The 907,697-nt window shown below is 69.9% G+C and carries 846 protein-coding genes, 8 tRNA genes, 1 pseudogene and 3 riboswitches (2 of these 858 only partly in view); of the genes and pseudogenes, 423 read left to right on the top strand and 432 right to left on the bottom strand.

Going from position 1 to position 907,697, the window contains the following annotated elements:
• The 3 genes from HDA39_RS11655 to HDA39_RS11645 all read right to left on the bottom strand — a co-directional run.
• A protein-coding gene (locus tag HDA39_RS11655) for a cryptochrome/photolyase family protein (protein ID WP_184795240.1) crosses the window boundary here: on the bottom strand, nt 1-1,304 show its 5' portion. 175 nt of this gene lie to the left of the window's left edge; the window shows 1,304 of its 1,479 coding nt (coding positions 1-1,304); the start codon lies at nt 1,302-1,304; its stop codon lies beyond the left edge, outside the window.
• A gap of 43 nt (nt 1,305-1,347) precedes the next feature.
• Nucleotides 1,348-2,001, bottom strand: coding sequence for a fasciclin domain-containing protein (locus HDA39_RS11650; protein ID WP_184795239.1), 654 nt, complete (start codon nt 1,999-2,001; stop codon nt 1,348-1,350).
• A 181-nt stretch (nt 2,002-2,182) separates the two neighbouring features.
• The gene (locus HDA39_RS11645) at nt 2,183-2,605 is read right to left on the bottom strand and encodes a MarR family transcriptional regulator (protein WP_184795238.1); all 423 of its coding nucleotides are present in this window, start codon (nt 2,603-2,605) and stop codon (nt 2,183-2,185) included.
• 61 nt (nt 2,606-2,666) lie between these two features.
• Here HDA39_RS11645 and HDA39_RS11640 point away from each other — a divergent pair, with 61 nt between their 5' ends.
• Nucleotides 2,667-3,593 carry an NAD-dependent epimerase/dehydratase family protein gene (locus HDA39_RS11640; RefSeq protein ID WP_184795237.1) on the top strand — a complete coding sequence of 309 codons (927 nt, stop codon included), beginning with the start codon at nt 2,667-2,669 and terminating at the stop codon, nt 3,591-3,593.
• Between the two features lie 83 nt (nt 3,594-3,676).
• Here HDA39_RS11640 and HDA39_RS11635 read toward each other — a convergent pair whose 3' ends face one another.
• The 4 genes from HDA39_RS11635 to HDA39_RS11625 all read right to left on the bottom strand — a co-directional run bounded on the left by HDA39_RS11635 (nt 3,677) and on the right by HDA39_RS11625 (nt 6,668).
• Nucleotides 3,677-3,988, bottom strand: coding sequence for a transcriptional regulator (locus HDA39_RS11635; protein WP_184795236.1), 312 nt, complete (start codon nt 3,986-3,988; stop codon nt 3,677-3,679).
• Nucleotides 3,981-4,421 carry a hypothetical protein gene (locus HDA39_RS11630; RefSeq protein WP_184795235.1) on the bottom strand — a complete coding sequence of 147 codons (441 nt, stop codon included), beginning with the start codon at nt 4,419-4,421 and terminating at the stop codon, nt 3,981-3,983. Before HDA39_RS11630 ends, HDA39_RS11635 begins: the two co-directional genes overlap by 8 nt.
• Nucleotides 4,422-4,597: 176 nt before the next feature.
• Nucleotides 4,598-4,720: a hypothetical protein gene (locus tag HDA39_RS43170; protein ID WP_273481723.1), complete on the bottom strand. Its 123-nt coding sequence runs from the start codon at nt 4,718-4,720 to the stop codon at nt 4,598-4,600.
• 1,102 nt (nt 4,721-5,822) lie between these two features.
• On the bottom strand, nt 5,823-6,668 hold the full coding sequence (locus HDA39_RS11625; protein ID WP_184795234.1) for a phytanoyl-CoA dioxygenase family protein: 846 nt from the start codon (nt 6,666-6,668) through the stop codon (nt 5,823-5,825).
• A 119-nt stretch (nt 6,669-6,787) separates the two neighbouring features.
• Between HDA39_RS11625 and HDA39_RS11620 the strand changes: the two genes are divergently transcribed.
• Both HDA39_RS11620 and HDA39_RS11615 read left to right on the top strand, forming a co-directional pair.
• Nucleotides 6,788-7,648, top strand: a complete 861-nt coding sequence (locus HDA39_RS11620; protein WP_184795233.1) for a helix-turn-helix domain-containing protein — start codon at nt 6,788-6,790, stop codon at nt 7,646-7,648.
• Nucleotides 7,649-7,704: 56 nt separating this feature from the next.
• Nucleotides 7,705-8,469, top strand: coding sequence for a class I SAM-dependent methyltransferase (locus tag HDA39_RS11615; RefSeq protein WP_184795232.1), 765 nt, complete (start codon nt 7,705-7,707; stop codon nt 8,467-8,469).
• Between the two features lie 13 nt (nt 8,470-8,482).
• On the opposite strand, the gene HDA39_RS11610 is transcribed toward HDA39_RS11615, so the two are convergent.
• The 3 genes from HDA39_RS11610 to HDA39_RS11600 all read right to left on the bottom strand — a co-directional run bounded on the left by HDA39_RS11610 (nt 8,483) and on the right by HDA39_RS11600 (nt 10,515).
• Nucleotides 8,483-9,214, bottom strand: a complete 732-nt coding sequence (locus HDA39_RS11610; RefSeq protein ID WP_184795231.1) for a lipoate--protein ligase family protein — start codon at nt 9,212-9,214, stop codon at nt 8,483-8,485.
• Between the two features lie 72 nt (nt 9,215-9,286).
• The gene (locus HDA39_RS11605; protein WP_184795230.1) at nt 9,287-9,844 is read right to left on the bottom strand and encodes a sigma-70 family RNA polymerase sigma factor; all 558 of its coding nucleotides are present in this window, start codon (nt 9,842-9,844) and stop codon (nt 9,287-9,289) included.
• Between the two features lie 119 nt (nt 9,845-9,963).
• Nucleotides 9,964-10,515, bottom strand: coding sequence for a hypothetical protein (locus tag HDA39_RS11600; RefSeq protein ID WP_202892958.1), 552 nt, complete (start codon nt 10,513-10,515; stop codon nt 9,964-9,966).
• A gap of 154 nt (nt 10,516-10,669) precedes the next feature.
• Here HDA39_RS11600 and HDA39_RS11595 point away from each other — a divergent pair, with 154 nt between their 5' ends.
• From HDA39_RS11595 to HDA39_RS11580, 4 genes are read left to right on the top strand one after another with little or no spacing between them, the layout of a single operon-like run.
• Nucleotides 10,670-12,076 (top strand): PepSY domain-containing protein, encoded by a 1,407-nt coding sequence (locus tag HDA39_RS11595; RefSeq protein WP_184795229.1) that lies wholly within the window; start codon nt 10,670-10,672, stop codon nt 12,074-12,076.
• Between the two features lie 57 nt (nt 12,077-12,133).
• The gene (locus HDA39_RS11590) at nt 12,134-13,351 is read left to right on the top strand and encodes a GNAT family N-acetyltransferase (protein WP_184795228.1); all 1,218 of its coding nucleotides are present in this window, start codon (nt 12,134-12,136) and stop codon (nt 13,349-13,351) included.
• A gap of 57 nt (nt 13,352-13,408) precedes the next feature.
• The gene (locus tag HDA39_RS43675) at nt 13,409-14,005 is read left to right on the top strand and encodes a WHG domain-containing protein (RefSeq protein WP_184795227.1); all 597 of its coding nucleotides are present in this window, start codon (nt 13,409-13,411) and stop codon (nt 14,003-14,005) included.
• Nucleotides 14,002-15,165, top strand: coding sequence for an SGNH/GDSL hydrolase family protein (locus HDA39_RS11580; protein ID WP_184795226.1), 1,164 nt, complete (start codon nt 14,002-14,004; stop codon nt 15,163-15,165). Before HDA39_RS43675 ends, HDA39_RS11580 begins: the two co-directional genes overlap by 4 nt.
• Nucleotides 15,166-15,695: 530 nt before the next feature.
• Here the strand turns inward: HDA39_RS11580 and HDA39_RS11575 are convergent.
• Nucleotides 15,696-17,198, bottom strand: coding sequence for an alpha/beta hydrolase (locus HDA39_RS11575; RefSeq protein WP_184795225.1), 1,503 nt, complete (start codon nt 17,196-17,198; stop codon nt 15,696-15,698).
• Between the two features lie 118 nt (nt 17,199-17,316).
• Nucleotides 17,317-18,813: an alpha/beta hydrolase gene (locus HDA39_RS11570; RefSeq protein ID WP_184795224.1), complete on the bottom strand. Its 1,497-nt coding sequence runs from the start codon at nt 18,811-18,813 to the stop codon at nt 17,317-17,319.
• Nucleotides 18,814-19,007: 194 nt separating this feature from the next.
• Between HDA39_RS11570 and HDA39_RS11565 the strand changes: the two genes are divergently transcribed.
• On the top strand, nt 19,008-20,864 hold the full coding sequence (locus HDA39_RS11565; protein WP_184795223.1) for a carboxylesterase/lipase family protein: 1,857 nt from the start codon (nt 19,008-19,010) through the stop codon (nt 20,862-20,864).
• Between the two features lie 41 nt (nt 20,865-20,905).
• On the top strand, nt 20,906-21,259 hold the full coding sequence (locus tag HDA39_RS11560; RefSeq protein WP_184795222.1) for a PRC-barrel domain-containing protein: 354 nt from the start codon (nt 20,906-20,908) through the stop codon (nt 21,257-21,259).
• 15 nt (nt 21,260-21,274) lie between these two features.
• On the opposite strand, the gene HDA39_RS11555 is transcribed toward HDA39_RS11560, so the two are convergent.
• Nucleotides 21,275-22,336 carry an aldo/keto reductase gene (locus tag HDA39_RS11555; RefSeq protein ID WP_184795221.1) on the bottom strand — a complete coding sequence of 354 codons (1,062 nt, stop codon included), beginning with the start codon at nt 22,334-22,336 and terminating at the stop codon, nt 21,275-21,277.
• A gap of 118 nt (nt 22,337-22,454) precedes the next feature.
• Between HDA39_RS11555 and HDA39_RS11550 the strand changes: the two genes are divergently transcribed.
• The 5 genes from HDA39_RS11550 to HDA39_RS11535 all read left to right on the top strand — a co-directional run bounded on the left by HDA39_RS11550 (nt 22,455) and on the right by HDA39_RS11535 (nt 25,495).
• Nucleotides 22,455-23,273 carry an MmyB family transcriptional regulator gene (locus HDA39_RS11550; RefSeq protein ID WP_202892957.1) on the top strand — a complete coding sequence of 273 codons (819 nt, stop codon included), beginning with the start codon at nt 22,455-22,457 and terminating at the stop codon, nt 23,271-23,273.
• A 73-nt stretch (nt 23,274-23,346) separates the two neighbouring features.
• On the top strand, nt 23,347-23,577 hold the full coding sequence (locus HDA39_RS41825) for a hypothetical protein (protein WP_202892956.1): 231 nt from the start codon (nt 23,347-23,349) through the stop codon (nt 23,575-23,577).
• Entirely contained in the window at nt 23,574-24,008 is a 435-nt protein-coding gene (locus HDA39_RS11545) for an MFS transporter (RefSeq protein WP_202892955.1), read from the top strand. Before HDA39_RS41825 ends, HDA39_RS11545 begins: the two co-directional genes overlap by 4 nt.
• A gap of 44 nt (nt 24,009-24,052) precedes the next feature.
• The gene (locus tag HDA39_RS11540) at nt 24,053-24,853 is read left to right on the top strand and encodes an inositol monophosphatase family protein (RefSeq protein WP_184795219.1); all 801 of its coding nucleotides are present in this window, start codon (nt 24,053-24,055) and stop codon (nt 24,851-24,853) included.
• Nucleotides 24,854-24,865: 12 nt separating this feature from the next.
• Nucleotides 24,866-25,495, top strand: coding sequence for a DUF2461 family protein (locus HDA39_RS11535; RefSeq protein ID WP_337925713.1), 630 nt, complete (start codon nt 24,866-24,868; stop codon nt 25,493-25,495).
• Nucleotides 25,496-25,510: 15 nt separating this feature from the next.
• Here HDA39_RS11535 and HDA39_RS11530 read toward each other — a convergent pair whose 3' ends face one another.
• From HDA39_RS11530 to HDA39_RS11515, 4 genes are all read right to left on the bottom strand, one after another.
• Nucleotides 25,511-26,062 carry an AAA family ATPase gene (locus tag HDA39_RS11530; RefSeq protein ID WP_184795218.1) on the bottom strand — a complete coding sequence of 184 codons (552 nt, stop codon included), beginning with the start codon at nt 26,060-26,062 and terminating at the stop codon, nt 25,511-25,513.
• Between the two features lie 34 nt (nt 26,063-26,096).
• The gene (locus tag HDA39_RS11525) at nt 26,097-26,699 is read right to left on the bottom strand and encodes a vitamin K epoxide reductase family protein (protein WP_184795217.1); all 603 of its coding nucleotides are present in this window, start codon (nt 26,697-26,699) and stop codon (nt 26,097-26,099) included.
• Nucleotides 26,683-27,342 (bottom strand): DsbA family protein, encoded by a 660-nt coding sequence (locus tag HDA39_RS11520; RefSeq protein WP_184795216.1) that lies wholly within the window; start codon nt 27,340-27,342, stop codon nt 26,683-26,685. The genes HDA39_RS11525 and HDA39_RS11520 overlap by 17 nt, the downstream gene beginning before the upstream one ends.
• 80 nt (nt 27,343-27,422) lie before the next feature.
• Nucleotides 27,423-27,788, bottom strand: coding sequence for a hypothetical protein (locus HDA39_RS11515; protein ID WP_184795215.1), 366 nt, complete (start codon nt 27,786-27,788; stop codon nt 27,423-27,425).
• Between the two features lie 258 nt (nt 27,789-28,046).
• Here HDA39_RS11515 and kdpF point away from each other — a divergent pair, with 258 nt between their 5' ends.
• The 9 genes from kdpF (at nt 28,047) to HDA39_RS43155 (ending at nt 37,346) form a co-directional block, all read left to right on the top strand.
• The gene (gene kdpF / locus HDA39_RS43160; protein WP_184795214.1) at nt 28,047-28,136 is read left to right on the top strand and encodes a K(+)-transporting ATPase subunit F; all 90 of its coding nucleotides are present in this window, start codon (nt 28,047-28,049) and stop codon (nt 28,134-28,136) included.
• The gene (gene kdpA, locus HDA39_RS11505; RefSeq protein ID WP_184795213.1) at nt 28,136-29,797 is read left to right on the top strand and encodes a potassium-transporting ATPase subunit KdpA; all 1,662 of its coding nucleotides are present in this window, start codon (nt 28,136-28,138) and stop codon (nt 29,795-29,797) included. The genes kdpF and kdpA overlap by 1 nt, the downstream gene beginning before the upstream one ends.
• An 11-nt stretch (nt 29,798-29,808) precedes the next feature.
• Complete coding sequence (gene kdpB, locus HDA39_RS11500) at nt 29,809-31,878, top strand: potassium-transporting ATPase subunit KdpB (RefSeq protein WP_184805891.1); 2,070 nt, start codon at nt 29,809-29,811, stop codon at nt 31,876-31,878.
• Nucleotides 31,879-31,908: 30 nt separating this feature from the next.
• Nucleotides 31,909-32,541 (top strand): potassium-transporting ATPase subunit C, encoded by a 633-nt coding sequence (locus HDA39_RS11495; RefSeq protein ID WP_184795212.1) that lies wholly within the window; start codon nt 31,909-31,911, stop codon nt 32,539-32,541.
• 16 nt (nt 32,542-32,557) lie between these two features.
• The gene (locus tag HDA39_RS11490; RefSeq protein ID WP_184795211.1) at nt 32,558-35,122 is read left to right on the top strand and encodes a sensor histidine kinase; all 2,565 of its coding nucleotides are present in this window, start codon (nt 32,558-32,560) and stop codon (nt 35,120-35,122) included.
• Nucleotides 35,119-35,796, top strand: a complete 678-nt coding sequence (locus HDA39_RS11485; RefSeq protein WP_184795210.1) for a response regulator — start codon at nt 35,119-35,121, stop codon at nt 35,794-35,796. The genes HDA39_RS11490 and HDA39_RS11485 overlap by 4 nt, the downstream gene beginning before the upstream one ends.
• A 22-nt stretch (nt 35,797-35,818) precedes the next feature.
• Entirely contained in the window at nt 35,819-36,835 is a 1,017-nt protein-coding gene (locus HDA39_RS11480) for a magnesium and cobalt transport protein CorA (RefSeq protein ID WP_184795209.1), read from the top strand.
• A 120-nt stretch (nt 36,836-36,955) separates the two neighbouring features.
• Nucleotides 36,956-37,225, top strand: coding sequence for an SAV_915 family protein (locus tag HDA39_RS11475; RefSeq protein WP_184795208.1), 270 nt, complete (start codon nt 36,956-36,958; stop codon nt 37,223-37,225).
• Nucleotides 37,215-37,346 (top strand): hypothetical protein, encoded by a 132-nt coding sequence (locus tag HDA39_RS43155; RefSeq protein WP_273481722.1) that lies wholly within the window; start codon nt 37,215-37,217, stop codon nt 37,344-37,346. Before HDA39_RS11475 ends, HDA39_RS43155 begins: the two co-directional genes overlap by 11 nt.
• 5 nt (nt 37,347-37,351) lie before the next feature.
• On the opposite strand, the gene HDA39_RS11470 is transcribed toward HDA39_RS43155, so the two are convergent.
• Nucleotides 37,352-38,206, bottom strand: coding sequence for a LysR family transcriptional regulator (locus HDA39_RS11470; protein WP_184795207.1), 855 nt, complete (start codon nt 38,204-38,206; stop codon nt 37,352-37,354).
• An 82-nt stretch (nt 38,207-38,288) separates the two neighbouring features.
• Here HDA39_RS11470 and HDA39_RS11465 point away from each other — a divergent pair, with 82 nt between their 5' ends.
• Nucleotides 38,289-39,197 carry an MBL fold metallo-hydrolase gene (locus HDA39_RS11465; RefSeq protein ID WP_184795206.1) on the top strand — a complete coding sequence of 303 codons (909 nt, stop codon included), beginning with the start codon at nt 38,289-38,291 and terminating at the stop codon, nt 39,195-39,197.
• 2 nt (nt 39,198-39,199) lie between these two features.
• Here HDA39_RS11465 and HDA39_RS11460 read toward each other — a convergent pair whose 3' ends face one another.
• Complete coding sequence (locus tag HDA39_RS11460) at nt 39,200-39,787, bottom strand: M15 family metallopeptidase (protein WP_184795205.1); 588 nt, start codon at nt 39,785-39,787, stop codon at nt 39,200-39,202.
• Between the two features lie 86 nt (nt 39,788-39,873).
• Here HDA39_RS11460 and HDA39_RS11455 point away from each other — a divergent pair, with 86 nt between their 5' ends.
• Together HDA39_RS11455 and HDA39_RS11450 are read left to right on the top strand one after the other, a co-directional pair.
• Complete coding sequence (locus HDA39_RS11455) at nt 39,874-40,548, top strand: response regulator transcription factor (protein ID WP_184795204.1); 675 nt, start codon at nt 39,874-39,876, stop codon at nt 40,546-40,548.
• A gap of 55 nt (nt 40,549-40,603) precedes the next feature.
• Nucleotides 40,604-41,659 carry a sensor histidine kinase gene (locus tag HDA39_RS11450; RefSeq protein WP_202892954.1) on the top strand — a complete coding sequence of 352 codons (1,056 nt, stop codon included), beginning with the start codon at nt 40,604-40,606 and terminating at the stop codon, nt 41,657-41,659.
• A 39-nt stretch (nt 41,660-41,698) separates the two neighbouring features.
• On the opposite strand, the gene HDA39_RS11445 is transcribed toward HDA39_RS11450, so the two are convergent.
• Complete coding sequence (locus HDA39_RS11445) at nt 41,699-42,109, bottom strand: winged helix-turn-helix transcriptional regulator (RefSeq protein ID WP_184795202.1); 411 nt, start codon at nt 42,107-42,109, stop codon at nt 41,699-41,701.
• A 59-nt stretch (nt 42,110-42,168) separates the two neighbouring features.
• On the opposite strand from HDA39_RS11445, the gene HDA39_RS11440 reads away from it, so the two are divergent.
• Entirely contained in the window at nt 42,169-42,921 is a 753-nt protein-coding gene (locus tag HDA39_RS11440) for an alpha/beta fold hydrolase (protein ID WP_337925712.1), read from the top strand.
• Between the two features lie 21 nt (nt 42,922-42,942).
• Here HDA39_RS11440 and HDA39_RS11435 read toward each other — a convergent pair whose 3' ends face one another.
• On the bottom strand, nt 42,943-43,803 hold the full coding sequence (locus tag HDA39_RS11435) for a LysR family transcriptional regulator (protein ID WP_184795201.1): 861 nt from the start codon (nt 43,801-43,803) through the stop codon (nt 42,943-42,945).
• A gap of 89 nt (nt 43,804-43,892) precedes the next feature.
• Here HDA39_RS11435 and HDA39_RS11430 point away from each other — a divergent pair, with 89 nt between their 5' ends.
• Complete coding sequence (locus tag HDA39_RS11430; protein ID WP_184795200.1) at nt 43,893-44,792, top strand: TIGR03564 family F420-dependent LLM class oxidoreductase; 900 nt, start codon at nt 43,893-43,895, stop codon at nt 44,790-44,792.
• Nucleotides 44,793-44,797: 5 nt separating this feature from the next.
• Here the strand turns inward: HDA39_RS11430 and qcrB are convergent, their stop codons facing one another.
• On the bottom strand, nt 44,798-46,180 hold the full coding sequence (gene qcrB, locus HDA39_RS11425) for a cytochrome bc1 complex cytochrome b subunit (protein WP_184795199.1): 1,383 nt from the start codon (nt 46,178-46,180) through the stop codon (nt 44,798-44,800).
• A gap of 200 nt (nt 46,181-46,380) precedes the next feature.
• On the opposite strand from qcrB, the gene HDA39_RS11420 reads away from it, so the two are divergent.
• Entirely contained in the window at nt 46,381-46,875 is a 495-nt protein-coding gene (locus tag HDA39_RS11420; protein WP_184795198.1) for a SigE family RNA polymerase sigma factor, read from the top strand.
• The gene (locus HDA39_RS11415) at nt 46,865-47,887 is read left to right on the top strand and encodes a hypothetical protein (protein ID WP_184795197.1); all 1,023 of its coding nucleotides are present in this window, start codon (nt 46,865-46,867) and stop codon (nt 47,885-47,887) included. Before HDA39_RS11420 ends, HDA39_RS11415 begins: the two co-directional genes overlap by 11 nt.
• 122 nt (nt 47,888-48,009) lie before the next feature.
• Here HDA39_RS11415 and HDA39_RS11410 read toward each other — a convergent pair whose 3' ends face one another.
• On the bottom strand, nt 48,010-49,377 hold the full coding sequence (locus tag HDA39_RS11410; RefSeq protein ID WP_337925711.1) for an MFS transporter: 1,368 nt from the start codon (nt 49,375-49,377) through the stop codon (nt 48,010-48,012).
• 84 nt (nt 49,378-49,461) lie between these two features.
• Here HDA39_RS11410 and HDA39_RS11405 point away from each other — a divergent pair, with 84 nt between their 5' ends.
• Nucleotides 49,462-50,037, top strand: a complete 576-nt coding sequence (locus HDA39_RS11405; protein ID WP_184795196.1) for a TetR family transcriptional regulator — start codon at nt 49,462-49,464, stop codon at nt 50,035-50,037.
• A gap of 34 nt (nt 50,038-50,071) precedes the next feature.
• Here the strand turns inward: HDA39_RS11405 and HDA39_RS11400 are convergent, their stop codons facing one another.
• Complete coding sequence (locus HDA39_RS11400; RefSeq protein WP_184795195.1) at nt 50,072-53,494, bottom strand: sugar-binding protein; 3,423 nt, start codon at nt 53,492-53,494, stop codon at nt 50,072-50,074.
• A gap of 11 nt (nt 53,495-53,505) precedes the next feature.
• The gene (locus HDA39_RS11395; RefSeq protein WP_184795194.1) at nt 53,506-54,585 is read right to left on the bottom strand and encodes a LacI family DNA-binding transcriptional regulator; all 1,080 of its coding nucleotides are present in this window, start codon (nt 54,583-54,585) and stop codon (nt 53,506-53,508) included.
• Between the two features lie 129 nt (nt 54,586-54,714).
• Here HDA39_RS11395 and HDA39_RS11390 point away from each other — a divergent pair, with 129 nt between their 5' ends.
• Entirely contained in the window at nt 54,715-55,287 is a 573-nt protein-coding gene (locus HDA39_RS11390) for a GNAT family N-acetyltransferase (protein WP_184795193.1), read from the top strand.
• A 3-nt stretch (nt 55,288-55,290) separates the two neighbouring features.
• Here the strand turns inward: HDA39_RS11390 and HDA39_RS11385 are convergent, their stop codons facing one another.
• The 7 genes from HDA39_RS11385 to HDA39_RS11355 all read right to left on the bottom strand — a co-directional run bounded on the left by HDA39_RS11385 (nt 55,291) and on the right by HDA39_RS11355 (nt 64,359).
• Nucleotides 55,291-57,450 (bottom strand): glycoside hydrolase family 31 protein, encoded by a 2,160-nt coding sequence (locus HDA39_RS11385; RefSeq protein ID WP_184795192.1) that lies wholly within the window; start codon nt 57,448-57,450, stop codon nt 55,291-55,293.
• Nucleotides 57,450-58,556: a glycoside hydrolase family 15 protein gene (locus HDA39_RS11380; protein ID WP_184795191.1), complete on the bottom strand. Its 1,107-nt coding sequence runs from the start codon at nt 58,554-58,556 to the stop codon at nt 57,450-57,452. The genes HDA39_RS11385 and HDA39_RS11380 overlap by 1 nt, the downstream gene beginning before the upstream one ends.
• A gap of 8 nt (nt 58,557-58,564) precedes the next feature.
• A complete protein-coding gene (locus HDA39_RS11375; RefSeq protein WP_184795190.1) occupies nt 58,565-59,815 on the bottom strand; it encodes an ABC transporter substrate-binding protein in 1,251 nt (416 codons plus the stop codon).
• A gap of 14 nt (nt 59,816-59,829) precedes the next feature.
• On the bottom strand, nt 59,830-60,654 hold the full coding sequence (locus HDA39_RS11370) for a carbohydrate ABC transporter permease (protein ID WP_184795189.1): 825 nt from the start codon (nt 60,652-60,654) through the stop codon (nt 59,830-59,832).
• Nucleotides 60,647-61,564: an ABC transporter permease subunit gene (locus HDA39_RS11365; protein WP_184795188.1), complete on the bottom strand. Its 918-nt coding sequence runs from the start codon at nt 61,562-61,564 to the stop codon at nt 60,647-60,649. The genes HDA39_RS11370 and HDA39_RS11365 overlap by 8 nt, the downstream gene beginning before the upstream one ends.
• On the bottom strand, nt 61,561-62,766 hold the full coding sequence (locus HDA39_RS11360; protein ID WP_184795187.1) for an ROK family protein: 1,206 nt from the start codon (nt 62,764-62,766) through the stop codon (nt 61,561-61,563). The genes HDA39_RS11365 and HDA39_RS11360 overlap by 4 nt, the downstream gene beginning before the upstream one ends.
• A 150-nt stretch (nt 62,767-62,916) precedes the next feature.
• On the bottom strand, nt 62,917-64,359 hold the full coding sequence (locus HDA39_RS11355) for a S8/S53 family peptidase (protein ID WP_184795186.1): 1,443 nt from the start codon (nt 64,357-64,359) through the stop codon (nt 62,917-62,919).
• A gap of 79 nt (nt 64,360-64,438) precedes the next feature.
• On the opposite strand from HDA39_RS11355, the gene HDA39_RS43670 reads away from it, so the two are divergent.
• Nucleotides 64,439-67,027 carry a CHAT domain-containing protein gene (locus HDA39_RS43670; protein ID WP_184795185.1) on the top strand — a complete coding sequence of 863 codons (2,589 nt, stop codon included), beginning with the start codon at nt 64,439-64,441 and terminating at the stop codon, nt 67,025-67,027.
• Between the two features lie 13 nt (nt 67,028-67,040).
• Here HDA39_RS43670 and HDA39_RS11345 read toward each other — a convergent pair whose 3' ends face one another.
• Both HDA39_RS11345 and HDA39_RS11340 read right to left on the bottom strand, forming a co-directional pair.
• Nucleotides 67,041-67,505, bottom strand: coding sequence for a hypothetical protein (locus HDA39_RS11345; protein ID WP_184795184.1), 465 nt, complete (start codon nt 67,503-67,505; stop codon nt 67,041-67,043).
• The gene (locus tag HDA39_RS11340; RefSeq protein WP_184795183.1) at nt 67,498-68,106 is read right to left on the bottom strand and encodes an RNA polymerase sigma factor; all 609 of its coding nucleotides are present in this window, start codon (nt 68,104-68,106) and stop codon (nt 67,498-67,500) included. Before HDA39_RS11340 ends, HDA39_RS11345 begins: the two co-directional genes overlap by 8 nt.
• A gap of 304 nt (nt 68,107-68,410) precedes the next feature.
• Here HDA39_RS11340 and HDA39_RS11335 point away from each other — a divergent pair, with 304 nt between their 5' ends.
• The 4 genes from HDA39_RS11335 (at nt 68,411) to HDA39_RS11320 (ending at nt 70,874) form a co-directional block, all read left to right on the top strand.
• A complete protein-coding gene (locus HDA39_RS11335; RefSeq protein WP_184795182.1) occupies nt 68,411-68,665 on the top strand; it encodes a GlsB/YeaQ/YmgE family stress response membrane protein in 255 nt (84 codons plus the stop codon).
• 147 nt (nt 68,666-68,812) lie between these two features.
• Nucleotides 68,813-69,688, top strand: coding sequence for a DUF4394 domain-containing protein (locus tag HDA39_RS11330; RefSeq protein ID WP_184795181.1), 876 nt, complete (start codon nt 68,813-68,815; stop codon nt 69,686-69,688).
• Entirely contained in the window at nt 69,685-70,218 is a 534-nt protein-coding gene (locus HDA39_RS11325) for a sigma-70 family RNA polymerase sigma factor (RefSeq protein WP_184795180.1), read from the top strand. The genes HDA39_RS11330 and HDA39_RS11325 overlap by 4 nt, the downstream gene beginning before the upstream one ends.
• Entirely contained in the window at nt 70,215-70,874 is a 660-nt protein-coding gene (locus HDA39_RS11320; RefSeq protein ID WP_184795179.1) for a zf-HC2 domain-containing protein, read from the top strand. The genes HDA39_RS11325 and HDA39_RS11320 overlap by 4 nt, the downstream gene beginning before the upstream one ends.
• 50 nt (nt 70,875-70,924) lie before the next feature.
• On the opposite strand, the gene HDA39_RS11315 is transcribed toward HDA39_RS11320, so the two are convergent.
• The 6 genes from HDA39_RS11315 to HDA39_RS11290 form a co-directional block, all read right to left on the bottom strand.
• On the bottom strand, nt 70,925-71,605 hold the full coding sequence (locus tag HDA39_RS11315; protein ID WP_184795178.1) for a GOLPH3/VPS74 family protein: 681 nt from the start codon (nt 71,603-71,605) through the stop codon (nt 70,925-70,927).
• Between the two features lie 18 nt (nt 71,606-71,623).
• Entirely contained in the window at nt 71,624-72,340 is a 717-nt protein-coding gene (locus HDA39_RS11310) for an ABC transporter permease (protein ID WP_184795177.1), read from the bottom strand.
• A gap of 26 nt (nt 72,341-72,366) precedes the next feature.
• Complete coding sequence (locus HDA39_RS11305) at nt 72,367-73,251, bottom strand: ABC transporter ATP-binding protein (protein ID WP_184795176.1); 885 nt, start codon at nt 73,249-73,251, stop codon at nt 72,367-72,369.
• A gap of 97 nt (nt 73,252-73,348) precedes the next feature.
• Nucleotides 73,349-73,951, bottom strand: coding sequence for a response regulator transcription factor (locus HDA39_RS11300; RefSeq protein WP_184795175.1), 603 nt, complete (start codon nt 73,949-73,951; stop codon nt 73,349-73,351).
• Nucleotides 73,948-75,063: a sensor histidine kinase gene (locus HDA39_RS11295; RefSeq protein ID WP_184795174.1), complete on the bottom strand. Its 1,116-nt coding sequence runs from the start codon at nt 75,061-75,063 to the stop codon at nt 73,948-73,950. Before HDA39_RS11295 ends, HDA39_RS11300 begins: the two co-directional genes overlap by 4 nt.
• Before the next feature lie 125 nt (nt 75,064-75,188).
• A complete protein-coding gene (locus tag HDA39_RS11290) occupies nt 75,189-77,888 on the bottom strand; it encodes an ATP-binding protein (RefSeq protein ID WP_184795173.1) in 2,700 nt (899 codons plus the stop codon).
• Between the two features lie 66 nt (nt 77,889-77,954).
• Between HDA39_RS11290 and HDA39_RS11285 the strand changes: the two genes are divergently transcribed.
• Entirely contained in the window at nt 77,955-78,410 is a 456-nt protein-coding gene (locus tag HDA39_RS11285; protein WP_184795172.1) for a pyridoxamine 5'-phosphate oxidase family protein, read from the top strand.
• On the opposite strand, the gene HDA39_RS11280 is transcribed toward HDA39_RS11285, so the two are convergent.
• Nucleotides 78,394-79,263, bottom strand: a complete 870-nt coding sequence (locus HDA39_RS11280; protein ID WP_184795171.1) for an NAD(P)H-binding protein — start codon at nt 79,261-79,263, stop codon at nt 78,394-78,396. The two genes, HDA39_RS11285 and HDA39_RS11280, sit on opposite strands and share 17 nt — an antisense overlap.
• 90 nt (nt 79,264-79,353) lie before the next feature.
• Here HDA39_RS11280 and HDA39_RS11275 point away from each other — a divergent pair, with 90 nt between their 5' ends.
• Both HDA39_RS11275 and HDA39_RS11270 read left to right on the top strand, forming a co-directional pair.
• Nucleotides 79,354-80,172 carry a LysR family transcriptional regulator gene (locus HDA39_RS11275; RefSeq protein ID WP_184795170.1) on the top strand — a complete coding sequence of 273 codons (819 nt, stop codon included), beginning with the start codon at nt 79,354-79,356 and terminating at the stop codon, nt 80,170-80,172.
• A complete protein-coding gene (locus HDA39_RS11270; RefSeq protein ID WP_184795169.1) occupies nt 80,169-81,017 on the top strand; it encodes an aldo/keto reductase in 849 nt (282 codons plus the stop codon). Before HDA39_RS11275 ends, HDA39_RS11270 begins: the two co-directional genes overlap by 4 nt.
• A gap of 13 nt (nt 81,018-81,030) precedes the next feature.
• Here HDA39_RS11270 and HDA39_RS11265 read toward each other — a convergent pair whose 3' ends face one another.
• Complete coding sequence (locus HDA39_RS11265) at nt 81,031-81,480, bottom strand: winged helix-turn-helix transcriptional regulator (protein WP_184795168.1); 450 nt, start codon at nt 81,478-81,480, stop codon at nt 81,031-81,033.
• A 130-nt stretch (nt 81,481-81,610) separates the two neighbouring features.
• Here HDA39_RS11265 and HDA39_RS11260 point away from each other — a divergent pair, with 130 nt between their 5' ends.
• Complete coding sequence (locus HDA39_RS11260) at nt 81,611-82,510, top strand: nitrilase family protein (RefSeq protein WP_184795167.1); 900 nt, start codon at nt 81,611-81,613, stop codon at nt 82,508-82,510.
• On the opposite strand, the gene HDA39_RS11255 is transcribed toward HDA39_RS11260, so the two are convergent.
• The 7 genes from HDA39_RS11255 to HDA39_RS11225 form a co-directional block, all read right to left on the bottom strand.
• Complete coding sequence (locus HDA39_RS11255; RefSeq protein ID WP_184795166.1) at nt 82,480-83,565, bottom strand: LacI family DNA-binding transcriptional regulator; 1,086 nt, start codon at nt 83,563-83,565, stop codon at nt 82,480-82,482. The two genes, HDA39_RS11260 and HDA39_RS11255, sit on opposite strands and share 31 nt — an antisense overlap.
• Before the next feature lie 9 nt (nt 83,566-83,574).
• Nucleotides 83,575-85,551 (bottom strand): DUF2264 domain-containing protein, encoded by a 1,977-nt coding sequence (locus HDA39_RS11250; RefSeq protein WP_202892952.1) that lies wholly within the window; start codon nt 85,549-85,551, stop codon nt 83,575-83,577.
• On the bottom strand, nt 85,548-86,429 hold the full coding sequence (locus HDA39_RS11245; RefSeq protein ID WP_337925710.1) for a carbohydrate ABC transporter permease: 882 nt from the start codon (nt 86,427-86,429) through the stop codon (nt 85,548-85,550). The genes HDA39_RS11250 and HDA39_RS11245 overlap by 4 nt, the downstream gene beginning before the upstream one ends.
• Nucleotides 86,426-87,367, bottom strand: a complete 942-nt coding sequence (locus HDA39_RS11240) for a carbohydrate ABC transporter permease (RefSeq protein WP_184795165.1) — start codon at nt 87,365-87,367, stop codon at nt 86,426-86,428. The genes HDA39_RS11245 and HDA39_RS11240 overlap by 4 nt, the downstream gene beginning before the upstream one ends.
• On the bottom strand, nt 87,364-88,656 hold the full coding sequence (locus tag HDA39_RS11235) for an extracellular solute-binding protein (RefSeq protein WP_184795164.1): 1,293 nt from the start codon (nt 88,654-88,656) through the stop codon (nt 87,364-87,366). Before HDA39_RS11235 ends, HDA39_RS11240 begins: the two co-directional genes overlap by 4 nt.
• A 117-nt stretch (nt 88,657-88,773) precedes the next feature.
• The gene (locus tag HDA39_RS11230) at nt 88,774-89,736 is read right to left on the bottom strand and encodes a hydroxyacid dehydrogenase (RefSeq protein WP_184795163.1); all 963 of its coding nucleotides are present in this window, start codon (nt 89,734-89,736) and stop codon (nt 88,774-88,776) included.
• Between the two features lie 102 nt (nt 89,737-89,838).
• Complete coding sequence (locus HDA39_RS11225) at nt 89,839-90,573, bottom strand: FadR/GntR family transcriptional regulator (RefSeq protein WP_184795162.1); 735 nt, start codon at nt 90,571-90,573, stop codon at nt 89,839-89,841.
• Between the two features lie 156 nt (nt 90,574-90,729).
• Between HDA39_RS11225 and HDA39_RS11220 the strand changes: the two genes are divergently transcribed.
• Nucleotides 90,730-92,415 carry a type 2 periplasmic-binding domain-containing protein gene (locus HDA39_RS11220; RefSeq protein ID WP_184795161.1) on the top strand — a complete coding sequence of 562 codons (1,686 nt, stop codon included), beginning with the start codon at nt 90,730-90,732 and terminating at the stop codon, nt 92,413-92,415.
• Nucleotides 92,412-93,857 (top strand): alpha-L-fucosidase, encoded by a 1,446-nt coding sequence (locus HDA39_RS11215; RefSeq protein ID WP_184795160.1) that lies wholly within the window; start codon nt 92,412-92,414, stop codon nt 93,855-93,857. The genes HDA39_RS11220 and HDA39_RS11215 overlap by 4 nt, the downstream gene beginning before the upstream one ends.
• Before the next feature lie 4 nt (nt 93,858-93,861).
• Here HDA39_RS11215 and HDA39_RS44100 read toward each other — a convergent pair whose 3' ends face one another.
• A complete protein-coding gene (locus HDA39_RS44100; protein WP_184795159.1) occupies nt 93,862-94,587 on the bottom strand; it encodes a helix-turn-helix domain-containing protein in 726 nt (241 codons plus the stop codon).
• Nucleotides 94,588-94,719: 132 nt separating this feature from the next.
• Between HDA39_RS44100 and HDA39_RS11205 the strand changes: the two genes are divergently transcribed.
• Nucleotides 94,720-94,872 (top strand): hypothetical protein, encoded by a 153-nt coding sequence (locus HDA39_RS11205; protein ID WP_184795158.1) that lies wholly within the window; start codon nt 94,720-94,722, stop codon nt 94,870-94,872.
• A gap of 19 nt (nt 94,873-94,891) precedes the next feature.
• Here HDA39_RS11205 and HDA39_RS11200 read toward each other — a convergent pair whose 3' ends face one another.
• The gene (locus HDA39_RS11200; RefSeq protein WP_184795157.1) at nt 94,892-97,003 is read right to left on the bottom strand and encodes a hypothetical protein; all 2,112 of its coding nucleotides are present in this window, start codon (nt 97,001-97,003) and stop codon (nt 94,892-94,894) included.
• Between the two features lie 172 nt (nt 97,004-97,175).
• Here HDA39_RS11200 and HDA39_RS11195 point away from each other — a divergent pair, with 172 nt between their 5' ends.
• Nucleotides 97,176-97,376: a three-helix bundle dimerization domain-containing protein gene (locus tag HDA39_RS11195; RefSeq protein WP_184795156.1), complete on the top strand. Its 201-nt coding sequence runs from the start codon at nt 97,176-97,178 to the stop codon at nt 97,374-97,376.
• Between the two features lie 276 nt (nt 97,377-97,652).
• Here HDA39_RS11195 and ligA read toward each other — a convergent pair whose 3' ends face one another.
• Together ligA and HDA39_RS11185 are read right to left on the bottom strand one after the other, a co-directional pair.
• Nucleotides 97,653-99,647 (bottom strand): NAD-dependent DNA ligase LigA, encoded by a 1,995-nt coding sequence (ligA, locus tag HDA39_RS11190; protein WP_184795155.1) that lies wholly within the window; start codon nt 99,645-99,647, stop codon nt 97,653-97,655.
• Between the two features lie 145 nt (nt 99,648-99,792).
• Nucleotides 99,793-103,425, bottom strand: coding sequence for a BTAD domain-containing putative transcriptional regulator (locus tag HDA39_RS11185; protein ID WP_184795154.1), 3,633 nt, complete (start codon nt 103,423-103,425; stop codon nt 99,793-99,795).
• A gap of 173 nt (nt 103,426-103,598) precedes the next feature.
• On the opposite strand from HDA39_RS11185, the gene HDA39_RS11180 reads away from it, so the two are divergent.
• Entirely contained in the window at nt 103,599-104,111 is a 513-nt protein-coding gene (locus HDA39_RS11180; protein ID WP_184795153.1) for an RDD family protein, read from the top strand.
• A 611-nt stretch (nt 104,112-104,722) separates the two neighbouring features.
• On the opposite strand, the gene HDA39_RS11175 is transcribed toward HDA39_RS11180, so the two are convergent.
• A complete protein-coding gene (locus HDA39_RS11175) occupies nt 104,723-105,505 on the bottom strand; it encodes an SDR family NAD(P)-dependent oxidoreductase (RefSeq protein WP_184795152.1) in 783 nt (260 codons plus the stop codon).
• Nucleotides 105,506-105,591: 86 nt separating this feature from the next.
• Here HDA39_RS11175 and HDA39_RS11170 point away from each other — a divergent pair, with 86 nt between their 5' ends.
• Nucleotides 105,592-106,431: a helix-turn-helix transcriptional regulator gene (locus HDA39_RS11170; RefSeq protein ID WP_184795151.1), complete on the top strand. Its 840-nt coding sequence runs from the start codon at nt 105,592-105,594 to the stop codon at nt 106,429-106,431.
• Nucleotides 106,428-106,565 carry a hypothetical protein gene (locus HDA39_RS11165; RefSeq protein ID WP_184795150.1) on the top strand — a complete coding sequence of 46 codons (138 nt, stop codon included), beginning with the start codon at nt 106,428-106,430 and terminating at the stop codon, nt 106,563-106,565. Before HDA39_RS11170 ends, HDA39_RS11165 begins: the two co-directional genes overlap by 4 nt.
• Nucleotides 106,566-106,586: 21 nt before the next feature.
• On the opposite strand, the gene HDA39_RS11160 is transcribed toward HDA39_RS11165, so the two are convergent.
• Nucleotides 106,587-107,135: a TetR/AcrR family transcriptional regulator gene (locus HDA39_RS11160; protein WP_184795149.1), complete on the bottom strand. Its 549-nt coding sequence runs from the start codon at nt 107,133-107,135 to the stop codon at nt 106,587-106,589.
• A gap of 45 nt (nt 107,136-107,180) precedes the next feature.
• Here HDA39_RS11160 and HDA39_RS11155 point away from each other — a divergent pair, with 45 nt between their 5' ends.
• The 4 genes from HDA39_RS11155 to HDA39_RS11140 all read left to right on the top strand — a co-directional run bounded on the left by HDA39_RS11155 (nt 107,181) and on the right by HDA39_RS11140 (nt 113,426).
• A complete protein-coding gene (locus HDA39_RS11155; protein ID WP_184795148.1) occupies nt 107,181-108,110 on the top strand; it encodes an SDR family NAD(P)-dependent oxidoreductase in 930 nt (309 codons plus the stop codon).
• Nucleotides 108,111-108,119: 9 nt separating this feature from the next.
• Nucleotides 108,120-110,201 carry a phosphate acetyltransferase gene (gene pta / locus HDA39_RS11150; protein WP_184795147.1) on the top strand — a complete coding sequence of 694 codons (2,082 nt, stop codon included), beginning with the start codon at nt 108,120-108,122 and terminating at the stop codon, nt 110,199-110,201.
• Entirely contained in the window at nt 110,198-111,388 is a 1,191-nt protein-coding gene (locus HDA39_RS11145) for an acetate/propionate family kinase (RefSeq protein WP_184795146.1), read from the top strand. Before pta ends, HDA39_RS11145 begins: the two co-directional genes overlap by 4 nt.
• Nucleotides 111,389-111,539: 151 nt before the next feature.
• Nucleotides 111,540-113,426, top strand: a complete 1,887-nt coding sequence (locus HDA39_RS11140) for a glycoside hydrolase family 127 protein (RefSeq protein WP_184795145.1) — start codon at nt 111,540-111,542, stop codon at nt 113,424-113,426.
• On the opposite strand, the gene HDA39_RS11135 is transcribed toward HDA39_RS11140, so the two are convergent.
• Nucleotides 113,423-114,436: a LacI family DNA-binding transcriptional regulator gene (locus tag HDA39_RS11135; RefSeq protein ID WP_184795144.1), complete on the bottom strand. Its 1,014-nt coding sequence runs from the start codon at nt 114,434-114,436 to the stop codon at nt 113,423-113,425. The two genes, HDA39_RS11140 and HDA39_RS11135, sit on opposite strands and share 4 nt — an antisense overlap.
• A 157-nt stretch (nt 114,437-114,593) precedes the next feature.
• Here HDA39_RS11135 and HDA39_RS11130 point away from each other — a divergent pair, with 157 nt between their 5' ends.
• From HDA39_RS11130 to HDA39_RS11120, 3 genes are read left to right on the top strand one after another with little or no spacing between them, the layout of a single operon-like run.
• Nucleotides 114,594-115,973 carry an ABC transporter substrate-binding protein gene (locus HDA39_RS11130; RefSeq protein WP_184795143.1) on the top strand — a complete coding sequence of 460 codons (1,380 nt, stop codon included), beginning with the start codon at nt 114,594-114,596 and terminating at the stop codon, nt 115,971-115,973.
• Complete coding sequence (locus HDA39_RS11125) at nt 115,970-116,893, top strand: carbohydrate ABC transporter permease (protein ID WP_184795142.1); 924 nt, start codon at nt 115,970-115,972, stop codon at nt 116,891-116,893. Before HDA39_RS11130 ends, HDA39_RS11125 begins: the two co-directional genes overlap by 4 nt.
• Entirely contained in the window at nt 116,890-117,756 is an 867-nt protein-coding gene (locus HDA39_RS11120; RefSeq protein ID WP_184795141.1) for a carbohydrate ABC transporter permease, read from the top strand. Before HDA39_RS11125 ends, HDA39_RS11120 begins: the two co-directional genes overlap by 4 nt.
• Here HDA39_RS11120 and HDA39_RS11115 read toward each other — a convergent pair.
• The gene (locus tag HDA39_RS11115) at nt 117,731-118,717 is read right to left on the bottom strand and encodes a Gfo/Idh/MocA family protein (RefSeq protein ID WP_184795140.1); all 987 of its coding nucleotides are present in this window, start codon (nt 118,715-118,717) and stop codon (nt 117,731-117,733) included. The two genes, HDA39_RS11120 and HDA39_RS11115, sit on opposite strands and share 26 nt — an antisense overlap.
• A gap of 90 nt (nt 118,718-118,807) precedes the next feature.
• Here HDA39_RS11115 and HDA39_RS11110 point away from each other — a divergent pair, with 90 nt between their 5' ends.
• The 7 genes from HDA39_RS11110 to recD are packed head-to-tail and all read left to right on the top strand — an operon-like array spanning nt 118,808 to nt 131,174.
• The gene (locus HDA39_RS11110; protein ID WP_184795139.1) at nt 118,808-119,608 is read left to right on the top strand and encodes a FadR/GntR family transcriptional regulator; all 801 of its coding nucleotides are present in this window, start codon (nt 118,808-118,810) and stop codon (nt 119,606-119,608) included.
• The gene (locus HDA39_RS11105; protein ID WP_184795138.1) at nt 119,608-120,405 is read left to right on the top strand and encodes an SDR family oxidoreductase; all 798 of its coding nucleotides are present in this window, start codon (nt 119,608-119,610) and stop codon (nt 120,403-120,405) included. Before HDA39_RS11110 ends, HDA39_RS11105 begins: the two co-directional genes overlap by 1 nt.
• Nucleotides 120,406-121,512 carry an alcohol dehydrogenase catalytic domain-containing protein gene (locus HDA39_RS11100; protein WP_202892950.1) on the top strand — a complete coding sequence of 369 codons (1,107 nt, stop codon included), beginning with the start codon at nt 120,406-120,408 and terminating at the stop codon, nt 121,510-121,512.
• Between the two features lie 40 nt (nt 121,513-121,552).
• Nucleotides 121,553-122,776, top strand: coding sequence for a D-mannonate dehydratase ManD (manD, locus tag HDA39_RS11095; RefSeq protein ID WP_184795137.1), 1,224 nt, complete (start codon nt 121,553-121,555; stop codon nt 122,774-122,776).
• A gap of 48 nt (nt 122,777-122,824) precedes the next feature.
• A complete protein-coding gene (gene recC, locus HDA39_RS11090) occupies nt 122,825-126,136 on the top strand; it encodes an exodeoxyribonuclease V subunit gamma (protein ID WP_184795136.1) in 3,312 nt (1,103 codons plus the stop codon).
• On the top strand, nt 126,136-129,411 hold the full coding sequence (locus HDA39_RS11085) for a UvrD-helicase domain-containing protein (RefSeq protein ID WP_184795135.1): 3,276 nt from the start codon (nt 126,136-126,138) through the stop codon (nt 129,409-129,411). The genes recC and HDA39_RS11085 overlap by 1 nt, the downstream gene beginning before the upstream one ends.
• Nucleotides 129,411-131,174 carry an exodeoxyribonuclease V subunit alpha gene (gene recD, locus HDA39_RS11080; RefSeq protein ID WP_184795134.1) on the top strand — a complete coding sequence of 588 codons (1,764 nt, stop codon included), beginning with the start codon at nt 129,411-129,413 and terminating at the stop codon, nt 131,172-131,174. Before HDA39_RS11085 ends, recD begins: the two co-directional genes overlap by 1 nt.
• Nucleotides 131,175-131,253: 79 nt before the next feature.
• Here recD and HDA39_RS11075 read toward each other — a convergent pair whose 3' ends face one another.
• A complete protein-coding gene (locus HDA39_RS11075; RefSeq protein ID WP_202892948.1) occupies nt 131,254-132,150 on the bottom strand; it encodes a sigma-70 family RNA polymerase sigma factor in 897 nt (298 codons plus the stop codon).
• A 179-nt stretch (nt 132,151-132,329) separates the two neighbouring features.
• On the opposite strand from HDA39_RS11075, the gene HDA39_RS11070 reads away from it, so the two are divergent.
• A complete protein-coding gene (locus HDA39_RS11070) occupies nt 132,330-132,698 on the top strand; it encodes a DoxX family protein (RefSeq protein WP_184795133.1) in 369 nt (122 codons plus the stop codon).
• Between the two features lie 175 nt (nt 132,699-132,873).
• On the opposite strand, the gene HDA39_RS11065 is transcribed toward HDA39_RS11070, so the two are convergent.
• The 5 genes from HDA39_RS11065 to HDA39_RS11045 all read right to left on the bottom strand — a co-directional run bounded on the left by HDA39_RS11065 (nt 132,874) and on the right by HDA39_RS11045 (nt 137,314).
• On the bottom strand, nt 132,874-133,782 hold the full coding sequence (locus HDA39_RS11065; protein ID WP_184795132.1) for an NADP-dependent oxidoreductase: 909 nt from the start codon (nt 133,780-133,782) through the stop codon (nt 132,874-132,876).
• 44 nt (nt 133,783-133,826) lie between these two features.
• Nucleotides 133,827-134,141 carry a transcriptional regulator gene (locus HDA39_RS11060; protein WP_184795131.1) on the bottom strand — a complete coding sequence of 105 codons (315 nt, stop codon included), beginning with the start codon at nt 134,139-134,141 and terminating at the stop codon, nt 133,827-133,829.
• The gene (locus HDA39_RS11055) at nt 134,138-134,602 is read right to left on the bottom strand and encodes a hypothetical protein (protein ID WP_184795130.1); all 465 of its coding nucleotides are present in this window, start codon (nt 134,600-134,602) and stop codon (nt 134,138-134,140) included. The genes HDA39_RS11060 and HDA39_RS11055 overlap by 4 nt, the downstream gene beginning before the upstream one ends.
• Before the next feature lie 84 nt (nt 134,603-134,686).
• Nucleotides 134,687-136,402 carry a cation:proton antiporter domain-containing protein gene (locus tag HDA39_RS11050; protein ID WP_184795129.1) on the bottom strand — a complete coding sequence of 572 codons (1,716 nt, stop codon included), beginning with the start codon at nt 136,400-136,402 and terminating at the stop codon, nt 134,687-134,689.
• A gap of 72 nt (nt 136,403-136,474) precedes the next feature.
• Nucleotides 136,475-137,314, bottom strand: coding sequence for an SDR family NAD(P)-dependent oxidoreductase (locus tag HDA39_RS11045; protein ID WP_184795128.1), 840 nt, complete (start codon nt 137,312-137,314; stop codon nt 136,475-136,477).
• 52 nt (nt 137,315-137,366) lie between these two features.
• Here HDA39_RS11045 and HDA39_RS11040 point away from each other — a divergent pair, with 52 nt between their 5' ends.
• On the top strand, nt 137,367-137,939 hold the full coding sequence (locus HDA39_RS11040; RefSeq protein WP_184795127.1) for a TetR/AcrR family transcriptional regulator: 573 nt from the start codon (nt 137,367-137,369) through the stop codon (nt 137,937-137,939).
• A gap of 89 nt (nt 137,940-138,028) precedes the next feature.
• Here HDA39_RS11040 and HDA39_RS11035 read toward each other — a convergent pair whose 3' ends face one another.
• From HDA39_RS11035 to HDA39_RS41815, 8 genes are all read right to left on the bottom strand, one after another.
• Nucleotides 138,029-138,658, bottom strand: coding sequence for a ferritin-like domain-containing protein (locus HDA39_RS11035; RefSeq protein WP_184795126.1), 630 nt, complete (start codon nt 138,656-138,658; stop codon nt 138,029-138,031).
• A gap of 12 nt (nt 138,659-138,670) precedes the next feature.
• Nucleotides 138,671-139,330: a ferritin-like domain-containing protein gene (locus tag HDA39_RS11030; RefSeq protein ID WP_184795125.1), complete on the bottom strand. Its 660-nt coding sequence runs from the start codon at nt 139,328-139,330 to the stop codon at nt 138,671-138,673.
• An 81-nt stretch (nt 139,331-139,411) separates the two neighbouring features.
• Complete coding sequence (locus HDA39_RS11025; protein ID WP_184795124.1) at nt 139,412-140,122, bottom strand: sortase; 711 nt, start codon at nt 140,120-140,122, stop codon at nt 139,412-139,414.
• Nucleotides 140,123-140,242: 120 nt separating this feature from the next.
• On the bottom strand, nt 140,243-141,400 hold the full coding sequence (locus HDA39_RS11020) for a PrsW family intramembrane metalloprotease (protein ID WP_184795123.1): 1,158 nt from the start codon (nt 141,398-141,400) through the stop codon (nt 140,243-140,245).
• The gene (locus tag HDA39_RS11015; RefSeq protein WP_202892947.1) at nt 141,397-141,876 is read right to left on the bottom strand and encodes a hypothetical protein; all 480 of its coding nucleotides are present in this window, start codon (nt 141,874-141,876) and stop codon (nt 141,397-141,399) included. Before HDA39_RS11015 ends, HDA39_RS11020 begins: the two co-directional genes overlap by 4 nt.
• Entirely contained in the window at nt 141,780-142,019 is a 240-nt protein-coding gene (locus HDA39_RS41820) for a hypothetical protein (RefSeq protein ID WP_202892946.1), read from the bottom strand. The genes HDA39_RS11015 and HDA39_RS41820 overlap by 97 nt, the downstream gene beginning before the upstream one ends.
• Nucleotides 142,020-142,067: 48 nt before the next feature.
• Entirely contained in the window at nt 142,068-143,048 is a 981-nt protein-coding gene (locus HDA39_RS11010; RefSeq protein ID WP_202892945.1) for a zinc-binding dehydrogenase, read from the bottom strand.
• A 2-nt stretch (nt 143,049-143,050) separates the two neighbouring features.
• Nucleotides 143,051-143,470, bottom strand: coding sequence for a cupin domain-containing protein (locus HDA39_RS41815; RefSeq protein WP_202892944.1), 420 nt, complete (start codon nt 143,468-143,470; stop codon nt 143,051-143,053).
• 117 nt (nt 143,471-143,587) lie between these two features.
• On the opposite strand from HDA39_RS41815, the gene HDA39_RS11005 reads away from it, so the two are divergent.
• The 6 genes from HDA39_RS11005 (at nt 143,588) to HDA39_RS10980 (ending at nt 149,180) form a co-directional block, all read left to right on the top strand.
• On the top strand, nt 143,588-146,128 hold the full coding sequence (locus tag HDA39_RS11005) for a winged helix-turn-helix domain-containing protein (RefSeq protein WP_184795121.1): 2,541 nt from the start codon (nt 143,588-143,590) through the stop codon (nt 146,126-146,128).
• A gap of 97 nt (nt 146,129-146,225) precedes the next feature.
• Nucleotides 146,226-146,900, top strand: coding sequence for a hypothetical protein (locus tag HDA39_RS11000; protein ID WP_184795120.1), 675 nt, complete (start codon nt 146,226-146,228; stop codon nt 146,898-146,900).
• The gene (locus HDA39_RS10995) at nt 146,897-147,118 is read left to right on the top strand and encodes a hypothetical protein (protein ID WP_184795119.1); all 222 of its coding nucleotides are present in this window, start codon (nt 146,897-146,899) and stop codon (nt 147,116-147,118) included. Before HDA39_RS11000 ends, HDA39_RS10995 begins: the two co-directional genes overlap by 4 nt.
• Nucleotides 147,119-147,310: 192 nt before the next feature.
• Nucleotides 147,311-147,892, top strand: coding sequence for a hypothetical protein (locus tag HDA39_RS10990; protein WP_202892943.1), 582 nt, complete (start codon nt 147,311-147,313; stop codon nt 147,890-147,892).
• 12 nt (nt 147,893-147,904) lie between these two features.
• Nucleotides 147,905-148,405 carry a histidine phosphatase family protein gene (locus HDA39_RS10985; protein ID WP_184795118.1) on the top strand — a complete coding sequence of 167 codons (501 nt, stop codon included), beginning with the start codon at nt 147,905-147,907 and terminating at the stop codon, nt 148,403-148,405.
• 61 nt (nt 148,406-148,466) lie between these two features.
• A complete protein-coding gene (locus tag HDA39_RS10980; RefSeq protein WP_337925709.1) occupies nt 148,467-149,180 on the top strand; it encodes an HNH endonuclease family protein in 714 nt (237 codons plus the stop codon).
• Between the two features lie 6 nt (nt 149,181-149,186).
• Here the strand turns inward: HDA39_RS10980 and HDA39_RS10975 are convergent, their stop codons facing one another.
• Both HDA39_RS10975 and HDA39_RS10970 read right to left on the bottom strand, forming a co-directional pair.
• The gene (locus HDA39_RS10975; RefSeq protein ID WP_337925708.1) at nt 149,187-150,143 is read right to left on the bottom strand and encodes an alkaline phosphatase PhoX; all 957 of its coding nucleotides are present in this window, start codon (nt 150,141-150,143) and stop codon (nt 149,187-149,189) included.
• Between the two features lie 98 nt (nt 150,144-150,241).
• Nucleotides 150,242-151,072 (bottom strand): oxidoreductase, encoded by an 831-nt coding sequence (locus HDA39_RS10970; RefSeq protein ID WP_184795117.1) that lies wholly within the window; start codon nt 151,070-151,072, stop codon nt 150,242-150,244.
• A 106-nt stretch (nt 151,073-151,178) separates the two neighbouring features.
• Here HDA39_RS10970 and HDA39_RS10965 point away from each other — a divergent pair, with 106 nt between their 5' ends.
• The 5 genes from HDA39_RS10965 to HDA39_RS10945 all read left to right on the top strand — a co-directional run bounded on the left by HDA39_RS10965 (nt 151,179) and on the right by HDA39_RS10945 (nt 155,276).
• Nucleotides 151,179-151,535 (top strand): VOC family protein, encoded by a 357-nt coding sequence (locus HDA39_RS10965; protein WP_184795116.1) that lies wholly within the window; start codon nt 151,179-151,181, stop codon nt 151,533-151,535.
• Nucleotides 151,536-151,735: 200 nt separating this feature from the next.
• The gene (locus HDA39_RS10960) at nt 151,736-152,362 is read left to right on the top strand and encodes an acyl-CoA dehydrogenase family protein (RefSeq protein WP_184795115.1); all 627 of its coding nucleotides are present in this window, start codon (nt 151,736-151,738) and stop codon (nt 152,360-152,362) included.
• 25 nt (nt 152,363-152,387) lie between these two features.
• Complete coding sequence (locus HDA39_RS10955; RefSeq protein WP_184795114.1) at nt 152,388-152,600, top strand: hypothetical protein; 213 nt, start codon at nt 152,388-152,390, stop codon at nt 152,598-152,600.
• A gap of 252 nt (nt 152,601-152,852) precedes the next feature.
• Nucleotides 152,853-153,053, top strand: a complete 201-nt coding sequence (locus HDA39_RS10950) for a hypothetical protein (RefSeq protein WP_184795113.1) — start codon at nt 152,853-152,855, stop codon at nt 153,051-153,053.
• 69 nt (nt 153,054-153,122) lie between these two features.
• Nucleotides 153,123-155,276: a catalase gene (locus HDA39_RS10945; RefSeq protein WP_184795112.1), complete on the top strand. Its 2,154-nt coding sequence runs from the start codon at nt 153,123-153,125 to the stop codon at nt 155,274-155,276.
• Nucleotides 155,277-155,306: 30 nt separating this feature from the next.
• Here HDA39_RS10945 and rocD read toward each other — a convergent pair whose 3' ends face one another.
• Both rocD and metE read right to left on the bottom strand, forming a co-directional pair.
• Nucleotides 155,307-156,509 (bottom strand): ornithine--oxo-acid transaminase, encoded by a 1,203-nt coding sequence (gene rocD, locus HDA39_RS10940; protein WP_337925707.1) that lies wholly within the window; start codon nt 156,507-156,509, stop codon nt 155,307-155,309.
• Between the two features lie 68 nt (nt 156,510-156,577).
• Nucleotides 156,578-158,881 (bottom strand): 5-methyltetrahydropteroyltriglutamate--homocysteine S-methyltransferase, encoded by a 2,304-nt coding sequence (metE, locus tag HDA39_RS10935; RefSeq protein ID WP_238356029.1) that lies wholly within the window; start codon nt 158,879-158,881, stop codon nt 156,578-156,580.
• Between the two features lie 118 nt (nt 158,882-158,999).
• A riboswitch (cobalamin riboswitch) is annotated at nt 159,000-159,215 on the bottom strand.
• 87 nt (nt 159,216-159,302) lie between these two features.
• On the opposite strand from metE, the pseudogene HDA39_RS44095 reads away from it, so the two are divergent.
• The 4 genes and pseudogenes from HDA39_RS44095 to HDA39_RS10920 form a co-directional block, all read left to right on the top strand.
• Nucleotides 159,303-160,109, top strand: a pseudogene (locus HDA39_RS44095) (KUP/HAK/KT family potassium transporter); the annotation flags it as partial.
• Between the two features lie 45 nt (nt 160,110-160,154).
• The gene (locus HDA39_RS44090; RefSeq protein WP_420488799.1) at nt 160,155-160,625 is read left to right on the top strand and encodes a KUP/HAK/KT family potassium transporter; all 471 of its coding nucleotides are present in this window, start codon (nt 160,155-160,157) and stop codon (nt 160,623-160,625) included.
• Between the two features lie 113 nt (nt 160,626-160,738).
• Nucleotides 160,739-161,704 (top strand): NmrA/HSCARG family protein, encoded by a 966-nt coding sequence (locus HDA39_RS10925; RefSeq protein ID WP_184795110.1) that lies wholly within the window; start codon nt 160,739-160,741, stop codon nt 161,702-161,704.
• On the top strand, nt 161,701-162,411 hold the full coding sequence (locus tag HDA39_RS10920) for an alcohol dehydrogenase catalytic domain-containing protein (RefSeq protein ID WP_184795109.1): 711 nt from the start codon (nt 161,701-161,703) through the stop codon (nt 162,409-162,411). Before HDA39_RS10925 ends, HDA39_RS10920 begins: the two co-directional genes overlap by 4 nt.
• Here HDA39_RS10920 and HDA39_RS10915 read toward each other — a convergent pair.
• Complete coding sequence (locus tag HDA39_RS10915) at nt 162,408-163,169, bottom strand: IclR family transcriptional regulator domain-containing protein (RefSeq protein WP_184795108.1); 762 nt, start codon at nt 163,167-163,169, stop codon at nt 162,408-162,410. The genes HDA39_RS10920 and HDA39_RS10915 overlap by 4 nt on opposite strands.
• A 122-nt stretch (nt 163,170-163,291) precedes the next feature.
• Here HDA39_RS10915 and HDA39_RS10910 point away from each other — a divergent pair, with 122 nt between their 5' ends.
• From HDA39_RS10910 to HDA39_RS10890, 5 genes are all read left to right on the top strand, one after another.
• Nucleotides 163,292-164,548, top strand: a complete 1,257-nt coding sequence (locus HDA39_RS10910) for a DUF6986 family protein (protein WP_184795107.1) — start codon at nt 163,292-163,294, stop codon at nt 164,546-164,548.
• A gap of 218 nt (nt 164,549-164,766) precedes the next feature.
• Entirely contained in the window at nt 164,767-166,884 is a 2,118-nt protein-coding gene (locus tag HDA39_RS10905; protein ID WP_184795106.1) for a RecQ family ATP-dependent DNA helicase, read from the top strand.
• A gap of 619 nt (nt 166,885-167,503) precedes the next feature.
• The gene (locus HDA39_RS10900) at nt 167,504-167,830 is read left to right on the top strand and encodes a PadR family transcriptional regulator (protein WP_184795105.1); all 327 of its coding nucleotides are present in this window, start codon (nt 167,504-167,506) and stop codon (nt 167,828-167,830) included.
• Nucleotides 167,827-168,183 (top strand): DUF1048 domain-containing protein, encoded by a 357-nt coding sequence (locus tag HDA39_RS10895; protein WP_184795104.1) that lies wholly within the window; start codon nt 167,827-167,829, stop codon nt 168,181-168,183. The genes HDA39_RS10900 and HDA39_RS10895 overlap by 4 nt, the downstream gene beginning before the upstream one ends.
• A 1-nt stretch (nt 168,184) precedes the next feature.
• The gene (locus tag HDA39_RS10890) at nt 168,185-168,511 is read left to right on the top strand and encodes a DUF1048 domain-containing protein (RefSeq protein WP_184795103.1); all 327 of its coding nucleotides are present in this window, start codon (nt 168,185-168,187) and stop codon (nt 168,509-168,511) included.
• Between the two features lie 44 nt (nt 168,512-168,555).
• Here HDA39_RS10890 and HDA39_RS10885 read toward each other — a convergent pair whose 3' ends face one another.
• Nucleotides 168,556-169,341: an ArsR/SmtB family transcription factor gene (locus HDA39_RS10885; RefSeq protein WP_184805862.1), complete on the bottom strand. Its 786-nt coding sequence runs from the start codon at nt 169,339-169,341 to the stop codon at nt 168,556-168,558.
• A 123-nt stretch (nt 169,342-169,464) separates the two neighbouring features.
• On the opposite strand from HDA39_RS10885, the gene HDA39_RS10880 reads away from it, so the two are divergent.
• From HDA39_RS10880 to HDA39_RS10870, 3 genes are all read left to right on the top strand, one after another.
• A complete protein-coding gene (locus HDA39_RS10880) occupies nt 169,465-170,955 on the top strand; it encodes a DUF2867 domain-containing protein (RefSeq protein ID WP_184795102.1) in 1,491 nt (496 codons plus the stop codon).
• Between the two features lie 1,097 nt (nt 170,956-172,052).
• The gene (locus HDA39_RS42240) at nt 172,053-172,535 is read left to right on the top strand and encodes a GNAT family N-acetyltransferase (RefSeq protein WP_238356028.1); all 483 of its coding nucleotides are present in this window, start codon (nt 172,053-172,055) and stop codon (nt 172,533-172,535) included.
• Nucleotides 172,536-172,565: 30 nt separating this feature from the next.
• Nucleotides 172,566-173,309 carry an SDR family oxidoreductase gene (locus HDA39_RS10870; RefSeq protein ID WP_184795100.1) on the top strand — a complete coding sequence of 248 codons (744 nt, stop codon included), beginning with the start codon at nt 172,566-172,568 and terminating at the stop codon, nt 173,307-173,309.
• On the opposite strand, the gene HDA39_RS10865 is transcribed toward HDA39_RS10870, so the two are convergent.
• Nucleotides 173,306-174,868 carry an adenylate/guanylate cyclase domain-containing protein gene (locus HDA39_RS10865; RefSeq protein ID WP_184795099.1) on the bottom strand — a complete coding sequence of 521 codons (1,563 nt, stop codon included), beginning with the start codon at nt 174,866-174,868 and terminating at the stop codon, nt 173,306-173,308. The two genes, HDA39_RS10870 and HDA39_RS10865, sit on opposite strands and share 4 nt — an antisense overlap.
• Before the next feature lie 245 nt (nt 174,869-175,113).
• On the opposite strand from HDA39_RS10865, the gene HDA39_RS10860 reads away from it, so the two are divergent.
• Nucleotides 175,114-176,289 carry a CapA family protein gene (locus HDA39_RS10860; RefSeq protein ID WP_184795098.1) on the top strand — a complete coding sequence of 392 codons (1,176 nt, stop codon included), beginning with the start codon at nt 175,114-175,116 and terminating at the stop codon, nt 176,287-176,289.
• Here the strand turns inward: HDA39_RS10860 and HDA39_RS10855 are convergent.
• On the bottom strand, nt 176,286-177,119 hold the full coding sequence (locus HDA39_RS10855; protein ID WP_202892940.1) for a M28 family metallopeptidase: 834 nt from the start codon (nt 177,117-177,119) through the stop codon (nt 176,286-176,288). The genes HDA39_RS10860 and HDA39_RS10855 overlap by 4 nt on opposite strands.
• A gap of 324 nt (nt 177,120-177,443) precedes the next feature.
• Here HDA39_RS10855 and HDA39_RS10850 point away from each other — a divergent pair, with 324 nt between their 5' ends.
• The 4 genes from HDA39_RS10850 to HDA39_RS10835 all read left to right on the top strand — a co-directional run bounded on the left by HDA39_RS10850 (nt 177,444) and on the right by HDA39_RS10835 (nt 181,774).
• On the top strand, nt 177,444-179,222 hold the full coding sequence (locus HDA39_RS10850) for a leukotriene A4 hydrolase C-terminal domain-containing protein (RefSeq protein ID WP_184795096.1): 1,779 nt from the start codon (nt 177,444-177,446) through the stop codon (nt 179,220-179,222).
• Nucleotides 179,223-179,233: 11 nt separating this feature from the next.
• Nucleotides 179,234-180,454 (top strand): sensor histidine kinase, encoded by a 1,221-nt coding sequence (locus HDA39_RS10845; protein WP_184795095.1) that lies wholly within the window; start codon nt 179,234-179,236, stop codon nt 180,452-180,454.
• Nucleotides 180,455-180,487: 33 nt separating this feature from the next.
• Complete coding sequence (locus tag HDA39_RS10840; protein WP_184795094.1) at nt 180,488-181,141, top strand: response regulator; 654 nt, start codon at nt 180,488-180,490, stop codon at nt 181,139-181,141.
• A 105-nt stretch (nt 181,142-181,246) separates the two neighbouring features.
• The gene (locus tag HDA39_RS10835; protein WP_184795093.1) at nt 181,247-181,774 is read left to right on the top strand and encodes a TrmH family RNA methyltransferase; all 528 of its coding nucleotides are present in this window, start codon (nt 181,247-181,249) and stop codon (nt 181,772-181,774) included.
• Here the strand turns inward: HDA39_RS10835 and HDA39_RS10830 are convergent.
• Entirely contained in the window at nt 181,767-182,627 is an 861-nt protein-coding gene (locus tag HDA39_RS10830; RefSeq protein WP_184795092.1) for a GNAT family N-acetyltransferase, read from the bottom strand. The two genes, HDA39_RS10835 and HDA39_RS10830, sit on opposite strands and share 8 nt — an antisense overlap.
• 119 nt (nt 182,628-182,746) lie before the next feature.
• Here HDA39_RS10830 and HDA39_RS10825 point away from each other — a divergent pair, with 119 nt between their 5' ends.
• Entirely contained in the window at nt 182,747-183,412 is a 666-nt protein-coding gene (locus HDA39_RS10825; RefSeq protein WP_184795091.1) for an FCD domain-containing protein, read from the top strand.
• Here the strand turns inward: HDA39_RS10825 and HDA39_RS10820 are convergent.
• The 10 genes from HDA39_RS10820 to HDA39_RS10775 all read right to left on the bottom strand — a co-directional run bounded on the left by HDA39_RS10820 (nt 183,409) and on the right by HDA39_RS10775 (nt 197,588).
• Nucleotides 183,409-185,181 (bottom strand): gamma-glutamyltransferase family protein, encoded by a 1,773-nt coding sequence (locus HDA39_RS10820; RefSeq protein WP_184795090.1) that lies wholly within the window; start codon nt 185,179-185,181, stop codon nt 183,409-183,411. The two genes, HDA39_RS10825 and HDA39_RS10820, sit on opposite strands and share 4 nt — an antisense overlap.
• Nucleotides 185,178-186,170, bottom strand: a complete 993-nt coding sequence (locus HDA39_RS10815) for an ABC transporter ATP-binding protein (protein WP_184795089.1) — start codon at nt 186,168-186,170, stop codon at nt 185,178-185,180. Before HDA39_RS10815 ends, HDA39_RS10820 begins: the two co-directional genes overlap by 4 nt.
• Complete coding sequence (locus HDA39_RS10810) at nt 186,167-187,150, bottom strand: ABC transporter ATP-binding protein (protein ID WP_184795088.1); 984 nt, start codon at nt 187,148-187,150, stop codon at nt 186,167-186,169. The genes HDA39_RS10815 and HDA39_RS10810 overlap by 4 nt, the downstream gene beginning before the upstream one ends.
• Nucleotides 187,147-188,031, bottom strand: a complete 885-nt coding sequence (locus HDA39_RS10805; protein ID WP_184795087.1) for an ABC transporter permease — start codon at nt 188,029-188,031, stop codon at nt 187,147-187,149. The genes HDA39_RS10810 and HDA39_RS10805 overlap by 4 nt, the downstream gene beginning before the upstream one ends.
• Nucleotides 188,031-188,984 carry an ABC transporter permease gene (locus HDA39_RS10800; protein WP_184795086.1) on the bottom strand — a complete coding sequence of 318 codons (954 nt, stop codon included), beginning with the start codon at nt 188,982-188,984 and terminating at the stop codon, nt 188,031-188,033. The genes HDA39_RS10805 and HDA39_RS10800 overlap by 1 nt, the downstream gene beginning before the upstream one ends.
• 9 nt (nt 188,985-188,993) lie before the next feature.
• A complete protein-coding gene (locus tag HDA39_RS10795; protein WP_184795085.1) occupies nt 188,994-190,667 on the bottom strand; it encodes an ABC transporter substrate-binding protein in 1,674 nt (557 codons plus the stop codon).
• Nucleotides 190,668-190,839: 172 nt separating this feature from the next.
• Entirely contained in the window at nt 190,840-191,340 is a 501-nt protein-coding gene (locus HDA39_RS10790) for a GNAT family N-acetyltransferase (RefSeq protein ID WP_184795084.1), read from the bottom strand.
• A gap of 112 nt (nt 191,341-191,452) precedes the next feature.
• Nucleotides 191,453-192,682, bottom strand: coding sequence for an SWIM zinc finger family protein (locus tag HDA39_RS10785; protein WP_184795083.1), 1,230 nt, complete (start codon nt 192,680-192,682; stop codon nt 191,453-191,455).
• A 43-nt stretch (nt 192,683-192,725) separates the two neighbouring features.
• A complete protein-coding gene (locus HDA39_RS10780) occupies nt 192,726-195,581 on the bottom strand; it encodes a DEAD/DEAH box helicase (RefSeq protein ID WP_337925706.1) in 2,856 nt (951 codons plus the stop codon).
• A 114-nt stretch (nt 195,582-195,695) separates the two neighbouring features.
• Nucleotides 195,696-197,588 (bottom strand): ABC transporter ATP-binding protein, encoded by a 1,893-nt coding sequence (locus HDA39_RS10775; RefSeq protein ID WP_420488798.1) that lies wholly within the window; start codon nt 197,586-197,588, stop codon nt 195,696-195,698.
• 180 nt (nt 197,589-197,768) lie between these two features.
• Between HDA39_RS10775 and HDA39_RS10770 the strand changes: the two genes are divergently transcribed.
• From HDA39_RS10770 to HDA39_RS10745, 6 genes are all read left to right on the top strand, one after another.
• On the top strand, nt 197,769-198,524 hold the full coding sequence (locus tag HDA39_RS10770; protein WP_184795081.1) for a TetR/AcrR family transcriptional regulator: 756 nt from the start codon (nt 197,769-197,771) through the stop codon (nt 198,522-198,524).
• Nucleotides 198,525-198,580: 56 nt separating this feature from the next.
• Nucleotides 198,581-199,183, top strand: a complete 603-nt coding sequence (locus tag HDA39_RS10765; protein ID WP_337925705.1) for a TetR/AcrR family transcriptional regulator — start codon at nt 198,581-198,583, stop codon at nt 199,181-199,183.
• Nucleotides 199,183-200,916 carry an ABC transporter ATP-binding protein gene (locus tag HDA39_RS10760; protein ID WP_184795080.1) on the top strand — a complete coding sequence of 578 codons (1,734 nt, stop codon included), beginning with the start codon at nt 199,183-199,185 and terminating at the stop codon, nt 200,914-200,916. The genes HDA39_RS10765 and HDA39_RS10760 overlap by 1 nt, the downstream gene beginning before the upstream one ends.
• Nucleotides 200,917-200,992: 76 nt before the next feature.
• A complete protein-coding gene (locus HDA39_RS10755) occupies nt 200,993-203,086 on the top strand; it encodes an ABC transporter ATP-binding protein (protein WP_184795079.1) in 2,094 nt (697 codons plus the stop codon).
• 94 nt (nt 203,087-203,180) lie between these two features.
• Nucleotides 203,181-204,524: an ABC transporter permease gene (locus HDA39_RS10750; RefSeq protein WP_184795078.1), complete on the top strand. Its 1,344-nt coding sequence runs from the start codon at nt 203,181-203,183 to the stop codon at nt 204,522-204,524.
• The gene (locus HDA39_RS10745; RefSeq protein ID WP_184795077.1) at nt 204,427-205,431 is read left to right on the top strand and encodes a nucleoside hydrolase; all 1,005 of its coding nucleotides are present in this window, start codon (nt 204,427-204,429) and stop codon (nt 205,429-205,431) included. Before HDA39_RS10750 ends, HDA39_RS10745 begins: the two co-directional genes overlap by 98 nt.
• A 32-nt stretch (nt 205,432-205,463) precedes the next feature.
• Here HDA39_RS10745 and HDA39_RS10740 read toward each other — a convergent pair whose 3' ends face one another.
• Both HDA39_RS10740 and HDA39_RS10735 read right to left on the bottom strand, forming a co-directional pair.
• On the bottom strand, nt 205,464-206,228 hold the full coding sequence (locus tag HDA39_RS10740; protein ID WP_184795076.1) for a class I SAM-dependent methyltransferase: 765 nt from the start codon (nt 206,226-206,228) through the stop codon (nt 205,464-205,466).
• An 84-nt stretch (nt 206,229-206,312) separates the two neighbouring features.
• Nucleotides 206,313-207,311 carry a zinc-binding dehydrogenase gene (locus HDA39_RS10735; RefSeq protein WP_202892938.1) on the bottom strand — a complete coding sequence of 333 codons (999 nt, stop codon included), beginning with the start codon at nt 207,309-207,311 and terminating at the stop codon, nt 206,313-206,315.
• Between the two features lie 64 nt (nt 207,312-207,375).
• Between HDA39_RS10735 and HDA39_RS10730 the strand changes: the two genes are divergently transcribed.
• The gene (locus tag HDA39_RS10730) at nt 207,376-207,741 is read left to right on the top strand and encodes an ArsR family transcriptional regulator (RefSeq protein ID WP_184795075.1); all 366 of its coding nucleotides are present in this window, start codon (nt 207,376-207,378) and stop codon (nt 207,739-207,741) included.
• Between the two features lie 33 nt (nt 207,742-207,774).
• Here the strand turns inward: HDA39_RS10730 and HDA39_RS10725 are convergent, their stop codons facing one another.
• The gene (locus HDA39_RS10725) at nt 207,775-209,082 is read right to left on the bottom strand and encodes a M20 metallopeptidase family protein (RefSeq protein ID WP_337925704.1); all 1,308 of its coding nucleotides are present in this window, start codon (nt 209,080-209,082) and stop codon (nt 207,775-207,777) included.
• The gene (locus tag HDA39_RS10720; protein ID WP_184805847.1) at nt 209,079-210,005 is read right to left on the bottom strand and encodes a 5'-3' exonuclease; all 927 of its coding nucleotides are present in this window, start codon (nt 210,003-210,005) and stop codon (nt 209,079-209,081) included. The genes HDA39_RS10725 and HDA39_RS10720 overlap by 4 nt, the downstream gene beginning before the upstream one ends.
• 83 nt (nt 210,006-210,088) lie before the next feature.
• Here HDA39_RS10720 and HDA39_RS10715 point away from each other — a divergent pair, with 83 nt between their 5' ends.
• Nucleotides 210,089-210,529, top strand: coding sequence for an Lrp/AsnC family transcriptional regulator (locus HDA39_RS10715; protein ID WP_337925703.1), 441 nt, complete (start codon nt 210,089-210,091; stop codon nt 210,527-210,529).
• 3 nt (nt 210,530-210,532) lie between these two features.
• On the opposite strand, the gene HDA39_RS10710 is transcribed toward HDA39_RS10715, so the two are convergent.
• Nucleotides 210,533-211,159: a methyltransferase domain-containing protein gene (locus HDA39_RS10710; protein ID WP_184795073.1), complete on the bottom strand. Its 627-nt coding sequence runs from the start codon at nt 211,157-211,159 to the stop codon at nt 210,533-210,535.
• Between the two features lie 92 nt (nt 211,160-211,251).
• On the bottom strand, nt 211,252-212,706 hold the full coding sequence (locus tag HDA39_RS10705; protein WP_184795072.1) for a lysine 2,3-aminomutase: 1,455 nt from the start codon (nt 212,704-212,706) through the stop codon (nt 211,252-211,254).
• A gap of 159 nt (nt 212,707-212,865) precedes the next feature.
• On the opposite strand from HDA39_RS10705, the gene kdd reads away from it, so the two are divergent.
• The 7 genes from kdd to HDA39_RS10670 all read left to right on the top strand — a co-directional run bounded on the left by kdd (nt 212,866) and on the right by HDA39_RS10670 (nt 220,970).
• The gene (gene kdd, locus HDA39_RS10700; RefSeq protein ID WP_184795071.1) at nt 212,866-213,918 is read left to right on the top strand and encodes an L-erythro-3,5-diaminohexanoate dehydrogenase; all 1,053 of its coding nucleotides are present in this window, start codon (nt 212,866-212,868) and stop codon (nt 213,916-213,918) included.
• Nucleotides 213,919-213,921: 3 nt separating this feature from the next.
• The gene (locus HDA39_RS10695) at nt 213,922-215,523 is read left to right on the top strand and encodes an amidohydrolase family protein (RefSeq protein ID WP_184795070.1); all 1,602 of its coding nucleotides are present in this window, start codon (nt 213,922-213,924) and stop codon (nt 215,521-215,523) included.
• The gene (gene kamD / locus HDA39_RS10690; RefSeq protein WP_337925702.1) at nt 215,520-217,088 is read left to right on the top strand and encodes a lysine 5,6-aminomutase subunit alpha; all 1,569 of its coding nucleotides are present in this window, start codon (nt 215,520-215,522) and stop codon (nt 217,086-217,088) included. Before HDA39_RS10695 ends, kamD begins: the two co-directional genes overlap by 4 nt.
• Nucleotides 217,085-217,843 (top strand): lysine 5,6-aminomutase subunit beta, encoded by a 759-nt coding sequence (gene kamE, locus HDA39_RS43665; protein WP_184795068.1) that lies wholly within the window; start codon nt 217,085-217,087, stop codon nt 217,841-217,843. The genes kamD and kamE overlap by 4 nt, the downstream gene beginning before the upstream one ends.
• Nucleotides 217,840-218,229 (top strand): 3-aminobutyryl-CoA ammonia lyase, encoded by a 390-nt coding sequence (gene kal / locus HDA39_RS10680; protein ID WP_184795067.1) that lies wholly within the window; start codon nt 217,840-217,842, stop codon nt 218,227-218,229. The genes kamE and kal overlap by 4 nt, the downstream gene beginning before the upstream one ends.
• A 530-nt stretch (nt 218,230-218,759) precedes the next feature.
• Nucleotides 218,760-220,370, top strand: a complete 1,611-nt coding sequence (gene lnt, locus HDA39_RS10675) for an apolipoprotein N-acyltransferase (protein ID WP_202892936.1) — start codon at nt 218,760-218,762, stop codon at nt 220,368-220,370.
• Nucleotides 220,371-220,403: 33 nt separating this feature from the next.
• Nucleotides 220,404-220,970: an FxsA family protein gene (locus HDA39_RS10670; RefSeq protein WP_184795066.1), complete on the top strand. Its 567-nt coding sequence runs from the start codon at nt 220,404-220,406 to the stop codon at nt 220,968-220,970.
• A gap of 272 nt (nt 220,971-221,242) precedes the next feature.
• Here the strand turns inward: HDA39_RS10670 and HDA39_RS10665 are convergent, their stop codons facing one another.
• Nucleotides 221,243-221,626: an RNA polymerase-binding protein RbpA gene (locus HDA39_RS10665; RefSeq protein WP_184795065.1), complete on the bottom strand. Its 384-nt coding sequence runs from the start codon at nt 221,624-221,626 to the stop codon at nt 221,243-221,245.
• Between the two features lie 238 nt (nt 221,627-221,864).
• Here HDA39_RS10665 and HDA39_RS10660 point away from each other — a divergent pair, with 238 nt between their 5' ends.
• The 4 genes from HDA39_RS10660 to HDA39_RS10645 are packed head-to-tail and all read left to right on the top strand — an operon-like array spanning nt 221,865 to nt 225,672.
• The gene (locus HDA39_RS10660) at nt 221,865-223,211 is read left to right on the top strand and encodes an efflux RND transporter periplasmic adaptor subunit (RefSeq protein ID WP_184795064.1); all 1,347 of its coding nucleotides are present in this window, start codon (nt 221,865-221,867) and stop codon (nt 223,209-223,211) included.
• A complete protein-coding gene (locus HDA39_RS10655; RefSeq protein WP_337925701.1) occupies nt 223,201-223,893 on the top strand; it encodes an ABC transporter ATP-binding protein in 693 nt (230 codons plus the stop codon). The genes HDA39_RS10660 and HDA39_RS10655 overlap by 11 nt, the downstream gene beginning before the upstream one ends.
• A complete protein-coding gene (locus HDA39_RS10650) occupies nt 223,893-225,122 on the top strand; it encodes an ABC transporter permease (RefSeq protein ID WP_184795063.1) in 1,230 nt (409 codons plus the stop codon). Before HDA39_RS10655 ends, HDA39_RS10650 begins: the two co-directional genes overlap by 1 nt.
• A gap of 13 nt (nt 225,123-225,135) precedes the next feature.
• Nucleotides 225,136-225,672, top strand: coding sequence for a DUF5666 domain-containing protein (locus HDA39_RS10645; RefSeq protein WP_184795062.1), 537 nt, complete (start codon nt 225,136-225,138; stop codon nt 225,670-225,672).
• On the opposite strand, the gene HDA39_RS10640 is transcribed toward HDA39_RS10645, so the two are convergent.
• The gene (locus HDA39_RS10640) at nt 225,669-227,042 is read right to left on the bottom strand and encodes an MFS transporter (protein ID WP_184795061.1); all 1,374 of its coding nucleotides are present in this window, start codon (nt 227,040-227,042) and stop codon (nt 225,669-225,671) included. The genes HDA39_RS10645 and HDA39_RS10640 overlap by 4 nt on opposite strands.
• A gap of 64 nt (nt 227,043-227,106) precedes the next feature.
• Nucleotides 227,107-227,859 carry a glycerophosphodiester phosphodiesterase gene (locus tag HDA39_RS10635; protein ID WP_184795060.1) on the bottom strand — a complete coding sequence of 251 codons (753 nt, stop codon included), beginning with the start codon at nt 227,857-227,859 and terminating at the stop codon, nt 227,107-227,109.
• A 26-nt stretch (nt 227,860-227,885) separates the two neighbouring features.
• On the opposite strand from HDA39_RS10635, the gene HDA39_RS10630 reads away from it, so the two are divergent.
• Nucleotides 227,886-229,019, top strand: coding sequence for an aminotransferase class V-fold PLP-dependent enzyme (locus tag HDA39_RS10630; protein WP_184795059.1), 1,134 nt, complete (start codon nt 227,886-227,888; stop codon nt 229,017-229,019).
• On the opposite strand, the gene HDA39_RS10625 is transcribed toward HDA39_RS10630, so the two are convergent.
• Nucleotides 228,980-229,666 (bottom strand): GntR family transcriptional regulator, encoded by a 687-nt coding sequence (locus HDA39_RS10625; protein ID WP_184795058.1) that lies wholly within the window; start codon nt 229,664-229,666, stop codon nt 228,980-228,982. The two genes, HDA39_RS10630 and HDA39_RS10625, sit on opposite strands and share 40 nt — an antisense overlap.
• Nucleotides 229,667-229,759: 93 nt before the next feature.
• On the opposite strand from HDA39_RS10625, the gene HDA39_RS43660 reads away from it, so the two are divergent.
• From HDA39_RS43660 to HDA39_RS10580, 9 genes are all read left to right on the top strand, one after another.
• A complete protein-coding gene (locus HDA39_RS43660; RefSeq protein ID WP_184795057.1) occupies nt 229,760-230,668 on the top strand; it encodes an NAD(P)-binding domain-containing protein in 909 nt (302 codons plus the stop codon).
• Nucleotides 230,665-231,561, top strand: coding sequence for a carbohydrate ABC transporter permease (locus HDA39_RS10615; protein WP_202892935.1), 897 nt, complete (start codon nt 230,665-230,667; stop codon nt 231,559-231,561). Before HDA39_RS43660 ends, HDA39_RS10615 begins: the two co-directional genes overlap by 4 nt.
• Complete coding sequence (locus HDA39_RS10610) at nt 231,558-232,439, top strand: carbohydrate ABC transporter permease (protein ID WP_184795056.1); 882 nt, start codon at nt 231,558-231,560, stop codon at nt 232,437-232,439. Before HDA39_RS10615 ends, HDA39_RS10610 begins: the two co-directional genes overlap by 4 nt.
• A gap of 13 nt (nt 232,440-232,452) precedes the next feature.
• Nucleotides 232,453-233,787: an ABC transporter substrate-binding protein gene (locus HDA39_RS10605; RefSeq protein WP_184795055.1), complete on the top strand. Its 1,335-nt coding sequence runs from the start codon at nt 232,453-232,455 to the stop codon at nt 233,785-233,787.
• Nucleotides 233,787-234,980, top strand: coding sequence for a CaiB/BaiF CoA transferase family protein (locus tag HDA39_RS10600; protein ID WP_184795054.1), 1,194 nt, complete (start codon nt 233,787-233,789; stop codon nt 234,978-234,980). The genes HDA39_RS10605 and HDA39_RS10600 overlap by 1 nt, the downstream gene beginning before the upstream one ends.
• Nucleotides 234,977-235,750 carry an enoyl-CoA hydratase gene (locus HDA39_RS10595; RefSeq protein WP_184795053.1) on the top strand — a complete coding sequence of 258 codons (774 nt, stop codon included), beginning with the start codon at nt 234,977-234,979 and terminating at the stop codon, nt 235,748-235,750. The genes HDA39_RS10600 and HDA39_RS10595 overlap by 4 nt, the downstream gene beginning before the upstream one ends.
• The gene (locus tag HDA39_RS10590) at nt 235,747-236,574 is read left to right on the top strand and encodes an amidohydrolase family protein (RefSeq protein WP_184795052.1); all 828 of its coding nucleotides are present in this window, start codon (nt 235,747-235,749) and stop codon (nt 236,572-236,574) included. The genes HDA39_RS10595 and HDA39_RS10590 overlap by 4 nt, the downstream gene beginning before the upstream one ends.
• 11 nt (nt 236,575-236,585) lie before the next feature.
• The gene (locus HDA39_RS10585; protein ID WP_184795051.1) at nt 236,586-237,323 is read left to right on the top strand and encodes an RraA family protein; all 738 of its coding nucleotides are present in this window, start codon (nt 236,586-236,588) and stop codon (nt 237,321-237,323) included.
• 143 nt (nt 237,324-237,466) lie between these two features.
• The gene (locus tag HDA39_RS10580; protein WP_184795050.1) at nt 237,467-238,105 is read left to right on the top strand and encodes a class I SAM-dependent methyltransferase; all 639 of its coding nucleotides are present in this window, start codon (nt 237,467-237,469) and stop codon (nt 238,103-238,105) included.
• On the opposite strand, the gene HDA39_RS10575 is transcribed toward HDA39_RS10580, so the two are convergent.
• From HDA39_RS10575 to HDA39_RS10560, 4 genes are read right to left on the bottom strand one after another with little or no spacing between them, the layout of a single operon-like run.
• Entirely contained in the window at nt 238,102-238,953 is an 852-nt protein-coding gene (locus HDA39_RS10575) for an ABC transporter permease subunit (RefSeq protein ID WP_184795049.1), read from the bottom strand. The two genes, HDA39_RS10580 and HDA39_RS10575, sit on opposite strands and share 4 nt — an antisense overlap.
• Nucleotides 238,950-239,876 carry an ABC transporter permease subunit gene (locus tag HDA39_RS10570; protein WP_184795048.1) on the bottom strand — a complete coding sequence of 309 codons (927 nt, stop codon included), beginning with the start codon at nt 239,874-239,876 and terminating at the stop codon, nt 238,950-238,952. Before HDA39_RS10570 ends, HDA39_RS10575 begins: the two co-directional genes overlap by 4 nt.
• 6 nt (nt 239,877-239,882) lie before the next feature.
• Nucleotides 239,883-241,208, bottom strand: a complete 1,326-nt coding sequence (locus HDA39_RS10565; RefSeq protein WP_184795047.1) for an ABC transporter substrate-binding protein — start codon at nt 241,206-241,208, stop codon at nt 239,883-239,885.
• A gap of 23 nt (nt 241,209-241,231) precedes the next feature.
• The gene (locus HDA39_RS10560; RefSeq protein WP_184795046.1) at nt 241,232-244,021 is read right to left on the bottom strand and encodes a family 78 glycoside hydrolase catalytic domain; all 2,790 of its coding nucleotides are present in this window, start codon (nt 244,019-244,021) and stop codon (nt 241,232-241,234) included.
• 124 nt (nt 244,022-244,145) lie between these two features.
• Between HDA39_RS10560 and HDA39_RS10555 the strand changes: the two genes are divergently transcribed.
• Complete coding sequence (locus HDA39_RS10555) at nt 244,146-245,081, top strand: helix-turn-helix transcriptional regulator (protein ID WP_184795045.1); 936 nt, start codon at nt 244,146-244,148, stop codon at nt 245,079-245,081.
• On the opposite strand, the gene HDA39_RS10550 is transcribed toward HDA39_RS10555, so the two are convergent.
• On the bottom strand, nt 245,000-245,623 hold the full coding sequence (locus tag HDA39_RS10550; RefSeq protein WP_184795044.1) for a DUF2867 domain-containing protein: 624 nt from the start codon (nt 245,621-245,623) through the stop codon (nt 245,000-245,002). The two genes, HDA39_RS10555 and HDA39_RS10550, sit on opposite strands and share 82 nt — an antisense overlap.
• A 97-nt stretch (nt 245,624-245,720) precedes the next feature.
• On the opposite strand from HDA39_RS10550, the gene HDA39_RS10545 reads away from it, so the two are divergent.
• Nucleotides 245,721-246,278 (top strand): TetR/AcrR family transcriptional regulator, encoded by a 558-nt coding sequence (locus HDA39_RS10545; protein WP_184795043.1) that lies wholly within the window; start codon nt 245,721-245,723, stop codon nt 246,276-246,278.
• 4 nt (nt 246,279-246,282) lie between these two features.
• Here HDA39_RS10545 and HDA39_RS10540 read toward each other — a convergent pair whose 3' ends face one another.
• Both HDA39_RS10540 and HDA39_RS10535 read right to left on the bottom strand, forming a co-directional pair.
• Nucleotides 246,283-246,741, bottom strand: coding sequence for a PGPGW domain-containing protein (locus HDA39_RS10540; protein WP_337925700.1), 459 nt, complete (start codon nt 246,739-246,741; stop codon nt 246,283-246,285).
• A gap of 387 nt (nt 246,742-247,128) precedes the next feature.
• Nucleotides 247,129-249,255, bottom strand: coding sequence for a peptidoglycan DD-metalloendopeptidase family protein (locus HDA39_RS10535; protein ID WP_184795042.1), 2,127 nt, complete (start codon nt 249,253-249,255; stop codon nt 247,129-247,131).
• Nucleotides 249,256-249,424: 169 nt separating this feature from the next.
• Here HDA39_RS10535 and lpdA point away from each other — a divergent pair, with 169 nt between their 5' ends.
• The 3 genes from lpdA to HDA39_RS10520 all read left to right on the top strand — a co-directional run bounded on the left by lpdA (nt 249,425) and on the right by HDA39_RS10520 (nt 251,895).
• Nucleotides 249,425-250,822, top strand: coding sequence for a dihydrolipoyl dehydrogenase (gene lpdA, locus HDA39_RS10530; protein WP_184795041.1), 1,398 nt, complete (start codon nt 249,425-249,427; stop codon nt 250,820-250,822).
• Between the two features lie 62 nt (nt 250,823-250,884).
• Nucleotides 250,885-251,418: a P-loop nucleotide/nucleoside kinase family protein gene (locus HDA39_RS10525; protein ID WP_184795040.1), complete on the top strand. Its 534-nt coding sequence runs from the start codon at nt 250,885-250,887 to the stop codon at nt 251,416-251,418.
• Between the two features lie 24 nt (nt 251,419-251,442).
• The gene (locus HDA39_RS10520; RefSeq protein WP_184795039.1) at nt 251,443-251,895 is read left to right on the top strand and encodes a group II truncated hemoglobin; all 453 of its coding nucleotides are present in this window, start codon (nt 251,443-251,445) and stop codon (nt 251,893-251,895) included.
• On the opposite strand, the gene HDA39_RS10515 is transcribed toward HDA39_RS10520, so the two are convergent.
• From HDA39_RS10515 to HDA39_RS10505, 3 genes are all read right to left on the bottom strand, one after another.
• Nucleotides 251,885-252,160: a YggT family protein gene (locus HDA39_RS10515; RefSeq protein WP_184795038.1), complete on the bottom strand. Its 276-nt coding sequence runs from the start codon at nt 252,158-252,160 to the stop codon at nt 251,885-251,887. The two genes, HDA39_RS10520 and HDA39_RS10515, sit on opposite strands and share 11 nt — an antisense overlap.
• A gap of 96 nt (nt 252,161-252,256) precedes the next feature.
• Nucleotides 252,257-253,015 carry a metallophosphoesterase gene (locus tag HDA39_RS10510; RefSeq protein ID WP_184795037.1) on the bottom strand — a complete coding sequence of 253 codons (759 nt, stop codon included), beginning with the start codon at nt 253,013-253,015 and terminating at the stop codon, nt 252,257-252,259.
• A gap of 96 nt (nt 253,016-253,111) precedes the next feature.
• On the bottom strand, nt 253,112-254,617 hold the full coding sequence (locus tag HDA39_RS10505; RefSeq protein ID WP_184795036.1) for a PstS family phosphate ABC transporter substrate-binding protein: 1,506 nt from the start codon (nt 254,615-254,617) through the stop codon (nt 253,112-253,114).
• 120 nt (nt 254,618-254,737) lie between these two features.
• On the opposite strand from HDA39_RS10505, the gene HDA39_RS10500 reads away from it, so the two are divergent.
• The 5 genes from HDA39_RS10500 to HDA39_RS10480 all read left to right on the top strand — a co-directional run bounded on the left by HDA39_RS10500 (nt 254,738) and on the right by HDA39_RS10480 (nt 259,658).
• Complete coding sequence (locus tag HDA39_RS10500; RefSeq protein WP_184795035.1) at nt 254,738-256,093, top strand: dihydrolipoyl dehydrogenase family protein; 1,356 nt, start codon at nt 254,738-254,740, stop codon at nt 256,091-256,093.
• Between the two features lie 56 nt (nt 256,094-256,149).
• Entirely contained in the window at nt 256,150-257,187 is a 1,038-nt protein-coding gene (locus tag HDA39_RS10495) for an energy-coupling factor ABC transporter permease (RefSeq protein WP_184795034.1), read from the top strand.
• Nucleotides 257,184-257,942, top strand: a complete 759-nt coding sequence (cbiQ, locus tag HDA39_RS10490; RefSeq protein WP_184795033.1) for a cobalt ECF transporter T component CbiQ — start codon at nt 257,184-257,186, stop codon at nt 257,940-257,942. The genes HDA39_RS10495 and cbiQ overlap by 4 nt, the downstream gene beginning before the upstream one ends.
• Nucleotides 257,939-258,709 carry an ATP-binding cassette domain-containing protein gene (locus tag HDA39_RS10485; protein ID WP_184795032.1) on the top strand — a complete coding sequence of 257 codons (771 nt, stop codon included), beginning with the start codon at nt 257,939-257,941 and terminating at the stop codon, nt 258,707-258,709. Before cbiQ ends, HDA39_RS10485 begins: the two co-directional genes overlap by 4 nt.
• A 67-nt stretch (nt 258,710-258,776) precedes the next feature.
• Complete coding sequence (locus HDA39_RS10480) at nt 258,777-259,658, top strand: DUF998 domain-containing protein (protein ID WP_184795031.1); 882 nt, start codon at nt 258,777-258,779, stop codon at nt 259,656-259,658.
• On the opposite strand, the gene HDA39_RS10475 is transcribed toward HDA39_RS10480, so the two are convergent.
• The 4 genes from HDA39_RS10475 to HDA39_RS10460 are packed head-to-tail and all read right to left on the bottom strand — an operon-like array spanning nt 259,645 to nt 263,931.
• Nucleotides 259,645-260,496: a MaoC/PaaZ C-terminal domain-containing protein gene (locus tag HDA39_RS10475; RefSeq protein ID WP_184795030.1), complete on the bottom strand. Its 852-nt coding sequence runs from the start codon at nt 260,494-260,496 to the stop codon at nt 259,645-259,647. The genes HDA39_RS10480 and HDA39_RS10475 overlap by 14 nt on opposite strands.
• A 1-nt stretch (nt 260,497) precedes the next feature.
• Complete coding sequence (locus HDA39_RS10470) at nt 260,498-261,844, bottom strand: 3-oxoacyl-ACP reductase (RefSeq protein WP_184795029.1); 1,347 nt, start codon at nt 261,842-261,844, stop codon at nt 260,498-260,500.
• Between the two features lie 12 nt (nt 261,845-261,856).
• Nucleotides 261,857-263,134: an acetyl-CoA C-acetyltransferase gene (locus tag HDA39_RS10465; protein WP_184795028.1), complete on the bottom strand. Its 1,278-nt coding sequence runs from the start codon at nt 263,132-263,134 to the stop codon at nt 261,857-261,859.
• On the bottom strand, nt 263,131-263,931 hold the full coding sequence (locus HDA39_RS10460; RefSeq protein ID WP_184795027.1) for a TetR/AcrR family transcriptional regulator: 801 nt from the start codon (nt 263,929-263,931) through the stop codon (nt 263,131-263,133). Before HDA39_RS10460 ends, HDA39_RS10465 begins: the two co-directional genes overlap by 4 nt.
• A 167-nt stretch (nt 263,932-264,098) precedes the next feature.
• Between HDA39_RS10460 and HDA39_RS10455 the strand changes: the two genes are divergently transcribed.
• Together HDA39_RS10455 and HDA39_RS10450 are read left to right on the top strand one after the other, a co-directional pair.
• A complete protein-coding gene (locus HDA39_RS10455; RefSeq protein ID WP_238356027.1) occupies nt 264,099-265,427 on the top strand; it encodes an acyl-CoA dehydrogenase family protein in 1,329 nt (442 codons plus the stop codon).
• Between the two features lie 188 nt (nt 265,428-265,615).
• On the top strand, nt 265,616-266,674 hold the full coding sequence (locus tag HDA39_RS10450; protein ID WP_184795026.1) for an EcsC family protein: 1,059 nt from the start codon (nt 265,616-265,618) through the stop codon (nt 266,672-266,674).
• On the opposite strand, the gene HDA39_RS10445 is transcribed toward HDA39_RS10450, so the two are convergent.
• From HDA39_RS10445 to HDA39_RS10420, 6 genes are all read right to left on the bottom strand, one after another.
• Complete coding sequence (locus tag HDA39_RS10445; RefSeq protein ID WP_184795025.1) at nt 266,671-267,051, bottom strand: RidA family protein; 381 nt, start codon at nt 267,049-267,051, stop codon at nt 266,671-266,673. The genes HDA39_RS10450 and HDA39_RS10445 overlap by 4 nt on opposite strands.
• 86 nt (nt 267,052-267,137) lie before the next feature.
• Entirely contained in the window at nt 267,138-268,250 is a 1,113-nt protein-coding gene (locus HDA39_RS10440) for a nitric oxide synthase oxygenase (protein WP_184805829.1), read from the bottom strand.
• 378 nt (nt 268,251-268,628) lie between these two features.
• Entirely contained in the window at nt 268,629-269,147 is a 519-nt protein-coding gene (locus HDA39_RS10435; RefSeq protein WP_337926125.1) for a DivIVA domain-containing protein, read from the bottom strand.
• Nucleotides 269,095-270,396 (bottom strand): globin domain-containing protein, encoded by a 1,302-nt coding sequence (locus tag HDA39_RS42235; protein WP_184795024.1) that lies wholly within the window; start codon nt 270,394-270,396, stop codon nt 269,095-269,097. The genes HDA39_RS10435 and HDA39_RS42235 overlap by 53 nt, the downstream gene beginning before the upstream one ends.
• Before the next feature lie 519 nt (nt 270,397-270,915).
• Nucleotides 270,916-273,420: a DEAD/DEAH box helicase gene (locus HDA39_RS10425; protein WP_238356026.1), complete on the bottom strand. Its 2,505-nt coding sequence runs from the start codon at nt 273,418-273,420 to the stop codon at nt 270,916-270,918.
• 481 nt (nt 273,421-273,901) lie between these two features.
• Nucleotides 273,902-274,471: a hypothetical protein gene (locus tag HDA39_RS10420; RefSeq protein ID WP_184795023.1), complete on the bottom strand. Its 570-nt coding sequence runs from the start codon at nt 274,469-274,471 to the stop codon at nt 273,902-273,904.
• A 218-nt stretch (nt 274,472-274,689) separates the two neighbouring features.
• On the opposite strand from HDA39_RS10420, the gene HDA39_RS10415 reads away from it, so the two are divergent.
• From HDA39_RS10415 to HDA39_RS10405, 3 genes are all read left to right on the top strand, one after another.
• Nucleotides 274,690-275,019: a YciI family protein gene (locus HDA39_RS10415; RefSeq protein WP_184795022.1), complete on the top strand. Its 330-nt coding sequence runs from the start codon at nt 274,690-274,692 to the stop codon at nt 275,017-275,019.
• Nucleotides 275,020-275,182: 163 nt separating this feature from the next.
• Nucleotides 275,183-276,193, top strand: coding sequence for a Gfo/Idh/MocA family protein (locus HDA39_RS10410; RefSeq protein ID WP_184795021.1), 1,011 nt, complete (start codon nt 275,183-275,185; stop codon nt 276,191-276,193).
• A gap of 1 nt (nt 276,194) precedes the next feature.
• A complete protein-coding gene (locus HDA39_RS10405; RefSeq protein ID WP_184795020.1) occupies nt 276,195-277,190 on the top strand; it encodes a Gfo/Idh/MocA family protein in 996 nt (331 codons plus the stop codon).
• Here the strand turns inward: HDA39_RS10405 and HDA39_RS10400 are convergent.
• Nucleotides 277,187-278,089 (bottom strand): SDR family oxidoreductase, encoded by a 903-nt coding sequence (locus tag HDA39_RS10400; protein ID WP_184795019.1) that lies wholly within the window; start codon nt 278,087-278,089, stop codon nt 277,187-277,189. The two genes, HDA39_RS10405 and HDA39_RS10400, sit on opposite strands and share 4 nt — an antisense overlap.
• Before the next feature lie 88 nt (nt 278,090-278,177).
• Here HDA39_RS10400 and HDA39_RS10395 point away from each other — a divergent pair, with 88 nt between their 5' ends.
• Entirely contained in the window at nt 278,178-278,735 is a 558-nt protein-coding gene (locus HDA39_RS10395) for a TetR/AcrR family transcriptional regulator (RefSeq protein ID WP_184795018.1), read from the top strand.
• A gap of 97 nt (nt 278,736-278,832) precedes the next feature.
• Here HDA39_RS10395 and HDA39_RS10390 read toward each other — a convergent pair whose 3' ends face one another.
• From HDA39_RS10390 to HDA39_RS10360, 8 genes are all read right to left on the bottom strand, one after another.
• Nucleotides 278,833-279,720, bottom strand: a complete 888-nt coding sequence (locus tag HDA39_RS10390) for a helix-turn-helix domain-containing protein (RefSeq protein WP_184795017.1) — start codon at nt 279,718-279,720, stop codon at nt 278,833-278,835.
• Between the two features lie 73 nt (nt 279,721-279,793).
• Nucleotides 279,794-280,120 (bottom strand): GNAT family N-acetyltransferase, encoded by a 327-nt coding sequence (locus HDA39_RS42230; protein ID WP_337925699.1) that lies wholly within the window; start codon nt 280,118-280,120, stop codon nt 279,794-279,796.
• On the bottom strand, nt 280,117-280,293 hold the full coding sequence (locus HDA39_RS42225; protein ID WP_238356025.1) for a hypothetical protein: 177 nt from the start codon (nt 280,291-280,293) through the stop codon (nt 280,117-280,119). Before HDA39_RS42225 ends, HDA39_RS42230 begins: the two co-directional genes overlap by 4 nt.
• A 714-nt stretch (nt 280,294-281,007) precedes the next feature.
• Nucleotides 281,008-282,012, bottom strand: coding sequence for a methyltransferase domain-containing protein (locus tag HDA39_RS10380; protein WP_184795015.1), 1,005 nt, complete (start codon nt 282,010-282,012; stop codon nt 281,008-281,010).
• Nucleotides 282,009-283,544, bottom strand: a complete 1,536-nt coding sequence (locus HDA39_RS10375) for an ATP-dependent DNA ligase (protein WP_184795014.1) — start codon at nt 283,542-283,544, stop codon at nt 282,009-282,011. The genes HDA39_RS10380 and HDA39_RS10375 overlap by 4 nt, the downstream gene beginning before the upstream one ends.
• Nucleotides 283,545-283,593: 49 nt before the next feature.
• Nucleotides 283,594-284,550 carry a Dyp-type peroxidase gene (locus HDA39_RS10370; RefSeq protein ID WP_184795013.1) on the bottom strand — a complete coding sequence of 319 codons (957 nt, stop codon included), beginning with the start codon at nt 284,548-284,550 and terminating at the stop codon, nt 283,594-283,596.
• Nucleotides 284,551-284,991: 441 nt separating this feature from the next.
• Nucleotides 284,992-286,404: a pyridoxal phosphate-dependent decarboxylase family protein gene (locus HDA39_RS10365; RefSeq protein WP_184795012.1), complete on the bottom strand. Its 1,413-nt coding sequence runs from the start codon at nt 286,402-286,404 to the stop codon at nt 284,992-284,994.
• Nucleotides 286,401-287,723 (bottom strand): MFS transporter, encoded by a 1,323-nt coding sequence (locus HDA39_RS10360; RefSeq protein WP_184795011.1) that lies wholly within the window; start codon nt 287,721-287,723, stop codon nt 286,401-286,403. The genes HDA39_RS10365 and HDA39_RS10360 overlap by 4 nt, the downstream gene beginning before the upstream one ends.
• Before the next feature lie 85 nt (nt 287,724-287,808).
• On the opposite strand from HDA39_RS10360, the gene HDA39_RS10355 reads away from it, so the two are divergent.
• Both HDA39_RS10355 and HDA39_RS10350 read left to right on the top strand, forming a co-directional pair.
• A complete protein-coding gene (locus HDA39_RS10355; RefSeq protein WP_184795010.1) occupies nt 287,809-289,062 on the top strand; it encodes a CPBP family intramembrane glutamic endopeptidase in 1,254 nt (417 codons plus the stop codon).
• A gap of 54 nt (nt 289,063-289,116) precedes the next feature.
• The gene (locus tag HDA39_RS10350; RefSeq protein ID WP_337925698.1) at nt 289,117-289,818 is read left to right on the top strand and encodes an HAD family hydrolase; all 702 of its coding nucleotides are present in this window, start codon (nt 289,117-289,119) and stop codon (nt 289,816-289,818) included.
• 78 nt (nt 289,819-289,896) lie between these two features.
• Here the strand turns inward: HDA39_RS10350 and HDA39_RS10345 are convergent, their stop codons facing one another.
• From HDA39_RS10345 to HDA39_RS10330, 4 genes are all read right to left on the bottom strand, one after another.
• Nucleotides 289,897-290,856, bottom strand: a complete 960-nt coding sequence (locus HDA39_RS10345; protein ID WP_184795009.1) for a sigma-70 family RNA polymerase sigma factor — start codon at nt 290,854-290,856, stop codon at nt 289,897-289,899.
• Nucleotides 290,857-291,126: 270 nt separating this feature from the next.
• Nucleotides 291,127-293,202, bottom strand: coding sequence for a S9 family peptidase (locus HDA39_RS10340; protein ID WP_184795008.1), 2,076 nt, complete (start codon nt 293,200-293,202; stop codon nt 291,127-291,129).
• A 24-nt stretch (nt 293,203-293,226) separates the two neighbouring features.
• A complete protein-coding gene (gene xth, locus HDA39_RS10335; RefSeq protein WP_184795007.1) occupies nt 293,227-294,030 on the bottom strand; it encodes an exodeoxyribonuclease III in 804 nt (267 codons plus the stop codon).
• Nucleotides 294,031-294,078: 48 nt separating this feature from the next.
• Nucleotides 294,079-294,672, bottom strand: a complete 594-nt coding sequence (locus tag HDA39_RS10330) for a TetR/AcrR family transcriptional regulator (protein ID WP_184795006.1) — start codon at nt 294,670-294,672, stop codon at nt 294,079-294,081.
• A gap of 73 nt (nt 294,673-294,745) precedes the next feature.
• On the opposite strand from HDA39_RS10330, the gene HDA39_RS10325 reads away from it, so the two are divergent.
• From HDA39_RS10325 to HDA39_RS10305, 5 genes are read left to right on the top strand one after another with little or no spacing between them, the layout of a single operon-like run.
• Nucleotides 294,746-295,636, top strand: a complete 891-nt coding sequence (locus tag HDA39_RS10325) for an SDR family oxidoreductase (protein ID WP_184795005.1) — start codon at nt 294,746-294,748, stop codon at nt 295,634-295,636.
• The gene (locus HDA39_RS10320; protein ID WP_184795004.1) at nt 295,633-296,793 is read left to right on the top strand and encodes a saccharopine dehydrogenase family protein; all 1,161 of its coding nucleotides are present in this window, start codon (nt 295,633-295,635) and stop codon (nt 296,791-296,793) included. Before HDA39_RS10325 ends, HDA39_RS10320 begins: the two co-directional genes overlap by 4 nt.
• 2 nt (nt 296,794-296,795) lie before the next feature.
• Entirely contained in the window at nt 296,796-297,659 is an 864-nt protein-coding gene (locus HDA39_RS10315; RefSeq protein ID WP_184795003.1) for an alpha/beta fold hydrolase, read from the top strand.
• Complete coding sequence (locus HDA39_RS10310) at nt 297,656-298,048, top strand: YccF domain-containing protein (protein WP_184795002.1); 393 nt, start codon at nt 297,656-297,658, stop codon at nt 298,046-298,048. The genes HDA39_RS10315 and HDA39_RS10310 overlap by 4 nt, the downstream gene beginning before the upstream one ends.
• Nucleotides 298,045-298,776: an MBL fold metallo-hydrolase gene (locus HDA39_RS10305; protein ID WP_184795001.1), complete on the top strand. Its 732-nt coding sequence runs from the start codon at nt 298,045-298,047 to the stop codon at nt 298,774-298,776. Before HDA39_RS10310 ends, HDA39_RS10305 begins: the two co-directional genes overlap by 4 nt.
• Here HDA39_RS10305 and HDA39_RS10300 read toward each other — a convergent pair.
• Both HDA39_RS10300 and HDA39_RS10295 read right to left on the bottom strand, forming a co-directional pair.
• The gene (locus HDA39_RS10300; RefSeq protein WP_184795000.1) at nt 298,773-300,008 is read right to left on the bottom strand and encodes an MFS transporter; all 1,236 of its coding nucleotides are present in this window, start codon (nt 300,006-300,008) and stop codon (nt 298,773-298,775) included. The two genes, HDA39_RS10305 and HDA39_RS10300, sit on opposite strands and share 4 nt — an antisense overlap.
• A gap of 129 nt (nt 300,009-300,137) precedes the next feature.
• Nucleotides 300,138-300,662: a hemerythrin domain-containing protein gene (locus HDA39_RS10295; protein ID WP_184794999.1), complete on the bottom strand. Its 525-nt coding sequence runs from the start codon at nt 300,660-300,662 to the stop codon at nt 300,138-300,140.
• A 151-nt stretch (nt 300,663-300,813) separates the two neighbouring features.
• Between HDA39_RS10295 and ddaH the strand changes: the two genes are divergently transcribed.
• Nucleotides 300,814-301,581, top strand: coding sequence for a dimethylargininase (gene ddaH / locus HDA39_RS10290; protein WP_184794998.1), 768 nt, complete (start codon nt 300,814-300,816; stop codon nt 301,579-301,581).
• 16 nt (nt 301,582-301,597) lie between these two features.
• On the opposite strand, the gene HDA39_RS10285 is transcribed toward ddaH, so the two are convergent.
• Complete coding sequence (locus tag HDA39_RS10285) at nt 301,598-302,941, bottom strand: DNA polymerase IV (RefSeq protein WP_184794997.1); 1,344 nt, start codon at nt 302,939-302,941, stop codon at nt 301,598-301,600.
• A gap of 71 nt (nt 302,942-303,012) precedes the next feature.
• Here HDA39_RS10285 and HDA39_RS10280 point away from each other — a divergent pair, with 71 nt between their 5' ends.
• The 7 genes from HDA39_RS10280 (at nt 303,013) to HDA39_RS10250 (ending at nt 309,355) form a co-directional block, all read left to right on the top strand.
• On the top strand, nt 303,013-303,783 hold the full coding sequence (locus tag HDA39_RS10280) for an MBL fold metallo-hydrolase (RefSeq protein WP_184794996.1): 771 nt from the start codon (nt 303,013-303,015) through the stop codon (nt 303,781-303,783).
• Between the two features lie 120 nt (nt 303,784-303,903).
• Nucleotides 303,904-305,382, top strand: coding sequence for a glutamate-cysteine ligase family protein (locus tag HDA39_RS10275; protein ID WP_184794995.1), 1,479 nt, complete (start codon nt 303,904-303,906; stop codon nt 305,380-305,382).
• 342 nt (nt 305,383-305,724) lie between these two features.
• A complete protein-coding gene (locus tag HDA39_RS10270) occupies nt 305,725-306,153 on the top strand; it encodes a universal stress protein (RefSeq protein WP_184794994.1) in 429 nt (142 codons plus the stop codon).
• Between the two features lies 1 nt (nt 306,154).
• Complete coding sequence (locus HDA39_RS10265) at nt 306,155-306,775, top strand: HhH-GPD-type base excision DNA repair protein (RefSeq protein WP_184794993.1); 621 nt, start codon at nt 306,155-306,157, stop codon at nt 306,773-306,775.
• 270 nt (nt 306,776-307,045) lie between these two features.
• Nucleotides 307,046-308,371, top strand: coding sequence for an RNA polymerase sigma factor (locus HDA39_RS10260; RefSeq protein WP_184794992.1), 1,326 nt, complete (start codon nt 307,046-307,048; stop codon nt 308,369-308,371).
• Complete coding sequence (locus HDA39_RS10255; protein ID WP_238356024.1) at nt 308,371-308,625, top strand: DUF6412 domain-containing protein; 255 nt, start codon at nt 308,371-308,373, stop codon at nt 308,623-308,625. Before HDA39_RS10260 ends, HDA39_RS10255 begins: the two co-directional genes overlap by 1 nt.
• Nucleotides 308,626-308,677: 52 nt before the next feature.
• Entirely contained in the window at nt 308,678-309,355 is a 678-nt protein-coding gene (locus HDA39_RS10250; RefSeq protein WP_184794991.1) for a YidC/Oxa1 family membrane protein insertase, read from the top strand.
• Nucleotides 309,356-309,414: 59 nt separating this feature from the next.
• Here HDA39_RS10250 and HDA39_RS10245 read toward each other — a convergent pair whose 3' ends face one another.
• Together HDA39_RS10245 and HDA39_RS10240 are read right to left on the bottom strand one after the other, a co-directional pair.
• Entirely contained in the window at nt 309,415-309,897 is a 483-nt protein-coding gene (locus HDA39_RS10245; protein ID WP_184794990.1) for a hypothetical protein, read from the bottom strand.
• 22 nt (nt 309,898-309,919) lie between these two features.
• A complete protein-coding gene (locus HDA39_RS10240; RefSeq protein WP_184794989.1) occupies nt 309,920-310,654 on the bottom strand; it encodes a TetR/AcrR family transcriptional regulator in 735 nt (244 codons plus the stop codon).
• Nucleotides 310,655-310,790: 136 nt separating this feature from the next.
• On the opposite strand from HDA39_RS10240, the gene HDA39_RS10235 reads away from it, so the two are divergent.
• The 4 genes from HDA39_RS10235 (at nt 310,791) to ppk2 (ending at nt 316,085) form a co-directional block, all read left to right on the top strand.
• Complete coding sequence (locus HDA39_RS10235; RefSeq protein WP_184794988.1) at nt 310,791-312,281, top strand: MFS transporter; 1,491 nt, start codon at nt 310,791-310,793, stop codon at nt 312,279-312,281.
• Between the two features lie 9 nt (nt 312,282-312,290).
• On the top strand, nt 312,291-314,372 hold the full coding sequence (locus HDA39_RS10230) for a S9 family peptidase (protein ID WP_184794987.1): 2,082 nt from the start codon (nt 312,291-312,293) through the stop codon (nt 314,370-314,372).
• A 101-nt stretch (nt 314,373-314,473) separates the two neighbouring features.
• Nucleotides 314,474-315,121 carry an SAM-dependent methyltransferase gene (locus tag HDA39_RS10225; RefSeq protein WP_184794986.1) on the top strand — a complete coding sequence of 216 codons (648 nt, stop codon included), beginning with the start codon at nt 314,474-314,476 and terminating at the stop codon, nt 315,119-315,121.
• 55 nt (nt 315,122-315,176) lie between these two features.
• On the top strand, nt 315,177-316,085 hold the full coding sequence (ppk2, locus tag HDA39_RS10220; protein WP_184794985.1) for a polyphosphate kinase 2: 909 nt from the start codon (nt 315,177-315,179) through the stop codon (nt 316,083-316,085).
• A 15-nt stretch (nt 316,086-316,100) separates the two neighbouring features.
• Here ppk2 and HDA39_RS10215 read toward each other — a convergent pair whose 3' ends face one another.
• The 4 genes from HDA39_RS10215 to HDA39_RS10200 all read right to left on the bottom strand — a co-directional run bounded on the left by HDA39_RS10215 (nt 316,101) and on the right by HDA39_RS10200 (nt 319,630).
• Nucleotides 316,101-317,696: a sensor histidine kinase gene (locus HDA39_RS10215; RefSeq protein ID WP_184794984.1), complete on the bottom strand. Its 1,596-nt coding sequence runs from the start codon at nt 317,694-317,696 to the stop codon at nt 316,101-316,103.
• Entirely contained in the window at nt 317,696-318,397 is a 702-nt protein-coding gene (locus HDA39_RS10210; protein WP_184794983.1) for a response regulator transcription factor, read from the bottom strand. The genes HDA39_RS10215 and HDA39_RS10210 overlap by 1 nt, the downstream gene beginning before the upstream one ends.
• An 81-nt stretch (nt 318,398-318,478) precedes the next feature.
• The gene (locus HDA39_RS10205; protein WP_184794982.1) at nt 318,479-319,033 is read right to left on the bottom strand and encodes a hypothetical protein; all 555 of its coding nucleotides are present in this window, start codon (nt 319,031-319,033) and stop codon (nt 318,479-318,481) included.
• A gap of 111 nt (nt 319,034-319,144) precedes the next feature.
• A complete protein-coding gene (locus tag HDA39_RS10200; RefSeq protein WP_184794981.1) occupies nt 319,145-319,630 on the bottom strand; it encodes a DUF456 family protein in 486 nt (161 codons plus the stop codon).
• 42 nt (nt 319,631-319,672) lie between these two features.
• Between HDA39_RS10200 and HDA39_RS10195 the strand changes: the two genes are divergently transcribed.
• Nucleotides 319,673-321,658, top strand: a complete 1,986-nt coding sequence (locus tag HDA39_RS10195) for an amylo-alpha-1,6-glucosidase (protein ID WP_184794980.1) — start codon at nt 319,673-319,675, stop codon at nt 321,656-321,658.
• Here HDA39_RS10195 and HDA39_RS10190 read toward each other — a convergent pair.
• Nucleotides 321,655-322,299 (bottom strand): LysE family translocator, encoded by a 645-nt coding sequence (locus HDA39_RS10190; RefSeq protein WP_337926124.1) that lies wholly within the window; start codon nt 322,297-322,299, stop codon nt 321,655-321,657. The two genes, HDA39_RS10195 and HDA39_RS10190, sit on opposite strands and share 4 nt — an antisense overlap.
• A gap of 75 nt (nt 322,300-322,374) precedes the next feature.
• Here HDA39_RS10190 and HDA39_RS10185 point away from each other — a divergent pair, with 75 nt between their 5' ends.
• Nucleotides 322,375-323,850, top strand: a complete 1,476-nt coding sequence (locus HDA39_RS10185; protein WP_184794979.1) for an aminotransferase class I/II-fold pyridoxal phosphate-dependent enzyme — start codon at nt 322,375-322,377, stop codon at nt 323,848-323,850.
• Between the two features lie 123 nt (nt 323,851-323,973).
• Here HDA39_RS10185 and HDA39_RS10180 read toward each other — a convergent pair whose 3' ends face one another.
• On the bottom strand, nt 323,974-324,219 hold the full coding sequence (locus HDA39_RS10180) for a DUF7455 domain-containing protein (protein ID WP_202892927.1): 246 nt from the start codon (nt 324,217-324,219) through the stop codon (nt 323,974-323,976).
• Between the two features lie 455 nt (nt 324,220-324,674).
• Between HDA39_RS10180 and HDA39_RS10175 the strand changes: the two genes are divergently transcribed.
• Both HDA39_RS10175 and HDA39_RS42220 read left to right on the top strand, forming a co-directional pair.
• Nucleotides 324,675-326,759, top strand: coding sequence for a DNA gyrase subunit B (locus HDA39_RS10175; RefSeq protein ID WP_184794977.1), 2,085 nt, complete (start codon nt 324,675-324,677; stop codon nt 326,757-326,759).
• 372 nt (nt 326,760-327,131) lie between these two features.
• On the top strand, nt 327,132-328,325 hold the full coding sequence (locus tag HDA39_RS42220; RefSeq protein WP_238356022.1) for a GNAT family N-acetyltransferase: 1,194 nt from the start codon (nt 327,132-327,134) through the stop codon (nt 328,323-328,325).
• On the opposite strand, the gene HDA39_RS10165 is transcribed toward HDA39_RS42220, so the two are convergent.
• Nucleotides 328,318-329,631, bottom strand: a complete 1,314-nt coding sequence (locus HDA39_RS10165; protein WP_184794976.1) for a pyroglutamyl-peptidase I — start codon at nt 329,629-329,631, stop codon at nt 328,318-328,320. The two genes, HDA39_RS42220 and HDA39_RS10165, sit on opposite strands and share 8 nt — an antisense overlap.
• Nucleotides 329,632-329,763: 132 nt before the next feature.
• Here HDA39_RS10165 and HDA39_RS10160 point away from each other — a divergent pair, with 132 nt between their 5' ends.
• Nucleotides 329,764-330,516, top strand: a complete 753-nt coding sequence (locus HDA39_RS10160; RefSeq protein ID WP_337925697.1) for a carbonic anhydrase — start codon at nt 329,764-329,766, stop codon at nt 330,514-330,516.
• Here HDA39_RS10160 and HDA39_RS10155 read toward each other — a convergent pair.
• From HDA39_RS10155 to HDA39_RS10125, 7 genes are all read right to left on the bottom strand, one after another.
• A complete protein-coding gene (locus tag HDA39_RS10155; RefSeq protein ID WP_184794974.1) occupies nt 330,513-331,025 on the bottom strand; it encodes a beta-class carbonic anhydrase in 513 nt (170 codons plus the stop codon). The genes HDA39_RS10160 and HDA39_RS10155 overlap by 4 nt on opposite strands.
• Nucleotides 331,022-331,957 (bottom strand): sucrase ferredoxin, encoded by a 936-nt coding sequence (locus HDA39_RS10150; RefSeq protein WP_184794973.1) that lies wholly within the window; start codon nt 331,955-331,957, stop codon nt 331,022-331,024. The genes HDA39_RS10155 and HDA39_RS10150 overlap by 4 nt, the downstream gene beginning before the upstream one ends.
• A gap of 46 nt (nt 331,958-332,003) precedes the next feature.
• Nucleotides 332,004-333,614 carry an MFS transporter gene (locus HDA39_RS10145; RefSeq protein ID WP_337925696.1) on the bottom strand — a complete coding sequence of 537 codons (1,611 nt, stop codon included), beginning with the start codon at nt 333,612-333,614 and terminating at the stop codon, nt 332,004-332,006.
• A 56-nt stretch (nt 333,615-333,670) separates the two neighbouring features.
• Nucleotides 333,671-334,372, bottom strand: coding sequence for an LppX_LprAFG lipoprotein (locus HDA39_RS10140; protein WP_184794971.1), 702 nt, complete (start codon nt 334,370-334,372; stop codon nt 333,671-333,673).
• A gap of 4 nt (nt 334,373-334,376) precedes the next feature.
• Complete coding sequence (locus HDA39_RS10135) at nt 334,377-336,827, bottom strand: DNA gyrase/topoisomerase IV subunit A (RefSeq protein ID WP_184794970.1); 2,451 nt, start codon at nt 336,825-336,827, stop codon at nt 334,377-334,379.
• A 192-nt stretch (nt 336,828-337,019) separates the two neighbouring features.
• Nucleotides 337,020-338,987, bottom strand: a complete 1,968-nt coding sequence (locus HDA39_RS10130; RefSeq protein ID WP_184794969.1) for an FtsX-like permease family protein — start codon at nt 338,985-338,987, stop codon at nt 337,020-337,022.
• On the bottom strand, nt 338,987-339,829 hold the full coding sequence (locus tag HDA39_RS10125) for an ABC transporter ATP-binding protein (protein WP_238356021.1): 843 nt from the start codon (nt 339,827-339,829) through the stop codon (nt 338,987-338,989). Before HDA39_RS10125 ends, HDA39_RS10130 begins: the two co-directional genes overlap by 1 nt.
• A gap of 108 nt (nt 339,830-339,937) precedes the next feature.
• Here HDA39_RS10125 and HDA39_RS10120 point away from each other — a divergent pair, with 108 nt between their 5' ends.
• Genes HDA39_RS10120 through HDA39_RS10105 form a run of 4 tightly spaced genes read left to right on the top strand, consistent with a single transcriptional unit; the run spans nt 339,938 to nt 342,744 of the window.
• A complete protein-coding gene (locus HDA39_RS10120) occupies nt 339,938-341,212 on the top strand; it encodes a sensor domain-containing protein (protein ID WP_184794968.1) in 1,275 nt (424 codons plus the stop codon).
• Nucleotides 341,194-341,853 (top strand): response regulator, encoded by a 660-nt coding sequence (locus tag HDA39_RS10115; protein WP_184794967.1) that lies wholly within the window; start codon nt 341,194-341,196, stop codon nt 341,851-341,853. The genes HDA39_RS10120 and HDA39_RS10115 overlap by 19 nt, the downstream gene beginning before the upstream one ends.
• A gap of 27 nt (nt 341,854-341,880) precedes the next feature.
• Complete coding sequence (locus tag HDA39_RS10110; RefSeq protein WP_184794966.1) at nt 341,881-342,297, top strand: CoA-binding protein; 417 nt, start codon at nt 341,881-341,883, stop codon at nt 342,295-342,297.
• A gap of 24 nt (nt 342,298-342,321) precedes the next feature.
• The gene (locus HDA39_RS10105) at nt 342,322-342,744 is read left to right on the top strand and encodes a TIGR03667 family PPOX class F420-dependent oxidoreductase (RefSeq protein WP_184794965.1); all 423 of its coding nucleotides are present in this window, start codon (nt 342,322-342,324) and stop codon (nt 342,742-342,744) included.
• Nucleotides 342,745-342,819: 75 nt separating this feature from the next.
• On the opposite strand, the gene HDA39_RS10100 is transcribed toward HDA39_RS10105, so the two are convergent.
• The 5 genes from HDA39_RS10100 to HDA39_RS10080 form a co-directional block, all read right to left on the bottom strand.
• Nucleotides 342,820-343,068: a DUF2630 family protein gene (locus HDA39_RS10100; RefSeq protein ID WP_184794964.1), complete on the bottom strand. Its 249-nt coding sequence runs from the start codon at nt 343,066-343,068 to the stop codon at nt 342,820-342,822.
• Entirely contained in the window at nt 343,065-343,832 is a 768-nt protein-coding gene (locus tag HDA39_RS10095) for an ABC transporter permease (RefSeq protein ID WP_184794963.1), read from the bottom strand. Before HDA39_RS10095 ends, HDA39_RS10100 begins: the two co-directional genes overlap by 4 nt.
• A gap of 118 nt (nt 343,833-343,950) precedes the next feature.
• The gene (locus HDA39_RS10090; protein WP_184794962.1) at nt 343,951-345,660 is read right to left on the bottom strand and encodes an AMP-binding protein; all 1,710 of its coding nucleotides are present in this window, start codon (nt 345,658-345,660) and stop codon (nt 343,951-343,953) included.
• A complete protein-coding gene (locus HDA39_RS10085; RefSeq protein ID WP_184794961.1) occupies nt 345,657-346,901 on the bottom strand; it encodes an MFS transporter in 1,245 nt (414 codons plus the stop codon). The genes HDA39_RS10090 and HDA39_RS10085 overlap by 4 nt, the downstream gene beginning before the upstream one ends.
• Nucleotides 346,898-347,761 carry an MBL fold metallo-hydrolase gene (locus HDA39_RS10080; protein WP_184794960.1) on the bottom strand — a complete coding sequence of 288 codons (864 nt, stop codon included), beginning with the start codon at nt 347,759-347,761 and terminating at the stop codon, nt 346,898-346,900. Before HDA39_RS10080 ends, HDA39_RS10085 begins: the two co-directional genes overlap by 4 nt.
• 86 nt (nt 347,762-347,847) lie before the next feature.
• Between HDA39_RS10080 and HDA39_RS10075 the strand changes: the two genes are divergently transcribed.
• On the top strand, nt 347,848-348,423 hold the full coding sequence (locus HDA39_RS10075; protein WP_202892926.1) for an ABATE domain-containing protein: 576 nt from the start codon (nt 347,848-347,850) through the stop codon (nt 348,421-348,423).
• Here HDA39_RS10075 and HDA39_RS10070 read toward each other — a convergent pair.
• On the bottom strand, nt 348,420-349,565 hold the full coding sequence (locus tag HDA39_RS10070; protein WP_184794958.1) for an ArsB/NhaD family transporter: 1,146 nt from the start codon (nt 349,563-349,565) through the stop codon (nt 348,420-348,422). The two genes, HDA39_RS10075 and HDA39_RS10070, sit on opposite strands and share 4 nt — an antisense overlap.
• An 88-nt stretch (nt 349,566-349,653) precedes the next feature.
• On the opposite strand from HDA39_RS10070, the gene HDA39_RS10065 reads away from it, so the two are divergent.
• The gene (locus tag HDA39_RS10065) at nt 349,654-352,404 is read left to right on the top strand and encodes a bifunctional acetate--CoA ligase family protein/GNAT family N-acetyltransferase (protein WP_337925695.1); all 2,751 of its coding nucleotides are present in this window, start codon (nt 349,654-349,656) and stop codon (nt 352,402-352,404) included.
• 56 nt (nt 352,405-352,460) lie between these two features.
• Nucleotides 352,461-353,351, top strand: coding sequence for a phosphotransferase enzyme family protein (locus HDA39_RS10060; RefSeq protein ID WP_184794957.1), 891 nt, complete (start codon nt 352,461-352,463; stop codon nt 353,349-353,351).
• On the opposite strand, the gene HDA39_RS10055 is transcribed toward HDA39_RS10060, so the two are convergent.
• Together HDA39_RS10055 and HDA39_RS10050 are read right to left on the bottom strand one after the other, a co-directional pair.
• Nucleotides 353,333-353,845 carry a DUF2087 domain-containing protein gene (locus HDA39_RS10055; RefSeq protein ID WP_184794956.1) on the bottom strand — a complete coding sequence of 171 codons (513 nt, stop codon included), beginning with the start codon at nt 353,843-353,845 and terminating at the stop codon, nt 353,333-353,335. The genes HDA39_RS10060 and HDA39_RS10055 overlap by 19 nt on opposite strands.
• A gap of 33 nt (nt 353,846-353,878) precedes the next feature.
• The gene (locus HDA39_RS10050) at nt 353,879-354,898 is read right to left on the bottom strand and encodes an aldo/keto reductase (RefSeq protein ID WP_184794955.1); all 1,020 of its coding nucleotides are present in this window, start codon (nt 354,896-354,898) and stop codon (nt 353,879-353,881) included.
• 103 nt (nt 354,899-355,001) lie between these two features.
• On the opposite strand from HDA39_RS10050, the gene HDA39_RS10045 reads away from it, so the two are divergent.
• The 6 genes from HDA39_RS10045 to HDA39_RS10020 all read left to right on the top strand — a co-directional run bounded on the left by HDA39_RS10045 (nt 355,002) and on the right by HDA39_RS10020 (nt 361,101).
• Nucleotides 355,002-355,541: a TetR family transcriptional regulator gene (locus HDA39_RS10045; protein WP_202892925.1), complete on the top strand. Its 540-nt coding sequence runs from the start codon at nt 355,002-355,004 to the stop codon at nt 355,539-355,541.
• 17 nt (nt 355,542-355,558) lie between these two features.
• Nucleotides 355,559-356,593, top strand: coding sequence for a P1 family peptidase (locus HDA39_RS10040; RefSeq protein WP_184794953.1), 1,035 nt, complete (start codon nt 355,559-355,561; stop codon nt 356,591-356,593).
• Nucleotides 356,594-356,707: 114 nt separating this feature from the next.
• Nucleotides 356,708-357,418, top strand: a complete 711-nt coding sequence (locus HDA39_RS10035; RefSeq protein WP_238356020.1) for an ABC transporter ATP-binding protein — start codon at nt 356,708-356,710, stop codon at nt 357,416-357,418.
• Nucleotides 357,415-359,322 (top strand): FtsX-like permease family protein, encoded by a 1,908-nt coding sequence (locus tag HDA39_RS10030; RefSeq protein WP_184794952.1) that lies wholly within the window; start codon nt 357,415-357,417, stop codon nt 359,320-359,322. Before HDA39_RS10035 ends, HDA39_RS10030 begins: the two co-directional genes overlap by 4 nt.
• A 37-nt stretch (nt 359,323-359,359) precedes the next feature.
• Nucleotides 359,360-359,974 carry a DUF5998 family protein gene (locus HDA39_RS10025; protein ID WP_184794951.1) on the top strand — a complete coding sequence of 205 codons (615 nt, stop codon included), beginning with the start codon at nt 359,360-359,362 and terminating at the stop codon, nt 359,972-359,974.
• Nucleotides 359,975-359,979: 5 nt separating this feature from the next.
• Nucleotides 359,980-361,101 (top strand): alkaline phosphatase family protein, encoded by a 1,122-nt coding sequence (locus tag HDA39_RS10020; RefSeq protein ID WP_184794950.1) that lies wholly within the window; start codon nt 359,980-359,982, stop codon nt 361,099-361,101.
• Between the two features lie 55 nt (nt 361,102-361,156).
• Here the strand turns inward: HDA39_RS10020 and HDA39_RS10015 are convergent, their stop codons facing one another.
• On the bottom strand, nt 361,157-362,806 hold the full coding sequence (locus HDA39_RS10015) for a S8 family peptidase (protein WP_337925694.1): 1,650 nt from the start codon (nt 362,804-362,806) through the stop codon (nt 361,157-361,159).
• Between the two features lie 90 nt (nt 362,807-362,896).
• Between HDA39_RS10015 and HDA39_RS10010 the strand changes: the two genes are divergently transcribed.
• The 3 genes from HDA39_RS10010 to HDA39_RS10000 all read left to right on the top strand — a co-directional run bounded on the left by HDA39_RS10010 (nt 362,897) and on the right by HDA39_RS10000 (nt 365,543).
• Complete coding sequence (locus tag HDA39_RS10010) at nt 362,897-363,550, top strand: thymidine kinase (protein ID WP_184794948.1); 654 nt, start codon at nt 362,897-362,899, stop codon at nt 363,548-363,550.
• Nucleotides 363,547-364,365, top strand: a complete 819-nt coding sequence (locus tag HDA39_RS10005; RefSeq protein ID WP_184794947.1) for a sulfurtransferase — start codon at nt 363,547-363,549, stop codon at nt 364,363-364,365. The genes HDA39_RS10010 and HDA39_RS10005 overlap by 4 nt, the downstream gene beginning before the upstream one ends.
• A 107-nt stretch (nt 364,366-364,472) precedes the next feature.
• A complete protein-coding gene (locus tag HDA39_RS10000; RefSeq protein ID WP_184794946.1) occupies nt 364,473-365,543 on the top strand; it encodes a DUF4185 domain-containing protein in 1,071 nt (356 codons plus the stop codon).
• Here the strand turns inward: HDA39_RS10000 and HDA39_RS09995 are convergent.
• Both HDA39_RS09995 and HDA39_RS09990 read right to left on the bottom strand, forming a co-directional pair.
• Nucleotides 365,540-366,370 (bottom strand): phytanoyl-CoA dioxygenase family protein, encoded by an 831-nt coding sequence (locus HDA39_RS09995; RefSeq protein WP_184794945.1) that lies wholly within the window; start codon nt 366,368-366,370, stop codon nt 365,540-365,542. The two genes, HDA39_RS10000 and HDA39_RS09995, sit on opposite strands and share 4 nt — an antisense overlap.
• A 95-nt stretch (nt 366,371-366,465) precedes the next feature.
• Nucleotides 366,466-367,326 carry a LysR family transcriptional regulator gene (locus tag HDA39_RS09990; RefSeq protein WP_184794944.1) on the bottom strand — a complete coding sequence of 287 codons (861 nt, stop codon included), beginning with the start codon at nt 367,324-367,326 and terminating at the stop codon, nt 366,466-366,468.
• A gap of 72 nt (nt 367,327-367,398) precedes the next feature.
• Between HDA39_RS09990 and HDA39_RS09985 the strand changes: the two genes are divergently transcribed.
• From HDA39_RS09985 to HDA39_RS09940, 10 genes are all read left to right on the top strand, one after another.
• Complete coding sequence (locus HDA39_RS09985; protein WP_184794943.1) at nt 367,399-368,205, top strand: dihydrodipicolinate synthase family protein; 807 nt, start codon at nt 367,399-367,401, stop codon at nt 368,203-368,205.
• 12 nt (nt 368,206-368,217) lie between these two features.
• Nucleotides 368,218-369,000 (top strand): alpha/beta fold hydrolase, encoded by a 783-nt coding sequence (locus HDA39_RS09980; RefSeq protein WP_184794942.1) that lies wholly within the window; start codon nt 368,218-368,220, stop codon nt 368,998-369,000.
• Between the two features lie 116 nt (nt 369,001-369,116).
• A complete protein-coding gene (locus tag HDA39_RS09975; protein WP_184794941.1) occupies nt 369,117-370,496 on the top strand; it encodes an ABC transporter substrate-binding protein in 1,380 nt (459 codons plus the stop codon).
• A gap of 6 nt (nt 370,497-370,502) precedes the next feature.
• Nucleotides 370,503-371,423 (top strand): carbohydrate ABC transporter permease, encoded by a 921-nt coding sequence (locus HDA39_RS09970; RefSeq protein ID WP_184794940.1) that lies wholly within the window; start codon nt 370,503-370,505, stop codon nt 371,421-371,423.
• A complete protein-coding gene (locus tag HDA39_RS09965; protein ID WP_184794939.1) occupies nt 371,420-372,385 on the top strand; it encodes a carbohydrate ABC transporter permease in 966 nt (321 codons plus the stop codon). Before HDA39_RS09970 ends, HDA39_RS09965 begins: the two co-directional genes overlap by 4 nt.
• Nucleotides 372,382-373,260 carry an NAD-dependent epimerase/dehydratase family protein gene (locus HDA39_RS09960; RefSeq protein ID WP_184794938.1) on the top strand — a complete coding sequence of 293 codons (879 nt, stop codon included), beginning with the start codon at nt 372,382-372,384 and terminating at the stop codon, nt 373,258-373,260. Before HDA39_RS09965 ends, HDA39_RS09960 begins: the two co-directional genes overlap by 4 nt.
• A complete protein-coding gene (locus HDA39_RS09955) occupies nt 373,261-374,526 on the top strand; it encodes an enolase C-terminal domain-like protein (RefSeq protein WP_184794937.1) in 1,266 nt (421 codons plus the stop codon). It abuts the gene before it with no gap.
• Nucleotides 374,523-375,377, top strand: a complete 855-nt coding sequence (locus HDA39_RS09950; protein WP_184794936.1) for a TIM barrel protein — start codon at nt 374,523-374,525, stop codon at nt 375,375-375,377. The genes HDA39_RS09955 and HDA39_RS09950 overlap by 4 nt, the downstream gene beginning before the upstream one ends.
• Nucleotides 375,378-375,442: 65 nt before the next feature.
• The gene (locus HDA39_RS09945; RefSeq protein ID WP_184794935.1) at nt 375,443-376,717 is read left to right on the top strand and encodes an ROK family transcriptional regulator; all 1,275 of its coding nucleotides are present in this window, start codon (nt 375,443-375,445) and stop codon (nt 376,715-376,717) included.
• A 26-nt stretch (nt 376,718-376,743) separates the two neighbouring features.
• Entirely contained in the window at nt 376,744-377,310 is a 567-nt protein-coding gene (locus HDA39_RS09940; RefSeq protein ID WP_184794934.1) for a GNAT family N-acetyltransferase, read from the top strand.
• A gap of 16 nt (nt 377,311-377,326) precedes the next feature.
• On the opposite strand, the gene HDA39_RS09935 is transcribed toward HDA39_RS09940, so the two are convergent.
• Entirely contained in the window at nt 377,327-378,451 is a 1,125-nt protein-coding gene (locus HDA39_RS09935; protein WP_184794933.1) for a Gfo/Idh/MocA family protein, read from the bottom strand.
• 14 nt (nt 378,452-378,465) lie between these two features.
• Nucleotides 378,466-382,308, bottom strand: a complete 3,843-nt coding sequence (locus HDA39_RS09930) for a discoidin domain-containing protein (RefSeq protein WP_184794932.1) — start codon at nt 382,306-382,308, stop codon at nt 378,466-378,468.
• 117 nt (nt 382,309-382,425) lie between these two features.
• Here HDA39_RS09930 and HDA39_RS09925 point away from each other — a divergent pair, with 117 nt between their 5' ends.
• Nucleotides 382,426-383,655 carry an erythromycin esterase family protein gene (locus HDA39_RS09925; protein WP_184794931.1) on the top strand — a complete coding sequence of 410 codons (1,230 nt, stop codon included), beginning with the start codon at nt 382,426-382,428 and terminating at the stop codon, nt 383,653-383,655.
• On the opposite strand, the gene HDA39_RS09920 is transcribed toward HDA39_RS09925, so the two are convergent.
• On the bottom strand, nt 383,652-384,188 hold the full coding sequence (locus tag HDA39_RS09920) for a TetR/AcrR family transcriptional regulator (RefSeq protein ID WP_184794930.1): 537 nt from the start codon (nt 384,186-384,188) through the stop codon (nt 383,652-383,654). The genes HDA39_RS09925 and HDA39_RS09920 overlap by 4 nt on opposite strands.
• A gap of 66 nt (nt 384,189-384,254) precedes the next feature.
• On the opposite strand from HDA39_RS09920, the gene HDA39_RS09915 reads away from it, so the two are divergent.
• Together HDA39_RS09915 and HDA39_RS09910 are read left to right on the top strand one after the other, a co-directional pair.
• Nucleotides 384,255-385,067 (top strand): NAD(P)H-binding protein, encoded by an 813-nt coding sequence (locus HDA39_RS09915; protein ID WP_184794929.1) that lies wholly within the window; start codon nt 384,255-384,257, stop codon nt 385,065-385,067.
• The gene (locus HDA39_RS09910; RefSeq protein ID WP_184794928.1) at nt 385,064-385,969 is read left to right on the top strand and encodes an SDR family NAD(P)-dependent oxidoreductase; all 906 of its coding nucleotides are present in this window, start codon (nt 385,064-385,066) and stop codon (nt 385,967-385,969) included. Before HDA39_RS09915 ends, HDA39_RS09910 begins: the two co-directional genes overlap by 4 nt.
• Nucleotides 385,970-385,997: 28 nt before the next feature.
• On the opposite strand, the gene HDA39_RS09905 is transcribed toward HDA39_RS09910, so the two are convergent.
• The 3 genes from HDA39_RS09905 to pepN all read right to left on the bottom strand — a co-directional run bounded on the left by HDA39_RS09905 (nt 385,998) and on the right by pepN (nt 391,171).
• Nucleotides 385,998-386,411 (bottom strand): hypothetical protein, encoded by a 414-nt coding sequence (locus tag HDA39_RS09905; protein ID WP_184794927.1) that lies wholly within the window; start codon nt 386,409-386,411, stop codon nt 385,998-386,000.
• A 278-nt stretch (nt 386,412-386,689) separates the two neighbouring features.
• Nucleotides 386,690-388,531: a septation protein SepH gene (gene sepH / locus HDA39_RS09900; protein WP_184794926.1), complete on the bottom strand. Its 1,842-nt coding sequence runs from the start codon at nt 388,529-388,531 to the stop codon at nt 386,690-386,692.
• A 174-nt stretch (nt 388,532-388,705) separates the two neighbouring features.
• Nucleotides 388,706-391,171, bottom strand: a complete 2,466-nt coding sequence (pepN, locus tag HDA39_RS09895) for an aminopeptidase N (RefSeq protein WP_184794925.1) — start codon at nt 391,169-391,171, stop codon at nt 388,706-388,708.
• 66 nt (nt 391,172-391,237) lie between these two features.
• Between pepN and HDA39_RS09890 the strand changes: the two genes are divergently transcribed.
• The 3 genes from HDA39_RS09890 to HDA39_RS09880 all read left to right on the top strand — a co-directional run bounded on the left by HDA39_RS09890 (nt 391,238) and on the right by HDA39_RS09880 (nt 393,684).
• Nucleotides 391,238-392,194 carry an aldo/keto reductase gene (locus tag HDA39_RS09890; RefSeq protein WP_238356018.1) on the top strand — a complete coding sequence of 319 codons (957 nt, stop codon included), beginning with the start codon at nt 391,238-391,240 and terminating at the stop codon, nt 392,192-392,194.
• Entirely contained in the window at nt 392,191-392,958 is a 768-nt protein-coding gene (locus HDA39_RS09885; RefSeq protein WP_184794924.1) for a peroxide stress protein YaaA, read from the top strand. The genes HDA39_RS09890 and HDA39_RS09885 overlap by 4 nt, the downstream gene beginning before the upstream one ends.
• Nucleotides 392,959-393,063: 105 nt before the next feature.
• The gene (locus HDA39_RS09880) at nt 393,064-393,684 is read left to right on the top strand and encodes an HNH endonuclease family protein (protein WP_184794923.1); all 621 of its coding nucleotides are present in this window, start codon (nt 393,064-393,066) and stop codon (nt 393,682-393,684) included.
• On the opposite strand, the gene HDA39_RS09875 is transcribed toward HDA39_RS09880, so the two are convergent.
• On the bottom strand, nt 393,681-394,628 hold the full coding sequence (locus HDA39_RS09875) for a LuxR C-terminal-related transcriptional regulator (protein WP_184794922.1): 948 nt from the start codon (nt 394,626-394,628) through the stop codon (nt 393,681-393,683). The genes HDA39_RS09880 and HDA39_RS09875 overlap by 4 nt on opposite strands.
• Nucleotides 394,629-394,715: 87 nt before the next feature.
• Here HDA39_RS09875 and HDA39_RS09870 point away from each other — a divergent pair, with 87 nt between their 5' ends.
• Nucleotides 394,716-397,949: a S8 family serine peptidase gene (locus HDA39_RS09870; RefSeq protein WP_184794921.1), complete on the top strand. Its 3,234-nt coding sequence runs from the start codon at nt 394,716-394,718 to the stop codon at nt 397,947-397,949.
• A 36-nt stretch (nt 397,950-397,985) separates the two neighbouring features.
• Here the strand turns inward: HDA39_RS09870 and HDA39_RS09865 are convergent, their stop codons facing one another.
• On the bottom strand, nt 397,986-398,936 hold the full coding sequence (locus tag HDA39_RS09865) for a DUF389 domain-containing protein (protein ID WP_184805796.1): 951 nt from the start codon (nt 398,934-398,936) through the stop codon (nt 397,986-397,988).
• Nucleotides 398,937-398,969: 33 nt separating this feature from the next.
• Here HDA39_RS09865 and HDA39_RS09860 point away from each other — a divergent pair, with 33 nt between their 5' ends.
• On the top strand, nt 398,970-400,388 hold the full coding sequence (locus tag HDA39_RS09860; protein WP_184794920.1) for an APC family permease: 1,419 nt from the start codon (nt 398,970-398,972) through the stop codon (nt 400,386-400,388).
• Between the two features lie 81 nt (nt 400,389-400,469).
• On the opposite strand, the gene HDA39_RS09855 is transcribed toward HDA39_RS09860, so the two are convergent.
• Nucleotides 400,470-401,663, bottom strand: a complete 1,194-nt coding sequence (locus tag HDA39_RS09855; RefSeq protein WP_184794919.1) for a Cmx/CmrA family chloramphenicol efflux MFS transporter — start codon at nt 401,661-401,663, stop codon at nt 400,470-400,472.
• A gap of 291 nt (nt 401,664-401,954) precedes the next feature.
• Here HDA39_RS09855 and HDA39_RS09850 point away from each other — a divergent pair, with 291 nt between their 5' ends.
• Nucleotides 401,955-402,560, top strand: coding sequence for a rhomboid family intramembrane serine protease (locus HDA39_RS09850; protein ID WP_184794918.1), 606 nt, complete (start codon nt 401,955-401,957; stop codon nt 402,558-402,560).
• On the opposite strand, the gene HDA39_RS09845 is transcribed toward HDA39_RS09850, so the two are convergent.
• Entirely contained in the window at nt 402,553-403,473 is a 921-nt protein-coding gene (locus tag HDA39_RS09845) for a serine/threonine dehydratase (protein WP_184794917.1), read from the bottom strand. The two genes, HDA39_RS09850 and HDA39_RS09845, sit on opposite strands and share 8 nt — an antisense overlap.
• A gap of 76 nt (nt 403,474-403,549) precedes the next feature.
• On the opposite strand from HDA39_RS09845, the gene HDA39_RS09840 reads away from it, so the two are divergent.
• A complete protein-coding gene (locus HDA39_RS09840; protein WP_184794916.1) occupies nt 403,550-405,430 on the top strand; it encodes a propionyl-CoA synthetase in 1,881 nt (626 codons plus the stop codon).
• Here HDA39_RS09840 and HDA39_RS09835 read toward each other — a convergent pair.
• Entirely contained in the window at nt 405,417-406,220 is an 804-nt protein-coding gene (locus HDA39_RS09835) for an aminotransferase class IV family protein (protein WP_184794915.1), read from the bottom strand. The two genes, HDA39_RS09840 and HDA39_RS09835, sit on opposite strands and share 14 nt — an antisense overlap.
• 52 nt (nt 406,221-406,272) lie before the next feature.
• Here HDA39_RS09835 and HDA39_RS09830 point away from each other — a divergent pair, with 52 nt between their 5' ends.
• The gene (locus HDA39_RS09830) at nt 406,273-406,626 is read left to right on the top strand and encodes a MerR family transcriptional regulator (protein WP_184794914.1); all 354 of its coding nucleotides are present in this window, start codon (nt 406,273-406,275) and stop codon (nt 406,624-406,626) included.
• 43 nt (nt 406,627-406,669) lie between these two features.
• Nucleotides 406,670-407,785, top strand: coding sequence for a MerR family transcriptional regulator (locus HDA39_RS09825; protein WP_184794913.1), 1,116 nt, complete (start codon nt 406,670-406,672; stop codon nt 407,783-407,785).
• Here the strand turns inward: HDA39_RS09825 and HDA39_RS09820 are convergent.
• Nucleotides 407,782-408,564: an alpha/beta fold hydrolase gene (locus tag HDA39_RS09820; protein WP_184794912.1), complete on the bottom strand. Its 783-nt coding sequence runs from the start codon at nt 408,562-408,564 to the stop codon at nt 407,782-407,784. The two genes, HDA39_RS09825 and HDA39_RS09820, sit on opposite strands and share 4 nt — an antisense overlap.
• 43 nt (nt 408,565-408,607) lie before the next feature.
• Between HDA39_RS09820 and HDA39_RS09815 the strand changes: the two genes are divergently transcribed.
• Complete coding sequence (locus HDA39_RS09815; protein WP_184794911.1) at nt 408,608-409,258, top strand: NAD(P)H-binding protein; 651 nt, start codon at nt 408,608-408,610, stop codon at nt 409,256-409,258.
• 74 nt (nt 409,259-409,332) lie between these two features.
• Entirely contained in the window at nt 409,333-409,818 is a 486-nt protein-coding gene (locus tag HDA39_RS09810) for an OsmC family protein (RefSeq protein WP_184794910.1), read from the top strand.
• On the opposite strand, the gene HDA39_RS09805 is transcribed toward HDA39_RS09810, so the two are convergent.
• From HDA39_RS09805 to HDA39_RS09795, 3 genes are read right to left on the bottom strand one after another with little or no spacing between them, the layout of a single operon-like run.
• On the bottom strand, nt 409,778-410,089 hold the full coding sequence (locus HDA39_RS09805) for a MazG nucleotide pyrophosphohydrolase domain-containing protein (protein WP_184794909.1): 312 nt from the start codon (nt 410,087-410,089) through the stop codon (nt 409,778-409,780). The genes HDA39_RS09810 and HDA39_RS09805 overlap by 41 nt on opposite strands.
• Nucleotides 410,090-410,109: 20 nt before the next feature.
• Nucleotides 410,110-410,961 carry a hypothetical protein gene (locus tag HDA39_RS09800; protein WP_184794908.1) on the bottom strand — a complete coding sequence of 284 codons (852 nt, stop codon included), beginning with the start codon at nt 410,959-410,961 and terminating at the stop codon, nt 410,110-410,112.
• On the bottom strand, nt 410,958-411,416 hold the full coding sequence (locus HDA39_RS09795) for an Lrp/AsnC family transcriptional regulator (protein WP_184794907.1): 459 nt from the start codon (nt 411,414-411,416) through the stop codon (nt 410,958-410,960). Before HDA39_RS09795 ends, HDA39_RS09800 begins: the two co-directional genes overlap by 4 nt.
• Nucleotides 411,417-411,510: 94 nt before the next feature.
• Between HDA39_RS09795 and HDA39_RS09790 the strand changes: the two genes are divergently transcribed.
• The gene (locus HDA39_RS09790) at nt 411,511-412,353 is read left to right on the top strand and encodes an LLM class flavin-dependent oxidoreductase (RefSeq protein ID WP_184794906.1); all 843 of its coding nucleotides are present in this window, start codon (nt 411,511-411,513) and stop codon (nt 412,351-412,353) included.
• Complete coding sequence (locus HDA39_RS09785) at nt 412,350-412,772, top strand: deaminase (protein ID WP_184794905.1); 423 nt, start codon at nt 412,350-412,352, stop codon at nt 412,770-412,772. Before HDA39_RS09790 ends, HDA39_RS09785 begins: the two co-directional genes overlap by 4 nt.
• Nucleotides 412,773-412,811: 39 nt before the next feature.
• Here the strand turns inward: HDA39_RS09785 and HDA39_RS09780 are convergent, their stop codons facing one another.
• The 3 genes from HDA39_RS09780 to HDA39_RS09770 form a co-directional block, all read right to left on the bottom strand.
• A complete protein-coding gene (locus tag HDA39_RS09780) occupies nt 412,812-413,687 on the bottom strand; it encodes an LppU/SCO3897 family protein (protein ID WP_184794904.1) in 876 nt (291 codons plus the stop codon).
• 151 nt (nt 413,688-413,838) lie between these two features.
• Complete coding sequence (locus HDA39_RS09775; RefSeq protein ID WP_184794903.1) at nt 413,839-414,786, bottom strand: helix-turn-helix transcriptional regulator; 948 nt, start codon at nt 414,784-414,786, stop codon at nt 413,839-413,841.
• A gap of 57 nt (nt 414,787-414,843) precedes the next feature.
• Nucleotides 414,844-415,962 carry a winged helix DNA-binding domain-containing protein gene (locus HDA39_RS09770; protein WP_184794902.1) on the bottom strand — a complete coding sequence of 373 codons (1,119 nt, stop codon included), beginning with the start codon at nt 415,960-415,962 and terminating at the stop codon, nt 414,844-414,846.
• A gap of 83 nt (nt 415,963-416,045) precedes the next feature.
• On the opposite strand from HDA39_RS09770, the gene HDA39_RS09765 reads away from it, so the two are divergent.
• From HDA39_RS09765 to HDA39_RS09755, 3 genes are all read left to right on the top strand, one after another.
• Nucleotides 416,046-416,525, top strand: coding sequence for a VOC family protein (locus tag HDA39_RS09765; protein ID WP_184794901.1), 480 nt, complete (start codon nt 416,046-416,048; stop codon nt 416,523-416,525).
• A gap of 4 nt (nt 416,526-416,529) precedes the next feature.
• Nucleotides 416,530-417,294: a MerR family transcriptional regulator gene (locus HDA39_RS09760; RefSeq protein WP_202892924.1), complete on the top strand. Its 765-nt coding sequence runs from the start codon at nt 416,530-416,532 to the stop codon at nt 417,292-417,294.
• A gap of 73 nt (nt 417,295-417,367) precedes the next feature.
• Entirely contained in the window at nt 417,368-418,201 is an 834-nt protein-coding gene (locus HDA39_RS09755; protein ID WP_184794900.1) for a phosphotransferase, read from the top strand.
• On the opposite strand, the gene HDA39_RS09750 is transcribed toward HDA39_RS09755, so the two are convergent.
• Nucleotides 418,185-418,559, bottom strand: coding sequence for a hypothetical protein (locus HDA39_RS09750; protein WP_184794899.1), 375 nt, complete (start codon nt 418,557-418,559; stop codon nt 418,185-418,187). The two genes, HDA39_RS09755 and HDA39_RS09750, sit on opposite strands and share 17 nt — an antisense overlap.
• Nucleotides 418,560-418,611: 52 nt before the next feature.
• Between HDA39_RS09750 and HDA39_RS09745 the strand changes: the two genes are divergently transcribed.
• Complete coding sequence (locus tag HDA39_RS09745; protein WP_184794898.1) at nt 418,612-419,229, top strand: TetR/AcrR family transcriptional regulator; 618 nt, start codon at nt 418,612-418,614, stop codon at nt 419,227-419,229.
• A gap of 6 nt (nt 419,230-419,235) precedes the next feature.
• Here HDA39_RS09745 and HDA39_RS09740 read toward each other — a convergent pair whose 3' ends face one another.
• The 6 genes from HDA39_RS09740 to HDA39_RS09715 are packed head-to-tail and all read right to left on the bottom strand — an operon-like array spanning nt 419,236 to nt 425,449.
• Nucleotides 419,236-421,302 (bottom strand): GMC family oxidoreductase, encoded by a 2,067-nt coding sequence (locus HDA39_RS09740; RefSeq protein ID WP_184794897.1) that lies wholly within the window; start codon nt 421,300-421,302, stop codon nt 419,236-419,238.
• Between the two features lie 7 nt (nt 421,303-421,309).
• Nucleotides 421,310-422,020, bottom strand: a complete 711-nt coding sequence (locus HDA39_RS09735) for a VOC family protein (RefSeq protein WP_184794896.1) — start codon at nt 422,018-422,020, stop codon at nt 421,310-421,312.
• Nucleotides 422,021-422,061: 41 nt separating this feature from the next.
• Nucleotides 422,062-423,192, bottom strand: a complete 1,131-nt coding sequence (locus HDA39_RS09730; RefSeq protein ID WP_184794895.1) for a glycosyltransferase — start codon at nt 423,190-423,192, stop codon at nt 422,062-422,064.
• Nucleotide 423,193: 1 nt separating this feature from the next.
• Nucleotides 423,194-423,877, bottom strand: coding sequence for a Type 1 glutamine amidotransferase-like domain-containing protein (locus HDA39_RS09725; RefSeq protein WP_184794894.1), 684 nt, complete (start codon nt 423,875-423,877; stop codon nt 423,194-423,196).
• A 44-nt stretch (nt 423,878-423,921) separates the two neighbouring features.
• A complete protein-coding gene (locus tag HDA39_RS09720) occupies nt 423,922-424,464 on the bottom strand; it encodes a GNAT family N-acetyltransferase (protein ID WP_184794893.1) in 543 nt (180 codons plus the stop codon).
• 49 nt (nt 424,465-424,513) lie between these two features.
• Nucleotides 424,514-425,449 (bottom strand): phosphotransferase family protein, encoded by a 936-nt coding sequence (locus tag HDA39_RS09715; RefSeq protein ID WP_337925693.1) that lies wholly within the window; start codon nt 425,447-425,449, stop codon nt 424,514-424,516.
• A 97-nt stretch (nt 425,450-425,546) separates the two neighbouring features.
• Here HDA39_RS09715 and HDA39_RS09710 point away from each other — a divergent pair, with 97 nt between their 5' ends.
• The 3 genes from HDA39_RS09710 to HDA39_RS09700 are packed head-to-tail and all read left to right on the top strand — an operon-like array spanning nt 425,547 to nt 427,579.
• Entirely contained in the window at nt 425,547-426,266 is a 720-nt protein-coding gene (locus HDA39_RS09710) for a class I SAM-dependent methyltransferase (protein WP_184794892.1), read from the top strand.
• Nucleotides 426,267-426,277: 11 nt separating this feature from the next.
• A complete protein-coding gene (locus tag HDA39_RS09705; RefSeq protein WP_184794891.1) occupies nt 426,278-426,979 on the top strand; it encodes a 4a-hydroxytetrahydrobiopterin dehydratase in 702 nt (233 codons plus the stop codon).
• Nucleotides 426,980-427,579: a GNAT family protein gene (locus HDA39_RS09700; protein ID WP_184794890.1), complete on the top strand. Its 600-nt coding sequence runs from the start codon at nt 426,980-426,982 to the stop codon at nt 427,577-427,579.
• Here the strand turns inward: HDA39_RS09700 and HDA39_RS09695 are convergent.
• Nucleotides 427,559-428,542 carry a phosphotransferase family protein gene (locus HDA39_RS09695; protein ID WP_184794889.1) on the bottom strand — a complete coding sequence of 328 codons (984 nt, stop codon included), beginning with the start codon at nt 428,540-428,542 and terminating at the stop codon, nt 427,559-427,561. The two genes, HDA39_RS09700 and HDA39_RS09695, sit on opposite strands and share 21 nt — an antisense overlap.
• A 137-nt stretch (nt 428,543-428,679) precedes the next feature.
• On the opposite strand from HDA39_RS09695, the gene HDA39_RS09690 reads away from it, so the two are divergent.
• Complete coding sequence (locus HDA39_RS09690; RefSeq protein ID WP_337925692.1) at nt 428,680-429,462, top strand: class I SAM-dependent methyltransferase; 783 nt, start codon at nt 428,680-428,682, stop codon at nt 429,460-429,462.
• A gap of 67 nt (nt 429,463-429,529) precedes the next feature.
• Here the strand turns inward: HDA39_RS09690 and HDA39_RS09685 are convergent, their stop codons facing one another.
• Nucleotides 429,530-430,504: a methyltransferase domain-containing protein gene (locus HDA39_RS09685; RefSeq protein ID WP_184794888.1), complete on the bottom strand. Its 975-nt coding sequence runs from the start codon at nt 430,502-430,504 to the stop codon at nt 429,530-429,532.
• A gap of 472 nt (nt 430,505-430,976) precedes the next feature.
• Here HDA39_RS09685 and HDA39_RS09680 point away from each other — a divergent pair, with 472 nt between their 5' ends.
• The 3 genes from HDA39_RS09680 (at nt 430,977) to pyrH (ending at nt 433,556) form a co-directional block, all read left to right on the top strand.
• Nucleotides 430,977-431,759 (top strand): maleylpyruvate isomerase family mycothiol-dependent enzyme, encoded by a 783-nt coding sequence (locus HDA39_RS09680; protein ID WP_184794887.1) that lies wholly within the window; start codon nt 430,977-430,979, stop codon nt 431,757-431,759.
• Nucleotides 431,760-431,816: 57 nt separating this feature from the next.
• Nucleotides 431,817-432,773, top strand: a complete 957-nt coding sequence (locus HDA39_RS09675) for a tyrosine-type recombinase/integrase (protein WP_184794886.1) — start codon at nt 431,817-431,819, stop codon at nt 432,771-432,773.
• 75 nt (nt 432,774-432,848) lie between these two features.
• On the top strand, nt 432,849-433,556 hold the full coding sequence (pyrH, locus tag HDA39_RS09670; RefSeq protein ID WP_337925691.1) for a UMP kinase: 708 nt from the start codon (nt 432,849-432,851) through the stop codon (nt 433,554-433,556).
• On the opposite strand, the gene HDA39_RS09665 is transcribed toward pyrH, so the two are convergent.
• A complete protein-coding gene (locus tag HDA39_RS09665; RefSeq protein ID WP_184794884.1) occupies nt 433,549-434,349 on the bottom strand; it encodes an aminoglycoside phosphotransferase family protein in 801 nt (266 codons plus the stop codon). The genes pyrH and HDA39_RS09665 overlap by 8 nt on opposite strands.
• 175 nt (nt 434,350-434,524) lie before the next feature.
• Here HDA39_RS09665 and HDA39_RS09660 point away from each other — a divergent pair, with 175 nt between their 5' ends.
• On the top strand, nt 434,525-436,525 hold the full coding sequence (locus HDA39_RS09660) for a GTP-binding protein (RefSeq protein ID WP_184794883.1): 2,001 nt from the start codon (nt 434,525-434,527) through the stop codon (nt 436,523-436,525).
• On the opposite strand, the gene HDA39_RS09655 is transcribed toward HDA39_RS09660, so the two are convergent.
• The 4 genes from HDA39_RS09655 to HDA39_RS09640 are packed head-to-tail and all read right to left on the bottom strand — an operon-like array spanning nt 436,522 to nt 439,124.
• The gene (locus HDA39_RS09655; RefSeq protein ID WP_184794882.1) at nt 436,522-436,926 is read right to left on the bottom strand and encodes a VOC family protein; all 405 of its coding nucleotides are present in this window, start codon (nt 436,924-436,926) and stop codon (nt 436,522-436,524) included. The two genes, HDA39_RS09660 and HDA39_RS09655, sit on opposite strands and share 4 nt — an antisense overlap.
• A 43-nt stretch (nt 436,927-436,969) precedes the next feature.
• Nucleotides 436,970-437,434 carry a GNAT family N-acetyltransferase gene (locus HDA39_RS09650; protein ID WP_184794881.1) on the bottom strand — a complete coding sequence of 155 codons (465 nt, stop codon included), beginning with the start codon at nt 437,432-437,434 and terminating at the stop codon, nt 436,970-436,972.
• The gene (locus HDA39_RS09645; protein ID WP_202892922.1) at nt 437,431-438,240 is read right to left on the bottom strand and encodes a putative protein N(5)-glutamine methyltransferase; all 810 of its coding nucleotides are present in this window, start codon (nt 438,238-438,240) and stop codon (nt 437,431-437,433) included. Before HDA39_RS09645 ends, HDA39_RS09650 begins: the two co-directional genes overlap by 4 nt.
• Complete coding sequence (locus tag HDA39_RS09640; RefSeq protein WP_184794880.1) at nt 438,237-439,124, bottom strand: LysR family transcriptional regulator; 888 nt, start codon at nt 439,122-439,124, stop codon at nt 438,237-438,239. Before HDA39_RS09640 ends, HDA39_RS09645 begins: the two co-directional genes overlap by 4 nt.
• A 106-nt stretch (nt 439,125-439,230) precedes the next feature.
• On the opposite strand from HDA39_RS09640, the gene HDA39_RS09635 reads away from it, so the two are divergent.
• From HDA39_RS09635 to HDA39_RS09605, 7 genes are all read left to right on the top strand, one after another.
• Nucleotides 439,231-440,214, top strand: coding sequence for a hydroxyacid dehydrogenase (locus tag HDA39_RS09635; RefSeq protein WP_184794879.1), 984 nt, complete (start codon nt 439,231-439,233; stop codon nt 440,212-440,214).
• Between the two features lie 14 nt (nt 440,215-440,228).
• Complete coding sequence (locus HDA39_RS09630; RefSeq protein WP_184794878.1) at nt 440,229-441,371, top strand: mandelate racemase/muconate lactonizing enzyme family protein; 1,143 nt, start codon at nt 440,229-440,231, stop codon at nt 441,369-441,371.
• Between the two features lie 11 nt (nt 441,372-441,382).
• Nucleotides 441,383-442,684, top strand: coding sequence for an ABC transporter substrate-binding protein (locus HDA39_RS09625; protein WP_184794877.1), 1,302 nt, complete (start codon nt 441,383-441,385; stop codon nt 442,682-442,684).
• A 5-nt stretch (nt 442,685-442,689) separates the two neighbouring features.
• Nucleotides 442,690-443,628, top strand: a complete 939-nt coding sequence (locus HDA39_RS09620) for a carbohydrate ABC transporter permease (protein WP_184794876.1) — start codon at nt 442,690-442,692, stop codon at nt 443,626-443,628.
• Nucleotides 443,618-444,472, top strand: a complete 855-nt coding sequence (locus HDA39_RS09615) for a carbohydrate ABC transporter permease (protein WP_184794875.1) — start codon at nt 443,618-443,620, stop codon at nt 444,470-444,472. The genes HDA39_RS09620 and HDA39_RS09615 overlap by 11 nt, the downstream gene beginning before the upstream one ends.
• Before the next feature lie 4 nt (nt 444,473-444,476).
• Nucleotides 444,477-445,259 carry a sugar phosphate isomerase/epimerase family protein gene (locus HDA39_RS09610; protein ID WP_184794874.1) on the top strand — a complete coding sequence of 261 codons (783 nt, stop codon included), beginning with the start codon at nt 444,477-444,479 and terminating at the stop codon, nt 445,257-445,259.
• Between the two features lie 66 nt (nt 445,260-445,325).
• Nucleotides 445,326-445,667, top strand: coding sequence for a YciI family protein (locus tag HDA39_RS09605; protein WP_202893616.1), 342 nt, complete (start codon nt 445,326-445,328; stop codon nt 445,665-445,667).
• 75 nt (nt 445,668-445,742) lie between these two features.
• Here HDA39_RS09605 and HDA39_RS09600 read toward each other — a convergent pair whose 3' ends face one another.
• The 6 genes from HDA39_RS09600 to HDA39_RS09575 all read right to left on the bottom strand — a co-directional run bounded on the left by HDA39_RS09600 (nt 445,743) and on the right by HDA39_RS09575 (nt 451,200).
• A complete protein-coding gene (locus HDA39_RS09600; protein WP_184794872.1) occupies nt 445,743-446,054 on the bottom strand; it encodes a hypothetical protein in 312 nt (103 codons plus the stop codon).
• Nucleotides 446,055-446,185: 131 nt separating this feature from the next.
• On the bottom strand, nt 446,186-447,088 hold the full coding sequence (locus HDA39_RS09595; RefSeq protein WP_184794871.1) for a carbohydrate ABC transporter permease: 903 nt from the start codon (nt 447,086-447,088) through the stop codon (nt 446,186-446,188).
• Complete coding sequence (locus HDA39_RS09590) at nt 447,085-448,026, bottom strand: carbohydrate ABC transporter permease (RefSeq protein ID WP_184794870.1); 942 nt, start codon at nt 448,024-448,026, stop codon at nt 447,085-447,087. The genes HDA39_RS09595 and HDA39_RS09590 overlap by 4 nt, the downstream gene beginning before the upstream one ends.
• Nucleotides 448,027-448,044: 18 nt before the next feature.
• On the bottom strand, nt 448,045-449,346 hold the full coding sequence (locus tag HDA39_RS09585; protein ID WP_184794869.1) for an extracellular solute-binding protein: 1,302 nt from the start codon (nt 449,344-449,346) through the stop codon (nt 448,045-448,047).
• Between the two features lie 93 nt (nt 449,347-449,439).
• On the bottom strand, nt 449,440-450,477 hold the full coding sequence (locus HDA39_RS09580) for a LacI family DNA-binding transcriptional regulator (RefSeq protein WP_184794868.1): 1,038 nt from the start codon (nt 450,475-450,477) through the stop codon (nt 449,440-449,442).
• 24 nt (nt 450,478-450,501) lie between these two features.
• On the bottom strand, nt 450,502-451,200 hold the full coding sequence (locus tag HDA39_RS09575) for an SDR family oxidoreductase (RefSeq protein ID WP_184794867.1): 699 nt from the start codon (nt 451,198-451,200) through the stop codon (nt 450,502-450,504).
• Nucleotides 451,201-451,254: 54 nt separating this feature from the next.
• Here HDA39_RS09575 and HDA39_RS09570 point away from each other — a divergent pair, with 54 nt between their 5' ends.
• Together HDA39_RS09570 and HDA39_RS09565 are read left to right on the top strand one after the other, a co-directional pair.
• The gene (locus tag HDA39_RS09570; protein WP_337925690.1) at nt 451,255-451,821 is read left to right on the top strand and encodes a MarR family winged helix-turn-helix transcriptional regulator; all 567 of its coding nucleotides are present in this window, start codon (nt 451,255-451,257) and stop codon (nt 451,819-451,821) included.
• Between the two features lie 48 nt (nt 451,822-451,869).
• Nucleotides 451,870-454,134, top strand: a complete 2,265-nt coding sequence (locus HDA39_RS09565; protein ID WP_184794865.1) for an ATP-binding cassette domain-containing protein — start codon at nt 451,870-451,872, stop codon at nt 454,132-454,134.
• A gap of 26 nt (nt 454,135-454,160) precedes the next feature.
• Here the strand turns inward: HDA39_RS09565 and HDA39_RS09560 are convergent, their stop codons facing one another.
• From HDA39_RS09560 to HDA39_RS09540, 5 genes are all read right to left on the bottom strand, one after another.
• Nucleotides 454,161-454,892, bottom strand: a complete 732-nt coding sequence (locus tag HDA39_RS09560) for an SRPBCC family protein (protein WP_184794864.1) — start codon at nt 454,890-454,892, stop codon at nt 454,161-454,163.
• A gap of 83 nt (nt 454,893-454,975) precedes the next feature.
• The gene (locus HDA39_RS09555) at nt 454,976-457,297 is read right to left on the bottom strand and encodes a M4 family metallopeptidase (protein ID WP_184794863.1); all 2,322 of its coding nucleotides are present in this window, start codon (nt 457,295-457,297) and stop codon (nt 454,976-454,978) included.
• Nucleotides 457,298-457,704: 407 nt separating this feature from the next.
• The gene (locus tag HDA39_RS09550; RefSeq protein ID WP_184794862.1) at nt 457,705-458,490 is read right to left on the bottom strand and encodes an SGNH/GDSL hydrolase family protein; all 786 of its coding nucleotides are present in this window, start codon (nt 458,488-458,490) and stop codon (nt 457,705-457,707) included.
• Nucleotides 458,491-458,546: 56 nt separating this feature from the next.
• Nucleotides 458,547-459,830: a threonine--tRNA ligase gene (gene thrS / locus HDA39_RS09545; protein ID WP_337925689.1), complete on the bottom strand. Its 1,284-nt coding sequence runs from the start codon at nt 459,828-459,830 to the stop codon at nt 458,547-458,549.
• 132 nt (nt 459,831-459,962) lie between these two features.
• A complete protein-coding gene (locus HDA39_RS09540) occupies nt 459,963-460,805 on the bottom strand; it encodes an acyl-CoA thioesterase (protein ID WP_184794860.1) in 843 nt (280 codons plus the stop codon).
• 143 nt (nt 460,806-460,948) lie between these two features.
• On the opposite strand from HDA39_RS09540, the gene HDA39_RS09535 reads away from it, so the two are divergent.
• Nucleotides 460,949-461,401 carry a DoxX family membrane protein gene (locus HDA39_RS09535; protein ID WP_184794859.1) on the top strand — a complete coding sequence of 151 codons (453 nt, stop codon included), beginning with the start codon at nt 460,949-460,951 and terminating at the stop codon, nt 461,399-461,401.
• 54 nt (nt 461,402-461,455) lie between these two features.
• Here the strand turns inward: HDA39_RS09535 and HDA39_RS09530 are convergent, their stop codons facing one another.
• On the bottom strand, nt 461,456-462,373 hold the full coding sequence (locus HDA39_RS09530) for a proteasome assembly chaperone family protein (RefSeq protein ID WP_184794858.1): 918 nt from the start codon (nt 462,371-462,373) through the stop codon (nt 461,456-461,458).
• 172 nt (nt 462,374-462,545) lie between these two features.
• Here HDA39_RS09530 and HDA39_RS09525 point away from each other — a divergent pair, with 172 nt between their 5' ends.
• The 4 genes from HDA39_RS09525 to HDA39_RS09505 all read left to right on the top strand — a co-directional run bounded on the left by HDA39_RS09525 (nt 462,546) and on the right by HDA39_RS09505 (nt 466,830).
• Nucleotides 462,546-463,664, top strand: a complete 1,119-nt coding sequence (locus tag HDA39_RS09525) for a hydroxyacid dehydrogenase (protein ID WP_184794857.1) — start codon at nt 462,546-462,548, stop codon at nt 463,662-463,664.
• Complete coding sequence (locus HDA39_RS09520; protein WP_238356017.1) at nt 463,661-465,808, top strand: DUF2264 domain-containing protein; 2,148 nt, start codon at nt 463,661-463,663, stop codon at nt 465,806-465,808. The genes HDA39_RS09525 and HDA39_RS09520 overlap by 4 nt, the downstream gene beginning before the upstream one ends.
• A gap of 17 nt (nt 465,809-465,825) precedes the next feature.
• Nucleotides 465,826-466,239, top strand: coding sequence for a hypothetical protein (locus HDA39_RS09510; RefSeq protein ID WP_184794856.1), 414 nt, complete (start codon nt 465,826-465,828; stop codon nt 466,237-466,239).
• Nucleotides 466,240-466,302: 63 nt separating this feature from the next.
• The gene (locus HDA39_RS09505; RefSeq protein ID WP_184794855.1) at nt 466,303-466,830 is read left to right on the top strand and encodes a ferritin; all 528 of its coding nucleotides are present in this window, start codon (nt 466,303-466,305) and stop codon (nt 466,828-466,830) included.
• Between the two features lie 65 nt (nt 466,831-466,895).
• Here the strand turns inward: HDA39_RS09505 and HDA39_RS09500 are convergent, their stop codons facing one another.
• The 3 genes from HDA39_RS09500 to HDA39_RS09490 form a co-directional block, all read right to left on the bottom strand.
• The gene (locus HDA39_RS09500) at nt 466,896-468,788 is read right to left on the bottom strand and encodes a DUF2207 domain-containing protein (RefSeq protein WP_184794854.1); all 1,893 of its coding nucleotides are present in this window, start codon (nt 468,786-468,788) and stop codon (nt 466,896-466,898) included.
• 543 nt (nt 468,789-469,331) lie between these two features.
• Nucleotides 469,332-470,348: an FAD-dependent oxidoreductase gene (locus tag HDA39_RS09495; protein ID WP_184794853.1), complete on the bottom strand. Its 1,017-nt coding sequence runs from the start codon at nt 470,346-470,348 to the stop codon at nt 469,332-469,334.
• 5 nt (nt 470,349-470,353) lie between these two features.
• A complete protein-coding gene (locus tag HDA39_RS09490) occupies nt 470,354-471,607 on the bottom strand; it encodes a tyrosine-type recombinase/integrase (RefSeq protein ID WP_238356016.1) in 1,254 nt (417 codons plus the stop codon).
• A 159-nt stretch (nt 471,608-471,766) separates the two neighbouring features.
• Between HDA39_RS09490 and HDA39_RS09485 the strand changes: the two genes are divergently transcribed.
• Nucleotides 471,767-472,882, top strand: a complete 1,116-nt coding sequence (locus HDA39_RS09485) for a coiled-coil domain-containing protein (protein ID WP_184794852.1) — start codon at nt 471,767-471,769, stop codon at nt 472,880-472,882.
• A 166-nt stretch (nt 472,883-473,048) separates the two neighbouring features.
• Here HDA39_RS09485 and HDA39_RS09480 read toward each other — a convergent pair whose 3' ends face one another.
• The gene (locus HDA39_RS09480) at nt 473,049-473,822 is read right to left on the bottom strand and encodes an oxidoreductase (protein WP_184794851.1); all 774 of its coding nucleotides are present in this window, start codon (nt 473,820-473,822) and stop codon (nt 473,049-473,051) included.
• A gap of 83 nt (nt 473,823-473,905) precedes the next feature.
• On the opposite strand from HDA39_RS09480, the gene HDA39_RS09475 reads away from it, so the two are divergent.
• The gene (locus HDA39_RS09475) at nt 473,906-474,475 is read left to right on the top strand and encodes an SbtR family transcriptional regulator (protein WP_184794850.1); all 570 of its coding nucleotides are present in this window, start codon (nt 473,906-473,908) and stop codon (nt 474,473-474,475) included.
• A gap of 129 nt (nt 474,476-474,604) precedes the next feature.
• Here the strand turns inward: HDA39_RS09475 and HDA39_RS09470 are convergent, their stop codons facing one another.
• Entirely contained in the window at nt 474,605-476,047 is a 1,443-nt protein-coding gene (locus tag HDA39_RS09470) for an aminotransferase-like domain-containing protein (protein WP_184794849.1), read from the bottom strand.
• Between HDA39_RS09470 and HDA39_RS09465 the strand changes: the two genes are divergently transcribed.
• Complete coding sequence (locus HDA39_RS09465) at nt 476,046-476,942, top strand: DMT family transporter (RefSeq protein WP_184794848.1); 897 nt, start codon at nt 476,046-476,048, stop codon at nt 476,940-476,942. The two genes, HDA39_RS09470 and HDA39_RS09465, sit on opposite strands and share 2 nt — an antisense overlap.
• A 64-nt stretch (nt 476,943-477,006) precedes the next feature.
• Nucleotides 477,007-479,127 carry an elongation factor G-like protein EF-G2 gene (locus tag HDA39_RS09460; protein WP_184794847.1) on the top strand — a complete coding sequence of 707 codons (2,121 nt, stop codon included), beginning with the start codon at nt 477,007-477,009 and terminating at the stop codon, nt 479,125-479,127.
• On the opposite strand, the gene HDA39_RS09455 is transcribed toward HDA39_RS09460, so the two are convergent.
• From HDA39_RS09455 to HDA39_RS09445, 3 genes are read right to left on the bottom strand one after another with little or no spacing between them, the layout of a single operon-like run.
• On the bottom strand, nt 479,124-480,371 hold the full coding sequence (locus HDA39_RS09455; protein ID WP_184794846.1) for a tetratricopeptide repeat protein: 1,248 nt from the start codon (nt 480,369-480,371) through the stop codon (nt 479,124-479,126). The two genes, HDA39_RS09460 and HDA39_RS09455, sit on opposite strands and share 4 nt — an antisense overlap.
• The gene (locus HDA39_RS09450) at nt 480,368-481,243 is read right to left on the bottom strand and encodes a tetratricopeptide repeat protein (protein WP_184794845.1); all 876 of its coding nucleotides are present in this window, start codon (nt 481,241-481,243) and stop codon (nt 480,368-480,370) included. Before HDA39_RS09450 ends, HDA39_RS09455 begins: the two co-directional genes overlap by 4 nt.
• Nucleotides 481,240-481,686 (bottom strand): hypothetical protein, encoded by a 447-nt coding sequence (locus HDA39_RS09445; protein WP_184794844.1) that lies wholly within the window; start codon nt 481,684-481,686, stop codon nt 481,240-481,242. The genes HDA39_RS09450 and HDA39_RS09445 overlap by 4 nt, the downstream gene beginning before the upstream one ends.
• A gap of 96 nt (nt 481,687-481,782) precedes the next feature.
• On the opposite strand from HDA39_RS09445, the gene HDA39_RS09440 reads away from it, so the two are divergent.
• The 5 genes from HDA39_RS09440 to HDA39_RS09420 all read left to right on the top strand — a co-directional run bounded on the left by HDA39_RS09440 (nt 481,783) and on the right by HDA39_RS09420 (nt 484,864).
• On the top strand, nt 481,783-482,190 hold the full coding sequence (locus tag HDA39_RS09440; RefSeq protein ID WP_184794843.1) for an HIT family protein: 408 nt from the start codon (nt 481,783-481,785) through the stop codon (nt 482,188-482,190).
• Between the two features lie 56 nt (nt 482,191-482,246).
• On the top strand, nt 482,247-483,461 hold the full coding sequence (locus tag HDA39_RS09435; RefSeq protein WP_184794842.1) for an MFS transporter: 1,215 nt from the start codon (nt 482,247-482,249) through the stop codon (nt 483,459-483,461).
• Between the two features lie 4 nt (nt 483,462-483,465).
• Nucleotides 483,466-484,089 (top strand): RNA polymerase sigma factor, encoded by a 624-nt coding sequence (locus HDA39_RS09430; RefSeq protein ID WP_184794841.1) that lies wholly within the window; start codon nt 483,466-483,468, stop codon nt 484,087-484,089.
• Nucleotides 484,086-484,322 (top strand): zf-HC2 domain-containing protein, encoded by a 237-nt coding sequence (locus HDA39_RS09425; RefSeq protein WP_184794840.1) that lies wholly within the window; start codon nt 484,086-484,088, stop codon nt 484,320-484,322. The genes HDA39_RS09430 and HDA39_RS09425 overlap by 4 nt, the downstream gene beginning before the upstream one ends.
• Nucleotides 484,323-484,414: 92 nt before the next feature.
• A complete protein-coding gene (locus tag HDA39_RS09420) occupies nt 484,415-484,864 on the top strand; it encodes a VOC family protein (protein WP_184794839.1) in 450 nt (149 codons plus the stop codon).
• Nucleotides 484,865-484,918: 54 nt separating this feature from the next.
• Here the strand turns inward: HDA39_RS09420 and HDA39_RS09415 are convergent, their stop codons facing one another.
• The 3 genes from HDA39_RS09415 to pgsA form a co-directional block, all read right to left on the bottom strand.
• On the bottom strand, nt 484,919-486,013 hold the full coding sequence (locus HDA39_RS09415; protein WP_184794838.1) for a glycosyltransferase: 1,095 nt from the start codon (nt 486,011-486,013) through the stop codon (nt 484,919-484,921).
• 141 nt (nt 486,014-486,154) lie between these two features.
• Nucleotides 486,155-487,012 (bottom strand): phosphatidylinositol mannoside acyltransferase, encoded by an 858-nt coding sequence (locus tag HDA39_RS09410; RefSeq protein ID WP_337926123.1) that lies wholly within the window; start codon nt 487,010-487,012, stop codon nt 486,155-486,157.
• A gap of 12 nt (nt 487,013-487,024) precedes the next feature.
• Entirely contained in the window at nt 487,025-488,239 is a 1,215-nt protein-coding gene (pgsA, locus tag HDA39_RS43655) for a phosphatidylinositol phosphate synthase (protein ID WP_337925688.1), read from the bottom strand.
• A gap of 149 nt (nt 488,240-488,388) precedes the next feature.
• Between pgsA and HDA39_RS09400 the strand changes: the two genes are divergently transcribed.
• Nucleotides 488,389-489,345: a hypothetical protein gene (locus HDA39_RS09400; RefSeq protein ID WP_184794836.1), complete on the top strand. Its 957-nt coding sequence runs from the start codon at nt 488,389-488,391 to the stop codon at nt 489,343-489,345.
• A 22-nt stretch (nt 489,346-489,367) separates the two neighbouring features.
• On the opposite strand, the gene HDA39_RS09395 is transcribed toward HDA39_RS09400, so the two are convergent.
• Nucleotides 489,368-489,943 carry an HIT family protein gene (locus HDA39_RS09395; RefSeq protein ID WP_184794835.1) on the bottom strand — a complete coding sequence of 192 codons (576 nt, stop codon included), beginning with the start codon at nt 489,941-489,943 and terminating at the stop codon, nt 489,368-489,370.
• Nucleotides 489,940-491,961, bottom strand: a complete 2,022-nt coding sequence (gene thrS / locus HDA39_RS09390) for a threonine--tRNA ligase (RefSeq protein ID WP_184794834.1) — start codon at nt 491,959-491,961, stop codon at nt 489,940-489,942. Before thrS (HDA39_RS09390) ends, HDA39_RS09395 begins: the two co-directional genes overlap by 4 nt.
• Before the next feature lie 224 nt (nt 491,962-492,185).
• On the opposite strand from thrS (HDA39_RS09390), the gene HDA39_RS09385 reads away from it, so the two are divergent.
• The 3 genes from HDA39_RS09385 to HDA39_RS09375 are packed head-to-tail and all read left to right on the top strand — an operon-like array spanning nt 492,186 to nt 494,568.
• The gene (locus HDA39_RS09385) at nt 492,186-493,106 is read left to right on the top strand and encodes an ATP-binding cassette domain-containing protein (RefSeq protein ID WP_184794833.1); all 921 of its coding nucleotides are present in this window, start codon (nt 492,186-492,188) and stop codon (nt 493,104-493,106) included.
• Nucleotides 493,106-493,768 (top strand): DedA family protein, encoded by a 663-nt coding sequence (locus HDA39_RS09380; RefSeq protein ID WP_184794832.1) that lies wholly within the window; start codon nt 493,106-493,108, stop codon nt 493,766-493,768. The genes HDA39_RS09385 and HDA39_RS09380 overlap by 1 nt, the downstream gene beginning before the upstream one ends.
• Entirely contained in the window at nt 493,765-494,568 is an 804-nt protein-coding gene (locus tag HDA39_RS09375; RefSeq protein ID WP_184794831.1) for an ABC transporter permease, read from the top strand. Before HDA39_RS09380 ends, HDA39_RS09375 begins: the two co-directional genes overlap by 4 nt.
• Nucleotides 494,569-494,619: 51 nt before the next feature.
• On the opposite strand, the gene HDA39_RS43650 is transcribed toward HDA39_RS09375, so the two are convergent.
• The 4 genes from HDA39_RS43650 to HDA39_RS09355 all read right to left on the bottom strand — a co-directional run bounded on the left by HDA39_RS43650 (nt 494,620) and on the right by HDA39_RS09355 (nt 499,848).
• Nucleotides 494,620-496,167, bottom strand: a complete 1,548-nt coding sequence (locus tag HDA39_RS43650) for an AAA family ATPase (RefSeq protein WP_184794830.1) — start codon at nt 496,165-496,167, stop codon at nt 494,620-494,622.
• A 195-nt stretch (nt 496,168-496,362) separates the two neighbouring features.
• Nucleotides 496,363-497,025: a response regulator gene (locus tag HDA39_RS09365; RefSeq protein ID WP_184794829.1), complete on the bottom strand. Its 663-nt coding sequence runs from the start codon at nt 497,023-497,025 to the stop codon at nt 496,363-496,365.
• Nucleotides 497,022-498,632, bottom strand: a complete 1,611-nt coding sequence (locus HDA39_RS09360) for a histidine kinase (RefSeq protein ID WP_184794828.1) — start codon at nt 498,630-498,632, stop codon at nt 497,022-497,024. The genes HDA39_RS09365 and HDA39_RS09360 overlap by 4 nt, the downstream gene beginning before the upstream one ends.
• A gap of 46 nt (nt 498,633-498,678) precedes the next feature.
• Nucleotides 498,679-499,848 (bottom strand): substrate-binding domain-containing protein, encoded by a 1,170-nt coding sequence (locus HDA39_RS09355; protein WP_184794827.1) that lies wholly within the window; start codon nt 499,846-499,848, stop codon nt 498,679-498,681.
• Nucleotides 499,849-500,001: 153 nt separating this feature from the next.
• Between HDA39_RS09355 and HDA39_RS09350 the strand changes: the two genes are divergently transcribed.
• Nucleotides 500,002-501,486, top strand: coding sequence for an ArnT family glycosyltransferase (locus tag HDA39_RS09350; protein ID WP_184794826.1), 1,485 nt, complete (start codon nt 500,002-500,004; stop codon nt 501,484-501,486).
• Here HDA39_RS09350 and HDA39_RS09345 read toward each other — a convergent pair.
• From HDA39_RS09345 to HDA39_RS09325, 5 genes are all read right to left on the bottom strand, one after another.
• Nucleotides 501,480-502,613: an ABC transporter substrate-binding protein gene (locus tag HDA39_RS09345; protein ID WP_184794825.1), complete on the bottom strand. Its 1,134-nt coding sequence runs from the start codon at nt 502,611-502,613 to the stop codon at nt 501,480-501,482. The two genes, HDA39_RS09350 and HDA39_RS09345, sit on opposite strands and share 7 nt — an antisense overlap.
• On the bottom strand, nt 502,610-504,220 hold the full coding sequence (locus HDA39_RS09340) for a hypothetical protein (RefSeq protein ID WP_184794824.1): 1,611 nt from the start codon (nt 504,218-504,220) through the stop codon (nt 502,610-502,612). Before HDA39_RS09340 ends, HDA39_RS09345 begins: the two co-directional genes overlap by 4 nt.
• Before the next feature lie 439 nt (nt 504,221-504,659).
• Nucleotides 504,660-504,731: transfer RNA gene (locus tag HDA39_RS09335), tRNA-Val, on the bottom strand.
• A gap of 32 nt (nt 504,732-504,763) precedes the next feature.
• A tRNA-Cys gene (locus tag HDA39_RS09330) sits at nt 504,764-504,834 on the bottom strand.
• Nucleotides 504,835-504,868: 34 nt separating this feature from the next.
• Nucleotides 504,869-504,941: transfer RNA gene (locus HDA39_RS09325), tRNA-Gly, on the bottom strand.
• A 191-nt stretch (nt 504,942-505,132) separates the two neighbouring features.
• Between HDA39_RS09325 and HDA39_RS09320 the strand changes: the two genes are divergently transcribed.
• Nucleotides 505,133-505,957, top strand: a complete 825-nt coding sequence (locus HDA39_RS09320) for an aminotransferase class IV (RefSeq protein ID WP_184794823.1) — start codon at nt 505,133-505,135, stop codon at nt 505,955-505,957.
• A 127-nt stretch (nt 505,958-506,084) separates the two neighbouring features.
• On the opposite strand, the gene HDA39_RS09315 is transcribed toward HDA39_RS09320, so the two are convergent.
• Entirely contained in the window at nt 506,085-506,651 is a 567-nt protein-coding gene (locus tag HDA39_RS09315) for a CGNR zinc finger domain-containing protein (RefSeq protein ID WP_337925687.1), read from the bottom strand.
• Between the two features lie 114 nt (nt 506,652-506,765).
• Between HDA39_RS09315 and HDA39_RS09310 the strand changes: the two genes are divergently transcribed.
• Nucleotides 506,766-506,837 (top strand) — tRNA-Val (locus HDA39_RS09310).
• A 253-nt stretch (nt 506,838-507,090) separates the two neighbouring features.
• On the opposite strand, the gene HDA39_RS09305 is transcribed toward HDA39_RS09310, so the two are convergent.
• Together HDA39_RS09305 and HDA39_RS09300 are read right to left on the bottom strand one after the other, a co-directional pair.
• Nucleotides 507,091-507,711 (bottom strand): response regulator, encoded by a 621-nt coding sequence (locus tag HDA39_RS09305; RefSeq protein WP_184794822.1) that lies wholly within the window; start codon nt 507,709-507,711, stop codon nt 507,091-507,093.
• Nucleotides 507,708-508,922, bottom strand: a complete 1,215-nt coding sequence (locus HDA39_RS09300; RefSeq protein ID WP_238356014.1) for a sensor histidine kinase — start codon at nt 508,920-508,922, stop codon at nt 507,708-507,710. Before HDA39_RS09300 ends, HDA39_RS09305 begins: the two co-directional genes overlap by 4 nt.
• Before the next feature lie 139 nt (nt 508,923-509,061).
• Between HDA39_RS09300 and HDA39_RS09295 the strand changes: the two genes are divergently transcribed.
• Nucleotides 509,062-510,018 (top strand): SMP-30/gluconolactonase/LRE family protein, encoded by a 957-nt coding sequence (locus tag HDA39_RS09295; RefSeq protein ID WP_184794820.1) that lies wholly within the window; start codon nt 509,062-509,064, stop codon nt 510,016-510,018.
• Nucleotides 510,015-511,241, top strand: coding sequence for an ankyrin repeat domain-containing protein (locus HDA39_RS09290; RefSeq protein WP_238356013.1), 1,227 nt, complete (start codon nt 510,015-510,017; stop codon nt 511,239-511,241). Before HDA39_RS09295 ends, HDA39_RS09290 begins: the two co-directional genes overlap by 4 nt.
• Nucleotide 511,242: 1 nt before the next feature.
• Here HDA39_RS09290 and HDA39_RS09285 read toward each other — a convergent pair whose 3' ends face one another.
• Entirely contained in the window at nt 511,243-511,701 is a 459-nt protein-coding gene (locus tag HDA39_RS09285; RefSeq protein ID WP_337925686.1) for a pyridoxamine 5'-phosphate oxidase family protein, read from the bottom strand.
• A 114-nt stretch (nt 511,702-511,815) separates the two neighbouring features.
• Here HDA39_RS09285 and HDA39_RS09280 point away from each other — a divergent pair.
• From HDA39_RS09280 to HDA39_RS09265, 4 genes are all read left to right on the top strand, one after another.
• A tRNA-Gly gene (locus HDA39_RS09280) sits at nt 511,816-511,888 on the top strand.
• Between the two features lie 29 nt (nt 511,889-511,917).
• Nucleotides 511,918-511,988, top strand: a tRNA-Cys gene (locus HDA39_RS09275).
• A gap of 24 nt (nt 511,989-512,012) precedes the next feature.
• A tRNA-Val gene (locus tag HDA39_RS09270) sits at nt 512,013-512,084 on the top strand.
• Nucleotides 512,085-512,300: 216 nt separating this feature from the next.
• Entirely contained in the window at nt 512,301-512,858 is a 558-nt protein-coding gene (locus HDA39_RS09265; protein ID WP_184794819.1) for a GNAT family N-acetyltransferase, read from the top strand.
• Here HDA39_RS09265 and HDA39_RS09260 read toward each other — a convergent pair.
• From HDA39_RS09260 to HDA39_RS09250, 3 genes are all read right to left on the bottom strand, one after another.
• Nucleotides 512,843-513,586 carry an SDR family NAD(P)-dependent oxidoreductase gene (locus tag HDA39_RS09260; RefSeq protein ID WP_184794818.1) on the bottom strand — a complete coding sequence of 248 codons (744 nt, stop codon included), beginning with the start codon at nt 513,584-513,586 and terminating at the stop codon, nt 512,843-512,845. The genes HDA39_RS09265 and HDA39_RS09260 overlap by 16 nt on opposite strands.
• A 48-nt stretch (nt 513,587-513,634) precedes the next feature.
• Nucleotides 513,635-514,699 (bottom strand): ribosome small subunit-dependent GTPase A, encoded by a 1,065-nt coding sequence (rsgA, locus tag HDA39_RS09255; RefSeq protein WP_184794817.1) that lies wholly within the window; start codon nt 514,697-514,699, stop codon nt 513,635-513,637.
• Nucleotides 514,700-514,911: 212 nt separating this feature from the next.
• Nucleotides 514,912-516,165 (bottom strand): YhjD/YihY/BrkB family envelope integrity protein, encoded by a 1,254-nt coding sequence (locus HDA39_RS09250; RefSeq protein WP_337925685.1) that lies wholly within the window; start codon nt 516,163-516,165, stop codon nt 514,912-514,914.
• A gap of 72 nt (nt 516,166-516,237) precedes the next feature.
• On the opposite strand from HDA39_RS09250, the gene HDA39_RS09245 reads away from it, so the two are divergent.
• Nucleotides 516,238-517,863 (top strand): acyl-CoA dehydrogenase family protein, encoded by a 1,626-nt coding sequence (locus HDA39_RS09245; protein ID WP_184794815.1) that lies wholly within the window; start codon nt 516,238-516,240, stop codon nt 517,861-517,863.
• A gap of 43 nt (nt 517,864-517,906) precedes the next feature.
• Nucleotides 517,907-517,988, top strand: a riboswitch (ZMP/ZTP riboswitch).
• Nucleotides 517,989-518,015: 27 nt separating this feature from the next.
• Nucleotides 518,016-519,464, top strand: coding sequence for a glycine hydroxymethyltransferase (locus HDA39_RS09240; protein ID WP_184794814.1), 1,449 nt, complete (start codon nt 518,016-518,018; stop codon nt 519,462-519,464).
• Nucleotides 519,465-519,514: 50 nt separating this feature from the next.
• Here the strand turns inward: HDA39_RS09240 and HDA39_RS09235 are convergent, their stop codons facing one another.
• The 3 genes from HDA39_RS09235 to HDA39_RS09225 all read right to left on the bottom strand — a co-directional run bounded on the left by HDA39_RS09235 (nt 519,515) and on the right by HDA39_RS09225 (nt 523,271).
• On the bottom strand, nt 519,515-521,434 hold the full coding sequence (locus HDA39_RS09235; protein WP_184794813.1) for a glycoside hydrolase family 9 protein: 1,920 nt from the start codon (nt 521,432-521,434) through the stop codon (nt 519,515-519,517).
• Between the two features lie 71 nt (nt 521,435-521,505).
• The gene (locus tag HDA39_RS09230) at nt 521,506-522,708 is read right to left on the bottom strand and encodes an MFS transporter (RefSeq protein WP_238356012.1); all 1,203 of its coding nucleotides are present in this window, start codon (nt 522,706-522,708) and stop codon (nt 521,506-521,508) included.
• Nucleotides 522,705-523,271, bottom strand: a complete 567-nt coding sequence (locus HDA39_RS09225; RefSeq protein ID WP_184794810.1) for an ArsR/SmtB family transcription factor — start codon at nt 523,269-523,271, stop codon at nt 522,705-522,707. The genes HDA39_RS09230 and HDA39_RS09225 overlap by 4 nt, the downstream gene beginning before the upstream one ends.
• A 408-nt stretch (nt 523,272-523,679) precedes the next feature.
• Between HDA39_RS09225 and HDA39_RS09220 the strand changes: the two genes are divergently transcribed.
• Genes HDA39_RS09220 through HDA39_RS09195 form a run of 6 tightly spaced genes read left to right on the top strand, consistent with a single transcriptional unit; the run spans nt 523,680 to nt 529,227 of the window.
• Nucleotides 523,680-525,368 (top strand): nitrite/sulfite reductase, encoded by a 1,689-nt coding sequence (locus tag HDA39_RS09220; RefSeq protein WP_184794809.1) that lies wholly within the window; start codon nt 523,680-523,682, stop codon nt 525,366-525,368.
• Nucleotides 525,365-525,514, top strand: coding sequence for a hypothetical protein (locus tag HDA39_RS09215; protein ID WP_166665480.1), 150 nt, complete (start codon nt 525,365-525,367; stop codon nt 525,512-525,514). The genes HDA39_RS09220 and HDA39_RS09215 overlap by 4 nt, the downstream gene beginning before the upstream one ends.
• Nucleotides 525,511-526,197 carry a phosphoadenylyl-sulfate reductase gene (locus HDA39_RS09210; protein ID WP_184794808.1) on the top strand — a complete coding sequence of 229 codons (687 nt, stop codon included), beginning with the start codon at nt 525,511-525,513 and terminating at the stop codon, nt 526,195-526,197. The genes HDA39_RS09215 and HDA39_RS09210 overlap by 4 nt, the downstream gene beginning before the upstream one ends.
• The gene (gene cysD, locus HDA39_RS09205; protein ID WP_184794807.1) at nt 526,179-527,111 is read left to right on the top strand and encodes a sulfate adenylyltransferase subunit CysD; all 933 of its coding nucleotides are present in this window, start codon (nt 526,179-526,181) and stop codon (nt 527,109-527,111) included. The genes HDA39_RS09210 and cysD overlap by 19 nt, the downstream gene beginning before the upstream one ends.
• Entirely contained in the window at nt 527,111-528,448 is a 1,338-nt protein-coding gene (locus HDA39_RS09200; RefSeq protein ID WP_184794806.1) for a sulfate adenylyltransferase subunit 1, read from the top strand. Before cysD ends, HDA39_RS09200 begins: the two co-directional genes overlap by 1 nt.
• Nucleotides 528,445-529,227: a sirohydrochlorin chelatase gene (locus tag HDA39_RS09195; RefSeq protein WP_184794805.1), complete on the top strand. Its 783-nt coding sequence runs from the start codon at nt 528,445-528,447 to the stop codon at nt 529,225-529,227. Before HDA39_RS09200 ends, HDA39_RS09195 begins: the two co-directional genes overlap by 4 nt.
• A gap of 192 nt (nt 529,228-529,419) precedes the next feature.
• On the opposite strand, the gene solA is transcribed toward HDA39_RS09195, so the two are convergent.
• The 6 genes from solA to zapE form a co-directional block, all read right to left on the bottom strand.
• Nucleotides 529,420-530,589: an N-methyl-L-tryptophan oxidase gene (gene solA, locus HDA39_RS09190; protein WP_184794804.1), complete on the bottom strand. Its 1,170-nt coding sequence runs from the start codon at nt 530,587-530,589 to the stop codon at nt 529,420-529,422.
• A 16-nt stretch (nt 530,590-530,605) separates the two neighbouring features.
• Entirely contained in the window at nt 530,606-531,355 is a 750-nt protein-coding gene (locus tag HDA39_RS09185; RefSeq protein WP_184794803.1) for an aminoglycoside 3'-phosphotransferase, read from the bottom strand.
• Complete coding sequence (locus tag HDA39_RS09180) at nt 531,355-532,218, bottom strand: PPK2 family polyphosphate kinase (protein WP_184794802.1); 864 nt, start codon at nt 532,216-532,218, stop codon at nt 531,355-531,357. Before HDA39_RS09180 ends, HDA39_RS09185 begins: the two co-directional genes overlap by 1 nt.
• Before the next feature lie 62 nt (nt 532,219-532,280).
• Nucleotides 532,281-533,012 (bottom strand): hypothetical protein, encoded by a 732-nt coding sequence (locus HDA39_RS09175; protein WP_184794801.1) that lies wholly within the window; start codon nt 533,010-533,012, stop codon nt 532,281-532,283.
• Between the two features lie 153 nt (nt 533,013-533,165).
• Nucleotides 533,166-533,897: a hypothetical protein gene (locus HDA39_RS09170; protein ID WP_184794800.1), complete on the bottom strand. Its 732-nt coding sequence runs from the start codon at nt 533,895-533,897 to the stop codon at nt 533,166-533,168.
• 119 nt (nt 533,898-534,016) lie between these two features.
• Nucleotides 534,017-535,027 carry a cell division protein ZapE gene (zapE, locus tag HDA39_RS09165; protein ID WP_184794799.1) on the bottom strand — a complete coding sequence of 337 codons (1,011 nt, stop codon included), beginning with the start codon at nt 535,025-535,027 and terminating at the stop codon, nt 534,017-534,019.
• A 387-nt stretch (nt 535,028-535,414) separates the two neighbouring features.
• On the opposite strand from zapE, the gene HDA39_RS09160 reads away from it, so the two are divergent.
• The 6 genes from HDA39_RS09160 to HDA39_RS09135 all read left to right on the top strand — a co-directional run bounded on the left by HDA39_RS09160 (nt 535,415) and on the right by HDA39_RS09135 (nt 541,823).
• The gene (locus HDA39_RS09160) at nt 535,415-536,737 is read left to right on the top strand and encodes an ABC transporter substrate-binding protein (protein ID WP_184794798.1); all 1,323 of its coding nucleotides are present in this window, start codon (nt 535,415-535,417) and stop codon (nt 536,735-536,737) included.
• Nucleotides 536,738-536,741: 4 nt separating this feature from the next.
• Nucleotides 536,742-537,704 carry an ABC transporter permease subunit gene (locus HDA39_RS09155; RefSeq protein ID WP_184794797.1) on the top strand — a complete coding sequence of 321 codons (963 nt, stop codon included), beginning with the start codon at nt 536,742-536,744 and terminating at the stop codon, nt 537,702-537,704.
• On the top strand, nt 537,701-538,555 hold the full coding sequence (locus tag HDA39_RS09150; RefSeq protein WP_184794796.1) for an ABC transporter permease subunit: 855 nt from the start codon (nt 537,701-537,703) through the stop codon (nt 538,553-538,555). The genes HDA39_RS09155 and HDA39_RS09150 overlap by 4 nt, the downstream gene beginning before the upstream one ends.
• A gap of 19 nt (nt 538,556-538,574) precedes the next feature.
• A complete protein-coding gene (locus tag HDA39_RS09145) occupies nt 538,575-539,345 on the top strand; it encodes a VOC family protein (protein ID WP_184794795.1) in 771 nt (256 codons plus the stop codon).
• 169 nt (nt 539,346-539,514) lie between these two features.
• On the top strand, nt 539,515-540,468 hold the full coding sequence (locus HDA39_RS09140) for an aldo/keto reductase (RefSeq protein ID WP_184794794.1): 954 nt from the start codon (nt 539,515-539,517) through the stop codon (nt 540,466-540,468).
• Nucleotides 540,465-541,823, top strand: coding sequence for a GH1 family beta-glucosidase (locus tag HDA39_RS09135; RefSeq protein ID WP_184794793.1), 1,359 nt, complete (start codon nt 540,465-540,467; stop codon nt 541,821-541,823). Before HDA39_RS09140 ends, HDA39_RS09135 begins: the two co-directional genes overlap by 4 nt.
• Here HDA39_RS09135 and HDA39_RS09130 read toward each other — a convergent pair.
• Nucleotides 541,812-543,041 carry an ROK family protein gene (locus HDA39_RS09130; RefSeq protein ID WP_184794792.1) on the bottom strand — a complete coding sequence of 410 codons (1,230 nt, stop codon included), beginning with the start codon at nt 543,039-543,041 and terminating at the stop codon, nt 541,812-541,814. The genes HDA39_RS09135 and HDA39_RS09130 overlap by 12 nt on opposite strands.
• A 116-nt stretch (nt 543,042-543,157) precedes the next feature.
• On the opposite strand from HDA39_RS09130, the gene HDA39_RS09125 reads away from it, so the two are divergent.
• Nucleotides 543,158-544,117, top strand: a complete 960-nt coding sequence (locus HDA39_RS09125; protein WP_184794791.1) for a zinc-binding dehydrogenase — start codon at nt 543,158-543,160, stop codon at nt 544,115-544,117.
• A 113-nt stretch (nt 544,118-544,230) separates the two neighbouring features.
• On the opposite strand, the gene HDA39_RS09120 is transcribed toward HDA39_RS09125, so the two are convergent.
• The gene (locus tag HDA39_RS09120) at nt 544,231-547,542 is read right to left on the bottom strand and encodes a M28 family peptidase (RefSeq protein WP_184794790.1); all 3,312 of its coding nucleotides are present in this window, start codon (nt 547,540-547,542) and stop codon (nt 544,231-544,233) included.
• Between the two features lie 209 nt (nt 547,543-547,751).
• Here HDA39_RS09120 and HDA39_RS09115 point away from each other — a divergent pair, with 209 nt between their 5' ends.
• The 4 genes from HDA39_RS09115 to HDA39_RS09100 all read left to right on the top strand — a co-directional run bounded on the left by HDA39_RS09115 (nt 547,752) and on the right by HDA39_RS09100 (nt 551,011).
• On the top strand, nt 547,752-548,735 hold the full coding sequence (locus HDA39_RS09115) for a LysR family transcriptional regulator (RefSeq protein ID WP_238356011.1): 984 nt from the start codon (nt 547,752-547,754) through the stop codon (nt 548,733-548,735).
• 62 nt (nt 548,736-548,797) lie between these two features.
• Nucleotides 548,798-549,205: a hypothetical protein gene (locus HDA39_RS09110; protein ID WP_184794789.1), complete on the top strand. Its 408-nt coding sequence runs from the start codon at nt 548,798-548,800 to the stop codon at nt 549,203-549,205.
• A 36-nt stretch (nt 549,206-549,241) separates the two neighbouring features.
• Nucleotides 549,242-549,805: a hypothetical protein gene (locus HDA39_RS09105; RefSeq protein ID WP_184794788.1), complete on the top strand. Its 564-nt coding sequence runs from the start codon at nt 549,242-549,244 to the stop codon at nt 549,803-549,805.
• Between the two features lie 3 nt (nt 549,806-549,808).
• Nucleotides 549,809-551,011 (top strand): VapC50 family PIN domain-containing toxin, encoded by a 1,203-nt coding sequence (locus HDA39_RS09100; protein WP_184794787.1) that lies wholly within the window; start codon nt 549,809-549,811, stop codon nt 551,009-551,011.
• A gap of 772 nt (nt 551,012-551,783) precedes the next feature.
• Here the strand turns inward: HDA39_RS09100 and HDA39_RS09095 are convergent.
• A complete protein-coding gene (locus HDA39_RS09095; protein WP_184794786.1) occupies nt 551,784-552,326 on the bottom strand; it encodes a DUF1707 and FHA domain-containing protein in 543 nt (180 codons plus the stop codon).
• A gap of 1,024 nt (nt 552,327-553,350) precedes the next feature.
• On the opposite strand from HDA39_RS09095, the gene HDA39_RS09090 reads away from it, so the two are divergent.
• On the top strand, nt 553,351-555,762 hold the full coding sequence (locus HDA39_RS09090) for a glycoside hydrolase family 3 C-terminal domain-containing protein (protein ID WP_184794785.1): 2,412 nt from the start codon (nt 553,351-553,353) through the stop codon (nt 555,760-555,762).
• On the opposite strand, the gene HDA39_RS09085 is transcribed toward HDA39_RS09090, so the two are convergent.
• Nucleotides 555,763-556,827 carry an ATP-dependent DNA ligase gene (locus HDA39_RS09085; RefSeq protein WP_184794784.1) on the bottom strand — a complete coding sequence of 355 codons (1,065 nt, stop codon included), beginning with the start codon at nt 556,825-556,827 and terminating at the stop codon, nt 555,763-555,765.
• A gap of 67 nt (nt 556,828-556,894) precedes the next feature.
• On the opposite strand from HDA39_RS09085, the gene HDA39_RS09080 reads away from it, so the two are divergent.
• A complete protein-coding gene (locus HDA39_RS09080; RefSeq protein WP_184794783.1) occupies nt 556,895-557,395 on the top strand; it encodes a hypothetical protein in 501 nt (166 codons plus the stop codon).
• Between the two features lie 7 nt (nt 557,396-557,402).
• Complete coding sequence (locus HDA39_RS09075; protein ID WP_202892918.1) at nt 557,403-557,876, top strand: hypothetical protein; 474 nt, start codon at nt 557,403-557,405, stop codon at nt 557,874-557,876.
• Between the two features lie 9 nt (nt 557,877-557,885).
• Here the strand turns inward: HDA39_RS09075 and HDA39_RS09070 are convergent, their stop codons facing one another.
• The 4 genes from HDA39_RS09070 to abc-f form a co-directional block, all read right to left on the bottom strand.
• Entirely contained in the window at nt 557,886-558,062 is a 177-nt protein-coding gene (locus HDA39_RS09070; protein WP_184794782.1) for a hypothetical protein, read from the bottom strand.
• Between the two features lie 98 nt (nt 558,063-558,160).
• The gene (locus HDA39_RS09065; protein ID WP_202892917.1) at nt 558,161-560,047 is read right to left on the bottom strand and encodes an ABC transporter ATP-binding protein; all 1,887 of its coding nucleotides are present in this window, start codon (nt 560,045-560,047) and stop codon (nt 558,161-558,163) included.
• Between the two features lie 70 nt (nt 560,048-560,117).
• The gene (locus HDA39_RS09060; protein WP_202892916.1) at nt 560,118-560,888 is read right to left on the bottom strand and encodes an enoyl-CoA hydratase/isomerase family protein; all 771 of its coding nucleotides are present in this window, start codon (nt 560,886-560,888) and stop codon (nt 560,118-560,120) included.
• A 64-nt stretch (nt 560,889-560,952) separates the two neighbouring features.
• Nucleotides 560,953-562,551, bottom strand: coding sequence for a ribosomal protection-like ABC-F family protein (abc-f, locus tag HDA39_RS09055; RefSeq protein WP_184794780.1), 1,599 nt, complete (start codon nt 562,549-562,551; stop codon nt 560,953-560,955).
• Between the two features lie 106 nt (nt 562,552-562,657).
• On the opposite strand from abc-f, the gene ypfJ reads away from it, so the two are divergent.
• On the top strand, nt 562,658-563,566 hold the full coding sequence (gene ypfJ / locus HDA39_RS09050) for a KPN_02809 family neutral zinc metallopeptidase (protein WP_184794779.1): 909 nt from the start codon (nt 562,658-562,660) through the stop codon (nt 563,564-563,566).
• 68 nt (nt 563,567-563,634) lie between these two features.
• Here the strand turns inward: ypfJ and HDA39_RS09045 are convergent, their stop codons facing one another.
• From HDA39_RS09045 to HDA39_RS08980, 14 genes are all read right to left on the bottom strand, one after another.
• Nucleotides 563,635-564,810, bottom strand: a complete 1,176-nt coding sequence (locus HDA39_RS09045) for an IS30 family transposase (protein WP_184805761.1) — start codon at nt 564,808-564,810, stop codon at nt 563,635-563,637.
• 294 nt (nt 564,811-565,104) lie between these two features.
• Nucleotides 565,105-568,089, bottom strand: coding sequence for an AfsR/SARP family transcriptional regulator (locus tag HDA39_RS09040; RefSeq protein WP_184794778.1), 2,985 nt, complete (start codon nt 568,087-568,089; stop codon nt 565,105-565,107).
• A 13-nt stretch (nt 568,090-568,102) separates the two neighbouring features.
• Nucleotides 568,103-569,056 (bottom strand): hypothetical protein, encoded by a 954-nt coding sequence (locus HDA39_RS09035; RefSeq protein WP_184794777.1) that lies wholly within the window; start codon nt 569,054-569,056, stop codon nt 568,103-568,105.
• A gap of 99 nt (nt 569,057-569,155) precedes the next feature.
• Nucleotides 569,156-569,815, bottom strand: a complete 660-nt coding sequence (locus HDA39_RS09030) for a hypothetical protein (protein ID WP_337925682.1) — start codon at nt 569,813-569,815, stop codon at nt 569,156-569,158.
• A gap of 26 nt (nt 569,816-569,841) precedes the next feature.
• Nucleotides 569,842-570,660: a TadE/TadG family type IV pilus assembly protein gene (locus tag HDA39_RS09025; RefSeq protein ID WP_184794775.1), complete on the bottom strand. Its 819-nt coding sequence runs from the start codon at nt 570,658-570,660 to the stop codon at nt 569,842-569,844.
• Nucleotides 570,644-571,078 (bottom strand): TadE/TadG family type IV pilus assembly protein, encoded by a 435-nt coding sequence (locus HDA39_RS09020; protein WP_184794774.1) that lies wholly within the window; start codon nt 571,076-571,078, stop codon nt 570,644-570,646. Before HDA39_RS09020 ends, HDA39_RS09025 begins: the two co-directional genes overlap by 17 nt.
• On the bottom strand, nt 571,075-571,584 hold the full coding sequence (locus HDA39_RS09015; RefSeq protein ID WP_238356010.1) for a TadE family protein: 510 nt from the start codon (nt 571,582-571,584) through the stop codon (nt 571,075-571,077). The genes HDA39_RS09020 and HDA39_RS09015 overlap by 4 nt, the downstream gene beginning before the upstream one ends.
• A 4-nt stretch (nt 571,585-571,588) precedes the next feature.
• Entirely contained in the window at nt 571,589-571,807 is a 219-nt protein-coding gene (locus HDA39_RS09010; RefSeq protein WP_184794773.1) for a hypothetical protein, read from the bottom strand.
• 124 nt (nt 571,808-571,931) lie between these two features.
• Nucleotides 571,932-572,852 (bottom strand): type II secretion system F family protein, encoded by a 921-nt coding sequence (locus tag HDA39_RS09005; RefSeq protein ID WP_184794772.1) that lies wholly within the window; start codon nt 572,850-572,852, stop codon nt 571,932-571,934.
• Nucleotides 572,849-573,754 (bottom strand): type II secretion system F family protein, encoded by a 906-nt coding sequence (locus tag HDA39_RS09000; protein WP_184794771.1) that lies wholly within the window; start codon nt 573,752-573,754, stop codon nt 572,849-572,851. Before HDA39_RS09000 ends, HDA39_RS09005 begins: the two co-directional genes overlap by 4 nt.
• 9 nt (nt 573,755-573,763) lie before the next feature.
• Entirely contained in the window at nt 573,764-575,074 is a 1,311-nt protein-coding gene (locus HDA39_RS08995; protein WP_184794770.1) for an ATPase, T2SS/T4P/T4SS family, read from the bottom strand.
• Entirely contained in the window at nt 575,071-575,874 is an 804-nt protein-coding gene (locus tag HDA39_RS08990; protein WP_184794769.1) for a CpaE/TadZ family protein, read from the bottom strand. Before HDA39_RS08990 ends, HDA39_RS08995 begins: the two co-directional genes overlap by 4 nt.
• Nucleotides 575,874-576,596 carry a hypothetical protein gene (locus tag HDA39_RS08985; RefSeq protein ID WP_184794768.1) on the bottom strand — a complete coding sequence of 241 codons (723 nt, stop codon included), beginning with the start codon at nt 576,594-576,596 and terminating at the stop codon, nt 575,874-575,876. Before HDA39_RS08985 ends, HDA39_RS08990 begins: the two co-directional genes overlap by 1 nt.
• Nucleotides 576,597-576,659: 63 nt before the next feature.
• Nucleotides 576,660-577,133 (bottom strand): hypothetical protein, encoded by a 474-nt coding sequence (locus HDA39_RS08980; RefSeq protein WP_337925681.1) that lies wholly within the window; start codon nt 577,131-577,133, stop codon nt 576,660-576,662.
• 176 nt (nt 577,134-577,309) lie between these two features.
• On the opposite strand from HDA39_RS08980, the gene HDA39_RS08975 reads away from it, so the two are divergent.
• Genes HDA39_RS08975 through HDA39_RS08965 form a run of 3 tightly spaced genes read left to right on the top strand, consistent with a single transcriptional unit; the run spans nt 577,310 to nt 585,601 of the window.
• Entirely contained in the window at nt 577,310-584,485 is a 7,176-nt protein-coding gene (locus tag HDA39_RS08975) for a hypothetical protein (protein ID WP_184794766.1), read from the top strand.
• A gap of 28 nt (nt 584,486-584,513) precedes the next feature.
• Entirely contained in the window at nt 584,514-585,056 is a 543-nt protein-coding gene (locus HDA39_RS08970; protein ID WP_184794765.1) for a hypothetical protein, read from the top strand.
• Nucleotides 585,056-585,601, top strand: a complete 546-nt coding sequence (locus tag HDA39_RS08965; protein ID WP_184794764.1) for a hypothetical protein — start codon at nt 585,056-585,058, stop codon at nt 585,599-585,601. The genes HDA39_RS08970 and HDA39_RS08965 overlap by 1 nt, the downstream gene beginning before the upstream one ends.
• Here the strand turns inward: HDA39_RS08965 and HDA39_RS08960 are convergent.
• The 10 genes from HDA39_RS08960 to HDA39_RS08915 all read right to left on the bottom strand — a co-directional run bounded on the left by HDA39_RS08960 (nt 585,586) and on the right by HDA39_RS08915 (nt 593,164).
• A complete protein-coding gene (locus HDA39_RS08960) occupies nt 585,586-586,215 on the bottom strand; it encodes an acVLRF1 family peptidyl-tRNA hydrolase (RefSeq protein ID WP_184794763.1) in 630 nt (209 codons plus the stop codon). The two genes, HDA39_RS08965 and HDA39_RS08960, sit on opposite strands and share 16 nt — an antisense overlap.
• Nucleotides 586,212-586,583 (bottom strand): cupin domain-containing protein, encoded by a 372-nt coding sequence (locus HDA39_RS08955; RefSeq protein WP_184794762.1) that lies wholly within the window; start codon nt 586,581-586,583, stop codon nt 586,212-586,214. The genes HDA39_RS08960 and HDA39_RS08955 overlap by 4 nt, the downstream gene beginning before the upstream one ends.
• 67 nt (nt 586,584-586,650) lie before the next feature.
• Nucleotides 586,651-587,034 carry a metal-sulfur cluster assembly factor gene (locus HDA39_RS08950; protein ID WP_184794761.1) on the bottom strand — a complete coding sequence of 128 codons (384 nt, stop codon included), beginning with the start codon at nt 587,032-587,034 and terminating at the stop codon, nt 586,651-586,653.
• Nucleotides 587,027-587,485, bottom strand: coding sequence for a Fe-S cluster assembly sulfur transfer protein SufU (gene sufU / locus HDA39_RS08945; RefSeq protein ID WP_184794760.1), 459 nt, complete (start codon nt 587,483-587,485; stop codon nt 587,027-587,029). The genes HDA39_RS08950 and sufU overlap by 8 nt, the downstream gene beginning before the upstream one ends.
• 1 nt (nt 587,486) lies before the next feature.
• A complete protein-coding gene (locus HDA39_RS08940; RefSeq protein ID WP_184794759.1) occupies nt 587,487-588,743 on the bottom strand; it encodes a cysteine desulfurase in 1,257 nt (418 codons plus the stop codon).
• Nucleotides 588,740-589,504 carry a Fe-S cluster assembly ATPase SufC gene (gene sufC / locus HDA39_RS08935; protein ID WP_184794758.1) on the bottom strand — a complete coding sequence of 255 codons (765 nt, stop codon included), beginning with the start codon at nt 589,502-589,504 and terminating at the stop codon, nt 588,740-588,742. The genes HDA39_RS08940 and sufC overlap by 4 nt, the downstream gene beginning before the upstream one ends.
• Nucleotides 589,505-589,528: 24 nt before the next feature.
• Entirely contained in the window at nt 589,529-589,864 is a 336-nt protein-coding gene (locus HDA39_RS08930; RefSeq protein ID WP_184794757.1) for a non-heme iron oxygenase ferredoxin subunit, read from the bottom strand.
• Nucleotides 589,865-589,866: 2 nt separating this feature from the next.
• A complete protein-coding gene (sufD, locus tag HDA39_RS08925) occupies nt 589,867-591,057 on the bottom strand; it encodes a Fe-S cluster assembly protein SufD (RefSeq protein ID WP_184794756.1) in 1,191 nt (396 codons plus the stop codon).
• Nucleotides 591,057-592,469, bottom strand: coding sequence for a Fe-S cluster assembly protein SufB (gene sufB, locus HDA39_RS08920; protein ID WP_184794755.1), 1,413 nt, complete (start codon nt 592,467-592,469; stop codon nt 591,057-591,059). The genes sufD and sufB overlap by 1 nt, the downstream gene beginning before the upstream one ends.
• Nucleotides 592,466-593,164 (bottom strand): helix-turn-helix domain-containing protein, encoded by a 699-nt coding sequence (locus tag HDA39_RS08915; protein ID WP_184805755.1) that lies wholly within the window; start codon nt 593,162-593,164, stop codon nt 592,466-592,468. Before HDA39_RS08915 ends, sufB begins: the two co-directional genes overlap by 4 nt.
• Before the next feature lie 154 nt (nt 593,165-593,318).
• Here HDA39_RS08915 and HDA39_RS43125 point away from each other — a divergent pair, with 154 nt between their 5' ends.
• Together HDA39_RS43125 and HDA39_RS08905 are read left to right on the top strand one after the other, a co-directional pair.
• The gene (locus tag HDA39_RS43125) at nt 593,319-594,035 is read left to right on the top strand and encodes an ABC transporter ATP-binding protein (protein ID WP_337925680.1); all 717 of its coding nucleotides are present in this window, start codon (nt 593,319-593,321) and stop codon (nt 594,033-594,035) included.
• Between the two features lie 8 nt (nt 594,036-594,043).
• The gene (locus tag HDA39_RS08905) at nt 594,044-594,835 is read left to right on the top strand and encodes an ABC transporter permease (protein WP_184794754.1); all 792 of its coding nucleotides are present in this window, start codon (nt 594,044-594,046) and stop codon (nt 594,833-594,835) included.
• Here HDA39_RS08905 and HDA39_RS08900 read toward each other — a convergent pair.
• Both HDA39_RS08900 and HDA39_RS08895 read right to left on the bottom strand, forming a co-directional pair.
• Nucleotides 594,802-595,452, bottom strand: coding sequence for a response regulator (locus tag HDA39_RS08900; RefSeq protein ID WP_184794753.1), 651 nt, complete (start codon nt 595,450-595,452; stop codon nt 594,802-594,804). The genes HDA39_RS08905 and HDA39_RS08900 overlap by 34 nt on opposite strands.
• Nucleotides 595,445-596,575: a sensor histidine kinase gene (locus HDA39_RS08895; RefSeq protein WP_184794752.1), complete on the bottom strand. Its 1,131-nt coding sequence runs from the start codon at nt 596,573-596,575 to the stop codon at nt 595,445-595,447. The genes HDA39_RS08900 and HDA39_RS08895 overlap by 8 nt, the downstream gene beginning before the upstream one ends.
• 97 nt (nt 596,576-596,672) lie before the next feature.
• Here HDA39_RS08895 and HDA39_RS08890 point away from each other — a divergent pair, with 97 nt between their 5' ends.
• Both HDA39_RS08890 and HDA39_RS08885 read left to right on the top strand, forming a co-directional pair.
• Nucleotides 596,673-598,253 carry a carboxylesterase/lipase family protein gene (locus tag HDA39_RS08890; RefSeq protein ID WP_184794751.1) on the top strand — a complete coding sequence of 527 codons (1,581 nt, stop codon included), beginning with the start codon at nt 596,673-596,675 and terminating at the stop codon, nt 598,251-598,253.
• 12 nt (nt 598,254-598,265) lie between these two features.
• Nucleotides 598,266-599,195 carry a COX15/CtaA family protein gene (locus HDA39_RS08885; RefSeq protein WP_184805749.1) on the top strand — a complete coding sequence of 310 codons (930 nt, stop codon included), beginning with the start codon at nt 598,266-598,268 and terminating at the stop codon, nt 599,193-599,195.
• A 63-nt stretch (nt 599,196-599,258) separates the two neighbouring features.
• On the opposite strand, the gene HDA39_RS08880 is transcribed toward HDA39_RS08885, so the two are convergent.
• Nucleotides 599,259-600,362 carry a ScyD/ScyE family protein gene (locus tag HDA39_RS08880; RefSeq protein WP_184794750.1) on the bottom strand — a complete coding sequence of 368 codons (1,104 nt, stop codon included), beginning with the start codon at nt 600,360-600,362 and terminating at the stop codon, nt 599,259-599,261.
• Between the two features lie 133 nt (nt 600,363-600,495).
• Entirely contained in the window at nt 600,496-601,476 is a 981-nt protein-coding gene (locus HDA39_RS08875) for a heme o synthase (protein WP_420488714.1), read from the bottom strand.
• Nucleotides 601,477-601,730: 254 nt separating this feature from the next.
• Here HDA39_RS08875 and tkt point away from each other — a divergent pair, with 254 nt between their 5' ends.
• Genes tkt through HDA39_RS08840 form a run of 7 tightly spaced genes read left to right on the top strand, consistent with a single transcriptional unit; the run spans nt 601,731 to nt 611,020 of the window.
• Nucleotides 601,731-603,908, top strand: coding sequence for a transketolase (gene tkt, locus HDA39_RS08870; protein ID WP_184794749.1), 2,178 nt, complete (start codon nt 601,731-601,733; stop codon nt 603,906-603,908).
• Between the two features lie 29 nt (nt 603,909-603,937).
• Complete coding sequence (gene tal / locus HDA39_RS08865) at nt 603,938-605,047, top strand: transaldolase (protein ID WP_184794748.1); 1,110 nt, start codon at nt 603,938-603,940, stop codon at nt 605,045-605,047.
• Nucleotides 605,044-606,657, top strand: a complete 1,614-nt coding sequence (locus HDA39_RS08860) for a glucose-6-phosphate isomerase (RefSeq protein ID WP_184794747.1) — start codon at nt 605,044-605,046, stop codon at nt 606,655-606,657. Before tal ends, HDA39_RS08860 begins: the two co-directional genes overlap by 4 nt.
• Nucleotides 606,654-608,204: a glucose-6-phosphate dehydrogenase gene (gene zwf / locus HDA39_RS08855; RefSeq protein ID WP_184794746.1), complete on the top strand. Its 1,551-nt coding sequence runs from the start codon at nt 606,654-606,656 to the stop codon at nt 608,202-608,204. Before HDA39_RS08860 ends, zwf begins: the two co-directional genes overlap by 4 nt.
• Nucleotides 608,201-609,358: a glucose-6-phosphate dehydrogenase assembly protein OpcA gene (locus tag HDA39_RS08850; RefSeq protein WP_184794745.1), complete on the top strand. Its 1,158-nt coding sequence runs from the start codon at nt 608,201-608,203 to the stop codon at nt 609,356-609,358. Before zwf ends, HDA39_RS08850 begins: the two co-directional genes overlap by 4 nt.
• A complete protein-coding gene (pgl, locus tag HDA39_RS08845) occupies nt 609,355-610,110 on the top strand; it encodes a 6-phosphogluconolactonase (RefSeq protein ID WP_184794744.1) in 756 nt (251 codons plus the stop codon). The genes HDA39_RS08850 and pgl overlap by 4 nt, the downstream gene beginning before the upstream one ends.
• Nucleotides 610,111-610,132: 22 nt before the next feature.
• Nucleotides 610,133-611,020, top strand: a complete 888-nt coding sequence (locus HDA39_RS08840; protein ID WP_184794743.1) for a hypothetical protein — start codon at nt 610,133-610,135, stop codon at nt 611,018-611,020.
• On the opposite strand, the gene HDA39_RS08835 is transcribed toward HDA39_RS08840, so the two are convergent.
• Both HDA39_RS08835 and HDA39_RS08830 read right to left on the bottom strand, forming a co-directional pair.
• Nucleotides 611,017-612,216 carry a CopD family protein gene (locus HDA39_RS08835; RefSeq protein WP_238356521.1) on the bottom strand — a complete coding sequence of 400 codons (1,200 nt, stop codon included), beginning with the start codon at nt 612,214-612,216 and terminating at the stop codon, nt 611,017-611,019. The genes HDA39_RS08840 and HDA39_RS08835 overlap by 4 nt on opposite strands.
• A gap of 120 nt (nt 612,217-612,336) precedes the next feature.
• Nucleotides 612,337-612,783, bottom strand: a complete 447-nt coding sequence (locus HDA39_RS08830; protein ID WP_184794741.1) for a VOC family protein — start codon at nt 612,781-612,783, stop codon at nt 612,337-612,339.
• A 112-nt stretch (nt 612,784-612,895) separates the two neighbouring features.
• Here HDA39_RS08830 and HDA39_RS08825 point away from each other — a divergent pair, with 112 nt between their 5' ends.
• Nucleotides 612,896-613,726, top strand: coding sequence for an isocitrate lyase/PEP mutase family protein (locus tag HDA39_RS08825; protein WP_184794740.1), 831 nt, complete (start codon nt 612,896-612,898; stop codon nt 613,724-613,726).
• A 27-nt stretch (nt 613,727-613,753) separates the two neighbouring features.
• On the opposite strand, the gene HDA39_RS08820 is transcribed toward HDA39_RS08825, so the two are convergent.
• The 7 genes from HDA39_RS08820 to whiA form a co-directional block, all read right to left on the bottom strand.
• Nucleotides 613,754-614,113: an RNA polymerase-binding protein RbpA gene (locus HDA39_RS08820; protein ID WP_077013973.1), complete on the bottom strand. Its 360-nt coding sequence runs from the start codon at nt 614,111-614,113 to the stop codon at nt 613,754-613,756.
• Between the two features lie 11 nt (nt 614,114-614,124).
• Nucleotides 614,125-614,358, bottom strand: coding sequence for a preprotein translocase subunit SecG (gene secG / locus HDA39_RS08815; protein ID WP_184794739.1), 234 nt, complete (start codon nt 614,356-614,358; stop codon nt 614,125-614,127).
• Nucleotides 614,355-615,173, bottom strand: a complete 819-nt coding sequence (gene tpiA, locus HDA39_RS08810) for a triose-phosphate isomerase (protein ID WP_184794738.1) — start codon at nt 615,171-615,173, stop codon at nt 614,355-614,357. The genes secG and tpiA overlap by 4 nt, the downstream gene beginning before the upstream one ends.
• Before the next feature lie 7 nt (nt 615,174-615,180).
• Nucleotides 615,181-616,383: a phosphoglycerate kinase gene (locus HDA39_RS08805; RefSeq protein WP_184794737.1), complete on the bottom strand. Its 1,203-nt coding sequence runs from the start codon at nt 616,381-616,383 to the stop codon at nt 615,181-615,183.
• 80 nt (nt 616,384-616,463) lie between these two features.
• Nucleotides 616,464-617,468: a type I glyceraldehyde-3-phosphate dehydrogenase gene (gene gap, locus HDA39_RS08800; RefSeq protein ID WP_184794736.1), complete on the bottom strand. Its 1,005-nt coding sequence runs from the start codon at nt 617,466-617,468 to the stop codon at nt 616,464-616,466.
• Nucleotides 617,469-617,673: 205 nt separating this feature from the next.
• Nucleotides 617,674-618,033: a hypothetical protein gene (locus tag HDA39_RS08795; protein ID WP_184794735.1), complete on the bottom strand. Its 360-nt coding sequence runs from the start codon at nt 618,031-618,033 to the stop codon at nt 617,674-617,676.
• Nucleotides 618,034-618,131: 98 nt separating this feature from the next.
• Nucleotides 618,132-619,115 (bottom strand): DNA-binding protein WhiA, encoded by a 984-nt coding sequence (whiA, locus tag HDA39_RS08790; RefSeq protein ID WP_184794734.1) that lies wholly within the window; start codon nt 619,113-619,115, stop codon nt 618,132-618,134.
• Nucleotides 619,116-619,295: 180 nt separating this feature from the next.
• On the opposite strand from whiA, the gene HDA39_RS08785 reads away from it, so the two are divergent.
• On the top strand, nt 619,296-619,850 hold the full coding sequence (locus tag HDA39_RS08785) for a SigE family RNA polymerase sigma factor (protein ID WP_184794733.1): 555 nt from the start codon (nt 619,296-619,298) through the stop codon (nt 619,848-619,850).
• Nucleotides 619,847-620,692 (top strand): hypothetical protein, encoded by an 846-nt coding sequence (locus HDA39_RS08780; RefSeq protein WP_184794732.1) that lies wholly within the window; start codon nt 619,847-619,849, stop codon nt 620,690-620,692. Before HDA39_RS08785 ends, HDA39_RS08780 begins: the two co-directional genes overlap by 4 nt.
• A gap of 43 nt (nt 620,693-620,735) precedes the next feature.
• Here the strand turns inward: HDA39_RS08780 and HDA39_RS08775 are convergent, their stop codons facing one another.
• Genes HDA39_RS08775 through uvrC form a run of 3 tightly spaced genes read right to left on the bottom strand, consistent with a single transcriptional unit; the run spans nt 620,736 to nt 624,561 of the window.
• Nucleotides 620,736-621,677, bottom strand: coding sequence for a uridine diphosphate-N-acetylglucosamine-binding protein YvcK (locus HDA39_RS08775; RefSeq protein WP_184794731.1), 942 nt, complete (start codon nt 621,675-621,677; stop codon nt 620,736-620,738).
• On the bottom strand, nt 621,674-622,540 hold the full coding sequence (gene rapZ / locus HDA39_RS08770) for an RNase adapter RapZ (RefSeq protein ID WP_184794730.1): 867 nt from the start codon (nt 622,538-622,540) through the stop codon (nt 621,674-621,676). Before rapZ ends, HDA39_RS08775 begins: the two co-directional genes overlap by 4 nt.
• Nucleotides 622,540-624,561, bottom strand: a complete 2,022-nt coding sequence (uvrC, locus tag HDA39_RS08765) for an excinuclease ABC subunit UvrC (protein ID WP_184794729.1) — start codon at nt 624,559-624,561, stop codon at nt 622,540-622,542. Before uvrC ends, rapZ begins: the two co-directional genes overlap by 1 nt.
• Nucleotides 624,562-624,656: 95 nt before the next feature.
• Here uvrC and HDA39_RS08760 point away from each other — a divergent pair, with 95 nt between their 5' ends.
• The 3 genes from HDA39_RS08760 to HDA39_RS08750 all read left to right on the top strand — a co-directional run bounded on the left by HDA39_RS08760 (nt 624,657) and on the right by HDA39_RS08750 (nt 627,895).
• Nucleotides 624,657-625,067, top strand: coding sequence for a DUF6194 family protein (locus tag HDA39_RS08760; RefSeq protein WP_184794728.1), 411 nt, complete (start codon nt 624,657-624,659; stop codon nt 625,065-625,067).
• A gap of 122 nt (nt 625,068-625,189) precedes the next feature.
• Nucleotides 625,190-626,560 (top strand): S8 family peptidase, encoded by a 1,371-nt coding sequence (locus HDA39_RS08755; protein WP_184794727.1) that lies wholly within the window; start codon nt 625,190-625,192, stop codon nt 626,558-626,560.
• A 105-nt stretch (nt 626,561-626,665) separates the two neighbouring features.
• Nucleotides 626,666-627,895, top strand: a complete 1,230-nt coding sequence (locus tag HDA39_RS08750) for a S8 family peptidase (RefSeq protein ID WP_184794726.1) — start codon at nt 626,666-626,668, stop codon at nt 627,893-627,895.
• A 106-nt stretch (nt 627,896-628,001) separates the two neighbouring features.
• Here the strand turns inward: HDA39_RS08750 and HDA39_RS08745 are convergent, their stop codons facing one another.
• From HDA39_RS08745 to eccCa, 6 genes are all read right to left on the bottom strand, one after another.
• Complete coding sequence (locus tag HDA39_RS08745) at nt 628,002-628,535, bottom strand: Rieske (2Fe-2S) protein (RefSeq protein WP_184794725.1); 534 nt, start codon at nt 628,533-628,535, stop codon at nt 628,002-628,004.
• 134 nt (nt 628,536-628,669) lie between these two features.
• On the bottom strand, nt 628,670-630,088 hold the full coding sequence (locus HDA39_RS08740) for a MinD/ParA family ATP-binding protein (protein ID WP_184794724.1): 1,419 nt from the start codon (nt 630,086-630,088) through the stop codon (nt 628,670-628,672).
• A gap of 9 nt (nt 630,089-630,097) precedes the next feature.
• A complete protein-coding gene (gene eccD, locus HDA39_RS08735; RefSeq protein WP_184794723.1) occupies nt 630,098-631,423 on the bottom strand; it encodes a type VII secretion integral membrane protein EccD in 1,326 nt (441 codons plus the stop codon).
• A 53-nt stretch (nt 631,424-631,476) separates the two neighbouring features.
• On the bottom strand, nt 631,477-632,523 hold the full coding sequence (locus tag HDA39_RS08730; RefSeq protein ID WP_184794722.1) for a DUF6177 family protein: 1,047 nt from the start codon (nt 632,521-632,523) through the stop codon (nt 631,477-631,479).
• Nucleotides 632,516-632,932, bottom strand: coding sequence for a hypothetical protein (locus HDA39_RS08725; protein WP_184794721.1), 417 nt, complete (start codon nt 632,930-632,932; stop codon nt 632,516-632,518). The genes HDA39_RS08730 and HDA39_RS08725 overlap by 8 nt, the downstream gene beginning before the upstream one ends.
• Nucleotide 632,933: 1 nt before the next feature.
• The gene (eccCa, locus tag HDA39_RS08720; RefSeq protein ID WP_184794720.1) at nt 632,934-636,953 is read right to left on the bottom strand and encodes a type VII secretion protein EccCa; all 4,020 of its coding nucleotides are present in this window, start codon (nt 636,951-636,953) and stop codon (nt 632,934-632,936) included.
• Between the two features lie 102 nt (nt 636,954-637,055).
• On the opposite strand from eccCa, the gene HDA39_RS08715 reads away from it, so the two are divergent.
• The gene (locus HDA39_RS08715; RefSeq protein ID WP_184794719.1) at nt 637,056-637,946 is read left to right on the top strand and encodes a hypothetical protein; all 891 of its coding nucleotides are present in this window, start codon (nt 637,056-637,058) and stop codon (nt 637,944-637,946) included.
• Between the two features lie 8 nt (nt 637,947-637,954).
• Here the strand turns inward: HDA39_RS08715 and HDA39_RS08710 are convergent, their stop codons facing one another.
• From HDA39_RS08710 to uvrA, 9 genes are all read right to left on the bottom strand, one after another.
• On the bottom strand, nt 637,955-638,284 hold the full coding sequence (locus HDA39_RS08710; RefSeq protein WP_184794718.1) for a hypothetical protein: 330 nt from the start codon (nt 638,282-638,284) through the stop codon (nt 637,955-637,957).
• On the bottom strand, nt 638,277-638,900 hold the full coding sequence (locus HDA39_RS08705) for an HD domain-containing protein (RefSeq protein WP_184794717.1): 624 nt from the start codon (nt 638,898-638,900) through the stop codon (nt 638,277-638,279). The genes HDA39_RS08710 and HDA39_RS08705 overlap by 8 nt, the downstream gene beginning before the upstream one ends.
• Nucleotides 638,897-639,163: a hypothetical protein gene (locus HDA39_RS08700; RefSeq protein WP_184794716.1), complete on the bottom strand. Its 267-nt coding sequence runs from the start codon at nt 639,161-639,163 to the stop codon at nt 638,897-638,899. Before HDA39_RS08700 ends, HDA39_RS08705 begins: the two co-directional genes overlap by 4 nt.
• Nucleotides 639,156-646,961, bottom strand: a complete 7,806-nt coding sequence (locus tag HDA39_RS43120; RefSeq protein WP_184794715.1) for a DNA/RNA non-specific endonuclease — start codon at nt 646,959-646,961, stop codon at nt 639,156-639,158. The genes HDA39_RS08700 and HDA39_RS43120 overlap by 8 nt, the downstream gene beginning before the upstream one ends.
• Before the next feature lie 19 nt (nt 646,962-646,980).
• Nucleotides 646,981-647,388, bottom strand: a complete 408-nt coding sequence (locus tag HDA39_RS08690; RefSeq protein WP_184794714.1) for a DUF6507 family protein — start codon at nt 647,386-647,388, stop codon at nt 646,981-646,983.
• Between the two features lie 158 nt (nt 647,389-647,546).
• A complete protein-coding gene (locus tag HDA39_RS08685; protein WP_184794713.1) occupies nt 647,547-647,855 on the bottom strand; it encodes a hypothetical protein in 309 nt (102 codons plus the stop codon).
• 19 nt (nt 647,856-647,874) lie between these two features.
• Nucleotides 647,875-648,195, bottom strand: a complete 321-nt coding sequence (locus HDA39_RS08680; protein WP_184794712.1) for a hypothetical protein — start codon at nt 648,193-648,195, stop codon at nt 647,875-647,877.
• A 131-nt stretch (nt 648,196-648,326) separates the two neighbouring features.
• Nucleotides 648,327-648,671, bottom strand: a complete 345-nt coding sequence (locus HDA39_RS08675) for a hypothetical protein (RefSeq protein ID WP_202892914.1) — start codon at nt 648,669-648,671, stop codon at nt 648,327-648,329.
• Nucleotides 648,672-648,813: 142 nt separating this feature from the next.
• The gene (gene uvrA / locus HDA39_RS08670; RefSeq protein WP_184794711.1) at nt 648,814-651,852 is read right to left on the bottom strand and encodes an excinuclease ABC subunit UvrA; all 3,039 of its coding nucleotides are present in this window, start codon (nt 651,850-651,852) and stop codon (nt 648,814-648,816) included.
• Between the two features lie 212 nt (nt 651,853-652,064).
• On the opposite strand from uvrA, the gene HDA39_RS08665 reads away from it, so the two are divergent.
• From HDA39_RS08665 to HDA39_RS08650, 4 genes are read left to right on the top strand one after another with little or no spacing between them, the layout of a single operon-like run.
• Nucleotides 652,065-652,724 carry an MBL fold metallo-hydrolase gene (locus tag HDA39_RS08665; RefSeq protein ID WP_184794710.1) on the top strand — a complete coding sequence of 220 codons (660 nt, stop codon included), beginning with the start codon at nt 652,065-652,067 and terminating at the stop codon, nt 652,722-652,724.
• 57 nt (nt 652,725-652,781) lie between these two features.
• A complete protein-coding gene (locus HDA39_RS08660; RefSeq protein WP_184794709.1) occupies nt 652,782-655,874 on the top strand; it encodes an AfsR/SARP family transcriptional regulator in 3,093 nt (1,030 codons plus the stop codon).
• A gap of 31 nt (nt 655,875-655,905) precedes the next feature.
• Complete coding sequence (locus HDA39_RS08655) at nt 655,906-656,787, top strand: alpha/beta fold hydrolase (RefSeq protein WP_184794708.1); 882 nt, start codon at nt 655,906-655,908, stop codon at nt 656,785-656,787.
• A complete protein-coding gene (locus tag HDA39_RS08650) occupies nt 656,787-657,359 on the top strand; it encodes a TetR/AcrR family transcriptional regulator (protein ID WP_184794707.1) in 573 nt (190 codons plus the stop codon). Before HDA39_RS08655 ends, HDA39_RS08650 begins: the two co-directional genes overlap by 1 nt.
• Before the next feature lie 46 nt (nt 657,360-657,405).
• On the opposite strand, the gene HDA39_RS08645 is transcribed toward HDA39_RS08650, so the two are convergent.
• From HDA39_RS08645 to HDA39_RS08565, 17 genes are all read right to left on the bottom strand, one after another.
• Nucleotides 657,406-657,478: transfer RNA gene (locus HDA39_RS08645), tRNA-Pro, on the bottom strand.
• 70 nt (nt 657,479-657,548) lie between these two features.
• Entirely contained in the window at nt 657,549-658,928 is a 1,380-nt protein-coding gene (gene der / locus HDA39_RS08640) for a ribosome biogenesis GTPase Der (RefSeq protein WP_184794706.1), read from the bottom strand.
• Nucleotides 658,921-659,649, bottom strand: coding sequence for a lysophospholipid acyltransferase family protein (locus HDA39_RS08635; RefSeq protein WP_184794705.1), 729 nt, complete (start codon nt 659,647-659,649; stop codon nt 658,921-658,923). The genes der and HDA39_RS08635 overlap by 8 nt, the downstream gene beginning before the upstream one ends.
• Entirely contained in the window at nt 659,646-660,338 is a 693-nt protein-coding gene (gene cmk, locus HDA39_RS08630) for a (d)CMP kinase (RefSeq protein WP_184794704.1), read from the bottom strand. The genes HDA39_RS08635 and cmk overlap by 4 nt, the downstream gene beginning before the upstream one ends.
• A 10-nt stretch (nt 660,339-660,348) precedes the next feature.
• The gene (locus HDA39_RS08625; protein ID WP_337925679.1) at nt 660,349-661,440 is read right to left on the bottom strand and encodes a prephenate dehydrogenase; all 1,092 of its coding nucleotides are present in this window, start codon (nt 661,438-661,440) and stop codon (nt 660,349-660,351) included.
• Nucleotides 661,437-661,805 carry a chorismate mutase gene (aroH, locus tag HDA39_RS08620; protein ID WP_184794703.1) on the bottom strand — a complete coding sequence of 123 codons (369 nt, stop codon included), beginning with the start codon at nt 661,803-661,805 and terminating at the stop codon, nt 661,437-661,439. The genes HDA39_RS08625 and aroH overlap by 4 nt, the downstream gene beginning before the upstream one ends.
• A 210-nt stretch (nt 661,806-662,015) precedes the next feature.
• Nucleotides 662,016-662,879 carry a bifunctional 5,10-methylenetetrahydrofolate dehydrogenase/5,10-methenyltetrahydrofolate cyclohydrolase gene (locus tag HDA39_RS08615; protein ID WP_184794702.1) on the bottom strand — a complete coding sequence of 288 codons (864 nt, stop codon included), beginning with the start codon at nt 662,877-662,879 and terminating at the stop codon, nt 662,016-662,018.
• 32 nt (nt 662,880-662,911) lie between these two features.
• Nucleotides 662,912-663,001: riboswitch (ZMP/ZTP riboswitch) on the bottom strand.
• A 5-nt stretch (nt 663,002-663,006) separates the two neighbouring features.
• Nucleotides 663,007-665,814, bottom strand: coding sequence for a glycoside hydrolase family 84 protein (locus HDA39_RS08610; protein ID WP_184794701.1), 2,808 nt, complete (start codon nt 665,812-665,814; stop codon nt 663,007-663,009).
• Nucleotides 665,815-665,918: 104 nt separating this feature from the next.
• Nucleotides 665,919-668,495, bottom strand: coding sequence for an FtsX-like permease family protein (locus HDA39_RS42185; RefSeq protein WP_184794700.1), 2,577 nt, complete (start codon nt 668,493-668,495; stop codon nt 665,919-665,921).
• Nucleotides 668,492-669,202, bottom strand: a complete 711-nt coding sequence (locus tag HDA39_RS08600) for an ABC transporter ATP-binding protein (RefSeq protein ID WP_184805741.1) — start codon at nt 669,200-669,202, stop codon at nt 668,492-668,494. Before HDA39_RS08600 ends, HDA39_RS42185 begins: the two co-directional genes overlap by 4 nt.
• A 401-nt stretch (nt 669,203-669,603) precedes the next feature.
• Complete coding sequence (locus HDA39_RS08595; protein WP_184794699.1) at nt 669,604-670,248, bottom strand: GNAT family N-acetyltransferase; 645 nt, start codon at nt 670,246-670,248, stop codon at nt 669,604-669,606.
• Nucleotides 670,249-670,400: 152 nt separating this feature from the next.
• Entirely contained in the window at nt 670,401-671,015 is a 615-nt protein-coding gene (locus HDA39_RS08590; RefSeq protein ID WP_184794698.1) for an NUDIX domain-containing protein, read from the bottom strand.
• Complete coding sequence (gene prcA / locus HDA39_RS08585) at nt 671,012-671,863, bottom strand: proteasome subunit alpha (RefSeq protein WP_184794697.1); 852 nt, start codon at nt 671,861-671,863, stop codon at nt 671,012-671,014. The genes HDA39_RS08590 and prcA overlap by 4 nt, the downstream gene beginning before the upstream one ends.
• Nucleotides 671,864-671,890: 27 nt before the next feature.
• Nucleotides 671,891-672,730: a proteasome subunit beta gene (gene prcB / locus HDA39_RS08580; protein WP_184794696.1), complete on the bottom strand. Its 840-nt coding sequence runs from the start codon at nt 672,728-672,730 to the stop codon at nt 671,891-671,893.
• 8 nt (nt 672,731-672,738) lie between these two features.
• Nucleotides 672,739-672,951: a ubiquitin-like protein Pup gene (locus tag HDA39_RS08575; protein ID WP_184794695.1), complete on the bottom strand. Its 213-nt coding sequence runs from the start codon at nt 672,949-672,951 to the stop codon at nt 672,739-672,741.
• Between the two features lie 74 nt (nt 672,952-673,025).
• The gene (gene dop, locus HDA39_RS08570) at nt 673,026-674,546 is read right to left on the bottom strand and encodes a depupylase/deamidase Dop (RefSeq protein ID WP_184794694.1); all 1,521 of its coding nucleotides are present in this window, start codon (nt 674,544-674,546) and stop codon (nt 673,026-673,028) included.
• Between the two features lie 57 nt (nt 674,547-674,603).
• Complete coding sequence (locus HDA39_RS08565) at nt 674,604-674,969, bottom strand: MerR family transcriptional regulator (RefSeq protein ID WP_184794693.1); 366 nt, start codon at nt 674,967-674,969, stop codon at nt 674,604-674,606.
• Nucleotides 674,970-675,021: 52 nt separating this feature from the next.
• Here HDA39_RS08565 and HDA39_RS08560 point away from each other — a divergent pair, with 52 nt between their 5' ends.
• Genes HDA39_RS08560 through HDA39_RS08545 form a run of 4 tightly spaced genes read left to right on the top strand, consistent with a single transcriptional unit; the run spans nt 675,022 to nt 677,711 of the window.
• Entirely contained in the window at nt 675,022-675,678 is a 657-nt protein-coding gene (locus tag HDA39_RS08560) for an SDR family NAD(P)-dependent oxidoreductase (RefSeq protein ID WP_238356009.1), read from the top strand.
• Between the two features lie 10 nt (nt 675,679-675,688).
• Entirely contained in the window at nt 675,689-676,186 is a 498-nt protein-coding gene (locus HDA39_RS08555; RefSeq protein ID WP_184794692.1) for an NUDIX hydrolase, read from the top strand.
• 35 nt (nt 676,187-676,221) lie between these two features.
• Nucleotides 676,222-676,842, top strand: coding sequence for an RNA polymerase sigma factor (locus tag HDA39_RS08550; protein ID WP_337925678.1), 621 nt, complete (start codon nt 676,222-676,224; stop codon nt 676,840-676,842).
• Nucleotides 676,842-677,711: a hypothetical protein gene (locus tag HDA39_RS08545; protein WP_184794691.1), complete on the top strand. Its 870-nt coding sequence runs from the start codon at nt 676,842-676,844 to the stop codon at nt 677,709-677,711. Before HDA39_RS08550 ends, HDA39_RS08545 begins: the two co-directional genes overlap by 1 nt.
• Nucleotides 677,712-677,857: 146 nt before the next feature.
• Here the strand turns inward: HDA39_RS08545 and HDA39_RS08540 are convergent, their stop codons facing one another.
• The 6 genes from HDA39_RS08540 to HDA39_RS08515 form a co-directional block, all read right to left on the bottom strand.
• On the bottom strand, nt 677,858-678,205 hold the full coding sequence (locus HDA39_RS08540) for a hypothetical protein (RefSeq protein ID WP_184794690.1): 348 nt from the start codon (nt 678,203-678,205) through the stop codon (nt 677,858-677,860).
• 150 nt (nt 678,206-678,355) lie between these two features.
• On the bottom strand, nt 678,356-678,703 hold the full coding sequence (locus HDA39_RS08535; protein WP_184794689.1) for a hypothetical protein: 348 nt from the start codon (nt 678,701-678,703) through the stop codon (nt 678,356-678,358).
• A 103-nt stretch (nt 678,704-678,806) separates the two neighbouring features.
• Nucleotides 678,807-680,549, bottom strand: a complete 1,743-nt coding sequence (gene arc / locus HDA39_RS08530) for a proteasome ATPase (protein WP_184794688.1) — start codon at nt 680,547-680,549, stop codon at nt 678,807-678,809.
• A gap of 154 nt (nt 680,550-680,703) precedes the next feature.
• Nucleotides 680,704-681,630 carry a tRNA (adenine-N1)-methyltransferase gene (locus HDA39_RS08525; RefSeq protein ID WP_184794687.1) on the bottom strand — a complete coding sequence of 309 codons (927 nt, stop codon included), beginning with the start codon at nt 681,628-681,630 and terminating at the stop codon, nt 680,704-680,706.
• A 37-nt stretch (nt 681,631-681,667) separates the two neighbouring features.
• Entirely contained in the window at nt 681,668-682,822 is a 1,155-nt protein-coding gene (locus HDA39_RS08520; RefSeq protein WP_238356008.1) for a site-2 protease family protein, read from the bottom strand.
• A 35-nt stretch (nt 682,823-682,857) separates the two neighbouring features.
• Nucleotides 682,858-683,691 (bottom strand): intradiol ring-cleavage dioxygenase, encoded by an 834-nt coding sequence (locus HDA39_RS08515; protein ID WP_184794686.1) that lies wholly within the window; start codon nt 683,689-683,691, stop codon nt 682,858-682,860.
• Between the two features lie 152 nt (nt 683,692-683,843).
• Here HDA39_RS08515 and HDA39_RS08510 point away from each other — a divergent pair, with 152 nt between their 5' ends.
• Nucleotides 683,844-684,731 carry a RecB family exonuclease gene (locus HDA39_RS08510; protein WP_184794685.1) on the top strand — a complete coding sequence of 296 codons (888 nt, stop codon included), beginning with the start codon at nt 683,844-683,846 and terminating at the stop codon, nt 684,729-684,731.
• Between the two features lie 278 nt (nt 684,732-685,009).
• Here the strand turns inward: HDA39_RS08510 and HDA39_RS08505 are convergent, their stop codons facing one another.
• Nucleotides 685,010-685,147, bottom strand: a complete 138-nt coding sequence (locus HDA39_RS08505; protein ID WP_184794684.1) for a hypothetical protein — start codon at nt 685,145-685,147, stop codon at nt 685,010-685,012.
• A 114-nt stretch (nt 685,148-685,261) separates the two neighbouring features.
• Between HDA39_RS08505 and HDA39_RS08500 the strand changes: the two genes are divergently transcribed.
• From HDA39_RS08500 to glpK (HDA39_RS08470), 7 genes are all read left to right on the top strand, one after another.
• Nucleotides 685,262-686,101: a helix-turn-helix domain-containing protein gene (locus tag HDA39_RS08500; RefSeq protein WP_184794683.1), complete on the top strand. Its 840-nt coding sequence runs from the start codon at nt 685,262-685,264 to the stop codon at nt 686,099-686,101.
• A gap of 67 nt (nt 686,102-686,168) precedes the next feature.
• Nucleotides 686,169-686,747, top strand: a complete 579-nt coding sequence (locus HDA39_RS08495) for a dihydrofolate reductase family protein (protein ID WP_184794682.1) — start codon at nt 686,169-686,171, stop codon at nt 686,745-686,747.
• 148 nt (nt 686,748-686,895) lie between these two features.
• Complete coding sequence (locus HDA39_RS08490; protein ID WP_184794681.1) at nt 686,896-688,581, top strand: ribonuclease J; 1,686 nt, start codon at nt 686,896-686,898, stop codon at nt 688,579-688,581.
• Nucleotides 688,582-688,749: 168 nt separating this feature from the next.
• Complete coding sequence (locus HDA39_RS08485; RefSeq protein ID WP_184794680.1) at nt 688,750-689,583, top strand: ABC transporter ATP-binding protein; 834 nt, start codon at nt 688,750-688,752, stop codon at nt 689,581-689,583.
• On the top strand, nt 689,583-692,087 hold the full coding sequence (locus HDA39_RS08480) for an ABC transporter permease (protein WP_184794679.1): 2,505 nt from the start codon (nt 689,583-689,585) through the stop codon (nt 692,085-692,087). Before HDA39_RS08485 ends, HDA39_RS08480 begins: the two co-directional genes overlap by 1 nt.
• Nucleotides 692,088-692,133: 46 nt before the next feature.
• Nucleotides 692,134-692,892 carry an IclR family transcriptional regulator domain-containing protein gene (locus HDA39_RS43645; RefSeq protein WP_184794678.1) on the top strand — a complete coding sequence of 253 codons (759 nt, stop codon included), beginning with the start codon at nt 692,134-692,136 and terminating at the stop codon, nt 692,890-692,892.
• Nucleotides 692,892-694,412 (top strand): glycerol kinase GlpK, encoded by a 1,521-nt coding sequence (gene glpK / locus HDA39_RS08470; protein WP_184794677.1) that lies wholly within the window; start codon nt 692,892-692,894, stop codon nt 694,410-694,412. Before HDA39_RS43645 ends, glpK (HDA39_RS08470) begins: the two co-directional genes overlap by 1 nt.
• Here the strand turns inward: glpK (HDA39_RS08470) and HDA39_RS08465 are convergent.
• The 3 genes from HDA39_RS08465 to HDA39_RS08455 all read right to left on the bottom strand — a co-directional run bounded on the left by HDA39_RS08465 (nt 694,409) and on the right by HDA39_RS08455 (nt 696,381).
• On the bottom strand, nt 694,409-695,224 hold the full coding sequence (locus HDA39_RS08465) for a GNAT family N-acetyltransferase (RefSeq protein ID WP_184794676.1): 816 nt from the start codon (nt 695,222-695,224) through the stop codon (nt 694,409-694,411). The genes glpK (HDA39_RS08470) and HDA39_RS08465 overlap by 4 nt on opposite strands.
• Before the next feature lie 87 nt (nt 695,225-695,311).
• On the bottom strand, nt 695,312-695,782 hold the full coding sequence (locus tag HDA39_RS08460; RefSeq protein ID WP_184794675.1) for a nuclear transport factor 2 family protein: 471 nt from the start codon (nt 695,780-695,782) through the stop codon (nt 695,312-695,314).
• A 56-nt stretch (nt 695,783-695,838) separates the two neighbouring features.
• Nucleotides 695,839-696,381: a TetR/AcrR family transcriptional regulator gene (locus HDA39_RS08455; protein ID WP_184794674.1), complete on the bottom strand. Its 543-nt coding sequence runs from the start codon at nt 696,379-696,381 to the stop codon at nt 695,839-695,841.
• Between the two features lie 48 nt (nt 696,382-696,429).
• Here HDA39_RS08455 and HDA39_RS08450 point away from each other — a divergent pair, with 48 nt between their 5' ends.
• The gene (locus HDA39_RS08450) at nt 696,430-697,407 is read left to right on the top strand and encodes a saccharopine dehydrogenase (RefSeq protein WP_184794673.1); all 978 of its coding nucleotides are present in this window, start codon (nt 696,430-696,432) and stop codon (nt 697,405-697,407) included.
• Between the two features lie 51 nt (nt 697,408-697,458).
• Here HDA39_RS08450 and HDA39_RS08445 read toward each other — a convergent pair whose 3' ends face one another.
• The 3 genes from HDA39_RS08445 to HDA39_RS08435 are packed head-to-tail and all read right to left on the bottom strand — an operon-like array spanning nt 697,459 to nt 701,614.
• The gene (locus HDA39_RS08445; RefSeq protein WP_337925677.1) at nt 697,459-699,171 is read right to left on the bottom strand and encodes a glycerol-3-phosphate dehydrogenase/oxidase; all 1,713 of its coding nucleotides are present in this window, start codon (nt 699,169-699,171) and stop codon (nt 697,459-697,461) included.
• A 55-nt stretch (nt 699,172-699,226) separates the two neighbouring features.
• A complete protein-coding gene (glpK, locus tag HDA39_RS08440; RefSeq protein WP_184794672.1) occupies nt 699,227-700,744 on the bottom strand; it encodes a glycerol kinase GlpK in 1,518 nt (505 codons plus the stop codon).
• Nucleotides 700,745-700,777: 33 nt separating this feature from the next.
• Nucleotides 700,778-701,614 (bottom strand): MIP/aquaporin family protein, encoded by an 837-nt coding sequence (locus HDA39_RS08435; RefSeq protein WP_184794671.1) that lies wholly within the window; start codon nt 701,612-701,614, stop codon nt 700,778-700,780.
• Between the two features lie 21 nt (nt 701,615-701,635).
• Here HDA39_RS08435 and HDA39_RS08430 point away from each other — a divergent pair, with 21 nt between their 5' ends.
• Both HDA39_RS08430 and HDA39_RS08425 read left to right on the top strand, forming a co-directional pair.
• A complete protein-coding gene (locus HDA39_RS08430; RefSeq protein WP_184794670.1) occupies nt 701,636-704,068 on the top strand; it encodes a tetratricopeptide repeat protein in 2,433 nt (810 codons plus the stop codon).
• 109 nt (nt 704,069-704,177) lie between these two features.
• The gene (locus HDA39_RS08425) at nt 704,178-704,438 is read left to right on the top strand and encodes a sigma factor-like helix-turn-helix DNA-binding protein (protein WP_202892912.1); all 261 of its coding nucleotides are present in this window, start codon (nt 704,178-704,180) and stop codon (nt 704,436-704,438) included.
• An 84-nt stretch (nt 704,439-704,522) separates the two neighbouring features.
• Here the strand turns inward: HDA39_RS08425 and HDA39_RS08420 are convergent, their stop codons facing one another.
• The 7 genes from HDA39_RS08420 to HDA39_RS08390 form a co-directional block, all read right to left on the bottom strand.
• Entirely contained in the window at nt 704,523-705,602 is a 1,080-nt protein-coding gene (locus HDA39_RS08420; RefSeq protein WP_337925676.1) for an ABC transporter ATP-binding protein, read from the bottom strand.
• 26 nt (nt 705,603-705,628) lie between these two features.
• Nucleotides 705,629-706,687: an ABC transporter ATP-binding protein gene (locus HDA39_RS08415; RefSeq protein ID WP_337925675.1), complete on the bottom strand. Its 1,059-nt coding sequence runs from the start codon at nt 706,685-706,687 to the stop codon at nt 705,629-705,631.
• A complete protein-coding gene (locus HDA39_RS08410; RefSeq protein ID WP_184794668.1) occupies nt 706,684-707,697 on the bottom strand; it encodes an ABC transporter permease subunit in 1,014 nt (337 codons plus the stop codon). Before HDA39_RS08410 ends, HDA39_RS08415 begins: the two co-directional genes overlap by 4 nt.
• 99 nt (nt 707,698-707,796) lie before the next feature.
• Nucleotides 707,797-709,578 carry an ABC transporter substrate-binding protein gene (locus HDA39_RS08405; protein WP_184794667.1) on the bottom strand — a complete coding sequence of 594 codons (1,782 nt, stop codon included), beginning with the start codon at nt 709,576-709,578 and terminating at the stop codon, nt 707,797-707,799.
• A gap of 58 nt (nt 709,579-709,636) precedes the next feature.
• Complete coding sequence (locus HDA39_RS08400) at nt 709,637-710,629, bottom strand: ABC transporter permease subunit (RefSeq protein WP_184794666.1); 993 nt, start codon at nt 710,627-710,629, stop codon at nt 709,637-709,639.
• A 181-nt stretch (nt 710,630-710,810) separates the two neighbouring features.
• Nucleotides 710,811-712,382: an ABC transporter substrate-binding protein gene (locus HDA39_RS08395; RefSeq protein ID WP_184794665.1), complete on the bottom strand. Its 1,572-nt coding sequence runs from the start codon at nt 712,380-712,382 to the stop codon at nt 710,811-710,813.
• 57 nt (nt 712,383-712,439) lie between these two features.
• A complete protein-coding gene (locus HDA39_RS08390; RefSeq protein ID WP_184794664.1) occupies nt 712,440-713,090 on the bottom strand; it encodes an HAD family hydrolase in 651 nt (216 codons plus the stop codon).
• Nucleotides 713,091-713,263: 173 nt separating this feature from the next.
• Here HDA39_RS08390 and HDA39_RS08385 point away from each other — a divergent pair, with 173 nt between their 5' ends.
• Entirely contained in the window at nt 713,264-714,109 is an 846-nt protein-coding gene (locus HDA39_RS08385; RefSeq protein WP_184794663.1) for a PAC2 family protein, read from the top strand.
• A 10-nt stretch (nt 714,110-714,119) separates the two neighbouring features.
• On the opposite strand, the gene HDA39_RS08380 is transcribed toward HDA39_RS08385, so the two are convergent.
• Nucleotides 714,120-714,482: a MerR family transcriptional regulator gene (locus tag HDA39_RS08380; protein WP_184794662.1), complete on the bottom strand. Its 363-nt coding sequence runs from the start codon at nt 714,480-714,482 to the stop codon at nt 714,120-714,122.
• A gap of 58 nt (nt 714,483-714,540) precedes the next feature.
• Here HDA39_RS08380 and HDA39_RS08375 point away from each other — a divergent pair, with 58 nt between their 5' ends.
• The 3 genes from HDA39_RS08375 to HDA39_RS08365 are packed head-to-tail and all read left to right on the top strand — an operon-like array spanning nt 714,541 to nt 717,154.
• Nucleotides 714,541-715,404 carry a polysaccharide deacetylase family protein gene (locus tag HDA39_RS08375; protein ID WP_184794661.1) on the top strand — a complete coding sequence of 288 codons (864 nt, stop codon included), beginning with the start codon at nt 714,541-714,543 and terminating at the stop codon, nt 715,402-715,404.
• Between the two features lie 56 nt (nt 715,405-715,460).
• Nucleotides 715,461-716,237, top strand: a complete 777-nt coding sequence (locus tag HDA39_RS08370) for a L,D-transpeptidase (protein WP_184794660.1) — start codon at nt 715,461-715,463, stop codon at nt 716,235-716,237.
• Between the two features lie 17 nt (nt 716,238-716,254).
• Nucleotides 716,255-717,154: a hypothetical protein gene (locus HDA39_RS08365; RefSeq protein ID WP_184794659.1), complete on the top strand. Its 900-nt coding sequence runs from the start codon at nt 716,255-716,257 to the stop codon at nt 717,152-717,154.
• 278 nt (nt 717,155-717,432) lie between these two features.
• On the opposite strand, the gene HDA39_RS08360 is transcribed toward HDA39_RS08365, so the two are convergent.
• Entirely contained in the window at nt 717,433-718,134 is a 702-nt protein-coding gene (locus HDA39_RS08360) for an SDR family oxidoreductase (RefSeq protein WP_184794658.1), read from the bottom strand.
• A gap of 114 nt (nt 718,135-718,248) precedes the next feature.
• Between HDA39_RS08360 and HDA39_RS08355 the strand changes: the two genes are divergently transcribed.
• Nucleotides 718,249-719,199 (top strand): AraC family transcriptional regulator, encoded by a 951-nt coding sequence (locus HDA39_RS08355; RefSeq protein ID WP_184794657.1) that lies wholly within the window; start codon nt 718,249-718,251, stop codon nt 719,197-719,199.
• A 151-nt stretch (nt 719,200-719,350) separates the two neighbouring features.
• On the opposite strand, the gene mshC is transcribed toward HDA39_RS08355, so the two are convergent.
• Together mshC and HDA39_RS08345 are read right to left on the bottom strand one after the other, a co-directional pair.
• Nucleotides 719,351-720,571, bottom strand: coding sequence for a cysteine--1-D-myo-inosityl 2-amino-2-deoxy-alpha-D-glucopyranoside ligase (gene mshC, locus HDA39_RS08350; protein ID WP_184794656.1), 1,221 nt, complete (start codon nt 720,569-720,571; stop codon nt 719,351-719,353).
• A gap of 83 nt (nt 720,572-720,654) precedes the next feature.
• Entirely contained in the window at nt 720,655-721,494 is an 840-nt protein-coding gene (locus HDA39_RS08345; protein ID WP_238356007.1) for an NAD(P)H-binding protein, read from the bottom strand.
• Between the two features lie 224 nt (nt 721,495-721,718).
• Between HDA39_RS08345 and HDA39_RS08340 the strand changes: the two genes are divergently transcribed.
• The gene (locus tag HDA39_RS08340) at nt 721,719-722,672 is read left to right on the top strand and encodes a cupin domain-containing protein (RefSeq protein WP_184794654.1); all 954 of its coding nucleotides are present in this window, start codon (nt 721,719-721,721) and stop codon (nt 722,670-722,672) included.
• Here the strand turns inward: HDA39_RS08340 and HDA39_RS08335 are convergent.
• The 3 genes from HDA39_RS08335 to HDA39_RS08325 are packed head-to-tail and all read right to left on the bottom strand — an operon-like array spanning nt 722,581 to nt 724,678.
• Nucleotides 722,581-723,372, bottom strand: coding sequence for an SCO1664 family protein (locus HDA39_RS08335; RefSeq protein WP_184794653.1), 792 nt, complete (start codon nt 723,370-723,372; stop codon nt 722,581-722,583). The two genes, HDA39_RS08340 and HDA39_RS08335, sit on opposite strands and share 92 nt — an antisense overlap.
• On the bottom strand, nt 723,369-723,944 hold the full coding sequence (locus HDA39_RS08330) for a DUF3090 domain-containing protein (protein ID WP_184794652.1): 576 nt from the start codon (nt 723,942-723,944) through the stop codon (nt 723,369-723,371). Before HDA39_RS08330 ends, HDA39_RS08335 begins: the two co-directional genes overlap by 4 nt.
• 14 nt (nt 723,945-723,958) lie before the next feature.
• On the bottom strand, nt 723,959-724,678 hold the full coding sequence (locus HDA39_RS08325) for a histidine phosphatase family protein (protein WP_184794651.1): 720 nt from the start codon (nt 724,676-724,678) through the stop codon (nt 723,959-723,961).
• 48 nt (nt 724,679-724,726) lie between these two features.
• Between HDA39_RS08325 and corA the strand changes: the two genes are divergently transcribed.
• The gene (corA, locus tag HDA39_RS08320; protein ID WP_184794650.1) at nt 724,727-725,701 is read left to right on the top strand and encodes a magnesium/cobalt transporter CorA; all 975 of its coding nucleotides are present in this window, start codon (nt 724,727-724,729) and stop codon (nt 725,699-725,701) included.
• Between the two features lie 25 nt (nt 725,702-725,726).
• On the opposite strand, the gene HDA39_RS08315 is transcribed toward corA, so the two are convergent.
• Nucleotides 725,727-726,554: an undecaprenyl-diphosphate phosphatase gene (locus HDA39_RS08315; protein ID WP_184794649.1), complete on the bottom strand. Its 828-nt coding sequence runs from the start codon at nt 726,552-726,554 to the stop codon at nt 725,727-725,729.
• Nucleotides 726,555-726,561: 7 nt separating this feature from the next.
• Complete coding sequence (locus HDA39_RS08310) at nt 726,562-727,620, bottom strand: LLM class F420-dependent oxidoreductase (protein ID WP_184794648.1); 1,059 nt, start codon at nt 727,618-727,620, stop codon at nt 726,562-726,564.
• Between the two features lie 51 nt (nt 727,621-727,671).
• Here HDA39_RS08310 and HDA39_RS08305 point away from each other — a divergent pair, with 51 nt between their 5' ends.
• The 4 genes from HDA39_RS08305 (at nt 727,672) to HDA39_RS08290 (ending at nt 736,328) form a co-directional block, all read left to right on the top strand.
• Nucleotides 727,672-728,613: an aldo/keto reductase gene (locus tag HDA39_RS08305; protein WP_184794647.1), complete on the top strand. Its 942-nt coding sequence runs from the start codon at nt 727,672-727,674 to the stop codon at nt 728,611-728,613.
• Nucleotides 728,614-728,641: 28 nt separating this feature from the next.
• Nucleotides 728,642-728,827, top strand: a complete 186-nt coding sequence (locus tag HDA39_RS08300) for a DUF5703 family protein (protein WP_184794646.1) — start codon at nt 728,642-728,644, stop codon at nt 728,825-728,827.
• A 738-nt stretch (nt 728,828-729,565) separates the two neighbouring features.
• Nucleotides 729,566-735,676: a hypothetical protein gene (locus HDA39_RS08295; protein WP_184794645.1), complete on the top strand. Its 6,111-nt coding sequence runs from the start codon at nt 729,566-729,568 to the stop codon at nt 735,674-735,676.
• The gene (locus HDA39_RS08290; RefSeq protein ID WP_184794644.1) at nt 735,603-736,328 is read left to right on the top strand and encodes a hypothetical protein; all 726 of its coding nucleotides are present in this window, start codon (nt 735,603-735,605) and stop codon (nt 736,326-736,328) included. The genes HDA39_RS08295 and HDA39_RS08290 overlap by 74 nt, the downstream gene beginning before the upstream one ends.
• Before the next feature lie 266 nt (nt 736,329-736,594).
• Here HDA39_RS08290 and HDA39_RS08285 read toward each other — a convergent pair whose 3' ends face one another.
• Nucleotides 736,595-736,864 (bottom strand): hypothetical protein, encoded by a 270-nt coding sequence (locus HDA39_RS08285; RefSeq protein ID WP_184794643.1) that lies wholly within the window; start codon nt 736,862-736,864, stop codon nt 736,595-736,597.
• The gene (locus tag HDA39_RS08280) at nt 736,824-738,188 is read right to left on the bottom strand and encodes an MFS transporter (protein ID WP_184794642.1); all 1,365 of its coding nucleotides are present in this window, start codon (nt 738,186-738,188) and stop codon (nt 736,824-736,826) included. Before HDA39_RS08280 ends, HDA39_RS08285 begins: the two co-directional genes overlap by 41 nt.
• A gap of 73 nt (nt 738,189-738,261) precedes the next feature.
• Here HDA39_RS08280 and HDA39_RS08275 point away from each other — a divergent pair, with 73 nt between their 5' ends.
• Complete coding sequence (locus HDA39_RS08275; RefSeq protein WP_184794641.1) at nt 738,262-739,131, top strand: LysR family transcriptional regulator; 870 nt, start codon at nt 738,262-738,264, stop codon at nt 739,129-739,131.
• Nucleotides 739,132-739,958: 827 nt separating this feature from the next.
• Here HDA39_RS08275 and HDA39_RS08265 read toward each other — a convergent pair.
• Nucleotides 739,959-741,290, bottom strand: a complete 1,332-nt coding sequence (locus HDA39_RS08265) for a M20/M25/M40 family metallo-hydrolase (protein ID WP_184794639.1) — start codon at nt 741,288-741,290, stop codon at nt 739,959-739,961.
• Between the two features lie 189 nt (nt 741,291-741,479).
• Between HDA39_RS08265 and HDA39_RS08260 the strand changes: the two genes are divergently transcribed.
• Complete coding sequence (locus HDA39_RS08260; protein ID WP_184794638.1) at nt 741,480-742,241, top strand: carbonic anhydrase family protein; 762 nt, start codon at nt 741,480-741,482, stop codon at nt 742,239-742,241.
• Between the two features lie 51 nt (nt 742,242-742,292).
• Here the strand turns inward: HDA39_RS08260 and HDA39_RS08255 are convergent, their stop codons facing one another.
• Complete coding sequence (locus HDA39_RS08255) at nt 742,293-742,679, bottom strand: DUF5997 family protein (protein ID WP_184794637.1); 387 nt, start codon at nt 742,677-742,679, stop codon at nt 742,293-742,295.
• 58 nt (nt 742,680-742,737) lie between these two features.
• On the opposite strand from HDA39_RS08255, the gene HDA39_RS08250 reads away from it, so the two are divergent.
• The gene (locus HDA39_RS08250; RefSeq protein WP_184794636.1) at nt 742,738-743,457 is read left to right on the top strand and encodes a LysR substrate-binding domain-containing protein; all 720 of its coding nucleotides are present in this window, start codon (nt 742,738-742,740) and stop codon (nt 743,455-743,457) included.
• Here HDA39_RS08250 and HDA39_RS08245 read toward each other — a convergent pair.
• Both HDA39_RS08245 and HDA39_RS08240 read right to left on the bottom strand, forming a co-directional pair.
• Nucleotides 743,454-744,473 carry an iron-siderophore ABC transporter substrate-binding protein gene (locus HDA39_RS08245; protein WP_184794635.1) on the bottom strand — a complete coding sequence of 340 codons (1,020 nt, stop codon included), beginning with the start codon at nt 744,471-744,473 and terminating at the stop codon, nt 743,454-743,456. The two genes, HDA39_RS08250 and HDA39_RS08245, sit on opposite strands and share 4 nt — an antisense overlap.
• A 96-nt stretch (nt 744,474-744,569) precedes the next feature.
• Nucleotides 744,570-745,766 carry an ROK family protein gene (locus HDA39_RS08240; RefSeq protein WP_184794634.1) on the bottom strand — a complete coding sequence of 399 codons (1,197 nt, stop codon included), beginning with the start codon at nt 745,764-745,766 and terminating at the stop codon, nt 744,570-744,572.
• Between the two features lie 115 nt (nt 745,767-745,881).
• Between HDA39_RS08240 and HDA39_RS08235 the strand changes: the two genes are divergently transcribed.
• The 7 genes from HDA39_RS08235 to HDA39_RS08205 are packed head-to-tail and all read left to right on the top strand — an operon-like array spanning nt 745,882 to nt 752,524.
• Nucleotides 745,882-747,267, top strand: coding sequence for an ABC transporter substrate-binding protein (locus tag HDA39_RS08235; protein WP_184794633.1), 1,386 nt, complete (start codon nt 745,882-745,884; stop codon nt 747,265-747,267).
• A 1-nt stretch (nt 747,268) separates the two neighbouring features.
• Nucleotides 747,269-748,180, top strand: a complete 912-nt coding sequence (locus tag HDA39_RS08230) for a carbohydrate ABC transporter permease (RefSeq protein ID WP_337925674.1) — start codon at nt 747,269-747,271, stop codon at nt 748,178-748,180.
• A complete protein-coding gene (locus tag HDA39_RS08225) occupies nt 748,177-749,070 on the top strand; it encodes a carbohydrate ABC transporter permease (protein ID WP_184794632.1) in 894 nt (297 codons plus the stop codon). The genes HDA39_RS08230 and HDA39_RS08225 overlap by 4 nt, the downstream gene beginning before the upstream one ends.
• A gap of 1 nt (nt 749,071) precedes the next feature.
• Nucleotides 749,072-749,389 (top strand): EthD family reductase, encoded by a 318-nt coding sequence (locus HDA39_RS08220; RefSeq protein ID WP_184794631.1) that lies wholly within the window; start codon nt 749,072-749,074, stop codon nt 749,387-749,389.
• Nucleotides 749,386-750,468 carry a Gfo/Idh/MocA family protein gene (locus tag HDA39_RS08215; RefSeq protein WP_184794630.1) on the top strand — a complete coding sequence of 361 codons (1,083 nt, stop codon included), beginning with the start codon at nt 749,386-749,388 and terminating at the stop codon, nt 750,466-750,468. The genes HDA39_RS08220 and HDA39_RS08215 overlap by 4 nt, the downstream gene beginning before the upstream one ends.
• The gene (locus tag HDA39_RS08210) at nt 750,468-751,697 is read left to right on the top strand and encodes a Tm-1-like ATP-binding domain-containing protein (protein WP_184794629.1); all 1,230 of its coding nucleotides are present in this window, start codon (nt 750,468-750,470) and stop codon (nt 751,695-751,697) included. The genes HDA39_RS08215 and HDA39_RS08210 overlap by 1 nt, the downstream gene beginning before the upstream one ends.
• Complete coding sequence (locus tag HDA39_RS08205) at nt 751,694-752,524, top strand: phosphoenolpyruvate hydrolase family protein (protein WP_184794628.1); 831 nt, start codon at nt 751,694-751,696, stop codon at nt 752,522-752,524. The genes HDA39_RS08210 and HDA39_RS08205 overlap by 4 nt, the downstream gene beginning before the upstream one ends.
• A gap of 155 nt (nt 752,525-752,679) precedes the next feature.
• Here the strand turns inward: HDA39_RS08205 and HDA39_RS08200 are convergent, their stop codons facing one another.
• The 4 genes from HDA39_RS08200 to HDA39_RS08185 all read right to left on the bottom strand — a co-directional run bounded on the left by HDA39_RS08200 (nt 752,680) and on the right by HDA39_RS08185 (nt 754,305).
• Entirely contained in the window at nt 752,680-752,973 is a 294-nt protein-coding gene (locus HDA39_RS08200; protein WP_184794627.1) for a DUF4287 domain-containing protein, read from the bottom strand.
• Nucleotides 752,974-753,037: 64 nt separating this feature from the next.
• Nucleotides 753,038-753,244: a helix-turn-helix domain-containing protein gene (locus HDA39_RS08195; protein ID WP_184794626.1), complete on the bottom strand. Its 207-nt coding sequence runs from the start codon at nt 753,242-753,244 to the stop codon at nt 753,038-753,040.
• Nucleotides 753,244-753,708, bottom strand: a complete 465-nt coding sequence (locus HDA39_RS08190) for a DUF2975 domain-containing protein (RefSeq protein WP_184805718.1) — start codon at nt 753,706-753,708, stop codon at nt 753,244-753,246. The genes HDA39_RS08195 and HDA39_RS08190 overlap by 1 nt, the downstream gene beginning before the upstream one ends.
• A gap of 51 nt (nt 753,709-753,759) precedes the next feature.
• Nucleotides 753,760-754,305 (bottom strand): dihydrofolate reductase family protein, encoded by a 546-nt coding sequence (locus HDA39_RS08185; RefSeq protein ID WP_184794625.1) that lies wholly within the window; start codon nt 754,303-754,305, stop codon nt 753,760-753,762.
• Nucleotides 754,306-754,409: 104 nt separating this feature from the next.
• On the opposite strand from HDA39_RS08185, the gene HDA39_RS08180 reads away from it, so the two are divergent.
• Both HDA39_RS08180 and HDA39_RS08175 read left to right on the top strand, forming a co-directional pair.
• Nucleotides 754,410-754,847, top strand: coding sequence for a DUF4440 domain-containing protein (locus HDA39_RS08180; RefSeq protein WP_337925673.1), 438 nt, complete (start codon nt 754,410-754,412; stop codon nt 754,845-754,847).
• A gap of 65 nt (nt 754,848-754,912) precedes the next feature.
• Nucleotides 754,913-755,623, top strand: coding sequence for a DinB family protein (locus HDA39_RS08175; RefSeq protein WP_184794624.1), 711 nt, complete (start codon nt 754,913-754,915; stop codon nt 755,621-755,623).
• A 60-nt stretch (nt 755,624-755,683) separates the two neighbouring features.
• Here the strand turns inward: HDA39_RS08175 and HDA39_RS08170 are convergent, their stop codons facing one another.
• The 3 genes from HDA39_RS08170 to HDA39_RS08160 are packed head-to-tail and all read right to left on the bottom strand — an operon-like array spanning nt 755,684 to nt 756,888.
• Entirely contained in the window at nt 755,684-756,196 is a 513-nt protein-coding gene (locus tag HDA39_RS08170) for a VOC family protein (protein ID WP_184794623.1), read from the bottom strand.
• Between the two features lie 46 nt (nt 756,197-756,242).
• Entirely contained in the window at nt 756,243-756,761 is a 519-nt protein-coding gene (locus HDA39_RS08165) for a serine hydrolase domain-containing protein (RefSeq protein WP_238356006.1), read from the bottom strand.
• Nucleotides 756,739-756,888 (bottom strand): hypothetical protein, encoded by a 150-nt coding sequence (locus HDA39_RS08160; protein ID WP_184794621.1) that lies wholly within the window; start codon nt 756,886-756,888, stop codon nt 756,739-756,741. Before HDA39_RS08160 ends, HDA39_RS08165 begins: the two co-directional genes overlap by 23 nt.
• A gap of 87 nt (nt 756,889-756,975) precedes the next feature.
• Here HDA39_RS08160 and HDA39_RS08155 point away from each other — a divergent pair, with 87 nt between their 5' ends.
• From HDA39_RS08155 to HDA39_RS08135, 5 genes are all read left to right on the top strand, one after another.
• Nucleotides 756,976-757,719 (top strand): GAF and ANTAR domain-containing protein, encoded by a 744-nt coding sequence (locus HDA39_RS08155; RefSeq protein ID WP_420488713.1) that lies wholly within the window; start codon nt 756,976-756,978, stop codon nt 757,717-757,719.
• Between the two features lie 22 nt (nt 757,720-757,741).
• Nucleotides 757,742-758,080: an anti-sigma factor antagonist gene (locus HDA39_RS08150; protein ID WP_184794619.1), complete on the top strand. Its 339-nt coding sequence runs from the start codon at nt 757,742-757,744 to the stop codon at nt 758,078-758,080.
• A gap of 87 nt (nt 758,081-758,167) precedes the next feature.
• Nucleotides 758,168-758,488: a hypothetical protein gene (locus tag HDA39_RS08145; RefSeq protein WP_184794618.1), complete on the top strand. Its 321-nt coding sequence runs from the start codon at nt 758,168-758,170 to the stop codon at nt 758,486-758,488.
• Nucleotides 758,489-758,529: 41 nt separating this feature from the next.
• Complete coding sequence (locus tag HDA39_RS08140; RefSeq protein WP_184794617.1) at nt 758,530-759,333, top strand: alpha/beta fold hydrolase; 804 nt, start codon at nt 758,530-758,532, stop codon at nt 759,331-759,333.
• Nucleotides 759,330-760,589 carry a PP2C family protein-serine/threonine phosphatase gene (locus tag HDA39_RS08135; RefSeq protein ID WP_337925672.1) on the top strand — a complete coding sequence of 420 codons (1,260 nt, stop codon included), beginning with the start codon at nt 759,330-759,332 and terminating at the stop codon, nt 760,587-760,589. Before HDA39_RS08140 ends, HDA39_RS08135 begins: the two co-directional genes overlap by 4 nt.
• An 18-nt stretch (nt 760,590-760,607) precedes the next feature.
• On the opposite strand, the gene HDA39_RS08130 is transcribed toward HDA39_RS08135, so the two are convergent.
• The 4 genes from HDA39_RS08130 to HDA39_RS08115 are packed head-to-tail and all read right to left on the bottom strand — an operon-like array spanning nt 760,608 to nt 764,196.
• Entirely contained in the window at nt 760,608-760,934 is a 327-nt protein-coding gene (locus tag HDA39_RS08130) for a hypothetical protein (RefSeq protein ID WP_184794616.1), read from the bottom strand.
• Between the two features lie 44 nt (nt 760,935-760,978).
• Complete coding sequence (locus tag HDA39_RS08125) at nt 760,979-761,797, bottom strand: nitroreductase family protein (protein ID WP_202892910.1); 819 nt, start codon at nt 761,795-761,797, stop codon at nt 760,979-760,981.
• Nucleotides 761,798-761,811: 14 nt separating this feature from the next.
• Nucleotides 761,812-762,831 (bottom strand): aldo/keto reductase, encoded by a 1,020-nt coding sequence (locus tag HDA39_RS08120; RefSeq protein WP_184794615.1) that lies wholly within the window; start codon nt 762,829-762,831, stop codon nt 761,812-761,814.
• A 45-nt stretch (nt 762,832-762,876) separates the two neighbouring features.
• Complete coding sequence (locus tag HDA39_RS08115; RefSeq protein ID WP_184794614.1) at nt 762,877-764,196, bottom strand: winged helix-turn-helix domain-containing protein; 1,320 nt, start codon at nt 764,194-764,196, stop codon at nt 762,877-762,879.
• A 146-nt stretch (nt 764,197-764,342) separates the two neighbouring features.
• Between HDA39_RS08115 and HDA39_RS08110 the strand changes: the two genes are divergently transcribed.
• From HDA39_RS08110 to HDA39_RS08095, 4 genes are all read left to right on the top strand, one after another.
• Complete coding sequence (locus tag HDA39_RS08110; RefSeq protein WP_184794613.1) at nt 764,343-765,401, top strand: Atu2307/SP_0267 family LLM class monooxygenase; 1,059 nt, start codon at nt 764,343-764,345, stop codon at nt 765,399-765,401.
• Nucleotides 765,398-766,084, top strand: a complete 687-nt coding sequence (locus HDA39_RS08105; RefSeq protein WP_184794612.1) for an NADPH-dependent F420 reductase — start codon at nt 765,398-765,400, stop codon at nt 766,082-766,084. The genes HDA39_RS08110 and HDA39_RS08105 overlap by 4 nt, the downstream gene beginning before the upstream one ends.
• 49 nt (nt 766,085-766,133) lie before the next feature.
• The gene (locus tag HDA39_RS08100) at nt 766,134-766,592 is read left to right on the top strand and encodes a nitroreductase family deazaflavin-dependent oxidoreductase (protein WP_184794611.1); all 459 of its coding nucleotides are present in this window, start codon (nt 766,134-766,136) and stop codon (nt 766,590-766,592) included.
• 300 nt (nt 766,593-766,892) lie between these two features.
• Nucleotides 766,893-767,918: a heavy-metal-associated domain-containing protein gene (locus tag HDA39_RS08095; protein ID WP_184794610.1), complete on the top strand. Its 1,026-nt coding sequence runs from the start codon at nt 766,893-766,895 to the stop codon at nt 767,916-767,918.
• Here HDA39_RS08095 and HDA39_RS08090 read toward each other — a convergent pair.
• A complete protein-coding gene (locus tag HDA39_RS08090; protein WP_184794609.1) occupies nt 767,907-768,581 on the bottom strand; it encodes a FadR/GntR family transcriptional regulator in 675 nt (224 codons plus the stop codon). The genes HDA39_RS08095 and HDA39_RS08090 overlap by 12 nt on opposite strands.
• 195 nt (nt 768,582-768,776) lie before the next feature.
• On the opposite strand from HDA39_RS08090, the gene HDA39_RS08085 reads away from it, so the two are divergent.
• From HDA39_RS08085 to HDA39_RS08060, 6 genes are read left to right on the top strand one after another with little or no spacing between them, the layout of a single operon-like run.
• Nucleotides 768,777-770,357, top strand: coding sequence for an ABC transporter substrate-binding protein (locus tag HDA39_RS08085; RefSeq protein WP_337925671.1), 1,581 nt, complete (start codon nt 768,777-768,779; stop codon nt 770,355-770,357).
• Nucleotides 770,345-771,397 (top strand): ABC transporter permease, encoded by a 1,053-nt coding sequence (locus HDA39_RS08080; RefSeq protein WP_184794608.1) that lies wholly within the window; start codon nt 770,345-770,347, stop codon nt 771,395-771,397. Before HDA39_RS08085 ends, HDA39_RS08080 begins: the two co-directional genes overlap by 13 nt.
• Entirely contained in the window at nt 771,394-772,227 is an 834-nt protein-coding gene (locus HDA39_RS08075; RefSeq protein ID WP_184794607.1) for an ABC transporter permease, read from the top strand. Before HDA39_RS08080 ends, HDA39_RS08075 begins: the two co-directional genes overlap by 4 nt.
• Complete coding sequence (locus tag HDA39_RS08070) at nt 772,224-773,045, top strand: ATP-binding cassette domain-containing protein (protein WP_184794606.1); 822 nt, start codon at nt 772,224-772,226, stop codon at nt 773,043-773,045. The genes HDA39_RS08075 and HDA39_RS08070 overlap by 4 nt, the downstream gene beginning before the upstream one ends.
• A complete protein-coding gene (locus HDA39_RS08065; RefSeq protein WP_184794605.1) occupies nt 773,039-773,620 on the top strand; it encodes an ATP-binding cassette domain-containing protein in 582 nt (193 codons plus the stop codon). The genes HDA39_RS08070 and HDA39_RS08065 overlap by 7 nt, the downstream gene beginning before the upstream one ends.
• A gap of 46 nt (nt 773,621-773,666) precedes the next feature.
• Nucleotides 773,667-775,067 (top strand): MFS transporter, encoded by a 1,401-nt coding sequence (locus HDA39_RS08060; protein ID WP_184794604.1) that lies wholly within the window; start codon nt 773,667-773,669, stop codon nt 775,065-775,067.
• Here the strand turns inward: HDA39_RS08060 and HDA39_RS08055 are convergent.
• From HDA39_RS08055 to HDA39_RS08045, 3 genes are read right to left on the bottom strand one after another with little or no spacing between them, the layout of a single operon-like run.
• Nucleotides 775,043-775,624, bottom strand: coding sequence for a GerMN domain-containing protein (locus HDA39_RS08055; protein WP_337925670.1), 582 nt, complete (start codon nt 775,622-775,624; stop codon nt 775,043-775,045). The two genes, HDA39_RS08060 and HDA39_RS08055, sit on opposite strands and share 25 nt — an antisense overlap.
• Nucleotides 775,621-776,985: an ATP-binding protein gene (locus tag HDA39_RS08050; RefSeq protein ID WP_184794603.1), complete on the bottom strand. Its 1,365-nt coding sequence runs from the start codon at nt 776,983-776,985 to the stop codon at nt 775,621-775,623. The genes HDA39_RS08055 and HDA39_RS08050 overlap by 4 nt, the downstream gene beginning before the upstream one ends.
• Nucleotides 776,982-777,683 carry a response regulator transcription factor gene (locus tag HDA39_RS08045; protein ID WP_184794602.1) on the bottom strand — a complete coding sequence of 234 codons (702 nt, stop codon included), beginning with the start codon at nt 777,681-777,683 and terminating at the stop codon, nt 776,982-776,984. Before HDA39_RS08045 ends, HDA39_RS08050 begins: the two co-directional genes overlap by 4 nt.
• Nucleotides 777,684-777,823: 140 nt before the next feature.
• On the opposite strand from HDA39_RS08045, the gene HDA39_RS08040 reads away from it, so the two are divergent.
• The 3 genes from HDA39_RS08040 (at nt 777,824) to HDA39_RS08030 (ending at nt 779,469) form a co-directional block, all read left to right on the top strand.
• Nucleotides 777,824-778,138, top strand: a complete 315-nt coding sequence (locus tag HDA39_RS08040) for an STAS domain-containing protein (protein WP_184794601.1) — start codon at nt 777,824-777,826, stop codon at nt 778,136-778,138.
• Complete coding sequence (locus tag HDA39_RS08035) at nt 778,135-778,617, top strand: hypothetical protein (RefSeq protein ID WP_184794600.1); 483 nt, start codon at nt 778,135-778,137, stop codon at nt 778,615-778,617. The genes HDA39_RS08040 and HDA39_RS08035 overlap by 4 nt, the downstream gene beginning before the upstream one ends.
• Nucleotides 778,618-778,773: 156 nt before the next feature.
• Complete coding sequence (locus HDA39_RS08030) at nt 778,774-779,469, top strand: GAF and ANTAR domain-containing protein (RefSeq protein WP_184794599.1); 696 nt, start codon at nt 778,774-778,776, stop codon at nt 779,467-779,469.
• Between the two features lie 81 nt (nt 779,470-779,550).
• Here HDA39_RS08030 and HDA39_RS08025 read toward each other — a convergent pair whose 3' ends face one another.
• The gene (locus HDA39_RS08025) at nt 779,551-780,129 is read right to left on the bottom strand and encodes a SecDF P1 head subdomain-containing protein (protein ID WP_184794598.1); all 579 of its coding nucleotides are present in this window, start codon (nt 780,127-780,129) and stop codon (nt 779,551-779,553) included.
• 210 nt (nt 780,130-780,339) lie between these two features.
• On the opposite strand from HDA39_RS08025, the gene HDA39_RS43105 reads away from it, so the two are divergent.
• The 4 genes from HDA39_RS43105 to HDA39_RS08005 all read left to right on the top strand — a co-directional run bounded on the left by HDA39_RS43105 (nt 780,340) and on the right by HDA39_RS08005 (nt 783,762).
• Nucleotides 780,340-781,020 carry a TetR family transcriptional regulator gene (locus HDA39_RS43105; RefSeq protein WP_184794597.1) on the top strand — a complete coding sequence of 227 codons (681 nt, stop codon included), beginning with the start codon at nt 780,340-780,342 and terminating at the stop codon, nt 781,018-781,020.
• Nucleotides 781,021-781,194: 174 nt separating this feature from the next.
• Nucleotides 781,195-781,623 (top strand): hypothetical protein, encoded by a 429-nt coding sequence (locus tag HDA39_RS08015; RefSeq protein ID WP_184794596.1) that lies wholly within the window; start codon nt 781,195-781,197, stop codon nt 781,621-781,623.
• Nucleotides 781,624-781,774: 151 nt separating this feature from the next.
• A complete protein-coding gene (locus HDA39_RS44085; RefSeq protein WP_420488797.1) occupies nt 781,775-782,212 on the top strand; it encodes a sigma factor-like helix-turn-helix DNA-binding protein in 438 nt (145 codons plus the stop codon).
• Nucleotides 782,107-783,762 carry an amylo-alpha-1,6-glucosidase gene (locus tag HDA39_RS08005; protein WP_184794595.1) on the top strand — a complete coding sequence of 552 codons (1,656 nt, stop codon included), beginning with the start codon at nt 782,107-782,109 and terminating at the stop codon, nt 783,760-783,762. Before HDA39_RS44085 ends, HDA39_RS08005 begins: the two co-directional genes overlap by 106 nt.
• 22 nt (nt 783,763-783,784) lie before the next feature.
• Here the strand turns inward: HDA39_RS08005 and HDA39_RS08000 are convergent, their stop codons facing one another.
• Nucleotides 783,785-784,264, bottom strand: coding sequence for a carboxymuconolactone decarboxylase family protein (locus tag HDA39_RS08000; RefSeq protein WP_184794594.1), 480 nt, complete (start codon nt 784,262-784,264; stop codon nt 783,785-783,787).
• Between the two features lie 268 nt (nt 784,265-784,532).
• Here HDA39_RS08000 and HDA39_RS07995 point away from each other — a divergent pair, with 268 nt between their 5' ends.
• The 3 genes from HDA39_RS07995 to HDA39_RS07985 all read left to right on the top strand — a co-directional run bounded on the left by HDA39_RS07995 (nt 784,533) and on the right by HDA39_RS07985 (nt 788,293).
• Complete coding sequence (locus HDA39_RS07995; protein WP_184794593.1) at nt 784,533-786,572, top strand: HelD family protein; 2,040 nt, start codon at nt 784,533-784,535, stop codon at nt 786,570-786,572.
• A gap of 75 nt (nt 786,573-786,647) precedes the next feature.
• Complete coding sequence (locus HDA39_RS07990; protein WP_184794592.1) at nt 786,648-787,700, top strand: serine hydrolase domain-containing protein; 1,053 nt, start codon at nt 786,648-786,650, stop codon at nt 787,698-787,700.
• 86 nt (nt 787,701-787,786) lie between these two features.
• A complete protein-coding gene (locus HDA39_RS07985; RefSeq protein WP_202892908.1) occupies nt 787,787-788,293 on the top strand; it encodes a DoxX family protein in 507 nt (168 codons plus the stop codon).
• On the opposite strand, the gene HDA39_RS07980 is transcribed toward HDA39_RS07985, so the two are convergent.
• Nucleotides 788,265-788,882 carry a dihydrofolate reductase family protein gene (locus HDA39_RS07980; protein ID WP_184794591.1) on the bottom strand — a complete coding sequence of 206 codons (618 nt, stop codon included), beginning with the start codon at nt 788,880-788,882 and terminating at the stop codon, nt 788,265-788,267. The two genes, HDA39_RS07985 and HDA39_RS07980, sit on opposite strands and share 29 nt — an antisense overlap.
• Nucleotides 788,883-788,963: 81 nt before the next feature.
• Between HDA39_RS07980 and HDA39_RS07975 the strand changes: the two genes are divergently transcribed.
• Together HDA39_RS07975 and HDA39_RS07970 are read left to right on the top strand one after the other, a co-directional pair.
• Nucleotides 788,964-789,380 (top strand): MmcQ/YjbR family DNA-binding protein, encoded by a 417-nt coding sequence (locus HDA39_RS07975; RefSeq protein WP_184794590.1) that lies wholly within the window; start codon nt 788,964-788,966, stop codon nt 789,378-789,380.
• A 46-nt stretch (nt 789,381-789,426) separates the two neighbouring features.
• Nucleotides 789,427-790,710 (top strand): hypothetical protein, encoded by a 1,284-nt coding sequence (locus HDA39_RS07970; protein WP_184794589.1) that lies wholly within the window; start codon nt 789,427-789,429, stop codon nt 790,708-790,710.
• A gap of 4 nt (nt 790,711-790,714) precedes the next feature.
• Here HDA39_RS07970 and HDA39_RS07965 read toward each other — a convergent pair whose 3' ends face one another.
• Complete coding sequence (locus tag HDA39_RS07965) at nt 790,715-791,467, bottom strand: hypothetical protein (RefSeq protein ID WP_184794588.1); 753 nt, start codon at nt 791,465-791,467, stop codon at nt 790,715-790,717.
• Nucleotides 791,468-791,623: 156 nt separating this feature from the next.
• Here HDA39_RS07965 and HDA39_RS07960 point away from each other — a divergent pair, with 156 nt between their 5' ends.
• Together HDA39_RS07960 and HDA39_RS07955 are read left to right on the top strand one after the other, a co-directional pair.
• Complete coding sequence (locus HDA39_RS07960; protein ID WP_184794587.1) at nt 791,624-793,354, top strand: FAD-binding protein; 1,731 nt, start codon at nt 791,624-791,626, stop codon at nt 793,352-793,354.
• A gap of 102 nt (nt 793,355-793,456) precedes the next feature.
• Nucleotides 793,457-794,269 carry a SigB/SigF/SigG family RNA polymerase sigma factor gene (locus HDA39_RS07955; protein ID WP_184794586.1) on the top strand — a complete coding sequence of 271 codons (813 nt, stop codon included), beginning with the start codon at nt 793,457-793,459 and terminating at the stop codon, nt 794,267-794,269.
• Here HDA39_RS07955 and HDA39_RS07950 read toward each other — a convergent pair.
• Nucleotides 794,266-794,982, bottom strand: a complete 717-nt coding sequence (locus tag HDA39_RS07950) for a VOC family protein (protein WP_184794585.1) — start codon at nt 794,980-794,982, stop codon at nt 794,266-794,268. The genes HDA39_RS07955 and HDA39_RS07950 overlap by 4 nt on opposite strands.
• A gap of 153 nt (nt 794,983-795,135) precedes the next feature.
• Here HDA39_RS07950 and HDA39_RS07945 point away from each other — a divergent pair, with 153 nt between their 5' ends.
• Entirely contained in the window at nt 795,136-797,349 is a 2,214-nt protein-coding gene (locus HDA39_RS07945) for a carbohydrate-binding protein (protein ID WP_202892906.1), read from the top strand.
• 36 nt (nt 797,350-797,385) lie between these two features.
• On the top strand, nt 797,386-798,363 hold the full coding sequence (locus HDA39_RS07940) for a glutathione S-transferase C-terminal domain-containing protein (RefSeq protein WP_184794583.1): 978 nt from the start codon (nt 797,386-797,388) through the stop codon (nt 798,361-798,363).
• On the opposite strand, the gene HDA39_RS43640 is transcribed toward HDA39_RS07940, so the two are convergent.
• Entirely contained in the window at nt 798,360-800,399 is a 2,040-nt protein-coding gene (locus HDA39_RS43640) for an AAA family ATPase (protein WP_184794582.1), read from the bottom strand. The genes HDA39_RS07940 and HDA39_RS43640 overlap by 4 nt on opposite strands.
• Nucleotides 800,400-800,496: 97 nt before the next feature.
• Between HDA39_RS43640 and HDA39_RS07930 the strand changes: the two genes are divergently transcribed.
• Nucleotides 800,497-801,168 (top strand): DUF6624 domain-containing protein, encoded by a 672-nt coding sequence (locus HDA39_RS07930; RefSeq protein WP_184794581.1) that lies wholly within the window; start codon nt 800,497-800,499, stop codon nt 801,166-801,168.
• Between the two features lie 12 nt (nt 801,169-801,180).
• Here the strand turns inward: HDA39_RS07930 and HDA39_RS07925 are convergent, their stop codons facing one another.
• The 6 genes from HDA39_RS07925 to HDA39_RS07900 are packed head-to-tail and all read right to left on the bottom strand — an operon-like array spanning nt 801,181 to nt 807,915.
• The gene (locus HDA39_RS07925) at nt 801,181-802,011 is read right to left on the bottom strand and encodes a bifunctional allantoicase/(S)-ureidoglycine aminohydrolase (RefSeq protein WP_184794580.1); all 831 of its coding nucleotides are present in this window, start codon (nt 802,009-802,011) and stop codon (nt 801,181-801,183) included.
• The gene (allB, locus tag HDA39_RS07920) at nt 802,008-803,342 is read right to left on the bottom strand and encodes an allantoinase AllB (protein WP_184794579.1); all 1,335 of its coding nucleotides are present in this window, start codon (nt 803,340-803,342) and stop codon (nt 802,008-802,010) included. Before allB ends, HDA39_RS07925 begins: the two co-directional genes overlap by 4 nt.
• A 22-nt stretch (nt 803,343-803,364) precedes the next feature.
• Nucleotides 803,365-804,462 carry a glycerate kinase gene (locus HDA39_RS07915; RefSeq protein WP_184794578.1) on the bottom strand — a complete coding sequence of 366 codons (1,098 nt, stop codon included), beginning with the start codon at nt 804,460-804,462 and terminating at the stop codon, nt 803,365-803,367.
• A complete protein-coding gene (gcl, locus tag HDA39_RS07910; protein ID WP_184794577.1) occupies nt 804,462-806,237 on the bottom strand; it encodes a glyoxylate carboligase in 1,776 nt (591 codons plus the stop codon). Before gcl ends, HDA39_RS07915 begins: the two co-directional genes overlap by 1 nt.
• Nucleotides 806,237-807,121 (bottom strand): 2-hydroxy-3-oxopropionate reductase, encoded by an 885-nt coding sequence (locus HDA39_RS07905; protein WP_184794576.1) that lies wholly within the window; start codon nt 807,119-807,121, stop codon nt 806,237-806,239. Before HDA39_RS07905 ends, gcl begins: the two co-directional genes overlap by 1 nt.
• Entirely contained in the window at nt 807,121-807,915 is a 795-nt protein-coding gene (locus HDA39_RS07900; protein WP_184794575.1) for a hydroxypyruvate isomerase family protein, read from the bottom strand. Before HDA39_RS07900 ends, HDA39_RS07905 begins: the two co-directional genes overlap by 1 nt.
• A 126-nt stretch (nt 807,916-808,041) precedes the next feature.
• Here HDA39_RS07900 and HDA39_RS07895 point away from each other — a divergent pair, with 126 nt between their 5' ends.
• The 10 genes from HDA39_RS07895 to HDA39_RS07850 all read left to right on the top strand — a co-directional run bounded on the left by HDA39_RS07895 (nt 808,042) and on the right by HDA39_RS07850 (nt 820,837).
• Nucleotides 808,042-809,598 carry a PucR family transcriptional regulator gene (locus HDA39_RS07895; protein ID WP_184794574.1) on the top strand — a complete coding sequence of 519 codons (1,557 nt, stop codon included), beginning with the start codon at nt 808,042-808,044 and terminating at the stop codon, nt 809,596-809,598.
• Nucleotides 809,599-809,742: 144 nt separating this feature from the next.
• On the top strand, nt 809,743-811,671 hold the full coding sequence (uraD, locus tag HDA39_RS07890; RefSeq protein WP_184794573.1) for a 2-oxo-4-hydroxy-4-carboxy-5-ureidoimidazoline decarboxylase: 1,929 nt from the start codon (nt 809,743-809,745) through the stop codon (nt 811,669-811,671).
• On the top strand, nt 811,668-813,110 hold the full coding sequence (locus tag HDA39_RS07885; protein WP_184794572.1) for a xanthine dehydrogenase small subunit: 1,443 nt from the start codon (nt 811,668-811,670) through the stop codon (nt 813,108-813,110). The genes uraD (HDA39_RS07890) and HDA39_RS07885 overlap by 4 nt, the downstream gene beginning before the upstream one ends.
• Nucleotides 813,107-815,551 (top strand): xanthine dehydrogenase molybdopterin binding subunit, encoded by a 2,445-nt coding sequence (gene xdhB / locus HDA39_RS07880; RefSeq protein ID WP_184794571.1) that lies wholly within the window; start codon nt 813,107-813,109, stop codon nt 815,549-815,551. Before HDA39_RS07885 ends, xdhB begins: the two co-directional genes overlap by 4 nt.
• A gap of 8 nt (nt 815,552-815,559) precedes the next feature.
• Nucleotides 815,560-816,396, top strand: coding sequence for a xanthine dehydrogenase accessory protein XdhC (gene xdhC, locus HDA39_RS07875; RefSeq protein WP_184794570.1), 837 nt, complete (start codon nt 815,560-815,562; stop codon nt 816,394-816,396).
• On the top strand, nt 816,393-817,682 hold the full coding sequence (gene guaD / locus HDA39_RS07870) for a guanine deaminase (RefSeq protein WP_184794569.1): 1,290 nt from the start codon (nt 816,393-816,395) through the stop codon (nt 817,680-817,682). Before xdhC ends, guaD begins: the two co-directional genes overlap by 4 nt.
• A complete protein-coding gene (uraD, locus tag HDA39_RS07865; protein ID WP_184794568.1) occupies nt 817,682-818,182 on the top strand; it encodes a 2-oxo-4-hydroxy-4-carboxy-5-ureidoimidazoline decarboxylase in 501 nt (166 codons plus the stop codon). Before guaD ends, uraD (HDA39_RS07865) begins: the two co-directional genes overlap by 1 nt.
• A complete protein-coding gene (uraH, locus tag HDA39_RS07860; protein WP_184794567.1) occupies nt 818,179-818,535 on the top strand; it encodes a hydroxyisourate hydrolase in 357 nt (118 codons plus the stop codon). Before uraD (HDA39_RS07865) ends, uraH begins: the two co-directional genes overlap by 4 nt.
• Nucleotides 818,536-818,539: 4 nt before the next feature.
• Complete coding sequence (gene pucL / locus HDA39_RS07855) at nt 818,540-819,445, top strand: factor-independent urate hydroxylase (protein WP_184794566.1); 906 nt, start codon at nt 818,540-818,542, stop codon at nt 819,443-819,445.
• Between the two features lie 9 nt (nt 819,446-819,454).
• Nucleotides 819,455-820,837 carry an 8-oxoguanine deaminase gene (locus HDA39_RS07850; protein WP_184794565.1) on the top strand — a complete coding sequence of 461 codons (1,383 nt, stop codon included), beginning with the start codon at nt 819,455-819,457 and terminating at the stop codon, nt 820,835-820,837.
• 105 nt (nt 820,838-820,942) lie between these two features.
• Here the strand turns inward: HDA39_RS07850 and soxR are convergent, their stop codons facing one another.
• A complete protein-coding gene (gene soxR / locus HDA39_RS07845) occupies nt 820,943-821,449 on the bottom strand; it encodes a redox-sensitive transcriptional activator SoxR (protein WP_184794564.1) in 507 nt (168 codons plus the stop codon).
• Nucleotides 821,450-821,497: 48 nt separating this feature from the next.
• A complete protein-coding gene (locus tag HDA39_RS07840; protein WP_337925669.1) occupies nt 821,498-822,772 on the bottom strand; it encodes an MFS transporter in 1,275 nt (424 codons plus the stop codon).
• A 72-nt stretch (nt 822,773-822,844) separates the two neighbouring features.
• On the opposite strand from HDA39_RS07840, the gene HDA39_RS07835 reads away from it, so the two are divergent.
• Nucleotides 822,845-823,810: a GlxA family transcriptional regulator gene (locus tag HDA39_RS07835; protein WP_337925668.1), complete on the top strand. Its 966-nt coding sequence runs from the start codon at nt 822,845-822,847 to the stop codon at nt 823,808-823,810.
• On the opposite strand, the gene HDA39_RS07830 is transcribed toward HDA39_RS07835, so the two are convergent.
• Nucleotides 823,807-824,934 (bottom strand): M24 family metallopeptidase, encoded by a 1,128-nt coding sequence (locus HDA39_RS07830; protein WP_184794562.1) that lies wholly within the window; start codon nt 824,932-824,934, stop codon nt 823,807-823,809. The genes HDA39_RS07835 and HDA39_RS07830 overlap by 4 nt on opposite strands.
• 88 nt (nt 824,935-825,022) lie before the next feature.
• Here HDA39_RS07830 and HDA39_RS07825 point away from each other — a divergent pair, with 88 nt between their 5' ends.
• The gene (locus tag HDA39_RS07825) at nt 825,023-825,898 is read left to right on the top strand and encodes an SDR family NAD(P)-dependent oxidoreductase (protein WP_184794561.1); all 876 of its coding nucleotides are present in this window, start codon (nt 825,023-825,025) and stop codon (nt 825,896-825,898) included.
• A gap of 170 nt (nt 825,899-826,068) precedes the next feature.
• Nucleotides 826,069-827,526 carry an AMP-binding protein gene (locus HDA39_RS07820; protein WP_238356004.1) on the top strand — a complete coding sequence of 486 codons (1,458 nt, stop codon included), beginning with the start codon at nt 826,069-826,071 and terminating at the stop codon, nt 827,524-827,526.
• On the opposite strand, the gene HDA39_RS07815 is transcribed toward HDA39_RS07820, so the two are convergent.
• The 3 genes from HDA39_RS07815 to HDA39_RS07805 are packed head-to-tail and all read right to left on the bottom strand — an operon-like array spanning nt 827,495 to nt 830,359.
• Nucleotides 827,495-828,295, bottom strand: coding sequence for a citryl-CoA lyase (locus HDA39_RS07815; RefSeq protein ID WP_184794559.1), 801 nt, complete (start codon nt 828,293-828,295; stop codon nt 827,495-827,497). The two genes, HDA39_RS07820 and HDA39_RS07815, sit on opposite strands and share 32 nt — an antisense overlap.
• Nucleotides 828,292-829,512 carry a CoA transferase gene (locus HDA39_RS07810; RefSeq protein WP_184794558.1) on the bottom strand — a complete coding sequence of 407 codons (1,221 nt, stop codon included), beginning with the start codon at nt 829,510-829,512 and terminating at the stop codon, nt 828,292-828,294. The genes HDA39_RS07815 and HDA39_RS07810 overlap by 4 nt, the downstream gene beginning before the upstream one ends.
• On the bottom strand, nt 829,502-830,359 hold the full coding sequence (locus tag HDA39_RS07805) for an IclR family transcriptional regulator (protein ID WP_238356003.1): 858 nt from the start codon (nt 830,357-830,359) through the stop codon (nt 829,502-829,504). The genes HDA39_RS07810 and HDA39_RS07805 overlap by 11 nt, the downstream gene beginning before the upstream one ends.
• 143 nt (nt 830,360-830,502) lie before the next feature.
• On the opposite strand from HDA39_RS07805, the gene HDA39_RS07800 reads away from it, so the two are divergent.
• The 5 genes from HDA39_RS07800 to hrpA all read left to right on the top strand — a co-directional run bounded on the left by HDA39_RS07800 (nt 830,503) and on the right by hrpA (nt 838,270).
• On the top strand, nt 830,503-831,513 hold the full coding sequence (locus tag HDA39_RS07800) for a Bug family tripartite tricarboxylate transporter substrate binding protein (RefSeq protein WP_184794557.1): 1,011 nt from the start codon (nt 830,503-830,505) through the stop codon (nt 831,511-831,513).
• A complete protein-coding gene (locus tag HDA39_RS07795) occupies nt 831,510-832,037 on the top strand; it encodes a tripartite tricarboxylate transporter TctB family protein (RefSeq protein ID WP_184794556.1) in 528 nt (175 codons plus the stop codon). Before HDA39_RS07800 ends, HDA39_RS07795 begins: the two co-directional genes overlap by 4 nt.
• Nucleotides 832,034-833,605, top strand: a complete 1,572-nt coding sequence (locus HDA39_RS07790) for a tripartite tricarboxylate transporter permease (RefSeq protein WP_184794555.1) — start codon at nt 832,034-832,036, stop codon at nt 833,603-833,605. The genes HDA39_RS07795 and HDA39_RS07790 overlap by 4 nt, the downstream gene beginning before the upstream one ends.
• A gap of 127 nt (nt 833,606-833,732) precedes the next feature.
• Entirely contained in the window at nt 833,733-834,137 is a 405-nt protein-coding gene (locus HDA39_RS07785; RefSeq protein WP_184794554.1) for a universal stress protein, read from the top strand.
• A gap of 200 nt (nt 834,138-834,337) precedes the next feature.
• Nucleotides 834,338-838,270, top strand: a complete 3,933-nt coding sequence (gene hrpA, locus HDA39_RS07780) for an ATP-dependent RNA helicase HrpA (RefSeq protein WP_184794553.1) — start codon at nt 834,338-834,340, stop codon at nt 838,268-838,270.
• On the opposite strand, the gene HDA39_RS07775 is transcribed toward hrpA, so the two are convergent.
• The 3 genes from HDA39_RS07775 to HDA39_RS07765 form a co-directional block, all read right to left on the bottom strand.
• Nucleotides 838,267-839,076, bottom strand: a complete 810-nt coding sequence (locus HDA39_RS07775) for an alpha/beta fold hydrolase (RefSeq protein ID WP_337925667.1) — start codon at nt 839,074-839,076, stop codon at nt 838,267-838,269. The genes hrpA and HDA39_RS07775 overlap by 4 nt on opposite strands.
• A 62-nt stretch (nt 839,077-839,138) precedes the next feature.
• Nucleotides 839,139-841,403 carry a discoidin domain-containing protein gene (locus HDA39_RS07770; RefSeq protein WP_184794552.1) on the bottom strand — a complete coding sequence of 755 codons (2,265 nt, stop codon included), beginning with the start codon at nt 841,401-841,403 and terminating at the stop codon, nt 839,139-839,141.
• Between the two features lie 140 nt (nt 841,404-841,543).
• Nucleotides 841,544-842,395: a helix-turn-helix transcriptional regulator gene (locus HDA39_RS07765; protein ID WP_337925666.1), complete on the bottom strand. Its 852-nt coding sequence runs from the start codon at nt 842,393-842,395 to the stop codon at nt 841,544-841,546.
• Nucleotides 842,396-842,489: 94 nt separating this feature from the next.
• Here HDA39_RS07765 and HDA39_RS07760 point away from each other — a divergent pair, with 94 nt between their 5' ends.
• A complete protein-coding gene (locus HDA39_RS07760) occupies nt 842,490-843,263 on the top strand; it encodes a phytanoyl-CoA dioxygenase family protein (protein WP_184794551.1) in 774 nt (257 codons plus the stop codon).
• A 61-nt stretch (nt 843,264-843,324) separates the two neighbouring features.
• Here HDA39_RS07760 and HDA39_RS07755 read toward each other — a convergent pair whose 3' ends face one another.
• Entirely contained in the window at nt 843,325-843,741 is a 417-nt protein-coding gene (locus HDA39_RS07755; protein WP_184794550.1) for a VOC family protein, read from the bottom strand.
• 152 nt (nt 843,742-843,893) lie between these two features.
• Here HDA39_RS07755 and HDA39_RS07750 point away from each other — a divergent pair, with 152 nt between their 5' ends.
• Together HDA39_RS07750 and HDA39_RS07745 are read left to right on the top strand one after the other, a co-directional pair.
• Complete coding sequence (locus HDA39_RS07750) at nt 843,894-844,664, top strand: fructosamine kinase family protein (protein ID WP_184794549.1); 771 nt, start codon at nt 843,894-843,896, stop codon at nt 844,662-844,664.
• A 59-nt stretch (nt 844,665-844,723) separates the two neighbouring features.
• Nucleotides 844,724-846,349, top strand: coding sequence for a beta-N-acetylhexosaminidase (locus HDA39_RS07745; protein ID WP_184794548.1), 1,626 nt, complete (start codon nt 844,724-844,726; stop codon nt 846,347-846,349).
• 34 nt (nt 846,350-846,383) lie between these two features.
• On the opposite strand, the gene HDA39_RS07740 is transcribed toward HDA39_RS07745, so the two are convergent.
• Nucleotides 846,384-846,656 (bottom strand): protealysin inhibitor emfourin, encoded by a 273-nt coding sequence (locus HDA39_RS07740; protein WP_184794547.1) that lies wholly within the window; start codon nt 846,654-846,656, stop codon nt 846,384-846,386.
• A gap of 484 nt (nt 846,657-847,140) precedes the next feature.
• On the opposite strand from HDA39_RS07740, the gene HDA39_RS07735 reads away from it, so the two are divergent.
• On the top strand, nt 847,141-847,344 hold the full coding sequence (locus HDA39_RS07735) for a cold-shock protein (RefSeq protein WP_012921273.1): 204 nt from the start codon (nt 847,141-847,143) through the stop codon (nt 847,342-847,344).
• Between the two features lie 143 nt (nt 847,345-847,487).
• Nucleotides 847,488-848,003 carry a DUF6328 family protein gene (locus HDA39_RS07730; protein WP_184794546.1) on the top strand — a complete coding sequence of 172 codons (516 nt, stop codon included), beginning with the start codon at nt 847,488-847,490 and terminating at the stop codon, nt 848,001-848,003.
• On the opposite strand, the gene HDA39_RS07725 is transcribed toward HDA39_RS07730, so the two are convergent.
• Nucleotides 848,000-848,854 carry an LLM class flavin-dependent oxidoreductase gene (locus HDA39_RS07725; protein WP_184794545.1) on the bottom strand — a complete coding sequence of 285 codons (855 nt, stop codon included), beginning with the start codon at nt 848,852-848,854 and terminating at the stop codon, nt 848,000-848,002. The two genes, HDA39_RS07730 and HDA39_RS07725, sit on opposite strands and share 4 nt — an antisense overlap.
• Nucleotides 848,855-848,996: 142 nt before the next feature.
• Here HDA39_RS07725 and HDA39_RS07720 point away from each other — a divergent pair, with 142 nt between their 5' ends.
• Nucleotides 848,997-850,763 (top strand): BCCT family transporter, encoded by a 1,767-nt coding sequence (locus tag HDA39_RS07720; protein WP_184794544.1) that lies wholly within the window; start codon nt 848,997-848,999, stop codon nt 850,761-850,763.
• A 45-nt stretch (nt 850,764-850,808) separates the two neighbouring features.
• Here the strand turns inward: HDA39_RS07720 and HDA39_RS07715 are convergent, their stop codons facing one another.
• Genes HDA39_RS07715 through HDA39_RS07705 form a run of 3 tightly spaced genes read right to left on the bottom strand, consistent with a single transcriptional unit; the run spans nt 850,809 to nt 853,718 of the window.
• Nucleotides 850,809-851,789: an SMP-30/gluconolactonase/LRE family protein gene (locus HDA39_RS07715; protein ID WP_184794543.1), complete on the bottom strand. Its 981-nt coding sequence runs from the start codon at nt 851,787-851,789 to the stop codon at nt 850,809-850,811.
• Between the two features lie 39 nt (nt 851,790-851,828).
• Complete coding sequence (locus HDA39_RS07710; RefSeq protein WP_184794542.1) at nt 851,829-852,332, bottom strand: DinB family protein; 504 nt, start codon at nt 852,330-852,332, stop codon at nt 851,829-851,831.
• 9 nt (nt 852,333-852,341) lie between these two features.
• Entirely contained in the window at nt 852,342-853,718 is a 1,377-nt protein-coding gene (locus HDA39_RS07705) for an AAA family ATPase (RefSeq protein WP_184794541.1), read from the bottom strand.
• 67 nt (nt 853,719-853,785) lie between these two features.
• Here HDA39_RS07705 and HDA39_RS07700 point away from each other — a divergent pair, with 67 nt between their 5' ends.
• The 4 genes from HDA39_RS07700 to HDA39_RS07685 all read left to right on the top strand — a co-directional run bounded on the left by HDA39_RS07700 (nt 853,786) and on the right by HDA39_RS07685 (nt 856,525).
• The gene (locus HDA39_RS07700; RefSeq protein WP_184794540.1) at nt 853,786-854,604 is read left to right on the top strand and encodes an LLM class F420-dependent oxidoreductase; all 819 of its coding nucleotides are present in this window, start codon (nt 853,786-853,788) and stop codon (nt 854,602-854,604) included.
• A gap of 91 nt (nt 854,605-854,695) precedes the next feature.
• Entirely contained in the window at nt 854,696-855,301 is a 606-nt protein-coding gene (def, locus tag HDA39_RS07695) for a peptide deformylase (protein ID WP_184794539.1), read from the top strand.
• Nucleotides 855,302-855,494: 193 nt separating this feature from the next.
• Nucleotides 855,495-856,025: a hypothetical protein gene (locus HDA39_RS07690; RefSeq protein ID WP_184794538.1), complete on the top strand. Its 531-nt coding sequence runs from the start codon at nt 855,495-855,497 to the stop codon at nt 856,023-856,025.
• Nucleotides 856,022-856,525 (top strand): hypothetical protein, encoded by a 504-nt coding sequence (locus HDA39_RS07685; protein ID WP_184794537.1) that lies wholly within the window; start codon nt 856,022-856,024, stop codon nt 856,523-856,525. The genes HDA39_RS07690 and HDA39_RS07685 overlap by 4 nt, the downstream gene beginning before the upstream one ends.
• 3 nt (nt 856,526-856,528) lie before the next feature.
• Here HDA39_RS07685 and HDA39_RS07680 read toward each other — a convergent pair whose 3' ends face one another.
• Complete coding sequence (locus tag HDA39_RS07680) at nt 856,529-857,083, bottom strand: P-loop nucleotide/nucleoside kinase family protein (protein WP_184794536.1); 555 nt, start codon at nt 857,081-857,083, stop codon at nt 856,529-856,531.
• A gap of 60 nt (nt 857,084-857,143) precedes the next feature.
• Here HDA39_RS07680 and HDA39_RS07675 point away from each other — a divergent pair, with 60 nt between their 5' ends.
• Nucleotides 857,144-858,181 (top strand): LacI family DNA-binding transcriptional regulator, encoded by a 1,038-nt coding sequence (locus HDA39_RS07675; RefSeq protein ID WP_184805690.1) that lies wholly within the window; start codon nt 857,144-857,146, stop codon nt 858,179-858,181.
• Here HDA39_RS07675 and HDA39_RS07670 read toward each other — a convergent pair.
• Nucleotides 858,171-858,953: a GNAT family N-acetyltransferase gene (locus HDA39_RS07670; RefSeq protein ID WP_184794535.1), complete on the bottom strand. Its 783-nt coding sequence runs from the start codon at nt 858,951-858,953 to the stop codon at nt 858,171-858,173. The two genes, HDA39_RS07675 and HDA39_RS07670, sit on opposite strands and share 11 nt — an antisense overlap.
• 122 nt (nt 858,954-859,075) lie before the next feature.
• Here HDA39_RS07670 and HDA39_RS07665 point away from each other — a divergent pair, with 122 nt between their 5' ends.
• Together HDA39_RS07665 and HDA39_RS07660 are read left to right on the top strand one after the other, a co-directional pair.
• Nucleotides 859,076-860,134 (top strand): erythromycin esterase family protein, encoded by a 1,059-nt coding sequence (locus HDA39_RS07665; RefSeq protein ID WP_184794534.1) that lies wholly within the window; start codon nt 859,076-859,078, stop codon nt 860,132-860,134.
• 4 nt (nt 860,135-860,138) lie between these two features.
• The gene (locus tag HDA39_RS07660) at nt 860,139-860,291 is read left to right on the top strand and encodes an ACT domain-containing protein (RefSeq protein WP_184794533.1); all 153 of its coding nucleotides are present in this window, start codon (nt 860,139-860,141) and stop codon (nt 860,289-860,291) included.
• A 42-nt stretch (nt 860,292-860,333) separates the two neighbouring features.
• Here the strand turns inward: HDA39_RS07660 and HDA39_RS07655 are convergent, their stop codons facing one another.
• From HDA39_RS07655 to cobT, 3 genes are all read right to left on the bottom strand, one after another.
• On the bottom strand, nt 860,334-861,140 hold the full coding sequence (locus tag HDA39_RS07655) for an RNA methyltransferase (RefSeq protein ID WP_184794532.1): 807 nt from the start codon (nt 861,138-861,140) through the stop codon (nt 860,334-860,336).
• 133 nt (nt 861,141-861,273) lie between these two features.
• Entirely contained in the window at nt 861,274-862,494 is a 1,221-nt protein-coding gene (cobA, locus tag HDA39_RS07650; RefSeq protein ID WP_184794531.1) for a uroporphyrinogen-III C-methyltransferase, read from the bottom strand.
• Nucleotides 862,491-863,735, bottom strand: coding sequence for a nicotinate-nucleotide--dimethylbenzimidazole phosphoribosyltransferase (cobT, locus tag HDA39_RS07645; protein ID WP_337925665.1), 1,245 nt, complete (start codon nt 863,733-863,735; stop codon nt 862,491-862,493). Before cobT ends, cobA begins: the two co-directional genes overlap by 4 nt.
• Before the next feature lie 147 nt (nt 863,736-863,882).
• On the opposite strand from cobT, the gene HDA39_RS07640 reads away from it, so the two are divergent.
• Nucleotides 863,883-864,413 (top strand): YbhB/YbcL family Raf kinase inhibitor-like protein, encoded by a 531-nt coding sequence (locus HDA39_RS07640; protein WP_184794530.1) that lies wholly within the window; start codon nt 863,883-863,885, stop codon nt 864,411-864,413.
• Between the two features lie 118 nt (nt 864,414-864,531).
• Here the strand turns inward: HDA39_RS07640 and HDA39_RS07635 are convergent, their stop codons facing one another.
• The 5 genes from HDA39_RS07635 to HDA39_RS07615 all read right to left on the bottom strand — a co-directional run bounded on the left by HDA39_RS07635 (nt 864,532) and on the right by HDA39_RS07615 (nt 871,071).
• Nucleotides 864,532-865,416: a carbohydrate ABC transporter permease gene (locus HDA39_RS07635; protein WP_184794529.1), complete on the bottom strand. Its 885-nt coding sequence runs from the start codon at nt 865,414-865,416 to the stop codon at nt 864,532-864,534.
• A complete protein-coding gene (locus HDA39_RS07630; protein ID WP_184794528.1) occupies nt 865,416-866,324 on the bottom strand; it encodes a carbohydrate ABC transporter permease in 909 nt (302 codons plus the stop codon). Before HDA39_RS07630 ends, HDA39_RS07635 begins: the two co-directional genes overlap by 1 nt.
• Nucleotides 866,321-867,598: an ABC transporter substrate-binding protein gene (locus tag HDA39_RS07625; protein ID WP_184794527.1), complete on the bottom strand. Its 1,278-nt coding sequence runs from the start codon at nt 867,596-867,598 to the stop codon at nt 866,321-866,323. Before HDA39_RS07625 ends, HDA39_RS07630 begins: the two co-directional genes overlap by 4 nt.
• 117 nt (nt 867,599-867,715) lie before the next feature.
• Nucleotides 867,716-869,857, bottom strand: a complete 2,142-nt coding sequence (locus HDA39_RS07620; RefSeq protein WP_184794526.1) for a 3-hydroxyacyl-CoA dehydrogenase NAD-binding domain-containing protein — start codon at nt 869,855-869,857, stop codon at nt 867,716-867,718.
• Nucleotides 869,854-871,071, bottom strand: a complete 1,218-nt coding sequence (locus HDA39_RS07615; protein WP_184794525.1) for an acetyl-CoA C-acetyltransferase — start codon at nt 871,069-871,071, stop codon at nt 869,854-869,856. Before HDA39_RS07615 ends, HDA39_RS07620 begins: the two co-directional genes overlap by 4 nt.
• Before the next feature lie 87 nt (nt 871,072-871,158).
• Between HDA39_RS07615 and HDA39_RS07610 the strand changes: the two genes are divergently transcribed.
• Nucleotides 871,159-871,899 (top strand): MerR family transcriptional regulator, encoded by a 741-nt coding sequence (locus tag HDA39_RS07610; protein WP_238356001.1) that lies wholly within the window; start codon nt 871,159-871,161, stop codon nt 871,897-871,899.
• Here the strand turns inward: HDA39_RS07610 and HDA39_RS07605 are convergent.
• The 9 genes from HDA39_RS07605 to HDA39_RS07565 all read right to left on the bottom strand — a co-directional run bounded on the left by HDA39_RS07605 (nt 871,896) and on the right by HDA39_RS07565 (nt 879,610).
• Entirely contained in the window at nt 871,896-872,168 is a 273-nt protein-coding gene (locus tag HDA39_RS07605; protein ID WP_184794523.1) for a DUF6510 family protein, read from the bottom strand. The two genes, HDA39_RS07610 and HDA39_RS07605, sit on opposite strands and share 4 nt — an antisense overlap.
• Nucleotides 872,165-872,917, bottom strand: coding sequence for a ferredoxin reductase (locus HDA39_RS07600; RefSeq protein ID WP_184794522.1), 753 nt, complete (start codon nt 872,915-872,917; stop codon nt 872,165-872,167). The genes HDA39_RS07605 and HDA39_RS07600 overlap by 4 nt, the downstream gene beginning before the upstream one ends.
• A complete protein-coding gene (locus HDA39_RS07595; protein WP_184794521.1) occupies nt 872,887-873,483 on the bottom strand; it encodes a sulfite oxidase-like oxidoreductase in 597 nt (198 codons plus the stop codon). Before HDA39_RS07595 ends, HDA39_RS07600 begins: the two co-directional genes overlap by 31 nt.
• A 53-nt stretch (nt 873,484-873,536) precedes the next feature.
• On the bottom strand, nt 873,537-874,679 hold the full coding sequence (locus HDA39_RS07590) for an acyl-CoA dehydrogenase family protein (RefSeq protein ID WP_184794520.1): 1,143 nt from the start codon (nt 874,677-874,679) through the stop codon (nt 873,537-873,539).
• 16 nt (nt 874,680-874,695) lie between these two features.
• Nucleotides 874,696-875,817: a CaiB/BaiF CoA transferase family protein gene (locus HDA39_RS07585; RefSeq protein ID WP_184794519.1), complete on the bottom strand. Its 1,122-nt coding sequence runs from the start codon at nt 875,815-875,817 to the stop codon at nt 874,696-874,698.
• Between the two features lie 65 nt (nt 875,818-875,882).
• Entirely contained in the window at nt 875,883-876,767 is an 885-nt protein-coding gene (locus HDA39_RS07580; RefSeq protein WP_184794518.1) for an RNA polymerase sigma-70 factor, read from the bottom strand.
• Nucleotides 876,768-876,789: 22 nt separating this feature from the next.
• Nucleotides 876,790-877,353, bottom strand: coding sequence for a DinB family protein (locus HDA39_RS07575; protein WP_184794517.1), 564 nt, complete (start codon nt 877,351-877,353; stop codon nt 876,790-876,792).
• 30 nt (nt 877,354-877,383) lie between these two features.
• Entirely contained in the window at nt 877,384-878,841 is a 1,458-nt protein-coding gene (locus HDA39_RS07570; protein WP_184794516.1) for a cobyric acid synthase, read from the bottom strand.
• Nucleotides 878,842-878,857: 16 nt separating this feature from the next.
• Nucleotides 878,858-879,610: an SDR family NAD(P)-dependent oxidoreductase gene (locus tag HDA39_RS07565; RefSeq protein WP_184794515.1), complete on the bottom strand. Its 753-nt coding sequence runs from the start codon at nt 879,608-879,610 to the stop codon at nt 878,858-878,860.
• A gap of 123 nt (nt 879,611-879,733) precedes the next feature.
• Between HDA39_RS07565 and HDA39_RS07560 the strand changes: the two genes are divergently transcribed.
• Nucleotides 879,734-880,657, top strand: coding sequence for an AraC family transcriptional regulator (locus tag HDA39_RS07560; protein ID WP_184794514.1), 924 nt, complete (start codon nt 879,734-879,736; stop codon nt 880,655-880,657).
• Here the strand turns inward: HDA39_RS07560 and HDA39_RS07555 are convergent.
• Nucleotides 880,654-882,234 carry an MFS transporter gene (locus HDA39_RS07555; protein ID WP_184794513.1) on the bottom strand — a complete coding sequence of 527 codons (1,581 nt, stop codon included), beginning with the start codon at nt 882,232-882,234 and terminating at the stop codon, nt 880,654-880,656. The two genes, HDA39_RS07560 and HDA39_RS07555, sit on opposite strands and share 4 nt — an antisense overlap.
• Before the next feature lie 141 nt (nt 882,235-882,375).
• Here HDA39_RS07555 and HDA39_RS07550 point away from each other — a divergent pair, with 141 nt between their 5' ends.
• From HDA39_RS07550 to HDA39_RS07540, 3 genes are all read left to right on the top strand, one after another.
• Nucleotides 882,376-882,678, top strand: coding sequence for a GNAT family N-acetyltransferase (locus tag HDA39_RS07550; RefSeq protein ID WP_184794512.1), 303 nt, complete (start codon nt 882,376-882,378; stop codon nt 882,676-882,678).
• On the top strand, nt 882,678-883,214 hold the full coding sequence (locus HDA39_RS07545) for a YbaK/EbsC family protein (RefSeq protein WP_184794511.1): 537 nt from the start codon (nt 882,678-882,680) through the stop codon (nt 883,212-883,214). The genes HDA39_RS07550 and HDA39_RS07545 overlap by 1 nt, the downstream gene beginning before the upstream one ends.
• 200 nt (nt 883,215-883,414) lie before the next feature.
• Nucleotides 883,415-884,239, top strand: a complete 825-nt coding sequence (locus HDA39_RS07540) for a helix-turn-helix domain-containing protein (RefSeq protein ID WP_184805686.1) — start codon at nt 883,415-883,417, stop codon at nt 884,237-884,239.
• A 93-nt stretch (nt 884,240-884,332) separates the two neighbouring features.
• Here the strand turns inward: HDA39_RS07540 and HDA39_RS07535 are convergent, their stop codons facing one another.
• The gene (locus HDA39_RS07535; protein ID WP_184794510.1) at nt 884,333-884,764 is read right to left on the bottom strand and encodes an organic hydroperoxide resistance protein; all 432 of its coding nucleotides are present in this window, start codon (nt 884,762-884,764) and stop codon (nt 884,333-884,335) included.
• Nucleotides 884,765-884,802: 38 nt separating this feature from the next.
• Nucleotides 884,803-885,756 (bottom strand): zinc-binding dehydrogenase, encoded by a 954-nt coding sequence (locus HDA39_RS07530; protein ID WP_184794509.1) that lies wholly within the window; start codon nt 885,754-885,756, stop codon nt 884,803-884,805.
• 50 nt (nt 885,757-885,806) lie between these two features.
• Here HDA39_RS07530 and HDA39_RS07525 point away from each other — a divergent pair, with 50 nt between their 5' ends.
• Nucleotides 885,807-886,454, top strand: a complete 648-nt coding sequence (locus HDA39_RS07525; RefSeq protein WP_184794508.1) for a TetR/AcrR family transcriptional regulator — start codon at nt 885,807-885,809, stop codon at nt 886,452-886,454.
• Here the strand turns inward: HDA39_RS07525 and HDA39_RS07520 are convergent.
• From HDA39_RS07520 to HDA39_RS07505, 4 genes are all read right to left on the bottom strand, one after another.
• On the bottom strand, nt 886,438-887,184 hold the full coding sequence (locus tag HDA39_RS07520; RefSeq protein WP_184794507.1) for a sulfite exporter TauE/SafE family protein: 747 nt from the start codon (nt 887,182-887,184) through the stop codon (nt 886,438-886,440). The genes HDA39_RS07525 and HDA39_RS07520 overlap by 17 nt on opposite strands.
• Nucleotides 887,185-887,351: 167 nt before the next feature.
• Nucleotides 887,352-888,503, bottom strand: coding sequence for an SPFH domain-containing protein (locus HDA39_RS07515; RefSeq protein ID WP_184794506.1), 1,152 nt, complete (start codon nt 888,501-888,503; stop codon nt 887,352-887,354).
• 110 nt (nt 888,504-888,613) lie between these two features.
• The gene (locus HDA39_RS07510; protein WP_184794505.1) at nt 888,614-889,153 is read right to left on the bottom strand and encodes an NfeD family protein; all 540 of its coding nucleotides are present in this window, start codon (nt 889,151-889,153) and stop codon (nt 888,614-888,616) included.
• 249 nt (nt 889,154-889,402) lie between these two features.
• Nucleotides 889,403-890,185: an ABC transporter ATP-binding protein gene (locus HDA39_RS07505; protein WP_184794504.1), complete on the bottom strand. Its 783-nt coding sequence runs from the start codon at nt 890,183-890,185 to the stop codon at nt 889,403-889,405.
• A gap of 502 nt (nt 890,186-890,687) precedes the next feature.
• Between HDA39_RS07505 and HDA39_RS07500 the strand changes: the two genes are divergently transcribed.
• Together HDA39_RS07500 and serB are read left to right on the top strand one after the other, a co-directional pair.
• Complete coding sequence (locus tag HDA39_RS07500) at nt 890,688-891,422, top strand: hypothetical protein (RefSeq protein ID WP_184794503.1); 735 nt, start codon at nt 890,688-890,690, stop codon at nt 891,420-891,422.
• A gap of 204 nt (nt 891,423-891,626) precedes the next feature.
• Nucleotides 891,627-892,838 carry a phosphoserine phosphatase SerB gene (gene serB, locus HDA39_RS07495; RefSeq protein ID WP_184794502.1) on the top strand — a complete coding sequence of 404 codons (1,212 nt, stop codon included), beginning with the start codon at nt 891,627-891,629 and terminating at the stop codon, nt 892,836-892,838.
• 13 nt (nt 892,839-892,851) lie between these two features.
• Here serB and HDA39_RS07490 read toward each other — a convergent pair whose 3' ends face one another.
• Nucleotides 892,852-893,664, bottom strand: a complete 813-nt coding sequence (locus tag HDA39_RS07490) for a hypothetical protein (RefSeq protein ID WP_184794501.1) — start codon at nt 893,662-893,664, stop codon at nt 892,852-892,854.
• Nucleotides 893,665-893,816: 152 nt separating this feature from the next.
• Here HDA39_RS07490 and HDA39_RS07485 point away from each other — a divergent pair, with 152 nt between their 5' ends.
• Together HDA39_RS07485 and HDA39_RS07480 are read left to right on the top strand one after the other, a co-directional pair.
• Entirely contained in the window at nt 893,817-894,713 is an 897-nt protein-coding gene (locus tag HDA39_RS07485; protein ID WP_184794500.1) for a GNAT family N-acetyltransferase, read from the top strand.
• 80 nt (nt 894,714-894,793) lie between these two features.
• On the top strand, nt 894,794-896,200 hold the full coding sequence (locus HDA39_RS07480) for a glycoside hydrolase family 16 protein (RefSeq protein WP_184794499.1): 1,407 nt from the start codon (nt 894,794-894,796) through the stop codon (nt 896,198-896,200).
• Nucleotides 896,201-896,253: 53 nt separating this feature from the next.
• On the opposite strand, the gene HDA39_RS07475 is transcribed toward HDA39_RS07480, so the two are convergent.
• On the bottom strand, nt 896,254-897,027 hold the full coding sequence (locus HDA39_RS07475; protein ID WP_184794498.1) for an SCO4651 family lipoprotein: 774 nt from the start codon (nt 897,025-897,027) through the stop codon (nt 896,254-896,256).
• Between the two features lie 129 nt (nt 897,028-897,156).
• A complete protein-coding gene (locus tag HDA39_RS07470) occupies nt 897,157-897,921 on the bottom strand; it encodes an alpha/beta fold hydrolase (RefSeq protein WP_184794497.1) in 765 nt (254 codons plus the stop codon).
• A gap of 77 nt (nt 897,922-897,998) precedes the next feature.
• On the opposite strand from HDA39_RS07470, the gene HDA39_RS07465 reads away from it, so the two are divergent.
• The 8 genes from HDA39_RS07465 to HDA39_RS07430 all read left to right on the top strand — a co-directional run bounded on the left by HDA39_RS07465 (nt 897,999) and on the right by HDA39_RS07430 (nt 903,109).
• Nucleotides 897,999-898,862: a Scr1 family TA system antitoxin-like transcriptional regulator gene (locus tag HDA39_RS07465; protein ID WP_184794496.1), complete on the top strand. Its 864-nt coding sequence runs from the start codon at nt 897,999-898,001 to the stop codon at nt 898,860-898,862.
• Between the two features lie 30 nt (nt 898,863-898,892).
• Entirely contained in the window at nt 898,893-899,111 is a 219-nt protein-coding gene (locus tag HDA39_RS07460; RefSeq protein ID WP_238355999.1) for a DUF397 domain-containing protein, read from the top strand.
• A gap of 9 nt (nt 899,112-899,120) precedes the next feature.
• Nucleotides 899,121-900,359, top strand: coding sequence for an MFS transporter (locus tag HDA39_RS07455; RefSeq protein WP_184794495.1), 1,239 nt, complete (start codon nt 899,121-899,123; stop codon nt 900,357-900,359).
• A gap of 203 nt (nt 900,360-900,562) precedes the next feature.
• A complete protein-coding gene (locus tag HDA39_RS07450) occupies nt 900,563-900,757 on the top strand; it encodes a hypothetical protein (RefSeq protein ID WP_184794494.1) in 195 nt (64 codons plus the stop codon).
• Nucleotides 900,741-901,190 (top strand): hypothetical protein, encoded by a 450-nt coding sequence (locus HDA39_RS07445; protein ID WP_184794493.1) that lies wholly within the window; start codon nt 900,741-900,743, stop codon nt 901,188-901,190. The genes HDA39_RS07450 and HDA39_RS07445 overlap by 17 nt, the downstream gene beginning before the upstream one ends.
• A gap of 318 nt (nt 901,191-901,508) precedes the next feature.
• Nucleotides 901,509-901,769, top strand: coding sequence for a hypothetical protein (locus HDA39_RS07440; RefSeq protein ID WP_184794492.1), 261 nt, complete (start codon nt 901,509-901,511; stop codon nt 901,767-901,769).
• A gap of 9 nt (nt 901,770-901,778) precedes the next feature.
• Nucleotides 901,779-902,666 (top strand): DddA-like double-stranded DNA deaminase toxin, encoded by an 888-nt coding sequence (locus HDA39_RS07435; protein ID WP_184794491.1) that lies wholly within the window; start codon nt 901,779-901,781, stop codon nt 902,664-902,666.
• Nucleotides 902,663-903,109, top strand: coding sequence for an Imm1 family immunity protein (locus HDA39_RS07430; protein WP_184794490.1), 447 nt, complete (start codon nt 902,663-902,665; stop codon nt 903,107-903,109). Before HDA39_RS07435 ends, HDA39_RS07430 begins: the two co-directional genes overlap by 4 nt.
• A gap of 218 nt (nt 903,110-903,327) precedes the next feature.
• Here the strand turns inward: HDA39_RS07430 and HDA39_RS07425 are convergent, their stop codons facing one another.
• Complete coding sequence (locus HDA39_RS07425) at nt 903,328-903,612, bottom strand: hypothetical protein (RefSeq protein WP_184794489.1); 285 nt, start codon at nt 903,610-903,612, stop codon at nt 903,328-903,330.
• On the opposite strand from HDA39_RS07425, the gene HDA39_RS07420 reads away from it, so the two are divergent.
• The 3 genes in view from HDA39_RS07420 to HDA39_RS07410 are tightly spaced (at most 19 nt apart) and all read left to right on the top strand, a layout consistent with a single transcriptional unit that may run on beyond the window.
• Nucleotides 903,604-904,674 (top strand): cyanophycinase, encoded by a 1,071-nt coding sequence (locus HDA39_RS07420; protein WP_184794488.1) that lies wholly within the window; start codon nt 903,604-903,606, stop codon nt 904,672-904,674. The genes HDA39_RS07425 and HDA39_RS07420 overlap by 9 nt on opposite strands.
• Nucleotides 904,671-907,493, top strand: a complete 2,823-nt coding sequence (gene cphA, locus HDA39_RS07415) for a cyanophycin synthetase (RefSeq protein WP_184794487.1) — start codon at nt 904,671-904,673, stop codon at nt 907,491-907,493. The genes HDA39_RS07420 and cphA overlap by 4 nt, the downstream gene beginning before the upstream one ends.
• 19 nt (nt 907,494-907,512) lie before the next feature.
• Nucleotides 907,513-907,697, top strand: the start of a protein-coding gene (locus HDA39_RS07410) for a copper chaperone PCu(A)C (RefSeq protein WP_337925664.1). The gene runs 373 nt beyond the window's last position; only the first 185 of its 558 coding nucleotides appear in the window; the start codon lies at nt 907,513-907,515; its stop codon lies beyond the right edge, outside the window.

Here is a 907,697-nt window from a genome sequence, read left to right as displayed (position 1 = left end):
CGGAGGCGGGGGTTGTAGCGGCAGTCGCCGCAGTAGTCGCTCATCTTGTCGATGTAGGCGCCGCCGGCGGCGTACGGCTTGGTGGCGAGCAGGCCGCCGTCGGCGTACTGGGACATGCCGACGACGTTGGCGACCATCACCCAGTCGTAGCCGTCGACGAAGCAGCGGTGGAACCAGTCGGTGACCTGGTCGGGGCGCCAGCCGCGTTGCATGGCGTAGTTGCCGAGCACCATGAGCCGGGGGATGTGGTGGACCCAGCCGTGTTCGCGGACGCCACGCAGGACCTCGGACAGGCAGCGGGCCTCGACGGCGCCGCCGGCGTCGAGGTCGGTGAACCAGTCGGGGAGTTGCCGGCGGGCCTGCAGCTTGTTGCTGCGGCGGTAGTCGTCGCCGAAGTGCCAGTACAGGTGCCACATGTAGTCGCGCCAGCCGATCAGCTGGCGGACGAACCCCTCGACCGAGGCCAGTGGCGCGTCGCCGGTGCGGTAGGCGTCCTCGGCGCGCTCGACGACCTCCACCGGGTCGAGCAGGCCGAGGTTGATCGGTGCCGACAGCAACGAGTGGGCCATCCAGTCGTCCGCGGTGAGCATCGCGTCCTCGTGCGGACCGAAGCCCGGCAGGCGGTGCTCGACGAAGTCGCGCAGGGCGTGCAACGCCTCGCGGCGGGTCACCGCGAACCGACGAGGACCGTCGTCGCCGACGAAGCTGACGTCACCGTCGCGCTGCCAGCGGTCGAGATCGGCGCGGACCTCCTCGTCGATCTCGTCCTCGGTGGGCCACCACGGTTCCGCCGTACCGAGCCTCGGTTGCTTCGGAGGTGCTTCGCGGTTGTCGTGATCGAAGTTCCAGCGGCCGCCGGCCGGGTTCGAACCGTCCATCAGGACGTCGAGCCGGACGCGGGCCTCGCGGTAGAAGTCCTCCATCAGCAGCCGCTTCGCGCCGCGCCGGCCGGCCCAGTCCTCGAAGTCCTCGCGGCTGGTGGAGAACCCCCGCGCCGCGAGGACCTCGACGCGCTCGAGGCCACGGACGAACCGGTCCGCGGCGTACGTCGTCGGCGCGCAGACGCTGAGCTCGCCGCGGACCCGTTCGAGCGCCTCCCGGTAGGTGTCCGCGCGTTCGAACCGGACCTGGTCGCCGAGCTCGGCCGCGCGGTGCCGTAACGCGGACAGCACCAGATGCGCCTTCTGACGATGGAACGTCTTCCGGGCGAAGACCGCTCTGGACTCGATCAGCAGGGCCGGCTGGTCCCTGTGGTCGAGGAAGTGGGGACCGAGCTGATCCGCGAACAGCCACCGTCGTTTCATGACGACGCAGTACCCACCCAACGCTCCGCCTATCTGATCGCGGTCAGATGTCCAGGGGGCGCAGGACCAGCCAGATGCCGTGGGCGATCTGCTTGTTGCCCTTGTTGATGTCCAGGGCCCACGGATTGAGCAGCGGGTCGGCGTCGTTGCGGTCGGCATCGATCAGCCGGATCAGACGGAAGCGCTTGCTGAGGACGTCGACCTTGAGGGTCCCGCCGGGCAGTGCCGTGGTCAGCTTCGCACCATCGGACTTGAGCGCCGTGCGGCTGTCGATCGTGGCGCCGGGGACGACGTGGTAGAGCAGGACGGCCTCGATGGTGTCGACGCCGAGCAGACCGGCCAGACCGGAGAACAGCTGGCTCTCCGACTTGTACCACTTGCCGGTGAGGTCCTTGGCGAGCAGCTGGAAGGCCCGGTCGCTGGGCAGGAACGCGGTGAGCGCGACCTTGCCGTCGGCCAGGACCTTGACCGGGCTGTTCGGCTTGGCCGCGAGGACCGCACCGACCGCTTGGGTCAGGACGTCGTAGTCGTTCCAGTTGCGGTCGAAGGTGTCACCGTCGGAGGCCAGCACGGTGGCCAGGCTGCGAGTTCCGGGCTTGTGCGTCGCTTCGGCCTGGGTCGTGGTGACGACGGCGCTGGTGAGGAGTACTCCGAACGCGGCAGCTCCGGCGGTGAGCCGTCGTGAGATCTTGCGCATGGGGACAACCTTTCGGCCAGGACGGCGGCGCCGATGCCACCGCTCTCACCGCCTCTTCCGCCCGGCGGGCCTCGCCGGATGCACTCCGGGGAAACTTGTCCACGCACCCGTTGCGGTCGGCGATGCCTGCCACGCGGCGGCGTCGACGGTCCTGCCGATCACCGCGCCGGACCGCGCGGGGTCAGATGAGTCGGCGCAGGAGGGTTCGCAGTTGCTCGAGTTCGGTGGGCGAGAGCCGCTGGGTGAACTCTTCGTCGCAGGTCGTCAGTATCTTGGCTGTGCGGGCGCGCAGTCGCTCGCCGTCCTCGGTCAGGCTCAGGCGGTAGGAGCGACGGTCGGTCGGATCGGCGACGCGGTCGACCAGTCCGCGGGCCTGGAGGCCGGCCATCAGTTTCATCGTGGTCGTGCGGTCGAAGCCGAGGGTGAGGCCGAGCTGGCGCTGAGTGGTCGCCGGGCCGTTCTGCAGCATCGCGAGGACGCCGTACTGGCGACCGGTCAGTCCCAGCGGCTCGATCGCTTGCTCGCCCATCGCCTCGGCGCGGTTGAGGGCGAGTCGCAGCAGAAAGGCTGTGCGGTCGGCCAGCGCCTCGGGAAGATCGGTCACGGTGGCCTCCTAGGCTATTGTCAGCAGTGCTGACGAAATTTGATCTACTGAGGAGATCATCATGCGTGTCCTGGTGACCGGAGCGACGGGGTTCGTGGGTTCGGCGGTGGTGCGTCGGCTGCGCGCCGCCGACCACGACGTGATCGGCCTGGTGCGCGACCCCGCCCGGGCTTCGGCGGTGGCCGCGACCGGCGCGATCCTGCGGCAGGGGGACATGCGCGAACCGGCGACGTATGTGCCGGTGGTGCATGAGGTCGACGCCGTCGTGCATGCCGCCATGCTGGCCGTGCCCGGCCGGCTCAACCGGCGCCGCGCGGACGAGCTGTTCGACGCCGACGCCGTGATGACCCGAGCGCTGGCCGACGCCTGCGCCGAGCACGGACGGCGTCTGGTCTACACCGGCGGCTGCTTCGACTGGGGCGACCACGGCGAGGAGTGGATCGACGAGTCGACGCCGCTCACGCCGTCCCCGCTGGGAGTTGGGCATGCCCGGATGGCCGCCGAACTCGAACGACGTCACCGCGACGACGGCCTTGACGTGGTACGGCTCTCGCCGGGCTTCGTCTACGGGCCGGGCGGGCTGTTCGCGTCGGCGTTCGTCGAGCAGGCGGAGAAGGGCCGGTTGCGCTGTATCGGCGGTGGTCAGAACTGGTGGAGCTGCATTCACGTCGACGATCTCGCCGACGCCTTCGTGGCGGCGCTCGAGCGCGCGCGGCCAGGAACGGCCTACGCCGTCGTCGACGACGAGCCGCTGCGGCTGCGCGAGCTCACCGACCTCGTCACCGACGCCATGGGCGGCAAGCGGGTCGGCACGGTGTCGCCTCGGCTGATCGGTCTGCTGATCGGCGGCACTCTCGTCGCGAGCCTCACCACGTCGTTCCGGATCCGCGGCACCCGGATCCGTGAGGAGCTCGGGTGGGCGCCGCGGCGACTGCGATTCCGCGACCACGTCGCCGAGACAGTGGAAGCGATGACGGTTCGTTCCTGATCGGCCGGGCTTCCAGCGCGACGGCACGACCGGGCTGGAAGGCTGGCGGCCAAGGAACCGGTTCACCTTCAAGGCCCCGGCCCCTAGGTAGCCTCTTCGTTGCCTCCGGCCACGATTGCCTGGAGGGCTTCGATGTGGCCGTCGTAGGCCGTGCGGCCCACCGTGGTCAGGGACAGCCACAACCGGTTCCGTGAATCGCGCAGGGTCCGCTCCTGACGGATGTAGCCGGCGCTGGTGAGGTGGGTCAGGTGCTTGCTGAGCGCGGACTTGGACAGGTCGAGACGTTCTTGCAGGAAGCCGAACTCCAGCTGGTGTGCCGCGCTGAGCATCGCGCAGATCCGGAGGCGTTGCGGTGCGTGGATCACCTCGTCGAAGGCGGCGATCCGTTCAGGCATCGCCGAATTCCTTGCGGTAGGCGCGACCGTTACGCCAGACCATGCCGGCCGCGACGGCAGCTCCCACGATCCACACCCAGGACAGCGAGGTGGTCTCTGAGATCACCGTGCAGACAACGAAGATCACGCCCAGGGAGGCGACGAAGGGCACCATGTCGCGGAACTTCATCGACGCCCAGCTGACCCCGGGACGGTTGAGCCAGTGGAACGCGGCGATGACGGCCACCACGACGCCCAGGGCGAACGTCGCGTTCCTGGCATCGGACGGAGACAGCAGCTGGGCAAGATAAAGGGCGGCCGTTGCCGTGGTCGTCACGCCGAAGAACCACCGTGGCAACGGCGGATAACGGACAGCCTCCTCGTCCTTGCCGAGCTGTTCGAGCTGCTCTCGGGCATCACGCGGTTGCGGCCGGCCTTGCGATCCAGTTTCCATAGCGGAAACCTTAGCGCCTAGTTTCCGACCAGGCAACCAGCCGTACCTGCTGAGTCACTTCGGTAGTGCAGATCGCGCCGTGCTCACTCGCTGGCCGGGATGGTGCGGTCCTGGCGTCGCGCGTTCACCGGGCCTGCCGAGGTGCGATTCCGGTGGTAGCGCGCCTAGCGCGCCGGTCAGGGAGTTGCTGCCTGGTGCCGCAGTCCTGAGGCCAGCAGAACCGCTGCGGCCGGTACCGACAGACCGAGGAGGTCGGCGACGTCGTTGACCGTGTGATCGCCGAACTGCACCAGCGCCACGGCTGTTCGCTGCCGACGGGGAAGGTCCGGGACCTCGGTGCGGGGCTCCCGGCCCGACCCGGGATCGGGTGAATCCGCTGGAGCCTGCGAGTGAGAGGCGCGAAGGTAGGTCAGCCGGGCGAGTTCCCGTCGAAGGCTGCCGTCCCCGGCAGACGTAGCCACACCGGTCTCGACGCAAGCCCGGACGATGACGTCGACCACAACCGTCTCCGCCTGGCCCGGGTCGCCGACGATCGCGTGCGCCAGACCGAACAGCGCGCCGCCGTGGTGGTCACAGATTTGACCGACCGCGGTGGCGTCGCCGGTGCCCGCGGCGTCCAGGAGTGTCCCGCGAGCCGCGGGACGGGATGCAACTGCTACCGGACGCCGCGAACGACGGTGCCGGGGGTTGCGCGTTCGAGAAATAGCTGCCCCCTTCGCAGGCACTCCACGCAGAGCCGCCGAGGTCTGGGCAGCAAGAGTCCGCGTGAGACGACCGTACCCGGATCGACCAACTCCCGGTACCGAACCCCGCGCACTTCAAACAGTCGTCGTGCCGGTGCGACCGCCGACCGCCGACCGGCGACCGCCGACCGCCGACCGGCGACCGCCGACCGCCGACCGGTGACCGGTGACCGGTGACCAAGCCTTCGGTCGACTGCCGCGGTTCCGCATGACTGCCGCGATACATCGGATCAGTCGTCGCAATTGGCGTCAGTCGTCGTACAAGGCGTCAGTCCTCGGGCTGGACAAGCCGCGAACAGCGGTACCGGGCCCACCGTCCTCACCCCTGGCCGCGGCAAGGTCCCCACCTCCTTGAACACCGCAGCTTCCGCCCCTCGCACCGGGGCCAGGGCCCGGGCCGAGCCGCGATCTCGACTTTGGGCACCGCTCAGTCACGAAAACGGCGTTCTCATGACTGGCCTGTGCACAAAGTGCCGTCAAGAGGAACGGGGCGGCGCAGGCAGGTCCACGGGATCCACGGATTCAGGCTTCAGGTAACAGTCCGGGAGGCGGCGAGTTGTCGCTGGTCGACACGGTCGAGGACAAACTGATCAACGGCGACACCGCGTTCACGACAAGGACCGCCAGCTCCGCGGGATCGAGACGATCGGTGAGGGCGTCATGCGCTGCCGGCCGCCCTGCGGGCGTCGTACAGGACGGGGTTGCGCGGGGTGTCCGGGACCTGGCCGATGGTGGCCCCGGGCATCCATCCGAGGTCACTGGTCTGGTTGTCGTTGGTGGGGTCGGTGATGCGGATGTCGGCGTCCAGGTAGATGACGGTCATCACCCGGCGCGGGAGAGTGCTGTGGTTCGGGCCGGCGTGGTGGAACGTCCAGCCGCGGTGGAAGCTGGCGTCGCCCAGGGCGAAGGGCTCGACGACGTGCTCGAACCGCTGCTCGGCGACGGCACGGTCGAGCGCGGCCTCCGACTCGTCGCTGATCGGGAGTTCGCGGCCGGAGGAGAAGTTGTGACTGCCGCGCGCGAAGGCGAGCGGGCCCATCTCCAACGGTGTCTCCTGTAACGGGAGCCAGATCGTGCAGACCCGGTCGCTGGACAGCGGCCAGTAGTACTGGTCCGCGTGCCAGGGGGTGATGCCGCCGCTGGGCTCCTTGTAGAGCGCCTGGTCGTGGTACAGGCGGACCGCGTGGACTCCCAGCAACCCTGCGGCGATGCCGGCGAGCCGCTTGGAGAACACCAGGTCGCGGACAGTCTCGTTGTGCTCCCAGAGGTTGGGCACCTGAAGGAACGCCTTGCCGTAGGTACCGCGTTCCTCGAGCGGGAGGTGCTGGGTGTTCAGGCGGATGACCTCGCTGGTGACCGTCGGCTCGAAGTGCGCGATGGCCTCCGGGGACAGCACGTTCGACAGGTGGGCGAAGCCGTCGTGCGCGAAGTCGGCGGTCGCGGTGGCGGACAGCGGGTAGGTCCGGTCGAGTTCTGAGGTGACGCTCGCGGCGAGGGCGCTCATACGGCTTCGCTCCTTGAACAGAGGTGGCGGCTACGCCCCAACCCTTCCACCTCCGGCGATCGGTCACCACGCGATCGTTGCCCAGAACTGGTACTCAGATGTCCCTGTAGGGTAACGCCGTGAAACCACGGCACGAGTCGCCGGGCCTGCTCGACGGTACGACGTTCCGGTGCTTCGTACGCCGCGAGGCCGCCTTCGGCTTCTCCTGGCACTTTCACCAGGAGTACGAGCTGACCCTGATCACGAGCGGGATCGGCACGCGCTACGTGGGTACCGACGTGCAGCCGTACCGGCCGGGCGACCTCGTCCTGCTCGGACCGGATCTGCCGCACACCTTCGCGTCCGAGCCGGACCAGGACGGTCCGGCCGAGGCCGTCGTCGCGCAGTTCCGGGAGGACTTCCTCGGGCCGGGGTTCTTCGGACTGCCGCAGTTTCACGAGCTCGCCGTACTGCTGGCCTCGTCCTCGCGCGGGGTGTTGTTCAGCGGGGCTCCTGAGGCGGTGCTGGAGATTCTTCGCGAGCTGCCGGCGCTCGATTCACCCGCAGCCCAGACGATTCGTGCGCTGGAGGCTCTTCGCCTGCTGGCGTGCTCCGGGGAAGGTGTGGAGATCAGTGGCCCCGGCTACACGGCTGCCCCCGACACGGCGCTGCGCGACCGGATCGACAAGGTCTGCGGGTATCTGCGGCAGGAGCACACGCGCCGGCTCGACCTGGCGGAGATCGCGGCGGTGGTCCACATGGCGCCGACGTCGTTCAGCCGCTTCTTCCGTCGCGCCATGGGCCTGACTCTGACGGAGTACCTCAACCGGCTGCGGGTGGAGACGGCGTGCCGGCTGCTGACGTCGACCGAACTGCCGATCACCGAGGTTGCATCGCGCAGTGGCTACGCGAACCTGTCGAACTTCAACCGCCGCTTCCACGAGCTGAAACGGATGACCCCGCGGGCCTATCGCACCGCGCACCGGCCGCGGTCGGACTGAGTCGGGCGGGTGAAAAGGAGGAGCGCGGAGGGCAGGGAAGGTGCCAGGATGGCGGGATGGTTGCGCGGGCGTTGAGCTTTGGTGTGGTGGCGGAGGCGTACGAACGGTTCCGGCCGGGGTACCCGGCGGAGCTCCTGGAGCTGGTGACGGCGTACGCCGGTGGTCCGATCCGGACCGCCCTCGAGTTCGGCGCCGGGACGGGCAAGGCGACGCGCGTGTTCGCGCGGCCAGGGATCGCGGTCACGGCGACCGAGCCGGACGCGGCCATGCTCGCGGAGCTGCGCAAGCACGTACCGGCGAACGTGACCGCCGTGCAAGCCGCCTTCGAGGATCTGCCGGCGGATACGGCGTACGACCTGGTGTACTCGGCTGCCGCGCTGCACTGGACCAAGCCTGACGGCCGGTGGGCTCGCATGGCCGCGCTCGTCCGGCCGGGTGGCGTGTTCGCCTCGTTCGCTGTGCCGATCGCGCTGGCCGACCCCGACCTCAAGGAGGCCGCGCGGGCGGCCCGAGCGCCGTACCTGGAGACGGACGGCGTCCCGTCGCCCGACGAGACGCCCGCCGAGGACCGCCCGATGGAATGGCCCGGCACGGAGCTTCAGCAGTCCGAGTGGTTCACCGAGGTCCGGCAGGCGGGGATCGAACGCCGCCTGACGGTGAGCGCCCACGAGTACGTCGGACACCTCTCGACGCTCTCGGCGTACGTGATGCTTCCGCCCGCCGACCGGGACCAGGCCTTCCGCCGAATCCTCGAAGTCCTGCCCGAGACCGTGGAGCTGAACGGTCAGATCACCGCTCACCTCGCCCGCCGTCGCCAGTAGTACGGCGGCCGCCTCAGACGCGATGGTCGGGCGCGTACGTGGCGGCCAGTTCGAGAGTGGGCCGGTCCAGGGCGGACGGCGTCGTACCGGCGGCGAAGGCAGCGTGGAAGTGTTGCTCGACGGCCGCCGCTGTCAGGTCCGGGCGTTCGGTGGTCAGCGAGCCAACGGTCGTGGGATCGAGGGGGAGCTCCAGGTGGGCGTAGACCTCGGTCAGGAGTGAGCGGATCCGGTCGTCGTCGCCGACGACGGTGAGGGTGCTGAAGAGCCAGGCGTGCTGAACGACGCGTTGGGCGGTGCCGACGAGTTTGACGGCACCGCGCGCGTTGATGCTTTGGGCGCCCGGGCAGTACTCGCCGGGGACCTCGCCGACGCGGGCGTCGACGCCGAGGTCTCGCAGTACGCCGGCGTACTGGTCGCCGAAGGTGCCGAAGCGGCGTTGGTGGTCCGCGGTCGCCCGCAGGTCGTGGCGGACGTGGTCGACGACCACGGCTTCGGAGGTGTAGGCGACCGGTCGCCCACCGACGGCGCGGATCAGAGGCTGGAACCCGGAGTCACACCCAGCCTGTACGGCGGCCCGGAACCCGGGATGACGCGTGTCCCGGCGCCCGAAGACCAGCACGGGCTCGGCCGGCCGGCAGATCCGGATCGCGTCGGTCACCTCACCACGAGACGCCCGCCGCACCAGCGCCGTGGCCACGGCCAGGTCCGTCGCCGCGTCGTCCACCGGCCCCGAGAACAGCTGCATGCCCACATCGTGTCACCCAGGACCACGTCCGTACGGCGTACCGGGTGATACGCCGTACGGATCATCGATGGGTCAGGCAACCATCAGGTCGGCCAGCGTGGTGCGGGCGCGGGCCACGCGGGAGCGGATCGTGCCGATCGGGCAGCCCAGGTGGGCGGCCGCCTCGGCGTAGGGGACACCGGCCAGCTGCGTCAGGACGAAGACCTCGCGGCGGTCGCGGGGGAGTTGGTCGAGGAGCTCAGCGAGCGCGATGCCGTCGTCGAAGCCGGGGAGATCGCGCGGCTGGCTCTGGTCGGCGGCGAGCTGCCAGTCCCGGTCGGCGATCCGTGGTCGCGACGCACGACGACGCAGGTCGTCCACGACGGTACGGCGGGCGATGGCCAGCAGCCAGGTCCGCGCCGACGATCGTCCCTCGAACCGGTGCAGGCTGGTCAGTGCGCGGAGGAACGTTTCCTGGGTGAGGTCGTCGGCCGACTGCGGATCGGCGGCGAGGTGGGCGACGTACCGGCGTACGTCGTGCTGGAGGGCCCGGACGAAGTGGTCGAGGGCGAGCAGGTCGCCTTTGCGCGCGGCGATCGCCAGATGGGTGCAGAGGTCGTTGGGTGGATGGTCCACCGGGACAGAGGTCATGGCAGAAGTCCTTCTGGGGTTCAGGATCCGGCGACGCGTCGCCGGCGGGCGGAAGTACGCGGCCTGCCGAAACGGCATGGCTCGGACCCGGGCAGGTCGTGCCCGGGTGGTGCGTGCTGTCAGGCGACAGCGGTTCCGCGCGGTGGACCTCTGGAGGTGATGGCGTCCGCGAGCAGGTACTGCCGGGGCGGTGGTGCCGTTGACACAGCCGGCCGGAGACGCGGCCAGGCCGGAGCGCTCCGCCAGGGGCGGAGCAGGAACAGGATCCGGTCGGCGATGGTCCGCAGTACGGCGAACGCCGCGTTCTCGCCGTACGCGAGCCAGAGGCCGCACAGGAGTGCGGCGATCAGGTGCGCGGCCAGCATCCCCACCGACGACGGACCGGCCATGTGATGGTGATGCATCGCGGTCGGCTGCAGGGACTGCGCGAGCGTGAACACGGTGTGCAGCTCGGCCTGCGCGACGATCGTGCCCACGACGACGAACGGCACCGAGCGTTCCCGGTCGGCCAGGATCCAGGCCGCGGCGGCGATCGACGCGGACGCCGGGACGATCGCCCACCACGGGACGGCCGCCGCGGACATCACGACGTGGCCGAGGACGGCGAGCAGCACACAGACGCCCGTGAACATCACGGTACGGGCGGCTCGGAATCCCCACTGCTGCTGCATGGCCGGACCATCGTCGCATCCCGCCGCGCGCGGCCCCAGAGCCCGGCGCACCGGAACCTGCCGCTCGGTGTGACCCAGGTCATAACGACTCGCGGGAACTGAGCGGCCTCGTGATCCGACTCCTGCTGCGGACGATGAACAGAAGGAGTGAGGCGTGAGCGCAGTACAAAGCCCTCCGGACCAGGTCGCGGGCCCGGCCACCCGCGGCCGGGGGAGCGGGTTGTTCCGGGCCTTCTGGCGATGGCACTTCTACGCGAGCTTCCTGGTGATCCCGGTCCTGCTGGTCCTGGCCACGACCGGGCTGATCTACCTGTTCCGCTTCCAGCTCGAACCGGTCCTGCACGCCGACCTGATGAAGGTCGACCATCAGGCGGGCCTGGTCGCCCAGCCGTACTCGGCGCAGCTCGACGCCGTACGACGGGCGCTGCCGGACGCGACCGTGGTCTCGATGACCGAGCCGCCCGGGCCGGACCGTTCGACGGTCTTCTCGGTCGACACCGCCGCGGGCCCGCGCGACGTCTTCGTGGATCCCTACGAGGGCACGGTTCTGGGCTCGCTGAACCCGGACACGACGTTGTCGGGCGGCGCGATCCTGCTGCACGGGGAACTGATGGCCGGCCGCGCGGGCGACTTCGTCATCGAGGTCGCCGCCTGCTGGGCGATCGTGATGGCGCTGACCGGCTACTACTTGTTCGTCCGAGGGCGAGTCGCGCGGGCGCGCCGGAGAGCCGCAGGTGCGGCGGGCGCCGTCCTGCGCTCTCGGCACGGGCGGACCGGGGCGATCCTCGGCGTCGGGTTGCTGTTCCTGATCGTGTCCGGCCTGCCGTGGACCGGGTTCTGGGGAGCCAAGACGCAGGAGTTCGCGACCAGCCACGGGACGTCGTTCTGGGGCGCCGATCCGGGCGCGTTGTCGAAGCCGACGTCGACGCTCGACGAGTCGCTCCCGCACAGCCACACCGTTCCGTGGGGGCTCGGCAAGACGGAGGTGCCGCGGTCGAACCCCGAGGACGGGCGCCGCTCGGTCGCGACCATCGACACCGCGGTCGAGGTGGGCCGGCGCAACGGGCTGCAACGCCCGATGACGGTCGCGCTGCCGGGCGACAGCGAGGGCGTGTACTCCGCGATCGGGTACGCCTTCAACGACCCCGGCAAGGAACGCACCCTGCACGTCGACCAGTACGGCGGCCGCGTGGTCTCGACGTACGGGTACGCCGACTACCCGGTGCTGGCCAAGGTCGTTGCCCAGGGCATCGCTCTGCACGAGGGGCGGCGCCTGGGCACGCTGAACTTCTGGCTGACCACGGTCTTCTGCCTCGCCGTGGTGTTCATGTGCGTCAGCGGTCCGCTGATGTGGTGGCGCCGGCGCCCGAAGACGAAGGCGCTCGGTGCGCCCCGCGGCCGCCTTCCGCTGCGTGCGACCCCGGCGCTGGCGGTGCTGGTCGTCGCGCTGGCGCTGTTCCTGCCGCTGTTCGGGATCACCCTGGTTGCTGTCCTGCTGCTCGACCAGTTCGTCTTGCGGCGGGTCGGTGCTCTGCGGGCCTGGTTCAACGTCGCCCGGTAGGAGTCGCCCGGGAGAAAGCTGTGGAGAATTGTCGGAGGGGCGTGTGACGATGCGGTGATGGTGGACTCCGAGTACGTACTGCGGGCGGCGACGGCGGACGAGCACGACCGGTTCATCGGTCTGTTCGCGACGGCCATGATGTTCGAGAGCTCTCCGAGCGACCTGGACCGGGAGCTGTTCGAGCCCGAGCGGGCGCTGGTGGCGGTGGACGGCGACGACTTCGTCGGGACGGCGAAGGCGATGAGCCGTGACCTGTCGGTGCCGGGAGCCGTGGTCGACGCGGCGCACGTCACTGCGGTGGGCGTCCGGGCCACCCATCGGCGGCGGGGGATCCTGTCCGCGCTGATGAGTCGGCAGCTGCGCGAGGTGCCGGAGGCGCTGGCGATCCTGTGGGCGAGCGAGTCCGGCATCTATGGCCGGTTCGGTTACGCCCCTGCGGCCTGGGGCGTGTCGTACGAGGTCGACCTGCACCGGGTGCGGCCGCGTCCCGTGGACGGCGACGCGGGCCGGATCGAAGCGTTGTCGGCCGAGGAGGCACCCGCTCAGCTGGGTGGTCTGCTGCGGGAGTTCCAGGCGAGGCGTCCGGGGGTGTCGGGCCGGTCCGAGCAGGTCTGGCGCGGGCAGCTTCAGGACAAGCCGGAGCATCGAGGCGGGAGGATGGCGCGGCAGATCCTGGTGCATCGCGATGCGGCCGGTGCGGTCGACGGGTACGCGCTGTGGCGCGGCAAGATGAATTGGGGACCCACCGGTCCGGCCAACGAGGTGGCGGTCGAGGAGCTGGTCGCTCTCGCGCCGACGGCGTACCGGGCGTTGTGGCATTACCTGCTGACGCTCGATCTGGCCGCCAAGCTGGACTACGGCAACGCCGCCGTGGACGAACCGCTGCTGCAGCTGGTGAGCAACCCGGTCGCGCTCAACCGCCGGCTGAGCGAGTCGCTGTGGGTGCGGCTCACCGACGTACCGCGCGCGCTCGCCCAGCGGCGGTACGCCACGGCGGTGGACGTGGTGATCGAGGTGACCGACGAACTCATCGAGGCCAACAACGGGCGCTTCCGGTTGACCGGCGACACCGAGCACGCCACCTGCGAACGGACCGATGCCACGGCCGATCTCTCCGCGTCGGTGACCGAGCTCTCCGCGGCCTACCTGGGCGGGCGGCAGTTGGCAGAGTTCGCCGCCACCGGGCGGGTGGTGGAACACACTCCCGGTGCTCTGTCCGCGGCCACCGCCGCTTTCGGCTGGCCCGTCGCGCCGGTCAGCTTGGAGATCTTCTAGCACCGGCGACGAACCTATGGGCATTAGGTAAATGCCTAGGTGTGTTAGATTGGGGTCGTGGAGAGAGCCCAACTCAGTCCGGCGGTGGTGATCGCGCGCGCTGCCGATCTCGCTGACGCGACCGGCTTCGACGCGGTGACCCTGGCGGCGATCGCCCGGTCGTTCAGCGTGCAGACGCCCAGCCTGTACGCGCACGTCCGCGATCTCGCGGCGCTCCGGGACGGGATCACGGCGCTGGCGCTCGGCGAGCTGACCGACCGGATCGCGGACGCCATCGCCGGGCGCTCGCAGTACGACGCCCTGGTGGGGTTCGCCGGCGCGCATCGGGCGTACCTGGAAGAGCACCCCGGCCGGTGGGAATCGTTGCAGCGGCGGGCCGGGAGCGACGCGGTGAACGCGCCGGCCGCCCGCCGGATCGTGCGGGTCACCGACGCGGTCCTGCTCGGCTACGGCATCGCCGGCGACGACCGCACGCACGCCACCCGCATCGTCGGCAGCGCGCTCGGCGGGTTCCTCAACCTCGAACGCATCGGCAGCTTCGCGCACAGCGCGCCGCCGGCCGACCAGTCGTGGACCGAGCTGCTCGACGCCCTCCACCTCGTCCTGACCCACTGGCACCACCGCGGAGAACTCCGCGAGAAAGAGACCTCATGATCACCACACCACTGACCGCGGACCTCCTGCACGGCGCGACCGAGCTCGAGTCGACCGACCGCGGGGTGCGTCCGCACCGCCTCCCGCGACTCGTCCGCGAGCGGTACGCCGACCAGCAGCTCGCGCTGATGGAAGCGCAGCCCTCGGGAGTGCGGGTCGCCGTGGTCACGACCGCTCGAAGCGTCACCCTCGAGGTCCACGCCACCCGCGTCGCCTACCGCGGGCTGAAGCGTGCCCGCGGCGCCCTCGACGTGGTCGTCGACGGCACGGTGCTCGATTCGCACACCCTGATCCACGGGGACTTCATCGAGCTGGACCTCCAGACCGGTGCGAGTACCTTCGTCCAGGGCGCGTCCGACCACGTCGCCGTCACCGACCTGCCCCCCGGTGAGAAGACGCTCGAGATCTGGCTTCCGCACAACGAGCAGGTCGATCTGATCGCCTTGCACTCCGACGCTCCGGTGCATCCGGCGCCGCAGTTCGGTCCCGTGTGGCTGCACCACGGCAGTTCCATCAGCCAAGGCTCGAACGCGACCAGCCCCACCCGCATCTGGCCGGTCGTCGCCGCGCGGACCGCCGGTGCCCGGCTGCACAACCTCGGCTTCGGCGGCAGCGCTCTGGTGGACCCGTTCGTGGCCCGCGTCATGCGGGACACCCCGGCCGACCTGATCAGCGCGAAGTTCGGGATCAACGTCGTGAATCTCGACGCGATGCGGCTGCGCAGCTTCGTCCCCGCTGTGCACGGCTTCCTCGACCTCATCCGCGACGGTCACCCGACGACCCCGCTGCTCCTGGTCTCGCCGGTCTTCTGCGCGATCCACGAGGACACCCCCGGCCCGGGTGCGGTCGACCCGGCCACGTTCGGCACCGACACGGTCAAGTTCGTTGCCTCAGGCACGCAAGGGGACACCGCCAACGGCCGCCTGACACTCCAGGTCGTCCGGCAAGCGCTCGAGGAGATCGTCGACCGCCGGTCCGACGACCCCAACCTCCACTACCTGGACGGCCGCACCCTGTACGGCGAGACCGACGCGCAGACCCACCCACTCCCCGACGCGCTGCACCCGGACACCACCACCCACGCGTTCATGGGCGAACGCTTCGCCGAGGTCGCCTTCGGCAAGGCAGGAGCCTTCGACCGCTCCGGAGCACCCGCCTAGCGCAAACGTCGGGATCGCGGCCTCGTTGGTCCGGCCCGCGGCGAAGCATGCGCTGGACCTTGCCGCCACGGGCACGACGACATAAGGCGAGGTCCACTGCCCAGACGACGATCTCCGTGAGGTTACGGGCGGCGGTCTTCCATGGGCTTGAAGTGCGCTCTGCCTGTCTGGACGGCATCTTTGAGCACCGGCCAGTCACGTTCACGCCGGAAGTTCGGCTGGGCGGTGCTCAAGGTCGAGGTCGCGGTCGGCTGGTGTGGGAAGCGCACTCGGAGGCTCGGCCGACTGCTCCCGTTCCCCATGACTGCTGCGGTACATCGGACCAGTCGCCAGAATCGGCACCAGTCGTCACGAGAGGCGCCAGTCGACGCGGGGGACCGGCCCGTGACAACTCGCCCCTATCCGGAAGATCAGGGCGAGTGTCGCTTTGAGACCGGCCAGGACGCTGACCTCGATGGTTGTCAGCCCGCGACCCAGTGACTTCCTGGAGCTGAGCATCACCGGGTCAGCGTCCTTCCTGCGGCTTCGGACTAGCGGGGTGCGGCGTCGGCCGTGCAGTGGTAGTCGCGCGCCGGACGCTCGCCGGTGGTCAGAAAGGTCGTCACGGCGTGGTTCGCGCAGCGGTTCTTACCGTTCGGGTAGACGCCGTGGCCGCTCTGGTCGGCGGTCACCATCGTGGCGCGCTGGCCGAGTGCCTTCCGCATCGCCTGGGCACCGGCCAGCGGTGTGGAGGGATCGCGGAGGTTTTGCACGAGCAGCACGTTGGACGGGCCACGGTCGGTGATTTGAACCTGCGGCTCGGTCGGGTTCGGCCAGTACGCGCAGGGCGTGATGTTGGCTCCGGCGGCGCCGAACTGCGGGTACCGGATCCGGTCGGCGGCGACGTTGCGCTGGTAGGTCTTGACCGACGTCGGCCAGCGCGAGTCGTTGCAGATGATGGCGTAGCGACCGGAGATGAGGTTGTCCGCGTCGGTCGCTGCGCCGCCCCCGGGCAGCGGTGGCAGCGGCTGGTTCTTGTCGACCGCCTGCCAGATCCCGGCCAGGATCGTGTACTGGATCGGGTTGTAGAGGAATCCCCAGTTGGCCAGCCGGAACGAGGCCTGGTCGAGGCCGTGCAGCGTCCCGGTCGGCTTCTTCTCCAGCCGCTTGGTGAGCTCGAAGAACTTGGCCCGGACCTGCGTCGGCGTTCGGCCCAGTCCGTACTCGCGGTGGTTGGCCGCGACGAATTTCGCGAACGCCGGGAAGGTGTCCTCGACGCCCTGCGACCACAAGCGGTTGCTCGGGTAGTCCCAGCCGCCCGGGCCCATGACGCTGTCGAGCACGATCCGGTCGCCGCGCTGCGGGAACAGCATGGTGTACACCGCGCCCAGGTGGGTTCCCCAGGAGGCGCCGGCGTACGAGATCTTCGACTCGCCCAGCGCGGCGCGGATCCGGTCCATGTCGCGTGCGACGTTGGGCGGGCTGAGGTGCGGCAGCAGCCAGGCGGTCTTCGACGTCGCGCACTGCTTGGCGATCTGCTTGCTCTCGGCCGCCCGCTTGGTCACGTCGGCGGCGTTCAGCGCGTACGGCGGGATGTTGCCGGTCTGCTGCGCAGGGGTGAGGTCGCAGGTCACCGGTGTACTGCGGCCGATGCCGCGGGGGTCGAACCCGATCACGTCGTAGGCGTCGCGCACGCTCTGTGGCAGGCCGCTCCCGGCGAGAAAGGCGGGGTAGCTCTGTCCCGCGGACGGGCCGCCGGGGTTGGTCAGCAGGATGCCGCGCCGCGCCTCGGGCTTCTTGCTCGGCAGCCGCGAGACGGCGAGGTCGATCGTGCGGCCGTCGGGCTTGCGGTAGTCCAGCGGCACCTTCAGCGTGCCGCACTGCATCCCGTCCGGAATCGGTGTGGTGAAGATCTCCGCGGGGCACTTCTCCCACTTGATGCCGCCCGGTGGCTGGGCCTGCGTCGCGGCCGAGCCGCTCAGCGCCACGCCTGGGACCAACGCGGCCGCCAGCGAGGCGACCGCGACGGTCAACGGAACTGCGGTGCGTTTCATGCTTCCTCCGAGGATTTGGGAACCAGGACAGTCTTCGCTGATCGGCCATCCGGAACATCCCACCAGCGGACATTCCGGATGGCCGAAAGGACTACGGGCTGCCTCGGAGGGCCTGGCCTCAGGCCGGCGGTGCCGGGCAGAACTTGTCGTGCGCGGGCCGGCGGCCGGTGACGAGGAAGTCGGTCACTGTGTTGTTGCCGCACTTGCTCGGGGTGAAGACGTAGGCGCCGTGGCCGCCCTGGTCGATGGTCACCAGGCGGGCGCGGTCACCGAACGCCTTGCGCAGCTTCAGCGCCAGCGGCATCGGGGTCGCCGGGTCGCGGAGGTTCTGGACCATCAGGACGTTGGCCGGGCCCCGGTCGGAGATCTTGACCTGTGGCTCGATCGGGTCCGGCCAGAACGCGCACGGGCGGATGTTGGCCGCGAAGGCGCCGTACAGCGGGTAGCGGATGCGGTCGATCGCGACATTGGCCTGGTAGGTGTGCACCGAGGTCGGCCACCGGGAGTCGCCGCAGATCACGCCGAAGTAGCCGGCCTGGAAGTTGTCGCCGGCCGGCGCCGCGGCGCGCTCGGTGACGGCCGGTGCGGTCTTGCCGGTGTCGAGCGCTGTCTCGAGCTGGCGCCAGAGAGTGGCGAGTTCGAGCATCAGCGGGTCGGAGCGCAGGTACGTCGCGGTGATGACGCGGAACAACGTGCCGTCGTACCCGAGGGCTGGTGTCTTCTCCAGGCGCTTCGCCAGCTCGTAGTACTTCGCGGTCACCGCGGCCGGCGTCTTGCCGAGGCCGTACTTGTCCGGGTCGGCCGACACGAGCTTCGCGAAGTCGGGGAACCGGAGCTGGACGCCCAGCGCCTGCTGGCGCAGCGCGTGGCTGTCGTAGCCGTTCGGGCCGAGGTTGCTGTCGAGGACGACGCGGTCGCTGCGGTGCGGGAACATCGTCGCGTACACGGCGCCCAGGTAGGTGCCGTACGACGCGCCGTAGTACGAGAGCTTCGGTTCACCGAGCGCCTCGCGGATCCGGTCCATGTCGCGCGCGGTGTTCTTCGTGGTGATGTACGGCAGCAGAGAGCCGGTGGCCGACGCGGCGCACTGGTCGGCGACGGTCTTCGCGAACACGGCCGACTTCTTCACGTCCGCCAGCGTCTTCGGGGCGGGCGGGTTCGAGGCAGGCCCTTGCTGCTCGGGCGTCAGGTCGCAGGTCAGCGGCGTACTGTGTCCGATGCCGCGCGGGTCGAACCCGATCAGGTCGTAGCTGTCCCGCACCTGCTGCGGCAGTCCGCTCTTCACCAGGGTGTCGGCGAAGTTCAGTCCGCCCAGGCCCGGGCCGCCCTGGTTGAGCAGGAGGACGCCGCGGCGCTGCTCCGGCTTGGCGCTCGCCAGGCGGGAGAACGCGACGGAGATCTTCTGCCCGTCCGGACGGCGGTAGTCGAGCGGTACGTCGAGCGTCGCGCACTGCAGGCCGGGGCCGGTGGCGTCGGCCGGGCACGGTCCCCACTGCACGGCCGGGCGCGAGGCCGTCTGCGCGACGGAGGCCGTCGAGACCGAAGCCGTCGAGACTCCTCCGGCCGTCGCGGCCACCGCCACGGCAACGATTGCTGCGGGCAACGTTTTTCGCATCACAGAGCTTCTCTCCTCGGATGGACTCCCACGCGTCGTCGCGACGATGGGTGGTGCAACGGGTCGAAGGATCGTAGTCCTCAGTCTGTCGTCGTTGCGGCAGGCGAACCAGTGACGTGGTGTCACGCGTTGTCTGCGCAGTCAGTCATGCCGAAAGGCGCTGATCGACGCTCGCCGTTGGGTACGGTGCTCACATGGTGGAATCGACAGCCGGTCCGCGCCGGGGGCGCCCGTTCGGGAAGGTGGCCCGGCGCTGGTGGCCGCTGCTTCCGGTGACGGTGATCGCGGTGGTGCTTGCCTGGCTCAACCGAAGTCCGTGGTGGGGCTGGGCGCTCGTGGCCGCGTTGCTCATCGTGCTCGGGGCGACCGCACGGTGGTGGTTGCGGGGACCTGTTGTGCTCAAGGCCGGCGCGTGGTTGCTGGCCGGCGTGCTCGTGGCCGCCGTGGCTGTCGTCGCGTACCCGTCGCCGCAGCGTCGTGTCGCGGGAGGTGACGATCCGCGACCTTCCGCGGTCGTTCCCACTCGGGAAGGGCCGGTGCAGGGAGTCTCGAACGACGCCGGCACCGTCGACATCTTCGCCGGCATTCCGTACGCGCAGCCGCCGGTGGGCGACCTGCGCTGGCGCCCGCCCAAGCCGCCCGCGCCCCGGCCGGACGTGTTCGTCGCCGACCGCTTCTCCGACGTACCGGTTCAGGGGTCGTCGAACTTCTTCATCCGGGCGCTCACGCGGGTCGTCGAGATTCCGCTCGAGAAGACGTTCGTCAACTCCTACCCGGCCGGCGAGGACAGTCTGTCGCTGAACATCTGGCGCGGTACGAAGCCCGCGGCGGCGAAGCGACCGGTGCTCGTCTACATCCCCGGCGGTGGCTTCACCGGCGGCTCCGGCGCCCTGCCTCTGTACGACGGCGAGGCGCTCGCCTCTCGAGGTGAGATCGTCACGGTCACCCTGAACTACCGGCTGGGGGTCCTCGGGTTCCTCTCCCATCCCGAGCTCGCCGCGGAGTCGGCTGAAGGTGCCTCGGGCAACTACGGGATCCTGGACCAGATCGCCGCCCTGCGGTGGATACGGCAGAACATCGCGGCGTTCGGCGGCGACCCGGAGCGGGTGACGGTCGCGGGGGAGTCCGCCGGGGGCGAGAGCGTCTGCATCCTGGGCGCGACCCCGCTCGCCGAAGGGCTCGTCGACGGGATCATCGGCGGCAGCGGGGCGTGCATGGGCACCACCGGCGACACCGAACGCGACGACCAGGCCGACACCAAGGAGACGGCCACGGCCGCGGGCCGGCGCCTGGCGGAGAATCTCGGCGGCGCCACGGTGGAGGAGATGCGTGCGATGCCGGTCGACCGGATCGTCGACGCGGCCAAGCCGCTCAAGGCGCACTGGCGTCCCTCGGTCGACGGGCATGTACTCGACCGGTCGCCCGTGGAGATCTACGCCTCCGGTGATCAGCTGGACGTGCCGATCCTTGCCGGGAGCAACGCGGACGAGTCGTCGCTGGCCCTCGCGGACCCGCCGGACGCGAACGTGGACAAGTACCAGACGCAGGTGCGCTCGACGCACGGCGCCAACGCCGAGCGGTTCCTGAGTCTCTACCCCGGCCGTACCGAGGAGGAGGTGCTCGATTCCCTGCTGCAGGCCGAGACCGACAAGATCATGACCCGGGCGATGTACCGCTGGGCACGCCTGCAGACGCGGACGGGCTCCGCGCCGGCGTACCTCTACTTTTTCTCACACACCCCACCGGATGCGGGTCTGACCAAGTTCGGCGCTTATCACGGGGCTGAGGTGATGTATGCCTACGACAACCTCGGCAAGGACGGCGACGCCGACTACACCGAGGCCGACTACCGACTGCGCGACCAGATGAGCGCGTACTGGGTCAACTTCGTCCGCACCGGCAACCCGAACGCCCCCGGCCTCCCTGCCTGGCCGACCGTCGCCCAGGCACCCGACCAGGTGATGGAGTTCGGCGCCACCAGCGCGCCGGCTCCACGCCCACGGCGTACGGCGATCGACTTCTGGATGAGCTACACCGGACCGGTCGCCTAGTCATCAGATTGACGCGCTGCTCGGCTGGGTACCGGGCGTCCATGTTTCCTGCAGAGAACTTGCGTGACTGGAGCGGCCAGAAGGTCATCGATCCCGACGGTGACAAGGTCGGCGAGCTGGAGGCGGTCTACGTCGACACCTCCACCGACGAGCCGGCCTTCGTGACGGTGAAGGTCGGTCTGCTCGGGAAGCGGCTGGTGTTCGTGCCGGTCGACGGTGCGACCGTCACTCCGAACGCGGTGCGGGTGCGGTACCCGAAGAAGCTCGTCCACGAAGCGCCGTCCATCGATCCCGACGGCGAGCTCACCGGGGCCGAGGAGCCCAAGGTCTTCGCGCACTACGACCTGCCCTACACCGCGACCACGGTCGGCGAACGCCGCTTGGGTCGTCGCTGACCCTCCCGAGCGAGGTCACTGCCTCCGGGGTTCGGTTTTCAGGGTGCCTTTGGTGACGGTGCGGATGTGGTCGCCGGCGAGGAGATCGTGGGGGTAGCCGAGGTCGATGCCGGCGGCCTCGTCGAGGTGGGTCAGGTGGGTGGGGGTGAGGTCGACCTCCAGGGCTTCCAGGTTGCTTTCGAGTTGCTCGACGGTGCGGGCGCCGATGATCGGTGCGGTGACGGCCGGGTTCTGGAGGGTCCAGGCCAGGGCTACCTGGGCGGGGGTGTGGCCCAGTTCCCTGGCGACCTGCTGGACGGCGTCGGCGATGGCCAGGTTTCGTTCGGTGATCAGGCCCACGCCGGCGTTGAAGGTCTTGCGGGTGCTTTCGGCGGTTCCGGCCGAGGTCAGGTCGGCGCGGGTGTACTTGCCGGTGAGCAGGCCGCCGGCCAGTGGTGAGTACGGCGTCACGCCCAAGCCCATGGCCCGGGCCATCGGGATCAGGTCGCGTTCGGCGGCCCGGTTGATCAGGTTGTACTCGATCTGCAGGCCGACGAGCGGGGACCAGCCGCGGAGGTCGGCGATGGCCTGCAGGTGGGAGATCTCCCAGGCGGGGGCGTTGGACATGGCGACGTACAGGACCTTGCCCTGGCGCACGAGGTCGTCCAGGCCGCGGAGGATCTCGTCGGCGGGCGTCGTGAAGTCCCAGACGTGCAGGTAGAGCAGATCGAGGTAGTCCGTGTTCAGTTGCCTCAGGCTCGCTTCGACCGACGCGAACATGCTCTTGCGGTGCGAGCCGCCGGAGTTCGGGTCGCCGGGCCGGCGCAAGGTCGAGTACTTCGTGGCCAGGACGAGGCCCTCGCGGTTGTCGCGGGTGAACTCGCCCAGCAGCCGCTCGGAGCTGCCGTCGGTGTACGTGGTGGCGGTGTCGATGAAGTTTCCGCCGCGCTCGACGTAGGTGTCGAACAGCTTGCGGGCTTCGGCCTTCTCGGCGCCCCAGCCCCACTCGGTGCCGAAGGTGGCCGTGCCCAGCGCCAGTGGCGAGACCCACAGGCCGGACCGGCCCAGCAGCCGGTAGGTGTCGAGGGTGAGCGACATGCGTGTTCTCCTTGCTCGCGATTCGGTGTCGCGAACCAGCCTGCGTCCGTCCCGAGCCGGGGATAAGGGAGAGCAGTGCCTGGGAACACGAGTCCTACCCTGGCTGTTGGGGACGGGTGTGAAGACGACCCAGGAGTTGGCCGCGTTCCTCCGGACCCGGCGCGAGCGCCTCGACCCGAGCGACTTCGGCCTGCCGTCGCGTCGGCAGTGGCGGCGGACCCCGGGACTGCGCCGCGAAGAGGTTGCCGAGCTGGCCGGAGTGAGCATCGACTACGTCGTACGGCTGGAGCAGGCTCGAGGGTTGAACCCCTCGGCGGAGGTGGTGGAGGCGCTGGCCGGGGCGCTGCGCCTGGCGCCCGACGAGCGCGCGTACCTCTTCGACCTCGCGCAGCAGCGCCCTCGCAGCGTGGACAAGCCGGCGACGACCGCGGCGCCGGCGCTCGTCCAGTTGATCGCTGACCTGGCGCCGCTGCCCGCGATGGTGCTGAACCACCGCTTCGACATCCTGAGCTGGAACGGCGAGATGGCGCGATTGCTGCTCGATTTCGACCAGTTGCCGCCCGCGCAGCGCAACGCGATCTGGTTGTGCCTGCTGCATCCGGGAATGCGTGACTTCTACGTCGACCGCGACAGCGTCGTACGGGACGGGATCGCCTACTTGCGGACGGCGTGGGCCGCGCATCCGGAGGACGAGGTGTTGGCCGCCATCGTCGACGAAGTGGCCGGCGGTGAGGGGGAGCTCGCGCGGCTGTGGGCCGGGCAGGACGTCAAGGTCAACGGCCGTGGACGCAAGACGATGCGGCACCCGGAGGTCGGGTCGGTCGCGGTGGACTTCGAGACGCTGGCGCCGGTGCAGGATCCGGCGCAGCTGGTCGTGATTTACCGCGCGGCGGACGAGCAGAGTCAGGCGGCGTTGAGGCAGTTGTCGAGCGGATAACTGCCGTCAGGTCGAGAGGGTGGGAGCGGCTCCGACGTAGCAGGTGACCTGACCTGTGGTGAAGGAGTTCGCGATGAGGGCCGAGCAGCTGTTCCGGACGTACGTCGTACTGACGGTGGTGTCCACCGGTGCCTCGTCGCTGATCTGGGGGATCAACACGTTGTTCCTGCTGGACGCCGGGCTGAGCGTCGGTGCGGCGTTCGCGGCGTGGGCGGGGGTGTCGACGCTGCTCGGGCTGGGCTTCACGTTCTTCAGCGGTGCCACGCGGGCGCGCAGATCATCGGCGGTGCGTCCGCGCCGGTGATCGGGAAGCTCTTCCGGCGGCGTACGTCGTTGCTGCTCCTCGCCGCGATCGGCGCGGTGATCGTCCTGCTGCTGATGGGGTTGGCCTCCGGCTTCTGGGCGGTGCTGATCTTGCTGACCGTCTGGGCCGTTCTCTCCGCGGCGACCGGGCCGATCCGGCAGGCGTACCTCAACGAGCGCATTCCCTCGGCGCAGCGGGCCACCGTCCTGTCGTCGGACAACGTGCTGGCCTCCGGCGGCGGCGTGGTCTTCCAGCCGACTCTCGGCAAGGCCGCCGACGTGTGGGGCTATGGGCCGTCGTACTTGGTCGGTGCCGTTGTCCAGCTGCTGGCGCTTCCCTTCTTCCTCCTGGCCGGGCGCGCTTCGAGCGAGGTGCAGGACGACGAGCAGGTGATTGCCGAGCACAACGAGACGCTCGTGGTCAGCCGCTAGTGTGGTGGGCCGTGGGTAGTTCTGAGGCAGGGGAGAGGACCCAGGTGACCACCGATACGGCTGTGATGGCCCTGTTGCAGGAGGCCGGCGAACGGTTCGTCCGGCCGCGGTTCCGTGCGCTCGCCGACGGGGACATCGCGGAGAAGTCGCCGGGCGACTGGGTGACGATCGCCGATCGCGAGGCCGAGACGTTCCTCGAGTCCGCCTTGCGTGGCGTCCGGCCGGATCTGCCCGTGGTCGGCGAGGAGGCCGTGGCGGCTGATGCGTCCGTGCTCGACGTGTTGTACCCCGGCGGTTCCTGCTGGCTGGTGGACCCGGTCGACGGCACCGCCAACTTCGTGCGCGGCGATCCGGCGTACGGGATGGCGGTCGCGCTGGTCGAGCGCGGTGAGGCGGTGGCGAGCTGGATCTGGCAGCCGGAGTTCGGTGTCGCCTGGCAGGCCCAGGCCGGCGCCGGGACGTACCGCAACGGTGAGCGGGTGCGCGTCGGTACGACGGCGCCGACGGTCGCGGAGTTGCGCGGTGTCTTCCACACCCGGTTCTTCCCGGCCGAGCAGCACGCCGTGATGGAGTCGCTTCCGGTCCCGTACCGGCGGACGCTGGGGAATCTCAACTCGGCGTGCGACTACCCGGCCCTGATCGAGGGATCCATCGACTTCATCTGCTGGGGCCGCATCCTGCCGTGGGACCACGCGCCGGGTTCGCTGCTGCTGGCCGAGGCCGGCGGGGTGAGCCGGCGTCTGGACGGGACGGACTACCAGGCCGACGCCACCGGGCTCGGGACGCTCGCGGCGACGACGCACGAGGCGTGGGAGCTTGCCCGTGGTACCTGGCCGTTCGACTAGCGAGGCAGATTCGTGGTGATCAACGGGTTCGAGGGGTGGCCGCGCGGGGCGTTCGACGTGTTGCTGCGGCTGGAGGGGGATCCCTCGGCCGAGGTGCGGCGGGAGTGCCGGCGGGATCGGGAGGACCTGGTTCGGCAGCCGATGATCGATCTGCTCAACGTCGTGGCCGACCACGATCCGGCGTACGAGGACTTCGCGGTCTGGAGGTACGGCGAAGTGCTGATGCAGGCCTGGCAGCGGCAGAGCGCGATCGTTCGGATGGCGCGCAACGTCGAGTTCAGCGTCCGGTTCGACCTCGACGGTCTGGAGGTCGCGTTGGCGTGGTGGTACGCGCCGTCGGCGCAGATCGAGCGGTACCGGGCCGCGGTGGCCGACAGCGGGTCGGGGCGGCGGTTGGCGGCCATCGTCGGGAAGCTCGAGCGCGAGGGGCTCGAGATCTCGGGCGACATGCTGAAGCGGCCTCTGCGCGGGTATCCGGCCGACCATCCCCGGGCCGAGCTGCTGCGGCACAAGTCCCTCATCGCGACCCGACCGCTCGGCTGTGACGACTGGATCCACACCTCCGCGGCGGCCGACCGCGTGCTCGCCGCCTTCTCCGAGCTGCAGCCGCTGACCCGGTGGCTGGTCAAGAACGTCGCCTGACCACCGGGCACCGGGTCAGGTCACGACGGCCCGGCGGCCGGCCTCGCGGACGATGAGCTCGGCGGTCTGGTCAGGACTGAGCGGCGCCGTGTCCAGCCACCAGCCGGCGTCGCCGAACTCCCGTCTCATCGCGGCCTCGAGGGCTTCGTAGCCATCGAAGTCGAAGCGGTCGGCGGGATCCCTGATGCTGTTGCGGTAGCGGCAGGCCTCGATACCCGGCGCGAGCACGACGAACAACAGCCGGCGCGGCGCGAGCAGCGCGCGGAAGTTGTCCAGCGTCGAGCGGTTCGGCACCATCGCGTCGATCAACGGCGTGAACCCGGCGTCGGAGAAGTTGTTCGCCAGGGCGCACAGGTTGCGGTGCAGCAGTTCCACCTGCCGCGCCGCTTCGTCGGCCGGCTCACCCAGGGCCCACACAAAGCCGTTGACGATCATCGCGTTCACCTCGTCGCCGCCGAGCCGCGCCGAACGCTCCAGCCGCTGTGCGACCAGCCTGGTCACCGTGGATTTCCCGGCCCCGGGCATCCCGGTCACCAGCAGACAGTCCGGTCCTCCGCCGTTCCTCATGCCCAGATCTTCCCAGGGTGCACCGTATGGTCCGTCACGGCAGGGTTCTCCAGTACGGCCAGAACTGCTCGCCGATCAGGGTGAGCAGCACGACCGCCCAGATCGTCAGTGCCACCGTGTGGTAGCGCGTGGCGGCGATGACGACGCGGTTGCGGCGGTTGAGGTTGTGCAGGGTGACGTACCAGAAGATCGGGACCGTGACGGCCCAGACAGCCATGCAGTACGGGCACAGCGCCTGGATCCGGTACAGGCTCTGGAAGATCAGCCAGTGGACGAACACGACCCCGAATGTCACGCCCGCCTGCAGACCGAGCCAGAACCAGCGCCGGAAGGTCGCACCGGCCAGCAGCGCCGCGCCGATCGTGGTGACGACGGCGAACCCGGCGATGCCGAGCAGCGGGTTGGGGAACCCGAAGGCCTCGGCCTGCGGCTTGGTCATCACCGACCCGCACGACAGGATCGGGTTGATGCTGCACGACGGGACGTAGGCCGGGTCGCGCAGCAGGGCGATCTTCTCGACGGTCAGTACGACGGCCGCCACCAGGCCGATGGCTCCGCCGACCAGCAGCAGCCAGGGCAACAGCTTCGGGTACGGCGTACGGGCAGTCGTGTCGACGCCGCTACCTGAGCGCGGCATCGATGCTCGCGGTGAGGTCCTGGGCCGACTCGGGCTGCAGCTTCTCGCCGTTCAGGAAGAACGTCGGGGTGCCGGTCACGCCGAGCGCCTCGCCGTCGGCGACGTCGCGCTTGATCCGCTCGAGCGTGGCCGGGGCGGCGTACGCCTTGTCCCAGGCGGCGAGGTCGAGCCCGAGGTCCTTGGCGAAGCCGCGGAACCGGTCGTCGGCGGGGACCTGCTGCTCGCCCCACTCGGCCTGGGTCTCGTACATCTTCTGGTACATCGGCTCGAACTTGTCCTGCTGGGCGGCGGCCTCGACGGCGCGGGCGGCGCGTTCGCCGTTGAAGTGGCCGGGCAGCGGGAAGTACCGCACGACGAAGGTCACCTTGCCGGCGTAGTCCTTGCGCAGCTGCTCGACGACCGGGAAGGCGGCGCGGCACGACTCGCACTCGAAGTCGAGGAACTCGACGAAGGTCGCCTTGCCGTCGGCGGCGGTGCCGAGCTTGTGGCTGTCGGAGCGGACCAGTTGCTCGTGGCGATCGGTGTCGGTGGTGGTGGCGGACGTGGTGTCGGAGCCGTTGCCGGCGTTGACGGCCAGCAGGATGCCGGCCACCAGAACGAAGGCAGCGGCGATACCGATGGAAATACGGGCATTGGTGTTCATGGCAGTTCACTCCCTGGATGAAGACACGACAGGACGACGGGCGCACGGGGGTGCGACCGGTTCGGCGTACGGCGAACGGCCTACGTGCGGGAGATGCGGAGCTGGACCAGCGACGGTGTCGCCGGCGGGGGTGGATCGAAGGCGGGGACGATGCGCGCGAGATGCGGGCGCACCGCCACCGTGCGGCGGGCGCGGGTGACCAGTCCGAGCAGAACGAGGGACAGCGAGAGTCCGAGCAGCCAGGCCACGGCCAGGTGCGCGTGCTCGTCGGCCGACGGTGAGGTCGAGGGCACCTCGGTCAGATCGAGGTGCAACGGCCCGACCAGGTCCACGGTCGCCGCGATCGCGGCCGTCGGCTGGTCGACCGGTTCCGAGGAGCTGTGGAACGCGCACACGGCCATCAGTGCCGCGACCAGCATCAGGCCACGCGCCACGAGTCGTCGCATCGATCCGGAACCGTTCATGTCGGGGCCCAGCCTAGCCAGACGGTCCCACCTCCCTGTCGTGAGAGTCCCGTGAGAAGTGGGTGGGCCGGTGTGAGAGGTCTGCGAGAAGACTCCTGACAGCGCAGGCGGCGGTGTGCAGTAGTCGCATGAGCTCTTTAGTCGAGGGGTGGGGCAGGTCATGAAGGACGTTCTGTTCTTGGCCGTCTGCGTAGCAACGTTCGCAGCCGTCTGGTTCGCGCTGCGGGGGGTGGAGAAGCTGTGAGCACCGAAAACATCGCGGGTCTCGTGGTCGCCGCGGCGCTGGTCCTCTACCTGGTCGCCGCCCTGATCTTTCCCGAGAGGTTCTGATGTCCGACACCGCCGCCGGCCTGTTCCAGGTCGGCCTGCTGGTCCTGCTCCTGGCGGCCGCCTACCGGCCACTGGGTGGCTACATGGCCCACGTCTTCAGCACGGAGAAGGACTCCCGGGTCGAGCGTGGGACGTACAAGCTGCTGGGCGTCGACGCGAAGGCCGACCAGACCTGGGCGACCTACGCCCGGTCGCTGCTCGCCTTCTCCGCCGTCAGCCTGATCTTCCTCTACCTGTTGCAGCGGGTGCAGGGGCACCTGCCGTTCTCCAACGGCCTGCCCGGCGTCGAGCAGGGACTGTCGTTCAACACCGCCGCGTCGTTCGTGGCGAACACCAACTGGCAGTCGTACTCGCCCGAGGTGACGATGGGCCACCTGGTCCAGTTCGCCGGCCTCGCGGTGCAGAACTTCGTCTCCGCCGCGGTCGGGATCAGCGTCGCGGTCGCCGTGATGCGCGGGTTCGCCCGCTCCAAGACCGACCGCTTGGGCAACTTCTGGGTCGACCTGACCCGCACGCTGATCCGGATCCTGCTGCCGATCGCCGTCCTGGGTGGCCTGGTGCTGGTCGCGATGGGCGTCGCGCAGAACCTGTCCTCGGGGCACGAGGTCACCAGTGTGGTCGGTCAGGCGCAGACGATCCCGGGCGGCCCGGTGGCGAGCCAGGAAGTCATCAAGGAGCTCGGCACGAACGGTGGCGGCTTCTACAACGCCAACTCCGCGCACCCGTTCGAGAACCCCAACGGGCTGTCGAACCTCTTCGAGATCTTCCTGCTCCTGCTGATCCCGGTCTGCATCACCCGGACCTTCGGCCTGATGGTCAAGGACAAGCGGCAGGGCTACGCGATCCTCGGCGTGATGGGCACCCTGTGGGCGGCCTTCACCTTCGCCGCGACGATCTTCGAGGCCCGCGGTGCCGGTACGGCGACGCAGGCCGCGGGCGCCGCGATGGAAGGCAAGGAGACCCGGTTCGGCGAGTGGGCGTCAGCACTGTTCGCCACCTCCACGACCGGTACGTCGACCGGTGCCGTGAACTCCGCGCACGACTCGTTCACCCCGCTGGGTGGTGGCACCGCACTGTTCCACATGATGCTGGGTGAGGTCAGCCCGGGCGGCACCGGCACCGGCCTGTACGGCATGCTCGTGCTCGCCGTGCTGGCGGTGTTCGTCGCCGGCCTGATGGTCGGCCGGACGCCGGAGTACCTGCGCAAGAAGATCAGCGCGCGGGAGATGAAACTGGTCTCGCTCTACATCCTGGCCACCCCGAGCCTGGTGCTGGTCGGTACGGCGATCGCGATGGGCCTGGAATCGGCCCGGGCGTCGATCTTCAACACCGACAGCCCGCACGGCTTCTCCGAGGTGCTGTACGCGTTCACCTCGGCGGGCAACAACAACGGCAGCGCGTTCGGTGGTATCAGCGCGAACACGCCGTTCTACAACACCGCCCTCGGGCTGGTGATGCTGCTCGGCCGGTTCGTCCCGATCGTGATCGTGCTCGCGCTGGCCGGATCGTTCGCCCGGCAGCAGCCGGTCCCGGTGAACGAGGGCACGTTGCCCACCCACAAGGCCCTGTTCGTGACGATGCTCGTCGGCGTCGTCCTGATCGTGACCGGCCTGACCTACTTCCCCGCACTCACCCTCGGACCCCTCGCGGAGGGACTGTGACCACCCAGACCATGACCCCTTCTCCGGCCCCGGAGAAGACGGTCGAGAAGAAAGCGCCGTCGGGTCTGTTCGACCCGAAGATGCTGCTGACGTCGCTGCCGGACGCGGTGCGCAAGCTGGACCCACGGGTGATGGTGAAGAACCCGGTGATGTTCGTCGTCGAGGTGGGCGCGGTCGCGTCCACGGTGCTGGCCTTCACCGATTCGAGTGTTTTCGTCTGGTGGATCGTCGTCTGGCTCTGGCTGACGGTGATCTTCGCCAACCTGGCCGAGGCCGTGGCGGAAGGCCGGGGCAAGGCCCAGGCCGACACGCTCCGGCGCGCGAAGACGGAGACGACGGCCCGCCGGCTGACGGCCGACGGGTCCGAGGAAGACGTCCCGGCCACGGCGCTGCAGCTGGGCGACCGGGTGGTGGTCGAGGCCGGCCAGGTGATCCCGGGCGACGGCGACGTCGTCGAGGGAGTGGCCAGTGTCGACGAGTCGGCGATCACGGGTGAGTCCGCGCCGGTGATCCGCGAGTCCGGCGGTGACCGCAGCGCGGTGACCGGTGGCACGCGGGTGCTGTCGGACCGGATCGTCGTGAAGATCACGACCAGGCCGGGGGAGAGCTTCATCGACCGGATGATCGCGCTGGTCGAGGGTGCCTCGCGGCAGAAGACGCCGAACGAGATCGCGCTGAACATCCTGCTGGCCAGCCTGACCATCGTGTTCCTGATGGCCACGGTGACGCTGAAGCCGTTCGCGGCGTACGCCGGGACGGATCTGGGCATCGTCGTCCTGGTCGCGCTGCTGGTCTGCCTGATCCCGACCACGATCGGCGCGCTGCTGTCGGCGATCGGTATCGCGGGGATGGACCGGCTGGTGCAGCGCAACGTCCTCGCGATGTCGGGCCGTGCGGTCGAGGCGGCCGGTGACGTGAACACGTTGCTGCTGGACAAGACCGGCACGATCACCCTGGGCAACCGGCAGGCCTCGGAGTTCATCGCGCTGCCGGGAGTCGGCGAGACCGAGCTGGCCGACGCGGCGCAGCTGTCGAGCCTGGCCGACGAGACGCCGGAGGGCCGGTCGATCGTCGTCCTGGCCAAGAGCCGGTACGGGCTGCGCGAGCGGCACACCGGCGAGTTGCCGCACGCAACGTTCGTCGAGTTCACCGCGCAGACGCGGATGAGCGGCGTGGACGTCGACGGCCGGCAGGTGCGCAAGGGAGCCGCCGGCGCGGTGAACGCCTGGATCACGGAGCAGGGCGGTCGCTCCGACGCGGCGCTCGGTGAACTCGTGGACGGCATCTCGGCCTCCGGCGGTACGCCGCTGGTGGTTGCCGAGAGCAACGCCGACGGCGCACGGGCCCTGGGCGTCATCCACCTGAAGGACGTCGTCAAGGCGGGCATGCGGGAGCGGTTCGACCAGATGCGCGCGATGGGCATCCGGACCGTGATGATCACCGGCGACAACCAGCTGACCGCGAAGGCGATCGCCGAGGAGGCCGGGGTCGACGACTTCCTGGCCGAGGCGACGCCCGAGGACAAGATGGCGCTGATCAAGAAGGAGCAGGAGGGTGGACGGCTGGTCGCGATGACCGGTGACGGCACCAACGACGCGCCCGCGCTGGCCCAGGCCGACGTCGGCGTCGCGATGAACTCCGGGACGTCCGCGGCCAAGGAGGCCGGCAACATGGTCGACCTGGACTCCAACCCGACCAAGCTGATCGAGATCGTCGAGATCGGCAAGCAGCTGCTGATCACCCGGGGTTCGCTGACCACGTTCTCGATCGCGAACGACGTGGCCAAGTACTTCGCGATCCTGCCGGCGCTGTTCGCCGCGGCGTACCCGGGGCTGGACAAGCTGAACATCATGCAGCTGTCCTCGCCGGAGTCGGCGATCGTGTCGGCCATCGTGTTCAACGCGCTGGTGATCGTGGCGCTGGTCCCGCTGGCGCTGCGCGGCGTCCAGTACAAGCCGTCGTCGGCGTCCTCGATGCTGCGCCGCAACCTGCTGATCTACGGGCTCGGCGGCCTCGTCACCCCGTTCGTCGGGATCAAGCTCATCGACCTGCTGGTCTCGCTGATCCCCGGGATCGGCTGACCGTCATGACAATCAGAGAGGTCTACTGCAATGGCTAGCAATCTCCCCGGCTCCGTACGGCAGTTCGGGGTGGCGATCCGGGCGGTGGTGGTGTTCACCATCGGTCTCGGCATCGTGTACCCGCTGGCGATGACGGGTGCCGCGCAGGCCCTGTTCCACGGCAACGCGAACGGCTCGATCGTTCAGGTGGACGGCAAGGACGTCGGCTCGGACCTGATCGGTCAGGCCTACACCCGCGACACCGGCCAGAAGGACGAGGACGGCGAGCCGGTGATGGAGGCGGACCCGAAGTGGTTCCAGACCCGGCCGTCCGCGGTCGACTACGACGCGATGGGCAGCGCGGCCTCGCAGTACGGGCCGAACAACGCCGACCTGGTCAAGCTGATCGAGCAGCGCCGGGCCGATGTGGCCAAGCTGGAGGGCGTCAACCCGGCGCAGGTGCCGCCGGACGCCGTCACGGCCAGCGGCAGCGGGCTCGACCCGAGCATCAGCCCGGCGTACGCCGCGCTGCAGGTGCAGCGGGTCGCGCGGGAGCGTGGGCTCGACGTCGGCAAGGTCGAGCAGCTGGTGAAGGACAACACCAAGGGCCGCACGCTCGGGTTCCTGGGGGAGACCGCGGTGAACGTCGTGACGCTGAACCGCGATCTCGCCGGGCTGAGCTGACCGGGCTGTCCGATTCATGAGCAGGAGCGGCCGCGGGCGACTGCGGATCTATCTCGGGGCTGCCCCGGGCGTCGGGAAGACGTACAAGATGCTCGGCGAGGGGCAGCGCCGGGCGGCCCGTGACACCGATGTGGTGGTCGGCTTCGTGGAGACCCACGGCCGGCCCCACACCGACGCGATGCTCGACGGACTGGAGGTGGTACCGCGGCGGATCGTCGATCACCGCGGTGCCAGCTTCACCGAGTTCGACCTGGACGCCGTCCTGGCTCGCCGGCCGGACGTCGCCCTGGTCGACGAGCTGGCGCACACCAACATTCCGGGCAGCCGGAACAAGTTGCGCTGGCAGGACATCGACGAGTTGCTGAACGCCGGGATCGACGTGATCTCCACGGTCAACATCCAGCACCTGGAGTCGATCAACGACGTGGTCGAGAAGATCACCGGCGTCCCGCAGCGCGAGACGGTCCCGGATCGCGTGGTCCGGGCCGCGGACCAGATCGAGCTGGTCGACATGACACCCGAGGCGTTGCGGCGGCGGATGGCGCACGGCAACGTGTACGCCGCCGACAAGGTGGACGCTGCCCTGGGCAACTACTTCCGGGTGGGCAACCTGTCCGCCCTGCGCGAGCTGGCCCTGCTGTGGCTGGCGGACCGGGTCGACGCGGGGCTTCAGCAGTACCGCGAGCAGCACGACATCGAGACGACCTGGGAGGCGCGCGAGCGCGTCGTGGTCGCAGTCACCGGTGGGCCCGAGGGCGAGACGCTGATCCGGCGAGCAGCCCGGATCGCCGCCCGGTCGTCCGGCGGGGATCTGCTGGCTGTTCACGTCACGCGTTCTGATGGGTTGACCGGCGCGAGTCCGGCACGGCTGGCGCAGCAGCGTGAGCTGGTCGAGAGCCTCGGCGGCAGCTACCACCAGGTCGTGGGGGACGACATTCCGGAGGCCCTGCTCTCGTTCGCCCGGGCGGAGAACGCGACGCAGCTGGTGCTCGGCGGCAGCCGGAGGTCGCGGCTGCTCACGTCGCTGAGCGGTCCCGGCATCGGCGCCTCGACGATCCGGGACTCGGGCGACATCGACGTCCACATCGTCACGCACGCCGAGATCGGCCGCGGCCGGCTGCCGAGGCGCCAGGGGAGCCTGTCCCGGCGCCGCAAGATCTACGGGTTCGTCCTGGCCTGCGCGCTCCCGCTCCTGCTGGCGCTGCTGCTCGGTATCGGTGCGGACACCCTGAACCTGACCAGCGACGTGCTGGTCTTCCTGTTCGCCGTGGTCGTCGTGGCGCTGGTCGGCGGTCTGTGGCCGGCGATGCTGACCGCGATCGGCGGATCGCTGGTGCTGAACTACTTCTTCACGCCACCGACGCGCTCCTTCACCGTCGGCGAGCCGAACAACGTCCTCGCCCTGGCGATCTTCGTGCTGGTCGCCGCGATGGTCTCGTCGGTCGTCGACCGGGCGGCACGTCGTACCCGGCAGGCCGCGCGGTCCACCGCGGAGTCCGAGACGCTGGCCACATTGGCCGGGTCGGTCCTGCGCGGTGAGACCGCGTTGCCGGCGTTGCTCGAACGCGTTCGGGAGGCCTTCGGAATGACCAGCGCGTGCCTGATGGAACGGGTGGACGACGACGAGATGACCGAGATCTGGCGACCGATCGCCTCCGCCGGTACGCCGACCTGCCGCCGCCCCGAGGACGGTGACGCGGAGATCCCCGGGCGCGAAGATCTCGTGCTGGTGCTGCAGGGCCGGTCGCTGGCCGCCGACGAGCGCCGGCTGGTGGGAGCGTTCGCAGCGCACGCCGCCGCGCTGGTCGATCGGGCGCGGCTCAGCGAGGCCGCCGCCGAGGCGAAGCCGTTGGCCGAGGCCGACAAGGTCCGTACGGCGTTGTTGCGGGCCGTCGGCCACGATCTGCGGACTCCGTTGGCATCGGCGAAGGCCTCCGTGACGAGCCTGCGCAGTTCCGACGTCGACTGGAGCCCGGCCGAGCGGGACGAGTTGCTGGAGACGGCCGACGAATCCCTCGACCGGCTGAACCGCCTGGTCGACAACCTGCTCGACCTGAGCCGGCTGCAGGCCGGCGTACTGCCGGTCTTCCATCGACCGACGGCCCTCGACGAGATCGTGCCCGGCGTACTGGCCGAGCTCGGCGACGGTGGTCAGGTGCGGGTCGACATCCCGCAGAGTCTGCCGCTGATCGACGCCGATCCGGCCCTGCTGGAGCGGGTGATGGCGAACCTGCTCGCCAACGCGGTGCGGTACTCGCCGCCGGGCCGGCCGCCGTTGCTGTCGGCAAGTTCTTTGGGTGAGGTAGTGGAGATCCGCGTCGTCGATCGCGGGCCCGGTATCCCGCCGGCCGATCGCGGCCGGGTGTTCGCGCCGTTCCAGCGGCTCGGCGACACCGACAACTCGACCGGCGTCGGACTCGGCCTCGCGCTGGCGCGCGGGCTGACCGAGACGATGCACGGCACGGTCCAGCCCGAGGACACTCCCGGTGGCGGCCTGACGATGGTCGTGTCGATCCCGACGGCGAAGGCCGAGGGCGCGCCGGTGCCGGGCAGCAGAGAACGTTCGGAGGACAGCCTGTGACCAGGATTCTCGTGGTCGACGACGAACCGCAGATCATCAGAACCCTGCAGATCAACCTGAAAGCCCGCGGGTACGACGTCTACACCGCCGACCGCGGCGCGTCGGCGCTGTCGACGGCCGGCCAGCATCCGCCGGACCTCGTCGTCCTCGACCTGGGCCTGCCGGACTTCGACGGGGTCGACGTGATCCGCGGGCTGCGCGGCTGGACTTCGGCGCCGATCCTGGTGCTGTCCGGCCGGACCGACAGCAGCGACAAGGTGGAGGCGCTCGACGCTGGCGCGGACGACTACATGACCAAGCCGTTCGGCATCGACGAGCTGTTCGCGCGGTTGCGCGCCGTCCTGCGCCGCAGCAGCCTGACCCCGGACGAGCCGCAGTTCACGATCGGCACGCTGGAGGTCGACCTGGCGACCAAGAAGGTGCGCAAGGCAACGGGTGGGCTGATCCACCTGACGCCGACCGAGTGGCACCTGCTGGAGGTGCTGGCCCGCCATCCCGGCAAGCTGCTGTCCCAGCGCCAGCTGCTCACCGAGGTGTGGGGTCCGGGCTACGAGACCGCCAGCGGCAACCTGCGGTTCTACATGACGCAGCTGCGCCGCAAGCTCGAGCCGGACCCGGCCCGCCCGAAGTACCTGCTGAACGAACCCGGTATGGGTTACCGGTTCGAACCCTGAGCACCAGTGAGGAGCCGCCCGCATGGGTGTGGTGGACAACGCCGTGTACGTCGACGGGTGTCGCGACTGCGAACCCGACTCCCTGGAGGACACCTACGAGCTGCTGCGCGACCGGCACGGGATGGGCTGGATCGGCCTGTACCGGCCGGATCCGGGCGAGATCGCGTCGGTGGCCGAGGAGTTCGGGATCCACCGGCTGGCCGTCAACGACACGATCTCGGCGCATCAGCGCCCGAAGCTGGAGCGCTACGGCGACGTACTGTTCACCGTGCTCCGGCCGGCCCGCTACCTGGACGCGCTGGAGCAGGTGGAGTACGGCGAGCTGCACGTCTTCACCGGCAAGGATTTCGTCGTCACGATCCGGCACGCCGAGTCGCCCGACCTGGGCGCCGTACGGCAGCGGCTCGAGGCCTCGCCCGAGCTGCTGAAGCTCGGGCCGGAAGCGGTTCTCTACGCGATCCTCGACCAGGTGGTCGACGAGTACCAGCCGGTGGTCGACGGGCTGCAGAACGACGTCGACGAGATCGAGGACCAGGTCTTCAGCGGCGACCCGGACGTGTCGCGGCGGATCTACCAGCTGCTGCGGGAGGTGGTGAAGTTCGAGCGGGCCACCCAGCCGCTGCCGGCGATGATCGAGTCGCTGCGCGCCGGGTTCGACAAGTACGCCGTCGACGCCGAGCTGCGGCGGTACCTGCGGGACGTGGCCGACCACGTCGAGCGCGTCGTCGACCGGGTGGCCGGCTTCCGGGTGCTGCTGGTCAACATCATCGGGATCAACGCGACCGTGGTCGGGCAGCGGCAGAACGAGGAGACCCAGCGGCTGTCGGAGCTCAGCCTGCGGCAGAACGAGGAGGTCAAGCGGATCTCGTCGTGGGCCGCGATCCTGTTCGCCCCGACGTTCGTCGGCACCGTCTACGGGATGAACTTCACCCACATGCCCGAACTGAGCTGGCGGCTCGGCTACCCGCTCGCGGTGGCGTTGATGCTGCTGACCGGCGTTGTCCTGTACGTCGCGTTCAAGAAGCGGGGCTGGCTGTGAGAGAGCTGTACGAGGTCGGCCGGTCGGTGTGGGAGTGCTGTGAGAGCACGCCGTTCCGGGCGCCGCGCGGCCTAGCGTGAAGGGGTGAGTACATCCAAGGACGATCAGGTTCCGTTATTCGTGCCTACCCGGACCGCCGGAGCCCCCGACGTGGTGGCGCTCCAGCTCGGGCGGCGGCCCGACGGGGTCCGGGTAGGCATCGCGTTCAGCAGCCTGGCGCGGTTGCGGGCGGCGTCGGGTCCGCGGCAGGACTGGCTGCGGATCGGCGAGCCCGAGCTGCGCGGGCTGCTGGCGCAGCACGGCATCCACGTGATCCAGTTCGACGCCGTACTGGTCGGACCCGACGGAGGAGCAACTGCTCCGGAACTGGTGGGCTCCCATGGCCGTTGACCGTCACCACCCCAAGCCGCTGCCCGAACCCGCCAACCCCGAGCTGGTGGCGATCGTGCGGATCATCCTCGTCGTCGGCTTCCTGGCGCTGCTGCTCGGCGTACTGAACCACTTCGTCTGATCGGGTCAGTTCGCGTACGCCGTACGGGCGATCCGGACGAGGGACGGGATCAGCGGGTTGCTGCCGGAGTCCTTCCACGCGACGACGACCCGGCTGGCGGCGATGTCGTGCAACGGGACGATCGTGAGGCCGGGGGAGGGCGGCTCGTGCCGGAGCGGGGCCAGGCCGATCGTCCCGTTCCAGAGGACGGCTTGCAGGCATTCCTGGACGGTGCGGACGACCGGCCCCTGGCGGGGTGACCCGCCGGACCAGTAGCTCTGCCAGGTCGCGTCGGTGCCGTCGGGGAAGCGGAACCACTGGCGATCGGCGAGATCGGCCAGGGCGAGTTGGGCTCGTTGGGCCAGCGGGTCGTCGCTGCGCAGGACCACGCCCAGCGGGTCGGCGCGCAGGTCGTACGTCGTCAAGCCCGCGCGCTCGAAGGGCGCGCGGGTCAGGGCGACGTCGACCAGGCCGGCGCGGAGCCCGCAGGTCGGATCGGTCAGGTCGGTGTCGCGGATGCGGACCTCGACGTCCGGGTGCTTCCGGCTGAACTCCGCGGCGAGCCGGTTCGCGCCCTCGTCGGTGCTGTCGCCGAGGATGCCGATCGTGAGGCTCGCCGGCCCGGCTGCCGCGGCGACTCGGACGCGGACCTGGTCGGCTTGCTCGAGCAGCCGGCGCGCGTCGTCGAGCAGGACGGCACCGGCCGGGGTCAGTACGACGCCGGTGGACGACCGCTGCAGCAGCGTGGCACCGACCTCGGTCTCCAGCTGTTTGATCGCCCGGCTCAGCGGCGGCTGGCTCATGTGGAGCCGGCTCGCGGCCCGGCCGAAATGGAGCTCCTCGGCGACGGCCACGAAGTACCGCAGCTGACGAAGCTCCATGACCAGCGACGATACCCGGCCGGTATCGAGGCGACAGGATCGGTCTTGGACGCCGGTGGCCGCGGCCGGGTGGAATCGGCTCATGACCGAACTGAACCTGACCGACCCCGACCTGCCCGATCCCGAGGTGCGGGTGTCCGGCGCCCGCGAGGTCGCGCCCGACCTGGTGGTGATTCCGAACGACGGTGTCGAACTGGTGCCGAACATCGGGATCGTCGGCGGGAAGGACGCCGTACTGGTCGTCGAGACCGGGATCGGGGTGGCCAACGGGGAGGAGGTGCTCGCGTTCGCGGCCGAGGTCGCGAAGGGGCGTCGGCTGTACCTGACCACGACACACTTCCATCCGGAGCACGCGTTCGGCGCGCAGGTGTTCGCCGGGCGGGCGACGTACCTGGTCAACGACGCGCAGGCTGCTGACCTGGCGACGAAGGGGGCGGGCTACCTCGAGATGTTTCGCGGGTTCGGCGGACCGGTAGCGGATCGCCTCGACGGAGTGCAAGTGCCGACGCCGGACGTCGTGTACGGCGACCAGTACGAGCTGGATCTCGGTGGCCGGACCGTCCGGCTGCGGTCGACGGGTCGCGGACACACGAAGGGCGATCAGGTGGTCGAGGTGCCGGACGCCGGGGTGCTGTTCACCGGGGATCTGGCCGAGACCGGCCAGTTCGCGATCTTTCCCTGGTTCCCGCCGTACGACGTCGACGTGTCCGGCGTGGAGTGGCTTGCGGTGATGGATCGGCTGGCCGGGTCCGCGCCCGAGCTGGTGGTCCCAGGGCACGGCGATGTCGGGGGTCCGCGGATCCTCGCCGAGGTGCGGGACCACCTGCGCGAGCTCCGCGACGAGACGTGGCATCGTCGCGACTCCGCGGTCGAGCAGATCGTCGCCGAGGTGCGGGCGGTGCTGATCGACCGGCACCCCGATTGGAGCGGGCGGGAGTGGATCGCTCCCGGCGTGAGTTGCCTGTGCGCGGAGGTCGACCGGCTCGCCTGAGGTCACCGCGTCCGGGGATCGCGGGTGGGGTCGGCGTACCGGCGTGGGCAGCCGTCGTCGACCGCGTCGGGGCGTAGTTCGTAGTGCCACGGCTCGTTGCGGTAGATCTGGCACAGCCCGTACGCGGCGCCGTGCTTGGCGAGCCACGCCCTGGCATCGGACTTGCCGAGGTCGACGGCGTCCCCGGAGACGTGAGCGGACTTGTCGGGAGTCGCCACCCAGCGGGAGGCCTCCCGCAGCGAGCCGTACTTGTCGACCGCTTCGCGCAGCAGTCGCTCCTGGTACTCCGGAGAGCGCCAGCCGCTGTTGACGAAGAACTCGATGTCGTTGTCAGCGGCATCTTTCGCCGCCGCGCGCAGTGCCCGGAGCAGCTCGGGGTCGAGGTTGGTGACGCCGGGATGCTCCTCGTCGAACACGGTCACGCCGGCCGGGACAGTGCCGTCGGACGCGGCACTGTCGTGGCCCTGGACGACCTCGACGGAGGAGGACACCTGCCGGTAGGTGACGGTTCCGACGATCGCGGCGAGGACGAGCAGCGCGACGGCGTACCGTTTGACGGTCCTGGGAGTCGTTGGTGCGGTGTGGCCCATGCTGCCAGTCAAGGCAGTGCGGCGTTGCCGGCCCGTACGCCGTTTTCCATACGCCGACGACATGCACCGGCCCGTAGCATCGGGGCATGCGCGTGCTGGTGGTCGAGGACGAGCCCCTGATGGCGGAGGCGATTCGCACCGGGCTCCGGCTGGAAGCGATCGCGGCCGACATCGCCGGGGACGGCGACACCGCGCTGGAGCTGCTGAGCGTCAACGCCTACGACATCGCCGTGCTCGACCGCGACATCCCCGGGCCGTCCGGTGACGAGATCGCCGAGCGGATCGTTGCCTCGGGCAGCGGTCTGCCGATCCTGATGCTGACCGCCGCGAGCCGGCTCGACGACAAGGCCTCGGGGTTCGAGCTCGGCGCCGACGACTACCTCACCAAGCCGTTCGCGCTGCGGGAACTCGTACTCCGGCTGAGAGCTCTGGACCGGCGGCGGGCGCACAACCGGCCGCCGGTGCGGGAGATCGCGGGGCTGCGGGTGGATCCGTTCCGGCGTGAGGTCTACCGCGACGGCCGGTACGTCGCGCTGACGCGCAAGCAGTTCGCCGTACTGGAGGTGCTGGTGAACGCCGACGGAGGGGTGATCAGCGCCGAGGAGTTGCTGGAGCGGGCGTGGGACGAGAACGCCGATCCGGTCACCAACGCGGTGCGGATCACCGTGTCGGCGCTGCGCAAACGGCTCGGTGAGCCATGGATCATCGCGACCGAGCAGGGCGTCGGGTACCGCATCGACACCGGGGCCGATCGTGGCTAGGGAGCCCGGGTGGAGCGTTCGGCTCAGACTCACACTCAGCTACGCGGGGTTCCTGATGGTGGCGGGGTTCCTGCTGCTCGCGGTCGTGTGGTTGTTCCTGCTGCGGTACGTGCCCGAAGTGAGCGTCCGGGACCTGGAGAGAGCGGGGGTGTTCCGGCCGGCGTTGCCCAATCCGGATCGCTCCGACCTGCTGGCCGCGTTCGTGCCCAAGGCCGGGGTGATGATGACGGTGCTGCTGATCTTCGGGCTGGCCGGTGGGTGGATCCTGTCCGGCAGCATGCTCGGGCCGCTGACGCGGATCACCAACGCCACTCGCCTGGCCACGCACGGCTCGCTGTCGCACCGGATCCAGCTGGAAGGACGCGCGGACGAGTTCCGCGAGCTGGCCGACGCGTTCGACGCGATGCTCGAGCGGCTGGAGGCGCACGACGCCGAGCAGCGGCGCTTCGCGGCCAACGCGTCGCACGAGCTGCGGACGCCGTTGGCGATCACGCAGACGCTGCTCGAGGTCGCCCGCGAGGATCCGGACCACGACAGCGGCGAACTCGTCGAGCGCCTCCACCACGTCAACGCGCGGGCGATCGAGCTCACCGAAGCGCTGCTCCTGCTCAGCCGCGCCAACCAGGGGACCGTCGCCCGCCAACAGGTCGACCTTTCGCTGGCGGCCGAGGAGGCCGCGGAGACGCTGCTCCCGCTCGCCGAGGAACGCGGTGTCACCGTCGAGACCTCTGGCGACCTGGCGCCCACGCTCGGATCCCACGCGCTGCTGCTGCAGCTGACCACGAACCTGGTGCACAACGCGATCGTCCACAACCTGCCGGACGACGGCCTGGTGTGGGTCAGGACGCGCGTCAGCCCGAAGACCGTCGTACTCAGCGTCGAGAACACGGGCGAGCTGCTCACCCGTCAGCTGGTGTCGACTCTCACCGAGCCCTTCCAGCGCGGCACCCAACGCATCCGCACCGACCACGCGGGCGTCGGCCTCGGCCTGGCGATCGTCAAGAGCATCGCCCACGCCCACGCCGGAAACCTCACCCTCACCCCGCGCCCCGACGGCGGCCTGTGCGTGACGGTCTACCTCCCGGTCGCACCGCCCCCGCCCAGCAGCTGATCGGCGCTCCCGCCACGGGCGCCGCGCTCGCGGTTGGTACTACGCCTGGCGGGCGGTCTCTTGCCGGTGCTGGTCGATTTCGGACATGTGGGTCTCGGCCCAGTCGCGGAGGGCGGCCAGGGGTTCGTCGAGGGATCGGCCGAGCGGCGTCAGGGAGTAGTGCACGGCGGGTGGGACGGTCGGTTCGACCCGCCGTACGACGAGATGGTCGTCCTCGAGGCCGCGCAGGGTCTGGGTGAGCATCTTGGCGGAGACGCCGGGCGTGCGGCGCTTGAGGTCGGCGTAGCGCAACTCGCCCGCTTCCGCGAGGGTCTTGACGATCATCGCGACCCACTTGCTGCCGACCCGGTCGAGCAGGCGGCGGGTGGGGCACTCGGGGCTGAACAGGTCGCCGCGCGGGGAGGAGGTCACCTCGGGGTGACCAGGTGTCGTGGAAGTGCGATCTTCCATGCTGCCTCCAGGGTTTCTACCGTTGACCAGGTCACCAACGGTAACCGAGGAGGCGTCGAGTGATCGACACTGGGACTGGACCCGCGATCGTGCTGCTGCACGGATTCCCGCACACCCACCGGCTGTGGGAACGCGCCGCGCCGCGCCTTGCGGAGACGCACCGGGTGGTCGCCCCGGACCTCGTCGAGGGTGGGTCGGCGCTGGAACTCGCGGACCGGCTGGCGGACGTGCTCGACGGTCTCGGGATCGACCGGGCGACGGCGGTTGGGATCGACGCCGGAGTCCCGGCGGCGGTGGGGCTGGCGCTGAGGGGCCGGGTCGACAGGCTGGTCGTGATGGAGGCGGTCCTGCCGGGGGTTGCCGGAGCGGAAGACTTCCTGCGGGGCGGTCCGCCGTGGTGGTTCGGGTTCCATCAGGTGCCGGGGCTGGCGGAGGGCGTACTGGTTGGCCACGAGCGCGAGTACGTCGAGTGGTTCCTGCGGGCGGGAACCGCCGATGGCGAGGGCATCGGGGCCGAGCTGACCGACGCGTTCGCAACGGCGTACACAGGACGTACGGCGCTGGCGGGTGGGTTCGAGCACTATCGAGCAATGCCCCGTACGGCGAAGGAACTGGCGCAGCTGGACCGGCTGGAGTTGCCGGTGCTCGCCATCGGCGCGCATCCGGTCGGTCCGGCGCTGGGCGCCCAACTCGTTGCCCTCGCCAACGATCTCACCACGGTCCAGCTCGAGGACTGCGGCCACCTGATCCCGTTGGACGCTCCCGACCGGCTGCTCGACGTCCTGATCCCTTGGCTCGCCGAAGGGCTCTGAACCCCCGGCAGGACCCGCCCTTCAGCTGAAGGCGTTGATCAACGTGTCCAGGCAGGTCGGCGGACGGTCGGCGGACACGACGAGGTGACCGGGAACGGTGAGAGCAGGCGTGACGGGACCCATCCACAGCGCGTCCTCGGGACTCTCGCAGGCGGTCCCGTAGACGACGGTCCAGGCGGGCGTGCCGTTGGTCATCTCGACGACCGCGTCCTCGAAGCTGTCGATCGGGCGGCCGGGCAGCGGCTCGAATCCGGCCGTACGGCAGGCCTGGTGGATCGCGTCGTGGAGGGCGGGGTCGTCGGTCCTGGCCGGGAGGCGGAGGGGAAGCGCGGTGAGGTCGACGAGCTTCACCTGGTCGTCGGTGCGGTGGGTCGACGGAAGCAGCACGGACAGCGGCTCCTCCCACAACGGGACCGCGCGGAGTCCGCGGGAGGAGACGGGCCCGCGGACGAAGGCGACATCGAGCTCGCCGGTCCGGACGGCGTCGAGCTGCTGGGCCGGCGGGCGCGAGGTGAGCTGGATCTCGATGCCGGGGGAAGCGGATCGCAGGGTGGCGAGCCCGCGTTCGAGCCGGTCGCGCAGGCCGGGGCTGGTGCCGATGCGGAAGACGCCGGCCTGTCCGGCGGCGAGTTCGGCCGCGACGGTGCCGGCGTGGTCCGCGGCAGCGAGCACGGCGCGGGCCTCGCGGAGCATGCGTACGCCGTCGCCGGTCAGGGTGACCCGGCGCGAGGACCGGTCGAACAGGCGCAGCCCGAGCTCGCGTTCGAGCCGGGCGACCTGCTGACTGACGGCCGGCTGGACGATCGCGAGGCGCTCGGCGGCCTTGCCGAAGTGCAGTTCCTCGGCGACCGTGACGAAGTACCTCAGCTGCCGCAGTTCCATCGGACCTCCCGCGATCGATCACGAAAGCTTATCGCTGCGCGGGTCGGCCGACCCTTGGTCGGGCGCCACGCCGTGCGTTGACTGGAGACATGAGAATCGGACTGTGGATCCAGGACGAGGCCCGCACGATCGAGGAGATCGCGATCGACGCGCGGGCCGCCGAGGACAGCGGCGTCAGCCGGATCTGGTGCAGTCAGCGGACCGGCTGGGACGCGCTGACCCTGATCGCCGCGCTCGGCCCGCACGCCTCCCGCATCCAGTACGCGGTCGGCGTCGTACCGGTCTATCCGCGGCACCCGTTGGCCCTGGCGGCGCAGGCGCTCAGCGTGCAGGCGGCGACCGGCAACCGGCTCACGCTGGGCATCGGGTCCAGTCATCCGGTGATCGTCGAAGGCCAGTACGGCCTCTCGATGAAGCAGCCGGCCAAGTACATGCGCGAGTACGTCGAAACGCTGGCGCCGCTGGTGCGCGGAGAGCCGGTCGACCACCACGGCGACCTGCTGACGGCGGCGGGACAGGTCAGCGTTGCGGGAGCGGTACCGCCCGAACTCATCCTCGCGGCGCTCGGCCCCCGGATGCTGGCGATCGCGGGTGAGCTGGCCGACGGGACGGTGACGAGCTGGGCCGGGCCGGAGGTGATCGGCGACTACGTGCGGCCGACGATCGACAAGGCGGCGGGGAGCCGGCCGTCGGCGCAGGTGATCGCGTGCGTCTGCGTCGCGGTGACGGATGATCCGGACGGCGCGCGGGGGTGGATCAAGGAGCACTACGGGGTGGCGGGATCGCTTCCGGCGTACCGGGCGATCCTCGATCGCGGCGCGGCGAACGGACCCGAGGACACTGCGGTCGTGGGGGACGAGGACGAGGTCGCGCGGCAGCTGCGGCGGTTCGCCGAGGCCGGTACGACGGAGTTCATGGTGGCGCCGGTCGGTACGGCGCAGGAGCGGGCGCGCACGATCGCGTTCACGCACGCCGTGGCCGCCGGCTGAAGGGCTCAGGGTTTCCTCTCCTGGGGGTGGCTGCCGACGAGTTGGTAGCGGCGGTAGGCGTCGAGGGGGCGGTGCTTCTCGACGTACCCACCGTTCGGAGTGCGCATCATCTGGCCGGTCTCGAGGCCGGTGGTGGCGATCTGGAGGTCCCGGTCCTGCAGGCCGAGGCAGATGCGGCGGGCGATGGCGAAGCCTGCGGGTGGGCCGAGGATCAGGAGGACCTGGAAGGCGTGCAGCAGGGCGTTGACGGAGAGGTGGAACTGGATGGCGATGGTGTCCGCGCTGGCCGCGGCCCAGAGGACGCCGTAGAAGGTCATACCCGCGACGCCGATGCCGGTGCGGATCGGGTTGAAGCGCGGCCGCTCGAGGAGGTGATGGTTCCGGTGGTCGCGGGTGAACCGCTCTTCGATGAAGGGGTAGACGGCAACGAGTGCGAGGAACAACGTGCAGGCGGCGACCGGCAGCAGGACTGCCACGGTGACGGTCCTGCCCCACAGGACGAACTCCCAGCCGGGCGCGAGCCGGAGCGAGCCGTCGAGGAAGGCGAGGTACCAGGCCGGGCCGACTCCGGCGGAGGCGTTCGCCGGGTCGGCGGGGCCGTACAGCCAGATCGGGTTGATGGTGGCCGTCGCAGCCAGCAAGAGCGCGACCGCCGCGACGAAGCAGAACAGCCCGACACTCTTGACCGCGGCGACGGAGCCTCGGTGGCCGACGACGTTGTTCTCCGTGCGTCCAGGGCCGGCGTACTGCGCGGGCCGGTGCTTGAGCGCGAGGACCGCGCCGGCCACGAAGAGGACGACCAGTACGGCGGGCAGGACGTAGACGTGCAACGGGTAGAACCACGCGATCACGTCGCCCGGGAACTGCCCGCCGAACAGCAGCTCCGAGACGGCCGTGCCGACGAACGGCGTCGCTTTCAGGACACCGTCGAGTACGGCGAGGCTCATGCCGGACGCTAGGTCGTCGGGGAGCGAGGTGCCGGTGAGGGCCGCGCCCAGCATGGTGACGAGCAGGCCGAAGACCACGAACCACGCCAGGCGGCGCGGCCGGCGGAACCCACCGGTGAAGAACAGCCGCAGCAGGTGCAGCGTGATCGACGCCACCATCAGCAGCGTGGCCCAGTGATGAACCTGCCTCGCCAGCAACCCACCACGGACCTCGAAGCTGAGCTGGAGTGTGGAGTCCAGGGCCCGCGACATGTGGACACCGCGCAGCGGTGCGTACGGGCCGTCGTACACGACGTGCTCGACGGACGGGTCGTAGTACACCATCAGCACGAGGCCGCTGAGCACGATCACCACGAAGCTGTAGAAGGCGATCTGCCCGAACAACAACGACCACTGGTCGGGAAACACCCTGGCTCGCAGCTTGTCCAACGGACGGTCCATGACTCGCCCTCCCTGTCCTCCTGCTCGGCGCTCTTACCCGTATGACCCCACAGCCGCCCCGACTGTGACGCCCCGTGGCGCACCTCACGCCCGCGTGGCGCTGCATGATGTCTTCCGCCGGTCGCACAACAGATCAGCGGAACGCCGCGTCTTCAGGGGGACAGGCCGCGTTCCGCCGGCCTCTGACCAGGGAGTGCTCCTTGACCTTCGACGAATGGACCCATCGGGGCCTGCCGGCGTTGTTGCGCTTCGCGACCGTGCTGTGCGGCAGCCCGCACCTCGCGGAGGACGTCGTGCAGGAGGCACTCCTGAAGGCTCACCGGAAGTGGGAGCGGGTCGGCCAGGCGGACAGCATCGACGCGTACGTCCGGCGGATGGTGGTGAACGAGTTCTTGTCCTGGCGCCGGAAGTGGTCGCGGATCGTTCCGCGACCGGAGATCCGGGTGGACGAGACGGCGCCGGACCACGCGAACCAGCACGCCGATCGTGACGAACTGATCGCGCGACTGGCCAAGCTGCCTGCTCGGCAGCGGGCGGTCCTGGTCCTGCGGTACTACGGCGGTCAGTCCGACCAGGAGATCGCCGAGACTCTCGGCTGTTCCGCGGGCACCGTGCGTGGCTACGCGTCACGCGCCCTGGCCACCTTGCGAGTCGAACTCACTCCCACTCTCACCGGAGCCCACCATGCGTACTGAACACGATCTGCGCGATGCCTTCGACCACCTCGCGACCTCGGCCCCACACCCCGACGACATCCTGGCGAACCTGCCCAGCACCAGCCGCCGCCCGGTACGACGCGGCCGGACGCCGATGGTCGTCGGGGTCGTCCTCGCCACCGCGGCAGCCGCGGTCGCCATCCCATTGGTAGGGCAGGCCCGGCAGTCCGCGCCACCAGTGGCGGCGGAGCCACCGGCGACGAACCCCTGGTTCACCGGCATCACCGTCGACCTGCTGCCGGGGATGCGCTACAGCACGCAAGGCATCACCAGCACCGGGGATCACTCCGTCCTGATCGACACCGGCCGGCCGGAGCCGCGCTGCGGCGTCACGCGGTACCGTCCTGGCGGTTTCGACGTGAAGCAGATCCCGGCGGGCGCGACTCCGATCACCGTCGGGCAGAGCCGCGGCTTCCAGTACGGATCGGGCAAGAACCCCGACGGCACGCTCCGGCAGGGCGCGGTCGTCTGGTCGTACGCCGAGAACTCCTGGGCCCGCAGTGAGTGCACCAAGCCCACCACCTTCGAGTTCGACGCCGGCCAGTCGCTCGAGATCGCGCGGCGGTCCGTCTTCGGCCGGGCCGTGCTGCCCTCGCCGCTGCGCCTCACCTATCTGCCGGCCGGGTTCCGTCCGACCGGAGTGTCGGTGATCCGCCAGGATCCGCACCTGGCTGGCGTTCCGAAGCGGTTCGGTGTGTACGCGGCGAAGGGCGCGCCGGTGCCAGGGGTCGTCACCGCGGACAAGGACCAGGGGATCCGGATCGAGTACAGCGTGACCTCGCTCGCCGCGCCGTCGGGTACGACGTACCAGGTGGTCCACAGCCGGCCCGAGCTCGTCGTCACCGGCAACGGGTTCAAGCTCGTCATCAGCGTGCCGGCCACCCTGGCCGACGGCCGCGCCGAATTGGACAAGATCGCCGCGAACCTCGATCGCGCTCCGGTGCCGACCGATCCCCGCACCTGGTTCGACGCGGCCACCGCCCTTCCCTGACGCCGTCGCCAGGGCGCCCGGTTCTCCCGGGCGCCCCCTGGCGACGTCAGGGTGGAGGTCAGGTGGTGCGGTGGACTTCGTCCGCAAGCACGACGCTCCGGCCGCCTGAGCCGTCGGCCGGGTCAGGTGGTCGGTTTGGGCGAGGGGACGAGCAGGAGTGCGAGTACGGCGGTGACCGCGGCGGTGATGGCGGCGAAGGTGTAGCCCCTGGTGAAGCCGGTGGTGGTGGCGCCGGTGAGGCTGGCGGCGGCGAGGCTGGAGACGACGGCGACGCCGAGGGCGGCGCCGAACTCGTGGAAGGTGCTGAGGAGGCCGGAGGCGGTGCCGGCCTCGTGGTGGCCGATCTGGGAGAGCGTGGTCACCGACGAGGCGACGAAGGCCGCGCCGATCCCGGCGGCGCCGATGCTGATGCCGGCCACGACGGCGACCGGGCCGTCCCAGAGTGCGGCGACCGCCGTACCGGCCGCGGCGATCAGCAGGCTGGTCACCGCGACCTTGCGGACGCCCGCGCCGCCGATGGCGCGGCCGGCCAACTGGGCGCCGAGGATTGTCGCCACGGCCACCGGGAGGAACAGCAGGCCGGTCCGCAGGGCGCCGTAGCCCTGGTGGTGCTGGAGGTAGAACGAGCCGAGGAAGAAGACCGCGATCATCAACGCCGTCGCGACCAGGATCAGGAGCGTACCCGTGGCCACCGGGCGGCGGGTCAGGATCCGCAGGTCCATCAAGGGCGACTTGCTGGCGCGCTGCACCAGCGCGAACACGGCGTACAGAACGATCGCACCCGCGAGGGTTCCGAGCGTCCGGCCGCTGAGCCAGCCCCGGTCGCCCGCGTTGATCAGCGCGTAGATCGCCGTACCGGTCCCGGCGGTCACCAGAAGCGCACCCGGTACGTCGAGCCGGGCTCGCTGGCCTGTCGGCAGGTCACCGCGCAGCGTCCGGCTCAGTACGACGAACACGGCGATGCCGATCGGGACGTTGATGTAGAACACCCACTGCCAGCCCGGCCCCGCGGTCAGCAGCCCGCCGAGCAGTACGCCGATCGCCGAACCGCCGCCACCCAGGGCGGACCAGATCCCCAGCGCCTTGTTGCGTTCCTCGCCCTCGAACGTCTTGGTCACCACCGACAGCGCGGCCGGCGACAGCATCGCCGCACCGATGCCTTGGGCAACTCGGCCCGCGATCACCGTGGTGGCGTTGTCGGCCAGGCCCGTGACCAGCGACGCCACGGTGAACACGAGCAGCCCGGTGAGCACCACCCGGCGGGCGCCGAACAGGTCCGCCGCCCGGCCACCGAGCAGCATCAGCCCGCCGAACATCAAGGTGTACGCGCTGACGACCCAGGTCAGGGTGTCGCGCGCGAGGCCGAGGTCGGTGCCGATGTGCGGCAGCGCGATCGCGACCACGGTCACGTCCAGGATCAGCATGAACTGGGCGACGCCCAGCACCGCCAGCAGGCGCCAGCGGCGGGGATCGGCGATCTGCTCCGCCACGAGATTCTCCAAATCCGAACAGTGGTGTACGAGTTAGGTGCGCTACAGTAACTCGTACACCGGTGTTCGACAAGAGGAGATGGTGTGACCGCGACTCCGACCAGACGAGCCGACGCGCAGCGCAGTATCGAGGCGATCCTCGAGGCCGCGATCCGTTCGCTGGGCCGGAACCCGGAGGCCAGCGTCAGCGAGATCGCCAAGGCGGCCGGCGTCGGGCGGGTCACCGTCTACGGTCATTTCCCGAACCGCGCCGACCTGATCGAGGCCGCGATGACGCGCGCCATCGCCGACGGTCACGCCGGGCTGGAGGCGGTGGACCTGTCCGGCGATCCGCGCGACGCGCTCGCCCGCCTGATCGACTCGAGCTGGCAGCTGGTGAACCAGTCGCGCTCACTGCTGATCGCGGCTCAGGACGTTCTCCCGCCCCGCAGGATCCGCGAGCTGCACGCCGGTCCGGCCGAGCGGATGGAGCGCTTGGTCGAGCGCGGCCGCGACGAAGGTGTGTTCCGCACCGACCTGGCCACCGCGTGGCTGGTCGCGGTCCTGCACAGCGTCATGCACGGCGCCGCCGACGAGATCGCCGCAGGCCGGTTGACGGCTGACGAGGCGGCCGGTCACATCACAGCCACCGTGCTCGCGGCCTTCACGCCGCCGAGCTGAAGGGCGCCCGGTCTTACCGGACGCCCTTCATCGTCTACAGCGCGCGACGCAAGGTGATCGTCACGTGCCTCGTCCCGGACGGCAGCCGGACCTTGCCGGCCGCCTGATCGACAGTGGCGCCCTTGACCGACACCTGAGCAACGTTGTTCCTCAAACCCGGCAGTTCCACGCTGTACGCCGAAACGTCCCGCACGTCGCCGCTCAGCTGGATCGTCACCCGCTTGCCGGATGTCGTCAGCCGGTAGCCGATCCGGCCGCCGTTCGTGACCGGGTAGCGATCCAGCCCGATCTTCTGCCGGCTGCGGATCCACTCGTTCGGCACCCCACGCCCGATGATCACAGTCCCGTCGGCTTTCTCGGCGATCAGCGAGTCGAACAGCACCTTGGTCGCGGTCGACTGTCCCCACATGTGCTGGTTCGAGCCGCCACCGCCGCGGGCGTGGTCGATGTCCCACGGCGAGCTGGCGCTCGGGTAGTCGACGCCTTCCCACCAGCCGAACGGCCCACTCATCGTCTTGTCGATCATGTACTGGTACGCCTTGATCCCGAGATCGCGGTACTGCTCACCCCGCAGCGCGGCGCTGCCGTACCCGGCGTTGTAGGCACTGGAGTAGTACCCGTGCGGATAACCGCCGAAGTTGTAGATCGACTCCGACACCCCCGCCCGCCGTTCGAACCCGTGCGTGTACGTGTCGTCGATCTTGTCGAACATCGTCCCGGTCTGCCGCGCGCCGAACAGGTACCCGTCCCACGCCCACCGGCCGAACAGGAACATCGACGCCCAGTTCGCGTCCCGGGGATCCTTGCGCGGCCCGGTCTCGTTGGGTTCCACCATCGAGATCGGCAGGTAGTCGAGGTCGTACTGCGCCATCGTCTGCTCGATCCGCGCGGTCGCGACCTTCAGCAAATCGTCGTACTCGGCCTTGGCCCAGGCCGCCTCCTGCGTCTCGCCGAGCGCGTTCGCGAGATACCGGTACGTCGTGAGGCCGGCCAGCGCGGACCAGTTGTCGATCGTCCAGTAGCCGAGCGAGTCGATCGCGACGGTCTGCTTGATGATCCCTGTGCCGCCGTCGATCCGGTCGGTCTCGACCGTGTGGGTGTTCTTCTTGATCGTCTCGAACTGCTGCCGGACGAACGCCTTGTCGCCGGTGCGCTGCAGGTAGAGCGCGTACGGCCAGCTGTACTTCCACTTGGCGTCGTCGTACTGGAGCTGGGCCGGCAGCGTCGCCAGGTAGTCCTTCGCGTAGGTGAAGTCGCCGATCGTGAGCAGCGTGGCGACGATGCCGATCGTGTCGTGGTCGAACATCTCGTCGTAGCCGTTCTCGCCGACGTGCAGCTCCTTCTTTCCCGCGATGTCGTCGCGGATGATCAGCGTGTAGATGTACCCGGCCTTGTACGCGTTGACGAGCCGCTGGTCCGGCAGGTCGGTGATGTTCGCGATGGCCGACAGCCGCGAGTTCCAGTAGCCGCGCATGTGGGCGTAGTGCTGGTCGAACCCACCGAGCTTGCGCAGCTGGGTCGCACTCGGCCACTCGTACGTCGCACCGAACCGATCGGCGGCGACGGCATAGTCCCGGACGACGGTCTTGCGGGCGCCGATGGTCGTCACGGCCGGCTCGGCCGCGGCGTTCAAAGGCGTCAGCAGGCTGGACACGCGGGGGAGTCGAGCCTGCGCCGCGGTCGTGTTGGTGACGGTCATCCGCGAGTAGGCGACCTCGAAGCGGTTGCCTCCGACAACGACCAGGTCGGCGAAGTTCTCCACCGTGACCTTCAGGCCGTCCTTCGCGTACTCGCTGACGAACGCCGGCAGGTAGCCCTCGGCGTTGGTCCACTTGATCTTGCCCGGGATGTTCGCGACGCCGAACGTGATCATCGCGTCGCCCCGGCTGCGCAGCTTGTAGCTGCCGTCGATGAACGCGATCGGCGCGTGGAGGTCGCCCTCCCAGCCGAACGACGAGGTGAGGCCGGGGTTCGTCACGCTGGTGTACTCGGCACCGGCCGCGGAGGCGACGGCGTCGTCGTACGCGGCGCGAAGCAGGACGTAGGCCAGGCGGAGCTGGTCCCGCTGCGCGGAACTGTCGGCGAGCGTCGCCTTCGCGGAGGCGACCTCGTCGGTGAGTTGCCGTTGCGCGGCGTCGCCCGCGTTGACCAGATCGGCGGCCGCGATGCGGCCGAGCAGCGACGTCGTCAGCCTGCGAAACCCGTCGGCGGAGGCATCCGCAACTGTCACACCGGCGAGCGTCACGTTGCCGGACGGGTCGGTCTTCCGGTTCAGCTGCGTGCTGATCCGGGCGGAGTCGCCGGCGCCGAGCGTGAGCTCGAACAGCCGCGTCACCGACGGGCCGTTGCTGACCAGGTCCGAGCTCACGTACGCCGGAGAGCCGTTGACGGACACCGAGACCGTCGCCGACGCCCGCCACACGCCCGACACGAACCGGATCGTTCGCGGGTTCGGGGCCGCCGCGACGGTGAGGTCGTAGCCGTACGGGCCGGTGAGGTCGACGTCCGGATCGGTGCCGTTGGCAAAGAAGATGCCGCCGGCGCGGGTGGCCGGCTGCGTCGTGGCCGGCGTGCCGTTGGTCCACGAGTAGCTGACCGGGTTGTCGTTCTGCGCCCCGATCTCGGCGCCCTGCTGACGGTTCGTCACTGCCAGGCTCGCTGGTCCGCCGGCCTTGCGGTTGATCGTCGCCCCGTTCAGGTGCAGCCAGTCGTCAGGCCCGTCGGCGGTCAGGTCGAGAGCGGCCGGGACCGCGGTCGACGTGAAGGTCTGCTCCGGTGAGAGTGCCACGGCGGACAGCGAGAGGTTCCCGTTCGCCGTGAGCTTCTCGGTGAACTTCGTGGTGATGACGACCCCTTCACCAGGGCGGATCGTCACCGTGTACCGCTTGGCCGCCGCGGTGCCGCTCGCGCCGATCGAGGTCGCGTACGGCGTACCGTCTCCGTCGGCCGCGGCGACGGTGACCGTGCCGCGGGCCTGCCAGATGCCACCGACGACCACGAGGCGGCGGACCGAGTCCGCGGCGGGGACGGTGATCCGGTAGCCGGCGTCGTGCCCGGTCGTCGGGCCGACGGTCGTGTCGTCGTAGTGGAAGACGCCACCGGTGGTGACACCGGCAGTCGACGAGGTGGTCGTTCCGTCGGACCACCGGAACGCCAGCGGGCTGTCGCCGAGCGTGGTCCGGCCGGCGGCGGGGTTCAGGTCGTCCACGGTGATGGAAGGCGTGACGGCGGCCTTGCGCTCGATGGCGTCGCCGGTCACGTGGACCCAGTCCTGCGCGCCGTACGTGGTCAGGTCCATCACGCCCGCGGAGGCGGTGCCGCCGGCGAGGTTCTCGGTGGTCACGACGAACGGGTCGGCGGGCGGGGGCGCGGCTGGTGCTGCTGGCAACGAAACGATTGCGGGCAGCAGCAGCGCTCCCGCGACGACGGCTACGAACAGCCTGGGTCGGGGCCTCATCTTGTGTCCCTTCAGGGTGTTGCTGTGGACGGGCGTGGTCCTGGCAGGCTGGATCCCCGGACGATCAGGTCCGGCTGCAGCAGGACGTGCTGGGGCTCGCGGGGATCGCCCGCGATCAGGTTCTCGACCGCCTGGATCAGCTGGCGGCCGACCACGTCGATCGGCTGGCGCAGCGTGGTCAGGCCGGGGCTGACCAGAGCAGCGGTGGGGGAGTCGTCGAAGCCGGTGACGGCCACCTCGACGCCTGGCCGCAGCCCTCGCTCGTGCAGGGCCCGCAGTACGCCGAGCGCGAGGGTGTCGGACGCGCAGACCAGCGCGGTCGCGGGCTGCGGCGCGTCGAGCATGCGGTGCGCGGCCTGGCGGCCGTCCTCGAGCGTGTCGGCGACCGCTGCCTGCAGGTCGGTCTCCAGTCCTCGCTCACGGCACGCTTCGAGCCAGCCCTCCCGGCGTTCCTGCCCGATCTCCGACTCGGCGAGCCAGCCGACGTGACCGATCCGGCGGTGTCCCTGCGCCGCGACGTGCTCGGTCGCGGCCCGGGTCCCCGCGCGGCCGTCGACGTCCACCCAGGCGAGCGAGTCGTCACCGTCCCAGGACCGGCCGAACGTCGCGAACGGCACGCCCCACGACCGGAGCGCGGCGATCCGGTCGTCGTTGCGATGGGTCTCGGCCAGTACGAACGCGTCGACGGGCGTCTTCTTCAGCAGGTCCCGGTACGCCTTGATCTCCTCGGTCGAGCCTTCGCCCTCGGCGTGGCACAGGATCAGGTGGTACCCGGCCTCGACCGCCGAGCGGTTGAGCGCGTACAGGAACTCGTCCATCAGCAGCGAGGCCTTGTCCGGGCGCGACGGCCGGACCTTGAAGGCGATCAGGTGCGAGCTGCGGTTGCGCAGCGCCCGCGCCGAGAGGTTCGGCTCGTACCCCAGTTCGGCCACGGTCGCGAGGATCCGCTCCAGCGTCGCCGGCGCCAGCCGGTCCGGGTTGTTGAGCGCGTTGGAGACCGACTGCGCCGAGACCCCGGCCCGCTGCGCCACCTGGCTGAGCGTGACGTGCCCGTGCGGCACGGGCCCCCGGCTGACCGGCTGGGATTCCATCGGCGCCTCCACCAGAGCGTATTAACGTTAAAGTTCACCGCACGCTACTGACCACTCCGTACGCCGTCAAGAGCGTAAGTCGAGGCTTTTAACGCTAGAACTGTCAGTCGGTCATGACATCGTGGCGCGATGGTGATCGAGATTCGGCCGGCAGTGGAGTTCGAGGACGTCCGAGCGGTGCTCGGCCCGAAGTCGCCGACGTCGAACGTGTGCTGGTGCCTGAGCTACCGGATCCCGTCGAAGCTCAACAACGAGCTGCAGGGTCCGGCCCGGGGTGAGTACGTCGCCGAGCTGTGCAAGGCCGAGCCGGCCCCCGGCGTCCTGGCGTACGACGGGGAGACGCCGGTCGGCTGGGCGGCGATCGCGCCCCGGTCCGAGACGTCGTTCGCCCGGAACCGGAAGATCCCGCACGTCGACGACCTGCCGGTCTGGTCGCTGTGGTGCGTCCGCGTCCGGCCCGGTCACCGCAAGCAGGGCATCTCGCACAGCCTGATCACCGGCGCCGCCGAGTTCGCCCGGGAGCAGGGCGCGCCGATCGTCGAGGCCTACCCGCTGGACAACGGCGACGTGAAGGTCGACCTGACCATGGCGTACGCCGGCCTCCGCAAGAACTTCGAACGCGCCGGCTTCACCAAGGTCGCCGACACCGACTCGGTCCTGGCCCGCCACCCGCGCGTGCTGATGCGCCTCGACCTGCGCTGACCCCTACGGCTGGAAGACCGCCCGCAGCCGCTCCCACCTGCCGGCCCGGGCATACACCGGTACGACGTCCAGCGGCACCTCACGGACCATGCGCCCGGTGCCGGCCGGCTCACCGGTCCAGACGTCGATCCAGTCGCCGGCAGGGAGGTACGTCGTCCACACCGTCGCGCCGGGCTCGAGGACCGGGTTGATCAGCAGGTCGTCGCCGAGCAGGTACTGGTACGGGTGGTTCCACACCTCCGGGTCGTCGGCGTGGTCGAAGAAGAGCGGGCGCATCAGCGGGCGGTCGGTGCTGATGGTCCGCGCGGCCTGCTCGGTCAGGTAGGGGACGAGGCGCTCGCGCAGTTCGGCGTACGCGCGGAAGAGAGGGACGACCCGGTCGTCGCCGGTGGTCTCGGCGACGTGCCACGGGGTGCGGTCGCGGAGCGGAAGCTGGTGGTGGTTGAACTCCGAGTGGTACTGCATGATCGGCAGGAAGACCGACGCGGCCGCTGCGCGCAGGTAGAGCTCGGAGTCGGGTACCGGGCCGGAGAAGCCGGCCAGATCCCAACCCCAGTAGACGATTCCGCACGAGGCGGCCGTCAGCCCCGCGGTCACGGACGAGCGGAACGCTTCCCAGGTCGAGTCCTCGTCGCCCGCCCAGTAGATGCCGTGCGCCTGCGAGCCGGTGAAGCCCGAGCGCGAGAAGGTGACCGGCGCCTTGCCGGCCGAGCGGAGCAGGTCGCCGAAGGTCCGGGCGTAGTGCACCGGGTACAGATTGTTGCCCTCGTCACCGAGTTTGCCGTCGGCGTAGACGAGGTCGTGCCCCCAGGCGTGCTCGCCGCCGTCGGTCTTGAAGCCGTCGACGTCCAAGTCCTCGACCAGGTAGCGCCGCTTGTCCGTCCACCAGTCGCGGGTGCGCTGCACCGAGAGGTCGGGCATCAGCGCCTGCGGGAACCACCAGCCGCGGTTGTGGTACGCCGTACCGTCCGCCTCCAGGACGGCGTGACCGTCGCGTACCATCGCCTCGGCGTCGGCCGCGACCTGCCCGGTGCTGAACTCGGTCTTCTGCAGCGGGATCTGCCACAGGATCACCTTGATCCCGCGCGCGTGCAGGTCGTCGATCATCGCTTTCGGGTCGGGCCAGGCGCCGTCCGCCCGGTACGCGAAGTCGGCCGCCGGGTGCGCGCTGCCGTCAGCGGTCACGTCGTACCTCGCGTCACGCCAGATCGTGATGCCCTCTTCGTCGCTCCAGGCCTCGATCACCACCGCGCCGACCGGGATCGCCAGGTCCCGGTGCGCGTCCATCCGGGCCGTCACCAGCTCCTGGGTGTTCCACTCGTTGCCCGAGGCCCACAACCGGAACACCCACGACGGCAGCTCCTCGGCCCGGCCGACCTCGTCCAGGAAAGCCTTCAGCACCTCGGTCGCCGAGCCCTCGTAGATGCCCAGGTCAACCACCGGTTCATCGCCCAGAGCAACTTCCACCGTCAGCTGACGGTCGTCCGAGGAGTACCAGGTCCGCCGAGAAGTCCGCACATGGAATCCCCAGCCGCTGCCGGAGCTGTCCACCACGTGCGCGAACGGCATCGGCAGGTACGTCCGCCCGTGCACGCCCTGCGACTTGTACTGCTCGAACACCACGGCATCCAACGACCTCCCGCGCTGATCCAGTCCGTCGTACCGCTCGCCGAACCCGACCAGGTGATCGTCCGGCCCGAGCGCGAAGGAGAACCGGGCCCGGTGCACACCCTCCGCCGAGGTCAGCCACTCGACCCCTTGCACCCGCCCGTCACCCCCACGGATCTCGCCACCGGACGAGACCCATGCAGCAGGCGAGGCCTCGAACCACTCGGTGGTCTCGCCCCCGGCGTGGAAGCGGTACTTCACCGGCTCCGTCACCGGGGGAGTGAGCACCGACCACGCGCCGTCCGCCCCGAGCGACTTGGCCTGCGCCTCGCTCAGGTGCCCTTCGCCGCCGGCCAACGCGGCAGCGTCCGCGGCCGCCGCGGACCCTCGCTCCATCGGGAGTTCCACCGAACCCCACTCGCACACCACCCGCTCCGCGTCGGGCGCGACGACCCCGAGCCGGACGGGCTCGCCGGTCAGCGGAAGCACGGGGACACGCTGGTCGGGCGAGGAGGCGTAGGGGTGCTCGATGCCGTACGGCCGGTGCGTGAGCATCAGACGTCCTTTGCGGTGATGCCGAGTTCGTCGGCGAGGATCAGGTACATGCCGTGGGACCAGAGCAGCGGGCTGGCGACGGATCCCCAGCGGGCGATCCACTCGCTGCGCGAGTCGGGGTGCAGCAGGTGGTGGTCGACCTGCTCGGGCAGGTCGCCGTCGTCGTTGACCTGGTCGGCGATCCAGCGAAGGTGCCGCCACGCACCGACGGTGTCGCCGGCCGCGGCCAGGTTCCAGCCGAGGAGGGCGGACAGCAGGATCCACTGTCCGCCGCCGTAGAACACGTCGGCCGTGAAGCGGTGTACGCCGCCGTCCACGTCGAGATCCCGTACGACGGCCGCGAGCGTCGTACCGGCAACTGAGGAGCCGGGAGCAACCAGTCTGAACGGGACGATGCACGAGGGCAACGATCCGTCGACGGCCGAACTCCCGAGCCACTTGGTCAGATGGCCGTCATGCGTGCCCTCGGCATCGACCAGCGAACGGATGCGCTCGGCAACCTCCAGCACCGGCACCGACGTGTACGGCGCGATGGCAACCAGCCCGCCGTAGATCGCGCCGAGCGTCGACACGTGCCGGTGCTCGACGTGCTCCTCCCACCAGTCGTAACAAGGCCGGTCCCAGAAGGCGACCAGGTAGTCCACCGCGACGTCGATCCCCGCCTGCCACCGGTCCAGCGACAGCCCGTGCCGATCGGCATGGGCGACGACGGACCACAGCCACAGCCCGTACCCGTCGGTCTGGAAGTCCCACCACGGGTCGGAGCCGTCCGACCCGTCGAAGGTGAACCGGGTCGGCAGCATCGCCTCGTTCGACGGCGCGTCGGACGCGCGCAGCGCGTCCACCTGCGCGCGGCGACGACACAGGGCGCCGTGCACCCAGTCGTGGAACCGCCCGGCCGACACGACGTCGCCGTACCGGGAGATGCCCTCGGCGGTGAACGAGCCGTCCCGCAGCCACGCGTACCCGCGGTACGCCGAGAAGGTCGGCGCGGCGGGGTACGCGCCGCCGGGATCCTGATGCCGAGTGATCACGGCGTGGCTGCGCTCGGCCAGCGAGCGCAACCCGGCGAGCTCGTTGAGGTCGGGGGCGGAGGTGGAGATCATCGCGTCCTTCACTTCTTCAGCAGGCCGTTGACCTTGGTCTGGGCGTCGGCGAGCGCCTTCTCGACCGGCTTGCGGCCGGCCGCGGCGGAGGTGAGTTCCTGGGTGACCAGGTCCTGCATCTCCTGCTGGCGCTCGATCACCGGCGGCAGGACGGTGTCCTCCAGCGCGGTGAACACGGCCTTGCGGTTGGCCGGCTTCTTCTGGTCGAGGTACGGCGCGAGCTTGGTCTCGTCACCGACCGGCGGCAGCTCCCACGAGCTCGCGAGGCGGGTCTTCGTGGTCTCGTCGGACGAGGCCAGGAAGGTGACCCACTTCTGCGCGGCCGCGGCGTTCTTCGACGCGGCCGACACGACCAGCCCGTTGACGAACATCGCCGACGCCTTCTTGGTGTTGCCGGGCTCGACCACGACGTCCCAGTCGAACGGCGCGTCGGCCATCGCGGAGAACATCCAGATCCCGGTGTGCCACATCGCCAGCTTGCCCGACTTGAACAGCTTGGAGTCGAAGTCCGGCGTACCAGCGCCGTCCGCCTCGGTCGGCATCGTCGTGCCGACCTTGTCGATCAGGAACTTCGCCGCCTCGACGCCGGCGGGGGAGTTGAACGTCGCCGCTGACCGGTCTGCGTTGAGGAGCTCGCCGCCGTTCTGGGCGAGCACCTTGTAGAACTCGTTGTACGACACCGGCTGGTAGTCGCCCCAGACCTTCGCGCCCTTGTCGGTCAGCTTGGCGGCCGCGGCCTGCTCGTCCTTCCAGGTCCAGTCCGCGGTCGGCTCGGCGACGCCGGCCTTCTTGAACAGGGCCTTGTTGTAGAACAGGACGACGTTCGAGAACGACTCAGGGACGCCGTACTGCTTGCCGTCGGCATTGAACGCGTCGTACAGCGACTTCTTGTAGACCGAACCGTCGACGTCCTTCAGCTCGGCGAGCGAACCGTTCGAGGCATAGGTGACGAAGTTCTCGTAGTTCAGCTCGAACGCGTCGGCCGCGGTGCCACCGGCGACCGAGGTCTGCAGCTTGGTGAAGTAGTCGGCGTACGGGACCGTCTCGACCTGGACGGTGATGTCGGGGTTGGCGGTCTGGAAGGCGTTGACGATCGCCGTCAGGTCCTTCTCGTGGCCGTCGTTGGACGAGAAGTTCAGGTAGCGGACGACGGACTTGCCCGCCGGTGCCGCCGCTTCCTTGGTGGCCGAGCCCTGGCCGCAGGCGGTCAGCGCGAGCGCCGCGGTCACCCCGACCGCCGCGAACTTGAGTAGACGCATGATGGTTGTTCCCCTCACTTGATGCCGGTGTGTGCGACACCGGCGATGATGTGGCGCTGCGCGAGCAGGTAGACGATGGCGATCGGCACGATCGAGACGACGGACCCCGCCATCACGACGTCCCACTGGGTGGTGAACTGGCCCTGCAGGGTGGACAGGCCGAGCGGGAGCGTCATGAACTCCGGCGACCTGATCACCACCAGCGGCCAGAGGAAGCTGTTCCAGCTGCCCATGAACGCGAAGACCGCGACGGTCGCCAGCGCCGGCCGGATCAGCGGCAGCACGATGGTGGTGAAGATGCGCAGGTGCCCCGCGCCGTCGATGGTGGCCGCCTCGTCCAGTTCCAGCGGTACGGCGGTGACGGCCTGCCGGAGCAGGAACACCCCGAACGCCGAGGCGATCGTCGGGGCGAGCAGCGCGAAGTACGTGTCCTGCAGGTTGAGCGTCTTCATCTCGATGAACAGCGGCACGACCAGCACCTGCAGCGGCACCATCAGCGTGGCCAGGTAGAACCCGAACACGACGTTCTTCAACGGGAAGTGCAACCGGGCGAACCCGTACGCCGCCATCGCGCCGGTGACCAGTTGCAGCAGCGTGGAGGCGATCGCGATGCCGAGCGAGTTCAGCATGATCCGCCACATCGGGATCGCGTCGAGCAGCGTGCGGTAGGCGTTCAGGGTCGGGTCGTCGACGACGAGCTTCGGGCCGTCGGCCAGCGAGCCCTCCGGCGTGATCGAGGTGATCACCGTCCACAGGAACGGGAAGAGCATGATCACCGCGCCGGCCAGGACGGCGGCGTACAGGGCGAGCTTGGCCGGGAGTGAGCGGGTGTCACGCATAGTGCACCCACCGGCGCTGGCCGCGGATCTGGACCACGGTGATCACCAGGATCACGGCGAACAGGATCCAGGACAGGGCCGACGCCTCACCGGCGCGCCCGTAGCGGAAGGTCAGGTCGTAGATCTGCCCGACGACCACCTGGCTGGACCCGGCCGGGCCGCCCCCGGTCATCACGTAGACCTGGTCGAACACCTGGAAGCCGTTGATCAGCGAGATCACCACCACGAAGAAGGTCGACGGGGACAGCAGCGGGAGCGTGACCCGCCAGAAGCGTTGCCAGGCACTCGATCCGTCGACCTTCGCCGCCTCGTACAGGTCACTCGGGATGGCCTGCAGGCCGGCGAGCAGGATGACCATCACGAAACCCAGGTCCTTCCAGGCCGACGAGAGGATCACCGCGGGCAGCGCCCACTGCGGATCGGTCCACCAGCCCGGCTCGGGCAGGCCGATCGCGCCGAGCACCTGGTTGACCAGGCCGTTGCTGGGGTTGAGCAGCCACTTCCAGACCAGCGCGACGACGACCCAGCTCGTCACCACCGGCAGGAAGTACGTCGCCCGCAGGAACGAGCGGCCCTTCAGTTTCTGGTTCAGCGCGAGCGCGAGGGCCAGGCCGCCGACGTACACGAGTGGCAGGTAGCCGGCGACGTAGATCAGCGTGTGCAGGAAGACGCGGCGCGTCATCTCGTCGCCGAGCAGGTTGGCGTAGTTGCCGAGGCCGACCCACTCCATCGGGGAGATCAGGTTCCACCGGTGCAGGCTCACCCACAGCGACGAGACCATCGGGATCAGCGTGAAGATCAGCAGCGGGACCGCGCTCGGCAGCAGGAAGAACAGCACCCAGCCGAGCTTCTTCCAGCTGCCCGGCTTGCGGCTGCGCGCCGTCCGGGCCGGCTTCGCGTCGGTCTTCACGGCGTCCCCATCCGGACCCTGACCAGGCGGCTCTGCTCGCCACCGTTGCCGGCCGAGTCGAACGGGGACGTCAGCACCAGCGACGCGGCCCCGCGGGCCCACTGGTCCTCCGTCCACGGTTCCACCACGACCGGGACGTCTTTGCGGGCCGGAAGCAACGATCGCCGGAACGACGGCTCGAACCCGGTCTGCCAGAACTCCCATCCGTCCACCCCCTCACCCATCAGCACTACCACCTCGGGGTCGACGGTGTGGATCACCCCGGCGAGCGCCCGTCCGAGCATCGCGCCGGCCTCCGCGAAGACCTGCCCGGCGGCCGTGTCGCCGGTCGTTGCCGCGCGCACCAAGGTGGAGATGGTGCCGCGCGGTCCGATCGCCTTCCGGGCGCGCGCCGTACGCACGATGCCCGCGGCACCGATGTACGCCTCCAGGCAGCCGGTCGAGCCGCAGGTGCAGGGCGGCAGCTCGCCGTCGCTCCAGACCGGGATGTGGCCGATCTCCCCGGCGCCGCCGTTGGCGCCGCGATAGATGCCGCCGTCGACGACGATGCCGCAGCCGATCCCGCGCCCGATCGTCACCACCAGGTACGACGAATGGTCGCGCCCGATCCCGTACAGCCGCTCGGCCGCGGCCAGCGTGTTCACGTCGTTGTCGACCAGCACCGGAGTGTCGAGCGCCGCGCGCAGCGTCGGCCCGACCGGGGCGGCCCGCCAGCCCAGCGTGGGGGCGTCGACGATGCCGGACGCCTGCGCGTCCACCGACCCCGGTACGCCGACGCCGACGCCGAGCAGGCGGTCGTCGAGCGCGGCGATCTCCTGGGCGAGCACCTGCCCGAGCCGGGTGATCGCGTCGTCGGCGGTAGGGTCGTACTCGTGCTCGGACGACGACCGCACGGTCCCGTCCAGCTCGACCGTCACCACGGCCACGTGGTCCGCGGTCACCTTGGCACCGAGCGCGACACCCGCGTCGGCGACCAGCCCGAGCAGCCGGGCCGGCCGCCCGCCCTTGGACGGCACGGACTCCAGCTCCTCGACCAGCCCGCGGGCGATCAGGTCCTTGGTCACCTGCGTGACGGTCGCCGGGCTCAATCCGAGCGCCCGGGCGATCTCCGCCCGCGACGTCGGCCCCTGCGTCCCGAGCAGCCCGACAACACCCGACGGCACCAGATCGCCACGGGGGATCGGACCTTGGGCGTTGACCACGCGGTGCTCCTTCGGCGACGACGGGAGGGCTTAGTTCGGCACTAAATTTAGTGAGAAACTAAGCCCGGCCCGAGACGCTGTCAAGAGGGCGCGGAAGGGGTGGCGCACAGTACCGTCCGGGTCACCCGCGGTACGGTCCTGGGCGTCGCGTCAGGGGGTGTGGCAGGGGCCGCAGATCTGGTGTGGGTGGAGGACCGGGCCGATGCCCGGAGCTGCTTGGGTGCCCGCGAAAGCGAGGACCGCGGCAGCGGCGGCAGGGGCGTTCTCGCCGGTGCCGGACATGCGGGCGGCGATCATGCCGGCGACCAGGGGAGTGGAGAAGGACGTGCCGCTCCAGTTGGCCAGGCCCGCGAAGTGGCGCTCCTCGTACGGCTCCTCCTCGCAGGTGTACTTGCCGGTCCCGAACGCGTTCACCAGCTCCTCGCCGGGGGCGTAGACGTCGACCCAGTGGCCGTAGTTGGAGAAGTGGGCGCGGGTGTTGCCGTCCGCGGACAGCGCACCGACGCCGATCGTCCAGGTGTACGCCGCGGGGAACGTCGGCAGGTGGGTCTCGTCGTTGCCGGCGGGCGCGAGCACGGTGACGTTCAGGTGCCGCAAACGCCTGCGGTAGAAGGCGTCGAAGGTGTGCAGCGGCAGGTGGTGGCGGGTCGCGCCGTCGAACTCGCAGACGATGATGTCGGCGCCGAGGTCGAGCAGGTCGCTCATCCGCTGGATGATCTCGTGCTCGTAGGCCATCCCGCCGTACAGCCGCCAGTCGATCTCCTTCGCGCGCTTGACGCAGACCTCCGCCTTCGGTGCCGTGGTGCGTACACAGCCGGCGACGAAGGTCCCGTGGCAGGAGTAGGCGCCGATGGGGTTGCCGGGCAGGGCGGCCGGATCGGGGTCGCCGTACACGCCCTCCATCCACGGCCACTGGTGCGTCGTCGCCTCGACCAGACCGCCGTCCACGACTCCGACCAGGACTCCGCGGCCGTCCCATCCGTGCTTGCCGCAACAGATCCCGCTGTTGATCGCCGGCACCGGCGCCGCCGAGCTCGAAGGCACCTCCGCCGGTTCCGACGCCGGGCAGGGGTGGCCGTTGCCGTTCAACGGGAGCGCGGCGCACGGCCGGGCCACGCCCTCACCGATCGACCGGTCGACCCGCGCCAGGACGTTCGGCGTCGACAGGGAGTCGTTGTCGTCGTAGCGGCCGTTCGGTTCGCCGGGGAACTCGCGGCCGCCGTACCCGCCGCCCTTGCCCGCCCCGACCGAGCGGGCGGTCCGGCCGTAGCGCCAGACCAGGCCGGTGACACCGTCGATCACCGGCAACCGGTCGATCGCCACGTTCTCGGGGATGATCGGGCCAGCGGGGTCCTCCTTCTGGCGGTCGGCCGGCTCCTCACGCAGCGCGCCGAGCACCAGTTCGATGTCCTCGGTCCGGACGAGCATCGTGTCGCGGCGGTAGAAGTACTCGGCGTACCCGAGCTCCTCCCAGTTGTACGGGTGCACGGCCGTGGTGCCGAACCACCGCTCGTTGCCCGGACCCGGATCCTTGCCGTCGCGGTCTTCGATGATGAGGCGCAAGGCGTCCTTGAGACGTTGGTCGGCCGGCATGGTGGTTCCTCTCGACGGTGAAAGTTGCGGGGTCGGGCGTACTACGATCTGAGGACGTCCGGGGAGGGGAGGGCGGCCTGTGGCCGTCGACATCGAGGACCTGCAGGCGCTCGCGCTGTCGCGGCCCACCGATGCGCTGAGGATCGCGCGGGACGTGCTCGCGAATGCGCCGTCGGACGCGGAGGCCGCCGCGGCTCACCAGGCGGTGGGCGTGGTGCACCGCGATTTCGGTGACATCAAGGAGGCGGTGGCCGAGCTCAGGTCGGCGTACCGGTACGCGCGCAAGGCCGCCGATCCGGATCGCGAGGCGGACATCCAGGCGAGCCTGGGCGTCGCGCTGGTGATGGCCGGCCGGACCGACCGTGGGGTCGCGATGCTCGACGCGATCGTGCCGGGCCGGACCGGGGTGCAGGCCGGCCGGATCCTGATCCGCCGCGCCTGGGTCAACGGCGCGTTGCTCGGCCGGTTCGACGAAGCCCTCGTCGACGCCGAGCAAGCGGTCGCGTTGCTGAGCGACGCCGGCGACCTGGTGTGGGAGGCCCGGGCGCTGACCCACCGGGCGATGGTGCTGCTCGCGATGGGCGCGATCGAGCGCGCCGACCAGGACTACGCCCGCAGCGAGGAACTGTTCTCGAGCCGCGGGCAGCTGGCCGAGTACGCCGACACCCGGCAGGCCCGCGGCGCTGCGGCCTTCGCACGCGGCGACCTGCCGACGGCCCTGCGGTACCTCGGCGACGCGCAGCGCGTGGTCGAGGAGGAGCTCGGCATCCTGGAGCCGGACCTGTACGCCAACAAGTGCCTGGTGCTGCTGGCAGCCGGCCTGACGCGGGACGCGCTCACCGAGATCGACAGCGCCCTCGACCGGATCGAGCAGCAGCGCGGCTCGGACGCCCGCCGCGCGGAACTCTTGTACTGCGCCGCTCTGGCCGCCAACGCCACCGGCGCGCTGGACGTCGCCGAGAGCCGCGGCCGCGCCGCGTTGATGCTGTTCCGCCGCCAGCAGCGTCCGTGGTGGGCGGCCCGCGCGGAGCTTGCGCTCCTGCAGTCCCGGTACGACGGCGGCGACCGGACGGCACGGCTGCTGAGCACCAGCCGACGCGTCAGCGCCGAGCTCGACCAGCTCGACCCGGACCTCGCCACCGAGGCGCACCTGCTGACCGGCCGGATCGCGATCGCGCGGACCGATCTGCTCACGGCGGGGGAGCACCTGAAGATCGCGGCCGCGGCCCGGAACCGCGGTCTGCGGGCGCGCGGTGCCGGCTGGCTCGCCCAGGCCACGCTCCACCAAGGCGAAGGCCGGTCGCGCGCGATGCTGGCCGCCTGCCGGCAGGGCCTGAGCCTGATCGAGGTCTACCTGCGCACTCTCGGCGCGACCGAGCTGCGCGTCCTGGCCACCGCCCAGGGCTCCGAGCTCGCCGCGATCGCTCTGCGGTACGCCGTACAGCAGCACAACGCGCGGCAGGTCCTCGAGTGGAGCGAACGCTGGCGGGCGACCGTGCTGGCGATTCCGCCGGTCCGGCCGCCGGAGGACGACGATCTGGTCGCCGACCTCGCCACGTTGCGCGGCCTGACCCACCGGCTGGAGGCCAACTACGACCAGCGGCCCGGCGCCGGGCCGCTGCACCGCGAACGCCGCCGCCTCGAATCGTCCGTACGCCGTCGCGCCCTGCTCGCCCCAGGGACCGCCGGCGACCGGCCCGACCAGTTCCGCAGCGCCGAGTTGCTCGATCACCTCGGCGCGCGCAGCCTGATCGAGCTCACCGAGGTCGACGACCAGCTGTACGCGATCGTCGTCGCGGGTGGTCGCGTCCACGTCGACCCGGTCGGCCCGACCGCGCTCGCGACTCATCGCCTGTCCCACGCGTTGTTCGCCCTGCGCCGCGAGGCGTCCGGACGCGGCACGGACCAGCTCGACCTCGACGCGATCGGCGCCAAGCTCGAGACGCTGCTGCTCGGACCGGCGATCAGGCATCTGCGGGACGGCCCGGTGGTCGTCGTACCGACCGGACGGCTGCACGCGGTCCCGTGGAGCCTGCTGCCGTCGTTGCGGCACCGGCCGACGTCGGTGGCTCCGTCGGCCGCGGCCTGGTTGCGCGCCCGCAAGGCTGTGCCGCCGAGCGATCGGGTGGTGCTGATCGGCGGTCCCAAGCTGTCGACCGGACACGAGGAGGTCCGACGGCTCGCCGAGCTGTACCCGGACGCGGTGATGCTGACCGACGGCGCCGCGACGGCCGACGCCGTCCTGAAGGCGATCGACGGCGCCTCGCTGGTCCACGTGGCGGCGCACGGGACGTTCCGCGCCGACAGCCCGCTGTTCTCGGCGCTCCAGCTTGATGACGGGCCGCTGACGGTGTACGACCTCGAACGGTTGCGACGGGCTCCGCATCGCGTGGTGCTGTCGAGCTGTAGCTCGGCGGTCGGCAGTCCCAGCGGTGCGGACGAGCTGCTCGGCCTGGTCAGTGCGCTGGTCGCCCTCGGATCGGCCGGGGTCGTGGCGAGCGTCGTACCGGTGAACGATCCGGGCACCGTGCCACTGATGCTCGATCTGCACGCGCGGCTGCGTGCGGGGGACGAGCTCGCCGAGGCGCTCGCCGGAAGCCGCGCGGCGGCGGGCGGCAGCCGCTTCGCGCGGACGGCCGCGCAGTCGTTCGTCACCCTCGGAGCGTGAGCCTCGGTCACGGTCAGGGGGAGACCAGACCCGTCGTCACCGTCGTACCGGAGTCGGTGCGGCAGGTGATCCGGAACGGGCGGTTCGGAACCGGCCGGACGACGAAGAACCCGAACTCGTCGACGGGCGTGGTGCCGAGATCGTCGGAGCCGGCCGCGAGGCTGACCGTGCCGCCCTGCGGGGGACTGAGCTGGCCCAGCAGCTCGTCCGCCGTCAGCTCCAGCTCGATGCTCACCTGGTCCGAGGCGAACGTGAGGCGGCGCAGGGCCGCGGTCTCCCCGGTCCGGGTGACGTCCACTGCCTCGCTCTCCCAGGCCGAGTCGTAGGTGAGTGCGGCCAGTTCCGCGTCGATCGTTCGCCAGGCGTACACCGCCTTGCCGGCCGCGACGAGACTGGGCGGTACGTCGTTTGCGCTCGCCAGCGCGTCCTGCAGAACCTCGAGCAGCCGGTCGTCGTCGGTCCACCACTGCTCATCCATGCTGCTCACCTCCGTCCTCGATGGGGCGATCGATCCGGAACTCGATCAGTGCGGCCAGTGCGGGGGTCTGACGCAGCCGATCCAGGCAGCGGGCCCGGTTGGGGCCGATGCTGCCGACGCGCATGTGCAACTTGTCGCTGATCTCGCGGTACACCGCGGGCGGGTCCTGCACGAGCATCGAGAGCAGCAACCGGCACCGCGGTGACAGCTGACCGAAGGCCGTCCGCACCGCGGTCCGCCGTTCGTGCAGCAGCAGTTCCTCGTCGAGCGGGACTTCGTCGTACGGCAGTTCGGTGAGCAGCTCGACGGGGTCGGCCGGCTCGGTCCGGCGACCGGTCCGCACCAGCCGGAGACACTCGCGCCGGGTCGTGGTCGCGATCCACCCGGGCAGAGCCGCCGGTTCGCGCAGGTCGGGCAGATGCTCGACCAGCAGCAGCCACACGCTCTGACCGACGTCGTCGACGTCCGCGGGCGCGAGGCCGAAGCGCCGGCTGATCGTCCACACCAGCGGCGCGTACCGCTCCACCAGGTCGTCCCAGGCCCCGCGGTCCCCGTCGCGCGCGCCGTTGACCATGCGGATGACGGCCGGGTCGTCGCGCATGCGCCGTCCTTTCGCTGTGGTGACCGGACAATATCGCCGACGTGGCGCGAAGTCCCTCCCTCCCACAAGACTTCCCGCCACGTCAGCGACCCGGACCCTCCCCCTGTTCGGGTCCCTCGCAGACTCGGAGGCGCGGAGGATACGCTTGATACACCGATCGGCCGACGAAATTCGGTCAGGGACGAATCAGGGGATCCTCGGGGGCCCGATCGGGCCGCGCCTCGATGGCTGTGCTCCCGCGAACTGGTTGAGTTGTGGTCCTGGGGCCGCACTCGGCGCGGCCTGGAACTGTGGAGGACGCAGCATGATCGGATTCATCGTGGCCGGCCTCATCATTGGCGCGCTGGCTCGCCTGTTCACCCCCGGCAAGCAGAAGCTCGGCCTGCTCTGGACGCTGCTGCTCGGCCTGGCCGGCTCGGTCATCGGAGGCGTCATCGCCAACGTGCTCGGCACCGGCGGCATCTTCGAGCTGAACGTGCTCGGCTTCGTCGTGGCGGTCATCGCCTCGGTCCTGCTGGTCGGCACCGCCGAAGGCCTGGCCGCCCGGACCAAGCGCTGACCTGACGCGCGGGTGCGCCGCTCCGGCCCAGCCGGCCGGCGCACCATCCGGAGGGCGACCTGATCCGAACTTCTTGTACCCGCGGTGAACGCCGTCGGCCGGTCCGACGTACTCACCGGCGTTCTGTTGTCGAACAAGGAGCCGGACATGAGGAAGTTTTCCGCGGTACTCGTCGCTCTCGGGCTTGCGGCGACCAGTGGTCTGGTGGCGGTGCAGCCGGCCGCCGCGTCGTCGCCGCGATCGGGTGGGGCGTCGATCTATTTGCTGGAGGCATCGGGTTCGCTGAGCGTCCGCAACGCCAAACTCCCGTTGCTGACCGAGCACCGGGTCAAGGTGCGCGGGCTGAAGCACGGTGACCGCCTGGTCGGGATCGACACCCGCCCGGCCACCAAGGAGCTGTACGCGCTGGGCAAGTCGGGCCAGGTCTACAAGGTGAACGGCCGCACCGGTCAGGCAACAGCGGTCGGTACGCCGGCCGCCGGCGCGGTAGGTACCGCGGTGGGCTTCGACTTCAACCCGACCGTGGACCGGATCCGGGTCGTCACCGAGTCGGGCCGCAACCTGCGGCTGCACCCCGACACCGGCGCTGTCGCGGGCGTCGACACGCCGCTGGCCTATGCGAGCGGCAGCACGCCGCGAGTCGCCGCCTCGGCGTACACGGACAGCTTCGCCGGAGCGACCACCACCGGGCTGTACGGACTGGACGCGAACAAGAACACGCTCGTCACCCAGGGCACGCTGCCGGGCCGGACGCCGGCCGTGTCGCCGAACACCGGCCAGCTCTTCAGCGTCGGCCGCCTCGGCTTCGACTTCACCGCGGTGAACGGCTTCGACATCGACGGCCGGGCCCGCACCACCGGCTCGTACGACGCTCGCGACTACACCGCGATCGCCGCGATCCGGACCAGCGGGCTGCTGTCCGGGACCAAGCTGGTCAAGGTCGACCTGCGGACCGGTCGGGCGACCCCGCTGCTCGCCCTCGGGCTCGGCGACGTCGTCGGTCTGGCCTTCGCCGCTCGATGAACAGGACCGTGCACGACCTGAGTCGTGAGGACGGTATCCGCGCCGCCTACACGGAACACGGAGCCGAGCTGTACCGCTACGCGTTGCGGCAGCTGGACGACGAGGGCGCTGCACGGGACGTGGTGCAGGAGACCTTCCTGCGGGCCTGGCGAGCGGCGGACCGGTACGACCCGTCGCTCGCCAGCCTGCGGGTGTGGTTGTTCGCGATCACCCGGAACGTCGTGATCGACGAGGCACGCCGCCGCTCGCTGCGGCCGGTCAGCCCGCAGCCGCTCGACGTCCTGACCGCGATCGGTCCGTCGACCACCGCCGACGACGACCGGACGGTGACCGGCTGGCTGATCGAGGAGGCGTTGCAGCGGATCCGCCCCGAGGCGCGCAGCGCCCTCGTGGAGACGTACCTTCGAGGACGCCCGTACGCCGAGGTCGCGGCCGAGCAGGGAGTCCCGGTCGGGACCTTGCGCAGCCGGGTCTTCTACGGACTGAAGGCGCTGCGGCTGGCGATGGACGAGATGGGAGTCGAGCTGTGAACCCCGAAGAGCACAGGGCGTTGCGCGAGCTGCTCGGCACGTACGCGCTCGGCCAGCTGACTCCCGCCGAGGTGACCAGGGTGCGGGCGCACCTGGACGGCTGCCCGGAGTGCCGCGCGGAGCTCGCGGCGATCGCTCCACTGGCCGAGCCCCTGCGCATGGTCGATCCGGACCGGCTCGGCGCGGAGCTTCCGGCGCCGCCGGCCTGGCTGGAGGAGTCGATCCTGACCGCGATCGACAACGAGCCGCGTCGCCGTCGCCCGGTCGGGCGCTGGCTGGTGGCCGCCGCGGCCGTCGTCGTGATCGGCGCCGGGGGAGCGGCCCTCGGGTACGGGCTCGCCCCGAAGCCACCGGAGATCCCGCTCGAACCGGTCACCGTCGCCGTGGCCGACCCCGCCGTACGGTCGACGGCCGACGTCGTACCGCACACCTGGGGGATGGAGATCAAGCTGACCGCGACCGGGTTCGCGGACGGTGAGACGTACCGGGTCGTGGTCGTCACGGCCGACGGCCGGACCGCGCCGGCGGGCGAGTTCATCGGCACCGGCGACCGCGAGATGCACTGCAACCTCAACTCGTCGGTCCTGCGTCCGGACGCGACCGCGTTCCGCGTCCTCGACGACCGCGGCCGCAACGTCGCCTCGGGCGGACTGTGACAACAGCCGGTACCCGCCGTCACGGCGGGTACCGGCTGCTGACGTGACTGCTACTGCTGCGGGAGCACGGTCGCGGCGACGATGGCGTTGCTGACGATCGTGGCCGTGACGGTGCGCGTGACGGCCTCGGCGGCCGCGCCCGCACCCCAGTTGCCCTGCTCGAACTCCTTGGCCCGTGAGATGACCGTGGAGTCCCATGGGATCTCGCGATGGAACTGCGGGAGCGTTCCGCTGCCCGAGATCAGCGCGGCCAGCGCGGCCACGCGGGCCGTTGGTTCCACGCCGTCGACGAGCGCTTCCCGGACCGAGGCGAGCAGTGCCGCCCGTCTGCCGTTCGAGCCCTCCTGCAGGGCCTTCGTGGTGAACACGACGAGCGTCTTGCGGTCGACCCGTACGAGGTCGCCGCGGTCGACCAGGCGTTCGAGCAACGGTCCGCGCAGCGCAGGGCCGATCGCCGCGAGCACGGTCTGGACCCGCCGCGGCTTCTCGTCGATGTAGTCCCAGGCCGACCGCAGGCTGGGATCGGCCGGGAAGCGGTCGCTGGTGGTCTCGAGCTTGGTGCCGAACGACTGGGTCACCGTCACGTGGTCGTGCAGGGCGAGGTCGGCGAGCACCGCGCCGCCGAGTGCGTAGTACAGGGTGTTCTCGCCGGCGATGGTGCCGGAGCTCGGCTGGAAGAGCAGGAGCAGCAGGTCCTCGGCCAGGGTGGGTTCTTCTTCGGAGTGAAGCATGAGGGGTCCTTTCAGGACTCAGCGGCGGGGTTCCCACTGGAAGTACTTGAGGGCGAGTGCGGCCGAGACGACCACCCAGGCCAGCGTCGGCGCGACGAGCACCAGGACATCGGCTCCCGGTACGCCGCCGTCCCAGGCGCGGGTGAGCAGCTCGGTGGCCGCACCTCCGGGGAGCGCGCGCTTGAGCACGGTCAGGTCCTCGCTGCCCGAGATCGCGACCCAGTTCACGATCGCGATCACGCCGAGGCTGATCGGCAGGGTCGTCACCTGCGCGTGCTCGGGCGAGCGGGTCACGCCGGCGGTCGCGAGTCCGAGGCCGATCATCATGGCGATCACGAGCAGCGCGCCGACCACCATCAAGACGATGTCGCTGGGCTGCTCGGTCACGACCCCGAGCACGACGAGGACGACGGTGGTCTGGATCGCCGCCAGCACGGTGGCCGGCAGGATCATCCCGACCAGGATCCCGGCGTCGCTGGCCGAGGTGGACCGCAGGCGCTTGAGGAACAGGTTCTGCCGGCGCGCGGCCAGCGAGGTCACGGCGCTGGCGTACAGCCCGAAGGCCGCGATGGTGAAGATCACCAGGGCGGCGATGAAACCCTGGCCGACCGAGGCGAAGATCTCGCGGCGCCAGATGAAGAACACACTGGCCGCGACGGGCATGAAGAAGCTGGTGATGAGTACCGAGCGGTTGCGGAAGGTCTGAGCGAGTTCGCTCAGCGCGATGTCGAACATGGTCGATCCTTGTCTGCGAGAGGTGGTCAGCCGCGGTCGATCGACCGGAAGATGTCGTCGAGCCGGGTGGGGCCTGCGTCGAGCTCGGTGAGCGGCACGGAGGCGCTGTGGGCCCAGTTGAGCAACGTGCGCAGGTCCTGCTCGAGCTCGAAGGTCTCGATGCGGTGGTGGCCCTGGTCGGTGCCGGTGGTCGTCAGCGGGGGCAGCGGAGCCTCGTCGGGCAGCCGGAAGTTGATGACGGCCGGCAGGGTGCTGGTGAGCTCGAGCACGGTGCCCTCGCGGTAGAAGGTGCCCTTGTGCATCAGGCCGATCCGGTCGGCGCGCTGCTGCGCCTCCTCGAGGTAGTGCGTGGTCAGTACGACGGTCGAGCCGTCCTCGCGCAGCCGGTCGACGGCGTCCCACAGCGCGTCGCGGGACTGGATGTCCAGCCCGGTGGTGGGTTCGTCGAGGAAGACGAGCTCCGGAGCGCCGTACACGGCGGTGGCGAAGTCGAGGCGACGCTTCTCGCCGCCCGACAGCTGCCCGACCCGGGTCGTTGCCTTGTGCATCAGATCGACGACGGCCAGCACCCGCTCGACGTCGTCGGTACGCCGGGACAGCCGGCCGATCAGGTGCACGGTCTCGCGGACGGTGAGATCGGGGGAGAAGCCGCTCTCCTGCAGCATGATGCCCATCCGGGGCCGGGTCTCGTTCCGGTTCCGCGGGTTGCTGCCGAAGACCCGGACCTCGCCGGAGGTGGCGACGCGGTGCCCCTCGATCACCTCCAGCGTGGAGGTCTTGCCGGCGCCGTTGGTCCCGAGCAGGGCGTACAGCTCGCCCTGGCGGACGTGGAAGGACAGGTCGCGGACGGCGTGGAAATCGCCGTAGGCGAGGTTGAGGTCTTCGACTTCGATCACTGCGGTGGAGGCCATGCCTCTATCTCAGTCGATCAGCCCGCCCGGCCACAGTGCCGTCACGTCACAGCCTGTTGTGAAGTGTGTCAGGGGATCCATGTGACACCACGTCACACTAGAGCCAGTCGTGCTCGCGGGCGTAGCGGGCTGCCTCGTGGCGGCTCTTGGCCTGGGTCTTGCGCATGGCGTTGGACAGGTAGTTGCGAACGGTGCCTTCGGCAAGGAACAGCCGGGTGGCGATGTCGGCCACGGCGTACCCCTCGCTGGTCAGCCGCAGCGCGTCGAGCTCGCGGTCGGTCAGCGGGTTGTCGTCGACGACGGCACGCGCCGACACCTCCGGATCGATCCAGCGCTTCCCCTCGTGCAGGAGGCCGATCACGGAGGCGATGTGGGCCGGCTCGGCGGACTTGCTGACGAAGCCCTGCACGCCGAGCTTCAGCGCGCGCCGCAGTACACCCGGCTTCGCGTGCCGGGTCAGCATCAGGATCGCCTGCTGCGGCAGGGTCTCCCGAATCGTGGCGACGGCGGCGAGTCCGTCGGTGCCCGGCATCTCGAGATCGATGACGAGGACGTCGGGCCGCTCGCGCAACGTCGCCTCGGCGGCCTGCGCGCCGTCGGTGGCTTCTGCGAGCACCTGGATGTCGCCTTCCATCGGCAGCAGCTTCGCCAGCGCCTTGCGCAGCAGCGCTTCGTCGTCGGCCAGCACGATCGTGATCATCGTGTCCCTCCGCCGCCGAAGACGACGGCCGTCCGGAAGGTCTCGCCGTGCTGCTCGGCGACGAGCGTGCCGCCGCCGTCGACGACCAGCTCTCGCAGACCGGCCAGGCCGCGCAACTCCGGGACGCGCTCGCCGTCGGCGCCGTCGTTGGTGATCACCAGCCCCGTCGTCCCGAGCTCGATCCGGACCTCCTGGGCCCGCGCGTGGCGCAGGATGTTGGTGGTCGTCTCCCGAAGGACCTGGCTCAAGGGGTCGCTCCATCCTGGGTCGGGTTCGCCGTCGCTGTCGATCGTGACCTCGGCGCCGGCCGCTTCGAGCAGGTTCTTCGCGTTCTCCAGCTCGGCCTGCAGGTTCAGCCGCCGCTGACCGTAGGCCAGCGCCTTGGTCTGGTTGATCGTGTCGACGACCAGGGCGTGGATCTCGCGCAGCTCCTGCTCGGCCTGCGTCGCGTCGGACCGGAGGATCTTCTGGGCCAGGGCCACCTTCAGCTTCACCACGTGCAGGGTGTGGCCCTGGATGTCGTGCAGGTCACCGGCGAAGCGGACCCGTTCGCGCATCACGGCCAGCTCGGCCTCGCGCTCGCGGGTCTCCTCGAGGTCCCGTACGACGTCGTAGAAGCCGCGGTTGGGAAACCTCAGCCCGATCACGACGGCGGTGACCGCCGCCGGGACGAGGACGAACCGGATCAGGTCACCGCGAAACCCTTCCGGGTCGACCCACAGCTTGGCCGAGCCCAGGACGGCGACGGCAACCACCAGCGCCACCCCCGCGGCCAGGCGGTGCCGCTTCAGGTCCGGTACGACGAGCGGTCCCACGATCAGCAGCCCGATGAACGACCCGGCGCTGTCGCCGACCGCCGCGCCGAACAGCCAGACGGCCGCCGCGACCACCAGACACGGCACTGCGACCGCCATCAGCTTGCCGCCCGCCCACTGGACGAAGCCGACGACACCCGCCACCACGCCGACGCTCAGAATCACCGCGTGCCACCAGTTCTGGGCGTCGAGCGCGACGTGCAGCACCCCGCCGGCGGCGACCAGCGGCAGAAGCTTGTACAGGTTCAGCCGCCGGAGCGTCGCCTTGGATCCGTTCGCAGCCTGCTCAGACGTCAAGATGCCCGCATTCTCCGTCGCCGTGTCGGTGTGGTTCCTGAACGCCAGTATGTCGCCGTCCCACCGGACGAACCAGTGACGTGGTGTCACTTCCCGCGGTGACTTGCCCAGGGCAACTGGCCGGACTACTGAGATGCCTTCAAGGCCGCGAGCTCCGCGGCGCCCTCGTCCGCACGAAAAGGGATCAGCTGCAACGTGACCGCGCGTTCGAAGCGCGCACCGAGCCGCTCCCACTGTGCCACCGACTCGGCCAGCAGCTCCAAGTCACCCGTACGACGGGCAGCCGCGCGCGCCAGGCACGCCGCCGCCCAATCGTTCTCGGCCGCGGCCGGTCCCGCCTCCGCGAGCCGTTCGGCTGCGTCGGGCAGCCCGGCGACCACCGCCAACTCCGCCCCGGCCGCGTGGGCGTACGGCAGCCACCACTTCTGCGGAAACGCGGCTAGCGCGGCGGCGACCAACCGCGGCGCGTCGTCGTACCGGCCGGTGTGCACGGCGACACGCGCGTCGGCGAACGCCGCGGGCGCCGCCAGCGCGAGGGAATCGGCTGCATCCTCGACGCGCGCCACGCGGAGGGCGCGCGACCGCCACTCCTCGAACTGTGGACCGTCACCGCGTACGCCGTACACCATCGCCACGACCGAGACCGCCGACGACGGCCAGTCACCGCGGAGCGAAGTCAGCTCCGACACCGCTCCGGAGGACAACCAGCCCTCCCACAGCACGTCGGCCTGCGCCAACGCCCTGTCGAAGTCCCCGGACAAACCGTGGAGCCGGATCAACCTGGGCGCGATGATGGCGGGATGGATGCCGACCGAGTCCTGCCGCGAAGCCTGCTCGGCGATCGCGGCGGCGGCCGGCAGATCCCCGGCCGCGAGCGCGGAGGTCGACGCCACATGGAAGAGGTCGATCAGCTCAGCCACGACCGCGGGATCGGAGCGGGAAGCGGTGACAGCCAGCCGGAGTCGTTCGTCGGACAGCCGATGGGCCTGACGCAACTGTCCGGCATTGGCCAAGGCGGTGCCGAGCGCGTCCAACGCACCCAGCACGAGGGCGTCGTCGCCGGTCCGGCGAGCTGCTGCGACCGCGGCGCGCGACAGATCGAGATCCGGGTCGAGTGGTGTTTGGCCCGACACCCAGGCCCGAGCCATCGCCAGTACGGCGGCCGACCGCGGATCCGCCGGGTCGGCCAGGGCGGATGCCTCCGCCAGCAGCTCGACCAGGCGCTCGTGCGACACCACGTCGGTGAACGACATCGAGAACCGGGTCACGGCGACCACCGCCGCCGCGAGCGGTACGGCCCGTGCCGTCTCGGAGCCGGCCGCGTCGGCTGCTTGCAGCAACAGCCTGAAGCCGGTCTCCCCGTCAGCGGTCGCGAGCGCGACGGAGGCGGCCGTGGCAAGGTCCTCGGCGGCGCTCGCCGGATCGAGGTCCGCAGCGGCGCAGTAGAGATCACGAGCGGCGACCACGTGTCCGCGCCAGAAGCTGAGCCGGGCCAGCGACTTGGCCAGCTGGTACGCCGTCGGCGCCTCGCGTAACCGCGGACCGACCTGCGCGAGCGCGTTCCGCAGGTCGTCGGCGACCGCGTCGAACTCGGCGGGTACGAGCTGCTCGATCCGGGCCTCCATCTGTACGGCGGTGTCGGCGGCCCACCGCACGTACCGCGGCCCGATGTCCTCACCACTCGCGGTCAGTTCGTGGACGGCGACCGCGCGGACCGTCTCCAGCAGCGACCATCGCGTCGTCGTACCGACCCTGCGGTGCACGACCAGGCTGCGGTCGGCCAGCCGGCCGACGAGATCGGCGACCGCTCCGACACCCAGCTCGGGACTGAGCGCAGCGACGGCCTCCAGGTCGAACCCGCCGACGAACATCCCCAACCGCCGGAACAGCAGCCGCTCCTCGTCGTCCAGCAGTTCGAGGCTCCAGCCGATCACGTCCTGCAGCGAATGATGCCGCTGATCCGGCCCGCGTCCACCGGAGATCAGCCGCAGCAAATCGTCCAGCGCAGCCTGGGCGCCGTCGACGCCCAGCGACGCCGCTCGGGCAGCCACCAGCTCGATCGCCAAAGGCATCCCGTCGAGTCCGGCGCACAACCGCGTGACCGCGGCCGGTTCGGTGACGAGATCAGGATCGGTCGCGCGAGCCCGGTCGACGAAGAGCCGCTCGGCCTCGGCACCGAGCGGCGGCAGCTGGACCAGGCGTTCGCCTGGAACAGCGAGCCGTTCCCGGCTGGTCGCCAGGATCGTCGCGCGCGGGCACGATCTGAGGATGCGCGCGACCAGCTCACCGACCTCGGCGCTGACCTGCTCGCAATTGTCCAGCACGAGCAGAGAGTGTTGCGTCCGCAGCTGATCGATCACCGCGTCAGCCGGCGTACCGGGCGGTCGTTCGACGACCCCGAGTGCCTGGGCGACGGCCTGGCCGACGCCACCCGCGCGTACCGGTACGAGGTCGACGAACACGGCGTCCCGATCCAGTCCTGCGGCGACCTCGACGGCGAGTCGGGTCTTGCCCATCCCGCCGGCGCCGACCAGGTTCACCAGCCGCGAGCCGTCGAGCGCCCCGACCACCGCGGCCCGCTCGGACTCACGCCCGATGAACGACGTCGGGAACACCGGCAGTCCGGCACCGGCCCGTTCCTCGGCGAGCGCGGCGAGCGTCCGGCGATCGGGCACACCCGCCTTGCGCAGCAGGGACGCGACGTGGCTCTCCACGGTGCGCACCGACAGGTGCAACCGGGCCGCGATCTGCGCGTTCGACTGGTGACCGCGGATCGCGGACAGTACCTCGCCCTCGCGCGCCGAGATCGACTCCCGCCAGTCCATTCCGGCACTCTAATGTCCGTGGTGGCCACGGATGCACCCACTCGGCCGCCGGAGGACGCTGATCGCATGACTCCACAGGACACAGCTCGCCGGATCATCGGGGCCAACAACTACCTGACCCTCGCCACCGCCGACCGCGACGGGCAGCCCTGGGCGTCGCCGGTCTGCTACACGCCCGACGGCGGCATCGACTTCTACTGGGTGTCCCACCCCGACAGCCGCCACTCCCGCAACCTCGCCGAGCGGCCCGAGGTCGGCATCGTCATCTTCGACTCCCAGGTGCCGCTGTTCGGCGCGGAGGCCGTCTACCTGACGGCGTACGCCGAACAGGTCGGCGCGCCGGACCTCGCCCGCTGCGCGGAGATCTACAGCAGCCGGTTCCCCGAGCTGTCGACGTTCGATGCCGCCCGGCTCCAGGCGCCCGAGGCCCTTCGTCTGTACTGCGCCCATGCCCTCGAAGCGTCCGTACTGATCAACGACGGCGGCCCCGACGTTCGCCTGCCGCTCACCGTCCCGGTGTGAAGGCCGCGCCGAACCATTCGCGGAGGCTCGTCGGCAGCAACCTCAACTCCGCGCTGTCGTAGATCGCCTGCTCGTTCTGCGCCTTCGCCATCAAGCTCAGCCCCTCGGCCCACGCCGCACTGACGCCGTAGCCGGTCAGCGCCTCCTCGTACTCCGCATCACCAATCGACCGGAAGCCGACCCGCCGGCCCAGAACCTCCGACATCACCTGCGCCATCTCGTCGAGCGTCAGGTGATCGGGCCCGGCCACCGGGACGTCGCTCTGGCCGGTCCACGATTCGTCGAGCAGCAGATCCGCCGCGACCGCGGCGAGGTCGGCGGTCGCGCAGGTCCGCAGCCGGCGATCGCCGTCCATCGGCAGGGACAGCACGCCCTGCCTGATCGAGTCGGCCTGGTTGAGGAAGTTCTCCAGGAAGTACGGCGCGCAGATGGTGCGCTGGGCCACGCCGGTCGTACCGATCAGCTCGTCCGCGGCGAGCGCGGCCGACAGCAGGCCGGCGTTCTCGGCGACACCGCGGCCCAGGGTGGAAACGCCGACCAGCCGCCGTACGCCGTACTGCTGGATCGCCTTGGCCGCCTCGCGGGCGAAGTCGAGGTAGTACTCGTCGACGTCGGTCGCTTGTGGGTTGGGCGGAACGAGCCAGAACACACTGGTCGCGCCGGCGAACGCCTTCGCCAGGACCTCGGGATCGTCGTGCGATCCCTGGACGACGTCGACGCGTTCACGAACACCCGAGGGCAGCCGGTCCGGATCGCGAACGATCACGCGAAGCCGGTCGCGGAGCGGGCTGTTCAGCAGGTGGTCGAGGACGACGCGACCGATCTGGCCGGTGGGCGTGGTGACGGTGATCATGGGAACGATCCTGCGCGGCGGATCGACCGAACTGAAGGTCCGTCCCGGACCCGGTTGTTACCCTCAGGGCAACACCGCAAGGAGGCCGCCGTGGAGTCCCGGGCACTGCGCTACTTCGTTGCCGTCGGCGAGGAACTCAACTTCGCCCGCGCGGCCGAGCGGCTCGGCATCTCGCCGCCACCCCTGTCCCGCGCGATTCGCAAGCTGGAGGACGAGCTCGCGGTCACGCTGTTCGAGCGGACCACGCGCGCCGTCGTACTGACCGACGCCGGAGTGGTCCTGCTCGACGAAGCGCGCGGTGCGCTGTCGGCGCTGGATGCCGCTGGTCGCCGGGCGCAACGTGCGGCCGAGTCGAAGCTGGTCCTCGCGGTGAAGGCCGACAGCGACGCGGGGATGCTGGAGGTTCTCCTGGCCAACTACGCGGACGATCCGGCCGCGACGCCGGTCGTCGTGCAGTTCTGTGGGTGGGGTGAGCAGGCGCAGCTTCTGCGGGACGGGTACGCCGATGCGGCGTTGATCCCCGAACCGTTCGACCGCACCGGCCTGGACGCCGAGACCATCGCCACCGAACGCCGCGTCGTCGCGCTCGCCGCCCATCACCCACTCGCTGCCCGGACCGAGATCGAGCTGGCCGACCTCGGCTTGTCGCCCGAGCCGTTGGAGCTGCAGGGACAGCTCGACGAACTGGTCGCGCAGTACGGCGTACGAGACCTCCCGCAACTGCTGCAGCAGGTCGAACTGGGCGACCTCGTCACCCTCCTACCCGAGTCAGTGGTCAGCCGCTACCCACGCGATGGCGTGGCCTACCGCGTGGTCCCGGACTCCCCACCCGCCAAGCTGTCCATCGCCTGGCCGCAACTCTCCCGCTCGACCGCCACCGCCGCCCTCGTCCGCGCGGCTTCGCGGTGAGTGGGTCCGGGGAGCCGCTCGGCCCTCATCCGTCGGAGTCGCTCGTCGGCAGGGTCGTGCTCGGGGTTGCGGGCTTCTCGTTCGATCCGCGCGACCGCGCCGCCGACCTGGCCACGCTTCGCGCGGGCCTTGCCGCGGGCGCCGGCATCTTGGACACCGCCCGGGCGTACGCGCGCGTCGATGATCCGCTGTACGGCGAGCAGTTGGCCGCCGACGCGGCCCGTGGCACCGGAGCCATTGTCGGTACGAAGGGCGGCCACTCCCGGACCGGCCCGAGTACGTGGGATGCCGACCTCAGCGCACCCAGGATCCGTGCCGACGTGGAGACGAGTCTGCGCGTGTTCGGCAGGCTCGACCTCTACTACCTGCACCGGGTCGACCTTGCCGAACAGCACGTCGAGGAAGGCGTCGCGGCCCTTGCGGCCCTGCGTGACGAGGGCAAGGTCGCCCGCATCGGCGTTTCGAACGTCACCGTCGCCGACCTCGAGCGCGCGGTGGCCGTCAGCCGCATCGACGCCGTGCAGAACCACCACACCGCGATGGGACGGGAGTCCGCCGACGTCCTCGCCTGGTGCGAGGCCCACGACGTCCCGTTCTTCGCCTACTCACCCCTCCGCAGCCCGGCCCCCGCCCCGCACCTGACAGCCCAGGCCGAGCAGCGTGGACTGTCCCTGCAACGCCTGCAGCTGAAGGCCCTCTTGCAATCGTCCCCGGTCCTGTCCGTCGTCTCGGGCGCCACCAGACCCCGAACGGTCCTGGACTCCCTCGCCGCGGAAAGCGATCCGTGGGACGAAGATCTCGCGTTCGCCTACGCCGCCGACCTGGCGCCGATCGGGACTGCGTAAGCCCACGTGTGGCCTACTCCCCGACCTTCCGGACGACGGCCTCCTCGGAGCCGAGGGCCCGGCCGGAGTGGTCGGTGACCCGGAGCTTGCGCAGTGGCTTGTTCGCCTTCGTGTCGAGCAGGACCGAGTGAGGTTCGGTGCGGTCGAACAGGTGCTCCTCGCCCCACTGCCGCAGGCTCACGAGGATGACGAACAGGTCGCGTCCCTTCGGGGTCAGCGCGTACTCGTGGTAGGCGCTGCCGTCCGCGCCCGGCAGGATCTCGAGGATGTCGTGCGCCACGAGTTCGCGCAGCCGTGAGGACAGGATGTTCTTGGCCAGGCCGAGGTTGCGCTGGAACTCGCTGAACCGCCGGATGCCGTCGAAGGCGTCGCGGACGATGAGCAGCGACCAGCGGTCACCGATGACGTCGACCGCCCGGGCGACCGGGCACTCCGCGCCCTCGTGCGTCACGCGCTGCGGCATTCGCGTCCCCTCCGGCTGACGGTGCCGCGGCGCACCGCGGCTAAGTGGTTGCAAGTATAAACCACCTGTTCTAGGCTCTCGCTCTATCGGTTTCAAGTTGAAACCAGTTTTGGTGAGGCGAGGAGACGTCATGGAGTCACCGGTGGACCAACGGGTGAGCCCGGTCCGGGTCGCGGTCGTGCAGTTCGAGCCACGGGTCGGGGTCGAGAACCTCGAGGCCAACGCGCTGGCGGTGGAGCAGCGGCTGACGGCGGCCGCGGACGCGGGAGCAGGGCTGATCGTTCTCCCCGAGCTGGCGACCACCGGCTACGTGTTCGAGACCCGGGAGGAGGCCTACGCCCACGCCGAGTCCGTGCCGGACGGGCCGACCGTGGAGTCGTTCGCGCGGATCGCCGCGGCCCGGAACGTCTACATCGTCGGCTGCGTGGCCGAGCTCGACGGCGTGACGCTGTACGACACCGCCGTACTGGTCGGCCCCGACGGCTACATCGGCCGGTACCGCAAGACGCACCTGTGGAACACCGAGAAGCTGTGGTTCACCCCCGGCAACGAGGGGTTCCCGGTGTTCGACACCAAGCTCGGCCGGATCGGTCTGCTGGTCTGCTGGGACATCTGGTTCCCCGAGACCGCGCGGATCGTGGCGCAACTGGGCGCGGACATCATCTGCATCCCCACCGGCTGGGTGTGGACCCCACCACCCCTGTACGACGCGAGCGGCGTCTGCATGGCGGCGTACCTGACGATGACCGCGGCGCACGCCAACAACGTCTTCATCGCCACCGCGGACCGGATCGGCCAGGAGCGCGGCGCCGGCTTCATGGGCAACTCGCTGATCGCCGGCACCAACGGCTGGCCGATCGGCCGCATCGCCGGCCCGGACGAGGACACCATCGTGTACGCCGACCTCGACCTGACGGCCGCCCGCACGGCCCCGATCTGGAACCAGCTCAACGACCTGCACCGCGACCGCCGGACCGACCTGTACGACCAACTGCTCGGCTACACCGGCCGCGCCCCGCTGCCGAGGTGACGAAAGGGCTTCACGGACGTCCGGATGACGATGTGCGTGCCGAGGAGCTGGCGTTCGCGGCCCGAGCCGGGGGCCGGGCGTTCTACCGCCAGCCGTACTGCGGCTTTGCCCATCTCTTCGTGGGGCATGTAGACCGTGGTGAGCGGTGGAGACAGCTCCTGGGCGACCGGGATGTTGTCGTAGCCGACCAAGGAGATGTCGTCGGGGACGCTCAGCCCCTGCTCCTTCAGCGCCGCCAACGCTCCCGAAGCCATGACGTCGTTGTGGGCGAAGATCGCGGTGAACTGCAGCTTCTCGCCGAGCACCCGCTGACAGCTTTGGTACGCGCCGCTGCGATCGGCTGAGCTGGCGATGACGAGAGCGGGATCGACGTCGACGCCGAAGTCGGCCAGGGCCTGTTGATAGCCGTGGACACGGCCGATCGTTGTCGTCGAGCGCTCCGGCCCGGTCAGCGTGAGGATCTGCCGGTGCCCCATCGACAACAGATGACTCGTCGCGGCGTACGCACCCCCGCGGTTGTCGTACTCGACCACCAGCGCCGGTACGCCGGCCGGCAGCGGCGGCCGCCCGCACAGCACCAGCTGCGATCCCCGCGCGTGCAGGGCGTGGGCATGAGCCGCCATCCGCTGCTCGTACTCGTCGGTGACCTCGACGCCACCGACGACGATCACCGCCTCGACGTCGTCCTGCTCCTCGAGCCGCGCGAACACCTCGTCCTCGCGCCGCGTGTCCCCGCCGGTGATGTAGACCGAGCTGAGTCGCCCGTAGTCGCCGGCGGCCTCGGCCATGCCGGTCGCCACCAGGCTGCGCAGTGGTGAGATGACGTCCGAGACCACCATCGCGATCAAGGATGTCGCCGGGGTGCGTTTCGGCGCGCGCGTGGTGACGACGTAGTTGAGCTCCTCGACCGCCCGCAGCACCTTCAGCCGCGTCGGTTCGGCGACCGGGTAGTCGCTGGTCAGCGCCCGGGACGCGGTCGCGACCGAGACCTGCGCGTGCCGGGCCACATCGCGCAGCGTCGGTCCGCTCCGCCGCGCCCCCTCGATCTCAGCCATCCGTACTTCTTACCTGATCCCGGCAAAAATTGCGTCGAGGTCGAAGGCCTGTTCCCGATCCGGCCAGCGAACCGTGACCACCGGGCCGTCGACCGACGCCTCCACCGCGGCCTCGACCGGCACAGCGCTGAGGGACGCGGCCGCGACGTACACGGTGTCCTCCGCCGAGGTCGTCGCGAGCAGCTCGGACACAACAGCCCATTCGCCGTACGCCGTCCCGTACGGCGCCGGCGTCGCACCGGCCGATTCCCAGCCGTGCAGCCCGGTCACCGCCGAGCGAAGTCCGCCGACCTCGACGCCAACAGTCAAACCGCTCTGCGAGACCGCGAACTCACCAGGATGCGAACCAGCGACCGCCCAGCCACCCAGCCGCACGGGCAACGCAGGCGGCACCCAGATCAGCCGATGGATCCGCACCTCCAGCGCACCGTGCACCGCCGTCAGACTCTCGATCCGCGCCGACGGCAGCACCGGCCCGCCGTCCGCGGAGTCGCTGCCCTCCCACGGCGAGAACTGCGGGAACCGCGGCGCGTGCCAGGACGCCGCCCAGTTGTCGCCGGTCGCGACGCGATGGATCCGCCGGCGCGCGCTCCACACCCGCCGGATCCGCACCTGCAGCTCGTTGTCGGCCGGATCGTGCAGCGAGGTCGGTCCGGTCCGCGTCGAGTAACCGAGCCGCGAGTACAGCGGATCCGGCGCACCCGCGTCGGCGGCGTCCGGCTTCAGGTGATCGCTGCCGTGGTTGTGCACCCGTACGAGCCCGTCGGCAGCCGTCGTCTGGATCAGCAGCCCGACACCCAGCGACCGAACGTGGTCCTCGGAGTCGGCCGGCAGCGCTTCCTCGGTCGCCGTCCAGACCGGGTGGTCCGCCGGCAGCATCAGGGCAAGGAATCCCTTCGATGCCCAGTACGGCGAACCAGGGCCCGAGTACCGCTGCAGGCTCGGCAGGTGCTCGCCGTGCCAGCCGAGCGACAGTACGCCGTGCTCGGTGATCGAGCCGCGCTCGACGAAGTAGCGCAGCCCCGCCGAGAGGATCCGTCGCGACTGGCCCGGGGTCAGCGGGGTCCGACCCACCGCCTCGCCGAGCGCAACCGCCGCGAGGGTCGCGGTCCGGTACGTCATGCTGCGGCCGTAGTACAGGGGAGAGCCGTCGCGGTCGAAGGTCCGGCCGAAGCTGTCCAGGAACTCGTCGAGCCGCGGGCCGAGCTTGTCCGCCAAGGACGTCAGGCCCCGCAGGTGTGCGTGCAGCACCGGGTAGAGGTGCATCGCCCAGCCGACGTAGTGGTCGTACGCCTCACCGGCGCCGTCGGAGTACCAGCCCTCGCCGCGGTACCAAACCTCGATCAGACCGAGCGCCCGGTCGAGCACGTACCGGGTCTGGTCGTCGGCCCGGCCGACGCCTTCGAGGAAGCTCGCGATCGTCGCGGGGAACAGGTACCAGTTGTTCGGCGACGGTTCCTTCTCGATCGTCGCCCGGAACCACGCCGCCAGCCGGTCCTGCTCGTCCGGCTTGAGCCGGCCCCACGTGTCGTCCTTGGTCAGGTGCAGGCTGAGCGCGATCCCGGCCGCCTCGACGTGCGGTTGCCCGGTCCGGCCGACGTGCCCGACCTCGGGCCAGGACTCGTTGTCATCGGCACCGACCGTACGGGTCCCGGCGACCAGGCCGTCGACGTACCTCTGCAGGTGGTTGTTGCGGTCGGCGCCCCCGGCGTGCAGGAACGCGGCCAGCAGGAACGTCCGGGCGAAACCCTCCAGCCCGTCGGTCGCCGGGCCCTGCTGGGACGGGCGGCCGGGGAAGTTGATCCGGGCACCTTCTGGCGACCGGTACGCGTCGGCCGACGTCAGCAGGTGATCGGCGACCGCGATCCAGTGCTCGCGGGTGACGCCGGTGTAGGGGCTCAGCGCCCGGTCCTCCGGCGGGAGGAGTGCGGCCAGCGGGCCGGTGACGTCCAGCGGAGCGAGCTTCATCGAGTGCCTCTCTGTCATCCCTTGATCCCTGACGTTGCCATCCCGGCGATGAAGTAGCGCTGACCGAAGATGAACAGCAGGATCATCGGCAGCGTAGCGAGCGCGGACATCGCCATCAGGAAAGGCCACTGCACGCTGCCCTGTCCCTGCGCGAAGGTCGCCAGGCCGAACTGCAGCGGCCGCAGGTTCTCCGAGCTGGTCGCCACAAGCGGCCAGATGAACCCGTTCCACGCCGACTCCACGTTGAACAGCGCGATCGTGACGAACGCGGGCGCGGCCAGCGGCGCCATGATCCGGAAGAAGATCCCGATCTCGGACACGCCGTCCACCCGGGCCGCGTCGGCCAGCTCGGCCGGCAGCGAGACGAAGAACTGCCGGGCCAGGAAGGTGAACAGCGGTGCCGACACGAACGGCACGATCAGCGCGGCCCAGGTGTTCAGCCAGCCGGTACCGCCGTTGCCGAGGATGTCGTTGCCCCCGGCCAGCGGAATCCGCCGGACGACGAGGAACAGCGGAACGATCAGCACCTGGAACGGCACGATCAGCAGCAGGATGAAGTAGTTCAGGATGCCCTTGCGGCCGCGGATCGGCAGCTGCGCGAGCGCGTAGCCGGCCGCCGTACAGAACAGCAGGACCGGGATGGTCTGACCGACCACGACGATCACGCTGTTGCGGAAGTACGTCGCGAACGGCGCGGCCTTCAGCGCGTTCACGTAGTTCATCCACTCCACCTGGTTCGGCAGCCAGGCGAAGCCGTTCACCTCGTTCAGCGTCTTGAACGACGTGAGGATCATCCACAGGAACGGCACCACCATCAGGAAGCCGCCGAGCGCGAGGACCACCATCAGAACGGTTCTGCCCGGGGTCAGCCGGGGCGTTTCGGCGAAGCTGCTCACAGGTCCTCCCGGTGGCCGCGCAGGCTGAGGCGGCCGAGGCTGATCAGGATGCCCACGAAGACCAGCATCACGACGGTCTCGGCCGAGGCGTACCCGAGGTGCAGCCGCTCGAAGGCGTTGCTGAAGATGTCGAAGGTGAGCACGTTGGTCGCGTTGGCAGGGCCGCCGCCGGTGGTCACGTAGATCAGGTCGAACACCTGGAACGAGCTGGCGATCGAGGTGACCAGGACGAAGAAGTGCACCGGTGCGAGGCCCGGCCAGGTGACGTTCCAGAAGGTCTGCCACTTCGAGGCGCCGTCGAGTTTGGCGGCCTCGAGCAGGTCAGGGGAGATGCTCTGCAGGGCGGCCAGGTAGATGATCATCTTCGCGCCGAGGCCCTGCCAGATCCCGACCAGCATCAGCGCCGGCAGCGCGACGTCCGGATCGGTCAGCCAGCCGGAGCGGGCGACGCCGAAGAACGCGAGCACCTGGTTGCCCAGCCCGGCGGCCGGGTTGTAGATCCACAGCCAGACCGCGGCGACGGCGACCGTCGAGGTGACCACCGGGATGTAGAACAGCGTCCGGAACAAGGCGCGGCCGGGGATCTTCTGGTTCAGCCCGATCGCGACGGCCAGCGAGACGGCCATCGCGACCGGGACCACGGCGACCGTGTAGAGCAGCGTGTTCTTGAGCGCGTGCAGGAAGTCGGCGTCCTGGAAGAGATCGAGGTAGTTCTTGACCCCGATCCACTCGCCCTGGCCGGCGACCCGCGCGTTGGTGAAGCTCAGGTAGACCGCCATCACGCCGGGGAGCGCGATGAAGAGGATCGAGTGGACCAGCGACGGCGCGAGCAGCAGCCAGCCGGCCCGGGCCTTGGCCCGCTCGACCCCGTTGCGGCGGCGCCGGACCGGTCGCGGCTCAGCGGCGACGACCGGCCGGTCGATGGTCTGGGTACTCATTTGCGGGCCACACCGTCCAGCTCCTTGAGCACGTCCTGCGGCGACTTACGGCCGAGGATGACCTCGTCGAGCGACGGGCCGAACTTGCTGCGGAAGTCGAGGAACGTCGCGCCGCCGTACTCGAAGACGGCCTTGTCCAGGTTCTTCCAGGCGAACGAGCCGGCTGGGTTGGCCTTGACGAACGCGCTGTCCCCGGCGGTGCTGCTGATCGGGACGCCGACGTCGAGCTTGGAGATCGCCTCCTGCGACTTCTGGTCCTGCATCGCCTTGACGAACGCCAGCGCGGCCTGCGGGTACTTGGTGCCCTCGCCGACGGCGGCGACCCGGCCACCGACGTACATGACCTCCTTGCTGTCCTTCAGGTTGAAGTAGACGAGGTCCTTGCACTTGTCACCGATACCCTCGCCGCCCTTGCCGCAGTCGACGTACGGGCTGGCGAAGCCCATCGCGGCCTCGCCGCTGGTGACGAGCGCGGTCTTGGCGCTGTTCTGGTAGCCGTACGTCGAGGACTTGTCGACGCCGACCATGTCGTGGATCAGCTGCAGCGCCTCGGTCCCGGCCGGGCTGTCGAAGCTCGGCTGCCCGTCCTCGGCGAACATCTGACCGCCCTTGGCGCCCATGAAGGCGACGAACTGCTGGCGGTAGTTGCCGGCCGGTGCCCAGAAGTCGAAACCGGTCCGGGTGATCTGGCCCTTGGCGTCGCGCTTGGTCAGCTTCTTCGCGTCCTCACGCAGCTCGGTCAGCGACTGCGGCGGCTTGGCCGGGTCGAGCCCGGCCTCGGTGAACGCGCTCTTGCTGTAGGCCAGCAGCCGCGGGTTGGCGACCACCGGTACGGCGTACAGGTCGTTGTCGAACTTCATCGGCGGGACGAAGGCCGGGTAGACCGTCTTCTCCAGCTCCTCGGTGCTGACGCCGAGCTTGGTCAGCGACTGGATCGCGCCGAGGTCGGCCAGCGGCTGGACCCAGCCGATGCCGGCGCTGACCACGTCGTAGTTGCTGCCGGCCGAGAGCGCGGTGGAGATCTTCTGGTTCAGGTTGTCGTACGGGACGAAGTCGGGCTCGACCTTCATCTGCGGGTAGGTCTTGTGGAAGATGTCGACGATCCCCTGGAAGACCGCCTGGCCCTCGTTGTCGGCCGAGAAGTTCGGCACCACCACGCGCAGGGTGCCGGTCGCGGTCGCCGGGTCCTGCCCCTCGGCCTGGTCGCCGTCGCCTCCGGAGGAACAACCGGCCAGCACTGTCGTCAGCGCGACGGCCAGCGCGGCCGCGGCCTTGAGTCCTCGCTGCATGTCCTTCACCACTTCCTGTCGGCGGCCGCTCAAGGGGCCGGTAAACGCTTCCCGCCACAGTAGGCATTTCTAGTATCGTTTCGCAATACCAAGGTCGGTTCTCTGAAACCCGGGCGCTCAGGCCATCAGGTCGTACGTGTCCGCGCGGACCTCGTGGCGCAGCTCCAGACCGGCCAGGTAGCGGCGGATCTCGTCGACCACGATCGCGCCCTGGGCCCGGCGTGAGTGCCAGGTCTGGGCGCCGAGGTGGGGAGTGAGCAGCACGTTGGGCAGGCGCCACCACTCGGAGTCGGCCGGCAGCGGCTCGGTGTCGAAGACGTCGAGAGCCGCGCTGAGCCGGCCGCTGCGCAGCTCTTCGAGAAGCGCAGCGGTGTCGATCAACGCGGACCGCGCGGTGTTGATCAGGACGCCGCGGTCCGGAATCAGGGCGAGGTGCTTCGCGTCGAGCATCAGGCGGGTCTCGTCGGTCACCGGGGCGTGCAGGGCGACGACGGCCGACGTACTCAGGAGAAGCTCGAGCGGGACCAGCCGGGCGCCGAGCTCCTTGGCTTCGCGCTCGTCGAGGTAGGGGTCGTAGAGCAACGCCTGCGCGCCGGAAGCGACCACCAGCTTGAGATACGCCCGCCCGACGCGGCTCGCGCCGATCACGCCGACCGTCGTACCGGCCAGCGTCCGGCCGAGACCGAAGTCGGCGTTGTGCCAGGCGTGGTCGCGCAGGTTCGTGGTCATCACCCGGTCGACCTGGTCGAGGTTGCGCAGGCGGGAGATGGTCATGAAGAGCGCCAGTTCGGCGACCGATTGCGCCATGCCGGCCGAGGCCTGGCTGACGCGGGCGCCGCCGCCGAGCAGCTCCGGGGGGACCAGGTGCCGGATCGTGCCGGCGCTGTGGACGACCAGCTTCAACCGTGGGCCCGGATCGGCCGGCAGTGGTCGCGAGCCCCATCCGGTGACGAGGATGTCGGCGTCCAAGCGCTCGCCGCTTCGGTGCACCTGACCGAATCCCTCGAGCCGCGCCAGCTCCTCCGGGCCGAACAGTTCCCCTTCCAGCTCGGACGGCAGATCGACGTACAGGGCGACCATGGGACGTCCTTTCGCTGGGCAGTAACAGCTAGATTGTTTCTAGATGTGTTACTGCCCAGAGTAAGCAGACGTCTACGGCTGCTGCAAACGCTTGCCGGTGGGTCAGGGCGTCGGCGGCAGTTCGTCCGGGACGGGCGGCCGCTCGTGCAGGTAGTCCTCGACGGCGAACAGGTGCGCCGCCATCCGGGCTCGGGCCCGGTCCGGGTCGTGCAGGGCCAGGGCCGCGAGGATGGCGCGGTGCTCCGCGTGCGTCGCCTCGTCCGCACCCGTTTGGCTGATCGATCGCCACAGACGGTCGCGGAGTGTGCGTCCGCCCAGCGCGCCGATCAGTGCTTCCAGCACCGGGTTGCCGGAAGCCTCCGCGATCAGCCGGTGGAACGCGATGTCCGCCTCGATCACGGCCTCGTGGTCGAGACCGCCGGCAGCCAGGTGCTCCTCGGCCCGGTGCAGCACTTCGTCGGCCGCCGCGAGCGCTTCGTCGGTGATGTGGACGGCGGCCAGCGCCGCCGCCTCGGTCTCGAGCATCCGCCGTACGGCGTGCAGGTGGTGAGCGCCGCTGTGGTCCTGCAGGTCGACGACGAATCCCATCGGGGCCAGCAGCAACGACGAGTCCAGCGCCGTGACGTAGGTCCCGTCACCCTGCCTGGTCTCCAGAACGCCCATGATCGACAGCGCCCGGACCCCCTCGCGCAGGGGTCCGCGAGACACCCCGAGCGCCTCGCCGAGGTCCTTCTCGACGGGCAGCTTGTCGCCGGCCTTGAGCGTGCCGTCGATGATCAGCTTCTTGATCCCCTGCACGACGACATCGGTCTGGGAACCACCTGGCGCGAGTGTCATCCAGCCATCTTCTCGCGGTCCGTCCAACGAGTTCGGCCGACCGGCGGGCAGTTCTCGATAGATCATATGAATTGGGGTCTCAAGTCTAGATCGAGCGCCAACGGAGCGCTACGATCCTCAAAATTCATACGATGATTCAGTCGAAAAGAGGCTGACATGTCCGTATCCATCAAGAAACACCGCCTCGCGGTGACCAGCGGGCTGTGCCTGCTGTCGCTCGGCCTGGCCGCCTGCACGAGCGGCACGGGAACGCCGACCGGCCAGAGCGCGCCGCTGCCCACCATCACCGGCAACCCGGCCGTCACGATGAACGTCTTCGCGCCGCAGGGCCCGGACTTCGACCTGGCCAAGAACGCCTTCACGCAACAGGTCTCGAAGAAGTTCAACATCACCTTCCAGTGGCAGACCACGACGTACGACGCGGGACCGGCCAAGGAGAAGCGGCAGATCGCGCTGGCCAGCGGCGACTACCCGGACCTGTTCCTGCTGATCCCGTGGGTCGACCAGTTCACCCAGGCCGACCTGCTGAAGCTCGGCACCCAGGGCGTGGTCGTGCCACTGAACCAGCTGATCGACCAGTACGCGCCGAACATCAAGAAGGCGCTCGACGCCAACCCCGACTACAAGGCGATGGCCACCGCGCCCGACGGCAAGATCTACGGGATGCCGCAGTGGGTCGACTGCTACCACTGCTCGTACCAGGGCAAGCTGTGGATGAACTCGACCTGGCTGAAGAAGCTCGGCCTGGAGCAGCCGAAGACGACCGAGGACATGCGCAAGGTCCTGCAGGCGTTCAAGACCCAGGACCCGAACGGCAACGGCAAGGCCGACGAGGTCCCGCTCAGCGCCGATGTCCGTGACGTGCTGATCCCGTACTTCATGAACGCGTTCGTCTACGACCCGCAGGGCACCAGCGGCAACAACAACTCGGCGCTGGTCCTGCGCGACGGCAAGGTCGACCTGCAGGCGAATAAGGACGGCTGGCGCGAGGGCCTGACCTATCTGAACTCGCTGTACAAGGAAGACTTGATCGACAAGGGCGCGTTCACCCAGAACGCCGACGCGCTGCAGCAGCAGGGCGACAACGCCGGCACCGTCATCCTCGGGTCGTCGACCGTGCTGCACCCCGGCATCTTCGTGACGCTGGGGGCCGACGACAAACGAGACACCCAGTACGACGCCGTCGCCCCGCTGACCGGGCCGAACGGCGCGAACTTCTCGGCGTACAACTTCCCGAGCGTGCCGGGGGCAACATTCGTGCTGACCAACAAGGCCAGCGCGGAGGTGCAGATCCAGGCGATCAAGATGCTCGACTACCTCTTCACCACCGAGGGCGAGATCAACGGCCTGTTCGGCGTCGAGGGCAGGACCTGGGCCAAGCCGCAGCCTGGTGAGGTGGCGCTGGACAAGGCGATCAAGCCGCTCTACCGGCAGATCCCGCAGAAGGCCGGAGCGAAACCGCAGAACGCCGCGTGGCAGGCGATGGCCCAGTACAACAACACCGAACAGTTCCGCAACGCCGAGTCGATCAGCACCGACGTGTACGCCCAGGCCGGTTACGAGCGACGGTTGTTCGAGGCCACCAAGCTGTACGACGGCAAGGAGGACAAGGCGCAGGTGTACCCCTACTGGAAGGTCTGGATCGACCCGGCACAGAGCGCCGAGGTGGCCACGCTGCAGACCAACATCGAGAACTACGTGCAGCAGAACGCGCTGCAGTTCATCACCGGATCGAAGGACATCACCAAGGACTGGGACGCCTACGTCAAGGGGCTGGACGGGCTCGGGCTCAAGCGCTACCTGGAGATCCAGCAGACCGCCTACGAGAAGGTGCCCAAGTGAGCGAACCGTTCGAGCCGACGCTGGAATCGCTGCGGACCTTCGCGTGCCCGGACTGGTTCCGGGACGCGAAGTTCGGGATCTGGTCGCACTGGGGCGCGCAGTCGGTGCCCCGGGCCGGTGACTGGTACGCGCGCCGGATGTACTGCGAGGGCACGGAGCAGTACCGCTACCACCTGCGGACCTACGGGCACCCGTCGGAGTTCGGCTACAAGGACCTCGTGCGGCTGTGGAAGGCGGAGCGGTTCGATCCCGAGGCGCTGATGGACCAGTTCGCCGCGGCCGGGGCGAAGTACTTCGTGGCCCAGGCGATGCACCACGACAACTTCTTCAACTACGACTCGGCGATCCACCGGTGGAACTCGGTCCGGATGGGACCGGGCAAGGACATCGTCGGGCTGTGGAAGGCGGCCGCCGATCGTCATCGGCTGCCGTTCGGGATCGCCGAGCATCTCGGGGCGACGTACACGTGGTCGGCGGTCAACAAGGGCAGTGACGAGCACGGCCCGTACGCCGGGGTGCCGTACGACGGCAACGACCCGGCGTACGCCGACCTCTACACGACCAGTCGGCTGGAGGGCCGCGCGGAAGCGGTGAAGGTCGACCCCTGGTACGCCGCGGATCCTGCTTGGCATCGGCACTGGCTGGCGGTGATCAGCGAGGTCATCGATCGGTACCAGCCGGAGCTGCTGTACTCCGACGGCCCGCTGCCGTTCGGCGCGCAGAGCTACGAGGCGGGGCTGCAGGCGGTTGCGCGGCTCTACAACGCCAGCGCTGCGCGGCACGGCGGGGCGAACCAGGCCGTCTACAACCAGAAGGATCGCGACGCATCGATCTACCAGGTGGGTGTGCTCGACATCGAGCGGAGCCAGGAGCCGGACATCAAGGCTGATCCCTGGCAGACCGACACCTCGATCGGCGACTGGTTCTACGACGTGCGCGACGTGTACAAGACGTCCGCGCACGTGATCGAGCTGCTGATCGACATCGTGGCGAAGAACGGGAACCTGCTGCTCAACGTGCCGCAGCGTCCCGACGGGACGATCGACGTCGAGTGCAGCACGCTGCTCGAGGAGGTGGGGCGGTGGCTGGCAATGTGTGGTGAAGGGATCTACGGCACGCGGCCGTTCCGGGTGATGGGGGAGGGGCCGGCCGCCGTACGGATCGACGGTTTCACCGAGGAGGCCGTGCAGTGGACGAGTGCGGACTTCCGGTTCACGCGGAAGGGGTCGACGCTGTACGCGTTCCAGCTGCGGTGGCCGGAGGACGGGCGGGCGGTGATTCGCACGCTGACGCCGGCGGACAAGGTCAGGTCGGTGCGGCTGCTCGGGCACGGGGAGGTCGAGTTCGAGCAGGCGTACGGCGTACTGGTGGCTCGCCTTCCCGATCGTGCAGAGGCTGAGCCGGTGAGCTGTCTCGCGCTGGAGGTGCCGTCGTTGCGCTGAGCAACTACTTGGGGCCGTCCGAGGGCTGGGTGTGGAGGACCTCGCGGACCTGCTCGGCGGCGCGGAGGATGGTTTCGGCGATGAAGTCGCTGAAGCGGGCGATGTTCTCCAGACGGGTCGCGGCCTGGGTGCCGTGGCCGAGGACCGGCACGCCCTGGCGGGCGACCTCGGCGAGCTGGGCGGAGCCGTGCGCGCTGGCGATCGTCGACTGGTACCAGACGTCGTTGTCGGCGAAGTAGCGTTCGCGGCGGCGCTCGTCGCGTTCGCGGCGGATGAGGCCCTGCTCGTCGAGGAACGTGATCGCCTTGGAGATCGACGCGGGACTGACCTGGAGGTGCTGGACGAGCTCGGACGCGGTCAGGCTGCCGGCCTCGGCGATCAGCAGGGACGTCAGCACCCGCGCCGCGATCTTGGGCAGGCCCTGGGCGGTGAGGAGAGACGTGAAGGTTTCCTCGTACTGGCGCACGGCCTCGGGGTCGCCCTGGTGGCCGAGTGTCCGCGCACCCTGGGCGCGCGGCGTGGTCTGCTTGGGCCGGTGCGCGCGGCGTTCGGTCGCGCGGTGGGCGGCGTCGGCGCGGTAGCCGGTCGGGCCGCCGTTGCGCATCACCTCGCGGGTGATGGTCGAGGTCGGCCGGTCGAGGCGGCGGGCGATCTCGGCGTACGCGAGGTCGTCAGCCAGCCCCAGCGCGATCTGCTGGCGCTCCTTCTGACTGAGCCGGCCACCGGTCACTTGTGTCTCCTCTGTCCCGTCGAGCCTCGCCAGCGTAGCGTTTCCTGTTGGAGAAACGCCACGCGGTGAAGTGGCTGTTAGAGAACTGTGAGGACGGGGGATTCGCGGCCTTTCGGTCGGTAGGGTTCCCGGATGCTCATCGCGAACCTGGTCTGGGCCGTCGGCCTCATCGGCGTCCTGCTCGGCCTGGTCGCGACCCTGCGCTACCGCCTGGTCGCCGGCACCTTCCTGATCGTCTTCGGCTTCGCGATCGGTATCACCGGCGTCGAGGTCGTCGCCGGCTGACGCACCTGGAACCGACTGGTCAGAAGTCGATCGTGAGCTGGGTGCCGGCTGGTGTGCCCGGGTGGTGCAGCCAGAGGACGCCGGCCTCGGCGTCGTACCGGGTGGTGGTGAGGGTGGCGCCGTCGGCCTGGATGGTTGTCGGGGCGCTGGCGAGGCGGAGGGCCGTGACGACTTGGACTCCGCGCGGGGCCTCGCAGGCGAAGCGGATCCCGGTCTCGGTTTGCTGCCAGTCGATGACGCGGCCGGCTGAGGCCAAGAGCGGTTCGCTGTCGTAAGTGAGGTCGCGGAGCCAGGTCAGGTCGCCCGGGCCGAGTTCGCGGTGGTGGACGATGCCGAGGTGCGGGTCCAGCAGATCGAGGTAGTTGCCTTCGATCACTTGGGTGCCGCCGGACTCCTCGAGAACGGCGCCGATCAGGTACGGGCCGCGCTGGACCGACAACCAGTTGCTGGGCTTCCAGCGGTGGCCGGCGGCTTCGGCCAGCTCGCGGAGGGCGGCGACGAGCTCGGCAGCGCGCTCTGGAGACGCGGTGAAGTCGGCCGGTCGCGTCGGGAGGAAACGGACGCCGCCCCGGCCGATCGCCTGTACGCCGTCGTGGGCGCGGTCGGCGCTTAAGGCCTCGGCCAGGTGGTCGGCGCAGGTCGCGTAGCGGCCGGTCCACCAGGAGCGGATCTCGTGGTACGGGTCGGCGTCGTCGCCGACGTACAGCAGGCTGCCGCCGCGGGCGACCCAGCCGGCCAGCGCGTAATGGATGCCGGGGGCAAGGGGTTTCTGGAACTCGTAGCTCAGGACGAGGACGTCGACGGCGTCCAGCGCGCCGGGAGTGTCGAGCACGTTCTCGAGCTGGACCGGGACGACCTGCTGGCCGTCGTACAGGGGTGGTAGGGCCAGGCCGTAGAAGTCGGAGAAGTGGAGCTGCTCGCGGCCTTCGAGGGCCAGGGCATCCTGGAGGCCGTCGTAGTGACCGCTCTCGCCACCTGGGGACCAGCGCTGGAACATCGCGGTGTCCGACAGCGCGATCCCGATCCGCGGACCGTCCGCGGACCGGCGGACGTCGGGCTGGTCGAGGTCGCGCAGGCTGTTCATCGCGATCAGGTAGCTGGTCGCCGTCTCCGGCGGGATCGGCTGCCGTCCGGTCGATCCCTCGCGCGGGTAGGGCCGGTTGAAGATCCGGTTCGGCCACGGGGCGACCTCGTACCGCGAGACGCCCGGGTGCAGCAGCGACGCGATGAGCGTGCGCCGGTAGTTGGCGAGGTAGTCCTCCCAGGTGCGGTCCGGGTGGTCCTCGATCGGGTCGTGCAGGAACCACATCCGGCGGTCGGTACCGCGGGTCAGGTCCTGGGCGATGCCGTACTCCAGGTACGCCGTCTCGAACGTGCGCTCGGCGACCTTGCCGGCGTACACGTTCGGCGTGCGGGCGGTGCCGGTCCACACCTGCGCGATGGCGCCGTCGATCGAGGGCAGCGTGCGCAGGCGGGACTCGGGGCTGACGATCTGCCACTGGGTGTAGTTCAGCAGGCTGTGGGTCGGCACGTAGAAGCGGACTTGGCGGCCCTGCTGGAGCGCCTCGTCGCGCAGGACCGAGGTGACGCGATCGAGGCTGCGCGACAGCAGGTGCTGCTTGAGCTGCCCCGACCGGAAGTGCGCCTCGGCGGTGCTGTGCGGCGCTTGCCACGGCTCACCGAAGTACGCCTGCCACTCCCGCTTGAACGACTCCGAGTAGCCGGCGCGGGCCCAGAACTCCGGCTCCTCCAGATGGATGCCTTCGACCCCGAACTCGAGGATCGGGCGGAGCTTCTGCACCAGGTACTCGGTGAAGCCGAAGGTCGGGACCATGTACGGGATGTCGGTGCTGTGCCCGTGCAGGATCGGCGACCCGTCGCCCGCCGTCTGCGTGTCGGCCCAGTGGTCGGAGCCGTCCCACCGGCCGTCGAGGTAGTCCTGGTAGTTGCCCCAGGAGATCCCGGTCATCAGCTGCACCCGGTACCCGGCGTCGCGCCAGCGGGCGATCCGTTGCGCGGTCGAGTCGTTGAGCCCGTAGACCATCACGAAGTCCGTGCGCAGGTCGATCGTCTCGTCGTACGGCGCCTGCTCCTGGAACCCCGTGGCCTCGCGGCCCTTGCTATCGGTCATCCGCCGCTCCCGTTCGGTCGCTTCCCGTCAACCCTCTCCGGTCCGGTCCGCGGATTCCAGGGGAACGTCCGGAATCGGACAGCCGGCAGCCGAGGTGGACAGCAGGTGAACAAATCCGGCCGTGGCGATGATCCGGTTGTGTCGTGCGGTGGCCTGGGGGATGGTTTTCACCATGGACAGGTCAGAGGAAACCCGCGCCATCAACGAGGTCGTCGACCGGCTGGCGAAGCAGTTCCCCAGTGTCCCGAGCGAGAACGTCGCCGAGGTCGTCCACCAGGTCCAGCCGGAGTTCGACGAGGCACCGATCAGGGACTTCGTCCCGCTGTTCGTCGAGCGCGGCGCCAAGCAACGCCTCCGCCAGACGTCGAGCTAGTCCAAGACCCTGCCGCCGTTTCCGCGGCGCTGCGCGCTGGTGGAGTGGAGTGAGGCGCCGGTCGCCCCGGAGCGCCACGCTTCGCGGGCGCGACGGAGGGACCGCGCCGATGTCAGAACGTGATGCCCGCCGTACGGTCGGTCCGGTGCCTGCGGCACGTTCGCCCCGCAGCGCCACGCTTCGCGTGCGACCGGCGGGTCACCATATCCCCACCAGTAAACGCCTGGGAGGTCGGCCGTTGCGCGGATCAGTCGGAGGCTGAGGCAGCGCCTGCCGTCAGAGCGTGATGCCCGCGGCGAACAGCTGGGGCCAGATCTCGGACTGGTCGGCGACCTGTACGCCGAGCTTCTCGGCCTTGGTGAGTTTGGCGGCGCCGACGTCGGCGCCGGTGATCAGCAGGTCGGTGGTGGCCGAGACCGACGAGGCGATGGTCGCGCCCGCTGTTTCGCAGAGGCGCTGGAAGGCCGGCCGTGGGACCTTCTCGCCGGAGCGAGGGTCGCTGATCGAACCGGTGACGACGACGGTCTTGCCGGCCAGGGGAGCGCCCGCGGCGACGACCGGTGGCAGGTCCTCGTCGAGTACGTCGAGGGAGACGCCGGCCGCGCGCAGCCGTTGCAGCTCGGGCTGCAGGCGCGTCAGGTGCTCGATGAGCGACGCGGCGACCTTCGGGCCGATGTCGTCGACGGCGACCAGACCGTCCTCGCCGGCTTCGAGGACCTCCTCCAGCGAGCCGAAGCCCGCGCGGCACAGGCGGGCCGCCGTACCTTCGGAGGCCATCGGGATCGCCAGTCCGATCATGGCGCGGCGCAGGCCGACCTGACGGCTGGTGTCGATCGACTCGATCATCCGCGCGGCCGAGACCTCGCCGATGCGGTCGAACTCGAGCAGCCCTTCCTTGGTCAGCCGGTAGAAGTCCGACGGGTGCTCCAGGATCCCCGCCTCGGCCAGCCGCTCGATCCACACCCCGCCGATCGCGTCGATGTCGGCCGCGGCGCGCGAGGCCCAGTGGATCAGGCGCCGTACGGTCTGGGCCGGGCAGGAGACGTTCGTGCAGAACAGCTCGCGGCTGTTGCCCTGCTCGGTCAGCGGCTGCTCGCACGACGGGCACACGGTCGGCGGCACGATGTCCTGCTCCGCGCCCGTGCGCTTCGAGGCGTCCAGGACGCCGGCCACGAACGGGATCACGTCACCGGCGCGCCGGACCAGGACGGTGTCACCGATCTTGATGCCGCGGGCCCGGATCACCTCCTGGTTGGCCAGCGTCGCGCGGGTGACCGTCGTACCGCCGACGAAGACCGGCTCGAGCCAGGCGACCGGGGCGATCTTGCCGGTTTTGCCGACGTCCCAGACCACGTCGGCCAGCACGGTGGTCTTCTCCTCGGCGGCGAACTTGAACGCCAGCGCGCCGCGCGGCGAGCTCGACCGCGTCCCGGCGGCGGCGAACGCGTCGCGGTCGGCCAGGCGCAGTACGGCGCCGTCGAGGTCGTAGTCCAGGTCGTTGCGCTGCTCCTCGATGGTGGTGATCACCGCCTGCGCCGCGGCCGCGTCGTCGCAGTGCCGCATGTCGGCGGCGGTGAAGCCGAGGGTCCGCAGTGCGCGATCCAGGTCGGAGTCGGTGCTGTCGGGATCGGTGAGCAGGTCGAAGGCGAGGAACTGCAACCGCCGCTCGGAGACCGTCGCCGGGTCCTTGGCGCGCAGCGTTCCGGCGGCGGCGTTGCGCGGGTTGATCAGCGGCTTGTCGGGATGGTTCGCGTTGTACGCGGCGAAGGTCGAGCGCAGCATCACGGCCTCACCGCGAACCTCGACGCGACCCGGTGCATCGACAGACGTCGGTACGCCGTCGGCGAGCGCGCGCACGAGGGGAGTCACGTCGTCACCGGTCGTCCCGTCGCCGCGGGTGATCGCGCGAACCAGCCGGCCGTCCTCGTACACCAGAGCCAGCGACAGCCCGTCCAGCTTCGGCATCACGACCACCGAGCGACCGGGGAACCGGTTGAAGAAGGCCTCGACCTGCTCGGGGCGGGTCGCCTTATCCAGCGACAGCATCGGGCGCGAGTGCCGGACCGGGGCGTGCAGGATCGTCGGCGCACCGACCTGGTCGAGCGGGTTCGGATCCGGGGCCAGTGACGGGTTGGCTGCGATGAGTGTGCGCAGCTCGTCCTCGATCGCGTCGTACTCGGCGTCGGCCACCGAGGGCGAGCCTCGGTAGTAGGCGTCGCGCAGCTGCACGATCTGGTCAGCGAGCTCTTGGATGCGTTCCCCAACGTTCACGACGAGGACGCTACCCAAAGGTGGGGACAAAGGCTCTTTATTGCGGCTGGACGGAAGGGGCGAGTTGGCGGGTCGGTGTTTCTAGGGAAGGAAAGAAGGTGGGGAGGGGGGACGGAGTTGGAAGAGGGGCGGGGGTCGGTATTTGTTAGTGGTGGATGTGGGTGGCCTGGGTGGCTAGGAGGTGGAAGCCTCGGGTGGTGGCTATTGCTTTGGCTTCGGCGTTGAGTTCGGTTGCTGTGTGGAGGTCTCCGGTGAGGTGCAGGGCCTTGGCGAGGGTTAGCAGGGCCTCGGTTTCGATGTACGGGTAGAGGTCGCGGGCGATGGCCAGGCATTCTTCGCTCTGCTTGATGGCCGCTGCGATGTCGCCGAGCGCCAGGTGGGCCTGGGCGACGGTTGCTCCGGTCTGGGCCTGGGCCTTGCGGTCCTGCAGGGCGGTTGCGAGGTCGTGGGCCCGTTGAGCGAGGTCGAGTGCGGTCGCTCCGTTGCCGCGCTGGAGGTGCAGTCGAGCGAGCTCGTCCATTGTCGACAATTCACCGCGCGGATGCGACCGCCGCCGGTACGCGTTCAGGACCTCGTCGAGCAGCTCGGCCGCGCCGTCGACCTCACCCAGCTGCCGCAGAGCGCTGGCCAGGTTGCCGCTGATCGTGAGGACGGACGTCGTGAGGGCGTTCTCGTACTTCTCCAGCGCCGTACTGAGCAGGTCCGCGGACTCGCGCAGCCGGCCCTGGTACAGGCGGGTCATGCCGAGGCCGTTGAGCGCGATGGCCCGGACATGGCTGTGCGGTTCGCCCTCGGTCCAGTCGAGCGCGCGGCTCATCCAGAGAGCGGCCTCGTCGAGCGTGCCTCGCTCCAGGTGGAGCCAGCCGATCTGGTGGGCCATGTAACCGGCGGCTGTGTTCCAGCCGACGGCGACCGCGAGGGCATGGCCGGCCAAGCAGTCCGCCATCGAGTCGTCGTCGTGACCGGCGGCCCACAACGCCTGGCCCCGATTCATCAACATCGCCACGCGTGCGCGGTCGTTGCCTGCTGCCGTGGCGGCCGCCAGCCCGGCCTGTGCCGCCGGCAACCATCCGTCGGCGCCCCGGCGCATCCAGTAGTAGCCCCGGAGCTGGTCTGTGATCTGCCAGGCCAACTGGTGGTCGCCGGAGTCCGCGGTGATCTGCACGACCGCCAGCAATCCGCGAAGTTCGTCGTCCAGCCAGTCGAGGGCCGCGGCTTCGGACGGGAACAGGCGATCCGGTGCGGGATGGCCGCCGAGCCTCACGAGTTGCGGGTAGGTCAGGTGGATCGCGGCCGTCACCGACTCGAGGTACCAGGCGTGGAGGCGGTCGCGCGCGAGGTCCGCCTCGGGATCCTCGGCGAGCAGGCGGCCGGCGTACAGGCCGAGCAGGTCGTGGAAGCGGTAGCGGTTCGTGGTGTGCTGCATCAGCATGTTCGCCTCGAGCAGGTCCTCGAGAATCCGTTCGGCGTCGGGCGCCGGTACGCCGAGCAGGATTCCGGTGCCCTCGGCACTGAAGTCGTCGCCGGGATGCAGACTGCAGAGCCGGAACGCGCGCTGGGCGACGGGAGTCAGGTCGGCGTAGCTGAGCTGGAAGCTGTTGAGCACGCTGGACTCGCCGAGGCTGAGCTCGGACAGCCGGCGGTTGCTGTCGTCCAGGCGGCGGGCCAGATCGGCGACGGTCCACTCACGCCGGGTCGCGAGCCGTGCGCCGGCGATGCGGAGCGCGAGAGGCAGACGGGCGCACGCCTCCGCTAGGGCTGCGACTTCTTCGTCCGTCGCGGTGCCGGCCATCCGCGCGGTGGAGGTGATCAGCCGGACGGCGTCGTCGCGGGGGAGTGGTTCGAGGTTGACGACCTCCGCGGTGTCCAGCTCCGGCAGCCGTCGCCGGCTGGTCACGATGACGTCGCTGCGTCCGGATCCCGGGAGGAGCGGTCGGACCTGGGCCGCGTCCTGCGCGTTGTCGAGCAGGACGAGGATCCGCCGGCCCGCAAGCTCGGTGCGGAACAGCGCGGCCGCCTCGGCCTCGTCGGTCCCGATCCGGCGGCTGGAGACGCCGAGGGCGCGCAGGAACCGGCCGAGGACCTGCAGAGGCGCAGGACTCACGGTGTCGTTGCCGCGCAGGTCGGCGTACAGCTGGCCGTCCGGGTACTCCTCGCGCAACTGATGGGCGGCGGTCAGGGCCAGGGCGGTCTTGCCGACGCCGGCGATGCCGTTGACGAGGACGACCCGTGACGACAGCGCGTCCGGTCGCGCCAGTGCATTGCAGATTGTCGACAACTCGGCGACGCGACCAACGAAGTCCGGTGGCGCCGACGGCGCCTGCTGGGCGACCACCTGCCGCGTCGAGCTCTGCTGGCGCAGCACCGCCAGGTGCGCCGCGCGGAGGTGTTCGCCGGGGTCGATGCCGAGCTGCACGGCGAGCGCCGTACGGATCCGGTCGTACGCCGAGAGCGCCTCGGCCTGCCGCCCGGCCGCGGCAAGGGTGTGGATCAGCTCGGCGTGCAGCGGTTCGTCGAGTTCATGGCGAGACGTCAAGCCCCGCAGGGTTTTCAGAGCCTGCTCCGGTACGCCGACCTCACGGGCGAGCGCGGCGAACGCGTGCACCGCCTCGGCGTACTCGTTCGCGATCGCCAGGGAGAGTGGGTGGGACGTTTCGATGTCGGGTTCGCCACGCCACAGGTCCAGGGCCTCCGCAAGATCGGCCAGGGCTGTCTGCTCCGACAGCGCCGATCCATGCTCAAGGTCGCTAGCGTCCGGCGCGCTGATGGCCGAGGGGCACACCAGGTTGCTCACGCCGCCCGACAGGGCGCCGGGCAACGCATCGATCGCCGCCGCAGCGTTGGCGCGGGCTTCGTCTGTCGCAAGGTGCCGCGCGGGTTCGTCGTGCGGGCTTCGCTCGGTGGGGGCTTCGTCTGCCGCAAGGTGCGACGCGGGGTCGTTGTGTGGGCTGGGCTCGGCGGGGGTTGTGTCTGCGACAAGGTGCCGGGCGGACTCGTCGCGCGCGCTGGGCTCGGCGGGGGGTTCGTCTGTCGCAAGGTCCCGTGCGGATTCGTCGAGTGGGCTGCGCGACGCTGCGGCAGACGTTCGGTGCGGAAGGTCAGCGCGGCCGGCCGGCGGTCGGCGCAGCTCTGCCGCTGGTGCCAGTCTCGGGTTGGTTGCCTTCGCTACCAGCTCGCGGAACGCGAGGAGGTCGAGAGTTTCGGCTGTCGCCTCGAGTCGGTAGCCGGCCTGATTGCCGACAATCGACAGGTCGCTCGACCGTGACCGGTTGGCTGACGGGCTTGTAGCTCGGGAACTGCGACCGGACTCCAGCAGGCGGCGCAGGCGGGCGATTCTGGTCTGGAGGAGGGTCGCCGCGTTGGCTGGGGCATCCCGGGGCCAGAGGAGATCGATGAGCTCGTCCTGGCTGACCGTCGTACCGGCTGCGAGTGCGAGGCGGACGAGCAAAGTGCGCTGTGGGGCTGAGTTGACGGCGATTGGCGTGTCGCCGTACCGGACTTCCAGGGGGCCGAGGACGTTGATCCGCAGGGCTCCGGTGGGAGTGGTGGCGGGGGAGCGGTGGGTCCTGGCGGCTGCGTGCAGTTCGCCGGTGTCGTGGCGGTTGAGCGTGAGGACGGCGGCGAGAGCGTCGATCGAGTCCGGCTTCGGGCTCTTGGTCCGGCCCTGTTCGAGATCCCGGACCGCCGCCGTGCTGAGGCCAGCCTTGTCGGCCAGCTCGCGTTGAGTGATTCCGGACTGGCGGCGGAACAACCGCAGCAGCTCGCCGAAGCCGGACACGGTGCGCAGTCTACTGACATCGACAGGTCACCGAGCCGTTGTCCAGCGTTCAGATGCTTGCGCTGAGCAACAGTCGGTCCCTGGAGAGCACTGTAGGAGGCCGGCCGATCGTCGCTCTGCCCGTACTTCTCCCGTACTTTCTTCCGCATTGTGAACCTGTACGGTCTCGCTGCATGAGCAGACCTGTGGATCTTGTGGACGTCCTCGGGCCGGACGTCGCCAAGCGGGTGGAGCCGCTCGGGAACGGGCAGCGGTACGTCCGCGCGGGGCAGTGGCCGATGGCGGCGGCCTGGTTGGTGGACGTCCTGGTGTGCGCGGTCTGTGTGTTCATCGGAATCGTCGTCCTGGTCTCGGTGTCGACAATCGACGACGCGATGGTCGGGCTGGGTGTGATCGTGCTGATCCCCGCGGTCCCGTTGCTGTACGGCGTGTTCTACGGCAACGGCCGATCGCTGGGCGCCCTGCTGACCGGCACGCGGCTGATCCGGCTGAAGGACGGCGGCCGCCTGGGTTTCAGCGCACCGTGGGCCATGCTGGTGCGCGTCGTGCTCCTGCCGTTCTTGATCGTCATCATGCTGATCGGCGCTCTCGGCGGCGGCACCGGTTCACCACCCGGCTCGCTGCGCCGCCGCAGCCAGGACATCGACGCCACCCACCGCCTCCAAACAGCCGAAGCATCCGCCTGACGCCACCCCTCGGCCGGCACGCCCGCCCGACTCAGGCGCCGGCGCGGCCCGGGACGGCCGGCTGGTCCAGGCACTTGCCGCCCTCGACGGTCAGCTGATTCAGGCACCGCTGCCCTGGACGGCCCGCCGACTCAGGCGCCGGCGCCGCCCGGGACAAGCGGCTGGCTCAGGCACCGGCGCCGCCTTGGACGGCCCGCTGCACCGCCGTCCGGGCCGGCCCGCGCCGCCGCCCAGGGCGGCCCGCAGATTCAGAACCGCCGCCGGGCGGCCGACCGGCTCAAGCGCCGGCGCCGCCCGGGGCGAGCTGCCTGCTCAGGCGCCGGCGCGGCTCGGGACGGCTGGCTGATCCGGGCACTTGCCGCCCTGGACCGCCCGCTGATTCGGGCACCGCTGCCCTGGACGGCCCGCCGACTCAGGCGACGGCGCCGCCCGGGACAAGCGGCTGGCTCAGGCACCGGCGTCGCCCGGGACGGCGCGCTGCCCCGTCGTCCGGGGCGGCGTACTGCCCCGTCGTCCGGGGCGGCGTACTGCCCCGTCGTCCGGGGCGGCGCGCTGCACCGTCGCCCAGGGCGGACGGCAGATTCAGGACCGCCACCGGGCGGCCAACCTGCTCAAGCCCCCGCGCCGCCGTCGGCGGGGATGATGGCGCCGGTGACGATCGAGGCGCGGTCGCTGAGGAGCCAGGCGGCGAGTTCGGCGATTTCGCGTGGTTCGGCCATTCGGCCGAGTGGGGTGGACGCCATGATCCGGTCGACGACGCCGGGTGTGGTCGCCTCCCAGGTGTCGATCATTTCGGTGGCGGTGCCGCCGGGGGTGATGCCGTTGACGCGGATGCCGTGGGGTGCCCAGGTGACGGCGGCGGTCTCGGTGATGCTGTTCAGCGCGCGCTTCATCGCGCCGTACGCCGGAAGCGCCGGATTGGCCCGGCGGCTGCCGATGCTCGACGTGTTGACGATCGCGCCGCCGGAGCCCTGGCGCATGAGTGCCGCCTCGGCGTTCATCGCGGTCCAGTGCGCGCGGAAGTTCACCGCGAACTGCTCCTCGATGTCCTCGTCGGTGGTCGTGTCGAGCGGGCCGGGCGCCGTCTGGATCGCCGCGCCGTTGTTGAACGCGCCGTCGAGGCGCCCGTGCAGCTCCTCGACCCGGGCGACCGCGGCCCGGACGCTCGCGCGGTCCGCGAGGTCGATCTGTACGGCGTCCGCGACACCGCCGTCGGCGCGGATCTCGCCCACGAGCTTCTCCAGAGCCTCGATGCCACGGGACGCGAGCACAACAGCGGCGCCTTCGGCGGCGAAGAGCCGAGCGGCGGCCGCCCCGATGCCCCGGCTGGCGCCGGTGATGAACACGACCTTGCCGGTCAGCAGGCCGATGGGTGCGTTGGTGTTTGTCGTCATGCCAACAACTGTCGTGCGGCCCGCGGACCCCAGACAGGCACAGGCTGTACCAGGCTCCACCGCCGTACGCCGGGCAGACTGGGGACATGGACAAGCAGGAGCTCGGGGCCTTCCTCCGCACCCGCCGCGAACGCCTCCACCCGGAGGACGTCGGCCTCCCGTCGGGTGCGCGCCGCCGGACACCGGGGCTGCGCCGCGAAGAGGTCGCCGTCCTCGCGCACATCTCCACCGAGTACTACGTCCGCCTCGAACAGGGCCGCGCCCCGCGCCCCTCGGGTGAGGTCCTCGCCGGGATCGCCACCGCGTTGCGGCTCACCGACGCCGAGTCCGACCACCTGCACGTCCTCGCCGGTACGGCGCCCAGCCGCAGCGGCCTGCACCGCCGCGATGTCCGCCCGAGCATCCTTGCCCTGATCGAGCGCCTGCCGCAGACCGCCGCTTTCGTCACTTCGGCCGCCTTCGAGGTGCTCGCCTGGAACGACCTTGCGGCCGCGCTGATGGAGGACTTCGCCGAGCTCGCCCCGACCGACCGCAATCTCGCCCGCCGGGCCTTCCTCGGGCCCGCGACCCTCTACGGCGTGTCCGACGCCGCCGAGTTCCGCCACCACGTCGTGATGCACCTCCGCTCGACCGTCGCCCGCTATCCGTCGGACCCCGAGGTCACCGGCCTCGTCGACGAGCTCCGCGACGGCAGTCCCGAGTTCGCCCGCCTCTGGGAACGGCACGACGTCCAGGCCCCGCAGATGCTCACCAAGACGTTCCACCACCCGGCCGTCGGCGACGTCACCGTCGACTGCGACTCGATGGACCTCACCGACCGCGACCAGCACCTCGTCCTCTACAGCGCGCCCGCCGGCTCCCGGGACGCCGAGGCACTCGCCCTGCTGAACGTCCTCGGAGCCGAAGGCGTCAAGGAGAGCCGGTGAGCAGCACGCCCGCCGGCTCCCGGGACGTCGAGGCGCTCGCCCTGCTGAACGTCCTCGGAGCCGAAGGCGTCAGGGAGAGCCGGTGGGCAGCACGCCCGCCGGCTTCCGCGACTCCGAGGCACTCGCTCTGCTGAACGTCCTCGGAGCCGAAGGCGTCAAAGAGAGCCGGTGAGCAGCTCGACCGCGACGGCGAGCCGTTTCCGGTACGCCGATCGCGTCCGCACCTGGTACTTCAGTCCGACCGACGCGCTGATCAGCGTCTGCGCCACCTGGCGGGCCGACTCCGTGCCCGAGACGGCGGCGATCGCGTCCGTGACCAGCTTCTCGAACCGCTTTGGCGCGGTCTCGACGATTGCCCCGAGCAACTCCGGATGCTCGTCGACGACGCCGGCGAGGTCTCGCTTTATCGGCCCGAGGTAGCGCCCGGTCCACTGGTCGAACGCGTCGACCAGCCGCCGCTGCAGGGGCCGGTCGGTCGCGGCCAGGATCTCTTCGGCCGCGGCGAGGTCCAGCTCCAGCGCTCGCGTGACAGCCTCCCGGAACAAGGCTTCCTTCGACGCGAACAGGAAGTACAGACCCGGCCGGGAGATCCGGGCCTGCCGCGCCACCTCCTCCATCGAGGTCTTGCGGTAGCCGAACCGCGTGAACGTGTCCAGCGCCGACTCGAGAACGACGTCGCGCCGTCCGGCCTCCGATTGCTCCATGGAAACCAACTATACAACTTGAGTCTAGTTCGTATAGTGAAATCCATGCTGATCACCACACCGTTCACAGCCTCCAGCACGGCGGACGACGTCCTGGAGGGAGTCGACCTCCGCGGCCTTCGCGCGATCGTGACCGGCGCGTCCTCAGGCATCGGTGCCGAGACGGCCCGCGCGCTGGCCGCCGCGGGCGCCCAGGTGACCCTCGCAGTAAGAACCCCGGCGCCCTCCACGGGAAAGAGGCTCGATCTCGCCGACCGCGCGTCGGTCCGGCGGTTCGTCGAGACCTGGGACGGCCCGCTGCATCTGCTGGTCAACAATGCGGGCCTGGTCACCGGCGGCCTCGAGCGGACGGCGGAAGGCTGGGAGCTGCAGTTCGCGACGAACCACCTCGGGCACTTCGCGCTCGCGACCGGTCTGCACGACGCGCTGGCCCGCGGAGCGGCGGATCGCGGCGAGTCGCGGATCGTCGCGGTCAGCTCCACGGCCCACATGCGCTCGGCAGTCGACTTCGACGACCTGCACTTCGTACGCCGTACCTACGACCCTCAGCTCGCCTACGCGCAGTCGAAGACGGCCAACTCCCTGTTCGCCGTCGAGGCGACCCGCCGGTGGGCGGGCGACGGCATCGTCGCGAACGCCGTGAACCCCGGTGGCGTGGCGACCGGACTGCAGCGGAACTTCACCACCGCGCAGCGGGAGTCGCTGGCGGCGGCCGAGGCGGCCGGCGTCTTCGCGTACAAGACCGTCGCGCAGGGCGCCGCGACGAGCATCGTCGCCGCCGTCGCTCCGGAGTTCGCCCGCACCGGCGGTCACTACCTCGACGACGCCCAGGAGGCGTACACCGTGGGGAACGACGCCGAACTCGCCGACCACCCGCACGGCGTCAAGGAGTGGGCGCTCGACCCGGCCCTGGCCGAGTGCCTCTGGACGGCCTCCGTCGAGCTGACAGGGGACTGTGGTCGGGAGACTGGATAGGGTTCCCCCATGGGGAGCAGCGTGTACGTCGCGTCCGTCGAAGGCTCGACCGGGAAATCGACGGTGGCGCTCGGAGTGTTGCAGCAGCTGTCGCGGCGGGTGGGGCGGGTCGCCGTGTTCCGGCCGATCGTCCGGCCCGACACCGATCGGCACGGTGGGCGCGACTACGTGCTCGACCTGCTGATTTCGCACGACGCCGTCGACCTGGCGTACGAGGACTGCGTCGGCGTCACGTACGACGAGGTGCACGACGATCCCGAGGCCGCGCTGGACGTGATCGTCCGGCGGTACCACGCCGTGGCCGAGCGGGCGGACGCCGTGCTCGTGGTCGGCAGCGACTACACCGATGTCGGTACGCCGACCGAGTTCTCCTACAACGCGAAGATCGCGGCGAACCTCGGTACGCCGGTGCTGCTGGTCCTCAACGGCTTCCGGCGGACGCTCGACGATCTGCAGGCCATCGCGGAACTGTCGGTCGCCGAGCTGACGGCCAACCACGGCGCGCTCGCCGCGGTGGTCGTGAACCGGGCCGACCCGCAGAGCCTCGGCCAGGTCGCCGAGGCGCTCGCCGTCGTCGGCGTACCGGCGTACGCGCTGCCGGAGGAGTCGGTGCTCAGTCAACCGACCCCGGCCGACCTGCTGGCGCCGATCGCGGGCCGGATGGTGAGCGGTGATCCGGAGCTTCTCACGCGAGAGGTCACCGGCCTGCTGGTCGCCGGGATGACGATGCCGAACGTGCTCGACCGCCTGTTCGACGGTGCCGCGGTGATCACGGCGGCGGACCGTCCGGAGGTCGTGCTCGGTGTGTTGATGGCCCACGCGTCCCGGACGTTCCCGCAGATCTCGACGATCGTGCTGAACGGCGGGTTCACGCTGCCCGCCCAGGTGCAGACGCTGATCGAGAGCCTCGGAGTCACGCTGCCGATCCTGGAGACGGATCTCGACACGCAGGCGGCGTCGGCGGCGCTGACCGCCGTCCGGGGCCGGCTCACCAAGGACTCGCCGCGCAAGATCGACCTCGCGCTCGCGTTGTTCGAGCAGCACGTCGACAGCCAGGCGTTGCTCGACCAGCTGGCGGTTGCCCGGAGCAATGCGGTGACGCCGTTGATGTTCGAGCACCAGCTGATCGACGCGGCGGTTGCCGATCGCAAGCACATCGTGCTCCCGGAGGGCGAGGAGGAGCGGATCCTCCGGGCGGCCGACGTCCTGCTGCGGCGCGGGGTGGCCGAGCTGACGCTGCTCGGCGATCCGGTCGCGATCAGCGCGAAGACGGCCGGCCTCGGCCTCGACCTGTCCGCGGCGAAGGTCCTCGATCCCGAGAACGACCCGCTGGCGGAGCAGTTCGCCACCGAGCTGCACCGCCTGCGGCAGCACCGGGGCGTCGATCTCGATCGCGCCCGCGAGCTGGTCAAGGACGTCTCGTACTTCGGCACGATGATGGTCCAGCTCGGCCTCGCCGACGGGATGGTGTCGGGTTCGGTCCACACCACCGCGCACACGATCCGACCGGCGCTGGAGATCGTCAAGACCGTGCCCGGGGTCTCCGTCGTGTCCTCGGTCTTCTTCATGTGCCTGCAGCACCAGGTGCTCGTGTACGGCGACTGCGCGGTCAACCCGGACCCGACCGCCGAGCAGCTGGCCGACATCGGCATCTCGTCGGCCGCGACCGCCGTTGCCTTCGGCATCGAACCGCGGATCGCGATGCTGTCCTACTCCACCGGCAGCTCCGGCACCGGCACCGACGTCGAGAAGGTGTCGAAGGCAACCGCCATCGTGCGCGAGCGCGCGCCCGAGCTGCTCGTCGAGGGCCCGATCCAGTACGACGCGGCGATCGACGCCGCCGTTGCCCGGACGAAACTGCCGGACTCGCCGGTGGCCGGTCGCGCGACGGTCTTCATCTTTCCCGAGCTCAACACCGGAAACAACACGTACAAGGCCGTGCAACGCTCCGCGAATGCGGTCGCGGTCGGCCCGGTCCTGCAGGGACTGCGCAAACCGGTGAACGACCTGTCCCGGGGAGCGACCGTGCGAGACATCATCAACACAGTGGCGATCACCGCACTGCAGGCACAGCAGGGCGGCAGCCGATGAACGACTACGTCCTGGTGATCAACGCGGGCTCGTCCTCGCTCAAGTACAGCCTGATCCACGCCGAGTCCGGCGAGGCGGTCGCCGACGGCCTGATCGAGCGCATCGGCGAGTCCGGGGGCCACCAGACGCACCGCGGCCCGGACGGCGAGACCGAGAACTCCGACGCGATCGCCTCGCACGAGGATGCGTTGCGGGCCGCGATCGACGCCTTCGAGACCCACGGCCCGTCGCTCGACGACCTGGAGCTCGCGGCCGTCGGCCACCGCGTCGTCCACGGCGGGTCGAAGTTCGCCAAGCCGGTCCTGATCGACGACGCACTGGTGGCCGAGGTCACCGAGCTGGTGCCGCTCGCGCCGCTGCACAACCCGGCCAACCTGGAGGGCATCAAGGTCGCGCGCCGGCTCTTCCCGGACCTGCCGCAGGTGGCGGTGTTCGACACGGCGTTCCACCAGACGTTGCCGCCGCACGCGTACACGTACGCCGTACCGTCGGAATGGCTGGAGGAGCACGGCATCCGCCGGTACGGGTTCCACGGGACGTCGTACTCGTTCGTCGCCGGGCAGGCCGCGCAGCGGCTCGGCCGCGACCTCGCCGAGGTGAATCTGATCGTGCTGCACCTCGGCAACGGATGCTCCGCGGCCGCGGTCCAAGGCGGCCGGTCGGTCGAGACCTCAATGGGCATGACCCCGCTCGAAGGCCTCGTGATGGGCACTCGCTCGGGCGATCTCGACCCGGCGGTCCACGGCCACCTGGCGCGCGAGCTCGGCTGGTCGATCGACGAGATCGACAAGGCACTCAACTCCAAGTCGGGGCTGAAAGGCCTGGCCGGCGAGAACGACTTCCGCGAGCTGTCCCGGCTGCGCGGCTCCGGTGACGCGAAGGCGCAGCTGGCCTTCGAGGTCTACTGCCACCGGATCAAGAAGTACGTCGGCGCGTACTACGCCGTGCTCGGCACGGTCGACGCGATCGTCTTCACCGCCGGCGTCGGCCAGCACTCGGCCGAGGTGCGCGCCACGTCCCTCCAGGGGCTCGAGCGGCTCGGGATCCACCTCGACCCGGTCCGCAACGCCGACCCGGCGGACGACGGTCTGGTGTCGACCGACGACGCCGACGTCGCGGTGCTGGTGATCCCGACCAACGAGGAGTGGGAGATCGCCCGGCAGGCCCTGGATCTCGTGCGCGGCTGAGGCCCCGAAAGCCCGGATTTGTTGCTGTTCCGGCCATCGAGCCGGTTCGGCAAGCCGTCATGGGAAACATGCGGAAACATGTTGCCGCAGTCAGGACTCCTCTGCCACGATGGCTGGCACGACCTGTTCGTTTCGTGCGAAGGAGCGTGTGATGACGCAGTCGACGTCGCTAGGTGGGGGACCGGCGGTACCGGTCGCGGGGACAGCGTTGCGGCCGTTGCCGTTGCGCGCGGTCCGGTTGGCGGCCGGGGTCCTCGGTGAGTTGCAGCAGACGAACGCCGCGGTGTCCATCCCGACCGGGGCGGACCATCTCGACCAGCGGCAGGCCTGGGACAACTACCGCAACGTCGCGAAGGGCGTGACCGACGCGGAGTACCACGGCCCGAACTACGAGGACGGCGAGGTCTACAAGTGGCTCGAGGCGGTCGCCTGGGAAGCGGCTCGGACCGATGACGCGCAGCTGGCCGACTGGCTGGAGTCCCGGACGGAACTGATCGCGGCGGCGCAGGACGAGGACGGTTACGTCAACACGTTCGTCCAGTCCGGTCAGCGCGACGTCCGCTACGGGCAGCTGGACTTCGACCACGAGATCTTCAACATGGGCGCGCTGATCCAGTCGGCGGTCGCGCAGTACCGGGCGACCGGCAGGACCGCCCTGCTCGACGTCGCCCGGCGAGCGGCCGACCACCTGGACCGTGAGTTCGGCCTCGGGCCCGGCCGGCGGGAAGGCTTCTGCGGTCATCCGGTCGCGGAGCTGGCGCTGGTCGAGCTGTACCGGACGACGGGGGAGGAGCGGTACCTGGAGCTGGCCCGGTACTTCGTCGACGCCCGCGGTCGCTCATTGCTTGCCCCTGGCAACGCTCATCGCGCCGCCTACCTGTCCGACCGGATTCCCGTCCGGGAGACAAAGGCGCCGGAAGGTCACGCCGTCCGCGCGGTCTACCTCGCCGCGGGAGCGACCGACGTCGCGATCGAGACCGGCGACCACGACCTGCTGGCCCGGCTGGAAGCCCAGTGGGACGCCATGGTGCAGACCAAGATGTACGTGAACGGCGGTCTGGGCAGCCGCTGGGACGGCGAGTCGTTCGGCAACCCGTACGAGCTGCCGTCCGACATCGCGTACGGCGAGACCTGCGCGGCCGTCGCCAGCCTGCAGTGGAGCTGGCGCCTCCTGCTGGCCACCGGCAAGGCGAAGTACGCCGATTTGATCGAGTGGCAGCTCTACAACGCGATCCTGCCCGGAGTGTCGCTCGACCGCACCCGCTACTTCTACGTCAACGCGCTCCAGGTGCGGACCGGTGCCGACGACTCCGACGACCGGGCCCCGAGCAACGGCCGCCAGCCCTGGTTCGGCACCAGTTGCTGCCCGACCAACCTGATGCGGACCTTCGCGTCCCTGCAGCACTACGTCGCGACGACCTCCGGTACGACCCTCCAGATCCACCAGTACGCCGCCGGCACGATCGACGCCGGCGACCTGACGGTCGAGGTCGCGACGGACTACCCGTCGTCCGGCCGGGTGGTCCTCACGATCGTCGACGCGCCGGACAGCGAAGCGGGGTTGGCGTTGCGGATCCCGGCCTGGGCGCACGGGGCCGAGGCAACGATCGGCGACGAGTCCATTCCCGGTGTCGTCGGCAACTATCTCACCGTCGACCGCCGGTGGAGCACAGGTGACCGCGTCGTCCTCACGCTGCCGATGGCGCCACGTTTCCTGCACGGGCACCCTCGCGTGGAAGGAACGCGCGGCGCGGTCGCCGTCGGGCGCGGCCCACTCCTGTACGCCGTGGAGCAGGTCGACCACGAGCACGTCGTCGACGACCTCGTGCTGACCGGACCCGCCCTGACCGAGGCGCCGGTGCCCGACGGACCGCCCGCGATCAACGCGAGCGGCGCCGTCCAGACGATGCCGACTGACCTGTACGCCGACGAGCCCGCGCCGCTCGGCGCCGCCGTACCGGTGCGGGCGTTGCCCTACTACCAGTGGGGCAACCGCGAGCCGGGCGCGATGAAGGTCTGGCTCCCGTACGTCGGTTAGCCCGCTGACTCGTCGGTCGAGGCCCGGACGACGAGTTGGCAGGGCACGAGCTCGAGGCCGGAGTGCGGCCGCCCTTCGATGGCGTCGAGCAGTCGTTGGGCGGCCGTCCGGCCGACGTCGGCCAGGCGCAGGTCGACCGAGGTGAGGGGCGGCCGCGCGCCCTCGGCGATCAGCTCCCAGTTGTCGGTGCCGGTGATCGCCACGTCCTCGGGGATCCGCCGGCCCAGCTCCCGCAGGGCGTCCGCGCCGCCGCGGGCCAGCAGGTCGCTGCCGAAGTGGATCGCGTCGATGCCCGGGTGCTCGCGCAACAGGATGTGGGTCGCCTGCCGGCCCCACGCCTCGGTCCAGACGCCGAACAAGGGTTTCCCGGTGAGCTCGACACCGGCTTCGGCGAGTGCTGCCGCGAACCCCTCGTACCGGCGGTTGCTCGCGTCGAAGTGCTCCGGGCCGGCGATGTGTCCGATGCTGGTCCGCCCGATCCGGAGCAGGTGCTCGGCCGCTAGCCGTCCGGACGCGACGTCGTCGACGACGATCGAGCAGTCCTCCTCGTCGGCCGACGGGGTCAGCGCGTACACAACCGGTACGTCGCCGGCGCCGACCAGCGGGGGCCGCCGGTTCGAGCTGCGGCCGGTCACGATGAAGCCGTCGACCTGCCGGCCGAGCAGCACCTCGACGTAGTGCCGTTCCCGGATCGGGTCGCCGCGGCTGTCGCAGAGGAACACCGAGATCCGGCCGGCGCCGAGCGCATCCTCGGCGCCGAGCATCACCGGCACACTGAACCGCTCGAAGCTGTCGGTGGTGATCATGCCGACGGTGTAGCTGCGCCGCTCGAACACGCTGCGGGCCAGCGCGTTCGGGCGGAAGTCGATCTCCTCGGCGGCCGCGCGGATCCGCTCCCGGGTGGCCGCGCTGATCTGGCCCGTCCCGTTCAGCGCCTTCGACACCGTACCGGGGGACACCCCGGCCCGGGCCGCCACGTCCCGCACCGTCGCTCGCCGTTCGCCGCTCAACCGACCTCCTCGATCGTTTCCGGAAACAACTGTACCTCTCCGGACCCCGGAAATCGTTGGTCAACAGGCCCACGTGGTTGACCACTCCGAAGGTCGCTCCTACAGTGAGGAAACATGTTGCCGTCGTGTTTCGGCGACCTGTTTCCAGGAGGCAACCATGTCCGCACCGCACTCCATCGGCCGCCGCCGGCTGCTCCAGCTCGGCGGACTGGCCGCGCTCGGTGGCGTCGCCGGCTGCAGCGGCAAGTCGCTCGGTGACTCCGGCTCCGCTTCCGGTGCCGCGCAGCTGCAGTTCATGTTCTGGGGATCGACCGCCGAGCAGAAGGCGATCGCCGCCATGCTCAAGGGTTTCGAGCAGGACAAGCCCGGGACGACGGTGAAACCCGTCTTCACCCCCGCCGACTACGACACCAAGCTGAACGCGCTGGTGGCCAGCAACCGGCAGCCCGACCTGTGCTACATGCAGTCCCCGATGGGCTACCGGCTGGCCGAGCAGGGCAAGCTCGTCAACCTCTACCCGTACTTCGACAAGTACCCCGACCTGGCGAACCGCCTGCCCGGCACCTACTTCTGGTGGGACAAGGGCAAGACCTACGGGACGCAGAGCGCCAACGAGATCATGTCCCTGTGGTACAACAAGGCCGCCTTCACCGAGGCGGGCGTCACCGCGCCGCCGGCCGAGGCCGCGAAGGCGTGGACCTGGGACACGTTCGTCGACACGGCGTACAAGCTGACGGTCGACCAGGAAGGCCGGCACCCGGACGAAGCCGGCTTCGACCCGAAGAGGATCCGTCAGTACGGCGCTTCGGCCGGACTCGGCGCGACCGTCTGGCACCCGTTGCTGCTCAGCCGGGGGATCAACTTCACCGACGAGGCCGCGAAGAAGAGCATGCTCGACACCCCCGAGGCGATCGGGGTGTTCCAGGACCTGGCCGACCTGATGTTCAAGCACCGGGTCGCTCCGACCCCGTCGCAGCTGGGCAACAACGCGCCGAGCACCACCGTGCAGCTGAAGACCCGCCGGGTCGCGATGGTCATCGATGGGCAGTGGACGCTGCTCGACCTGAGTCAGGGTGACCTGGACTTCGGGATGGGTGTGCTGCCGCGCTACGACCAGCCGATGACGATCACGCTCGGCGGCGCGACGGCGATCTTCGCCTCCACCAAGCACGAGGAGGAAGCGGTCGAGCTGTACCTGCACCACGACAACCCCGAGAAGGTCGACCTGTTCAGCAGCGGGTTGTGGATGCCGCTGGAGAAGCGGTACTACACCGACCAGAAGGACATCGACGTCTGGACCAAGAACGACGCGCACCCGCCGGAGTACCGGACGGCCGCGATCGACTACACGATGAACCACTCCGCGCCGTACTTCTACCAGAAGCTGCGCAACATCGAGGCGATCGACAAGGTGCTGACGCCGGCGATCCAGGTGATCCAGCAGGGCAAGACGCCGGCCGCCGACGTCCTCAAGCCGCTGGCCGCCAAGCTGAACGGTGGCCTGCTGCAGGGCGCGTACCCGGCCACCGGGGCATGAGCGCGGTCACCGGACGGCAACCCAGCCGTCGAGGGGACCTGCTCGGAGTCGAACGCCGGTGGGGACTGTTGCTGGCGGCACCGGCCATTCTCGGGTTCCTGATCTTCACCATCGGCCCGATGGTCGCGTCGCTGGTGTTCAGCCTGACCGACTGGACCATCGGGGCACCGGCCAAGTTCGTGGGGCTGGGCAACTACGACAAGCTGGCGCACGACCCGCTGTTCTGGAAGTCCCTGAACGTCACCACTTACTACACCCTGGGCGTCGTACCGCTCACGCTGCTGATCGGCTTCGTCGTCGCGCTCCTGGTGAACCAGGGGGTTCGGGGCCGATCGTTCTGGCGCACGGTCTACTACCTGCCGACGCTGGTGCCGGCGGTGGCCAGCTCGGTGCTGTGGATCTGGATCTTCAACCCCGACTTCGGTCTGCTCAACAGCATGTTGCGGCAAGGTGGCCTGCCGACGTCGAACTGGATCTACGGCGAACGGTCCGCCGTACCGTCGCTGATCATCATGAGCACGTGGGGTTTCGGCAACGCGATGGTGATCTTCCTGGCCGGTCTGCAGGGCGTGCCGCGGCATCTGTACGAGGCGGTCGCGATCGACGGCGGCGGGACCTGGGCCCGCTTCCGGCACGTGACACTGCCGTTCATGACGCCGGTGATCTTCTACAACCTGGTGACCGGGGTGATCGGCACGTTCCAGGTCTTCAACCAGGCCTACATCATGACCCAGGGCGGACCGAACAACGCGACCCAGTTCTACATCTACTACCTGTACACCAAGGCCTTCACCGACAGCGAGATCGGGTACGCGAGTGCGCTGGCCTGGGTGCTGTTCGTCGTGGTGCTGGTCATCACGGTGCTGCTGTTCCGCAACGCCCGCCGCTGGGTCCACTACGAGATGGGAGCCGCCCGATGAAGAGGTCGAGGACCGTCGGGTCCGCGCCCCGGGTGTCGCCGCGCCGGACCGCTCTCTGGGTGGTGCTCGGTCTCGGCGGCGCCTTGATGGTGCTGCCGTTCCTCTGGCTGGTCCGCAGCGCGCTGATGACCGACAACCAGATCTTCATCTCGCCGCCGCAGTGGCTGCCCAAGCCGTTCGCCTGGTCCAACTTCTCCGGCGCGATGAGCTCGCAGCCGTTCGCCCGCTACTTCCTGAACACGATGATCATCGAGGTCCTGGTCGTGACCGGGACGGTGCTGACCTGTGCACTGGCGGCGTTCAGCTTCTCCCGCCTGCGCTGGCGCGGCCGCAACCTGGTCTTCGGCCTGTTGCTCACCGGCGTCATGCTCCCGTACGCCGTGACGCTGATCCCCACCTTCGTGATGTGGGGATCGATCGGCGCGCTGGACACCTTCGTGCCGCTCACCCTGCCGGCCTGGTTCGCCGGGGCCGGTGGCGGCGTCTTCAACATCTTCCTGTTCCGCCAGTTCTTCCTGACGATTCCCTACGAGCTGGACGAGGCGGCCTACCTCGACGGCGCGACGCCGTGGAAGGTGTTCTGGTCGGTGATCATGCCGCTGTCGAAACCGGTCGTCGTCGTGGTCGTGATCTTCACCTTCATCGGCGTCTGGAACGACTTCCTCGGTCCGCTGCTCTACCTGACCGACGACAGCAAGTTCACGTTGGCTCTCGGGCTGGCCGGGTTCCAGAGCACCTACACGGCGCAGTGGGGCTTCCTGATGGCGGCGTCGCTGGTCGTCATCCTGCCGATCACCTTGATCTTCTTCGCCCTGCAGCGCTACTTCGTGGAAGGAGTCACGCTGACCGGCGTGAAGGGCTGACCTCGACGAAGGCTCCGTTCTCCTCCAGCGAGTTCGCGGCGGCGAGTACGGCGGCCAGGTCGGCCAGACCCTCGTCGCCGTGGACCAGCGGGTCGCGGTGCTCCTGGATGGCAGTGGCCCAGTCGTTCACGATCGAGGCGTGGCTGGCGTAGTAGTTCTCGGCGCCGCGCTGCTCGTTGCGGTCGGGTGTCCAGAGCGCGCAGCCGCCCAGGTGCTGCTCGTAGTCCACGACGACGTCGAGCCGGCCGGTCTCGCCGAAGACGGTCGCCTCGGTCTGGTCCCAGGTCCCCGGACTCTGCCAGGTGAGCAGCGACTGCGCGGTGATCCCGCTCTCGAGCTGCAGCGTCAAGGCGAGCGTCTCGTGCGAGCCGACGGCCGACACCGCGACGACGGGTCCGGCGAGTTGCCGGATCAGGCTGACCTGGTGGGTGCCCTGGTCGAGCAGGATTCCGCCTGCGGGACCCGTGCCTTCGCGCCAGTCGCGCCGCCAGACCCCGTCGAGCTGATAGGCCCGCGTCGACCGTACGGCGAGCGGGCGGCCGATCGCGTTCTCGGCGAGCAGCGAGCGGGCGTCCTGGACGGCGCGCAGGTGCGGGTAGTTCTCCGCGACCGCGAGAACGACCCCGGCCGCGCGAGCGGCGTCGACAATCCGGCGCGCGTCCTCGACCGTGGTCGCGATCGGCTTCTCGACGAGCACGTGCTTGCCGTGCTCGATCGCGGTCAGCGCGACCTCGGCGTGCACGTGATGCGGCACCCGGACGTCGACCGCGTCGATCTCGTCCAGCACGTCCACCAGCGCCGCGGCCGCCCGGGCGCCGTTGTGCTTCGCCACTCGCGCCGCCCGGTCCAGGTCCGGATCGACGACCGCGGTCAGCGCGACCGTGGTCAGGTCCGGATAGATGTCACGGGCAACGATCTCGCCGATCGCGCCCGCGCCGGCCACCGCCACGCGCACTGTCATCGGTGCTTCCTCTCCGTCGGACCAACCGTGGCCTCGATGTATAGTCTGTTTAATCATACTTTTGCAACCTCGCTGGCTCAGGAGTACTGGATGACCCCTCCCGCAGACCAGGGCCCGCGGTCGCGTGGCCTGCACGGACGCATCGTCGACGCCATCGGCCAACGGATCGCGCACGGTGACCTGCCGGTCGGAGGAGTGGTCTCGCCCGAGCAGGTGGAAGCCGAGTACGCCGTGTCCCGCTCGGTCGTCCGCGAGGCGCTGCGCACGCTGGAGGTGCTCGGCATGGTCCGCCCGCGGCACAAGGTCGGCACGACCGTTCAGCCCGCCACGGCGTGGGCGCTGCTCGATCCGCAGGTGATCGCGTGGCGGTCCGACGGCCCCGACGCCGACCGCCAGCTGTCCGAGCTGCTGGCGTTGCGTGAGGCCGTCGAGCCGGCCGCCGCGGGCCTGGCGGCGCGTGCTGCCGCCGACGACCTGAGCGCCCGGCTCGGCACTCACCTGCAGGCGATGCGCGACGCGTACGACGCCCGCAACCGTAGCGCGTTCGTTGCCGCGGATACCAGTTTTCACCGGACGATGCTCGAAGGCTCCGAGAACGCCGTACTGAGTCAGCTCGTGCAGACCCTGCTCGCGACCCTGCAGGCCAGGTACTCCGATCGCCACCAGTTCTTCACCGCCGACACTCCCGCGTCGTTGCAGCGGCACGAGCAGGTGGTCGACGCGATCGCTGCGCGCGATGCCAAAGCGGCCGAGGCCGCGGCGACAGCGCTGGTCCAGGCGTCGCGGGTCGAGGTCCTCGGGGCGGAAGGACACGACGCTGTGCCGACCGACGCACCTGGATTCGAACAACAACACGGTCGTCACCCAGGGCACGCGGAAGGAGCGCGCTGATGGCGAGCCACGGGGCGACGGGCCCGAACCTGTTCGACCTGTCCGGACGACTGGCGCTCGTCACCGGCTCCAGCCGCGGCATCGGTCTCGGGATCGCTCGCGGGTACTTGGCGGCGGGAGCGCGGGTCGTCCTCAACGGACGCGACCCGGCCCGGCTGGACGAGACCGCGAAGACTCTGCGCGCCGAGCTCGGCGTACCCGAGGAGAACGTGCAGGTCGCCGCGTTCGATGTGGTCGACGAGACGGCGGTCGAGCGGGCGGCCGACGAGATCGTGGCGGCGTACGGCTGCCCGGACGTCCTGGTCAACAATGCGGGCATCCAGGTCCGCGGCGCGCTGACCGAACTGCCTACCGAGGATTGGCGACGGGTCGTCGACGTCAACCTGACCAGTGCGTTCGTCGTCGGCCGGACCTTCGCCCGCTCCATGTTGGCCAGGGGCAGCGGCAAGATCGTGAACATCTGCTCGGTGCAGACCCAGGTGGTGCGGCCGTCCACAGCGCCGTACGCGGCGGCGAAGAGCGGTCTGGGTGGACTGACGCAGAGCATGTGCGCCGAGTGGGCTCCGCACGGGCTGCAGGTCAACGGCCTCGCGCCGGGCTACCTGGACACCGACCTGAACGCTTCGCTCGTGGCCGACCCGGAGTTCAGCGACTGGATCACCCGCCGGACGCCGGCCCGGCGGTGGGGACAGGTGGACGACATCGTCGGACCGGCGATCTGGCTCGCCTCGGCGGCGTCGGACTTCGTCAACGGTCAGGTCATCTACGTCGACGGCGGATTGACGGCGGTGATCTGAGTGCGGACGAAGGCGGTGGTGGTCGCGCGTCCCGGCGTGCTGATTGTCGACGATCGGCAATCGCCGACGGCCGCGCCGGACCACGCCGTCGTACGGGTCGCGTACGGCGGAATCTGCGGCTCCGACCTGCACTACTGGCGCTCCGGCCGGATCGGGGAGTCGGTACTGCGGGCGCCGATGGTGCTGGGCCACGAGATCGTCGGAGTCGTCGAACACGCGGCCGACGACGGATCAGGACCTGCGGCCGGGACCAGGGTCGCCGTACACCCGGCTCAGGTGTGTGGCGAGTGTGAACCGTGCCGGCGCGGTGATCAGCACCTGTGCCCCGAGCTGCGGTACTTCGGGAGCGCGGCCCGCGATCCGCACACCGACGGCGGTTTCGTCGAACGCCTGGTGGTGCCGGCCGCGCGGCTGATCCCGATCCCGGCGACGCTCGACTTCCGGACCGCTGCCCTGGCCGAGCCCGCCTCGGTCGTGCTGCACGGCCTGCGACGGCTCGAACGACTGGGACACGGCGTCGAGGGGCGCGACGTCCTGGTCACCGGGGCCGGGCCGATCGGACTGCTCGCGGTCGCTCTGGCGTACGCCGCCAACGCGCGGACCGTGACGGTGACCGACCTTCACGACCAGCCGCTCGACGTGGCCCGGCGCATCGGTGCGACGCGCACCATCCGCGCCGACCGGGCGTCCGTGCTCCCGGGGCGCCAGCTGAGCGGTGACGATCTGATGACCACGTCGACGTCGATCGCCGAGCAGGTCCCGGACGTCGACGTCGCGGTCGAGTCGTCCGGGGCGCCGCCGGCGGTCGGGATGGCGCTCGAGGCGCTACGCCCCGGTGGCGCGATCGTGCAGATCGGCCATCTGCCGTCCGAAGGTGTCACGGCACCGCTGCACCTCGCGGTGACCAGGGAGCTGACCGTGGCCGGTTCGAGCCGTTTCTCCTCCGAGCTGCCGGAGGCACTCGCGATCATGGACGCGCATCCTCAGCTCTTCGCGCCCGTCGTCACCGCGGTCTTCCCGCTCGGCGAGGTCGAGGCGGCGTTCCACCAGGCGGCCGACCCGAGCCGGTCCAGCAAGGTCCTGCTGGCCTTCGGCGCCGACTCGTGATGGCCTTGAGGCTCACCCCACCGAAGGAGAAGACCGCCGCGTGAACATCGCCACCGCCGCAGTGATCGTGACGAGCCCGGACCGGAACTTCGTCACGCTCAAGCTGACCACCGACGACGGACTGGTCGGTTGGGGTGACGCCACCCTGAACGGCCGCGAGCTGTCGGTCGCGTCGTACCTGACCGACCACGTCGTCCCGCTACTGATCGGCCGCGACGCCCACCGGATCGAGGACACCTGGCAGTTCCTGTACCGGTCGGCGTACTGGCGGCGTGGTCCGGTCACGATGGCCGCGATCGCGGCGGTCGACGTCGCGCTGTGGGACCTGAAGGCGAAGGCCGCGGGGATGCCGCTGTACCAACTGCTCGGTGGTGCCTCGCGCAACGGACTGATGGCGTACGGCCACGCCTCCGGCCGCGACCAGGAGGAGCTGTTCGACTCGATCCGCCTGCGTCTCGACCAGGGGTTCCGGTCGATCCGGGTGCAGACGTCGATCCCGGGCATCGACGCCGTGTACGGCGTCCGCGCGCCGGCCGGCGACGAGCCCACCCGCTACGAGCCGGCCCAGCGGTCGGCCCAGCCGATGGAGGAGGACTGGGACACCCGCGCGTACCTGCGGCACATCCCGACGGTCTTCGAGGCGGTCCGCAACGAGTTCGGGCCCGAGCTGCCGCTGCTGCACGACGTCCATCACCGGCTGACCCCGATCCAGGCCGCTCGGCTGGGCAAGGACCTCGAGCCGTACGACCTGTTCTGGATGGAGGACTGCACCCCGGCCGAGAACCAGGACGCGCTGAGGCTGGTCCGCAGCCACACGACGACGCCGCTGGCGATCGGCGAGGTGTTCAACACGATCTGGGACTACCAGACGCTGATCAAGGACCAGCTGATCGACTACGTGCGGTCCGCGGTCACCCACACCGGCGGCATCACCGCGATGCGCAAACTGCTGGACTACGCCGCGCAATACCAGATCAAGTCGGGCATCCACGGTCCGACCGACATCTCGCCGGTCGGCATGGCGGCCGGGCTGCACCTCGACCTGGCGATCCACAACTTCGGGATCCAGGAGTACATGCAGCACGGCGACCTGACGAACGAGGTGTTCCGCCAGACGTTCACCTTCACCAAGGGCTACCTGCATCCCGGCAACGAGCCGGGTCTCGGTGTCGAGCTGGACGAGGAAGCGGCGACGAAGTACCCGTACAAGCCGGCGTACCTGCCGTACAACCGGCTGAAGGACGGAACGGTCCACGACTGGTAGTCCACACCTTCCCAAAACCGTGCGGCCGAGCGTGGCATGCTTTCCACGGTGACCCTGTACCTGCACCGCGCCGAGCGGACCGACGTGCTGGCCGACGGTCTCGGCGACCTGCTCGCCGTACCGCTCGGCGACCCGTTCGCCGAGGAGCTGGTCGTGGTGCCGGCCAAGGGCGTGGAGCGTTGGCTCTCGCAGCGGCTGTCCCATCGCTTGGGGGCCGGTCCGGCGGGCCGGGACGGCGTGTGCGCGGGAGTGCGGTTCACCTCGCCGCGTTCGCTGGTGTCGACGGTGCTGGGGATCAGCGACGACGACCCGTGGGCCGCGGACGCGATGACGTGGCCGCTGCTCGCCGTACTCGATGACTCGCTCGACCAGCCCTGGTGCGAGCCGGTCGCGCGGCATCTCGGTCACTTCGACACCGGTGCGGAGGGCGAGCTGCGGCGCGGACGCCGGTACGCCGTCGCGTCGCGGCTCGCGCGCTTGTTCGCGGCGTACGCCGTGCAGCGCCCGACGCTCCTCGCGGACTGGAACGAAGGGCGCGACACCGACGGCCTCGGTACGACGATCGACGGCGACCTGTCCTGGCAGCCCGAGCTGTGGCGCCGGCTGGTCGCCCGGATCGACGCGCCTCCGCCCGCTGTTCGGCACGCGCAGACGGTCGCGCGACTCCGTGAGCAGCCGTCGGCCTTCGACCTTCCAAGCCGTCTGTCGCTGTTCGGGCACACCCGACTGCCGTCGACGGAGATCGACCTGATCTCGGCGCTGGCCGAGCACCGCGACGTCCATGTCTGGCTGCCCAATCCGAGCGGCGCACTCTGGGAGCGTCTGCGGGGAGCCACCTCCGGCGTTCGCGCCGACGACACGAGCCACCAGCAGGCGGACCACCCGCTGCTCGCCACGCTCGGTCGGGACAGCCGCGAGCTGGAGCTGGCCATCGCCGCAGTTCCGACGGTCGACAGCCACCTTGGATCACCGTCCGCGCCGGACACGTTGCTCGGCTGGTTGCAGCAGGACCTGCGCGCCAACGCCGTCGCCGCCGAGGGGCGTCGGCTCGCTCCGCACGACCGCAGTGTGCAGGTGCATGCTTGTCACGGCACCGCGCGTCAGGTCGACGTACTGCGGGAGGTGCTGCTCGGGATGCTCCAGGCGGACCCGACGCTCGAGCCGCGGGACATCCTCGTCATGTGCCCGGACATCGAGACCTACGCGCCGCTGATCAGCGCGCGCTTCGGTCTCGCTGACCTCGATCGCAACGGTCACCCGGCGCACAAGCTGCGCGTGCAGCTGGCCGACCGGTCGCTGACCCAGACGAACCCACTGCTCGCCGTCGCGTCCCAGTTGCTTGATGTGGCAGGAAGTCGCGCCACGGCCAGTCAGGTGCTCGACCTGGCCCAGTCCGAGCCGGTCCGACGACGCTTCCGCTTCACCGACGACGACCTCGACACCGTGACGGCCTGGGTCCGTGAGTCCGGCGTCCGGTGGGCGTTCGGCCGCGACGACCGGGACCGGTTCGGCCTGGCCGATTTCCCGCAGAACACCTGGCAGTTCGGCCTCGACCGGGTGCTCGCCGGAGTCACGATGTCCGCCGACGCGCACGCCTGGATCGACACCACGCTGCCGCTCGACGACGTCGGCAGCACCCGGATCGAGCTGGCCGGGCGGTTCGCCGAGTACGTCGATCGGTTGCGTGCGGCAACGGAACTGCTCGACGGCACCCAGCCGCTGGCGGCCTGGCTCGACGCGCTCCGCGGTGGCATCGACCGGCTCACGTCGGTCAGTCACGACGACGGCTGGCAGATCGGTCAGGTCCAGCGCGAGTTCGCGCAGGTCGCCGCCGGCGCGGGGGAGCTCACGGGAATGGCGTTGCGGCTGGCCGACGTACGGTCGTTGCTGTCGGCCCATTTGGCCGGGCGGCCGACCCGCGCGAACTTCCGCAGCGGCACGTTGACGGTCTGCACGATGGTCCCGATGCGCTCGGTGCCGCACCGGGTGATCTGCCTGCTCGGGCTGGACGACGGCGTGTTCCCGCGGTTCGGCCTGGCCGACGGCGACGACGTACTGGCTCGGCGTGCGGTCACCGGCGAGCGCGACGTCCGGAGCGAGGACCGGCAGCTGATGCTCGACGCGATCCTGGCCGCGACCGAGTCGCTGGTGATCACCTACACCGGAGCCAACGAGTACTCCGGTCAGCCGCGGCCGCCCGCCGTACCGCTGGGTGAGTTGGTGGACGCACTCGACCGTACGACGGAGTCGCCGGTCCGCGACGCCGTCGTGGTCAAGCATCCGCTGCAGCCGTTCGACCGCAAGAATCTCGAGCCCGGGCGACTCGGTGCGCCGGGTCCGTTCACGTTCGACCCGACCGCGCTGGTCGCGGCGCGGGTCGGTGGGGGATCGCGGTCGCCGCGCCCGGCGTTCGTCGGGGAGCCGCTGACGCTGGCCAGTGGTGAGGACGTCGGGCTGGCGGAGTTGATCGCGTTCTTCAAGGATCCCGTCAAGGGGTTCTTCCGGGCGCTCGACGTCACGCTGCCGTGGGAGGTCGACGGAGTGTCGGACGCGATGCCGGTCGAGATCGACAACCTGGAGAAGTGGGGAGTCGGCGACCGGATGCTGCGCGACATGCTGGACGGCATCCATCCGGACGCCGCGCTGCAGGCCGAGTGGCGCCGGGGCACGCTGCCGCCGGGGCGTCTTGGCTGGCGGACCGCGACGGAGGTGCGTGACATCGCGCGCAGCCTCGCCGTCGCCGCCCACCCGCACCGCCAGGGCGAGGCCAAGGCGTTCGACGTCGATATCGATCTCGGTGGCCGCCGCCTGACCGGAACCGTGCCGGGCGTCTACGGGCACCGCCTGGTCTCGGTGAGCTACTCGCGGCTCGACGCCAAGCAGTTGCTGACCTCGTGGATCCAGTTGCTGGCGCTGTCGGCCAACGACGAGGACCACAACTGGACAGGACTGGCGATCGGGCGACCCAGCAACAACCGGATGGCCGGGTCGGGCACCCGCGGCTTCGGCCCGGTGGACGCGCAGGCGCGCACCTTCCTCAACGACCTGGTCGCCGTGTACGACGCCGGTCGGCAAGCGCCGCTGCCGTTGCCCTTGAAGACCTCGTTCGCCTGGTGCCAAGCACGGCGTACCGACGACGATCCGATGGTCGCGGCCGGGCGGCGCTGGAAGCCGGCGAACTTCGACGGCGAGAACGCCGACCTCGCGCACGTCCGCGTCTGGGGCCCGAACATGCCGCTCAAGGTCCTGCTCGAACCGACGCGTCCCGGCGAAGAGCGGCAGGGAGAACCGACCCGGCTCGGCGCCTACGCGGCCCGCGTCTGGGAACCGATGCTTCGCTTCGAGCAGGGTGCCCGCTGATGGATTCCTTCGATCTCCTCGGCCCACTGCCGACCGGAACCACCGTGCTCGAAGCGAGCGCGGGCACCGGCAAGACCTACGCTCTCGCGGGACTCGTCACCCGGTACGTCGCGGAAGGCGCGGCCCGGCTCGACGAGATGCTGCTGATCACCTTCGGCCGCGCGGCCAGCCAGGAGCTGCGCGAACGGGTACGCTCGCAGATCTCCGACGCCGAGCAGGCGCTCGCCGATCCCAAGGCGTGGCACGACGATCCGGGTCTGCTCGGGCATCTCGCCCGCGGCAGCGACGACGAGGTCGCCGGACGGCACAGCCGCCTGCGCGACGCGCTGGCCAACTTCGACGCGGCCACCATCGCGACGACGCATCAGTTCTGCCAGCTCGTGCTGCGATCGCTCGGGGTGGCCGGTGACACCGACGCCGGCGTGACCTTGGTCGAGGACCTCACCGACCTGGTCACGGAGGTCGTCGACGACCTGTACCTGGCGCTGTTCGCGCGGTCCGCCGACAAGCCGCCGATTACGCGGGCGGTCGCACTCGAGCTCGCGCTGAAGGTGGTCGGCAACCCGCACACCCGGCTGGTGCCCGAGCAGTCCGACGAGGCGTCGCCGGCGGGTGTGCGGGTCGCGTTCGCGCACGCCGTACTGGCCGAGGTCGAGCGGCGCAAACGCCGGCTCGGCATCCTCGGGTACGACGACCTGCTGACCCGCCTCGCGACCGCGCTGGAGGACCCGGCAGCGCCGGCCCGGCAGCGCATGCAGCGGCGGTGGTCGGTAGTGATGGTCGACGAGTTCCAGGACACCGATCCGGTGCAGTGGAAGGTGATCGACCGGGCCTTCAACGGGCACAGCACGCTGGTGCTGATCGGCGATCCGAAGCAGGCCATCTACGCGTTCCGCGGCGGCGACATCGCGACGTACCTGACGGCGGCGGAGACCGCGGGGCAGCGGCGGACCCTCGGCACCAACTGGCGCAGCGACCAGCCGCTGGTCGACTGCCTGCAGGTCGTGCTCGGCGGCGCCCGGCTGGGCCACGAGGACATCGTGGTGCATCCCGTCGAGGCGCATCACCAGGGCACGCGACTGGCCGGCGCGCCCTCGGACGCGCCGTTCCGGCTGCGCGTCGCGCATCGCGAGCTGTTCGGCTCGCCGCGCCGCAAGAGCGTGCCGATGGACGAGCTGCGCGACCACATCACCCGGGATCTCGCGGCCGACATCGGTCAGCTGCTGGCCGCCGGTGCGACGTACGACGGCCAACCGCTGCGCGCGGGGGACATCGCCGTGATCGTCGAGGCGCACAAGGACGCGCGGGCCTGCCGCGAGGCGCTGGGCAAGGCCGGGATCCCCGCGGTCTACTCGGGCGATCTCGACATCTTCTCGTCCCAGGCCGCGCAGGACTGGCTCTGCCTGCTGGAGGCGTTCGACCAGCCGCATCGCTCGGGGTTGGTCCGGGCCGCCGCGACCACGATGTTTTTCGGCGAGACCGCCGCCAGCCTGTACGCCGGAGGCGAGGACCTGACCGACCGCATCGGCCTGACGCTGCGCGCGTGGGCCGACCTCCTGCGGACCCGTGGTGTCGCCGCGGTCTTCGAGGCCGCGCAACTCCGGGGGATGGCGGATCGCGTGCTTGGCTGGCGCGGCGGCGAGCGGGACATGACCGACCTCGCGCATCTCGCCGAGCTGCTGCACGAGACCGCGCACCGCGAGCGGTTCGGCCTGCCCGCGCTGCTCGACTGGCTGCGTCAGGAGTCCACCGGCAAGGGCCGTACCGCGGAGCGGACGCGCCGGCTGGACAGCGACGCGGCGGCGGTCCAGATCATGACGGTGTGGGTGAGCAAGGGGCTGCAGTACCCGATCGTCTACCTGCCGTTCGTGTTCAACCGGCACATCTTCGACGACGAGGAACTGCTGCTGTTCCACCAGGACGGCGTGCGGAGTCTCGACATCGGCGGGCGGAACCGCCCCGGGTACGCGGCGAACGAGAAGCGCTGGCGGGCCGAGGTCGCCGGGGACGACATCCGGCTCACGTACGTCGCGCTGACCCGGGCGCAGTCGCAGGTTGTCGCGTGGTGGGCGCCGTCCTGGGACGAGATCAACGGGGGAGTCTCGCGGCTGCTGCGCGGGCGCAAGCAGGGCGAGCCGATGGTTCCCGACCAGCTGGACCGGGCGTCGTCGGACGACGAGGTCCTGATCTGGCTGCGGCGCTGGCAGCAGGCCGGTGGGCCGGTCGTCGAGGAGTCCGTGATCGGCGAGCAGGTCGAGCCGGTGGACGCGCGGTCGCCCGGTGGGCTGGGGATCGCGACGTTCTCGCGTGAGGTGGATCTGGCGTGGCGGCGTACGTCGTACTCGGGGTTGATCCGGGCCGCCGATCAGCAGTCCGGTGTGACGAGCGAGCCGGAGGAGAGTCAGCTCGAGGACGAGGCGCTGGACGTGGTGCCGACTGTTGCCTCGGCGGTGGATGCGCTGCCGTCGCCGATGGACGGGCTGCCGGTCGGCGCCGAGTTCGGGTCGTTGGTGCACGGCGTACTGGAGGAGGCCGATCCGCATGCGGCCGACCTGCACGCGGAGTTGACCGAACGGATCCGGGAGCAGCTGCCGCTGTGGCGGGTCGACGTGGCGCCGGACGTGCTGGCGACGGCGATGCTGCCGATGCACACGACGCCGCTCGGACCACTCGTGCCCGGGCTGACGCTGGGCGACCTCGGGCGTGAGGATCGGCTGCGGGAGCTGGACTTCGAGATCCCGTTGGCCGGTGGCGACGACGCGGGCGTCGACGTACGGCTGGAGGAACTGGCACCGTTGCTGCGCACGCATCTGCCGTCGGACGATCCGTTGCTCGCGTACGCCGAACGGCTGGAGCAGCCGTTGCTCGGTGGGCAGAGCTTGCGCGGGTATCTGACGGGGTCGATCGACGTCGTACTGCGGGTGCCCGGCGATCGGTTCGTGGTGGTGGACTACAAGACGAACCGGCTGGGGGATCAGGAACTGCCCTCGACCTCCGGTGAGTACACGCAGGATCAACTGGGTGCGGCGATGCTGCACTCGGACTATCCGCTGCAGGCGTTGCTCTACTCGGTGGTGCTGCACAGGTATCTGCGGTGGCGGATGCCTGGGTACGACCCCGCAAAGCATCTTGGTGGGGTGGTCTACCTGTACGTGCGCGGGATGTGTGGACCGGAGACGCCGGTCGTGGACGGTCATCCGACCGGGGTGTTCAGCTGGCCGTTGCCGTCGGCATTGGTTGTCGTGTTGTCCGAGCTGCTGGACGGGAGGGCCTGATGACCACGACTGTGGACGAGTTCGACTCGACGTTCGCGCTGGGTGCGACGGGGCTGCTGGCGTCGTTCAACCAGGCGGGCGTGATCCTGGCTGCTGACGTACATGTCGCGGCGCGGTTGACGGCGATGCTGGGGGAGGCCGACGAGACGGTCGCGCTGGCGTGTGCGCTGGTGGCGCGCGCCGTACGGGCCGGGTCGATCTGTCTCGACCTGACCGAGGTCCGCGACGAGGTCGGTGAGGAAGGCGCCTTGCTGGACTGGCCCGAGCTCGATGCGTGGCGCGCGGCGTTGGCCGCGAGTCCGTTGCTCGGGGCACCGTTTCCGCTGCGGCTCGAAGGCACGCTGCTGTACTTCGACCGCTACTGGCGGGAGGAGTCGCAGGTCGAGCAGGATCTGCGCGGGCGGACCGCGCGGCTGGCACCGGTGATCGCCAACGAGGCCGTATTGCGAGCCGGACTCGACCGGCTGTTCCCTGGCGACTCGTACGTCGAACAGCGCGGGGCCGCCGAGACCGCGGCCAGGCAGTGGACGACTGTCCTGACCGGTGGACCGGGCACTGGCAAGACGACGACGGTCGCCGGACTGTTGGCGGTGCTGGCTGAACAGGCGGAGATCGCCGGCGAACGCCGTCCGTGGATCGCGCTGACCGCGCCGACGGGCAAGGCCGCGGCGCGGCTCGAGGAGGCTGTCCGGCGGGAGATGTCCGACCGCCTGTCGCCGGAGGACACCGCGCGGCTGGGTGACTTCCATGCGCGGACGCTGCACATGCTGCTCGGGCGTCGCCCGGACTCGTCGAGCCGGTTCCGGCACGACCGGACGAATCGGCTGCCGCACGACATCATCGTGGTCGACGAGACGTCGATGGTCTCGCTGACGATGATGGCCCGGCTGCTGGACGCGGTCCGGCCTGGCGCCCGGCTGATCCTGGTGGGCGATCCCGATCAGCTCGCGTCGATCGAGGCCGGTGCGGTGCTGGCCGACCTCGTCGACGGATTGGTTGCCGGAGGCCACATCGAGGCGGCCGAGCTGCGCACGTCACACCGGTTCGGCAGCGAGATCGGGGAGCTGGCGCTCGCCGTACGGGAGGATCGTGCGGACGACGTACTCACCGTGCTGCGCGGCGGTGACGAGCGGGTGGTGTTCGTCGAGGACGCCGACCCGCGGGAGACGTTGCGGTCGGCGTTGCTGCCCGACGTACTGGCGATTCGCGAGGCCGCCGAGGCCGGAGATGCGGACGCGGCACTGGCCGCGGTCGATCGGCATCGGTTGCTGTGCGCGCACCGGGAGGGTCCGTGGGGTGTGCAGCAGTGGAACCGGACAGTCGAGCGCTGGATCACCGAGGAGACCGAGGACCCGCTCTGGGACACCTGGTACGTCGGCCGGCCGGTGCTGGTCACGGCGAACGACTACGCCTTGGGCATCTACAACGGCGACGTCGGCGTGACGATCCGCCGGCCTGACGGATCGCTTCGCGTGTGCATCGCGGGCGCTCGCGGCAGGCGAGACTTCGCGCCGAGCCGGCTGGGCAACATCGAGACGCTGCACGCGATGACCATCCACAAGTCGCAGGGGAGCCAGGCTGCGGAGGTCACCGTGCTGCTGCCGAACGAGGAGTCCCGGTTGCTGACCCGAGAGCTGTTCTACACGGCGATCACGCGGGCTGTCGATCGGGTGCGGGTGGTGGGTGCGGAAGACTCGGTCCGGCTGGCGCTGGGGCGCCGGGCGCTGCGAGCTACGGGCCTCAGGCAACGACTCGGAAGCTGAGCGTAGCCTGCTCCTCGCCGCGAGCAGCCTCGGTACTTTTGACCAAGTTCTGGGGACCTAGGACAAGTCGCAACGTGTCCTAGGCCCCGGCTTTCGGTCCGCGGTCGGTGGTGCGCCTGGGCTCCACCTGGTCGGTCGGCTTGAGGGAAGCGATCGCGATCCGGGTGATGGTCGTGCCCACGCTGTCGAAGGTGATGACCGCAAGTGGGTGCCCGCCTGGGGCGATGACCGCTGCGGGAGCGCCGTTGACCAGCATCGGGATGCTGGCGTGAACCCGGTCGCCGAAGTACCGGGTCTCTTCCGCGACGGCGCGGTTCCCGATGACCTCGACAGCTCCGCCCTCGGGAAGCAGAGCCCGGTCGGCGACCCGGACGACGTCGGGTGCCATCAGCGTGACCAGCGTGTCGATGCGTCCGCCCCGCGCGGCGGCGAGGAACGCCTCGACGATCGACCAGTGGGCCAGTGTCTGCGGGACCTCTTCGGCAGCGGCCGGATCCACCCCTTCGAGGCGTTGCCGCGCACGGCTGGCCGACTTCTTCGCGTTGGCCGGCGTGGTGTCGAGTACGACGGCGACGTCGCCGAACGGCACTCGGAACAGGTCGTGCAGGACGTAGGCCACCCGCTGGGCCGGGGTGAGCCGGGCGAGCAGGACGAGAAGCGCGCGGGAGACGTCCTCGCGCCGCAGGTACTCCTCGTCGGCGGCGAGCACGTCACCGGGGATCGCGTCCGCGAGGAGCGGCAACTCCCCACGTCGTTCGCGTGACCGCAGCTGATCAAGGCAAAGGCGCGCGGTCACGGTCGTGAACCACCCGGGCGGGTTGTCGATCTGCGGCTGGTCCACGGCGTACACCCGCAGCCAAGCAGCCTGTACGGCGTCCTCGGCGTCTTCGATCGAACCAAGGATCCGGTGGGCCAGTGAGAGCAGCCGAGGGCGCGCGACCTCGAACTCGTCGATCAGTTCCACGGAAGCGGTCACCTTTCGGTCGTACCGAGCGTCATGACGGGCGACCAACCAGACAACGACAGAGCCAGCACGTAGGAGTTCCACATGAGCGTACCGATCGTCCAGTTCCTCGACGGCAAGGGTGACCAGGCAGTCAGGAGGCTGTCCACTGCTGTCATGGAAGCTGCGACGGCAGGTCGTGAGCACGCCGCATGACCGACGCTGCCTCGACGACCCTGCTGGCGATGACGATCGCGTGCGTCGTCGCCAATGCTTTCATCGTTGCCGCAGACCTGGCCCGAGCCAAGTTCGTCCTCGCGAACTCGGCCGAGGTCGGATTGCGCCCCGAGGCCCTACCCTGGCTCGCCGTCTTGAAAGGAGCCGGCGCAGCCGGCCTACTGGCCGGACTCGCGGGCCTCACACCCCTCGGCCTCGCCGCAGCAGTGGGGTTGGTCCTGTTCTACCTGTGCGCCCTCGGAGCACACGTACGGGCGTCGGTCTTCCACACCATCGCGTTCCCACTGCTGTTCCTGACGCTGGCCCTGACCGCGGCAACTTACTTCGCCGTGGTCGCCGAGTGACACGAGCAGCCGGAACGGGGCGCGGCCACGCCGAAGCTGCGCACGCTGATCCCTCCGGCAGCCATCGCCGCCTTGTGAAGGCCGGCGTTGCATCACTCGAGCGACGCCGACCGCGTGGGTTCCGCGGCCCATGATGACCGACGGGAGCCAGGCCGATCGCGATCTCGCTCGCTACCTACTCGGTGACCTTGATGATCGTTCGTCCGCGTTGGGGTTTGAAGGCGGCGACGGCCTCGTCCAGTGGGACGACTGTGCTCACCAACGGTGTGAGGCGTCCGTCGTGGAGGCGAGTGGCCAGTTGGGTCAGCTGATCGCGGTTGGCCTCGACGACGAAGAACACGGCGCGGGCGTTGGTGGGGTGGACGGTCGGTGGATCGGCGATCGTCACCAGCGTCCCGCCGGGCCGCAGCAGCGCGGTCGACCGGTCGCGGACCTCACCACCGATGACATCCAGGACGACATCGACCGGACCGGCCTTGTCGAGGTCCGAGCCTTCCAGGTCGACGAAGGTGTGGGCACCGAGTTCGATGGCACGAGCCTGGTCCGCAGGCCGGCCGGTGCCGATGACGTGTGCGCCGATCTCGTGCGCCAGTTGAGCGGCGACAGATCCGACGGCGCCGGCGATCCCGTGGATGAGGACGGTCTGCCCCGGCTGCAGGTTGGCGTGGTCGAACAGCGCCTGCCACGCGGTCAGCCCGGAGATCGGCAAAGCGGCCGCGGTGACGTGGTCGACGTTGGCGGGAAGCGGCGCCAGGTTGCGGGCCTCCACAGCGACGTACTCCGCAAGCGTGCCGTCGCGTAGCCAATCGGTCAGCCCGAAGACCCGCTGGCCAACGGTGAGGCCAGTGGTCCCGTAGCCGAGATCGGCGACGACGCCCGACACTTCGTGACCGGGGACGCTGGGGGCGCGGTCGTGACCGGCGCGGTCGGTCCACGTACCCGGCCAGTCCAGCTCGCCACGGGTGAAGCCGGCGGCATGGACCTGAACGACGACGTCGTTCTCCGCGGCGTGGGGATAGGGCAGTTCGGTGAGGGACAGTCCGTCGACGCCTGCCTGGCGATCCCGGATGGTGATGGCACGCATGGCCCCGACTCTACGCAGGCACCGACCGCCGTCGATGGGCCATTTCACGCCGATGTCGATGGGCTGCTTTGGAGGTCAGCGTTGACCAGCAGGCGGAGAGCTTGGGCGTGATCCTGGTAGGCGGACCGTCCTGCATCAGTCAAACGCAGCCAGGTTCGGACCCGGCCACGGCCGGTCGGCTTGGAGATCTCCAGGTATCCGGCGGCGGCCAGGATCTTGAGTTGCTTGCTGAGAGTCGCATCGCTCACTTCGAGAAAATCCCGGACGGTGGCGAACTCCCCGGAGTCGACTCCGGACAAGAACGCGCAGATCCGGAGCCGGTGAGGAGAGTGGATCAACTCGTCGAACCGTGCGGTCATGTCGTGGCTCGACCATCCCGAACCTCGTCCCGCAGTGCTTGACCGACCCGGGGGCTGCTCACCGTCACGATGACCGCGACCGCGAGCCCGATCAGCACGACCACCCAGACCAGATCGGTGAAGCGGGCCACTGTCGCCGCGGCGATCGTCCCGATCATCGCCGAGAAGGCGGCAACACCGGCCCAGTGATCGGCTCGGCCGCCGGTCTGGACGGTCACCGCGAGACCGGTCACGCGCTGCCGCCACATCACCAGCAAGATCGCGCCCGCGATGAACACCACCATGGCCGGGATCCGGACCCCCCAGCCGCCCAGTCCGAAGGCCACCGTGAAGGCGCCGGCGGTCAGACCGATCAGGGGGTGGAACCACCCAGGAGTCTTCAGCCGCTCAGCCGCGGCGGACCGGGCCTCGCGCACGACTTCCAGATGGTCGGTGTCGTGGAACTCCTCATGACTTACCATATCGGCAACTCAACCACTTGCACCAAAGGTAAGTCAAGGACCCGGCAGGCCGCGAGGCCGACGCGCGCCCGCCGGGCGCCAGGGTCAGTTGGCCTTGAAGCGTTGCTCGACGCTGTCGAGCAGGGACTCGACCTGGCGGTAGGACTCGGAGCTGTAGGCGCCGATGCTGCGTTCGGTGCTGAGGGCGTCGCGCATCGCGTCGAGGTAGCGGCGTTGGACGATCAGCATCTGCTCGTGGGAGTCCGGTCTGGCTGCGCGGAGTTCGCGGGTTCCGGCGACGAGGCGGGGGACGATGCGTTCCTTCATCGTGCTGACCAGGTCCGGGTCGAGCGGTTCGCCGTCGACGGTTTGTTCCTCCAGTGGACCGAGGGCGTCGATCGCGGACTCGCCGACCTGCCGGAGCAGCGCCTGCACGGAGTCGCGTTTGTCGTCCGCGCTTTCGGGGCGGAAGTTCATCCGTGCGATCACCATCGGCAGGGTCAGGCCGAACAGCACCAGGGTGATCAGCGCGACCAGGAACGCGGCCAGTACGACGGTGTCGACGTGCGGCGTACCGGCCGGGATGGTCTGTACGGCGGCGACGGTGACGACGCCTCGCATGCCGGCCCAGCCGATCACGGCGTACCCGCGGCTGGTGATCGGTTCGCGTTCCTCGAACTCGACGTCGGCCCGGCCGCGGGCGAGCCGGCGGCGGGCCCAGGCGATCCGGTTCTCCTCGCGCTGGTCCGCGGGGGTCATCGCGTCCAGGTGTTCCTCGAACTGGCCGAGCTTGGTGCGGGTCTGCTCGTTGCGAGTGGGCCGGCCGAACCGCTCGCGCAGTGCCGGCCCGGCGAGGCCGACGAACCTCAGGCCGACCAGGAGCGCCACGACGAGCAGGACCAGGCCGGTGATCTCGCCGGTGGTGGTCTCGGTGCGGGCGGCGTCCACGAGCTCGGGTAGTTGGTAGCCCATGGCAAGGAAGACGGCGCTCTCGAGGAGGAAGCTGATGGTCGTCCAGGTCGTTGCCTGGGTCTGCCGGTCGCGGGCACTGAAGCGTTTGCTGCCGAGGGCACCGGTCAGCAGTCCGGCCATGACCACCGCCAGGACACCGGATGTGTAGGCCTCCTCGGCCGGGAAGTACGCCAGGAACGGGACCGCGAAGGAGATCGTGGTGTTGAGGACCGGATCGTCGAGGCGCTGCCGCAGGAGCGCGGTCGCCCAGCCGACCACGCCTCCGATCAGCACCGCGCCGATCACCGCCCAGCCGAACTCGAGGACCGTCTCCCCGAAGTTGAAGCCCGAGGTCGCGGCGATCGCGGCGACTGCCGTTCGGAGTACGACGAGGGCGGAGGCGTCGTTGACCAGGCTCTCGCCTTCGAGCACGGTCATCAGCCGGGGTGGAAGGCCGACCCGGTGCCCGATCGCCGATGCCGCGACCGCGTCGGTCGGGGCGACCACCGCGCCGAGTGCGCAGGCCAGGGCGAACGAGATCCCGGGGAACAGCGCGTGCACCACAGCGCCGATGGCCAGCGCGGAAACGATGACCATGACGACGGACTGCCACGCGATCAGCGCGAAGTTCCGTCGTACGTCGAGCACGGGCAGCTGGACGGCCGAGGCGTACAGCAACGGTGGGAGGACGCCCGCCAGGATGAGGTCCGGCTCGACGTGGATGGTCGGGGTGCTGGGCAGGTAGCTGGCGCCGATCCCGAGTCCGACCAGCAGGAGCGGCGCCGCTACGCCCGTACGCCGTGCGAACACGGACGCCGCGATCATGATCGCGAGCCCGGCGCCGGCCACAAGCAGGAACTGATGGTCCACGTGACGGCAGTCTAGATCCGCACCGGCCGCCACCCCGTGCACCGCAAGATCGCGGTGTGGCGGCCCGCGCGACTAGCTGGGCCAGCTGAAAGCCGGATCCCGTGCGTAGTCGTCCCGCCGCCACTCCAGCGCCGTCCTCACCATCTCGTGCGCGCCGGTGCCGATGATCTTGCGCAGTGGCGGTTCCGGGTCGTCGAGCAGGTCGAGCAGCGCCTGGGCCGCGACGGCCGGTGACTCCTCGGCCGACGGTTCCGCTTCGCTGAGCATCGCCGCCGTCGGATAGCCCGGCATGCCGAGGATGCCCTCGCGCGTTCCGTCGTACGCCGGGTTGGCGGCGGTGAAGCTCATGCTCGACCCGAACCAGTCGGTGGCGAATCCGCCCAGCTGCAGCAGGTGTACGCCGATGCCGAACGGCGCGACCTCCGCGGCGAGCGCGGAGCTGAGACCTTCGAGAGCCCACTTCGACGCGTTGTACGCGCCGAACAGCGGCAGGTGGCCGACCGCGCCGACGGTCGAGACCTGCACGATCTTGCCGGAGCCGCGGGCGCGCAGATGCGGCAGGACCGCCTGCGTGACCCAGACCGCGCCGTACAGGTTGACGTCCAGCTGGGCGCGCAGCTCGTCCTCGGTCAGCTCCTCGACGGCGCCGACCAGGCCGTAGCCGGCGTTGTTCACCACGACGTCCGGCGTGCCGATCATCGCCACCACGTCCGCGACGACGTTCTGCACGTCCGCTCGGGAGGTCACGTCGAGGCGGCGGGGGAGCAGGCGGTCGCCGTACTGCTTGACCAGGTCGTCGAGTACGCCGTCCTGCCGGATCGTCGCGACGACCTGGTCGCCGTGCTCCAGCGCGGCCTCGGTGAAGGCCCGGCCGAGGCCGCGGCCCGCTCCGGTGATCATCCACAACCTCATCGCAGGCTCCTCTCGCTTGAACTTCAACGAGACGGACCGTATCGTCTCGTTCATGAGAAGTCCAGACGAGCGGCGGCGCAGCGACCGCGCCCGGACCGCGATCCTGACCGCGACCGCGGAGGCCGTCGCCGAGCTCGGGTACGCGAAGACCTCGATCGAGGGCATCGCCGCCCGCGCGGGTGTCGGCAAGCAGACGATCTACCGCTGGTGGCCGTCGAAGGGCGCGGTCGTGCTCGACGCTCTGGCCGTCGACCAGGGCGACGTCGAGTGGCCCGACACCGGCGACCTGGCCGCCGATCTTCGCCTCGTACTGCGGGCGACCGTGGCCGAGTTCGCCGACGAGACCACCTCGGCGACGCTGCGCGCGCTGATGATCGACATGCAGCAGGACGCGGCGCTCAGCGACCAGGTCCACACTCGGATGCTCGGCCCGCAGTTGGCCGCCACCAAACGCCGGCTGGAGTCAGCGCAGCGGTCCGGTCAAGTTGCCCCCGGCATCGATCTCGACGTCGCGGTCGAGCTGGTCTTCGGGCCGATCTACCACCGCTGGATCCTCCGCACCCACCCCTTCGACGAGGCGTACGCGGATGCGCTGACCGAGCTGGCGATCCAGGCCCTCAAATGACCAGCCGCTGGAGGCTCGACGAGAACCTCCAGCGGCTGCGGCGTGCCGGTCCCGACGCTCGCGCACCTAGCGCCGGGACCGCCCCCAGGTCAGTAGGTGATGGCGGCTACGACCTTGGCGGGATCGACCAGGAACGGCGAGACCGCGTTCAGGACGTTCGCCTTCGAAGCGCCCTTCTCGAACGAGCTCATGTAGACGCCGCCCTCGGGCTTGAGCCCGAGCAGGTTGCCGACGACGGCGGCGTGGCGGGCTTCGACGCCGAAGATGCCGGCGGCGGCCTGAAGGATCATCTTGTCCTTCACGAAGCCGGCGGCACCGAGGTAGGCACCGACGCCCTTGTTCTCGAAGATGTGCGCGGTGGTGAGGTAGCTCTTGCGCGACTCGAAAGCGCCACCGAAGTCGACGGCGGGGGCGCCGATCGGCGTGCCGCCGAGCTTCTGGATGGTGGCCATCAGGGTCGACACGTGCGAGGCCTCGTCGGCGCCGATCTGCATCAGGTACTGCTTCTCCTTGCCGGAGACCAGGTTCGCGTCGTTGCCCTGGCGGTAGAACTCGGCCTCCAGGTACTCCAGGGCGAGCGCGTAGTTCAGCACCTCGATGTCGTTCTTGAAGTCCTTCGCGCTGGCCAGGTTGAAACCGTTGTTGAGGGCCCCGATCGCGACGCCGGCCGGTACGGCGGAAGCGTTGCCGTGGATCAGGTCCGCGGTGGTGTCAGTCATCTGCTGCTCCTCTCACTTCGCGATGAACGGCATGGCGGCCTTCAGGACCGGGCCCATCGCCAGGTTGGCCTCGATCGGCGCCGGGAACGGGTTCCCGCCGGTGATCTGGGCGATGATCGCGGCGTGCCGCGACTCGACCCCGGCGATGGACGCCGCGGCGGCCAGCAGGTCGGGGTTCTTCACCAGCGTCACCTGGCCGTGGTACGCCTTCACGCCGAGCTCCTCGAAGACGCCTGCGGTCTTGAGGAAGTTGGCGCGGTTGGAGAACGTGCCGGCCGGGAACTTCACCTTCGGCTGGGCGACCGGCTTGCCGCCCAGGTCGGTGATCGTCGTCCGGACGACGTTGACGTGGTCGGCCTCGTGCTGCTGGATCGGGTCGACGAGCGCCAGCTCGCGGCCCTTGAGCAGGTTGGCCTTGAGCCCGGCGGTGTAGAACGCCGCCTCCAGGTACTCCAGCGTCAGCGCGTAGTTCAGGATGTCCAGGTCGGACTTGTCGACCTCCGCACCGAAGCCACGGTCGGCCTGGCCGAACGCGACCGGATCACCCGGGCGGGTGGCGACATACGTGACCCCGACACCGATCAGGGCCGCGTTGCGCAGGAAGCTGCGGCGGCTGTGCTCGTCAGCGAACTCGAGAACCGGACGGCCCCCGAAGAGCTGCTTGATACCCATTGTCTCTCCTCAAGCTGTGATCGACCGCAGGCGGTTCCCGCCTGCGGGCCGTGCTTTCAGACCTCGGGGGATATCGCCTCCTCAGGCGGCGCGGGCCTCGACGACGATGCGCTGATAGTGGGCAGTCAGGGGATTGCAGGCGAACAGGGTGAGTACCTTGTCGCTTGCCTTGGCCGGCTTGCGCAGGATGAAGGCCACGTAGGACTTCTCCGGCACGATCGTGGTCTTGACGACCTTGTACGTCGTGGTCTTCGACCCGGCGGTGACCTTGATCGGGTCGCCGGGACGCAGCCGGTCCAGGTACAGGAAGGGTTTGCCGTTCGTGCTGCGGTGACCGCTGATCACGCTGTTGCCCGCGACACCGGGTAACGGCGTACCCGGCCAGTGGCCGACGCCCTTCACCAGCGCGGGTTCGTCGACACCGTTGTTCAGCACCTGGTCGACCTTCAGCTTGGGGATCTGCAGACGGCCGAGGCGCAGCTGCTCACCGGGTCTGGCCTTGATGGCCTCGATCGGTACGCCGGCCGCCGGGTTGTCGCCGGCCGCGAACTGGGGCTCGACTTGTTTGCCCGCGCGTAACTGGTCGAGCATCCGGTTGACCAGTGCTTCGTCGTCCTCGCCGGGCGCTGCCGTCGTACCGCCCGCGGTGGGCTGGGACTGCCCGCCGGATGGCGGCGGATCCGCGTCAGGTGCCGCGCTCGGCGTGCCGTCGCGGCCGAACAGGACGATGCCGATGGTGATCGCGACGACGAACGCCGTACTTGCGGCGATCCAGCGCCAGAGCGGCCTCACGACGCACCAACTCGCCGGGCGGGCGGGGTGGAGCGGTTACCAACTGTCAGGTGTCGCACCAGCGACCACCTCCTCAGCAAGGCCTTCGGAGGCCTCGCCGGGGTGGATGGGCGCCAAGTTCTACTTATTGCGCAAACGGAGAAGTTCGCTGCGTGCGTGGCTCACGGCCGCGGAGTCGTTGCCGCCCGAATGGGCCAGCTCACGGGACAGATCCGCGGCGGCTTCCTCCAGGTGGCGAGCGGTCCGGCGGCTGCGCAGGTGCTTGCGGTACGCCTTGCGGTCCTTGCGCAGTCCGCTGACGGCGTCGAGCAGCGGCGGGTCGATGGCGCCGGTGCTGAGTTCGGGGGTGAGCAGCGCGCGGGTCCAGACCCGTTCCGTGCGGGCGGCGTGCCGGAGGACGTAGAACAGCGTGACCAGTTCGACGACGGCGATGACGAAGGGCAGGATCGCGGTCGCGATGGTCCCGCCGCCGAGGCCGGCCATGTCGTCCCAGGCGAAGTGGAAGACCATCGCGGTGAGCATCGTCCACACGCCCCGGACGACGTTTCGCTCACCGCGGGCGCGGCCGAGGACCCACATCAGACCGGCACAGAAGATCGCGCTGAACAGCGCGTGCGACACGATCCCGGCGGCCCCGCGGATCACGAACATGTGCAGCGACGCCCCCAGTTGGTCGACGCCGTACTGCTGGGCAGCGCCGTTGTAGGTGTACAGCACGTCCTCGAACACCTGGAAGCCCAGGCCGATGAACGCGCCGATGATGAACCCGTCGTACGCGCTGCGCACCAGCCGCGGCGCGAGGCCGATCAGCAGGACCAGCCCGAGGGCCTTGCCCCACTCCTCGTTGAACGGCGCCGTGAGCCCGGCGCCCCAGTCCGCGGCGAACGTGGGGCCGCCGACCTTCGCCCAGATCTCCAGGAGTGCCGTGTTCGCGGGAAGGGCGATCCAGAACGTCGCGGCGACACCGCCCCAGACGAAACCGGTCGCGAGCAGTCCGGCAGGTTGCGCGGTGAAGCGGTTGTGATGGCGAAGCAGCAGCAGCCACGGGATCAGGTACAGCCCGAACAGGATCACGCCGCCGGCCAGGGCCCGCGAGTAGAAGGTGCCGCCGGCACCGAAGTACCTGATCATCGCCAGGGCTCCGCCGCCCACGCCCAGCAGATAGACCCAGAAGGCGAGGTTGTGCGGCTGCACGAACCGGAACGGTTGCCCCCAGCCCGACTCCTCGATCGCCGCGAGCTGCTCGGTCCGTGCGTCGGAAACCGTCGTGTCGCTCATCGGACCGCTCCCGGGGTGATGCTGCGCAGCAGGGCCGCGACTTCGTCCTGGTAATGCTCGAACTGACCGGACGCCGTCCGGATCCGGACGAGCAGCGCCGGTGCCGACGCGACCGTCTCGGCGCTGCCGATGGCCATCTTGAACGCGGCATCCACCTCGTCGGTACCGCTGGGTGTCGTCCTGGTCTCGACGACTCCGACCAGGCCTGCCCCGGTGGTCACGGTCCCGCGATCGCCGCCCGTCCCCGGGCGGTCCCCGTCGGCCCGCTCGACCTGGTCGAGGAACGCGTCCGCGCTGCCGTCGTACGCCGTGCCGTTGAGCTCGATCGTCGCGCCACCGCTGGCCAGGACGACCTGCAGGCTCGTCGCGCTACCGCCGGTCAGCGTCCCGCTCTCGAGCTGCCACCCGACCGCGGCACGGCCGTCGCGCCGTCCCCCAGTTCCAGCACCTGCCCGGCCTTGATCTCGTTGTGCCACGGGATCGCCGAGTTGAGCGCGGGGAGCCCGTAGATCAGCACCAGCGCGATCACCAGCACGATCAGTCCCGGCTTGAATGTCCGGCGGTCCAGCCCGAACCACCGATGCTCGACCGGCACCCACCCCTGCGGACTCACAGTCATAACGACCACTGTAAGTGCGCAGGATCTCGGCGGGCCATCGAAAGTTGCTCAACTGCAGTTGAGAATTCGCTTGCCGACGGCCGGCTGGGTGGCCAGTTCTTCGTGCGCCCGCGCGGCTTCGTCGAGCGGGTAGACGGTGGCGGGCGTGGCGATCAGCTGGTGGGCGGCGAGGAAATCGCTGACGCCAGACAGGGCGGCGTGTTTCTCGGCGGGCGTCAGGTTCCACAACGCTGTGCCGCGGACGTCGGCTTCGCGCGCCATCAGGGTGCGCGGGGTGAAGGTGAGCGAGCCGCGGCTGCCGACGACGACCACGCGGCCACGTTGGGCCAGGAGAAGAGCGTCGGCTTCGAGGTTCTGGTCGGCCAGCATCTCGACGACGAGGTCGATCCCGCGTCCGCCGGTGAGCTCGGGGACGGTGTCGAGGTAGCCGGGCGTGCGGTGGTTCAGGATGTGGGCTGCGCCGAGTGATCTGACCTGGTCGAGACCTTCTTCGGTGCCGGCCGTCCCGATCACCGTGGCGCCGGCCGCGATCGCCAGCTGGACCGTCGGATGCCCGACCCCGCCGCTGGCTCCGTGGACGAGGACAGTTTCACCAGCCTCGAGCTCTCCGCGCTGGAACAGTGCGCGGTACGCCGTCGTCCAGGGAACTCCGAATCCGGCGCCCTGGTGGAAGGTGAGGTGGCCGGGAAGCGGGTGCACCGCGGCGACGTCGCAGATCAGCTGCTGGGCGTACGTTCCGGACGCCGGTACCCCGAGAGCCGCTACGAACACCCGGTCACCCACGGCGACGGCCGAGACCTCCGCGCCGACGGCTTCGACAACGCCGGCGCCGTCGAAGCCCGGGGTGTAGGGGAGCGGCGGATGGAAGAACGCATAACCGCCGGCGCGGATATAGGTGTCGGCGGGGTTCACCCCGGCCGCGTGGACCCGGACCAGAACCTCACCCGGTCCTGGCTCCCGATCCGGCAGGTCCTCAGCGACCAGTACGCCGGGCGCCCCGAACTCCCGGACGACGATGCCGCGCGGCACGCTCAGGCCTGCCCGGTCAGCTTGTCCCGGACGCCGCGCGCGTACTCGACGAGGTTGTCGCGCGGCGGGCTGAAGAAGTCGATCTGCCGGCAGGTCCCCTCGTACGTCCGGGCCCGGTGCGGCACCCATGGCGGGATCACCGCGACGTCGCCGGGCCGCATGACCCGGAGCTCGTCGCCGATCAGGAACTCCAGCTCGCCGTCGAGGATCACCACGACCTGCTCCTCGACGTGCGAGTGCAGCGGCGCCTCGGTGTGCGGCTCGTAGGTGACGAAGTTGGCCAGCGTCTGCTCACCGAGCACGGGCTGGAACGACAGTCCTTCGACGTACTGCACCGGGGTGATGTCGGCGATCCGGACGAACCGCCCGTCGGCCTCCGGCTGGTGGGAGAAGTCGGTCTTGAAGTGCTCGGACGCGTCCATGGCGAAGCCTCTCGGATCGGTGGTCGGTTCAGTGCGTGGTGAAACGGCGGTCGATCTCCACCAGTTTGCGGTCCACGTGGCACGGATGGGGAGTCCGGCCGGGCCTACGCTGAGGGCATGCCGGTGCTGGGCACGAAGTTGCGCCTGCCGTCGTCGCGGCGGCGGTTGGTGGAGCGTGCTCGGCTCGTTGGGCGGTTGAGTGCTGACGGCGCGCCGCGGCTGGTGCTGGTGGCGGCGCCGGCTGGGTTCGGGAAGACCACGTTGCTGGCGCAGTGGCTGGGGTTGCACGGTCGGGTGGCGTGGCTGGCTCTTGATGCGGGTGATGCTGATCCGCGGCGGTTTCTGATGCAGCTGGTGGCGGCGATTCGAACGGCTGAGCCGGACGTCGGTGGCGAGGCGCTGGAGTTGCTGGACAGCGCGGCGCCGGCCGATGCTGTGCTGGTCAGTCTGATCAACGACCTCGAGGTGCTGGTGGGTCGGACCGTGGTGGCGCTCGACGACTACCACGTCATCGACTCGGCGGCCGTGCACGAGGCGGTGGGGTTCTTGCTGGAGAACCTGCCTCCGCGGGTGACGGTGGCGATGACGACCCGGGCGGATCCGCCGCTGGCTTTGGCGCGATTGCGGGCGCGGGGTGAGCTGGTGGAGGTGCGTGCGGCGGACCTGCGGTTCACGGCTGACGAGGCCGAGGTGTTTCTGAACGACGTGATGGGGTTGCGGTTGGAGCCCGCGCTGGTGTCCGCGCTCGAAGAGCGGACCGAAGGGTGGGCGGCGGGGCTGCAACTGGCCGCGTTGTCCGCGAGGACCCGGGCGGATGTTGCGGGGTTCGTCGAGGACTTCTCCGGGAGCCATCGGTTCGTGCTCGACTACCTGGTCGAGGAAGTCCTGGATCGGCAGCCGGAGGACGTCCGGGCGTTTCTGCTCGCGACATGTGTGCTCGACCAGTTGAGCGGCGGGCTGTGCGACGCGCTCACCGGTCGGTCCGACGGGCAGGCGATGCTGGAGACGCTCGAGCGGGAGAACCTGTTCGTCGTACCGCTGGACGACGGGCGGCGGTGGTACCGCTATCACCATCTGTTCGCCGACGCGTTGCGCGCTCGGCAGGGCGATCGTGGCGCTGAGCTGCATGCGGCGGCCAGTCGGTGGCTTGCGGGACACGGGTTGCTGGTCGACGCCGTACGGCATGCGTTCGCGAGTGGGGACCATGAGCGCACGGCCGATCTGATCGAGCTGGTCGAGGCCTCGCTGCGCCGGGAACGGCAGGACCGGTTGTTGCGCGAGTGGCTGACCGCGCTGCCTGAGGACGTCGTACGGCGTCGGCCGGTGCTGGCGACCTACGTCGGGTGGTGCCGCCTGTCGGAGGGAGACTTCGAAGGGGTCGGCGAGTGGCTGGACGCGGCCGAGGCGGGTCTGAAGGACAGCGCGGGCGAACTGCCGGCGATGATCGCGGTCTACCGGGCGTCGGTCGCGCAGGCTCGTGGCGACATCGACGGAACGGTGGCGCACGCGCGGCGGGCGCTGTCGCTGGCCGGTCCCGAGGACCACTTTCCGCGCGGTGCGGCGTCAGGCTTTCTCGGGCTGGCGGCGTGGGCCGACGGTGAGTTGGTGACGGCGGTCGACACCTTCACCACCGCGGTCGCGAGCCTGCGAGCGGCGGGGATGGTCGCCGACGAACTGGGCGCGACCGTCGTACTGGCGAATATGTGGTTGGCGCGTGGACGTCCGGTCGAGGCGCGTCGGCTGTACGAGCGGGCGGTTGGTGCGGCCGAGCGGCGTCCGGGGCTGTCGACCACGGGGGACCTGCACGTGGGGTTGGCCGACGTACTGCGTGAGCAGGGCGAGCTGGAGGCAGCCGCGGAACACCTGGAGATCGCTCGCGCGCTCGGCGATCGCGCATCCCTGCTGGAGAACCGCCACCGCTGGTACACCGCGTCGGCCGCGCTGCTGCGGGCGCGAGGCGATCTCGACGGCGCGATCGCGATGCTCGACCAGGCCGAGCCGCTCTTCCTGCCGGGCTACTTCCCGGACGTGCGGCCGATTCCCGCGATCAGGGCGCGGGTGTGGATCGCGCAAGGGCGGCTCGACGACGCGCGGAGGTGGGCGCGGGAGCGTGGGGTCGCGGCGGCCGATCCGGCGGTCTATCTGGCGGAGTACGACCAGCTCACGCTTGCTCGGCTGCTGATCGCGGAGGGGCAGGATGCGCTCGGGCTTCTCGACCGGGTGCTGGAGTCGGCGGTGGGCGCGAGCCTGATCGAGGGGCGGCTGGTGCGGGCGCTGGCTCATCAGGCCGCTGGTGACGCCGACGCAGCGGTCGTGGATCTCGAGGCAGCCCTGGCTGACGGTGTGCCCGCGGGGTACCGCCGGCTGTTCCTCGACGAGCCGATCACGGAGTTGCTCGGGCAGTTGGGCGGGCCGTCCGCCCACCAACTGCTGGAGAAACGCCCTCCGGCCGTGCAGGAGGACGGGCTGAGTGAGCGGGAGGTCGAGGTCCTGCGGCTGCTGGCGACCGAGCTGAGTGGGCCGGAGATCGCGCGGCACCTGTTCGTCTCGGTGAACACGTTGCGCACCCACACCAAGCACATCTTCACCAAGCTCGACGTGAACACCCGCCGAGCCGCCGTACGGCGTGCTGCGGAGCTCGGACTGATCACCACCTAGGTCACCACATCGGGTGATGTGGAGTCACCACCTCGATTCCTACCGTCAGGGACATCGCCGGACAGCCCGTCCGGTCCCGAGGACCCAGGAGTCCACCATGAACCTCACCGAGAACCGTCTCGTCGCCGCCACCGGTCTCTGCGCCGCCGCCGCGGGGGCCATCTTCGTCGGCGTCCAGATCAACCACCCGCCGGCCGACGTCGCGCACGTCGTCACCACCGACCTGGCCGTCCGCGAAGCCGCGAAGACGGTGATGGCCGTCCTGGCGCTGGCCGGCATCACCGGGATGTTCCTGCGCCACCGACGCCAGTTCGGCGTTCTCGGGCTCGCCGGGTACGTGCTGCTGAGCATCGGTTACCTCGCGATGTTCGCCGTCCAGTGCATCGTCGCCGTCGTGCTCCCGACGGTGGCTCGCACCAGTCCTGGCTACGTCCAGGACTTCATCGACGGCGCCGTCGGGCGCACCCCGGCCGGCGACATCGGCCGCGCGTCGGAACTGTTCCTCGTCTCCGGGATCGGGTACGCCGTGGGCGGTCTGCTGTTCGGCATCGCGTTGTTCCGGGCCGGTGTCCTGGCCCGCTGGGCGAGCCTGTTGCTTGCCTACGGCACCGTTTCCGTGCTGGCGCTGTCCGCACTGCCCGACTCGTTCAGCCGGCCGTTCGCCGTCCCCACCGGCATCGCGCTGATCGGGCTCGGCATCTCGCTGTACCGCGACCAGCGCCGTCAGGCCGTCGAGGTCCCGACCGACCTGCCCGTCGCAGCGGGCCGATGACGGCGTACGAGATCCGCGTCGAAGGCCACCTCGACGACCACTGGTCGGCCCGGCTGGGCGCACTCACTCGCAACGCCGACGGCACCACCACCATCACGGCCGCCGACCAGACTCAGTTGTACGGCGTACTGACCGTCCTCCGCGACCTCAACGCGGTCCTGGTCGAGGTCCGGACACCCCGAGAAGGGGACTGGGGGCTTCGGGCAAGTACTGGGTGATGACGACGCACACCAGTACGGCGGAGCGAGCCGCCGTGTACTCACGGAGGCTCGCCCCGGTCGATCGCAGGGTCCTGTACCTGTACGTGGTGACCCGGCCCGCCATCTGGATGACGGCGTACTGCGCGCGGTGGCTGTTCCCGGGGACGCCGAGACCCGTGATCCCGGCAGCGTCGGGACGATGTTCCAGCGGTGGGACCGGGACGCCGTGCTGTTCTGTTCCTGGCGGTGGCGATCGTCGTGCAGTTCTTCGTCACCGTCCGCGCGTACCGGAGGTGGTCCGCGCTCCCGTGGCTGGCCGTCCCGGGGCTGCCGGCCGCCGCCTACTTCCTCTACCTGTACTCGCGCACCGGCGATGTGATGGCTTGGAAGCACGCCCAGGAACGAGGCTGGTACCGCGACCTCACCGCGCCGTGGCACACCTGGACCACCACATGGACCGCCGCCTTCGATCACGTCCAGACCACCGGCTACGCGTGGATGTTCCAGGCCGAACTGGTGGCGGTCGTCGTCGGCCTGGTTCTGCTCACGTTCCTGGTGCGGCAGCGACGCTGGGCCGAGGCGACCTACCTCGGGCTGAGCCTGCTGGCGCTCGGTACGTCGTACTGGTTCCTGTCGATGCCCAGGGCAACACTCCTGTGGTGGCCGCTGTGGGTCGGCCTGGGCGTCTGGACCCTGCGCCACCCCTGGGTGAGGACGACCTACCTGTGCGTCGTGGCGCCGCTGTCGACCATCGTCGCCCTCACCTTCTTCACCGGCCGCTGGGCCGGGTAGTAGCTTGTCCGGATGCTCGTCCTCGTTCGTCATGCGATGCCTGTCCACGGGCCGGAGGTTCCCGCGCGGGACTGGGTGCTGAGTGCGGAGGGGCGAACCGCTGCGCGGGAGTTGTGCGCGCGGCTGCCGGCTGGTGCTCGGTTGGTGGCCAGCACCGAGGTGAAGGCGATCGAGACGATCGGTGCGGCGATCACGGATCGGCGGTTCGACGAGATCGAGCGGGTCGAGGCGTACGCGGGGGACTTCCGGACCCGGCGGCGCGCGTACGTCGGCGGTGCGGATCACGAGGACTGGGAACGGCGCGAGGACGTCGTACGGCGGTTCGCCGACGGTGTCGCCGAGCACGTGGCGGCGGCGGGCGGGCGGCCGGTGGTGATCGCTTCGCACGGGATGGCCATGACTTTGTGGCTGACGGCAACTATCGGGCTGGCGGACCCCGCGGCGTTCTGGGAGGACCTGCGATTTCCCGACGCGCTGGTCGTCGGCAGCGGGTCGGTCGTCCGGCTCGGATAGGTCGGGAGGTGTCGGCGCGTGCGGCGGAGGATCGGGAGGTCGCACCGGTAACTTTCCGTCGGTGATCCGCCTGCTGCTTGTTGCTGTCCTGTTCGTGTCCGGGTGCACCGTCGCCGGTGCGGGGCCCGGGCCCAGTTCGCCACCGTCGGTGGCCAAACCTCCGGTCGCCAAACCATCGGTCGCCAAACCGCAGGGCGCGACCGCGAAGGCGATCGCCGCGGAGCTGCGCGGGGCGAAGGTGATCGCGTCCAGGCCTGAGGTCGCCGGGTACCAGCGCGACCAGTTCGGGCAGAGCTGGACCGACGACCACAACGGGCCGGGTGGGCACAACGGCTGCGACACCCGCAACGACGTGCTGGCCGCGCAGCTGACCGCCGTCCACAACCGCACCGCGAAGAGCTGCGTCGTGGTCGAGGGCACGCTGACCGCCGAGCCGTACACCGGGCGCCGCGTCGACTTCCGCAAGGCCGCCGCGTCCAAGGTGCAGATCGACCACATCTACCCGCTGTCGAGGGCGTGGGACATGGGCGCCGCGCGCTGGCCGGCCCAGCGCCGCGTCGACTTCGCGAACGACCAGGCCGCCAACCTGCTTGCTGTTGACGGCCCGGCCAACGCCTCGAAGAACGACTCCGGCCCGGGGGAGTGGATGCCGCTCAACCGGGCCTACCGCTGCGTCTACGTGCTGCGCTACCTCCAGGTCGCCCGCAAGTACACGCTCCCCATCACCGCCGCCGACCAGGACTCCGCCAAGACGATCATGCCGACCTGCCGGTAGCCAGGCTCAACGGAACGAGCCGGTGACCTCGTACGTGATCCCGCCGCTGCTCGACCCGCTCGTTCCGCGCTGGGACGAGAAGTAGAGGCGGTTCCCGGCGGGGTTGAAGGCGACTCCGCACAGCTCCGAGCCGGACTGGCCGGTGACCCGGAGGAACGGCGCGACGATGTCGTTCGGGGTGATGATGCAGATCTCCAGGTTGCCGCCGTCCTCGGCGACGAACAGGTCGCCCGACGAGGTGCCGGTGATGTTGTCGACGCCGGTCAGCGGCGGGTTCGGGGTCAGGTCGTCGTCGTACGCGATCGCGATGGTGTTGTTCGCCGCGTTGTAGGCCCAGACGCGGTTGTCGCCCTTGGTGGTGAAGAAGCAGGTGCCGTTGCGGTAGTAGCAGCCTTCGCCGCCGTTGAACTTCTTCATCCCCGAGACCTGCCGGCGGGTCCGGGTCGGGCTGCCGTCGGGATCGGGGACGGTGACCCACGACAGGGTGCTGCCGGACTCGCGCAGGACCTGCAGCGTGCCGGCCGACAGGTCGCCCCAGGTGGTCGGGACGAAGCGGTAGAACCCGCCGTCGGGGACGTCTTCGGTCAGGTAGATGACGCGGCGGTCAGGGTCCGCCGCGGCGGCCTCGTGGGAGAAGCGGCCAAGGGCCGGACGGCGTACGGCGGCCTTGGTGCCGTACGGGTCGGTCTCCCAGACGTAGCCGAGGTCGGTCTCCTCACACGACAGCCAGGTGCCCCACGGGGTCGCGCCGCCGGAGCAGTTCTGCGTCGTACCGGACAGGATCCGGTACGCGCTGGTGACCGTCCCGCTGCTGTTGAACCGGAGCGCGCTCGCGCCACCGCTGCCGCTGCCGACCTCGGAGTTGGACACGTAGATCCAGCCGCTGCCGTCGACGAAGCACGCGCCGCCGTCCGGGGCGTTGTGCCAGGTGTAGCCGTTGACGGCGCGGGTGGCTAGGGCCACCCGAGGGGGATAGACCCAACGAAAGCACTCCCGGGAGCAAATCGGCGGTAGGCGTCGGGGACCTTGTACTCGACGCCGCCGGGAACCGAGACTGTGGTCTACTGGTCGAAGTCAGTGGCGCGGCTGACCAGTTCCCACTGGTCGACCTCGGTCCGGAGGGCGTCGAGAGCGGTTCGGAACGCCGTCGACGCGTCGTTTCCGAGCAGCAGCATGTACGGCGGCGAGTCGGACTCCACGGCCTCGATCAGTGCGGCGGCGGCCTTGGCCGGATCGCCCGGCTGGGTGCCGTGCACGGTGTCGTTCTCCTTGCGGCGCTTGCCCGCCGTACCGGCGTAGTCGGCGATCGGTTCGGCGGCCTGCCGCAGCGAGCGGCCGGCGAAGTCGGTGCGGAAGCCGCCGGGCTCGACGACGAGCGCGGTGATGCCGAGCGGCGCGACCTCCTTACGCAGCGAGAGGGTCAGCGACTCGACCGCGGACTTGACGGCGGCGTAGTAGCCCGAGCCTTCCGGGCAGATCCGCGCGCCGATCGAGGAGAGGTTGACGATGGTGCCGCTCTTGCGGGCGCGCATGCTAGGCAGGACGGCCTTGACGGTCCGGACCGTACCGAAAACGTGGGTGTCGAAGAGTTGCCGGACGTCCTCGTCGTCGCCCTCCTCGACGGCGGCGCGGTAGCCGTAGCCGGCGTTGTTGACCAGGACGTCGATCTCGCCGAACCGCTTCTCGGCCGCGGCCACGGCGTCGGCCACCTGGGTGTCGCTGGTGACGTCGAGCGGGAGTGCGAGCGCGGTGTCCGGGTAGGCGTCCGCGAGGTCCTGCACCTTCGAGACGTCCCGCGCGGTGACGACGACGTTGTCGCCGCGGGTGAGCAGCGCCTCGGCGAACGCGCGCCCGAGTCCGGTCGAGCAGCCTGTGATGAACCAGGTCGACATGGTGTTCCTTCCGTGAACGGCTTGTTCGTCCATCGAACAGCACGCCTGGTCGCGGGTGGGAGTCCCTGGCGTGCCAGGTATCAGCAGAACCCCTCAGAATGGTCGTATGGACGACCTACCCGAGCTGGCCGCGGTCGCGATCGACTGTCAGGACCCCTGGGCGGTCGGGCGGTTCTGGCAGCGGTTTCTCGGGGGTGAGTTGCGGGCCAACGGGGACGAGGTCGTCGAGTTGCACGGGGCAACTGTCCGCCTGGACTTCTGCCTGGTCGCGGACCCGCCGGACAACCGCAAGAACCCGGTCCACCTCGACCTGCGCGTCCCGGCCGATCGCCGCGACGCCGCGATCGAACGTGCCCTGTCTCTCGGCGCGACCCGGGCCCTCGACCTCTACGACGGCGACGAGTGGGCCTGCCTGCGCGATCCGGCAGGCAACGAGTTCTGTCTGGTCTGGGGTGCCGCCTGACGCTCAGGTGAAGCGGGTGGTTCGCGCGGGTACCCGCGGGGCATGGGTGACGACTTGGCGGACGGAGCGCGGCGGACGGCGCGATCGGTGGCGGAGAGGCTTCGGGAGCTTGCGGAAAGTGGCGACCTGAAGCTGCCCGATCCAGGAGCAGGGACGGACGGCTGGCCGGGACGGTGCGGTTCTGCTCGGGCGCTCATTCGTTGGACCGGGCGCTAGTGGTCGCGTTGTCCGTCGAGGGCGAGAGCAGCCTGTACGACGTACCGCTGGATCAGGCGGGCATCGTTCGGGTGGACGACAGCTGGCAGGCGGTGGGGATGGATGCGTCCGACAGCCCGGACGTGATCTTCGAGGATGTTGCCGTCGGCCCCCGGATCGATGCGCCCGGCTTCTCCACGGGTCGTCGTGGATTCTGGTGGGGCGGTGGAGGAGTCGCCGCCGTCTGGTACGGCGGTTCGCTCGGTCTCGTGGAACGGACGACCGACTACCTGCGCGCCGGTCAGGGTGCGGACGAGCATCAGCTTGCGCACGTCGGGGAGCTTCGGACGTCGCTGGCCGCGACTGAAGGGCTGCTGCGCCGGACCGCGGCGGCGATCGACGCCGATCCGAAGGCCGACGTGATGACGGAGGTCTGGTTGCTTCGGGCAAGCACTGAGCAGACGGCCCGCGCGGTGGCCGACCGGGTGCCGCGGATCGTCGGGCCGACGCCGTTGTCGCGGGACCGCGGGTTCGCGCAGTTGTTCGCCGACCTGCAGGTGTACGTCCGCCAGCACCACGCGGAGCGCGACTACGCCGCTTTGGGCCGACGGTTCCTGGAGGCGACGGCGTGACGCGACCGCTGACCGGCGAGGACGAGTGGCCGCGGCGCCGGTCGAGACGCACCGCTGGTCGTACCCGATCTGGATGTGGCACTGGATGACGCCGTACGACGAACGCCCACCAAGGTCGCGGGCCGTCCGGATGCCGTTGCCGGAGCGGCTGCGGGTGGGGAAGGAGAAGGCCTTGGCTGCGTTCGTCTCCCAGCTCGTGCCGGGACCGAACGGTGAGGACCCGATCTCGACCCGCTGATGCTGACGCACTTCGACCGCGACTTCGAGGTGCAGTTCCGGGAGCCGCGGACCGAGTCGGCGCCGGTCGAGCGGTCTGCCGAGCTCTACCGGGCGGCGGACGATCCTTGGCACACGGCGGACAGCTGGTACGAACGGCGGAAGCGGGCGGTGCTGCTCGCCGCGTTGCCGTTGGAGCGATGTCGACGGGTGCTGGAGCCGGCCTGCGGGGTCGGCGAGCTGACGCGGGAGCTGGTGGGACGGGATCCTGCCGTTGAGCCACGACCACGTGCACGGCGCGAACTTCGGCGTCCGGGGGAGCGCGTTTCTCGCGGTTGGCGGTTACCGGCCGATCGCGACCGGGGAGGATCGGGATCTGTGGTTCCGGCTGCTCGACGCGGGGTTCCGTGGGGTGCAGCCGCTGAACCTGACCGTACGCACGAGTCGTGGGGCGGGCGCGGGGTGGGCTGGCTGATCTGCTGGCCGACCTGATTGCGCCCGGGTACCGGGATGTGTCATATCCAGCCACTTGAGGAGACGCCCCGTGCCCCCGAAACGCAAGGCCGACCAAGCAGCGCCTACGGCGGCCGGTCCCACCGGACGAAAGGCGGCGGCCAAGGCCGGGGGCGGGCGCACAACCCGAGGCGGCAAAACAACGGCTGTGGGGGCAAGGGCAGAAAGCGTCGACGCCGTACAGACCGCACGGGCGCAGGCAGGGGACTACCTGACCACCGCGCAGGGTGTGCGGCTGCCGGACACGGACCACTCGCTGAAGGCGGGGTCGCGGGGGCCGACGCTGCTCGAGGACTTCCACCTGCGCGAGAAGATCACCCACTTCGACCATGAGCGGATCCCGGAGCGTGTCGTGCACGCGCGCGGGGCGGCCGCGCACGGCACCTTCACGGCGTACGGGAACGCGACCGCAGCCAGCAAGGCTGGGTTCCTGCAGCAGGGCCGGGAGACGCCGGTGTTCGTGCGGTTCTCCACGGTGCTCGGCTCACGCGGCTCGGCCGACACTGTGCGCGACGTCCGCGGCTTCGCGGTGAAGTTCTACACCGAGGAGGGCAACTTCGACCTCGTCGGCAACAACATGCCGGTGTTCTTCATCCAGGACGGGATCAAGTTCCCCGACATCATCCACGCCGGCAAACCGCACCCGGACCGGGAGATCCCGCAGGCGCAGTCCGCGCACGACACGTTCTGGGACTTCGTGTCGCTGCACACCGAGGCGACCCACCACGTGATGTGGGCGATGTCGGACCGCGGCATCCCGCGCTCGTACCGGACGATGGAGGGCTTCGGCGTCCACACCTTCCGGCTGGTGAACGGCGACGGTGCGACGGCGCTGGCCAAGTTCCACTGGAAGCCGGTGGCCGGCGTGCACTCGCTGGTCTGGGAGGAGGCGCAGCTCGCGGCCGGGACCGACCCGGACTTCCACCGCCGGGACATGGCCGACGGGATCGAGAACGGCGCGCCGCTGGAGTTCGAGCTGGGGTTGCAGCTGTTCCCGGACTCCGCGGACGAGACCTTCGAGGGGATCGACCTGCTCGACCCGACGAAGCTGGTGCCGGAGGAGCTGGCCGAGGTGCAGCTGGTCGGCAAGCTGACGCTGGACCGCAACCCGACGAACTACTTCGCCGAGACCGAGCAGGTCGCGTTCCACACCGGGAACCTGGTGCCGGGCATCGAGGTGACCAACGATCCGTTGATGCAGGCCCGGCTGTTCTCGTACCTGGACACCCAGCTGACGCGGCTCGGCGGACCCAACTTCACCCAGCTGCCGATCAACTGCCCGCACGCCGCGGTCAACGACAACCTGCGCGACGGGATGCACCAGACCGCCGTGCACCAGGGCGTTTCGCCGTACCTGCCGAACAGCATCGACGCCGCGCCGCGGCCCGCGCGGGAGGACGAGGGCGGGTACGTGCAGGTGCCGCGCGAGATCGAGGGGCGGGCGGTCCGGGAGAACCCGGTGTCGTTCGCGGACCACTTCTCGCAGGCGACGCTGTTCTGGGCGAGCATGAGCGAGGTGGAGAAGGTCCACATCGTCGAGGCGTTCACGTTCGAGCTCGGCAAGTGCTACGAGCAACCGATTCGCGAGCGGATGCTCGGCGTACTGGCGAACGTCGACGCGGACCTGTGCGCGGCGGTGGCCGAAGGGCTCGGGCTGCCCGCGCCCGCCGGAGCGCCGGCCGAGGTCGTTCCGTCGCCGGCGTTGTCGCAGGTCCCGCCGGGTCCGGGTTCGATCACCGGGCGGGTCATCGGCGTCTTCGCGGCTCCGGGCGCTGACCTGGCCGGGATCACGAAGCTGCGTCGCGCCGTGGAGGCGCGCGGCGCCGTACTGCGGCTGATCGCGCCGCTGGGCGGAGTCGTCAAGCGGGCGCGCTCGGAGCAGATCGTCGAGCGGACGCTGCTCACCACCCGATCGATCGAGTACGACGCGGTGGTGGTCGCCGGAGGCATTCCCGACTTCACCGACATCAAGCTGTCGATCCTGCTGGGCGAGCTCTTCCGCCACTGCAAGGTGATCGCCGCCTGGGGCGACGGCGACCAGGTCCTCACCGCCGCTGGGATCGACACGACCGCACCTGGCGTCGTAGTGGGGGAGAGCGTCGCCAAGCCCTTCACTGCCGAGCTCCTCGACACGGTCGGTCTCCACCGGGTCTGGGAGCGGGCAGCGCAGGTCATGGCGAGTTAGCAACGTCAGCGGAGCCGCCGGCGGATCCGCTCAGGCTGCAAGGGATTTCAGGGCGAGCGTCAGGCGCTCGGTCAGCCAGTCGAGTTCGGTCGTGGTGACGGTCAGCGGCGGCGACAGGCGGATGGTCGAGCCGTGGGTGTCCTTCGCCAGTACGCCGTGGTCGGCGAGCTTCTCGCAGAGGTCGCGGCCGGTGCCGAGCGCGGGATCGAGGTCGAGGCCGGCCCATAGGCCGTGCACTCGGAGGCCGACCAGGCCGTGCGCGCGCAACGGCTCGAGTCGCTCGCGGAGCGCCGGCTCGAGGTCGAGCGCGTGCTGCTGGAGATCGCCCGGTGCGAGCAGTTCGACGACCGCGCGGCCGACGGCCGCGGCGAGCGGGTTGCCGCCGAAGGTGCTGCCGTGGGTGCCCGGCGTGATGACGTCCATGATCGCCCGGTCGGTGACCACGGCCGACAGCGCGACGATGCCGCCGCCGAGCGCCTTGCCGAGGATGTACGCGTCCGGTACGACGCCCGCCCGCTGCGAGGCGAACGTCGCGCCGGCCCGGCCGAGCCCGGACTGGATCTCGTCCGCGATCATCAGCACGTCGTTGCGCGTACAGGCCTCCCGAACCGCGGCGAGATAACCCGGAGGCGGCACGATCACCCCGGCCTCACCCTGGACGGGCTCGAGCAGTACGGCGACCGTCGTGTCGTCGATCGCGGCCTCCAGCGCGGCGGCGTCGCCGTACGGGACGGACCGGAAGCCCGGCGTGTACGGCCCGTAGTTGTCGTGTGCGACCGCGTCGCCGGAGAAGCTGATGATGCTGATCGTCCGGCCATGGAAGTTGCCATCAGCAACGATGATCGTGGCCCGGCCGTCCGGCACGCCCTTGACCAGGTAGCCCCAGCGGCGGGCCAGCTTGAGCGCGGTCTCGACGGCTTCGGCGCCGGAGTTCATCGGCAGGACGGCGTCCTTGCCGGACAGCGCGGCGAGCTCGGCGCAGAACGGGCCGAGCTGGTCGTGGTGGAAGGCCCGGCTGGTCAGCGTGACCCGGCCGAGTTGCGCGGTCGCGGCGGCGATCAGCGCCGGGTGCCGGTGACCGAAGTTGAGGGCGGAGTAGCCGGCCAGGCAGTCGAGGTAGCGCTGCCCGCCGGTGTCGGTGACCCAGGCTCCCTCGGCGTGCGCGATGGTGACGGGGAGCGGGTGGTAGTTGTGCGCGCCGTACTGCTCTTCCAGCGTCACCGGATCGATCACGGGGCCGTCCTTTCGAGGGAGTAACAGGTGGTACAGAGAAGCATATCTCTGTACCACCTGCTACGACATCAGCTGAGTTGTTCGCGGACGGTGCGGGCCGCGCCGACCAGGTTGTCGAGCGAGTCGCGGACCTCGGGCCAGCCGCGGGTCTTGAGGCCGCAGTCCGGGTTGACCCACAGGCGCTCGGCCGGGATCGCGGCCAGGCCCTTCTGCAGTAGCGAGACGACCTCGGGCGTGCCGGGGACGCGCGGGGAGTGGATGTCGTAGACACCCGGCCCGACGCCGCGCGGGTAGCCGGCGTCGCCGAGCTCGTGGGCGACCTGCATGTGTGAGCGGGCCGCTTCGAGGCTGGCGACGTCGGCCTCCATCTCGTCCAGCGCGTTCAGGATGTCGCCGAACTCGACGTAGCACATGTGCGTGTGGATCTGGGTGTCCGCGCGCACGCCGCTGGTCGTCAGCCGGAACACCTCGGTGCCCCAGCTCAGGTACGCCGCACGGTCGGCCCGCCGCAGCGGCAGGGTCTCCCGCAAGGCCGGCTCGTCGACCTGGATCACCGCGGCACCGGCCGCCTCCAGGTCGTTCACCTCGTCCCGCAGCGCCAGCGCGACCTGACGCGCGGTCTCGCTGCGCGGCTGGTCGTCACGCACGAACGACCATGCCAGCATCGTCACCGGCCCGGTCAGCATGCCCTTGACCGGACGCTCGGTCTGCAGCTGCGCGTACGCCCACCAGCGCACGGTCATCGGCTCCGGCCGCGAGATGTCGCCGACCAGCACCGGCGGCCGGACGTACCGGGTGCCGTACGACTGGACCCAGCCGTGCTGCGTGGCCAGGTACCCGTCGAGCTGCTCGGCGAAGTACTGGACCATGTCGTTGCGCTCGGGCTCACCGTGCACGAGGACGTCCAGGCCGGCCTTCTCCTGGAACGCGAGCACCTCCTGGATCTCCGTGCCGATGCGCTCGTCGTACTGCGCCGCGTCGATCCGGCCGGCGCGCAGGTCGGCGCGGGCCGTCCGCAGCTCGGTGGTCTGCGGGAACGAGCCGACGGTGGTTGTCGGGAGCAACGGCAGGCCGAGCCGCGCCTGCTGGGCGGCGCTGCGTTCGGCGTACGGCGCGGAGCGGTGGCTGTCCGCCTCGGTGACGGCGGCGACCCGCGCACGGACGTCGGGGTTGTTGGTCAGCGCGGAACCGCTCCGGGAGTCCAGGGCGGCCCGGTTCGCGTTCAGCTGCTCGGCGATCGCCTCGGCGCCCTCGGTGAAGCCGAGGGTCAGCGTGGCGATCTCGGCCGACTTCTGCCGGGCGAACGCCAGCCAGCTCGCGACCTCGGGGGCCACGCCGTCCTCGGCGGCGACGTCGTACGGGACGTGCAGCAGCGAGCAGGACGCGCTGACGTCGACCTGGCCGGCCAGCGAGCGCAGCCGGGTCAGGGTGGCCAGCGACTTGGTCAGGTCGTTGATCCAGATGTTGCGGCCGTTGACCACGCCCGCGACGAGCCGCTTGGAGCGCACCTCGGAGGACGCGACCAGGTCGTCGAGGTTGCCCTCCGCGGGACCGGTGAAGTCGATCGCGAGGCCCTCGACCGGCGACTTGGCGAGCACGGGGAGCGCCTTGCCGAGCCGGTCGAAGTACGACGCGACGAGCAGCCGCGGGCGATCGGTCAGCCCACCCAGTACGGCGTACGCACGGGCGGTCAGGTCGAGCTCGTCGGCCGAGCGGTCCTGGACCAGCGCGGGCTCGTCGAGCTGGACCCACTGAGCGCCGGCGGCGCGCAGGTCGGCGAGCACCTCGGCGTACACGGGGAGGATCTTGTCGAGCAGCGAGAGCGGCTCGAAGTGCTCGTCGACGCCCGGTGCCGGCTTGGCCAGCAGCAGGTAGGTGATCGGGCCGACGACGACCGGTCTGGCGGTCAGGCCGAGGTCGAGTGCTTCGCGAAGCTCGGCGACCTGCTTGCTGGTGTCGGCGGTGAAGGTGGTGTCCGGGCCGAGCTCGGGGACCATGTAGTGGTAGTTGGTGTCGAACCACTTGGTCATCTCGAGCGGCGCGACCTCCTGGGTGCCGCGGGCCATCGCGAAGTAGCCGTCCAGCGGATCGGCCGCCACGGCGGCCCGGTGCCGCTCGGGGATCGCACCGAGCAGGACCGACGTGTCGAGCACGTGGTCGTAGTACGAGAAGTCACCGGTCGGGACCTCGTCGATGCCGTCGGCAGCGAGCTGCTGCCAGTTGGCCTTGCGCAGGCCGGCGGCGGTCTGCCGGAGGGCGTCCGCGCTGACGGTGCCCTTCCAGTAGCCCTCGATGGCCTTCTTCAGCTCGCGGTTCTGGCCCTGGCGGGGATAGCCGTACACGGTGGACCGTGCGGCTGACTGGGTGTTCAAGCGTCTCTCCTTGGCGAGGCAGTCTCGAAGACCACGCATCTCAGGAGTCCGGAAGGCAGGCGCGACGGGTCACGCACGGCCGCCCTTCCCACGAGGAGGCGTGGTCCCGCCGTACGACGACGCACGGCGGGCAGAGGCAGGTCTTCGGACTCGCGGGCGCGCCTGTCGTCCAGACACCTACTGGCCGTCGCTTCCCAGACCGGTCCTCCGGTCCAGTGCTGATGACGGCGGTCGTTCCCACTCACCGCTGCGGGGCAGTCCCGGACTTCCACCGGGTTCCCTCTTACGACGTCCCGACTGGCGATCGGGACGAACCACTGCGCCACCACTTTCTCACAGAATTCTCACAGCACCAGGTGAGTGTGATCGGTCTGGCGGACAACCGGCGGTGGTTCAATGCGGCCGTGAAGAGGCTGACGCGATGAGCGCCGACCCTGTGGACGGCCGGGTACAGTCCCGGACCCTGCTGACCATCGGGGCGCTCGGTGTCGTGTTCGGCGACATCGGGACGAGCCCGATCTACACGATCCAGACCGTGTTCAACCCCGGCGACCCGCACCCGGTGCCGGTCTCGGCCGACAGCGTGTTCGGGATCGTGTCGCTGATCTTCTGGGCGGTCACGATCATCGTGACGATCAAGTACGTACTGCTGATCCTGCGCGCCGACAACCACGGCGAGGGCGGCATCCTCACGCTGATCACGCTGATCCGCAGCCACGGGACCAACGGCAGCCGGCGGACGAAGGTGCTGCTGGCCGGGCTCGGCATCTTCGACGCGTTCTCGGTCGCTCGTCAGGCGGTCCAGCTCGGATACCTGCCGCGGCTACGGATCCTGCACGCCTCCAGCCGGACGATCGGGCAGATCTACGTCCCGTGGATCACTGGGCGCTGATGATCTCGGTACTCACTGGTCTTCGCGTTCCAGACCTCGGCGGCGCTCGCCTTCGCCTTCGGGATGGCGGTGACCGCCACGGTCACGATCACGACCGTGCTGTTCTTCTACCTGGTCCGCCGGCAGTGGCGGAAGCCGCTGTGGGTGGTGTTCGGTGGCGGTGCCGTCTTCCTGTCCTTCGAGCTGCTCTTCCTCGGCGCGAATCTGACCAAGCTCGTGCACGGCGCCTGGCTGCCGCTGCTGATCGGCATCACGGTGTTCACCGTGCTCACCACCTGGCAGCGTGGGCGGGCACTGGTGACCGCGCGCCGCGAGCGTCAGGAAGGCTCACTGACCACGTTCGTCAACGAGCTGCACGAAGCCCAGCCGCCGCTGCGTCGGGTGCCCGGGACCGCGGTCTTCCTCAACCGCGGCAAGGACACCGTGCCGCTGGCGATGCGCGCGAACGTCGAGCACAACCACATCCTGCACGAGAACGTCATCATCCTCTCGATCGAGACCGACCCGGTGCCGTCGGTCCCCGACGAGACCCGGATCACGATCGACGACCTCGGGTTCGACGACGACCGGATCATCCACGTGACGGCCCGGTTCGGGTACGTCCAGACGCCGGACGTCGCCGCCGTACTGCGGCTGGCCGCCGAGCAGAGCTCTGAGGTGGCGTCGCTGGACCTGAGCGACACGTCGTACTTCCTGTCGACGATTGAACTGCGGCTCGGGGACCGGCCGGACATGGCCCGCTGGCGCAGCCGGCTGTTCGTGGCGACGTCCCACATCAGCGCGGACGCGGCCGAGTACTTCGGGCTGCCGCGCGACCGCGTGGTGATCATGGGCTCGCGCATCGACGTCTAGTCCTGCGGGTGGTAGTCAGTTTATATGATCATCACCATATTTGACTAGTTGGATCCGGCGACCTACGCTCCAGAAATAGTCAAGATTGGTGACGATCAAGGAGCGGGACTGCTATGACGAAGACGATCGCCGTCATCGGTGCGACCGGAGCGCAGGGCGGCGGCATGGTGCGGGCGATTCTGGCCGATCCGTCGGGCGAGTTCGGCGTCCGTGCGGTGGCCCGGAACCCGCAGAGCGCGAAGGCGCAGGAGCTCGCGGCGGCCGGCGCCGAGGTGGTCCAGGCCGACCTCGACGACGAGGAGAGTCTGCGGAAGGCCTTCGACGGCGTGTACGGCGCGTTCGTGGTGACCAACTACTTCGCTCAGCGCGACGAAGCCGATGTGGCCGCGCGATCGGCCGCCGACATGGAGCTGGAGCAGGCCGGCAACGCGGCCCGCGCGGCGCGCGACGCGGGGGTCGAGCACGTGATCTGGTCGACGCTCGCCGACACCCGGCCGCACTTCGGTGACACCGACCGCGTCCCGACGCTGGACGACGGCCGGTACAAGGTGCCGCACTTCGACGCCAAGAGCGAGGCGGACGAGCTGTTCCGCCAGTCGGGCGTGCCGACCACCTTCCTGCAGACCACGCTCTTCTACGAGAACCTGACCAGCGACCTGGGTCCCGTCCGCGACGAGAACGAGCAGCTCGTGCTGACGCTGCCGATGGACGACGCCCCGCTGAACGCGATCGCGGTCGGCGACATCGGCAAGACCGCGCTCGGCATCTTCCGCCGCGGCGACGAGTACGTCGGCCGGACGATCGCGATCGGTGGCGACAAGCTCACCGGTGCGCAACTCGTGGCGGTGATGAGCGATGTGCTCGGCGAGCCGGTCACGTACGCGCCGCACGGGTGGGACGACTTCCGGTCCTTCGGCTTCCCGGGTGCTGTCGAGTTCGGCAACATGTTCCAGTACTACGCGGAGAACCACGAGCAGTTCAGCAACGACCGCGACCTCGCGCTCGTGCGGGAGCTGAACCCGGAGCTGCAGACCTTCCGCGAGTGGTTCGCGACGCACCACGCGGAGCTCGCGCGATGAAGGCCGCCTGGTACGACGCGCAGGGCGCGGCCCGCGACGTCCGGCGGGTGGGCGAGCTGCCGGTGCCCGAGCCTGCGCCCGGTGAGGTGCGCGTCCGGGTCGAGGTCTCCGGGATCCACGTCGGGGACATCGGCAAGCGGCAGGGGTACTGGGGGTCGACGATGGCGTTTCCGCGCGTCGTACCGCACGGGGACGGTGTCGGGGTGATCGATGCTGTCGGCAACGATGTGCCGGCTGACCGGATCGGGTCGCGGGTATGGGTGTTCCTGGCCCAGTCGTACCGGCCGGGCGGGACGGCGGCGGAGTGCACCGTCGTGCCGTCGGAGCATGCCGTCGTACTGCCTGATGTCGTGGAGAGTGCCCAGGCGGCGGGGCTGGGGATCCCTGGGATCACCGGGCATCGGGCGGTGACCTCCGGTGGGCTGCGGTACAACGGGTCGATCAACACCTACGCGACCGGCGAGACCCGGCCGGTGGTGCCGTACTGGCAGCTCGCGTTCAAGAACATCGCCGTTCGGTTCATCAGCAACGACGACTTTCCCGAGGAGGCCAACCAGCGCGCGGCGCGCGAGCTGACGGCGGCGTTGGTCGCGGGGGATCTGCGGTACGACGTACGGGCTGAGTACTCCTTGGACGAGATCGTTGCGGCGCATGAGGACGTCGAGCAGGGGGCTGGGACTTCGCGCGTGATCCTTCGGGTGTCCTAGCGCAGGTCGTCGGACAGGGACTGGGCGGCTTGGGTGAGGAGGGGAATCGCCCGGTCGACCAGGGTCTCGGTCATCCGGCCGGCGGGGCCCGAGATCGAGAGTGCGAGGCGGGACGGGACGTCGAACACCGGTACGGCGATGCAGCGGACTCCGAGCTCCTGCTCGCCCTCGTCGGCGGCGTACCCGTCCTGCTGTGCCTTGCGGAGCTGGGCCGCGAATTCCTCGACGTCCGTGATCGTCGTCTCGGTGTGCTTGGGCATGCCGGTGCGCTGCAGCAGCTCGCGGACCTCGGCGTCGCGCAGCTGGGACATGATCGCCTTGCCGACGGCGGTGCAGTGGGGGAGGACCCGGCGGCCGACCTCGGTGAACATGCGCATCGAGTGCCGCGACTGGACCTGCGCGAGGTACACGATCTGGTCGCCGTCGAGCATCGCCAGGTTGGCGGACTCGCCCAGCTCGTCGACCAGGCGGGCCAGGTGCGGCCGGGCCCAGACGCTGAGCATGTGTGACGAGGTCTCGCCGAGGCGGATCAGCTTCGGGCCGAGTACGTACTGGCGGGACGGCTCCTGGCGGACGTAGCCGAGGTCGACGAGCGTGCGGACCAGGCGGTGGATCGTCGGCAGGGGGAGTCCGGAGGCGGTGGCCAGCTGGGACAGGCCGAGCATTCCGCCGGCGTCGGCCATCAGTTCGAGCAGGCCGAACGCGCGCTCGATCGACTGCACGCTGCCCGAGCGGGCGGTTCCGGTGGTTTCTGGCACTGGGTCTCCTTCCGAATGGCGGAAGTCTAGCGTCAGATCCCGGAAGCTCAAGCTCTTGCGGGTTTCGTTTGGTGGATATTAGTCTCCGCTATACGGAAATCTGGGAGATTAAGGTGGTGGGTATGACAGACCTCGACGCTCTCGTCGGCGACCTGGACCGACGGCTGGCCGAGGCCGACGCCGTACTGACCACGCGGTACCCGGGGGATCGAGGGGTGCGGCAGCCTGTGCATACGGTGTACGTGCCGGGCGATCAGTACTCCGTGGGGACTGTTGATGCCTGGGCTGCTGAGGCGAAAGCCGCGCTGGATGCTCATGGCGGGTCGGCTGCTGAGTTTGCGTTGGCGGCGTCGCTGTCCGCGGACGCCCGGCTTCACGAGCAGGTCTACGAGCGGGTCCGCGCGAAGCTGGACGACGAGCCGATCGAGGACCTGCGGATCGACTTCGAGGACGGGTACGGCACGCGCTCCGACGCGGAGGAGGACGCTGCGGTTGTTGGTGCGGCTCGTGCGCTGGCTGAAACCGTGAAGGCCGGGTCGGCGCCGCCGTACCACGGTCTGCGGATCAAGTCCCTGGAGGCGCCGAGCCGCCGGCGCGGGGTCCGCACGCTCGACCTGTTCGTCGGTGAGCTGGCTTCTGCCGGGGCGCTCACCGCTGGTTTCGTGATCACGCTCGCCAAGGTCACTTCGGTCGAGCAGATCGAGGCGATGGTTGTCGTACTGGACGCTGTCGAGCGCGCCCACTCCGTGCCGAAGCTTGGCTTCGAGATCCAGATCGAGACTCCGCAGTCGATCCTCGGTCCTGACGGCATTGCGCTCATCCCACGCATGATCACCGCCGGGGCCGGCCGCGTGACGGGGCTCCACTACGGCACCTACGACTACTCGGCCTCGCTGGGTGTCGCGGCGGCGTACCAGAGCATGGAGCATCCGGTCGCCGATCACGCCAAGGACGTCATGCAGCTGGCCGCGGCAGGCACCGGGATCTTTGTATCGGACGGATCTACCAACGTTCTCCCTGTCGGCGACCGCACCGCTGTCCATGCCGCTTGGCGCCTCCATGCCCGGCTGGTCCGGCGCTCGCTGGAACGCGGCATCTACCAGGGGTGGGACATGCATCCCGCCCAACTTCCGACGCGTTATCTGGCGACTTACACCTTCTATCGCGAAGGCCTGGACACTGCAGCAGCCCGCCTCCGCGCCTACACCGGCCACGGCGAATCCGGCTACCTCGACGAGCCGGCCACTGCTGCGGCACTGGCCGGCTATGTGCTTCGGGCGGTCGACTGCGGTGCGACCACTCAGCCAGAGATCGACCAACTGACCGGCCTGGACGAGGCCGCGTTGGCCAAGCTCGCCAGGCGGCCGCTGCACAGCTGACCAGCGCCGGCCCGGGTCCCAGCCCCGCCGCCCCCAGGTCCCGGCGCCCAGCCCCTGGACCCCAGGCCCCTAGCCCCGGGCACCCGGCCTCGGCCCCTGGGCCCGCGGCGCGGCCCCGGCCCGCTCGGCCCTCCTTCTCTTCTTTCCTTCAGCGGGTTTTCCACAGACGAGGGTCCGGGGCCAACGGGATGGGGGTGCGGGCGTCTAGGGTCTTTGGCATGGGTGATGCGTTGAAGCTGTCCGAGGCTCGCGGGGCGACCGCCGCGGGGGTGATCTCCGCGATCGCGGGGGATGCCGCGCGGTTGCGCGAGGACCAGGAGACCGCGGTCGCGGCGCTGTGCGAGCCCAACGCGCGAGTGCTGGTCGTGCAGGCAACCGGCTGGGGCAAGTCAGCGGTCTACTGGGCAGCCACGGCGATCCGGCGCTCAGAAGGCGCCGGGCCGACGCTCGTGGTCTCGCCGCTCCTGTCGTTGATGCGCGACCAGGTCGCCGCCGCCGGGCGCGCCGGCCTGCGCGCCGCGACCCTCAATTCCTCCAACTTCGACGCCTGGAACGAGATCGAGTCCGACCTCCGCTCCGGCGCAATCGACGTCCTACTGGTCTCACCCGAGCGACTCGCCAACCCCGGCTTCGGCCGCCGCGTGCTCGTCGGACTGGCCGGCCAGATCGGCCTGCTGGTGATCGACGAGGCCCACGCCGTGTCCGACTGGGGACACGACTTCCGCCCCGACTACCGGCGCGTGTCCGACGTACTGCAGAAGCTCAACCCCCAGACCCCCGTGCTCGCAACCACAGCAACCGCCAACACGCGCGTCACCGAAGACGTAGCGCATCAGCTCGGCGCGTCAACCCTCGTACTACGCGGCCCGCTGGCGCGTTCGAGCCTGCAGCTCGCGGTGGTCAACGCGCTCTCACCGCTCGACCGGTTCGCGTGGGTGGTCGACCACCTGCCCAAGCTCCCCGGCTCAGGCATCGTCTACACGCTGACCGTCGCCGACGCGCAGCGCCTGGCGTCCGCGATCCAGGAGGTGCACGGCGCCGCCGTACCGGTCGCGGCGTACACAGGCGGCCTGGAGGCGGGCGAACGAGAGTTCCTCGAAGACGCCCTCCGCGAGAACCGGCTGAAGGCACTCGTCGCGACGTCCGCGCTGGGCATGGGGTACGACAAACCCGACCTCGGCTTCGTCGTCCACGTCGGGTCGCCGCCGTCGCCGGTGTCGTACTACCAGCAGGTCGGACGTGCCGGCCGCGGCATCGACCACGCCGTCGTCGCGCTGCTCCCGTCTGACGCCGACGCAGGCGTCTGGGACTACTTCGCGACCGCGACCATCCCGGTGCCCGAGCACGTGAACCGCTTGCTGGCCGGCCTTTCGGCGTACGGGCCTGATCAGCCGGCGACCGTGCCTTCGCTGGAGGCCGAGACCGGGCTCCGCCGAGGCCGGGTCGAGCTGATGCTGAAGCAGCTCGCCGTCGACGGCGCGGTCGAGCGGGTCGAGAAGGGCTGGGTGCGGACGGACGCCGAGTGGACGTTCGACGCGGCACACTACGACGGCATCGTCGCCGTACGACGCCGCGAGGCCGACATCATGCGCGCCTACACCCGCGGCGAACGTTGCCTGATGCAACTTCTCCAGGAGTCCCTGGACGATCCGACCGCCGAGCCCTGCGGCCGGTGCTCGGTCTGCCTCGGACTGCTCCCCGATCCGCTGACCGCGGCGCCCGACCCGGAAACCGTCCAGGCGATCACGCGCCAGCTTCGGGGTGAGACCCACGTCCTCGAGCCGCGCAAGATGTGGCCCGGGGGAGCGTTCGGTGCCAAGGGCAAGATCCCGCCGGCCCTGCTCGCCGACCCCGGCCGAACGATCGTCTACGCCGACGCTCCCGAGTGGCGCGAGGTGTTGCGCTCGGTCTTCGGCGACACCCCGGACCCGGCGCACGTCGAAGCCCTGAAGGCAGGCTGCGTCGCCGCGCTCTCCCGCTGGCGCGACGCTTGGTCCCGCCGCCCCGAGATCGTCATCCCCCTCCCAGCAGCCGGCCACCGAGGTCTGACCACTGCAGTAGCCGACCACCTCGCCGAGATCGGCCGCCTGGGCCGCACCGAACTGACCCTCCACCCGTCGTCCCTGGACGAAGGCCTCTCCTCAGCCGAGGAAGCCAAAGTCTGGCGAGACTCCATCGAGGTCGACCCCACCACCACCCAAGCCATCACCACCCGCTCGGTACTCCTGGTCGTCGACGCCTCGTCCTCCCAGTGGCCCATCACCGTAGCCGCCGCCAAACTTCGAGAAGCCGGCGCCGCCGCCGTACTACCACTCCTCATCCACCGCCGCCCCTAACAGCCCACAGCACCAGCCGAGCCCCCACAAGCCAGCCCACCCCAGCTAGCCAAGCTGCCAACCCCGCGCCGACCAACCTCCCGTCGCGCCCAACTGCCTTGCGCCCGACCACGTCGTCGCGTCGCACCGGACCGGCTTGCGCCCCGATTGCCCCGCCCCCGACCACGTCGTCGCGTCGCACCGGACCGGCTTGCGCCCCGATTGCCTCGCTCTCGACTGATTCGCGCCTGCCCACCTCGCGCCGCCGCCAGTCCGTCCTTGTCCAGCCGGCTCAGCACCCGCCCGACCGATGGCCTGAGGCGGTGGGCGACGGCGGTGACGTGCCCGGCGGTGGGCGTTGGCGGTGGCGTCAGGTAGCGGGCGAAGGCGGTGGCCTGAGGTGGTGGGCGAGATTGGCCGGGCGAGGTCGGCCCGGACGGTTTGTTCCGGTCGCCGGAGGGACTCGGGTGGTTGGGGGAGTTGGTCTGTGAGGTGACGCTCGTTGTCGGACGGGCGGGTGTGGTCGGCTGACCCGGGTCCACTCGGATCGGTACCTTGCAGGACTTTGGCGGTACTCGGTGGTACTGTGTAGTTGGTACTCGGTGATACCGAGTACCGGAACGGGGTCGAGAGGACTGCGATGGATGACCTGACGGAGATGTTGAAGGGCACGCTGGAAGGGTGTGTGCTCGAGATCATCGGTGGTGAGGAGACCTACGGGTACGCCATCACGCGGCAGTTGAACGAGTTGGGGTTCGGTGACGTCGTGGAAGGGACCGTGTACACGATCCTGTTGCGGCTGGAGCGGAACAAGCTGGTTCAGGTGACGAAGCGGCCGTCCGAGCAGGGGCCGCCGCGGAAGTTCTATGCGCTCAACGCCGCGGGGCGTCGGGAGCTGGCGACGTTCTGGGCGAAGTGGGAGTACGTGACCACGCGGATCGAGAAGCTCAAGGAGGGCGGGAGATGAACATCTGGGAGACCATCACCGGTAGCGATCTCACCAGGGAGTACAAGGCGTTCGACGGTCGGGCACAGGCGTTGCCGGCCGATCACCGGGCGGCGTGGGAGCAGATCAAGGCGGAGCTCCTTCCGTACGGCGACTTCACCGGGCGGAACCTGATGCCGATTCTCGACGGCGCCCTGGGGCTGCTCGAAGAGACCGCGGCGCAGGGGCAGGGCGTCGACGAAGTACTGGGGGACGACGTCGCGGGGTTCTGTGCGGCACTGGCCGGGGGCGAGGGAAGCCGGACCTACCGCGACCGGTGGCGCGAGCAGTTGAACAAGAACGTCGCGAAGAAGCTGGGACGGCTGGGAGGCTGACATGGGCATCCACGACATCATCGAGGGCAAGAAGCAATGGCGGGCGCACCAGGCGCGGGTGAAGGCGCTCCCGCCGGACTACCAGATCGTCTACAAGGAAATGCAGAAGTACTTCTTCAAGGTCGGCCCGGTCGACCTGACCGATGGGGACCTGCTGTCCGGGATCGTCGACTTCTTCGAGGAGGGCGTCGCGGCCGGCAAGGGAGTCCTGGAACTCATCGGCACCGACGTCGCGGCCTTCTGTGACGGCCTGATCAAGGACTCACGGACGTACGCCGACATTTACCAGGAGTCCCTCAGTACGAAGAAGGGGCCGGTCGAGAAGTAGCTTCCCGGCCGGCCCGAGGGGGAGCCAGGTGAGCTGCTAGGGCTTCAGCCCTGGAGGGCCTTGCTGGTTTCGGTGACGGACTTCAGGTCGGCGATCAGTCTGATCCAGCCCTCGCCGACCATCTCGCGGATGCGGCTGCCGGGCTCGAAGCCGGTGTGGACGACGGTGAGCTTCACCTGATCGTCCTCGGGCTCGAGGGTGAACGTGACGGTCGACAGCGGCTCGTCCTTGGTGGCGGCCTCGTCCTCGGCGGACAAGCCGGCGGCCGCCGCGAACTCCGGGGTGATCGCGTGCCACGTGTAGGCCAGTCGCCGGTACGGCTCGTGCTCGACGACCTTCTGGCCGGCGCCGGCCATCGTCACGTCGCCCATCTTCCACTCCATCGGCGAGCCGGGCCGCCAGTCGGTCTCGTGGTGCAGGCCCCAGTACTCCTGGGTGAACTCCGGCTCGGTCAGCGCCCGCCACAACCGCTCGGGCGTGGTCCGGATGTAGGTGGTGTAGACGAAGTCGTTGTCGCTCATGGTCTGCTGCTCCAATGCGGTCTTGAGGTCGGCGAACAGGTGCGCCCGCCGACGGTCGTACCGGGTGATCCAGCGGTCCGCGATGGCGTTGATCGGCTCGGCGTTCAGGTAGTGCAACTTCTCCCGGCCGCGCCGCACGGTGGTGACCAGGTTCGCGGTCTCCAGTACGGCGAGGTGCTTGCTGACCGACTGCCGCGCCATCTCGAGGACTGCGCACAGCTCGCGCAGGGTCTGGCCGTTGCGCGCGTTCAATTCGTCGAGCAGGCGGCGCCGGCTCGGGTCGGCGAGGGCGCGGAACACGTCGTCCATCACGCTGTTCACTCCTAACGGGCAGCTGATTGGCTGCCTTTCGAGGATAGGCAGCCTGATGGCTGCATGTCAACGCGCACAAGTTCGGCTTGGAGGTGGCCGGAGGCGGGCACCTGGGTGGGCGTGACCTCTCAGAAGCTCGTCCTCGTCACCGGTGTGACCGGCTACATCGGCGGCCGCCTGGTTCCCGAACTGCTCAAGGCCGGCTACCGCGTCCGCGCGATGGCCCGGAATCCGCGGCGGCTGGAGAGCCGCGACTGGTACGGCGAGGTGGAGATCGTCGAGGCCGACGCGGGGGAGCGGCACGAGGTCGAGGCTGCGCTCGAGGGCGTGGATGTCGCCTACTACCTGATCCACGCGCTCGGGACCGGGAAGAAGTTCGAGGCTCGGGACCGGCACACTGCGCGCACGTTCGGGGCGGCGGCGCGGGAGGCCGGCGTCGGGCGGATCGTGTACCTCGGCGGGCTCTACCCCGAAGGCGAGGAGCTTTCGCCGCATCTCGGCTCGCGGCGTGAGGTCGGCGAGATCCTGCTGGCGTCCGGCGTACCGACGACGGTGTTGCGGGCGGCGGTGATTCTCGGGTCGGGGTCGGCGTCGTTCGAGATGCTCAGGTACCTGACCGATCGGTTGCCGGTGATGGTGACGCCGCGCTGGTTGGGGACGAGGATCCAGCCGATCGCCGTACGGGATGTGCTGCACTATCTGGTCGGAAGCGCATCGATGCCGGCTGAGGTGAATCGCGGGTTCGACATCGGTGGGCCGGACGTGCTGACGTACCGGGACATGATGCAGCGGTACGCCGACGCGGCGCATCTCAAGCGCCGGCGGATCGTCACGCTGCCGCTGCTCACGCCGTCGCTGTCGAGCCATTGGGTCGGACTCGTCACGCCGGTGCCGAACAGCATCGCTCGACCGTTGGTCGACAGTTTGATCCATGAGGTGGTGCGCAAGGAGCAGGACCTCGCTCGGTATGTGCCTGATCCGGAGCCGGGGCTGATCGGGTTCGACCGGGCGGTCGAACTTGCGCTGCAGCGGATCCACGACCTCGACGTGACGACGAGCTGGGCGTCGGCTGCGACGCCGGGTGTGCCGAGTGATCCGTTGCCGAGCGATCCGGACTGGGCGGGTGGATCGCTGTACGTCGACGAGCGGGAGAGCGCGATCTCCGCGTCTCCCGAGCAGCTCTGGTCGGTGATCGAAGGCATCGGCGGCGGCAACGGGTGGTACTCGTGGCGCCTCGGCTGGTGGGCACGCGGCCTGCTCGACCGGGTCTTCGGCGGCCCGGGCCTGCGCCGCGGTCGCCGCAACCCGAAGGACCTGGAGGTCGGCGACCCACTCGACTGGTGGCGAGTCGAGGACATGGACGAACCGAAGCTGTTGCGCCTACGCGCCGAAATGCGCCTCCCCGGCCTGGCCTGGCTGGAACTGATCGTCGACGAGGACACCGAAGGCCGCACGATCTTCCGCCAGCGGGCGCTCTTCCACCCCCGCGGCTTGCCGGGCCAGCTGTACTGGTGGGCGATCAAACCGTTCCACGGCATCGTTTTCGGCGGCATGCAACGCAACATCGCGAGAGCAGCCGAAGCGACTGCACCGCCCGGCACACGGGAATAGGCGGGGGCGGGAGGGGCCGGCCGCCCCGGAAGCGCCAGTCGCCTCCGGCGACGGCGCGTCCCGTGCTCATCCGCGTCCCGTGCTCATCCGCGTCCCGTGCTCATCCGCGTCCCGTGCTCATCCGCGTCCCGTGCTCATCCGCGTCCCGTGCTCATCCGCGTCCCGTGCTCATCCGCGTCCCGTGCTCATCCGCGTCCCGTGCTCATCCGCGTCCCGTGCTCATCCGCGTCCCGTGCTCGCCCGCGTCCCGCTGGTCCGCGGCATTGTCTTCGGCGGTGTGCAACGCGACATCGCCTGCGCAGGCGACGGGATAGGAGGGGGAGGGAGGGGAGCCGGCCGCCCCGGAAGCGCCAGTCGCCTCCGGCGACGGCGCGCCCGCGGTGGTCCGCGCCCGCGGTGGTCCGCGCCCGCGGTGGTCCGCGCCCGCGGTGGTCCGCGCCCGCGGTGGTCCGCGCCCGCGGTGGTCCGCGCCCGCGGTGGTCCGCGCCCGCGGTGGTCCGCGCCCGCGGTGGTCCGCGCCCGCGGTGGTCCGCGCCCGCGGTGGTCCGCGCCCGCGGTGGTCCGCGCCCGCGGTGCGCCGTCCGCGAAATGCCGCGGCCGCCGTCCGCGCGCGGTACTCGTCCGCGCCGTCCCGCTCGTCTCCGTCCCCGGGGCCTGTCCCGGCGCCCACACTCGTCTCCGTCCCCGCGCTGGTCCCGTCCCCGCGTTCGCCTGGTGCCGGGCTTGTGCGTGCGCTATCCAAGTCGGTGCCGGGTGGACAAATGTGTTGACGGGCGGATGAACATAGAGGCGTGGAGATCACCAGCCTTGGTTATCGGACTGATCTGTTGTTGCTTGGTCTTGGGGGGAGTGAGGTGACGGACGCGGGCGACCATGTTGTTGTGCGGACGCCGGCTAATCCGACGTTCTGGTGGGGGAACTTTTTGTTGCTGCCGTCGGCTATTGGTGTTGGTGAGCTCGACCGGTGGCTGGAGGTTTTCGCGGAGACGTTTCCGGGGGCCAGGCATGTTGCCCTGGGCATTGATTCGGTGGATGGGGCGGCGGGGGACGAAGGTGAGTTGGCGGCCGCCGGGTTTCGGGTTGAGCGGAGTACGGTGATGACGGCGCGGACAGTGGTGCCTCCGGCGCGGCCGAACTTGGCGTCGGCGTACCGGTTTCTGGGGAGTGACGACGACTGGGAGCAGCAGGTCCGGCTGACCTTGGCGGCCAACCCGATGGAGATGGACGGCTACGAGGACTTCGTACGGCGGCGCGAAGCGGCGCACCGGGCGGTCGTCGAGGCGGGGCACGGGCAGTGGTTCGGGGCGTTCGACGGCGATCGGCTGCAGGCTTCGCTCGGGCTGTTGACGGACGGGGCGGGAGTGGCTCGGTTCCAGGACGTGCAGACGCATCCGGACGATCGCGGGCAGGGGATCGCATCGACCTTGGTCCACACCGCATCGACGTACGGGTTCGGGGAGCTGAAGGCGGAGACGCTGGTGATGGTCGCCGACCCGGAGTACCTGGCGATCCGGATCTACCGCGCGCTCGGGTTCGACGGGACCGAGACGCAGGTGCAGGTGACCAAGCCCGCGCCGTAGCGACCGGTACGGCGTGAAAGGCTGGGCCGTATGACGAGTGTGCGCGGAGTCGCGCTGGTGACGGGTGGGAGTCGCGGGATCGGTGCCGCGGCGGCGATCGCGCTGGCCGGCGACGGGTGGGACGTCGGGATCAGCTACCGGACGCGCGAGGACGAGGCCGCGCGCGTCGTCGCTGCCTGTGAGGCGGCCGGACGTCGCGCCGTCGCAGTACAGGCCGACGTGGCTGAGTCCGCGGAGATCGAGCGGCTCTTCGACGAGGTGACCCAGCAGCTCGGGCCGATCAGTGCCGTTGTCAACAATGCGGGGATCGTGTCGCCCGCAGGGCGGGTCGACGAGTACGACGTGGCGCGGCTCGAGGAGGTGTTCCGGGTCAACGCGATCGGGGCTTTCCTGGTCGCCGGGGCCGCCGTACGGCGGATGTCGACGGCGCGCGGTGGTGCCGGCGGCGTGATCGTGAACGTGTCGTCGCGCGGGGCCGTGCTGGGCTCGGCCGGCGAGTACGTCGACTACGCGGCCAGCAAGGCGGCGGTGGACACGCTGACGGTCGGGCTCGCGAACGAGGTCGCCAAGGAGGGGATCCGGGTGCTCGGGATCCGTCCCGGGCTGATCGAGACCGAGATCCACGCCGCGGGGCGGCTGGAGCGGATCGGTTCGACGCCGCCGCTCGGCCGGCCGGGCAAGGTGGAGGAGGTCGCGGAGCTGATCGTGTTCCTGGCGTCCGACCGTGCGTCGTACATGACCGGTTCGATGGTCGACGTCGCCGGAGGTCGCTAGGTCCTGGGGTGCGCCAGACGCGTCGAGGTGAGCCGCCCGCGGACGGTGACCTCGTCGCCGGCGTGCCAGTACGCCGACTCCGAGGGCGCCGACTCCTCGACAGCCGCCATCGACGCGAGCACGTGGTGATCGGTCTGCTTGGCGAGATCGCTCAGGCGGGCCGCCTCGTTCACCGGATCGCCGATCACCGTGTACTCGTAGCGCCGTACGTCGCCGACCGTCCCGGCGACGACGGTCCCGGCCGTGATCCCGACCCCGGCCGTTGCCTCAGGCAACTCTTCGGTCAGCCGGCGGGCCAGCGTGCGGCCGGCCCGGAGCGCGCTCCCCGCCGCGTCCGGCAGCTCGGTCGGCGCCCCGAAGACGGCGAGTACGGCGTCGCCGGCGAACTTGTTGACGAACCCGTCGTTGCGATCCACCTCGTCGACGACGATCGCGAAGAACCGGTTGAGCAGTTGCACCACCTCGGTCGGCGGGCGTCCCGCGGCGAGTTCGGTCGAGCCGACCAGGTCGACGAACAGTACGGCGGCGAACCGCTCCTCGCCGCCGAGCGAGTCACTCGTCAGCGCCTCGCGGACGACGTCCGGCCCGACGTACCGGCCGAAGACGTCGCGGATCCGTTCGCGCTCGCGCAGGCCGGCGGCCATCTGGTTGAAGCCGGACTGGAGTGAGCCGAGTTCGGTGCCGTCGAAGACCGGGATCCGGACGTTCAGTTCACCGTCCCCGATCACCGAGAGCGCGTTCCGCACCGATCGCACCGGGGCGACCACGGACCTTGCCGAGAGCAACGTCAGCAGCCAGCCGCAGACCAGGACGGCCGTGCCTAGCACGAGGATGATGACCGACAAACGCGTCGCCGAGACGTCCTTCTCGATCAGCGCGATCACGGCGGTGAGCATCAGCCCGGCCACCGGTACGGCGGAACCCGCCGCCCAGAAGAACACCGTGCGCGCCTTCAGCCCGGCGGCCAGCAGACGGCGTGGTGGCGCGCCGTCGGCGAGTGCGCGCGCGGCGATCGGGCGCAGGGCGAACTCGGTCAGCAGGTACGACGCGGCGCAGGTGACAATGCCGCCGTCGAGCGTGGTGACCAGAACGCGGAGCACGCTCTCCGGCTCGAGCGCGAGGGTCAGCAGGCTGAAGAAGACGGTGCCGAGCAGCCAGAGGAAGACCTCGATCATCGTCAGCCGCAGCGGAAGCTGGAGCGTGGCGATCTGTTCCTTGCGGGTCGCCGGGCGGTCCTCCAGCACCCAGTTGGTCACCCGCAGCGCGAGCCGGGTGCTCCAGACCGCGCCGACCAGCAGTGCGAACAGGAAGTACGCCGGGAACGCGATCCAGCGGACCAGGCTCAGCTCGTCGCTGCTCGGTGGGCCGGGAAGGACCCAGACGGCGAGCACGAAGACGACTACGGCGCCGATCACGTTGGTGCCGATCGAGAAGAAGGTCAGCAGCACCTGGACGCGGACCCGCAGGACCCGGGCGCTCTGGTCGACCCGCCCCAGCAACCACGACCCGAACGGCTTACGCTGCAGCACCAACTCAGGGCTGCGGCTCTCCGGCATCATGCCTACAGTCTGCAAGCTCCCGGTGTCGCACAGGCACACCGCCCCGCACAGCTGAGTGGTTGGGACGGGGTGGTTACCTTGGCGGAGTGGGTGTGCGCTGGAGCCTTTGGGTGATGACAGCGGTTGTGACCGCTGGCCTGGTGGGGTGCTCGGAGCCCAGTCGTAGTGAGACTCCTGCGGTCACAGTAACGCCGTCGCCGCCTCCCACGACTCCACCTCCCGTTACCCAAGAGCCGCTGGCGCTGGTGGTTCATCCGACGCGGGCCGTGCAGGACGTCGACCTGGCGACGGCTCGCAAAGTGGCCGCCGGTGGGGTGAAAAGTTGGCGTGGGTTCCGGGTCGTGGCGAGGGTTGAGCAGGTCGCACGCGACGTCGGGGCGCTGGCGGTCGTGCCTGCGTCCAAGGTGTCTCCGGTGGTGCGGCCGTGGACGGTGGCCGGTGTTGATCCGCTGGCTGAGCCGGAGCGATATGCGTTGAAGACCGCAGGCCGTACGCCGGAGCAAGTGGTGAACGTGACGGTCGGCGGGGACGTGATGCTGGGCCGGCGGGTCGCGACCGCGGCCGCGCGGACCGGTGATGTCGCGCGACCGCTTCGGGCGATCGGGCCGCGTCTGAAGGCCGCGGACCTGACGGTGGTGAACCTCGAGAGCACGCTCTCCCGCGCCGGGACCGCGCAGCAGGGTGGCGACTCGTTCGCCGCTCCGCCAGGCGTCGTCGCTGGGTTGAAGGACGTCGGGGTGGACGTCGTGTCGCTGGCCAACAATCACACCGGTGATTTCCAGGACCGTGCGCTCGTCGAGACCGTCCGGCAAGTGCGGGCCGGAGGCATCCAACCGGTCGGTGCCGGGAGCAACTACGCGGAGGCGTCGCGTCCCGTGGTGGTCGCGCGGGACGGCGTACGGTTCGGGTTCCTCGCGTTCAACGCGATCGGCGAGACCCCGCGGGCGACCGCGAACTCACCCGGCGCGTTCGAGTTGCGGATGCCGCCGCGCACCGGGCCGCTCAACCAGTCGGACCTGCGTGCGCTGACGAGCAGCATCCAGGCCCTGCGCAAGCAGGTCGACGTCGTCGTGGTCCTGCCGCACTGGGGTCAGCAGTACACGCACGAGCCGGTGCCAGCGCAGCGGACGGTCGCGGACGCGCTGACGAGAGCCGGTGCCGACCTGGTGATCGGCGGGCACCCGCACTGGGTGCAGAGCGCGCAGTTCAGCACCACTAAGGCCGTGGTCCACTCGCTCGGCAACTTGGTGTTCGACATGGACTCCGCCCAGCAGACGCAGGAGGGTGTGCTGCTCGAGCTGACCTACTGGGGCAAGACGCTCAAGGCCGCGCGCCTGACGCCGTACGTGATCGGTGCGGACTTCAGCCCGCGGGTGGTCACCGGTACTCGCGCCGAGCAGATCCTCGCGGACCTGCGTTAGCCGAGCCAGCTGACGACGACCTTGCCCATCCGGTCGAGCTGAGCAGGGTTGAGGACGTTGGGCAGGTCCCGGGCGCTGTGATAGGCCGCGTACGGCGTACTGCCGAGCCTCGCGCCGGGCAAGCCGGCGCGGACGAACGACCAGTGGTCGCTTGACCTGTTGACACAGGAACGCGTCGGTACGCCGACGCGTGCTGCCGCGGCGAGCAGTTCGTTGCGGGTGGTCACCTGGGCATCAGTGGCCGAGCAGACCGGTACGACGTTGCCGACGCCGACCCGGTCGAGCGAGACCATGCCGCGGACCGCCCGGCGGTGTGCCGCAGGCAGGGAGGCGACGTACGCGCGTGAGCCGTAGTGGTGACGGTTGTCGCCGTCACCACGCGGCTCCTCGGCGCCGAACGCGATGAACACGGTCGGCAGGCGGGCGGCCGAGACACCTCCCGCTCCAGCACCGGTCGGTCGCGGGACCATGGTCTCCGTCGGGAGCGGTGCCGGGCGAAGCGCCAGGGTCTGGGCGGTGTGCAGCAGGACGGCGACGCCCGAGGCGTTGTCCTCGGCGCCAGGAGCTTGCGGGACGGTGTCGAGGTGAGCACCGACGACCAGGTGCGGCTTGGCGGCGTCGAAGCCCGGACGGGTGGCGATGAGGTTCCAGGTCGTGCCGGCGCGGACCGGGACTCCCCAGGACTCACCTGCAGGAACCTGCAACTTCTGCCGCCGTACTTGATAGCCCGCGGCGACGAATCGTTGCTCCAGCCAGGTCAGGGCCTGCAGATAGGTGGTGCTGGTCGCCTCTCGCGGTCCGAGCCCGGCCAGGCGGCGGACGGTCGCCATGGGGGAGTCGACGACAACAGGAGATGCTGGAGGAGCAGAAGGCCGCACAGAAGTCGGCGGAGACGCTGGCGCAGAGGTCGGCGGGGAAGGCGGCGGTGTGGTCGGCGCGGGCGTCACAGTGCTGCTGGTGCAGGCGGTTGCCGCCAGCAGGGTCAGCAGGACGGTGATGCGCATGCCTCCATCGTGCCCCTGCCGGGCAACTTGGCACGGTGCTGCCCCTGGCTCTAATCGGCCGCGTCATCGGCCTGTCGGCTGGGTAATGTCCTGCGAACGACGTCTGCGAACGACCGCGGCGAATGACCCCTGAAAGCCTCGGGAGCCCCTGTGACCCACGATCGCCACTCCTACGCCGAACCGGCTCTGGTGCGCACCACCCACCTGGACCTGGAGCTGGACCTCGACTTCGCGAGCAAGGTGCTGGTCGGGACCGCCACGCACACGCTGGCCTGGAGTGGGCCCGGCGACCGCCTCATCCTGGACAGCCGGGACCTGACCGTCCTGCAGGTCGAGGGCTCGACAGCCGACGGCTGGGAGCCGCTGGAGCACAACCTGGCTTTCCCGGACGACGAGCTGGGCTCGGCACTCACCATCCGCACCGCCGGGCACGAGCAGGTCCGCGTGAGCTACCGGACCGCGCCGACGGCGACCGGACTGCAGTGGCTGGAGCCGGAGATGACCGCGGGCGGCGTACTGCCGTTCATGTTCAGCCAGTCGCAGGCGATCCACGCGCGCAGCTGGGTCCCGGTGCAGGACACCCCCGGCGTCCGCTTCAGCTACGCCGCCCACGTGACCGCGCCGCCCGAGCTGATGGTGCTGATGAGTGCCGACAACGGCACTCAGTCCCGCCGCACCGGCTCGTACGACGTGGTGATGCCGGAGCCGATCCCGTCGTACCTGCTGGCGATCGCGGCCGGTGACCTGGTGTTCGAGCCGATCGGTGAGCGGGCCGGCGTCTGGGCCGAGCCGGAGATGGCCAAGCGGGCCGCGACCGAGTTCAGCGACACCGAGGAGATGATGCGGGTCACCGAGGCCTTGTTCGGACCGTACCGCTGGGGCCGGTACGACGTGCTCGTGCTCCCGCCCTCCTTCCCGTACGGCGGCATGGAGAACCCGCGGATGACCTTCGCGACGCCGACCGTGGTGATCGGCGACAAGTCCCTGGTCAGCGTGATCGCGCACGAGCTGGCACACAGCTGGTCGGGCAACCTGGTCACCCAGGACAGCTGGGACGACATCTGGCTCAACGAGGGCTTCACGTCGTACGTGGAGAACCGGATCGTCGAGGCGGTCTACGGCACCGAGCTGGCGGTCATGGAGACCGCCATCAAGCAGCACTCGACCGTGCTCAAGCTGGACCCGCTCACCCCGGCCCAGCTGGCGGTGGAGCTGCCCGGGCTGAACCACGGCACGGAGTACCACGGCACCACGTCGCTGGGCCCGCTGAAGGGCTCGTGGTTCCTGTCCTGGCTGGAGGAGCGGTTCGGGCGCGAGGTGTTCGACCCGTTCCTGCGCGGCTACTTCGACCGGTTCGCGTTCCGCAGCATCAACTCCGAGGACTTCGTGGCGCACCTGCAGGCGCACCTGCTGACGCCCCGGCCCGGTGTGGTCACGGCGGACGAGGTAGCGGCCTGGCTGGACGAGCCCGGCATCCCGCAGTTCGCCGCACGGGCGCAGTCGGACCGCTTCGAGGTCGTGGACCGGCTGCGCGACAGCTGGCTGAGCACCGGTGAGCTGCCGGCCGGTGGCAAGACCTGGACGACGCAGGAGTGGCTGCGCTTCCTGGACGCCGCTCCGGACGTGCTGAGCGCCGAGCAGCTGCAGGAGCTCGACCGCGAGTTCAGCCTGACCGGTACGGCGAACGGCGAGATCGCCCGCCGCTGGTACTCGATCGTTGCCGCCAGCGCCTACACCCCGGCGTACGACGAGCTGGCGACGTTCCTGACCCGGGTCGGCCGGATGAAGCTGGTGCTGCCGGTCTACCGGGCGCTGAGCGGGTCGGAGGCCGGCCGGGAGTTCGCGGCACGAGTATTCGCGACCGCGCAGCCGGGCTACCACCCGATCACCACCGCAGCGGTCCAGAAGATCCTGGCCGCGAGGAGCTAACGTCTGGGGGTATGTCGACGGAACTCGATCGCCCAGGAGTCGTGGCGGCGCTGTTCAGGCCCGGCTCACGCGCCGCGCCGGGACAAGGCCGCCGTACGCCGCGGGACTGGGTGGTCGACACGCTGTTCGTGCTCCTGGCCGCCGGGATCAGCCTGCTGGGGAGCGAACCGGGACCCAACGCCAAGCTGCCGGCAGTCCCGGAGCAGCTGAACTTCTGGTTGGGGCTGGTCGCTGCGCTGACCCTGCTGCTGCGGAGGCGGTGGCCGGTTGAGCTGGTGGTGGTGCTGACGGTGGTCTCGGTGTTCGTTCCGGCGGTCGGAGCGGCCAGCGGCCCGGCGCTGTTCAGCGTTGCCGTGCACCGGCGGCCCGCGGTGAGCGTGGCTTCCCTGGTGCTGGCGGTGGTGTCGGCGGTGGTGCAGTTCTGGTTGTACCCCATCAAGGTTGCGGGCGTTGAGCAGAACTACCTGTTCGGTGCCGGCTTCACGGCACTGTTCTGCATGGCTCTGGTGGCGTGGGGCATCGTCGTACGGACCAGGCGGCAGCTGCTGCTGTCCATGGAGGAGCGGGCGCGGCGGGCCGAGTCGGAGCAGGAACTGCGGGTCGAGCAGGGCCGGCGGCGCGAGCGGGAGCGGATCGCCCGGGAGATGCACGACGCGCTCGGGCACCGGCTGTCGCTGCTGAGCGTGCACGCCGGGGCGCTGGAGTTCCGGCCGGACATGCCGCCGGACGAGCTGGCGGTGACGGCCGGCGTGATCCGGGCGACCGCGCGGGAGTCCATGGACGACCTGCGGGAGATCGTCGGCGTACTGCGTGGGCCGGGGCTGAGCGATCCGGGCGGCCGGCGGCCGCAGCCGGGGATCGGGGAGATCGCCGAGCTGGTGGAGGAGTCGGAGGCGGCGGGGATGACGGTCCGGTTCGAGCCGCTGGCGGGTGAGGCGGACGGGCTGCCGGCAACCACTGGGCGGCACGGGTACCGGATTGTGCAGGAGGCCCTCACCAACGCGCGCAAGCATGCGCCGGGGTCCCTGGTGCGGGTGGAGCTGACTGGTGGGCCGGGCGACGGCCTGACGATCGAGGTGCGGAACAGGCTGACCCCTGGGGTGGCTGTGCCTGGGTCGCAGGTCGGTCTGGTGGGTCTGGCTGAGCGGGCGACGCTTGCTGGAGGGCGGCTGGAGCACCACGTCAGGGCAGGTGAGTTCCAGCTGACCGCCTGGCTGCCTTGGCCTGCCTGACCACTGACGCACTGAACCGCCTAGTCTGTGGGCATGGCTGTTCGGGTGGTGCTGGTCGACGACGATCCGTTGGTGCGTGCCGGGCTGAAGACCATGCTCGGCGGTGCGGCGGAGCTGGAGATCATCGGCGACGCGGCGGACGGCCGGGCGGCGATCGCCACGGTCGGCGAGCTGCGGCCGGACGTCGTCCTGATGGACATCACGATGCCGGTGATGGACGGCCTGACCGCGACCGAGGCCGTACGGCGGCTGCCGGACGCGCCGGAGGTGGTCATCCTGACGACGTTCGGGTCCGAGAAGTACCTGCTGCAGGCGCTGCGGGCCGGCGCGGCCGGGTTCCTGCTGAAGGACTCGGCGCCGCGCGAGATCGTCGAGGCGGTCGTCCGGGTCGCCGAGGGCGAGCCGATCCTGTCCGGCGGCGTCACCCGGCACCTGATGGACTACGTCGCCGGTGACGACGGCGGCCCCCGCCGCGACGAGGCCGTCTCGGCACTGGCCAAGCTCACCGACCGTGAACGCGACGTCGCCGCAGCCGTTGCCGAAGGCAAGAGCAACGCCGAGATCGCCACCGCGCTCGACCTCGGCGTCGCCACCGTCAAGACCCATCTGACGCGCATCCTCACCAAGCTCGATCTCAACAACCGGGTCCAGATCGCCCTGCTGGCCCACGACGCCGATCTCGCCTAACCTGGACCTCGACAGCGCCCGACGGGGCGCTGCGGACGATGGCCCCGGTGCGCCGCGAAGCACCGCTCACATGACGAACTCCGGGAGGGTCGCTCCCACGGCCCGATGAGCGCGCCTCAGGTGCGGACCCGCAGCCGCAAGGACCTGCGCCGCCAGCGCCGCCGCCGCTCGCACGCCTGTTGGGACCACCTGCTGGTCGCGCCGCTCTGGCCGATGCACAACGTCAACCTCGGCACGTTGCTGCGGACCTGCGACGCCGCCGGTGCGTGCCTGGCGGTGCCGAAACTGCCGTGGGTGCCTGACGCCCTGGCACGAGGAAACACTTTGCGCACAAGGAGCTGTGTGCACTGGACCGGGCACAACCCGGTGCAGTGGCTGGCGGATCAGCGGCAGCGTGACGACACCACTGTTCTCGGCGTGGAGCTGGCCGAGGACGCCGTACGGCTGGCGGACCTGCCGCCCGCGCGGAGCAGGACGATCGCCGTACTCGGGCACGAGCAGACAGGGATTCCGCCGGAGGCGCTCGACCAGCTGGACCAGGTGGTGGAGATCCCGATGATCGGGACCGGCGCCAGCCTGAACGTCGCCGTGGCCGGTTCGCTCGTGCTGTACCGGCTGGCTGGGCTCAGCTGAGCTGCAGCTGGTAGCGGTGGAGCTGGTGGGTCTCCCGGTAGCCGAGCGAGTCGTTGGTGCGGCGCATGGCGTCGTTGGTGGCGGCGGTGTCGGTGAGAAGACCGGCCAGCTTCGGGTGGCGGATGATGGTCTGGCGGATCTGCTCGGCTTTGAGCCAGCGGGCCAGGCCGTGGCCGCGGTGGGCGGGGACGACGGCCGTGCCGTAGTGCTGGGCGTCTCCCTGGCCGTCGCCTGGTACGACGAGCTCGGTGTAGGCGACCACCTCGCCGGTGGACTCGTCCAGAGCTGCCACTGTCTCCAGCAGGTCGCCGCGCTGCGCCACGGCCTCGGCGGCCTGCCTGCTGCGTTCCACGTCCCAGGTCTCGTCGCCGTACGCGATGTCGCCGACCGGAGCGTCGCTCATCGCGCCACGCGCATCGGTGAAGGACTCGATCAGGCCCTCCGGCGGTACGCCGGTCCAGGAGGTCAGCCGGTAGCCGGCCACCGGACTGATGGACGGCTTGGCGTCCGCCAGGGTCAGACGGGTGTAGACGAGCTGCAGGGCGACAGCGAAGCCACGAGCTGCGAGGAAGTGATCACCAGCCGACCCGACCGTCGCGTCGGCCAGCACAGTGGTCGCGTCGTTCTCAGAAGCGCCCTGCAACGCTGCGTCGAGCAGGCGCGAGCCGATGCCCTGGCGGCGGTCCGCCGGGTGCACGGAAAGCTCCAGCTCGGCCAGGTGCTCGTGGGTCGGCTTGCTGTTCAGCCGCAGGTACGCCGAACCGACCGGGTGGTCGCCGGACGCCAGCCAGACCAGCCGGCGGCTGAACGGCCGGTAGTCGGGGTCGGTCAACGGCGTGATCGTTATGGACAAGCCGTCAACGTATCCAGCCGCACCGGCAGGCGGCAAACGGGTTCTCCGGCCCGCGGTCCGGTACGGTGCTGGCGGATCGTGCCACGCGACGGCACGGCCGACTGAGAGGGGAGTCCGGGGTGGACCAGCAGTACGGGGGCGGGCAGGTGCGCACGATCGGTGCGGACCACATCGCGCTCAGGGAGCAGGTACTGAGCGAGCTGCGGCGCCGGATCGTCGACGGCGACTACGCCCAGGGCGAGCGACTGACCGAGAACAGGCTGGCCGACGACTTCGGCGTCTCCCGCAACCCGGTCCGCGAGGCGCTGCGCGTGGTGGAGAGCGAGGGGTTCGTCGAGATCCTCCCGCGCCGCGGTGCCGTCGTCGCGACGCTGGACGAGACAGCGATCCGCGATCTGTTCGCCGTACGGAAGCAGCTGGAGACGCTGGCGGCCGGACTGGCTGCCGAGCGGGCCACGGAGGAAGACGTCGCCAGACTGCGTGCCCTGCTGGCCGAGGCCAACGCCGCGACCGACGCGGAGGACTTCGCCCGGGTCGCCGAGCTGAACAGCGAGCTGCACGTCGCAGTGATCGACATCAGTGGCAACCGCTGGCTGGCGTCGCTGTCGTCAGCCATGTACCACCACGTGCACTGGGTGTTCCGGGTCGGCGCAGCGCAGCGCGCGCCGCACTCCTGGGAGGAACACATCCGCCTGGTCGACGCCATCGCAGCCGGCGACGCCGATGCCGCAGTGGCCGCTGCCAGCGCTCACATCGACGCAGCGGCCGCCGCAGCCCTGAGCTAGCGACCCACGGCGTACCCCTGCATGCCGCGGGGGTTCGCACCGGCCGACAGGACGCCACCAGGCTCACGGCCGACCGCGCACAGCCGCCCAAGGCTCCACGCGTCCGACTCGGTGATGACGTGCCCACGGCGTACCAGCTCGTCGCGGACTGCCGTGCCCAAGCGGGACTCGATCACCAGCCCGCCGGGCTCGCTGGCCCGCGGGTAGAACGACGAGGGGAAGCCGGTGGTGTGCCAGGCCGGTGCGTCGATGGCCTCCTGCAGGTCCTGCCCGCCGGCCAGCGTCCGCAGCAGGAACAGCAACTGCCACTGGTCCTGCTGGTCACCACCGGGCGACCCACAAGCCAGCACCGGTACGCCGTCGCGCAGCACGAGCGTCGGTGTCAGCGTGGTGCGCGGCCGCTTGCCCGGAGCCAGCGACGACGCCAGCCCCTCCTCCAGCCAGAACATCTGCGCCCGGCTGCCCAGTGGGAACCCGAGCGACGGGATCACCGGCGACGACTGCAGCCAGCCGCCACTCGGCGTGGCGGAGATGACGTTGCCCCACCGGTCCGCCACGTCGACGTGGCAGGTGTCGCCGCGTGTCCCGCCGTCAGGGGCGACGGTCGGCTCACCAACCGTCGCGTCGACAGCCGCACCGCTGGTCGTCACCGAAGGCAGCCGCGGCTTCCGTCCGTCGGGCTGACCGGGCCGCAGCTCCAGCGAGGCGTCCGGACCAACCAGTGCGGCCCGTGCAGCGGAGTACGCGGGGGAGAGCAGCGTCTTCAGCGGTACGTCGGCGCCGTCGCCGTACCAGGCCTCGCGGTCGGCGTACGACAGCTTCATGACCTCGACGGTCGTGTGGACGGCGTCCGCACTGGTCAGGTCGAGGTCACCAGGGTCACCAAGCTCAGCCAGTACGGCGAGCGACTGCAGCAGCGCAGGGCCCTGGCCCCACGGGCCCGTCTTGGCAACGGTGTGCCCGTGCCAGTCCAGCGTCGCCGCGTCCTCCCACGTCGCAGTGAAGGCAGCCATGTCGGCGCCGGTGATCAGTCCGGCGTGGTCCTCGCCGCTGGAGTCCCGGTGCGGCAGCTTCGAGAAGGCGTCGACGGCCTCGGCCACGAAGCCCTCACGCCAGGCCAGCCGAGCGGCCTCGATCTGCGCGACCAGGTCTGAGCCGGCTGACTCACCGCTGACGACCAGCCGCTCCAGCGTGTCGGCGTACGCGGTGTTCTTGATCAGCTCTTTCGGCGCGGGCGGGCGGCCGTTGGGCAGCCAGACAGCGGCCGAGGTCGGCCAGTGCTCGGTGAACAGCTGCCGCACGGTCTCAACAGTGTCACCGACGCGTGCGACGACCGGGTGCCCGTTACGGGCGTAGTCGATCGCAGGCTCGAGCACAGTGCGCAGCGGCAGCGTGCCGTGGTCTCTGAGCAGCAGGAGCCAGGCGTCGACGGCACCAGGGACTGTCGCCGCGAGGGGACCTGACCCGGGGACCAGATCGAGGCCCAGTGACTTGTAGTGGTCGATGGTCGCGCCGGCCGGTGCCACGCCCTGACCGGCGAGCACTCGCGGCGTCGGGTCACCAGCGGTCGCGACGATCGCCGGCACCTCGCCACCCGGGCCGTTGAGGTGCGGCTCGACCACGTGCAGCACGAACCCGGCGCAGGCGGCCGCGTCGAACGCGTTGCCGCCGAGCTCCAGGATCCGCATCGCCGACTGGGACGCCAGCCAGTGCGTGGACGAGACCATCCCGAACGTGCCGCGCAGCGTGGGCCGGGTGGTGAAGGTCATCGGGCAGCTCCTGTGTCGGTGGTGTCCTGCGTACGTCGTACGTCCGGGCCGGTGCCGTCGTCGTTCACCAGGTGGCACGCGACCCGGTGTCCACCCTCGCCGATCACCCGGGACTCCGGGACGACTGTCCGGCATCTGTCCACTGCCACCGGGCACCGGGTGTGGAACCGGCAGCCGTCGGGCGGGTCGATCGGTGAGGGCAGGTCGTCGCCGAGCAGTACGGGCACTCTGGCCCGCTGGGTCGTCGGGTCGGGCACCGGAGCGGCCGACAGCAACGCCTGCGTGTACGGATGAGCCGGTACGCCGAAGATGCGCTCCCGCGGGCCCTGCTCGACCAGCTGACCCAGGTACATCACTGCGACCTCGTCGGCCAGGTACTCGACAGCGGACAGGTCGTGGGTGATGAACAGGCAGGCGAACCCCAGGTCCCGCTGCAGGTCCGCCAGAAGGTTGAGCACCGACGCCTGCACGGAGACGTCCAGTGCGCTGGTGGGCTCGTCGGCGACCAGCAGACTCGGCTTGGAGATCAGGGCGCGAGCAATGCTCACCCGCTGGCGCTGACCGCCGGACAGCTCGTGCGGTGAACGGTGTGCGACCTCCGGCCGGAGTCCGACCCGGCGGAGCGAGTCGGCAACCGGTCCGGCGGTGTCACGCTGCCGCATGAGCCGGAGTGGTTCGCTGACGATGTCGCCGACCGACAGCCGCGGGTCCAGCGAGCCGGCCGGGTCCTGGAACACGATGGACACGTCCCGGCGGTGCTTGCGGAGCTGGCGGCGGTTGAGGTGAGTGATGTCGGCGTCAGCGAGGCGGACTGTCCCACCGGTTGGTTCCAGCAGCCGGACGATGCAGCGGCCGACCGTGGACTTGCCGGAGCCGCTCTCGCCGACCAGGGCGACCACTGTGCCCTTGCGGATCTGCAGTGAGACCCCGTCGACGGCTCTGACCGGGCCGAAGTGCATGACCAGGTCTTCGATCTCGAGTGCGTTCATCGGGCCTCCACCGGCTCACGGACCGGGTTCCAGCACGCCACCTGGTGAGCACCTGCGGTCAGGAGCGGCTGCTCCGTCGTGCAGGTGTCGAGTGCTCGGGGGCAGCGGTCGGCGAACGTGCACGCGTCGGGCTGCTCAGCGAGGACCGGCACCAGGCCGGGGATCTCGTTGAGGCGGTCGCTGCCCGCGTGGCGTCCGGCCGACGGCGATGCTCCGAGCAGCCCGGCGGTGTAGGGGTGAGTGGGGTGGGCGAACAGGTCGTGAACCTCGGCGGTCTCGACCACGCGGCCGGCGTACATGACGGCGACCCGGTCGGCGAGGTCCGCGACGACACCGAGGTCGTGCGTGATCAGCACGATGCTGGTGCCGAGCCGCTCGCGCAGACCACGCAGTACGTCGAGGATGCCGGCCTGGATGGTGACGTCGAGCGCGGTGGTCGGCTCGTCGGCGATCAGCACCTTCGGGTCGCAGGCGACGGCCATCGCGATCATCACGCGCTGCCGCATGCCGCCGGACAGCTGGTGCGGGTAGTCGTCGACGCGGCGGTCGGCCGACGGGATGCCGACCAGCTTGAGCAGCTCGACGGCGCGCTTGCGGGCGGCCGACCGGGACAGCCCGTTGTGGACGCCGAGCACTTCGCCGATCTGCCGGCCGACGGTGAAGACCGGGTTCAGCGAGGTCATCGGCTCCTGGAAGATGTACGCGATCTCGCGGCCGCGGATCGACCGCAGGGTGCGCTTGTCGGCGCCGATCAGCTCGACGCCGTCGAGCTGGACCGAGCCGTCGACGGTCGCCGAGCGGGGGAGGAGACCGGCCAGGCTCATCGCAGTGACGCTCTTGCCGCAACCGGACTCACCGACCACCGCGAGAACTTCGCCGTCGGCAACCTCGAAGTCGACTTTGTCGACGGCTGAGATTCGTCCGTCCTCAGTACGGAAGCTGACCGACAGGTTGTGCACTTTCAGCACAGGGCCGTTCATCGGCGGCTCGCTTTCGGGTCGAGGGCGTCGCGCAGGCTGTCGCCGACGATGTTGAACGCGAGCACCAGCAACATGATCGCCAGCCCCGGCATCACCGCCGCCCACGGCGCCCGGGTCGCGAACTGCTGCGCGTCAGACAGCATCGTGCCGAGGCTCGGCGCGGGCGGCTGGATGCCGAGCCCGAGGAACGACAGCACCGCCTCGCCGAGGATCGCGGCCGGGATCGCGACGGTGGCCTGCACGATCACCACCGACGCGGCGTTCGGCAGGATGTGCCGCCCGAGCACCCACAGATCGCCCGCACCCTCGACGATCGCGGCCGCGACGAAGTCGAGCGACTTCAGCCGCAGCGTCTCCGACCGGACGATCCGGATCACGCCGGGGATCTGCGCGATCCCGATCGCGATCGCCGCGTTGCCGAGACTCGCACCGCGGATCGCGGCCAGGCCGACCGCCAGGATCAGGAACGGGAAGGCCAGCACGAGATCGGTGAACCGCGAGATCAGCGCGTCGACGGTCCGGAAGTACCCGGCCATCAACCCGAGTGGTACGCCGATCACCAGCGACGTCGCGACCGCCAGCAGCCCGACGTGCAGCGACGCCCGCAGCCCGAACATGATCCTGGCCAGCACGTCACGGCCGAGGTCGTCGGTGCCGAGCAGGTAGCCCGGCGTACCGGGTGGGCCGAAGACCTCGTCGAGGTGGGTGTCGGTTGGTTCGTGCGGCGCGAGCCATGGGGCGAACACCGCGACGACGACCGCGATGACCAGGACGACCAGACCGGCGATCGCCAGCGGGTTGCGCAGCATCCGCTTGACCACTTTGCGGCGGCGCGACGACAACGGCGTACCGGCCGTCACTGTCACATCGGCGACGGCCATCACGCTTCACCCCTCACACGGATCCGCGGATCGATCACCGAGTAGAGCAGGTCGACCAGCAGGTTGATCACGATGTACGCCGTGGCGGTGACCAGCACGACGGCCTGGATCACCGGGTAGTCGCGCTGGAAGACCGAGTCGACGGTCAGCTTGCCGAAACCGGGCAGCGCGAAGATCCGCTCGGTCACGACCGCGCCGGAGATCAGCGCGCCGAGCTGCAGCCCGACGATCGTGACGACCACGATCAGGCTGTTGCGCAGCGCGTGCCGGCCGATCACCGCGCTGGGCTTCAGGCCCTTGGCCTCGGCGGTCCGGATGTAGTCGGCCGAGAGAGCGTCGAGCATCGACGACCGCGTCTGCCGCATGATCACGGCCGCCAGCCCGGTGCCGAGAATGAAGGCGGGCAGCACCAGGTGATGCAGGTTGGCGACCGGGTCGCTGAAGAAGGGCACGAAGCCCGACGCCGGGAACAGTCCCATCGCCACCGACAGGTAGAGGATCGCCATCAGGCCGAGCCAGAAGTTCGGCACCGACAGACCGAGCAGGGCGAGCGCGTTCGCGGCCCACTCGGCCGGGCGGCCGCGCTGTACGGCGGCGACCACGCCCGCGCCGATGCCGATCACGCCGGCGATCAGGATCGCCAGGAACGACAGCTCGAGCGTCACCGGGAGAGCGCTCTTCAGCATCCCGGTCACGCTCTCGCCCGTCCTGATCGACGTCCCGAGATCACCTCGTACGGCGTGACTGACGAACTGCCAGAACTGCACCAGCAGCGAGTCGTCGAGGCCGTACTGCTCGCGGATCGCGCGCAGCGACTCCGGATCGCGGTCCTCCCCGGCCAGCGCCAGCGCCGGGTCGCCGGGCAGCGCCCGGACCCCGAGGAACACCACAATTGTTGCCAGCAGCAACGTCACCGCCGACTGCCAGAGCCGGCCGAGCAGGTAGCGACGCATCGCCCCCGCCTACTTCGCGAAGCCGGCGAAGGCGGTCCGGATCACCCCGTCCGGGTAGGTCTGGACGCCGAGCACCTTCTTGCTGACGCCGGTCAGGTTGCGCTGGCGGTACATGTAGATCAGCGGGTCGTCCTGCTGGAGCTTGGTCACGACGTCGCCGTACAGCTTGATCCGCTCGGCCTGGTCCTTGGCCTGCCGGGCGTCGGTGAGCAGCTTGTCCACGTCCGGACTGTTGTAGCCGGCAACGTTCTGGCTGCCGCCGGTGCCGACGAAGTTGAAGATGTTGGCGTCCGGGTCGACCCGGCCCGACCAGCCGAGCTGCAGCAGCTCGAAGTCTCCACGGTCCTGCTGGTCCAGCAGCGACGCGTACTCGACCGGCTTGATCACCAGCTCGAAACCACCCTCCTTGACCATCGCCTGCAGCGCCTGGGCCAGCCGCAACGAGTCCGGGTTGTTCGAGGTGATCATCTCCACCTTGTACGGCGTGGTGACGCCGGCCTGGCCGAGCAGCTCCTTCGCCTTGGCCGGGTCGTGCGCCGGGCAGGCCTGCGCCGCCTCGCTGGTGAACTCGCTCTTCGGCGAGATCGGCGAGCAGGCGACGGTGTTCAGCCCGTTGAAGATCGTCTTCACCAGCGACTCGCGGTCGATCGACGCCTCCAGCGCCTGCCGGACCCGTGGGTCCTTGGCGATCGGCGTGTCAAGCTGCTTGACCGGGTTGCCGATGCCCTCGGCGTTGCCGACGTTGATGGTCAGGCCCTGGTAGCCCAGCGACTGCGACTGCAGGACCGACATGCTGTCGTCCTTCTGCAGCTCGGGCGCGTCCTGCGTGGACAGTGAGTCGGCGATCTGGGCGTCACCGGAGCGCAGGTTCGCCGAGCGGATGCTGGAGTCGGTGATGATCCGGTACTCGATCGCGTCCAGGTGCACCTTGGCCGCGTCGTAGTACAGCGGGTCCTTGACCACCTTGATCGAGTTCTGCGCGACCCGGCTGGAGAACTTGAACGGGCCGACGCAGGTCGGCGCGGTGGAGAAGTTCGCGCCCAGCTTGGAGACCGCGGCCGGGCTCAGCACCATCCCGGCCCGGTCGGCCAGCGCGGCGGTCAGCGGCGCGAAAGGCTTCGACAGCTTGATCACGACGGTCTTCGGGTCCGGCGTCTCGACGCCGCTGATCGGGCCGAGCTCGCTCTTGCGGCCGGAACCGGCCAGCGTCAGACCGCGCTCGATCGAGCCCTTCACGGCCGCTGAGTCCAGCGTTCCGCCGTCGGCGAACTTCACGCCCTCGCGCAGCGGGATGGTCAGGCTCAGCCCGTCGGCCGCGACGGTCGGCAGCGCGGTCGCCAGCTGCGGCACGATCTTGGCATCCGGGCCGAGGTCGTACAGCTTCTCGCACATGGTGTGGAAGACGTAGCGCGAGTACAGGCTGCGCGACAGCGTCGGGTCGAGCTTGTCGGGATCGGCGGAGAGCGCGACCGTGAGCGTTCCGCCGGGCTTGACCTGGGCGGCGTCCGCGGCGTCGCCGAAGACGTCCTGGGTCGAGCTGGTCTGGTCACCGCCGGTCTGCTCGTCGTTCGACTCGACCGGTGAGCAGGCGGTGGCCGCGAGGACCAGCGCGAGCAGCGCGGCCGGGGGAGCGGTTCTCCGCCAGCTGGAACGGTTCAGTGGCGACGGAGTTCGACGGAACATTTCGTCCTCCAGGGGATGAGCGGTTCCGTTGACTGTTTCATGTATACAAGGCAGGCGCGCAAGGGGTTCGGCGAGTTTGCGGCAACCTTTTACCGATTCGGTGCCGCCGCCGGGTGAAGGATTTCCTGCGCTGTCGCGCCTGGTCCCGGAGGGGAACAGGCGCGACCACGGATCAGGCGTCCCAGCCGGACGGGTAGTGGATCGTCCCACGGGGGAGTGGCCGGCCGGGATCAAGCCCGAGGGCCATTTGGGCGGGGCCGTCGTGCTCGCCGTGAATGCCGAACTCGGTCGCCGGACGGAAACCGAAGCGCGGGTAGTACTCGGGATGCCCCAGGAGAACGACCGCGTGCTCACCTGCGTCCCGGGCAGCGTCCAGAGCGGCACGAATCGTCGCGCTGCCCGCACCGGTGCGCTGGTACGCCGGGAGCACGGCGACCGGGCCGAGCACGAGCGCCGGGGATTCGTCGATGTGGCAACGACTCAGCAAGGCGTGGGCAACGACCTCGTCGTCCCGCGTCGCGACGTACGAGAGCGCGGGGAGCCACGCCGTGGAAGCGCGCAGCCGGATGACGATGTCAGGCTCGTAGCGACGCCCGAACGCGTGGAAGTTGACGGCGTCGATCGCCGCGAGGTCAGCGCCGGTTTCGGCGCGGGTGGTCCAGGTGATGGACAACGGAAAAGCCTTTCGACCAGAGGGAGTTAGGCATGAAGGAGTTGGGCACGCAGAACCGCAGCGTCGCGGTCATACGCCTCAACTCCTCTCCGTCTGGTCGTGGCTCGTCACGTTACTGCTGGTGCGCCCCTTCCGTCGCCTGATTTACCGCGAACGCCGCCGCCGGGTCCCGGTCGGCCGGTCCGGCCGGCTGCCAGTCGTCGCCGACCAGTTGGTACGGGTGCCAGCGGCCCGCGCGGTCGAGGCGCAGTTGAACCGTCTGGGCGCTCAGCCAGTTGCCCGAGATCTCCAGGTCGACAGGATCGTCCGCTGCCGCCTGCAACTCGGTCCGCGCTCGCACGAGCTCGCCGCCCTCAGGCGCCCAGGTGCCGGTGAGCACGTCGAGCCCAGGCGCCCCGCCGTACTCCCAAGCCTGTACGCCGACCGCAAGCCGCTCGGTGTCCGCCAGGCGTTCGCGCAGCTCCGGATACTCGGCGACCAAACGCACCGAGTCCTGCCACTCGTCCAGCACCCAGGGCTCGGAAGCTCCTGCCAGCAAGGCGTTCAGCAACCCGCGAGCCCGCCGGGCGGCGTCGAGGACGAGCAACGGCAGCAGCACCGAATCCAGAGGAGTTGTGGCGGTGATCGGCAGGTCCTCGATCAACACCTTGGCGGGCAGGTCTGGAGCGGGCGGCAGCGGACCTACCTCGACACCGAAAACCGTAGTGGCCTCCACACCGGGCACTTCGGCAACTACTGGCTGGGCCGGGGCGGCACCGGGCTGGGCCGGAGTAGCGCCTGTGGTTGCTCGGCCTTGCAGCTCGTCGAGGAGATCCTCACGCGAGCGACCCCGCAGGAGCAGCAGCACGAACGGATCGTCGTCCAGCAACCAAGCCACCTGGTACGACAGCCCGGCCGCATGCTGGCACGGCAACTCCCACGCGTCGCACGTGCACGACGGGTCGAGATCCCCGATCCCCGGCAGCAACTGCACGCCCGCGTCCTCGGCCGCGCTCACCAGATCGTGCGGCATGTCCCCGTCCAGCAACGCCGCGATATGACCGGCCCGCGACCCCACCTGATCGAGGAACCGGCTCCACTCGTCCTCGGACAGCTGCTCGACCATCACCGCCGACTCGTACCGGTCCTCGGGCGCCTCGACGAGTGCCGCGATCCGCCCGGGGCTGACGGTGATCGTCCCCACCTGCCCCGAGTTCGCGAAGCGGCGGCCCTTCTTCAGCTGGCCGTTGTCGAGCGACGTGTCCTCCATCGCCTGCACCCACGCCCGCGCCCACCACGAACGCCCGCGCGTACTGCGCCCGCGCTGCGCCGGGAACGGCGCGAACCCCTTCGCCGCGCTCATCGCACCCCACCCCGCTCGACGACGCCGGTCTGCAGTCTCGCGCTCATCGGGCACCACCTCGCAGCTCCACCAGATCGGCCAGCTCGGCATCGGACAGCTCGGTCAACGCCGCCTCACCCGCGGTCAGTACGGCGTCCGCCAGCGCCCGCTTGCTGGTCAGCATCGCCGCGATCCGGTCCTCGATGGTGCCCTCGGCAATCAACCGGTGCACTTGCACCGGCCGGGTCTGGCCGATCCGGTACGCCCGGTCCGTCGCCTGGTCCTCGACCGCCGGGTTCCACCACCGGTCGAAGTGCACGACGTGATCCGCGCGCGTCAGGTTCAGCCCTGTGCCCGCGGCCTTGAGCGACAGCAGGAAGACCGGCACCTCGCCGGCCTGGAAGCGCTCGACCATCTCCTCGCGCTTCCGCACCGGCGTACCGCCGTGCAGCAACTGGGTGCCGACACCACGGTCCGCAAGGTGCTGCTCCAGCAGCCGCGCCATCGCGACGTACTGCGTGAAGATCAGCACCGCGCCGTCCTCGGCGAGGATCGTGCCGAGCAGCTCGTCCAGCAGTTCGAGCTTGCCGGAGCGCCCGGCGAGCTTCGCGCCGGCGGGCTCCTTGAGGTACTGCACCGGGTGGTTGCAGATCTGCTTGAGCCCGGTCAGCAGCTTCACGATCAGCCCGCGGCGGGCCATCGCGTTGCTGGACCGGACCTCGTCCATCAGCTCGCGGACCGTTGCCTCGTACAACACGGCCTGCTCGCGGGTCAGCGACACGGCCTGGTCGGTCTCGGTCTTCGGCGGCAGCTCGGGCGCGATCCCGGGGTCGGACTTCTTCCGCCGCAGCAGGAACGGCCGGACCAGCGTCGCCAGGCGGTCCGCGATCTCCTGGTCCTTGTCCGCCTCGATCGGCGTCGCCCAGCGGCTGCGGAACGTGCCGAGCCGGCCGAGCAGGCCCGGCGTCGTCCAGTCGAGGATCGCCCAGAGCTCGGACAGATTGTTCTCGACCGGCGTACCGGTGAGGGCGACGCGGGCCATCGCGGGGACCGTCCGCAGCGCCTTCGCCGTCCCGGAGGAGGGGTTCTTCACGTGCTGCGCCTCGTCGGCGACGAGCAGTCCCCAGCGGTGCCCGCCGAGCTTCTTCGCGTCCCGGCGCAGCGTCCCGTACGTCGTGAGTACGAACCCGGTGTCGGCCTCGTCGAGCGACCGGCTGGTGCCGTGGAAGCGGCGGACCGGCGTACCGGGAGCGAACTTGTTGACCTCGCGCTCCCAGTTCCCCAGCAGGGAGGCCGGGCAGACGACGAGTGTCGGACCGGCGGTCTCGTCGGAGGTCTGGCGGTGCAGGTGCAGCGAGATCAGCGTGATCGTCTTGCCCAGACCCATGTCGTCGGCGAGGCAGCCGCCGAGACCGAGCGACGTCATCCGGGCCAGCCATTGCAGGCCGCGCAGTTGGTAGTCGCGCAGGGTCGCCTGGAGCGCCGCGGGAGCTTCGTGCGGTTCGTCGGAGCGGTCGGGGTCGGCGATCCGGGCGCGCAGGTCGTCCAGCCACTTGGTCGGGGTGACCTCGACGTGCTTGCCGTCGATCTCGGCGGTGCTGGTGAGTGCGGCGCTGAGCGCGTCGATCGGCGTGACCGGCTTGAGGATCCGCTCGCGGGCCTTGCGGGCCACCTCGGGATCGACCAGCATCCACTGGTCCCTCAGCCGGACCACCGGGCGGGTCGCCTCGGCCAGCCGGTCCATCTCCTCGGTGCTGAGCGGGTCGTTGCCGAGAGCAACCTGCCAGCTGAAGTCGAGGGTGCTGTCGCCGCCGAAGAAGCTGGGCAGGTCGGACGGGGGAGTGTCAGGTGTCGTCGTGATCGCGGCCCGCGCGGTGAGGGCACGGCCGAGGCTGCGCGGCCAGTGCAGGTCGATGCCGGCGGCCGCGAGCCGCTGAGCGCCGGTCGCGAGCAGCCCGGCGATCTCGCCGTCGGTCAGCTCCATCTGGTCCGGTACGGCGGCGTCGAGCAACTGCTGCAGGGGATCCCAGACCCGCGCGGCGCGGCGGATCGCCAGCGTCGCGTCGATCCTGGCCCGCGGACCGAACCCCGGGACGTCGCCCGCCCACACGTCGGCCGCGTCGCTGACCAGCGTCGGATCCTGCAGGCTGTGCAGCTGCACGGTGGCGCGGAACCCGAGCTCGTCACCCTCGATGAGGTCGATCCGCAAGGAGATCCGTACGCCGGTGTCCAGGCCCGCCGACACCTCGTCCGCCCACGACCGCAACCGCTCCGCCCGCTGCGGGGCCTTCGCGGTGAACAGATCGGTCCCGTGAGCCTTCGCCGCCGCGGCCGAGCGAGGCATCCCGTCAGCCACCGCGTCGAGGAAAGCCCGCACGAGGTCTTCGGCAACCGGCAAGCGCAAGCCGCCGCTCAGCCCGCCCGCGTCGCCGTTCAGCCTGGCCGCGTCGGCGTCGAGCCCGCGCGCGTCGGCGACGGCCGGTCCGGGCCGGGCTCCGGTGTGCGGAGGGAGCGGGACGCACCTGGCTTCCGGTGGCATCGCCTCGGCGAGTTGCAGGACTCGTTCCACGTCCGGCTGGTCGTACGGGCCGACCCGCCAGGCGTCGTGCCCGGCGGGGGAGACCCCGGGAAGCAACCGCCCGCGGGCGACCAGTTGGAGCGCGACGAGCGAGACCGCTCCCCAGAAACCGACCGACGGATGGGCATCGGGACTCTTGCGGGCTCTTCCCAGCACGGCGACTGCCTCGCCGACGGGTAGCTCGACGGCGCGGACTACGTGTGGTTGCAACTCGTCGGCGACCGGCGTGACGACCTGGAGGTCGACGTGCTCGCCGATGCCCAGGGGCAACGGCTCCGCGTCCGGGGACCAGAACGCGACGGTCCCCAGACGTGGTGGATCGGCCGGCCGGAACACCGCCACCAGACGAGCAATCTCCGCCGAAACGCCAACCGCTACTACCAACCCCGTACCTTCCTCGCTGCCAACCCCGGACCTTCTCGACCTTCAGCCTGGCCGAACCACCAGCTGTCTGTCCTACGACGCCCCGACCACCACCACCTCGTCCTCGGCCGGCGGCTGGTCGAACTGCGTCCGGTACAGCTCTTCGTAACGACCACCCTGGGCCAGCAGTTCCAGGTGGGTCCCGCGCTCGACCACGACCCCGGCCTCGATCACCAGGATCAGATCGGCCGCCCGGATCGTCGACAACCGGTGCGCGATCACCACGGCGGTCCGCCCGGTCAGCGCCTCGGCCAGCGCCGCCTGGACAGCGGCCTCCGACGTCGAGTCCAGCGCGGCGGTCGCCTCGTCGAGGATGACGACCCGCGGCTGCGCGAGCAGTAACCGGGCGATCGTCAGCCGCTGCCGCTCACCACCCGACAGCCGATATCCGCGCTCGCCGACCACGGTGTCCAGCTGGTCCGGCATCGAGTGGATCAGGTCCTTGAGTCGCGCCCGCGTCAACGCGTCCCACAGGTCTTCCTCGGACGCCTCGGGCCGCGCGAGCAGCAGGTTCTCCCGGATCGAGTCGTGGAACAGGTGCCCGTCCTGGGTCACCATCCCGAGCGTCTCGCGCAACGACTCGGCCGTCACGTCCCGTACGTCGACGCCCGCCAGCCGGACCGCGCCGGAGTCCACGTCGTACAGGCGGGGGATCAGCTGCGCGATCGTCGACTTGCCGGCTCCCGACGTACCGACCAGGGCGACCATCTGCCCCGGCTCGGCCCGGAAGGTGATCCCGTGCAGCACCTCGTCGCCGCCGCGGGTGTCGAGCTTGGCGACCTCCTCGAGCGAGGCCAGCGACACCTTGTCGGCCGACGGGTAGGCGAACCGTACGTCGTCGAACTCGACCGCGACCGGACCCTCCGGCACGCGCCCGGCGTCGGGCTTGTCCTGGATCAGCGGCTTCAGGTCGAGCACCTCGAAGACCCGCTCGAAGCTGACCAGCGCGGTCATCACCTCGAGCCGGGCACTCGCGAGCGCGGTCAGCGGCGCGTACAACCGGGTCAGCAGCAGCGCCATCGCCACCACCGTGCCCGCGTCGAGCTGGTCACGCAGCGCGTAGAAGCCGCCGAGCCCGTAGACCACGGCCAGCGCGAGCGCGGAGACCAGGGTCAGCGCGGTCACGAAGACCCACTGGACCATCGCGGTCCGGACGCCGATGTCCCGCACCCGGCTGGCCCGGTCGGCGAACTCCTTGGACTCCCGCACCGGCCGGCCGAACAGCTTCACCAGGGTCGCGCCGGGCGCCGAGAACCGCTCGGTCATCTGGGTGCTCATGGTGGCGTTGTAGTTGGCCGCCTCGCGCTCCAGCGAGGCGAGCTTGGCGCCCCTCCGCCGGGCCGGGATCACGAAGACCGGCAGCAGGATCAGCGCCAGCACGGTGATCTGCCACGACCGGCTGAGCATCACCACGAGCGTGAGGACGAGCATCACCAGGTTGCTCACGACGCCGGACAGGGTGTCGCTGAACGCGCGCTGCGCGCCGATCACGTCGTTGTTCAGCCGGGAGACCAGCGCACCGGTCCGGGTCCGGGTGAAGAACGCGATGGGCATCTTCTGGATGTGGTCGAAGACCGCCGTGCGCAGGTCCAGGATCAGGCCCTCACCGATCCGCGCCGACAGCCAGCGGGTGAACAGGCTGATTCCGGCCTCGGCGACGGCGATCAGCGCGATCAGTCCCGCCAGCCACATCACGGTGCTGACCGTCTTGCCGTCGACGATGGCCTCGACCACCTCGCCGGCCAGCACCGGCGTGGCGACCGCCAGCACGGCAGCCGCCGTGCTGAGGACGAGGAAGGCGATCAGCAACCGCCGGTGGGGCCGCGCGAAGACGAGGATCCGCTTCAGCGTCGCCTTGGAGAAGGGACGTTTCTCTTCCTGCGCGTTCATCGCGTGGTACAGCGAGTTCCACGCGGTCATTTCCATGCTCACGGCGGTGCTCCGGGGTCGCTCGGTCGGCCAGGGTGTGCCGATGGTCTCGTGGACCACCGACACTTTCCGATGACGCTAGAACCTCGACCATGCTTGAGGTCAAGACGGCGTCTTACTGGGTACGCTGTACGGGGTAGTCGATGGAGTGTAGTCCGGTCGGGGAGAATTGCGCACATGAATTCCGAGTACAGCGGTGCCGGCGATCCCGCGAAGAGCCTGGAGCTGCTCTGGGGACTGCAGTCCAGGCCGACCCGCGGGCCGAAACCCGCGCTCACGGTCGACCGGGTCTGCGCGGCCGCCGTACGGATCGCGGACGCGGAGGGCCTGGCCGCGCTGTCGATGCGGCGGGTGGCCGAGGAACTCGGCGTCGGCGCCATGACGCTGTACCGGTATGTGCCTGGCAAGGCCGAGCTGCTCGATGTGATGCTCGACAGTGTGTACGGCGAGTTCCCGCGCCGCCCGGTCGACGGCGACTGGCGGGCCAAGCTGGAAGAGGTCGCGCTGGAGAACCGCGAGCTCTACCTGCAGCACTCGTGGCTCCTGTACGTCGCGAGCAGCCGGCCGCCGCTCGGGCCGGGGCTGATGGCGAAGTACGAGTACGAGCTGGAAGCGGTCGAGGGGATCGGGCTGAGCGATGTGGAGATGGACGCCGCGGTCGCGCTGGTCAACGGGTATGTGCACGGCGCCGTGCGGAGTGCTGTGGACGCCAAGCAGGTGATCCAGTCGTCGGGTATCACTGACAAGGACTGGTGGCTGGCGCACGAGCCGCTGCTCGAGAAGATCGGCGACGCGCAGAAGTTCCCCCTCGCGAGCCGGGTCGGTACGGCGGTCGGCCAGGAGTTCGATGCGGCGTACGACTCCGAGCACGGGTTCGCCTTCGGGCTGGCCCGTGTGCTGGACGGGATCGAGGCGCTGCTCGACGGGCGCTGACGAACCGCCGGCTAATGCAGTTGTGAGTGAGTACTCACTCAGTTAGTCTCGGCCGGGTGAGTCCACGAGCGACCCCGATGCCGCCCGACGAGCGCCGTGCCGCGATCGTCGCCGCTGTGCTGCCCCTGCTGGAGGAGTACGGCACCGATGTCAGCACCCGGCAGATCGCCGAGGCGGCCGGTGTCGCCGAAGGCACGATCTTCCGCGCGTTCGGCAGCAAGGACGCGCTGATCGACGCCGTGATCGGCTCGGCCTTCGAGTCCGGGCCGCTGATCGCGGCGCTCGCGCAGATCGACCGGTCGCTGCCGCTGCGGGAACGGCTGATCGCCTCCGTCGAGGTGAGCCAGTCCCGGCTGCGCAGCGTCTTCCGGCTGCTGCTGACGATGCGGATGCACCGGCCGCCGGACTGGAAGAGCGACCCTGACGAAGAGTTGCGTCGCAAGGCCGAGGCGGAGCGGGCCAGTGCCGTGTTCGTCGACCTGATCCGGCCCGACGCCGAAGCGCTGCGGTTCTCGCCCGAGGACGTCGCGCACCGGATCCGGATGATCACCTTCTCCGCGACCCACCCAATGATTTCGGACGGTCGGCCGATGACCGCCGAGGAGATCGTCGACTTCGCACTCGACGGTGTCCGCCTTCACCACCTTGGGGATCTCTGATGCTACTTCGCCTGTTGCGCACGCACCTGCGTCCGTACGCCGGCAACCTGTCCCTGGTGGTCGTCCTGCAGTTCGTCGGGACGATCGCCTCCCTCTACCTGCCCAGCCTGAACGCCGACATCATCGACAACGGCGTGGCCACCGGAGACACCGGCTACATCGTCCGCACCGGTGGCTGGATGCTCGGGGTCAGCCTGGTGCAGATCGTCTGCACGATCGTCGCGGTGTACTTCGGCGCCAAGACCGCGGCGCTGTTCGGCCGCGACGTCCGGGCGGCCGTCTTCCACCAGGTCGGCAGCTTCTCCGCGCGCGAGGTGAACCAGTTCGGCGCGCCGACGCTGATCTCGCGCAGTACCAACGACGTCACCCAGGTCCAGATGCTCGTGGTGATGTCGACCACGATGCTGGTCGCCGCGCCGATCACCATGGTCGGTGGAATCGTTGCCGCGGTCCGCGAGGACGTCGGGCTGTCCTGGCTGGTCGCTGTCGCCGTACCGCTGCTGGCCGCCTCGATCGGCCTGATCGCCAGCCGGATGGTGCCGCAGTTCCGCAAGATGCAGGTCAACATCGACAGCGTGAACCGGGTGCTGCGCGAGCAGATCACCGGCATCCGCGTGGTCCGGGCCTTCGTCCGCGAGCCGCACGAGACCGAGCGGTTCGGCGAGGCCAACACGAACGTGACCGACACCGCGATCCGGGCCGGCCGCCTGATGGCACTGGTCTTCCCGGTCGTGATGCTGATCCTGAACGCGTCCAGCGTCGCCGTGCTCTGGTTCGGTGCCTCCCGGGTGGAGAGCGGGGCCATGCAGGTCGGCCAGCTGACCGCCTTCATCAGCTACCTGATCCAGATCCTGTTCTCGGTGATGATGGCGACCTTCGTGATGATCATGGTGCCGCGGGCCTCGGTCTGCGCCGACCGGATCACCGAGGTGCTGAACACCGACTCCTCGGTCCGCCCGCCGGTCACGCCGATCGGCACCTTCACCGGGCACGGCGAGCTGGTCTTCGAGAACGCCGGCTTCCAGTACCCAGGTGCGGCCGAGCCGGTCCTCCGGGACGTGACCTTCTCGGCGGCTCCCGGGCAGACGACCGCGATCATCGGTAGTACCGGCGCGGGCAAGACGACGCTGCTGTCGCTGGTGCCGCGGCTGTTCGACGCGACCGACGGCCGCGTGCTGGTCGACGGCGTCGACGTCCGGGAGATCGATCCGGAGCAGCTCTGGAAGCGGATCGGGCTCGTTCCGCAGCGGCCGTACCTGTTCTCCGGCACGGTCGCGAGCAACCTGCGTTACGGCAACCCGGAAGCGACCGACGAGGAGCTCTGGCACGCGCTGGAGATTGCCCAGGGCAAGGACTTCGTCGAGGCGATGCCGGAGCAGCTGAACGCACCGATCGCCCAGGGCGGGACCAACGTCTCGGGTGGTCAGCGGCAACGCCTGGCGATCGCGCGGGCACTGGTCCGCCAACCGGAGATCTACCTGTTCGACGACTCGTTCTCGGCGCTCGACCTGTCCACCGACGCCCGGTTGCGGGCGGCGCTGGCACCGGTCACCGCCGATGCGTGCGTGGTGATCGTCGCCCAGCGGGTGTCCACGATCATCGGCGCCGACCAGATCATCGTGCTCGAGGACGGCGCGATCGTCGGCAAGGGCACCCACGAGGAACTGCTGGACAGCTGTCCGACGTACCTCGAGATCGTCGAGTCCCAGCGGTCCGCGGAGGAGGCAGCATGAGCGAGCGAAGCGAGCGACCAACAAGCACAGCCGACATCTCGCTCATGCCGGATCCGAGCGCCAGCGAGGTGGAGGCATGAGCGACACGAAGACTGCGGCCGCCGACGAGCCCACCGAGGGTGGTGGCGCCGTGACGGTGAAGGCGACCGAGCGGCCGACGGCCAGTCGCGGGTTCGGGCCTCCGGGAGGCATCCCGGGGGACAAGTCGATGAACTTCGGGCCCTCGGCCAAGCGGCTGCTGCGCCGGCTGCGGCCGCACCGGATCCAGGTGGCCGGCGTGATCCTGCTCGCGATCGCGAGTGTCGGGCTGTCCGTGCTCGGGCCGAAGCTGCTCGGCCGGGCGACCGACATCATCTTCGCCGGCGCGATCGGCAAGCCGCTGCCGCAGAACCTGAGCAAGGAGCAGGTGATCGAGGGCCTGCGGGCCCAGGGCAACAACCGGTTCGCCGACCTGCTCGGCGGGATCGACCTGATCCCGGGCGTCGGCATCGATTTCGATGCCCTGCGCAACGTCCTGCTCCTGGTACTCGGTCTGTACGTCGGTGCCTTCTTCCTGTCCTGGATGCAGGGCTACATCCTGAACGGCGTGGTGCAGCGGACGGTCTTCGAGCTGCGCGGCGAGGTCGAGGACAAGCTCAACCGGCTGCCGCTCAGCTACTTCGACGGCGCGCCGCGCGGTGAGCTGCTCAGCCGGGTCACCAACGACATCGACAACGTGTCGACCAGCCTGCAGCAGACGCTGAGCCAGTTGCTCACCTCGCTGCTGACGGTGATCGGCGTGATCACGCTGATGTTCGTGGTCTCGCCGCTGCTGGCGCTGATCGCGCTGGTGACGATCCCGGTCTCGATGATCCTGACCGCGCTGATCGCGAAGCGCTCGCAGGCCCGGTTCGTCGCCCAGTGGCGGCACACCGGCGCACTGAACGCGCAGATCGAGGAGGCCTTCACCGGGCACGAGCTGGTCAAGGTGTTCGGCCGGCAGAAGGAGATCGAGGCGAGCTTCGCGGCCAAGAACGAGGAGCTGTACCAGGCCTCGTTCGGGGCGCAGTTCATCTCCGGCCTGATCATGCCGTCGATGATGTTCATCGGGAACGTGAACTACGTGGTGATCGCCGTGATCGGTGGCCTGCGGGTGGCGTCGGGCACGATGTCGCTGGGCGACGTCCAGGCCTTCATCCAGTACTCGCGGCAGTTCACCCAGCCGCTGACGCAGGTCGCCTCGATGGCGAACCTGCTGCAGTCCGGGGTCGCCTCGGCCGAGCGGGTCTTCGAGGTGCTCGACGCCGAGGAGCAGGTGCCGGAGGACGCGACGCCGGAGAAGGTGACCGACGCGCACGGGCGGGTCGAGTTCGAGCACGTGTCGTTCTCGTACAAGCCCGACGAGCCGCTGATCAGCGACCTGTCGCTGGTCGCCGAACCGGGGATGACGGTCGCGATCGTCGGCCCGACCGGGGCCGGCAAGACGACGCTGGTCAACCTGGTCATGCGGTTCTACGAGCTGAACGGCGGCCGGATCACGCTCGACGGCGTCGACATCACCGAGCTGACCCGGCACGACCTGCGGTCCCGGATCGGGATGGTCCTGCAGGACACCTGGCTGTTCGGCGGGACGATCCGCGACAACATCCTCTACGGCAACCTGAACGCCACCGAGGAGGACATGCTCGCGGCGGCCAAGGCGACGTACGTCGATCGCTTCGTGCACAGCCTGCCCGACGGCTACGACACGGTGATCGACGAGGAAGGCAGCAACGTCAGCGCCGGTGAGAAGCAGCTGCTCACCATCGCGCGGGCGTTCCTGGCCGACCCGCAGCTGCTGATCCTCGACGAGGCCACCAGCTCGGTCGACACCCGCACCGAGGTCCTGGTCCAGCGCGCGATGGCAGCCCTGCGGTCCGATCGCACCAGCTTCGTGATCGCCCACCGCCTGTCCACCATCCGCGACGCCAACCTCATCCTCGTGATGGAGAACGGCTCCATCGTCGAGCAGGGCACCCACACGGAGCTCCTGGCCGTCGACGGCGCCTACGCCCGGCTCTACAACGCCCAGTTCACCGCCGCGGTCGTCGACCACGACGGGGAACAACCGGCCCCGGCGCCGGTCCCCGGCGTACCGACCAGGGCAGATCTCCTGGCCGACGACGAGGACGAGTCAGCCCTCACGCCGTGACCGACCGCAGGCGCCGCCCACCCCGGGCGGCGCCTGCCGGCGTACCTGTGGACAACTTCCGACGGGGCGCGGCCGGATGTGGCGTACTGGATGCATGACGACAGACGAGCCGGACTTCGCCCACCGGCAAGGCATCGCGGCCGCCCGGCGCGTCGGCGCGAAGGTCGGTCTCACCGCCGGCGACGACTACCAGACCCTGTACGACGCCTACCGGACCACCTACGCGTACCAGGCGCCGCTGGTCGTCCGGATCGCCGACGACATGCTCGCCGACCAGCGGGCGGAGGCGGGGACCGACCGGGTCGTGGCGCTGGGGCGCGACGGGCACAGTTTGGCGGTCGCGATGCGCCGGCTCGACCCGGCGTTCTACCGCAGGCACGTCTCGGACGTGGTGGTTTCTCGTGCCCTGACGGAGAACGCACTTCAGGACCTCGAGCGCCAAGGTGCTGACTTCCCGCTGGTCCATGCCTTTCGACGCGTGGCGTCGCGGGTCGACCCCGCCCACACTGTCGGCGGATTCCGGGTCCTGACGGAGTACCTGTTGTCCCGCGGGGTGCCCGTCGGTCGGCCGGGCAGCCGGGTGACGGTGCTCGACACGAGTTTCAAGGGGACCGTGCAGGAGCTTCTCGCGGCGATCTACCCGGAGACGACCTTCAGGGGAAGGTACGCGTTTCTCGGCGAGTCGCCGGACGACCCGCATCCGGGGAGCAAGCAAGGCTACGAGGTGCACCTGCGGGCGGGGGAGACACGGCAGGGGCGGCCGTTCTACGTGTTGCCCGCGGACGAGTCGAAGACTTTCGGGCACGTGCTCGGGATCAACGCTGTCGAGGAGCTGTTGGACGGCCCGCTGACGAGTCCGGTCAGGATCGACAGGTACGGACCCGTGCAGACCGCCCAACGGAAGCAGCCCGACCTGCTGTACGGGCTGAGCCGAGGACGGATCTCGCCACGGCTGCGGCCGTTGCCTGTGCGCGAGGGCGTGAAGCTGGTCAACCTGCGGGCTGTTGCCGACCGCGCCGGGTACGCCGCGGCGGTGCGCGACACGGGCGGGAACTACCGCGCCGGTCTGGAGGCAGGTGTCCAGCGGTTCCGCTCCGAGCTTCGGGCGTGGATCAGGGGAGGGGAGACCGACGCAGGGCTGCAGGAGCAGCTCGATGCCTTCGTGCACCGGTCCGACTTCCGGCACGCCGAGCGGCTCGGCCGGGCGCTGGAGCGAGCCCGGTTGCCGGAGCAGGGCACGGCCGCGATCTGGGCCGGCTACGACCACTGTGCGAGCGATGACGACAAACGGGTGTTCGTACAGAATGTTCTCAACGCGATCCAGACAGGTGGAGGTACGGATGGGCGAGGGCCGCGACCAGGAACGGGATCCGGGTCAGGACGAGGACCCGATCCAGGAGTGGCTCGCGATGGTGGGGACGGACGAGATCCTCTTTGAGGGCGAGGAAGACTCGTTCGGTGGGCCGCCGCCCTCGCTGGGGCCGCACCCGGTCGCGTTCGCGCCGATGATCGTCGACACGGACGCGGGTGGGGATCCGGACGACTCGGTGGCGATTGTGGCGGCGGCTCGCAGTGTGCCGGAGCTGGCGTTGGTGGTGACCAGCGACGAGTACGGCGGGGAGCGGGCGCGGTTCGTGCGGCACCTGCTGGATCTGGCCGGGCGGCCGGAGGTGCCGGTGGTGGCCGGGGCGGAGCTGCAGGACGATCCGTTGTACTTCGTGGACGGGCTGTTCCCGCAGGACGTGCCGAAGCAGAGCGAGGATCTGCTGGGCGCGGTGGAAACGGTGTGTGCGTCCACGCCGGGGCCGGTGCGGTGGGTGGGGATGGGGCCGCTGTCGAACCTGGCCGCACTGCAGGAGGCCCGGCCGGAGCTGGTGGCGAAGATGGTCGTGACGCAGATGGGTGGTGCGGTCAACTACCGGGATCCGTCGCGCGCCGAGCACAACTTCCGGATGGACCCGGCGGCGGTGACCCGGATGCTGCCGGTGCTGGAGCTGTCCGTGCCGACGTTCGTGGTGTCGGAGGTGACCTTCAACCCGGCGATGGAGATCCTGCCGGCGTCGCCGATCTACCGGAAGTGGACGGAGGCGGGCAGCCCGCCGTGGGCGCCAGTACTGCGGGCACACCTCGACCGATGGATGCAGCGGTACCCGGCCTCGATGCAGCACGACTCGCTGACACTGGCCGCCGCGGTGCTCTGGCCGGGGGTCCGCTTCGTGCGGGAGCGGGTCGCGCTGGACCCGCTCGCCCGGATGACAGTCGATGCCGAGGGCATCGAGATCGCGCTGTCGATCGGCGCGGACTACGAGTCCTTCATGGGGTGGCTGGAAGCCCGGGTCACCTGACGGTCCGCGGCCGGCACCTTCGATTCACGCGTTCAGGTCCCGGCTTGGTCCGACTCGCAGACGCAGAGTTGAAGTGCCGCCTCCGAGGTGAGTGGTCCACCGGACCAGTCGCCGAAGCGGTCGGCGAGGCGGAGGCCGCCGAGTGAGAGGAGCAGCGGCAGCTCCTGCGGGAAGATGCTGCGCATCTCGAGGGGTGCGATGACGAAGTCGGGCTCGGAGTCGGTGGAGAGGTACCACGTTCCGCGGGTGACCTGGGCGGGTGCGTCGTAGGTCTCGGCGACGTCGACGCTGATGGTTCCACGATCGGGATCCGTGAACGACAACGACTCCCGGGTACGCCGTACGCCGTCGGCCTCGGCCAGGAGGCGGACGCTCGGGTTGAAGACGTCGAAGACGAACCGTGCTCCAGGAGCCAGGTGCCGTCGCACTGACCGGAAGCAGCTCACCAGGTCCTCGGCCTTCTGCAGGTGCAGCAGGGAGTTGGCCGTGATGAACACGAAGTCGAAGGTGCGGCCCAGATCGAAGGCCCGCATGTCGCCCTGGATCCACTCCACGGCGACGCCGCGCTCGGTCGCCTTGCGCTGCGCCTGCGCAAGCATGTCCGGAGAGAGGTCCACGCCGACGCACGGATGTCCGTCGGATGCGATCGGGATCAGCTTCTGCCCGGTTCCGCAGCCGAGTTCCAGTACGCGCCCGCCTTGCCGGTTGGCATGAGCCCGGTAGAAGTCGACGGCGGGCCCGCCGCCCGGGAACATCAGGTCGTACAGCCTCGCGTGTGAGTAGAACACGTCACTCATGAGGCGCCTCTTTCTTTGTGGACTCGACCATGCTGGCATCCATCCGGGCCCAGCGCTTGTCATTTCTTCCCGAAGGCAACGTGGTCAGTGCGGGACGGTGAGGACGAGTTTGCCGACGTGGGTGCCCTTGTCGAGTTGGGTGTGGGCTTCGGCGGCCTGGTGGAGGGGGAAGGTGCCGGCGATGACCGGGGTGAAGGCGCCGGTGCGGAGGCCGGCGGTGATGAAGGCTCCGGCTCGGGCGAGGCGGATCGGGTCCCGGCTGGTTTCGTGCATGCTGAAGGAGCGGATGGTGAGGGCCGGGAGGCCCAGGTCGACACCGGGGTACGGCGTGGGTTCGCCGCTGAGGGCGCCGCAGACGAGGACCGTTCCTTCGGGGGCGACCAGGCGGGCGAGGTCGGTGAGGCCCGGGCCGGTTACGGCGTCCAGGACCATGCGGACGCCGTGGTTGTTGGTGAGGTCAGTGACCTGGTCGGCGACGTGGCCGGTGATGACGTGGGTGGCGCCGTGGGCTTCGAGTGCGGTTGCTTTGCTCGCCGTACGGGTGTGGGCGATCGTGCGGACGCCCAGGTGGTTGGCGACCTGGATGATCGCCAGGCCGACGCTGCTGGCAGCGGCGTTGAGGAGGACGGTGTCGCCGGGACGGACGTTGCTCTCGACCAAGGCGCCGTACGCCGTGAGGAAGGCCATCCAGGTCGCTGCTCCGGTGATCGCGTCGATCGTGTCGGGGCGACGGACCACGGCCGCGGCGGGGACGACGGCGCGGTCGGCGTACAGCGGGTAGTCGTTCTGGGAGAACGCCGGTACGACGCTGACGCGGTCGCCGGGACGGAGGCCGCTGACGCCGGGGCCGACGAGTTCGATCTCGCCGGCGGCCTCGGAGCCGAGGCCGGCGGGGAAACGGCGGACGGGCTCGATGTAGTGGCCGCCGCGGAAAAGGGCCTCGGCGCGGTTGACGCCGATCGCCTCGACGCGGAGGCGCACCTCGCCGGGGCCGGGCTCGGCGAGCGGATGCTGCTGCATCTGCAGCACTTCCGGGCCGCCCAGCGCGTGGAATCGCACGACTGTTGCCTGCTCGCTGGTCACGCGATCCAGTGAAGCGAGAAGTTTGATGGCTGTCAAACTATGATGGGTGTCGTACTATGGGGGTGTGAACGACGCTCGGATTCCACCGCACCCGGAGCTTGGGGACATCGCGCTGCAGCAGGTGCTGGAGGCGATCGTCGATCCCGTCCGGCGGAGCATCGTGACGCAGCTGGCGCGGTCGACGGACGACATCAAGTGCGGTGGGTTCGACCTCGCAGTGAGTACGTCGACGGCCACGCATCACTTCAAGGTGCTGCGGGAGGCCGGGCTGATTCGTCAGTACTACTTGGGGACGTCGCGGTTGAACACGTTGCGGCGTGAGGAGGTGGACCGGGTGTTCCCGGGGCTGCTGGACTCGGTCGTCGCTGCCGAGTCCAGGCAGGAAACGCGGAAGACGGCGGGCGTCTCGCGAGGCGCCGTACGGCCGTAGTTCGACGGGTATCGCCGCCGCAGGCCGACAGGACTACGCGCCGCGGCTGAGCCGGCGTACGGCGAGCTCGGCTAGTAGGGCCGAGCCGTCGGGGACGACCGTGTCGTCGAAGTTGGCCAAGGGGGAGTGGTTGTCGGCGGCCGCGTCGGGGTCGGGGCCGGCGCAGGCGCTGAGGTTGAGGTAGACGCCGGGGATCTCGTTGAGGACGTAGGAGAAGTCCTCGGCGCCGCAGCGCGGGTTGGGGCGTTCGCGGAAGCGGTCGGGGCCGAAGAGGTCGACGATGGTGTCGCGGGCGAAGCCGTGCTCGTCGGGGTTGTTGACCGTCACCGGGTAGCCGATCTGGTAGTCGACCTCGGCGGTCAGGCCGTGGGCGGCGGCGATCGACTCGACCAGCTGGGTCGAGGTCCGCTGCACCTTCGCGCGGGTCTGTTCGGAGAACGTGCGGACCGTCGCGTCGAAGAACGCGTCGTCCGGGATGATGTTCTCCTTCGTGCCGCCCGCGATCCGCCCGACGGTGAGCACGACCGGGTCGAACACGTCGAACTGCCGGGTGATCATCATCTGCAGTGCGGTGACCAGTTCGCAGGCGACCGGGATCGGGTCCTTGCCGCGGTACGGCGTGGAGCCGTGCGTGCCCGCGCCGACGACGCGGACGTGCAGCTGGTCGGCCGCGGCCATGAACGAGCCGGGCTTGCTGCTCCACATGCCGAACGGCTGGCCGGCGGAGCCGACGTGCAGGCCGTACGCGTAGTCCGCCCGGCGACCGGCGGCGTCGAGCACGCCCTCGCGGATCATGATCGGCGCGCCGCCGGAGGTCTCCTCGCCGGGCTGGAACATGAACACGACGTCGCCGGCCAGTTGGTCGCGCAGCGCGTGCAGGATCTTCGCCGCTCCGAAGAGGCCCGCGACGTGCAGATCGTGGCCGCAGGCATGCATCATGCCGGGGTGCTGGGACTTGAACGGTACGTCGGTCCGCTCGGTGACCGGGAGTGCGTCCATGTCGCCGCGGAGCAGGACGACCGGGCGGACGCCGTCGGTCGGCGCGGTGCCGCGCAGGACGGCGGTGACGGAGGAGAGCTCCTTGCCGAGCGTGATCTCCAGGTCGAGGCCGACGAGCGCTTCGAGGACGAGTGCCTGCGACTTGGGCAGGTCGAGGTCGTACTCCGGGACCTGGTGCAACGCGCGGCGCAGCGCGACGATCTCGGGCCGGAACTGCTCGGCGAGCACCCGGGTCGCGCCCGGCTCGGCGCCTTCGGCGCCCTTGCGCTGGAGAGAAGCGGGGGAGGGAGAGCCGGCCGCGGCTGAAGAGTCGAGCCCGGCCTGTGGGTTCTGGTCGCTCACACGGTGTCCTTCGGGCCTACGTTCAGGGCCTGCATCACCCGCTGGGCGCTGCTGCCGAGCTCTAGGAGTTCCACCAAGTCGAGCCAACGTTGCGGGTCGGCGACCTCGGTGGGCATTTCCGGGTGGTGAACGTTGACCGGGGCATCGGTCGCGACGGCGACCACCTTGGGGGCGACGTCGAGGTAGTCGCTCGCGTCGACGATCTTGCGCTTGACCGACGGGGACATCGGGGTCGACGGATCGAGGGCGGCGGCGCGGATGTCCGCCAGGCCGCCGTACGCCGTGACGAGGGACGCGGCGGTCTTCTCGCCGACGCCCTTCACGCCGGGCAGGCCGTCGGAGGCGTCGCCGCGCAGCGTGGCGAAGTCGGCGTAGCGGTTGGCGGGGATGTCGTACTTGGCCAGCAGCGCCTTCTCGTCGTACACCTCGGCCCGGCCGACGCCCTTGGCGGCGGTGTAGATGACGCGGACGCCGCGCGAGTCGTCGATCAGCTGGAACAGGTCGCGGTCGCCGGTGACCACGTCGACCGGCATCGTCGCCCGGTGCGACAGCGTGCCGATCACGTCGTCGGCCTCGTGGTCGGGCGCGCCGGCGATGGCGATCCCGAGCGAGTCCAGGCAGGCGCGGATGAACGGCACCTGCACCTCCAGCCGGTCCGGCACCTCCTCGACCTGCTCGCCACCGGCCGCGACGTACTCGACCCGCTGGGCCTTGTACGACGGGATCAGCTCGACCCGCCACGACGGACGCCAGTTGTCGTCCCAGCAGGCGACCAGGTGGGTCGGGTGGTGGTTGTCGACCAGCCGCGCGATGAAGTCGAGCAGCCCGCGGATCGCGTTCGTCGGCGTACCGTCGGCGGCCTTCATCGTGTCGGGCACTCCGAAGAAGGCGCGGAAGTACAGTGACGCAGTGTCGAGCAGCATCAGCCGCTGCCCGCTACCAGAACCAGTCTCAGCCATGGGGTGATGCTTTCATGCCGGGGGCCCGGGGCAGTAGGGTCTCCAGCGTGGAGGACCTGGATCGCAAGATCGTCGCGCTGCTGGCGTCGGACGGGCGGATGAGTTTCACCGATCTCGGCAAGGCGACCGGCCTGTCCACGTCGGCCGTGCACCAGCGGGTCAAGCGCCTGGAGCAGCGCGGCATCGTCCTGGGGTACGCGGCAACGATCGACCACACCGCGCTCGACCTTCCGCTGACCGCGCTGATCTCGATCCGCCCGATCGACCCGTCGCAGCCCGACGACTCACCCGAGCGGCTGCGCGAGGTCCGCGAGATCGAGTCCTGCTACTCCGTGGCCGGCGACTCCAGCTACGTGCTCATCGTCCGCGTCGCTTCCCCCGGTGCCCTAGAGGACCTCCTGGCGACCATCCGGGCCCGCGCGAACGTCTCCACGACGACCACGATCGTCCTCAGCACGCCGTACGAACGCCGCCCACCAGCCCTGTAGACGCTAGGTCTTCTGCGCCATGAACGCCGCGTATCCCCGCCCCGGCGTACTGCCCGGCTCGGTCAGCAAAGAAGTGACGGTCAGCCCGGCGCCGGCCAGCAGCTCGGTGATCACCTCAGGCCGGTACAAGTACGCCGTGTAGCTGACGGCAACGCCGTACGCCTTCTCCGGCTGCAGCGTCTCGTCCTGCCCGGAGTGCGTCCCGATCAGCACCCGCCCACCCGGCCGCAGCACCCGCGCGAACTCCGTGAACAGTCCCGGCAGCTCTTCGCGCGGAATGTGGAACGTCGAGTACCACGCGAGCACGCCGCCGAGCTCGCCGTCCTTGAACGGCAGGTCGGTCATCGACCCGACCGCGAACGTCACGCCCGGGTAGTTCTTGCGCGCCAGCTCGACCATCTTCGGTGACAGGTCGAGCCCGGAGATGTCGCAGCCGACGGCCTTCAGGAAGCCGGTGGTCCGGCCGGCGCCGCAGCCGAGGTCGACGATCGGGTCGCCGGTCAGTTCCGCGAACGCCGTCAGCATCGCCCGCTCGATCGGGTTCCCGGCCATCCGGTCCTTCACCAGCTCGTGGTACGCGTCCGCGACGTTGTCGTACGACGACCTCGTGGCGGCAAGGTGTTGGGTCACCGCGACAGATTAGTGGCTCCCCGTAGCGGCCTTGACACGGACTCTTCCACCGGTGCCGCTGACCCCTGTGCGGCGGCACCGGCGGAAGCGGATCAGACGACGGGCAGCAGCTTCTGCGCCTCGGCTGCGGCGCGGGAAGCAGCGGCCTGCTCGGTGGCGGCGGCGATCGAGTCGCCGGCGTGGGTGCGCCACCAGTCCTGGCCCTCGGTGGGCAGCGTGTCGATCGGGTCGTAGTACTCGTAGGTGCGGTTCAGCGCCTCGGGGTCCTGCTGCTCGATCCCGGTCCGGTAGTTCTTCTTCCAGTACGAGATGCCGCGCACCTCGTCGTACTCGGACAGCTGGTGCACCCAGCGCTTGCCGACGTAGGGGACGTCGCAGACGATCCGCGGCGTCGCGAAGCCCGGCAGGTAGCCGAGGATGCCGTGCTGCAGGTGCTGCGCGTCCTTGACTGAGACCCGCCAGTGCTCGGAGAACGGGATCATGTCGCACATGTAGAAGTAGTACGGCGTGATGGTGGCGCCGTCGAGCAGCGCGAAGCACAGGTCGAGCAACTGCGGCACCGAGTCGTTGACGCCGCGCATCAGCACGCCCTGGTTGCGGACGTCGCGCAGGCCGGCCTCGAACATCGCCTTGGTCGCCTCGGCCACCAGCGGCGTCACCGACTGGGCCGCGTTCACATGGGTGTGCATGGCAACCATCACGCCACGCTGCCGGGCGATCGTCGCGACCCGCTCGACGCCGCTCCGCACGTCGTCGGACAGCCAGTGCTGCGGCATCCCCATCAGCGCCTTGGTGGCCAGCCGGATGTCGCGGATGTTCTCGATCTCCAGCAGGCTGGTCAGGAACGCCTCCAGCCGCGGCCAGGGCATGTTCGCCACGTCGCCGCCGGACACGACGACGTCCCGGACGCCGGGGTTGCGGCGCAGGTAGTCGAGCATGTCGTCGAGCCGCTGCTGCGGCTTGATCGTGAACTTCAGCTTGTCGATCACCGGCGTCGAGTTGCCGACCAGGTCCATCCGGGTGCAGTGCCCGCAGTACTGCGGGCAGGTGGGCAGCACCTCGGCCAGGACCTTCGTCGGGTAGCGGTGGGTCAACCCCTCCGTGGCCCACATCTCGTGCTCGTGCAGCGAGTCGCGCGTCGCGTGCGGGTGCGACGCCCAGTCCGTCCGGCGGTCGGTGAACATCGGCAGCATGTAGCGGCGGACCGGGTCCGCGTAGAACGCCGCGGTGTAGTCATCAGCGCCCTGAGGGACGATCGTGTTCAGCATCTGCGGCGGGAGCAGCATCGACATCGTCGCGCGCTCGGCCTGGTCGCGGCTCAGGTCCTCGTAGACGCGCTCCTCGAGCAGGTCGCCCATCACGTCGCGCAGCTGCTTGACGTTCTTGACGCAGTGCGAGCGCTGCCACTGGACCGAGCGCCACTCCTCGGCCGTGACGTCCTTGAAGCCCGGCATCCGGGTCCAGTCGGGCTCGACGAGCTCCGCCCGGGCGTAGGCGTACGGCTGGCCGTCGGCGACGGTCAGCTCCGGGCTGATCAGATCGGTCACAGAAGTCCTCCGGGGGCTCCACGGGCGATGCGGTCTCATGTGAGGATAGCGATAGAACTTCCCTCAGATCCAACAGTATGCCGCAAGAATTCCTTTGCAGACCCGAAATCAGTAGTATTTTGTCCGGCTCACCTCGGAGCCGCGAACTTGGGAGGCAGCGTGTCGTCGAGCCCCGTCGGACTGCACCGCGTGATCGAGCCGGCCGGTGTGCTGCCGCAGGCCGCGGCCCGGCTGGACGCGCATCCCGAGCTGTGGCCGGACGAGATCCGGATCTCGGTCGAGCGGCTCAACCTCGACGCCGCGTCGTACCGGCAGTTGGCCGAGGCGCACGGACACGACGGCGAGGCCGTACGGCGTGCGGTGCTCGAGATCGTGGCGGCCCGCGGCAAGATGCAGAACCCGGTCACCGGGTCGGGCGGCATGCTGGTCGGCGTCGTCGACGAGGTCGGGCCGGAGTCGCCGCTCGGCGTGAAGCCGGGGGACCGGGTCGCGACGCTGGTTTCGCTGACGCTCACTCCGCTGCAGCTCACCGACGGGCTGCGCCGCTGGGACGGCCGCAGCGAGCAGGTCCCGGCCGAGGGACACGCGATTCTGTTCGCCCGGTCGATCGTCGCGAAGCTTCCCGACGACCTGGTTCCGGAGCTTTCGCTGGCCGTGATGGACGTCTGTGGCGCGCCCGCGCTGACCGCGCGCGTGGTGCGTGAGTATGTCGACAAAGGCATAAAGCCTGTCGTGTCAGTAATTGGCGGCGCAGGGAAATCCGGCTCGCTCGCCCTGGCCGCGGCCCGCCGGTCGGGTGCCGCCCGGACGATCGGGATCGTGCCGGTCGAGGTCGAGCGGGAGCGCCTGCAAGAGGCCGGTCTGGCCGATGTCGTCGCTCTGGCCGACGCTCGCGACCCGGTCGCGCTGGCGGCGGCGGTCGAGGAGTCCGGGGGACCGGCGGACATCACCGTGGTCTGCGTGGACGTGCCCGGCTGCGAGCACGGCGCGGTGCTCGCGACGGCGTCCGGCGGCACGGTGATCTTCTTCTCGATGGCGACCTCGTTCTCGGCCGCCGCGCTCGGCGCCGAGGGGCTGGCGGCCGACGTGACGATGCTCGTCGGCAACGGTTACGTGCCCGGTCACGCCGACTACGCGCTCGAGCTGCTGCGCTCCGAGCCGGGTGTCCGGCGACTCTTCGAGGGCCGGCTGAAGGCGGAGGGGCAGGATTAGCCCGTGCGCACACTTCTGACGAACGGTTCCGTCTACTCACCCGCCGACCCCCACGCGACCGCGATCGCGGTCGACGACGGCGTGGTCACCTGGCTCGGCGACGACAGCAGCGCGTCGTCGTACGCCGACGGCGCGGACGAGGTGATCGACCTCCAGGGCAAGCTCGTCACGCCCGCATTCGTCGACGCCCACGTCCACACCGCCCAGACCGGCGCCTTGCTGACCGGCCTCGACCTGATCGGTACGACCAGCCTGACCGAGGCGCTCGACCGCCTCGCCGCCTTCGCAGCCTCCCTGCCGGCGGACGCCGTGATCGACGGCGCCGGCTGGGACGAGACGAAGTGGCCCGAGGGCCGGCCGCCGACGGCCGAGGAGCTGGACCGCGCCGGCGGCGACCGTCGGGTCTACCTGTCCCGCGTCGACGGTCATTCGGGCGTCATCTCCTCGTCCCTGGTGAACGCTGTCGAGGGACTGCAAGGCCAGGCCGGGTACGACGCGAGCGGGCGGGTCGAGCGGGACGCGCACCACGCCGTACGGGATGCGTTGAGCGAGCTGGTCGGGCCTGACCAGCGGCTGGCCGACGCCCGCGCGGCCGTGCAGGCGATGGCGGAGCGGGGGATCGGTGCGTTCCACGAGATGGCGGCGCCGCACATCGGCCCGGTCTGGGAGCTGCCGCTGGTCCGGCAGGCGGCGGACGAATTGGGGCTCTCGGCAACCTTGTACTGGGGTGAGCTCGGCGTCTTCGACAACCTCACGCAGTACGGCCTCGCCGGGCTGGCCGGCGACCTGAACGCCGACGGCGCGCTGGGCTCGCGGACGGCCGCGCTGCGCACGCCGTACGCCGATCGCGAGGACCACCGCGGGCACGCGTACCTGACGGCCGAGCAGATCGCCGAGCACGTGATCGCCTGCACCGAGAAGGGCGTCCAGGCGGGCTTCCACTGCATCGGGGACCTTGCCCTCGACAACATTGCGCGCGGCTTCGAGCTGGCCGCCGAGAAGGTCGGTGTCCCGGCGCTGCTGGCCGCGCGGCACCGGCTGGAGCACGTCGAGATGCCGGACGCGGCCGTCGTGGCGACGCTCGCGAAGTGTGGCGTCGTGGCCAGCGTGCAGCCGATGTTCGACGGCCACTGGGGTGGTCCGGACGGCATGTACGCCGAGCGCGTCGGCGACCGCTGGGAGGGCATGAACCCCTTCGGCACGCTGCAGCGCGCCGGCGTCGTCCTGGCCTTCGGGTCGGACGCGCCGGTGACCTCGCTCGGCGGCTGGGAGGCCGTGCGGGCGGCTGCGTTCCACCGGACCGAGTCGGAGCGGATCACCGTGCGGGCCGCGTTCCAGGCGCACACCCGCGGCGGTTGGCGGGCGGCCGGGATCGACGACGCCGGTGTGCTCGCGCCCGGTACGGCGGCGACGTACGCGGTGTGGGAGATCGACGCCGACCTGGTCGTCCAGACGCCGGATCCGCGGGTCGCGGCCTGGTCGACCGACCCGGGCGCCGGCGTACCGGTGCTGCCGGATCTGAGTGACGAAGCTGTTGTGCCGAGCTGCCTGCGAACTGCTGTCGGTGGCCGGCTGGTGTACGACTCCGAAGGATGGTCCCAGTGACCCGTGCTGTGAAGAAGCTCGACCTCGACCCGGTCACCGTCCGGAAGGCGCGCAGCCTCGCGCGCAAGGCCGGCAAGCCGATCGTGAATATCGCCAAGCAGCACACGACGGTCTCGGTCGAGCGGGCCGTACTGCGGCTGGCGGGCCTGGCCGGCGCGGACTCCGAGGGCATCCCGTGGGTGAACCGGCTGGCCGACACCGTGCGGGCCGACGTCGGCCTGGAACACGGGCTGGGGCTGCCGGTGTGGGACGCGCTGGTCCGCGGCGAGGCCGAGGACCTGGCGGTGCTCGCGCAGAAGGCGGCGTCGGGCTCGGTCACGTTCCGGCTGCCGGAAGGGCGGGACGCCGTACGGGCCCGGGCCGCGGCGCGGAAGGCCGCGGCCGGCGGGATGAAGAAGGTGGACGGGCGGCGCCGCGAGCGGGACCGGCTGATCGCCAAGCACGGCGATCCCGAGCAGCGGCCGTGGATCTACCTGATCGTTGCCACCGGCGACATCTACGAGGACATCCCGCAGGCCCAGGCGGCCGCGCGGGCCGGCGCCGACATCATCGCGGTGATCCGGTCGACCGGGCAGTCGCTGCTCGACTACGTGCCCGAGGGCGCGACCCGCGAGGGCTTCGCCGGCACGTACGCGACGCAGGAGAACTTCCGGCTGATGCGGGCCGCGCTGGACGAGTCGTCGCGCGAGCTCGGCCGCTACATCCGGCTGACCAACTATGCCTCCGGTTTGTGCATGCCGGAGATCGCGACGCTGGCCGGGCTGCAGCGGCTCGACATGATGCTGAACGACTCGATGTACGGGATCCTGTTCCGCGACATCAACCCGATCCGGACCTTCGTCGACCAGCGGTTCAGCCGCCAGATCCACGCTCGCGCCGGGATCATCATCAACACCGGCGAGGACAACTACCTGACCACCGCGGACGCCGTCGAGGCCGCCCACACGGTGACGGTGTCGCAGCTGCTGAACGAGTACTTCGCCAAGGAGGCCGGGCTCGAGGACTGGCAGCTCGGGCTCGGGCACGCCTTCGAGATCACCCCGGAGATCCCGGACTCGTTCCGGATGGAGCTGGCGCACGCGATGCTGGCCCGGCAGCTGTTCCCGGACGCGCCGCTGAAGTGGATGCCGCCGACGCGGCACATGACCGGTGACGTGTTTCGCGGCTACCTGCTGGACGGGTTCTTCAACCTGGTCGGCGCGATGACCGGGCAGGGCATCCTGCTGGTCGGGATGATGACCGAGGCCGTGGTCACGCCGTGGATCTCCGACCGCGACCTGGCCCTGCAGAACGTCCGGTACGTGTTGGGGGCCGCAGGCAAGCTTCACGAGGACTTCCACCCCGCGCCGGACGGCTTCATCGCCAACCGCGCGCGGCAGGTGCTGGCCGAGTCGATCGACCTTCTGGACCGGATCGTCGACGAGGGCCTGCTGAACGCGATCGGTGACGGCACCTTCGGGCTGATGAAGCGTCCGCAGGACGCCGGCCGCGGCCTGGAGGGCGTGGCCCGCCGGTCGGCGGCGTACTACAACCCGGCGATCGAGCTGCTCGAGGAGGCGCAGTGAGCATCATCAGGCCGTACGGCGACACCACCGGCGACGGGATGGTGCAGATGTCGTTCACGCTGCCGGTCCCGCACGACAAGCGGGCCGAGGGCGCCGCGGTGCAGCTGGCCAACAAGATGGGCATGGACCCGGCGCTGGTCGTGCACGCCAAGCCGATGGGCCCGGACTTCACCTTCTTCGTCGTGTACGGGCCGGTGAACCACCTGGTCGACACCAGCAAGGTCGAGGTGATCGAGCGCGACTACCCGCTGCTCGCCCCGAAGGACGCGAACCTCGCCATCCGCAAGGGGTTGCGCCGCCGGCTGACCGTCGTCGGCGCCTGCATCGGGACCGACGCGCACACCGTCGGCATCGACGCGATCATGAACATCAAGGGCTTCGCGGGGGAGAAGGGCCTGGAGTACTACCGGGAGCTGAAGGTGGTCAACCTCGGGGCCCAGGTCGCCGTACCGGAGCTGGTCCGGCGGGCCAAGGCTGAGAAGGCGGACGCGATCCTGGTCTCCCAGGTGGTCACCCAGCGCGAGGCCCACGTGCTGAACACCAGGGAGATGTCGGCCGCGTTCCGCGAGGCCTACCCGGAGGAGACCCGGCCGGTACTGGTTGCCGGGGGCCCCCGTTTCACCGAGCAGATGGCCGGCGACCTCGGCGTGGACCGGGTCTTCGGCCGCGGGACGACGCCGGGTGAGGTGGCCAGCTACCTGGTCGACGTACTGGTCACGAAGCGGGTCCGCACCCCGAACAGGAGAAGTGCATGAGCAAGGCCGAGGTCGGTCTGTCGGTCACCCACCGCCGGTACGTGCCGTACAGCCACGCCCACTACGCCGGGCACCTGGTCGACGGCGCGTACGTGCTCGGCCTGTTCGGCGACGTCGCGACCGAGGTCTGCATCGTCGCCGACGGAGATGAAGGATTGTTCGCTTCCTACTCCGATGTCCAGTTCTTGCAGCCTTTGCGGGCCGGCGACATGGTCGAGGTGACGGCAACGATCACGCGGGTCGGCACCCGCAGCCGGGAGCTCGGCTTCGCCGCGCACGTGGTCTGCCGGGGGCGGCCGGACAGGTCCGAGTCGGCCGCCGAGGTGCTGGCCGAGCCGCTGCTGATCACCCGCGCGACCGGAACGGTGGTTGTCCCGGTCGCGTGACATTTAGTTGCCCAGGGTAACGATCACCTTGCGTGCCGAGACGACTCTGTAACGTGACTTCGCTTTCCGGGAGCCGTTATTCCCTTGAGGACAGCCGAAAGTGTTACAACGCCTTGAAGGAGGCGGCGCAGAGGTTGACACCGCCGCTGCGAGCGAGCATCGTTTTGGGAGTCGTCAACGTTCGTTTCTCCAACGGACACACAAAGTTCGGCCACCGGATGATCCCGCGACGCTGACCAGGCCAGTGCCAGGCCTGAGTCGACGGGGGCTGAGATCGCCGGTGGACAGCCCCCCGCGGGGCAGAGGTGGAAGAGGTTCGGCGCCCAGTAGACAACAGCCGGACGGCTCGCATCCAGCGGGTCCGCCGGTTGGTCCGAAGGGCGGCCGAGCCTCTTTCCTCTCTTCGGTCGAGCGCAGCCTCTCTCTTCACCTGACAGTGGCCCATCGAGCCGCGTCGGTGCCGAAACACCATCACGACACCTCAGCGTCACCGACCGGATCTCTTCCGGGTGCTCCTACGTTGTACCGTCATGCGCACCGGCAGCTGCCGGGACGGTGAGGCGAAGGGGACCCGAGTGGACCGGTTGAAGGCTCTGGCACGGCTGGTGCCGAGGATCGTGGTGGCGGTCGGCGCGGGCGCTCTGCTGGGGCTGGCCTTCGAGCCGCACGACCACCCGTGGCTGGCCGTCGTCGCCGTGCCGCTGTTCCTGGCCGCGCTGAACGGCGTCTCGGTCAAGGGCGGCATCCTGGTCGGCGCCGGCTTCGGCATCACGTACTACGCCGTCCTGGTGCCCTGGCTCAGCGTCATCGGCGGCGACGCCGCGATCGCGCTGGCAATCCTCGAGGGCCTCTTCTACGCCGTGTTCGGCGCGCTGGCCAGTCAGGTCCTGAAGCACAAGCTGTGGATGCTGTGGATCCCGTGCCTGTGGGTCGCGACCGAGTTCGCGACCGCCTCGGTGCCGTTCGGCGGCTTCCCGTGGGGCCGGCTCGCGTGGGCGTTCTCGGACTCGCCGCTCGGCAAGCTCGCCTCGCTGGTCGGCATCGCGGGACTGAGCTTCGTGATCGCGCTGCTCGGCGTCTTCGCGTACGCCGTACTGCGCCGCAAGAGCGCTCTGGGTCTCCGCGTGGTCGCCCTGGTCGCCGGCGTGGCGATCGTCGGGGGCAGCTCGCTGATGACGCTGTCGACCGAGGGCAACGGCAAGACGATCACCGCGGCGATGGTCCAGGGCAACGTGCCGGGCAAGGGGCTGGAGTTCCTCGGCCGGGCCCGGACCGTCACCAAGAACCACCTGAACGCGACCCTCGACCTGCAGCGGCAGGTCGAGGCCGGCAGTCAGCTCAAGCCCGACCTGGTGATCTGGCCGGAGAACTCGACCGACATCGACCCGTACAAGGACGCCGAGACCCGGGCCGACATCGAGGCCGCCGTGAAGGCCGTGAACGTTCCGGTCCTGGTCGGCGCGGTGACCGAAGGGCCGGGGCCGGACGAGCGGCAGACCACCGGCATCGTGTGGGACCCGGTGAGCGGGCCGGGGCAGCGCTACGCGAAGCGGCACCCGGTGCCGTTCGGTGAGTACATCCCGTTCCGCGACCAGCTGCTGCCGTACATCAAGCGGCTGGAGATGGTCGGCCGGCAGACCGCGCCGGGCGTCGGGCCCGGCCTGATGCCGATCAACGGCGTCACGTACGGCGACCTGATCTGCTTCGAGCTCGCCTACGACAACGTGGTCTCCGACCTCGCCAAGGGCGGCGCGCAGGTCCTCGTCGTCCAGACCAACAACGCGACGTACGGCGGGACCGGGCAGCCGGAGCAGCAGTTCGCGATCACCCGGATGCGCGCGATCGAGACCGGGCGGACCGTGCTGATCGCGTCGACGTCGGGCATCTCGGGCGTCGTGCAGCCCGACGGGAAGGTCGAGCACAAGTCGGGACAGTTCGTGCCGGACGTGTACGTCGCGTCGGTGCCGGTCCGCGACGGGCAGACCCTGGCGACCCGGCTCGGCGGCTGGCCGCAGTGGCTCTTGACCGGCCTGGGGATCATGGGAGCGGTGCTGGCGCTGGCCGCGCGGCGGCGGAGCCGTCCGGCCGACCCGGGGACCCCTCCGGCCGCGACCCCCAGCACTGAGAAGGTGCCGGTCTGAGCCGATCGGTGAGGGCAGTAGGAGAGGTGCACGATGAGCAACGTGTCCGGTAGACCCACGCGCAAGACCCGAGGCCTGCCCTGGTTCGTCGCGGCGGCGTTGCTGGTGGTCCCGATCGTGGAGATCTACGTGATCATCCAGGTCGGCCAGGTGATCGGCGGCTGGCCCACGGTCGGGCTGCTGCTGGTGGAGAGCGCGCTCGGCGCGTGGCTGATCAAGCGCGAGGGCCGGCGGGCGTCCGCCGCGCTGAAGACGGCGCTGGACACCGGCCGGATGCCCGGCAAGGAGTTGGCCGACGCGGCGCTGCTGCTGGTCGGCGGCACGCTGCTGCTGACGCCGGGGTTCGTCACGGACATCTTCGGCTTCTTCTTCGTGCTGCCGTTCACCCGCCCGCTCGCGCGCCGGGTGCTGTCGGGCTTCCTCGGCCGCCGCATCGTCTCCCAGCTCGGCGGCAACCCGATCACCGGCTTCATGCCCGGCACCTACCGCCCACCCACCGCCGACCAGGCCGAGGGACAGCGGCAGCGCAACGACGACGACGTCGTCCAGGGCGAGGTCGTCGACCCGGACCGTCCACAGGACCAAGGGCGTGTCTCCTGATTCCCGCCTACTGCGCGGCACTCGGCACGGCACCTCAGCGCACTGGAGCAAAGACCACGATGGAAAAACATCGAGGCCTTCACTCCAGCACGCTGAGCTACCGCACCGAGCACCTGCTCGCTACGGCGGGAATTAGGAGACACGCCCTAGTGACCGACGTCACGGCCCGCGACACGCGCTGAGCCGGCCGGGCGGGCGCTGCGAGGGCTCCGGACACAGCGAACGGGCCGTTCCGCGACACTGCGGAACGGCCCGTTCGAGCGTGCTGTGGGTCAGGCGGTGCGCTTGCCCGTGGTGCGGGCCCGGTGCAGGTGCGCCGGGCCGATCTCGCCGTTGCGGAGCAGCTGGACGCGCTCGGCGAGCAGCTCCTCGAGCTCGGAGATGCTCCGGCGCTCACGCAGCATATCCCAGTGCGTACGAGCGGGCTTCTCCTGCTTCGGCTCCGGCTTCTCACCGGTCGAACGGGCGGCTTCGCTGCCGCAGTGAGGGCACTCCCAGATCGCGGGGACCTCGGCGTCGTGCGCCATCGTCACCTCGACCACGTGACCGCGCGGGCAGTCGTAAGTGATCATCTGGCGCGGCGCGAACTCCACACCACGGTCGTCCTCGAAGCTGACCCCACCCAGCCCCGAACCACGCAGAACGCGATTAGACATGTCAAACCTCCGAGATTTCGTCATCCGTACCAACGGTCGGCCGGTGCGGATCATTCCCATTTTGGCATGCCCGAGGCCAAGGTACGCACCTGACGAGCCCGTCGTGACCCGGTGTCATCGTGTGTTCACAGTTGACTGTGTGTCCCATACCACACTCTGAAACGAGCAGCCGCATTCACAGCCAGTTGCCAGCAAGCCAGGATCCATTCCTCAGCAAGTCTCTCTAGCGTCACGATCCATGGTTCTCCCACGCCACAAACTCCGTGGCCTCAGCCTGCTCAACGTGGCCCTGATCGCGGTGGTGCTGGTCGTTGCCGTCGCCGCCTACCTGCTGTTCTTCCGGGACGAGTCGGAGGCGGCCGGTACGACGCGCCCGAGCGTCGCCGTCGCCCGCGGCGAGGTGGTCGCGAGCGTCAGCTCGAGCGGCACCCTGCAGAGTTCCCAGTCGGCGTCACCGCAGTTCGCGACGTCGGGAACGGTGACGGCGGTGTACGTGAAGGTCGGCCAGGTGGTCGCCAAGAACGCGGCGCTGGCCAGGATCGACCCGGCGCCGGCCGAGCGGCAGGTCCGCATCGCCGAGCAGAACCAGATCGCCGCGGACAACTCCGTCGACGCGGCCTCGGAGTCGCTCGACGACGCCGAACAGGCGGCCGAGGACGCGGAGGAGGCGTCAGCGACGCCGACCACTAGCCCGAGCACGGGGGAGACGGCAGGCGCCGGCCAGGGACAGACCTCGAGCGCCGGGCAGAGCCAGGACCCGGCCATCGCCGTGACCAACGCGAAGGCGAGCCTGGCTCGGGCGAAGGCCGACAAGGAGCAGGCCGACCAGAACCTGGAGGCCGCGCAGGCGGCGGTCGCCGCGACGACGCTGCGGGCGCCGATCGCCAGCACGATCACCGCCGTGAACGGGAGTGTCGGTTCGGTCGCCGGGTCGGGGTCGAGCGGGAGCTCCGGTTCTGCCGGTGGCGGCTCGGGCTCGGGTACGGCTTCAGGCGCCACGACCTCGACCTCTACCTCAGGGTTCGTCGATCTCGCCGACCTGAAGGCCCTGCAGGTGGTCGCCGCGTTCCCGGAGGCGGACGCGATCAAGATCAAGGCGAAGCAGTCGGCGACCGTCACGCTCAACGCCGACCCGGGGACCACGTTGACGGCGACGCTGGTGTCGGTCTCGCCGACGCCGACGACCACCAACGGCGTCGTCTCGTACTCGGCGACGTTCAGCCTCGCCAAGCTCCCGGCCGGCGCGCGGATCGGGCAGACGGCGAACGTCGCCGTCCAGACCGCGAAGGCGGCGAACGCCCTCTACGTGCCGAGTACGGCGGTCGTCACGTCCGGTACGACGCACACCGTGACGCTCGCCGACGGAACGAGCCGCGAAGTGCAGGTCGGCGTACAGGGCGGGAGCTTCACCGAGATCAAGTCGGGCCTGGACGAGGGCGAGCAGGTCGAGCTGCTGCAGGGCGCGGTCGGGGCGACCGGCGCCGGACAGGGGCGGACCGGGCAGTTCCCGGCCGGTCAGGGTGGTCAGCTTCCTGGTGGCTTCGGTCAAGGCGGGCAGGGCGGAGGAGCGAACCGTGGCCGCTGACGCCCTGATCGAGATCCGGGAGGTCTCGAAGACGTACGGCGCGGGCGAGACCGCCGTGCACGCGCTGCGCGGGGTGTCGCTGCGGGTCCACGCCGGCGACTACGTCGCGGTGATGGGCTCGTCCGGCTCCGGCAAGTCGACGTTGATGAACATCCTCGGCTGCCTCGACGTCCCGAGCCGCGGCGAGTACTGGCTGGACGGCACGAACGTCGCGCGGCTGTCCGAGGACCAGCAGGCCCTGGTCCGCGGGCGCAAGATCGGTTTCGTCTTCCAGTCGTTCAACCTGATCCCGCGCACGAGTGCGTTGGCGAACGTCGAGCTGCCGCTCACGTACGCCGAGCTGCGCCGCGCGGAGCGCCGCGCACGAGCGCGCCGGGCACTCGAGCTGGTCGGGCTCGCCGACCGTGAGGACCATCGCCCGAACCAACTCTCGGGCGGTCAGCAGCAACGCGTCGCGATCGCCCGTGCCCTCGCGACCGGCCCGCGGATCCTGCTCGCCGACGAACCGACCGGCAACCTGGACGCGCACTCGACCGACGAGGTGCTCGGCCTGTTCGACGCGCTCAACGCCGAGGGCCGGACGGTCGTCGTGATCACCCACGAGGACGAGGTGGCCCAGCGGGCCCGACGGCTGGTCCAGGTCTCCGACGGCCGGATCGTCGCCGACGAGGTGACCCGCTGATGTCACCCCGCGACCTGTTCGGGGCCGCGCTGCGCGGTCTCGGCGCCAACAAGCTGCGCTCGCTGCTGACCGTGCTCGGCGTCTCGATCGGGGTCGGTGCCGTCATCGTGCTCGTTGCGGTCGGCAACGGCTCGGGCCGGGCCGTGCAGGACCAGTTGGAGGCCATGGGCACCAATCTGCTGACCGTGTCCTCGTCCGGTGGAGGCGGCGGGTTCGCGCGCGGCCAGGCCGGTCCGTCCGCGCAGCAGTACGCGCTGACGACGGACGACGCCGAGGCGCTCGCCGACGACCGCCTCGCGCCCGACATCGCTGCCGTCGCTCCGGTGATGACCAGCACCGGTACGGCGACCAACGGCGACACCAGCTACACCGTCAACCAGGTGATCGGTACGACGCCCGAGTACCTGCCGGCGACCAACACTCCGGTCGGGACCGGCCGCGCGTTCACCCAGCAGGACGTGGACTCCTCGGCCCGCGTGATCCTGCTCGGCCAGACCGCGGCGAGCGAACTGTTCACCCGCCCGGCGGCCGCGGTCGGCCAGACCGTCAAGCTCGGCGCGGTCGACTTCGTCGTCCTCGGAGTGCTGGCGAGCAAGGACAGCACCGGGTTCGCCGACCCGAACGCGGCGGTCGTCGTACCGATCAGCACCTTGCGCTCGACCCAGGCCGGGTACGGCGCCCTGAACCAGATCGTCGTCCAGGCGGCGAGCAAGGACCGGGTCGACGTCGCGCAGGCCGAGGTGACGCAGTTGCTCGCGGCAAGGCACCAGGTGCCGGCGACGCAGACGTCTCCGTTCCGGATCACGAACTCGGCGCAGATCCTGCAGACCAGCCAGGACACCGCGGCGACGTTCACCGCGCTGCTCGCGACGGTGGCGGCGATCAGCCTGGTCGTGGGCGGGATCGGCGTCACCAACATCATGCTCGTCACGGTCACCGAGCGGACCCGGGAGATCGGGATCCGCAAGGCGCTCGGCGCGCGGCGGCGGGCGGTCCTCGGCCAGTTCCTGATCGAGGCGACGCTGCTCAGCCTGATCGGCGGCGCGGTCGGCGTGGCGGCGGCGCTGGTGGTCAGCCGTTTCGAGCTGGCCGGCGTCCAGCCGGTGCTGGTGCCGTCGTCGATCGCGCTCGCGTTCGGCGTGTCCGCGGCCGTCGGGCTCTTCTTCGGCAGCATGCCGGCGCACCGCGCGGCCGGTCTCCGTCCCATCGATGCCTTGCGGCACGAATGAGAAAGGTTCGTCCATGAGCAACCAGACTCCCGACGACTTCGCCCAGATCGGGTCCGACCAGGAGGTCGAGGCGGCGCTGAGGCCGCAGAAGACGTTCAAGTTGCCGGTGGCAACAGCCGTCCTGAGCGGCGTCGTCGTACTGGCCATTGGCCTGGCCGGTGGTGCGGGGCTGCACGCGGCCTTCGCCTCCGACAGCCCGGCGCCCCAGGCCGGCCGAGGGGCCGGCGGCTACGGCGGCTTCCGCGGCCAAGGCGGGGGACAGGGTGGCGGCCCGGGCCCCGGTGCCGCGAACGCGGCGGTCGGCACGGTCGTCTCCGCGGCCGACGGCAAGCTCGTCGTGAAGACCCAGAACGGCGACGTCACCGTGAAGCTGACCGGCGACACGGCGTACGAGATCAGCAGCAAGGGGTCGGCGACGGACCTGAAGGCGGGCGAGCAAGTGGTCGTCAGCGGAGAAACGGCTGACGGGACGCTCACCGCCCGCACCGTCCGGCAGGGCGGGATCGCCGGGTTCGGACGGACCCCGAACCCGACGGCCTCGCCGCGCTAGACCAGCGTGGGCTGGGCGTTGCCGGCTTCCCTGATGCCTCGGCGCATGTCCACACGCGAGAGCAGGACCAGGCCGATCAGGAAGAACAGCCCGAGCGCGACGATCGCCGGCCGGTAGGAACCGGTGATCTGGTGGACCAGGCCGAAGACGAGGGTGCCGAGCCACGAGGTGCCGCGCTCTCCGGCCTGGTACAGGCTGAAGTACTCGGCCTCGCGGCCCTTCGGGATCAGCTGGCTGAACGCCGACCGCGAGAGCGCCTGCGTGCCGCCGAGCACGAGGCCGATCGCGACGCCCATCGCCAGGAACGGCACGATCTGCTTCTCCGGCAGCGTGAAGCCGGCGATCACGATCACCATCCACACGACCAGCCCGCCCATGATCGTGCGGTGCGACCCGTACCGGCGGGCGAACCGGCCGAAGCCGATCGCGCCGAAGAACGCGACGAACTGGACCAGCAGGATGGTCATGATCAGCACCTGGGTCTCGAACCCGAGCTGCTTCTCGCCGTACGTCGAGGAGACCGCGATGACGGTCTGGATCCCGTCGTTGAAGAACAGGTACGCGACCAGGAACAGCAGCGTCATCGGGTACGTGCGAAGGTGTTTCAAGGTCGCGCCGAGCTGGCCGAAGCTCTGCCGGACCATCGACCCGCTGCGCACCTGGACGACGCCGGTCGGCGGCCGGTTGCGCAGCTTGACGAACGGGACGAACGTGAACAGCCCCCACCACAACCCCGCGCTGAGCAGACTCAGCCGGACGGCGGTGCCCTGACTCATCCCGAGCGCGTCGTGCGCGGTCACCACGCCGAGGTTGATCGACAGCAGGATGAACCCGCCGAGGTAGCCGAACGCCCAGGCGCGCGAGGACACGTCGTCGCGGTCGTCCGGTGGCGCGATGTCGATCAGGATCGAGTCGTAGACCACCATCGACGAGCCCAGGCACAGGTTCCCGATGAACAGCAGCAACGCGCCGAGGGCCCACCGCCCGTCGGTCACGAAGACCATCGAACTCGCCGCGATCGCGCCGGCCCACGCGAACCCGCACATCAGCAGCTTCTTGCGCGGCGACCGGTCGGCGATCGCGCCGACGATCGGCAGGAACAGCGCCGAGACCAGCGTCGCGACCGTGACGACGTAGAAGGCCAGCGACCCCGGCGAGACGCCGAGGCCGAGGATCTCCAGGTTGGTGCGGCACGGGTCCTCCGTGGTCCCGACCCGGCCGCAGGCCGCCTGCTCGGCGACCGAGGTCAGGTACGGCGCGAACAGCACCGTGCCGGTGGTCGTCACGTAGCCGGAGTTCGCCCAGTCGTAGAGGCTGAAGCCCCAGTACTCACGTTTGTCGACGGCCGCCGGGGCCGACAGAAGTCCCATGCGCAGGAGTGTCTCAGGTCAAGGAGTCGTTCGGAGGGCCGATCGGTAACACTTCAGGACCTGATCACGGCCACTGCCCACGCTCGATCAGTACGTCGCGCAGCAGGTCGGTCCGGTCGGTGATGAGGCCGTCGACGCCCGCGTCGAGCAGCCGGTGCATCGCGGCCGGGTCGTCGATCGTCCAGACGTGCACCTGCTTGCCCAGGGCATGCGCCCGGCGAAGCAGTCCGGGAGTGAGGACGCGCAGGCGCCCGTACACCTCGGGGATCTGCAGGCACGCGCCCGGCGACGACAGCCGGAACGGCGCGAACCGCAGCCGGGCGATCTCGTTTTGCCCGAAGCCGGTCGCCAGCCGTGGCCCGAGCTCCCGCCGGATCCGCTGCACCCGCGCCTGGGAGAACGACGACACGCAGACCCGGTCGATCGCGCCGGTCTCCCGCAGTACGGCGGCCGCCGGCCCGACGCCGTTGTCGGCCTTGATGTCCAGGTTGAGCCGGACGTCCGGGAACTCCTCCAGCACGTCGGTGAGCAGCGGGATCGGCTCGTGCCCGTTGATCCGCGCCTGGCCGACCTCCGACCAGGGCAGCTCGGCGATCACGCCGGTCCGGTCGGTGACCCGGTCGAGCCGGTGGTCGTGGAAGGCGACGACGACGCCGTCCCTGGTCGCGTGCAGGTCGGTCTCGAGGTAGCGGTACCCGAGTTTCACCGCGTGCGCGAAGGCGCGCAGGGAGTTCTCGTAGCCGAGGTTGTCCGGGTGCAACGCGCCGCCGCGGTGGGCCATCGCGATCGGCCCCTCGTGGTCGAGGTAGGGGTACACAGGCCAGATTATGTACCGTGGTGACGGTGAAGGATCTCAGCCCCCGCCCCGACCTGTGGTCCCTCGACCCCGACGTCCTGCACCTGAACCACGGCTCGTACGGCGCTGTTCCGCGCCGCACCCAGGAGCTGCTGGCCAGGCTGCGGACCGAGACCGAGGCCAATCCCATGCTCTGGTTCCGGTCCGTCGCCGACCGGTTGACCACGAGCCGCCTGGAACTGGCCCGGTTCCTCGGCACCGACCCGGCCGGCTTCGCCCTGCTGCCGAACGCGAGCGCCGGCGTGACCGCCGCGCTCGCCGCGATCCCGATCCGGCCCGGCAGCCGGATCGTGCTCACCGACCACATCTACGGCGCCGTCCGGTACGCCGCCGAGCGGATCGCGCGCGCACGGCAGGCCGAGGTGGTCGTCGTCGAGATTCCGCTGGAGGCCGACGACGACACGGTGGTCGCGGCGATCAGCGCCGCGCTCGACGAGCGGACGGCGGCGTTGATCGTCGACCAGATCAGCTCGGGTACGGCGATGGTGTTCCCGATCAGACGGCTGGCCGAGGCCTGCGGCGGCATCCCGCTGATCGTCGACGGCGCCCACGCGCCGGCCCTGCTGGACTCACCGGCGCAGGACGGCGCCGACTTCTGGACCGGGAACTTCCACAAGTGGCCGGCCGCGCCGCGAGGCACCGCCGGTCTGGTCGTCGCCGAGAAGTGGCGGGAGGCGACCCTCCCGCTGATCGTGTCCTGGTCCGAGTACGACGAACGCCTGCCGGAACGTTTCGACATGCAGGGCACCTACGACTACGCGACCTGGATCGCGGCCGCGGAGTCGCTGCGCGTGCTCGCCGACCTCGACTGGCCGGCCCGCCGTCCGCAACTGACCACGCTGGTAGAGAACGGCGCGCAGCTCCTGGCCAAAGCGGTCGGCACCGACCTGCCCGACGTCGCGCACCCCGCCGCGACGATGCGGCTGGTCGAGATCCCGTTCGACGCGACCCGGTCGCCGGACGCGGGGGAGGCGTTCAAGATCCGGGTGTCGCGGGAGCTGAAGGCCGAGATCACGCTCACCGGGTTCGACGAGCGGATCTTCGTCCGGCTGTCCGCGCACGCCTACAACAGCCTGCGCGACTACGAACTGCTGGCCTCGCGGCTGCCGACGTTGCTCTGAATCTCGCTGAACGAGCGCTCCCCGTGCACCGCGAGCTCGGCCAGGACGGCGGCCGGGTCGCCGGCCTCGACCAGGTCGAGCAGCGTGCGGTGCCGGGCGACGTGCTCGTGCAAGTCCTCGTAGAAGTGCTCGCGGGCGTAGAGGTTGCGGGCCATGCAGAGCAGCAACTGCTGCTGCACCGACGCGTAGGCCTCTTCGAGCCGGCGGTGACCGGCGAGTGCGACCAGCGACGAGTGGAACTTGTAGCCGGCCTGGACCAGGCTGCCGCGATCCTCGGCGGAGGCGCAGCGTTCCATCTCGAGCAGGGCGTCCTGAGCGACCTTGAGCCGCTCGGTCTTCTGCACCGGCACACCTAGCTCGACCGCCAGCCGCTCCAGCGCCGAGCGCAGGGTGAGGATCTCGAAGACGTCCTGATCGGTGAGCGTGGCCACCGTCGAGCCGCGCCGCGGCCGGGTGACGATCAGTCCTTCCTGCTCGAGCACGCGCAGCGCCTCGCGCAGGGGAGGGCGGCTGATCCCGAGCTGCTCGGTGAGCCGCTCCTCGATCAACCGCTCGCCCTCGGCCAGCTCCCCGGCCAGGATCATCCGGCGGATCGCGTTGGCCGCGAGCTGCACGAGGCTGGGCGACTGCAGCTGGTGCTCTGTCATGGCGGTCATTCTTCCCTGAGATCTTGTGGGCGTCGACTATCTATTGTAGACAATAGTTCATAGACGGTGGCGGGACGGACTGGAGGCGCGTTCGTGGCCCAAGACATCAACCGCAGGACGAGCATCGGCTTCGTCGGGCTGGGCAATCTGGGTCGGCCGATGGCCGAGTCCCTGCTCCGCGACGGCTGGTCGCTGAAGCTGCACGACGAGGATCCGCGGCGCGCCGAAGAGCTGGCCGAGAGAGCGGGCGCGGCAGCGGCTGCTCAGGCGGCCGAGGGAGTCGGCACGGCAGGAGCTGCTGAGGTGGTTGCCGGGCCGGCCGAGCTGGCCGGCTGTGCGGCGGTCGCGCTGGCGGTGCCGGACGACGACGCGGTCGCCGAGATCCTCGACGAGCTGGTCCCGCTCCTGGCGGCCGGATCAGTCGTCCTCGTCCACAGCACGATCCTTCCGGCGACTGCCCGCCGGCTGGCGCTGCAGGCGGAGGTGCGCGAGATCGGGCTGCTCGACGTACCGGTCAGCGGGGGAGCGGAGCGGGCGCTCACCGGTTCTCTGACGGTGATGGCCGGAGGCAGGGGCGAGGTGCTCGAACAGGCCCGGCCGGTGCTCGATTCTGTGGCCGAGACCGTGCTGCATGTGGGGCCCTCGGGTGCCGGGGCGGCGGTGAAACTGGCGAACCAGTTGATGATGTTCGCCGCGCTGGCCGGTGTGCAGGAAGCGCTCGAGCTGGCCGGCGCGTACGGCGTACCGGAGCAAACCGTGCTCGACGCGGTGTCCACGAGCACCGGCGATTCGTGGATCACCCGGAACTGGGGCTTCTTCGACCGGGTCGCCAAGGCCTACGACGACGCCGGTACTCCCGTGCGGAACCGGCCGTGGAGCAAGGACCTGTGGGACGTCGTCGCGGCCGCCCGGGAATCCGATGTGCAGGTGCCGTTGGCGGGCCTGCTCGCGCAGCAGCTGGCCGACCAGGTGGAAGCGCACGCCCGGAAGAGCGACTCATGAAGAACACGCGGACCGGACGCGAGGGGCTGACGGCGTACCTGTTCCTGAGCCCGTGGCTGCTGGGCATCGTGCTGCTGACGATCGGGCCGATGCTCTATTCGGCGTACCTCGCCTTCACCAGCTACGACCTGCTCAGCGCGCCGCGGTGGATCGGGCTCGACAACTTCCGCCGGATGTTCACCGCCGACCCGCGGTACCTGTCGTCGGTCAAGGTGACGCTCCTGTACGTCGGGGTGTCGGTCCCGCTGCTGCTGGTCGTCTCGATGATCCTGGCGCTGCTGCTGAACAAAGGGATCAAGTTCCTCTCCGGCTACCGCGCGCTGTTCTACCTGCCGTCGCTGATGGGCGCGAGCGTCGCGATCGCGGTGCTCTGGCGGCAGATCTTCGGCAGCACCGGGCTGGTGAACCAGGTGCTCGCGCTGTTCGGCATCACCCACGGCAGCTGGGTCGGCAGCCCCGGTACGGCGTTGTGGACGATCGTGACGCTGAACCTCTGGGCGTTCGGCGCGACGATGATCATCTTCCTGGCCGGGCTGCGGCAGGTCCCGGCCGAGCTGCACGAGGCGGCCGCGGTCGACGGCGCCGGGCCGATCCGCCGGTTCTTCAGCGTCACGCTGCCGCTGATGACGCCGCTGATCTTCTTCAACCTGCTGCTCGACACGATCCACGCGTTCCAGGCGTTCACGGGGGCGTTCGTGGTCAGCCGCGGATCCGGTGGGCCGGCCGACTCGACGCTGTTCTACACGTTGTACCTGTACCAGCAGGGATTCGCCGAGCTGAAGATGGGCTACGCGTCGGCGATGGCGTGGGCGCTGGTCGTCGTCCTCGGGCTGTTCACCGGGTTCCTGTTCCTGACCGCCAAGCGCTGGGTGTACTACGGGGACGAGCGATGACGACCGTGTCGGTCGGCGCCCGCCCGTTCTTCGGCCGGCGCGCGACGCGGAACCCGCTGGTGATCGGTCTGCTGCGGCACGCGCTGCTGATCGGCGTACTGATCGTGATGCTGTACCCGGTCGTGTGGATGGTCGCGGCGTCGTTCCGGCCGTCGGCCGAGGTGATGAACAGCCTCGGGCTGTTCTCGAAGAACTACACGCTGGACAACTACAAGCACGGCTGGAGCGCGGGCCAGCTGAACTTCTCCCGCTACTTCCTGAACTCGATCGCGATCACCGCGCTGTCGATCGTCGGCAACCTGGTCTCCTGCTCGCTGACGGCGTACGCGTTCGCGCGGCTGGAGTTCCCGTTCAAGCGGATCCTGTTCGGGGTGCTGCTGGCCACGATGCTGCTGCCGTACCACGTCACGCTGGTGCCGCAGTACATCTTGTTCAACGAGCTGGCCTGGATGAACACCTACCTGCCGCTGGTCGTCCCGAAGTGGCTCGGCGTCGAGGCGTTCTTCGTCTTTCTGATGGTCCAGTTCATCCGCACCCTGCCGCGCGAGCTGGACGACGCGGCCCGGATCGACGGCTGCGGGCACTGGCGCACCTTCAGCCGGATCATCATGCCGCTGGCCCTGCCGGCGCTCGGCACCACCGCGCTGTTCACGTTCATCGCGAGCTGGAACGACTTTCTCGGCCCGCTGCTCTACCTGAACCGGCCCGAGCAGTGGACGGTCTCGCTCGGCCTCAACTCGTTCCTGGACGTCACCGGCGAATCGGCGTACGGCTCGCTGTTCGCGATGTCCACGCTCGCCCTGGCTCCGATCGTCGGCTTCTTCCTGGGGGCGCAGAAGCTGCTGATCGAGGGCGTCGCCACCACCGGCCTCAAGTGACTGGAGATCTTCGATGAAACGCACTCGTACGGCGGCGCTCGCCACGGCCGCGCTCCTGGTGGTTGCCGGATGCAACGGTACGTCGGTCGGCGACACCGCCGGCGGGGACACTCCAGGACAGGACGGCAAGGGTGACATCACGGGCAGCCTGCAGCTCACCTTCTGGGGCGGCGCGAACCGGGCGGCCAAGACCAACGCGGTGGCCGACATGTTCATCAAGGCGCATGCGGGCGTGACGATCGACCGGCAGAACGCCGACTTCGGCAACTACTTCAACAAGCTGAACATCCAGGCCTCCAGCAAGACGCTGCCGTGCGTGATGCAGCTCCAGGGCCGCCAGCTGAACGACTACACCAAGCGCAAGGTGCTGCTCCCGCTCGACCCGATGATCGAGTCGGGTGCGATCAAGGTCGACGACATCCCGAAGGAGGTCGTCGACACCGGGCGCGGACCGGACGGCAAGCTCTACTTCCTGCCGTACGGCGCGGCGTACGACGCGGTCGGGGTGAACGAGACGCTCGCCCAGCAGGCCGGGATCGGGCTGCCTCCCGACGGCTACGACTGGAAGAAGTACACCGACTGGATCGCCTCGGCCAAGGGCAAGCTGCCCGGGGGCGTCTTCACCTCGGGGTCGCGTGGCGGCGTACCGAACTACTTCATCGCGTACCAGCTGGCCAACGGCAAGCAGCTCTTCACCGACGACGGCAAGCTCGGCTTCACCAAGGAGTCGCTCGTCGAGTACTGGGAGATGTGGGAGAAGCTGCGCAAGGACGGCGTCACGATGGGCGCCGACGCGCAGGCCGACGAGCCCGAGGGCGCCGAGCAGAACTTCATCGCGCAGGGCCGGGTGATGACCGACAGCATGCCCGGCAACGCGCTGACCCCGGCCTCGGCGACGCTCGCCGGGAAGGCCGGCGGGCAGAAGCTGACGACGCTGCCGATGCCGTCCGGGCCGAGTGGATCGGGCAACGCGATCTTCACCTCGGGCTTCGCGATCCCGACGAACTGCGACAACGTGCCGACCGCGGCGGCGTTCATCGACTTCTTCACCAACGACCTGGAGGCCGGCAAGTCGTTCAAGTCCGACAACGGCGCGGCCACGAACCAGAAGGTGCTGCAGGCCCAGATCGACGACCCGGCGCTGACGGCGCTGAAGAAGCACGAGCTGGAGCTGTACGCCGAGATCGTGGCGAAGAAGCCGCCGACGATCTTGTACCCGCCGGGCTACCAGGCGACGTTCGAGTCGGCGTACACGCGGGCGTACGAGGAGATTGCCTTCGGCAAGAAGACCGTGCAGCAGGCGGCGGACTCGTTCTTCACCGAGGCGAACGCCGGACTGGGCGGCTGATGACGGACACGACGGGGGATGCCGGTCCGGCGGGCGCTGCTGCGCTCGGGCCGCCGGGGGCGCTCCACGGGTTGCGGGTGCTCGATCTCACCCAGGTGATGGCCGGGCCGTTCTGCACGATGCTGCTGGCCGATCTCGGCGCCGACGTGATCAAGATCGAGAACCCCGCGGCGGGTGACCAGACCCGGCGGTCGTGGGGCTACTCGGTGCACGGCGAAGACAGCCGGGCGTTCCTCGCGCTGAACCGGAACAAGCGCAGCGTCGTACTGGATCTGAAGGCGGCCGGCGATCTCGCGTCATTCCGGCGGCTGGTGCTGAGCGCGGATGTGGTGGTGGAGAACTTCCGGCCGGGCGTGACCGAGCGGCTGGGGGTGGACTACCCGACGCTCGCCGCCCTCAACCCGCGACTGATCTACGCCAGCGTCTCCGGCTTCGGCCAGACCGGCCCGTACGCCGACCGGCCGGGCTACGACCTGATCGCGCAGGCGATGTCGGGCGTGATGAGCATCACCGGCGCACCGGGCGGCGAGCCGATGAAGTCGGGGCTACCGGTCGGGGATCTCGGCGCCGGGCTGTTCTGCGCCTTCGGGATCGTCTCGGCCGTGCACGCGCGGGAGCGGACGGGCGTCGGGCAGTACGTCGAGACGTCGCTGTTCGAGGCGGCGCTGGCGATGTCGGTGTGGGAGTCGACGGAGTACTGGGCGACGGGGCAGGTGCCGCAGCCGCTCGGGTCGGCGAACCGGATGTCGGCGCCGTACCAGGCGTTGCGGACGAAGGACGGTCACCTCACGCTGGGGGCGAACAACGAGCGCCTTTGGCAACGACTCTGTACCGCTCTGGAGGTCACCGACTTGCTCACCGACTCACGCTTCCTGACGAACACCGACCGGATGGCTCACCGCGACGAGCTGGCCGGCGTACTGGAGGATCGGCTGGCCGCCGCGACGACCGATGAATGGGTCGCGCTGCTGCTGGCGGCCGGGGTGCCGGCCGGGCCGATCCGGGACTACGCGTATGTGCTCGACGAGGATCCGCACGTGCGGGCTCGGGGGATGGTGCAGGAGATCGATCACCCGGTGGAGGGGAAGGTGCGGGTGCTGGGGTCGCCGGTTCATCTGAGTGGGACGCCGGTGCGGATCCGACGGCATCCACCGTTGCTCGGCGAGCACACGGAGGAGGTGCTGGGCGAGTGAGCGGGCTCGAGATCGAGCGCGACGGCGCGATTCTTCGGCTGACTCTGTCCAATCCTGAACGGCGTAATGCGATCACTTGGCCGATGTACGACGGACTGTCTTCGGTCGAGGCACTGGTGGCTGAGGACCGGGGGATTCGGGTCGTCGTACTGCGGGGCGCCGGCGGGAAGGCGTTCGCGGCGGGGACGGACATCCGGCAGTTCGCGGACTTCACGACGGGGGAGCAGGGGGTCGAGTACGAGCGGCGGATCGCCGCGGTGCTGACGAGCTTGTTGCGGGTCCGCGTGCCGGTGGTTGGGGTGGTCCAGGGGCCGGCCGTCGGTGCCGGCCTGGCACTGGCCGCCTGCTGCGACCTGGTCGTCGCCACCCCGGACGCGGTCTTCGGCGCCCCCGTCGCCCGCACGCTCGGCAACACCCTCCCGCCCCTGGTCATCGCCCGCCTCCAGCAACGCCTTGGTGCTGGCCGGACGATGGCTCTCCTGCTGACCGCGGGCCTGATGCCGTCCTCGGAGGCGGCGATCGCAGGCTTCGTCACGGAGGTGATCGAGCGCGAGGACCTGGACGAGCGGGTCGAGCAGCTCCTCGCGGTGATCTGCGCCAACGCACCGCTGACGCTGGCCTCGATGAAGGAGTTCGACCGCCGCATCCTCCGCGACGGAGCCTTCGTCGACGGCGAGGACGTACTGGCGGAGGTCTACGCCAGCCGAGACTTCCAGGCCGGCGTCAAGGCCTTCCTGGCCCACGAGGACATCGAGTGGGAGGGCCGATGATCGTCGACGCCCACCACCACTTCTGGCGGGTAGCCGCCCAGGAACAACCGTGGCGAGACCACCGCCACGGCGCGATCGCCCGCGACTACACCCCGGAGGACCTGGCCACCGAGCTGGCCCGCACAGGTGTAGACCGCACAGTCCTCATCCAGTCGGTCGACGAACCCACCGAGAACGACAGGCTGCTGCAGTACGCCGAAGCGTCGTACGTAGGCGCGGTCGTCGGCTGGCTGCCGCTGGCCGACCCGAAGGCGGCACGGCGGGAGATCGACCGCATTGGTGGGCTGGAGAAATTCAGTGGTGTGCGGTGTCTTGTCGGGCGGGATCCGTTGGAGTGGTTGCCCGACTCGGTCGGGCTGTTTCGTGAGTTGGCTGCTGCGGGGATTGCGTGGGATGTGGTGCCGGTGACCGCCGCGCAGACCAAGGCGGTGCTCGGGTTGGCGGACGCCGTACCGGAGTTGCGGATTGTGGTGGATCACCTGGCGCGGCCTCCGGTGGACAGCGGGGGATGGGAGCCGTGGGCGGGGCTGGTGCGGGAGTTGGCGGGGTGTCCTCGGGTGGGGATGAAGGTTTCGTTGGGGATCGATCTGCTGACCGAGCTCACCGCGTGGCCGGAGCTCCGGAGATATCTCGCGTGGGTGGTGGAGTGCTTCGGCGCCGAGCGGCTGATGGTGGCGAGCAACTGGCCCGTGGTGTTGCTGCGGGCGTCGTACGGCGAAGCGTGGGGGCACCTGCGGGCGGCGCTCGCGGACGTGCTGGGGGACGGGGACGAACTTGCGGCCGTGCTCGGAGGCACGGCCGCTGACTACTACCGGATCAACTGAAGGGTCTGCGCATGACTGCCACTGCCAACGCCAACGATCTGAGCAGCTTGTACCAGCACCTGCGGGTGGTGGACGTCGCCGACGCGCTCGACGGGATCGGGTACTTCGACATCGGGCTGATGTCGCCCGACGTGCGCCCGCTGTGGCTGGGGATGAAGTTCTGGGGGCCGGCGGCAACGATTCGCGCGGTGCCGTCGAACCGGCCGATGTGGAAGCTCGACAGCACCCAGGACATCGTCGAGGCGCACCGGATCTGGTTCGAGGAGACCGGCAACGTGAAGCTGCCCGGTGATCTCGCGCCGGGGCACGTGGTGGTGATGGACGCCGGCGGCGGCAAGGAGGTCGGCTTCTGGGGCTCGGAGAACGGGATGGGCGCGGTGCAGAACGGCGCGGCCGGGATCGTCACCGACGGGTACTGCCGCGACACCGCCGAGATCGTCGCCCAGCGGACGCCGATCGCCTCCCGCGCTCGGGGCCGGACGATCATCCCGGGCCGGATCAAGGTGGTCGAGACCCAGGCGACGATCGCCTGCGGCGGGACGCAGGTGAGCCCCGGCGACCTGATCGGCTGTGACGACGACGGCATCATCGTCGTACCGGCGGACGTCGCCGAGGAGGTCGCCGTACACGCCCGCGCGATCCTGCTCGCCGACATGCGCGCCCGCCGCAAGAAGTACGAGGCCCTCGGCATGAAGCCTGACAGCTCAGTCGACTACGAGGCGATCGAGCGCTACTACGACGGAGTCTGAACCCGCCGGTGCGCCGCCTGCGGCGGCGCACCGGCGGGGAGGGAAGGCGGGGTCGCGCTCCGCCCTCCCCTCCAATTCCCGCCCGCGCCGCCGCAGGCGGCGCGGGCGGGAATTGTCGGTGGCGATGACTAACCTGCTCGGCTATGACCTCGTACCTGGAGAGCACCCGGAACTCCTACAACACCGTCGCCGCCGACTACCACCAGCTCGTCGCCCCTCGGTTCGACGACCCGTACCACCGCGCGATCCTCGGCCTGTACGGCGACCTGCTGGCCGCCGGTGACGCCGGCCCGGTGGGCGACCTGGGCTGCGGCCCCGGCCACGTCACGGCGTACCTGGCGGAGCTCGGCATGGACGCCTTCGGGATGGATCTGTCCCCGGCGATGGTCGACTTCGCACGCCAGGAGTACGCCGACCTGCGCTTCGAGGTCGGCTCCCTGCTCGACCTCCCGCTCCCGGACAACGGGCTCGCCGGCGCGCTCGCGTTCTACTCGCTCGTGCACACCCCGGCCGAGGACCTGCCGACGGCGTTCGCCGAGATCCACCGCGTCCTCACACCCGGCGGCCTGTTCCTCTACGGCTTCAAGGCAGGCACCGGCACCTACCACCTGACCGAGGGCTACGGCCACCCGATCGAGCTCGACGTCTACGCCTACGAGCCGGCCGCGATCCACGAACTGCTGGTCGCGGCCGGCTTCGAAGAGGTCACCCGGCTGACCCGCCCGGCGATCGCCCCCGAGAAGACGGACCAGGCGTTCCTCATCTACCGCAAGCCCGCCTAGCCCTTCACCGCCCCCGAGGTCATCCCGGCGACGATCTGGCGGTTGAAGAACAGGAACATGATCAGCGGCGGCACGGTGATCAGCAGGATGTTCATGAACAGCAGGTTGTACTGCGTGTTGAACTGACTCTGGAAGTTGAACAGCGTCAGCTGCACGGTGGCGTTCTGGTCGCCGGGCAGGAAGTAGAGCGGGTTCACGAAGTCGTTGAACACGTTCACCGACTGCACGACGACCACCGTCACGATCACCGACCGCAGCAGCGGGAAGATCACCCGGAAGAACAGCCGCAGCGGACCGGCCCCGTCGATCACCGCCGCCTCGTCCAACTCCCGAGGGATGGTCGCGACGAACGCCCGGAACAGCAGGATGCAGAACGACAGCCCGAACGCGATCTCGATCAGGATCAGCCCGGTCATCGTCCGGAACAGCTGCAGCCCCTGCAGCACCCAGATCGTCGGTACGACGGCCGGCGGGATGATCAGTCCCGACAGCACGATGAAGTTGATGAACGGGTTCCACCGCGACCGCCGCCGCTGCAGCACGAACCCGACCATCGCCGCGAGCACCACCATCCCGGTGACGCTGACCGCCGTCAGCACCGTCGAGTTGATGAACGCGATCACCAGCATGTAGTCGCGTGCCTTGACCACCGCGACGAAGTTCTCCACGAACTGGAACTGGTGCGGCCAGGAGAAGTCCAGCAGCGAGGCCTGCTGCCGGTCCTTGACCGCGGTCAGCACGATGAAGACGAACGGGATCACGAACACCACGAACGACGCGACGATCGCGACCGCGCTGAGCAGGTAGTTGCGGCCCGGCTTGTGGTTGACGAGCTCCGCCGTACTCACAGCTCCACCTCCTTCCGGTTGAGGAACCAGAACAGCGGCAGCACCACCGCGGTGACCACGACGAACAGCACGACGTTGCCCGCCGTCGACAGCCCGTAGAACCCGGCCTGGTACTGCTTGTAGATCACCGACGCGATCACGTCCGAGGTGAACCCCGGTCCGCCCCGCGTCATCGCCCAGATCAGGTCGAACGACCGCAGCCCGCCGATCAGCGACAAGATGATCACGGTCACCGTGGCCGGCCGGGACAGCGGCAGCACGATCCGCCGGAAGGTCTCGAACGACCCGGCGCCGTCGACCCGCGCGGCCTCCATGTACTCCCGCGGGATCGACACGATGCCCGCGATGTAGATCAGCGTCGCGAGCCCGACGCCCTTCCAGATGTCGACCAGCGCGACCGACAGCAGCGCCCACTTCGGGTCGGTCAGCCAGCCGGGGCCGTTGATGCCGATCACCTCGAGCGCGCCGTTGATCAGGCCGCGCTCGGGGTTCATCAGGACGGTGAAGGTGAGCCCGACACCGATCGTGCTGACCAGCACCGGGAAGAACACCACCGACCGCAGGTAGCCCCGCCCGATGATGCGCGAGGTCAGCAGGACGGCGAGCAGCAGCCCGAGCACCACCTTCGACCCGGACGTCACGACGGCGAAGATCAGCGTGTTGGTGAAGCCCTTGATCAGCTGCGGCTCCTGGAAGAACAGCTGGAAGTTCTCCAGCCCGATGAACTTCGACTCGAACAGGCTCCAGCGGGTCAGGCTGAAGTAGAGCGACGCGAAGGTCGGGACCACGAACAGCACGCCGTAGATCACGGCCGCCGGCAGGTAGAACCAGTTCGAGTACGGCGAGTAGACCTTCCCCCCGGCCGCCGAAGCGGCCGGGGACGCTGCGCTACGCGAGCGCGGCTTGACCGAGGTGGTTGCCACCGGCAATCACCAGCCAGCCAGTCCGAGCTGCTGGGCCTGCTTCTTGACGTCCTCGTCGTACCGGGCGGCGCCGTCCTGCGCCTTGCGGATGCCCGAGCCGACCTCGACGGTGATCTGCTCCAGCGACGGGCCCTTGACCGGCGACAGGAACTCCAGCGCCAGGCTCGATCCGCCCTCCTTGTCCAGGTACGGCTGCATGTCCTTGATCGACTGCGGTACGTCGGCCGGCAGCGTGCACCCCTTGATCGCGTACGGACCGGTCGGTACGCCGGCCTTGGCCAGCGACGCGCACCCGTCCGGGCTGGCGACGAACGCGAGGAACTTCTTCGCCGCGTCCAGCTTCTCGCCGGTGGTGGTGTTCGGGATGTAGACGCCGTTCGGCGTCCACACCGTCAGGCCGTTGGTGCTCGCGTTGTCACCAGGCAACGCGAACAGTCCGACGTCCTTGGCCCCGGCCGGGTAGGTGTCGACCATGTCGTTCACCACGCCGGTCAGGATCGGGTAGTGCGCGCCCTTGCCCTGGGCCAGCATCCGGAGCCCGTCGGGCAGCTTGGCCGAGGCGAAGTCGGTGTTCTGGTACCCGGCGTCGTGCACCTGCTGGGTGTGCTCGAACCCCTTCTTGGCCGCCGCGGAGCTGGCGTACTTGGCCTGGTTCTGCGTGTACTTGTCGGCGAAGTCGGTCTCGGCGGCCGCGACGTTGTGGAAGTCGCCGAGCACGAACAGTTGCGAGGTCCAGGTCTCGCCGTAGGTCTGGATCACCGGCGCGATCCCGGCGGCCTTGATCTTGGCGTTGTTGGCCATGAACTCGGCCCAGGTCTTCGGCACCTTCAGCCCGAGCCGGGTGTAGATCGGGATGTTGTAGAGCACCGCGCCGCCCATGAACCCGCCGGCCGGTGCGCCGTAGACCTGGCCGTCGGCGGTGACGGTCTTCTTGAAGTTCTCGTCGACGTCACCGATGTAGGGCTGGTCGCTGATCGGGACGAGGTTCTTCTGCGGCGCGATCGCCTGGAACAGCGAGCCGGTGTTGTAGCTGAACACGTCGCTCATGTCGCCGGTGGACAGCCGGGTCTTGACGATGTTGTCGCCCTCGGTGCCGCCCGGGCGGCTCTCCAGCTTGACCGTGACGTCCGGGTTCTTCGCGTTGAAGTCCTTGATCAGCTGCTGGGCCTCCTTGACGTCCTGCTCCTGGTTGCCCGCCAGGTAGGTGATGGAGACCGAGCCCGAGCCGCCCGTGTCGTCGCTGGAGCCGAGGCTGCCCGCGCTGCAGGCGGTCAGGGCGAGTGAGCAGGCCGCGACCAAGGCCAGTCCTGAGGTGCGTCGGCGGAATGTCATCATTGACCTCCAGGGGATGTTCATCAGCGGTTGAGCAGACGATCCAGCTCGGCCTGCAACGCCTCGGCCGAGGGTGAGAAGGCCCGCGCCCCGGCGACGCTCGTCAACTGGGTGGCGGGCTGGTCGAGGTAGCGGGTGAGCCGGGCGGCCAGTACGGCGTCGTCGGTGACGACCTCCTTCTCGATGGCGACGGCCACCAGCGAGTCCCAGCTGGCCTCGTGATCCATCAGCTGCCGGATGGTGGCGTCGGCCGGCAGTGGCGGTGCTTCGGCGTACGGGTCGTCGGCGGTCCACTCGTGCGTGCCGTGCCCGACGCTGACCGCGTCAGTTGCCCCCGGCACCCGAACCGTTGCCGTCGACCCGACCGGCACGGTGACACTGAGCCGGAACTGCCCGTCGGCGCGGTTCCACGCGACCGACGCTTCGCCGTACGGCGTGAGGTGCCGCGCGGACGCCTTGGTGAGCCCTGCCGTCGGCAACGGGTCGACGACGATCGTGCGGTACCCCGGATCGCCCGGCGCGAGCCCGGCCACCCGGCGGTGCATCCAGTCGGCGACCGCGCCGAGGGCGTAGTGGTTGAACGACGTCATCTGGCCCGGGTTGATGCTGCCGTCCGGGAGCATGCTGTCCCAGCGTTCCCACACCGTCGTCGCGCCCATGGTCACTGCGTACAGCCAGGACGGGCAGCCTGTCTGCATCAGGAGCCGGTACGCGAGGTCGGAGTGTCCGGTATCGGCCAGCGCGTCGGCGATCAACGGGGTCCCGACGAAACCGGTGCTGATCCGGAAGCCCGAGGCGCGGACCAGGTCGGCGAGCCGCTCGGCGGCACCTTGACGCTGTTCGCCGGTCGGCAGCAGGGCCCACTGCAGCGCCAGCGCGTACGTCGTCGGGGCGTCGCTCAGCACCCGGCCGCCCTCGGTCGTGTACTCCGCCGCGAACGCTCGCCGGACGCCGGCTGCCAATTCGCCGTACTCGCGAGCGAGGTCCGCGTCGCCGACCACCTCGGCCGCCCGGGCCACGACGTCGGCGGACCGGGCCAGGTGCGCGGTCGCGATCACGTCCGGGTCGGCCTTGGCCGCGGCGGCGTTGTCCGGCGGCGCGGTCGGGTCGAGCCAGTCGCCGAACTGGAACCCACCGGACCACAGCAGGTTCTCGCCGGCCAGATCGACCATCCGGTCGACCCAGGCCTTCATGCTCGGCAGCTGGCGGGCGAGCAGAGCCGAGTCGCCGGTCCGCTCGTACACGACCCAGGGCACGATCGTTGCCGCGTCACCCCAGGCCGCCGTCGCCGGACCCGGATCGCGCAGCACGTCCGGGATGACGTACGGCACCGACCCGTCCTTGTGCTGCTCGGCGGCCAGGTCGGCCAGCCAGTTGGTGAGGAACCCGGCGCTGTCGAACAGGAAGCTCGCCGACGGCGAGAACACTTGGATGTCGCCGGTCCAGCCGAGCCGCTCGTCGCGCTGCGGGCAGTCGGTCGGTACGTCGAGGAAGTTGCCGCGCATGCCCCACACGACGTTCTCGTGGAACCGGTCGAGGGTTTCGTTCGACGACTCGAACCAGCCGGTCCGGGTCAGGTCGGAGCCGAGCACGACTGCTTCGATGTCCTCGGCCGCGAGATTGCCGACGCCGGTCACCTCGGCATACCGGAAGCCGTGGAAGGTCAGCTCCGACTCGAGCGTCACCTCGTCGGGCCCGGCCAGCACGTAGGTGTCGGTCGCCTTCGCCGTCCGCAACGGGCGGACGCCGAGCTCGCCCTCGTCCAGCACCTCGGCGTGGCGCAGCACGATCTCGTCGCCGGCCGCGCCGCCGCGGACCGTGAGCCGGACCCGGCCGACGACGTTCTGCCCGAAGTCCACCAGGAGCTTGCCCGCGGGCGAGGTCGTCAGTTCCTTGGCCGGCAACACATCGGTGATCCGGACCGGCGGACCGTCGGGCGCCACCAGGAGCCCGAGATCGGCGTCGAGCACGTCGACCGGAGTCGCTGCGGGGGACGTCAGACGAAGGTCGGTCGACTGGCCGTCGTAGATGTCGTCGGCGGTGATCGCGCTCTCCCGCGCGGTCCACTCGCCGTCCGACCCGACCACCACGACCTCACCGGAGGCGGTCGTCACCTCGAGCTGCGCGAGGACGGCCAGGCGGTCGCCGTACAGGGCTCGCTGGTCCTTGAAGCCGAGCCGGCCGCGGTACCAGCCGTTGCCGAGCAGGAACTCGAGCTGGTTCGCGCCCGACCGGACGAGGTCGGTGACGTCGTAGGTCTGGTAGCGCAGGCGGAACTGGTACGCCGTCCAGCCCGGCGCCAGCTCGTGATCGCCGACGCGCCGGCCGTTGAGGGTCGGCACGTAGGTGCCGTGGGCCGTGGCGTAGAGCCGCGCCTTGACGATGCCGTCCGGTAGCTCGAACTCGCCGTTCAGCAGGGGAGCGGGGGAGTCCTGGCCGCCGATCTCGCGCGGCGTGACGAAGCGCGCGGACCAGTCGTCGGTGCTGAGCAGTCCGGCCTCGACGACGGCCGGGTCGCTCCACTCGCTCCACTCGACGCCGCGCACCCGGACCCGGACGGTCGCCTGCTCGCGCGACGCGAGCGGATCACCGGGCCACGCGACCAGCACCTGATCGGCCGACTCGACGACATGGGTCTGCGGGGCCGCGTCGCCCCGGACGATCTCCAGCTCGTACGCCGTCTGCGCCCAGCCGGCGTCGGCGGACGGGGTCTGCCAGGACAAGCGGGGGGCGGCGGTCCCGATCCCGAGGACCGGGCTGGTGGCGGTGTGGTGGTCGAAGCGAAGGTGTGTCGGTGCGGCGGATCGCGACATGGCACTCCTAGCGGGATGAAACGATTCATTGGGTAGGTCCGATCTTGGGGCCGTCGCCGCGCGGGCGATAGAACGGAGTGCACCGGACCTAGCACAAAACGCACTTTGCCGCCTAGGTTGAGGCATGGAGGATCCGCCGGTCGGTAACAACCGGACGCTGCTGCACTTCGTCGACGGCGCCGTCGCGTACGCCGGGCCGTACGTGCACGCCACCGGCCACCCGGTCCACACGCACAGCTTCTTCGAGGTCGCGGTGATCACCGGCGGCACGGGGTACCACGAAAGCCTGGCCGGGCGGCAGGAACTCGACGTGGGCGACGTGATCCTGCTGCGGCCCGGCGTCTGGCACGCGTACGACGGCTGCGCGGACCTGGAGCTCTACAACTGCTGCTTCTCGGCCGAACTGATCCAGCGCGAGCTGGCCTGGATGCGCGAGGACCCGCTGCTCGGGTTCCTGCTGTGGACCGGGCCGTTCTCGGCGCAGCGCCGCGGCATCCTGACGACGCATCTGGACGGGGTCACCCTGGCCGAGGCGATCGGGCATCTGCGGGGGCTCGGCGAGCTACGACATGAATCGGTTCACCTGCATCGGGGCGACATCGTCGGGCGGCTGTCGCTGTTCCTGAGCTGCCTGGCGCGGGCGGTGGCGGCGACGGGGGTGGTCGGGCGGGAGACGCAGATCCATCCCGCCGTCCTGACGGCGATGCGGATGCTGGAGGCGGCGCCGGCGCACCAGTGGACGCTGACCGAGCTGGCCGACGAGCTGCATCTGGTGCCCGGGTACCTGGTCCGGCTGTTCAAGTCGTCGACCGGGCTGCCGCCGATGGCCTACCTGTCACGGCACCGCGTCGAGCTGGCCGCGGACCTGCTGCTGCACACCGACCACTCGATCAGCCGGATCGCGGAGTCGGTGGGATGGCCGGACCAGAACTACTTCGCGCGGCGCTTCAAGCTGCACTACGGGCTGACGGCCTCGGGCTACCGCGCGCGGTTCACCCACGCGGCGTTCCCGCGGCCGGCGTCCCAGCCGCGGCCGATGGTGCGGAGCAGGTCGGGGTAGACCCACAGATAGCGGAACGGCTTGATCAGCGCCATGTACGCCGTACCGAGTCTGCCGTTGGGTTTGACCAGGACGGCCATCTGGCCGCGGTAGCCGCCGTCGGCGGTGCTGTCGGCGACCCAGCCGAGGTGCAGGACGGCGTGGACGGTGCCGTTGGCGATCTCGGCCGCCCACTCGTCGTCGGTGAGGAACACCGAGGTGAAGGGGACGCCGTCGAGGTCCGGTCCTCGGGGGCCTTCGAGGAGGTCGCTCGGGAGGCGGTCGCGGAGGGTCTGGACGCGAGTGCCGAGGCCGGCCTTGTCGCGGTCCCAGCCGAAGAGGGTGCCGAGCTTCCAGCGCAGTGCCATCAGGAACCGGCCGATCGTCGAGGACATCAGAGCCGGGGCGTCGGGGTCGGCGGTGGTGAAGCGGCTCATCAGGCGGTCGAAGTCGTCGGGTCCGCCGGGGGTGGGCAGGGCCCAGACGTCCTCGAGCTGGAAGTCGGGCGTGATCTCGTGGATGCGCCAGGGGCGGTCGGTGTGGGCGGTGGCGGGAAGTCTCATGGTCTGCGGTCCCTTCTATACGCTGGCGTATACATGCACGATAGACCGATGTGTACGGTGGCGTATAGATCGGGGTCGAGTGAGAGGAACCACAAGGATGGGTGTGACCCGGACGCCGCGCAGCCGGTGGATCGAGGAAGGGCTGCGGATGCTGTCGGCCGGTGGGCCGGAGGCGGTCCGGATCGAGCCGTTGGCGCAGGTGCTCGGCGTGACGAAGGGCGGGTTCTACGGGTTCTTCAAGAACCGGGACGTGCTGCTCGCGGAGATCCTGGACACCTGGGAACGGGAGACCACCGAGGCGCTGATCGACCAGGTCGAGACCGCCGGTGGTGACGGCCGGGCGAAGCTGGACCGGCTGTTCACACTCGTTGCCTCCGGCGACGGCCTGATGACCGGCGCGGCCGCCGACCTGGCGATCCGCGAGTGGGCGCGGCGCGACCAGCAGGTCGCCGTACAGCTCAAGCGGGTCGACAACCGGCGGATGGACTACCTGCGGGCGTTGTTCGGCGAGTTCTGCGCCGACGAGGAGGATGTCGAGGTGCGCAGCCTGTTGGTCTTCTCGCTGCGGATCGGCAGCCCGCTGATCGCTGCTGAGCATCCCGGGCGCAGCCGCAAGGACGTGCTCGAACTCACCAGGCGGTGGCTGCTGCGCTGAGCGCTTACTTCAGCAGCGGAAGCGTGTGCAGGAAGGACTCCCACGAGTCCGGCAGCCAGCCCGGTACGCCGAGCACGGCCATGTAGAGCCAGATGGCCACGAGCACGCAGACGAAGAGCGCCACTGTGCCGAGTGCCTTCAGCCAGGCCGGCTGCTTCCCGGTCCAGGTCGTGAGCTCCTTGACCCACACCTTCACCCGGTAGAGCAGCCGCTGGGCCCACTCGAACTCGCTGGCCAGCACGGCCAGACCCGCGATGAACAAGGGGATCCCGCCCGGCCCGGGCAACCACCCGGTCAACGGCGCGGCGATGATCAAGATGCCACCCACCACGCCCACGCCGATCCGGTAGATCAGGTGCTTGCGCGGGTTCGCACGGATCTTCCGCCGCCACTCCCACCGATCGTCCTGGGCGTCCAGCGTGATGTTGTCGTCCGTGCGGTCCGGACTGGTCTGCTCGGCCACGTTCCAAATGTACGTCCTGAACAGGCCCTTTCCAGGGATCTGTGACCCCTGACTCTGCCCTGAATTCGCCCCTGGCCAGCGCTGTTCACCCGCTGCTCAGCTCCCCGTCACACAGGGCCAGAATCCCCGGCCGCCCCCACGGACGCCCACCCGCCGCGCTTGCCGTCCGCCGTCGCAGCGTGTCCCGCCCACCCCGTGCAGGCCGTCCCAACCGGCAACGCGATGCCGTCACACGTCCCCGACGCGACTCACCTCGTGCCCGGTGCATCTGGTGAGGTGACCGGCCAAATGCACAACAGTGAGTGGCGGGGTAGGGGCGGGCGGTCCGGTCGTTGGGGTGCCGGTGGTGGTGCTGCGAGCCTCAGGCGATGGTGGTGCTGGCGTTCCTTACGCGTTGGTGGAGTTGCCGTACTCCCAGTGCCAGGGCTCTTCGCGGTTGCGGCCTTGTTTGGCCCAGTCGGGGTGGATCCAGCCGAAGCTAGGGGCGTTCTGGAGCATCCACTGGTGTTGTGTGGTGCCGAAGCGTTCGATGCCGCCGCAGAGGTCGACGGCCAGGCCCCAGCCGTGGTTCGACGTGCCGGGGAGGGCCGCCAGGGACGGTTTGCGGCCGTACAGGGAGACCTGGGAGCTGTACGAGCGGTAGGAGTCGGTGATGCACAGCGTGGTGCCGAAGCGCTTCTGGTACGCCGACGCCAGGCCCAGGTACGCCGTAGCGGCGTCGCAGCGCAGCGAGTGGGCGCTGGTGATGTCGCACAGCTTGCTCGTGGGGATCATGCCGTTGCTGTAGCCGCCCCAGCCGCCGCTGGTCCCGCCGGTGGCCAGGAACGGCATCGGGTTGACGGCGTCGCCGCCGAGGCGGACCTCGAAGTGCAGGTGCGCGCCGGTCGAGTTGCCTTCGGTGCCCACGGCACCGATCCGCTGACCGGCCTGCACCCGCGTGCCGTCCGGTACGTCGATCGAGCTCAGGTGCGCGTACAGCGTCTCGAGCCCGTTGCCGTGGTCGATGCGGACCAGGTTCCCCGCCCAGGCCGGGTGCTCGACGCGGACCGTGCCCGCGGTGACCGCGCGGACCGGCGTACCGATCGTGGCGGGGAAGTCCTGCCCGGTGTGGATCCCGCTGGCCCACAGCGAACCGGGCTGGCCGAACGGCGTACCGATCTCGTACGTGCCGTCCGCCAGCGGCCAGGTCCACGCCCCGGTCCCCACCTCGTACGAGGTCGGCGTGTTCCCGCAGCGGAAGCCGTTGGCCTGCGACGTCGTCGCCGGCGCGGTCTGTGCCTTGGCGGGCTTGCCGAGCGTCGGCCGGAGCGCGGAGAACAGGCTCTCCGGCACGGTCGTGACGACCACCGACCCCTTGGCCTCGTCCGCGGCGATCATCTCGCCGTCGCCCAGCGCGATCCCGATGTGGTAGAGCCCGACCGACCGGCTGCCCATCACCAGCACGTCCCCCGGCTGCGTCGCGGCGGCCGGGACGGTCTGGTAGTCGCGGTAGACGTTGCCGATCGGACTCGGCAGCGTCGCGTACGGCGACCAACTGGCCCGCGCGGCGCCGAGGCAGCCGTACTTGTCCGGGCCGGTGCCGGAGACGCCGTACGGCTTGCCGAGGATCGCGAACGCCTGGTTGACCGCCCGGATCGTCTCGGCGGGCAGGACCTTGACCGTACGACCGGCGGCGGTGTGCGCAGCAGCGCCTGCGACGGCCTTCCCGGCGACGGTGAGCGGCTTGAGACCGGCCGGCAGCTTGGCCGGGTTCCGCAGTACGGCCGCGGCCGGCGGCTTCACGCCGGCAGCGGTCAGCTCGGCGAGGTAGGTCTGCCAGCGGGACTTGGCCTGCTGGTTCCGGCTGATCTGGAGCTGGTCGGACAGCTGAGTCGCGCCGGCCAGATCGGCGAGCTGGCCCTCCATGGTCATGGAGGCGTTCGCGGCCTTCTGCTGCAGCTCCTGGCTGAGCTGCTGGGCCTTGGCCGAGGCGTCGTCGGCCGCCTTGCGCTTGGTCTTTGCGTCGTTGTCCGCCGTACCGGCCGCGTTCTCCGCGGCGCCGGCCGCGTTGTACTGGGCGACCTGGGTGCTGCCGAGCTGCTTGATCGCGGCCTGCCGGTCGGCGATCTCCTGCAGGTTCTCCGCGATCGGGGCCAGCGACCAGAGCATCGACTCGGTGCCGATCACGGTCGGGATGCCGAGCTGGTACGCCTGGGCGGTCAGCAGGCCGAGCTTGCGGCGCTCGACCTCGGAGCTGGAGCGCTTGGTCGCGGCGTACGCCTCGGCGCGCTTCGCGGCGGTCTCGGTGGTCTGAGCGGCCTTCAGCGCGTTCGTGTAGGCGATCGTCGCCTTGGCGACCTCGGCCTGGACGGCGGCCGCCTCGGCCCGGAGCTGCTCCAGCGACCGGTTGACGTCGGTCACCGAGGCCGGCGGCGGGGGAGTCGGGTCGTCGGCGTACGCGGAGTAGGCGGGCACGGCGAAGACGGCCAGCAGCGTTCCGAGCGCGGCGAACCGCAACCCACGCCTCTTGTCCATCAAGCCCCCATCGACCGTCCGCCTCACGCGCGCACGGGAGTAGACGGCCCCCGTGCGCCCACAGCCTAGGCGTGCGGCGGGTTAGGCGAAACCCCAGCTCACCGATCGTGACCACCGCCACCGGGGCCCACGGCGGGATCCGCTGGTGCGAGGCACTAAAGTTCACCGTATGGCCTCGCACTTTGACGTTGTTGTCCTCGGCGCCGGCCCGGGTGGGTACGTCGCGGCGATCCGCGCCGCTCAGCTCGGGCTCAAGACCGCCATCATCGAGAAGAAGTACTGGGGCGGTGTCTGCCTGAACGTCGGCTGCATTCCCTCCAAGGCGCTGCTGCGCAACGCCGAGCTGGCGCACATCTTCCGCAAGGAGGCGAAGACCTTCGGCATCAGCGGCGAGGTGACCTTCGACTTCCCGACGGCGGTCCAGCGCAGCCGCAAGGTGGCCGACGGTCGCGTCAAGGGCGTGCACTTCCTGATGAAGAAGAACGACATCAAGGAGTTCGACGGCTGGGGCTCGTTCGTCGACGCGAACACGCTCGACGTCTCGCTGAACGACGGCAGCTCCGAGACCGTCACCTTCGACCACTGCATCATCGCCACCGGTGCCACCACCAAGCTGCTGCCGGGCACCCAGCTGAGCGAGCGCGTCGTCACGTACGAGGAGCAGATCCTCACCGAGGAGCTGCCGGGCAGCATCGTGATCGCCGGCGCCGGCGCGATCGGCGTCGAGTTCGCCTACGTGCTGGCCAACTACGGCGTGAAGGTGACCATCGTCGAGTTCCTCGACCGGATGGTCCCGCTGGAGGACATCGACGTCTCCAAGGAGCTCGCCAAGGCGTACAAGAAGCTCGGCGTCGACGTACTCACCAGCACCCGGGTCGACTCGATCGACGACTCCGGCGACAAGGTCAAGGTGACCGTCACCGGCAAGGACGGCAACCAGCAGGTGCTGGAGGCCGACAAGGTGATGCAGGCGATCGGCTTCCAGCCGCGCGTCGACGGCTACGGCCTGGACAAGATCGGCGTCGAGCTGACCGAGCGTGGCGCGATCAAGGCCGACGGCGTCCTGCGCACCAACGTGCCGAACATCTTCGCCATCGGTGACGTGAACGCCAAGCTGATGCTGGCCCACGCGGCCGAGGCGCAGGGCGTGATCGCGGCCGAGACGATCGCCGGGGTCGAGACGATGGAGCTCGACCACGTGATGATCCCCCGGGCGACGTTCTGCCAGCCGCAGATCGCCAGCTTCGGCTGGACCGAGGAGCAGGCCCGGCTGGAGGGCTTCGACGTCAAGGTCGCCAAGTTCCCCTTCACCGCCAACGGCAAGGCGCACGGCCTGGGCGACCCGGCCGGGTTCGTCAAGGTGATCAGCGACGCCAAGTACGGCGAACTGCTCGGCGCCCACCTGATCGGCCCCGAGGTCACCGAGCTGCTGCCCGAGCTGACCCTGGCCCAGAAGTGGGACCTGACCACCAAGGAGCTGGCCCGCAACGTGCACGCCCACCCGACGCTGAGCGAGGCGCTGCAGGAGGCCTTCCACGGTCTCGAAGGCCACATGATCAACTTCTGATCCTGCGGTACGCCGAAGGCCCCGGGGCTTCCGCGCTCCGGGGTCTTTCTGTTGGGAGTCGCATGTCCGAACAGCCGATCGTTTACCTGATCGTCGGCTTGCCCGGCGCGGGCAAGACCACGCGCGCGAAGGAGCTGGAGGTCAGCGAGTCGGCGCTGCGGCTGACACCCGACGAGTGGCAGATCGCGCTCTTCGGCGACGAGAACCCGCCGGACCTGCGGGACCTGGTGGAAGGCAAGCTGATCGAGGTCGGCCTGCGCGTTGCGGCGCTGGGCACCGACGTGGTCCTCGACTTCGGGTTCTGGGGCAAGGACGAACGCTCGGCGTTGCGCTGGATCGCCGGGACCGTGGGCGCGCGGAGCCAGGTCGTGTACCTGCCGATCGATCACGAGGAGCAGCGGCGGCGGGTCACCGATCGGTTCGCGACGACGCCCGGTGAGACGTTCCGGATGAGCGACGAGGAGCTCGCCGACTGGCGGGCGCTGTTCGAGGAGCCGGATGAGCCGGAGCTGCGGGGCGCGGAGATCCCGCCCGTCCCGGCCGGGTTCGCGACGTGGTCGGAGTGGGCCTCGAAGCGCTGGCCGTCGTACCGGTGACCTCGCTTGTGGCACGCTCGGGAGATGCAGAGTGTGTACGAGGCGGTGGGCGGGGACGACGGGCTCCGGCGACTGGCGCACGCCTGGCACGAACGGGTGCTGGCGGACGAGGTGGTCAGTCACGCGTTCAGCCACGGTTTTCATCCCGAGCACACCGAACGGCTCGCGGCGTACTGGGCCGAGGCACTCGGCGGTCCGGCGACGTACTCGGAGGTGTACGGGGACGAGAGTCTCGTCGTCCGGATGCACAGCGGGAACGGGCCGCACGAGGAGATGGACCGCCGCGCGATCGCCTGCTTCGACCAGGCGCTGACGGACCTCGGCCTGACCGACGACGACCGGGTCAGGTCGGTCTTGTACGACTACTTCGCCTGGGCCACGACCGTGTCGATGGCCCAGTACACAGGCTCGGCCGACGACGTACCGGCCGGGCTTCCGATTCCCCGCTGGTCCTGGGACGGACTCGTCACAGACTGAAGGCCACCGACCGCAGGATCAGCGCCGCCACGAACACGACGGTGAACGCCAGGTCGATCCCGATCCCGCCGGCCCGCAGCGGCGGCAACTTCCGCCGTACGGGCGCGATCACCGGCTCGGTCCAGGCATGCGTCAACTCGCGGGCCTTCGCGGTCCGCGACGGCCCGGAGGCCAGTTGGCCCGTCCAGTCCAGCACCATGCGCACGATCAGTACCAGGATGAACAGGGTCAGGGCGTACCCCAACAGGGTTCCGATCAGGCTCATGAGGTTCCTCCGTTAGAACGTGGTGCCAGTATCAACGCGCGAACCGTCCCGGAGATGTCCGCGCCGCCAACTTCTTAGCGGACCTTCAGGCTTGGATCACGCGAGGTGGACGAACTTGGTGAGGAGTGGGGTGTCGGGGTGGTGGACGTGGAGCGCCAGGCCGGGTGGGGTGGTGAGGTCGACGAGGCTGCCGGTGGGGGTCGGTGGCTCGAAACTGAGCGGCACGGTGGATCTGATGCCGGGGGCAAGGAGTAGCGGGAGGCCGGCGTACGTCGTACTGATGCCGTTGTGCAGGTGGCCGGCGAGCAGCGCGGTGACCGGGTGGCGGCGGAGGACGGCGGCGAACTGGCCTGGTTCGCGGAGGAGCCACTGGTCCATCGTGGGGTGCTGGAGGCCGACCGGCGGGTGGTGGAAGGCGATGAACACCGGGCCGTCGTAGGGCTCGGCGAGCGCTGCGTCGAGCCAGTCGAGGGAGTCGGCGCTGAGCAGGCCGTGGTCCTCGCCGGGGACGGTCGTGTCGAGCAGCACGAAACGCGCGCTGGCGACGTCGCGCAACTGGTGGACGGGATCCTCGCCACCGCCCACCGGTTCGACGTACGCCGTGAGGCCGGTGCGGAAGGCAGGCCGTACGTCGTGGTTGCCGGGAAGGACGAGGACCGGCAGGTCGCTGAAGGCGGTCAGCTCGGCGGCGACCTCGGCGTACTCGGTGCCGTGGTCGGCGAGATCGCCGGTCACCAGGACGACGTCGACCGGCCGGCTGAAGGCCAGCAGGTACGACGTGACGCGGCGCAGGCGTTCGCGCGCCTCGGTCGTCCCGTCCAGGTGGGGATCACTCAGGTGGGCGATCACGGTCACGGCGGCCTCCTCGGGTAGGCCAGCAGGTTATCCCTGCCGGCCCTCGAGAGGCCGCCGAATCGCCACCTCCGGCGAGGCCGGGCTGCGGCCGCCGCGCTAGCCGCAGAAGTCGCCCGGGAGGTCGCCGCAGGGGACCAGCCCGTCGCGGGCCATCATCGGCTTGGCCTGGTCTGAGGTGAGGTAGTCGAGGAACGCGTCCTGGAGCGAGTCCGGCTTCGGCGGGGCGGCCGTGTAGGCGTGCTCGACCTCCCAGAACCGGTAGGTCCGGTCGGTCACCCTCTCCGTCGCGGGCACCACGCCGTCGATCGCGACCGGCGTCAGCGTCGGGTACTTGCGGGATCCGCCGAGCTCGGCGTACCCGATCGCGCCGTCGATGTCGGCGACCCGGCTGAGCAGCTCCTCCGTCGTACCGACCTCGCAGCGCTGCTGCTTGGCGGTCGCGTCGTCCTTGGTCCGGCAGTCGTCCGACGTGATGCCGAGCTCCTGATCCCCGGCCAGCACCTTCTCGCGGAACGTCCGCCGCGACCCGGAGTCCGGTCCGACCCGGCTCACCATCCGGATCGGCAGATCGCGCCCGCCGAGCTGTTTCCAGTTGGTCAGCCGGCCCGCGTAGATGTCGCGCAGCTGGTTGGTGGTCAGCGCGCTCACGTCGGTCGTCCGGTTCACGACGACCGCGAAGACGACGACCGCGATCGGCCGGCTCTGCAGCTCGGCGGCCTCCTCGGCCGGGCCGTCGGACAGCGCGATCAGCTTCTCCGCCGCGGGCGCGTCCTTCTTGCCGGTGTCGGCGAGCAACCGCGTCCCGCTGCGACTCCCGGTCGCCGCGATCGTGATGTCGGCCTGCGTGCACTCGGCGACGTACGCGCTGCGCACCTCCTTGACCGTCGGCTCCACCGCTGTCGACCCGACGATGCGCAGCTGCCCGGCCGCGCAGTTGTCCGGCGGCTGCAGTACGTCGACCAGGAACAGCGCGACGAGCGCGCCCACGAGCACGAGCGACAGCGCGCCGAAGATCAGCGTCCGCCGGCCCGGTCCGCGCGGCCGCGGCTCGTGGTAGACGCCGCCGCCCGCCGAGCCGCCGGCGAGGTAGCCCGAGTGGGTGACGCCGTCGCCGCGACCGCTCAGCACGAGCAGGAACTTGAAGCTGTCGCCGCGGTTGATCGCCATCCGCGGGATCACCAGCCGGCTCGTGTCGACGAACTTCTCCGAGTCGAGCTGGCGCTGCAGCATCTCGCCGAGCGCCTCGGGCTTGGCCTCGGTCACCTCCAGACCGACGATGGTCCGGTCCGGGAAGGCGAACGACACCTTCTCGTGCATGTGGTGCGGCTCGATGTCCATCCCGCCGGCGTTGTCCACGCGCAGCAGCACGACACTCGGTTCCTCGACCACGTCGCCAAGGTGGCGGACCTCGACGTCGACCATGTGCGAGCTCGGGAACACCCCGATCGGGGCGTCCACCTGGACCCGGTAGACGAGTCGTTTGCGGCGCAGGAAGTACCGGTCCACCGTCCAGGCGGTCGCCGTACTGATCAATGCGATCGCGGCGATCACGGTCTCGAGATTGATGTCCCCGAGACCGGAGAAATCCACTGCCAGTCCCATTCCCCCTCCAGAGCCCGAGGTTACGCAGCGCGGGTGAACGGTTGCTGACGCTGCGGTAACCGTTTGCGCCGTCGGCCCGGACGCTTGGCCGGAAGGCGGGCGTCTGCGAGATTTGGCCGCATGGCTGAACAGGTGGACGTCGTCGTGATCGGGCTCGGCGTGGGTGGCGAGGAGACGGCCGGGCGACTGGCCCAGGCCGGCCTCGATGTGGTCGGGATCGACCCGCGGCTGGTCGGCGGCGAGTGCCCGTACTGGGGGTGCATCCCGAGCAAGATGATGATCCGGGCCGCGAACCTGGTCGCCGAGACGCGACGGGTCGACGGGATGGCCGGCCGGGCGACCGTCGAGCCGGACTGGGCGCCGGTCGCGCGCCGGATCCGCGACGAGGCCACCGACAACTGGAACGACCAGGTCGCGGTCGACCGGCTGGTCGGCAAGGGCGTCACGTTCCTGCGGGAGCGCGCGACCATCACCGCGCCTGGCACAGTGCAGGCCGGCGACCGGACGTTCGAGGCGTCGAAGGGGATCGTGGTCGCGACCGGGACGGTACCGGTGGTGCCGCCGATCGAAGGGCTGGCCGGTACGCCGTTCTGGACCAACCACGAGGCGATCGAGGCCGACACGCTGCCGGCCTCGATCATCGTCCTCGGCGGGGGCGCGATCGGGCTCGAGCTCGCGCAGGTGTTCGCGCGGTTCGGGGTCGCGGTGACCGTGGTCGAGGCGGCCGATCGGGTGCTGGTGCTCGAGGAGCCGGAGTCGAGCGCGCTGGCGCAGGAGGTGCTCGAGCGGGACGGGATCACCTTCCGGACCGGCGTACGGGCTGAGGCGGTGTCGTACGACGACGGCTTCACCGTCCGGCTCGGCGACGGCTCCGCGGTCACCGGCGAGAAGTTGCTGGTGGCAACGGGTCGGCGGACCGACGTCCGCGGGCTCGGGCTGGACGCGGTCGGCGTCGACCCGTCGGCGCGGTTCGTGGCCGTGGACGAACAGCTTCGGGCCGCGAGCAACGTCTGGGCGGTCGGCGACGTCACCGGGATCGGCGCCTTCACGCACAACGCGATGTACCAGGCGAACGTCGCCGTGCTCGACATCCTCGGTGCCGACGGCGCTCCGCGGGCGCGCTACCACGCGATGCCCCGGGTCACCTTCACCGATCCGGAGATCGGCGCGGTCGGGCTGACCGAGCAGCAGGCGCGCGACCAGGGCCTCGACGTCCGGACCGCGATCACGCAGATCCCGGACTCGACCCGGGGGTGGATCCACAAGGCCGGCAACGAGGGGTTCGTGAAGGTCGTGATGGACGCTTCGCGCGGAGTGCTGGTCGGCGCGACCAGCGCCGGGCCGGTCGGGGGCGAGGTGCTGAGCGGGCTCGCGGTCGCCGTGCACGCCGCCGTACCGGTGAAGGAGCTGCAGCAGATGATCTTCGCGTACCCGACCTTCCACCGGGCGTACGGCGAGGCCTTGAAGAACCTCTGACGAACGCCGGGCTCAGCTTGTTGCGATCGGGTCGCAACTGGATCAACAATGCAGGTATGCATGTACCTGACGGATTCTTCGACGCACCGACCTCGATCGCGACCGGACTGATCGCGGCCGGTGCCGTCGGCATCAGCCTCCAGCGCGCCAGCCGCGAGATCCGGGAGACCGGACCGGCGCTGGCCGGGCTGACGGCGGCCTTCGTGTTCGCCGTCCAGATGGTCAACTTCCCGGTCGGCGCGGGGACGAGCGGGCACCTGCTCGGCGGCGCGCTGGCCGCCGCGCTGGTCGGGCCGTGGACCGCGGTGCTGGTGATGTCCACGGTGCTGCTGGTGCAGGGACTGCTGTTCGCCGACGGCGGCCTGACCGCGCTCGGCACGAACATCACGCTGATGGGCCTGATCACGGTCCTCGTCGGGTACTTCGTCACCCGCGCGCTGCTGCAGGTCCTGCCGAAGCGCGTCGGCAGCGTCGTACCGGCGGCCACTGTCGGCGCCTTGGTCTCGGTGCCGGTCGCCGCACTCTGCTTCACCGGCCTGTACGCCGTGGGCGGCGCGGTCGACATCCCGCTCGGCAAGCTCGCGACGGCGATGGTCGGCTGGCACGTTCTCGTCGGGCTCGGGGAGGCGGTGATCACCGCGGCCGTGCTGAGCGCGGTCGTCGCGACCCGGCCGGATCTGGTCTACGCCGCCCGGCACCTGCAGGCCGATCTCGTGCTGGTGGACGCCGACGGGAACTCGTCGACGGTCTCGCCGGACCGGCCGGTCGCGGCGCGTCCGCCCGGGCGTTCGCTGGGCGTCGGGGTCGCGGTGACGCTGCTCGTCGCCGGCGTGGTGAGTTTGTTCGCGAGCGCGCATCCGGACGGGCTGGAGTTCGTCGGGGCCAAGCTCGGGTTCGAGAGCGCGGCGAAGGACTCGGCGGTCGCGGGGAGCCCGCTGGCCGACTACGGGGTGAGCGGGATCGGCAACAGCCACGTCTCGGGGGCGCTGGCCGGCATCATCGGCGTCCTGGTGACGATCGTGGTCGGATTGCTGATCGCGAAGCTCGCCTCGCTGCGCTCGGCGCGCGCCAACGCCGACACGACCGTGTCGTGAGTGCGGACGGCCTCTTGGTGCCGACCGGGAGCCTGGTCCACCGGCTGCCGGCGCAGGTGAAGATCGTCGCGCTGCTGCTGTTCGTGCTCGCGGTGGTGTCGACGCCGGCGGCGATCTTCTGGGCGTTCGGGCTGTACGCCGTACTGATCGTCGGGTGCGTGCTGCTGGCTCAGTTGCCTGCGGCAACGGTGTTGCGGCGGCTGGCGGTGGAGACGCCGTTCATCGTGTTCGCGCTGCTGCTGCCGTTCGTGGCGACCGGGCCGCGGGTCGACGTACTGGGAGTGTCGCTGTCGTCGTCCGGGGTGCTGGGCGCGTGGAACGTGCTGGCGAAGGGGACGCTCGGGGTGATTGCGGCGATCGTGCTCTCGGCGTCGACCGGGCCTCGGGAGCTGCTCGCCGGGCTCGAGCGGCTGCGGTTGCCGTCGACGTTGGTGGCGATCCTGTCGTTCATGGTTCGGTACCTGAGCGTGGTGTCGGACGATCTGCACCGGATGCGGATCGCGCGCGAGTCCCGTGGGTACGCCGGGGGGCGCGTCGGGCATCTGAAGGCGGTCGCCGGGGGAGTGGGGGCGCTGTTCGTCCGCAGCTTCGAGCGGGGCGAGCGGGTGCACCTGGCGATGCAGTCGCGGGGATACACCGGGCGGATGCCGCTGCTGTCGGTGAGCGGTGCCGATCGTGGTCAGTGGCTGACCGGGCTGACGGTGTCCCTGGCGGCGATCGCCGTCGCGGTGACGGCTAGGGTGGTCGGCTTGTGAGCAGTCCTTCGATCCGCGTCGAGCGTCTGGTGTTCGCCTACCCCGACGGCCGGCAGGCGCTGTTCGGCGTCGACTTCACCATCGAACGCGGCGAGCGCGTCGCCCTGCTCGGCCCGAACGGCGCCGGCAAGACCACGCTGGTCCTGCACCTCAACGGCATCCTCGGCTCCGTCGCCGGCGGCACCGGCAGCGGCCGCGTCCAGATCGGCGGCAGCGACCTCCACCGCGAGCACTTGCCCGAAGTACGCCGGAAGGTCGGGCTGGTCTTCCAGGACCCCGACGACCAGCTCTTCATGCCCACCGTCCGCGACGACGTCGCCTTCGGCCCCGCCAACCTGGGCCTCCGCGGCGCCGACCTCGACGAGCGGGTCCAGGAAGCGCTGGTCCAGGTCGGCATGCAGGACCACGCCGACGTCGCTCCCCATCACCTCTCCTACGGCCAGCGCCGCCGGGTCGCGGTCGCCACCGTCCTCGCCATGCGCCCCGAGGTCCTGGTCCTCGACGAGCCGTCCAGCAACCTCGACCCAGCCAGCCGCCGCGAACTCGCCGACATCCTCTCCGCACTGGACGTCACGCTGCTGATGATCACCCACGACCTCCCGTACGCCCTCCAGCTGTGCGAACGCAGCCTCCTGATGGACAACGGCCGCATCGCCGCCGACGGCAAAACCCGCGACCTGCTGGCCGACCCGTCCCTGATGTCAGCCCACCGCCTGGAACTCCCGTACGGCTTCAATCCTTTGTCGGTCCCGGGTCCAGAAAACTGAGTGTCGATCTGGTCGACCTCCATCCGACGCGTTGGTAAGCATCCACCCCGCGTCGAAAGGCAAGACCATGAACACACGCCCGAACAACAGCCCGGCGGCCCTGCGGCCGACACCGTCGCCCGTGGCTGATGCCGCACCGGCCGGAAACAGCAGAGGAGTACCGCCGAGGCACCCGGCTGAGCAGGCGCAGACGCCGGCCCACCCGGTCACGGCCGACCTGGCACCCCCTGCCCACCCGGTCCCGGCCGACCCGGCAACCTCAGCCCACCCTCGCCAGGCAACGAACACTCCACGTAGTTCTTCGGCCGCCGCGGCATCAGCCACAGGCGGCGTCGCCGGCCGCAGGACCACCAAGCTGTTGTTAGGCCTCGGCGTACTCGCAGGCCCGCTCAACCTGGTGGTCGTCTTCACCCAGGCCTTCACCCGCGACGGCTTCGACATCCGCAAGCACGCCGGCAGCATGCTCACCCTGGGGGAGCACGGCTGGATCCAGAGCACCAACTTCGTGCTCACCGGAATCCTCGTGATCCTCGGAGCCGCAGGCCTGAAGCGGGCCATGGGAACGACGGCAGCCGTCCTCCTGACCATCTTCGGCGCAGGAACAGCAGCCGGCGGCCTCTTCCTCCCCGACCCCGCGCTCGGCTTCCCGACCGGCGCGCCCGAGGGACAAGGGAGCTGGCACGGCGCCGCCCACTTCGCCGCGGGCGGGATCGGCTTCATCGCGTTCATCGCCTGCTGCGTCGTCGTCGGCAACCACTTCCGCCGTACGTCGGCACCGCAGTGGGCCGCCGCCTCCTACGTGACCGGCGCGTTCTTCCTCGCAGCCTTCGCCGGCATCGCCTCGGGCTCGGCCAGCGAGACCCTGACGCTCGGTTTCTGGGCGGCGATCGTCATCGCCTGGGTCTGGCTGACCGCCACCCTCAACCGCTTCCGCCTCAGCGCTCGGTGAGCTTCCCCACCAGGTGCGTGAGCTCGTGCTTCTCGTCGTACAGCGCGAAATCGGACCCACCCGGGGAGTACCCGAACTGCACCCGCGAAGGCAGCAGCACCGGCTTCCGGAAATCCACCCGCACCTCGAAAGCATCCGGCAGCCCGACAGCCCGCTCGATCGAGGCCAACGCGGCCGCCTTCGCCCACATCCCATGAGCGATCTGCCGCGGAAACCCGAACGCCTGCGCCGACAACTTGAACAGATGAATCGGATTCCGATCGCCGGACACCCCGGCGTACCGGCGCCCGAGATTCCCCCGCAGATCCCACCACGCCACGGCGTCCAGCGCAGGATCCTTCAGCAACGAGGCATGCGCCGAGGCATCACCGGCAGACCGGCTCAGCAACGTCGTCGAGTCCGTCCACACCAGCTCGCCGAAGACCCGCACCTCACTGAGTACGTCGAACACCGTCCCCTTCGGATGCGCCCGTTCCGGCCCGCTGTGCACCGTGATCGCGAGATCGGCGTGCAGCGGGATCGGCCGGTACTGGGTGATCGTGTTCGACAGATGCACGATCCCCATCGGCTTGTAGGGGAACGACGGATCCGACATCAGATCCAGGTGCAACGGGAACGCCAGCACATGCGGATAAGTGACCGGCAGCGCCGGCCCGGCCGCGAACCCGGTCACTTCCCGGTACGACGCCAGGTGGTCCTGGTCGATCACCACCTCCGGCAGCTCGAGCGTCAGCCCGTCCGCGTCAGGCTCGTACTCGGCCTTCCGCAACGTCGCCTTCACGGTCCGGGCGTACAGCGACCCCAGTCCCGGCGAGTCGTCGTACCGCCGTGTCGGCATCTCAGGCTCCCAACATGCTCTGACCGCACACGCGGACGACGTTCCCGGTCACGCCGGCCGACGCCGGGTCGGCGAACCAGGCGATCGTCTCCGCGACGTCCACCGGCTGCCCGCCCTGCTGCAGCGAGTTGATCCGCCGCCCGACCTCGCGAATCGCGAACGGCACCCGCGCGGTCATCTCGGTCTCGATGAACCCGGGCGCGACCGCGTTGATCCGGATCTGCCGCTCGGCGAGCTTCGGCGCGTACGCCTGCACGAGCCCGATGACACCGGCCTTCGAGGTCGCGTAGTTGGTCTGCCCGTTGTTCCCGGCGATGCCCGCGATCGAGGACACGCCGATCACCGAGCCGCCGTCGCGCAGCGCGCCGGACTCGAGCAGGTACGCGGTGATCCGCTCGGGCGCGCGCAGGTTGACGTCGAGCACGGCCTCCCAGGTGTCGGTCCGCATGTTCGCGAGCCGCTTGTCCCGGGTGATGCCGGCGTTGTGGACGACGATGTCGAGCCCGCCGTGGTGCTCCTCGGCGTGGGCCGCGGTCCGCTGCGGCGCGTCGATCGCGGTCACGTCGAGCAGCAGCTCGCTGCCGCCGACCTTCGTGATCACCTTGCGCAGGTCGTTCGCGTTCTGCGGTACGTCGACGCCGATCACGGTCGCGCCGTCGCGGGCCAGCGTGTCCGCGATCGCGGCACCGATCCCGCGGGCAGCGCCCGTGACGAGCGCGATCTGGCCGGCGAGCGGCTGGGTCGGGTCGGTCGCGACCAGCGGCCCGGTGCCGATCCGGGCGACCTGGCCGTCGACGTACGCCGACTTCGGCGACAGGAAGAACCGCAGCGTCGACTCGAGCTGGTCGTGCGCGTCGGGCGCGGCGTACACGAGGTTGACCGTGGCGCCGCGCTTGACCTCCTTGCCGAGCGACCGGGTGAAGCCCTCGAGCGCGCGCTGCGCGATCTGCTGCTCGGGCGACGCGGCGAGCTCGGGGGTGCGGCCGACGACGATCACGCGGCCGGCCGCGCCGAGCTGGCGGATCACGGGGGAGAAGAAGCGCTGCAGCGAGCTGAGGTCCGCCGTACTGGCTGCGCCGGTCGCGTCGAACACCAGGGCCTTCGGGCGCAGCTCGCTGGAGGCGACGCCTTCGGCCGCCGTACTGAAGTTCGCTCCGACGTCGCGCAGCAGCGCCTGGATGGCCTTGCCGGTGTCGGTCTCGCCGATCGAGCCGAAGACGACCGGCCCGTCGATCACCCGCGCGCCGTCGCGCCAGCGGGGGAGCGGGGTGGGGTCGGGCAGGCCGAGGTTCTTGACCAGGGCCTGGCCGAGCGGCGTCCGCGTGAAGGTCTGGTAGCGATCCGTCATCTCTTCAGGCTCCTACTTCTCGAGGATGGCGACGACGCCCTGGCCACCGGCGGCGCAGATCGAGATCAGGCCGCGACCGCCACCGTTCTCGTCCAGCTGCTTGGCCAGCGCGGCCACGATCCGCCCGCCGGTCGCGGCGAACGGGTGGCCGGCGGCCAGCGAGCTGCCGTTGACGTTCAGCTTGGCGCGGTCGATCTCGCCGAGCGGTGCGTCCAGGCCGAGCCGTTCCTTGCAGAAGATCGGGTCCTCCCACGCCTTCAGCGTCGCCAGCACCTGCGACGCGAACGCCTCGTGGATCTCGTAGTAGTCGAAGTCCTGCAGCGTCAGACCGGCCCGCGCGAGCATCTTCGGTACGGCGTACGCCGGCGCCATCAGCAACCCCTCGGCGCCCTTCACGTAGTCGACCGCGGCGGTCTGCGCGTGGGTCAGGTAGGCCAGCGGGCGCAGGCCGCGCTCGGCGGCCCACTCGTCGGTCGACAGCAGCACGGCCGACGCGCCGTCGGTCAGCGGCGTAGAGTTGCCCGCCGTCATCGTCGCGGTCTCGCCCTTGCCGTACACGGTCTTGAGCTTGGCCAGCTTCTCGAGCGTCGTGTCGGGCCGCAGGTTCTGGTCCTTGTCCAGGCCCAGGTAAGGCGTGATCAGGTCGTCGTGGAAGCCCCGGTCGTACGACGCCGCCAGGTTCACGTGTGAGCGGTACGCGAGCTCGTCCTGCGCCTCGCGGGTGACACCCCACTCGAGCGCGGTCAGCGCGGCGTGCTCACCCATCGACTTGCGGGTCCGCGGTTCGGCGTTGCGCGGGATCTCCGGGACGATGTCCTTGGGACGGACCCGTGCGAGGACCTTGAGCCGGTCCGGTGCCGACCTGGCCCGGTTGAGGTCGAGCAGGATCGAGCGCAGCTTGTCGTTGACCGCGATCGGCGCGTCGGACGCGGTGTCCACGCCGCCCGCGACACCGGCCTCGATCTGGCCGAGCGCGATCTTGTTCCCGACCAGGATCGCCGCCTCGAGCCCGGTCCCGCACGCCTGCTGCAGGTCGTACGCCGGGGTGGTGGCGGCCAGCTTCGAACCGAGCACGACCTCGCGGACCATGTTCCAGTCGCGGGCGTGCTTGAGGACGGCACCGGCGACCACCTCGCCGAGCTCCTGACCGCCCAGACCGGTGCGGTCGACCAGGCCGTTGAGGGCGGCGGTGAGCATGTCCGAGTTCGACGCGTGGCGGTAGTTCTTGTCCTGGCGTGCGAACGGGATGCGGTTGCCTGCGACAACGGCGACCTTGCGGGGTTCGGTCACTGGGATTCTCCTGTGCTGCTGGAAGTGCGGCCGGCGGAAGCCGTGGAGGGCTTGGCGGAAGTCTTGGGGGTTCTTTTGCTGGTCTTGGTGGCTTTGCTTGTGGCGCCCAGGGCCTGACGCCCGACAGCGGTGGCCAGTGTCGCGGTGATCGCTGTTTCGCGGACGGTCGCGATGTCGGCCTGGTGCACGACCGGGTGCCCGGGCTGCGAGGCCGACACGATCAGCCCCATCCGCGCCATGTGCAGCGACCCGAGCGTCTGGGTGTAGAGGTGGTTGGCCAAGTAGTCGGCATCGACGTCGTCGAACACCCCGGTCCGCTGGCCGGCGACGAGGATGGTCGAGATCCGCCGCAGCGCGCTGCCCATCGCCGTACCGAGCTTGAGCATCACCGGCTCGGTGATCTCCCCGAACAGCTCGTCCCCGGTCCGCCGGAGCAGGCTCATCGCGCAATCGGCGAAGGCCGGGTACTCCAGGCAGAAGTCGACGAACACCTCGCTCAGCGCCTTGAGCCGGTTCATCGGTGTACGGCGAGAGCTGTCGACCCCGGCGAGTCGGTCGTCGAGCTCGTTGAGGTAGTCGACCAGGGTGAGCGCGAACAGCTCTTCCTTGCCGGCGAAGTGCCGGTAGATCAGCGCCTTGTTGATGCCGACACGCTTGGCGATGTCGTCGATCTGAGCGTCGATCGAGCCGCGTTCGTCGAACAGCTCGCGGGTGCAGCGGATGATGTCCCGCTCCCGGTCGCGACGACGCTCCGCCGTGGTCCGGCGGCGTCCGATCGCGAGCAACGCGGAGCTCATGCACCGATCTTAGTCGCAGTGGTACCCCCTGGTGCAAACGACGGTTACACTCGTGGGTAACATCGCTGCTGGATGGCGTTGCCGTCCGTTCGCCGTACTGCTGTGTAGTTGTTGCCGGTGCTGAACCCCTGTTTCGCGCTTCCCCTGCGCGCTCCTCGGAGGACTCGATGACCATGACCGACCCCAAGCCGACTGTCTCCGCGGACGTGATGTCCCTGGCCGGCGAGCTCGGCGCCGAGCGGGCCAAGCCGGGCTGGAGCTCGTTCTCCCTGGACCTGAACGACGACCAGGTCGAGATCCGCGACTGGGCGCACACCTTCGCCGCCGACGTGATGCGCCCGGCCGCCGCCGAGTGGGACGAGCGCGAAGAGACACCGTGGCCGGTGATCCAGGAGGCCGCGAAGATCGGGCTGTACTCGCTGGACTCGAACATCAACCTGTTCATCGACCCGTCCGGCCTCCTGATGCCCCTGGTCCACGAGGAACTGTTCTGGGGCGACGCCGGCATCGGCATGTCCCTGATGGGCACCGGCCTCGCGTCATCCGCGATCTTCTCGAACGGTACGCCGGAACAGTGGAGCCAGTGGCTCCCACGCTGCTACGGCACCCCCGACGACGTCCAGGTCGCCGCGTTCTGCTCCTCCGAGCCCGGCGCCGGCTCGGACGTCTCCGCGATCCGCACCCGCGCGACGTACGACGAGAAAACCGACGAGTGGGTCATCAACGGCCAGAAGGCCTGGGCCACCAACGGCGGCATCGCCGACATCCACGTCGTAGTCGCCACCGTCGACCCCTCCCTCGGCACCAAGGGCCAGGCCGCCTTCGTAGTCCCCAAATCCGAAGTATCCGGCCTGGCCCAAGGCACCAAACTCAAAAAACACGGCCTCCGCGCCTCCCACACCGCAGACGTCTTCTTCGACAACGTCCGCATCCCCGCCGCCAACGTCCTAGGCGGCAAGGAAAAACTCGACGCCCGCCTGGCCAAGGCCCGCGAACCCCGCGACTCTTCCGGTCCGGCCCGCAACGCCTCGATGGCCACCTTCGAAATGACCCGCCACATCGTCGGCGCCCAAGCCATCGGCATCGCCCGAGCGGCCTACGAATTCGCCCTCGACTACGCCAAAGGCCGCGAACAGTTCGGCCGCCCCATCATCGACAACCAGGGCATAGCCTTCAAACTCGCCGACATGGCCCTGGAAATCGACGCCGCAAGGCTGTTGGTCTGGCGAGCCGCCAACATGTCCTCAGCCCTCATGCGAGGCGAAACCCCCAACTACCGCCACGGCGAAGGCTCCATGGCCAAACTCAAAGCCGGCGAGGTAGCCGTCAAGGTCACCGAAGAAGCCATCCAAATCCTAGGCGGCAACGGCTACACCCGCGAGTACCCAGTAGAACGAATGCACCGAGACGCCAAGATCTACACCATCTTCGAAGGCACCTCGGAGATTCAGCGCTTGGTCATCTCCCGAGCGATCTCCGGCATGCGGATCAGGTAAGAGAGCAAACAAAACAGAACTGAAATGCAAAGACCAAAGCACAGATAGATTGGTGAGTGCCTGGTTGCTGTCGGCGTTTGGGTGCGGCCAGGCAGTTGGCTGGCAGGCACCTTCGCGCCGAATGGTCCGTGTAGCCTGTTCGGCGGCGCCGGCGAGGGGGGACTCGCGGGGCCTCGAGGGGAGGCCCAGTGGGTTTCGAGGAGATGACGCCGTACGAGCGGGCGGCCTGGCAGCGCTCGCTCGATCTGCTTCACGAGTCGCCGCGCCAAACGGTTGTTTCGAGGAAGGTCCGGGAACGGCTCTCGTCAACCGCGTCCTGGGTTGCTGGCAAGGTCGGCGACCTTCCTGGGGCGGAATCCGCGAGGGAGATCGTGAACAGAGCGTTCGAGGGAACGCTTGCGCTGACCTTCCAGCCCGCGCTTCGCAGCACCCGGCCTGCCTCGGTCGTGAAGCGCTATGCCCAGAAGTACCCCGAGATCGGAACCTATGAGCAGATCCGGGAATTGCCGCTCGAGTCGCGCGACACGATGATGCCGCCGAGGTTTGGCTACACCCTGGGGTCGGCCGGACAAGGCGCGGCGACAGCATTGGCCGTCACCGGAGCGGAGGTGGCCACGACGGTCACTGCTGGTACTACGGCAGCAGTGGCGATCGGAGCAGTGGCCGCCGACGCAGTGGCCTCGATGGCGATGATGGGACGCACCATCGGCGCGGTGGCATCTGGCTACGGATACGACGTCCGGCTCCCGGACGAGGAACTGTTCGCGATGGGCGTTCTCTCGCTCGGGGTAGCAGGCTCGTTGGGTGCGAAGACGCAGGCTCTTGCGGCGCTGTCGCGGTTGACCCAGCAGATGATGCGTCAAGCGACGTGGAAGCAGTTGAACGAGCACCTTCTCGTTCGCGCGATCGGCAAGGTCTACCAGATCCTCGGCCTGCGACTCACTCAGAAGAAGCTTGCGCAGACGGTGCCCTTCGTGGGCGTCGGGTTGAACGCGGCGCTCAGCGCCAGTCTGACCGAGCGGACCTTCCGCCGCGCTCAGGCGGTCTACCGCCTCCGAACGCTGTCGGAGACCTACGGAATCGACCCAGAGGAATGGATGCCCCGCTCCCCCTCCCCGGAGAACGATGATGCTGCCGGAGAGGCCGCAGTGGACGTCATGGCGGTGCTCGACGCCGAGCGGGATGCCTCCGGACAGCTAGTGCCCATCTCGGGCGTGCGGTTCAAATGGAAAGCTTGGGAGGCTTAGTCGACGTAGGCGGTCGTGCGGATCGAGACGCGGAGGCCGGGGAGGTCGACGCCGAGTTTGGTGACGTAGCGGGCTGGTGGGTCGGTGGGGAACCAGCGGGTGTATTCCTCGTTCAGACCGGCGAAGTCGGTGGGGTCGGTGAGTAGGATGCCTACCTCGAGGACGTCGTCCAGGTCGGCCTCGCCGGCTTGGAGGATGGCCTGGCAGTTGCTGAAGGCCTGTCTGGTCTGGGCTTGGATTGAGTCTCCGGCGAGCTTGCCGGTGTGTGGCTCCATCCCGACGATGCCGGAGAGGATCAGATGAGGTCCGGCCTTGACGTCCTGGCTGTAGAGCGGCGACGCGGGTGCGTTCGGAGTCGTGATGACTTGTCGTGGCATGACCGGCCTCCTGGTCTCGCGCTCTCGGGCAGCGTAGCGCCGCCGGCTCGGGTGCTGCGATGTGGTTCACCACGAGCCGGCGGGCTTCAGAGGAAGGCCGGGGGGCTGCCTCGGACAGCTCGGGAGACGGTGTCGTTGTCGGTGAAGAAGTTGGGGACCTGGTCTTCGTTGTCGTAGTGGCGGTGGAAGACCGGGGTCTGGGAGCCGGACATGGGTGGGACGATCCAGGTCCAGTCGGTGGGGCAGTGGCGGCCGGCTCGTTGTTCTCGGTCGAGGTGGACGAGGAAGCGGCGGGATTCTGTGTGGTGGTCGGTGATGCTGATGCCGTTGGAGTGGAAGGAGTGGAGGACGGCTCGGTTGAGTTCGACCAGGGCTCGGTCTCGCCAGAGGGTGGCTTCGGTTGAGGTGTCGAGGCCTAGGCGTTGGGCTACCTCGGGAACCAGGGCGTAGCGGTCTTCGTCGCCCAGGTTGCGGGCTCCGATTTCGGTGCCCATGTACCAGCCGTTGAAGGGGGCGGCGGGGTACGAGATGCCGCCGATGTCCAGGCGGTTGTTGCTGATGACCGGTACGGCGTGCCAGCGGAGGTTCAGGTCGGCGAACCAGGGGAGGTCGGGGTGTTCGAGAGGGACTTCGTGGATTGCGGTTGCGGGGAGTTTGAAGAGTTGGGGGCCCTCGTCGGGGGTTTCTACGACTAGGGGGAGTACGTCGAAGGCTCCTGGGACAGCGGGGGGCTGCCAGCCTCGGCGGATCAGTTCGGTGGTTAGGGCGCGGTAGCGGGGATCGCCTAGGACTCGGCCGTCGGGCTGGTTGTAGCCGGCGTAGCGGATTAGCTGTTCGTTCCAGATTCTGGGGGCGGGCTTCCCAGGGGTTTCGGGGGCGAAGATGGTGATCATCGGGCGGATCTTGCCGCCGTTGTGGGCGGCTTGGAGATGGTCGAAGCAGTGGGCTGCTACGGAGGCGGCGTCGCCGACTGTGCGGAGGTCGCGGACCTGGAGGCTGCGCCAGTAGAGGCGGCCAATGCAGCGGGCGTTGTTGCGCCAGGCGACCCTGGCGCCGAAGGCGAGCTCTTCGGGGGTGTGCCAGTAGGTGCCGGTGAGATCGATCTCCCGCATGGCTGCGGCGATGCGGGGGCCTATGCGGTCGGCTCGGGGATTCTCGGCGGCGAAGAGCTCTAGGAATTCTTGGGCTGCGGCTTTTATGTCGTCGGATTCTGGGGTGCGCAGGGGCGGAGCGGTGATCGGGGCGGGGGCTTGAGCGTGGGCCGGGCAGCGAGGTGCGGGAGGCGGAGGCGCTTCGGCGTCGGGTCGGCGTACGGGATGGACGGGTCTTGCCTGGACTCTGCCGGGGCCCGGCGACGCGCGGCGGCCGGAGCGGGGGGCCTTGTGCCACGGGCGGTCTCCGACTTGGAGCAGGCGTTCGGCACCGACGAGCTGAGGGGTGCAGATGAAGAGGAACAGAACGAGTGCCAGTACGACGAACGCTGAGATGCCAGTCCAATCAAGGGCAGCGGCCAGTCCGGCCACTGCGAGGAGGAGAACCACAAGGGGGCGGTGCTGTGCGGGTCTCACGGCCCGGTCCTAGCCTGGAGTACCCGGACCGCGCCCGTTGCGAAAACGGGTGTGCGAATCCGTGTCGTCGAAGAACGAACCGGGCGTCGGCTCGACGGGCGGCGGCGGTGTCGTCGTGTCGCCGAGGTGCTCGACCTCGGTCGCGAACGAGTTCACGATCGTCTGCATCTGCACCTGGGCCGTTTGCGCGTACGAGCGGACCTGCTGCCCGGCCGTGTCCATCGCCTCGGCGACGATCCTGCGCTCGTGCTCGCGCGCCTGGCCGATCCGCTCGCGCGCGTCCCGGCTGACGTCCTGGACCATCTCCTCGACCACGAGCTGGGCCTGGCTGAACATCTGCACGACCTGCTCGTTCACGCGGTCGCCGGCTTCCTCGTACTGGTCCAGCTCGGCCTGTACGCGCTGCAGCTCGGCCTGGAGGCGTTCGTTCTTGGACCGGCTCTCACCGAGCGCCTGGTCCATCGCCTGCATCTGGTCAGCCAGCCGATCGAGGTACCCGTAGACCTCGCTCGCGTCGAGCCCACGGATCCGCTTCTGGAAGGTCTCGTCCCGGATCGACCGCGGCGTCTGCTGTGGGGAGCCGTGACGGTGTTTGCTGGTCCTCACTGGGTGTCTCCTGCCCTGGTAACGGTGGCCCGGCGGCGTGCTCGCCCGCGGCCGCGTAGTAGAAGTGCTCGTACTTGATGTGCTCGGGCGACATGCCGGCCGCGGCCAGCCGCTCGAGCGTGTGCGCGACCATCTGCGGGCCGCCGCACACCATCGCCGTCCGCCCGTGCAGCAACTGCCGGGCCGCGACCGTGCCGACCTTCCCGCGCGTCCCCGGGTACGACGGGTCGTCCGAGACGACCTCGGTGTACTCGAACCACGACCGCGTCTTGGCGAGCTCGCGCAGCCGGGGCCGGTCGTACAGATGCCAAGGCATCCGTACGCCGTGCAGCAGGTGGACGAGGGGTCCGTTGCCCGACCGGTGCCACTCGCCGTCGATCTGCTCGAGCAGGGCCAGCAGCGGAGCCAGCCCGGTCCCGCCCGCGACCAGCAGCAGTTCCCTCGCCGCGGTGTCGCGCAGCGTCAGTCGCTCGCCGACCGGTGCACCCAGCTTCACGGTGTCACCCGCCTTCAGCGACCGTACGACGGTCGGGCTCACCTGGCCGCCGTCGATCTGCTGGACGTGCAGATCGATCGAGCCGTCCGCGCGGGGTGCGTTGGCGGGGCTGAAGTACCGCCACTGGCGTGGGCGTTGCGGGATCTCCATCGAGATCGACTGGCCGGGGCGGAACGGGAACGGCCGCCGGGGGCGGACCGTCAGCAGCGTGAGGTCCATGGTCCGCCGCTCGGCCGAGAGCACGTCCGCGTCCCACCAGTCCGGGGTGGACTCCGACGCGTCCTCCGCCGCCTCGACCATGATCCGCGCGACCACCTGGTACGCCGCGGTCCAGTGCGCGGCGAGCTCCTCGTCCCACTCCGGCCCCAGGAAGTGCATCAGGGTCGCGCAGAGCGAGGCGCCGACGGCGTTGTAGTGCTCCGCCAGGACGGCGTACTTGCGGTGGTCGCGGCCCAGGTGCTGCAGGAAGGCCGCGTCGTGCTCGATCTGGTCGGCGTGGCTGACGATGCGGCCGAGGGCACCGACGAACTTGTCGCGCTGGTTCGCCATCGACAGCGGGAACATCGGCCGCACTTCGGGGTACGACACGAACAGGTGCGAGTAGAAGTACAACGGGACCTGCTCGCCGTGCTCGGTGACCTGGTCCCAACTGCGTTGCAGAGCCTGTGCATCCATCGGAAATCGCTATCTGTCCCGAATCGGCGGCTCTTCGAGGAAAGCAAACGTTCCGTTCGGGGCCCACACGTGTTCCGGGTTGCCGGCGGCGCATGCCGGCAGGTGTTGCGTTGACAAGGGTTCCCTCCCAATCCAGTTCCCGAGTCTGTTCTGTCCTTCGACTTTCCCGATCTACCCGTGGTCCAGCGGGCTAAACCGTTGAAAGGACTCAAAAGTCTCGAAATTCTGGATCCGCCCAACTCCTTGCGATCCGGGCGGTTTCCTGCTGATCCGGGCAGGACGAAAAGGGGCTAAGGGCAACGACTTGCGTCTGCGCAGGTCAGGTGCCGATTTGCCGTGCGGCGCGGCGGCCGGTGCGAATTGGTCTACACCGGCCGGCTATTACCGGTCTGCCCCGGAATAACTCCACATCGTGGGACAACGGTCATAAAGATGCCGAATAGCCGACGGTGATCCCGGCCGTTGACTTCGGTGCGCGCACCTTGCTACGGGCCAAGGCGTTGCCCCGGCCCGCGGCGTCTACTCGGCTTCGAGCGCGTTCGTGAGGAGCGTCGCCAGCGCCTCGACCTGGATGTCGGTGGTCGCGAGCTCGTCGGCGTCCGCGCCGTCCAGGGCGACGGCCGCCAGCCCGGCCTTCGAGTCGATCAGGTCGGCGATGCGGGTGTCGATGGTCTGGGCGGCGATGACGCGCCAGGCCGTGACGGGCTCCTGCTGGCCGATCCGGTGGACCCGGTCGATCGCCTGGGTCTGCTCGGCGTTGGTCCAGGACAATTCGGCCAGTACGACGTTCGACGCGACCTGGAGGTTCAGGCCGACGCCGGCGGTCAGCAGCGAGCAGACCACGATCGAGACGTCCGGGTCGTTGACGAACGCGTCGATGTTCTTCTGCCGGGCGGTGGGGGACTGGTCGCCCCGGATCGACGCGTACTTGATGCCGCGATCCGCGAACAGCTCCTCGGCCGTGTCCATCGCCTCGATGTGGCGCGCGAAGTACACGACCTTGCCGACGTTGTGCGCCAGCTGGGCGGCGTAGTCGGCGGCCAGGCCGGCTTTGGCCTTTCCGATCCGCCGGACGAGCGTGAAGACGTTCTCGCCCGTCTTCGCCGTCGACATCTCGGTGCGTTCCCACTCGGCGACCTGGTGGACCAGCGCGTGATCGATGCCGTCGACAACGACACCGGAGCTGCGGGTCTCCAGGGCCAGGCGGTACCGCGCGACCAGGCGCCCGGCCAGCTCGCGCTCGGCCTCGCGGATCGAGCGGCCGACCGAACCGTCGAGCTCGACCGGCAGGTTGGCGATCCGGCGGGCGGGGATGTCGGCCGCGACGTCGACCTTGCGACGGCGGACGATGCCCATGTCGATCACGCTCGACCGGGCCGCCGGGTAGAACGCGGGGTCGGCCGGCGTGAGGTCGGTCTCCTCGAGCTTCTCCATCAGGACGGCGCCGGGAGAGCGCTCCTCGATCCAGCCCAGGTACTGCCAGATCGCGGTGAAGTCCTCGATGTCGTTGATCAGCGGCGTACCGGTCAGGGCCATCAGCAGCGGCCGCGCGGTCCGCGACCGGATCCGCTCCGACAGGTGCAGCACGTTGCGCGAGCGGTGCGACTTCTTGTTCTTGATGAAGTGCGCCTCGTCGACGACCATGCCGCGGAAGCCGAAGTCGACCAGCCAGCCGACGTGCCGGTCGAGGACCTCGTAGTTCACCACGACGATGTCGGCGAAGCCGTCGATCGTGTCGCCGTCGCCCTGGATCACGGTCGCCTTGCGCTTCGGCGTCCACAGGTCGGCCTCGCGGGCCCAGTTCGTCTTGACCACGTTCGGTACGACGACAAGCAGCGGATAGGCCTGCGCCGCCTGGGCGGCGAGCAGCGCCTGCGCCGTCTTGCCCAGACCGGGCTCGTCGGCCAGCAGGAAGGTCCGGTGTCCGTCCGAGGCGGAGGCGATCAGCTGCGCCTGGTGCAGCATCAGCTCGCGACCACCTGCGGCGTTCAGCGACGACGGGTCGGGCAGGTGCATGCTGGCGGACGCGCCGGCCTGCTCGAAGGACCGCAGCAGCGGACCGATCAGCTCCCAGCCGGCCAGGCGGCGCGGCTTGGCCTCCTTCTGCGGAGCGGCCGAGAAGTCGGGAGCGAGGAACGGGTTCGCCAGCTGGCGGGAGACGACCGACTGCGGCACGACCTGGCGCGGCGGCGCGGTCTCGATGGGCTGCTCGACCGGCTTGGGCTTTTCCACAGGCGCTTCGAGACCCGCGGCGAGCAGCATCTCGCGCTGCAGCGCGACGGCCGCCTCGGACATCACCGCGTCCTCGGCGAGCAGCGCGAGCAGCGAGGGCTCGCGCGCGGCGGTCTTGGCCAGAATCGTCGCGACCCCGTCGAGCCGCCGCAGCTGCTCGGCGCGGTAGGCGTCGGTGGCCGTGGCGTCGCCGTTGACCTGGGCCCGCTCCTGGCGGACCAGCAGGCCGATGACCTGGAACTTCGTCCGGATCGAGGGCGCGATCGCACCGCGCTCGACGGCCGCCTCGACCTCCCGTACGGCCCGCGCGAGGACCGGGATCAGGCCGTCGGCATCGTCGGTACGGCGCTTGCGCCGCGTCCCGCCGCCCGATCCGCCGCGGGAGGCGCCACCCGACCCGCGGGACGAGCCACCGGCGCTGCCGCGGGAGCCGCCACCGGAACCCCGCGAGGCTCCGCCGCGGCCACCGCCTGAGCGCGATCCTCCGCCGGTCGATCCGCCGCGGGACGCGTTGGCCGATGCGCCGCGGCCTCCGTCCGAGGGACCTCGCGAACCGGCGCCGGATCCTCCCCGAGCTCCGTCCGAGGGACCTCGCGAACCGGCACCAGATCCTCCCCGGGACCCGCCGTTCGAGCTGCCCCGCGCGGCGCCGCCGGAACTGACGGCTCCCTCGCGCGCAGCCGCGGTCGAGCCCCCACGGGACCCACCGCTCGTCGAACCACCACGCGAAGCGCCGGACGAACCGCCGCGCTGCGCGTCGGTTCCGGTCTGGCGACGACCTCGGTTGGCCAAGAATCCTCCTCAGAGCAACCACGGCACGGTGCCGCGGCACAACAGCACCGCCGTACGCCGTCGACGGACTCGAAGAACCGGCGTACGAGCACGGTTCATCGACTCGTCGAGCGGCCGAGGACCCTCCGGCGGAACTGGCTGTCGTGCGGGACGACGGGTAGACGGCCGTGAGTTCCAGCCCCGGGCGAAGTGGTCGCGGCGGGATCAGCGGTGCGGGGGCGTCAAGCCCACGGGCTCAATAGTAGTTCCCCGCCCCCGGTGTGTGTCACCGGTATAGAGAGGTTATCTGCCGAGGCGGTCATCGAGGCCCGATTCGCTGGTTTGTCCACAGGCTCCGGGAGGCTCGATGCACAATCTGTGGATGGTTGTGGACAACCTGTAACGGGCACCGGGCAGCGGCTGAAACATCGGCGGCCTCCGGGCATGCGGCTGCGGCATCCGTCGGGACCCTGCGCCCGGCGGATGCCGCAGATCGGGGCGGTCAGCCGCAGATACTGGTCCTCATCACGTCGGCCGGGCTGTTCCAGTTGGCGCAGCCGGTGCCGGAGTGGCCGTACCAGTCGTGGCCGAACTCGTGGGCCGCGAGCAGGGCGACGTCGCCGACGGCGCTGGCGACCAGGGTGATGCGCTGTCCGGCGCCGTAGTTACAGCCGATGACGGTCCCCGCGCCGCAGTCGGTGATGTAGCCGTCCTGGCAGGAGACGGGTGTGCCGCCGCCTTCGGTCAGGCCGTTCCAGGCGGCCGCGCCCTGGCGGATCGCGCCGGCGTACTGCGAGCAGGAGGCGGTGATCGTGTACGAGCGGGCGCTCGGGACGTCCCAGCCAAGGATCTTGGCCGGCATCGGGGCGGCCTTGCCGGGCACCAGCTGGACGCCGTGGGCGTCGGTGCCGTGCTCGTCGTCGGCGGCTGCGGTCATGAGCTGGGTGCTCTGGGTGCTCTGGGCGGTCGGTGCGGTCTCGGGCTGGTCGTACGCCGACGCCGCGGGAACCGATCCGAGAACGGTGGCCGCCACTGCCGCGAACAGCACCGTGACGCGCTGGAGATTCCTCATAGGTCTTTCCTTCCGATCCTCACTTGCACGGAATTCGCCCATGAGCACACCGGGGGCGGAGCGGGTCGTCGGCCTGGCAGGCGGCTCTGACAACCTTGTCATGGGCGGTGACGTGACACATGGTTGTCAAGCGATCACGAGCTGTCAAGGGGTTGGGGTCGAGCAAGCGTTGTCCGGTTGACTGGTGGCTGCCACTCGCCGCTGCCGGAAGGACCCTCATGCAGTTCGCTCTGCTGTACTACTACGACCCCGCCGTCGCCGGTCCGACGAAGGAGGAACTGCTCGACTGGCTGGCCTTCGACGCCGCCGTCCGCAAGGCCGGGGTATTCGTGCACGAGGCCGGTTTCCACTCGGTCTCGCGGGCCCGGACCGTGCGCGTGCGCGACGGGAAGACCTCGAGCGAGCAGGGTGGAGCGACCGGTACGCCGGTGCTCGCGGGCTACTACCTCGTCGACGTCGCCGACGCCGAGGCGGCCGAGGTGTGGGCGGCGATGATCCCGACCGCGTCGTACGGCGCGGTCGAGGTGCGGCCGATCGTCGAGTACTGAGGGGGTGGGTTGGACACCTGCTCCGGCGAAAACGGAATCGTTTCCAAGATTCCGGGTCGGATGCTGAGACGAACCGCCGGTAGGACCCGCGCCGGGGTGCGGGCCTTGGTTAGGTAGGTCGGAGATCGTTTTCCACTGATCGACCTGGTGCGAGGAGAAGATGGTGTCGAAACCGCTCAAGATCGCGGCCCTGGGATTCTGGCACGTGCATGCGGGGGACTACTCGAGGCAAGCGCAGGAGCATCCGGGGACGGAGCTGGTCGCGGTGTGGGACGACGACCCGGCGCTCGGTCAGGCCGGGGCCGAGAAGTTCGGGGTGCCGTACACCGACGACCTGGACGCGTTGCTGGCCCGCGACGACCTCGACGGCGTCACCGTGACCACGTCGACCGACGTCCACCGCGACCTGATGGTGAAGGTCGCGAACGCCGGGAAGCACATCTTCACCGAGAAGGTGCTCGCGCCGACCGTGGCCGAGGCCGAGGAGATCGTCGCCGCGGCCGACGCGAACGGCGTGAAGCTGGTCGTCTCGCTGCCGCGGCTCGCGCACGGGTACACCCAGGCGATCCGCGAGGTGATCGACAGCGGCGACCTGGGCACGATCACGTACGGCCGGGTCCGGCTGTCCCACGACGGTGCGGTGTCGGACGGCGGCAAGGGCGGTTGGTTGCCCGAGCGCTTCTTCGACCCGAAGACCGCGATCGGGGGAGCGCTCACCGACCTCGGCTGCCACCCGGTCTACCTGACGCAGCTCTTCCTGGGAGCCGAGCCCGAGACCGTCAGCGCGACGTACCGATCGGTTGCAGGACTCGGGTTGGAGGACAACGCGGTGGTGACGGTCGGGTACGGCGACCAGCGGATCGGTGTGATCGAGGCCGGGTTCGCGAGTGGCAATCCGTTCACGATCGAGCTCTTCGGGACCACCGGAAGCCTGACGTACAGCGACGACGGCAACGTACTGCGGGTCTTCGGCCCGGCGTTCGGGGAGGCCCGGCAACTACCGGTGCCCGAGCACAGCCTGGACCCGTTCGGGCAGTGGGTGGACCACATCAACGACGGGACCCGGGCCGACGACAACATCGCGCGGGCGGTCGAGCTGACCCGGATGGTGGTCGCGGCCAACGAAGCCGCGGAGCAGGGCAAGGTCGTCCAGTACGCCGGAGCGAGGAGCTGACATGCCGGAGATCAAGGTCGGACTGATCGGCGCGGGCGGGATCGCGGGCGCGCACATCCGGGGTTACCGCGAGCACGCCGCGCGAATCGGTGTCACCGCGGTGGCCGACGTCGTCCCAGAGGCTGTGGCTGCGCGGGCCGAGGAGCTGGGCGCCACGCCGTACGCGGACTATCGGCAGATGCTCGAAGCCGAGGAGCTCGACGCGGTGGACATCTGTCTGCCGCATCATCTGCACCGCGACGCGATCGTCGCCGCGGCCGAGGCGGGCAAGCACATCCTGTGCGAGAAGCCGTTGTGCTTGACGGCGGCCGAGGCCGCGGACGTCCGGGCGGCGGTTTCGGCGGCCGGCGTGACGCTGATGTGTGCGCACAACCAGTTGTTCCTGCCGGCCGTTGCCAAGGCCAAGGAATTGCTGGACGCCGGCACGATCGGGACCGTGTTCGAGGTGCGTACGACGGACAGCTTCTACAACGACTTCGATCCGTCGACGATGGGATGGCGGGCGAGCGCTGCGACGAGTGGCGGTGGCGAGCTGATCGACACCGGCTACCACCCGACGTACCTGCTGCTGCACCTGGCGGGTGGCAAGCCGGTCGAGGCGACGGCGATGCTGTCGACGCACCGGCTGAAGTTCATGGAGGGTGAGGACTCCGCGCAGGTGCTGGTGCGGTTCGACAACGGCGTCGTCGGTCAGCTGGTGACGAGTTGGGCGTATCAGCCGGCCGCGGTGACCGAGCGGTTCTCGGTCGTCGGGTCGGAGGGTGCGTTGCACAGCGACGGGAACTCGTTGACGATCCGGCCGCGGTCCGGTGAGGTCGAGACGATCGAGCTCGAGCCGGTCGACGGGTTCGTCGCCGAGATCGGGCACTTCGCCGACTCGCTGCTGGGGAAGACGCGGCCGCTGCACACGGAGGAAGAGGGGATCGCCGTGCTCGGGATCCTGCTGGCGGCGTACGAGGGCGCTCGCACGAAGACGATCGCCCCCGTACTGAGCTAGCCCTGCCGGAAGTAGTGGCCTAGGGCAAGGTCTTCGAGCAGGCCGATCTCGGTGGGCTGCCAGTCGAGCAGCTCGCGGGTGCGGGTCGCGGTGGTGGGGTTGTCGATGGCGGCGAAGTGGGCCAGGTACCCGACGTACTCGGGTGCCTGGTCCGCCGTGATCGAGCGGGCCGGGAGATCGAGTCCGCGGCCGATCGCCTCGGCGATCTGGCGGAGCGCGACGCCTCCGTCGTGGACGGCGTGCAGGCGGGAACCGGCCGGGGCCTTCTCCAGAGCGAGGCGGTAGAGGCGAGCCGCGTCGTTCGTGTGGACCGACGACCAGCGGTTGGTGCCGTCGCCGATGTACGCCGAGAAGCCGTTGCGGCGGGCGAACTCGACCAGCGAGGTGAGGAAGCCGGTGTCGAGCGGGCCGTGGACGATCGGCAGGCGGACGACCGACGAGCGGATGCCTTTGGCGGCCAGGTCGACGACGAAGTTCTCCGCGTCGATGCGGTAACCGCCGGCGAGGGTGTCGTCCTCGGTGCCGGGGTGGTCGAGGCCGGCGGCGGCGACCAGGCCGGTGCCCGACGTACCGACGAATGGTTTGCCGGTGCCTTCGAGGGTCTCGGCGATCGCTCGGATGGCGGCGAGGTCGGAGTCGGCGGCGCCGGTCATGTCGCCGACCTGCATGGCGTCGTGGCGGAAGGCCAGGTGGATCACGCCGTCGGCCGCTGCGGCGGTGGAGCTGATCGTGTCGAGGTCGCCCAGCTCGCCGCGGACGACGTCGGCGCCCCACTTGGTGAGGCGGTCGGCGGAGTCGTCGGAGCGGGCCAGGCCGATGACCTCGTGGTCGTGCTGCAGGAGTTCGGGGACCAGGGCGGAGCCGAGGTGGCCGGTCGCTCCGGTGATGAAGACGCGCATCGGTGGTTCCTTTCGGTGATGTCATCGTGTGACATCACCCAGGCTACACCTTTGATGTCACACGATGACATCGCATAGGATCGGGGTCATGGTGCGTTGGGAGCCGGGTGCGGCGGAGCGGCTGCGCGTCGCGGCGATGGCGCTGTACGCCGAGCAGGGGTACGACGGGACGACGGTCGCGCAGATCGCCGACCGGGCCGGCGTGACCGCGCGGACGTTCTTCCGGCATTTCGCGGACAAGCGCGAGGTGCTGTTCGCGGGCTCGGAGTCGTTGGAGCAGGTGATGGTGGAGGCGCTGGTTTCGGCGCCCGCGTCGGCTGGGCCGATGGAGGCGGTCGCGGCGGGGGTGCTGGCCGCGGGGGAGGCGTTTGCCGGGCGGCGGGACTTCTCGCGGCAGCGGTACGAGGTGGTCTCGGCGACGCCGGAGCTTCGGGAGCGCGAGTTCATCAAGATGGCTTCGCTGGTCACGGCGTTCAGCGCGGCGCTGCGGGAGCGCGGCGTCGCGCCGGCTCGGGCGTTGCTGGCGGCCGAGACGGGCATCACGGTTTTCCGGGTGGCCTTTGAGCGCTGGGTGGAGGGCGCGGAGGAGGACCCAGTCGCGGTCATCCGCGAGACACTGACGGAGCTGACTGAGCTGACGAGCTAACCCACGGGCTGATCGCCCCGCTCAAGTCTTCCCCGGATCCCGCTGGCCGGACGCGACCCACCGACCACCTCGAACTGCCTCACCTGACCAGCTCAGCTCAGGTCGGCTTGGTCTGACGGCGGACCTTGCGGAGAAGGGTTCTCAGCAGCGCCGGAGTCTCCTGAGGTGGCGGAATGCTGACCGCCAGCGTGTCGAGGATCTTCGTGTACGCGTCGACGTCGTCGCGCTTCTCCAGGTACAGGGCGCTGGTGAAGTGCTCCAGGTAGACGACGTCCGGCAGGTCGGGCTTCGGGAAGCGCAGCACGCTGAAGGCTCCGCCCGACGCGGCGTGACCGGCGCTCGCTGTCGGGATGATCTGGAGCGTGATGTTCGGGCGTTTGATCGCCTCGAGCAAGGCGTTCAGCTGCGCGCGCTGCACGTCGGGTCCGCCGATCGGGCGCTGGAGAGCGGATTCCTCGACGATCGCCCAGAATCTGAGCGGCGGCTCCCGGTCGAACATCACCTGCCGCGTCCGGCGGAGCGCGACGAGCTGCTCGATCTCCTCGTCGGACCGGTCGGCGGCGGGGGTCAGCTTCGCGACAGCTCGGGTGTACTCCGGGATCTGCAGCAGTCCCGGCACGAACTGGATCTCGTACGTGCGGATCAGTTCCGCCGCGGCCTCCAGTCCGAGATAGGCGTCGAACCAGTCCGGCGTGACGTCGCCGTACTGGTGCCACCAGCCCGGGGAGTTCGCGTCGCGGGCGAGCTGGACAAGGCGATCGCGCTCGGGCTCGTCGCGTACGTCGTACAGCGTGAGCAGGTCGAGCACGTCGCGTTCCTTGAACCCGACGCGGCCGAGCTCGAGCCGGCTGATCTTCGACTCCGAACCGCGGATCGCCCAGCCGGCGTCGGCGCGACTCATCCCGGCGCGCTCCCGCAGTCGTCGCAGGTGCGCGCCCAGCATGATGCGCAGGGCCGTCGGCCCCGGCTCGTTTCGGCCGGCCATGGCACTAGTTTACAGCAAGATCGAACAGATGTTCGAATCGTCTGGTAATCTGTGACAGATGGGACGAATGAGGTCAGAGGAGTGATTTCGTGAACATGAGCACGGCGTCGTCATCGAGCCGGACCAACTCACCGGGCGGTACTTGGCGATGGTCGTAGATGACACCGCGGCCGTCCGGCAGGTAGCCGCGACGGACGTACATGCGCTGCGCGGTGCCGTAGTCCGGGTAGAGCCCGACCCCCAAACCGACGACGTCCGACCGCTCGGCGACGAGCGCCTCCGCGGCGTCCATCAAGCTGCCGCCGATCCCACGCCGTCGGTACGCCGGGAGCACGATGAAGTCCTGGATCTCCGGCATGCCGTCGAACGGTTCGTACGCCGAACTCCAGTTGACCGTCACGCAGCCGGCGATCTGGTCGTCCTGCGTGGCGACGAGGGTACTCCGGCGGCCGGCTGTTCGTCCTCCAGGTAGGTCGCGAAGGTGCTGAGCGGCTTCTCCCAGCCGGCGACGTTGAAGGCCGCGAAGATCGCCGCGGGGTCCGAGGCGGTCAGCGGTCGGATGGTGGACGTCATGGTTGCTCCCCAGCAGCTCGGCGACGCCGCGAGCGTACGTGGGGGAGCCGGAGGAGTCTCGTGATTTGGTGGGGCGAACTCGCGCCGAGGTGTCCGGATCGGTCAGGTCGGCGTCGGCGAACTCGTCGGCCAGCAGGGCGAGCCCGTGCGGAGGGCCAGGCTGGCTGATCGGTGCGGTGCGGCTCGGCACCGCGTTCGACAGGCTGGCTGGCCCCCGCCGTGCGGCGCCGGCCGCGGCTCGGTGCCGTGCTCGACCAGGTGGGCTGAAGGTCGTTCGGCGCCGACTTCAGCTCGTTCCGGTTCGCGAAGTTCGTCCGGGGCGAGCGACGGCGAGGGCGGTGACCAGGCCGGCGACGATGCCGCCGACGACCAGCCGCCCGCATCCCACCCTCGCCCATGACCCGCGCCCGCTGAGGTCCGCCCGCCCGTGCACGAGCCGCGTGCGCACGAGCTGCGTGCGCACGACCCGTACTCGCCGTGAGCCGCCGATGCCTGCGGCCGAGCCCCGCCCGTCGAGGCCCGCCTACGCACGAGCTGCGTGCCCGCCGCGAGCAGCCGGTGCCCGTGCCCGCGCCCGCGCCCCGCCGAGGCTCGCCTGCGCACGAGCCGCCTGCGCGCGACCCCTGTCCGCCGTGAGCTGCCGATGCCCGCGCCCGAGCCCCGCCCGCTTTCGCTGGGCAGCTCGGGTGGGAGCGCTGCTGTTCGCCGTGCTGGTTAGTCGCGGAGGTACTCGGCTCGCCAGCGGTAGGTGTTGGGGTCGGTGGGGCTGGGGGCTCGGTCGAGTTGGATCAGGCGGAGGTCGTCCTTGGCGAAGGCGTCGATGGAGGCTCGGGTGAGGGGCCAGGGTGGGCCTTCGAGAGTTTCGTCGGGGACGTCGTCCTCGCGGGCGAAGGCGATGACGATCATGGTGCCGCCGGCGCGGACCTGTTCGCCGACCTGGTGGGTGGCCGCCGGTTGGATCGCGATCGGGAGGGCCTGGACGGTGAAGATCTCGATGACCAGGTCGAACGCGCGGTGCCAGTCGGCGGGTGGGTCGAGCAGGTCGGCGACTTGGTAGTGCGCCTTGGAATCGGGGTGGGCCTGCTGGGCGGCCTCGACCGCGGTGGGGGAGATGTCGAAGGCGATCGTGTCGTAGCCGAGGTCGGCGATCAGTTCGGCGTCCCAGCCTGTGCCTGCGCCTACGATGAGTGCGCGCTTGCCTGCGCCGTCGGGCTGGGCGGTCGAGATCCAGTCGACGAGGAGGGGGTGCGCCATGCCGCGATCCCATGGAACGACGGCGCGGCCGTCCGCGGCGGCGGAGTACAGCTCCTCGAACCAGCCGGTTGGGTCGTCGGCTTCAAGCGCCTTGTGCGCCAGGTGACGCGAGGCGACGTCAGGGTCCTGGTTGGCGGCGGCTGCGGAGTCCGGCGACGTCGCCGTGTCGGCGTCTGCCGAGTTGGCCGTGCCGGCGTCTGCCGAGTTCGTCGTACCGGCGTCTGGCGAGTCGGCCGTGTCGGCGTTCGCCGAGGTCGCGGTGCCGGCGTTCGCCGAGTTCGTCGTACCGGCGTCCGCCGAGTTGGCCGTGCCGGCGTTGGCCGTGCCGGCGTTCGCTGAGTTCGTCGTGCCGCCGTTCGCCGAGTTGGCCGTGCCGACGTCCGCCGAGTTCGTCGTACGGGCGTCTGCCGTGTTTGCCGTGCTGGGGTCCGTCGCGTCGTGGGAAGCGGCGTCCTTCTGCGTCATGGAGCCTCGTCTGGTTGGTGGATGGCTTGCAGGGTCTGGACAGTGTCGGCTTCGGACGGGGTCTTGTCGTCGCGGTAGCGCAGGACGCGGGCGAAGCGTAGGGCCATGCCGGCTGGATAGCGTGGCGACGACTGGACGCCGTCGAAGGCGATCTCGACGACGATCTCCGGGCGCAGGTACACCGTGTAGTTGTCGCGGCCGGCTTCGATCTCCTGGAAGCGTTCGGTCTGCCAGCGCAGGAGTTCGTCGGTCAGGCCCTTGAAGGTCTTGCCCATCATCACGAACTCGCCGGTGGTCTCGTCGCGGGCGCCGAGGTGGAGGTTCGACAGCCAACCGGTACGGCGGCCGTGGCCCCACTCGGCGGCGAGGACGACCAGGTCGAGGGTGTGGGTTTGCTTGACCTTCACCCAGCCCGAACCGCGCCGGCCCGCCTCGTACGGGACCGTGAGGGACTTGACCATCACACCTTCGTGCCCGCGCTTCACCGCGTCGGCGAAGAACGCCTGTCCCGCGTCGGCGTCGTCGGTGACCAGCCGGGGGATCCGCCGGTGCTCGGGGACGAGTTTGCTCAGCCACTCGTGCCGCTCGGCGCCGCCGAGGCCGAGCAGGTCCTGTCCGTCGAGGTGCAGGATGTCGAAGAAGTACGGCGTGAGCGGCACGGTTTCGGGACCGGTCGCCGCGCGCGTCGCCGTACGGGAGCCGGTCACCTGGAACGCTTCGGGGCGGCCGTCGGCGCGGAGGGCGATCAGTTCGCCGTCGAGCACGAGCTGGTCGGCCTTGAGCTCGAGGGTCGCGGCGACGACCTCGGGGACGCGGGCGGTGATGTCGTCGAGGGTGCGCGTGTAGACGACGACGTCCGCGCCGTTGCGGTGGACCTGGATGCGGATGCCGTCCAGCTTCCACTCGAGCGCCGCGGGCGCGCCGGTCTTCGTCATCGCCTCGGCGACGGAGGTTGCTGATTGGGCGAGCATCGCCTGGACGCCGCGGCCGACTTCGAGGCCGAACTGGGCGAGCCCGGCTTCGCCTTCGGTCAGTACGGCGACCGCCACGGGCGCCGCCGCGCCTCGGAGCATGGTGGCCGCCCGGATCTTGTCCAGAGGGATGCCGGTGGCCTTTGCCACGGCGTCGGCCATCACGCCGTCGAGTGCTCCTTGGCGCAGCTCACCCGCGACCAGGAGTCTGAGGAACTGTTGCTCGGCCTCGGTGGCTCTTGCGAACAGTGCGTCGACGGCTGCTCGCTTGCGGGCCTGGGAACCGGTGCCGGAGATTTCGGAGAGGTCGGCGAAGGCCTGGTCGACCTCCTCGACGGTCAGCGAGGGGTCGGTCGCCGGTGCGGGGACCTCGGTCAGCGTGCGCCAACCGACGCCCGTCCGCCGCTGGCGCAGCTCACCGGACAGGTAGGTGACGACGACCTCGGTCTCCACGGGATCGGTCACAGCCGCCAGCAGCTCGGCGATGAAGCCGGCCTTCGCCAGGCGCGACCTGGTCCCGCTGAGAGCGCTGGAGGTGGCAACCACGTCGGCGAGCAACATGGACCCAGTCTCACTCATGGCACCGACAGATTTTGGGAGTTCCGAGGGGTCAGGGGAGTTTGGGGAGATCGTCGAGGAAATCGGCGGAGGGGGTGAAGAAGAGGGTGCCGGTGACGGCGGTGGAGAAGTCGAGGATACGGTCGTAGTTGCCGTCGGGCTCGCCGAGGAACATGCGGCGGAGCATGAGTTCGGTGACGGCGGGGTCCTTGGCGTAGCCGATGAAGTACGTGCCGAACTCCTGCTCGCCGATCGAGCCGAAGGGCATGTTGTCGCGGAGGATCTTCAGTTCGTTGCCGTCCTCGTCCTCGATGACGTTGAGGGCGATGTGGGCGTTGGACGGTTTGGCGTCGTCGTCGAGTTCGATGTCCTCGAGCTTGGTGCGGCCGATGGCCAGCTCCTGCTGCTCGACGGTGAGGGCGTTCCAGGCCTTCATGTCGTGGAGGTACTTCTGGACGATCACATAGCTGCTGCCAGCGAAGTCCGGGTCCTCGGAGCCGATGACAACGGCGTCCTCGGCGTCGCGGCCGCTGGGGTTCTCGGTGCCGTCGACGAAGCCGAGTAGGTCGCGCATCTCGAAGTACTTGAAGCCGTGGACCTCGTCGACGACCGTGGCGGCGCCGTCGAGCACCTTCATGATCTGCTGTGCCAGCTCGAAGCACTGGTCGAGGTGTGCGGCGCGGATGTGGAAGAGGAGGTCGCCCGGTGTGGACACGGCTTTGTGCTTGCCGCCGTCGAGCTCGATGAACGGGTGCAAGGCGCGGGGCTTCGGTCCGCTGAAGAGGCGGTCCCAGGCGTCGGAGCCGATGCTGGTGACGCAGGACAGGTTGCCGGACGGTACGCGGAAGCCGACCGAACGGGTCAGGCCGGCGACCCGCTCCAGCAGGTCGCGCGCTGTCTCCTCGCCGTTGGGCTCGATGCGGACGACGAGAAAGATCGCCGAACCGGTCAACGGCATCAGCACCGACTGCGGCAGCGCGCTCGTCGAGGCGGTCGGTTCGGTCACCATTTTGGGCTCCTTCAGGTCGTACGACGTACTGGAGTCAGCATGCAGGAAAGGTCTGTCGAGGAGACACATTGGGTCCTCGCGAGCCGGTCGGCCGGGAGGGCGGGGTTACCTCGGGTCGGCAGGCCCCTTGGGTGCTGGTTGGTGGGGATGCGGCCGGGTGGGTTGTCGGGGGTTGAGGTCGCTGCGGCCGAGGAAGGGCGGGTGGAGTTGGCTACTGGGAGTGCGGAGGTGGCCGGCGGTTGGTGGTGGGGCTGGTTGGTGGGGATGCGGCCGGGGAGGTTGTCGGGGGTTGAGGTCGCTGCGGCCGGAAGAGTAAGAGGAGCGAGGCGAGCGGTGAGCGGCGGGCCCTGCTGTGCGCGGTCGGGCCGGTGTCGGTTGGCCGGGATGCTGTTGTGCGGGTCGGATGCGGGGAGTTGGTGTGGGGTGGCTTGGGTCAGTGGGTCACGCCGGGCGCATGAGGTGGTCGAGGAAGGCGGTGAGGAGGGCTTCTCGGAGGGGTGGGGGTGCTACGTCTAGGAGGGCGTTGATGGGGGCCATGCGGGTGGGGAGGGTGCCGGTGGCGGCCGTGTCGGCTAGGCCGGCGATGGTGAGGAGGCCGTCGAAGGCGGCGTCGTCGAGGGTTGTGGGGTCCAGGGTGGTGGCTGCTGCGGCCAGGTCCGGGGAGACGTGGGCGGGGCCGAGTTGTTGGGCGGATCGGGTTGCTGCGGTCAAGGCGTCTACCAGTTCGTCCAGGCGGAGGGCTGTGGCGGCGCTGACGGTGAGGTGGAGGGACGGGGGCTGGTCGCGGAAGCTGAGCTGGGGTTGGACGAACCAGCCTTGGGTGGTCATTTCGTCGGCGAGGGTGAAGACGTCGGAGCGAGCGTCGGTGCGGACGGCTACGAGGGTGGTGGCTGGGGTGGCGACGAGAGTGAGGCCGTCGATGGCATCGATGCGCTTGGCCAGGTCCAGGGTCGCGTCGTGGGCGGTGCGGGCGAGGCGTTGGTAGCCCTGGTCGCCGATGTGGTGAATGACGGCCCAGGCGGCGGCGAGGGGAGCGCCGGACTTGGTGGACTGCATCGTCGAGTTGAGCATCGTGTAGCCGGGCCAGGCGGCGCTGGCGAAGAACTGCGCCTTGCGCAGGGAAGCATCGCGGTGGAGGAGGATGGACGCGCCCTTGGGCGTGTAGGCGTACTTGTGGAGGTCGACCGAGATGCTGGTGACGCCGGGGACGGCGAAGTCGAAGTCCGGCACCTCGATGCCGTCGAGACGCACGTACGGAAGGATCCAGCCGCCGATGCAGGCGTCGACGTGGCAGCGGACGCCGCGGTCGGCGGCGATGGCGGCGATCTCCCGGACGGGGTCGACGACGCCGTGCGCGTACGACGGGGCGCTGGCGACGACGAGGACGGTGTTGTCGTCGATGGCCGCGGCGATGTCGGCGGGGTCAGGGGTGAAGGTGACTGGATCGACGTCGACCACGACGGCAGGGACCTTGAAGTAGTGGGCAGCTTTGTGGAAAGCAGCATGGGCGGTCGAAGGGATCACCATGTTGGGGGTCGGCGAGTTGGCGGCATCGCGAGCTGCCTGGACCGCGAGCAGGACTGACTCGGTGCCGCCGGAGGTGACCGTGCCGACGGCGGTCTCGCCGTTCAGCAGGCGTGCCGCCCAGCCGACCAGGTCGTTCTCCAGCGTGCGCAGGCTCGGGAAGACCGTGGGATCGAGCCCGTTCGTCGCGCCGTACTGTGCGAGCGCGGCGCGGCCGATCTCGTCGGCCTCGGCCAGGCCGGAGTCGTAGACGTAGGCGAGCGTGCTCCCGCCGTGCGTCGGCAGGTCGCCTTCCTGCAACGCGCGCAGCCGGGCGAGGACGTTGGTCATCGGGCCTCCAGGACTTCGTCGGCGGTCAGCCGGTAGCGGGTCAACGAGAAGAAGCTCAGAGCGATCAGTACGGCGGGCACCAGCGACAAACCCACGACGATCGCGGTCACCGCGGAATCTGGCTGGACTGCGGACCGGTCGGTCGACGACACGTACCCACCCAGCGCGAGCACCAGCGCATAGAGCCCAGGCCCGAGCGCCAGCCCAAGAGTTTCGCCGGCCGTCCAGACCCCGGTGAACACACCGGCCCGCCGTACGCCGCTGCGCGCGGAATCGACCGCGGCCACGTCGGGCAGCATCGCCAGCGGGAACACCTGCGCACCCGTGAACCCGATCCCGACGATGCCGGTCGCGACGTACACGCACCACGTCGGCACGTGCTGCGCGCTCGACAACGCCAAAGCGCCCAGCCCGAGTACGCCGGACGCGGCCAGGAACCCGGCGCGCTTGCCGAAGCGTTGACCGAAGGCCAGCCACAACGGACTGACCAGCAACGCCGGACCGACCACGCAGACGAAGCCGATCGTCGCCGCGCCGGGGTCGCGCAGCACGTACCGCGCGAGGTAATCGATCCCGGCCAGCATCGATCCGATCGCCAGCGCCTGCAGCATCAGCGTGATCAGCAGCCAGCGGAAGTCGGCGACGCGGGCGACGAGCCGGAGCTGGTCGCGCAGTGTGCCGGTGGTCTCCTGCGGCCGGCCGATCGGGGCGCGCCGCGTGCCGACGTACGCGCCGATGGTGCCGAGGGCGAGCAGGACGGCGACGGTCAGGCCCATCACCCGGTACCCGTCGCGGCCGCCGATGGCGTCGCGGATCGCGGGAGAGGCGCCGCCGCTGATCAGGATGGCGAGTGTCAGGAACGCGACCCGCCACGACATCAGGCGGGTGCGTTCGGCGTAGTCGTCGGTGATCTCGGCGGGCATCGCGACGTACGGGACCTGGAAGAACGCGTACGACGTCGCGCAGGCGAGGAACCCGAGCAGCACCCAGGTCGCGTTCAGTGTCTTCGAGCCGAGGTCGGGTGCCGCGAAGAGCAGCGCGAAGCAGATCGCCAGCCCGAGGCCGCCGCGCAGCAGGAACGGGCGCCGCGGACCGAGCGGCGACTGGTGGTGGTCGCTGATCCGGCCGGCGACCGGGTTGAGCAGGACGTCGAGCGCCTTCGGCAGCAGCACGATCGCGCCGGCCGCTCCGGCGGCGATGCCGAGGGTGTCGGTCAGGTAGGGGAGCAGCAGCAGACCCGGAACCGTGCCGAAGGACCCGGTCGCGACCGAGCCCAGGGCATAGCCGATCCGCACTCGTCGTGCCTGCTCAACTGACATGGCGGAAGCATGCCAAAAGAAGGCCGAAGCGTGTCGAGCTTCGTCCACAGGGCCTCGACTTGAGCCGATCTCATAGAGTCACGGCATGGCGTCGCAGGGAGGACCACCGCAGAACCAACCGCCGCACGAGCCTGTCCAGGATCAGCCGCGGCAGCCCGGCTACGGTACGCCGCCGGTGCCGAGTGGGCAGCCGCTGCCGGGCGACGGTCCGGGCTTCTGGTCTCCTCAGCAACCGCCTCCGTGGACGGGTCCGCAACAGCCCTACCAACAGCAACCCCCGCCTTACCCGCCGCAGCAACCGCCGTACGGCCAACCCCCGTACGGCCAGCAGCCCTACGGCTCGATGCCCTACAACCTGCGCCCGCCCGAGCAGCGCCAGCTCCCGGCCCCGCCCGGCACGCCGTTCCACCAGCTCGCGCGCAACGCCCACCACAAGTGGTGGCGCCCACTCGTCGGCACCCTGACCCTCGCCGCGTTCGCCTTCTTCGCGACGATCGCCGTCCTCCTGGTCTGGATGATCGCGCACAGCGCGATCACCGGCGACTTCCCCGAGTCGGAAGGCAACAACTTCTTCCCGAACGACCTGGAGAACCTCGCCAGCACGCTCGTGATGCTGGCGATCCTCACCCCGGCCGTCGTCTTCACCGCCTGGGCGATCCAGCGCCGCCCACCCTGGAGCGTCGCGTCGGTCCTCAACAAGATCCGCTGGAAGTGGCTGCTCCTCGCCTGCCTGCCGGCCCTGGGCTACCTCGCGGTGTCCGTCGGCCTCGGTCTGGTGACCGAGTCGCTCTTCCCGAACGCCGACCCGGCGCCCGCTGACGAGGGCACCTGGGTCGGCTTCGCCGCGTTCATCGGTCCGGCCCTGCTGATCCTGTGCCTCGTCCCGTTCCAGTCCGCGGCCGAGGAGTTCGTGTTCCGCGGCTGGCTGATCCAGGCGATCGGCGCCTACGCACCGGGCAGCGACGCGCGCAACGCCGTCACCCGCGTGATCTGGCGAGCACTCCGTACGCCGTGGCCGGCACTCGTCATCAGCAGCGCGCTGTTCGTCTCCGCGCACGGCTACACCGGCTGGGCGATGGCCGACATCTTCCTGTTCGCGATGACGGTCGGCTGGCTGACCGTCCGCACCGGCGGGATCGAGGCCGCGATCGGCCTGCACGTGCTGAACAACCTGTTCGCGTTCATGTTGCCCGCGGCAACTGGTCAGCTCGACAGCTGGGCCGACCAGGGCGGTGCTCCGTGGACGCTGCTGGTCAGTGACATCCCCGCCCTGGCCGTCTACGCGGTGGGCGTGGTCTGGCTGGCCGAACGCCGGAAGGTCGCGACCGTCAGTCAGTAGAGGCCGGATGAAAACCAGCGGCGATTGTCGGTGCGATCTGGCAGCCTGTCGGCCGTGACGAACAACATCGACACCGTCCTGTTCGACTGGGGCGGCACCCTGGCCACCTGGCACGACATCGACCTGTACGCCGTGTGGCGCTCGGTCGCCGTACTGATCGACGAGACCCGCGCCGACGAGCTCGCGGCGAAGCTGGTCGCCGCGGAGGACGCCGCCTGGCTACGGTCCCGCGACGAGCACGTCAGTACGACGCTCGAGGCGGTCTGCCTGGCCGCCGACGTGGTGATGACCCCGGCGGCGCTGGCCGAGTACGAGCGTCAGTGGCACCCGCACACCGAGCTCGACCCGGACGCGATCGGCATGCTGAAGGAGCTCCGCCACCGCGGCTACCGGATCGGCGTCCTGTCGAACACGATCTGGTCCCGGCAGCGGCACGAGGACATCTTTGCGCGCGACGCCGTGCTCGAGCTGATCGACGGCGCGGTCTACACCAGCGAGGTGCCGTGGACGAAGCCGCACCCGGAGACGTTCCTGGCCGCGATGCGGGCAGCGGGCGCCAGTGACCCGAAGAGCTGCGTGTTCGTCGGCGACCGGCTGTTCGACGACGTCTGGGGCGCCCAGAACGTCGGCATGCGCGCGGTGCACATCCCGCACAGCAACATCCCGACCAACCAGGTCGGCCACACGGAAGGCGCACCGGACGCCACCATCCAGCGCCTGTCCGAGCTCCCCGGCGTGCTGGACTCCTGGACATAGACAGAACCCCCGGGCCTCGAAAGGCCCGGGGGTCCTGAATGGGGTTTGGTTGGCTACGGCTGCCTGGGCGGCTCAGACCTAGGCGGCCAGCGTCGGGTCGGCCATCAGGCGGAGGCGCCCCAGTGCCTCGCGCTCGATCTGCCGGACCCGCTCCGCCGAGATGCCGTGCACCGCGCCGATGTCGGCCAGCTTGGCCTGCCGGCCGTCGTGCAGCCCGTAGCGGCGACGGATCACGTCCGCCGACCGCGGGTCGAGCTGGTCGACCAGGCTGAACAGTCCGGACCGGTCGGAGGCGTCCGCGACCAGCTGGTCGGGGCCCGGCGCGGTCTCGGCCGCGATCAGGTCGCCCAGCGAGGTCTCGCCCTCGTCGTCGATCGGGTTGTCCAGGCTGATGTGGTCCCGGCCGATCCGGATCAGCTCCGTCACGCGTTCCGGGTCCAGGTCCAGCTCGGCGGCGATCTCGTCGATCTCCGGCTCACGGCCGAGCTTGCGCTCCAACGTGCGCCGGGCCGAGCCGATCTGGTTCAGCTGCTCGACCACGTGCACCGGCAGCCGGACCACGCGGGCCTGCTGCGCGATCCCGCGGGTGATCGCCTGGCGAACCCACCACGTCGCGTACGTCGAGAACTTGAAGCCCTTGCGGTAGTCGAACTTCTCCACCGCGCGGATCAGTCCCGTGTTGCCCTCCTGGACCAGGTCCAGCAGCGGCATCTGGGATCGTCCGTACCGGCGGGCGATCGACACCACGAGCCGCAGGTTGGCGGTGACGAACCGCTGCTGGGCCTTCTGGCCTTCCGCGGCCAGCCACTCCAGCTCCTCCTGCGTCGCGTACTTCGGCGCGCCGCCCTTCTTGCGTCCAACCCGCCCCTCGGCCAGCAGTTGCTCCGCCAGGAGTCCTGCCTCGACCGTCTCAGCGAGCTCGACTTCCTCTTCTGCCGTCAGCAGAGGAGTGCGCGCGATCTCTTCCAGGTAGAGACCGACGCTGTCCTTGCCGTCGATACCTTCGTCCATTGACCGGACACGAGCCATGCGAGCCACCGAAACTCCCTTCGTCGTTACATGGAGAGCAACGCTCGAGTGAGGTTCAAGATTCCACGACGAGTGTGTAAACAGCCTGAACGTTCCCTGAGAGTTCCCGGCAGTCACGCCTTCAGGAACCGCTGGTCAGCGGGGAACTGCTGAAAATCATTACTGAATGTGTCACACCACACATCGTCCTTCGTTGCCACCCGTAGCAACGCGCCCGGTACCCGCCGGATTCCCGTGAAAACAGGACAACCGGGGGCCGGGCGCGAGCGTCTTAAAGGGTTAGGCCAAACCCAGGGTGTCGAGCTCCCAGGCGAGCGTGAAGGCGACTTCGCGCCACGCGTCGTACCGGCCGCTGCGGCCGCCGTGGCCGGCCTCCATCTCGGTCTTCAGCAGGACGTCGACGTCACCGGCGGCGGTCTCCCGCAACTTGGCGACCCATTTGGCCGGCTCGACGAAGAACACCCGGGTGTCGTTCAGGCTCGTGATCGCGAGAATTCGCGGGTACTGCTGAGCCGTCACGTTCTCGTACGGCGAGTAGGACTTCATGTACCGGTAGACCTCGGGGTCCTCGAGCGGATTGCCCCACTCCTCCCACTCGATCACGGTCAGCGGCAGCGACGGGTCGAGAATCGTCGTCAGCGCGTCCACGAACGGCACCTCCGCGACGATCCCGCCGAACGCCTGCGGCGCCAGGTTCGCGACCGCGCCCATCAGCAGCCCGCCGGCGCTGCCGCCCTGCGCGACGATCCGCTCCGGCCGGCTCCAGCCGTCCTTGGCCAGGTGCTCGGCGACCGCGACGAAGTCGGTGAACGTGTTCCGCTTGGTCAGCGTCTTGCCGTTGTCGTACCAGTGCCGCCCGAGCTCGCCGCCGCCGCGCACGTGCGCGATCGCGAACACCACGCCGCGGTCCAGCAGCGACAGCCGCGGGATCGAGAACCAGGGGTCCATCGAGGACTCGTACGAGCCGTAGCCGTAGAGCACGACCGGCGCGTTGCCGTCCTTGGCGACGTCCTTGCGGGCGACGATCGAGACCGGCACCTGCGTCCCGTCGGAGGCCGTCGCCCACTCCCGGTACTGCGTGTAGGCGCTCAGGTCGACGCCGCCGAGCACGGGCTGCTGCTTGAGCAACCGCCGCTCGCCGGTCGCCACGTCCACGTCGTACGTCGAACCGGGCGTGACCAGCGACGTGTAGCCGAACCGGTACCGGGTGTCTTCCCACTCGTCGTTGCGGCCCGGGCCGACCGTGTAGATCGGCTCGTCGAAGGTGAGGCCCTGCGCGGCGGCGAAGCCGTCGCCGTCGCGGCGCATGATGGCCAGCTCGGTCAGCGCGTCCCGGCGCCGGTACAGCACGACATGCTGGGCGAACGCGTCGACGCCGAGCAGCCGGCTCGACTCGTCGCCCTCGATCAGCGTGGTCCAGTCGCCCGGCTTGTCCAGCGGAGCGGTGGCCAGCGAGAAGTTCTCGGCGTCGGCGTTGTGCGTGATCAGCAGCTGGTCGCCGGCGTGCTCCACGTCGTACTCGACGCCCTCGACGCGCGGCCGGACGACGACCGGCTCGCCGGTCGGGTCCTGCGCGTCGAGCAGCCAGACCTCGCTGGTCAGCTTGCTGCCGAGGGCGATCTGGATGGCCTGCTCGTTACGGGTCAGGTCGACGCCGATCCAGTACCGCTCGTCGGCCTCCTCCTTGACCAGGACGTCGTCGCCGGAGGCGCCGAGCGCGTGCCGCCAGACCTGGAACGGCCGCCACGCGTCGTCGACCTTCGTGTAGAAGATGGTCGAGCCGTCGGCCGACCAGGCCGACCCGTAGTGCACCTCGGGCAGCTCGTCGGGCAGCAGCTCGCCGGTGCGCAGGTCCTTGATCCGCAGCGTGAACCGCTCGTCGCCCTTGAGGTCGACCGAGTACGCCAGCAGGTTGCCGTCGGGGGAGACGTCGACGGTGCCGAGCGAGAAGAACTCCGAGTCGCCGGCCAGCACGTTGCCGTCGAGCATGACCTCCTCGCCGGGGATCTCGCCGTCGGTGGCCGGCGGCTGGTCGCCGTCGGCGGGCACCCGGCAGCTGATCGCGTACTGCTGGCCCTCGACCGTGCGGGTGTAGTACCAGTAGCCGCCCAGCCGTGAGGGCACGCTCAGGTCGGTCTGGAGGGTGCGCGCGGAGATCTCGCCGAAGATTGCCTCACGCAACGATTCCAGGTGCGCGGTGCGGGCCTCTGTGTAGCTGTTCTCGGCGCGCAGGTGGTCGAGAACCTCGTCGTTGGTCTTGTCGCGCAACCACTCGTAGTCGTCGACGAACACGTCGCCGTGGTGGGTACGTTCGACCGGCTTCTTGGCGGCGACAGGGGGAGTCAACTCAGGCATGTGGGGAGACTACCCGCGCCCGTGTCAGAGGCTGTAGGTCGCCACCACCGGCGCGTGGTCGCTCCAGCGCTCGGCGTACGTCGGCGCGCGGTGGATCGCGCAGCCGGTGGCCGCGGCGGCCAGGCCGGGAGAGGCGATCTGGTAGTCGATCCGCCAGCCGGCGTCGTTGTCGAACGCCTTGCCGCGCCACGACCACCACGAGTACGGACCGGGGCCGTCGCCGCCGAACCGGCGGCCGAGGTCGACCCAGCCGGCCTCGAACAAACGATCCATCCAGGCGCGTTCCTCGGGCAGGAAACCGCTCTTCTTGCGGTTCGCCTTCCAGGCCTTCAGGTCCTCCTCCCGGTGCGCGATGTTCAGGTCACCGCACATCAGCACGTGCCGCCCGTCGGCGCGCAGCTCGGTCAGTCGTGCGGTGATCGCATCGAGGAAGGCGTACTTCTCCTCCTGTCGCGGCGGCGTCTCGAACTCGCCGGTGAACACGTAGGTGCTGACCGCCGTCAGCGTCGACCCGTCGTCGAGCACGACGTCCGCCTCGACCCACCGGCCGGACCCGTCGAACCGCTCCGGCCCGAGATCGGTCCGCTCCAGCTTGATCGGCCGCCGGCTCGCGATCGCGACACCGGCGCGGCCCTTGCTGCCCTCGATCGCGGGCTCGGCGTGCGCGAGGTGCCAGTCGCCGCCGAGGTGGTCGCGCAGGACCTCGTCGGTCGCGCGAACCTCCTGCAGCAGCAGGAGATCCGGATCGGTCTGCTCCAGCCACGGAGCCATGCCCCGCCGGTACGCCGCCCGAACCCCGTTCACATTCACCGTGGCAACCTTGAGCACGCCCGTAACCCTAGCGGCGTTCGAGCGGTACGCCGTACCGCCTCACCGTCAGAGGGTGGTGAGAAGGGCGGAGAGCGATCGCTCGCAGAGCTCCTCGACCTCGTCCTCGGCGACGGTCGGGTTGTCGATCCAGGTGAGCAGGAGCTGCTCGATGTATCCCTGCCAGCCCAAGCACGCCAACTCGACCTTGGGCGTGGTCTCGACGCCCTGCTGCGCGAGGGCGTCGATGACCCAGCGGCTGAAGACCTGCCGCAGCTCGGAGTGCAGAGCCCGTACGGCGGGATCGCCCGCGGCCGACATCAGCAGCGTCGCGCGGTAGAGCTGAGGGGCTTCGAGAACGGCGCGGACGAAGGCGCGGATGCCGGAGCGCAGCCGCTGGTCGGGCGGGAGGGAGAGGTCGGGAGCGGTCCGGAGCATCAGCTCGGAGGCGGCCTCCTCGATCACGGCGTACTGGAACTTCTTCTTCGAGCCGAAGTAGTGGAAGAGCAGGGCGGGGGAGACGTGGGCCTCGGCGGCGACGCGTTCGACGCTCAGGTCGCCGTGCGGATCGGCCTCGAGCACCCGGCGCGCGGCGTCGAGGATCTGCGCCCGCCGTTCGTCCGGCCGCAACCGGGGTGCGCGGTGCTCTGAGGCTTGACTCATAGGGACAGTCTATTGAGTATCAGCTCAACAAGCACTTACTGTTGAGTATCGACTCAACAGACGGAGGTCCGCGATGGCCGGCAAGGTCGTACTCGTCACAGGCGCGTCCCGGGGGATCGGTGCGGCGGTGGCTCGCCGGCTGGCGAGCGAGGGCGACACACTGGCGCTGGTCGGGCTGGAACCCGACGAGCTGAAGAAGGTCGCCGAGGACTGCGGCCCGGACGCCGGCTGGTGGGAGGCCGACGTCACCGACCTGGAGTCGCTGCGCGCCGCGGTCGAGGGCGTTCGCGAGCGGTACGGCCGGATCGACGTCGTCGTCGCGAACGCGGGCATCGCGGCGCCGGGCTTCACCCGGAGCATGGACCCGGCCGTCTGGGAGCGCGTTCTCGACGTCGACCTGTACGGCGTCTGGCGGACCGTTCACCTGACGTTGCCGCACCTGATCGAGAGCAAGGGCTACCTGCTGCTCGTCTCGTCGCTCGCGGCCGTCGTGCACATCCCCGGGCTCGCGTCGTACAACACGGCCAAGGCCGGGGTCGAAGCGATGGGCAACAGCCTGCGCGCCGAGCTGCGGCACCTCGGCGTCCGGGTCGGCGTCGCGCACATGACCTTCGTCGACACCGACATGGTGCGCGGCGTCGACGACCACCCGGTGTTCGGCAAGGTCCGGACCGGGATCCCGTTCGCGAGCCGCGTCTACCCGCTGGAACTCGCCGTCGAGAAGTTCACCGCCGGCATCAGGAAGCGCTCTCGCGTGGTGCACGTGCCCGGCTGGATCGGCCCGATGAAGATCTTCCGCGCGCTGATCCCGCACCTCGTCGAGCTGGGCAGCCGGAGGTCGGTCGCCAAGGCCGACCGCGCCGCCCTGGCCGACATCGAGGCCCGCGGTGCCGACGTCTCGTCCCGTGCGTCCGGTGCCGGCGGCCTCGCGGACACGGCCAAGGCCAAAGGTGCCCGCGGATGAGTGAACGCCAGTACGACGTGGTGCTGCTCGGCGCGACCGGCTTCACGGGAGCGCTCACCGCGGCGTACCTCGTGAAGCACGCGCCGCCCGGCCTGAAGCTCGCGCTCGCGGGCCGGAACAACGCGAAGCTGGAGAAGCTCCGCGACGACCTGAAGGCTCCCGAGCTCGACCTCCTGCCTGCAGACGTCGAGGACCCGGAGTCGCTGAGAGCGGTCGCCGAGTCGACCCGCATCGTCGTCACCACCGTCGGCCCGTACATCCGGTACGGCGAACCGCTGGTCGCGGCTTGCGCCGCGGCGGGGACCGACTACCTCGACCTGACCGGCGAGTCGGAGTTCGTCGACAAGATGTACGTCGCCCACCACGCGAAGGCCGTCGAGACCGGCGCGCGGTTGATCCACTGCTGCGGTTTCGACTCGATCCCGTACGACCTGGGCGTGCAGTTCACCGTCGAGCAGCTGCCGCGCCGCGTGCCGATCAAGGTCGACGGCATGATCCGTGCCGGCGGCAAACCGTCGGGCGGAACCTGGGAGACCGCGATCACCGCGTTCTCCCGCGGCAAGCAGAACCTCGACGCGCACAAGGCCCGGCGGCGTGCCGAGGAACGCCTGACCGACCGCTCGGTGAAGCTGTCCGCCGGCCGGATCCACCGCTTGCAGGGCTTCTGGGCGGTCCCGCTGCCGACGGTCGACCCGCAGATCGTCCGTCGTTCGGCGATGCTGCTCGACGCGTACGGACCCGCCTTCACGTACTCGCACTACGCGGCCGTGAAGCGGTTGCCGATGGTTGCCGGGGGCATCGTCGGGATGGGCCTGCTGGTCGCTGCCGCTCAGGTCCCGCCGGCGCGCAAGGCGCTGATCGACCGGATCAAGGCCGGGGACGGGCCGTCGCCGGAACGGCGGGCGAAGTCGTGGTTCAAGGCGCGGTTCATCGGCTCGGGCGGCGGCACGCGCGTCGTCACCGAGGTCGCCGGCGGTGATCCGGGGTACGACGAGACCGCGAAGATGCTCGGCGAGTGCGCGCTCTCACTGGCGCTCGACGACCTCCCGACGACGGCCGGCCAGGTGACGACCGCCTCGGCGATGGGCCCGGCGTTGCGCGACCGGTTGGTTGCCGCAGGCATCAGCTTCCGGGTGATCTCGACCGAGGAGTACTGAGCGTGCGCCGGGTGAGATCGGCCGACGGGACGCAGATCGCGCTCTACGAGTACGGCGACCCGTCCGCGCCCGTGCTCGTCTGCGTGCACGGGTACCCGGACAACGCCCGCCTCTGGGAGCCTGTTGCGCAACGGCTCGCCGAGCACTTCCACGTCGTCACGTACGACGTCCGCGGCGCGGGGAACTCCGACCACCCGCGCGGGCGTACGGCGTACCGGCTCGATCGGCTGGAGGAGGACTTCACCGCCGTGCTCGACGCGGTCGCCGGTGACCAGGCGGTGCAGCTGCTCGCGCACGACTGGGGCTCGATCCAGTCCTGGCACTTCGTGACCAGTGAGCGGTTGCGCGGGCGGATCGAGTCGTTCGTGTCGATCTCGGGGCCGTCGCTCGATCACGCCGGCTACTTCTTCCGCGATCGCCGGCCGCGGCGGGAGAAGCTCTCCCAGCTCGCGCACTCCTGGTACATCCTCTACTTCCAGCTGCCCTGGGTGCCCGAGCTCGGCTGGCGGACGGGGTGGGGGCAGCGCGCCACGGCCAAGATGGAGCTGAGCGCGGGAGGACGTGCGGCGCCGGACGGAGAACGCTCTCTCCCGGACTACGTGAACGGTCTGCAGCTCTACCGCGCCAACGTGCTCCCTCGGCTGCTGCGGCCGCGGGCACGGCGTACCGACGTACCGGTGCTCGCGGTGTCTCCGGACGGCGACGCGTTCGTGACGACACCGCTGCAGACCGACGTCGCGCGCTGGGCCCCCAATCTCAGCGTCCAAGTGGTCAGGGGAGGGCACTGGTTGCCCCGGAACGATCCCGGACTTGTCGCCCGGTTGACCCTCGAGCACACCCGGCGGGTGGCAGGCTGGCAGGTATGAGAACGCTCCTGAACCTGATCTGGCTGATGCTGGCCGGATTCTGGCTGGCGGTCGGCTACGCGATCGCCGGCCTGATCTGCTGCATCCTGATCGTCACCATCCCGTTCGGCATCGCGTCGTTCCGGATCGCCGGGTTCGCGCTCTGGCCGTTCGGCCGGACCGTCGTCGACCGCCGCGGCGCGGGCGCCGGGTCGGTGCTCGGCAACATCATCTGGGTGATCGTCGCCGGCTGGTGGCTGGCGCTGGGCCACCTGGTCACCGGCATCGCGCTGTGCGTCAGCATCATCGGGATCCCGCTCGGCCTGGCCAACTTCAAGCTGATCCCGATCTCGCTGCTGCCGCTGGGCAAGGACATCGTCTCCACGGACGAGGCCTTCGGCATCCGATGAGGTCGCTGACCGTGCTCGGGTCGTGCGGTGCCTGGCCCGAGGCGGGCCGGGCGTGCGCCGGCTTCCTGCTCGAGTACGACGGGTTCAAGGTTGTGCTGGATCTCGGGTACGCGACGCTGCCGCGGTTGCTCGAGCACTGCCCGGACGGCGAGGTCGACGCGGTCGTGGTGACCCACGAGCATCCCGACCACTGCGTCGACGTGAGCGCCCTCGCGCGGGTCCGGCACTACCAGGCGCCCGAGGCCGCGCCGATCCCGCTGTACTGCCCGCCGGGCGTGCTCGCCGTACTGCGGGCGCTGGAACCGAATCCTGATCCGGCGACGGTCTTTGCCGTGCACGACCTGGCGACGGCGACGGAGATCGGGCCGTTCCGGCTGGAGAGCGTTCTCTTGCCGCACTACAAGACGAACTTCGGCGTACGGCTGAGTGCGCCGGGGCTGACGGTTTCCTACACGGGCGACAGTGGGCCGTCGCCTGAGTTGGCTCGGCTGGCTGACAGCGCGGATCTGTTCATCTGCGACGCGACGCATCAGGAACCGCCGGCCGAGGGACCGCGGTTCCTGATGACCGCGCGGGAGGCCGGCACGTTCGCCACCGGGGCGAAGCGGTTGCTGCTGACGCACTTCTGGCCCGGCTCGGATCGCGCTCTCTCGGTGACCCAGGCGCGGGAGAACTTCGCCGGTGACGTGATCGCCGCGGAGGAAGGGCTCGTGCTCGACCTGAGCTAGGCGGCGAGCCTCGCGTGGCGGAAGGCCGAGCGGTGCAGGAGCACGGCCTGCAGGACCATGCCGGCGACGCCGATCCAGAGCGTCTCCCGGCGGCCGAGGTGTTCGGCCAGGACGCCGCCGAGCACCAGGCCCGCGGTGAGCGACGCGCGGTTGACCGAGCGCAAGGTGGCATGCAGCCGGCCGAGCAGCCCGGACGGCGTGATGGACTGGCGGTAGCCCATCTCGATCGGGCTGTCGATGCCGATCGAGAGCCCGAAGACGAACTGGCTCACGCACAGCATGGCGAAGCCGAGCGCGTTGTCGCCGGCCAGCGGGATCAGCAGGTAGCCGAACGGGGTCATCCAGCGGCAGAGGACGATCGCCGGCCCGACGCCCATCCGCCGCCCGAACCAGCCCGACGCCGTCGCGCCGATCACCGAGCCGACGCCGCCGATCGCCAGCGTCACCCCGACCGCGCCGACGCTCAGCCCGAGGGTCTTGTACGCGAAGACCGTGTACGCCGTGACGATGATGCCCTGGAACACGAACCACACGTGCCCGGTCACCGCCAGCGGGCCGGTGGTCCGGTCGCGGTAGACCCAGGCCAGACCGTCGCGGATCTCCTGGCGCAGGTCCCGCGGAATGTCCTTGCCGGGGGCAACTTCCGGGCCGAGCGGCCGGACGGTGAGCAGGAGCAGGCCGGAGATCAGGTAGGAGAGTGCGTCGACCAGGATCGCGATCGGTGCGCTGATCAGCTGGACCAGGAACCCGGCCATGGCCGGTCCGCCGGTCGAGGCGACGGCGTCGGTCTGCATGAGGCGCGACCACGCCGGGGTGAGCAGGGCGGTCGGGACCAGGACGGGCGGGAACGACTGGTGTGCAGCGTCGTACCCGAGGGACAGCGCGCCGAACACGAGCACGATCGCGATCAGCAGCGGCATCGAGAGTACGTCGAGTACGGCGCAGAGCGGGATCAGTGCGAGCACTAAACCACGCGCCAGGTCGGCGGTGACCAGGATCGGCTTGCGGCGGTGCCGGTCGACGAAGACGCCGGCCAGCAGGCCGAGCAGCAGGTAGGGGAACCAGCGCGCGGCGCTGATCAGGCCGACCTCGCTGTCGGAGGCGCCGAGCGTGAAGATCGCGATCGCCGGCAGCGCCACCGTCGTGATCGACGTACCGGCCATCGAGATCGCGTCCGCGGCCCAGAACCGGAGAAACGCCGGGTACCCGAGCAACGGCCACCGGCGATTCATGCCCGGACCCTACCCAGCGCCCGGATTCAGCCGGCGGTCCGTCCCCGGAACCTGGGGCACGGGCCAGTCGCGCTCACGCCGAGTCCGGCGACTGACCCGCGCTCTTGGTCGCGGGGACGGTACGGCGGATCAGGAGGACTTCTTCTTGGCCGCCTCGACCAGCTTGCGCACGTTCTCGATCGAGCCCGCACCGGAGTCGATCAGCCGGGCACGCTCGGCCGCGAACTTCTCCCCGAGGTCGTCACGGACCTCCTGGGAGACTTCGGTCCGCGCCGGGTTGAGCACGTCGCGCTCCTCCTCGTCGAGGTGGTGCGACAGCGCCTCGGACAACTCGTGCGTCTTGTCGCCGAACTCCTCCGACGCGGGGTCCTCGACCTCCATCAGCTCGAGCAGGGCCTCGTTGCCCTCGTCGTGCTCGCGCTCGGAGTGCTCGACCTCGTCGGCGTCGATCGCGTCCTTCTTCCGCAGCTGGGGGTAGACCTTCGACTCCTCGGCCTCCGCGTGCGCGATCAGGACGGTCGCGAGATCGGCCAGTACGGCGGCCCGGTCGCTCCCGACGTCCCGCAGCTCGCGCAGCGCCTCCTCGAACCAGCGGTGATCGGCCAGGATGACCTCGACCACGTCACCACCGGTGTGCTGCAGGATCTTCGGCATCGAACCCTCCAAGTCAGTGCCCGGCAACCACACCGGGATCGACCTGCCGGTACCCGCCGATCGGCGCGCCATGCATACGGTCCTGCCGGGTGAGTTCCAGACCGTTGCACGAGGCCCGGACACGTCCGTTGCCGCCGGTTACGCTCCGGGCATGGCCACTACCCGCGCGCTCGTCCGCCGTCCCAGCCCGCGTCTCGCCGAGGGTCTGCTCACCCACCTCGAACGGGTCCCGGTCGACGCCGACCTCGCCGTACGGCAGTGGCAGCAGTACGTCGACGCGCTGACCGCCGCCGGCTGGACGACCGTCGAGGTCCCGCCGGTCGACGAATGCCCGGATGGCGTGTTCGTCGAGGACACGATGGTCGTGTACGGCGACCTCGCGGTGATCGCCCGCGCCGGCGCCACCGAGCGACGCCCGGAAGCCGCGGCCGCCGCCGAAGCGGTCGAGGCCCAGGGCTACCGCCTGGCCTACGTCGATGCCCCCGGCACCTTCGACGGCGGCGACATCCTGAAGGTCGGCACCACCGTGTACGTCGGCCAGGGCGGTCGCACCAACCGGTCCGGCTTCGACCAGCTCCGCACCCACCTCGAACCGCTCGGCGCGCAGGTCGTCGCCGTACCGGTCCGCAAGGTCCTCCACCTCAAGTCCGCCGTCACCGCCCTCCCCGACGGAACGGTCATCGGCTACGAGCCGCTCGTCGACGACCCGGCAGCCTTCCCCACCTTCCGCGCCGTCCCCGAGGAAGCCGGCTCCCACGTCGTACTGCTCGACGACACCCACCTGCTGATGGCCGCCTCAGCACCCCGCACCGCCGCCCTCTTCACCACCCTCGGCTACACCCCGGTCCCCGTCGACATCACCGAATTCGAAAAGCTCGAAGGCTGCGTCACCTGCCTGTCGGTCCGCCTCCGCCACTGATCAACAGACCTACCGCCTAGTCGGCGGGTTCCTCGGAATCGTCCGCGCTGGGGTGCTTGAGCTTGGTGAGTTCTGGGTCCTCGAGGGCGAACGTGCGGATCGGACCCCGCGTCTCGGGGGTCTCGAAGCGGACGGTGACTCGGCCTCGGCCGGCGCCCCAGACCCAGCCGGCGCCGTACGTCGGGTGGGTGACGTCCTGGCCCGGGTGGTAGCCGGTGTCGCGTTCGCGGGGGCGGACGGGGACTTCGGGGAGGTCGACGGCGGCCTCGGCTGCTTCGTCGGCTTCGGACTCGGTGAACAGGTCGTCCTGGATCCAGTCGGCCAGGGACGAGACGCCGACGCCGAGCAGGCGGATGCCGCCGGAGATGTCACTGTCGTCGAGGAGGCGGCGGGCGACGCGGGCGACCACGCGGGGGTCGTCGGTCGGGCCGGCCAGGGTGGACGAGCGGGTGTGGGTGGTGAAGTCGTGCATCCGCGTCTTCACGGTGACGGTGCGGCCGGAGAGCTGGGCCTTGCGGAGGCGTTCGGCGACGCGGTGGGCCATCCGTTCGCTGATCGCGGTCAGCAGCGAGCGATCGATGATGTCGGTCTCGAAGGTGTCCTCGATGCTGACCGACTTCGTCTCGCGGTCGCTCACCACCGGGCGGTCGTCGGCGGCGACGGCGAGCCGGTGCAGGCTCGTGCCGTGGGCCGATCCGACCTGACGGATCAGCTCGTCCTCGTCGAGCAGCTGCAGGTCCGCGACCGTCCGGACGCCGGCCATGCTGAGTCGTTGCGCGGTCGCCGGGCCGACCCCGGGGATCACGGTGACCTGCATCGGCGCGAGGAACTCCGCCTCCGTCCCGGGCGGTACGACGACGACGCCGTCGGGCTTGTCGAGGTCGCTGGCGATCTTCGCGATCAGCTTCGACGTCCCGGCGCCGACCGAGGCGGTCAGTCCGCCGCTGGCTTCCTTGATCGCGTCCTTCAGGTCGTCGGCGATCGCCTGGACGTCGTCGACGGTCAGGTCGTGCAGGCCCGCCGCGGACAGGTCGACGAACGCCTCGTCCAGCGACAGCGGCTCGACCAGCGGGGACAGCGCCCGCATCTGTGCCATCACCGCCTGGCTGGTCGCCCGGTACACCTCGAACCGCGGCCACAGGTACGCCGCGTGCGGGCAGCGCGAGCGCGCCTCGGCCGTCGACATCGCCGAGCGGACGCCGTACTTGCGCGCCTCGTACGACGCCGTCGAGACCACTCCGCGCAGCCCGATCCCACCCACGACGACGGGTTTGCCGCGCAGGGAGGGCTTGTCCCGCTGCTCGACCGCCGCGAAGAACGCGTCCAGGTCGACATGCAGGATCGATGGATCGGCACGCACGTCGACAGTCTCCCTGGTGCCACCGACAGTTCCGGGGGCGGGAGCGGGGAGCCGGCTGACAGAATCCGGGCATGGCGAGCTTCCCTGACCGGTGGGACGACGGTACGACGGCCGACGGGCCGGATCATCAGGTGCACTGGTACGACGAGCGGACGGTGATCATCCGCCAGGCGCTGCACACCAACTTCGAGGGACCGTTCCTCTACCTGCTGATCGGGTCGGAGCGCGCTCTCCTGCTGGACACCGGGACCGGGCACGCGAATCTGCGCGCGGTCGTCGACGAGCTGCTGGCCGGTCGGGACCTCGAGCTGGCGGTCGCCCACACCCACGGGCACGGCGACCATGTCGGTGGCGACGACCAGTTCGACCGCGTGGTCGGCAGGTCGGTGGAGGAGGTCGCAGCGTTCTTCGGGATCACGTCCTGGCCCGACGAGATCGTCACCTTCGACCTCGGAGAGCGCGTTCTCGACGTGATCCCGATCCCGGGGCACCAGGGGAGCGACGTCGCGGTCTACGACCGGGAGACGCGGCTGCTGCTGACCGGCGACTCGTTGTACCCGGGCCGGTTGTACGTGCCCGACTGGTCGTCGTACCGGAGCAGCATCCGGCGGCTGGCCGGATTCGTTGCCGCGGGCAATCCGGTGGAACGGGTGCTCGGCGCGCACATCGAGCTGACGGACCGGCCGGGGGAGGACTACGTGATGGGCGCCGCCGAACATCCCGGCGAGCACCCGTTGGAGCTCGCCCCGGAGACGCTGACCGAGCTGGACGAAGCGCTGACCGCTGCGGGCCCGGAGCCACGCCGGCTGGTCCACGACCACTTCATCGTGGTCCCGCGCTGAGGACCACCTGATGATCGGCGACGCGATCCACGTCACATCCGGGGCGCGGTTCAGGCAGACTGTCGCCAGGTACTGAGAAGTACGCCGTACCCACGGCGGTACCGCGACAGGGGAGGCCAGATGGGCGAGGAAGTCGACCGGGTCGAGTTCACCCGGGCGGACCGTACGGCGTTCCGCAACCAGGTCCATCGCAACCTGGACGCCTTCGCACGGATGCTGCGGGAGGCACGGTTCGACGCCGAACGGCCGATGACCGGGATCGAGATCGAGCTGAACCTGGTCGACGAGCGCTGCGACCCGGCGTTCAAGAACGCCGAGGTGCTGAGCGCGATCGAGGACGACGCGTTCCAGACCGAGCTCGGCCAGTTCAACATCGAGATCAACGTGCCGCCCGGCCAGATCGACGGCGACGGGCTGGACACGATGGAGGCCTCGATCCGGGCCAGCCTGAACGCGGCCGAGGAGAAGGCGCAGCGGACCGGGTCGTCGATGGTGGTGGTCGGCATCCTGCCGACGCTGCTGACCGAGCACATCCACCGCGAGGCGCTCAGCACCAACCCGCGCTACGCGTTGCTGAACGACCAGATCTTCCAGGCCCGCGGCGAGGACGTGCAGATCTCCATCGACGGCGTCGAACGGCTGGCCGTCACCGCCGACAGCATCGTGCCCGAAGCCGCCTGTACGTCGACGCAGTTCCACCTGCAGGTGACGCCCGAGGCGTTCCCGAAGTACTGGAACGCGGCCCAGGCGATCTCCGGCGTCCAGCTCGCGGTCGGGGCGAACTCGCCGTTCCTGTTCGGCAAGGAGCTGATGCGCGAGACCCGGATCGCGTTGTTCGAGCAGGCCGCCGACACCCGCACCCACGAGCTGAAGACGCAGGGCGTCCGGCCACGGGTCTGGTTCGGTGAACGATGGATCACCTCGATCTTCGACCTGTTCGAGGAGAACTCGCGCTACTACCCGGCGCTGCTGCCGGTGACGTCCAACGAGGACCCGATCGCGGTGCTCGATCGCGGCGACGCCCCAGCTCTTTCGGAGCTTCGCCTGCACAACGGGACGATCTACCGCTGGAACCGTCCCGTGTACGACGTTGTCCGGGACAAGCCGCACCTGCGGGTCGAGAACCGGGTGCTGCCGGCCGGCCCGACCGTCGTCGACACGATGGCCAACGGCGCCTTCTACTTCGGCCTGGTCCGCGCGCTGGCCGACGACGAGCGCCCGATCTGGTCGCAGATGTCGTTCAGCGCGGCGGAGGAGAACTTCCACGAGGCGGCCCGGCAGGGCATCGACGCGGAAGTGTTCTGGCCGGGGATCGGGACGGTGCGGGCGACCGAGCTGGTCCTGCGGCGCCTGTTGCCGTTGGCATCGCAGGGACTGGACGCGTGGGGGGTTGCTCCCGACGTACGGGACCGGCTGCTGGGCATCATCGAGCAACGGTGCCTCACCCACCGCAACGGTGCGTCCTGGCAGGCCGACGAGTTCCACCGCCTGTACACCAAAGGCTCGCACGATCGTCGTGACGCTCTGCGAGGAATGCTGGGCCGCTACCGCGACCACATGCACGACAACACCCCGGTGCACGAGTGGCCGGTCGACTGAACCGGTTAGCCCACCGGCGTGAAGAAAGGGGCCGGACCACAGACAACGTAGGACACCGGCCCGTCCCCTTGCCGAAGGCAACGGCATGGGACTGGCGCGTCGGCCCCGGACCCTGCAAGGGTGTCGGCCAAGGCGGCCCCGGGGGAGGGTTAGAAGCCACGGCTGCGGGTATGCAGGTTCCAACCGAACTGCCTGCCCGGGGTGGACACGGTCTCGTTGCGGACACAACTGCCTAACGGTCACGGTCGCGACACAGATGGTGCTTTTCCACAGATGCCGGTAGCGGTTCAGGGCAGTATCGTTCGGAACGGGTCGACAGACACCCGGAGGTGAGGCAAGTCGATGACGACCATCGTCGTGGGTTATGTGCCGAAGGCCGAAGGGCGTGCTGCTCTTCGAAGGGCGGCGGAGGAGGCGACGCTCCGCGACGCCAAGCTGGTGGTGGTGAACTCCCACCGTGGCGGGCGCAGCTTCGACAGCGACGAGGCCGCGGCCAGTGAGGCCGCGTTGACGGAGGTGCGTGAGCAGCTCGACTCGACCGGAGTGCCGTACGAGGTGCGGCAACTGGTGCGTGGACTCGACCCGGCGGAGGACCTGGTGGCCGTCGCCGAGCAGGTGCACGCGGAGTTCATCGTGATCGGCCTGAGGCGCCGGTCACCGGTCGGCAAGCTCATCCTCGGCAGCAACGCCCAGCGGGTGCTGCTCGACGCTCCGTGTCCGGTACTCGCCGTCAAGGCAGAGGCTGAGTTGATTGATGGGGAGGAGGACTGACGTGACTTCGACACGCAGCAAGAAACTGTGCCTGGCGCAGCAGCCCGACGCCGACGAGATGCTGAGCAGGGACCCTTTCGCGCTGATGGTCGGCATGCTGCTCGACCAGCAGATCCCGATGGAGCGCGCCTTCGCCGGCCCGGTCCTGATCGCCAAGCGGATGGAAGGTTCGTTCGATCCGTGCACGGTCGCCGCCTACGACCCGGACGGTTTCGTCGAGGTGGTGACCGGACCGCCCGCGGTGCACCGGTTCCCGACCGCGATGGCCGCCCGGATCCAGACGCTGGCCAAGCACCTGGACGAGGAGTACGGCGGCAACGCCTCGGGCGTGTGGGCCGACGTGAAGTCCGGTGACGACCTGCTGGCCAGGTTGTCGGCGCTGCCCGGCTTCGGCGCGCAGAAGGCGAAGATCTTCGTCGCGCTGCTCGGCAAGCAGCTGAAGGTCCGGCCGCGCGGCTGGCGCGAGGCGTCCGAGCCGTACGGCGAGGACGGTGCGTACAAGTCGGTCGCGGACGTGATCGACGTGGCGTCGCTGGTGAAGGTGCGGCAGTTCAAGGCCGCCCAGCAGGTCGCCCAGCAACGGGTTGTCGCCCGGCCACTACGGCAGACCAGGAACAGTTGAGGACTCAAGGACAGGACCGGTGCCGGCCCGCGGGGGCGTGCGGGCACCGGGCGTGCCACGCCCGGACGGGGGTCGCGCGTGGGTTCGGGTTGCTCGGCGGATTACAATGTAGTGTTGCTGCCGCCTGACGGGCATCCCGGTGAATAACTGCTGACCAGCGAACACGATCGCAGACGAGCACAGAAGCCGGTGCGCAGCGCAGAATTCGTGTACCACCTGTTCCACCAGTTCCGCCGTACAGAAAACCCTGCGTCAGACGAGAGGTAATTCGTGTCGTCCAGCTCGTCCGAGAATCTCCCCGCCGAGTCAGCCCGGGCTGTGGCCGCCACTGCCCGGAGCACGGCCCCGAGGACCAGCGCCAGAGTGCCTGACCCTGCCGCCAAGAAGGCCACCGTGAAGAAGGCCGTGCCCGCGGCCAAGAAGGCTGCTGCATCCAAGGAGGACGGTATCCCCGCGAAGAAGGCCGCCGCGAAGAAGGCGCCGGCGAAGAAGGCTGTGTCCGAGGCGGGTCTCGCGATCGACCCGAAGACCGGGAAGCCGCGCGCCCTGGACGAGGTCGACGAGTCGGACTTCCAGGCCGACGCCGTCAAGCCGCTGGAGAAGGAGCTCACCGAGGACCAGGGCTTCATCGTCTCCGAGGCCGACGAGACCGACGAGCCCGAGCAGCAGGTGATGGTGGCCGGCGCGACCGCCGACCCGGTCAAGGACTACCTGAAGCAGATCGGCAAGGTCCCCCTGCTGAACGCCGAGCAGGAGGTCGAGCTCGCCAAGCGGATCGAGGCCGGGCTGTTCGCCGAGGAGCAGATCGGCGACGCCGAGACCAAGCTCAAGGAGAAGGTCAAGGACGAGTACGAGTGGATCTCGGAGGACGGCCGGCGCGCCAAGAACCACCTCCTCGAGGCCAACCTGCGACTCGTCGTCTCGCTCGCCAAGCGCTACACCGGCCGCGGCATGCTGTTCCTGGACCTGATCCAGGAGGGCAACCTCGGTCTGATCCGCGCGGTCGAGAAGTTCGACTACACCAAGGGCTACAAGTTCTCGACGTACGCGACCTGGTGGATCCGGCAGGCGATCACCCGTGCGATGGCCGACCAGGCCCGCACCATCCGCATCCCGGTGCACATGGTCGAGGTCATCAACAAGCTGGCCCGCGTCCAGCGGCAGATGCTGCAGGACCTCGGTCGCGAACCCACTCCGGAAGAGCTCGCCAAGGAGCTCGACATGACCCCGGAGAAGGTCATCGAGGTGCAGAAGTACGGTCGCGAGCCGATCTCCCTGCACACCCCGCTCGGTGAGGACGGCGACTCCGAGTTCGGCGACCTGATCGAGGACTCCGAGGCCATCGTCCCGGCCGAGGCGGTCTCGTTCACGCTGCTGCAGGAGCAGCTGCACGCGGTGCTCGACACCCTGTCCGAGCGCGAGGCCGGCGTGGTCTCGATGCGCTTCGGCCTGACCGACGGCCAGCCGAAGACGCTGGACGAGATCGGCAAGGTCTACGGCGTCACGCGGGAGCGGATCCGGCAGATCGAGTCCAAGACGATGTCGAAGCTGCGGCACCCGTCGCGGTCCCAGGTCCTGCGCGACTACCTCGACTGATGCACCAGGTGATCGCCGGCGCGCTGTCGCTGGTGATCCCTGCCCTCGATGCGGCAACTCTGGCCGCCGCCGTGTTCACGGCGGCGGCCCTGCTGTTCGCGGTACTGCTGGCCGGCCGCACCTCGCGCCGTACGCCGGTGGTGACGCCGCTGGTCGCGCTGACCCTGCGCGAGCAGTCGGCGCGGACGGCGTACGTCCCGCTGCGTGATCCGGACACGGCCGGACGGCCACGTCCCAGAGCTCCCGGGCTGTAGTCGCACTTCCTCGCGACCGGTCCGAATCCCTTTGTTCTTGTGGAGCTCAGTCATGCCTTCCTTTCTCGATGCGCCGATCAACGGCGCGTACCAGCTCGTCTCCTGGATCGCCGGAGTGCTCGAACCCGTCGGCGGTCCGTACGCCGCGGCGCTGGCGATCATTGCCTTCACCCTCGCCGTCCGGTTGCTGCTGCTGCCGCTCAGTCTGCGGGCGGTCCGCGGTGAGAAGTCCCGTGCGGTGCTGATGCCGCAGATCCAGGAGATCAGCAAGTTGCACTCGAAGAACCCCGAGCGGGCCCAGAAGGAGATCGCGAAGCTGCAGGCCGATTCCGGCACGACGTTGCTCGCCGGGTGCCTGCCGATGTTCGCGCAGCTGCCGTTCTTCTGGGCGCTCTACAGCCTGTTCTCGCGCGCGGTCGTCGGCGGTGAGCCGAACGAACTGCTCGCGGGGACGTTGTTCGGCGCCCCGATCGGCGTGCACTGGCCGGTCTTCGCGACCACGCCGGCGTACGTCGGACTGGCGGTGCTGCTCGCCGTCGTCGCGTTCTTCTCCGCACGCCGTCAGCTGGCGCGCCTGGACGAGACGGCGACGCCGATGAACCGCAACCTCGCGCGGCTGCTGCCGTTCGGCACGCTGCTCACCGCGGCGTTCATCCCGTTGGCCGCGGGGCTCTACCTGCTGACCACGACCACGTGGACGGTCGTCGAGCGGGCGATTCTCCTGCGCTGACCGCAGGAAGCCGCCGGGCCGCTGAGTGAGCGCGCCCGGCGGTGCTCAGCGCGCGATCGTCAGCGGTTCGGGCCGCGATGACCTGGACCCGAGCGATCGCTCTGCTGGTTGGGCGGCCGCCCCTGGCCGGGCCGGCGACGATGCTCGGGCGCGGCGCCCTGGGAGGACGGCTCGGAGGCCTTCCAGATCTCTTCGGCCGTGTGGGCGTCAGTGGCGGCCCGCACCTTTTCGACCGCCTCTTTGGCCTTCTCCGCGGCCATTCCAATCGGCGGCCCAGCGGCCGCCGCGGCTGCTCCTCCGGCCGCAGCACCGCCACCTCCGGTGGCACCACCTGCGGCCTCCTCGCGGAGACTCCGTTGGTCGTCCAGATGGCGTACGCCGTCGTGCGGCCGGTCGGCGGTCTGGTCGTCGTCCCTCGCCCGCCCGTGGCCGGGGGCCGTGGTGCCGCGCGCAGGTGGCATGCCCAGCTCCATCGCGCGACGGGTGTCCGCGACGCGGGCCGCGTCGTCCTGCTCCGGGGTACGGTCGCCAGGTTCTGCCACGCGCGTGACGATAGCCGCTGGGTCAGGTCAGCTGGGCGAGGCGCAGCTCCAGACCGTCGAGGATTCGTTCCAGGCCGTAGGTGAAGGTGTCGTCGTCGGCCGTGCTCCAGTCGTGGTCCGCGTAGGCGGCGTACAGGGCGCGCATCCGGGGATGGTCCTGTGCGGCGCGTTCGGCGGCGGGCATGGACTTGGCGAGCCACTGCTCGACCGTCTCGCCCGTCCGGGCCAGCTTGGTGAGCGTGGCCGCCTCGTTGCCGGCCACGCCGAGCACGAAGCCGATGACCGTCTTGGACGCCTGGTCGGCCTCGATCGGCGGGAAGCCGGCGGTCTCGTACAGGGCCAGCAGCCGGTCGGAGACCTTCATCAGGTTCGGCCCGATGAAGGTGACGCCGACGTCGGCCAGCGTCGCGGCCAGCCAGGGATGGCGCCGGATGATCCCGCGCAGGCTGCTCGCGGTCGCCGTCGCGCCGTCGCGCCACTGCGACGCCTCGGTGATCACCGGCACCTCGAACTCGCCGTACACCTGGTCGACGACCAGTTCGAGCAGCTCGTCCTTGTTCGCGACGTGCCAGTAGACGGCAGTGGCGACCGCGCCGAGCTCGGCGCCGAGCTTGCGCATGCTGAGCGCGTCCAGTCCGTCGGCATCCAGCAGCTTGATCGCCGCACCGACGATCTGCTCCTGGCTGAGCGCCGGCTGCTCGCGCCGCCGTCCGCGCTTCGGCCGGGTCCAGACCGACTCGATCTCCTCCGCCACCATTCACCTCCGCTGTAGGTCCCGCCATCGTACGCCAAGAATTGAACACCGTGCAGGACTTGACCGCCGTTCAATTCTAATTGCACACTGTTCACGTCAACTGAACACCGTTCAATTCAACTCACCCGAGGGGGTCCCGATGACTGCCGAGCGTCACCCGCGCCGCTGGCTCATCCTGGTCGTGCTGTGCCTCAGCACGTTCGTTCTCGTCCTGGACAACGGCGTGCTGAACGTCGCGATCCCGGCGCTCACGCAGGATCTCGGCGCCACCGCGCAGGACATCCAGTGGATCGTCGCCAGCTACATCCTGGTCTTCGCCGGCCTGCTGCTGACCGCCGGCAGCCTGTCCGACCGGTACGGACGGCGCCGCGTGATGATCGTCGGCCTGGCGATCTTCGGACTCGCCTCACTGGTCGCGACGTACGCCGGCAGCCCGGAGACGCTGATCGCCGGCCGGGTGCTGATGGGCATCGGGGGAGCGCTGGTGATGCCGAGCACGCTCTCGATCATGATCACCGTCTTCGACGACGAAGAACGCCGCAAGGCGATGTCGATCTGGAGCTCGGTGCTGATGGTCGGCCTGATCGGTGGTCCGGTGCTCGGCGGCGCGCTGATCGCGCACTTCTGGTGGGGCTCGGTGTTCCTGATCAACGTCCCGGTCGTCGTCCTGGCGATCGCCGCCGCGGTGATCTGGATGCCGGAGTCGAAGGGTCCGTGGCGCAAGCCCGACCCGCTCGGCGCCGTGCTGTCCACGGCCGGTCTGGTCGCGCTGGTCTGGTTCATCATCGAGCTGCCCGAGCACGGCGTCTCGTGGCCCGCGCTCGTCGTCGCCGTCGGCGGTCTGACCGCGTTCGTCGCCTGGGAGCTCCGGACGCCGGAGCCGATGGTCCCGCTGCAGCTGTTCCGCGACCGCAACTTCAGCGGGGGATCGCTCTCGCTGGTGCTCGTCCAGGTCGGCAACGGCGGTCTCATCCTCGCGCTGATGCAGTACCTGCAGTTCGTGCTCGGCTTCTCCGCCACCAAGGCGGGCCTGGCGATGGTTCCGATGGCGGTCGGCGTGGTCGTGGTCAACGGCCTCGGAGCGACGCTCGGCCAGAAGGTCGGCAACCGGCCGATGACCGTGGTCGGCCTGGTAGTGCTGTCCGGTGGCTTCGCGCTGATGGCGATGCTCGACGCGGACGACAGCTTCGCCAAGGTGATACTGGCCCTGCTGGTCTGCGGCGCGGGCGGCGGGTTCGCCCAGCCGGCCGCGACGGCCGCGCTGATGGGCGCCGTACCGCACGAGCACGCAGGGGTCGGCTCCGCGCTGAACGACACGATGCAGCAGGCCGGCGCCGCGCTCGGTGTCGCGATCCTCGGCAGCGCGATGGCCGAGCGCTTCACCTCCGGCATGCCCGCCGGTACGCCGGAAGCGGCGCGCGGCTCGATCGGCGAGGCACTGGCGGTCGCTTCGGCCACGGGAGACAGCGCTCTCGCCGGCGTCGCCCGGACCACCTTCGCCGACGCGATGTCGAGCACGTTCGTCGCGGGCGCCGTCGCCGTACTGGCCTCCTCCGTCATCGCCTTCTTCCTGCTGCGCGACAAGAAGCCGGTCGCCGAAACCCAGCAGGCCACCCAACTCACGCACTGAAAGGCCATCATGAATCTGCAGGCTGCCGAAGCTCTCCTCCGCACCAACCGCTCCCAGCTGATCGACGCCGACAAGGTGACCCCGCAGTGGACCGATGACGGATTCGCCTACCAGGTCGCCCGCGACGGCGAGAACAAGCTGTACGCCGTCGACCCGCTCGCCCGCACCCGCACGGAGGTGGACGCGCCTCCCGGTCAGCCCGGCACCGGCGACTTCCTCGCGGTCGTCTCGCCCGACGGCAAGTACGAGGTGATCCGCCGCGGCCCGGACCTGTGGCTGCGGACCGTGGCCGACGGCACCGAGCGGCCGCTGACCACCGACGGCGAGACCGACCACGAGTACGGCACGAACTCGTTCTCCGTCGACGTACTGCTCGGCAAGATCGGCATCCCGCACCTGCCGCCGGCGGCGGTATGGTCCCCGGACTCGACCCGCGTCCTGACCCACCAGCTCGATCGCCGCAAGGTTCGCGAGACGCACCTGATCGACGTACTGCCCGACGGTGACGGAGCGCCGCAGTTGCTGACCCAGCGCTACGCCTTCCCCGACGACGAGCACGTGCCGGAGCAGCGGTACGTCGTACTGGACATCGGCGGTGGTTCTCCCGTCCGCGCCCAAGGTGAGCCGCAGCTGGTGGGCGTTCTGTCGCCGATCACGATCAAGTGGGCCTGGTGGTCCGGCGACGCCGTCTACTTCCTCGAGCAGCCTCGCGACCAGCGCAGCCTGACGCTGAGGCGGCTCGACCCCACGACCGGCGCGGTCGAGGAGGTGCTGACCGAGACAGGCAACACCCGGCTCGAGCCGAACCAGTACGGCCAGGAGGCCGCGGTCACTCGCGCTGCCGGCAACGACCTGCTCTGGTACTCGCAGCGCGACGGCCGGCCGCACCTCTACCGGTACGACCTGCGCACCGGCGAGCTGCTCGGCCAGGTGACATCGGGCGAGTGGGGCGTACGCCGGATCCTGCACGTCGACGAGGCCGAGCGGGTCGTCTACTTCCTCGCGGTCGGAATGGTTGCTGATAGCCCCTATCGCCAAACCGTCTGCCGAGTGAACCTGGACGGCACCGGCTTCGCCCGGATCACCGACGACGACTTGCACCACGACGTCTCCGCCGCACCCAACGGCCAGTACTTCGTCGACACTGCGTCGACCGTCGCCCAACCGCCGGTCAGCACGGTCCGCTCCTGGACGGGCGAGGTGCTGGTCGGGCTGGAGCAGGCCGACGTCTCCCGGCTGCTCGCGACGGGGTGGCAGCCGCCCGAGGAGTTCCGCGCGCCCGCGGCCGACGGCGTGACCGAGATCTTCGGCCTCATCCACACGCCGCACGACTTCGACCCGGCTGCGAGCTACCCGGTGCTCAACAGCCCGTACCCCGGTCCGCACATCAACCGGACCACGCCCGGCTTCGATCCCGGGCACTTCGGCCCCGACGCCGAGGCGTTCGCCGCGCTCGGGTTCGTGGTCGTGGCCGTCGAAGGGCGTGGCACGCCGGGCCGGAGCAAGGAGTTCCACGACGCGTCGTACCGGAATCTGCAGACCGCCGGCATCGTCGACCACGTCGCGGCGATCAAGCAGCTGGCCGAGGCGCGGCCGTGGATGGATCTCGACCGGGTCGGCGTGTACGGGATGTCGGGCGGAGCGTTCGCGACGGTCCGGGCGATGGGGGAGTTCCCGGACTTCTTCAAGGCCGGCGTCGCCGAGTCAGGCAACCTCGACAACCGGGTCTACCTGCAGCAGTGGGGTGAGACGTACGCCGGTCCGGCCGGTGAGCAGGACTACGCGGAGGTCTCCGAGCTCGACCTGGCCGAGCGGATCGAGGGCCGGCTGCTACTCGTGCACGGCGGGCTGGACGACAACGTGCAGCCGCATCACACGCTCCGGTTCGTCGAGCGTTTGATTGCCGCCGACAAGGACTTCGACCTGCTGATCGTGCCGCGTGGCGAGCACGTGCTGCTGGGCTACGAGCATCACGTCGTACGGCGTCGCTGGAACCACCTGCTGCAGCACGTGGCCGGTGTCACCCCGCCCGACTACCGGCTGAAGGCGACGCCGATCGACCTGGAGGTCATCGCGAAGATGCTGGGCTGAGCTGCTCGCGCCGCCGGGGTCGACGATCCCGGCGGTGCGGGCTTTTGCCGATCCGGCAAGGATGTTTGCGCGTCCGGCGAAGGCCGTGGACGATCGGTCCCATGACGACTGAACAACTCCCCGACGAGTGGTGGAACACCTTCTACGCCGAGCGCGACCAGATCTGGAGCGGCAAGCCGAACGCCGTCCTGGTCGGCGAGGTCGCCGGCCTGACGCCCGGGCGGGCGCTCGACCTCGGCTGCGGCGAAGGCGCCGACGCGATCTGGCTGGCTCAGCAGGGCTGGGCCGTCACGGGCGTCGACATCTCGTCGGTCGCGCTGGGCCGGGCGGCCGAGCACGCCGAGGACGCCGGGGTCGGCGACCGGATCGAGTGGCAGCTGCACGAGCTGGGCACGTCGTTCCCCGACGGCGAGTTCGACCTGGTGTCCGCGCAGTTCCTGCACTCCAAGACCGAGCTCGACCGCGACGCGATCCTGCGCCGCGCCGCCGGCGCCGTCGCGCGTGGGGGAGTGCTGTTGATCGAAGGGCATATGGCCTTTCCGTCCAGTGAGGCGCAGGGTGAGCACGAGGCGCACAACCCCCATCCGGACGTCCACTTCCCGACTCCTGACGAGGTGGTCGAGGGCCTGGCGTTGACCGACGGCGAGTGGGAGATCCTGGTCAGCGAGGTGCACGACCGCGCGCAGGTGATGCGCGACGGCGTACCGATCACCCGCCGCGACAGCACGGTCAAGGTCCGCCGGCGCTGAGACTGTTCATCATGAGGATCCCTCAGGTTCATCGCTCGCGGTGAACCTAGGGCTCATGAACACCCCTGACCTCGTGCAAGAGCTCGGCTTCCGCGTCCTCGACGAGGAGGACGACGACCCGGTGCTGCTGCGCGCCGACGGCACGCCGGTCGACACCTGGCGCGAGGGCTACCCGTACGGCGAACGCCTCAGCCGCGAGGTCTACGACCGCGACAAGCGGCTGCTGCAGATCGAGCTGCTCAAGCTGCAGTACTGGGTGAAGCGCTCGAAGAAGAAGCTCGTGATCGTCTTCGAGGGCCGGGACGCGGCCGGCAAGGGCGGCACGATCAAGCGGTTCATGGAGCACCTGAACCCGCGCGGCGCCCGGATCGTGGCGCTGGAGAAGCCGACCGAGCGCGAGCAGACCCAGTGGTACTTCCAGCGGTACGTCGAGCACCTGCCGGCCGCCGGCGAGATGGTGCTGTTCGACCGGTCCTGGTACAACCGGGCCTGCGTCGAGCGGGTGATGGGCTACTGCGGCGAGGACGAGTACCTGGAGTTCATGCGGCAGGCGCCGGAGTTCGAGCGGATGCTGGTCCGGTCGGACATCCTGCTGGTCAAGCTGTGGTTCTCGGTGTCGCAGGCCGAGCAGCAGACCCGGTTCACGATCCGCCAGATCGACCCGGTCCGGCAGTGGAAGCTGTCGCCGACCGACCTCGCGTCGCTGGACAAGTGGGCCGCCTACACCGAGGCCAAGGAAGCGATGTTCCACTACACCGACACGCCGTACGCGCCGTGGACGGTGGTGAAGAGCAACGACAAGAAGCGCGCCCGGCTGGAGGCGATGCGGCACGTGCTTTCGCTGTACGACTACTCCGACAAGGACCACGAGCTGGTCGGGACCGTCGACTCGAAGATCCTCGGCCCGGCCGCGCAGGTCCTCGAGCACGGCGAGTCGGCGAACCGGAGCTTCCCGGCGCTCTAGCGCCTTTCCCGTGCTCTAGTTGTCCGTCAACGGCAGGGAGACGGTGAAGGTCGCGCCGCCGCCCGGCGTGTCCGCGACCTTCACCTGGCCGCGGTGTGCGGCGACCAGGGCGGCGACGATCGAGAGCCCGAGCCCGGAGCCGCCGGTGACTCTGGTCCTGGCCGAGTCGGCCCGGTAGAACCGCTCGAAGACGCGGGCCTTCTGCTCCTCACTCAGCCCCTGACCGGTGTCGGCGACCTCCAGTACGGCGTGCCCGTCGCGCGTCCCGACCGAGACCGTCACCGGCGCCTCGATCGGCGTGTGGTGCAACGCGTTGCTGACCAGGTTGCCGAGGACTTGCCGCAGGCGCGCTTCGTCGCCCTGGACCACCGGGGCGCCGGAGTCCGGGAGGATGCGCAGGCTGATCGTGCGTTCCGGCTGCACCGCTTCGACGTCGTGGACGGCGTCGCCCGCGAGCGTGAGCAGGTCGACGGGCTGGTACTGCAGCGGTCGCTGCTGGTCAAGCCGGGCCAGCAGCAGCAGGTCGTCGACGAGCAATCCCATCCGCTTCGCCTCGTCCTCGATCCGCTTCGTCGTGGCCGGCTCCATCGCGCCGCCGCGCTGCCGTGTCAGCTCGGCGAACCCGCGGATCGAGGTCAGCGGCGTCCGCAGCTCGTGACTCGCGTCCGCGACGAACCGCCGCATCCGGTCCTCGGACTGCCGCGCGTGCTCCTCGGAGCGGCGCGCGTCGTCCTCCGACTGCCGGGCGACTTCCTCCGACTGCTTCGCGGCTTCCTCGGACCGGCGCGCGACCTCTTCGGACTGCCGCGCGAGCTCGGCGGAGCGGCGGGCCGACTCCTCCGAGCGCCGGGCCGCGGACTCGCTGGCCGTGCGCTGGGCGAAGGCGGTCTCGATCTGGCCGAGCATCTGGTTCAGCGCGAGCGACAGCCGCCCGACCTCGGTGCGTGGGTCGCGCTGAGGCACACGGCGACTCAGGTCGCCACCGGCGATCGCGACCGCGGTGTGCTCGACGTCCTCGAGCCCGCGCAGACTGCGCCGTACGACGTACGTCGCGACGCCCGCGAGCAGCACGAGCAGGATCACCCCGGCCGCGATCTGCACCCCGACGAGTTGTTCGAGGGTGTGGTCCATGTCGCTCAGGCTCTGGCCGATCATCAGGTAGCCGTCACCCGACTTCAGCGGCACGGCGAGCACCCGCCAGGTGTCACCACCGGTCGTCGCCTTGGTGTCGAACGCTTGGTTGTGCTTGGCAACTACCTCCGCCAGGGTCAGCGTCGGCAGCGCGGGCTGTCCCTCACCCTCACGGAGCGGTTCGCGGATCGGCCCGTCCTTGGTCTCGGTGCCGTCGGCGAGAAACTCCTGGACGACGAACGCGCTGGGCAACCGCGGCGGACCCCCACGGCCTTCGAACGGTCGCGGGGCCGGGCGGTTGACGATCTGCCGCGACGCGTCGGTGAGCTGGGTGTCGACGCGGTCGATCAGGTACCCGCGCATGATCGTCGTGGCAACGACACCGGAGGCGAGCAGCGCGGCGGTCACCAGCGTGAGCAGCACCAGCACGATGGTGATGCGCAGCGGGTACCGCTCGGTGAAGCGCCGGTGGCCCAGCATCAGTTGGGGCCTCTCGGCGTACGGAGGACGTAGCCGACACCGCGGACGGTGTGCAGCAGCTTCTGGTCGCCGGTGTCGACCTTGCGGCGCAGGTAGGACATGTACGACTCGACCACGCCGGCGTCACCGGCGAAGTCGTAGTTCCAGACCGCGGAGAGGATCTGGCCCTTCGACATCACCCGCTCGGCGTTCTCCAGCAGACAGCGCAGGAGCTTGAACTCGGTCAGCGACAGCTGCACCGCCGTACCGGACTTGAACACCTCGTAGCTGTCCTCGTTGAGCTCGAGGTCGGCGTACTTGAGGATCGCCGGTTCGGTCGCGGCCTGCTCGCGATGCCCGGACCTGCGCAGCAGAGCGCGCACCCGCGCGACCAGCTCGTCCAGGCTGAACGGCTTGGTCACGTAGTCGTCGCCGCCGGTGTGCAGGCCGAGCACCTTGTCCTCGACGGCGTCCCGGGCGGTCAGGAAGAGGACCGGGACGTGCCGGTCCTCTCCCCGCAGCCGCCGGACGACCTCGAAACCGTCCAGCCCGGGCATCATCACGTCGAGGACGACGAGGTCGGGCTCGACCTCACGGGCCTTCTTCAGCGCCTCGGCGCCGTGGGTGGCTGTGGTCACGTCGTACCCGGCGAAGCGCAGGCTCGCGGACAGCAGCTCGACGATGTTCGGCTCGTCGTCGACGACCAGGAGGTGCGGGCTCATGCCCACCAGTCTGCACCGGTGAACCGTGCGAACCCTGGCACCTTCCTGGCAGTTGCCTGTGAGTCCTGCCCGTGGGTGTGGTCAGCGTGGACCGCGCTTGAGACCCCACTTCTCGCGGGCCGCGTCGCGCGTGGTCCCGTCGTTGACCGTGGTCGCGGTGGCGACGTTGTTCGCGACGACCGCCGACACGGTGACCTGGTTGCCGGTCTTCACGTCGTCGATGCCGTCGCGGGCGGCGTTCACCAAGGTGTCCTCGGTCAGCGTGTACTCGCGGCTGTAGCCGTCGGCGCTCTTCACCGTGAGCTTGTCCTTGCTGACCGCGGTGACCTCACCGCGCTGGGTCGCCACGGTCTGGTAGCCGCCGCCCTCCTTCTCGACCACGAACTCGCCGTGCAGCGCGCCCATCCCGAGCCCGAACTCGCCGTGCCGTCCCGGGCCGCCGGGTCCGCCGGGGCCCGGCTTGGCCGGATCAGCGGGTGCCGAGGGCGACGCGGACGGGCTGGCCGAGGGTGCGGGGGACGGGTCGGCGTTGGTGGTGGCCCAGGCGACTCCGCCGGCCGCCGTGGTGACGACCACCGCCGCGACGGTGCCGGCGATCCGCCACGGTTTGTCGGTGAGTTTCTCGAACGACGCCATCTGCAACTGCCTCCCGGTACGACGTACCAGGCCGTCACCTGGTACTGGTCGTCCCACCCTGCGACGCCGACCTGAGACGAGCCTCCCGCGAGGCTGGCAAAACCCTGGCAGTCAGACCAGGAACAGGACGGCGACCAGCCAGACGGCGGCCGCGAGCGCCGTACCGATGAACTCGATCAGGATCGACAGGCCGGTCGCCCGCAGCGCGTGCTTGGTCGACGTCCAGGCGTCCGGGTGCGTGCCGAGGCGCTGCCGCTCCGACAGGTAGACACCCAGCGGGAACCCGACGAACATGCCGACCACCGGGATCACGAAGAACCCGACGATCCCGAGCAGCACTCCGACGAACATGGATCGTCGAGGGACGCCGGACTCTCGGAGCCTGCGCTCCGGAACGATGTACTTCACCACCTGGCTCGCACCGATCAGGACCACCGCCGCGGCCAGCACGGCCCAGCCGGTCGGGCTCTGTTCCTCCAGCGCCCAGATCAGGATCGCGGCGAGGCTGAGCAGCGCGCCGGGCAGCACCGGGACCACGATGCCGATGATGCCGACGAAGATCGCCACGCCGACCAGGAACGTCGCAACGGAGTTCACGCCCCCCACTCTGCCGTACAACGCTCGGCTTAGTGTGGGCGCATGGCTGCCCTTCATGAATTGGTCACCACACTCGCCGCGCCCTGGGTGGTGCTGTCGCCCCGCTCGGGGCAACTCACCGGGACCGGAGCCGAGGGTGTCTACGCCCGGGACCGCCGGATCCTGTCCCGGTTGGTGGTGACGGTCGACGGCCGGGAACCGCTGCCGGTCCAGGTGGACGAGTCCGGCGGAGGGGTGACCGTCTTCGGGGCGGTGATCGAGGGGCTGGGCGACGGTGGGCACGATCCGACGGTGCGGTTGCGGCGGACCCGAACGGTGAGTGGTGAGGGTCTCACCGAGAGTCTGACGGTGGTCAACAACTCGCACCAGACTGTCGGCTGCACGGTGAATGTTGCTCTCGGCACCGACCTTGCGGGGACGGCCGAGGTCCGGAGCGAGGCGGCCGTGGAGCTTCCCGCGCTGACTCCCGTGGTCGACGGCGACGCGCTGCGCTGGGAGAAGGCGGGGACGCGGGTGAGCGCTCTCGCCGATCGCGAGCCTGCTCTCGAGGGCGGGGGAATGCGGTGGCAGTTGCAGCTCAAGCCCGGCGACGAGTCGACGATCACGCTGCGGGTGACCGCGGAGTTCCCGGCGGCGACGGGCTTCGAGATCAAGGCGCCGGCCGAGCGTCCGGCGTACGACGAGATCGCGCTGTCCTGCTCGGACACCCGCGTGGAACGCTGGCTGCGCCGCTCGCTGGACGACCTCGCCGCCCTGCAGCTGGGCACTGACAGTGAGCGCTATCTCGGGGCTGGGCCGCCTTGGTATCTCACCCTCTTTGGGCGGGACTCCTTGATCTCTTCGGGGATGCTGATTCCGGTGGATCCGGAGCTTGCCGCCGGCACGCTGCGGGCGCTCGCCCAACGGCAGGGCACGAAGGTCGACGCCGACGCGGCCGAGCAACCCGGCAAGATCCCGCACGAGTTGCGCGCCGAGGTCGCCGATCACGGCGGCGGGCTGGTGCTGCCGGCGGCGTACTACGGAACGCACGACGCGACCCAGCTCTGGATCACGACGCTGCACAAGGCGTGGCGCTGGGGGATGCCCGCCGACGAGGTGCGCGCGCTGCTGCCGAACCTGCAACGGGCGCTCACCTGGATGCGCGACTACGCCGATCCCGACGGGGACGGCTTCTTCGAGTACATCGACGAGTCCGGCCACGGCCTGGCCAACCAGGGCTGGAAGGACTCCAGCGACTCCGTCCAGTGGCCCGACGGCACGATCGCCACCGCGCCGATCGCTCTGTGCGAGGTCCAGGGCTATGCGTACGCCGCCGCATTGGCCGGCGCAGAGCTGTTGGATGCGTTTGAGGAGGAGGGTGGTGATGACTGGCGGGTCTGGGCGGCAGCGCTCAAGACCAGGTTCCGGGAGAAGTTCTGGGTCGACGGGTATCCGGCGATCGCGCTCGACGGCGCCAAGCGTCCGGTCGCGGGGCCGGCGTCCAACATGGGTCATCTGCTCGGCACCGGACTGCTCGACGCCGACGAGGAAGCAACCGTCGCGGCGCTGCTCGGCGACCGGCAACTGGACTCCGGTTTCGGGCTCCGGACGTTGACGACCGAGCTGTCCGGCTTCAACCCGCTCGGCTACCACACCGGCAGTGTCTGGCCGCACGACACCGCGATGACCGTGCAAGGCCTGTACGCCGCCGGCCGATCCGCTGTGGCCACGACGTACACGCGCGGTCTGCTGGAAGCCGCGGAGTCCTTCGGCTATCGGCTGCCCGAGTTGTACGGGGGAGCGGGGTCGGCAGAGGAAAGCAGCCCCACGCCGTACCCCCTGTCCTGCCGTCCTCAGGCCTGGGCAGCCGCGTCAGCAGTTGCGGTGATCGTGGCGGCGCTGGGCATCGAACCCAACGTCCCGGCCGGCACCCTCGACATCACGCCCGCGAGCGACTTCCCCTGGCGGTCACTGCGTCTTGAGGGTGTGCGTGTGGGAGAGCGAACTCTGACGGTCGAGTCCACCGATGGAAGTCTCACCTTGAGCTAGAGCTTCACCGCGGTGAGGGCCGCGACCAAGGAGACGGCGAGATAGCTTCCGCCCGCCAGGTAGCGCTGGATCGTGGTGCTGCGCGGCGAGCGGAAGCGCCGGCCGATCGCGTCCGCGCCGACGGCGTAGCAGAGGTCGAGCGCCAGCCCGATCACGAGCACCGCCAGCCCGAGCAGCAGCATCTCGGTCCGTACCTGACCCGCCCCCGCGTCGCGCGTCGTGAACTGCGGCAGGAAGGCGAGGAAGAACAGGGCCGCCTTCGGATTCAGGAGATTGACCAGCACTCCGGCCCTGAAGACCCGGCCCAGCGGCTCCGCCCGCAGGGTGCCGAGCCCGGACGAACTGCCCGAGGATCGCAGGGTCTTCACCCCGAGGTACGCCAAGTACGCCGCACCGGCCAGCGAGATCACCGTGAACAGCTCCGGCGAAGCCTCCAGCACAGCGACCAGCCCGAGCGCCGTGACCAGGATGTAGACCACCGACCCGGTCTCGATCGCGAACGCCGACACGACACCCGCGCGCCGGCCCTGGGTCAGGCTGCGCAGCGAGATGTAGATGTTGTTCGGCCCCGGCATCCCGACCAGGACGACCGTCGCCCCGACGAACCCGAGCAGCTGCCCGATCCCCATGATCACCCTCACGCTCTTCAACTGGACTGCTTCCGCGACTAGCCTGTCGGCTCGATGCCCAGTCCACCCGAGCCAATCCGAGGAGAAGTGGACCGTTCCGGAGATCCCGCCGTCCTGGCCGACCTGATCGGGCGCCGCCTCACCGGTCGCTCCGGCGGCCTGTACCGGCGCCTGGCCGACGCACTCGCCGCGCTGATGGGCTCGACCGAGCTGCCGGTCGGCGCCAAGCTCCCGGCCGAACGCCGGCTCGCCGAGGCGCTCGCGGTCAGCCGGAGCACCGTCGTCGCGGCGTACGACGAACTGCGCGCCCGCGGCCTCGTCGAGAGCCGCCGCGGCAGCGGTACGACGGTCGCGCGCTCTGCGAGCCGTGGACGGTCGACCGCCGACAAGCGGATGCCGATCGGGTACGGCGAGTCGCTGTTCCACCGGATCACGGTCGGCCCGGGCGACGTGATCTCGATGACGTACGCCGTCGATCCCGGCATCCCCGACCTCGCGGCCGAGGTCGAGGACCTGGCGCGGACCGACCTGCCCACGTTGCTCCAGGACGTCGGCTACCACCCGCGCGGGATCGAACCGCTGCGGCAGCGGATCGCCGAGCACTTCGAGCAGTCCGGCCTGCCGACCAGCCGGGACGAGATCGTCGTCACCAGCGGCGCGCACCAGGCGATCGCGCTGGTCACGCAGATGTACCTGCGGACCGGAGCCGCGGTCGTGATCGAGCAGCCGAGCTGGCCGGGCTGTTTCGACCTGTTCGGCGCGGCGGGCGGGCGCGTGGTCGGCGTACCGCTGGACGACGCCGGGATCCGGCCCGACCTGCTGACGGCGGCGCTCAAGGAGCACCAGCCCGCAATGCTCTTCGTGATGCCGACGTTCCACAATCCGACCGGCCGGCTGATGTCACCGGCGCGACGCCGGCAGGTCGCCGAAATCGCCGGCCGGTACGGCGTGGTCGTTGTCGAGGACAACGCCTATTCCGCCGGCGATCCGGCCGGACCGGACATTCCACCGCCGCTCGCCGCGTTCGCGCAAGGTCCTGCGGAGATACTGACGATCGGCTCGGTGTCGAAAGCGGTCTGGGGCGGATTGCGGATCGGGTGGATTCGCGCGCCGCGACCCTTGGCCGACCGGCTCGCGCGGCACAAAGCGCTGGCCGATCTCGGGAGTCCGGTGATCGATCAGGCACTCACCGCGCGACTGTTGCCTCGACTCGGCGACGTGACCGCCGAACGTGCCCGGCTGGCCACCGGACGCCGCGCGCACATCGGCGAACTGCTGCGCGATCGGCTGCCCGAATGGACGTGGGAGGAACCGGCCGGCGGATCGGCGTTGTGGGTGCGGCTGCCGGACACGGACGCGCGGGTGTTCGCGCAGATCGCGCTGCGGCACGGCGTCGAGGTCGTGGCGGGCCACGCGATGGACCCGACCGGTGACCACGACAACTACCTGCGGCTGCCGTTCGCCTACGCGCCGGAGGTGCTGGTCGACGCGGTGGACCGGCTGGCCGGCGCGTGGCAGGAGTTCCGCCGGCACGGGCCGGCGCCCGGCGTACCGATGGTGTGAGATAGCCAACAGAAAACTGGCCGGTCCCGGACAGGACTGATGGCGGCCACCCTGTCCGGGGTGACCGCCATCGCTCAGTGTGTGTGGGGTCTGCGCCGTCGTTGGCGCCTACGAGGCCTGGGGTTACCGCTCCTCTTCCGCGGCCGGGACCGGGGTGACGGCTTCGAGCCGACCGGTCTCGTCGTGGATGGTGATAGCGATGTCGCGCAGCTTCTCCGAGTGTTCCCGGCCGTGGTGGGCGCAGAAGAGGAGCTCCCCACCGCTGGTCAGGGTGACACGGACGTAGGCCTGCGCGCCGCAGCGGTCACAACGGTCCGCAGCCGACAGGGTCGAACTCGGGGCGAGTGCTGTAGTCACTTGAGGCCTCATCTCATCTAGTTCCGTACTCACCAGATAGCAACATCCTGACATGCGGATCGCTTCCCGGTAGGTGCAGCGTGTCCGAATGTGAGACGAACCACCTGTTCCCTTATGACGCATATTGACGGGGAATCGTTTCGGATTCGGGCGATCTGTTGTTTCCGGCGGGTGTCGGGCGTGTCCTCTTTCACTGTGCGCCACGGGACGCTCACTGCGCGTTCAGATCCGAGTGTCGGAATTCCCGGTGATCGAGTCCGGATCGATATCTTCCGAAACACCTATCTGGCTGGGGATCCCACTGCGTTCAGTTGTGCTGGTTCGGTACCCCGCCATGATGCCGACCAACCCAAATCCACCACGGCCACCTCCTGCCAGGTTTTGGGGGCGGGGCCTCGTAGGCTGTCACTCGTACGGCGGCGGAGTCGTCGTACGGATGTCTGCTTGTGAACCAGTGAAGGAGCCCTGTGGCCGCCCCGACGCCTCGCAGTACCGAGCTCGACCCGACGTACAACGCCCGCAACCTGCTCGTGCTCGAGGGGCTGGAGGCGGTCCGCAAACGCCCGGGGATGTACATCGGCTCGACCGACAGCCGCGGCCTGATGCACTGCCTGTGGGAGATCATCGACAACGCCGTCGACGAGGCCCTGGCCGGTCACGGCGACCGGATCGACGTCGTGCTGCACCAGGACGGCTCGGTCGAGGTGCGCGACAAGGCCCGCGGCATCCCGGTCGACATCGAGCCCAAGACGAAGATGACCGGTGTCGAGGTGGTCTTCACCAAGCTGCACGCCGGCGGCAAGTTCGGCGGCGGGTCGTACAACGCCTCCGGTGGTCTGCACGGCGTCGGCGCCTCGGTCGTGAACGCCCTGTCCGCGCGCCTGGACGTCGAGGTGGACCGCGGTGGCGTGGTCTGGACCACGTCGTTCCGGCGCGGGGTGGCCGGCGAGTTCGACGGCGAGGGCGCCGCGGCGACCTTCACCGCGGCGGTCGGTCTGCGCAAGGCGGGACGCGCGAAGAAGGGTGTCACCGGGACCCGGATCCGGTACTGGGCCGACCGGCAGGTCTTCACCAAGGACGCCGCCTTCAACTACGACGAGCTGGTCACCCGCGCGCGGCAGACCTCGTTCCTGGTCCCCGGCCTGGAGCTGGTGATCCGCGACGAGCGCGGTGACGAGGCGACCGAGGAGTCGTTCAAGCACGACGGCGGGATCTCGGAGTTCTGCGAGTTCCTGGCCACCGACCAGCCGGTCACCGAGGTCGTCCGGCTGACCGGAACCGGCCACTTCACCGAGACCGTGCCGATGCTCGACGACGCCGGGCACATGACCCCGACCGACGTCGAGCGCGACCTGGACGTCGACATCGCGGTCCGCTGGGGCGACGGGTACGAGACCGAGCTCCGGTCGTTCGTGAACATCGTGTCCACGCCGAAGGGCGGGACGCACGTGTCCGGCTTCGAGCGGGCGCTGTCGAAGGCGTTCACCGGCGTACTGACCGGGACGCGGCTGCTGAAGAGCGGCGAGGAGATCATCAAGGACGACGTGCTCGAGGGGCTCACCTCGGTCGTCACGGTCCGGCTGGCCGAACCGCAGTTCGACGGCCAGACCAAGGAGGTGCTCGGGACGCCGGCCGCCTCGCGGATCGTCGCGAAGGTGGTCCAGACCGAGCTGGAGACGTTCCTCACCTCCACCAAGGGCGCGGCGAAGGCGCAGGCGCGCGCCGTCCTGGAGAAGGTCGTCGCCGCGTCGCGGACGCGCGTGGCGGCCCGTCAGCACCGCGAGCTGCAGCGGCGCAAGACCGCGCTGGAGTCGTCGGCGCTGCCCGCGAAGCTGGCCGACTGCCGCAGCAACGACGTGGACCGCTCCGAGCTGTTCATCGTCGAGGGTGATTCGGCCCTCGGGACGGCGAAGCTCGCGCGCAGCTCGGAGTTCCAGGCGCTGCTGCCGATCCGGGGCAAGATCCTGAACGTGCAGAAGGCGTCGGTCGGCGACATGCTGAAGAACGCCGAGTGCGCGTCGATCATCCAGGTGGTCGGCGCCGGCTCCGGCCGCACGTTCGACCTGGAGCAGGCGCGCTACGGCAAGATCATCTTCATGGCCGACGCCGACTCCGACGGCGCCCACATCCGCTGCCTGCTGGCGACGCTGTTCTTCCGGTACATGCGGCCTCTGGTGGACGCGGGACGCGTCTACACCGCCGTACCGCCGCTGCACCGCTTCGAGCTGACGAACCCGAAGAAGGGGCAGGACAAGTACCTGTACACCTACAGCGATGCCGAGTACCAGCGGAAGTCGGCCGAGCTGATGAAGAAGGGCGTCCGCTGGAAGGAGCCCCCGCAGCGCTACAAGGGTCTCGGTGAGATGGACGCCGACCAGCTGGCCGAAACCACGATGGACCCCCGCCACCGAACGCTTCGCCGCATCACTGTCGACGACGGTGAGGCTGCGGCCGGTGTCTTCGATCTGCTGATGGGCAACGATGTGGCGCCGCGGAAAGAATTCATTGTCCAGGGTGCTTACGAGTTGGACGAGACGCGCATCGACGCCTGAGCCAAGCACGCCGACCCCCGCGATCCGCAAGGGATGCGGGGGTCGCTGCTGTCTACGGCAGTTGTCCTCACAAGTACCGGCGACCTGAGCCGTGGCTGGTACTTGAGAGGCCGGTTGCCTGCGGCGCGGTGCCGGTGTGCCGTGCCGGGGCGCTCTCCTCGCAGGTACCGGCCACCTGAGTGGTGGCTGGTACTTGAGAGGCCGGTTGCTTGCGGCGCGGTGCCGGTGCGCCGGGGCGCGGCGTTCTCCTCGCAGGTACCGGCCACCTGAGTGGTGGCTGGTACTTGGTCAGGTCACGGTGCTTCCCACGCAAGTACCGGCCCTCGGGTAATTCGGCTGAGGTTCGGCGGTGGGGAGTGAAAGGATCGGGGCATGGAGCAACCGAGCTTGCGGGCGGGGCGGCTGGAGTTGGTGCCGTTGGGGGATGAGCACCTGGAGCTGGAGGTGCTGCTGGACTCGGATCCGGAGGTGATGCGGTATCTGGGTGGGCGGGCGCGGCCTCGGGAGGAGGTCGTGGTGGCGCACCGGCGGCGGATGGACGATGCGCGGCGGAATCCGGGGCTGGGGTTCTGGGTGGGGTTCGACGACGACGGGTTCGTGGGGTGGTGGATCTTGCGGCCGCCGTACGGGCCGGATCAGCCGAAGGTGGACGGTGAGGCCGAGCTCGGATACCGGCTGCTGCGGGATCGGTGGGGGCGGGGGTACGCGAGTGAGGGCTCGCGGGAGCTGCTGCGGTACGGGTTCGACGAGGTGGGGCTGGAGCGGATCTTCGCGCAGACGCTGACGGTGAACCTGGGGTCCCGGGCGACGATGGCCTCGCTGGGGCTGACCTTCGCGCGGGCTTTCCCGTCATCGCACGACGAGCCGGGCGCGGAGTACGGCGAGGTCGAGTACGAGATCAGGCCCGCGGACTGGCGTGCGTTCGTGCCGGTCAAGCGGCCGCGGTTGGTGGTGTTCGATCTGGACAACACGTTGATCGATCGGGACGGCGCGTTCCGGGCCTGGGCCGAGTGGTGGGTCGAGAAGGAAGGGCTGGGCCCCGACGCCCTCGCCTGGTTGCTGGCTGAGGACGAGGGCGGGTTCAAGCCGCGCGAGGAGCTGTTCGCCGGAGTGAAGGCGTTTGGCGTCGAGCGATCGGTGGAGGAACTGGTCGACGAGTACGACCGGGAGCATCCGCTGTTCACGTCAGTCGAGCCCGAGGTGCTGGAGGGAATCGCTCGGCTGCGCGAGGCCGGCTGGCGGGTTGCGGTGATCACGAATGGCGGGGTCGTGCAGCAGTCGCGGAAGCTCGAGCACACGGGGATCGGGGCCGCGGTGGACTATGCCTGCATCTCCGAGAGCGCCGGCGTCCGCAAGCCCGACCGCCGCATCTTCGCGCTCGCCGCCGAGCAGACCGGCGCGCGCCTCGAAGGCGGCTGGATGGTCGGCGACCACCCGGCGTACGACATCCTCGGCGGCATCAACGCCGGGATGCGCACGATCCAGGTCGGTCACCACCACGAGGGCCCGAAGGCCGACCACCACCTGGACTCGGTGATGGCCGCCTTCGACGTGATCCTCAGCTGAGGGCCTTCCGCAGTACGGCGTGGGCGCCGCGGACGATGGCGTCGCGGTTGGCCTCGTAGGTCGGGTCGGTGATCTCGGTCTTGTTCGCGAGGTCGAACTGGAGGACCGGGACGTGCAGGTGGCCGGCGGGCATCAGCGGGTCGAGGAGGTCGCGTTGGAGGGTGTTGCGGTAGGCGACCTCGTTGGACAGGTAGCCGCCGCCGGCGCCTTCGGAGGCGATGGAGCCGGGCGTCGGGCCTAGCGGCTGACGGACCGGCAGGGTCTGGCCGGCGGGGATCTCGAGGACCGACGTGTTGACCCGGGTGCGGAACGGGGCGACGTCGGCCTGGGCCATCCGGGCGGTCGGGAGGCTGGTGGTCAGCCACTCGGGGCCGGTGGGCATGCTCGGGGAGACGATCGGCGCGTTGATCGTGCCGCCGCTGAGGAGGTTGTTGTTGTCGCCGATCGAGCTGACCGAACGGCGCCGGCCGTTGAAGACCTCGAGGTCGAAGATGCCGACCCGGCCCTGGCTCGCGGTCATCACCAGGTCCGCGTGCTGCGGGCCGCGGCGGTAGTGGGGGGCGAGCGCGTCCTCGACCATGTTCTCGTCGAAGTCGGTGTACCGGACCGGGAACACGACGGTCTGGATCTCGTACGTCGTCCCGCCGGCGCGCCAGCGCCGGCCGTCCAGGGAGAGCGCGTTCGCGCCGGACGGGTTGCCGATCCGGATGTCCGCGTCGAGCGTGAACGGGTCGAAGCCGGTGACCAGGATCTTCTGGACGCCGGGGGAGAACCGGGTGCTCGTGATGCCGCGGGACGAGTACTCCAGGCTGCGGATCAGCTCGGTGCGGTCCGCCGTGCTGAGTCCGAACGAGGGCTTCCACTGGCGTAGCGCGAGGGCCATCGAGATGCGGGCCCAGTACAGGCCGCGGTCGTCGGTGGCCGGTAGAGCCGGCGCGGTCTGGGCGTGCTGGGCTCGGTAGGTCGCCGTACGCCAGAGTGCTTCGGCTTGGGCGCGTACGACGAGGCGGGCGGCCAGCTTGTTCGGCGCGGCGCAGAGCAGGTGGGTGAAGAGCTTCACCTGCTTGTCGAAGCCGGAGCGGACCAGGATCTGCGCGGGCACCGACGGGCCGCCGGCGACGCCGTTGTCGAGGCGTTGCTCCTCGACGGTGCCGGTGATCGCGGCGTCGAAGCACGAGCCGTGCTGGTCGAGCGGCTGGCTGTGCACCGCGATCGCGGCCGGTGCGGGAGTCGCGGTCAGGACGGTGCTGAGGGCCAGGGCGCCGACCATCAGGGATCGGGAAAGAGAGCTTGGGCGGAGTCTCATAAGGAGTTCCTATCAGGTTCTGGCGGCTCCGGCCGGACTTCGTGGGCTGTCGCGGGTATTGCAGACAGTATGCAATGCGCTACTTTCGGGAGACGGGGTCGCCCAGCTCCGCCGCCCGTGAGGAGAACTCCTGTGAGCCTGCCGCCTCCGCCTTCCCGTCGCCGCTTCCTGTCCAACGCGTTGGGGGCCAGTCTTGGCGCCAGTCTGGGGGTGGTGGTGCTGAGCTCTTGTCAGGACGCCGGTACGCCGTCGAGTGGTGCTTCTGGTCAGCTCGCGCCGGTGGTCGAACCGCCTGTCACCACGGGGGATCAGGCGCTGCAGCGGCTGCTGGAGGGGAACGCTCGGTTTGTTGCCAACCGCACCGAAGCGATCGACGAGGGAGTGGACCGAAGAGTTGCCGTGAGCAAGGGTCAGCAGCCGTTCGCGACGGTGATCGGGTGTGTGGACTCGCGGGTGCCGATCGAGCTGGTCTTCGACCGGGGGCTCGGCGATCTGGTCGTCGTACGGAGTGCTGGTGAGGCGCTGGACCACTCGGTGACGGGGAGCTTGGAGTTCGGGGTCGCGGAGCTGAAGACGCCGTTGCTGATGGTGCTCGGGCACCAGCGGTGCGGGGCGATCGACGCGACGATCAAGGCAATGGACAGCCATCGCACCGGCGGGCACTCGGGGGAGATCGGCTACCTGGTCGACACGCTGTCCCCGGCCGTCCGGCAGGTCACCGGAAAGCCGGGGGACAGATTGGAGAACGCCGTCCACGCCAATGTCCAGCACGTCCTCGCCGAGCTGCGAAAGTCCCCGGTCCTGGGACCACTGGAGAAGTCCGGCAAGGTGAAGCTGGTCGGCGCCTACTACGAACTGGACACCGGCAAGGTCGTCGTCCTCTAGACGATCTGGGTCAGGTGGCCGTCGTCTACGTCGTACATGAAGCCGCCGACCAGGACGTCGTCGCCGATCAGGGGGTGTTCGCGGACGGCGGCCACGTCGTGGCGGAGGGCCTCGAGTTGGTCGGGGATGACGTTGAGGGTGAGGTAGGCGGCCGGGAGGCCGGAGGCTCTCTCGACCTTTTCGCGCATCTGGTCCTCGGTCATCGAGGCCATCGCGCAGCGGGTGTGCGGGATGACCATGATGCGGCGGACGCCGAGCAGGTGGACGCCGAGGACCAGGCCGGTCATCGTCAGTTCGGTGACGCGGCCGCCGGCGCTGCGCAGGACCTTGGCGTCGCCGGGCTTGAGGCCGAGCAGCTCGAGCGGCGGGATGCGTGAGTCCATGCAGGTGACGACGCCGACGCCGGCATGGGCGATGCCGTCGAAGCCGCCGTACGAGAAGTTCTTGGCGTAGTCGGCGTTGGCCGCGAGGAGGTCCTCGAAGCCGGGGACCGGCCCCTCGGCGCTCATCGGGGACCACCCGGAACTACGGTGCCGGCACGCAGGATCGACATGGCGAAAGGCTCCTTTCCACAGGATTCCGGGCGGGGAGGGTCGGCGGGATCGCTGGTCACCTGGACCTGCCAGGTCCGGCCGTCGGTGTGGGCGACGGTGACGGTGTCCAGCTCCTCCGTGACGACGCTGAGCGCGTCCAGGACAACCTCGCCAGTGAGGTTGCGGACGGCGATCTCGGCGACTTGGCCGCGCTTGGTCCAGGTGGACCGGCCGCGCAGCGTTTCCACAACGGTTTCACCGCGGTCCGCGGCGTCCAGTACGGCGACCGCGGACTCCACGGTCAACTGGCCGTGCAACGTCCCCGCCGGCAGCACGGCCGCCGTCGGGGAGAACCTGTGTCCACTCAGGTGCGACGACTCCCACACCCGGCCCGGTACCCGCGCGGACAGCCCGGCCACCAGAGGCCGGCCCAGAATCGCGCAGCACTCGTCGCGCTTGCCGTTCGTGCAGACGAGCAGCACCGGCTGAGCGACGGGCGACAATTCCGGGAGCGAGGCCCGTACGGCGGCGAGGTCACCGCGGGCGATCGCGTCGAGGTCGAGCGCGGAGAGCCGCAACGGGTCGTCGACGCAGCCGCCGAGCATCCAGCAGCGACCGGGCGCGGTGCTGGCGACGTACACCTGATGCGAGCGCGGTACGGCATCCGCGTGCTTGCCCGGGCTGCGGATCGTGCCGAAGCGCAGGTCGGCCTTCTTGCACCGCGCGTCGATCCGCGCCCCGAACTCGGCGTCGAGATGACTCTGCGTGGCGACCTTGGCACCCCACGGGCCGGGCTGTTCGACGACGACCCACCCGGCGGCCTCGGCGGCCGTGCCGGGCATCGGCTCGTTGAGGTCCCGGCAGATCGTCGAGCAGAGCGCGGGTCTGCCGGGTAAGGGTGCACTCACAGCCCTCAACGGTACGCGAGGCGGGCCGGGTTCCCCATGACGGTCGTCACCCGTGGACAACCCGCCGCCGCCCGAGCAGGACGACAGCCAGTACGGCGGCCGCGAACGCGCAGACCGCGGCCCCGGCGAAGATGGTGTGCACCTGGGAGATCGCCGCCTCGCGGAGCGCGTCGACGAACGGCCGGCAGGTGCCGGGACTGGCCGGGCACAGCTCGTTCGGCGAGGGGATGTCCTCGGTCAGCGCGTAGTACCGGCGCAGTCCGATCGCGGTCAGCGCGGAGACGCCGACCAGCATGCCGACCATCCGGGCGACGACGACCAGCGCGCTGACCAGTCCGTGGCTGTCCTCCGGGGTGGCGCCGAGCATCGCCGTGTTGACCGGCGAGAGCGCGAGGCCGAAGCCGAATCCGCAGCCGAGCAGCACGAGGGTCGCCGGCACCGTGTCGAGCGCGTCGCGGCCCCAGAACGCCATCAGGACGAACATCAGCCCGGCCAGCGCGAGTCCGGCGGCGGTGATCAGGCCGAGGCCGTAGCGCCGGGTGAGCCAGCCGCCGGCGACGGCGCCGAGCGGGAGGGCGATCAGGAACCGCAGGAGGACGAGTGCGGCGGAGAGCTGGCCGCCGCCTTGCGTCGTACGGGCGAAGACGGGGATGTCGACGAGGGCCGCGATCAGCGCGGCGCCGACGAGAAAGCTGACCAGGAGGGATCCCCAGGCTGCTTTGTCGCGGAGGAGGCCTGCGGGGATGATCGCGCGCGGAGTTCGACGTTGCCAGGCGGCGAAGGCGACGGCGAAGACGGCGGCTCCGATCAGCAGCCACGGGCCGGCGGGGGAGAGGACCTCGCGCTCGGGGTCGGCGGTGGCGAAGGCCAGGACGACGCCGGCCAAGGCGAGGGCGAGAAGGAGGGCGCCGACCAGGTCGATCTGGGCCAGGGCGCGGAGGTCGGTCTTGCGGAGGAGCAGCACCAGCCAGGCGATCAGGAGGACCGCGGTGACGGCGCCGATCGGTGTCAGGAGGCGGGAGTCACCGGTGAAGGGGACGAAGGGGAGTCCCAGCGTGATGCCGCTGGCCAGTCGCTCGGGTGCGGTGAGGGTCAGGCCCAGCGCGATGCAGGCGAGGAGACCGACGGCGGCTGAGATCGGCGGGCGTTGGCGGCCGCGGAGGAGGACGGCGAGCACGACGGCGACGACGAGGTTGAGCCAGAAGATGTAGCGCCAGTCGGCGACGGCCAGGACAGCTGCGCCGAGCAGCGGGCCGAGGACCGAGCCGAGCTCCTGGACCGCGCCGACCACGCCGAGCGGGAGTCCGCGTTTGGCGGGTGGCCAGAGGTCGGCGACGAGCGCCAGGGTCGCGGGGACCAGGCCACCACCGCCGATGCCTTGCAGGAAGCGGCCGGTGACGACGAGGGAGAGGTCGTACGCCGCGGCGGTGATCAGCGAGCCCACGGCGAACAGCAGCAGCGCGCCGACCAGCACCGGCGTCCGGCCGACCACGTCGGTGATCCGGCCGATCAGCGGCAGGACCGCGATGTAGCCGAGCAGGAAGCCGGAGATGATCGGCGCCGCCCGCTGGAGCTGGTCCGCGGACAGGCCGACCCCGGACATCATGTCCGGCAGGGCCAGGACGACCACGTAGGTGTCGGCCGCCGCAAAGGCCACGGCGATGGATGCAAGAGTCAGGCGGGTCCGAGCACTTCCCACTGCCGTGGCCTCGCTCACGGCTTGGCGATCTCCACCTGTTCGCCGTACCGGTCGAGGGTGAGGTCGTAGCTGCTGGTGGCGCCGTCGTAGAACGGGCCGGTGATCGTTGCCGACACCAACTGCTTGGTGTCCTTGTCGATCTTGAAGCTGCTCGGGAAGTCCTCGTCCGCGGGTGCCTTCGGGAAGATGCCCTGCAGCGTCTTGCCCTGGACCGCGCCGGTGATCTCGGTCAGCACCTTCGCGCCGTCCCGCGTCTCACCCTTGATCACCGGGTCCTTCAGGGTCGGCAGCACCGCCGTGACGCCCTTGGCCGGGTCGAGCAGGATCGCCGGGTCGGGCGCGCCGAGACCGGCCAGCTGCGACGGCGGCAGCTCGATGAACTTCGGCGTGAACGGCAGCTTGGCGTAGACCTTGCCGCCGACCGCGACCACGTCGGCGTCGATCGGCGACCCGGCCGCGCGCACGGTCAGCTTGCCCTTGAACGCCGGCGCGTGGGTCGCGACGCCGTCGCCCTTGGCCAGTGTCTGCGCCGTGTCCGGCAGGTCACGCCCGGTCAGTACGACGTGAACGCTCGACGCTTCGTCGATCGTCTTCTTCACGTCGGTCAGCAGCGCCACCGGGTCGTCGCCGGACTTGCCGCCGCCCGCGTCCTTCTTGTCACTGCAGCCGGTCAGCGCGAGCACGAGCACCGCACCGACCGCGACCAGTCTCTTCATGGGGTCAGCCTGCCAGGTCCGGGGCGCAGGCGGCGATCGGCTGGGCCACCGGTACGCCGGAACCGTCGCGCCGCGGGTCGATCGGCGGCAGCTCCACCGGCGCGCCGCTGGTCGCGCTGGCCTTGATCGGCGCCGTACCGATGAAGCCGAACAGCAGTCCGTCCTCGCCCTTGAGCAGGCGCTGGCACCGGACACCGCCGGTCGCGCGGCCCTTGGCCGGGTATTCGCTGAAGGGCGTCACCTTGACCGCGCCGACCTCCGTGCCGGGCAGGGCCGACGAGGAGCCGGCGATCGTGACGACGTGCGCCTCACGGGCGCTGTCGACGGCGCCGAAGTAGACGACCTTCGCGCCGGCCGTCAGGCGGATGCCCGCCATGCCTCCCGCCGTACGGCCTTGTGGGCGGACCGCCGAGGCGCTGAAGTGCAGCAGCTGGGCGTCGCTGGCGATGAAGCAGAGCTCCTCCTCGCCGGTGGTCAGCTCGACCGCGCCGACGACCTGGTCGCCGTCGGCGAGCCGGATGACCTCCCAGGAGTCGCGGTTGCTCAGGTGGTCGGGCACGATCCGCTTGACCACGCCGGTCGCCGTACCGACGGCCAGGCCGATGGACTCGGGGTCCATCGTGGTCAGCGCGAGCGCGCGCTCGCCCGGCTCGAGCTCGACGAACTCGGCGATCGGCGCGCCACCCTGCAGGTTCGGCGCGCTGGCCGTGGTCGGGACGGCCGGGAGGTCGAGCGACTCCAGCCGGATCAGCCGGCCGGCGCTGGTGACCAGGCCGTACTGGCCGCGGGCAGTGCTCTTGATCGCGGACACGATCGCGTCGTGCTTGGCCCGGCCGTCCGCTTCACCGAACGGCTCGACGCCGTTGGTCCGGGCCAGCAGGCCGGCCGAGCTCATCAGCACCCAGCACGGGTCGTCGGTGACCTCGAGCGGTACGGCGGCGGTCTTGGCCGCGCCGGACGACTCCAGCAGGACGGTTCGGCGCGGCGTGCCGTAGGTCTTCGCGATGTCGGCGAGCTCGTCGCCGACGATCTTCTTCAGCAGCTGCTCGTTGTCGAGGATCGCGGCCAGCTTCTCGATCGTCGCCTCGAGCTCGGCCTTCTCGGTGTCCAGCTCGAGCTTGGAGAACTTCGTCAGCCGGCGCAGCGGCATGTCCAGGATGTAGTTGGTCTGCACCTCGGTCAGGTCGTAGATGTCCATCAGCCTGGTCCGCGCGGCGGCCGCGTCGTCGCTGGTCCGGATGATCTGGATGACCTCGTCGATGTCGAGGATCGCGATCAGCAGGCCGTCGACGATGTGCAGCCGGTCCTCGGCCTTCTTCTTGCGGAACTCGCTGCGCCGCCTGGTGACGAGGTAGCGGTGTTCCAGGTACACCTCGAGCAGCGCGCGCAGCCCGAGCGTCTGGGGCTGGCCGTCGACCAGGCAGACCGCGTTGATGGAGAACGAGTCCTCCAGCGGGGTCAGCTTGTACAGCTGCTCCAGCAGCGCCTCGGGGACGAAGCCGTTCTTGACCTCGATCACCAGCTGGGTGCCGTGGGTGCGGTCGGTCAGGTCCTTGACGTCGGCGATGCCCTGCAGCTTCTTGGCCTGGACCAGGGTCTTGATCTTCTCGATCACCTTCTCCGGGCCGACCGTGTACGGCAGCTCGGTGACCACGATGCCCTTGCGGCGCGGGGTGACGTTCTCGATCCGGGCGGTGGCGCGCATCTTGAAGCTGCCGCGACCGGCCGCGTAGGCGTCCTTGATGCCTTCCAGGCCGACGATCTTGCCGCCGGTCGGCAGGTCCGGGCCGGGGATGAACCGCATCAGGTCGTCGAGGTCGGCGTCCGGGGTCTTGATCAGGTGCCGCAGGGCCTGGATCACCTCGATCAGGTTGTGCGGGGCCATGTTGGTGGCCATCCCGACCGCGATGCCGGCGGCGCCGTTGACGAGCAGGTTCGGGAAGGCGGCCGGGAGCACCGACGGCTCTTCCTCGCGGCCGTCGTAGTTCGGCTTGAAGTCGACGACGTCCTCGTCGAGGCCGTTCGTCATCGCCAGCGCGGACGGCGCCATCCGGCACTCCGTGTACCGCATCGCGGCGGGGCCGTCGTCGAGGGAGCCGAAGTTCCCGTGGCCGTCGATCAGCGGGACGCGCATCGACCACGGCTGGGCCGTCCGGACCAGGGCGTCGTAGATCGCGCCGTCGCCGTGCGGGTGGTACTTACCCATCACTTCACCGACGACGCGGGCGCTCTTCACGTGGCCGCGGTCGGGACGGATGTTGTTCTCCGCCATCGAGAACAGGATCCGCCGCTGCACCGGCTTGAGGCCGTCCCGGGCGTCCGGGAGCGCCCGGGAGTAGATCACCGAGTAGGCGTACTCCAGGAAGCTGGTGCGCATCTCGTCGGAGACGTCGACGTCGAGAATGCGCTCCTCGAAGTCCTCGGGTTCGGCGGTGGTGCTGGAACGGCGTGCCATGCGGGTCTGTGTACTCCTCGGTGGTGCCGGCTGTTACGCGGCCGCGGCGGTCGGGCGGCAGCGCCATTGTCCCCGGTCACCCCCGCGATCCACGGCAGCGACCCGGCCCAATCGCGCCAACCCTACGACGCCCCACGGACAACCCGCGCCACCCGCCCGGAACTGCTCCGGACCGCCCGGAATGCGGTGCGGCTACTCCGTGGCGGCCGAGGGGTGGGAGTGACGGAGGATGAAGGCGGTCGGGGCCAGCGCCGAGCCGGCGGTGAGGACCAGGCAGATCACGCCGATGCCGAGCAGGGTGCCCCAGGGGACCGTGGTGGGGACGTCGGTGAGACCCTCGCTCATCGCGTGGCGGATGAGGGCGCCGACGGTGACCGTGATGACGGTGCCCAGGGTAAGAGCGACCGCGCCGACCAGCGTCGACTCCCACAGGACCATCCGGCGGATCTGCGCCGGAGTCGCGCCGAGCAGGCGGGACGTGACGAACTCCCGGCCGCGCTGGAGGCTGCCCATCAGGAGCGTGTTGACGATGGCGATCGCGCTGTAGAGGGCGGCGGGGCCGAGCAGGAGGACCAGCCCGAGCTGGTTGCCGTCGCGGACGCCCTGGCCTTGTTCGGCCTCCCAGGTCGTGGCCGGTACGGCGTGCGCTCCGGGGACGGTGTTGAGCGAATCGATCAGCCGGCTCGTGTCGGCGCCGGGCTCGGGAAGCACGAACCACCGGGTCGGCTGGGCCTTGGGGTCGTGCGCGTGCGCGAACTCCTGCGAGACGAGCATCGACGCGTTGACCTCGAGCGCCGTACGGACGATCGCGACCACCTTCAGCTGCGTAGTGCCGCCGTCGGTGAAGGTGACGGGGATGTCCGAGCCGACCTTGTACCCCTCGAAGCCGGCGAGTTCCTTGCTGATGGCAACGGTATTGGCGCCGGAGAGGCCGGTGAGATCGCCGGAGAGCGCTTCCAGGCGGCGCGCACGGGGTGCGACGGCGGTGTCGATGCCCTCGGCGCTCTCGAGGTCGGCTGAGTCGGCGTCGGTGCGGATGACGGTGAGCGGGATCGCTCCGTCGGCCGACGAAACACCCGGAGTTCCGAGAATGTCCTGGCCGAGGTCGTCCGCGCCGGTGACGACGATCGGGGCGAGCAGCGTGTCGCGGATGCTCGCGGTGGACGCGTCGGCGGCGAAGCTCAGCGTGAGCACCATCGAGCCGGCGATCGCGGAGATGGCCAGGATCGGCGCCGCCAACGACGCCGTACGGCGAGGTGCCGCGACCACGTTGCTCTTGGCGAGCCGGCCCGAGACGTTCGTCCAGGCGACCAGCGGGACGGCGAGCAGGCGCCCGATCGTCGGGACGACCAGCGGCGCGAGCAGCGTGAGCGCGACCACGAGCAGCATCGGCGTGAACATCGCCAGCGGGATCACCCCCTCACCCGTCCCCGGCCGGATCAGCGCCAGCAGCACGATCGAACCGGCCAGGACCAGTACGCCGAACACCACGCGCACCGGACCGATCCGCGGCGGTTCCAGCGCGGCCTCCCGCAGCGCGTCGACCGCGCCGATCCGGCCGGCGCGTCGCGCGGCCGAGCGGGCGCCGAGCATCGCGACGACGATCCCGATGCCCATCGCGATCGCGAGCGCGACCCACGGGCTGGCGGGTTCGAGCTTCACCGGCGCGAGCTCGGTGTAGGACGCCTTCGCGAGCAGCAGTGGCGTCGCGAGCTGGGCGAGGATCGCGCCGGTGACGGATGCGGCGAGCGCGACGACGAGCGCCTCGCCGAGGATCATCCGGCGGATCTGCTTCGGTGTTGCACCGACCAGGCGGAGCAGTCCGATCTCGCGGCGGCGGGACGCGACCGCGAAGGCAAACGTGCTGGCGATGACGAAGATCGTGATGAACCCGCTGATCGTGCCGACCATGCTGAGCACGACCTGCAGGCCGGACACGTCCTCGCCGGTCGGGTTGACGTGCACGGTCTGCGGGACGGTGCCGTCGCCGCCGGGGAGGTGGACGGCGATCGTCGACCCGGGCGGTGCGTCGTACGCGATGGTGGCGGCGGTGGCCGTCGCGGCGAGGCCGAGCAGGAAGACACCGACGGCGAGGGCGACGAAGGAACCGGCGTACAGGGAGCGGTGGCGGCTGACGGTCTGGCGGCTGAGGAAGAACATCAGCGCTCCAGGTCGCTCATCGCGGCGGCGATCTGCTGCGGGGTGCCGCGGTCGAGCGAGCCCGCGACGACGCCGTCGGACAGGAACAGCACGCGATCGGCGTACGCGGCGGCGACCGGGTCGTGGGTGACCATGACGACGGTCTGGCCGCTGCGATCGGTTGCTGTGCGCAACAGTTCGAGGACCTGGCGGCTGGTGGTGCTGTCGAGGGCGCCGGTCGGTTCGTCGGCGAAGAAGACGGCCGGCTGGGTGATCAGCGCGCGGGCGATCGCGACGCGCTGCTGCTGGCCGCCGGAGAGTTCGGCGGGGCGGCGCTTGGCCTTGTCCTCCAGGCCGACCTGCCGGAGGACGTCGTGCACGTCGGTACGCCGCGGCCGCTTGCCGGTGAGACGGAGCGGGAGCGCGACGTTGTCGTAGACGGTGAGCGAGGGGAGCAGGTTGTAGGCCTGGAACACGAAGCCCATCTGCTCGCGGCGGAGCTTGGTGAGCGCTACCTCGTTGAGCCCGTGCAGCGGGATGCCGTTGAGTACGACGGCGCCGGTGCTGGGCTTGTCGAGGCCTGCCGCGCACTGCAGGAGGGTCGACTTGCCCGAGCCGGAGGGGCCCATGACGGCGGTGTAGGAGCCGCGCTGGAAGTGGTAGGTCACACCGCGCAGAGCGTCGACGGCACCGGCCTTGGACTTGTAGGTCTTGGTGATCCCGTCCAGCAACAGAGCAGGGGGATGGTGGGGGTGCGGGTCGCCCTGGAGCCCAGGCGGCTGCGCCGCCGGGCGGTGGGTGCCCGCAGCGGTGGGATGCTGGGCGATCGCCGGTTGGGGGTGCTGAGGCACGGTCCTGGTCATGGTTCTAGCGAACCGTCTGCCATGGCTCGGCGCGCTGGCTTGTGGGGGACTGTCGAGGTAGCGCCTGAGCTACCGTGCGGCGGCCTCGCGGGGACCTAGGGTTGCGGTGTGCAGCGACCGGAGTCGGCTTGGGCGGCGCTGACGATGCGGAGGTACCTCGTGTCGTCATGGCCCTGGCGGAGCTATGCCTACCTGCTCAGCTCGGTGCCGGTCGGCGTACTGACGATCGCGGTGCTGCTGGTCTCCGTCGGGGTGAGTGCGGTGCTGAGCCCGATCGTGGTCGGGGTGCTGCTGCTGACGCTCTTCCCCTTGTACGGCGTCGTCATCGGGAGCGTCGAGCGGTGGCGGGCGCGGCTGGTGCTGCCCAGTGGCATCGCGAGCCCGCACGCGAAGCTGCCACCGACCATGACCCGGCGGGAGCGGCTCAAGTTCCGCCGGCGCGAGCAGGCTTCGCTGCGGTCGCTCGGGTACGGCGTACTGCTTGGCACGTTCGTCTGGATCTTCAGCGCGGCATTCGCCGGGATGAGCGCCGCGGTCCTCGTGCTCACCGTGCTGGCCCCGATGATCGCGACCGACGACGAGATGGGCATGGGGCCGTGGATCCTCGACACGACCGGCGAGGGGTTTCTGTTCCTGTTCGTCTTCGGGCCGTGCTTCTACGTCGTGTCGTCGTACCTGCTCGGCGTACTGGCTGCAGCCGAGGCCTCCCTGGCCAAGGCGCTGCTGGGCCCACGGGAGGAGGAACTGCGTCGCAACGTCGCGGAGTTGCGACGATCCCGCCTGGACCTGGTCGACGCGTTCGAGACCGAGCGGGCCCGGATCGAGCGGCACCTGCACGACGGTGTGCAGCAGCGTCTGGTCGGGCTCACCATGACGCTCGGACTGGCTGAGCTGGACCTGCCGGAGGGTGAGAGCAAGCGGCTGGTCGTCAAGGCGCACGGCGAGGCCGAGGCCGCGCTGGCTGACCTGCGCGAGGCGGTGCGCGGCATCCACCCGCGGGTGCTCGTCGACCTGGGGCTGGAGGCCGCCGTACGGGAGGTGGCGGACCGGATGCCGCTGCCGGTCGCCGTACAGGTGTCGCTGCCGGACCGCCTGCCGGCGCCGATCGAGGCGGCGGCGTACTTCTTCGTCAGCGAGACACTGGGCAACGTCGCCAAGCACGCCGGCGCGACCAACTGCCACGTCCAGGCCTGGGTCAACCGCGACCGCCTGGTCGTGACGGTGACTGACGACGGCCAGGGCGGCGCCGACCCGGCACAGGGGACCGGGCTGACCGGGCTGGTGACCCGGCTGGACGCTCTGGGCGGCACACTCGACCTGTCCAGCCCACCGGGTGGGCCTACGCGACTACGGATGGAGTGCCCGTGCCGGCTCGACGACTGAGCATCGTGCTCGCCGAGGACTCGATGCTGCTGCGTGAGGGGCTGGCCAGCATTCTCGACCGCGCCGGTCACGAGGTCCGCGACGCCGTCGGGGACGGGGACGCGCTGCTGGCCGTCGTACGGAAGTCGCCGCCGGATGTCGTCATCACCGACGTGCGGATGCCGCCCGGGCACAGCGACGAGGGGCTGCGCGCGGCGGCGGCGATCCGGGCCGAGCTGCCGGCGATCGGCATCCTGGTGCTGTCGCAGTACGTCGCCGACGCCTATCTGTCGTCGTTGCTGGAGACAACGACCGGTGGGATCGGGTACTTGCTGAAGGACCGGGTCGGGCACGTGACGGAGTTCCTCGCGTCGCTCGATCGGGTGGCTGAAGGCGGGACGGTGGTCGATCCCGAGGTCGTGCGTCAGCTGCTGGCGCGGCGGCGGGACGACGGGCCACTGGCGGCGCTGACGCCGCGCGAGCTGGAGGTGCTCGCGCTGATGGCCGAGGGGCGGGTGAACGCTTCGATCGCCGCCGAACTGGTGGTCAGTGAGGCGGCGGTGCGGAAGCATGTGGGGAACATCTTCGCGAAGCTGCAGCTCGAGGACGGGCTGGATCGGCGGGTGTCCGCCGTACTGACCTACTTGCGGCGTCAGGCGTGAGGTTGTTCGGCGAGAGAGGATTGCTGCATGGCGAACTGGGCTGACGAGAGCGACATCCGGAAGATCCTGGCCGACTGCCAGACGTGGGCCGTGGTTGGCCTGTCGAACAACACCAGCCGGGCGGCGTACGGCGTCGCGCGGTTCCTGCAGCAGCACGGGAAGCGGATCGTGCCGGTGCATCCGTCCGCGGAGACCGTGCACGGTGAGCAGGGGTACGCGACGCTGGCGGACGTGCCGTTCCCGGTCGACTGCGTGGACGTGTTCGTGCGGTCCGACCTGGCCGGCGCGATCGCGGACGAGGCGGTGGGAATCAACGCGCGCGCGGTCTGGTTCCAGCTGGATGTGGAGGACCCGGACGCCTTCACCCGGACGACGGCCGCGGGACTGACGATGGTGATGAACCGCTGCCCGGCGATCGAGTGGGGACGCCTGGGCCCGAACTGACCGTTTCCGTTCAGAGGGGTTCACATGTTCACGATCGACACGTCCACGCCGTTCGGCGCGCGGATCGAGAAGCAGCTGGCGGGCGAGCAGGTGCTCTGGCTGACGACCGTCGGCAAGTCCGGTACGCCGGCGCCGAATCCGGTGTGGTTCTCCTGGAACGGGCGGGAGCTGCTGGTGTTCTCGCAGCCGGCGAAGGCGAAGGTGCGCAACGTGGAGAGTCAGCCCCGGGTGGCGCTGCACTTCAACGCGACGTTCACGGGTGGGGACGTCGGGGTGATCTCGGGGTCCGCGGTAGTGGATCCTGCCGGGCCTTCGGAGGAGGAGAGGGCGGTGTACGACGCCAAGTACGCCGAGGGGCTGGCGAGTTTGAGCATGTCGCCGGCGGATTTCCACGCAGACTACTCGGTGCTTTTGCGGATCACGCCGGACAAGCTGCGGGGCTTCTGACAGACAGGTTTCTCACCAGCATCTTTCAAGTACCAACCACCTGATGGGTGGTTGGTACTTGAAAGAAGTGTTGGGTCAGTTCAGATAGCCCTCGACGGTGTCGGCGGAGCGGGACTGGGCGTCGTCGGGGTTGTCGCCGAACTCGCGCTTGGCGCGGCGCTGGCGCAGGAGGTCCCAGCACTGGTCCAGCTCGACCTCGAGGGCGCGCAGGCGGGCCTTCTCGTCGGCGTCGTCGACCTGGCCGGCGGCGTGCTTGGTGCGCAGGTCGTGCTCCTCGGCCACGAGGCCGTTGATGCGGTGGAGGATGCTGTTGTCGTCGGTCATGAGGAAACCGTACGCCCGTCCGGCAGCGCGGCGCGGGCCAGCAGTTCGGTGGTGACCAGGATGGCGAGCGCCTCGGCGGCGATCAGGCCGAGCAGGACCACGAGCTGGAGTGCCGCCGCAGCGGTCGGCGACGCTCCGCCGAGGACCATGCCGACGAAGGCGCCGGGCAGGGTGACCAGGCCGACCGTCCGGGTCTGGTCGAGCGCGGGCAGCAGCGCGTCGCCCGCGGTCGGACTGGCGACGAGTTTGAAGGCGTCCGCCGGCAGCAGTCCGATCGACAGGCCGGCCTCGTACTCGCCGAAGCGGGCGCCGTACTCGTGCAGCAGGCGCCGGCCGGCGAGCGTGGTCGCGTTCATCGCGCCGCCGATGATGATGCCGCCCATCGGGAGAATCGTCTCGGGGTTGCGCGGGACGACGCCCGGTAGGATGAGCAGCAGCAGGACGACGCACGCGCTGCCGCCGATCGCGAGCGCGCAGTACGCAAGCTGACGCGGGACGACCGCCGTGGACCGGAGCCGGCGGGTGCTGGTGATCGTGGCGACGGTCAGCATCACGCCGACGAAGGCGAGCGCACCCCAGATCGTCTGCAGCGCGAAGCCGACGACCGCGCCGACCAGGGCGAGCTGGAGGACGGCGCGGATCGCCGCGGTGACGATGCCTTTGTCGTGCCGCAGCTGGGCGAGCCGCGATGCTCCTACGGCAATGGCTACCAGCAACGGCAGGACTACGAAGGCGGCTACTCCCAGGCCGGTGTCCGTCGACATCCCGCCATTTCACCACCTTCTGTGGCGAGGCCGGCGGCGATGCGGCCGATGAGGTCGTCATGGGCTGAGGCCGCACCGGCCGGTAAGAGGAGTAGGAGGGGCCGGCATCAGCCCCGGCTCAGGGCTGCTGGAAGTCGGCTTCGTCGTAGGCGTGTTCCGGGGTGTTGCCTGCGGCGACCTTTTCGGCTTCGTCCGTGCGGAGCTCGACCCGGCGGATCTTGCCGGAGATCGTCTTCGGCAGGTCGGCGAACTCGAGGCGCCGGATGCGTTTGTACGGCGCCAGGTGCTCGCGGCAGAACTGCAGGATCTCCGCCGCCAGCTCCCGCGACGGCTCCCGCCCAGCAGCCAGTACGACGTACGCCTTCGGCACCGACAGCCGGACCGGGTCCGGCGACGGCACGACCGCCGCCTCGGCGACGGCCGGGTGCTCGATCAGGACCGACTCGAGCTCGAACGGCGAGATCCGGTAGTCGCTGGCCTTGAACACGTCGTCCGAGCGGCCGACGTACGTGATGTAGCCGTCCTCGTCGCGGCGCGCGACGTCGCCGGTGTGGTAGAAACCGCCGCGCATCACCTCGTCGGTGAGCGCCTTGGCGTCGCGGTAGCCGCGCATCAGCGGCACCGGCGGGGGAGCGAGCTCGATGCAGATCTCACCGTCGTCGCCGATCGCGTCCGTGCCCGCGTCGACCAAGGCGATCGAGTACCCGGGCAGCGGCCGGCCCATCGAGCCGAGCTTGACCGGCTGGCCGGGCGGGTTCCCGATCTGCGCGGTCGTCTCGGTCTGGCCGTAGCCGTCGCGGATGGTGATGCCCCAGGCGTTGCGGACCTGCTCGATCACCTCGGGGTTGAGCGGCTCACCGGCGGAGATGCACTCGCGGACCGCGACCTCGACCGCGGACAGATCGGCCTGGATCAGCATCCGCCAGACCGTCGGCGGCGCGCAGAAGGTGGTCACGCCGTACGTCTGCAGCACCCGCAGCATCTTCTCGGCGTCGAAGCGCGCGTAGTTGTAGAGGAACACCGTCGCGCCCGCGTTCCACGGCGCGAACACGTTGCTCCACGAGTGCTTGGCCCAGCCGGGCGACGACACGTTCAGGTGCACGTCGCCGGGCTGCAGGCCGATCCAGTACATCGTCGACAGATGACCGACCGGGTAGCTGACCTGGGTGTGCTCGACCAGCTTCGGCTCGCTGGTCGTGCCGGACGTGAAGTAGAGCAGCAGCGAGTCGTCGGCCGCGGTGTCGACCTCGGGCACCGGGCCGTCGTACTGGCGGGTGTCCTCGTAGTCGAGCCAGCCGTCGACCGGCTCGCCGATGGCGACGCGCAGGCAGTGGTCGGCGACGCCGTCGTACCGGGTCGCGTCGGCGCTCGCCGTGACCACAGCCCGTACGCCGCCACGCGTGATGCGGTCGGCCAGGTCGGCGTCGGTGAGCAGGGTCGTCGCCGGGATCATCACCGCGCCGGCGCGGATGCAGCCGAGCATGACCTCCCACAGCGGCACGGTGTTGCCGAGCACGATCAGCACCCGGTCGCCCGGCTGCAGCCCGTGCTGGGTGAGCCAGCCGGCCACCTGACGCGACCGCTCGGCCATCTCGGCGTAGGTCAGCGAGTTGACCTCGCCGTCCTCCTCGACGATGGTCAGCGCCGGGACCTCGGGCTGCTCGACCGCGAGCGCGTCGAACCAGTCCCGCGCCCAGTTGAACCGGTCGAAGGCCGGCCAGCTGAAGTCCCGGTACGCCGTGTCGTAGTCCTCCCGGTACGCGATCAGGAAGTCGCGCGCGTCACGGAAGGCCCGGGTGTTGTCCGAGGTGCTCTGTTCCTCGCTCATGCACCGCACTCTTCCCGACGCCGGTGCTGACGGCAATCTGCCCGCGCGGCGAGCGCCACCACCGGTACGACGCCGAGCGCCAGGACGCCACCTGCAGCAGCGAGGAGCGGGTAGCCGGCTTCGGCGACGACCACGCCGGAGACCAGTCCGCCGAAGGCACCGGCTACGGCGATGCACACGTCGACCAGGCCCTGTGTGCTCGCACGGGTGGCAGGCGGGACAGCTGCGGTGACGATCGCTGTGCCGCTGACCAGGCCGAGGTTCCAGCCCAGGCCTAGCAGGGCGAGTGCGACTGCCAGCCCTGCGACGGAGTAGGTAGTCGCCGCGACGAGCCCGGCCGCCAGCAGGGTCAGGCCGGAGGCGGTGGCGATGAGGACACTGCTGTAGCGGTCGACGAGCCAGCCGGTCAGGGGAGAGGGCAGGTACATGGCCGCGAGGTGGATCGCGATGACCACCCCTGCCGCCACCGTTCCGTGTCCGTGGTGCTGCAGGTGGACGGGCGTCATGGTCATGATGGCGACCATCACCACCTGGGTGATCACCATGACCAGCGTGCCGGCGGTCACTCCCGTACGGCGCTGGTCGGGCTGAGCGCTTGGTTGGTCTGGTGTGGCGTCCTCGACAGTGCGGGCCAGCAGCAACGGGTCAGGGCGCAGCCAGACCGCGAGGACCAGTGCGGCGATCGCGTACGCCGCACCGGCGAGCAGGAACGGCCCGGCCAGGTAGGGGATGCCGAGACCGGCTGAGAGGTCGCCTGTCGGCGCGGCCAGGAGGGGGCCGGCCACGCCGCCCACAGTGGTGGCCACGAGCACGGTCGACACTGCCCGAGCCCGGTGCGCTGGGGAGGCCAGGTCGGCTCCGGCGTACCGGGCTTGCAGGTTGGTCGACGTACCGGCGCCGTAGACGAACAGCCCGGCGAAGAACAGGGCTGGGCTGTCGGCGACCGCGCCTGCGATCACACCGGCACTGCCGATCGCGCCGAGCAGGTAGCCGGTGGCCAGGCCCGGACGGCGGCCGTGGGACTGTGAGATGCGCGCGACGATCGCGGCAGCCAGTACTGAGCCGGCCGTGCCGAGTGCGCTGGGTAGACCGGCGAGGCTGGTGGAGTTGAGCAGCTCCTGCGCGAGCAGCGACCCGACCGTTACGCCGGCAGCTAGTCCTGCGCCGCTGAGGATCTGAGCGGCGACGAGGACGACGAGAGTACGGCGTTGGGTCGCGGCGGTGAGGGCCGCTTCGGTCACTGCGTGAGGCCGAGGTCCAGGCGGTCGGCCAGTCCGGCGGTGGTGAACGCGGCGACGATTTCGTCGCGGCCCTCGGTGAAGTGGGACCAGCTGTCGTAGTGGACGGGGACCACTCGGGTTGCATCGAGCAGGCGGGCCGCTTCGGCAGCCTGCGTGCTGTCGAGGACGAGCGGCGCGCCGTCGAACAGGGCGGGAATGCGGGGAGCCCCGGCGAACAGGATGGCCGTGTCGATCGCCCCGAACTTGTCGGCGACCTCCTGCACCGCGGCGAGCGAGGCGTTGTCGCCGCTGACGTAGACGGTCGGCAGGCCGTCGCCGGTCAGGACGAACCCGACGACCTGGCCGGTGAACGGCTCGACGTCCTCGCGCTCGCCCGGACCGTGGACGGCGGGCACGCCCGTCACGGTGATCGTGGTGCCGGGACCGGTTGGGGTGTCGCTGCGCCCGGTACCAGCCGGGGTGGGGCTGCTGCCGGTACCGGCTGAGGTGTCGCTGCCGTCGGCGTCTGGCCCGGAACCCAGTTGGATCGACTGCCAGTTGGCCAGTCCTTTGGCGTTGCCGCCCAGCCGCTCGGCTCCGGCGGGTGTGGTGAGGGTCAGTGGTACGTCGGCGAGCAGCGCGCGCCCGGTGTGGTCGAGGTTGTCGGGGTGCTCGTCGTGGGAGAGCAGGACGACGTCGATGCGGCCGAGGTCGGCCGGGTGGCCGGATGCCGGCGCGGTCTTGTGCAGGCTCCTCGACCCGCCCCGCGCGTAGTCGCCCGGCTCGTCGAAGGTCGGGTCGGTGAGGAACCGCAGCCCGCCGTACTCGAAGACGGCGGTCGGGCCGCCCAGGACGCGGACCGGGAAGTGCTCGGTGACCATGGTTCTTCCTCACGGATAGACGATGCTGAACCCGTGAGAAGCGTAAGTGGTTCTCACGGATGAACGCAAGCTGTAGCATGAGAACCGTGAGCAACGAGTCCGTCCTGTCGCCCGCGCCTGGCGCCGAGCAGTACCTCGCGCTCGATTTCGTGAACAGCGGCTACGCCCTCCCGAACGGGAACTTCGTGGACCTGCTCGGCACACTCGACGCGACGAACCGCTGGCTGACCGACCACGGCCTCGCGCCCGGCGGCGCCAACCTCCGGGAGATGTGCGCGACGCAACTGCGCTCGCTGCGCGAGAACGTCCGAGCGTTGGTCGCGGCCCGGGTCGAGGGGATCCCGGTGCTGCCCGCGGCACTGAGTGCCGTGAACGACGCGCTGCGCCGGGTGCCCACGGCCCCCTTGCTGCTGTGGGACGAGAAGTCCGGGCCGTACCGCGAGACCGCGTGTCCTCCCAACGAGCTCCTCGACCGCGCGCTCGCGACGATCGCGGCCGACGCCGCCGACCTGCTCGCCGGCCCGGACGCCGAAAGCCTGGCCGCCTGCGACTCGCCGCCCTGCAACCGCTACCTGCTGCGCCACGGCCGACGTCAGTGGTGCTCCACTCGCTGCGGCGATCGTGTGAGGGCGGCGCGCGCCTACGCCCGGCGTACTGCTTAGAGCCGCAGCGCGAGGACTGTCCCGGCGAGCACCAGCGGGGTCAGCACCAGCCCGCGCCAGAGGAACGACCACCAGGAGATATGGACGCCGGCCGCTACGCAGCGGTCGCGCCAGAGCAGTGTGGCCAGCGAGCCCCAGAGGGTCAGCAGGCAGCCGCAGTTCACGCCGATGAGCAGCAGCATCATCCGGTGGCCTTCTGCGGCGGCGACCGGCTCCATCGCCAGGTACGCCGGGAGGTTGTCGAACAGGTTCGCCCCGGCGGCCGCCGTACCGGTGAGCCTGAGGTCGGATGCCACCCCGCTCGAGACCGTCCCGGCGATGTCACCCAGCAGCTGCTCGAGCCCGTGGGCCGTGAGCGCGCCCACCACCAGGAACAGCCCGACGACTGTCACGACCAGGCGCCAGGGGACCAGCGACCACTTCAGTGCGGCCCGGCGCCGTACGGCGAACAGCACGGCCAGGACGACCGCGCCGACGCTCGCCGGGATCGCCACCTCCACACCGGACACGAAGGCCGGTCCCAGGGCGAGGCAGACCCCGGCCGAGCTCCAGAAGAGCACCTTGTCGTCGACAGCCGGGGTGGGCGGTACGGCGTACTCGCGCCTGAGGTCCCGGTGGAAGAGACCGGCCAGGACCGCCACGGTGATGAGCACGGCTGCCAGCGCCGGCCGCCAACTGAGTCCGAGGTAGTCCGACAGGCCCAGACCGAGCTGGTCCAGCCGGTGCAGGGCCAGCAGGTTGGTGAGATTGGACACCGGCAGCAGCAGGGACGCCGTACCGGCCAGCCAGACGGTGGTGAAGGCAAACAGCTTCGGCGGGATCTCCAACTGCCTGGCCATCGCCAGCACGACCGGAGTCAGCAGCACCGCGCAGGTGTCGAGCGAAAGGACGATGGTGAGCGCAGTAGCCAGTACGACGACCAGCAGCCACAGCCGCCAGACCTTGCCGCGGGCCAGGTGAGCCGCCTCCCGCGCTGCGACCTCGAACACCTTGGCGGAGTCCGCCAGGCCCGCGATGACGGTTACAGCGACCAGGAACACCAGAACGGGGGCGATGCGCTCCAGCACCCCTACCGCGTCGTCCAGCCCGAGCAGGCCTGAGACCAGCACGCTCAGTCCGCCGAGCGCGCTCAGCCACCACATGGGCGCAGCCTATGCGGCAGCCTTCCGTGGATCGGAACGGCCCGGAATGTCTTGGTCCCCGCACCGGTCCGGTGAGTAGGCTGATCGCGTGACGCCGCCGGAGGAGCCTGACACCGCCGGGCAGACCCTGGCCGGGCTGCCGCTGGCGGGACGGCCGTTGTCCGGGCGGCCCGACGGGTACCCGGCCGAGCTCGAGGCGGACGTCGTACTGCGGGACGGCGCCACGGCGCACCTGCGGCCGATCACTCCGGACGATGCGGATCTGCTGGTCGAGTTCTACGCGCGGGTGTCGGAGCAGTCGAAGTACTACCGGTTCTTCGCGCCGTACCCGCAGCTGTCGGACCGGGACGTAGCGAGGTTCACCCAGGTCGACTACCACGACCGGCTGGCGCTGATCGTCACCGTCGCGGACGCGATGATCGGGGTCGGCCGCTACGAGCGGACCGGCCGGCGGACCGCCGAGGTGGCCTTCCTGATCGAGGACGCGCACCAGGGTCGTGGACTCGGGCAACTGTTCCTGGAGCACCTGGCGCAGGCGGCCCGGGAGAACGGGATCGCCCGGTTCGTCGCCGAGGTGCTGCCGGACAACCGCAAGATGATCACCGTCTTCACCGAGGCCGGCTACACCGTCGCCCGGGAGTTCGAGGACGGCGTGATCATGGTCGAGTTCGACATCGCGCCGACCGACACGTCGTTCGGGGTGATGCAGGCGCGCGAGCAGCGGTCCGAGGCGCTGTCGATCGCGCGGCTGCTGACGCCGACCAGCGTCGCGGTGATCGGCGCGTCCCGGCGCGAGGGGACGATCGGGAACGCGCTGCTGCGCAACCTGCGCGACGGCGGTTTCCCCGGACGGCTGTACGCCGTGAACACCGACACCAAGGCCGAGGCGATCGACGGCGTCGCGGCGTGCGGGACGATTCGGGACGTCGACGACACAGTCGACCTGGCCGTGGTCGCGGTGCCGGCCGAAGCGGTCGTCGACGTCGTGCTGGACTGCGCGGCCAAGGGCGTTCGCGGGCTGGTCGTGGTCTCCAGCGGCTTTGCCGAAGTGGGCGCCGAGGGCCGTCGCCGGCAGCGGCGGCTGGTCGGGCTGGCACGCTCGTACGGGATGCGCGTGATCGGGCCGAACGCTCTGGGTGTGATCAACACCGCGACCGGGGTCTCGCTCAACGCGACGCTGTCCCCGCTGATGCCGAGCCCTGGGCGGGTGGCCTTCTTCTGCCAGTCGGGCGCCTTGGGCGTCTCGATCCTGGCCGACATGGTCGGCCGCGGGCTGGGGCTGTCGAGTTTCGTGTCGGCGGGCAACCGGGCCGATGTCTCGGGCAACGACCTGATGCAGTACTGGTACTCCGACGAGTCCACCGAGGTCGTGCTGCTGTACCTGGAGTCGCTGGGCAACCCGCGCAAGTTCAGCCGGGTCGCGCGGCGGCTGGCGCGGCGCAAGCCGGTGATCGCGCTGAAGTCCGGGCGAGCCACGCAGGGGGTTCCGCTGGGGCACACGGTCCGCCGCAGTCATTTGCCGGCGGCAACGGTCGACTCGCTGTTCCGGCAGAGTGGGCTGATCGGCGTCGAAACGACCGGTGAGCTGTTCGACGTCGCTCAGCTCGTCGCGCACCAGCCGCTGCCGAAGGGCCGGCGGGTGGCGATCGTGAGCAACTCGGACGCATTGACGCTGCTGGCGCTGGACACGATGGCCAGCTGCGGACTTGACGTCGCGGGGGAGCCGCACACGTTGAGCGCGGACGCATCGGCGGACGACTTCTGCGAGGCGCTGACAGCAGTGATCGCCGACGACGAGGTGCACTCGGTGGTGGTGATCTTCACACCGCCGGTCCAGTCGAACGTCGCCGAGGTCGCGCAGGTGCTTGCTGCAGCGGCCGCGGGATCGGACAAGCCGGTGCTGTCGACGTTCCTGGCCTCGCGCAGCGTGCCTGAGCAGCTCCGGGTCGCCGACGAGCAGGGCGGCGCCGCGCGCGGGTCGATCCCGTCGTTCCTGTCACCGCAGTACGCCGTGGGCGCGCTTGCGAAGGCGACCCAGTACGCCGAGTGGCGGCGGCGGGCGGACGACCAGATCCCCACCGTCCCGGACATCGACTCGGCCGGCGCGGAGGACTTCGTCGCGGAGTTCCTGCAGCGGCACCCGGCCGGGGCGGACCTGGACGACGCGGATCGGCAGCGGTTGCTGAGCTTCTACGACATCAGCGTGCTGCCGGCGTTCCCGGTCCTGTCGGCGGACGAGGCGGTGGCCCGGGCGGCCGATCTCGGCTTCGAGGTGATCCTCAAGGCGACCGCCGAGCAGTGGCGGATGCGGCCGGACCTGGCCGACATCTGGCGGCACATCCACGACGAGGACGACATGCGCGAGGCGTGGGCGGAGATGACGAGCACCTTCGGCGTCGCCTCGGACCCGGCGCGGGCGCAGTTCGTCGTCCAGAAGATGGCGCCGCCCGGCGTACCGGTGGTGATCTCGGCGCAGGAGGATGTCGCCTTCGGCCCGGTCGTGTCCTTCGGTCTCTCGGGGGTGGCGACCGATCTGCTCGGCGACCGCTCGTACCGGATGCCGCCGCTGACGACGTTCGACGCGGCCGAGATGGTGCGTGAGGTGCGAGCGGCGCCGCTGCTGTACGGGTACCGGGGGTCGGATCCGGTGGACATCGCCGCGATCGAGAACCTGTTGCACCGGGTCTCTCGACTGACGCTGGAACTGGAGGAAGTCGTCCGGCTGGACCTTCGCTCGGTGCTGGTCTCCGCGGCCGGCGCGACTGTGCTGGACACGTCGATCCGGATCGCGCCGAACGAGAAGCCCCGGCAGGACATGCCGGCCCGCCGGCTCACGTGAGGCCGGAGGATCCAGCGGCGCCTGCCTCGTCACCTTCGTCGGGCGCGCTGCCGCCGATGGCCGGCGCGCTGGCGACCGCGTTCGGGCTGGGCGAGGCTGCTGCGTTCACCCGCGTCGCGCGGGGTGCGATGGGTGCGGTCTGGCGCCTCGAAACCCTTCACGGTGTGTTCGCCGCCAAGGAAGCGTTTTGGCGTCCACCTCAGGAGGCGGCCGTCCGTCGGGAGGTCGCCTTCCGGGCAGCCTGCGGACTGCCCAGCCCGGAGCCGCTGACGACGCCGTCCGGCTGTTACGTCGCGGACGGCTGGCGCCTGTACGAATGGATCGACGGCGTCGTACCGTCCCGCGACGACCTCGACACCTTGGCCTGGCTGGCGGAGCAGATGGCGACGATCCACCTCGTCGGGTGGACCGACGGGCCGATGGAGACCGATGTCTGGTACCACCGCGTCGACGTCGACTGGCCCGCGCTCGCCGAGCGAGCGCCCGAGCTGACCGCCTCTGTCCCGAGGCTCGTCGAGCTCACCGACCTGGTGAACTCGACAAGCCTCGGCGAACTGGTCCTGTGCCATCGCGACCTGACGCCGTCCAACGTGCTGATCGGTGCCGACGGCCCGTATCTCGTGGACTGGGACAACGTCGGACCGTTGCCCCCGGCCCGGGAGCTCGGGTTCCTGCTGATCAACCACCTGACGGACGAGCACGCCGTACGGCGTTTGGCCTCGGCGTACCGCGCCGCCGGTGGACCAGGCGAGATCACCGGCCCGGAGAGCTTTGCGACCGGGCTGGCGATCATGCTGAACTACCTGCACGGGCAGACGACCGCCGCGCTCGACTCCGACCTCGCCGACGAGCACAGGGCGTTCGCCGCCGGCAACATCGCCGGCCAGATCGAGTCGCTGCCGGCACCCGGCGTACTGGAACGCGCGGCTCAGGCGGCCCGGGTGTAGATCCCGTCCGCCCGATCGAGGTGCCCGTAGTCGACCAACTGCCGCCGCAGCGTCGCGTAGTCGGCGTGCCACCGCTCGAGGATCTTGTTGACCTCGCGCTCGGCGTACTGGCGGCCGGGCTCGAAGGAGCCGGCGAGATACTCCAGCACCACCTTGAACTTCGCCGGCACGGTCGGGAAGTGCGTCAGCCTCCCGTCGCGGATGAACGAGCGCAGCACATTGTCGCGCTCCGGATCGTCCGAGAGCGGCTCCCGCTCCGGCCGGCTCGTCCGTACGGCGTCTTTGAACGCGCCCTCGTCGGCCCGCAGACCGTTGCCCTCCGCAACTACCAGCGCGCTCTTCCCGAGCCGCTGCAGCGCCTTCGCGACCACCCCGGGCCCCAGCCCGGTCCGCTCCGCGACCTGCTCGGGACTTCCCGCCCCGAGCACCACCGCGGAGTACACCCGCAGGCGGGACGGTTCGGCCAGCAATCCACAGAGTTGATCGGCGTTCATGCCAACCACGCTAGTGACGACGGCAACCGAATATCAGCGCCTCCGCGCGGCCGCGGACAACGCCGAGGTGAACGACATGTTGTCCTCGGCGTTGAGCGTGACACCCGGCGGCACGATCTCGTCGATCCGGTCGAGCACCTCCGTGGAGAGCGCGATCCCGGCGGCCGGCAGCTGCGACTCGAGGTGCTCCAGCGTGCGCGGACCGATGATCGCCGAGGTCACCGCCGGATGCCGTACGACGAACGCGATCGCCAGCTCGATCAGCGTCATCCCCGCCTCCTCGGCGAGCTTCGCGAGTGCGTCGGCCGCCGCGAGCTTGCGCTGGTTGACCTCCAGCCCGAGGTCGAACCGCGCGGGGAACCGCCCGGCCCGTCCCGACTCCGGCTTCTCCGCGTCGATCCGGTAGCCGCCGGTGAGCCAGCCCATCGCGAGCGGGCTGTAGGTGAGCACGCCCATCCCGTACCGCAGGGTGGTCGGCAGGACGTCGTTCTCGATCGCCCGGGCGAGGATCGAGTACGGCGGCTGCTCGGTGCGGAAGCGCTCCCGGCCGCGTCGCTCGGCGGCCCACTGCGCCTCGACGATCTCCGACGCGGGCACGGTCGAGGCGCCGAACGCGCGGATCTTGCCCTGCGCCACGAGGTCGGACAGCGCGCCGAGCGTCTCGTCGATGTCGACGGCCGGATCGAGCCGGTGGATCTGGTAGAGGTCGATCCAGTCGGTCCCGAGCCGTCGCAGCGACCGTTCGACCGACTCGACGACCCAGCGCCGGGACGCGCCGCGGTGGTTGGGGTCGTCGTCGAACGGCAGCCCGACCTTGGTCGCCACGACGATGTCGTCGCGCCGGTCGGCCAGGGCCTTGCCGACGATCTCCTCCGACTCACCGGCCGAGTAGACGTCGGCGGTGTCGACGAAGTTGATCCCGGCGTCGAGCGCGCGGTGGATGATCCGGATCGAGGCGTCGTGGTCGGGGTTGCCGGCGCCGCCGAACATCATCGCGCCGAGGCAGAGCTCGCTGACGGTGATGCCGGTGCGTCCGAGCGGGCGGTAGTCCATCTGAAGTCCCTTTCACGGGGGTTGAGGTAGGCTCCGGAGCATGACCGGAGAGGCTATCCACTTAGACAGTAACGGACAGGCTATCCACTTACAAGGAGAGCCGGTGCCGGCCAAGCGCGCCGACGCACAACGCAACCGCGACAAGCTCCTCGCCGCCGCGCGCCAGGCGTTCAGCGAAGGCGGCGAGACCTCGATGGCCGAGATCTCCCGCCGCGCCGGGGTCGGGATGGCGACCCTCTACCGCAACTTCCCCAGCCGCCGCGAACTGCTGGAGGCCGTGTACGCCGACGAGGTCGCCGCGCTGTGCTCCGCCGCGGAGGTCGCCGCAGGGGAGACCGCCGGCGCTGCGCTGCGTACGTGGCTGGTGCGCTTCGCCGCCTTCATCACCGCCAAGCGCGACGTCGCCACCGAGTTGCTCACCCAACTCGGCACCGACGAATCCGTCTTCGGCGAAGGCCGAGCAGCCGGCCTCGCCGCCGGTCGGCCGCTCCTGGAGGCAGCCCAAGCCTCCGGAGAGGTCCGCGACGACCTCACCCTCGAGCAGATCTTCGACATGGTCGTCGCCCTGGCCACCATCCACGCGCCGGCCGACTACGTGGATCCCATCCTGCACACCGCCCTCGACGGCCTGCTCAAGCCATAGGTGCTAAGACAGACCTCATGCAGCCAGGTCCTCACAACGCGATCACCGACGTCCCCGGCGTACTGGTCGGGCAGGTCGAACGCACCGACCCGCCGTACCTGACCGGTACGACGGTCGTCTACTTCCCCGGTACGGCGGTCGCCGGCGTCGACGTCCGCGGCGGCGCCCCCGGCACCCGCGAGACCGACCTGCTCGACCCGGTCAACGCCAACCCCGGCGTCAACGCGATCGTCCTTTCCGGCGGCAGCGCCTACGGCCTCGACACCGCCGCGGGTGTCATGGCCTGGCTCGAGGAACGCGGCGAAGGCGTCCGCGTCGGCGCAGGCGAGCGCGACGTCGTACCGATCGTCCCCACCGCCGTCATCTTCGACCTCGGCCGCGGCGGCGGCTTCACCGCCCGCCCGACGGCCGACTGGGGCCGAGACGCCATCACCGCCGCCACCGACGACCCAGTTGCCCAAGGCAACCATGGCGCCGGCGCGGGCGCGCGCGTAGGCGCCCTCAAAGGCGGCACCGGCACCGCCAGCGTCCGCCTCGACGACGGCACCACAGTCGGAGCCCTGGCCATCGTCAACGCCGCCGGCTCAGCCGTCGGCCCCGCCGGCCGCCTGTACGGCGAATCCACCGCCCTGGCCGACGAGTACGGCGTACTGAACACCCCCACCGAGCCCCAACCCACCGCAACCGGCCCGATCCCCGGCATGAACACAGTCATCGCCGTCATCGCCACCGACGCCTCACTCGACAAGGCCGCAGCCAAACGCCTCGCGATGATCGCCCACGACGGCCTGGCCCGAGCCATCGACCCCGTCCACACCCTGGTCGACGGCGACTCCGTCTTCGCCGCCTCCACCGCCCCCAAGGACACCCCACGCCTGAGCGTCACCGACCCCACCGCGCTACTCCAGCTGGAAACAATCTTCGCCGCCGGCGCCCACTGCCTCACCCGAGCCATCGTCCACGGCGTCCTGGCCGCCGAGTCGGTAGATTCGCCAGCCGGCCACCTCCCCAGCTACCGCGACACCTACCCCTCAGCCTTCACGAACGGCTAGGGCGGCGTACTACCTGGGGACTACGAACAGTGGCTGCCGGGTGACCTAAAGGCGATGGGGAGACAGGTCTCGGGGCCGACGTAGCCGTGGTCCAAAGCCGACAGGGTTTGGGGTATGACTCAGCCCAGTCCTCACATGATGCAGATGTCCCACCAGAACCAGCAGCCGGCGTTGGCTGGGTGGGGGTTGGTGAAGTACTACGGAGAGGTGGTCGGACTCGCCGGCGTGGATGTCGCGGTCAGGCCGGGGGAGGCGTTGGCGGTGATGGGGCCCAGCGGGAACGGGAAGACGACGTTGCTGCACGTGCTGGCGGGGATCCTGACGCCGGATCAGGGGGAGGTGTGGCTGGGCGGCGAGCGGGTGGATCAGCTGAGTGATGCGCAGAGGACCGTACTGCGCAGAAGGCGGCTCGGGTTTGTGTTTCAGGACAATCAGCTGCTGGCGGAGTTGCCGGCGGATGAGAATGTGGCGTTGCCGTTGATGGTCGACGGGGTGTCACGGCGGGAAGCGGTCACCCGGGCGCGGGGGATGCTGGCTCAGGTGGGATTGGCCAACGAGGCGACACGCAGGCCAGGGGAGTTGTCCGGAGGCCAGGCTCAGCGGGTCGCGATCGCGCGGGCGTTGGTGGGGGAGCCGCAGGCGGTGTTCGCGGACGAGCCGACGGGGGCGCTGGATGCGGCGACCGGGGCTCAGGTGATCGATCTGCTGGTCGGCGCCGCGACGCATCGGGGTGCGGCCGTGGTGGTCGTGACGCACGACGACGCGGTCGCCGCGCGCTGCCACCGCGTCGTACGGATTGTCGACGGCCGGGTGAGCGACCGATGAATCCGATGACCTCGCTCGGGCTGCGGTTCGTGCGCAGGCCGGGACCTGGCGGGCGGGCCGCCAACAGCGCGGCGTTCGGCGCGACCGCGATCGTCGCGTTGCTGATCACGTTCCTGATCGCCGGCACGCTCGGGCTGACCGAGCGCAACGACCGGATCGGCTGGCGGGTCAGCGACGACGGCGATGCCCGTACGGCGGTCGGCGTGACCAGGAACGTCGACGACATGGTCGACGGCAAGCCGTTCCAGCGCCTCGACCTCGCCGTCACCGACGACCAGCGCAACGCCGAGCTGCCACCACCGCCAGGACTCGACCACGCGCCGAGACCGGGTGAGGTGTTCGTCTCGCCCGCGCTCGCCAAGCTCTGGGGCCCGGACCTCGCCAAGCGCTACAAGACGGCCCAACCGACCGGCACGATCTCCAGCGCGGGCCTGTCCTCGCCGGACGAGCTGGTCGCGATCCGCGGCCTGCAGCCGAACGCGCCAGGGCTCCAAGCCACCAATCGTCCGAACTACCTCGAGACCTGGCACGGTACGTCGACCGACCAGCGGATCGCGACCCTGCTCGCATTCGTTGCCTTCGGCATCGCGCTGGTCCTGTTCCCGGTGCTCAGCCTCGTGGGCCAGGCCGCCGGTGTCGCCGCCAAGCGTCGCGAACACCGGCTCGCCGCGTTGAGACTCGCCGGTGCGACGCGCGGCCAGGTCCTCCTGCTCAGCGCGGTCGAGCAAGCCGTCCTCGGCTTCTTCGGTGCCGTCGCCGGCCTGATCGGCTACACCGTCCTCAGCCCGTTGATCGCGCGAATCCCGATCGGCGGCGGCCGCTGGTACGTCCAGGACCTCACCGTCAGCTGGTGGCTGGTGCTGCTCGTCCTCATCGTCGTACCGCTGCTGTCGGTCCTGAGCGCGCTGATCGGCCTCGGCCGCGTCAGCATCACGCCGCTCGGCGTCGTCCGCGGCCAGACGCGCAAGGGCATCACGCCGCTCCGGCTCGCGCTGCTCGTCGTCGGCCCGATCATCCTCGCCGTGGTCGGCACCGGTGGCGCGATCCTCGTGCTCGTGATCGGCGTCGGGTTCGGCGCGCTCGCGGTCCGCGTGGTCGGTCCGTTCGCCGTCCAGCTCATCGGCAGGTTCCTGGCCCGTACGGCGAAAGGCCCGGTCGCGCTGCTCGCCGGCCGACGCCTCGTCGACGACCCGAAGGCCGCGTTCCGGCCGGTCGCCGCGCTCGTACTGAGCGGGTTCGTCACCGGTTTCCTGGCGCTGTTCATGCCGTACGGCATCAACGGGGACGGCAAGGACGCCTCGTTCGATTTCTACACGTCCCAGGCCAGCACGTCCCAAGTCGCCCAGGACGCCAAGACCCGGCTCGCCGGCGCCGGTCTGAAGGGCCAGGTCACGACCGGCGACCAGACCGTCGACATCGTCGTCGCGAGCAACGACCGCGAGGGCGTCCGGACCGTGCTCTACGACCTCGTCCCCGGAAGGGTGCCGCTGACCGACGCCGAGAAGGACCAGCACCAGGCCGGTCTGTTCCTCGACATGCGACTGGGCGTCGCGCTGCTGCTCGGACTGGTCTTCGTCACCGGAGCGGCCTCGACCGCCGCCGGAGCGGTCGGTACGGCGCTCGACCAGGCGGGCCCGGCCAAGGCGCTTCGCCGCTCGGGCGTACCACTGAAGGTGATCGAGCGTTCGTCGCGCCTCGCGGCCGTCGTACCGGTGGTCGGAGTCGGGCTGCCGGTGGTCGGTTTCGGAGCGTGCTGCGGGCTGCTGCTGAGCGGCGGGCAGGTGATCACCCAGGGCAACTGGGGAGTGCTGCTGCTGTTCGGTCAGGTCGCGGTCGGACTGATTCTGGTCGCGGTCGCCGGAGCGGCCGGCGCACCGGTACTGCGCAAGGCCAGCGTGGGTTAGCCGGAGTCCCCGGACCGGCGCATGCAAGGATGAGGGCATGCGTGACCTGAATGCGCCGGTCCCGGAGCTCACGGACGCCTCTGCCGCTCTGCGCGAGGCGATCGACCGGTGCGGCTACTACCCCGACGTCGTGACGGACTCGCTGGCGATCGCGATCGCCGGCGAGCCGATCCGGGCCTTCGTGCTCCAGCACGAGCCGACCTTCGACCGTGACGAGGTCCGGCGCCACATCACCATCCTGGCGCTCACCCCGACCCGGCTGATCGTCGGGCACACCGACGAGCACGCCGCGGACGACCTGATCCGGGCGCCGTACGCGTCCACCTCGACCGAGGCGATCCCGCTCGACCGGGTGAACGCCGTCGTGGTGAACCGCGTCGTCCCGAACCCGTCGGCGTACGCCTCGACCAAGGCCGACCCGGCCTCGGCCGGTGGCGAGGTCGTGCTCACGATCGGCTGGGGCATGGTGAATCGGATCGACCTCGAGCCGGCCGTCTGCGCCGACCCGAACTGCGAGGCCGACCACGGCTACACCGGTTCTGTGGCCGCCGACGACATCTCGCTGCGGATCAGCGCGGCCGCCGACGGCCCGGCCGGCATCCAGCAGGTGCTCGACTTCGCCGCGGCGCTGTCCTTCGCGACGACGAAGTAGCCGTCGTGAGCGACCCGACGCCGACACTGCCCGCGTACGGCGGCGGGTCGCTCGCCGACGTCCTGCCCTCGGTCGCCGGTGCGCTCTCGGTGCCGGGTGAGCGGAATCAGCTCGAACTGCCTGAGGCGAGCCGGTACGCCGTACTGCTGCTCGACGGTCTCGGCTGGAACCTGCTGCGTCGCCATCCCGAGCAAGCGCCGTACCTCAGCTCGCTGACCGCTCGCGCGCTGACCGCCGGCGTACCGTCGACGACCGCGGCGAGCCTGACCAGCCTCGGCACCGGGCTGCCGCCGGGCGCGCACGGGATCGTCGGGTACTCGTCGATCGTGCCGGAGACCGGCGCTCTGCTGAACGCCCTGGCCTGGGACGCGCCGGTGGATCCGCGGCGCTGGCAGCCGCACCCGACCGTGTTCGAGCGGGTCGCGGCCGCGGGGGTGGCAACGCGGAACGTGAGCAAGGCCCGCTTCGACAAGTCCGGGCTGACCGCGGCGGCGTTCCGGGGGAGTGCGCATCGTGGCGCGGACACGATCGAGGACCGGCTGGACGCGACCAGGTTCGCCAGCCGCGAGGGGAGCTCGTCGCTGGTTTACGTGTACGACTCCCAGCTCGACTACACCGGGCACATGCAGGGCTGTGAGTCCTGGCAGTGGCGCAAGGAGCTGACCGCCGCCGACTCGTTCGCGCAGCGCGTGCGGTCGGCGCTGCCGCGGGACGCCGTACTGGTCGTCGTCGCCGATCACGGGATGGTCGACGTCGCGCCGGAGGACCGGATCGATCTGGACGCGGACCCGACGCTGACCGAGGGGCTTCGGCTGATCGGCGGGGAGTCGCGGTTCCGGCATCTGTACTGCATCCCGGGCGCCGAGCCGTACGTCGCCGACCGCTACCGCGAGCTGCTGGGCGATCGGGCGCTCGTGCTGTCGCGGTCGGAGGCGGCTGACCGCGGGTGGTTCGGGCCGGTCGAGGAGCGGGTCGGCCCGCGGATCGGCGACATCGTGGTCGCGTCGCTCGGTCAGGTCGCGCTGGTCGCGGGGACGCGCTTCCCGCAGGAGGCCGGGCTGATCGGCATGCACGGCTCGCTGACCGAGGACGAGATGGCGATTCCCCTGCTGATCGACGCGGGGTAGGAGACCTCGGCGGGCGCTGGTACTTGTTGGGCGGCGTGCGGGTGAGCTGGCGGGGTCAGAAGCTCCAGACGTTCCAGAAGAACGTCGAGGTCGCATCGCGGCCGCCGCCGTCCTGGGCTCGGACGCTGACCTTGTACCGTCCGGCGCCCGGGGTCAGGACGCCGGTGATCCAGCCGCGCTCCGGGTCGATCTTCAGGCCGGGCGGCAGGCCGGTCGCGGTGTAGCCGATCTCGCCCTTGCTGCTGAGGCCCTTGATCAGCAGCGGTACGGCGGGCAGCCCGCCGATCCCGAGCTGCTCGCTCGGCTTGGTGATCGTCACCCCGGACGTCGGGGTCTTCGTCGAAGCACCGACCGCCTCGGCCGCGTCGACCAGGCCTTCGCCGTAGTACGAGTTGTTCGCCTCCGAACCCGTGCACTCACCGCCGGACGCGGCCGGGCAGGCGAGGTCGTTGGCCTGGGCGCCGAGCCGGTCGCGGACCTGCTCGGGGTTGAGCTTCGGGTTCGCGCTGCGCAGCAGAGCGACCACGCCGGCGACGTGCGGCGAGGCCATCGACGTACCGTCCAGGCTCTGGTAGCCGCCGCCCGGGATGGTGGAGTACACGTCCTCACCGGGCGCCGCGATCGTGATCTTGCCGCTGCCGTAGTTGGAGAAGCTCGACTTCGCGCTGCCGCCGTCGACCGAGGCGACCACGATCATGTTCGGCAGCTCGGTCGGCAGGCTCAGGCAGTCGTCGTTGATCGTCCGCTGCCCGGGCGTCGAGTCGTTCGGGCTGGTGTCGTCGCTGGACTTCGCGGCCAGGTTGTAGTCCTCGTTGCCCGCCGCGGCGACGTTGACGACGCCCTTGCTGTCGGCGTACGCGACGGAACGGCGGACGGCCTCGGCGATCGCGTCCTGGTCCGGGTCGGTCGGGCAGGTGAACAGCCACGGGTCGGTGTAGTAGCTGTTGTTGGTGACCGAGACGCCCTTGTCGGCGGCGAAGACGAACGCGCAGACCGTGTTCTCCGGGAAGAACAGCTGCTTGCCCGGCTCGGCGACGCGGATCGAGGAGATCCGGACGCCCGGCGCGACACCGACCATGCCCTTGCCGTCCTTGGCCGCGCCGATCGAGCCGGCCACGTGCGTGCCGTGCTCGCCGACCGGCCGCCAGGCACCGGGCCGGGTGTCGGCCTTGCCGTACGCGCACGACGCCGACCGGGACGCGTCGAAGTTCGCCTTCAGGTCCTGGTGCTGGTCGTCGACACCGGTGTCCAGGACGCCGACGGTGATCGCCTTCGATCCCTGGTTGACCGCCCAGGCCTGGTCCGCGCCGATCTGCTGCATGTCGGGGCGCGGGACCTCCGGCGAATCGTCCGGGGACTCGGCCGGGGCCGGCGGGACCGGCGGGTTGGCGACCTCGGCCGGGAGGTCCGACGTCCGGGTCGCTCCGACCTTCTGGACGCCGCTGACGCCGCGCAGCTTGGTGGCGAAGTCGGCGGTCGCCGAGTGCACGACGAGGACGCCGATCCCGTCGTACGCCGCGAAGACGGTGCCGCCGTTCCCGGTGATCGCCGACGTCACCGCGGCGGTCTGCTTCGGGGCGGTGAGGACGAAGTACGCGCGCAACCCCGCCTCGGCCCGGACCGGTACGGCGACGGCCGGGCCCGGCAGGGCGGTCGTCGTCAGGAGGAGGGCGAAGGAAAGGGCGGACAGCAGAGCTTTGCGCACGACCCAGTAGAACCTGACGAGGGTCCAGAACGAAAGCCGACGCCCCCCGGCGTTACTGACCCGCAAGCGACTTTGGCAGGATGGGCGCCCGTGGCTGAGCTCCTCTACTTCACCGGGACCATGGACTGTGGCAAGTCCACCCTCGCGCTGCAGATGGATCACAACCATCGGGCCCGCGGCCGGCTGGGGCGGATCTTCACCAGCCACGACCGGGCCGGCGACAACGTGCTGTCGTCGCGGCTCGGCCTGGCGGCCGAGGCGATCGAGGTCCGCCCGGACTTCGACTTCTGGGACTACGTCGTCGGTGAGCTGACCCACGGCGGCCGGATCGACTACGCGGTCTGCGACGAGGCGCAGTTCTACCAGCCCGAGCAGGTCGAGCAGCTGGCCCGGCTGGTCGACGAGCTGCAGGTCGACGTGTTCTGCTTCGGCATCCTGACCGACTTCCGGGCGCGGATGTTCCCCGGCTCGGCGCGACTGGTCGAGCTGGCCGACCGGATGGAGCTGCTCCAGGTCGAGGCGCTGTGCTGGTGCGGTGAGCGCGCAACCCACAACGCGCGGACGATCGGCGGCGAGATGGTGACCGAGGGCGACCAGTTGGTCGTCGGCGACATCGAGCAGGACGACCACGAGGTCGCGTACGAAGTACTCTGCCGACGGCACCACCGGCGCCGGCTGACCACGGCGCGGGCGCGGGCCACGCTGTCTCCCGAGGTACTCCCGTTCGGAGGTTCTGCATCATGAGCCCGTTGATCACCGCGGCCGAGCTGCGCGCTGCATCAGGTGTGGTCGTGCTGGACGCGACGTGGAACCTGATGGGACCGCCTGGACGGGAGGCGTACGACGCCGGGCATGTGCCTGGGGCGTACTTCGTGGACCTGGACACCGACCTGGCCGGTCCGCCGGGTGAGGGCGGGCGGCATCCGTTGCCTTCCGCAAGCGTGGTGACGGAGTTGGTGCGGCGGACCGGCATCTCCGGCGAGTCGGTGGTCGTCGTGTACGACGCGGCCAACTCAATGGCGGCGGCACGGGCGCGTTTCGTGCTGCGGTACTTCGGGGTGGCGGACGTGCGGGTCCTCGACGGGGGTTTCGAAGCGTGGAAAGCCGCTGGGGGAGAGGTCAGTACGGCGCTGCCGGCGGATGCTCAGGGTGATTTCGAAGCTGTTCCTGGAAGCCTTCGAGTACTTGATGCAGACGGTGCTGCCGGCATCGCCTCGGGAGGTGTCCTGCTGGATGCCCGCGCTCCCGAGCGGTTCGCCGGTGAGGTCGAGCCGATGGACAAGGTGGCCGGGCACATTCCGGGTGCGGTGAACGCGCCGACCACCGGGAACGTCTCCGCCGATGGGCACTTCCTGCCCGCCGAGGAGCTGCGTGAACGGTTTGCGGCGTTGGGTGCTGATGGGTCGCAGCCGGTGGGTGCGTACTGCGGGTCCGGTGTGACCGCGGCGCATGAAGCGCTCGCGCTGGAGATCGCCGGGGTGGACGCGCCGGTGTACGTGGGTTCGTGGTCGGAGTGGATCACCGATCCCTCGAGGCCAGTCGCCACCGGCAAGGACTGACACTCTTCGACCAGGGTGGTAACGCCTGGCTGAGTCCTTGACTTGGCAGTTCTGGGGTACCAGGCTCGGGAGAAATCGATTTCCCATCCGCCCCTGGAGGAGTCGCCATGGACCGCAGGACGTTTTTGAAAGCCGCCGCCGGTGCCGGTGTGCTGGCCGCAGTACCAGGAACCGCGTCCGCCGCCGTGAGCGGCGGGGCCGGCGTCCAGGCGGTGACGACGAACAAGGTCGCCGATCTGACCGGGCCCGGGCTGACCGACCGGTTCCGGATGGCGGCGACCGACCTCGGGATCCCGGTCCGGACGCCGGACGGGCGGATGCTGTTCATGTTCGGCGACACCTTCGAGGAGGCACGCGTCGGCGGTGGGTGGTGGCGTTCGCCGGTCGCGTTGTGGTCGACGACGACCGATCTGAACAGCGGCGTGAAGTGGTCGGGCGCGGTCGGTGGCGCGGCGGCCCAGCAGCTGTGGGACTACCCGCACGACAACCCGACGTTCTCGACCGTGCTGCCGTCGGACGTGATCACGATCGGCGGGTCGATGTACCTGCACGCGATGGTCAACAAGGGCCTGGGCAACGTGGTCTGGACCGAGATCTGGCGCAGCGACAACTCCGGCGCGAGCTGGTACCACACCGGCGCGAAGTTCCAGCCGAACATCGACGGCGGCCTGTTCCAGTGCATCACCTGGGGTGAGGGCAGCGACGGTTACGTGTACGTGTACTCGACCGGCTTCCAGCGCAACAAGCCGATCATCCTGAAGCGGGTCCGCAGCAACCAGATCGCCAACCCCGCGGCGTACGAGCCCTGGGGGTTCCGCGACGGCGTCTGGGCCTGGGGCAACCCGGCCACCCCGATCCTGACCGGCAGTTTCGGCGAGCTCTGCCTGCGCCCGCTCGGCGGCAAGTGGATCCTGACCTGGTTCAACGCCGGCGACTACCGCATCGACGGCATCATCATGGACACCCCGACGTCGAACCTCTACACCGCCAACCGCCAGACCCTCATCTACGGCGGCACCTGGGGCCAGGAGAACGACAACCACGTCGCCCAGCTGTACGGCGGCTACATCATCCCGGGGTCGACGCTGAGCGACCTGCATCTCTCGGTGAGCCAGTGGAAGACCGACGCCGGCTGGCCCTACCGAGCGATGCAGTTCCGCGTCCGCGGCTTCGGCTAGTAAGGCAGGGCCGCGTAGTCGGTGTGCTGGCCGGCGGTCGGGTCGTCGGCGACCTCGCGGGGGACGTCGCGGACGATCAGGCCGGCTTTGCTCGCGGCGGTGAGGGCGGCCTGGTCGTAGCGGGACCTGCCCCAGATCTCGACCATGTACTTGCGGGTCTTCAGGTAGTCGACGTAGCGGCTCATGTGGGCGTCGTCGAGACCGAGGGCGGCGAACAGGGCGATCCGGTCGCCGTCCTTGCTCGCGACCAGCCACTTCGGGAACTTGTCGTGCTGGTGGGGCAGCGGCGCCTTCGACTTCGGGAAGCGCAGCAGGGTGCCGTTGCCGCTGTGGGTGGTGCGCAGACTCCAGACCGCGACGTCGCCGACCCGGGTGCGGACGTAGACGTTGTCGCCGACCTTCAGGTCGGGCGTGTTGTGCGACTGGTGGCGCAGGTTCAGGCCGCCGGTGTGGCGGTAGTGGTCCTGCAGGTAGATGCCGAACCGCAGGATCGTGTACCGACCCTTCCAGTCGGGAGCGTTCGGGTCGACCCGGTCGGCGTTGTCCTTGTGGAAGCCGCGCTGGACGCCGTTGACGGTGAACGCGCTGTCGCCGGTGTAGACGATCTTGTCCTCGCCGAGGATCTGCCGGGCGATCTTCACGAAGGTGCCGTCGGTCAGCACCTCGCGCAGCCGTGGGTTGGCGAGCAGGTCACCACCGAAGTTCTTCCGGGACCAGTGCGCGGCCTCGCGGAGCCGCTGGATGTCGTCGGGGGAGTAGACCCCGCGCACGATCGTCCAGCCGTTCTCCCAGAATCCGTTCACGTCGACGTCGTTCACCGCTGGCATGTCCTACCTCTCGGTCCGCCGGGCCCCATCGCCCGGTCTACCTAGTAAGTTGCCGAGCGGGAGCAAAAGGTTGCGAACCTCTTTCCACCGACCGGTCAGTACGCCGTGGCGGCGTCCCGGACAGCGGCGACGAAGGCGGCGATCGCCGGATGCCTGGCGGCTCCGCCGCGGTAGGCGACGCTGGTCCGGCGGCGGATCGCGAGCGGGACCAGCGTGACGCCGTCCGGCGGTGATCCCGCGGCGAGTTGCGGGACGAGCGAGACGCCCTGACCGGCGGCGACCAGCGCCAGGACGGCGTCGAAGTCGTCCGCGGTGTGGCGGATGCGTGGCGTGTAGCCGGCGGCTCGGCAGACGTGCAGCGTGACCGCGTGGCACGCGGTACCGGGAGTCCCGGCGATCCACGGTGAGCCCTCCGCGTCGGCGACGGACCGTTCAGCTCCGTGGACCGCGAGGTAGACCGTCTCGTCGAGCAGCGGCTGGGTCTCACCGGCTTCGACGGCCGGCATCACGTCGTAATCGTTGACCAAGGCAACATCCAGGCGCCGCTCCCGAAGCTCTCGCGGCGCGCCGGCCGGGTCGAGCTCGGTGACGGTCAGGTCGAGGCGGGGATGATCCCGGGCGAGGCGGACGAGGGTCGACGGCAGAAGGGCCCGTACGGCGGTCGGGAAGGCCCCGATGCGGAGCGGGCCGGTGAGCTCGGTCGTGGCCAGATCGGCCTGGGCCTCCTCGAGCGCGGCGAGGATCTTCTCGGCGTGCTGGACGAGCCGCTCACCCGCGGGTGTCAGGGTGACGCGGCGGCCGGTGCGTTCGAGCAGGCGGGTGCCGGCTTCGCGCTCCAGGACGGTGAGTTGCTGGGAGACCGCGGACGGCGTGTAGGTGTGCGCGTCGGCGACCGCGGTGATCGTGCCGAGCTGGGCGAGATCGCGGAGCAGCCGCAGGCGGCGGACATCGAGCATAAGAACAGCTTAAGCATCAGGCTAGAGATGTGAGCTGGACCTTAGGGTCAGACGCCGAGCAGGCTGGCTTCCATGAACCTCACTGGTGTCTTCGTTCCGCTGATCACTCCGTTCGACGCAGAAGGTGACGTTGCGCTCGATGCGCTGGAGGCACTGGCGGAGCGGGTGCTGAGGGACGGCGCGAGCGGACTGGTCGCGTTGGGGACGACCGGTGAGCCGGGGAGTCTGACGGCGGCCGAGCAGCAAGCGGTGGTGGAGACGGTCGCGCGGGTTTGTCAGGCCAGGGAGGTGACATTGGTTGTTGGAGGCAACGGGGGTGATGCTCGGCTGAGTCTGGTACCGCCGTTCGTCCGGCCGGGAGAGGCGGGCGTGCTGGAGTACTTCCGGCAGCTCGAGAGCCCGGTCCCGCTGGTCGTCTACCACGTCCCGTACCGCACTGGTCAGTCGCTGAGCGCCGAGACGCTGCGGAAGATCGCCGAGCTGCCGAACGTTGCCGGGATCAAGTACGCCGCCGGCGGGATCGACGACGAGACGATGCTGTTCCTGAGCGGGGAGCTGCCGGACGACTTCGCCGTACTGGGTGGAGACGATCCGTTCATCGCGCCGATGCTCGCACTGGGTGCGCACGGCGGGATCCTCGCCTCGGCTCACCTGGAGACCGCGAAGTTCGTCGCGATGACCGACGCCTGGCGCACCGGCGACCTGACGACCGGACGTCGGCTGGGGCGTGAGCTGGTGGGTCTGTCGAAGGCGTTGTTCGCCGAGCCGAACCCGACGGTGATCAAGGCCGTTCTGCACGCGCGAGGCGAGATCCCGACGCCCGGTGTCCGGCTGCCACTGCTGGCGGCGAAGATGGTGGAGCAGATGCCGGTGAGCTGAGAGGTGGTTGTGGTGGGCCAGTACGTCGAGGCCGGGGGAGTGCTGACCTACTTCGAGGTCGAGGGCGAAGGCGAGCCCGTGATCCTCCTGCACGGTGGTGGCGTGAACGGCGAGAGCTGGGTCGCCCAGCTCGCCGCGCTCGCGCAGCACTACACCGTGATCGTTCCCGAGCGCCGCGGCCACGGCCGGACGCCGGACGTCGAGGGCCCGGTCACGATGGACCTGCTGACCGCCGATCTCGTCGCGTTCGTCGAGCGGCTGGAGATCGGGCCGGCGCACGTGATCGGCTGGAGCGACGGCGGCAAGCTCGGCGCCTGGCTCGCGGTGGCCCGGCCGGACCTGGTCCGCAAGCTCGTCCTGATCGGCGCCGAGCTCACGCGGGCCGGTCAGACGCCCGCGGCTGCGCAGCTGATGACCGACGAAGGGCTCGAGCAGCTGGCGACGGCGTTCCGTGCGCAGTACGAGATGCTGGCGCCGGACGGGCCGGGGCACTTCGACGTCGTGTTCGCGAAGTGGGCCGAGATGTGGCGGACGATGCCCGATCTCGACCTGGGCGAGCTGGCGAAGCGGCTGACCATGCCGGTCCTGGTGATGCAGGGCGACGACGACGGCGTACGGATCGAGCACAGCCTGGAGATCGCGAAGGCGCTCCCCGCCGCGCAACTGGCCGTCGTACCAGGGGCCTCGCACGGGCTGCCGCTGGAGAAGCCGGGCCTGGTCAACCAGCTGCTGATCGACTTCCTGGCCGACGAGCAGGCGCGCAAGTTCATGCCGATGGGTGCCCTCGACACCTGATCCACCGCTGTGCCGAACCGTGACCGAACCAGCCGTTGATAAAGTAACACGCATGGTTTAACTTACTCGGAACTTGGACCTACTGTGGCCCAGCCCACACCCCCTGAGGAGTTCCGATGACGAGAACGGCTAGGTGTGCCGCGGCGCTGACGTCCGCGGCCCTGCTGCTGACGGCGGCAGCCTGCGCGGACGGTACGACGCCCGCCGCCGACAGCGGTGGCGCTGTCGACCAGAGCGCGCCGGTGACGATCACGATCGGGGACCGCCCGACCCCCGACAAGCCGAACGACATCGCGGCGTTCGACCGCAACGTCAAGAAGTTCATGACCGAGAACCCGAACATCACGGTCAAGTCGACCGAGACGAAGTGGGACGCGCAGACCTTCCAGGCTCAGGTGGCAGGTGGCTCGCTCCCGACCGTGATGAACATCAGCTTCACCGAGCCGGCCAACATGATCCCGAACAAGCAGCTGCCGGACATCACCGACGAGCTGAAGCTGGTCGACCTGACCAAGGACCTCAACCCGCAGACGCTGAAGATCGTCCAGGACGACGCGGGCCGGATCTACGGCGTACCGATCGACGTGTTCTCGGTCGGGCTGGCCTACAACCGCGCGCTGTTCACGCAGGCCGGGCTCGACCCGGACAAGCCGCCGGCGAACTGGGACGAGGTCCGCCAGTACGCCAAGCAGATCACCGAGAAGACCGGCAAGGCCGGGTACGCGCAGCTGACCAAGGACAACACCGGCGGCTGGATGCTGACCACGATGACCTACAGCCTGGGCGGCACGGTCCAGAGCCAGGACGGCAAGAAGTCGACCTTCAACGACGCGCCGACGAAGAAGGCGCTGCAGCTGCTGAAGGACATGCGCTGGACCGACAACGCGATGGGCAGCAACTTCCTCTACAACCAGGAGGAGATCCGCCAGGACTTCGCGGCCGGCAAGATCGGGATGGTGCTGCAGGCGCCGGACGCCTACGACATGGCGGTGAAGAACTTCGGCATGAAGCCGGCCGACTACGGTCACGGCGCGCTCCCGCAGGACGGCGGCCCGCACGGCACGCTGACCGGTGGCTCGCTGAAGATGATCAACCCGAAGGCGTCCAAGAACGAGATCGTCGCGGCGCTGAAGTGGATCAAGTCGCAGGACTTCGACAAGTACACCAACGAGCAGCTCGCGGTGCAGAACGCCAAGGAGACGATCGCCGACAAGGGCTTCGTCGGCCGTCCGGGCATCACGCCGCTCAGCCAGGCGACGTACGACCAGTACAACAAGTGGCGTGAGCCGTACAGCAACGTCCCGGTCAAGCAGTTCCAGGGCTACATCGACTCCACCACCAGCCTCAAGCTGCTGCCCGAGCCGTCCAACAAGGGCCAGGAGGTCTACGCCCTGCTCGACCCGGTCGTGCAGCAGGTGCTGACCAAGAAGGACGCGGACATCGACAAACTCCTCACCGATGCCGCCTCGAAGATCGACGCCCGCCTGGCGCGGTAGCCCACCATGGCCCTGTCGATCCGCAACGATGCCCAGTCCCGCCGGGGTCTGCTGACCTGGTACCGCTCCGGCGGGCTGAGCGCCATCTTCTTCGCACTGCCCCTGGTGCTGATCTTCCTGTACTTCTCCTGGGGCCCGATCGTGCGCGGGCTGGTGCTCAGCTTCCAGAAGAACAACCTCGTCACCACCCCCGAGTGGGTCGGGTGGTCCAACTTCAGCTACGTGCTGGCCGATCCGCAGTTGCCGCAGGCAACGCTCAACACGCTGTACTTCGCGGTCCTGGCGCTGATCTTCGGCTTCCCGGTGCCGCTGTTCCTCGCGGTCTTCATCAGCGAGCTGCGGACCACCGGCTGGCTCTACAACGTGCTGTCCTACCTGCCGGCGGTCGTCCCACCGGTGGCCGCGATCCTGCTCTGGAAGTTCTTCTACGACCCGAGCGGGACCGGCGTCTTCAACACGATCCTCGGCTGGTTCGGCATCGATCCACTGTCGTGGCTGAACTCGCCGAACCTGGCGATGCCGGCGATCGTGCTCGAGGCGACCTGGGCCGGCGCGGGCGCGACCGCGATCATCTACCTGGCCGCGCTGACCGGCGTCCGGACCGAGCTGTACGAGGCGGCCGAGCTGGACGGCGCGGGAATCTGGTCGCGGGTCTGGCACGTCACGCTGCCGCAGATCCGCGGAATCATCCTGATCATGATGCTGCTGCAGCTGATCGGGACGTTCCAGGTCTTCACCGAGCCGTTCCTGTTCACCGGCGGCGGTCCGGACAACGCCACCACCACGATCCTGCTGCTGATCTACCGCTACGCGTTCATCAACGGCGACTTCGGTGCCGCCACCGCGCTCAGCGTGCTGCTGGCCGGGGTGCTGTGCGTGCTGTCGGTCGTGTACCACTTCCTCACCCGGCGTTGGAGCACGACATGACCAGTCTCCCGATCACCGAACAGGTCGCGGCCGCGCCGGACGACGCGGCCCCGGCCCGACGCACCAGCCGCCGTACGGCGGAAGCCCAGGAACGCGGCATCATCTCGACCGCGGACCGGCGCCGGCCGCTGATCCGCTACGGTCTGCCGACCGTCCAGGTACTGCTGTTCATCGGCGTCCTGGTGGCCGGCGTCGGACCGTTGCTGTGGCTGCTCAAGTCCGGGCTGTCGACCAGCCAGGACATCCTTCAGGGCCCGATGGAGCTGTGGCCGAGCGGGATCCAGTGGGCGAACCTGCCGAACGCGTGGACGAAGGTCCAGATCGGCTCGTACCTGGGCAACACGGCGATCATCGCGATCGGTTCGTTGCTGTCCACGCTGTTCGTCTGTACGACGGGCGCCTTCGTGCTCAGCGTGCTGCGGCCGAAGTGGGGACCGGTCATCACCGGCGCGGTGCTGGCCACGCTGTTCCTGCCCGGCGTGATCTCGCTGGTCCCGCTCTACCTGACGATCCTGAAGATGCCGGTCCTCGGGGTGAACCTGCAGAACACCTTCTGGGCGGTCTGGCTGCCGCAGGCGGCGGGCGCGTTCAACATCCTGGTGATGAAGCGCTACTTCGACGCGATCCCGCGGGAACTGATCGAGGCCGCGCGGATCGACGGCGCGGGCAACGTCCGGCTGTTCACGTCGCTGATCCTGCCGCTGTCCAAGCCGATTCTCGGCGTGGTCGCGCTGCTGACCGTGATCGGGTCGTGGAAGGACTACCTCTGGCCGCTGCTGGTCCTGCCGGACCCGAAGCTGCAGCCGATCTCGGTCGCGCTGCCCCGAGTGGCGGAGAGCACGGAGATCTCGCTGCAGATGAGTGCGTTGTTCCTGGCGGTCCTGGTCCCCGTGGTGCTGTTCTTGGTGTTCCAGAAGCAGTTCCTCAGAGGAGTCGGGATGTCGGGAGGGATCAAGGAGTGAGTTCGTTGTTGAGTGGACGACGGGTGCTGGTGACCGGTGCGGCCGGCCGGATCGGGTCGGTCACCACCGAGCACCTGTCCGGGCTGGGCGCGCTGGTCACGGCGCTCACCATCGTCGAGGACCCAGCACTGAAGGCCGACCGGGTGGTCATCGGTGACACCCGGTCGGAGGAGGACGTCGCGACGGCGCTGGAGGGCGCGGACCTGGTCGTGCACCTGGCCGCGCTGGCCCACCGCGACTCCGGTACGCCGTACGACGTCTACACCGGCAACGTGATCTCGACCTTCAACGTGCTCGCCCAGGCGGGCGCGCTGGGGATCGGGCGCGCGGTGGTGGCCAGCAGCATCAACGCGTACGGCGTACCGATGAACCATCACGACGTGCTGCCGGCGTACTACCCGCTGGACGAGAAGATCCCGTCGGACGTGGACGACTGGTACTCGCTGTCCAAGCAGAACGACGAGAACACCGCCCGGATGGCGTGGCGGCACTGGGGGATCGACGTCGTGTCGCTCCGGTTCCCGCACGTCAACAGCCCCGACGTGCTGCGCCGGCAGTCCGACGGGTTCCGGACGAACCCGGTCGCCGGCGTCCGGGAGGGCTGGAGCTACCTGGACACCCGCGACGCGGCGTACGCGATCGAGCTGAGCCTGACCGCGCAACTGTCCGGGCAGCACACGCTGTTCGTCGCGGCCGGTACGACGAACGCGCCGTTCGCGACCGAGGACCTGCTCGACGCGTTCGCGCCGCGGGTGCCGAGGCTGCGCCGGTTCGCCGGCCGCGAGGTACCGATGGACCTGACCGCCGCCCGGACCGTGCTCGGCTTCCAGGCCCGGCACGAGCTGGACCTGCCGACCGACCGACTGGAGACCTGAATGCCGCAGGAAACGCCCGCCACCTTCGCCCAGCCCTGGCCGGTCCGCGACGACGTCCGGATCCGCGCGGTCAAGGCGATCGTGACGGCACCACAAGGCATCCCGCTGGTGGTGGTCCGGATCGACACCACCGAGCCTGGTCTGTACGGGCTGGGCTGCGCGACCTTCACCCAGCGCTGGAAGGCGGTGCAGACGTTCGTCGACGAGCACCTGGCCCGGCTGCTGGTCGGGCGCTACCCCGGCGACATCGGCGACCTGACCCGGCTGGCCGGCTTCTCCGGCTACTGGCGTGGTGGCCCGGTGACCAACAACGCGATCTCCGGGATCGACCAGGCGCTGTGGGACATCGCCGGCAAGCGGGCCGGGATGCCGGTGTACGAGCTGCTCGGCGGCAAGGTCCGCGCGGCGGCCGACACCTACATCCATGCCAGCGGCATCACCATCGAGCAGTGCCTGGAGCACGCCAAGGAGCTCGTCGCGCAGGGCTGGCGGCACATCCGGCTCCAGGTCTCCACACCGGGTGGCGGCGGGTACGGCGCGCCGCGGCTGGCGACGCTGTATCCGGACTCGCCGTACCACAACGGCTGGTCGGCCCGGGACTATCTGCGGACCACGCCGGATCTGTTCGCCGCGGCCCGGCAGTCGTTGCCGGACAACATCGAGCTGCTGCACGACACGCACTCGCGGCTCACGCCGAAGGAGGCGGTGCTGCTGGCTCGCGCGCTGGAGCCGTATCGGCTGTTCTTCCTCGAGGACGTGCTCGCGCCGGAGCACTGGGACCGGCTGCCCGAGGTCCGGGCGGCGTCGCCGGTGCCGCTGGCCGTCGGCGAGCTGACCACGTCGATGGGCGACGCCGTCCGGCTGGTCCGTGACGGCGGCGTCGACTTCATCCGGTCGCACGTCTCCGACATCGGCGGGTTGACCCCGGCGCGGAAGCTGGCCGACCTGGCCGAGCTGTGCGGTGTGAAGACCGCGTGGCACGGGCCGGGCGACACCTCGCCGATCGGGGCCGCGGCCAACGTTGCCCTCGACGTCAGTTCGGTGGCCTTCGGCATCCAGGAAGGACACCTCTACAACGACGCGACGCACGAGGTGTTCCCCGGCACGCTGCGGATCAAGGACGGGTGGCTGACCCCGAACGAGGCGCCCGGCTGGGGCATCGAGATCGACGAGGCCGCGGCCGCGCGGTACCCGGCGCAGCTGTCCGGGCACGACGAGTGGGCGGCCGGCGTACGGCGGATCGACGGGGCCCTGGAGGCTCCGTGAAGTTCTCCGTGTTCACCGCGTCGACGCCCGGCTGGACCCCGGCCGAGGCGGCCGAGATCCTGGCCGCGCAGGGCTGGCACGGGATCGAGTGGCGGATCACCGACCAGGACCCCGGCGGCTCCGGCTTCTGGTCGGGGAACCGCGCGACCTGGCCGCTGACCGGGCTCGAGGAGAGCCTGGACGAGATCGCGGCGATCACGACCGGCGCGGGTCTGGAGTTCTCAGCGCTCGGCGGCTACGTGCCGCCGACGCGGCGGGCCGACACCGAACGGATGCTCGCGGCAACGGCCGCGCTCGGTGCGGGCCGGGTCCGGATCGCCGGGCTGAAGGTCGAGCCGGGCCAGACCTACCGGGAGGCGTTCGCGGCGTGCCGGGAGCACTGGGAGTGGGTCGAGGACAAGGCGCGTCAGTACGGCGTACAGGCGCTCGTCGAGTTGCACCACGAGACGCTGACGCCGAGCGCGTCGGCGGCCCGGCGGCTGCTCGAAGGGCTCGACCCGGCGTACGTCGGCGTGATCCACGACATCGGCAACCTGGTGATCGAGGGCTATGAGGAGCACGGCCTGGACCTGCTCGGTGAGTACCTGGCTCACGTGCACGTGAAGAACTGCGCGTGGCACTTGTCCGCGGTGGAAAGCGACGGGACGCTGCGCTGGGAGCCGAAATGGGTCCCGCTGCGCGAAGGCCGGGCGTCGTTGCCGGAATTGTTCGGCCGGCTGGCCGCGACCGGTTACGACGGGTGGGTCGCGGTGGAGGATTTCTCCACCGTGCTGCCTTTGCCGGAAAGGACGCTGAACAATCTCGAATACCTCACCGCCGTCGCGCGGGCGGCGGGGTACGATCTGCGCTGATCGTTTCGGCGGGTGCGGAAAGAAATCGACACCAGCGGGGAAGAACGCGACAAGGGAGGTGGGCGATGGTCACGCCAGACAGTGACTCGGCGGTGCTGGACGAACCGACCCGATCGGGGGCGAACCAGTACGACCTGGGCTCCTTCAACGAGGCCGTGATCATCGAGACGATCCGGGTGGCCGGCATCATCAGCCGCACCGAGATCTCCCGGCGGACCGGCCTAACCCAGCAGTCGGTCTCTCGGATCCTGCGAGTGCTGCTGCAGCAGGGACTGCTCGTCGAGGAGGCGCAGGAACGCGCCGAACGCCTGGGCAAACCCCGTACGCCGGTCCGCCTGCGGTCGAACGCGGCGCACGCGGTCGGCATCCACATCGACCCCGAGCTGCTGACGGTCGCGGTCGTCGACCTCGACGGCACGATCGTCCGGCGCGAGACCGTCGACCTCGCCGCCGACCTCGACGCGCACCGTCTGGTCGACCTGGTCGCCGCCACGGTGACGGCCGCGATCAGCATCAGCCAGGTCGACACCGCGTCGCTGCTCGGCGTCGGCGTCGCCGTACCGGGCCCGATCAACGCCGACGGCACGCTGCTCGATCTCCCGTTGCAGCCGGCCTGGCGCGGGCTCGAGATCCGCCAGTTGCTGCAGCAGAAGCTCAACCACCCGGTCCTGGTCGAGAAGGACGGTTCGGCGGCCGCGATCGGCGAGCGCTGGATCGGCCGCTCGGCGCGGGCCCGCGACTTCGCCTACCTCTACCTGGGCACCGGGGTCGGTTCCGGGCTGATCCTCAACGGCTCGATCTACCGCGGCCTGACCGCGAACGCCGGCGAGTTCGGCCAGCTGGCGGCGCTGCGGATGGGGGAGTGGGACGGCGAGGGCGGCCCGCGGATGATGGCCGAGTGCAACCCGACCGCGTCACTGCCGGTGATCGCGGCCGGGTTCGGATATGTCGAGACCGACGCGAGCGCGACCGACGAGGCGAAACGCTACAAAGCGGTCTGCAAAGCCGCAGCCGTTGGCGACGACGCCGCGCGCAAAGCGGTCACCCAGGTGGCCCGGGTGATAGCGCAGGGTGCGGTCGGGATGGTCGACCTGCTGGATATCGACCTGATCGTTGTCGGCGGCCCGGCGTACGAAAAGGAAATCGCGGCGACGCTGCTTTCCGAAATCGACCGGGCGGTGAATTCCTTCCCGATCGCGAAAGGCACCCGGACGGTCGCGGTGGAGGAGTCGATGCTGCAGACCGACGCCGCCGCGGTCGGTGCCGCGTCGACGATCTTCCACGACGCGTTCACGCCGCGGGTGGGAGGTTCGAGCCAGGCCCGGCGGCTGCCGAAGTAGATCGGGCGCCGATCTAGGATGCCGAGGTGGATTCCTCTGCCCTCACTGTGTCCCTGACCGCTACCGTCCAGCTCCGGCTGGTCCGTCCCGAGGACGGCGCGTCGTTCGCCGAGGCGCAAGAGCGCAGCCGCGAGCAGCTGGTGCCGTTCGAGCCGCGGCGGGCGGCTGAGTGGTACAACGCGGACTTCCACGCGGAGCGGTTCGCGGTGTTGCTGGAGAAGGACAACCTGGTGCCGTGGGTGCTCGCCGAGGGGGACCGGGTGATCGGTACGGCGACGCTGTCGAACATCGTGCACGGCGCGTGGCGCAACGGGGACGTCGGGTACTGGGTGGATGTCGCCGAGACCGGGCGCGGGCTGGCGACGGCGGCGCTGGACGCGGTGTGCCGGCTGGCCGACGAGGTGTTGCTGCTGCACCGGATCGCGGCGAGCACGAACCACGACAACGTGCGGTCCCAGCGGGTGCTGGAGAAGTGCGGCTTCGAGCAGTACGGGTTCGCGCGGAACTACCTGCACATCAACGGCGCCTGGCGCGACAGCAACCTGTACCACCGGATCCTGAACGAGCGGGAGCCGGGCGAGCCGTCGGTGTGACGGCTCGCCCGCTCGATCACACCGGCGGGAGGCCGACGCCGCGGGAGACGTCGACGTCGTCGTACTTGCCTTCCAGGACGTCCTCGAACTTCACCGGGCGCTGCAGGGTCGACGCGATGTAGACGGCCCGGACCGCGGCCAGGGCCTCGATGCCATCCTGCACGCTGATGCCCGGCTGTGAACCGTTGCTCACGGCATCCAGGATGTCGGCGTACTGCCTGCTGTGGCCGTTCGTCGACAGCTGCTGGCTCCCGGCCTCCTTGGACGACTGCTCGTCGACCGGGAGGTCCTCTTTGTTGCCGTCGGCATTGAAACGGCGGAGCACGTCGTCCTCGACCTCGGCGCCGCCTTCGGTGCCGTGCACCGAGATCCGGGTCCGGCCGCCGGGGTACGCCGCGGTGGTCGCGTGCAGCGTGGCGACCGCGCCGTTCTCGAAGGTGAACGTGGCGACCAGCGTGTCCTCCACCTCGATCGCGTGGTGCGCCGCGCGGATCGCCTGGGCCTGGATGGTGACCGGCCGGCCCATGAACCACAGCAGCAGGTCGAGGGTGTGCACGCCCTGGTTCATCAGCGCCCCACCGCCGTCCTGCGCCCACGTCCCACGCCAGCCGGCGGACGCGTAGTACTCGTCGCTGCGCCACCAGGCCACCGAGGCGACCGCCGAGGTGAGCGTCCCGAAGCGCCCGGCGCGGATGGCCTCCGCGACGATCGCGCTGCCCGGGTCGAACCGGTGCTGGCTGATCACCGAGCAGACCACGCCGTGACTCGCCGCGCGGGTGGCCGCCGCCGCGAGGCGACGGCCCTTCGCGACGTCGACGTCGAGCGGCTTCTCGATGACGACGTGCAACTTGTGCTCCAGCGCCTGCTCCGCGATCACGGCGTGCGTACCGCTCGGCACGCAGACCGCGACCAGCGAGACGTCCGACCCGGCGACCGCCGCGTCCAGATCGCCGTACACCTTCGGCTCCGGGTGCCCGGCCTCGGTCAGCCGGGCGGCCAGGGCCTTGGCCGCGGCCGGGTCCACGTCCACCAGGGCGGTGACCGTGGCGTCGGGCCGGGCACTGACGGTGTCGGCGTGGGTGCGTCCGATGATGCCGCAGCCCACGATCGCGACCTGGTGCGGCGTCGTCGAGTCAGCCATCTCGCTCCTTGCTGCTATTCGGTGGTGAAGTGCGCGGTCAGTACCTGGTCCGCGGTCACGGTGAAGGTGTACGACGCACTGGTCGAGACCACTTCGCCGTTCACGGTCCAGTTCTGGAAAACGTTATCCGATGCGGGCGCCGCCGTCACGGTCACCTGCGCGCCAACTTCGTACGTGCCCGGCTCGGACTCGTTGCCGAGGACCTTCACCGTGCCGTTGCCGTCGGCCTGGGCCGACACCGCGTGCTGGACGACGTTGATCACCATCACGTTGTGCAGGGTGACCGGACCGGTGCTGGTGGCGCCGTTGTAGCGGGCCAGGTTGGTCGCCTCGACGTCGCCCTTGACCACCTTGACCGTGTAGCCGTCCGTGCCGAGGTTGTCGGTGCCCAGGTTGAAGGCGTCGACCTGCCCGTCGTTCACGACCAGCCCGTCGTGGAACCCGTACGCGAAGACGTTGAACAAGGTCAGCCCGGTGGCGCCGTCGACGGTGACGATCGTGGCCTGCTTGCGCATGTACTTGTCGATCACCAGCTCGAAGATGCTGCCCTCGTTCATCCAGTACGGCTGCTGGTAGCCGATCCGGGTGACCGCGTTGCCGTTGGACAGCACGCCCTCGATCCGGCCGCCGGTGCTCTTGCCGACCGCGATCGCGTGGTCGAAGAACGCCCCGGCGACCTTGCGGACGACGAAGTGGTCGTTGCGGTGGGTGGTGAAGTCGATCCCGTTCCAGGCGTTCGGGAAGCCGGCGTTGATCACGTAGGTGTGGCTGCCCTTGCCGCGGACGGCGTACGGGTAGGCGACGATGCCTTCGGCGACGCCCGGGTTCTGCTCGGGGTAGAAGACCCGCAGCCCCCGTACGCCGGACTTGGCGCCGTTGAGCGTGACGAGCGCGGTGGCCGTGTCGGGTGCGGTGGTGCCGCGGCCCTCGAAGGCGTGCAGGACCGTGCCGCCGCTGGCACCGCCCTGATCCCGGTTCGGTACGGCGGAAGCGCCACGCAGTTCGACGTTGGCCGGGACGCTCAGGTGAGTGCTGATCCGGTACCAGCCCGCGGGCAGGTAGACGATGCCGCCGCCGTTGCGGCCGGCCTTGTCCAGCGCCTTCTGAACGGTCCTGGTCGCGTCCGCCGCCGGAAGGTAGCCGACGCCGTGCGGCGCGTCGACAACCGTCAGGCTCTTGCGCGCCGGAGCGGGCAGCGGCTTCTGCGTGTACGTCGGCGCGACGCCAGACATCTGGTGAATGATCCCGGACTGCGTGCCCTGCAGTTGCGTGCCGGTGACTTTCACATAGCCGCGGGCGTTGTTCTGAATCGCCTGCGTGCCTTCGACACGACCGCCGGCCAGCGTCATGCCCCACCGGTCATCGATCACGTCGACCAGCACGCCGGTGCCGGTACGGCGGATGTCGGGCTCCAGGAAGCTGCCGGTGAACTGCGCCCGCTGTCCGGCGACGACGTGGATGCCGACCTTGTAGTCCGACAGCGTGATCTTGTGGAACTGGTCCCACTCGAGGTCGCCGAGCACGAGCCCGGTCCCGTTGGCACGGGTCCAGGTGTCGAGCGCGGCCCGGCTCGGCGGCTTGAAGGCGGCCGGGGCCTGCGACCAGTACGCGTTGCTGAAGGTCACGTTCTCCCAGGTGCCGACGTCGGCGCCGTTGTAGGCGCGAGCGCCCTCGAAGAGAGCCGTACCCCGGATGTTCCGGATCGTGCTGGACTCGTGCACCTGCCCGGAGCTGGGCGCGTTGCCGCGGTCGTTGGGCATCGTGCTGATGCCGATACCGCGGTAGGAGTTGAGCAGGGTGACGTCCTGGACGGTCGCCATCATGTAGTTCTCGTTGCCGATCCAGGCGCCGCCGGGGATCTCGAAGGTGTAGTTGTACGGGACCGGCTGGGTCGCGCTCTGCCGCGGGTACCAGGTGGTCACGCCGATCACGCCGGCCGAACCGCCGATGCGGAACAGGCTCGGGCCGTCGTCACCGGAGGCCAGGTCGGCGACCACCACGGTTCCGTAGTTCTTGCCCTCGGCCTTCTCGCCGCGCAGCGTGCAGAACGAGTGCACCTCGAGCGTGTCCTTCACCAGGTACTTGCCGCTGGGCAGCCAGACCGTGCCGCCGCCGGCGTCCTGACACGCGTAGAGCGCTCTCTGGATGTCCTTGGTCGAATCCGTGCGGCCGCTGCGGTCGGCGCCGTACCGGGTGGCATCGAAGTCGGCGACCACCCCTTCCTCACCGGCGTTCACGAGCTTGGGCTGCGGGACGACGACCGGCGACTCGCGCAGCTGGAGCTCTTCGACCACGTACGTCGGGGAGCCGGTCATCACCACGCGGACGTAGCGGGCCTTGGTCGTCGCGAAACGCGTCTTGCTGAACTGGTTCGCGCCGGGTGATCCGGTCCGGCCGACGGTGGTGAACTTCCGCCCGTCGTTCGAGACCTGGACGGTGTAGTCGGGGGAGTAGGCCTGCGCCCACTCGACACGGACGTCGTTGACGTTGCGGGGCTTGCGCAGGTCGAGCTGCAGCCAGGCGTCGCCCTCGACGGTCCAGGCGGTGTCGTGGTTTCCGTCGTTGACGTTGGCGGCTCCGGTGCCGCCGCTGGCGGACGCCGTACCGGCCTTCGCGAAGTTGGTGTCGACGATCGACGCGGTGAACGCGTCGAGCTTGCTCTGCAGGCTCTCGAGCGCGGCCTTGACCTGGACGTCGGTGACGTCAGGTGTCGCCGCGACCTCGCGGGCGTCGTCGATCGCGGCGAGCAGCGTCGCGCGGCTGCCGGCTGGGTACTGACCGTCGCGAATGCCTTCCCGGGCGGCCTTGTGCGCGCGGGCTGCTTCGTCGATCAGGTCGTTCAGGCCCTCGGTGACGTCGAGCGCGCCGGCGACCTTCGCGACCCGCACGGCGGCCACCTTGAGGTCGACCGCGCCGTCGCCGATGTGGATCCGGAAGTCGGCGCCGTTCGACCGGTTCGTCATCACCGCGTCCGGCAGTGCGAACGTGTGGGTCTTCCAGGTCAGCGTGTTGCCGTACGTGACGACCTCGGAGTTCTTGAAGCGCTCCGGGATCGTCTCACCAGGGGAGTCGTAGTGCAGGCCGAACTGACCGTTGCCCTCGTCGAAGTAGTCGACACTCACGAGCACCAGGCCCCGGTTGTCGTACAGGTACGTGTCGGACACGTTCAGGTAGAAGAAGTTCGTGCCCGGTGCGGGCGCGGTCCGGTCGGTCTGCCAGTACGGGCGGCCGTCCTGGACGCCGGTCTTCAGGTTCTCCGGCCGGTCGCCGGCGCGCGCCGAGATCCCGCTCTCCAGGGGCGATGCACCGAGGGAGACCGTCGCGCCCGCCGTACTGATCCGCAGCCCGGCGACGGTGATGTCGCTGCTGCCGGACAGGCGCAGGTCCGCGCCGCCGAGGCGGTCGGTGAACTCGATGTCGGCGAGCGCGAACGTGCCGGTCTGCCACTGGCCGGTGTTCTTCAGCGTGACGTCGTCGGCGCTGGTCTCGGGACCGGCCGCGGCGTCGTACTCGAGCTGCAGGGTTCCGGTGCCGGAGTCGAGGTAGGTGACGGTGACGACCACGTCGTCGGTGGTCAGCTCGTCGACGTAGTCGCGGTCGACGTCGAAGGAGAACCAGTCGGTGCCGGCGGCCTGGTTGGTGCGCCAGTACGTGCGGCCCTGCTCGGTCCCGGTCTGCAGACCGGCGGGATCGGCACCGGCGGCGGGTGCGACGCCGAGCGTCGTGGGGGTGGCGCCGAGGTCGGCACCGACGCCGCTCGGGTACATCGTGGCCGCGTCGGCCGGTGCTGTGCTCAGCACTCCGGCCAGCAGCGTCGCGGGCAGCAGACCCGCGAGCAGGCGTGAACGTACGGACATGGGGAGTCCTCCAGGTGGCGGGCCGGAAGCGAGGCCTGAAAGTTAAACCATGCGTGTTACTTATTCAAGAGGTGGTGCTTGCACGGGTTTCGAGGGTCGGCTGGATAGGCTCCCGGAGTGAGTGAGTCTGGGGTGCAGCAGTGGCTGGAGGAGACGGCGTGGGCGCTGTCCGGTGTCGAGGCCGGTACGCCGTACGACGATCTGGAACCGCTGCGGAAGGTGCTCGCCGACGTGCGGGTGGTCGGGCTCGGCGAGGCCACGCACGGGACGCGGGAGTTCTTCCAGCTCAAGCACCGGCTGCTGGAGTTCCTGGTCACCGAGCTCGGGTGCCGGGTGCTGCTGATGGAAGCGAGCGAGTCGGCGGCCGTGGCGGTCGACGCTTATGTGCGCGGCGGGCCGGGGGACGCGCCGACCGTGGTGAGCGATCTGGGCTTCTGGGTCTGGGCGACCGAAGAGGTCGTCGCGATGGTCCAGTGGATGCGGAAGTACAACTCCGGTCGTTCCGCGGACGAGCAGGTCGGGTTCGTCGGGATCGACCCGCAGAAGTGCTCGGCGGCGCTGAACGTCATCCGCGACTACCTGGTCTCCGACGCGCCGGAGCGGCTCGAGCTGTTCGACGAGGGAATCGCGGCGGAGATCGACGCCGGCCCGGGCGCGAAGCCGGATCCGAAGCGGGCGCTGGTGCGGGAGGCCGAGGCGCTGGTCGGCTTCCTGGACAAGCACTCGGCGCCTCCTGAGGTCCTGGTCGCCGGGCGGCAGCTGGTCCGGTCCGCCGAGGTGGTGTGCGCGGAGAAGGAGCACAAGGAAGCGGCGCGGACGGTGTTCGGCGTACGGGATCGCCTGATGGCCGAGGCCGTGGATACCGCGCTCGGTGACGACCTCATGGGCGCGGTGTGGGCGCACAACGGGCATCTCGCCGCGAGCCGGCCGAGCGCTGCGGTGCGGCCGATGGGCCGCGAGCTGCGGGAGCGGTACGGGTCGGCGTACTACGCGATCGCGGTGCTGGGTGGATCGGGTGCGTTCCGGGCCCGGCGGACGTGGCCGGGGCCGTGGGCGGGTTCGCGGAGTGGGCCGGTCGAGGTGAACAAGCTGGATCGCGGCGGGTTCAGCTCGCTGGAGGGTCTGCTCGAGGCGGCGAATCCGCGCGACCACTTCCTGGATCTCCGGACGGTCGCGCAGGCGCCGGGCGAGATCAAGAACTGGCTGGAGGAGCCGCAGATGTTCCGGAGCTTCGGGGCGTTCGTGGCGCGGTGGACGTACAAGTTCCAGTTCGCGCCGACGCTGCTGCCGGAGGAGTTCGACGGGGTCGCGTACGTCGTGTCGACCAGCCCGTCGCGGCCGCTCTAGGTGGTGAGCCGGCCGACGATGCGACGCAGTTGGTCGGCGTACCCGTCGGGGAGATGGCCGTAGAGGAACGGCGCGGCCGTCATGCCCGTGATCGCCAGCATGACCGCCTCCGGATCGAGGTCGGGGGCGAGCTCGCCGCGGGCCTGCCGGCGGCGTAGGTCTTCGAGGTCGGGGTCGTCCTCGGGCTCAGGGCCGGGCGCTTGTGTCTCGTCGGCGTCGAGCATCGCTCGGGCCGTCAGCTTCGCCCAGCGGGGGTCCGCCGTCACGGCCTCAAGGTAGCGGACGGCCAGGTCGGCGAGGGAGACCGACTCGGCGCGGAACGTCTGCTCCTGCTCCTGCCAGCCGCGGATCACCGCGTCGTACAGGCCTTGCTTGCCGCCGAAGTGGTAGCTGATCAGCTGCTTGTTCACCCCGGCCCGCCGGGCGATCTCGATCACGCGCGCGCCGGCCAGGCCGCGGTCGGCGAACTCGGTCAGCGCGGCGTCGAGCAGCGCGGCCTTGCTGCGTTCGGCGTTCAGGGTCCGTCCGTCCATCGGGCTAGATTATCAGCCGAGTGGATGATAATCTCCTTTTCATCCATTCAGATGAAAAGGAGTTCCATGACTGTCCTGGTCACCGGAGTCACCGGAAAGATCGGCCGCGGCGTGGCCGCCGCACTGCACCGCGACGGCGTCGCCGTCCGGGGTGGCTCGTCACGTCCGGAGCAGGCGACCGACCGCCCGTACGACGTGGTCGGCGTCGACCTGACCCGGCCCGAGACGCTGCGCGCGGCGCTGGACGGCGTCCGGTCGGTCTTCCTCTACCCGTCCGTCGAGGCCGCCGACGGTGTGATCGCCGCGCTGCGCGAGGCCGAGGTCGAGCAGGTCGTCCTGCTGTCGTCGTTGTCGGTGCTCGTGCCCGGCGCCGGCGTGATCGCGGAGGCGCCGCGCGCGGCGGAGAAGGTGTACAGCGCCGGGGGACTGCCGCTCACGATCCTGCGGCCCGACGTGTTCGCCACCAACGCCCTCGACTGGGTCGACGCGATCAAGACCGGTGAGGTCGCGCTGCCGTACCCGGGTGCACACGTCGGGGTCGTCCACGACGACGACGTCGTCGATGCCGCGGCCGCGGCGCTGACCGACCCACGGCACGCCGGGCACGACTACACGCTCACCGGTCCGCAGTCGATCACCCAGGCCGAGCAGATCCGGACCATCGCGGACGCCTTGGGGGTGCCGGTCGAGCTCCGTGAACTCACCGCCGACGAGTGGCGGGCGGCGGTCCCGTACATCCCGGCGCCGATCGTCGACGCCCTGCTGGCGATCTGGGCCGAGGCCAACGGGTCGCCGCGCGACGTGAGCCACACGGTCGAGGCGGTGGCCGATCGCGCGCCGCGGACCTTCGCGCAGTGGGCCGCGGAGACGTTCGCGTGAAGGTTCTCGTCACCGGAGCCACGGGCAACATCGGGCGCGAGGTGGTCCGGCTGTTGTCTTCGGCCGGCGTTGACGTCCGCGCGATGAGTCGGACGCCGGATGCTGCGCGTGCGCTGCTCGGTAGCGCAACAGGCGGAGCCGCCCGCGTCGAGGTCGTCCGGGGCGACTTCGGGGAGCCCGAGTCCTGGGCCGCGGCACTCAGTGGGGTCGACCGGGCGTATGTGTTCCCCTTCGCGTACGTCGCCGGCGCGGGTGCGGGTTTCGTCGCCGAGGCGGTGCGCCACGGGGTCAGCCGCTTCGTGGTGCACTCCGCGGCGGCTGCCGGGTTCGCACCGGTCGCGTCGCCGGTCGACGCGCTGCAGGCCCACCTCGAGGAGGAGCGGGCGGCTCATCGGGCGGTCGAGGTGGCCGTCGAGGCGACCGGTGCGGAATGGACCCATGTCAGGCCGGGGCTGCTGGCGGTCAACTCGTTGGGATGGGCGCCTGCGATCAAGGCGAAGGAGGCTGTGCGAGCGCCGTACGGCGAAGCGGGCTATCCGTGGGTTCACGAGGTGGATGTCGCGGAGATCGCGGTCCAGGCGTTGGTGACCGACGAACTGGTCGGGCGGGCTTGCACGATCACCGGGCCGGCGAGGGTGTCGCAGGTCGAGCAGGTGCGGGCGATCGGCGCCGCGCTGGGGAGGGACGTGGCGTTCGAGGAGCTGACGCCTGAGCAGGCGAAGGAGCAGTGGCGGCTCGAAGGGTGCCCGGAGGAGTACCTCGCATGGCGGCTGGCGGTGCTCGCGGACGCCCTCGACGGGTGTGGCGCGTTGCCGCCGACCGAGGACTTCGAGCGGATCACCGGGCGCGTGCCGCGGTCGTTCGCGCAGTGGGCGGTCGATCACCAGGCCGACTTCCGCTGAGCGGATGCGCTGGCCGGGGTAGTCCGCGTCAGGCGACGCCGACGAGGGTGCGCTGGTGCTGGGGGAGTGCGGCGAGCAGGTCGAAGAAGTACGGCGCGGCGTCGGCGAGGCGGAGCAGGCCGGCTTCGTGGGCGGTCCAGCCGAAGACGAGTTCGCCGTCGATGAGGCGCTCGGCGAGTGGTTCGGCGTACGCGCTGAGGGTGACGCGGTTCGGGCCGGTCTGCGGGTGGTGGTCGCCGCAGCCGCACTCGGTGGGGATCGCGATCGTGGTGAGCGCGTCGGCGGCGTACTGGCGCAGGCGCAGGGTCCGGCCGCGGGCGGTGAACCGGACGATCGTTGCGTCAGGCAACTGAACGAGGAGGTCGACCGGGACGGCGTGCGAGCCCGGCAGCAGCCGCAGTCCACGGGACGCGAGCAGGTCGGCGAAAGCGCTGAGGTTCATCGGGAAGGTATCCGGAATCCTGTGAGTGCTGGTGTCGGCGGGCGGGCCTGGAGATGGACAGGGCCTCGCGCGCCTCAGACGGCGCGCGTCAGCGACAACAACAGCGACAACACAGCGAGATACGCATGCGGAAGATCATGGCAGAGCTTGTCGCGGACGCCAAAACACCGACCGCGATCTGAGACGACTGTCCGTGAGGGAACTGTTCGACGGCCTCCAACCAGAACAAGTACCAGCCCTCGATCGGTGGCTGGTACTTGTTGGTGGTTGGTGCGGAGTCAGTCGGCTTTCTTGCCGAACATGATCTCGTCCCAGCTGGGGACGCTGGCGCGCTTGGAGCCTCGACGGGCCGGCTTCTTCTTCGGCTCCGGAGCAGGCTCGGCCGGAGTCTCCGCGGCAGCCGCGGGGGTCTCTGGCTTGGCAGCCGGGGCCTCCGGCTTAGCGGCCGGCGGCGCGTCGGTGGTCGGCTTGGGTGCCGGGGCGGTGGGGAGCGTGGGTTGGGTGACCCGGTTCTCCTGGTTGCCGCGGCGCGGGTCGAACGGCTTGGGGATCGTGGGCCGCGCCGGCTGCTGAAGCTCCGGGTGCCGCGGGTCCGCGGCCTTGACCTCGGCTTCGAGCTCCGGGTGCCGCGGATCGGCCGGAGCAGGCTCAGTACGACGAGCCTCCTCGACCTGCCGCTCCGGCTCTGCCGAGCGGTCGGCCTGGCGCACTTCGGAGCGGCGTGCTTCCGCTTGACGCGGCTCACGCTGCTCGTCGGAGCGGCGTGGGTCCGCCTGACGCGACTCGCGCCGCTCGTCGGAGCGCCCGTTCTGGCGCGCTTCTGCCTGACGATCGGGTTCGGCCGATCGGTCGGCCTGGCGGGCTTCCGCCTCGCGGGGCTCGGGGCGGCGTGCGTCGGCCTGGCGGCGTTCGGGGTCGCGCTCTTCGGCCGGAGCCTCGGGCGGCGGCGTGCGGCGTTCGGTGAAGCGGTTCTCGGGGGCGGCGGCGCGTTCTTCCGGCGGGGTGGTGGCCGGCTGGGTCGGGCGTTCGACGGCGCGCACGGTCGGGCGCAGGGCCGGCGGCGGCTCCAGCGGGACGTTGATGAGGGTGGGCTCTTCGTCGGGGCTCGGCACCGAGTGCACCCGGCGCGGACCGCGCTCCGGATCACGCCCGGTGAAGCTCTCCCGCACCGAGTCGCGCGAGAAGTCCCGCCCGCTGTCGCGGGCCACGTCCCGCCCGCTGTCGCGGGAGAGGTCTCGTCCGCTGTCCCGGGCGACGTCCCGTCCGGTCGCCTCGCGGCCGGGCGCTTCCCGTGGGTACGAGTGGTTCGGTTCGCGCACCGGCGGCTGCGGGTCGCGTCCGAAGTCGCGGTCGATCTCCTGACCGAAGTCCCGCGGGTTGTTGTCGCGCGCGTACTGCTGGCGGGCCCGCGTCAGGTTGACCGTGTCCTCGAACCCAGCGGCCTCGTAGCTGTCCGCCCCGTGGTCCGGCGCCAGCGACAGGTCGATGTCGGCGACCGCGGTCAACCGCCGCTCCGGCTGCTGCGGCGGCAGCACCTGCGCCTGCTCGCCGACCAGCCAGCGCGCCTCGTCGTCGTCCGGTACGGCGTACCGCCCCGGAGCGTCGTAGGCGAACATGGCGACCTTCTCGTCGTCCTCGGCCACCGGGTACGACACGCGAACCGCCCAGCGGCCGTCCTCGCGCCGCCAGGCGTCCCACTCGGCCGCGGCCGGATCCACACCGCGGATCCGCAGCCGCTCGGTCACCCAGGCGCCGAGGTTGCGGGTCGGAGCGTCCCCACCACCGCGACGCCGGACGGAGGCGCGCTGGGCCAGGTTCGCGACGTGGTCGCGCTCGGCCAGGACCGGGCCGGCGAACGCCATCACCCGTTCCATCGGCATCTGGGCGACGGCCGCGACCGCCTCGGGACTTTCGCCGGCGCGGATACGAGCCTGGATGTCTCGTGGGCGCAGCGCGCTCTCCATTTGAATCTCCAGCTGGCCGAGTCGGGCACGGTCGCCGCGCAGGGCCGCACGCAACCGGTCGTCGACCGGGACGGCGAACTCCTCACCCGTCTCGGCCACGGCCAGGACCAGCTTGGTGCCGTCCTGGCTCAGACCGACGAGCCTCGCCTCGCGCATTGCCTATGTTCTCCTGTGCGGTTCTCGACAGTCTCTCCCGTGACGTGCTGCCTGACCAAGACCGGCGCGCCGTGCCGGGCGGTCATTGTGGAGGTTACGTCACGAAATCACATCGTGCCTGCTCAGCGGGGTCCTTCTGGTCACACCAGTCACACTAGTCACAACCCGTAGTGATCAGCCGACCGGGTACGCCGTCCGCACCGCGAGCGCCCGGTCCAGATCGTCCGCACGGTCCCCGACCGAGCGCCGGATCCCGGCCGAAACGGTCTCGTCGGCGACCAGTCCCGCGGCCAGCCGCGCGGTCGATTCGTCGACCGCGTACACCGGGAACGCGAGCTGCGCCGACCGCGCAACGACCCAGCCCGACCGCAGCTTCTCGGTCCCGGCGATCTCGGCGAAGAACCGCTCGACGTACGGCGCCGTCAGGTCGGTCCGCGCCGGGTTCCAGAACCCCTCGGCGGCGGCGTACAGCTCGTAGTTGGACAGGTCGGCATCGGTCGTGAGCTGCGCCCAGGCGCGCTCCTTGGCCTCGGCCGTCGGCAGCGCCGCGCGGCACCGGGTCGCGTGCACGACGCCCTCCGAGGAGGTGTCGCGGGCCAGTTCGGCGTCGATGCCGGCGTCGTCGATCGCGCCGAGCCGCGCGAGCTGCAGCGTGATCAGCCAGCGCAGGTCGGCGTCGACGGTGATCCCGTCCGGTACGTCGGTGCCGGTGAGCCACCCCTGCAGCAGGTCGACGTCGGCCGTCGTACGGATCGTCGACCGCAGGACCTGCAGCTGCACGCTGCTGCCGGCCTCGACCGTGCCCAGCCGCTCGGTCAGTACGGCGGACAACCGCGCCCGCGACTCCTCGTACGGCAGGACGAACCCGGCCAGGTGCGCCAGCACCCAGCTGACCATCGAGCCGACCGCGATGTCGCTGGTCTCGCTCGGCAGCGCCGAGAGCACGGCGTCGAACCCGGTCCGCGGGTCCAGCTCGGCGTCCGCGGTCGCGTCGCGCAGGCTGTTGAACACGACCGCCCGGGTGACCCCGTCCTCGATCTTCGGCAGGACGGCGGCCAGCTGCGCGAGCGTCTGCTCGTCGAGCCGGATCTTCGCCCAGGTGTCGTCGGCGCAGTCCGGCACGATCACGACGGCGCCGGCCAGGTCGAGCTCGACCGGGACCTCGGCGGCGTCGAGCAGCACCGGCGCGGAGGCGACCAGCTGCCCGTCGGCGTCGTACGCGCCGATCGTGAACTTGTGCGGCCGGTCGGCCGGGTACTGCGCCGGAGCGGTCCGCCGCAGCAGTACGCCGGTGGCGGTGCGTTCGGCGCTGATCGTGTCCAGCCCCGGCGTTCGCAGCCAGGCCTGCGCCCACGCCTCGAGCCCGACGGCCCCGGCGTCGGTCCACTTCGCGACCAGGTCGGCAAAGGTCGCGTTGCCGAACTCCGCCGCCTCGATGTGCGCCCGGACGCCGGCCAGGAACACGTCGTCACCGAGGTAGGCGGCCAGCTGCTTCAGGACGGCGGCGCCCTTGGCGTACGAGATGCCGTCGAAGTCGTCCAGCGACGCGGCGGCGTCCTTGCCCGGGTCGGAGGCGACCGGGTGGGTCGACGTGCGCTGGTCGGCCTGCAGTCCCCACCAGCGGCGGATGAAGGCGAAGTCGATCCAGTTGTCGGCGTACTTGGTGGCCTTGGTCGAGACCCGGTGCGCCATGTACTCGGCGAACGACTCGTTCAGCCACAGGTCGTTCCACCACTTCATCGTGACGGTGTCACCGAACCACTGGTGGGCCATCTCGTGCACGATCGTCCGGGCCCGGTTGGACCGCTCGGAGTCGGTCGCGGCGGAGCGGAACACCATCGAGTCGCGGAACGTCACGCAGCCCGGGTTCTCCATCGCGCCGGCGTTGAACTCCGGCACGAACGCCTGGTGGTACTCGCCGAACGGGTAGCGGTAGCCGAACAGCTGGTGGAACTCGTCGAAGGCCTGCTTGGTCACCTCGAAGATGTCCTCGGCCTCGCGGTCGAGCGCGTCCTTCAGCGACTGCCGCGCGACGACGCCGAGCGGGATGCCGTCGTGCTCGTCGAGCAGCTGGTGGTACGGGCCGGCGACCAGCGTGACGAAGTACGTCGACAGCGGCTTGGTCTCGGCGAGCTCCCAGCGACCGGGGGAGACCTGCCGGGCCGCGCCGTTGCCGAGGACGACCCACTCGGTCGGGGCGGTCACCTTCAGCCGGTACGGCGCCTTGAGGTCAGGCTGGTCGAAGCAGGCGAAGATCCGCGGCGCGGCCTCGAGGAACGACATCGCGTACAGGTAGACCAGGCCGTCGGCCGCGTCGACGCTGCGGTGCAGCCCCTCGCCGTCGTTGGAGTAGAGCATCGTCGCGTCCACGACCAGCTCGTTGTCCGCGGCCAGGCCGGTCAGCTCGAGCCGTCCGTCGTTCAGCCCGGCGACGTCGACCGGCGTCCCGTTCAGGGTCACCGTGAGCAGCTCGTCGGGCCGGACGTCCAGCCACGTGCTGTCGCCGGTCGCGGCGAAGGCGATCCGGGTGACGGACCCGAACACGCGGTCGCCGCGGGTCAGGTCGAGATCGACGTCGTAGCTGTGGACGGTGAGTGCGGCGGCCCGGGTGAGGGCGCCGTCGACTGTGAGACTCGGCATGGTCGGCACTCTATGCCGACCACCCCAGCGGCATCGAGAGGGTTTGGGCGTGACAAAGTTTTGTTCATGACCGACCTAGGAGCCGACATGGAGTACCGCCAGCTGGGTGACTCCGGCCTGACCGTCAGTGTGGTCGGACTGGGCTGCAACAACTTCGGTGGACGGATCGACGCCGAGCAGGCGCGGACCGTCGTGACCGCTGCCGTGGACGCCGGCATCACGCTGTTCGACACCGCCGACGTGTACCGCGGCGAGCTGGGGTTCAGCGAGCAGATCCTCGGCGACGCGCTCGGGTCGCGCCGCGACGAGGTGGTGATCGCCACGAAGTTCGGCGGTGACATGAAGGGCGAGAACGGGCCGGACTGGGGCGTGCGCGGTTCGCGGCGCTACCTCCGCAAGGCGGTCGAGGCGAGCCTGCGCCGGCTCGGTACGGACTGGATCGACCTCTACCAGCTGCACGTGCCGGACCCGGTCACGCCGATCGAGGAGACGCTGGCCGCGCTGACCGAGCTCGTTGCCGAGGGCAAGGTTCGCTACGTCGGCAGCTCGCAGTTCGCGGGCTGGCAGGTCGTCGACGCCGACTGGGCCGCGCGGTCCGGTGGCAACGAGCACTTCATCAGCGCGCAGAACAAGTACTCCCTGCTCGACCGGGACGTCGAGGACGAGCTGGTCCCCGCCTGCGAGCACCTCGGGATCGGGATCCTGCCGTACTTCCCGCTCGAGTCTGGCCTGCTGACCGGCAAGTACAAGCGTGGCGCCGACGCTCCCGACGGCACCCGCCTGGCCAAGATGCCCGAGCGGCTGGCCCGCGCCGACTTCGACAAGATCGAGGCGCTGGAGACCTTCGCGGCCGAGCGCGACCTCACGCTGCTCGACGTCGCGATCGGCGGCCTGGCCGCGCAGCCTGCGGTCGCCTCGGTGATCGCCGGCGCGACCCGGCCGGAGCAGATCGCGCAGAACGTCGCAGCCGGCCTGTGGGAGCCGACCCTCGACGACCTGGCCGTGCTGGACGAGCTGACGTGACCCTGATCCTTCTCCCGCCCTCCGAGGGCAAGACCGGTCGCACGCGCGGCCGGTCGATCGAGCTGGAGTCGCTGTCGTTCCCGGAGCTGAACCCGACGCGCGAGCTGGTGCTCGACGCGCTGGCGAAGGTGTCGGCGAGCAGCGACGCGTTCGGCGTACTGGGGGTGGGTCCGTCGCTGGCGCACGAGGTCGAGCGGAACATCCACTGGCGGTCCGAGCCCGCGGTGCCGGCGTCGGAGCTGTACTCGGGTGTCCTGTACGACGCACTCGGCTACGCCAGGTTGTCCCCGGGGTCGAAGCGCCGGGCGAACAGCCGGCTCCTCGTCGTCTCGGGCGCGTGGGGCGCGCTGCGGATGAGCGACCGCGTCCCGCCGTACCGGCTCTCGATGGGGACGACGCTGCCGGGTCTCGGGCCGCTCGCGTCGGTCTGGCGTGATCCGCTGCGCGCGAGTCTCGACGCCGCGGTCGGCAGGAGCGTGATCGTCGACTGCCGCTCGTCGACGTACGCCGCCGCTTGGCGCCCGGCCGACGACCTGGCCGCCAAGTGGGTCGCGGTGTCGGTGGTCCGCGAGCGGGCCGGCGTCCGCTCGGTCGTGTCGCACATGGCGAAGCACACCCGCGGCCTGGTCGCGCGGTACCTGCTGGAGTCCGGCAAGGATCCCGGGACGCCGAAGGCGCTGCAGAAGCTGATCGGTGAGCAGTGGAACGTGGAGCTGGACCGGACCGGTGCCGGCTGGACGCTGACGGTCGTCGAGCACGACTGATTCACCGATCCTTCACCGTCAGGTGGTTTCCGGCGCGCCGGACCCGGGGAAGGCTTGAGGCAGCTCGTCAGGGGGGATCCGCCCAACCCTCGGAGGACCTGACCGATGCGACGCAAGACCATCTTCGCCACCGCCGTGGCCACCACCTGGGTCGTCGGCGCCGGAACCGCCCTGGCCTACCCGCCCGACCCGCCGCCCGCCAGTACGGCGCAGACGCAGCTCGCGTCGCTGACGGTCAAGACCGAGGGCTCGACCTCGGGCTACGGCCGGGACCTGTTCCCGCACTGGATCACCGTCTCCGGCACCTGCGACACCCGCGACGAGGTGATCAAGCGCGACGGCACCGGCGTGAGCGTCGACGCCCAGTGCGAACCGACCGCCGGCCGCTGGTACAGCGTGTACGACGCGACGTACGTCGAGGACGACTCCGCGATCGACATCGACCACATCGTCCCGCTCGCCGAGGCGTGGAAGTCGGGCGCGAACGGCTGGACGACGGCCAAGCGCCAGCAGTTCGCCAACGACCGGAGCATCGCGCAGCTGATCGCGGTGTCGGCGTCGAGCAACCGCTCGAAGAGCGACCGGGACCCGTCGGAGTGGAAGCCCACCAACGCCTCCGTCCACTGCATCTACGCGCGCGAGTGGATCTGGGTGAAGTACACCTACGGCCTGTCCCTGCAGTCGGCCGAGAAGACAGCCCTCCAGGGCATGCTCGCCGCCTGCTAGGAGTCCGGGTCGAGCAGCTGGCGGCGCTGGGCGTGGATGCCGGCCTGGAAGCGGGTCCGGGCGCCCAGCGTCTCCATCAATTCGGCGACCCGGCGGCCGACCGTCCGGCTGCTCAGTGCGAGCTGCCGGGCGATCGCGTCGTCCTTGAAGCCGGCGGCCAGCAGCGTCATCAACCGCGCGTCGAGCGGATCGCGGACCGCCGGAGCCATCGGCGCCGCCTGGTCCCACAGCAACCTGAACATCTCGATCAGCGCGTCCAGCAGCGCACACGGGTGAACGACGAGCGCGCTGTCGACGAGCGCGTCCACCGACAGCGGCAGCAGCGCGGCCGTGGAGTCGAAGATCGCCAGCTTCATCGGCACCTGCGGATGCACCCGCGAGCTCTCGCCGGCGTCGGCCGCGCTGTACGCCTCGTCGACGCCGCCGACCTCCAGGGAGTCGGGGGAGTAGATGCCCCGCACGCTCACGCCCGCGCTCAGCAGCCCACGGACCGTGGTGTCGGACTGCTCGACCCCCGACGCGTACGGCGGCCGGTCGAGCACCAGCAGTTGGTCCTTGGTCTGGTTCAGCAGCTGCGCGAACCGGGCCGCGATCGCCTCCTGCCCGACGATCACCTCGACCAGGTTGTCCGGCCGGTGCTGCTCCTGCGCGCGCAGCTCCGACAGCAGCTCGCGTGCCTCGGCCCGCACCCGGTCCAGTTCAGCACGCCGTACGGCGACCAGGGCGTCGACCGCGACGTCGGGTCTGGTCGGCAGCAGCCGTGACGGCTCGTCGGACGTCCTCGTGAGCAGCCCGAGCTCCTCGAGGCGGTCTACGGTGGGGCGCAGGTCGCCGGGGGAGCGGCCGACGCGCTGGGCGAGGTCGTTCAGGCAGCAGCCGGGCAGGGCCAGGAGCGCCCGGTAGGCGGCTTCGTCCTCGGCGGAAACTCCGACGGACTCGAGCATGTGACCTCCTGACCAGTAGTGGACATGTCCGGCATCCGACACGCTATCTCGTGGCATGGACCACCGTGGATTCGATACCACAGGGGAGTGCCACGCCTCCGCTCCGTCGTCCCGCGTGTTTCCCTGGTCGTCGCCGTGCTCATCACCGGTCTCCCCTGGACCGCGGGCGCGGCGACAGTTCCCCCGGCCGGCGCCGTCCCGCCGGCCGTGGTGGAACCCTCCGCGACGGTCACGCTGCTCACCGGCGACAAGGTGGTGGTCGACGGGTCCGACGTCCGGATCGAGCCGAAAGTTCAGGGCACCGCGTTCTCCGTACGCCGCGACGCCGGCCGCGTGACGGTGATCCCGTCGACGGTCGCCGACCTGGTCCCCTCGGTCCTCGACCCGGCGCTGTTCGACGTCACCGGCCTGGTCGAGATGCGGTACGACGACGCGCACCGGGCCGATCTGCCGGTGATCACGGCGAACGCCGGCCTCGGTCTGCGGTCGGCTCGTCAGTTGACCAGCATCAACGCCACGGCCGGAACGATCGCCAAGAACAGCCAACCCACTCTCGGTCGTTCGACCGGCAAGATCTGGCTCGACCGCAAGCTCGCGGCGACCTCGGTGGCCTCACCCTCTACCTCAACGTCAGATTCGTACCTCGAGCAGGTGCAGGCGCCGGCGGCCTGGGCTCGCGGGCTCGACGGACGGGGGGTGAAGGTCGCCGTACTCGATACCGGTGTCGACTCGGGTCATCCCGCGCTGGCCGGCAAGGTCGCGGCGGCCGAGGACTTCACCGCAAGCGCCCAGGAGGACCACGCCGGCCGCGCGAGCGCCGAGGACGACAACGGCCACGGCACGCACGTTGCCTCGCTCGTCGTCGGCAGCGGCGCGGGCTCCGACGGCGCTCGCCGAGGGATCGCCCCGGCCGCCGAGCTGAGCTCGGGCAAGGTGCTCGCCGCGGACGGTTTCGGGCAGGAGTCGTGGGTGATCGCCGGTATGGAGTGGGCTGCGGCTCAAGGGGCCGATCTGGTCAACCTCAGCCTCAGCTCGACCCCTGGTGACGGCGACGACCTGGTCTCGACGGCGCTGGACCGGCTGACCGCGTCGTACGGCACGCTGTTCGTCGCGGCCGCTGGTAACCGCGGCAACTTCGGTGCGACGCCGTACACGATCGGCAGCCCGGGCATCGCGGCCTCGGCGCTGACCGTGGGAGCCGTCGACGCCGCCGATCGGCAGGCGAACTTCTCCAGCGAGGGTCCCACCAAGGGCACGTACCGGCTGAAGCCCGACCTCGCCGCACCCGGCGTCAACATCCCTGGCGCGAAGGCCGGGGCTCGCGACGGCGAGCTGTACGTGCCGATGTCCGGTACGTCCCAGGCAACGCCGCTGGTCACCGGCGCCGCCGCGCTCCTGCTTCAGGAGCATCCCTCGAAGACCTGGCAGCAGCTCAAGACCGCCGTCGTCGCCTCGACCGCTCCGGCCGGTGCCGGCTGGACCCTCGGCAACGGCCGGCTCGACCTCGCCCGCCAGTCGACGCTGTCGACGGATCTCGCGTCGCTCGACTTCGCCTACCTCCGCCACCCGGACAAGCAGCCGCGCAGCCAGGTCGTCACCGTCACCAACTCCGGCACGGCACCCGTCACGCTCCCCGTCACCGATGTCGAACGCAGCCCCTCGTCGGTTACTGCTCCAGCCGACGCCGTGACGGCCGAGCCGCCGACCCTGACGATCCCTGCCGGCAGTTCCGCCTCGACCCGGATCACGGTCGACCCGGCGCTGCTCCCCGACGACCGCTGGGAAGGCACTGTCTCCCTCGGCGACCTCCGCCTCGCCCTCGGCCTGTACGACGAACCGCCGCGCTACGACCTGACCGTCAAGGTCCTCGACCGCAACGGCACCCCGTACGCCGGCGGCAAGGTCACCGCCTTCGACTACGTCACCGGCAACTCGAACAACCTGACCCTCGACGCCCAAGGAACAGCGAAGGTCCGCCTTGCGCCCGGCCGCTGGAGCCTCCTGTCAGCCGTCACCACCGGCAGCACCTTCTCTTTGGCGGGCACCGCAGAGCTGACGATCACCGGTGACACCTCCTACCTCATCGACGCCCGACGAGCCCAAGGACTGCGCGCGCCGGCCATCGAGGGACAACCGACCCGGCTGACCGAATCCGCGGTGAGCGTCTCTCGCCATGCCGACAGTCGCGGCGTCAGCGACTTCTACTTCTTCACCCCCGAGCAGATCGCCGCCGGCACCGTCTTCATCCAGCCGACCACGAAGCTCACCGGCACCGGCTCGTTCGAAGCCTCCAACCGCTGGCGCCTCGAACCCACCGGTCCCAGCACCACAGCGGCGTACGAACTGCTCCTGGTGAAGGACCACTTCCCCCTCGCCTCGAAACTCACCCGTCAGGACGTCGCCCGGATGGCCCGCGTCGACAACACCTTCGGCTCCGTCTCCGGCACCGGCCGGCAAGTGGTCACGCGCGCCTGGGCCACCAAGGAGTCGCGCGTCGGCTGGGTCAGCCGCCGACCGGTCCAGGTCCCGTCACGCCAGTTCGAGCTCCTGACTGCCGACCCCGGCGCCCTCTGGAATCAGTGCCTGACCGCCGCCACCGGCACCGACCTGTGCGACCGCGAGAACCTCCCGTTCCCCAGCAGGGCTCGCGTCGACCGAAGCTTCGGACTCACGCTGCACCCGACGATGTTCGTCGCCTCGCACTCGCAGACCTCGATGTTCGCCGACGTCGGCCTGGGCGACGCCTTCCACCGCAGCAAGCCCCCGGCGTCGGCGTACAAGGAGCGCCGGATCGCGCTGTCTCGCAACGGCATTCCGGTCGGTGAGGCCGCCGCCGGGTCGGCGTACTTCCCCGTTCCGCGCGCATCAGCACGCTTCCGCCTGGAACAGAGCTGGACCCTCGACCCCGCGATCTTCCCGACCGCGGACAAGGCGTCGACGATCTGGAACTACACGTCCGCGGCCCCCGATCCCACCAAGGCCACCGGCGTACCGCCCGCTCTCCTGCAGGTCGGGTACGACGCGACCGTCGACGGCTTCGGCCGCGCTCCTGCGTGGAGACCGCTCACGATCGACTTGCTCGTCGATCACCTCACCGGCTCGACCGCATCCCGGGTCACCGGCGCGAAGCTCTGGTACTCCGCCGACAACGGTCGCCGCTGGACGCAGGCGCTCGTCGTACCGGTCGCCGGGAAGTACACGGCACTGGTCCCGCCGTGGTCCGTCCTGCCCGGGAAAACGTTGTCGCTTCGAGCTGTTGCGACCGACGCGGCCGGTGGCAGCATCAACCAGACCGTGCTGAACGCGATCCCGGTCACCTGACCGCCGGGCGCGGGGGACCGGGCAGGGGACGCCTGGTCAAGCCTCAACCCCGCGCCCGGCCCCCTTACGCCGCAGGTACTCCCGCCAGATCGTCCGCTGCAGCACGAGCGTCACGACGCCGGCCGCCGTCATCCCCGCCAGGTTGATCCCGAGCTGGGCCGCCGCGCCGCCGATCTGACCCGGCGCCCACAACGCCGTCGACAACGCGAGATCGCCCGCGGCCGGAACGGTCGTCACCGAGATGAACACCCCGACCAGCGCGTTCGACCGGCCGGCGGTCTGCGACAGCACCCCGGCACACCCGGCCAGTACGGCGACCACCGCCGACCAGCGATCCGGTCGCCAGATGAACCCGGTCAGCGGCCGTGCGGCCTCGACGTCGGCGGTGTCGATCCAGCCGGCCGCGCGAGCGAGCAACGCCATCAGCATCGTCAGCACGATCGCCAGCACGAACCCCTGCGCGAGCATCCGCAGCGACCCGAGCGCGAGATTGCCCCGGCCCAGCGCGATCCCGACCGCCAGCGCCGCGACGACGCCGAACTCGGGCCCCACGACCATCGCGCCGACCACCAGGATCGACGAGTCGGTGACGACGGCAACGGCCGCGATCATCGTGGCCAGGGTGAGGAACGCGTAGTAGGCCCACGAGCCGGACGCCTCGTTGTAGGCCTGGTCGACGACCGCGTCCCAGATCACCGCGTCGTCCGGTGCACCCGGTGCGGCCTTCTCGGTGGCCCGCGCGTTGTGGGACGGCGTCGCTCCGACCTCGGTCACGGCGACCGAGCCGTCGTCGTACAGTCCTTGCTTCTTCAACCAGGTCAGGACGTCCGAGGTGGCCTCGCGGGTCACGTCGCACTCGACGACGTCACCGGCCGGCCGGCGCGCGGCGCCGGGCAGGGTGACGATGCTGGTCACCCGTGGGTCGGCGACGAGCGTGTCCAGGACGCGCGTGGTGCGATCCGGTGGGACGATGAGACGAAGATGCATCACCGCCCCATCATGGCTTGCCGAGGAGGCAGGATGAGCGAGAGCACCAGCGCGGCAACGACGGAGGCCGCGCCGGACCGTCCGGAACTGAAGCGGGTGATGGGACCCGGGCTGCTGCTGCTGTTCGTGGTCGGCGACATCCTCGGTACCGGGGTGTACGCGCTGACCGGCAAGGTCGCGGGTGAGGTCGGCGGCGCGGTCTGGCTGCCGTTCCTGTGCGCGTTCATCGTCGCGATGCTGACGGCAACGAGCTATCTGGAGCTGGTGACCAAGTACCCGAAGGCCGGTGGCGCCGCGGTCTACACGCACAAGGCGTTCGGCATCCACTTCCTCACCTTCCTGCTCACCTTCGCGGTGATGTGCTCCGGGCTGACCTCGGCCTCGAGCGCGTCGAAGGCGTTCGCGGCGAACTTCTTCTCCGCGGTCAAGCTCGACCCCGATCGCGGCTCGCTGCTGATGATCACCGCGCTGGCGTTCATGGCGTTGATTGCCCTGGTCAACCTTCGCGGGGTCGGCGAGAGCGTCAAGGCGAACGTCGTCCTGACCTGTGTCGAGCTGACCGGTCTGCTGATCGTGATCGGCGTCGGCGTGTGGGCGATCGCCGGCGGTGACGGCGACACCTCGCGGCTGACCGAGTTCCGCACCCCCGAGGGCGACAACGCGTTCGGCGCGGTGACGGCGGCGACCGCGCTGGCGTTCTTCGCGATGGTCGGCTTCGAGGACTCGGTGAACATGGCCGAGGAGACCAAGGACCCGGTCAAGATCTTCCCGAAGATCATGCTGATCGGCCTGTCGGTGACCGGTGTGATCTACGTGCTGGTCGCGATCTCCGCGGTCACGCTGGTCTCGCCGGAGGACCTGAACAAGGGCTCGACCCCGCTGCTGAAGGTGATCGAGGCCGGCGCGCCGAACTTCCCGCTGCAGTTGTTCGCCTGGATCACGATGTTCGCGGTCGCCAACTCCGCGCTGATCAACATGCTGATGGCCAGCCGCCTGCTGTACGGGATGTCGCACGAGAAGGTCCTGCCCGGACCGCTCGGCCGGGTGCTGCACAAGCGCCGTACGCCGTGGGTGGCGATCCTGTTCACCACGCTGCTCGCGTTCTTCCTGATCGGGTACGCCGACCTGACCGCCCTCGGCGGGACGACGGCCTTGCTGCTGCTGTGCGTGTTCGCGGTCGTCAACGTCGCTGTCCTGGTGCTGCGCCGTGACCCGGTCGAGCACAAGCACTTCAAGGCGCCGACCGCGCTGCCGGTCCTCGGTGTGATCCTGTGCGTCTACCTGGCCAGCCCGCTGTCGGGCCGCGCCGGCAACGACTACAAGATCGCCGGCTGGCTGATGGTCGTCGGCATCGGCCTGTGGGCGCTGACGTGGCTGCTGAACAAGTACGTCTTCCACCGGAAGTCGGACTTCGACCCCAGCCACATCGACCCCAGCGGCCCGGTCAACTGACCCCAGGCCACACCTCGCAAGGCAACGTCTTTCAAGTAGTCCCCACCGAAGCCCCGTCCTCTTCTCCAGAGGGCGGGGCTTTCAGTTCGGCAAGTGAGTCGCCTGCACCCGAGGCTCTGCCCGCAGCGACCGCAAGGGCAGCAGTGCCGCCAGCACAACGGTGCCAAGGGCAACAATCCCGAGCCCGACCGCGATCCACCCCAGCGACGGGTACCCGGCGCCCGCGTCGATCGCCCGCCCACCGAGCCACGGCCCGACGGTGATCCCCACGTTGAACGCCGAGAAGTTCACCGCGGTCGCCAGCGTCGGCGCCTTCTCGGCCAGGCTGAACACCCGCGCGTTGAGCGCCGGGTTGACCGCGAACCCGAAGCCGCCGAGCAAGAAGATCGCCGCGATCGCGACCACCGGCTCACCGGCCCGCAGCGCGAGCACCGCCGACATCGCCACCACGCCGGTGATCCCGACCAGCAGCGTCCGGAACGGCGTCGCGTCGGCGGTCCGCCCGCCCAGGGTGATCCCGATCAGCGAGCCCACGCCGTACAGGGCCAGCACACCGGGGATCGCGCCCGGCGGCAGATCGGTGGCGTCGGTGAGCAGGGGAGCGAGGTAGCTGAACACGACGAGGATCGCGGCCGTGACCAGCGCGGTCGTCGCGTACGACAGCCAGAGTCGCGGGTTGGCCATCGCGCGGAACTCGGCGCCGAGGCGGGGCGTGCTGTCCGGCTCGGGCCGGCCGGCGGGGATGGTGCGGACGACGCCGATCATTGCCAGCGACGACATCAGCGCGACAGTCCAGAACGCCGCGCGCCAGCCAAGGTGCTGACCGATCAGCGTGCCGGCCGGGAGGCCGATGATGGTGGCGATGGTGAGTCCGCCGGTGACCACGCTCATCGCCTTCGCGCGGCTGCCGGACGGAACCAGCCCGACCGCCGCGACGGCGGCGACCGCCCAGAACCCGGCGTACACGAAAGCGCCGACGATGCGGGTCGCGAGCAGGACGCCGTAGTTGGGGGTGAGCGCACCGGCGACGTGCGCGAGCGCGAAGATCGCGAGGAAGACCAGCAGCGTCGTCCGGCGCGGCCAGCGCAGCGTGACGACGGCCAGCACCGGAGCGCCGACGAGCATGCCGACGGCGAACGCCGAGATCAGCAGTCCGGCCTGGGGGATCGAGACCTGGAGGTCGGTGGCCATCTCGGGCAGCAGGCCCGCGAGCATCAGCTCGGACGTGCCCTGGGCGAAGATCGCCAGGCCGATGATGTAGACGGCCAACGGCATCGCGATCCTCCTCCTGGACGTTAGGGCGGACGGGCCCGGCGAACGGTTGGGGGACAGCACTCAGCGGCGCGGTTGACTCAGGCCCCCACCCAATCGCACACAGCGACCTACGAGTTGCACATAGTGACACACATCGGGCCCGGATCGCGCCCCACGGTCCGCGATGTGGCGAACCTAACCCCGGCGCCGTGTTTCGGATCCTCTCGCCCGGGCCCTTGAGATTCTCTCCGGTGCCCGGGGGGAAACGCGGCTCCGGCGGTGAGGTTTGGCCCGATCGGGCATGGTTGGTGCATGAGTTACCCGAGCCCAGCGCGCCGGCCGAAGCCGGCGGTGGACGCCGCCCGGATCGGCGGCGGGATCAAGCTGCTCGTCGCGCTCGTCGGCCTGATGTGGGTCAGCGAGATCGTCGACACCGCGCTGAACGGCGCACTGGACCGCTACGGCATCGTCGCCCGCGACCCCGAGGGTCTGGTCGGGATCGTGACGGCGCCGTTCCTGCATCTCGGCTTCGGCCACCTGATCTCCAACACGCTGCCACTGGTCACGCTGGGCGCGCTGATAGCCATCTCCGGAGCGGTCCGGCTGTTGTCGGTCACCGCGATCGTGACCGTGATCGGCGGCGTCGGCACCTGGCTGATCTCACCGCCGAACACGATCACCATCGGTGCCAGCGGTGTCGTCTTCGGGTACGCCGCGTACCTGGTCGCCCGCGGGGTCTTCAACCGGCGCATCGGCCAGGTGCTGATCGGCGTGGTCGTGGTGCTCGTCTGGGGGAGTGCTCTGCTGGGTGGTCTGCTCCCGCAGGACGGCATCTCCTGGCAGGGTCACCTCTTCGGCGCCGTGGCCGGCGTACTGGCCGCCTGGTTCCTCACCGACGACCGCCGACAAGTCAGCTGAGCGTCCCCAGGTCGGTGTTGGCACCACACACGACGACAACAATGCGCTCATCAGCAGCGGGCTTGTAGGCACCTGACGTCAGCGCGGCGTACGCCGTCGCAGCGCCGTGCTCGGTCGCCAGGCGATACTCCCGCCAGAGCTCTTGCCGCGCCGCGGTGATCGCGGCCTCGTCGACCAGCACCGGCGTGATGTTCTGCCGCACGGCGACCTCGAAGGCAATCTCACCGATCCGCCGGGCCCCCAGCGAGTCCGCGGCCACCCCACCAACCTGTACGTCGATCGGCCCGCCCGCCTCGAGCGCCCGCGCGAGCGTCGGCGCCAGCTCCGGCTCGACGCTGACGACCCGCGCCCGATCACCGATCGCCGTCGCGATCCCCGCGATCAACCCGCCGCCACCGACAGCCACGAGCACCGTGTCGAACCCGTCGATCTGCTCGAGCAGCTCCAGCCCCAGCGTCCCCTGCCCGGCGACGACCTCCGGCTGGTCGTAGGCGTGCGCGAACAACGCCCCCGACTCCTCGCTGGCCACGACCGCCGCCGCGTACGCCTCGGCGTACTCGGACCCGACCTGAACGACGTCCGCGTCGAGCGTCCTCAGCCGCGCGACCTTGGCGGCGGGCGCGTTCTGCGGCACGAAGATCCGTGCGGGCACTCCCAGCTCGCGCGCCGCGTACGCGACTGCGAGCCCGGCGTTGCCGCCCGAGGCGGTGACCGCGCCGACGCCGGTCAGCGACCCGTCCTCCTTGGCCGCGAGCAGCCGGTTGAACATGCCCCGCGGCTTGAACGACCCGACGTGCTGCAGCAGCTCCAGCTTGAACGTCACCGTCTCCGACACCCGCAGCACCGGCGTACGCCGTACCCGGCCGTCGATCCGAACCGCCGCCTGCTCGACCTGCTCACGCGTCACCGTCACGCCTCCACCTAATCACGGCCCCCTGTTGCCGACCGCACCCGATGGGTAAGACTGCGAAGGACTGCTGGGAGGCACGATGGGTGCGTACGACGAGAGCTACCGCCGCAGCCTGACGGATCCGGAAGGGTTCTGGCTGGACGCCGCCACGGCGATCAGCTGGACGCGCCCGCCGACCCGCGCGCTCGACGACTCCGCCGCACCGCTCTACCGCTGGTTCCCCGACGGGGAGCTCAACACGTCGTACAACGCACTCGACCGGCACGTCGAGGCCGGCCACGGCGAGCGCACCGCGCTGGTCTACGACTCCCCGGTCACGGACACCAGACGCACCTACACGTACGCCGAGCTGCGCGACGAGGTCGCCACCTTCGCGGGTGCGTTGCGGGGGCTCGGCGTCGGCAAGGGCGACCGGGTGATCGTCTATCTGCCGATGATCCCCGAGGCCGTCATCACGATGCTCGCCTGCGCGCGGCTCGGCGCGGTCCACTCGGTCGTGTTCGGCGGCTTCGCGCCGCGCGAGCTGGCGGCGCGGATCGACGACGCGACGCCGAAGGTGATCGTCGCCGCGTCCTGCGGGATCGAGCCGAACCGGGTCGTCGAGTACCTGCCGATCATCGCCGAGGCGCTGGCGCTGTCGGCCCACCAGCCCGAGCGGACCGTCGTCGTCCAGCGCGAGATCGCGCCCGGGAAACTCGGAGAGCGCGATCTCGACTGGGCCACGCTGGTCGCCGGCGCCGAGCCGGCCGATCCGGTGCCCGTCGCGGCCACCGATCCGCTGTACGTGCTCTACACCTCCGGCACGACAGGCAAGCCGAAGGGCGTCGTCCGCGACAACGGCGGGCACGCGGTCGCGCTGGCCTGGTCGATGAGCGCCGTGTACGACATCGGGCCGGGCGACGTCTGGTGGACCGCCTCCGACGTCGGCTGGGTGGTCGGCCACTCGTACATCGTCTACGCGCCGCTGCTGATCGGCGCGACGACGATCCTGTACGAGGGCAAGCCCGTCGGTACGCCGGACGCGGGCGCGTTCTGGCGGGTGCTCGCGCAGCACCACGCGAAGGCGCTGTTCACCGCTCCGACCGCGCTCCGGGCGATCAAGAAGGTCGACCCGAACGGCGAGGAGCTGGCCCGGTACGACCTGAGCCGGAGCTTCCGCAGCCTGTACCTGGCCGGGGAGCGGCTCGACCCCGAGACGTACCACTGGGCGCACGACAAACTCGGCGTACCGGTCGTCGATCACTGGTGGCAGACGGAGACCGGCTGGCCGATCGTCGCGAACCCGCGCGGGCTCGAAGCGATGCCTGCCAAGCCCGGATCGGCGACCGTCCCGCTGCCCGGCTGGGACGTGCAGATCCTCGACGCCGACGGAACGCAGTTGCCGGCGGGGGAGGAGGGGTCGATCGCGATCAAGCTGCCGCTGCCGCCGGGTGCTCTGCCGACCCTGTGGGGCGACGACGATCGCTACATCGACAACTACCTGAGCACGTTCGACGGCTTCTACCTGACCGGCGACTCGGGCTCCATCGATGCCGACGGCTACGTGTTCGTGATGGGCCGCACCGACGACGTCATCAACGTCGCCGGGCACCGGTTGTCGACGGGCAGCATGGAGGCGGTCCTCGCCGCGCATCCGTCGGTGGCCGAGTGCGCGGTGATCGGGGTGCACGACGCGCTCAAGGGCCAGCTGCCGCGCGGCCTGGTCGTGCTCAAGTCCGGGGTCGACATCACCGAGGACAGGCTGCGCGAGGAGCTCGTGGCCGCCGTACGGCGGGAGATCGGTCCGGTGGCCGCCTTCCGCGACGTGTCGATCGTCGAGGCCCTGCCGAAGACCCGCTCCGGCAAGATCCTGCGCAAGACGATGCGCAACATCGCCGACGGCCGGCCGGACGCGATCCCGTCGACGATCGAGGACGCCATGGTGATCGAGACTCTCCGGCCGATCCTCAGAACGCCGTGAGGGGTTCGGCCTTGTAGGCCTGATGCAGGAGGTCGAGGAACTCCGGCGCCCCGGGGAACTCGACCGAACCGATCCGGCTGACCGGAATCCCAGGGGACCAGGAGTTCATCACCGCAGCACCGGCGAAAGGCGGCGAGCCCGCCCGCTTGCCCCGAAGGGTGTCGAGCGTGATCTCCGTGGTCCGCTGCGGCACCTCCAAGTGCCGGCGGACGATCCCCATCGTCGTACCGGTCAGGATCTCGGCCCGAGGCCACACGACCTCAGCGCCGTCCCAGAACGCCAGGTTCCAGATCGTGCCCTCCGTCAACCGCCCCCGCCGATCGATGAAGGCAGCATCGTCGTACCCGTCAGCGATCGCCTGGCGCAGCGCGTAGGTCTTCGCCGGCTCACCCACGTGCTTCAGCCGCGGCAGAAACCGCTCGTGCTCGAACGTCGTCAGCGCCAACGGCCCCGCGGGACCGTCTGCCGGCGGGCCGGTGCGAACCAGCAGTTCGAGGGAAGCGCCCCCACCGGTGAACTCGCCGGCGCGGGAGAAGACCGTGGCCATCAGCGACACGTCCTCCGGCCCGGCCTCGACCGCCGTCCGCAGCTGGTCGCGGACGAGCTCGTCGGGGAGCGCGTTCCCGTACAGCTCCAGTGAGGCGGTGCGGAGCCGGTCCAGGTGGAGGTCGAGGCCGCGAGCCTGCCGGCCGCGAACCTGCAGCGCGGTGAAGTGGGCGTACCCGGCGAAGGCGAGCGGCGCGAGATCGTCGGCCGGTCGGCCGTTACGGTGGACGACGTACGAAGTCATACCGCGACGCTAAACGTTGACACTGGTTGCAAGGTCAAGACAGGAGCACGAGGTGCTGATCGGTGAGCTCTCGCAACGCACCGGTGTGAACCCGCGCCTGCTCCGGTACTACGAGGCGCAGGGCCTGCTCACCGCCGGCCGCGGCAGCAACGGCTACCGCCGGTACGCCGACGACTCCGAACTCACCGTCCGCAAGATCCGCATCCTGCTCGACGCCGGCCTGACCACCGAGGTGATCAAGCACGTCCTGCCCTGCACCCGCGAGATCCGCGACAACGAAACCGTCTTCGACTGGTGCCAGAGCCTGCGCGACCTCCTCGACCACGAGCTCGCCACCCTCGACGGCCGCCTCGACAGCCTGCAACGCACCCGCAACACCCTCGCCACCTACCTCGAACAGACCTAGAGGCACTTGACCCTCACGTGACGTCAGGCCGCATAGTCCATGCATGGACGAACAACTGACGGTGGGACGCGTCGCCGAGTTGGCAGGAGTGAGCGTCCGCACGCTGCACCACTACGACGAGATCGGCCTGGTCCAGCCGTCGGCGCGGACCGCGGCCGGCTACCGCGCCTACTCGGCCGGCGACGTCGAGCGGTTGCGGGAGGTGCTCGTCTACCGCCGGCTGGGCATCGGGCTGCGCGAGATCGCGGATCTGGTGAACGACCAGGCCACGGACCCGGTCGCACACCTGCGCCGCCTGCACACGCTGCTGCTGGAACAGCGCGACCGGGCGGCCGCGCTGGTGACGGCCATCGACACCGAACTGAAGGAGCGGGCCATGGGGATCAGGACCACGCCGGAAGCACAACTCAAGGTTTTCGGTGCGCAGCTGTACGAGACCATCGGGTCCGCCTACCCGGCGACCCGGCGGACCGACCCGCGGATCGCCGCGAGCATCTGGGGCGCCCTCGGGGACGCTCGGACCGTCCTGAACGTCGGGGCCGGCGCCGGCTCGTACGAGCCACCCGACCGTGACGTGACCGCGGTCGAACCGTCGGCGGTGATGCGGGCACAGCGTCCGGCGGGCGCGGCGCGCTGTGTCGACGCCAGTGCGGAGAGCCTCCCGTTCGAGGACCAGTCCTTCGACGCCGCGATGGCGGTCAGCACCCTCCACCACTGGCAGGACCCGATCGCCGGGCTGCGCGAGCTGCGCCGGGTGGCTCGCCGCGTCGTGGTGTTCACGTTCGACGCCAGTGACCCGGGGTGGCGGCACCGGTTCTGGCTCACCCGCGACTACCTCCCGGAGGTCGCCGGGCTGACGGCCGGTCGCCCCTCGGTGGACCAGCTGGCCCGTGCGATCGGTGCCCGCATGGAGCCGGTGCTGATCCCGTGGGACTGCGCCGACGGCTTCTTCGAGGCGTACTGGCGCAGGCCCGAGGCCTACCTGGACGAGCCGGTACGCCGCGCCGTGTCGGTCTGGACGAGAGTCGGACCGGAGGCCGAGCAGCGGGCAGTGACCAGCCTCCGCGCGGACCTGTCGTCGGGCCGGTGGGCCGAACGCAACAGTGAACTGGTCGCCCTCGACGCGGCTGAGCTCGGGCTCCGGCTGCTGGTGGCCTAGAGCCCCGCGAGGAAGTCGGTGACCAGTGGGCTCGCCGTCGTACGGAACTCGTGGAAGTACGCGTGCCGCGCGCCCGGGAGCAGCTCGGCCCGGGCGTTCGGGATGCGGTCGGCGAGGACCTCGGCGTTGGCCGCCGGGCTGAAGATGTCGTCGGTACCGTGCAGGATCAGGGTCGGCGCCTGGATCGTGTCGAGGCCGTCCCACGCGTCGTGGTTGTTGCTCGCGACCAGGTGCCGGCCTTTCGCGTACGCCGGCATGGCCGGGTCGCCGAGGACCGGGTACGGCCCGGGGTTCTCCGCGACCCACTCCGGGGTGTACATCAGGTCGATCAGGACCGCGTCCCGCTGCGCCTGATCCCGCACCGAGAGCGCTCTCCGGATCTCCTGGCTCCGTTCGAAGCCATGAGACCGGCCTGGCGACGTACAGCCCAGGACCAGCCCGCGCACGCGCTCCGGATGCAGGATCGCCAGCCACTGCGCGACCCGCCCGCCCATCGACGTCCCGTAGACGTCGACCTGATCGAGCCCGAGCTGATCCAGTACGGCGACGGCGTCCTCCGCGAAACCGGGCGTGCTGTAGATCTCGTCGGGCTTGTCGCTGTCGCCTGTACCGCGGTAGTCCAGCGTGATCGTCGTACGGGCGAAGTCCGCGCGGACCGGGTCCCACCAGTGGTGGGTGTTCGACTGCCCCGCGAGCAGCAGCAGGGCCGGTCCGTTGCCCGAGGCGCCTTCCTGCAGCTGGTACGCGATCCGGGACCCGTCGACAGCGTGCGCGAACATGGTGACAGTCTGCCGTGCTGGTGTGACGGGTTAGGCTCCAGGTATGCGAGTCGTGATAGCGGGTGGACACGGGCAGATCGCGTTGCGCTTGACCAAGCTCCTGGCCGGTGCCGGGCACCAGGTCGTGGGCCTGGTCCGCAACCCGGCGCACGAGGCGGACGTCGCCGCGGCCGGCGGCGAGATCGCGCTGCTGGATCTCGAGCAGGCCGACGTGGACGCCGTCGCGAAGGTGCTCAGCGGCGCGGACGTCGCGATCTTCGCGGCCGGCGCGGGTGCGGGCAGCGGCAACGCGCGCAAGGACACCGTCGACCGCGGGGCGGCGGCGCTGTTCGCCGAGGCCTCCGAGCGGGCCGGCGTACGGCGGCACGTGCAGGTCGGTTCGATGGGCGTCGACAAGATCGCGGAGCTGGATCCCGAGGAGGGATTCACCATCTACCTCAAGGCCAAGCTGGCCGCCGAGGACGACCTGCGGGCGCGCGATCTCGACTGGACCGTGCTGCGCCCCGGCCACCTCACCGACGACGCCGGGACGGATCGCGTGCTGCTCGCGGACCACACCGGGAACGGCCGGGTCACCCGCGACGACGTGGCCGCCGTACTGGCCGGTCTGTGCGAGACCCCGGCCGCGATCGGCCGGACCCTCGAACTGATCGCCGGCGAGACCTCCGTCGCCGACGCACTGCGCGGGCTCTGAACCTGTCGCCGGCGGTACCCCCGCCGCCGGTGCGCCTCTGACGTTGCCACTGGCAACAGATTGCGACTCTCTGGATGGGCGACGACACACTCCGGTCGATCCACTTCGAGCGGACCGGGAACAGCAAGTACGTCGTGCACAACAAGCGCGGCGGCAGCATCACGGTCGGTTCCGGCGGCCCGGACGACACCGACTTCACCCCGGTCGAGCTGCTGCTCGCCGCGATCGGCGCCTGCTCGGCGATCGACGTCGACGTGGTCACCAGCCGCCGCGCCGAGCCGAGCGACTTCCGCGCGGTGGTCAGCGGCGACAAGGTCCGCGACGCCGAGGAAGGCAACCGGATCGAGAACCTCAAGGTCGAGTTCACCATCACCTTCCCCGACGACGAGGACGGCGACAAGGCCCGGGTCGCCCTTCCCCGCGCGGTGAAGATGTCCCACGACCGCCTGTGCACCGTCAGCCGCACCGTCGAGCTCGGCACCCCGATCACCGTCGACCTCAACAACGGCGAACTGACGATCAGCCCAAGTGCTCGTCCAGCTGATCCATCGTCCGACTGAACGCGCTCTCCAGGTCCACGTCGTACGCGTCGGCCAGCACGAGCACCGACCACAGGCAGTCGGCCAGCTCGTGCGCGAACGCCTCGTCCAGGTCATCGCGAGGGCGCACGCCTTCCTTGCCCTGGACGAGCTTCGCGAGATCCCCGACGTCGCCGAGGAACCCGAGCATCAGCTCCTCCCGGCTCCACTCCCGCCCGTAGCGCGCGGTCTCCAAGGCGGCGTACTTGCTCCGCACCTCACGGGCGCGCGTGACCAGCTCCGAGAACTCCATCCTTGAACGCTACCTTCACGTCAACGGCGCATTGTGTGACGCTGCAAGTGCCAACCCGCTGTGCGGGTAGCTCGAAGAACCTCGGCAACTGTTCGGACTTTCCGTGGTGTCATCCACGACTGCGACGGCTTGTGCAGCGCCCACCCTGACCCCAGCGTCACCGCCGCATGCTGCACCGCCCGATCAGCCGATCGCCACACCAGCAGGATCCCCGGTACGTCGTCGCGGCCGCCGCGGGTGGTCGACGCGTCCAGCCACCGGTCGAACGGCTCGCGCTGCATCCACTCCGACTCGGCACCTTCGGCCCCGGCCGCGGCCATCACCGTGCCGAAGCAGTTCGGGCCGCTGCCCTCCGGGAACGTCCCGGCCAGCTCGCGAGCCCGGGGGAGCAGCCCTTCGACTCCGCGCCAAACGCTCGCCGGGACCTCGGCATGCCGGCTCACCCCGATGTCCTCGCTCACCAGCCGCGGCAGCACAGCCACCGGATCCGTGAGCAACGACTTCCACCACACGAACCGATGCCCGTCCGCCTGCCCGCGGATCTCGTCCCCGAGCACTCCACGCCACGCCCGCACCGTCGGCACGGCTCCGCGCTCGTGCACCACCTGCGCCCGGACCAACCCGGCCCGGACCTTCTTCGGGTACGCCGAGAACGCGCTCTCCGACAACCACGAGCACCGCAGCCGACCGTCCACGGCGTACGAGAGGTAGGTGTCGCGCAGCTGCCGATCCGGCTCCTCGTCCGACAGCGGCAGCTTCCACTCGGCCGCCTGCCGCGCGGTCACGTAGAACGGCTGACGCTCAGGCGCCAGCCAGTCCACCCAGCGCAGCAGCAGCGCGTCGGGGAGCGCGATCCCGGCGACGTCGGTCACGACAGCTCCGGCGGCGCGTACGGCCCGCGGTACGGCTGGGTCTCGGTGTAGACCAGGTTCGTCGTCGTCGACCCGAACTCGGTCAGCTCGTTCACCAGCTGCTCGAGATGGGCCATCGACCCGGCCGCGACCTTCAGCAGGTAGCAGTCGTCACCCGTGGTCCGCAGGCACTCCAGGATCTCGCCGCGTTCCTTCAGCAGCTGGTGCAGCGGTGCGTGCTTGTTGCCGGGGTACTTCAGCCGGATCACCGCGAGTACGGCGTACCCGGTCTTCGGCAGGTCGATCCGCGCGCTGTAGCCGCTGATCACGCCGCTCGTCTCCAGCCGCTTGACCCGCTCGGTCGTCGCCGAGGCGCTCAGGCTGACCCGCCGGCCGAGCTCGGTCAGCGGCATCCGCCCGTCCCGTTGCAGCTCGCCGAGGATGGCCCAGTCGGTCAGATCGAGATCCACGGTCATCGCGCCAACATACCGGCGGATCCACGGCGCGGCAGCCCGTTTTCCGCGAGGAATCCGTTCAGAACCACCCTTGCGCCTGGATAGCCTGATGGACATGCAACTCGGTGTGAACGTCCCCAACTTCGGCCCCGGCGCGACCCCGGACCGGCTGCTCGCCTGGGCGCGCACCGTCGAAGGGCTCGGCTACGACCTGCTCCTGACGTCCGACCACGTCGCGATCACCCCGGACGTCGTCGAGCAGTACCCGGCGCCGTTCTACGAGCCGTTCACCCTGCTGTCCTGGCTGGCCGGACAGACTGGCTCGATCAGGCTCGGTACGACGGTGCTGATCGCGCCGTACCGGCATCCGCTCCTGGTCGCGCGGATGGCCGCGAATCTGCACCAGCTCAGCGGCGGCCGCTTCGTGCTCGGGGTCGGCGTCGGCTGGGCGACCCAGGAGTTCGAGGCGCTCGGTCTCGACTACCGGCGCCGCGGCCGGGAGACCGACGAACTGCTCGACGCACTCACTAGCGCGTGGCAGGACACCGACGACTACGGCAGCAACGACCTCCCGATCTGGGTCGGCGGTACGACGGACGCCGGCCTGCGTCGCTCCATCCGGTACGGCGCCTCGTGGCATCCGCTGCGCCAGTCGATGGGCTGGTACCGCGACGGCGCGGCCCGGTTGCGGGCGACGGCCGACGCACTCGGCCAGCCCGACCCCGGCTTCGCGCCGCGGATCCTGCTGCATCTCACCGACCGGCCGCAGGCCGACGGGACCCGGTTGGCCGGGGAGGGCTCGATCGACCAGATCCTCGGTGACCTCGACGAGCTGCGGCTGCTCGGCGCGCACACCGTCGTACTGGACCCTTTCGTCGGCGATCCTGCCGAGACCGAACATCCCGAGATCGCCTGGCGGGCCCTGGCGACCGTGCGGGCAGGAATGGAGAAACAGTGACCCCCGACGAACTGCTGCGCCGCGCGATCGCGCTCTCCGCGGCCGCGATCGAGAGCGGCAACCCGCCGTTCGGATCGTTGCTGGCCGATGCCGAGGGCAACGTCCTGGCCGAGGACCACAACACCTCGGTCACCGACCACGACATCACCGCCCACCCCGAGCTGAAGCTCGCGCTGTGGGCCTCGCGGAACCTCACGCCGGAGGTTGCGGCGGGCACGACGATGTACACGAGCTGCCAGCCGTGCGGGATGTGCGGCGGCGCGCTCGAACGCTCCGGGCTCGGTCGCGTGGTCTACGCGATGAGCGGCGCGCAGGTGAACGCGCTCAAGCCCGGCGGTGGGTTCCTGCCGGTGCCGACGGAGGGGCCGGTGCTGCCGGACGAGGCGAGCGCGGTCGCAGCGGCGTACTACAAGAGCTGAGTGAAGGCCCGGCTTTCGAGCCGGGCCCTCACCGTCAGATCACTTGGGACCGAGGCAGAGCGTGTAGCCGCTCGAGCCGCGCTTCTCGGTGTAGGTCACCGTCGCGTCCTGGTAGAGGTCGCAGGTGCTGGAGACCGAGGAGCTGACCCGGCCGAGCACCTCGTACTCCGCGTCCGCCGAGCTGCAGTCGACGACCTTCACGTCCGGGTCGCTGGCCGTGCCCGCGTTCTGCACGCAGTCGCCGACCTTCGCCTCGGACGACGTCGTGGTGGTCAGGTTGCCGATCACGATCGCGGCGATCACCAGGATCGGCAGCAGCACGCCGAGGATCTCCGGGCGCTTGAACAGCGGCTTGCCCGGGTTCATCGGCCGGCCCGGAGCGCCCGGCATCGGCTCGGGCAGCGCCTGGAACTTCTTCGACGGGCCGATGTTCGACAGCATCGTGAACGGGTTGACGATCATCGACCCGATGCCCCACCAGCCCTGCCACATGCTCTTCGCGGTCATGTCGCGCACGGCCGCGGTCCCGCAGGTCTTGCAGAACGGGCCTTCCAGCTTGAGGAAGCGCATCAGGATGATCAGCCCCATGTGCCCCCGCACGGTCGCCTGCACCGCGGGGACGGACCCACAGAAGCGGCACTGCAGGGCACCCATCGGCGGCATCTGCGGCTGGTGCTGCGGCCCTGCGAACTGCTGATTCTGGTCGAACTGCGGCTGCCCGTACGGCGCCTGCTGCGGCGGCGGGCCCTGGTACTCGTGCTGGCCCGGCATCGGCTGGCCGGGCGGAACCACGCCCGGCTGCGGCTGTCCCGGCTGTCCGGTGTACGTCGGGAACTGCTCCTGCGGCGGGGGCCCGTATCCACCAGGCTGGCCGGCGTACGGGTTCTGGGGCGGTTGCGGGGGAGTCGTGGTCACGAATACTTCCTGTTGCTCGCTCGGGACAGCTCTGGGACAGATGGACCTTACTCACCACTGACGGTCAACACCGCACTCGCGGTTCCATCGGTTACCAAACCTTTTCCCCAGCTCCACCACCGGTCACCGCCCAGCTGCGAACCGTGTCCGCTCAAGCGTCGTACCGGCTCACCAGCTCCGCGCCCAGCCGCGCTAGCTCCGCCTGCACCGACGCGGGCTCCAGCACCTCGATCGACCCACCCCAGCCGGCCAGGTGCTGCGCGATCATCAACGGCGTCGGCGCGGTGATCCGCGTCCGCACCCACCCGTCCTCGGGGGAGCCGAGCACCTCGCAGTGCCGGCCGAGCCGGTCCTGCATGACCCACAGGTGCCGCTCCTGCACGAGCACGGTCGCCGAGAGCAGCGACCGGTTCAGCTCCATCTCCTCGACCACCTTGGCCCACGCCGCCGACAGGTCGAAGTCGTCCGGCCGCTCGGCCGGTTCCTCGGTGACCGTTGCCTCCAGCACCCGATCCACCCGGAACGTCCGCTGGCCCTTGTCCGTCCCCGCGATCAGGTACCAGACGTCGTCCTTGTCGATCAGCCCCAACGGCGACACCAGCCGCTCCGACGGCGCCGCACCCCGGCGTCCGCCGTACACGAGGCGCACTCTCAGCCGCCGTACGACGGCGTGCTGCAGATCGTTGACCACCACCGGCCGGGCCTTGTCGTTCTCACCCCACCCGGCGGGATCGATCACGACGGCCTCGGCGGCGGCCTCCGCGTCGCCGCGGAAGGTCTCCGGGAGAGCGCGCACCAGCTTCCTCAGCGCGGCCTTGGCCTCGGGCGCGATCGCCGCCGCCGGCCCGACCAGCAGGAACAACGCCTGCGCCTCGGTCGCGGTCAGCCCGCTCAGGTCGGTGCGCGACCCGCCCAGCAACGACCAGCCGCCGTTGCGGCCGCGCTCGGGGTAGACCGGGATCCCGGCCGTCGAGAGCGCTTCCAGATCGCGCCGCGCGGTCGCCACGGAGATCTCCAGCTCTGACGCCAGCTCAGCAGCCGTCACCCGGCCCCGGGCCTGCATCAGCAACAGGGTCGCCACCAGCCGATCAGCACGCATACCTGCCAGTGTCGCAGGCTAAGTGCTCAACCGCTGAGCACTTTACGCGGCGTTCTTTCAGTTCGGCGGCAGCACCCGGACGTCGACCGCCGGCAGATGCTTCCACCAGTGGTCGTAGCGCCGGTAGACCCGCGGATCGCGCTCTCCCACCATCGCGAACATGGCGCGCGCCTCACCCTTCAGCGCCTTCCACACCCCGGCCGGGAGTTTGCGGAACGCGGTCGCCTCGATGCCGTCCTCGACCGGCCGCCACACGCCGGCGACGTACCCGTCGACGAGCAGCGTCGGCAGCAGGTCGCCGTTGTTCCGCGTGATCACCTGCTTGTACTCGGCCGGCACGACCCGCGCGCGGTCGTCGTACGCGAGCAGCACGCTGTCCCACATCGCCATCAGCCGCGGCGGCACCGGCAGGTCCTCGTCGGGCCGCGCTCCGCCCGGTACGTCGTACAGGACCTGACCGCCCGGCCCTTCGAGTTCTTCCAGGTCGAGCGCCGCGACGGCCACCTTCACCCGGCCGCGCGGGATCTTGACGAACTGCGCGATGTCGGCGATCGACGCCGGCCCGAAGCCCTCGAGGTAACGCCGGGTGAGTACCTCGAGCCCACGCTCCGGATCAGCCGGTACGCCGGGCGCCGCGACGAACGCGGGCCGGTGCCCGAACGACCACGGCCCACCGGTCGGCGCGTGCAGCAACGGCGCGACCGCCCGCATCGCCCACCACAGCTCCGTCGCACCCATGCCGAGCCGCTGGTCGAGCCACGCCTCGAAGTCCTGGCCGCTGCGCGGCTCCGACGCGTACGCCGCCAGCTCCACCCCGACCGCGTGCGCCTCCGCGCTGGTCAGCCCCCCGGCCTTGAACGCCGCCTCGAACCGGGCCCCGGCCATCATCGGCAGGATCGCGGCCCGGAAGTCCGGGTGCTCGTCGGTGTGCACCGCGTGCAGCGTGCCCCGCATCAGCGTCGCCTTCACCACGATCCCGGCCGCGAACGCCGCGTCCAGCTCGTGCGGGTCGAACCCGGCGACCCGGTTGAACAGCGCGACGTACGGCGACGCCGGGTGCTGCGCCTGGACCGCCACCATCCGCCGTACGGCGTCGGCCACCGCCATCGGCTCCCGCTCCACCAGCATCTGCCGCACCATGGACGCCCTGTTCAGCGCCCGCGCCGTCATCGTCATCCGCAGATTCCACCACGACCTGCGGGCCGTGACGACCGTCTCGGCTTGACCCTGACGCGACGTCAGGCTGGAACGTCTCCGGCATGAACTTCATCAGCCCAGTACCGATGCCCGGACCCGACGCGGTCGCGCCGGAGGTCTACCGCACCATCTACCCGATGCCGATGTTCACCATCGTGCCGACCGAGGACCTGGAGGCGTCGAAGGACTTCTGGATCCGCGGGCTCGGATTCATCGATCTGTTCACCATGCCCGGTCAGGTCACGCACCTGCGCCGGTGGGCGTTCCAGGACGTGCTGCTCGTGCCGGGTTCGGCGCCGGCGGAGGCGCCTGGTTTCGCGACGAGCTTCTCGTGCGTCCTGAGCCAGATCGACGAGATCGCGCAGGCCTGCGAGGCTCTGGCGCCGGGAAGCACGATCGGGCCGGAGATCAAGCTGTGGAACTCGCTCGAGCTGACCGTGATCACGCCGGAGAACTCCCGCGTGGTGATGACCGCCGCCCGGCCACACGACGAGCAGAGCCTGGAAAATCTGCGCGCGATGGGCATCGGCGTACCAGACTGAGCCCATGATGACGATTGGGGGAGCGGCGTCGCTGGTCGGGATCAGCGTGCGCACGCTGCACCACTGGGACGCGATCGGACTGGTCGTGCCGAGCGGGCGGACGACGGCCGGGTACCGGGTCTACTCCGACGCCGACGTCGCCCGCATCCACCGCGTCTTGGTCTACCGCGAGCTCGGGATCGCGCTCTCCGGCATCGCCGCCGTCCTCGACGACCCGACCGCGGATCCCCAGGAGCACCTGCGCCGCCAGCGCGCCGAACTGACCGAGCAGATCGACCGCCTGCAGGGGATGCTGAAGGCGGTCGACCGCATGCTCGATGCCGGCGGCAAGGGAATCCGGCTCACCCCCGAGCAGCAGTCCGAGATCTTCGGCGCCTCCTGGCGCACCGAGTGGGTCGACGAGGCCGAGCAGCGCTGGTCGGGCACGCCACAGTGGAGCCAGTACGCCGAACGCGCCGCCGCCCGCACCCCCGACGACTGGCGCGACCTCACCACGGAGGTCGAGTCGTTCAACACCGACCTCGCCGCCGCCTTCCGCGCCGGCACCACCCCCGGCTCGCTCGACGCCAACACCCTCGCCGAACGCCATAGAGCCACGATCGCCGAGCACTTCGACTGCACCCACGCGATGCAGGTCTGCATGGCCCGCAACTTCACCCCCGAGTACTACGACCACCTCGCCCCCGGCCTCACCATCTGGCTCCGAGCCGCCATCAACGCCAACGCCGCCACCCACGGCCTCGACCCGGAGACCGCCCGATGGGAATGACCCTCCTCACCCAAGCGACCACCGACTACGCCGAGGCCGATCGGTCCAGCCTCCTCGACGCCTACGGCCGCGCATGACCACGGACCACCAGCAGGCGCTGCTAGGGGAGTGGCTCCCAGGAGCCACCCTCGTCAAGGACCTCAGCTGGGGCCTCGTCGGCACCACCGTCCTGCTGCTGAACCACAACGACCAGCTCTACATCGCCAAGGCCGGCGACGACGCCGACACCAACATCGACCGCGAGGTCCGCGCCCACCGCGAGTGGCTGACCCCCTGGACGTCCCGCGGGCGTGCGCCCCGCCTCGCGCACTCCGACGCCGAGGCGAAGCTCCTGGTTACCCACTACCTACCCGGCGACCTGGTGGAAGGCACTCCTGACGAACACGATCCCGGCACCTACCACAAGGCCGGCGTGCTGCTGGCTCAGCTGCACGAGCAGCTCACCGTCGACGACGAAGACTTCGAGGCCGCCGAGAATGCTAAGTCCCTCGCCTGGCTGGACGGTCCTCACCGCATCACGCCCGACGTGGTGAGCCGACTCCGCGACGAGGTCACCTCCTGGCCCACCCCACCCAGCACTCTCGTCCCGACCCACGGCGACTGGCAGCCCCGCAACTGGCTCACCCACGAAGGCGCCGTCAGCGTCATCGACTTCGGCCGGGCCGAACTCAGACCCGCCTGGGGCGACTTCGGTCGCCTGGCCGCCCAGCAGTTCCGCCGGAACCCCGCCCTCGAAGCAGCCTTCCTCAACGGCTACGGCGCCGACCCCCGCGACCCCGTCACCTGGCGCCGCAGCCGCATCCGAGAAGCCATCGGCACCACCTGCTGGGCGTATCGAGTCGGCAGCGAGGACTACGAACAACAAGGCCACCGCATGATCGCGGAGGCTCTCACCGCCGGGACCTGAGCAGCAGTACGACGAACGCAACTGGCGCCACGGCCTGGTACACGATCCACACCTCGCCGCCCGACGTATTACCTTGCCACGCAAGCAGCAGACCGGCGACCGCCGTAAGCGCCCAGCCGAGGTCGTAGGCCACCATCAACCGCAGGTACGTCGTACGCGCCCGCCGGTTCACGTACCTGATCTCAACCCCTCCAGCGACAGCCAGTACGAGCCCCGCGATCGCCGTCAGCCAGGGGGAGACACCGAGCACTCCACCGGCCCAGCCCGCCCCGGCGACGAAGACGACGCCGAGCACCACCTTGAACGCACCGTCGGCGACGATCCCCGCCGACTCCCTCCTCACCGCAACCTCCGCCATCAGCATCCTTCCCATTCGATAGTCCAATTACTATGATAATCAGACTATGCGAATGACCAGAGCCGAGACCAAGGACCGCAACCGCCGTGCCCTGCTGGACGCCGCCTTCGAGGTCGTCTCCCGCGACGGCTACCGGGCCAAGCTCGACGAGATCGCCGAGCGGGCGGGCCTGACGACCGGCGCCGTCTACTCGTTGTTCGGCAGCAAGAGCGGCCTGGTCGTCGCACTGGTCGCGGACTACCTCCGCCCGTACTACGAGGAGATCGAGCAGGCGGTCCCCGCCGACCTGGATCTCCTGGACGCGGTCGACGCCCTTGCCCGGCACTACCGCCGTACGTGCGACGCACCCGGCGCCCGGGCCGCCCAGTCACTGCAGCTGACGCTTCTGGACATGGCCCTGAACGATCCTGAGCTCGGCGCCCAACTGGGGGAGTCGATCCGGTCCCAAGAGACCCACCTGATCGACCTGCTCACCGGCAGACCGTACGACGGCGGCAAGCTCGCGCCGTACCAGGCCGAACGCCTGGTCACCGCACTCCGAGCGCTGTTCGTCGGCCTGAGTCAGGGCGTGATGCTCGGCCTGACCCCGGACGCCGACGAGCGGTACTTCGCCGACGCGGCCCGCGCACTCGCGTCCGGCGCAGCCCTGGTCACCCAAGCCGCAGATTGAGCTCGGTCAGCCGCCGCCGGTCAGGTGGTCGATGACGCGGTAGGCGTTCGCGAACACAGTCAGCACCGGATTGACGCCCCCGTTCGTCACGTGCAGCGACGCATCGCAGATCCGCAGGTTGTCGTGCCCCCACACCCGCCCCCACGGATCGGTGACCGACGTTGCCGGATCGTCGCCCATCCGGCACGTCCCCGCCTGATGCTGCCCACCGCTGGGCCCATGACCATCGCCTCGCGACCCCGGTACGACGATCTCGGCGCCGGCCGCCCGCAGCCAGTCGGCCGCTCGGTCCGTCAGGAAATCCCAGGCCCGCAGATCCTCCGGATGCGCCCCACCCGCGAGCTTCACCACCGGTACGCCGAACCGGTCCCGCACCGCGCGATCGACCGTCACCCGGGAGTCGCGGCTCGTCATCTCCTGGATCGGACCCGCCAGCCGCACCATCCGCCACGGCAGGTCGCGCATCCCCGCCTTCGCCGCGGCGCCGTGCAACGGGATCAACCCGGCCGCGGTCAGATACCCGTACGTGTTGGACGGCGTCGGCACGAACTCGTTCGCGATGATCCCGCCACCCACCACCCCCTCGTTGCCGAACCGGTAGTCCGCCGTAGCGATCGAAGCGCCCGGCCCGATCAGCTCCTCGACCACCTCACCGAAGATCCCCAGCGCCCCGCCGTACCGGTGTCCCTGCAGATGCCGCCCCACCTGATCCGTGTTGTTCCCGATCCCCTGAGGCTCCCGCTCCGAGGTGCTGTTCAGCAGCAACCGCGCCGTCTCGATCGCCCCGGCCGCCAGCACGACCTCAGACGCAGCGACCGAACACCGCCACACCACCCCGTCACGCTCGCCGACCACCGCCACTCCGGTGACGCGGCCGCCCGAGTCGACCAGCAACCGCTCCACCGTCGCGTGCAGCATGATCGAGCAGCGACCGGTCGCGAAGGCCCGCTGCAGCACGGTGTTGTGGCTCCCGTTCTTGGCGTCCACCGGGCACGCGAACGCGATACACATCGCGCACTGCGCACACGCCAGCCGTCCCTGGTACGCCGCGGAGTTCACCAGCAACGGCACGGCCAGCGTCGACACCCCCAACCGGCGAGCGCCGGCGGCCAGCCGATCCGCGGCGATCCCGGCCGGCAACGGCTTCATCGGGTAAGGACGCGACCGGTGCCCGGCATGCCCGCCGTCGTGGTCGTCACCGCTGACGCCGATCTCCCACTCGGCCCGCGCGTAGTACGGCTCCAACTCGTCGTACCCGAACGGCCAGTCGGCGAGCGCACTGCCCTCCGGTACGCCGTACCGGCTCGCCATCCGGAAGTCGTCCGGCGCGAACCGCCACGCCTGCGCGCCGTACACGCGGGTCCCGCCACCGGCCGTCGTCGCGTTGCCGTTCCACCCGGGATCACCAGGGCGCTGCATCGATCTCCGGCCGCCAAGCTCCAGCACCCGCGGCGAACCCGCGGGCGGACCGGTCACCGGGTCGAGCTCGAGGAGAGCGCGGGCGCTGCGCAGATGGTCCGTCGCCAGCGCCTCGACGTCCGGCCAACCGCCGGCCTCGATCACCAGCACGTTGCGACCCGCCGCAGCGAGACCAGCGGCGGCCACCCCGCCACCGGCTCCCGAGCCGACCACGATCGCGTCGTACCTGGTCTCGACCGTGCCGGGGGCGATGACGTTGCGCGGGCCAGGTTGCTCGACGTCGGGCCGCTCACCCGGCCACGGCCGCCAGCCCATCATCGACCACGACACCGCGGCGTCGTTGCCGCCGTTGCCGGGATCCGCGTAGTACCCCGCGTTGACGACCTTGGCGAACCACGCGTACGACGCGTCGCCGGCCAGCGTGTCGAGAACCTCGACCCGGCGCTGACCGGAGAGCTGCTCGAACGGCGACCCGAACAGCGCGATCCCCGCCGCCTCGATCGCGTCCAGCGCGGCCTGCACAGGCGTAACCCAGTCAGGCCGCTCGTCCAGCAACCGGTCCAGATACCGCAGGCCTCCTGCGTCGACTCCGGACGGGAAGTCGTCGGCGGGGATGATCGTGTCGAGCACTGCCTCGAGCAGGGCGGTGTTCATCGGATCGTCAGCCGGCCACAACCCTGAACTCGTTGCCGTCGGGATCGGTCAGCTCGAACCCGCCGTCGACCTCGCCGACCAGCGCCGCCCCGAGCGCCACCAGGCGGTCGGCCTCGGCGCGGACGTCACCACCGGCCGGGGGAGCGAGGTCGAGGTGCAGCCGGTTCCGGCCGAGCTTCTCGTTGTACGGCGGACCGCCCCACGAGATCTTCGAGCCACCCGTCGGAGACTGGATCGCGGTCTCCTCGTCCTGGTCCCAGACCAGCGGCCAGTCCAGCGCCTTGCTCCAGAAGTACCCGACCTCCGGCGTACCGTCGCTCGACAGCGCGCCGATGAACCCGGTGTTGGCCAGGAAGTTGTTGCCCGCCTCGATCACGCAGAACTCGTTGCCCTCCGGATCCTCGAGCACGACGTGAGGCTCGTCGAAGTCCGGGCCGACGTCGTGATGCCGTGCACCGAGCTCCAGCGCGCGGGCCACCGTCTCCTGCTGCTCCTCGGCCGTCGCACTGGTCAGATCGAAGTGCGCCTGGTTGTGCCCCCACTTCTCGTTGGGGACGGGCAGGAAGCGCAGCGGGAAGCCGAGCGCCTCCCTCGGCGGCAGCACCTTGCCACCACTCGGATCGTCGGCGATCTCCAGCCGCAGTACGCCGGCCCAGAACCGCGCGAGCAGTTCGGGATCGTTCGCGTCGAAACACAGCGCCTGCAGCCGAGTCGTCATCCCACCACGCTAGGCCGCCCCAGAACCCACCCGCAACGCGATTACGTCAGCGTCTCGAGCACCTCCGCAGCAGCACCAGCCCCCGGCAAGGCCTCGGCCTCCTCCTGCAACCTCCGCGCAGCCACCCGATAGGCCGCCGTCGTCAGCACGTCCTCGACCGCGGCCCCGACCTCATCAGAGGAGACCGTCAGCGGATCCAGCACCCGCCCGACACCGAGCGCCTCACACCGATCCGCGTTCCGCGGCTGATCAGCCCCAATCGGCAGCAGCACCAGCGGTACGCCGCAAGCGAGCGCGGACACCACTGTCCCCGAACCACCGTGCGACACCACCGCGGCAGCCCGGGGCAGCAGCGCCCGCTGCGGCACGAACCGCTCGACCAGCACGTTGCCGGAGCGCTCACCAAGCTCAGCCGGATCCACCTCCCGGCCGACCGTCACCACGACATTCGCGTCCAGCTTCTCCAGGCCGGCCAGCACCCGGGTGAACAGATCACCCGACTCCTGATGGAACACCGTCCCCAGCGTGAAGTAGACCAGCGGCCGCCCACCCCGATCAGCAAGCCACGCGTCCACACCCGGCTCGTCCGGCAGCTCTTCGAGCACATCCGGCCTGATGCACAACGACCCCGACGGCAACGGCACCCCACGGAACGACGGCATCACCGGCGCGATGGTCAGGAAGTCGTCAGCACCCGGCGCACCACCGAGCTCAGTGCGCAGACGGTCGAGCGGCTCGTCCACAAGCCCCGGAGTGATCATCCCGCCCGCCGCCAGCACCGTCACCGACGCGTGGGGGACGCCGAGGCGCTGCGCGGCCACACCCGCGCCGAAGTCGACCTCGTCGTGCACCACGACCTCGGCGCCGAACTCACGGCCGACGTCCACGATCCTCGGCGCCCGCTCCCGAGCGACCCGCCCCGCGAAGGCGTCGCGGATCACCCTGACCTCGGCCTCACGATTCACCGCGACCAACTGACCGCGGTACGACGCCTTCATCAGCGTCGTACCGCCGCTGTCGACCACGTCGAACCCCGCGGCGCGAACCGTGTCGACCATCGCCGACTGACACGTGAACAACACCTCGTGCCCTCGTACGGCGAGTGCCCGCGCGACCGGGATCAGCGGGAGTGCATGGCCGTTGCCGCCGGTGAACGAGAACAGGGCGCGCATATCAGCCGTTGAACAGCGTCCAGTCGCCCTCGGAGACGACCTCGACGGTCCCGTCGACCACCTTGAGCGCCGTGTCGTCGTCGATCGCGTACGTCGGCGCCGGGATCCCGGACGCCCACTTCTCGATGTTCGCCGGGGTGGTGTCCTCCATGTCCGGGTGGTTCAGGTGCGGGTACAGCGTGAAGTCCACCAGCCCCAGCGACTTGTCGGTCGCCAGCGCCATCTCGTGACCGTCGGGGACGAACTGCTGATTGAACTCCGCGTCGCAGTTGTACGGCGTCAGCGCGATCGCGCCGGCACTCACCCCGACGTACACGGAATCCAGCGACGGCAGGAGATCGGCCAGCCCGGACTGCCGCATCCAGTACGTCAGGTAGGTGACGTTGCCGCCCCAGACGAGCAGTGCGTCGGCCTCCCGGACCGCGGGCAGCCAGTTCTCTTCCCGGATGGTCGGGAGCGCGGTCAGCTCCAGCACTCCCAGGGACTTCCAGCCCAGGCCACACACCCGGTCGGCCCGGCTCCCGGTCATCGCGTCCCACGCGCTTCCGGCCCCACCCGCGAACGGGTAGACCCCGGTCGGAACGAACAGCGCGCTGGACTCCGTGATCGGCTTCCCGAGCAGCTCGACGAGCGCCTCGGAGATGCTCCGATTGGTGACGCCGGAGGACGTGAGAAGAAGTTTCATGCCGGCTCCTCAGACTGACTGGTCGAGCTCGCAGCCTCTCACGTTCAGCCCTTCCACTCGCGCCGGAGCAGCCCGTAGACCCACGAGTCGGAGACGTCGCCGTTCACGATGCAGTCCTCGCGCAGCGTCCCTTCGAGCACGAACCCGAGCTTCTCCAGCACCCGCGCGGACCCGATGTTGCGGGTGTCGGCCTCCGCCTGGACGCGATTCAGGTCCAGGTTGTCGAACGCCCACCCGAGGACGGCCTTGCCGGCCTCCGTCGCATACCCCTGGCCCCAGGACGCCTCGGTGTAGCAGTAACCCATCGACGCACTACGGAAGTCCGGATTCCACTGGCTCACGGTGCACCACCCGATGAACTGGCCGTCCCGATCCACAGCCAGCCGCGCCCCGGTACCGTCGACCGCCATCTGCTTGCACGCAGCAACAAAACGCGCGGCACGGTCAGCCTCGGTCCACGGCGGCGAGTCCCAGTACCGCAGGACGGTCGCGTCACTGTGCAGCGCGTAGAGCGCCTCCGCGTCCGCTTCGTCGAAGGGCCGCAACCGAAGCCGACCGGTGCGCAGCGTGGGGGAGGGGAGCGTCATGGCCCCACCCAACACCGCCACGAAACCACCCGCAACGTACTTTTCCTGGTCACGATCGCTGGTCGGCATACCGAGCGATCACGTCGAGGCACCGCCGGAACTGCGCGGGCGACGCAGGGTTCCGCCACCCGAGCTTCTCGAGCGCCCAGTCGATCGCGAAGGCGGGCCTCCAGCCGTCGTCGGCCGCGCCAGGATCAGCGACCCGCGCATAGCCACGGCGTACCAGGTCCAGGCGGTCGTGGAGAAGATCGCCGGCGTCCACCTCCCACTGAGCGAAGTCGTACGCCGGGGAGGCGCGTCCGGCGAACTCCCAGTCGATGAAGCCGACGACCGTCCCGTCGTGGACCAGGAGATTCTTCGGGCAGAAGTCACCGTGCACCAGCGAGATCAGGGGAGCCGCACGCGTGGAAAGCTGCTGCCGCAGGAAGTCGGCACCACGCTCGACGACCGCAGCCTGCAACGGCCCAAGCGCTTCCCTGACGATTCCGGCAACTCGGGCAACGTCGCGGTCTTCAGGCATCCGCAACTCGTGCCGGACTCCTCGGTCGATGTCCACACTGTGCACCCGCGCCAAGATCTCACCGGACTCGACGACCACCCGTTCGAGATCCGCTGCGGACAGCTCACCGGCAAGCGCGTCCAGCGATCGGCCCGGCAGGAACTCCTGGATGGAGAAGGACAGCAGCTCACCGCCGTACTCGAGATGTTCGAGCCCGATCACCTCGGCCGTCGGTACGCCGGCCGCTCGGGTCGCCATCATGATCTGCGCCTCGTCGACGAACCACGGCTGCCGCTGACGAGCGATCCGCACAACCACAGCCACGCCGTCACCGAGGTCTGCGCGATACGTCTCGTTCATCCCACCGCCGGTCAGCGGAACCAGACGCTCGACACCGCGCCCACAGACCGACCGCACCACCGAGTCGACGACCGGGCGAAGAGTAGTCACCACCGGCCAAGTCTCACCCACGTCGCTCAGCTTCACGCGCCAACCGTAGTGGGGAAGTGGTGGCGAAGACTCCGCCCGTACCGACCTCTGGGTGTTCTAGGGTCCATGACTACCTCACACGACGGGACGGCCGATGAAGTCCGATCACTACGACACGTTCGCCGGGAGCTACGCGCGGGAGAACGAGTCCAGTCTGTTCAACGCCTACTACGAGCGGCCCGCGATGATCGGGCTCGCCGGCGACGTGGTCGGCCGCAACATCCTGGACGCGGGCTGCGGCGCGGGACCACTGTCGGCCGCGCTGCGCGACGGCGGCGCACGGATCACCGCCTTCGACGCCAGCCGGGAGATGGTGGCGTTGGCGCAGGAACGACTCGGACCGGACACCCGAGTGCTGCAGGCCGACCTCGGCGGGACGTTGCCGTTCGAGACGGGGGAGTTCGACGATGTGGTGGTCTCCCTGGTGCTGCACTATTTCGAGGACTGGTCCGGCCCGCTGGCCGAGCTGCGCCGGATCCTGAAGCCTGGTGGCCGGCTGATCCTCTCGGTGAACCATCCGATCATCCGCGAGGTGGCCTACCCGGACGACGACTACTTCGCGACGTCGCCGTACACGGAGGAGTACGACTTCGCCGGCCAGACAGCGTCCCTGACCTACTGGCACCGGCCGCTGCACGCGATGACCGACGCGTTCACCCGCGCGGGCTTCGCCATCTCGGTCATCAGCGAACCGCCGTTCGCACCCGACACACCGCGCGAAGTGCTGCCGCCCGGCCTCGGGGACAGTACGTCGTTCCTCTGCTTCCTCTTCTTCGTCCTCGAAGCGCTCCCTCCCGGACGGGATCAGCGATAGTCTCCCCGTCCATGGACATGCTGAAAGGCGACCAGATCGCCGCGGCGCACCTGGCCGACTGGCGCAAGCTCGCCCAGGGGCTGCATGCCCGCTACGTGATTCCCGACTTCGGCACCGGCGTACGGTTCGTCGCCGCGGTGGGGAGCGCGGGGGACACGCTCGGCCACCACCCGCGCGTGGCGATCGGCAAGGGGTACGTCGACCTCGAGCTGGTCACCGAAGACGCCGTCTACCGCGACGATGACGGCACGGAGCTCATCGTCGAATGGGTGACCCAGCAGGACGTCGACCTCGCGCGACGGATCACCGAGCTCGCCGCCGACCACAAACTCACCGCGGACCCGGCCTCCGTCAGCGAGATCGAGCTCGGTCTCGACACCGCCCACTCCGCGACCATCGCCCCGGTGTGGGCCGCCCTGCTGACCGGGAGCGCCGAGGCCCAGGGCCGGGGGACCCCGAGCGACGAGATCCGCGACGCCACGGTACGAGTACCGAACCTGTGGTTCGGCGACGCCGGCTCACCGGACAGCCCACGGTTCCACCTCGAGGTCTACGTGGCGCCCGAGGTGGCCGCGCAACGGATCGCCGCCGCCCTCGCCGCAGGCGGGACGATCGTCGACGACAGCAACGCACCCGCGCAGACCGTGATCGCCGACCAGGACGGCAACAGGGGAGTCGTGTGCTTCGACGCATCCGCCGCGAAGCAGGACTGAATGACCACCAATTCGTCGTACACCATCGCGCCGCTCAGCCCTGAGACCTGGCCGGCCTTCGATGCGCTGGTGCAGCGGCACAACGGCATCTTCGGCGGCTGCTGGTGCATCTGGTTTCACCCTGACGGCCCTGAGCGCGGCCAGGGCGCCGAGGTCAATCGGGCTCTGAAGAAGGCGTACGTCGAGCAGGGCAAGGCGCACGCCGCACTGGTGATGGACGGCGACGAGGCGATCGCGTGGGCGGAGTACGGTACGCCGGTCGAACTGCCCACCCTCCACCACCGCAAGCAGTACGACGCCACCAAGACCGCGGATCCCGACTACCGCATCACCTGCGTCTTCGTCGACAAGCGGCACCGGCGGCAGGGCGTGACGGAGCTGGCGATCACCGGTGCACTCGACCTGATCGCCCGGGCCGGCGGTGGCCGCGTCGAGAGCTATCCGCACGACCTGACCAATCAGACCAAGAAGATGTCGTCGTCGTTCCTCTACAACGGCACCCGCCGGCTCTACGAGCGCCTCGGCTTCACCTACGACCGCCCCAAAGGCCTGAAGAACTGCGTCATGGTGAAGACGGTCCTACCAGACGAGTCCGTCTAGATGGTTGTGGCCTGACAGCAGGGGAGCGATGCGGTCCCGCGCCACTCGACGGACGTCGGGCTGGGGGTGGTGTGCATACAGCGCGATTTCCATGGTCATGTCGTAGAAGTTCAGCCGCTCGCGCAGGTGCTCGCGCTCGAACAGCTCCGGGTACGCGCCGTACATCCATCCGGGAACTTCTGCGAGTGTGGTCTCGTCGAGCCCGCGTCCGTCGGGTGTCGGTGGGAACTCTCGCGGCCGCGCGCACCAGCGCAGGATCGTGTCGAGCTCGGCATCCGCCGGCTGAGCCAAAGCCTCCGCGAAGTCGATCAGACCGGTGACGCGTCCTTGGTCGACCATCACGTTGGATCCATGGAGATCACCATGGACGAGGACCGGTTCGTCGGAGGCGAACAACGCCAGCCGTTCCTGGACCCAATCGGCGACGTCCGCGAGCAAGCCCGAGTCATTTCCGGGCAGTCGCCGGGCAGCCTCGACCTGCTGGAGCGTCGCGCTCACCACGGGCGGGTGGTACGCATGCCACGGTTTCCCCCCAGCGAGCGCGTCGCTCAGCCAGGGCGGCAACAGGCCGGCCGGGACAGGAACGCGGTGCAGCGCGCGCAAGGCAGCGCCGAGGCTCTCGATGATCGCCTGGCGCGTGGCCGAATCCGCCGACGGCCACGCTTCGTGCAGCGATCGGCCGGGCAGTCGTTCGGAGATGTACCACGGTCCGTCCGGGCCGTCACCGTGCGCAAGACGCCGGGCGTGCGGGACCTCACTACCGACCAGCAGGTCGACGACCTCTGCTTCGTGGCGGTACGCGTCACGGAACAGTCCGTTGTTCAGCCGTACGACGTACTCGTCGCCAACCCACACACGGCTGACCCACCCGGCCTTCGCAAGAAAGCGCCCGCTCGCCGGCAGCCCCGCGGCCGCCAGCGTCCTCAGCAGCGCCGGATCGGTAGCCCAGCCGCCGTCGGTCATGACCGCGAGCCTATGCGTCAGGGGAGTGGGGCGACACCGGTTTCCCACTGACCTCCGCGGACTGGTTGTCCTTGCGAAAACCAGTGGTGTCCGGCTTGCTCCGCTGGTGGACTGACGTCCCACAGTGGGTCTGCCGCGTGACGGAGGTCGTGGTTGTGACGGAATATGACGTGCTGGCCGAGGTGTACGAATGGCTCATCTCGGAGGCGAAGTTGCCGCCGGCCGACTTCGCTGCGTCGTTCGATGACGTCCTCGGTCTCCTGCCGTCGAACGCTCACGTCCTCGACTGTTCGTGCGGAACCGGGCAGTTGGCGGTTGGCCTCGCCGGTCGTGGCCTGCAGGTTGTCGCGACGGACGCCAGCGAAGGGATGGTCCGCCGGACGGCAGAGTTGGCTGAGGAGTACGGGACATCAGTCCGGGCCCTGCAGGCGAACTGGGAAGAGTTGCCTAACCACTTCGACGACGACACATTCGACCTGGTGTTCTGCGTCGGCAACTCGCTCCACCACGCCGCGGGCGCGACAGGCAGGGGAGCTGCTCTGGAGTCGATGTCACGGCTTCTGCGCCCTGGCGGGCGGTTGGTACTCACCTCCCGCACCTGGGAACTCGTGAGGTCCAGAGGTTCCCGGCTCGACATCGGCGACCGACTCGTCCGCCGAAACGATCGCGATGCCGTCGTGGTCTACCGCTGGGAGATCGCGCCACAGTGGGAGGACGAGCACCACATCGAGATCGCGATCGCGCAAGTCGATGCGACTGGGTCGGTCCTTGTCCGCTCGGAACTGCTGTCCTGCTGGCCCTACCGACACGAGGACCTCGAAGCCGAACTGCACCGGGCCGGCCTCCGGACAGAAGTGAGCACGTTCGATCCCGAGTCCGAGAACTACACGGTGGTCGCAAGCAAGGGTGGGCCGGGGTAGGGGCCAAGCCGTAGCCGCCGTGACTCATCTGATGCGATACGCAGACTAGTAGTTGACATAATGTCCATTATCGGCGCAGTACGACGATGGTCGGGTGGAGGCCTGCGAGGCTCAGATTGTGCACTGATCCGGTGTTCCAGGCTGGATGTCCGGTGAGTGTTGCGACCTGGTGCTGGTTGACGATTGCGACGACCGAGTCGGCGTGGTGCCAGCTGTTCAGGTACGGCGTCAGGTTGCCGATGGTCAGCCGGACGTCCCACGGCGGATTCGTCAGGATTCTGTCAGCGGCGATCTGCGGGCTCTGGGCGTCGCCGAGTTGCCACTGGATGCTGGCGGCGTTTCTCTCAGCGGCTCTCAGGGAGGCTTCGGCGTGGTCGGCTCCGACGTATTCAGCGCCAGGTTCGAGTCGCTGGGCTTCGATGAGAATCGTGCCGGCGCCGCAGAATGGATCCAGGACAACTTGGCCTGGTTCGAGGCCGGCCAACTGGGCCATGGCGGCGGCGACCGGCGGGTGCAGGCTGCCTGGGACGGTGTGCTGTCGCCAGTTGCGTCTGTGGAGCGGCGCTGGGAAAGGCCGGACGCCAACGTGTACTGAATCGCCGTCCAGTACGACGCGCCAGTCGGTCCGGTGTTCTGGTGGCGTGCTTGTACGGCGTGAGTGATATCGCGCGCCGGTGCGTTCGGCGATGACGGCGCCGACGAGGTCTTCGACGTCGTACCGGTTGTAGGTGCGTTTGCCGACGTACGACGCGCTGACGGCGAACGGTTCGTCGTGCGGCAACGGGACGACCAACTGTCGGCGGAGTTGTCTGGTGAGAGCTTTGAGCGCGTCTTTCGTGCGGCCTGGATCGTCGACGGAGGCGCCGATCAGGAACAGATCGTCGGCGAGTTTCGGTGGTTCGCTGAGGATTACCTGGGTGGCATCGACGACGAGTTGGCGCTTGGACAGATCGAGCACGCGGTGGCCGGCGCTGGTCAGTTCGGCGGCGGCCAGGTGCTCCAGGCCCGTGACGGTACGCACGAGGACCCTGGTGAAGGGCATGACGATTCTTCCCGGTAGCTGTCGGGAACGATCGAACGACCGATTCCCGCCTCGCTAGCCGCGGGCGACACGCCTCGAACTGGCCAGCGGACAGCTAGCCCAGTCGGAAGAAACTGTACATACGAGCGATCCTGCCACAGCTCGGCCGGAGTTCGCCTGTGAATTTCAGACGGTCCCCCAGGGGGGATGTCACCCCTTCTGGACCTGTTCCGTCATGCATAATCACCATTATGCAGCACTTATAGTTGCTGGTGGCAACTGTTGGCGCAAGCGTACGAGGTCGGTGTCGACAAGCCACGGCGTGCTCCGTTCTCCCAGAGTCCGAAGGCTCGTCGCCTCCCCCGTCCGTTGGCGCCCGGGAGCGCGGGCTCCGTTTGTCAAGGCCCTCCTCCCCTGCCCTGATTCCCGCGGCGCGGCCGCCCGCGTGAAGTACGGTGAGCAGAAATCGCCAAGGCATCCGGAGGACACCGCGATGGACACGTCCGCATTTCTGAGCAGCGTCGTCACCCAGACGAGCACGTTCGCCGAGTGGGTGGACGGCAAGGATGCGACAACGCCGGTGCCGACCTGCCCGGAGTGGACTCTGGCCGACCTCGTCGACCACGTCGGCGGCACGCACCGGATGGTGACGACGCTCGTCGCCGATCAGTTGACCGATCCGAGTGCGGCGTTCGCCGCGTACGTACCGGCGCCGGCGGATTCGAGTCAGTGGGGTGCGTGGCTGAACGGTACGGCGGCCGAGGCCAAGCAGGCGTACGACGCGGCCGGCGACGACCCGACCGTGTGGGATCCGAACGGCGGCGTCGCGGGTGGTCCGTACTGGGCGCGTCGACTGTTCGGTGAGGCCTGCGTGCACCGGGCGGACGCGGCGTCGGCGGTCGGTACGGCGTACGAGCTGCCGCCGGAGCATGCGGTGGAGGCGATCGAGGACTGGCTCGACACGATGACCTCCCCGACGTACTGGGCGAGCAAGTCGCGCTACGCCAAGGCGATGAGCGGGAACGGCCAGACGCTGCACCTCCACACGACCGACGCGCCGGGCGAATGGGTGACGCGGCGGGAGCCGGACAAGGTCGTGCTGGAACACACCCACGCCAAGGCCGACGTCGCCGTCCGCGGTCCGGCGACCGATCTGCTGCTCGTGCTGAGCCGGCGCCGGCCGCTGGAGGAGACTCCCGCGCTGGAGATCCACGGCGATCGGGCGCTGTTCGAGTACTGGATCGAGCAGATGAACTGGACCACCGAGATCGAGTAATGGTTGCTCTGAGCAACGGGTAGGGAAACTGTCGGCGGCGTCCGGTAGGAATGCGGCATGCTGGTGCTCGAAGCTCAGGCCGCGTTCTTCGCCGCGCGGCGGCCGCGCAAGGACTCGCCCCACACGACCGACGCGTACCGCCGCGACCTGGCGGGCATCACCGCGCTGCTGACCGACGCCCCTGAGCGGCTCGAGGTCGACGAGCTGACGGCACCAGCACTGCGTACGGCGTTCGGCGCGTTCGCCGACGACCACGCGAAGAGTTCGGTGCTGCGCGCGTGGTCGACGTGGAACCAGTTCCTCACCTTCTGCGTGTCCGACGGGCTGCTCGCCGGCAACCCGATGGGCGCGGTCGCGCGGCCGAAGACCCCTCCCCTGTCCCCCAAGCCTCTCCGCGGCGAGGACACACCGGAGCGGTTGCTCAAGTCCGCCGCCGACGGCGACCGCCGCGCACGCGATCCCTGGCCCGAGCGCGATCTGCTGGTGATCGCGCTCGGGCTCGTCGCGGGCCTCCGCTCGGCGGAGATGCGCACGCTGACCACCGACTCGCTGGCCGGACGACCGGGTGAGATGCGCCTGCACGTCCACGGCAAGGGCAGCCGCGACCGCTCGATCCCGGTCGAGCCGATCATGGAACGCATCATCGAGGCGTACGCCGACTCCTGCGAACGCCGCTTCCCGAGCCGCCGGACCAGCCGCTCCACCAAACTCCTGCTCAACCGCACCGGCGACCCGATCGGCCGCGGCGGCCTGGAGTACCTGGTGAAGTCCTGCTACCGCTGGGCCGGCCTCCACGACCGGGTCCCCGTCGGCGCCAACCTCCACGCCCTCCGCCACACCTTCGCCACCCGCCTGGCCGAAGACGGCGCCACCGCCTCCGAAATCATGGCCCTCCTGGGCCACGCCAGCCTGGCCACCAGCCAGAACTACATCGAAGCCACCGGCCGGGAACGCCGAGCCGCCACCGCCAGCAACCGCACCTACCAAACCCTCGACAAGGTCCTGGACCCGTGAGCCGGGTAGGCAGGACGGTTGCCCCAAGGAAGATGCAGAATGCGGGCGACCCCGACCCCTGTGCGAGGAGAGATCGTGTTCGAACGCGTGGTGTTGAAGCTGTCAGGAGCGGCGATCGCCGGCGAGGCCGAGTTCGGGTTCAGCAGTGATCGGTTGACGCACCTGGCCACTGAGGTGCTGGCGGCTCGCGCGACCGGCGTACAGGTTGCGGTGGTGGTCGGCGGAGGGAACGTCTTCCGAGGGAACCGGGCCGAGGACTGGGGTATCGACCGCGTCGAGGCGGACAACATCGGGATGCTGGGGACGGTGATCAACGCTGTCCTGCTGCGCGGACGGATTGCCGCGCTCGGGGACGTCGACGTGCGGTTGATGACGGCGATCCCGATCAACAACCTGGCGGAGCCGTACATCCGGCTGCGGGCGATGCGGCATCTGGAGAAGGGGGCGATCGTGCTGCTGGGTTGTGGGAACGGACAGCCGTTCACGACGACCGATTATCCGGCGGTGCAGCGGGCGGTGGAGCTGGGGGCGGATGCGCTGCTGGTGGCGAAGAACGGGGCTGATGGCGTCTACGACGCGGATCCGAATCAGGTGGCGGGAGCGCGGCGGTTCGGGCGGTTGGGGTATCAGGAGGTGATCGATCGGGGGTTGCGGGTGATGGATCAGTCGGCGTTCATTCTGGCGCGGGATCATCGGTTGCCGTTGCATGTGTTCGATATCGACGCACCGGGGGCTGCGACGGCGATTTGTCGTGGGGAGCAGGTGGGGACGCTGGTCAGTTGAGGGTGGTGAGGTCGTGGGCGATGCGGTCCAGGTGGGCTTGGAACCAGTCGCCGCCGGCTTCTAGTTCTACTCGGCAGACCATGGCTGACCAGACGGCTCGGTAGAGGGCGAAGGTGCGCTGCAGTTCGGGGGTGAGGTCGAGGCCGTAGGCGGTGAGGACTGGGGTGGTTGGTTCGGGGCCGGCGATGGAGAAGCGGGCCAGGTCGAAGAGGGGGTCGCCGTACAGGGCGTCGCCCCAGTCGATGATGCCGGTGAGGGTGTTGTTGGATGTGTAGACGTGGCGGGGGTGCAGGTCGCCGTGGAGGAGGACTGGTGAGTCGGGCTCCCGGGTGCTGGTGGCGACCAGGTCTACGAGGCGGGCGCGGTGGGTTTCGGGGAGGAGGCCGGCGTTGACGAGGCTGTGCAGAGAGGTGACCTGGGTGGTCAGCCAGGCTGTCCAGGTGGGATGGCGGTCAGCGCTGAGGAGGCCGAAGCCATCGCCTTGGAGCTGGTGGAGTTTGGCGAGTGCCTGGCCGAGGCTGGTGAGGACCATAAAGTTGGCGGCGTCGACGGGCGCGCCGGGGACCGCGCGTTGGATCAAGTACTCCGGGGTGCCGGCAACTACTTGTGGCGCGGGGACTCCGGCCCTGGTGGCGAGAGCACAGGCCTGGGCTTCGGCGGACATGCCTGGGCCGGACTTGTAGTAGTACGTCTCCCCCGCCGTCGTACGGACGCGGAAGGTCTCGTTGCCGAAGAAGCCCTGGACGGGCTCGACGGATGCGACGGCTCCGAGGTGGGATGGCAGATCGATCAACTGGGCGCCTCCGGGGCACAGGGTCTGGGGGTACCAAGAAACCTGTTGCCCGGGTGCGCGGTCAACTGCTGTACTCCAGAGACCTGTCCCGCAGAGAAGGAGCGCCGAGAGATGCGACCTCGTTTCATGTCCACCTCGGTCCGCCTCCACACCTGCACAAGGGACATGAAGCTGCGTGAAAACACTGAACTTGGGGATTCTGGCGCATGTCGACGCCGGTAAGACCAGCCTGACCGAGCGGCTGCTGTACGCCGCCGGGGTCATCGACGCGGTCGGTAGCGTCGACGACGGCAGTACCCAGACCGACTCGCTCGCGCTCGAACGGCAGCGCGGGATCACGATCAAGTCGGCCGTGGTCTCGTTCGCGCTCGGCGACGTGACCGTGAACCTGATCGACACTCCCGGCCACCCGGATTTCATTGCCGAGGTGGAGCGGGTGCTCGGCGTACTCGACGGCGCCGTGCTGGTGGTGTCGGCGGTCGAGGGCGTCCAGGCGCAGACGCGGATCCTGATGCGGACGCTGCAGCGTCTGCGGATCCCGACGGTGATCTTCGTCAACAAGATCGACCGGGCCGGTGCGCGGTACGAGTCGCTGATGGAGGACCTGGCCGCGAAGCTCTCGCCGGACGTCGTGGCGATGGGGACGACCAGTGAGCTCGGGACGGCGGGTGCGGGCTTCACGCCGTACGGGCCGGGTGATGCGAGGTTCTCGTTGAGCCTGGTGGATCTGCTCGCCGAGCACGACGATCGGTTGCTCGCGACGTACGTCGAGGACGAGAACGCGCTCTCCGGCGAGGCGCTTCGGGCCGGTTTGGCCGAGCAGACGCGGCGTGCAGTGGTGCATCCGGTGTACTTCGGGTCGGCGATCACCGGCGCCGGGACCGAGCCGTTGATCGCGGGGATCCGGGAGTTGCTGCCGGCACCGGTCGGCGACAGGTCGGCGCCGGTCAACGGGTCGGTGTTCAAGGTCGAGCGGGGCCCGGCGGGCGAGAAGGTCGCGTACGTGCGGATGTTCAGCGGTGAGCTGCGCACGCGCGACCGGCTGCGGTTCCGGGGCGATCAGGAGGCCAAGGTGACCGCGATCAGCGTATTCGACGCCGGTACGACGGCCACCCGCGCGAGCGTCGCGGCGGGTCAGATCGGCAAGCTCTGGGGCCTGAGCGAGGTGCGGGTCGGTGACGAGGTGACCACCGATCACTGCCCTGGCCACGAGAGCCGGAAAGAGAGCGCGTTCTTCGCTCCCCCGACGCTCGAGACCGTCGTGCTCCCGGCGCGGGCGTCCGACCGCGGGAACTTGCAGAGCGCGCTCTCCCAGCTCGCCGAGCAGGATCCGTTGATCAATCTTCGGCAGGACGACGTACGGCAGGAGACCTCGGTCTCGCTGTACGGCGAGGTGCAGAAGGAGGTCATCCAGACCACCCTGGCCACGGAGTACGGCCTGGATGTCACCTTCCGGGAGACCACGACGATCCACATCGAGCGGATCGACGGGATCGGGGCGGCGGTCGAGTTCAACAAGGTCGACCCGAACCCGTTCCTGGCGACCATCGGCCTGCGCGTCGAGCCGGCTCCGACCGGTGCGGGCGTCTCGTTCGCGCTCGAGGTCGAGCTCGGGTCGATGCCGTACGCATTCATCAAGGCCGTCGAGGAGACCGTGCATGAAACGCTGCAGCAGGGGCTGTGCGGCTGGGAGATTCCGGACGCGCGGGTGGTGATGACGCACTCGGGCTACTCGGCGCGGCAGAGCCACGCGCACGCGGTGTTCGACAAGAGCATGTCGAGCACGGCCGGGGACTTCCGGTTGCTGACGCCCCTCGTACTGACGACCGCGCTACGCCAAGCGGGGACGATTGTGCACGAGCCGATGCACCGGTTCCAGCTGGAGATCCCGACCGACACCGTCCGTGGGGTGCTGGCCGCCCTCGCCAAGCTGCGCGCGATCCCGCGCGTGCCGGCGCTGGACACCGGTACGTCGGTGCTGGAGGGCGAGATCCCCGCGGCCGCGGTCTACCAGTTGGAGCAGCAGCTTCCCGCGCTCACCCGCGGCGAAGGCGTGCTGGAGTCGGCGTTCGAGAGGTACCAGCCCGTGACCGGTGCGGTCCCGCGCAGGGAGCGCACCGATCACGATCCGCTGAATCGGCGGGAGTACCTCTTGCACGTGCTCAGGCGGGTCTAGACGAACAGGCAGAACGGGTGACCGGCCGGGTCGAGCAGCACGCGGACCGACTCCTGCGGCTGGTACTCCGGGAGAACGGCGCCCTGGGCGATGGCGTGCTGCGTCGCCTTGTCCAGGTCGTCGACCGCGATGTCGAGGTGCTGGCTCGCGTTCTGCGCTCCGGCCTCGGCCGGCCAGCGCGGGCGCTTCCACTGCTCCTCGTACTCGAAGTTCAGCGTCACCTCGCCGGTGCCCTCGGCCGCGCGGATCTGCGCCCAGCCGTCGGCCGCCGGGTGTCCTTCGCGCGGTCCCTCGCTGGTCGTCACCGGTCGCCCGAGCAGCCGCGCGTAGAACTCCGCCAGCGCCCGCGGGTCGGGCGCCATGATGGTCACCGAGGTGACCTGAAGAGTCAGTCCGTCCATTGCCCTGACGCTACCAACGCCGACGGACAGTTCCCGACGCCTCTCAATCGGTGGTCAGCAGGACCGAGTGAGGCCGGAATCCGTGCCGCTGGTAGACGCGTAGTGCCGTTTCGTTGGCGGCGTACGCACTGACCTCGAGCCGGGCCGCGCCGCGCTCCTGAGCCCAGGCGACGAAGCCGTCGATGAGTCGGCCCGCGACTCCCCCGCCCCGCGCTTCTGGGCGGACGTACATGCTGACCAGCTCGGCGCGCGGCGCGGTCCACATCTCGGACGCCGGCAGGAACTTTCCGATCAGATGGCCGACCACCCCGCCGGTCGTTGCCACGAGCACCAGAGACTGCGGGTCCGCGACCAGCCCGCTCGCCCACTCGCCGCCGTACGTCGCGGGCCAGTTCTTGTTCCGCAACGGATCACGCGTTCCCGCGTCCTCGGCGAACAGCGCGCTACAGGACGCGACAACGCCGTCGAGGTCACCTGCGGTCGCAGTCCGGACAGTCAGTTCGCTCATCGGTGAAGCGTACGACGGACCGTACCGATGACCGTCGTACCGAAGTCGTCCTCGTCGGTGCTGATGGTCGGTTCGAGGCCTGCGTCGGACAGGATCTGCGCTGCGAGGGGGGCCTGTTCGGCGCTGGATTCGGTGAAGAGGTGGCCGCCTGGGGTGAGCCAGCTCGCGGCTTCGGCGGCGACTCGGCGGAGGAGGGTCAGGCCGTCGGGGCCGCCGTCGAGGGTTAGGCGGGGTTCGTGGAGGCGGGCTTCGGCGGGGAGGTACTGGACGTCGTCGGTCGGTACGTAAGGGACGTTCGCGAGGAGGATGTCGACGTGGCCGCGGAGGGTGGTGGGGAGGGCGTCGTACAGGTCGCCTTCGAAGACCTGGGCGGTGGGGAGGTTGCGGCGGGCGTTGCGTACGGCGGCTGGGTGCAGGTCGGCGGCGGACAGACGCACGCTTGGTACGGCGGTTGAGACCGCGAGGCCGAGGGCGCCGGAGCCGCAGCAGAGGTCGACCACGACCGCGTCGGCAGGGCAGCGGGCGATTGCTTCGTCGACCAGGTGCTCGGTGCGGCGGCGGGGGACGAAGACGTCGGGGTCGATCAGGACGCGGACGCCGTGGAAGGAGGCCCAGCCGAGGACCTGTTCGAGGGGAAGGCCGGAGGTGCGTTCGGCGACCATGCGTGAGACTTCGCCGGGATCGTTGGCGGTGGAGAGGATGAGGTCGGCTTCTTCCTCGGCGAACACGCAACCGGCGGCCCGGAGCGCGAGGACTAACGCGCTCGCGTCGCTGGCCGGTACTTGGGAGGCGGCCGGATCGATCAAGGGTTCTGTTCCTCCAGTCGGAGTGACTCTGCCAGACGTTGCAGGGCAGGGTTCGGGCTGTCGGGGCTCCAGCAGGCGTGCAGGGTGACCGAGTGGGCGTCGGCGGCGTCGAGTTCGCGGTAGCGGACGCCTTCGACGCCCATCGCCATGATCGACCGTGGGACCAGTGCGCACCCCAGACCGGCTCGCACCAGCGCGAGCATGGTCGGGACCTGCGAGGCGAGCTGGCTCACGGCGTACCGGTTCATGCCGATCATCGCCGCGCAGATGTCGTGCAGGTAGCGCGATCCCTCGGGGCTGTAGCCGATGTACTCGTCGGTGACGTCCGCCAGGGACACGGCCGTCGACCCACTGGCGAGCTTGTGATCAGCCGGTACGGCGAGCACGAGGTCCTCGGTGTGCACGAGCAGCGACTCGAACCCGTCCGGGATCGGCGGCCGGACCAGGCCGATGTCGATCTCCAGGTTCGCGAGCGCCTCGTACTGGTCGGGACTGACCAGCTCGGTCAGCTCGACGCTGACGGCCGGGATCCGCCGGTTCACCATCGCCAGGAAATCAGCCAGTACGGCGTACGCGCCGATCGCCGTGAACGCGAGCCGCAGCGTCCCCGTCTGCCCGTCGGCCGCACGCCGCGTCGCTTCGGGCGCGACCTCCAGCAGCGCGAGCACCCGGTGGCTGTGCTCGAGGAAGACGCCGCCGGCCGCGGTGAGCCGCACTCCCCTGCCGGTCCGGTCGAACAGGTTCACGCCGAGAGCGCGCTCCAAGGCCTGGATCTGGCGGGTCAGCGGCGGCTGGGTCATGTTCAGCTTCTGGGCGGCGCGGCCGAAGTGCTGCTCCTCGGCGACCGCGACGAAGCCGCGGAGTTGCTGCAGTGACAGGTCCATGCGCCCTCGGTATCGATCGATGCGGAATCGGGCTTGGACGAGCATAACGGAAAGCCCTTACCTTCGGACCAGGTCGACAGCCCGCGTCGACCGGTGAGGAGCCGAAGTGACCAAGCTGGCCGTGCTGATGACCCCGGAACGCGCCGAGGACGTGATCGCCCCGCACACCCGGGAGCTGATCGAGCAGCGGTTCGCGGTGACCTGGGCGCCGGACACCAGCCCGGAGACGGTGGTCGCGCTCTCCCGCGACGCCGACGTCGTACTCACCAGCTGGGGTACGCCCCACCTGGACAAGGCGATCTGGACGGACGGCACCGGCCCCAAGGCCGTCGCGCACGCGGCCGGCTCGGTGAAGAAGCTGGTCGACCCGGTGATCCTCGACCAGGGCGTCGCGGTCTTCACCGCCGGCGGCCGGATCGCGTGGTCGGTCGGCGAGTACTGCCTGGCCGCGATGCTCACACTGGCCCGCCGGCTCCCCCGCTTCGACGGCGCGATCCGCGAAGGCGGCTGGAAGCAGACGGCGTACCGCGGGCACGAGGTGGCCGGCGCGAAGGTCGGGATCCTCGGCGCGAGCTCGACGGCGCGGGCGCTGATCACGTTGCTGAAGCCGTTCGGTTGCGACGTCGTCGTCTACGACCCGTACCTGAGCGACGAGCGCGCGGCCGGGCTCGGCGTACGACGGGCAGAGCTGGAGGAGACGCTGCAGTCCCGATTCGTCAGCCTGCACGTGCCCGACGTACCGGAGACCAAAGGCCTGGTGACGCGGAAGCTGATCGAGCAACTGCCGGACGGCGCGGTCGTCATCAACTCGTCGCGCGGCCCAGCGATCGATCAGCAGGCGTTGCTCGAGCACGCACTCGACGGGCGGATCTACGCCGCGCTCGACGTGTACGACCCCGAGCCGCCGACGCTGGAGCAGAAGGTGCTCGAGGCACCGAACCTGCTGCTCACGCCACACGTGGCCGGCGACACCGAAGAGGGTCACCTCGCACTGGCCGGCTACGTGATCGGCGACGTCCTCGACTATCTCGAGCACGGCACCAAGGGCCCGAGCCACGTCGACCCGGCGTCCTGGTCGATCCAAGCCTGAGACGGGAGCCAGAGATGTCACGAATCAAACAGGTCGAGGTCTTCGCCGTCGCCGTGCCGTTCGCCCGGCAGTTCGTGATCGGCAGCGGCGCGGTCGGAAGTCCCGAGCAGCGGCCCGACCAGGCCGGCGCGGTCGTGTTCGTGAAGCTGACGACCGAGGACGGCGTGGTCGGCTGGGGAGAGCAGAGAGCGCTCCCGACCTGGAGCTACGAGACCGCCGAGACGATCGCAGTCGTGATCAACCGGCACCTGACCCCGATCCTGCTGGAGCTGACGCCGTTCGACGTCGAGCTGTTCCACCAGCAGGCGGCCAAGCGGCTGAGCCCGGCGGTGTCGAACGGCTTCCCGTTCGCCCGGGCCGCGGTCGATCTCGCGATGCACGACGCGGCGGGCAAGCTGGCCGGCGTACCGGTGCACGCGTTGCTCGGTGGGAAGGTGCACGACGAGATCCCGCTCTGCTCGGCGATCGGGGTCGGCGCTCCGGAGACCGTGCGTGAGCACGCCCAGCAGTCGTCGGACTATGCGGCGTACAAGGTGAAGATCGGTGGCGATCCCGACCAGGACGCCGCGATCATCGAGGCGGTCGCCGAGGTCGCGGGCTCCAAGCCGCTGTGGCTCGACGCGAACCAGTCCTACCGCCCGAGCGCGCTCAAGCAGTTGCTCGACCGCACCCGGCACATCCGGACGATCCACTGCGTCGAGCAGCCCGTGCCGAGCACCGACCTGCTGGCGATGCGCCGGCTGCGCGGTCTGATCGACCTGCCGGTCGCGATCGACGAGGGCAGCTTCACCGCGCAGGACCTGGCCCGGGCGATCCAGCTCGACGCCGCCGACCTGGTCGTGGTGAAGATCTGCAAGTCCGGCGGTCTGCGCAGCGCGCTGAAGACCGCCCAGGTCGCGCTCGCCGGCGGTCTCGAGATTCTGTCCAGCGGCCTGACCGACTGCGGGATCGGCTTCGCGGCCGCGCTGCACGTGTTCAGCCAGCTGGAACTGGCACTGCCCGCCGAGCTGAACGGGCCGGAGCTGTTGTCCGACCTGTACGTCGAGGGCTTGACGATCACCAAGGCCGTCGCGACGGTCCCCACCGCCCCTGGCCTGGGCGTCGAGGTCGACGAGGAGCGGATCCGCGCCGAGTCGATCGACCTGCTCTTCACCTGAGGAGTCCCCTGATGCAGACACAGCTGTCCCGCCGCAGCTTGCTCAAGCTGACCGGCCTGGCCGGACTGGGAGCCGCAGCCGCCGGCTGCTCCTCCGGTCCATCGAGCGGCGCCGCCTGGGCGATGTGGTCCAGCAGCCCGGCCGAACGCAAGGTGTGGGAGGACTTCAGCGCGTACGTCGAACGCGAGCTGAAGGTCGAGTCCCTCCCCACCCTCACCCCGTCGGGTGGCTACCCGACCAAACTCGACCTCCAACTGGTCAGCGGCACCGCGGGCCTGGTGACCGCGCTGAACGGCTGGCTGATCCCGACGTACGCCGCGCGCGGCGCGCACCGGCCGCTCGACGACCTGATCGCCGGCGATCCGGACTTCGACCTCGACGACTTCTACCGGCCGATCCGCGACATCAGCTCGTTCAACGGCCAGACCTACGCGATCGGGTTCGACGTCGCGCCGACGGTGATCTACTACAACAAGACGCTGCTGGCCGCGAAGGGCATCCCGGCGCCGTCGCCGACCGTGCCGATGTCGTGGGCAACGTTCCGCGACCTGGCCAAGGAGCTGACCGGGCCGGACCAGTACGGCTTCACCTGCGCGCCGTCGGTCGACGACCTGGTGTCGTGGATCTACTGCGCCGGTGGCAACGTGATGAACGAGGCCTGGGACAAGAGCGCGCTCAACGCCCCCGAGGCGATGGAGGCCGTCCAGTACGTCGTCGACCTGTTCGTGAAGGACAAGGTGACGCCGCCGATCGCCAACCTGGTCACCGAGAGCTCGTTGGCCAACTTCATGGAGGGCAACGTCGCCTTCATGCACAACGGGCCGTGGCAGGTGGTGAACGTGCGCAAGGCGAAGTTCGACTGGGACATCATGCCGTTCCCGGCCGGCGCGGCCGGCAGTACGCCGCGGGTGTCCGGTTCGAGCTTCGCGATCCCGGCGAAGGTCCGTGGTGAGGACCTGGACCTGGCCTGGAAGCTGCTGAAGACGCTGACCAGTGAAGGGGCCCTGGACATCTATGCCGAGGCCGGCCGCAACAACCCGGCCCGGCTGTCCGCGGGTAGCGCGTTCAAGCCGCCGCCGGACAACCTCGGCATCGTGCAGGACATCCTGGCCGGCAAGATCGCGGGCGGTCATCCGTTCGACGTGACGACGAACTGGAACCAGGTCAAGCAGCTGCTCGGCCAGGACCTTCCGCGGACGTTCCTCGGGCAGGTCTCGGTCCAGGAGGCGATCGACGGGATCACGCCGCGGCTCGACGTCCTGATGGAGCAGCACCAGGACAACGTCCGCCAGGCCTCGGCCAGGAAGGGGTGACCGGCATGGCCGTCGACACACTCCCTGCTGCGGCAACGACTCCCCGGCAGCACCAGCGGGCCGCCAAGAAGCCGCGGAACAAGGAGGCCCTGACCGCCTGGCTGTTCATCCTGCCCAGCCTGATCGGCTTCCTGATCTTCACGGCGGGCCCGGTCCTCGCGGCCGGCGTGATCAGCCTGCTCAACTGGAACCTGTTCAGCTCTCCCACCTGGGCCGGCCTCAAGAACTTCGCCCGGCTCGGTCCCGACCCGACGTTCTGGTCGGCGCTCGGCAACACGGCGTACTTCACCTTCGTCAGCGTGCCGGTGACGATCGTGGTCAGCCTCGCGCTCGCGCTGCTGCTGAACGAGGGCGTCCGGCGGATCGCGGTCTTCCGGTCGCTGCTGCTCTTGCCGTACGCAACGATCACGGTGGCGGTCGCGTTCGTCTGGATCTGGCTCTACATCCCGCGCGACGGCCTGGTGAACGCCGTGCTCGGCCTGGTCGGGATCGACGGTCCGCAGTGGCTGATCTCGGACAACTGGGCGATGCCCGCGCTGATCGCGATGAGCGTGTGGAAGAGCTTCGGGTTCGGCATGGTGGTCTTCCTGGCCGGCCTGCAGGCGATCCCGCAGCAGCTGTACGAGGCGGCGAAGGTGGACGGCAGCAACGCCTGGCAGACGTTCCGCAGCGTGACGCTGCCGATGCTGTCGCCGGCGCTGTTCTTCGTCGTCGTGACGTCGGTCATCGGGTCGTTCCAGGTCTTCGACCAGGCGCTGATCATGACGAACGGCGGTCCGGGATCGAGAACGACCACGCTGGTCATGTACATCTACCGGACCGGCTTCGAGAACTACGACCAGGGGTACGCCGCGGCGCAGTCGCTGGTCCTGTTCGGCTTCATCGTGGTGATCACCGCGGCCCAGTTCCTGCTCCAGCGGAGGCTCGTCCACTATGACAACTGACGTACTCGCACCCTTGCGGAAGAACCCGGTCGCGACCCGCAAGCTGATCGTCTTCGCGTGCTTCGTGGTCACGGCGGTGACGCTGGTCCCGGTCGTGATGATGGTGCTGGTGGCGTTCCAGTCCGACGCCGAGTCGATGGCCGTGCGGCCGTCGTTCTGGCCGAGCAGCTGGCACCCGGAGAACCTGACCCGCGCTTTCGACCTGGTGCCGCTCGGCCGGTACCTGGTGAACACGGTGATCTTCGCGGCCGGTACGACGTTGCTGGAGGTCGTCACGGCGGCGCTCGCGGCGTACGCGTTCGCCCGGCTGCAGTTCCCCGGCCGGACCTGGCTGTTCGGCATCTACCTGGCGACGCTGATGATCCCGTCGCAGGTGACGCTGATCCCGCAGTTCGTGCTGGTCGCGAAGCTGCAGGGGATCGACACCTGGCCGGGGATGATCCTGCCGCACGCGTTCACCGCGCTCGGGGTGTTCCTGCTGCGGCAGTTCTTCCTCGGCATCCCGCGCGACTACGAGGAGGCCGCGCGGCTGGACGGCGCCAACCGGTGGCAGGCGTTCATCCGCGTGATCGTGCCGCTGGCCGTGCCGGCGATCGCGACGCTGGCGGTGTTCAAGTTCATCGGCCAGTGGAACAACCTGCTCTGGCCGCTGGTCATCTCCAACAGCGACGCGACCCGGACGGCGGCGGTCGGTCTGCAGGTGTTCCAGGACACCAACGGCACCCAGTGGAACCTGTTGCTGATGGCAGCGACCATCACGACCGTGCCGCTGATCGTGTTGTTCTTCCTCACCCAACGCTGGTTCGTCAAGGGCATCACCATGAGTGGACTCGGAGGCCGCTGAACTCATGAACTCCATCTGGTCCGTCTTCACCAAACCGTGGGCCGAGCTGCCCGGCGACGAGCTGGGCAAGCTCGTCGCCGGGCTCGGCTTCACCGGCGCGGAGATCCCCGTCCGGGACACGGCGTACGTGACTGCGTCAACAGCCGAGAAGGTGCTGCCGCGGTTCACCGAGCAGCTGCGGGACGCGGGCGTCGAGCCGATCAGCATCGCCAGCGGGCTCGACGAGTCCACTTTCGCGGCGGCGGCCGCGGCCGGCGTACCGATGATCCGGATCATGGCCGAGCTCGGGCCCGACGGGTATGCGGCATCGGTACGGCGCAACCGCGAGCAGCTCGAAGCGGCGGCCGGGTTCGTGGCGCAGTACGGCGTACAGGTCGGGGTGCAGCCGCACCACGGCAAGTTCGTTGCCTCGACGCTCGGAGTCGTGCAGCTGCTCGACGGGTTGCCGGAGCAGTTCAAGGTGGTGTGGGACGCCGCGCACGACGTACTGGCCGGTGGCGATCCGGGGGTCACGCTGGAGCTGGCCAAGGAACGGCTCGGGATCGTCAACCTGAAGAACGTCACCTACGTGCGGACCGAACCCACCGGGGACGTCGGTGGAGCGTGGAAACCGTGGTTCGTCCAAGGAACTGAGGGCCTGGCGAACTGGTCGAAGGTGTTCGCGACGCTGCGGACGATGGGGTGGGACGGTCCGATCTGCCTGACGGGTCAGTACTCGGATGCATCGGTGAGTGTGGCCGACCGGTTGACGATCGATCTAAGGGCGGCCAGAGCTGCTGCTGGATGATGTCGAGCAGGTGGCACCGGCTCCGACGTACCCTCGAAAACCCATCGAGGAGGCCACGTGAAGTACATGCTGCTGATCTACGGCAACGACGAGACCTGGAAGGCGCTGGAGGCCGAGGGCATGGAGTCGGTCCTCGACGTGCACCGCGCCGTGATGGCCGAGACCCGGGCCAGCGGCGAGCTGATCGCGTGCGACGGCCTGGCCACCGCCCAGGCGCGCGTCGTACAGATCCGGGACAACGCACCGGCCGTGACCGACGGCCCGTTCACGGAGGCCAAGGAGGTCCTGGCCGGCTACTACCTGTTCGAGTGCGATCTCGAGCGCGCGACCGAACTGGCCGGCCGGCTGGTCGAGGCGAAGTACTCGCCGATCGAGGTGCGAGCACTCACCCAGCCGTTCGAGCAGTGACGGCTTTCCAGCGACTTGCCGGGCTCAGCTCGGCGTTGACCTGAGACCGGCGAGTCACTGATGCAGCCGGGTGTTCTAGCTGGGGTACGCCGGCGCGAGAGTGACCCCACCTGTGGCGGGTTGATCACCCATCCCGCGGCCACCCTGGACGAACACCGTCGCGCCCGGCTCCGGTGCCTGCGCACCGTCGTCAAGCCGCAGCGTGGTGGTCAGACCGTTGCTCAAGGTCAGAACCGCCACACGTCGCGGCCGCCCGGCGTGGATCGACGAGCTCACCTCGTGGATGCCGGTGCAGACCGCTGGTTGGATCGAAGCCCTGCCGAGCGTTGTCGTGCCGTGACTCCTCACATCACGGCGCTGCTCGGCGAGCCGCCTCATGGCTGACACAGATCCCCCTCCTCATCGGGTCCCCCGAGGGACTAGTTGGATAACGCAACAGGTCCCATCACTCCTCACAGTGACAGAGCCATCGCAGCAGCCTTGCTGACTGTGAGGAGCTTTTCAAGGGGATGTGAGGATTACTGGCCGCCGAAGCCGGTGGTCGCGATTCCCTTGATGATCTGGCGCTGGAAGAAGAGGAACACCAGGACCAGGGGCAGTGCGGCGAGGATCGCCGAGGCCATGTTCTGCGCGTACTGCAGGCCGTACGCGCTCTTCACCGTCTGCAGGCCGACCGGCAGTGTCATCAGGTCGGCGTCGGTGGTGACGATGAACGGCCAGAGGAAGTTGTTCCACGCACCGATGAAGACGAAGATCGCGACCGCGGCGAGAATCGGCCGCGACAGCGGCAGCACGATCGACCAGAACACCCGCAGCCGGTTCGCGCCGTCGACCCGGGCGGCGTCCTCGAGCTCGACCGGGATCTGGTCGAAGAACCGCTTCAGGATCAGCACCATCGCGGGCGCAAACGCTTGCGGGAGAATGATTCCCCAGTAGGTGTCGACCAGGTCGAAAGCCAGCATCTGGCGGAACAGCGGAACGATCAGCAACTGCGGCGGAATGATGATCGCCGCGATGATCGCGGCGTACAGCCCCCGCCGGCCGCGGAAGTTGATCCGGGAGAACGCGTAACCGGCCAGTGCCGAGGTGGCCACGGTCACGAAGGTGATCACCACCGAGGTGAGCAGGCTGTTCCACGCCCACAGCGGGATGTCCCCGGCCGACAGCACCTTGCGGTACGCCTCGAAGCTGAACCCGTCCGGCGGCGAGAGGCTCACCGTCGACGCGGCGGCGTCGGCCTCGCTCTTCAGTGACGTCAGGATCGCCCACGCGAACGGGACCAGCCAGGTCGCGGCCAGGAACGCCAGGATCAGCAGCGCGACCATCCGCGACACGCTCCAGGGGTTCTCCCCCGGCTTGTGCCCCTGCTTGTACGCCGCCTTGCCGCGCTGGAGGCCCCGGGACAACGTGTAGGTGCTCATGAGGCGCTCCTGCGGTTGATCAGCTTGTACTGCGCGATCGAGATCAGCACGATGATCGCGAAGAACAGGTACGAGATCGCGGACGAGTAGCCGAACCGGTAGCCGGTGAAGCCGGCCTCGTAGATGTACTGCACGATCGAGCGGGTGGAGCCGGCCGGACCGCCGTTGGTGAGCATGTAGATCTGGTCGAACACCTTCAGCGACGCCAGGACCTGCAGCGTCAGGATCAGCGCGGTGGTCGGCGCGAGCTGCGGGATCACGATCGAGAACAGTTGCCGCCACTTGCCGGCGCCGTCGATCGCGGCCGCCTCGAACTGCTGCTCGGGGATGTTCTGCAGCGCGGCCAGGTAGAGCAGGAAGTTGAACCCGATCGTCCACCACAGCGTGGTGATCACGACCGAGATCATCGCCACGTTCGGGTCCTGCAGCCAGGCCACCGGCGCGATCCCGAACTCGGCCAGCACGCCGTTGATCAGGCCGAGCTTCGGGTTGTACATCCAGGTCCAGAACAGCACGACCACCGTCGAGGCGAGCAGGTACGGCAGGAAGAACGACAGCCGCCACAGCCACCGGCCGGGCAGCCCGAGGTTCACCAGCAGTGCGAAGGCCAGCGACAGCACCACGAGCGGGACCGTGCTGAGCAGCGTGAACCACACCGTGTTGCCGAGCGACTTCCACATGTCCGGGTCGCTGAGCGCCTCACCGAAGTTGGCGAAGCCGACCAGTTCGCTGTTCGCGCCGGTCAGGGTCTCGCCGGTGAAGCTGAGGTACAGGCCGTAGACGGCCGGGACCACCAGGAAGAGCCCGAAGAGCACCGCGAACGGCGCCGCGAAGGCCCACCCGGTCAGGGACTCGCCCCGCTGGGCCCGGGCCAGGCCCGTACTGTTGCCCTCCGCAACCACCAGGTCCGCGGCGGGGCTGTCGACTGCTGTCGGCATTTCGGTTCCCTTCGTCGATCAGACCGGTTGCGGGCGGTCGAGCAGCTTGTTCAGCCGCTGCACGAAACCGTCGAAGCCGGCCGCCGGGTCCCCGCTGCCGAGATAGACGTTCTGCACGTTCTCCGCGAAGTAGCTGGTGAAGTCGCTGCCGGCGCCGCTGAACCAGACGTCCGGGTCGTAGTTCACGTACGCCGGGATGCCGACGTAGTTCGACTGCGGCTTCAGCTCCAGGTACTCCGGGCTCTTCACCACCGGCTGGTACGCCGGGATGTGGCCGGCCCCGGCCCACTTGACCGAGCGCTTCAGGATCTCCGCGACCAACTGGTAGGTGTACCGGCGCCGGTCGGGGTCGGTCTTGGACTGCCGCGGCAGCACGAAGGTGTGCGAGTCGGCGTACGCCGCCTGCTGCCCGAACAGGGTCGGGATCGGCATCGCGTCGAACGCCATCTTGGAGTCCTTGAGCACCGGCAGCTCCCAGACGCCGCCGAAGAGCAGGCCGCTCTCGCCGTGCAGGAACTCGCTGACCGCCGTACCGCCGTCCCCGCTGCGGGTGGCGATCGTGTCGTTCAGCAACGACTGCACGAACTCGAGCGCCTTCACCGCGGCGGCCTCGTCGACCTCGGCCTTGGTGCCGGGGACGAGCTTCAGCTCCGCGCCGGTCTGGCGGTAGAAGGTGTAGAAGAGCCGCCACATCTGCGAGGGGTCACCGAGGTACCCGTACGACAGGCCGTGCTTGCCGGTGACCTTCTGCAGCTTGGTCGCGACCTCGGTGAAGGCCTCGGGGCTGTCCATCGTGGCGATCGCGTCGGTGACACCGGCCTTCGTGGCGTGCTCGGTGTTGTAGTAAAGCACGAACGGGTGGGTGTCGAGGGCGACCGAGTAGAGCTTCCCGTCGTACAGGCCCTTCTGCCAGACCAGCGGCGGGAAGTCGCTCTCCCGGACGCCGAACTCGGCGAGCAGGTCGAGGTCCCACGGTTCCAGCAGGCCGCCGGGCGCGTAGCCCGCGATCCGGGAGGCGTGCATGATCGCGAGGTCCGGCGCGCGGCCGCCGGCCGAGGCCATCGCCAGCTTCGTGTAGTACGGCGGACCCCACGCGAGCACGGTCTGCTCGGCGCGGAACCCGGCGTTCAGGCCGTTCACGGCATCGACCAGACCGGCCATCACGATGCCGTCACCGCCGGTCATCAGGTGCCAGTAGTTGAGCTCGGTGCCGGAGTCGCGGGCGCCCGGCGCGCAGCCGAGCAGCAGGCTTCCACCGGCCAGCGCGGCCGCTCCGGAGAGCAGGCGGCGCCGGGAGAACTGACGATCGGACGATGTCATGGGGGGTGTCTCCTTCGCAGGCGGCACCGATCATTACATCGTTGCAATGCGCTGACAAGACCCTCGGCGTGAGGTTTTGTCGAAACGTGTTGGTTAGCGTGCAGTGCTGGCGCGGGCCACGACGCGGTGCGGGACCACGATCCGCCGCGGTGCCGCGGCCCGGTCGGCCATCCGCTCGCCGAGCAGGTCCAGCGCCGCCTGGACGAAGCTGCGCCGGTCGAAGTCGACCGTGCTCAGCGGCGGCACGGTGTAGCGGCTCTCGAGGATGTTGTCGAAACCGGCGACCGCGCAGTCCTGGGGCACCGCGACGCCCGCCGACCAGAGCGCCGACAGGGTGCCGCTGGCGATGGTGTCGGTGAAGCAGAAGATCGCGTCGGGTGGCTCGTGGTCCTCCAGGTAGCGGCCGACGACGATCGCGGCGCCTTCGGGGCTCCAGCGGTCGAGGGCGATCTCGAGCGCGGGGTCGTGCAGGCCGGCCGCGGTGAGGACCTCGCGGTAGCCGATCACGCGGAGGCGTGCGGCCGCCGTACCGGCGGAGTCCGTGCGGCCGCCGACCCTTCCAGGACTGCCGGGAGGCTCGGGCGTGCCGACCGCGGCGATCCGGCGGTAGCCCTGGCCGACGAGGTGCTGGGTCATGTCGCGGGCGGCGCCGACATTGTCGATGCAGACCTGGCTGACGACGTCCTGGTCGACGTCACCGATCAGTACGACGGGCGGCAGCGAGCCGGCCGACATGACCGCGCTGTCGTCGAGGTTGACCGGGTTCAGGATCAGGCCGTCGATCTGGTGCGAGCGCGCCTTGGAGAGCAGGTCGTACTCGCGGTCGGGCTCGGCGGCGGTCTGCTCGATCTGCACGCCCCAGCCGCGCTCGTGGGCCAACTCGACGACCAGGTGGGTGATCTCGGCCGAGTACGGCCGCAGCAGGTCGGGCAGCGCCAGGCCGATCATCCCCGACCGGCCGTTGCGCAGCCCCCGGGCGCTCAGGTTGGGCACGTAGTCGAGCTCGCTCAGCGCCTGCTCGACCTTCGCCCGCGTCTCCGGCCGGACGAACACGACGCCGTTGATCACGTTCGACACCGTCTTCGGGGACACCCCGGCCCGCTTGGCGACGTCCTTGACAGTGGCACGCATGCGGCCATTGTCACCGACACCGCGTCACCTGGTGGTGAGGGCGCCGCCGTTCACGTGCAGGACCTGCCCGGTGAGATGCCGCGCGCCGGGCGACGCGAGGAAGTGGATCAGTGCGGCGACGTCGTACGGCGTACCGGCGCGGCCGGTCATCGTCGACTCGACCAACCACTGGCGGCGCTCGTCGGACAGCCGGTCCTGGAAGAACTCGGTCTCGGCGGTGTAGCCCGGGGCCACCACGTTCGAGGTGATCCCGCGGGGCCCGAGCTCAGCGGCCAGATCGAGACTCCAGGTCGCCAGCGCCGCCTTCGCCGCGCCGTACGAACCACCTCCCCGTGTCCCGGCGATCGAACCGAGATGGATCACCGCCGTCGTGAGCCTCGGCGCCAGCGCCGTGGTGGTCAGGACTGCCGACACGACGTTCGCCGTGTAGTTGGCGATCCACCGTTCCGCCAGGTCTCCCGAACCGTTCAGCTCGGTGTTGCCGCCGGCATTGTTCACCAGTACGTCGACCCGCTCCGGCAGCGCCGCGGCCAGCTCGGCGACCTGCGCCGGATCGGTCGCGTCGCAGACCACTGCCTCGGCCCCCAACTCGTCGGCCGTCTGCTTCAGTACGTCAGCCCGGCGGCCGGTGATCACCACCTGGTCGCCGTCGGCGCGGAACAGCTCGGCCGCCGCCCGGCCGATCCCAGTCGATCCCCCGGTCACCACAATCGTTCTGGACACGCCACTCCTCTTGTTTAGGTCTAAACGTTTAGACCTAAACGTATCATGGCGCTCGTGCCCGACAACTTCGCTGACGCCTACCCGCTCGATGCGCCCAACCCGTACCCGGCGGCGGAGATCGCGCGCGCCTGGCAGCGGGAGCGGCCCGGCGCGCCGACCGAGTCGATCGGGATCGTCACTCCCCTGTGGCGGCTGGCGAAGTTGTTCGCCGACGACCGGCGGCGATTGCTGGCCGAGCTGGGGGTCGATCCGGCGACGCTCGATCTGCTGAGCGTGCTGCGGCGCAGTGGGCCGCCGTACGAGTTGAGTACGCGGGAGCTGACCGCGCGCACACTGGTGACGGCCGGCGCGACCTCGCAGCGGATCCGGCGGGCCGAGGAGTCGGGGCTGGTCACTCGTCGTACGGAGGAGGCCCGGCTGGTGGTCGTGTCGCTGACCCCGGGCGGGCACGAGCTGGTCGAGCGGACGGTCGACCAGGTGCTGACCCGCGAAGCGGAGCTGGTGTCGTCGCTCGGTGCGGCCGAGCGCGAGGTGCTCGGTGGGCAGCTGCAGGAGCTGCTCGACGCGGTGAACCTCAAGCTTCACACGTCACTTGAAGGTTCCGCGGGGAGCACAGCCTGAGGTGAGCGTCAAAGTTTTTACGAGCGCTTCAATGTAAGAATTGAAGGTATGTCTTTTGACCTGATCGAGGTTCGTGGAGCTCGCGAGAACAACCTGAAAGGCGTCTCGCTGGACGTCCCCAAACGCCGCCTGACCGTCTTCACCGGAGTCTCCGGCTCCGGCAAGTCCTCCCTGGTGTTCGGCACGATCGCCGCCGAGTCGCAGCGGCTGATCAACGAGACCTACACCGCCTTCGTCCAGAACTTCATGCCCAGTCTGTCCCGTCCCGACGTGGACTCGCTGCGCAACCTGAGTGCCGCGATCGTCGTCGACCAGGAACGCATCGGCGCCAACGCCCGCTCGACGGTCGGCACCGCGACCGACGCGCACACGATGCTGCGGATCCTGTTCAGCCGGATCGGTACGCCGGACGCCGGACCGCCGTCCGCGTTCAGCTTCAACCGGGCCGAGGGCATGTGCCTGGTCTGCGAGGGGCTCGGCAAGGCCACCGACATCGACCTCGACGAGCTGGTCGACCGCGACCGGTCGCTGAACCAGGACCCGATCAAGGCGCCCGGGTACGGCGTCGACACCTGGTACTGGCAGCTGTTCGTGCACTCCGGCCTGTTCGACCCGGACCTGCCGCTGCGCGACTACCCGACCGAGCAGTGGGAGCAGTTCCTGTACTCCCCCGCGACCAAGGTGAAGGTCGGCAAGAGCAACCTGACCTTCGAGGGCCTGGTCCCGAAGGTGAAGAAGCAGTACCTCGGCAAGGACCGCGACACGATGCAGAACGCCGTGCGGGCCTTCGCCGACCGGGCGCTGAAGCTCGGGCCGTGTCCCGAGTGTGGTGGCGCGCGGCTGAACGAGGCCGCTCGCGCCGTACGGATCGACGGCGTCGGGATCACCGAGTGCTCGGCGATGCAGATCAGCGACCTGGCCCAGTTCGTCCGCGGGATCGACGATCCGTCGGTCGGGCCGATGCTCGAGGGGCTGCGGGACACCCTGGACTCGATGGTCGACATCGGGCTGGGCTACCTCAGCCTGAACCGCGAGTCCGGGACGCTGTCCGGCGGTGAGGCGCAGCGGGTGAAGCTGGTCCGGCACCTCGGATCCGCGCTGACCGACGTCACCTACGTCTTCGACGAGCCGACCGTCGGCCTCCACCCGCACGACATCCAGCGGATGAACGAGCTGCTGCTCCAGCTGAAGGCCAAGGGCAACACCGTGCTCGTGGTCGAGCACAAGCCGGAGACGATCCGGATCGCCGACCACGTCGTCGACCTCGGTCCCGGCGCGGGCCTGGCCGGCGGACGGCTCTGCTACGCCGGTGACGTGAAAGGGCTGCTGAAGTCCGGCACGCTGACCGGGCGGTACCTCGATCACAAGGTCGGACTGCGCGAGGACGTCCGGACGCCGACCGGCAGCCTGCGGATCGAGGGCGCGAACCTGCACAACCTGCAGGACGTCAGTGTCGAGGTCCCGCTCGGCGTACTGACCGTGGTCACCGGCGTCGCGGGGTCGGGCAAGAGTTCGCTGATCCACGGGTCGCTGGCCAACCACGAGGGGGTGATCGTCGCGGGGCAGGACCCGATCCGCGGGTCGCGGCGGAGCAACCCGGCGACGTACACGGGTCTGCTGGACCCGATCCGGGCCGAGTTCGCGAAGGCGAACAAGGTGAAGCCGGGACTGTTCAGCGCGAACTCGGTCGGCGCCTGCCAGACCTGCAAGGGGATCGGCCTGGTCTACACCGATCTCGGGATGATGGCCGAGGTGTCGTCGGTGTGCGAGCAGTGCAACGGCGCGCGCTTCACGCCGGAGGTGCTGGCGCTGCAGCTGCGGGGCAAGAACATCAGCGAGGTACTGCGGATGACGGTGACGGAGGCGCGCGAGTTCTTCGGCAAGGGGCCGTCGCGGATCATCCTGGACCGGTTGTGCTCGGTCGGTCTGGGCTATCTGAGCCTTGGGCAACCGTTGACGACGCTGTCCGGTGGTGAGCGGCAGCGGATGAAGCTGGCGATCAACATGAGCAAGCGCGGGTCGATCTACATCCTCGACGAGCCGACCACCGGGCTGCACCTGGCCGACGTCGACCAGCTGCTGGCGATGCTGGACGAGCTGGTCGACGACGGCAACACCGTGATCGTCATCGAGCACCACCAGGCGGTGATGGCACACGCCGACTGGCTGATCGATCTCGGCCCGGGCGCCGGCCACGACGGTGGTCAGATCGTCTTCGAGGGCACCCCGGCCGATCTGGTCGAGTCGAGCGCGTCGCTGACCGCTGAGCACCTGCGCCAGTACGTCGGCGCGACCGCTCCCGCGGGTCTCTAGAGCGAGGCGGCGGGCCGAGCCCGAGGTCAGTCGGCGGTGACGGCCTCGGCTGCCACCGACTCGATCAGCTCTCGCCAGCGCTCGTAGTCCCCGGCCGCGGGGTCCGTCTGGGTGAGCACCAGGCGGGCTCCGCCGTTGCCGTCGCGCAGGGTCAGCGTCGCGCCGTTCACCCGCAGTTCGTTGCCGTCGGGCGGACTGACCTGCAGCTTCTCGGCGAGCCGGGGCCAGATCTTCTCCTTCGGCGCGGTCAGCTGGCGTTCGAACCGGATCGATCCGTCGGCCTGCTGCTCGCCGGCGTCCAGGCCGTAGATCTTCACGAACTGCTCGTGCAGGACCTTGTAGTTGTCCCGGGCAACGGCTCGGCCGCCGAGTGCGGAGTCCATCGCGTCCAGGCACAGGATCCAGCCGCTGGTGAAACTCGCCGAGCCCGGCCGGTCGTCGTACGTCGCGGTCAGGGTGAGCAGGCAACCATCCGTGGTCGGCTCGACCTCCCAGCGCTGGATCTCCTCACCCCAGGTGAACTCGAGCAACCGCGGCGGGTCGTAGGCCCGGACCACGCCCGCTCCCCCGTCCTCGCCGTCGAACGAGAAGCTGATCTTCCCGTCGAGCCGCAGGTCCAGCTCGACAGCCGCCGGGAACCAGTGCGCGAGCTCGCCGGGCTCGGTCAGCGCCCGCCACACCTTCTCCGGCGGGTGCGCGAGCCGGCGTTCCATCCGCAGCACGGTCCGGCCGTCGACACTGGTCAGTGATTCGCTCATGTCTTATATATACCGTTTCAGGCATATAAAGGGCAAGAGCAAGGCCCGGCGACGTGGTGTCCGCCGGGCCTCGCGTCAGTCCACTACTTCGAGCAGTTGTAGATGGTGGCGTTGTCGAGCCACCAGTTGCCCGGGATCAGGTCGGCGAAGTCCTTGCCGTGCCCGGTCCAGCGGAACTTCAGCTGCTTGCCGGTGAACTCCGACAGGTCCAGCCGGCTGGTCTCCCAGCCACCGGAGTTGCCGTGCCAGGCGGCGACGGTGTCGTCGGAGAAGTTCGGGTCGAGTGTCGGCCCGTTCTTCCAGGTCAGCGGCGCGGTGTCCTTCCAGGTCGCGCCACCGTTGTCGGAGTACTCCAAGGTGGCCGTCCCGGTGCGGACGCCGAAGATGATGAACACGTTGTAGAAGTTGTACGCGTGCGTGAACCGCAGGTACGTCTTGGCGTTCTTGATCTTCGTGCCGTTCGCGGTCTGCAGGCTGATCGAGCCCTCCGGGTCCGTCACGACGCCGAGCATCGAGTCGTCACCGTCCTGCGAGTACGACGTGTCGACCAGCGACCCCTCGAGACCCTCGCCCTTGCCGAGCACCCAGCCCTCACCGCGGACGATCTTGCCGTCCGGGTACTCCGCGAAGCTGGTCTTGAACAGGTTCTTCGCCTTCGCGCCGGTGGTGTCGCAGACCGGCGCCTGGGCCGGCTTGCCGACGGCCGGCTCGAAGTCCATCTCGGTGGCCTTGATGCCGAGCTCGACCTGGGCGCAGTCGGCCTTGGTCATGCCCTGCCCAGAAATTGGACGCTGCTTCTTCTTGGCCAGCTTGGCGCAGGTCGAGCGCAGACCCTCGGCCAGGTCGCCGTAGTCGGCGCCGGACGTCAGCACCTTCTGGGTCTCGTGCCACAGCACCTCGGAGCGGGCCAGGCCGATGCCGAGCATCTTCTGGCCGTTGAAGGCGCCGCCGTCGGCGATCAGGTACGCCGCCTTGTTGCCGACGCCGGAGTTGAAGTGCACGCCGCCGTTGTCCTGGAAGAACTCGTCGTCGAACCAGTTCGCGCTGCGCATCCGGTCCGGGTCGTTGAACTTCGCCGGGTCGGACATGCTGCGGATCACGCCGAGGCTGGAGCCCTCACCGATCTGCCAGCGGTTGGCCGCGGTGTCGTCCGCGGAGCCGTTGGTCAGGTCGACGAACTCGCCGAGGATGTCGGAGAACGACTCGTTGATCGCGCCGGCCTCCCACAGGTAGGCCAGGCCGGAGGTGTGCTGGGTGACGCCGTGGGTCAGCTCGTGGCCGGTCACGTCGTCGGTGCTGACGCCTTCACCGAAGGCCATCTGCTCGCCGTTCCAGAACGCGTTGGCGTACGGGCAGCCGCCGTCGACGCAGATCCGGACGGTGCCGCGCAGCGCCTTGCCCTTGCCGTCGCCGTAGTCGACGCCGATCAGCTCGGTCAGGTCGGTGCCCAGCGAGGCGTAGGTGTCGGAGGTGTCACCGAAGTACTCGTAGACCTGGTTGACGTCCTGGACCGCCGACGGCGCCTCGCCCTCCGCGCGGCTGGACTGGAAGACGGTGCCGCAGCGGACGTCCTCGGCGCCGGTCTGGATCACCGTGCGGTTGGCGTCGCAGACCACGCGGTTCAGGTGCTCGGCCATGTCCCAGGCGAGCAGGGTCTGACCGGAGGCGTGCACGATGGCCTGCCAGCGGACGTCGCCCGGTCCGGTCACGTCGTACAGGTAGACCGGGAGCGCGGCCGAACCCGGCTGGCGGGTGACCAGGCCGAGGTCGAACCAGCGCGGCCCCTGCAGCTTCGCGGTCAGCTTGCCGGCGTCGAGCTTGCCGCGGGTGGAGACAGCCTGGACGGCCGCGTTCTGCGCGGTCGTCTTCGCGGCGTCGGCCTTGTCGGCGGCCGGGAAGGACCCGTACGTCGCCAGCGCGACCTCGCCGTTGGCGGCTTCCAGCGCGCCGGACTTGTCGAGGCTGGTGACGATCTCGCCGCCGTACACCTGGACGCCGTCGATCACTTGCTGGAAACGGGTCTGCGAGCCGTACTCCGACAGCGTGCTCGTCTCCGCCACCAGGTCGGCCGGGCGCGCTCCGAAGTACGGCGCGACCGCGGTGACCTGGGCCTTGGCGACCGCGGCCGCGTCGGGCTTGCTGGTGGCGGACTTGCCGGCCTTCGCGCTGACCGAGGCCGGAGCCTTCAGCGGAGTGGCCGGACGGACCGAGTGGGCGCGACCGGTCGCGTCCCGCTTGGTCACCAGACCGGCGCCGCCGGCCTTCGGGGTCTCGAGCGTGCGGACCTCAGGACTCTTGGCGGTCGCCTGCTCCTGGACCGGGGCACTGCTGGCCATTCCCGGTGCCACGAGGGTGAGCGATACCGCGCCGGCGGCCAGACCGGCCAGCCAGGTGCGAGCTTTCACAGCATTTCCTCCCAGTACTGCGTGTCGCCGAGAACCCACAAGCCCCCAAGCTCGCTCTCGACAGGCGGATGACCGCTGCACCCTGTCATTCGGCGAATCCGGAAAGCGACCTCCCGTGATCCATCTCACACCAACGTGATTACGGCATCACGCATCGTGAGTTCGGCGAGCAGGCTTCACGCTGGAAGGGCACTACCGAGAGTGCTGGCACGACTGGGTCCGCGGCACTGAAAGGCCAGCAGGACAAGGGAAATCCGCGATCGCGGAGAGTGATCGATGCCGCGCCGACCGGCCGGCGACGACACCGGCCACCCCTCCGGGGCCGGCCTCGCACACCGGGTACGGCACCCCTGCATCACACCACGAACAGGGGCGCCGCGCAGCCCGGTGAGTGTCAGCGGCCGGAGTCAGCTCAGATGCGGCTGGACCAGGTTGGCGAAGCTCGCCTGGCCGGTGACGTTCGGGTGGTACGACTCGCTGATCGGGTTCGACAACCCGTTGATCCACTCCGGGCTGCCGCAGACGGCGTGTCCGACGAACGCGCTGGTCGGGTTCACGAACGTGTAGCCGGCCGCACCGGCGGCCGCGGAGATCTTGCCGTTGAGCAGGTCCGCGGTCTGGTTCAGCCGGGTCATCTCGGCGGCGCTGAAGAACGTCCCGGCGTTGCAGTCGGTGCCGTTGAACAGGCGCGGGTAGCCGACGATGATCACCTTCGCCGTCGTCGCCCGGCTGCGCACCGTCGCGTACAGCGTGGTCAGCCGGCCGGGGATCGTGTTGTTGATCGTCGCCTGCGCGGTGTTGATCGCGCCGTCGCAGTTGCCCAGCCAGGCCGGCTTCGCGCACTCGGTGATCACCGAGGAGAAGCCCGCGTCGTTGCCGCCGACCTGGAGGGTGACGAAGTTGACGGCGGCGTTCAGCGGGCCGAGCTGGTTGGCGGTGACGTCGGCGACGCGGGCGCCGGAGCACGCGACCGAGGTCAGGGTCGCGCCGATCCGGGCCGCGTCGACGTACGGGTAGGACTTCGTGGAGCGCTGGCACGCACCGCTGTCGGGGAGGTAGGAGCGCGTGCCGACGCCGGAGGCGTAGGAGTCGCCGAGCGCGACGTACGAGGGAGCCGCGTGCGCGATCGTGGGACTGACCAGCAGCGCGGTGCCGAGCACCGCGCTGCCGAGGATTCCGGTGAGGCGTTTCATGGGGGCGGACCGCCTTTGCACTGGGTAGGGAGTGCATGACTGACCGTCACCATCTCTCAACCCGGCAGTGACTGGCAAGACTTTGCACGGCAATGGAAAGATAAATACTCGAGAACATCCGCGGCCCCGGCCGGGTCGCCCTGGTGCCCGTCGCGATAGCGCACCGCCAGGTGGCCGGAGGCAACCTCCCGCTTGCCGATCACGAGCTGGTACGGCGCGTGGCGGTTCTCCCGGATCCGTGCGCCGAGGGTGCCCTCGTCGGCGTGCGCCACCTCGACCCGCAGCCCACGGTCGATCGCGCGCCGCGCGATCTGGGCGGCGTACTCCTCCTCGGAGTCCGACAACGGCAGGACGACCACCTGCACCGGCGCGAGCCAGGCGGGGAACGCGCCCCCGTGCTGCTCGATCAGTTGCGCGATCACGCGTTCCAGGCTGCCGATGATCGCGCGATGCACCATCACGGGCCGGTGTTTGTTGCCGTCGGCACCGATGTACTCGAGCTCGAACCGGGCCGGCTGGTGGAAGTCGACCTGGATGGTGGACAGGGTGTACTCGCGCCCGGCCACGTCCTCGAGCTGGATGTCGATCTTCGGTCCGTAGAACGCGGCCTCCCCCGGCGCCTCCTCGTACGCGACACCGGCGTCGTCGAGAACAGACCTGAGCAGCGCGGCCGAGCGGTCCCAGCTGTCCTGGTCACCGACGTACTTGCTCCCGGCCTCACCGATCCGCGCGTTCTCCGCCGGCAGCGAGAGCAGGAAGCGCGACGGGCCCAGCCCGAGGTCGTCGTACGCGCGCAGGATGAGGTCGAGCGACGCGCAGGCCTCGTCGGCGACCTGGTCGAGGGTGCAGAAGATGTGCCCGTCGTTCAGCTGGATCGCGCGGACCCTGGTCAGTCCACCGAGCACGCCGGACAGCTCCGAGCGGTACATGCCGCCGAGCTCGGCGTACCGGATCGGGAGCTCGCGATAGCTGTGGGAGCGCGAGCGGTAGATCAGCGCGTGGTGTGGACACAGGCTCGGGCGCAGTACGACCTCCTCCTCCCCCACCTTCATCGGCGGGTACATGTCGTCGCTGTAGTGCGACCAGTGCCCGGAGATCTCGTAGAGCTCGCGCTTCCCGAGCACGGGTGAGTAGACCTGCTGGTAGCCCGCGCGGCGTTCCAGGTCGGCGACGTAGCTCTCCAGCGCGTGCCGGACCGCGGCGCCGGCCGGGAGCAGGTAGGGCAGACCCGCGCCGATCAGCGGGTCGGAGTCGAACAGGCCGAGCTCGCGGCCGAGCTTGCGGTGGTCGAACATGATGATTTCCTTCGCTCTAGTGGAAGGAGCGAGTACTGGTGGCACGCAAAAGCCCCGGGGCACTCGCCCCGGGGCTTGCGGAAGACTGCGTGAGTCAGCGCGCCGGGACAGGGTCCGGCGTCGTCGTCTGTACGGCGTACTGGTTCACGGGAATCAATGTAGCAGTCCGGTCAATCGTCATTGCTCGTCGAGATCGAGCCCGACCGGGCGGATCAGCCCTTCCTGCGCGACCGACGCGGCCAGCCGGCCGTCCTGCGTGAACAGGCGGCCGGTGGCGAACCCGCGCGCGCCGGACGCGGACGGCGAGGCCTGGTCGAACAGCAGCCACTCGTCGGCGCGGAACGGCCGGTGGAACCACAGCGCGTGGTCGATCGAGGCCGGCTGGATCCGCCGGTCGCCGATCACCAGCCCGTGCGGCAACAAGCTTGCCCCGAGCAACGTCAAGTCGCTGGCGTAGGCCAGCACGCAGGCATGCAGCGCCGGATCGTCGGACAGCTTGCCCGCGGCCCGGATCCAGAACTGGCGACCACTCACACCGGCCAGCCGCATGTCGAGCGCGGCCCACTCCTTGTTCCAGTCCTCGGCCTTGCGGCCGGTCGCCGCCTCCAGCACCGAGGCCAGCGTCGGCGCCTCCTCGGGCGGGACCACGTCGTCCGGCATCGGGTCGCTGTGGTCGAGACCGGGCTCGGGGCGCTGGAACGAGGCCGACATGTAGAAGATCGGCTTCCCGTTCTGCGAGGCGACCACCCGGCGGCTGCTGAACGTCTTGCCGTCGCGGGTCGGCTCGGCCCGGTACACGATCGGTACGGCGGTGTCGCCCGGACGCAGGAAGTAGCCGTGCAGCGAGTGCACGATCCGTTCCGGCTCGACCGTGCGGGTGGCCGCGCCGAGCGCCTGGCCGAGCACCTGCCCGCCGAACACCCGCTGCGCGGCGGTCTGCGGCTGGCGGCCGCGGAACAGGTCGTCGTCGATCTTCTCCAGGTCGAGCAGGTCGACCAGATCCTCCAGGGACTCGGGCATGCCTCATCCTGACAGGTCCACCGGTCCCGATCCGGCATCTGTGGTTCCCCTCACCCGGTGGTTTTCGGTGAGCTTTCGGTCGCCTTCCGTAGGCTGCAGTTGAACGCGCAACCAAACATCCGTTTCACCCGAAGGAGATCCTCGTGAGCCGCCTCCCCTCCGGCGCCGCCACCCACGCCCGTGACCTCGTCCTGCTGATCGCCCGGGTGGGCGTCGGCGTCGTGTTCGTGGCCCACGGCTGGCAGAAGTTCCGTACCAACGGCCTGACCGCGACCGCAGGAGGCTTCGAGCAGATGGGCGTTCCCGCGCCCACGCTGTCGGCGTACTACGCGGCCGGCGCCGAACTGATCGCCGGCGCGGCGCTCATCCTCGGCCTGCTGACCTCGGTCGCCGGGGTGCTGCTGGCGCTCGACATGGTCGGCGCGTTCCTGTTCGTGCACCTGTCGAACGGCGTGTTCGTCGCCGAAGGCGGCTGGGAGCTGGTCGTCGTCCTCGGACTGGCCGCGCTGACGCTCGCGGCAGTCGGACCCGGCCGCTACAGCGTGGACCGGATCCTCACTCGGTCGACCGCCGACCGGGCGACGCTGTCGGTCTGAACCACGGCAAACGAAAGGGCCCCGGGAGATCCCGGGGCCCTTTCGTTGCGTTGATCAGTTGGTGTCGTCGTCGCGGTTGAGTTCGGCGAGGAACTGCTCGACCTCGGCGCCCAGCTCGTCGGCCGACGGCGTCGACCCCGCCAGTAGGCTGCCGCGGCTGATCGAGCCGGCGGCCGCGTCGTACTGGGTCTCCAGCGCGTTCACCACCGCGGACGCGTCGTCGGACTGCTCGACCTGCTCGTCGACCATCCGGCCGGTGATCGCGGCCTCGTCCAGCAGCGCCTTGCTCGGCAGCAGCAGACCGGTCGCCGCGGAGATCGCGTGGACCAGAGCCAGGGCAGCGCCCGGGAAACGGTTCTCGGCCAGGTAGTGCGGGACGTGGACCGCGAAGCCCATCGCGTCCTTGCCGGCCTCACCGAGGCGGACCTGGAGCATCGTGCCGGCGCTCGCGGGCAGCCGCATCTCGCCGTCCCAGATGTTCGACCGGGTGACCAGCTCGGGCCGCGTCGCGTGCGCGGTCAGGCCGAGCGGGCGGGTGTGCGGCACGCCCATCGGGATGCCGTGCACGCCGACCGTCAGGGTCACGTTGTACTTGTCGATCAGCTGCCGGACCGCACCGGCGAACCGGTTCCAGTGGTTGTCGGGCTCGACGCCCTCGAGCAGCAGGAACTCGACCCCCGCGTCGTCGGTCAGCAGGTGCAGGTTGAGCTGCGGGGGCGTGTAGTCGATGAAGCGGTCCTCGGAGAACGTCACCTCGGGGCGACGCGCCCGGTAGTCGTGCAGCAGGTCGACGTCGAAGCGCGCCAGCAGGCGGCTGTCCAGTACGTCGAGCAGGTGGTCGGCCGTCACGCGACCCGCCTGGCCGGCGTCCATGAACCCGTCGAGCGAATGCACCAGCACCTTGGGCGTCGCCGCCGGGCCGGTCGCCACCGACTCGTCGACGATCTCGTAGAGGTCGTCCGGTCGCAGCATGTAACTCGTCTCCTTCATCGCGGGCCGACAGGGCGGGTAGGCCCCTCCATCCTGCCTTCTCTGGTCACAACGCCCGCTCACCGGGCAGGAATTCCACCAGTTGAGAAGTTTTTCACCGCGTCCGGCGCGGATCGGACCTGCGGAATTGGAAAGCGCTTGCTAGCGTGCTCCTGTGCGCACAGAATCCGAGCCGTCCTCGTCCGCCGCCGTCCCACCGTCCAGCCGACCGGACGGGCAGCCGGACGGGCAGCCGGTCGGGCAGCCGCAGGCCCCGTCGTCGTCCGCCGGCCCGGCGCGGCCCGTCGTCCTGCTGGCGATGAACGAGTCCAGCCGCGACCGGGTGCTGGTCCCGGCGGTGCGCGAGCGGCTCGACCAGGTCGCCGACGTGCTGCGGATCCGCGCCGACGGCACCTTCCTCGACGAGCCGTCGATCCGCGCCGCGCTCGCCGACGTCGACATCCTGCTGACCGGCTGGGGCTGCCCGCAGATCACCCCGGAGGTGCTCGACGCCGCACCCCGGCTGCGCGCGATCGTGCACGCGGCAGGCTCGGTGAAGCACTTCGTCACGCCGGTCGCCTTCGACCGCGGGATCCAGGTCACCTCCGCCGTCGTCGCCAACGCGCTGCCGGTCGCGGAGTTCACCGTCGCAACGATCGTGCTCAGCGGGAAGCGCGCGTTCCGGCTCGGCGAGGAGTACAAGCGGAGCAAGCACCGGCCCGACCCGAGCAACATCCCGGGCAACTACGGCACGACCGTCGGTCTGCTCGGCGCGTCACGGATCGGCCGGATGGTCGCGGAACGGCTGAAGGCCTTCGACCTCGACGTACTGATCAGCGACCCCTATCTGTCGGCGGACGAAGCCGCTGAGCTCGGTGCCGAGCTGGTCTCGTTGGACGATCTGTTCCGGCGCAGCGACGTCCTGAGTGTGCACGCGCCGCTGCTGCCCGAGACGGTCGGTCTGGTCGACGCGCGGCTGCTCGGGCTGCTGCCCGACGGCGCGGTCCTGATCAACACCGCCCGCGGCCGGATCGTCGACGCCGCCGCGCTCGAGGCCGAGTGCGTCAGCGGCCGGCTGGACGCCGTACTGGATGTGACCGATCCCGAGCCGCTGCTGCCGGACTCGCGGCTGCTCGACCTGCCCAACGTCTTCCTCACCCCGCACCTGGCCGGCGCCGTCGGCAACGAGGTCGCCCGCCTGGGCGAGCTCGCCGTCGGCGAAGTCGAACGCCTGGCCGCCGGCCGGCCGCTGCAGCACGCCATCAGTCCCAGCGAACTAGGAAGGCTTGCATGAGTCGCCTGATCCTCCCCGCCACCGATCGTGTCCTGTCTCGCCAGACCGGCTGGGTCCGCGGTCACTGGGAGGCACTGGCCGACCACCTGCTCGACTCGCTCGACCCGTACTTCTCCCCCGGCTCGGCGCTGGTCGAGCTGCCGGGCCGCCCGAGCCGATCCGGTACGGCGTCCGACGCGCTGGAGGGGTTCGCCCGGTCGTTCATGCTCGCCGCGTTCCGGATCGGGGGCGTACGCGGTGAGGGATGCGAGCAGCTGATCGAGCGGTACGCGCGAGGAGTCGCCAACGGCGCGAACCCGGACCACCCGGAGTCCTGGCTGCGGCTGACCCCGCGCTCGCAGCAGATGGTCGAGGCGGCCGCGATCGCCGTCGCGCTGCACGAGTCGCGCGAGTGGATCTGGGACCGGCTCGACCCGCGGGCGCAGGAACATGTCGCGGAGTGGCTCGGTGGGTTCATCGGGTCGACGACGCACGACAACAACTGGCGGCTGTTCCAGGTGGTCAGCGAGCAGTTCCTGGCGTCGGTCGGTGCGCCGTACTCGCAGGACGACATCGACGGCGGACTGGACCGGATCGAGGACTGGTACGTCGGCGACGGCTGGTACTCCGACGGCGACGGGCAGAACTTCGACAACTACATCGGCTGGGCGATGCACCTGTACCCGGCGCTGTGGACGCGGATGGCGGCGGCGACGCCGGGTGCTGTGTACGACGACCGGCTGAAGGTCTACCGGGAGCGGCTGGGGCTGTTCCTTGAGGACGCTGTGCATCTGGTCGGGAACGACGGGGCGCCGGTTTATCAGGGGCGGTCGCTGACGTATCGGATGGCCGCGGCGGCGCCGTACTGGATGGGTGCGTTGATGGACTCGACGCCGCTCTCGCCCGGTCAGACGCGGCGGCTGTGCTCGGGGATCGCGCGGCACTTCGTGCAGCACGGGGTGCCGGACGAGCGCGGGCTGCTGACGCTGGGTTGGTACGACACGTTCCTGCCGACGACGCAGCAGTACTCCGGTCCTGGCTCGCCGTACTGGGCTTCGAAGGGTTTCGTCGGGTTGCTGCTGCCGCCGGAGCATCCGGTGTGGTCCGCGCCGGAGGAGTCGATCCCGCTGGACGACGAGGACCAGATCCGCTCGATGCCGGCACCTGGATGGATCGTCCACAACAGCCGGCACGACCAACTCGTCCGCCTGATCAACCACGGCGCCGACCACGCGCCACTCGCCGAGCCCGAGGGCGTCGAACCGCCGGTCGACTCGCACTACGACCGTCTCGCCTACGCCAACCACGCCGGCCCCGAACTCGCCGACAACACCCCACGCATCGACAACCTGGTCTCCCTGGTCGACCAACAGGGCCGCACCAGCACCCGAGGCCGAATCCGCCGCCTAGGCGTAGGAGCCCGTACGGCGTCCTCATGGCACAAGGCCTGGCTGGGCTCCGAGGGCCCCTGGCCCATCGAAACCACGTCCATCGTCCACGGCAGCCTGGAAATCCGAGCCTCCCTGGTCGAAGGACCACCAGCATCCCTGGTCCGCAGCGGCGGCTACGCAGTAGCCGCAAACACGTTGCCCGCAGCAACCGCCGGCTCCGCCGCAGCGGGTGCCGCCGGCCCGACGCTCGGCTCCTCCAGAGCGGGTGGAACCACCGGCTCGACATCCGGCTTCCCCGAAGCAGGTGCAGCCACCGGGCCGACATCCGGCTCCGCCGAAGCGGGTGGAACCACCGGCCCGTCCCCCGCAGCGGGTAGCAACTCGGGCTCTCCCAGCACCTCTGCCGGCGCTGCTGCCTCAGCCACAGGCGACGTGTCCGCCGGCATGTCGGCCTCCTCAGCGCCAGCCGTATGGGCTTCCGCAAGAACAGCGGAAGGCCTCCAGTCCTCGGTCGTCGGTCTCCACGGCTACACATCAGCCGGCGTTCACCGCGGGCTCGGGGTGAACGCTTTCGGGCCGCACTCGGCCACGCCTTACCTGACCGCGCCTCACACCGGCGAGCCGGCAGTGCTGGTTCACGCTGTGTTGCTGACCCGTGACGAGCTGGCCCCGCAAGCGCTTGCCGAAGGCATCGACGTTCAGGTGGACGGCCGCGAGATCACCATCACACTCCCCGGCGGCGGCACCGAAATCGTCGTGCTCGGGAACCGCTGACGACGTACGGTCGGGGGATGCCTGAACCATCCCCCACCGACGTCCTCGCCGAAGCCGTCGGCGCCGACCCGAGTACCGCCAACCAGGAGAAGTTGTGGTCAGCAACGTTCTCCCTCGAGCGCTGGTGGTTCGTCCAGCGCGGCGAACCGGACAACCCGCAGCCGTTCGTCGGTGTCAACAACGACCAGCCGTTCCTGATGGCCTTCACCACCGCCGAACGGGCCCGTGGCTTCGCGGTCGCGAACGGCCTGGCCGCGGCCGGCGACGAGGTCGAGGTCCTCGCCCTCACCCCCACCGACGCCGTGGCCCAGGCGCCGGTCTGGCTGCAGCAGGGCATCGCGGCGATCACCTTCGACCACGGGACCAGCGGCTACTTCGCCCCGCTGGGCAACCTTCCCGCGATCCGGTCGCACGTCGCCGACGGGATCTGACACGCCGTTAGGACAGCCTCGCCAACGGTGAGAAATCGCCCGAACACCATTACCTTGGTGGACATGAGCACGTACGCGAAACTCCTGCAGGAACAGATCCGCAACGAATTCACGGCGTCACAGCAGTACACCGCGGTGGCTGTCTGGTACGACGACCAGGACCTCCCGCAACTGGCCGCGCACTTCTACAAGCAGTCTCTCGAAGAGCGCAACCACGCGATGATGATGGTCAAGTACCTGCTGGATCTCGACATCCGCCCGCAGATCCCCGGAGTCGGCGAGATCGTCAACGACTTCAAGGCCGCGCTCGACCCGCTGGAGCTCGCGCTGCAGCAGGAGATCACGGTCACCAAGCAGATCGAGACCCTGGCCCGGACCGCCCGCGACGACGGCGACTACCTCGGCGAGCAGTTCATGCAGTGGTTCCTCAAGGAGCAGGTCGAGGAGGTCGCCGCAATGACGACGCTGGTCAACGTCGCGAAGCGGGCCGGCGACAACCTGTTCCACCTCGAGGACTACCTGGCCCGCGAGACCGTCGGTGACGCGGGTGCCGACCCGACCGCTCCGGCCGTGGCCGGCGGCAAGGTCTGACGGACTGTTCCACCCGGGAGTTTCGGGGCCTCCGTACTGGTACGGCGGCCCGCTCCCCCGCGCGGTTACCAGGAACCGCCGCCTCCACCGCCTCCGCCGCCACCGGAGGACCCTCCGCTGAAGCCGGAGGAGCTACCGCCACCACCACCGCTGCCCGCAGGGGCCGGCGGCGGGTCGAAGGTGTGCGAGACGGTCTGGCTGATGCTGCCGGCCGCGAATCCTGAGGTGTAGTACGACGGCCCGCTGTACCAGTACGGGTCGGCCGGGATGCGTCCCGCCGCGACCAGCTGCGCGCAGACCCGCTGCCACCGGTCGGCCAGGTCGAACGCGATCGCCCAGGGCAGGTACTTGCTGAAGATGTCCTCGCCCTCCTCGAAGCGGAGTTGCTCCGCCTCGGCCGTGGACAGGTACAGCCGGAAGCCGATCAGCTGGTCGGTCACCGCGCGGCCGGCGGCGTTGCGCCGGCCCTTCGCCCGCTGCGCGACAACGGTGCCGATGGCAACGATCACCGCGAGCACCGGCAGGCCGATCACGACCGCGCGGCCCAGACCGCCGGTGGCGGCGCCGACCGCCGTACCGATCACTCCCGCGCCGAAGACCCAGATCCCGATCATCGCGATGCACGCGCACGGGAAGACGCCGGACAGTTGCTTGCCGCGGGCCGCCCACGGCATCCGGGTGTACCAGTCGCGGGCCTTCACCTGCTGGCGCAGCGCGTCGATCATCCCGTCGTGCGCCTGCCGCATCGAGTTGTCGCCGGTCGGGCGGCGTCCGAGCGTGAGCGTGGTGCCGGGCACCAGACCGGGGAACAAGTTCTGCACCAGGACCTGCTCGTGCGGCGCGGTGGCCAGCGCCGGGTTGAGCAGGACGGCCTTCTGCTTCTCGCCGGTGTTGTCGATCCGTACGGCGCCGCGCACCGCGAGGTCGATCAGGGTCGCGGCGGTCTCGGTCGTGTTGGCCTTCGCGTCGATCAGCAGACCGCCCTCGCCGACCGGGATCGGCGGCGGGGAGAACGCGACCGGGATCTGGTCGGTGGTCAGCGTGTCCTTGACCACGGCAACGGTCGCGCCGTTGGGCGGGAACGCGCCGGGCGGCATTCCGGCGTACCGGAGATCGCGGTTTCCGCGTTTCCCGTAGAGGATCGCCGCGGCCAGGCCGGCCAGCGTGACGAGTCCGGCGGTGACGAGGCCGGGGACGTTGATGCCGTTGCGCTCGAGCCAGGCGGGCGGGTCGACGACGATCGGGGTGTCGTTGGCGACGACGCCGGGCTTGATGCCGGCGACGATCGTCAGGCCTTCGTCGCGATCCAGACCGGAGGCGGTGAAGATCCCCTTGCCGCCGGCCACCGACTTGCCGCCGCAGGACTGCTCACTGCCCTGGACGCCGACGAAGCAGTCGACCCGCTGGACGCCCTCGGGCACCTCGACGCTGACGGCGATCTGCCGGAAGGTCGCGTCCCAGCCGGTGCCGGTCGTGTCCCAGTAGAGCTCGCTGTGGTCGTCGAAGTGCCGCAGCGCGCCGCGGACGTCGTACTCGATGACGTACGTCGCCTGGCGGCCCGCGACCGTCTTGTCGGCCGAGCCGATCTTGATCTGGATCGACTGGTCGCGCTGGGTCCGGCTCTTCTCGGTCGTCGTCTCGAACTCGTCCGGCGCTTGGCTGGGACTGCTGACCTTGATGTTGGAGACCTGGTACTCCTGGTCCTTGGAGTCGTCGTCGACCCACGGCTCACGGGTGACGAGGTTGCGGTAGATCCCGTGCCGCCCCGAACTGCCGAAGCTGTAGTCGATCGTCTCCTTGACGTGCAGCACACCGTCGCGTTCGACCGTGTAGTCGATCTGCATCCGGTTGACGACGTCACCGAGGTCGTTCGGTCGGGCATCGGCCGGCAACGCCCACCCGGCCAGAACAAGCCCGGTGAGCAGCGTGACCACAGCGGTCCAGAGTCCCCTTCGCATGCCGCGACAGTACCGAGGTCTCAGTCCACCGGCGTCGCTACACGGCAAGAAGCCTTGGCCTCCCCCACAGTTCACGTCCTCTGTGCCACCTCGGAATGAGCGGATAGGGTCGGTCCATGGCCTCGCCGGCACAGACTCGTCGTCGTAACTGGTGGGCTGTCGCTGGTGCGGTCGTTCTGGTGATCGCGAACGCGGTGTGGGCCCGGCTGTCAGGAAGCTCGGAATGGACGAACCCAGCAATTGTCTTGGCGCCAATTGCTGCGATGATCGGCGCAGCGGCCGGGTGGGGAGCAGCGGTGCTCGCGGAGCGACGTTCCCGCTAGAGCCGGGTCAGGTCAGTTCCCCGCCGCGCCGACGCCGCTAGAGCCGGGTCGGGCCGGTTCCCGGCCGCGCCGACGCCGCTAGAGCCGGGTCGGGCCAGTTCCCGGCCGCGCCGAGCGCCGCCCGCTGTCACGCGGCCGGCCCAACCCCCTCAAGTACCAGCCACCGATCGGGAGCCGGTGCTTGCTGAGGTTGTCCCCCTGTGTCCTCATAGCGATGGGGCTAGAAGCGGTCGAGGCGGCAGCCGGCCAGGGTCTCCTCGGTGGTGCCGTTGACCAGCTCGCTGGCGACCAGGCGGCCGACGCCGGGTGCGAGGGTGACTGCCGCGTGCATGACCGCGACGTACAGACCGGGAACGTCGGCGACCGGTCCGATGATCGGCTCCTCGTCGGCCGGCATGGGACGGTGGCCGACTCGGGCGCTGAGGAGCTCGACGCTCTCGGCGCCGCGGAAGGTGGAGTGGATCGCGGCCAGCGTGCGCTCGGGTGAGTCGGCAGCCGCGATGAGCCGGTCCGGCGCGACCTGCCGAAGATCGAAGTCCTGCGTGTTGACCACCGTGCGGACCAGGCCGGCGGGAGCGCGGAACCGGAAGAGCGTCGCCGGTGACGGCTCGACCGGCACACTCACGCCGATCGACGCGGCCAGCGTGGCTGTCGCGACACCGGCCGAGAGCACGACCGTCGTACCAGTGAGCGGCCCTTCGGCCGTCTCGACTCCGGCGACTCGACCGTCGGCGTCCCGGCGGACACCGCTGACCGGGACGTCCAGGTGCACCTGCGCGCCGTACTCGCGAGCACCGGCGATCAGGTGCTCGGTCAGGCCGACCGGGTCGACGGCGCCTTCGTCGGGTCCCCACACTGCCCACTCCGGTGGCTCCCGCAGGTTGGGCTCGAGCTTCACCGCCGTGGCCGCGTCGACGAGCTGCTGCCCGGGCTTGGTCTGCGGCGCGCTCTCCCCCACGCGCCACGACAACGAGCCGGACCAGGTCACCGGAAGCCCCGGCAGCTCGGCCTCCAGCCGACGGTATTCGTCAGTCGCCATCACCCGAAGGCCGGCGGCGACGCCACTGCCCAACGACGACGCGATCCAGGCGAAGGAGTCCGCCGTCACGCCACCACCTGGCCGTCCGGCGTCGACCAGCGTCACGGCAGCGCCCGCTCTGGCTGCGTGGTAGGCCACCGAGGCACCGACGATGCCGGCGCCGACGACCACGATCTGTGTTCCTGCCGACGAGTTCACCTTGCCTACGGTATGTCCGCAACAGCCCCATCAGCTGCGGGTTTTTCTCCGGCCGCTCTGATCGCGGCCTCGACCAGGTCCGCCGCGGTGGTGTCGCGCGTACGCCGTCCGCGGTCGTAGTACTGCGTCGTCGCGATGCTCGCGTGCCCGACGTCGGCCTGGACGTGCTGGATCCGCGCGTCCTGCTCCAGCGCGATCGTCACGTACGCGTGCCGCAACGCATGCGGATGCACCTTGTCCGCAACGTCTTCCAGCGCCGGACCAGCCTGTACGGCGACCCGCCGCAGCAACGCGTTCACGTCGAACCGCGAGCACCGGGCGCCGTCCCGCGTCGCGATCAGCGGACTCGTCGCCTTCCCGTTGGTCCGCCCGCGGAGCGCCGGGGTGCTCGTCTCCTGCAGCAGATCGCGCTCTCTCAGGTATCTCTCGAGCGCCTCGGCCGCGAGTGTCGTCAGGTACACCTCACGATGGACGCCGCCCTTGCCCAGCACTCGCAGCATCGGCTCGCCGCCGGAGACCACCAGATGCTGGCGATCGAGCCCGACCAACTCCGACACCCGCAGGCCCAGGGTCAGCAACGCGACGACCGCCACCGCGCGGGCGGCGTACAGGTCCTTGAAGCGCGTCCTGTTCGGCAGCTTGGCCGCTGCGTCGAGCAGCGCGTGCAGCTGCCCGGCCGTCAGCCGGATCGTCGGTGAAGCATCCCGCGAGCTGCGGTTGAGCCCGAGCCGCGCCCGGTTCAGTGCTGCCGGGTTCGCCGGTACGACGCCGGTCTCGGTCAGATGCCCGTAGAACGCCGACAACGTACTCAGCATCCGCTGCCGCGTCCGCTTCTCCGCTCCGGCGGCATCCAGCAGGTGCAGCCAGGCCTTCACTTCGCGCCCGGTCGCCGCTCGGGGATCCATCCCTCGCCCAGCGCACCAACGGAACCAGGCCAAGTCGTGCAGCGGGCCTTCCCGCCGCGAACTTGAGCTTCCGGCTCGCGGACTCCCGCTCCCCGGAGGGCTGGTCCCCTCGGCGCTCAGGTCTTCCCCGGCGACCAGGTCCACCCAGGCGATCGGCAGGCCCAGGGCGTAGCCGTACGTCCGTCTCGTTCCGGCGTTCGCGTACTGGCTCAGCCAGTCGGCGACCTGCTCTCTCAGGGTTTCCGGGTCGTCAACTCCCGGCCAGGTTCCTTCCGCGCCAACGATCTGGTCGTTCTCCCCAGCCTCTTCCCGTGCTCGCCGGGCAGCCTCCAGCACGACCAGTAATCCGTCCATGACGCCCATCTTCGCGCCCGGCACAGTCCGCTCCGGCTTCCCACTCCGCAGTCTTCCGAACAGACTCACAAAACACTGGTTTCGCGGTAGTTAGGTTTGGTTTTGGAAACGCCGAACCGGTTTCCGGGTTTTCTAACCTCGAACATCTAGGGTCTGAGCATGATCGTGGACGCCGGAAGATGCGGCTACAGCAAGTGCCGGGCCGAGCTGCCCGCTCCGGGACTCCAGGGCGGACGCCCGCGGACTTTCTGCCGGGAAACCCGCTGGGACGGCGGCCGGACCTGCGCCCAGATGGCCCGTGCGGAGAAGGAAGCCCTGGGCGCGCTGGGCCTGGACGCCGGCAGCAGCACTTTCCGCCTCGACGCCGAACGCCTGCGCGACCAACTGGACGCCGTCCGCGGACCGGTGGAAGCACTCACCACCGCGCTCGAGTCGGTAACCAACCGGTTGGATGTAGTTGAGGCGACAGCTGTGGCTGCGGTGGAGACGGCCAACGCGCAGGTTGCGGAGGCTGAGCAGGCGCGTTTGACCGCAGAGCAGGCGCGCGAGCAGGCCGAGAACAAGACCCGCCAGAGCCAGGCCGCCGCAGAGCGCGCTGCCAAGGATCGGACCGAGGCGGTGGAACGCGCTTCTGCCGCCGCTCGCCAGGCCCTCGACGCGACCGAAGCCCTGGGCGCCGCCCGCCAGCAGGCCGAAGAAGCCGGCAACGCCCGTCGAGCGGCCGAGACCCAGGCGGCCAAAGAAGCAGAACGCGCCGCCGGCACCGACCGTCAGCTCCGGGAGATCGCCATCGCGGCCGAACGCCTGCTGGTGGAACGAGATGCGGCCCGCCGCGAACTCGAGTCCGCGCACCGCGAGGTCGAGTCGGCGCACCGGGAACGCGAGGACATCCGCGCGGAGCGCGACACGCTCAGGACCGACTGCGACCTGCTCAGGACCGATCGCGACCTGCACCGTTCCGAACGCGACACTGCTCGCGAGTCCGAGGCGGCACGTCGTACGGAAGTAGAAGCGGCGAGCGCTGAGCTGCAGACCGTCCAGAACGCGCTCTCCCACCAGGAACAGAAGACGCGAAACTCCGCAGCTCAGGCCGAGGCGTTCGAGCAGCTCATCGCAGCCCACGAAGCCCTTCGCGCCCGCACCGACCAACTCCAGGACCAGGCCACCCGAGCATCGACCGAGCTCGAAGCCGCCAAGGCCCAACTCGCCACCACGACCCGCCTCCACCCGGAGGACCTGCAAACCCTCGTCGCCGCCGTCACCAGCCAACGCTGAGCGACCCTGACCGGCCGGGCCTGCGCGACGTGGATCGCCTGCCGCGGGCTGATGGGCGTCGGCGGATCGCTCGCCACGCCGTCCACCAAGGGGCTCAGCACAGTCGTTCACCTGCGTCCTGTCGCTCCAGGTGGTCACCTCGGTGGGGTTGCCAGTAGCAACTAGGTCAGACGACGGGGATGATCCCGCCGTCGACGCGGAACTGGGCGCCGGTGAGCCACTTGGCGCGGCTGGAGGCGAGGAACGCGATCATCTCCGCGACGTCCTCGGGGTCGCCGGGGCGGCCCATCGGCACGTTCAGGTGGTCCACGATCTGCTGCTTCACGTCGTCGAGGCCGCTGCCCTGCTGGTCGGCCAGCTGCTGCAGGTGGTTCGCGGCGCCTTCGGTCACGACGAAGCCCGGCAGCACGCACACCACGCGCACGCCGTCCTTGCCGACCGCCGTTGCCAGCTCGCGGCTGTAGGCGTTGAGCGCCGCTTTCGCCGCGGCGTACGACGCCTCGGTCGGCTGCGGAAGGTGGCTGGCGATCGAGGAGACATGTACGACGACCCCGGACCCACGCTCGACCATCCCGGGCACCAGCGCGCGGTCGAGCCGGACCGCGCCGAGCAAGTTCATCTCGAGGTCGGCCAGCCAGGACGCGTCGGTCCGCTTGAGCGTCGGCATCGCCGCGCTCGCGGCGCCGGCGTTGTTGACCAGCACGTCGACACCACCGACGCTGTCCGTCACCCGACGGCCGAGCTCGGCCGCGTCCTCCTCGGACCGCAGGTCGGCGGGAATGAAGACCGCCGGCAGATCCTCCGGCGGCGCGGTGCGCGAGGCGGCCAGCACGGTGGCACCGGCCGCGGCGAAGCGTCGCGCGGTCGCCTCTCCCAGTCCCCGGCTCGCACCGGTCACGAGCACGCGCAACCCGGCGAGTCCTTCGTCGGCGAGCATCATCGGACGTCCTCCTTCAGTAAAGTGAACCTGACTCCGGAAACTGTACAGGCTAACCGGAGTCCGACTCACCTTATGGAGGATCCGTGCCCCCAGCCCGTCCGTTGCGCGCCGACGCGCGCCGCAACCGTGAGGCTCTGCTGACCGCGGCGCGGGAGGAGTTCCTGTCCGACGCCGACGCCCAGGTGGACAAGATCGCCCGCCGGGCCGGCGTGGCGGTCGGCACGTTGTACCGGCACTTCGACACCCGCGAAGCGCTCATGGCGGAGGTCTACCGGCAGGAGGTCGCCGACCTCTGCGCCGCTCCCGAGCAACTCCTGGCCGACCGCGCCCCGGACGAAGCCCTGCGCGCGTTCCTGCTGCTGCTCGTGGAGCACGCTGCTGTCGGCCGAGGGATGGGTGAGGTGCTGGAGAGCATCATGGCGACCGACTCACCGGTGTTCGAAGACGCCCGCGACGAGATGGCCCGCGCCCTGGACGAGCTGCTCGCGGCAGGCGTCACGGCCGGACTCGTCCGCGAGGGAGTCAGCGGGCGGATCGTCCTGCGCGCGCTCGGCGGCATCTGCGGGATCCGCGCGGAAGGCTGGAAGGAGGACGCCGTACGCATCGCGAACATCCTCTACGACGGCCTCCGGTACGGCGCTCGCAACAGCTAGCGCCGGCTGCCACGGCTGCCACGGCTGCCACGGCTGCCACGGCACGATACGGATCGAGATCACCACCCGCGGCGAGCGGGCCCACTCGGCGCGGCGCACCGCCAGGGACCGGCGACTCGCCCCCAGGACTCACTGGTCGAAGGCCGCGCGCAGCCGATGGATGCCGTCCTCCAGTTGGGCCGGTCCCGGCGTCGCGACGTAACTCAGGCGGAGATGGGGCGCCGGGGCCTCGGCAGTGAAATAGGCGGCGCCGGCCGTGACGGCGACGCCGTGGCGGAGAGCGGCGGCCGCGAGGGCGCGCTCTTCGATTCCCTCGGGGAGGCGGAGCCAGAGGTGGTAGCCGCCAGGGCGCGGGTTCACCGGGACAACCTCGGGCAACGAGGTCGCCAGCGCGGACAACACCGTCGTACGACGGTCGCGCAGTGCTTCGGCGAGAACGCGCAGATGCCGGGCCCATGCGGGCGATCCGACCAACTCGAGCGCGGTCTCCTGTAGTGGACGCGGGACGAACATCGTGTCGACCGCGTTGATCGCTCGCAACCGCTCGAACGCGGGACCGCGAGCCGTGAGCCCGGCGATCCGCAAGCTCGGCGACGCCGCCTTGGTCAGCGAGCGGACGTGCACGACCACGCCATCGGGATCGTCAGCAGCCAGCGCCGGCGGCAGCGGCGCGGAGTCGGCATGCACGAGCCGCCGCGCGAAGTCGTCCTCGACGACGAAGGCTCCCGCGGACCGCGCGATCTCGACCATCGCCGTACGGCGTTCAGCGCTCAGGCAGCTCCCGGTCGGGTTGTGGAACAGCGGCTGACACACGAACAGCCGGGCCCGCGTCGCCTCGAACGCTTCAGCCAGCAGGTCAGTCCGTACGCCGTCCGCATCCACCGGCACAGGAACCGGCCGCAATCCAGCCGCTCGAGCCACGGCCAGCATTCCCGGATACGTCGGCGACTCCACCAGTACCGGCGAACCGGGTGCAGCCAAGGCCCGGAGAGCGGCAGAGAGCGCGCTCTGACCGCCGCCGGTGATCAGCACATCCGACGCATCGAGCGACCCAGCCGGCCCACCGACGTCCCGCGCGAACCACTCCCGCAACTCGGGCAACCCCTCGACCGGCGGCCGCGCCCAGGTCCCCGGTCGACGCCCGGCCCGCGCCAGCGCCGCAGCCAGCGCCCGCTCCGGCTGCAGCGTCGCGTGCAGGTAGCCGCCGTTGAGGTCGATCACCTCCGCCGGAGGCGGAACGAGCGTCGCCAGCAACCCGGCCGCATCGGCAGCCCGCGGGCCGACGTCGACCGTTGCCGCCGGCGGAGCCGCGCTGAGCGCCACCTCCTGCCACGACACATCCCCCGGTACGACGGTCGCGCGCTTCGCCGCCTTGAAGACACCGGCCCCCGGACGCGAGACAACGAGCCCTTCCGCGACCAGCGTCGAGATCGCCCGGGACACCGTCACCGGACTGACCTGGTAGGTGGTCACCAGCGCCCGGCTCGACGGCAACCTCTGTCCGTCGGAGTAGCGATCGAGCTCGGCGCGCAGCGCCAGCACCATCTTCGACCCGCTGCTACCGTCGTTCATGACAGCACAAGATAGCGCTACTCACTCCCCCGCGATATCAGTTCGCACCGGTACCTTCCTGGCCACGGCGGCCGTTGTCGCCTTCTCGCTCAGCTTCCCCGCCACCGTCTGGGCGCTCGACGGATTCGGCCCGTGGACCGCGACCGGCGTCCGCGCACTGCTCGCCGGAGTCATCTCCGCTGTCTGTCTGTACGCCGCCCGCGTGCCACTGCCCGACCGCCGTCACTGGGCCGGCCTGCTCACCGTCGCCGGCGGCTGCGTCATCGGCTTCCCGCTGCTCACCACGCTCGCACTCCAGACCTCCACGACCGCACACTCCGCCGTGGTCATCGGCATCCTTCCGCTGGCGACCGTTGTGATCTCATCGCTGGCCACCAACCACCGCCCGTCACGGACGTTCTGGACCGCAGCAACCCTCGGCGCCGTGACCGTCGCCGCGTTCACCCTCCAGCAGAGCCACGGCCGACCGACCGTCGCCGATCTCTACCTGTTCGGCGCGCTGATCGTCTGCGGCGCCGGCTACGCCGAAGGCGGCAGGCTCGCCTCGGCGATGCCCGGCTGGCAGGTGATCGCGTGGGCCGTCGTCGCCGCCCTCCCGGTCTCCATCATCGTCACCGCGCTCGCGATCCCGCACGAGCCGATCCACCTGACCACCAAGGCCGTTGCCGGCATGAGCTACATCGCGGCGGTCTCCCAGTTCGGTGCCTTCGTGGTCTGGTACCGCGGGATGGCCGCGATCGGCGTACCGAAGGCCAGTCAGCTCCAGCTCGCCCAGCCGCTGATCACCTTGGTCTGGTCGGTGCTGCTGATGGGCGAGCACCTACCGGTTCTGGCGCCGGTCGCGGCGGTCGCCGTACTGGCCTGCATCGCCGCGACCCAGCGGGCCCGGGCCTGAGCGCCGGGAGGTCTTGTGCTGAGGCGGTGCTTCGGGGAATGGTGGGCGAACAGGAGGAAACGTCATGGCAGACAAGGCGAACACTTCCCAACGCGCGCCGGGTGCGGACAGCCCCGCCGCCATTCGCAACGTCGTGCTCGTCGGCCCGTCCGGGGCGGGCAAGACCACTCTCGTCGAGGCGCTGCTGGTCGCCTCCGGGGTGCTGACCAGAGCCGGCACAGTCGTCGACGGGACGACGGTGTGCGACTGCGACGACTCCGAGATCCGGCAGCAACGGTCGGTCGGTCTCGCGCTCGCCCCGCTCCTGCACAACGGCGTGAAGCTGAACCTGATCGACACCCCCGGGTACGCCGACTTCGTGGGTGAACTCCGGGCTGGGCTGCGCGCCGCGGACTGCGCGCTGTTCGTGATCCCGGCCAACGAGGGCGTCGACGAACCGACCAAGGCTCTGTGGCAGGAGTGCGACCACGTCGGCATGCCCCGCGCGGTCGTGATCACCAAGCTCGACCATGCCCGGGCGAACTACGAGAACGCGCTCTCCGCCGCTCAGCACGCGTTCGGCGACAAGGTTCTGCCGCTCTACCTCCCGGCCGGCCGCGGCGTGATCGGGCTGCTCTCGCAGACGCACTACGAGTACGCCGACGGCAAGCGTACGACGCATCCACCGGAGGCGTCGTACGAGGAGCTGATCGAGGAGCACCGGGGCACGCTGATCGAGGGGATCATCGAGGAGTCCGAGGACGAGTCGCTGATGGAGCGCTATCTCGGCGGCGAGGAGATCGGCCAGGACGTGCTGGTCGAGGACCTGGAACGCGCGGTCGCGCGCGGGTCGTTCTTCCCCGCGATCCCGGTCTGCAGCGGCACCGGTGTCGGCACACTCGAGCTGCTGGAGATCGCGACCAGCGGATTCCCGTCGCCGCCGGAGCACCAGCTGCCCGAGGTGTTCACGCCGCACGGCGTCGCGAAGGGCAAGCTGACCTGCGATCCCGCCGGGCCGTTGCTCGCCGAGGTGGTGAAGACGACCTCGGACCCGTACGTCGGCAGGGTGAGCCTGGTGCGGGTGTTCTCCGGCACCATCAGGCCCGACACGACGGTTCACGTGTCGGGCCATTTCACGTCCTTCTTCGGCGCGGCCAACAGCCACGCCGACCACGACGAGGACGAACGGATCGGCACGCTGTCGTTCCCGCTCGGCAAGCAGCAGCGCCCGGCGTCGGCCGTCGTCGCCGGTGACCTGTGCGCGATCGGCCGGCTGACCCGCGCGGAGACCGGGGACACGCTGTCCGACAAGGGCGACCCGCTGGTGCTCAAGCCCTGGACGATGCCCGAACCGCTGCTGCCGATCGCCGTCCAGGCCCGCGCGAAGACCGACGAGGACAAGCTGTCGGGTGGGCTGCAACGGCTCGCGGCCGAGGACCCGACGCTGCGGATCGAGCAGAACCCGGAGACCCACCAGATCGTGCTGTGGTGCATGGGCGAGGCGCACTCGGACGTCGTACTGGATGCTCTGGCCAACCGGTACGGTGTCTCGGTGGACACCGTCGAGCTGCGGGTCCCGCTGCGCGAGACGTTCGGCGGCAAGGCCAAGGGCCACGGGCGGCATGTCAAGCAGTCCGGCGGGCACGGCCAGTACGCCGTCTGCGACATCGAGGTCGAGCCGCATCCCGAGGGCACCGAGTTCGAGTTCGTCGACAAGGTCGTCGGCGGGTCGGTGCCACGGCAGTTCATCCCGAGCGTGGAGAAGGGGATCCGGGCGCAGATGGAGAAGGGGGTCGGCGCCGGCTACCCGATGGTCGGCATCCGGGTGACGCTGCTCGACGGGAAGGCGCACAGCGTCGACTCGTCCGACATGGCGTTCCAGATGGCCGGTGGGCTGGCGCTGCGCGAAGCGGCGAACGCGACGAAGGTGAACCTGCTCGAACCGGTCGACCTGGTGTCGGTGCTGGTGCCCGACGAACTTGTCGGCGCGGTGATGAGCGATCTGTCCGGCCGGCGCGGAAAGCTGCTCGGGACCGACAAGGTCGGCGACGACCGGACGCTGGTGAAGGCCGAGGTGCCGCAGGTGGAGATCATCCGGTACGCGATCGACCTGCGCTCGCTGTCCCACGGCGCGGCGTCGTTCACCCGTTCGTTCGCGCGGTACGAAGCCATGCCGGATTCGGCGGCCTCGAAGATGAAGGTCTAGGAGAGCCGGCGCCGGACGTCCTTGGACTTCAGGTACGCCGCCGCGTCGTCGTACCGCTCGGACTGGTTCGCGAACTCGATGTACGACCGCACCCGGTGCAGCCAGTCCAGCGTCGACGGCTTCACCGCGGGGAGCGCCTTCTCCAAGTGCTGCATCGCCAGCGGCGGCTCACCGCCGGTCGCCAGCGCTTCGTCGATCACCGCGTCCACGCCCCGCTCGACCAGCGCCCGCAGGTCCGCACCGCTGAACATCGGCGTCCGCGCTGCGAGGTTCTTCAGGTCCAGCCCCGCCGACGGCACGTCCTTCAGTACGACGGACAGGATGTCGGCCCGCGCCGGCTCGTCCGGCGGCGGAACGAAGATCACCCGGTCGAACCGTCCCGGCCGCAGCATCGCCTCATCGACGTCCCACGGCGCGTTCGTCGCGGCCATCACCAGCAGCCCGCTGTTGTCCGAGCCGATCGCGTCCAGCTCCTGCAGCAGGACGTCGACCAGCCGGCGGGCCTCGGACCCGCCGTGCTTGTGCCGCGCGAACGCCAGCGCGTCGAGCTCGTCCAGGAACAGCACGCACGGCGAGTTCGCCCGGGCGCGCTCGAAGGCGGCGTGCAGGTTTCGCTCGGACACGCCGAGGTAGGGGTCCATCACGTCCTCGATCCGGACGTTGACGAACGGCAGCCCGCACTCCCCCGCCGTCGCCCGCGCGAGCAGCGTCTTGCCGCAGCCGGGCGGACCGTAGAGCATCACGCCGCCGCCGGAGCGCCGGCCGTACTTCTCGTACAGCTCGGGGCGGCTCAGCGGCAGGATCACCATCCGGTGGATCACCCGCTTGATCTCGTCCATGCCGCCGACCTGGTCGAAGGTCGTCGCCTCCTTCGGCGCGGCTGTGTCGAAACCGTCCTCGGTCTCTTCCGGCCCGACCTTCACCTTCACGCCGGTCCGGGTCGCGATCATGTCGTCGACGAGCTGCTGCAGCCGGCCGGTGCCCTCGACGACCCCCGCCTGGCGGGCGGCTTCGAGGCAGTTGCGCAGCAGCGCGAGCCGCCCGTTCGCGGCCGCGAGCTCGCCGACCGCGACCAGCTGGTCCTCGGGGAGACCCTGCTGATCCAGCAGTACGACGTACTGGTCGAGCGCGGCCTCGGTCTCCTCGGCAGCGACCAGCGTCTCGGCCAGGACCAGCCGCAGCAGGACGTCGTCGGGGTTGGCCTCGACCGCCTTGCGCAGCGCGGAGATCCGGTCGTTCGTCATCGTCCCCAGTTCCGGTTGAGCCAGCGGCGCAGCAACGGCGGTGCCACCCACGAGTAGATGCAGAAGCCGAACCAGGCGATGGCCGCGACCGCGGCGAGCGGCCGCAGACCGGCCAGGCGCAGACCGTAGATGACGGCGACCGCGGCGATCCAGACCACGAGCGGGTTGAACCGCTGGAACGGGCGGAGCGGGCGCATCAGCGGGTGACTCGCCAGGCGGGCCTCGCGAGCGGCCTCGCGCAGGTCGGCGTCGCCGGGATCGGAGGCGGCCGCGGACGCGAGTGAGCGGTACCCGGTGTTCGCGTCGCCGGTCAGCATCGCCGACGTCCCGTGCAGCGCGCGGGCGCCGGGGTCGTCGGGATCGTGCGAGAGCGCTTTCTGCGAGTGCCGGTGCATGTCGCGATCCTTGCCCAGGGCAAACGCCACCTGGGCGCGGGCGGCCGAGATCTGCGGGCTCTCGGGCGCTTGCGAGGCCGCGCGCTCGACCAGGGCACCGGCCTTCTCGGCCTGCCCGGCCGACAGGCAGACCATCGCGTAGCCGAGCAGGAGGTCGGGATCGTTCGGGTCGAGGCTGAGCCCTTGCAGGAGCGCGGCCTCGGCCTCGGGCAGACGGCCTTCCGCGCGGAGTGCGGCGGCCAGGATCTGCAGCAGCGGGAGGAACGGACCATGATGGCTCAGGCCGTCACGCAGTACGTCGATCGCTTCGCTGTTGCGGTCCAGCGCGTGCAGCGCCGCGCCGCGGAACAGGTACGCGCGGTAGTCGATCGCGGCGTCGCCCCAGAGTCCTTGGAGCTCGTCGAGAGCGCGTTCCGGGTGGCCGATCTGGAGCCAGTGGCCGGCCATCTGCAGGCGGGCCTCGGTCGGTTCGCTCACCACGCCACCGCCAGAGCGGCGAGCAGGACGAGCTCCACCAGACCGAGCCCGATCACCGCGGCGATCCCCGGTCCCCAGAGCGACTTGTAGTCGGTGCCACGGAGCTGGAACGCGCGATCCATCGGCCGCTGGATCCGGAGCTGCGCCAGGCAGCAGACGACGGCCACGATCCGAGTGGCGACCCGCAGACCGCTGCTCGCGTCGTCGTCGGTCAGGAACACGACGACCGCCGCCGACACCACCAGCGCGACCACGCCGACCGCGAGGATCTGCCGCTGCCGGGACGCGTCCAGCCCGAGCCGGCGCGCGTTGAGAAAGGCGATCAGCGTCACCGCGAGCACGCCGCCGAAGAACGCGACGTACGCCTGCGACATCAACCGCCACGGCCGCACCGACAGATCCACGTTCGCCGTGATCGTCGGCCGCAACAGCTCGTCCGCCATCCCGTCCCCTCCTAGGCCTCACACCACCAGGTCAGCCCGGCCCGCGCAGTCTAAGCCAGCCCGAGTCCGCCTGTCCGCACGCTCTAGGGTGGGGACATGACCGAGAACTGTCTTTTCTGCGGGATCGTCGCGGGGTCGATCCCGTCGCAGCAGGTGGCCGAGAACGAGCGGGCGCTCGCGTTCATGGACATCAACCCGGCGACGCGCGGGCACCTGCTGGTCGTACCGCGGGCGCACTCGACCGACCTGCGCGAGACGTCCGCCGAGGACCTGACCGCCGCGACCCTGCTCGCGCAGTCGCTCGTCAGCCGCGTGATCGAGCGGCTCGACGCCGACGGCGCGAACCTGCTGAGCTGCATCGGCGCCGACGCGTGGCAGAGCGTGTTCCACACCCACCTGCACGTCGTACCGCGGTACAAGGACGACCCGCTGCGGCTGCCCTGGCACCCGGCTCCGGGCGACGTGAACGTCATCGCGGAGACGGCGGCCGAACTCCGGCTGTAACGCTTCCGGGGGTTGCTGACACTGACCGGGTGACAGCAATCTCTCGAGGGAGTGTCATGCCGACCGCAGTTCTGAATCCACCGACCCGTCCCGCGGTCTCTTTCCGGCGGCTGGTCCCGCTGCGCTGGATGGCGTTCCTGCAGGGGGTCGCGTTCTGGGTCCCGGTCGAGAAGCTGTTCATGACCGAGATCGGGTTCGAGGCGGCGACGATCGGCGTGATGGCCGCGGCGTACGCCGCTCTGGTGCCGGTCGCGGAGGTGCTGTCCGGCGTACTGGCTGATCGGTGGTCGCGCCGCGGCGTGCTGGTGCTGGCCGCTCTCGCACTGCTCGTCGCCGTCGCCATCGGCGCGCTCAGCCAGAACGTCGTCACCTACATCGTCGCGGCGCTGGTCCTCGGCCTGTACTTCGCGCTGTACTCCGGCACGGTCGAGGCGGTCGTCTACGACACCGTGCTCGAGGAGAGCGGCACCAGTACGGCGTACGAGCGGGAGATCGGCCGGATCCGCCTGATCGAGAGCGCCGCTTTGGTGACGAGCGCGCTGGCCGGCGGCTGGATCGCGGCCGCTTCGTCGACCCGGCTGACCTACTTCGTCACGCTGCCGTTCGTGATCGCGTCGCTGATCGCGCTCTCCCGGTTCCGCGAACCGCGGCTGCACGAGGCGGGTGAGCGCTCTCCGCTGCGCGAGCACCTCCGGACGACGGCCCGCGCGATCCTGCACCGCGGGCGGCTGGTCCCGATCGCGGCGGCTGCGGTGACGGCGGCGTTGATCCTGCAGGCGATGTACGAGTTCGGGCCGCTGTGGCTGATCGAACTGGAGGCGCCGGCCGGGTTTTACGGGCCGTTCTGGGCCGGTGTCGTCGGCGCGCTCGGGCTGGGCGGGCTGCTGGCCGGGCGGCTGCACCTGCACCGACGCTTGCCGGTGGCAACCGTCGTCCTGGTGATGCTGGGGTGCGCCGGCGTGCTGCTGACGAGCGGGAGTCTGGCTGTGGTGACCATCGCTGTTGTCATGATGACCCTGCTGGTCGTGGTGATCGGAATCCATGTCAGCCACCTCGTGCACGACGCTGTCGACTCGACCATCCGGACCGGCGTCGCGTCGGGGATCAGCGCGGTGTCGTGGATCCTGTTCACGCCGTTCGCGCTCGGCTTCGGGGCTGTCACGCAGAAGGCCGACGTGTACGCCGCGGGGTGGTTGCTGGCGGGCGCGGTGGTTTTCGCGGGTGCCGCGCTGCTGTGGGTTCTCGTCCGGCCGGTTCGCTCACTAGCCTGAGTCGATGGACGACCTGCCCGTGGACAAGGTGCTGGTACGCCGGCTGTGCGACCGCGACGAGAGCGCTTTCGCTCTCGTTCTCGACCGCTGGTCCGGCGGCATGCTGCGCCTGGCGCGAAGCTACGTGTCCACCGAGGCGTCGGCCGCCGAGGTCGTCCAGGAGACCTGGCTCGCGGTCATCGAGGGCATCGACCGCTTCGAGGGCCGGTCGTCGCTGCGGACGTGGGTCTACCGGATCCTCACCAACACCGCGCAGCGCCGGGGCAGCCGGGAGCACCAGATGGTTCCGAGCGACGAGCTTGGGCAACCGACCGTCGATCCGCAGCGGTTCCAGTCGGAAGGGCAGCCGTTCCCGGGGCACTGGTGGGAGCCTCCCCCGGTCTGGCCCGAGCCGGAGGGCGGGGTGCTGACGGACGAGGTGCGCGGGTTGCTGGTCGCGGCGCTCGAGGAGTTGCCCGAGCGTCAGCGGGTGGTGATCGCGTTGCGGGACGCCGAGGGCTGGCCGGCCGACGAAGTGTGCGAGCTGCTCGACATCACCGCCGCGAACCAGCGCGTGCTGCTGCACCGCGCTCGCGCGTTCGTCCGCGCGAAGCTGGAGACGTACTACACCCAGGAGGAGACCTCGTGAACGAACTCGAGTGCCGGCAGTTCGTCGAGCAGGTGACGGCGTACCTGGAACGCGCGCTGACTCCCGCCGAGGAGCAGGCCTTCGTCGACCACCTCACCGAGTGCGACGGCTGCGAGCGCTACCTCGACCAGGTCCGGCAGACCGCCCGGGCCTTGGACGCGCTTCCCACCGATGCCCTGTCCCCCGAGTCCCGCACGGCGCTCCTGAACACCTTCCGCGACCGCCCGAGCTAACCCGTGCTCCCGGATGTCGAGGACGCCGCGGCGGCTTCGTCCCAGGGGTGAGAGCGGCCACACGGGCCGCACGACCAGCAAGGAGAACCACCTTGACGCTTCAGGGCATGGACAACGTCGGCATCGTCGTCGACGACCTGGACGCAGCCGTCGCCTTCTTCGCCGAGCTCGGGCTGGAGCTGGAGGGCAAGGCGGAGGTCAGCGGACCTTTCGCCGACCAGTCCGTCGGACTCGACGGCGTCCGGTGCGCGATCGCGATGATGCGGGCGCCGGACGGCTCCGGCCGGCTCGAGCTGGCGCAGTACCTCAATCCCGCGGCGCTGCCCGCGACACCGGAGAACCCGCCGCACAACATCGTCGGCATGCACCGGGTGATGTTCCGCGTCGAGGGCATCGAGGACGTAGTCGAGCGCCTGCGCGCCCACGGCGGTGAGCTCGTCGGGGAGATCGCGGTGTACGAGGACACCATCCGGCTGTGCTACCTGCGCGGTCCCGCCGGGACCTTCGTCGGCCTGGCCGACTACGGCAGGACCAGCTCGTAGCCGGCGAGGAACGGGGCTGGTGCGCGACGAGCTCGTGGACGGCGAGGAACTCGGCTACCTCGCGACCAGCTCGTAGACCGCGAGGATCTCGTCGGTGAGGGTCGACCAGTCGTACCGGCGTACGGCGGTCAGGCCGGCCTCACGGAGCTTGTCGCGTTCGTCGGGCGACGCGAGCAGGCGCAGGCAGGTGGCGACGAGCGCGTCCGGCGACCCCGGCTCGAAGAGCTCGCCGAGACGGCCGCCGTCCAGGACCTGGTGGAAGGCGGTGAAGTCGCTGGCCACGACCGGTGCGCCCGCGGCCATCGCCTCCAGCAGGACGATCCCGAAGCTCTCGCCGCCGAGGTGCGGCGCGACGAACAGGTCCGACCCGGCCAGCATGTCCGCACGCGCCTCGTCGTCGATCGCGCCGAGGAAGAGCACGTTGTCGCGGCAGTACGGCGGCAGAGAGCGCCGCGCCTCCTCGCCCTGACCGGTCCCGGCGATCAGCACCTTCAGCCCGCGCCGCTGGGTCACGAGCGCGGGGACCGCGGCGAGCAGAACGGCCAGGCCCTTGCGCGGTTCGTCCATCCGGCCGATGAAGCTGATCGTGCCGTCGTCGCCGCGCCACTCGGGCCGGACGCGGCCCGCGAAGCGGTCGACGTACAGGCCGTTGGGGATCACCACCGCCTCGCCGCCGATGTGCTGGACCATCATCGAGCGGGCGTTCTCCGACACCGCGATCCGCGCGTCGAGCTTCTCCAGCGCCGGCCGGAGCAGCCCGGACGCGGCACTCATCGCGCGAGAGCGGACCTGCCAGGTGTGGAACGTCGCGACGAACGGACCGTCACCGGCCCACAGCGCGAGGATCGAGGCGCTGGGGGTAGTCGGTTCGTGCACGTGGACGACGTCGAAGTGGCCGTCGGCGAGCCAGTTCCGGACCCGCGCCGCTGTGCGTGGGCCGAAGGTGACGCGGGCGACGGAACCGTTGTAGGGGACGCCGACGGCGTGACCGGCCGAGACGACGTACGGCGGTGCTTGGTCGTCGTCGACCGGGGCGAGGACCGAGACCTGGTGACCACGGGCGAGCAGCGCTTCGGCGAGATCGCGGACGTGGTTCTGGACGCCGCCCGGCGTGCCGAGGGAGTAGGGGCAGACGATGCCGATCCTCACGACAGGCCCTCCGAGCCGCCGGCGGGACGGGCGGCGGCATGACGAGCGCTGGCGCGACGGACGTCGGCGGGACGGACCTTGGCGGGACAGGCGGTGGCGGGACGGACGTCGGCGGGGAGCGTGAGCATCGTGCGGGTCCGGTCAGTCCACGAAGATGCGTTGCAGCATGTGCCAGTCCTGCGGGTGTGCGGCGATGCCCTCGGCGAACGCGTCGGCGCAGCGCTGGGTCATCGCGGCTGGACCGCCGTCGCGCGGGATCGGCGGGTGGAAGGTGATCACGAGGTCGGGGCCGTCGTAGTGGAGCGTCGCGGGGATCAGCGGTGCGCCGGTCCGGACGCTCAGCGCGGCAGGCCCCGCGGGCATCCGGGACTTGCGGCCGAAGAACTCGACGGGCACGCCGCGCTCCGACAGATCCCGATCGGCGACCAGGCAGACGAACCCACCCGCGCGAAGACGCTCGGCCAGTACGCCGAACACGTGCTCGTCGCTGCCGGTCAGCGGAAGCACCTCCATGCCGAGCTTCGCCCGGTACGCGACGAACCGGTCGAACAGCGACTCCGGCTTCAACCGCTCGGCGACGGTCGACACCGGCATACCGGTCCGGCCCGCCCAGGCGCCGGCGTGGTCGTAGTTCGCGAGATGCGGGAGCGCGCAGATGACGCCCTTGCCGGCAGCGTGCGCGTCGCGGAGACGTTCCTCGTTGACCGTGCGAACCCGACCGACGATCCGCTCGTCGGACCACTCAGGCAGCCGGAACGCCTCCTGCCAGTAGCGCAGGTACGACCGCATCCCGGCGCTGACGAGACCGTCGAGCTCGTCAGCTGACGCATCGGGCCGGACGACCGCCAGGTTGCCGCGCAGGCGTCGTACGCCGCCGCCGTCCCGCCGTACGACGAAGTCGGCGACCCGCGTGAACACCCACGTCACCACCGACTCCGGCAGGCGCCGAACCAGAGCCCAAGCCAACGCGAAAGCCAGGTCAACCGCCCGCTGGCGCACCCCGTCCACGACTCACCGACTCGACGAAGAACCGGGCTGCTCAGGCCGCTCCGGCCCAGCCCCAGGAGCCGCCCCACCGGGAGCACCCGCTCCACCCTCCGGACCGCCCGTGCCGCCCGCCGGGCTGCCGCCTCCACCCGTCGGACCGCCCGCGGAGCCGCCAATGCCGCCTGCAGGGCTGCTGCCTCCACCCGCGGGGCTGCCCATGCCGCCCGCGGGGTTGCCCGTTCCGCCCGCCGGGGAGTGGCCACCCGCGCCAGCCTCCGGCGCGCTTGCTCCCGGAGTGCCCTCGCCGGGACTGCTCGCTCCTGGCCCACCGGCCGAGGCGCCCGTGCCTGAGCCCGTCGGGTTCTCCGACCCAGCAGCGGCCGCGCCCGGCGTACCGGCACCCGCAGCCCTGGCACCCGGCGTACCGGCTCCCGCGGGCCCGGCGCCCGGCGTACCGGCGGCCGTGGCACCCGGCGTACCGGCTCCCGCGGGCCCGGCGCCCGGCGTACCGGCGGCCGTGGCACCCGGCGTGCCGGCTCCGGCAGGCCCGGCACCCGGCGTACCGGCGCCTGCGGCCCCCGGCGTACCGGCGGCCGCCGTGTTCGGCGTACCCAGGCCCGCGTTGGCTGGGTCGGCGAGGACCTGTTTGCGGACTGAGAGGGTGCGTTGGACGACGGTGATCGTGCTGGCGATGGCCAGTGCCCACAGGATGATCTTCAGCAGGATCGGCAGGTTCAGGGCGTCGGAGAAGAAGCCGACGACGAGGACCGCGACCAGTCGGTCGGAGCGCTCGGCGAGGCCGCCGCTGGCGTGCAGGCCGAGGCTTTCGGCCTTGGCCCGCGCGTACGACGTCGTCGCGCCCATCACCAGCGCCCACAGCGTCACGGCCGCCATCAGTGTCGAGTCGCCGGCCTCGGAGTTGGCGTAGAACAGGACCAGCCCACCGAAGATGGCGCCGTCGCCGAGCCGGTCGAGGGTGGAGTCCAGGTAGGAGCCCCACTTCGACGACGTGCCCGACGTGCGGGCCATGTAGCCGTCGATCAGGTCGGAGAACACGAACAGCGTGATCACCACGGCGCCCAGCCAGATGTGGCCGCGCGGGAAGAACACCAGCGCGCCCGCGCACACGCCGATGGTGCCGACCAGGGTGACCGCGTCCGGGCTCACCCCGAGCCGCAGCAGAAGGTTGGCGATCGGCGAGATCACCTTGGTCCAGAACTGCCGGAATCTGTTAAGCATGGCGACGCGATCGTAGTCCAGCCCGAACACCATCGGGTGACAGGAACACCCCGGGACCGGATTCAGCCGCTCCGGCAGCACTGGCGAACCCCCACCGCGGAGGCGCACCATGGGCTCAGCCGGCCTCGTCCCCGGCTGCGGAGGCCTCCATGCCCACAGCCCGACCGGTACTCAGCCTGATCGTGTCCGTGGTGCTGCTCGCCGGGTGCTCGGTCGCGCACCGGGCGAACGAGAAGCCGCTCGAACCACCCCGGCCGGTCGCCCCGATCCCGACCGTGATCGCCCCACCCCAGCCCGAAGGCGTCGACGGCACCGTCGGCCAACCCGGCAACCACGCCTGTACGGCGGTGACCGGCCCCGACAATCTCGTCAAGCGGCCGAGCAGCCAGTGGATCGCCAAGCCGTTCGGCTGGAACGACGGCGGCCTGCCCGCGTTCGACCTGTGCACGCTCGTCGTCGGCGGTCAGCCCGCGGTCATCGGCGTCAGCTCACTCGCGGCGCCTCCCGGCACTCTCGAACGTGTCGCGAACACGCTCGGCATGTACGAGCCGGCCGAGAAACTCGGCGGCGCGGCCCGCGATCTCGGTCCCGGCGCCCGGACGAGCGGCACCGGCATCGTCTTCGAGGCCGCCCAGCGGATCGTCCGCGTCACGACGACCTCCGGACTGCTCGACGGCGAGCTCCTCCGGGTCGCCGTGTCCGTCCGCAACGCCGTACCGCGGGTGATCCGCCCGGCCCGCCAGTCCGATTCCGCGTGCCAGGTGTCCAACGCGATGGCCGAACGGTTCATCGGCGTCCTGGTCCAGCTCCGCCGCGACTACCGGATGAACGGCGCGCTGACCTGCATCTGGGGAACCACCGAGGCCACGGTCGCGATCGTCGAGTCCCTGCACGCCGACTCGATCCCGGAAGCGCGCCAGACTCCCCCACCCCGCCCGGCCCCGATCGGCCGCCCCGGCTACTACCTGCCCGACCAGGGCGAACTCGTCTTCCGCAAAGGCCGACGAGTCGTCCGCGTCAGCGCCCTCACCGACCCGCCCCGCGAAATCCCGCTCGAGTCCCTGCTCGACATCGTCGAGCCACTCCTCCCGCTCTTCCTCCGCTGAGTCGTTCCGGAGGCGCGCGGGTCTAGCCCGTCGGCCAGTTCTTCGCGAGCAGCGACCGGGTGTCGGCCAGGAGCTGCGGCAGCACCTTGGTCTGGCCGATCACCGGCATGAAGTTCGTGTCGCCGCCCCAGCGTGGGACCACGTGCTGATGCAGGTGGGCGGCGATGCCGGCGCCGGCGATCTCGCCCTGGTTCATGCCGATGTTGAAGCCGTGCGCCGCCGACACCTCGCGGACCGCGACCATCGCCTCCTGCGTGAGGCGAGCAACGTCGGCGACCTCCGCAGGGGTCAGCTCGGTGTAGTCCGCGACGTGCCGGTACGGGACGACCATCAGGTGCCCTGGGTTGTACGGATACAGATTCAGTACGGCGTACGCCGCCTCGGCCCGCTGCACGATCAGCCCGTCCGCATCCGGCAGCGCCGGGATCCGGCAGAACGGGCAAGACCCGGCGGCGTCGCTCGTCGGCTTGTTCTCCCCCGCGATGTACGCCATCCGGTGCGGCGTCCACAGCCGCAGGAACGGGTCGGCGTCGCCGACTCCGTCCTGCTGCACCACGTCCTCGGGCTCGTACGGCGAACCGGGCGGCTGGTCCGTCATACCTGGATGCGCTTCTGGACCGACTCGACGATCTCGGTGATCGCGTCGGCGATCGGGATGCCGTTCTTCTGGGAGCCGTCGCGGTAGCGGAACGAGACCGAGCGCGCGGCCATGTCCTCGTCGCCGGCGATCAGCATGAACGGCACCTTGGCCTTCTGGGCGTTGCGGATCTTCTTCTGCATCCGGTCGTCGGAAGCGTCGACCTCGATCCGGATCCCCTGCGCCTTGAGCTGCTGCGCGACCTCGAACAGGTAGTCGACGTGCCCGTCGGTGATCGGGATGCCGATCACCTGGACCGGCGCCAGCCACGGCGGGAAGACCCCGGCGTAGTGCTCGGTCAGGACGGCGACGAACCGCTCGATCGAACCGAACAGCGCCCGGTGGATCATCACCGGCCGCTGCCGGGATCCGTCGGGGGCCGTGTACTCCAGCTCGAAGCGCTCCGGCAGGTTGAAGTCCAGCTGGATCGTCGACATCTGCCAGGTCCGGCCGATCGCGTCGCGCGCCTGGACCGAGATCTTCGGCCCGTAGAACGCCGCGCCGCCCGGGTCCGGCACCAGCTCGAGGCCGGACGACTCGGCGACCTCCCGCAGCGTCTCGGTCGCCTCTTCCCAGACCTCGTCGGACCCGACGAACTTCTCCGGGTTCTTCGTCGACAGCTCGAGGTAGAAGTCGTCCAGGCCGTAGTCGGCCAGCAGCCCGAGCACGAAGGTGAGCAGGTTCTTCAGCTCGTCGCGCATCTGCTCGCGGGTGCAGTAGATGTGCGCGTCGTCCTGCGTGAAGCCGCGGGCCCGCGTCATCCCGTGGATCACGCCGGACTTCTCCAGCCGGTACACCGTGCCGAACTCGAACAGCCGCATCGGGAGCTCGCGGTACGACCGGCCGCGGGCGTCGAAGATCAGGTTGTGCATCGGGCAGTTCATCGGCTTGAGGTAGTAGTCCTGGCCCTGCTTGCGGATCTCGCCGTCCGGCCCGCGCTCCTCGTCCAGGTGCATCGGCGGGTACATGCCGTCGGAGTACCAGTCCAGGTGGCCTGAGGTCTCGAACAGCTGCGCCTTGGTGATGTGCGGCGAGTAGACGAACTCGTAGCCGTCCTCGACGTGCCGCTGGCGGGAGTAGTCCTCCATCACCTTGCGCAGCACGCCGCCCTTGGGGTGGAACACGGCCAGCCCGGAGCCGATTTCGTCGGGGAAGCTGAACAGGTCCAGCTCGGTCCCGAGCTTGCGGTGGTCGCGCTTGGCGGCCTCCTCCAGGCGGTGCAGGTACGCCTTCAGCTCGTCGCGCGACTCCCACGCCGTGCCGTAGATGCGCTGCAGCTGCGGGTTCTTCTCGCTCCCCCGCCAGTACGCCGCCGCCGTCCGCATCAGCTTGAAGTTGCCCAGGTACCCGGTCGCCGGCACGTGCGGCCCGCGGCACAAGTCCTTCCAGGCGACGCTGTCGTCGCGCCGGACGTTGTCGTAGATGGTCAGCTCGCCGCCTCCGACCTCGACCGAGGCACCCTCGGCGGCGTCGGCCGCGGAGCCCTTGATCCCGATCAGCTCGAGCTTGTACGGCTCCGCGGCCAGCTCGGTGCGCGCGTCGTCGTCGGAGACCACCCGGCGGGCGAACCGCTGCCGCTCCTTGATGATCTGCTGCATCTTCTTCTCCAGCGCCCCCAGGTCCTCGGGGGTGAACGGAGTCGGGACGTCGAAGTCGTAGTAGAAGCCGTTCTCCACCGGCGGCCCGATGCCCAGCTTCGCCGCCGGGAACAGCTCCTGCACCGCCTGCGCCAGCACGTGCGCGGTCGAGTGCCGGATGATCGCGCGCCCGTCGTCCGACCCGGCCCTGACCGGCTCGATCTCGTCACCGTCGGCGACGACCCGGGACAGGTCCCGCAGCTCACCGTTGACCCGAGCGGCGATGGCGGAGCGGTCCTGGCCGAACAGCTCGGCGAACAGCTCCCCGATCGTCGTCGTCTCGGTCACGCTCCGCTCAGCCTCGCCCTCGACGCCGATCAGATGGACCTTGACTTCCGGCACGTTGCTCTCCTCGGGTCTGCGCGATCGGCCGGGATGCCGGTCACGCAGTGATGGTATCGACTTCGCTCCCCGCACCTCACACGCCATCCACAGGCCCTGCCGGGATCCCCCGGTAGTAGCCCGGACCTGACGAAAGTCGGGGGTCCCTCCAGCCGTTGGTCCGATGTGCCCGCCCGCGGAGATTTCTAGGTTTGAACCACACTCCAGGAACCGGAAGGGCATCCGTGATCACCCTCGCAGGACTCACCAAGCGCTACGGCGGAACGACCGCCGTCGACGCGCTCGACCTGACCATCTCGCCGGGCCGGGTGACGGGCTTCCTCGGCCCGAACGGCGCCGGCAAGTCCACCACGATGCGGATGATCCTCGGCCTCGACCGCCCCACCGCCGGCCAGGCGCTGGTCGACGGCCGCCCGTACGCCGACTGGCCGATCCCGCTCGCCAAGGTGGGCGCGCTGCTCGACGCCAAAGCCCTGCACCCCCGCCGGTCGGCCCGCAACCACCTGGTCGCGATGGCCCGCAGCAACGGCGTACCGGCCAGCCGGGTCGACGAGGTGCTGCGGATCGTCGGGGTCGACGAGGTCGGCGGCAAGCACGCCGGGCAGTTCTCGCTCGGGATGGGCCAGCGCCTCGGTATCGCCGGCGCCCTGCTCGGCGACCCGGAGATCCTGATGTTCGACGAGCCGGTCAACGGCCTCGACCCGGACGGCGTGCGCTGGGTCCGCCAGCTGATGCGCTCGCTGTCGGCGGAGGGCCGGACCGTGTTCGTGTCCAGCCACCTGATGAGCGAGATGCAGCTGACCGCCGACCAGCTCGTGGTGATCGGTCGCGGCAAGCTCATCGCCGACGCGCCGATCGCCGAGGTGATCGCCGGGTCGTCGCGGACCACCGTGCACGTCCGGGTCCCCGACGCGGCCGCACGCGCCGTACTGCGGGACCGGCTGACCGCTGAGGCCGAGCAGGTCGAGTCCAGGACCGACCAGCTCATCGTGAGCGGCCTGCTGGTCGAGCGGGTCGGCGACCTGGCCTACGAGCTCGGCGTACGGGTGCACGAGCTGTCCACCAAGCAGGCGTCGCTGGAAGAGGCCTACATGGAGCTGACCGCCGACAGCGTTCAGTACGGCGTCGCTGCCGAGGTGGCGTGATGACCGACGCGATCCTGCACCTCACCGAGGAGCTGATGTCCTCCTGGTGGATCTACCTGGCCCTGTTCGGCTTCGCGGCACTCGACGGGTTCTTCCCGGCGATCCCCAGCGAGACCCTGGTCGTCACGGCCGGAGTGTTCGCGGCGACCGGCGAGCCCAACCTGTACGGCGTGATCGCGGTCGCCGCAGTGGGTGCGTTCCTCGGCGACCACGTCTCGTACTTCCTCGGCCGGGGCGCCGGAGGCCGGCTGATCGAGAGGACCAAGCCAGGCACCAAGCGGCACGCCATGACCCAGTGGGCACGTACCGCCCTGGCCGAACGTGGCGGACTGGTCCTGGTCGTCGCCCGCTACGTCCCCGGCGGCCGAACCGCCGTCACGCTGACCATGGGCGCCGTCCGCTACCCGGCCCGCAAGTTCACCTTCTTCGCCGGACTGGCCGCGATCAGCTGGGGCATCTACTGCTCCCTGGTCGGCTACATCGGCGGCAAGGCCTTCGAGGACAACCCCCTGAAGGGCGTGCTACTCGGCATCGGCCTGGCCCTCGCGGTGACCCTGCTGGTCGAGGTCGTCCGGCACCTGCGCCGTAAGCGCCATACCTCTGAATCTGAGACCCCTGAACCTGAGGTCGAGGTCGAGCTCACCACCGTAGGAGAACGATGAGTACGGCAACCATCACCGTCCACCACACCTCGACAGCCGGCGGTCTGCGCGGCGCGGTGAGCTCGGAGTGGACCAAGCTCTGGTCGGTCCGCTCCACCTGGCTCAACGTCGTCGGCGCCGTCCTGCTGACCGGCCTGCTGGGACTCCAGCTCGGCTTCAGCGCGGCGTACGAGCGCGACAACCCGGCACCGGGTCAGCTCGTCGAGCCGTCCGAGGTCGGTGGCATGGCCATCGGCGCGCTGATGATCGTGCAGGTGGTCATCGCGGCCTTCGCAATGGTCCCGGTGACGTCGGAGTACGCGACGGGCAGCATCCGCAGCACCCTGCAGTGGACACCGGTACGCCGCAACGTCGTCCTGGGCAAGGCGCTCGTCCTGGCCCCCGTGCTCTTCCTGTACGGCGCACTGCTCGGCCTGGTCGCCGCCATCGGCGCAGGACTCGCTGCTGGTCGCTGGGCCGACTGGACCGCGTCCGCGCTGGTCATGGACCTGCTGCAGATCGGTGTGTACGCCACGCTGGCCGGACTGTTCACCGCGGGCATCGCGTTCCTGGTCAGGAATACGGCAGGCACTCTGACCGCGGCGTTCCTGCTCCTGCTGGTCGTACCGATGATGCTCGGCCAGAGCAGCATCCGGGCGCTGCAGTGGCTGGCCGCCCTCCTCCCCGGTGGTGCCGGCAACGGCTTCCTGGACGGGTCGGGCGATCCCCTGTCACCAGGAGCGAGTCTCGCTGTCCTGGTGGTCTGGGCTGTCGGCGGACTGGCTCTGGGACTCCGGGTCCTCCAGCAGCGCGACGCCTGAGCACAGCAAAGCCCCCGACCAGTTCACACCGGTCGGGGGCTCAGTGCTGGATCAGCGCGGGACGTTCAGCGCGATGGTGATCTGCTCGGCGACCTTGGCGGCAAGCTCCAGCCCGGCGCGCCGGGTGGCCGGCTGCAGGGCCGAGTGGTCCAGTGCGCCCTCGGCGGCGATGTGCGGGTCGGTCGGGATGTCGACGACAGCGGCGGCGCGCGACTCGAAGTACGGGCGCAACTGCTTCTCGACCTCCTTGTTCACGTCGCCGGGACCGTTGCTGACGGCGATGACCGCACGCCGGATCAGCCGCTGCGCCTCGGGACCCTGGTTGTCGAGCTCCTCCAGCATCTGTACGGCGGCCGCGCAGGACAGGCTCTTCCACTTGATCGGGATGACGAGCGCGTCGGACGCCCGCATCGCCTCGCGCCAGTTGCTCGAGCCCTCGTTGTTGCCGGTGTCGATCACCAGCACCTTGTAGAAGCGGCTCAGCAGCCGGTGGATCTGGTCGAAGTCCTTGGCCTCGATCTGCGAGTACGTCGTGGTCGCGGACGTCAGCACGTCGTACTGGCCGGCCACCTGGTGCCGCAGGTACGCCGCGACGTCACCGAGCCGGGCGTCCGGCTGGGTCAGCATCGGCATCGCCTGCAGCAGGTCGGTGACCGTGGAGCGGGCGTTGGTGTCGTGGGTGCGCAGGTGCATGTTGCCGCGCAGCTCGTTGTTGTCCCAGGCCACTACACCGCCGCCACGGGCCTGACCGAGCGCACCGGCCAGCAGCAGGGTGGTCGGCGTCTTGCCCGAACCGCCCTTGGGGTTGGCGATCGTGATCGTGACCGGACGGCGGAACGCCGTCGCCGCGGTCGCGCGGGCGATCCGCTCGACGCGCTCCGAGCTGCCCGGACGCAGCCGCAGCACGCTGCGGACTCCACGCTCGGCCGGAGCCTCCCGCGGCAGCGGCAGGGCCTGCATCAGCTCTTCGGCGCGGTACGACACCTCGCGCTCGGGCTGCGGGGGGTGCTGGTTCGGGACGCCCTGCGGGAAGAACTGCTGGGCGGTCTGCGACAGCTTCGGGGCCTGCTGACTGGGCTGTTGGGCAGGCTGCTCGGCCGGCTGCGTCCAGGGGTCAGCGGCGGGAGGTGTGGCCGCTGCCGGCGCGCCGGTGGGAGCACCGGTCGCCGAGCCGGGGTTCGCGATGCTCCAGGAACTGGCCTCGCCGGTGCTCGTCTTGCTGGTGCCCCAGGGGTTCGCCTCGGGCTCGGCTGCGCCGGAGCTGTGGGCGCCCGGCGTACTGGAGCTGCCGGTGCTGCTGCTCGGGCTGGTGCTGCTGGGGCCGGCGCTGTGCGCGCCCGGCGTACTGGCAGGGCCTGGGTCCGGCTGACCGCCGTACGGCGTGGCTTGGCCCGGCTGGCTCGGCTTGGACCACGAGTCGCCGGGGAACTCCTGGGCGAGCGCGTCCTGGCTCTCGTCGGCCGGCTCGGTCTCTTCGGGCTCGGCCTGGGCGCCGGGGTCCGGCTGGCTCCAGGACGGGGTGGGCTGCCACATCCTCCGGACCTCGGCCGCCGCCGCTTCCCGGTCCTTGTGCTGTCCGGAGTTGTGCGAGTCGGTCACGACCTGGATCCCCTGATTCTCTCGACGAGGCGTGCCGCCGCCCCGGCTTTGCTGGTCCTCCCCGGCAACCGTCCCGCCGGGAGGTCCCACTATCCCATGACGAAGTGTCTACCGGGTGTCACCCGCCGGAGCGTCGGCGGCCCCTTCCGGCCAAGGCTGCTCTGTCGGCAAGGCAGGTCTGTCGGCCAGGGCAGCTCAGCCGACGAGACCGGCTTCGTACGCGATGATCGCCGCCTGCACCCGGTTCTTCACGTCCAGCCGGGTCAGAACGGCGCTGACGTACGCCTTGACCGTCCCCTCGACCAGGAAGAGCCGGGCGGCGATCTCCGCGTTCGACAGCCCCGCGCCGACCAGCGCGAGCACCTCACGCTCCCGCGGACTCAGTACGTCGACCTGCTCCTTCGCCTCCGCCGCCCGCGCCATCCGGCCCCCACCGGCACCGGCACCGAGCTCGGCGATCACCCGCTGGGCGACCTTCGGCGACAGGTACGCCGCTCCTTCCGCGACAGCTTTCAGCCCGGCGATCAGCTCCCGCGGATCGCCCGACTTCAGCAGGAACCCGCTCGCGCCGTCGCCCAGCGCCTTGGCGATGTAGGCGTCCTCGGAGAACGTCGTCAGAATCACCACCGCCGTCTCCGGCACCGTCCGGCGGATCTCGGCCCCGGCCGCCAGCCCGTCCATCCGCGGCATCCGGATGTCCAGGACGGCGACGTCCGGCCGGTGCTTCCGCACCAGCGCGACCGCCTCGGCGCCGTCACCGGCCTCGGCCACGACGTCGATCTCGTCGTCGGAGGCAAGAATCGCCCGGACGCCCGCGCGCACCATCGCCTCGTCGTCGGCCAGCAAGACGCGGATCATCGTGTCCCTTCTCGTTGCGGTCCCGGGGTGGTGCCCTCCGGCGTCGGCTGCACCGACCCCGTCTGCACCATGTCCTTGGCGACCAGCCGGTCGTTGTCGAAGCACAGCCGGTACGCGTAGTTGATCGAGAACGGCCCGTCGGGCCGGTAGAACCGGCAGGTCCAGCCTTCGGGCTCGACGACGCGCTCGGACGGCGGGTCGATCATCTGCATCCGCGGCAGCACCGCCTCGACCTCGGCGAAATTCTGCCCGATCCGCAACGCGTCGTACTGCGCCGGCGGCAGCACCGAGTTGTATCCGGCCACCAAGTAGTAGCCCAAGGCAATCGCCCCGATCCCGGCCGCCAGTCCCGCGGGGACCAGCAGCGCGGTGATCAAGCCGCGCCGCGCGCGCCGCCGTACGACGTCCCGCTCGTCGGCCGTGGCCGACCGGACATCGGTCACCGGCTCCGGCCGCCCACCACTGCGCGGCACCCGCGCCAGCACCTCGAACCCGGCGCTACTCGGCGACTGCCCTGCGGTCAGGTTGCCGCCGACCAGGCGAATGCGTTCAGCCAGGCCCGCAAGACCGGTGCCGCTCGACGGGACCTCCGTCACGGCCCGCGTGGGACCCGTGTCGGCGATCTTCACGACGACCTCGTCCTCCGCGCGGGTCAGCGTGACGACGACCTCGGCGCCGGGCGCGTGCTTGCTGGCGTTGGTCAACGACTCCTGGACCACCCGGTGGATCGCGCGGTCCACCATCGGCGACGGCTCGGCCGCCCCCTCCTGCACCAACCGCACCGCCAGACCGGACGCCGCCGCGCGGTCAACCAGCTCCGCCACCGACTCGTCACTCGGTACGACGGGCGCCTGCGCGCCCGCGTCGCGCAGTACGCCGATGATCTCGCCGAGCCGCTCGGTCGCCGTGGCGGCGGCCTCCCGCAGCTCGGTCGCGGCCCGGCGGTGCCGCTCGGGCAGCTCGGCGTCCACCTCGAGCGCGGCCGCGCGGAGCGCGATCAGGCTGAGCTCGTGGCCGACCGAGTCGTGCATGTCCTCGGCGATGCGAGAGCGCTCCCTGAGCCGGACCTGGTCGATCTCCAGCCGCTGCTCACGCTCGATCCGCTCGGCGCGCTCCCACCCGGCGGTTGCGAGCAGCGCCTGCTGGGCGCGATACCGGCCGATCAGCCAGGGCATCACGCACAGCACGAGCGCGAGCAGCACGTTCGCCAGCCAGCTCAGCACGGAGTCGGCCACCGCCACGTCGCGGAACAGGATCAGCCGCAGCGCGAGCAGCAGCATCAGGGACCCGCTCACCAGCGCGACGAAGTACCTGAGCTGCGTCTCCCGCCGCCCGGCCAGGTACGCGAGCGTCGAGATCGCCGGGACGAACGCGATCGGCGTACCGGACGTCGTGTTCATCGTGATGCCGACGATCACGGCTTCGGGCACGATCACCAGGGCGAGCGCGATCAGCGGCTGCGTGCGCCGCAGCAGCACGGCGGCTGCCAGCAGCGCGACGCAGCCGCCCATCAGCCAGTAGGGATCGTTGCGGGAACCGCTCTCTGCGACCACCAGGAACGACAGGCCCGCCCACAGCCCGAGGTCACCAGCCCGCTGCCACGTCACCCTCCGACGCTACACACTCCCGAAGCCACCGCAGTACTGCCAGAAGTCAGTTGTCGTCGGCATCGACGATCTGGAACGGCACGAGGGACAGGTTCGGCACGGACTCGCCGCGCAGCCGGGCCAGCAGGAGGTCGACGGCCTGACGGCCCATTTCCTCCTGGTCCTGCCGCACGTGCAGGTACGGCGCACCGGAGATCGGGTCGCCGGGCGAGTCGAAGCAGGCGATCACCGGGCGGCGCGAGCCTGGCATCTGTTCCGGGGCCGGCGAGCCGGCAGGCGTCGTGAAGGCGCGGTCGAGCATCCGGGCGAGGTTGTACTCGCAGGCGACGTACGCCGTGACCTGCGGCGCCTCGGCGCGGAACGCGCGGATCGTGGCGACGTCGGAGCGCACGCTGTCCGGGGTGAACGACCCGGGCAGGGTCGCGCGCAGCGTGGTGAGCTGGTGCGCCTGGCGCCGGTCGGGCCCCCGCTCGCGCTCGCGCTTGGCGAAGGCGGTGTGGAACCCCTTCAGGCGTTCCTCGATGCTCGACGTGTTCTGCGGCGGCGGGGACACGAAGGCGATGTGGCGGTGGCCGAGCTCGAGCAGCCGCTCGGTCAGCGCGCGGGCGGCCGCGACGTTGTCGGTGTGAACGGCCGAGACCGGGATCCCGGACAGGTGGCGGTCGACCAAGACGATCGGGTACCCGTCGAGGACCTGCCGCAGCAGGCTCGCGTTGTAGAAGTCGCCGTGCACCGGGAACACGATCATCCCGTCGACCTCGCCCGAGGCGACGAACGTGTCGACCGCCTTCTCCTCGTCCGGCTGCCGGCCGCGCGTCCGGCGTACCAGCAGGTGGACGCCGTGGTCGGCGCAGCGCTCCTCGATCGCGCGCAGCAGCTCGAGCCCGTACGCCTCCGAGACGTCCGGGACGACCAGCCCGATCGTCCCCGGCCTGCGGCGGGAGGGAGCAGGACCGCCGGCGATCCGGCCGCGGAGCGGCGTCGTGACGCCGTTCAGATCGGGCAGGTCCTGGACGACGAACGACCCCTTGCCGCGGACGCGCTCGATCAGTCCCGCCTCGCGCAACACCTCCAGCGCGCGCTTCGAGGTGATCCGGCTGACCTCGAACTGCGCCGCCAGCTCCGTCTCGGACGCGACCCGGTCCCCCGGCCCGAGTGCCCCGCTGCGGATCTCCTCCAGCACGTACGTGCTGATCCGCTCGTAGAGCAGCGTCATCCGAACCTCCTGTCGGCAGGTTGACATACCAAATCACCCGCCACCACTCCAGACAAGTGCCCTCGCGTATGGCGAGACATACCAACCCGGTATCGGTCGGTGCGCGGTGGCCGACCCCTGGCTGTGGACCCGGGTGACTGACAGCATTCCGCCATGACGCGCCCGTCGGTCCCTGCCTTCGCCACCGTCCCCGTCACCCTCGTCGCCGTCGCGGTCGCCGCCGTGCTCACCGCGCTGTCCGGCCGGTACGGCTACCACCGCGACGAGCTGTACTTCCGCGTCGCGGCCGACCACCTCGCCTGGGGCTACACCGACCAGCCGCCGCTCACCCCGCTGCTGGCCAAGCTCTCGATGGCGGTCTTCGGTGACACCCCGATGGGACTGCGCGTCGTCGCGACTCTCAGCGCCGCGCTGACCGTGGTCGTCGTCGCGCTGATCGCCCGCGAGCTCGCCGGTGAACGCAACGCCCAGATCCTCGCCGCCGCCTGTACGGCGCTCGCCGGCTTCGTCCTCGGCACCGGCCACATGGTCTCCACCGCCACCTTCGACCTGCTGGCGTGGATGGTGATCGCGCTCTTCGCGCTCCGCCTGCTCCGGACGAACGACGGCCGCTGGTGGATCGCCCTCGGCCTCACCACCGGCATCGCCGTGGAGAACAAGTACCTGGTCGTGCTCCCCCTCGCGGCCCTGCTGATCGCCGTACTGATCACCGGTCCCCGCAGCATCCTCAAGACCTGGTACTTCCCCGCCGGCATCGCGGTCGCGGCGCTGATCGCCGCACCGAACCTGATCTGGCAGGCGACCAACGACTGGCCGCAACTGACCGTTGCCGGGGGCATCAGCGAGGACGACGGCACCGAGAACCGCATCATGTTCGTCCCGCTCCAGATCGCCCAGCTCTCGCCGTTCCTGGTCCCGGTCTGGATCGCCGGCTTCTTGCGTCTGTGGCGCACACCCGCGCTGCGCTGGTCGCGCCCGGTCGCGCTCTCCTACCCGGTCCTCTGCGTCATCGTCCTGGCCACCGGCGGCAAGTCGTACTACGCGCTGCCGCTGCTCCTGGTGCTGGTTGCCGCAGGCACCCAACCCACCCTCGACTGGCTGCACCGAGGCCGCCAACCGGTACGCCGTGCCGTCTTCGCCACGGCTGCCGTCCTCACCGCCATCACCTCGGCCGCTTTCACCCTCCCGGTCCTGCCCGCCTCAGCCGTCAACCTCGTCCTGCCCGTCAACGCCGAACAAGGCGAACAGGTCGGCTGGCCCGAGCTCGCCGCCACCGCCAGAACCGTCTGGGAGCAGATCCCGGTGGGAGAGCGCGATCGCGCCGTACTGTTCGCTGGGAACTACGGCGAAGCCGGCGCCCTGGCCAAGTACAACGACGGCCTGCCGCCGGCGTACTCGGGCCACATGAGCTACGCCGACTGGACGCCGCCGACCGACGACCACGACGGCCCGGTCGTCCTGGTCACCCAGGAACGCTCCCCGCAGTACGAGGCCCACTTCGGCACCTGCACCGACGCCGCCCGCGTGGACAACGGTCAGGACGTCGACAACGAGGAACAAGGCGCCCACGTCCTGCTCTGCGCCGGCCCGACGAAACCCTGGTCAGCCCTCTGGCCGGACCTCCGCCGCTACTACTGATCGATCGGGCACCACGGCTTGGTCAAGGTGCTCTCCCGGTCGGCGGGACCACCACAGACCAGGTTGTCCTTGGCGGTCGCGCGGCCTTTCTCGAACGTCACGATGTAGACCGGCTTGTTCACCGGCACCCGCTGGTCGATCCGGCCGCCGAAGTCGATCGTGCCGGTCACACCCTCGTAGCGCCGCTGCTGGCCCGCGTCGTCGGTGATCGACAGCAGCGCCGGCCACAGCGTGGCACTGCTGATCGCGATGTTGTTCTCGGCGAGGAACCGCACGGCCAGGACCGCGCTGTACCCGGCGTCGTAGCTGAGCGCGGCGTGACCGTCGAGCGTCCGCGAACGTTCCGGATCTCCTTCGTAGTTGAACAGCTCCGTCAGGCGCTGGTAGAAGTTCGCCGCCGCCGGCGACCCGGCACCGCCGAGCTCCGGCGCGATCGCCAGCGACAGGTACTGGTACGGGACCGCCCGGTTCGCGGCGCTGACCGTACGCTCCGCGACGTGCTTGGTGACGTCGTCGCCGGCCAGGATGTACGGCGGTTGCTTCGGGCATCGATCGGTGATGCCGTCCAGGAACGCCTGGAAGTCGACGAGGCCGCGCGCGGCGTACAGGACGGCCTCGCCCTGGGCGTCGCACGCGTCCCGGCCGGCCCGCTCGGCGTCCAGCCCGTCCGCTCCCTGGCCGTCGGGCCGGATCGAGGTCGTTGTCACCGCCACACCGTGCCGCGCGAGGCTCTCCTGGAGGTCGGCGGCCAGGTTCTGGCTGTAGGTGTCCTTCGGGTCGGTCGACTTGTACAGGCGCGCCCGGCGCGTCAGCCGGTGCCCGAACGCGTCCTGGCCCTTGGTCATCAGCTGGTTCAGGTACGCCGCGGCAACCGCGGCTTCACGGCGGTTCTGCGGCGAGATCTGGAAGTACAGCCGCGACGTGTCGACCATCGTGTCGGCCGTCAGCGTCGCCGCGATGGACGGGATCCCGGCCGCGGCTAGTTCCTTCACCATCGTCTGGGTCGACTCGCGGCTCTCGTGCAGCCCGGTCGCCGCGACGATGCTCGGGTCGTCCTTCATCAGCACCCGCAGCCGGTCGACCACGAACGGCGTGTGCTGCAGCTGCGGCCCCGCGTTGGCGATCACACCCGCAGCAACGGCTCCCCGCCGCGGTTCCGGTCCAGCTGACGAGCCTGGACGACGGCCATCCCCGCCAGTTGCTCGCGCTGCGCGGCCAGCGCCTTGTCCGTGCCGACCTGGTCGGCGACCGCCGCCACGAACACGAGCGTCATCAACGGGCGATCGGTCTCCGCGTGCAACCGCCGTACCTGCTCGTTCTGGGCGAAGATCAGCCCGCGGACGTCGTCGAACTGCGTGCTCGGCAGGAGCAGACTGTTCGACCCGTCGGACACCCCGACGCAGGTCCCGTCGATCCGTGCCACCGAGTCGGCGATCGGGTCCGACCCGATCCAGCTCGTCCCGTCCCGCCACTGGAACCCGTCACCGCAACGGCGCTCGTCGTCCACCATCCCGTACGCCGTGTAGCCGCCGCCGATCACCGCCAGGGTCACCAGCACCGACACTCCACGGGCAACCCGCGTCCGACGCCAAGGCGTCGACGGCCGGCTCAGGTACCCCGCCGCAGGCGCCGGCGGTTCACCCGCCGCCCGCGTGTGCACCGTGATCGGGATGATCCAGGCAACGATCTCCCGGCGTCGGCTCAGCGCCTCGTTGCGCTGATGCCAGCCCTGGACCAGCTCCGCCGGGGTCTTGCTCTCCAGCGACGAGTCCTCGGCCGGCGGCAACGCCAACGGCGGCACCAGCCGGCTGGTTGTCATCAGCAACAACGGGTCGAAGGTGCGTGTCTCGTTCCGCACGTCGGCGACGGCCCGGATCAGCGCGTATCCGCCGTTGGCCCGGGTGATCCCGTCCAGCAGGACGATCGGGAACGTCGTCCGGTACCGCCGGAAGAACCCGCGGCGCGGGTAGGCCTGCCGCAGGTCGCCCAGGAACGCTCCCACCAGCAGGCGGGCGATCTGCGCCGGATCCTGCTTCTGCCACTGATCGGCGGTGATCCGGTACGCCAGCTCCGCGAAGCTGTCATCACCCCGCGGCAGGAAGTCCTGGTTCCGGAACCACCGATACCCCTTGCCCGGCCCCGGCACCCGCCCACTGTGCAGCACCCGCAGGAACCCGGTCACCACCAGCAGTACGCCGGCCGCCAGCACCCGCGGCAAACTGTCCAGCGCGTACCGAGCCGCCGTCGCCCCGTCCTCCCCCGCGGTCGCCAGCGCCCGCCGAAACATCTTCCCGCTGATCGCCGGCGGCCCACCGTCCGGCTCCGGCACGGAGATCTTCATCAACCACTTCACCAGGTTGGTCCGCCGGAACAGGTAGTTGCCCCCGTTGCCCGACCCCAGCTTCCCGGTCATCTTCGTCAGGACCTCGCTCAACTCGAGCACGTCGTCGACGTCGATCGGCGCCAGATCATGATCAGGCCCCGACCGTGTCCGCCGGTTCGACGTCAGGTCGACGTACGCGCAAGGCACCGGCTTCAGCCGCCGGTCCCCCGGCCGCAGCTGCTCCGCGATCCCCGCCAGCAACCCCGGCTGCTCATGCAAACTCGGCTGCACACACGCCAGGATCGGCGGCGTGTCCTCCCGCCCCAACCGCTTCCGCAACCGCCGGTACCGCAACCGCACCAGCTCAACCAGCGCCTCGAACCCCTCGAACCCGTCAACAGCGCCCGGCACCACGCCCCCAGAAGTCAGTAGCCGCCCCGATGACCCTCACTGATCACCAAGCGAAACCCATCCTCCCCACAGAGTGACGCCCCTAAGCCAACCCACCACCCAAGAAGCCCGATTCGAGGAGAGAGAAAACAACGCCCGAGCGAAGCGAAGGCGAAAGCCGGCAAGCGACCTCAGCCCCAGCAGCCGAGCGAAGCGAAGGCGGCCTCAGCCACAGCAGCCGAGCGAAGCGAAGGCCCGGAGCGGCCCGCTGTAGCGAAGGTGATGTGCCAAAACGCCGCACCACAAACCAACCCCAGCCCCAACAGCCGAGCGAAGCGAAGGCGCAAGGGGGTGCGGGTGGCGAAGCCCCCGCAACGCGGCAAGCGAAGCGCAGCCGCACAACACGACGAAGGCGACCCGCTCCGCGCTCTCCGCGGACATGGGTCGCCTATCGACTTCGTGGACGATACTGGGATCGAACCAGTGACCTCTTCCGTGTCAGGGAAGCGCGCTACCGCTGCGCCAATCGTCCAGGTGTTGAGTTGTACCGCGGGGGTCGTTCAGAGGTGGAGACGGGATTCGAACCCGTGTACACGGCTTTGCAGGCCGTTGCCTCGCCTCTCGGCCACTCCACCAGGTGAGAAAGCGGCCTGCCGGATACCCTCTCCGAGCGGACGACCGGGTTCGAACCGGCGACCTCAACCTTGGCAAGGTTGCGCTCTACCAACTGAGCTACGTCCGCATCGCGACCGGTTTTCGTTCCCCCGGCGCGAGAAGAACATTAGCCCATCCAGGCGGGAGAACAAAAATCGGGGTGCCCCTTCGTCACCCTGCGTTCACCCCCTGATCACGCCTGCGGAGAGGAAATCCCAACGGTGTAAGACGAATCCCCGGACCGGCAGCTACTGTGTGGGCCGTTGGAAGGAGCAGGCAATGATCGTGTGGCTCAACGGGGCCGTTCTGCCCGACCCGTCGTCGGCGGGTCTGTCAGTACTGGATCACGGGCTGACCACGGGTGACGGTGTCTTCGAAACACTGAAGATCGTCGACGGGCAGCCGTTCGCGGTGACCAAGCATCTGGAGCGGCTGGTCCGCTCGGCGACCGGGCTCGGTCTGCCGGCGCCGGACGTCGTACAGGTCGAGGACGCGATCGCGACGGTCGTGAAGGCCGATCCGGACATCGCGTTCGGCCGGCTGCGCATCACGTACACCGGCGGCGTCTCGCCGCTGTCCTCGGAGCGCGGCACGACCGGCCCGACGCTGGTCGTCGCATCGCAGGCGATCAAGGCGCCGGCCCCGGCGTCCGCGATCGTGACGGTCCCGTGGGTCCGCAACGAGCGCAGCGCGGTCGCCGGCCTGAAGACCACGTCGTACGCCGAGAACGTCCGCGCCCTGGCCTACGCCAAGGAGCGCGGCGCGAGCGAGGCGATCTTCGCCAACACCGTCGGCAACCTGTGCGAAGGCACAGGCTCGAACATCTTCTGCGTGTACGACGGCGAGCTGGTCACCCCGACCCTTGAGTCCGGCGCGCTGGCCGGTGTCACCCGCGGTCTGGTGATCGCCTGGTTCGGCGCCGTCGAACGCGACGTACCGCTCGCGAAGCTCGCCGAGGCCGACGAAATCTTCCTCACCTCCACCACCCGCGACGTCCAGGCCGTCCACCGCGCCGACGCCCGCGACCTCACCACCCCCGGCGAGGTCACCGCCGCGGTCGCCAAGATCTTCGCCGAACGCTCCGCCGAAGACATCGACCCGTAACCAGGTCCGCGGGCAGCCTGCCACGGGTTGCCCGCGACTACGCTGCTTGCTCTGCAACCGGCCTCGGGCACAACGACAAGCCGCGCCGATGCGAGCACCGGCGCGGCGTACGTCGTCCGAGGGCTTGCTACTCCCCCGAGGCCTTGCGGCGTTCGCGGTACGCCGCGACGTGCAGGCGGTTGCCACAGGTGCGCGCGTCGCAGTACCGCTTCGACCGGTTCCGCGACAGGTCGATCAACGCGTCGTCGCAGTCCGGTGCCTCACAGCGACGCAAACGTTCGCGTTCGCCGGCCGAGATCACCTGGGCCAGCGCGATGCCGCACTCGACCGTGATCCGGCAGGTCAGCGAGGCGCCGTCGCGCGAGTAGTGGATGTGCCACGGGTGACCGTCGTGGTTGGTCAACCGCGGCGTCGTCGTACCGCGCGCGACGATCGCGTTGATCATCGCCGCCGCCTCCGCGTCCGAACCGGTCGTGAACACCGGCGAGAACAACGGCCGCAGATCCCGGACCTCCTGCAGGTCCGTCGCGGTGAGCGTCCCGACCGCGCTGAACTCCCGCTCCTGGACGAACTTCTCCAGCTCCTCGAGCGAGTCCATCGTGTCGACCTGGCTGTTCGGCCCGGGCAGCGTGTTGACCAGCCGGACCAGCGTGCCGAGCGCGTGCTCGGTGTCGTGCGAGAAAGTCACAATCACGTCTCCAACGCGACGGGGTCTCCGTCCTGCAGCAAGAGTAGCCCGGCCGGTTTCGTACGTCGCCGTTCCATGCGCTATGGTTTCTCCCGAGCAACACCAGCAACACCCCAGAACGGGCGATTGGCGCAGTGGTAGCGCGCTTCGTTCACACCGAAGAGGTCACTGGTTCGAACCCAGTATCGCCCACGAAGTCGATAGGCGACCCATGTCCGCGGAGAGCGCGGAGGGGGTCGCCTTCGTCGTTTTGTGCGGCTGCGCTTCGCTTGCCGCGTTGCGGGGGCTTCGCCACCCGCACCCCCTTGCGCCTTCGCTTCGCTCGGCGGCTGTGGTTGGGGTTTGCTTGTGGTGCCGCGTTCTCCGCACGTCTTCGCTACAGGAGTCCATTCCGGCCTTGCTTCGCTCGGCTGCTGGGGCTGAGGTTGTCTGCTGAGTTCGGTGCTCAGGGAAGTGGGCGGATGATGCGTTGTTCTATTGCTCTGGCTACTGCGGCGGCGCGGGTGTCTACCTCTAGTTTGGTGTAGATGTGGGAGAGGTGGGATTTCACTGTGGCCTCGCTGACGAACAGGCGGCGGGCGATCTCTCGGTTGGATCGGCCGGTGGCGAGTTGGTCGAGGATTTCTACCTCTCGCTCGGTCAGGAGTGGGCCTGTGCGGCGCATCAGGCGGGCTGCTACTGCGGGGGCCAGGATGGCTTCGCCGCGGGCGGTGCCTCGGATTGCTCGGAACAGGTCTTCGGGTGGGGCGTCTTTCAGGAGGTAGCCGGAGGCGCCTGCGTCGATGGCGCTCATGATGTCGGCTTCGGTGTCGTAGGTGGTGAGGACGAGGATCTGCGGGGGTTCTGGGAGGGCGCGTAGGCGGGCGGTTGCTTCGGCGCCGCCTGGGCCAGTGCCCAGGTTGAGGTCCATCAGTACTACGTCCGGCCGGATTGCGGCGACTAGTTGTACGGCGCTGTGGGCGTCGGAGGCCTCGCCTACGACCGACAGGTCGTCCTGTCCCTCGAGTAGCGCCCGCATGCCAGCTCGTACGACGGGGTGGTCGTCGACCAGTGCGACTCTGATCACGACGGGCCCTCGCTGGCGGCTAGCGGGATCGACGCGGCGAGGGCCGTGCCCTCGCCTGGCTCGCTCTCCAGGATGAGGGTGCCGCCGAGCTCGTTCAGGCGTTCGCGGATGCCGGCCAGGCCGCGCCCGCGGTCCGGGTCGGCCTGTGTGCGGTCGACGAGACCTCGGCCGTCGTCGCGGACGTCGAGCACTACCGAGTCTGGTTGGTACGTCAGCGTGACGACGGCGGTCGTGGCGTTGGAGTGCTCGAGCACGTTGGCGAGGGCACCGCGCGCAGTACGCAGCAGGGCTGTCTCCACTTCGGGGCCTAGCGACACCGGTGTGCCGTGGACTTGGACCTGGACGTCGATGCCGCTCACGGCGGCGAGGCGTTCGCAGGTCTGTCGAAGCGCTCCCGGCAGCGCCGGGCGGCCAGAGGCTGCCGCCCCAGACGTCACCACCCCAGACGCCGCCAACTCGGCCGGCGCCAGGTCCCGCACCACCCGTCGTACCTCATCCAGCCCATCCCGCGCAGTCGTCGCCGCTTGCGCCGCATGCTCGCGAGCCGCGGCCGGTCGGTCGTCCCACTCGCGTTCGGCCGCCTGTAGGAGCAGGTTGATACTGGACAGCCCCTGGGCGACGCTGTCGTGGATCTCTCGCGACAGCCGCGCCCGCTCGGCCAGCGCACCGGCCTGGTGTTGCGCGTCGGCCAGGTCCCCCTGCGCCGCATGCAGGTCGTCCAGCAGCAGCTGCCGCGCCACCGCGTCTCGCTCCAGCGCTCGGTACGCCCCAACAGCCAGTACGGCGATGCAGGCCGGCCCCAGCACGATCGTCGGGTCGAGCCGGTCGGCCATGCGGGTCCACTGCACCACTACGGCGGCGACCATCCCGGCCACCACCGCACAGGCAGGCCAGAACGGCAGCACCCGTAGGGCCACGAACGACAGCGCTACGGCGCACCAAGCGAACGAAGGCGCAAGCAGCAACAGCCCGAACCACACCGCAACCAGCAACGCGAGCCACACCCGGCCAGGCAGGACCGGCCCTGCGGCGTACGTCGCCAGCAGCGCCACAGCTCCCGCGAGCACCCACGGTGCCTGATCGCCGAACCCGTGACCGGCCAGGTAGCGGACCGCGGAGGCGAGCACGAGGACGGCGAACGTCGTATGCAGCGCCTTCTCCAGCCCGCCGGCCTGGCCGAGCACAGCGGCCGGTGTGTGTGAAGTCGTCATGTCCAGCTGATGGTAGGCCCGGTCCGCCGGCTTCTGAATCATCCGATCGGCTATCCGGCGGTGGCCGATCACCCGTCGTCGGAGGCGCTCGCACGGACCACGCTGGAGACATCCCGTTCCAGCGATGAGAGGTTCCCCGATGTCCGTCCGCTCCCTGTGCACCACCCTTGTGCTGTCCGTCGCCCTGGCCGGAGTCGTCGTCCCCACCGCGTCAGCGGCGCGGCCGACGACCTACGCACTGCCCGGCGACCTCGGCGGGTCGAAGTTCGAGGGCATCGGGTACGACGCTCGCGCCCAGCGCTTCTACGTCTCCGAGACCACCGGCGGCGAGATCCACCGCGGCCGGCTGCGGTCCGCGTCCGCGACCGAGTGGCTGGCCGGCGACGGTACGGACGGTCGCTGGACCGCCCGCGGTGTCACCGTCGACGCGCGCGGCCGGGTGTACGTCGCGGGCGGGCCGAACGGGATTGATCATCCGGGCGCGCCGGACCTGTGGGTCTACGACCGCGACGGCAAGCTGCTCGCGGCGCTGCGGACCGGCGTACCGAACGCGTTCCTGAACGACCTGGTGATCGGGCCCGACGGCGCGGCGTACGTGACGAACTCGAACGCGCCACAGGTGTTCCGGGTCGCCGAGCGGCACGGCCGCTGGAGCATCCGGACCTGGGCCGACGCGACGGCAACGATCCCGACCCAGACCGGCTTCAACCTCGGCGGCATCGTCCTGTCCCCGGACCGGAGCTCTCTGATCGTAGCCCAGGGCAACGTCGGCAAGCTCTGGCGGTTCTCGCTGCGGACCGGCTCGGTGTCGGCCGTCGACGCCGGTACGGCGGACCTGGCCAACGCCGACGGCCTCGTGCAGGACGGCCGCACGCTGTGGGTGGTGCGCAACTTCTCGAAGGTGCTGAGCACGCTCCGGCTGGCGCCGGACGGGCGGACCGCGCGACTCGTCGCGGCGACTCCCACCGACCCCGATCGGGTGCTCACCACCGCGAAGCTCGCGCAGGGCAGACTGCTCCTGGTCGACAGCAAGTTCGACGAGCTGACCGCGACGCCGCCGTACCAGGTGGTCACGCTGACCCCGCCGCGCCGATGAAGCTGACCCGCGCGCTGTCGGCGGCCGCCGTCATCCTGATGGCGGCAACCGGTTGCTCCACCACCGAAGCCGCATCGCCGACGACTCCGCCGCCCACGACGACACCGCCCACGACCACCCCGAGGCCCTCCATGCCGACCGAGCTCGACCACCAACTCATCGCCGCCGCCTGGAAGAACGACGTCGCCACCGCGCGCCGGCTGATCACCGCCGGCGCCGACGTCAACGCGGTCGACGACACCGTGCAGAGCGCCTTCCTGATCGCTGCCAGCGAGGGGTACGTCGAGCTGCTCGACCTCACGCTGCAGCACGGCGCCGACGTCCGCAGCCTCGACAGCTACCGCGGCACCGCGCTGATCCGCGCCGCCGAGCGTGGTCATGCGGCAGTGGTCGGCCGGCTGATCCGGGCCGGCGTGACGGTCGACCACGTCAACAACCTCGGCTGGACCGCGCTGCACGAGGCCGTCCTGCTCGGCAAGGGCACACCGCAGTACGTCGACACCGTGCGGCTGCTGATCGCCGCGGGAGCCGACCGCGCGAAGCCGGCCGAGCGCGACGGCGTCACGGCAGTGCAGGGCGCGCGGAAGCTCGGCCAGACCGCCGTCATCGCGGCGCTCGAGACCGAGCGCCCGAGTTCGCCCGCGGCCGCATTGCTCGCAGCGGCGACTTCCGGTGACGCGAACGGGGCCGCGGCCGCGCTGGCTGCCGGTGCGCCCATCGAGTCGACCGACAGCAAGCGCCGTACGCCGTTGCTGCTGGCGTCGTCGAACGACCGCGTGGAGGTCGCCCGGTTGCTGGTCGGGCTCGGCGCGGACCCCGACGCTCAGGACGACCGGCAGGACTCGGCCTGGCTCGTCACCGGGGTCACCGGCAGCGTCGCCATGCTCGAAACCCTCCTCCCGGCGCAACCGGACCTCACGCTGCGGAACCGGTTCGGTGGGGTTTCGGTGATTCCCGCCAGCGAACGCGGGCACGTCGACTACGTCCGCCGGGTCGTCAAGACCGGGATCGATGTCGATCACGTCAACGACCTCGGCTGGACGGCGCTGCTGGAGGCGGTCATCCTCGGCAAGGGCACGGGGGCCTGGCAGCAGATCGTCCGCCTTCTGCTCGCCGCCGGCGCCGATCCGTCGCGTGCGGACAGTGACGGGGTCACTCCGCTGCAGCACGCCGAGCGGCGCGGGTACGACGAGATCGCGACGATTCTCCGCGGGGCGCGCTAGCTCAGACGAGCCACTGGCCGTCCAGCATCAGGTCGCGACCGTCGAGCTCGTTCGCCTCGCGCCAGGACTGGATCCGCACCGGCGTCACCTCGAAGTACGGGTACGTCGCCTTGAGCCCCCGCGGGTCGAAGCCGGTCTTCTCGGCAAAGGTGTCGCCCTGCTCCTGGGTGGGCGTGAAGCGTTGCGCCGTCCCGGTGATCAGTACGACGTCCCGCGTGCCGCCGACGGCCAGGTGGAGGTGCCCGCTGGCCTGGAGGTTGAGGCTGGTGGGGTTGCGGGAGGCGGTGGAGAGGATCAGCGTCGCGCCGTTCCAGAGGAAGGAGAGCGGGACCAGGTACGGGACGCCGTCCGGCGAAGCGGTCGAGACCCAGGCGTCGATGTCGGTGGTCAGGCGCTCTAGTGCATCGGCTTTGCGGGTGGCAAGGGGGCGCGCGGGAGCGGGCAGGTTGGTCTCCGTCACATCGGAAGTGTGCCAAATCAGAGGGTTCAGGAGCGTGAGATACCGATTTTTCTTGGCCCCGAAAGTGCGCTACTGTTCTGCTCTCGCAGGGAGCCAAAAGCACCCGGCGAGAGTGCGAACGTAGCTCAGTTGGTAGAGCGCAACCTTGCCAAGGTTGAGGTCGCCGGTTCGAACCCGGTCGTTCGCTCGGAAGAGGTCAGCAGGCTGAGACTCTGTGGTGGAGTGGCCGAGAGGCGAGGCAACGGACTGCAAATCCGTGTACACGGGTTCGAATCCCGTCTCCACCTCGCAAACCTTCAAGAACTTCATACGGACGATTGGCGCAGCGGTAGCGCGCTTCCCTGACACGGAAGAGGTCACTGGTTCGATCCCAGTATCGTCCACGTCATCGGCGGCGGTCTGTGCCCACGGAAAGCGTGGGCCGGGCCGCTTCCGTCATTTTGTGCGGCGGCTTCGCCGCCGCGGGCGGGGGCTTCGCCACCCGCACCCCCTGTTGGTGGCCGGTGTTCGTGGGCGGGGGCTTCGCCACCCGCACCCCCTGTTGGCGGCTGGTGTTATTGCCTGGTGGTTGGTCCCGGGGACTGTTTGAATCCTTGGGCATGAGCTCTGTGTGGGTGGGTGAGCGGGTCCGCTTGCGGGCGATCGAGCCCGAGGACTGGGCGGACTTCCAGCGGTTCGACCAGGACAGTGAGCTGCAGCGCAACGTCGACATGGTGCACGCGCCGCGGTCGGCGGTCGCCATGCAAGCCTGGGCCGAGGAGCAGGCGACGCTCGGCGAGAAGGACGACCGGCTGCAGCTCGCGATCGAGGCGATCGAGACCGACACCGTGGTCGGTGCGTGCTCGACCAACGACACCAGCCGGCGGTGCGGGCGGTTCAGCTACGGGATCGCGATCGGGCGCGAGCACCACCGCCACGGGTACGCGAGCGACGCGGTGAAGGTGCTGCTGCGGTTCATGTTCGAGGAGCGGCGCTACCACAAGGCCGAAGCCGGCGTCTACGCCTACAACGACGCGTCGATCGCGCTGCAGGAACGGCTCGGGTTCCAGCGCGAGGGTCAACTCAGGGATCACGAGTTCCTGGCCGGCGCCTACCAGGACCTGATCATCTACGGCATGACCGCGGAGGAGTTCGCCGCGCTTCACATCCGCAAGTGAGACCCGCCGTTGAAGTCGAGCACGGTCCCGGTGGCGAACTCGGCGGCCGGTGAGGCCAGGTAGAGGATCGCGGCCGCGACCTCCTCCGGTGCGGCGACACGTTCCAGCGGGCTCTCCATCCGCCGACGCTCGTAACCGTCGCCGGCGAGCGCATCCGCGGCCATGTCGGTGGTCGTCCAGCCGGGCGCGATGGCCGTCACCGCGATGCCCTCCGGGCCGAGAGCTCGCGCCAGCGACTGCGAGAGCGACACCAGGCCGGCCTTGCTCACGCCGTACGCCGGCTGGTTCGGCTCGCCGCGGAACGCGCCTCGCGACGAGACGTTGACGATCCGGCCGCCGCGGCTCATGTGCTGCACTGCGCACCAGCACGCGTTCGCGGCGCCGACCAGATTCACCCCGAGCGTGTCGGCCCAGGCTCGCTGCCATTCCTCGTACGACGTACGCCGGATCGGGTGGGCCGAGTAGACCGCCGCGTTGTTGACCAGCACGTCGATCCCGCCGAGCCCGGCCGCGGCCTCGTCGACCATCCCGCGGATCGCGTCGGGGTCGGCCAGATCAGCCTGGACGACGACGTGCCCCTCCCCCGGCAGCTCCTTCAGCACCTCCGCGGCAGCCGAGGCCGAAGCGCCGTAGTGCACGGCAACCCGATCCCCAACGGCGGCAAACGCCTTGGCGGTTGCCGCGCCGATTCCCCGTGAAGCTCCTGTCACCAGCACCGATCGACTCATACCCCGGAGTCTTTCACCGAGCCTGATCGCCCACCCTGGCCGGATCGTTCACTGCCGCGGCGTGATGTCCTTGCGGTAGTTCGTCGTCTGGCGGGCCCACTCCTTCTTCGCCTCGGCCCGCAGCCGGGCATCCGTCCGCCGGGCCATGAACGCCGCCTCCCGCTGCAGCTTCATCCAGCTCTCGTACCGCCGGACCGGAAGGGTGCCGTCGGCAAGGGCTTTCTGCACCGCGCACCCGGGCTCCGTCTGGTGGGCACAGTCCCTGAACTTGCAGTGCTCGGCCAGCCCGCTGACGTCCGGGAACGCCGCGGCCAGCCCCTCACCGAACTCCTGCAGCCCGATCCCCCGCAGCCCCGGCGTGTCGATCACGACTCCGCCCTGCGGCAGCAGGATCAGCTCACGCCGTACGGACGTGTGACGTCCCTTGCCGTCCTCACGGATCGCCTGGACGTCGAGCAGCTTGACACCGGCCAAGGCGTTGACGAGCGACGACTTGCCCGCGCCGCTGACGCCGAGCAGCGCCATCGTGGCGTTGCCGGCCAGGAGCTCGCGCACCTCGGAGATCCCCTCACCGGTGGTCGCACTGCAGACCAGTACGTCGGCGCCCGGCGCGGCCGTCGCGACGTCCTCGGCGATCGAGTCGGCGTCGCCGACGAGATCCGACTTGGTCAGTACGACGACCGGGTGCGCGCCGCTCTCCCAGGCCAGGGCGAGGAAGCGTTCGATCCGGCCGATGTTCGGTTCGGGGATCAGGCCGACGACGATGGCGATCACGTCGACGTTGGAGGCGAGCACCTGGCCGCGCGACGAGCCGCCGACCTCGGCGCGGACGATCGCCGTCCGGCGGGGAGCGATCGCGTCGAGCGTGATCCGGTCGTCGGGCCAGCACCGCAGCGCGACCCAGTCGCCGGTGCACGGGGACGACTGCGCGTCCTCGGCGACCGCGGCGAGCACGCCGCCGGACCAGCTGGCGCGGACCGGGCCGTCCTCGGTGAGAACGGTGGACAGGCCTTTGTCGACGCGGATGACGCGGCCGTGGATCAGGCCTGGAAAGGCCGAGAGGTAGTCGGCCGTGGACTGGTCCAGGCCGAGGGATTCGAGCGTTGCCGACATGGTGCGACGAACCTTTCGGGAGGCCCGGCCGCGGAGATCAGCTCGGCGGCCGGACGGTGCGGGAGAGAGCAGGCCCATCGGCTCGGTGGTCCTCGTGGGCCAGATCGGAGTTCATGGTCGTCTCAACTCCCTTCGGTGGTCCTGGCCGCCGGATCCGGCGGACTGTCGCGGTACGGCAAGCGTAGGTCGACTTGCGACCCACCGCATCGGAATTACGACGGGGTGCTTTCGGTCCGGTTCGCCTGGACGACCTTGTCCGCGTCGGCGCGCGCGGGCGGCTCTTCGGCGGGCCCGACCGGCGCCGGTTCGGCCTTCGCCTCGGCGGGCTTCTCGGCGCGAGGAGCCCGGGCCGCGGGCTTCGCCACGGCAGGCGTCGGCTTCCCCGCGGGAGGCTTCTCCACGGCAGGCTTCTCCGGGATCGACAGCTCCTTCTCGGGAGCGTCGTTGGACGGATAACCGACCGCATGCCCGGGCGGATCCACCGGCGACCCCGGCGACATCGCCTCGACGGTCCGCGCGAGCTTCACCTCAGGCCGCAGCTCGCCCGGCGTCAGGGGCTCGTCGTCGTGGTGCGGGTCGGGCTCGGCCTTCATCACCGGCTCGGCGGCCTCGCGCCGCGCCTTGTGCGGCCACAGCCGGTCGACGACGGCATTCAGCGCGGCACCGATCAGTACGGCGATCGCCGTCATGTACAACCACATCAGGACGGCGATCGGCGCCGCCAGTGGGCCGTAGATCGACGTACCGCCGACGGTGCTCTGCAGGATCCAGCGCAGCACGAAGCTGCCGAGGATCCAGATCGACAGCGCCAGGAACGAACCCGGCAGGTCCGAGACCCACGGCGTCCGGACCGGCACCGACAGGTGGTACAGCGTGTTGAGGAAGCCCGCCGACAGGATCGTGACGACGGGCCAGTACAGCTGGTTCAGGAAGTCCAGGCGGTGCGGCAGCAGCGCCTCGACCGCGTCCGGACCGGCCAGCACCAGCGGCAGCACGATCACGCCGATGACCAGCGCCGCGCAGTACAGGCTGAACGACAACGCGCGGGTCCGGACGATGCCGCGCTTGCCGCCCATCCCGTACATGATCGTGATGGTGTCGACGAACACGTTGAGCGCGCGGCTGCCCGACCAGAGCGCGAGCACGAAACCGATCGAGATGACGTCGGGGCGGCCGCCGTTCAGGACCTGGTTCAGCGTCGGCACGATGACGGTCTTGACCGAGTCGTCGGTCAGCGCCCGCGCCGCCAGGTCGGCGATCTGGATCTTGATGTCCTCGATCGTCTCGACCTCGAAGTACCGGCTGGCGATGAAACCGATCGAGCCGGCCAGCCCGAAGATCAGCGGCGGCAGCGAGAGGATCGCGAAGAACGCTCCCTCGGCGGCCAGCCCGGTGACCCGGTACCGCAGACAGGTGCCGACGGTCTGGGTGATCAGCTTCCAGGTCGTCGCGGGGATACGTCGCACCCAGGCGAGTGAGACCGACGTCCCACCGCCTCGCGCTGACCCAGAGCGTGCCATACCGCTTACCGTACTGACATGGCGGACCCAAACGCTGTAACGAATCAGGCTCCCCCACTTCACGGAGTGAACTTCTTCACCCAGGACTCCTCCCTCGGTGACGCTCTGCGCCCGCACGGAGACCTGGCGAAAGATCCGGCGCTGGCCGCGCTCGGAGAGCTCGCGGGAACGCAGGAAGCGCTCTCCCACGCGCTCCCGGCGAACCAGAACTCGCCGGTGCTGAAGACGCACGATCGTTACGGGAACCGGATCGACGAGGTCGAGTTCCACCCGTCGTGGCACTGGCTGATGGACAAGGCCACCGGCTTCGGGCTCCAGGCCGCGCCGTGGACGAGCGACCGGCCGTCACCGCATCTGACCCGCGCGGCCGGCTTCTACGTCTGGTCCCAGGTCGAGCCGGGCCACGGCTGCCCGATCTCCATGACGTACGCCGCCGTACCGGCTCTGCGCGCGTCCGAGTCGCTCGGCGCCGAGTGGATCCCCAAGCTCGCGTCCACCCAGTACGACGTCCGCCGGCTGCCCGTCGCCGAGAAGACCGGTGTGCTCGCGGGCATGGGGATGACCGAGAAGCAGGGCGGCTCCGACGTCCGCGCCAATCAGACGACGGCGATTCCGACCGGCAGCGGAGACGAGTACCTGCTCACCGGGCACAAGTGGTTCTGCTCGGCGCCGCAGGCCGACGTGTTCCTCGTCCTCGCGCAGGCGCCGGAAGGCCTGAGCTGTTTCGTGGTCCCGCGTGTTCTTGCTGACGGCAACCGCAACGTGTTCGCGCTGCAGCGACTCAAGGACAAGCTCGGCAACCGCTCCAACGCGTCCAGCGAGGTCGAGTTCAGCGGCACGGTCGGATTCCGTCTCGGCGACGAGGGCGCCGGGGTGCGCACGATCATCGAGATGGTCGCCGCGACCCGGCTGGACTGCGTGCTCGGGTCCGCGGCGCTGATGCGGCGCGCGCTGGTCGAGGCGACCTGGCACACGTCGTACCGGAGTGCCTTCGGGGATCTGCTGCGTGACAAGCCCGCGATGCGCAACGTGCTGGCCGACCTGGCGATCGAGAGCGAGGCGGCAACCGCTCTCGCGATGCGGCTCGCGGCCGCGGTCGACGCGTCCGAGGCGGGCGACGAGCAGGCCAAGGCGTTCCGCCGGATCGCGCTGCCGCTGGCCAAGTTCTGGGTCTGCAAGCGGACGCCGATGATGGTGGCCGAAGCGCTGGAGTGCCTGGGCGGCAACGGGTACGTCGAGGAGTCCGGGCTGCCGCTGCTGTTCCGCGAATCGCCGCTCAACTCGATCTGGGAAGGCTCGGGGACGGTCAACGCGCTCGACGTACTGCGTGCGCTGCGGCGGCCCGAGTCGCTGCAGGCCTGGCTGACCGAGGTCGGCGCGGTGCGTGGCGCCGACCATCGGCTGGACGCGGCGGTGACCGACGTACTGGAAGCGCTCTCCGACGTTTCCGAGGCCGAAGCCGGCGCGCGCCGGCTGGCCGCGCGGATGGCGGCGTGTCTGCAGGCTTCGCTGCTGGTCCGCTACTCGACGCCCGACGTCGCCGACGCTTTCGTGGCCTCGCGACTGGCCGGCGACTGGAGTGGAGTGTTCGGCACACTGCCCCGGACGACGCCGTTCGGGGCCATCGTGGACCGCATCTTCTGACCGGACAGGGAGTTGTCCGGCCTGGCGCCGTCACACGCTAGGGTTACCGCGTCGCGACTGGCGCGTGAGGTGGAGAACCACCGGGGAGCGAGAAGACGTCGGCACCGTGCGCCTGGGTGCCGCGACCGAGTGCAACCGCAGGAGAGACGACGATGACTCAACCCTTCGACGCGACGGCCGCGTCGGCCGCCTACCGCAACGCTCTCGAGGTCATCGGCGCGGTCGAACCGACCGTCGCCGGCGCCATCCGCTCCGAACTGGAAGACCAGCGCTCCTCGCTGAAGCTGATCGCGAGCGAGAACTACGCCTCCCCCGCCACCTTGCTCACGATGGGCAACTGGCTGTCCGACAAGTACGCCGAAGGCACCGTCGGCCACCGCTTCTACGCGGGTTGCCAGAACGTCGACCTCGTCGAGCAGACCGCCGCCGACCACGCGAAGGCGTTGTTCAACGCGCCGCACGCCTACGTGCAGCCACACTCCGGGATCGACGCCAACCTGGTCGCGTTCTGGGCCATCCTGGCCAACCGGATCGAGTCCCCGGCGCTGGCCGAGGCGAGCGCCAAGCACGTCAACGACCTGTCCGACGAGGACTGGACCAAGCTGCGCAAGGCGCTCGGCGACCAGAAGATGCTCGGCATGTCGCTGGACGCCGGCGGCCACCTGACGCACGGTTTCCGCCCGAACATCTCCGGCAAGATGTTCCACCAGAGCTCGTACGGCACCGACCCGGAGACCGGGCTGCTGGACTACGACAAGGTCGCCGCGACCGCGCGCGAGTTCAAGCCGCTGATCCTGATCGCGGGCTACTCGGCGTACCCGCGCAAGGTCGACTTCGCCAAGATGCGCGAGATCGCCGACGAGGTCGGCGCGACCCTGATGGTCGACATGGCGCACTTCGCCGGGCTGGTCGCGGGCAAGGTCTTCACCGGCGACTTCGACCCGGTCCCGCACGCGCACGTCACCACCACCACGACCCACAAGTCGCTGCGCGGCCCGCGCGGTGGCATGGTCCTGTGCCAGCCCGAGTACGCCGACGCTGTCGACCGCGGCTGCCCGATGGTGCTCGGTGGCCCGCTCAGCCAGGTGATGGCGGCCAAGGCCGTCGCGCTGGCCGAGGCGCGCCGGCCGGAGTTCCAGACCTACGCGCAGAACGTCGCCGACAACGCGGTCACGCTGGCCGAGGGCCTGATGAAGCGCGGCGTGAAGCTCGTCACCGACGGCACCGAGAACCACCTGGTCCTGCTCGACGTCTCGTCGTACGGGATCACCGGGCGGCAGGCCGAGTCGGCGCTGCTCGACGCCGGCATCGTCACCAACCGCAACGCCGTACCGCGTGACCCGAACGGCGCCTGGTACACCTCGGGCGTCCGGATCGGTACGCCGGCGCTGACCACCCGCGGTTTCGGTGGCGACGAGTTCGACAAGGTCGCCGAACTGATGGTCGACGTCCTGTCGAGCGTCACGCCGACCACCACCTCGGCCGGGGCGCCGTCGAAGGCGAAGTACGTGCTCGCCGACGGCGTCGCCGACAAGGTCCGCGCGGCCTCGGCCGAGCTGCTCGACAAGCACCCGCTCTACCCGGGCCTCGACCTGAACTGAGTCTCTCGAGAGCGCGTGCCCCCGTCTGGTGGCACGCGCTCTCTGCTTTCTCAGAGGTTGAGGGCGTAGACCGCGATCGCCGCGAAGTCGTCGGCGGGCTCCGAGGACTGCCAGGAGCGCACGTCGTCGACGTACCGGGATCCCTTGCCGGTGAAGGGTTCGTAGCGGTCCACGCCGTTGGACGGGCATGGGCGCATGTTGTCGAGGTTGTCGCCGAGGCCGTCGGCGAACAGGTCCGCCGAGTTGGGACCGTTGACGACGGCACCGATCAGCGGGCGGTTCTGGAGGTTCGCGATCTGGTGGTGCGGGCAGCGCTCGACCTGGGCGCCGACACCGATCATGAACGGGACGCCCCACGGGTTCGCGCCGAAGTTCCAGTCGAGCTGGCGGGCGCCGAAGGTGTCGTAGCGCCGGTCGCCGCTGACCTCCCGGTAGAGGCGAGCGGTCGCCGCCAGACCGAACGCATGCGGCACGGCGTCGAAGTTGTCGTACTGGGCGCCCGCGCCGAAGGGCTCGGCGGCTGCTCGCCGGACACCGATCTCCAGCTGGGCGCGGAGGTCAGCGGTCACCGCGGCCGTGTCCACTCGCGACGAACGAGCAGGCGTCCGATCGGCCGTGCGATCGGGCGTGCGATCGGCGCCGGAGAGCGCGATCCGGCGATCTGCCCGCGCGGCGCGGATCAGGTCGGCGTGGGCGAGCGCGCTCACGTCGTACAGGTTGAAGGTGTCGCCGCCGGCTTCGTGCTCGAGGTACTGGCCGGCCCAGTAGTTGGCCATCTGCAGCCAGGTCCGGGCGCGCGGGTCGCGGAGCCTCTGCGCGGCGAGGGCCAGCTCGGCAGCGCCCAGCTCGAGATCATCGCGCCACGCGCTCTCCGGGTAGAACGCGAACGGGAGCGACGTGACCAGTTGGCTCACGCCGGTCGTCTTCGCCTGCGCGTAGATCTGCGCGGCCGTCTCCAGGTGCCGGCGGGCCTTCGTCGGCGACACCTCGACCTGCGCGGCCAGCGCGAACGCGGCGGCCGTCCGGCCGGCCAGATTCGGGCTGATCAGCTGCCCCGGCGCTGCGGCGCGGAAGACTGGGCGGTTCTTCAGGAAGCGCTCGCTCGGATCGGCGAGCGTGTCGTCGACCTCCGGGAGCCGCCATACGTCATGGTCGCCGACGAACGTACCCTCGGCGTTCCCGGTGCCGACGCCGACCTGGATGTAGAGCGTCCTGGTCCGCTCGTCCCACATCTTGTCCAGCCAGTCGAGCCCGTGCCGCGCTTCCTTCAGCAGCGCCGGATTCCGCCGCCGGCCGTCCCGAGCCGATGCCCACAGCAACGAGTCCGAGTACGCCGCGATGTGGGTGAACTTGAGGTAGTCCCCCGCGTCGAACCACCCGCCCTCGACGTCGACCGGCCCGCCGACCTTGCGCAGTTCACCGGTCGACTGGTCCGTGTCCGGCCCGGTGAACACCGGCCAGTCGTAGACGGAGGCGGCCCGGTCGGTCAGGTGCGACGCCTTGCGCCCGAGCGGACCGCTCGGCACGTGCGCGCCGTCGCGCTGCTCGGCGAAGAATCCGACCGCCTTGTCCGCGGCGGCCTCCTCCAGGCCGTGCTTCACCTCGAAGACCGGCGACGTCGAACCCTCGACCTCGACGCGATACTGACCCGGCCACCGGACCGCCGAGAAGTCGATCCGGTGGACGCGCGGGTACGCCGCGTTCCACTCCCCCGCGTCCGCGGCCACGCGCCCGGTCAGGACCCGACGGCCGTGCCGGTCCAGCACCGAGAACTTGGCTCCGGCCTGATCCGCGCCGCTCATCAGGTAGCCGATCTTGGCCGCGCCCGCGGCGTACCCGAGCTGGTTGACCCGGACGAGCCCTCGCGGTTGGTCAGCGGCGGCCGGAGCTCCCGCCGCCAGCAGGCTCGCGATCAGAGCAGCCAGAGCGACCGGCACGATCCAGGTGGCACGACGACGGAAGGGGCGCATGGCGGGCTCCTCGACGTTCAACCGTTAGGAAACTTTCCTATTGGTCGCCACAAAGTAGCGCCCGCGTACGGTCAGGTCAATCGGTGGGCCGACCAGATCATCACCCCGGCGAAGATCGCGCCGAGCAGGCCGCAGGCGAAGGGGATTCCGGCCCCGGAGATCAGAGCGCCGAAGCCGGTCATGGCCAGCGGCATCAGGGCCTCGTCGGACAGGCTGACGATGCTGCTCGTGCGCCCCAGGTACGCCGGGGAGATGGTCTGCTGGAACGCCGCCGACAACTGCGCCGAGGCGAGTCCGGCGGTGAATCCGATCACGCCCATCGCGACGAAGACGCCGGCGCGGGGCGCGACGCCGATCGCGGCGCAGCCAGCGGCCTGGAGGATGAGCGTGAGCAGGCCTGCCCGGGCGAGGTTGGCCGGCTTCCAGCGCATGGCCAGTACGGCGCCGGTCGCGGCGAGCAGGCCCGAGCACGCCTGGAACAACCCGAGCGAACCGGCACCCCAACCGGCCGCCGAGGTCCGCTGCACCAGGCCGACGGCGAGCACCGGTCCGACGCAGAGGTTGAGCCCGAAGAACGCGATCACCAACGTCCGCGCGGGGAGGTCGCGACGTAGATATCCGAAGCCTGCGGTGAGATCGGCGCGGATCGACGAGCCCGCGGACGCCACCTGCGGGAGCCGCGGGCGGACGACCCAGGCCAGCGCGATCGCGATCACCCCGAAGGAGATCGCGTCGACCACCATCACCGCGGCGAGCCCGCCGTGCGCGACCAGGAACCCGCCGAGCGGCGCCCCGACGAACACCGCGAGGCGGTTCGCCAACTGGGTGCCCGCGGCAAGCTTCACCAGATCGTCGGCGCGCACCATCCGCCGCGGCATCGTCCCCGCCGCCGGCGTGTAGAGCGCGTCCACGAGCCCGAACAGCACCGCCACGACAAGCAGCAGCGCCAGCGAAACCCCAGCGATCGCGACCATCACCGCGGCCCCGGCCAGGACGAGGATCCGCCCGAGATTGGCCAGAATCATCGTCCGCCGCGCATCCAGCCGATCGGCCAGCGCCCCACCCCACAACAGCACCAGCGCCCGAGGCAAGGCCCCGATCCCCATCACCAGCCCGGCCCCCGCCGGCGAAGTCACCTGCGTCGCACTCCACGCCAGCCCGACGTACCAGGCCACATCCCCCACCTGCGAAACCGCCGCCGAAAAAATCCACCCCTGCACCCGCCGATCCCGCTTCAAGGGCGGAAAAACAGGGCCTTCCTGGACCGTGGTCATGGCCGGGCCGGTACGGCGTGGGCGAAGACGAAGACGGGGTGGGCATCCTCGCCCTCCGACGGCTCGTCGGCGTACTCCTGGATGAGCGCGCCGATCCGCGCCCCCAGCTCCTCCAACCGCTCCGGCGTCACCGTCACCCAGCTCTCGGTCGCCACCGCCGCGCGAACCCACGGCTCGGCGTACTCCGAGCGCAGACCGAACCACTGCCGGACCTTCGTCGTGTGGTGTGTGAGGTTCGCCTCCTCGGCGGTCTCCGCGACCAGCTCGCCGGCGGGGTCCCCACCGGCGTCCGCGATCGACCACGAGTACGACGCCTTGGCCGAGCGCCACCAGCGTTCGCGCCGGGTCTTGGCCAGTTCCGGCGCCTCCTCGATCACCCCGGCGGCCGCCAGCACCTTCAGGTGGTGACTGATGTTCCCGACCAGTTCTCCGGTCGCCTCGGCCAGCCGCGACGCGGTCGACGGCCCGTTCACCCCGAGCAGGTCGATCAGCCGCCGCCGCAGCGGGTGATGGATCGCGGCGATCACGGACGGGTCGGCGGTACGCCGGTTCGCGGGGCTCATCGCACCACCGTAGCCAAGACAAGAACTCTTGCACAAGGCCTCTTGCAGATCACGAACTGAGCGCAAAGAATCACGACCGATTCGGTGCACTTATCCGCATCGTGAGAACGCATCTCGGGATGCAGGATAGGGAGTTGATTTGTCAGCCGCCTGCGCTGATCGTTGTGACCATGCTCGCTGCCCAGTCAACCCACCTCGTAGGTCGGATTCACGTCGACCTCGGGCGGATGCGCAGCGCCATCTGTTGTCCTTCGACGATCTGACAGCCACCCTGCTCGGGCCCCTCACGGCCCCCTGATCACCTGATCACCGCTGGGTGCGCACCGCGCAGACCGGATCGAACCGACGACGTTTCGAGCCTCCATCGCGAGAGCGCACCTGTCTGTAGAGACAAGGACACGCCCCCAGATGACTGGCGTCACCTCTGCTCCCCGCAAGCCCGCCCGCCCCCGCAAGGGCAAGGGCGAAGGTCAGTGGGCGCTCGGCTACCGCGAGCCGCTGAACAAGAACGAGGAGAACAAGAAGAACGACGACGGCCTGAACGTCCGGGCCCGGATCGAGAACGTCTACGCGCACGCCGGGTTCGACTCGATCGACCCCGCCGACCTGCGCGGCCGGTTCCGCTGGTGGGGCCTGTACACGCAGCGCAAGCCCGGGATCGACGGCGGCAAGACCGCGACGCTGGAGCCCGAGGAGCTGGACGACAAGTTCTTCATGCTCCGGGTCCGGATCGAGGGCGGCCAGCTGAGCGCCGAGCAGCTCCGGGTGATCGCGGAGGTGTCCAGCACCTACGCCCGCGACACCGCGGACATCACCGACCGGCAGAACATCCAGCTGCACTGGATCCGGGTCGAGGACGTGCCCGCGATCTGGGAGAAGCTCGAGGCGGTCGGCCTGTACACGACCGAGGCCTGCGGCGACGTCCCGCGGGTGATCATCTCCAGCCCGGTCGCCGGCATCGCCGCGGACGAGATCATCGACCCGACACCGGCCATCGACGACATCGTCGAGAAGTACATCGGCAGCCAGGAGTTCTCCAACCTGCCGCGCAAGTTCAAGACCGCGATGACCGGTCACCCGTCGCACGACGTGGTGCCCGAGGTCAACGACATCAGCTTCGTCGGTGTCGTCCACCCCGAGCACGGCCCGGGCTTCGACCTCTGGGTCGGCGGGGGCCTGTCCACCAACCCGATGCTCGCTCAGCGCGTCGGGGCGTGGATCCCGCTCGACGAGGTGCACCTGGCCTGGAAGGGCGTCGTCGGCATCTTCCGCGACTACGGCTACCGCAGGCTGCGGACCCGCGCCCGGCTGAAGTACCTGGTCGCCGACTGGGGCATGGACAAGTTCCGCGAGGTCCTGGAGAGCGACAAGTACCTCGGCCGGAAGCTGATCGACGGCCCCGCGCCGGAGATCCCCGCCGTCCAGGGCGACCACGTCGGTGTCCACCAGCAGAAGGACGGCCGGTACTACGTGGGCGTCGCGCCGGTCGTCGGCCGGGTCTCCGGCAGCACGCTGGCCAAGGTGGCCGACGTCGTCGCCGCGCACGGCTCGGACCGGATCCGGACCACCGCCCAGCAGAAGTTCATCGTGCTCGACGTCGAGGAGTCCAAGGTCGAGTCGCTGGTCTCGGCGCTGGCCGAGCTCGGCTTCCAGGCGCGGCCGTCGGCCTGGCGGCGCAACACGATGGCCTGCACCGGGATCGAGTTCTGCAAGCTGGCGATCGTCGAGACCAAGGCCCGCGCGGCCCAGCTGATCGACGACCTCGAGGAGCGGATCCCCGACCTCGACGTCCCGATCACGGTCAACGTGAACGGCTGCCCCAACTCCTGCGCCCGGATCCAGGTCGCCGACATCGGGCTCAAGGGCCAGCTGGTGATGGATGCCGAGGGCAAGCAGGTCCCCGGCTACCAGGTCCACCTCGGCGGCGGGCTCGGTCTCGACGCCGGCTTCGGCCGCAAGCTGCGCGGCCACAAGGTCACCTCCGACGGGCTCACCGACTACATCGAACGCGTCACCCAGAACTACCTGAAAGAGCGGTCCGACGGCGAGCGTTTCGCCCAGTGGGTCGTCCGTGCCGACGAGGAGGCTTTGCAATGAGTGAACGCGCTGCACCTCTCTACTGCCCGTACTGCGGGGACGAGGACCTTCGTCCGTCGGAGGAAGGGCACGGCGCCTGGGAGTGCCGGCCGTGTGCACGGGTGTTCCAGCTCAAGATGATCGGACTGCGGGTGACGGTGGAATGAGTACAGACCTGAAGACGCTCGCCGAGGAGGCGAACGAACGACTGGCCGACGCCTCGGCGCAGGAGGTGCTGGCCTGGGCGCGGGAGACGTTCGGTGACGAGCTCGTCGTGACCGCGTCGATGGCCGACGGCGCGCTCCCCCACCTGGCCGCCGAGGTCGCTCCGGGCGTGGACGTGCTGTTCCTCGACACCGGCTACCACTTCGCCGAGACGATCGGCACCCGGGACGCGGTCGCCGCGACGCTGCCGATCAACCTGATCAACGCCCTCCCGAAGCAGACCGTCGCCGAGCAGGACGCGGAGTACGGCAAGGATCTGTTCGCGACGGCGCCGGACAAGTGCTGCGCGCTACGCAAGGTCGAGCCGCTGAACCGGGTGCTGTCCGGCTACAAGGCCTGGGTGACCGGCGTACGGCGGGAAGAAGCACCGACCCGCGCCAACACCCAGGTCGTCGAGTACGACGAGAAGCGCGACATGGTCAAGCTCAACCCGATCGCCCCCTGGACCCAGGACGACCTCGACGGCTACATCAACGACAACGGCGTCCTGGTCAACCTGCTCCAGTACGACGGCTACCCGTCGATCGGCTGCCAGCCGTGCACGAAGCAGGTCGCCCCGGGCGAGGACCCCCGCAGCGGCCGCTGGGCCGGCCAGGGCAAGATCGAATGCGGGTTGCACACGTGACCGCCGTGAGCTTGCCCCCGGCAACTGTCACCGAGCTGGACGCGCTCGAGAGCGAGTCGATCTTCGTCTTCCGCGAGGTGGCAGCGGAGTTCGAGCGGCCGGTGATCCTGTTCTCCGGTGGCAAGGACTCGATCGTGATGCTGCACCTGGCGCGGAAGGCGTTCGCGCCGGCCGGTGTGCCGTTCACGCTGCTGCACGTCGACACCGGGCACAACTTCTCCGAGGTGCTGGACTACCGCGACGCCACCGTCGGCGCGCTCGGGCTGCGGCTCGAGGTCGCCCGCGTGGAGGACTACCTGGCCGACGGCCGGCTGCGCGAACGGTCCGACGGCACCCGTAACCAGCTGCAGACGATCCCGCTGCTGGACGCGATCAACGCGCACCGGTTCGACGCCGTGTTCGGCGGCGGCCGGCGCGACGAGGAGCGCGCCCGGGCCAAGGAGCGGATCTTCAGCCTGCGCGACGAGTTCGGTCAGTGGGACCCGCGCAACCAGCGGCCCGAGCTGTGGTCGCTCTACAACGGCAAGCACAAGCCGGGCGAGCACGTCCGGGTGTTCCCGCTGTCCAACTGGACCGAGCTGGACATCTGGAACTACATCGACCGCGAGGACATCCCGCTCCCCAGCATCTACTACGCCCACGAGCGGGACGTGTTCGAGCGCGACGGCATGCTGCTGGCCGTCGGCCCCTACTCGCAGCCGCGCACCGGCGAGGACGTCACCCGCCGCGTGGTTCGGTACCGCACCGTCGGCGACATGTCCTGCACCGGCGCGGTCGCCTCGACCGCGGCCACCCCGGCCGAGGTCGTCGTCGAGGTCGCCGCCAGCGAGATCACCGAGCGCGGCGCCACCCGCGCCGACGACCGCGCCAGCGAAGCCGCCATGGAAGACCGCAAGCGAGAGGGGTACTTCTGATGAGCACCACTCACGCGACCGCCGAACTGCCCGACCTGACCCAGCTCGCCCAGCGCAAGTTGTTGCGGCTGGCAACGGCCGGATCGGTCGACGACGGCAAGTCCACGCTGGTCGGCCGGCTGCTGCACGACTGCAAGGCGATCCTGGCCGACCAGATCGCGCACGTGCAGACCGTGTCCGAGGCCCGCGGCGGCGACTTCGACTTCGCGCTGCTCACCGACGGCCTGCGGGCCGAGCGCGAGCAGGGCATCACGATCGACGTCGCCTACCGGTACTTCGCGACCGACAAGCGCTCGTTCATCCTGGCCGACTGCCCCGGGCACGTGCAGTACACCCGGAACACGGTCACCGGCGCGTCCACCGCGGACGTCGTCATCATCCTGGTCGACGCCCGGCACGGCGTACTGGAACAGACCCGCCGGCACCTGGCCGTCGCCGGACTGCTCCGGGTCCCGCACGTCGTCCTCGCCGTGAACAAGATCGACCTCGTCGGGTACGACGAGCAGGTCTTCCGCGGCATCAGCAAGGACGTCAGCGAACTCGCCGACCAGCTAGGCATCGCCGACGTCCAGGCGATCCCGGTCTCGGCCCTGGTCGGCGACAACGTGGTCGACCACTCCCCGAGCACCACCTGGTACGACGGCCCGACGCTGCTGGAGTTCCTGGAGAACGCCTCCGGGCGCTCCGACGCCTCCGGCCGGCCGCTGCGGTTCCCGGTCCAGTACGTGATCCGCCCGCAGACCGACGACCAGTACCGCGACTACCGCGGCTACACCGGAACAGTTGCCTCTGGCACCGTCTCGGTCGGCGACCAGGTGATCGTGCTCCCGGCCGGACGCCGTACGGCGGTCGCCGGCATCGACCGCGCCGTGGTCAGCGCCACCTCGACCGCGGTCGAGGAACGCGCCTCCGCCGTCGCCGGCGAAGCCGTCACGGTTCGGCTGGCCGACGACCTCGACGTGGCCCGCGGCTCGGTCATCGTCGCGGCCGAGTCCTCCCCCGGCACCCGCCGGGAACTGTCGGCCACCGTGTGCTGGCTGTCGGACCGCCCCCTGTCGGTGGGCGCCCGGCTGCTGATCAAGCACACCACCACGACCGCCCAGGCGATCGTCACCAAGATCAACGGGGTCCTCGACCTCGACACGCTCGGAGTCATCGACGCCGCCGGGCTCGACCTGAACGACATCGGCAAGGTGCAGCTCAAGATCGCCGCACCGCTGGCCGCCGATCCGTACTCCAGCAACACCATCACCGGATCGTTCCTGCTCATCGACGCCCACGACGGGTGGACGCTCGCGGCCGGAATGATCGACGAAGAAGAAGGGGAACTGCTGTGACCGCACCTGCGCTCGTAGTCCTCGCCCACGGCAGCCGCGATCCGCGATCGGCCGCCACCGTCCACTCGCTGGTCAAGTGCCTGCGCGAGCTGCGGGACGACCTGCGGATCGAAGCCTCCTTCCTCGACCACTGCCCGCCCACGCCGTACCAGGTCCTCGGCAAGCTCGCCGCCGAAGGTGTCGAGGAGGTCGTGGTCCTGCCGCTGCTGCTCTCGACCGCCTTCCACGCCCGGGTCGACATCCCGGCCGTGATCGACGAGGCCCGCGGCCGGTTCCCGAACCTGCGGATCATCGCCTCCGACGTGCTCGGGTACGACGAGACGCTGCTCGACGTACTCGACCGCCGGATGCGCGCCGAGCTCAAGGACAGCCGGGTACGCGAGCTCGACGCGCTCGTGCTCGCCTGCGCCGGATCCAGCGACGCCCAGGCGAACGCGGCCGTCACCCGGCTCGCCCGGCTCTGGGGTCAGCGGCACAAGCTCCCGGTCACCGCGGCGTTCACCACCGCGGCGTCCCCGAGCCCGGCCGAAGCCGTCCTGCAGTGGCGGCTCGAGGGTCGCCGGCACGTTGCCGTCGGCTCCTTCTTCCTGGCCCCCGGCGTACTGCCGGACCGCGCCGAAACCACCGCCCGCAAGGCCGGTGCCGTCGCGGTCTCCCGCCCGCTCGGAGTCAGCGCCGAGGTCGCCCGCCTCGTCATGCTCCGCTACGGCGTAGCCGGCCTGGACCTGCTCACGCTTGCTGCACCGGCCCCGCGCCCGCAGCTGGTTCGAACGGCCTGACCGGCACGCTGCACGGAGCGTCGCCACTCGTCCGCCGCACCGGACCGGCTCATGCCGATCCGGTGTCGCGGACGTGCAGCACTCACCAACCGCCCCGGCGCTCGGCACACACCAGGTACCTGAGCGTGGCACCGACGCTGCCCGCGGGGTTGGTGAGTGCTGCAGGTCCGGCGGTGTTTCGGCGGTGGTTGATCAGTGGTGGGAGTCAGCCGCGAAGCGCTTCGGGTCGAGGAAAGCTGCGTCGCAGTACGGCTTCTCACCGAGGGTTAGTTGGGCCAGCAGTTCGCCCAGGCCGCCGGCGTGTTTGAAGCCGTGGCCTGAGTCGCCGCCGGCGACGACGAGCCGGCCGGTGTCGCCCGCGTGGCCGATCAGGAACTGGCCGTCCGGCGAGTCGGTGACGATGCAGGGCAGGAGTTTGACCGGGATCGGGTCGAGGCCGGGGAACGCTTCGGCGACCGCGGCCGAGATCTCGTCGACGTCGCCGCGCGGGTGCACGTAGCGGTCGACCTCGTCGGCGTCCGCGAACGGCGTACCGGCGACGTGGCCGTCGTGCTCGAGGCCGAGCTTCACGCCGTACCCGTCGCCGGAGCCGTGGCCCCAGAAGCCGATCCCGCCCGCGCGCTGCCAGATGAACGCGGGAAAGCGCTCCAGCGCGAACTCGTCCGACGCCGGATCCTTCGGCTCGAACCAGTACAACGGCGTGCGCCGAGGCACCAGCGGAAGACCGGGGACGACCTTGCCGAGCCAAGCGCCGGTCGCGACGACCACACGCTCGGCGCGGATCTCGACGGTCGGTGTCCTCACCAGTACGCCGTCGCCCGAGACCTCCACGGCGGTGACGAGCGTGTGGGCGAAGACCTGCGCGCCCAGCTGCTGAGCGACCTCGACCTGCGCGCGCACGATCGGCTCCGGGAAGCAGATCCCGGCGCCGGGGTCCCAGACGCCGACGTCGTCAGCGCCGAGCGCGCCGTACTGCGGTTGCCGGGCGACCAGCTCGTCGTGGTCGAGCTCGACCACCGGAACACCCGCTTGAGCTGCGGCTGCCAGGGCACCGGCGACGGGCTCGCTGCCCGGCGGGCCGGCGTTGAGCGAGCCGGTCTGCTCGACCAGGACCTGGCCGGTCTGCGCCCCGAGCTCGGTCCACAGCTCGAGCGATTTCTGCGCGATCGGTGGCAGGCCCGGATGTTCCATGCAGGCGATCCGGAACAGCCGAGTGATGCCGTGCGACGAACCCAGCGCATGCCCGATCGCCTGCCGCTCGACACCGATCACGTTGACGCCGCGTGCGGCCAACCGCCAGAGCGCGGCCGACCCGAACGCACCGAGGCCGACCACCACCACGTCCGTGCGCAACGTCTCCACGCCAGCCTCCAGCTGGTCAGCCCCAGGTGAGCGGATCCAGCAACAAGTAGAAGTCGAGCCGGCGCTGATCCGGCTCTTCCAGACCGTACCCGCGCAGGAACTCGTCGACGGACGTGTCCCACTCGTCGAACAGCTGCGCCTTGATCAGCGCCAGATCGGCGTACCGGTCGGCCAGGCCGAGCCGGCCCAGGTCGATGAACCCGGTGACCTCGAGCGTCTCCGGGTCGAGGAAGACGTTCGGCAGGCACGCGTCGCCGTGGCAGACGACCAGGTCGGCGGCTTTCTCGGCGTACGGCTGCTCGGTCCTGACCCGCTCGAGCAGAGTCTCGGGCCGTTCTTTGCGCCACTCGTCGTTGAGGAAGTCCGGGTTCACCGCACCACGCCGTACGACGTCCGCGGCCTGATCGACGACCTCGGTCAGCGGGCGCGTGAACGGGCAGCCGGGCAGCTCGTGCAGAGCCCGGAACGCCGCGCCGAGAGCAGAGAGCGCTCCCTGCCGTTGCGCGGGTGGCAGATCGGCCGCCGCCACGCCGGGGACGGCCGACGTCACCAGACAGACGCCGTCGTCGCTCTCGATCCAGTCGAGCAGCCGCGCGCCGGGGATCCCGGTCGTGGCCAGCCAGTTCACGCGATCGCGCTCGGCGCGCAGCTCGTCGATCCCGTGCCGCGGCGCGACCTTCGCGTACGCCGTACCGTCGGCGCGCCGGAAGACGTCGGTGTCCGACTCCCCTTCCCCGACCGGCTCCCACTCACCCGCCGGAAGCATCAGGTCGTCGCCAGCCGGGCCTTCTCGCCCTCGACATCGAAGTCGGCGGTCGGCCACTCCGGGTTCAGGTCGCGCAGGGTCTCCAGCAGCAGGGTCGTGACGGCCCAGTTGCGGTACCACTTGCGGTCGCTGGGGATCACGTACCAGGGCGCGGCCGGGCCGTTGCAGTTCTCCAGCGCCGCCTGGTACGCCTCGGCGTACGCGGGCCAGAACTCGCGCTCGTCGATGTCGCCGGGGTTGTACTTCCAGTACTTGGTCGGGTCGTCCAGCCGCGCCTCGAGGCGTTCCTTCTGCTGGTCGGCGGAGATGTGCAGGAAGCACTTCAGCACCGTCACGCCGCTCTCGGCCAGCTCCGCCTCGAACTCGTTGATCTGGTCGTAGCGCCGGTTCCAGACCGGCGGGGCGACCAGGTTCCGCACCCGGGCGATCAGGACGTCCTCGTAGTGCGAGCGGTCGAAGATCCCGATCATGCCCGGCCCCGGCAGCGCCTGCCGGATCCGCCAGAGGAACCCGCGCCGCTTCTCGGTCGCCGTCGGCGCCTTGAACGACGTGATCCGCAGACCCTGCGGATCCATCAGTCCCGCGCCGTGCCGGATGACGCCGCCCTTGCCGGAGGTGTCCATCCCCTGCAGCACGAGCAGCACCGACCGGGTGCCGCCCTTGCGGCCCTCGGCGAACAGCCGCTCCTGCCAGTCCGACACCTCGGCGCCGAGCTCCTCGAGCTTCAGCTTGCCGTCGTCCTTCGTGCCCTCGAACCCGGTCGTCGCGCGCGTGTCGTACGCGCTCAGGTCCACCGGCCCGGCCGGTACCCGCAACGCGTCCAGCAGCCTGTCACCCGTCCCGTCAGCCTTCTTCTTCGCCATGACGACATCCTGCCCCATCCCCACCGGCAAACCGGTGAGGACAGGGCAGGAGCGGTACGGCGTCAGCGCGTGGTGACGGCGCTGCCGAGGTCCCAGCTGATCGAGGTCGAGTACAGCGCGAACCGGTAGTCGCGCACCTTGCTGTACTTGTACGAAAGGCTGACCTCACCCTTCGAGTTCGTCCACAGCCCACCCTTGAGCGTCTGCCAGGTGGTCGAGCCCTTCTCGCGGAACTGGAAGACGCCGGCGGCCGAACGCTTGAAGTACTTGTTCGTGGACACCGAGTACAGCAGCGAAGTGCCCTTCAGCGTCACGACGTCGGCCTTGCGCGACGAAGAGATCCACGCCCCGGCGGCGAGCTTGACCGTGACGGGCACCTTGTTCTGGGTGTTGGTGGTGCCGTCGGGGTTCTCGCTGCCGACACCGTAGAACTCCTGGACGCCGATCGGGTGGTTCGACGGGACGTACCAGATGCCGTCGCCGAACTCGTACTCCTTGTCGAAGACGATCTCGTTGACGATGCCCTTGCTCGGGTGCTTGAGGTACCAGCCCGAGGTCGGGTCGGGGTTGGCCGCGCAGGTGCCGGTCAGCTTGCCCGGCAGGAGCAGCTCCGGCCGGCCGATGGCGACCCGCGTCGGGACCGACAGGTTGCAGGTGCCGGCGGCGTCCCGCGACGACGTGGTCTTCGGCGCCCAGTGCGCACCCGGGTCAGGCCGGGCAGCAGACGCCGAGAGCGGGGCTACCGCGGCGAGGCCGACCACTGCGACGGCAGCCGTCAGCGTACGTCGAATCATGTGTTGTGCTCCTTGTGTCGAACCTGATCAGCACTGGGACCCCCCTCAGCACCATGAGATGGGCGGAGCGTAGTCCGCGACAGGGTCGCAGCTGATCAGGTTCGACGGCGAGTGAGAGCTGGCTCACTCACCAGTTGCAGCAAGTTGCAATTCTCAGCGGGTGGTGACGGCGCTGCCGAGGTCCCAGCTGATCGGGGTCGAGTACAGCGCGAAGCGGTAGTCGCGCACCTTGCTGTACCGGTACGAGAGGCTGACCTCACCCTTCGAGTTCGTCCACAGGCCGCCCTTCAAGGTCTGCCACACCGTGGAGCCCTTCTCGCGGAACTGGAACACGCCGGCCGCCGAACGCTTGAAGTAGCTGTTCGTGGTGACCGAGTACAGCAGCGACGTGCCCTTCAGCGTCACGACGTCGGCCGTGCGCGACGACGAGATCCAGGCGCCCGCGGCGAGCTTCACCGTGACCGGGAGGTTGTTCTGGGTGAACTCGGTGCCGTCGCCGTTGATGCTGCCGATGCCGTACCAGGTCTGGTTGCCGATCGGGTGGTTGTCCGGGACGCTCCACTGGCCCTTGCCGAGCGGATCGGTCGCGTCGAACAGGATCCCGTTCACGTCACCGATGCTCGGGTGGTCGAGGAGCCAGCCCGACGTGTTGTCCCGGACGTTGCAGCCGCCGATGCGCTTGCCGTTCAGCGTGATCACCGGCTTGCCGATGGCGACGCGGGTGGGCAGCGACAGGGTGCAGGGACCGGCGGCCTCGGCCTTCGAGGCCGGGCCTTTCAGGCTCGGCGGCATCACCGGGCCGGGGCGGGCGGCCGAAGCCGACAGCGGCGCGAGGGCCGCCAGGCCGACGACCGCGACAGCGGCCGTCAGAGTACGACGAATCATGCGATCTGCTCCTAGGTGTCATTCACGAATGGCACTGGGACCCCCCTCAGCACCGCGATGGGTCGGAGGCTAGCCACCCAGGGGTTCTCCGGACGCAGCCTTGCGTCCCGGTGGAATGGTCAGTCCATTCCCGCGTGGGCCAGGGCGATCAGGCGGGACAGCGCGCGGAGGTACTTCTTGCGGTAGCCGCCCTTGAGCATCGGCGCCGGGAAGAGGCGGTCCAGCGGCAGGCCGCTGTGGATCAGGGGGAGGTCGCGGTCGTACATGCGGTCGGCGAGCACGACCAGGCGTAGGGCGATGTTCTCGTCGGTGAGCTCGCGCACGTCAGTGATGCCGACCGTCTGCACGCCGTCCAGGAAGGCGCCGTACTTGCTGGGGTGGAGCTCGCCGAGGTGGTGGTAGAGGTCGACGAAGTGGTCGCAGGACGCGTCCGGCCGGTCGGTCGCCGCCTGTTCGACGGCGGCGTCGGTCCACGGCGCGGGGGCGACGGGGAGGCCGCGGTGGCGGTAGTCGGGGCCGTCGATCCGGCGTACGTCGAAGTGGCCGGACAGGGCCTGGATCTCGCGGAGGAAGTCGGTGGCCTGGAACCGGCCCTCGCCGAGCTTGTCGGGCAGCGTGTTGGAGGTCGCGGCGAGCTGGACGCCGGCGTCGACGAGCTGGCGCAGGAGGCGTGAGATCAGGACGGTGTCGCCGGGATCGTCGAGTTCGAACTCGTCGATGCAGATCAGCCGGTACGCCGACAGCGCCTCGACCGCGTTCCGCATCCCGAGCGCGCCGACGAGGTTGGTCAGCTCGACGAACGTGCAGTACATCTTCGGCCCGGCCGACACGTGCCACAGCGAGGCGAGCAAATGGGTCTTGCCGACCCCGAACCCGCCGTCCAGGTAGATCCCCGGCTTGAGCGTCTCCGCCGGCGCCTTCCGCTGCCACCAGGACCTCTCCCGCCGCGGCTCGGCGAGCACCTTCCCCCGCTCGACCAGCACGCCGAGCGCCTCGGCCTGACTCGGCTCTCCCGCCGCCGGTTCGTACGTCCCGAACCGCACAGGCGCGAACCGAGGCGGCGGCACGCACTCGGACAGCAGCCGGTCCGGACTCACCTCCGGCCGCCGCTCAACCAACCGGATCGGCATACGAACCACCCTACGATCCCGCCCCTCCGGCCCCCCGAACGCCCTATCCGCCCTCACCCCTTCGGACCCCCGGCACACCCATCCGAACCCCGCCCATCCGGATTCCGGAACGCCCCCATCCGCCCCCGCCAATCACCCCGTCCAACCGTCCCCGGCCCGCCCAGCAAGTACCGGCCCTCGACACCACCACGCCTCAAACCACCTCCCCCGCGCCAAGTCCACGCACCGCCCACCTGCGCACATCCACCCACCACACCCACCACCGCCGAGCAGCCCGGCCCGGACTCAGAGGTAGTCAGGTGTTGTGAAGTCTTGACCGCTTTCTTACTTTTAGTTAGGAAGTTGTCAACGGGGACCGCAGCCGCGCTGAACGACCGAGGAGTCAGCATGCAGGGTGATCGGCAACTCCCATCCACACCGTTCCGACGACGCACCCTGCTCAAGGGCGCGCTCGGCGGCGCCGCCGCGCTCGGGCTCGGGTCCTCGCTGGCCGCCTGCAGCGACGACGGCGGGTCGAGCAGCAGTGGCGGCAAGGCCGTCGTCCGGGTCTGGTCCTGGTACAGCGACCAGGAGGACCAGTTCCCGAAGCTGATCGAGAAGTTCCAGGCCGCACACAGCAACATCACCATCGAGAACCGGATCTTCGGCACCCCCGACCAGTACCTGCCGGCCCTGCAGGCCGCGGTCGCCGGCGGCGACGTCCCGGAGATCTTCGCGCCGCACACCCGCGCGCTGACCTACGGCACCGGCGGCGTCTCGGCCGACCTGAAGAAGGATCTAGGCGACGACTTCCTGAAGGACTTCTTCGACTCCGCCAACCAGGAGTACACCCTCGACGGCAAGCAGTACGCCGTGGGCTGGATGGCGCAGACCTTCGGTCTGTTCTACAACCCGGAGATGCTGAAGAAGGCCGGTGTCGGCGAGGACGAGATCGAGACCTGGGACGACCTGATCGCGGCCGCGGCCAAGATCCGGGCCATCGGCAAGCACCCGGTCGCGCTCAGCTGCAACCCGACGACCAGCTCGCTGGACTTCTTCCTGCCGCTGCTCACCCAGGTCGCCGACGACCCGACGTTCTACCTCAAGCTCGACCAGCTCCAGGACGGCCTCACCTACGAGGACCCGAAGGTGATCCAGGCCCTCGAGCTGAACCAGAAGATCGTCAAGGGCAACGTCTTCCAGCCCGGTACGACGGGCACCAGCGGCGACCAGGTCCCGCAGATCTTCTACACCGAGAAGTCGGCGATGCTGTTCAACGGCTCGTGGTCGCCGCAGGGGCTGTCGAAGGACGCTCCCCCGGCGTTCGCGAAGAAGTACAAGGTGATGAAGACCCCGGCGATCGCGCCCGGCAAGCGGCACTGGTGCGCGAACCAGGCCGGCGCCGGCTGGGCGGTGTCGGAGACCAGCAAGAACAAGGACGCCGCGCTGGAGTTCCTGCGCTTCCTGTACTCGGCCGACCAGTACTCCCCCACCATGAACGACTCGAACTCGATGCCCGCGACCAAGAGCGCCGCGGCCCGGATCGAGCTGCCGATCATGAAGCAGATGACGTCGTGGCTGACCGACGGCGACGGCTGCCCGCACATCCCGTTCGGGCCGGGCTCGGTGGCCGCCGGGGATCCGCTGTCCAAGATCTTCGACGGGACCGGCGAGCCCGCCGCGGTCGCCAAGGAGATGCAGCAGGCGGTGCAGAACGCCAAGGGCGGCTGATCGGGTGGCGACCGCAACAACAGTCCGGCCGTCAGCGGCACCACGTCCGCAGCAAAAGGCCCACCGCCTCGGTTCACCGCTGCGCAGGTCCCAGCGGATCGCGGGCTACCTGTTCGTGCTGCCGACGTTCGCGCTGTTCCTCGGCTTCGTGCTGTGGCCGATCCTCCGTACGACGTACCTGAGCCTCACGCGCTGGGGCGGGTTCGGGTCGCCGCGGTTCATCGGGCTCGACAACTACAGCCGGATGCTCGGCGACCCGGTGGCGCGGCGCGCGATGATCGTGACGCTCGCGCTGACCGCGGTGACGACGGTGCTCCTGACCTTCCTCGGTCTGCTCACGGCGGTTCTGGTGAACGTCGTGTGGAAGCACGTCGGGGTGCTGGTCCGGACCATCCTGTTCATCCCGGGCATCGTCTCGTTCGTGGTGTCCGGGGTGCTCTGGAAGCTGATCTACGACCCGAACATCGGCACGCTCAACCAGGTGCTCGGGGCCATCGGTCTCGACTCGCTCCAGCACCCGTGGCTGGCCGACAGCCGGACCGTGCTGCCGGCCATCATCGTCGTGACGGTCTGGGGCGGTCTCGGCTTCACCATGCTGATCTTCTTCGCCGGCCTCCAGGGAATCGATCCCAGCCTGTACGAGGCCGCGGCGGTCGACGGCGCGAACACGGTCCAGCAGTTCTGGAACATCACCGTGCCGAGCCTGCGCGTGGTCACCGGTCTGGTGATCAGCCTCGGGCTGCTGAACGGGTTCAAGGCCTTCGACATCATCTACGTGATGACCGGCGGCGGCCCGAACCACGGCAGCGAGGTCCTCGGCACGTACCTGTACTCGCTGGCCTTCGGCTCGACGTCCGGGTCGATCCCGCAGCTCGGGTACGCGAGCGCGTTCAGCGTCGTGACGATGATCCTGTGCACGATCGCGGTGATCGCCCAGCTGTGGCTGACCAGGAGGGCCGACCGGTGAGCGCACCCGCCGTGGAACACACCAAACCGTTCCGCTTCCCGCTGGGCAAGAGTTTCGCGGCGTTCGTGCTGGCGCCGTTCTGCGTGCTGATGGCGTTCCCGTTCGTCTGGATGCTGCTGACGTCGCTGCGCGAGCCGAGCACGATCTTCGGCGGACCGGTCATCCCGGACAAGCTGACCTTCGCCGGCTACTCGACCGCGTGGACCAAGATCGAGTTCCCGCTGCACTTCTGGAACAGCGTCTGGATCACGTCCGTCACGGTGATCGGCGTACTGGTCTTCGCGACGCTCAGCGGGTACGCGTTCGCCAAGCTCGACTTCCCGTTCCGCAACACGCTCTTCGTACTGCTCCTGACCACACTGATGATGCCGTCGACGGCGCTGATCATCCCGCTCTACCTGCAGCTCAAGACGCTCGGACTGCTGGACACCCAGACCGGGTTGCTGATCCTCTACATCTCCGGCTCGGCGCCGTTCGCGATGTTCCTGATGCGGGCGTTCTTCCAGACCCTGCCGGACGAGCTGATCGAGGCCGCGCGGGTCGACGGCGGCTCGGAGCTGGTGATCTTCTGGCGGGTGATCCTGCCGCTGACCCGGCCCGGGATCGCGACCGTGGTGATCTTCCAGTTCCTGCAGACCTGGAACGAGTTCCTGATCGCGAACACGGTCCTGCGGGACACCGACGCGCTGCCGCTGCAGCCGGTGCTGTTCACGCTGATGGGCCAGTACTCGACCAACTGGCCGGCGCTCACCGCCGGTCTCACCCTGTCGGTCGTTCCGGTCGTGCTCGTCTACGTCCGGATGCAGCGGCAGTTCGTCGCCGGGATGATGCTCGGCGCCGTCAAGAACTAGACCCTCACGAAGGAGATCCATGCCGATCAAGAACGTCGTCGTCAACTGCACCGACGTCCAGGCCTCGGTCGAGTACTACGGCAAGTTCCTGGAGCTGCCGGTCATCGGTGTGGCCACCGCGGAGCGCGCTCTCCTCGACGCCGTCACGGCGACCGTCGAGCTGCGGAAGGTCGAGCGCGGGCGCGCGGACACCACCTGGGTCGGCGACGACCTGCAGAAGGGGTTCCGGCACGTCGGCTTCAAGGTCGACCGCCTGGACGAGCGGGCCGCCGTACTGAAGGCCGCCGGGGTCGAGTTCAAGCTCGACCCGCTGGACGCCGAGGGCGCGGTCCGGATCTGCTTCTTCTTCGACCCGGACGGGACGCTGCTGGAGATGATCCAGGGCGATCTGCAGTACGCCGCCGTCCTGGACGAGGACGGGGTCGCGCGGGAGCGCGCTCTCGGCGTACCGGCGCGGCCGCGGTTCGACCATGTCGCGGTGACGGTCGAGGACCGGGAGGCGACCCACGCGTACTACCGGGACAACCACGGCTTCTCGTTCATCGGCACGATCGAGCAGCCGCACGACCCGCGCGGGTTCAGCATCGGCTACCTCAAGGGCGGCGACACGGTGATCGAGGTCTTCACCTACGACCGGGAGAAGTCTGCCCGCGCACCGCAGCTCGACGTGGCCGGCTTCTCGTACGCCGTACTGGCGGGTGACGCTCCCACCGGGCTGCCCGCGCTGACCACTCCGGACGGAACGCAGGTCCATGTCGACCCTGATGGATTCGCCTTCGCCACGCGCTGACTTAACCGGTTAGGCTGTCGTTTGCGGACCTCGTCACCTGTCCATGAATCTCAAGTACCGGCCCTCGATCGGTGGCCGGTACTCGAAAGAGCAGGCGGGTCGAGGCCGCTCATCCGCCACCCACCGGGTCGGGCCCCGGCCCACCCGCCCCTCTCGAAAGTTGGTGCTCGTGACTGATCCCTCGACCGACGGCTGGCTGCGGCCGCTCGGGTCCACCGGTCTGACCGTGTCGGCCGTCTGCGCCGGCGGCAGCGGCATCGCCGGCATGCCCGAGGTGTTCGGGTACGACGTCACCCGCGCCGAAGCGGTCGCGGTCGTCGACCGGGTGCTCGACGGCCCGCTGACCTGGATCGACACCTCCAACGGCTACGGCGCCGGCGAGAGCGAGTTGCGGATCGGCCAGGCCCTCGCCGCCCACGGCGGGCTGCCCGAAGGGTTCCTGGTCGCCACCAAAGTCGATGCTCTCGGCAACGACTACTCGGGCGACCGGGTCCGGGCGAGCGTTGCCGAGAGCAAGGAGCGGCTCGGGCTGGAGCAGCTGCCGCTCGTCTATCTGCACGACCCCGAGTTCCACGACTTCGACAGCATGCGGGACGCGGTCGACACGTTGATGAGCCTCCGGGCCGACGGCGAGATCGGGCACGTCGGCCTGGCCGGTGGGTCGGTGCGCGAGTTGTCGCGGTACCTCGACCTCGGCGGTTTCGAGGTGCTGCTCGTGCACAACCGGTGGAGCCTGGTCGACCACAGCGCGCAGGCGCTGATCGATCAAGCGCTGGCCGGGGGTCTCGCGGTGGTCAACGCCGCGATCTACGGCGGCGGGATCCTCGCGAACCCCCAGGGCGGTTCCAGCAAGTACGGCTACCGCGAGGCACCGGCGGAGACGCTGGATGCGGTGGCCAAGATGGACAAGGCGTGCCGCGAGTACGGGATCGACCTGTCCACCGCCGCGCTGCAGCACTCGGTCAACGACCCGAAGATCACCGGCACCGTCGTCGGCTTCAGCAAGCCCGCACGTGTGGACCAGCTCGTCGCCGCTCTGGAGACAGAAATCCCGGCCGAGCTCACGGCCCGCCTGACCGAACTGATGCCCGACCCGACGCACTGGCTGGAAGGAACTTCATGAACAGAACGACCTTTCCTGACGACTTCGTCTGGGGTGCGGCGACTGCCTCCTACCAGGTGGAGGGCGCTACCCGGGAGGACGGGCGCGGGCCGAGCATCTGGGACACCTTCGCCGCGACGCCGGGCAAGATCGCGGACGGCGAGACCGGAGACGTTGCCGATGACCACTATCACCGGTACGACGAGGACATCCGGCTGCTGGCCGGGCTCGGGCTGAAGGCGTACCGGTTCTCGGTGGCCTGGCCGCGGGTGGTGCCGACCGGGAGCGGCGCCGCGAACCAGGCGGGTCTCGACTTCTACCGGCGAATCGCTGAGACGTGTCTGGCCAACGGCGTCACGCCGTACGCGACGCTGTACCACTGGGATCTCCCCCAGCCGCTCGAGGACGCCGGCGGCTGGCTGGTGCGCGACACCGCGGAGCGGTTCCGCGACTACGCGGCGCTGACGCAGGACGCGCTCTCCGATGTGATCTCGCACTGGATCACGCTGAACGAGCCGTGGTGCTCGGCGTTCCTCGGCTACGGCAACGGCGAGCACGCGCCGGGGCGGGTCGAAGGTGCCGACTCGCTGAAGGCCGTGCATCACCTGCTGCTCGGGCACGGCCTCGCCTTGCAGGCGATCAAGACGCCGGACAACACCGTCGGGATCGCGCTCAACCCCGCGCCGGTGTACGCCGCGTCGGAGTCGGACGCCGACCGCGACGCGCAGCGCCGGGTCGACGGGCTGCGGAACCGGATGTTCCTCGATCCGCTGCTGCTCGGGAAGTACCCGGCCGACGTACTGGAGGACACCGGGACGGCCGAGTGGTTCGGCCGGTACGACGCGGAGCTGCGGCTGATCTCCGCGCCGCTGGACTTCCTCGGGGTCAACTACTACTGCCCGTCGACGGTCGCGGCACCGGCCGACGGCGAGTTCGCGGCGCCCGGTGGACCGACGACGCAGCCGGGCAGCGAGAAGGTCGTTGCCGTCGACACCGGTCTCGCCAAGACCCAGATGGGCTGGGGCATCGACCCGAACGGCCTGCGCGACATCCTCGTCCAGATCAACACGCTGGCTCCCGAGCTGCCGCTCTACATCACCGAGAACGGTGCGGCGTACCCCGACGAGGTCACCGCTGACGGCACGATCGAGGACCCCGAACGCCAGGCGTACTTCGAGCAGCACCTCGCCACGGCCGCCGAGGTCGTCGCGGAAGGCCTGCCGCTGAAGGGCTACTTCGCGTGGACCCTGATGGACAACTTCGAGTGGTCGTGGGGCTACACGCGGCGCTTCGGGCTGGTCCACATCGACTACACGACGCAGCAACGCACCATCAAGAACAGCGGGCTGTGGCTGAAGACCTTCCTAGGTCGCTAGCGCCCGGTTCGACGTCTGGTGCGGCGTCAGCTGGCTGTGCAGGACCAGCGACGCCGCACCCAGGGCCGCCGCGCTCGGGCCCAGCTTGGAGAGCTCCACGCGGGTCGGGTGGATCGCGCGGACGAAGGAGAGGCGGTTGATCTCCTCGGTCGCGGCCTGCACGTACAGGTCGCCGGCCTCGCTGAAGCCGGGACCGGCGAGGATGATCTGGGAGAGGTCGAGCAGGTTGGTGATCGACAGCAGGGCCTTGGCCAGGTAGCGGGCCGACTGCTGGATCAGCTCCAGGCACCGCGGGTCGCCTTCGGTGGCGCGGCGGGCGATGCGCGCGAAGTCCGTGCGGACGGACGTCCGTTTGCCGCGCAGGCCCAGGTCCGTGGCAAGAGGGCCGTCCGCCTGGGCCAGCTCGACCACACGAGCGGGCGCGGCGAGGGCTTCGAGGCAGCCGTTGCCTCCGCACCAGCACTCGGGGCCGCCGACGTCCAGGACCATGTGGCCGATCTCGCCGACGTTCGAGGACGAGCCTCGGTAGACGTCGCCGTTCGTGACCAGGCCAAGGCCGAATCCGGCGGCGAGGTACAGCGTTGCGAAGTCGTTGGCCGACGGGATGCGGCCGGCCCAGAACTCGCCGATCGCGGCGCAGGTCGAGTCGTTCTCGACGACGACCGGGTGGTCGATCGCCTGGCTGAGCTGCCCTTGTACGGCGAACGGCTCCCAGGCGTAGCGCTCGCGATCGGCCCGGAGCAGCGACGATCCACTCCCCTGCCGACCGGCCAGCGCGACTCCGACGCCGACCAGCGTCGCCGACTCGATACCGGTCCGCGTGATCAGGTCCTCGAGCTCGCCGACCAGCCGGGTGATCACCGTCGCGGGAGTGTCGCGGCCGATGCCCTTCGACGCGAGCTGCTCGATCACGCGGCCGTTCATGTCCGTCACCACGTACGTCGTACTGAGCGTGTCGATGGAGATCCCCACCGCGTGCCGGGCGCGCGGGTTGAACTGCAGCAGCGTCGCGCGTTTGCCGCCCGTCGGGTCGCCCAGGCCGGTCTCGACGATCAGCCCCTCGGCCAGCAACTGCTTGACCACGCGCGAGATCGACGCACCGGTCAGTCCGGACCGGTCGGCCAGCGCCACCCGCGTCACGGTGCCGCTGGAACGGATCAGGTCCAGGATCGCGCTGTGCGTCTCCTGGGCCGTCGCACCCTTCAAGATCTTCGCCACGTCGTTCCCTCCCTGCCCGCACTTTAATACACAAGGTAAGGAAGTGGTGCGGGTTGACCTCAACTGAAGTTGAGGTCCTAGCGTTCCCGGCAGGTGTCCAGAGAGGGAGTGCGCAGATGCGGGCGATCCGCTTGTACGAGTTCGGTCCGGCCGAGAACCTGACCTTGGAAGAGGTGCCCGACCCGGTGCCGGCGGCCGGTGAGGTGCTGATCGCGGTCGAGGCCGCTGGCGTGCACCTGCTGGACACCGCGCTCCGGCAGGGTACGGCGGGCGGTGGGCCGGTCGCTCCCCCGACGTTGCCGACGATCCCCGGGCGGGAGGTCGCCGGGCGCGTCGAGGCCGTCGGTGCGGAGGTCGACGCGGAGTGGGTCGGGAAGCGTGTGGTGGTGCATCTCGGGCCGGTGCCGGGTGGGTACGCCGAGAGAGCGGTTGCCCGGGTGGAGTCGGTGCACGAACTCCCCGAGCACGTCAGCGCCGCGCAGGCGGTCGCCACGATCGGCACGGGCCGGACGGCGATGGGGATTCTGGAGCAGGCAGCGATCACCGCCGATGACGTCGTACTGGTGACGGCAGCGGCCGGTGGGTTGGGCAGCTTGTTCGTGCAGAGCGCGCGCAACGCCGGCGCGACGGTCATCGGTCTCGCGGGTGGAGCCGACAAGACGCGGCAGGTGCAGGAGCTGGGTGCGCAGATCGTTGTCGACTATCGGCAGCCCGACTGGGTGGACCAGGTCGAGGAGAAGCCGACCGTCGTGCTCGACGGCGTCGGCGGCGAGGTCGGGCAGCAGGCGTTCGAGCTTCTGGCGATCGGTGGGCGGATCCTGATGTTCGGCTGGTCCGGCGGTGGACCGGTCGAGCTCACCACCGCCGACCTCATGCAGCGCGGGCTCAGCGCGACCTGGGCGATCGGCCCGAAGCTGATGCGCCGCCTCCGCGACCTGGAGACCAAGGCGCTGCGCCGAACCAGCGAGGGCGAGTGGGTTCCGCTGGTGACCAGCTTCCCGCTGGCCAAGGCGGCCGACGCCCACCGCGCACTGGAGAACCGTGAGACCGCCGGCAAGGTGGTCCTGGGCACCTAGACCAGGAATCCCCCTGCGCCTCAATGCCGGGGAGCCCGGGTCTTCACCGGCGGTCTCACGGGGTGCGGGCTCCGGGCCGCCTGGTGTGCGGTCCGGAGCCCATCAACCGCGACTTACCAGATCTGGTAACCGAAGGTGGTCCTGCCGGTTGCCCCACCACTGTCGGTCGCCGTCACCGTTGCCGAGTAAGTCCCGCGGCTGGTCGGTGTCCCCGAGATCACTCCGCTGGTACTGATCGACAGGCCCGGAGGCAGCCCTGTCGCGCGGAAGGTGACCGGCTGCCCGGAGCTGGCCGTTGCCCGGATCTGCAACGGGAAGCCCTGGAAGCCGACGAACCCGTACTGGCTGCCCGGGTTCTGCACCGTCACCGTGCCCGACGACGAACCGGTCACCGTGAGGCTGAAGGTCACCTCGTGGCTGACCGCGCCGGTGCCCTTGACCGTCACCTGGTACGTCCCGGCCGGCGTTGTGGCCGACGTCGCCAGGGTCAGGGCCGAGGTGCTCCCGGACGTCACCGAGGACGGCGAGAAGGAGGCCGTCGTACCGGACGGCAGGCCACTGGCCGCGAGCTGCACGGTCTGCGCGTCGCCGCTCGTGGTCGTCGTACGGACCGTGGTCTGTGCCGAGCCGCCCGCCGCCACCGATCGCGAGGCCGGGTCGAGCGACAACGAGAAGTCGTTGCCGGCCGGCGGGGTCTCCCCCACCGCGAGCTTCCACAGCCCGTACGCCGCGGCGTCGGCACTGCGGTCGAGCACGGTCGCGCTGATGTTCGACGGGTACTTGTCGCAGGAGCCGTGGTAGCACGGGTCGTACGCCGAGCCCGACGTACCGCCCCACTTCTGCGCCTGCGCCGTGGTCTTGCGCGCACTCGCCCCGGCGGCCACGCCGCTGGTCGGGATCCCGGCGTTCTTGAACGACGCGTCGTCGGAGCGCCCGGCGCCCTCGGTGTTCTCCTCCGGCGCCAGGTTCAGCCCGTCGTAGAACTCCTTCAGCACCTTGCCGGTCGTCGTGGTGATGTTGTTGACGAAGTACCCGGCGTTGGTCGAGGCGACCATGTCGAAGTTCAGGTACGCCTTGATCTTGGACCGCTCGGCGGACGGCAGCTGGCCGACGTAGAACTCGGAGCCGTTCAGGCCCTGCTCCTCGTCGGTCCACCAGCCGAAGCGGACATGCTTGGCCAGCGTGGGGTTCTTCGCCGCCAGCGTCAGCGCGGTCTCCAGGATGACGGCCGAGCCGGACGCGTTGTCGTTGCTGCCGGCCCCGGCGCTGACACTGTCCAGGTGCGCGCCGAGCATGACGACCTGGTTCGCGTCGCCACCGGGGAAGTCGGCGATCAGGTTGTCCGAGGGGTAGGTGCAGTTCGTGCACCGCTGCTTGGCGACCGTGAACCCGGCGGCGCGCAGCTTCTGCTCGATGTAGTTCACCGAGGCCGTGTAGCCGGCCGAGCCCGCGCGGCGGTTGCCGCCGTTGTTGTCGGCCGTCTGCTGCAGCGCGACCAGGTGCGCCTTGACCTTCTCCACGTCGACGTCCGGTACGCCGGCAGGCGGGGCGGTCCCGCCGACGGTCAACCGGTACGTCGCCGTCCGGTCGACCGCCGTACCGTCACCGGTGATCGTGACGGTGTAGCTGCCGTCCGGCGTACTGGACGACGTGCTCAGGGTCAGCGTGGACGAGTTGCCCGACTGGACCGAGGCCGGCGAGAACGACGCGGTGGCGCCGCTCGGCAGGCCGGAAGCGGTCAGCTGCACGGTCTGCGCGGAGCCACTCCCGATCACGGTGTTGATCGTCGCGGTCGCGGACTCGCCGGGTTTCACCGAGCCGTTGGCCGGAGAGACTGTCATGGTGAAGTCGTTGCCGGTCGCCGTACAGGTCGCCTCGCCGGACTGGGTGCCCAGGGCAACGGCATCCCACGCGGCCTTCACCTTGGCGTGCAGCGCGCAGCTGGAGTCCAGGTTCTTGGCCGCGGCCAGCGTCGCCACCCGCCACTTCGGGTAGCTCATGCCGGAGGTCTTGGCGAGCATCGTGTTGTAGAACAGCTTGCCCGCTTCTTTGTGCCCGATGCCGGTCAGCGTGCCGTTGTTGCAGGTCGGGCTGTTCGGCTTGCCGTTGCCAGGGTTGCTGCCTTCGGCCAGCAGGTAGAACCAGTGGTTCATCGGGCCGGCCGCGGCGTGCACCGACGACGGCAGGCTGGTCGAGTAGCAGTTCGGGTGGCCGGAGATCTTGGCCGGCTCGTACATGTACCGGATCGGCCCGGCGCCCTGCAGGTTGATCTCCTCGCCGACCTCGTAGTCCGGCGGGTCGTTCGGGTTGTTCAGGAAGTGCTCGGTCAGCGTGCCCCAGATGTCCGCGACCGCTTCCTGCGACGGGTGGCCGGAGATGCCGCCCGGCGTCTTGGCGTCCAGGCCGTGCCCGTACTCGTGGGCGACGACGTCGGTGCCGGTGATCCACTGGCGGTTGTTGTTGTAGCCGAAGACCACGCCGTCGGGGTTGCTCTGGTGACCCCAGTACGCGTTGACGTCGCCCAGCCCGACCAGCGCGTCGGCCCACCGGCCCTGGCCGTCGAGGCCGTTGCGGCCGTACCAGTCCTTCAGCATGTTCCACTCACCGGCGGCGACGTACATGACGTCGACGCAGCCGGCCTCCTTGTCGGTCTTGGAGGTGCTCCCCCAGACGTCGTCGGAGCCGGAGTAGACCGTGCCGGTGCTGTAGTCGGCGCAGCGCAGGTTCGGGCGGCCCGGGTCGGCCATCGTGTACTGCGAACCGCTCTGCGTGGTCCCGAACGACAGGTTGCCGCCGTTCCACACGCCGGTGCCGGTGCCGGACGCGGTCTGTTCGATCGCGTGCACGACCTTGCCGCTGCGGGCGTCGACGTACACCTTCTGCCGGCTGTCCTCGCCGTGGTCACGGCCCTGGACGATCGACTCCCAGGCCAGCACCGGCTTCGCGCCACCGGCGTACACGACCAGCGTCGGGTCACCGGGGACGGCCTTGCCCTGGTCGAGGGCCTTCAGCGCCGCCTTCTCGGCCGCGGCCTTGCCGACGACCGGGTGACGGTTCACGGCGATCGCCTGCTGCTGCGCGACGGAGATGCCCCGGGTGTTGCCCTTGGCATCCGTCGTGACGACGAAGTCGCCGCCGATCACCGGGAGGTCGTAGTACGTGCGCTGGTAGGCGACGTACTGCAGACCCCACGGCGTACTGATGTCCTGCTGGCGGACGAACTGGTCGCCGGGGCTCGCCTTGAGCTCGGCGGCGCGACCCTCGACCAGCCGGTCGGCGGTCGCCAGGGCAGCGGCGCGCGGACTGACCGGTGGGTCGGCCTGGGCGTCGGCTGCGGGGAGCCTGGTCGCGACCACCGCTGTGGCGGCGGCCGCGAGACTCAGCACGCAGCCGGCTGCGACGGTGCGCAGGGCTGTGCGTTTCACGGGGACACTTCTTTTCTTCATTGGGCGGCCTCACTGAAAGGGGCGGGACCCCGCGGCCGGCCGGGGGCTGCAACCGACCGGCCGGCGGCGGGAGAAGAGGAACCCGGGGGTCCGGACTGGGCAGGTGAACGCCCGGGGTCCTCTGTGCAAAGAGATTGGCACCCGTGAGTTATGGCTGTGATATCCCAGCAGGGCATAACCTCCCCGCTATGGAGCTCGAGCTGAGGCATCTGCGCGTGGTCTGCCGCCTGTCCGAGAGCGGCAGTGTCTCGAAGGCCGCCGCGGCGCTGGGCATCTCCCAGCCGTCGCTGACCGCTCAGCTGCAGCGCATCGAGGAAGCCATCGGCGGCCCCCTGTTCAAACGCGGCCCGTACGGCGTGGAGGCGACCCCGCTCGGCAAGCACGTCCTCGGCCGGGCCCGCTCGATGCTGGCCGACATGGACGACCTCGTCGGCAGCAGCCGCCGCTACACGAACGGCACCGGGCCGCTGCGGCTCGGCGCGATGCGCACAGTGATGTACGGCGCGTGGCTGTCCCGGCTCGAGGAGGTGCTGCCCGGGCGGGAGATCGTCACACAGGTGGACTCGTCGTGCGCCCTGCTGACAGACCTGCTGGCGGCCGACATCGTGGACGTCATCATGCTGGGGCGCTGCGACGACGCGCACGCGCCGCCGTGCCCGCCGGGAGTCCGTGAGCAGACGATGGTCTACCCGGAGCCGTTCGCCGTCGCGCTCCCGTCGACGCACCGGCTCGCGGACCACGACGAGATCGCGCTGAGCGACCTGGCCGGCGACATCTGGATCTGCCCGCCGGCGGGCCAGGAGGACGGCGATCTCGCCTACCTGCGGACCACCTGCGAGTCCGTCGGCGGCTTCTCGCCGCAGTTCCGCTACTCCAACCTCGACACCCCCGACATCGAGCAGCTGATCGGCGCCGGCCGCGGGATCAGCCTGTGCGCGCCGACGGTCCGCGAGATCCCGAACACGGTGGTCCGGCCGATCCGGGACCACCCGCTCACCTGGCGCCGTACGCTGCGCTGGCGGACCGACCACACCACGCAGTCCGATGTCGATCTCGTGCACCAGGCGTTCGTCGACACCTATCGGGCGACCATCGCCGAGAACGCGACCCGGCGGCCATGGTGGACGACCCACCCGGGCTCGCACCCGACCGTGCTCGACCCCTGCGGATAGACACCGACTTGTGACTTCCGAGGCCGGGTCGTCGTACGGCCGCGTCCCGTACGCTCCCCGCCATGGATGTGCCCAGCCAGTCCGAGATCTTCATGATCTCCGGCGATGAGCGCCGCCTGGTGCCCGACGGTCCGGCGATCGTCGACACCGCGGGCCACCGCCGCGACGTACCGCCGAAGGCGCTCGACGCGCTGCACTACGTGGAGACCGCACTGCGCGAGGGGTACGCCGTACAGGTCTCGCTGCTGCGGCACGAGCTGCCGCTGCGGGAGGCCGCGCTGGCGGCGGAACTGTCCGAGGAGCAGGTGCGCTCCGCCCTGCCGGCCAGCGGCGTGCCGTTGGGGCCTGACGATTCCGACGAGTGGGTCCAGCTGGACCAGGTGCTGCAGCTGCAACGGCGGATCCGGGCGTCCCGGCGGGAGGCCGCGATCGACGCCTACGAGGAGGAGCTCGAAGCGGACAAGTGGTAGGCCGGGTGGAACTCCTGGTCACGTAAGCTTTCCGCCATGGAGGTCCTGCCGAGTCAGTCCGAGGTGTTCCTGCTGTCCGCCGCCGAGCGCAACCTGGTGCCCGCCGGACCGGCCATCATCGATGCCGAGGGCAACCGTTACGACGTACCGCCGAAGGTGATCGAAGCCCTCCGGTTCGTCGAGACCGCCCTGCGCGAAGGGCTCGCCGTGCAGGTCACCGCGCTGCGGCACGAACTGCCGATCCGTGAGGCGGCCGCCGCGATCGGGATGGCCGAGGACGAACTGCGCTCGTACGCCGCCTCCGGGCAGCTGGCGTTCCGGTCCGACGAATCGGTCGACTGGGTGCGACTGGAGGACGCGCTGGCGTTCAAGCGGGCCTTGAAGGCGCGGCAGCGGTCGATCCTGGATCAGATGCTCGCCGAGTCGGACTACGATGCGGATCCGGGCTCGGAGGGTTCTGGTGGTTCGGAGTCTTCGGGTGGCTGGGAGGGTTCTGGTGGCTCGGGTGGACCGGGCGGCTCTGGTGGTTCGGGTGGACCGGGCGGCTCGCGTGGTTCGGGTGGTTCGGGTGGACCAGGCGGCTCGGGTCGGCGGGGATAGCCGGTGGCCGATCCGTCCCGGCGCGCCTTTCTCGACGCCAACGTCCTGCGCGGTTCGCTGCAGACCGACGTCCTGCTGACGCTCGCGTTCCGCGACGAGTTCCAGCCACGGTGGAACGCCGAGGTGATGGACGAGGTCCGCCGCAACGCTCCCCAGGGGCTGCCGGCCGGCGCGATCGAACGCCGGATCGCACAGATGAACCAGGCCTTCCCACAGGCGATGGTCGAGCGCATCGACAGCCTCGAGCAGCAGATGCAGGCCGACCCGAAGGACAAGCACGTCCTCGCCGGCGCCGTGCACTCGAACTCGACGGTCCTCGTCACCGAGAACACCAAGGACTTCAACCCACCCAGCACCGGACCCCACGCCATGCAGGTCCAGCGCCTGTCCAAGTTCCTGTCCGACCTGACCCGCGAGAACCCCGCGCGGATGGTCGAGGCGATGCGAGAAATGGTCGGCCGCAACCAGCGCGACCCGAACACGGTATCCGCCCTGATCGACAAGATGGCCAAGCAGCAGGATCTGAGGGGTTTCGCCCAGACCCTGAACTCGGTGGTCCCCGAGCAGGACCGCGGGACGTCCCCGCAGCTCACGCAAGGACGACAGAACGAGCAGGGTGCGAGCCGGTCGGAGGAGGCCGGGCGGCCGGGGGTTGAGGCGGAGTCCGGGGTCGGGGCGCAGGAGCAGAGCGGCTCGGCGCGGTCGACCGAGGCCGGCTCGCAGCCGGCGATCGGCGCGCAGCCGGAGATCGGGCGACCGGGGGTTGGGACGGAGCCCGAGGCCGGAGCGCAGGCCGGCTCCGCGCGGTCGGCGGAGGCCGGCACACAGCCGAGGGCTGGGGCGGGGTCCGGGGTCGGGGCGCAAGAGCAGGCCGGCTCCGCGCAGTCGGCCGAGGCCGGCGCGCGGCCGGAGGTCGCAACACAGTCCCAGGACACAGCCACTCAACCTGAACCGGGCGCCACCCAGTCGACGGCTGGGCCGACACAGTCCGGTGAGGGCTCCTCGCAGTCGGCGCAGCCGCCGACGCAGTCCGGGGAGGGCGCTGCCCAGGCGGCGGCGGTCGATCCACAGGCCAAGGCCGCGAGCGCGCTCGCCTTCGACGGGGTCGCGGGAGCGGGGACGAAGGCTCCTGCCGGCCGAAAGACGAGTTCGCCGGAGAAGGCGCATACACCCCAAACGCCGAAACCACCTGAGCGCGAGCTGTAGGTCCGACCCAAACGATCCCCGGTCGGCGACCGGGCCCTCGGTCTGGCGCACACGAGCCCAGGTCGGCGAACGTGATCGCCGGCAGACCGTCCACCGGGCTCGACCCACGCAGCCGGCACACCATCTGGCAGATCATCCGGAAGCTGGTTGTACGTGGACCTCGGTCCGGCGCACACGAGCCCAGGTCTGCGGACCGAGATCGCCGGGCCGTCCACGGGCTCGACCCACGCGGCCGGCACAGCATGTGTGGCAGATCATCCGGCACCTGGTCGTACCTCGGTCCGGCGCGCGAGCCCAGGTCGGCGATCGTGGGACTCAGCCCGGCGCACACGAGCCCAGGTCGGGCGGACGCGGCCTCGGTCCGCGCACACGAGCCCAGGTCGGGCGAACGCGGGCCTCGGTCCGCGCACACGGGCCCAGGTCGGGCGTATGTGGCACAGGTCCGGCATCCCACGGCCGAGGTCGGGCGCACACGAACCCCGGGTCGGGCGTGCGTGCCTCAGGTCCGGCATCCCATGGCGGAGGTCCGGCGCATACGAGCGCAGGTCGGGCGTACGTCGGCATCCGCCCGGCGTACGGGGCTCAGGTCCGGTGTACGGGCTCAGGTCCAGCGCACGGGCTCCGGCCCGGAGCACGGGGCTCCGGGCTGACATGCGCGGGACCCAGGTCCGGCGTACGAGGGCCGAGGTCCGGCGCACGCGAGGCCCAGGTCCGGCTTGCCCGGGCCGAGGCACGGCGTACGAGCATCAGGTGCGGCGTACCAGGTCCGTGGTCAGCGGAAGTCGGACCAGGTGAGGGTGTAGAGGACCGAGCCGAACTGGAGGATGTCGCCGGCGCGGACTGCGGTCGGGGAGGTGATCCGCGAGCCGTTCAGGTGGGTGCCGTTCATCGAGTTGAGGTCGCGCACCATCCAGCCGTTGCCGACGTGCCGCAGTTCGGCGTGCCGGCGGGAGACCGAGGCATCGGCGATGCGCAGCGTGGCCCCCGGGCCGCGACCGATCCGGATCGTCGGCGAGCCGGCGGGCGGCAGAGCCAGGCCCGGCAGCGACGCCGACTTCGCTCTGGGGGTCAGCGAGACGTGCGGGATCTTGGAGACCAGCTCACGCAACCACGCGATCGCCCGCGGCTCACGGCCCGGCAGATCGTGCGTGGCGTCGCGCAACTCGCTACGGCTCTGCGCACCGAGCACGAAGTTCATCCGGCGTACGAAGGTGTCCTGCGACAACCGCCCGGTACCGGCGCCCTCGCGGAGGATCTCCAGCGCAGCGTCCCGCTCACGGTCCGAGGGACGCGTGAGTTCCAGGCCGGAGGTCATTCCGGAATTGTCCGCTGACCAGCGGTTCACTGTCCAGCACGCCCGCTCGCACACCCGCCGCTCGCACCCGCCATTGCTCAGTCACTTGCCCAGTCGCCGATTACCCAGTCACCGGTTCCCCGGCCGCCGATCACCCGGCCGCTCGGTGCCCGGGCCGCTCGGTTGCCCGGGCCGCTGGGTTGCCTAGCCGACGGGTTACCCAGCCGCCGGTTGTGCAGCCGATGGGTTGCCCGGCCACCGGTCGTGCCCCGGCCACCGGTCGTGCCCCGGCCGCCGGTCGTGCAGCCGATCGCTCGCCCAGCAGCGGCGTCCCGTTGCGGTGAGGGCACCGCTGGGCTGGTCGACCTCGACCTCGACCTGGACCACCGCGACAGCGTCGGATCGCTCGCTCCCGGCGTACAGGCGAGTGTCCGGCCCGAGCGGCCTGGTTGGCCGTGCGCAGGACGGTCACCAACCAAGCAGGCGGGACGAGCCCTCGACCGCGGTGCCGGCCGAGACGAGGATCGCGGCACCCGATCAGATGCAGCCGAGCGACCGCCCTACCGGCTCAGCCCGCAGCGCCGGAGCTGGCTCGGCCCAGGGCTGCGCCCGGCCACCGGCCCGCGACCCGCCGGGTCTTCGCGGAGCCGCAGCAGTCGCTCGCGGGGTCCGGCCTCGCTCGACCGGCCGTGGCGGGCCTGCGACACCCACCACCGTCCAACCTGCATGCACTGCGGCGACACGCCCTGCGGGTGGTGGTCAGCCCGGTTGGTGGAGCGCCGGGCCCGCGGCCCAGTAGTTCTTCAAACAGCCGCAGGAGTCGCCCGCGTGGTCCGGCCTCGCTCGATCGGCTGCGGCGGGCCTGCGACGCCCACCACTGTCCAACCTGCAGGCGCGGCGGCGACACGCCGTCGACACGCCGTGCGGGTGGGTGGTCGGCGCGGGTTGGTCAGTGGTGGGCGTCGGTGCCCCTCCGCAGCCGGGTGCCACTTTCCTCTCCGTTCGTGTCCCGCCGTGAGTTCGGTGGGGGTGGTTAGCTGATCAGATGGTTGACGAGGTGGGCGCGATCTTGGGGCAGTTGACGGTTGAGGAGAAGGCGGCGCTTTGTCTTGGGGCGGACTTCTGGCACACCGCGGCGGTCGAGCGGCTCGGCGTACCGGCGGTGATGGTGGCCGACGGGCCGCACGGCCTGCGGCGGCAGCCGGATGAAGGCGATCATGTGGGGATCGGCGGGAGTCTGCCCGCGACTTGTTTCCCGACCGCGAGTGCGCTGGGGTCGTCCTGGGACGTCGACCTCGTACGGCGAGTTGGCGCTGCCATCGGCGTCGAGGCGCGGGCTCAAGGTGTCGCGGTGGTGCTCGGACCGGGGATCAACATCAAGCGGTCGCCGCTGTGTGGGCGGAACTTCGAGTACCTGTCCGAGGATCCGCTGATCTCCGGTGTGCTCGGTGCGGCACTGGTCGACGGGCTGCAGAGCCAAGGTGTCGGTGCCTCGCTCAAGCACTTCGCGGTGAACAACCAGGAGACCGATCGGTTGCGCGTCAGTGCCGAGGTCGACGAGCGGACGCTGCGAGAGATCTACTTGGCCGGCTTCGAGTACGTGGTGCGCAGCGCCCGGCCGTGGACGGTGATGTGTTCGTACAACCGCATCAACGGTGTCTACGCGTCGGAGAATCACTGGCTGCTGACCGACGTACTGCGTGACGAGTGGGGTTTCGACGGGCTGGTGATGTCCGACTGGGGTGCCGTGCACGACCGGGTCGCGGCGCTGGCGGCCGGGCTCGACCTGGAGATGCCGCCGAAGCTGGGGATCAGCGACGCGGCGATCGTCGCGGCCGTGGCATCGGGTGCGCTCGACGAAGCTGTGCTGGATCGAGCGGTGGAACGAATGCTCCAGTTGGCGTCGCGCGCGGCAGCCGGCGAGCACGCGGTCGGCACGTCGAACCCGGCCGGCACTCCGAATCAGGGCGGCACGTCGACTGCCGCCGACACCTCGGAACGGGCTGAGTCAGTCGTCCAGGACTCGTTCGCGCCCGGGACTTTCGACCTCGATGAGCACCACGCGCTCGCCCGTGAGGCCGCGGGCGCGAGCATCGTCCTGCTGAAGAACGAGAACGCGGCGCTGCCCTTGGAGCCGGCGGCTGGCGAACTGGTTGCGGTGATTGGCGAGTTCGCCCGGACGGCGCGCTATCAGGGTGCAGGCAGCTCGCAGGTCAACCCGACGCGGGTGGAAAGCGCCTTCGACGAGCTCCGGGCCGCGCTGCCGGCCGATGTCCCGCTGGAGTTCGCCGCTGGGTTCACCATCGGCGAGGCAGCCGGTGACGGTGGCGCTGGTGACGGCGGTGACAGCAGTGGGAGTACTGACGGTGGCGGTGACAGTGGCACAGAGCTTGCTGATGAGGCTGTCGGGCTTGCCTCTCGTGCATCCCACGTACTTGTCTTCCTCGGCCTCCCGGCCGCAGAAGAGTCCGAGGGTTTCGATCGCACCCACCTCGACCTCCCCGCCAACCAGCTCGCCCTGCTCGACCGGCTGGCGGCAGCACACCTCCGCCTGATCGTTGTCCTGAGCAACGGATCCGCCGTACGACTAGCGCCGTGGGAGCGGCACCCAGCGGCGATCGTCGAGTGCTGGCTCGCCGGTCAAGCCTCCGGCGGTGCCGTTGCCGACGTACTGCTCGGCAAGGTCAACCCCTCCGGCCGCCTCGCCGAGACATTGCCGCTTCGGCTCGAGGACACCCCGGCGTACCTCAACTTCCCCGGCGAGCACGGTCAGGTCCGCTACGGCGAGGGCGTGTACGTCGGGTACCGCGGGTACGACGCGGTCGGGCGCGACGTCAGCTACCCGTTCGGCCACGGCCTGTCGTACACCACCTTCGCGTACGACGATCTGACGGTGACCGTCGACGACGACCTTGGGGTCAACCTCAACTGCAGGGTTACCAACACCGGCGACCGCGCCGGCCAGGAAGTCGTGCAGTTGTACGTCGGCGATCCGGTCGCCCGTGTCCGGCGTCCGGTCCGTGAGCTGAAAGGCTTCGTGAAGCTCTCCCTGGACCCCGGCGAGAGTGTCGACGTCAACTTCACCCTGAGCGCCCGCGACCTCTCGTACTGGTCGACGCAGCACGGTCGCTGGGTCGTCGAAGGCGGCGCTTTCGAGTTCTCCGTCGGCGCGTCCTCCCGCGACCTGCGCCTGACGACGACCGTCGACATCGACGCGCCGCCCCTGCTCCCCCACCTCGACGAGATGGCCACGCTCGAGGAGTGGCTGGAGCACCCGGCCGGCGCCGTGGCGCTGCGGGAGCTGATCGGGGTCGATGCCGACGGCAACCCGCGGGGCATCCTGGCCAGCCCGGACCTGCTGAAGCTGATCGGCAACTTCCCGATCAGCAGCATCGCGTCGTTCCCCGGTCTCGGCCTGACCCCAGAGAGCCTCCAGCAGTTGCTGACCAGGATCTAGTCAGCCCAGTACGTCGTCGAGCGCGAACTTCACCGGCTCCTCGAGCTGCTCGTACGTGCAGGACTCCGGCGTACGGTCGTCGCGCCAGCGCACGAACTGTGCGGTGTGACGGAAGCGAACGCCTTCCATGTGGTCGTACCGGACCTCGACGACGCGCTCCGGCCGCAGCGGGACGAAGCTCAGGTCCTTACCCGCCTGCCAGCGACTGCCCTCGGCGTTGCGGGGAGTGCGGTTGCCCTCCTCCTGCTTCGCCCACGCCCACGGGTGGTTGTCGAAGTCGGTGACGAGCTCCTGCATCTCCTCGAACAGTTCCTCGCGTCGCGCCATCGGGAACGCGCCGATCACGCCGACGCTGGCCAGCGCGCCCTCGGCGTTGAACAGCCCGAGCAGCAGCGAGCCGATCCGGTTCGGGCCGCTCTTGTGCACGCGGTAGCCCGCGACGACGCAGTCCGCCGTGCGCTCGTGCTTGATCTTGAACATCGTCCGCTTGTCCGGCTCGTACAGACCGTCCAGCGGTTTCGCGATCACGCCGTCCAGCCCGGCACCCTCGAACTGGTGGAACCACTCGGTCGCCAGCGCCTTGTCGGTCGTCGTCCGGGTCAGGTGGATCGGCGACTTCGCCGGGGCGAGCGCCTTCTCCAACGCCGTACGCCGTTCGGCGAACGGTCGCTGCGTGTAGTCCTCGTCACCGAGCGCGAGCAGGTCGAACGCGACGAACCGCGCCGGCGTCGTTTCGGACAGCATCTTCACCCGCGACGCCGCGGGGTGGATCCGCTGCTGCAGCACCTCGAAGTCGAGCCGGTCGCCTTCGGCGCCGACCACCACGATCTCGCCGTCGATCACGCAGCGCTCGGGCAGGTTCGCCTTGACCGCCTCGACCAGCTCGGGGAAGTACCGCGTCATCGGCTTCTCGTTCCGGCTGCCGATCTCGACCTCGTCGCCGTCGCGGAAGATGATGGAACGGAACCCGTCCCACTTCGGCTCGAAGCTGACGTCTCCGTCCGGCATCTGCTTGACCGGCTTGGCGAGCATCGGCTTGACCGGAGGAACTACGGGGAGCTGCATGCGGCCATTCTGCCCGCGGACGGGGCATGATGGAGGTATACCGACTGGTAGGACCGGAGGTACCGCGATGTACGACGTCGTACTGCTCGTCGAGCAGGAGCTCTCGCAGGAGGACGCCCACCGGGTCGTCGAGCTGCACCAGGACATGCCCGAGCCGGTGAAGTACCACGTGCTCGTGCCGTGCCACAACGCCGAAGCGGGCGTCGAGGCGTCGATCAGCGCCCTCGGCACGGCCGATCTGTACGGCGCCGGCCTGGTCGATCAGCGCGAGGAACTCGCCGAGGCCCAGAAGGCCATCGACAGCGAGGCCCGCGACTGCACCGGCCGCAGCGTTCAACGGCTGCGCGACCTGGGCCACGACGCCGTCGGCGGGATCTCGCACGACCGCCCGATCGACGCCCTCACCGCGACGGTCGACAAGGTCAACGGCCAGGAGGTCATCATCCTGACCCGGCCGCACATCGTCGCCGAGTTCTTCCACCTCGACTGGACCAACACCGCCCGCCGGCACCTCGGCGTACCGGTCCTGCATCTGCTGGAGCACGACCCGGAGAAGGCGGAGAAGTAGACCCTCGATGCAACACCCCGGCAACGAAGCCACGACCGACGGCAGAGCCGAGGCCGACCACGCGGGCGGCGGCGTGGTCGGCGCGACAGGGGCCGGCCGCGCGGGGCCAAGCACCGCGGGAGCAAGCACTGCTCGGGTGCTGGTCATCGGCCTCGACCCCGCCCAGCTCCAAGGCTGGGACCCCGAGCCGGTCCTGGCCGCGATCGCCCGCGGACGGGACCGCTTCGACGACCTCGGCCTGACCGCAGACTGGTGCCTGGTCGCACCGGACGACCAGCCCGCGCAAGCGGTCGCCGAAGCTCTCGCGAGCGGCGCCTATGAATGCGTCGTGGTCGGCGGCGGCCTCCGCAAGGACGACCCACTGCTCGAACTGTTCGAGCAGATCATCAATCTCGTCCGCCAGCACGCGCCGACCGCCGCGATCGCGTTCAACAGCAGTCCGGACGATTGCGCGGACGCAGCGCTGCGCTGGTTGAAGTAACTACGCAACTCAGTGCAGCATCACGGCAGCGTAGGTCAGGCCGGCCGCAAGGGCGGCGAAGAAGAGGGACAGTCCTCGCCGCAGCGTCTGGTCGCCGACCTTGCCGTAGTGGACACCGTCCTCGGAGTTGTAGGCCAGCCGGAACCCGGCGTACCCCGCGCCCAGGACCAGTGCGTACTTGATCATCCCGAAGTCCTTCCCTCACGTCAGGACAATGCCGTTCCCTATCAACAGTATGGCCGCTGATAGGTCTGTGCTTCGGCCGGTACCCGGAGGGTGGACGCCTACACAGCCGCTGGCGTCTCCGCGAACTGCGTGCGGTAGAGATCGGCGTACTCGCCGTTCAGAGCAAGGAGCTGCTCGTGGGTCCCGCGCTCGACGATCGTGCCCTCGTCGACGACCAGGATCTGATCGGCGTTGCGGACCGTGGAGAGCCGGTGCGCGATGACCAGCGACGTCCGGCCTTCCAGCGCGGTGTCGAGAGCCTGCTGCACGGCGACCTCGGACTCCGAGTCCAGGTGAGCCGTCGCCTCGTCCAGTACGACGATGTGCGGCGCCTTCAGCAGCAACCGGGCGATCGCCAGCCGCTGCCGCTCACCGCCGGACAGCCGGTGGCCACGATCGCCGACGACCGTGTCGAGTCCGTCGGGCAGCGTGGACACCAGGTCCCACACCTGAGCCGAAGCCAGCGACTCGATCATCTCGTCCTCGGTCGCGTCGGGCTTGGCGTAGACCAGGTTCGCCCGGATCGTGTCGTGGAACATGTGCGCGTCCTGCGTGACGTACCCGATCGCGTCGTGCAGCGACTCGAGCGTCACCTCGCGGACGTCGTGCCCGCCGACCCGGACGGCTCCCCCGGTCACGTCGTACAGGCGAGCGACCAGGTTCGTGATCGTCGTCTTGCCGGCGCCCGAGGGTCCGACCAGCGCGACCATCTGTCCCGGCTCGACGGTGAAGCTCACGTCGTGCAGCACCTGCGACGACGCGCGCTTGTCGAGCACGGCGACCGACTCCAGGCTCGCGAGCGAGACCTGATCGGCCGTCGGGTACGCGAACGCGACCTCGTCGAACGTCACCGACGCAGAAGCATCGGCCGGCAGCGGCTCGGCCTCCGGCCGGTCCTGGATCATCGGCTCGAGGTCGAGCACCTCGAAGACCCGCTCGAACGAAACCAGCGCGGTCATCACGTCGACCCGCACATTCGACAGCGCGGTCAACGGCCCGTACAGCCGGCCAAGCAGCGCGACCAGCGCCAGCAGCGTGCCGATGGTCAGCGTGTCCCGGACGGCGAGGTTGCCGCCGACGCCGTACACAAGCGCCGTCGCCAGCGAGGCGACCAAAGTCAGCGCGGTGAAGAACACCCGCCCGAGCATCGCGGTCCGGATCCCCAGGTCACGGACCCGTCCGGCGCGCTCGCCGAACTCCGCGTTCTCCGCGGACGGCCGGCCGAACAGCGTCACCAGCAGCGCGCCGCCGACGCTGAACCGCTCGGTCATCGCCGTCGACATGTCCGCGTTCAGCTGCATCTGCTCGCGGGTCAGCGCGGCCAACCGTCGGCCGAGCACCCGGGCCGGGACCAGGAAGACCGGCAGCAGCAGGATCGCGACCAGCGTCAGTTGCCAGCTCAGCAGGAGCATCGCGCCGATCACGAGGATCAGGCTGATGATGTTCGAGACGACGCCGGACAGCGTCGAGGTGAAAGCCTGCTGGGCACCGATCACGTCGGTGTTGAGCCGGGAAACCAGCGCACCGGTCTGGGTGCGGGTGAAGAACGCCACCGGCATCTTCTGCACGTGGCCGAAGACCTTCGTCCGCAGGTCGAAGATCAGCCCCTCACCGATCTGCGCGGAGTACCAGCGCTGGACCAGGCCGAGGCCAGCCTCGACGATCGCGAGCAACGCGACGAGCAGGGCCAGGCCGGTCACCAGGCCGGCGTTGCCCTTGCTGATGCCGTCGTCGACGATCTTCTTGAGCAGCAGCGGCGACGCGATCACCAGGAACGCCGACACCACCACGAGCACCAGGAACACCGTGATCTGCCACCGGAACGGCCGGGCGAACCGCACGATCCGCCGGACCGTGCCCTTCGCCAGCTTCTGGTTCACCACCGACGCGTCCTGCCGCCGCCAGCTCATCGCGCCGCCGCGGCTCCCTTGCATCCCTGACGACATTCGGCTCCTCCCCGCTGATCATCCGGCAACCTCAACAACACTCCAGGTCGGCAGCTTCTTCCCGACTCATTCAGCCGAGGTACGACGCCAACTCCGCCAGCCGCCGCTGCTGCGCCTCCCGTTCGGCCTTCAACTGTTCCTCGTACGAGCGATCGGCAGCCCCCAGCAACAGCGCCTTCGTCTCCCGGATCGCGCCGACGAGTGGGGTCAGCAGCGCATCGGTCAGATCCTTGACCGTGCCTTCCAGCTCCTCCGCCGGTACGACGATGTTCGCCAGCCCGATCTCCTTGGCCTCGGCGGCCTCCACCCACCGGCTGGTCGCACAGATCTCCAGTGCCCGCGAATATCCCACGAGCTGGACCAACGGCTGCGTCCCTCCGAGATCCGGCACCAGCCCGAGCGCCGGCTCCCGCATGCTGAACTTGGCGTCCGGCGCCAGCACCCGCAGGTCGCAGGCCAGCGCCAACTGGAACCCAGCGCCCACCGCATGCCCCTGAACCGCCGCGATGCTGATGATCTCCGGCTTCCGCAACCAGGAGAACCCGGCCTGGATCTCGGAGATCGTCTGGTACACCTCATCGACCGGTTTGGTCCCGAGCGCGAGCAGCGGCTCATCACCTTCGACCGGCTCGGCCGTCATCAGCGCCCGGTCGAGACCGGCCGAGAACGACGGCCCCTCCCCCGACACCACGACCACCCGGACGTCCGCGGGCAGACTCGCCCCGAACTCCGCGAGCGCCCGCCACATCCGGGGCGTCTGCGCGTTCCGCACCTCCGGCCGGTCGAGCACCACACGCGCGACCGGTCCGTCCACCGTCAACCGCAGTCCGTTGTTCTCCATGCCCAAGAACATACGGGAACGGACCCCCGATTCCGGGGCGTCCTGATCGGCTGTGGAAAACGTCTCAGGCCAGCGACACCAGGTCGGCGTACTCGTTGGTCCACAGGTCCTCGACGCCGTCCGGCAGCAGCAGAACCCGCTCCGGCTCGAGCGCCTCCACCGCGCCCTCGTCGTGGGTGACCAGCACGATCGCGCCCGTGTACGAGCGGATCGCGTTCAGCACCTCGGCGCGCGAGGCGGGGTCCAGGTTGTTGGTCGGTTCGTCGAGCAGCAGCACGTTCGCCGCCGAGACGACCAGCGTCGCCAGCGCGAGCCGGGTCTTCTCACCACCCGACAGCACGCGGGCCGGCTTGTCGGCGTCGTCGCCGCTGAACAGGAACGAGCCGAGCACCGAGCGCGCCTGGGTCTCGTTCAGGTCCGGGGCCGCGGACTTCATGTTCTCCAGGACGGTCCGGTTGACGTCGAGCGTCTCGTGCTCCTGCGCGTAGTACCCGAGCTTGAGCCCGTGCCCGTCGATGATCTCGCCGGTGTCGGACTTCTCGATCCCGGACAGCACCCGCAGCAGCGTCGTCTTGCCCGCACCGTTCAGACCCAGGACGACGACCCGCGAGCCGCGGTCGATCGCCAGGTCGACATCGGTGAAGATCTCCAGCGACCCATACGACTTGGACAGTTCCTTGGCCATCAGCGGCGTCTTGCCGCACGGCGCCGGCGTCGGGAACGAGATCTTCGCGACGCGGTCCGACGCGCGCACGTCCTCCAGCGACGCCATCAGCTTCTCGGCCCGCTTCAGCATGCCCTGGGCCGCGGTCGCCTTGGTCGCCTTCGCGCGCATCTTGTTGGCCTGGTCGACCAGCTGCGAGGCCTTCTTCTCCGCGTTCGCCCGCTCGCGCTTGCGGCGGCGCTCGTCGGTCTCGCGCTGGGTCAGGTACGCCTTCCAGCCGACGTTGTAGACATCGATCTCGGCGCGGTTCGCGTCCAGGTGGAAGACCCGGGTGACGGTCTCCTCGAGCAGGTTCACGTCGTGGCTGATCATGATCACGCCACCGGGGTACTGCTTGAGGAAGTCGCGCAGCCAGACGATCGAGTCGGCGTCCAGGTGGTTGGTCGGCTCATCCAGCAGCAGCGTCTCGGCCTGCGCGAACAGGATCCGCGCCAGCTCGACCCGGCGGCGCTGACCACCCGACAGCGTGTTCAGCGGCTGGCCGAGGACGCGGTCCGGCAGCCCGAGGTTCGCCGCGATCCGGGCGGCCTCGGACTCCGCGGCGTACCCGCCGGCGGCGTGCAGGTCGGCCTCGGCGCGCTCGTACCGCCGCATGCCCTTCTCGCGGGTCTTGTCGTCCGAGCTGGCCATCTGCTTCTCGGCGTTGCGCATCCGCCGTACGACCTCGTCGAGGCCGCGGGCGGACAGGATCCGGTCGCGAGCCAGTACGGCGAGGTCGCCGGTCCGCGGGTCTTGCGGGAGGTAGCCGATCTCGCCCGACGAGCTGACCGAACCGCTGGCCGGCAGGCCCTCACCGGCCAGGATCTTGGTCAGCGTCGTCTTGCCGGCGCCGTTGCGCCCGACCAGGCCGACCTTGTCGCCGGGCCCCACCCGGAAGGACGCCGGCGCGAGCAACTGCCGGGCCCCGACGCGGACCTCGACGTCTGTGGCGGTGATCATGGCGGCGCAGGGGTCCTCAAAGTCGGGTGGCAGGGGTGGGACACGTGTCGGCGACGCCACGTGACGAGGCGGCCTCTACTCCGTGTCCAGGTCTAGTGTAGGTGCTGTGAAATTCAACCCGGACGCCGACTTGGACACCAGCGGCGTCGAGGACACCCGCGGCAGCGGTGGCGGTGGCGGCGGTCTGCTGCCCGGCGGGATGGGCATCCCGGTCGGCGGCGGCGTCGGCGGCCTTGTCCTGCTCGTGGTCATCCTCCTGCTGACCGGCGGCATCCCGGGCGTGGGCGGCGGCTCCGAGGAGCCCACGGTCCGCAACACCGCCGCGGGGAACCTCGACACCTGCAAGAAGGGCAGCCAGGTGGGTTCCAATCCCGACTGCCGCTTCGTGGCCTACCAGAACTCGATCGAGAACTTCTGGGCCGCCGAACTCCCCCGGCGCGGGAAGAAGTACACCAAATCGGTGCTCTGGGTGTTCGAGAACCAGGTCAACACCGCGTGTGGACCGGCCACGAGCGCGGTCGGGCCGTTCTACTGCCCTCCGGACAAGCGGGTCTACCTGGACATCGGCTTCTTCAAGACCCTGCAGACCGATCTCGACGCCCGCGGCGGGCCCTTCGCGGAGGCCTACGTCGTCGCGCACGAGTACGGGCACCACATCCAGAACCTGTACGGCATCCTCGACCGGATCAAGAGCCGTGAAGGTCCCACCTCCGACTCGGTCCGCTCCGAACTGCAGGCGGACTGCCTGGCCGGTATCTGGACGAACCACGCGACCACCGTCCCCGACCGCAGCGGCAAGACCCTGATCAGCGAGCTCAGCGAGGACGACATCAGCCGCGGTCTCGACGCGGCGGCGGCCGTTGGTGACGACCGGATCCAGCAGAAGACGCAGGGGCAGGTGAATCCCGAGAGCTTCAGCCACGGCACGGCCGAGCAGCGGATGAGATGGTTCAAGACCGGCATGGACTCCGGCGACATGACCGCCTGCGACACCTGGGGCGCGCAGACCCTCTGACACCCTGTACGACGAAGGGCCCGCTCCCCATCGGCAGATTCTCGGGGTCCTCGCAACACCTGATGGTTTTATGTGGTTGTCAGTAGATCACGCAGGCGCTCGGCTGGGGTTTTCCAGTCGAGCGTTTTGCGTGGTCGGCCGTTGAGTTTCTGGGCGACGTGTTCGAGGTCTTCGGGACTGTGGGCGGACAGGTCGGTGCCCTTGGGGAAGTACTGGCGTAGCAGGCCGTTGGTGTTTTCGTTCGATCCCCTTTGCCAGGGCGAGTGCGGGTCGCAGAAGTAGACCGGAACGCCGGTTGCCACGGTGAACTGCTTGTGGGCGGCCATCTCGCAACCCTGGTCCCAGGTCAGCGAGCCACGTAAATGTGCGGGCAGGGTCTGGATCAAGACCACCAGCACGTCGCGGACCTCTTCGGCGGTGTGCCCGCCGGGCAGGTGCCCGAGCATGACGTAGCGGGTCGAGCGTTCGACCAGGGTCACGATCGCGGACTCGTTGCGGGTGCCGACGATCAGATCGCCTTCCCAGTGGCCAGGAACCGCCCGGTCCTCGACGTCTGCAGGGCGTTCGGAGATCATCACCATCTCGTCGACGAACCGGGGCGTGCGCTGCTCGGGCCTGCGGCGGGGTTTGCGGCGGGTGCGCCCGGTGCGCAGCGCGACCGTGACCTCGCGGCGCAGCCCACCACGGGCCTGGACATAGATCGCCTGGTAGATCGTCTCCGGGCTCACCCGCATGCCCTCGTCGTCGGGGAACTCCATGACCAGAGCCTGACAGATCTGCTCAGGTGACCACTGCTCCCGCAGCTTGCCCGCGACGTAGCCGCGCAGCCGGCCCTCCTGGGCCAGCATCGATTCCTTGGGCCGTGCACGACTGGCTGCCCAGGCCCGCTGCGCCCGGTGCGGCCGGTAGACGCCCTCGACCGAACGGGCGTCGATCTCGCGTTTGACCGTGGACGCCGACCGGCCCAGCGCCCGCCCGATCGCCCGCAGCGAATCGCCCCGGCGACGCAGATCAGCGATCAACTCCCGCTCGGTCACCGTGAGGAACCGAGCATGCAGCTCGGCCTCGACGGCCGCAAGACACGGCCCTGCCGCAACAGCAATGGTGGTCACACCGGTCTTGTAGTCGATCCGGCGACCATCAGTGTGCAGGCGCGCGTCACCGATCTTGCGGACCCCCCGGTCCCAGTCCTGCGCAGTACGCTCATGCACCCCGACCTGCCGTGCCGCATCGCGGCGCCGCACCCCGCCCGCACGCAACCGGTCGTACTCCGACCGCCCCGGATGCCCGGCCGTGCCCGTCTTCCCACGACCACGCACACCAGCCCGCCGAGCCCACCCGTACGCCGTCGCACGACTCACCCCAACCACCCGAGCAGCACCCGAAATACTGCCGCCCTCACGATCCAGCACCTCGAAGAACCTCGCCCTCAACTCCCCAGAAACCACGATCCCCACAACTCCCTGAAAATCCAGGGTGTTGCGGGGATCGTTAGAACCAGCCATCGGGGAGCGGGCCCTTCGCTTGCGTACGGCGTACTACGCGACAGCTGCCGGGCGCCGGTAGCCCGGAAGGAGCTCGTCGACCAGGGCGTCGGTCTCGGCTTCGGCGCCGCGGGGGCCGCCGTGCTTGGACAGGGCCGTGTACATCTGGCCGGCGATCACCGTGACGTCGTCCGTCGTACCGAAGTGGGACGCGAGGCGCAGGGTCGCGCGCCACAGCTCCTCGGACGCCGGGGCGAAGCTCAGGCCGGTCTGCAGGGCGGTGCGGGCCAGGTTGCCGTCGTTGTGGCGCAGGCTGGCCTCGGCCAGTTTGAGCGCCGCGTCGACGACCGACTCGGCCATCCGCCGCTCGATGCCGGCGGCCGCGAGCCACGAGTACCGCCCGGCCGGCAGCCCCGACCATGCCTGGCCGTGCACCAGGCTGAGCGCCGTCGACAGCGGCTGACGCGGGTCGTCCATCAGCTCGGCCTGCTTGGCCAGCGTGCGGAACACGTCCCAGTCGACCCGTACGACGCTGCGGTTCAGCATCCAGCGGCCGGACTCGTCGGCGTACATGGCGTCGACACCGACCCACTGGCGGGTGTGCTCCAGCGCCGCGTTGCGCAGCTCGTCGCTGATGCCGCGCGGCCAGATCGAGCCGGCCAGCACGTTCGGGTGGACGCCGTAGTCCTGACCGGCCAGGAACGCGACGATCTCGGTCGCCAGCTGCACCCGGCCCGGGTCGATCGGCCCGCGCGCGTCGATCTCGACCGGGCCGAGCAGGTCGACCTCGACCGGCGCCGCCTGGCTGAGGTCCATCGTGGAGAACTCGTACGCCGGCATGTCCTGCTCCGTACGGCGCTTGTCCCGCGCCTCCGACTCGGCCGTCTCGAACAGCGCGACCAGATCCGCGAACTGGGCCGGGTTGATGCTGTGGGCATCGACCTCGAGGCCGAGCAGCCGGCAGACCGCCTGGTTCTTCTCGTCCACGACGAATCGCCACGGCGCATCGAGCACGTCACCGACGACGACCACCGCGACACAGCGCTTCGGGTCGGCCGCCAGCCGGCCCAGCTGCTGCTGCTCCTCCAGCGACGGCGGAGCGGACACGAAGATGATCTCCGCGCCCCACAGCATCGCGTCGGGGTAGGCCATCCGGGCGGTCGCCACGGAGTCGGCGTCGCGGCGGGCACAGGCCTGCACCTGGTTGTCGGTACGCCGGGTGACCTCCTGCAGCGCGTCCTCCAGCCGGGTCCAGTAGCTCAACCGGGCCGGGGCCAGCGACGACAGGTCGTCGCCGAAGCCGACCATGCTCACGTGCGCGCCCTCGGACCACAGGTTCGTGGCCAGCTCGGCCGCCAGCGATCCGACGACGTCGCGGGACGCGTTGGTGACCCCGCCGAAGCTGACGACACCGCGCGCGGTGTCCAGGTCGACCAGCACGGTGGCGCCGTCGGCGTTCCGGCCGATCGTGACCAGCGTCGGGTACGGCGGGGGCGCGGTCACGTCGCCCGTCGGCGCGTACGCCCGGCGCAGCACCCAGCGGCGCCCGTCGGCGATGACCTGCCACGGCGCGGGCGGCGGGGCCTGGTTCTCCCCCGGCTCCAGCACCAGCGTCAGCGCGCGGTCGGTGACGAGCGCGGCCACGACGACCGGCATCATCCGGTTCGCCTCGGTCATGCTCGCGCCCAGCTGGCGCAGCGAGTTGTCGACGAACTGCGCGGTCGGTACGTCGGCCGCCAGCCGCAGGTTGATCTCGGTCTGCCGCCCGGACGCCGCCTTCGGGCCGGGGCCCAGGGCCCAGCCGCGCCGGCGCTTCAGCGCCACCGCGAGACCGGCGGCGAGCAGGGTCGCCCCGAAGCCGTAGATCCCGGCCTCGGTCCCGCTGATCCCGCTGTCCGACTCGACGACCACGTCCGGCACCTTCGTGCCGCCCGCGGCGGGGTCGCCGGGCTGAGCTTCCGTCGTACCGGGTCCGTGCGGCTGGGTGACGTCGATGCTCGGCTCGGCGGGCTTGGTGTCCTTGACGCCCGCGCCGCTGCCGATCGAGACCGACGACGGCTTCTCGGTGCCCTGCTCCTCGAACCAGCGGGTGCCGGTCCCCGGCTTCGCGTCGGTCGAGGCCTTCGCCGTCGGCTTGGCGGCGACCTTCGGCGTCACCTTCTCCTTGGTGTCCTTGGTGTTCGGCGACAGCTTGTCGTCCTGCTGGACCGGGGTCGGCGTGTCGATCGCGACGCGCACCGTGTGCACGCCCGGGCCCTTCGCGTCGGCGGGCAGGCGGACCTGCCAGCCCGGCATGATCAGGTCCGGGTTGGTCAGCCGGCGGCCGTCGGGCTGCAGCTTGTTCTTGTTGAGGTCGTAGATCTCCTTGTAGCGACGACCCTCGCCCAGGTACCGCTCGGCGATGTCCCACAAGCAGTCGTAGTTGCGCCCCTCGGGCGGCCGGACCTCGGTGTACTTGACCACCTGACCGGTCTGGTCGTTGTTGGTCCGTACGCCGGTGTGCCCACCGCTGAGCACCGTGCTGCGCTTCTCGGTCTGCCGGTACGTCGAGGCGGAGTCGTCACCGCCCTGCGACACACTGACCGACGTCGGCGCGACACCGGCCGTCGTGACCGCGTTGGCGACCGGCAGCGTCACCGCCGCCGAACCGGCGATCAGCACCACTCCCGCCACCAGCCGCCGAGCCAGCGACTGTGAGCCACCACCCAACGGGATCCGCGGCGACAGCCCATGCCCCCGCACCTCGGCCACGGCCTCGGCAACCAGGCACACCACGAAGTGCGCCCACGCCAGCCAGACGAAGAACCCGATGATGCCCAGCACCGTCTCGATGCTCAGCTCACTGAACAACACGTCCCGCGAGGGAATCTCGTCGGGCCAGGGCCTGCCGAAGAACGTCAGCAGCACGTACGGCACGCCACCGACGATCGCAAGCACCGCCAGCAACGACGCGAACCCCTTCAGCCGGTCCGCCGCCGCACTCCCCGACCCCCGCTGCGGCAACCGCGCCGACCGCACCGGATCAGTCGTCTTCACCATCGTCGTCCCTCCATCAGCCACCGATCCCCTGTACTTCCTGCACAGGCAACCGCTGCACAGCGTTCACGTCAGCCTTGCCCACCGGCAGCCAGCCCTGGCTGTTGCGCCAGTAGGACACCTCCCAGTGGATCGTCAGCTTCACGGTGTACATCCCGTCCGGCTGCTTCGCGCTGGACCGCTTGTACACGTGGCCGCAGGTGCTCGCCTGGTGGAACGGGTCGGCCTTCTCGTCGTACCCGTCCGAGCCGATCGGCAGCGTGCCGCCGAGGCACTCGAACGGGCCGGTGCCGTCCCCGGGATCCACGGTCAGCCGAGCCACTACCGCCTGCATCGTCAACCGCTCGCCCTGACCTTCACCGTCGGCGGGGACATTGGAGTAGTTCGCGATGTTCCGGGCGTCGATCGCGCCGTAGTTCTTCAGCACGTACGACGTCTCGGGCGCCAGCGCGAAGTACGCCGGCACGTTCACCCGCGGCGTGTAGGTCGGCTTCACCAGAAGCACCGGGTCGGGATACGTCTCGTTGAAGTAGGTCCAGTACTGGTCCATGTAGCCCTCGTGCCGGCACTGCTCCTTCTCTTCCGCCGACACCGGCACGATGGCGCGCTCCAGGTGCGCCTCGGGCCCGCCGTCGTTGTCCTCCAGGTCGTAGTCGACGATCGTCAGCCGGAGTACCCACTCTTTGCCTGCCGGAGGTGCGGCCAGCGTGATCCCGGCCGGAACCGGGAAGTCGCGGCACGGAATGAACGGGCGACCGGCCAACTGGTCCCGCCACGACGGCGGCGGCTGGCCGTCGGGGCTGATCTGACCTGCGTTGCAGTAGGCACCGAATCCGGCCGAGTTCGCGTACATCGTGCACGCGCCGTCGCCGAGCACCTCCAGGGCCGACGCGGTCGGCGCGGGCAGGCCGACCGTCAGCGCGATCACCATGCTGAGAGCTGTCAACCCGCGGGCGAACCGGTTGCGCATCCTCACTCCTGACATTGGTCCTGAGGGCAGCCTAGCGGCGCCGGGGAGCATTCCGCCCGGCACGCCGGGCTCACGGGGAGTCTTCATCGTCGTTCCGATCTAGACCGGATAGCGCACGGTGGCGCAGTTGATTCCCGCCGGGATCGGGCGGACCATCCGGTACATGGTCCAGCCGAAACCGGTACGGACCATGTCGATCGCCTCGCCGGTCCCCTTCGGGGCGTTGACGACGAACTTGCGGGTCTTCGGGTTCCACCACTGCAGTCGTTGCGAGCGGCACAGATTGACCCGCACCACGCCGTACGGCTGTTTCGACGTTCCGATGACCACGATGCTGCCGGGCGGCCGCATCAGCCAGCCGGCGTCCTTCGCGGCCTCGATGTCGGTCGCGGTGCCCGCGTAGAAGATGGCCGGGAAGCCGGTCTTCACGATGTCCGAGTTCCGGGAGACCAGCGCTTGGTAGTACAGCGGGTACTTCGCGACCAGTCCTTGGACAGCAGGCTCGGCGCCGAAGCGGCCGGGGACCACGACCACCTTCGCGGTCGCGGCCGGCGGCTTCGCCGTCGTCGGCTTGGCCGAGGTGGGGCGAGGAGCCGGCGTCGACTGCGGCGGTGGGGTCGGCAGCGTGATCGTCGGATTGCTGTCCGGCTGGTCGTCGACACCGATCGGGAGGCCGCCCTTGTTGGTCTCACCGCCACCGCTGCACCCGGCCAGGACGACCAGGAAGGCCGCTGCCGTCGTCAACGTACGACCTCGCACTGCGCTGCTCCTCATCGGTGTCATCGTCAGCCCCCGCTCGTCGACGTCGTCGGCTTCGTCGGCTTCGTCGGCTCAGTGGGGTCAGTGGGGTCAGTGGGGTCGGTCGGATCAGTCGGATCGCCGGTCGGCGACGGCGTGTCCGTCGGCGTGGCGTTCGGCGTGCACGTCGTCGGGAACGGGATCGGCGGGTCCCAGGTCGGCGTCGGCATCGGCGACCCGGTGGTCCAGGTCGGGCACGGGACGTCGTACGTCGGTGGCACGGCGGTCGACCGGATCGGGGCGCCGGTGCCCGGTCCCTGCGGCTTGGTCTCGACGACCAGGGGTGGGATCTTCGTCGGGGCGTCGTCCGGTTTCGTCACGCCCTGCTCGGTGTGGGCCTCGCCGACTCCGGAGGCGGTCAGGCTCTTGATCCCCACCATTCCGAGGAAGGTGGTCTGGTTGTCGATCCGGACCTGGACCTGCAGGTGCTCGGCGTCGATCTCGCTCGTCCCGCACTCGGTGACCGCCGGGTCGTTCTGGGTCACCTTGGCACAGAACGTCCCGACCGCGTCGCCGGCCTTGGTGATGTCGATCTTCGCCTCCGCGGAGTTGAAGTCGATGGTGCTGACTCCGGCCCGGGCGGCCTCCTGCGCGTAGCCGACCGCCCTCGAGCGGGCGCCCAACTGGCGGCCGCCGTCGATGACGAGGCCGGCCAGGGTGAAGATCATCAGGGCGAGGATCACGACGGCGGGGCTGAGGGCGCCGCGGTCGTTGCCGGGGGCATCGATGCGGAACCAGTGACCGAGGCGGGTGAGGGTTCGGCGTACGGCGGGCGCTCGGCCCGCGCGGTCAGGGGTTCTCGCCATCCCGGACTCCGCGGTAGGGATCGAGGGAGCTGGAGAACTGCTTGGTGATCGTCGTGTCTCCACCGATGCCGAGCAGACCGAGGTCCCGGTAGTCGATGGTGCAGGTGACCTCGACCGACAGCGGGGTGCCGGCGGCGAACCCGGTCGTGATGGCGCCCGAGGCCGAGGTCTTGCAGGACTCGACCGCCTGGTCCATGGTGCGGGCGACCGCCTCGTCGACCTTGCCCTGCGCCTGACCGAGGCTGCGCTCCTGGCTCGCCGACCGGGCGCCGTCGCGGGCCGCGTTCTCGAGCAGCGACGAGGTCTGGAAGTACCTGCCGCAGGCCAGCAGGAAGAAGAAGAGAATCAGGAGGATCGGGGCGAGGATGACCATCTCCAGGGCCATCGTGCCGCGTTCGGTCCGCTGGGGCCTCCTCATTCGCCGTCGTCCGCTTCGAACTCTTCGATCGGGCCGGTCGCCGTACGGGAGACCGTGAGCGTCAGGCCCGGAACCAGAGAGATGGTCTCGCCGGTGACGGTGAAGGACACCTGACCTTCAGGGTCGTTGTACGCCGGCGCCGCGACCTTCGCGTCGCCGAGCGAGTTTCCCGCGAGCTGCTGCGCGTAGGCCTCGATGTCGGCGCGGACCTTCTCCCCGACGGCCGGGGTGTACAGCTCAGGCTGCACGAGCCGCAGGCGGGACACGCCTTCCTGGGCGGCGTTCAGGGCGACCGAGCGCCCGTACAGCCACAGCGCGCTCTGGATCGACACGAAGATCAGCGCCAGGATCGTGGGCGCGAGGATGGCCAGCTCCAGGGAGCTGGCTCCTCGTTCCGACCGGGCGGAAGAGGGTACGCCGAAGCGCCGCCTGGACGAGCCGGCTCCGCCGGTCCGGGCGAGGCGGTGCCCGGTGGTGGCGGTGGTGCGCCGGCGTCCCTGCGGCAAGGCGTCAGCCCTTCTGGATCTCGCCGGTGCGCTTGTCGATGACGCCCTTGACCACGGCGCCGATGGCGATCGCGGCGGCGACCAGGATGGCCGAGATGATCGCCCACTCCAGCGCCGAGGCCCCGAGCTCGCTCTCACCGCGCCGGGCGCGAGCCCGTTGGTTGTGGGCCCGCGCCAGCGCGTACCCGACCATCGCGCGCACGAACTGCACTTCCTGGTTCATCCGATTGCCTTTCCCATTCGTGAGCCCGAACCGAGCCTCAGTATGCCCGGTACGACGACCGAAGTGCCTCGGCGGATCCCTTGCCCGATCCGCCGCCTTGATAACGCTCCGCGAAAATTCAGCACTAACTTCCCAGGATCGCGGCGCCTGCTGGGTAGCCGAGGAACAGCATGAAGGCGGCGCACATGACGAGCTGGGCCACCAGCATGGACTGGGACCGCTCGCCGGCCTTGCCCTCGACGTCGGCGAGTTCCTTGCGGCGCAGCGACGCCGCGCGGGACAGCAGGGAGGCGCGGATCTTGGCGCCCTCGTCGCCGGCCAGGGCCAGCGCGGAGGCGAGGTCGCGGAGCTCCTCGACGCCGAGGTCCTCGCCGAGGCGGGCCATCGCGTCCCACGGGGTGATGCCGATCAGGCGGGCGTTGGCCAGTGCCTGGCGGATCCGGGCCATCGCCCAGTGGTCGCCGATCGTGGAGGCCGTCATCAGCGCCTCGGGCAGACCGCGGCCGCCGGCCAGGTTCATCGCGACCAGGTCGAGGAAGCTGCCGACCACGTGCCGGAAGTCGCGCCGGCGCTCTTCCGCCTCCTGGCGCAGCGCCAGGTCGGGCAGGAAGAACGCGAACACCATCGCGGCCAGCGTGACCACGGCCGGGGCCGCGCCCGGTGCCGGGAAGCCCAGGTACGACGCCGCGAACAGCACCACCGGGATGAAGATCAGCGCGCCGAGCGCGAAGAACATCTTGGTGGCGAGCATCGCCGCGAACGGCTGGTTCATCACCGCGAGGTCGCGGCGCAGCCGGCCGAACGCCCAGCCGCGCGCGTTCGCCTCGGCCTCGAGCCGCCGGCCGAGGGTCTCGCGGGCCTTGTCGACCCCGCCGAGCACCTTCTCCCCCGCCGCGCTCGCGGTCGAGCCGCTGCTGTAGCCGGCCCGCCCGGCGTCGATGCGGGCGATCGTGGACAGCACGTTGGGCGCCGGCCGGACGAGCATCCGGACCAGCAGGAACACCCCGATGCCGACCAGACCGCCGCAGATGAAGGCCCAGGTCATCCGCCCACCACCTCCATCCGTTCGTCGCCGGCCCGCGCGGACCGTTTGTCGTCGGCCCGGATCAGGAACCGCTCGGGCACCTCGATCTTGGCCAGCTTGCGCAGCCAGACCAGGCCCACGGCGTACAGGGCGATGACCAGGAACAGCACGAACTGGCCGATGAAGCTCGTGTACGGCTGGACGTAGACCGGGTTGAACAGCACCAGCGCGGCCGCGACCAGCAGGGTGATCGCGACGACGACCTGGACCGAACGCCGGGTCGAGCGCCGTTCGGCGGCGACCTTACGGCGTACGTCGAGCTCTTCGCGGGCCGAGTCGGCCAGGGCGGTCAGCACCTCGCGCAGACCGGGGCCGCGCAGCCGCGCGTTCAGGACGAGGGCGGCGACGATCAGGTCGGCCGAGGGGTCGTCCAGGTCGTCGGCGAACCGCATCAGGGCCGAGGGCAACGGTTCGCGGATCCGCAGCCGGTCGACGAGCAGGTTCAGGCCGGGCTTGATCGCCGGGGCCGCGTTGACCGCGGTCGCCGGGATCGCCTGCTCCAGACCGACCGCGCCGGCGATCGTGTCGCGCAGTGCCTCGGTCCAGGTGGCCAGGGCTTCCAGCCGCTCGATCGCGCGGCGCTCCTCGCCCGTACCACCGAAGAAACGGTCGGCCATCGCCGCGAGCAGACCGAGCGCCACGGCGAGCACCAGCCAGCGGGTCACCACCAGGACGATGATCCCGACGGCGATGCCCACGCCGAGCCGGGTCAGCTGCCGCCGGCCGTCGGCGCTGCGGCTGCGCTTGAACAGCGAGGGAGTCTCCTCGCGCGGCTCGGTGCCGCGGAGCGCGATGATCAGCAGCAGGATCCCGCCGCCGACCACCGCACCGCACAGCAGTGGCAGCAGATTCGAGTCATTCATCGGTCCACCTCACGCCCACCGGCCGTGCACCATCGGCTGGTAGCCGAAGTGCTCCAGCTCGTCCATGCACGAGATCGGCGCGTGCGCCGCCGCGCGGCCGTCGGGGCCCGGGGCGAACACCTCGCCGGACAGCACGCGGCCGTCCCAGCCGGTGACCTCGCGGATGCTCTCGACGTACCGGCTGAGCGTGCCGCCGTGCTGGTAGTCGTTGTGCTTGCGGACGAACACGACGAAGTCGAGCGCGCCGGAGATCAGCATCTGGGTGGCTTCCATCGGGAGCCGCTCGGTCGCCTGGATGGCGTAGGTGCTGATCCGGTTGAACACCTCCATCGAGCTGTTCGAGTGGATCGTCGACAGCGAGCCGTCGTTGCCCTGGCTCATCGCGTTCAGCATCGTGACGATCTCGTCGCCGAGCACCTCACCGACGATGACGCGCGACGGGTTCATCCGCAGCGAGCGGCGGACCAGGTCGGCCATGCTGACCTCGCCGACGCCCTCGGAGTTCGGCAGCCGCTCCTCGAACGCGACCACGTTCGGGTGCAGGTCCTTGAACTCGCCGAGCCCGAGCTCCAGCGAGCGCTCGACCGTGATCAGCCGCTCGTGCGGCTGGATCTCGTTGCCCAGCGCGCGCAGCAGCGTGGTCTTCCCGGAGTTGGTGGCGCCCGCGATCATGATGTTCTTGCGGGCCGCGACGGCCGCCTTGAGGAACGAGCCGATCTCGTCGGAGAACGTCCCGTTCGCGACCAGGTCCTTGAGGAACACCCGGCCGAGCCGGGACCGCCGGATCGAGACCGCCGGGCGCGACGTCACGCCCATCACGGCCGATAGCCGCGAGCCGTCCGGCAGCCGCAGGTCGAGCTGTGGGTTGGCCGAGTCGAAGGGGCGGCTGGTCAGTCCCGCGTGCGCGGCCAGGACCTGGATCAGCTCGACCAGTTCCTCGTCGGACTCCGCGACCGGGCCCGGGCGCTCCTCGCGGCCGTCGCCGTACTGGACGAAGACCTGGTCGCACCCGTTGATGTCGATGTTCTCGACCTCGGGGTCGTCGATCAGCGGCTGCAGCCGGCCGACGCCGAACAGCGCGGAGTGGATCGCGCCGGCGATCTGCGCGTCGTCCTCGGGCGTCGGCGGCGTCCGGCCCTCGGCCAGCTCGTAGCGGGCGTGGTCCTCGAGCACCTGCACGATCAGTGAGCGGGCGTACTCCCGCTCGTCCTCGGCGCTCATCGGCGGGACGCCGTTGACCTGGTCGCGGCGGCGCTGCTCGTTCAGCCGCTCGGCGACCTGGACCCGCAGCTTGCGGACCAGCTCCTGGTCGGTGATCACCGGCGGCCCTCCCCGTCCTGCGGCAGGGCCTGCGCCATGTCGTACTCGTACTGCGAGGGCGCGCCGACGACCGCGGCCATCTCGGCGGCGATCTCGCTGCCGGTCCGGATCAGCGCGGTCTTCTCCAGCCGCCCGTGTCCGCGTCCGTCGAAGAACGACGCGCCAACCGGGTCGTAGGCGAGGTGCCAGCGGTGGTGGATCTGGATCGACATCGCGTCCAGCACCGACCAGACCTGCTTGACGCCGTCACGGCGCTTCGGGTCGGCGACGACCATCACGGCGAGCCGTGCGTCGACGTGGTGCACCAGCGACGACAGGCGTTCCCGCAGGTGCGCCACGGACGAGCCGGTCGCCGTACAGACCAGGACGACGAGCCGAGCAGCCTGTACGACGGGCAGCTGCGGCGACGCCGCTCCGATCCGCCCGCAGTCGGCCAGGACGTCGGCACTGTGCATCTGGTTGAAGGTGATGCCCAGCGGCGACCACAGGCCACCCATGCCGCCGATCTGCTCAGGCGAACGCACTCCGAGCATCACGTCCAGCCCGCCGTCGAGCTGCTGGCTGTGCGCCATGATGACCTCGTCACCGAGGCCCTTGCGCCCCGCGGCGGCCAGGCTGACCAGTCCGCGGTCCGAGTTCAGCGGCTGGCCGCCCGGTGCGGTCATCCGGATCGCGACGTCGCTGCCGGCCGGGTCGCACTCGGTCAGCAGCACCTGTCGCGGCCAGAGCGCTCCCAGCACCAGACCGGCCGTCGTCACCCCCGGCGAGCCCTTGGCGCTCGCCAAAGCGACCAGTGCCATCAGCGGGCTCCGGGGTCGTTGGAGATCTCCGGCTTCACCGAGTCGGCCAGCTTGACCAGGACCAGCGTCTTCGCCGCGGCCGCGGCGGCCACGGTGGTGGCGCGGCTGTCGGGGATCAGCACGGTGACGTTGACCGTCGTGTTGGCGCCGGTCTTGCCGTCGGTGAGCGAACCGGTGGTGGAGGTCACCCTGGCCGCGGGCGCGATGACGGCCGCCTGGCCGCCGTCCTGGTTGGCGGCCGGGATCCGGACCAGCCGAACGACGTCGCCCACCTCGACCGCCTCGGCCGGCGCCCGGCCGCTCTCCACGCTGATACCGACCAGTGCACCGCCCTCGGGGACGGGGTCGTTGGTGAAGTTCTTCTTCGACACGAACTGGCCCGCGTAGATCCAGCCGGTCGTGTACTGGTCCTTCAGCGCGGCCCGGTCCGACCACAGCACCAGCGTGCCGGTCGCACCGGCCAGGTCGCCGCGGGTCAGGTCCTTGTCCTCGACCTTGTGGCCCGGAGGCAGGTTCTCCTTGACCGCCACGAAGTACTGCCGGTCGCCGCTGCGCAGCGCGATCAGCGTGGAGCCGGCGGCGCCGAGCAGGATCAGGATCACCGCCAGGGCGGCCAGCGCGGGGCGGCGCTCGCGGTTGCCGGGCAGACGTCTGCCGGTGCCGCTGGGCTTGGCCGCGCGGGCGCCGGCGGCCTGGGGACGGTTGGAGGAGGAGAAACTCACGCGCCTACCGTAATGGCCAGTAGGGACCAACTCCGCCCCCAGGTCCACAGCGTGGCGAGGCTGTTACCCCGCGGACACTTCCGAGACCTCTTCGGGCGTCAGCAGCTCGGTGAACGCACCGGGTCCGCCGTACAAGTGGTCTAGATAGCTGTACAGCGCCTGCAGGCAGCGGCCGAGTTCGCCCTGCCACTCCGGCGCGGCGGCGAGTTCGGCCGCCAGGTCCCGGCCCTCGGCCAGCGTCACGGCCGCGTTGACCGGCTGGTCGAGCCGCGCATCAGCTTCCGTAGTTGAAAGATCCACCGGTACGCCGTGGCCGCGCGCCTTCCGGATCCGCCTGGCCAGGGCGGCGCGCTCCGGCCCATCCAGCAGCCGGTCGAAGCCGGCGCCGCCGTACAGCTCGTCCAGGTAGCCGGTCAGCGCGCCGAACAGCTCCAGGCCGTCGTACTCGGGGCCGGTGAGGTTGGTGTGACGCAGCCGGGACGTCAGGCTGCGGGCTTCGGTGACGGTCCACGACGAGGGCGACAGAACAGTGCTCACCGCGCCAGCCTGGCACATCCAGGTTGATGCATCAGGCAACGAAAGTGGCCGGGGGATGTCAATCACCCACCGTTTTCCGATCGAGATCGGAAGTCTGTTGCCTGAGGGAACCGCACCAGTTACTTTGCGGTCACACTCGCGTCACAATGAGGTGATACGGAGGGGGACGAGCAGCGATGACCGAAGCACCTGGGGTCACTTCGACGGGCGGTCACGGGCGGTCGCGGTTCACGCCGGCCGAGCGGGCTCGCGCGGCGCTGGGCGTCGCACTCGGCGTGGTGTCGCCGGAGGCCGTCGCGCTCGACGATGGCCGGGTCCGGCTCAGCAACTCCGGTGAGCTGCTGGAGCTTTCGGCCGTCGAGCGGCTCGACACCCGGCTGGAGGCCATGGCCGGGCGCGAGGACGTCACCGACCAGCGGCTCCTGGTGGAAGCGGTTGCCGCACTGGGCGCCGAGGTCGACCACAGCCGCGGCGGGTCGTCTCCGGTCGACGGAGCGACGATCGCACTGGACCAGTTGCTCGATCTGCCCGACGCGGCCGAGGACGTCCAGGACGAAGCCCGGACCGTGCTCCGCAACGTGCTGGAGAGCAACCAGCTCAGCACCGAAACCGCCGTACGGCGTCTGGCGGCGGAGCGCGCTGCTGAGCGTGCTCCCCTGGTCGCCGATACCGGCCGGGCGTCGCGCGCGATCCAGCGCGAGGCGGAGTTGCTCGGTCGCCCCAGCACTCCCCCGGCGATCGTCCGGCGGCGTACCGAGACCGGTCGGCACCGCCGCCAGGTCGGTGCGCGCCACCGCAAAGCCGCAGTACCCCGCACAGTCGGTACGCCGGCAGCAGCCGGGCTGACGGCGACCGGGCGCCCCAAGTCCGAGTCGAAGCTGACACCGGCCGAGGCGCTCGAGGCGCTCAGGCTCGTCAAGCCCACCGACCTGCCCGGTGAGATCACCACCCCGAACGACGTCACCAGCCGCAACCTCGGCCTGGTCACTACCGCCGAGCACGGCGCCCAGTACTTCCGCGTGGTCGACGAGGAGCCGCCGGGGCGCCTGGTCGCGCACACCACAGTGCGGGCGGGCAGCCTGGCCGATCCGCACCAGGTCCGGATCGCCGGTGGCGTGAAGGCCGAGCAGCTCCCCCGCATCTGGGCGAGCCAGATCGGCGGCACGCTCCGCGAGGTCAGCGCGAAGGCGCCCACCAGCTTGATCGACAAGGTCAGGGCCCGGTTCCCCCGGTTCCAGGGCCGCCAGCGGCAGGCGACGGCGCAGTACGACCAGTTCCGGCTGGTCAGTCGCAACTGGCGCGAAGAGCAGCTCCAGCCCACCCCTGACCCCGCGAAGCTGACCCAGCTGCGCGGTGAGCTCGAGCAGCTGGCCAAGGCGATCGGGCGGACCGGCCAGCCGGCTCCTGCGCTCCCCGACTCCGCACGGGCCCTGCACGTCGTACCGCAGACCCAGACCGCGCAGGCGCCCGCCCAGCCGAACACACCGGCCCATCTGCGCGAGCAGGTCGTCCAGGAGATGGCCGGACTCGAGAAGGCAGCCAAGGGGCTCGACAGCCGCGCGGAGTTCCGCCGTACGACGGCAGAGGCCGCGACGACGGCGGCTGCGGACTCGGTGACCAAGGCGAAGGTCGAGGAGGGCCGCAACGACTCGGCAGGCAGCGTGCGTGGCCGGAAGCTCAGGGACGCCGCACAGTCGTCGACGCGCAAGGCCGAGCGGCACCTGACGATCGCAGCGACCTGTGACGACGCGGCCACGAAGGCCCGGGAGGCCGGTCAAGCGTACGGCGTACTGCTCACCAAGCTGGAGGAGCTGGAGGCGTCAGGCGGCAAGCCAGGCCCGGAGATCCAGCAGCTGGCGCAGGCGGCGACCGAGAAGGTCTCGGCGTACCGGACCGCTGCCGCGGCCACCCTGCCGTCGCCGGACGTCCAGCACACCGCGATCACGTCCGGTCGCTTCCCGCACCTGACCAAGCTGACCCGCGAGCTCAACCAGGAACTCGCCCGGCGGCAGAGCACCTTCCGCTACACCCCGGAGGTGCTGCACCGACGACTCCGGTCCGGCACCCGGCGAGTGCTGTCGCCGAACGGCGTCCTGCTGACCGTCGGCAACAACCCGCGGGCGGACGCCGGCAGCGTGATCCAGTTCAAGGTGAAGCTGAACCCCGGTGAGCTGCGCGAGGTCCTGTCGTCGCCGCTGACCTTCGACGAAGGCGCGCTGGCCCAGCTGCGGCAGGGCGGCTTCAGCGTCGCCACCACCACGGTCGAGTCCCTCGGCTACAACGGCGGCGCCAACCTCAAGACGCTGACGGCGGCCTTCCCGGACTCCAGCGCGCTCAAGGGCGTCTCGCACATCATCGCCCCCGGCTTCGAGCACGCCGTGGGCCAGAGCCACTCCGTCACCGGGAGCGCCCAGGAGAACGGTCTGTCGGGCGCGGTCGAGGTCCTGAACGGCGAGATCCTGCGCTACGCCGCCGACGCGCCGGAGTGGCGCTGGCAGGTGCGCGGTGGCGTCGGTGAGCCGTGGTCGCAGGCCAACGTCGTCGACTCGGGCGACCCGCAGGACGCCTCCCAACTGGTGATGGGCATCAGCCACAGCTACACGGTCCCGCCCCCGAAGGAGACCGTCCGGCTGGACGACCTCGAGTTCGACCCGGACGTCGATCCCGCCACTGAGCTGGAGCGGGCCCAGGAACTGCCCGAGCACGTCGCGTCCCGCGTCGACGGCATGGACGACCTCGCCGACAAGGGCATCGCCGGCCTGCGGACCCGTCTCGGCAAACTCGACCGGACCGCGGCCGACCAGGTCCGCGCGATGTGCGTCGACGACGCTCCGGCGGCGCTGACCGAGGCGACCCGGCCGGGCGGGTTCGGCCGGATCATCTACAACGGCGGCCGCGCGGTCGCGTACGCGCAGCTAGAGACGACCGTCGTCCGGGAGTCCGCGGAGCTGCTCAGCGACAGCTCTCCCGAGCACAAGATCGAGCGGATCCGGGTCGGCTTCTCCGGCGCGAGCGGCAGCCAGTCCTTCGGGACGTCGTCCTCGACCGCGGCCACTCTCGAGTACGGCGGCAAGGCGCTGTCCGACCTCGGGACCGGCACGGTGGACTTCGGCCCGACGCTGCGCGGGGCCCGGAGCGTGTCCCGCGGCGACAGCCTCAGCGTCAGCGACGTCGCCATCCACCCGAGCGTCCAGCGCACCGAGGAGACCATCGGCGTCAAGGTCCGGCTGGAGCACAAGCTCACCTTCCACCGGCTCGACAAGGACGAGGCGTTCGACGTCGAGAACGCGGGCGACGCAGTCCTGCGGCTGCCGGAGAACGAGGCCGCCGACAACGACCTGCCGTTCCCGAAGGCCGCGCTCGTGCTCGACAAGGACGGGAAGGCGCAACTCAGCGCGGACGGCGGTGTGCTGACCCGCGGCTGCGCGCAGCCGGGTGAGCCGATGAAGCTGCCGGTCTGGATGGGCAACGACCAGGGCCAACTCCGCGGCGCGGGCGCTGCGCTGGTGCAGAAGCTGCGGGGCGCCGACCCGGCGTACAAGGCGTTCGTGCGGCACCTCAGCGACGAGGGGATGGTGCCGAAGCTCGACAGGAACTTCCAGCCGATCCTGCGGGGCGTCGACCTGCAGGACCCGGTGGTGGTCAGTCAGCTGGCCAACCTCGAGCGGGTCGGGCAGCAGCTGTCGCGGCACCGGCTGGAGACCGGGTACGACCAGGCCTGTCAGGGCGGGTTCGTGTTCGCGCTGACCCAGCACCGAGTCAGGGACACGCCGCAGGAGCGGACCTACCGGGTCGCGATGACGCAGGACCTCGAGAATCCCCGCTGGCTCGGGCTGAACCGCTCGCAGACCGCCGCCAACCTGCACATCGGGTCGAACACGACCAGCCGCTCCCGCAACCGGTCGAAGGGACTGCCCTGGTCGGCCAAGCTCGGCTTCAGCGACCGGCCCGGCGAGAACCAGGCGGGCAGTACGCCGAGCGGCGGTCCGTCGTACGGGCGGTCCGCGATGGGCCGGTTCTTCTCCTGGGTGACCGGTACGACGGTCAACGGCGTGACCCTGACCGAGAGCTCGGGGCCGCTGGCCGACTTCCGGATCAAGCACACGCTGACCGTCACCGAGGTCCTGCCCGACGGCGACACCCCTCCGATCGTCGAGCTCGAGGGCAGCGCGAAGCTGTCGATCGACAGCGAGTTCTGCGACCGCGGCGAGCCGCAGTGCGTCGCGATCGACGGCGAGGTCGACCCGCAGCTGCTGCAGACGGCGACCTGGCAGCACCTGGACGCCGGCGACATCTCGGCCCGGCTGACGGCCGCCCTGCCCGCGGTCGCCCGCAGCGACTCCGCGGCCCTGCACCACCTGGCCGGCTTCGTCAACGTGCGCAACCTGAACGCGCACCCCGAGATGCTGACCACCGAGTACCGGACGGACTTCGCGGTCAGCCCGGCGCCCTCGGACGCGCTGCAGGCGCTCGCCCAGCGCGGTCTCACCCCGCGCCGCGGCAGCATCACGCTGACCACGAAGATCGAGAACCTCCGGTACGTCGGCAGCGGGCACCCGATCATCGGCGACATCAACCTGACGCTGGACAGCGCCGGCTTCACCACCGGCAGCTCGACCGGGAACACCGCCGGAATCGGCGGCGGCACCGGGATGACCGAAGCGACCGGCGACGGCTGGAACGGCTCGGTCGGGGTGAACCGGTCGGGCAACATCTCCAGCTCCAGCAACGAGCTGGCGATCCGCGGCGTCGAGCGGCTGAACATCAAGGACGGGCAGCACTACCAGTTCGTCGGCGATCTCAAGCTGGAGGCGAAGATCAAGGCGGCCGGGCTGGCCGCGCCGGAGAAGGTCGAGCTCGACACCGGCACGGTGATGCTGACGATCCCGGAGCGGGACGCGCTGAAGATGTACGGCGACAGCGACCTCGACCTGCCGCTGGAGAAGGTCGCGGACGCGGTCGAGCGGATGCAGGACGGCAACCTGAGCCTGGACCGGCGGACCTCCACGGCGATGATCCGGCGCTACCAGCGGGACAAGCAGGGCGTCACCACCGGGCTCGCGGCCACCCACACCGACGAGAAGCTGAAGGCCTTGCTGCCCCGGACGGCGAAGATCACCAAGCCGCGGGCGCAGCCGGAGACGTTCGATCAGGTCGCCGCCGACGCCGAGAAGGTCGCGAAGACCCGGGCCGAGGCGCAACTGCCGAACCACTACCGGACCACGATGGGCGCCGGGCTGGTCGACCGCGACGTCTTCCGCGACGGCGAGGGCAACGTCACCACGATGGAGCGCGAGGTGAGCGCCGCGGTCGCCGAGGCGGTGCCGGACGCTGCCGGTGACCCGGCGGTCGGCGCGGCGATCCGGAGCCAGTTGGCGGGGATCCGCTGGCGGGGGCACGCGGAGAAGGTCAAGGACCCGACCGGCTTCAACCTGGAGCTGCCGTTCGGCGGCGAGGAACCCGGTACGTCGGCCGCGCGCAACCTGCGGATCCGGGTCCGGATGGTGCGCACCGGCCCGATCACGATCGACGAGGCACCGAGCGAGGGCAAGCCCCCGCAGCCGGCCGCGGCGGGCGAGGGCGCGGCAGCCGAGCCGGAGCAGACCGAGAACGCGCTGATCATCCTGCAGGGCTACGACTACACCGAGGAAGGCCGTGGCATCACGCGCAGCGTCGGCTACGGCGCCGATCTCGGGGCCGGGCTCACCGACGGCGACGCCGGGTCGGCGGGGCTGAGCACCGAGCTGACCACGTCCGAGTCGGTCAACGTCGTCGACCAGAACACCCACCTGAGCCGCGCGCTGTGGTCCAAGACCAAGCGGGTCGAGCACGACTTCCGGCTCGTCATCGAGGTCGAGGAGACACCGGGCGCCGGCGCCGAGACCAAGGGCAAGCTGCGCCAGACCGCCGACCGGTTCCGCAGCGACGAGAAGCGGCCGGCACCGCACCGCCGCGAGGCGAGCGGTCGCCTGACCCTGCTCGTACCGGCCTCCGACGTCAACCAGGTGCCGCTGAAGCCCCCGGAGTACACGGACCACCGCCCGGTCGTGCTGTCCACGCAGAAGTTCCTGCGCGGGATCCAGCTGCACGACCAGAACGGCGAGCTGCCCAACGAGCAGGAGACGATCGACGACCCGGACTTCGACGACGCGCTCGTCTCCCGGGTGACGAGCGAGCTGGGCGGCCGGCGCTGGCTGACCCGGGCCGGCGTCCAGCTGCACAAGGGCATCATTCGCGAGGAGCTCAACGGCAGTGCCCGGCGGATCGCGTTCGAGCGTTCCGACGGTACGGGCAGTCCCTGGACGCCGGGCCTGCCGGTGCCTGGGCACGGCTCGCGCCAGGTCCGGCTGCGGCTGCGCGCCGACCTGTCCGGCCTGCAGCTCGTCTCCGACAGCTCGGAGCACGCGCAGGTCGGTGAGGCCCACCGTCACCAGGTCGCCGTCAACACCAGCCAGGAGAGCACCCGGCTGGCCCCCACCAGCCAGAACATCGGCACCTCCGATCCGACCACCGGGCTGAAGGCCGGGGCCTCGTTCGGTGAGCAGGCGAAGGAGCGGAGCGGCGACACCTCTGGCAACCGTGACGAGACCAACTCCAACGAGTCCGGTGAGCTGGTCACGGTGCAGCTCCTGGTGACGTTCCACGTCGACGCCCGGCGGCAGCGCACGACCCGCGACCACCAGACGAAGGTCACGCACGAGGCGACCTTCGAGAACGCCGCGACCGGCGTCGTCACGCTGAGCATGTTCCGGCACGACTTCGAGGCGATGCAGGCCCGGATGGAAGCCGGCCAGGCGCCGATGCAGCACTGGAACCCCGACGAGCTCGCCAAGCTGGCCAAGCGCGTACCGGTACGACGGGTGGCGGCCAGCGAGGTCGTCACCGGCGCCGACGGCTCGAAGACCGTCGCGCCGTACAAGCCGCTGGTCGACGCGCTCGACCGGGCCCGCAAGGAGCAGGTCGAGGTCGTCGTCACGATGAAGCAGCAGGACGGCGCCCAGCAGGTCTACCGTGCGCTGCCGAACGGCACAATGGTCGGCACCAGCAAGGACGACAACGGGTACGGCGCGGCGTTCGGGGCGCTGCACCCGTCGCTGGCGATGCTGGCCGAGGGCAACAAGATCGACCTGCGCAAGCTGTACGACGCCAAGGGCGCCGGCGAGCGGTTCAGCGGGACCGTCGTCCAGGCGCTCGAGGAGAAGGGCGTAGCGGCCTCGGCGCTGACCGGGCTCGACCACACCCGGTCGGGTCCGCACAACGCGCCGGAGGAGGCGCAGGGCGCGAAGGCGCACGCCGCGCGGCACGTGGCGATGGCCCGCGGCAAGCGCGGCAGCGGAATGGGAGTGCAGTGAGACGGGAGTGCAGGGAGATGGGAGTCCGGTGAGCGACCACGACCCGACGTACGCGATCGCCAGGACCGGTGACGAGACGCTGCTGTTCCTGGAGCTGAACCCGTGCCCGGACTGCGGCTCGATCGAGACGCCGTGGGAGCACGGGCTGGCCGACGAGGACGGCGAGCTGGTGATCAGCTACGCCGGGGTCTGCTCGGGCTGTGGCGCCTCTCGCGAGTACCTGTTCGGGCTGCCGGAGACCGAGGCGACCGGGCCGTTCCCGAACTTCGGCGGGCCCGAGCCGTCGGAGCTGCTGGACGCCGGGCAGTGGATGTCGGTCGCCGACAGCGCGGCCTCTTCCGTGCCGGAGGACGCGGCGGCCGGCGACCAGCAGGCCGCGACGGTGATGGCGATCGCCCGGGCCGCTGTCGAGGAAGTGATCAAGTTCGTGCCGCCGGACGGCGACGCCGTACCGGACGATGCCTTCTGGACCGACGAGGGGCGTGCACTCCGCGCCGCCGAACCGGGTAGGTTCCGGGTGGAGCGATTGCTCGTCGTCCGTGACAGCTACAGCGATCCGGGAGTTGTTTGATGCTGACCGCGAGGACCTTGGCCGAGGCAGAGGTCTACCTGAGCGTGCTGGCCACCGCCGTCGAAGCGCCGCGGGTGACCGCGACGCCCGAGACGAGCCGGACCGAGGGCGAGGAGGCCTGGACGGTCACCTCGCCGGCCGGCGAGGTGCAGGTGCTGTACCGGACCGAGGAGGCGGCGCGACTGAGCGAGGCCCGGTTCGGTCTCGGCAACTCGCTGCTGCTGGACGCGGGCGACTGGGTGCAGCTGGCGTCGGTGTGGGCGCAGCGCGCGCAGGACGCGGACCTGGACTACACCGGTCAGCCGGGGCAGGACCGGGCGCCGGTCGAGCTCAACTGGGAGTTCGCGCGCGACGCGATGGGCGAGGCACTGAAGTTCCTGCCCGACGGCGCTGACGAGATCCCGGACGAGGGGTTCTGGACCGAGCTCGGGCTGCGGACGCACGAGCTGGACCGCGAGCTGTTCACCCGCGCGAAGCTGACCGAGGACTACGAGTTCTACCGCGACACGCTGATCGACTTCCGGAAGCTCTACGGCGAGGGCTGATCCGGGTCGGTCAGTTCGATCCGGAGCGCCCGGGCGTCGACGCCGGCCTGCTCGAGGACCTTCTGCTTGGGATCGGCCACCCCCAGAAAGGGCGGCCGGACCAGGCTCCTCAGCTCCTTGAGCCTCGGGTCCTCCAGCACGGTGTCGATCGCCTTGCGATCTCCCCCGGTCACGAGCGCGTCCAGCTTGGCCGGCGCCAGAATCCGTACGGCGACCTCGGTCGCCGCGTTGAACGCCTCCCGCGCCTGGTTGTCGCGCCGCCGGGCGAACCGCTGCTGCGACCAGCCGCCGGCCTTCGTCGTACCCTGCACGTGCCTGGATCCGACCTTGGAGTCGGTGAGCTTGCCGCTGACGAACACGCCAGCGCCGTAGCCTCCTCGTCGTACCAGCAGCAACCCGAGCCGATGATCGGCGAGCACATGAGCGACCAGCCCTTCGCGCGTCAGCTCACCCAGCGGCCCGAACGGCACGGCGACCTCGGCGATCGCACCGTCCTCCCCTACCAACCGCACCAACTCCGGGCGTACGTCGTACGACGTCTCGCCGTGCCGCTCGCCGAAGCCCGTCAGCCAGCGCTCGAGCCGCTCGGGTGCGACGGAGACGACGCGAGTCACCGGCGGAAGTCCTCGATGTTGACCGTGGGGATGCCGCCGCCGGCGCGGGCGATGATCGCGACCGACGGCTCGTCGGTCGGGTTGGACTCGCGGTGGATGGTGAACGCGGGGACGTGGATGAAGTCGCCGGCTTCCGCGTCGAGGTAGCCCTCTCCCCCGTCGAACTCCAGGCGGAGGATGCCGGAGACGACGTACAGGCTGGTCTCGTTGCGATCGTGGTGGTGCCAGCCGGAGATCGCGCCGGGCGCGGTCTCGACGCGGCCGGCCCAGAGGATCGGCAGCTCGAAGGCCTTCTTCCGGAGCATGCCGCTGGTCGGGTCGGACTCGATCAGGTCGACCTCGCGGATCACGCGCACCGGTTCGCTCATCCAGCCATTGTCGCGGCATGCGAAAGCCCGGGCCACCTGACCCGGGCCAACGCAGTACTGGGGAAGCTCAGACGTTGAAGCCGAGCGCGCGGAGCTGCTCGCGGCCGTCGTCGGTGATCTTCTCCGGGCCCCACGGCGGCATCCAGACCCAGTTGATCCGGAAGTCGTTGACCAGACCGTCGAGCGACATCCGGGTCTGGTCCTCGATCACGTCGGTCAGCGGGCAGGCCGCGGACGTCAGCGTCATGTCGATGATCGCGGTGTTGCTGTCGTCGACGGTGACGCCGTAGATCAGGCCGAGGTCGACGACGTTGATGCCGAGCTCGGGGTCGACGACATCCTTGAGCGCCTCCGTCACGTCCTCGACAGCGACACTGCCGCCGGCCGGGGCCGCGGCTGCCTCGAGATCCACCTCGGGCAGCTCGATCTTCTCTTCGGTCTGGTCAGGCATTGGTGACTCCCTCTGTCTTGGCAAGCGCTTGGGCGGTGGCGTCGCGCCAGGCCGACCAGCCCAGCAGCGCACACTTCACCCGGGCCGGGAACTGCGCGACGCCCGCGAAGGCGACACCGTCCTCGAGGACTTCCTCATCCGGTTCGACGGTGCCCCGGCCTTGCATCAGCTCCAGGAACTTCTCGTACGCCGCCATGCCCTCGGTGACCGGCTTGCCGATCACCAGGTCGGTCATCACCGAGGTCGCCGCCTGGCTGATCGAGCAGCCGACCGACTGGTGCGTCACGCCGGTCACGGTCTCGCCGTCGAGCTCGACGCGCAGCGTGACCTCGTCCCCGCAGGACGGGTTCACGTGGTGCACCTCCACGTCGTACGGCTCCGACAGACCCGCGTGGTGCGGGCTGCGGTAGTGGTCCAGGATGATCTCCTGGTACAGACTGTCCAGCTGCATATCAGTCCACCTTGAAGAACGATCGGACGAAGCCGAGGCCGTCGACGAGCGCGTCGATCTCCTCGGGTGTCGTGTACAGGTAGAAAGACGCTCTGGTCGACGATTGCATTCCGAACCGCTCGTGCACCGGCCGCGCGCAGTGGTGCCCGGCGCGGACCGCGATGCCGCGGGTGTCCAGCACGGTCGACACGTCGTGCGGGTGGACGCCGTCCAGCTCGAAGCTGATCGCGCCACCGCGGTCGACCGCGGTGGCCGGCCCGAGGATCTTCAGGCCCGGTACGGTCTGCAGCCCCTCCAGCGCGTACGCCGTGATGGCCTGCTCGTGGGCGGCGACCTTGTCCATCCCGATCCCGGACAGGTAGTCCAGCGCGGCGCCGAGCCCGACCGCCTGCGCGATCGGCGGCGTACCGGCCTCGAAGCGGGCCGGCGGCGGCGCGTACGTCGAACCGGTCATCCGGACGACCTCGATCATCTCGCCACCACCGAGGAACGGCGGCAGCGAGGCGAGCAGGTCGTACCGGCCCCAGAGCACGCCGATGCCGGTCGGGCCGACGACCTTGTGGCCGGTGAAGGCCAGGAGGTCGGCACCCAGCGTCGAGACGTCGACCGGGAACTGCGGCACGGCCTGCGACGCGTCGACGACCATCACCGCGCCGACGGCGTGCGCCTTGGCGGCGATGTCGCTGATCGGGTTGATCGTGCCGAGCGCGTTCGACACCCAGGTCAGCGAGACGACCTTGGTGCGCTCGTTGATCAGCTCGTCGACATTGGTCAGGTCGAGGCGGCCCTCGTCGGTGACGCCGAACCACTTCAGCGTCGCGCCGGACCGCTCGCAGGCCAGCTGCCACGGGACGATGTTGCTGTGGTGCTCCATCTCGGAGATCACCACCTCGTCCCCCGGCTTCAGCGAGGCACCGAGTGTGTACGCCGCCAGGTTGAGCGCCTCGGAGGCGTTCTTGGTGAAGACGATCTCGTCGCGGTTGGCCGCCCCGATGAACGCGGCGACCTTGTCGCGACCGCCTTCGTACGCCGCCGTCGCCTCCGCACCGAGCTGGTGCATCGCGCGGGCCACGTTCGCGTTGTGCCGGAGGTAGTGCTCCTCCAGCGCCTTCACGACCTGCGCCGGCTTCTGCGAGGAGTTGGCCGAGTCCAGGTAGACCAGCGGGAACCCGCCCGCGAGCTCGCGGGACAGGATCGGGAAGTCCGCCCGGACCGACTGCAGGTCCAGCGGACTGCTGAAGGTCCGGGCGTCGGTCATGCTTTGGCGCCGGTCTTCAGGAACCGCTCGTAGCCGTTGGCCTCGAGCTCGTCGGCCAGCTCGGCGCCACCCTCTTCGGCGACCTTGCCGTCGACGAACACGTGCACGAAGTCCGGCTTGATGTAGCGCAGGATCCGCGTGTAGTGGGTGATCAGCAGGACGCCCTTGTCGCCGGCCTCGGCGAACCGGTTGACGCCGGTGGAGACGATCTTCAGCGCGTCGATGTCGAGGCCGGAGTCGGTCTCGTCGAGGATCGCGATCTTCGGGTCGAGCAGCTCCAGCTGGACGATCTCGTGACGCTTCTTCTCACCGCCGGAGAAGCCCTCGTTGACGTTGCGCTGACCGAAGTCGGCGTCCATGTCCAGGTCGGCCAGCGCCTTGTTGACGTCCTTGACCCAGGTGCGCAGCTTCGGCGCCTCGCCGTCGATCGCGGTCTTGGCGGTGCGCAGGAAGTTCGACACCGACACGCCGGGGACCTCGACCGGGTACTGCATGGCCAGGAACAGGCCGGCCCGGGCGCGCTCGTCGACGGCCATGTCCAGCACGTCCTCGCCGTCCAGCGTCACGGTGCCGCCGGTGACGTTGTACTTCGGGTGGCCGGCGATCGAGTACGCCAGCGTGGACTTGCCGGAACCGTTCGGGCCCATGATCGCGTGCGTCTGACCACCGGCGATGGTCAGGTCGACGCCGCGCAGGATCTCCTTCGGGCCGTTCTCGGTGTCGACCGACACGTGCAGGTCGCGGATCTCGAGTGTCGCCATGGGGTTTCTTCTATCTCCGTCTGCTCAGGATGCTTGGTTCAGGGGGTTCTTGACGTCGACCAGCACGTCGTCTCCGTCGAGCCGGACCGGGTAGACCGGCACCGGGTCGTACGCCGGCAGGCTGGTCGGCTCGCCGGTGCGCAGGTCGAACCGCGAGCCGTGCAGCCAGCACTCGATCTCGCACTGGCCGACGTCGCCCTCGGACAGCTGGATCTGTGCGTGCGAGCACTCGTCGCGGACGGCGAAGACCTGGCCCTCGCTCCTCACGACGGCCACCTCCACGCCACCGACCTCGGTCGCCAGCACTCCCTCGTCGGGGAGGTCGGCGAAGGCGCACGCGCGCTCGAACGTGTCAGCCATGCTCAGGCCTTGGCCGCCGCGCTCAGCTCGGCCGTGCGGGCCAGCTTCTGCTCGATCACCTCGTGCAGGTGCTCGGTCACCTCCGGGACGCCGATCCGCCCGATGATGTCGTTGAAGAAGCCCGACACCACCAGCCGGCGCGCCATGTCCTCGGGGATGCCGCGGGCCTGCAGGTAGAACAGCTGCTCGTCGTCGAACCGGCCGGTCGCCGAGGCGTGCCCGGCACCCTCGATCTCGCCGGTCTCGATCTCCAGGTTCGGCACCGAGTCGGCGCGGGCGCCGTCGGTGAGCACCAGGTTCCGGTTCAGCTCGAAGGTGCTGGTGCCCTCGGCCGCGGCCCGGATCAGCACGTCGCCGATCCACACCGACCGGGCCTGGTCACCGGCCAGCGCGCCCTTGTAGAGCACGTTGGACTTGCAGCTGACCGCTTCGTGGTCGACGAAGAGCCGGTTCTCGTGGTGCTGACCGGACTCGGCGAAGTACACGCCCAGCAGCTCGGCGTCGCCCCCCGGACCGGCGTACCGGACGTTGGTGGACAGGCGCACGATCTTGCCGCCGAGGGTGACCGCGACGTGGTTGAGCTTGGCGTCGCGACCGATCACGGCGTCGTGCTGACCGACGTGGATCGACTCGTGGTCGCCCTGCTGGATCGTGACGACCCGCAGCTCGGCGCCGTCGCCGACGACGATCTCGACGTTGGCGCCGTACTCGCCGGAGCCGGTGTGGTCGATGATCACGGTCGCGCGGCTGTGCCGGCCGGCCTCGATCACCAGGTGGCCGTAGCCACGGCCGCCAAGGCTGGCGACGTTCACGTGCACCGGCTCGGTCAGCTCGGCCTCGACCGGGATCCGGACCGCGAGCGCGTCGGCGGCGTGGTTCCACGCGACGGCGGCGATCCGGTCCTGCGGGGTGAGCGCCTTCACCGCGTCGATCGCGACGGTCTCGACCACGACGCCCTCGGGGCCGTGGGCCTCGATCTCCGGCGACTCGGTGCCGGCCTCGTCGGCGTACAGGCCCTTGAGCGCCTTGACCGGGGTGAAGCGCCACTCCTCCTCGCGCCCGTTCGGGACCGGGAAGTCGGCCACGTCGTACGACGTGGTCCGCTCGCTCCGGGCCTGCAACGGCACCGGGGAGCCCGGTCCGTGGGAGTGGCCCTGGTTACCGGTGGCAACCAGGGTTTCGGTGGCGGTCATCAGCCGACGGCCCCTTCCATCTGCAGCTCGATCAGTCGGTTCAGTTCCAGCGCGTACTCCATCGGGAGCTCGCGGGCGATCGGCTCGATGAAGCCGCGGACGATCATCGCCATCGCCTCGTCCTCGGCCATGCCCCGGCTCATCAGGTAGAAGAGCTGGTCGTCACTGACCTTGGACACGGTCGCCTCGTGCCCCATCGCGACGTCGTCCTCGCGGACGTCGACGTACGGGTAGGTGTCGGAGCGGCTGATCGTGTCGACCAGCAGCGCGTCGCAGCGCACCGTGGACTTGCTGTGGTGCGCACCCGGCGCCACCTCGACCAGACCGCGGTACGACGTCCGGCCGCCACCGCGGGCCACCGACTTCGACACGATCGAGCTGGAGGTGTGCGGCGCGTTGTGCACCATCTTGGAGCCGGCGTCCTGGTGCTGGCCCTCGCCCGCGAACGCGACCGACAGCGTCTCGCCCTTGGCGTGCTCGCCCATCAGGTACACGGCCGGGTACTTCATCGTCACCTTGGAACCGATGTTGCCGTCGATCCACTCCATCGTCGCGCCCTCTTCGCAGGTGGCGCGCTTGGTGACCAGGTTGTAGACGTTGTTCGACCAGTTCTGGATCGTCGTGTAGCGGCAGCGGGCGCCCTTCTTCACGATGATCTCGACGACCGCGGAGTGCAGCGAGTCCGACTTGTAGATCGGCGCGGTGCAGCCCTCGACGTAGTGGACGTAGGCGCCCTCGTCGACGATGATCAGCGTCCGCTCGAACTGGCCCATGTTCTCGGTGTTGATCCGGAAGTAGGCCTGCAGCGGGATGTCCACCTTGACGCCCTTGGGCACGTAGATGAACGAGCCGCCGGACCACACCGACGTGTTCAGCGCGGCGAACTTGTTGTCGCCGACCGGGATGACCGAGCCGAAGTACTCCTGGAACAGCTCCGGGTACTCCTTCAGGCCGGTGTCGGTGTCGAGGAAGATGACACCCTGCTCCTCCAGGTCCTCGCGGATCTGGTGGTAGACGACCTCGGACTCGTACTGCGCGGCGACGCCGGCGACCAGGCGCTGCTTCTCCGCCTCCGGGATGCCGAGCTTGTCGTAGGTGTTCTTGATGTCCTCGGGCAGCTCTTCCCAGCTGGTCGCCTGCTTCTCGGTCGACCGGACGAAGTACTTGATGTTGTCGAAGTCGATCCCGGACAGGTCGGCACCCCACGACGGCATCGGCTTGCGGTCGAAGAGCTTCAGGCCCTTCAGCCGCAGGTCGAGCATCCACTCGGGTTCGCTCTTCAGGGCCGAGATCCCGCGCACGACGTCAGCGCTGATGCCGCGCTGGGCAACGGCGCCGGCGGCGTCGGAGTCGGACCAGCCGTACTGGTAGTTGCCGAGGCCTTCCAGTTCGGGGTGAGCGGTTTGCGTCATCGTGCAGTCCTCGCAGATTCGCCGTCGGATACGGGGGAAACCGGCTGGGCGCCGGGGATGTGCGTCGTACAGACACCGTCGCCGTGGGCGATGGTGGCCAGTCTCTGGACGTGCTTGCCGAGCAACCGCGAGAAGACCTCGGTCTCGGCCTCGCACAATTGGGGAAACTGCTCGGCCACGTGTGCGACCGGGCAGTGGTGCTGGCACAACTGCTCGCCGGCACCGGCCTGCTGGGTGGAGGCGGCGTACCCGTCGCTGCTCAGCGCCTGGGCCAGCACCTCCGCCTTCTTGCCCTCCGGCGCCGCGTCCAGCAGCTCGCGGTACCGGTCCTCGACCTCGGCGACGCGGCGCCGGGCGAACTCCGCCACGGCCTCGTCACCGCCGGCCTCGGCGATGAACCGCAGCGCGGTCGTGGCCAGGTCGTCGTAGGCCTGGTGGAACGCGTGCCGGCCGGAGTCGGTCAGCACGAACACCTTGGCCGGACGGCCCCGTCCCCGCGGTCCGTAGACCCGCTCCTCGCGGGACTCGACGAGCCCCTCGCCGAGCAGGTGGTCCAGGTGCCGGCGGACCGCCGCCGGGGTCAGCTCGAGCCGCTCGGCCAGCACCGCGGCGCTGGACGGCCCGTTGGTCAGGATCGAGCGGGCGACCCGGTCCCGGGTGGACTCGTCACGCGCCTGCGCGGTGCCGGACGGCACGCGGGAGGACGACGCGGGAGTTTTCACAACATCAGTGTCGCGTAATTGCCGGGGCCCTTCAAATAAGGCTGCCCTAACCGGTTCACGCCGTTCCGCCTCAGTCCAACCGGGACCGTGAGCAGCGTCACGTCGGCGGGTTTCCTACACTGCACACGTGCCAGTCGCGGTGGAGATCGACAACCTAGTCGTCCGGTACGGCGAGAAGACCGCTGTCGACGGCCTCACTCTCACCGTAACCGGCGGGACAGTCACGTCCGTGCTCGGCCCCAACGGGGCGGGCAAGACGACCACGGTGGAGACCCTGGAGGGCTTCCGCCGTCCGGATTCCGGCGCGGTCCGGGTGCTCGGGCTCGACCCGATCGCCGACCACGACGAGCTGATGCCGCGGATCGGCGTGATGCTGCAGGAGGGCGGCGCGTGGTCCGGCGTACGGGCGCTGGAGATGCTCCGGTACGTCGCCTCGCTGCACGCCCATCCGCTCGACCTGCCGGCGCTGGTCGAGCGCCTCGATCTCGGGACCTGCGGCAAGACGCCGTACCGGCGGCTGTCGGGCGGGCAGAAGCAACGGCTGTCGCTGGCCCTGGCGATCGTCGGGCGGCCGGAGATCGCGTTCCTGGACGAGCCGACCACCGGTCTGGACCCGCACGGGCGCCGCGAGATCTGGCAGCTGATCCGCGACCTGCGCGAGGACGGCGTCACCGTCGTCCTGACGACGCACGCGATGGACGAGGCCGAGCAGCTGTCCGACCAGGTGCACGTGCTGTCGGCCGGCAAGGTGATCGCCTCCGGCAGCCCGGACGCCCTGACCGACCATGGCGCCAAGACCCTCGAAGACGTCTACCTGGCGCTCACCGCGCGGGACAACAAGTGAGTAGGACCATGCCGGAGACCACCGCCACCACCTACGTCCCCCGGCCCGGTTCCGCGCCCTGGCCGCGCAAGGTGCTGGCTCACGCGCAGATGGAGTTCCGGCTGCTCCTGCGCAACGGCGAGCAGTTACTGCTGGCTCTGGTGATCCCGCTGGGGCTCCTGCTGTTGCTGGGCGGCACTGGTCTGGGTGACCGGCTGCCGCTGGGCGACGGCCCGGCTGTCGACCTCGCCGTACCGCGGGTGCTGGCGCTGGCCGTGCTGTCGACGTCGTTCACCTCGCTGGCGATCGCCACCGGGTTCGAGCGCCGGTACGGCGTGATCAAGCGCCTCGGCGCCTCGCCGCTGTCCCGGACCGGACTGCTGGCCGGGAAGATCGGCTCGGTGCTGGCGATCCAGGTGGTCCAGCTGGTCGTGCTGGTCGGCGCGGGCTTCGCCCTTGGCTGGAAGCCGGTCGGCGGGGTCGACGCGGTGATCGGCATCATCCTGATGGTCCTGTGCGGTACGGCGGCGTTCGCCTCGCTCGGGCTGCTGATGGCCGGCATCCTCCGCGCCGAGGCGACGCTGGCCGCGGCCAACCTGCTGTACCTGCTGCTACTGGTCGGCGGCGCGATCATGACGCCGGTCGACGAGTACCCGGAGGGCATGCAGGGCATCGTCCGGCTCCTGCCGAGTGCGGCGCTGGCGAACGGCTTCGCCCACTCCACTGTCCAGGGCGTCATCCCCTGGGCCGCCGTACTGTCGCTGACGCTCTGGGCCGCCGTACTGGGCTACGTGGTGTCCCGCACGTTCCGCTGGGACTGAGTGGTGAGCAGGGCGAGCTGAGTCCTGTTCTGGCAGTCCAGGGTGACCATCAGGCGCGACACATGGCCTTTGACCGTGCCCTCACTCAGGTACAGCCGCCGCGCGATGTCGGCGTTGGTCAGCCCTTCACCGAGCAGCGCGAGGATCTCCCGCTCCCGGTCGGGCAGTGCTGTGATCCGCGGGTCGACCTGCGTGCCAGCTGGCTGCTTGAGCCGCTGCAGTGCCTCCGGTGACAGCACCGACACTCCTGCGGCAGCCGCGAGCACCAGCTTCACCAGTGCGTCAGCCGGCGTGCTCTTGAGCAGATAGCCGTTCGCGCCGGCCTCCAGCGCGGCCAGCAGGTGGTCGTCCGAGTCGAAGGTCGTCATCACCACCACCTGCGGCGGATCGGGCAGCGACCGGATCTCGGCGGTCGCCGTCACCCCGTCCACCTCCGGCATCCGCAGGTCCATCAGTACGACGTCCGGCCGGTCCCGGACCACCGACTCCACGGCGGCAGCACCGTCCTCGGCCACACCGGTCACCTCGACCTGCCCGCTGCTGTCCAGGATGGTCCGCAGGAACCCGCAGACCATCGGGTCGTCGTCGACCAGCAGGACCCGCACCGGGTCACCCATGACGCACTCGCGGCAGCCGCACCCGGAGAGCGTAGCCACCGCTCGGCTCCGGTCCGCTCTCACAACGCCCGCCGAGCAGCTCGACCCGCCGGCGCAGCGCCTCCAGCCCAAGCCCACCACCCGGCTGCACCACACCGGCCGACGAGCCGGTGGCGCTGTTCCGCACCACGACCTCCAGCTCGTCGGCAACGGTCAGCTCGACCGCCACCTCGCTGTCCGGCGCATGGCGGCGAGCGTTCGTCAGGCCCTCCTGCACCACCCGCTGCACCGTCCGGCCGAGCGCCGGCGACAGCGGCGTACTCGTCCCTCGCTCGGTCAGCTGCACCTGCTGACCAGCGGCCTGAGCCTCGGCTACTAACTCCTGAGCGCTGACGGCTACCTGGTCGTCCACAGGAGTCGGCGCCGCTGTTGAGTGCAGCAAGCCGACCAGTCTGCGCAGGTCAGTGAGCGCTGCCGACCCGAAGCCACTCAGCTGCTCCCCCGCCTCCTTCACCGCCGGGTCGTCGGCCGTCAGCGTGAGTGTGTTCGCCCGCAGTACCAGCAGCGTCAGGTGCCGCCCGAGTGTGTCGTGGATCTCCGCGGCCAACTGCTCCCGCTCTGCAGCGACCCGCTGCCGGGCCAACGACTCCAACTGATCCAGCCGGGCCCGCCGCAGCCGAAGGGCGAGCATCACTGTCAGAGACCCGAGAATCGGTACGGCGGCCGCCAGCGCCGTGGTCCCCCGCGCCCAGCCGCCGTCCGCCTGGCTGCCGACGGCCACCAGGTACCCCACTCCGAGCACCAGCGACACGACGAGCTGCCAGCGAGTCCGGTGGTACTCGAACACCCGGGCCGCAGCCCACGCGAGCGCCACCGGGATCCACGCGACCGCTCCGACCGTCATCAGCTCGGACCAGGGTTCACCGGCCAGCACGATGCCGGCCGACACCAGCGCCGTCGCGGCGAACCCCAGGTGCGGACGGTCCTGCCGACGGCTGACCAGCAGCGTGGCCGCGACCTGCGCCACCAGTCCCGCGACCAGCGCCAGGACCTGTGCCCTCGGCAACGAACCGGGCAGTGTCGGCGCCACCACTGCGGCGAATCCGGCCGACAGCAGCGTGACCACAGTCAGCACCTTCGCCATGGTGACGACCCTAGACCGGTCAGCGCACGCCGTTCGTCCAAAAGGTCCGGACGAAAGTCAGTGACGCCGTGCCGCGCCTCCGCACAACAGTGGACTCATGCGAACCAAACTAACCGCAGTAGCCATCGCAGCCGTCCTGGTGACCACCCTCTGCTCGTCAGCGACAGGGGCCACCGCCGGACCGGTCACCCTGACCACCGGCGGAGTGGTCCGCGGCACCAGCGACGGTGTCGTCGACCGCTACTCAGCCGTTCCGTACGCCGCGCCGCCGGTCGGTGCCCGGCGGTGGCGACCGCCCGCGCCGGCCAGACCGTGGACCGGAATTCGCGACGCCACCCAGCAGCCCGCTCCCTGCCCCCAGCTCTCCAACGGCAAGCAGCTCCCCGGGTCGACCGAGGACTGCCTGTATCTGAACGTGACCCGCCCCCGCCGCGTCAGCGGACCCCGCCCGGTGATGGTGTGGATCCACGGCGGCGGCAACGCGATGGGCCAGGGCGGCGAGTACGACCCCGCCCGGATGGCCGATCGTGGGGACGTCGTGGTCGTCACGCTCAACTACCGGCTCGGCCTGTTCGGCTTCTTCGGTCATCCCGGTCTCGCCGACTCCGGCACGTACGGTCTGCTCGACCAGCAGGCCGCCCTGCGCTGGGTGCAGCACAACGCGAGGCTGTTCGGCGGCGACCCCCACAACGTCACGCTGTTCGGTGAGTCGGCCGGTGGCGTGGACGTCTGCGCCAACGTGGTTTCCCCGACCGCCCGCGGCCTGTTCCAGCGCGCCATCATGCAGAGCGGCTCCTGCCACCTCGGCGTGCCGACCTCGGCGGGCGTCGGCGGACCGGTTCACACCGTCCGGGACAGCATTCCGTTCGCCTCACTCGCCGAATCCCATCAGGCCGGTCAGGAGACCGCGCGGAAGGTGGCCGGCGGCAAGTGCGCCACAGCGGACCGTCCGCTCGACTGTCTGCGATCCCTCCCGGCAGCCGACCTGCTCGACCCTGCTTTCGGCTTCGGACCCACCAGCGGCACCAGAGCCTTGCCGCTGGACGGCCCGGAAGCACTGAGAACCGGCCGATTCAACCGCGTGCCGGTGCTGTCCGGCAACACCAGTGACGAGGCGCGCTTCACCACGATGTTCGTCCAGTACCTGCTGGGCAAGAACATCGACGCGGCGACGTACCGGTCCGTCCTGCGACAGACCTTCGGCAAGGACGCCGCGCAGGTCGAGAAGCAGTACCCGGCCTCCCCTGACCCCGCCCTGGCCTTCGCCTCCCTGGACACGGACCGGATCTTTGCCTGCCCTCAGCAGCAGACGACTCGCGCGCTCAGCCGGTACACCCCGACCTACGGATACGAGTTCGCCGACCGGACCGCCCCGACGTACACGCCGTTCTTCAACGATCTGCCGCCGGGCGCCTCCCACGCCGCCGAACTCGCGTACTTGTTCGGCCTCCGTTCCGGCGGACCGTACGACGGTCTCGCGCCGGTCGAACTCAGCACGGCGCAGCGGCGGCTCGGGGACCGGATGATCGGCTACTGGACCAGCTTCGCGCGGTCGGGGCGGGCCGACTGGCCGCGCTACACGACCAGGACGCCGTACGTGACCGCGCTCACCCCGCGTGGCGAACACCGCATCGACGCGGCCACCACCCATCACTGTTCCTTCTGGGAGGCACATTAGAGTGTGCCGGTGATGAGCACCGAGATCCCGGCCCCCGCGAGCGAGCCGCCCGTCACCGGATTCTGGCGTCTGGTGCCCGAGCCGAGCCTGGACGTCGTCCGGCGCTGGGGCTGGGCGTCGGTGATCGTCAACATCGGCATCGTGGTGACCGGCGGGCTGGTCCGGCTGACCGGCTCCGGACTCGGCTGCCCGACCTGGCCGTCGTGCACCGACTCGTCGTACGTGCCGCACCCCGAGCTCGGGATGCACGGTGCGATCGAGTTCGGCAACCGGATGCTCGGGTTCGTGGTCGCGATCGTCGCGATCGGCACCTGGCTGGCCGTCATGCGGTACCGGCCGAAGCGCAAGGACCTGCGCCGGCTGGCCACCGCGGCCGCGCTGGGCGTCCCGCTGCAGGCCGTGATCGGCGGCGTCAGCGTGCTCACCGGGCTGAACCCGTGGATCGTGTCCGCGCACTTCCTGGTCTCGCCGATCATCATCACGCTGACCGTGTCGATGATGCGCCGGTCGCGGACGAGTCCCTACCCGCACACTCCCCCGGTGGTCCGCGCGCTGGCGACCGCCTCGGTGGTGGCGGTCTGGCTGGCCGTTGCCCTCGGCACCCTTGTCACCGGTGCCGGCCCGCACTCGGGCGATCCCGAGACCGGCCGGAACGGCTTCGACGAGGAGCTGATCAGCCAGCTGCACGCCGACGTGGTGTTCGCGCTGCTCGGCGTCTCGATCGCGCTGGTGATCGCGACCCGCGTCACCGCGACCTCGCGGACGCTGCGCAAGCTGGCCGCCTGGCTGCTCGCGATGGAGCTGCTGCAGGGCGTGGTCGGCTTCACCCAGTACTTCACCGGCCTGCCCTGGGTGCTCGTGCTGATCCACATGTTCTTCGCCGCCGTACTGATCGCGCTGGTCACCGCCGTGTACGGCGAACGCGGAACGCCCGCGACCTAGGACAGCACCCGGGGCGCCCGGCCGGGTGAGACGGCCGGACGCCCCGGGCTGTTCGGGGAGGGTCTACCTCACGCGGTAGATCGCTCCTGGGCCGAAGAGCGGCGACGAGACGTACAGGTCACCCCATCTGCTCCACGCCGCGCCACCGGGCAGCTGAAGCTTGCCGCGGGCCACCTCCTTGCGAGGACCGCCGTTGTGCCACTTGTTGGGCCACTGGACGATCAGCGAGCCGACAGCACTCGGCTGACCGCTCACCTCCCACCGCAGCCAGCTGTCGCGGGCCAGCTGGACGGCGGCGATCGCACCACGCGGACCACCGGCCAGGTCGACGATCGACGTGTAGCCGTCGGCCCAGCGCTGGCAGTTGCCCTTGTTCGGTTTGTACGGGTCACAAGTCGCGCCCACCGAGCCCGGCTTGATCCTCCAGATCTGCGACGTACCCGGCGTGGCCGGGAACCCGCGCAGCTCGCCGACGTACCAGTAGCCGTCCGAGCCGACCGTGACCGACGTGGAGACGGCCTCACTGACGACCGGCGTACCGGCCGGCGGGAAGGCCGGCGGCGGCGGGTAGCCCGCCGGGACCTTGATCGTGCGCGGCTTCAGCCGGGCCACGGTCTTGATGTGCCCGTTCGGCCAGACCCGCAGCAGGTCGTTGCCTGCGGCGTCAGCGACCAGCACCGTCCCGTCCCGCAGGGCCGCGACTCCGAACGGGTTGCTCTCGGTCGGGTTGCTCTCCTGGTCGTACGGGTCCGGGTCCTTCACCTGGTACTTGCCGATGTCGGCGATCTTCAGCGGCGCCTTGCCCGGCCGCAGCTTGTACAGCGTCGACGAGCCCGGGGTGGGCGGTGCTCCCGGTTCGCCGCCGGCACCGGTCAGCGCGTACGTCGTACCCCAGGCGTTGGTGTCGATGGCGGGTGCGAAACCACCTGGGACCGTACCGAGCTTGCGGATCTTCCGGCCCCTGGACCAGGCCTCCCACACCGAGCCGTCGCCGGTGCTGTAGATGATCTTCGACCAGAACGTCGAGACGCCACGCGGCGAGTCGATGCCGGTGACGACCGGCTTGAGCTTTCCACCGCCGGTTGCTTCGGACGGAGCGGCCACCAGAACCGACCCGACCAGCACGGCCGCCGAGACAGCAGCCAGACGTGCTTTGGTAACCCCCACTAGTTCCCCCTAGTGTCCTGCCTCCCCAGGGTGGAGTGTGGCTCCACAGACCACCCCATGGCAGCACCGCGAGCCGCACAGGTCAACGGGAGGACTCTGCGCTCCCGGACGCGTGCCGACAGCAACCAGTGGATCAGTGCAGCAGTGGGTCGATCGCGGCGGCGATGAACAGGAGCGCCAGGTAGATGTTGGAGAAGTGGAACAGGCGCATCGGGCGGAGGGCCGCGCCTTCGGCGCCGGTGTTGGCCCGGGCCAGCAGGGCGAAGGCCTCGCGCAGGAAGACCACGCCGAGCACGACCGCCGCAAGCGGGTAGACGAAACCGGTGTCCGCGACCGGCCACAGCGCGAGCGACGTGATCACCATCAGGATGCTGTAGACCAGGATCTGGCGCGCGGTCGCGACCGGAGTGGCGACCACCGGCAGCATCGGTACGTCGACCGACGCGTAGTCCTCGCGGTAGCGCATGGCCAGCGCCCAGGTGTGCGGCGGCGTCCACAGGAACACCACGCCGAACAGCACCAGCGGCGTCCAGGCCAGGTCGTTGGTGACCGCGGTCCAGCCGATCAGGGTCGGGAAGCAGCCGGCGATCCCGCCCCAGACGATGTTCTGCACGGTCCGGCGCTTGAGCACCATCGTGTAGACGAACACGTAGAACAGGTTCGCCACCAGGGCCAGCACCGACGACAGCCAGTTGACGAAGAAGCCGAGCTCCAGCGTGGCCAGCACGCCGAGCACGATCCCGAAGACCATCGCCGAGCGCGGGCTGACCGCGTGCCGCGGCAGCGGGCGGCGCCGGGTCCGGCGCATCTGCTCGTCGATGTCGCGGTCGAGCACGCAGTTGATCGTGTTCGCGCTGCCGGAGGCGAGGATCCCGCCGACCAGCGTGGCGGCCACGACGCCCAGCCCGGGGACTCCCCCGGCGGCCAGGAACATCACCGGCACGGTCGTGATCAGCAGGAGCTCGATGATGCGCGGCTTGGTCAGACCGACGTACGCCTTGATCACGTCGCGTACCGACGGGCTGGTCACCTCGGGGGATGCAGCCTCGGTCGGCAGCGGCGCCGGGTACGACGTCGTCGCGGCTGGACGCGGGTCGACGGCCGTCACGAACACCTCGAACTCAATGGGCTTGACGCCGGGGACCGGCGCTGACGGTTCGACAGTCTACGACGGCCCGTAGGAGGTCCCGAACCACCCCCTCGGGAACACCACGGGGAACAACACGGGCGACATTCGGGTTGCGAGGGATGAAAGGCGATCAGAAGGCTTACGAGTAGGCTCGCTCATGGTGATGTGCAGGCCTGTCGGCCGAGGAAATACGAACAAGATCGGCCGACAAAAACAACAGCGAGAGGAGCGCCGCCGGCGTGACGGAGAAGACCACCAGCAAGCTTGAATGGACCGACGTCGACCAGCGCGCGGTCGACACGGTGCGGGTCCTCGCGCTGGACGCCGTGGAGAAGGTCGGCAACGGCCACCCCGGAACGGCGATGAGCCTCGCCCCGGCCGCGTACCTGCTGTTCCAGAAGGTGATGCGGCACAACCCCGCCGACCCGCACTGGGCCGGTCGCGACCGCTTCGTTCTGTCGGCCGGGCACTCCAGCCTGACCCTCTACATCCAGCTGTACCTGGCCGGTTTCGGCCTCGAGCTGGACGACCTGAAGTCCCTGCGGACGTGGGGCAGCGCGACCCCGGGCCACCCGGAGTACAGCCACACCCCCGGCGTCGAGACGACCACCGGCCCGCTCGGCCAGGGCGTCGGCAACGCGGTCGGCATGGCGATGGCGGCCCGCCGCGAGCGTGGTCTGTTCGACCCGGAGACGGCCAGTGGGGAAAGTCTTTTCGACCACCAGGTGTACGTGATCGCCTCCGACGGCGACCTCGAGGAGGGCGTCTCGTCCGAGGCCTCGTCGCTGGCCGGGCACCAGAAGCTCGGCAACCTGACGGTGATCTACGACGCGAACAAGATCTCCATCGAGGACGACACCAACATCGCGTTCTCCGAGGACGTCGCCGCCCGCTACGCGGCGTACGGCTGGGACGTCCACGACGTCGACTGGACCAACGGCGGCACGGGGTACGAGGAGAACGTCCAGGCCCTGTACGACGCGATCGAGGCCGGCCGCGCCGTCACCGACAAGCCGACCTTCATCCGGCTGCACACGATCATCGGCTGGCCGGCGCCGAACGCGCAGAACACCGGCAAGATCCACGGCTCGGCCGCGGGGGCCACCGAGGTCGCCGCGACCAAGGAGGTGCTTGGCTTCGACCCGGAGCAGACCTTCGAGGTCGCCGACGAGGTCATCGCGCACACCCGCCTGGCGGTCGAGCGTGGCACGGCCGAGCAGGCCGAGTGGACCACCAAGTACGACGCCTGGCGCACGGCGGCCCCCGAGGCGGCCGCGCTGTTCGACCGGCTCGGCCGGCGTGAGCTGCCGGCCGGCTGGAAGGACGTGCTGCCGAGCTGGGAGGCCGACGCGAAGGGTGTCGCCACCCGCGCGGCCTCCGGCGAGGTGCTGACCAAGGTCGCGCCGGAGCTGCCGGAGCTGTGGGGCGGTTCGGCCGACTTGGCCGGCTCGAACAACACCACCCCCAAGGGCCAGCCGTCGTTCATCCCGGCCGAGCACGCCACCAAGGAGTTCCAGGGCAACGAGTACGGCCGCGTCCTGCACTTCGGCATCCGCGAGCACGGCATGGGCGCGGTGCTGAACGGCATCGCCCTGCACGGCGGGACCCGCCCGTACGGCGGCACCTTCCTCACCTTCAGCGACTACATGCGCCCGTCGGTGCGGCTGGCCGCGCTGATGAAGCTGCCGGTCACCTACGTGTGGACGCACGACTCGATCGGCCTCGGCGAGGACGGCCCGACCCACCAGCCGGTCGAGCACATCGCGGCCCTGCGCGCGATCCCGGGCCTCGACGTGGTCCGCCCGGCCGACGCGAACGAGACCGCCGCCGCCTGGGCGACGATCCTCGAGCACACCGACCGCCCGGCCGGCCTGGTGCTGACCCGGCAGAACGTGCCGACCTTCCCGCGCGGGACCGACGGCTACGCCACCACCGAGAACGTGCACAAGGGCGGGTACACACTGCTCGACACCGACGGCACGCCCGACGTGATCCTGATCGGCACCGGCTCGGAGCTGCAGCTGGCCGTCGAGGCCCGCGAGGCACTGGCCGCCGAGGGCATCAAGGCCCGCGTCGTGTCGCTGGTCTCCCGCGAGTGGTTCGACGAGCAGGACGACGCCTACCGCGACTCGGTCATCCCGGCCGCGGTCAAGGCGCGGGTCTCGGTCGAGGCCGGCATCAAGCTCGGCTGGCGCGAGATCGTCGGCGACGCCGGGCGCAGCGTCAGCCTGGAGCACTACGGCGCTTCGGCCGACTACAAGCGGCTGTACACGGAGTTCGGCATCACCGCCGACGCCGTCGTACAGGCCGCGAAGGACAGCATTGCCGCGGCAGCCGAGCTCGGTGGCAGCGGCGTACCGGCAGGACGTGCCGCGGCCGGACCGGTCGGTCCGGCAGACACCTACGCCGCCAACTGACAACCACAGAAACTCGGAGGCTTCGGACAATGAACGACCGTTTGCAAGACCTCGCCGACGCCGGCGTCTCGATCTGGCTCGACGATCTCTCCCGTCAGCGGCTGACCAGCGGCAGCCTGGCCGCCCTCATCCACGACCAGCACGTCAGCGGGGTGACGACCAACCCGACGATCTTCGCGAAGGCGATCTCGGACAAGAACGCCTACGCTGAGCAGGTCGAGCGGCTGGCCGCCGAGGGCGTGTCCACCGACCAGGCGATCCGGGTGATCACCACCGACGACGTCCGTAACGCCGCGGACCTGTTCAAGCCCGTGTACGACGACACCGACGGTGTCGACGGCCGGGTCTCGATCGAGGTCGAGCCCGGGCTGGCCCGCGACACCGCGAAGACGATCGCCCAGGCCAAGGAGCTGTGGGAGATCGTCGGCCGCGAGAACGTCTTCGTCAAGATCCCGGCCACCAAGGAAGGCATCCCGGCGATCGCCGAGACGCTGGCCGCCGGGATCAGCGTGAACGTGACGCTGATCTTCTCGCTCGAGCGCTACCAGGCGGTCGCGGACGCGTTCCTGACCGGCCTGGAGAAGGCGCTCGACAACGGGCACGACGTGACCAAGCTCGGCAGCGTCGCCTCGTTCTTCGTCAGCCGGGTCGACACCGAGGTGGACAAGCGGCTCGACGCCATCGGGACGGACGAGGCGAAGGCCCTGAAGGGCAAGGCCGCGATCGCCAACGCGCGGCTCGCCTTCGAGGCGTACGAGGAGATCTTCGCCTCGGACCGCTGGCGCGCGATCGAGACCGCCGGCGCCAAGCCGCAGCGGCCGCTGTGGGCCTCGACCGGCGTCAAGGACCCGGCGTACAAGAGCACCATGTACGTCGAGGAGCTGGTGACCCGCGGCGTCGTCAACACGATGCCGCAGGCAACGATCGACGCCGTCGCCAAGGAAGGCGACATCACCGGCGACACCGTGCGCGGCGACTACGCGGCGGACCGCACGGTGATCGCGGACCTGGAGAAGCTCGGCATCTCGTACGACGAGGTGGTGCAGGTGCTCGAGGACGAGGGCGTCAGCAAGTTCGACGCCTCCTGGTCGGAGCTGCAGGACACCGTCACCGCGGCCCTCAAGGCGGCGGCCAAGTGAGCACTCCCGCGGTCAGCACCGCCAACGGTGACTGGGCCTCGACGATCGACCGGCTGGTGTCGGAGAAGATCGCCTCCCGGATCGCCGCCAAGGACGCCACGATCTGGGGTCCGGAGGCCGAGTCCGAGTCGGCCATCCGGCTCAGCTGGGTCGACCTGCACGACTCGTCCCGGCCGCTGCTGGCCGAGATCGAGGCTCTGCAGGCCGACCTGCGGGCCGAGGGTCTGGACCGGATCGTCCTGGCCGGCATGGGCGGCTCGTCGCTCGCGCCGGAGGTGATCACCCGGACGGCCGGCGTCGAGCTGGTCGTCCTGGACTCCACCAACCCGAGCGTGATCGCCCGCGCGCTGGCCGGCGACCTGCAGCGCACCGTCATCGTCGTGTCCAGCAAGTCCGGCGGCACGGTCGAGACCGACAGCCAGCGCCGGGTCTTCGTGAAGGCCTTCACCGACGCGGGCCTCGACGCTTCCTCGCGGGTCGTCGTGGTCACCGACCCGGGCTCGCCGTTCGAGAAGCTCTCGGCCGACGAGGGCTACCGCAAGACCTTCCTGGCCGACCCGCACGTCGGTGGGCGCTACAGCGCGCTCACCGCGTTCGGTCTGGTCCCGTCGGCCCTGGCCGGTGCGGATGTGGCCGAGCTGCTCGACCAGGCGGCCGAGGCCGCTCCTGCGCTGCAGGCCGACTCCGCCGACAACCCGGCGCTCGTGCTCGGCGCCGTATTGGCTGCCAGTGCGGGCCGGGACAAGGCGATCATCGCGGCCGAGGGCTCCGACATCGTCGGCTTCCCGGACTGGGCCGAGCAGCTGATCGCCGAGAGCACCGGCAAGAACGGCAAAGGCATCCTGCCGGTCGCGGTGAAGGGCGTGCACGCGCCCGAACTGCACAGCACGGCGTCCGATCTGGTGCACGCACTGCTGGCCGACAAGGCGAACAGCGACGTACCGACCGCACTGACGTCGGGCTCGCTCGGCGGGCAGTTCCTGCTCTGGGAGACGGCGACCGCGGTCGCCGGGTACCTGCTCGGGATCAACCCGTTCGACCAGCCGGACGTGGAGAGCGCCAAGAAGGCCGCGCGTGGTCTGCTCGACGCGCAGCCCGAGCCCGAGGCGGCCGCCTTCACCGACGGCGCCGTGGAGGTTCGCGGGACCGACGGCCTGCTCGACGGTGTCGACACCGCCGAGGGCGCGCTCGACGCGCTGCTCGGTCAGCTCGCCGACGACGGGTACCTGGCGGTGATGGCCTACCTGGACTCCGAGCGCGACGAGAACCTGATGGCGATCCGCCCGGCCCTCGCGGCGAAGACCGGCCGCCCGGTGACCTTCGGCTGGGGCCCACGCTTCCTGCACTCGACCGGCCAGTACCACAAGGGCGGACACCCGCAGGGCGTGTTCCTGCAGATCACCACCTCGGAGTCCACCGACGTGGAGATCCCGGACCGGCCGTTCACCTTCGGCACGCTCATCTCGGCGCAGGCCGCGGGTGACGCCGGCGTCCTGGCCGAGCGCGGCCGGCCGGTGCTGCGGCTGCACCTGACCGACCCGAAGGCCGGCGTACAGCAGCTCATCTCTCTACTCGACGCCCATGACAAGTCGGAGGCAAGCGGCCGATGACCGCTGAACTCGAAGAAGAGCCGACCGGCCCGGTGAACCCGCTGCGGGATCCCCAGGACCGGCGGCTCCCCCGGATCGCCGGGCCCTCCAGCCTGGTGATCTTCGGTGTCACGGGCGACCTGGCCCGCAAGAAGCTGATGCCGGCCATCTACGACCTGGCCAACCGGGGGCTGCTGCCGCCGGGCTTCGCGCTGGTCGGGTTCGCCCGGCGCGACTTCACCAACCAGGACTTCGCGCAGATCGTGCACGACTCCGTCAAGGAGCACGCGCGCACGCCGTTCCGCGAAGAGGTCTGGCAGCAGCTGGCCGAGGGGTTCCGGTTCGTGCCGGGCGACCTCACCGACGACGAGGCGTTCAAGCGGCTGCGGGAGACCGTGGACGAGCTGGACGTCAACCGCGGTACGGGCGGCAACCACGCGTTCTACCTGTCGATCCCGCCGGGCCTCTTCCCTCAGGTGGTGGAGAAGCTCAAGCAGCACGGCCTCGCCGACGAGACGCCGGGCTCCTGGCGGCGCGTCGTGATCGAGAAGCCGTTCGGCCACGACCTGAAGAGCGCACGCGAGCTCAACCAGGTGGTCGAGTCGGTCTTCCCGCCCGAGGCGGTCTTCCGGATCGACCACTACCTGGGCAAGGAAACCGTCCAGAACATGCTGGCGCTGCGGTTCGCCAACGCCATGTTCGAGCCGGTCTGGAACAGCCACTACGTCGACCACGTGCAGATCACGATGGCCGAGGACATCGGCATCGGCGGCCGGGCCGGGTACTACGACGGCATCGGCGCGGCCCGCGACGTGATCCAGAACCACCTGCTCCAGCTGCTCGCGCTGGTCGCGATGGAGGAGCCGGTCAGCTTCGACGCGTGGTCGCTGCGGCAGGAGAAGAAGAAGGTGCTCGCGGCCGTCAGGCTGCCCGAGCGGCTCGACCTGCACACCGCCCGCGGTCAGTACGCCGCCGGCTGGGCCGGTGGCACCAAGGTCAAGGGCTACCTGCAGGAGGACGGCATCCCGAAGTCGTCCGCGACCGAGACCTTCGCCGCGATGCGGGTCGACGTGGACACCCGCCGCTGGGCGGGCGTCCCGTTCTACCTGCGGACCGGCAAGCGCCTGGGCCGCCGGGTGACCGAGGTCGCGGTGATGTTCAAGCGCGCACCGCACCTGCCGTTCACCGCGACCGAGACCGAGGAGCTGGGGCAGAACGCCCTGGTGATGCGGATCCAGCCGGACGAGGGCATCACGATGCGCTTCGGTGCCAAGGTGCCGGGCACGATGATGGAGATCCGCGACGTGAACATGGACTTCGCCTACGGCGGGTCGTTCACCGAGTCCTCTCCGGAGGCCTACGAGCGGCTGATCCTCGACGTGCTGCTCGGCGACCCGCCGCTGTTCCCCCAGCACACCGAGGTCGAGCTGGGCTGGAAGATCCTCGACCCGGTGATCAACTTCTGGGCCGAGCACGGTCAGCCGGAGCAGTACGACTCCGGTGGCTGGGGCCCCGACTCCGCCCACGAGATGCTCGCCCGCGACGGACGCGCCTGGAGGCGGCCATGATCATCGACCTGACCGGTACGACGTCGAGCGAGATCGCGTCGGCGCTGCTGAAGGCCCGCCGCAACGCGGGTTCGCCGGCCATGGGCATGGTCGGCACCATCGTGGTGGTCGTCGACGAGTCGTCCCACCACGACGCGATGAAGGCCGCGAACGAGGCCGGCCGCGAGCACCCGTCGCGCGTGCTGGTGGCGATCTTGCGGCCGGGCCGCGGTGAAGGCGGACTCGACGCGGAGGTCCGGGTCGGCGAGGGCGTTCCGGGCGAGGCGGTGCTGCTGCGGCTGCACGGCGAGCTCGCGAAGGTGCCCGAGTCGGTCGTCACCCCGCTGCTGCTGCCGGACTCCCCCGTCATCGTCTGGTGGCCGGGCGGTGGGCCGAAGGTGCCCGCCACCGACCCGCTGGGCAAGCTCGGCCGGCGCCGGGTCACCGACGCCGCGGCGACCCGCCGGGCGTCGGTGGACTTCCCGGCGCGGGCCGAGGGGTACAAGCCGGGCGACACCGACTTCGCGTGGGCGCGGCTGACGCCGTGGCGCGCGCTGATGGCGGCCGCCCTGGACCAGTACCCGGCACACGTCACGGGCGCGGAGGTCGTATCGGCGAAGGGCAACCCGAGCGCCGACCTGATGGCGGCGTGGCTGCAGTGCAAGCTGGGCGTGGCCGTCGAGCAGAAGACCTCGCGGGGACCGGGGCTGACCGCCGTACGGATGTTCACGCCGGCTGGTCCGATCCAGCTGAGCCGGCCGGACGGATCGATCGCGACGTTCAGCGTTCCTGGTCAGCCCGACCGTCCGGTGGCGCTCAAGCGGCGTACGCCGTCGGAGCTGCTGAGCGAGGAGCTGCGGCGACTCGATCCGGACGACGTGTACGCGCAGACGCTGGCGTGCATGGTCGAGCGGGAGGCGATGCCGGCCGACGCGAAGAAGGTCAGCGCGGCCGACCGGCGGTCGGCGCAGTCGGCGGCCGAGAAGGCAGCGGTTCGTACGGCGGTCGTGAGCGGCAAGGCGGCCTCGTCGGCGCTGGAGGCCCACGCGGCCGACGCGAAGAAGAAGGCGCCGTCGAAGAAGGCCGTGGCGAAGAAGACGACGGCCAAGAAGACCACCGCCGCGAAGAAGGCCGCTGCCAAGAAGCCTGTCAAGAAGGTGGCCGGGCGCTCATGAGCAGTGCGCCGACTGTTCAGGTGGCTCCGGACGCCGACGCGCTGGCGGCCGCGGTGGCCGCTCGGTTCGTCACGCGGCTGACCGACGCGCAGACCGGCGGCAGGGTGGCCCACGTCGTGCTGACCGGCGGTCGCGTCGCGTCGGCCGTCTACCGGGCGGTGGCCGACTCCGCCGCCCGGACGGCGATCGACTGGCAGCGCGTCGAGTTCTGGTGGGGTGACGAGCGCTTCCTGCCGGACGGCGACCCGGAGCGCAACGCGACCCAGGCGTGGGACGCGTTGCTGTCGAAGGTGGACTTGGACCCGGACAAGGTCCACGCGATGGCTGCCGACACCGGCCAGGGCCCGGAAGCAGCAGCCACAGCGTACGCCGAGCAACTGGCGGCGGCCGCCGCGGCCTCGGCCTCGGCCTCGGGCGAGACGGCGCAGGTCCCGGCCTTCGACCTGGTGATGCTGGGCGTCGGGCCTGACGGGCACGTGGCTTCGCTCTTCCCCGGCTTCCCCCAGCTCACGATCGACGACACCACAGCGGTGGCTGTGCACGACTCCCCCAAGCCCCCGCCGACCCGCGTCTCGCTGACCTTCCCCGCGCTGGCGCACGCGGCGGAGATCTGGTTCGTCGTGGCCGGCGAGGACAAGGCCGACGCCGTACAGACCGCGCTTTCCGGCGGCGACGTACCAGCCGCCACTCCGCAAGGGAAAGAACGCACCGTGTGGCTGCTCGACAATGCCGCAGCTTCAAAGATCAAGTAATTGCTCTTGTAAACTCCGCGGCATGCTCAAACGAATGATTGCCGTCACGGCCGGACTGACGCTGGCCGTGACGGCTTTTGTCGTCTCGACCGGCGCGGACGACGTCCAGGCCGCCACCCCGATCCTGATGGGCGTGCACGACAAGACCGCGCCCGCCGGCCTCGCGAAGCGCTACCCCGGCGTGCAGGCGACGCGGGAGTTCGTCGACGGCGTGCAGAAACCGACCGTCGACCTGCGGACGAAGTACGACGCGGTCGCGAAGAGGTCCTGGGCGGCCGGGCTGATCCCGTTCGTCAGCATCAAGACCGACCCCGCGACAACCGGCAGCGGCGCCTACGACGCGCGTTTCCGCGCGCTCGCGGAATGGTTGAAGAACAAACCCGAAACATTTTTCATTTGGTACCACGAACCCGAGGACAACATGTCCGGCCCGGTCTTCGCGAAAGCGTTCCAGCGCGTCCGTGACGTGATGAAGGCGGCGAATCCGGGCGTGAAGGTCGGCTACTCCGCGATGGCCTACCAATGGGGCTTCCCGAAGTCGACGAAGGACCCGAAGCCGTGGCGCGTGGCCGCCGACTTCTACGGCGCCGACACCTACAGCGGCGGCACGCAGCCCGCCACCGCGATCCTGTCCGAGCACAAGGGCCACCAGCGCTGGTACGACGAGCTAGTGCTCAAGACGCCCGGCGCCTCGACCAAGTGGGGACTTACGGAGCGCGGCTTCAAGCAGACCAAGAGCGACTCCCGGCGCGCCGCCGACATCGACCGCGAGACGGCGTACCTGAAGACGCTGAAGACGCCGCCGAGCTTCTACCTGTACTGGAACACGCCCGGGACCGAAGGCGACGCCGACCTGGTGAACGGCCCGAAGGCCCAGGCCGCCGTCGCCCGGATGGTCGCCGCCTTCTAGCGTCCGGCCTCGGCCGTGGCGGGCTCCTCCGCCACGGCTTGGCCGGCGGCCCGGGCTTCGATCGCCTTCTGGATCTGGAAGCGGGCCACGAACGAGACCACCAGCGCGACGAACAGCAGCACCATCGCCAGCGCGACGCCGCCGGTCGGCGGCGGATCCGCCGCCAGCCCGACCTCTTCCCGCGCCGACCCGTTCAGGAACGGCATCACCGCGAGCACGCCTACGCCGAGCACCGCCTCGATCAGCACGACCTTCGGGAAGTGCCCGAGAACCAGCTGGAACAGGCTGCGCCGATCGCCGGCGGCGCGCACGCGGGCGATCTTCGGCAGCAGCACGGCCTCGTTGAACGCACCGAGCCCGAGGATCGAGAACACCAGCAGAACCTTCAGCAGCAGGTACTTGCCGTACGTCGTGGACAGGATGTCGCCGATCGACACCGACCCGACCGCCATCCAGGCCTCGAGCAGACCCGACACCAGCAGGACCGTCACGCAGACCTGCGCCATCAGGCTGAACCGCTGCCACACCGACGCCCAGATCAGGCCGCCGTCCGGCGTCAACTGCTTGCGGCTCAGCGCCAGCCCGGACAGCACCAGCAGCGCCCCGATCCAGAAGCCACCGGCGTACGGGTGGAGGGTGGTGACCAGGTGCGACGCGAAGTACGCCGCCTCGAGATCCGCAGACCGGCTCGGAACCATCAGGAACAGCGCGGCGACCAGGACGACGACGACCCCGATCCCCGCGATCTTGTCGACGTACCGTCGCATCGGTCGCAGGAACAGGCTCATCAGCAGCAGGGCGCCGAGACTGTAGATCAGCGCTTGCAGCCCCGCCGTGACACCGGAGAAGAACCACGCGTTCTTGGGCGCCGCGGTCTGCAGGTAGTCCCAGATGACCGACGGCTGCAGCCCCTCGGAGAAGGTCATGCCCTTCGTCGCGCGCGTGACCTTGCCGGCGAACTGCGGGTACGTCGCGAGCAGCAGCGCGGTCCCAGCGATGGCGAGCAGCACGGCCGAGCGGTTTCTCAGCACGCGCCGGTCCGTCTCGCTCTCGGCCCGGTTCAGCACCGGCCGCAGCACGAAGGTGTGAAACAGCACGCTGCCACCGGCCAGACCGGTACTGAGGAAGTAGCAGGACTTGGTCAGGATCCGCCAGAGCTGCGGGTAGGCGTACAGCGTCTCGGTCGCGTCAACCATGATCGCCACGAGGGCCTCCTTCGGAACGCCGTCGTCCAGGCGGAACAACGGCGGTACCGAAAGTTACAATACAAGGTCGTCTTGTATCTACCGTTACATCCGATCAATGGACAGCACGCGTCAGCGCGGTGTCTCGATCAGCTCGACCACCGGTCCGTGCGCCAGCCCGTCGAGGTAGACGAACCGTCCACCCCCGGGCACCACCGCGTCGAGGACCAGGTCGACCGGCTCCCCGGCCGCGCGCAACTGGTCCAGGTAGTCGTCGATGGTGTCGACGAAGTACGCGAGGTGGTGGACACCGTCGCCGCCGTTGGCCTCGAGGAACTCGGTGTACGGCGACGCCTCCGACACCGGCTGGATCAGCTCGATCTGCGAGGCACCGGTGTCGATGAAGCTGTACCTGGCCGACAGGTCGAGCCGCTCGCCGTGCACGTGGGCCTGCGGGAAGGTCAGGTCGTGGACGGGTCCGGCGGTGACGTTCCAGCGCCGTTCGTAGTCGGCCGCGGCGGCGGTGATGTCCTCGACGACAAGGCCGACGTGGTGGAGGGCCGGCAGCGGGAGTGGCACAGAAGATCCCTTCGGAGGTGTGACCGGGTCCGCGCCAGGCTATGCAGCCGGTGGTCGGCGACGCATCGTCCGTTCGGCCAGAACCGAACCGTCCGGTTGGCATCATCGGGGGATGACGACTTTTCGTGAGCTGCACCAGGCCTCGTTCGTGATGCCGAACGCGTGGGACGCCGGGAGCGCGGTCGTGCTGGCCGAGGCCGGGTTCGCCGCGTTGGCGACGACCAGCGCGGGGATCGCGTTCTCGCTCGGCGCGGGCGACCACACGCTGCCCGACGGCGCGCCCGCGGTCTCGGCCGACGTGATGTTCGAGCGGATCCACCAGATCACCGCGGCGGTCGGCGTACCGGTGAACGGCGATCTGGAGGACGGGTACGGCGCCCGGCCGGAGGATGTCGCGAAGACGATCCGGCTAGCTCGCGATGCCGGGCTGGCCGGGGGCAATATCGAGGACTACGACGGCCGCGAGCTGTACGCCGAGGAGCTGTCGGTCGAGCGGATCGTCGCCGCGCGGGAAGCGGCCGGGCCGGACTTCGTCCTGACGGCCCGCACGGACGGCCAGCTGCTCAAAGAGCCCACTCCCCTGGCGGACTCGATCCGGCGGGCGAACCTGTTCCGCGAGGCCGGCGCCGACTGCCTGTACGTGCCAGGCGTCAACGACCTGGACCAGCTGCGCACGCTGGTGTCCGAGATCGACGGACCCCTGAACGTCGTGATGGGACTGGGCAGCTCGAAGCTGACGGTCGCCGAGGTGACCGGCGTCGGTGTCACCCGGATCAGCCTCGGCGGAAGCATCGCGCGGGCAGCATTGGGCTTCGTCCGAAGGGCTGCCGAGGAGCTGCGGACCCAGGGCACGATGAGTTTCGCGGAGGGCCAGATCCCTCAGGGAGAGCTCAACGAACTGTTCGCCCGCTACGGCAACGCGAACACCCGGGCGGTCCGCTGAGGACTGCCCGGGTGTACGGCGTACCGGCTAGAAGATGATCTCGCCGTTGGCGCGCCGCGCGCGCAGGCGCTCCAGGGCCTCTTCGAGGATCTGGGCGGCCTCCTGCTCGCTGCGCCGTTCCTTCACGTACGCCAGGTGCGTCTTGTACGGCTCGATCTTCGGGGGCGGGGGCGGGTTGTTCACGTCGGTGCTGGTCGGCAGACCGCACCGCGGACAGTCCCACGCCTCCGGGATGGCCGCCTCGACCGCGAACACCGTCGCGGTCTCGTGGCCGTTGGCGCAGAAGAACACGATCCGCTGCCGGGGCGCGGACTCACCGCGCTCCGCCTCGCCCATCGGTCCTGCTCCGACCCTGCTGCCACGAATCGCACCGCCACTACCAGCCACGGCTACGCCTCTCAGCCGAGCTTGTACAGCAGGCCGAGCGCGACGATGGCCGCGAACCAGATCAGACCGACACCGATCGTGATCCGGTCGAGGTTCCGCTCGGCGACCGACGAGCCGCCCAGGCTGGACGACACCCCGCCACCGAACAGGTCGGACAGGCCACCACCGCGGCCTTTGTGCAGCAGCACGAGCCCCGTCAGGATCAGGCTGCAGATGACGACGACGATCTGAAAAGCGGTAATCACGAGGAGTAGCCTAACTGAAGGTCCAGGTAACGGCAGATACCGGCGAACTCGTCCACCTTGAGGCTCGCTCCCCCGACCAGGCAGCCGTCGACGTCCGGCTGGGCCATGATGCCACCTGCGCTGCTCATCTTCACCGACCCCCCGTAGAGAATCCGCACCGAGTCGGCCACCGCGGGCGAGAAGGACTCCTCGAGCCGGGCCCGGATCGCGGCGCAGACCTCCTGCGCGTCCTCCGGGGTCGCCACCTCGCCGGTGCCGATCGCCCAGACCGGCTCGTAGGCGATGACGAGCTTGCGCACGTCGTCGGCCTTCAGCCCGGCCAGCGCGCCGTCGATCTGGTTCACGCAGTGCGCGACGTGACCGTCGGCCTTGCGGATCTCCAGCCCCTCGCCCACGCAGACGATCGGGGTCAGCCCGGCCGCCAGCGCCTTGGTCGCCTTGGCGTTGACGAGCGCGTCGTCCTCACCGTGGTACTGGCGACGCTCGGAGTGACCGACCAGCACGTAGCTGCAGCCCAGCTTGGTCAGCATCGCGGCCGAGATCTCACCGGTGTAGGCGCCCTCGTCGTGCACCGACACGTCCTGCGCGCCGTACACGATCTTCATCCGGTCGCCGTCGACCAGCGTCTGCACGCTGCGGATGTCGGTGAACGGCGGCAGCACGGCCACCTCGACCCGCTCGAAGTCGTGCTTCTTGTCCTGCAGCGTCCAGCTCAGCTTCTGCAGCAGGTGCACGGCCTCGACGTGGTTGACGTTCATCTTCCAGTTGCCCGCCATCAACGGCGTACGGGCAGCCGGAGCTTCAGAGCCAGCCATTCCTCGGTTACTCCTCTTCCAGTACTACGAGACCAGGGAGCTCTTTGCCCTCAAGGTATTCCAGCGACGCGCCACCTCCGGTGGAGATGTGCCCGAACTGGTCGTCGGCGAAGCCCATCTGCCGTACGGCGGCGGCCGAGTCGCCACCTCCGACGACGCTGAGTCCGTCCACCTCGGTCAACGCTGCTGCGACCGCCTTGGTTCCGCCTGCGAACGCCTCCATCTCGAAGACGCCCATCGGGCCGTTCCAGAACACCGTCTTCGCGGCCGCGACCTCGGCCGCGAACGCCTTACCGGAGTCCGGGCCGATGTCCAGGCCGAGCTGGTCGGCCGGGATCGCGCCGGCGGCGACCACGGTCGCGGGCGCGTCGGCCTTGAACTCGGGCGCGACCACGATGTCGGTCGGCAGCACGATCTCGACGCCCTTGCTCTTCGCGGTCTCCAGGTAGCCCTTGACCGTGTCGAGCTGGTCCTCCTCGAGCAGGCTCTTGCCGACCTCGTGGCCCTGGGCCTTGAGGAAGGTGAACACCATCCCGCCACCGATCAGCAGCTTGTCGGCCTTGGCCAGCAGGTTGTCGATCACCGCGAGCTTGTCCGACACCTTCGCGCCGCCGAGGACGACGACGTACGGGCGGGCCGGGTCCTCGGTGAGCTTCTTCAGCACCTCGACCTCGGCCAGCACCAGGCCGCCGGCCGCGTGCGGGAGCTTGCGGGCCACGTCGTACACGCTGGCCTGCTTGCGGTGCACGACGCCGAAGCCGTCGCTGACGAACACGTCGGCCAGACCGGCCAGCTCGTCGGCCAGCGCGCCGCGCTCGGCCTCGTCCTTGCTCTCCTCGCGCGGGTCGTACCGCACGTTCTCCAGCAGCAGGACCTCGCCCTCGTCCAGCTCCTGGACGGCTTCCTGGGCGCTCTCGCCGGTCACGTCGGTGGCGAAGTGCACCTTGACGCCCTCGGGCTCCAGCAGCTCACCGAGCCGCTGGGCGACCGGGGCGAGCGTGAACTCCGGGTTCGGCGTGCCCTTCGGGCGGCCCAGGTGCGCGGTGACGATCACCTTGGCGCCGGCCTTGGCCAGCTTCAGCAGGGTCGGCACCGAGGCGCGGATGCGCCCGTCGTCGCCGATCCGGTCACCCTTGATCGGCACGTTCAGGTCGGAGCGGACCAGCACCCGCAGGCCGGCCACGTCCCCCAGGTCATCGATGGTCTTCACAGTTCAGCAGTCCTCAGCAAACAGGCTTGCGCCCGGAGGGAGCCGAGGCTCTCCGGACGCAAGCTGTGGGTGGTGGAACGTCAGAGCGAGGCGCCGACGTAGGTGACCAGGTCGACGAGGCGGTTGGAGTAACCCCACTCGTTGTCGTACCAGCCGACGACCTTGACCTGGTTGCCGAGCACCTTGGTCAGGCCGGCGTCGAAGATGCAGGAGGCCGGGTCGGTGACGATGTCGCTCGACACGATCGGGTCCTCGGTGTAGCGCAGGTAGCCCTTGAGCGGGCCCTCAGCCGCGGCCTTGACGGCGGCGTTGACCTCTTCGGCGGTGGTCTCCCGGCCGACGTTGACGGTCAGGTCGGTGGCCGAGCCGGTCGGGATCGGGACGCGCAGCGCGTATCCGTCCAGCTTGCCCTTGAGCTCGGGCATCACCAGGCCGATCGCCTTGGCGGCACCGGTCGAGGTCGGTACGACGTTCAGCGCGGCGGCGCGAGCGCGACGCAGGTCGCTGTGCGGGCCGTCCTGCAGGTTCTGGTCCTGGGTGTAGGCGTGGACCGTGGTCATCAGACCCTGCTGGATCGTGAACTCGTCGTGGATGGCCTTGGCCATCGGGGCGAGGCAGTTCGTGGTGCAGGACGCGTTCGAGATGACCGTGTGCTTGTCGGCGTCGTACAGCTCGTGGTTCACACCCATCACCACAGTCAGGTCCTCGTTCTTCGCCGGGGCGGAGATGATGACCTTCTTGGCGCCGTTGTCGGCGTGCGTCTTGGCCTTGGTGGCGTCGGTGAAGAAGCCGGTCGACTCGATCACCACGTCGGCGCCGACGTCGGACCACTTCAGGTTGGCGGGGTCGCGCTCGGCGAACGCCTTGAAGGTGTGGCCGGCGGCGGTGATGTCGTCGTCGGTCGCCGTGACCTCGCCCGGGAAGCGGCCCAGGATCGAGTCGTACTTCAGCAGGTGGGCCAGGGTCTGGTTGTCGGTCAAGTCGTTGACGGCGACGACCTCGATGTCGGCACCGGACGCCTGCACGGCGCGGAAGAAGTTACGGCCGATCCGGCCGAAGCCGTTGATACCTACGCGTACGGTCACGGGACTACGTCTCCTTGAACTAGCTGTCGAGCACTGCCGCTACAGCCGAAACACTAGCCCAACAGCCCACTTGATCCACTGGTAGCGTCCACATGAGACCACCCCACCGCGGCGTAGACCACCGGACCAGACCACCCCACGCACGAGGGCCCCGGAGTTTCCCCGGGGCCGCCACGTGAATACCACTGGTCCTACTGGTGAACCGCTAGCGCTCCACGGCGGGCGTCGCCGGACGGTTGAGCGCCGCGCCGATGCGCGCTGTGGCGCCGTCGCCGCGCGGAGTGCTCGTCGGCGCGTCGGCCGGGCGACGGCCGGAGTCGAGCAGTCGCTGGGCGAGGGCCAGGTCGGCGCCCGGCCCCACCCCGAGCTTCCCGGCGATCTCGGTGACCGGCCCGGTGCTGGGGCTCACCGCGTCGTCCGGCCAGCCGACACCCGCGGACGGGTCGGCGACCATCTTGTTCTTGCTCTTCTCCGCGTCCGCCTTCTTCAGCGCATCGGCCTGCCGCTTGATCGCTTCCTGCTCGATCCGGTCCCTGGCTTCGGCTTCTTCTTTGGCTGTACCCATCAGTCCTCAGCATGTCGTCGGGTGGTTTCTCCCCGTCCGGCAATCCAAGCAGCGCAGGGCTTTCGGTCAACCGGGCCGACGACACGGAACGGACACGATCAGGCCGGGTCGAGCATCTCCGGCGTCAGGTTGGCCTCGGTGTTGGGGATCCCGAGGTCGGAGGCGCGCTTGTCGGCCATCGCCAGCAGCCGCCGGATCCGGCCCGCGACGGCGTCCTTGGTCAGCGCCGGCTCGTGCAGCTGACCGAGCTCCTCGAGGCTCGCCTGCTTGTGCTCCAGCCGCAGCTTGCCCGCGACCTGCAGGTGATCCGGTACGTCGTTGCCGAGGATCTCCAGCGCCCGCTCCACCCGCGCCCCGGCCGCGACCGCGGCCCGCGCCGAGCGGCGCAGGTTCGCGTCGTCGAAGTTCGCCAGGCGGTTCGCCGTCGCGCGCACCTCGCGGCGCATCCGGCGCTCCTCCCACGCCAGCACCGACTCGTGCGCACCCAGCCGCGTCAGCAGCGCGCCGATCGCGTCACCGTCGCGGATCACCACGCGGTCGACGTTGCGCACCTCGCGCGCCTTGGAACCGATCCCGAGCCGCCGCGCGGCACCGACCAGCGCCAGCGCCGCCTCCGGCCCCGGGCAGGTCACCTCGAGCGACGAGGAGCGCCCGGGCTCGGTCAGCGAGCCGTGCGCCAGGAACGCCCCGCGCCAGGCCGCCACGGCGTCGCAGGAGGCGCCGGACACCACCGCGGGCGGCAGGCCGCGGACCGGACGGCCGCGGTTGTCGACGAGGCCGGTCTGCCGGGCCAGCGCGTCACCGTCGCGGACCACGCGGACGACGTACTTGGTCTGCTTGCGGATCCCGGACGGGGAGATCACCACCACCTCGGACGGGTGGCCGAAGATCTCCGCGATGTCCTTGCGCAGCCGCCGGGCGGCCCGAGCGCTGTCCAGCTCGGCCTCCACGACGATCCGGCCGGAGACGAGGTGCAGCCCACCCGCGAATCGCAGGACCGAGGAGACCTCGGCCTTGCGGCAGCAGGGTTTGGTGACCTGGATGCTGGTCAGCTCGGACTTCACCTGTGCTGTCATCGCCATGTACGAAATCCTCCCACTGCTGTCAAAGACCCTCGCCCGCTATCCGGACCAGCCCCGCCACCCGCGGTCCTAGGGTCCAACTCCCCCAACTCCATCGGTGTTACGCGGCATTCCCACGTTCGTGGCAACCTTTCGGGGTACGGCTGTCGTTCCTCTTCCGACAGCCACGGGAGGAGCACGATGCGACGACGCAGTGAGGCGGACTTCACCGAGTTCGCCGAAGCGGCCCTGCGCCGCCTGCGCCGTACGGCGTACCTGATGTGCGGTGACTGGCACCGCGCCGAGGACGCGGCCCAGGACGCCCTGGTCCGGATCTACCGCGCGTGGGACCGGTTGGACCACGACGCCGGGCTGACCACCTATGCCCACCGCGCGGTGGTCTCGGTGGTGCTCGACCAGGCCAAGCGGCCCTGGCGCCGGGAGTTCTCCGACGACGCTGTGCCGGACCAGTTGCTGGCCGACCACTCCGGCGCCGTCGACGAGCGGCTCGCGGTCGTCCAGGCGCTGACCGGGCTGCCGGACCGGCAGCGCGCCTGCGTGGTCCTGCGGCACTACGCCGACCTCAGCATCGAGGAGACCGCTCAGGTGCTCGGGATCGGCACCGGCGCGGTCAAGAGCCAGACCTCCCGCGGTCTCACCGCACTGCGCGAGCAGCTGAAGCGACCGGCGCCCGGCACGGGCGAGCCGGCCGGCGACAGGGCTCCGGCCAACAACAACGAAGGGGTTCTGTCATGAGCAGCGACATCGAGGACCTGCTGGTCGACGCGGCGGACGACTCGGCCGCGCCGATGCGGCACACCGTCGACGACGTCGTACGCCGGGGCCGCCGCGGCCAGCGGCTGCGCCGGATCAGCGCGGTCGCCGTCAGCGCGATCGCGGTCGCCGGTGTGGCCACCGCGGTGGCCGTCCTGCCCGGTCAGGACGACGAGGCACCGGTCGCCGGTCTCGGCCTGCCCGCGCCGGAGACCACGGTCAGTCTCGACCCGAAGACGGGCAAAGCCACCGAGGTGCTGCCCGCGAAGAGCACGCTGTCCGACGCGCAGGTGATCGCGCGCTGCCAGCCCGCCGACGGCCAGTACCGGCAGAGCGCGGCGAAGGCCGGTGGCGGCTCGGAGTCGATCTCCGGCTGGAAGGTCGCCCTGACCCAGGCCTCCGCGAGCTGGGTGAGCGCGATCCTGGTCTCGCCCGACCAGAAGCGCTACGCGTACTGCCTGGACAACGCCGGCGCCGGGACGCCGAGCGACGACTACCTGCGGCAGGGCGTCGCGGACGACAAGCCGTACGTCGTGTGGGCCGATCACAACGGCTCCCGGGGCGTCGTACCGCGTGGTGTCGCGAAGGTGGACTTCCTGACCAGCGACGGCGTCTCCTCGCCGGCCGTGGTCGAGAACGGCTTCTTCCTGTGGGCGTCGCGCCGGACCGCCGTCGGCGACCCGTCGGCGCCGATCTGGGCGATCTTCTCCGACGCCCAGGGCCGCGAGGTCGCCCGCTTCAACGCGAACCCGTTCCAGAACGACCAGGTCGGCGTCCCCGGCGGCAAGACCGTCGAGCGCGCGCCGATCTTCCCGAAGCGCTGAACCCCGGGCGGCCCCGATCTGAGGGGGTCGGGGCCACCTGGGTTCAGGCGAAGAGTTCGCGGTAGATCTTGGCCAGCTTGGCCGGATCGTGGTGCAGCACCTGCTGGTCGTCGGCGATGTCGGCGATCACCAGTTCAGCGCCCAGCGAGGCCGCCGTACGGCGCAAAGACGCCGGGTCGGGGACATGTCCCTCGTCGGCCAGCACCACGTCGATACGCAGCTCTGGAGCGTGCGCGGCGAGCACCTCGAGGTGCGTCTCCGGCGAGAACCCGTCGGTCTCGCCCTTCTGCTCCCCCAGGTTGAGCGTGACCAACCGCCGCGCGCTCGTCTGCTCCAGCCCACGGCACAGCGCCGGGACCAGCAGGTTAGGGATCACCGACGTGAACCACGACCCAGGCCCGACGACAACCCAGTCGGCCTCGGCCACAGCGACCAACGCCTCCGGACAAGCCGGCGGATCGGCCGGGTCGAGCGCGACGTCGACCACATGCCCCTCGGTCGTCGCGACCTCGGTCTGCCCGCGGATCTCAGCGACCGCCTCGGGATGCAGCGGATCCAGCCCGATCACCCGTGCGGTGATGTCCAGCGGTACGGCGGACATCGGCAGCACCCGCCCCTGGGCCCCGAGCAGCCGACCGACCCAGTCGAGCCCGTCGACGGCTTCGCCCAGCAGCTCCCACAAGGCGACGATCAGCAGGTTCCCGACCGCGTGGTCGTGCAGGGCACCATCGCTGCGGAACCGGTGCTGCAGCACGTCGGCCCACGTCCGGCCCCACTCGTCGTCCCGGCACAGCGCGGCCAGCGCCATCCGCAGATCCCCTGGCGGCAGCACACCCAGCTCCTGGCGCAACCGGCCCGAAGACCCACCATTGTCAGCAACCGTGACAACAGCGGTCAGCTGGTCAGTGACCTGCCGCAGGGCAGACAGCGATGCGGCGAGGCCATGCCCGCCGCCCAGTGCGACGACCCGTGGGGCCCTCGTCACTCCCGCCCCAGATCTCTGTGCACCACCAACGTCGGTGACCCCTTCTCGCGCAGCCGGCGCCCGATCTCCTCGGCCATCGCGACGCTCCGGTGCTTTCCACCGGTGCAGCCGATCGCGACCGTGACGAACCGTTTGCCCTCGTTCAGATAGCCGGTCCGCAGGGTGTCCAGCACGTCCCCGTAGTTCTGCAGGAACTGCTGGGCCAGCGGATGACCGAGGACGAAGTCTGACACAGGTTTGTCCTGCCCGGTCATCGGGCGCAGGTCGGGCTGCCAGTACGGGTTCGGGACGAACCGCATGTCGGCCACCACGTCGGCGTCGACCGGGATGCCGTACTTGAACCCGAACGACACCACGGTCGCCCGCAGCTCGGCGTTCTCCTCGTCGCCGAAGGCGTTCACGATCTTCGCGGCGAGCTGGTGGATGTTCAGGTTCGAGGTGTCGATCACCAGGTCGGCGCCGGCCCGGATGTCCCCGAGCAGCGCGCGCTCGCGCTGGATTCCGGTCAGCAGCCGGCCTTCGCCCTGCAGCGGGTGCGGCCGCCGGACGCTCTCCTGCCGGCGCACGATCACGTCGTCGGAGGCCTCCAGGAACAGCACCTGCGGCCGGTACCCCTTGGTCCGCAGGTCCTCCAGCGCGGACCCGAGCTCGTCGAAGAACATCCCGGTCCGGACGTCGACCACCACCGCGAGCCGCGGCGACGCTCCGGTGCCGACGACCTGCTCGACGATCGTGGTCAGGAACATCGGTGGCAGGTTGTCGACCACGAACCAGCCGAGGTCCTCCAGCACGTCCGCGACCGAGCTCCGGCCCGCGCCGGACATTCCGGACACGATGATCAGGTTGCCGCTCGACTCGTCCATCAGTTCAGGTTCTCCCCGTTCGGCGGACCGGCGGGCCCCGGTCCGTCGTCGTCCAGTATCTCGCCTGTGGCGGTGTTCACCGACGGCGCCCGGCCGGTGTCGGCCTTCGTTGCCGCAGCGTTCACTGCCAGGACCACCGACTCCGCCGTACGACGGCCGAACCCGGGCAGCTCCGCAACCTCGTCGACGGTCGCCCCGCGGAGCTTGCGCAGCGACCCGAAGTGCCGCAGCAGCGTCTTGCGACGGACCTCACCGAGCCCCGGTACGTCGTCCAGCACGCTCTCCACCATCGTCTTCGAGCGCCGGCTGCGGTGGTGGGTGATGGCGAACCGGTGCGCCTCGTCGCGCAGCCGCTGGAGCAGGTAGAGCCCCTCGGAGGTCCGGGAGAAGATCACCGGGTCCTCCTCGTCGGGCAGCCAGACCTCCTCCAGCCGCTTGGCCAGACCGCAGACCGGGATGTCGCCGAGCCCGAGCTCGTCCATCGCCTGCCGCGCGGCCGCGACCTGCGGCGGACCACCGTCGACGACGACCAGGCCCGGCACGTACGAGAACTTCTTCGCCCGTCCGGTCTCCGGGTCGATCAGGTTGGCGGTCGGGTCCTCGCCGTCGGGGACGTTGACCCGCTCGTCCAGCATCCGCTTGAACCTGCGGGTCAGCACCTCGGCGATCGAGGCGACGTCGTTCTGGCCCTCGACGCCCTTGATCACGAACCGCCGGTACTCGCTCTTGCGCGGCAGGCCGTCCTCGAAGACCACCATCGAGGCGACCACCTCGGTGCCCTGCAGGTTGGAGACGTCGTAGCACTCCATCCGCAGCGGCGCCTCGGGCAGCTCGAGCGCGGCCTGGATCTCCTCCAGCGCCAGGTTGCGGGTGGTCAGATCGCTGGCCCGCTTGGTCTTGTGCATGGTGAGCGTCTGCAGCGCGTTGCGCGCGACGGTCTCCATCAGGTCCTTCTTGTCGCCACGCTGCGGCATCCGGATCGCGACCCGCGAGCCGCGCCGCTCCGACAGCCACTCGGTCAGCGCCGCCTCGTCGTCCGGTACGACGGGCACGAGGATCTCCCGCGGGACCGCGTCGGCGGTCTCGGTGGCGTACATCTGCTGGATGAACCGTGACACCAGGTCGCCGGTCCTCGCCGTCCCGTCGGCCTTGTCGGCGATGAACCCGCGCTGACCGCGGATCCGCCCACCGCGGACGTAGAAGATCTGCACCGCGACCTCGAGCGGGTCCTCGCTGAGCGCGACCACGTCGGTGTCGGTGCCGTCGCCGAGCACGACCGCGTTCTTGGCCAGGGCCTTGTCCAGCGCGGACAGGTCGTCGCGGATCTTCGCGGCCCGCTCGTACTCCAGCTCGGCCGCGGCGGCCTTCATCTCCTTCTCCAGGCGGCGCACGTACGTCGCGGTCTGGCCGGACAGGAACGCGGAGAAGTCCTCGACGATCTTGAGGTGCTCCTCCTGGCTGACCTGGCCGGTGCAGGGCGCGGCGCACTTGCCGATGTAGCCGAGCAGGCAGGGCCGGCCCATCTGGCGGTGCCGGTTGAAGACGCCCTTGCTGCACGAGCGCATCGGGAAGACCCGCAGCAGCAGGTCGACGGTCTCGCGGATCGCCCAGGCGTGGCTGTACGGGCCGAAGTAGCGCACGCCCTTCTTCTTCGGGCCGCGGCCGACCATCACCCGCGGGTACTCCTCGTTGAGGGTGATCGCCAGCCACGGGTAGGACTTGTCGTCCCGGTACTTCACGTTGAACCTCGGGTCGTACTCCTTGATCCAGGAGTACTCCAGCTGCAGCGACTCGACCTCGGTCGAGACGACCGTCCAGTCGACCTTCGCCGCGGTCGTCACCATCGACTGGGTCCGCGGGTGCAGGTTCGCCAGGTCCTGGAAGTACGACGACAGCCGGGCGCGCAGGTTCTTCGCCTTCCCGACGTAGATCACCCGGCCGCCGGCGTCGCTGAAGCGGTACACCCCGGGCGAGTCGGGGATGGAGCCGGGCGCCGGGCGGTAGGACGATGGATCAGCCACCGCACCACCCTAGTTCGCCCCGCCGACAGTGCTCGCCAGTACTGCCGTCAGCGCGCAAAAGTCTCTACTGCAGCTTCAATGAGACGCTTGAAGGCATGAACCTCGACCAGTACCTCGACCGGCCCGGCGGCCGGACCCTGACCGCGAACGGCGACACCTTCTGGATCTACGACCCGGCCGGCGATCTCCCACCCGAGCGCCAGATGCCCTGGGCCACTCTGGTCACCTCCGACGCCTACGACTCCGCCTCGCACCTCGACCGCCCCGGCGTCGAGCGGCTCAACCTCGGTCTGCCGAAGGCCGACTACCTCAAGCTGTTCCCGGCCGCGCCCGAAGCCGTCGACCACACGGCGCTCGACGTCGTCCTGCCGCATCCGGTGTACGCCCCGCAGTACTGGATCTGCGTCGTGTCGCCGTCGGAGGCGACCCTGAAGGAGCTCGAACCCCTGGCCGAGTTGGCCTACCGGTTCGCCGTCCGGAAGTACGAGAACTTCCGGAGGCGCTGACGTCTCGGCCGGGCTGAGATCGTGTTACGGCTTCTCCTCTGCTCCCGATCGGTGGCGCGGCCGGGCGGCGGCCCGGTTTTAGCGTGAAACCTGACCCGCTGTGTGCCGAGTCAGGAGCCTCCATGAAGCTGTCCACGAACTCGCGCGGCCTGACGGCCGCCTTCGCCGCCGTCCTGGTCTGCGCTCCGGCCCTGCCCGCGGCCGCGCGGGTCGCGCTGGACGTCGACCGCTTCGCGCCGTTGATCCGGGAGGCGAACTCCCCGGCAGCGGTGCCCGGCAGCTACATCGTCGTGCTCAGCGGGACGCCGTCGGCCGAACTGACCCGGGCGACCAACCGCAGCCTCGCCTCGACGTACGACGTGACGGTACGCCGCGAGTTCCACGCGTCGGTCCGCGGTTTCTCGGCGGCGATGAGCGCGGAGCAGGCGGAGCAGCTCGCGGCCGATCCCCGCGTCGGCTTCGTCCAGCAGAACCAGGCACTGAAGGCGACCCAGGACGATCCGCCGTGGGGCCTCGACCGCACCGACCAGCGCACGCTGCCGCTGGACGAGAAGTTCGAGTCCGACACCACGGCCAGCACCGTGCACGCGTACGTGATCGACACCGGCATCTACGCCGAGCACCAGGACTTCGGTGGCCGCGCCTCGATCGGTACGGACACGCTCGGCGACGGCCAGAACGGTGTCGACTGCATCGGTCACGGCAGCCACGTCGCGGGGACCATCGCGGGCACGCAGTACGGCGTCGCGAAGGCGGCGAAGGTGGTCGGTGTCCGGGTGCTCGACTGCTCCGGCAACGGCACGACCGAGACGGTGCTGGCCGGCGTCGACTGGGTCACGGCGAACGCGGTCAAGCCCGCCGTCGCGAACATGAGCCTCGGCGGCAGCAGCGACCCGGCCCTGGACGCGGCGGTCAAGGCGTCGGTGGCCTCCGGCATCAGCTACGCCGTTGCCGCTGGCAACGAAAGCGCGGACGCCTGCGGGGTGTCGCCGTCCCGGGAGCCGTCCGCGGTCACCGTCGGCGCGACCGACCGGAGCGACACCCGGGCGAACTTCTCCAACTACGGCCCCTGCGTCGACCTGTTCGGCCCCGGCGTCGACATCGAGTCGGTCGGCATCACCGGGCCGGAGGCAACGGAGACCAAGAGCGGCACCTCGATGGCGACGCCGCACGTCGCCGGGGCGATCGCGCTCTACCTGGCCGACAACCCGGAGGCGACGCCGGAGCAGGTGTCGACGGCGTTGCTGGAGGCAGCGACCTCGGACGCGGTGCAGGACCCCGGCACCGGTTCGCCGAACAAGTTGCTCTACCTGGTGCCGCCGACCCCGGTGACTCCGCCCGTCACTCCCCCGGTCACCCCGACCCCGACTCCCACGCCCACTCCGACCGAGACCCCGGTGGTCACGCCGAGCACGACACCGGTCGGCACGCCGAGCCACACGTTGCGGTCCCCCGACGGTTCTGTTGCGGACCGCCCCATACCTCGGACCTGACCACCGATTGGGATGAGCGGCGAGCACGGTCTGTCACCCAGGGTGTACGGCAGGACCGAGCGTGAGGCACCGGGCCGCACGCACTTGCAGAGGGAGATACCGCCCATGTCCCCAGTCACCCCATCCCGCCGTACCAGAGCACTGCTCGGCGCGGCCGCCGCTTCGGCGCTGGCCGTGTCGGGTCTCGTCGCCACCGGCGTCGCGAGCAACGCCGACGAGCCGGCGGCCGCCACCGTCCGCGGCGCCGGAAGCGCCACGGCGATTCCCGGTAGCTACGTCGTCGTGCTCAAGGGCGAGCGGTCGGTCGCGGCGACCAAGGCCACCACGCAGAGCCTGGCGGCGTCGTACGACGCGACCGTGCGCAAGCAGTTCAGCGCGTCGATCCAGGGCTTCTCCGCCGCGATGAGTGAGGACCAGGCGAAGAAGCTGGCCGGCGACGAGCGGGTCGCGTTCGTGCAGCAGAACCAGACGATGAAGGCCAACCAGGACAACCCGCCGTGGGGCCTGGACCGGTCGGACCAGCGGGACCTGCCGCTGGACAAGAAGTACACCGGGTCGTCGACCGCGGAGAACGTGAACGTCTACGTGATCGACACCGGCATCTACCCCGACCACAAGGACTTCGGCGGCCGCGCCTCGGTCGGCACCGACACCGTCGGCGACGGCAAGGAGGGCATCGACTGCGCCGGGCACGGCAGCCACGTCGCGGGCACGATCGCCGGTGAGACCTACGGGCTGGCCAAGGGCGCGAAGGTGTTCGGCGTCCGCGTGCTCGACTGCGCCGGCTCGGGCTCGACCGAGTCCGTGGTGGCCGGGATCGAGTGGGTGACCGCCAACGCGAAGAAGCCGGCCGTGGCCAACATGAGCCTCGGCGGCGGCGCGGACGCGGCGCTCGACGCGGCGGTGAAGGCGTCGGTCGACGCCGGCGTGACGTACGCCGTTGCTGCTGGCAACGACACCGCGGACGCCTGCACCACCTCGCCGGCCAAGGAGCCCTCGGCGATCACCGTCGGCGCGACCGACGACGCCGACGCGAAGGCCTCGTTCTCGAACTTCGGCAAGTGCGTCGACCTGTTCGCACCCGGCGTCGACGTGGAGTCGGTCGGGATCACGGGGCCGGACGCGACCGACACGATGAGCGGTACGTCGATGGCCACGCCGCACGTCGCCGGTGGCATCGCGCTCTACCTGGCCGACCACCCGGACGCCACTCCGGCCGACGTCGCGACCGGCCTGCTCGGTGCCTCGACCCCGGACAAGGTCGGCGAGCCCGGCGCCGGTTCCCCGAACAAGCTCCTGTTCGTCGGCGCCGTCGACCCGGCCGCGCAGAAGTAACCCGCTGAACGCCCCCGGCTCGGTCCTCCCCCCTGCCGAGCCGGGGCCGGTACGACGAAGGACCCGGCCTCTCCCCGGCCGGGTCCTTCGTCGTACCCCTCCTGCGTCAGGCGGAGCCGACGATGTTGCCGCCCTGGACCGAGACGGTGACCGCGGCCAGCGGGTCGCGGGCCGGGCCGTTCACGACGCTGCCGTCGGTGGCGCTGAACTTGCTGCCGTGGCAGTTGCAGTCGATCTCACCGTTCTCGACCTTCGCCACGATGCACCCGCTGTGCGTGCACACGGCGGTGAATCCCTTGTACTGCCCGGCGGTCGGCTGGGTGACGACCACCTTCGCGTCCTTGAACACCGCGCCGCCGCCGACCGGGACGTCCGAGGCCGGCCCGAGCACCGGGCCACCGCCGCTGGACGGCGCCGAGGAGGGCGCCGAGCTGGGTGCCGACGTCGGGGCGTCGGACGGCGCCGAACTGGTCGGGGCGCTGCTCGGCGTACCGCCTGCGTCGCCATCGCCACCGCACGCCGCGAGCAACGGCACACTCACGCCCGCCAGCCCTGCCACGGCGGCACCGCGCAGCACCGATCGGCGGTCCCGCACATCTGCGATCACCCGGTCGAGCTTGGCCGTTCTGTCGTCGCTCATGAATCTGGACCTCCGTGAGCTGGATGTAGTTGAACGCTCTGCTACCTGTTGTTCTACCCGACCCTGCCAAACCGGGCCGTACCAGGAGGAACGGCCGGATCAGCGGATCGGTTCAAGCGACGGCGGAAACTTGTTCAACGCGTTGCGCGCTCGACCAGCCGGGCGGCCATCTCCAGCGCCGCACGCCGGGTGGCCGGCTCGAGCATCTCCGGGCGCAGCGGCCAGGCGTGCTGGAAGTGCGCGTCGTACGGGAGGACGACGTACCCGAGACCGCGGTCGGAGACGGCCGACTGCAGCCAGCGGACCGGCTCCGGGTCGTCGGGCCGGTTCTCCGCGATGATCACCAGACCCTTCTGGACCAGCATCTGCTGACCCTCCGGGGTCAGCTGGTCGAGCTGGGCGATGCTCGCCGGAGCGTCCTCACGCGCCGTCGGGATCACCAGGGCGACCGCGTGCGACGAGCCGGCGACGTACGCCGTGGCCTCGTCGAACAGGCCGGCCGGGCAGTCGACCAGCGAGATCGGGATCTGGTTCGCGCCGCCGACGTTGCGCGAGGCCAGCACGTCGCTGATCGCGTCCGCGGTCGAGTCGGCGCGGGCCAGCTGGACCCGGGAGCTCGGCGTGTTCGCGATGCCCTGGTCGAGCCGGTGGGTCAGCTTGCCCTCGAGCGGGAACGCGTCGACGGCGAGCACGAGGTCGCTGCGCTGCGACGCGATCGTGTCGGCCAGCAGCGCGGTGACGGTCGACGTACCGCTCTGCGGGACCGGGCCGAGCACGCCGATCATCCGGCCGATGCCGATCGGGCGGCGGATCACCGCGATGTTCTCGACGTCGCGCTGCATCCGGCCCGAGGCGCCGGCGATGTAGGCGGCCTCGGCCGCGAACCGGCCGACCTTGCGCAGGAAGCCGCCCGGCTTCTCCTCGTGCTGCAGGCCGACCGTGTTCGTTGCCACCGGCAACGCTCCGCCGAGCGGGTCCTGGTACTGCGGTGTGTACGCCTGGCGCCCAGGACCGCCGTCGGGCATCGGGTTGTCCCAGCCGCTCGGCCCCTGCGGCTGCGGCGTGTTCCAGCTGCCGTCGCCCTGGGGCGGCTGCTGCTGATACTGCTGCTCGTAGTGCTGCACCGGGGGCTGCTGGTACTGCGGGTACGGCGGCTGCTGGTACTGCTGCTGCTCAGGCGGCGGTTGCTGCTGGTACTGCGGCGGCGCGTACTGCTGCTGCGGCGGGTAGTACGGCGGCTGGTACTGCTGAGGCGGCGGCTGCTGCCACTGCTGCTGGTACTGAGGGTCCTGGTACTGCTGCTGCGGCGGAGGCTGCTGCTGGTACTGCTGCGGCGGCGCGTACTGCTGCTCGTACTGAGGTACTTGCTGCTGCGGAGGCACAGGTGCACCCCACCCACCACCGGTCGGCGCGGGCGGAGGCGTCATCGTCTGCTCCACCGGCGCCTGCGCCTGGTGAGGGGCGGGCTGCTGCGGCGCGGCCGGAGGGCCGGCCGCCGCAGGCTTGTCGTCGAGGCGGGCCATCATGTCCGCCTGCCAGTTCGGCCCGGTCATACCATCCGATCAGAAGACGTCGAGCAGATCGCTGAACACCCCGAAGGCACCGAGCACCAACGGGACCAGCGCCACCACAGCCAGCACCTGGACCTGGTCCAGGACCTGACCGAGCCGGACCTGCACGTGGTCCTGCGGGGTCCAGGAGAGACCGAAGCCTCCGACCATCGCCACCACCACGAGCAGTCCGACTGCTACCAGTGTGCCACCCACCGACTGCTGGGACAGATCCTGGACCAGCGCGGCGATCACAACTCCAGCAGCGGCGAACAGTCCGAGCACCTCCGCGGCCAGCGGGTACAACCGCGAACGCGAGCACAGCAGCAACGCCAACAGGGCCGCGATGCTCACCGTCCACGCCGAGCCGTGCAGCGCGAGCACGAGACCCGCGGCGGCCGACCAGAGCGCGATCGCCGTGGCGGACAGCGCCAGGCCGACGTGCGCCGCGTTCAGCGCCGCCTCGACGTCCGGGCGGCCGATCTCGTTGCCACGGGCCCGTACGTCGTCCAGCGCGGTCAGCCCGGACAGCGACAGCGCCAGCCGGGGCAGCACCCCGAGCAGCAGCACCGCGACCGCCGCGATCAGCGCGCTCAGCTTGTCCACGGAGACGCCCGCGCCGACCCCGACGATCCAGATCACCGCGAAGATCATCGCCGTACCGCCGCCGACCAGACCGCCACCGGCCAGGCCGGCCATCGCGAACAGCAGCGGGCCGACGCCCAGGGCGAGCGCGACGATGCCACCGCGCATCGGCACCGACCAGTCCTCGGACATCCCGAGCGACCAGGCCACGATGGCGAGCAGGACCGGAGTGACCACCAGCAGCGTGATTGCGGTCGCCCGCTGGTTGGCCCGGCCCAGTACGACGCCGCCGAGACCAGTGATGATCCCGACGACCAGCAGCACGAACGCGGCGACGTCCGGCTGCGTCGCCCGGACCAGGGCGATCGCTCCGGCCAGCAGGGCGAAGATCAGCGCGGCGCCCGAGGCCCACTGACGGTGCTTGCGCTGGAAGGTGGTCCCCCGGCGTTCGAGGTCGTCCACCGCCTCCTCGGCCACGTCGTACACGGTCGGTGGCGGCGGGACCTCGCCCTCGGCGGCCAGCCGGAGCACCGCGCCGTCACCGATCTGGGCCGAGCCCAGCGTCAGTTCCAGCGAGACCGTCTGACCGGTCGGGGTGGTCAGGTACCGGCGCCGCGGCGACGGATCGACCGGTTCGCCGAGCATCCGGAGCAGGTCCGGCATCAACCGGCCCAACGGCTCGTCGACCGGCAGTACGGCGTCCATCTGACGCTGCCGCCCGATGATGGTCACCCGGCTGTAGACCGCAGCCACCCGTCACACCTCTCTGATCGTTGCTACTACTGAGCGAGTACTACCGGCGTGGTTCAGCCGGCCACCGGCGCACCCGGCGGCACCAGCCGGCCGAGCAGCGCGCTGTAGACGTTCCAGTCCAGCTGGTTCTTGCCGTCGCCGATCGGGTACCAGACCGCCGGCGTACCGGACGGGCCGATCTTCACCGGAGTGATCTCGGCGACGCCGGTCAGGTCCAGTGCCTTCTCGGCGCCGGTGCCCTGCAGGGCCTCGTTCCCGACCGCCATCGCCATCGGAGCCGGTACGCCGGTCCAGTGCGGGATCGCGTTGGTGTCCTTGCCGTTGCCACGCGTGCCCTGGGCGAAGAACGAGACCAGTGTGAAGGAGTTCGCCAGCCGCTCCGCCACCTTGCGTACGGCGTCCTGCGACGGCAGGCCGTCCGGAGTGGAGACGGCCATCGTGATGACCTCCTCCAGCCCAGCCGGACGGCGGTGGATCTCCACCGCGCCCGCCGCGCTCAGCCCGTCCTTGCCGCCGCTCAGCGACAGCCAGGTCGGCTTCGGCGCCCGGCGACGGCAGTACGCCGTGAGCTGGCCGACGTTCCAGGGCTGGGTGACCGGCTCGGCCGTGCCCCAGCCTGCCGGCGCGGCACCGGTCAGGTCCTCGAACAGCTGCTCGGAGGCCTTGCCGACGACCGTCGTCTCGAGCGCCTGGTACCGGACCCGGGCGGTGATCATCAGCTGCCACGGCAGCTCCAGCTCGACCGCCGCGAAGGTCGGGCTCATGTCGACCTTGTCCTGCTCGCCGGCCGCGACGGCCGCGAACATCTGGCCGTCCCACTGCAGCTTCGAGCCGCCCTGGCCGTCGTACGCGCCCTCACCGTTCGGCTCGGTCACCACCCAGCGTGACTCGACCCCCCGGAACAGGGTCGTCCGGGCGTTGAAGGTGAGCTGCGTAGTCGCCGGGGTGACCAGCTGCAGGCCGAGGCCTTCCGCCTCCGCGGCCGCGAGCGCGTCGACCATCCACGCGGACATGCCGACCACCGGGCGGTCCTGCATGATCACGACGACCTTGTCGGTCCGGATGTCGATCGCCGGGCTGAGCTCGACCGGGTTAGGCATGCTGGCCTCCAGCAGCGTTCTGCGCGGGTGCGGCAGGGGTGGGCGGGTTGAACGGGGGCGGGACAGGCTTCCACACTCTGCCACCCAGCCGCTCGACCAGCTTCTCGGCGTACCGGTCGGCGAGCTCCGGACCGCCCTCCTGCGGGTTGGCCCGGACCTCCATCCACCAGACCGGGGTCTGCGTGCCGGCCAGCTCCGGACCGAGCAGCCGCTCGACCTCACCGGGCACCTGGATCAGGATCGGCGCCTCCAGCGAGGCCAGCGGCACCCCGTCCGGGGAGCACAGCTGCAGTACCGCGCCGTCGGAGACCTCACGCACCAGCCAGTCCGGTCCCGCGGCCATCATGCCGGCGAGCACATCCTGGTACGACGGCCTGCCGTCGATCAGTGCCACCACGTCGTAGCTCACTTCACTCCGCCTTCGGGTCGGCAGCGGACGTGGTCGCGTCCGCCAGTGCGGTCTGGATCAGGGAGGGCCGCTCACCGCGGCGGACGAACAGCCCGCGGCCCGGCGGGTAGTTGCCCGGGACGGCACCGGTGAACAGCGCGCCCTCGGCCTTGTCGCCCGACAGCACCAAACCGGCGGTACCGGACTCCATCACCGTGGTCAGGAACGGTTCGTACATCGCGCGCCCGGCACCGGCGGCCCGGCGGGCGATCACGAAGTGCAGGCTGATGTCGCGGCCGGAGGCGATGTACGGCAGGAACGGGTCCATCGGCGCCTGGCCACCACTGGTCAGCAGGTCGTAGTCGTCGGCGACGACGATCACCTTCGGACCGGCGACCGGCGGCGGGGCCGCGTCGTTCAGGTCGTCCGGCAGCCGCTTCTCCAGCTCGCCGGCCACACCGGCGGCCAGCCCGGCCCCGACCCGGCCACTGGTCGCGTAGCCGCCCAGGTACTTGTCCGGGAGGAACCCGCGCAGACCGCGCCGCGGGTCCATCACCGCGAACACGACCTCGTCCGAGCTGTACCGGTCGGTGAGCTGCTCCAGGATCAGCTTCAGCAGGTTGGTCTTGCCGGACGCGGTGTCGCCGAAGATCACCAGGTTCCCGTCGCGCTCGAACAGGTCGAGCAGGACCGGCGCCATCGCCGTCTCGTCCAGGCCGATCGGCACCCGTACGGGTTCTTGCTGCGGACCGGGCATGGTCGACCGCTCCAGCTTGTGCGGGAGCACCCGGACGCGCGGCGCGGTCGGCCCCTGCCAGGCGGAGCCCAGTGCCAGCGCCTGGCCCTGGATCGCCTCGCTGAGGTCGTCGTCCTGCAACAGGCTGTCCGTCCGCGGCAGCGCCAGCTGACCGAACAGCTTGCCGCGCGGGGTGAGCACGCGGCCCGGCCCGGCGTTGCGCATCGTCTCCTGCAGCCGGCGGTCGATGTTGGAGTCCGACGGGTCGTTCAGCCGCAGCTCCAGCACCGTGCCGAACAGCGTCTGGGTCGCCATCCGGACGTCGCTCCAGCGCAGCATCGCGGTGACCATGTGGATCCCGTAGCTGCTGCCGCGCTGGACCAGGTCCGCGATCGGCTCCTCCAGCTCGTCGAACGTCGTCTTGATCGCGCCGTAGTTGTCCAGTACCAGGACGACGTCGGCGACCGGCAGCTCGGGCAGCTCGCCCGCGGCGTGCATCGTGCGCAGCCGTTCCATCGTGTCGATCCCCCGGTCGCGGAAGACGATCTCGCGCTGGTCGAGCATGCCGCGGACCTCCTCCAGCGTCCGGCGGATCTTCTCCCGGTCGGTCCGGATCGCGACGCCACCGACGTGCGGCAGGTCGGCCAGCGGCTGCAGGCCACCACCGGCCAGGTCGATCGCGTAGATCGCGACCTCCTGGGGCGTGTAGCTGTGCGCCAGCGACGTGACCAGGGTGCGCAGGAACGTCGTCTTGCCCGACGACGGCCCGCCGATCAGCGCGCAGTGCCCGCCGGTGTGGGTCAGGTCTAGCCGGAACACGCTCTGGCTCTGCTTGCGCGGGTCGTCGATCACACCGATCGCGGGCGCCATCGGCGGCGCCGGTACGGCGTACTGCAGGCCGCGCGCGGCAGTGATGTCGACCGGGCCACCGACCTGGTCCAGCGTGCAGACCTTCGGCAGCGGCGGCAGCCACACCTGCGGGACCGCCGTCGCGGCCGGCTTGACCTGGTCGACGAACACCCCGAGCACGGTCGGCCCGGTGCTGCGTTCGGTCGAGTCGTCCTTGTCGTCCTTCTTCTCGTCCTCGGCCGCGAGCTTGGCCAGGTCGGGCTGCTGGTACGGCGTGACGAGGTACGGCCGGACGGCGGGACCGTCCTTGGCCTTCTCCTCCTCCGGCACCACGCGGCCCTTGTACGGTCCGGACACGTAGGCCGCGCGGAAGCGCTGGTACACGCTCGTGTCGACCTTCAGGTACCCGAAGCCGGGCAGCGGCGGCAGGTGGAACGCGTCCTCGGTGTCGAGCACCGTGCGGCTCTCCTCCTCGGAGAACGTCCGCAGACCCAGCCGGTACGACAGGTAGGTCTCCAGGCCGCGCAGCTTGCCGCCCTCGACCCGCTGGCTGGCCAGCAGCAGGTGCACACCGATCGACCGGCCGATCCGGCCGATCGACAGGAACAGGTCGATGAAGTCCGGCCGCGCGGTGAGCAGCTCGCCGAACTCGTCGATCAGCACGAACAGGTGCGGGTACGGCGGCATCTCCGGCCGCTGCTGGCGCAGCAGGCGGTAGTCGGTGATGTTGGCGACGTTGCCGGCGTCCTTCAGCATCTGCTGCCGGCGCTGCACCTCACCGGCCAGGCTGGCGTAGGCGCGCTCGGTCAGGCTCGGGTCGTCGACCAGGTTGGTGATGATGCCGGCCACGTGCGGGATGCCCTCGAACGGCGCGAACGTCGCACCACCCTTGTAGTCGATCAGCACCATCGCCAGGTCCTCCGGCGAGTGCGTCGCGAGCAGGCCCATCACGAGCGTCCGCAGTACCTCGGACTTGCCGGAACCGGTCGCACCGATGCACAGACCGTGCGGGCCCATGCCCAGCTGGGCCGACTCCTTCAGGTCCAGTACCACGGGCTGGCCGTGGCTGTCGACGCCCAGCGGCACCCGGAGGAAGGCCCGCTCGTGCCGCGGCACCCACATCCGCTCCAGGTCGAGATCACCCGGGTCCTGGATCTGCAGCAGGCCCATGAAGTCGACGGTCTTCAGCGACGCGTCCTCCTCGAGCGACTCCTCCGACAGCCGCAGCGGCGCCAGCGAACGCGCCAGGCCCTCCGCGGTCGCGAGCGGGGTGTCGTCGAGCTGGCCCTCGGCGGTCATGTAGCCACCGCCGCGCAGGTCCTCGACCAGGACACGTGCCTCCTGGACGGTGATCCGGATGGCGACGTTGCTCGGCTCCTGCATCCGGTCCTGGACCAGGTGGAGCACGGTCACGCCCAGCTCGCCGATGCCCAGCGTGGGATCGGCCGGAGTGACCTCGGTCGCCACGTCGCCGTACGTGTCGTGCAGGACGAGCATGCGCTGGATCATCCGGCGCTTGTCGCTGCCGAGCGAGCCGCGGCGGGCCTCGCTGGCCAGTGTGACGCGGGAAGCGACGTCGTCGCGGATCAGCTCGGCCAGGTCACCTGGCTTCGACGCGACCCGGCGGAACGGGTGCGGGCCTTCGCGGCGCTCCGGGTCGACGGTGTGCGGGAGCCAGCCGACCCACTGCCACTGGGCGAGCGCGGCGGCCGGGAAGCTGGCCGCCACCTCGAGATCCTCGGGCGCGTGGAACACCGCCGCCTGCAGCATCAGCGCCCGCGCGATCCGTACGACGCCGTCGCGGTCGCCGACGATGCTGACGTTGCCCGCGAGGTCCAGCGGGATGGTCAGCGGCATATCCGGCATCAGCGCGAACCGGCGGGCCAGCGCCTCGGCCTCGGCCATCATGAACGGGTCCGGCGGGTCCATCATCGAGCCGCTCTGCGCGAGCGTCGCCGGGACCACGGGCATCCGCCCGGTCGCACAGCGGACCAGCAGGAAGTCGGGATCGCCGCGACGCCGTTCCCACAACCGGGCCGGGTCGCGGACGCAGTCCACCAGGGCGTCGGCCGGCGGGTTCAGCGCGAGCGCGGTCTTGCGGTTCTGCCGCTCCATCTTGCCGAAGTCCTCGCGCAGCCGCTCGAGGTAGTCCAGGTACCGGTTGCGCTGGTCGCGGCTCTCCTTGCCGGACCGGCCGCGCTGGGAGAACATCATCCCGAACGTGCCGACCACGGTCAGCGCGAGCACGCCGACGCCGATCACGGCGGACATCCCGGTCCGCATCGTGCTCATCATCCCGACCGAACCGAGCACACCGACGGCCGGCATCAGGGCCTGCATCGCGTTGCCGCCGGCCTTGCCTCGCGCGCCGGGCGGCGGGGTCTCGATGACCCGCGGCTGCCCGGTGTCGATACTCCGGGTGCTCCGCGCCGGGCGGTGCACGAGTCGTGTCGACACTGTCTCTCCTCAGCTGGGCCCGAGCGGCCCCTCGACTGCACGACATGAACGCCTCAGATGGCATGCTGCACCGGACTCTAGTGGAGGGGCGGCTCACTACCGATGACCGATACACCGTTCGACCCGCGGCAGGTGCTGGACCTGGTCGCCGACCTGCTCCCGGTACTCCTGCCGGACGCCGAGCTGGACCCGGCCGGGCCGATCGTCAAGCTGCGCTGGAGCCGCGGGGGCCTGGTCTCCAGCGCGGAGGTCGGGCTGACCGAGCTGGTCGATCGATGCCGTCAGCAACCGAACCACCTGTGGCCGCGCACCGTCGACGACTGGCTGCGCGCCGTCGTCGCCGAGATCGGTATCGCCACCGACGAGCACCTGTACGGCGCGGTCGCCGACCGTCAGCGCGTCACCCTGCGTCCGCAGGGCTGGACGGCGTCGTACGACAGCGTGCTGGCCGGCCTCAGCGTCCCGTTCGGCCGGTACTTCGAGATCGTCTTCGGCATCCAGAGCGGCCCCGACTGGCACCGGCTCACGCAGGTCCGCCGCGTCATGCACGGACTCCACCTGCCCGGCAGCCCGTCCGGGCTCGAACTCACGCTGAACGGGCTGAACGGCCTGGTGCTGCAGGCGGTTCCCGGTACGCCGTACCAGCGGTTCGTGCGCCCCGGCGACCAGACGGTTGGTTTGGCTTTGGTCGACCACGAGCAGCTCCTGCCCGGCGGCGGCAAGGGCCGCGGATCCGTGCTGGCACTGCCGTCGACCAACCAGCTGGTGGTCTGCCCGGTGGACCGCAAACAGGACATGCAGGCCCGCCTCGACGAGTTCGCCCGCTGGGTCGCCAAGGAGCACGCCGACGCCGCGGACCCCTGCTCCCCCGGCGTCTACTGGCTGGTCGGCGAACTCCTCGCGGAACTGCCCGTCGACCTGGACCGCTCCCCCGCCGTCACGCTTCCGAAGGCGCTGAAAACCTCGGCCTGGCGGCGGTTCCGCAACCGCTGAAGGCCGTCTCAGTCGTCGTCATCGTCGTCGTCGTCGTCCGGCTCTTCCGGGCGACGGGTTGCGCCGGCCGCCTTGAGCGCCTTCGCCTCGGTCAGCGCGTCCTCGTAGGACTCCCAGCCCGGCGACTCGTAGACCATCGGGTCGCTGACCAGGAAGGTCTGGTTGGTGAAGCCGTCCGGCGACACGAAGATCAGCCAGTCCTCGTACGGGTGGATCTGGTAACCCTTGAAGTCGGCCGCTGTGTAGCGCTGCGTTCCTTCCGGCAGGTCCTCGTTGTGGTACTCGGCCAGCCGCGCGCACGCGCGCTCCAGCACGTCCTGCTCGATGCCCTCAGGCATTGCGGGTTTCCTCCTGGTCGTCGTCAGCCAGCCGGCTGAAGTGCTGCTGCCACTGCTCGAACAATGGCACGAACTGCGGCGCCCCGGCCGTCAACGGCACGAACCGGCGGACCGTCTCGGCGTAGTACCGGCGTTGCTTGTCGGGCCGTGGGTGGGTGTCGAGCGCCTGCACGTTGCTGTAGCGGTCGGACAGCTTCACCAGCAGGACATCGGGCTCCGCCTGCTCGAAGGACCGCAGGTACGCGTCGCGGACCTCGGCGGGGTCGTCGCCCGGGCCGGGCTCGGGTTTCGTGACGGCCGCGACGAGTTCCGCCGTACGCCGGCCGAACCGGTCCTCGATCTCGCCGACGGTGCCGGAGGTGTCCTCCGCGACGTCGTGCAGCAGCACAGCGCTCAGGACGTCGCGATCCGTCGTACCGCCGGCCTCGACCGCGACCTGCAACGCCTGCAGCAGGTGCTCGACGTACGGCTCGCCGGCCGGACGGACCTGGTCACCGTGCCAGTCCGCCGCGGCCCGGTAGACCAGGGCCAGGTGGTCGACGACCTCGGTCGGCAAACGGTCGCGCAGCGGCTGCTCCGCGTCCGTCCAGACCCGCCACGCGTCGAACACCTTCACGCGGTACCCCCAGCTCCTTTCGTGGCCAGCATCACCTTGTAGTCCTCCCAGAACGGCAGCCGCGAGGCCGGCTCGTCCGGCCGGATCTCCTCGCGCTCCAGCTGGGCCGGGATCTCCAGGTCGTCGAGCGTGTCGAACGCGTCCAGCACCGCCTCGTCGAACCCGGCGCGGTCGGCGTACCGGCGGCCGTCGATCACGGCCACCGCCTCCCACCGGTCGTTGCGCCGGACCTGGACCGTGCTCAGCATCAGGGGATCAGCCATGGTTCAGCCCTCGGTTCTCGATCTGCTCCAGCGCCGCGGCTTCCTCGAACATCCGCGCCACCTTCGCCTGCTCGGCCGCGTCCACCGCGAGGTACGGCTTGTAGATCGTGTTGTGGTTGATGTCCGCCGCGATCGAGGCGCGCCGGGTGGTCAGCTGCAGCTCGAAGGTGTAGACCTGCCCGCCGTGCTCGACCTTCACGATCATCGGCACCACCCGGTACGCCGGGTTGTGCGCCTTCGGCTGGGCGTACATGTTCTCCACCTCGAGGATGCGGCCCTCGTCCCCGAAACCGTAGTGCCCACGCACCCGCTCGATCACCTCGGCCAACTGCGCGGTGTCCTCCACGGTGATCCGCGCCCCGATCGCGTCGATCACGTCCCCGACCTTGTACTGCGGCCGCGGCGCGCGCCCGTCGTTCCCGGCCACCATCCGCTGGACCTTGTCGATCAGCCCTGCCGCGTCCTTGGTCCGCACGCTGACGGACGCGTCGAGCCCCTCGACGACACTCCGGACCTCGCTCTCCACGACCGAGTCCGCCGCCATCAACCGCCGCTGGTACTCCCGCACCTGCGCCAGCTCCGCCTTCGACGGCTCTGCCCCGACGGCCCGCGCCGGGTCGTGCACCTGAGACTCCCGCACGAACGCGTCCTTCCGCGTCGTCCCGTCCGGCAACTTGTTGACCGCGTCAGGGATCGGCTCGAACAGCGTCCCCTGGCCAGGGTTCTCATCGAGGAACTGCAGTAGCGGCTTGTCTTTCAGGACGCGCCCGTCGGCCAGCTCCTTGATCGTGTCGAGCGTCCCCTGCCGCGACCAGGGACGCCGCAGAGCGTCGGTCACGTTCAGCTTGTGCGGATCGGCGACGAGCTTCTTCACCACCGAGGAGGCCTCGGGATGCGCCGGCATGGTGCTGTCGACATCACGCCCGATCGCGTCGAGCACCTCCCGCTCACCTGGCGGCAGGTCGGCGTGGTCGGAAGACCCGAAGTCGGCCGGACGGTTGTCGCCAGGGTTGTGCGTCCCCGGGTCGTGCTGGTTCCCGGGCTGGTGGTGGTTCCCAGGCTGGTGGTGGTTCTCCGGCTGGTGGTGGTTCCCAGGCTGCTGGTTCCCCTGCTGCTGGTTCCCCTGCTGCTGGTCCTGTCCCGGCTGCTGACGCGTGCCGTGCTGCTCGGGTCCACCCAGCTGCCGGTGATCCCCTTGCTGGTGCGGCGCAGGCGTCTGCTCTCCACCCGGCTGCCGATGACCCTGCGACCACTCAGCTCGCGGATCCACCGGCCCGTCCACACGATGCGGCTGAGTCGGCGAGGCCTCGCGCCGCGACCACTCCACCCGAGGATCAACCGGCTGACGCGGGCTCGACTGCTCAGGATCAAGCCTGCGCCCGATCTCGCCCTCACCAGGCACGTTGCCGTCCTGGTGAGGATGCGGCTGAGCATGCTCCCGATCCCACCGAGCAGCACCCTCAGGATCCAACGCCCGCTCAATCCGCGACGGCCCCTCGGCCCGTGGCACGTCGGCGCGACCCTCAGGATCAAGCCTGCGCCCGATCTCGCCCTCGCCGGGCACGTTGCCGTCCTGGTGAGGATGCGGCTGAGCATGCTCCCGATCCCACCGAGCAGCACCCTCAGGATCCAACGCCCGCTCAATCCGCGACGGCCCCTCCGCCCGCGGCACGTCAGCGCGCCCCTCAGGATCAAGCCTCCGCCCGATCTCGCCCTCGCCGGGCACCTTCCCATCCTGATGCGGATGCGGCTGCTCGGGATCAAGCCTCCGCCCAATCTCGCCCTCACCAGGAACCTTCCCATCCTGATGCGGATGTGGCTCCGGCGTGTGCGTCGGCTGATGCGGCGGCATCGGCTCTCCCGGCCGACCCTCCACGTGCTGGCTCGGCGTGTGCTGCTGAGCCGGGTTGTGCGGCTGCTGCGGTGCATGCTGAGCAGGCTGGTGCGGCGGCATCGGCTGCCCCGGCTGACCAGGCGCGTACTGACCCGGCTGCTGCGGGTGCTGCGCCGGGTCATGCGGCGCATGCGTCGGCTGCTGCGGCGCGTGGTGCGACTGAGCAGGCTGATGCGGCGCATGCGGCTGCTGGTGCTGCGGCTGCGTCGGCTGCCCCGGATGCTGCTGCGGTGCATGCGGCTGAGCCGGCTGCTGGTGCTGCGCCGGGTTGTACGGCTGCTGGGGTTGCGTCGGCTGCCCCGGATGCTGCTGGGGCGCGTGCGGCTGGGCCGGCTGCTGCGGGTAGTGCTGCGGCTGGCTCGGCTGCTGGTGCTGCGGTTGTTGGTGCTGCGCAGGCGGCTGCTGCGGTGCGTACTGCGGCTGCGTCGGCTGCTGCGGCGCGTGCGTCGGCATCGGCGGTACCTGCTGCGGCGGCTGGTGCGGCGCATGGGTCGGCATCGGCGGCACCTGCTGGGTCGGCTGGGCCGGGTTGTGCGGCGCGTGTGTCGGCATCGGCGGGTTGGTGTGCGCGAACGCGTCGACCTTCTGGCTCGGCGCGAGCGGCGACGTCCAGGCGCCACCCGGCTCGCGCACCATCACCTCGAGGTCGTTGAAGGTGCCGTTCTTGCCGTACTGCGGCGGCCACGGACCGGTCTTGCCGCTCTGGTTGTCGGCCCAGCGGACGACGCCCTTCTCGTCGACGAACGCGTTGAACCAGTGCCCACCACCAGGCGGCAGGGTGCCGTCCGGCAGTTGACCCTTATGCCACGAACCGCCGACGATCGCGACCGTGCCCGGCGGCTTGCCCTTCAGGCTGTCCTCGATCTGCTTCATCGCGGCGTCGGTGTACTCGCGGCCCGGTTTCGCGCCCGGGACGTCGATCCGCCCCGGCCGGATGCCGGTGTACTCGTACATCTCCCGCCGCTCACCCGGCGGCCTGCGCAGATCACCGTTGGCCAGGCGCGGCTCACGACCCTGCAGATTGTCGGCGAAGGCCCGGCTGGAGTCACCGCAGTTGTTACGGAACGCGGCCAGCTTCGACTTGAAGTACGGGTTGCCCCGCTTGATCCACTTGTCGACGTTCTTCAGCGGGTTGTCGCCGAGCGCACGCCGCAACCGGTTCGCCAGCCGGCTGTCCGGGTCGAACGTGTTGTACCGGTTCGGCTCGACCTGATGCCGCTGCTCCCCCGGCCGCCCGTGAACCGGCGGGTCCGTCGCCTCAGGAGCCCGCTGGTTCGCGTCGTTCCACTCGGCCGAATCCGGGTGCCGAGAGGTCAGATCCTGATCCCCGGACCGGTTGCTCGCTGCGTCGCCGTCGGTCCGCGGCGCATCCACGTCCGCCCGCGGAGCATCCGCGTCGGTACGCGGTGCATCCCTGTCGGTACGCGGTGCATCCCTGTCGGTACGCGGTGCGTCGCCGTCGGTCCGCGGGGCGTCAGGCCCGTCGGCGCCGTCGTGCGACCGAGTACTAGGCGCGTCGCCCGGCTGCCGCGTACTAGGAGCGTCGTCCGGACGCCGAGTGCTCGGCGCATCCGAGTCGCCGCGCGAGGAAGGGCGCTCGCCATCCGCCCGGTTGTGAGGCGCATCGGAGTCACCCCGCGAATGCGGAGCATCCGAGTCCCCACGCGTCCGAGGCGCGTCGGCATCGGCCCGGTTCGTCGGCGCGTGCGAGTCCCCACGGTTGTGTGGCGCGTCCGCGTCACCACGGTGGTGCGGCGCATCCGCGTCACCACGGTGGTGCGGCGCATCCGCATCGCCGCGGGTCCGAGGAGCGTCGGCATCGCCGCGCGTCGACGGGCCATCGCCGTCAGCGCGATTGTTCGGGGCGTCGGAGTCGCCGCGCGAGTGCGGAGCATCCGAGTCCCCACGCGTCCGAGGCGCGTCGGCATCGGCCCGGTTCGTCGGCCCATCCGCGTCACCACGGTTGTGCGGCGCGTCCGCGTCACCGCGCGTCCGAGGAGCGTCCGCGTCACCGCGCGTCCGAGGAGCGTCCGCGTCGCCTCGCGTCGAGGGGCCATCGCCGTCAGCACGGTTGTTCGGCGCGTCGGAGTCACCGCGTGAGTGCGGCGCATCCGCGTCGCCGCGGTTGGCCGGTGCATCGGCGTCCCCGCGGGTGCTCGGTGCATCCGCGCCACCACGCGAGGTCGGCGCGTCGGCGTCACCACGGTTGGCCGGCGCATCCGCGTCACCACGGTTGGCCGGTGCATCGGCGTCCCCGCGGGTGCTCGGTGCATCCGCGCCACCACGCGAGGTCGGCGCGTCGGCGTCACCACGGTTGGCCGGCGCATCCGCGTCACCACGGTTGGCCGGTGCATCGGCGTCCCCGCGGGTGCTCGGTGCATCCGCGCCACCACGCGAGGTCGGCGCGTCGGCGTCACCACGGTTGGCCGGCGCATCCGCCTCACCACGCGTGTTCGGCGCGTCGGCATCCCCACGCGTGTTCGGCGCGTCGGGCGTGTTCGTCCGCGGGCTGTCCGGCGTACTGGTGCCTCGGGACTCCGGGGCTCCGGTGTGGGGAGCGTCCGGGGTGTTCAGGTCGGGCGCGTCGGCGCCTTGGAAGACGTCGTCCTTCGGGTGCTTGAAGACGTCGATCTTCTTGTTCGGGTAGCGGTCGTACTTCACGCCACCCTTGTTGTCGAAGTTGCGGCCACCCGCCCAGACCGTGTTGCCCTGCTTGTCCTTGATCGCGAACGTGACCTGGACGTTGTCCGGACGCGGCTTGCCGACCGGGAGCGGGGTCACCTGGACCTCGACCTCATGACCCTTCTGGATCCAGGTCTCCCACTCGTTCTCCATCTTCTTCCACGCGCTGACGTTGAAGTTCTTCGTCTGCGGGAACATGTAGTTCCGCTTCTGATCGGCGAAGAACCGGTGCCCGATGCCGTGACCGGCGTCGTCACCGGTTACACCTCGGCCACGTGCGGCATCCTGCTCCGTGCCGTGGCGAGCCTGGCCGGGATGGACCTCGGTCAGCCTCGCCATCATCGTGCGGGGCAAGCCGTTCTGGTCGCTGATCCAGCGAGCCAGGTTCGCGTTGTTGGGATTGCTGTCCCGTATCCAGCCGGTGTCGTCGTACTCGGGTGCGTCGGAGTCGCTGTCGTGGTGACCCGAGCCGTCGCGCTCCGGCCGGCGGAACCAGTCGAAGTCGTCGTCCCCACCGCGCGCCGGCGCACCGCCGGGGCTGTTCGGCGGCGGCGTGCTGCCGAAGTCCGGCTCGTCGGCGCCGTTCCTTGGCGCGTCCGACCGGGCGGCCGGGCGCGAGGGGGTCGACGGCGTGTTCGGCGTGCGCGGTCCACCGGTGTGGGCGTGCACCGGCGGCGGAACCACCGTCGGCTGCACGGGGTCCCCGGTCCGCGCGGCCGGAGCGTCCGTCCGCGGGGCGTCCGGGGCGTCGGTCCGGGGAGCGTCGGGCGCGTGGTGCGCGGCCGGGGCGTCCGGAGTCCGCGGTACGTCGGGCGTCTGGGTGCTCGGCGAGTCCGGCGTCCGCGGAGCATCCGGGGTGTGGGTGCGCGGGGTGTCCAGGGTGTGGGTGCTCGGCGAGTCCGGCGTCCGCGGCGCATCGGGCGTCCGCGGAGCATCCGGGGTGTGGGTGCGCGGGGTGTCCGGGGTGTGGGTGCTCGGCGAGTCCGGCGTGCGCGGGCTGTCGGGCGTGTGCGTCCGCGGAGTGTCCGGCGTGTGAGTGCTCGGCGAATCCGGCGTGTGCCGGGCTGCCGGGGCGTCGGGCGTGTGCGTCCGAGGTGCGTCCGGCGTACGGGGTGCGTCCGGCGTGTGATGCGTCGCCGGAGCGTCCGGCGTACGGGGTGCGTCCGGCGTGTGGTGCGCCGCCGGGGCGTCGGGAGTGTTGGTCCGCGGGCTGTCGGGCGAGTGGTGGCTCGGCGCGTCCGGGGTGTGGGTCGGGGAGTCCGGCGTCCGGCTGCCCGGCGTGGTCTGGCCGTCGGCGTGTGAGGACGGTGACGAGTCGCCATGGCTCGACGGGCTGTCGCCGTGCGAGCTCGGGGAATCGCTGTGCGAGCTCGGGCTGTCCGCGCGCGACGGTGAGTCGCTGTGCGACGTGCTCGAGCTGTCGCTGTGGGAGCTCGAGGAATCGCTGTGCGAACCGCTCGAGCTGTCGCTGTGCGAACCGGTCGAGCTGTCGCCACGCGACGCAGGGCTGTCCGAGTGCGACGCAGGACCATCCGACTGCGAGGCCGGTCCATCGGAGCGCGAGGCCGGGCTGTCGCTGTGCGAGGCCGGTCCGTCCGAGTGCGGCGCGGGGCCGTCCGAGTGCGACGCCGGGCCGTCCGAGTGCGACGCGGGCGCGTCCGAGGACGGGCTGTCGGAGCGGGACGAGTTGTCCGTGTGGGCCGGCGAGTCGGCCTGGCGGCCGGGGGCGTCGTTGTGTGCGGCGGGCGCATCGTTGTGCGACGCCGGCGCGTCCGACTGCGAAGCCGGCGAATCCGAGTGCGACGCGGGGCTGTCGCCGCCGGTGGGCGAGCTCGGGCTGTCCGAGTGTCCGCCGTTGAAGTCCGTGCCACTCGACGGGCTGCTGGGACTGTCGACATGGCTCGGCGCGGACGTCGTACTGGAGTTGTGCGCGCCGACCGAGGCGGGCGTGTTCGGTACGTCGACGCCGCCGGCGTGCGAGATGCCGCCGGCCCGCGAGGTCGGGATGTCCAGGCCGCTGAACTTGGCCAGGCCGCCGATCACCGGGGCGTTGCCGACCTTGATCACCAGGTCGGAGACCTTCGGCAGCTTCAGCGCGGTGTTCAGCGCGAGCTGGCCGGGGCGGAGCTTGCCGGCGATGTTCACCGCGACGTCGGCGCCCTTGGCCACCTTCGCCGCGGCGGCGCCGTACTTGCCGCCGATCGCGGCCGCGCGGACACCGCCCGCGGCACCACCGGTACCGATGGTGGTGATCACGTTGAAGCCGACCTGGCCGAGCGCGCGCCCGGGGTCCTCGCCCCACATGTCCCAGGCGACCATGCCCTTGAGCACGGTGATGCCGACGTTGTCCAGGTACGCCGCGGTCTCCGGGAAGGCCGCGTGCATGAAGACCGCCGCGCCGGGGATCGCGTACATCGCCGCGGAGGCGAGCGTCAGGCCGACGCCCTTCCAGGCGTTACCGGCGTCGCTCCAGCCCTGCAGCTCGTGACCGAAGATGCTGTTCACGCCCAGCGACTTGAGCAGCGGCTGGATCGGGATCAGCGTGGTGAGGGCGTCCAGCGTGCCGAGCAGGCCGTCGACGAACACACCCTTGAGCACGCCACCGACGAAGTCGACCGCGTCCTCGTACCAGGGCGCGTCGTACTCCAGCGGCTTGCCCCACGGCGGGTCCTTCTCCTCCTCGCCCTTATCCTCCGGCGGCTTCTCGCCCTCGCGGAGGCCGCTGTCCTCCCACTTCTTGCCGCCGTACAGCGCGGCGATCGCGTTCGCGCACTTGCGCTCGGCGGCGCTGACCGCGTCGAGGTGGCCCTGGAGGTCCTTGTGGAGCTGGTTCTCCTCGTTGACCCAGTCCTCGTTGTCGTCGATCTCGTCCTCGGGGGTGTCGCCGACCTTGCGCTTCCAGGCGTCCGCGCGCTGGCGGACCGAGGCCAGTCCCGACTTGTCGTCGGAGACGTCGGACACGAAGGTGTGCAGCGCCGAACCGATCTTGCCGAGGTTCGGGCCGAACAGCTCGCCCTCCTGCTTCACCGGCAGCATCGCCGCGGCGAGCAGGTGGGTCTCGGGTCCCTTGGCGTAGTTCGTCTCGATGTTGCTCCGGAACTTCTTCTCCAGATTCACACCGATGGTCTTGATCTCCTCGCCGACCGCGGAGAGATCGTTGGCCGCCTTGGTGACCTCTTCGAGGTTGCCCTCGAACTTCGGGATGCCCTCGGGCTTGATCATCTGTTCGTCTCCCCCGGGGTCAGACGGCGCGGTTGCTGGACGGTGGCTGCTGCTCGGCGCGGGCAGCGGAGGCGGCGCTGCGGATCACCGAGCGCGGGTCGACACCCTCGGCCAGCTGGATGCCCCGCTGGGCGGCCAGGGCCATCTCCTGGTGGCCGTTGGCCAGGGCGGTCAGCGCGTTGACGGTGCCCTTCATGACGTCACCGGTGTGCTTGACCATGCCGGGCAGCGAGTCCTTCCACTTCTCGACGAACTCGCCGATCGCGATCCCGATCGGGCCGCCCTTGCCGTTCAGCGAGGCCTGCGTGCCGGCGGTCTGCAGCCCGTTGCTGAGCTTCGTGCCGATCGCCTCGAAGCCGGCCGCATCGGTCTGCATGCCCTTCAGCCCGTTCATCGCCGCCGTCGCCTCGACAGTCCAGTTGACCATGCCTCTACCTCTCGCCGCCCCGCGCAGGGCTCACCCGTGAACTTCGTCGTACGAACTGCCAGGCCGTCGTCGTCGACGGCACCACCGGGGGGCCGTACGCGCGAGACCGCGCGCCGGCCGCCGACCTGGTGGGGAGCCTCAGCCGGCTCCCCCGCGGATCAGGTGTTGCCGATGTCGGTGACGGCCTTCGAGGCCGCCTTGAACGCGGTGTCCGCGTGCGTGTCGAACTCGGCCAGCGTGGACGACAGCGACTTGATGATGCCCTGGACCTCGGTGGCGGCGGAGTTGAACTTCTCCTCGACCGCGCCGTAGTCGTCCATCACCTTGGTCATCGTCGCGTCGCCGCGCATCGCCTTCACGTTCGCCTGGTGCTGCGCGATCAGCGACTCGATCTGCGCCGAGAGGCTCTTGATCGCGGCCTGGGTCTCGCCGCTGGCGCCGCTGTCGTAGCTGTTGCGTCCGGTCATCTGCCTGTGTCTCCCCGTCTCAGCGCTTGTTGAACTTGGCGCCGTCGAAGTTCGCCGCGCCTTCACTCTTCTTGGCGGCCTGGGCCATGTCGCTCATACCGGTCTGGGTCGCGGCGTCCATGCCCTGCTGACCCTTGTTGATCGCGGCGAGGCCCGCGTTCAGGTCGGCGGCGATACCGTCCACCCGGCCCTTGAAGCTCATGAAGGCGTCATGCCCGCTACCCTGCAGCTTGCCCTCCAGCGGCTGTGCCGCCGCGGCCAGGCGCTTGACCAGACCACCGAGGTCCTGGGTCTTGCCACCCGTCTTCTTGGCCAGGGTGCCGAGGGTGTCCTTACCCATGCTCCAACGCTGTCCCACGATTGCTGTCCCTCCGAAGTGGTCCGCCGACTGCCGTCCTGCTCACCATAGACGCGGCCGGGGTCGCATCCGGTTCCCTGCCAAAGGCCTGGATCCTTGCTGTGGCAGGTGGTTCAGGTCCGCGGCGGCGTAGGCGGCCGCGGTGTGCCGCTGGGCGGCGGGGTCCCGGTCGAGTCCGGTGTCCCGGACGGCGTACCGCTCGGCCCGGGAGTCGCCGGAGAACTGGGGCTCGGGGCAACGGGTCCGTTCGGCCCCTTGCTCTTGGAGTCCTGGATGAACGAGTAGCCGACGCAGCCGGCACACACCACCGCGGCGACCGCCGCACTCGCGAACAGCTTGGTGACGCCCTCGTCGAGCGTGTTGCGCGACCGGGCGGAACCGAACAGCCAGGCCTCCCGCAGCCGCCGGCGCCGTACGGCGACCGACTCGATCAGCTGGGTGTCGTACTGCCGCGACACATGCACCCCTTCGGTCCGCTACCTCGTCCGCGCCCAATCTAAACGCTTGAGGGGTTACCGCTGCCCACCACCCCGGACACTTCCAGCAGAACGCAAAGGTGGGCGGACCGAACCGGTCCGCCCACCTACGCAGCTTCGGTGATCAGCGTTTGGCTGCCGCCTTGCGGGCCGGTGTCTTCTTGGCGGCGGTCGTCTTCGTCGCCGCTGTGGTCTTCTTCACAGCCACCGCCTTCTTCACAGCAGCTGTCTTCTTCGCGGGGGCCTTCTTGGCCGCCGTCTTCTTCGCCGCCGGCCTGACCGTGGCCTCGGCCGCCTTCTTCGCGCTCGGCTTCGCGGCCCGCCCGTGCAGGATCTCGGCCAGGAACTGCCCCGTGTACGACGCCGGGTTGGCCGCGACCTCCTCCGGCGTCCCCTCGGCCACCAGCGTGCCGCCGCGGCGGCCGCCTTCGGGTCCGAGGTCGACGATCCAGTCGGCGGTCTTGATCACGTCCAGGTTGTGCTCGATGACGAGCACCGAGTTGCCCTTGTCAACCAATCCGCCCAGGACGCCGAGCAGCTTGCGGATGTCCTCGAAGTGCAGACCCGTGGTCGGCTCGTCGAGCACGTACACCGTCCGCCCGGTCGAGCGCTTCTGCAGCTCCGAGGCCAGCTTCACCCGCTGGGCCTCACCGCCGGACAGCGTCGGGGCCGGCTGGCCGAGCCGGACGTAGCCCAGGCCGACCTCGTTCAGCGTCTTGAGGTGCCGGGAGATCGCCGGGATGGCGGCGAAGAACTCGGCCGCCTCCTCGATCGGCATGTCCAGGATGTCGGACACGGTCTTGTTCTTGTAGTGCACCTCGAGCGTCTCGCGGTTGTACCGCGCGCCGTGGCAGACCTCGCACGGGACGTAGACGTCGGGCAGGAAGTTCATCTCGATCTTCAGCGTGCCGTCACCGGAGCAGGCCTCGCACCGGCCGCCCTTGACGTTGAACGAGAACCGGCCCTGCTGGTACCCGCGGACCTTCGCCTCGGGCGTGTCCGCGAACAGCTTGCGGACGTGGTCCCAGACCCCGGTGTACGTCGCCGGGTTGGACCGCGGCGTGCGCCCGATCGGCGACTGGTCGACGTGGATCACCTTGTCGACCTGGTCCAGGCCGGAGATCTTGGTGTGCCGGCCGGGGACCGCGCGGGCGCCGTAGATCTGGCGGGCCAGCGACGTGTAGAGGATGTCGTTGACCAGCGTCGACTTGCCGGAGCCGGACACACCGGTCACCGCGACGAACACCCCGAGCGGGATGGTCACGTCGATGTCCTGCAGGTTGTGCTCGCGGGCGCCGTACACCGTCAGCTCGCGGCCCTCGGTGAGCGGGCGGCGGACCGGCGGGATCGGGATCTCGCGGCGGCCCGAGATGTAGGCGCCGGTGATCGAGTCCGGGTGGTTGCGCAGGTCCTCGACGGTGCCGGAGACGACGACCTGGCCGCCGTGCTCACCGGCGCCCGGGCCGATGTCGACCACCCAGTCGGCGTGGTCGATGGTGTCCTCGTCGTGCTCGACGACGATCAGCGTGTTGCCCAGGTCCTTCAGCCGGACCAGGGTGTCGATCAGCCGCCGGTTGTCGCGCTGGTGCAGACCGATCGACGGCTCGTCCAGCACGTACAGCACGCCGACCAGACCGGAGCCGATCTGCGTCGCGAGCCGGATCCGCTGCGCCTCGCCGCCGGACAGCGAACCGGCCGGCCGGTTCAGCGCCAGGTAGTCCAGGCCGACGTCGAGCAGGAACCGCAGCCGCTCGCCGATCTCCTTGGTGACCCGCTCCGCGATCTGCTTCTCCCGCGGGGTCAGGTCCAGGTCGACCAGGAAGCCGTGCACCTCGTCGATCGACATCGCGCTGATCTCGGCGATGTTCCGGCCGCCGAGGGTGACGGCGAGCGAGATCGGCTTCAGCCGGGCGCCGTTGCAGGTCAGGCACGGGACCTCGCGCATGTACTCCTCGAAGCGCTCCCGGCTGGTGTCGCTGGACGCCTCCGCGTGCCGGCGCTCGACGTACGGGATGACGCCTTCGAAGGTGGTGTAGTACGAGCGCTCGCGGCCGTAGCGGTTCTTGTACGAGACGTGGACCTGGCGGTCGTGCCCGCTGAGCAGCGCCTTCTGCGCCTTGGCCGGCAGCTCGCCGAACGGCGTGCTCGACTTGATCTTCAGGTCCTTGGCGAGCGCGCTCAGCAGCCGCTCGAAGTACTGCGAGACGTTCGCGCCGGACCACGGCTGGATCGCGCCGTCGTCGAGCGACTTCGACGGGTCCGGGACCAGCAGCTCCGGGTCGACCTCCATCCGGGTGCCCAGACCCGAGCACGCCGGGCAGGCGCCGTACGGCGAGTTGAACGAGAACGAGCGCGGCTCGAGCTCGTCCAGCTGCAGGGGGTGGTCGTTCGGGCAGGCCAGCTTCTCGCTGAAGCGGCGCTCCCGGTACGGGTCGTTCTCCTCGAGGTCGACGAAGTCCAGCGTCACGATGCCGCCGGACAGGCCGAGCGCGGTCTCGACCGAGTCGGTCAGCCGCCGCTTGGCCGAGCCCTTCACCGCGAGCCGGTCGATGACGACGTCGATCGTGTGCTTCTTCTGCTTGTCGAGCTTCGGCGGCTCGGTCAGCTGGATCGTCTCGCCGTCGACCCGCGCCCGGGAGAAGCCCTGGCCGCTCAGCTGCCGGAAGAGGTCGAGGTACTCCCCCTTGCGGCCGCGGATCACCGGCGCGAGCACCTGGAAGCGGGTGCCCTCGTCGAGCTCCAGCACCCGGTCGACGATCTGCTGCGGGGTCTGCTTGGCGATCGCCTCGCCGCACTCGGGGCAGTGCGGCCGGCCGGCCCGCGCGAACAGCAGCCGCAGGTAGTCGTAGACCTCGGTGATCGTGCCCACGGTGGAGCGCGGGTTGCGCGAGGTGGACTTCTGGTCGATCGAGACGGCCGGTGACAGGCCCTCGATGAAGTCGACGTCGGGCTTGTCCATCTGGCCGAGGAACTGCCGGGCGTACGCGGACAGGGACTCCACGTAGCGGCGCTGGCCCTCGGCGAAGATCGTGTCGAAGGCCAGGCTGGACTTGCCGGACCCGGACAGACCGGTGAAAACGATCATGGCGTCGCGCGGCAGGTCGAGCGAGACGTCCTTCAGGTTGTGCTCACGCGCTCCACGCACGATCAGACGGTCAGACACAAGCTCACTCTCAGCCGTTCGAAGGGTTCAGGGACGGGCCCGGTCAAGGCTAACGAGGGCCACCGACAAAAACTTCCGGACCGGCTCCCGGGGGCCGTCTTCGAAAGTATATTCGATCGCCACACACCCGACGAACGAGCGGTACCCGCCTCTGGTTACTCCGACACGGGCAACCGTTCCGCCGCTGGCGGACAGGGTGCAAGGATCGACCCATGAGCGATTACCACGGCAACGTCCACGTGGGCGGGCCCGCGCAGACGCACGAGCTGGCCCAGCTGATGATCTCCAAGGTCGCGGTCGGGCCGATGAACAACAACGCGTACCTGCTGCGCTGCCGGCAGACCGACGAGCAGGTGCTGGTCGACGCGGCCAACGACGCGCACACGCTGCTCACGCTGATCGGGGCCGGCGGGATCAGCCGGGTGATCACCACGCACCGCCACGGCGACCACTGGCAGGCACTCGGCGAGGTCGTCGCGAAGACCGGGGCGGCCACGATCGCCGGCCGGTACGACGCGGAGGGCATCGACGTACCGACCACCACCGAGGTCGAGGACGGCGACGAGATCACGTTCGGCGGCGTCGGCCTCCGGGTGATCCACCTGGTCGGCCACACCCCCGGCTCGATCGCTCTCCTGTACGACGACCCGAAGGGCGCCCCTCACCTGTTCACCGGCGACTCGCTGTTCCCCGGCGGCGTCGGCAACACCCAGGGCGACGCCGAACGCTTCGCGTCCCTCATCGACGACGTGGAGTCGAAGCTGTTCGACCAGCTCCCCGACGAGACCTGGGTCTACCCCGGCCACGGCGCCGACACCACTCTCGGCACCGAACGCCCCCACCTGGCGGAGTGGCGCGCCCGCGGCTGGTGAGCCGTCGGTAGGGTGAGCGGCCAGCCACGGGACCGAGCGGACGGTGCGGGAGATGCAATGACGGCGGCCGTGCGTTTCCACCTCCTGCGGCCGCTGTCCATCGAGCGCGACGGCCGGGCGCTGGTGCTGGGCGGGAAGCCGCGCCTGCTGCTCGCGGTACTGCTCCTGCGGTCCGGTACGCCGGTCCCTCACGACCGGCTCGCCGAGATCATCTGGGGCAACGACCTGCCGCGCAACGTCCGCGGGTCGATCCACACCGTCGTGTCCCGCCTCCGCGCCGCACTGGGCGACAGCGGCGACCTGATCCAGGCCACGTCGAGCGGCTACCTGGTCGAGGTAGGCCCCGACCAGCTCGACCTGCTCCGGTTCCGGCAGTTGCTGGCAGCAGCTGAGACCGCACCGGACCAGCGACGCGAGCTGCCCCTGCTCCGCGACGCGCTGGACCTGTGGCGGGAGGGTGCCCTGACCGGGTTCGACTCTGACGAGCTCACTCGGGAGGACCTCGCCGAGCTGCACGAGCTCAGGCTGACTGTCCTGGAGCGCCGGGTCGAGCTGGACCTCTCACTGGGCGGGCAGTTCGACCTCGTGCCGGAGCTCCGTCGGTTGGTCGCTCAGCACCCGCTGCGTGAACGGCTGTGGAGCTACCTGATCCAGGCCCTGGCCCAGTCGGGTCGGCAGTCCGATGCGCTGGCCGCCTTCCACGACGTACGCCGGTTGCTGGACGACCAGCTCGGGATCCGCCCCGGCCAGGAGCTGCGGGACGCTCACCAGGCCGTACTCCTGGGCCACCCCGTACGACGCGACACCAGGCCCGGCGACTGGCAGCTGAGCAACCAGCTCCCGCTGCCGCCGTCCCACTTCAGCGGACGCGCCAAGGAAGCCGAACAGGTCCAGGCAGCCCTCGCCGGCAGCGACACCGAGATCCCGGTCGCCGTCATCTCCGGCGTACCCGGTGTCGGTAAGTCGGCTCTGGCCGTCCGGGTCGCGTACGACGCCGCGCACCGCTTCCCCGACGGCCAGTGGTTCGTCCAGCTGGCCGGTGCCAGCCAGTCCCCGAGTACGCCGGCCGCCGCGCTCGCCGATCTCCTCGTGGCCAGCGGTGTCCGCTCGCAGGACGTACCGGCCGGGCTGGAGGCGCGGTCCGGCCTGTTCCGCGCCCGGCTGGCGGGCCGCCGGGTGCTCGTCCTGCTCGACGACGCCGCCGACGCCGAGCAGGTCCGTCCGCTGCTCCCGGGTACGACGAACTGCGCCATCATCGTCACGAGCCGCCAGCGGCTCAGCAGCCTGACCGCGCTGATCGGTGCGCAGCCGCTCTCCCTCACGCAGCTGCCGGACGACGACTCCCAGGCCCTCCTGTCCACGCTGCCAGGTCGGGACAGGCTTGCTCGCTCGCAGGTCGCTGAGCTGGCCGAGCTGTGCGGTCACCTGCCGCTGGCGCTCCGGATCGCCGCCGCGCAGATCATGGACGGCACCGATGTCGACCACTACCTCACCGAGCTGCGCGAGGGACTCCGGCTCGACGGGCTGACGCTGCACGACGACACCTCGGCCGCAGTCCGCAGCACGTTCGGCACCGCGTTGCGGGCGCTGGATCCGCAGCTGGCCCGGCTATTCGCTCTGCTGGGTCACGTCACGGGTCCAGACCTCACTGCGGCCGCAGCGGGCGCCCTGCTCGACGTACCGGAGTCAACCGCTTCGCAGCTCCTGCAGCAGCTCACCGAAGCGTCCTTGCTCGAAGAGCACCACACCGGGCGCTACCGGCTGCACGACCTCCTCCGGAGCTACGCGGAGGAGCTGGCACCCCAGTACGACGGCAGCAGCGCGGCGCGACACCGTCTGCTCGACAACTACCTCGACGGCCTGGGCAGAGCCGCCGCGGCCTTTGCCACCAGCAACGCTGGTCTCCTGCGCCCGCTGCCGGCCAGCGCTCCCCCGGCTGACGACGTAGCGCTGGCCTGGCTCGACTCCGAACGGCCGAACCTGGTCGCCGCCACTCTCGACGCCGCACGCCGCGGACCACACGAGACCGCGTGGCTCCTGGCCGAGCGCCTGATCCTGTACTTCGGCGGCCGAGGTCTTGCGGACGACTGGCGATCCACAGCCGAGGCAGGGCTCAGGGCGGCCGAGGCGGCCGGCCACGACCTCGCACGAGGAGCGATGCTCCGCTCGCTCAGCAGGCTCTTCGCCAACACCGGCGACCTCGTGGCGTCCCGTACGACGATCGCGAAGGCGCTGGAGGCGTACCGGCTGGCCGGCGACCTGCCAGGCGAAGCACGGTCGCTGAACCAGCTCGGAGTACTCGAGGCGAACCTGACCTCGGCGACAGCCGCGCTGGCCCTCTTCCGGCAGGTCGCCGAGCTGTGGGACCGGATCGGTGACCGGAAGGCGGGGGCGACCGCCCGGCTGAACATCGCCTCGATGCTGCGGCAGTCCGGTCGACTCACCGAGGCTCTCCCCGCCGCCCTGGAGGCGAGGCGGCGGCTGGAGGAGTTCGGGGACCTCCGCGACTCCTACGCCCTGCACCTGCTCGCGCACATCCACCAGGACCGTGGCGAGCTGGACACCGCGCTCGCGCTGCAGCAGGAGGAGGTCGCCGGGGTGCGGGCCAGCGGCCGGAGTCAGGACCTGGCCGAGTCCCTGGAGCGGCTAGCCGCCATCTATCGCGACCGCGGCGAGTACCCGGCTGCCCGGCGTACGGCGCGGGAGTCGGTGGACCTCACCATCGAGGTGCACGACGAGCTGGTCGAGTGCCACGCCAGGGCGACGCTCGGCGACGCACTGCTCGGCCTCGGCCAACTCCCGGCCGCACTCAAGGAGTACGACGCGGCGCTGGCCATCGCTGAGCGCGTGGAGTCCGCCGAGATCCAGGTCCGCAGCATGCTCGGACTCGCCGCGGCGCGGCTTGCTGCTGGCGACGACACCGCGCTGGCGACGGCCGAGGAGGCTGCCCGCCGAGCAGCCGACCTGGACATGCGGGTGCTCAGGGGCCGCGTGCTCGCCGTACTGGCCAAGGCAAGACTCGCAGCCGGTGCACTGACCGAAGCAGAAGCAGCCGCCCGGGCCGCAGTCGAGTTGCACGAAGAGGCCGGCGCGCTGGTGCACCTGACGGCCGCCCAGAAAGTCCTGTCCGACATCGTAGTGACCAACTGATCTATTCTGGTCACAACGATGAGGAGCCGGCATGGACGTACGACGGACGACGGTCGCCGTAACGGGCGCGACGGTCTCGCTGCTGGAGTGGGCACCGGTCGATCCGATCGGCCCGGCCGTCCTACTGCTGCACGGCGGCGGGGCCGACAACGCCGAGCTCTCCTGGGCGCAGGTCGGCGCCACGCTCGCGGACGCGGGCTACCGCGTGATCGCCTCTGACCACCCCGGCTTCGGGCAGAGTCCGCGGGCGAGCTGGCCGCTGACGCAGCAGCACCTGATCCAGTACGTCGGCGAACTGGCCGACGTACTCGGCCTCGACGACTACGTGATCGGCGGTCTGTCGCTCGGCGGAGGCCTGGCGCTCGGGCATCTCCTCGACCGGCCGGGTGCCGCGCGCGGTGCGATGCTCCTCGGATCGTTCGGGATCATGCCGCGACTGACCGACGGCCCGTTGAGCCGGGCGAATCAGCTCACCACCTACGCCCTCCTGCGCTCCGGCTTGCTCGCCGCCATGACGCGCGGGTACGCACGCAACCCCGGCGCGATGGAGCGCGGCCTGCGCGCGATCGTCCGCAACCCGGCGGCGCGGACGCCGGAGCTGGTCCGGGCCGTCGTCGACGAGGCCGCGTCGGGCGAGAGTCTGCGGACCTTCGGCGAGTGGCAGCGCGATCAGGTGTTGTGGGACAGACTCCGCACCGACTACACCGATCGCCTGCCCGGGATCCCGACCCCTGTCCTCCTCGTCCACGGCGACCGGGACAGCGGCGTACCGATCGCTCGCGCGCGGGCCGCTGCGGAGCTCCTCCCCCACGCGACACTGCTGACGGTCGACGGCGCTGGGCACTGGGTGCAGCGCGATCGGCCGGACCTGGTCGTACCGGCCCTGCTGGACTTCGTCCGAGGGCTCGGCTGATGCCGCGCCCGCTCGTCCCGAACCGGCGCGAACGGCTCCTGGACGCCGCCGAGGCGCTCGTGCTCGACCGCGGTTTCGACGCGATGAGCGTCGCCGCGATCGCTGCCGCGGCGGGGATCGGCAAGGGCGCCGTGTACCTCGAGTTCGCCGGCAAGCGCGAGATCCTGGACGCGCTGCTGCGCCGGGGTACCGAACGCCTCCAGGCCGCGGCCGATCTCGGCGCGCGGCCGCGGCTCGGTGCGGCGTACCGAGCCGCCGTACGGGTTCTACTGGAGGACCGGTTGATGACTGCGGCGTTCCTCGACGACCGGGGTGTGCTCGGCAGCCATGTCGGCACGGTCACCGACGGCCGGTACCGCGAACGTCACCAGGGCGTTGTCGAGTGGCTGCGATCCCTGCAGGCACAGGGAATGCTGGTCGCCGACGTCGCGCCCGAGCACGTCGCCCTCGCGTTGTCGAGCGCGACGATCGGCCTGCTGTCGGCGGCACGGCTGATCGGGCCGCTCGACGCCGCGCAGCTCGAGGGCGCGCTCGACGCACTCGCCCGGATGGCAGCGACCTTCGAGCCCTGAACGACGAAAGCCCTGGTGAGAGGTGCCTCTCACCAGGGCTTGTCCGTCGGGCTGGCCAGACTTGAACTGGCGACCCCCGGTCCCCCAGACCGGTGCGCTACCAACTGCGCCACAGCCCGAACCGCCTGCTCCGAAGAGCGAGCGGGTAAACCTTACCCCATCACCGGGAGTGCTTTCGCACCGGGCCGATCAGCGTTTCGCCTTCTTCTGCCGGGCCCGGATCTGGACGTGCACGGGACTGCCGACGAAGCCGAAATCCTCGCGCAGGCGGCGTTCGATGAACCGCTGGTACGACGGCTCGATCTGCCCGGAGGTGAAGATCGCGAAGGTCGGCGGCATCGTGGTGGCCTGGGTGCCGAACAGGATCTTCGGCTGCTTGCCGGACCGGACCGGATGGGGGTGCGCGGCAACCAACCGGCCGAGGAACGCGTTCAGCTGGCCGGTCGGGACACGGGTCTCCCAGCCGTCCAGCGCCGCCTCGATGGCCGGGACCAGCTTCTCCATGTGCCGGCCGGTCAGGGCGCTGATGTTCACCCGGGGGGCCCAGCGCAGCTGAACGAGATCGCGGTCGATCTCCTTCTCCAGGTAGTAGCGCCGGTCCTCGTCGACCATGTCCCACTTGTTGTAGGCGATCACGAGCGCCTTGCCGGCCTGCTCGACCATGTCCATGATCCGCAGGTCCTGCTCGGTCATCGGCTCCGAGGCGTCGACCACGACGACGACCACCTCGGCCCGCTCGATCGCGCTGTTGGTCCGCAGGCTGGCGTAGTACTCGTGGCCCTGGACGTTCTTCACCTTGCGCCGGATGCCGGCGGTGTCGATGAAGCGCCACTGCTTGCCACCGAGCGTGATCAGCTCGTCGACCGGGTCCACCGTGGTGCCGGACACGTCGCTGACGACGACCCGGTCCTCCTTGGCGACCTTGTTCAGCAGGGAGGACTTGCCCACGTTCGGCTTGCCGACGACCGCGACCCGGCGCGGTCCCCCGCTCTCGGGGTCGCGCTCCGGCGGCGCCTCCGGCAGGGCGGCCAGTACGGCGTCCAGCATGTCGCCGGTCCCGCGCCCGTGCATGGCGGAGATCGGGAACGGCTCGCCGATCCCGAGACTCCACAGGTTCATCGCCTCGGCCTCGACCCGCTGGTCGTCGACCTTGTTCGCGGCGAGTACGACGGGCTTGCCGGACTTGCGCAGCACCCGGACCACGGCCTCGTCGGCGTCGGTGATGCCGACGGTCGCGTCGACCACGAACAGCACCGCGTCGGCGGCGTGGATCGCGACCTCGGCCTGGGCGGCGACCAGCGCGGCCATCCCGACCGCGTCCGGGTCCCAGCCGCCGGTGTCGACGACCGTGAAGGACCGGCCGGCCCAGTCCGCGTCGTACGAGACGCGGTCCCGGGTCACGCCCGGGGTGTCCTCCACGACCGCCTCGCGGCGGCCGATGATCCGGTTCACCAGCGTCGACTTGCCGACGTTGGGGCGGCCCACGATCGCCAGGACGGGCACGGGGCCGGTGTCGTCGTCGCGCGACGGCTCGGCGTCGTACTCGTAGCCGGTGGGCAGGTCACTCATCAGGATCCTTCTGGTCTGGCTTGCCCGGAAGCGGGTGGCCGGTGGCTGCGACGGCGGCCTGGACATGCGCCCGCAAGACGTCGCCGATCTGGTCGGCCACCGCCCGTACGTCGGTGTGCCTCCGAGGAAAGGGTACGCGCTCCACGGTGAAAGGTTCGCCGTACACGACGTCGACCCGGCTCCCCCTGGGGGGATACCGCTCCACACTGCCACCCGGCAGGCGGGTGCCGAGCAGGGCTACGGGCAGGATCGGGGCCCCGGTGACCATGGCCAGGTAGGCCACTCCGGTCCGGATCCTGCGGAAGTCGCCGCGGCCACGGGTGCCCTCGGGGTAGATGCTCATCACGTTGCCGTCGCGGAGCACCTTGATCGCCTTCCGGATCGCCAGCACGTCGTACGTCGTCCGGTCGACCGCGATCTGCCCGGCCAGGTGCAGGAACTTGCCCTGCAGCCCGTTGAACGCCTCGATCTTGCCGAGCTGGTGCAGCATCCGCGGCGCGGTCGCGCCCAGCAGCGGGCCGTCCAGCAGGCCGACGTGGTTCGGCGCGAGCAGCACCGGTCCGGTCCGCGGGAACAGGTCCTCGTGGTGGACGGTCAGGGCGTAGCGCCAGCGCAGGTACGGCCTGATGATGTGCCGGACCACACTGCCCGTCCGGTACGGCAGCGTCGGCAGGTCGTCGGTGCGGGGCAGCTCCTGGTGCCTCGTCAGTTCGGCTGTCATGACTCCCGCGGGTCGCGTGGCGGCGCGGCCTCGGCCTCCTTCGCGAGCCGGCTGATCACGTCGATGACCTCCTCCAGGGTCAGGTGGGTGGAGTCGATCGTCACCGCACCGTCCGAGGCGACCTCGAACTGCGACACGGTGGCGTCGTCGGCGTCCCGGCGGACGATCTGGTCGCGCAGCTGCTCCGCGGTCAGCGCCCCCTCGGCCAGCTCGGCCTTGCGGCGGGCCATCCGGGCGTCCTGGTCGGCGGTCAGCAGCACCTTGAGCTCGGCGTCGGTGGCGACCACGGTCGCGATGTCACGTCCCTCGACCACGATCCCGCCGCCCGGCTGGGCGTCGTCGATGATCTCGCGCTGGCGCCGGATCAGCTCCTTGCGGACCTCGAGGTTGGTGGCGATCCTCGACACGTTCTCGCTGATCCGCGGGTCACGGATCGCCTCGGTGACGTCGGTGCCGTCAGCGGTGAAGTGGGCCAGCTGCGGGTCGGTGCTGATCCCCAGGTCGACCGCGCGGGCGCGCTCGGCGACCGTGGCGGTGTCGGTCAGGTCGAGCCCGGCCTCCAGCACCGACCAGGTGACGGCGCGGTACATCGCACCGGTGTCCAGGTACTTCAGCCCCAGTCTGGTGGCCACTCCGCGGGCCGTGCTCGATTTACCGGAACCGCTCGGGCCGTCGACAGCGATGATCATGGGCGGAAGGTTACCGGTGCACGGACCAGCCGCGCTCGGTCAGTACGTCGACCAGCTGCTCCACCGACGCCGGTTTGACCGCCAGCTCGACCTCACCGACCGGCCGGCCCGGGCTGTGATCGATCCGCAGGTCCTCGACGTTGGCGCCGGACGCGGCCGCGTCGGCGAACAACCGGGCCAGCTGGCCGGGGCGGTCGGGGATCGTGACGAGGACGGGGACGAGCTCGATGTGCGGCGTACCGTGCTTGCCCGGGACGCGGACCGCGCCGGAGACACCGCGGCGCAGTACCGCCGTGACCTCGTCATCGGTTTTTTCCTTGCTCAGGGCAATCAACAGCCGGTCCAGCTCGTCGCGGATCTGCTCCAGCAGGCCGCTCAGCGCGGGCGAGTTGGCCGCGACGATCTGGGTCCACATGCCGGGGTCGCTGGCGGCGATCCGGGTGACGTCGCGCACGCCCTGGCCGGACAGCTCCAGATGCTCGGTGGGTGCGTCGACCAGCGTGCCCGCGGCCAGCGACGACATCAGCTGCGGCAGGTGCGAGACGCGGGCGACGGCCAGGTCGTGGTCCGGGACGGACAGCTCGACGGTCCGCGCGCCACACGCCTCGGCGAGCCGTCGTACGAGCTCGACGGCGGCCGGGTCGCTGGTCTCGTGCGGGGTGATCGCCCAGGTCGCGCCCTCGAACAGGTCGGCGCGACCGGCCAGCGGGCCGTTGCGCTCCGAGCCGGCCATCGGGTGGCTGCCGACGTACCGGGTGAGGTCGCCTCCGCGGCCGGCGGCTTCGGCGAGCGCCTTGGCGTCGGCGAGGGGTTTGCCCTTCACGCTGGCCGCGTCGGTGACGACGGCGTCGGTCTGCTCCAGCTGCTCGGCGATGACCGTGCCGACGTGGTCCGGCGGGACGGCGACGACGACGAGCTGCGGCTCGAGCTGGACCAGGCGCGAGCCGGCGCCGATCCGCTCGGCCATCAGGGCGTTGTCCGGGTCGCCGTCGACCAGCTCGACGACCACGCCGAGGCGCGCGAGGGCCAGACCGATCGACGTACCGATCAAACCGGTGCCGACGATCCGCACCGGCCCGCGCAACGCGGCAGTCTCTGTCACTGGGCGCCCGTCAGGTCCGGGCGCAGCGCGGTGGCGCCGTGCAGGTAGACGTGCTGGATCTTTTCCCGCGACCGCGCCGACTCGGTGTGCAGCATCATCCGGACCACCCGCGGCAGAGCGTGCGGAACGGCGATCTCCTGCATGCACATCAGCGGTACGTCGGTCAGGCCGATCTGCCGGCCGGCCACCGCGGGGAACTCCGAGCTCAGGTCGGGCGTGACGGTGAACAGGATGCTGATCAGGTCCTCGGAGCTGAGATCGTTCGCCTCCAGCACCGCCCGGACCAGCTCGGCCGTCCGCTCGAGCAGGTGCTCGCGCTCGTCCGCGTCCAGCTGGGTGGCACCCCGGATCGCCCGTACCGCCACTGTCCTGCCTCCTAGATCACCACGTCCCGCACCGCTCCTCGGCGCTGGACACCAGTCTCAACATTAGGTCAGACCGCCACCTCGCCGCTCACCCGTCTCGCCACCGCCCCCTTACGTCCGAAGAACCGCGCTGCGTCCGAAGTACCGAGCGCTATAGCCTCGGGTTCTTCGGACGCATGCGGGTTCTTCGGACGCAAGGGGGTTGCGGCGTCAGCTGCGGGCGTTTTGCGCTTCCGCCGCGTCGACGGTCTGCTCCAGCAGGAGGGCGATCGTCATCGGGCCGACGCCGCCGGGCACAGGCGTGAGCAGGCTCGCGACCGCCGCGGCCTCCTCCGCGTGCACGTCGCCGACGTTGCCTTCGTTGTACCCGGCATCGACCACGACGGCGCCGGGCTTCAGCCACTCACCGCGGACGAAGTTCGGCTTGCCGACCGCAGCGACCACGATGTCGGCCTGACGCACCAGTGCCGGCAGGCCCTTCGTCCGCGAGTGCGTGTAGGTGACGGTCGCATTAGATGCCAGCAGCAACATTCCGGCCGGCTTGCCGAGGATCGGGCTGCGGCCGATGACGACGGCGTGCGCACCGGACAGCGGTACGTCGTACGTCTGCAGCAGCCGCAGGATCCCGCCGGGGGTGCACGAGCGGAAGCCCGGCTCGCCGAAGGCCATCGCGGCGAACGAGTGCATGGTGACGCCGTCGACGTCCTTGGCCGGCGCGATCGCCTCGAACGCGGCGCGCTCGTCGATCTGCGCCGGGACCGGGTGCTGCAGCAGGATCCCGTGCACGGTCGGGTCGTTGGACAGCCTCGTCAGCTCGGCGACCAGCTCTTCAGTGGTGGTCGACGCCGGCAGCACGACGCTGACCGAGCCGATGCCGGCCTTCTTGCTCCGGTTCTGCTTCATCCGTACGTACGTCGCCGACGCGGGGTCGTCCCCCACCAGCACCGCCGCCAGGCAGGGCTGGACGCCGGTCTCGTCCTGCAGCTTCTTGGCGCGGACGGCGGCCTGGGCCACCATGTCGGCGGCGAGGTCGGTACCGATCATCGGCCGGGCGGTGTTGTTGTCTGAAGTCATACGGCGCGCTCCTTCGGGCGTCGGCGAACACTCGTCGTTGCCCAGGCGCGCGGCTGCAGCCGAAGATCCGGCGGGCCGTTCCCCGGTGGTGACCCACCTGAACGCCAGTAGCGGCCCGCCGGCCAGTTTACCCAGTCGCCTTGCGCAGGATCACCTCGGCGACCTGCGGCGCGGTCGCCCCGGCGGTCCACCGCACTCGCACGGCATCGACCGTGCCGCTCACCCGAAGCGCCGTGTACGCCGAACGCACCACACCAATCTCCCGCCAGCCCGCAGCGGTGTGGACGTCCACCCGACCCGCCGCGACCGCACCGGCCCGCTGCAGCACGGTCACCCGATCCACCACAGCCGCAGCCGAGGCCGTCACGGTCAGCGCGTCACCCTCCCCCGGCCCCGCGCCCGCCACGTACGCCGTACCGACATCTCCGTCGACAGCCCGCGCCAACGCGGATCCCTCGGCAGGCGCTGGTCCACCGGAGGCCGTCAGCACCAGCTCGGACCCGTCCGTGACCTGAACCGATAGCTCTCTAACAACCAACCAGTTGGACGCATTAGCGGCCGAGGCCCGGTAGCGCACGTACCGCGCCTTCGTCCCGGCCGGAGCCGTCGCGCGGACCTCGGCGGACGTCGCGCGGGCCAGCTCGGTCCACGTCTCGCCGTCCGCCGACCACTCCAGCGCCCCGGACTGGATGAAGTCGTCCGGGCTCCCGTCCTTGCCCATCAGTACGGCGATCGCGCCGATCTCCCGCGGCGCACCGAGGTCGACCCGGATCTCGTCGTTCGCCGCCGGAGCGCGGTTGCTCCAGTAGAACGTCGACTCGTCGCCGTCGACCATCCGGGCCGGCCCGTTCTCCGCGTACGTCGGGATGCTCGCCGTCGCCGTCCGCCGCGGCACCAGTCCCATCCACTCGTCGTGCACCTGCCCGGCCCGCGCCAGGAACGTGTCAACCACGCCCTCGCCGATCCGCGGGTAGGTCCCGGAGTGCGGCTCCCGGACGTCCCGGATCGCTTTCGCCTGACCAGTCAACTTGTCGACTTGCTGACGCTTCGCCCAGGCCGTCGCGCCGTCACCGTCGTCGATCGCGGCCAGCAGCGCGAGGGACTGCTCGAGCGCTTGTCCCCACAGCACCGTCGCATCCAGCCACGCCTTCGCCTCGTCGCCGAACGCCGGGTCGATCACCCCGGCACGGATCTGCGCGGGGGCCCGCGTCACGGCCTGGAAGTAAGGCCGCAGCTTCCGGATCGCCCTCTCCCCGGCCGTGGCGCCGCCCTTCGCGTCGTCCCCGTACGCCGTCCAGAACGCGTCGATCCGCGCGGCCAGCTCCGGCGCGGACTCCGGGTGCAGCGTCGTGTCGTACGTGTTCAGGTCCGCGAACACCTTCAGCGCCTCGATCGTCCGCCGATCCCCGCCGGCCCGCTCGGAGAGAGCGCGTTCCCAGGCCGCTCGCTCGTCGTACGTCGACGGCTTCCAGCCCAGCTCGGCGAACGCGGAGAGCGCGATCTTGCTGACCGCGGCCTGGTTCATCGGGTTCGAGATCACGCCGACGACATGGTCGGCGATGCCTCGTTCGCGGCCGCTGTAGTCGGCCAGCAGCAACCGCCCGGCCGCGTAGTCGTTGACCGGGTAGTTGTCCCAGATCAGGATGTCGTGGCCGAACACCGCCTTCGCCTGGGCGGCCTGCGCGGCGGTAATCGTCTTCGGGACCACACCGATCCCCGTCCAGTGCACGACGACGGCCGCGTCCAGCTGCTCGCGCAGCGCCTTCTTGTACGGCGTCTCGGAGACGTTGTAGTACTCGGTCGGCACCATCTGCAGCGGGGCGACTCCCGGCTTCGTCGCGACCCACTCGCGCTGGATGCGGTTCAGCAGCTCACTCTGCGCCTGACCCGCCGCGCCGCCACCCGTGCCGTACTTGGCGCGGTCGGCGTCGCAGTGCCAGGTGTTGTAGTCGATGTCGTCGAGCGGGACGTTGAACGACCGCGCCCCCAGTGCGTACAGCGCCTCGAACTTCGCGACCAGCGCCTGGTAGTCGGCGTCGGCGGTGTAGCAGATCGACAGGCCTGGCGAGAGCGCGAAGGTGAAGTCGACCTTGTTGCCCCGGGCCCGGTTCACCAACTCCCCCAGCTTGGCGAGCTTGTCCGCCGGGTACGGATCGCGCCACTGCTCACGGTGGTACGGGTCGTCCTTCGGCGCGTACTCGTAGGTGTTCATCCGGTGCGCCCCGAGGTAGTCCAGGTGGTCGAGCCGATCGGCGTGCGACCACGGCGTCCCGTAGAACCCCTCGATCGACCCGCGGTACCGCATGGTCGGCCAGTCCCGGATCTCGATCCCGGCCAGCTGCCGTCCGTACGCCGAGTGCCCGGCGACGACGGTCGCGGGCTGACCGCCGGCGAGCTCGTCCGCTGCCGTGCGCTGACCGGGCACCAACTGGTCCAGGGCGCGTGCGGCATAGTACGTCCCGTCCTTGTCCACACCGGCGAGCACGACGTGGTGACGTCCACGATGGGTGCCCACAGCAACGACATACCCCTCGGCCGGGAGCCCGGCCGGCGAGGCGACGTCGAGGTCCTCCAACGCACGGTCGTTGCCGCCGAGCCAGACGGTGACATCGGTCCGCGGATCCGCGCCGTCGGTGACCCGAATCGTGCGGACGCCCGCACGCTCGAGCGTCGCGCGGACGACCCGTTCGGCATCGGCGTCGGTGGTCGGACCCCGAACCAGCCCGACGGTCCGGCCGAGCTCGAAGCCGTCCCGGCGCGGGGTGGTCTGCTGAGGCTCGGGGTTCACCGACGCCTTGCCGGAGCTGATGGTCGCCACCGCGCCGGGAGACGTCCGGCCGGGAGGCGTCCGGCCGGCTTGGGCGGACAGAGCGAAGGGCTGGACGGCGAGTGCGAGCGCGGCGGCAACTGCCATCGCTGGGCCGAATCGGCGCATGAGCAACTCCTCGGGGCGGAAGGTGTGCGCTCTCAGTCATTCATTGCGCACAAGTGCTCGTCAAGAGCCCGTGCTGCCCAGATCCGGACACTTCAACCGGCCGATCAGTCGCGGAGGCCGATGGCGTCCACCGGTCGATGGCGTAGCACCCGACGCGTGGGCAGCATGATCGAGAGCAGCCCGAGCAGCACCACTCCACCCGCGGTGAGCGCGGTGGTGACCGGCGAGAACGCCGGGATCACCTTCGCCCCCTCGCTCAGCCCGACCGTGACGCCCACCATCGGCGGCAGACACAGCACCGCACTGACCACGAGCGCGACACCGATCACCACGGCCGCCTCGACCAGCATCATCCGGCGGACCTGCCGCCGGCCGAGGCCGACCAGCCGGAGCAGCGCGAACTCACGCCGCCGGGCCGTCGTACTCATCACCAGGCTGTTGGCGACGTTGATCGCGACGTACCCGAAGAGCGCGGCGAGCAGGATCAGATTCGTCCACCGGTTGAGGTCCAGGCCGGCCTGCTGGGCCTCCGCCATCGTCCGGCGATCCGCGAGCACCACCCCGACGTCACCCGCGAACCGCTGGGTGAGGGCCGAAGCCAGCGCGCCCGCGTCGACGCCGGATCCGGCGCGGACGAGCACCGAGTCGTCCAGCCGTGTGGACAGGTGATCGAGCAGTACGTCGCGCGGCAAGGTCACATCACCGAAGCCCATGCCGTTGTGGTAGATCGCCACGACCTCAGGTGTCAGCCGCGTACCGTCCCCGAGGAACAGCTCGACCTGGCGCCCCAGCCCGGTCCGGGTCTGCTGCGCCGCAGACTCGCTCAGCGCGACGGTCCCCGGCCCCTCGAGCCGCCCGAGGTCGCCGTGACGAACGTCCAGGTCGAGCGTGCTCGCCAGATTCGTCGCGTCCACGCCCTGCGCAGGGAAGCCCAGCACGGACTGCGCCGCATCGTCACCGAGGTCGGTGTACCTGATCGTCGCGGGCCCTCTGGTCACCGCCGTCGCGGTCTGTACGCCGGGCACCGCGCGGATCTCGTCGACCAGGCCGGGCGAGAGTCCCGCCCCCGCGCCGGCCACGACGAGATCGGCCACCACGCCCTGGTCGGCCTGCCGGCCGGCCTCCTTCACCTGCGCGGCACCGACCGAGACCTGGACCACCATGATCGTGATCGCCAGCACGAGCGGTACGACGGCGCCGGCCACCCGCCGCGAGTTCTGGGTGAGATTGGCCGCGGCCAGGTAGCCCGACGCACCGCCGGAACGCCGCAGGACCGGACCGACGAGCGTGAGTGCGCCCTGCACGATCCGCGGCCCGAGCAGCGCCACGGCGATCACCAGGACAAGCGACGAGGTCGCCGCGACGATCGTGCCGACCTCACCGGCGACGAACACCGGAACCGCGCACATCACCAGGCCGCCGCCCAGCAGGACGAGCCCGATCAGGGTCCGGACCGGACCGAGCTGCGGCGTCTCGACGCTCGACTCCCCCAGCGCCTCGACCGGGCGGATCTTGACCGCGCGGCGAGCCGACATCCAGCCGGCCAGCCGGGCCGTCAGGACCGACAGCAGCACCGCGACCACGATCGGGACGGGCAGCAGCGACAGGCCGTAGTCGGCCGGGATCACGCCGATCCGGACAAAGGCCGCGCGCAGCAACCACACGAGCGCGTAGCCGAGCACCGCGCCAGGCACCGAGGCGGCGAGCGACACGATCAGGATCTCGGCGCCGATCATCCGGTGCACCTGTCGCGGTGTCGCGGCGACCGCACGGAGCAGCGCGAACTCACGCCGCCGCTGCTGGATCGACAACCCGAGCGTGCCGGCCACCACGAACATCGCGACGATCGCCGCGATGCCACCGAACGAGCCCGCCACCGCCATCAGCAGGCCGGAAGCGGCCGAGGAGTCCTGGAACTCCAGCTTGCCCCGGTCGTCGCCGGTCGCCGTGGTCACCGAGTCGCCCAGGCGCTGCTCGATCGCGTCGGCCAGGTCCGCCCGGTCGACTCCCGGCGCGGCCAGCACACCGACGGCGTACAGCTGGCTGGGTTTGCCGGACAGTTGCCTGGCCACCTCGTCGGTGAACAGGACCACCGGCTCCCGGAAGGATCCGCTCGGCGGGTCGACGATGCCGGTCAGCCGGTACGACGCCGGCCGCGACCCCACCGCGAGTCTGACCTGGTCACCGATCGCGTAGCCGCCGGCCGCCGCGGCGTCGCGGTCGAGCGCGACGTCGTACCGGCCGGTGGGCAGCGCGCCGTCCCGGACGAACAAGGGGCCGAGGGCAACGGAACTGCGGCCGTGGCCGGACGGCGTACCGCCCTCCTCGCCGCGGACCAGCGCGCCGGACTTGCCGGCGAGGGTGAGACGGAACGAGTAGTCCGGCACGGCCCGGGCGACGCCGGGGACGGCCGCGATCTCGGCGAGCCGGTTCGCGTCCAACGGGACGTGGTCGCCGAAGTCGCTGTCGGGCGATTCGGCGACGGCGAGCTTCTGGTCGGCCGCGACGACCACCGACGCGCCGGCGTACCGCTCGGGGCTGATGCCGGCCAGCAGACCGGACTGCAGCAGGAAGCCGCACGCGGACAGCAGCGCGGCACCGCAGAACAGGGCGATGAAGGCACCGGCGAAACCGGACCGGCGGGACTTGACCGTGCTCCAGGCGAAGGCGAACACGATCACCACTCCCCGAGGTGGGTCAGGTGCGCGGCGACGGTGTCGGCGGTCGGCTCGGTGAGCTCGCCGGCCAGCCTGCCGTCGGCCAGGAAGACGACCCGGTCGGCCCACGACGCGGCGATCGGGTCGTGCGTCACCATCAGGATCGTCTGGCCGAGCGAGTCGACCAAGGAACGCATCAGCTGCAGCACCTGCTTGCCGGTCCGCGAGTCGAGTGCTCCGGTCGGCTCGTCGGCGAACACCGCCTCCGGCCGGGTGATCAGCGCCCGTGCGATCGCGACCCGTTGCTGCTGACCACCGGACAGCTCGCTGGGCCGATGCGTGAGCCGGTCGGTCAGGCCGACCTCCCGCACGACCTGGGCCAGCCACGCCTCGTCCACCGGTACGCCGGAGAAGCGCAGCGGCAAGGTGAGGTTGTCGCGGACCGACAGCGACGGGATCAGGTTGTAGGCCTGGAAGACGAACCCGATCCGGGTCCGGCGCTGCACGGTCAACTGCTTCTCGTCGAGCCGGGTCAGCTCGGTGTCGCCGAGCCAGACGGTGCCGGACGTCGGCTGGTCGAGCCCGGCGGCGCAGTGCAGGAACGTGCTCTTGCCCGAGCCCGACGGTCCCATCACCGCCGTGAAACTCCCCCGCCGCAGGCCGAGCGAGACGCCGTCAAGCGCCTGCACCCGAGTCGTCCCGGTCTGGTAGGTCTTCGTCACCGAGTCCAGCGTGACCGCGTACGCCGGGGCGTCCGGCGTGACCGCGTCCGCCGGGGCGACCGCCGACGTGACCGCGTACGCCGGGGCGCCCGCCGACGTGACCGCGTCCGCCGGGGCGACCGCCGGCGTGACCGCGTCCAGCGTGGCCGAGTCCGCCGGCGTGACCGTGTCCGCCGGCGTGACCGAGTCCAGCGTGGCCGAGTCCGCCGGGGCGTCCGCGACCAGCACGGCGGTACCGCCGGCCTGCTTGTCGCGCCCTCTGCGTGCCTTGAACATGTGACCAACCTTCCGAACCGTGCGAGACGTACCAGGACGTCTCTCACGCTAGAAAGATCGGGCCGCGGGCACAGTCCAGCCAGAACCCGGCTTCGGGGTGCAGCCTGCTCTACCACCGGGTCCTTCGGTGGCCCTCAGCTCGGGTCGACGAACCAGTCCCGGCACTCGTCGAGCCCGGCGATCTCGACCTTGGGGCGCTCGACGGCGAACCAGTCCTCGCGGGTCAGCCGCAGCCGGTCCGACACGATGGGCTCGCCGTTCAGGACATCGCGCGAGATCCCGTCCGGCCGGTAGCCGAGTTTGCGGGAGACGCCCTGGGAACCGGAGTTGTCCTCGAACACCTCCGTGCGCGCCGCCACGGCGTCCAGCCCCTCGAAGGCCAGGTGCAGCAGCGCGCTCCGCGCCTCCGTGCCGTACCCCTGTCGCTGATGCGCCAAGCCGAGCCACGACCAGGTCTTCACCTCACGCAGCACCCGGAACTCGCTGCCCATCAAGCCGACCAGACCCAGCGGCATGCCGTCGCGGAAGACACCGAGCTCCAGGTCCCACTCGTCCGGGGTCCACGATCCGAGGTGGGTCCAGTGCTGCTGCACCACACCCCGCGCCCGCGCGGCCGGCTCGTCGGGCCACGCCCTCAGGAAGGGGTGCTCCCCCGGCCGGCTGATCCCGGCGGCGGCGACGTCGGCGATGTCCGACAGCTCCTCGTCGGTCGGAGGACGCAGGACGAGCCGGTCGGTCGTCAGCCGGAGATTCCGCAAGGGCCAGTGAGTGGTCAGCACGCCCGTCATCCTGTGCGCATCTCCGCGCGCTCGCAAACCTTTTAGCCGCCCGGCGTCCCTGCTCATGCCCGCCGCCGCCCCCTGTTCCTTCCGTGTTGAGGGTACAAGCGACGCGGACGAGGGGCGCCGAGTTGTCCACAGGCCCACGAGGCTCAGAGCAGGCCGGCGTGGTCCAGGGCGAGGTATGCGGCGTCGGTGCCGGTCATTGCGCCGGGGGTGCGGAGTTCGCGGCGGAGTTCGTCGACGGTGAGCTCGATCGGGACGATGTCCTCGAAGTCGTCGAGTGCCTGCGCGCTGGTCGGGCGGCAGTCGCGGGCGACGGCGACGAACTTCGGGTACGTCGAGGAGGCGGCGGACCACATCCAGCCGACCACCTCGATCGAGCCGCAGGTGTAGCCGGTCTCCTCCTGCAGCTCACGGCGGCCGGCGTCGACCGGGTCCTCGCCTGGGTCGATCAACCCGCCGGGCAGGTTCGTGACGACCTGGTCCGGGCCGGCCCGGAAGAGGCGGATGGCAACGATCCGCCCGTCGGGCGTCAACGGCAGCACGGTGATCCCGCCGGCCACGCCCGCGGTCTGCCGAGGACCGAACACGTCCCAGTCGGCCTCCCGCCCGTCGGGCAACCGGTACCGCCGAAGGTTCACGGTCAGGAATCCGTCGTAGACGTTCTTCTCGCCCAGCAGTTCCCAGGGTTTCGGGTCGCCAGGGCGAACAATGCCGTCCACCCCCGGAGTGGGGGCGGACGGCATCAGGTTCTCGTCCGTCACAGCGGCTTGTTGTCTTCCGGGTCCTCCGGCGGGGCGATCGGAGCGTCGTCATCGCCGGCGTCGTCCGTGCTGCTGCTCTCGTACGAGCCGCCGTTGACCGGCTCGGCGCCCTCGGTGTGGGCCGACGGCTCGGACGGTGCGGTGTCGGGTCGCGACTCCGACAGGATCCGGGCCAGGGTCTCTTCCGAGATGCGCTTGAACTTGCGGACCTGCGTGCGGGTCCGGTCGAGGATGGCGACCTCGATCTGGTCCGGCTCCAGCTGGCGGACGTCGCTGGAGTCGTGCCCGAGCGCGTCCACGGCGAGCCGTAGCGCGCCGGCCAGCGAGATGCCGTCGGAGTAGTGCTCCCCGACGTACTCGGCGACCTGCTCGGCCGGGCCGCCCATCACGGCGTACCCCCGCACGTCGGCGATCGAGCCGTCGTAGGTGAGCCGGTAGATCTGGTCCTCGGCGGACGTACTGCCGACCTCGGCGACCAGGATCTCGACCTCGAGCGGCTTCTCACCACCGGAGGAGAAGATCGCGCCGAGCGTCTGCGCGTACGCGTTGGCCAGGGCACGGCCGGTGACGTCGCGACGGTCGTAGGAGTACCCGCGCATGTCGGCCAGGCGCACGCCGGCGATCCGCAGGTTCTCGAACTCGTTGTACCGCCCGACGGCCGCGAAGGCCATCCGGTCGTAGATCTCGGCCACCTTGTGCAGGGCGGGCGACCGGTTCTCGGCCACGAACAGGATGCCGTCGGCGTACTGCAGCGCGATCGCGCTGCGGCCCTTGGCGATGCCCTTCCGGGCGAAGTCCGCCCGGTCCCGCATCAGCTGCTCGGGTGAGACGTAGAAAGGAGTGCTCATCGTGATCCTCTACTGGGGAGACCGGGCTCAGGAGAGCGGGGCGGCGGGGCCGTCGGGACGCTGCAGCCGCGCGCCGACCACGGTGTCGACGATCTCGCCGACCTCCGCCTCGGGCAGCCGCTGGTAGCCGTCGGCCGTGACCACGCCGATCACCGGGAAGATCCGCCGGGCCATGTCCGGCCCACCGGTCGCGGAGTCGTCGTCGGCCGCGTCGTACAGCGCCTGGATGGTCGCCGTGACGCACTCGGTCGCCGTCATCCCCTCCCGGTAGAGCTTCTTCAGCGAGCCGCGGGCGAACAGCGAGCCCGAGCCGACGCTGTGGAAGGCCTGCTCCTCGTACCGCCCACCGGTCGGGTCGTAGGAGAAGATCCGGCCACCGGACAGGTCGTGGTCGAAGCCCGCGAACAGCGGCACGACCGCGAGGCCCTGCATCGCCATCGGCAGGTTGCCCCGGATCAGCGCGCTGAGCCGGTTCGCCTTGCCGTCGAGCGACAGCGTGGTGCCCTCGAGCTTCTCGTAGTGCTCGAGCTCGACCTGGAACAGCCGCACCATCTCGATCGCGAGGCCCGCCGAGCCGGCGATCCCGACGCACGAGTACTCGTCGGCGGGGAACACCTTCTCGATGTCACGCTGGGCGATGATGTTGCCCATCGTGGCGCGCCGGTCGCCGGCCATCACGACACCACCGTCGAAGGTGGCCGCGACGATCGTCGTACCGTGCGGGACGTCTTTGGACAGGTCACCTGTCCCCAGGGACCGCCGTCCGGGCAGGAGGTCGGGCGCGTGCCCGGCCAGGAAGTCCATGAACGACGAGCCACCTGGGGTCAGGAAGGCTTCCGGCAACCGGCCGGAGGCATCGAATGTCATCTAGCGGTTCACTCCCCACCCTTTTGCACGAAGCCGCGGACGAACTCCTCCGCGTTCTCCTCGAGCACCTCGTCGATCTCGTCGAGGATCGAGTCGACGTCCTCGTCGAGCCGTTCCTTGCGCTCGGCGACGTCCTCCGACGCCTCGACCTGCTCGACCTCTTCCTCGGTGGTCGAACGCTTGGGCTGCTTGTGCTGCTGCCCACCGCCGTCTTTCGCCATGGCACACCTCCTAGAACGCCGCCTGCGGCGGCCGCCCAACCGACCCTCCGCTGTGCGCTTTCTTTGGCAAGACCCTACCCGGCTGCGCCCCCAGTAATGGTGCGAACCAGGTCACTCGCGGTGTCGCACTGGTCGAGAAGCGCTCCGACGTGCGCTTTCGTGCCCCGCAACGGATCCAGGGTCGGGATCCGCTGCAGCGATTCACGCCCCGGAAGATCGAAGATCACCGAGTCCCAGGACGCGGCCGCGACCTGCCCGGCGTACTGCTGCATGCAGCGGCCGCGGAAGTAGGCGCGGGTGTCCGTCGGCGGGTGCGAGACGGCCATCCGGATCTCCTCGTCGGTGACGATCCGTTGCATCCGGCCGGCCTTGACGAGCTTGAAGTACAGCCCCTTGTCCGGGCGCAGGTCGGCGTACTGCAGGTCGACCAGCGCCAGCTTGGAGTCGTCCCAGGCCAGGTCGTCGCGGTCGCGGTACGACTGCAGGAGCTTGAGCTTGGCGACCCAGTCGAGCTGGTCGGCCAGCAGCATCGGGTCGATCGCGAGCTGGTCGAGGACCTGCTCCCAGCGGTGCAGCACGTCCTTGGTCTGCCGGTCCGCGTCGTCGCCGTACTTGTCCTCGACGTACTTGCGGGCCTGCTCCAGGTACTCCGTCTGCAGTTGGACGGCGGTCAGCTTGCGGCCGTCCTTGAGCGTCATCAGGTGCGTGCAGGTCGGGTCGTGGCTGATCTCGTGCAGCGCGGTCACCGGCCGGTCGACGCTCAGGTCGTCGGTCAGCCAGCCGTCCTCGATCATCGACAGCACCAGCGACGTCGTCCCGACCTTCAGGTACGTCGAGATCTCGGACAGGTTCGCGTCGCCGATGATCACGTGCAGCCGCCGGTACCGGTCCGGGTTCGCGTGCGGCTCGTCGCGGGTGTTGATGATCGGCCGCTTGAGCGTCGTCTCCAGGCCGACCTCGACCTCGAAGTAGTCGGCCCGCTGGCTGATCTGGAAGCCGTGCCCGGCGCCGTCCTGGCCGATCCCGACGCGCCCCGCGCCGGTGACCACCTGACGGCTCACGAAGAACGGCGTCAGGTGCCGCACGATCGACGCGAACGGCGTCGACCGGCGCATCAGGTAGTTCTCGTGCGACCCGTACGACGCGCCCTTGTTGTCGGTGTTGTTCTTGTACAGGTTCAGCGGCGGCGCCCCCGGGATCTGGCGGGCCTGCCGCGCGCCCTCCATGATCACCAGCTCGCCGGCCTTGTCCCACACCACGACGTCGCGCGGGTTCGTGCACTCCGGCGCGGAGTACTCCGGGTGGGCGTGGTCGACGTACAGCCGGGCGCCGTTGGTGAGGATGACGTTGGCCAGGCCGGTCTCCTCGTCGGTGAGCTGGCTGGAGTCGGCCACCTCCCGGCTCAGGTCGAAGCCGCGCGCGTCCCGCAGCGGGTGCTCCTCGTCGAAGTCCCACCGGGTCTTGCGCGCCAACGGCTGCGTCTGCGCGTAGCCGTTCACCACCTGGCTCGAGGTCAGCATCGGGTTGGCCCCGGGCTGGCCGGGCACCGAGATCCCGAACTCGGTCTCGGTCCCCATGATCCGCCGCACACTCATGTTCACGAGCCTACGCGGTCCGGCCGACCAAAGCCGCCGTACGAGCCGGTGCCCGCGTCACCGAGGTCCGTGGACGGCCGCTTCCAGCAGGATGTCGAGCACTTCCTGGGACGTGTTCAGCCGGCTGATCTCGGCGGCGACGCGAGCCCGCTCGGCCTGCAGACCGTCCACCATGCCAGGGCAGCCGGACAGGACCGGCCGGGCCGGATCGCCGTGCACGCACTGCAACAGCCCGGCGATCGTCGCGGTCGGAAGGCCCGCGGCCAGCAGGTTCTTGATGTGGCCGACGACGGCCGGCGCCTGGTCGTCGTACTGGCGGTAGCCGTTGGTGCCGCGGGCCGACTCGAGCAGGCCCTGCTGTTCGTAGTACCGGATCATCCTGCGGCTCACGCCGGTCCGGCTCGACAGTTCACCGATCAGCATCTGGGCCTCTCTCGTCTTGACCTTCACACCGGTGTCACGGCCTACGGTCCTGATGACAGATGACAACACGGTCGAGGGAGCAGACATGCCGGGCGTTGTGGTGATCGGTGCGGGGCCGGGGATCGGGCAGGCGGTCGGGCGCCGGTTCGCGCGGGAAAGACTGCCGGTGGCGTTGATCTCCCGGCGGCTGGTTGACGTGGAAGGAACGCTGGCGCTGGCCGCCGACAGTACCGACGAGGCCGCGTTGACGTCCGCGCTGGACAAGGCCGTCGCCGAGCACGGGACGCCTGACGTGGTGGTCTACAACGCGGCGAAGATCGCCGCGGACCGGATCGGCGACCTGACCCTGCGCGAACACCAGGACGCCTGGGCGGTCAACGTCGGCGGCGCGATCACCGCGGCCGCCCATCTCGCGCCGGCCATGATCACGAACGGTGGTGGCTCGTTCCTGATCACCGGCGGCATGCCCGAGACCAAGCCGGACTACGTGAGCCTCTCGCTCGGCAAGGCCGGCGTCAGGGCGCTCGTGAGCCTGCTGGACCAGACGTACGGCGCAGGCGGTCTCCACGCCGCCACGGTGACCGTCTACGGCTCGGTGGCACCCGGTACGGCGTTCGACCCGGACGCCATCGCCGAGGAGTACTGGGCGCTGCACCGGCAGCCGCGGGACGAGTGGATCCACGAACTGGACTACACCGGCTCCGTGTGAGACTGCGGGCATGGACGAACTCGTGGCCCTGGTGGACGCCGACGGCGTGGTCTGCGGCTCCGCGCCGCGGTCGGTGATGCGGCGCGACAACCTGCGGCACTCGGCGACCGGCGTACTGGTGCGCAACTCGGCCGGTGACGTGTACGTCCACCGCCGGACGCCGACCAAGGACGTCTTCCCCGCGCACTACGACTTCATGGCCGGCGGGGTGATCGCGGCCGGCGAGCACCCGTACGACGCGGTGGTGCGCGAGCTGGCCGAGGAGCTCGGGATCAGCGGCGTACCGCTGGAGAAGCTGCCCGAGGGCGACTACGCCGACGAGTCCACCGACTACCACGCCTACCTCTACGCGTGCCGCTGGGACGGACCGGTCCGGCACCAGCCGGAGGAGGTCGAGTGGGGAGCCTGGATGCCGCTGCCTGAGCTGATCGCTCGCCTCGACGATCCGGCCTGGATCTTCGTCCCCGACTCGTCCGCGCTGCTCGGCGACTACCTGCGGACGCTGTAGGCAACCTTTTCGGGGCCGGGCGGTCATTACCCGGTGTGAACATCATCGTGATCGACGAGACGGAGTACCCGATGGCTGCCGGGCCACCTGGGGACAGCGTGCTCTGGGACCGGCTGCGCGACGGCGACCGGGAGGCGCTCGGCCTCCTGTTCGACCGGTACGCCGACGACGTGCACGCGTTCGCTTTCCGGCGTACGGCGTCGTGGGCGGCGGCCGAGGACGTCGTGCAGACGACGTTCCTCAGCACCTGGCGACGGTTCGAGCGGAACCCACCAGGCCCGCTGACGGCGCCGTCGGCCCGTGGCTGGCTGCTGGTCGTCGCGGCGAACGAATGCCGGACGCTGCACCGCACGGCCCGCCGGTTGCGCGGCCTGGTCGAACGGCTGCCCGAGCCGTCGAACCAGCCGGACCACGCGGCCGCTGTCGCCAAGCGGCTCGACGACGAGCGCCAGATGTCCGCCGTACGCCGGGCGCTGGCCAAGCTCCCCCGGCACGAGCAAGAGACGCTCGAGCTCGTGGTCTGGGCCGGCCTCACCATCGCCGAGACCGCCGCGGCCCTCGGAGTTCCCGAAGGCACCGTCAAGGCTCGCCTCCACCGCACCCGCCGCCGTTTCCCCGACCTGCTGTCCCGGGTCGCCCTCACCGAGGAGTTGTGATGACCACCAAGCTCGATCCCCCGCACGTGCCGCCGCTGAGCCCGTCGCAGCGCGACGGCCTGCGCCGCCGCGTCATGACGGCCGTCGACCCCATGCCCCGCAGCACAGGTCAGCGCCGCTGGGCAGCTCCGGCGATCGCCGTCGCGGCCGTCGGCGCCGTCGTCGCCGGGACGCTCGTGATCGGCAGCCAGTTCGACGGGTCAGGAGTCCAGCCGGCCGCCGGACCGTCCACGCCCGCCTCCACGCCGTCCGCCAGTACGCCGACGGCGCCCAGGGCGGCCTGGCTCCCGAAGGTCGACCTGGGCCCGGTCAGTCCGGCCGAGGCCGCCCGCGCCGCCAACGCCTGCAAGCTGCCCGGCGCCCAGCGGGTCGACGCACTCTGGAGTCGTCGGGTCGCCATCCCAGGCGGCACCGGACCCGCGTCCGGCGTGGTGGTGCTGACGAAGAGCACACCCGGCCAGCCCGGCGGAACGTACGACCTGGGCATCTTCACCTGCTTCGCCGGCAGCGCCGGCGCGGCTGTTCACGACACGGAGTGGAAGAAGCAGACGTCGCCGGGCAATCCGGCGGTCATCCTCAGCGGCATGGGAGACGTCGGCGGCACCGGGGACCGCAAGCCGGCCTCCGCGAGCTACGAGAACATCCTCCGGGTCGACCCGCGAATCGCCCGGATCGAGTCCCGCTTCGTCTGGGCCAAGGGCCAGGGCAAGTGGACCCAGGGCGCTGTCGCCGGTGGGTTCGCCTACACACACAGCACCGCGCTCATCCCGCCCGGCCAGTACCAGCCCACCCCGGACGGCAAGAGCGACCTCCACCAGCAGTACCGCGCGTACGACGCAGCCGGCAAACCAGTCCCGATCAACCCCTGACCCACAGCCCCGCGGCGCCCGCCGAGCGCGTGCGTCGCGGCGCTCCGGGCACGTGCGCCGTGGCACTCGCCCGGCTGCCCTTCCAAGTAGTCAACACCGAGCCCGTCCTCCTCCGGAGCGGCGGGGCTTCGCGGACGCCGTACGAGTCAGCGATTGACGAAGCGACCAACCGCTCGCGCGAGGTTCACCCCGACCAGCCCGCCCCAGCAGATGATGACCGCGATCGTGCCCTCCTGGTTGGCCGCGATCGCGGTGATCGGGATCCCGGCGACCACCGAGACGATCGCCAGGGCGAGCCCGCCGGGATCGTTCTCGCCCTTGGTGGGAGCGGGCCGCGGCTGAACCGGCTGCGGCGCCTGCCCGTACCGGGCGACGGCCTGCTGGTCGAGCTTGTCCAGGAACCCCTCGATGATCTCGGGTTCGTACTCCGCCCCCAGGTCCTGCCGCGCGGCCACCGCAGCCCGCAGGTCCTTGCGCATCTCGTCCGTCGCCATACGCCGACCGTACGGCGACCGGCCCCGCCCGGGAATCGGGGGAAACCCCGGCCGACCCCTTTGCGACAACCAGGGACCGAGGTGGTGCCAGCACCCTTGCCCGCGGCGATCACCCCGGACGTCATCGCCGACGTGCAGGCGGGTGCTGAGCTAGCGGCGGCGGCCCAGGACGCGGGCGAAGTTGATGGCGACCATGCCGGCCCAGCTCACCACGAGTCCGGGGAAGCCGAGCAACTGGGCGGAGACCGCCGTGATCGGGATCGCGACCCCCAGCGACACGATGGCCAGCGCCAGGCCGCCCGGGTCGCGCTCGCGGCTGGGGTGCTCAGGCGGTGGTGGTTGCCGGACCGGTTCGGGGAAACCGCCGCGCAACTGGGCGTGGCGGGCGTCCAGCCGTTCCAGGAAGCTGTCGATGATCGCGTCTTCGTACTCCGGCCCGAGTTCCTGTCGCGCGGCGGCCGCCGCCCGCAGATCCTTCCGGATGTCATCCGTCGCCATACGGATCATGGTAAGACCGGTGCCGGTCGTACCAGCGAAATCCGCACCAGACGCACCACCGCCCCGACGCCGGCGGCATCGGGGCGGTGAACGGTCCTGCGTGCTACAGGTACTGCCCCGTGTTGGTCGCCGTGTCGATCGACCGGCCCGGCTCGGTGCCCTGCTTGCCGGAGATGAGCGTGCGGATGTAGACGATCCGCTCGCCCTTCTTGCCGGAGATCCGGGCCCAGTCGTCCGGGTTGGTCGTGTTCGGCAGGTCCTCGTTCTCCTTGAACTCGTCGACACAGGCCTGCAGCAGGTGCTGCACCCGCAGACCCTTCTGCTGGTCGTCGAGGAACGCCTTGATGGCCATCTTCTTGGCCCGGTCGACGATGTTCTGGATCATCGCGCCGGAGTTGAAGTCCTTGAAGTACAGGACCTCCTTGTCACCGTTGGCGTAGGTGACCTCGAGGAACCGGTTCTCGTCGGCCTCGGTGTACATCCGCTCGACGGTGCGCTGGATCATCCCGCTCACGCACTCGCCCCGGTCCCCGCCGAACTCGCTCAGGTCCTCGGGGTGCAGCGGCAGCGTGGTGGTCAGGTACTTCGAGAAGATGTCCCGCGCCGCCTCGGCGTCCGGACGCTCGATCTTGATCTTCACGTCCAGCCGGCCCGGCCGCAGGATCGCCGGGTCGATCATGTCCTCGCGGTTCGACGCTCCGATGACCAGCACGTTCTCCAGGCCCTCGACGCCGTCGATCTCGCTCAGCAACTGCGGGACGATCGTGTTCTCCACGTCGGAGGACACCCCCGACCCACGGGTCCGGAACAGCGAGTCCATCTCGTCGAAGAACACGATGACGGGCATGCCCTCGGAGGCCTTCTCACGAGCCCGCTGGAAGACCAGGCGGATGTGCCGCTCGGTCTCGCCGACGTACTTGTTCAGCAGCTCGGGACCCTTGATGTTGAGGAAGAACGACCTGCCCTCGACACCGGTCCGCTCGGCCACCTTCTTGGCCAGCGAGTTCGCGACCGCCTTGGCGATCAGCGTCTTGCCGCAGCCGGGCGGCCCGTACAGCAGGACACCCTTCGGCGGCTTCAGCTCGTGCTCCAGGAACAGGTCCTTGTGCAGGTACGGCATCTCGACCGCGTCCCGGATCTGCTCGATCTGGCCGAACAGGCCACCGATCTGCGTGTAGTCGATGTCCGGGACCTCTTCGAGCACCAGCTCCTCGACCTCGGACTTCGGGATCTTCTCGTACACATAGCCGGAGCGCGGCTCCAGCAGCAACGAGTCGCCGGCGCGCAGCGGCTGGTCGAGCAGCGGCGACGCGAGCCGGACGATGCGTTCCTCGTCGGCCTGCGCGATCACCAGCGCCCGCTCGCCGTCGGCCAGCAGCTCCTTCAGCATCACCACGTCGCCGACGACCTCGAAGTCGCAGGCCTCGACCACGTTCAGCGCCTCGTTCAGCATCAGTTCCTGGCCGAGCTTGAGCGCGTCCAGGTCGACTGACGGGCTCGCCGCGACCCGGAGCTTGCGGCCTCCGGTGAACACGTCCAGCGTGTCGTCGTCGTTGCGGCCGAGGAAGGTCCCGAAACCGGACGGCGGTTGCGCCAGCCGGTCGACCTCCTCCTTCAAAGCGATGATCTTCTCTCGGGCCTCGCGCAGCGTGTCCGCCAACCGCTCGTTCTGCGCGGTCACGCTCGCCAAGGACGCCTGGGTTTCGGACAGCCTGCTCTCGAGCGACCGGCTGTCAGCCGGGTGCTCCAGCAACCGACGCCGCAACGCTGCGACCTCGGCCTCCAGGTAACGGACCTGGTTACGCAGCTCTGCCGCGGTAGGACTCTCGTCTCCAGCCACGATCATCACCTCACCATGTGGGGCTCGACCCTATGGACCTTACCCAGAAAACCTCGCCGGGCAAGCTGAATCCCATCACGTGTCGGTTGCGGATAGAACCGTTGCCTGGTCGAGCCTGTTGCGCCTTAATACAGCACGGCACGGACAGTTTGGCGCGACGTCAGGGCGTGTCCTGCGCCGATTCGGATCTGCGCGGTCCGGAGTAGTCGTCGCCGTAGGCTCCCGGCGCCGGCCGGCGCTTCTTCATCGGGGCCTGTACGCCGGGCGCCATCCGCCGCGCGGTGACCAGGAACGCGGTGTGCCCCTGCATCCGGTGGCCCGGCCGGACGGCCAGTCCTTCGACGTGCCAGTCGCGCACCAGCGACTCCCAGGCCCGCGGCTCGGTGAACTCGCCGTGCGCCCGCAGCGTCTCGACGAAACGGCTCAGCTGGGTCGTGGTGGCGACGTACGCGCAGAACACCCCGCCCGGGGCCAGGGCACCCGCGACGGCGTCGACGCACTCCCAGGGGGCCAGCATGTCCAGTACGACGCGGTCGACCTCGGTCTCGTCGAGCTTCTCGACCAGGTCGCCGACCTCGAGCCGCCAGGCCGGGTGCTCGGCGCCGAAGAAGCCGGTCACGTTCTTGCGAGCGACCTCGGCGAAGTCCTCGCGGCGCTCGAACGAGATCACCTCGCCGTGGATCCCGACCGCCCGCAGCAGCGCGGTGGTCAGCGCGCCGGAACCGGCGCCGGCCTCGACCACCTTCGCGCCCGGGAAGATGTCGGCCATCGTCACGATCTGCGCGGTGTCCTTGGGATAGATCACCTGCGCGCCGCGCGGCATCGACACCGAGTAGTCGGCCATCAGCGGCCGCAGCGCCAGGTACTCCACGCCGCCCTTGGAGCGGACCGTCACCGCGTCCGGACCGTCGATCAGCGCGTCGTGCTCGATCCCGCCCTTGGTGGTGTGGAACGTCTTCCCACGCTCCAGGAACACCGAGTGCCGCCGGCCCTTGGAGTCGGACAACGTGATCCACTCCCCCGGCTGCAACGGCCCATGATGAACCCCGGAAAACGCCGCATCAGGAAAATCACGCAGATCAGACATAAGGCCGCTACCTTACTTTCCCGTCCGGAGCGGCCGCTCAGCGCCTCCGGAACGCGCGTTCGACGTCCGCGGTCGCCAGTACGCCGTACACCTGGCCCTGGGTGTCCAGGACGAGGTACTCCGACGCGGGGTTCTTGCGGAGGGTCGCGAGGATCTCCTCGCCGGTGTCGTTGACGCCGATGATGTGGCCCGCGCCGATCCGGGTGGCGACCTCGCCGACCGTGGTCCACGGGCGCTGGTTGGGGGCGACCGCGGTGACGGCGGCCTCCTGGACCAGGGCGTGCGGCTTGCCGTCGCCGTCGATGACCACGACGGCACCCGCCTGGCCCTGCGCGGCGAGCCGGACGGCCTCGGAGATCGGCGTACTGGCATGGACGGCGACCGCGCGACGGGCCAGCGAACGGACCTGGAGCGCGGGCAGCTTCTGCTTGAGGCGCGCCTGCATCAGCGACGCCGTCGAGCCCATCCACAGGAAGAACCCGACCGCCAGCGCGATCACGAAGTCGATCACCGTCGGATCGCGGTCGAACACCTCTTCCAGGATCACCGGCGCGGCCAGGACCGCGATCGCGATGATCCGGCCGGCCCACGCCGCCACGATCGTGCCGGTGTGCATGTTGCCGGTCGCCTTCCAGACCGCGGCCCGCAGCACCCAGCCACCGTCCAGCGGCAGACCGGGCAGCAGGTTGGTCACCCCGACGATCAGGTTCGCCACCGCGAGCTGCATCACCACGGCGTACGCGACGCCCTCGTCGAGCGCGCGCGAACCGGCGTACGCGAGACCGCCGACCAGCAGCGAGGCGATCGGCCCGACGACCGAGATCGCGAACTCCTCCAGCGGCGACTTGCGCTCACCCTCGATGTGCGTGCCGGCCGCGAAGAAGCCGAGGTTGATCTCGGTCACCGAGATCTTGAACCGCAACGCCATCAGCGCGTGCGCCAGCTCGTGCAGCAGCACCGACAGCGTGAACGCGACCACGAACGCGAACGACGCGAAGTACCGCCAGCCGCCGGACAGGTACGGGAACTGCTGCGCGATGATCGCCGAGAAGCCCAGCGCCAGCAGGATCGCGACCGGCAGCCAGGTGAACCGCATGGTCAGCTGGATCCCGCGGACACGACCGAGCACCCAGGTACCGGGCGGCGGCGCGGCCGGCTGGGCGGGGTTCTGAGGTTCACGCGGCTCTGACATCGGCACAAACCTACTGGGCCACCGGTAACTCCGCGCTACACACCCACGGTGAGCCGGGCCCGGTAGCCCGCGCCGACGCTCCCGCTGACCGTGGCGAGCTGGTGCTCGGCGCCGTCGTCGCGGAACACGTTGTCGTTCTCGAGCGAGGTCCGGGACATGTTCTGGGTGCTTCCGTCGTACCCGCTGGTGGCGTAGACCGCGGTGCAGGCGTCCTCCGGCAGGGCCAGCTGGGAGGTCGCGCTGATCTTGCCGGCGGCGGTCGCCTCGGTCAGCGATGCGTAGACCTCGAAGTGGATGTGTGGCCAGCGTCCGTCGTACGCCGCGGGGAAGATCGTGGTGAACGTGACCTTGCCGTTGGCGTCGGCGGCCTGGACGCCGCGCAGGTAGTTCTCGTTCTCCGCTCCGTCGGAGTAGAGCGAGTAGCGGCCCTGGGCGTCGCAGTGCCAGAGGTAGACGGCGGCGCCCGCGAGCGGGGCGCACTGGTCGGCGTTTTGGATGGTGAGCTCGACGGTCAGCGGTACGCCGGTTGCTACGCCCGATGCGGAGCCGAACGACTTGGTGAGGTCGCTGCGGACGATGCCGGACTCGGTGAGGACGTTGGGGCCGTTGGAGCCGTCGCCCGGGTAGGGGCCGGCTGTCTCCTCGGGGATCTCGTCGACGCAGTCTGCTGTGGTTGTCGGGCTGCTGGTTGTTGGGGTGCTGGTTGTTGGGGTGGTGCTGGTGGTCGTCGTACCGGTGCTGCTGCTGTCGTCGGTCGCGCAGCCGGTGACGACGGCGAGTCCGGCGCCGGCCAGCAGGCGGAGGACGTTGCGGCGGCGGAGTGTGCCGAGGTCGTGGACCAGTCCCAGGTCGTGTTCGTGCGGTGTCATCGTGTGCCCCTTGCCGTCGCTTGAGGTCTCCAGCGTGCCGAGCGGAACCGATGGTTCGCCGAAAGTCCGCTGGGAGCTTGCTGTGAACCCGTTGTCCACAGCTGGTCGCGGTGCGCGCGCGGGATGTCGGTGGCAGCGCCTAGGGTTTTGGCATGAGCGTCGCAGCAGTCGTGCACAGAGGCAGCCACCCGAACGGTGCGCTGTCCCCCTCCCGCGCGGCCGACTTCATGAGCTGCCCGCTGAAGTACCGCTTCCGCGTCGTCGACCGCCTGCCGGAGAAGCCCTCGTCCGCCGCCGTCCGCGGGACGGTCGTGCACGCCGTACTGGAGCGTTTGTACGACCTGCCCCGCGGTCAGCGCACGCTGGAGCAAGCCGCCGGCATGCTGGAGCCCGAGTGGCAACGCGTCCTCGAAGCTGAGCCCGAGGTCGCCGAGCTGTTCGCCGACGACGCCGAGGGCGAGGAGCTTGCCGCGTGGCTGGCCGAGGCGCACAAGCTGCTCGGCAAGTACTTCACCCTTGAGGACCCGAACGCCTTGGAGCCCGCCGAGCGCGAGCTGTACGTCGAGACCGAGCTCGACTCCGGCCTGACCCTGCGTGGGTACGTCGACCGCCTGGACGTCGCGCCCACGGGCGAGATCCGCGTCGTCGACTACAAGACCGGCCGGTCGCCGTCGGAGTTCTTCGAGGCGAAGGCCCTCTTCCAGATGAAGTTCTACGCACTGGTCCTGTGGCGCCTGCGCGGCGTCGTCCCGTCGATGCTCCAACTCGTGTACCTCGGCAACGGCGAGATCGTCCGGTACGAGCCCGACGAGGCCGACCTCCGAGCCTGCGAACGCAAGGTCGGCGCCCTGTGGGACGCCATCACCCGAGCCCTCGAATCCGGCGACTGGCGCCCGAGCCCCGGCCCACTCTGCGCATGGTGCGACTACAAACCCTTCTGCCCCGCCTGGGACGGCACACCCCCACCCCTCCCCACCCGCACCGTCGAAGAAGTCGCCGAACAATCTGCAGGCGTGGACTTGGTCGACGTCGACGGCTGACCGATCTCGCCCAACTCCTGTCGGTGGTGGCGTTCACGGCCGACGGTTCCCGCCCAACCCCGGTTGGCGGTTGGCGTGGGCTCGCCCACCCGCCCACCGCTGCGGGACGTGGTGGATGCGCTGACCCCGGGGCGGTGATCACGGCCGACGGATTCCGCCCAGCCCCGGTCGGTGGTTGGCGTGGACTCGCCCACCCGCCCACTTCTGTGGAGCGTGGTGCACGCGCTGACGCCGGGGCGGCGATCACCGCCGATGGATTCCACCCAACACCGGCTCGGCTACGCGTCGTCCCATTCCCGAATTTCGACCGGGCGGCGCCGTGACGACAACGCTCTGAACAGGCGCCGGATCAGCAGGCCGAGAAGGTAGATCGCGACAGCGACCAAGAGCGCGTCAACCCACGAGAACTCGAACACTTCGGCCTCCTTGACGATCCCCCGAGTCATGACGGTAGCAACTTCTGTTGCGATCCGGAGCGATCGACTGATCCAGGCGTGCACCACAGGCGGGCTGTCGGCGATGCTGGGGGGATGGAGTACGTGTCCAGAGTGCCGCGGTCGCCGCTGGACGGGGTGATCGACGATCTCTACTACCTGGAAGGGACGCCGCCGTACGCCCGGCTGATGCTGCCGCCGAGTCCTTCGGCGTTGCTCATCGTCAATCTGGGGGAACCGTTCCGGATTCGGGGTGGGACCGAGCTCGAGATGGCCGAGTACGCCGACGGCTGCGTGCTCACGACGCCGACCCGCGCGGTGGAGTTCAGTTATCCGTTCCGGACCCGGTCCGTCGGGGTGCACTTCAAGCCGTGGGGGCCGGCGGCGTTTCTGCCGATGCCTGCGGCGGAGCTGTGTAATCGGCCGGTGACGATCGAGCAGGTTTGGGGGCGGCCGGCCGTGGCCGAGTTGCGCGACCGGCTGGCGACGGCGGGCGGACCGCACGAGATGCTGACGCTGCTCGAGGAGGAGCTGGTACGACGGCTGCGTGAGACCGCCGGGATGGAGCTTGTCCGGCGTACGGGCGGTGTCATCGCGGCGACCGGCGGTGCGGTGTCGATCGGCGACCTGAGCGTGGCGGCCGGTGTCAGCACGACTCATCTGGCGCAGCGGTTCAAGGAGCTCGTCGGCGTCACGCCGAAGCGGCTGGCCCGCAGTTACCGCTTCACCACCACCGTGCTCGCGATCGACCCGGCCGAACCGGTCGACTGGAGCGACGTCGCCGCTCGGGCGGGCTACTTCGACCAGGCCCACTTCGGTCACGAGTTCCGGGCGTTCACCGGGCTCACGCCGACCCGGTACGTCGAAGTGCGGCGGCGGTTCCTGCGCGAGCACCCGGGCCACACGCTGGACAGCTGGCCGCTGCCGGCCGATTGATTTCTTACAAGAAGGACGGGGTCGTGCGCCGCTACATTCGGGCCACCTCGAACAGAAGGAGACTCCCGTGGGCACGGTGGTCATGTACAGCTCGGTGTCGGTGGACGGTTTCGTCGCGGACGAGAACGACCAGCCCGGACCGCTCTTCGACTGGCTGACCAGTGGCGACGTCCCGCTGGACGAGAGCGGCGTGGTCAAGGTGTCGCAGGTCTCCTACGACTACACCCGGGCGTACTGGGACCAGATCGGGGTGACCGTCGCCGGCCGCCGTGTCTTCGACCTGACCGACGGCTGGGACGGGAAGCCCCCGGCCGGGATCGACCACGTGGTCGTCGTGACCCACCGGCCTGCGCCCGAGGGCTGGGACCCGGAGGCGCCGTTCCACTTCGTCGACGGGGTCGAGGCGGCCGTGGCCAAGGCGCAGGAGCTCGCGGGTGACCGCATCGTCGAGATCGCCGCCGGCGACGTCGGTGGGCAGGCGCTCGCCGCGGGGCTGGTCGACGAGGTGCGGATGGACGTCGTACCGGCCGTGCTCGGCTCCGGTAAGCGGTACTTCGGCTCGGTCGACGCCCAGCACCTGCTGGAGGACCCCGACGTGATCCAGGGTGACCGGGTGCTCCACCTGCGCTACCGGGTACGCCGTTGACCGGTCCGAGCGGGTCCGCGAAGACGTCGGATTACCCTTCGCCACCTCGCCGGCGGACCCGCGGAAGTTTGTTCTGAGGTGCTGGTCACACCGGTGGAAGTGAGGTCGGTGCCACGGTGTGACGGGGGGCTCGGATACCGTCCGGGCTATGAGTCATCCGCATCCCGATCTCGGTCAGCCGCCCCGCCTTCCCGACGACGCCCTGCGCGTGGTCGCTCTCGGCGGTCTGGGTGAGATCGGCCGGAACATGACCGTGTTCGAGCACCGGGGCAAGTTGCTGGTGGTCGACTGCGGTGTGCTGTTCCCCGAGGAGCACCAGCCCGGCGTCGACGTGATCCTGCCTGATTTCGGCTGGATCCGGGACCGCCTGGACAAGATCGAGGCGATCGTTCTCACCCACGGGCACGAGGACCACATCGGTGGGGTGCCGTACCTGCTGAAGGAACGCGGCGACATCCCGGTGGTCGGCTCGAAGCTGACGCTGGCGTTCATCACCTCCAAGCTCAAGGAGCACCGGATCAAGCCGGTGACGGTGGAGGTGAAGGAGGACGAGAAGCGGCAGTTCGGGCCGTTCGAGTGCGAGTTCCTCGCGGTCAACCACTCGATCCCGGACGGCCTCGCGGTCGCGATCCGGACCAAGGCCGGCCTGGTCCTGCACACCGGCGACTTCAAGATGGACCAGTTCCCGCTCGACCGCCGGCTCACCGACCTGCGCGGGTTCGCCCGGCTCGGTGAGGAGGGCGTCGACCTGTTCATGACCGACTCGACGAACGCCGACGTCCCGGGCTTCACCACCGCCGAGAAGGACCTCGGTCCGGCGATCGACGCCGTCTTCCGTACGGCGCCCGGCCGCATCATCGTGTCCAGCTTCGCCAGCCACGTGCACCGGATCCAGCAGGTGCTGGACGCCGCGAAGGCGGGCGGCCGCAAGGTCGCGTTCGTCGGGCGCTCGATGGTGCGCAACATGGGGATCGCCCGCGACCTGGGCTACCTGAACGTGCCGAAGGGCCTGATCGTCGACCTGAAGGAGCTCGAGCAGCTGCCGGACCGCAAGGTCACGCTGGTCTGCACCGGGTCGCAGGGTGAGCCGATGGCGGCGCTGTCGCGGATGGCGAACCGCGACCACATGATCCGGATCGGCGAGGGCGACACGGTGCTGATGGCCAGCTCGCTGATCCCCGGCAACGAGAACGCGATCTACGCGGTGATCAACGGCCTGATCCGCTGGGGCGCGAACGTCGTGCACAAGGGCAACGCGAAGGTGCACGTGTCCGGGCACGCCAGCGCCGGCGAGCTGGTCTACTGCTACAACCTGGTCGAGCCGCGCAACGTGCTGCCGGTGCACGGCGAGTTCCGGCACCTGAAGGCGAACGCGGCGCTCGCGGTCAGTACCGGCGTACCGGCCGATCGCGTGATCATCGCCGAGGACGGCGTGGTCGTCGACCTGCACAAGGGCCGGGCGAGGATCACCGGCAAGGTCGAGGCCGGGTACGTGTACGTCGACGCGATGACCGTCGGTGGGGTGACCGAGGCGAACCTGAAGGACCGGCGCACGCTCGGCGAGGAGGGCGTCGTCACCGTCGTCCTGCTGGTCGACGCCCACACCGGCAAGCTGGCCGAGCCACCGGACTTCCTGGCGCGTGGATTCGTCCACGACGACACGACGTTCAAGCCGGTCATCCCGGTGATCGAGGAGGCGCTCGCCCGGGCCGCCTCCGAGGCGATCGGCGACGCGAGCCAGCTGGAGCAGCTGGTCGGCCGCGCCGTTGGCAACTGGACCTACCGCCACTGGCGCCGCCGTCCGGTCGTCATCCCGGTGGTCATCGACGCCTGATCGGAAGAACGTCCCAGCGCGCCCCGCACTCTCCGAGTGCGGGGCGCGCTGGGTGGGGGGGAAGAAGGCGGTACGCCGAGGTGCGCGCCCGCGGGGCCCGCACGAGGGCGGGTGCGCCGGGCCGGGGTTGTCCGGTGCCGAGGAACCTTCGCACGTTAGCGTTCCCCCATGACCGCGGAACCCGTTCAGCCGGCCGTTGCGATCGCCACCTTCGGGCTCGGCAGGAGCTACGGCGCCGGTGAGACCCGGATCGACGCGCTGGCCGACGTCAGCGTGCAGTTCGGGCAGGGCCGGTTCACCGCGATCATGGGACCGTCGGGGTCGGGCAAGTCCACGCTCCTGCACTGCCTGGCGGGGCTCGATCGGCCGACCAGCGGGCAGGTCTTCCTGGGTGACGTCGACCTGACCAGGCTCACCGAGAAGGCCCTCACCCACCTCAGGAGAGACCGCGTCGGGTTCGTCTTTCAGGCGTTCAACCTGGTCCCGACGCTGACCGCGCTCGAGAACATCACGCTCCCGCTCACCCTGGCCAACCGCAAGCCGGACCAGGCCTGGCTCGACCTGATCGTCGAGACGGTCGGGCTGAAGGACCGCCTGCACCACAAGCCCAGTGAGCTGTCCGGCGGGCAGCAGCAGCGCGTCGCCTGTGCCCGTGCGCTGGCTTCCCGCCCGCACGTGGTCTTCGCCGACGAACCGACCGGCAACCTCGACTCCCGCGCCTCGGCCGACGTCCTCGCGTTCCTGCACCGCTCGGTCCGTGAGTTCGGCCAGACCGTGGTGATGGTGACGCACGACCCGACCGCCGCCGCGTACGCCGACCGCGTGCTGTTCCTGGCCGACGGCCGGCTGCGCGAGGAGCTCGTCGACCCGACCGCCGAGTCCGTCCTCGACACGATGAAACGCCTGGAAACCCCCGGCACCGCCCAGGCGACCGCGAGCGCAGGCAGGCCGAGCCAGGCGAGCGACGGCACCACCCCAGACCCCCAGGCGCAGGCCGGCTGATGCTCAAGCTCGGCCTCCGGTCGGTGCTCGCGCACCGGCTGCGGTTCGTCCTGTGCACGGTCGCCGTCCTGCTCGGCATCGGTTTCGTCAGCGGCGCGATGGTCTTCAGCGACACCCTCTCCGCCGCCCTGAAGAAGAACTTCGCCGGCGCCACCGCCGACCTCACCGTCACCCCGGCCTCCCCGCTGTCCGCCGGTACGCCGACCCTCTCGATCGAGATCGCCGACCGCATCGCCGCCGTACCAGGGGTCGCTGCGGCCGACGCCCAACTGCTGGTGCCCGACGTCGAGATCCTGGCCAAGGACGGCCAACCGATCGACACCTACAGCCTGGCGACCTTCGGGACGAGCTGGCCGCACGACGAGCGGACCGCGCCGTTCAAGCTCCTCCAGGGCACCCAGCCGTGGGGCACCGAGCAGCTCACCCTCGACCGCAACACCGCCGACCGCGAGGGCTTCGAGGTCGGCCAGAAGGTCAAGGTCGTCACCCCCGCCCGCGCCGTCACGGCCACGCTGACCGGTCTCACCACCCCCGGCCTGTCCGGCACGTCGGCCGGCGCACCTCTCGTCGCCTTCGACAGCGCGACCGCCCAGCTCCTGCTCCTCGGTAAGCCCGGCTGGACCTCGATCGGCGTCGCGCTGCAGCCCGGCCAGAATCCCGACGCCGTCAGCAGCACGATCCGGACAACCATTGGCGACACCGTCGAGGTCCGCACCGCGGCCGAGGTCACGGCCGACGGCGAAAGCGCCCTGGACGACACCTTCGGCGGCCTTACCGCGGCACTGCTGCTGTTCGCCGGTCTGGCCCTGTTCGTCAGCACGTTCCTGATCGTCAACACCTTCGCGATGGTCGTCGCCCAGCGCAGCCGCGAACTCGCCCTCCTCCGCGCCGTCGGCGCCTCCGGCGGCCAGGTCACCGGCACGGTCCTCGCCGAGGCCCTCGTGATCGGCGTCATTGGCTCGACACTGGGACTCCTGCTCGGAGTGGGGGGCGCAGGCGCCATCCAGTACCTGTACCAACGCCTCGACCTGGCGATCCCGTCGGCGGCGCTCCAGGTCAGCCCCGCGACGATCATCGCGTCGTACCTCCTCGGCGTGGGCATCACCACCGCCGCGGCCTACCCCGCTGCGCGGAGAGCGGGCAAGCTCTCGCCGGTGGTCGCTCTGCGCGCCGACCCGACGATCCCGGAGCGCAGCCTGGTCGTCCGGGTCGTCATCGGCGGCTTCCTGCTGCTGATGGCAGTCCTCCTGCTCCTGATCTCGCTCACGGCCGACGGCCTGCCGGGCGCGGTCCTGGTCGGCCTCACCACCGCCCTGGTGCTGCTCGGCCTGGTCATGACGCTCCCCCTGATCAGCCGGTACGCCGTGCGCGGGCTGATGCTCCCGCTCGGCCGCCGGGCCGCCGTCGTGCTCGGCCGCCGCAACGCGGAGCGCAACCCCCGCCGTACGGCGGCCACGGCGTCGGCGTTGATGATCTCGCTCGCCCTGGTCAGCGGGCTCTTCGTGATCGCCTCGTCGGCCAAGGCCTCGGTCGACCAGGGCATCGCCGACGCGATCGGGACGTCCGAGCTGGTCGTCACCAGCGACCGCCCGTTCAGTACGGCGGTCGGCGACCAGCTCGCCACGGTGCAGGGCATCTCCGGCGTGCACCGCGTCCGCCAGTCGGCCGGCGAGGTCGACGACCGCCCGGTCACCGTCGCCGGCGTCTCCGACGGCACCCTCGACGGCCCGATCACGGCCACTGCCACCGCCGGATCGCTCGAAAGCCTCGCGCAGGGTCAGGTCGTGCTCCCCCGCAACCTCGCGAACCAGCTCGAGCTCGCGGTCGGCGAGACGTTCACCCTCACCACGAGCACCGGCAAGCACCAGCTGACCGTCGGCGCGGTCATCGCGCCGAACCACCAGGTCGACGCCGTCCTCACCAGCCTGCCGAAGTTCACCGAGCTCGGAGGCGGCGAGATCGACGCCACGCTCTACCTCGAAGTTGCCGACGGCACCGATCCGGCGACCGTCGGGCCGGCGGTCGCCCGGGCGATCCAGGACTACCCCTCGGTCGCGGTCCGCGACCAGCAGGCGTACGCCGCGGCCGAGCGTGCCCCGATCAACGGGATCCTCGGCATCGTCGGCGCGCTGCTCGGGTTCGCCGTCCTGATCGCGCTGCTCGGGGTGGTCAACACGCTCGCCCTCGGCGTCGTCGAGCGGACCCGCGAGCTCGGGCTGCTGCGCGCGATCGGGATGGACCGGCCGCAGGTCCGGCGGATGCTGCAGGTGGAGGCGGTCGCGATCGCGTTGTTCGGCGCGGTCCTCGGCCTGCTGGTCGGTGGGTTCGCCGGGGCCGCGGTGCAGCACGTGATGGCGGACGACGGGCTCGGCGTGCTCGACGTACCGGTGCTGCAGCTCGTCGCGGCCGTCGTGGTCGCGGCGGTTGTCGGCGTACTGGCTGCGATCTGGCCGTCACGCCGTGCAGCGCGGCTCGACGTCCTGCAAGCGATCGCGACCGAGTAGTAGCCGAACTGCTCCGCTGAGCGTTGTTCACCGGTAGCCTGCCGGTGTGCCGGGCAGCGTCCAGTCGATCGAGCGTGCTGCCGCAGTGCTGCGCCTGCTCGCCGCTGCCCCGAACGGCCTGGGCGTCGCGGATCTCGGCAACGCGCTCGGGCTGGCGAAGGCGACCGTGCACGGGATCGTCCGTACGCTGCACCAGGTCGGCTTCGTCGAGCAGGACCGGTCCGGCGCGCACTACCGCCTGAGCGACGCCTTCGGACGGCTCGGCGAGACCTACCTCGATCCGAACGAGCTGCGCAGCCGCGCGATCAACTGGGCCGACTCGCTGGCCTCCCGCAGCGGCGAGGTGGTCCGGGTCGGGCGGCTCGTCGAGGGCAAGGTGGTCGTCGTGCACCACGTCTTCCGGCCCGACGACAGCGACCAGGACCTGGACGTCGGTACGACGCTACCGCCGCACGCGACCGCCCTCGGCAAGGCGGTGCTCGCCTTCGACACCAGCGGCGCCGCCAAGCCGAAGACCCTGGAAGCCTTCACCACCCGGACGATCCTCGAGCCCGCCCGGCTGGCCGACGAACTGGCCGCCGTACGGGCCAAGGGCTGGGCCGGTGAGTTCGAGGAGCACACCGTCGAACTGGCCGGCATCGCCGCGCCGATCCGCGGCCTGGGCGGTCTCGTCGTCGGCGCCGTCGGCCTCACCGGCCGGATCGAGCGGATCTGCGACACCCGCCTGCGCCACCGCACCGACCTGGTCACCATGGTGCGCGCCACCGCCGAGGCCATCGGCCGCGACCTCCGAGACGACGGCTGATGGCTGAGCAGTACGTCGCGGCCGTCGACCAGGGCACCAACTCCACGCGCTGCATCCTCTTCGACCGTCGCGGCCGGCTCGTCTCGGTCGCCCAGCGCGAGCACAAGCAGTACTTCCCCAAGCCCGGCTGGGTCGAGCACGACGCCGCCGAGATCTGGCGCAACGTCACCCGCGTCGTCCCCGCCGCCGTCCGGCAGATCGGCGCGGCACCGTCCCAGATCGTTGCCATCGGCATCACCAACCAGCGCGAGACCAGCCTGCTCTGGGACCGCCGGACCGGTCAGCCGATCGGTCACGCCGTCGTCTGGCAGGACACCCGTACCAGCCGCCTGATCACCGAGCTGGCCGGCGACGAAGGCCCGGACCGCTTCGTCGACCTCTGCGGTCTCCCTCTCACCACCTACTTCTCCGCGCCCCGCCTGCGCTGGATGCTCGACCACACCCCCGGCCTGCGCGCCCGCGCCGTCGCCGGCGACGTCCTGTTCGGCACGATGGAGTCCTGGCTGATCTGGAACTTCACCGGCGGGCCGGAAGGCGGCCTGCACGTCACCGACGTCACCAACGCCAGCCGCACGATGCTGATGAACATCGAGACCCTCGAGTGGGACGACCAACTCCTCGACGCGTTCAACGTACCGCGGTCGGTCCTCCCCGAGATCCGTCCGTCCTCCGGCGTCTTCGGTACGGCGACCGCCGTGCTCCCCGGCGTACGGATCGGCGCCGCTCTCGGCGACCAGCAGGCCGCGCTGTTCGGCCAGACCTGCTTCAGCCCGGGTGAGGCGAAGTGCACGTACGGCACCGGGTCGTTCCTGCTGCTGAACACCGGCAAGGAGATCGTCCGGTCGACCCACGGCATGCTGACCACCGTCGCGTACCAGATCGGCGACCAGCCGGCGGCGTACGCGCTGGAAGGCTCGATGGCCGTCACCGGTTCGCTGGTGCAGTGGTTTCGCGACGGGCTCGGCCTGATCCACACCGCCGCCGAGATCGAGACGCTGGCCCGGACCGTCGAGGACAACGGTGGCGCGTACATCGTGCCCGCGTTCTCCGGCCTGTTCGCGCCGCACTGGCGCAGCGAGGCGCGCGGCGTGATCGCCGGGCTGACGTCGTACATCACCAAAGGCCATCTCGCCCGGGCTGTCCTGGAGGCGACCGGCTTCCAGACCCTCGAGGTCGTCGACGCGATGAACGCCGACTCCGGGATCGCGCTGAAGGCGCTCAAGGTCGACGGCGGGATGACCGCGAACAACCTGCTGATGCAGTTCCTCGCCGACCTGCTCGACGTCCGGGTGGTCCGGCCGATGGTGACCGAGACGGTCTCACTCGGTGCCGCGTACGCCGCGGGCCTGGCCGTCGGCTACTGGCCGGACCTCGAAGGCCTGCGCAGCAACTGGCACCGCGCCGGCCAGTGGCTGCCCGACATGGACCCGGACCGGCGCGCCACCGAGTACGCGAACTGGCAGGCGGCGGTCCAGCGCACCTTCGGCTGGATCCGCCCCGAGCAGCAGGACAACAGCTAGTCCTCGGCGCGCCAGATCCAGTTCTGGCGGGCGTAGCGGATCTCGAAGCCGGTCCGGAGCATGTTGTTCAGCGAGGAGTTCTGCTCGCCGTCGTCCGGTTTGCCGGTCTCCGCACTCAACCATTTCGCGCCTTCGGCCGACGCCTGCCGCGCACGGGCCGCGAGCAGCGCCGACTGCGCACCCCGTCCCCGGTACGACGGCAGCACGGCCGCGCCCGCGAACGTCGCCACCTGGTCGTGGATCGCCAGCGAGGCCGCGCCGACCATCGTGTCGCCGTCCCAGGCGCCGTACGGCGTGAAGCCGGGACGGTCGACCACGGCCGAGATCATCGGGACGAGCTTGTCGGTCGGCATCCCGAAACCGCGCATCAACGTCGTCGCCCACTCGTCGGCCTGCTCCACCGGCACCTCGCCGATCCTCAGGTCGGTGTCGGCAGACTCCACCAGCCCAGCCAGCCGCGCCAGCTTCAGCCAGGTCCCGCCGGCGGTCAGACCGGTCTTCGCGACGATCGCGTCCCAGTCGCGCGGCAGCACCGACGGCGCGAACTGCAGCGTCGCGAACCGGACGCCGTGGGTGCGGTAGAACTCGATGATCTCCTCGACCAGGTCGACCGTCACCGGCGCCCCGAAGCCGAAGCCGAGCGCCTTGCTCCAGTAGTTCGTCACGTCGTCGGGCACCGCCAGCACGACACCACCACCGATCCGGCGGCCCGCGAGCCCTAGCGACTCTGCCACCGCAGGTGAGGCCGAACTCTCGTAGCCCCACACCGCTTCCGCCTCAGCTGACTCGATCAGCTCGGCGATCCGATCCATTCACTCCTCCAGACCACATCCCCGTGACGATGTTCCGACCCGACACTATGCCGGGCGCGCAAACCCTCCGAGGTCGCGGCCACACCGTCAGCGCCCGGCCGGAACCCCGTCGGTGATCGGCGCCGCGTGCGCCTCCTCGTACCCGGCCACCGCCAGCCGGTCGAGGGCCCGCTCCAGCACCGCCGTGTCCTCCAGCGTCCGGACCTCGGTGATCTTGCCCCACCTCATCCGCAGGAACTGATGCACCACGTTCTGGTACGTCGTACCGTCGACCAGCCCGACGTCGACGGTGACCGCCGTCGCGACCCGCGTGTTCCACGGCCACCCCGCGACCAGCACGTCGTTCACCGTGAACCGGGTCTCGGGCATCAACCGGAACGCCCGCCGCCACCACGCGCGCAAGGCGTCGTGCGTGTGCCGCTCCCCCGACAACGCGTGATCGCCGTAGAACCGGTAGGTGAACTCCGGCGCCATCCCCCGCACCATCGCCTCCCAGTTGCCGGCGGTGATCTCCGCGAACGCCTTGCGGACCTGCGCCGCCACGAACCGGTGGTACATCGATCTCTCCCGTCAGTCGGTCCCGGCCAACCTACGGAAGTCAGCTCACCAACCGCTCACTGGATCCCACCGACGATCAGCGCGGTCAGGGCAGCTTCACCGCCGTCCTCACGAGCCAGCGCCTCGGCCGCTCCCAGTACGCCGACGCAGCGCAGCCGCAACGCGCCGGGCGCCAACGTCGAGTACGGCGCGAGCGCGGCCGCCATCAGCTCGACGTACCCGTCGAGCAGCTCCCGCTGGACGGCCTCCATCTCCGGAGTCCCCTTCACCGCGGCCGAGACCGCGGCCAGCTCCGGCATCTCACGGACGCACGCGAAGTACGCCGCGCTGACCACCCGCGCGATGTCGTCGACCTCCGGCGCCGCCTCCCGTACGGCGCGCTCGATCGCGGTCTTGTGCCGCTCGTCCAGCCGCCGGTACAGCTCGATCAGCAACCCCGCCCGGGTCCCGAAGTGGTCGTAGACGATCGGCCGGCTCACCCCGGCGGCCTCCGCCAGCGTGACCAGCGTCAGCCCGTCGGCGCCGCGCGTCCGGACCACGGTAACCGCGGCCTCGAGCAGCTGCTCGCGTCTGGCCTGTTTGCTCAACCGCACTGTCATGTGCCTATCCTACAAGATGTAACCTACAAAATGTAGCAAGGAGCGCACATGCACCCCGTCCTCATCCTCGGCGGCACCGGCCAGGCCGGATCCGACACCGCGCGGCAGCTGCGCCGGCAGCACCCGAACCTGCCGATCACCATCGCCGGCCGCGACCTCGGCCGCGCCCAGAAGGTCGCCGACGAGCTCGGCGGCGCGACCGCCGTGACGATCGATCTGCGCAGCCGTGGCCTCGGCCTGCCCGCCGGCCACACCTACTCGGCCGTCGTCGCCGCCTTGTGGGACTCCCACCACAACGGCCTGCACTACGCGCAGGACCATGGCGTGCCGTACCTCAGCATCTCCAGCGCCCTCGTCGACACGTCGCCGGAGATCGTCGCCGCCGCGCAGCGGCCGACCGCCGCTCCGATCCTGGTCGCCAGCCACTGGTGCGCGGGCATCGCCGTCCTGGCGACGCTCGCGGTGGCGCAGGACTTCGCCCGCGTCGACAGCGTCCGCGTCCAAGCGCTGCTGGACGAGCTGGACATCGGCGGCCCGGCCGGCGCCGCCGACCTCGAACGCTGGTCGACCGCGACCACCGCCGGACTCGTCCGCCGCGACGGCACCTTCCAGTGGATCACCGACGTCGACGCGGAGCTGGTCAGCGCCGACGGCTCGGTGTACGCCGCCCAGAGCCTCCCGATTCTCGACGTCACCAGCCTGGCCCTCGCGACCGGCGCGGCCGACGTCCGTTTCGACATGGGCGTCGGCGAGTCCGCGGGCCGCCGTACGGGTGGTCAGGCGTCGGTCGAGGTCCGCATCGACCTCGAAGGCACCGACCGCGCCGGCAACGCCCACACGACAACCCGCTACCTCACACACTCCGCCGGTCAGCGGCCGCTGACAGCCCTCGGGATCACCCTGGGCGTGGAGAGTCTGCTCGGGCTCACGAGCACCCCCGCCGCACCGGGCCTGCACACGCCCGAGTCACTCATCGACCCGTCGTACGCCGTCGAGCGCCTGCTCGAGCTCGGCGCCACCTTCTGACCGGACTCTGCCCGGAGCACCCCCCACGAAGGTGCTCCGGGCAAGCATTTGTCAGGCCGGCGAGACAATGTCCGGCGCGCCCAGGCGCACCTTGTCGGCCGACTCGTCGTCCGGCTGGTCCTGCGAGTCGCGCTCGGACTGGACCCGCTGCAGGTAGAAGGACACCTCGCGCTCGATCGTGGCCTCGTCCCAGCCGAGCTCCGGCGCGATCAGCCGCGCCGCGGCGTCGGCCGCGCCCGCGCCGCGGTCCCAGGCCTCGATCGAGATCCGGGTCCGCCGGGCCAGTACGTCGTCCAGGTGCCGGGCGCCCTCGGAGCGGGCCGCGTACACGACCTCGGCCTTCAGGTAGTCCTGCGTCCCCGGCAGCTGGTCGCCCAGTGACGGGTCCTCCTTGACCAGCGCGAGCACCTCGCTGATCAGCGCGCCGTACCGGTTGAGCAGGTGCTCGATCCGGGCCACGTGCAGCCCGGACTCCCGCGCGATCAGGTGCCGCTGGTTCCACAGCGCCGGATAACCGTCCGCGCCGACCAGCGGGATCGTCTTGGTGGTGCACTTCGGGACCCGGCCGTCGAGCGCGTTGGCGACCGCGTCGATCGCGTCCTTGGCCATCACCCGGTACGTCGTGTACTTGCCGCCGGCAACCACCACGAGTCCCGGCGCCGCGTGCGCGACGACGTGCTCGCGGGACAGCTTGGACGTGCTCTCCGACTCGCCGGCCAGCAGCGGCCGCAGCCCGGCGTACACGCCCTCGACGTCCTCGCGGGTCAGCGGCGTGTTCAGCACCGCGTTCACGTGGTCGAGCAGGTACTCGATGTCCTTGCTGGTCGCGGCCGGGTGGGCCTTGTCCAGGTTCCAGTCGGTGTCGGTGGTACCGATCAGCCAGTGCCGGCCCCACGGGATGATGAACAGGACGGACTTCTCGGTCCGCAGGATCATCCCGCTGCTGGACTGGATCCGGTCCTTCGGCACGACCAGGTGGATGCCCTTCGACGCGCGCACGTGGTACTGCCCGCGCTCGCCGACCATCGCCTGGGTGTCGTCGGTCCACACGCCGGTCGCGTTGACGACCTGCTTGGCGCGGACCTCGAACTCGCGGCCGCTCTCTAGGTCCTTGGCCTGGACGCCGGTCACCCGCTCGCCCTGGCGCAGGAAGCCGGTCACCTTGACCCGGTTCGCGACGTGCGCGCCGTACGACGCCGCCGTGCGGGCCAGCTCCATCGTGTGCCGGGCGTCGTCGACCTGCGCGTCGTAGTACTGCAGGGCGCCGACCAGCGCCGACTTCTTCAGGCTCGGCACCAGTCGCATCGCGCCGCGCCGGGTCAGGTGCCGGTGCATCGGGAGGCCGGCGCCGTTACCCGAACTGACCGCCATCGCGTCGTACAGGGCGACGCCGGCGCCGGCGTAGAACCGCTCCCACCAGCGGTGCTGGAGCGGGTAGAGGAAGGGCACCGGCTTGACCAGGTGCGGTGCCAGGCGTTGCAGGAGCAGGCCGCGCTCCTGCAACGCCTCGTGCACCAGCCGGAAGTCGAGCATCTCCAGGTACCGCAAGCCACCGTGCATCAGCTTGCTGGACCGGCTGGAGGTCCCGCTCGCGTAGTCGCGGGCCTCCAGCAGCCCGGTGGTCAGGCCCCGGGTCGCGGCGTCCAGGGCCGACCCGGTGCCGACCACCCCGCCGCCGATCACCAGGACGTCCAGTTCGCGGCCGTCCGCCATCGCGTCGATGGCCTCCGACCTCGCTTGCGGGGACAGAGCCACTACCGCCACTGTGCTGTTCCTTCCGGTTGTGTCTACTGCTGACTGCCGTACCGCTGCCGTGCCGCTAGTCGACGTCGACCCAGTCGAGCGTCCGCTGGACGGCCTTCTCCCAGCCCTTGTACCCGGCCGCACGCTGCTCGTCGTTCCACTCCGGGCTCCAGCGCTTGTCCTCGTTCCAGTTCTGCACCAGTTCGTCGGTGTTGTTCCAGAACCCGACCGCCAGCCCGGCCGCGTACGCCGCGCCGAGGGCCGTCGTCTCCGCGACGACCGGCTTGCTCACCGGGACGCCGAGGATGTCGGCCTGCATCTGCATGCAGAGCTCGTTGGCCGTGACGCCGCCGTCGACCTTGAGCACCTCGAGCTTCACCCCCGAGTCCTTCTCCATCGCGTCGGCCACGTCCTTGCTCTGGTAGCAGATCGCTTCCAGTGTCGCTCGCGCCAGGTGAGCGTTGGTGTTGAACCGCGACAGCCCGACGATCGCGCCGCGGGCGTCGGACCGCCAGTACGGCGCGAAGAGGCCGGAGAACGCCGGGACGAAGTACACGCCGCCGTTGTCCTCGACCTGCCGGGCCAGCGTCTCGGTCTCGCTCGCCCCCGAGATGATGCCGAGCTGGTCCCGCAGCCACTGCACCGCCGACCCGGTCACCGCGATCGAGCCCTCCAGCGCGTAGACCGGCGCGTCGTCGCCGAACTTGTACGCCATCGTGCTCAGCAGGCCCGCCTTGGAGCGGACCAGCTCGGTGCCGGTGTTCAGCAGCATGAAGTTGCCGGTGCCGTAGGTGTTCTTGGCCTCGCCCGGGTTGAAGCAGACCTGACCGACCGTCGCGGCCTGCTGGTCCCCGAGGTCGCCGGTCAGCGGGACCACCCCCTGGAGGGGCCCGTTCGCCAGCGTCTCGCCGTACTTGTTCGGGTCCGACGACGGACGGATCTCCGGCAGCATCTGCCGGGGGATGTCGAAGAACGAGATCAGCTCGTCGTCCCAGTCGAGCGTCTCCAGGTTCATCAGCATCGTGCGGCTGGCGTTCGTCACGTCGGTAATGTGCACTCCGCCGTCGACGCCACCGGTCAGGTGCCACAGCAGCCAGGTGTCGGTGTTGCCGAAGACGGCGTCACCGGCCTCGGCGGCCTCGCGGACCCCGTCGACGTTCTCGAGGATCCACTGCACCTTGCCGGCCGAGAAGTACGTCGCCGGCGGCAGCCCGGCCTTCTGCCGGATCACGTCGCCCTTGCCCTCGCGCTCCAGGGCCGAGGCGATCCGGTCGGTCCGGGTGTCCTGCCAGACGATCGCGTTGTAGTACGGTCGCCCGGTCTTGCGGTTCCAGACCACCGCGGTCTCGCGCTGGTTGGTGATCCCGAGCGCCGCCAGGTCGCTCGACTGCAGGCCCTGGGCGTTCATCGCGGTCTTGATCACCGAGCTGGTGCGCTCCCAGATCTCCACCGGGTTGTGCTCCACCCAGCCCGCCTGCGGCAGGATCTGGGAGTGCTCGAGCTGGTGCTTGCCCACCTCGTTGCCGGAGTGGTCGAAGATCATGAAGCGGGTGCTCGTGGTGCCCTGGTCGACGGCACCGACGAAGTCAGCCATGGAAAGTCCTCTCCTCACACGCTGTTGGCCGGGTCATGCGGCGGTCTTGTCCTCGGGAATGCGTCCGGGCTCCTCGTCCTCGTCGGCGATCGGCAGGTGCCGCCCGACCAGCAGGTCGTACAGGAACGCGCCGAGCAGGGCCCCGATGATCGGTGCCACGATCGGCACCCAGAAATAGATGTCCCCGAACTGATCCTTGAACGCTCCCTCGTACCCGGTGAAGAACGACGCCAGCCTCGGGCCGAAGTCACGGGCCGGGTTGATCGCGTACCCGGCGTTGGTGCCCCACGCCATCCCGATACCGACCACCAGCAGGCCGACGACGAACGGCGCCAGGTTGACGCCCGGGGACGTGTTGCGCAGGTCGGTGATCGCCAGGATGACCAGCATCAGGATCGCCGTACCGATGATCTGGTCCCGGAAACCGCCCCACATCCCGACGCCGAGATCCAGGCTGCCGTTGCCCGGCAGGGTGGAGAACACGCCCTGGCTCTTGATCGTCAGCCCGGGGTCGAACTTGTTCAGCGCCTCGGTGTAGTTCCAGCGGACCACCAGAGCCGCCAGAAACGCGCCGAGGAACTGCGCCACCGAGTACGGCAGCACCTTCTTCCAGGAGAACCCACGGAACGCCGCCAGCGCGATCGTCACCGCCGGATTCAGATGAGCGCCGGTCATCCGGCCCGCGACGTAGATGCCCAGGGTCACCCCGAGCCCCCAGGCCCACGCGATGGAGTCGTGATCCCCGATCCCCGCGGCGGCCACCTGCGCCACCACACCACACCCGAACAGGATCAGGATGAACGTACCGGCCAGCTCGGCGGAACACTCCCCCAGAAGGGTCTTCGCCTTGACTGCTTCAGTCGTAGCCATGCTCTGTCTCCCTTCCACCCCGTGACGACCACGGAGGACTGGAATGTAGGAGCGTTTGCGAGGCGGCACAACGCCGTACGTTCGACATTGTCGAACGCGGGGCCGCCCCGGACCACTGCGACACTCGCCGGGACTCTTCTGCCGCCGGACTGTAAAGTTCGCGCGGTGGCGGAGACCTTCGGACAGATGTTGCGGCGGTTCCGGGTCGCGAGGCAGTTCACCCAGGCGGAGCTGGCCGAGCGGACCGGGGTGACCGAGCAGGCGATCCAGCTGCTGGAGACGGGGGCGCGGCGCTTTCCCCGGAAGTCGACCACCGATCGGCTGACGATCGCGCTCGGGCTGAGCAGTGCGGACGCTGCCGAGCTCGTCGCCGCGGTGCCCCGTCGGGGGCCGGCCACGGCGACAGCGTCCGAGCAGCGTCCACCGGGGGCGAGCGGGGGGCCGTGGCGGGTGGCACGGGAGGTCCCGGAAGTCGACCCGCACTTCACCGGCCGGGCGCCCGAACTCGAGCTGCTCTGCCGCGCTCTCCTCACCCCGGCCGGGCCCGGTAGTGCGCGAGTCGTGACGATTCAGGGAATGGCAGGCGTCGGGAAGTCGGCTCTGGCCGCCGCGGCGGCGGCGCAAGTCGCCACCGAGTTCCCAGACGGCCTGCTGGCCGTCGATCTGAACGGATTCGGCTCCGGTCGGCCGCTGACTCCCTGGGAGGCACTGCAACAACTGCTGCGGGGCACCGGACTTGCCGACCCGGAGATTCCAGCCGACCAAGCTGAGGCGGCCTCCCTGCTGCGCACCCGGCTGGCGGGACGCAGGACCCTGATGGTGCTCGAGAACGCGACCGGTCCCGACCAGGTCGCGGACCTGCTCCCCGCCACCGCGGACTCCGCGGCGATCGTGATCAGCCGGGTCTGGCTGACCCGGCTTGTGGCGGCTTCCCACGTACAGGTCGACGTTCTCACCGACGAGGTGGCACTCGACGTCCTGCGCTCGGTCGCCGGACCGTCGCGGGTTGCCGCCGAGCCTGACGCCTCGGCACGCCTGATCCGCAGTTGCGCGGGTCTGCCGCTGGCGTTGCGCATCGCGGCCGGCCGCCTGGCGGCCCAGCCGCACCGGCTGGTGCAGCACGTCGCCGACCGGCTCGAGGACGAGCAGCGCAGACTCGGGGAGCTGTCCACGGACGACCTCAGCGTGCGCAGCAGCCTCGAAGTGTCGTTCGGCGAGAGCGACGCGAGCACGCCCTCACAGAAGATGCTCGCCGTACTCGGCCTGCTCGACAGCACCGAAGTCGGTACTGCGGCTGCCGCACGGCTGGCCGGGTCTTCGGAGTCGATCGCCTCGCAGGAGCTCGAATCCTTGGTGGACGCGCATGTCCTCGGCTCGGTAGCACCAGATCGCTACCAGGCGCACGACCTCGTCCACCTATACGCGCGCGAGCTCGCGGCGCGGCTCGTGGCACCCGACGAGCAGCAGCAGGCGCTGGCCCGGCTGCTTGATCTGTACGAGGCCGCGGCCTGGACGGCGGGCAAGCTCATCGAGCCACTCAGCCCACGGCTGGCGTGGGCACCGACAGATCTGCCGGAAGGTCCGCGACTCACCACCTCCGGGCAGGCGATCGAGTGGATCCAAGAAGAACACAACATCCTCCTGCGGCTCGCCACCAAGGTCGGCGACGGCCCGCTCGCCGACCGACTGGCACGCCTCACCGTGGCGCTGACGACGTACTTCATCGCGTGCGGCCGCTTCCTCGATCACGCCGCCCTCGCGACTCTCGCGCTGGAGCACAGCACCGATCGGACGCTCGCGGCGGCGGTTCGCGGCGACCTGGGCATCGCGCAGGCGCAACTGGGTCAGCCCGGACCGGCGCTGGCGAGTTTCGAGCACGCCGCCGCCGAGTTCCATGCCGTCGGCCACCGGACAGGTGAGGCGGTGGCACTCAACAACGCCGCCCGGATGCTCGCCGACCAGCGGCACTTCGACGACGCGATCAACCGTGCCGAACGCGCTCTGAGGCTGACCCGTGCGATCAGCGACCCGCTGGGCACCAATCTGTCGCTGACCGTGCTGGGTGTGTCGCACTGTCTGCGCGGTGAGTTGGAACGAGGGCGCGAGTACTTCGTCGAGGGTCTGGCCGGCTGCGTCGAGTCCGGCAATGAGACGGGCCGGGCGCTCGCGCTGCACAACATCGGTTCGGCCGACTTGGAACTGAACCGGATCGAGGACGCGATCGACTACCTCGAGCAGGCCGTCGCGCTGACCCGGACCGGTGGAATGCAGAGCAGTCTGGGCAACCTCCTGATCGACATCGCCGAGGCGTACCTGCGGCAGGGCGATCACGACCGTGCCCGGGCCGCCGCGCGGGAAGCCCTCGACATCGCCACCGCCGCCGAGGACCAGCTCCGCCAGGACCGGGCGCACGCCAGGCTCCGGCAGATCGACGAACACCACACCGCCACCTGACGGCCGAAGGACGGGAACTTCGAAAGAAATCTACCGACCGGGTGCAACCGATCGTAGGGCCCAGAGCGTCATGTCATCGGGAGACAGAAGCTCGAAGGGGGAATCTCAGGTGAATCAGCACGCCACGATCGCGCACCGCGAGGACGTGACGGCCCGCGACTGGCTCGACACCGGCTTGCAGAACCTGCCGGCCCGGCAGCGGGACGCGCTGGTCCTGCGGTTCTACGAGTCACGCACCGAGACCGAGGCGGCCGGCATCCTCGGCTGCTCGGTCCCGGCGGTCAAACGCCGTACCAGCCACGGCCTGCGCCGGCTCAGCTCCCACCTGGGCCCCGACGCCGTCCTGCTCCTGCAACGCGTCGCCCGCTGAGCCACCCGTACGACGAACGGCCGGGATCCCCTCGACGAGGGGATCCCGGCCGTTGCGTAGGCCGTCATTGGTTGCAGTGCGCAACTACACCGCGGACGCCGCGCCTTCGACCGCCTTCAGGGCGGTGGCGGCCTGTTCCTCGGTGGCGTTCTCCGGGAAGTGGCACGCGCTCTGGTGGCCCGGGGCGATCTGCAGGAGCGGCGGCTCGACCGTCTTGCAGATGTCCTGTGCCTTCCAGCAGCGGGTGTGGAAGCGGCAGGCCGGCGGTGGGTTGATCGGGCTCGGGACGTCGCCCTCCAGCCGGATCCGCTCACGCTTGGTCTTGCGCTTGGTGTCCGGGATCGGTACGGCGGACAGCAGCGCCAGCGTGTACGGGTGCATCGGGCTCTCGTAGAGGCTGACCCGGTCGGCCAGCTCGACGATCTTGCCCAGGTACATCACCGCGACCCGGTCCGACACGTGCCGGACCACCGACAGGTCGTGCGCGATCATCACGTAGGTGAGGTCGAACTCGTTCTGGAGGTCCTCCAGCAGGTTCACCACCTGGGCCTGGATCGACACGTCCAGCGCGGACACCGGCTCGTCGGCCACGATCAGCTTCGGCCGCAGCGCGAGCGTCCGGGCGATCCCGATCCGCTGCCGCTGACCACCGGAGAACTCGTGCGGGTACCGGTTGTAGTGCTCCGGGCTCAGGCCGACCAGTTCGAGCAGCTCCTGGACGGTCTTCTTGACACCGCCCTCGGGCTTCACACCCTGCAGCCGGTACGGCGCCCCGACGATCTTGCCGACCGTGTGCCGCGGGTTCAGCGAGCCGTACGGGTCCTGGAAGATCATCTGGATGTCCCGCCGCAGCGGCCGCATCTTGCCGTCGCCGACGTGGCTGATGTCATGACCCTCGAAGACGATCTTGCCGTCGGTCGGCTCCAGCAGCCGGGTCAGCAGCCGGCCGGTGGTGGTCTTGCCGCAGCCCGACTCCCCCACCAGCGACAGCGTCTCGCCCTTCATCACGCTGAAGGTCAGCCCGTCCACGGCCTGGACGGCGCCGGTCTGGCGCTGCAGCAGGCCCTTGCGGATCGGGAAGTGCTTGGTCAGGTTCGTTGCTGACAGCAACGGCTCGCCGTCGGCGGGATCGGCCTTGACGGCTTCGGTTTCGGCAGTGGTCACAATGGCTCCGTCGTTCCCGGGATCCGTCACAGTTTCGGCTTGATCTCTTCGGTCCAGATCCGCTCGCGGTCAGCGCCGGACAGGTGGCAGGCCACCTGGTGGCCGGCGCCGACGTCCAGCAGCTCGGGCCGGTCGGTCTCGCTGGCTCCGCCGTTCAGCTGCGAGTAGTTGCAGCGCGGGTTGAACGCGCAGCCGGTCGGGACGTTGATCAGGCTGGGCGGGCTGCCCTTGATCGGGATCAGCCGCTCGGTGCGCTCCCGGTCGATCCGCGGCATCGAGCCGAGCAGCCCCCAGGTGTAGGGATGCTGCGGCCGCTCGAAGATGTCGTCCGCGGTGCCGTACTCGATCGCGCGGCCGGCGTACATCACCTGGATGTCGTCGGCGAGCTCGGCGACCACACCGAGGTCGTGGGTGATGATGATGACGGCGGAGTTGAACTCGCGCTGCAGGTCGCGGATCAGGTCCAGGATCTGCGCCTGCACGGTGACGTCCAGCGCGGTGGTCGGCTCGTCGGCGATGAGCAGGTCCGGGTCGCAGGACAGCGCCATCGCGATCATCGCGCGCTGCCGCATCCCGCCGGAGAACTGGTGCGGGTAGGCGTCCACGCGCTTGTCCGGCTGCGGGATGCCGACCCGGTCGAGCATGTCGATCGCGTGCTTGCGGGCGACCGCCTTGGTGACGTGGTTGTGCACCCGGTAGGCCTCGACGATCTGCCGGCCGACCGTGTAGAAGGGGTGCATCGCCGACAGCGGGTCCTGGAAGATCATCGCCATCCGCTTGCCGCGCAGCAGCCGCACCTCTTCGGCGCTGCTGGAGACCAGGTCCTGGCCGTCCAGGAACACCTCGCCGCTGATCTTCGCCGTACCGGCCTTGTGCAGACCCATGATCGACAGGCTGGTGACGCTCTTGCCGGAGCCGGACTCGCCGACGATGCCGAGCGTCTTGCCGCGCTCCAGCTTGAACGACAGACCGTCGACGGACTTGACCACGCCGTCGTCGGTCGGGAAGTGCACCTTCAGGTCGCGGACGTCGAGAAAGGCCTCGCCGCGCTCGATCCGCTGGACGGTGTCTTGAGGTTCGGTCACGAGATGCGCACCCTCGGGTCGACGACGGCGTACAGGAGATCGACGATCAGGTTCGCCAGCACGATGAAGAACGCGGCGATCAGCGTCACGCCGAGCACCTTCGGCAGGTCGTTGGCGCGCAGCGCGATCACGGCGTACTGGCCGATGCCGGGCAGCGAGAAGGTCGTCTCGGTGAGGATCGCGCCACCCATCAGCAGACCGAGGTCCAGGCCGAAGATGGTCAGGATCGGGGTCAGCGCCGAGCGCAGGCCGTGCTTGACCACGACCGTCCGCTCGGTCAGGCCCTTGGCGCGGGCGGTCCGGACGAAGTCCTCGTTCATCGTCTCGAGCATGCCGGCCCGGGTGAGTCGTGCGTACGACGCGGCGTACAGGAAGGCCAGCGTGACCCAGGGCAGGATCAGGTCGTAGGCCCACCAGATCGGGTTGGTCTCGTCGAGCGGGTTCGTGCCGCCCTGTGCGGTCCAGCCCAGGTTGTAGCTGAAGATCGACAGCGAGAGCAAGCCGGTGAAGAAGATCGGCAGCGAGACGCCGGCCAGTGCGACCGACATCAGGCCCCGGTCGAGCACCGACCCCCGTCTCAGCGCCGACACGATGCCGGTACCCACACCGGTGACGAGCCAGATGAACGCGGCTCCACCGGCCAGGGACGCGGTGACCGGTAATCGGGCCTTCAGGTCGGGCCAGACCGGGGTCTGGGTCAGGAAGGAGTAGCCGAAGCACGGTGCCGGGCAGCGCTCGGTCGCAGGACCGTAGTTGTATTCCTGACCGACGAACAAGCCCTTCACGAAGCGGCCGTACTGAACCGGCAGCGGGTCGGTGAAACCGAGCCTCACCGCCGTCTCGTGGATCTGCTCGGCGCCCGCACTCTTGCCGACGTAGCGCGAGGCCAGGTCGTCAGCGGTCGCGCCGCCGAGTTTAGGGACCTGGAAGAAGATCGAGAATGTCACGGCCGTGACGATGAAGAGCAGGATCACTGCTCCGATCAACCGGCGGACCAGATATGCGAACACCGTGCTCGGCGTGGTGGCCGGTGATCATCGCTGATCACCGGCCACCTTAGCCTTCACCTACCTCTGCTGGCGACTGATGGTTGTTCAGGGCAACCGGTGCTACTTCAGGGCGAGCCCGATCCCGGCGTAGTCGTACATGTTCTGACCGTCGTTGGAGAACACGTTGGCCAGGGTCTCCGGGCGGTACAGCAGGCCCTTGGCCCAGGTGCCCGGCAGTACGCCGGCCTCGTCCATGACCTTCTTGTCGACACCGGCCCAAATCTCGTTGCGGGCGGCCTCGTCGGTGGTCTGGAGCGCCTTGTCGATCATCTGGTCGACCTCGGGGATCCGGATGCCCAGGTTGGTGTTACCACCAGTGGCGCGGATGGTCCGGCTGTCGACGATCTGGCTCAGGAAGCCGAAGCCGTCGCCCCAGTCCGCACCCCAACTGTAAACGATCAGGCCGAGCTTGTTGGCCTTCGCGAAGTCCGGCTTACCGGCGTACAGCTTGGTGTAGTCACCGGTCGGGTAGGGCTTCGTGGTCAGGTTGATGCCGGCCTTCTTCAGCGACTGCTGCAGGACCTCGGCGACCGCCTTCTCCTTGCCGCGGTCCGAGCGGTAGGAGATGTTGACGTCGAAGCCGTTCGGCTGACCGCACTCCTTGAGCTCAGCCTTGGCCTTCTCGACGTTGCCGTTCTTGTCGGTCTCGAAGCCGTAGTCGTCGAACTTCTTGGCGCCGGTGACCAGCGGCGGCATCAGGTTGGTGGCGATGTCGCCACCGATCGGACCGCCGTAGGCACGCTGGTAGCCCTCGTGATCGGCCGCGTAGAGCACCGCCTTGCGGCAGTGCACGTTGTTCAGCGGGGGAACGTCGCTGTTCAGGACGGTGAAGTTGAGGCGGGAGGCCGGCACGTTGTCGGCGTTCGCCTTCAGCTTCGGGTCGGCCAAGATCTTCGCCTGCGTCTCCGGCTGGACGCCGGTTCCGGCGATGTCGACGTCGAGGTCACCGGCGATCAGCCGGTTGTCGATGTCGGTGCCGTTGACGTTGAACGCGACGCTGATCTTGTCCGGCAGCGCCCTGCGGCCCGAGTCCGGGTCGGTGGCCGCGTCGTACTGATCGTTGCGGGCCAGGGTGAAGCCCTTGTTCTGGTCGTAGGTCTCGAACTTGTACGGACCGGTCGAGACCGGGTGCTCCTTGTACTTCGCGCCGGTGTCCTTGGCCTGCGGCACCGCGGCGGTGGACGGCAGTTGCGCGAAGTAGTCGAAGCTCGCGAACGGCTTGTTCAGGTGGAAGACGATGGTCTGGTCGTCCGGGGTCTCGATCGCCTTCGCGACACCGGCCAGCGTCTTGTCCTTGTAGACGCTGAAGCCCTTCGGCACGTCCAGCAGGAAGTCGTTGAAGTACGTCGGGCCACTCGGCAGTGTCGCCTTGTCGAGGGAGCGCGCGACGCCGTACTTCACGTCCTTCGACGTGACCGGAGTACCGTCCTCGAACTTCACGCCCTTGCGGATCTTGTAGGTCCAGGTCTTGGCGTTGTCACTCGGGACGCCAGGCGCCTCGGCGAGGTCCGGAACCGGCTTCGCGCCCTCGGCGCCCGGGGCCACCTTGAACGTCATCAGCGGCCGGACGTAGTTGCGCACCAGGTCCCAGGACAGACCGTAGTAGGTGTCGCCCGGGTCGGTGGAGTCCCAGTTCTCGCTGATGGCCATCCGCAGAGTGCCGCCCTTTTTGTCGCTGGGCTTGAACACCTTGCCGACCGCGGCGTTGAACTCCGCCGTGGCCCCGTCGGAGTTGCCGCCCGAGCCTCCCGGAGTGGCCTTGGGCCCCCCACCGCAAGCCACGAGGCTCATGGCGACGGCCGCACTGACGGCGGTAGCCGTCGTGATGCGATTCCATCTCATCTTTTCTTGCACCCCTTTTTTCGTGGAAGCCCAGGCTCCCTGTTTGGAGAGAAGTCCGTTATCGCGAGCGTGGGTCGAGCGCGTCCCGCAGGCCGTCGCCGAACAGGTTGAAGGCCAGCACCGTGACGAAGATCGCCAGGCCCGGCCAGAGCATGTACGTCGGGTTGACCTGGTACCAGTTGGCGGCGATCGACAGCATGTCGCCCCAGCTGGCCGTCGGCGGGCGGACGCCCACGCCGAGGTAGGACAGGCCGGCCTCGAACAGCACGTTGGTCGGGATCAGCAGCGTCGCGTAGACCAGGATCGGCGCGATCAGGTTCGGCAGCAACTCGGTGAACAGGATGTACGGCCGGCGGGCGCCCAGGCTGCGGGCCGCGTCGACGAACTCACGCTCGCGCAGCGACAGTGTCTGGCCGCGGATGATCCGGCCGATGTAGGGCCAGCTGAAGAAGCCGATGATGAACACGATCAGCGCCACCCGCAGCGGGTCGCCCTCCAGGCCGAGAATCGAGTCCGGCACCGCGCCGACCAGCGCCAGCGCGAACAGCACCAGCGGGAAGGCCAGGAAGATGTCCATCAGCCGGCTGATCAGGGTGTCGATCCAGCCGCCGAAGTAGCCGGCGATCACGCCCATCGCGACGCCGATCACCACCGACAAAGCCGTCGCCAGGACGGCGATCAGCAGCGAGATCCGGGCGCCGTACAGGATGCGGGCGAGGATGTCGCGGCCGTTAACCGGCTCCACCCCGAGTGGATGATCAGCGCTCATCCCGCCGAGATTCCCGAGCGGGGTCTGCAACGAGGGGTCGACCAGATCTTGGTGGAAGTCATTGGGGGTGACGCCGACGATCTTGCAGATCAACGGCGCGAAGATCGCGACCAGGATCAGCAGCACCACGAACGCGCCACCGGCCAGCGCGATCTTGTCCCGCTTGAGGCGGATCCAGGAGATCTGCCACAGCGACCGGCCCTCGATCTTGCGGACACCCTCGAGAACGGCTTCCGGCTGTGCCGACGAAGAACCCGGCTCGACCTCGAGTGGCGTGCTCACGCGTTGTGTTCCCCTGCCTCGTAGTGGTGACCGACCGAAACCGGACATGGCTGCCGCCTTAACCTGCCGCCGAAACGGGCCGTAGTCAAACGGCGGATGTCCGGCGTTGCCCGATCGTGATGACGTGGAGATCGTCCCGTATTGTGGACAGATCGCAGGGTCGCACCGAGCTTCCGGACAGTTACTTCCGCAACGTCGAGAAGGTCAGGTACGACAGCGGGTTGAGAATACTGGTTGGATTTTTGATCTCTTTACCGGCCACCACTGTCAGCCGCCCCTGCCACACGGGGATCAGCGGTGCGTCGTGGGCGATCACCGCCTGCGCCTGCTCGAGGATCCCCTCGCGCTTCAGCTGGTTCTGCTCGGCGACTTCCTGGTCCAGCAGCTTGTTGGCCGTCTGGGACTTGTAGCCGTTCTGGTAGAGGCCGCCGTCCCTGACGAACGGCACCAGGTAGTCGTCCGGGTCCGGGTAGTCCGGCAGCCAGCCCGAGTGGTATAGGTCGAACGCCCCGCTGCGGGCGAGCTGCTGGTACCGCGGCCACTCGACACTGCGCAACGTCACCCGGAACAGCCCGGACGCGTCGAGCTGGCGCTTCAGCTCGGTGACCTCGGCCTTCGCGCCAGCGCCGTAGCGGGTGGGTGTCCAGCCGAGCGTCAACGGCACCGGAGTGGTGATTCCGCCTTCGCGCAGGATCGCCGCCGCGGCCGCCTTGTTCGGTTCCTTGTACTCCGTACGGAACGCCTCGACGTGACCGCCGGCCCCCGGCGGGACGACCGAGTACAACGGGGTCACCTGGTCGCCGTACGCCTTCTTCGCGATCGCGCTCCGGTCGATCAGCTGCGCCACCGCACGCCGTACGGCGGGACGGCGCGACACCACCGACTTGAAGTGGAACGAGAAGTAGCGGATCTCCGCCGAGGGTCCCTCGACGACCTGCACCTGGTCGCCCGCGCGGAGCTTGTCCAGGTCGGTCGCGCCGAAGCCGTGGAAGGCGAGATCCGCCTGGCCGGTCGTGACCGCCTTGCTCAGCGCGGCCGAGTCCGGCAGCAGCGTCAGGTCGATGCCGTCGTTCTGCGCGGCCCGCGGGCCCCTGTAGGCCTTGAACTTGGTCAGCGACGCACTCGTGCCCTGCTGGTACGCCGTCAGTGCGTACGGGCCGCTGCCGACCGCCTTCGCCGGCATCAGCTTGTTCGCCGGGTAGACCTCTTCGTCGACGATCGAGGCGGCCGTGGTGGTCAACAGGTACGGGATGCGCGCGTCCGGCTTCTTCAACGTGAACACGGCCGTCAGGTCGTCCGGCGTACTGATCGTGGCGATCGAGCCGAACAGCCCGGCGATCCCGCCCGGCGTCTTCAGCCCGAGCATCCGGTCGAAGCTGAACTTCACGTCGGACGAGGTCAGCGCGTGCCCGTTCGGGAAGGTGAGTCCGCTCTTCAGGCTGCACGTGTAGGTCGTCGGCGCGTCGAACTGGCAGTCCGCGGCGTCCGGGACGGGCGTCGGCTTGTCGCCGGTGATCGTGAGCAGGGTCTGGAAGAGATTCGCCTGCAGGGTGCGCGATCCGACCTCGTACGGGCCGGCCGGGTCGAGCGAGGTGACGGTGTCGGTGGTGGCGACCTTGAAGGTGAGCTGCCGTGGCGGCTCGCCGGTCTGCTGCGGCGTCGAGCTCCCGGTCTTGTCGCCGCACGACGCCAACGATCCCGCCAGTACGCCGGCAGCGGCCACCGCCACCACCCGGCGCGTGTACACCTTCACCACATCCACCCTCTCGTCCCCAGTCGCCCCCGCGGGCACCCCAAAGACGGTACTGCCTCAGCGGAGCAGGTCGCGCAGCGACTCCGGGGTCAGCGGCTCGAGCGACTTCAGCACCAGCCTGCGCGGTGCGTCCGGGATCGCCACCCACTGCGGGACGGCGATGACGAACGCGCCGGCCGCCGTACCGGCCTCGGTGCCGCCCGGGGAGTCCTCGATGACGACGCAGTCCGCCGGGTCGACCCCGAGCGCCTTGGCCGCGGTCAGGTACGGCTCGGGGTGCGGCTTGCCGTTCACGACCTCGTCACCGGCGACGATCGTCGCGAACAGGCCGTCCGGGAAGTGGCCGAGGACCGCATCGATCATCACCCGGTACGACGCGGAGACCAGCGCGCACGGGATCTCCTCCTTGACGCAGGCCTGCAACAGCTCCAGCGCGCCCGGCCGGAACTCGACCTCCTGGCGGAGGGACTCGACGACCTGGCCGAACATCCGCGTCGCGAGCTCCTCGGCCGTGATCGCGCCCTCGGGGATCCGCGCCATCCACGCGACGACCGCGTCGCGCAGGTCGGAGCCGACCAGGGTGACGCAGTCCTCCTCCGTCCACGTCGCCCCGAGCTGCGCGAGCAGCCCGATCTGGACGCGGGCCCAGACCGGCTCGGAATCGACCAGCGTGCCGTCCATGTCCCACAGCACCGCGCGCAGCGTCAAGGGGAAGCTCCTGTGTTTTCGTCGTGCGGAGTCGGGTCGGTAGAAATTTTACTAGGTCCTGTTCGACACGTTCCGCTCGGCGTGAAACCGGCCGCACCGGGATGGCCGGAGACGTAGGCTGGCAGTCCGGTACGAACGCCGTACCGGGAGACGAGTAGGACAGGGGGTGGCGAGTGGTCGACCTCGCGAACCTGCGGGACCCGGTCGTGATCGCCGCGTTCGAAGGCTGGAACGACGCCGCCGACGCCGCCACCGGAGCGGTGGACCACCTGATCGACGAGTGGGACGCCGAGCTGGTCACCGCGATCGACCCCGAGGACTACTACGACTTCCAGGTCAACCGTCCCAGCGTCGGCTTCGACGACGACGGCGTACGCCGTCTGACGTGGCCGACCACGCGGGTCTTCCTGGCCCGTCCGGACGACACCGACCGGGACGTGCTGCTGATCCGCGGCATCGAGCCGAACATGCGCTGGCGCACCTTCTGCCGCGAGCTGCTCGCCCTGGTCGACGAGTCGAACGCGCAGCTGGTCGTCGTACTGGGTGCTCTGCTCGCCGACTCCCCGCACACCCGGCCGATCCCGGTCAGCGCGTCGTCGTCCGACCCGGAACTGACCGCCTCCTGGAGCCTCGAGCCGTCGACGTACGAGGGCCCCACCGGCATCTCCGGAGTCTTCGCCGACCTCTGCGGCACCCTCGGCGTCCCGGCGGTCTCCGTCTGGTCCGCGATCCCCCACTACATCGCCGGCACCCCCTGCCCGAAGGCGTCCCTGGCGCTGCTCGGCAAGGTCGAGGCCCTCCTCGACCTCCCCATCCCCGAAGGCGAACTCCCCGAACTCGCCCGCGCCTGGCAACGCGGCGCCGACGAGCTCTCCGAGGAGGACCCCGAGGTCGCCGAGTACGTCGCCACCCTCGAAGAACAACGCGACACCACCGACCTCCCCGAGGCCTCCGGCGACGCCATCGCCGCCGAGTTCGAGCGCTACCTGAGAAGGCGCAACAAGAACCACCCGGACTGACCGACTCCGACTACAACTCGCGCGCGGCGGTTTCGATGACGTCGTCGAGGACTGCGCGCGACCTGGTGAGGTCGGCGATGAGCTTGTTGATGCGGGCTCGTTCGGCGGTGAGCGACGTGACGAGGGCCGGAGTCGCGCGATCGTTCGGCGCGCCGTCCGGGTCGCGCATGCACGGCAGCAGCTCGGCGATCTTCGGGCTGTGGAGGCCGGCGGCGTACAGCTCCTGGATCAGGATGACGCGATCGACAGCGCGTTCGGAGTAGGTGCGCTGACCGCCGGGCGTGCGGTCCGAGACCAGCAGGCCCTGGGTCTCGTAGTACCGCAGCGACCGTTCGCTGACACCGGTGCGTTGCGCGAGCTCACCGATCCGCATGCTTTCCTCCGGGCCAGCACTTGAACCTGACACTGATGTCAGATTCTACCGTGCCGGTATGACACTCGAACCCTTCGGCTACAGCCCGATCACCCAGCGCCCGCCGATCAGCTGGCCGGGCGGCAAGAAGGTCGCCTTCTACGTCGGCCTGGATGTCGAGCACTTCCTCACCGACCGTCCGTCGACCAGCATCTGGCCGCTCGACCTCGTTCCCGACGCGCTCAACCACGGCTGGCGCGACTACGGCGCCCGGGTCGGCGTCTGGCGCACGATCGACATCCTCGACCGGTACGGCGTCCGCGCGAGCACGCTGCTCAACGCGATGGTCGCCGAGCACAACCCGCAGATCGTCCAGGCCGGCGTCGACCGCGACTGGGCCTGGCTGGCGCACGGCTCGACCAACTCGATCCTGCACACGGCGTACGAGCTGGACCAGGAACGCGAGATCCTCACCGGCATCACCGACACGATCGAGGCCGCCACCGGCCGGCGCCCGAGGGGTTGGATGGGTCCGGCGCTCACCGAGACCTGGCACACCCCGAAGCTGCTCGCCGAACTCGGCTACGGCTACGTGCTCGACTGGACCAACGACGACCAGCCGTACCCGCTCAACGTCCCCGGCATGCTCAGCGTCCCGTACACCGTCGAGCTCAACGACCTCGGCCTCTTCCTGCGCGGCCTCACCGGCCCCGACTTCCTCCAGATGGTCAAGGACCAGTACGACGTCCTGCGCGCCGACTCCGAGCACAGCGGACGGGTGATGGCCCTGGCCCTGCACCCCTTCGTCATCGGCCAGCCGTTCCGCGCGAAGTACCTGGATCTGGCGCTGGAGTACATCGCCGCGCAGCCCGACGTCTGGCTGACCACCAGCGACGAGATCGCCGACCACTACCGGACCGGAGCGTCACATACTGTGGCGTAATAATCGCGTTCGTCCTATTGTCGTCGTCGGACGGTCGGTCTGACGGGGAGTTCGGCATGCGTGGGGCAACGCGGAATCAGCGCGGCGGCAGCTCGGTCGCCGCGGTGGCTGTGCTCGCCGTGCTCGGGATCGCCGGGGCCGTCGCGTTCCTGGACGACGGGACGCCGGACGTCGACCTGACCACGCTGGCGGCCTCGTCGACGCACTCCACGATCAGCACCGCGCCACTCGACGCGCAGCCGTTCGCGAGCACCGACGGGGTCGTGGTGCATCCGCGCGTGGAGACGGCCGTGTTCTCGGCGCCCGACGGCGAGCCGTTCGCGAAGATCGGTACGGCGCAGTTCGGCGCCACCTGGTTGCCGGTCGTCGAACGGGTCGACGGCTGGGTGCGTGTACTGCTGCCGTCGAAGCCCAACCGCTCCACCGGCTGGCTGGTGGACGAGGACCTGGACCACGCCTCCTCGCCGTACACGATCCGCGTGCACACCGGCTCGCGCACGCTCGAGCTGTACGACGGTGCGAAGCGCCTCGGCAAGTGGAAGGCCGGCGTCGGCGCGCAGAAGACGCCGACTCCCCCGGGCCGCACGTTCCTGCTCGGGTCGATCATCGACCCGAAGCGGTCGGCCTCGCCGGTCGTCCTGCCGCTCGGCGCGCACAGCCCGACGCTCGACACGTTCGGCGGCGGACCCGGCACGGTCGCGATCCACGGCTGGCCGCGGCCCGAGGTGTTCGGCGCGGCGGTCAGCGCCGGCTGCGTGCGTGTCCCGCGGACCGCGCTCGACAAGCTGCAACGCGTTCCCCTGGGGACGCTCGTCCTGATCGACAGCACATGAGGGTGTGAGTGAGACAGATGCGACGACACATCGTTCCGGCGGTCACGACGGCCGCGGCCGTCACCGGGGTCGTGGTGCTGACCCTCGTCACCGGCGCCCAGCCCGGCAACGCGGCCGACCGGCCCTCCTCGGCGTACGCGATCGGCGCGGACGGCCAGGTGCCGGTCAGCAGGACGCCGTACGTCGAGTCGCGCGACGGGCGTGAGCGCAGTTCGTCGGCGCTCGAGCTGCCGAAGAACCCGTTGCTGTCGGCCCGCACCGCGACCGTCACCGCCGGGAACGACAAGGCCTCGGTCGAACTGCTCGACGTCACCCTCGGCAAGGGCGCGCTCGACAGCGTCCAGCTGCCGCCGGACCTGAAGAAGTCCTGCGCCTCGCTCCCGGCGACCGGCGCCGACGACCTGCCGGTCCCGGACCTGCCACTGCCCGATCTCGGCCTGCCGCTGCCGGACCTCAGCACGGTCGACCTACCGGCGAAGAACCTGCCCGACCTCTGCAACCTGCTGCTCACGCCGCCCAGCTCGATCCTCGGCATCGACTCGGTCAACGTCTGGTGCGACGGCGACAAGGGCGGCGTCGACATCGGCTCGCTGACGCTGCTCGGCCAGAAGCTCCAGATCCCCGGCACCGAGCAGGGCGCCGTCATCCCCGCCGCGCCGCTGGCCACGATCACGGTGAACCAGCAGACGCCGCAGACCGACGGCTCGTTCACCGTCACCGGCCTGACCATCAACCTCGGCGACGGCGCCCAGGTCATCCGCCTGGCCTCCGCGACCTGCGCCAAGCCGGCCGCCAAGGCGACGCCCACCCCGAAGCCGTCGGACCGCCCGCAGCCCGTCCCGTCGAACGACGTCGGCTATCCCCCGGCCGCTCCGGTCCCGACCCCGGTGAAGACCCACCACCCGGTCACCGGCTGACCTTCGAACGACGCACGGCGGCAACCGAGATCGGCCCCCGGTCCAGGTTCGACCCGCAAGCACCCCGCCCAGGTTCGACCCGCAAGCACCCCGCCCAGGTTCGACCCGCAGGCACCCCGTCCGGGTTCGACCCGCAGGCGCCCCGTCCAGGTTCGGCTCGCATGCACCCCGCCCGGCCCTGCACCTGTCCCCCGATCAGCTCTCAAGTACCGGCCCTCGATCGGCGGCCGGTCCTTATCAGGTGTCAGCGGGTCGAGTCCGCCGCCGTCCGCGATCCGTCACCCCAGTTCGGGGAACGCCGCCCGGACGTCGCCCGCGACGGCGGCCTTGGCCGCAGCTGCGGGCTCGTCGACCAGGATCTCCAGCTCGTCGTGCTCGATCCCGTCGAGCACGATCCGGACCAGCTCGGCCGGGTCGACCTTCGGCACGTCCCAGCCGGCCATCATGTCGGTGTCGACCGCGCCGACGTGCACGCCGGTCACGAGCGTGCCCTGACCGGCCAGCTCCAGCCGGACGCTGTTGGTCAGGCTCCACGCCGCCGCCTTGCCCGCGGCGTAGCCACCGGCGCCGAGGAAGGGACGCCAGGACAGCACCGACAGCAGGTTCACGATCGCTCCCCCGCCGTTCGCGGCCAGGATCGGCGCGAACGCGCGGATCGTCCCCAGCGTCCCGTAGTAGTGCGTCTCCATCTCCCGCCGGATCTCGTCGAGATCCCCGCTGACGAGCGGCTGGTGCGTCGTGATCCCGGCGTTGTTGATCAGCAGGTCGACGTCACCGGACCGCTCGGCCACCGCCGCGATCGAGCCGGGATCGGTGATGTCGAGCGGCAGCACCTCGACCCCGGGCAGGTCGATCGGCTGCGGCGTCCGCGCGGTGGCGTAGATCTTCCGCGCGCCGCGCTCGTGCAGCTGGTCGACGAAGTGCCGGCCGATCCCACGGTTCGCGCCGGTGATCAGGGCGGTGCTTCCGGACAGTTTCACAGCTGGCTCCTTGGGTGAAGTGGCGTTGGTGAAACCACCGTAGGAACCACTCCCTGCATCGAACGATGATCATTCGGCGCACATCCATAACCATCTGGTGCATAGACTGACACCATGGATCTGCTCGCGGAGGTGCTCGCCGTCGGTGGCGTCCAGGGGACGCTCGGCTGCCGGGTCGAGGGCGCCGAGCCCTGGGCGCTGCAGTGGACGGACAATCCCGGCGCCGCCTTCTACGCCGTCACCGCCGGTACGGCGTGGCTCGCGGTCCACGGCCGTGCGCCGCTGCGCCTGTCGGCCGGTGACGTTGTCCTGCTGCCGACCGGGGTCGACCACACCATCAGCAGCGATCCCGGCGCGAAGGCCCCGCAGTGTGATCCCGGCAAGGCGGCCCATGCCCGGCTGACCGGCGACGTGCTGCGGTTCGGGACGGGTGAGGTGCAGACCCACCTGCTCGCGGCGATGTACTCGCACGACCCCGCCGTGTCGACCCAGGTCCTGCACCTGCTGCCGGAGGTCGTGCATCTGCCCACCGAGAGCAGCGGCACCTGCCTGGACGACACCATCCTGTTGCTCACGCGCGAGCTCGCCTACCCTCAACTGGCGACCTCGCTCGTCCTCGACCGTCTGGTCGACATCCTGCTGGTGCAGTTCCTTCGAGTCTGGCTCGCGCGTCGGCCGGAGGATGCGCAGGAGACCTGGCTCGGTGTCCTCGACGACCCGCTGCTCACGTCCGCGCTGACCAAACTGCACGCCGACCCGGCCCGACCCTGGACCACTGAACTGCTGGCCACCGAGCTAGGAGTCTCCCGCGCAACCCTCACCCGCCGCTTCGCCAGTACGACGGGCCAAGCGCCCGGCGCCTACCTCACGCAATGGCGCATGGACCTGGCCGCCCGCCGCCTCCGCGACACCGACGATACGCTCGACGCCATCGCCCGCAGCATCGGCTACACCACGCCGTACGCCTTCAGCCGCGCCTTCACCCGCAGCAAAGGCCAGTCCCCCGGCCGCTACCGAGTCACCGCCCGCGCCGACCAGGCCGCAGCCGCATCCAGCACAGCCTGAAGCCCCGTCCCCGCCACAGCACCGGCCCCCGATCCACGCGCCAAGCACCGGTCGCCCACCCACGCCTCAAGCACCAGACCCCCACCCACGCTCCAAGTACCGACCCCCGATCGGTGGCCGGTACTTGTGGCGAAGTTCGCGTCGAGCAGGGTTAGAGCTTGATCCCCAGCAACGCATCCAGAGCCTGAGCGACCAGCGCCGGCGCCTCCGCATCGTCCCCGTTCGTCTCCGCCCACGTGTCCACAGCCGACAGCGCCGCCACCGTGTCCAGGTCGTTCGTCAGCGCCGCCCGCAGCGCGTCAACAGCGGCGGCCCCGTCCGCACCGGTGCCGCGGGCGATCGCTCCCCGCCACACGTCCAGGCGGCTCTGCGCGTCGAGCAGGTCGGAGTCGGTCCAGAACCAGTCGGTCCGGTAGTGGTGCGCGAGCAGCGCGAGCCGGATCGTCATCGGGTCCGAGCCGGACTGCCGCTCGCGCGACACCAGGACCAGGTTCCCCTTCGACTTGGACATCTTCTCGCCGTCCAGGCCGACCATCGCCTGATGCACGTACGCCCGGGCGAACGGGTACTCCCCCGTCGCCACCTGCGCGCCACTGGCCGACATCTCGTGGTGCGGGAAGATCAGGTCGCTCCCGCCGCCCTGGACGTCGAAGGTCATCCCGAGGTGCTTCAGCGCGATCGCCGAGCACTCGACGTGCCAGCCCGGCCGGCCGCGGCCGAACGGCGAGTCCCAGGCCGGCTCGCCCGGACGCTCCGCACGCCACAGCAGGCTGTCCAGCGGGTCCCGCTTGCCCTCGCGCTCCGGATCGCCACCGCGCTCGGCGAACAGCGTCCGCATCGTCTCGCTGTCGTAGTTCGAGACGCTCCCGAACGCCGGGTCCGCCTTCACCGCGAAGTACAGGTCCTCGTCGACGGAGTACACGGCGCCCGCGCGCTGCAGGTCCCCGATCGCGTCGCTGACCAGGTCGATCGACTCGACGACGCCGACGTACTCCTGCGGGGGGATCACCCGCAGCGCGGTCATGTCGTCGCGGAACAGCTGGATCTCGCGCTCGGCCAGCTCGGTCCACTCGACGCCGGTCGCGGTCGCGCGCTCGAGCAGCGGGTCGTCGACGTCGGTGATGTTCTGCGTGTAGTGCACGCCGTACCCGGCGTCGCGCCACAGCCGGTTGATCAGGTCGAAGGTGACGTACGTCGCCGCGTGGCCCATGTGCGTCGCGTCGTACGGCGTGATGCCGCAGACGTACATCCGGGCCGTGCCGCCGTCCCCGGGCGGCACCTCGACCAGACCGCCGGAGGCGGTGTCGTAGAGGCGAAGACGCCGGGCCGGCCCGGGTACGACCGGGATGTCTGGATTCGTCCACGCCTGCATGGGACGGAGCCTATCCAGTCAGCGAACCGGTCATGCCCGGAGGCCCACTCTCCGGTACTCCGGGCATTTTGCTGGCCGGCCTGCTACTGGCTCCCGAAGGTGCGCTCAGCGTACGCCGTGAAGGTCGCCGGCGGACGCCCGAGGACCTGCTCGACGCCGTCGGCCGGTGCGCTCAGGTGCCCGGCCCGCATGAGGCCGAACATGGATTCGAGGATCTCGACCACGTCCTCCGGGTACCCCTCGGCGCGCAGCTCGTCGGCGTACTGGTCGGGCGTCAGCTCGACGTACTCGATCGGCTTCGTCCAGCGCCCGATCACCTCGACCGCCTCGGCGAACGTCAGCGACTCCGGCCCGGAGACGTCGTAGATCCGTCCCGCGTGCCCGTCCTCGGTCAGCAGCACCGCCGCGACGTCGGCCACGTCCTCGATGTCCACGAACGGCTCGCCCACCGCTCCCAACGGCAACGCCAGCCGCCCGGCCTCGACCGGCGCCGTCCACACGTCCTCGGAGAAGTTCTGCGCGAAGTTGTTGGCGCGGATCACCGACCAGTCCGCGCCCGAGGCCTTCACCGCCTCTTCCGCCGCCACCATCCCCGGCCCGAACACTCCCGCCGACCCATCAGCCCGCGGCGGCAACACCTCCGCCGCCCGATCGATCCCCCGCCCCGACAGCACCACGAACCGCCCGACACCGGCCCGCACTGCGGCACTCACGAACGCCTCCACCACGTCCGGCTCCTCAGGCGCCACCAGGTAGACCGCCGAGACCCCGTGCAGAACCCCTGCCCACCCTTCCCGCTCCGACCAGTCGAACCGCGTCTCCCCGGACCGCGAAGCAGCCCGTACCTCAACCCCCATCCCCCGCAACCGGGGAACCAGTCGTCGCCCGGTCTTACCTGTTGCCCCAAGCACCAAAATCGTCATACCCACACCCAACCGCCGAACCCCCGTCGATCCCATCGCCAATCGTCCGCCGACCATGTCCATCCGTCCCGCTGCGCGGGACGGATGTGGAGGGGAGAGGGAGCCGCCGCCCCCGCCACGCTTCGCGGGCGGGAGATCCCCCCTCCGCCCGCCTTCGGACGACGCCGCGCTGATCACCCTCCGCCCCGCCGGGTCTGTCCGTGCCGTCTGCCTATCGTGGTGTGGTGGAACCCCTCGACGATCTCCTCCGGGCCGTCCGTGCCGACGGGGCCGTGCTCGGCACGCCCGTGCTCGCCGCTCCCTACGCTCTCCGCTTCACCGATCGCGCCGAGCTCACGCTCATCGCTCCGCTCCGCGGGAACGCCTGGATCGTCGCGGACGGGACGCCGCTCCTCGTCCGTCCCGGTGACACCGCCGTCGTGCACGGCGCCGAGCCGTTCGTCGTCACCGACGACCCCGACCGCCCGAGCGCGACGATCGACATCAGTTGCGACGGCACGGTCCTCGGCGCGCCGTACGACGAGACCGCCGGCGGCACCGTCCTCCTCGCCGGCTCAGCAAACGTCCGAGCCGGTCTCCCCACCCGCCTCCTGCGCGAGCTTCCCCGCGCGGTCGTCGTACCGTCCGACCACGACTGCAAACCCCTCCGCGACTACCTCGAAGAGCGCATCGCCGCCGGCGCCCACGGCCGACGCGTCGTCCTCGACCGCCTCATCGACTGGCTCCTGGTCTGCGCCCTACGCGACTGGTTCGAGCTCAACACCCCACCCTGGTACCGCGCGGCCGGCGACGAAACCATCGGCCCGGTCCTCCAAGCCCTCCACACCACACCCGAGGCCCCCTGGACCCTGGCATCCCTCGCCGCCCACGCGAACGTCTCCCGTACGACGCTCGCCCGCCGCTTCACCGACCTCATCGGCGAGCCGCCGCTGACCTACCTGACCAACCTCAGGATGTCCCTCGCCGCCGATCTGCTCACCGAGCCCGACGCGACCGTCGCCGCGGTCGCCCGCCGCGTCGGCTACGCGGACGCGTTCAGCTTCAGCACCGCGTTCAAACGCGAACGCGGCACCAGCCCGAACCGGCTCAGAACGCCGGCCAAGGGATCGCCGGCCACTCGTCGCTCGGGTACGGAAAGATCCCCGTCTTCAGCAACGCCGCACACCGCTCCCGCGTAGCGCTCAGCTCGACCGCCGTGATCAGCGAACACAGCTCCTGCCCGAACGCCCCGGCCAGCCCGTCCGCGAGCTTCCGTACGTCGTCCAGCAGCTCACCCGGGATCGGATCACCGGCCCACCCCCACAAGACGGTCCGCAGCTTGTCGTCAGCGTTGAACGTGACCCCGTGATCGACCCCGAACACCCGCCCGTCCCCCGGGTTGAGCACATGCCCGCCCTTGCGGTCCGCATTGTTGACCACGGCATCGAACACGGCCATCCGCCGCAACTGCTCGTTGTCCGCGTGCACCAGCGTCACCGGGTTGTGCCGCCCGTCGAGCGCGTCCAGCACGCCGACCCACCCGGCCGGCACCCGCCCCTGCGGCACGATGTCGACCAGTTCGGTCTCGCCCGGCGGCAGCTCGGCCTCGTCGATCCACAGCTGCACCATGCCCTCTCCGAGCGGCCCGTCGCGCAGCAGCGTCGGCGGTACGACGTTCCAGCCGAGCGCCTCCGACACGACGTACGCCGCGTACTCGCGCTGGGCCAGCGTGCCGTCGGGGAAGTCCCACAACGGGCGCTCACCCTCGACCGGCTTGTAGACCACCGTCGCGGTCTCGTCCCCGAGGCTCACGATCCCCTGGAAGGTGCCGTTCGACGCGGCCACCAGCCGCCCGTTCAGGGACAGCTCGCCTCGCGCGAGCAGGTCCGGGTCCATCATTCGCGGACATGCCGACGATAGCCGTTGGCCCGCGGACAGATGTGCCCCTCCGGGTCGATCGGCCGGCCGCAGAACGGGCAGCTCGGCCGGCCGGACGAGACCAGCGCGACCGCCCGGCGGGCGAACCCGCGAGCCTGCTCCTCGCTGATCCGGACGATGAACACCTCGGAGTCCTCCGACTCCATCGCCGCGGCGACCGGGTCGACGTCCTCCAGCTCGGCCTGCTCGCCGGTGACGACCGCGAACACCTCGATCACCACCCGCTCGGCGTCGGCCTCCCAGGCCAGCGTCATCGTGCCGGCCCGGAACTCCTCCTCGATCGGCTGCTCGAGCGGGTCGGTGTCGTCCACCCCGGTCACCACGGCCGGTTCGCGGTCGAACCGCCGGGCCACCTCGTCCAGCATCACGTCGAGCCGCTCCGCGAGCGCCATCACCTGTTCCTTCTCACAGGCCACCGAGGTCAGCCGGGCACCGGCCCGGGCCTGCAGGAAAAACGTCCGGGCCCCGGGTTCTCCGACGGTGCCGGCGACGAACCGGTCCGGGTCGTCGTACGAATGCACTACGCGCGCCATGACTCAGACCCTATCTACCGGCCACCGACAACCGCGTCGGAGGAGGGTACGGCGGACTTCTGCGCACCCTTCCGGGTGCCCTTCTTTGCCTTCGGCGGAGGCGGCACCAGCGAGGCCAGCTCGCTCCCGGAGTCGTTCAGCCGGACCAGGAACGGGCGAGTCGGGGTGTAGCTGATGATCGTCGTACTGGCCGTGTCGACGACGATCCGCTGGAACGTGTCGAGATGCTGCCCGAGGGCGTCGGCAACGATCGCCTTGATCACGTCGCCGTGCGACACCGCGACCCAGAGCGCCTGCGGGCCGTGGCTCGCGGCCAGCGCGGCGTCGTGCGCGCGGACCGCGTCGACCGCGCGCTGCTGCATGCCACGCATCGACTCGCCGTTCGGGAACGTCACCGCGGACGGGTGCTGCTGCACGACCGTCCACAGCGGGTCCTTGGCCAGCGTGCCGATCTTCTGGCCGGTCCAGTCGCCGTACCCGCACTCGGTCAGCCGCCGGTCCGTTGCCGGACGCAACTCGGGGTGCTGCTTGGCGATCGCCGCGGCGGTCTGCTTGCAGCGGTCCAGCGGCGAGGTGATGATCGCGGCCAGCGGCAGGCCCGCGAGCCGCTCCGCGACGGCAGCGGCCTGCTGCACGCCGGTCTCGTCGAGCTTCACGCCCGGCGTCCGGCCGGCCAGTACGCCGGATGTGTTGGCACTACTACGGCCGTGCCGAACCAGAATCACCGTGGGCATGAACCGCACGTTATCCGGTCCGCCCAACTCCGGTGCCATGATGGGTCGGTGATCGTGGACTGCGGGGTGTACGCCGAGGGCGAGCGCAAGGACCTGCCCGCCGACCCGGAGACCGTGGCGCAGGCGATCGGCGACGACGGCGAGAGCTTCGGCTGGATCGGCCTGCACGAACCGACCGAGCACGAGCTGGGCCGGGTGCAGAAGCTGTTCGGCCTGCACCCGCTCGCCGTCGAGGACGCGCTCAAGGCGCACCAGCGGCCCAAGGTCGAGCGGTTCGGCGACTCGGTCGTCGTCGTCCTGCGCACACTCTGGTACGTCGACCAGGGCGACGCCGTCGAGACCGGCCAGGTCAGCGTGTTCGTCGGGCCGCGGTACGTCGTGACCGTCCGGCACGGCGAGGGCGCGACGCTCACCACCGCCCGCCAGGACCTGGAGGACCGCGCCTCGGTCCTCGGCCACGGCCCCGCCGCCGTCCTGTGGGCGATCTGCGACTCGGTCGTCGACGGCTACGAGTCGGTCGCCGAGCAGGTCGAGGTCGACGTCGACGAGGTGGAGAGCTCGGTGTTCTCCCCCGAGCGGACCAGCGACGCCGAGCGGATCTACCTGCTCAAGCGCGAGGTACTCGAGATGCGCCGCGCGATCGGCCCGCTGCGGGACCCGATGGAGGCGTTCGCGCACGGCTCGGTCCCGCTGGTCAGCAAGCAGGCGGCGCCGTTCTTCCGCGACGTCGCCGACCACGTGATCCGCGTCTCCGACCAGACCGACGCGCTCGACACGCTGCTCAGCTCGGCGCTGAACGCGCACCTGGCCCGCGTCTCGGTCCAGCAGAACGACGACATGCGCCGGATCTCCGCCTGGGTCGCGATCGCCGCCGCCCCGACCATGATCGGCGGCATCTACGGCATGAACTTCGAGAACATGCCCGAGCTGACCTGGCACTACGGCTACTACGCCTGCCTGGCCCTGATGGTGGTCGTCTGCACCACCATGTACGCCGGCTTCCGCCGCGCCGGCTGGCTGTAGGCCAGGCGACGCGGCGTACGCCGTACTAGGTGGCCGTGATCGTGCTCGTGGCGAGCAGGATCAGGATCACGATGCCGAGCAGGATCCGGTAGAAGGCGAACACCTCGGTGGTGTGCTTGGCGACGAACTTGATCAGCCAGGCCACCGACGCGTAGCCGACGACGAAGCTGACGATCGTGCCGACCACCACCGGGACGACGCCGACGTCGCCCTTGAGGGCCTCCGGCAACTGGAACACCGCGGCCCCGACCAGCGCCGGGATGCCGAGCAGGAAGGCCATCTTGGTGGCCGCGACCCGGTCCAGGCCGCGGAACAGACCGGCCGTGATGGTCGCACCCGACCGGGAGACACCGGGGATCAGCGCGAGGCACTGGATGACGCCCATCACGACCGCGTCGATCAGCGTGATCCGGGTCAGCGGCCGCGCCTTGCTGCCCAGGCGCTCGGCCGCGACCATCACGAAGGACCAGCCGATCAGCGAGCCGGCGACCCACCACATGCTGCGCAGCGGGCCGGAGATCAGGTCGCGGAAGACGAACCCGACGACGCAGATCGGCAGTGATCCGACGATCACGAACCAGCCCATCCGGTGGTCGAACTCACCCCGGTACTCCGGGTGCCGCAACCCCTTGAACCAGGCCGCGGCGTACGTCCTGATGTCCTTCCACATGAACAGCACGACCGCCGCGATCGCGCCGAACTGGATCACCGCGGTGAAGGCCGTGATGGCCGGATCGTCGATCTGCTGACCGAGGATCTTCGAGGTGATGGTGAGGTGGCCGGTGCTGGAGACCGGCAGGAACTCGGTGAGGCCCTCGACGATGCCGAGGATGATGGCGTCCCAAATCGTCATGGGGAGGTCAGTCACCGATCCCGGCGAGCTCGAGGGCCTCCGACACCGTGCGCAGCGCGGCGATCCGCTCGTCCACGGTGGACGCGAACGGGGTCAGCGTGAGCGTTGTTGCGCCGGCCTCGCCGTACGCGGTGAGCTTGTCGGCCATCCGCGCCTTGTCGCCGAGCAGCGAGATCGAGTCGATGAACCCGAACGGTACGGCGGCCATCGCCTCGCGGTGCTTCTTGGCCAGGTAGAGGTCCTGGACCTCCTTGGCCGCGTCCGCGTAGCCCATCCGGACCGCGAGCTGGTTGTAGAAGTTCTTCTCCCGGCTGCCCATGCCACCGACGTACAGGGCGGTGTAGCCACGGATCGGGTCGGCGGCGGCCTGCAGGTCGTCACCGACCATCACCGGCACGGTCGCCACCACGTCGAAGTCGTCCAGGCCGAGGCCGGGCTCGCGCGTCGCGCGGCCCGTCCGGATGTGGTTCAACTGTTCTCCCAGATAAGCGGGGTCGTTCAGGATGCCGAGCCAGCCGTCGGCGATCTCGCCGGCCAGTTCGAGGTTCTTCGGCCCGACCGCCGCAAGGTACACCGGGACGTGGTCACGCAGCGGCCGGGTGGACAGCTTCAGCGCCTTGCCCGGGCCGTCCGGCAGCGGCAGCGTGAAGTGCTTGCCGTCGTACGCGACCGTCTCGCGGCGCATCGCGGCGTTCACGATCGCGACGTACTCGCGGGTCCGCTCCAGCGGCTTGCCGAACCGGACGCCGTGCCAGCCCTCGGACACCTGCGGGCCCGACACGCCGAGCCCGAGCCGGAACCGGCCGCCGGACAGCCGGTCCAGGGTCGCCGCGGTCATCGCGGTCATCGCCGGAGTCCGGGCCGGGATCTGCAGCACGCCGGCGCCGATGTCGATGGTCGAGGTCTGCGCGGCGATCCAGGTCAGCAGTGTGACGGCGTCCGAGCCGTACGCCTCCGCGGCCCAGGTGACCGAGAACCCGAGCGCTTCGGCCTCCTTCACCAGCCGGAGATGGTCGAGGTGATCGTCGCCACCGAGGACGAAGCCGATGTTGAGTCCGAGTCGCATGACAGGCGAGCCTAACGAGCCGTTCCCCGTCGTCCGCAATAGGCTCGGTGTATGCAGCAGCGCTATCTCGGTCACAGTGGTCTGGCGGTGAGCCGGCTCGGTCTGGGCACGATGTCCTGGGGCCGGGACACCGACGAGCACGAGGCCCGTGAACAGCTCGCCGCCTTCGTGGCGGCGGGCGGGACCCTGATCGACACCGCGGCGGCGTACGGGGACGGTGACAGCGAGCGCCTGATCGGCACCCTGCTGGGCGACGTCGTGGACCGCGACGACCTGGTGATCGCGACCAAGGCCGGCTTCAGCGTACGGCGGGGCGAACGGATCACCGACACCTCGCGCGGCGCGCTGCTCCGCGACCTGGAGGGCTCGCTGCGGCGGCTCGGCGTCGACCACATCGACCTGTGGCAGCTCCACACCTGGTCCGACGACGTCCCGCTGGAGGAGACGCTGTCGGCGCTCGACCACGCGGTCAACTCGGGCAAGGTCCGGTACGTCGGGGTGTCGAACTACGTCGGCTGGAAGTCGGCCCGCGCCGTCACCTGGCAGCAGGCCTGGCCCGGCCGCGCCGTACCGGTCTCGAACCAGGTCGAGTACTCGCTGCTCGCCCGCGACGCCGAAGCGGACGCGATCCGGGCGGCCGGTGGCCTCGGCATCGGCGTACTGGCATGGTCGCCGCTTGGGCGGGGCGTGTTGACTGGGAAGTACCGGACCGGCATCCCGGCGGACTCCCGGGCAGCGTCTCAGCATCTGTCCAGATTCGTCGACCCCTACCTGGACGGCCGCGGTTCGGGCATCGTGGAAGCGGTGGCCCGGGCCGCCGACGGGCTCGGCTGGAGCCCGCTGGAGGTCGCACTGACCTGGGTCCGGGACCGCCCGGGCGTGACGGCGGCGATCGTCGGCGCCCGGACGGCGATGCAGTTGAAGTCGGTGCTGGGAACGGAGGAGCTCACCCTTCCGCCGGCCATCGCGGCCGCGCTGGAGGATGTCTCGTGAGGTAACGCCTGAAGTGACGGAGGTGCGGATGGCCGAGTACGAACTGCAGCAGTTCGAGTTGTCCCGAACAGAAACCCGCGGCGCGGTCCGCCGCCTGCTCACCGAACACGCCGAGTACGGCGGCTGGGAACTCGCCCGACTCCGCCGCTACCCCGACGGCCGCCGAAGAGTCTGGCTCCGCCGCCGAATCATCAAGGTCATGCGGACGCTCTGAGATCTTTCATCCCACGCGTGCTCCGCAGATGTCCTCCGTCGCTACGCTCCTCCGGACATCAGCTACGCCCGACTCCCGCCCACCCTCCGGCTTAGCGCCGGCGGGGTTGCCGGCTTATCGCCGGCGGTTTCCGGCTGGCGCCGGAGTGCGCGGCTGGCGCCGCGGGGTACCGGCTAGCGCCGGAGTTTGTCGGCTACCGCTGACTCGCGGGCCTAACGCCCGCCGTACCGGCTGACGCCGGGGCGCTCGGCTACCGCCGGCGTGCGCGTCTCTCGCTGCCGAGTACCGAGTTCCGAGTACCGCCGCCCACCTGCGGATCTATCGCCCAGATTCATACATCTCTCGCTCTCGGTCGCACCTCATCGCACCCTGACTCAGCTGTGCTGGTCCTCACTTCGGCGAGTCTGTCGCGTGCCTCTGGGCGATTGGATAGGCAAGATGCTAACGACGTGACCAGTTGGGTGCCCCGAGCTCGCCGCCCGGCCGGTCGGGTAGCTCTCAGTCGGCGGCGGATGCCCCGACGAGGTCCAAGCGGCGCACCCATGCCGTCGTCTCAGACTGCTGCAGGTCTCCTGGCATCCGGAACCTTGACCTCCGGGATAGTCACATCAGCTGCGGCCTGCCCTGAAGATCCCAACGCCCAGCTTCTTCCAGCCGAGCCAGATATCGTCGCTTCTTGCAGCCGCAGTGGGCCGCTAATATCAGGAAGCTTGTCTCCGCTAGGAGTTAGGACGCCCCGTGACTGATGCTGACACTGTTCGCGCAACACGTAGTGGAGATCGATTTCACTACCTCTGGGCCTCGCTGCGCGCACTGCGGCTTCTCGACTCGACCACTGGCATTCAGTCGATCAGCATCGAGGGACCGAGCCCAGAGGAGAACGTACCCGGCGAAGAGATCATCGACGTTGCTGAATACTTCGGTGCGAGTACAGACTCCCCGCCCAGTCTCGTGTATTACCATCAGCTGAAGCACTCCTCTGTCCGCATTAATGAACCCATTACAAGTTCCGAACTATCCAAGACATTGGACAAGTTTGCTATCATCTATCGAGAATCCATAGCTAGCGGCCGAAAGAATGAAGTTCGATTCAGTTTCGTCACGAACAGGCAACTAAACTGTAAGGTTCGACAATCCTTAGTTGACTTGGCCGAAGGGAAGCCTCTATCACACCCAACGGAAGGTCAGTACCTCCGCGGCGCGCTTGGATTCGGAAAGGACCTGGCCGCAGAACGAAAGTTCTGTCAGCACTTTACGGTCGAAGACGGAACTTCCGGCGTTGTTGATGTTGAGCGCATTCTCGCCGATGAACTGAAGAGTTTCATCCCGGGCGGCGGCACCGGTTCCGAGCTCGCCGACCTCCTGAACCAAGTTTCCCGCATGGCAACCTACGAGGCAGAGTCGAACACCCTTACGCGCCATGATCTGCTCCTAACGCTACGCACCACCGAGGATCAACTCTTCCCCGCGATGCCAGCGCTCGAGGACCTCGAACATGTTATCCGAACGGACGACGTTGCTAGCGTTGCTTCCAGCCTTCGCACTGGCGCCGAACCCAAACTTCTTCTGACCGCACACGGAGGTGTAGGAAAGTCCATTTTCACCGGAATGCTGAAAGACGAGCTTATCAGTGAATCATTGGTGCTGATCTTTGACAGCTTTGCCGCGGGAGACTACCGACAGATCGGTCAACGGCGACATCAACACAAGATTGCGCTGACCCAGCTTGCAAACGAGCTCGCAAGCAAGGGGCTCTGCACCGCACTGATACCATCGCAGGTCGCGGATCATGGCGATTACGTTCGGGCCTTCGAAAACAAGATTCGCACGGCGTGTGAGCGCCTGAGCGAAGTCAACTCCGACAAATTTCTCACCATCATCATTGACGCCGCCGATAATGCCGTGATGGCAGCTGCCAGATTCGATGAAAGGCCGTTTGTAGCCGACCTTTTCGAGATCGAGTGGCCCACGAACTTTCGCCTGGTCGCCCTTTGTCGACCTGAGCGAAAGCAGCTTTTGAAACTGCCGGGTGACGTCCCTGAGATCGCACTAATTGGATTCAACCAAGGACAAACACTGGCACATCTCCACACTCGATTTCCGATGGCACCTGAGTCCCACGGGGCCCAATTTCACGTCCTGAGTACCGGCAACCCGCGAGTCCAGGCAATGGCGATGGAAGGCGCTCAGACAGCAGCTGATGCCATCTCGGCACTTCAAATCGCAACCAACCGACCAGGGCAAGAGCTCGACAACTTGCTGGCCAAACAGGTCAGTAAGGTCGCCGCGCAAGGACACATGCTCCCGGACGAACTGGAGCGTCTGTGTCAAGCACTCGCCACGATGCATCCGACCATTCCGCTCTCCGATCTCGCCAAAATAACTGACGTCAGCGAAGACGCAATTCGCAGCTTCGCAGTTGCGCTAGGCCGCGGGCTTCATTTCAACAACAACTCACTCCAGTTCCGCGACGAACCGACAGAGACATGGTTCACGAACAACTACAGCCTCACCTCGGCTCAGAGGCGCGACTTCGCAGCCCGCGTTATTCCGCATGCCACGGAGTCAGCCTACGTCGCCACCGTATTGCCTCAGTTGCTGTTTGAAGCCGGTATGATCGGCGAGTTGGTCGACCTAGCGCTCTCCGACGATGGTCTACCGGTGGAAATCGGTGATCTCCAGGCACAGGAGATTGCGCGAGCCCGCGCTCGGTTCGCACTGGGAGCGGCGCTCCGCGCAAAGCGAAACAGTGACGCCGCACTCTTGGCAGTTAGAGCAGGAACCCTCTCGTCGGGACACTCACGTCGGATGAAGATGTTCCGCTCGAATCCCGACATCGCAGCCAGGTTCCTCGACCGGGATACTGTCGATGGGCTGTGCTCGGGACGCGAACTCACTGCCAACTGGCCAGGCTCAAATCTTCACGTAGAAGCTTTGATGCTATCGAGCTTAGTAGACCGACGCGATCTGGGCCGCGCTCGCTATACCGCCTCACGCGACACAATTCACGCCGTCTTGCGACTGGAGAAAAGCGCACGGCGCGAACTCGGCGTGGTGATCACGCACGAAGAGATTGCCGACCTCGCGCTGACGATCACTAATCTAGAAGGTCCCGGTGCCGGTGTTCGTTTTCTGGCAAGGTGGCGACCCCACGGCTTCGTACACGAGGTTAGCGCGAAACTCGCTTCACGGCTCGCCGACGCCGGTCGGATCGAGGAACTCTCCGAGCTAGTGGTTCTGGCCGGCTTCCACAAGCATATGCAAATCGGCGTCATCGAAGCAATGTTCGACTACGGAATCACTCCGTCGAACGAGGCAACAGCCGCGCTCATTGATATGCTGCGCGACCGACAAGTTCCGTTCAGAAGACAGCGGGCACCCTACGCCTACGATAGGGACCTCCGAGGCGTGACCTGGGCGCTGCTGCACGCCGTCCGCATCGGTGCAGTCACCGACGCCGAAGCGCTCCGGATTCTCGACATTCACCTTGAGCCACTCGGGAATCGCGCCGGCGAGCACTGGTCTGGATTGCCGTCCACGAGTTGCCTTCTCGGCCATGCACTAAGTGCTCGACTCTCGGGCCAGTCTCTCGAACTCAAAGATGTCGTTACCCCGGCGCTCTTCAAGCGCCTCTCAGGGGACCGAACAACCGATGACCGCAACACCCGATCGTTCAAGGAAAACATTCCACGACTCTTGCCTTGGGCTGCGTGTCTGGTCGACTCAGTGATAGACGGACCTGTCGAACCTGTGAGTCAGACGCTCAGTGCGCTCGCTTCTGTGGACTTCATCGCAACCCACCACTACGAGACGCCGTTCGTTCGCGTCAACGGAATCGCTGACTTCGCAATTCGGATCCTGGGTCAGCTCCCCGATCCCACTGTTGTCGCTCAGTTTGCGGCATGGCACCAAGCCTCAGGAGAATCACTTACATGGTCCCAACTGACTGCGATCAGGTGCTCCGCGCGCAGTCCGGCTCTGGCTGAGTTCGCGATCGCGGCAGTCAACAGGGCCCTGACCGCGAGCCAGAAGGACCGTACCAACGCCGACGTCCGCGTAGACGAACTCGTCGAATTGGCACGCGCAATCTTGGCAACGAGTGAAACCGAGGCTCGAGCCATCTTCAACGTCGCCGACGGCGAGGCGAAGCTCGTCGGCGATGACGTGCATGTGCGCTGGTACGCGTTGACGAACACCGCCCATCGACTCGGAACAGGCGCGCAGCCGGAGCGTGCATACCGGCTCCTCCAGGTCGGCGAGGCCCTCGACACATCGGAGCGTTCGGACGTTTCCCAACTCGCCAGTGTCCTCTTTCCGATGCACCCTTCGAGTTACTACGCGGCCGCGTCGAGACAACGAGACCGGCGTGCATTGTCATTCGAACGACTGCTCGGACCGATCATGAGAAGTGCATCGAGCCCGGATGGGGCAGTCGGTACGCTCGCTGTCTCCGCATTGGGAGCACCTATCCCGTGGGAATCCGTGACCGAACGCCTATCTCTGCAGGAAATGGCGAGACTGAACGAGATCTATTCTGGCTTCACGAGCTACCTGCGGTCCGAAAGCGACGTCCCGCGGGAGCACCACAGCGCCGACGTCTCTCGCAGTCGGCTGGATACCGAGGCGCCGCATCCGGCGCAGGTAGCAACGCGTTTCGATTTCACCACCGCGGAAGGTTGGAACGGCGCATTCGAGGAGGTCGATTGGTATTCCGATGCACGGGCCGAGATAGTCCGCGGCGGCCTGCACAAGGTCCCTGCAAAGGTGGCTGAGTCCGTTCGTGCACTGGCTGATTCAACTGGGGCTCGGGAGCAGGATTTTGTCGTCGCGGCCACATACGCATCAAGGCGGCCTTCGAACGCCGGGTTAAACGAGTCGATCAGCTACCTGGCAGACGTGTTCGCTGACCGGTTCGCGCCGAACACGGCAACACGCGGGTACGACCGGGAGGAGCTAACGACCTTCGCCGAGGCCACCGGGGTGTCTAAGAACACGCTACTCGAGGCGGGTTTCCTTAAGCTCGGAGAGCGAGCACACACCCTAAATCATGAAGAATACTTCGGCTTGGCGTCCCATATCGCTCGCACACTTGAAGTTCATGAGGCTGAGCTCGTGTTCGACGCGCTCGCTGCGCTTTTCGATGACTTGGCACCACCGGCCACAGCTTCAGACGGGCCGTACGCCAACGTCCCAACTGCTCCGACGGACCCGGCCACGTGCCTTGCAGGCCTGGTCTGGGCGGCGCTCGGCGATATGGCAGTTGCTCGCCGGTGGCAGGCTGCTCACGCGGTACTACTCTTGGTGCAGATCGGGGACCAAGGAACGCTCACTCAATTGGCTGGGTTCGCCGACGGCACAAACGATGTTGCACCATTTCATGACGCCCGGTTCTCCAGTTACGAGCTCCATTCGCGGATGTGGTTTCTATTCGCACTAGAGAGGGCGGCGTCCGAGCCGAACGCAGAACTCCTAAATGCGACTGTTCCGTGGCTTTTCGAAGTCGTCGACGGCCCTCCTCACGCTGCCAATCAAATTCTTGCCCAGAAGACACTCCAGATACTGGCTGACAGCGGCGCGACTGAACGAACCCCGGAGTATGCTGAAAAGCTTTCCCGCCGCCTTATTGCTGAGTGGGAGGAGTTGGACTGGGAGGCGCGTCGCACCCGAAAGGACCCATTCAAGGGCGAGGTGAGCGCAGACCCGGACAACGGTGGCTACCCATTTTTCTTCGACTTCCAGTCCCACTGGGCCCAGAGCCTTGGGCGAGCGTTCGGCACGAACGAGCAGTCCGTGGCCGCGAAGACAGTTGCGATCGCCAGAGACCTCACCGGATATGTCGATGACGCTGACGATCCGCGCCGCGATGCAGGAATCTTCAGACAGAGCGGGTCGTATTTCGATCATCGCAGCTGGCCACAGGAGGACGACTTCACGTTCTACTCCGCGGTTCACTCGCTCCTGACACTGGGGGCGGACTTCGCTCAGCGGCTGAAAGTACTCAAGGAACCTGAATCTCAGCTTGACGAGTACTCCTCGTGGCTGAACGATTTCATGCCGAAACGACGTGATGGCCGCTGGTTGTCCGACCGTAGAGACGCACCTCCTGCACCTGCCCCCGAGTTGCGGATCGTCGGCAGCTCGATTGACGCGTGGCGATGGTCATTGACACCAGCAGCATTCGAGAGCGTTGTCGGGCACGACACGGACTGGATTGTGGTGGATGCGACCTACGACGTTGTATTCAAAGAAATGTCTGAAGACGTCAGTATTTCGAGTGCTTTAATTCCTAATGCGACGGCTCGCGCGTATCTAATTGCGCTTCAGACGAACATTTTAGGAAGTTCTGGGGGGCTCCCGACTACTGATCACAATAGTAGATCCTCGCGCATGCCTACGGGTGGGTCATTGTTTCAACTTTTTCCATGGATAGACGCGTCGCACTACTATGAATCGATCGACCGAGACGACGAGTACGGTAGGAACGTCGTGTTCCCGCCGTCGCGCCCTGGGGCCGCGGTCGTCGACCGATTCGGCCTCGTACCAGACGAAGATCTACGACTGTGGTCAAACGGGACGAGAGAGGTGTTCCGCAGCCACGTTTGGGATGACACTGAGCAGACGAGTCGGGAGTACCGCAGCGGGACGAGTGGCCAGAGACTGACGGTTAGCTCACAGTTTCTGATAGAAGTCTTGGCCGAGCTCGATATGACCCTGGTGGTTGAGGTCGGCCTCAGACGAGATATACACAGATCGTCCTATCATCGGGAGGAATCGGATGAATTCGACAGTGTCGAGCGGTCGACCAAGATCTATCTCATCGGTCCGGACGGACGGTGGACCGAGTACTGAGGCCGCGCTGGAGCTTGGTCGGAAACTCGCCGAAGCGTGTGAGGACCACGACGTAACCGGTCAGTGGATGGCGCACCATCTCGCTGCTCTGGTCACCGCCGCGGATGGTGCCGATGAGATCGCAGTGGAGCAGCGGGTCGAGATCGTCAAGACGATCTTGATGGTCTGGGGTGCTCGGCGTAGGTTGCCTGGGGATCCACCCGCGCATGAGCTTGACATGGTGTTGTCCGCATTGGACGTGCTGGGTGATGACCGACCGTGGAAATTCTCGCGGCTCCAGAAATACGCAGATGGGCTAGATACGGCCGAAGCGGCCGGCGTCCCGCTGGTTGTTAAGGCCGCCTCCCTCGAGCGCCTGACGCGGCAGGCCGTTCTTGCGCTGTTCTGGCTCGCTTGTCAGGAGGCTGCCTCACACAACGAGGACTGGTTGGTGACAGTCACGGCCGCCGTCGCCCCCCTGGAGGACGAGTTGACGTCAACCACTCGACGGGTTCATCGGCGACTCCGCGAGTTCATCGACGCTGAGCAACTGTCTGGGGCGGATGCCGACAAGGAGGCGGGAATCGATACTAGTGTCCTTGCCCTAGGACTGCGGGCGATGGGGGCCGAGCTAGTTGCTATTGCCGACGAACTCGAAACAAATCGTCCCTGAGCCCCTAAGCTGAGACCCTTTTCGAAGCAATGACGACACTGTACTCCGTCCATAGCCGAGAGTGACGTACAGCCCGACAGCACCGCACTGGCCCGCGCTTTGCTGTCCTTCCAATCCAGTACCCTGGCTGGCGTCCTTCCACCACCTCCATCTTCATCGCCGCGAGCATCTCGTACGACACCGCCGCCCCAGGTGGCTAAGCCGGATCATGATTTCCAGCGCACTCGACATGTTCGCCGTCCGCCCGCGATCAGGTCCTCGCGCCCTCACTGCAGCACCTGATCCCACCCACCCGCCGGCAGTTCGGTCCGATCGTCGTCCCCGAAAGCGAAGGCGATGCTCCGCGCGTGCGCGACCAGCTCGTCGTTTTCGGTCGCGATCAGGCACTGGTCGGCGAAGTCCGCGGTCGCGCGCCACAGGAGCGCGTCCGCGATCAGGTCGTTCAGCATGAAGCGGGGCCAGACGTTCCAGAAGTCGCCCAGGTACGGCGTGACCTCAGGGCGCTCCGCCATTGTGGTGATCACGATCTCCGCCATGTCTCGCAGTGTGGCACTCGACCACCTCACCGAGCACCGCATTTCCAGCTACCTCACGCACGGCCGGATCTCGAGGCACCCGGCGGACCACCAGCACCCCAAGCGCGACGACGCTCGTTACCAGCCCGGCACCGATCAACGTGCTCTCCGCGCCGGCCGCCGCGATGATCGGCCCGCCCACGAACAACCCCGCCGAACTGCTCGCACTCACCACCACGCTCTGCCCGGACAACAGCGTTCGCCGTTCAGCGCCGTACGACGACCGCGTGATCAAGATCGAGATCGCCGCGATCCCCAGCACGACGGTCGCCCCCGACAATCCTCCGAGCAGACCGACCGCGAGAGGCGTCGTCCACACCCCCATGCCGGTCCAGCACAACCCCATCACCGTCCAGGCAGCCGAGGCGAGAGGAATCGGCGCGACCCGCCGTACGACGGCCAGCGACACCACCGTCCCCAGCAGCGCGCCCGCGCCGTACCCACTCATCCCTGCCGCGAGGTACACCCCCGGCCGCCCGCGCTCCGCGCCGATCACCGACAGCCCGAGCGTGAACGCGAACCAGGCCAAGCACCCGGTCCCCCGGGCGATCCACCCGTACAGCACGTCCTCCCGTCCGCGAAGGCTCGCTCGGATGGTCGGAGCGGTCTCTCGGCCGCCGGCGCCTCGCAACCGGCGGCCGATGCCCCGCGATCGTCCGCCGACACCCCGCGACCGTCCGCCGGCAGCGGGACCATCCACGGCCACCCGTGAGCGCTCGCTCCGCACCGTCGCTGCCAGCAGCCCGGACATGAGCACCGCCGCAGCCTCGATCCACAGCAGCGTGTTGGTCAGCCCGGTGGCCACCGCGAGCGCTCCAACCGGTGGGCCGACGAGCATGCCGATGCGCCGGAGCCCGTCCTGCCAGGTGAGGAGGAGCACAGCGCGGTCCTCGCCCCACCGGTCGCCGGTGTCCGCGAGGAGCGCCGATCGGCCCGGGGTGGACAGCGCGTCGCCGCAGCCGAGGATCAGGCCGCTCAGGATGAGGAGTCCGGGGTGCAGTACGCCGAGCGCGACCGCGGCGGGGACGATCGCGAGAGCGCCCGCGGACACCAAAGCAACCAGCGCAAGCCGAGGCCCCGAGTCAACCCACTGCCGCGCACGCCGAGCCCACCACGGCGACAAGATCACCGGAATCCCCGCCGCACCGCCTGCCAGCCCAGTGGCAGCGATCGACCCCGTCGACTGCAGTACGACGAGCGGCAGCGCGATCTGCGCGACCCGGAACGCAAAGTCCGCGGCCGCACCTCCGGCCAGCAGTACGACGGCGTCCCGGCGAGCACTCATACCGTCGATCCTCACCGCGACAGCAGGCCGCAGGTAGCCGGCATGAGTTGATCACCGACCATAGCCTGGACCTATGGCCTCATCACCCGGTCCGTCGGTCGACGACCTCCGCCTGGTGCTCACCATCCATCGCACCGGCTCGGTCGGATCGGCTGCCCGTGAGCTGCGGATCTCTCAACCGTCAGCCTCGCAACGCCTCGCGCGCCTCGAACGCGCCTGCGCCGTCCAGCTCTTCGACCGCGACACCCGCGGCGCCCGCCCGACCACCGCCGGCCTCGAACTCGCCCGCCGTGCCGAGCACATCCTCGGCCATCTCGACGAGGTGTACGACGCGACCCGCGCCGCCGCGACCGGCACCCGGCTCGTCGTCGGTACGTTCGCCAGCCTCGCGCCGATCCTCTTCCCGGTCCTCGACGCCGAACTACCCGACATCGACCTCGAGCAACACGTCGACCACGGCCACTACCTCGTCGAAAAGGTTGCCGAAGGCATCATGGACACCGCCCTGATCGCGATCGCCGACCAGATGGTCCTCCCCCGCGGCGCCGTCGCCCGGACCGTCGGCCGCGACGAGCTCGTCCTCTTCGCTCCGGTCGGCGCGGCGCCGCCCACCCGCGGCAAGCAGCCCCTCAAGAACCGCCCGATCCCGTTCTCCACCTACGACCGCGGCGCCGACCATCTCCGCACCCGGCTGATCGCCCTCGGCGCCGCCCCACGACGCGGCGTCACCCTGGCCACCACCATCGCCATGTCCCGCCGCCGAACCCACCTGGCCCTGATCCCCCGCAGCGCCCTCGCCGGCGAACTCCACCCCGGCGAACGCCTGCTCCCCGCCCCGTTTCGCTACCGCCTGACCCTCTCGATGGTCACCCGCACCACCCCACCGGCCGCGCTCACCCAGCTCCTCCCCACCCTGAGATCAGCCCTCAACCTCACCCGCTGACGCCAGTGGGCAGGCCTCACCGACCACCCGCCCACGAACCCGCCCGGCTCGCGCACCGGCGCAACCGTCTGCCGAGCACGTCCGCGCTCCGCACCCCGACGAGCCACCGCAGCGGCCATGAGCCCTTGACCGGTGCACAAGGTCGTGCCGCCTCAGCCGCGCGGATCCCGGCCGAGTCGAACGTTCGCCGGGCGACGCTTTGGTAGATGCCGTCGTCTCACCACGCGACGGCGACCGGTGCCCAGCCTGGCCCTTTCATCAGGACGCGGGCCTGGATCTGACCGAAGACGTGGTCCGCACGCGGCCGCACACGCTTGCCGGCCGGGGCGGTCTCCCTGGCCTTGGCCTGCTTGTCAACCGGGTGCGTGGTCCGGTCGGCTGCCTTCGGCGTAGAGCCCTCGCCGGATCCGGCAGGAGCGCAGCGTCCGAACAATCCGCCTGCGTCCGACGAAGGCGAGGCTATAGGCCACCATCCTTCGGACGCATCGCCGTTGTTCGGACGCATCGCCGTTGTTCGGACCCCCGAGCCTGAGTCACCCCGGCCGGTTCGCGAGCAGGCGGACGACCGGCCGCGCCGCCGACCAGCTGCGGCTGCACCACAGAGCCCCGTCGGCTCAGCCGATCTCGCGAAGCCGTTCCGCGTAGGTGAACGCCAAGAGCCCGTCGAGCTCGTCGCCCGACTCGAAGGTCTCCGCCGCCAGGTCGTCGACCGAGCCGATCGCTCGCATGCCTTTCGTCGCAAGCAACTCCTCGGCAGACAGCGATCGTCTCGTCGCCGGTGGACGGCCCGACCTATCCGTCGCCATGCCTCACGACGTACGCCGTACTCAGGCCTCCGTCAAAAACCGATCCAGCACCCGCGAACCAAACTCCAGCGACGCAGTCGGCACCCGCTCGTCGATCCCGTGGAACATCCCCATGAAATCCAGATCCGGCGGCAGCTGCAGCGGCACGAACCCGAAGCACCGGATCCCCAGCCGCGACCACGACTTCGCGTCCGTCCCGCCCGACATCAGCAACGGCGCAGTCCGCGACTGCGGATCCTCCGCGGCCAGGCAAGACTTCATAGCCTCCACCAGCCCACCACTGAACTCCGTCTCCAGCGCGATGTCCTCGATCACCGTCTCGCGCTGGACCTTGTCGCCGAGCAGCTCGTCGATGGTGGCGAAGAACTCGTCCTCGTACCCGGGCAGGAACCGCCCGTCGATGTGCGCCTCGGCGTCGCCGGGGATCACGTTCACCTTGTAGCCGGCGTTCAGCATCGTCGGGTTGGCCGTGTTGCGGATCGTCGCGCCGAACATCCGGCTGAACGTCCCGAGCTTCGACAGCACCCCCGACCGGTCCTCCGGGTCCAGTTCGGTGCCGAGCAGGTCCTCCAGCGTCTTCAGGAACTCCCGCACCGTCGGCGTCAGCCGCAGCGGCCACTCGTGGTCGCCGATCCGGGTCACCGCGCGGGCCAGTTCGGTGACCGCGTTGTCGTCGTTGATCATCGATCCGTGGCCCGCGGTCCCGCGCGCCTTGAGCCGCATCCAGTTCATGCCCTTCTCGGCTGTCTCGATCAGGTACAGCCGCAGGTCGTCCTGGACGGTGATCGAGAACCCGCCGACCTCACCGATCCCTTCGGTGCAGTCCGCGACGGTCTCCGGGTGGTTGTTGATCAGCCACTGCGCGCCGTACAGACCGCCGGCCTCCTCGTCCGCCGTGAACACCAGCCGCACCGGCCGCCGCGGCTTCACCCCCGCGCGCTGCCGTGCGCGCACGACCGACAGCACCATCGCGTCGAAGTCCTTCATGTCGACCGCGCCGCGCCCCCACACGCACCCGTCGAAGATCTCTCCCGCGAACGGGTCGACCTTCCAGTCCTTCGGATCAGCCGGTACGACGTCCAGGTGCCCGTGCACGAGCAACGGGTCCGCCGACTGGTCCTCCCCTTCCCAGTGCGCCACCAGCGTCGCCCGCCCCGGCTCCGACTCGTAGATCGTCGACTCGATCCCCACCTCGTCGAGCTTCGCCGCGACGTACTCCGCCGCCCCCCGCTCCCCGTTGCTCTTCCCGTTCCCGTAGTTCGTGGTGTCGAACCGGATCAACTCGCTGCACAGATCCACCACCTCGGCCTCAGGCCGGTACGACGGGCTCTCGGGGGTCGTCGGAGAAGTCATGCCCCCATCCTCTCTCACCCCAGGCGCAGCCAGTCAGGTGGTCGCCGTCTGCGCGGTGCCCCCACCGCTGCCCGTAGAGGCGGAGACTCCCCACCCTCCGTGCCGGCCGGCCTACACCGAGCGCATACTGCGAGATGGCCCGGTTGAGGACCGGGCCGTTTCCTGTTCCCGCCCGAAGACGGAGTTCTCGTGTCCCTGCCTGTGTCTCGTCGCGCCCTTCTGCTCGGCGTTCCCGCGACTGCCGCCGTGCTGGCGTCGCCCTCTCTGCTCACCAGCGCCTCCGCGCAGAGTCCGCACCAGAGCCCGATCGACATCCGGACCGGTCACGCCGTGACCAGGCCTGGACTGCCGGCGCTGCACGTCCACTACCCGACCTCGCTCGCGCTCAAGATCCGGTACGAGAGCCGTGACGCCGGTCAGCCCGGTGGCTGCGAGCACCGCACCGCGGAGGAGACGATCCTCGCCGAGATCCCGGCCGGCGCGGCCTGGGTGACGGTCGGCGGTGTGCGCTACGACCTGGTCAACTTCCACTTCCACACCCGCTCCGAGCACCGGCTCAACGGCCACCAGTACGCGCTCGAGCAGCACTTCGTGCACAGCGGCCCGAACGGCGAGAAGCTGGTCGTCGCCCTGTTCATCACTCCCGGCGGCCATGGCGGCACCCTGCAGGACAAGGTGCTCGCGACCGTCCCGGAGGAGTGCGACGAGGACGTCGACCTCGGCCGCGTGAACCTCGCCACGGCGCTGCCGCACGACCTGTCGACGTACCGGTACGACGGTTCGCTGACCACCGCGCCGTACTCCGAGCCGGTCTCGTGGTTCGTCCTCGCTCACCACCGCGAGATCCTCCCGGTCTCGCTGAACCACTTCCAGAGCCGCTTCCCCGACGGCGACAGCCGCGCACTCCAGCCGCTGAACGGCCGCACGGTCAAGTACCGCCCGCAGCACTGACGCAGCGAGCGGGCGGGCCTTCACCGAAGGCCCGCCCGCTCAGACGCTGAATCAGGCCTGGGACCGCTGAGCCTTCTCGGCCTTCAGCTCGGCCGCCTCGCGCTGGACCTCGGCGTGGGTGTTGCGCTCGCGGCGCAGCCACTCCGGGAACTCGTCCTTCAGGGCCTCGATCTCGTCCGTGGTCAGCGGGTCCATCACGCCGGCGCGGGCCAGGCCGGAGATGGACACGCCGAGCTTGGCCGCGACCACCGGCCGCGGGTGCGGGCCGGTACGGCGAAGTTCGCGCAGCCACTCGGGCGGGTCGGCCTGCAGGGCGTTGAGCTGGTCGCGCGAGATCACGCCGTCCTGGAACTCGGCGGGGGTCAGGTCGAGCAGCACACCGAGCTTCTTCGCCGCAGTCGCGGGCTTCATCGTTTGTGGGGATTTCTGCGACGTCATACCGCCAGGGTATCGAGGGTTGACCGGCTCCCCGACCACCGGCGGATAGCCTGACCCGGTGACCGACCCCGACACCCCTGCTTCGTTCCGGCTCGCCTACGTCCCCGGCGTCACGCCGGCCAAGTGGGTCCGGATCTGGAAGGAACGCCTTCCCCGCGTCACGTTGGCCCTGGTCACGGTCACGGCGGCGGAGGCGGCGGACGTCGTACGGACGGGTGGTGCGGACGCCGGGCTGGTCCGGCTGCCGATCGACCGGACCGGGCTGAGCGCGATCCCGCTCTACACCGAGACCACCGTCGTCGTCGTCCCGAAGGACCACCTGGTCACCGCGGCCGAGCAGATCACCGCGGCCGACCTGGCCGACGAGTTCATCCTCTACCCCCAGGACGACACGCTGACCTGGACCGACCGACCGGGTGAGGCGGCAACGATCGTGCCCACGACCACCGCCGAGGCGATCGAACTGGTCGCCGCGGGCGTCGGTCTGCTCGTCGTCCCGCAGTCGCTGGCGCGACTGCACCACCGCAAGGACCTCACCTACCGGCCGTACGTCGACGCGCCCGAGTCGAGCGTCGTCCTGACCTGGCCCGAGGGTGAGCCGAGCGACCTGATGGAACAGTTCATCGGCATCGTCCGCGGCCGGACGGTCAACAGCACCCGCACACCTGAGCGCGTGGAGAAGAAGAACGCCGCTCAGAAGGCCGCCGCCAAAAAGGCACGACGAGCCGCGACCGCGAAGAAGGCACCGGCTCCCCGGCGCGGCAAACCCCGCCGCTAGCTCGCCGGCAGGGCCTTGTTCAGCACGGGTGCGATCTTGCCGGTGATGTACTTGATGCCGAGCGGCCCGCCGATCGAGAACGCGCTGGAGAACTGCCCGCTGTCGGAGTTCGAGTTGATCACCGGAGCGCCGCCGAAGTAGGCCGCGTGCCCGGCCTTCACCGTCGCCAGGTTGTTGTAGACCGGGTTGCTGGTGACCTTCGGGTCGACCTTGCCGTCCTGGTCCGCGGCAGCCAGGAAGATCACGTCGGCGTTCAGCTTCTCCAGCTGTTCCTGGGAGATCTTCACGTAGAAGTCACCGTTGTCGAGGGCATCGATCTGCGGATTGGTCTTGAACCCGAGCGACGTGAGCAGCCGCATCCGCGGGTCCGAAGGGAGCCAGGCCGAGAACTCGTCGGCGCTGAACACCCCGGCGCTGATCGTCTTGCCGGCCCAGCCCGGGTTGGCCTTCGCGGTCTCGGCCACCAGCCCTTCGGTGTCGGCGATCACCTTCGCGCCGTCCGCCGTCCGGCCGGTCGCCTTGGCGATCAGCTCGACCTGCTGCTGCCACGGCACGCCGTACACGTTCTTGGTCCCGGCCGGCGCCGCGATCGTCGGCGCGATCCCGCTGAAAGTCTCGTACTGCAACTTGTCGTTGATCGAGTTCACGTAGAGGATCAGGTCCGGCTTCAGCGCGGCGATCTCCTCGAACTTCGGCTCGAACGACGCCACCAGCTTCGGCGCCGGCCGGTCGCCCAGCGCGTCATTCACCCAACTCCGCGTCTCGGTGAACCCGAACCAGTCCGCGCCGGCGACCGGTACGGCGCCGATCGCGATCGCGCTCTCCATGTCACCGCCGCCGATCGCGACGATCCGCTCCGGCTTCGCCTTGATCTCGGTCGACCCGAACAGGTGGTCGATCGTCACCGGGAACCCGTCCCCGGCCGGCGCGGCCGCGTTCTCCTCGTCGCCCCCACCGCCGCACGCCGCCAGCGCCAGCACCAGCGCCGCCGCAACCGCCACAACCCGAGACCGCATGCCTCTGCTCCTCACAGTTCCGATCAAACCATGGGGAGCCTAACCTAACTCCTGACCGCGCAAGTATCACGGGCCGAAAGGCCGCCCAGCGCAAGGTCAGTCGAGGCTCGCGTGCAGGTAGCTGTCCACCGCCTCCGGCCGGAGCGCGTGCTCGACGACCATCATCGCCGCGCCGTACAGGCCCGCGTCGCCGCCCATCGCGGCCGGCTCGATCCGGACCTTGCCGGCCGGACCGGGCTGCGCCGACCGCGCGATGCTCTCCCGGATCCCCGCGATCAGCTGCTCCTCGGCCTCGGCCAGGTAGCCCCACAGGCTGATCACCGCGGGGTTCAGCAGGTTCACCACGCCCGCGAGCACTTCGCCGATGTCGCGGCCGGCCATCCGTACGGCGTGCCCGGCGTCGACGTCGCCGGCCTTCGCCAGCGCCGCGACGGCTCGGGCGTTCGGTGCGTCGATCCCCTTCTCCCGCAGGCGACGCGCCAGCGCGCCACCGCTCGCGACGGCGTTCAGGCAGCCGACGTTGCCGCAGCTGCACGGGACCTCGGAGTCGCCGACGCGCGTGTGGCCGATCTCGCCGGCCATCCCGGACTCCCCCTGGACGACGTGGCCGTTGATCACCAGGCCACAGCCGATCACCGTGCCGACCTTCACACTGACCAGTACTTCGGGCGCGTCGTCGCGAGCACACAGCTCCCCGAAGGCCAGCAGGTTCACGTCGTGGTCGACGAAGACCGGCACCGGCAACCACTCGGCCAGCACCGCCCGGACCACCTCGTCGGACCACGGCGTCTCGCTCGGATGGCCGGCCAGCTCGACGCGGGCCGGCAGACCGAAGCCGATACCGTGCACCTGCGCGCGATCCTCCCCGAGCCGGACCAGCGCCTGGTCGAAGCCTTCCGTCACCAGCCGCAGGACGTGCCGCGGGCCGTCGGCCAGGTCGATGTCGATCATCTCGCTGCTGAGGATCTCGCCGGCCAGGTCGGTGACCGCCAGCCGGATCCCGGAGATGCCGAGCTGCGCGGCCAGCGTCGTACCGGCGCGGGGGTTGAAGACGAGAGTCGACGCCGGGCGGCCCCGAGAGCCGGTCACCTGCTCGGTCGACGTGCTCAGCAGCTCCGAGGCGAGCAGCAGCTCGACGCGGTCGTTGACCGTCGAGCGGGCCAGGCCGAGCTGGTCGGCGAGCTGGCCGGTCGTCGTCGCCTGACCGCGGCGGACGAGGTCGAGGATCTCGCCCGAGCGGCTGATCCGCGACGCCGGCGGCCGGCGGACGGAACGGTACTCCTGCGTGGTCATCCCGAATTCTCCTGCGGTGTCGGCGTTCTGACTATTTATCACTGTACTCGACATCTTTATGTTGACGGTCGACATTATTGGTCCTACGCTCGCCGAAACGACCCGAGGAGCAGCAATGATCGGACAGACCCGACTGAGCAGGAGACAGCTCTTCAGGACCGGCGGCGCGGCAGCTCTCGCCGCCGGTCTGGGATCCACCGCGCTGGCCGGCTGCGGCGACGGGGCCGGCGGCAGCGGCGGCGGGTCCGACCTGACCTTCATGTACTGGGGATCGGCCTTCGAGAAGAAGGCGATCGACGAGATGCTGAAGAAGTACGCCAAGGACCACGACGGCGCGACGATCGACCCGATGTTCGTGCCGGTCTCGAACTACCCGACCAAGGTCTCCAGCCTGGTCGCCGCCAACACCCCGCCGGACCTCGGATACCTCGGCACGTCCCAGATGTACGACCTGGCCCAGAAGGACCTGATCCTCAACCTGTTCCCGTACCTGGACAAGTACCCCGACCTCAAGGACCGGCTGCCGAGCAGCTACTTCTGGTACGGCAAGGACAAGCTGGCCGCGAACCAGCTCGCGATGGGCGTGCAGATTCTCTACTACAACACCGACGCGTTCGCGGCGGCCGGTCTCGACCCGGCGCCGTTCACGGCGCAGACGGCGTGGAGCTGGGACGACTTCGTCCAGGCCGCCGACAAGCTGACCGTCGACCAGAACGGCAAGCACCCGTCCGAGGACGGGTTCGACAGTGGCAAGGTGAAGCAGTTCGGCACCATCGCCCCGTTCGGCGGCGGCGGGCTGTACAGCCTGCTGCGGTCCAACGGCGCCGACGTCGTGAACGCCGACGGCACGAAGTTCGCGCTCGACTCCGCGGCGGCCGTCGACGTGCTGCAGAAGATCCAGGACCTGATCTACGTCCACCGGGTCGCTCCGACCCCGGCCCAGCTCGGGAAGAACGCCCCGACCAGTTCGGTCCAGCTGCAGACCAAGCGCATCGGCATGCTGATCGACGGCAACTGGCAGATGCTCGACCTGATGGAGGGCAAGGTGCCGTTCGGCGTGGGCGTGCTGCCCAAGTTCCAGGAGTCGCTCACCATGACCGGCGGCGCGGCCGGCGCGATCTTCGCGAAGACCAAGCAGCCGGAGGAAGCGATCGAGCTGTACCTCTACTACAACGATCCCGCGCACGTCGACCTGTTCAAGGACGGCCTGTGGGCGCCGCTGCAGAAGAAGTACTACACCGACCAGGCCGAGATCGACAAATGGGTGCTCAAGGACAAGTACCCGGCCAACTTCCAGACCGCCGTGGTCGAGACGACGCTCGAGCACGGCGTCACCGACTGGGGCCAGCAGATGAAGAACTCCGAGCGCATCCACCAGGTGTTCGACCCGGCAATCGAACAGGTCAGCCTGAACAAGGGCGCGCCGATCGACATCGTGAAGGCGCTGAAACCGAAGATGCAGCCGCTGCTGCAGGGCAAGTGGCCCACCCAGGAGCTGTGACGTGGCAGGCCGTCTGAAGCAGCCAAGCCCTTTGACGACGGAAGGCCGCTGGGGTGTGCTGCTGGCCCTGCCCGCGATCATCGGCTTCGTCGCGTTCACGCTGGCACCGATGATCGCGTCGCTGGTGATCAGCCTGACCGACTGGACGATCGGCGGAAAGCCGAGCTTCGTCGGACTGGCCAACTACAAGAGGATGTTCACCGCCGACGACAGCTTCTACAAGTCGCTGTGGGCGACGCTGTACTACACGCTCGGCGCCGTACCGCTGCTGCTGATCGTCGCCTTCGCCGTCGCGCTGCTGCTGAACCAGCCGGTCCGCGGCCAGGCCGTGTTCCGGGTGATCTACTACCTGCCCGCGATCGTTCCGATCGTGGCCAACTCGATGCTGTGGATCTGGTTGTTCAACCCGGACTTCGGACTGCTCAACACGGTGACCGAGAAGGCCGGGCTGCCGCGCTCGCAGTGGATCTTCGACGAGAGTACGGCGATCCCGTCGCTGGTCCTGATGTCGGTCTGGGGGTTCGGCAACGTCGCTGTCATCTTCCTGGCGGGACTGCAGGGCGTGCCGCGCCAGCTGTACGAGGCGATCTCCGTCGACGGCGGCGGGACCTGGCGCAAGTTCCGCCACATCACGCTGCCGATGATGACGCCGACGATCTTCTACAGCCTCGTCACCGGCGTGATCGGCGCACTGCAGGTCTTCGTGCAGGCCGCCGTGATGACCGAAGGCGGCCCCAACGACTCGACGCTGTTCTACATCTACTACCTGTACCGGACCGCGTTCACCAACAACGAGATGGGCTACGCCAGCGCGCTGGCCTGGATCCTGTTCCTGGTGATCATGGCCGTCACCGTCGTGCTGTTCCGCAACTCCAGCCGATGGGTCTACTACGAGGCGGGGAGCACCCGATGACCGCAGTGCTGGACAAACCCGCCGTCGCGACCGACGTACCGGCTGCGCGCCGGCCGCTCGCACCGCGAGGGCTCGGCAAGAAGATCCTCGTCTACGCGCTGCTGGTGGCCGGCGCGATCCCGACCCTGCTGCCGCTGATCTGGCTGGTCCGCAGCGCGCTGATGAACAGCGGCCAGATCTTCGTCTCGCCGCCGCAGTGGATCCCGAAACCGTTCGCCTGGGACAACTTCACCGGCGCGCTCACCCAGGTGCCGTTCGCCCGCTACTTCCTGAACACGCTGATCATCGAGGCCGGGGTCCTGATCGGGACGCTGCTGTCCTGCTCGCTGGCCGCGTTCTCGTTCGCCCGGCTGCGCTGGAAGCACAAGAACCTGGTCTTCGGCCTGCTGATGTCCGGCGTGATGCTCCCGTACGCCGTGACGCTGATCCCGACCTTCCTGTTCTGGCAGAAGGTCGGGATGGTGAACACCTACGTGCCGCTGGTACTGCCGTCGTTCTTCGGGACGGCCGTGTTCAACATCTTCCTGCTTCGCCAGTTCTTCCTGTCGATCCCGTACGAGCTGGACGAGTCGGCCTACATCGACGGCGCGTCACCGTTCCAGGTCTACTGGCGGATCATCCTGCCGCTGTCGAAACCGGCGCTGGCCGTGGTCGGCGTGTTCACCTTCCTCGGCGTCTGGAACGACTACCTCGGACCCCTGATCTACCTCAACGACTCCGACAAGTACACGCTCGCGATGGGCCTGGCCTCGTTCCAGGGCACCTACACGGCACAGTGGGGTTACCTGATGGCCGCGGCCGCCGTCGTGCTGCTGCCGATCGTGCTGCTGTTCGCCTTCGCGCAGAAGTACTTCGTCGAGGGCATCGCGCTGACCGGACTGAAGGGCTGACATGTACAAGGTGACCGTGCTCTACGGAACCCCGGACGACATCGGGGCGTTCGACCGGTACTACGACGACAAGCACATCCCGATCGCCCAGCGGATGGTGGGCCTGAAGCGCTGGACGGTCTGCCGGTTCGACCCGGCGCCGGACGGCACTCCCCCGGCGTACCACTACCAGGCCGAGCTCTACACCGACAGCCGCGCCGATCTCGAGCTGGTGCTGGAGTCCCAGGCCGGCCGCGAGGCGAACGCCGACCTGGACAACTTCGCCACCGGCGGCGCCGTCTTCCTGTTCGGCGAGGAACGGGAGGTGCCGGTCCGATGAGCATCGACGTGATCGTGGTCGGCCTCGGGTTCGGCGCCGACTTCGTCCCGATCTACCAGGCCCACGAGTCGGTCGGCCGCGTCGCCGTGGTCGACAGCGACCCAGCCCGTACGGCGGCCGTCGCGGACCGGCTCGGGATCGCCGACCGGTTCGACAGCCTTGAGGAGGCTCTGGCCGCGCCCGGGTGGGACGCCGTCCACCTGCTCACTCCGGTCGCGCTGCACGCGGGCCAGGTCCAGCAGGTGCTGAAGTCCGGCCGGCACTGTGCGTCGGCGGTGCCGATGGCAACGACCCTGGACGATCTCGACCAGCTGATCGCCACCCAGGAAGGTGCCGGGCGCAACTACATGATGATGGAGACCGCGGTGTACTCGCGCGAGTACTTCCACGCGCGGTCGCTGCTGGACTCGGGACGGCTCGGACGGCTTGCGTACTTCCGGGGTGAGCATCTGCAGAACCTCGACGGCTTTCCGCCGTACTGGCTGGGGTATCCGCCGATGCACTACGTCACGCACGCGCTCTCGCCCGCGCTGGCACTGGCCGGGTCGCGGGTCGAGTCGGTGCGGTGTCTCGGGTCGAGCCCGCTGACGCCGGATCGCATCGGCGTCGCGGGGCCGGGCTACGGGACGGAGGCCGCGCTGTTCCAGTTGGCTGGTGAGTTGGTGGCCAACGTCACCATGTCGTTCTTCCAGCTCGGCCGCAGCTACCTCGAGGGCTTCTCCGTGTACGGCGACGAAGGCGCGCTGGAGTGGCCGCAGCTGGAGGGCGGGCCGATGAAGGAGTTCGCCATGCGGCCGCTGGAGCCCGGGCGGCGCGGACGGGCGGTCGACGAGCGCGACGTACGGCCTGACGGTGCGCCCGAACTGCTGCCCGTGTCGTTGCGACCGTTCACTGCCGGCGGGCACGGCGGGTCGCACCCGCACCTCGTGCACGAGTTCGTGTCGAGCATCGTCGAGGAGCGCCGGCCGCGGGTCGATGCGCGGACGGCGGCGACCTGGACCGCGCCGGGGATCTGCGCCCACCAGTCGGCACTGCAGGGCGGGGCCGAGGTGCTCGTGCCGGACTACGGGATCAGTTGATGCCGGCGATCGCGCTGATCGGCGCGCTCGACACGAAGGCCGCCGAGTACGCGTTCCTGCGCGACCGGATCAGTGAGCTGGGCGCGACCTCGGTGCTGATCGACGTCGGCGTACTGGGTGAACCGGGACTGGATGCCCTCGGCAACTCTCGCACCATCACGCGGCAGACCGTCGCACACGCCGGTGGCGATGAGCTGGACCGGCTGCGCCGCGCCGGTGACCGGAACACTGCGATGACCGTGATGGGTCGTGGTGCTGCGGTGATCGTGCTCGAACTGGTCGCCCGTGGTGAGGTCGACGCCGTACTGGCCGTCGGCGGCTCGAACGCGGCGTACGTGATGGCGGAGGTCAGCGCGGCACTCCCGCTCGGCCTCCCCAAGGTGCTGGTCTCCACGATCGCCGCCGGCGACACCACGGCGTACGTGCGTGAGGCCGACCTGACGTTGATGTACCCCGTGGTCGACATCAACGGGCTCAACCGGCTCAGCCGTCCGGTTCTCGCCAACGCGGCCGCGGCCTGCGTGGGGATGGCGTCGGCTTCCCGCCGGTCAGGTGACGACGGCGCCTTGGTTGCCGTGAGCATGTTCGGGGTGACGACGGTGTGCGGGAGCGCGGTCGTCGCCGGGCTGGACGAGCGTGGCATCGAGGCGGTGACGTTCCACTGCACGGGAGTCGGCGGGCGGACGCTGGAGTCGCTGGTCCGCAGTGGCGGCGTACAGGCTGTCGCGGATCTGACCACGACCGAGCTGGCCGACGAACTGGTCGGCGGGGTCTGCTCGGCCGGTGCTCAGCGGTTGACGGCGGCCGCGAGCACCGGCGTACCGCAGGTGGTGAGTGTGGGAGCGCTCGACATGGTCAACTTCTACGGGCCCGAGCGCGTCCCGTCGCGCTTCCGCGATCGGCACCTGCATCCGCACAACCCGGCCGTCACGCTGATGCGCACGAGCGTCGACGAGTGCGCGGAACTCGGCCGGCGGATCGCGTCCAGGATCAACCCGTCGACCGGGCCGGTGGCCGTGCTGTTCCCCCATCAAGGGCTGTCGCAGCTGTCGGTGCCCGGTGCGCCGTTCCACGACCCGGCCGCCGATCACGCGCTCTACACCGCCCTCCGCGCCGCATTGCGGCCGGACATCGTGGTACACGACTTCGACACCGACCTCAACGATCCCGCGGTGTCCGCCGCCGCGGTGGACCTGCTGGCCACCTGGCTGGAGAAGGAGACGAGATGAACACTCTGTCCCGCGCCGAACTGCTGGCCGGATTCCGCCGCAAGGTCGCCGAGGGGCGCCCGATCATCGGCGGCGGCGCCGGTACCGGGCTGTCCGCGAAGTGCGCCGAGGAGGCCGGGCTCGACTTCGTCGTGATCTACAACTCGGGCCGGTACCGGATGGCCGGCCGCAGTTCGATGGCCGGCCTGATGCCGTACGGCGACGCGAACGCGATCGTGATGGAGATGGGCTCGGAGGTGCTCCCGGTGACCAAGCAGCTCCCGGTGATGGCCGGCGTCTGCGGGTCGGACCCGTTCCGCGACATCCCGCGGTTCCTCGACAAGGTCAAGGAGGCCGGGTTCGCCGGGGTGCAGAACTACCCGACGGTCTGCCTGTTCGACGGCATCATCCGGGCGAACCTGGAGGAGACCGGCCTCGGCTTCTCCACCGAGGTCGCGATGGTCGCCGCCGCCCGCGAGCGCGACCTGGTCACGCTCGCCTACGTGCACGACGAGGCCGAGGCGACCGCGATGACCGAGGCCGGCGCCGACGTCCTGGTCCCGCACATGGGCCTGACCACGTCCGGCATGATCGGCGCCCAGAGCAGCCTCACGCTCGACGAGTCCGTCGACCTGGTGACCCGGTTGCGCGACGCGATCTTCGCGGTGAACCCCGACGCCCTGGTGATCTGCCACGGCGGCCCGATCGCCACTCCCGACGACGCCCGCCACGTCCTGGCCAAGGTCGAGGGCGTCGTCGGCTTCCTCGGCGCCAGCAGCATGGAACGCCTCCCGACGGAGGTCGCCATGGTCAACCACATGAGCAGCTTCCACGAGATCCGCAACTGACCTGTACGCCGGGCGGCGCACGCCGCCCGGCAGCGCCTCCGCCCCAGCCCGCGCCCGCGCAGCGTGGCGTGGCGTTCCGAGCCATCCGGCCGGACCCCGCCACAGCACGCCCGCGAAGCGTGGCGCTCCGGGCGGCCCGCCCTCCCCTCCCTCTCTCACCCGACGGGGTTGGTGGCCTTCCCGTCCAGCCAGAGCTCAGCGCTCGCGTCCCGGTGCACGCCGGTCGTGCCCACGTGCTTGTCGCTGATCGTCGTGCCGTTCTTCACCACGTGCAGGAACGCCATCGCGTGCCCGCGGCCCACGCCGTACTCGTCCTTCAACCACTCCGCCAGCGGCGCGATCTTCGTCTCCGGTCCCTCGAAACCCTTCTCCCGGGCGACCTCCAGCAGCGCCCGCGGGGTCATCCCGGTCTTCTCCTCGATCTTGTCCAGGTACGCCTGAAAAGACATGGTCCAGCCTTTCGTCGATATCGATCCTCACCCCTGCGTCGAACGGCCCGACGCGAGATCGACATCAGTCCTCGACCCACTCCAGAAGATCTCCGGGCTGGCAGTCCAGCACCCGGCACATCGCTTCCAGCGTGCTGAACCGGACCGCCTTGGCGCGCCCGTTCTTGAGGACGGCGACGTTGGCGGGCGTCAGGCCGACCAGCTCCGCGAACTCGCCGACGCCCATCTTGCGTTTGGCGAGCTCGACGTCGATCCGGACCACGATCGGCATCAGATCACCGCCTCCATGTCGGTCTGCAGGGTGGTGGCCTGGCGCAACAGAGCACGCATCACCACCATCAGCAGCAGCACGACACCGCCGGCCAGGACGAGCCCGATCAGCAGGATCGGCAGACCCGGGTCGTCCGCGCGCACCGACAGGTAGATCGTCATCCCGAGCAGCAGCACCCAGCCGGCCACCATCGCGCAGAGGATCACGTTGACCCAGCCGAACGCCTTCTCGCTGAAGATCCGGTCGGCCTTCACCAGCGTCAGCAGCCGCCAGATGCAGACGATCACCACCTGGACGCAGACCACCTCGAGGATCGAGAACACCGTCAGCGGCCAGCGCAGGTCCGCACCGTCCCCCTTCAGCTGCCCGAACTGCCCGGGCAGGCTCACCACCTGCGCGAACACCAGCCCCGCGAACAGCAGCACGAGGAACACCCTGAGCGGTACCACGACCCGATCCATCATCTGCACGGCTCGACTATCACTGCCTTCCTATCGACTGTCAATCGACGCGCGTCACGCTGTGTAGACGACGCCCAGACTCCCGCTCGGGAACGACCGCACGCTGCTCAGCTTCAGCTCGCTCCGGCCGGTCAGGTCGAAGAACATCGACCGTCCCCGCCCGACCACCACCGGGTGCACCTTGAACCAGTACTCGTCGACCAGCCCCGCGGCGACCAGCGCCCGCACGGTCTCGACGCCGCCGAACACGACGATGCTCTTGCCCTTCCGGGCCTTCAGCTTCCGGACCTGCTCGACGCCGTCACCCGCGGCGAGCGCCGCGCTGCTCCACGCGCTCACGTCGTACGAGTCGTCGCTGGACAGCACGTGCTTCGGCGTACCGTTCATCCACTCGGCGAGCTCGCCCTCGGCCGTCGTCCAGTACGACGACATCTCCGGGTACGACTTCCGCCCGACCACGATCGCGTCCGCGGCCCGCATCAGCTCCCCGTTGAGCGTGGTCTCCAGCTCCTCGTCGTCGATCATGAACCCCAGGTCGTTGTCCGGCCCGGCCATGAACCCGTCGACGGTGACGGAACAGAACACGATCAGCGATCTCATTGCCGACTCCTTCTCGAAGGTCCCTCGACGGTAACCAGGTTCCCTTTCACGATCCTGTCGACGCTAGTCTCGGACGCCTTGACCGGTCGAGAGGGAGCAGCCGAGTGGACACCGATACCGCACAGCTCGAGGCCATGGTGAAGGCGTTCTTCAGCGCGTTCACCTCAGGTGACGACGTCGCCGAGCGCCTCGACGGCCTGCGTGACCTGCTGCTGCCCTCGGCCCTGGTCGTCAAGACGTGCGGCGCCGAACCGGTCGCGTACGGCGTCGACGACTTCATCGCGCCGCGCCAGAAGCTGCTGACCAGCGGCAGCCTCACCGACTTCCGCGAGTGGGCCGAGGACGGGCGCACCGAGGTGTTCGGCGACATCGCCCACTGGTTCGGCGCCTACGGCAAGTCCGGCGTCCAGGACGGCGAGCCGTTCACCGGCCGCGGCATGAAGACCATCCAGTTCGTCCGTACGACGGCCGGCTGGCGCATCTCCTCCGCGGCCTGGGACGACGAACGCGACGGCCTGACGATCGAGGACCGGAACCGCTGATCCCACCTCACCATCTGAGCTGTCGCGGAAGTGGAACGTCCGGCAACGGTTCTAGGGTGAGCGGCATGGACGAGACCGTGCTGCGCAAAGTGGCGTTCAGTGACCTGGAGATCCGTGGTGGCAGCCTGTACCGGACCAAGTTGTACGGCGTGGAGCTGTGCGACCTGGAGATCCGCGGCGAGATTCTGAACGTCGTCGTGAACGGCGTCGACATCGCGCCGCTGATCGACGCGGAGCTCAACCGCCGTACGCCGGACCGCGCAAAGATGCGGCCGGACGACGCCGACGGGTTCCGTACGGCGTGGGCGATCCTCGAACGGCTCTGGGGCGAGACGGTCGCGCGGGCCAGGACGTTCCCCGAGGCGGACCTGCACCGCAACGTCGGCGAGGAGTGGTCGTTCATCCAGACAGTGCGGCACCTGTGCTTCGCCAGTGATGCCTGGATCGGACGGATGATCCTCGGCAACCCGTCGCCGTGGCACCCGCTCGACCTGCCCTGGGACGAGGCACCCGGCTGGCCGGGCATCCCGTGGGACCGCGAGGCCCGCCCGTCGGTGGACGAGGCACTCGCGCTCCGCGCCGAGCGTCAGGCGATGGTCCGCGAGGTGATCGCGTCACTCACCGACGACCAGCTCACATCGACCGTCACGCAGAGCGCGCCCGGCTGGCCCGTGATCGAGGACTTCCCGCTGAAGGAGTGCCTGCTCATCGTCCTCAACGAGGAGTGGGAACACCGCCAGTACGCCGAACGCGACCTGACGCTCCTCGAAAGCTAGTTCCGCGCCGACCGTCTGTCGGTCCTCGCCGCGCCGACCGCCTCCAAGTACCAGCCCCCGTCAGGTCCGCGAGATCCCGACCCCGCTCAACGCCTCCCGCCCGTACTTCTCCACCTCGGCCGCAAGATCCAGCGGCGCAACGCCCGCCTTGTTCCGGTCGGCATCCGTCAGCAGCTCAGCCGGGATGATCCAGACGATCTCGAACTCCAGCCCGTTCGGATCCTTGCCGTACAGCGACTTCGTCGTCCCGTGATCCGACTTCCCCACCAGCGCACCCGCGGCCGCCAGCGTCTGCTCCAGATCCACCAGATCGCCGAGCGTGTCCACCTCCCACGCCAGGTGGTACAGCCCGACCGTCGACCGCCCGGCAGCCGACGGCCCCGCCTGCGCGCCGAGCTCGAACAGCCCGAGGTCGTGGTCGTTGGTCGACCCCGGCGCCCGCAGGAACGCCCCTCCCTTGAAGCTGTCCCCGACCTCCGTGTACCCGAAGCCGAGCACGTCCCGGTAGAACGCGACACTCGCCGCCAGATCCCCGACGTACAGCACCGCATGATTCAGCCTGAAGATCGCCATGTCCTCTACTCCCTGGTCGCCACCTACCCCCAGACTAGTTGAACACTCAATATCGCGGTAGCAGCTCCGCCAGCAACACCCCCGTCTCCGGCAGCGTCTCCCGCCCGATCCCCAGCCCGTACGCCGTACCGTCGCCATTCGGTACGCCGGTCAGCATCGCCGCCAACTCGTCCCCACCCAGCAACTCCCCACCCAGCACCGCCGCGTAGAACCGGTTGAGATCCGCCGCCGTCGACACCAGCTGCCCCGCCGCCCAGGCCTGCGACGCGTTCATCCGCGCCAGGTCCTCCAGCTTCCCGTCGATCTCCAGATACGCGTGCAGGTGCGGCTCCGGCAGGTCCACCTCGTCCCCCGGCATCCGCGTCCGCGTCAGCCCCACCGGCTCCAGCACACGCTCCCGCACGACATCGCCGTACGGCCGCCCGGTCACCGCCTCGATCAGCAACCCCAGCGCGACGTAGTTCGTGTTGGAGTAGGCCCACTCGCCCAACCCTCGCGGCTTGGCCACCGCCCTCGCCAGCGTCTCCGCCGGCTCCGGCAGATCATCGGTGTATCTGAAGATCAACCCCACTGACCCGCTCCCCGACCCCGCTGCTCCCGACCCACTCGCCCTCGGGCGAACGCCAGTCCAGCAGCACCCCCGTCGCCCCCGCGGAAACCAGCGCGTCCAGCACCTTCTGCAGCTTGTCCACGGACGGAGGCTACTCGCGGGGTCACGACTCGGAACCATCATCCGGGAGCTATGACCAGCCAGAGCAGGGGCCGTGCATCATATGGGCATGACTGAGCACGCCTCGGCCCCGGCGGTGGAGAAGCAGGACCTGCAGGAGGCTCTGGACCATGACGGTCCGGAGCCGATGCTGGCCACGGTGTTCGCGCGACTCGCCGTGGAGCTGCACGACGCCGAGGGCGTGGAGGACACGGTGGACACCGTCGTCCAGTTCGCCCTCCAGGCAGAGGCCTGTACGTACGCCGGTGTGATGCTGACCGGGCTCGGTGGCTGGGAGATCGGCGCGGTCACCGACCCGCTGGTAACGCAGATCTACCAGGAGCAGATCGACGCCGGCGACGGCCCACTGGTCGCCGCGCTCACCAACGGCACCACCGTGTACGTCGCGGACGTCGCGACCGAGACCCGTTGGGCGGCCTGGAGCGCGCGCGTCACGGCGTACGGCGTGGGCTCGGTGCTGCACGTTCCGATGTGGGCCGCCGACCAGCTGATCGGCGTACTGAGTCTCTACAACGGCCTGCCCGACGCCTTCTCCGCCGACGACGAGGCGATCGCGCACATCCTGGCCCGGCACGCGTCGGTCGCCGTCGCGGCCGCGCGCGACGGCGAGACGATGACGGCCGCGGTCGACGCCCGCAAGCTGGTCGGTCAGGCGATGGGGATCCTGATGGAGCGGTTCGACCTGGACGAGGCGCGCGCCTTCCAGATCCTCAAGCGGTACTCCCAGGACACCAACACCAAGCTCCGCGACGTCGCCCAGCACCTGATCGACACCCGTAAACTCCCCCAGTGAGTGAAGCCCAGTGAGCGAACCAGTGAGTGATTCCCAGCTGCTGACGGTCACCACCGACGACCGCGGCACCGACGTCGTCGCGACCGTCGCCGGCGAGCTCGACTTCGGCACGACCGGCCTGCTGATCGACGCCGGCGGACCGGTCGTCGCGGCCGGCCGCGCGCTCGTCCTCGACCTGTCCGGCCTGGCGTTCTGCGACTCCAGCGGCCTCGGCGCGCTGGTCCAGCTGCACCACTCGGCGGTGGCCGCGGGCGGTTCGCTGACGCTCGCGGCGCTCCGGCCCCGGGTCGACTCGGTGATCCGGGTGACGATGCTGCACCGGCTGCTGACCGTCGTCGACCAGGTCCCGGCGCGCTCGTGACAGATCCGTCATAGACCGGATGCGTAACACACCCTTGCTGTGGGCACCTGGAAGGGCGAGCGCAGACCAGCCTGGAGGACGACGCCCGTGACGGATCCCTACGCCGAGATCAACGGTCACCGCGTGATCGACCTGCACCGGGTCACCTCGCAGGGCCGGTTCGCCGCCGGGCCCGTGTGCATCCGCTGCGACACACACTTCGCCGACCTCCAGGAGATCGCCGACACGGCCTGCCCGGTCCCGTTCGCGACCGGCAACCACGACCTGCTCGTGGACCCCGACGACGGCCTGCTCTACTGCACCCAGTGCCCGCTGGTCGCCTACGACCTGGCCGACGCCGCCGGCGAGGAGCCGTGCTCCGGCCCAGTGCACAACGAGCAGCGCCCCCGCCGTAGCGATCGCCGGTAAGCCGTCGCCCAAGACCGAACACCGGCTGCGAAGATGACCGGGTGGACATCCTGCGCCGGAACAACGTCACCATCACCGGCAACCCCGACGGCCGCACCGTCCTGCTCGCCCACGGCTTCGGTTGCGATCAGAACATGTGGCGCCTGACCGTCCCGGCCCTGGCCGTCGACCACCGGATCGTCCTGTTCGACTACGTCGGCGCGGGCCGGTCCGACCCGGCCGCCTTCGACGAGCAGCGCTACTCCAGCCTCGAGGGGTACGCCGACGACGTCGCCGACGTCTGTACGGCGCTCGACCTGCGCGACGCGGTCTTCGTCGGGCACTCGGTCAGCGCGATGGTCGGCGTCCTGGCCGCCCGCAAGGCGCCGAAGCGGATCGGCGCGCTCGTGATGGTCGCGCCGTCGCCGCACTACCTGAACGACGGCGACTACCGCGGCGGGTTCGGCCGCGACGACATCGACGAGCTGCTGGCCTCCCTGGAGTCCAACTACCTCGGCTGGTCGTCGGCGATGGCGCCGGTGATCATGGGCAACCCCGACCGGCCCGAGCTCGGCGCGGAGCTGACGACCAGCTTCTGCGCGACCGACCCCGCGATGGCCCGGGTCTTCGCCCGGACGACGTTCCTGTCCGACTCGCGCGCCGATCTGGCGTCGGTCGCGGTGCCGACGCTGATCCTGGAGTCGACCGAGGACGTGATCGCGCCGCGCGAGGTCGGGGCGTACACGCACGCCGCGATCGACGGTTCGACGCTGGTCACGCTGGAGTCGACCGGCCACTGCCCCCACCTGTCAGCGCCGGAGGCGACCAACCAGGCGATCACCGGCTTCCTCGCGGGCCTGCAGTGACGCTCGGCGACAGCGCCGAGGAGGTCTACGAGTCCGCGCCGAGCGGCCAGCTGTCGACCGCGATGGACGGCACGATCGTCAAGATCAACGCCACACTGCTCGACTGGCTCGGGCTGCGGCGCGACGCCGTGGTCGGGCGGATGCGCTTCACCGACCTGCTGACGATCGGCGGCAAGCTCTACCACGAGACCCACCTGGCGCCGTCGCTACGGCTGCAGGGTGAGGTCAGCGGTGTCGCGCTCGAGCTCAAGCAGGACGACGGCGGCCGCATTCCGGTCCTCGTCTCGTCGAAGGTCAAGTACGCCGACGGCGAACCGGTCCTCGTCCGTACGACGGTCTTCGACGCCCAGATCCGCCGCACGTACGAGGAGGAACTCCTTCGCGGCCGCCGGACAGCGGAGACCGCCCAGCAGGTGGCCGAATCGGCCCAGAGTGACGCGGAGGACGCGCGGGGAGTCGCCGAGGCGGCCCAGCGCGTGGCCGAAGCAGCGCAGCGCCAAGCCGAGGCCGATCGCCGGCAACTGCAGGACGCGCTCGCCGTCCTGCAGCAGTCCCTGCTCCCCGCCCAGCTCCCCGAGGTACCGGGCGTCGAGGCCGCGGCGTACTACCACACCGCGTCGGCGATCCAGCTCGGCGGCGACTTCTACGACGTGTTCGCCGTCGACCGCGAACGCTGGGGCTTCTTCCTCGGCGACGTCTGCGGCAAAGGCCCCGAGGCCGCCGCCGTCACGTCACTGGCCCGCTACACCCTGCGCGCGGCCGCCCTGCACGATCCCGGGTCCGCCCTCGCGACGCTCAACGCCGTACTCAACGAGCGCTACGCGACCGGTGACCCGCGCTACTGCACGGCGATCTTCGGCACCCTGATCCCCGATCCCACGACCGGTCAGGTCGAGGTCGAGTTCGCCTCCGGCGGCCACCCGCCGCCGCTCCTGATCTGCGCCGACGGCACGGCCGGCTTCCTCCCGAGCGCCGACGGCACACTGATCGGCATCCTGCCGACCGGTGAGTTCCCGCCGACCCGCCTGCGCCTGCAGCCCGGCGACACGCTCCTGCTCTACACCGACGGCCTCACCGAAGCCCGCGTCAACGGCGACTACTACGGCGAGAACGCCCTGCGAACGCTCGCCCTCCAGTACGCCGGAGCGCCGGCCGGTGAGTTGGTCGAGGCCCTCTCCGACCTCCTCACCAGCTTCGGCGAACCGCTCGCCGACGACACCGCCCTGCTCGCCCTGAGCGCTCTCGGCCCTGGCTGAGCCGCTGCGGCCCGGGCCTCAGGCCTGGTCGGTCCCGGCGGCCGTCGTCGCCAGCTCGGCCGCTTCGGGGATCATCGACACTCCGCGGGCGGCGGCCGTCTCCAGCGCCTCGCGGGCCGGGGCGCTCATCCAGCGCAGCGGCTGGTCGAGCACCCGGGCCACGGTCGACTCCTCCAGATGCAGGATCTCGGCGACCCGGCGCAGCGCGTCCGGCTCGTCGGTTGCCGAGTACAACAAATGGACCACCTCGTGGCGGTGCGCGTAGACGCTCAGCGTCGCGGCCGCCAACCCGGGATCGACCGTGTCCGGCCGAACCTCCTCAACACTGTCCCCGTGAGTCTTCATGACCTGACAACGCGTCAGTGGTCCAGTCCGTCACGCGAGCGCTCTCATCGGAGCTGGAACCCCTTGACCCGGAGCGCTTCGCGCAGGTGCTCGCGGCCCTTCAGCCCGGCGACGCTGCCGAACCGCGCGGCCACCCGGCGGACCCAGCCCTGAGGCATCCCCGCGGCCGCGTAGTACCGGTTCAGCAGCTCCTCGTAGGCGTCGACGTGCGCCGCCTGCGGCTCCAGCGCGTACCGCTCGTGATGCAGCACCGCCTCCTGCGGCAGCCGCGGCTTCACCGACGTCTCGTCGTACCGGTCGGGATGACCGACGGTCAGCCCGAAGACGGGGAACACGTTGGCCGGCAGCTCCAGCTCCGCGGCGACCTCGAGCGGCCGGTTGCGGATCGCCCCGACGAACACCGTCCCGAGCCCCAGCGACTCCGCCGCCAGCGCCGCGTTCTGCGCCGCCAGCGCGACATCCACGAACCCGAGCAGCGCCGCCTCGACGAAGTCCGCACCCTCCGACGACGCCTGGCCGATCTGCTCGGTCACGTGCCGGGCCCGGGCCAGGTCGGCGAGCCAGACCAGCAGCAACGGCGCCTGCGTGATGAAGTCCTGCTCCCCCGCCAGCTCGGCGAGCCGCGTACGGCGTACTTCGTCCCGTACGGCGACCACGCTCCACAGCTGCAGGTTCCCCGACGTCGGAGCCGACTGCGCCGCGGCGATCAGCGCCGTCAGCGTCTCGTCGGACACCGGATCGGGCCGGTAGCTCCGCACCGACCGGTGCGCCAGCTGTTGCGCGATCACCTCGGTCCACGCAGCGGGCGGCACGTCCGCGGACCCGTACCGCAGACGGAAGGAGGCTTCAAGCGAAACGGTCACAACCACTCCCAAGGTCAGGCACGTGCACCCGTGCCGTGGACGCCGTGCTCGTCGATCAGTGCCAGCTCCGCGTCGGTCAGCGGCGGGAAGTCGAGCGCGGCGAGATTGTGGTCGAGCTGATCGGTCGAGCTCGCGCCGATCAGCGCGGTCGTCACCTCCGGACGCCGCAGCACCCACTGCAGCGCCAGCTGAGCGAGCGACTGACCGCGCCCGTGCGCGATCTTGCTCAGCGCGGTGGCCCGCTCCCGGTACACGCCGTCGAGCTGCTCCGGCGAAAGGAACGTGCTGTTGGCCGCTCGCGCACCCTCCGGGATCGTGCCGTCGAGGTACTTGTCGGTCAGCAGCCCTTGCGCCAAGGGGCTGTAGGCAACCAACCCGAACCCGTCCGCGGCCGCCTGGTCGAGCAGGCCGGAGCGTTCCGGCGTACGGTCGAAGATCGAGTACCGCGGTTGATGCACGAGCAGCGGTACGCCGGCCTGCCGCAGCAGCTCGGCGGCGTCGTGGGCCTGGTCGGTCGGGTAGTTCGACACCCCGACGTACAGGGCCTTACCCTGCTGGACCGCGCTCACCAGCGCACCGACGGTCTCCTCGAGCGGGGTCGTCGCGTCGGGCCGGTGGTGGTAGAAGATGTCGACGTAGTCGGTGCCGAGATCACGCAGGCTGTGGTCCAGCGAACTGAGCAGCGACTTGCGGGAACCGCCTTTGGCGTAAGGGCTCGGGCTGATCGGGTTGCCGGCCTTGGTGGTGATCACCAGCTCGTCGCGGTACGGCGCGAGGTCGGTGCGCAGCAACTGCCCGAGGAACTTCTCCGCGCCGCGGAACGGCGGGCCGTACCGGTTCGCGTTGTCGAGGTGGGTGACGCCGAGGTCGAACGCGTGCAGCACGATCTCGCGCTGCGTCGCGAACGGGTAGTCGGTGCCGAACTTCTGCCACAGCCCGAGCGAGACCGCCGGCAGCTCGAGCCCGGACCGGCCGGCCCGCCGGTACTCCAGCCGCTCGTAGCGGTCACCGGCGGCGTGGTAGCTGGTCGTCATCTGCGGGGTCCTCACCGAAGCGTCGAATGTCGACTGAATCAGTAGTCATCGTAGAGACGCTCGCCCACCCTCCGGCCCGGCGTCCACGGGCCGGGATTTCACCGCACTCGCCACCGCGCGCCCGAAGGCTCCGCCGGCTGTCACCTGCACCCGATCAAGGCGCAGCCAACGGGCCATCAGCTCCAGCTCGGCCGCCAGCGGCTCGACCACGTCCCGTACGCCGGGCTCGGCCGTGACGGTCGGCACGATCAGCACCGAGTTCTTCCGGTCGGCCTTGAGATCCACCCGGGCGACCAGCCGGTCACCGAGGAGGAACGGCAGCACGTAGTACCCGTGGACGCGTTGGGCCTCGGGCGTGTAGATGCTGATCCGGTAGAAGAAGTCGAACAGCCGCTCGGTGCGGTCCCGGTTCCAGATCAAGGTGTCGAACGGCGACAGCAACGCCCGCGCGCTGACCGGGCGGTCCTCGGCCTCCGCCCACAGGTAGCTCTGCTGCTTCACCCCGTCGACCTGTACCGGCACCAGGTCCCCGGCGTCGACCAGCTCGCCGACCACACGCCTGGCGGTTGCCGTGGGCAACGGATAGTGCCCGCGCGTCGCCCCGCACAGCTCGCCCGCCGTCGCCACCCCGAGCGACCGCGCCGCGATCCGCACGAACTCCCGCCGGGCTTCGTCGTCGTCCAGCTCCGGACCGCCCGTCGGCAGCACCCGCTCGGCGACGTCGTACAGCCGCTCGAAGTGCCGCCGCCCCGCGATCGCGACCCGTCCGGTGGCGAACAGGTACTCCATCGCGATCTTCGCGTCCTGCCAGTTCCACATCGTGCCGGTCGTCGGGTCCGGATCCGGGTCGCTCCGCTTCCGTCGTACGCCGTCGCGATCGGCCTCGCCGGCCGTGATCGGGCCCTGCTCGGCAACCGTCGCCAGCACGTCGTCGACCAGCCCCGGCCGCTCCACGCTCAGCCGCCGCATCCCGACCACGACCGACCACGGCACCTGCAGCTCCGGGTCCAGCGGCTCGTCCCACACCTGCCGCTCGGCCACCTGCATCCGCCACCGCACCAGCGGGTACGACGACACCGGGAGCAGCGCCGCCTTGTGCCCCCAGAAGTACTCGAACAGCTCGCCACCACCCCAGCACATCCGGTCCAGCCGCTCCCGCGAGTACTCCCCGATCCGCGAGAACACCGGCAGGTAGTGCGACCGGCACAGCACGTTCACCGAGTCCACCTGCAGTACGCCGACCCGCTCGACCACCCGCCGGACCTGCCGCACGTCCGCCCGCCCCGGGCGCGCCTCCCCGAACCCTTGAGCCAGCAGCGCGATCCGCCGCGCCGCCTCCACCGGTACCGCCGGACCGACCGCCATGCGCCGAATCTACCCAGTCCGCCGGGTCCGGGAAGGAAGTCACCCCGGCCGTGCGTTACGACTCTCAAATCACCTGGTTGACGCGTCAACTCGAACCGCTAGGATTGACGCATCAACCTCCTCACGACCCAGGGAGCGCAGGACCCGTGACAGATCTCGAGTTCGGACTCGACACCTTCGGCGACGTCCCGCAGGACGACACCGGCCAGCTGGTCCCGCACGCCGTGGCGATCCGTCAGGTCGTCGAGGAGGCCGTCGTGGCCGACGAGCTCGGCGTCGACGTGATCGCCCTCGGCGAGCACCACCGGCCGGAGTATTCGATCTCCTCGCCGGAGACCGTCCTGGCCGGCATCGCGACCAGGACCAGCCGGATCCGTCTCGCCTCCGGCGTGACCGTGCTCAGCTCGGACGACCCGGTCCGCGTCTTCCAGCGGTTCGCGACCGTCGACGCGCTGTCCAACGGCCGCGCCGAGGTGATCCTCGGCCGCGGATCGTTCACCGAGTCGTTCCCGCTGTTCGGCTACGACCTGGCCGACTACGACGTGCTGTTCGAGGAGAAGGCGGACCTGTTCGTCAAGCTGCTCGACGAGGCGCCGGTCACCTGGTCCGGTACGACGCGCCCGGCGCTGACCGACGCGGACATCTTCCCCAAGACCGAGTCCGGCCGGCTGAAGACCTGGATCGGCGTCGGCGGTTCGCCGCAGTCGGTGGTCCGGACGGCGCACCACGGCCTGCCGCTGATGCTCGCGATCATCGGCGGCCAGCCGGACCGCTTCGCGCCGTACATCGATCTGTACCGGCGGGCCGCCGAGCAGTTCGGGACGACGGCGCACCCGGTCGGCATGCACTCGCCGGGCTTCGTCGCCGACACCGACCAGGAGGCGCGCGAGATCTACTGGCCGCACTACAAGGTGATCCGCGACCGGATCGGACAGCAGCGCGGCTGGCCGCCGATCCGCCCGGAGGAGTACCTGGCCGAGATCGAGCACGGCTCGCTCTACATCGGGTCGCCGGACACCGTCGCCGCCAAGATCGCGCGCGCGGTCAGCGCGGTGGACGTCGGGCGGTTCGACCTGATCTACACCAGCGGCACGCAGCCGATCGGTGCGCGGATGCGCGCGGTCGAGCTGTTCGGCGGCAAGGTGATCCCGCAGGTCCGCGAGCGGCTGGCGGAGCTGACGCCGGCTTCGGTCGAGCAGGCATGAGCGCCACCGGTGTCCACACGATCGGGATCCTCGGCGCCGGCAAGGTCGGCACCGTGCTCGGCCGGCTGGCCGTTGCCGCGGGCTACAAAGTGCTGATCGCCGGCTCGGGCGATCCGGGCAGGATCGCGCTCACCGTCGAGATCCTCGTTCCCGGCGCCGTCGCCACCACCGCGGTGGAGGCGGCGGCGCAGGCCGACCTCATCGTCCTGGCGCTGCCGCTCGGCAAGTACCAGGCGATCCCGGTCGACCAGCTGCGCGGCAAGCTCGTCGTCGACGCGATGAACTACTGGTGGGAAGTCGACGGTCACCGCGAGGACCTCACCGATCCGCGGTCGTCGTCCAGCGAGCTCGTCGCCGCGTTCCTCGATGGCGCGCGAGTGGTCAAGGGCTTCAACCACATGGGCTACCACGACCTCGACGAGGGCGCCCTGCCCTCCGGTACGCCGGGCCGCAAGGCGATCGCCGTGGCCGGCGACAACCCGTCGGACGTTGCCGTGGTCACCGAGTTCGTCGACGACCTGGGCTTCGACCCGGTCGTGCTCGACCGGCTCGCGGACGGCGTACGGCTGCAGCCTCGGGCCGAGGCCTTCGGCGCGAACCTGGGTGCCGACGAACTCCGGACCCTGCTCGACCGCTTCCCGGACAGCGAACTGGGTCGGGAGATCGCGGCCGCCCGCAGGTGATCAGGAATCGAGAAGCGACGCCGGCTGCCTGACCTCTAGCGTCTTCGGTATGACGAAAACACAGCAGGCCGAGCGCAAGCCGGGGACTCCGGGACGGTTCTCGCGGTGGCTGCAGGTGAAGATGGGCGCCCGCGCGAGCCGGAAGATCCGCGACGGCAAGGGGCAGATGATGGGCATGGACGTGCTCGTGCTCACCACGGTCGGGCGGCGCAGCGGCGAGCCGCGGGCGACGCCGCTGGCCTGGTTCGCCGACGGCGAGTCGTGGCTAGTGGTCGCTTCCGGCGGCGGCAGCCAGCACCCGGACTGGCACGCGAACCTGACGGCCCACCCAGACCAAGTGACGGTCGAGTTCGCGGGCCAGGCCGCCGTACCGGTGACGGCGGAGCGGCTGGGCCAGGCCGAGCGCGCGGCGGCGTGGAAGCGGATCGCCGAGGCGCAGCCGCGGATCGCGAAGTACCAGGAGAAGTCGGAGCGCGAGTACCCGGTCCTGCGGCTTACGCGACGGTGACCCGGAGCGGGCTAGCAGCTTCTTCCCACGCGCGCTACGCAGGCGCCCGCCGGCTGGCGCCGGCACTTCCGGCTATCGCCGGGTTGTGCTGCCGCCGCCGCCGGTCGGCCTACGGCCGGCTGAGGCTGCCGCGTCGCACGGGCTGCTGCAGCTGTAGCCAACTCGCTGCTACGTCAGCCGCTTCGCCAGAGGCCCCGCTGATCGCACTGCACCGCCGTGAACTCATCCGGACACGCGGTGTGATCGGCAGCGTTCAGCTCTTCCCAGGAGAATTGGGACGAGTCCCCAGGGGAGGCGCCGATGTCCGACTACGACCGCGCGGTGGCGGCCCGCATCCTGGCCGAGACGATCGCCCCCTGGACGCCCGACCTCCCGCCACCTTCCCCGTGGACCGTCGAGCCCGAGGTCACGCCGCTCTCCCCCGACGGCCGGCTCACCCCGGCCCAACGCAACCACCTCGACCTGGAGCTCGCGACCAGCGCGACCCATCGAGTCCTCTGGCACGACAGCACCGGCGTACTCAACGTCGCTCATTGCAGCGCTCTCGGCCCCATCGTCCCGGTCGTCGCCCGCGAGACGACCCTCGCGCTCCGCCAGGCCCTGCCCGCCCTGAGCCGGCTGACCGACGCCGAGCAACGCGTCATGACCGCGACCACCACCGACGCCGACCCGCGCGAGATCCTCGCCGTCGGCTTCGAGACCACCGCCCGAGCGCTCGTCCAGCACGCGTACCTGGCCGGCAGCACGCCGTACGACGACCCGGCCGCCTTCGCGATCGCCCTGCGCGACTCCGGCATCTTCGCGGTGGTCGCCAACACCTGGTACTGGGGTCTGCAGTCGTCGACGTTCCGCCGCGGCATGATCCCGATCGCCCTCGAAGTCCGCCCTGACGGCGGCCTCCGCTACGCCCCCGAGTCCACCACGACCCTGCGCACCCTGAAGGCCGACGCGATCGCCGCCGCCGACCTCCCGCAGTACGCCGACCTCCCCGCCGGCGAGCTCCCTCGCTGCCTCGCCAACATGACCACCACCGGCCCACCCCTGCTCCCTGGCCTGGTCGACCTCTTCGTCGACACCTTCCTCACCATCCTCGAACAGGAGCCCACCATGCCCCACCCCGACGTGGTCTTCGAGATCCCCGACATGACCTGCTCCCACTGCACCAACACCATCACCGGCGTCCTGCAAACCCACGGCGTCACCGTCTCCGACATCAACCTCGACACCAAACGCGTGAGCGCCGCCTTCCCCAGCCCCGAAATCCAAGCCCTCTGCTTCACCGCCATCGAAACCCACGGCTACACAGTCGTCCCGTCAGCCGGGTAAGAGCCCACTGCGCACCCCAGCAAGATGCGACCGGCTAACCGCCGCAGCCAACTCCGGATCCTTCTCCCGAATGGCTTCCACGATCGCCGCGTGCTCCGCCTGATCCCCGCGTTGCTGTGCCTTCGCATCGAGCTTCAGCATGTCCACCATCGCCCGCCTCACCCGCGGCACGAAGCTGTCGAACAACTCGCCCAGCACCGCGTTGTGCGCCGCCGTCACCACCGCGCGGTGGAACGCGAGGTCGGCCTCGATGTACTCCTCGTCCGCCAACTCGTCCGCCGCCCGGGCCCGAGCGACCAGCGTCCGTTGCAACGCCCGCAGATCACCGGCCGTACGCCGGGAAGCCGCCAGCCTGGCCGCCTCGGTCTCGATCGCCAGGCGCCCCTCCAGGACATCCCCGATCGCGGCGCGCCGCAGCACCTGGTCCCAGTCCTCCACCGGCTGCGTGCCGACCACGAAAACCCCAGCTCCCTGCCGGCTCTCCAGCACCCGCCGGCCGGCCAACTCCCGAACGGCCTCCCGCACCGTCGACCGCCCGACCCCCAGCTGAACCGCCAGCGTCGTCTCCCCCGGCAGCTTCTGCCCGACCGCCCACTCCCCCGCACCCACCCGCCGCAGAATCTCCTCGGCAGCCTGCTCGACCAACGGATGGCGACGAATCATCCACCCACTCTAGCTCCTCAGCTTGTCTGAGGAGTGCGACCGAACCAAGGTGGACGCCCCCACCACAGAACCCCGCGCGCCCCCACCAGCAGGTCAACGCCGGTTCCTGACACGGCAGTTGCCTTCACCCCCGATCACCCCATAGGTTTCCCTCGACTTCTGCGATCCAGTCGCAGGTGGAACGAGGAGGAATCGGTGCTGCGTGGAGCGAAGGCGGCGTCCGCCGTCGTAGGGCTGCTGATGGTTTCGGCCGCGTGCACGGCAGGTGTCGACACACCGGCCTCCAGCGGTACGCCGAAGGAACTGCGCCTGGCGATCGGCGGCGAGTCCGAGGACGGGTACGACCCGACGCTCGGCTGGGGCCGGTACGGGTCTCCGCTGTTCCAGTCGACCCTGCTGACGCGCGACGCGGACCTGAAGATCGTCAACGACCTGGCCACCCGACACTCGGTGAGTGCCGACGGCCTGGTCTGGACGGTCGACCTGCGCACCGACGCGAAGTTCAGCGACGGGCAGCCACTCACCGCGAAGGACGTCGCCTACACCTTCACCACCGCCAGCAAGTCCGGCGGCCTGACCGACGTCACCGCGCTCAGCAAGGCCGTTGCCACCGACAACGACACGGTCGAGCTGCACCTCAGCCGCCCGCAGAGCACGTTCGTCAACCGCCTGGTCTCGCTCGGCATCGTGCCCGAGCACGCCCACGGCAAGGACTACGCCCGCAAGCCGATCGGGTCCGGCCCGTTCACCCTGGTCCAGTGGGACGAGGGCCAGCAGCTCATCGTGCAGCGCAACGAGGCCTACTACGGCACCAAGCCGGCCTTCGAGCGCGTCGTGTTCACGTTCACCGGCGAGGACGCGACGCTCGCGGCCGCGAAGGCCGGCCAGGCCTCGATGGCCGCCGTACCGTCGAACCTGGCCAAGACGACGATCGACGGCATGCGGCTCGTCCCGGTGAAATCGGTCGACAACCGTGGCGTGATGTTCCCGTACGTCGCCGACACCGGCCGTCAGACCAAGGACGGGCAGGCGATCGGCAACAACGTCACCTCGGACAAGGCGATCCGGCAGGCGATCAACTACGCCGTCGACCGGGACGCGCTGGTGGACGGCGTACTCGAAGGCTTCGGCTCGCCCGCGACCGGGCCCGTCGACGGCTTGCCCTGGTACGAGCCAGCCTCGGCGATCAAGAGCGGCGACGCCGCCAAAGCCAAGCAGTTGCTGACCGACGCCGGCTGGGTCGACAAGAACGGCGTCCGCGAGCGCAACGGCGTCAAGGCGGCGTTCAACCTCCTCTACCCGGCCGACGACACCCTGCGGCAGGGACTCGCGCTGAGCGTCGCGGACATGGTGAAGCCGCTCGGGATCCAGATCAAGGCGCAGGGCGTGAGCTGGGACGTGATCGACAAGCGGCTGCACTCCGACGCGGTGCTGTTCGGGTGGGGCAGCCAGGACCCGACCGAGATGTACAACCTGTACTCGTCCACCCAGGCCGGCGTCGAGTACTGGAACCCGGGCTACTACGCCAACGCCGCCGTCCAGAAGGACCTCGACGCCGCGATGAGCGCCACCGACCAGGAGCAGGCGACGACGTACTGGAAGGCCGCGCAGACCGGCTTCAGCGCCACCGGCGACGCCGCCTGGGCCTGGCTGGTCAACCTCGAGCACACGTACTTCGTCAGCGACTGCCTCGACATCGGCAAGCCGCAGATCGAGCCCCACGGGCACGGCTGGCCGGTCACCGCCGGCATCACCCAGTGGAAATGGACGTGCTGACCAGCGAGACGCCGGAAGCACCCGCACCCGGCGACGGCCGCGGACACCGCGGCGGCTCGCTGGGCGGAGCCCTGCTCTCCCGGCTGGTCCGCCTGGTCCTGCTGCTGTTCGCCGTCGCCGTGGCGTCGTTCGCGCTGATGCTCGGCTCACCGGTCGATCCCATCGACGCGTACGTCGGCGCGGACATCGCCGCGATCGGCCCGGAGCAGCGCGCCCAGATCGCCGAGCGCTGGGGCCTCGACGACCCGCCGGTCGAACGCTTCACCAGCTGGCTGTCCCAGGTCGTCAGGGGCGACCTCGGGCAGTCCCACACCTTCAACCAGCCCGTCGCGGACGTCATCGCGGGCAAGTTCCTGACCAGCCTCGCGCTGATGTCCGTCGCCTGGTGCCTGTCGGGCGTGATCGGTTTCGGCCTCGGCCTGCTGGCCGGCATCCGGCGGGGCCAGCTCACCGACCGCGTCATCACCTGGTGGGCCTACACCCTCGCCAGCGCCCCGACGTTCTGGGTCGGCCTCCTGCTCCTGTACGCGTTCTCGGTCGCGCTCCAGTGGACTCCGGTCTGCTGCGCCGTACCGGTCGGTCAGGTCGCGAGCGAGGTCGGCCTGCTCGACCGCCTGCACCACCTCCTCCTGCCCGCGGTGACGCTGAGCCTGGTCGGCATCGCGCCCGTCGTACTGCACACCCGGCAGGCCGTGGCCGTCGCGATGGCCAGCGACTACGTCGCCTTCGCCCGCGCGCAAGGCGAACGCACCACCGGCCTGGTCGTTCATCGAGTACTACGCAACGCCGCCGGCCCCGCTCTGCTCCTCCAGTTCAGTTCGCTCGGTGAACTCTTCGGCGGCTCGCTCCTCGCCGAACAGGTCTTCTCCTACCCGGGTCTCGGCGCCGCGACCACGGCAGCAGCCCTCGGCCAGGACGTCCCGCTCCTGCTCGGAATCGCCTTGTTCACCACGCTGTTCGTCTACACCGGCAACCAGCTCGGCGACCTCCTACACAGCTGGCTCGACCCGAGAACGCGACGGCTCGGGGCCGCCCGATGACCCAGCTCCTGGCCACCAGCAGGCGCAGCCGCACCCTGGCCTACCTCACGCTCTCCCTCGTGATCGTCGTCGGTGTCACCATCGCGGGCACGCTCGCCGTCGACGCCGCCAGTACGACGGAACTCGCGGCGCGCAACCTCAGCCCGTCCTGGCAACACCTGTTCGGCACCGATCGACTCGGGCGCGACATGCTCGCCCGCGTCCTGTCCGGCCTGCGGCTCAGCCTGGTCGTCGGCGTCAGCGCCGCGCTCGTCTCGGGTCTGCTCGCGATGCTGATGGCGTGCGCGGCCGCGGTCGGTGGTCCGGTCGTCGACCGCGCGGTCACCTGGCTCGTCGACCTCTTCCTCGCACTCCCCCATCTGGTCCTGCTGATCCTCCTGGCCTTCGCACTCGGCGGCGGCACCCGCGCGGTCGTCATCGCCGTCGCCGTGACCCACTGGCCGTCGCTGACCCGAGTACTCCGCGGCCACGCCCGCCAGGTGGTGTCGTCGGACTACGTGATGATCGCCCGCCAGCTCGGCCGAGGTCGTTGGTGGATCGCCCGGCGCCATGTCGCGCCGCAACTGGTCGGCCACTTCCTGGTCGGCACGGTCCTGCTGTTCCCGCACGCGATCCTGCACGAGGCCGCGCTGTCGTTCCTCGGTCTGGGCGTCGATCCGGCCGAGCCGTCCATCGGCGTCCTGCTGGCCGAGTCGATGCGGTTCCTGTCCGCCGGAGCCTGGTGGCTCGCCGTACTGCCTGGCCTGTGCCTGCTCGTCGTCGTCAAGCTGGTCGACGCGATCGGCGAGAACACCCGGGCCCTGCTCGACCCGAGGAGCCACCACCTGTGAGCCCGCTGCTGGCCATCGAGCAACTGACGGTGAGCTTCGTCCAGTACGAGCGCGGCCTCCGGCGCCGCGAAGTCGTCGCGCTGTCCGGCATGGACCTGACCGCCGACCGCGGCCAGGTCGTCGCGCTCGTCGGCGCGTCCGGCGCCGGCAAGACCCTGCTCGCGCACGCCGTCCTCGGCATGCTGCCCCCGAACGCGACCGAGTCCGGCACCATCCAGTACGACGGCCGCCCGCTCGACCACGCCGAGCGGCGCCGCCTCGCCGGCCAGGAGATCGCACTGCTCCCCCAGTCGGTCGACTACCTCGACCCACTGGCCACCATCGGCCGCCAGGTCACCCGCTCCGCACAGCTGGCAACCCAGCTCGGCGCGCGCGCCGGCCGTCGCGCCGGGCATCGTGTCGCCGCGACCGTTCTCGCCGCGCGCGGCCTCGGCCCCGAGGTCCTTCGGCGCTACCCCCACGAACTCTCCGGCGGCATGATCCGCCGCGTCCTACTCACCATGGCGACCCTCGGCGACCCGCACCTGATCCTCGCCGACGAACCGACCCCGGGGTTGCCCCGCGAGGACGTCAGCGCCGTACTGCAGGAGTTCCGCGCGCTCGCCGACGACGGCCGGGCCGTCGTACTGATCACGCACGAGCTGGGCGGCGCCCTGGAGGTCGCGGACACCGTGGTGATCTGCCGCGAAGGCCGCACGATCGAGACCGTCACGCCGGCCGGGTTCAGGACCGGCGAGCTGCGCGACCCATACACGAAGGCCCTGTGGCAGGCCCTTCCCGCCAACGGTTTCGCCGTTCCCGAGGAGCAGTCGTGCTGATCGCCAAGGACCTCTGGTTCCGCTACACCCGGGATTGGGTCGTCCAAGGGACGTCGCTGACCGTGGAACCCGGCGAGGTGGTCGGCCTCTTCGGCCCCAGCGGCTCGGGCAAGTCGACCATCGGCAAGCTCCTCGCCGGATTCCTCACGCCCACCAAAGGCGAGATCCTCGTCGACCCCCGCGGCAGCGCGCACCCGGTCCAGCTCGTGCTCCAGCACCCCGAACGCGCGATGAATCCGCACTGGACCGTCCGCGAGATCCTCGCCGAGACCGGCGCCTCCCAGGCCGAGGTCGAGGCGGTCGATCCGCACCTGGTCCGGCCCGTCTGGTTCGACCGCTTCCCGCACGAGATCAGCGGCGGCGAGCTCCAGCGGGTCAACCTCGCCCGCGCCCTGCTCGCCCGCCCTCGCTACCTCGTCGCCGACGAGATCAGCGCGAGCCTCGACGCGATCACCCAGGCGCGCATCTGGCACCTGCTGCTGGAACAGGCTCGCGCGCAGGAGATCGGCGTGGTCGCGATCTCCCACGACCCGGACCTGCTGGCCGCCGTGACCGATCGCGTCATCGACCTCTGACCCCCTGAGGTCGACATCGGAAGCTTTCCGATGCTACTTTCGGAACATGTTCCGAAAGCTACAGGACAAGTCGGGCGCCACCCTCGCCGTGGTCGCCGTCGTGCAGTTCATGGTGTCCCTCGACCTGTCGGTCGTGAACGTGGGACTTCCCCAGATCGCGAACGGGCTCGGGTTCAGCGCGACCGGAGTGACGTGGGTGATCCACGCCTACGCACTGACCTTCGGCGGGCTGCTGCTGCTAGGCGGCAAGGCCAGCGACCGGTACGGGCGCAAGCAGCTGCTGCTCGCCGGACTGGCCCTGTTCGGCCTGGCATCGCTGGTCGGCGGCTTCGCTCAGGAGCCCGGCCACCTGGTCGCGGCCCGCGCCGCCCAAGGGATCGGGGCCGCGGCCCTGGCGCCGGCCGCGCTCGCGTTGCTGGCGACGACGTTCCCGAGCGGCCGGGCCCGCGTGAAAGCCTTCGGCGTGTGGAGTGCGATGAACGCCGCGGGCGGTGCGCTCGGCGTACTGATCGGCGGCGTGCTCACCCAGTACGCGAGCTGGCGGTGGGTGATGTTCGTCAACGTCCCGATGGCGGCCATCGCGTTCGCGCTGGCCTCGGGCGGAGTCGCCGCCGGCCTGCCCGTACGCCGTGGCCGCCCCGACGTACTCGGCGCCGTACTCGCGACCGCCGGCATGTCGGCCCTGGTCTTCGGCGTCGTCCGGACCGACCGCCATGCCTGGGGATCACCGACCACGCTGATCACGCTCGCGATCGCCGTCGTACTGCTCGCTGGGTTCGTCCTCGTCGAACGCACGACGCGCCGCGAACCGCTGGTCCGGCTGGGCCTCTTCACCAACCGCTCGGTGTCCGGCGCGAACGCCTACAACCTGCTGGTCGGTACGGCGATGGCGTCGTCGTTCTACTTCATGTCGCTCTACCTGCAGCGCGTGCTCGACATCGGCCCGGCGCTGACCGGCCTGATGTTCCTGCCGTTCGCCCTCGGGGTTGTCGTCGGCTCGGTGCTCGCCATCAAGCTCGGCTATCGCTTCCCTACAAAGAATCTCCTGATCGGCGGCGCACTGCTGACCGCGACCGGGTTCGCGTGGTTCGGCCAGGTCAGTGCCGACGGCAGCTTCCTCACCGACGTCCTCGGCCCGTCGGTCATCGCCAGCATCGGCTTCGGCCTCTGTCTCGGCCCGCTCGTCGCCACCGCCACCACCGACGTCGCACCCCACGAAACCGGTACGGCGTCCGGCCTCCTCAACAGTTCTCGCCAACTCGGCGCATCCCTCGGCCTGGCAGCTCTCGGAACCGCCGCCCACCAGCACACCGAATCCACCGGCTCCCTCAACGACGGCTACGCCCGAGGCCTGACCCTCTGCGCCGCAGCCCTGCTCGTCGCCGTACTGATCGCCGCCATCACCTTGCCCAGCACCAAGCATCAGCCGGCGCGGAGTGCGGCGTAGTCGGCGGCGGTCAGCGGGTTGGTCGTGAGCGCGCCGTCGGCCAGCAGCGCTTCGACGGGCAGGCCGTCGCGCTCGAACGTGACTTCCTTGACGGTCGGGATCGCGGTCGCGGACAGGACGATCTGGCCGACAGCGAGCACGTTCTCGGCGGCTGAGCCGTCGGTCTCGCCGACCAGGCCGATCACCGCGCGGTCGCCGTCCACAGTCGTGACCGTCAACTGCAGGCCGGCCGGCAGCGCCGAGGAGATCCCGCTGGCGCGCTCGCGCTCGGTCGGGCCGGCGACCAGCGCGGTGACGATCGCGGCCAGGCGATCCTGCGCCGGCCCGTTCGGCACCTCGCGTACCGAGCGCACTAGCCGGTCCTTGCGGACGAAGTTCACCACCACGCTCACCTGCCCGGGCCCAGCGGTCGACGGCGACACGTCGCGCGGCAACGCCGTCTCCCGCAACCGCGACGGCAACGCCTCCGGCTGGATCTCCACCGGCGAGTCCTGCGAAGGCACTCCGCACCCACCAAGCATCAGTACGACGGCCAGCCCCAACGCCCAGCGCCTCACCGCTTCACCTCCGGCAGCCGTACGACGAACCGCGCGCCACCCGCCGGCGACGCCTCGCACCACACGGCACCACCGTGCGCGGCGGCCGTCTCGGCGACCAGCGCCAGCCCCAACCCGGTCCCCGAGGACGAGCCCCGCCGATTCGGCCCGGTCGCGAACCGCTCGAACACCCGCTCCCGGTCCTCCGGCGGAATCCCGCTCCCCGCGTCGTCCACCTCGACCAGCACATCGTCGTCGGAACGGCTCACCAGCACCGCGGTCACCCCACCACCATGCCGCTCGGCGTTCTCCAGCAGATTCCGGAACAGCCGCCCCAGCCGGGCCTTGTCGCCGCGTACCTCGATGCCCTCGGCACCTTTCACCAGCTCCGGATCGTCGCCGACCTCACCCACCACGTACCGCAGCAGCTCGCCCAGCGGGACCCTGGCCTCCGACCCCAGATCGAGCCCGGCGTCCGACCGCGCCAGCTCCAGCAGGTCGTCCAGCAACCGCCGGAACCGCTCGAGATCCGCCGAGATCAGGACCAGCAACTGCTGCGACCGCGGCGGCAGCTCGTCCCGCCGCGCGGTGAGCAGGTCCACACTCGCGACCAAGGTCGTCAACGGCGACCGCAGCTCGTGGCTCACATCCGCCGCCAGCCGGGCGTCCCGCTCGATCCGCTGCTGCAGCGTCTCGACCATACTGTTGAACGAGGCAACGATCGTCGCCAGCTCCGGGTCCTCGGTCGGCGGCAGCCGGGTACCCAGCTCGCCACCCGCGATCGTGGCCGCCGCCACCGCGACCCGGTTCAGCGGAATCACCACCGACCGGCTCGCCCAGGCCCCGAGCGCCGCGCCGGCACCCGCCGACAGGATCGCCCCGCCGATCAGGATGCTGCTCAACAGCCGCAGGATCCCGTCGAGCTCGCTCAGCGGCGCGATCTCGTAGAACTCCCCGCCCACGGCCGGCAGCGGTACGCCGACCACGAGCACCGGCCCGTCGGCGGTCCTGAACCGCTGTGTCGCGGCCCGCCCTTCGGCACCCTCGGCCCGCATCTCCGCCGGGACCGCCTCGCGCCCCTGATCCAGCGCCGACCCGTACCACTGGTTCTGCCACTTCAGCACCACCGTGTGGCCGGCCGGCGTACCGGCCGCGGTCAGTACGGCGGACACGTCTGCCCCCGCCGTCTCGAGCCGGCGCTGCACGAACCCCGCGTCGGCCAGCGCCTGGCGCTGCACCACGTCCTGACGCTGCCCCAGCAGGAACCCCCGCGCCAGCGCATAGGTGCTGACGGCGAACACCGCCGACACCAGCAGCGCGACCAGCGCGAACGCGATCACGATCCGGTGCCGCAGGCCGAGCGCGGCGATCGCGCGGTTCACCGCGGGTCCAGCCGGTAGCCCATCCCGCGCACGGTGACCACCAGCAACGGGCGGCCCGGATCGCGCTCGATCTTGGTTCGCAACCGCCGGATGTGCACGTCGACGATCCGTTCGTCGCCGTAGAAACCGTGCTCCCACACCGAGGACAGCAACGCCGGACGGCTGAGCACCCGCCCCGGCGGCCGGGCCAGCTCCGCGAGCAACCGGTACTCCGTGACGGTCAGCTTGAGGTCCGCACCCTGCAGCAGCACCGACCCGCGCGACCGGGACAGCACCAGCCGGCGTACCGGATCGGAGTCCAGTACGACGTCCGGCTCGGTCGCCTCCGTACTGGTCCGGAGCCGCCGGCGGAGCGCGCGCAGCCGAGCGGTGAGCTCCTTGACCTGGAAGGGTTTGGTCACGTAGTCGTCCGCGCCGGCTTCCAGCCCGGCGACGATGTCGTGGGTGTCGGAGCGGGCGCTGACGATCACGATCGGGATGTCGCTGAGCCGGCGAATCTCCCGGATGCAGGTGTAGCCGTCGATCTCGCCGAGCATCAGGTCGACCAGCACCAGGTCGGGCAGTACGGTCCGGACCCGCTCGAGGGCCGCGGGCGTGTCGGCGGCCTCGGTCACCTGATGCCCCTCGTCCTCCAGCGCGAGCCGCAGGACGGTGCGGATGCGGTCGTCGTCCTCGACGACCAGGACCTGCAACGCCATCGAACCATCCTCGCAACCGATCGGGAGCAGCTGACGCCTGGGGCCCTTCTCGTCATCGGATCGTAAAGAAGGCGCTCGATCGTTCTCAACGTCCACGGGGAAGAGTAGAAGGATCTTGTCAGTGCGCCGGGAGGTCCGCCATGACCCGTTCCGTTCCCACCCCACCGCCCCGGAAGGCCATCGTGACGATCAGCGAGGCCGAGGTCGCCGCCGGCCTGACCGCCCTGCGCTGGCAGCTCAACGACCTGGTGATGGACGGCGCCTGCCTGGTCGTGATCGACGTCTCCGACCTGGACCAGATGTCGTCCACGCTGCTCGCGGCCCTGCTCGACACGCACCGGGTCTGCCGCCGGCGCGGCGGTGGAGTGGTCATCCGGCACGCCAACCGGCGAGCCGCCGACGCCCTGCACCGCACTGGCCTCGACCGGGTCTTCGAGGTCGAGGCCGCCGCGTGAACAATCGCTCGACCAACCGGCGTACCCTGCCGATCTCGCCGACCCGCCGCTGCCTGCGCCGCCCGGGTACGCCGTACTCGCGACCGGTGCCGCAGACGACCTGTCTGCCGCACGGCATCGCGATCTCCTGCGCCTCCGAGAACTCGCCCCGCCCCGGTGTCGACTTCATCGATCTCGCCGTCATCGAGCTCCTCGACGCGTACACGGCGTACCTCGACGAGCTCACGGGCGCGGGGGTCCTGGTCCTGCCACCCGGCGACCACTTCCCCAGCGCGACCGCGCTGCAGGAGCTCGACACGCTCGGCTGGCTCGTCCTGGACAACGAGGCCGGCCTGCCGGAGATCGCCGGCCGGACCGCCGACGGCAACCTCGCCTTCTGCCTGTACGCCGACTTCGCGGTCACGCCGGCTCCCGACCTGGAGACGCTCCAGAAGACGCTGACCGCGCTCAACTACGCGGCGAGGATCAAACGGAGCTGAGCGCCGAGGTCCGAGCGGCACCGTGCAGCTGCCCTTGCCGTTGCCCGAGCCGTGCGGCCGGTCGCGGCCATGCTGGGGCTGGTGAGGCAAAATGTTGCTCAGAGGTCCTCCGAGCGGCGGAGTGACCGTCGTGCGGACCTGGGAGACCGAGTGGCGATGCTTGATCCTGTCGACGGCGCGGACGCCGACGCGTTCGCGCGGCTGGCGGTCGAGCTGCACGACGCCTCCGGGGTCGACGACACGGTCGAGGCCGTGGTCCAGTTCGCGCTGCAGGCGCTGAACTGCACGTACGCCGGTCTGGCGCTGTCCACCCGCGGTCAAGCCAGCGAGATCGCCGCGGTGACCGACCCGGTCGTCGCCGACGTCTACACCCTGCAGATCGACACCGAGGACGGCCCGCTGGTCACCTCGCTGCGGGACCGGAGCACGGTCCTGATCCGCGACACCCACACCGACGAGCGCTGGCCGAAGTGGGCCGCCAAGGTCTCCGCCCTCGGGGTGCGCAGCGTGCTCGACGTCCCGCTGATGCTCGGCGACGACGCTCGCACTGTCGGCGTACTCGGTCTCTACAGCCCTGAGCCGGACGCCTTCGGGCCTGACGACGAGGCGATCGCCGAGATCCTCGCGCGGCACGCCACCATCGCCGTCGCCACCGCGCGGCACGAAGAGACGATGGCCCTGGCCGTCGACGCCCGCAAACTGGTCGGCATGGCGATGGGCATCCTGATGGAACGCTTCGACATCGACGGCGACCGGGCCTTCGCCATCCTCAAGCGGTACTCCCAGGACACCAACACCAAGCTCCGCGACGTCGCCCAGGAACTTGTCGACACCCGCCGACTCCCGCACTGACGATCGCGACATCCTCGTACCCGACGCTGACGGGGGGAAACACCGAGGACGACCTGCTGTCGGCCGGACTCGCCCCGCTGATCAGCCGCCGAGGGCGTCGGCCAGCTTCTCCGCCTCCTCCTTGGTGAACTGGGCAGCGCTGATCTCCAGCTGCCCACCGGTGATCGCCGACATCACCGACGGCGCGCTGACGACCTCACTGTCGACCACGATCGCGATCTGATTGGCCGGGGGCGTCTGCATCGCCACGTCGGTCGTGAGCTGCTCGAACAACTTGCTGCCGTCGTCGTCGAGCTGCACCGCGACCACCCAGCTGGTGTTGCTGAACTTCGCCTCGGCGTTCGCGACGTTCCGGCCGTCGAGCTCCACCTTGCCGAGGGTGTAGCCCGTCCCGTCCGCGCCGCAGACGATCCCGGACGTCGACGGCGGCGAGGCACAGGTGCCCGGAGTCGCCGTCACCACCCGCCGGAACTCGACCGCGGCCGGGTTCCGCGGCTCCGGCGAATCCGCCTGCTGATCGGTGTCGCGCAGCACCACGACGACGGTCAGCACAGCCAGCACGAGCACCACCACGGCAAGCACGCCGACGAGCACCAGCGGACCACGATTCCGCTTCGGCGGCCCGTACTGCGGTGGCGGGTACGGCGTCGGCTGCGTCATAGGGCGATCCTATCGGCGCCCGCGCCGCGACGCGCCGAATCCCTTGTACTGCATCGATTCCCGTCCGCCCGTTGCTGCTGAAAGCCTTCCCGTCGGGGCACCGATGCCTCCGGCAATCTTTTACCTCCCCAAGGGCACCTTCGGCACCCGCGCCGGCGCCACGCACCCCCGGTGCTGGGATCGGGCCGCGCCGGACAGCATGATGGGGAGGTGCCCAGATCCAGCGCCAGCAGCGGCCAGACCGGCCGGCCACCCGTCACGTCCCGGGCCGAGATCCTCGCCGCCGCCCGGCGGCTGATCGACCGGGACGGCTGGGAGAAGCTGACGATCCGCGGTCTGGCCGGTGAGCTCGGCATCGGCGCGACGACGCTGTACCACCACGTGCGCGACAAGGAAGACCTGCTGCTCCTGCTGCTCACGGAGTACGCCGCACAACTGCCGCACCCGGAGCTGCCCGCGGAGCCGCGCGACCGCATCATCGCCGTCGGCGTACTCATCCACGACGCGTTCGCCGAGTGGCCCTGGGCCGCCCAGGTCCTCACCACCGACGGCTTCGTCGCCCGGATCGGCGACCCGGCCCTGTGGTTCGTCGAGGCGATCCTGGCCGGAGCCGTCGACCACGGCTGCACCCCGGCCCAGAGCGTCCTGATCTTCCGCAACATCTGGTACTACACCGTCGGCGAGATCCTGGTCCGCGCCAACACCGCCCGCCGCCACCCCGACGCCGACTTCCCACCCGCCGAGAACAGCCCCTTCACCGGCCAGAAGACCGCCGCACTCCCCCACCTCACCGCCGTCGCCGGCCAATGGGCCGAGCTGGCCCAGGCCAACACCTACCCCCAAGGCCTCGCCGCCCTGGTCGACGGCCTACTCACCCAAGCCACCACCTGACAAACCGCCAACGGCACCTGGCGGCCGCTCGACCGTCGCCGACGCTCGCGAGGTCGATCCCAGCGGCAACGCCTCGCCCTCCATCCCCCACGCCTGTCCCCACGTCGATCCCGGCGACAGCGCCTCGCGCCCATCCCTCAAATCTGTCCCGGCGGCAGCGTCTAAGGTAGCGGCGTGGAGAGTGAAGCCAGCTGGCGCGATCGGCGGCGTGAGGCGGCCGCCGAGCAGGCGGCGGCCCTCGACCGTCGGCGCGCGCAGGAGACCGCCTCCGCGCGGGCCTTGCTCGCAGACTTCGTGGACAAGGTGAAAGCCGCCGGCATCGAGCCCCAGCCCTTGCGTGCCCAGGTCGTCGGCTCAGGCGCGAGCTACCGGACGAACCTCGTCGGCTGGTACCTCAAGCGCAACCGATCCCTCGCAGTAGATGCCGAAGGCAACTTCTACCTGCTCGGCGTCCGTCCCAGCCTGAAGGCGCGACTCGCCGGCCTCCAGATCGAACCCTCCGACCCGCCCCTCACGGTCGGCCTCGGCGCCCGCGACGGCGAGTCGATGCCGCTCAAACAACTACTGCACCTCCGCCTCGAAGCCGGCCCCGACTGGACCTGAGCGACGCCCCCAACCTCCGGCCCGCGCGCGACGGGAGCGGTACGTCGGCGAGTGGATCCCCGAACCGCTCCCCGACGCCACCGACTGGCTCGGCGGCCAGGCCGCCCCCAACGATCCCGCCGACCGGGTGACGCTCGACGAGTCGGTCAACATGGCCTTCCTCGTCGTCCTGGAGTCGATGACGCCGGCCGAGCGCGTCGCGTTCGTGCTGCACGACGTGTTCCGCTACCCGTTCCCCGAGGTCGCCGAAATCGTCGGCCGTACGCCGGCCGCCTGCCGCCAACTTGCCTCCTCCGCCCGCCGCCAACGCACCTCCACCACTCACCAACCTCCCCGCACCCCCTGCTTCCGGCCTACCACGAGCGCAACCACCAACCCAGCCCGCGGGTTACTGAGTGCTGCAGGTCCGCCGCTGGACGGTGGTGGAGGGCGACGCGGGCGGTCGTCTGATGCAGGCATCGCATATCCAATAGGATCTAACCCATGGACTTCGATCTTCGTGAGATTCCCTTCAGCCGGCGTGGTTCGTGGCTGGCGCTGTCGCCTGTGGTTGCCAGCGGGGTGGTGGCGGACGATGTCCATCTCGTGACGCACCAGACCAGGCAGGTCGGTGTCTTCGCGTTGCGGCCTTCGGAAGCTAGCGAGCTTGTCGCGACGCCCGAGGTGTTGCGGTGGGAGGCGGCGGCTGGGCGGATCGAGGCGGTGTTCGAGACTGTGGACACGGTGCGGTTTCGGGGGCGAGGCACAGCGCTGGAGTTGGAGGCCGATGACGAGGCGCATCTGTTCGTGGATCCGACCGATCTGAGTCCGGTCTTCGCGAGTCATGCTTCGGGGCGGCGGTACCGGGTCACGATGCTGCGCGGCGAGGCGACGACCGGGCCCGGGCGGAGTGTGCGGCTGGACGGGGCCGAGGGCTGGGAGGCAGTCATCGAGGAGTTCGGTACTGCGCGCCCGCCGTACGGCGAGAAGCAGACCACCGACGGCCGTCCGGCGGAGTTCGACCAGGTGGTCGCCGAGGTCCGGGCCGAGTTCGGGGCGTTCGTCGAGCGGGTCGCCGGGTGGCGGACCGCGGAGTACCCGGCGGCCGAGGCGGCGGCGTACGTGCTGTGGGCGAGCATCGTGCGGGCGGACGGATTCATCACGCGCGAGGCCGCGTTGATGTCGAAGCACTGGATGGATCGGGTGTGGAGCTGGGACCACGCGTTCAACGCACTCGCGCTGGCGCCGGGTGAGCCGGAGCTCGCGCTGGATCAGTTCCTGATGCCGTTCGATCATCAGGAGACGAGTGGGGCGTTGCCGGACGTGGTCGGGCACTCGGGGATCGTCTACAACTTCGTCAAGCCGCCGATTCACGGGTGGGCGTGGCGGAAGTTGTCGGGCGCGGCCGACCCCGAGGTGTACGAGCGGCTGGCGGCCTGGACGAACTTCTGGCTGGACCGGCGCCGGGTGCCGGGGCACGCGCTGCCGCACTACCAGCACGGTTTCGACAGCGGGTGGGACAACGCGACGATCTTCGACCACGAGCCGGTGATCGAGTCTCCCGACCTCGCGACCGTGCTCGTTCTGCAGTTGGACGCGCTCACCGCACTGGCCGAGGAGCTCGGGCGCGCCGACGACGCGGCGTACTGGAGCACGACCGCCGACGAGATCGTCGCTGCGTTGCTCAGCGAGCTGTACGACGGCAACGGGTTCGTCGCGCGGGGTGCGTTGAGCCGTACGCCGAGCAAGACCACCAGTCTGGTGACCGCGCTTCCGATCATGCTCGGGCGGCGCCTGCCGGCGGAGGTGGTCGAGCAGCTGGTCGTGAAGATCCGGCGGCATCTCACCGATTGGGGGCTGGCCTCGGAGGATCCGGGCTCGGAGGACTACGCCGCCGACGGCTACTGGCGAGGTCCGATCTGGGCGCCGCCGAGCGTGCTGCTCGACGACGGGCTGCGCTCCGTCGGCCAGGTCGAGCTGGCCGACGAAGCCAGCAGCCGCTTCCGGCGGTTGTGCGAGCGGTCCGGCTTTGCGGAGAACTTCGACGCGCTGACCGGTGAGGGCCTGCGTGATCGTGCGTACACGTGGACGGCGAGTGCCTATCTGCTGCTGGCCCGTGAAGACGCAGCACGGCGGCGCCACGTAGTCCCCGCGACCTGAACGTGAATGCCGCTCGCCCGGGTCAATTGGCGAGCGCAGCCGCCATACCCACCTCATAAGCGCCCGCAGGGTTGCGGACGATCACGTTCATCCGGTTGGCCGCATTGATCAAAGCGATCAAGCAGACCAGCGTACCGAGCTCGTCGTCGGTGAAGTGCTTCCGCACGCCCGCCCACGTCTCATCACTGACGCCCTCCGGACCCAGCCGGGTGCCCTCCTCGGTCAGCGCGAGCGCGGCCCGCTCCGCGTCGGTGAACACGATGGCCTCGCGCCAGACCGCCACCAGGTGCAGCCGCTGCTGCGACTCCCCCGCGGCGGTCGCCTCCTTGGTGTGCATGTCGACGCAGAACGCGCACCCGTTGAGCTGGCTGGCGCGCAGCTCCAGGATCTCCTGCAGCGCCTTCGGCAGCGTCGACTGCGCGAAGATTCCCGCCACCGAGTACAGCCGCTTCGCGACCTTCGCCGCGGTCGGGGTCTCGAACAGGTTGAACCGTGCTTCCATCATCGTCTCCTCTGTCGGTGTTGCCCACGAGACACCGACGGCCCACACCCCGTGACAGCTCGCCGGAGTGACCTGGGCCTCACCCGGAAATCCGGTGGTGGCCGGCCGCACCACCTGCTAACGTCGCCGGTCTGTCTTTTCGGGTGGCTTGTCTGCACTGCGTGAAGGGTCGTAACGAACCGGACGTGCTCCGGGGCGGGATCTCGAAGATCGCCGCCGGCACCGTCGTTCGTTCCCCCACCGCGACAGCGAGAGGTCGTACACACCGATGGCCGAAACCCAGCAGAACTCCGAGCTCGACCACGAGCGCGACTACCTCACCGAGTCCCGCGCCGCGCTGCGCCGGATGCACCACGACGTCACCGTCCGGGAGATCCCGGTGATCGGCGGCGAGGACAACGACGAGCGCTTCACCAACGAGGCCAACCAGCGCGCCCACCAGCAGCGGACACTGGCGCTGCTCGACCTGCCCGACGTGCCGCTGTTCTTCGGCCGGCTCGACTACGAGCACGGTGCGATCGAGGACCTCGACCGGTTCTACATCGGCCGCCGGCACGTGCACGACGGCACCGGCGTACCGATGGTGATCGACTGGCGGGCGCGCGTGTCGGTGCCGTTCTACCGCGCGACCCGCAGCGATCGGCAGCAGGTCCTGCTGCGGCGCCGGTACGGCTTCTCCGACACCGCCGAGCTGACCGGCTTCGAGGACGAGCCGATGATCGGCGCCGAGGAGCTCGACCAGGCCGACCGGTTCCTGCGCGCCGAGATCGAGCGCCCGCGCACCGGCCCGATGCGCGACATCGTCGCCACGATCCAGCCTGAGCAGGACGACCTCGTCCGCGCTCCCCTGCAGCCGAGTGTCTGCGTCCAGGGCGCACCCGGTACGGGGAAGACCGCCGTCGGCCTGCACCGCGTCGCGTACCTGCTCTACACCGAGCGCGAGCGACTCAGCCGCGGCGGCGTCGTGATCGTCGGGCCGAACCGCTCGTTCCTGTCGTACATCCGCAAGGTCCTGCCCGCGCTCGGCGAGGTGAACGTCCGCCAGATCACCATCGAGGAGCTGATCACCCAGCCCGTGCTCGCCGTCGACAGCTCGGAAGCCGCGCGTCTCAAGGGCGACGCCCGGATGGCCGACATCCTGCTCCGCGCGCTCTGGACCTCCGTCGGTACGCCGACCGAAGGAATCCTGTACAGCAAGGGATCCCAGCGCTACCGCGTGCACGACTACGAGCTCGTCGACATCGTCACCGCTCTGCACGGGTCGACCCGCTACACCCCGGGCCGCAACGCGCTCGCACAGCGCATCGCGCACGCCGTACTGGTGCTGATGGAACGCCGGGGCGAGTCGCCCGACGACCGCGTGCAGAACGCCGTCGCCCGGTCGAAGCCGGTGAAGCAGCTGGTCGACGCGGTGTGGCCGAAGGTGACGCCCGAGCAGGTGCTGTGGAAGTTGTTCTCCAACGCCGAGTTCCTGGCCGAGCAGGCACCCGAGCTGACCGAGGACGAGCGCACCGCGCTGCTGTGGCCGAAGCCGCCGCGCTCGGCGAAGTCGGCGAAGTGGTCGAGCGCCGACACGGTGCTGCTGGACGAGCTCGGCGACCTGATCGAGCGGCACGCCGGTTCGCTCGGGCATCTCGTTCTGGACGAGGCGCAGGACCTGTCGGCGATGCAGCTGCGCGCCCTCGGACGCCGCTGCCGCACCGGCTCCGCGACGGTTCTCGGCGACCTCGCCCAGGCGACGACCGCCTGGGCCGCCGGTCCGTGGGACCAGGTCCTCGCCCATCTCGGCAAGGAGGACGGCATCGTGGCCGAGCTCGACCGTGGGTTCCGCGTGCCCGAGCAGATCATCAACCTCGCGGCGCAACTGCTGCCGACGATCGCGCCGACGCTCGGTACGCCGAGCGGGATCCGGACCGTTGCCGAAGCCCTCGAAGTCGTTGCCGCCGACAAGGACACCTTCACGGCAACCATTGTGGAGGCGTGCCAGGACGCGCTGGCCGGCGTCGGGTCGGTCGCGCTGATCGCCGCCGACGACCAGGTCGAGCAACTCCGCGACGTACTGGCCGGCGCCGGTCTGCAGCCCGCGCTGCTCGGTGCGGTCGAGGACGCGATGGACACGACCCGCCTGGTCTGCGTCCCGGCGACGCTGGCGAAGGGACTCGAGTTCGACGCGGTGGTCGTCGCCGAGCCGGCGCGGATCGTCGCGGCCGAGCCGCGCGGGCTGCAGCGCCTGTACGTCGTACTGACGCGCGCGGTCAGCCGGTTGCAGATCGTGCACGCCGATCCGTTGCCCGAAGCCCTGGGATAGCGGGGGTTTCCCCGAGGGCCGGTTCAGGTCTTTCCCGGTTACGGGCGGCCGGTGCGCGGGGCCAGGGTGGTGCTCATGATGATGACCCTGGGGACAGCCGTCCTGAGCACTGCCCTGATGGCGACGCCGTTGCCCGCCGCCGAACTGCAGCAAGAAGTCGACGCCGTCGTCGCCGCGGGCGCCACGAGCGCGACGGTCGAGGTCAGCGGCGACGGCCGACCGGCCCGCGCGTCGAGCGGCCCCGCCGTGGCCGGCACGAACTGGCCGGTCCCGCAGAACGCGCGGTTCCGGATTGGGAGCGAGACCAAGACCTTCCTGGCGACGGTCGTGCTGCAGCTGGTCGACGAGGGCCGGCTGAGCCTCGACGACAAGGTCGAGCGCGTCCTGCCGGGCGTCGTCCACGACGACCGGATCACCGTCCGCCAGCTGCTCAACCACAGCAGCGGTCTGTACGAGGTGCTCGCGACGATGCCCTCGCCGCGGTCGGAGGAGTTCCTCGCCATCCGCTGGAAGACGTGGACGACCGCCGAACTCGTCGCCCGCGCGACGGCGTACCCGGTCGTCTTCACGCCCGGCACGGAGGTCCGGTACAACAACACCGGGTACCTGGTGCTCGGCCTGATCGTCGAGAAGCTCACCGGCCATTCGTACGCCGACGAGATCAAGCACCGCATCATCCAGCCGCTTCAGCTGAAAAGCACGTCGCTCCCCGGAACGAACCCGTTCATCTTCGGACCGCACGCGCGCGGCTACCTGCCGCTCGAGCGGGGACTGGTCGACATCACCGAGGTCAACCCGTCGATCCTGAACGCGGCCGGGGAGATGATCTCCACCACCCGCGACCTGAACCGCTTCTTCCAGGCCCTGCTCGGTGGCGAGCTGCTGCCCGCCCACCTGATGCAGGAGTTGAAGACCACCGCCCACGGCTCCCAGTACGGTCTGGGCGTGATCAGCCGCGGCGTGCCCTGCGGCACCGCGTGGGGCAAGGACGGTGACGCGCCGGGATACTCGACGTGGACCTTCGTCTCGCCGACCAACCACCGCAGCGTCACCGTCTCGGTCACCTGGGGAGCGGGCAACCACAAAGCCGCCGTCAACGCCCTCCTCGACAAGGAGCTGTGCCGCTAGCGCTCGGTGCGATCGCCGATGCGACTGGATCGCAGATAGTTCGGCGTGGGGCCCAGCCGGTGAGCCATCGGTGACGAACTGCTCACATGATGTCATCGCTGAACGCGACGCTGATCCGGTTCGAAGGCGCTGTGCACGGTTGGCTGATCCGGCACGCGATCACCGCCCTGCGGCTCAGCATGGGGGTGGTGTTCGTCGGCTTCGGCGTTCTGAAGTACTTCCCCGGGACGAGCCCGGCCGAGGACCTCGTCGTCACGACCATCGACGCGATCAGCTTCGGTCTGGTCCCCGGACCGCTCGCCCTGGTGCTCACCGCGACGCTGGAGTGCATGATCGGACTCGGTCTTGTCGTCGGACGCGGCCTCCGGCTGACCGTGTACCTGCTCGCCGTACAGCTGCTGGGAATTCTGTCTCCTCTGGTGGTTCTTCCCCATCGCCTGTTCAGCGGGCCGCATCACGCTCCCACGCTCGAAGGGCAGTACGTGCTCAAGGACCTGATTCTGGTGGCGGCCGCGATGGTGATCGCCACCCGCTTCCGTGGGGCCAGGATCGTCCGCCCGGACGCTAGCGTCGTACGAGCCGGACGTGAGTGACCGCCGGCGAGCTGATCTGTTGCACGACCTCGTACTGCTTCAAGGCATTCCCGAGGTCGGCGAACAGCGGCTCGCCGGCGCCGGCGAGGATCGGCGCGACGGCGATGTCGAGCTGGTCGATCAGCCCGGCCCGCAGGTACTGCCGGACGACCGACGCGCCGCCGGCGACGATGACGTCCTTCTCACCCGCCGCAGCCTTCGCCCTGTCCAGCACGACCTCGATCGGCTCGTCGGTGAAGTGGAAGGTCGTGCCTCCCTCCATCTGCACGGCTGCCCGCGGGTGGTGGGTGAATACCCACACATCGTGGTGGTACGGCGGATTGGCGCCCCACCAGCCGGTCCACGACTCGTCCGGCCACTCGCCGCGGATCGGCCCGAACATGTTGCGCCCCATGATGGTCGCCCCGAACGACTCGGCGTCCAAGCCGACCTCGGCGTCCAGCCCGGTCGCGGTCCCGTCGAACAGCGGGTCCATCCAGTCGTGCAGGTGGTCGACCCCGTCCCCGAACGGCTCCTCCAGCCGCTGGTCCGTGCCCGCGCCGAACCCGTCCAGCGTGATCGTGAAGTTGTGAACCCGAACCTTGCCCATGATCGTTTCCCTCCGCGTAAGTTCCTGCTGACACCCCTTGGTCGGAGCCGCCGGGCAGGCTTTGACATCTAAACTGAGAGGATGCCGGGGCGTAGAGCGAAGGTTGCAGACGTGCACGAGATCGCGCTCGGGATGCCGCACGTCACGGTCGAGCAGGGCGGGTCCGGCAATCCCGTCTACCAGGTCGGCGGGAAGTCGTTCGTGTTCTTCCGGACGCCCCGGCCGGACGCGTTCGACCCGGAGACCGGCGAACGGTACGACGACGTGATCGTGATCTGGGTTCCGGCCGAGGAGGACAAGCTCGCCCTGGTCTCCGACGAGAACGGCCCGTTCTTCACCACGCCGCACTTCGACGGGCACCTGTCCGTCCTGGTCCGCGGCAGCCGGATCGGCGGCCTGTCGCGGCAGGAGCTGGCCGAGGTGATCCAGGACGCCTGGCTGTCCCGCGCCTCGCAACGCAGAGCGACGACCTGGCTCGCGGAGCACCGGCTGGCCTGATCCCCCGCTATCGTCCGGCTGCAAGGTCGTACTCGGGGAGGCAAGCATGTCGGGCACAGCGTTAACGGTCGTACTGGTCATCGGTGTTCTGGTCGCGGCCGGAATCACCTGGGGCATCGTCGCCCTGGTCCGCCGCCAGCAGTACATCAAGTCGCTGCGCGAACGTGGCTGGACGTTCGTCAACAGCCCACAGCTCGATGCCGTCGCGCGCCTCAGCAACCCGCCGTTCGGGCTCGGCTTCCGGCGTGACCCCGACGACCAGATCACCGGTCACACCGCGTCCGGCCGCCCGTTCCAGGTGATCGAGTACAAGTCCGAGAACTGGAAGGGCTGGGTCGCGATGGTCAGCCTGTCCCGCCGCCTGCCCGAGCTCTGGGTGATGGGCGGCGAGGCCCGCCCCCGGTACGGCGTGGAGGCGGCCAAGATGCAGTCCCCGGGCGCTCTCGGACCCGCCTGGCAGATCGGCGCGCTCGTTCCGTCGTACGCCGCGGAGGTGCTCACCCCGCAGGTCTGCAACCAGCTCAACGGCCTGGCCGGCGGCCTGCCCGGCCTCAACCTCGGGATCGACTCCGACCAGCTGACCGTGCTCGACCCGCCGCGCAAGGACGTCGACCAGCTCGGCCCCTGGCTGGAGCAGCTCGCCGCCGTCGCCGACGCGATCGACGCGACCCCGCTGGACCACCGGATCCAGCCCGAGCAGCCGCCGCGCTTCTCCTTCTACCACCACCCGGACTGGCACCTGATCGGCGTCGACGACAGCCTCCTGCACGTCACCCCGACGAACCGCGGCGGCCACAACCACCGCACCGAGGACGTGATCCGCGGCCGCGACGGCGACGGCCCGCCGTTCGTCGCGTTCACCCACCACTGGCAGACCACGCGGACCGAGACGTCCACCGACAGCGAGGGCCGGACCACGACCCGGACCGTCACCGAGAACCACAGCGAGGCGATCCTCGGGTTCCAGCTGCCGGTCCGGATGCCCGAGCTGACGGTGGCCGGCCGCTCGTTCGGGCGCGGGATCAGCTTCGAGAGCGAGCGGTTCAACGACCAGTTCAAGGTCACCTCGCCGAGCACGAAGTTCGCGTACGACGTGATCCACCCGCGCCAGATGGAGTACCTGATGGCGACCTCGCCGGCGCCGTTCCGGGTCGTCGAGGACTGGGTCTGGTTCGCACCCGGCGACCACAGCCAGGTGTCGATCGCGCACAACTCGCGGTTCCTGCGCGAGTTCCTGGCCGGTGTCCCGCGGTTCGTCTGGCGCGACCTCGGTCTGGCCGAGTCGCCGTACCCGCCGCTCGACACCGTCGCGGTGCCGGGCGGCAGGTAACGGCTCACCTCACTTCAGCGCCGCCGCCGGAGCAGCCGGCTCGGCGTTGGTCCAGCCCGACGCCAGCACCACGGTCCGGCCGCTCTTGCCGCCGACGCGCTCGCTGCTCAGCAACTGCCACCGTGACACCTCGCCCGGTCAGCCCGTCCGCCCACGCCGCCGGTGCGCCGATCTGCGGCACGCTCTGGTCGAGGGTCGGCCGGCGTACGCCGTTCAGCCAGATCTTGCCGACGTCGGCGCGCAGCGTGCCGCCGTCCTGCACGGACTTCCAGAACGCGGCCGCGTCCCGCTTCGACGCGAGCACGGAGAAGGCACTGACGCTCGCGAGCTCCTGGCGCCCGCTCGTCGCGGCCAGGCGGACCGGGGCCGACTTCGCCGACGCCGCGCGCTGCACGATCAACGGCAACTGCGGCCGGCGTGCGTCGTCGTACCCGGCCTCGATCAGTGCGGTCACGTCGAACAGGCGCGGATCGAGTTGGCCCGCGGTGAGTGGGCCGACGGCGTCCAGCGGGATCACCCGGAGCCGGCCATTGTCGGTGGTGATCCGGAACCGCATCGACCGGCGGTCCGGGGCAGGCGTCACCTTCGGGGCCGCGCCCGGGGTGATCTCGACGCGGTCGCCGGTGATCAGTGTCACGGTGGTCCCCGGCGCCGGTCCGGTGGAGGGTGCCTGGGCTGCCGCCGTACCGGGTGGGACGGTCAACAGACCGGCGGCCAATCCGGTCGTGACCAGCACGGAGATGGGTCTTCGGTGCACGTGAGCTCCTCGGGTGGGGATGGCTTCTGCGTTGAGTACCGGCCGGCCCGTTCGTCCGGTTGCACCTGCGACGTCCCTCACATCACGTCACACCTGGGCCTTTCGCCCGGTCTGATGGTCGTAGGAACATCTCCGGCGACCAAGAGGAGCGACACCGTGACCGTCACCGAGCAGCAGATCTCCACCTCCGTCCTGGTGATCGGGACCGGCGGCGGCGGTCTGCGCGCCGCCATCGAGCTCGCCGAGCAGGGCATCGACGTGCTTGCTCTCGGCAAACGCTCCCGCTCCGACGCGCACACCTCGCTGGCCGCCGGCGGGATCAACGCGGCGCTCGCCACGATGGACCCCGAGGACAGCTGGCAGCAGCACGCCGCCGACACGCTGCGCGAGAGCTACCTGCTGGCCAACCCGGTCACCGTCCAGATCGTCACCAAGCAGGCGGCCCGCGGGATCGAGGACCTGGAGCGCTACGGCATGCCGTTCGCGCGGGAGGCCGACGGGCGGATCTCGCAGCGGTTCTTCGGCGCGCACACGTACCGCCGTACGGCGTTCGCCGGGGACTACACCGGGCTGGAGATCCAGCGCACGCTGGTCAACCGCGCGGTCCAGCTGAACGTACCGATCCTCGACACGGTGTACGTGACCCGGATCCTGACCACGGGCAACCGGGTGTTCGGCGCGTACGGCTTCGACCAAGTGACCGGCAAGCGGTACCTGATCCGCGCCGACGCGGTGATCCTGGCCGCCGGCGGGCACACACGGATCTGGCGGCACACGTCGTCACGCCGCGACGAGAACACCGGCGACTCGTTCCGGCTCGCCGTCGAGGCCGGGGGCCGGATCCGCGACCCCGAGCTCGTCCAGTTCCACCCGTCCGGCCTGATCGAGCCCGAGAACGCGGCCGGCACGCTGGTCTCCGAGGCCGCCCGCGGCGAAGGCGGCCAGCTGCGCAACGCGTCCGGGGAACGCTTCATGGGCCGGTACGACGCCGAGCGGATGGAGCTGTCGACGCGCGACCGGGTGGCGCTGGCGGCGTACACGGAGATCAAGGAAGGCCGCGGGACGGAGAACGGCGGCGTCTGGCTCGACGTCTCGCACCTGCCGCGCGAGACGATCATGCGGCGGCTGCCGCGGGTCTACCAGACGCTGCTGGAACTGCAGATGCTCGACATCACCAAGGAGCCGATCGAGATCGCGCCGACGGCGCACTACTCGATGGGTGGGGTGTGGGTCCGGCCCGAGGACCACGGGACCGGGGTCGACGGCCTGTACGCGATCGGCGAGGCGGCCAGCGGGCTGCACGGCGCGAACCGCCTCGGCGGCAACTCGCTGATCGAGCTGATGGTCTTCGGCCGGATCGTCGCCGAGGACGCGGCCCGCTACTCGACTGGACTGCAGCGGCAGGAGCGGTCGGCTTCGGTCGTCGGCGAGGCCCGCGCGGAGGTCGACGGGCTGCTCGCGAGCGACGGCGAGGAGAACGTCCGCGCCCTGCAGCGCGCGCTGCGGAACACGATGACGACGCGGGCGGGCGTCGTACGGGACGAGGAAGGGCTGACAGCGGGCCTCGACGAGCTGTCGGAGGTCGAGGACCGGATGGCCAACCTCGGCGTCCATCCCGACATCGCCGGCTTCCAGGACCTCGCCCACGCCTTCGACCTCAAAGCCTCGGCCCTGGCCGCACGGGCAACGCTCGAGGCCGCCCTGGTACGACGGGAGACCCGCGGCTGCCACAACCGGTCGGACTACCCCGAGCCCGACGAAAAGCTACAGGTCAACCTCGTCTGGTCCGGCCGCGGCCAGGTCACCCAGGAAGAGATCCCCACCATCCCAGCCGACCTGACCGCACTCATGCGCGAGGTCTCCAGCGAAGGCAAACTCGTGGAATGACGTGGCTCGCTTGTTTGACGGGTGGGTACGAGTGCGGGTGCTAAATGACCGCGGTCCGGAGAAGTGGCCGCGCCGTGACGACTGCGTCGCGAGGTCACTGTCATGCACACCGTCGTACCCACGAACTGCACCACGGCCGAGGACCGCGCGTTGCGCGAGGCGGCCACCCATGAACTGCTGGAAACGCGGCATCGGTCCACGGACGACGTCGCGCGGCAGCGGCTGCTCGAAGAGGTGGTCGAGCTCAACCTCGAGATCGCCCGTGGGATCGCTCAGCGGTTCCGTGGGCGGGGCGTCGAGGACGACGATCTGGAGCAGGTCGCCTGCCTGGGGCTGATGAAGGCCGTGCGCGGCTACCGGATCGGTGACGGCGTGCCGTTCATCGGGTACGCCGTACCGACGATCCGTGGCGAGGTGAAGCGCTACTTCCGCGACTGCAGCTGGACCGTGCGTATCCCGCGCCGACTGCAGGAGCTTCAGGGCCGGATCGCCGCCGTGATCCCCCAGCTGGAGCAGGAGCTCGGCCGCGAACCCACGCTGGACGAGGTCGCGGCCGAGATCGGCGTCGAGGTCACCGAGATCCGCCAGGCCGAGGGCGCCCGGGGCTGTTTCGCCGTGCTCTCCCTCGACCGTCCGGCGTCCCGGGAGGACAACGACCTGTTCCTCGCCGACGTCGTCGCCGCCACCGAGGACCCCGAGCTGCACCAGTTCGAGGCGACCGAGATGCTCTCGCCGCTGATCGCGGGCCTGGACGCCCGCGACCGCGAGATCCTCGAGCTGCGGTTCGTCGAGAACTGGAAGCAGGCCGACATCGGCGCCAAGCTCGGCATCAGCCAGATGCAGGTCTCCCGCCTGCTGACCCGGATCCTGGGCCGCCTGCGCGACGACCTCCAGCCCACCGGCGCCGCCGCCTAGCGGGTCACGGACCAGGTGTCGATGCCCAGGGAGTCGGTGCAGACGCACGCTTTGTTGCCGTCGGCATCGGCCAGTACGACGTACGACGGTGCTTCGCTGTCGTCGACGACGACGCCGCCGGCAGCGACGGCCGCGGCGATCCGCTGCTCGGCGTAGTCGGGGGCGACCCAGACGTCGAGGTGGAAGCGCTGTCGCGGCGTCTCGTGCACGTCGGTGTCCTGGAACCACAGGATCGGCACCCGCCCGGTCGCGTCCCGGACGTCGGACGAGACAGTGCCCCGGCCGACGGCGACAGTGTCGCCGGTGAGCAGCGCTGCCCACATCGGCGCGAGCTTCGCCGCGTTCGCGGTGTCGAGCGCCAGCTCGATGGTGGTGATCCCGGCGACGTCGGCCTTCAGCCCCTGCGCGGCCGCGATTCCGGTGATCTGTTGCGCGAGGTCGAGGTCCTTGCGGGTCGTGTAGTCGACCACGTGCTCGACGCCGTCGACGACGTACACCGCGTCCTCGCTGATCAGTTTGAGGTCGACGAACGTGGCGCCCAGGGTTACTCGCGGCTGGTGGCCGTACGCCGTACCGGCCTCCGCGATCGCGGCGACGAACCGTGCTCCCGCCCCGAAGTCGCCGACCACGTACCGGGCGTGCAGGCCCTGCCCCAGTTTGCGCCAGTCGGTCAGCTCCGCCGCGGCGATCTGCTCGCCCGTCATCATCTCCATGATCCCGACGATAACCACTGTCCCGGACGGTCGGCTTCCTCGATCGGCCACCCGGCCCGGGAAGTTCCGGAACCGCAGAGGGGATGTGGAATGCGCCTGCCGCCGGTAGCGTCCTGAATGCAAGCGCTTTCCGCCCCAGCTCCAGGAGGTTTCGTGAGGCGTTCCCTCTCCGCGGCCGTTGTCGTCGCGCTGGCCGCCGGCAGTGTGCTGGCCGCCGCTGGGCTGCCGGCCACCGCCGGCCGGCCCGACCGTGGTGCCGCCGTCACCGGCACCTACTCCAGCGGTGCCGACCAGGCCTGGCAGCCCCTGCCCACCACGCACGTGACGCGCGACGACGGCGGTGCCGCCGACGCGACCGTGGTCGTCGACCCGAGCACGCTGCGGCAGAAGTACACCGGCATCGGCTTCTCGCTCGACGAGACCAGCGTCTCGAACCTGTGGAAGCTGACCCCGGCCGAACGCGACCGCGCGATCCGCCTGCTGGTCGACCCGAGGAAGGGCGCCGGCTTCGACCGGTTCCGGTTGACCATCGGCAGCCCCGACCTGATCGAGCACCTGCCGTTCTGGTCGTACAACGAGCTCCCGGCCGGTGTCAGCGAGGACTTCGGCCTGAAGCACTTCTCGATCAAGCGCGACGTCGACGCGCACATCATCGACACGATCAAGCTGATCCAGCGCTACAACCCGCGGGCGACGTTCTTCGCCTCGGCCTGGAGCGCTCCGGCCTGGATGAAGACCAACAACCGGTTCACCGGCGAGGTAGCGCTCAACCCGGGCAGCACGACGTCGTACCACCAGGTCGGCAAGCTGCGCGACGACTGCATCGACGTCTTCGCCCAGTACTACGTCAAGTACCTCCAGGCGTACGCCCGGTACGGCGTGAAGGTCGACGCGCTGACCCTGCTGAACGAGCCGGGTATCGACGTGGTCTACCCCGCGATGGACATCAGCGTCGAGCAGCAGCAGAAGCTCGCGGTCGCGATCAAGCGCGAGGTCCGGCGCGCCGGGCTGCGCACCGAGCTGTACGTGCACGACTTCAACTTCTACGACTGGCGCGACCCGAACAGCACCGAGACCAAGAACTACCACCGGATCTTCGACGACCCGGCGACACGCAAGGCCAGTGACGCGATCGCGTTCCACCCGTACTGGGGTGATCCCACGGTGATGCGCGACGCGTACGAGCAGACCGGCAAGCCGGTGCACATGACCGAGACCAGCGACCTGAACCCGGCCACGATCCTGAACTACTTCCGGCTGGACGCGTCGTCGTACGTGATGTGGGCGCAGACCACCGACCAGGACGGCGGCACGCTGCACTGGACGTCGGCCCGGGACAACGACATCGACTGGGAGGAGGTCGGCCGGACGACCAAGTGGCCGAACCGCCTGGTCAAGGTCGACACCACGGCGCGCACCTTCACCGTGCGGGACGAGCTCTACGCGATGGGCCAGTTCGCCAGGTACCTCGGGCCGGAGCACACGCGGGTCGAGTCCAGTGCCACCAGCAACGGGGTCAGCAACGTCGTCTACCGGGACCGCGGCGACGACTTCGTCGCGATCCTGGGCAACTCGAACCCGACGCCGACGACCGTGCGGGTCGTGCTCGCCGGGAAGTCGTTCACGACGACGGTTCCCGCGAACTCGTTCGCGACGTACCGGTGGAAGGGCGACGTGCCCTCGGAGCACCACAACCGCGCGCCCGTGCTGAAGGACGTACCGGAGGTCGTCGCCGACCAGTACGCCACCACGCAGGTCCAGCTGTCCGCGACCGACCGGGACCGCGACCGGCTCGCCTTCTACGCCAAGGATCTCCCGGCCGGGGTCAGCCTCGACGCGCGCAGTGGTCTGGTGACGTTGCGTCCGGCAACGGCCGGGAAGCAGGACGTCAAGATCCGGGTGACCGACGGCGCGGCGTACGACGAAGTGACGCTGCGCATCACCGTCAACGCCAAGGGCACACCGATCGGCGAGAAGGTCGAGGCCGAGGCGTACGTCGCCCAGCAGGGCTGGACCGACGGCGGCGCGAACTTCGTCGAGACCAACCCGTCGGCCAGCGGCGGCAAGAACGTCGGCTGGACGGCGGCCGGGAACTGGCTGCGCTACCGGCTCGACGTGGCGCAGGCGGCGACGTACCAGGTCGAGTTCCGGGCGGCGAACGGGACCGGAGCCGTCGCGCCGGACGCCGTGTCCTTGCGGGACGCGTCCGGTGCGGTGCTCGCCAAGCTGTCGATCCCGGACACCGGCGGCTGGGCGACGTACCAGTCCGTCACCGCGCAGATCACACTGCCGGCGGGTGAGCAGGACCTGACGGTGTACTGCGAGAGCGGCGGTTTCAACGTGGACTACCTGCGCCTCACAGCGTGACCGAATGAACTCGTCGTTGGTGGGTAACTTGGACAGGTGCCCTCCAACGACGAGTTCGACCGTGACACCGACTACATCGCCACCCGGATCACCGCGGACGGCCGCGACGGCTTCCCGGTCGAGCCGGGACGCTACCGGCTCGTGGTCGCGCGTGCCTGCCCGTGGGCGAACCGCGCGATCATCGTCCGGCGGCTGCTCGGGCTCGAGGACGTGCTGTCGATCGGGTTCTGCGGCCCGACGCACGACGAGCGCAGCTGGACGTTCGACCTCGATCCCGGCGGGGTCGACCCGGTGCTGAAGATCCCGCGGCTGCAGGACGCGTACTTCCGGCGCGACCCGCACTACCCGAAGGGCATCACGGTGCCCGCGATCGTGGACGAGACGACCGGGGCCGTGGTCACCAACGACTTCGCGCCGATGACGCTCGATCTGTCGACCGAGTGGACGGCGTACCACCGCGAGGGCGCGCCCGACCTGTACCCCGAGGCCTTGCGGGACGAGATCGACGAAGTTGCCGAGCGCATCTACACCGACGTCAACAACGCCGTGTACCAGTGCGGTTTCGCCGGTTCGCAGGCGTCGTACGAGGCGGCGTACGACAAGCTGTTCGCGGCCCTTGACTGGTTGTCGGACCGGCTGATCGATCGTCGCTACCTGGTCGGCGACGCGATCACCGAGGCCGACGTCCGGCTGTTCACGACGCTGGTCCGCTTCGACCCGGTCTACCACGGTCACTTCAAGTGCAACCGCAACAAGCTCAGCGAGCTGCCGGTGCTGTGGGCCTACGCGCGCGATCTCTTCCAGACGCCGGGCTTCGGCGACACGATCGACTTCGAGCAGATCAAGCAGCACTACTACCTCGTGCACACGGGCATCAACCCGACCCAGCTCGTCCCGAAGGGCCCCGAGCTGGTCAACTGGCAGATGCCGCACGGCCGCGAGGCGCTCGGCGGTGAACCCTTCGGCAAGGGCACTCCCCCGGGCCCGGTGCGCGAGGGCGAACGCGTCCTCTAGGTGCCGGGCTTCTGCAGGAGGTAGTCCTCGGCGCGCATCGACGCGGCCGGCTTGACGTCCTCCGGCAGGAGCTCGCGCAGGTCCCGCTCGGTCAGCGTGTCGGGGTCGCGGCGGGCCAGGCGGGTGGCCTGGTTGGAGATCGCTTCCTCGAGCAGGTTGCGGATGAAGCGGCCGTTGCCGAAGTTGTGGCCTCGCGGCGCGGGCGGGACGACCTTGCGGACCCGGTCCAGGACCTCCCGCGTGTAGGCCATGCCCTGCTGGCGGGCCTGCAGCTCGAAGATCGCGACCAGCTGGTTGGTGTCGTACTCGCTGAACGACAGCAGCTTCGGGAACCGCGACTGCAGGCCGGTGTTCGACTCCATGAAGCGCTGCATCTCGCGGTGGTACCCGGCGACGATCACCACGCACTTGTCGCGGTGGTCCTCCATCATCTTCAGGATCGTGGCGACGGCCTCGAGCCCGAAGTCGCCCGGCTGCCCCTCGGGGACCAGCGTGTACGCCTCGTCGACGAACAGCACGCCACCGAGCGCCTCGCGGAACTTGCCCGCCGTCATCGGGGCCGTCGTACCGACGGTCGGGCCGACGAGGTCGGAGCGGTCGACCTCGACGACGTGCCCGCTCTCGAGTACGCCGAGCTCCTTGTAGATGCGGGCCAGCAGCCGGGCGATCGTCGTCTTCGCCGTACCGGGCTTGCCGACGAACACCATGTGGCGAGCGCGCTCCTGCGCGGGCAGGCCGAACTCCTGGCGGCGCAGGTTGGTCTTGATCTCGGCGACCATCCGGCGGACGGAGTCCTTGACCGACTCCAGCCCGACGAGCGCCTCGAGCTCGGCCATGGCGTCGGCGTTGGCGGGGAGCGGCTCAGGGAGGATCAGCTCGTCGCTGCGGGGCTTGTCGGGCTTCGGCTCCTGTGCTTTCGGCGCCTGGACCTTGCGTGCCGGCTTGGGCTCCGCCTTAGGTACGACGGCCGGCTCGGGCTCCTTCGCCGCCGTCTTCTTCTCGCCCCAGACCAGCTTGATCGAGTCGTCCACCACCGCCGGCCGCTCCAGCAGCCGGAAGAACGCGCCCAGATCCGGTACCTCCGGCTCCGGCCACGCCCCACGCTCCAGTACGCCGGCCAGGTGCACCGACACCCGCGTCGCCGCGGCCGCCCACGCCCGCGCCAGGACCTCCTGGTCCTCGGCAACCGCCCGCGCGAGCCACGCCGTGTTCCGCGCCGGCCAGCGCCGCGGCTCGAAGCTCTTCTCCAGGTCGGCGATCGCGTACTCGACGTCCCACCCGGCGACCCCGAGGACCTGCCCGACCGCCGCCGGCTGACCCCGCAGCCCGATCGCCCGGATCATCCGCGCCAGCAACTGCGCGAACTCCCGCGTCTCGTCGTCCGCGACCACCGCCGTCAGCTTCCCGTGGACGTCACGCAGCGTGTCGAGCGAGTACTGCAACGCCGCCGCCGGGCCACCCAGCTCGGGCAGCAGCGCCCGCTCCGCGTCACTCAGTACGGCGGTCCGCCAGAACTGGGCGATCGTCTCGTAGTCCGCCGCCGCGTGCATCCGGGTCGCCTCGCGGTCCCCGAGCACCCGGTCGAACGCGGCCGTCAACGCCTTCGCGCGCGCCGCCATCGGCGGCGCGTCCACGAACAGGCTCACCACGTCCCGCGACAGCCGCAGCGCCTGCACGCGCGTCTCCTCGGGGAACCCGCGAGCCCCCGACACGACCTGCAACGGCCAGTCGGTCGCGCCGACGCGCACGACGTACCCGTCGCCGCCGATCCGCACCAGTGGTCGGTAGAACTCCCGTGTCAGGACGGCGCCGAGATCGGCGTACTCGCCGCGCAGTACCGGAACCCATCCCGCCAGGAGCGGCGCGATCTGGTGCGCGAACCACACCGCGGCCGGCGTACCGTCGATGAACTCCGGAAACACCCCCGGCCGCAAGGCGTCAGCCTCGTCCGCCCACCCGCGAAGCCGCCCCCGGACACCGTCCACCCACGCGTCCGGCACCTCCCACGCCCCCTCGACACCGAGGACGTCGAGCACACGCGGTCTCCGAGAGTGATCAGGCACAGGCACACCTTAAACGCCAGCCAGCCGACAGCCCGTCACGGGCGGCCAGGTCCAGCAGTAGGCTGCCGCGATGGACGACACGCTGCGTGCGGAGCTGCTGGCCCGCGCCGACGCCGACTCGACCGCTGTCGCGGCGTTTCTCGCGGCAGCAGACAACTGGCGGACGACCTTCGAGGCGCGCTCGGAGACCCCGTGGCCGTACGTGCTGCTGGAATGGACGCCTGCAGGCAGCGCACCAACGCCAGTACGCCGGGTCCTGGAGGTAGTCCACGACAACGTCCAGTGGCTGCGAGGCGTCGTGGAGACGCGGGGCTGGCCCGGCAAGTCCCTCGTCGGTGAGGACGGCGTCGACGCCGCCTGGCTGCTCCTTCAGCACGCGGGATCCGGCGTGCCCTCCATCGGCACCCCGGAGAACCTGCGATTCCAGGCCAGCTGCCTCCCGTTGCTTCGGGCCTCGGTCGACACCGGTGAGTCCCATCCCCGGCACCTCGCGCACGTGGCGGACAACCTCCGGCAGCGGGCCGGTGAGAAGCCTGTGTACGCCGCCTTCGCCACGGCGTTCGTGACCGACAACGACGAGCTGGTACTCCGGCCCGACCTGGAGGCCGCAGCGATCGACGCGGAGCGCCGCGAGATCGGCCTGCAGGCATTGGTCGACGACTTGGCCCTGCGCCGGGCGGGGACGCCGCCCGACGCGTGGGGTGAGGATCGGCCCGAGCCGTGGCCGGGAGGCCGGCGCTAGCGAGGGCTGCCGTCAGGCGAAGTGGCGCGGCAGCTGCGGGTGGCGGTTGACGTCCTTGTAGATCAGGTAGCGGAAGCGGGTCGGGCCGCCGGCGTAGCAGGCTTGGGGGCAGAAGGCCCGGAGCCAGAGGAAGTCGCCTTCCTGGACCTCGACCCAGTCCTTGTTGAGCAGGTAGACGGCCTTGCCTTCGAGCACGTAGATGCCGTGTTCCATCACGTGGGTCTCGGGGAACGGGATCACGCCGCCGGGTTCGAAGGTGACGAGGTTGACGTGCATGTCGTGGCGGACGTCGAGCGGGTCGACGAAGCGCTGGGTCTTCCAGCGGCCCTCGGTGCCGGGCATCTCGATGCCCTCGACCTCGACCTCGTTCGTGACGAACACCGGCGGTACGTCGATCCCGTCGATCTGCTCGTACGCCTTACGCAGCAGGTGAAACCGGGAGACCTGATCGCTGGTGTTGCGCAGCGTCCAGTCCGTGCCCGGCGGAAGGAACGCGTACCCGCCGGGCGCCAGCTCGTGCTTCTCCCCCTCGGCGGTCAGGACAACGTTGCCCTCGACAACGAAGATGACGGCCTCGGCGCCGGGATCGGTCTCGGGACGGTCGCTGCCGCCGCCGGGTGCGACCTCGACGATGTACTGCGAGAACGTCTCGGCGAACCCCGACAACGGTCGCGCCAGAACCCACAGTCTCGTGTTGTCCCAGAACGGGAGCCGGCTGGTGACGATGTCGCGCATCGTGCCGCGCGGCAGGACGGCGTACGCCTCGGTGAAGACCGCGCGGTCGGTGGTCAGCTCGGTCTGCGCGGGGTGTCCGCCGGCCGGCGAGTAGTAGCGCGGGTTCATTGTTCGTCTCCTCTGTTCAGCAGCCGGCCGCTGGGGCCGGCGTCGATGTCGATGGGTGCGCCGCGCAACCAGGTCCGGCGGACGACGCCGGCGAGCGGCCATCCGGCGTACGGGGTGACGGCGTTCTTGTGCTGCAGGGTGTTCGCGTCGACGACGAACGCATCGTCGGGCGCGAAGACGCAGAAGTCCGCGTCGTACCCGGGCTCAATCCGGCCCTTCCGCGCGAGGCCCGCCTGGGCGGCGGGCGCCTGGCTCATCCAGCGGGCGACGTCGGTGAGAGTAAAGCCTCGGCGCCGCGCCTGCGTCCAGACCGCCGGGAGCGCGACCTGGAGCGAGGCGATGCCGCCCCAGGCGGTCCCGAAGTCGCCGGTGTCGAGGTGCTTGAGGTCGATCGTCGACGGCGAGTGGTCCGAGACGACCAGGTCGATCAGGCCGTCGCGCAGGCCCTGCCAGAGCAGCTCGCGGTTGGCGGCCTCGCGGATCGGCGGGCAGCACTTGTACGGCGTGGCGCCGGGCGGGATCTCCTCCGAGGAGAAGGTCAGGTAGTGCGGGCAGGTCTCCGCGGTGATCCTGACGCCGTCGCTCTTGGCTTCGGCGAGCAGCGGCAGGACCTCGGCGCTGGAGACGTGCAGGATGTGGACCCGGCAGCCGGTACGCCGAGCGAGGCCGATCACTTGGGCGACTGCCTCGTTCTCGGCCGCGCGCGGACGCGAGTGCAGGAAGCCGTCGTACTGCGGTCCGCTGGGCGCCGTCTCGATCAGGTGCGCGTCCTCGGCGTGGACGATCAGCAGCCCGTCGAAGGTCGCGAGCTCGCGCATCGCCGCCTCCAGCTCGGCGGCGTCGAGCGGCGGGAACTCGTCGACGCCCGAGTGCAGCAGGAAACACTTGAACCCGAACACCCCGGCCTCGTGGAGCGGACGCAGGTCGGCGAGGTTGCCGGGGATCGCGCCGCCCCAGAACCCGACGTCGACGTACGCCTGCCGCTCGGCCGTCTTCCGCTTCAGGTCCAGCGCCGGGACGTCGCAGGTCGGCGGGATGCTGTTGAGCGGCATGTCGACGATCGTCGTCACGCCTCCCGCCGCGGCCGCCTTGGTCGCGCTGGTGAAGCCTTCCCACTCGGTCCGGCCGGGATCGTTGACGTGCACGTGGGAGTCGACGACGCCGGGCATCAGCACCTCGTCGTCGTCCAGCTCGACCTGGCGAGCGGCGGTGAGAGTCCCGTACGGCGCGACGACCGCGATCCGGCCGCCCGCGACGCCGACGGCCAGCGGCCGCTCCCCCGCGGGCGTGACCACCCTGCGGGCCTGGATGGCAAGGTCCAGCGAGGTCATGCGACGCCCCTCTCGGTCGAACTCATCGTAGGCCGATCCGTTCCCCAAGCCCGCGCAACAGCGGGACGGGGTCGGCGATACACCTGCTGACGTCGGGCTCCAGATCCGTCAATGCATACGCCGCGTCGATGCCCGCCGCCCGCAGCCGCTGGTCGTCCAGCCGATTGATCCCACAAACCGCCACCACCGGAACCCCCGCGGCCTTCGCCGCCGCTGCGACGCCGGCAACGGCCTTCCCATGCAGCGTCTGCTCGTCGAGCGCGCCCTCGCCCGTCACCACCAAATCAACCCCGTCGAGCCGCTCCCGAAAGCCGACCAGGTCGAGCACCAGCTCAATCCCAGGCACAAGCTCAGCCCCAAGCACCGCAAGAGCCGCAAACCCGACACCTCCAGCAGCACCCGCACCGGGCGTGTCACGGAGATCAGGCGCAACCAGCTCAGCCCAGTGTCCAAGTCCTTTGTCGAGTACTTCGATCTGCTCAGGCCCAGCGCCCTTCTGGGGTCCGTACACCGCGGCGGCTCCCGACGGGCCGGTCAGTGGGTTGTCCACGTCGCAGGCGACCAGCACCTCGACACCGTCCAGCTGCTTGCGAAGCGGCTCCAGGTCGACGGTGACTACTTGGGCGAGTGCCGCTCCGCCCTCGGGGATCTCGGCTCCGGAGGCGTCGAGCAAGCGGGCACCCAAGGCGCGGAGGAGGCCGGCGCCTCCGTCGGTGCTGGCGCTGCCACCGATACCGAGGATGACTCGGGTGCAGCCGGCGTCCACCGCGGCGGCGATCAGCTCGCCGGTGCCACGGGTGGTGGCGGTCATGGGAGCGAGGTCGCCTCCGGGGAGGCGGATGAGGCCGGAGACATCGGCCAACTCGACCACTGCCGTGTTATCGCGGCGGGCGAAGGCCGTCGCGACGGGCTCGCCGGTCGGCCCGGTGGCCGTGACCGGGATCAGTTCGAAGCCCGCCGCGACGGCGGCGGCGAGGGTGCCGTCGCCGCCGTCGGCGATCAGGACCGTGTCGACGACGGCGTCCGGGCGAACTCGCCGGACGCCGTCGGCGACCGCGGCGGCGACCTCAGCACTGGTCAGCGTGCCCTTGAACTTGTCCGCGGCAACCAGTACGCGCATCAGCGGAGCGCGGCGATCGCGGTCGGTGCGTCCTCGGGGCGCTCGGCGAGTTCCTCGAACTCGACCACCCCGTCGATCTCGGTGCCCATGGCAACGTTCGTCACCCGTTCCAGGATGACCTCGACGACGACCGGCACCCGGAACTCGACCATCAGCTTCTTGGCCTGCTCCAGCGCCGGCAGGATCTCGTCCGGCGCGGTCACCCGCAGCGCCTTGCAGCCCAGCCCCTCGGCGACCTTCACATGGTCGACGCCGTACCCACCGACCTCAGGACTGTTGATGTTGTCGAAGGACAGCTGCACGCAGTAGTCCATCTCCAGCCCACGCTGCGCCTGCCGGATCAGCCCGAGGTACGAGTTGTTCACCACGACGTGGACATAAGGAATCTGGAACTGCGCCCCCACGGCCAGTTCCTCGATCAGGAACTGGAAGTCGTAGTCCCCCGACAGCGCGACGACCGTCGACTCCGGATCCGCCACCGCGACCCCCAAAGTCGCGGGAACGGTCCACCCCAGCGGCCCGGCCTGCCCCGCGTTGATCCAGTGCCGCGGCTTGTAGACGTGCAACATCTGCGCCGCCTGGATCTGCGACAACCCGATCGTCGAAACGTAACGAGTGTCCGGCCCGAACGCCCGGTTCATCTCCTCGTACACCCGCTGCGGCTTGATCGGCACGTTGTCGAAGTGCGTCTTCCGCTGCAACGACGTCCGACGCGAACGGCACTCCGCAACCCAGGAAGACCGATCCACCAACCGCCCATCAGCAGCCCACTCCCGAGCCACCTCCACGAACACCGCCAAGGCAGCCCCAGCGTCCGACACGATCGAGTAGTCCGGCGCCAGCACCCGCCCGATCTGCGTCGGCTCGATGTCCACATGCACGAACTTCCGCCCCGACGTGTACGTCGGCAGCGAGCCCGTGTGCCGGTTCGCCCACCGGTTGCCGATCCCCAGCACGAAGTCCGAGGCCAGCATCGTCGCGTTCCCGTACCGGTGCGACGTCTGCAGCCCGACCATCCCGGCGGCCAGCGGATGGTCGTCCGGGATCGTCCCCCACCCCATCAACGTCGGTACGACGGGAACACCCACCAACTCCGCGAACTCGACGAGCAACGAGGACGCATCCGCGTTGATCACCCCACCACCCGACACGATCAGCGGCCGCTCGGAGGCGTTCAGCATCTCCAGCGCCTTCTCGGCCTGCGCCCGCGAAGCAGCAGGCCGGGTCACCGGCAACGGCTCGTACGTGTCGATGTCGAAGTCGATCTCGGCCAGCTGAACGTCCACCGGCAGGTCGACCAGCACCGGTCCCGGCCGTCCCTCGCGCATCAGCCAGAACGCCTTCTGGAACGTCCCCGGCACCTGCGCGGCCTCCATCACCGTCACAGCCCACTTGGCCACCGGCTTGGCGATCGCCGCGATGTCGACGGCCTGGAAGTCCTCCTTGTGCAGCTTGGCCACCGGCGCCTGCCCGGTGATGCACAGGATCGGGATCGAGTCGGCCGACGCGGAGTACAGCCCGGTGATCATGTCGGTGCCGGCCGGTCCCGACGTACCGATGCAGAGACCGATGTTGCCCGCGGCGGCCCGGGTGTAGCCCTCGGCCATGTGCGAGGCGGCCTCGACGTGGCGGGCCAGCACTTGCTTGATCCCGCCGTGCGTGCGCATCGCGCTGTAGAACGGGTTGATCGCGGCACCCGGCAGCCCGAACGCCTGCGTCGATCCCTCCTTCTCCAGGATCAGGACCGCGGCGTCGACCGCGCGCATCCTGGCCATCAGCCGATCTCCTTGCCGGACAGCCGCTCGACCCCGCGCAGCAGTGCGGAGTGGTCGAGCCCACCGTCGCCGTTGGCGCGGGCCGACGCGACGAGCTGAGCAACCAGCGCACCCAGCGGTACGACGACGCCCGCTTCCCGGGCAGCCGCGGTGACGATGCCCATGTCCTTGTGGTGCAGGTCGATCCGGAAGCCCGGCGCGAAGGAGCGCGAGAGCATGTTCTCCTTCTTCTGGTTCAGCACCGCCGAACCGGCCAGCCCTCCGCCCAGCACCTCGAGCGCGGCCTTGGTGTCGACGCCGTACGCCTCGAGGAAGATCACCGCCTCCGACAACGCCTGGATGTTGGCGGCAACGATCAGCTGGTTGGCGGCCTTCACGGTCTGACCCGCGCCGTTCCCGCCGACGTGGACGATCGTCTTGCCGACCCGGTCGAACAGCGGCTTGGCGGTCTGGAAGTCCTCCGCCTCACCGCCGACCATGATCGACAGCGCGGCGTTCTCCGCACCGGCCTGACCACCGGACACCGGTGCGTCGAGCAACCGAAAGCCGTTCGCCCGGGCCTGCGCCGCGAGCTCGATCGTGACGTCGGGCCGGATGCTGGAGAAGTCGATGACCAGGGCACCGGTCGGCGCGTTCTGAAAGACCCCGTCCGGGCCGGCCAGCACCAGCTCGACGTCGGGCGAGTCGGGCACCATCACGCACACCACGTCCGCGTCCTTGACCGCGTCCGCGATCGAGCCGGCCGCGAGTCCGCCGGCCTCGACCAGCGGCTTCGCGCGGTCCATGTCGAGGTTGTAACCGGCGACCCGGTGCCCGGCGTTCGCGAGGTGTACGGCCATCGGGCTGCCCATAATGCCGAGGCCGATGAAGGCAATGTTCGTCATCAGATTCTCCAGTCGAAGCTGTCAACGGAAGTGGTGGAGGGCTTGTACTCCAGCCCGATGAAGCCGGTGTAACCGCCGGCTTCGAGCGCGCTCAGCTGGGCCTGCAACGGGAGCGTCCCGGTGCCCGGCTCGTGACGGCCCGGGGCGTCGGCGATCTGCACGTGCGCGATCCGATCGATGTGCTGGGCAATCACTCGGTCGACGTCGTCGCCGTTGACCGCGAGGTGGTACAGATCCGCCAGCAGCCCGACGTTCGGTACGTCGTACGCCGCTTGCACGCGGTCGATCACGGCCAGCGCATCGGCTGCGGTGAGCAGCGGATACCGCTCGGCGCCACTCACCGGCTCGACCAGTACGACGCTGCCGATGCGCCCAGCCGCCTGGGCCGCGAGCCCGAGGTTCTCGACCGCTACCTCGTCCTGCTCGGCGGGCTGAGCCGAGTCGACCCGGTTCCCGTACAGCGCGTTGAACGCCCCGCAGCCGAGCCGCTCACCGATGCCGACCGTGACGTCGAGGTTGTCCCGGAACTCCCCCGACCGCTTCGGCCACGACACCAGGCCGCGGTCGCCGCCCGGCATGTCGCCGGCGAAGAAGTTGAGCCCGGTCAGCTGGACCCCGGCGTCGTCGATCGCCCGCACGAACGCGTCGATCTCGGCGTCGGCCGGCACGGCCTCGGCGAACGGCCACCAGAACTCCACCGCGTCGAACCCGGCCCGCCGCACCGCGGCCGGCCGTTCGAGCAGCGGGAGCTCGGTGAACAGGATCGAGCAGTTCACCGTGTAGCGCAGCATCATCAGCCCTCATCTTCCGCATTGTGGAATATAGTTTCTGTTCTGCGAAAGGACGATAAGTTGCCGTCACCCGCAGCGTCAAGCGCCCCGAGCGCTGTAGGTTTCTCCAAAGGGGCGGGAGGTGATCACATGCTGCTGTCCGAACTGTTCGACGCGCCGGGGCTCGGCCTGCGTCTGCTGCACCAGGCGCAGGACGCTGCCGACCGCCCGATCGGCCGGCTCGTCACCACCGACCTGCTCGAGCCCGGCAACTACCTCAGCGGCGGCGAACTGGTCCTGACGGGTCTGGTCTGGCGTCGCGGTCCCACCGACAGCGAGACCTTCGTCGCCTCGGTGGCCGGCCGGGGCGCGACCACGATTCTGGCCGGCAAGGCGCTGTTCGGCACGATCCCCGAGGACCTGGTCGAGGCCTGCCGTCGCCACCAGCTGACGCTGGTCGAAGTGCCGACCGAGGTCGCCTTCGCGGACGTCACCGAGTACGTCGCCGCCGCGACCGACAGCGGAGCACGACTGTCCGCGAGCCTGGTCCGTCAGCGCCAACTGCTGTCGGCGATCGCGTCCGGGCGCAGCCTCGACGAACTCGCCGCCCAGATCTCCGACGACATCGGGCACACGTGCCGGGTGATCACGCCGACCGGGCGGCACGTCGTACCGGGTCCGGAGCCGCTCGACGACCTGACGCTCGACGCGGTCACCCGTCGCTTCCTCACCGCCGACCGGACGCCGGCCGTCGCGGACGCCGGCGACGCGGCGTACAGCGTGTTCCCGGTCGGGTCGGGCCTCGGCAACCGGCTGACCGCCTGGCTGCTCGTGATCGAGGGCGACCACTCGCAATGGCCGCGCGACCAGGTCGAGACCGTGCACGAGCTGTGCGCGATCGCCGCCCTCGACCGCGTACGCCGAGACGAAGGCCGCCTCGCGCTGCGCCCGTTGATGGCCGACGCGTTGAGCCTGGTCGAGTCCGGCGGACCGTTGCCCGAGGTCACCACCCGCCTCCGCCAGGCCGGCGCACAACCGGACCGCCCGATGGTGGTTGTGGTAGCCGAGCTGCTCACCCCACAGCCCGCAGACCAAGTCCCGCGCGACGCGGGGTCGGCCGAGGTGGCTGTCACTGTGTTCGAAGATGTCGCCGGAGCGATCGGTCCTGCGACAGTTGCGCCGGGTCGCGACGGGCTCCTCATCGGTTTGTTGCCTTGGGCACCTGACTTGCCGGAGTTGCTGCGTCGCGCGTTCGGCCGGCTCGCCCCCGGCCTGGGCCGGTCGAGGATTGCCGTCGGCATCAGTGGCGAAACCTCCGTCGACGCCCTGGCCGGCGCCCTGGAGGAAGCCCGTTTCGCCCACCGGGTCGCGAGAGCCGGCACGACCCCGGTGTCGGTGGTGACCTCGGACCAGGTCGCCTCCCACGTGCTCCTGCTCGCCACAGTGCCTGACGACGTACGGCGTACGTACACGCACCGCGTGCTCGGCCCCGTGCTCGACCACGACCGCAAGACCGGCGGCGAGCTGCTCGCCACGCTGCGCGAGTTCCTCGCCTGCTCGGGCTCGTGGTCCCGGACCGCCGAGGCGATGCACCTGCACGTCAACACGGTCCGGTACCGGATCGAACGCGTTGAGCAACTGACCGGTCGCGATCTGTCCCGGCTCGAGGACAAGATCGACGTGTTCCTGGCGCTCAAGTCGCTCTGAACCCCGCCCTTTGGGTGATCGCACAGAACCGGCCCTGCCGCGGTGGCCGATCTTCGGAGGTTCGTCGATAGCCCGCGACCACAGGGTGAACGCAAGCTGTCGTGCAGGTCACAATCCCGCCGCCGACCCCTTGGAGGGTGTTCGATGAAGGCAGCCCTGCGCCCCCGACGCCAGACCTCGCGTCATCCCGTCGACGAGGTGATGTCCCCCGGACGTCTTGCCGTCTACGGCACCCAGCACGTCCTGGCCTTCTACGCCGGCGCGGTGATCGTCCCGATCCTGCTGGCGAACTCGATCGGCCTCAGCACCGAGCAACTCGTGCACCTGATCAACGCCGACCTGTTCACCTGCGGTATCGCCTCGATCATCCAGTCGGTCGGGTTCTGGAAGGTCGGTGTCCGGCTGCCGCTGCTGCAGGGTGTGACGTTCACCGCGGTGTCGCCGATGATCGCGATCGGTCTGGCCGCCGGCGGCGGCACCGACGGACTGCTGGTCATCTACGGCGCGGTCCTGGTCGCCGGTCTGGCGACGTTCTTCATCGCGCCGTTCTTCAGCCGGCTGATCCGCTTCTTCCCGCCGGTCGTCACCGGTTCGGTGATCACCATCATCGGCCTCGCTCTGCTGCCGGTCGCGGCCGGCGACGCCACCGGCGGTGCCGGACCGACGTCGGACCCGACCAGCGGCAAGAACCTCGCGTACGCGCTGGGCACGCTCGGACTGATCGTGCTGATCCAGCGAGTCTTCAAGGGGTTCATGGCAACGGTCGCCGTCCTGGTCGGCCTGGTGGTCGGGACGCTGGTCGCCTGGGCGCTCGGGGACGCCCACTTCGGCGCCGTCGCGGACTCCGGCTGGGTCGGCGTCACCACCCCCTTCTACTTCGGCTGGCCGCAGTTCTCGATCGCCGCGATCATCTCGATGGTCGTCGTCATGCTCATCACCGCGGTGGAGACGACTGGTGACGTCTTCGCGACCGGTGAGATCGTCGAGAAGCGGATCGGCCGCGAGGACATCGCCCGGGCGCTGCGGGCCGACGGTCTGGCCACCACGATCGGCGGCGTCTTCAACTCGTTCCCGTACACCTGCTTCGCCGAGAACGTCGGGCTGGTCCGGCTGACCCGGGTGAAGAGCCGCTGGGTGGTCGCCGCGGCCGGCGTGATCATGATCATCCTCGGACTGCTGCCGAAGGCCGGCGCGATCGTGGCCGGCATCCCGCACCCGGTGCTCGGCGGTGCCGCGCTGGCGATGTTCGCCACCGTCGCCGTCGTCGGCTTCCAGACGCTGACCAAGGTCGACTTCCACGACCACCGCAACGTGGTGATCGTCGCGACCAGCGTCGGGCTGGCCATGTACGTGACCGCGCAGCCGCAAGTCGCCCAGGCGGTGCCGGACTGGGCCGAGATCATCTTCGGCAGCGGCATCACGCTCGGCAGCCTGACCGCGATCCTGCTGAACCTGCTCTTCCACCACGTCGGCAAGGACTTCGGCCCGGCCGTCGCCGGTCAGCCGGGGGCGAGCGCCGTACGGCTGGACCAGGTGAACAAGATGACGCGGGCGGAGTTCGTCGAGACGTTCGCCGGGCTGTTCCAGGGGCCGCGCTGGATGGTCGAGCGGGCCTGGGAGATGCGGCCGTTCACCGACACGCACGCGCTACGGCGGTCGTTCCAGGAGGCGTTGTTCTCCGGGTCGGTCGAGGAGCAGCGTGAGCTGATCGAGGCGTACCCGCAGCTCGGGTCGCAGCTCGTCGCGGACGGGCTGAGCGGTGAGGCGTCGCTGCGGGACCAGGCCACCCGCGGGCTCACCTTCCTGGCCGAGCCCGAGCGCGACGAGCTGGCCGCGATCACCGAGCAGTACCGCGAGCGCTTCGGCTTCCCGCTGGTGATCTCGGTCCGCGACGCGGACTCGTTCGCCCGGATCGTCGAGCAGGGCCGCGAACGGCTCGGCAACTGCGAGAACCAGGAGCACGCCGCCGCGCTGCTGGAGATCGCGAAGATCGCCGGCTACCGCTTCGACGACTTCCTGTCCGACGCCAATCCCATCCACAGTGCAAGGACCCGCTGGAGCAGCAACCGATGAGCCCGAAGATCAAGGTCAACGGCGCCGACGTCTCACTGGACGGCGCCGGGGTCCACACCACCACGCTGGACTGGCTCCGCGACCGCGGGCTGACCGGCGCGAAGGAAGGCTGCGCCGAAGGCGAGTGCGGTGCGTGCTCGGTCCTGGTCGCCCGGCCCGGTATCGACAGCCCGACCGAGTGGACCGCGATCAACGCCTGCCTCGTCCCGGTCGCCGCACTGGACGGCCAGGAGGTCGTCACCTCGGAAGGCCTGGGCACCAGTTCTTCGCTCCACCCCGTCCAGCAGGAAATGGCAGTCCGCGGCGGATCCCAGTGCGGCTTCTGCACCCCAGGCTTCGTCTGCAGCATGGCCGCCGAGTACTACCGACCAACCCGTACGGCGTGCACAGGAGACGGTGAGCACGGCGCCAACGGTTTCGATCTGCACGCGTTGAGCGGCAACCTGTGTCGTTGTACTGGCTACCGTCCTATCCGCGACGCGGCGTACGCGCTGGGCGACCCGGAGATCGACGACACACTTGCGGCGCGTCGAGCGACTCCTCCTCCCCCGGCGGCGGTGACTCGGTTGGTGTCGGGTGGGGCCGAGTTCGTTCGGCCGGAGCGGTTGAGAGACGTGCTGGACATTCTTGCCGAGAGCCCCGAAGCCAAGGTGGTGGCCGGCTCGACGGATGCGGGGGTCGAGGTCAACCTGCGCGGGGTGCGGTCTCCCCTGGTGGTTGCCGTCGATCGGCTGAGCGAGCTCCGGGAGTTCTCCGTTGAGGACGACCAGATCCGGATCGGCGCCGCGCTCACGCTGACCGAGATCGAGCGGATGCTCGCCGGACGGGTGCCGCTGCTCGAGCAGCTGTTCCCGCAGTTCGCCTCGCGGCTGATTCGCAACGGCGCGACGATCGGCGGCAACCTCGGGACCGGTTCACCGATCGGCGACACCCCGCCGGCGCTGCTCGCCCTCGACGCCCAGCTCGTCCTGGCGTCGCGCCGAGGCGAGCGGACAGTTGCCTTGTCCGACTACTTCACGGGCTACCGGCAAACACTCAAGACTCCCGACGAGCTGATCCGCACCATCCTCGTCCCACGACCGCTCGCGCCGCTGACCGCGTTCCACAAGATCGCCAAGCGCCGCTTCGACGACATCTCCAGCGTGGCCGTCGGCTACGCCCTCGACGTCGTCGACGGAGTCGTCCAGCGGGCCCGCATCGGACTCGGCGGCGTCGCTGCCACCCCGATCCGCGCCGGCGCGACCGAGCAAGTACTCATCGGCCGCCCGTGGACCGAGCGCACGGTTCGCGAGGCGGCGGCGGTGATGGCGACCGAGGGCACCCCGATGGACGACCACCGCGCCAGCGCGTCGTACCGGTCCGCGATGCTCGGCCAGTCGCTCCTCCGCTTCCATGCCCAACAGGCCCAGCAGCTCGACGTCGAGGGGGTCAGCGCATGAGCCACCTGTCCGAACGCCCCGCCAAGGCCGTGGTCGGCGTACCGCTGCCGCACGAGAGCGCCGCGCTGCACGTCACCGGCGAGGCTCTCTATACCGACGACCTCGTCGTCCGGACCAAGGACGTCCTGCACGCCTATCCCGTCCAGTCGCCGCACGCGCATGCCCGGATCGTCGACCTGCGCGTCAAGCCGGCGTACGACGTGCCAGGTATCGTCCGCGTCCTGACCTCGGAGGACGTCCCCGGGGTCAACGACGCCGGCGTGAAGCACGACGAGCCGCTCTTCCCCAGCACCGAGGTGATGTTCCACGGCCACGCGATCTGCTGGGTGCTCGGCGAGACGCTGGAGGCCGCGCGGCTCGGCGCGGCCGCCGTCGAGGTCGAGTACGACGAGCTGCCGTCCCTGGTCACCGTCCGCGAAGCAATTGCCGCGGGCAACTTCCAGGGCACCGGCCGGCACCTCGAGCACGGCGACGTCGACGCCGCCTTGGACTCGGCGGCGCACGTGTTCGAGGGGGAATTCGAGTTCGCCGGGCAGGAGCACTTCTACCTGGAGACCCACTGCGCGCTCGCGCTGGTCGACGAGGGCGGCCAGATCTTCGTGCAGAGCAGCACGCAGCACCCGTCGGAGACCCAGGAGATCGTCGCGCACGTGCTCGGCGTCGCCAGCCACGCGGTGACCGTGCAGTGCCTGCGGATGGGCGGAGGGTTCGGCGGCAAGGAGATGCAACCGCACGGCTTCGCCGCGATCGCCGCCCTCGGCGCAACGCTGACCGGGCGCCCGGTCCGGCTGCGGCTCAACCGCACGCAGGACGTCACGATGTCCGGCAAGCGGCACGGCTTCCACAGCCGGTGGCGCGCCGGGTTCGACGACGAGGGCCGGATCGTCGCGCTCGACGCCACACTCACCGCGGACGGCGGCTGGAGCCTCGATCTGTCCGAGCCCGTGCTGGCCCGCGCGATGTGCCACATCGACAACGCGTACTGGATCCCGACCGTGCGCGTCGACGGGCAGATCGCGAAGACGAACAAGACCTCGCAGACCGCGTTCCGCGGGTTCGGCGGTCCGCAGGGAATGCTCGTCATCGAGGACCTGCTCGGGCGCTGCGCGCCGTTGCTCGGGTACGACGCGATGGAGCTGCGGCGGCGCAACCTGTACCAGCCGGGCCACAGCACGCCGTACGGGCAACCCGTCCGGCACGCGGAGCGGCTCGAAGCGTGCTGGAGCGAGGTGCTCCGCACCGGCGAGATCGCGGAGCGGCAGGCGGAGATCGTGCGGTTCAACGCGGCGCAGGCCAACCGCAAGCGCGCGATCGCGGCGACGCCGGTGAAGTTCGGGATCTCGTTCAACCTGACCGCGTTCAACCAGGCCGGTGCGCTGGTGCACGTCTACAAGGACGGCTCGGTGCTGATCAACCACGGCGGCACGGAGATGGGCCAGGGCCTGCACACGAAGATGCTGCAGGTCGCGGCGACGACGCTCGGCGTACCGCTGGAGCGGGTACGGCTGGCACCGACGCGGACCGACAAGGTGCCGAACACCTCCGCGACCGCGGCCAGCTCGGGCGCCGATCTCAACGGCGCGGCGATCAAGAACGCCTGCGAGCAGATCCGCGAGCGGCTCGAACAGGTCGCCGGTGGGCGGCTCGGGATCAGTCCTCACGACGTGCGCTTCACCGACGGGGTCGCTCGCGGTCTCTCGGGCGACGGCGTGCCGTGGGAGGAGATCGTGCACAGCGCCTACCACCAGCGCGTTCAGCTCTGGGCGGCCGGCTTCTACCGGACCGAGGGGCTGCACTGGGACGCCAACGCGATGCACGGCGAACCGTTCAAGTACTTCGCGTACGGCGTCGCGGCCGCCGAGGTCGAGGTCGACGGGTTCACCGGCGGCTACACGCTGCGCCGGGTCGACATCGTGCACGACGTCGGCGACAGCCTCAGCCCGCTGATCGACATCGGCCAGATCGAGGGCGGCTTCGTCCAGGGCGCCGGGTGGCTGACGCTGGAGGATCTGCGCTGGGACGAGTCCGACGGCCCGAACCGCGGGCGCCTCGCGACACAGGCGGCCAGCACGTACAAGCTGCCGAGCTTCTCGGAGATGCCGCAGGTGTTCAACGTGCACCTGCTGGAGAAGGCCCACGAGGACGGCGCGGTCTACGGCTCGAAGGCCGTCGGCGAACCACCGCTGATGCTGGCCTTCTCGGTCCGCGAGGCACTCCGCCAAGCCGCGGCAGCCTTCGGCCCAGCCGGAACCAGCGTCGACCTGCCCTCCCCGGCAACCCCGGAAGCGGTGTTCTGGTCCCTGGACAAGGCCCGCTCGGCAGCAGGCGCCACCCTCGACGGCAGCCGCGCGAGTGGCGCCCGCAGCGGCGAAGCCGCTCGCGGCCGGGGCGAGCCGGCCCCCTCCTCCTCCCCCTCCCCCTCCCGTCTGAGTGGAGTGTGAAGGCCGACATGGAGTGGCTGCGAGCGGTTCAGCGCCTTCGGGAGCAGCGTCGGGCTGGTGTGTTGGTGACGGTGGTTTCTGTGCGTGGGCACTCCCCTCGTGAGGCCGGCGCCAAGATGGTTGTCAGCTCCGACCACGTGTGGGCGACCGTTGGCGGCGGCAACTTGGAGATGGTGGCCGTCGACCGGGCTCGCGCGATGATCGCCGAGCAGCTGGTTGAGTCTGAGGTGCTGGAGTTCAAGCTCTCCGACAAAGCGCCGTACCAGCAGGCCGTGCAGTGCTGCGGCGGGGAGATGAAGCTCCTGCTGGAGCCGCTCGCCGTGGTGCCGTCCGTCGCGATCTTCGGGCTCGGCCACGTCGGCCTCGAGCTGGCCCGGATCCTGGCGCGGCACGATCTCGAGCTGCACCTGATCGACTCCCGGCCCGATCAGCTGTCCGCCGAGCGGCTCGCCGTCCTGGACGACGCCGTAGCGGGCGTCCACATCCACCAGGTCCCCGTACTCCCCGAGCTCGTCGTCGGCGAGCTGCCGCCCGGCACCCACGCACTCGTGATGACCCACGACCACGCCGAGGACGCCGCGCTCTGCGACGCGGCGCTCCGCAACGGACAACTGGCGACGATCGGCCTGATCGGCTCCAGCGCCAAGTGGTCGCGGTTCCAGCGCAAGCTCGCCGAGGACGGCAACCCGCCCGAGGCGATCGCCACGATCACCACCCCGATCGGTCTGCCGGACCTGCCCGGCAAGGAGCCGGCCACCATCGCCGTCAGCGTGGCGGCCTGGCTGCTCCACCAATTCATTGCCGAGCGCAACCACGCGCCGGCCCATCGTGAGGCAAAAGCATGACGCTGTTCAGAGGCACGTTCCTCGACACCCCTGACAACCCGTTCGCCGGCGGCACCCTGCGGGTCGCCACAGACGCCGCATTGCTCGTCGAAGCCGGCGTGATCCGTGCCCGCGGCCCCTACCAGGAGCTGCGCCGCGCGCACCCTGCCGAGCAGGTCGTCGATCTGACCGGCGGGCTGGTGCTGCCCGGGTTCGTCGACACGCACGTGCACTTCCCGCAGATCCGCGCGGTCGGCGGGATGGGCATGCCGCTGATGGAGTGGCTCGACAAGTACGCGCTGCCCGAGGAAGCCCGCATGGCCGACCCGGCGTACGCCGGCAGCGTGGCCGACGAATTCGTCCGTGGCCTCGCGGCCGCCGGTACGACGAGCGCGCTGGTCTTCGGCGCCCACTACGTCGACGCGATGGACACCCTCTTCACCGCTGCCTCTCGCGTCGGCCTGCGCGTCACCAGCGGCCTGGTCGTCAGCGACCGGCTGCTGCGGCCCGACCTGCTGACGACCCCGGATCGCACGCACACCGAATCCGTTGCCCTGGCCAACCGCTGGCACGGCGTCGGCCGCAACCGGTACGCCGTGACGCCGCGCTTCTCGCTCTCGTGCACCGACGAACTGCTGGCCGCCTGCCACGACGTACTGAACGACGTACCGGACGCGTGGTTCACCTCGCACCTGAACGAGAACGACGCCGAGATCGCCACGGTGGCCGAGCTGTTCGGCGGCAGCGACTACCTCAGCACGTACGACAAGCACGGCCTGGTCGGACGGCGCAGCGTCTTCGCGCACAACGTGCACCCGACCGACGTCGAGCTCAAGCTGCTGGGCACGAGCGGCGCGACGGTCGCACACTGCCCGACGAGCAACGCCGCGCTCGGCAGCGGGCTGTTCCCGATCGGCCGGCACCTCGACCACGGCGTCCGCGTCGCGCTCGGGTCGGACGTCGGCGCGGGCACCGGGTTCTCGCTGCTGAAGGAAGGGCTGCAGGCGTACTTCTGCCAGCAGCTCCTCGGCGACCACGGTCACCCACTGACCTCCGCCCACCTGCTGCACCTGTCCACAGCCGCCGGAGCCGAGGCGCTTGGCCTGGACGAGGTCGGCGACCTGAGCGTCGGCAAGCGCTTCGACGCCCAGCTGCTGCGGCCCGCCGACAGCTCACCGCTGGCGGTCGGCATCACCCACGCGGCCGACGCCGAGGAAGTGCTGGCCCGGATCTTCACGCTCGGTACGCCGGCCGACGTCCGCGCCGTCTGGATCGACGGCGAGCTGCTCACCACTGGGGAGAACTGATGGACCTGCGCGCCTTCAACGCCGTACCGGCCGAACGACTGAGACCGATGCTGTCGGCCTGCTGCGACGTCGACCGCTGGGTCGACGGCGTGCTCGCCGGCCGCCCGTACGACGACCTCGCGGCGCTGACCGAGGTCGCTGACCGGACCGCGAGCACGTTCGACGACGCCGAGGTCGACACGGCGCTCGCCGCGCATCCGCGGATCGGCGACCGGGCGTCCGGGGAAAGCACCGAGGCGTCCTGGTCGCGCGCCGAGCAGTCCGGGGTCGGCGAGGAAGCTCGCGATGCGCTGGCCGAGGGCAACCGGTCGTACGAGGCACGGTTCGGGCGGGTGTTCCTGATCTGCGCGACCGGGCTGTCGGCCGCGGAGATGCTCGCTTCGCTGCGTGAGCGGCTGGGCCACGACGACGCGGCCGAGCGGACCGTCGTCCGGGACGAGCTGCGCAAGATCGCCGTCCTGCGGCTCACCAAGGTCGTCGATCAGGAGGTGCCGGTATGAGTACCGTCAGCACGCACGTTCTCGACACCGCGCTGGGCAGACCCGCGTGCGGCGTGCCGGTCCGGCTGTCGCGGATCGGCACCGAGCGGCCGGGCGACCGGGCCGCCGACCTGGTGGTCGAGCTCGGCTCCGGCCGGACCAACGACGACGGCCGCGTCAACGACCTGACCCCGCACGGGCTCGCGCCCGGCACGTACCAGCTCTGGTTCGACGTCGCCGCCTACGCGGCCGCGTCCGGCCAGGAGATCTTCTTTCCCGAGGTCACCGTGACCTTCACGATCACCGACGAGCGGCACCACCACGTCCCCCTGCTGCTCAGCCCGTTCGCCTATTCCACCTATCGAGGGAGCTGACCCGATGGCGATCCACCTGGGAGCCAACCAGTACGGCAAGGCCGAGAGCCGCGTCGTCCGGATCTACCGTGACACCCCGCGCCACCAGATCCGCGACCTCAACGTCTCGTCCGCGCTGCGCGGACGGTTCGAGGACGCGCACACCACCGGCGACCAGGCCGAGGTGCTGCCGACCGACACGCAGAAGAACACCGCGTTCGCGTTCGCCAAGGAGAAGGGCGTCGGTGCGATCGAGGACTTCGCGCTGACACTGGGCGACCACTTCCTCGAGGCGACGCCGGCCGCCGACGGCGCGCGGGTCGAGATCGAGGAGTACCCGTGGGAGCGGATCCTGGTCGACGGGCAGGAGCACGACCACTCGTTCGTCCGGTCCGGCAGCGGCGTCCGGTCGACGATCGTCAACGTCGAAGGGCGCGGCGCCGAGCGGCGGGCGCACGTGGTCTCCGGCATCCACGACCTCACCGTGCTGAAGTCGACCGGCTCGGAGTTCCACGGGTTCCGCAAGGACAAGTACACGACGCTGCCGGAGACCGACGACCGGATCCTCGCCACGTCGCTGGTCGCCCGGTGGCGCTACGACCACACCGAGGTCGACTGGGACAAGTCGTACGACGAGATCAAGGGGCTGCTGCTCGAGCAGTTCGCGCGCATTCACAGCTACGCGTTGCAGCAGACGCTGTACGGGATGGGATCGGCCGTGCTGGAGCGGCACCCGGAGGTCGCGGAGATCAAGTTCTCGGCGCCGAACAAGCATCACTTCCTGGTCGACCTGTCGCCGTTCGCGGTGGAGAACCCAGGTGAGGTCTTCATCGCGGCGGACCGCCCGTACGGGTTGATCGAGGCAACGGTCGTTCGGGACGACGCCACGGACGCGGGCAGTGCGTGGCACGCCGTCCCGGGTTTCTGCTGAGTCGCCCGGATGAGCGAGCAGCGCCGGCCCGGCGGCACCGCCCGGGCGGTCGTGATCGAGGGCGCGACCGTGATCACCCTCGATCCCGCCCGGCGGGAGTTCGTCGGCCATGTTGTTGTCCATGGCAATCAAGTGATTGCTGTCGGTCCTGGTCCGGCCCCGGCGTCCGAGGATGCCCGGGTGGTGGACGGGCGGGGGTGCCTGCTGACACCCGGGTTCGTCAACACGCATCAGCACCTGTACCAGTGGGTCACGCGCGGGCTCGTGCCGGACGCCGGGCTGTTCCGCTGGCTGACGACGCTGTACCCGGCGTGGGCGGGGATCGACGAACAGTCGGTGCACGTCGCCGCGCAAGGTGCGTTGGCGCAGCTCGCGTTGACCGGGTGCACGACGGCGGCTGATCACCACTACGTGTTCCCGCGGGACGGTGGTGATCTGCTGGGTGCTGAGATCCGGGCCGCTGCCGAGGTGGGACTGCGGTTCCACCCGGCGCGGGGGTCGATGGACCTCAGCGAGAAGGACGGCGGGCTGCCGCCCGACTCCGTCGTCCAGGATCGCGACGAGATCCTGGCCGCGACGGAGGCGGCGATCGATCGGTGGCACGATCCGTCGCCGGGGTCGATGCTGCGGATCGCCGTGGCGCCGTGCTCGCCGTTCAGTGTCACGACCGACCTGCTGCGGGAGGCGGCCGAGCTGGCTCGCCGGCGCGGGGTGCGGCTGCACACCCACCTCGCCGAAACCACTGACGAATCCGACTGGTGCGCCGAACACTTCAACTGCACTCCGGCGGAGTACGCCGAGGAGGTCGGCTGGATCGGGCCGGATGTCTGGTTCGCGCATGGGATTCACTTCACCGACCCGGAGATCAAGCAGCTCGGCCGGACCGGGACCGGGGTCGCACACTGCCCCAGCTCGAACGCTCGCCTGGGCGCCGGCATCGCGCGGGTCGCCGATCTTCGGGCGGCCGGGGCGCCGGTGGGTCTGGGCGTAGATGGTGCCGCCAGCAACGAAGCCGGGAGCCTGCTCGAGGAGGTCCGGCATGCGGTGCTCTTCGCCCGAGCCCGCGGTGGACCGGAAGCAGTCGGTGTCCGGGCGGCGCTGGAGCTTGCGACGCTGGGAGGTGCGCGTCTGCTGGGCCGGGAGGACGAGATCGGGTCGATCGAGACCGGGAAGCTGGCGGATCTGGCGCTGTGGCGGCTCGACACGCTTCCCCACGCCGGCATCGCTGATCCGGTGGCTGCGCTGGTGCTGGGAGCACCACCACCGCTGGAGTTGCTGCTGGTCAACGGCCGCTCGGTAGTAGAACGCAACACCGTGGTGACGATCGACCAGTCGGTTGTTGCCACCGAGGTCGCTCGAACTCAACAAGCTCTACTCGCGAAGGCAGGCTGATCAACCAAGTACCGACCCCCGACAGGTGGCCGGTACTTGGTTGGTGTCCCCACCAACCCTTCAATACCAACCCCCGACAGGTGGTTGGTACTTGGTGGGGTCGAGTCAGGCAGTTGCCTCGCACGTGTTGTTCGCGCAGCTCGCCTCGGGGTGGCGCGGGTTGCCTTCTCGGTCCACCAGGCGTTGGGGCCCAGGCCCGTTGGATGCCAGTACGTCGTACGGGTTCGCCAATCCGCAGCGATCCAACGACAGGCAACCGCACCCCACGCAGTCCTTGAAGTCGTCGCGCAGCTGTTCGAGCTGCAGGATGCGGCGGTCAAGCTCGGCCTGCCAGCACTCGGAGATGTGTTCCCAGTCCTGGCGGGTGGGCGTGCGGTTGTCGGGCAGCAGCGCGAGGATCGCCGCGACCTCGGCGAGCGGGATGCCGACCCGCTGGGCGATCCGGATCAGCGCGACCCGCCGCAGGGTGTCGCGCTTGTAGCGCCGCTGGTTGCCCGACGTCCGGCGGCTGAGGATGAGGTTCTGGCGCTCGTAGAAGTGCAGCGCCGAGATCGCGACGCCGCTGCGCTCGGACAGCTGTCCCACGGTCAACTCGCCTGGCTCGATGTCCACAACCGGTCCTTCCCTCGACAGACCTGAACCATTGTCGAGGGTAAAGGATCAGGTCGGGACGACGAGCCGCCGCCCGATACTCGCCGACATCAGCGCCGCCGCAGCACACAACCCACCGGCCAGGTACCACGCCAGGTTGTAGCTCCCCTGCACGTCCCGGATCGCCCCCGCACCGGTCGCCGCCAGCGCGGCGCCCACCTGGTGCGACGCGAACACCCAGCCGAACACGATCGGCCCGTCCACGCCGAACCACTCCCGGCACAGCGCGACCGTCGGCGGCACGGTCGCCACCCAGTCCAGCCCGTAGAAGATGATGAAAACCCACACGCTCGGCTGCGCGGTCGGCCCGAGCAGCGACGGCAGCACCAGCAGCGACAGCCCGCGCAGCGAGTAGTACGCGATCAACAAGTACCGCGGGTCCCACCGGTCCGTCAGCCAGCCCGAGATGATCGTCCCGCCGACGTCGAACACCCCGACCAGCGCCAGCAGCGACGCGGCCGTCGTCACCGGCATTCCGTGGTCGTGCGCGGCGGTGACGAAGTGCGTACCGACCAGCCCGTTCGTCGACGCACCACAGATCGCGAACCCACCCGCCAGCATCCAGAACGCCGGACGCTTCGACGCGTCCCGCAGCGCGGTCAGCGCCCGCAGCGCGCTGCTGCCGGTCGCCGTCACCCGCTGCCCGGCCAGACTCCCCTCCGGAGCGCCGTACGCACGCAGCCCGACATCACTCGGGTAGTCCCGCAGGAACAACAGCACCAGCGGTACGACGGCAAGCGCCGCACCGGCCGCGACCAGCGCTGGAATGCGCCACCCGTACGACGTCGCCAGCGCCGCGATCAACGGCAGGAACACGAGCTGCCCGGTCGCACCGGCAGCAGTCAGGATCCCGGTCACCAGCCCGCGCCGCTCCACGAACCACCGCCCGGTGATCGTCGCAACGAACGTCATCGACATCGACCCGGTCCCCACACCGACGAGCAGTCCCCAGCACAGCAGCAGCTGCCAGGCCGAGTCCATGAAGATCGTCAGCCCGCTGCCGAGCGCGATCAGCACCAGCGCGCCGCTGACCACCTTGCGCAGCCCGAGCCGGTCCATCAGCGCGGCGGCGAACGGCGAGATCAGGCCGTACAGCAGCAGGTTGACCGAGACCGCGGCCGAGATCGTCGCGTGCGACCAGCCGAACTCCTCGTGCAGCGGGTCGATCAGCACGCTCGGCACCGACCGGAAGCCGGCGGCGCCGATCAGGGTGACAAAACCGACGGCGGCGACCGGCCAGGCGCGGTGCAGCCGGAACGTCTTCTTCTCCAGGATCTCGGTCACTCAGCCGAGTATGAGTACCGCCCGACCGCCAAACCCAGTGGCCTGACCGCCACCATGTGTCAAGATATGGCCATGGCCACACCGCATCGGATCGCCGTCCTCGCGCTGGACCCGGTGGTCGGCTTCGACCTGACCATCCCGCCGACCATCTTCGGCGCCGCCACGCGCGCCGACGGCACTCCCCTGTACGACGTGAAGATCTGCGGCGTCCGCGCCGAGCCCGTCCGCGCGTCGGCCGGCTTCACGATCGTGCCCGACCACGGCGCCGAGGCGCTGGCCGAGGCCGACACCGTGATCATCCCGGGCACCTACCTGCCCGAGCCGCGGCACCTGGGCACGCTGCCGGAGGACGTCGCCGAGGCGCTCGCGCTGATCCGTCCTGGGACGCGGATCGCCTCGATCTGCACCGGTGCGTTCGTGCTCGCCGCGGCCGGGCTGCTCGACAGCCGTCCCGCGACGACGCACTGGATCCGCGCCGAGATGTTCCGCGCGCTCTACCCCCAGGTGAAGCTCGACGAGGACCTGCTGTTCATCGACGACGGCGACGTCCTGACCTCGGCCGGGCTGGGCGCCGGCGTCGACCTGTGCCTGCACCTGGTCCGCAGCGACTTCGGCAGCGAGGTCGCCAACCGCGCGGCCCGGCACTGCGTCGTACCGCCGTGGCGTGATGGCGGCCAGTCGCAGTACATCGAGCGCGCGGTCCCGGACGAGGGCAGCGACGGCACCGGGCCGACCAGGGTGTGGGCCCTGGAGCGGCTCGACCAGGAGATCAGCCTGGCCGCCATGGCGTCGTACGCGCGAATGAGTGTCCGTACCTTCAGCCGGCGCTTCAAGGCCGAGACCGGCCAGTCCCCCGGCACCTGGCTGCTGCAGCAGCGCATCCGGCACGCCTGCCACCTGCTGGAGACGACGGATCTTCCGGTGGACCGGATCGCCGAAGCGGCAGGACTCGGTACGTCGGCTTCGCTGCGCCACCACCTGCGCAGTTCGCTCGGCGTCTCGCCGTTGGCTTACCGGAAGACGTTCCGGGCCGCTTAGACGACCAGGAGTTCGTGCGGGCGCTGGTTGACCGACTCCACGCCGTCGTCGGTGACGATGACGATGTCCTCGATCCGCGCGCCCCAGCGACCGGCCTGGTAGATGCCGGGCTCGACACTGAACGCCATGCCCGGCTCCAGCAGCAGCTGGTTGCCCGCGACGATGTACGGCTCCTCGTGCACGTCCAGCCCGATCCCGTGCCCGGTCCGGTGGATGAAGTAATCGCCGAACCCGGCCGCCGCGATCACCGAACGGGCGGCAGCATCGATCGACTCCGCCGTGACACCGGGCCGGACTGCATCCACGGCGGCCTGCTGCGCTTCCTGCAGTACGGCGTACGTCGCGCGCACGTCGGCGTCCCGCGGCTCGCCGACCGCGTAGGTGCGGGTGGAGTCGGAGTTGAAGCCCGACGGCAGCGGTCCGCCGATGTCGACGACCACCACGTCGCCGGCCTCGATCACCCGGTCCGACACGTCGTGGTGCGGGCTCGCGCCGTTCGGGCCGCTGCCGACGATGACGAAGTCGGCGGCCTCGTGGCCTTCCTCCACGATCGCCCGGGTGATGTCCGCGCCGACCTCGGCCTCGGTCCGCCCGGCACGGAGGAACTCGGGGACCCGCGCGTGCACCCGGTCGATCGCGGCACCGGCCGCCCGCAGCTCGGCGATCTCCGCCGCGTCCTTGCGCATCCGCAGCTCCCGCACGATCGGCCCGGCGAGCACCTGCTCGGCCGCGGGGATCGCCTGCCGCAGTGCGAGCACGTGCAGGGCGATCGCGAAATCGCTGACCGCCACCTGGTCCGGCTTGCCCAGCCGGTCGCCGACCAGCGCGTACGGGTCGTCGCCGTCCACCCAGGTCAGCACGTCCACGCCTAGCTCGGCCAGCGGGACGTCGGCGTACCCAGGTGCTTCCAGCTTCGGTACGACGAGCGCCGGCGCTCCCTCGGCCGGCACGACCAGTGCGGTGAGCCGCTCGAACGAGCCGCCGCCCTGGCCGATCAGGTACCGCAGGTCGGAGCCCGGCGCGATCACCAGCCCGGTCCCCGCAGCGACCTGCTGCGCCCGCTCCAACCGCTTCCTGAGCACTCCGGCGTCCGGAGCTGACTGGTGCAACGATCGACGACTCATGCCGTCGACCCTATGCCGGACCGGGCTGCGAGAACTACCGAAATGCCAAGGGTGTCGCTGGAAGCTACCTGACAGTAATATCGATCGCATGGACAAACGCCCGCCGGGATGGCCGTTGCTCGTCGCGTTGATCAACGGCCGGAGCGGGATCCCGGACGCCCGGCTGGTGGAGGCCGTTCGGGACAAGGTCGTGCTGGTCACCGGTTCGTCGTACGGGATCGGTGAGGCGACGGCCCGGCGGCTCGCGGCGGCCGGTGCGATCGTTTTGCTGGTGGCACGAACCGCCGAGCAGCTCGACGTGGTGGCCTCAGGCATCAAGGCGTCGGGCGGCCGGGCTTTCTCCTACCCGACGAACCTGGCCGAGCCGGCGGCGATCGAGCGCCTGGTCGCCGACATCCTGCGCGACCACGGGCGCGTCGACGTCCTGGTGAGCAACGCGGGCAAGTCGATCCGGCGCTCGATCGCGGACTCCTACCAGCGCTTCCACGACATCGAGCGAACCAACGCGGTCAACTACCTCGGCCCGGCCAAGCTGGTCCTCGAGCTCCTCCCGTCGATGCGCGAGCGAGGTGCCGGGCACATCGTCAACGTGTCGACGGCCGGCGTACGAACTCCCCCGATGGCCCGCTGGTCGGCGTACCTGGCCTCGAAGAGCGCCTTCGACGTGTGGCTCCGCTGCATCTCCCAGGAGCTGCGCCACGACGGCGTCACCACGTCCACGGTCTATATGGGTCTGGTCCACACCCGGATGAGCGAGCCCACTCCCCTGCTCAACAGCCTCCCCGGACTGACCCCTGAGCAGGCAGCCGACCAGGTGTGCCGGGCGGTGGCTGAACGTCCGCACAACATCACGCCTCCGTTGGTCCGCCCGGCCGATGCCCTGGGCAACCTCCTGCGCGTGCCCACCGATCGATTGTTCGAGCAGTACTTCCGGAGGGGCAACACCAGAAAGCGGACCCAGTGAGGCCGCCGGTACGACCTATCGGGCCGTTGCGGGCGCCTGACTGGCTCGTGCGTGGTGCGAGTGAGCTGGGTGGGGTGTCGTTGGCGCTGGCTCGCTCGGGAGTCTGGCGGTCGGCAGGGCCGTTGCACCTGCCGGGAATCGAACGGTCGTTGCGCCGGTGGGGCCAATCGATGGCCGCGCTGGGGGCTGTTGCCGCGATTCGCTTCCCGGAGCGGGCGGGGGTGATCGACGAGCGGGGGCGGTTGACCTATCGCGAGCTGGACGGCTGGGTCGCGGCGATCGCGGCCGGGCTGCACGCCGAGCACGGGATTGTTGCCGGGAGCAAGGTTGCGGTGCTGTGCCGGAACCATCGGTATTTCCTGGCAGCGACCCTCGCGGCGTCGCGGCTGGGTGCTGACGTGCTGTTCGTGAACACCGAGTTCGCCGCGCCGCAGGTGACCGGCGTACTGGAGAAGCATCGGCCGGACCTGCTCGTGCACGACGAGGAGTTCGTCGTCGACACCGACGTACCGACTGTGCTGGGTTGGCGCGCGGAAGGCAGCGGGCTCGACGACCTGGCCTCGGCCGGTGCGCCTGAGCCGCCGGCACCGGATCGCCCGGGGCACATCACGATCCTCACCTCGGGAACCAGCGGTACGCCGAAAGCCGCACCCCGCGCTCCGACAGCGCTCGGCCTCGCGGGCTTGACGGCGTCTTCCCTGCAGCGCTTCGGACTCCGCGCGGGCGAACCGATGCTGATCTGCCCACCGCTCTTCCACGGACTCGGCCTGCTCAACTCGATGCTCGCCCTGTTCCTCGGCTCGCCACTCGTCCTCGCCCGCCGGTACTACGCCGCCGCCGTTCTCGCCTCGATCGAGGCGACCCGCGCCGGCTCGATCGTCGCCGTCCCGGTGATGCTCCAGCGCCTGCTCGAACTCGACCCCAGCGAGCTCGCCCGGTACGACGTGACGTCGCTGCGCGCGGTGATCTCCGGAGCCTCCGCGCTCCCGCCCTCCCTGGCCGAACGCTTCATCGTCCAGTTCGGTCCGGTCCTGTGCGACGCGTACGGATCCAGCGAGATCGGCATCGCGACGATCGCGTCGTCGGCCGACCTGCTCGCCGCGCCCGGCACGGTGGGCCGTCCGTGCCTGGGCAGCTCGGTCCGGATCCTCGGCCCCGACGACCGTCCGGTCCGCACCGGCGAGACCGGCCGCATCTTCGCCGGCGGCGGACTGGTCTTCGGCGGCTACTCCGACGGAAGCAGCAAGACCGTCGTCGACGGCCGGATGAGCACCGGCGACCTGGGACACCTGGACGCCCGCGGCCGCCTGTACGTCGACGGCCGCGAGGACGACATGATCGTCTCCGGCGGAGAGAACGTGTACCCGGGCGAGGTCGAGGACTGCTTGCTCACCCATCCCTCGGTGCGGGACGCGGCGGCGATCGGCGTACCGGACGAGGATTTCGGCCAGCGCCTGGTCGCGTACGTCGTACTGACGGCCGAGGTGACGACCGACGCGCTGATCGACCACGTACGAGCCAATCTGGCGCGCTACAAGGCGCCTCGGGAGATCGTCGTGATGGACGAGTTGCCCCGCACGGCAACCGGCAAGGTCCTCAAGCGGGATCTGGGAGCGACCGAGGGCTAGGGCCGGTGTACGTCGGATTGATGCCCTTCGGCAGCGGCCCCTTGATGCGGGTGGGTTCTTGCTGCTGTTCCCAGGCGTGGGCGAGCAGGCCGACGGATCGCGACAGGACGAACAGACCGCGAGCCAGCTCCGGAGCGAAGCCGAGCGACGCATAGATCGCGGCGGTAGCACCGTCGACGTTCATCGGGACGGGTTTGGTGCCTTCGGCAAGGACCTGTTCCAGGGCGAGGACGAGGTCCAGGTAGGTGCCGCTGACCGTGCCGGCCTCGACGGCGTGCTGGAGGGCGGTGATCAGCGGGTCCCGGCGGGGATCGCGGGGATGCCAGCGGTGGCCGAAGCCGGGGACGAAGGCTTTGCGGTGCTTGTAGTCGGCAACCAACGCGCGGGCGGCGTCCTCTGGTGACCCGCCGGAGTCGCGGAGTTGGAGCAGGACTTCGAGGCACTGCTGGCCGGCGCCGCCGTGGATGTCGCCGAGCAGGTTCACGCCCGTGGCCATCGCGTTGTTGAGTTCGAGGCCGCAGGACGACGCCATCCGCGCCGCGGCGATCGACGGCGCCTGCGGGCCGTGGTCGACGGCGGCGACCAGCGTCAGTTCGAGCAGCTTGGCCTCAGCCTCCGAGGGGAGTTCGCCGCGGGTCATCAGCCAGACCATCTGCGGGTAGCTGACCGCGCCGATCAGCTCCTCGACGGCGTACCCGCGCAAGCGGATGACACCCGGCTGGATGTCGGTGATCGCGGTCGACCACCAGTCCCCTACCGACTCGCTCATACGACTCCTTGGGCTCGCAGGTCCGCGATCTCATCAGCGGTGTACCCGGACTCCGCCAGTACGTCGTCGACGTGTTCCCCGAGCACCGGCGGACGCCCGCTCGGGCCGACCGGCTGCCCGTCGACGTGCACACTGCTGCCGAGAACGCGCAGGGAGCGCTCTCCGCCGGTCGGCATGCGGACCTCGTGGAGCAGGTTGCGTTGGGCGACCTGGTCGAGGGCGAGGGCCTGGGGAACAGTCAGCACGGGAGCAACCGGTACGCCGGTCGTTTCCAGCAGCGAGTCCCACTCGGCGGCGGAGCGCTCTCTCAGGGTGAGCTCGAGTTCGTCCGTCAGCTCGGCGCGATGGTGTTTGCGGGACTCGCGGGTGGCGAACCGTTCGTCGGTGATCAGCTCGGGGCGACCGAGGACCGTGCAGAGTTCGACGTACTGCTCCTGCTTGTTGGCGGCGATGTTGAGCGCGCCGTCGGCGGTCGCGAAGGTGCCGGACGGCGCGGAGGTCGCGTTTTCGTTGCCCATGGCCCGTGGGTCGCGGCCGGCGATGAGGTAGTCGGAGACGACCCAGCCCATCGCGGCGACGGCGGTCTCCAGCATCGAGACGTCGAGGAAGCTGCCGGTCCCGGTGCGGGCGCGCTTCACGAGCGCGGCCGAGATCGCGAACGCGGCGGCGTACCCGCCGAGGGTGTCCGCGATCGGGAACCCGGTCCGCGTGGGCGCGCTCTCCGCCGTACCGGTCACGCTCATCATCCCGGACAGCCCTTGAATGATCTGGTCGTACGCCGGACGCCCGCGCATCGGCCCGGTCTGGCCGAAGCCGGAGACCGCGCAGTAGACGAGCCCGTCGTTCAGCGCGTGCAGCACGTCCCAGCCGAAGCCGAGCCGTTCGAGCACGCCGGGGCGGAAGTTCTCCAGCAGCACGTCGGCGTCGCGGACCAGGCGCTCGAACACCTCACGCCCCGCCGGCGCCTTGAGGTCGAGCGTGAGAGAGCGCTTCCCGCTGTTCTGCGCGAGGAACGAGATCCCGAGCCCGCGCGCGCTCAGCTCCGGATCACCACCGAGGTTGCGCGCGAGGTCGCCGCTGCCCGGCACCTCGATCTTCACCACGTCGGCGCCCATCAGCCCCAGCTGGTACCCGGCGAACGGACCGGCGAGCACGTTCGTCAGGTCCAGCACCCGTACGCCGGCCAACAGATCGGCGGCCGGGCCCTCAGGAGGCACTGAAACCGCTCCAGCCGGTGGAGCTGATGGTTCTCGCGCACCGGCGTACGGCTTGGACGTACGCCGGGAGGCGCTCCTCGTTGAAGCGGGTGGTCGGGCCGCCGACACCGACCGCGGCGACGACCCGGCCGTCGGAGCGGAGGACAGGGGCCGAAACCCCGGAGGCGCCGAGTTCGCGCTCTCCGTGGGTGATCGCGAACCCGCGTTCGCCGGTCGCCGCGGCGATCGCGCGGAGCTTCTTCGGGAAGTCACTGCCGTACGGCGACTCGCCGGCGACGTCGTCGATCACCGACGGATCGGTCTCCAGCACCGGCGGATCGCTCAGCAGCACCTTCGACGCGGCACCGCCCCAGAGCGGCAGCGCCGAACCGACGGCGATCGAGTGCCGGACGCTCAGCGTGCCCTGGGCCTGCGCGAGGCAGACGCGGGTCCGCCCGACCCGGATGTACAGGTTGGCCGTCTCCCCGGTGTCGGCGGCCAGCTTGCCCATCGCGGACCGGACGGCCGGCGGGATCTCCATCGACGCGCTGCTCAACCGCGACCAGCGCAGGAAGCCCGGCCCGATCGCGTACCGCCCCGGGCCGATCGCGGCCACCAGACCCCGCTGCTCCAGCGTCGTCACCAGCCGCAAGACCGTTGTCTTGGGCAACTTGCTCGCCGTGGTCAGCTCGGCCAGCGTCCAGGTCGGGTGCTCGTCGTCGAACCGCTCCAGCAGGTCCAGCGCCCGGTGCACACTGCGGACGCCGGCCAGCTCCCGCTCGCCGCCTACGCCGGCATCGCCCACTCGCCCGCTCCCACCACGCTCCGCGGCCGCTGCCTGCGCGTTCGGTTCGCCGTACGCCGTCATGCCGCCCCTTCCGCCGGTGACTTCCTCGGTCGAAGATAACCCGCCGGTCCGCAGAACGGAATCTCTGTACCTCCTGGTGGAATGCTGCTACGGTCGCCAGTGATCCAGGCCACTGTCCCCCCGCGTGCCTGAGGAGGTACCCCATGTCGCGCCCCGTAACCCGCAGGGCCTTCGTCACCGGCGGGTTGTCGCTGAGCTTTCTCGCGACGACCGGCTGCGCCGCCCTGGAAGGCGGCAGCGTCGCGGGCGATTTTCCGTCCCGCAACGTCGAGATCATGGTGCCGGCCGCCCCGGGCGGCGGCTGGGACCTGACGGCCCGCCAGTTCCAGCACGTCGTCCAGGAGGACGACTTCCTGCCCGGCCGGTCCACCTCGGTGGTGAACGTGACCGGCGCCGGCGGCGCCGTCGGCATCTCCAAGCTGGTCACCAAGAACCGCAAGGACCCGCACACGCTGATGATCACCGGCCTGGTGATGGTCGGCGCGCTGACCCTGAACCAGTCGAAGATCACCATCTCCGACACGACGCCGATCGCCACCATCACCGCCGAGCAGGAGGTGTTCGTGGTGAAGGCCGACTCGCCGCTGAAGTCGCTGAAGGACCTGGTCGCCAAGTACCAGGCCGACCCGGCGTCGGTCAGCTGGGGCGGCGGCACGATCGGCGGCACCGACCACATCGCCGCGGGAGTCCTGGTGAAGACCGCCGGCGCGGACCCGTCGAAGGTGAAGTACATCAGTTACTCCGGCGGTGGCGAGGCGACCGCCGCGATCCTGTCCGGCGACGTCACGGTCGGCATCTCCGGGCTGAGCGAGTTCGAGGAGCAGATCACCGCCGGCAAGATGCGCGTCCTGGCGACCACCGGCACCGAGCCGATGACGGTCGACGGCCGGCAGCTACCGACGCTGAAGTCCGAGGGCTACGACACCGAGGTGCTGAACTGGCGCGCGATCGTCGCCCCGCCGGACATCCCGGAGGCCGACCGGCAACGGCTGATCGAGTTCGTCACCAAGGTCAACAGTTCGCCGGAGTGGGACGAGATCCGCAAGAAGCAGGGCTGGACCGACTTCTTCCAGACCGGCGACGAGGCGAAGAAGTTCATCGCCGACGAGACCACCCGGGTGGAAGGCCTCTTGAGAGAACTGGGGATCGTATGAGCGCCACGGAGGAGACAGAGCCGGTCCGCACCGCCGACGTAGAGGTCGAGGCGTCGCGGCTGGTGCGGATCGTCGCGGCCGTGGTCCTGGTGGTGCTGAGCGCGACGTTCCTGGTGGGCGTCTTCGACATCCGCAGCCCGAAAGGGCTCGATCCCCAAGGTCCGCGGTTCTTCCCGCTCCTGGTCACTGCCGCCTGGTTGCTGCTGTCGATCGGCTATCTGATCGAAGGCCTGCGCTCACCCCGTACGGCGAAGGCGCCGGCCGAGTCCGGCGGCGGCATCACCGGCCGGAGCTGGTTCGAGCCGGTCGCGCTGTCGGCGCTGCTCGTGCTGTACGCCTTCCTCGTCGTACCGCTCGGCTACATGATCGCGACCGCCGGGCTGTTCTGGGCCGCGGCCCGGGTCCTCGGCAGTCGCCAGCTCGTCCGCGACATCGTCGTAGCCGTAGTCACGGCCGTCGTCGTCTACATCGCGTTCACGCAGTTCCTCGACATCTCGCTGCCAGAAGGGGTGCTCGGCCTGTGATCTCACTTGCCGTCTTCGGCGACCTGATGCACGGCTTCGGCACCGTGCTCGACCCGATGAACCTGCTCTGGGCCGTGCTCGGCGTGACGCTCGGCATGCTCGTCGGCATCCTGCCCGGCATCGGCCCGGCGCTGACCATCGCACTGCTGCTGCCGATCACCTTCAACTTCTCCGACCCGATCGGCGCGTTCATCATGTTCGCCGGGATCTACTACGGCGCGATGTACGGCGGCTCGACCACGTCGATCCTGATCAACACGCCCGGCGAGTCCGCCTCGGTCGCGACCGCGATCGAGGGCCACAAGATGGCGCTCAAGGGGCGCGCGCGAGCCGCGCTGGCGACGGCCGCGATCGGTTCGTTCATCGCCGGAACGATCTCGACGGTGCTGCTGACCTTCGTGGCCAAACCGATCGGCAACCTGGCCAGCCAGTTCCAGGCCACCGACTACTTCGCGATCACGCTGCTGGCGATGGTCGCGGTCACCGCGCTGGTCGGCCACTCGCTGGTCCGCGGGCTGCTGTCGCTCACGGTCGGGTTGTTCATCGGGTTGATCGGCCTGGACAGTCTGTCCGGCGCCCAGCGGTACACGTTCGGCACGCTCCGGCTGCTCGACGGCGTCGACGTGGTGATCGTGATTGTCGGGTTGTTCGCGATCGGCGAGACCCTCCACGTCGCGTCGAAGTTGCGCAGTACGCCGGACCGCCCGGCGGTGCTCGAGAAGGGCCGGCTGCGGACCGGGTACCTGAACAAGTCCGACTGGAAGCGCTCGTGGGCGCCGTGGTTGCGCGGTACGGCACTGGGCTTCCCGTTCGGCGCGATCCCGTCCGGCGGCGCCGAGGTGCCGACCTTCCTGTCGTACACGATCGAGAAGCGGCGGGCGAAGAAGGCGGGGCGCAAGCACCCCGACGAGTTCGGCGACGGCGCGATCGAGGGCGTGGCCGGGCCCGAGGCGGCCAACAACGCGTCGTTCTCCGGCGTCCTGGTGCCGCTGCTGACGCTCGGCCTGCCGACGTCGGCGACCGCCGCGGTGATGCTCGCGGCGTTCCAGATCTTCAACGTGCAGCCCGGGCCGCAGCTGTTCGAGGACCAGGGCACGCTGGTCTGGACGCTGATCGCGTCGCTGTACGTCGGCAACCTGATCCTGCTGATCATGAACCTGCCGCTGATCCAGATCTGGGTCCAGGTGCTGAAGGTCCCCCGGCCGCTGCTGTACGCCGGGATCCTGGTCTTCGCCTGCCTCGGCGTCTACTCGCTGTCCGGCTCGGGCTACGAGGTGCTGATGGCGCTGCTGATCGGTGTGGCCGGGTTCTTCATGCGCAAGCTCGACTTCCCGATCGCGCCGGTGATCCTCGGCGTGATCCTCGGGCCGACGATGGAGGAGCAGTTCCGGCGGGCGCTGGTGATCTCCAACGGCGACGGCAGCGTGTTCTTCACCCGGCCGCTCAGCCTGATCATCATCGTGCTGACCGTGCTCGCGCTGTTCGTCCCGTACCTGCCGCGGCTGGTGGCTCGCATCCGCGGCACGCAGCCGACCCGCGACCGCCTGACCTTCGGCGAGGACGACTGATCGCGGACGTGCACCACCCACCAAGCACCGCGGTTCCCGGCCCGGCACGCTCGGGTGAGCGTGCCGGGCGGGTTCGGTGGGGACTTGGTGGGTGGTGCAGGTCCATCGTGATGGGAGAGTGTGAGTTGTGAAGATCCTCGTCGGCTACGTGCCCACCCCCGAAGGAGAGGCCGCGCTGACCGCGGCCGCCGCCGAAGCCGAGCTGCGCGGGGCCGGCGTCCTGCTGCTGAACACCAGCCGTGGCGACGCCTACATCGACAACCGCTACGCCAACGCCGAGGAACTCGCCGCCGCCGAGGCCAAACTCCGCGACGCCGGCGTCGAGGTCACCATCCAGCAGGCCGTCGGCACCGGTGACGTCGCCGCCGAGCTCCTCAAGGCCGCCGCCGCGGACGACGTCGCCCTGATCGTCCTCGGCCTGCGCCGCCGCAGCCCGGTCGGCAAACTCATCCTCGGTAGCACCGCCCAGCGCGTCCTGCTCGAGTCGCCGGTGCCGGTCCTCGCGGTGAAGGTGACCAGCCCCCGCGACTAATCCGGGTGAGCGGTTGGAGTGGAGCCTCTAAACTGGTCAGTGCCATGCCTGATGCCCGGACCGAGTCCTCCAGTCCCTCTCCCGCTACCGGTCCCGCCCAGGACCCCGCCCGTACGGCGAACAACCGGCGGCGGCCGCCCCGCCGCCGCGGGGGAAAGCCGGCAGCCGACCGACCTGCCGTAGATGCTTCAGAGGTTTCTGTGGGTGACTTGCTGCCTCGGTTGGAGCAGTTGACGGTTCACGACCGCGAGCAGCTCGGGCGGCGGTTGGAGCGGGTGCGGACGACTCGCGAGCCGGCCAAGCGGGCTCAGGCGCTGCAGGGGATGCTCGGGGCGTTCGAGCAGGCCGAGCGGCGGGTGGAGCAGCGGCGGGCCGCCGTACCGGAGATCACGTATCCCGAAGAGCTGCCGGTCAGCCAGCTCAAGGACGAGATCGCGGAGGCGATCCGCGACCACCAGGTCGTCGTGATCGCGGGTGAGACCGGCTCCGGCAAGACCACGCAGATCCCGAAGATCTGCCTCGAACTCGGCCGCGGCGTCCAAGGCCTGATCGGCCACACCCAGCCCCGGCGGCTCGCGGCCAGGACGGTCGCCGAGCGGATCGCCGAGGAGCTCGGGACCGAGCTGGGCGACACCATCGGGTACGCCGTGCGCTTCACCGACAAGGTCAGCGAGCGCTCCCTGGTCAAGCTGATGACCGACGGCATCCTGCTCAACGAGCTGCAGCGTGACCGCGACCTGAGCCGCTACGACACGCTCATCATCGACGAGGCGCACGAGCGCAGCCTGAACATCGACTTCATCCTCGGCTACCTGCGCCAGCTGCTCCCCCGCCGCCCCGACCTCAAGGTGATCATCACCTCGGCGACCATCGACCCCGAGCGGTTCGCCGAGCACTTCGCCGACGCAGGAGGCAAGCCCGCGCCGATCGTCGAGGTCTCCGGCCGCACGTACCCGGTCGAGGTCCGGTACCGCCCGGTCAACGACCCCGAGGACCCGAGCACGCTCGACCGCGACCAGACCCAGGCGATCCTGGACGCCGTCGACGAACTGTCGGTCGAGGCACCCGGCGACATCCTGGTCTTCCTCAGCGGCGAGCGCGAGATCCGCGACACCGCCGACGCCCTCAACGACAAGTTCGCTCAAACCCGTGGCCGCCCAGGCCAGTCGGTCGAGGTGCTCCCGCTGTACGCCCGGCTCTCGAACGCCGAGCAGCACCGCGTCTTCCAGCCGCACAGCAGCAGCCGCCGGATCGTGCTCGCGACCAACGTCGCCGAGACCTCGCTGACCGTGCCGGGCATCAAGTACGTCATCGACCCCGGTACGGCGCGCATCTCGCGCTACAGCCACCGCACCAAGGTCCAGCACCTGCCGATCGAGGCGATCTCGCAGGCCAGTGCGAACCAGCGCAAGGGCCGCTCGGGCCGGACCAGCGACGGTATCGCGATCCGGCTGTACTCCGAGGAGCACTTCGAGGGCCGGCCGGAGTTCACCGATCCCGAGATCCTGCGCACCAACCTCGCCTCGGTCATCCTGCAGATGACCTCGATCGGCCTCGGCGACATCGCCGCGTTCCCGTTCATCGACGAACCGGACAAGCGCAGCATCACCGACGGCCTGCAACTGCTCACCGAGCTCGGCGCGATCGAGTCCGCGAAGGCCAGCGAGCGGCACCGCCGGCTCACTCCGGTCGGCAAGCAGCTCGCGCAGATCCCGCTCGACCCGCGGCTGGCCCGGATGATCGTCGAGGCGGACAAGCACGCCTGCGTCCGCGAGGTGATGGTGATCGCGGCCGCGCTGTCGATCCAGGACCCGCGCGAGCGGCCGACCGACGCCGAGGCGCAGGCCACCCAGTCGCACGCGCGCTTCCGCGACCCGAACAGCGACTTCCTCGGGTACCTCAACCTCTGGGGCTACCTCAAGAAGCAGCAGAAGGAGCTGTCCGGCAACCAGTTCCGCCGGATGTGCCGCAGCGAGTACCTCAACTACCTGCGCGTCCGCGAGTGGCAGGACATCTTCGCCCAGCTGCGCCAGGTCGCCTCGCAGATCGGCGTCACGCTCAACTCCGGCGAGCCCGCCGACCCGCAGAGCGTGCACGTCTCGATGATGTCCGGTCTGCTGTCGCACCTCGGTATGAAGGACCCGGCCAACCAGCACCAGTACCTCGGGGCCCGCGGCACCAAGTTCGCGATCTTCCCCGGGTCCGGCCTGTTCAAGAAGCCGCCGCAGTTCGTGATGGCCGCCGAGCTGGTCGAGACCTCGCGGCTGTGGGCGCGCGTCAACGCGAAGATCGAGCCCGAATGGGCCGAGGACATCGCCCAGCACCTGATCAAGCGCAGCTACTCCGAGCCGCACTGGGAACGCAAGGCCGGCGCCGTGATGGCCTACGAGAAGGTCACCCTGTACGGCGTACCGATCGTTGCCCGGCGCAAGATCAACTACGGCTCGGTCGATCCCGAGGTGTCGCGCGAGCTGTTCATCCGCAACGCGCTGGTCGAGGGCGACTGGGACACCCACCACAAGTTCTTCCACGCCAATCGCGAGCTGCTGGCCGAGGTCGAAGAGCTCGAGGAGCGCACCCGGCGGCGCGACCTGCGCGTCGACGACGAGACGCTGTTCGCCTTCTATGACGAGCGCCTCGGCCCCGAGGTCGTCACCGGGCGGCACTTCGACACCTGGTGGAAGAAGGCCCGGCAGCGCGACGCCGACCTGCTCGACTTCGAGCGGTCGCTGGTGGTTCGTGAGGGCGCCGAGGTGCGGGAGGAGGAGTTCCCGCTCACCTGGTCGCAGAACGGGATGACCTTCGACCTGACGTACGCCTTCGAGCCCGGCACCGACGCGGACGGCGTCACCGTGCACCTGCCGCTGCTGGTGCTCAACCAGGTGACGGCCGACGGGTTCGAGTGGAGCGTTCCCGGCTTCCGTGAGGAACTCGTCACCACGCTGATCAAGTCGTTGCCCAAGGCCATCAGACGCAACATCGTGCCGGCACCGGACCATGCCCGGCAGGTGCTCCCCCACCTCGACCAGTCGTCCGGGCCGCTCACCGACGCGCTCGCCCGCGAGCTGCGCAACCTGCGCGAGGTCGTCATCGACGAGTCCGACTGGGACTGGACGCGGGTACCGGAGCATCTGCGGATGACGTTCCGGGTGGTCGACGACCAGCGCAAGACCGTGGCCGAGAGCAAGGATTTGGCCCGGTTGAAGGAACGGCTGAAGCCGAAGACGACGGCCGCGATCTCGAAGGTAGCGTCGAAGGCCGTCAGCGGGCTGGAGCGGGGCGGCCTCACCGACTGGACGATCGGCGACCTGCCGCGCAGCTTCTCCGAGCACCGCGCCGGACTGACCGTCGCCGGGTACCCGGCGCTCGTCGACGAGGGCAAGACGGTCGCCGTCCGGCTGCAGGAGACCGAGCGCGACCAGGCCGCCGCGATGTGGGCCGGGACGCGCAAGCTGCTCCTGCTGACGATGCCGTCGGTGGTCGACGTCGTGCAGAAGAACCTGACCAACCAGCAGAAGATGACGCTGCTGGCCGGTCCGCACCGCAGCGTCGGCGATCTGCTCGACGACGCGATCTCCGCGGCGATCGACCAGCTGATGACGGCGGCCGGCGGCCCGGCGTGGAACCTGACGGCGTTCTCGATCCTGCGCGACGCCGTCCGGTCCGAGCTCGCCGACACCGTGCTGACGATCCTGCAGCAGGTCGAGCAGGTACTCGCGCACGCCCGGACGGTCGACAAGCAGATCTCGCGGTCGTCGAGCCCGGCGCTGCTGGCCGCGCTGTCCGACGTACGGGGTCAGCTGGAAGGCCTGGTGCACCGCGGGTTCATCACCGAGACCGGCGCGCAGCGGCTGCCCGACCTGATCCGCTACCTGCGGGGGATCGAGCAGCGCCTCGACAAGGTCGCGGCGAACGCGATGCGGGACCGGTCCGGGATGGCGATCGTGCAGCTGCTGACCGAGGAGTACCAGGCGCGGTTGCGCGCCGTACCGGCCGGGAAGTACCCGAGTCCGGAGCTCCTCGACGTGCGCTGGATGCTGGAGGAGCTCCGGATCAGTCTGTTCGCGCAGACGATCGGTACGCCGTACCCGGTGTCGGACAAGCGGATCCGGAAGGCGCTGGCTTCGGCCTAACCGGCGACCGGGGGCTCCGGCTCCGGGGCGTCCAGGAAGCCGGTCACGAGCTCGCGGAACAGCTCGGTCCGGGCCAGGCCGAAGAAGTGCGTGCTGCCCGGGATCACCGCGAGCTGGTTGACGGGCAGCCCGACGAAGTCGGCGTTCACGTCGCCGCCGAGCAGCTGGTAGACCTTGACCGCGTGCTCGAGCTTGAAGCCGTCGTTGTCGCCGACGGTGAGCAGGGTCGGCACGCTGATCGACTTGATCTGCTCGTCGGTCCACTCCGGCACGCCCTGGTTGAAGGTGCCGAGCTTGTCGAGCAGGGCCTGCAGATGCTCGACGTCCGGGTGCGGCGACTTGGCCAGGTAGTCGGCCTCCATCGGCGTACCGGCGATCATCTCGACCTTCATCTCGCCGACCGCCGCGTTCTCCGGGCGGTCGCCCTCCTTCTGGAACGACGCCGACGAGATGATCGCCTTGCGGATCAGCTCCGGGTGGACGATCGCCAGGTGCTGGGCGACTCCGGCGCCGACGCTGAACCCGAACACGTCGACCTGCTCGAGGCCCAGGTGCTCCAGCAGACCCATCACGTCGGAGGCCAGACCGGGGCAGGTCAGCAGCCGGTCGATGTCGTTGGTCCGGCCGTGGGCCTGGAAGTCGGTGGCGATCACCTGCCGGGTCTCGGCCAGCTTCGGGATCAGCTCGCCGAACTGCAGGTCGATGTTGAACAGCCCACCGTGCAGCAGGAGCAGCGGCGTGCCGCCCTCGCCGTGGATCTCGTAGTACATCTCCAGGCCGTTGACGGGCGCGTATCCGGTCTTCACTGCACTCTCCCCTGCGGTCGGTGGGCCCCCAGTATCGGGTACCGGGGGCCCACCGCAAGGGGTTACGGGTAGTTGGTGACGTAGCGCTGCTGGGTCGCCGCGTTCGCCGTACCGCCGGTGTTGTTGATGACGTTGCTGATCGTGCCGACGCCGCCGAGCGACACCGAGACCAGGCCGTGGAACCGTACGCCCGGGGTGTCGGGGACCTCGAAGGAGCGGGAGGCAACGATCGACGGGTTGGTGTTGAAGAACGAGTAGCTGCCGACGCCCCACGCCTCGTGGTTGCTGACGCCGTTCGCGACCTTGTACGCCGCCCAGCCCTGGGTTCCGCCGCCGCTGCTCCAGCCGGCCTGGTTCGGGACGTCGTACGGGAACTCGTTCTGGAAGAAGTACGTACGGCCGTTGTTGCCGTTCCAGAGCACCTCGTACTCCTGGTAGTGCTCGACGAACAGGCCGTACATGGTCACGTTGCCGCCGTTGACGACCAGCCCGTTGGCCGCGGTGTTGACGTCCCAGCCGATGCCGTCGCCGTGGTCACCGCGCCACAGCCAGAGGTGGTCGCCGATCACGTTGTTGCTGTTCACCTGCACGCTGATCGTGGCCCTGCCGACGTGCGCGCCGCCGATCCGGGCGTAGACGTCGTGCAGCGAGGTCGGGTTGGCGGCGTGGTTGGCGTTCGAGCCGGCCGGGCCGACCTGGATCAGGACCGGCGAGTTGACCGGGCCCGCGTCGACCAGGAAGCCGGCCAGCTTCACGCCGTCCACGTCAGCGACGCTGACCGCCGCCTGACCCGTGTCGGGGATGATCGTGGCCAGGCCGAGACCCAGTACGACGGTGTTCGGGCGGTTGACCTTGATGCTGTCGTTGAGGTGGTAGATCCCCGGCGTGAGCAGCAGGTGCTTGCCCTGATCGAGCGCTGCATTGATCGTCGCGGCGGACGCGCCGGGCTTGGCCACGTAGAAGTCGGCCAGGCTGATCGACGTACCGGCGGCCGGGCCGTTGGACCAACTGGTGCCGGAGGTGTTGTTGCGCAGGGCCGGGACGAACACGTTGTAGTTGCCGTCGGCCCCGAAGTACAGGAACGGCTTCTCCCGGATCTGCGGGGTCTGGCCGACCACCGTGTGCGAGGGATTCGGGAAGTTCTGCGGCGGTGCGCCGTTGACGCCGACGAAGACCATGTTCCAGACCGAACCGGCCCAGCCGTTGCCGAACTCGGAATTCCGCGACAGCCACTGCTGCTGCGACCCGGAGACCACGCGGCCGTCGATCTTGGTGTCCGCGAACAGGCCGCCGCTGGCCCAGCCGTCGCCGCCGTTCCAGAGCTGGATCTCCGGCGCGCCCTTCAGGTGCATCCGGCGGTACGGCGCCGCCTGGGACACCGCCCAGCGCTCGATCTGGCCGGGCGGGGTGGTGACGGCCAGGTTCTCGGCGGAGCGCCAGAAGTTCTGGGTCGCGTTGCCCTTGTTGTTCGGGTTGTCGCCCTGCTGCAGCCAGTCGGCCTCGACCCGGACGTGGCCGTTCAGGTTGACGTCGTCCGGGGACAGCCCGAGGCCGGCGACCTGGGTGTAGAAACCGAGGTTCACGTCGGCGGTGTAGGTGCCGGGCTTCCACAGTGCGGCGTACCGCTGGGTGCCGAACTGGTTGGTGTGCATCTCGGCGGCGATCTGGTTCAGCTTGTTCTGCATCTCGGCCTGCGGGGTGCTGGGGCTGAAGACCGACACGTTCGGGCCGAAGTCGGGGTTGCGCGGGTCGGTCGGCGGGATCACGGGACCGGTGCCTCCGTCGGTCGTGCGGACGGCGACCTCCCACAGCGAGTACCCGTAGCCGGTCGCGCGCTGGGTGCCGGTGATCCGCAGGTAGCGGCCGGTGCCGTTGACGTCGAGGGTCTGGGTCCCGCCGGTGCTGGTGGTGGTCGCGTAGAGCTGCGTCCAACTGGTGGCGTTGTCGGAGGCCTCGATCCGGAAGGCCTTGCCGTACGCCGTCTCCCAGGTGAGCGCGACCTGGCAGATCGCCTTGCTGGACCCGAGGTCGATCTGCAGCCACTGGGGATCGGAGAACGCGCTCCCCCAGCGGGTGCCCGGGTTGCCGTCGACGGCGGCCGAAGCCGGGACGCCGCCGTTCTCGGTGGACGAGGCTGTGGCCGGGCGGCCCTGGGCGGCGTTCGCCGTACCGCAGGCGGCGTCCTGCTGACCGACCGCGGCGTCGGCCTCACCAGAGACGACGAGTGCGGTGGCCAGCAGGAGGCCGGAGGACAAGAGCGCCAGCGAGCGGCGGAGAAGCGCTGGGGACCGGCGCGCGGGCACCGGGGAGCGCGTGCTGAAGGACATGGGCGAGACCAATCAGACGGTGAACAGGGCGGGTGAGAGAGCGCTCTCTGAGAGAGTGGCCCCGCTCCGCCGCGGTGTCAAGGGAACGTTCCCCGAGCGCGGTTCCGGAACTTCCTGCGCCCGTCGGCGCGCGGCCGGCGTTACGGGACGAAGGCGCGCTGGGCCCGGTGGCGGAAGGTTCGGGGGGAGACGTGGTGGGCGGTGGTGAAGCGGCGGGTGAAGTAGGACTGGCTGCTGAAGCCGCAGCGGGTGGCGATCGTGGCGACCGGGAGATTGGTTGCTGCTAGCAACGATGCGGCGTGTTCGAGGCGGAGGTCGGTGACGTAGTCGGTAGGGGTCGTGCCGTAGGCGGCGCGCAGCGAGCGGGAGAGGTGGGCAGGGCTGACGCCGGCCAGCTGTTGCAGGCGTGGGACGCCGCCGCGCAGGTTGTCCTCGGCGCGCATCGCCGTACAGGCTTCGGCGAGCCAGGTGGGAGTCGGGCGGCCGGCTGGGGTGGCGAGGTCGTCGGGTGAGACGAGCGGGAGCAGGTCGATCCAGAACCGCAGCAGGTCGTACTGCGTGGGCTCGGCCTGGTAGCGGGAGAGCGCGGTCTCGAACGTCTCGATCGCCGCCGTGGGATCGGCGGGACGGAAGGTGATCGGCCGGCGCGCGGCGTCCCAGGTGCTGCCGGGATTGGTCCTGGTCAGGTTGAGAAAGCCCTGCCAGGCCGAGCTCGGGAACGCGATGTTGACGAACTCCAGCCCGTACGGCGCACCGCCCCGGATCGCGTGCCGGTCGTGCGGCCGAACCAGTACGACGTCACCCGCGCTCAACGGCAGCGTCCCGGTCGGCAGCAGGTGCTCGCCGCGGCCCGACACGACGCCCATCAGCTCGTGGAAGTCCGCGTGCGTGTGCAGCTCGGAGTCCCGGGCCCGCGCGGCGAAGTGGACGCGCGCCGCGTGGTACGGCCGGCCGAGGGCCCACCGCTCGAACCGCAGAGCCTGACGCAGCACGTCACGAGAGTACAAGTTCGCGTCAGCCCGCTGCTAGCGCCGAGCCGGCCCGGGCCTCGACGATCGAGGCAGGACCGATCCGAAGGAGCCCGAGATGACCTCCACAGCCAGCGAGATCGCGGCGTACGAGCGGGACGGGTACGTCGTGTTCCGCGACGTGCTCGATCCGGAGCTGATCAAGGAAGTGAACGGCCATGTCGCCTGGCTGCAGGCCCGGCATCCCGACGTACGGCCCGAGCAGCTCGGGCACGTGTTCCTCCGCGACGACCCGTTCTGGGTGTGGCTCGTGAGCGACCCGCGGCTGCTGGAGATCGCCACGCTCTTCGTCGGGCTGGACCTCGCGTTGTTCGCGTCGCACTACATCTCCAAGCCGCCGTACTCCGGGCAGCCGGTGCTCTGGCACCAGGACGCGGCGTTCTGGCCGCTCGACCCGATGCGCGTGGTGACGCTGTGGCTCGCCGTCGACCACTCGACTCCGCGCAACGGTTGCGTCCGCGTGATCCCCGGCAGCCATCTCGAGCCGGTGCTGGCGATGCGCGACAACACCAGCGTGGAGAGCGTTCTCGGGAAGGAGATCGCGGTCGAGGTCGACGAGTCGCGGGCCGTCGACATGGTGCTCGCGCCGGGGGACGTCGAGGTGCACCACCCGAACATCGTGCACGGCAGCAACGCGAACACGTCGCCGGACCGGCGGTGCGGACTGACGATCCGCTACATCCCGACCTCGACCCGGATCACCGACCCCGAGGTCCCGTACCCGAGCGCGTTCCACCTGCAGGGCTCCCCCGGCGTCAACACCTACCAGCCCCGCCCGCCGTACGTCGAAGGCCGCGACTACCCGTTCGCCGGCAGCGCGGACTGGGCCTAGAAACGCCGAACGGCCGGCGTCCGCGAACTGGGACGCCGGCCGATCGATGGTCGGTACGAGGTCACTCCAGGCAGATCCGGAACGGGTGACCGGCCGGGTCGGCGTACACGCGCCAGCCGCGGGCGTTCTCGGCCGGCGGGGCGTCGACCGGGTCGAGCGGCTCGGCGCCGAGGGCGACGACGGCCGCGTGACCGCTGGACAGGTCCTCGACGATCAGGTCGAGGTGAAGCTCGAGGGCGTCGGTGCCCGGCCAGGTGGCCGGTACGTAGTCTTCCGAGCGCCGGAAGGCGAGCGACGAGAAGCCGAGCGTCGAACCGGGGCCGCTGAGGCTGCGCCAGTCGTCGTCACCGTGCTCGTCGATCTCCAGACCGAACAGCGTCGAGTAGAACCGGGCGAGCTCGAGTGGGTCCGGGCAGTCCAGCACCACCGAGCCGAGCCGCCCGGCGGTACTGCCCGGCTGCTCTGCCACCTGCGTCATCTGTCCTCCAGCTTCCTTGTCAGGAGTTGGGCCCGTCCTGGTCAGAAGGCCCGGAACACCATGACAGGTGACCGGCCCATCGCGCACCTTCCGACACGCATGGTTTCCACGTCAGGGTGATCCGGTCCCCACAGACCTGGCAGAGTGCGCCCATGACCGCCCCGCCCGCCGCGTTCGTGAAGCGCCGGCTCGACGCTCCGCCGGGATTCTTCGAGGTCGAGGCCGCCGGGCTGCGCTGGCTGGCCGTGCCCGGCGGAGTCCCGGTCGCGCCGCCGCTCGAGTTCACCGCGACCAGCATGACCACGCCGCACCTGGACACCGTCCCGCCGACCGGTGCCGCCGCCGACGAGTTCGGCCGGCTCCTGGCCGTCACGCACGCCGCGGGTGCCCGCTGGTACGGCGTACCGCCGGACGGCTGGGACACCGACGGCTTCATCGGCACGATCGAGCTGCCGCACAGCCTGCGGCCGCTGGACACGTGGGGCGCGTTCTACGCCAACCTGCGGCTCCGCCCGTACCTGCGGACGGCGTACGACGTCGGCACGATCGACGGCGCTCACCTGAAGGTGTTCGAGCGGCTGTGCCACAAGCTGGAGGCCGGCGCGTACGACGACCCGGCGGAGCGCCCCAGCCGCCTGCACGGCGACCTATGGTCCGGCAACGTCGTCTGGTGCGCCGACGGCGTCCACCTGATCGACCCGGCCGCTCACGGTGGTCACCGGGAGACGGACCTGGCCATGCTCGCGCTGTTCGGCATGCCGCAGGTGGAGCGAGTCCTGCGCGCGTACGACGAGGCGCACCCGCTGGCGGACGGCTGGCGCGAGCGGGTCGACCTGCACCGGCTGCATCCGCTCCTGACCCACGTGGTGATGTTCGGCGCCGCCTATGTGCCGCGCGCGCTGGCGGTGGCTCACCACTACTAACGCAGGGAGCTGTCCGAAAGGTCTTGACTCATGCTGTGAGCGGACGAACACTTCCGGTCATGACACGACTCGTCCGCCCCAGACGTCAGGTCACCCTGGCCGGTCTCGCCGCAGCCGCCCTGCTGGCGTCCCCACTCCTAGCCACCTCCCCTGCTTCAGCCGAGCCGACGGCCCAGCCGCAGCCCGCTGCGAGCACTGCGCCTTCGCTGATCCCCAAGCCGTCCAACCAGCAGGCACTGCCCGGCCAGAGCTTCGCCCTGCAGCCCTGGTCCCTCGTCGGCCTCGAGACGAGCGCCAAGGAGAGCCGCGCGGCCCGGAAGGTCGCCGACGGCCTCACCAGCCAGCTCCGCCGATCCACCGGCTACCCGCTCCCGATCATCCCGGCCGTCCCCGGCCTGGTCGACCTGAAGCTCTCCACCAACGGCCCGGCCTCGCTCGGGGCGGAGGGCTACCAGCTGCGGGCAGACCGCTCGACCCTGAGCGTCGTCGCGGCCACCCCGGAGGGCCTGTTCCGCGGTGTGACCACGCTGCGGCAGCTACTGCCAGCCAAGGCCGAGTCGAAGACTCGTCAGGCCGGCCCGTGGCGCATCAGCGGTACCGCGATCTCCGACTCGCCCCGGTACGGCTACCGCGGCGCCATGCTCGACGTGTCCCGCCACTTCTTCTCCGTCGCGGAGGTGAAGCGCTACATCGATCTGGCCTCGCTCTACAAGCTCAACAAGCTGCACCTGCACCTGTCCGACGACCAGGGCTGGCGGATCCAGGTGGACAGCTGGCCGCGCCTCACGACGTACGGCGGCAGCCTGGAGACCACCGGGACGCCCGGCGGCTCCTACAGCAAGGCGGAGTACGCCGCCCTGGTCCAGTACGCCACTGACCACTTCATGGAGGTCATCCCCGAGATCGACACTCCTGGTCACACCAACGCGGCCCTGGCGTCGTACGCCGAACTGAACTGCGACGGCGTGGCTCCCCCGCTCTACACCGGCACCGAGGTCGGCTTCAGCTCGCTGTGCGTCGGCAAGGACATCACGTACGACTTCCTGGACGACGTGTTCCGCGAGGTCGCCGAGCAGAACCCGGGCAGCGTGCTGCACCTGGGCGGCGACGAGGCGCACTCGACGCCGCACTCGGACTACCTGACGTTCGTCCCGAAGGCGTCGGCCCTGGTCACCAAGCAGGGCAAGAAGGTGATGGGCTGGCAGGAGATCGCCGAGACGCCGCTCCCGCCGGGCAGCATCGCGCAGTACTGGGGCACCGACGACAACCGCTCCCGCGAGCTGGCCCGCAAGGCCGCGGCGCAGGGCGCCAAGGTCGTCATGTCACCGGCGAACCGGGCGTACCTGGACATGAAGTACGACGCGAGTACGCCGATCGGGCAGGACTGGGCCGGACTGGTCAGCGTCCAGAAGTCGTACGAGTGGAACCCGTCGACGCTGATCCCGAACCTGCCGGAGAGCGCGATCGCCGGCGTCGAGGCGCCGCTGTGGACCGAGACGCTGGACGACGTGGACAAGCTCGAGTACATGGCGTTCCCGCGGCTTCCGGGCATCGCCGAGCTGGGCTGGTCGCCGGCGTCCGCGCTCGACTGGAAGACGTACTCCGACCGGCTGGCCGGTCAGGGCTCGCGCTGGGACGCGCTCAGCGTGAATTTCTACCGCGCACCTGAGATCGCCTGGCGGTAGCTGCTCGCGAGTAGGGCCCCGAAGACCCGGGGCCTTACTCGTGTGTCAGGACCCGGTCGAGCAGCCAGGCGGCGTCCTGGTCCAGGTCCTGCTCGGCCACCACCACCGCGGCCACCCGCTCGCCGGCGCTGAGCTCCAGCCGGTAGACGTACCGGTCGGGCTGCGGCCGCCCGGTCCCCGGCGGCTGCTCGGTGAGCCGTACGGCGACCGCCTCGAGCAGCTCGGCGTCGGGCTGGCCCGAGGTGTCCAGCTCGCCACTGGCCGTCAGGCCGGCGAATCCGCCGCTGCGGCTGACTTTGAGAAACACCGAACTCTCCCCGGGTCGTGGTCTGCCCAAACCTTTGCGGACCCGGCCGGTTCTGTCCAGGTTCGCGCGACACGCCGACGAATTCAGCACCGCCGCCAACGCCATCACCCGGCGTACAGGAGTTGGTGTCCTCCCTTGTCCCGGCCTGGAATCGCTCACAGCGGCAGGCGCCGCGACGTTTCAGCAGGTCGCCGGGGGTTTCGTTGTCTTCGGGCGGTTCCGGCGCGGCGCGGCGACCGCCTGCCGTGCCCGTCAGGGCCCGGTCACGGAACGTGGCGGGCGGCAACTTTACGCGACACGTGTTCGTGGTCACCCCTTCCACGGAGGCCCAGATCGGCTACAGTTGTCGCGTTGCAGTTTTGGACTCCCATTGACTTTCGCTGTGCTGCATGGCCGGTTCTGTCTATCTGGGGCCTTTCGGCGACACGTGGCTCATGAGGTGTGGGTCGCGGTTTGTTACAAGCCATCAAGGAGATAGACACAAATGGCTGTCGGTACTGTCAAGTGGTTCAACGCTGACAAGGGCTTCGGCTTCATCACCCCGGATGACGGTGGCGCGGACGTGTTCGCGCACTACTCGGCCATCCAGACCTCGGGCTTCCGCTCGCTGGACGAGAACCAGCGCGTCGAGTTCGAGATCACCCAGGGCCAGAAGGGCCTGCAGGCGGAGAACATCCGTCCGATCTGATCCCCGGATCAGATCAGCTCTTCAGCACGGCACAATCGAGCGGGCCGTCCACTCCGGTGGGCGGCCCGTTCGCCGTTCCCAGCGCGGTTGCGATGGGATTGAATCGGGGTACCAGTTCGGCCACAACAGCCCCGAGGAGACCGATGACCGAGCAGGACCGCGCCGCGAACTACAGCCGTGACGACGAGGACAAGGGCGAGCAGCTCGACCGGCACTGGAACGAACTGCTCCAGGAACTCCGGCTCGCCCAGACCGGCACGCAGATCCTGTTCGCCTTCTTGCTCAGCATCGCCTTCCAGGAGCGGTTCCAGACCGCGGACACCTTCACCCACGACGTGTACGCCGGCACCCTGGTCGCCGCCGCGCTGGCCGTCGCGCTGTTCCTCGCCCCGGTCTCGTTCCACCGGATCGTCTTCCAGCAGAAGCTGCGCGACCGGCTCGTCCCGATCGCGCACCACCTGGCCGGCGGCGGCCTGGTCTTCCTGATCGCCGCCATGTGCGGCGGCGTCCTGCTCGCCCTCGACGTCGTCCTCAGCCGCACGGTCGCGATCGTCATCGTCGCGCTCGTGCTGGCCTGGTTCCTCGCCTTCTGGTACGTCCTGCCCGCCTACGTCCGGCGTACGAGCAAGAACGGCACGGGCACGAACGGCACGGTCTAGCGCAGGCGCGGGATGACCTCGGTGGCCACCTGCTCCAGGACCGACTCGGTGCCGGCGTAGATGCCCTCGGCGCGGGGCCAGTGGGCGATCACGTCGGTGAAGCCGAGCTTCGCGGCGCGGGTGACGGCGTCCTCGAAGGCGTCGGCGCTGCTGAGCGAGTAGACGGTCGAGTCCAGCGAGAGGTACCGGTCGAAGGGACGGCCCTCCAGTACGTCGTCCATCCGGTGGCTGAGGTCGGCGACCGAGCCCCACCAGCTGTCCAGGTCGTCGCCCTTGCCGCCGGTGGTCACCCAGCCGGCGCCGTACTTGACCGCGAGCCGCAGCGAGCGCGGACCGTTCGCGGCCATGACGAACGGGACGCGTGGTTGCTGGACGCAACCAGGCAGGGTGCGGCCGTTGCGGGTCTCGTAGTACTCGCCGCGATGGTCGACACCGTCGCTGGTCAGCAGCTTGTCGAGCAGCTCGGTGAACTCGGTCAGCCGGTTGACCTTCTGCCGCGGCGTGAGGTCCGGGCCGCCGAGAATGGTCGTGTCGATCCCGCCGCCGGCCCCGATGCCGCACAGGAAGCGGCCGCCGGAGATGTCGTCCAGGGCAAGGATCTCGCGGGTCAGCGCGAGCGGGTGGCGGAAGTTCGGCGAGGTGACGAAGGTACCGAGCTTGACCGTCGAGGTGACGAGCGCCGCCGCGGTCAGGGTCGGCGTCGTTCCGTACCAGGGTGAGTCCTGCAGGCCGCCCCAGGTCAGGTGGTCGTAGGTCCAGGCGTGGTCGAAGCCGAGCTGCTCGGCCGCACGCCACTTCGGCGCGGCGTCGCTCCAGCGGTACTCGGGCAGGATCGTGATTCCGAATCGCATGTCTCGCACCCTAGTCCGCGGCGCCGGGGTGTGGCCGGGCCCACACGATAGTTGCATTTCTCCACGATTTTCGACACGGTCGTCAGGCAGTCCCCCGAAACCCCTGAAAAGGAGGCGCGCCGAAGCGAGGCGTGTATCACCTGTGGCGATCGACATCGACGATCAGCACGTGTCCCCCGACCACCACGAGACCGAGCACCCCGCACTCGCGACCCCGCCACCACCCGGCAGCCGAAGTCACGGCTCAGGGGTGGACAGGATCGTCTTCGGCGTCACCGCGGCCATCGCCCTGGCCTTCGTGGTCTGGGGCTTCGCCGACTCCGGCGGACTCGGTACGGCGTCCGACAGCGCCCTGACCTGGGTCGAGCACAACACCGGCTGGCTGTTCGTCCTGCTGGCCTCGGGCTTCGTGGTCTTCGTGATCTGGCTGGCCGCCGGCCGGTACGGGCGGATCCCGCTCGGCGCCGACGACGAGCAGCCCGAGTTCAAGACGGTGTCCTGGGTCGCGATGATGTTCAGCGCCGGGATGGGCATCGGCCTGATGTTCTACGGCGTCAGCGAACCGCTGTCGCACTTCACCGCTCCCCCGCCGGGAACGGTCGAGGCCGGGTCGTCGGAGGCGCTGGAGACCGCGATGGCGACCACGTTGTTCCACTGGACCCTGCACCCGTGGGCGATCTACGCCGTGGTCGGCATCGCGATTGCCTACGGCACCTTCCGGCGCGGCCGCTCGCAGCTGATCAGCTCGGCGTTCGCGCCGCTGCTCGGCCGGCGGACCGAAGGACCGATCGGCAAGGTGATCGACAGCCTGGCGATCTTCGCGACGCTGTTCGGATCGGCCGCGTCCTTGGGCCTCGGCGCCCTGCAGATCGGGTCCGGCGTCCAGATCCTCGGCTGGATGGACAAGGCCGGCAACGGTGTCCTGGTCGCGGTGATCGCGATCCTGACCGCGGCGTTCGTCGCGTCGGCGGTCTCCGGTGTTGCCAAGGGCATCCAGTGGCTGTCCAACATCAACATGGTGCTGGCCGTCGTCCTGGCCGTGTTCGTGTTCGTGGTCGGGCCGACCGTGCTGATCCTGAACCTGGTCCCGACGGCCATCGGCGACTACTTCCGCGACCTGGCCGACATGGCCGCGCGGACCGAGGCCAGCGGCGGCGACGCGATGGCCAAGTGGCTGTCCGGCTGGACCGTCTTCTACTGGGCCTGGTGGATCTCGTGGACGCCGTTCGTCGGCATGTTCATCGCGCGGATCAGCCGCGGCCGGACGATCCGGCAGTTCGTCACCGGCGTCCTGCTGGTGCCGTCGATGGTCAGCCTGGTCTGGTTCTGCGTGTTCGGCGGGGCCGCGATCAACACCCAGCGCAACGGGACGGACATCGCCGGGCAGTCGACGCCGGAGGGCCAGCTGTTCGGGTTGCTGGACACGTTCCCGCTCGCGTCGGTCGCCACGATCGTCGTCGTCCTGCTGGTGGCGATCTTCTTCGTCTCCGGTGCCGACGCCGCGTCGATCGTGATGGGCACGCTGTCCCAGCGCGGGGCGATCACGCCGAAGAAGCCGCTGGTGGTCTTCTGGGGCGTGCTCACCGGCGCGGTCGCGGCGGTGATGCTGCTGGCCGGCGGCGGTGGCTCCGAGGCGTTGCAGGGGTTGCAGAACCTGACGATCGTCGCCGCGCTGCCGTTCGCGCTGGTGATGGTCGGGCTGGCGGTCGCGCTGGCCAAGGACCTGCGCACCGACCCGTTGATGCTGCGCCGCGAGATCGGGACCGAGGCGGTCGAGAACGCGGTGATCGAGGGAGTCTCGGCACACGGCGACGACTTCTCCCTGGTCGTCACGGGCAACGGCGACGACGACGAGGGCAGCTCGGCGCGGCCGCGCGACGTCGTACGGGAGGACCGCAAGAAGCAGTAGGCGACCGGCCCCCTGGGTGCATATCGAATGCACCCAGGGGTGGGATCACTTGGTCGGGGTCGGGAAGTGCGCGATGGTGCTCGTCCCGAGGCTGCTGAGCCAGACCTTGCCGTCGCGTTCGCGGACGCCGGTGGGCATGTGGAACCGCGGGTGCGTGCCACGCAGGTCGTGCACGAGCGCGCCGGCGTCGTCGTACGCCTGGATCTCGATGATGTCGGCGGCCTTCGGCTTGAGCGCTTCGGGCAGGTTCCAGACGACCTTGCGGAGGACCGGGGCCTTGGGCAGCAGCGTGTCGAGCACGGCGTTGCGCGGTGAACCGATCGCGACCCAGATCAGGCCGTCGGACCCGCGGGAGATGTTGTCCGGCAGGCCCGGGATCGGCGCGACGAGCTCCGGTACGGCGTCGTCGGTGGTGAGGTCGAGCTTGAAGAGCCCGTAGCCGGCGGTCTCGGCGAAGAACAGCGTCCGCTGGTCGCCGCTCAGCGCGACGCCGTTCGGGAACGGGCGTCCGGTCGCGAGCTGCGTCAGCTCGCCGTCCGGGCGCAGCCGGTAGACGCTGCCGGTCGACGAGTGCTCGAGCAGGTCGGCCATCCACTCGTGGACGCCGAACCGGGTCGAGGAGTTGGTGAAGTAGATCGTGCCGTCGTCGGTGACGTCGGCGTTGTTGCAGAAGCGCATCGGCTGCCCGGCGATCTCGCCGAGCAGCGTGGTCACGCGGCCGTCGCGGTCCATCGTCAGCAGGCCGCGGTTCGCGTCGCAGATCAGGACCTTGCCGTCGGCCAGCCACTCCAGGCCGAGCGGGCGCCCGCCGGTGTCGGCCAGGGTCGTGATCGTGAGGCCGTCCGCGCTGACCCGCAGGACGCGGCCGTCGAGCAGGCCGGTCAGCACGCTGCCGTCCTCGTCGATCAACGTGTCCTCGGGTCCGTCACCCGGCACGGCCACGACCTCGACGGTGAGGTGCCTGGCCTGCCGGGCCGGCGGCACGGGCGGGGGCGTCCAGCGAACCGGCTCGATACGCGATTTCATGACCTGAGCCTAGAAGGCCCGGCGCTTCGGTGCGATGACCTACTCGCCTGTCGCGCCGTCCAGGTGTTCGCGGAGGAGGTCGGCGTGGCCGTTGTGCCGGGCGTACTCCTCGATCATGTGCGTGACGATCCACCGCAGGCTGTACGACGTGCCTTCGTCGACGCCCACGTGGTCGCCGGGCAGCCCTGCGATCGCCGTACGGGCCTGGGCCACCGAGTCCTTGTAGCGCTGAAGGTCTTCGGCGTACTTGGCCGGGTCGAGCTCGGACCAGGCGGCGCCGGGCGCCGCCTCGGTCCCGTACGGGTAGGGCGTCGGCGTGTCGACGAACGGCGCGACAAGCCAGCCGAGCTCGTCCTCGGTGAGGTGCCGGACCATCCCGTGCAGGGTCAGCTTCGACGGGCTCAGGACCGCGGTCCCCAGCTGCTCCGGCGTCAGCCCCTCGCACTTCCACAGGAACGTCCCCCGCTGGAACTCGAGAAACCCCAGCAGGGTCTCCATCTCGCCCGCGAGGTTCGGTGGGTCGACGCGTCCGTTGAGGTCCATGGACGGCAACTATCGCGGGTCGGCCGCGCCGAGGAGACGGCGGGTCAGGGTGTCGCGGGCGGAGAGCAGCTCGGCGGTCGCAGCCTGGAGATGCGTGTCGCCGGGCGACGTACCGGCTTCGGCGGCGAGCAGGACCGCCCGTCGTACCAGCTCCTTGGTGAACGACGCGGTGGTGCCTTCGGTCGCGCTGACGACCTCGTCGATCACCGCGGGACTGAGATCGAGCGTCGGCCCGTACAAGCTGAGGAGGCGGGCCCGGCCGGCCGCGTCCGGGAGCGGGACCTCGACGGCGAGATCGACGCGCCCCGGGCGTTCGGCCAGGGCGGGCTCGAGGATGTCGGCGCGGTTGGTGGTCAGCAGGAACGCGACGTCGGCGTCCTCGGCGAGGCCGTCCATCTCGTTGAGCACCTGGAACAGCAACGGGTTCTCGCCGCCGTGCAGGTGGTCCCGCGCCTCGGCGATCAGGTCGCAGTCCTCCAGTACGACGAGCGCCGGCTGCAGCTTGCGGGCCAGCGAGCACGCCTCCCCGACGTACCGGATGCTCGTGCCCGCGAGCAGTACGACCGTGAACTCCGGCAGGCGCGACAGCAGGTAGCGCACCGTGTGGGTCTTGCCCGTCCCCGGCGGGCCGTACAGCAGCACGCCGCGCCGCAGGTGCTGTCCGCCGCGCAACAGCGCCTCGCGGTGCTCCGCGACCCCGATCACCTCGCGCTCGACGCGTTCCAGTACGCCGGCCGGCAGCACGACGTCGTCGCGGGAGACCCCCGGCCGCGGGTGCAGCCGGAACGGCCCGACCCCATGACCGAACTCGTGCCGCTCGAACGAGATCACCTTGCCGCGGAACACGTTGTGCTCGCGGATCAGGTCCGGCAACGCCTTCATCAGCCGATCTCCGGCGTCCCGCGACGTGGCCAGCACCTCGAGCTCGACCTCTTGCCGCCCGAACTGCGGGTTCGCGGCCCGCAGCAACGCGACGTACCGGTCCTCGCCCTGCCGCCCGAGGAAGAACCCGAACGCGACACAGTCCATCTCGACGCCGACGTCGACCGCGATCCGCTGGTAGTCCACCGCGCCGATCCCGAACCGGCCACGCCCCGCGCCCAGCTCGAGCAGGTCCGCCAGTGAGTGGTGCCCGCGATCCGAGCCGACCAGGCCGATCACCTCGGAGCTGTCGAACCAGCTCTCCAGCGCGAGCTGCACGTTCGGCAGGTCGAACGACGGGAAGCTCGCCGCGACGACCGGCAGGTCCTCGGGCTCGACCTGCAGGTGCTCCCTCAACCGGTCCCGCACGTTCTCCCGGGCGATCCCCTGCGGCGTCTCGTGCATCCGCTCGAGAAACGCCAGGAACAGCCTCGAGAACTCCGCGACCTCGTCGTGCTCCGGCATCCGCGCCCCCGCTCAGCTCGCGGGTGTACCGGAGGGGTCCTCCGATACGCCCGATAGGATTGCCAGCATGACATCGACTGAGTCCACCGATCGCCCCTATGCGAGCTTCCCGGTTCGCATCGGTGTTCAGATCCAGCCCCAGCACGCGCAGTACGACGCCATCCGGCGGACCGTCGCCGAGGTCGAGGAACTCGGCGTCGACGTGGTGTTCAACTGGGACCACTTCTACCCGCTGTCCGGTGAGCCCGAGGGCCTGCACTTCGAGGCCTGGACGATGCTCGCGGCCTGGGCCGAGGCGACCGAGCGGATCGAGTTCGGCGCGCTGGTGACCTGCAACTCCTACCGCAACCCCGACCTGCTCGCCGACATGGCACGCACCGTCGACCACATCAGCAACGGCCGGCTGATCTTCGGCATCGGCTCGGGCTGGTTCGAGAAGGACTACGACGAGTACGGCTACCCGTTCGGTACGGCGGGCGGACGGCTCGACGCGCTCGGCGAGGCCCTGCCGCGGATCGAGCAGCGCTGGGCCAAGCTCAACCCTCGCCCGACCCGGGAAATCCCGGTGCTGATCGGCGGCGGTGGTGAGAAGAAGACGCTGAAGCTCGTCGCCCAGCACGCGACCATCTGGCACGGCTTCGGCGACGCCGAGACGATCGCGCACAAGCACGCCGTACTGGACGCGCACTGCGCGACGATCGGCCGCGACCCCGGCGAGATCGAGCGCTCGGTGGCCGTCGGTGACAAGAAGCCGGAAGAGGCGGCCAAGGGGCTGTACGACGTCGGCAGCCGGCTGTTCACGATCCACACCTCCGGCCCGGACTACGACCTCGGCCTGGTCCGCGAGTGGCTCGCGTGGCGTGACGAGGTCAACGCCAAGGGCTGATCCGTGTTGGGTGCCCGTGCTCTTCGTGAGCACGGGCACAGGTCCTGGGTGGCGGTCCTGCGTCGGCCGGAGCTTCGCTAGGATTTCCCGCATGTCTACGCTGCCTACGAACGGTTCGGTGCTGCCCATCACGCGGTGGGGCGAGGACGTCATGCACCGGCTGAACCAGCCCGTCACCGACTTCGGCGACGACCTGCAGAAGCTGGTCGCCGACATGGTCGCGACGATGAACGCGGCCGAGGGTGTCGGGCTGGCCGCGAACCAGGTCGGCGTCGACCTGCAGCTGTTCGTGTTCGACTGCCCCGACAAGGACGGCAACCGCCACCAGGGCGTCGTCTGCAACCCCGCGCTCGACCTGCCCGAGGGCAAGGACCGCCGCCTCGACGAGGGCGAGGAGGGCTGCCTGTCCCTGCCCGGCGCGTTCACCAAGTGCGCGCGCCCGGACTTCGCCCGGGTCACCGGCGTCGACGAACACGGCCAGCCCGTCACGTATGAAGGCGACGGCCTGCTCGCCCGCTGCCTGCAGCACGAGACCGACCACACCCAGGGCATGGTCTTCGGCGACCGCCTCTCCCGCAAGTACAAGCGCCGCCTGTTCGCCGAGGCCGAGGAACTCGCCCCCGACTACCCGACCGACTGGCCGATCTCCCCCATGCTGAACGCCGAAGCCCACGAGGGCCAGCCGGTCAGCGAGTAGATCTGTGTAGGTCGCATCGGCGTGGGCGCTCGTCCGCCGGCGCCCCGCCCCTGTTCAGGCAGCTGGCGATCCGGGCCCGGCGGCTTCTTCGCGTCGCCGGCCCACACCAGACCGGAGCCCAGAAACCCCCAAGACTCCGCCGCCCACCGGTGAGACCATCGACGCAGGCCCAGGTTCCCTGCGAGGTGACACGATGCGCCCTCTCCCGCCGTACGAACAGGCGACCCTCGACCTCGACCTGCCGGTCCTCCAAGCCTGGGCCGAGGACCACCCCGACCTGGTCGCCAAGATCGCCGCCGACCACGCCGCCTTCGACTCCAACGTCGGCCACGTCCTCCTGGTCGTCGAGATCCACGACCACACCGCCGTACGGCGGGTGCAGGCCGAGCTCGTTCCGCTGCTCCGCCGCCCCGAGCACCTCCGCGTCCGCACCCCGATCCCGGAACCGGTCGATCTCGAACCCCTGTCCGATGGGGTCTGGGCGCTCGACGGGAACGGGACCCACATCACCACCACCTGGCCGGACCCCACGACCGGAATGCTCCACGTCACCCTCGACCGCATCGACCCGGCGTTCACCGCCCGCATCGAGGCCCTCGCCCCCGACCGCATCCACGTCCTGCCAGATCCGCAGGGACCGGCGGCTCCCCTCGCGTCCAGAGAGCTCCCGCCGTACGAACAGGAGATGCCGGTCCCGTTGCCGGCGCCGGGGCGGCCGTTGTGATGCGGCAGTTGCCGCCGTACGAGGCCCGTGCGATCGACGCCGATCTGCCGGTGGTTGCTGCCTGGGTGGCGGCGCGGCCGGAGTTGGGGGCCGAGGTGGTGCTGGACTGTTTGGGGTTTCTGTCGGGGAACGGGGTGTCGCGCATCGTGGTCTACCTGCGGGACCGCGATGCCGTACGGCGTACGAAGGACGAACTGGCCGCGGTGATGCGTTCGCCGGAACGGCTCCGGGTGTGGGAGTGGACCGGGGACGCGGACGAGAAGCGCCGAGTGCAGCACACGGTGATGCAGCTGCGCAACGCCGAAGGACCGGTGATCGCGCGGGTGACCTTCAGCGTGACCAGCGAGTCGAGCCCAGTGGTCGAGGTGAGTCTGGACCGTTGGGACCCGGTGTTCGCGGCCGAGCTGGAGGGAATTCGACCGGGCTGGGTGCGGGTCTCACCGGAGCCGTTCGTCGGCAACCGGCACGACGCCCGAGTCGCAGACGACCCGTTGGGTTGAGAGCTACCAGCGGGAAGACATGAGGTCGTCCTCGAGGATGGCCTCGACGGTTTCCTCCGGCGTCTGGTTCGTGGTGTCGAGCCAGAGGCCTCGGTTCGGAGTGTCGGCGAGGCTTTCCTCGAGAGCCCGGACAGCGTCGGCGAGGGTGCCGCCGGGTGGTTGCCAGCCGGCGTACGCCGACGCGCCTCGGCCCAGTTCGCGGTCGACGATGGAGTCGACGGACGGGACCAGCACGACCAAGTGCGGCTCGACGTCGCGCAACGTCGCGAACCAGCGCGTGACATCCGGGCCGAGGATGATGTCGGAGCAGGTGAAGTCGAAGCCGGCGTCGGCGTAGTGCTGGGCGATCTTGGCGGTGGCGGCGTACCGGAGATCCAGCTGGCGGACGGCTTCCGGTGAAGGATCAGGCGTCATGTGCACAGCCCCGGCGACGACGCCGCGGTGGAAGACGTCGCCGTCGAGGGTCGCGGCCGGTGGGCCGAGGCGGGACGCGAGCAACGGCGCGATCGTGGACTTGCCCGCGGCCTGCAGGCCGGTGATCAGGACGACTTTCCGCATGGGCCGATCCCATCACGCCCGTCCAGCCTTTTTCGTCGATAAGCTGCGCCTGTGCCATCGATGCAGAGCGGGCCAGGGTCGAAGCGCCCGGTCACGCTCGACGACGTGGCGCGGTACGCCGGGGTGTCGCAGCCCACGGCGTCGCGGGTGCTGAACGGCAGCGCCCGCAAGGTCGCCGAGAGCTACCGCGAACGCGTCCTCGCCGCGGCCCGTCAGCTCGGCTACACCCCGAACCTCCCGGCCCAGGCGATGGCCCGCGGGACGTCGCGCACGGTCGCGCTGGTGATCAGCCTGATCTCCGACCCGTACTTCTCCGCGATGGCCGCCGAGATCATGAAGCAGGCCGAGGCGATCGGCCTGCACGTGTCGATCGCGGTCACCGAGCGGCACGCCGAGCGCGAGCTCGACCTCGTCCGCGAGCTGCGCGGCCAGCAGCCGCGCGCGATCATTCTCGCCGGTACCGGGTACGTCGATCCGCCGTCGGAGCAGGACCTCGTCGACGAGCTGCGCCGGTACGAGGAGACCGGCGGGCGCGTCGTACTGATCAGCCGGAGCGACCTCCCGTTCGAGACCGTCGACTTCGACAACCACGAAGGCGCGCGGTCGCTGGCGCGAGAGCTGGCCGGCCTCGGGTACCACCGCTGCCTGGTCCTCGGCATCGCCACTCCCCTGCTGTCGATGCAGCAACGGGTCGAAGGATTCGTCCAGGGCCTGCGCGACTCCGGCGCCGGCGATCCGCGGGTCGAGCAGCTGAGCTTCAGCTGGGTCGGCGCGCGCGACTTCGTGCTCTCGCTCACCGACGACGAGCTGCGCGATCTTCAACTGGTGTTCGCGATCACGGACGACATGGCGCTCGGTGCTCTCGACGGACTGCGCACGCGCGGGCTACGGATCCCCGAGGACATCGGCGTCGCCGGCTTCGACGACATCAGCACGCTGCGCGACGTCGTACCGAAGCTGACCACCGTGCACGTCGCGCTGAACGCCGTCGCCGAAGAGGCGATCTACCGTGCGACGACCGCGGACACCGAGCTCACGCGCCGGACTGCCCCGGCGTACCCGGTGGTCCGCGCGAGCACTCCGCCGCTCACGCCGTGAGCGGCAGCCGATAGGAGCGTTCTTGGCCGTAGGCAACGAATCCGAGGCGCCGCAGGATCGGCGAGCTGGTGGTGATGTTGCCCTGCGAGAGCGCCATCGTGGCGCCGCGTTTCTCGGCGTACGTCAGGCGGGCGGCGACCATCGCGCGATAGATCCCGCGGCCGCGGTGCGATTCCAGTACGCCGGAACCCGCCAGCCGGGCCACGCCGTCGACAAGCTCGAGGGATCCGACACCGACCGGCATGCCGTCGACGTAAGCGGCGAGCGCGCTTCCAGCTCCCGCCGCGAACTTCTCCTGCTCCTCCACCGTCCGCTGGGCGAGGATGTCCTCGGACGCCTTGGTCCCGCCGAACATCGCGGTCGCGACGGTGTTCACGTCGCGCACGATGTCGACGGTGGTCGCCCACCGGAGCTCCGGAAGATCGGGCGCCTTCAGCTCGGCCGGCAGGGGCATCGCCAGTACGTCGTACGTGTCGCCGAGCTCGGCGCCACGCGCCAGCAACGCCTCGTCGAGCCCCGCCGGCGCGGACAGCCTCACAGTCACCCACGCGTCGGGCCGGCCGAACTCCGCCGCTCGCGCGGCGAGATCCGCCAGTACGGCGTCCGCCTGGCGCGCGGAGCGCACCCACTGCACCATCACGTGCCTGCCGAACCGCTCCGGCATCCGCACCATCCGGTACTCCGCGGTCTCGACCACCTCCGCATCCAGCGGAGCCGTCCCGCCCCACGCGTCGTTCGCGGCCGCTACCGTCGCCAGCTCGAGCTCACCCATGCCGCGGAGGCTATCGAACCGTCGGCCCAGGCTGATCGGTAGTTTGAGACTTTCGGAGGGGGTTGCTGCTGAGACGTCCATCAAAGCTTTCAATAGACGCTTCAATAATATGATTGAGCCACATGAGACAGGACCTGCAAGAACTCGCGACCGGCCCGTGTGAGCTGCTGGCGATCGGTGAGCCGGCCCATCCCACCCAGGACGCCTCCTTCGGACCGATCCGCAACGAGCTCTTCGAATCCCTGGTGCAGCTGGGGTTCCGGTCGATCGCGCTGGAGACGGATCGCGTTGCCGCGCTCGCGGTCGACGGCTTCGTCCGGGATGGGATCGGCAGCCTCGACGCGGTGATGACGACGGGGTTCTCCCACGGCTTCGGCGCGGTGGAGGCGAACCGCCAGCTGGTTGGCTGGATGCGGCAGTACAACGAGGGCCGGCCGGTCGAGGAGCGCTTGTCGTTCCACGGCTTCGATGCGCCGACCGAGAGCACCAGTGCGCCCAGCCCGCGCGCGTACCTGGAACATGTCCTTGACTACCTCGGCGATCTCGACGGCCTGGACCGCGGCCGCGGCCCCGCCGTCCCGGACCTCGACCTCGCCGGCCTGCTCGGCCCGGATGATCGCTGGAGCCGGCAGGAGGCGATCCTCGACTCGGCGATGTCGATCGGCGCGACCGCCGAAGCCGTCCGCCTGCGGGCGATCGCCGACGACCTGCTCACCACGCTCTACACCCGAGCCCCTGAGCTGATCGCCGCGACCTCACGGGCCGATTGGTACCGCGCTCGTGTCCACGCGACCGCGGCGCTCGGCCTGCTCCGCTATCACCAGCAAGCCGCTCAGCAGACCGACGAGACCGCTCGGATCTCCGGGCTGCTCGCCGTACGGGATGTCATCATGGCGCAGAACCTGCTGGACATCCGGACCCTCGAAGACCGCCGCGGCCGCACACTGGTCTGCGCCCAGAACGCCCACCTGCAACGCAATCGGAGCACCTTGCAGATGGGCGGCATGACCCTCACCTGGCACTCGGCCGGCGCTATCCTCAGCTCACTCAACGGCGACCGGTACGCCGTCGTCATCAGCACTCTCGACCCCACCGGCATCGACCGAACCACCGTCGAGTCCGCCGACGCGATCCTCCCCGTTGTCGCCAACGCGATCCCGCCGGTGGTCAAGGGAGAATGAGCCCATGCTGGCCGCCATCGTCCAACCACTCGCTGCCGCAGGGCTGTCGGTCTACGCCGTCTCCACCTACCAGGCCGACTTGGTGCTGGTCGCAGCCGGCTCGCTCGCCCAAGCCATCACCACCCTCGAGACCGCCGGCCACACCGTCGTCACCTGAAGCGCCGGGACAGGTCGCCTGAATCAGTCGAGCTGGCGGACGTCAGGGGCGGGTGGCGTAGAAGGCGACCGCGGCTGATGACGCGACGTTGAGGGAGTCGACGCCGCCGGCCATCGGGATGCGGACGGTCAGTTCGGACTCGGCGAGGACGTGGGGTTTGAGGCCGTGGCCTTCGGTGCCGAAGATGAGAGCGAGCTTCTCGTCGTGGCGGGCGGTCAGGGCGTCGAGGGTGATCGAGTCGTCGGTGAGCGCGAAGGCCGCGGTGGTGAAGCCGTGGGCCTTGAGCTTGGCCAGGTCGCCGGGCCAAGAGGTGAGGCGGGTCCAGGGGACCTGGAAGACGGTGCCCATGGAGACCTTCACCGAACGGCGGTAGAGCGGGTCGGCGCAGGTGGGGGTGACGAGTACGGCGTCGACGCCCATCGCCGCGGCGGCGCGGAAGCCGGCGCCGACGTTGGTGTGGTCGACGATGTCGTCGAAGATCGCGATCCGGCCGGTCTGAACGCTGTCCAGGAGGGCATCCAGGTCTGCCGGAGGTTGGCGTTTGTACGACGCCAGGGCGCCGCGGTGGACGTGGAAGCCGGTGACTTGCTCGGCCAGGTCTTCGGTGACGAGGTAGACCGGTGCCTCGGGCCACTTCTCCAGTACGTCGGCCAAGGTCTCCAGCCAGCGTGGGGCGAGGAGGAACGAGCGGGGTTCGTACCCGGCCTCGGCCGCGCGGCGGATGACTTTGTCGCCTTCGGCAATGAAGAGCCCGTGCTCCTCCTCGAGCAGGCGGCGAAGGTTGACCTCGCGCAGCTGCACGTAGTCGGAAAGGCGTGGGTCGTCGGCCTGATTGATGTCGATGATCACTCGGACACCACTACTTGGAGAGCTACGCCGTGGCCGCGTGCTGGAAGAGTCGGCCCACGTCCCGCGTCGTGCGGGCCGACGGATCCACCTGCGCCGGAGCCGGCGGGCGCTTGACGGCGTACTGGCGTCCGGTTCATCGGCGGACCTGCGTGGCCACCTCGACTACGTTGCCGATGACAACGATGGCGGGGGCGCCGATGCCGGCGGACTGGGCCGTCGTGGCGATGTCGGCCAGGTCGGCGGTGACCATCTCCTGGGAGGGAAGGGTGCCGTCGGCAATGACTGCTGCGGGGGTGGTGGCGGGGCGGCCGTGGGCGAGCAGGGTGGCGGTGATCTTGGGGAGGTTCTCCACGGCCATCAGCAGAACGAGCGTGCCGCTGAGCTGCGCGAGGGCCTGCCAGTTGATCAGCGAGTCCGGGTGGTCCGGCGGGATGTGGCCGGAGACGACGGTGAATTCGTGCGTCACGCCGCGGTGCGTCACCGGGATGCCGGCGACCGCGGGGACCGAGATCGAGCTGGTGATGCCGGGGACGACCGTCCAGGTGACACCGGCGTCGGCACAGGCGATGGCTTCTTCGAAACCGCGGCCGAAGACGTACGGGTCCCCGCCCTTCAGCCGTACGACGAGCTTGCCCGCCAGCGCGCGGTCGACGAGGATCCGGTTGATCTCCTCCTGCTGGGCCGAGCGGCCGCGCGGGAGCTTGGCGGCGTCGATCAGTTCGACCTCGGGGTGCAGCTCGTCCAGGAGTTGCTGCGGGGCGAGGCGGTCGGCGACGACCACGTCGGCCTCGGCGAGCAGCCTGCGGCCGCGGACGGTGATCAGGTCGGGGTCGCCCGGGCCGCCGCCGACGAGGTAGACGCCGGGCTGCTTGTCGAGCGAGTCGCGGGCACCGAGGGCGCCGGTGCGGAGCTCTTCGAGGATCGCGTCGCGTACGGCGGCCGAGCGGCGGTGATCGCCTGCGCCGAGTACGCCGATGGTGACGTGATCGTGCTGGCCCGACGCCGGGGTCCACGCGGTGGCGCGGGAGCGGTCGTCCGAGCGGACGCAGAAGACGCGCCGTTCCTCCGCCTCGGCGGAGACCTGGTCGTTGACCTCGGGGTCATCGGTCGCCACGACGACGTACCAGGCGCCTTCGAGGTCGCCGGCGGCGTAGCCCCGCTCGACCCAGCGGAGATCGGGGTTGGTGAGCAGGCCCTCGATGGTCGGGGTGATCGCGGGCGAGATGACGTCGATCTGGGCACCGGTCTCGAGCAGCCGCGGCAGGCGGCGCTGGGCCACTCCCCCGCCGCCGACGACAACCACACGGCGGCCGGTGAGAACAAGGCCGGACAGGTACGGCGAAGGCTCGGTCACGCGTCGCCTCCCAGGTCATTCGTGGCCGGAGCGGACGCAGCGTGGTCGGCGGGAGCGCCGGGGGTGGGCGGGACCGCGGCGGGAGTGCCGGAGCCGGCAGCCGGAGCCGCGGGAGCGCCGGGGTCGGCAGCCGGATCCGCGGCCGGAGCGCCCGCGTCGGCAGCCGGAGCGCCGGGGTCGGCGGCCGGGGCTGTGGTGGGCGGTTCGTCGGCTGCGGTGATGCCGGCTGATTCGAAGGTGGCCATCTCCGCCAGGGCTCGGACTGCGCAGGTGAGGATGGGGTAGGCCAGTACGGCGCCTGTTCCTTCGCCGAGGCGGAGGTCTAGGTCGACCAGGGGCTGGAGGCCTAGCGCCTTGAGGGCGACGGCGTGGCCGGGCTCGGCGGAGCGGTGGCCGGCTACGCAGTAGTCGATGGAGGACGGGTGCAGGGCTTGGGCGACGAGCGCCGCGGCGCCGGCGATGACGCCGTCGAGGATTACTGGGATCCTGTTCGCTGCCGCGCCGAGGATGTAGCCGGTGAGGGCGGCGTGCTCGAGGCCGCCGTACGCCGCGAGAGCCTTCAGCGGGTCGGTGGCGGGGACCTCGTGCAGGACCAAGGCGGCTTCGACGACGGAGGTCTTGTGGGCGAGGGTGGCGTCGTCGATGCCGGTGCCGCGGCCGGTGACCTGGTCGGCGGTCGCGCCGGTGAAGGTGGCGATCAGGGCGGCGGAGGCGGTTGTGTTCGCGATGCCCATGTCGCCGGTGAGCAGGCAGCGGTAGCCGTCGAGGACGAGCTTGTCGGCGAGCTCGAAGCCGACTGTGATCGCGGCGTGTACCTCGTCGGCGGTCAGTGCGGGACCGACGGACAGGTCGCGGGTGCCGGGCCGGACCTTCGCATGCACGATGTCAAGCTCGTCGACGTCGCTCGCCACGCCGACATCGACTACCCGTACGTCGACCCGGTTGTTGGTCGCGAAGGCGTTCACCGCGGCACCACCGCCGGCAAAATTGGCGAGCATGGCAGCAGTCACCTCCTGCGGCCAGGGCGAGACACCCTGAGCATGCACCCCGTGATCAGCGGCGAAGACGGTGACTACTGCAGGTGATGGCACCACAGCACCGGTCATCCCCGCCACGCGGATCGACAGGTCCTCCAGTACGCCGAGGGAGCCGGCCGGCTTGGTGAGCAGTTGTTGACGCTGCGTTGCGACTGCCATTGCCGCCTCGTCGGCCGGGCCGATCCGGGCCAGGTACTCCTCCACCGCAGCTCCTCCAGGTTCGTCGTCGGCCGTCCGGACCGCGGCCAACCCTGATCTTCGCATCCCGCGCGCCGCGCCCCGGCGGGAGTCCGCGGGACGGGGCCAGTACTGTCGGAATCACCACACGCGAGATCCCGGGAGGATCATCAGATGTCGCTCGAACGGCCGGTCGCGCAGGACCCGTACGAGAAGCTGCCCACGGTGGGCTCGTTCACCCTCACCAGCACCGACTTCGCCGCCGGTGAGACGCTCGACGACGCGCAGGTCTTTGCCGGTGGCAACACGTCGCCGCAGCTCAGCTGGAGCGGGTTCCCGGCGGAGACCAAGGGCTTCGTGGTGACGTGCTACGACCCGGACGCGCCGACGCCGTCGGGGTTCTGGCACTGGATTCTGGTCAACCTGCCCGCCGACGTGACCGAGCTGCCGGCCGGCGCCGGGACGACGCCGCGGCTGGACAACGGCGCGTTCCACGTCCGCAACGACTACAGCACGAAGAGCTTCGGCGGCGCGGCGCCGCCGGCCGGCGACCCGGCGCACCGCTACTACTTCGTCGTGCACGCGCTCGACGTGGACAAGCTGGACGTCGACGACGAGGCGAGCGCCGCGGTGGTCAGCTTCAACCTCGCCTTCCACACCCTGGCCCGCGCGATCGCCACTCCGGTCTACGCCGCCCCCGAGTAACCAGCCCCGGAGTAGAGCGTCCGAAGAACCGTCCTGCGTCCGAAGGACCGAGCGCTATAGCCTCGGTTCCTTCGGACGCAACGCGCTTCTTCGGACGCATCAGCTTGGCCGCCGGGGGTCAGTCCTTGATCCCCGACTGCGTGACGCCCTGAATCAAGTAGCGCTGCAGGAACGCGAAGATCAGCACCAGCGGCAGGATCGACACCGCGACCGCCATGAAGAGCTGGTGGATGTTGATCGTCTGGGCGGTGACGTACGTCGACAGCGCCACCTGGATCGTCCACGACGACGAGTCCTGGCCGATCACCAGCGGCCACAGGAACGAGTTCCAGTTGCCGATGAACGTGATCGCGGCGAGAGCGGCGAAGAACGGCAGCGAGTTCGGTACGACGATCCGCCAGAACGTCCCGAAGTGCCCGGCGCCGTCCACGCGGGCGGCCTCCTCCAGCTCGCGCGGGAAGCTCAGGAAGTACTGCCGGAACAGGAACGCCGCGAACCCACTGAACAGGGTCGGGATGATCAGCCCGCGCAGTGAGCTGACCCAGCCCAGTGACGAGACGACGATGAAGCTCGGGATGAAGGTCACCGCGCCGGGGATCATCAGCGTCGCCACCACGGCGTAGAAGACCTTGTCGGCGTGCTTGTACGGGATCCTGGCCAGGCCGTAGCCCGCCATCGATGCCAGCAGCAACTGCCCGGCCGTCCCGAGGACGCCGACGACCGCCGAGTTCCACAGGGCACGCGCGATCGGCACGCTCTCGTCGTTGAACAGCTCGCTGATGTTGCCCCACTGCAGGTCCTTGGGGAACAGCGTCCACTCGGGCGCGGTGATGTCGGCCTCGGTCGCCAGCGCGTTGCGCAGGACGAGGTAGAACGGCAGCAGGAACAGGATCACCGCGATCGCCAGCGCGATCCAGCGCAGGACCAGCGTGATCCGGCCGATCCCGCTGCGCGAGTAGCCGATCGGCTGCGGCGTACCGGCGGTCCGCTCCGCGGCGGCCATCAGTCGTTCGCCTTGCCGAAGCCGAGGATCTTGTTCTGCAGCAGCGTGACGATCATGATGATCGCCGCCAGGATCAGCGCGCCGGCGCTGCCGTGGCCGAGGTCCTGGATGGTGCCGAGCGAGATCCCGTACAGGTAGACCAGCGGTGGCCGGGCGAAGTTCACGTTGCCGAGCAGGTTGTAGAACTCGTCGAAGGCCTGGTACGCCGCGATCAGGTTCAGGATCAGGACGGCGACCGCCGTCGCCCGCAACTGCGGCAGCGTGATGAAGCGGAACACCTGCCAGCCGGGGCGAGCGCCGTCGACGTACGCCGCCTCGTACAGCGCGGGCGAGATCCGCTGCAGGCCGGCGATGAACAGGATCATGTAGAACCCGAGCTGCAACCACAGCCGCACGGTGATGATCGGGATCCAGAACCATGGTGGATCGACGGTCGACAGCCACGCGATCTGGTCGATGCCGAACCAGTCGAGCACGGTGTTGGCCAGGCCGAAGCGGACGCCGTTGAAGATCGACAGCTTCCAGATCAACGACGCGACGACGTACGAGCAGGCCGTGGGCAGGAAGAACACCGAGCGGAAGAAGGCACGGGCGATCTTGACCTGGTTCACCAGCAGCGCCAGCGCGAGCGACAGCACGAACGTGAGCGGCACGATGAACAGCGCGAAGACCGAGAACGTGCCCAGGCTGGACAGGAAGTTGCGGTCGGTGAGCATGTCCACGTAGTTGCGCAGGCCGACGAACTCGGTCGGCGTGACCGTGTTGCGCGCCTCGAAGAAGCTGAGCACCAGGCTCCACACGATCGGCAGGTAGCTGAAGACCAGCAGGCCGATCACGAAGGGGCCCACGAACACCCAGAACCACAGGGTGTTGCCGCGGATCCCCTTCGTGGTGGTGCGGGGACTCATCCGAACAGCCGGGACAGTTCCGTCCCGACGGTCTTCTCCGCCTTACCGATCTCGGCCGCCGGATCGGCGCCCTTGCGGATGACGTTGGTCAGCATGTCACCGAACGCGGTGGCCATCTTCGGGGTCCAGGCCGGGTTGTCGGTCTTGCCGTACTGCTCGTTGAGCTTGACCGTCTCCGCGGCGGCGCCGTCCTGCAGCTTGGCGGCCTTCGCGGCCAGGCTCTTGCGGGGCGGGATGTGGAAGCCGTAGTTCAGGCACCAGTCCTCCTGGTACTCCGCCTGGTCGATCCACAGCCACTTGACGAACTTCTTCGCCGCGTCCACGTTCGCGCTCTTGGCCGACACGAACTGGGTCCAGCCGCCGGAGTAGACCGCCGGTGTTCCCTGCGCGTCGAGCGCCGGGAAGGCGAACACGCCGAGGTCGTCACCGAACGCCTTCTGCATGGCCGGCAACGCCCACATGCCGATCCACTGCATGGCGACCAGGCCCTGGATGATCGCGCTCGGGTCGGTCCAGTCGGTCGGTGCGCCGAGCAACGTCGACTTGCTCGCGTACAGCTCGTGCAGTTTGCCGAACGCCTGCGCCGCGCGCCCGTCGGTGAAGCCCGGTTTGTTGTCCTTGGTCAGGTAGGCCCCGCCCGACGACCACAGCGCCGGGCCGCCGAGGGCGACGCCGCCGTCGTTGCCGACGAAGATGCCCTTGACCTTGTTGGTGGTCAGCTCCTTGGACGCCGAGATCAGGTCGTCGATGGTCGTCGGCGGCTGGATCCCGGCCTTCTCGAGCAGCGACTTGCGGTAGTAGATCACCTGCGGATCGACGATCATCCGGATCCCGTAGGTCTTGCCGTCCACGGTGTTGGTGGCCAGGTCCTCGGCGCTGAAGTCGTCCTTGACGCCTTCCAGCAGGTCGTCCAGCGCGACGATCTGGTTGCTCTTCACCATCGCGAGGTTCAGTTGACCCTCGAAGACGTCCGGGCCCTTGCTGGACAGCAGACCCGACGACAGCTTCGCGCCGTAGTCACCGGGGGTCCACTGGACGGTGACCGCGGCGTCGCCGTAGGCCTTGGCGTACTTGAGCGCCGCCTCGCGCGCCCCGGTCTCGCCGTACTGGTGGTACCACTGCGCGAGTGCCGTCTTGCCACCTCCCCCGCTGTCCGCCGGCCGCCCGGTGTTTCCACCACAGGCGGCTGTGAACGCGGCGAGGGCGGCCAGGCCGCCGGTCCGCTTGAGCAGGTCACGTCGGGACAAACCAGCGTTCGGACGACCAACGGCCATCGTCTCCACCTCCGAGAGCAGAGTCCGGAACCCAACGACCACAGCACCAGGTGAATCGTTGGAGAAGTGTTCCGACAATGGCCGAAAACGCTCTCCGGCGCAAGACCGGAGAGGCTCTCAGACGAACCGTTCACCCTTCGTGGCCAGGTCTACCAGGAGCGACGACGGCTCGAAACGCGGTCCGTACGCCGTCGCCAACTCCCGCGCGCGGGCAACGAAGCCGGGCAGGCCGCCGGCGTACTGGTTGATGTACTGCAGCGCGCCGCCGTACAGGGGTGGGAAGCCGATGCCGAAGATCGAACCGATGTTCGCGTCGGCCACCGAGCGCAGCACGCCCTCGTCCAGGCACTTGACGGTCTCCAGCGACATCGCGAACGCCAGCCGCTCCTGCAGATCGATCAGCGGTACGTCGGCGCTGCCGCCCCCGAAGTGCTCCCACAGCCCGGGCCACAGGCGCTTCGGCCCGTCCGCCGGGTACTCGTAGAAGCCGGCCCCGGCCGCCTTGCCCTTGCGGTCGAACTCGGTCACGAGCCGATCCGCCACCGCCATGCCCGGGTGCTCGTCGAACGCACCCGCGCTGTCGCCGGCCGCACGCGCCGCGTCACGGATCTTCTGCGGCAGGGTCAGCGTGACCTCGTCCAGCATCGCCAGCGGCGGTGCCGGGAAGCCCATCTGGGTCGCGGCCCGCTCGACCGTCACCGGGTCGACGCCCTCGGCAACCATCGTGGCGCCTTCCATCACCAGCGTGCCGAAGACCCGCGAGGTGAAGAAGCCGCGGCTGTCGTTGACCACGATCGGCGTCTTCCTGAGCTGCCGGACCACGTCGTACGCCTGGGCCAGGGCGCGGTCGGAGGTCTTCTCCCCCACGATCAGCTCGACCAGCGGCATCCGGTCGACCGGCGAGAAGAAGTGCATCCCGATGAAGTCGTCCGGGCGGTCGATCCCGTCGGCGAGCGAGGTGATCGGCAGGGTTGACGTGTTCGAGCACAGCAGCGCGTCCGGCTCGACCACGCCGGCGATCTCGGCGAAGACCTTCTGCTTCAGCTCCTCGCTCTCGAACACCGCCTCGATCACCAGGTCGCACCCGGCCAGGTCGTTCGGGTCCGCGGTCGGCGTGATCAGGCTGAGGAACGCCTCCGCCTTCTCGGCGGTCGTCCGGCCCTTCTTCAACTGCTTGGCGAGCAGCTTCTCGGAGTACTGCTTGCCCTTCTCGGCCGCCTCGAGCGAGACGTCCTTGAGCACGACCTCGATGCCGACCTTCGCGCACGAGCAGGCGATCCCGGCGCCCATCATCCCGGCGCCGAGCACGCCGACCTTCCGGGCCCGGTACGCCGGTACGCCGTCCGGCCGCGACGCGCCCGCGTTGATCGCCTGCAGCTCGAAGAAGAACGCGTTGATCATGTTCTTCGCGATCTGCCCGGTCGCCAGCGAGACGAAGTAGCGCGACTCGATCCGGGATGCGGTGGCGAAGTCGACCTGGGCGCCCTCGACGGCCGCGCTCATGATCGCCCGCGGCGCCGGGTACGGCGCGCCCTTGAGCTGCTTGCGCAGGTTCGCCGGGAAGGCCGGCAGGAACGCGGCGAGCTTCGGCGAGGACGGCGTACCGCCCGGGAGCTTGTAGCCGTCGCGGTCCCACGGCTGCTTGGCGTCACCGTCGTAGCTCTCGATCCACTGACGGGCGCGGGCGAGCAGCTCATCAGCGGGGACGACCTCGTCGACGATGCCGACCGACTGCGCGTGCGCGGGCTTCATCCGCTGGCCCTGCAGCAGGACCTTCATCAGCGCGTCCTGCAGACCCAGCATCCGGACCGTGCGGGTCACGCCGCCACCGCCGGGCAGCAGCCCGAGCGTCACCTCCGGTACGCCGAGCTCGATGCGGTTGTCGTCGGCAACGATCCGGTGGTGGCAGGCGAGCGCGATCTCCAGCCCGCCGCCGAGCGCCGATCCGTTGATCGCGGCAACGACCGGGACGCCGAGCGTCTCCAGGACCCGGAGCTGGCGCTTGACCTCCTCGATCGTGCCGAACACCTCGGCCGCGTTCTCCGGCTGGATCTGCGACAGCACCTGCAGGTTGCCGCCGGCGAAGAAGGTCTTCTTCGCACTGGTGATCACAACACCCTTGAGGCCGTCAGTGGTCTGCAGCCGCTCGACCGTCGCGGCCATCGCGCTCACGTACGCGTCGTTCATCGTGTTCGCCGACGCGTCCGGGTCGTCCATCGTCAGCGTGACGATCCCGTCGTCCTCTGCCCAGGAGATCATGCCGCCAGCCTCTCGATGATGGTCGCGACGCCCATCCCGCCGCCGACGCACAGGGTGGCCAGACCGTAGCGGAGCTCGCGCCGCTCCAGCTCGTCCAGCAGGGTTCCGACCAGCATCGCGCCGGTCGCGCCGAGCGGGTGCCCGAGCGCGATCGCGCCGCCGTTCACGTTCACCTTCTCGTGCGGTACGCCGAGGTCGGCCATGAAGTGCAGCACTGCGGCGGCGAAGGCCTCGTTCATCTCGAACAGGTCGATGTCGCTCGCCTCGAGTCCCGCCTTGGCCAGCGCCTTGCGGGCGGCCGGCGCCGGGCCGGTCAGCATGATGGTCGGATCGGCGCCGCTCACCGCGGCCGCGACCACCCGTCCGCGCGGCGCCCGGCCGAGCGCCTCGCCTGCCTTCTCGTTGCCGATGGCCACGAGTGCGGCGCCGTCGACGATGCCGGAGGAGTTCCCGGCGTGGTGCACGTGCTCGATCCGCTCGACCCTGACGTACTTCTCCAGCGCGACCGCGTCGAAGCCACCGTGCTCACCGATCGCCGCGAACGACGGCGGCAGGCCGGCCAGCGTCTCGACCGTCGTACCGGGCCGGACGAGCTGGTCGTGGTCGAGGATCCGCAGACCGTTGCGGTCGTCGACCGGGACGACCGAGCGGGTGAAGTAGCCGTTGGCCCAGGCCTTCGCGGCGCGGGCGTGCGACTCGGCGGCGTACGTGTCGACGTCCGCGCGGGAGAAGCCGTCGATCGTCGCGATCAGGTCGGCACTGATGCCCTGCGGGATGAAGTTGGTCTCCAGCGCGGTCTCCGGGTCCATCGCCCAGGCGCCGCCATCGGACGCCATCGGGACGCGGGACATCGACTCGACGCCACCGGCCAGGATGAAGTCCTCCCAGCCGGAACGGACCCGCTGCGCGGCCTGGTTGACCGCCTCCAGCCCGGAGGCGCAGAAGCGGTTGAGCTGCACGCCGCCGGTGGTCTCCGGGTAGCCCGCGGCCAGGACGGCGGTCCGGGCGATGTCCATGCCCTGGTCGCCGATCGGCGTGACGACGCCGAGCACGACGTCGTCGATCGCCACCGGGTCCAGGTCGGGGTGCCGGGCCCGCAGCTCGGTGAGCAGGCCGGTGATCAGCTGGACCGGCTTCACCTCGTGCAGGGCGCCGGTCGGCTTGCCCTTGCCACGCGGGGTCCGGATCGCGTCGTACAGGAAGGCTTCGGTCATGGGGCATCCCGTCGTCTGAAGTGGACCCACTGATTGTGACAGCGATGGTGTCACAGTCGTCAAGTCGGGGCGATTATGATCTGCGCCATGGCGGAAGCGAGCTCGGAGGCCGGCCCGGACGAGGCGACGCTGACCGTCGACGAACTGTCGGCCCGGGTCGGGATGACGGTGCGGACGCTCCGGTTCTACGCCGGGCGCGGCCTGATCCCTCCGCCGGTCCGCCGCGGCCGCGTCGGGTACTACGGTCCCGAGCACATCGCCCGCCTCGATCTGGTCCGCGAACTGCAGGCGCACGGCTTCACGCTGTCCGCGATCGAGGGCTACCTCGAGCGCATCCCGGACAACGCGTCGCCGCAGGACATCGCCCTGCACCGGACCCTGCTGACACCGTGGATGCGCGACCTGCCCGAGACGCTCGACCGGCCGGCGCTCGTACGGCGTACCGGCCGGGAGCTGAGCGACGACGACATCGAGATGCTGATCGCGCTCGGCGTGGTCGAGCCGACGCCCGACGAGGACGTGTTCCAGGTCGCGACCGCGCACCTCAGCCTCGGCGTCGAGCTGCTCGACCTCGACCTGCCGGTGGACGCGGTGCTGGCGGCCGGGCGGATCTTCACCGACCACGGCCGGGCGGTCGCCGAGGAACTGACCGAGGTGTTCCGGACCAAGGTCTGGCCGCACTACCGCGACTCCGGCGGCCCGCCGGAGTACATCCAGCAGCTGGTCGAGCGGTTCAAGCCCGTCACCATCCAGGGCCTGGTGCTCGCGTACGAGCGCGCGGTGGGCGAGACCCAGCGCGACACCGTACGCCGCCGGCGCCGGCCCTAGCTGTTGCTCACCCGGAGGTACGTGAGACCGCGGAGATCCAGGTAGGTCTCGCTCGGGGTCGTGACGACGCGCAGCAGGACGTCGTCGCACCCCGGGCAGCGCGCGACCAGGCCGGGTGCTGCGGTGTAGAGGCGCACCTCGGCGAAGACGCCGGTGTGGCCGCAGCCGGCGCACCGGCCGATCGCGGCGGTGAGGTCGACGGCGAACACCTCGCTGAGCGCGCCCGCCGCCGCGTTGCCGTCCAGGTAGGTCGGGACATCCGCGGTCATCGCGGTCCTCCAGTCGGTCCGAAACGTTCGGTACGGACCCGGGCCGGGTCGTGGCCGGCGGCGACCAGCAGGTCGGCCACCGCTTCCACGAACGGGGTCGGGCCGCAGACGTAAGTGGTCAGGTCGTCGGTCGGGGCGAACGCCTTCGCCGCCAGCAGCTCGGCGTCGACGCGGCCGACCCGGGGCTCGCCGGGCGGCGCCTCCCGGGTGTAGACGAAGGTCAGGTCCACGTCGTCGGACATGGCCAGCTTCTTCAGGTCCGCCGCGTAGATCACCGACGTCGGACGCCGTACGGAGTAGAGCAGGCGCGCGGGCGCCGTACTGGACGCGTGCGCGTGCTCACGCAGCATCGCCATCAGCGGTACGACGCCGGAACCACCGCCGATCAGCTGGATCGGCCCGGCGCTGTCCGGACGCCAGACGAACCAGCCGCCGACCGGCCCGCGCACCTCCAGCGGGTCGCCGACCTTGAGAACGTCCACCAGGTACGGCGAAACCTCACCGTCGGGGACCTGCTCGACGGTCAGCTCGATCGTCGAACCGGTCCACGCCGAGGCGATCGAGTACGAGCGCGACGCGCGGTAACCGTCCGGCGCGGTGAGCCGGACGTCCAGGTGCTGCCCGGCCAGGTGCCCGGGCCAGTCCGGCAGGTCGAGCACGATCGTCCGGGCGGTCGCGGTCTCCTCGCGAATCTCCGTGACGGTGCCGGCCTGCCAGGTCAGTCGCCGGCGTACCGCTGTTCTTTCCATGGGTCTCCGTACTCGTGGTAGCCCGCGGTCTCCCAGAACCCGAGGTCCTCGGCGTCGGACAGCACCAGGCCGCGGACCCACTTGGCGCTCTTCCAGAAGTACAGGTGCGGCACCAGCAACCGGGCCGGTCCCCCGTGCTCGGCGCCGAGCGGATCACCCTCGAACTCGTACGCGATCCAGGCCTGCCCGTCGAGCAGGTCGTCCAGCGGCAGGTTCGTGGTGTAGCCGCCGTAGCTGTGCGCCATCACGAAGTCCGCGCTGGTCTCGACGTCGGCGAACAGGGTGTCCAGCGAGACGCCCTTCCACTCCGACTCCAGCTTCGACCAGCGCGTCACGCAGTGGATGTCGCGCGTGATCTCCTCGGCCGGCAGCTTCAGGAACGCCGGCCAGTCCCACTTGTGCACCTCACCGGACTCGGTGGCGATGCTGAACTCCCAGTGCTCGGGCTGGATGTGCGGCGTCGGCCCGGCCGACAGCACCGGGAAGTCCCGCGTCAGGTACTGGCCCGGAGGCAGTTCCGTCCCGCTCCGCCGCCGCCCGGTGAACCCCGGCGACACGATCCCCATCAGCCGACCTCCCTCGCTCCAGACCCTCTCGGCAGCAGTCTGGCACGACGCGGTCAGATTCCCAGCGTTCTCCCGATGATCTCTTTCATGATCTCCGTGGTGCCGCCGTAGATGGTCTGGATCCGGGTGTCCAGGTAGGCCTTCGCGATCGGGTACTCGGTCATGAAGCCGTAGCCGCCGTACAGCTGCAGGCAGCGGTCGACGACCTTCTTCTGCAGCTCGGTGGTCCACCACTTCGCCATCGCGGCCTCGCTGACGGTCAGCGTGCCCGCGTTCAGCTCCTCGATGCAGCGGTCGACGAAGACCCGGGCGATCTGGGTCTCGGTGGCCAGCTCGGCGAGCACGAAGCGGCTGTTCTGGAACGAGCCGATCGGGCGGCCGAACGCCGTCCGCTCCTTCACGTACTCCAGGGTCGACTCGAGGATGTTCTCGCAGGCGGCCGCGGCGACGACGGCGATCGTCAGGCGTTCCTGCGGCAGCTTCTCCATCAGGTGGACGAAGCCCTGGCCCTCCTGGCCGAGCAGGTTCGCCGCCGGGACCCGGACGTCGTCGAAGAACAGCTCGGCGGTGTCCTGCGCCTTGAGGCCGATCTTGTCCAGGTTCCGGCCGCGCTCGAAGCCGGGCGTCCCGCGCTCGACCACGAGCAGCGAGATGCCCTGGTAGCCCGCGTCCGGATCGGTCTTGGCGACGACGATCACCAGGTCGGCCAGGATGCCGTTGGAGATGAAGGTCTTCTGCCCGTTGATCACGTACTCGTCGCCGTCGCGGACGGCCGTCGTACGGATGCCCTGCAGGTCGCTGCCCGCGCCGGGCTCGGTCATCGCGATCGCGGTGATCGTCTCGCCGCTGCAGAACTTCGGCAGCCAGCGCGCCTTCTGCTCGTCGGTCGCGTAGTCCAGCAGGTACGCCGAGTTGATGTCGGTGTGGATGCTGAACCCGACGCCGCTGGCCTTGGCGCGGGTCAGCTCCTCGACCAGCACCGCGTTGAAGCGGAAGTCGCGGACGCCTCCCCCGCCGTACTGCTCGGGGATCATGAACCCGAGCAGGCCCGCGCTGCCCGCCGCCGTCCACAGCTCGCGCGGGACGATGCCGGCGTCCTCCCAGGCGTCGTGGTGCGGCACGATCTCCTTGTCGCAGAAGGCCCGCGCGCTCTCGCGGAAGGCGTGGTGGTCGGCGTCGAACAGATGACGGTCCATGGGCGGTCTCCTCGGGTCAGTTCTGTACGGCGGCGCCTGAGCGCAGCAGGTCGTCCACGGCGGTGACACCCCACTCGGTCAGGGCGTCTCGGGTGTGTTGGCCGGGCCTGGCCGGCGGCTCGCCGAGGCTGGTCGGCGTACGGGAGAATCTCGGCGCCGGAGCGGCCTGGCGTACGCCGTGGTGGTCGACGAAGACCTTGCGCGCTTCGAGATGGGGGTGCTCGCCGGCGAGTTCGAGGACGGGTGCGACGCACGCGTCGGTGCCGTCGAAGATCTCGGTCCACTCGGCTTGCGTCTTCCGCGCGAACGCCACGGCCAGCTGCTCGCGCAGCTCGGGCCAGGTCGTCACGTCGTACCGGTCGGGCGGGGTGATGCCGACGAGCTTGATCAGCTCGTCGTAGAACTTGGGCTCGATCGCACCGACACCCAGGTGCTTGCCGTCGGAGGTCTCGTACACGTCGTAGAACGGCGCGCCGGTGTCGAGGATGTTGGTGCCGCGCTCCTGCTTCCAGGTGCCACTCGCCAGCGCGCCGAGCAGCATCGTGGTCAGGTGCGCCGAGCCGTCCACGATCGCCGCATCGACCACTTGCCCCTGGCCGCTGGTCCTCGCTTCGGTCAGCGCAGCCAGTACGCCGATCACCAGGTAGAGCGATCCGCCGGCGAAATCGCCGAGCAGATTGGCCGGCACCTGCGGCGGCCCACCCGCGCGTCCGATCGCGTGCAGCGCGCCTGACAGCGCGAGGTAGTCGATGTCGTGCCCCGCCGACTGCGCCAGCGGGCCGTCCTGTCCCCAGCCGGTCATCCGCCCGTACACAAGCTGCTGGTTGACCGCCCAGCAGTCCTCCGGGCCCAGCCCCAGCCGCTCAGCCACGCCAGGCCTGAAGCCCTCGACGAGCACGTCCGCTCCAGCGACCAGCTGCAGCACGGCGTCGACTGCCTCGGGCTTCTTGAGGTCCAGCGCAACGCTCCGCCGTCCGCGATTGACCAGCTCGTACTCCGGTGGGCCCATCGCCAGCCCACCGCCCGGCCGCTCGACCCGCAGCACGTCGGCGCCGAGCTCGGCCAGCAGCATGCACCCGAACGGCGCCGGCCCGATCCCCGCCAGCTCGACGACCTTGACCCCGCGCAGTGGACCCATGGACCTATTGTGACAGTCCTACTGTCACAGTCGTCAAGTCATCGTCGCCCGATGCCTCGAGCCGTTCACGGGTGCGTGGGGTCGTGGGCGAGGTGCGCCTCGACGGACCGGAGCTTGTCGGGGTTCATCGCGAGGTCGAGGGCGGTGATCCGGTCGTCGGTGAAGGTGATGAAGCAGACGGCGCGAACGCCGGTCGGGTCGGTGGCGAGCAGGACCGGTTCGCCGTTGGCCTCGGCGAAGGTCAACTCGACGTCGGCGCCGAACTTCGTCAGCGCGCCGAGCAGGTAGCGGGCGACGCGCTCCGCGCCGGTGATCGGGTTGCGGGCGGCGTTGACCTTGCCGCCGCCGTCGGAGCGGGAGACCACGTCGGCGGCGAGGAGCTCGGTCAGGCCTGCGAGATCGCCCTGGTGGGCGGCGGCGAGGAAACGGTTGACCAGGGTCTGCCAGTGCTTGCGGTCGACCGGCTGGTTGCGGGTGTCCTCGGCGGCGACGTGCTTGCGGGCCCGGGCATGGAGCTGACGGGCGTTGACCTCGGTGGTGCCGATCAGCTCGGCGACCTCGCGATGGGAGTAGCCGAAGGCTTCCCGCAGGACGTACGCCGCACGCTCGGGCGGGGTGAGCCGTTCGAGCACGGTGAGCAGCGCGTACGAGACCTCTTCCCGCTCGGCGACCACGTCCAGCGGACCCGGACGGCCGGTCAGGACGGGCTCGGGCAGCCACTCGCCGAGGTAGGTCTCGCGCCTCGCGCGGGCCGACGTGAGCTGGTTGAGGCAGAGGTTCGTGACCGTCTTCACCAGGAAGCCGGTGGGGTTCGCGACCGTCGCGTGGTCGACGCCCTGCCAGCGCAGCCACGCGTCCTGCAGCACTTCCTCGGCGTCGGTCACCGTGCCCAGCATCCGGTAGGCGATGCCGAACATCCGCCCGCGCTCCCGCTCGAAGACGTCCTCCATGCGCCTCAGTTTCGCAGCGACCTCAGCGGAAGGTCTCGGCGGCTTGCTGGAGCTTGGTGAAGTACGCCGACCAGCCCGCGTCGTCCAGTGCGCCGGCGTCCTTGCCACCCTGCCCGTCGATCAGTTCACGAACGATGTCGGCATGGCCCGCGTGATGGGCGGTCTCGTCGACAACCCGGACCAGCAGCGCGCCGAACGTCGTACTGCGTCCGCCCTCCGGCCAGTGCGGGACCTCGGCCGGGGTGTCCAGGTCGAGCGCGGCCAGCGACGCGTCGCTGTGCTCGCAGGCCCGGCGGTAGAGATCGGTCAGGTACTCGCTCGACTCTGTCGGCAGCGCCCACATGTCCGCGCCGTCCCAGACCGAGCCGTCCTCTTCCCACGGAAGCAGGCGCTCCGGCGGGCGGCCGACGCTCGTGCCGAGGTAGACGTACTCGATACCGATCAGGTGCTTGACCAGGCCGAGCAGGTTCGTCCCCGACGGGACGAGCGGGCGGCGCCTGTCGTACTCGCTGAGCCCGTCGAGCTTGGCGAGCATCAGCGCCCGGGTGTTTCTCAGGTACTCGTGCAGCACGGGCTTGAGGTTCATGGCGGGACGTTAGCCGACGGCACCGACAGTTCAGGGTGCTCCGGGAGGGACGAAGCGCAGCTCGGTCGGGGCGCCCTTCTCGATCAGCGTGAGCAATGCGTCGGTGTCGAGGTGCTCGTCGATCGCGTCGGCCAGGCGGTCGAGCCGATCTTCGCGCAGCCCGGCAAACGACACCGTGCCGTCCGGCGCCCGCTTCCCGGCGAGCGAAGCGATCTCGGTGAGGAACGCGTGCCGCGCCGCGTCGTCGTCCAGCAGACCGTGCCAGATCGTCCCCCACACGACGCCGCTGCGGCAGCCGCCGGGGAACTCATCGGCGTCGCCGGTCACCTCGACGACCCCGTGATGGATCTCGTACGCCGTCGGCGCCGGCCGCGCGAGCACCTTGGCCCTGGCGAATTCAGTGGCCACCGGCAACAATCCGAGCCCGGTGTGCGATCCGCCGCCCTCCACGCCGTACGGGTCGTCGATCGCGCCGCCGAGAAGCTGGTAGCCGCCGCAGATGCCGAGCACCGGCCGTCCGGCCGCGACGCGCGCCTGGACCGCGTCGGCCAGACCGGTCTCGCGGAGCCAGGCGAGGTCGGCGGTCGTCGCGCGCGACCCGGGCAGGACGACGAGGTCGGCGTCGCGGACCTCGGCCGGGCTCGCGGTGAAGAACACACTCGTCGTCGGCTCGACCGCGAGCGCGTCGAGATCGGTGAAGTTGCTGATCCGCGGGAAGCGCACGACGGCGATCGTCAGCACGTCGGGATCGTGATCGGTCCGGCGCGCGGGGATGTCGAGCGCGTCCTCGGAGTCGAGCCAGAGCTCGGGCAGCCACGGCAGTACGCCGTACGTCGGGCGGTCGGTGACCTTGGTGAGCATGTCGATGCCCGGCTGGAGCAGCGAGACGTCGCCGCGGAACTTGTTGACCACGAACCCGCTGATCAGCCGCTGGTCCTCGGCCGACAGCAGCGCGACGGTGCCGAACATCGACGCGAACAGCCCGCCACGGTCGATGTCGCCGACCACCACGACGGGCGCCTTCGTGTGCTGGGCCAGCCCCATGTTCACGTAGTCGGACTGCCGCAGGTTGATCTCGGTCGGGCTCCCGGCGCCCTCGCTGATCACCACGTCGTACCGGCTCGCCAGATCGTCGTACGCCGCGAACGCCGCCTTCGCGAGCTCCGCGCGCTCGGTCAGGAAACCGCGCGCGGTGAGCTCACCCCACGGCTCCCCCATCAGTACGACGTGGCTGCGGCGGTCGCTGCCCGGCTTGAGCAGCACCGGGTTCATCGCGGCCTCGGGCTCGGCGCCGGCCGCAACGGCCTGGATCCACTGCGCCCGGCCGATCTCGGCGCCGTCCGCGCAGACCATCGAGTTGTTCGACATGTTCTGCGCCTTGTACGGCGCGACCCGCACGCCCCGGCGCGCCAACCACCGGCACAACCCCGTCACCACGGTCGTCTTGCCCGCGTCGGAGGTCGTCCCGGCGATCAGCAGCGAGTTCACCCGGCCGATCCTAGGCTCAGATCTGATTCGCCCCGCCGTCGACGTAGAGGTTCGCGCCGACGACGTAGCTGCTCTCCTCCGACGCCAGGAAGGCCACGACCGCGGCCGCTTCGTCGGGTCGGCCCATCCGGCCCTTCGGCACGGTCGCGACGACGTTCTCCTTGACCGCCCGGGCGGTTTCCTCGTCGCCGAAAGCGGCAGTGCCGCCAGGCGTCTCGATCCAGGCCGGTGACACCACGTTGACCCGGATGCCCCGGTCCTTGAGCTCGGTGGACCAGGTCCGCGCGAAGGACCGGACGGCCGCCTTCGACGCCGCGTACGCACCGAACGCGGCCACGCCACGATCGGCCGCCGTGGACCCGACGAGGATCACCGACGCGCCGTCGTTGAGCAGCGGCAGCGCCTTCTGCACGGTGAACAGCGTGCCGCGGACGTTGACCCCGAACATCTGGTCGAAGTGCTGCTCCGTGGTCTGTTCGAGCGACACGAACGAACCGACCGCCGCGTTCGCCACGAGCACGTCCAGCCCGTTGCCGCGCGCCCGGACGGCGTCGTAGAGCCGGTCCAGGTCGGCCGGTTCGGCGATGTCGCCGGCGACTCCCGTCGCCCGCTCCGGTCCGATCGTCTTGACGGCGGCTTCCAGCTCGGCCTCGCGCCGTCCGGTCACGAACACGTGCGCGCCCTCGTCCGCGAGCCGTACGGCGGTGGCCAGACCGATCCCGGTGCTGCCCCCGGTGACCACGGCCGTCTTACCTTCCAGCTGTCCCATCTGACTGTCTCCATCAGTGTCTCGATGCCGATCTCTTCCGTCTTCGATACTGCTGGAGCAACCCAGTACGATCCATGATGCGGAGTCCGGAGTTCTTTACGTATCGTCCAGGAGGGGTGCCAGATGCTCGGCTTTCAGGATCCGGTGGCCGACGCGATCGGCCTGCTGCGGCCCCGCACGGTGATCGGGCCCAGCCTCCGGGCCGTGGGCACGTGGGCGCTGCGCTTCGACCCGTTCCTGCACGTGCGGATCGGCGGCCTCGTGCGCGGCACGTGCTGGCTGGTCCTCGAAGGGCACGAGCCGGTGCTCCTGCACGCGGGCGACACGTTCATGCTGGGCAACCCGCCGTCGTACGTGCTGGCCAGCGCGCTCGACGCGAGCCCGCGCCCCGCGGGCCCGGTGCTCGCAGGTGCCGCCAACGGGTTCGTGTGGATCGGTCCGGAGTCCGAGGACGACCTCTACCTCTGCGTCGGGCACATCGCGTTCGACGACCAGAACGCGGCCCTCCTGACCGATCTGCTGCCGCCGCTCGTGATCGTCCGCGCGGGCGATCCGCACGGCTACCGGCTCGGGCAGCTGATCGATCACCTGGCCACCGAGGTCGGGAACGCCGCCGCCGGCGGCCCGCTGGTGGAGAACCACCTCGCCCAGATCCTGCTCGTGCACATGCTGCGGGCTCACGCCGGCCGGACGGACCGGCCCACCGGCTGGCTGGGCGCCCTGAACGAGGACGGCATCGGGGCCGCCCTGCGCGCCGTCCACGCGGACGTCGCCCACCCCTGGACGCTTCAGGAACTCGCCGGGATCAGTCACATGTCGCGTTCGGCGTTCGCCCAGTCCTTCAAGAACCACGTCGGGGTCCCGCCCCTGGAGTACCTGATCCATTGGCGTATGAGCCTTGCCCGGGACGCCCTCGCGCGCGACACGCTCTCGATCTCCGAACTCGCGAAGGCCACCGGCTACCGGTCCGAGAGCGCGTTCAGTACGGCGTTCCGCCGCGTCGTCGGTACGTCGCCCCGGACGTTCCGGGACGAGGCGCGGGTCTAGGTGTCCTTCGGGCGGTCCTCCTCGTCGCCACCGTTCGGGACGATCGGGGTGATCCCCCGGCCCTGGGCCTCCGCGCTCGGCAGGCGCGGGGTCGTGCCCTGGAAACGGGTCGACGACGCGCGTTCGCGGGCCGACAGCGGCGTCGCGACGTTCTCCAGCGACTGACCCTCGGCGTCGACGCCGAAGAACCAGGCGATCAGGCCACCGATCAGCATCACCGCGGCGCCGATGATGTAGCCGACCGTCAACGGACCGCGTGCCGGGTTGTCGCCCTCACCGATCAGCGACGCGAACAGGAACGGCGCCACTACTCCACCGGTGAGCTGCGAGATCGCGAAGAAGAACGAGATCGCCTGGCCGCGCAGCTCGATCGGGAAGATCTCGCTCACCGTCAGGTACGCCGACGACGCGCCCGCCGAGGCGAAGAAGAACACCACGCACCACAGGGCGGTCAGCGACATCGCGTTCAGCGATCCCGCGTTGAACAGCAGCGCGGTGACGAACAGCACCACCGCCGAGATCGAGTACGTCGCCAGGATCATCTTGCGCCGGCCGATCGTGTCGAACAGGTGGCCGAGCAGCAGCGGGCCGGCCAGGTTGCCGATCGCGAACGGGAAGAAGTACAGCGCGATGCTGGAGTCGTTCAGGCCGAAGTACGCCTTCAGCACCAGCGCGTAGGTGAAGAAGATCGCGTTGTAGAGGAACGCCTGGGTGACCATCATCGAGAAGCCGAGGAACGACCGGCTGCGGTAGTCGCGCAGCATCACCCGCGCGATCTCGCGGTACCTTACCGGCGGGTAGTCGACGACGTTGATCGCCTCGTCGTCGGTCACCTCGCGCAGCTCGCCGCCCTGGCGCCGTACGGTCTCCTCGATCCTGTCGACGGTCCGCTCGGCCTCCTCGACCTTGCCGTGGGTCATCAGCCAGCGCGGGCTCTCCGGGATGTGGCGGCGCAGGTAGATGATCATCAGGCCCATCACCGGCCCGATCAGGAAGCACAGCCGCCAGCCCCACTCGATCGGCACGATGTCGTCGTTGAGGAAGACCAGACCGACCGCGGAGCCGATCAGCGCGCCGCCCCAGTAGGTGCCGTTGACGCCGATGTCGACGCGGCCGCGATACTTCGAGGGGATCAGCTCGTCGATCGCGGAGTTGATCGCGGCGTACTCGCCGCCGATGCCCATCCCGGCGACGAACCGGCAGAACGCGATCGACCAGAAGTCCCAGCTCAGCCCGGCCGCGCCGGAGGCGACCAGGTAGACCACGAGCGTGATGATGAACAGGTTCCGGCGGCCCCAGCGGTCGGTGAGCCGGCCGAAGAAGAGTGCGCCGACGACCTCACCGGCGAGGTAGATCGAGGCCAGCAGCCCGACCTCGGCGGTGGTCAGCCCGAGGGTCGCGCCTTCCTTCAGCACGTTGCCGACCAGCGAGACCAGCTGGATCTCCAGACCGTCCAGGATCCAGGAGACGCCGAGGCCGACGACGATCATCCAGTGGAAGCGGGTCCACGGCAGGCGGTCCATCCGGGCGGGCACCAGGCTCGGTATCGCCTTGCCCTCCAACGCGTGCTCACTCATACGCCGCCTCTCTCCGCCGGCCGGTCCGAAGTGGTCCGTAGGAGCGGGTACCCCGGCGGCGCGTTTTCATCCGTCGCCAATGGGTTTCGGCTCGTGGGCACCGCGCTGCCGGGGCCGGGCGGGCTGACTACAGTGGCGGTCATGGACAACGACGACGTGACCGTCGCAGATGCCCCCGAGCACCACCGGTACGAGGCACGCGACGCCTCCGGCGCGCTGATGGGAATCGCCACCTACCGCCGGACCAGCGACCACATCACCTTCCTGCACACCGAGACGATGCCGGAGTTCCAGGGCCGCGGCGTGGCCGGGAAGGTCGCGCGGCAGTCGCTGGAGGACGCCCGCGCGGCGGGGATCAAGGTGCGGCCGGCGTGCCCGTACTACATCCAGTACTTCGAGAAGCACCCCGAGTACGCCGACCTGCTGGAAGGGGTGGCGTCGTAGTGGCGGCTCCCGAGCTCGGCAAACTCGAGTGGCAGGCGGCGGCCGACGTACCGGAACTGCTGGCCGATCCGGTGCGTGCCGCACTGGGTGACCTGCCCGCGTGGGCGGTCGCGATCGACCCTTCACTGGCTGACACCGCCGCGTTCTGCGCCGAGTACGACGTACCGATGGCGGCGTCGGCGAACTGCGTGATCGTGCACGGCAAGCGAGCCGGCGAGTCGACGTACGCGGCGGTGATGGTCCTGGCCACCGACCGTGCCGACGTGAACGGCGTGATCCGCAAGCACCTCGGCGTCCGCAAGATCTCCTTCGCCGCACAGGACGACGCCGTCACCTCCACCGCCATGGAGTACGGCGGCATCACCCCGATCGGCCTCCCCACCGCCTGGCCCGTCCTGGTCGACGAGTCGGTCGCCGCCGCGGGCCTGGTCGTCATCGGCAGCGGCATCCGAGCCTCCAAACTCGTCGTCGACGGCGCCGACCTGGCCAAACTCCCCACCGCCACGGTCCTCGCCTTGGCCACACCGTCTGCCTGAGGTTCCTGCTGGGTCAGCGGGCGGCTGGCTGGAAGAAATACGGGCCAGATCGTCCCCGGAGCGATAGCATCAAGAGCGTCTTGGGTGAGAGGCTGCTGTTGCCTGCCCTGGACAGGGGATCGCAGGGAGGCTGGGGAAGGCGTGATGAGGTCGTGACCGTGGCAGGCGGGGACGACGGCGGGCCGACCGCCCTCCGGATCATGCTGGGCGGGCACCTGCGCCGGATGCGCGAGTCGGCGGGGATCAGCCGGGCCGACGCGGGCTGGCAGATCCGCTCGTCGGAGTCCAAGGTCAGCCGGATGGAGCTCGGCCGGGTCGGGTTCAAGGAACGCGACGTCGCCGACCTGCTGAAGCTGTACGGGCTGACCGACGAGCGCGAGAAGGACCGGCTGATGGAGCTGGCCCGCGCCGCGAACAACCCCGGCTGGTGGTCCCGGTACGGCGACGTGATGCCGGCCTGGTTCTCCAACTACGTCGGCCTCGAGGTCGCCGCCAAGCTGATCCGTACGTACGAGGTGCTGTTCGTCCCGGGCCTGCTGCAGACCGAGAACTACGCCCGCGCGGTGGTCCAGCTGGGCAAGACCTACCTGCCGCAGGAGGAGATCGACCAGCGGGTCGCCCTCCGCGTCACCCGCCAGCAGATCCTCACCCGCGCCAACCCGGTCAAGCTCTGGGTGGTCATCGACGAGGCGGTCCTGCACCGCCCGGTCGGCGGCCGCGAGGCGATGTGCGAGCAGATCGAGCACCTGATCAAGATGACCAAACTGCCGAACCTGACCATCCAGGTGATGCCGTTCAGCAGCGTCGGTTACCCGAGTGCCGGTGGAGCGTTCAGTATTCTGCGCTTCCCCGAGGGCGACCTGCCCGACGTGGTGTACATCGAGCACGCGGCCAGCGCCCTCTACCTCGACAAGGTCGAGGACCTCGACGAGTACGCCGCGATCATGGACGCGCTGAGCATCGCGGCGGCCCCGGTCGGCGAGACCCAGCGGCTGCTGCTCGAAGCGCTCGAGCGCATGCACTGACGATCACTTTTCTGACCAACCACCGTGTTCCGGCAGGAACGGCGAACCCCCTGGATGATCAGTATTCTGACCAACCAGGGGGTTCGCTGACGCTCAGGCGACCTTGAGGTCCACCTTGATGTTGCCGCGGGTCGCGTTCGAGTACGGGCAGACCTCGTGCGCCTTGGCGACCAGCTCCTCGGCGACCGAACGCTCGACACCCGGCAGGCTGACGACCAGCGCGACCTCGAGGCCGTAGCCGGCGCCACCGTTGATCGGGCCGATGCCGACCTCGGCGGAGACGGTCGAGCCCTCGCTGTCCTGCCGCGCCTTGCGGGCGACCAGCTTCAGCGCGCTGTGGAAGCAGGACGCGAACCCGGCCGCGAACAGCTGCTCGGGATTGGTGCCCTCACCGTTGCCGCCCATCTCCTTCGGCGGCGCGACGGTGACATCCAGCTTGCCGTCGTCGGTGGCGGTGTGCCCGTCACGTCCGCCCTGGGCGGTGGCGCGGGCGGTGTAGATGACTTTCTCGACTGCGATGGTCATGCGGTTGAACTCCTCGTGAGGGTCAGCGAGTGGAAGGATCAGCGGGTGGGGTCGAGCAGCAGCTTGCCCACGGTACGGCGGGCGCGCATGTCCTCGTGAGCCTTGGCGACTTCGGACAGTGCGTACTCGCCGCCGACCACCGGGTGCAGCCGGCCGGCGACGGTCAGGTCGAACAGTTCCTTCAGCGGATCGCCCAGGAGCGCCGGCTGCTTGAAGCAGTCGGCCAGCCAGAACCCGGCGATCGTCTTCGAGCCCACCATCAGGCCGCGAGGATCGACCGGCTGGGCGGCCTCTCGTGACGCTGCTCCGAAGACGACCAGACGACCGAACCGGCCGAGCGCCTCGAACGAAGCGTCGAAGGTCCGCCCACCGACCATCTCCAGCACGATGTCGACCGGCTTGCCGTCGTTCGCGGCCAGGATCCTGTCCTTCAGCCCGTCGGCGGTGCCGTCGATCGCGGCGTCCGCGCCCAGGTCCACGGTCTGCCGCCGCTTCTCCTCGGTCGAGGCGGTAGCGATCACCCGGCCGGCTCCCCACAACTTCGCGAGCTGGATCGCGAGGGACCCTACTCCCCCGGCACCTGCGTGCACGAGGACGGTCTCGCCCGGCTGCAGGTGTGTCGAGGTCCTCAACAGGTGCCAGGCCGTCGTCCCTTGCAACACCAGGGCCAGCGCGTCGCCGTCGCTGACCCCCTCAGGAACGTCCCACGCGTACGGCGCCGCCGCCACGGCCTGCTGTGCGTAGCCGCCACTTCCGACCAGCGCGACGACCCGGCGACCGTCCGCCGTACGGCCGACGACTTCACCGCCCGGCACCAGCGGCAGTTCGGTCCTGGACAGGTAGCTGTTCTCGACCTGGTGGGTGTCGGCGTAGTTGATGCCGGCCCGGTCGACGGTGATCAAGACCTGGCCGTCGCCGGCGGCCGGCGCGTCCACCTCACTGACCTTCAGCACCTCGGGGCCGCCGAACTCGGTGATCTGCACTGCACGCACGCCTGACACTTCCTTTCCGGTTGGTCTCCTTACACTGTACAGTACAGCGTATGGCAACTCGCACCCCGCGCAATTCCCTCAGCTCGGAGCTGATCATCAGCAAGGCCCTGGAGCTGATGGAAGGCCGTGGTCTGGACAGCTTCAGCCTGCGCGCGCTGGCCGGTGAGCTGGGCGTCGGCCCGATGGCGATCTACACGTACTTCCGCAACAAGGACGACCTGTACGACGCCGTCCGCGACCACCTGATGGGCCTGCTGCCCGCCGTACCGGCCGGTGCCGCGTGGCCGGACCAGGTCCGCGCCGTCTGCCGCGGGCTGCGCCGGCTGATGCTCCAGCATCCTTGCCTTGCGCAACTACTCGCGAGCCGGCCGCTGAGTGGGCACGAGACCGCGCGGGTCGCCGAGGGGCTGCTCGGCGTCCTGCACTCGGCCGGGTTCGGCCGGGAGATCGCCGCGCGGACGCACACGACGCTGTTCACCTACGTGCTCGGGGCAACGTCGTGGGAGATCCAGATGGCGACCGAGCAGCGCGACCCCGAGGGGTTGCGGCGGCTGCGGACGACGATGGAGTCGCTGTCGGCGACCGAGTTCCCGACCGTGGTCGACCTCGCGCCGGAGCTGGCCCGGACGACCGGTGGCGACGAGCAGTTCGACTACGGACTCGACCTGCTGATCAGCGGGCTCAGAACAGCATCGTGACGATCGCGACGATGCCGATCACCACGATCAGGCAGCGCAGCGCGATCGGCGGGAGCCTGCGGCCGTAGCGGGCGCCGACGAAGCCGCCGATCGTCGACCCGACCGCGATCAGCGCCGCGGCCAGCCAGTCGACGTCCGCGACGATCACGAACAGGATCGCGGCGACGGTGTTGACGAAGGTGGCCAGCACGTTCTTCAGCGCGTTCATCCGCTGCAGGTTGGCGTCCAGGCCGAGGCCGAGGATCGCCATCAGCAGCACGCCCTGCGCGGCGCCGAAGTAGCCGCCGTACACGCCGGTGAGAAAGACCGCCGGAATCACCCACCAGGCGCCGCGATGGGTGTGGGTCGGCACGCTGATCCACTTCGACAGCCACGGCTGGAACGCGACCAGCACGCAGCCGAGCAGGATCAGCACCGGGACCACGGCGTGGAACGCGGAGTCCGGCAACGTCAGCAGCAGCACGGCTCCGACCACACCGCCGACCAGCGAGGCCGGGACCAGCCGGATCATCCGGCCGCGCTGTCCCGCGAGCTCTCGGCGGTAGCCGATCGCGCCGGCCGCCGTACCGGGTGAGAGGCCGACGCTGTTGCTCACGTTGGCGAGCACCGGCGGGAGTCCGACAGCGAGCAGCGCCGGGAAGGTCAGCAAGGTGCCCGAGCCCACCACCGCGTTGATCGTGCCCGCGCCCACACCCGCCACCAGGACGAACAGCGCCTCGAACCATGTCATCGTTGCAAAACTCTACGCACCTGACGCGGCAACCTGGTCACGCGTCCGGTCGTTGAGCCTGCAGATGTCGGCAACAACACACCGGCCCGGCACTCACCGGGAGGTGAGGGCCGGGCCGGAACGCGTTGCCTGGAAAGCGAAACCTACTGCGACACCTACTGGGCCAACTACTGGGCCGCGGGCGGCGGAGCGGTCGGCGGTACGACGTCCTGCGCGGGCGCCGGCGACGTCGACGGAGCCGGCTGCTGCGAACGGGAGCTGACCGCGGCCTTCTGCGCGGCCTCGATCGCCTCCTGCACCGCATTGTCGGCCTCGGCCACCGCGGCGTCCGGCGTACTGGTCAGCTCCTGGGCCGGGGCGGTCTGCTCGACCTCGTGCGGCTCCGGGAACGGGCCTTCGGCCTTCTGCGGGATACCGGCGATCTGGCCGACGGCACTGCCGAGACCCTCCATCGCCTTGCCGATCTCGCTGGGGATGATCCACAGCTTGTTCGAGTCGCCCTGGGCGATCGACGGCAGCATCTGCAGGTACTGGTAGGCGAGCAGACCCTGGTCGGGCTTGCCGGCGTGGATCGCGTTGAAGACCGTGGTGATGGCCTGCGCCTCACCCTGCGCCTTCAGGATCCGTGCCTCCCGCTCGGCCTGCGCCCGCAGAATCCGGGACTCCCGGTCACCCTGGGCGGTGAGGATCGCGGACTGCTTCTGGCCCTCGGCCGACAGCACGGCCGACTGCCGCATACCTTCGGCGGTCAGGATCGCGGCGCGCTTGTCGCGGTCGGCGCGCATCTGCTTCTCCATCGAGTCCTGGATCGACGGCGGCGGGTCGATCGAGCGGAGCTCGACCCGGTTCACCCGGATGCCCCACTTGCCGGTCGCCTCGTCCAGCACGTACCGCAGCTTCTCGTTGATCTCCTCGCGACTGGTCAGCGTCTGCTCGAGGTCCATGCCACCGATGATGTTGCGCAGCGTGGTCATCGTCAGCTGCTCGATGGCCTGGATGTAGTTGGAGATCTCGTACGTCGCCCGCACCGGGTCGTTGACCTGGAAGTAGATGACGGAGTCGATCGACACCATCAGGTTGTCCTCGGTGATGACGCCCTGCGGCGGGAACGCGACGACCTGCTCGCGCATGTCGATCGTGTAGCGCACCTTGTCGACGAACGGGGTCAGCAGGTTCAGGCCGGGTTGCAGACCGACCTTGAACTTCCCGAACCGTTCCACGATGCCGACGGTCTGCTGCTGCACGACCCGGACGGACTTGACCAACGTGACGACCACCAGTAGTGCAACCAGTGCGAGCACGATGAGGAACGCTTCCACGTGACCCTCCACAGAGAAGAAACAGGATCGACAGTCTTTCCTACAGACGGGCCACTGCCCAGCCCGGTTCCCTCACGATCCGGAGTCGTTCGGACGACTCCGGACAGCCGTCAGCGCGGTGGGTCGGAGTCCGGCTTGCCGTCGGTCGGCTGCGCGTCGGGCTGGATGGGTTGGTGCTCGTGGTGACCCAGCGGCAGGCCGATCGGGTAGACCACCGCGGTCGCGCCGTCGATCTGCATCACCTCGACCCGCGTGCCGGGTGCGATCGTGGTGAGGTCGTCGAACGGCCGCGCCGTCCACAGCTCACCGCCGAGCTTGATCGAGCCGAGACTGTCGGGGTGGATCTCCTTCACCACCACGCCGGTCCGGCCGATCGCGTGCTGGGAGCCGGTCTTCATCTCCACGCCGTGGTGGATCTTCCGGACCAGCAAGGGCCGGATCGCCGCCAGCATCGCGCCGGCCGTCAACAGGCCGACGACGATCTGCAGCCAGAGCAGACCGGGAAAGAACGCGGCGACCCCGGCCGCGGTGAGCGCGCCCGCGGCCAGCATCAGCAGGGTGAAGTCGAGCGTGGCCAGCTCTGCCAGGCCGAGCACGACGGCGATTCCGAGCCAGGCGGCCCAGACGTTTTCGCGCAGCCAATCCATCATCTGCCAACCCTATCCGCGATCAGGACCTCTGGCAGGTCCACCACCCGTCGGACGCAGCCCGAGCTCCACCGGATTCCCCAGTCGTGACTCGAAGACGCTCTGACTTCGACAGTACTCCGCGGGTGGGAACCGAAGCGTCCGAGGAACGGGGCTGCGTCCGAAGAAGGGTGCGCTATAGCCTCGGGTTCTTCGGACGCATGCGAGTTCCTCGGACGTCCGCGGCTGCTACCGGCGTACGGGGGCGGTCGTTCAGAAGGCGCGGGCGGTGTAGCGGCCGTCGGAGTGCTGGAGGGTGAGGGCCAGGTCGAAGGTGTCGCTGAGGGTTTCCGACGTGAGAGCCTGGCCGATCGGGCCGGCGGCGACGATGCGGCCCTGCTTGAGCAGCATCGCGTGGGTGAAGCCGGGCGGGATCTCCTCGACGTGGTGCGTGACCAGGACCATTGCCGGTGCGCCCTCGGCGGTCGCGATCGAGCTGAGCGAACGGACCAGCTGCTCGCGACCGGTCAGGTCGAGGCCGGCGGCCGGCTCGTCGAGCAGCATCAGCTCGGGGTCGGTCATCAGCGCGCGGGCGATCTGGACGCGCTTGCGCTCCCCCTCCGACAAGGTGCCGAAGGTGCGGTCGGCGAGGTGGCCGATCGCGAGCTCGGTCAGCAGCTCCTTGGCGCGCAGGTGGTCCAGCTCGTCGTACTCCTCGCGCCACCGGCCCATCACGGCGTACGACGCCGAGACGACCACGTCGGAGACCCGCTCGGCCCGCGGCAGCTTGTCGGCCAGCGCCGCGCTGGTCAGACCGATCCGCGGCCGCAGCTCGAACACGTCGACCGCGCCGAGCACCTCACCGAGCAGCCCGGCGACACCGGCCGTCGGGTGGATCTGAGCCGCGAGCACCTGCAGCAGCGTCGTCTTGCCGGCACCGTTCGGGCCGATCACCACCCAGCGGTCGGTCTCGTCAACGGTCCAGTCGATGCCGTCCAGCAGACGCGCCTCGCCCCGAACGATCGTGATGCCGGCCAGCTCCACCACTGCAGTCATGAGCAAAACCTACGGGGTCGTCGGTCGGGGTGCCGCACGACCCTCGGCATCCACTGTCGTCCACCGAACGGGTATCGGCGTCCACCGGACAAGCGCTGTCGTCCACCGAAGGAGTATCGGCGTCCACCCGAACAAGTACCGGCCACCTGTCGGGGGTTGGTACTTGAGTCGGCGGGTGGGTGGGGCGGTCGGGCGGTCGGGCGTAGGTCGGCCGACGAGGTCGCAGGTGGTGGGTCGGCCGACGGGTTCGTCGCTCGGGGTGCGGCACGACCCTCGGCGTCCACCGGACGAGCGCTGTCGTCCAGCGAGCGGGTATCGGCGTGCACCCGAACAAGTACCGGCCACCTGTCGGGGGTTGGTACTTGGAGGAGTCAGCGGGTGGGTGGGGCGGTTGGGCGGACGTAGGTCGCGGGCTGGCCGAGGGGGCGTCGATGGTGGGCTGGCCGAGGGGGCGTCGATGGCGGGTGCTCGGGGTGTTCGGTGTGGTGGGAGACTTGGGGGTGTGCTGACCACTGCCGCCTCGGTGCGTTTTACCGTGTGGACCAACGCGATGCTGGCCGGGACCTGCGATCCCGACACGGCCGCGCACCGGATCCTCGGCCCGGACGTCGGGCACCACGTCGCCGGGCTCGAGGCGCATCCCGAACCCGCGACGTTGCCGGTGGCGCTCAATCTGCTGCGCGCCGCCGGTGCGCGCGAGGCGTACCTGGCCCTGCCCGTGCCGGGTGATCCGATCGGTCTGGCCGGTCCCCCGTCGTTCAACGAGTTCGCGCTGGAAGCCGGCGAGGCCGTCGTACTGTCGGGCGCCGGGATCGGGCTGGTTCCGGCGTACGTCGGACCCGCGGTGCAGTGGTCGGTGCTGACCGCGCAGAGCCCGCCGCCGGCGGATCTCGGCGAGGCCGATCGTGGACTGCGGGCGGCGCTGATCGAGGCAGCCGAGTCGCTGGCCGCGCTGGACGTCGCGCGCTGGAAGCCGGAGATCGCGGACGCGCTGATCGACATCCGCAAGATCGGCCAGGGCAAGGGCGACGATCTGGCCCCCGGGTACGACGCCCGCGCGGTGAAGGCCGCCGCGACCGCCCGTCGCTGCCTGGCGATCGCCGACGCCGCCCTCGAGGACGACGGTGCCGCCGTCACCGGCGCCGAAGCCGACGCACGCCGCCAGGCCCTCACCGAGCTCGCCGCCGCGGCCCGCCGCGCCCTCGTCGCCGCCTGCGGACCGTTCACCCCGCAGTAGCCCGCACTCCGCAGCAACCGCTCTGCCCTCACCGGCTGGCTCCTCTCGAGTACCAACCCTCGATCGGTGGCCGGTACTTGGTCGAGTTACTGCCTACGCCACCCAACCGCCCCTCCGCACGCCCCGCTCCCCGCGTGGACGCGCGCCGACATCTGGACCGGCCGTCCACCTTTTGGCCCGCCTCGGATAGGTTTCTGTTCTGCGATGACTGGACAGCTTGAGCACGAGACGCCGCCGTTGGACCGACCCACCCTGCTGGTCACGTTGACCGGTACGGACCGGCCGGGGCTGACGTCGGCGGTGCTGTCGACGATCGCCGGCCGTGGGCTCGAGGTGATCGACGCCGAGCAGGTCGTGCTGCGAGGGCGCCTGGTGCTCGGCGTCCTGCTGTCGGCGCCGCGCGATCACAAGCAGCTGAAGAAGGAACTGAAGGAGCTGGCCGAGCAGCTCGACGTCGACATCGACGTCAAGAAAGGTGTCGGCGACAACGAACCGCGCCGCAAGGGCCGGACGCAGGTGACCGTGATCGGTTCGCCGCTGACCGCCGAGGGGTTCGCCGCGATCGCCGGGCGGATCGCGGACACGGGGGCGAACATCGACCGGATCAGCCGGATGGCGCGCTACCCGGTGACCGCGGTCGAGATCGCCGTGTCCGGTGCCGATACCGACGCGCTGCGGACGGTGCTCGCGCTCGAAGGCGTCCGGCAGGGGCTCGACGTCGCCGTACAGGCCGGCGGGCTGTACCGCCGGGCCAAGCGCCTGATCGTGATGGACGTCGACTCGACCCTGATCCAGGGCGAGGTGATCGAGATGCTCGCGGCGCACGCCGGCCGGGAGGCGGAGGTGGCCGCGGTCACCGAGCAGGCGATGCGTGGCGAGCTCGAGTTCGCCGAGTCGCTGCACCACCGGGTCGCGACGCTGGAAGGGCTGCCGGCCAGTGCGCTCGACGAGGTGTACGCCGCGATCCAGCTCGCGCCGGGCGCGCGGACGCTGGTCCGGACGCTGAAGCGGCTCGGGTACCAGTTCGCGATCGTCAGCGGCGGGTTCAGCCAGATCACCGACAAGATCGCCGCCGACCTCGGCATCGACTACGCCGCGGCCAACGAGCTGGAGATCGTCGACGGCAAGCTCACCGGCAAGGTCGTCGGCGAGATCGTCGACCGGCCCGGCAAGGCCGTCGCGCTGCGCCGGTTCGCCGAGTCGTCCCGGACCCCGTTGTCGCAGACGGTCGCGATCGGCGACGGCGCCAACGACCTCGACATGCTGGCCGCCGCGGGCCTCGGCGTCGCCTTCAACGCCAAGCCGGTCGTCCGCGCCGCGGCCGACACCCACCTGAGCGTGCCGTACCTGGACACGATCCTCTACCTCCTCGGCATCTCCCGCGAAGAGGTCGAAGCGGCCGACAGCCTCAGCTGAACCGGGGCGATGCTCAGGTGGTCTCCGGGCTGGCGATTCTCCCGGCGGACGGTGGGGTGAGCGTCAGCTTCTGGCCGAAGCGGCTGAACGTCGCCGTCACGTCGGCGCGGCCGGTCCTGCGGTCGTCCAGGGTGAAACGGAGCTGGACCGGCAGGCAGCGGGCGTCGACGGCGATCCGCACGGTAAGGGCCTCAGGCAACGAATCGGTGGCGCCGGCGGTCAGGTAGCCGTCCATCGCGCCGGCCGCGGTGGCGCGGGCCAGGTCGATGCTGACGACGTACTCCTGGGCCGGTACGCCGTCGACGGTGATCCGGTCGGCGCGCTGGAAGGTGGTCGCGTGCGCGGCGCCGCCGATCAGCGCGTGGACCTGGGCCGCCCGCAGCAGTTGCTTCCCCGAGCGCGACGACCGGCCGCCGTCCGCGAGCTCGGACCACGGGCGCGCTTTGTCGCCGGTGAGCGCCGCGTCCTTCAGGTAGACAGAGCTCCCGGTCTTGATCAGCTTCCGGCCGCCACCGGTCGCGATCAGCCCAGCGTGGTCGCCGCTGATCCTGAGATCGGCCGTGACCACTGCGACGTCGCCGGCGGTCGTCGTCCGGGAGACCATCCGGAACGTTCCCTTGGCGCTCAGCCGGCCGAGCAGCTCCGATGCGAGGTTCGCGGGCGACAGCTCGTTCGGCGCGGTCGCGGAGACCGACAGGCTCGGCGAGGCGGACGGCGTACCGACGGTCGATGCGTCGGCGGCTGGTCCGGCCGCCGGGTCCGAGCCACAGGCGGCCAATGCCAGGACCAGCACGGCGGTGACGGCGCCGGCCTTCGCGATACGCACAGCAAGAACTCCTCGAGGCGGGGATCGCGGACACGCCGACCCGGTTCGGTCACATGGTGACAGATCCGGCCCTCCTCGCAAACACGCTGTGACGTAGCACAAGCTGCCATTCCGTTTGCGAACCTCGTACGACGAAAGGCAGGATCGCGCGCATGCCCCCACTGCCCGACCGCTTCACCGCCCGCCCCGCGACGACCGCCGACGTACCGGCGATCCACGCGCTGGTCAGCGCCGCCGAGCGCGACGCCAACGGCGTGGCCGAGACCGGGGCCGACGGGATCGAGGCCGCGTTGACCCGGCCGGGGCTCGACGCGACCGTCGACAGCCTGGTCGTGCACGCCGACGACGGACGGCTCGCGGGCTGGGCCTGGATCAACCGAGGACGGCGCTCGCAGGTCGACGTCGACCCGGCCTTTCGCGGCCGCGGGGTCGGCAGCGCGCTGCTCGACTGGGTGGAGGCCCGCGCCGCCGAGGTCGGGACGGACTGGGTCTCGCAGACCGTCGACGACCAGGACCCGGCCGGTACCGAACTGCTGCGCTCGCGCGGCTACGAGCTCCTCGCGACGAACTGGCTGCTCGAGATGCCGACCACGGGCCTCGAGGTCGCGATCCCGGACGGTGTCACGATCCGGGCGTTCCGGCGCGGCGACGAGCGGGCGGCGTACCAGGTGATCCAGGACGCGTTCGACGACTGGCAGCCACGCCGCCACGCGTACGACGAGTGGGCGCGGATGAGCATCGAGCGCGCGAGCTTCGCGCCCGGGGTGTCGCCGCTCGCCTTCGCCGGCGGCGAACTGGTCGGCGCGGCGCTCAGCCTCGACCTCCCCGACTCCACCGACGGGTACGTCGAGCAGGTCGCCGTCCGGAAGGACCAGCGGGGTCGCGGTGTAGCGAAGGCGTTGCTCGCGACCGCCGCGCGGGCGATGCACGCCCAGGGCCGGACCCAGCTGACGCTGTGGACGCACTCCGGGACCGGCGCGCTGGCGATGTACGAGCGGCTGGGGATGACCGTGCGCCGCAGTACGACGGTGCTGCGCGGCCGGATCTGAGCCGCACCAGATCGTGACGAGCTGTTGACTCGCGGCGATGAGAGCGCTCCCATTGGCGTAACCCATTCAGGGAGGTCAAGATGCGTTCCCGCCCGAACCCACCGTCCCGCCCTCGCCTCAGGACCCTGCTCAGCGCGCTCGTCGTACCGGTTCTGGTCGCCGTCCCGCTGACGATCGCGGCCCAGGCCAGCGTTCCCCCACCCCCGGCCGGCTGGACCACGGTCTGGTCCGACGACTTCGACGGCCCGAGCGGCAGTCTGCCGTCGAGCACGAACTGGATCGTCGACACCGGTCACGGCTATCCCGGCGGCCCGGGCAACTGGGGCACCGGCGAGATCCAGAACTACACCGGCAACGCCGACAACCTGGCCCTCGACGGCACCGGCAACCTGCGGATCACCCCGCGCCGCGACGGCGCCGGCAACTGGACGTCGGCCCGGATCGAGACCCAGCGCGCGAACTTCAAGCCACCGTCCGGCGGCGTGCTGGCGATCGAGGGCCGGATCCAGATGCCCAACGTCACCGGCAACGCGGCGCTCGGCTACTGGCCGGCGTTCTGGGCGCTCGGCCAGCCGTACCGGGGCAACTACTGGAACTGGCCGGGCATCGGCGAGTTCGACATCATGGAGAACGTCAACGGGATCAACTCGGTCTGGGCCGTGCTGCACTGCGGCGTGAACCCCGGCGGCCCGTGCAACGAGACCACCGGCCTCGGCGCCAGCCGCGCGTGCCCCGGGTCGAGCTGCCAGTCGGCGTTCCACACCTACCGGTTCGAGTGGGACACCAGTACGACGCCCAACGCGTTCCGCTGGTACGTCGACGGGCAACAGTTCCACTCCGTCACCCAGGCGCAACTCCCGGCCGACACCTGGGCGAGCATGACCTCGCACGCGGGCTACTTCATCCTGCTGAACGTCGCCATGGGCGGCGCGTTCCCCGACGCGCTGAACGGCCCGACCCCACGCGCCGAGACCGTCCCCGGCCACCCGATGATCGTCGACTACGTCGCCGTCTCCACCAAGGGCGGCGGCACCACTCCCCCGACCACACCACCCACGACGCCGCCTCCTGGTGGGAGCGGCGCGTACGGGCCCCTGCAGGCCGAGGCGTTCGGGCAGCAAGCGGGGGTGGCCACTGAGACGACCAGCGACTCCGGCGGAGGCCAGAACCTCAGCCAGGTCGGCAACGGCGACTGGGCCCGGTACAGCGCCATCGACTTCGGCAGTACGCCGGCCAAGCAGTTCGTCGCACGAGTCGCGTCAGGCGCCGGCGGCGGCGTCAGCGGGCTGGTCGAAGTCCGCCTGGACAGCAGATCGAACGCCCCGATCGGCAGCTTCGCGATCGGCAACACCGGCGGCTGGCAGAGCTGGCGGACCGTGCCGGCCAACATCTCCAACGTCACCGGCGTGCACGACGTCTACCTGACCTTCACGAGTGGTCAGCCGGCCGACTTCGTCAACGTCAACTGGTTCACCTTCGGCCACTAGAACGCAGCGAAACCGCGGCCGGGTGGCCGGCCGCGGCTTCGTCGTACGGGAGGTCAGGCGATCTCGGCCGCTGCCGGGGCGGTGATTGTCACCGGCTCGCCGAACTTGCCGAAGGTGCCGCTCACCTTGGCGCCGTCGGCCTCGTAGGCGAAGGTCCGCGGCAGCGAGTCGGCGTCCACCGTGACCTCGACCGGCAGCTCGACGAGGCCGGACTGGGCCGCCGTCTCCGACGTCAGGTACTGCCCGAACGCCTTCGCCTGGGTCGCCTTCAGCACGTTCACGGTCATCGTGTACTTCGCCGTCGCGACCCCGTCGACCGGCTCACCGGCAGCGTGCTCGAACTTCGTCGCGTACGGCGAGGTGGACACCACCCGGTACTGGTCCAGCTGCGCGCCGAGCAGCTGCAGCATCGCGCCGGCCAGGATCGTCGTCGGCTCCTTGCCGGCGGCGTTCTGGCCCGTCGGGTCGTACTTCACCCACGGCTTCTTCGGGTCGCTGGTCAGCTGGCCGCCCTTGCCGTACAGCGTGCCGCCGACCCGGACCAAGGTGCTCTCCTGGGCGTTCCCCTGCGCGTCGGCGGTCGCACCGGACATCCGGACGTTCGTGGTGAACGTGGCCGGGCCGTCCGCGTCCGTCGTCGTGGTCACGACCTGGAACGTCTTCTTCGCCGCCAGCGCCGCCTGGACCTTGGCCGAGAAGTCGGCCTGGCTCAGCGGCGCGACCTTGCTGTCCGCGGCCACCGGCGTACCGGAGTCGTCGGAGCCGCCACAGCCGGCCGCCGTGAGCAGTGCACCGGCCAGAATTAACGCCGTCATCAATTTCTTCACTCGCGGGAGGATGCCACATCCCATCGCCGTCCCTCGCATCTGACGGGGTGACCACCGTGGATGTCACGCAGCTGAATCCCGAAGAACCGCCGACCGAGGTGTGATGTCGGCGATCTGACTGCCGAGGTCTCAGACTTCGGTCGATCGCGTCGCTTCGCCAGAATGGATGACTTCGCCGATGGCCCCCGCAACCAGTTCCGGCTCATCGTTCTGCACATAGTGTCCGCCCACCTGGGCGATCACTCGCTTGCCTCCGAGGACGGCGGCAAGTTCGCTGTGCGTACGCTGCCAGCGCTCGTCTAACGCTTCGAGCGTGAAGGGCTTCCAGAGATGCGGAGTCTTCGAGTCGAGCCATCTGCCAACCCGACTACTGACAACAACGCTCGGGGCGCCGAGGTGCCGTTGGCTCGCTATGGCCTCCTCGGCGCCGAGCTTCACGTCGAACGAGGCGTGGTCTTCGCGGTCGCCGTCCGCCACCACAAGCTTTGGCATCTCGGTATCCAGCCAGAGCCGGACGTCGCTCGGGTCAACGAGCACCAACCCGGCGAGCGTGTCCGACCAGCGCGCCGCGAACACCTGGGCGATGACTGCTCCGATTGAGTGTCCGACGAGGATGTACGGGCCCGGAATACCGGTCGCGTCCAACAACCGGCGAAGCTCGTCAGCAGCGGCGCCGAAAGAACGCGGGGTCGGATCTGGCAAAGCCTCACTCGCCCCGACGCCGGCGCGGGCGTAGGTCACCAGCCTGGCCGGGCCGGTGAGGGCTGCGATCGTGGCGACCCACGCCTCACCGGCATCACCTGATCCGGAGCTGAAGACCACGGTGGGCGTGCCATCACCGGTAATCTCTGCTGCCAGCTTGTAACCGCCAACATCGAAATGGGTAGCCGCCATGGGGTCGATCGTACGGCAAAAGCCGCTACGATGCATGAGACTGCATAGCCGTACCGACTCGTGAGGAGGGGTAGAGCGTGACTGTGACACCCCTCGAGCAGCGGAAGCGACTCGGTCAGGAACTACGGCGGCTACGCAGTTTGGCCGGGCTCAGCGGTGACCAACTAGCGACGCGAGTCGGCATCTCCCAGGCGAAGGTCTCGCGCATCGAAACCAACGTGACGGCACGTCCGGCCATGGATGTCATCGCACGTTGGCTCGACGCAGTCGACGCGACGACAGAGGAACGCGAGCGGGTGATGCTGCTTGCTGAGGCGGTAGTCACCGACATCAGCAGCTGGCAAGCGATACACCGTGGCAGCCTTGAAGATCGCCAGCGGCAACTGCTCGAGCTCGACGAGTTGGCCAGTCAGATTCGCCATTTCCAGCCCTTCCTCGTACCTGGCCCGTTTCAAACGGCTGAGTACGCCCATGCCGTCATCGAGTCGGCCCGGTTCTCGGCCGGCACCGATGTCGACGCAGCCGTGGCCATGCGCATGAAGCGTGGTGCGCGGCTTCGTGATCACCAAGACGGTCCGCAGTACCACGTCGTGGTGACTGAGGCCGCCGCCTGCTGGGTTCCTAAAGGCAACACGTCCTTGAGGAGAGCCCAGCTCGAACACCTGATCCTCTGCGCGAACGCGCCACGGATCACCTTGCAAGTCATCCTCAACGACGCCCCGATGGAAATGTCACCGATGAGCGGCTTCGTCTGGGTGACCTACAGCGACCCGGCACAAGAATCCGTCGTGCGCGTTGAGACACCGTCCGTCGGCCTGGCGCTCGGTGGCAGTGATGACCTCGCCACCTACGCCATCGTCTGGGACCGAATGCTCCGTGCAGCCATGTCTCCCGACGAATCGGCGGATTGGCTCGCGGTGAGCGCACACAACGCCTCGTAGTCGAAATACCTACCGATTGGAGCACTGCCGATGATGTCACCGAACCGTCCTGAGCTGACCGCTTTCACCAACTGGCACAAGGCAACCGTCAGCGCCGACGACAACGCCTGCGTTGAGGTCGCCACCGATGCGACTGGTTGGACCGCCGTTCGCGACTCAACCGACCCGACTGGGCCGGTATTGATGTTCACTCCCAAGGAGTGGAGCGCGTTCCTCGACGGCGCCCGCAAGGGCGAGTTCAACCTGTAGGTCCCCGCAATGGAAGACGCGCCTGCTCCGGCTCGGAAACGCCCCGCATTCTCGGTGCGGCTACGAGCCGTCGTCGCCGCGGCTTCCCTGTCATCCATAGGTGACGGCGCATGGACGGCAGCAGTGCCTCTCGCGGCTGCTGCCGTCACGCGCGACCCCGTAGCGATCAGTCTGGTGTCCGCTGCCGCACTCCTTCCGTGGCTCTTGGTCTCGCCATTCGCCGGCGCCTTGGTCGACCGCTGGCCACACCGGACGACGCTGGTCACTGCAGACTTGGCACGCGGCATTGCTGTAGGTCTCATCGCCACGCTGATGCTGCTCGACACCATCAGCGTTCCGGTCCTTGCAATCGGAGCCTTCGTCGTCATGGCCGGCGCGGTCTTCCACGGGGCTGCGGCCCAGTCAACCGTTGCTGACCTGACGGATCACGATCCCGACCTGCGCAATCGGGTCAATGGGGCCGTGTCGACCGCGGAGACCACAGGCGCTTCTCTGGTCGGCCCACCCGTGGGTTCAGCCGTTTTTGTGTTGGCACCCTGGCTCCCGTTCCTGGCGGACGCGATCTCCTTCATCGTCTCGGCCGCTCTCTTGAGAACAGTGCCGAAGCGGCGACCAGCGCCCGAGAATGAGTCGGCCCAGCCAGGCGAATCGCTCCGCACCGCAATCTGGTCGGGCATGCAGTGGCTGGCACGACACCGAGAGCTGCGAACGCTGGCGCTACTGACCGGCGCGGCCAACTTCACGACGACGATGGTCTACGCGCTCCTAGTCCTCTATGCCACGAACGATGACGGGCTCGGCCTGCATGACCGGGAGTTCGGCTTCCTCATCGCCGCCCTCGCGATCGGTGGCATCGCCGGCGGGCCGCTGGCTCCACGCCTATTAAGTCGCCTTTCCTTTCAACGCGCCGTCGTCATCGCCCTGGCGATGCGAACACTGCTCTGGCCGATCCTCGCCCTGACCTCATCCGCGATCGTGGCTGGCGCCTGCCTGGCGATTGCCGGTCTGGCATCGTCAGTCGTCACCGTTTCGGTGATTTCCGCCCGCCAGCACTTCACCCCACGCGAGATGCTCGGCCGCGTCGTGACGACGTTCCGCACGCTCGGCAACGGCGCCGGCCCACTCGGAGCACTGGTCGGCGGCTTGATCGCAAGCCAGTGGGACATTGCCACCGCCTTCTGGACCGCCGGAGTTCTGATGGCCTGCTGCCTCCTGCTGGCCAGCCGCACCATCCTTCGCCGCCGCTGAGGCCGGCGCAACCAACCGCTACTTGCAGATGACTGAATGAAACTGCATACTCGATTCTGCTATGCAGTTTCATTCACCCATCATCGCGGTCGTTCACTCCGCGAGCTGAACCAGAGGAGCTGACCGATCATGTGGGTGCCCGTCATCACCGCCGTCCTTCTCAGCATCACGTCTTGCGACGTTGCCCAGGAGGTGCAGGGCGAATGACCACGCTCGCGGAGATGCCCCTCCCTACCGATCGCCGAGTCTGCGTCTGGTTCGGCAAGCACCTGATCGCGGACTACACCAACGCTCCGGATGCCGCAGCCGGGTACGAGGAGGCCATGCGTTCCCGTTTCCCCAGCCTGCGCGTGACCAACGAGCCGGCGGCGGTGACGCGCGATGCTGAACTGTCGTGACCGCCTCCCGTTGGCGCTCATGGCGCGCCGCGGTCTGGAAACGCCTCAACGATCTGTTTCGCCGCTGGCGGGACGAGGAATGAGCTCCACTCCCGACCTCGACGATGACCTGTTCGACGATCTGACGCGACCGCTGTTGGTCGGCTACATCCGCCGCGGCCTGTTGAGCAGCGAAGACGAGATCGCTGAGCTTGAGAACGAGATGGCGCTCTTCGCCCGGCTCGAGGGCTACTCGATGGGCTACACCTACATCGAGTACTCCGACCGGACCTTCGCTGCGCTCGAAGCGCTCGTGGAGTTCATCAGGAGCCAGGAAGACGTCGCGGTGGTCATCCCGAGTCCCCTGCATTTCCTGAGCGCGGCTGGCCCGCTCAATCTGCGGGTTGCCTTCGAGCAGGCCACCGGCGCCCGAGTCCACCTGCTCGCCTCATGACCGGCGGAATCGGCAGCGGTCCCTCCTCAAGCCGCCGTCTCGCGGAGTGATCGCCCGTGAGCTGCCGATTCCATCACTAAGCGGTCCCTGTCTGAGGCCTCCTCCCGAGACCCCGGGCCCCCTGTCTCGGGCAGGGACCTTCAAACCGGCTGGCGCGGTACTGCGAGCGAGGCTGACCCGTGCCAGCCGTTCCAACCTCCCACTAGAGGTGTTGACGCGCCTGGGAGTGGCCGCGCCGTCCTGTCCGGTCGCCGAGTCCCGGGGACGGCGCGGCCTGTCTGACCGCCGCCCGAACTGTCAGAGAAGCGAGGTAGTCACATGTCGCAGGTCCAGCAGCTCCAGATGCAACTCCACCAGATCGCCAACGAAGCCAAGCAAGCCGCGGGCGGTTTGGCCGGCTTCAAGCAGCGCTTCACCCAGCACAGCACCCAGGTAGAGGCCCTGATCGCCGGCACTGCCACCGGCGTGGACCGCGACATCGCCCAGATCCTCGATGCCGCCAGCAAGGCAGTGGATCAGGCCGTGGAGTCGCTGCACATCGCCTCGAACGGGTGCACCAGCTACGCCAACCAGCTCTAGGTCGCACTCGTGCTGTCCGAGCTCCAACGCGTAGCGCAGGGACTCGTTGACAGTCTCAACGAGATTCCGCGGGTCATCGCCGCGCTCGACACCCGGGCCCGTATCTGCCGCGACCACGCCGCGATCGTCATGCAGTTGTCCGGCGGCAGTGCCACCATGGCCGCGCAGCAGCTCGACGCTGCTGCGCGGGCCTGCGAGGGCGCTGCTCATTACCTCTCTCTGGCGCCACCAAAGGCTCACGGCTGGGCGCAGCAGATGGTCGACGGGATTCGTACCGCTGGGCCTACCGGTGACGGCGCCGCCCGTCGACCGGATGCGCCGGGCGGGAGCATGCCGCCCGCGGATCGCCGGCCGGACGACGACCAGGCCGAGCCGGAAGGGGGCAAATTAGGCAAGGCCGCGGGGTCCGGCGATGAGGCGAGCCCGGAGGATGAACCGTCAACGTTGGGAACCAGTGACGAGGAAGCCTGGCGGCTGTTTGGGAAGTTGCCGGTTCGAGACGAGTCGAAGCCGGTTCGTCAGAAGACCCGCGGCATCTGGCGAGACGACGACGGCACCGAACAGCCGCTCATCAGTGGGCAGCTAGCGAGCGAGGGAGAAGGCGATGATCCGTACTACCAGCAAGTCAAGGCGTTCATGCGGCAGCGTCGAATTGGCCGGCAGGATGGCGAGCCGATGGTTGCCTCGCATGTCGAGTCGAAGTTCGCCATGTTCATGCGTGAGCGTGGACTTACACGGGCCACGATCGCAGTGAACAAGCTGCCTTGTACCGGTGACTTGAGTTGTGACGACCTGCTGCCCCAGTTCCTGCCGGCGGGCGGTACCTTGACCGTCTTCGGTCCGGCAGGATTCAAGAAGACGTATCGCGGTCTCGACGAGAATGGACACCTGAGATGACGAACACCGTGCGCGCGTTCTACAAGAACGGCGAGGACCCCGTACTGATCGACACCCCGGACGACGTCGACACGCTGATTGACGCTGTTCTGGCCGAGCCGTTCGAGAACTCCGTCATCGCGCTCTACAGCACCGCTCGTCCCCTGATGGAGTCCGGTGTGCCCGACCACGAGTTGCGCATAGCAATCTACGCCGAGGGGAAGGTCGGGGGTGCCCGCTACGCCGGCGACGACGGCAGGGATGAGGGCAGTTGGTACGTGCCTGGGCAGGTCAGCCAGCGCGAGGAAGTGTTCTACTACTACCAGGGGCATGACCAGGGTTGGCCGCAGAACTCCGAGATCACCCTTGAGCACGTGCGCCAAGCCGTACGCGAGTTCGTAGAAGGCAGCGGGGCTCGGCCAGCGGGCTTCGAGTGGGCCGAATGGCCGGAAGGCGTCGCTTGAGCCTTGCCCGTGGCGGCGAGTTATCCACAGATCGTCGAGCCTCCCTTGATGGTGCGCCGTCAGATCGGCCGCAAAGAGGTTCGCGGGGGCTGTAAGAAGTTCGGTGTAATTCACCGACGGACGTGTCGCCGCCAAGGATAAGGACGTTCAGATCACAGTCGCATGGCCGCCCGGCGCGACTAGAGACTAACTCCACACAGCACCTGCAGTGACACAAGTCACGACCTCCTCAGCTTTAAAAGCCAACGGCAACCACTACTCTGTTCTTCTCTCTGTTCTTCTCTCTGTTCTTCTCTCTGTTCTTCTCTCTGTTCTTCTCTCTGTTCTTCTCTCTGTTCTTCTCTCTGTTCTTCTCTCTGTTCTTCTCTCTGTTCTTCTCTCTGTTCTTCTCTCTGTTCTTCTCTCTGTTCTTCTCTCTGTTCTTCTCTCTGTTCTTCTCTCTGTTCTTCTCTCCCCGTGGTGCTCCCTCCCGTGCCGTGACCTATTCTTCGGCTATGTCTCAACAGGTGGTGAGCAGCGGGCCGGGTGCTCTCTTCGCGATCGGCGGAGCCGAGGACAAGCTGAAGAAGCGGATGGTGCTGCAGGAGTTCGTCGAGGCGGCCGGTGGGCCGAAGGCGCGGATCGTGGTGGTGCCCACGGCGTCCGCGCTCGGGCCGGACGTCACGGACGTGTACTCCGCGCTGTTCGCCGCGCTCGGTGCGGCCAGCGTGGTCGGGGTCCGCCCCGAGAACCGCGAGGACGCCGACGACCCGGCGTTCATCGAGCCGCTGAACGAGGCGACCGGCATCTTCATGACCGGCGGCAACCAGCTCAAGCTCAGCGGCGTGGTCACCGGTACGGCGTTCGGCCGGGCCGTCACCGCCGCCCACCGCCGCGGCGCCGCCGTCGGCGGTACGTCGGCCGGCGCGAGCATCCTGGCCGAGCACATGATCGCGTTCGGCCGTTCCGGCGCGACTCCCCGGCAGCGGATGAGCCAGCTCGCCGGCGGGCTCGGCCTGGTCCAGGGCGCGATCGTCGACCAGCACTTCGCCCAGCGGAACCGGTACGGCCGGCTCCTGTCGCTGGTCGCCCAGTCCCCCGGGCTGCTCGGGATCGGCGTCGACGAGGACACGGCGGCCGTCGTCCGGGGGTCTCATCTGGAGGTCGTCGGCCGGGGCGCCGTGACGATCTTCGACGGCAGCCGGATCACCTCCAACGCGCACTACGCCAAGCGGTCCGAGGCGATCCTGGCCTCGGGCGTCGTCCTGCACGTGCTGCCGGCGACCTCGACGTTCGACCTGCGGTCGCGCACGCTGCTGTCGTACGGTCCGCAGCCGCCGGCCGAGGAGCTGGCCGAGATCGAGCAGGCCGAGGCCGACCTGCGCAAGCTGGCCCGCGACATCGCGGCCGAAGGGGTGTCCCCGCAGTACTACGCCGAGCAGAAGCGCCGTGCCGGCAAGCGGGTCGCGCGGCGGGTGTCGTCGGCGACGGAGTCCAGACCGGAGGCGACCGAGCCTCTGAGCGCGGGCGCCGAACTCAGCCGACCAGACACCGATCCGCAACCAGACAGTGGGACGACGTTATGACCGAAACCGCCCCCCAGCGCCGTAAGACCGCCGACCCGCAGGGCTCGCCGAGCCCGGACCTGAAGATCATCGAGACCCGGGTCTACCGCGGCCCGAACGTCTGGAGCTACGAGCCGGCCATCCACCTGGTGGTCGACCTGGGGTCGCTGGAGGACTGGCCGTCCGACACCATCGAAGGCTTCACCGAGCAGTTGCTCGCCGACCTGCCCCGGCTCGATCAGCACCACTGCTCGCGCGGCCGGCGCGGCGGGTTCATCGAGCGGCTGCAGGAGGGCACCTGGCTCGGCCACATCGCCGAGCACGTCGCGCTGCAGCTGCAGCAGGAGGCCGGCCACGACATGCGGCGCGGCAAGACCCGCCAGGTCAAGGGCATCACCGGCCGGTACAACATCGTCTACTCGTACGCCGACGAGGCGGTCGGCCTGGCCGCCGCCGAGCTGGCCGTCCGGTTCGTCAACCACCTGGTCCAGCCCGATCCCGGCTTCGAGTTCACCACCGAGCTCGAGCGGTTCATCAAGCAGGCCGAGCGGACCGCGTTCGGCCCGTCCACGCAGGCGATCGTCGACGAGGCGACCTCGCGCGACATCCCGTGGATCCGGCTGAACAAGGCCAGCCTGGTCCAGCTCGGCCAGGGCGTGCACGCGAAGCGGATCCGGGCCACCATGACGTCGGAGACCGGTTCGATCGCGGTCGACGTAGCCAGCGACAAGGACCTGACCACGCGCCTGCTGGCCTCGGCCGGCCTGCCGGTGCCCCGGTCGGACTCGGTCCGGACGGTCGAGGACGCCGTGTCGGTGGCGAACAAGATCGGCTACCCGGTGGTCTGCAAGCCGCTCGACGGCAACCACGGCCGCGGGGTCTGCCTGAACCTCGCCGACGCGGACGCGGTGCGCGAGGCGTTCCCGATCGCGCAGGACCAGTCCCGGCGCGGCTGGGTGATCGTGGAGAACTTCGTCACCGGCCGCGACTACCGCTGCCTGATCATCAACGGCCGGATGGAGGCGATCGCCGAGCGGGTCCCCGCGCACGTGGTCGGCGACGGCGTGCACACGGTGGCCGAGCTGGTCGAGATCACCAACGCCGACCCGCGCCGCGGCGTCGGGCACGAGAAGATCCTGACCCGGATCACCGTGAACGCCGCCGCCCGCGACCTGGTCCGCAGCCAGGGCTTCGCGCTGGACGACGTACCGCCCGAGGACGTGACGGTGAAGCTCACGCTGACCGGCAACATGTCCACCGGCGGGATCTCGATCGACCGTACCTACGAGGCGCACCCGGAGAACGTGGAGATCGCCGAGGAGGCGGCCCGGATGATCGGGCTGGACATCGCCGGTATCGACTTCATCTGCCCCGACATCACCCAGCCGGTCCGCGAGACCGGCGGCGCGATCTGCGAGGTGAACGCCGCGCCGGGCTTCCGGATGCACACCAACCCGACGATCGGCGAGCCGCAGTACATCGCCAAGCCGGTGGTCGACATGCTGTTCCCGCCCGGGGCGACCAGCCGGATCCCGATCGTCGCGGTGACCGGGACCAACGGCAAGACCACCACCTCGCGGATGATCAGCCACGTCTTCAAGGGGATGGGCCGCAAGGTCGGCATGACCTCGACCGACGGCGTCGTGATCGACGAGCGGCTGGTGATCCGGTCCGACGCGTCCGGCCCGAAGTCGGCCCGGATGGTGCTGCAGAACCCGCGGGTCGACTTCGCGGTCTTCGAGGTCGCCCGCGGCGGCATCCTGCGCGAGGGCCTCGGCTACGAGCGCAACGACGTGGCCGTCGTCCTGAACATCCAGCCCGACCACCTCGGGCTGCGCGGCGTCGACACGCTGGAGCAGCTGGCCGACGTGAAGGCCGTGCTGGTCGAGGCGGTGCCGCGGACGGGCTTCGCCGTCCTGAACGCCGACGACCCGCTGGTGCGGAAGATGCGTCGCAAGTGCTCCGGCCAGGTGGTCTGGTTCAGCATGGCCGAGGCCGGCAGCGAGGTGCGCGAGTACATCGAGGGGCACTGCCGGCGCGGTGGCCGCGCGGTCGTGCTGGAGCGGTCCGAGCTGGGCGACATGATCATCATGAAGCACGGCCGGCGCTCGATGCAGCTGGCCTGGACACACTTGCTGCCGGCAACGTTCGGCGGCCGGGCGATGATGAACGTGCAGAACGTGATGGCGGCCGCCGCGGCGGCGTTCGCGGCCGGCGCGCCGCTGCACGACATCCGGCAGGGTCTGCGCACGTTCAGTACGTCGTACTACCTGTCGCCGGGCCGGCTGAACGAGATCGAGGTCGACGGCCGGCACGTGATCGTCGACTACTGCCACAACGCGCCGGCGATGCGGATGCTCGGCGACTTCGTCGACCGGATCGGCGAGAGCCTCGGCGCGTCGTCGGAGCTCGCGCGGCCGTCGCGGATCGGTGTGATCGCGACCGCGGGCGACCGGCGCGACGACGACATGCGCGAGCTCGGCGAGGTCGCGGCGCAGCACTTCGACCAGCTGATCGTCCGTGAGGACACCCGGTTGCGCGGCCGTCAGCGCGGCGAGTCGGCCGAGCTGATCATCGAGGGCGTCCGGTCCGCGATGGCCGCCGGTGCGCGGTGCCGCTCGGTGGAGCTGGTGCTGGAGGAGCTCGACGCCGTACGGCACGCGCTGGGCCGGTCCAACCGGGGTGACCTGGTCGTGCTCTGTGTCGACCAGCACCAGTCGGTGCTCGCCGAGCTGGAGTCGGTGTCGCACCTGGCCCAGGCCGGCGCGCGGTCCGGCGATGAAGGCGGCGACCCCGACTTCGTCCGGCCGGACGAGGAAGGTGACCAAGAACAACCATGAGTTGGGGAACTCGGGTCGGGTGACCCTCGTTGGCCTGTGCGTGAAGAAGAAGTTGCTGATGGCCTGCGTTGTCGTTGCCCTCCCCCTCCTGGTGTCGTCGTGCGGTTCCGGCGACCAGGCCGCGGCCGCGGACACCGCGCCGTCGGTCAGTACGCCGGGCGTGCTGGTCGAGGACGCCTGGGTGCGGACCACGGCCGGCACCAA

The sequence above is a fragment of the Kribbella italica genome, assembly GCF_014205135.1.
Taxonomy (GTDB): Bacteria; Actinomycetota; Actinomycetes; order Propionibacteriales; family Kribbellaceae; genus Kribbella; species Kribbella italica.
Note: the sequence above shows the minus strand (reverse complement) of the source record. Positions and strands in the feature narration are given on the sequence as shown.

Excerpts from the sequence above, each read along its gene's own strand:
- HDA39_RS11650 (WP_184795239.1), bottom strand. The coding sequence starts at position 2,001 with ATGCGCAAGATCTCACGACGGCTCACCGCCGGAGCTGCCGCGTTCGGA.
- HDA39_RS11640 (WP_184795237.1), top strand. The coding sequence starts at position 2,667 with ATGCGTGTCCTGGTGACCGGAGCGACGGGGTTCGTGGGTTCGGCGGTG.
- HDA39_RS11635 (WP_184795236.1), bottom strand. The coding sequence starts at position 3,988 with ATGCCTGAACGGATCGCCGCCTTCGACGAGGTGATCCACGCACCGCAA.
- HDA39_RS11630 (WP_184795235.1), bottom strand. The coding sequence starts at position 4,421 with ATGGAAACTGGATCGCAAGGCCGGCCGCAACCGCGTGATGCCCGAGAG.
- HDA39_RS11625 (WP_184795234.1), bottom strand. The coding sequence starts at position 6,668 with ATGAGCGCCCTCGCCGCGAGCGTCACCTCAGAACTCGACCGGACCTAC.
- HDA39_RS11615 (WP_184795232.1), top strand. The coding sequence starts at position 7,705 with ATGGTTGCGCGGGCGTTGAGCTTTGGTGTGGTGGCGGAGGCGTACGAA.
- HDA39_RS11610 (WP_184795231.1), bottom strand. The coding sequence starts at position 9,214 with ATGCAGCTGTTCTCGGGGCCGGTGGACGACGCGGCGACGGACCTGGCC.
- HDA39_RS11605 (WP_184795230.1), bottom strand. The coding sequence starts at position 9,844 with ATGACCTCTGTCCCGGTGGACCATCCACCCAACGACCTCTGCACCCAT.
- HDA39_RS11600 (WP_202892958.1), bottom strand. The coding sequence starts at position 10,515 with ATGCAGCAGCAGTGGGGATTCCGAGCCGCCCGTACCGTGATGTTCACG.
- HDA39_RS11590 (WP_184795228.1), top strand. The coding sequence starts at position 12,134 with ATGGTGGACTCCGAGTACGTACTGCGGGCGGCGACGGCGGACGAGCAC.
- HDA39_RS11580 (WP_184795226.1), top strand. The coding sequence starts at position 14,002 with ATGATCACCACACCACTGACCGCGGACCTCCTGCACGGCGCGACCGAG.
- HDA39_RS11575 (WP_184795225.1), bottom strand. The coding sequence starts at position 17,198 with ATGAAACGCACCGCAGTTCCGTTGACCGTCGCGGTCGCCTCGCTGGCG.
- HDA39_RS11570 (WP_184795224.1), bottom strand. The coding sequence starts at position 18,813 with ATGCGAAAAACGTTGCCCGCAGCAATCGTTGCCGTGGCGGTGGCCGCG.
- HDA39_RS11565 (WP_184795223.1), top strand. The coding sequence starts at position 19,008 with ATGGTGGAATCGACAGCCGGTCCGCGCCGGGGGCGCCCGTTCGGGAAG.
- HDA39_RS11560 (WP_184795222.1), top strand. The coding sequence starts at position 20,906 with ATGTTTCCTGCAGAGAACTTGCGTGACTGGAGCGGCCAGAAGGTCATC.
- HDA39_RS11555 (WP_184795221.1), bottom strand. The coding sequence starts at position 22,336 with ATGTCGCTCACCCTCGACACCTACCGGCTGCTGGGCCGGTCCGGCCTG.
- HDA39_RS41825 (WP_202892956.1), top strand. The coding sequence starts at position 23,347 with ATGAGGGCCGAGCAGCTGTTCCGGACGTACGTCGTACTGACGGTGGTG.
- HDA39_RS11530 (WP_184795218.1), bottom strand. The coding sequence starts at position 26,062 with ATGAGGAACGGCGGAGGACCGGACTGTCTGCTGGTGACCGGGATGCCC.
- HDA39_RS11525 (WP_184795217.1), bottom strand. The coding sequence starts at position 26,699 with ATGCCGCGCTCAGGTAGCGGCGTCGACACGACTGCCCGTACGCCGTAC.
- HDA39_RS11520 (WP_184795216.1), bottom strand. The coding sequence starts at position 27,342 with ATGAACACCAATGCCCGTATTTCCATCGGTATCGCCGCTGCCTTCGTT.
- HDA39_RS11515 (WP_184795215.1), bottom strand. The coding sequence starts at position 27,788 with ATGCGACGACTCGTGGCGCGTGGCCTGATGCTGGTCGCGGCACTGATG.
- kdpA (WP_184795213.1), top strand. The coding sequence starts at position 28,136 with ATGTCCGACACCGCCGCCGGCCTGTTCCAGGTCGGCCTGCTGGTCCTG.
- kdpB (WP_184805891.1), top strand. The coding sequence starts at position 29,809 with ATGACCCCTTCTCCGGCCCCGGAGAAGACGGTCGAGAAGAAAGCGCCG.
- HDA39_RS11495 (WP_184795212.1), top strand. The coding sequence starts at position 31,909 with ATGGCTAGCAATCTCCCCGGCTCCGTACGGCAGTTCGGGGTGGCGATC.
- HDA39_RS11490 (WP_184795211.1), top strand. The coding sequence starts at position 32,558 with ATGAGCAGGAGCGGCCGCGGGCGACTGCGGATCTATCTCGGGGCTGCC.
- HDA39_RS11480 (WP_184795209.1), top strand. The coding sequence starts at position 35,819 with ATGGGTGTGGTGGACAACGCCGTGTACGTCGACGGGTGTCGCGACTGC.
- HDA39_RS43155 (WP_273481722.1), top strand. The coding sequence starts at position 37,215 with ATGGCCGTTGACCGTCACCACCCCAAGCCGCTGCCCGAACCCGCCAAC.
- HDA39_RS11470 (WP_184795207.1), bottom strand. The coding sequence starts at position 38,206 with ATGGAGCTTCGTCAGCTGCGGTACTTCGTGGCCGTCGCCGAGGAGCTC.
- HDA39_RS11465 (WP_184795206.1), top strand. The coding sequence starts at position 38,289 with ATGACCGAACTGAACCTGACCGACCCCGACCTGCCCGATCCCGAGGTG.
- HDA39_RS11460 (WP_184795205.1), bottom strand. The coding sequence starts at position 39,787 with ATGGGCCACACCGCACCAACGACTCCCAGGACCGTCAAACGGTACGCC.
- HDA39_RS11455 (WP_184795204.1), top strand. The coding sequence starts at position 39,874 with ATGCGCGTGCTGGTGGTCGAGGACGAGCCCCTGATGGCGGAGGCGATT.
- HDA39_RS11450 (WP_202892954.1), top strand. The coding sequence starts at position 40,604 with ATGGTGGCGGGGTTCCTGCTGCTCGCGGTCGTGTGGTTGTTCCTGCTG.
- HDA39_RS11445 (WP_184795202.1), bottom strand. The coding sequence starts at position 42,109 with ATGGAAGATCGCACTTCCACGACACCTGGTCACCCCGAGGTGACCTCC.
- HDA39_RS11435 (WP_184795201.1), bottom strand. The coding sequence starts at position 43,803 with ATGGAACTGCGGCAGCTGAGGTACTTCGTCACGGTCGCCGAGGAACTG.
- HDA39_RS11430 (WP_184795200.1), top strand. The coding sequence starts at position 43,893 with ATGAGAATCGGACTGTGGATCCAGGACGAGGCCCGCACGATCGAGGAG.
- qcrB (WP_184795199.1), bottom strand. The coding sequence starts at position 46,180 with ATGGACCGTCCGTTGGACAAGCTGCGAGCCAGGGTGTTTCCCGACCAG.
- HDA39_RS11415 (WP_184795197.1), top strand. The coding sequence starts at position 46,865 with ATGCGTACTGAACACGATCTGCGCGATGCCTTCGACCACCTCGCGACC.
- HDA39_RS11400 (WP_184795195.1), bottom strand. The coding sequence starts at position 53,494 with ATGAGGCCCCGACCCAGGCTGTTCGTAGCCGTCGTCGCGGGAGCGCTG.
- HDA39_RS11395 (WP_184795194.1), bottom strand. The coding sequence starts at position 54,585 with ATGGAATCCCAGCCGGTCAGCCGGGGGCCCGTGCCGCACGGGCACGTC.
- HDA39_RS11390 (WP_184795193.1), top strand. The coding sequence starts at position 54,715 with ATGGTGATCGAGATTCGGCCGGCAGTGGAGTTCGAGGACGTCCGAGCG.
- HDA39_RS11385 (WP_184795192.1), bottom strand. The coding sequence starts at position 57,450 with ATGCTCACGCACCGGCCGTACGGCATCGAGCACCCCTACGCCTCCTCG.
- HDA39_RS11380 (WP_184795191.1), bottom strand. The coding sequence starts at position 58,556 with ATGATCTCCACCTCCGCCCCCGACCTCAACGAGCTCGCCGGGTTGCGC.
- HDA39_RS11375 (WP_184795190.1), bottom strand. The coding sequence starts at position 59,815 with ATGCGTCTACTCAAGTTCGCGGCGGTCGGGGTGACCGCGGCGCTCGCG.
- HDA39_RS11370 (WP_184795189.1), bottom strand. The coding sequence starts at position 60,654 with ATGCGTGACACCCGCTCACTCCCGGCCAAGCTCGCCCTGTACGCCGCC.
- HDA39_RS11355 (WP_184795186.1), bottom strand. The coding sequence starts at position 64,359 with ATGCCGGCCGACCAACGTCTCAAGGACGCCTTGCGCCTCATCATCGAA.
- HDA39_RS11345 (WP_184795184.1), bottom strand. The coding sequence starts at position 67,505 with ATGGATGAGCAGTGGTGGACCGACGACGACCGGCTGCTCGAGGTTCTG.
- HDA39_RS11340 (WP_184795183.1), bottom strand. The coding sequence starts at position 68,106 with ATGCGCGACGACCCGGCCGTCATCCGCATGGTCAACGGCGCGCGCGAC.
- HDA39_RS11335 (WP_184795182.1), top strand. The coding sequence starts at position 68,411 with ATGATCGGATTCATCGTGGCCGGCCTCATCATTGGCGCGCTGGCTCGC.
- HDA39_RS11330 (WP_184795181.1), top strand. The coding sequence starts at position 68,813 with ATGAGGAAGTTTTCCGCGGTACTCGTCGCTCTCGGGCTTGCGGCGACC.
- HDA39_RS11325 (WP_184795180.1), top strand. The coding sequence starts at position 69,685 with ATGAACAGGACCGTGCACGACCTGAGTCGTGAGGACGGTATCCGCGCC.
- HDA39_RS11315 (WP_184795178.1), bottom strand. The coding sequence starts at position 71,605 with ATGCTTCACTCCGAAGAAGAACCCACCCTGGCCGAGGACCTGCTGCTC.
- HDA39_RS11310 (WP_184795177.1), bottom strand. The coding sequence starts at position 72,340 with ATGTTCGACATCGCGCTGAGCGAACTCGCTCAGACCTTCCGCAACCGC.
- HDA39_RS11305 (WP_184795176.1), bottom strand. The coding sequence starts at position 73,251 with ATGGCCTCCACCGCAGTGATCGAAGTCGAAGACCTCAACCTCGCCTAC.
- HDA39_RS11300 (WP_184795175.1), bottom strand. The coding sequence starts at position 73,951 with ATGATCACGATCGTGCTGGCCGACGACGAAGCGCTGCTGCGCAAGGCG.
- HDA39_RS11290 (WP_184795173.1), bottom strand. The coding sequence starts at position 77,888 with ATGGACTGGCGGGAGTCGATCTCGGCGCGCGAGGGCGAGGTACTGTCC.
- HDA39_RS11285 (WP_184795172.1), top strand. The coding sequence starts at position 77,955 with ATGACTCCACAGGACACAGCTCGCCGGATCATCGGGGCCAACAACTAC.
- HDA39_RS11280 (WP_184795171.1), bottom strand. The coding sequence starts at position 79,263 with ATGATCACCGTCACCACGCCCACCGGCCAGATCGGTCGCGTCGTCCTC.
- HDA39_RS11265 (WP_184795168.1), bottom strand. The coding sequence starts at position 81,480 with ATGCCGCAGCGCGTGACGCACGAGGGCGCGGAGTGCCCGGTCGCCCGG.
- HDA39_RS11260 (WP_184795167.1), top strand. The coding sequence starts at position 81,611 with ATGGAGTCACCGGTGGACCAACGGGTGAGCCCGGTCCGGGTCGCGGTC.
- HDA39_RS11255 (WP_184795166.1), bottom strand. The coding sequence starts at position 83,565 with ATGGCTGAGATCGAGGGGGCGCGGCGGAGCGGACCGACGCTGCGCGAT.
- HDA39_RS11250 (WP_202892952.1), bottom strand. The coding sequence starts at position 85,551 with ATGACAGAGAGGCACTCGATGAAGCTCGCTCCGCTGGACGTCACCGGC.
- HDA39_RS11240 (WP_184795165.1), bottom strand. The coding sequence starts at position 87,367 with ATGAGTACCCAGACCATCGACCGGCCGGTCGTCGCCGCTGAGCCGCGA.
- HDA39_RS11235 (WP_184795164.1), bottom strand. The coding sequence starts at position 88,656 with ATGCAGCGAGGACTCAAGGCCGCGGCCGCGCTGGCCGTCGCGCTGACG.
- HDA39_RS11230 (WP_184795163.1), bottom strand. The coding sequence starts at position 89,736 with ATGGTCGCCCTGTACGTCGATCTGCCGTCCGAGCTGGAAGGGGAACTG.
- HDA39_RS11225 (WP_184795162.1), bottom strand. The coding sequence starts at position 90,573 with ATGACACTCGCGCCAGGTGGTTCCCAGACCGATGTCGTCGTGCAGGGG.
- HDA39_RS11220 (WP_184795161.1), top strand. The coding sequence starts at position 90,730 with ATGTCCGTATCCATCAAGAAACACCGCCTCGCGGTGACCAGCGGGCTG.
- HDA39_RS11205 (WP_184795158.1), top strand. The coding sequence starts at position 94,720 with ATGCTCATCGCGAACCTGGTCTGGGCCGTCGGCCTCATCGGCGTCCTG.
- HDA39_RS11200 (WP_184795157.1), bottom strand. The coding sequence starts at position 97,003 with ATGACCGATAGCAAGGGCCGCGAGGCCACGGGGTTCCAGGAGCAGGCG.
- HDA39_RS11195 (WP_184795156.1), top strand. The coding sequence starts at position 97,176 with ATGGACAGGTCAGAGGAAACCCGCGCCATCAACGAGGTCGTCGACCGG.
- HDA39_RS11180 (WP_184795153.1), top strand. The coding sequence starts at position 103,599 with ATGAGCAGACCTGTGGATCTTGTGGACGTCCTCGGGCCGGACGTCGCC.
- HDA39_RS11175 (WP_184795152.1), bottom strand. The coding sequence starts at position 105,505 with ATGACGACAAACACCAACGCACCCATCGGCCTGCTGACCGGCAAGGTC.
- HDA39_RS11170 (WP_184795151.1), top strand. The coding sequence starts at position 105,592 with ATGGACAAGCAGGAGCTCGGGGCCTTCCTCCGCACCCGCCGCGAACGC.
- HDA39_RS11160 (WP_184795149.1), bottom strand. The coding sequence starts at position 107,135 with ATGGAGCAATCGGAGGCCGGACGGCGCGACGTCGTTCTCGAGTCGGCG.
- HDA39_RS11155 (WP_184795148.1), top strand. The coding sequence starts at position 107,181 with ATGCTGATCACCACACCGTTCACAGCCTCCAGCACGGCGGACGACGTC.
- pta (WP_184795147.1), top strand. The coding sequence starts at position 108,120 with ATGGGGAGCAGCGTGTACGTCGCGTCCGTCGAAGGCTCGACCGGGAAA.
- HDA39_RS11145 (WP_184795146.1), top strand. The coding sequence starts at position 110,198 with ATGAACGACTACGTCCTGGTGATCAACGCGGGCTCGTCCTCGCTCAAG.
- HDA39_RS11140 (WP_184795145.1), top strand. The coding sequence starts at position 111,540 with ATGACGCAGTCGACGTCGCTAGGTGGGGGACCGGCGGTACCGGTCGCG.
- HDA39_RS11130 (WP_184795143.1), top strand. The coding sequence starts at position 114,594 with ATGTCCGCACCGCACTCCATCGGCCGCCGCCGGCTGCTCCAGCTCGGC.
- HDA39_RS11125 (WP_184795142.1), top strand. The coding sequence starts at position 115,970 with ATGAGCGCGGTCACCGGACGGCAACCCAGCCGTCGAGGGGACCTGCTC.
- HDA39_RS11120 (WP_184795141.1), top strand. The coding sequence starts at position 116,890 with ATGAAGAGGTCGAGGACCGTCGGGTCCGCGCCCCGGGTGTCGCCGCGC.
- HDA39_RS11115 (WP_184795140.1), bottom strand. The coding sequence starts at position 118,717 with ATGACAGTGCGCGTGGCGGTGGCCGGCGCGGGCGCGATCGGCGAGATC.
- HDA39_RS11110 (WP_184795139.1), top strand. The coding sequence starts at position 118,808 with ATGACCCCTCCCGCAGACCAGGGCCCGCGGTCGCGTGGCCTGCACGGA.
- HDA39_RS11105 (WP_184795138.1), top strand. The coding sequence starts at position 119,608 with ATGGCGAGCCACGGGGCGACGGGCCCGAACCTGTTCGACCTGTCCGGA.
- HDA39_RS11085 (WP_184795135.1), top strand. The coding sequence starts at position 126,136 with ATGGATTCCTTCGATCTCCTCGGCCCACTGCCGACCGGAACCACCGTG.
- recD (WP_184795134.1), top strand. The coding sequence starts at position 129,411 with ATGACCACGACTGTGGACGAGTTCGACTCGACGTTCGCGCTGGGTGCG.
- HDA39_RS11070 (WP_184795133.1), top strand. The coding sequence starts at position 132,330 with ATGACCGACGCTGCCTCGACGACCCTGCTGGCGATGACGATCGCGTGC.
- HDA39_RS11065 (WP_184795132.1), bottom strand. The coding sequence starts at position 133,782 with ATGCGTGCCATCACCATCCGGGATCGCCAGGCAGGCGTCGACGGACTG.
- HDA39_RS11060 (WP_184795131.1), bottom strand. The coding sequence starts at position 134,141 with ATGACCGCACGGTTCGACGAGTTGATCCACTCTCCTCACCGGCTCCGG.
- HDA39_RS11055 (WP_184795130.1), bottom strand. The coding sequence starts at position 134,602 with ATGGTAAGTCATGAGGAGTTCCACGACACCGACCATCTGGAAGTCGTG.
- HDA39_RS11045 (WP_184795128.1), bottom strand. The coding sequence starts at position 137,314 with ATGAGGTTGTGGATGATCACCGGAGCGGGCCGCGGCCTCGGCCGGGCC.
- HDA39_RS11040 (WP_184795127.1), top strand. The coding sequence starts at position 137,367 with ATGAGAAGTCCAGACGAGCGGCGGCGCAGCGACCGCGCCCGGACCGCG.
- HDA39_RS11035 (WP_184795126.1), bottom strand. The coding sequence starts at position 138,658 with ATGACTGACACCACCGCGGACCTGATCCACGGCAACGCTTCCGCCGTA.
- HDA39_RS11030 (WP_184795125.1), bottom strand. The coding sequence starts at position 139,330 with ATGGGTATCAAGCAGCTCTTCGGGGGCCGTCCGGTTCTCGAGTTCGCT.
- HDA39_RS11020 (WP_184795123.1), bottom strand. The coding sequence starts at position 141,400 with ATGAGCGACACGACGGTTTCCGACGCACGGACCGAGCAGCTCGCGGCG.
- HDA39_RS41820 (WP_202892946.1), bottom strand. The coding sequence starts at position 142,019 with ATGACTGTGAGTCCGCAGGGGTGGGTGCCGGTCGAGCATCGGTGGTTC.
- HDA39_RS41815 (WP_202892944.1), bottom strand. The coding sequence starts at position 143,470 with ATGGACGCGTCCGAGCACTTCAAGACCGACTTCTCCCACCAGCCGGAG.
- HDA39_RS11005 (WP_184795121.1), top strand. The coding sequence starts at position 143,588 with ATGCCGGTGCTGGGCACGAAGTTGCGCCTGCCGTCGTCGCGGCGGCGG.
- HDA39_RS11000 (WP_184795120.1), top strand. The coding sequence starts at position 146,226 with ATGAACCTCACCGAGAACCGTCTCGTCGCCGCCACCGGTCTCTGCGCC.
- HDA39_RS10995 (WP_184795119.1), top strand. The coding sequence starts at position 146,897 with ATGACGGCGTACGAGATCCGCGTCGAAGGCCACCTCGACGACCACTGG.
- HDA39_RS10985 (WP_184795118.1), top strand. The coding sequence starts at position 147,905 with ATGCTCGTCCTCGTTCGTCATGCGATGCCTGTCCACGGGCCGGAGGTT.
- HDA39_RS10970 (WP_184795117.1), bottom strand. The coding sequence starts at position 151,072 with ATGTCGACCTGGTTCATCACAGGCTGCTCGACCGGACTCGGGCGCGCG.
- HDA39_RS10965 (WP_184795116.1), top strand. The coding sequence starts at position 151,179 with ATGGACGACCTACCCGAGCTGGCCGCGGTCGCGATCGACTGTCAGGAC.
- HDA39_RS10925 (WP_184795110.1), top strand. The coding sequence starts at position 160,739 with ATGACGAAGACGATCGCCGTCATCGGTGCGACCGGAGCGCAGGGCGGC.
- HDA39_RS10920 (WP_184795109.1), top strand. The coding sequence starts at position 161,701 with ATGAAGGCCGCCTGGTACGACGCGCAGGGCGCGGCCCGCGACGTCCGG.
- HDA39_RS10910 (WP_184795107.1), top strand. The coding sequence starts at position 163,292 with ATGACAGACCTCGACGCTCTCGTCGGCGACCTGGACCGACGGCTGGCC.
- HDA39_RS10905 (WP_184795106.1), top strand. The coding sequence starts at position 164,767 with ATGGGTGATGCGTTGAAGCTGTCCGAGGCTCGCGGGGCGACCGCCGCG.
- HDA39_RS10900 (WP_184795105.1), top strand. The coding sequence starts at position 167,504 with ATGGATGACCTGACGGAGATGTTGAAGGGCACGCTGGAAGGGTGTGTG.
- HDA39_RS10895 (WP_184795104.1), top strand. The coding sequence starts at position 167,827 with ATGAACATCTGGGAGACCATCACCGGTAGCGATCTCACCAGGGAGTAC.
- HDA39_RS10890 (WP_184795103.1), top strand. The coding sequence starts at position 168,185 with ATGGGCATCCACGACATCATCGAGGGCAAGAAGCAATGGCGGGCGCAC.
- HDA39_RS10885 (WP_184805862.1), bottom strand. The coding sequence starts at position 169,341 with ATGGACGACGTGTTCCGCGCCCTCGCCGACCCGAGCCGGCGCCGCCTG.
- HDA39_RS42240 (WP_238356028.1), top strand. The coding sequence starts at position 172,053 with ATGACGGCGCGGACAGTGGTGCCTCCGGCGCGGCCGAACTTGGCGTCG.
- HDA39_RS10870 (WP_184795100.1), top strand. The coding sequence starts at position 172,566 with ATGACGAGTGTGCGCGGAGTCGCGCTGGTGACGGGTGGGAGTCGCGGG.
- HDA39_RS10865 (WP_184795099.1), bottom strand. The coding sequence starts at position 174,868 with ATGATGCCGGAGAGCCGCAGCCCTGAGTTGGTGCTGCAGCGTAAGCCG.
- HDA39_RS10855 (WP_202892940.1), bottom strand. The coding sequence starts at position 177,119 with ATGGCGACCGTCCGCCGCCTGGCCGGGCTCGGACCGCGAGAGGCGACC.
- HDA39_RS10845 (WP_184795095.1), top strand. The coding sequence starts at position 179,234 with ATGTCGACGGAACTCGATCGCCCAGGAGTCGTGGCGGCGCTGTTCAGG.
- HDA39_RS10840 (WP_184795094.1), top strand. The coding sequence starts at position 180,488 with ATGGCTGTTCGGGTGGTGCTGGTCGACGACGATCCGTTGGTGCGTGCC.
- HDA39_RS10835 (WP_184795093.1), top strand. The coding sequence starts at position 181,247 with ATGAGCGCGCCTCAGGTGCGGACCCGCAGCCGCAAGGACCTGCGCCGC.
- HDA39_RS10820 (WP_184795090.1), bottom strand. The coding sequence starts at position 185,181 with ATGACCTTCACCACCCGGCCCACGCTGCGCGGCACGTTCGGGATGGTC.
- HDA39_RS10815 (WP_184795089.1), bottom strand. The coding sequence starts at position 186,170 with ATGAACGCACTCGAGATCGAAGACCTGGTCATGCACTTCGGCCCGGTC.
- HDA39_RS10810 (WP_184795088.1), bottom strand. The coding sequence starts at position 187,150 with ATGAACGGCCCTGTGCTGAAAGTGCACAACCTGTCGGTCAGCTTCCGT.
- HDA39_RS10805 (WP_184795087.1), bottom strand. The coding sequence starts at position 188,031 with ATGGCCGTCGCCGATGTGACAGTGACGGCCGGTACGCCGTTGTCGTCG.
- HDA39_RS10800 (WP_184795086.1), bottom strand. The coding sequence starts at position 188,984 with ATGCGTCGCTACCTGCTCGGCCGGCTCTGGCAGTCGGCGGTGACGTTG.
- HDA39_RS10795 (WP_184795085.1), bottom strand. The coding sequence starts at position 190,667 with ATGTTCCGTCGAACTCCGTCGCCACTGAACCGTTCCAGCTGGCGGAGA.
- HDA39_RS10785 (WP_184795083.1), bottom strand. The coding sequence starts at position 192,682 with ATGAGCGCGGCGAAGGGGTTCGCGCCGTTCCCGGCGCAGCGCGGGCGC.
- HDA39_RS10775 (WP_420488798.1), bottom strand. The coding sequence starts at position 197,588 with ATGGAAATGACCGCGTGGAACTCGCTGTACCACGCGATGAACGCGCAG.
- HDA39_RS10770 (WP_184795081.1), top strand. The coding sequence starts at position 197,769 with ATGAATTCCGAGTACAGCGGTGCCGGCGATCCCGCGAAGAGCCTGGAG.
- HDA39_RS10760 (WP_184795080.1), top strand. The coding sequence starts at position 199,183 with ATGCTACTTCGCCTGTTGCGCACGCACCTGCGTCCGTACGCCGGCAAC.
- HDA39_RS10755 (WP_184795079.1), top strand. The coding sequence starts at position 200,993 with ATGAGCGACACGAAGACTGCGGCCGCCGACGAGCCCACCGAGGGTGGT.
- HDA39_RS10750 (WP_184795078.1), top strand. The coding sequence starts at position 203,181 with ATGACGACAGACGAGCCGGACTTCGCCCACCGGCAAGGCATCGCGGCC.
- HDA39_RS10745 (WP_184795077.1), top strand. The coding sequence starts at position 204,427 with ATGGGCGAGGGCCGCGACCAGGAACGGGATCCGGGTCAGGACGAGGAC.
- HDA39_RS10740 (WP_184795076.1), bottom strand. The coding sequence starts at position 206,228 with ATGAGTGACGTGTTCTACTCACACGCGAGGCTGTACGACCTGATGTTC.
- HDA39_RS10720 (WP_184805847.1), bottom strand. The coding sequence starts at position 210,005 with ATGCTGCTCGACACTGCGTCACTGTACTTCCGCGCCTTCTTCGGAGTG.
- kal (WP_184795067.1), top strand. The coding sequence starts at position 217,840 with ATGAGCAAGGCCGAGGTCGGTCTGTCGGTCACCCACCGCCGGTACGTG.
- lnt (WP_202892936.1), top strand. The coding sequence starts at position 218,760 with ATGCGCACCGGCAGCTGCCGGGACGGTGAGGCGAAGGGGACCCGAGTG.
- HDA39_RS10670 (WP_184795066.1), top strand. The coding sequence starts at position 220,404 with ATGAGCAACGTGTCCGGTAGACCCACGCGCAAGACCCGAGGCCTGCCC.
- HDA39_RS10665 (WP_184795065.1), bottom strand. The coding sequence starts at position 221,626 with ATGTCTAATCGCGTTCTGCGTGGTTCGGGGCTGGGTGGGGTCAGCTTC.
- HDA39_RS10660 (WP_184795064.1), top strand. The coding sequence starts at position 221,865 with ATGGTTCTCCCACGCCACAAACTCCGTGGCCTCAGCCTGCTCAACGTG.
- HDA39_RS10650 (WP_184795063.1), top strand. The coding sequence starts at position 223,893 with ATGTCACCCCGCGACCTGTTCGGGGCCGCGCTGCGCGGTCTCGGCGCC.
- HDA39_RS10645 (WP_184795062.1), top strand. The coding sequence starts at position 225,136 with ATGAGCAACCAGACTCCCGACGACTTCGCCCAGATCGGGTCCGACCAG.
- HDA39_RS10640 (WP_184795061.1), bottom strand. The coding sequence starts at position 227,042 with ATGGGACTTCTGTCGGCCCCGGCGGCCGTCGACAAACGTGAGTACTGG.
- HDA39_RS10625 (WP_184795058.1), bottom strand. The coding sequence starts at position 229,666 with ATGACAGAGCACCAGCTGCAGTCGCCCAGCCTCGTGCAGCTCGCGGCC.
- HDA39_RS10615 (WP_202892935.1), top strand. The coding sequence starts at position 230,665 with ATGAAGAACACGCGGACCGGACGCGAGGGGCTGACGGCGTACCTGTTC.
- HDA39_RS10610 (WP_184795056.1), top strand. The coding sequence starts at position 231,558 with ATGACGACCGTGTCGGTCGGCGCCCGCCCGTTCTTCGGCCGGCGCGCG.
- HDA39_RS10605 (WP_184795055.1), top strand. The coding sequence starts at position 232,453 with ATGAAACGCACTCGTACGGCGGCGCTCGCCACGGCCGCGCTCCTGGTG.
- HDA39_RS10600 (WP_184795054.1), top strand. The coding sequence starts at position 233,787 with ATGACGGACACGACGGGGGATGCCGGTCCGGCGGGCGCTGCTGCGCTC.
- HDA39_RS10590 (WP_184795052.1), top strand. The coding sequence starts at position 235,747 with ATGATCGTCGACGCCCACCACCACTTCTGGCGGGTAGCCGCCCAGGAA.
- HDA39_RS10585 (WP_184795051.1), top strand. The coding sequence starts at position 236,586 with ATGACTGCCACTGCCAACGCCAACGATCTGAGCAGCTTGTACCAGCAC.
- HDA39_RS10580 (WP_184795050.1), top strand. The coding sequence starts at position 237,467 with ATGACCTCGTACCTGGAGAGCACCCGGAACTCCTACAACACCGTCGCC.
- HDA39_RS10565 (WP_184795047.1), bottom strand. The coding sequence starts at position 241,208 with ATGACATTCCGCCGACGCACCTCAGGACTGGCCTTGGTCGCGGCCTGC.
- HDA39_RS10560 (WP_184795046.1), bottom strand. The coding sequence starts at position 244,021 with ATGTCGCGATCCGCCGCACCGACACACCTTCGCTTCGACCACCACACC.
- HDA39_RS10555 (WP_184795045.1), top strand. The coding sequence starts at position 244,146 with ATGGAGGATCCGCCGGTCGGTAACAACCGGACGCTGCTGCACTTCGTC.
- HDA39_RS10550 (WP_184795044.1), bottom strand. The coding sequence starts at position 245,623 with ATGAGACTTCCCGCCACCGCCCACACCGACCGCCCCTGGCGCATCCAC.
- HDA39_RS10545 (WP_184795043.1), top strand. The coding sequence starts at position 245,721 with ATGGGTGTGACCCGGACGCCGCGCAGCCGGTGGATCGAGGAAGGGCTG.
- HDA39_RS10535 (WP_184795042.1), bottom strand. The coding sequence starts at position 249,255 with ATGGACAAGAGGCGTGGGTTGCGGTTCGCCGCGCTCGGAACGCTGCTG.
- lpdA (WP_184795041.1), top strand. The coding sequence starts at position 249,425 with ATGGCCTCGCACTTTGACGTTGTTGTCCTCGGCGCCGGCCCGGGTGGG.
- HDA39_RS10525 (WP_184795040.1), top strand. The coding sequence starts at position 250,885 with ATGTCCGAACAGCCGATCGTTTACCTGATCGTCGGCTTGCCCGGCGCG.
- HDA39_RS10520 (WP_184795039.1), top strand. The coding sequence starts at position 251,443 with ATGCAGAGTGTGTACGAGGCGGTGGGCGGGGACGACGGGCTCCGGCGA.
- HDA39_RS10515 (WP_184795038.1), bottom strand. The coding sequence starts at position 252,160 with ATGAGCCTGATCGGAACCCTGTTGGGGTACGCCCTGACCCTGTTCATC.
- HDA39_RS10505 (WP_184795036.1), bottom strand. The coding sequence starts at position 254,617 with ATGGGACTGGCAGTGGATTTCTCCGGTCTCGGGGACATCAATCTCGAG.
- HDA39_RS10500 (WP_184795035.1), top strand. The coding sequence starts at position 254,738 with ATGGCTGAACAGGTGGACGTCGTCGTGATCGGGCTCGGCGTGGGTGGC.
- HDA39_RS10495 (WP_184795034.1), top strand. The coding sequence starts at position 256,150 with ATGCATGTACCTGACGGATTCTTCGACGCACCGACCTCGATCGCGACC.
- HDA39_RS10480 (WP_184795031.1), top strand. The coding sequence starts at position 258,777 with ATGAACACACGCCCGAACAACAGCCCGGCGGCCCTGCGGCCGACACCG.
- HDA39_RS10475 (WP_184795030.1), bottom strand. The coding sequence starts at position 260,496 with ATGCCGACACGGCGGTACGACGACTCGCCGGGACTGGGGTCGCTGTAC.
- HDA39_RS10470 (WP_184795029.1), bottom strand. The coding sequence starts at position 261,844 with ATGACGGATCGCTACCAGACCTTCACGCGGACGCCGCTCGGCCAGGCC.
- HDA39_RS10460 (WP_184795027.1), bottom strand. The coding sequence starts at position 263,931 with ATGAGCTCCGCGTTGCTCGCGATCGGACGCCGCCGGACCACGGCGGAG.
- HDA39_RS10455 (WP_238356027.1), top strand. The coding sequence starts at position 264,099 with ATGACCATGACCGACCCCAAGCCGACTGTCTCCGCGGACGTGATGTCC.
- HDA39_RS10445 (WP_184795025.1), bottom strand. The coding sequence starts at position 267,051 with ATGCCACGACAAGTCATCACGACTCCGAACGCACCCGCGTCGCCGCTC.
- HDA39_RS42235 (WP_184795024.1), bottom strand. The coding sequence starts at position 270,396 with ATGGATGCACAGGCTCTGCAACGCAGTTGGGACCAGGTCACCGAGCAC.
- HDA39_RS10420 (WP_184795023.1), bottom strand. The coding sequence starts at position 274,471 with ATGAGGAATCTCCAGCGCGTCACGGTGCTGTTCGCGGCAGTGGCGGCC.
- HDA39_RS10415 (WP_184795022.1), top strand. The coding sequence starts at position 274,690 with ATGCAGTTCGCTCTGCTGTACTACTACGACCCCGCCGTCGCCGGTCCG.
- HDA39_RS10405 (WP_184795020.1), top strand. The coding sequence starts at position 276,195 with ATGCCGGAGATCAAGGTCGGACTGATCGGCGCGGGCGGGATCGCGGGC.
- HDA39_RS10400 (WP_184795019.1), bottom strand. The coding sequence starts at position 278,089 with ATGCGCGTCTTCATCACCGGAGCGACCGGCCACCTCGGCTCCGCCCTG.
- HDA39_RS10395 (WP_184795018.1), top strand. The coding sequence starts at position 278,178 with ATGGTGCGTTGGGAGCCGGGTGCGGCGGAGCGGCTGCGCGTCGCGGCG.
- HDA39_RS10390 (WP_184795017.1), bottom strand. The coding sequence starts at position 279,720 with ATGGCCGGCCGAAACGAGCCGGGGCCGACGGCCCTGCGCATCATGCTG.
- HDA39_RS42225 (WP_238356025.1), bottom strand. The coding sequence starts at position 280,293 with ATGACGTCCACCATCCGACCGCTGACCGCCTCGGACCCCGCGGCGATC.
- HDA39_RS10380 (WP_184795015.1), bottom strand. The coding sequence starts at position 282,012 with ATGACGCAGAAGGACGCCGCTTCCCACGACGCGACGGACCCCAGCACG.
- HDA39_RS10375 (WP_184795014.1), bottom strand. The coding sequence starts at position 283,544 with ATGTTGCTCGCCGACGTGGTTGCCACCTCCAGCGCTCTCAGCGGGACC.
- HDA39_RS10370 (WP_184795013.1), bottom strand. The coding sequence starts at position 284,550 with ATGGTGACCGAACCGACCGCCTCGACGAGCGCGCTGCCGCAGTCGGTG.
- HDA39_RS10365 (WP_184795012.1), bottom strand. The coding sequence starts at position 286,404 with ATGACCAACGTCCTCGCCCGGCTGCGCGCGTTGCAGGAAGGCGACCTG.
- HDA39_RS10360 (WP_184795011.1), bottom strand. The coding sequence starts at position 287,723 with ATGTCAGTTGAGCAGGCACGACGAGTGCGGATCGGCTATGCCCTGGGC.
- HDA39_RS10355 (WP_184795010.1), top strand. The coding sequence starts at position 287,809 with ATGGCGTCGCAGGGAGGACCACCGCAGAACCAACCGCCGCACGAGCCT.
- HDA39_RS10340 (WP_184795008.1), bottom strand. The coding sequence starts at position 293,202 with ATGCCTGAGTTGACTCCCCCTGTCGCCGCCAAGAAGCCGGTCGAACGT.
- HDA39_RS10330 (WP_184795006.1), bottom strand. The coding sequence starts at position 294,672 with ATGAGTCAAGCCTCAGAGCACCGCGCACCCCGGTTGCGGCCGGACGAA.
- HDA39_RS10325 (WP_184795005.1), top strand. The coding sequence starts at position 294,746 with ATGGCCGGCAAGGTCGTACTCGTCACAGGCGCGTCCCGGGGGATCGGT.
- HDA39_RS10320 (WP_184795004.1), top strand. The coding sequence starts at position 295,633 with ATGAGTGAACGCCAGTACGACGTGGTGCTGCTCGGCGCGACCGGCTTC.
- HDA39_RS10310 (WP_184795002.1), top strand. The coding sequence starts at position 297,656 with ATGAGAACGCTCCTGAACCTGATCTGGCTGATGCTGGCCGGATTCTGG.
- HDA39_RS10305 (WP_184795001.1), top strand. The coding sequence starts at position 298,045 with ATGAGGTCGCTGACCGTGCTCGGGTCGTGCGGTGCCTGGCCCGAGGCG.
- HDA39_RS10300 (WP_184795000.1), bottom strand. The coding sequence starts at position 300,008 with ATGAATCGCCGGTGGCCGTTGCTCGGGTACCCGGCGTTTCTCCGGTTC.
- HDA39_RS10295 (WP_184794999.1), bottom strand. The coding sequence starts at position 300,662 with ATGCCGAAGATCCTGCAGCACACCGGTGGTGACGTGGTCGAGGTCATC.
- ddaH (WP_184794998.1), top strand. The coding sequence starts at position 300,814 with ATGGCCACTACCCGCGCGCTCGTCCGCCGTCCCAGCCCGCGTCTCGCC.
- HDA39_RS10280 (WP_184794996.1), top strand. The coding sequence starts at position 303,013 with ATGGCGAGCTTCCCTGACCGGTGGGACGACGGTACGACGGCCGACGGG.
- HDA39_RS10275 (WP_184794995.1), top strand. The coding sequence starts at position 303,904 with ATGGGCGAGGAAGTCGACCGGGTCGAGTTCACCCGGGCGGACCGTACG.
- HDA39_RS10270 (WP_184794994.1), top strand. The coding sequence starts at position 305,725 with ATGACGACCATCGTCGTGGGTTATGTGCCGAAGGCCGAAGGGCGTGCT.
- HDA39_RS10255 (WP_238356024.1), top strand. The coding sequence starts at position 308,371 with ATGCACCAGGTGATCGCCGGCGCGCTGTCGCTGGTGATCCCTGCCCTC.
- HDA39_RS10250 (WP_184794991.1), top strand. The coding sequence starts at position 308,678 with ATGCCTTCCTTTCTCGATGCGCCGATCAACGGCGCGTACCAGCTCGTC.
- HDA39_RS10240 (WP_184794989.1), bottom strand. The coding sequence starts at position 310,654 with ATGGTGGCGGAGGAGATCGAGTCGGTCTGGACCCGGCCGAAGCGCGGA.
- HDA39_RS10235 (WP_184794988.1), top strand. The coding sequence starts at position 310,791 with ATGACTGCCGAGCGTCACCCGCGCCGCTGGCTCATCCTGGTCGTGCTG.
- HDA39_RS10230 (WP_184794987.1), top strand. The coding sequence starts at position 312,291 with ATGAATCTGCAGGCTGCCGAAGCTCTCCTCCGCACCAACCGCTCCCAG.
- HDA39_RS10225 (WP_184794986.1), top strand. The coding sequence starts at position 314,474 with ATGACGACTGAACAACTCCCCGACGAGTGGTGGAACACCTTCTACGCC.
- ppk2 (WP_184794985.1), top strand. The coding sequence starts at position 315,177 with ATGAACACCCCTGACCTCGTGCAAGAGCTCGGCTTCCGCGTCCTCGAC.
- HDA39_RS10215 (WP_184794984.1), bottom strand. The coding sequence starts at position 317,696 with ATGCTGGGCCACCGGCGCTTCACCGAGCGGTACCCGCTGCGCATCACC.
- HDA39_RS10210 (WP_184794983.1), bottom strand. The coding sequence starts at position 318,397 with ATGAGCCCGCACCTCCTGGTCGTCGACGACGAGCCGAACATCGTCGAG.
- HDA39_RS10205 (WP_184794982.1), bottom strand. The coding sequence starts at position 319,033 with ATGGCGTCGTTCGAGAAACTCACCGACAAACCGTGGCGGATCGCCGGC.
- HDA39_RS10195 (WP_184794980.1), top strand. The coding sequence starts at position 319,673 with ATGGCTGCCCTTCATGAATTGGTCACCACACTCGCCGCGCCCTGGGTG.
- HDA39_RS10180 (WP_202892927.1), bottom strand. The coding sequence starts at position 324,219 with ATGAGGCCTCAAGTGACTACAGCACTCGCCCCGAGTTCGACCCTGTCG.
- HDA39_RS42220 (WP_238356022.1), top strand. The coding sequence starts at position 327,132 with ATGGAGCAACCGAGCTTGCGGGCGGGGCGGCTGGAGTTGGTGCCGTTG.
- HDA39_RS10165 (WP_184794976.1), bottom strand. The coding sequence starts at position 329,631 with ATGAGACTCCGCCCAAGCTCTCTTTCCCGATCCCTGATGGTCGGCGCC.
- HDA39_RS10155 (WP_184794974.1), bottom strand. The coding sequence starts at position 331,025 with ATGAGCGCCGAGGGGCCGGTCCCCGGCTTCGAGGACCTCCTCGCGGCC.
- HDA39_RS10140 (WP_184794971.1), bottom strand. The coding sequence starts at position 334,372 with ATGAAGAGACTGGTCGCGGTCGGTGCGGTGCTCGTGCTCGCGCTGACC.
- HDA39_RS10135 (WP_184794970.1), bottom strand. The coding sequence starts at position 336,827 with ATGGCACGCCGTTCCAGCACCACCGCCGAACCCGAGGACTTCGAGGAG.
- HDA39_RS10130 (WP_184794969.1), bottom strand. The coding sequence starts at position 338,987 with ATGTTCTTCCTCAGCCGCCAGACCGTCAGCCGCCACCGCTCCCTGTAC.
- HDA39_RS10125 (WP_238356021.1), bottom strand. The coding sequence starts at position 339,829 with ATGACCAGGACCGTGCCTCAGCACCCCCAACCGGCGATCGCCCAGCAT.
- HDA39_RS10110 (WP_184794966.1), top strand. The coding sequence starts at position 341,881 with ATGGCGAACTGGGCTGACGAGAGCGACATCCGGAAGATCCTGGCCGAC.
- HDA39_RS10105 (WP_184794965.1), top strand. The coding sequence starts at position 342,322 with ATGTTCACGATCGACACGTCCACGCCGTTCGGCGCGCGGATCGAGAAG.
- HDA39_RS10100 (WP_184794964.1), bottom strand. The coding sequence starts at position 343,068 with ATGACCGACGACAACAGCATCCTCCACCGCATCAACGGCCTCGTGGCC.
- HDA39_RS10095 (WP_184794963.1), bottom strand. The coding sequence starts at position 343,832 with ATGTCGACGGACACCGGCCTGGGAGTAGCCGCCTTCGTAGTCCTGCCG.
- HDA39_RS10090 (WP_184794962.1), bottom strand. The coding sequence starts at position 345,660 with ATGAGCGAGGAACAGAGCACCTCGGACAACACCCGGGCCTTCCGTGAC.
- HDA39_RS10080 (WP_184794960.1), bottom strand. The coding sequence starts at position 347,761 with ATGGTCACCGAGCACTTCCCGGTCCGCGTCCTGGGCGGCCCGACCGCC.
- HDA39_RS10070 (WP_184794958.1), bottom strand. The coding sequence starts at position 349,565 with ATGTGGTGGCTGAGCGCGCTCGGCGGACTGAGCGTGCTGGTCTCAGGC.
- HDA39_RS10060 (WP_184794957.1), top strand. The coding sequence starts at position 352,461 with ATGGCCGGCGCGCTGGCGACCGCGTTCGGGCTGGGCGAGGCTGCTGCG.
- HDA39_RS10055 (WP_184794956.1), bottom strand. The coding sequence starts at position 353,845 with ATGAACGCCGATCAACTCTGTGGATTGCTGGCCGAACCGTCCCGCCTG.
- HDA39_RS10050 (WP_184794955.1), bottom strand. The coding sequence starts at position 354,898 with ATGGACTACCGCCCGCTCGGACGCACCGGCATCACCGTCAGCGAGCTC.
- HDA39_RS10040 (WP_184794953.1), top strand. The coding sequence starts at position 355,559 with ATGCAGCCAGGTCCTCACAACGCGATCACCGACGTCCCCGGCGTACTG.
- HDA39_RS10035 (WP_238356020.1), top strand. The coding sequence starts at position 356,708 with ATGACTCAGCCCAGTCCTCACATGATGCAGATGTCCCACCAGAACCAG.
- HDA39_RS10030 (WP_184794952.1), top strand. The coding sequence starts at position 357,415 with ATGAATCCGATGACCTCGCTCGGGCTGCGGTTCGTGCGCAGGCCGGGA.
- HDA39_RS10025 (WP_184794951.1), top strand. The coding sequence starts at position 359,360 with ATGCGTGACCTGAATGCGCCGGTCCCGGAGCTCACGGACGCCTCTGCC.
- HDA39_RS10005 (WP_184794947.1), top strand. The coding sequence starts at position 363,547 with ATGAGCCCGTTGATCACCGCGGCCGAGCTGCGCGCTGCATCAGGTGTG.
- HDA39_RS10000 (WP_184794946.1), top strand. The coding sequence starts at position 364,473 with ATGGACCGCAGGACGTTTTTGAAAGCCGCCGCCGGTGCCGGTGTGCTG.
- HDA39_RS09995 (WP_184794945.1), bottom strand. The coding sequence starts at position 366,370 with ATGCCAGCGGTGAACGACGTCGACGTGAACGGATTCTGGGAGAACGGC.
- HDA39_RS09990 (WP_184794944.1), bottom strand. The coding sequence starts at position 367,326 with ATGCTCGATGTCCGCCGCCTGCGGCTGCTCCGCGATCTCGCCCAGCTC.
- HDA39_RS09985 (WP_184794943.1), top strand. The coding sequence starts at position 367,399 with ATGAACCTCACTGGTGTCTTCGTTCCGCTGATCACTCCGTTCGACGCA.
- HDA39_RS09975 (WP_184794941.1), top strand. The coding sequence starts at position 369,117 with ATGACGAGAACGGCTAGGTGTGCCGCGGCGCTGACGTCCGCGGCCCTG.
- HDA39_RS09970 (WP_184794940.1), top strand. The coding sequence starts at position 370,503 with ATGGCCCTGTCGATCCGCAACGATGCCCAGTCCCGCCGGGGTCTGCTG.
- HDA39_RS09965 (WP_184794939.1), top strand. The coding sequence starts at position 371,420 with ATGACCAGTCTCCCGATCACCGAACAGGTCGCGGCCGCGCCGGACGAC.
- HDA39_RS09955 (WP_184794937.1), top strand. The coding sequence starts at position 373,261 with ATGCCGCAGGAAACGCCCGCCACCTTCGCCCAGCCCTGGCCGGTCCGC.
- HDA39_RS09945 (WP_184794935.1), top strand. The coding sequence starts at position 375,443 with ATGGTCACGCCAGACAGTGACTCGGCGGTGCTGGACGAACCGACCCGA.
- HDA39_RS09935 (WP_184794933.1), bottom strand. The coding sequence starts at position 378,451 with ATGGCTGACTCGACGACGCCGCACCAGGTCGCGATCGTGGGCTGCGGC.
- HDA39_RS09930 (WP_184794932.1), bottom strand. The coding sequence starts at position 382,308 with ATGTCCGTACGTTCACGCCTGCTCGCGGGTCTGCTGCCCGCGACGCTG.
- HDA39_RS09920 (WP_184794930.1), bottom strand. The coding sequence starts at position 384,188 with ATGGACGGACGGACCCTGAACGCCGAACGCAGCAAGGCCGCGCTGCTC.
- HDA39_RS09915 (WP_184794929.1), top strand. The coding sequence starts at position 384,255 with ATGACTGTCCTGGTCACCGGAGTCACCGGAAAGATCGGCCGCGGCGTG.
- HDA39_RS09905 (WP_184794927.1), bottom strand. The coding sequence starts at position 386,411 with ATGAACCTCAGCGCTTTCGCCGACCTGCTCGCGTCCCGTGGACTGCGG.
- sepH (WP_184794926.1), bottom strand. The coding sequence starts at position 388,531 with ATGCGCGAGGCGAGGCTCGTCGGTCTGAGCCAGGACGGCACCAAGCTG.
- pepN (WP_184794925.1), bottom strand. The coding sequence starts at position 391,171 with ATGCCGAGTCTCACAGTCGACGGCGCCCTCACCCGGGCCGCCGCACTC.
- HDA39_RS09890 (WP_238356018.1), top strand. The coding sequence starts at position 391,238 with ATGACCGACCTAGGAGCCGACATGGAGTACCGCCAGCTGGGTGACTCC.
- HDA39_RS09880 (WP_184794923.1), top strand. The coding sequence starts at position 393,064 with ATGCGACGCAAGACCATCTTCGCCACCGCCGTGGCCACCACCTGGGTC.
- HDA39_RS09875 (WP_184794922.1), bottom strand. The coding sequence starts at position 394,628 with ATGCTCGAGTCCGTCGGAGTTTCCGCCGAGGACGAAGCCGCCTACCGG.
- HDA39_RS09865 (WP_184805796.1), bottom strand. The coding sequence starts at position 398,936 with ATGCATCTTCGTCTCATCGTCCCACCGGATCGCACCACGCGCGTCCTG.
- HDA39_RS09860 (WP_184794920.1), top strand. The coding sequence starts at position 398,970 with ATGAGCGAGAGCACCAGCGCGGCAACGACGGAGGCCGCGCCGGACCGT.
- HDA39_RS09855 (WP_184794919.1), bottom strand. The coding sequence starts at position 401,663 with ATGCCGTTGGCCGTCTACATCATCGGCCTGGCGATCTTCGCCCAGGGC.
- HDA39_RS09850 (WP_184794918.1), top strand. The coding sequence starts at position 401,955 with ATGAGTTACCCGAGCCCAGCGCGCCGGCCGAAGCCGGCGGTGGACGCC.
- HDA39_RS09840 (WP_184794916.1), top strand. The coding sequence starts at position 403,550 with ATGGGTGCGTACGACGAGAGCTACCGCCGCAGCCTGACGGATCCGGAA.
- HDA39_RS09835 (WP_184794915.1), bottom strand. The coding sequence starts at position 406,220 with ATGACTTCGTACGTCGTCCACCGTAACGGCCGACCGGCCGACGATCTC.
- HDA39_RS09825 (WP_184794913.1), top strand. The coding sequence starts at position 406,670 with ATGGACGAACAACTGACGGTGGGACGCGTCGCCGAGTTGGCAGGAGTG.
- HDA39_RS09820 (WP_184794912.1), bottom strand. The coding sequence starts at position 408,564 with ATGTTCGCGCACGCTGTCGACGGGTCCCGGATCGCGTACCAGCTGCAG.
- HDA39_RS09815 (WP_184794911.1), top strand. The coding sequence starts at position 408,608 with ATGCGAGTCGTGATAGCGGGTGGACACGGGCAGATCGCGTTGCGCTTG.
- HDA39_RS09810 (WP_184794910.1), top strand. The coding sequence starts at position 409,333 with ATGGGCGACGACACACTCCGGTCGATCCACTTCGAGCGGACCGGGAAC.
- HDA39_RS09805 (WP_184794909.1), bottom strand. The coding sequence starts at position 410,089 with ATGGAGTTCTCGGAGCTGGTCACGCGCGCCCGTGAGGTGCGGAGCAAG.
- HDA39_RS09795 (WP_184794907.1), bottom strand. The coding sequence starts at position 411,416 with ATGACCGTGGATCTCGATCTGACCGACTGGGCCATCCTCGGCGAGCTG.
- HDA39_RS09790 (WP_184794906.1), top strand. The coding sequence starts at position 411,511 with ATGCAACTCGGTGTGAACGTCCCCAACTTCGGCCCCGGCGCGACCCCG.
- HDA39_RS09775 (WP_184794903.1), bottom strand. The coding sequence starts at position 414,786 with ATGCGTGCTGATCGGCTGGTGGCGACCCTGTTGCTGATGCAGGCCCGG.
- HDA39_RS09770 (WP_184794902.1), bottom strand. The coding sequence starts at position 415,962 with ATGACGATGACGGCGCGGGCGCTGAACAGGGCGTCCATGGTGCGGCAG.
- HDA39_RS09765 (WP_184794901.1), top strand. The coding sequence starts at position 416,046 with ATGAACTTCATCAGCCCAGTACCGATGCCCGGACCCGACGCGGTCGCG.
- HDA39_RS09760 (WP_202892924.1), top strand. The coding sequence starts at position 416,530 with ATGATGACGATTGGGGGAGCGGCGTCGCTGGTCGGGATCAGCGTGCGC.
- HDA39_RS09755 (WP_184794900.1), top strand. The coding sequence starts at position 417,368 with ATGACCACGGACCACCAGCAGGCGCTGCTAGGGGAGTGGCTCCCAGGA.
- HDA39_RS09750 (WP_184794899.1), bottom strand. The coding sequence starts at position 418,559 with ATGGCGGAGGTTGCGGTGAGGAGGGAGTCGGCGGGGATCGTCGCCGAC.
- HDA39_RS09745 (WP_184794898.1), top strand. The coding sequence starts at position 418,612 with ATGACCAGAGCCGAGACCAAGGACCGCAACCGCCGTGCCCTGCTGGAC.
- HDA39_RS09740 (WP_184794897.1), bottom strand. The coding sequence starts at position 421,302 with ATGAACACCGCCCTGCTCGAGGCAGTGCTCGACACGATCATCCCCGCC.
- HDA39_RS09735 (WP_184794896.1), bottom strand. The coding sequence starts at position 422,020 with ATGACGACTCGGCTGCAGGCGCTGTGTTTCGACGCGAACGATCCCGAA.
- HDA39_RS09730 (WP_184794895.1), bottom strand. The coding sequence starts at position 423,192 with ATGCGCGCCCTGTTCTCGTTCACCGGCGGCAACGGCCATGCACTCCCG.
- HDA39_RS09725 (WP_184794894.1), bottom strand. The coding sequence starts at position 423,877 with ATGAAACTTCTTCTCACGTCCTCCGGCGTCACCAATCGGAGCATCTCC.
- HDA39_RS09720 (WP_184794893.1), bottom strand. The coding sequence starts at position 424,464 with ATGACGCTCCCCTCCCCCACGCTGCGCACCGGTCGGCTTCGGTTGCGG.
- HDA39_RS09710 (WP_184794892.1), top strand. The coding sequence starts at position 425,547 with ATGAAGTCCGATCACTACGACACGTTCGCCGGGAGCTACGCGCGGGAG.
- HDA39_RS09705 (WP_184794891.1), top strand. The coding sequence starts at position 426,278 with ATGGACATGCTGAAAGGCGACCAGATCGCCGCGGCGCACCTGGCCGAC.
- HDA39_RS09700 (WP_184794890.1), top strand. The coding sequence starts at position 426,980 with ATGACCACCAATTCGTCGTACACCATCGCGCCGCTCAGCCCTGAGACC.
- HDA39_RS09695 (WP_184794889.1), bottom strand. The coding sequence starts at position 428,542 with ATGACCGACGGCGGCTGGGCTACCGATCCGGCGCTGCTGAGGACGCTG.
- HDA39_RS09685 (WP_184794888.1), bottom strand. The coding sequence starts at position 430,504 with ATGCCCTTCACCAGGGTCCTCGTGCGTACCGTCACGGGCCTGGAGCAC.
- HDA39_RS09680 (WP_184794887.1), top strand. The coding sequence starts at position 430,977 with ATGGACACGTCCGCATTTCTGAGCAGCGTCGTCACCCAGACGAGCACG.
- HDA39_RS09675 (WP_184794886.1), top strand. The coding sequence starts at position 431,817 with ATGCTGGTGCTCGAAGCTCAGGCCGCGTTCTTCGCCGCGCGGCGGCCG.
- HDA39_RS09655 (WP_184794882.1), bottom strand. The coding sequence starts at position 436,926 with ATGGACGGACTGACTCTTCAGGTCACCTCGGTGACCATCATGGCGCCC.
- HDA39_RS09650 (WP_184794881.1), bottom strand. The coding sequence starts at position 437,434 with ATGAGCGAACTGACTGTCCGGACTGCGACCGCAGGTGACCTCGACGGC.
- HDA39_RS09640 (WP_184794880.1), bottom strand. The coding sequence starts at position 439,124 with ATGGACCTGTCACTGCAGCAACTCCGCGGCTTCGTCGCGGTCGCCGAG.
- HDA39_RS09630 (WP_184794878.1), top strand. The coding sequence starts at position 440,229 with ATGTCACGAATCAAACAGGTCGAGGTCTTCGCCGTCGCCGTGCCGTTC.
- HDA39_RS09625 (WP_184794877.1), top strand. The coding sequence starts at position 441,383 with ATGCAGACACAGCTGTCCCGCCGCAGCTTGCTCAAGCTGACCGGCCTG.
- HDA39_RS09620 (WP_184794876.1), top strand. The coding sequence starts at position 442,690 with ATGGCCGTCGACACACTCCCTGCTGCGGCAACGACTCCCCGGCAGCAC.
- HDA39_RS09615 (WP_184794875.1), top strand. The coding sequence starts at position 443,618 with ATGACAACTGACGTACTCGCACCCTTGCGGAAGAACCCGGTCGCGACC.
- HDA39_RS09610 (WP_184794874.1), top strand. The coding sequence starts at position 444,477 with ATGAACTCCATCTGGTCCGTCTTCACCAAACCGTGGGCCGAGCTGCCC.
- HDA39_RS09605 (WP_202893616.1), top strand. The coding sequence starts at position 445,326 with ATGCTGCTGATCTACGGCAACGACGAGACCTGGAAGGCGCTGGAGGCC.
- HDA39_RS09595 (WP_184794871.1), bottom strand. The coding sequence starts at position 447,088 with ATGAGCACCTACACGTTGTCCCGGGGCCTCCAGCGCGGCAAGGCGGCG.
- HDA39_RS09590 (WP_184794870.1), bottom strand. The coding sequence starts at position 448,026 with ATGCCGACAGCAGTCGACAGCCCCGCCGCGGACCTGGTGGTTGCGGAG.
- HDA39_RS09585 (WP_184794869.1), bottom strand. The coding sequence starts at position 449,346 with ATGACATCGTCCGATCGTCAGTTCTCCCGGCGCCGCCTGCTCTCCGGA.
- HDA39_RS09580 (WP_184794868.1), bottom strand. The coding sequence starts at position 450,477 with ATGCGTGCCACTGTCAAGGACGTCGCCAAGCGGGCCGGGGTGTCCCCG.
- HDA39_RS09565 (WP_184794865.1), top strand. The coding sequence starts at position 451,870 with ATGTCTTTTGACCTGATCGAGGTTCGTGGAGCTCGCGAGAACAACCTG.
- HDA39_RS09560 (WP_184794864.1), bottom strand. The coding sequence starts at position 454,892 with ATGAGCGAATCACTGACCAGTGTCGACGGCCGGACCGTGCTGCGGATG.
- HDA39_RS09550 (WP_184794862.1), bottom strand. The coding sequence starts at position 458,490 with ATGAAACGCCTCACCGGAATCCTCGGCAGCGCGGTGCTCGGCACCGCG.
- HDA39_RS09540 (WP_184794860.1), bottom strand. The coding sequence starts at position 460,805 with ATGCCCGAGTCCCTGGAGGATCTGGTCGACCTGCTCGACCTGGAGAAG.
- HDA39_RS09530 (WP_184794858.1), bottom strand. The coding sequence starts at position 462,373 with ATGCTGCGACCGGACGACCTCTACGAGATCGTCGACGAGTCGGTGGCG.
- HDA39_RS09520 (WP_238356017.1), top strand. The coding sequence starts at position 463,661 with ATGAGTCGCCTGATCCTCCCCGCCACCGATCGTGTCCTGTCTCGCCAG.
- HDA39_RS09510 (WP_184794856.1), top strand. The coding sequence starts at position 465,826 with ATGCCTGAACCATCCCCCACCGACGTCCTCGCCGAAGCCGTCGGCGCC.
- HDA39_RS09505 (WP_184794855.1), top strand. The coding sequence starts at position 466,303 with ATGAGCACGTACGCGAAACTCCTGCAGGAACAGATCCGCAACGAATTC.
- HDA39_RS09500 (WP_184794854.1), bottom strand. The coding sequence starts at position 468,788 with ATGCGAAGGGGACTCTGGACCGCTGTGGTCACGCTGCTCACCGGGCTT.
- HDA39_RS09490 (WP_238356016.1), bottom strand. The coding sequence starts at position 471,607 with ATGGACGGATTACTGGTCGTGCTGGAGGCTGCCCGGCGAGCACGGGAA.
- HDA39_RS09485 (WP_184794852.1), top strand. The coding sequence starts at position 471,767 with ATGATCGTGGACGCCGGAAGATGCGGCTACAGCAAGTGCCGGGCCGAG.
- HDA39_RS09480 (WP_184794851.1), bottom strand. The coding sequence starts at position 473,822 with ATGATGCTCGCCGACGAAGGACTCGCCGGGTTGCGCGTGCTCGTGACC.
- HDA39_RS09465 (WP_184794848.1), top strand. The coding sequence starts at position 476,046 with ATGACAGCACAAGATAGCGCTACTCACTCCCCCGCGATATCAGTTCGC.
- HDA39_RS09470 (WP_184794849.1), bottom strand. The coding sequence starts at position 476,047 with ATGAACGACGGTAGCAGCGGGTCGAAGATGGTGCTGGCGCTGCGCGCC.
- HDA39_RS09460 (WP_184794847.1), top strand. The coding sequence starts at position 477,007 with ATGGCAGACAAGGCGAACACTTCCCAACGCGCGCCGGGTGCGGACAGC.
- HDA39_RS09455 (WP_184794846.1), bottom strand. The coding sequence starts at position 480,371 with ATGACGAACGACCGGATCTCCGCGCTGCGCAAGGCGGTCGAGGCCAAC.
- HDA39_RS09445 (WP_184794844.1), bottom strand. The coding sequence starts at position 481,686 with ATGGCGGACGAGCTGTTGCGGCCGACGATCACGGCGAACGTGGATCTG.
- HDA39_RS09440 (WP_184794843.1), top strand. The coding sequence starts at position 481,783 with ATGACCGAGAACTGTCTTTTCTGCGGGATCGTCGCGGGGTCGATCCCG.
- HDA39_RS09435 (WP_184794842.1), top strand. The coding sequence starts at position 482,247 with ATGCCGACCGCAGTTCTGAATCCACCGACCCGTCCCGCGGTCTCTTTC.
- HDA39_RS09430 (WP_184794841.1), top strand. The coding sequence starts at position 483,466 with ATGGACGACCTGCCCGTGGACAAGGTGCTGGTACGCCGGCTGTGCGAC.
- pgsA (WP_337925688.1), bottom strand. The coding sequence starts at position 488,239 with ATGCTTAACAGATTCCGGCAGTTCTGGACCAAGGTGATCTCGCCGATC.
- HDA39_RS09400 (WP_184794836.1), top strand. The coding sequence starts at position 488,389 with ATGCCCACAGCCCGACCGGTACTCAGCCTGATCGTGTCCGTGGTGCTG.
- HDA39_RS09395 (WP_184794835.1), bottom strand. The coding sequence starts at position 489,943 with ATGACGGACCAGCCGCCCGGTTCGCCGTACGAGCCCGAGGACGTGGTG.
- HDA39_RS09380 (WP_184794832.1), top strand. The coding sequence starts at position 493,106 with ATGACCGACGCGATCCTGCACCTCACCGAGGAGCTGATGTCCTCCTGG.
- HDA39_RS09375 (WP_184794831.1), top strand. The coding sequence starts at position 493,765 with ATGAGTACGGCAACCATCACCGTCCACCACACCTCGACAGCCGGCGGT.
- HDA39_RS09365 (WP_184794829.1), bottom strand. The coding sequence starts at position 497,025 with ATGATCCGCGTCTTGCTGGCCGACGACGAGGCGATGGTGCGCGCGGGC.
- HDA39_RS09355 (WP_184794827.1), bottom strand. The coding sequence starts at position 499,848 with ATGACGCTGCTCTACGAGCGGATCAGCACGTACGTGCTGGAGGAGATC.
- HDA39_RS09350 (WP_184794826.1), top strand. The coding sequence starts at position 500,002 with ATGACGCGCCCGTCGGTCCCTGCCTTCGCCACCGTCCCCGTCACCCTC.
- HDA39_RS09320 (WP_184794823.1), top strand. The coding sequence starts at position 505,133 with ATGATCGTGTGGCTCAACGGGGCCGTTCTGCCCGACCCGTCGTCGGCG.
- HDA39_RS09300 (WP_238356014.1), bottom strand. The coding sequence starts at position 508,922 with ATGACGACTTCACACACACCGGCCGCTGTGCTCGGCCAGGCCGGCGGG.
- HDA39_RS09295 (WP_184794820.1), top strand. The coding sequence starts at position 509,062 with ATGTCCGTCCGCTCCCTGTGCACCACCCTTGTGCTGTCCGTCGCCCTG.
- HDA39_RS09290 (WP_238356013.1), top strand. The coding sequence starts at position 510,015 with ATGAAGCTGACCCGCGCGCTGTCGGCGGCCGCCGTCATCCTGATGGCG.
- HDA39_RS09265 (WP_184794819.1), top strand. The coding sequence starts at position 512,301 with ATGAGCTCTGTGTGGGTGGGTGAGCGGGTCCGCTTGCGGGCGATCGAG.
- HDA39_RS09260 (WP_184794818.1), bottom strand. The coding sequence starts at position 513,586 with ATGAGTCGATCGGTGCTGGTGACAGGAGCTTCACGGGGAATCGGCGCG.
- rsgA (WP_184794817.1), bottom strand. The coding sequence starts at position 514,699 with ATGTCGGCAACGCTCGAATCCCTCGGCCTGGACCAGTCCACGGCCGAC.
- HDA39_RS09245 (WP_184794815.1), top strand. The coding sequence starts at position 516,238 with ATGGCGGACCCAAACGCTGTAACGAATCAGGCTCCCCCACTTCACGGA.
- HDA39_RS09240 (WP_184794814.1), top strand. The coding sequence starts at position 518,016 with ATGACTCAACCCTTCGACGCGACGGCCGCGTCGGCCGCCTACCGCAAC.
- HDA39_RS09235 (WP_184794813.1), bottom strand. The coding sequence starts at position 521,434 with ATGCGCCCCTTCCGTCGTCGTGCCACCTGGATCGTGCCGGTCGCTCTG.
- HDA39_RS09230 (WP_238356012.1), bottom strand. The coding sequence starts at position 522,708 with ATGACCACGGTCCAGGAAGGCCCTGTTTTTCCGCCCTTGAAGCGGGAT.
- HDA39_RS09225 (WP_184794810.1), bottom strand. The coding sequence starts at position 523,271 with ATGAGCCCCGCGAACCGGCGTACCGCCGACCCGTCCGTGATCGCCGCG.
- HDA39_RS09220 (WP_184794809.1), top strand. The coding sequence starts at position 523,680 with ATGACTGGCGTCACCTCTGCTCCCCGCAAGCCCGCCCGCCCCCGCAAG.
- HDA39_RS09215 (WP_166665480.1), top strand. The coding sequence starts at position 525,365 with ATGAGTGAACGCGCTGCACCTCTCTACTGCCCGTACTGCGGGGACGAG.
- HDA39_RS09210 (WP_184794808.1), top strand. The coding sequence starts at position 525,511 with ATGAGTACAGACCTGAAGACGCTCGCCGAGGAGGCGAACGAACGACTG.
- cysD (WP_184794807.1), top strand. The coding sequence starts at position 526,179 with ATGCGGGTTGCACACGTGACCGCCGTGAGCTTGCCCCCGGCAACTGTC.
- HDA39_RS09200 (WP_184794806.1), top strand. The coding sequence starts at position 527,111 with ATGAGCACCACTCACGCGACCGCCGAACTGCCCGACCTGACCCAGCTC.
- HDA39_RS09185 (WP_184794803.1), bottom strand. The coding sequence starts at position 531,355 with ATGCTTCCGGCGGGTGAGTGGGAGCCGGTCGGGGAAGGGGAGTCGGAC.
- HDA39_RS09180 (WP_184794802.1), bottom strand. The coding sequence starts at position 532,218 with ATGGCGAAGAAGAAGGCTGACGGGACGGGTGACAGGCTGCTGGACGCG.
- HDA39_RS09175 (WP_184794801.1), bottom strand. The coding sequence starts at position 533,012 with ATGATTCGACGTACGCTGACGGCTGCCGTCGCAGTGGTCGGCCTCGCC.
- HDA39_RS09170 (WP_184794800.1), bottom strand. The coding sequence starts at position 533,897 with ATGATTCGTCGTACTCTGACGGCCGCTGTCGCGGTCGTCGGCCTGGCG.
- zapE (WP_184794799.1), bottom strand. The coding sequence starts at position 535,027 with ATGCCGATCCGGTTGGTTGAGCGGCGGCCGGAGGTGAGTCCGGACCGG.
- HDA39_RS09160 (WP_184794798.1), top strand. The coding sequence starts at position 535,415 with ATGCAGGGTGATCGGCAACTCCCATCCACACCGTTCCGACGACGCACC.
- HDA39_RS09145 (WP_184794795.1), top strand. The coding sequence starts at position 538,575 with ATGCCGATCAAGAACGTCGTCGTCAACTGCACCGACGTCCAGGCCTCG.
- HDA39_RS09135 (WP_184794793.1), top strand. The coding sequence starts at position 540,465 with ATGAACAGAACGACCTTTCCTGACGACTTCGTCTGGGGTGCGGCGACT.
- HDA39_RS09125 (WP_184794791.1), top strand. The coding sequence starts at position 543,158 with ATGCGGGCGATCCGCTTGTACGAGTTCGGTCCGGCCGAGAACCTGACC.
- HDA39_RS09115 (WP_238356011.1), top strand. The coding sequence starts at position 547,752 with ATGGAGCTCGAGCTGAGGCATCTGCGCGTGGTCTGCCGCCTGTCCGAG.
- HDA39_RS09110 (WP_184794789.1), top strand. The coding sequence starts at position 548,798 with ATGGATGTGCCCAGCCAGTCCGAGATCTTCATGATCTCCGGCGATGAG.
- HDA39_RS09105 (WP_184794788.1), top strand. The coding sequence starts at position 549,242 with ATGGAGGTCCTGCCGAGTCAGTCCGAGGTGTTCCTGCTGTCCGCCGCC.
- HDA39_RS09095 (WP_184794786.1), bottom strand. The coding sequence starts at position 552,326 with ATGACCTCCGGCCTGGAACTCACGCGTCCCTCGGACCGTGAGCGGGAC.
- HDA39_RS09090 (WP_184794785.1), top strand. The coding sequence starts at position 553,351 with ATGGTTGACGAGGTGGGCGCGATCTTGGGGCAGTTGACGGTTGAGGAG.
- HDA39_RS09085 (WP_184794784.1), bottom strand. The coding sequence starts at position 556,827 with ATGCAGCTCCCCGTAGTTCCTCCGGTCAAGCCGATGCTCGCCAAGCCG.
- HDA39_RS09080 (WP_184794783.1), top strand. The coding sequence starts at position 556,895 with ATGTACGACGTCGTACTGCTCGTCGAGCAGGAGCTCTCGCAGGAGGAC.
- HDA39_RS09075 (WP_202892918.1), top strand. The coding sequence starts at position 557,403 with ATGCAACACCCCGGCAACGAAGCCACGACCGACGGCAGAGCCGAGGCC.
- HDA39_RS09070 (WP_184794782.1), bottom strand. The coding sequence starts at position 558,062 with ATGATCAAGTACGCACTGGTCCTGGGCGCGGGGTACGCCGGGTTCCGG.
- HDA39_RS09065 (WP_202892917.1), bottom strand. The coding sequence starts at position 560,047 with ATGTCGTCAGGGATGCAAGGGAGCCGCGGCGGCGCGATGAGCTGGCGG.
- HDA39_RS09060 (WP_202892916.1), bottom strand. The coding sequence starts at position 560,888 with ATGGAGAACAACGGACTGCGGTTGACGGTGGACGGACCGGTCGCGCGT.
- abc-f (WP_184794780.1), bottom strand. The coding sequence starts at position 562,551 with ATGATCACCGCCACAGACGTCGAGGTCCGCGTCGGGGCCCGGCAGTTG.
- HDA39_RS09040 (WP_184794778.1), bottom strand. The coding sequence starts at position 568,089 with ATGGTGAAGACGACTGATCCGGTGCGGTCGGCGCGGTTGCCGCAGCGG.
- HDA39_RS09035 (WP_184794777.1), bottom strand. The coding sequence starts at position 569,056 with ATGCGCAACCGGTTCGCCCGCGGGTTGACAGCTCTCAGCATGGTGATC.
- HDA39_RS09025 (WP_184794775.1), bottom strand. The coding sequence starts at position 570,660 with ATGGCGAGAACCCCTGACCGCGCGGGCCGAGCGCCCGCCGTACGCCGA.
- HDA39_RS09020 (WP_184794774.1), bottom strand. The coding sequence starts at position 571,078 with ATGAGGAGGCCCCAGCGGACCGAACGCGGCACGATGGCCCTGGAGATG.
- HDA39_RS09010 (WP_184794773.1), bottom strand. The coding sequence starts at position 571,807 with ATGAACCAGGAAGTGCAGTTCGTGCGCGCGATGGTCGGGTACGCGCTG.
- HDA39_RS09005 (WP_184794772.1), bottom strand. The coding sequence starts at position 572,852 with ATGACCTGGGCCTTCATCTGCGGCGGTCTGGTCGGCATCGGGGTGTTC.
- HDA39_RS09000 (WP_184794771.1), bottom strand. The coding sequence starts at position 573,754 with ATGAATGACTCGAATCTGCTGCCACTGCTGTGCGGTGCGGTGGTCGGC.
- HDA39_RS08990 (WP_184794769.1), bottom strand. The coding sequence starts at position 575,874 with ATGGCACTGGTCGCTTTGGCGAGCGCCAAGGGCTCGCCGGGGGTGACG.
- HDA39_RS08975 (WP_184794766.1), top strand. The coding sequence starts at position 577,310 with ATGACCGAAGCACCTGGGGTCACTTCGACGGGCGGTCACGGGCGGTCG.
- HDA39_RS08965 (WP_184794764.1), top strand. The coding sequence starts at position 585,056 with ATGCTGACCGCGAGGACCTTGGCCGAGGCAGAGGTCTACCTGAGCGTG.
- HDA39_RS08955 (WP_184794762.1), bottom strand. The coding sequence starts at position 586,583 with ATGAGCGAACCGGTGCGCGTGATCCGCGAGGTCGACCTGATCGAGTCC.
- HDA39_RS08950 (WP_184794761.1), bottom strand. The coding sequence starts at position 587,034 with ATGCCTGACCAGACCGAAGAGAAGATCGAGCTGCCCGAGGTGGATCTC.
- sufU (WP_184794760.1), bottom strand. The coding sequence starts at position 587,485 with ATGCAGCTGGACAGTCTGTACCAGGAGATCATCCTGGACCACTACCGC.
- HDA39_RS08940 (WP_184794759.1), bottom strand. The coding sequence starts at position 588,743 with ATGACCGACGCCCGGACCTTCAGCAGTCCGCTGGACCTGCAGTCGGTC.
- sufC (WP_184794758.1), bottom strand. The coding sequence starts at position 589,504 with ATGGCGACACTCGAGATCCGCGACCTGCACGTGTCGGTCGACACCGAG.
- HDA39_RS08930 (WP_184794757.1), bottom strand. The coding sequence starts at position 589,864 with ATGGCTGACACGTTCGAGCGCGCGTGCGCCTTCGCCGACCTCCCCGAC.
- sufD (WP_184794756.1), bottom strand. The coding sequence starts at position 591,057 with ATGACCGCCACCGAAACCCTGGTTGCCACCGGTAACCAGGGCCACTCC.
- sufB (WP_184794755.1), bottom strand. The coding sequence starts at position 592,469 with ATGACGCAAACCGCTCACCCCGAACTGGAAGGCCTCGGCAACTACCAG.
- HDA39_RS08905 (WP_184794754.1), top strand. The coding sequence starts at position 594,044 with ATGCCGGAGACCACCGCCACCACCTACGTCCCCCGGCCCGGTTCCGCG.
- HDA39_RS08900 (WP_184794753.1), bottom strand. The coding sequence starts at position 595,452 with ATGGGTGACCCGGTGCGGGTCCTGCTGGTCGACGACGACCCGATGGTC.
- HDA39_RS08895 (WP_184794752.1), bottom strand. The coding sequence starts at position 596,575 with ATGGCGAAGGTGCTGACTGTGGTCACGCTGCTGTCGGCCGGATTCGCC.
- HDA39_RS08890 (WP_184794751.1), top strand. The coding sequence starts at position 596,673 with ATGCGAACCAAACTAACCGCAGTAGCCATCGCAGCCGTCCTGGTGACC.
- HDA39_RS08885 (WP_184805749.1), top strand. The coding sequence starts at position 598,266 with ATGAGCACCGAGATCCCGGCCCCCGCGAGCGAGCCGCCCGTCACCGGA.
- tal (WP_184794748.1), top strand. The coding sequence starts at position 603,938 with ATGAACGACCGTTTGCAAGACCTCGCCGACGCCGGCGTCTCGATCTGG.
- zwf (WP_184794746.1), top strand. The coding sequence starts at position 606,654 with ATGACCGCTGAACTCGAAGAAGAGCCGACCGGCCCGGTGAACCCGCTG.
- HDA39_RS08850 (WP_184794745.1), top strand. The coding sequence starts at position 608,201 with ATGATCATCGACCTGACCGGTACGACGTCGAGCGAGATCGCGTCGGCG.
- pgl (WP_184794744.1), top strand. The coding sequence starts at position 609,355 with ATGAGCAGTGCGCCGACTGTTCAGGTGGCTCCGGACGCCGACGCGCTG.
- HDA39_RS08840 (WP_184794743.1), top strand. The coding sequence starts at position 610,133 with ATGCTCAAACGAATGATTGCCGTCACGGCCGGACTGACGCTGGCCGTG.
- HDA39_RS08835 (WP_238356521.1), bottom strand. The coding sequence starts at position 612,216 with ATGGTTGACGCGACCGAGACGCTGTACGCCTACCCGCAGCTCTGGCGG.
- HDA39_RS08825 (WP_184794740.1), top strand. The coding sequence starts at position 612,896 with ATGACGACTTTTCGTGAGCTGCACCAGGCCTCGTTCGTGATGCCGAAC.
- tpiA (WP_184794738.1), bottom strand. The coding sequence starts at position 615,173 with ATGGCTGGCTCTGAAGCTCCGGCTGCCCGTACGCCGTTGATGGCGGGC.
- HDA39_RS08795 (WP_184794735.1), bottom strand. The coding sequence starts at position 618,033 with ATGGGTACAGCCAAAGAAGAAGCCGAAGCCAGGGACCGGATCGAGCAG.
- whiA (WP_184794734.1), bottom strand. The coding sequence starts at position 619,115 with ATGGCGATGACAGCACAGGTGAAGTCCGAGCTGACCAGCATCCAGGTC.
- HDA39_RS08785 (WP_184794733.1), top strand. The coding sequence starts at position 619,296 with ATGCGACGACGCAGTGAGGCGGACTTCACCGAGTTCGCCGAAGCGGCC.
- HDA39_RS08780 (WP_184794732.1), top strand. The coding sequence starts at position 619,847 with ATGAGCAGCGACATCGAGGACCTGCTGGTCGACGCGGCGGACGACTCG.
- rapZ (WP_184794730.1), bottom strand. The coding sequence starts at position 622,540 with ATGGACGAGTCGAGCGGCAACCTGATCATCGTGTCCGGAATGTCCGGC.
- HDA39_RS08760 (WP_184794728.1), top strand. The coding sequence starts at position 624,657 with ATGAACCTCGACCAGTACCTCGACCGGCCCGGCGGCCGGACCCTGACC.
- HDA39_RS08755 (WP_184794727.1), top strand. The coding sequence starts at position 625,190 with ATGAAGCTGTCCACGAACTCGCGCGGCCTGACGGCCGCCTTCGCCGCC.
- HDA39_RS08750 (WP_184794726.1), top strand. The coding sequence starts at position 626,666 with ATGTCCCCAGTCACCCCATCCCGCCGTACCAGAGCACTGCTCGGCGCG.
- HDA39_RS08745 (WP_184794725.1), bottom strand. The coding sequence starts at position 628,535 with ATGAGCGACGACAGAACGGCCAAGCTCGACCGGGTGATCGCAGATGTG.
- HDA39_RS08740 (WP_184794724.1), bottom strand. The coding sequence starts at position 630,088 with ATGACCGGGCCGAACTGGCAGGCGGACATGATGGCCCGCCTCGACGAC.
- HDA39_RS08730 (WP_184794722.1), bottom strand. The coding sequence starts at position 632,523 with ATGCCTAACCCGGTCGAGCTCAGCCCGGCGATCGACATCCGGACCGAC.
- HDA39_RS08715 (WP_184794719.1), top strand. The coding sequence starts at position 637,056 with ATGACCGATACACCGTTCGACCCGCGGCAGGTGCTGGACCTGGTCGCC.
- HDA39_RS08710 (WP_184794718.1), bottom strand. The coding sequence starts at position 638,284 with ATGCCTGAGGGCATCGAGCAGGACGTGCTGGAGCGCGCGTGCGCGCGG.
- HDA39_RS08700 (WP_184794716.1), bottom strand. The coding sequence starts at position 639,163 with ATGGCTGATCCCCTGATGCTGAGCACGGTCCAGGTCCGGCGCAACGAC.
- HDA39_RS43120 (WP_184794715.1), bottom strand. The coding sequence starts at position 646,961 with ATGATCAAGCCCGAGGGCATCCCGAAGTTCGAGGGCAACCTCGAAGAG.
- HDA39_RS08690 (WP_184794714.1), bottom strand. The coding sequence starts at position 647,388 with ATGGTCAACTGGACTGTCGAGGCGACGGCGGCGATGAACGGGCTGAAG.
- HDA39_RS08685 (WP_184794713.1), bottom strand. The coding sequence starts at position 647,855 with ATGACCGGACGCAACAGCTACGACAGCGGCGCCAGCGGCGAGACCCAG.
- HDA39_RS08680 (WP_184794712.1), bottom strand. The coding sequence starts at position 648,195 with ATGGGTAAGGACACCCTCGGCACCCTGGCCAAGAAGACGGGTGGCAAG.
- HDA39_RS08665 (WP_184794710.1), top strand. The coding sequence starts at position 652,065 with ATGAGCGATTACCACGGCAACGTCCACGTGGGCGGGCCCGCGCAGACG.
- HDA39_RS08660 (WP_184794709.1), top strand. The coding sequence starts at position 652,782 with ATGACGGCGGCCGTGCGTTTCCACCTCCTGCGGCCGCTGTCCATCGAG.
- HDA39_RS08655 (WP_184794708.1), top strand. The coding sequence starts at position 655,906 with ATGGACGTACGACGGACGACGGTCGCCGTAACGGGCGCGACGGTCTCG.
- HDA39_RS08650 (WP_184794707.1), top strand. The coding sequence starts at position 656,787 with ATGCCGCGCCCGCTCGTCCCGAACCGGCGCGAACGGCTCCTGGACGCC.
- der (WP_184794706.1), bottom strand. The coding sequence starts at position 658,928 with ATGAGTGACCTGCCCACCGGCTACGAGTACGACGCCGAGCCGTCGCGC.
- HDA39_RS08635 (WP_184794705.1), bottom strand. The coding sequence starts at position 659,649 with ATGACAGCCGAACTGACGAGGCACCAGGAGCTGCCCCGCACCGACGAC.
- cmk (WP_184794704.1), bottom strand. The coding sequence starts at position 660,338 with ATGATCATCGCTGTCGACGGCCCGAGCGGTTCCGGTAAATCGAGCACG.
- HDA39_RS08615 (WP_184794702.1), bottom strand. The coding sequence starts at position 662,879 with ATGACTTCAGACAACAACACCGCCCGGCCGATGATCGGTACCGACCTC.
- HDA39_RS08610 (WP_184794701.1), bottom strand. The coding sequence starts at position 665,814 with ATGCGCCGATTCGGCCCAGCGATGGCAGTTGCCGCCGCGCTCGCACTC.
- prcA (WP_184794697.1), bottom strand. The coding sequence starts at position 671,863 with ATGAGCACTCCTTTCTACGTCTCACCCGAGCAGCTGATGCGGGACCGG.
- prcB (WP_184794696.1), bottom strand. The coding sequence starts at position 672,730 with ATGACATTCGATGCCTCCGGCCGGTTGCCGGAAGCCTTCCTGACCCCA.
- HDA39_RS08575 (WP_184794695.1), bottom strand. The coding sequence starts at position 672,951 with ATGGCGAAAGACGGCGGTGGGCAGCAGCACAAGCAGCCCAAGCGTTCG.
- dop (WP_184794694.1), bottom strand. The coding sequence starts at position 674,546 with ATGAGTGTGCGGCGGATCATGGGGACCGAGACCGAGTTCGGGATCTCG.
- HDA39_RS08565 (WP_184794693.1), bottom strand. The coding sequence starts at position 674,969 with ATGCTGATCGGTGAACTGTCGAGCCGGACCGGCGTGAGCCGCAGGATG.
- HDA39_RS08560 (WP_238356009.1), top strand. The coding sequence starts at position 675,022 with ATGACAGATGACAACACGGTCGAGGGAGCAGACATGCCGGGCGTTGTG.
- HDA39_RS08555 (WP_184794692.1), top strand. The coding sequence starts at position 675,689 with ATGGACGAACTCGTGGCCCTGGTGGACGCCGACGGCGTGGTCTGCGGC.
- HDA39_RS08545 (WP_184794691.1), top strand. The coding sequence starts at position 676,842 with ATGACCACCAAGCTCGATCCCCCGCACGTGCCGCCGCTGAGCCCGTCG.
- HDA39_RS08540 (WP_184794690.1), bottom strand. The coding sequence starts at position 678,205 with ATGGCGACGGACGAGATGCGCAAGGACCTGCGGGCTGCGGTGGCCGCG.
- HDA39_RS08535 (WP_184794689.1), bottom strand. The coding sequence starts at position 678,703 with ATGGCGACGGATGACATCCGGAAGGATCTGCGGGCGGCGGCCGCCGCG.
- arc (WP_184794688.1), bottom strand. The coding sequence starts at position 680,549 with ATGATCGTGGCTGGAGACGAGAGTCCTACCGCGGCAGAGCTGCGTAAC.
- HDA39_RS08525 (WP_184794687.1), bottom strand. The coding sequence starts at position 681,630 with ATGTCTGATCTGCGTGATTTTCCTGATGCGGCGTTTTCCGGGGTTCAT.
- HDA39_RS08520 (WP_238356008.1), bottom strand. The coding sequence starts at position 682,822 with ATGTCAGAGCCGCGTGAACCTCAGAACCCCGCCCAGCCGGCCGCGCCG.
- HDA39_RS08515 (WP_184794686.1), bottom strand. The coding sequence starts at position 683,691 with ATGACACCGCACGAACACGACCTGGGACTGGTCCACGACCTCGGCACA.
- HDA39_RS08510 (WP_184794685.1), top strand. The coding sequence starts at position 683,844 with ATGAGCGTCGCAGCAGTCGTGCACAGAGGCAGCCACCCGAACGGTGCG.
- HDA39_RS08500 (WP_184794683.1), top strand. The coding sequence starts at position 685,262 with ATGGAGTACGTGTCCAGAGTGCCGCGGTCGCCGCTGGACGGGGTGATC.
- HDA39_RS08490 (WP_184794681.1), top strand. The coding sequence starts at position 686,896 with ATGAGTCATCCGCATCCCGATCTCGGTCAGCCGCCCCGCCTTCCCGAC.
- HDA39_RS08485 (WP_184794680.1), top strand. The coding sequence starts at position 688,750 with ATGACCGCGGAACCCGTTCAGCCGGCCGTTGCGATCGCCACCTTCGGG.
- HDA39_RS08480 (WP_184794679.1), top strand. The coding sequence starts at position 689,583 with ATGCTCAAGCTCGGCCTCCGGTCGGTGCTCGCGCACCGGCTGCGGTTC.
- glpK (WP_184794677.1), top strand. The coding sequence starts at position 692,892 with ATGGCTGAGCAGTACGTCGCGGCCGTCGACCAGGGCACCAACTCCACG.
- HDA39_RS08465 (WP_184794676.1), bottom strand. The coding sequence starts at position 695,224 with ATGGATCGGATCGCCGAGCTGATCGAGTCAGCTGAGGCGGAAGCGGTG.
- HDA39_RS08460 (WP_184794675.1), bottom strand. The coding sequence starts at position 695,782 with ATGTACCACCGGTTCGTGGCGGCGCAGGTCCGCAAGGCGTTCGCGGAG.
- HDA39_RS08455 (WP_184794674.1), bottom strand. The coding sequence starts at position 696,381 with ATGACAGTGCGGTTGAGCAAACAGGCCAGACGCGAGCAGCTGCTCGAG.
- HDA39_RS08450 (WP_184794673.1), top strand. The coding sequence starts at position 696,430 with ATGCACCCCGTCCTCATCCTCGGCGGCACCGGCCAGGCCGGATCCGAC.
- glpK (WP_184794672.1), bottom strand. The coding sequence starts at position 700,744 with ATGGCTGACTTCGTCGGTGCCGTCGACCAGGGCACCACGAGCACCCGC.
- HDA39_RS08435 (WP_184794671.1), bottom strand. The coding sequence starts at position 701,614 with ATGGCTACGACTGAAGCAGTCAAGGCGAAGACCCTTCTGGGGGAGTGT.
- HDA39_RS08405 (WP_184794667.1), bottom strand. The coding sequence starts at position 709,578 with ATGAGATGGAATCGCATCACGACGGCTACCGCCGTCAGTGCGGCCGTC.
- HDA39_RS08380 (WP_184794662.1), bottom strand. The coding sequence starts at position 714,482 with ATGCGGATCGGTGAGCTCGCGCAACGCACCGGTGTCAGCGAACGGTCG.
- HDA39_RS08375 (WP_184794661.1), top strand. The coding sequence starts at position 714,541 with ATGACACTCGAACCCTTCGGCTACAGCCCGATCACCCAGCGCCCGCCG.
- HDA39_RS08370 (WP_184794660.1), top strand. The coding sequence starts at position 715,461 with ATGCGTGGGGCAACGCGGAATCAGCGCGGCGGCAGCTCGGTCGCCGCG.
- HDA39_RS08365 (WP_184794659.1), top strand. The coding sequence starts at position 716,255 with ATGCGACGACACATCGTTCCGGCGGTCACGACGGCCGCGGCCGTCACC.
- HDA39_RS08355 (WP_184794657.1), top strand. The coding sequence starts at position 718,249 with ATGGATCTGCTCGCGGAGGTGCTCGCCGTCGGTGGCGTCCAGGGGACG.
- mshC (WP_184794656.1), bottom strand. The coding sequence starts at position 720,571 with ATGCAGGCGTGGACGAATCCAGACATCCCGGTCGTACCCGGGCCGGCC.
- HDA39_RS08345 (WP_238356007.1), bottom strand. The coding sequence starts at position 721,494 with ATGACGATTTTGGTGCTTGGGGCAACAGGTAAGACCGGGCGACGACTG.
- HDA39_RS08335 (WP_184794653.1), bottom strand. The coding sequence starts at position 723,372 with ATGATGGACCCGGACCTGCTCGCGCGAGGCGAGCTGTCCCTGAACGGG.
- HDA39_RS08330 (WP_184794652.1), bottom strand. The coding sequence starts at position 723,944 with ATGGCGCGCGTAGTGCATTCGTACGACGACCCGGACCGGTTCGTCGCC.
- HDA39_RS08325 (WP_184794651.1), bottom strand. The coding sequence starts at position 724,678 with ATGCCCACGGTGATTCTGGTTCGGCACGGCCGTAGTAGTGCCAACACA.
- HDA39_RS08315 (WP_184794649.1), bottom strand. The coding sequence starts at position 726,554 with ATGACGATTTGGGACGCCATCATCCTCGGCATCGTCGAGGGCCTCACC.
- HDA39_RS08310 (WP_184794648.1), bottom strand. The coding sequence starts at position 727,620 with ATGCGACTCGGACTCAACATCGGCTTCGTCCTCGGTGGCGACGATCAC.
- HDA39_RS08305 (WP_184794647.1), top strand. The coding sequence starts at position 727,672 with ATGCAGCAGCGCTATCTCGGTCACAGTGGTCTGGCGGTGAGCCGGCTC.
- HDA39_RS08300 (WP_184794646.1), top strand. The coding sequence starts at position 728,642 with ATGGCCGAGTACGAACTGCAGCAGTTCGAGTTGTCCCGAACAGAAACC.
- HDA39_RS08290 (WP_184794644.1), top strand. The coding sequence starts at position 735,603 with ATGAATTCGACAGTGTCGAGCGGTCGACCAAGATCTATCTCATCGGTC.
- HDA39_RS08285 (WP_184794643.1), bottom strand. The coding sequence starts at position 736,864 with ATGGCGGAGATCGTGATCACCACAATGGCGGAGCGCCCTGAGGTCACG.
- HDA39_RS08280 (WP_184794642.1), bottom strand. The coding sequence starts at position 738,188 with ATGAGTGCTCGCCGGGACGCCGTCGTACTGCTGGCCGGAGGTGCGGCC.
- HDA39_RS08275 (WP_184794641.1), top strand. The coding sequence starts at position 738,262 with ATGGCCTCATCACCCGGTCCGTCGGTCGACGACCTCCGCCTGGTGCTC.
- HDA39_RS08265 (WP_184794639.1), bottom strand. The coding sequence starts at position 741,290 with ATGACTTCTCCGACGACCCCCGAGAGCCCGTCGTACCGGCCTGAGGCC.
- HDA39_RS08255 (WP_184794637.1), bottom strand. The coding sequence starts at position 742,679 with ATGACGTCGCAGAAATCCCCACAAACGATGAAGCCCGCGACTGCGGCG.
- HDA39_RS08245 (WP_184794635.1), bottom strand. The coding sequence starts at position 744,473 with ATGCGGTCTCGGGTTGTGGCGGTTGCGGCGGCGCTGGTGCTGGCGCTG.
- HDA39_RS08240 (WP_184794634.1), bottom strand. The coding sequence starts at position 745,766 with ATGACCACGCAGGAGTACCGTTCCGTCCGCCGGCCGCCGGCGTCGCGG.
- HDA39_RS08235 (WP_184794633.1), top strand. The coding sequence starts at position 745,882 with ATGATCGGACAGACCCGACTGAGCAGGAGACAGCTCTTCAGGACCGGC.
- HDA39_RS08225 (WP_184794632.1), top strand. The coding sequence starts at position 748,177 with ATGACCGCAGTGCTGGACAAACCCGCCGTCGCGACCGACGTACCGGCT.
- HDA39_RS08220 (WP_184794631.1), top strand. The coding sequence starts at position 749,072 with ATGTACAAGGTGACCGTGCTCTACGGAACCCCGGACGACATCGGGGCG.
- HDA39_RS08215 (WP_184794630.1), top strand. The coding sequence starts at position 749,386 with ATGAGCATCGACGTGATCGTGGTCGGCCTCGGGTTCGGCGCCGACTTC.
- HDA39_RS08210 (WP_184794629.1), top strand. The coding sequence starts at position 750,468 with ATGCCGGCGATCGCGCTGATCGGCGCGCTCGACACGAAGGCCGCCGAG.
- HDA39_RS08205 (WP_184794628.1), top strand. The coding sequence starts at position 751,694 with ATGAACACTCTGTCCCGCGCCGAACTGCTGGCCGGATTCCGCCGCAAG.
- HDA39_RS08200 (WP_184794627.1), bottom strand. The coding sequence starts at position 752,973 with ATGTCTTTTCAGGCGTACCTGGACAAGATCGAGGAGAAGACCGGGATG.
- HDA39_RS08195 (WP_184794626.1), bottom strand. The coding sequence starts at position 753,244 with ATGCCGATCGTGGTCCGGATCGACGTCGAGCTCGCCAAACGCAAGATG.
- HDA39_RS08190 (WP_184805718.1), bottom strand. The coding sequence starts at position 753,708 with ATGATGGATCGGGTCGTGGTACCGCTCAGGGTGTTCCTCGTGCTGCTG.
- HDA39_RS08185 (WP_184794625.1), bottom strand. The coding sequence starts at position 754,305 with ATGAGATCGCTGATCGTGTTCTGTTCCGTCACCGTCGACGGGTTCATG.
- HDA39_RS08175 (WP_184794624.1), top strand. The coding sequence starts at position 754,913 with ATGGACGAGACCGTGCTGCGCAAAGTGGCGTTCAGTGACCTGGAGATC.
- HDA39_RS08170 (WP_184794623.1), bottom strand. The coding sequence starts at position 756,196 with ATGGCGATCTTCAGGCTGAATCATGCGGTGCTGTACGTCGGGGATCTG.
- HDA39_RS08155 (WP_420488713.1), top strand. The coding sequence starts at position 756,976 with ATGACTGAGCACGCCTCGGCCCCGGCGGTGGAGAAGCAGGACCTGCAG.
- HDA39_RS08130 (WP_184794616.1), bottom strand. The coding sequence starts at position 760,934 with ATGAAGACTCACGGGGACAGTGTTGAGGAGGTTCGGCCGGACACGGTC.
- HDA39_RS08120 (WP_184794615.1), bottom strand. The coding sequence starts at position 762,831 with ATGACGACCAGCTACCACGCCGCCGGTGACCGCTACGAGCGGCTGGAG.
- HDA39_RS08115 (WP_184794614.1), bottom strand. The coding sequence starts at position 764,196 with ATGGCGGTCGGTCCGGCGGTACCGGTGGAGGCGGCGCGGCGGATCGCG.
- HDA39_RS08105 (WP_184794612.1), top strand. The coding sequence starts at position 765,398 with ATGAGCGCCACCGGTGTCCACACGATCGGGATCCTCGGCGCCGGCAAG.
- HDA39_RS08100 (WP_184794611.1), top strand. The coding sequence starts at position 766,134 with ATGACGAAAACACAGCAGGCCGAGCGCAAGCCGGGGACTCCGGGACGG.
- HDA39_RS08095 (WP_184794610.1), top strand. The coding sequence starts at position 766,893 with ATGTCCGACTACGACCGCGCGGTGGCGGCCCGCATCCTGGCCGAGACG.
- HDA39_RS08090 (WP_184794609.1), bottom strand. The coding sequence starts at position 768,581 with ATGATTCGTCGCCATCCGTTGGTCGAGCAGGCTGCCGAGGAGATTCTG.
- HDA39_RS08080 (WP_184794608.1), top strand. The coding sequence starts at position 770,345 with ATGGACGTGCTGACCAGCGAGACGCCGGAAGCACCCGCACCCGGCGAC.
- HDA39_RS08075 (WP_184794607.1), top strand. The coding sequence starts at position 771,394 with ATGACCCAGCTCCTGGCCACCAGCAGGCGCAGCCGCACCCTGGCCTAC.
- HDA39_RS08060 (WP_184794604.1), top strand. The coding sequence starts at position 773,667 with ATGTTCCGAAAGCTACAGGACAAGTCGGGCGCCACCCTCGCCGTGGTC.
- HDA39_RS08045 (WP_184794602.1), bottom strand. The coding sequence starts at position 777,683 with ATGGCGTTGCAGGTCCTGGTCGTCGAGGACGACGACCGCATCCGCACC.
- HDA39_RS08040 (WP_184794601.1), top strand. The coding sequence starts at position 777,824 with ATGACCCGTTCCGTTCCCACCCCACCGCCCCGGAAGGCCATCGTGACG.
- HDA39_RS08030 (WP_184794599.1), top strand. The coding sequence starts at position 778,774 with ATGCTTGATCCTGTCGACGGCGCGGACGCCGACGCGTTCGCGCGGCTG.
- HDA39_RS08025 (WP_184794598.1), bottom strand. The coding sequence starts at position 780,129 with ATGACGCAGCCGACGCCGTACCCGCCACCGCAGTACGGGCCGCCGAAG.
- HDA39_RS44085 (WP_420488797.1), top strand. The coding sequence starts at position 781,775 with ATGGCCTTCCTCGTCGTCCTGGAGTCGATGACGCCGGCCGAGCGCGTC.
- HDA39_RS08005 (WP_184794595.1), top strand. The coding sequence starts at position 782,107 with ATGGACTTCGATCTTCGTGAGATTCCCTTCAGCCGGCGTGGTTCGTGG.
- HDA39_RS08000 (WP_184794594.1), bottom strand. The coding sequence starts at position 784,264 with ATGGAAGCACGGTTCAACCTGTTCGAGACCCCGACCGCGGCGAAGGTC.
- HDA39_RS07995 (WP_184794593.1), top strand. The coding sequence starts at position 784,533 with ATGGCCGAAACCCAGCAGAACTCCGAGCTCGACCACGAGCGCGACTAC.
- HDA39_RS07990 (WP_184794592.1), top strand. The coding sequence starts at position 786,648 with ATGATGATGACCCTGGGGACAGCCGTCCTGAGCACTGCCCTGATGGCG.
- HDA39_RS07985 (WP_202892908.1), top strand. The coding sequence starts at position 787,787 with ATGATGTCATCGCTGAACGCGACGCTGATCCGGTTCGAAGGCGCTGTG.
- HDA39_RS07980 (WP_184794591.1), bottom strand. The coding sequence starts at position 788,882 with ATGGGCAAGGTTCGGGTTCACAACTTCACGATCACGCTGGACGGGTTC.
- HDA39_RS07975 (WP_184794590.1), top strand. The coding sequence starts at position 788,964 with ATGCCGGGGCGTAGAGCGAAGGTTGCAGACGTGCACGAGATCGCGCTC.
- HDA39_RS07970 (WP_184794589.1), top strand. The coding sequence starts at position 789,427 with ATGTCGGGCACAGCGTTAACGGTCGTACTGGTCATCGGTGTTCTGGTC.
- HDA39_RS07955 (WP_184794586.1), top strand. The coding sequence starts at position 793,457 with ATGCACACCGTCGTACCCACGAACTGCACCACGGCCGAGGACCGCGCG.
- HDA39_RS07950 (WP_184794585.1), bottom strand. The coding sequence starts at position 794,982 with ATGGAGATGATGACGGGCGAGCAGATCGCCGCGGCGGAGCTGACCGAC.
- HDA39_RS07930 (WP_184794581.1), top strand. The coding sequence starts at position 800,497 with ATGGACGACACGCTGCGTGCGGAGCTGCTGGCCCGCGCCGACGCCGAC.
- HDA39_RS07925 (WP_184794580.1), bottom strand. The coding sequence starts at position 802,011 with ATGAACCCGCGCTACTACTCGCCGGCCGGCGGACACCCCGCGCAGACC.
- allB (WP_184794579.1), bottom strand. The coding sequence starts at position 803,342 with ATGACCTCGCTGGACCTTGCCATCCAGGCCCGCAGGGTGGTCACGCCC.
- HDA39_RS07915 (WP_184794578.1), bottom strand. The coding sequence starts at position 804,462 with ATGCGCGTACTGGTTGCCGCGGACAAGTTCAAGGGCACGCTGACCAGT.
- gcl (WP_184794577.1), bottom strand. The coding sequence starts at position 806,237 with ATGGCCAGGATGCGCGCGGTCGACGCCGCGGTCCTGATCCTGGAGAAG.
- HDA39_RS07905 (WP_184794576.1), bottom strand. The coding sequence starts at position 807,121 with ATGACGAACATTGCCTTCATCGGCCTCGGCATTATGGGCAGCCCGATG.
- HDA39_RS07900 (WP_184794575.1), bottom strand. The coding sequence starts at position 807,915 with ATGATGCTGCGCTACACGGTGAACTGCTCGATCCTGTTCACCGAGCTC.
- HDA39_RS07895 (WP_184794574.1), top strand. The coding sequence starts at position 808,042 with ATGCTGCTGTCCGAACTGTTCGACGCGCCGGGGCTCGGCCTGCGTCTG.
- uraD (WP_184794573.1), top strand. The coding sequence starts at position 809,743 with ATGAAGGCAGCCCTGCGCCCCCGACGCCAGACCTCGCGTCATCCCGTC.
- HDA39_RS07885 (WP_184794572.1), top strand. The coding sequence starts at position 811,668 with ATGAGCCCGAAGATCAAGGTCAACGGCGCCGACGTCTCACTGGACGGC.
- xdhB (WP_184794571.1), top strand. The coding sequence starts at position 813,107 with ATGAGCCACCTGTCCGAACGCCCCGCCAAGGCCGTGGTCGGCGTACCG.
- xdhC (WP_184794570.1), top strand. The coding sequence starts at position 815,560 with ATGGAGTGGCTGCGAGCGGTTCAGCGCCTTCGGGAGCAGCGTCGGGCT.
- guaD (WP_184794569.1), top strand. The coding sequence starts at position 816,393 with ATGACGCTGTTCAGAGGCACGTTCCTCGACACCCCTGACAACCCGTTC.
- uraD (WP_184794568.1), top strand. The coding sequence starts at position 817,682 with ATGGACCTGCGCGCCTTCAACGCCGTACCGGCCGAACGACTGAGACCG.
- uraH (WP_184794567.1), top strand. The coding sequence starts at position 818,179 with ATGAGTACCGTCAGCACGCACGTTCTCGACACCGCGCTGGGCAGACCC.
- pucL (WP_184794566.1), top strand. The coding sequence starts at position 818,540 with ATGGCGATCCACCTGGGAGCCAACCAGTACGGCAAGGCCGAGAGCCGC.
- HDA39_RS07850 (WP_184794565.1), top strand. The coding sequence starts at position 819,455 with ATGAGCGAGCAGCGCCGGCCCGGCGGCACCGCCCGGGCGGTCGTGATC.
- HDA39_RS07835 (WP_337925668.1), top strand. The coding sequence starts at position 822,845 with ATGGCCACACCGCATCGGATCGCCGTCCTCGCGCTGGACCCGGTGGTC.
- HDA39_RS07830 (WP_184794562.1), bottom strand. The coding sequence starts at position 824,934 with ATGAGTCGTCGATCGTTGCACCAGTCAGCTCCGGACGCCGGAGTGCTC.
- HDA39_RS07825 (WP_184794561.1), top strand. The coding sequence starts at position 825,023 with ATGGACAAACGCCCGCCGGGATGGCCGTTGCTCGTCGCGTTGATCAAC.
- HDA39_RS07820 (WP_238356004.1), top strand. The coding sequence starts at position 826,069 with ATGGCCGCGCTGGGGGCTGTTGCCGCGATTCGCTTCCCGGAGCGGGCG.
- HDA39_RS07815 (WP_184794559.1), bottom strand. The coding sequence starts at position 828,295 with ATGAGCGAGTCGGTAGGGGACTGGTGGTCGACCGCGATCACCGACATC.
- HDA39_RS07805 (WP_238356003.1), bottom strand. The coding sequence starts at position 830,359 with ATGACGGCGTACGGCGAACCGAACGCGCAGGCAGCGGCCGCGGAGCGT.
- HDA39_RS07800 (WP_184794557.1), top strand. The coding sequence starts at position 830,503 with ATGTCGCGCCCCGTAACCCGCAGGGCCTTCGTCACCGGCGGGTTGTCG.
- HDA39_RS07795 (WP_184794556.1), top strand. The coding sequence starts at position 831,510 with ATGAGCGCCACGGAGGAGACAGAGCCGGTCCGCACCGCCGACGTAGAG.
- HDA39_RS07770 (WP_184794552.1), bottom strand. The coding sequence starts at position 841,403 with ATGTCCTTCAGCACGCGCTCCCCGGTGCCCGCGCGCCGGTCCCCAGCG.
- HDA39_RS07760 (WP_184794551.1), top strand. The coding sequence starts at position 842,490 with ATGACCTCCACAGCCAGCGAGATCGCGGCGTACGAGCGGGACGGGTAC.
- HDA39_RS07755 (WP_184794550.1), bottom strand. The coding sequence starts at position 843,741 with ATGACGCAGGTGGCAGAGCAGCCGGGCAGTACCGCCGGGCGGCTCGGC.
- HDA39_RS07750 (WP_184794549.1), top strand. The coding sequence starts at position 843,894 with ATGACCGCCCCGCCCGCCGCGTTCGTGAAGCGCCGGCTCGACGCTCCG.
- HDA39_RS07745 (WP_184794548.1), top strand. The coding sequence starts at position 844,724 with ATGACACGACTCGTCCGCCCCAGACGTCAGGTCACCCTGGCCGGTCTC.
- HDA39_RS07735 (WP_012921273.1), top strand. The coding sequence starts at position 847,141 with ATGGCTGTCGGTACTGTCAAGTGGTTCAACGCTGACAAGGGCTTCGGC.
- HDA39_RS07730 (WP_184794546.1), top strand. The coding sequence starts at position 847,488 with ATGACCGAGCAGGACCGCGCCGCGAACTACAGCCGTGACGACGAGGAC.
- HDA39_RS07725 (WP_184794545.1), bottom strand. The coding sequence starts at position 848,854 with ATGCGATTCGGAATCACGATCCTGCCCGAGTACCGCTGGAGCGACGCC.
- HDA39_RS07715 (WP_184794543.1), bottom strand. The coding sequence starts at position 851,789 with ATGAAATCGCGTATCGAGCCGGTTCGCTGGACGCCCCCGCCCGTGCCG.
- HDA39_RS07710 (WP_184794542.1), bottom strand. The coding sequence starts at position 852,332 with ATGGACCTCAACGGACGCGTCGACCCACCGAACCTCGCGGGCGAGATG.
- HDA39_RS07705 (WP_184794541.1), bottom strand. The coding sequence starts at position 853,718 with ATGCCGGAGCACGACGAGGTCGCGGAGTTCTCGAGGCTGTTCCTGGCG.
- HDA39_RS07700 (WP_184794540.1), top strand. The coding sequence starts at position 853,786 with ATGACATCGACTGAGTCCACCGATCGCCCCTATGCGAGCTTCCCGGTT.
- def (WP_184794539.1), top strand. The coding sequence starts at position 854,696 with ATGTCTACGCTGCCTACGAACGGTTCGGTGCTGCCCATCACGCGGTGG.
- HDA39_RS07690 (WP_184794538.1), top strand. The coding sequence starts at position 855,495 with ATGCGCCCTCTCCCGCCGTACGAACAGGCGACCCTCGACCTCGACCTG.
- HDA39_RS07680 (WP_184794536.1), bottom strand. The coding sequence starts at position 857,083 with ATGCGGAAAGTCGTCCTGATCACCGGCCTGCAGGCCGCGGGCAAGTCC.
- HDA39_RS07675 (WP_184805690.1), top strand. The coding sequence starts at position 857,144 with ATGCAGAGCGGGCCAGGGTCGAAGCGCCCGGTCACGCTCGACGACGTG.
- HDA39_RS07670 (WP_184794535.1), bottom strand. The coding sequence starts at position 858,953 with ATGGGTGAGCTCGAGCTGGCGACGGTAGCGGCCGCGAACGACGCGTGG.
- HDA39_RS07665 (WP_184794534.1), top strand. The coding sequence starts at position 859,076 with ATGAGACAGGACCTGCAAGAACTCGCGACCGGCCCGTGTGAGCTGCTG.
- HDA39_RS07660 (WP_184794533.1), top strand. The coding sequence starts at position 860,139 with ATGCTGGCCGCCATCGTCCAACCACTCGCTGCCGCAGGGCTGTCGGTC.
- HDA39_RS07640 (WP_184794530.1), top strand. The coding sequence starts at position 863,883 with ATGTCGCTCGAACGGCCGGTCGCGCAGGACCCGTACGAGAAGCTGCCC.
- HDA39_RS07635 (WP_184794529.1), bottom strand. The coding sequence starts at position 865,416 with ATGGCCGCCGCGGAGCGGACCGCCGGTACGCCGCAGCCGATCGGCTAC.
- HDA39_RS07630 (WP_184794528.1), bottom strand. The coding sequence starts at position 866,324 with ATGAGTCCCCGCACCACCACGAAGGGGATCCGCGGCAACACCCTGTGG.
- HDA39_RS07625 (WP_184794527.1), bottom strand. The coding sequence starts at position 867,598 with ATGGCCGTTGGTCGTCCGAACGCTGGTTTGTCCCGACGTGACCTGCTC.
- HDA39_RS07620 (WP_184794526.1), bottom strand. The coding sequence starts at position 869,857 with ATGATCTCCTGGGCAGAGGACGACGGGATCGTCACGCTGACGATGGAC.
- HDA39_RS07615 (WP_184794525.1), bottom strand. The coding sequence starts at position 871,071 with ATGACCGAAGCCTTCCTGTACGACGCGATCCGGACCCCGCGTGGCAAG.
- HDA39_RS07610 (WP_238356001.1), top strand. The coding sequence starts at position 871,159 with ATGGCGGAAGCGAGCTCGGAGGCCGGCCCGGACGAGGCGACGCTGACC.
- HDA39_RS07605 (WP_184794523.1), bottom strand. The coding sequence starts at position 872,168 with ATGACCGCGGATGTCCCGACCTACCTGGACGGCAACGCGGCGGCGGGC.
- HDA39_RS07600 (WP_184794522.1), bottom strand. The coding sequence starts at position 872,917 with ATGGAAAGAACAGCGGTACGCCGGCGACTGACCTGGCAGGCCGGCACC.
- HDA39_RS07595 (WP_184794521.1), bottom strand. The coding sequence starts at position 873,483 with ATGGGGATCGTGTCGCCGGGGTTCACCGGGCGGCGGCGGAGCGGGACG.
- HDA39_RS07590 (WP_184794520.1), bottom strand. The coding sequence starts at position 874,679 with ATGGACCGTCATCTGTTCGACGCCGACCACCACGCCTTCCGCGAGAGC.
- HDA39_RS07585 (WP_184794519.1), bottom strand. The coding sequence starts at position 875,817 with ATGGGTCCACTGCGCGGGGTCAAGGTCGTCGAGCTGGCGGGGATCGGG.
- HDA39_RS07580 (WP_184794518.1), bottom strand. The coding sequence starts at position 876,767 with ATGGAGGACGTCTTCGAGCGGGAGCGCGGGCGGATGTTCGGCATCGCC.
- HDA39_RS07575 (WP_184794517.1), bottom strand. The coding sequence starts at position 877,353 with ATGAACCTCAAGCCCGTGCTGCACGAGTACCTGAGAAACACCCGGGCG.
- HDA39_RS07565 (WP_184794515.1), bottom strand. The coding sequence starts at position 879,610 with ATGGGACAGCTGGAAGGTAAGACGGCCGTGGTCACCGGGGGCAGCACC.
- HDA39_RS07560 (WP_184794514.1), top strand. The coding sequence starts at position 879,734 with ATGCTCGGCTTTCAGGATCCGGTGGCCGACGCGATCGGCCTGCTGCGG.
- HDA39_RS07555 (WP_184794513.1), bottom strand. The coding sequence starts at position 882,234 with ATGAGTGAGCACGCGTTGGAGGGCAAGGCGATACCGAGCCTGGTGCCC.
- HDA39_RS07550 (WP_184794512.1), top strand. The coding sequence starts at position 882,376 with ATGGACAACGACGACGTGACCGTCGCAGATGCCCCCGAGCACCACCGG.
- HDA39_RS07540 (WP_184805686.1), top strand. The coding sequence starts at position 883,415 with ATGCTGGGCGGGCACCTGCGCCGGATGCGCGAGTCGGCGGGGATCAGC.
- HDA39_RS07535 (WP_184794510.1), bottom strand. The coding sequence starts at position 884,764 with ATGACCATCGCAGTCGAGAAAGTCATCTACACCGCCCGCGCCACCGCC.
- HDA39_RS07525 (WP_184794508.1), top strand. The coding sequence starts at position 885,807 with ATGGCAACTCGCACCCCGCGCAATTCCCTCAGCTCGGAGCTGATCATC.
- HDA39_RS07520 (WP_184794507.1), bottom strand. The coding sequence starts at position 887,184 with ATGACATGGTTCGAGGCGCTGTTCGTCCTGGTGGCGGGTGTGGGCGCG.
- HDA39_RS07510 (WP_184794505.1), bottom strand. The coding sequence starts at position 889,153 with ATGATGGATTGGCTGCGCGAAAACGTCTGGGCCGCCTGGCTCGGAATC.
- HDA39_RS07505 (WP_184794504.1), bottom strand. The coding sequence starts at position 890,185 with ATGACTGCAGTGGTGGAGCTGGCCGGCATCACGATCGTTCGGGGCGAG.
- serB (WP_184794502.1), top strand. The coding sequence starts at position 891,627 with ATGACTGGACAGCTTGAGCACGAGACGCCGCCGTTGGACCGACCCACC.
- HDA39_RS07485 (WP_184794500.1), top strand. The coding sequence starts at position 893,817 with ATGCCCCCACTGCCCGACCGCTTCACCGCCCGCCCCGCGACGACCGCC.
- HDA39_RS07480 (WP_184794499.1), top strand. The coding sequence starts at position 894,794 with ATGCGTTCCCGCCCGAACCCACCGTCCCGCCCTCGCCTCAGGACCCTG.
- HDA39_RS07470 (WP_184794497.1), bottom strand. The coding sequence starts at position 897,921 with ATGGCGGCTACCCATTTCGATGTTGGCGGTTACAAGCTGGCAGCAGAG.
- HDA39_RS07460 (WP_238355999.1), top strand. The coding sequence starts at position 898,893 with ATGATGTCACCGAACCGTCCTGAGCTGACCGCTTTCACCAACTGGCAC.
- HDA39_RS07455 (WP_184794495.1), top strand. The coding sequence starts at position 899,121 with ATGGAAGACGCGCCTGCTCCGGCTCGGAAACGCCCCGCATTCTCGGTG.
- HDA39_RS07450 (WP_184794494.1), top strand. The coding sequence starts at position 900,563 with ATGACCACGCTCGCGGAGATGCCCCTCCCTACCGATCGCCGAGTCTGC.
- HDA39_RS07445 (WP_184794493.1), top strand. The coding sequence starts at position 900,741 with ATGCTGAACTGTCGTGACCGCCTCCCGTTGGCGCTCATGGCGCGCCGC.
- HDA39_RS07440 (WP_184794492.1), top strand. The coding sequence starts at position 901,509 with ATGTCGCAGGTCCAGCAGCTCCAGATGCAACTCCACCAGATCGCCAAC.
- HDA39_RS07430 (WP_184794490.1), top strand. The coding sequence starts at position 902,663 with ATGACGAACACCGTGCGCGCGTTCTACAAGAACGGCGAGGACCCCGTA.
- HDA39_RS07420 (WP_184794488.1), top strand. The coding sequence starts at position 903,604 with ATGTCTCAACAGGTGGTGAGCAGCGGGCCGGGTGCTCTCTTCGCGATC.
- cphA (WP_184794487.1), top strand. The coding sequence starts at position 904,671 with ATGACCGAAACCGCCCCCCAGCGCCGTAAGACCGCCGACCCGCAGGGC.